The 891,024-nt window shown below is 71.2% G+C and carries 873 protein-coding genes, 16 tRNA genes, 1 other RNA gene and 2 pseudogenes (2 of these 892 running past the window's edge); 380 read left to right on the top strand and 512 right to left on the bottom strand.

The window, feature by feature from the left end; all coding sequences use genetic code 11:
* From ACT01A_RS10320 to ACT01A_RS10355, 8 genes are all read right to left on the bottom strand, one after another.
* Window positions 1–682: the 5' portion of a DUF1775 domain-containing protein gene (locus ACT01A_RS10320; protein WP_445152164.1), read on the bottom strand. Its footprint begins 11 nt before the window's first position; the window shows 682 of its 693 coding nt (coding positions 1–682); its start codon is at window positions 680–682; the stop codon falls past the left edge of the window.
* Entirely contained in the window at window positions 679–1,047 is a 369-nt protein-coding gene (locus ACT01A_RS10325) for a copper resistance CopC family protein (protein ID WP_445152165.1), read from the bottom strand. The genes ACT01A_RS10320 and ACT01A_RS10325 overlap by 4 nt, the downstream gene beginning before the upstream one ends.
* Window positions 1,044–2,546, bottom strand: coding sequence for a hypothetical protein (locus tag ACT01A_RS10330; protein ID WP_445152166.1), 1,503 nt, complete (start codon window positions 2,544–2,546; stop codon window positions 1,044–1,046). The genes ACT01A_RS10325 and ACT01A_RS10330 overlap by 4 nt, the downstream gene beginning before the upstream one ends.
* A 25-nt stretch (window positions 2,547–2,571) precedes the next feature.
* Window positions 2,572–3,783, bottom strand: a complete 1,212-nt coding sequence (locus ACT01A_RS10335; RefSeq protein WP_445152167.1) for a hypothetical protein — start codon at window positions 3,781–3,783, stop codon at window positions 2,572–2,574.
* 143 nt (window positions 3,784–3,926) lie between these two features.
* The gene (locus tag ACT01A_RS10340) at window positions 3,927–4,250 is read right to left on the bottom strand and encodes a hypothetical protein (RefSeq protein WP_445152168.1); all 324 of its coding nucleotides are present in this window, start codon (window positions 4,248–4,250) and stop codon (window positions 3,927–3,929) included.
* Window positions 4,251–4,318: 68 nt separating this feature from the next.
* Complete coding sequence (locus tag ACT01A_RS10345) at window positions 4,319–4,597, bottom strand: hypothetical protein (RefSeq protein WP_445152169.1); 279 nt, start codon at window positions 4,595–4,597, stop codon at window positions 4,319–4,321.
* The gene (locus ACT01A_RS10350; protein WP_445152170.1) at window positions 4,516–5,562 is read right to left on the bottom strand and encodes a hypothetical protein; all 1,047 of its coding nucleotides are present in this window, start codon (window positions 5,560–5,562) and stop codon (window positions 4,516–4,518) included. Before ACT01A_RS10350 ends, ACT01A_RS10345 begins: the two co-directional genes overlap by 82 nt.
* A complete protein-coding gene (locus tag ACT01A_RS10355) occupies window positions 5,559–6,074 on the bottom strand; it encodes a DsbA family protein (protein ID WP_445152171.1) in 516 nt (171 codons plus the stop codon). Before ACT01A_RS10355 ends, ACT01A_RS10350 begins: the two co-directional genes overlap by 4 nt.
* A gap of 490 nt (window positions 6,075–6,564) precedes the next feature.
* Between ACT01A_RS10355 and ACT01A_RS10360 the strand changes: the two genes are divergently transcribed.
* Genes ACT01A_RS10360 through ACT01A_RS10390 form a run of 7 tightly spaced genes read left to right on the top strand, consistent with a single transcriptional unit; the run spans window position 6,565 to window position 11,371 of the window.
* Window positions 6,565–6,885 carry a hypothetical protein gene (locus tag ACT01A_RS10360; RefSeq protein WP_445152172.1) on the top strand — a complete coding sequence of 107 codons (321 nt, stop codon included), beginning with the start codon at window positions 6,565–6,567 and terminating at the stop codon, window positions 6,883–6,885.
* Between the two features lie 48 nt (window positions 6,886–6,933).
* The gene (locus tag ACT01A_RS10365; protein ID WP_445152173.1) at window positions 6,934–7,653 is read left to right on the top strand and encodes a hypothetical protein; all 720 of its coding nucleotides are present in this window, start codon (window positions 6,934–6,936) and stop codon (window positions 7,651–7,653) included.
* On the top strand, window positions 7,650–9,434 hold the full coding sequence (locus tag ACT01A_RS10370) for a copper resistance protein CopC (RefSeq protein WP_445152174.1): 1,785 nt from the start codon (window positions 7,650–7,652) through the stop codon (window positions 9,432–9,434). The genes ACT01A_RS10365 and ACT01A_RS10370 overlap by 4 nt, the downstream gene beginning before the upstream one ends.
* Window positions 9,431–9,934 carry a hypothetical protein gene (locus ACT01A_RS10375; protein ID WP_445152175.1) on the top strand — a complete coding sequence of 168 codons (504 nt, stop codon included), beginning with the start codon at window positions 9,431–9,433 and terminating at the stop codon, window positions 9,932–9,934. The genes ACT01A_RS10370 and ACT01A_RS10375 overlap by 4 nt, the downstream gene beginning before the upstream one ends.
* A 26-nt stretch (window positions 9,935–9,960) precedes the next feature.
* Window positions 9,961–10,644: a YcnI family protein gene (locus ACT01A_RS10380; protein WP_445152176.1), complete on the top strand. Its 684-nt coding sequence runs from the start codon at window positions 9,961–9,963 to the stop codon at window positions 10,642–10,644.
* Window positions 10,641–10,988: a c-type cytochrome gene (locus tag ACT01A_RS10385; protein ID WP_445152177.1), complete on the top strand. Its 348-nt coding sequence runs from the start codon at window positions 10,641–10,643 to the stop codon at window positions 10,986–10,988. Before ACT01A_RS10380 ends, ACT01A_RS10385 begins: the two co-directional genes overlap by 4 nt.
* A gap of 23 nt (window positions 10,989–11,011) precedes the next feature.
* Complete coding sequence (locus tag ACT01A_RS10390) at window positions 11,012–11,371, top strand: copper resistance protein CopC (RefSeq protein WP_445152178.1); 360 nt, start codon at window positions 11,012–11,014, stop codon at window positions 11,369–11,371.
* A 479-nt stretch (window positions 11,372–11,850) separates the two neighbouring features.
* On the opposite strand, the gene ACT01A_RS10395 is transcribed toward ACT01A_RS10390, so the two are convergent.
* Window positions 11,851–11,979, bottom strand: coding sequence for a hypothetical protein (locus tag ACT01A_RS10395; protein ID WP_445152179.1), 129 nt, complete (start codon window positions 11,977–11,979; stop codon window positions 11,851–11,853).
* 14 nt (window positions 11,980–11,993) lie between these two features.
* Here ACT01A_RS10395 and ACT01A_RS10400 point away from each other — a divergent pair, with 14 nt between their 5' ends.
* Complete coding sequence (locus ACT01A_RS10400) at window positions 11,994–12,149, top strand: hypothetical protein (RefSeq protein WP_445152180.1); 156 nt, start codon at window positions 11,994–11,996, stop codon at window positions 12,147–12,149.
* Window positions 12,150–12,208: 59 nt separating this feature from the next.
* On the opposite strand, the gene ACT01A_RS10405 is transcribed toward ACT01A_RS10400, so the two are convergent.
* The 3 genes from ACT01A_RS10405 to ACT01A_RS10415 form a co-directional block, all read right to left on the bottom strand.
* Window positions 12,209–12,949, bottom strand: a complete 741-nt coding sequence (locus ACT01A_RS10405) for a DUF2231 domain-containing protein (protein ID WP_445152181.1) — start codon at window positions 12,947–12,949, stop codon at window positions 12,209–12,211.
* 59 nt (window positions 12,950–13,008) lie between these two features.
* The gene (locus ACT01A_RS10410; protein WP_445152182.1) at window positions 13,009–14,028 is read right to left on the bottom strand and encodes an FTR1 family iron permease; all 1,020 of its coding nucleotides are present in this window, start codon (window positions 14,026–14,028) and stop codon (window positions 13,009–13,011) included.
* 65 nt (window positions 14,029–14,093) lie between these two features.
* Complete coding sequence (locus ACT01A_RS10415; RefSeq protein WP_445152183.1) at window positions 14,094–15,908, bottom strand: methyl-accepting chemotaxis protein; 1,815 nt, start codon at window positions 15,906–15,908, stop codon at window positions 14,094–14,096.
* Between the two features lie 156 nt (window positions 15,909–16,064).
* Between ACT01A_RS10415 and ACT01A_RS10420 the strand changes: the two genes are divergently transcribed.
* Both ACT01A_RS10420 and ACT01A_RS10425 read left to right on the top strand, forming a co-directional pair.
* The gene (locus tag ACT01A_RS10420) at window positions 16,065–16,736 is read left to right on the top strand and encodes a DedA family protein (RefSeq protein ID WP_445152184.1); all 672 of its coding nucleotides are present in this window, start codon (window positions 16,065–16,067) and stop codon (window positions 16,734–16,736) included.
* 5 nt (window positions 16,737–16,741) lie between these two features.
* Window positions 16,742–17,389: a response regulator transcription factor gene (locus ACT01A_RS10425; RefSeq protein WP_445152185.1), complete on the top strand. Its 648-nt coding sequence runs from the start codon at window positions 16,742–16,744 to the stop codon at window positions 17,387–17,389.
* A 4-nt stretch (window positions 17,390–17,393) separates the two neighbouring features.
* Here the strand turns inward: ACT01A_RS10425 and ACT01A_RS10430 are convergent, their stop codons facing one another.
* Both ACT01A_RS10430 and ACT01A_RS10435 read right to left on the bottom strand, forming a co-directional pair.
* Complete coding sequence (locus ACT01A_RS10430) at window positions 17,394–18,662, bottom strand: HAMP domain-containing sensor histidine kinase (protein WP_445152186.1); 1,269 nt, start codon at window positions 18,660–18,662, stop codon at window positions 17,394–17,396.
* Complete coding sequence (locus tag ACT01A_RS10435; RefSeq protein WP_445152187.1) at window positions 18,659–19,345, bottom strand: response regulator transcription factor; 687 nt, start codon at window positions 19,343–19,345, stop codon at window positions 18,659–18,661. The genes ACT01A_RS10430 and ACT01A_RS10435 overlap by 4 nt, the downstream gene beginning before the upstream one ends.
* A 102-nt stretch (window positions 19,346–19,447) precedes the next feature.
* Between ACT01A_RS10435 and ACT01A_RS10440 the strand changes: the two genes are divergently transcribed.
* The 9 genes from ACT01A_RS10440 to ACT01A_RS10480 all read left to right on the top strand — a co-directional run bounded on the left by ACT01A_RS10440 (window position 19,448) and on the right by ACT01A_RS10480 (window position 28,647).
* Window positions 19,448–20,008 carry a hypothetical protein gene (locus tag ACT01A_RS10440; RefSeq protein ID WP_445152188.1) on the top strand — a complete coding sequence of 187 codons (561 nt, stop codon included), beginning with the start codon at window positions 19,448–19,450 and terminating at the stop codon, window positions 20,006–20,008.
* Window positions 20,005–20,676, top strand: a complete 672-nt coding sequence (locus ACT01A_RS10445; protein WP_445152189.1) for an ABC transporter ATP-binding protein — start codon at window positions 20,005–20,007, stop codon at window positions 20,674–20,676. The genes ACT01A_RS10440 and ACT01A_RS10445 overlap by 4 nt, the downstream gene beginning before the upstream one ends.
* Window positions 20,673–21,353 (top strand): ABC transporter ATP-binding protein, encoded by a 681-nt coding sequence (locus tag ACT01A_RS10450; protein WP_445152190.1) that lies wholly within the window; start codon window positions 20,673–20,675, stop codon window positions 21,351–21,353. The genes ACT01A_RS10445 and ACT01A_RS10450 overlap by 4 nt, the downstream gene beginning before the upstream one ends.
* Entirely contained in the window at window positions 21,341–23,992 is a 2,652-nt protein-coding gene (locus tag ACT01A_RS10455) for an FtsX-like permease family protein (RefSeq protein WP_445152191.1), read from the top strand. Before ACT01A_RS10450 ends, ACT01A_RS10455 begins: the two co-directional genes overlap by 13 nt.
* 137 nt (window positions 23,993–24,129) lie before the next feature.
* Entirely contained in the window at window positions 24,130–24,810 is a 681-nt protein-coding gene (locus tag ACT01A_RS10460) for a polysaccharide deacetylase family protein (RefSeq protein WP_445152192.1), read from the top strand.
* A gap of 174 nt (window positions 24,811–24,984) precedes the next feature.
* A complete protein-coding gene (locus ACT01A_RS10465; RefSeq protein ID WP_445152193.1) occupies window positions 24,985–25,920 on the top strand; it encodes an ABC transporter ATP-binding protein in 936 nt (311 codons plus the stop codon).
* Window positions 25,917–26,753, top strand: coding sequence for an ABC transporter permease (locus ACT01A_RS10470; RefSeq protein ID WP_445152194.1), 837 nt, complete (start codon window positions 25,917–25,919; stop codon window positions 26,751–26,753). Before ACT01A_RS10465 ends, ACT01A_RS10470 begins: the two co-directional genes overlap by 4 nt.
* Window positions 26,754–26,779: 26 nt before the next feature.
* Window positions 26,780–27,976, top strand: coding sequence for a sensor histidine kinase (locus ACT01A_RS10475; RefSeq protein ID WP_445152195.1), 1,197 nt, complete (start codon window positions 26,780–26,782; stop codon window positions 27,974–27,976).
* Window positions 27,973–28,647: a response regulator gene (locus ACT01A_RS10480; RefSeq protein ID WP_445152196.1), complete on the top strand. Its 675-nt coding sequence runs from the start codon at window positions 27,973–27,975 to the stop codon at window positions 28,645–28,647. The genes ACT01A_RS10475 and ACT01A_RS10480 overlap by 4 nt, the downstream gene beginning before the upstream one ends.
* Window positions 28,648–28,658: 11 nt before the next feature.
* Here ACT01A_RS10480 and ACT01A_RS10485 read toward each other — a convergent pair whose 3' ends face one another.
* Both ACT01A_RS10485 and ACT01A_RS10490 read right to left on the bottom strand, forming a co-directional pair.
* Window positions 28,659–29,498: a COG4705 family protein gene (locus ACT01A_RS10485; RefSeq protein ID WP_445152197.1), complete on the bottom strand. Its 840-nt coding sequence runs from the start codon at window positions 29,496–29,498 to the stop codon at window positions 28,659–28,661.
* A 54-nt stretch (window positions 29,499–29,552) separates the two neighbouring features.
* A complete protein-coding gene (locus tag ACT01A_RS10490) occupies window positions 29,553–30,371 on the bottom strand; it encodes an undecaprenyl-diphosphate phosphatase (protein WP_445152198.1) in 819 nt (272 codons plus the stop codon).
* A 93-nt stretch (window positions 30,372–30,464) separates the two neighbouring features.
* Here ACT01A_RS10490 and ACT01A_RS10495 point away from each other — a divergent pair, with 93 nt between their 5' ends.
* Genes ACT01A_RS10495 through ACT01A_RS10530 form a run of 8 tightly spaced genes read left to right on the top strand, consistent with a single transcriptional unit; the run spans window position 30,465 to window position 38,367 of the window.
* Window positions 30,465–31,139, top strand: a complete 675-nt coding sequence (locus tag ACT01A_RS10495) for a response regulator transcription factor (protein ID WP_445152199.1) — start codon at window positions 30,465–30,467, stop codon at window positions 31,137–31,139.
* Window positions 31,136–32,455 (top strand): sensor histidine kinase, encoded by a 1,320-nt coding sequence (locus ACT01A_RS10500; protein WP_445152200.1) that lies wholly within the window; start codon window positions 31,136–31,138, stop codon window positions 32,453–32,455. The genes ACT01A_RS10495 and ACT01A_RS10500 overlap by 4 nt, the downstream gene beginning before the upstream one ends.
* Window positions 32,456–32,498: 43 nt before the next feature.
* Entirely contained in the window at window positions 32,499–33,317 is an 819-nt protein-coding gene (locus ACT01A_RS10505) for a COG4705 family protein (protein ID WP_445152201.1), read from the top strand.
* Between the two features lie 41 nt (window positions 33,318–33,358).
* Window positions 33,359–34,099, top strand: coding sequence for a hypothetical protein (locus ACT01A_RS10510; protein ID WP_445152202.1), 741 nt, complete (start codon window positions 33,359–33,361; stop codon window positions 34,097–34,099).
* Window positions 34,100–34,150: 51 nt separating this feature from the next.
* Window positions 34,151–35,833 (top strand): glycosyltransferase family 39 protein, encoded by a 1,683-nt coding sequence (locus ACT01A_RS10515; RefSeq protein ID WP_445152203.1) that lies wholly within the window; start codon window positions 34,151–34,153, stop codon window positions 35,831–35,833.
* Between the two features lie 10 nt (window positions 35,834–35,843).
* On the top strand, window positions 35,844–36,437 hold the full coding sequence (locus ACT01A_RS10520) for a glycosyltransferase family 2 protein (protein ID WP_445152204.1): 594 nt from the start codon (window positions 35,844–35,846) through the stop codon (window positions 36,435–36,437).
* Window positions 36,437–37,909 carry an RHS repeat-associated core domain-containing protein gene (locus tag ACT01A_RS10525; protein ID WP_445152205.1) on the top strand — a complete coding sequence of 491 codons (1,473 nt, stop codon included), beginning with the start codon at window positions 36,437–36,439 and terminating at the stop codon, window positions 37,907–37,909. The genes ACT01A_RS10520 and ACT01A_RS10525 overlap by 1 nt, the downstream gene beginning before the upstream one ends.
* Before the next feature lie 2 nt (window positions 37,910–37,911).
* On the top strand, window positions 37,912–38,367 hold the full coding sequence (locus ACT01A_RS10530) for a hypothetical protein (RefSeq protein ID WP_445152206.1): 456 nt from the start codon (window positions 37,912–37,914) through the stop codon (window positions 38,365–38,367).
* Between the two features lie 480 nt (window positions 38,368–38,847).
* On the opposite strand, the gene ACT01A_RS10535 is transcribed toward ACT01A_RS10530, so the two are convergent.
* From ACT01A_RS10535 to ACT01A_RS10545, 3 genes are all read right to left on the bottom strand, one after another.
* Window positions 38,848–39,408, bottom strand: a complete 561-nt coding sequence (locus ACT01A_RS10535) for a hypothetical protein (protein WP_445152207.1) — start codon at window positions 39,406–39,408, stop codon at window positions 38,848–38,850.
* 105 nt (window positions 39,409–39,513) lie between these two features.
* Window positions 39,514–39,867, bottom strand: coding sequence for a hypothetical protein (locus ACT01A_RS10540; RefSeq protein ID WP_445152208.1), 354 nt, complete (start codon window positions 39,865–39,867; stop codon window positions 39,514–39,516).
* A 70-nt stretch (window positions 39,868–39,937) separates the two neighbouring features.
* Window positions 39,938–40,078 carry a hypothetical protein gene (locus ACT01A_RS10545; RefSeq protein WP_445152209.1) on the bottom strand — a complete coding sequence of 47 codons (141 nt, stop codon included), beginning with the start codon at window positions 40,076–40,078 and terminating at the stop codon, window positions 39,938–39,940.
* A 75-nt stretch (window positions 40,079–40,153) separates the two neighbouring features.
* On the opposite strand from ACT01A_RS10545, the gene ACT01A_RS10550 reads away from it, so the two are divergent.
* Window positions 40,154–40,672, top strand: a complete 519-nt coding sequence (locus ACT01A_RS10550) for a MarR family transcriptional regulator (protein ID WP_445152210.1) — start codon at window positions 40,154–40,156, stop codon at window positions 40,670–40,672.
* Between the two features lie 221 nt (window positions 40,673–40,893).
* On the top strand, window positions 40,894–41,691 hold the full coding sequence (locus tag ACT01A_RS10555) for a sigma-70 family RNA polymerase sigma factor (RefSeq protein WP_445152211.1): 798 nt from the start codon (window positions 40,894–40,896) through the stop codon (window positions 41,689–41,691).
* A gap of 314 nt (window positions 41,692–42,005) precedes the next feature.
* Here the strand turns inward: ACT01A_RS10555 and ACT01A_RS10560 are convergent, their stop codons facing one another.
* The 3 genes from ACT01A_RS10560 to ACT01A_RS10570 all read right to left on the bottom strand — a co-directional run bounded on the left by ACT01A_RS10560 (window position 42,006) and on the right by ACT01A_RS10570 (window position 44,764).
* Window positions 42,006–43,283 carry a Dyp-type peroxidase gene (locus ACT01A_RS10560; protein ID WP_445152212.1) on the bottom strand — a complete coding sequence of 426 codons (1,278 nt, stop codon included), beginning with the start codon at window positions 43,281–43,283 and terminating at the stop codon, window positions 42,006–42,008.
* Between the two features lie 46 nt (window positions 43,284–43,329).
* Window positions 43,330–43,560 (bottom strand): DUF2188 domain-containing protein, encoded by a 231-nt coding sequence (locus ACT01A_RS10565; RefSeq protein WP_445152213.1) that lies wholly within the window; start codon window positions 43,558–43,560, stop codon window positions 43,330–43,332.
* An 82-nt stretch (window positions 43,561–43,642) separates the two neighbouring features.
* Window positions 43,643–44,764, bottom strand: a complete 1,122-nt coding sequence (locus tag ACT01A_RS10570) for an nSTAND3 domain-containing NTPase (protein ID WP_445152214.1) — start codon at window positions 44,762–44,764, stop codon at window positions 43,643–43,645.
* Between the two features lie 770 nt (window positions 44,765–45,534).
* On the opposite strand from ACT01A_RS10570, the gene ACT01A_RS10575 reads away from it, so the two are divergent.
* The 6 genes from ACT01A_RS10575 (at window position 45,535) to ACT01A_RS10600 (ending at window position 53,854) form a co-directional block, all read left to right on the top strand.
* The gene (locus ACT01A_RS10575; RefSeq protein ID WP_445152215.1) at window positions 45,535–46,914 is read left to right on the top strand and encodes a hypothetical protein; all 1,380 of its coding nucleotides are present in this window, start codon (window positions 45,535–45,537) and stop codon (window positions 46,912–46,914) included.
* Between the two features lie 143 nt (window positions 46,915–47,057).
* Complete coding sequence (locus tag ACT01A_RS10580; RefSeq protein ID WP_445152216.1) at window positions 47,058–48,953, top strand: ATP-dependent nuclease; 1,896 nt, start codon at window positions 47,058–47,060, stop codon at window positions 48,951–48,953.
* A gap of 930 nt (window positions 48,954–49,883) precedes the next feature.
* Window positions 49,884–51,029 carry a DUF4062 domain-containing protein gene (locus ACT01A_RS10585; protein ID WP_445152217.1) on the top strand — a complete coding sequence of 382 codons (1,146 nt, stop codon included), beginning with the start codon at window positions 49,884–49,886 and terminating at the stop codon, window positions 51,027–51,029.
* Window positions 51,030–51,179: 150 nt separating this feature from the next.
* Entirely contained in the window at window positions 51,180–52,412 is a 1,233-nt protein-coding gene (locus ACT01A_RS10590) for a hypothetical protein (protein ID WP_445152218.1), read from the top strand.
* Entirely contained in the window at window positions 52,409–53,425 is a 1,017-nt protein-coding gene (locus ACT01A_RS10595; protein WP_445152219.1) for a zinc-dependent alcohol dehydrogenase, read from the top strand. Before ACT01A_RS10590 ends, ACT01A_RS10595 begins: the two co-directional genes overlap by 4 nt.
* Window positions 53,426–53,854 carry a GNAT family N-acetyltransferase gene (locus tag ACT01A_RS10600; RefSeq protein WP_445152220.1) on the top strand — a complete coding sequence of 143 codons (429 nt, stop codon included), beginning with the start codon at window positions 53,426–53,428 and terminating at the stop codon, window positions 53,852–53,854. It abuts the gene before it with no gap.
* Here ACT01A_RS10600 and ACT01A_RS10605 read toward each other — a convergent pair.
* On the bottom strand, window positions 53,841–56,300 hold the full coding sequence (locus tag ACT01A_RS10605; RefSeq protein ID WP_445152221.1) for a hypothetical protein: 2,460 nt from the start codon (window positions 56,298–56,300) through the stop codon (window positions 53,841–53,843). The two genes, ACT01A_RS10600 and ACT01A_RS10605, sit on opposite strands and share 14 nt — an antisense overlap.
* A 104-nt stretch (window positions 56,301–56,404) precedes the next feature.
* Window positions 56,405–57,529 (bottom strand): tyrosine-type recombinase/integrase, encoded by a 1,125-nt coding sequence (locus ACT01A_RS10610; RefSeq protein ID WP_445152222.1) that lies wholly within the window; start codon window positions 57,527–57,529, stop codon window positions 56,405–56,407.
* An 11-nt stretch (window positions 57,530–57,540) separates the two neighbouring features.
* On the opposite strand from ACT01A_RS10610, the gene ACT01A_RS10615 reads away from it, so the two are divergent.
* Window positions 57,541–58,125: a DUF6036 family nucleotidyltransferase gene (locus ACT01A_RS10615; protein WP_445152223.1), complete on the top strand. Its 585-nt coding sequence runs from the start codon at window positions 57,541–57,543 to the stop codon at window positions 58,123–58,125.
* Window positions 58,064–59,119: a hypothetical protein gene (locus ACT01A_RS10620; RefSeq protein WP_445152224.1), complete on the top strand. Its 1,056-nt coding sequence runs from the start codon at window positions 58,064–58,066 to the stop codon at window positions 59,117–59,119. Before ACT01A_RS10615 ends, ACT01A_RS10620 begins: the two co-directional genes overlap by 62 nt.
* A gap of 23 nt (window positions 59,120–59,142) precedes the next feature.
* Here ACT01A_RS10620 and ACT01A_RS10625 read toward each other — a convergent pair whose 3' ends face one another.
* From ACT01A_RS10625 to ACT01A_RS10650, 6 genes are all read right to left on the bottom strand, one after another.
* Window positions 59,143–59,652 carry a hypothetical protein gene (locus tag ACT01A_RS10625; RefSeq protein ID WP_445152225.1) on the bottom strand — a complete coding sequence of 170 codons (510 nt, stop codon included), beginning with the start codon at window positions 59,650–59,652 and terminating at the stop codon, window positions 59,143–59,145.
* Window positions 59,653–59,703: 51 nt separating this feature from the next.
* The gene (locus tag ACT01A_RS10630; protein WP_445152226.1) at window positions 59,704–59,997 is read right to left on the bottom strand and encodes a helix-turn-helix domain-containing protein; all 294 of its coding nucleotides are present in this window, start codon (window positions 59,995–59,997) and stop codon (window positions 59,704–59,706) included.
* Window positions 59,975–60,412 (bottom strand): hypothetical protein, encoded by a 438-nt coding sequence (locus tag ACT01A_RS10635; protein ID WP_445152227.1) that lies wholly within the window; start codon window positions 60,410–60,412, stop codon window positions 59,975–59,977. The genes ACT01A_RS10630 and ACT01A_RS10635 overlap by 23 nt, the downstream gene beginning before the upstream one ends.
* Window positions 60,409–60,789: a hypothetical protein gene (locus ACT01A_RS10640; protein WP_445152228.1), complete on the bottom strand. Its 381-nt coding sequence runs from the start codon at window positions 60,787–60,789 to the stop codon at window positions 60,409–60,411. The genes ACT01A_RS10635 and ACT01A_RS10640 overlap by 4 nt, the downstream gene beginning before the upstream one ends.
* Window positions 60,790–61,051: 262 nt before the next feature.
* Window positions 61,052–61,125, bottom strand: a tRNA-Met gene (locus ACT01A_RS10645).
* A 51-nt stretch (window positions 61,126–61,176) separates the two neighbouring features.
* Window positions 61,177–61,470 (bottom strand): hypothetical protein, encoded by a 294-nt coding sequence (locus ACT01A_RS10650; RefSeq protein WP_445152229.1) that lies wholly within the window; start codon window positions 61,468–61,470, stop codon window positions 61,177–61,179.
* Between the two features lie 182 nt (window positions 61,471–61,652).
* Between ACT01A_RS10650 and ACT01A_RS10655 the strand changes: the two genes are divergently transcribed.
* A complete protein-coding gene (locus ACT01A_RS10655; RefSeq protein ID WP_445152230.1) occupies window positions 61,653–62,582 on the top strand; it encodes a 2-hydroxyacid dehydrogenase in 930 nt (309 codons plus the stop codon).
* Complete coding sequence (locus ACT01A_RS10660; protein ID WP_445152231.1) at window positions 62,579–63,523, top strand: Ppx/GppA phosphatase family protein; 945 nt, start codon at window positions 62,579–62,581, stop codon at window positions 63,521–63,523. Before ACT01A_RS10655 ends, ACT01A_RS10660 begins: the two co-directional genes overlap by 4 nt.
* A 600-nt stretch (window positions 63,524–64,123) precedes the next feature.
* Here the strand turns inward: ACT01A_RS10660 and ACT01A_RS10665 are convergent.
* Window positions 64,124–65,770, bottom strand: a complete 1,647-nt coding sequence (locus ACT01A_RS10665) for an acetolactate synthase (protein WP_445152232.1) — start codon at window positions 65,768–65,770, stop codon at window positions 64,124–64,126.
* 151 nt (window positions 65,771–65,921) lie between these two features.
* Between ACT01A_RS10665 and ACT01A_RS10670 the strand changes: the two genes are divergently transcribed.
* The gene (locus tag ACT01A_RS10670; protein ID WP_445152233.1) at window positions 65,922–66,104 is read left to right on the top strand and encodes a hypothetical protein; all 183 of its coding nucleotides are present in this window, start codon (window positions 65,922–65,924) and stop codon (window positions 66,102–66,104) included.
* A 9-nt stretch (window positions 66,105–66,113) separates the two neighbouring features.
* On the opposite strand, the gene ACT01A_RS10675 is transcribed toward ACT01A_RS10670, so the two are convergent.
* On the bottom strand, window positions 66,114–67,670 hold the full coding sequence (locus ACT01A_RS10675) for an adenylate/guanylate cyclase domain-containing protein (RefSeq protein ID WP_445152234.1): 1,557 nt from the start codon (window positions 67,668–67,670) through the stop codon (window positions 66,114–66,116).
* A 364-nt stretch (window positions 67,671–68,034) separates the two neighbouring features.
* On the opposite strand from ACT01A_RS10675, the gene ACT01A_RS10680 reads away from it, so the two are divergent.
* On the top strand, window positions 68,035–68,616 hold the full coding sequence (locus ACT01A_RS10680; RefSeq protein WP_445152235.1) for a winged helix-turn-helix transcriptional regulator: 582 nt from the start codon (window positions 68,035–68,037) through the stop codon (window positions 68,614–68,616).
* Here ACT01A_RS10680 and ACT01A_RS10685 read toward each other — a convergent pair.
* Both ACT01A_RS10685 and ACT01A_RS10690 read right to left on the bottom strand, forming a co-directional pair.
* Window positions 68,613–68,900: a DUF167 domain-containing protein gene (locus ACT01A_RS10685; protein ID WP_445152236.1), complete on the bottom strand. Its 288-nt coding sequence runs from the start codon at window positions 68,898–68,900 to the stop codon at window positions 68,613–68,615. The two genes, ACT01A_RS10680 and ACT01A_RS10685, sit on opposite strands and share 4 nt — an antisense overlap.
* A gap of 1 nt (window position 68,901) precedes the next feature.
* Window positions 68,902–68,986: transfer RNA gene (locus ACT01A_RS10690), tRNA-Leu, on the bottom strand.
* A gap of 204 nt (window positions 68,987–69,190) precedes the next feature.
* Here ACT01A_RS10690 and ACT01A_RS10695 point away from each other — a divergent pair.
* On the top strand, window positions 69,191–70,699 hold the full coding sequence (locus ACT01A_RS10695) for a sigma-70 family RNA polymerase sigma factor (RefSeq protein WP_445152237.1): 1,509 nt from the start codon (window positions 69,191–69,193) through the stop codon (window positions 70,697–70,699).
* A 259-nt stretch (window positions 70,700–70,958) separates the two neighbouring features.
* Here ACT01A_RS10695 and ACT01A_RS10700 read toward each other — a convergent pair whose 3' ends face one another.
* The 3 genes from ACT01A_RS10700 to ACT01A_RS10710 are packed head-to-tail and all read right to left on the bottom strand — an operon-like array spanning window position 70,959 to window position 72,336.
* Window positions 70,959–71,303, bottom strand: coding sequence for a helix-turn-helix domain-containing protein (locus ACT01A_RS10700; protein WP_445152238.1), 345 nt, complete (start codon window positions 71,301–71,303; stop codon window positions 70,959–70,961).
* 33 nt (window positions 71,304–71,336) lie between these two features.
* Window positions 71,337–71,672 carry a tRNA-binding protein gene (locus ACT01A_RS10705; RefSeq protein WP_445152239.1) on the bottom strand — a complete coding sequence of 112 codons (336 nt, stop codon included), beginning with the start codon at window positions 71,670–71,672 and terminating at the stop codon, window positions 71,337–71,339.
* Window positions 71,673–71,685: 13 nt separating this feature from the next.
* A complete protein-coding gene (locus tag ACT01A_RS10710) occupies window positions 71,686–72,336 on the bottom strand; it encodes a hypothetical protein (protein ID WP_445152240.1) in 651 nt (216 codons plus the stop codon).
* A gap of 38 nt (window positions 72,337–72,374) precedes the next feature.
* Here ACT01A_RS10710 and ACT01A_RS10715 point away from each other — a divergent pair, with 38 nt between their 5' ends.
* Both ACT01A_RS10715 and ACT01A_RS10720 read left to right on the top strand, forming a co-directional pair.
* Window positions 72,375–73,268, top strand: a complete 894-nt coding sequence (locus ACT01A_RS10715; RefSeq protein ID WP_445152241.1) for an RNA polymerase sigma-70 factor — start codon at window positions 72,375–72,377, stop codon at window positions 73,266–73,268.
* Window positions 73,269–73,331: 63 nt separating this feature from the next.
* Entirely contained in the window at window positions 73,332–74,072 is a 741-nt protein-coding gene (locus ACT01A_RS10720; protein WP_445152242.1) for an SDR family oxidoreductase, read from the top strand.
* Here ACT01A_RS10720 and ACT01A_RS10725 read toward each other — a convergent pair.
* Genes ACT01A_RS10725 through hutU form a run of 4 tightly spaced genes read right to left on the bottom strand, consistent with a single transcriptional unit; the run spans window position 74,043 to window position 79,181 of the window.
* Window positions 74,043–75,167, bottom strand: coding sequence for a formimidoylglutamate deiminase (locus ACT01A_RS10725; protein WP_445152243.1), 1,125 nt, complete (start codon window positions 75,165–75,167; stop codon window positions 74,043–74,045). The two genes, ACT01A_RS10720 and ACT01A_RS10725, sit on opposite strands and share 30 nt — an antisense overlap.
* Window positions 75,164–76,324 carry a hydantoinase/carbamoylase family amidase gene (locus ACT01A_RS10730; protein WP_445152244.1) on the bottom strand — a complete coding sequence of 387 codons (1,161 nt, stop codon included), beginning with the start codon at window positions 76,322–76,324 and terminating at the stop codon, window positions 75,164–75,166. The genes ACT01A_RS10725 and ACT01A_RS10730 overlap by 4 nt, the downstream gene beginning before the upstream one ends.
* Window positions 76,321–77,544 (bottom strand): imidazolonepropionase, encoded by a 1,224-nt coding sequence (gene hutI / locus ACT01A_RS10735; protein WP_445152245.1) that lies wholly within the window; start codon window positions 77,542–77,544, stop codon window positions 76,321–76,323. The genes ACT01A_RS10730 and hutI overlap by 4 nt, the downstream gene beginning before the upstream one ends.
* The gene (hutU, locus tag ACT01A_RS10740; RefSeq protein WP_445152246.1) at window positions 77,541–79,181 is read right to left on the bottom strand and encodes a urocanate hydratase; all 1,641 of its coding nucleotides are present in this window, start codon (window positions 79,179–79,181) and stop codon (window positions 77,541–77,543) included. The genes hutI and hutU overlap by 4 nt, the downstream gene beginning before the upstream one ends.
* Before the next feature lie 67 nt (window positions 79,182–79,248).
* Between hutU and ACT01A_RS10745 the strand changes: the two genes are divergently transcribed.
* Window positions 79,249–80,028, top strand: coding sequence for an IclR family transcriptional regulator (locus ACT01A_RS10745; RefSeq protein ID WP_445152247.1), 780 nt, complete (start codon window positions 79,249–79,251; stop codon window positions 80,026–80,028).
* Here ACT01A_RS10745 and ACT01A_RS10750 read toward each other — a convergent pair.
* Genes ACT01A_RS10750 through ACT01A_RS10780 form a run of 7 tightly spaced genes read right to left on the bottom strand, consistent with a single transcriptional unit; the run spans window position 80,025 to window position 83,495 of the window.
* Entirely contained in the window at window positions 80,025–80,495 is a 471-nt protein-coding gene (locus ACT01A_RS10750; protein WP_445152248.1) for a hypothetical protein, read from the bottom strand. The two genes, ACT01A_RS10745 and ACT01A_RS10750, sit on opposite strands and share 4 nt — an antisense overlap.
* Complete coding sequence (locus ACT01A_RS10755) at window positions 80,492–80,815, bottom strand: PadR family transcriptional regulator (RefSeq protein WP_445152249.1); 324 nt, start codon at window positions 80,813–80,815, stop codon at window positions 80,492–80,494. Before ACT01A_RS10755 ends, ACT01A_RS10750 begins: the two co-directional genes overlap by 4 nt.
* Window positions 80,816–80,859: 44 nt before the next feature.
* Window positions 80,860–81,405, bottom strand: coding sequence for a hypothetical protein (locus ACT01A_RS10760; protein ID WP_445152250.1), 546 nt, complete (start codon window positions 81,403–81,405; stop codon window positions 80,860–80,862).
* Window positions 81,402–81,677 carry an Lrp/AsnC ligand binding domain-containing protein gene (locus ACT01A_RS10765; protein ID WP_445152251.1) on the bottom strand — a complete coding sequence of 92 codons (276 nt, stop codon included), beginning with the start codon at window positions 81,675–81,677 and terminating at the stop codon, window positions 81,402–81,404. Before ACT01A_RS10765 ends, ACT01A_RS10760 begins: the two co-directional genes overlap by 4 nt.
* Entirely contained in the window at window positions 81,674–82,354 is a 681-nt protein-coding gene (locus ACT01A_RS10770; protein ID WP_445152252.1) for a metal-dependent hydrolase, read from the bottom strand. Before ACT01A_RS10770 ends, ACT01A_RS10765 begins: the two co-directional genes overlap by 4 nt.
* A gap of 3 nt (window positions 82,355–82,357) precedes the next feature.
* A complete protein-coding gene (locus tag ACT01A_RS10775; protein WP_445152253.1) occupies window positions 82,358–82,699 on the bottom strand; it encodes a hypothetical protein in 342 nt (113 codons plus the stop codon).
* A 31-nt stretch (window positions 82,700–82,730) separates the two neighbouring features.
* A complete protein-coding gene (locus tag ACT01A_RS10780; RefSeq protein WP_445152254.1) occupies window positions 82,731–83,495 on the bottom strand; it encodes a rhomboid family intramembrane serine protease in 765 nt (254 codons plus the stop codon).
* Window positions 83,496–83,559: 64 nt separating this feature from the next.
* On the opposite strand from ACT01A_RS10780, the gene ACT01A_RS10785 reads away from it, so the two are divergent.
* Window positions 83,560–84,192 carry a PilZ domain-containing protein gene (locus ACT01A_RS10785; RefSeq protein WP_445152255.1) on the top strand — a complete coding sequence of 211 codons (633 nt, stop codon included), beginning with the start codon at window positions 83,560–83,562 and terminating at the stop codon, window positions 84,190–84,192.
* A gap of 37 nt (window positions 84,193–84,229) precedes the next feature.
* Here the strand turns inward: ACT01A_RS10785 and ACT01A_RS10790 are convergent, their stop codons facing one another.
* Entirely contained in the window at window positions 84,230–85,369 is a 1,140-nt protein-coding gene (locus ACT01A_RS10790; RefSeq protein ID WP_445152256.1) for a carboxylate-amine ligase, read from the bottom strand.
* 67 nt (window positions 85,370–85,436) lie between these two features.
* Here ACT01A_RS10790 and ACT01A_RS10795 point away from each other — a divergent pair, with 67 nt between their 5' ends.
* The 3 genes from ACT01A_RS10795 to ACT01A_RS10805 all read left to right on the top strand — a co-directional run bounded on the left by ACT01A_RS10795 (window position 85,437) and on the right by ACT01A_RS10805 (window position 87,424).
* Window positions 85,437–86,528 carry a class I fructose-bisphosphate aldolase gene (locus tag ACT01A_RS10795; protein ID WP_445152257.1) on the top strand — a complete coding sequence of 364 codons (1,092 nt, stop codon included), beginning with the start codon at window positions 85,437–85,439 and terminating at the stop codon, window positions 86,526–86,528.
* Between the two features lie 146 nt (window positions 86,529–86,674).
* Window positions 86,675–87,172, top strand: a complete 498-nt coding sequence (locus ACT01A_RS10800) for a thermonuclease family protein (RefSeq protein ID WP_445152258.1) — start codon at window positions 86,675–86,677, stop codon at window positions 87,170–87,172.
* A gap of 12 nt (window positions 87,173–87,184) precedes the next feature.
* Window positions 87,185–87,424 (top strand): hypothetical protein, encoded by a 240-nt coding sequence (locus ACT01A_RS10805; RefSeq protein WP_445152259.1) that lies wholly within the window; start codon window positions 87,185–87,187, stop codon window positions 87,422–87,424.
* Window positions 87,425–87,460: 36 nt separating this feature from the next.
* Here ACT01A_RS10805 and csrA read toward each other — a convergent pair whose 3' ends face one another.
* Window positions 87,461–87,712, bottom strand: a complete 252-nt coding sequence (gene csrA / locus ACT01A_RS10810) for a carbon storage regulator CsrA (protein WP_445152260.1) — start codon at window positions 87,710–87,712, stop codon at window positions 87,461–87,463.
* Window positions 87,713–88,015: 303 nt separating this feature from the next.
* Here csrA and ACT01A_RS10815 point away from each other — a divergent pair, with 303 nt between their 5' ends.
* The gene (locus tag ACT01A_RS10815) at window positions 88,016–88,501 is read left to right on the top strand and encodes a hypothetical protein (protein WP_445152261.1); all 486 of its coding nucleotides are present in this window, start codon (window positions 88,016–88,018) and stop codon (window positions 88,499–88,501) included.
* A 46-nt stretch (window positions 88,502–88,547) separates the two neighbouring features.
* The gene (locus ACT01A_RS10820) at window positions 88,548–89,327 is read left to right on the top strand and encodes a GNAT family N-acetyltransferase (protein ID WP_445152262.1); all 780 of its coding nucleotides are present in this window, start codon (window positions 88,548–88,550) and stop codon (window positions 89,325–89,327) included.
* A gap of 4 nt (window positions 89,328–89,331) precedes the next feature.
* Here ACT01A_RS10820 and ACT01A_RS10825 read toward each other — a convergent pair whose 3' ends face one another.
* The 15 genes from ACT01A_RS10825 to ACT01A_RS10895 all read right to left on the bottom strand — a co-directional run bounded on the left by ACT01A_RS10825 (window position 89,332) and on the right by ACT01A_RS10895 (window position 106,401).
* On the bottom strand, window positions 89,332–89,667 hold the full coding sequence (locus ACT01A_RS10825; protein ID WP_445152263.1) for a hypothetical protein: 336 nt from the start codon (window positions 89,665–89,667) through the stop codon (window positions 89,332–89,334).
* 28 nt (window positions 89,668–89,695) lie between these two features.
* Window positions 89,696–90,085 (bottom strand): FtsB family cell division protein, encoded by a 390-nt coding sequence (locus ACT01A_RS10830; protein ID WP_445152264.1) that lies wholly within the window; start codon window positions 90,083–90,085, stop codon window positions 89,696–89,698.
* 97 nt (window positions 90,086–90,182) lie between these two features.
* Window positions 90,183–91,457 carry a phosphopyruvate hydratase gene (eno, locus tag ACT01A_RS10835; RefSeq protein ID WP_445152265.1) on the bottom strand — a complete coding sequence of 425 codons (1,275 nt, stop codon included), beginning with the start codon at window positions 91,455–91,457 and terminating at the stop codon, window positions 90,183–90,185.
* Window positions 91,454–92,248 carry a nucleoside triphosphate pyrophosphohydrolase gene (gene mazG, locus ACT01A_RS10840; protein ID WP_445152266.1) on the bottom strand — a complete coding sequence of 265 codons (795 nt, stop codon included), beginning with the start codon at window positions 92,246–92,248 and terminating at the stop codon, window positions 91,454–91,456. The genes eno and mazG overlap by 4 nt, the downstream gene beginning before the upstream one ends.
* 78 nt (window positions 92,249–92,326) lie before the next feature.
* Window positions 92,327–93,481, bottom strand: coding sequence for a peptidyl-prolyl cis-trans isomerase (locus tag ACT01A_RS10845; RefSeq protein WP_445152267.1), 1,155 nt, complete (start codon window positions 93,479–93,481; stop codon window positions 92,327–92,329).
* A gap of 126 nt (window positions 93,482–93,607) precedes the next feature.
* Entirely contained in the window at window positions 93,608–97,006 is a 3,399-nt protein-coding gene (mfd, locus tag ACT01A_RS10850; RefSeq protein WP_445152268.1) for a transcription-repair coupling factor, read from the bottom strand.
* Between the two features lie 55 nt (window positions 97,007–97,061).
* Window positions 97,062–98,591 (bottom strand): hypothetical protein, encoded by a 1,530-nt coding sequence (locus ACT01A_RS10855; protein WP_445152269.1) that lies wholly within the window; start codon window positions 98,589–98,591, stop codon window positions 97,062–97,064.
* 54 nt (window positions 98,592–98,645) lie between these two features.
* Window positions 98,646–99,854, bottom strand: coding sequence for a multidrug effflux MFS transporter (locus ACT01A_RS10860; protein ID WP_445152270.1), 1,209 nt, complete (start codon window positions 99,852–99,854; stop codon window positions 98,646–98,648).
* A complete protein-coding gene (gene pth, locus ACT01A_RS10865; RefSeq protein WP_445152271.1) occupies window positions 99,832–100,377 on the bottom strand; it encodes an aminoacyl-tRNA hydrolase in 546 nt (181 codons plus the stop codon). Before pth ends, ACT01A_RS10860 begins: the two co-directional genes overlap by 23 nt.
* 114 nt (window positions 100,378–100,491) lie before the next feature.
* On the bottom strand, window positions 100,492–101,169 hold the full coding sequence (locus ACT01A_RS10870; protein ID WP_445152272.1) for a 50S ribosomal protein L25: 678 nt from the start codon (window positions 101,167–101,169) through the stop codon (window positions 100,492–100,494).
* Window positions 101,170–101,252: 83 nt separating this feature from the next.
* On the bottom strand, window positions 101,253–102,104 hold the full coding sequence (locus ACT01A_RS10875) for a hypothetical protein (protein WP_445152273.1): 852 nt from the start codon (window positions 102,102–102,104) through the stop codon (window positions 101,253–101,255).
* 72 nt (window positions 102,105–102,176) lie between these two features.
* Window positions 102,177–103,169: a hypothetical protein gene (locus tag ACT01A_RS10880; protein ID WP_445152274.1), complete on the bottom strand. Its 993-nt coding sequence runs from the start codon at window positions 103,167–103,169 to the stop codon at window positions 102,177–102,179.
* 60 nt (window positions 103,170–103,229) lie between these two features.
* Window positions 103,230–105,137 (bottom strand): glycoside hydrolase family 2 protein, encoded by a 1,908-nt coding sequence (locus ACT01A_RS10885; RefSeq protein ID WP_445152275.1) that lies wholly within the window; start codon window positions 105,135–105,137, stop codon window positions 103,230–103,232.
* Between the two features lie 75 nt (window positions 105,138–105,212).
* Window positions 105,213–105,671 carry a hypothetical protein gene (locus ACT01A_RS10890; protein ID WP_445152276.1) on the bottom strand — a complete coding sequence of 153 codons (459 nt, stop codon included), beginning with the start codon at window positions 105,669–105,671 and terminating at the stop codon, window positions 105,213–105,215.
* Between the two features lie 13 nt (window positions 105,672–105,684).
* Window positions 105,685–106,401, bottom strand: a complete 717-nt coding sequence (locus ACT01A_RS10895) for a hypothetical protein (protein ID WP_445152277.1) — start codon at window positions 106,399–106,401, stop codon at window positions 105,685–105,687.
* A 112-nt stretch (window positions 106,402–106,513) separates the two neighbouring features.
* Between ACT01A_RS10895 and ACT01A_RS10900 the strand changes: the two genes are divergently transcribed.
* A complete protein-coding gene (locus ACT01A_RS10900) occupies window positions 106,514–106,813 on the top strand; it encodes a DUF4235 domain-containing protein (RefSeq protein WP_445152278.1) in 300 nt (99 codons plus the stop codon).
* A 1-nt stretch (window position 106,814) separates the two neighbouring features.
* Here ACT01A_RS10900 and ACT01A_RS10905 read toward each other — a convergent pair whose 3' ends face one another.
* From ACT01A_RS10905 to glmU, 3 genes are all read right to left on the bottom strand, one after another.
* Window positions 106,815–107,132 carry a hypothetical protein gene (locus tag ACT01A_RS10905; RefSeq protein WP_445152279.1) on the bottom strand — a complete coding sequence of 106 codons (318 nt, stop codon included), beginning with the start codon at window positions 107,130–107,132 and terminating at the stop codon, window positions 106,815–106,817.
* Between the two features lie 56 nt (window positions 107,133–107,188).
* A complete protein-coding gene (locus tag ACT01A_RS10910) occupies window positions 107,189–108,166 on the bottom strand; it encodes a ribose-phosphate diphosphokinase (RefSeq protein ID WP_445152820.1) in 978 nt (325 codons plus the stop codon).
* Between the two features lie 118 nt (window positions 108,167–108,284).
* A complete protein-coding gene (gene glmU / locus ACT01A_RS10915; protein ID WP_445152280.1) occupies window positions 108,285–109,604 on the bottom strand; it encodes a bifunctional UDP-N-acetylglucosamine diphosphorylase/glucosamine-1-phosphate N-acetyltransferase GlmU in 1,320 nt (439 codons plus the stop codon).
* Between the two features lie 77 nt (window positions 109,605–109,681).
* On the opposite strand from glmU, the gene ACT01A_RS10920 reads away from it, so the two are divergent.
* Both ACT01A_RS10920 and ACT01A_RS10925 read left to right on the top strand, forming a co-directional pair.
* Window positions 109,682–109,752: transfer RNA gene (locus ACT01A_RS10920), tRNA-Gln, on the top strand.
* Between the two features lie 64 nt (window positions 109,753–109,816).
* Window positions 109,817–111,124, top strand: coding sequence for a calcium-binding protein (locus tag ACT01A_RS10925; protein WP_445152281.1), 1,308 nt, complete (start codon window positions 109,817–109,819; stop codon window positions 111,122–111,124).
* On the opposite strand, the gene ACT01A_RS10930 is transcribed toward ACT01A_RS10925, so the two are convergent.
* The 13 genes from ACT01A_RS10930 to ACT01A_RS10990 form a co-directional block, all read right to left on the bottom strand.
* Window positions 111,121–111,672, bottom strand: coding sequence for a hypothetical protein (locus ACT01A_RS10930; protein ID WP_445152282.1), 552 nt, complete (start codon window positions 111,670–111,672; stop codon window positions 111,121–111,123). The two genes, ACT01A_RS10925 and ACT01A_RS10930, sit on opposite strands and share 4 nt — an antisense overlap.
* Window positions 111,665–112,450 carry an MTAP family purine nucleoside phosphorylase gene (locus tag ACT01A_RS10935; protein WP_445152283.1) on the bottom strand — a complete coding sequence of 262 codons (786 nt, stop codon included), beginning with the start codon at window positions 112,448–112,450 and terminating at the stop codon, window positions 111,665–111,667. The genes ACT01A_RS10930 and ACT01A_RS10935 overlap by 8 nt, the downstream gene beginning before the upstream one ends.
* A 31-nt stretch (window positions 112,451–112,481) precedes the next feature.
* A complete protein-coding gene (locus ACT01A_RS10940) occupies window positions 112,482–113,552 on the bottom strand; it encodes a hypothetical protein (protein ID WP_445152284.1) in 1,071 nt (356 codons plus the stop codon).
* Between the two features lie 236 nt (window positions 113,553–113,788).
* The gene (locus tag ACT01A_RS10945; RefSeq protein ID WP_445152285.1) at window positions 113,789–115,045 is read right to left on the bottom strand and encodes a PucR family transcriptional regulator; all 1,257 of its coding nucleotides are present in this window, start codon (window positions 115,043–115,045) and stop codon (window positions 113,789–113,791) included.
* Window positions 115,046–115,124: 79 nt separating this feature from the next.
* A complete protein-coding gene (locus tag ACT01A_RS10950; RefSeq protein WP_445152286.1) occupies window positions 115,125–115,349 on the bottom strand; it encodes a hypothetical protein in 225 nt (74 codons plus the stop codon).
* Window positions 115,346–116,884 carry a bifunctional DedA family/phosphatase PAP2 family protein gene (locus tag ACT01A_RS10955; RefSeq protein ID WP_445152287.1) on the bottom strand — a complete coding sequence of 513 codons (1,539 nt, stop codon included), beginning with the start codon at window positions 116,882–116,884 and terminating at the stop codon, window positions 115,346–115,348. The genes ACT01A_RS10950 and ACT01A_RS10955 overlap by 4 nt, the downstream gene beginning before the upstream one ends.
* A 10-nt stretch (window positions 116,885–116,894) precedes the next feature.
* On the bottom strand, window positions 116,895–117,779 hold the full coding sequence (locus ACT01A_RS10960; RefSeq protein WP_445152288.1) for a 4-(cytidine 5'-diphospho)-2-C-methyl-D-erythritol kinase: 885 nt from the start codon (window positions 117,777–117,779) through the stop codon (window positions 116,895–116,897).
* Between the two features lie 10 nt (window positions 117,780–117,789).
* A complete protein-coding gene (gene rsmA / locus ACT01A_RS10965; RefSeq protein WP_445152289.1) occupies window positions 117,790–118,641 on the bottom strand; it encodes a 16S rRNA (adenine(1518)-N(6)/adenine(1519)-N(6))-dimethyltransferase RsmA in 852 nt (283 codons plus the stop codon).
* The gene (locus ACT01A_RS10970; protein ID WP_445152290.1) at window positions 118,638–119,390 is read right to left on the bottom strand and encodes a TatD family hydrolase; all 753 of its coding nucleotides are present in this window, start codon (window positions 119,388–119,390) and stop codon (window positions 118,638–118,640) included. The genes rsmA and ACT01A_RS10970 overlap by 4 nt, the downstream gene beginning before the upstream one ends.
* Window positions 119,387–120,928, bottom strand: coding sequence for a methionine--tRNA ligase (gene metG, locus ACT01A_RS10975; protein ID WP_445152291.1), 1,542 nt, complete (start codon window positions 120,926–120,928; stop codon window positions 119,387–119,389). Before metG ends, ACT01A_RS10970 begins: the two co-directional genes overlap by 4 nt.
* 12 nt (window positions 120,929–120,940) lie before the next feature.
* On the bottom strand, window positions 120,941–121,672 hold the full coding sequence (locus tag ACT01A_RS10980) for a peptidoglycan DD-metalloendopeptidase family protein (RefSeq protein WP_445152292.1): 732 nt from the start codon (window positions 121,670–121,672) through the stop codon (window positions 120,941–120,943).
* A gap of 106 nt (window positions 121,673–121,778) precedes the next feature.
* Window positions 121,779–122,588 carry a 16S rRNA (cytidine(1402)-2'-O)-methyltransferase gene (rsmI, locus tag ACT01A_RS10985; RefSeq protein ID WP_445152293.1) on the bottom strand — a complete coding sequence of 270 codons (810 nt, stop codon included), beginning with the start codon at window positions 122,586–122,588 and terminating at the stop codon, window positions 121,779–121,781.
* Window positions 122,588–123,547 carry an ROK family protein gene (locus ACT01A_RS10990; protein ID WP_445152294.1) on the bottom strand — a complete coding sequence of 320 codons (960 nt, stop codon included), beginning with the start codon at window positions 123,545–123,547 and terminating at the stop codon, window positions 122,588–122,590. Before ACT01A_RS10990 ends, rsmI begins: the two co-directional genes overlap by 1 nt.
* Window positions 123,548–123,569: 22 nt before the next feature.
* On the opposite strand from ACT01A_RS10990, the gene ACT01A_RS10995 reads away from it, so the two are divergent.
* Window positions 123,570–124,733: an LCP family protein gene (locus tag ACT01A_RS10995; RefSeq protein ID WP_445152295.1), complete on the top strand. Its 1,164-nt coding sequence runs from the start codon at window positions 123,570–123,572 to the stop codon at window positions 124,731–124,733.
* On the opposite strand, the gene ACT01A_RS11000 is transcribed toward ACT01A_RS10995, so the two are convergent.
* From ACT01A_RS11000 to ACT01A_RS11010, 3 genes are read right to left on the bottom strand one after another with little or no spacing between them, the layout of a single operon-like run.
* Window positions 124,730–125,158, bottom strand: coding sequence for a hypothetical protein (locus ACT01A_RS11000; RefSeq protein ID WP_445152296.1), 429 nt, complete (start codon window positions 125,156–125,158; stop codon window positions 124,730–124,732). The genes ACT01A_RS10995 and ACT01A_RS11000 overlap by 4 nt on opposite strands.
* 10 nt (window positions 125,159–125,168) lie before the next feature.
* Entirely contained in the window at window positions 125,169–125,651 is a 483-nt protein-coding gene (locus ACT01A_RS11005) for a hypothetical protein (protein WP_445152297.1), read from the bottom strand.
* Between the two features lie 11 nt (window positions 125,652–125,662).
* The gene (locus ACT01A_RS11010; RefSeq protein WP_445152298.1) at window positions 125,663–126,016 is read right to left on the bottom strand and encodes an FmdB family zinc ribbon protein; all 354 of its coding nucleotides are present in this window, start codon (window positions 126,014–126,016) and stop codon (window positions 125,663–125,665) included.
* Window positions 126,017–126,112: 96 nt separating this feature from the next.
* Here ACT01A_RS11010 and ACT01A_RS11015 point away from each other — a divergent pair, with 96 nt between their 5' ends.
* Both ACT01A_RS11015 and ACT01A_RS11020 read left to right on the top strand, forming a co-directional pair.
* Window positions 126,113–127,486 (top strand): glycine--tRNA ligase, encoded by a 1,374-nt coding sequence (locus ACT01A_RS11015; RefSeq protein WP_445152299.1) that lies wholly within the window; start codon window positions 126,113–126,115, stop codon window positions 127,484–127,486.
* A gap of 9 nt (window positions 127,487–127,495) precedes the next feature.
* On the top strand, window positions 127,496–127,795 hold the full coding sequence (locus tag ACT01A_RS11020; RefSeq protein ID WP_445152300.1) for a hypothetical protein: 300 nt from the start codon (window positions 127,496–127,498) through the stop codon (window positions 127,793–127,795).
* Window positions 127,796–127,811: 16 nt separating this feature from the next.
* On the opposite strand, the gene ACT01A_RS11025 is transcribed toward ACT01A_RS11020, so the two are convergent.
* Complete coding sequence (locus ACT01A_RS11025; protein WP_445152301.1) at window positions 127,812–128,144, bottom strand: hypothetical protein; 333 nt, start codon at window positions 128,142–128,144, stop codon at window positions 127,812–127,814.
* A gap of 211 nt (window positions 128,145–128,355) precedes the next feature.
* On the opposite strand from ACT01A_RS11025, the gene ACT01A_RS11030 reads away from it, so the two are divergent.
* Both ACT01A_RS11030 and ACT01A_RS11035 read left to right on the top strand, forming a co-directional pair.
* Window positions 128,356–130,566, top strand: coding sequence for a putative bifunctional diguanylate cyclase/phosphodiesterase (locus ACT01A_RS11030; protein ID WP_445152302.1), 2,211 nt, complete (start codon window positions 128,356–128,358; stop codon window positions 130,564–130,566).
* Between the two features lie 87 nt (window positions 130,567–130,653).
* Window positions 130,654–133,998, top strand: coding sequence for a hypothetical protein (locus tag ACT01A_RS11035; RefSeq protein WP_445152303.1), 3,345 nt, complete (start codon window positions 130,654–130,656; stop codon window positions 133,996–133,998).
* Here the strand turns inward: ACT01A_RS11035 and ACT01A_RS11040 are convergent.
* The 3 genes from ACT01A_RS11040 to lon form a co-directional block, all read right to left on the bottom strand.
* A complete protein-coding gene (locus ACT01A_RS11040) occupies window positions 133,995–134,594 on the bottom strand; it encodes a TetR/AcrR family transcriptional regulator (protein ID WP_445152304.1) in 600 nt (199 codons plus the stop codon). The two genes, ACT01A_RS11035 and ACT01A_RS11040, sit on opposite strands and share 4 nt — an antisense overlap.
* 105 nt (window positions 134,595–134,699) lie before the next feature.
* Entirely contained in the window at window positions 134,700–135,158 is a 459-nt protein-coding gene (locus ACT01A_RS11045; RefSeq protein WP_445152305.1) for a hypothetical protein, read from the bottom strand.
* 70 nt (window positions 135,159–135,228) lie between these two features.
* Entirely contained in the window at window positions 135,229–137,616 is a 2,388-nt protein-coding gene (gene lon, locus ACT01A_RS11050; protein WP_445152306.1) for an endopeptidase La, read from the bottom strand.
* Window positions 137,617–137,702: 86 nt separating this feature from the next.
* Between lon and ACT01A_RS11055 the strand changes: the two genes are divergently transcribed.
* Window positions 137,703–139,361 carry a hypothetical protein gene (locus tag ACT01A_RS11055; RefSeq protein ID WP_445152307.1) on the top strand — a complete coding sequence of 553 codons (1,659 nt, stop codon included), beginning with the start codon at window positions 137,703–137,705 and terminating at the stop codon, window positions 139,359–139,361.
* A 20-nt stretch (window positions 139,362–139,381) separates the two neighbouring features.
* Here the strand turns inward: ACT01A_RS11055 and ACT01A_RS11060 are convergent, their stop codons facing one another.
* Window positions 139,382–139,837 carry an Hsp20/alpha crystallin family protein gene (locus ACT01A_RS11060; RefSeq protein ID WP_445152308.1) on the bottom strand — a complete coding sequence of 152 codons (456 nt, stop codon included), beginning with the start codon at window positions 139,835–139,837 and terminating at the stop codon, window positions 139,382–139,384.
* Between the two features lie 35 nt (window positions 139,838–139,872).
* The gene (locus ACT01A_RS11065; protein WP_445152309.1) at window positions 139,873–140,670 is read right to left on the bottom strand and encodes an MBL fold metallo-hydrolase; all 798 of its coding nucleotides are present in this window, start codon (window positions 140,668–140,670) and stop codon (window positions 139,873–139,875) included.
* Window positions 140,671–140,819: 149 nt separating this feature from the next.
* Here ACT01A_RS11065 and ACT01A_RS11070 point away from each other — a divergent pair, with 149 nt between their 5' ends.
* Both ACT01A_RS11070 and ACT01A_RS11075 read left to right on the top strand, forming a co-directional pair.
* Complete coding sequence (locus ACT01A_RS11070) at window positions 140,820–141,035, top strand: type II toxin-antitoxin system HicA family toxin (protein WP_445152310.1); 216 nt, start codon at window positions 140,820–140,822, stop codon at window positions 141,033–141,035.
* A gap of 9 nt (window positions 141,036–141,044) precedes the next feature.
* Window positions 141,045–141,302, top strand: a complete 258-nt coding sequence (locus ACT01A_RS11075; protein ID WP_445152311.1) for a hypothetical protein — start codon at window positions 141,045–141,047, stop codon at window positions 141,300–141,302.
* Between the two features lie 2 nt (window positions 141,303–141,304).
* Here the strand turns inward: ACT01A_RS11075 and ACT01A_RS11080 are convergent, their stop codons facing one another.
* Window positions 141,305–142,240, bottom strand: a complete 936-nt coding sequence (locus ACT01A_RS11080; protein WP_445152312.1) for a LysR family transcriptional regulator — start codon at window positions 142,238–142,240, stop codon at window positions 141,305–141,307.
* A gap of 71 nt (window positions 142,241–142,311) precedes the next feature.
* Between ACT01A_RS11080 and ACT01A_RS11085 the strand changes: the two genes are divergently transcribed.
* Window positions 142,312–142,665 (top strand): hypothetical protein, encoded by a 354-nt coding sequence (locus ACT01A_RS11085; protein WP_445152313.1) that lies wholly within the window; start codon window positions 142,312–142,314, stop codon window positions 142,663–142,665.
* 59 nt (window positions 142,666–142,724) lie between these two features.
* Here the strand turns inward: ACT01A_RS11085 and ACT01A_RS11090 are convergent, their stop codons facing one another.
* Window positions 142,725–143,831 carry an alcohol dehydrogenase catalytic domain-containing protein gene (locus tag ACT01A_RS11090; protein WP_445152314.1) on the bottom strand — a complete coding sequence of 369 codons (1,107 nt, stop codon included), beginning with the start codon at window positions 143,829–143,831 and terminating at the stop codon, window positions 142,725–142,727.
* Window positions 143,832–143,858: 27 nt separating this feature from the next.
* On the bottom strand, window positions 143,859–144,128 hold the full coding sequence (locus ACT01A_RS11095; RefSeq protein ID WP_445152315.1) for a hypothetical protein: 270 nt from the start codon (window positions 144,126–144,128) through the stop codon (window positions 143,859–143,861).
* Between the two features lie 261 nt (window positions 144,129–144,389).
* Between ACT01A_RS11095 and ACT01A_RS11100 the strand changes: the two genes are divergently transcribed.
* Both ACT01A_RS11100 and ACT01A_RS11105 read left to right on the top strand, forming a co-directional pair.
* Window positions 144,390–145,319 (top strand): NAD(P)H-binding protein, encoded by a 930-nt coding sequence (locus tag ACT01A_RS11100; protein ID WP_445152316.1) that lies wholly within the window; start codon window positions 144,390–144,392, stop codon window positions 145,317–145,319.
* 193 nt (window positions 145,320–145,512) lie between these two features.
* On the top strand, window positions 145,513–145,947 hold the full coding sequence (locus tag ACT01A_RS11105; protein ID WP_445152317.1) for an SRPBCC family protein: 435 nt from the start codon (window positions 145,513–145,515) through the stop codon (window positions 145,945–145,947).
* A 19-nt stretch (window positions 145,948–145,966) separates the two neighbouring features.
* Here the strand turns inward: ACT01A_RS11105 and ACT01A_RS11110 are convergent, their stop codons facing one another.
* Window positions 145,967–146,455, bottom strand: a complete 489-nt coding sequence (locus ACT01A_RS11110) for a hypothetical protein (protein WP_445152318.1) — start codon at window positions 146,453–146,455, stop codon at window positions 145,967–145,969.
* A 125-nt stretch (window positions 146,456–146,580) separates the two neighbouring features.
* On the opposite strand from ACT01A_RS11110, the gene ACT01A_RS11115 reads away from it, so the two are divergent.
* Window positions 146,581–146,988: a hypothetical protein gene (locus tag ACT01A_RS11115; protein ID WP_445152319.1), complete on the top strand. Its 408-nt coding sequence runs from the start codon at window positions 146,581–146,583 to the stop codon at window positions 146,986–146,988.
* Between the two features lie 63 nt (window positions 146,989–147,051).
* On the opposite strand, the gene ACT01A_RS11120 is transcribed toward ACT01A_RS11115, so the two are convergent.
* The 3 genes from ACT01A_RS11120 to ACT01A_RS11130 form a co-directional block, all read right to left on the bottom strand.
* Window positions 147,052–148,029, bottom strand: a complete 978-nt coding sequence (locus ACT01A_RS11120; protein ID WP_445152320.1) for a malate dehydrogenase — start codon at window positions 148,027–148,029, stop codon at window positions 147,052–147,054.
* A gap of 75 nt (window positions 148,030–148,104) precedes the next feature.
* Window positions 148,105–150,294 carry an NADP-dependent isocitrate dehydrogenase gene (locus ACT01A_RS11125; RefSeq protein ID WP_445152321.1) on the bottom strand — a complete coding sequence of 730 codons (2,190 nt, stop codon included), beginning with the start codon at window positions 150,292–150,294 and terminating at the stop codon, window positions 148,105–148,107.
* Between the two features lie 56 nt (window positions 150,295–150,350).
* Window positions 150,351–150,797 carry an Rrf2 family transcriptional regulator gene (locus tag ACT01A_RS11130; protein WP_445152322.1) on the bottom strand — a complete coding sequence of 149 codons (447 nt, stop codon included), beginning with the start codon at window positions 150,795–150,797 and terminating at the stop codon, window positions 150,351–150,353.
* A 56-nt stretch (window positions 150,798–150,853) separates the two neighbouring features.
* On the opposite strand from ACT01A_RS11130, the gene ACT01A_RS11135 reads away from it, so the two are divergent.
* Entirely contained in the window at window positions 150,854–151,693 is an 840-nt protein-coding gene (locus ACT01A_RS11135) for an NAD(P)H-binding protein (protein WP_445152323.1), read from the top strand.
* Between the two features lie 94 nt (window positions 151,694–151,787).
* The gene (locus ACT01A_RS11140; protein ID WP_445152324.1) at window positions 151,788–152,216 is read left to right on the top strand and encodes a hypothetical protein; all 429 of its coding nucleotides are present in this window, start codon (window positions 151,788–151,790) and stop codon (window positions 152,214–152,216) included.
* 4 nt (window positions 152,217–152,220) lie between these two features.
* Here the strand turns inward: ACT01A_RS11140 and ACT01A_RS11145 are convergent, their stop codons facing one another.
* Window positions 152,221–152,424 (bottom strand): hypothetical protein, encoded by a 204-nt coding sequence (locus ACT01A_RS11145; protein ID WP_445152325.1) that lies wholly within the window; start codon window positions 152,422–152,424, stop codon window positions 152,221–152,223.
* 154 nt (window positions 152,425–152,578) lie between these two features.
* Between ACT01A_RS11145 and ACT01A_RS11150 the strand changes: the two genes are divergently transcribed.
* From ACT01A_RS11150 to ACT01A_RS11160, 3 genes are read left to right on the top strand one after another with little or no spacing between them, the layout of a single operon-like run.
* Window positions 152,579–153,217, top strand: a complete 639-nt coding sequence (locus tag ACT01A_RS11150) for a TetR/AcrR family transcriptional regulator (RefSeq protein WP_445152326.1) — start codon at window positions 152,579–152,581, stop codon at window positions 153,215–153,217.
* On the top strand, window positions 153,195–154,874 hold the full coding sequence (locus ACT01A_RS11155; protein WP_445152327.1) for an acyl-CoA dehydrogenase family protein: 1,680 nt from the start codon (window positions 153,195–153,197) through the stop codon (window positions 154,872–154,874). Before ACT01A_RS11150 ends, ACT01A_RS11155 begins: the two co-directional genes overlap by 23 nt.
* An 11-nt stretch (window positions 154,875–154,885) precedes the next feature.
* On the top strand, window positions 154,886–155,287 hold the full coding sequence (locus ACT01A_RS11160; RefSeq protein WP_445152328.1) for a nuclear transport factor 2 family protein: 402 nt from the start codon (window positions 154,886–154,888) through the stop codon (window positions 155,285–155,287).
* On the opposite strand, the gene ACT01A_RS11165 is transcribed toward ACT01A_RS11160, so the two are convergent.
* On the bottom strand, window positions 155,205–156,110 hold the full coding sequence (locus tag ACT01A_RS11165) for a helix-turn-helix transcriptional regulator (protein WP_445152329.1): 906 nt from the start codon (window positions 156,108–156,110) through the stop codon (window positions 155,205–155,207). The genes ACT01A_RS11160 and ACT01A_RS11165 overlap by 83 nt on opposite strands.
* Window positions 156,111–156,218: 108 nt before the next feature.
* Between ACT01A_RS11165 and ACT01A_RS11170 the strand changes: the two genes are divergently transcribed.
* Window positions 156,219–156,827 carry an SDR family NAD(P)-dependent oxidoreductase gene (locus ACT01A_RS11170; RefSeq protein ID WP_445152330.1) on the top strand — a complete coding sequence of 203 codons (609 nt, stop codon included), beginning with the start codon at window positions 156,219–156,221 and terminating at the stop codon, window positions 156,825–156,827.
* On the opposite strand, the gene ACT01A_RS11175 is transcribed toward ACT01A_RS11170, so the two are convergent.
* Window positions 156,828–157,085 (bottom strand): hypothetical protein, encoded by a 258-nt coding sequence (locus ACT01A_RS11175; protein WP_445152331.1) that lies wholly within the window; start codon window positions 157,083–157,085, stop codon window positions 156,828–156,830.
* Window positions 157,086–157,135: 50 nt separating this feature from the next.
* Window positions 157,136–157,702 (bottom strand): leucyl/phenylalanyl-tRNA--protein transferase, encoded by a 567-nt coding sequence (locus ACT01A_RS11180; protein ID WP_445152332.1) that lies wholly within the window; start codon window positions 157,700–157,702, stop codon window positions 157,136–157,138.
* A gap of 18 nt (window positions 157,703–157,720) precedes the next feature.
* On the opposite strand from ACT01A_RS11180, the gene ACT01A_RS11185 reads away from it, so the two are divergent.
* Window positions 157,721–158,878, top strand: coding sequence for a site-2 protease family protein (locus ACT01A_RS11185; RefSeq protein ID WP_445152333.1), 1,158 nt, complete (start codon window positions 157,721–157,723; stop codon window positions 158,876–158,878).
* A 464-nt stretch (window positions 158,879–159,342) separates the two neighbouring features.
* On the opposite strand, the gene ACT01A_RS11190 is transcribed toward ACT01A_RS11185, so the two are convergent.
* On the bottom strand, window positions 159,343–160,014 hold the full coding sequence (locus tag ACT01A_RS11190; RefSeq protein WP_445152334.1) for a pyridoxamine 5'-phosphate oxidase family protein: 672 nt from the start codon (window positions 160,012–160,014) through the stop codon (window positions 159,343–159,345).
* A gap of 69 nt (window positions 160,015–160,083) precedes the next feature.
* Here ACT01A_RS11190 and pdxR point away from each other — a divergent pair, with 69 nt between their 5' ends.
* The 8 genes from pdxR to ACT01A_RS11230 all read left to right on the top strand — a co-directional run bounded on the left by pdxR (window position 160,084) and on the right by ACT01A_RS11230 (window position 168,403).
* Complete coding sequence (gene pdxR / locus ACT01A_RS11195; protein WP_445152335.1) at window positions 160,084–161,526, top strand: MocR-like pyridoxine biosynthesis transcription factor PdxR; 1,443 nt, start codon at window positions 160,084–160,086, stop codon at window positions 161,524–161,526.
* 69 nt (window positions 161,527–161,595) lie between these two features.
* The gene (locus tag ACT01A_RS11200; protein ID WP_445152336.1) at window positions 161,596–163,293 is read left to right on the top strand and encodes an FAD-binding protein; all 1,698 of its coding nucleotides are present in this window, start codon (window positions 161,596–161,598) and stop codon (window positions 163,291–163,293) included.
* A gap of 2 nt (window positions 163,294–163,295) precedes the next feature.
* Window positions 163,296–164,477 carry a succinate dehydrogenase/fumarate reductase iron-sulfur subunit gene (locus tag ACT01A_RS11205; protein ID WP_445152337.1) on the top strand — a complete coding sequence of 394 codons (1,182 nt, stop codon included), beginning with the start codon at window positions 163,296–163,298 and terminating at the stop codon, window positions 164,475–164,477.
* Entirely contained in the window at window positions 164,477–165,397 is a 921-nt protein-coding gene (locus ACT01A_RS11210) for a CoB--CoM heterodisulfide reductase iron-sulfur subunit B family protein (RefSeq protein ID WP_445152338.1), read from the top strand. The genes ACT01A_RS11205 and ACT01A_RS11210 overlap by 1 nt, the downstream gene beginning before the upstream one ends.
* Entirely contained in the window at window positions 165,394–165,633 is a 240-nt protein-coding gene (locus tag ACT01A_RS11215) for a hypothetical protein (protein ID WP_445152339.1), read from the top strand. The genes ACT01A_RS11210 and ACT01A_RS11215 overlap by 4 nt, the downstream gene beginning before the upstream one ends.
* A gap of 29 nt (window positions 165,634–165,662) precedes the next feature.
* Window positions 165,663–166,493, top strand: a complete 831-nt coding sequence (locus tag ACT01A_RS11220) for an alpha/beta fold hydrolase (RefSeq protein ID WP_445152340.1) — start codon at window positions 165,663–165,665, stop codon at window positions 166,491–166,493.
* Window positions 166,490–167,581 (top strand): PP2C family protein-serine/threonine phosphatase, encoded by a 1,092-nt coding sequence (locus ACT01A_RS11225; protein ID WP_445152341.1) that lies wholly within the window; start codon window positions 166,490–166,492, stop codon window positions 167,579–167,581. Before ACT01A_RS11220 ends, ACT01A_RS11225 begins: the two co-directional genes overlap by 4 nt.
* 90 nt (window positions 167,582–167,671) lie before the next feature.
* A complete protein-coding gene (locus ACT01A_RS11230; protein WP_445152342.1) occupies window positions 167,672–168,403 on the top strand; it encodes a hypothetical protein in 732 nt (243 codons plus the stop codon).
* Between the two features lie 66 nt (window positions 168,404–168,469).
* Here ACT01A_RS11230 and ACT01A_RS11235 read toward each other — a convergent pair whose 3' ends face one another.
* Both ACT01A_RS11235 and ACT01A_RS11240 read right to left on the bottom strand, forming a co-directional pair.
* Window positions 168,470–169,537, bottom strand: a complete 1,068-nt coding sequence (locus ACT01A_RS11235) for an aspartate-semialdehyde dehydrogenase (protein WP_445152343.1) — start codon at window positions 169,535–169,537, stop codon at window positions 168,470–168,472.
* Window positions 169,534–170,811 (bottom strand): aspartate kinase, encoded by a 1,278-nt coding sequence (locus ACT01A_RS11240; protein WP_445152344.1) that lies wholly within the window; start codon window positions 170,809–170,811, stop codon window positions 169,534–169,536. The genes ACT01A_RS11235 and ACT01A_RS11240 overlap by 4 nt, the downstream gene beginning before the upstream one ends.
* A gap of 36 nt (window positions 170,812–170,847) precedes the next feature.
* On the opposite strand from ACT01A_RS11240, the gene ACT01A_RS11245 reads away from it, so the two are divergent.
* On the top strand, window positions 170,848–172,053 hold the full coding sequence (locus ACT01A_RS11245; RefSeq protein WP_445152345.1) for a glycoside hydrolase family 3 N-terminal domain-containing protein: 1,206 nt from the start codon (window positions 170,848–170,850) through the stop codon (window positions 172,051–172,053).
* Here ACT01A_RS11245 and ACT01A_RS11250 read toward each other — a convergent pair.
* The gene (locus ACT01A_RS11250) at window positions 172,050–172,355 is read right to left on the bottom strand and encodes a helix-turn-helix domain-containing protein (protein ID WP_445152346.1); all 306 of its coding nucleotides are present in this window, start codon (window positions 172,353–172,355) and stop codon (window positions 172,050–172,052) included. The genes ACT01A_RS11245 and ACT01A_RS11250 overlap by 4 nt on opposite strands.
* Before the next feature lie 94 nt (window positions 172,356–172,449).
* Here ACT01A_RS11250 and ACT01A_RS11255 point away from each other — a divergent pair, with 94 nt between their 5' ends.
* Window positions 172,450–173,004 (top strand): RNA polymerase sigma factor, encoded by a 555-nt coding sequence (locus ACT01A_RS11255; protein WP_445152347.1) that lies wholly within the window; start codon window positions 172,450–172,452, stop codon window positions 173,002–173,004.
* Window positions 173,005–173,381: 377 nt separating this feature from the next.
* On the opposite strand, the gene ACT01A_RS11260 is transcribed toward ACT01A_RS11255, so the two are convergent.
* The 4 genes from ACT01A_RS11260 to dnaX form a co-directional block, all read right to left on the bottom strand.
* On the bottom strand, window positions 173,382–173,807 hold the full coding sequence (locus ACT01A_RS11260; protein ID WP_445152348.1) for a cupin domain-containing protein: 426 nt from the start codon (window positions 173,805–173,807) through the stop codon (window positions 173,382–173,384).
* Between the two features lie 852 nt (window positions 173,808–174,659).
* Window positions 174,660–175,262, bottom strand: coding sequence for a recombination mediator RecR (recR, locus tag ACT01A_RS11265; protein ID WP_445152349.1), 603 nt, complete (start codon window positions 175,260–175,262; stop codon window positions 174,660–174,662).
* The gene (locus ACT01A_RS11270) at window positions 175,263–175,715 is read right to left on the bottom strand and encodes a YbaB/EbfC family nucleoid-associated protein (RefSeq protein ID WP_445152350.1); all 453 of its coding nucleotides are present in this window, start codon (window positions 175,713–175,715) and stop codon (window positions 175,263–175,265) included.
* A complete protein-coding gene (gene dnaX, locus ACT01A_RS11275; protein WP_445152351.1) occupies window positions 175,715–177,526 on the bottom strand; it encodes a DNA polymerase III subunit gamma/tau in 1,812 nt (603 codons plus the stop codon). Before dnaX ends, ACT01A_RS11270 begins: the two co-directional genes overlap by 1 nt.
* A gap of 52 nt (window positions 177,527–177,578) precedes the next feature.
* On the opposite strand from dnaX, the gene ACT01A_RS11280 reads away from it, so the two are divergent.
* From ACT01A_RS11280 to ACT01A_RS11295, 4 genes are all read left to right on the top strand, one after another.
* Window positions 177,579–178,913 (top strand): M20/M25/M40 family metallo-hydrolase, encoded by a 1,335-nt coding sequence (locus ACT01A_RS11280; protein WP_445152352.1) that lies wholly within the window; start codon window positions 177,579–177,581, stop codon window positions 178,911–178,913.
* Between the two features lie 62 nt (window positions 178,914–178,975).
* The gene (locus ACT01A_RS11285; protein ID WP_445152353.1) at window positions 178,976–180,379 is read left to right on the top strand and encodes a hypothetical protein; all 1,404 of its coding nucleotides are present in this window, start codon (window positions 178,976–178,978) and stop codon (window positions 180,377–180,379) included.
* Window positions 180,380–180,413: 34 nt separating this feature from the next.
* Entirely contained in the window at window positions 180,414–180,974 is a 561-nt protein-coding gene (locus tag ACT01A_RS11290) for a TetR/AcrR family transcriptional regulator (protein WP_445152354.1), read from the top strand.
* A 117-nt stretch (window positions 180,975–181,091) separates the two neighbouring features.
* Window positions 181,092–182,522, top strand: coding sequence for a DHA2 family efflux MFS transporter permease subunit (locus ACT01A_RS11295; protein WP_445152355.1), 1,431 nt, complete (start codon window positions 181,092–181,094; stop codon window positions 182,520–182,522).
* A gap of 79 nt (window positions 182,523–182,601) precedes the next feature.
* On the opposite strand, the gene ffs is transcribed toward ACT01A_RS11295, so the two are convergent.
* From ffs to ACT01A_RS11310, 3 genes are all read right to left on the bottom strand, one after another.
* Window positions 182,602–182,869: signal recognition particle sRNA large type (gene ffs, locus ACT01A_RS11300), an RNA gene on the bottom strand.
* 35 nt (window positions 182,870–182,904) lie between these two features.
* On the bottom strand, window positions 182,905–183,036 hold the full coding sequence (locus tag ACT01A_RS11305) for a hypothetical protein (protein WP_445152356.1): 132 nt from the start codon (window positions 183,034–183,036) through the stop codon (window positions 182,905–182,907).
* Window positions 183,037–183,117: 81 nt separating this feature from the next.
* Window positions 183,118–184,050 carry a glutathione S-transferase family protein gene (locus tag ACT01A_RS11310; RefSeq protein ID WP_445152357.1) on the bottom strand — a complete coding sequence of 311 codons (933 nt, stop codon included), beginning with the start codon at window positions 184,048–184,050 and terminating at the stop codon, window positions 183,118–183,120.
* A 45-nt stretch (window positions 184,051–184,095) separates the two neighbouring features.
* On the opposite strand from ACT01A_RS11310, the gene ACT01A_RS11315 reads away from it, so the two are divergent.
* Window positions 184,096–184,167: transfer RNA gene (locus ACT01A_RS11315), tRNA-Val, on the top strand.
* A 160-nt stretch (window positions 184,168–184,327) separates the two neighbouring features.
* Here ACT01A_RS11315 and ACT01A_RS11320 read toward each other — a convergent pair.
* Genes ACT01A_RS11320 through ACT01A_RS11330 form a run of 3 tightly spaced genes read right to left on the bottom strand, consistent with a single transcriptional unit; the run spans window position 184,328 to window position 185,804 of the window.
* Complete coding sequence (locus ACT01A_RS11320; protein ID WP_445152358.1) at window positions 184,328–185,017, bottom strand: nucleotidyl transferase AbiEii/AbiGii toxin family protein; 690 nt, start codon at window positions 185,015–185,017, stop codon at window positions 184,328–184,330.
* Window positions 185,014–185,187: a hypothetical protein gene (locus tag ACT01A_RS11325; RefSeq protein WP_445152359.1), complete on the bottom strand. Its 174-nt coding sequence runs from the start codon at window positions 185,185–185,187 to the stop codon at window positions 185,014–185,016. Before ACT01A_RS11325 ends, ACT01A_RS11320 begins: the two co-directional genes overlap by 4 nt.
* A 17-nt stretch (window positions 185,188–185,204) precedes the next feature.
* Window positions 185,205–185,804 (bottom strand): type IV toxin-antitoxin system AbiEi family antitoxin domain-containing protein, encoded by a 600-nt coding sequence (locus ACT01A_RS11330; protein ID WP_445152360.1) that lies wholly within the window; start codon window positions 185,802–185,804, stop codon window positions 185,205–185,207.
* A 185-nt stretch (window positions 185,805–185,989) separates the two neighbouring features.
* On the opposite strand from ACT01A_RS11330, the gene ACT01A_RS11335 reads away from it, so the two are divergent.
* The 3 genes from ACT01A_RS11335 (at window position 185,990) to ACT01A_RS11345 (ending at window position 189,093) form a co-directional block, all read left to right on the top strand.
* Window positions 185,990–187,489, top strand: coding sequence for a hypothetical protein (locus ACT01A_RS11335; RefSeq protein ID WP_445152361.1), 1,500 nt, complete (start codon window positions 185,990–185,992; stop codon window positions 187,487–187,489).
* A 204-nt stretch (window positions 187,490–187,693) separates the two neighbouring features.
* Complete coding sequence (locus ACT01A_RS11340; RefSeq protein WP_445152362.1) at window positions 187,694–188,653, top strand: cyclase family protein; 960 nt, start codon at window positions 187,694–187,696, stop codon at window positions 188,651–188,653.
* A 17-nt stretch (window positions 188,654–188,670) separates the two neighbouring features.
* Window positions 188,671–189,093 carry a ChaB family protein gene (locus ACT01A_RS11345; RefSeq protein ID WP_445152363.1) on the top strand — a complete coding sequence of 141 codons (423 nt, stop codon included), beginning with the start codon at window positions 188,671–188,673 and terminating at the stop codon, window positions 189,091–189,093.
* A gap of 4 nt (window positions 189,094–189,097) precedes the next feature.
* Here ACT01A_RS11345 and ACT01A_RS11350 read toward each other — a convergent pair whose 3' ends face one another.
* Both ACT01A_RS11350 and ACT01A_RS11355 read right to left on the bottom strand, forming a co-directional pair.
* Entirely contained in the window at window positions 189,098–190,642 is a 1,545-nt protein-coding gene (locus ACT01A_RS11350; RefSeq protein ID WP_445152364.1) for an acyl-CoA carboxylase subunit beta, read from the bottom strand.
* A 27-nt stretch (window positions 190,643–190,669) separates the two neighbouring features.
* A complete protein-coding gene (locus tag ACT01A_RS11355) occupies window positions 190,670–192,034 on the bottom strand; it encodes a sensor domain-containing diguanylate cyclase (protein ID WP_445152365.1) in 1,365 nt (454 codons plus the stop codon).
* Window positions 192,035–192,119: 85 nt separating this feature from the next.
* Here ACT01A_RS11355 and ACT01A_RS11360 point away from each other — a divergent pair, with 85 nt between their 5' ends.
* Window positions 192,120–193,646 carry an LLM class flavin-dependent oxidoreductase gene (locus ACT01A_RS11360; protein WP_445152366.1) on the top strand — a complete coding sequence of 509 codons (1,527 nt, stop codon included), beginning with the start codon at window positions 192,120–192,122 and terminating at the stop codon, window positions 193,644–193,646.
* Window positions 193,647–193,648: 2 nt separating this feature from the next.
* On the opposite strand, the gene ACT01A_RS11365 is transcribed toward ACT01A_RS11360, so the two are convergent.
* Window positions 193,649–194,467, bottom strand: a complete 819-nt coding sequence (locus tag ACT01A_RS11365; RefSeq protein WP_445152367.1) for an MBL fold metallo-hydrolase — start codon at window positions 194,465–194,467, stop codon at window positions 193,649–193,651.
* Between the two features lie 114 nt (window positions 194,468–194,581).
* Here ACT01A_RS11365 and ACT01A_RS11370 point away from each other — a divergent pair, with 114 nt between their 5' ends.
* Window positions 194,582–198,289, top strand: coding sequence for a choice-of-anchor D domain-containing protein (locus tag ACT01A_RS11370; RefSeq protein ID WP_445152368.1), 3,708 nt, complete (start codon window positions 194,582–194,584; stop codon window positions 198,287–198,289).
* 15 nt (window positions 198,290–198,304) lie between these two features.
* Here the strand turns inward: ACT01A_RS11370 and ACT01A_RS11375 are convergent, their stop codons facing one another.
* From ACT01A_RS11375 to ACT01A_RS11435, 13 genes are all read right to left on the bottom strand, one after another.
* Window positions 198,305–199,933 carry a S8 family serine peptidase gene (locus ACT01A_RS11375; protein ID WP_445152369.1) on the bottom strand — a complete coding sequence of 543 codons (1,629 nt, stop codon included), beginning with the start codon at window positions 199,931–199,933 and terminating at the stop codon, window positions 198,305–198,307.
* Between the two features lie 81 nt (window positions 199,934–200,014).
* Complete coding sequence (locus ACT01A_RS11380) at window positions 200,015–200,380, bottom strand: hypothetical protein (RefSeq protein ID WP_445152370.1); 366 nt, start codon at window positions 200,378–200,380, stop codon at window positions 200,015–200,017.
* Between the two features lie 48 nt (window positions 200,381–200,428).
* Window positions 200,429–201,076, bottom strand: coding sequence for a response regulator (locus tag ACT01A_RS11385; protein WP_445152371.1), 648 nt, complete (start codon window positions 201,074–201,076; stop codon window positions 200,429–200,431).
* Complete coding sequence (locus tag ACT01A_RS11390) at window positions 201,073–202,353, bottom strand: sensor histidine kinase (protein WP_445152372.1); 1,281 nt, start codon at window positions 202,351–202,353, stop codon at window positions 201,073–201,075. Before ACT01A_RS11390 ends, ACT01A_RS11385 begins: the two co-directional genes overlap by 4 nt.
* Before the next feature lie 55 nt (window positions 202,354–202,408).
* Window positions 202,409–203,065 carry a GDSL-type esterase/lipase family protein gene (locus tag ACT01A_RS11395; protein WP_445152373.1) on the bottom strand — a complete coding sequence of 219 codons (657 nt, stop codon included), beginning with the start codon at window positions 203,063–203,065 and terminating at the stop codon, window positions 202,409–202,411.
* 30 nt (window positions 203,066–203,095) lie between these two features.
* Complete coding sequence (locus tag ACT01A_RS11400; protein ID WP_445152374.1) at window positions 203,096–205,291, bottom strand: acyltransferase family protein; 2,196 nt, start codon at window positions 205,289–205,291, stop codon at window positions 203,096–203,098.
* Window positions 205,292–205,343: 52 nt separating this feature from the next.
* Window positions 205,344–205,589: a hypothetical protein gene (locus ACT01A_RS11405; protein WP_445152375.1), complete on the bottom strand. Its 246-nt coding sequence runs from the start codon at window positions 205,587–205,589 to the stop codon at window positions 205,344–205,346.
* A gap of 11 nt (window positions 205,590–205,600) precedes the next feature.
* Window positions 205,601–206,104 (bottom strand): adenylate/guanylate cyclase domain-containing protein, encoded by a 504-nt coding sequence (locus ACT01A_RS11410; RefSeq protein ID WP_445152376.1) that lies wholly within the window; start codon window positions 206,102–206,104, stop codon window positions 205,601–205,603.
* A gap of 10 nt (window positions 206,105–206,114) precedes the next feature.
* On the bottom strand, window positions 206,115–207,905 hold the full coding sequence (gene lpdA / locus ACT01A_RS11415) for a dihydrolipoyl dehydrogenase (protein ID WP_445152377.1): 1,791 nt from the start codon (window positions 207,903–207,905) through the stop codon (window positions 206,115–206,117).
* Window positions 207,906–207,986: 81 nt separating this feature from the next.
* Window positions 207,987–209,267, bottom strand: coding sequence for a dihydrolipoyllysine-residue acetyltransferase (aceF, locus tag ACT01A_RS11420; RefSeq protein ID WP_445152378.1), 1,281 nt, complete (start codon window positions 209,265–209,267; stop codon window positions 207,987–207,989).
* On the bottom strand, window positions 209,255–211,897 hold the full coding sequence (gene aceE / locus ACT01A_RS11425) for a pyruvate dehydrogenase (acetyl-transferring), homodimeric type (RefSeq protein ID WP_445152379.1): 2,643 nt from the start codon (window positions 211,895–211,897) through the stop codon (window positions 209,255–209,257). The genes aceF and aceE overlap by 13 nt, the downstream gene beginning before the upstream one ends.
* A 2-nt stretch (window positions 211,898–211,899) precedes the next feature.
* Entirely contained in the window at window positions 211,900–212,589 is a 690-nt protein-coding gene (locus ACT01A_RS11430) for a GntR family transcriptional regulator (protein WP_445152380.1), read from the bottom strand.
* A 519-nt stretch (window positions 212,590–213,108) separates the two neighbouring features.
* Window positions 213,109–214,536 carry an MFS transporter gene (locus tag ACT01A_RS11435; protein WP_445152381.1) on the bottom strand — a complete coding sequence of 476 codons (1,428 nt, stop codon included), beginning with the start codon at window positions 214,534–214,536 and terminating at the stop codon, window positions 213,109–213,111.
* A 72-nt stretch (window positions 214,537–214,608) separates the two neighbouring features.
* Here ACT01A_RS11435 and ACT01A_RS11440 point away from each other — a divergent pair, with 72 nt between their 5' ends.
* Together ACT01A_RS11440 and ACT01A_RS11445 are read left to right on the top strand one after the other, a co-directional pair.
* Window positions 214,609–215,073: a MarR family winged helix-turn-helix transcriptional regulator gene (locus ACT01A_RS11440; protein ID WP_445152382.1), complete on the top strand. Its 465-nt coding sequence runs from the start codon at window positions 214,609–214,611 to the stop codon at window positions 215,071–215,073.
* A 29-nt stretch (window positions 215,074–215,102) separates the two neighbouring features.
* Window positions 215,103–215,843 carry a TetR/AcrR family transcriptional regulator gene (locus ACT01A_RS11445; protein WP_445152383.1) on the top strand — a complete coding sequence of 247 codons (741 nt, stop codon included), beginning with the start codon at window positions 215,103–215,105 and terminating at the stop codon, window positions 215,841–215,843.
* Between the two features lie 2 nt (window positions 215,844–215,845).
* On the opposite strand, the gene ACT01A_RS11450 is transcribed toward ACT01A_RS11445, so the two are convergent.
* Genes ACT01A_RS11450 through ACT01A_RS11460 form a run of 3 tightly spaced genes read right to left on the bottom strand, consistent with a single transcriptional unit; the run spans window position 215,846 to window position 218,132 of the window.
* Window positions 215,846–216,637 carry an enoyl-CoA hydratase/isomerase family protein gene (locus ACT01A_RS11450; protein WP_445152384.1) on the bottom strand — a complete coding sequence of 264 codons (792 nt, stop codon included), beginning with the start codon at window positions 216,635–216,637 and terminating at the stop codon, window positions 215,846–215,848.
* Complete coding sequence (locus ACT01A_RS11455; protein WP_445152385.1) at window positions 216,634–217,101, bottom strand: MaoC family dehydratase; 468 nt, start codon at window positions 217,099–217,101, stop codon at window positions 216,634–216,636. The genes ACT01A_RS11450 and ACT01A_RS11455 overlap by 4 nt, the downstream gene beginning before the upstream one ends.
* Window positions 217,098–218,132 (bottom strand): phosphotriesterase family protein, encoded by a 1,035-nt coding sequence (locus tag ACT01A_RS11460; protein WP_445152386.1) that lies wholly within the window; start codon window positions 218,130–218,132, stop codon window positions 217,098–217,100. Before ACT01A_RS11460 ends, ACT01A_RS11455 begins: the two co-directional genes overlap by 4 nt.
* A 123-nt stretch (window positions 218,133–218,255) precedes the next feature.
* On the opposite strand from ACT01A_RS11460, the gene ACT01A_RS11465 reads away from it, so the two are divergent.
* From ACT01A_RS11465 to ACT01A_RS11515, 11 genes are all read left to right on the top strand, one after another.
* Complete coding sequence (locus tag ACT01A_RS11465) at window positions 218,256–219,791, top strand: long-chain-fatty-acid--CoA ligase (protein ID WP_445152387.1); 1,536 nt, start codon at window positions 218,256–218,258, stop codon at window positions 219,789–219,791.
* Window positions 219,791–220,546, top strand: coding sequence for an SDR family oxidoreductase (locus ACT01A_RS11470; protein ID WP_445152388.1), 756 nt, complete (start codon window positions 219,791–219,793; stop codon window positions 220,544–220,546). The genes ACT01A_RS11465 and ACT01A_RS11470 overlap by 1 nt, the downstream gene beginning before the upstream one ends.
* Complete coding sequence (locus ACT01A_RS11475) at window positions 220,543–221,157, top strand: HAD family hydrolase (RefSeq protein ID WP_445152389.1); 615 nt, start codon at window positions 220,543–220,545, stop codon at window positions 221,155–221,157. Before ACT01A_RS11470 ends, ACT01A_RS11475 begins: the two co-directional genes overlap by 4 nt.
* 225 nt (window positions 221,158–221,382) lie before the next feature.
* Window positions 221,383–222,381: a sugar ABC transporter substrate-binding protein gene (locus tag ACT01A_RS11480; protein ID WP_445152390.1), complete on the top strand. Its 999-nt coding sequence runs from the start codon at window positions 221,383–221,385 to the stop codon at window positions 222,379–222,381.
* Window positions 222,378–223,892, top strand: coding sequence for a sugar ABC transporter ATP-binding protein (locus ACT01A_RS11485; RefSeq protein ID WP_445152391.1), 1,515 nt, complete (start codon window positions 222,378–222,380; stop codon window positions 223,890–223,892). The genes ACT01A_RS11480 and ACT01A_RS11485 overlap by 4 nt, the downstream gene beginning before the upstream one ends.
* Window positions 223,889–224,920: an ABC transporter permease gene (locus ACT01A_RS11490; protein ID WP_445152392.1), complete on the top strand. Its 1,032-nt coding sequence runs from the start codon at window positions 223,889–223,891 to the stop codon at window positions 224,918–224,920. The genes ACT01A_RS11485 and ACT01A_RS11490 overlap by 4 nt, the downstream gene beginning before the upstream one ends.
* Before the next feature lie 46 nt (window positions 224,921–224,966).
* Complete coding sequence (locus ACT01A_RS11495) at window positions 224,967–225,785, top strand: enoyl-CoA hydratase-related protein (RefSeq protein ID WP_445152393.1); 819 nt, start codon at window positions 224,967–224,969, stop codon at window positions 225,783–225,785.
* 6 nt (window positions 225,786–225,791) lie between these two features.
* Entirely contained in the window at window positions 225,792–227,081 is a 1,290-nt protein-coding gene (locus ACT01A_RS11500) for an acyl-CoA dehydrogenase family protein (RefSeq protein WP_445152394.1), read from the top strand.
* The gene (locus ACT01A_RS11505; RefSeq protein WP_445152395.1) at window positions 227,078–227,863 is read left to right on the top strand and encodes an SDR family oxidoreductase; all 786 of its coding nucleotides are present in this window, start codon (window positions 227,078–227,080) and stop codon (window positions 227,861–227,863) included. Before ACT01A_RS11500 ends, ACT01A_RS11505 begins: the two co-directional genes overlap by 4 nt.
* Window positions 227,860–228,840, top strand: coding sequence for a phosphotransferase family protein (locus tag ACT01A_RS11510; protein WP_445152396.1), 981 nt, complete (start codon window positions 227,860–227,862; stop codon window positions 228,838–228,840). Before ACT01A_RS11505 ends, ACT01A_RS11510 begins: the two co-directional genes overlap by 4 nt.
* Before the next feature lie 56 nt (window positions 228,841–228,896).
* Window positions 228,897–230,210: an MFS transporter gene (locus tag ACT01A_RS11515; RefSeq protein WP_445152397.1), complete on the top strand. Its 1,314-nt coding sequence runs from the start codon at window positions 228,897–228,899 to the stop codon at window positions 230,208–230,210.
* Here ACT01A_RS11515 and ACT01A_RS11520 read toward each other — a convergent pair.
* Window positions 230,158–231,138: a metal ABC transporter substrate-binding protein gene (locus ACT01A_RS11520; protein WP_445152398.1), complete on the bottom strand. Its 981-nt coding sequence runs from the start codon at window positions 231,136–231,138 to the stop codon at window positions 230,158–230,160. The two genes, ACT01A_RS11515 and ACT01A_RS11520, sit on opposite strands and share 53 nt — an antisense overlap.
* A 19-nt stretch (window positions 231,139–231,157) precedes the next feature.
* Window positions 231,158–231,721, bottom strand: a complete 564-nt coding sequence (locus ACT01A_RS11525; protein WP_445152399.1) for a TetR/AcrR family transcriptional regulator — start codon at window positions 231,719–231,721, stop codon at window positions 231,158–231,160.
* Window positions 231,722–231,764: 43 nt separating this feature from the next.
* Here ACT01A_RS11525 and ACT01A_RS11530 point away from each other — a divergent pair, with 43 nt between their 5' ends.
* Both ACT01A_RS11530 and ACT01A_RS11535 read left to right on the top strand, forming a co-directional pair.
* Window positions 231,765–232,202, top strand: a complete 438-nt coding sequence (locus ACT01A_RS11530) for a nitroreductase family deazaflavin-dependent oxidoreductase (protein ID WP_445152400.1) — start codon at window positions 231,765–231,767, stop codon at window positions 232,200–232,202.
* 14 nt (window positions 232,203–232,216) lie between these two features.
* Window positions 232,217–233,509 (top strand): MFS transporter, encoded by a 1,293-nt coding sequence (locus ACT01A_RS11535; protein WP_445152401.1) that lies wholly within the window; start codon window positions 232,217–232,219, stop codon window positions 233,507–233,509.
* Here ACT01A_RS11535 and ACT01A_RS11540 read toward each other — a convergent pair.
* Window positions 233,463–234,443: an acyl-CoA desaturase gene (locus tag ACT01A_RS11540; RefSeq protein WP_445152402.1), complete on the bottom strand. Its 981-nt coding sequence runs from the start codon at window positions 234,441–234,443 to the stop codon at window positions 233,463–233,465. The two genes, ACT01A_RS11535 and ACT01A_RS11540, sit on opposite strands and share 47 nt — an antisense overlap.
* A gap of 87 nt (window positions 234,444–234,530) precedes the next feature.
* Window positions 234,531–235,292, bottom strand: coding sequence for an SDR family NAD(P)-dependent oxidoreductase (locus tag ACT01A_RS11545; protein ID WP_445152403.1), 762 nt, complete (start codon window positions 235,290–235,292; stop codon window positions 234,531–234,533).
* Window positions 235,293–235,342: 50 nt separating this feature from the next.
* Here ACT01A_RS11545 and ACT01A_RS11550 point away from each other — a divergent pair, with 50 nt between their 5' ends.
* Window positions 235,343–236,236, top strand: a complete 894-nt coding sequence (locus tag ACT01A_RS11550; RefSeq protein ID WP_445152404.1) for a lactate/malate family dehydrogenase — start codon at window positions 235,343–235,345, stop codon at window positions 236,234–236,236.
* Here the strand turns inward: ACT01A_RS11550 and ACT01A_RS11555 are convergent.
* Window positions 236,233–236,970, bottom strand: coding sequence for a FadR/GntR family transcriptional regulator (locus tag ACT01A_RS11555; RefSeq protein WP_445152405.1), 738 nt, complete (start codon window positions 236,968–236,970; stop codon window positions 236,233–236,235). The genes ACT01A_RS11550 and ACT01A_RS11555 overlap by 4 nt on opposite strands.
* A 149-nt stretch (window positions 236,971–237,119) precedes the next feature.
* On the opposite strand from ACT01A_RS11555, the gene ACT01A_RS11560 reads away from it, so the two are divergent.
* Window positions 237,120–238,736: a thiamine pyrophosphate-binding protein gene (locus tag ACT01A_RS11560; protein ID WP_445152406.1), complete on the top strand. Its 1,617-nt coding sequence runs from the start codon at window positions 237,120–237,122 to the stop codon at window positions 238,734–238,736.
* 15 nt (window positions 238,737–238,751) lie between these two features.
* On the opposite strand, the gene ACT01A_RS11565 is transcribed toward ACT01A_RS11560, so the two are convergent.
* From ACT01A_RS11565 to ACT01A_RS11590, 6 genes are all read right to left on the bottom strand, one after another.
* Entirely contained in the window at window positions 238,752–241,091 is a 2,340-nt protein-coding gene (locus ACT01A_RS11565; RefSeq protein WP_445152407.1) for a hypothetical protein, read from the bottom strand.
* Window positions 241,088–243,367 (bottom strand): hypothetical protein, encoded by a 2,280-nt coding sequence (locus ACT01A_RS11570; protein ID WP_445152408.1) that lies wholly within the window; start codon window positions 243,365–243,367, stop codon window positions 241,088–241,090. The genes ACT01A_RS11565 and ACT01A_RS11570 overlap by 4 nt, the downstream gene beginning before the upstream one ends.
* Entirely contained in the window at window positions 243,364–243,708 is a 345-nt protein-coding gene (locus tag ACT01A_RS11575; protein ID WP_445152409.1) for a hypothetical protein, read from the bottom strand. The genes ACT01A_RS11570 and ACT01A_RS11575 overlap by 4 nt, the downstream gene beginning before the upstream one ends.
* Before the next feature lie 139 nt (window positions 243,709–243,847).
* Complete coding sequence (locus tag ACT01A_RS11580) at window positions 243,848–245,386, bottom strand: sugar ABC transporter ATP-binding protein (RefSeq protein WP_445152410.1); 1,539 nt, start codon at window positions 245,384–245,386, stop codon at window positions 243,848–243,850.
* 3 nt (window positions 245,387–245,389) lie between these two features.
* The gene (locus tag ACT01A_RS11585) at window positions 245,390–246,496 is read right to left on the bottom strand and encodes a sugar ABC transporter substrate-binding protein (protein ID WP_445152411.1); all 1,107 of its coding nucleotides are present in this window, start codon (window positions 246,494–246,496) and stop codon (window positions 245,390–245,392) included.
* A gap of 34 nt (window positions 246,497–246,530) precedes the next feature.
* Window positions 246,531–247,580 (bottom strand): ABC transporter permease, encoded by a 1,050-nt coding sequence (locus ACT01A_RS11590; RefSeq protein ID WP_445152412.1) that lies wholly within the window; start codon window positions 247,578–247,580, stop codon window positions 246,531–246,533.
* Between the two features lie 54 nt (window positions 247,581–247,634).
* On the opposite strand from ACT01A_RS11590, the gene ACT01A_RS11595 reads away from it, so the two are divergent.
* The gene (locus tag ACT01A_RS11595; RefSeq protein WP_445152413.1) at window positions 247,635–248,168 is read left to right on the top strand and encodes a 2,4'-dihydroxyacetophenone dioxygenase family protein; all 534 of its coding nucleotides are present in this window, start codon (window positions 247,635–247,637) and stop codon (window positions 248,166–248,168) included.
* On the opposite strand, the gene ACT01A_RS11600 is transcribed toward ACT01A_RS11595, so the two are convergent.
* The 3 genes from ACT01A_RS11600 to ACT01A_RS11610 form a co-directional block, all read right to left on the bottom strand.
* The gene (locus tag ACT01A_RS11600) at window positions 248,117–250,186 is read right to left on the bottom strand and encodes an MMPL family transporter (RefSeq protein ID WP_445152414.1); all 2,070 of its coding nucleotides are present in this window, start codon (window positions 250,184–250,186) and stop codon (window positions 248,117–248,119) included. The genes ACT01A_RS11595 and ACT01A_RS11600 overlap by 52 nt on opposite strands.
* 8 nt (window positions 250,187–250,194) lie before the next feature.
* Window positions 250,195–250,911 carry a hypothetical protein gene (locus tag ACT01A_RS11605; protein WP_445152415.1) on the bottom strand — a complete coding sequence of 239 codons (717 nt, stop codon included), beginning with the start codon at window positions 250,909–250,911 and terminating at the stop codon, window positions 250,195–250,197.
* Between the two features lie 64 nt (window positions 250,912–250,975).
* Window positions 250,976–252,841, bottom strand: a complete 1,866-nt coding sequence (locus ACT01A_RS11610; RefSeq protein ID WP_445152416.1) for an FUSC family protein — start codon at window positions 252,839–252,841, stop codon at window positions 250,976–250,978.
* Between the two features lie 17 nt (window positions 252,842–252,858).
* On the opposite strand from ACT01A_RS11610, the gene ACT01A_RS11615 reads away from it, so the two are divergent.
* From ACT01A_RS11615 to ACT01A_RS11640, 6 genes are all read left to right on the top strand, one after another.
* Entirely contained in the window at window positions 252,859–253,884 is a 1,026-nt protein-coding gene (locus ACT01A_RS11615; RefSeq protein WP_445152417.1) for a diguanylate cyclase domain-containing protein, read from the top strand.
* A 30-nt stretch (window positions 253,885–253,914) separates the two neighbouring features.
* Entirely contained in the window at window positions 253,915–254,241 is a 327-nt protein-coding gene (locus tag ACT01A_RS11620; protein WP_445152418.1) for a DMT family transporter, read from the top strand.
* Window positions 254,242–254,283: 42 nt separating this feature from the next.
* Window positions 254,284–254,781, top strand: coding sequence for a TetR/AcrR family transcriptional regulator (locus tag ACT01A_RS11625; RefSeq protein WP_445152419.1), 498 nt, complete (start codon window positions 254,284–254,286; stop codon window positions 254,779–254,781).
* A gap of 120 nt (window positions 254,782–254,901) precedes the next feature.
* Complete coding sequence (locus tag ACT01A_RS11630) at window positions 254,902–257,091, top strand: MMPL family transporter (protein ID WP_445152420.1); 2,190 nt, start codon at window positions 254,902–254,904, stop codon at window positions 257,089–257,091.
* A 340-nt stretch (window positions 257,092–257,431) separates the two neighbouring features.
* Entirely contained in the window at window positions 257,432–258,499 is a 1,068-nt protein-coding gene (locus tag ACT01A_RS11635; RefSeq protein WP_445152421.1) for a sensor histidine kinase, read from the top strand.
* Complete coding sequence (locus tag ACT01A_RS11640) at window positions 258,496–259,182, top strand: response regulator transcription factor (RefSeq protein WP_445152422.1); 687 nt, start codon at window positions 258,496–258,498, stop codon at window positions 259,180–259,182. The genes ACT01A_RS11635 and ACT01A_RS11640 overlap by 4 nt, the downstream gene beginning before the upstream one ends.
* A gap of 200 nt (window positions 259,183–259,382) precedes the next feature.
* Here the strand turns inward: ACT01A_RS11640 and ACT01A_RS11645 are convergent, their stop codons facing one another.
* The 4 genes from ACT01A_RS11645 to ACT01A_RS11660 form a co-directional block, all read right to left on the bottom strand.
* Complete coding sequence (locus tag ACT01A_RS11645) at window positions 259,383–262,406, bottom strand: hypothetical protein (protein ID WP_445152423.1); 3,024 nt, start codon at window positions 262,404–262,406, stop codon at window positions 259,383–259,385.
* 219 nt (window positions 262,407–262,625) lie between these two features.
* On the bottom strand, window positions 262,626–262,913 hold the full coding sequence (locus ACT01A_RS11650) for an HU family DNA-binding protein (RefSeq protein ID WP_445152424.1): 288 nt from the start codon (window positions 262,911–262,913) through the stop codon (window positions 262,626–262,628).
* Between the two features lie 113 nt (window positions 262,914–263,026).
* Window positions 263,027–263,200, bottom strand: a complete 174-nt coding sequence (locus ACT01A_RS11655) for a CsbD family protein (RefSeq protein ID WP_445152425.1) — start codon at window positions 263,198–263,200, stop codon at window positions 263,027–263,029.
* Window positions 263,201–263,218: 18 nt separating this feature from the next.
* Window positions 263,219–263,836: a J domain-containing protein gene (locus tag ACT01A_RS11660; RefSeq protein ID WP_445152426.1), complete on the bottom strand. Its 618-nt coding sequence runs from the start codon at window positions 263,834–263,836 to the stop codon at window positions 263,219–263,221.
* Window positions 263,837–263,934: 98 nt separating this feature from the next.
* Between ACT01A_RS11660 and ACT01A_RS11665 the strand changes: the two genes are divergently transcribed.
* Window positions 263,935–264,234 carry a DUF6812 domain-containing protein gene (locus ACT01A_RS11665; protein WP_445152427.1) on the top strand — a complete coding sequence of 100 codons (300 nt, stop codon included), beginning with the start codon at window positions 263,935–263,937 and terminating at the stop codon, window positions 264,232–264,234.
* Window positions 264,235–264,250: 16 nt separating this feature from the next.
* Here ACT01A_RS11665 and ACT01A_RS11670 read toward each other — a convergent pair whose 3' ends face one another.
* From ACT01A_RS11670 to ACT01A_RS11695, 6 genes are all read right to left on the bottom strand, one after another.
* A complete protein-coding gene (locus ACT01A_RS11670; RefSeq protein WP_445152428.1) occupies window positions 264,251–264,841 on the bottom strand; it encodes a hypothetical protein in 591 nt (196 codons plus the stop codon).
* Between the two features lie 108 nt (window positions 264,842–264,949).
* Window positions 264,950–265,038 (bottom strand) — tRNA-Ser (locus ACT01A_RS11675).
* 22 nt (window positions 265,039–265,060) lie between these two features.
* Window positions 265,061–266,278 (bottom strand): aminopeptidase, encoded by a 1,218-nt coding sequence (locus ACT01A_RS11680; RefSeq protein ID WP_445152429.1) that lies wholly within the window; start codon window positions 266,276–266,278, stop codon window positions 265,061–265,063.
* A 51-nt stretch (window positions 266,279–266,329) separates the two neighbouring features.
* Window positions 266,330–266,665, bottom strand: a complete 336-nt coding sequence (locus ACT01A_RS11685; protein ID WP_445152430.1) for an STAS domain-containing protein — start codon at window positions 266,663–266,665, stop codon at window positions 266,330–266,332.
* Window positions 266,666–266,702: 37 nt separating this feature from the next.
* Window positions 266,703–267,761 (bottom strand): PGAP1-like alpha/beta domain-containing protein, encoded by a 1,059-nt coding sequence (locus ACT01A_RS11690; protein ID WP_445152431.1) that lies wholly within the window; start codon window positions 267,759–267,761, stop codon window positions 266,703–266,705.
* Window positions 267,758–268,906 (bottom strand): SDR family oxidoreductase, encoded by a 1,149-nt coding sequence (locus ACT01A_RS11695; protein ID WP_445152432.1) that lies wholly within the window; start codon window positions 268,904–268,906, stop codon window positions 267,758–267,760. Before ACT01A_RS11695 ends, ACT01A_RS11690 begins: the two co-directional genes overlap by 4 nt.
* A 109-nt stretch (window positions 268,907–269,015) precedes the next feature.
* On the opposite strand from ACT01A_RS11695, the gene ACT01A_RS11700 reads away from it, so the two are divergent.
* Together ACT01A_RS11700 and ACT01A_RS11705 are read left to right on the top strand one after the other, a co-directional pair.
* A complete protein-coding gene (locus ACT01A_RS11700; protein WP_445152433.1) occupies window positions 269,016–269,813 on the top strand; it encodes an SDR family NAD(P)-dependent oxidoreductase in 798 nt (265 codons plus the stop codon).
* A gap of 90 nt (window positions 269,814–269,903) precedes the next feature.
* The gene (locus ACT01A_RS11705) at window positions 269,904–270,452 is read left to right on the top strand and encodes a hypothetical protein (RefSeq protein ID WP_445152434.1); all 549 of its coding nucleotides are present in this window, start codon (window positions 269,904–269,906) and stop codon (window positions 270,450–270,452) included.
* Between the two features lies 1 nt (window position 270,453).
* On the opposite strand, the gene fgd is transcribed toward ACT01A_RS11705, so the two are convergent.
* From fgd to ACT01A_RS11720, 3 genes are read right to left on the bottom strand one after another with little or no spacing between them, the layout of a single operon-like run.
* A complete protein-coding gene (gene fgd / locus ACT01A_RS11710; RefSeq protein ID WP_445152435.1) occupies window positions 270,454–271,458 on the bottom strand; it encodes a glucose-6-phosphate dehydrogenase (coenzyme-F420) in 1,005 nt (334 codons plus the stop codon).
* A 27-nt stretch (window positions 271,459–271,485) separates the two neighbouring features.
* Window positions 271,486–273,504, bottom strand: a complete 2,019-nt coding sequence (locus tag ACT01A_RS11715; RefSeq protein ID WP_445152436.1) for a hypothetical protein — start codon at window positions 273,502–273,504, stop codon at window positions 271,486–271,488.
* Window positions 273,505–273,515: 11 nt separating this feature from the next.
* Window positions 273,516–274,163 (bottom strand): TetR/AcrR family transcriptional regulator, encoded by a 648-nt coding sequence (locus tag ACT01A_RS11720; protein WP_445152437.1) that lies wholly within the window; start codon window positions 274,161–274,163, stop codon window positions 273,516–273,518.
* A 47-nt stretch (window positions 274,164–274,210) separates the two neighbouring features.
* On the opposite strand from ACT01A_RS11720, the gene ACT01A_RS11725 reads away from it, so the two are divergent.
* A complete protein-coding gene (locus tag ACT01A_RS11725; protein WP_445152438.1) occupies window positions 274,211–274,651 on the top strand; it encodes a hypothetical protein in 441 nt (146 codons plus the stop codon).
* Here ACT01A_RS11725 and metX read toward each other — a convergent pair.
* From metX to ACT01A_RS11745, 4 genes are all read right to left on the bottom strand, one after another.
* Window positions 274,648–275,682: a homoserine O-acetyltransferase MetX gene (gene metX / locus ACT01A_RS11730; RefSeq protein ID WP_445152439.1), complete on the bottom strand. Its 1,035-nt coding sequence runs from the start codon at window positions 275,680–275,682 to the stop codon at window positions 274,648–274,650. The two genes, ACT01A_RS11725 and metX, sit on opposite strands and share 4 nt — an antisense overlap.
* Window positions 275,683–275,695: 13 nt before the next feature.
* Complete coding sequence (locus ACT01A_RS11735) at window positions 275,696–277,006, bottom strand: O-acetylhomoserine aminocarboxypropyltransferase/cysteine synthase family protein (protein ID WP_445152440.1); 1,311 nt, start codon at window positions 277,004–277,006, stop codon at window positions 275,696–275,698.
* Window positions 277,007–277,105: 99 nt separating this feature from the next.
* On the bottom strand, window positions 277,106–278,611 hold the full coding sequence (locus ACT01A_RS11740) for an alpha/beta hydrolase family protein (RefSeq protein ID WP_445152441.1): 1,506 nt from the start codon (window positions 278,609–278,611) through the stop codon (window positions 277,106–277,108).
* Between the two features lie 63 nt (window positions 278,612–278,674).
* Window positions 278,675–279,301 (bottom strand): TetR/AcrR family transcriptional regulator, encoded by a 627-nt coding sequence (locus ACT01A_RS11745; RefSeq protein WP_445152442.1) that lies wholly within the window; start codon window positions 279,299–279,301, stop codon window positions 278,675–278,677.
* 100 nt (window positions 279,302–279,401) lie between these two features.
* On the opposite strand from ACT01A_RS11745, the gene ACT01A_RS11750 reads away from it, so the two are divergent.
* From ACT01A_RS11750 to ACT01A_RS11770, 5 genes are all read left to right on the top strand, one after another.
* Window positions 279,402–280,619 carry an acetyl-CoA C-acetyltransferase gene (locus ACT01A_RS11750; RefSeq protein WP_445152443.1) on the top strand — a complete coding sequence of 406 codons (1,218 nt, stop codon included), beginning with the start codon at window positions 279,402–279,404 and terminating at the stop codon, window positions 280,617–280,619.
* A gap of 3 nt (window positions 280,620–280,622) precedes the next feature.
* Window positions 280,623–282,821, top strand: coding sequence for a 3-hydroxyacyl-CoA dehydrogenase NAD-binding domain-containing protein (locus ACT01A_RS11755; protein ID WP_445152444.1), 2,199 nt, complete (start codon window positions 280,623–280,625; stop codon window positions 282,819–282,821).
* A 604-nt stretch (window positions 282,822–283,425) separates the two neighbouring features.
* A complete protein-coding gene (locus ACT01A_RS11760) occupies window positions 283,426–283,926 on the top strand; it encodes a beta-class carbonic anhydrase (RefSeq protein ID WP_445152445.1) in 501 nt (166 codons plus the stop codon).
* Between the two features lie 68 nt (window positions 283,927–283,994).
* Complete coding sequence (locus ACT01A_RS11765; RefSeq protein ID WP_445152446.1) at window positions 283,995–284,936, top strand: hypothetical protein; 942 nt, start codon at window positions 283,995–283,997, stop codon at window positions 284,934–284,936.
* A 30-nt stretch (window positions 284,937–284,966) separates the two neighbouring features.
* The gene (locus ACT01A_RS11770) at window positions 284,967–285,689 is read left to right on the top strand and encodes a hypothetical protein (protein WP_445152447.1); all 723 of its coding nucleotides are present in this window, start codon (window positions 284,967–284,969) and stop codon (window positions 285,687–285,689) included.
* A gap of 41 nt (window positions 285,690–285,730) precedes the next feature.
* On the opposite strand, the gene ACT01A_RS11775 is transcribed toward ACT01A_RS11770, so the two are convergent.
* Window positions 285,731–285,985, bottom strand: coding sequence for a hypothetical protein (locus ACT01A_RS11775; protein WP_445152448.1), 255 nt, complete (start codon window positions 285,983–285,985; stop codon window positions 285,731–285,733).
* Window positions 285,986–286,081: 96 nt separating this feature from the next.
* Window positions 286,082–287,014 carry a helix-turn-helix transcriptional regulator gene (locus tag ACT01A_RS11780; RefSeq protein WP_445152449.1) on the bottom strand — a complete coding sequence of 311 codons (933 nt, stop codon included), beginning with the start codon at window positions 287,012–287,014 and terminating at the stop codon, window positions 286,082–286,084.
* Between the two features lie 101 nt (window positions 287,015–287,115).
* Here ACT01A_RS11780 and ACT01A_RS11785 point away from each other — a divergent pair, with 101 nt between their 5' ends.
* Window positions 287,116–287,631, top strand: coding sequence for a hypothetical protein (locus tag ACT01A_RS11785; protein ID WP_445152450.1), 516 nt, complete (start codon window positions 287,116–287,118; stop codon window positions 287,629–287,631).
* Window positions 287,632–287,808: 177 nt separating this feature from the next.
* On the opposite strand, the gene ACT01A_RS11790 is transcribed toward ACT01A_RS11785, so the two are convergent.
* The 5 genes from ACT01A_RS11790 to ACT01A_RS11810 all read right to left on the bottom strand — a co-directional run bounded on the left by ACT01A_RS11790 (window position 287,809) and on the right by ACT01A_RS11810 (window position 292,998).
* Window positions 287,809–287,896 (bottom strand) — tRNA-Ser (locus ACT01A_RS11790).
* Between the two features lie 53 nt (window positions 287,897–287,949).
* Complete coding sequence (locus ACT01A_RS11795) at window positions 287,950–288,294, bottom strand: ATP-binding protein (protein ID WP_445152451.1); 345 nt, start codon at window positions 288,292–288,294, stop codon at window positions 287,950–287,952.
* Between the two features lie 273 nt (window positions 288,295–288,567).
* Entirely contained in the window at window positions 288,568–288,996 is a 429-nt protein-coding gene (locus tag ACT01A_RS11800) for a Na-translocating system protein MpsC family protein (RefSeq protein ID WP_445152452.1), read from the bottom strand.
* A gap of 299 nt (window positions 288,997–289,295) precedes the next feature.
* The gene (locus ACT01A_RS11805; protein ID WP_445152453.1) at window positions 289,296–290,891 is read right to left on the bottom strand and encodes a GMC family oxidoreductase; all 1,596 of its coding nucleotides are present in this window, start codon (window positions 290,889–290,891) and stop codon (window positions 289,296–289,298) included.
* Window positions 290,892–290,931: 40 nt separating this feature from the next.
* Entirely contained in the window at window positions 290,932–292,998 is a 2,067-nt protein-coding gene (locus ACT01A_RS11810; RefSeq protein WP_445152454.1) for an ArnT family glycosyltransferase, read from the bottom strand.
* A 139-nt stretch (window positions 292,999–293,137) separates the two neighbouring features.
* Between ACT01A_RS11810 and ACT01A_RS11815 the strand changes: the two genes are divergently transcribed.
* Complete coding sequence (locus ACT01A_RS11815; protein ID WP_445152455.1) at window positions 293,138–294,379, top strand: glycosyltransferase; 1,242 nt, start codon at window positions 293,138–293,140, stop codon at window positions 294,377–294,379.
* Here ACT01A_RS11815 and ACT01A_RS11820 read toward each other — a convergent pair.
* Window positions 294,293–294,901 carry a TetR/AcrR family transcriptional regulator gene (locus ACT01A_RS11820; RefSeq protein ID WP_445152456.1) on the bottom strand — a complete coding sequence of 203 codons (609 nt, stop codon included), beginning with the start codon at window positions 294,899–294,901 and terminating at the stop codon, window positions 294,293–294,295. The two genes, ACT01A_RS11815 and ACT01A_RS11820, sit on opposite strands and share 87 nt — an antisense overlap.
* A 103-nt stretch (window positions 294,902–295,004) precedes the next feature.
* On the opposite strand from ACT01A_RS11820, the gene ACT01A_RS11825 reads away from it, so the two are divergent.
* Window positions 295,005–296,606: a cupredoxin domain-containing protein gene (locus ACT01A_RS11825; protein ID WP_445152457.1), complete on the top strand. Its 1,602-nt coding sequence runs from the start codon at window positions 295,005–295,007 to the stop codon at window positions 296,604–296,606.
* Here the strand turns inward: ACT01A_RS11825 and ACT01A_RS11830 are convergent.
* The 8 genes from ACT01A_RS11830 to tadA form a co-directional block, all read right to left on the bottom strand.
* Window positions 296,528–297,073, bottom strand: coding sequence for a DUF6518 family protein (locus ACT01A_RS11830; RefSeq protein WP_445152458.1), 546 nt, complete (start codon window positions 297,071–297,073; stop codon window positions 296,528–296,530). The genes ACT01A_RS11825 and ACT01A_RS11830 overlap by 79 nt on opposite strands.
* A 78-nt stretch (window positions 297,074–297,151) precedes the next feature.
* Complete coding sequence (locus ACT01A_RS11835) at window positions 297,152–298,198, bottom strand: LLM class flavin-dependent oxidoreductase (protein WP_445152459.1); 1,047 nt, start codon at window positions 298,196–298,198, stop codon at window positions 297,152–297,154.
* A 406-nt stretch (window positions 298,199–298,604) separates the two neighbouring features.
* Window positions 298,605–299,636 carry a hypothetical protein gene (locus ACT01A_RS11840; RefSeq protein WP_445152460.1) on the bottom strand — a complete coding sequence of 344 codons (1,032 nt, stop codon included), beginning with the start codon at window positions 299,634–299,636 and terminating at the stop codon, window positions 298,605–298,607.
* 98 nt (window positions 299,637–299,734) lie between these two features.
* Window positions 299,735–300,340, bottom strand: coding sequence for a hypothetical protein (locus ACT01A_RS11845; protein ID WP_445152461.1), 606 nt, complete (start codon window positions 300,338–300,340; stop codon window positions 299,735–299,737).
* Window positions 300,337–301,044 (bottom strand): hypothetical protein, encoded by a 708-nt coding sequence (locus ACT01A_RS11850; protein ID WP_445152462.1) that lies wholly within the window; start codon window positions 301,042–301,044, stop codon window positions 300,337–300,339. Before ACT01A_RS11850 ends, ACT01A_RS11845 begins: the two co-directional genes overlap by 4 nt.
* A gap of 306 nt (window positions 301,045–301,350) precedes the next feature.
* Window positions 301,351–301,764 carry a hypothetical protein gene (locus ACT01A_RS11855; RefSeq protein WP_445152463.1) on the bottom strand — a complete coding sequence of 138 codons (414 nt, stop codon included), beginning with the start codon at window positions 301,762–301,764 and terminating at the stop codon, window positions 301,351–301,353.
* A 331-nt stretch (window positions 301,765–302,095) separates the two neighbouring features.
* Window positions 302,096–302,183, bottom strand: a tRNA-Ser gene (locus ACT01A_RS11860).
* Window positions 302,184–302,205: 22 nt separating this feature from the next.
* Complete coding sequence (tadA, locus tag ACT01A_RS11865) at window positions 302,206–302,667, bottom strand: tRNA adenosine(34) deaminase TadA (protein ID WP_445152464.1); 462 nt, start codon at window positions 302,665–302,667, stop codon at window positions 302,206–302,208.
* 56 nt (window positions 302,668–302,723) lie between these two features.
* Here tadA and ACT01A_RS11870 point away from each other — a divergent pair, with 56 nt between their 5' ends.
* Window positions 302,724–304,019 carry a S8 family serine peptidase gene (locus ACT01A_RS11870; RefSeq protein WP_445152465.1) on the top strand — a complete coding sequence of 432 codons (1,296 nt, stop codon included), beginning with the start codon at window positions 302,724–302,726 and terminating at the stop codon, window positions 304,017–304,019.
* A gap of 55 nt (window positions 304,020–304,074) precedes the next feature.
* Entirely contained in the window at window positions 304,075–304,764 is a 690-nt protein-coding gene (locus ACT01A_RS11875; RefSeq protein WP_445152466.1) for an alpha/beta fold hydrolase, read from the top strand.
* Here the strand turns inward: ACT01A_RS11875 and ACT01A_RS11880 are convergent.
* The 5 genes from ACT01A_RS11880 to ACT01A_RS11900 all read right to left on the bottom strand — a co-directional run bounded on the left by ACT01A_RS11880 (window position 304,761) and on the right by ACT01A_RS11900 (window position 310,152).
* Complete coding sequence (locus tag ACT01A_RS11880; RefSeq protein ID WP_445152467.1) at window positions 304,761–305,204, bottom strand: universal stress protein; 444 nt, start codon at window positions 305,202–305,204, stop codon at window positions 304,761–304,763. The genes ACT01A_RS11875 and ACT01A_RS11880 overlap by 4 nt on opposite strands.
* A gap of 132 nt (window positions 305,205–305,336) precedes the next feature.
* Window positions 305,337–306,842, bottom strand: coding sequence for an exopolysaccharide biosynthesis polyprenyl glycosylphosphotransferase (locus tag ACT01A_RS11885; protein WP_445152468.1), 1,506 nt, complete (start codon window positions 306,840–306,842; stop codon window positions 305,337–305,339).
* A 31-nt stretch (window positions 306,843–306,873) separates the two neighbouring features.
* Entirely contained in the window at window positions 306,874–307,425 is a 552-nt protein-coding gene (locus ACT01A_RS11890; protein WP_445152469.1) for a hypothetical protein, read from the bottom strand.
* A gap of 243 nt (window positions 307,426–307,668) precedes the next feature.
* Window positions 307,669–309,684, bottom strand: coding sequence for an O-antigen ligase family protein (locus ACT01A_RS11895; protein WP_445152470.1), 2,016 nt, complete (start codon window positions 309,682–309,684; stop codon window positions 307,669–307,671).
* Between the two features lie 9 nt (window positions 309,685–309,693).
* Window positions 309,694–310,152: a hypothetical protein gene (locus tag ACT01A_RS11900; protein ID WP_445152471.1), complete on the bottom strand. Its 459-nt coding sequence runs from the start codon at window positions 310,150–310,152 to the stop codon at window positions 309,694–309,696.
* A 46-nt stretch (window positions 310,153–310,198) separates the two neighbouring features.
* On the opposite strand from ACT01A_RS11900, the gene ACT01A_RS11905 reads away from it, so the two are divergent.
* Both ACT01A_RS11905 and hemW read left to right on the top strand, forming a co-directional pair.
* Window positions 310,199–310,576 carry an NYN domain-containing protein gene (locus ACT01A_RS11905; protein ID WP_445152472.1) on the top strand — a complete coding sequence of 126 codons (378 nt, stop codon included), beginning with the start codon at window positions 310,199–310,201 and terminating at the stop codon, window positions 310,574–310,576.
* 1 nt (window position 310,577) lies between these two features.
* Window positions 310,578–311,792 carry a radical SAM family heme chaperone HemW gene (gene hemW / locus ACT01A_RS11910; RefSeq protein ID WP_445152473.1) on the top strand — a complete coding sequence of 405 codons (1,215 nt, stop codon included), beginning with the start codon at window positions 310,578–310,580 and terminating at the stop codon, window positions 311,790–311,792.
* Here hemW and ACT01A_RS11915 read toward each other — a convergent pair.
* Both ACT01A_RS11915 and ACT01A_RS11920 read right to left on the bottom strand, forming a co-directional pair.
* Complete coding sequence (locus tag ACT01A_RS11915; RefSeq protein WP_445152474.1) at window positions 311,789–312,412, bottom strand: arsinothricin resistance N-acetyltransferase ArsN1 family A; 624 nt, start codon at window positions 312,410–312,412, stop codon at window positions 311,789–311,791. The two genes, hemW and ACT01A_RS11915, sit on opposite strands and share 4 nt — an antisense overlap.
* Entirely contained in the window at window positions 312,330–313,850 is a 1,521-nt protein-coding gene (locus ACT01A_RS11920; protein ID WP_445152475.1) for a carotenoid oxygenase family protein, read from the bottom strand. Before ACT01A_RS11920 ends, ACT01A_RS11915 begins: the two co-directional genes overlap by 83 nt.
* 142 nt (window positions 313,851–313,992) lie before the next feature.
* Between ACT01A_RS11920 and ACT01A_RS11925 the strand changes: the two genes are divergently transcribed.
* Both ACT01A_RS11925 and ACT01A_RS11930 read left to right on the top strand, forming a co-directional pair.
* Complete coding sequence (locus ACT01A_RS11925; protein WP_445152476.1) at window positions 313,993–314,571, top strand: RNA polymerase sigma factor; 579 nt, start codon at window positions 313,993–313,995, stop codon at window positions 314,569–314,571.
* 5 nt (window positions 314,572–314,576) lie between these two features.
* A complete protein-coding gene (locus ACT01A_RS11930; protein WP_445152477.1) occupies window positions 314,577–314,831 on the top strand; it encodes a hypothetical protein in 255 nt (84 codons plus the stop codon).
* 16 nt (window positions 314,832–314,847) lie between these two features.
* Here ACT01A_RS11930 and ACT01A_RS11935 read toward each other — a convergent pair whose 3' ends face one another.
* The 6 genes from ACT01A_RS11935 to ACT01A_RS11960 all read right to left on the bottom strand — a co-directional run bounded on the left by ACT01A_RS11935 (window position 314,848) and on the right by ACT01A_RS11960 (window position 322,198).
* Entirely contained in the window at window positions 314,848–315,570 is a 723-nt protein-coding gene (locus ACT01A_RS11935) for a hypothetical protein (protein ID WP_445152478.1), read from the bottom strand.
* A 93-nt stretch (window positions 315,571–315,663) separates the two neighbouring features.
* On the bottom strand, window positions 315,664–316,110 hold the full coding sequence (locus tag ACT01A_RS11940; protein ID WP_445152479.1) for a type II toxin-antitoxin system RatA family toxin: 447 nt from the start codon (window positions 316,108–316,110) through the stop codon (window positions 315,664–315,666).
* Window positions 316,091–316,981, bottom strand: coding sequence for a fructosamine kinase family protein (locus ACT01A_RS11945; protein ID WP_445152480.1), 891 nt, complete (start codon window positions 316,979–316,981; stop codon window positions 316,091–316,093). Before ACT01A_RS11945 ends, ACT01A_RS11940 begins: the two co-directional genes overlap by 20 nt.
* On the bottom strand, window positions 316,978–317,436 hold the full coding sequence (locus ACT01A_RS11950) for a low molecular weight protein-tyrosine-phosphatase (RefSeq protein ID WP_445152821.1): 459 nt from the start codon (window positions 317,434–317,436) through the stop codon (window positions 316,978–316,980). The genes ACT01A_RS11945 and ACT01A_RS11950 overlap by 4 nt, the downstream gene beginning before the upstream one ends.
* A 351-nt stretch (window positions 317,437–317,787) precedes the next feature.
* On the bottom strand, window positions 317,788–321,258 hold the full coding sequence (locus ACT01A_RS11955; RefSeq protein WP_445152481.1) for a DEAD/DEAH box helicase: 3,471 nt from the start codon (window positions 321,256–321,258) through the stop codon (window positions 317,788–317,790).
* Window positions 321,248–322,198 (bottom strand): hypothetical protein, encoded by a 951-nt coding sequence (locus ACT01A_RS11960; RefSeq protein WP_445152482.1) that lies wholly within the window; start codon window positions 322,196–322,198, stop codon window positions 321,248–321,250. The genes ACT01A_RS11955 and ACT01A_RS11960 overlap by 11 nt, the downstream gene beginning before the upstream one ends.
* A gap of 231 nt (window positions 322,199–322,429) precedes the next feature.
* Between ACT01A_RS11960 and ACT01A_RS11965 the strand changes: the two genes are divergently transcribed.
* On the top strand, window positions 322,430–322,894 hold the full coding sequence (locus ACT01A_RS11965; protein WP_445152483.1) for an acyl-CoA thioesterase: 465 nt from the start codon (window positions 322,430–322,432) through the stop codon (window positions 322,892–322,894).
* On the opposite strand, the gene ACT01A_RS11970 is transcribed toward ACT01A_RS11965, so the two are convergent.
* Entirely contained in the window at window positions 322,834–323,232 is a 399-nt protein-coding gene (locus tag ACT01A_RS11970; protein WP_445152484.1) for a cupin domain-containing protein, read from the bottom strand. The genes ACT01A_RS11965 and ACT01A_RS11970 overlap by 61 nt on opposite strands.
* A gap of 17 nt (window positions 323,233–323,249) precedes the next feature.
* On the opposite strand from ACT01A_RS11970, the gene mgrA reads away from it, so the two are divergent.
* Together mgrA and ACT01A_RS11980 are read left to right on the top strand one after the other, a co-directional pair.
* Window positions 323,250–324,281: an L-glyceraldehyde 3-phosphate reductase gene (gene mgrA / locus ACT01A_RS11975; protein WP_445152485.1), complete on the top strand. Its 1,032-nt coding sequence runs from the start codon at window positions 323,250–323,252 to the stop codon at window positions 324,279–324,281.
* Window positions 324,282–324,362: 81 nt separating this feature from the next.
* Window positions 324,363–324,521, top strand: coding sequence for a hypothetical protein (locus tag ACT01A_RS11980; RefSeq protein ID WP_445152486.1), 159 nt, complete (start codon window positions 324,363–324,365; stop codon window positions 324,519–324,521).
* 29 nt (window positions 324,522–324,550) lie between these two features.
* Here ACT01A_RS11980 and ACT01A_RS11985 read toward each other — a convergent pair whose 3' ends face one another.
* From ACT01A_RS11985 to rpsD, 3 genes are all read right to left on the bottom strand, one after another.
* Window positions 324,551–324,889, bottom strand: a complete 339-nt coding sequence (locus ACT01A_RS11985; RefSeq protein ID WP_445152487.1) for a hypothetical protein — start codon at window positions 324,887–324,889, stop codon at window positions 324,551–324,553.
* A 306-nt stretch (window positions 324,890–325,195) separates the two neighbouring features.
* Complete coding sequence (locus ACT01A_RS11990) at window positions 325,196–325,822, bottom strand: hypothetical protein (RefSeq protein ID WP_445152488.1); 627 nt, start codon at window positions 325,820–325,822, stop codon at window positions 325,196–325,198.
* Window positions 325,823–325,835: 13 nt separating this feature from the next.
* Entirely contained in the window at window positions 325,836–326,465 is a 630-nt protein-coding gene (gene rpsD / locus ACT01A_RS11995) for a 30S ribosomal protein S4 (RefSeq protein WP_445152489.1), read from the bottom strand.
* Window positions 326,466–326,553: 88 nt separating this feature from the next.
* On the opposite strand from rpsD, the gene ACT01A_RS12000 reads away from it, so the two are divergent.
* The 3 genes from ACT01A_RS12000 to ACT01A_RS12010 are packed head-to-tail and all read left to right on the top strand — an operon-like array spanning window position 326,554 to window position 330,458.
* Window positions 326,554–327,927, top strand: coding sequence for a GntT/GntP/DsdX family permease (locus ACT01A_RS12000; protein WP_445152490.1), 1,374 nt, complete (start codon window positions 326,554–326,556; stop codon window positions 327,925–327,927).
* Complete coding sequence (locus ACT01A_RS12005) at window positions 327,924–329,402, top strand: gluconokinase (protein ID WP_445152491.1); 1,479 nt, start codon at window positions 327,924–327,926, stop codon at window positions 329,400–329,402. The genes ACT01A_RS12000 and ACT01A_RS12005 overlap by 4 nt, the downstream gene beginning before the upstream one ends.
* A 57-nt stretch (window positions 329,403–329,459) precedes the next feature.
* Entirely contained in the window at window positions 329,460–330,458 is a 999-nt protein-coding gene (locus ACT01A_RS12010) for a transglycosylase family protein (RefSeq protein ID WP_445152492.1), read from the top strand.
* A 395-nt stretch (window positions 330,459–330,853) separates the two neighbouring features.
* On the opposite strand, the gene ACT01A_RS12015 is transcribed toward ACT01A_RS12010, so the two are convergent.
* Both ACT01A_RS12015 and ACT01A_RS12020 read right to left on the bottom strand, forming a co-directional pair.
* Window positions 330,854–333,874, bottom strand: a complete 3,021-nt coding sequence (locus ACT01A_RS12015) for a hypothetical protein (RefSeq protein WP_445152493.1) — start codon at window positions 333,872–333,874, stop codon at window positions 330,854–330,856.
* Window positions 333,875–333,952: 78 nt separating this feature from the next.
* Window positions 333,953–334,783 (bottom strand): SDR family oxidoreductase, encoded by an 831-nt coding sequence (locus ACT01A_RS12020; protein WP_445152494.1) that lies wholly within the window; start codon window positions 334,781–334,783, stop codon window positions 333,953–333,955.
* A 281-nt stretch (window positions 334,784–335,064) separates the two neighbouring features.
* Here ACT01A_RS12020 and ACT01A_RS12025 point away from each other — a divergent pair, with 281 nt between their 5' ends.
* The 3 genes from ACT01A_RS12025 (at window position 335,065) to ACT01A_RS12035 (ending at window position 336,845) form a co-directional block, all read left to right on the top strand.
* Window positions 335,065–335,619, top strand: a complete 555-nt coding sequence (locus ACT01A_RS12025; protein WP_445152495.1) for a hypothetical protein — start codon at window positions 335,065–335,067, stop codon at window positions 335,617–335,619.
* Window positions 335,620–335,660: 41 nt separating this feature from the next.
* Window positions 335,661–335,867, top strand: coding sequence for a hypothetical protein (locus tag ACT01A_RS12030; RefSeq protein ID WP_445152496.1), 207 nt, complete (start codon window positions 335,661–335,663; stop codon window positions 335,865–335,867).
* Window positions 335,868–335,969: 102 nt separating this feature from the next.
* Window positions 335,970–336,845, top strand: a complete 876-nt coding sequence (locus ACT01A_RS12035; protein ID WP_445152497.1) for an alpha/beta fold hydrolase — start codon at window positions 335,970–335,972, stop codon at window positions 336,843–336,845.
* On the opposite strand, the gene ACT01A_RS12040 is transcribed toward ACT01A_RS12035, so the two are convergent.
* Window positions 336,787–338,664 carry a hypothetical protein gene (locus ACT01A_RS12040; RefSeq protein ID WP_445152498.1) on the bottom strand — a complete coding sequence of 626 codons (1,878 nt, stop codon included), beginning with the start codon at window positions 338,662–338,664 and terminating at the stop codon, window positions 336,787–336,789. The two genes, ACT01A_RS12035 and ACT01A_RS12040, sit on opposite strands and share 59 nt — an antisense overlap.
* A gap of 55 nt (window positions 338,665–338,719) precedes the next feature.
* Here ACT01A_RS12040 and ACT01A_RS12045 point away from each other — a divergent pair, with 55 nt between their 5' ends.
* The 4 genes from ACT01A_RS12045 to ACT01A_RS12060 all read left to right on the top strand — a co-directional run bounded on the left by ACT01A_RS12045 (window position 338,720) and on the right by ACT01A_RS12060 (window position 341,952).
* Window positions 338,720–339,319, top strand: a complete 600-nt coding sequence (locus ACT01A_RS12045) for a TetR/AcrR family transcriptional regulator (protein ID WP_445152499.1) — start codon at window positions 338,720–338,722, stop codon at window positions 339,317–339,319.
* A 16-nt stretch (window positions 339,320–339,335) separates the two neighbouring features.
* A complete protein-coding gene (locus ACT01A_RS12050; protein WP_445152500.1) occupies window positions 339,336–340,232 on the top strand; it encodes an SDR family oxidoreductase in 897 nt (298 codons plus the stop codon).
* A 74-nt stretch (window positions 340,233–340,306) separates the two neighbouring features.
* Window positions 340,307–341,221, top strand: coding sequence for an ABC transporter ATP-binding protein (locus ACT01A_RS12055; protein WP_445152501.1), 915 nt, complete (start codon window positions 340,307–340,309; stop codon window positions 341,219–341,221).
* Complete coding sequence (locus ACT01A_RS12060) at window positions 341,218–341,952, top strand: ABC transporter permease (RefSeq protein ID WP_445152502.1); 735 nt, start codon at window positions 341,218–341,220, stop codon at window positions 341,950–341,952. Before ACT01A_RS12055 ends, ACT01A_RS12060 begins: the two co-directional genes overlap by 4 nt.
* Here ACT01A_RS12060 and ACT01A_RS12065 read toward each other — a convergent pair.
* Window positions 341,925–342,254 (bottom strand): hypothetical protein, encoded by a 330-nt coding sequence (locus ACT01A_RS12065; protein ID WP_445152503.1) that lies wholly within the window; start codon window positions 342,252–342,254, stop codon window positions 341,925–341,927. The two genes, ACT01A_RS12060 and ACT01A_RS12065, sit on opposite strands and share 28 nt — an antisense overlap.
* Window positions 342,255–342,388: 134 nt before the next feature.
* On the opposite strand from ACT01A_RS12065, the gene ACT01A_RS12070 reads away from it, so the two are divergent.
* Window positions 342,389–342,931 (top strand): TetR/AcrR family transcriptional regulator, encoded by a 543-nt coding sequence (locus ACT01A_RS12070; protein ID WP_445152504.1) that lies wholly within the window; start codon window positions 342,389–342,391, stop codon window positions 342,929–342,931.
* Here the strand turns inward: ACT01A_RS12070 and ACT01A_RS12075 are convergent.
* The 9 genes from ACT01A_RS12075 to ACT01A_RS12115 form a co-directional block, all read right to left on the bottom strand.
* Window positions 342,928–344,025, bottom strand: a complete 1,098-nt coding sequence (locus ACT01A_RS12075) for a M20/M25/M40 family metallo-hydrolase (RefSeq protein ID WP_445152505.1) — start codon at window positions 344,023–344,025, stop codon at window positions 342,928–342,930. The genes ACT01A_RS12070 and ACT01A_RS12075 overlap by 4 nt on opposite strands.
* Before the next feature lie 9 nt (window positions 344,026–344,034).
* A complete protein-coding gene (locus ACT01A_RS12080; RefSeq protein WP_445152506.1) occupies window positions 344,035–344,805 on the bottom strand; it encodes an amino acid ABC transporter ATP-binding protein in 771 nt (256 codons plus the stop codon).
* A complete protein-coding gene (locus tag ACT01A_RS12085; RefSeq protein WP_445152822.1) occupies window positions 344,802–345,686 on the bottom strand; it encodes an amino acid ABC transporter permease in 885 nt (294 codons plus the stop codon). The genes ACT01A_RS12080 and ACT01A_RS12085 overlap by 4 nt, the downstream gene beginning before the upstream one ends.
* A 16-nt stretch (window positions 345,687–345,702) precedes the next feature.
* Complete coding sequence (locus ACT01A_RS12090) at window positions 345,703–346,614, bottom strand: ABC transporter substrate-binding protein (RefSeq protein ID WP_445152507.1); 912 nt, start codon at window positions 346,612–346,614, stop codon at window positions 345,703–345,705.
* Between the two features lie 34 nt (window positions 346,615–346,648).
* Window positions 346,649–349,768 (bottom strand): M14 family zinc carboxypeptidase, encoded by a 3,120-nt coding sequence (locus ACT01A_RS12095; RefSeq protein WP_445152508.1) that lies wholly within the window; start codon window positions 349,766–349,768, stop codon window positions 346,649–346,651.
* Window positions 349,768–352,122 (bottom strand): Ig-like domain-containing protein, encoded by a 2,355-nt coding sequence (locus ACT01A_RS12100; RefSeq protein WP_445152509.1) that lies wholly within the window; start codon window positions 352,120–352,122, stop codon window positions 349,768–349,770. The genes ACT01A_RS12095 and ACT01A_RS12100 overlap by 1 nt, the downstream gene beginning before the upstream one ends.
* 226 nt (window positions 352,123–352,348) lie before the next feature.
* Window positions 352,349–353,014: a metallophosphoesterase family protein gene (locus ACT01A_RS12105; RefSeq protein WP_445152510.1), complete on the bottom strand. Its 666-nt coding sequence runs from the start codon at window positions 353,012–353,014 to the stop codon at window positions 352,349–352,351.
* A gap of 28 nt (window positions 353,015–353,042) precedes the next feature.
* A complete protein-coding gene (locus ACT01A_RS12110) occupies window positions 353,043–353,927 on the bottom strand; it encodes an NAD(P)/FAD-dependent oxidoreductase (protein ID WP_445152511.1) in 885 nt (294 codons plus the stop codon).
* Window positions 353,928–353,996: 69 nt separating this feature from the next.
* Window positions 353,997–354,956: a ketopantoate reductase family protein gene (locus ACT01A_RS12115; RefSeq protein WP_445152512.1), complete on the bottom strand. Its 960-nt coding sequence runs from the start codon at window positions 354,954–354,956 to the stop codon at window positions 353,997–353,999.
* A 127-nt stretch (window positions 354,957–355,083) separates the two neighbouring features.
* Between ACT01A_RS12115 and ACT01A_RS12120 the strand changes: the two genes are divergently transcribed.
* From ACT01A_RS12120 to ACT01A_RS12130, 3 genes are read left to right on the top strand one after another with little or no spacing between them, the layout of a single operon-like run.
* Window positions 355,084–355,584 carry a VOC family protein gene (locus ACT01A_RS12120; RefSeq protein WP_445152513.1) on the top strand — a complete coding sequence of 167 codons (501 nt, stop codon included), beginning with the start codon at window positions 355,084–355,086 and terminating at the stop codon, window positions 355,582–355,584.
* Between the two features lies 1 nt (window position 355,585).
* Entirely contained in the window at window positions 355,586–356,926 is a 1,341-nt protein-coding gene (locus tag ACT01A_RS12125) for a dihydrolipoyl dehydrogenase family protein (protein ID WP_445152514.1), read from the top strand.
* Window positions 356,923–357,663, top strand: a complete 741-nt coding sequence (locus ACT01A_RS12130; protein ID WP_445152515.1) for an SDR family oxidoreductase — start codon at window positions 356,923–356,925, stop codon at window positions 357,661–357,663. The genes ACT01A_RS12125 and ACT01A_RS12130 overlap by 4 nt, the downstream gene beginning before the upstream one ends.
* A 7-nt stretch (window positions 357,664–357,670) precedes the next feature.
* On the opposite strand, the gene ACT01A_RS12135 is transcribed toward ACT01A_RS12130, so the two are convergent.
* The 3 genes from ACT01A_RS12135 to ACT01A_RS12145 form a co-directional block, all read right to left on the bottom strand.
* The gene (locus tag ACT01A_RS12135; RefSeq protein ID WP_445152516.1) at window positions 357,671–358,264 is read right to left on the bottom strand and encodes a nuclear transport factor 2 family protein; all 594 of its coding nucleotides are present in this window, start codon (window positions 358,262–358,264) and stop codon (window positions 357,671–357,673) included.
* 24 nt (window positions 358,265–358,288) lie between these two features.
* Window positions 358,289–359,119: an acyltransferase family protein gene (locus ACT01A_RS12140; protein WP_445152517.1), complete on the bottom strand. Its 831-nt coding sequence runs from the start codon at window positions 359,117–359,119 to the stop codon at window positions 358,289–358,291.
* Window positions 359,120–359,440: 321 nt separating this feature from the next.
* Window positions 359,441–359,911, bottom strand: a complete 471-nt coding sequence (locus ACT01A_RS12145) for a DUF6941 family protein (protein ID WP_445152518.1) — start codon at window positions 359,909–359,911, stop codon at window positions 359,441–359,443.
* 334 nt (window positions 359,912–360,245) lie between these two features.
* Between ACT01A_RS12145 and ACT01A_RS12150 the strand changes: the two genes are divergently transcribed.
* Window positions 360,246–360,971 carry a hypothetical protein gene (locus tag ACT01A_RS12150; protein ID WP_445152519.1) on the top strand — a complete coding sequence of 242 codons (726 nt, stop codon included), beginning with the start codon at window positions 360,246–360,248 and terminating at the stop codon, window positions 360,969–360,971.
* Between the two features lie 45 nt (window positions 360,972–361,016).
* Here ACT01A_RS12150 and ACT01A_RS12155 read toward each other — a convergent pair.
* Window positions 361,017–361,090: transfer RNA gene (locus ACT01A_RS12155), tRNA-Arg, on the bottom strand.
* A gap of 62 nt (window positions 361,091–361,152) precedes the next feature.
* Window positions 361,153–361,242 (bottom strand) — tRNA-Ser (locus ACT01A_RS12160).
* 80 nt (window positions 361,243–361,322) lie between these two features.
* Here ACT01A_RS12160 and msrA (ACT01A_RS12165) point away from each other — a divergent pair.
* From msrA (ACT01A_RS12165) to ACT01A_RS12200, 8 genes are all read left to right on the top strand, one after another.
* Window positions 361,323–361,988, top strand: coding sequence for a peptide-methionine (S)-S-oxide reductase MsrA (gene msrA / locus ACT01A_RS12165; protein ID WP_445152520.1), 666 nt, complete (start codon window positions 361,323–361,325; stop codon window positions 361,986–361,988).
* Between the two features lie 40 nt (window positions 361,989–362,028).
* A complete protein-coding gene (locus tag ACT01A_RS12170; protein ID WP_445152521.1) occupies window positions 362,029–362,394 on the top strand; it encodes a group I intron-associated PD-(D/E)XK endonuclease in 366 nt (121 codons plus the stop codon).
* Window positions 362,371–362,457: transfer RNA gene (locus ACT01A_RS12175), tRNA-Ser, on the top strand. Before ACT01A_RS12170 ends, ACT01A_RS12175 begins: the two co-directional genes overlap by 24 nt.
* Before the next feature lie 51 nt (window positions 362,458–362,508).
* On the top strand, window positions 362,509–362,880 hold the full coding sequence (locus ACT01A_RS12180; protein WP_445152522.1) for a VOC family protein: 372 nt from the start codon (window positions 362,509–362,511) through the stop codon (window positions 362,878–362,880).
* A 44-nt stretch (window positions 362,881–362,924) separates the two neighbouring features.
* Window positions 362,925–363,455: an RNA polymerase sigma factor gene (locus tag ACT01A_RS12185; protein WP_445152523.1), complete on the top strand. Its 531-nt coding sequence runs from the start codon at window positions 362,925–362,927 to the stop codon at window positions 363,453–363,455.
* Window positions 363,452–364,348: a hypothetical protein gene (locus tag ACT01A_RS12190; protein WP_445152524.1), complete on the top strand. Its 897-nt coding sequence runs from the start codon at window positions 363,452–363,454 to the stop codon at window positions 364,346–364,348. The genes ACT01A_RS12185 and ACT01A_RS12190 overlap by 4 nt, the downstream gene beginning before the upstream one ends.
* Before the next feature lie 110 nt (window positions 364,349–364,458).
* Entirely contained in the window at window positions 364,459–365,856 is a 1,398-nt protein-coding gene (locus ACT01A_RS12195; protein WP_445152525.1) for a discoidin domain-containing protein, read from the top strand.
* A gap of 112 nt (window positions 365,857–365,968) precedes the next feature.
* Window positions 365,969–366,343 carry an STAS domain-containing protein gene (locus ACT01A_RS12200; protein ID WP_445152526.1) on the top strand — a complete coding sequence of 125 codons (375 nt, stop codon included), beginning with the start codon at window positions 365,969–365,971 and terminating at the stop codon, window positions 366,341–366,343.
* Here ACT01A_RS12200 and serS read toward each other — a convergent pair.
* Both serS and ACT01A_RS12210 read right to left on the bottom strand, forming a co-directional pair.
* Window positions 366,340–367,596, bottom strand: coding sequence for a serine--tRNA ligase (gene serS / locus ACT01A_RS12205; RefSeq protein ID WP_445152527.1), 1,257 nt, complete (start codon window positions 367,594–367,596; stop codon window positions 366,340–366,342). The two genes, ACT01A_RS12200 and serS, sit on opposite strands and share 4 nt — an antisense overlap.
* A 33-nt stretch (window positions 367,597–367,629) precedes the next feature.
* Complete coding sequence (locus ACT01A_RS12210; protein ID WP_445152528.1) at window positions 367,630–368,043, bottom strand: c-type cytochrome; 414 nt, start codon at window positions 368,041–368,043, stop codon at window positions 367,630–367,632.
* Between the two features lie 28 nt (window positions 368,044–368,071).
* Between ACT01A_RS12210 and ACT01A_RS12215 the strand changes: the two genes are divergently transcribed.
* The 3 genes from ACT01A_RS12215 (at window position 368,072) to ACT01A_RS12225 (ending at window position 370,114) form a co-directional block, all read left to right on the top strand.
* Complete coding sequence (locus ACT01A_RS12215; protein ID WP_445152529.1) at window positions 368,072–368,461, top strand: hypothetical protein; 390 nt, start codon at window positions 368,072–368,074, stop codon at window positions 368,459–368,461.
* Between the two features lie 99 nt (window positions 368,462–368,560).
* A complete protein-coding gene (locus ACT01A_RS12220; protein WP_445152530.1) occupies window positions 368,561–369,412 on the top strand; it encodes a DUF559 domain-containing protein in 852 nt (283 codons plus the stop codon).
* Between the two features lie 195 nt (window positions 369,413–369,607).
* Window positions 369,608–370,114, top strand: a complete 507-nt coding sequence (locus tag ACT01A_RS12225) for a flavin reductase family protein (protein ID WP_445152531.1) — start codon at window positions 369,608–369,610, stop codon at window positions 370,112–370,114.
* Here ACT01A_RS12225 and ACT01A_RS12230 read toward each other — a convergent pair.
* A complete protein-coding gene (locus ACT01A_RS12230; RefSeq protein WP_445152532.1) occupies window positions 370,111–371,046 on the bottom strand; it encodes a TolB family protein in 936 nt (311 codons plus the stop codon). The two genes, ACT01A_RS12225 and ACT01A_RS12230, sit on opposite strands and share 4 nt — an antisense overlap.
* Before the next feature lie 114 nt (window positions 371,047–371,160).
* Complete coding sequence (locus ACT01A_RS12235) at window positions 371,161–371,541, bottom strand: hypothetical protein (RefSeq protein ID WP_445152533.1); 381 nt, start codon at window positions 371,539–371,541, stop codon at window positions 371,161–371,163.
* 136 nt (window positions 371,542–371,677) lie between these two features.
* Between ACT01A_RS12235 and ACT01A_RS12240 the strand changes: the two genes are divergently transcribed.
* The 15 genes from ACT01A_RS12240 (at window position 371,678) to ACT01A_RS12310 (ending at window position 387,461) form a co-directional block, all read left to right on the top strand.
* A complete protein-coding gene (locus ACT01A_RS12240) occupies window positions 371,678–372,040 on the top strand; it encodes an NADH-quinone oxidoreductase subunit A (RefSeq protein WP_445152534.1) in 363 nt (120 codons plus the stop codon).
* An 85-nt stretch (window positions 372,041–372,125) separates the two neighbouring features.
* A complete protein-coding gene (locus tag ACT01A_RS12245) occupies window positions 372,126–372,740 on the top strand; it encodes an NADH-quinone oxidoreductase subunit B (RefSeq protein WP_445152823.1) in 615 nt (204 codons plus the stop codon).
* Window positions 372,733–373,284, top strand: a complete 552-nt coding sequence (locus tag ACT01A_RS12250) for an NADH-quinone oxidoreductase subunit C (RefSeq protein ID WP_445152535.1) — start codon at window positions 372,733–372,735, stop codon at window positions 373,282–373,284. Before ACT01A_RS12245 ends, ACT01A_RS12250 begins: the two co-directional genes overlap by 8 nt.
* A complete protein-coding gene (nuoD, locus tag ACT01A_RS12255) occupies window positions 373,281–374,537 on the top strand; it encodes an NADH dehydrogenase (quinone) subunit D (protein ID WP_445152536.1) in 1,257 nt (418 codons plus the stop codon). The genes ACT01A_RS12250 and nuoD overlap by 4 nt, the downstream gene beginning before the upstream one ends.
* 6 nt (window positions 374,538–374,543) lie before the next feature.
* Complete coding sequence (locus ACT01A_RS12260; RefSeq protein ID WP_445152537.1) at window positions 374,544–375,308, top strand: NADH-quinone oxidoreductase subunit NuoE family protein; 765 nt, start codon at window positions 374,544–374,546, stop codon at window positions 375,306–375,308.
* A complete protein-coding gene (nuoF, locus tag ACT01A_RS12265) occupies window positions 375,305–376,636 on the top strand; it encodes an NADH-quinone oxidoreductase subunit NuoF (RefSeq protein WP_445152538.1) in 1,332 nt (443 codons plus the stop codon). The genes ACT01A_RS12260 and nuoF overlap by 4 nt, the downstream gene beginning before the upstream one ends.
* Before the next feature lie 9 nt (window positions 376,637–376,645).
* Window positions 376,646–379,111 carry an NADH-quinone oxidoreductase subunit NuoG gene (nuoG, locus tag ACT01A_RS12270; RefSeq protein ID WP_445152539.1) on the top strand — a complete coding sequence of 822 codons (2,466 nt, stop codon included), beginning with the start codon at window positions 376,646–376,648 and terminating at the stop codon, window positions 379,109–379,111.
* A 3-nt stretch (window positions 379,112–379,114) separates the two neighbouring features.
* On the top strand, window positions 379,115–380,137 hold the full coding sequence (gene nuoH / locus ACT01A_RS12275; RefSeq protein ID WP_445152540.1) for an NADH-quinone oxidoreductase subunit NuoH: 1,023 nt from the start codon (window positions 379,115–379,117) through the stop codon (window positions 380,135–380,137).
* A complete protein-coding gene (locus tag ACT01A_RS12280) occupies window positions 380,138–380,677 on the top strand; it encodes a NuoI/complex I 23 kDa subunit family protein (RefSeq protein WP_445152541.1) in 540 nt (179 codons plus the stop codon).
* Window positions 380,678–380,679: 2 nt separating this feature from the next.
* Window positions 380,680–381,357: an NADH-quinone oxidoreductase subunit J family protein gene (locus tag ACT01A_RS12285; protein WP_445152542.1), complete on the top strand. Its 678-nt coding sequence runs from the start codon at window positions 380,680–380,682 to the stop codon at window positions 381,355–381,357.
* Window positions 381,358–381,364: 7 nt separating this feature from the next.
* Complete coding sequence (nuoK, locus tag ACT01A_RS12290) at window positions 381,365–381,664, top strand: NADH-quinone oxidoreductase subunit NuoK (RefSeq protein WP_445152543.1); 300 nt, start codon at window positions 381,365–381,367, stop codon at window positions 381,662–381,664.
* Window positions 381,665–383,680 carry an NADH-quinone oxidoreductase subunit L gene (gene nuoL / locus ACT01A_RS12295; RefSeq protein WP_445152544.1) on the top strand — a complete coding sequence of 672 codons (2,016 nt, stop codon included), beginning with the start codon at window positions 381,665–381,667 and terminating at the stop codon, window positions 383,678–383,680. It abuts the gene before it with no gap.
* A gap of 1 nt (window position 383,681) precedes the next feature.
* Window positions 383,682–385,211 (top strand): complex I subunit 4 family protein, encoded by a 1,530-nt coding sequence (locus tag ACT01A_RS12300; protein WP_445152545.1) that lies wholly within the window; start codon window positions 383,682–383,684, stop codon window positions 385,209–385,211.
* A 3-nt stretch (window positions 385,212–385,214) separates the two neighbouring features.
* Entirely contained in the window at window positions 385,215–386,741 is a 1,527-nt protein-coding gene (locus ACT01A_RS12305) for an NADH-quinone oxidoreductase subunit N (protein WP_445152546.1), read from the top strand.
* A gap of 9 nt (window positions 386,742–386,750) precedes the next feature.
* On the top strand, window positions 386,751–387,461 hold the full coding sequence (locus ACT01A_RS12310) for a YqjF family protein (protein WP_445152547.1): 711 nt from the start codon (window positions 386,751–386,753) through the stop codon (window positions 387,459–387,461).
* 21 nt (window positions 387,462–387,482) lie between these two features.
* Here the strand turns inward: ACT01A_RS12310 and ACT01A_RS12315 are convergent, their stop codons facing one another.
* The 6 genes from ACT01A_RS12315 to ACT01A_RS12340 all read right to left on the bottom strand — a co-directional run bounded on the left by ACT01A_RS12315 (window position 387,483) and on the right by ACT01A_RS12340 (window position 393,389).
* On the bottom strand, window positions 387,483–388,244 hold the full coding sequence (locus ACT01A_RS12315) for a hypothetical protein (RefSeq protein ID WP_445152548.1): 762 nt from the start codon (window positions 388,242–388,244) through the stop codon (window positions 387,483–387,485).
* A gap of 8 nt (window positions 388,245–388,252) precedes the next feature.
* A complete protein-coding gene (locus ACT01A_RS12320) occupies window positions 388,253–388,654 on the bottom strand; it encodes a hypothetical protein (protein ID WP_445152549.1) in 402 nt (133 codons plus the stop codon).
* The gene (locus ACT01A_RS12325) at window positions 388,654–389,571 is read right to left on the bottom strand and encodes a hypothetical protein (RefSeq protein WP_445152550.1); all 918 of its coding nucleotides are present in this window, start codon (window positions 389,569–389,571) and stop codon (window positions 388,654–388,656) included. Before ACT01A_RS12325 ends, ACT01A_RS12320 begins: the two co-directional genes overlap by 1 nt.
* Window positions 389,568–390,542, bottom strand: a complete 975-nt coding sequence (locus tag ACT01A_RS12330; RefSeq protein WP_445152551.1) for a WxL protein peptidoglycan domain-containing protein — start codon at window positions 390,540–390,542, stop codon at window positions 389,568–389,570. Before ACT01A_RS12330 ends, ACT01A_RS12325 begins: the two co-directional genes overlap by 4 nt.
* A 102-nt stretch (window positions 390,543–390,644) precedes the next feature.
* Window positions 390,645–392,537, bottom strand: a complete 1,893-nt coding sequence (locus ACT01A_RS12335; protein WP_445152552.1) for a fibronectin type III domain-containing protein — start codon at window positions 392,535–392,537, stop codon at window positions 390,645–390,647.
* A gap of 159 nt (window positions 392,538–392,696) precedes the next feature.
* Window positions 392,697–393,389, bottom strand: coding sequence for a hypothetical protein (locus ACT01A_RS12340; protein WP_445152553.1), 693 nt, complete (start codon window positions 393,387–393,389; stop codon window positions 392,697–392,699).
* Window positions 393,390–393,476: 87 nt separating this feature from the next.
* On the opposite strand from ACT01A_RS12340, the gene ACT01A_RS12345 reads away from it, so the two are divergent.
* The 3 genes from ACT01A_RS12345 to ACT01A_RS12355 all read left to right on the top strand — a co-directional run bounded on the left by ACT01A_RS12345 (window position 393,477) and on the right by ACT01A_RS12355 (window position 398,619).
* The gene (locus ACT01A_RS12345) at window positions 393,477–394,727 is read left to right on the top strand and encodes a HupE/UreJ family protein (protein ID WP_445152554.1); all 1,251 of its coding nucleotides are present in this window, start codon (window positions 393,477–393,479) and stop codon (window positions 394,725–394,727) included.
* Between the two features lie 89 nt (window positions 394,728–394,816).
* Window positions 394,817–396,001 (top strand): lipase family protein, encoded by a 1,185-nt coding sequence (locus ACT01A_RS12350; RefSeq protein WP_445152555.1) that lies wholly within the window; start codon window positions 394,817–394,819, stop codon window positions 395,999–396,001.
* A gap of 47 nt (window positions 396,002–396,048) precedes the next feature.
* Entirely contained in the window at window positions 396,049–398,619 is a 2,571-nt protein-coding gene (locus tag ACT01A_RS12355; RefSeq protein WP_445152556.1) for a CocE/NonD family hydrolase, read from the top strand.
* Here ACT01A_RS12355 and ACT01A_RS12360 read toward each other — a convergent pair.
* The 7 genes from ACT01A_RS12360 to ACT01A_RS12390 are packed head-to-tail and all read right to left on the bottom strand — an operon-like array spanning window position 398,609 to window position 404,158.
* On the bottom strand, window positions 398,609–398,959 hold the full coding sequence (locus ACT01A_RS12360; protein ID WP_445152557.1) for a hypothetical protein: 351 nt from the start codon (window positions 398,957–398,959) through the stop codon (window positions 398,609–398,611). The genes ACT01A_RS12355 and ACT01A_RS12360 overlap by 11 nt on opposite strands.
* On the bottom strand, window positions 398,956–399,657 hold the full coding sequence (locus tag ACT01A_RS12365; RefSeq protein WP_445152558.1) for a hypothetical protein: 702 nt from the start codon (window positions 399,655–399,657) through the stop codon (window positions 398,956–398,958). Before ACT01A_RS12365 ends, ACT01A_RS12360 begins: the two co-directional genes overlap by 4 nt.
* Window positions 399,658–399,692: 35 nt before the next feature.
* The gene (locus ACT01A_RS12370) at window positions 399,693–400,421 is read right to left on the bottom strand and encodes a hypothetical protein (protein ID WP_445152559.1); all 729 of its coding nucleotides are present in this window, start codon (window positions 400,419–400,421) and stop codon (window positions 399,693–399,695) included.
* 23 nt (window positions 400,422–400,444) lie between these two features.
* Complete coding sequence (locus ACT01A_RS12375; RefSeq protein ID WP_445152560.1) at window positions 400,445–401,362, bottom strand: phosphate ABC transporter ATP-binding protein; 918 nt, start codon at window positions 401,360–401,362, stop codon at window positions 400,445–400,447.
* Window positions 401,359–402,345 carry a PstA family ABC transporter permease gene (locus tag ACT01A_RS12380; RefSeq protein ID WP_445152561.1) on the bottom strand — a complete coding sequence of 329 codons (987 nt, stop codon included), beginning with the start codon at window positions 402,343–402,345 and terminating at the stop codon, window positions 401,359–401,361. The genes ACT01A_RS12375 and ACT01A_RS12380 overlap by 4 nt, the downstream gene beginning before the upstream one ends.
* Entirely contained in the window at window positions 402,345–403,331 is a 987-nt protein-coding gene (pstC, locus tag ACT01A_RS12385) for a phosphate ABC transporter permease subunit PstC (RefSeq protein ID WP_445152562.1), read from the bottom strand. Before pstC ends, ACT01A_RS12380 begins: the two co-directional genes overlap by 1 nt.
* Before the next feature lie 2 nt (window positions 403,332–403,333).
* Window positions 403,334–404,158 (bottom strand): substrate-binding domain-containing protein, encoded by an 825-nt coding sequence (locus ACT01A_RS12390; RefSeq protein WP_445152563.1) that lies wholly within the window; start codon window positions 404,156–404,158, stop codon window positions 403,334–403,336.
* Between the two features lie 97 nt (window positions 404,159–404,255).
* Between ACT01A_RS12390 and ACT01A_RS12395 the strand changes: the two genes are divergently transcribed.
* From ACT01A_RS12395 to ACT01A_RS12410, 4 genes are all read left to right on the top strand, one after another.
* Window positions 404,256–405,665: a hypothetical protein gene (locus ACT01A_RS12395; RefSeq protein WP_445152564.1), complete on the top strand. Its 1,410-nt coding sequence runs from the start codon at window positions 404,256–404,258 to the stop codon at window positions 405,663–405,665.
* On the top strand, window positions 405,662–406,327 hold the full coding sequence (locus ACT01A_RS12400; protein ID WP_445152565.1) for a hypothetical protein: 666 nt from the start codon (window positions 405,662–405,664) through the stop codon (window positions 406,325–406,327). The genes ACT01A_RS12395 and ACT01A_RS12400 overlap by 4 nt, the downstream gene beginning before the upstream one ends.
* 70 nt (window positions 406,328–406,397) lie before the next feature.
* Entirely contained in the window at window positions 406,398–406,610 is a 213-nt protein-coding gene (locus ACT01A_RS12405) for a hypothetical protein (protein WP_445152566.1), read from the top strand.
* A 57-nt stretch (window positions 406,611–406,667) separates the two neighbouring features.
* A complete protein-coding gene (locus ACT01A_RS12410; RefSeq protein ID WP_445152567.1) occupies window positions 406,668–407,129 on the top strand; it encodes an RrF2 family transcriptional regulator in 462 nt (153 codons plus the stop codon).
* Here ACT01A_RS12410 and ACT01A_RS12415 read toward each other — a convergent pair whose 3' ends face one another.
* The gene (locus tag ACT01A_RS12415; protein WP_445152568.1) at window positions 407,130–407,393 is read right to left on the bottom strand and encodes a hypothetical protein; all 264 of its coding nucleotides are present in this window, start codon (window positions 407,391–407,393) and stop codon (window positions 407,130–407,132) included.
* 139 nt (window positions 407,394–407,532) lie between these two features.
* Here ACT01A_RS12415 and ACT01A_RS12420 point away from each other — a divergent pair, with 139 nt between their 5' ends.
* Window positions 407,533–407,862: a hypothetical protein gene (locus tag ACT01A_RS12420; RefSeq protein WP_445152569.1), complete on the top strand. Its 330-nt coding sequence runs from the start codon at window positions 407,533–407,535 to the stop codon at window positions 407,860–407,862.
* Here ACT01A_RS12420 and ACT01A_RS12425 read toward each other — a convergent pair whose 3' ends face one another.
* The 4 genes from ACT01A_RS12425 to ACT01A_RS12440 are packed head-to-tail and all read right to left on the bottom strand — an operon-like array spanning window position 407,863 to window position 411,549.
* Window positions 407,863–408,873 carry a sulfate/molybdate ABC transporter ATP-binding protein gene (locus ACT01A_RS12425; RefSeq protein WP_445152570.1) on the bottom strand — a complete coding sequence of 337 codons (1,011 nt, stop codon included), beginning with the start codon at window positions 408,871–408,873 and terminating at the stop codon, window positions 407,863–407,865. It abuts the gene before it with no gap.
* Window positions 408,870–409,676, bottom strand: coding sequence for a sulfate ABC transporter permease subunit CysW (gene cysW, locus ACT01A_RS12430; protein ID WP_445152571.1), 807 nt, complete (start codon window positions 409,674–409,676; stop codon window positions 408,870–408,872). The genes ACT01A_RS12425 and cysW overlap by 4 nt, the downstream gene beginning before the upstream one ends.
* A complete protein-coding gene (gene cysT / locus ACT01A_RS12435) occupies window positions 409,666–410,514 on the bottom strand; it encodes a sulfate ABC transporter permease subunit CysT (protein ID WP_445152572.1) in 849 nt (282 codons plus the stop codon). The genes cysW and cysT overlap by 11 nt, the downstream gene beginning before the upstream one ends.
* Before the next feature lie 3 nt (window positions 410,515–410,517).
* Window positions 410,518–411,549, bottom strand: a complete 1,032-nt coding sequence (locus ACT01A_RS12440) for an extracellular solute-binding protein (RefSeq protein WP_445152573.1) — start codon at window positions 411,547–411,549, stop codon at window positions 410,518–410,520.
* A gap of 236 nt (window positions 411,550–411,785) precedes the next feature.
* Here ACT01A_RS12440 and ACT01A_RS12445 point away from each other — a divergent pair, with 236 nt between their 5' ends.
* The 7 genes from ACT01A_RS12445 to ACT01A_RS12475 are packed head-to-tail and all read left to right on the top strand — an operon-like array spanning window position 411,786 to window position 417,915.
* Complete coding sequence (locus ACT01A_RS12445; protein WP_445152574.1) at window positions 411,786–412,616, top strand: ACP S-malonyltransferase; 831 nt, start codon at window positions 411,786–411,788, stop codon at window positions 412,614–412,616.
* A 14-nt stretch (window positions 412,617–412,630) separates the two neighbouring features.
* Complete coding sequence (locus ACT01A_RS12450) at window positions 412,631–413,731, top strand: beta-ketoacyl-ACP synthase 3 (protein ID WP_445152575.1); 1,101 nt, start codon at window positions 412,631–412,633, stop codon at window positions 413,729–413,731.
* Complete coding sequence (locus ACT01A_RS12455) at window positions 413,718–414,407, top strand: SDR family oxidoreductase (RefSeq protein WP_445152576.1); 690 nt, start codon at window positions 413,718–413,720, stop codon at window positions 414,405–414,407. Before ACT01A_RS12450 ends, ACT01A_RS12455 begins: the two co-directional genes overlap by 14 nt.
* 50 nt (window positions 414,408–414,457) lie before the next feature.
* Window positions 414,458–414,709, top strand: a complete 252-nt coding sequence (locus tag ACT01A_RS12460; protein WP_445152577.1) for an acyl carrier protein — start codon at window positions 414,458–414,460, stop codon at window positions 414,707–414,709.
* A 9-nt stretch (window positions 414,710–414,718) separates the two neighbouring features.
* Window positions 414,719–415,894 carry a beta-ketoacyl-[acyl-carrier-protein] synthase family protein gene (locus ACT01A_RS12465; RefSeq protein WP_445152578.1) on the top strand — a complete coding sequence of 392 codons (1,176 nt, stop codon included), beginning with the start codon at window positions 414,719–414,721 and terminating at the stop codon, window positions 415,892–415,894.
* Window positions 415,895–415,903: 9 nt separating this feature from the next.
* Window positions 415,904–417,274 (top strand): acyl-CoA carboxylase subunit beta, encoded by a 1,371-nt coding sequence (locus tag ACT01A_RS12470; RefSeq protein ID WP_445152579.1) that lies wholly within the window; start codon window positions 415,904–415,906, stop codon window positions 417,272–417,274.
* The gene (locus ACT01A_RS12475; protein ID WP_445152580.1) at window positions 417,271–417,915 is read left to right on the top strand and encodes a TetR/AcrR family transcriptional regulator; all 645 of its coding nucleotides are present in this window, start codon (window positions 417,271–417,273) and stop codon (window positions 417,913–417,915) included. Before ACT01A_RS12470 ends, ACT01A_RS12475 begins: the two co-directional genes overlap by 4 nt.
* Here ACT01A_RS12475 and ACT01A_RS12480 read toward each other — a convergent pair.
* The 4 genes from ACT01A_RS12480 to fabI form a co-directional block, all read right to left on the bottom strand.
* A complete protein-coding gene (locus tag ACT01A_RS12480) occupies window positions 417,912–418,388 on the bottom strand; it encodes a hypothetical protein (RefSeq protein WP_445152581.1) in 477 nt (158 codons plus the stop codon). The two genes, ACT01A_RS12475 and ACT01A_RS12480, sit on opposite strands and share 4 nt — an antisense overlap.
* A gap of 47 nt (window positions 418,389–418,435) precedes the next feature.
* Window positions 418,436–418,633, bottom strand: a complete 198-nt coding sequence (locus ACT01A_RS12485) for a hypothetical protein (RefSeq protein WP_445152582.1) — start codon at window positions 418,631–418,633, stop codon at window positions 418,436–418,438.
* An 80-nt stretch (window positions 418,634–418,713) separates the two neighbouring features.
* Window positions 418,714–419,316, bottom strand: coding sequence for a PilZ domain-containing protein (locus tag ACT01A_RS12490; RefSeq protein WP_445152583.1), 603 nt, complete (start codon window positions 419,314–419,316; stop codon window positions 418,714–418,716).
* A gap of 78 nt (window positions 419,317–419,394) precedes the next feature.
* The gene (gene fabI / locus ACT01A_RS12495) at window positions 419,395–420,219 is read right to left on the bottom strand and encodes an enoyl-ACP reductase FabI (RefSeq protein WP_445152584.1); all 825 of its coding nucleotides are present in this window, start codon (window positions 420,217–420,219) and stop codon (window positions 419,395–419,397) included.
* A gap of 129 nt (window positions 420,220–420,348) precedes the next feature.
* Between fabI and ACT01A_RS12500 the strand changes: the two genes are divergently transcribed.
* Entirely contained in the window at window positions 420,349–421,263 is a 915-nt protein-coding gene (locus ACT01A_RS12500; RefSeq protein ID WP_445152585.1) for a hypothetical protein, read from the top strand.
* Here the strand turns inward: ACT01A_RS12500 and sigJ are convergent.
* Window positions 421,254–422,153, bottom strand: coding sequence for an RNA polymerase sigma factor SigJ (gene sigJ / locus ACT01A_RS12505; protein ID WP_445152586.1), 900 nt, complete (start codon window positions 422,151–422,153; stop codon window positions 421,254–421,256). The two genes, ACT01A_RS12500 and sigJ, sit on opposite strands and share 10 nt — an antisense overlap.
* Before the next feature lie 72 nt (window positions 422,154–422,225).
* Between sigJ and ACT01A_RS12510 the strand changes: the two genes are divergently transcribed.
* On the top strand, window positions 422,226–423,164 hold the full coding sequence (locus tag ACT01A_RS12510) for an NAD-dependent epimerase/dehydratase family protein (RefSeq protein ID WP_445152587.1): 939 nt from the start codon (window positions 422,226–422,228) through the stop codon (window positions 423,162–423,164).
* On the opposite strand, the gene ACT01A_RS12515 is transcribed toward ACT01A_RS12510, so the two are convergent.
* From ACT01A_RS12515 to ACT01A_RS12560, 10 genes are all read right to left on the bottom strand, one after another.
* The gene (locus ACT01A_RS12515; protein WP_445152588.1) at window positions 423,152–424,732 is read right to left on the bottom strand and encodes an acyl-CoA synthetase; all 1,581 of its coding nucleotides are present in this window, start codon (window positions 424,730–424,732) and stop codon (window positions 423,152–423,154) included. The two genes, ACT01A_RS12510 and ACT01A_RS12515, sit on opposite strands and share 13 nt — an antisense overlap.
* A 19-nt stretch (window positions 424,733–424,751) precedes the next feature.
* Complete coding sequence (locus ACT01A_RS12520) at window positions 424,752–427,229, bottom strand: bifunctional acetate--CoA ligase family protein/GNAT family N-acetyltransferase (RefSeq protein WP_445152589.1); 2,478 nt, start codon at window positions 427,227–427,229, stop codon at window positions 424,752–424,754.
* A gap of 11 nt (window positions 427,230–427,240) precedes the next feature.
* Window positions 427,241–429,208 carry an acetate--CoA ligase gene (gene acs, locus ACT01A_RS12525; protein WP_445152590.1) on the bottom strand — a complete coding sequence of 656 codons (1,968 nt, stop codon included), beginning with the start codon at window positions 429,206–429,208 and terminating at the stop codon, window positions 427,241–427,243.
* Window positions 429,209–429,280: 72 nt separating this feature from the next.
* A complete protein-coding gene (locus ACT01A_RS12530; RefSeq protein WP_445152591.1) occupies window positions 429,281–430,231 on the bottom strand; it encodes a hypothetical protein in 951 nt (316 codons plus the stop codon).
* A complete protein-coding gene (locus tag ACT01A_RS12535; RefSeq protein WP_445152592.1) occupies window positions 430,218–430,418 on the bottom strand; it encodes a hypothetical protein in 201 nt (66 codons plus the stop codon). The genes ACT01A_RS12530 and ACT01A_RS12535 overlap by 14 nt, the downstream gene beginning before the upstream one ends.
* A 52-nt stretch (window positions 430,419–430,470) precedes the next feature.
* Window positions 430,471–430,737 (bottom strand): hypothetical protein, encoded by a 267-nt coding sequence (locus ACT01A_RS12540; RefSeq protein WP_445152593.1) that lies wholly within the window; start codon window positions 430,735–430,737, stop codon window positions 430,471–430,473.
* Window positions 430,738–430,742: 5 nt separating this feature from the next.
* Complete coding sequence (locus ACT01A_RS12545; protein WP_445152594.1) at window positions 430,743–431,714, bottom strand: lysylphosphatidylglycerol synthase transmembrane domain-containing protein; 972 nt, start codon at window positions 431,712–431,714, stop codon at window positions 430,743–430,745.
* The gene (locus ACT01A_RS12550) at window positions 431,711–432,379 is read right to left on the bottom strand and encodes an HAD family hydrolase (protein WP_445152595.1); all 669 of its coding nucleotides are present in this window, start codon (window positions 432,377–432,379) and stop codon (window positions 431,711–431,713) included. The genes ACT01A_RS12545 and ACT01A_RS12550 overlap by 4 nt, the downstream gene beginning before the upstream one ends.
* Before the next feature lie 24 nt (window positions 432,380–432,403).
* Window positions 432,404–433,012, bottom strand: coding sequence for a hypothetical protein (locus ACT01A_RS12555; protein WP_445152596.1), 609 nt, complete (start codon window positions 433,010–433,012; stop codon window positions 432,404–432,406).
* Window positions 433,009–434,988, bottom strand: coding sequence for an amidase (locus tag ACT01A_RS12560; RefSeq protein ID WP_445152597.1), 1,980 nt, complete (start codon window positions 434,986–434,988; stop codon window positions 433,009–433,011). The genes ACT01A_RS12555 and ACT01A_RS12560 overlap by 4 nt, the downstream gene beginning before the upstream one ends.
* Window positions 434,989–435,182: 194 nt before the next feature.
* Between ACT01A_RS12560 and ACT01A_RS12565 the strand changes: the two genes are divergently transcribed.
* Complete coding sequence (locus ACT01A_RS12565; protein WP_445152598.1) at window positions 435,183–435,464, top strand: hypothetical protein; 282 nt, start codon at window positions 435,183–435,185, stop codon at window positions 435,462–435,464.
* Here ACT01A_RS12565 and ACT01A_RS12570 read toward each other — a convergent pair.
* From ACT01A_RS12570 to bcp, 4 genes are read right to left on the bottom strand one after another with little or no spacing between them, the layout of a single operon-like run.
* Window positions 435,461–436,048, bottom strand: coding sequence for a GNAT family N-acetyltransferase (locus ACT01A_RS12570; RefSeq protein ID WP_445152599.1), 588 nt, complete (start codon window positions 436,046–436,048; stop codon window positions 435,461–435,463). The two genes, ACT01A_RS12565 and ACT01A_RS12570, sit on opposite strands and share 4 nt — an antisense overlap.
* A 31-nt stretch (window positions 436,049–436,079) precedes the next feature.
* On the bottom strand, window positions 436,080–437,021 hold the full coding sequence (locus ACT01A_RS12575; protein ID WP_445152600.1) for an exopolyphosphatase: 942 nt from the start codon (window positions 437,019–437,021) through the stop codon (window positions 436,080–436,082).
* Window positions 437,022–437,058: 37 nt separating this feature from the next.
* Window positions 437,059–438,444, bottom strand: a complete 1,386-nt coding sequence (locus ACT01A_RS12580) for an MFS transporter (RefSeq protein WP_445152601.1) — start codon at window positions 438,442–438,444, stop codon at window positions 437,059–437,061.
* A gap of 58 nt (window positions 438,445–438,502) precedes the next feature.
* Window positions 438,503–438,979, bottom strand: a complete 477-nt coding sequence (gene bcp / locus ACT01A_RS12585; RefSeq protein WP_445152602.1) for a thioredoxin-dependent thiol peroxidase — start codon at window positions 438,977–438,979, stop codon at window positions 438,503–438,505.
* Between the two features lie 18 nt (window positions 438,980–438,997).
* On the opposite strand from bcp, the gene ACT01A_RS12590 reads away from it, so the two are divergent.
* Entirely contained in the window at window positions 438,998–439,660 is a 663-nt protein-coding gene (locus tag ACT01A_RS12590; RefSeq protein ID WP_445152603.1) for a TPR end-of-group domain-containing protein, read from the top strand.
* Between the two features lie 50 nt (window positions 439,661–439,710).
* Window positions 439,711–441,429: a hypothetical protein gene (locus tag ACT01A_RS12595; protein ID WP_445152604.1), complete on the top strand. Its 1,719-nt coding sequence runs from the start codon at window positions 439,711–439,713 to the stop codon at window positions 441,427–441,429.
* Window positions 441,430–441,442: 13 nt separating this feature from the next.
* On the opposite strand, the gene ACT01A_RS12600 is transcribed toward ACT01A_RS12595, so the two are convergent.
* From ACT01A_RS12600 to ACT01A_RS12635, 8 genes are all read right to left on the bottom strand, one after another.
* Entirely contained in the window at window positions 441,443–442,297 is an 855-nt protein-coding gene (locus tag ACT01A_RS12600; protein ID WP_445152605.1) for a DNA-formamidopyrimidine glycosylase family protein, read from the bottom strand.
* Between the two features lie 27 nt (window positions 442,298–442,324).
* Window positions 442,325–443,590 carry an RNA polymerase sigma factor gene (locus ACT01A_RS12605; RefSeq protein WP_445152606.1) on the bottom strand — a complete coding sequence of 422 codons (1,266 nt, stop codon included), beginning with the start codon at window positions 443,588–443,590 and terminating at the stop codon, window positions 442,325–442,327.
* On the bottom strand, window positions 443,572–443,847 hold the full coding sequence (locus ACT01A_RS12610) for an SH3 domain-containing protein (RefSeq protein ID WP_445152607.1): 276 nt from the start codon (window positions 443,845–443,847) through the stop codon (window positions 443,572–443,574). The genes ACT01A_RS12605 and ACT01A_RS12610 overlap by 19 nt, the downstream gene beginning before the upstream one ends.
* A complete protein-coding gene (locus ACT01A_RS12615; protein WP_445152608.1) occupies window positions 443,828–444,550 on the bottom strand; it encodes a hypothetical protein in 723 nt (240 codons plus the stop codon). Before ACT01A_RS12615 ends, ACT01A_RS12610 begins: the two co-directional genes overlap by 20 nt.
* A gap of 89 nt (window positions 444,551–444,639) precedes the next feature.
* On the bottom strand, window positions 444,640–446,343 hold the full coding sequence (locus ACT01A_RS12620; RefSeq protein WP_445152609.1) for a thioredoxin-like domain-containing protein: 1,704 nt from the start codon (window positions 446,341–446,343) through the stop codon (window positions 444,640–444,642).
* An 18-nt stretch (window positions 446,344–446,361) separates the two neighbouring features.
* A complete protein-coding gene (locus ACT01A_RS12625; RefSeq protein WP_445152610.1) occupies window positions 446,362–446,973 on the bottom strand; it encodes a TetR/AcrR family transcriptional regulator in 612 nt (203 codons plus the stop codon).
* Between the two features lie 127 nt (window positions 446,974–447,100).
* Window positions 447,101–447,580 carry a SixA phosphatase family protein gene (locus ACT01A_RS12630; RefSeq protein ID WP_445152611.1) on the bottom strand — a complete coding sequence of 160 codons (480 nt, stop codon included), beginning with the start codon at window positions 447,578–447,580 and terminating at the stop codon, window positions 447,101–447,103.
* Between the two features lie 29 nt (window positions 447,581–447,609).
* Window positions 447,610–449,034 (bottom strand): hypothetical protein, encoded by a 1,425-nt coding sequence (locus tag ACT01A_RS12635; protein WP_445152612.1) that lies wholly within the window; start codon window positions 449,032–449,034, stop codon window positions 447,610–447,612.
* A 93-nt stretch (window positions 449,035–449,127) separates the two neighbouring features.
* Here ACT01A_RS12635 and ACT01A_RS12640 point away from each other — a divergent pair, with 93 nt between their 5' ends.
* The 4 genes from ACT01A_RS12640 to ACT01A_RS12655 are packed head-to-tail and all read left to right on the top strand — an operon-like array spanning window position 449,128 to window position 452,648.
* Complete coding sequence (locus tag ACT01A_RS12640; protein WP_445152613.1) at window positions 449,128–449,712, top strand: TetR/AcrR family transcriptional regulator; 585 nt, start codon at window positions 449,128–449,130, stop codon at window positions 449,710–449,712.
* Entirely contained in the window at window positions 449,709–450,938 is a 1,230-nt protein-coding gene (locus ACT01A_RS12645; protein ID WP_445152614.1) for an acyl-CoA dehydrogenase family protein, read from the top strand. The genes ACT01A_RS12640 and ACT01A_RS12645 overlap by 4 nt, the downstream gene beginning before the upstream one ends.
* A complete protein-coding gene (locus ACT01A_RS12650) occupies window positions 450,938–452,017 on the top strand; it encodes a phosphotransferase family protein (RefSeq protein ID WP_445152615.1) in 1,080 nt (359 codons plus the stop codon). The genes ACT01A_RS12645 and ACT01A_RS12650 overlap by 1 nt, the downstream gene beginning before the upstream one ends.
* Before the next feature lie 46 nt (window positions 452,018–452,063).
* Window positions 452,064–452,648, top strand: coding sequence for an HAD-IA family hydrolase (locus ACT01A_RS12655; protein WP_445152616.1), 585 nt, complete (start codon window positions 452,064–452,066; stop codon window positions 452,646–452,648).
* 14 nt (window positions 452,649–452,662) lie between these two features.
* On the opposite strand, the gene ACT01A_RS12660 is transcribed toward ACT01A_RS12655, so the two are convergent.
* Both ACT01A_RS12660 and ACT01A_RS12665 read right to left on the bottom strand, forming a co-directional pair.
* Complete coding sequence (locus tag ACT01A_RS12660; RefSeq protein WP_445152617.1) at window positions 452,663–452,809, bottom strand: hypothetical protein; 147 nt, start codon at window positions 452,807–452,809, stop codon at window positions 452,663–452,665.
* Window positions 452,810–452,816: 7 nt separating this feature from the next.
* Window positions 452,817–452,987 carry a hypothetical protein gene (locus tag ACT01A_RS12665; protein ID WP_445152618.1) on the bottom strand — a complete coding sequence of 57 codons (171 nt, stop codon included), beginning with the start codon at window positions 452,985–452,987 and terminating at the stop codon, window positions 452,817–452,819.
* 136 nt (window positions 452,988–453,123) lie between these two features.
* On the opposite strand from ACT01A_RS12665, the gene ACT01A_RS12670 reads away from it, so the two are divergent.
* Complete coding sequence (locus ACT01A_RS12670) at window positions 453,124–454,140, top strand: diguanylate cyclase (RefSeq protein ID WP_445152619.1); 1,017 nt, start codon at window positions 453,124–453,126, stop codon at window positions 454,138–454,140.
* 347 nt (window positions 454,141–454,487) lie between these two features.
* Here ACT01A_RS12670 and ACT01A_RS12675 read toward each other — a convergent pair whose 3' ends face one another.
* Genes ACT01A_RS12675 through ACT01A_RS12685 form a run of 3 tightly spaced genes read right to left on the bottom strand, consistent with a single transcriptional unit; the run spans window position 454,488 to window position 456,481 of the window.
* Complete coding sequence (locus ACT01A_RS12675; RefSeq protein ID WP_445152620.1) at window positions 454,488–455,417, bottom strand: cytochrome c oxidase assembly protein; 930 nt, start codon at window positions 455,415–455,417, stop codon at window positions 454,488–454,490.
* Window positions 455,414–456,253 (bottom strand): EamA family transporter, encoded by an 840-nt coding sequence (locus ACT01A_RS12680; protein ID WP_445152621.1) that lies wholly within the window; start codon window positions 456,251–456,253, stop codon window positions 455,414–455,416. Before ACT01A_RS12680 ends, ACT01A_RS12675 begins: the two co-directional genes overlap by 4 nt.
* Window positions 456,254–456,295: 42 nt before the next feature.
* Entirely contained in the window at window positions 456,296–456,481 is a 186-nt protein-coding gene (locus tag ACT01A_RS12685; protein WP_445152622.1) for a hypothetical protein, read from the bottom strand.
* Between the two features lie 124 nt (window positions 456,482–456,605).
* Here ACT01A_RS12685 and ACT01A_RS12690 point away from each other — a divergent pair, with 124 nt between their 5' ends.
* From ACT01A_RS12690 to ACT01A_RS12715, 6 genes are all read left to right on the top strand, one after another.
* Window positions 456,606–458,996, top strand: coding sequence for an ATP-binding protein (locus tag ACT01A_RS12690; protein WP_445152623.1), 2,391 nt, complete (start codon window positions 456,606–456,608; stop codon window positions 458,994–458,996).
* A gap of 16 nt (window positions 458,997–459,012) precedes the next feature.
* On the top strand, window positions 459,013–459,756 hold the full coding sequence (locus tag ACT01A_RS12695) for an HD-GYP domain-containing protein (protein WP_445152824.1): 744 nt from the start codon (window positions 459,013–459,015) through the stop codon (window positions 459,754–459,756).
* Between the two features lie 10 nt (window positions 459,757–459,766).
* On the top strand, window positions 459,767–460,135 hold the full coding sequence (locus tag ACT01A_RS12700) for a response regulator (RefSeq protein ID WP_445152624.1): 369 nt from the start codon (window positions 459,767–459,769) through the stop codon (window positions 460,133–460,135).
* Between the two features lie 122 nt (window positions 460,136–460,257).
* Window positions 460,258–460,665, top strand: coding sequence for a YciI family protein (locus ACT01A_RS12705; protein ID WP_445152625.1), 408 nt, complete (start codon window positions 460,258–460,260; stop codon window positions 460,663–460,665).
* A gap of 22 nt (window positions 460,666–460,687) precedes the next feature.
* Window positions 460,688–461,947, top strand: coding sequence for an RNA polymerase sigma factor (locus ACT01A_RS12710; RefSeq protein WP_445152626.1), 1,260 nt, complete (start codon window positions 460,688–460,690; stop codon window positions 461,945–461,947).
* Between the two features lie 304 nt (window positions 461,948–462,251).
* Complete coding sequence (locus ACT01A_RS12715; protein WP_445152627.1) at window positions 462,252–463,025, top strand: nucleoside 2-deoxyribosyltransferase; 774 nt, start codon at window positions 462,252–462,254, stop codon at window positions 463,023–463,025.
* Between the two features lie 72 nt (window positions 463,026–463,097).
* Here the strand turns inward: ACT01A_RS12715 and ACT01A_RS12720 are convergent, their stop codons facing one another.
* Entirely contained in the window at window positions 463,098–464,657 is a 1,560-nt protein-coding gene (locus tag ACT01A_RS12720; protein WP_445152628.1) for an aldehyde dehydrogenase family protein, read from the bottom strand.
* Window positions 464,658–464,759: 102 nt separating this feature from the next.
* Between ACT01A_RS12720 and ACT01A_RS12725 the strand changes: the two genes are divergently transcribed.
* The 7 genes from ACT01A_RS12725 to ACT01A_RS12755 all read left to right on the top strand — a co-directional run bounded on the left by ACT01A_RS12725 (window position 464,760) and on the right by ACT01A_RS12755 (window position 472,466).
* Window positions 464,760–465,305 (top strand): hypothetical protein, encoded by a 546-nt coding sequence (locus ACT01A_RS12725; protein WP_445152629.1) that lies wholly within the window; start codon window positions 464,760–464,762, stop codon window positions 465,303–465,305.
* Between the two features lie 104 nt (window positions 465,306–465,409).
* On the top strand, window positions 465,410–466,954 hold the full coding sequence (locus ACT01A_RS12730; RefSeq protein ID WP_445152630.1) for an RNA polymerase sigma factor: 1,545 nt from the start codon (window positions 465,410–465,412) through the stop codon (window positions 466,952–466,954).
* A gap of 55 nt (window positions 466,955–467,009) precedes the next feature.
* Window positions 467,010–467,771 (top strand): FkbM family methyltransferase, encoded by a 762-nt coding sequence (locus ACT01A_RS12735; protein WP_445152631.1) that lies wholly within the window; start codon window positions 467,010–467,012, stop codon window positions 467,769–467,771.
* A 74-nt stretch (window positions 467,772–467,845) separates the two neighbouring features.
* A complete protein-coding gene (locus tag ACT01A_RS12740; protein WP_445152632.1) occupies window positions 467,846–468,976 on the top strand; it encodes a substrate-binding domain-containing protein in 1,131 nt (376 codons plus the stop codon).
* Window positions 468,973–469,716: a GntR family transcriptional regulator gene (locus tag ACT01A_RS12745; RefSeq protein ID WP_445152633.1), complete on the top strand. Its 744-nt coding sequence runs from the start codon at window positions 468,973–468,975 to the stop codon at window positions 469,714–469,716. The genes ACT01A_RS12740 and ACT01A_RS12745 overlap by 4 nt, the downstream gene beginning before the upstream one ends.
* Window positions 469,713–470,759: an SIS domain-containing protein gene (locus tag ACT01A_RS12750; protein ID WP_445152634.1), complete on the top strand. Its 1,047-nt coding sequence runs from the start codon at window positions 469,713–469,715 to the stop codon at window positions 470,757–470,759. Before ACT01A_RS12745 ends, ACT01A_RS12750 begins: the two co-directional genes overlap by 4 nt.
* A gap of 39 nt (window positions 470,760–470,798) precedes the next feature.
* Window positions 470,799–472,466, top strand: a complete 1,668-nt coding sequence (locus ACT01A_RS12755) for a cation:proton antiporter (protein ID WP_445152825.1) — start codon at window positions 470,799–470,801, stop codon at window positions 472,464–472,466.
* Between the two features lie 6 nt (window positions 472,467–472,472).
* Here the strand turns inward: ACT01A_RS12755 and nagA are convergent, their stop codons facing one another.
* The 4 genes from nagA to ACT01A_RS12775 form a co-directional block, all read right to left on the bottom strand.
* A complete protein-coding gene (nagA, locus tag ACT01A_RS12760; protein ID WP_445152635.1) occupies window positions 472,473–473,624 on the bottom strand; it encodes an N-acetylglucosamine-6-phosphate deacetylase in 1,152 nt (383 codons plus the stop codon).
* A gap of 82 nt (window positions 473,625–473,706) precedes the next feature.
* On the bottom strand, window positions 473,707–474,165 hold the full coding sequence (locus ACT01A_RS12765; protein WP_445152636.1) for a peptidylprolyl isomerase: 459 nt from the start codon (window positions 474,163–474,165) through the stop codon (window positions 473,707–473,709).
* Between the two features lie 45 nt (window positions 474,166–474,210).
* The gene (locus ACT01A_RS12770; RefSeq protein WP_445152637.1) at window positions 474,211–475,275 is read right to left on the bottom strand and encodes a hypothetical protein; all 1,065 of its coding nucleotides are present in this window, start codon (window positions 475,273–475,275) and stop codon (window positions 474,211–474,213) included.
* 84 nt (window positions 475,276–475,359) lie between these two features.
* The gene (locus ACT01A_RS12775) at window positions 475,360–476,784 is read right to left on the bottom strand and encodes a DEAD/DEAH box helicase (RefSeq protein ID WP_445152638.1); all 1,425 of its coding nucleotides are present in this window, start codon (window positions 476,782–476,784) and stop codon (window positions 475,360–475,362) included.
* A gap of 25 nt (window positions 476,785–476,809) precedes the next feature.
* On the opposite strand from ACT01A_RS12775, the gene ACT01A_RS12780 reads away from it, so the two are divergent.
* On the top strand, window positions 476,810–479,611 hold the full coding sequence (locus ACT01A_RS12780; protein ID WP_445152639.1) for an AAA family ATPase: 2,802 nt from the start codon (window positions 476,810–476,812) through the stop codon (window positions 479,609–479,611).
* Here the strand turns inward: ACT01A_RS12780 and ACT01A_RS12785 are convergent.
* Window positions 479,571–480,233: a cytidylate kinase-like family protein gene (locus ACT01A_RS12785; protein ID WP_445152640.1), complete on the bottom strand. Its 663-nt coding sequence runs from the start codon at window positions 480,231–480,233 to the stop codon at window positions 479,571–479,573. The genes ACT01A_RS12780 and ACT01A_RS12785 overlap by 41 nt on opposite strands.
* Window positions 480,234–480,238: 5 nt before the next feature.
* The gene (locus tag ACT01A_RS12790; RefSeq protein WP_445152641.1) at window positions 480,239–481,207 is read right to left on the bottom strand and encodes a quinone oxidoreductase family protein; all 969 of its coding nucleotides are present in this window, start codon (window positions 481,205–481,207) and stop codon (window positions 480,239–480,241) included.
* Window positions 481,208–481,262: 55 nt separating this feature from the next.
* On the opposite strand from ACT01A_RS12790, the gene ACT01A_RS12795 reads away from it, so the two are divergent.
* From ACT01A_RS12795 to ACT01A_RS12805, 3 genes are all read left to right on the top strand, one after another.
* Window positions 481,263–482,198 (top strand): PfkB family carbohydrate kinase, encoded by a 936-nt coding sequence (locus tag ACT01A_RS12795; RefSeq protein WP_445152642.1) that lies wholly within the window; start codon window positions 481,263–481,265, stop codon window positions 482,196–482,198.
* Between the two features lie 258 nt (window positions 482,199–482,456).
* The gene (locus ACT01A_RS12800) at window positions 482,457–483,818 is read left to right on the top strand and encodes a S8 family peptidase (RefSeq protein WP_445152643.1); all 1,362 of its coding nucleotides are present in this window, start codon (window positions 482,457–482,459) and stop codon (window positions 483,816–483,818) included.
* Between the two features lie 106 nt (window positions 483,819–483,924).
* Window positions 483,925–484,197 carry a hypothetical protein gene (locus ACT01A_RS12805; protein WP_445152644.1) on the top strand — a complete coding sequence of 91 codons (273 nt, stop codon included), beginning with the start codon at window positions 483,925–483,927 and terminating at the stop codon, window positions 484,195–484,197.
* Here the strand turns inward: ACT01A_RS12805 and ACT01A_RS12810 are convergent.
* The 3 genes from ACT01A_RS12810 to ilvD all read right to left on the bottom strand — a co-directional run bounded on the left by ACT01A_RS12810 (window position 484,194) and on the right by ilvD (window position 486,788).
* On the bottom strand, window positions 484,194–484,496 hold the full coding sequence (locus ACT01A_RS12810) for a hypothetical protein (protein ID WP_445152645.1): 303 nt from the start codon (window positions 484,494–484,496) through the stop codon (window positions 484,194–484,196). The genes ACT01A_RS12805 and ACT01A_RS12810 overlap by 4 nt on opposite strands.
* Window positions 484,493–484,828 carry a hypothetical protein gene (locus ACT01A_RS12815; RefSeq protein ID WP_445152646.1) on the bottom strand — a complete coding sequence of 112 codons (336 nt, stop codon included), beginning with the start codon at window positions 484,826–484,828 and terminating at the stop codon, window positions 484,493–484,495. Before ACT01A_RS12815 ends, ACT01A_RS12810 begins: the two co-directional genes overlap by 4 nt.
* Before the next feature lie 67 nt (window positions 484,829–484,895).
* A complete protein-coding gene (gene ilvD / locus ACT01A_RS12820; RefSeq protein ID WP_445152647.1) occupies window positions 484,896–486,788 on the bottom strand; it encodes a dihydroxy-acid dehydratase in 1,893 nt (630 codons plus the stop codon).
* Between the two features lie 68 nt (window positions 486,789–486,856).
* Here ilvD and ACT01A_RS12825 point away from each other — a divergent pair, with 68 nt between their 5' ends.
* From ACT01A_RS12825 to ACT01A_RS12850, 6 genes are all read left to right on the top strand, one after another.
* Window positions 486,857–487,084, top strand: coding sequence for a hypothetical protein (locus ACT01A_RS12825; protein WP_445152648.1), 228 nt, complete (start codon window positions 486,857–486,859; stop codon window positions 487,082–487,084).
* A 21-nt stretch (window positions 487,085–487,105) separates the two neighbouring features.
* Window positions 487,106–487,486, top strand: a complete 381-nt coding sequence (locus ACT01A_RS12830) for a hypothetical protein (RefSeq protein WP_445152649.1) — start codon at window positions 487,106–487,108, stop codon at window positions 487,484–487,486.
* Between the two features lie 53 nt (window positions 487,487–487,539).
* Window positions 487,540–488,877 carry a citrate synthase gene (locus ACT01A_RS12835; protein ID WP_445152826.1) on the top strand — a complete coding sequence of 446 codons (1,338 nt, stop codon included), beginning with the start codon at window positions 487,540–487,542 and terminating at the stop codon, window positions 488,875–488,877.
* Between the two features lie 84 nt (window positions 488,878–488,961).
* Window positions 488,962–489,474 (top strand): GNAT family N-acetyltransferase, encoded by a 513-nt coding sequence (locus tag ACT01A_RS12840; protein WP_445152650.1) that lies wholly within the window; start codon window positions 488,962–488,964, stop codon window positions 489,472–489,474.
* A 13-nt stretch (window positions 489,475–489,487) separates the two neighbouring features.
* Complete coding sequence (locus ACT01A_RS12845; protein WP_445152651.1) at window positions 489,488–489,829, top strand: hypothetical protein; 342 nt, start codon at window positions 489,488–489,490, stop codon at window positions 489,827–489,829.
* A gap of 20 nt (window positions 489,830–489,849) precedes the next feature.
* Complete coding sequence (locus ACT01A_RS12850; RefSeq protein ID WP_445152652.1) at window positions 489,850–490,704, top strand: aldo/keto reductase; 855 nt, start codon at window positions 489,850–489,852, stop codon at window positions 490,702–490,704.
* Here the strand turns inward: ACT01A_RS12850 and ACT01A_RS12855 are convergent.
* The 7 genes from ACT01A_RS12855 to ACT01A_RS12885 form a co-directional block, all read right to left on the bottom strand.
* A complete protein-coding gene (locus tag ACT01A_RS12855; RefSeq protein ID WP_445152653.1) occupies window positions 490,701–491,558 on the bottom strand; it encodes a hypothetical protein in 858 nt (285 codons plus the stop codon). The genes ACT01A_RS12850 and ACT01A_RS12855 overlap by 4 nt on opposite strands.
* Window positions 491,559–491,620: 62 nt before the next feature.
* On the bottom strand, window positions 491,621–492,397 hold the full coding sequence (locus ACT01A_RS12860) for a helix-turn-helix domain-containing protein (protein WP_445152654.1): 777 nt from the start codon (window positions 492,395–492,397) through the stop codon (window positions 491,621–491,623).
* A 4-nt stretch (window positions 492,398–492,401) separates the two neighbouring features.
* Window positions 492,402–493,253: a PfkB family carbohydrate kinase gene (locus ACT01A_RS12865; protein WP_445152655.1), complete on the bottom strand. Its 852-nt coding sequence runs from the start codon at window positions 493,251–493,253 to the stop codon at window positions 492,402–492,404.
* Complete coding sequence (locus tag ACT01A_RS12870) at window positions 493,250–493,930, bottom strand: M48 family metallopeptidase (RefSeq protein ID WP_445152656.1); 681 nt, start codon at window positions 493,928–493,930, stop codon at window positions 493,250–493,252. The genes ACT01A_RS12865 and ACT01A_RS12870 overlap by 4 nt, the downstream gene beginning before the upstream one ends.
* 46 nt (window positions 493,931–493,976) lie before the next feature.
* Complete coding sequence (locus tag ACT01A_RS12875) at window positions 493,977–494,915, bottom strand: tetratricopeptide repeat protein (RefSeq protein WP_445152657.1); 939 nt, start codon at window positions 494,913–494,915, stop codon at window positions 493,977–493,979.
* Between the two features lie 9 nt (window positions 494,916–494,924).
* Window positions 494,925–495,905, bottom strand: coding sequence for a tetratricopeptide repeat protein (locus ACT01A_RS12880; RefSeq protein ID WP_445152658.1), 981 nt, complete (start codon window positions 495,903–495,905; stop codon window positions 494,925–494,927).
* Between the two features lie 71 nt (window positions 495,906–495,976).
* Window positions 495,977–497,440, bottom strand: a complete 1,464-nt coding sequence (locus ACT01A_RS12885; RefSeq protein ID WP_445152659.1) for an aminotransferase class I/II-fold pyridoxal phosphate-dependent enzyme — start codon at window positions 497,438–497,440, stop codon at window positions 495,977–495,979.
* Window positions 497,441–497,465: 25 nt separating this feature from the next.
* Between ACT01A_RS12885 and ACT01A_RS12890 the strand changes: the two genes are divergently transcribed.
* Both ACT01A_RS12890 and ACT01A_RS12895 read left to right on the top strand, forming a co-directional pair.
* Window positions 497,466–497,750, top strand: a complete 285-nt coding sequence (locus tag ACT01A_RS12890; protein WP_445152660.1) for a hypothetical protein — start codon at window positions 497,466–497,468, stop codon at window positions 497,748–497,750.
* Window positions 497,751–497,845: 95 nt separating this feature from the next.
* Window positions 497,846–498,511 carry a hypothetical protein gene (locus ACT01A_RS12895; RefSeq protein WP_445152661.1) on the top strand — a complete coding sequence of 222 codons (666 nt, stop codon included), beginning with the start codon at window positions 497,846–497,848 and terminating at the stop codon, window positions 498,509–498,511.
* Between the two features lie 122 nt (window positions 498,512–498,633).
* On the opposite strand, the gene ACT01A_RS12900 is transcribed toward ACT01A_RS12895, so the two are convergent.
* From ACT01A_RS12900 to ACT01A_RS12910, 3 genes are all read right to left on the bottom strand, one after another.
* Window positions 498,634–499,413 (bottom strand): class I SAM-dependent methyltransferase, encoded by a 780-nt coding sequence (locus tag ACT01A_RS12900; RefSeq protein ID WP_445152662.1) that lies wholly within the window; start codon window positions 499,411–499,413, stop codon window positions 498,634–498,636.
* An 18-nt stretch (window positions 499,414–499,431) separates the two neighbouring features.
* Window positions 499,432–500,361, bottom strand: coding sequence for a methylenetetrahydrofolate reductase [NAD(P)H] (gene metF / locus ACT01A_RS12905; RefSeq protein WP_445152663.1), 930 nt, complete (start codon window positions 500,359–500,361; stop codon window positions 499,432–499,434).
* 62 nt (window positions 500,362–500,423) lie between these two features.
* Window positions 500,424–501,425 (bottom strand): MBL fold metallo-hydrolase, encoded by a 1,002-nt coding sequence (locus tag ACT01A_RS12910; RefSeq protein ID WP_445152664.1) that lies wholly within the window; start codon window positions 501,423–501,425, stop codon window positions 500,424–500,426.
* A 48-nt stretch (window positions 501,426–501,473) separates the two neighbouring features.
* Here ACT01A_RS12910 and ACT01A_RS12915 point away from each other — a divergent pair, with 48 nt between their 5' ends.
* The 4 genes from ACT01A_RS12915 to ACT01A_RS12930 are packed head-to-tail and all read left to right on the top strand — an operon-like array spanning window position 501,474 to window position 504,864.
* Window positions 501,474–502,226: an MBL fold metallo-hydrolase gene (locus ACT01A_RS12915; protein ID WP_445152665.1), complete on the top strand. Its 753-nt coding sequence runs from the start codon at window positions 501,474–501,476 to the stop codon at window positions 502,224–502,226.
* Between the two features lie 9 nt (window positions 502,227–502,235).
* The gene (locus tag ACT01A_RS12920; RefSeq protein WP_445152666.1) at window positions 502,236–502,610 is read left to right on the top strand and encodes a hypothetical protein; all 375 of its coding nucleotides are present in this window, start codon (window positions 502,236–502,238) and stop codon (window positions 502,608–502,610) included.
* A gap of 11 nt (window positions 502,611–502,621) precedes the next feature.
* Window positions 502,622–503,764, top strand: a complete 1,143-nt coding sequence (locus ACT01A_RS12925; protein ID WP_445152667.1) for a pyridoxal-phosphate-dependent aminotransferase family protein — start codon at window positions 502,622–502,624, stop codon at window positions 503,762–503,764.
* Complete coding sequence (locus ACT01A_RS12930) at window positions 503,761–504,864, top strand: aminopeptidase (RefSeq protein WP_445152668.1); 1,104 nt, start codon at window positions 503,761–503,763, stop codon at window positions 504,862–504,864. The genes ACT01A_RS12925 and ACT01A_RS12930 overlap by 4 nt, the downstream gene beginning before the upstream one ends.
* Window positions 504,865–505,016: 152 nt before the next feature.
* On the opposite strand, the gene ACT01A_RS12935 is transcribed toward ACT01A_RS12930, so the two are convergent.
* Window positions 505,017–505,817, bottom strand: a complete 801-nt coding sequence (locus ACT01A_RS12935) for a hypothetical protein (protein ID WP_445152669.1) — start codon at window positions 505,815–505,817, stop codon at window positions 505,017–505,019.
* An 806-nt stretch (window positions 505,818–506,623) separates the two neighbouring features.
* Between ACT01A_RS12935 and ACT01A_RS12940 the strand changes: the two genes are divergently transcribed.
* Window positions 506,624–508,465 (top strand): CHAP domain-containing protein, encoded by a 1,842-nt coding sequence (locus ACT01A_RS12940; protein WP_445152670.1) that lies wholly within the window; start codon window positions 506,624–506,626, stop codon window positions 508,463–508,465.
* A 15-nt stretch (window positions 508,466–508,480) separates the two neighbouring features.
* Here ACT01A_RS12940 and ACT01A_RS12945 read toward each other — a convergent pair whose 3' ends face one another.
* The gene (locus tag ACT01A_RS12945; protein WP_445152671.1) at window positions 508,481–508,624 is read right to left on the bottom strand and encodes a hypothetical protein; all 144 of its coding nucleotides are present in this window, start codon (window positions 508,622–508,624) and stop codon (window positions 508,481–508,483) included.
* Window positions 508,625–509,031: 407 nt separating this feature from the next.
* Here ACT01A_RS12945 and ACT01A_RS12950 point away from each other — a divergent pair.
* A pseudogene (locus tag ACT01A_RS12950) lies at window positions 509,032–509,193 on the top strand (aminopeptidase); the annotation flags it as partial.
* A 106-nt stretch (window positions 509,194–509,299) separates the two neighbouring features.
* Here ACT01A_RS12950 and ACT01A_RS12955 read toward each other — a convergent pair.
* The 7 genes from ACT01A_RS12955 to ACT01A_RS12985 form a co-directional block, all read right to left on the bottom strand.
* Complete coding sequence (locus ACT01A_RS12955) at window positions 509,300–509,428, bottom strand: hypothetical protein (RefSeq protein ID WP_445152672.1); 129 nt, start codon at window positions 509,426–509,428, stop codon at window positions 509,300–509,302.
* Between the two features lie 182 nt (window positions 509,429–509,610).
* A complete protein-coding gene (locus ACT01A_RS12960; RefSeq protein ID WP_445152673.1) occupies window positions 509,611–509,736 on the bottom strand; it encodes a hypothetical protein in 126 nt (41 codons plus the stop codon).
* A 13-nt stretch (window positions 509,737–509,749) separates the two neighbouring features.
* Window positions 509,750–510,310, bottom strand: a complete 561-nt coding sequence (locus ACT01A_RS12965) for an SMI1/KNR4 family protein (RefSeq protein ID WP_445152674.1) — start codon at window positions 510,308–510,310, stop codon at window positions 509,750–509,752.
* 95 nt (window positions 510,311–510,405) lie between these two features.
* Entirely contained in the window at window positions 510,406–510,966 is a 561-nt protein-coding gene (locus ACT01A_RS12970) for an SMI1/KNR4 family protein (RefSeq protein WP_445152675.1), read from the bottom strand.
* Window positions 510,967–511,064: 98 nt separating this feature from the next.
* Window positions 511,065–511,397, bottom strand: coding sequence for a hypothetical protein (locus ACT01A_RS12975; protein ID WP_445152676.1), 333 nt, complete (start codon window positions 511,395–511,397; stop codon window positions 511,065–511,067).
* A gap of 230 nt (window positions 511,398–511,627) precedes the next feature.
* A complete protein-coding gene (locus ACT01A_RS12980; protein ID WP_445152677.1) occupies window positions 511,628–512,188 on the bottom strand; it encodes an SMI1/KNR4 family protein in 561 nt (186 codons plus the stop codon).
* Window positions 512,185–518,286, bottom strand: a complete 6,102-nt coding sequence (locus ACT01A_RS12985; RefSeq protein WP_445152678.1) for a hypothetical protein — start codon at window positions 518,284–518,286, stop codon at window positions 512,185–512,187. The genes ACT01A_RS12980 and ACT01A_RS12985 overlap by 4 nt, the downstream gene beginning before the upstream one ends.
* Before the next feature lie 339 nt (window positions 518,287–518,625).
* Here ACT01A_RS12985 and ACT01A_RS12990 point away from each other — a divergent pair, with 339 nt between their 5' ends.
* Complete coding sequence (locus ACT01A_RS12990; protein WP_445152679.1) at window positions 518,626–519,498, top strand: HAD-IIB family hydrolase; 873 nt, start codon at window positions 518,626–518,628, stop codon at window positions 519,496–519,498.
* A gap of 85 nt (window positions 519,499–519,583) precedes the next feature.
* On the opposite strand, the gene ACT01A_RS12995 is transcribed toward ACT01A_RS12990, so the two are convergent.
* Window positions 519,584–520,117: a hypothetical protein gene (locus tag ACT01A_RS12995; protein ID WP_445152680.1), complete on the bottom strand. Its 534-nt coding sequence runs from the start codon at window positions 520,115–520,117 to the stop codon at window positions 519,584–519,586.
* A 382-nt stretch (window positions 520,118–520,499) separates the two neighbouring features.
* On the opposite strand from ACT01A_RS12995, the gene ACT01A_RS13000 reads away from it, so the two are divergent.
* The 5 genes from ACT01A_RS13000 to ACT01A_RS13020 all read left to right on the top strand — a co-directional run bounded on the left by ACT01A_RS13000 (window position 520,500) and on the right by ACT01A_RS13020 (window position 527,192).
* Complete coding sequence (locus ACT01A_RS13000) at window positions 520,500–522,872, top strand: sulfatase-like hydrolase/transferase (protein ID WP_445152681.1); 2,373 nt, start codon at window positions 520,500–520,502, stop codon at window positions 522,870–522,872.
* A 69-nt stretch (window positions 522,873–522,941) separates the two neighbouring features.
* The gene (locus tag ACT01A_RS13005) at window positions 522,942–524,381 is read left to right on the top strand and encodes a potassium/proton antiporter (RefSeq protein ID WP_445152682.1); all 1,440 of its coding nucleotides are present in this window, start codon (window positions 522,942–522,944) and stop codon (window positions 524,379–524,381) included.
* A gap of 102 nt (window positions 524,382–524,483) precedes the next feature.
* Window positions 524,484–525,509, top strand: coding sequence for a DUF389 domain-containing protein (locus ACT01A_RS13010; RefSeq protein WP_445152683.1), 1,026 nt, complete (start codon window positions 524,484–524,486; stop codon window positions 525,507–525,509).
* Window positions 525,506–526,210, top strand: coding sequence for a L,D-transpeptidase (locus ACT01A_RS13015; RefSeq protein ID WP_445152684.1), 705 nt, complete (start codon window positions 525,506–525,508; stop codon window positions 526,208–526,210). Before ACT01A_RS13010 ends, ACT01A_RS13015 begins: the two co-directional genes overlap by 4 nt.
* Window positions 526,211–526,295: 85 nt before the next feature.
* Window positions 526,296–527,192 carry a YihY/virulence factor BrkB family protein gene (locus ACT01A_RS13020; RefSeq protein WP_445152685.1) on the top strand — a complete coding sequence of 299 codons (897 nt, stop codon included), beginning with the start codon at window positions 526,296–526,298 and terminating at the stop codon, window positions 527,190–527,192.
* On the opposite strand, the gene ACT01A_RS13025 is transcribed toward ACT01A_RS13020, so the two are convergent.
* From ACT01A_RS13025 to msrA (ACT01A_RS13035), 3 genes are all read right to left on the bottom strand, one after another.
* Complete coding sequence (locus ACT01A_RS13025) at window positions 527,159–529,375, bottom strand: DUF11 domain-containing protein (protein WP_445152686.1); 2,217 nt, start codon at window positions 529,373–529,375, stop codon at window positions 527,159–527,161. The genes ACT01A_RS13020 and ACT01A_RS13025 overlap by 34 nt on opposite strands.
* Before the next feature lie 56 nt (window positions 529,376–529,431).
* The gene (locus ACT01A_RS13030) at window positions 529,432–529,950 is read right to left on the bottom strand and encodes a hypothetical protein (protein ID WP_445152687.1); all 519 of its coding nucleotides are present in this window, start codon (window positions 529,948–529,950) and stop codon (window positions 529,432–529,434) included.
* A gap of 89 nt (window positions 529,951–530,039) precedes the next feature.
* Window positions 530,040–530,555: a peptide-methionine (S)-S-oxide reductase MsrA gene (gene msrA, locus ACT01A_RS13035; RefSeq protein WP_445152688.1), complete on the bottom strand. Its 516-nt coding sequence runs from the start codon at window positions 530,553–530,555 to the stop codon at window positions 530,040–530,042.
* A 79-nt stretch (window positions 530,556–530,634) separates the two neighbouring features.
* On the opposite strand from msrA (ACT01A_RS13035), the gene ACT01A_RS13040 reads away from it, so the two are divergent.
* Window positions 530,635–531,429 (top strand): class I SAM-dependent methyltransferase, encoded by a 795-nt coding sequence (locus ACT01A_RS13040; RefSeq protein ID WP_445152689.1) that lies wholly within the window; start codon window positions 530,635–530,637, stop codon window positions 531,427–531,429.
* Between the two features lie 20 nt (window positions 531,430–531,449).
* The gene (locus tag ACT01A_RS13045) at window positions 531,450–533,003 is read left to right on the top strand and encodes a M1 family metallopeptidase (RefSeq protein WP_445152690.1); all 1,554 of its coding nucleotides are present in this window, start codon (window positions 531,450–531,452) and stop codon (window positions 533,001–533,003) included.
* A gap of 59 nt (window positions 533,004–533,062) precedes the next feature.
* Here ACT01A_RS13045 and ACT01A_RS13050 read toward each other — a convergent pair whose 3' ends face one another.
* The 5 genes from ACT01A_RS13050 to ACT01A_RS13070 are packed head-to-tail and all read right to left on the bottom strand — an operon-like array spanning window position 533,063 to window position 537,186.
* Window positions 533,063–534,286, bottom strand: coding sequence for an ABC transporter permease (locus ACT01A_RS13050; RefSeq protein ID WP_445152691.1), 1,224 nt, complete (start codon window positions 534,284–534,286; stop codon window positions 533,063–533,065).
* Window positions 534,283–534,975, bottom strand: a complete 693-nt coding sequence (locus ACT01A_RS13055) for an ABC transporter ATP-binding protein (RefSeq protein ID WP_445152692.1) — start codon at window positions 534,973–534,975, stop codon at window positions 534,283–534,285. The genes ACT01A_RS13050 and ACT01A_RS13055 overlap by 4 nt, the downstream gene beginning before the upstream one ends.
* Window positions 534,972–536,033 (bottom strand): hypothetical protein, encoded by a 1,062-nt coding sequence (locus tag ACT01A_RS13060; protein ID WP_445152693.1) that lies wholly within the window; start codon window positions 536,031–536,033, stop codon window positions 534,972–534,974. Before ACT01A_RS13060 ends, ACT01A_RS13055 begins: the two co-directional genes overlap by 4 nt.
* Window positions 536,030–536,542, bottom strand: a complete 513-nt coding sequence (locus ACT01A_RS13065) for a hypothetical protein (protein WP_445152694.1) — start codon at window positions 536,540–536,542, stop codon at window positions 536,030–536,032. Before ACT01A_RS13065 ends, ACT01A_RS13060 begins: the two co-directional genes overlap by 4 nt.
* Window positions 536,543–536,547: 5 nt before the next feature.
* Entirely contained in the window at window positions 536,548–537,186 is a 639-nt protein-coding gene (locus ACT01A_RS13070; protein ID WP_445152695.1) for a M15 family metallopeptidase, read from the bottom strand.
* Window positions 537,187–537,273: 87 nt separating this feature from the next.
* On the opposite strand from ACT01A_RS13070, the gene ACT01A_RS13075 reads away from it, so the two are divergent.
* Window positions 537,274–537,969 (top strand): response regulator transcription factor, encoded by a 696-nt coding sequence (locus ACT01A_RS13075; RefSeq protein WP_445152696.1) that lies wholly within the window; start codon window positions 537,274–537,276, stop codon window positions 537,967–537,969.
* Entirely contained in the window at window positions 537,962–539,056 is a 1,095-nt protein-coding gene (locus ACT01A_RS13080) for a sensor histidine kinase (protein WP_445152697.1), read from the top strand. The genes ACT01A_RS13075 and ACT01A_RS13080 overlap by 8 nt, the downstream gene beginning before the upstream one ends.
* Before the next feature lie 19 nt (window positions 539,057–539,075).
* Here the strand turns inward: ACT01A_RS13080 and ACT01A_RS13085 are convergent, their stop codons facing one another.
* Window positions 539,076–540,194 (bottom strand): SecDF P1 head subdomain-containing protein, encoded by a 1,119-nt coding sequence (locus ACT01A_RS13085; protein ID WP_445152698.1) that lies wholly within the window; start codon window positions 540,192–540,194, stop codon window positions 539,076–539,078.
* 48 nt (window positions 540,195–540,242) lie between these two features.
* On the opposite strand from ACT01A_RS13085, the gene ACT01A_RS13090 reads away from it, so the two are divergent.
* On the top strand, window positions 540,243–540,662 hold the full coding sequence (locus tag ACT01A_RS13090) for a DUF1810 domain-containing protein (RefSeq protein WP_445152699.1): 420 nt from the start codon (window positions 540,243–540,245) through the stop codon (window positions 540,660–540,662).
* On the opposite strand, the gene ACT01A_RS13095 is transcribed toward ACT01A_RS13090, so the two are convergent.
* The gene (locus tag ACT01A_RS13095; protein ID WP_445152700.1) at window positions 540,659–542,632 is read right to left on the bottom strand and encodes a hypothetical protein; all 1,974 of its coding nucleotides are present in this window, start codon (window positions 542,630–542,632) and stop codon (window positions 540,659–540,661) included. The genes ACT01A_RS13090 and ACT01A_RS13095 overlap by 4 nt on opposite strands.
* 152 nt (window positions 542,633–542,784) lie before the next feature.
* On the opposite strand from ACT01A_RS13095, the gene pyk reads away from it, so the two are divergent.
* On the top strand, window positions 542,785–544,200 hold the full coding sequence (gene pyk, locus ACT01A_RS13100; RefSeq protein ID WP_445152701.1) for a pyruvate kinase: 1,416 nt from the start codon (window positions 542,785–542,787) through the stop codon (window positions 544,198–544,200).
* On the opposite strand, the gene ACT01A_RS13105 is transcribed toward pyk, so the two are convergent.
* The 3 genes from ACT01A_RS13105 to ACT01A_RS13115 are packed head-to-tail and all read right to left on the bottom strand — an operon-like array spanning window position 544,197 to window position 547,029.
* Window positions 544,197–544,856, bottom strand: coding sequence for a TVP38/TMEM64 family protein (locus tag ACT01A_RS13105; RefSeq protein WP_445152702.1), 660 nt, complete (start codon window positions 544,854–544,856; stop codon window positions 544,197–544,199). The genes pyk and ACT01A_RS13105 overlap by 4 nt on opposite strands.
* A gap of 37 nt (window positions 544,857–544,893) precedes the next feature.
* A complete protein-coding gene (locus ACT01A_RS13110; protein ID WP_445152703.1) occupies window positions 544,894–546,273 on the bottom strand; it encodes an ABC1 kinase family protein in 1,380 nt (459 codons plus the stop codon).
* Window positions 546,274–546,285: 12 nt separating this feature from the next.
* A complete protein-coding gene (locus tag ACT01A_RS13115) occupies window positions 546,286–547,029 on the bottom strand; it encodes an MBL fold metallo-hydrolase (RefSeq protein ID WP_445152704.1) in 744 nt (247 codons plus the stop codon).
* Between the two features lie 20 nt (window positions 547,030–547,049).
* Between ACT01A_RS13115 and ACT01A_RS13120 the strand changes: the two genes are divergently transcribed.
* Both ACT01A_RS13120 and ACT01A_RS13125 read left to right on the top strand, forming a co-directional pair.
* Complete coding sequence (locus tag ACT01A_RS13120) at window positions 547,050–547,430, top strand: VOC family protein (RefSeq protein ID WP_445152705.1); 381 nt, start codon at window positions 547,050–547,052, stop codon at window positions 547,428–547,430.
* An 8-nt stretch (window positions 547,431–547,438) separates the two neighbouring features.
* Complete coding sequence (locus tag ACT01A_RS13125; protein ID WP_445152706.1) at window positions 547,439–547,696, top strand: hypothetical protein; 258 nt, start codon at window positions 547,439–547,441, stop codon at window positions 547,694–547,696.
* Here the strand turns inward: ACT01A_RS13125 and ACT01A_RS13130 are convergent.
* Window positions 547,693–548,268 carry a TetR/AcrR family transcriptional regulator gene (locus ACT01A_RS13130; protein WP_445152707.1) on the bottom strand — a complete coding sequence of 192 codons (576 nt, stop codon included), beginning with the start codon at window positions 548,266–548,268 and terminating at the stop codon, window positions 547,693–547,695. The genes ACT01A_RS13125 and ACT01A_RS13130 overlap by 4 nt on opposite strands.
* A gap of 129 nt (window positions 548,269–548,397) precedes the next feature.
* On the opposite strand from ACT01A_RS13130, the gene ACT01A_RS13135 reads away from it, so the two are divergent.
* The gene (locus tag ACT01A_RS13135) at window positions 548,398–548,985 is read left to right on the top strand and encodes a hypothetical protein (protein WP_445152708.1); all 588 of its coding nucleotides are present in this window, start codon (window positions 548,398–548,400) and stop codon (window positions 548,983–548,985) included.
* Between the two features lie 47 nt (window positions 548,986–549,032).
* On the top strand, window positions 549,033–549,248 hold the full coding sequence (locus ACT01A_RS13140) for a hypothetical protein (RefSeq protein WP_445152709.1): 216 nt from the start codon (window positions 549,033–549,035) through the stop codon (window positions 549,246–549,248).
* 12 nt (window positions 549,249–549,260) lie between these two features.
* Here ACT01A_RS13140 and ACT01A_RS13145 read toward each other — a convergent pair whose 3' ends face one another.
* Both ACT01A_RS13145 and ACT01A_RS13150 read right to left on the bottom strand, forming a co-directional pair.
* A complete protein-coding gene (locus ACT01A_RS13145) occupies window positions 549,261–549,671 on the bottom strand; it encodes a proline racemase family protein (protein WP_445152710.1) in 411 nt (136 codons plus the stop codon).
* A complete protein-coding gene (locus ACT01A_RS13150) occupies window positions 549,625–550,284 on the bottom strand; it encodes an HAD family hydrolase (protein WP_445152711.1) in 660 nt (219 codons plus the stop codon). The genes ACT01A_RS13145 and ACT01A_RS13150 overlap by 47 nt, the downstream gene beginning before the upstream one ends.
* A gap of 93 nt (window positions 550,285–550,377) precedes the next feature.
* Here ACT01A_RS13150 and ACT01A_RS13155 point away from each other — a divergent pair, with 93 nt between their 5' ends.
* From ACT01A_RS13155 to ACT01A_RS13165, 3 genes are read left to right on the top strand one after another with little or no spacing between them, the layout of a single operon-like run.
* Window positions 550,378–551,367: a carboxylate-amine ligase gene (locus tag ACT01A_RS13155; RefSeq protein ID WP_445152712.1), complete on the top strand. Its 990-nt coding sequence runs from the start codon at window positions 550,378–550,380 to the stop codon at window positions 551,365–551,367.
* A 34-nt stretch (window positions 551,368–551,401) separates the two neighbouring features.
* The gene (locus tag ACT01A_RS13160) at window positions 551,402–552,799 is read left to right on the top strand and encodes a circularly permuted type 2 ATP-grasp protein (protein ID WP_445152713.1); all 1,398 of its coding nucleotides are present in this window, start codon (window positions 551,402–551,404) and stop codon (window positions 552,797–552,799) included.
* A complete protein-coding gene (locus ACT01A_RS13165; RefSeq protein ID WP_445152714.1) occupies window positions 552,796–553,611 on the top strand; it encodes a gamma-glutamyl-gamma-aminobutyrate hydrolase family protein in 816 nt (271 codons plus the stop codon). The genes ACT01A_RS13160 and ACT01A_RS13165 overlap by 4 nt, the downstream gene beginning before the upstream one ends.
* On the opposite strand, the gene ACT01A_RS13170 is transcribed toward ACT01A_RS13165, so the two are convergent.
* Window positions 553,556–553,978: a MarR family winged helix-turn-helix transcriptional regulator gene (locus ACT01A_RS13170; protein WP_445152715.1), complete on the bottom strand. Its 423-nt coding sequence runs from the start codon at window positions 553,976–553,978 to the stop codon at window positions 553,556–553,558. The genes ACT01A_RS13165 and ACT01A_RS13170 overlap by 56 nt on opposite strands.
* Window positions 553,979–554,066: 88 nt before the next feature.
* On the opposite strand from ACT01A_RS13170, the gene ACT01A_RS13175 reads away from it, so the two are divergent.
* The 3 genes from ACT01A_RS13175 to ACT01A_RS13185 all read left to right on the top strand — a co-directional run bounded on the left by ACT01A_RS13175 (window position 554,067) and on the right by ACT01A_RS13185 (window position 560,354).
* A complete protein-coding gene (locus ACT01A_RS13175; RefSeq protein ID WP_445152716.1) occupies window positions 554,067–555,521 on the top strand; it encodes an MFS transporter in 1,455 nt (484 codons plus the stop codon).
* 107 nt (window positions 555,522–555,628) lie between these two features.
* Entirely contained in the window at window positions 555,629–557,137 is a 1,509-nt protein-coding gene (locus tag ACT01A_RS13180; protein WP_445152717.1) for a Ppx/GppA phosphatase family protein, read from the top strand.
* A 502-nt stretch (window positions 557,138–557,639) separates the two neighbouring features.
* Window positions 557,640–560,354, top strand: a complete 2,715-nt coding sequence (locus ACT01A_RS13185; protein WP_445152718.1) for an AAA family ATPase — start codon at window positions 557,640–557,642, stop codon at window positions 560,352–560,354.
* Here the strand turns inward: ACT01A_RS13185 and ACT01A_RS13190 are convergent.
* From ACT01A_RS13190 to ACT01A_RS13220, 7 genes are all read right to left on the bottom strand, one after another.
* The gene (locus ACT01A_RS13190; protein WP_445152719.1) at window positions 560,331–562,019 is read right to left on the bottom strand and encodes a putative bifunctional diguanylate cyclase/phosphodiesterase; all 1,689 of its coding nucleotides are present in this window, start codon (window positions 562,017–562,019) and stop codon (window positions 560,331–560,333) included. The genes ACT01A_RS13185 and ACT01A_RS13190 overlap by 24 nt on opposite strands.
* Before the next feature lie 69 nt (window positions 562,020–562,088).
* On the bottom strand, window positions 562,089–562,412 hold the full coding sequence (locus ACT01A_RS13195) for a hypothetical protein (RefSeq protein WP_445152720.1): 324 nt from the start codon (window positions 562,410–562,412) through the stop codon (window positions 562,089–562,091).
* A gap of 8 nt (window positions 562,413–562,420) precedes the next feature.
* A complete protein-coding gene (locus ACT01A_RS13200; RefSeq protein ID WP_445152721.1) occupies window positions 562,421–563,257 on the bottom strand; it encodes a ketopantoate reductase family protein in 837 nt (278 codons plus the stop codon).
* Window positions 563,254–563,853 (bottom strand): LOG family protein, encoded by a 600-nt coding sequence (locus tag ACT01A_RS13205; protein ID WP_445152722.1) that lies wholly within the window; start codon window positions 563,851–563,853, stop codon window positions 563,254–563,256. Before ACT01A_RS13205 ends, ACT01A_RS13200 begins: the two co-directional genes overlap by 4 nt.
* Complete coding sequence (locus ACT01A_RS13210; RefSeq protein WP_445152723.1) at window positions 563,850–565,439, bottom strand: FAD-binding oxidoreductase; 1,590 nt, start codon at window positions 565,437–565,439, stop codon at window positions 563,850–563,852. Before ACT01A_RS13210 ends, ACT01A_RS13205 begins: the two co-directional genes overlap by 4 nt.
* Window positions 565,440–565,467: 28 nt before the next feature.
* Window positions 565,468–566,688, bottom strand: a complete 1,221-nt coding sequence (locus ACT01A_RS13215; RefSeq protein WP_445152724.1) for an acetyl-CoA acetyltransferase — start codon at window positions 566,686–566,688, stop codon at window positions 565,468–565,470.
* Window positions 566,685–567,035: a Zn-ribbon domain-containing OB-fold protein gene (locus ACT01A_RS13220; RefSeq protein ID WP_445152725.1), complete on the bottom strand. Its 351-nt coding sequence runs from the start codon at window positions 567,033–567,035 to the stop codon at window positions 566,685–566,687. Before ACT01A_RS13220 ends, ACT01A_RS13215 begins: the two co-directional genes overlap by 4 nt.
* A 28-nt stretch (window positions 567,036–567,063) precedes the next feature.
* Between ACT01A_RS13220 and ACT01A_RS13225 the strand changes: the two genes are divergently transcribed.
* Genes ACT01A_RS13225 through ACT01A_RS13240 form a run of 4 tightly spaced genes read left to right on the top strand, consistent with a single transcriptional unit; the run spans window position 567,064 to window position 573,540 of the window.
* Entirely contained in the window at window positions 567,064–567,720 is a 657-nt protein-coding gene (locus tag ACT01A_RS13225) for an NUDIX hydrolase (protein ID WP_445152726.1), read from the top strand.
* Window positions 567,717–568,043 (top strand): hypothetical protein, encoded by a 327-nt coding sequence (locus ACT01A_RS13230; RefSeq protein ID WP_445152727.1) that lies wholly within the window; start codon window positions 567,717–567,719, stop codon window positions 568,041–568,043. Before ACT01A_RS13225 ends, ACT01A_RS13230 begins: the two co-directional genes overlap by 4 nt.
* Before the next feature lie 16 nt (window positions 568,044–568,059).
* Window positions 568,060–572,340 carry a multifunctional oxoglutarate decarboxylase/oxoglutarate dehydrogenase thiamine pyrophosphate-binding subunit/dihydrolipoyllysine-residue succinyltransferase subunit gene (locus ACT01A_RS13235; protein ID WP_445152728.1) on the top strand — a complete coding sequence of 1,427 codons (4,281 nt, stop codon included), beginning with the start codon at window positions 568,060–568,062 and terminating at the stop codon, window positions 572,338–572,340.
* Window positions 572,341–572,352: 12 nt separating this feature from the next.
* A complete protein-coding gene (locus tag ACT01A_RS13240) occupies window positions 572,353–573,540 on the top strand; it encodes a winged helix DNA-binding domain-containing protein (RefSeq protein WP_445152729.1) in 1,188 nt (395 codons plus the stop codon).
* A gap of 135 nt (window positions 573,541–573,675) precedes the next feature.
* On the opposite strand, the gene ACT01A_RS13245 is transcribed toward ACT01A_RS13240, so the two are convergent.
* Together ACT01A_RS13245 and ACT01A_RS13250 are read right to left on the bottom strand one after the other, a co-directional pair.
* Entirely contained in the window at window positions 573,676–574,122 is a 447-nt protein-coding gene (locus ACT01A_RS13245; RefSeq protein WP_445152730.1) for a hypothetical protein, read from the bottom strand.
* A gap of 17 nt (window positions 574,123–574,139) precedes the next feature.
* On the bottom strand, window positions 574,140–575,507 hold the full coding sequence (locus ACT01A_RS13250) for a hypothetical protein (protein ID WP_445152731.1): 1,368 nt from the start codon (window positions 575,505–575,507) through the stop codon (window positions 574,140–574,142).
* A gap of 103 nt (window positions 575,508–575,610) precedes the next feature.
* On the opposite strand from ACT01A_RS13250, the gene ACT01A_RS13255 reads away from it, so the two are divergent.
* Entirely contained in the window at window positions 575,611–575,958 is a 348-nt protein-coding gene (locus ACT01A_RS13255; protein ID WP_445152732.1) for a DUF952 domain-containing protein, read from the top strand.
* 48 nt (window positions 575,959–576,006) lie between these two features.
* On the opposite strand, the gene ACT01A_RS13260 is transcribed toward ACT01A_RS13255, so the two are convergent.
* On the bottom strand, window positions 576,007–576,900 hold the full coding sequence (locus ACT01A_RS13260) for a DUF1028 domain-containing protein (protein WP_445152733.1): 894 nt from the start codon (window positions 576,898–576,900) through the stop codon (window positions 576,007–576,009).
* Between ACT01A_RS13260 and ACT01A_RS13265 the strand changes: the two genes are divergently transcribed.
* The 4 genes from ACT01A_RS13265 to ACT01A_RS13280 are packed head-to-tail and all read left to right on the top strand — an operon-like array spanning window position 576,884 to window position 578,823.
* Window positions 576,884–577,192 carry an MGMT family protein gene (locus ACT01A_RS13265; protein ID WP_445152734.1) on the top strand — a complete coding sequence of 103 codons (309 nt, stop codon included), beginning with the start codon at window positions 576,884–576,886 and terminating at the stop codon, window positions 577,190–577,192. The two genes, ACT01A_RS13260 and ACT01A_RS13265, sit on opposite strands and share 17 nt — an antisense overlap.
* Window positions 577,193–577,194: 2 nt before the next feature.
* Window positions 577,195–577,710 carry a cupin domain-containing protein gene (locus tag ACT01A_RS13270; protein WP_445152735.1) on the top strand — a complete coding sequence of 172 codons (516 nt, stop codon included), beginning with the start codon at window positions 577,195–577,197 and terminating at the stop codon, window positions 577,708–577,710.
* Window positions 577,694–578,119 (top strand): secondary thiamine-phosphate synthase enzyme YjbQ, encoded by a 426-nt coding sequence (locus tag ACT01A_RS13275; RefSeq protein WP_445152736.1) that lies wholly within the window; start codon window positions 577,694–577,696, stop codon window positions 578,117–578,119. The genes ACT01A_RS13270 and ACT01A_RS13275 overlap by 17 nt, the downstream gene beginning before the upstream one ends.
* A complete protein-coding gene (locus ACT01A_RS13280) occupies window positions 578,116–578,823 on the top strand; it encodes a class I SAM-dependent methyltransferase (protein WP_445152737.1) in 708 nt (235 codons plus the stop codon). The genes ACT01A_RS13275 and ACT01A_RS13280 overlap by 4 nt, the downstream gene beginning before the upstream one ends.
* Here the strand turns inward: ACT01A_RS13280 and ACT01A_RS13285 are convergent.
* The 4 genes from ACT01A_RS13285 to ACT01A_RS13300 form a co-directional block, all read right to left on the bottom strand.
* On the bottom strand, window positions 578,820–579,599 hold the full coding sequence (locus ACT01A_RS13285; RefSeq protein WP_445152738.1) for a Type 1 glutamine amidotransferase-like domain-containing protein: 780 nt from the start codon (window positions 579,597–579,599) through the stop codon (window positions 578,820–578,822). The two genes, ACT01A_RS13280 and ACT01A_RS13285, sit on opposite strands and share 4 nt — an antisense overlap.
* Window positions 579,596–580,327, bottom strand: a complete 732-nt coding sequence (locus tag ACT01A_RS13290) for a Type 1 glutamine amidotransferase-like domain-containing protein (protein WP_445152739.1) — start codon at window positions 580,325–580,327, stop codon at window positions 579,596–579,598. Before ACT01A_RS13290 ends, ACT01A_RS13285 begins: the two co-directional genes overlap by 4 nt.
* An 84-nt stretch (window positions 580,328–580,411) precedes the next feature.
* Window positions 580,412–581,188, bottom strand: a complete 777-nt coding sequence (locus tag ACT01A_RS13295; protein ID WP_445152740.1) for a crotonase/enoyl-CoA hydratase family protein — start codon at window positions 581,186–581,188, stop codon at window positions 580,412–580,414.
* A gap of 218 nt (window positions 581,189–581,406) precedes the next feature.
* Complete coding sequence (locus ACT01A_RS13300; protein WP_445152741.1) at window positions 581,407–583,518, bottom strand: CocE/NonD family hydrolase; 2,112 nt, start codon at window positions 583,516–583,518, stop codon at window positions 581,407–581,409.
* A 59-nt stretch (window positions 583,519–583,577) separates the two neighbouring features.
* Between ACT01A_RS13300 and ACT01A_RS13305 the strand changes: the two genes are divergently transcribed.
* The gene (locus tag ACT01A_RS13305) at window positions 583,578–584,021 is read left to right on the top strand and encodes a VOC family protein (protein ID WP_445152742.1); all 444 of its coding nucleotides are present in this window, start codon (window positions 583,578–583,580) and stop codon (window positions 584,019–584,021) included.
* An 8-nt stretch (window positions 584,022–584,029) separates the two neighbouring features.
* Here ACT01A_RS13305 and ACT01A_RS13310 read toward each other — a convergent pair whose 3' ends face one another.
* Both ACT01A_RS13310 and nucS read right to left on the bottom strand, forming a co-directional pair.
* Window positions 584,030–585,532, bottom strand: a complete 1,503-nt coding sequence (locus ACT01A_RS13310) for a flavin-containing monooxygenase (RefSeq protein WP_445152743.1) — start codon at window positions 585,530–585,532, stop codon at window positions 584,030–584,032.
* Window positions 585,533–585,559: 27 nt separating this feature from the next.
* Window positions 585,560–586,252, bottom strand: coding sequence for an endonuclease NucS (gene nucS, locus ACT01A_RS13315; protein WP_445152744.1), 693 nt, complete (start codon window positions 586,250–586,252; stop codon window positions 585,560–585,562).
* Between the two features lie 111 nt (window positions 586,253–586,363).
* Here nucS and ACT01A_RS13320 point away from each other — a divergent pair, with 111 nt between their 5' ends.
* The gene (locus ACT01A_RS13320; RefSeq protein ID WP_445152745.1) at window positions 586,364–587,542 is read left to right on the top strand and encodes a Fic family protein; all 1,179 of its coding nucleotides are present in this window, start codon (window positions 586,364–586,366) and stop codon (window positions 587,540–587,542) included.
* Window positions 587,543–587,567: 25 nt separating this feature from the next.
* Here the strand turns inward: ACT01A_RS13320 and ACT01A_RS13325 are convergent, their stop codons facing one another.
* A complete protein-coding gene (locus ACT01A_RS13325) occupies window positions 587,568–588,536 on the bottom strand; it encodes an AraC family transcriptional regulator (protein WP_445152746.1) in 969 nt (322 codons plus the stop codon).
* Window positions 588,537–588,618: 82 nt separating this feature from the next.
* Between ACT01A_RS13325 and ACT01A_RS13330 the strand changes: the two genes are divergently transcribed.
* The 4 genes from ACT01A_RS13330 (at window position 588,619) to ACT01A_RS13345 (ending at window position 595,611) form a co-directional block, all read left to right on the top strand.
* A complete protein-coding gene (locus ACT01A_RS13330) occupies window positions 588,619–589,446 on the top strand; it encodes an SDR family oxidoreductase (RefSeq protein WP_445152747.1) in 828 nt (275 codons plus the stop codon).
* Window positions 589,439–589,915 (top strand): anthrone oxygenase family protein, encoded by a 477-nt coding sequence (locus tag ACT01A_RS13335; RefSeq protein WP_445152748.1) that lies wholly within the window; start codon window positions 589,439–589,441, stop codon window positions 589,913–589,915. The genes ACT01A_RS13330 and ACT01A_RS13335 overlap by 8 nt, the downstream gene beginning before the upstream one ends.
* Before the next feature lie 225 nt (window positions 589,916–590,140).
* Window positions 590,141–590,809 (top strand): CAP domain-containing protein, encoded by a 669-nt coding sequence (locus ACT01A_RS13340; protein WP_445152749.1) that lies wholly within the window; start codon window positions 590,141–590,143, stop codon window positions 590,807–590,809.
* Entirely contained in the window at window positions 590,797–595,611 is a 4,815-nt protein-coding gene (locus tag ACT01A_RS13345; RefSeq protein ID WP_445152750.1) for a beta strand repeat-containing protein, read from the top strand. Before ACT01A_RS13340 ends, ACT01A_RS13345 begins: the two co-directional genes overlap by 13 nt.
* A gap of 19 nt (window positions 595,612–595,630) precedes the next feature.
* Here the strand turns inward: ACT01A_RS13345 and ACT01A_RS13350 are convergent, their stop codons facing one another.
* Complete coding sequence (locus ACT01A_RS13350; RefSeq protein ID WP_445152751.1) at window positions 595,631–596,260, bottom strand: response regulator; 630 nt, start codon at window positions 596,258–596,260, stop codon at window positions 595,631–595,633.
* Entirely contained in the window at window positions 596,257–598,086 is a 1,830-nt protein-coding gene (locus ACT01A_RS13355; RefSeq protein ID WP_445152752.1) for a PAS domain-containing protein, read from the bottom strand. Before ACT01A_RS13355 ends, ACT01A_RS13350 begins: the two co-directional genes overlap by 4 nt.
* A gap of 82 nt (window positions 598,087–598,168) precedes the next feature.
* On the opposite strand from ACT01A_RS13355, the gene ACT01A_RS13360 reads away from it, so the two are divergent.
* Complete coding sequence (locus ACT01A_RS13360; RefSeq protein WP_445152753.1) at window positions 598,169–598,546, top strand: nucleotide triphosphate diphosphatase NUDT15; 378 nt, start codon at window positions 598,169–598,171, stop codon at window positions 598,544–598,546.
* Between the two features lie 190 nt (window positions 598,547–598,736).
* Here ACT01A_RS13360 and ACT01A_RS13365 read toward each other — a convergent pair whose 3' ends face one another.
* Genes ACT01A_RS13365 through ACT01A_RS13380 form a run of 4 tightly spaced genes read right to left on the bottom strand, consistent with a single transcriptional unit; the run spans window position 598,737 to window position 603,433 of the window.
* A complete protein-coding gene (locus tag ACT01A_RS13365; RefSeq protein WP_445152754.1) occupies window positions 598,737–600,233 on the bottom strand; it encodes a flotillin family protein in 1,497 nt (498 codons plus the stop codon).
* On the bottom strand, window positions 600,230–600,499 hold the full coding sequence (locus ACT01A_RS13370; RefSeq protein WP_445152755.1) for a hypothetical protein: 270 nt from the start codon (window positions 600,497–600,499) through the stop codon (window positions 600,230–600,232). The genes ACT01A_RS13365 and ACT01A_RS13370 overlap by 4 nt, the downstream gene beginning before the upstream one ends.
* Window positions 600,500–600,542: 43 nt before the next feature.
* Complete coding sequence (locus ACT01A_RS13375) at window positions 600,543–601,661, bottom strand: NAD(P)/FAD-dependent oxidoreductase (protein WP_445152756.1); 1,119 nt, start codon at window positions 601,659–601,661, stop codon at window positions 600,543–600,545.
* Window positions 601,662–601,690: 29 nt separating this feature from the next.
* Window positions 601,691–603,433: an Ig-like domain-containing protein gene (locus ACT01A_RS13380; protein ID WP_445152757.1), complete on the bottom strand. Its 1,743-nt coding sequence runs from the start codon at window positions 603,431–603,433 to the stop codon at window positions 601,691–601,693.
* A 135-nt stretch (window positions 603,434–603,568) separates the two neighbouring features.
* Here ACT01A_RS13380 and ACT01A_RS13385 point away from each other — a divergent pair, with 135 nt between their 5' ends.
* Window positions 603,569–605,083, top strand: coding sequence for an aldehyde dehydrogenase family protein (locus tag ACT01A_RS13385; protein WP_445152758.1), 1,515 nt, complete (start codon window positions 603,569–603,571; stop codon window positions 605,081–605,083).
* A 10-nt stretch (window positions 605,084–605,093) separates the two neighbouring features.
* The gene (locus ACT01A_RS13390; protein WP_445152759.1) at window positions 605,094–607,292 is read left to right on the top strand and encodes a diguanylate cyclase domain-containing protein; all 2,199 of its coding nucleotides are present in this window, start codon (window positions 605,094–605,096) and stop codon (window positions 607,290–607,292) included.
* A gap of 9 nt (window positions 607,293–607,301) precedes the next feature.
* On the opposite strand, the gene ACT01A_RS13395 is transcribed toward ACT01A_RS13390, so the two are convergent.
* Genes ACT01A_RS13395 through ACT01A_RS13405 form a run of 3 tightly spaced genes read right to left on the bottom strand, consistent with a single transcriptional unit; the run spans window position 607,302 to window position 611,145 of the window.
* Complete coding sequence (locus tag ACT01A_RS13395) at window positions 607,302–608,948, bottom strand: thiamine pyrophosphate-binding protein (RefSeq protein WP_445152760.1); 1,647 nt, start codon at window positions 608,946–608,948, stop codon at window positions 607,302–607,304.
* 14 nt (window positions 608,949–608,962) lie between these two features.
* Entirely contained in the window at window positions 608,963–609,901 is a 939-nt protein-coding gene (locus ACT01A_RS13400) for an NAD(P)-dependent oxidoreductase (RefSeq protein WP_445152761.1), read from the bottom strand.
* Entirely contained in the window at window positions 609,898–611,145 is a 1,248-nt protein-coding gene (locus ACT01A_RS13405; RefSeq protein WP_445152762.1) for a tetratricopeptide repeat protein, read from the bottom strand. The genes ACT01A_RS13400 and ACT01A_RS13405 overlap by 4 nt, the downstream gene beginning before the upstream one ends.
* Window positions 611,146–611,167: 22 nt before the next feature.
* Between ACT01A_RS13405 and ACT01A_RS13410 the strand changes: the two genes are divergently transcribed.
* Together ACT01A_RS13410 and ettA are read left to right on the top strand one after the other, a co-directional pair.
* Complete coding sequence (locus ACT01A_RS13410; protein WP_445152763.1) at window positions 611,168–612,154, top strand: UDP-N-acetylmuramate dehydrogenase; 987 nt, start codon at window positions 611,168–611,170, stop codon at window positions 612,152–612,154.
* Window positions 612,155–612,202: 48 nt separating this feature from the next.
* Window positions 612,203–613,861, top strand: coding sequence for an energy-dependent translational throttle protein EttA (gene ettA / locus ACT01A_RS13415; protein ID WP_445152764.1), 1,659 nt, complete (start codon window positions 612,203–612,205; stop codon window positions 613,859–613,861).
* A 70-nt stretch (window positions 613,862–613,931) separates the two neighbouring features.
* Here ettA and ACT01A_RS13420 read toward each other — a convergent pair whose 3' ends face one another.
* Window positions 613,932–614,267: a hypothetical protein gene (locus tag ACT01A_RS13420; RefSeq protein ID WP_445152765.1), complete on the bottom strand. Its 336-nt coding sequence runs from the start codon at window positions 614,265–614,267 to the stop codon at window positions 613,932–613,934.
* A 35-nt stretch (window positions 614,268–614,302) separates the two neighbouring features.
* Between ACT01A_RS13420 and ACT01A_RS13425 the strand changes: the two genes are divergently transcribed.
* The 3 genes from ACT01A_RS13425 to ACT01A_RS13435 all read left to right on the top strand — a co-directional run bounded on the left by ACT01A_RS13425 (window position 614,303) and on the right by ACT01A_RS13435 (window position 616,275).
* Window positions 614,303–615,145: a DsbA family protein gene (locus ACT01A_RS13425; RefSeq protein WP_445152766.1), complete on the top strand. Its 843-nt coding sequence runs from the start codon at window positions 614,303–614,305 to the stop codon at window positions 615,143–615,145.
* A gap of 73 nt (window positions 615,146–615,218) precedes the next feature.
* Entirely contained in the window at window positions 615,219–615,743 is a 525-nt protein-coding gene (mntA, locus tag ACT01A_RS13430; protein WP_445152767.1) for a type VII toxin-antitoxin system MntA family adenylyltransferase antitoxin, read from the top strand.
* Window position 615,744: 1 nt separating this feature from the next.
* Window positions 615,745–616,275 (top strand): hypothetical protein, encoded by a 531-nt coding sequence (locus tag ACT01A_RS13435; protein WP_445152768.1) that lies wholly within the window; start codon window positions 615,745–615,747, stop codon window positions 616,273–616,275.
* On the opposite strand, the gene ACT01A_RS13440 is transcribed toward ACT01A_RS13435, so the two are convergent.
* A complete protein-coding gene (locus tag ACT01A_RS13440; RefSeq protein ID WP_445152769.1) occupies window positions 616,272–616,997 on the bottom strand; it encodes an HAD family hydrolase in 726 nt (241 codons plus the stop codon). The two genes, ACT01A_RS13435 and ACT01A_RS13440, sit on opposite strands and share 4 nt — an antisense overlap.
* Window positions 616,998–617,132: 135 nt before the next feature.
* On the opposite strand from ACT01A_RS13440, the gene ACT01A_RS13445 reads away from it, so the two are divergent.
* Window positions 617,133–617,684 (top strand): RNA polymerase sigma factor, encoded by a 552-nt coding sequence (locus ACT01A_RS13445; protein WP_445152770.1) that lies wholly within the window; start codon window positions 617,133–617,135, stop codon window positions 617,682–617,684.
* 30 nt (window positions 617,685–617,714) lie between these two features.
* On the opposite strand, the gene ACT01A_RS13450 is transcribed toward ACT01A_RS13445, so the two are convergent.
* A complete protein-coding gene (locus tag ACT01A_RS13450; RefSeq protein ID WP_445152771.1) occupies window positions 617,715–618,770 on the bottom strand; it encodes a M42 family metallopeptidase in 1,056 nt (351 codons plus the stop codon).
* 240 nt (window positions 618,771–619,010) lie between these two features.
* Between ACT01A_RS13450 and ACT01A_RS13455 the strand changes: the two genes are divergently transcribed.
* Window positions 619,011–619,409 (top strand): response regulator, encoded by a 399-nt coding sequence (locus tag ACT01A_RS13455; RefSeq protein WP_445152772.1) that lies wholly within the window; start codon window positions 619,011–619,013, stop codon window positions 619,407–619,409.
* Between the two features lie 12 nt (window positions 619,410–619,421).
* Here the strand turns inward: ACT01A_RS13455 and ACT01A_RS13460 are convergent, their stop codons facing one another.
* The 16 genes from ACT01A_RS13460 to ACT01A_RS13535 all read right to left on the bottom strand — a co-directional run bounded on the left by ACT01A_RS13460 (window position 619,422) and on the right by ACT01A_RS13535 (window position 634,638).
* Window positions 619,422–622,265 (bottom strand): aconitate hydratase, encoded by a 2,844-nt coding sequence (locus tag ACT01A_RS13460; protein WP_445152773.1) that lies wholly within the window; start codon window positions 622,263–622,265, stop codon window positions 619,422–619,424.
* 12 nt (window positions 622,266–622,277) lie between these two features.
* On the bottom strand, window positions 622,278–622,691 hold the full coding sequence (locus ACT01A_RS13465) for a PIN domain-containing protein (RefSeq protein ID WP_445152774.1): 414 nt from the start codon (window positions 622,689–622,691) through the stop codon (window positions 622,278–622,280).
* The gene (locus ACT01A_RS13470; RefSeq protein ID WP_445152775.1) at window positions 622,688–622,870 is read right to left on the bottom strand and encodes a ribbon-helix-helix protein, CopG family; all 183 of its coding nucleotides are present in this window, start codon (window positions 622,868–622,870) and stop codon (window positions 622,688–622,690) included. The genes ACT01A_RS13465 and ACT01A_RS13470 overlap by 4 nt, the downstream gene beginning before the upstream one ends.
* A gap of 66 nt (window positions 622,871–622,936) precedes the next feature.
* Window positions 622,937–623,641 (bottom strand): DsbA family protein, encoded by a 705-nt coding sequence (locus ACT01A_RS13475; RefSeq protein ID WP_445152776.1) that lies wholly within the window; start codon window positions 623,639–623,641, stop codon window positions 622,937–622,939.
* A 39-nt stretch (window positions 623,642–623,680) separates the two neighbouring features.
* Entirely contained in the window at window positions 623,681–624,124 is a 444-nt protein-coding gene (locus ACT01A_RS13480) for a vitamin K epoxide reductase family protein (RefSeq protein ID WP_445152777.1), read from the bottom strand.
* A complete protein-coding gene (locus tag ACT01A_RS13485) occupies window positions 624,121–624,933 on the bottom strand; it encodes a DsbA family protein (protein WP_445152778.1) in 813 nt (270 codons plus the stop codon). Before ACT01A_RS13485 ends, ACT01A_RS13480 begins: the two co-directional genes overlap by 4 nt.
* A 79-nt stretch (window positions 624,934–625,012) precedes the next feature.
* Window positions 625,013–625,732 (bottom strand): YcnI family protein, encoded by a 720-nt coding sequence (locus ACT01A_RS13490; protein WP_445152779.1) that lies wholly within the window; start codon window positions 625,730–625,732, stop codon window positions 625,013–625,015.
* A 48-nt stretch (window positions 625,733–625,780) separates the two neighbouring features.
* Window positions 625,781–627,490 carry a copper resistance CopC/CopD family protein gene (locus ACT01A_RS13495; RefSeq protein WP_445152780.1) on the bottom strand — a complete coding sequence of 570 codons (1,710 nt, stop codon included), beginning with the start codon at window positions 627,488–627,490 and terminating at the stop codon, window positions 625,781–625,783.
* On the bottom strand, window positions 627,487–628,221 hold the full coding sequence (locus tag ACT01A_RS13500) for a hypothetical protein (RefSeq protein WP_445152781.1): 735 nt from the start codon (window positions 628,219–628,221) through the stop codon (window positions 627,487–627,489). The genes ACT01A_RS13495 and ACT01A_RS13500 overlap by 4 nt, the downstream gene beginning before the upstream one ends.
* A gap of 95 nt (window positions 628,222–628,316) precedes the next feature.
* Window positions 628,317–628,649 (bottom strand): hypothetical protein, encoded by a 333-nt coding sequence (locus tag ACT01A_RS13505; RefSeq protein WP_445147607.1) that lies wholly within the window; start codon window positions 628,647–628,649, stop codon window positions 628,317–628,319.
* An 85-nt stretch (window positions 628,650–628,734) separates the two neighbouring features.
* Window positions 628,735–629,145 carry an ATP-binding protein gene (locus tag ACT01A_RS13510; RefSeq protein ID WP_445147608.1) on the bottom strand — a complete coding sequence of 137 codons (411 nt, stop codon included), beginning with the start codon at window positions 629,143–629,145 and terminating at the stop codon, window positions 628,735–628,737.
* Between the two features lie 67 nt (window positions 629,146–629,212).
* Complete coding sequence (locus ACT01A_RS13515) at window positions 629,213–630,709, bottom strand: FAD-dependent oxidoreductase (protein ID WP_445147609.1); 1,497 nt, start codon at window positions 630,707–630,709, stop codon at window positions 629,213–629,215.
* Between the two features lie 33 nt (window positions 630,710–630,742).
* On the bottom strand, window positions 630,743–631,060 hold the full coding sequence (locus ACT01A_RS13520; protein ID WP_445147610.1) for a hypothetical protein: 318 nt from the start codon (window positions 631,058–631,060) through the stop codon (window positions 630,743–630,745).
* On the bottom strand, window positions 631,060–632,406 hold the full coding sequence (locus ACT01A_RS13525) for a DUF1501 domain-containing protein (protein ID WP_445147611.1): 1,347 nt from the start codon (window positions 632,404–632,406) through the stop codon (window positions 631,060–631,062). The genes ACT01A_RS13520 and ACT01A_RS13525 overlap by 1 nt, the downstream gene beginning before the upstream one ends.
* A 1-nt stretch (window position 632,407) precedes the next feature.
* Entirely contained in the window at window positions 632,408–633,727 is a 1,320-nt protein-coding gene (locus ACT01A_RS13530) for a DUF1800 domain-containing protein (RefSeq protein ID WP_445147612.1), read from the bottom strand.
* A 38-nt stretch (window positions 633,728–633,765) separates the two neighbouring features.
* Window positions 633,766–634,638, bottom strand: coding sequence for a hypothetical protein (locus tag ACT01A_RS13535; protein ID WP_445147613.1), 873 nt, complete (start codon window positions 634,636–634,638; stop codon window positions 633,766–633,768).
* Between the two features lie 66 nt (window positions 634,639–634,704).
* On the opposite strand from ACT01A_RS13535, the gene ACT01A_RS13540 reads away from it, so the two are divergent.
* On the top strand, window positions 634,705–635,436 hold the full coding sequence (locus ACT01A_RS13540) for a hypothetical protein (RefSeq protein ID WP_445147614.1): 732 nt from the start codon (window positions 634,705–634,707) through the stop codon (window positions 635,434–635,436).
* 12 nt (window positions 635,437–635,448) lie between these two features.
* Here ACT01A_RS13540 and ACT01A_RS13545 read toward each other — a convergent pair whose 3' ends face one another.
* The 11 genes from ACT01A_RS13545 to ACT01A_RS13595 form a co-directional block, all read right to left on the bottom strand.
* The gene (locus ACT01A_RS13545; RefSeq protein WP_445147615.1) at window positions 635,449–635,847 is read right to left on the bottom strand and encodes a hypothetical protein; all 399 of its coding nucleotides are present in this window, start codon (window positions 635,845–635,847) and stop codon (window positions 635,449–635,451) included.
* 46 nt (window positions 635,848–635,893) lie between these two features.
* On the bottom strand, window positions 635,894–637,804 hold the full coding sequence (locus tag ACT01A_RS13550; RefSeq protein WP_445147616.1) for a SpoIIE family protein phosphatase: 1,911 nt from the start codon (window positions 637,802–637,804) through the stop codon (window positions 635,894–635,896).
* Window positions 637,804–643,164 (bottom strand): HAMP domain-containing protein, encoded by a 5,361-nt coding sequence (locus tag ACT01A_RS13555; protein WP_445147617.1) that lies wholly within the window; start codon window positions 643,162–643,164, stop codon window positions 637,804–637,806. Before ACT01A_RS13555 ends, ACT01A_RS13550 begins: the two co-directional genes overlap by 1 nt.
* Before the next feature lie 143 nt (window positions 643,165–643,307).
* Entirely contained in the window at window positions 643,308–643,691 is a 384-nt protein-coding gene (locus tag ACT01A_RS13560) for a hypothetical protein (RefSeq protein WP_445147618.1), read from the bottom strand.
* A 39-nt stretch (window positions 643,692–643,730) separates the two neighbouring features.
* The gene (locus ACT01A_RS13565; protein WP_445147619.1) at window positions 643,731–644,894 is read right to left on the bottom strand and encodes an ABC transporter ATP-binding protein; all 1,164 of its coding nucleotides are present in this window, start codon (window positions 644,892–644,894) and stop codon (window positions 643,731–643,733) included.
* 9 nt (window positions 644,895–644,903) lie between these two features.
* Window positions 644,904–646,301 (bottom strand): GH1 family beta-glucosidase, encoded by a 1,398-nt coding sequence (locus ACT01A_RS13570; RefSeq protein WP_445147620.1) that lies wholly within the window; start codon window positions 646,299–646,301, stop codon window positions 644,904–644,906.
* Window positions 646,298–647,140, bottom strand: coding sequence for a carbohydrate ABC transporter permease (locus ACT01A_RS13575; RefSeq protein ID WP_445147621.1), 843 nt, complete (start codon window positions 647,138–647,140; stop codon window positions 646,298–646,300). Before ACT01A_RS13575 ends, ACT01A_RS13570 begins: the two co-directional genes overlap by 4 nt.
* Window positions 647,140–648,150: a carbohydrate ABC transporter permease gene (locus tag ACT01A_RS13580; protein ID WP_445147622.1), complete on the bottom strand. Its 1,011-nt coding sequence runs from the start codon at window positions 648,148–648,150 to the stop codon at window positions 647,140–647,142. The genes ACT01A_RS13575 and ACT01A_RS13580 overlap by 1 nt, the downstream gene beginning before the upstream one ends.
* 7 nt (window positions 648,151–648,157) lie before the next feature.
* Window positions 648,158–649,549, bottom strand: a complete 1,392-nt coding sequence (locus ACT01A_RS13585; protein ID WP_445147623.1) for an extracellular solute-binding protein — start codon at window positions 649,547–649,549, stop codon at window positions 648,158–648,160.
* Between the two features lie 107 nt (window positions 649,550–649,656).
* Window positions 649,657–650,703, bottom strand: coding sequence for a LacI family DNA-binding transcriptional regulator (locus tag ACT01A_RS13590; RefSeq protein ID WP_445147624.1), 1,047 nt, complete (start codon window positions 650,701–650,703; stop codon window positions 649,657–649,659).
* Between the two features lie 81 nt (window positions 650,704–650,784).
* On the bottom strand, window positions 650,785–651,666 hold the full coding sequence (locus tag ACT01A_RS13595) for a LysR family transcriptional regulator (protein ID WP_445147625.1): 882 nt from the start codon (window positions 651,664–651,666) through the stop codon (window positions 650,785–650,787).
* A gap of 69 nt (window positions 651,667–651,735) precedes the next feature.
* On the opposite strand from ACT01A_RS13595, the gene ACT01A_RS13600 reads away from it, so the two are divergent.
* The gene (locus tag ACT01A_RS13600) at window positions 651,736–652,053 is read left to right on the top strand and encodes a hypothetical protein (protein WP_445147626.1); all 318 of its coding nucleotides are present in this window, start codon (window positions 651,736–651,738) and stop codon (window positions 652,051–652,053) included.
* Window positions 652,054–652,076: 23 nt separating this feature from the next.
* Here ACT01A_RS13600 and ACT01A_RS13605 read toward each other — a convergent pair whose 3' ends face one another.
* From ACT01A_RS13605 to ACT01A_RS13620, 4 genes are all read right to left on the bottom strand, one after another.
* Window positions 652,077–652,694 (bottom strand): hypothetical protein, encoded by a 618-nt coding sequence (locus tag ACT01A_RS13605; RefSeq protein ID WP_445147627.1) that lies wholly within the window; start codon window positions 652,692–652,694, stop codon window positions 652,077–652,079.
* Between the two features lie 48 nt (window positions 652,695–652,742).
* Complete coding sequence (locus ACT01A_RS13610; RefSeq protein ID WP_445147628.1) at window positions 652,743–652,871, bottom strand: hypothetical protein; 129 nt, start codon at window positions 652,869–652,871, stop codon at window positions 652,743–652,745.
* 136 nt (window positions 652,872–653,007) lie between these two features.
* On the bottom strand, window positions 653,008–654,027 hold the full coding sequence (locus ACT01A_RS13615; RefSeq protein ID WP_445147629.1) for a hypothetical protein: 1,020 nt from the start codon (window positions 654,025–654,027) through the stop codon (window positions 653,008–653,010).
* Window positions 654,028–654,110: 83 nt separating this feature from the next.
* The gene (locus ACT01A_RS13620; protein WP_445147630.1) at window positions 654,111–654,425 is read right to left on the bottom strand and encodes a hypothetical protein; all 315 of its coding nucleotides are present in this window, start codon (window positions 654,423–654,425) and stop codon (window positions 654,111–654,113) included.
* 60 nt (window positions 654,426–654,485) lie between these two features.
* Here ACT01A_RS13620 and ACT01A_RS13625 point away from each other — a divergent pair, with 60 nt between their 5' ends.
* Window positions 654,486–655,226: a methylated-DNA--[protein]-cysteine S-methyltransferase gene (locus ACT01A_RS13625; RefSeq protein ID WP_445147631.1), complete on the top strand. Its 741-nt coding sequence runs from the start codon at window positions 654,486–654,488 to the stop codon at window positions 655,224–655,226.
* 103 nt (window positions 655,227–655,329) lie between these two features.
* The gene (locus ACT01A_RS13630; RefSeq protein ID WP_445147632.1) at window positions 655,330–656,205 is read left to right on the top strand and encodes a hypothetical protein; all 876 of its coding nucleotides are present in this window, start codon (window positions 655,330–655,332) and stop codon (window positions 656,203–656,205) included.
* 9 nt (window positions 656,206–656,214) lie between these two features.
* Here ACT01A_RS13630 and ACT01A_RS13635 read toward each other — a convergent pair whose 3' ends face one another.
* Window positions 656,215–656,901 carry a hypothetical protein gene (locus ACT01A_RS13635; RefSeq protein ID WP_445147633.1) on the bottom strand — a complete coding sequence of 229 codons (687 nt, stop codon included), beginning with the start codon at window positions 656,899–656,901 and terminating at the stop codon, window positions 656,215–656,217.
* A 91-nt stretch (window positions 656,902–656,992) separates the two neighbouring features.
* On the opposite strand from ACT01A_RS13635, the gene ACT01A_RS13640 reads away from it, so the two are divergent.
* The gene (locus ACT01A_RS13640; protein ID WP_445147634.1) at window positions 656,993–659,272 is read left to right on the top strand and encodes an NHL repeat-containing protein; all 2,280 of its coding nucleotides are present in this window, start codon (window positions 656,993–656,995) and stop codon (window positions 659,270–659,272) included.
* Here the strand turns inward: ACT01A_RS13640 and ACT01A_RS13645 are convergent.
* From ACT01A_RS13645 to ACT01A_RS13675, 7 genes are all read right to left on the bottom strand, one after another.
* A complete protein-coding gene (locus ACT01A_RS13645) occupies window positions 659,269–660,642 on the bottom strand; it encodes a transaminase (RefSeq protein WP_445147635.1) in 1,374 nt (457 codons plus the stop codon). The two genes, ACT01A_RS13640 and ACT01A_RS13645, sit on opposite strands and share 4 nt — an antisense overlap.
* An 11-nt stretch (window positions 660,643–660,653) precedes the next feature.
* A complete protein-coding gene (locus ACT01A_RS13650) occupies window positions 660,654–661,628 on the bottom strand; it encodes an NAD-dependent epimerase/dehydratase family protein (RefSeq protein WP_445147636.1) in 975 nt (324 codons plus the stop codon).
* On the bottom strand, window positions 661,625–662,095 hold the full coding sequence (gene ybaK, locus ACT01A_RS13655; RefSeq protein ID WP_445147637.1) for a Cys-tRNA(Pro) deacylase: 471 nt from the start codon (window positions 662,093–662,095) through the stop codon (window positions 661,625–661,627). The genes ACT01A_RS13650 and ybaK overlap by 4 nt, the downstream gene beginning before the upstream one ends.
* 18 nt (window positions 662,096–662,113) lie before the next feature.
* The gene (locus tag ACT01A_RS13660) at window positions 662,114–662,668 is read right to left on the bottom strand and encodes a metallophosphoesterase family protein (RefSeq protein WP_445147638.1); all 555 of its coding nucleotides are present in this window, start codon (window positions 662,666–662,668) and stop codon (window positions 662,114–662,116) included.
* Window positions 662,656–663,375 (bottom strand): hypothetical protein, encoded by a 720-nt coding sequence (locus ACT01A_RS13665; protein ID WP_445147639.1) that lies wholly within the window; start codon window positions 663,373–663,375, stop codon window positions 662,656–662,658. The genes ACT01A_RS13660 and ACT01A_RS13665 overlap by 13 nt, the downstream gene beginning before the upstream one ends.
* Before the next feature lie 127 nt (window positions 663,376–663,502).
* Window positions 663,503–665,530 (bottom strand): HD domain-containing phosphohydrolase, encoded by a 2,028-nt coding sequence (locus tag ACT01A_RS13670; RefSeq protein WP_445147640.1) that lies wholly within the window; start codon window positions 665,528–665,530, stop codon window positions 663,503–663,505.
* A gap of 132 nt (window positions 665,531–665,662) precedes the next feature.
* Window positions 665,663–667,648, bottom strand: a complete 1,986-nt coding sequence (locus ACT01A_RS13675; RefSeq protein ID WP_445147641.1) for a metallophosphoesterase — start codon at window positions 667,646–667,648, stop codon at window positions 665,663–665,665.
* Between the two features lie 158 nt (window positions 667,649–667,806).
* Here ACT01A_RS13675 and ACT01A_RS13680 point away from each other — a divergent pair, with 158 nt between their 5' ends.
* Both ACT01A_RS13680 and ACT01A_RS13685 read left to right on the top strand, forming a co-directional pair.
* Window positions 667,807–668,484, top strand: a complete 678-nt coding sequence (locus tag ACT01A_RS13680) for a GAP family protein (RefSeq protein WP_445147642.1) — start codon at window positions 667,807–667,809, stop codon at window positions 668,482–668,484.
* Window positions 668,485–668,543: 59 nt separating this feature from the next.
* The gene (locus tag ACT01A_RS13685) at window positions 668,544–669,797 is read left to right on the top strand and encodes an MFS transporter (protein WP_445147643.1); all 1,254 of its coding nucleotides are present in this window, start codon (window positions 668,544–668,546) and stop codon (window positions 669,795–669,797) included.
* On the opposite strand, the gene ACT01A_RS13690 is transcribed toward ACT01A_RS13685, so the two are convergent.
* Window positions 669,761–670,681, bottom strand: coding sequence for an SDR family oxidoreductase (locus ACT01A_RS13690; RefSeq protein WP_445147644.1), 921 nt, complete (start codon window positions 670,679–670,681; stop codon window positions 669,761–669,763). The genes ACT01A_RS13685 and ACT01A_RS13690 overlap by 37 nt on opposite strands.
* Before the next feature lie 104 nt (window positions 670,682–670,785).
* Here ACT01A_RS13690 and ACT01A_RS13695 point away from each other — a divergent pair, with 104 nt between their 5' ends.
* Entirely contained in the window at window positions 670,786–671,352 is a 567-nt protein-coding gene (locus tag ACT01A_RS13695; RefSeq protein WP_445147645.1) for a TetR family transcriptional regulator, read from the top strand.
* 5 nt (window positions 671,353–671,357) lie between these two features.
* The gene (locus ACT01A_RS13700; RefSeq protein ID WP_445147646.1) at window positions 671,358–672,857 is read left to right on the top strand and encodes a protein adenylyltransferase SelO; all 1,500 of its coding nucleotides are present in this window, start codon (window positions 671,358–671,360) and stop codon (window positions 672,855–672,857) included.
* Here ACT01A_RS13700 and ACT01A_RS13705 read toward each other — a convergent pair.
* The 9 genes from ACT01A_RS13705 to ACT01A_RS13745 all read right to left on the bottom strand — a co-directional run bounded on the left by ACT01A_RS13705 (window position 672,842) and on the right by ACT01A_RS13745 (window position 682,997).
* Window positions 672,842–673,918 carry a TOMM precursor leader peptide-binding protein gene (locus ACT01A_RS13705; protein ID WP_445147647.1) on the bottom strand — a complete coding sequence of 359 codons (1,077 nt, stop codon included), beginning with the start codon at window positions 673,916–673,918 and terminating at the stop codon, window positions 672,842–672,844. The genes ACT01A_RS13700 and ACT01A_RS13705 overlap by 16 nt on opposite strands.
* Window positions 673,919–674,060: 142 nt before the next feature.
* A complete protein-coding gene (locus tag ACT01A_RS13710; protein WP_445147648.1) occupies window positions 674,061–674,870 on the bottom strand; it encodes a methyltransferase domain-containing protein in 810 nt (269 codons plus the stop codon).
* Between the two features lie 305 nt (window positions 674,871–675,175).
* Window positions 675,176–676,342: an alpha-hydroxy-acid oxidizing protein gene (locus tag ACT01A_RS13715; RefSeq protein ID WP_445147649.1), complete on the bottom strand. Its 1,167-nt coding sequence runs from the start codon at window positions 676,340–676,342 to the stop codon at window positions 675,176–675,178.
* A 39-nt stretch (window positions 676,343–676,381) separates the two neighbouring features.
* Entirely contained in the window at window positions 676,382–678,565 is a 2,184-nt protein-coding gene (gene katG / locus ACT01A_RS13720; protein WP_445147650.1) for a catalase/peroxidase HPI, read from the bottom strand.
* Window positions 678,566–678,634: 69 nt separating this feature from the next.
* Window positions 678,635–679,072 (bottom strand): Fur family transcriptional regulator, encoded by a 438-nt coding sequence (locus ACT01A_RS13725; RefSeq protein WP_445147651.1) that lies wholly within the window; start codon window positions 679,070–679,072, stop codon window positions 678,635–678,637.
* A gap of 130 nt (window positions 679,073–679,202) precedes the next feature.
* The gene (locus ACT01A_RS13730; RefSeq protein ID WP_445147652.1) at window positions 679,203–679,586 is read right to left on the bottom strand and encodes an STAS domain-containing protein; all 384 of its coding nucleotides are present in this window, start codon (window positions 679,584–679,586) and stop codon (window positions 679,203–679,205) included.
* 113 nt (window positions 679,587–679,699) lie between these two features.
* Window positions 679,700–682,090: an ATP-binding cassette domain-containing protein gene (locus ACT01A_RS13735; protein WP_445147653.1), complete on the bottom strand. Its 2,391-nt coding sequence runs from the start codon at window positions 682,088–682,090 to the stop codon at window positions 679,700–679,702.
* Complete coding sequence (locus tag ACT01A_RS13740) at window positions 682,091–682,513, bottom strand: VOC family protein (RefSeq protein WP_445147654.1); 423 nt, start codon at window positions 682,511–682,513, stop codon at window positions 682,091–682,093. It lies immediately after the preceding gene.
* 10 nt (window positions 682,514–682,523) lie between these two features.
* Entirely contained in the window at window positions 682,524–682,997 is a 474-nt protein-coding gene (locus tag ACT01A_RS13745; protein ID WP_445147655.1) for a helix-turn-helix transcriptional regulator, read from the bottom strand.
* 146 nt (window positions 682,998–683,143) lie between these two features.
* On the opposite strand from ACT01A_RS13745, the gene ACT01A_RS13750 reads away from it, so the two are divergent.
* Both ACT01A_RS13750 and ACT01A_RS13755 read left to right on the top strand, forming a co-directional pair.
* Window positions 683,144–684,862 (top strand): PASTA domain-containing protein, encoded by a 1,719-nt coding sequence (locus ACT01A_RS13750; protein WP_445147656.1) that lies wholly within the window; start codon window positions 683,144–683,146, stop codon window positions 684,860–684,862.
* Entirely contained in the window at window positions 684,859–685,179 is a 321-nt protein-coding gene (locus ACT01A_RS13755) for a hypothetical protein (RefSeq protein ID WP_445147657.1), read from the top strand. The genes ACT01A_RS13750 and ACT01A_RS13755 overlap by 4 nt, the downstream gene beginning before the upstream one ends.
* On the opposite strand, the gene ACT01A_RS13760 is transcribed toward ACT01A_RS13755, so the two are convergent.
* The 3 genes from ACT01A_RS13760 to ACT01A_RS13770 are packed head-to-tail and all read right to left on the bottom strand — an operon-like array spanning window position 685,166 to window position 687,538.
* Window positions 685,166–686,428 carry a nucleotide disphospho-sugar-binding domain-containing protein gene (locus ACT01A_RS13760; protein ID WP_445147658.1) on the bottom strand — a complete coding sequence of 421 codons (1,263 nt, stop codon included), beginning with the start codon at window positions 686,426–686,428 and terminating at the stop codon, window positions 685,166–685,168. The genes ACT01A_RS13755 and ACT01A_RS13760 overlap by 14 nt on opposite strands.
* The gene (locus ACT01A_RS13765) at window positions 686,428–687,024 is read right to left on the bottom strand and encodes a TetR family transcriptional regulator (protein WP_445147659.1); all 597 of its coding nucleotides are present in this window, start codon (window positions 687,022–687,024) and stop codon (window positions 686,428–686,430) included. Before ACT01A_RS13765 ends, ACT01A_RS13760 begins: the two co-directional genes overlap by 1 nt.
* A 40-nt stretch (window positions 687,025–687,064) precedes the next feature.
* Window positions 687,065–687,538: a MarR family winged helix-turn-helix transcriptional regulator gene (locus tag ACT01A_RS13770; RefSeq protein ID WP_445147660.1), complete on the bottom strand. Its 474-nt coding sequence runs from the start codon at window positions 687,536–687,538 to the stop codon at window positions 687,065–687,067.
* A 74-nt stretch (window positions 687,539–687,612) separates the two neighbouring features.
* Here ACT01A_RS13770 and ACT01A_RS13775 point away from each other — a divergent pair, with 74 nt between their 5' ends.
* Window positions 687,613–687,990 carry a glyoxalase superfamily protein gene (locus ACT01A_RS13775; protein WP_445147661.1) on the top strand — a complete coding sequence of 126 codons (378 nt, stop codon included), beginning with the start codon at window positions 687,613–687,615 and terminating at the stop codon, window positions 687,988–687,990.
* A gap of 21 nt (window positions 687,991–688,011) precedes the next feature.
* Here ACT01A_RS13775 and ACT01A_RS13780 read toward each other — a convergent pair whose 3' ends face one another.
* Entirely contained in the window at window positions 688,012–690,783 is a 2,772-nt protein-coding gene (locus tag ACT01A_RS13780) for a DUF7948 domain-containing protein (protein WP_445147662.1), read from the bottom strand.
* 175 nt (window positions 690,784–690,958) lie between these two features.
* Here ACT01A_RS13780 and ACT01A_RS13785 point away from each other — a divergent pair, with 175 nt between their 5' ends.
* The 4 genes from ACT01A_RS13785 (at window position 690,959) to ACT01A_RS13800 (ending at window position 694,618) form a co-directional block, all read left to right on the top strand.
* Window positions 690,959–692,392, top strand: a complete 1,434-nt coding sequence (locus ACT01A_RS13785; protein ID WP_445147663.1) for a hypothetical protein — start codon at window positions 690,959–690,961, stop codon at window positions 692,390–692,392.
* Between the two features lie 75 nt (window positions 692,393–692,467).
* Window positions 692,468–692,800 (top strand): helix-turn-helix domain-containing protein, encoded by a 333-nt coding sequence (locus ACT01A_RS13790; RefSeq protein WP_445147664.1) that lies wholly within the window; start codon window positions 692,468–692,470, stop codon window positions 692,798–692,800.
* Complete coding sequence (locus tag ACT01A_RS13795) at window positions 692,790–694,052, top strand: type II toxin-antitoxin system HipA family toxin (protein ID WP_445147665.1); 1,263 nt, start codon at window positions 692,790–692,792, stop codon at window positions 694,050–694,052. The genes ACT01A_RS13790 and ACT01A_RS13795 overlap by 11 nt, the downstream gene beginning before the upstream one ends.
* A gap of 173 nt (window positions 694,053–694,225) precedes the next feature.
* The gene (locus ACT01A_RS13800; protein ID WP_445147666.1) at window positions 694,226–694,618 is read left to right on the top strand and encodes a helix-turn-helix domain-containing protein; all 393 of its coding nucleotides are present in this window, start codon (window positions 694,226–694,228) and stop codon (window positions 694,616–694,618) included.
* 70 nt (window positions 694,619–694,688) lie between these two features.
* Here ACT01A_RS13800 and ACT01A_RS13805 read toward each other — a convergent pair whose 3' ends face one another.
* The 3 genes from ACT01A_RS13805 to ACT01A_RS13815 form a co-directional block, all read right to left on the bottom strand.
* Window positions 694,689–695,081, bottom strand: coding sequence for a DUF2335 domain-containing protein (locus tag ACT01A_RS13805; RefSeq protein WP_445147667.1), 393 nt, complete (start codon window positions 695,079–695,081; stop codon window positions 694,689–694,691).
* Between the two features lie 1,100 nt (window positions 695,082–696,181).
* Window positions 696,182–697,024: a hypothetical protein gene (locus ACT01A_RS13810; RefSeq protein ID WP_445147668.1), complete on the bottom strand. Its 843-nt coding sequence runs from the start codon at window positions 697,022–697,024 to the stop codon at window positions 696,182–696,184.
* 345 nt (window positions 697,025–697,369) lie between these two features.
* Window positions 697,370–697,561, bottom strand: a complete 192-nt coding sequence (locus ACT01A_RS13815) for a hypothetical protein (RefSeq protein ID WP_445147669.1) — start codon at window positions 697,559–697,561, stop codon at window positions 697,370–697,372.
* Between the two features lie 850 nt (window positions 697,562–698,411).
* Between ACT01A_RS13815 and ACT01A_RS13820 the strand changes: the two are divergent.
* Window positions 698,412–699,446: pseudogene (locus ACT01A_RS13820) on the top strand (recombinase family protein); the annotation flags it as partial.
* Window positions 699,447–699,960: 514 nt separating this feature from the next.
* Here ACT01A_RS13820 and ACT01A_RS13825 read toward each other — a convergent pair.
* Window positions 699,961–700,034: transfer RNA gene (locus tag ACT01A_RS13825), tRNA-Asp, on the bottom strand.
* Between the two features lie 176 nt (window positions 700,035–700,210).
* On the opposite strand from ACT01A_RS13825, the gene ACT01A_RS13830 reads away from it, so the two are divergent.
* Entirely contained in the window at window positions 700,211–701,545 is a 1,335-nt protein-coding gene (locus tag ACT01A_RS13830) for a cytochrome P450 (RefSeq protein WP_445147670.1), read from the top strand.
* A 29-nt stretch (window positions 701,546–701,574) separates the two neighbouring features.
* On the opposite strand, the gene ACT01A_RS13835 is transcribed toward ACT01A_RS13830, so the two are convergent.
* Window positions 701,575–703,818 carry a WD40/YVTN/BNR-like repeat-containing protein gene (locus ACT01A_RS13835; protein ID WP_445147671.1) on the bottom strand — a complete coding sequence of 748 codons (2,244 nt, stop codon included), beginning with the start codon at window positions 703,816–703,818 and terminating at the stop codon, window positions 701,575–701,577.
* 93 nt (window positions 703,819–703,911) lie between these two features.
* On the opposite strand from ACT01A_RS13835, the gene ACT01A_RS13840 reads away from it, so the two are divergent.
* Both ACT01A_RS13840 and ACT01A_RS13845 read left to right on the top strand, forming a co-directional pair.
* A complete protein-coding gene (locus ACT01A_RS13840; RefSeq protein WP_445147672.1) occupies window positions 703,912–706,764 on the top strand; it encodes an EAL domain-containing protein in 2,853 nt (950 codons plus the stop codon).
* A 39-nt stretch (window positions 706,765–706,803) separates the two neighbouring features.
* Window positions 706,804–707,841 carry a 6-phosphofructokinase gene (locus ACT01A_RS13845; protein ID WP_445147673.1) on the top strand — a complete coding sequence of 346 codons (1,038 nt, stop codon included), beginning with the start codon at window positions 706,804–706,806 and terminating at the stop codon, window positions 707,839–707,841.
* Between the two features lie 20 nt (window positions 707,842–707,861).
* Here the strand turns inward: ACT01A_RS13845 and ACT01A_RS13850 are convergent, their stop codons facing one another.
* The gene (locus ACT01A_RS13850; protein ID WP_445147674.1) at window positions 707,862–708,992 is read right to left on the bottom strand and encodes an aldo/keto reductase; all 1,131 of its coding nucleotides are present in this window, start codon (window positions 708,990–708,992) and stop codon (window positions 707,862–707,864) included.
* 49 nt (window positions 708,993–709,041) lie between these two features.
* Between ACT01A_RS13850 and ACT01A_RS13855 the strand changes: the two genes are divergently transcribed.
* Together ACT01A_RS13855 and ACT01A_RS13860 are read left to right on the top strand one after the other, a co-directional pair.
* Window positions 709,042–709,521, top strand: coding sequence for a hypothetical protein (locus ACT01A_RS13855; RefSeq protein ID WP_445147675.1), 480 nt, complete (start codon window positions 709,042–709,044; stop codon window positions 709,519–709,521).
* A gap of 161 nt (window positions 709,522–709,682) precedes the next feature.
* A complete protein-coding gene (locus tag ACT01A_RS13860) occupies window positions 709,683–710,381 on the top strand; it encodes a class I SAM-dependent methyltransferase (RefSeq protein WP_445147676.1) in 699 nt (232 codons plus the stop codon).
* Here ACT01A_RS13860 and ACT01A_RS13865 read toward each other — a convergent pair.
* The 3 genes from ACT01A_RS13865 to ACT01A_RS13875 all read right to left on the bottom strand — a co-directional run bounded on the left by ACT01A_RS13865 (window position 710,378) and on the right by ACT01A_RS13875 (window position 712,092).
* Entirely contained in the window at window positions 710,378–711,190 is an 813-nt protein-coding gene (locus ACT01A_RS13865) for a SigB/SigF/SigG family RNA polymerase sigma factor (RefSeq protein WP_445147677.1), read from the bottom strand. The two genes, ACT01A_RS13860 and ACT01A_RS13865, sit on opposite strands and share 4 nt — an antisense overlap.
* 105 nt (window positions 711,191–711,295) lie before the next feature.
* Window positions 711,296–711,931 carry a class I SAM-dependent methyltransferase gene (locus ACT01A_RS13870; protein ID WP_445147678.1) on the bottom strand — a complete coding sequence of 212 codons (636 nt, stop codon included), beginning with the start codon at window positions 711,929–711,931 and terminating at the stop codon, window positions 711,296–711,298.
* A gap of 87 nt (window positions 711,932–712,018) precedes the next feature.
* A tRNA-Val gene (locus ACT01A_RS13875) sits at window positions 712,019–712,092 on the bottom strand.
* Window positions 712,093–712,192: 100 nt separating this feature from the next.
* Between ACT01A_RS13875 and ACT01A_RS13880 the strand changes: the two genes are divergently transcribed.
* Complete coding sequence (locus tag ACT01A_RS13880; RefSeq protein WP_445147679.1) at window positions 712,193–712,537, top strand: hypothetical protein; 345 nt, start codon at window positions 712,193–712,195, stop codon at window positions 712,535–712,537.
* A gap of 15 nt (window positions 712,538–712,552) precedes the next feature.
* On the opposite strand, the gene ACT01A_RS13885 is transcribed toward ACT01A_RS13880, so the two are convergent.
* The 3 genes from ACT01A_RS13885 to ACT01A_RS13895 form a co-directional block, all read right to left on the bottom strand.
* A complete protein-coding gene (locus ACT01A_RS13885) occupies window positions 712,553–713,566 on the bottom strand; it encodes a hypothetical protein (RefSeq protein WP_445147680.1) in 1,014 nt (337 codons plus the stop codon).
* A gap of 154 nt (window positions 713,567–713,720) precedes the next feature.
* Window positions 713,721–714,512: a hypothetical protein gene (locus tag ACT01A_RS13890; RefSeq protein ID WP_445147681.1), complete on the bottom strand. Its 792-nt coding sequence runs from the start codon at window positions 714,510–714,512 to the stop codon at window positions 713,721–713,723.
* A gap of 95 nt (window positions 714,513–714,607) precedes the next feature.
* Window positions 714,608–714,679, bottom strand: a tRNA-Glu gene (locus ACT01A_RS13895).
* Window positions 714,680–714,705: 26 nt separating this feature from the next.
* On the opposite strand from ACT01A_RS13895, the gene ACT01A_RS13900 reads away from it, so the two are divergent.
* A tRNA-Lys gene (locus tag ACT01A_RS13900) sits at window positions 714,706–714,779 on the top strand.
* 446 nt (window positions 714,780–715,225) lie between these two features.
* On the opposite strand, the gene ACT01A_RS13905 is transcribed toward ACT01A_RS13900, so the two are convergent.
* The 4 genes from ACT01A_RS13905 to ACT01A_RS13920 all read right to left on the bottom strand — a co-directional run bounded on the left by ACT01A_RS13905 (window position 715,226) and on the right by ACT01A_RS13920 (window position 719,923).
* Window positions 715,226–716,029, bottom strand: coding sequence for an isocitrate lyase/PEP mutase family protein (locus ACT01A_RS13905; RefSeq protein WP_445147682.1), 804 nt, complete (start codon window positions 716,027–716,029; stop codon window positions 715,226–715,228).
* A 57-nt stretch (window positions 716,030–716,086) separates the two neighbouring features.
* Complete coding sequence (locus ACT01A_RS13910) at window positions 716,087–717,718, bottom strand: DEAD/DEAH box helicase (RefSeq protein ID WP_445147683.1); 1,632 nt, start codon at window positions 717,716–717,718, stop codon at window positions 716,087–716,089.
* Between the two features lie 75 nt (window positions 717,719–717,793).
* Window positions 717,794–719,386: a bifunctional phosphoribosylaminoimidazolecarboxamide formyltransferase/IMP cyclohydrolase gene (gene purH, locus ACT01A_RS13915; protein WP_445147684.1), complete on the bottom strand. Its 1,593-nt coding sequence runs from the start codon at window positions 719,384–719,386 to the stop codon at window positions 717,794–717,796.
* 69 nt (window positions 719,387–719,455) lie between these two features.
* Window positions 719,456–719,923, bottom strand: coding sequence for a MarR family winged helix-turn-helix transcriptional regulator (locus ACT01A_RS13920; protein WP_445147685.1), 468 nt, complete (start codon window positions 719,921–719,923; stop codon window positions 719,456–719,458).
* Window positions 719,924–720,016: 93 nt separating this feature from the next.
* Here ACT01A_RS13920 and ACT01A_RS13925 point away from each other — a divergent pair, with 93 nt between their 5' ends.
* Both ACT01A_RS13925 and ACT01A_RS13930 read left to right on the top strand, forming a co-directional pair.
* Window positions 720,017–720,463, top strand: coding sequence for a nuclear transport factor 2 family protein (locus ACT01A_RS13925; RefSeq protein WP_445147686.1), 447 nt, complete (start codon window positions 720,017–720,019; stop codon window positions 720,461–720,463).
* Window positions 720,464–720,508: 45 nt separating this feature from the next.
* On the top strand, window positions 720,509–720,916 hold the full coding sequence (locus ACT01A_RS13930; RefSeq protein WP_445147687.1) for a hypothetical protein: 408 nt from the start codon (window positions 720,509–720,511) through the stop codon (window positions 720,914–720,916).
* Between the two features lie 39 nt (window positions 720,917–720,955).
* Here ACT01A_RS13930 and purN read toward each other — a convergent pair whose 3' ends face one another.
* From purN to ACT01A_RS13985, 11 genes are all read right to left on the bottom strand, one after another.
* Window positions 720,956–721,573, bottom strand: coding sequence for a phosphoribosylglycinamide formyltransferase (gene purN, locus ACT01A_RS13935; protein ID WP_445147688.1), 618 nt, complete (start codon window positions 721,571–721,573; stop codon window positions 720,956–720,958).
* A 1-nt stretch (window position 721,574) separates the two neighbouring features.
* Window positions 721,575–723,413, bottom strand: coding sequence for a RecQ family ATP-dependent DNA helicase (locus tag ACT01A_RS13940; protein ID WP_445147689.1), 1,839 nt, complete (start codon window positions 723,411–723,413; stop codon window positions 721,575–721,577).
* A gap of 81 nt (window positions 723,414–723,494) precedes the next feature.
* Window positions 723,495–724,151 carry a DJ-1/PfpI family protein gene (locus ACT01A_RS13945; protein WP_445152827.1) on the bottom strand — a complete coding sequence of 219 codons (657 nt, stop codon included), beginning with the start codon at window positions 724,149–724,151 and terminating at the stop codon, window positions 723,495–723,497.
* Window positions 724,152–724,166: 15 nt separating this feature from the next.
* Window positions 724,167–725,156, bottom strand: a complete 990-nt coding sequence (locus ACT01A_RS13950; RefSeq protein WP_445147690.1) for a GlxA family transcriptional regulator — start codon at window positions 725,154–725,156, stop codon at window positions 724,167–724,169.
* 60 nt (window positions 725,157–725,216) lie between these two features.
* Complete coding sequence (gene purF / locus ACT01A_RS13955) at window positions 725,217–726,677, bottom strand: amidophosphoribosyltransferase (protein ID WP_445147691.1); 1,461 nt, start codon at window positions 726,675–726,677, stop codon at window positions 725,217–725,219.
* A gap of 75 nt (window positions 726,678–726,752) precedes the next feature.
* The gene (locus ACT01A_RS13960) at window positions 726,753–728,336 is read right to left on the bottom strand and encodes a Na+/H+ antiporter (protein WP_445147692.1); all 1,584 of its coding nucleotides are present in this window, start codon (window positions 728,334–728,336) and stop codon (window positions 726,753–726,755) included.
* Window positions 728,337–728,986: 650 nt separating this feature from the next.
* Complete coding sequence (gene purL / locus ACT01A_RS13965) at window positions 728,987–731,224, bottom strand: phosphoribosylformylglycinamidine synthase subunit PurL (RefSeq protein WP_445147693.1); 2,238 nt, start codon at window positions 731,222–731,224, stop codon at window positions 728,987–728,989.
* Window positions 731,208–731,855: a phosphoribosylformylglycinamidine synthase subunit PurQ gene (gene purQ, locus ACT01A_RS13970; RefSeq protein WP_445147694.1), complete on the bottom strand. Its 648-nt coding sequence runs from the start codon at window positions 731,853–731,855 to the stop codon at window positions 731,208–731,210. The genes purL and purQ overlap by 17 nt, the downstream gene beginning before the upstream one ends.
* A complete protein-coding gene (gene purS / locus ACT01A_RS13975) occupies window positions 731,852–732,088 on the bottom strand; it encodes a phosphoribosylformylglycinamidine synthase subunit PurS (RefSeq protein WP_445147695.1) in 237 nt (78 codons plus the stop codon). The genes purQ and purS overlap by 4 nt, the downstream gene beginning before the upstream one ends.
* On the bottom strand, window positions 732,085–732,969 hold the full coding sequence (locus tag ACT01A_RS13980) for a phosphoribosylaminoimidazolesuccinocarboxamide synthase (RefSeq protein WP_445147696.1): 885 nt from the start codon (window positions 732,967–732,969) through the stop codon (window positions 732,085–732,087). The genes purS and ACT01A_RS13980 overlap by 4 nt, the downstream gene beginning before the upstream one ends.
* Before the next feature lie 43 nt (window positions 732,970–733,012).
* The gene (locus ACT01A_RS13985) at window positions 733,013–733,657 is read right to left on the bottom strand and encodes a TetR/AcrR family transcriptional regulator (protein WP_445147697.1); all 645 of its coding nucleotides are present in this window, start codon (window positions 733,655–733,657) and stop codon (window positions 733,013–733,015) included.
* 172 nt (window positions 733,658–733,829) lie between these two features.
* On the opposite strand from ACT01A_RS13985, the gene ACT01A_RS13990 reads away from it, so the two are divergent.
* The gene (locus tag ACT01A_RS13990) at window positions 733,830–735,275 is read left to right on the top strand and encodes an MFS transporter (RefSeq protein ID WP_445147698.1); all 1,446 of its coding nucleotides are present in this window, start codon (window positions 733,830–733,832) and stop codon (window positions 735,273–735,275) included.
* Here the strand turns inward: ACT01A_RS13990 and purB are convergent.
* From purB to ACT01A_RS14015, 5 genes are read right to left on the bottom strand one after another with little or no spacing between them, the layout of a single operon-like run.
* Window positions 735,272–736,546 (bottom strand): adenylosuccinate lyase, encoded by a 1,275-nt coding sequence (gene purB / locus ACT01A_RS13995; protein ID WP_445147699.1) that lies wholly within the window; start codon window positions 736,544–736,546, stop codon window positions 735,272–735,274. The genes ACT01A_RS13990 and purB overlap by 4 nt on opposite strands.
* Window positions 736,547–736,556: 10 nt before the next feature.
* Complete coding sequence (locus ACT01A_RS14000) at window positions 736,557–737,228, bottom strand: hypothetical protein (RefSeq protein ID WP_445147700.1); 672 nt, start codon at window positions 737,226–737,228, stop codon at window positions 736,557–736,559.
* 9 nt (window positions 737,229–737,237) lie between these two features.
* Entirely contained in the window at window positions 737,238–737,732 is a 495-nt protein-coding gene (gene purE, locus ACT01A_RS14005; protein ID WP_445147701.1) for a 5-(carboxyamino)imidazole ribonucleotide mutase, read from the bottom strand.
* The gene (gene purD, locus ACT01A_RS14010) at window positions 737,729–739,000 is read right to left on the bottom strand and encodes a phosphoribosylamine--glycine ligase (RefSeq protein WP_445147702.1); all 1,272 of its coding nucleotides are present in this window, start codon (window positions 738,998–739,000) and stop codon (window positions 737,729–737,731) included. The genes purE and purD overlap by 4 nt, the downstream gene beginning before the upstream one ends.
* Window positions 739,001–739,015: 15 nt before the next feature.
* Complete coding sequence (locus ACT01A_RS14015; RefSeq protein WP_445147703.1) at window positions 739,016–739,297, bottom strand: GYD domain-containing protein; 282 nt, start codon at window positions 739,295–739,297, stop codon at window positions 739,016–739,018.
* A gap of 67 nt (window positions 739,298–739,364) precedes the next feature.
* Between ACT01A_RS14015 and ACT01A_RS14020 the strand changes: the two genes are divergently transcribed.
* Together ACT01A_RS14020 and ACT01A_RS14025 are read left to right on the top strand one after the other, a co-directional pair.
* Window positions 739,365–740,081, top strand: coding sequence for a hypothetical protein (locus ACT01A_RS14020; protein ID WP_445147704.1), 717 nt, complete (start codon window positions 739,365–739,367; stop codon window positions 740,079–740,081).
* Between the two features lie 32 nt (window positions 740,082–740,113).
* Window positions 740,114–740,890: an ABC transporter ATP-binding protein gene (locus ACT01A_RS14025; protein ID WP_445147705.1), complete on the top strand. Its 777-nt coding sequence runs from the start codon at window positions 740,114–740,116 to the stop codon at window positions 740,888–740,890.
* A 3-nt stretch (window positions 740,891–740,893) separates the two neighbouring features.
* On the opposite strand, the gene clpB is transcribed toward ACT01A_RS14025, so the two are convergent.
* Window positions 740,894–743,470, bottom strand: coding sequence for an ATP-dependent chaperone ClpB (gene clpB / locus ACT01A_RS14030; protein ID WP_445147706.1), 2,577 nt, complete (start codon window positions 743,468–743,470; stop codon window positions 740,894–740,896).
* Window positions 743,471–743,578: 108 nt separating this feature from the next.
* Here clpB and ACT01A_RS14035 point away from each other — a divergent pair, with 108 nt between their 5' ends.
* Window positions 743,579–743,806: a hypothetical protein gene (locus tag ACT01A_RS14035; protein ID WP_445147707.1), complete on the top strand. Its 228-nt coding sequence runs from the start codon at window positions 743,579–743,581 to the stop codon at window positions 743,804–743,806.
* Between the two features lie 8 nt (window positions 743,807–743,814).
* On the opposite strand, the gene ACT01A_RS14040 is transcribed toward ACT01A_RS14035, so the two are convergent.
* Window positions 743,815–744,657 carry an RDD family protein gene (locus tag ACT01A_RS14040; RefSeq protein ID WP_445147708.1) on the bottom strand — a complete coding sequence of 281 codons (843 nt, stop codon included), beginning with the start codon at window positions 744,655–744,657 and terminating at the stop codon, window positions 743,815–743,817.
* A gap of 35 nt (window positions 744,658–744,692) precedes the next feature.
* Here ACT01A_RS14040 and ACT01A_RS14045 point away from each other — a divergent pair, with 35 nt between their 5' ends.
* The gene (locus tag ACT01A_RS14045; protein ID WP_445147709.1) at window positions 744,693–745,676 is read left to right on the top strand and encodes a stage II sporulation protein M; all 984 of its coding nucleotides are present in this window, start codon (window positions 744,693–744,695) and stop codon (window positions 745,674–745,676) included.
* Here ACT01A_RS14045 and ACT01A_RS14050 read toward each other — a convergent pair.
* Genes ACT01A_RS14050 through ACT01A_RS14105 form a run of 12 tightly spaced genes read right to left on the bottom strand, consistent with a single transcriptional unit; the run spans window position 745,621 to window position 757,676 of the window.
* Entirely contained in the window at window positions 745,621–746,862 is a 1,242-nt protein-coding gene (locus tag ACT01A_RS14050) for a DUF58 domain-containing protein (protein ID WP_445147710.1), read from the bottom strand. The two genes, ACT01A_RS14045 and ACT01A_RS14050, sit on opposite strands and share 56 nt — an antisense overlap.
* 52 nt (window positions 746,863–746,914) lie before the next feature.
* Window positions 746,915–747,844: an AAA family ATPase gene (locus ACT01A_RS14055; protein WP_445147711.1), complete on the bottom strand. Its 930-nt coding sequence runs from the start codon at window positions 747,842–747,844 to the stop codon at window positions 746,915–746,917.
* Window positions 747,841–748,605 carry a DUF4350 domain-containing protein gene (locus tag ACT01A_RS14060; protein ID WP_445147712.1) on the bottom strand — a complete coding sequence of 255 codons (765 nt, stop codon included), beginning with the start codon at window positions 748,603–748,605 and terminating at the stop codon, window positions 747,841–747,843. Before ACT01A_RS14060 ends, ACT01A_RS14055 begins: the two co-directional genes overlap by 4 nt.
* Window positions 748,602–749,261 (bottom strand): DUF4129 domain-containing protein, encoded by a 660-nt coding sequence (locus ACT01A_RS14065; RefSeq protein ID WP_445147713.1) that lies wholly within the window; start codon window positions 749,259–749,261, stop codon window positions 748,602–748,604. The genes ACT01A_RS14060 and ACT01A_RS14065 overlap by 4 nt, the downstream gene beginning before the upstream one ends.
* Window positions 749,258–750,358 carry a hypothetical protein gene (locus tag ACT01A_RS14070; RefSeq protein WP_445147714.1) on the bottom strand — a complete coding sequence of 367 codons (1,101 nt, stop codon included), beginning with the start codon at window positions 750,356–750,358 and terminating at the stop codon, window positions 749,258–749,260. Before ACT01A_RS14070 ends, ACT01A_RS14065 begins: the two co-directional genes overlap by 4 nt.
* A 26-nt stretch (window positions 750,359–750,384) precedes the next feature.
* On the bottom strand, window positions 750,385–750,882 hold the full coding sequence (locus ACT01A_RS14075) for a heat shock protein transcriptional repressor HspR (RefSeq protein ID WP_445147715.1): 498 nt from the start codon (window positions 750,880–750,882) through the stop codon (window positions 750,385–750,387).
* Window positions 750,879–752,018, bottom strand: coding sequence for a molecular chaperone DnaJ (dnaJ, locus tag ACT01A_RS14080; RefSeq protein WP_445147716.1), 1,140 nt, complete (start codon window positions 752,016–752,018; stop codon window positions 750,879–750,881). The genes ACT01A_RS14075 and dnaJ overlap by 4 nt, the downstream gene beginning before the upstream one ends.
* Window positions 752,015–752,572 carry a nucleotide exchange factor GrpE gene (locus ACT01A_RS14085; RefSeq protein ID WP_445147717.1) on the bottom strand — a complete coding sequence of 186 codons (558 nt, stop codon included), beginning with the start codon at window positions 752,570–752,572 and terminating at the stop codon, window positions 752,015–752,017. Before ACT01A_RS14085 ends, dnaJ begins: the two co-directional genes overlap by 4 nt.
* Before the next feature lie 6 nt (window positions 752,573–752,578).
* Window positions 752,579–754,546, bottom strand: a complete 1,968-nt coding sequence (gene dnaK, locus ACT01A_RS14090) for a molecular chaperone DnaK (protein WP_445152828.1) — start codon at window positions 754,544–754,546, stop codon at window positions 752,579–752,581.
* A 39-nt stretch (window positions 754,547–754,585) separates the two neighbouring features.
* Window positions 754,586–755,278 carry a response regulator gene (locus ACT01A_RS14095; protein ID WP_445147718.1) on the bottom strand — a complete coding sequence of 231 codons (693 nt, stop codon included), beginning with the start codon at window positions 755,276–755,278 and terminating at the stop codon, window positions 754,586–754,588.
* Complete coding sequence (locus ACT01A_RS14100) at window positions 755,275–756,444, bottom strand: sensor histidine kinase (protein WP_445147719.1); 1,170 nt, start codon at window positions 756,442–756,444, stop codon at window positions 755,275–755,277. The genes ACT01A_RS14095 and ACT01A_RS14100 overlap by 4 nt, the downstream gene beginning before the upstream one ends.
* Window positions 756,441–757,676 carry a sensor histidine kinase gene (locus ACT01A_RS14105; RefSeq protein WP_445147720.1) on the bottom strand — a complete coding sequence of 412 codons (1,236 nt, stop codon included), beginning with the start codon at window positions 757,674–757,676 and terminating at the stop codon, window positions 756,441–756,443. Before ACT01A_RS14105 ends, ACT01A_RS14100 begins: the two co-directional genes overlap by 4 nt.
* Before the next feature lie 159 nt (window positions 757,677–757,835).
* On the opposite strand from ACT01A_RS14105, the gene ACT01A_RS14110 reads away from it, so the two are divergent.
* Genes ACT01A_RS14110 through ACT01A_RS14120 form a run of 3 tightly spaced genes read left to right on the top strand, consistent with a single transcriptional unit; the run spans window position 757,836 to window position 761,664 of the window.
* Entirely contained in the window at window positions 757,836–758,291 is a 456-nt protein-coding gene (locus ACT01A_RS14110) for a hypothetical protein (RefSeq protein WP_445147721.1), read from the top strand.
* A gap of 32 nt (window positions 758,292–758,323) precedes the next feature.
* Entirely contained in the window at window positions 758,324–759,103 is a 780-nt protein-coding gene (locus tag ACT01A_RS14115) for an ABC transporter ATP-binding protein (RefSeq protein ID WP_445147722.1), read from the top strand.
* Window positions 759,100–761,664, top strand: coding sequence for an ABC transporter permease (locus ACT01A_RS14120; protein ID WP_445147723.1), 2,565 nt, complete (start codon window positions 759,100–759,102; stop codon window positions 761,662–761,664). The genes ACT01A_RS14115 and ACT01A_RS14120 overlap by 4 nt, the downstream gene beginning before the upstream one ends.
* Window positions 761,665–761,667: 3 nt before the next feature.
* On the opposite strand, the gene ACT01A_RS14125 is transcribed toward ACT01A_RS14120, so the two are convergent.
* The 4 genes from ACT01A_RS14125 to ACT01A_RS14140 are packed head-to-tail and all read right to left on the bottom strand — an operon-like array spanning window position 761,668 to window position 765,133.
* Window positions 761,668–762,606, bottom strand: coding sequence for a GGDEF domain-containing protein (locus tag ACT01A_RS14125; RefSeq protein ID WP_445147724.1), 939 nt, complete (start codon window positions 762,604–762,606; stop codon window positions 761,668–761,670).
* Between the two features lie 57 nt (window positions 762,607–762,663).
* On the bottom strand, window positions 762,664–763,530 hold the full coding sequence (locus tag ACT01A_RS14130; RefSeq protein ID WP_445147725.1) for an ATP-grasp domain-containing protein: 867 nt from the start codon (window positions 763,528–763,530) through the stop codon (window positions 762,664–762,666).
* Window positions 763,509–764,228: an endonuclease III domain-containing protein gene (locus ACT01A_RS14135; RefSeq protein WP_445147726.1), complete on the bottom strand. Its 720-nt coding sequence runs from the start codon at window positions 764,226–764,228 to the stop codon at window positions 763,509–763,511. The genes ACT01A_RS14130 and ACT01A_RS14135 overlap by 22 nt, the downstream gene beginning before the upstream one ends.
* Before the next feature lie 5 nt (window positions 764,229–764,233).
* Window positions 764,234–765,133, bottom strand: coding sequence for a carbohydrate kinase family protein (locus ACT01A_RS14140; protein ID WP_445147727.1), 900 nt, complete (start codon window positions 765,131–765,133; stop codon window positions 764,234–764,236).
* Between the two features lie 196 nt (window positions 765,134–765,329).
* On the opposite strand from ACT01A_RS14140, the gene ACT01A_RS14145 reads away from it, so the two are divergent.
* The 5 genes from ACT01A_RS14145 to ACT01A_RS14165 all read left to right on the top strand — a co-directional run bounded on the left by ACT01A_RS14145 (window position 765,330) and on the right by ACT01A_RS14165 (window position 770,139).
* Window positions 765,330–765,776, top strand: coding sequence for a CAP domain-containing protein (locus ACT01A_RS14145; RefSeq protein ID WP_445147728.1), 447 nt, complete (start codon window positions 765,330–765,332; stop codon window positions 765,774–765,776).
* A 15-nt stretch (window positions 765,777–765,791) separates the two neighbouring features.
* Entirely contained in the window at window positions 765,792–767,375 is a 1,584-nt protein-coding gene (locus ACT01A_RS14150; protein WP_445147729.1) for a hypothetical protein, read from the top strand.
* An 89-nt stretch (window positions 767,376–767,464) separates the two neighbouring features.
* Entirely contained in the window at window positions 767,465–768,217 is a 753-nt protein-coding gene (locus ACT01A_RS14155) for a phosphatase PAP2 family protein (RefSeq protein ID WP_445147730.1), read from the top strand.
* A gap of 26 nt (window positions 768,218–768,243) precedes the next feature.
* Window positions 768,244–768,849, top strand: a complete 606-nt coding sequence (locus tag ACT01A_RS14160; RefSeq protein WP_445147731.1) for a CDP-alcohol phosphatidyltransferase family protein — start codon at window positions 768,244–768,246, stop codon at window positions 768,847–768,849.
* A 159-nt stretch (window positions 768,850–769,008) separates the two neighbouring features.
* Window positions 769,009–770,139 carry an inositol-3-phosphate synthase gene (locus tag ACT01A_RS14165; protein WP_445152829.1) on the top strand — a complete coding sequence of 377 codons (1,131 nt, stop codon included), beginning with the start codon at window positions 769,009–769,011 and terminating at the stop codon, window positions 770,137–770,139.
* Between the two features lie 64 nt (window positions 770,140–770,203).
* On the opposite strand, the gene ACT01A_RS14170 is transcribed toward ACT01A_RS14165, so the two are convergent.
* Window positions 770,204–771,493, bottom strand: a complete 1,290-nt coding sequence (locus ACT01A_RS14170) for an ATP-binding protein (RefSeq protein WP_445147732.1) — start codon at window positions 771,491–771,493, stop codon at window positions 770,204–770,206.
* Between the two features lie 179 nt (window positions 771,494–771,672).
* On the opposite strand from ACT01A_RS14170, the gene ACT01A_RS14175 reads away from it, so the two are divergent.
* The 3 genes from ACT01A_RS14175 to ACT01A_RS14185 are packed head-to-tail and all read left to right on the top strand — an operon-like array spanning window position 771,673 to window position 774,883.
* Window positions 771,673–773,544, top strand: coding sequence for a PHP domain-containing protein (locus ACT01A_RS14175; RefSeq protein ID WP_445147733.1), 1,872 nt, complete (start codon window positions 771,673–771,675; stop codon window positions 773,542–773,544).
* 47 nt (window positions 773,545–773,591) lie between these two features.
* Window positions 773,592–774,197 (top strand): uracil-DNA glycosylase family protein, encoded by a 606-nt coding sequence (locus ACT01A_RS14180; RefSeq protein ID WP_445147734.1) that lies wholly within the window; start codon window positions 773,592–773,594, stop codon window positions 774,195–774,197.
* Entirely contained in the window at window positions 774,170–774,883 is a 714-nt protein-coding gene (locus ACT01A_RS14185; RefSeq protein WP_445147735.1) for a hypothetical protein, read from the top strand. The genes ACT01A_RS14180 and ACT01A_RS14185 overlap by 28 nt, the downstream gene beginning before the upstream one ends.
* Before the next feature lie 161 nt (window positions 774,884–775,044).
* On the opposite strand, the gene ACT01A_RS14190 is transcribed toward ACT01A_RS14185, so the two are convergent.
* Both ACT01A_RS14190 and ACT01A_RS14195 read right to left on the bottom strand, forming a co-directional pair.
* Entirely contained in the window at window positions 775,045–775,398 is a 354-nt protein-coding gene (locus ACT01A_RS14190; protein ID WP_445147736.1) for a nuclear transport factor 2 family protein, read from the bottom strand.
* Entirely contained in the window at window positions 775,395–776,345 is a 951-nt protein-coding gene (locus tag ACT01A_RS14195) for a zinc-binding dehydrogenase (protein WP_445147737.1), read from the bottom strand. The genes ACT01A_RS14190 and ACT01A_RS14195 overlap by 4 nt, the downstream gene beginning before the upstream one ends.
* Window positions 776,346–776,429: 84 nt before the next feature.
* Between ACT01A_RS14195 and ACT01A_RS14200 the strand changes: the two genes are divergently transcribed.
* The 3 genes from ACT01A_RS14200 to ACT01A_RS14210 are packed head-to-tail and all read left to right on the top strand — an operon-like array spanning window position 776,430 to window position 779,080.
* Window positions 776,430–777,839, top strand: a complete 1,410-nt coding sequence (locus ACT01A_RS14200; protein WP_445147738.1) for an MFS transporter — start codon at window positions 776,430–776,432, stop codon at window positions 777,837–777,839.
* The gene (locus ACT01A_RS14205; RefSeq protein ID WP_445147739.1) at window positions 777,836–778,813 is read left to right on the top strand and encodes a M48 family metallopeptidase; all 978 of its coding nucleotides are present in this window, start codon (window positions 777,836–777,838) and stop codon (window positions 778,811–778,813) included. The genes ACT01A_RS14200 and ACT01A_RS14205 overlap by 4 nt, the downstream gene beginning before the upstream one ends.
* A gap of 60 nt (window positions 778,814–778,873) precedes the next feature.
* Window positions 778,874–779,080 carry a DUF2945 domain-containing protein gene (locus tag ACT01A_RS14210; protein WP_445147740.1) on the top strand — a complete coding sequence of 69 codons (207 nt, stop codon included), beginning with the start codon at window positions 778,874–778,876 and terminating at the stop codon, window positions 779,078–779,080.
* Here the strand turns inward: ACT01A_RS14210 and ACT01A_RS14215 are convergent.
* Window positions 779,068–780,087, bottom strand: coding sequence for a GNAT family N-acetyltransferase (locus ACT01A_RS14215; protein WP_445147741.1), 1,020 nt, complete (start codon window positions 780,085–780,087; stop codon window positions 779,068–779,070). The two genes, ACT01A_RS14210 and ACT01A_RS14215, sit on opposite strands and share 13 nt — an antisense overlap.
* 38 nt (window positions 780,088–780,125) lie before the next feature.
* Between ACT01A_RS14215 and ACT01A_RS14220 the strand changes: the two genes are divergently transcribed.
* On the top strand, window positions 780,126–780,617 hold the full coding sequence (locus ACT01A_RS14220) for a calcium-binding protein (RefSeq protein WP_445147742.1): 492 nt from the start codon (window positions 780,126–780,128) through the stop codon (window positions 780,615–780,617).
* Here ACT01A_RS14220 and ACT01A_RS14225 read toward each other — a convergent pair whose 3' ends face one another.
* Together ACT01A_RS14225 and rlmD are read right to left on the bottom strand one after the other, a co-directional pair.
* Complete coding sequence (locus tag ACT01A_RS14225) at window positions 780,618–780,827, bottom strand: hypothetical protein (RefSeq protein ID WP_445147743.1); 210 nt, start codon at window positions 780,825–780,827, stop codon at window positions 780,618–780,620.
* 30 nt (window positions 780,828–780,857) lie between these two features.
* Window positions 780,858–782,234: a 23S rRNA (uracil(1939)-C(5))-methyltransferase RlmD gene (gene rlmD, locus ACT01A_RS14230; RefSeq protein ID WP_445147744.1), complete on the bottom strand. Its 1,377-nt coding sequence runs from the start codon at window positions 782,232–782,234 to the stop codon at window positions 780,858–780,860.
* 20 nt (window positions 782,235–782,254) lie between these two features.
* Between rlmD and ACT01A_RS14235 the strand changes: the two genes are divergently transcribed.
* Window positions 782,255–783,514 carry a hypothetical protein gene (locus ACT01A_RS14235; protein WP_445147745.1) on the top strand — a complete coding sequence of 420 codons (1,260 nt, stop codon included), beginning with the start codon at window positions 782,255–782,257 and terminating at the stop codon, window positions 783,512–783,514.
* On the opposite strand, the gene ACT01A_RS14240 is transcribed toward ACT01A_RS14235, so the two are convergent.
* The 4 genes from ACT01A_RS14240 to argF all read right to left on the bottom strand — a co-directional run bounded on the left by ACT01A_RS14240 (window position 783,498) and on the right by argF (window position 786,126).
* Window positions 783,498–784,079 carry a hypothetical protein gene (locus ACT01A_RS14240; RefSeq protein ID WP_445147746.1) on the bottom strand — a complete coding sequence of 194 codons (582 nt, stop codon included), beginning with the start codon at window positions 784,077–784,079 and terminating at the stop codon, window positions 783,498–783,500. The genes ACT01A_RS14235 and ACT01A_RS14240 overlap by 17 nt on opposite strands.
* A 111-nt stretch (window positions 784,080–784,190) precedes the next feature.
* The gene (locus ACT01A_RS14245; RefSeq protein WP_445147747.1) at window positions 784,191–784,655 is read right to left on the bottom strand and encodes an SAM-dependent methyltransferase; all 465 of its coding nucleotides are present in this window, start codon (window positions 784,653–784,655) and stop codon (window positions 784,191–784,193) included.
* Window positions 784,652–785,086 carry a hypothetical protein gene (locus ACT01A_RS14250; protein ID WP_445147748.1) on the bottom strand — a complete coding sequence of 145 codons (435 nt, stop codon included), beginning with the start codon at window positions 785,084–785,086 and terminating at the stop codon, window positions 784,652–784,654. Before ACT01A_RS14250 ends, ACT01A_RS14245 begins: the two co-directional genes overlap by 4 nt.
* 176 nt (window positions 785,087–785,262) lie before the next feature.
* Window positions 785,263–786,126, bottom strand: coding sequence for an ornithine carbamoyltransferase (gene argF / locus ACT01A_RS14255; RefSeq protein WP_445147749.1), 864 nt, complete (start codon window positions 786,124–786,126; stop codon window positions 785,263–785,265).
* Window positions 786,127–786,151: 25 nt separating this feature from the next.
* On the opposite strand from argF, the gene ACT01A_RS14260 reads away from it, so the two are divergent.
* Genes ACT01A_RS14260 through ACT01A_RS14275 form a run of 4 tightly spaced genes read left to right on the top strand, consistent with a single transcriptional unit; the run spans window position 786,152 to window position 789,380 of the window.
* Window positions 786,152–786,829, top strand: coding sequence for an endonuclease/exonuclease/phosphatase family protein (locus tag ACT01A_RS14260; RefSeq protein WP_445147750.1), 678 nt, complete (start codon window positions 786,152–786,154; stop codon window positions 786,827–786,829).
* On the top strand, window positions 786,826–787,185 hold the full coding sequence (locus tag ACT01A_RS14265) for a cupredoxin domain-containing protein (RefSeq protein ID WP_445147751.1): 360 nt from the start codon (window positions 786,826–786,828) through the stop codon (window positions 787,183–787,185). Before ACT01A_RS14260 ends, ACT01A_RS14265 begins: the two co-directional genes overlap by 4 nt.
* Window positions 787,182–787,883 (top strand): leucine-rich repeat domain-containing protein, encoded by a 702-nt coding sequence (locus ACT01A_RS14270; protein WP_445147752.1) that lies wholly within the window; start codon window positions 787,182–787,184, stop codon window positions 787,881–787,883. The genes ACT01A_RS14265 and ACT01A_RS14270 overlap by 4 nt, the downstream gene beginning before the upstream one ends.
* Before the next feature lie 54 nt (window positions 787,884–787,937).
* Window positions 787,938–789,380: a glycine-rich protein gene (locus ACT01A_RS14275; protein WP_445147753.1), complete on the top strand. Its 1,443-nt coding sequence runs from the start codon at window positions 787,938–787,940 to the stop codon at window positions 789,378–789,380.
* Here ACT01A_RS14275 and ACT01A_RS14280 read toward each other — a convergent pair whose 3' ends face one another.
* Genes ACT01A_RS14280 through thiO form a run of 5 tightly spaced genes read right to left on the bottom strand, consistent with a single transcriptional unit; the run spans window position 789,381 to window position 792,445 of the window.
* Complete coding sequence (locus ACT01A_RS14280; protein ID WP_445147754.1) at window positions 789,381–789,851, bottom strand: hypothetical protein; 471 nt, start codon at window positions 789,849–789,851, stop codon at window positions 789,381–789,383.
* Window positions 789,848–790,336 carry an ester cyclase gene (locus ACT01A_RS14285; protein WP_445147755.1) on the bottom strand — a complete coding sequence of 163 codons (489 nt, stop codon included), beginning with the start codon at window positions 790,334–790,336 and terminating at the stop codon, window positions 789,848–789,850. The genes ACT01A_RS14280 and ACT01A_RS14285 overlap by 4 nt, the downstream gene beginning before the upstream one ends.
* A complete protein-coding gene (locus ACT01A_RS14290) occupies window positions 790,333–791,151 on the bottom strand; it encodes a thiazole synthase (RefSeq protein WP_445147756.1) in 819 nt (272 codons plus the stop codon). The genes ACT01A_RS14285 and ACT01A_RS14290 overlap by 4 nt, the downstream gene beginning before the upstream one ends.
* Window positions 791,148–791,348, bottom strand: coding sequence for a sulfur carrier protein ThiS (thiS, locus tag ACT01A_RS14295; RefSeq protein ID WP_445147757.1), 201 nt, complete (start codon window positions 791,346–791,348; stop codon window positions 791,148–791,150). The genes ACT01A_RS14290 and thiS overlap by 4 nt, the downstream gene beginning before the upstream one ends.
* On the bottom strand, window positions 791,345–792,445 hold the full coding sequence (thiO, locus tag ACT01A_RS14300) for a glycine oxidase ThiO (RefSeq protein WP_445147758.1): 1,101 nt from the start codon (window positions 792,443–792,445) through the stop codon (window positions 791,345–791,347). Before thiO ends, thiS begins: the two co-directional genes overlap by 4 nt.
* Before the next feature lie 48 nt (window positions 792,446–792,493).
* On the opposite strand from thiO, the gene thiE reads away from it, so the two are divergent.
* The 4 genes from thiE to ACT01A_RS14320 are packed head-to-tail and all read left to right on the top strand — an operon-like array spanning window position 792,494 to window position 795,803.
* Complete coding sequence (thiE, locus tag ACT01A_RS14305) at window positions 792,494–793,582, top strand: thiamine phosphate synthase (RefSeq protein WP_445147759.1); 1,089 nt, start codon at window positions 792,494–792,496, stop codon at window positions 793,580–793,582.
* Window positions 793,583–793,633: 51 nt separating this feature from the next.
* Window positions 793,634–794,974 (top strand): dihydrolipoyl dehydrogenase, encoded by a 1,341-nt coding sequence (lpdA, locus tag ACT01A_RS14310; protein WP_445147760.1) that lies wholly within the window; start codon window positions 793,634–793,636, stop codon window positions 794,972–794,974.
* A gap of 17 nt (window positions 794,975–794,991) precedes the next feature.
* Window positions 794,992–795,588: a DsbA family protein gene (locus tag ACT01A_RS14315; protein ID WP_445147761.1), complete on the top strand. Its 597-nt coding sequence runs from the start codon at window positions 794,992–794,994 to the stop codon at window positions 795,586–795,588.
* Window positions 795,585–795,803, top strand: coding sequence for a hypothetical protein (locus ACT01A_RS14320; RefSeq protein WP_445147762.1), 219 nt, complete (start codon window positions 795,585–795,587; stop codon window positions 795,801–795,803). The genes ACT01A_RS14315 and ACT01A_RS14320 overlap by 4 nt, the downstream gene beginning before the upstream one ends.
* Here ACT01A_RS14320 and ACT01A_RS14325 read toward each other — a convergent pair.
* The 10 genes from ACT01A_RS14325 to ACT01A_RS14370 all read right to left on the bottom strand — a co-directional run bounded on the left by ACT01A_RS14325 (window position 795,745) and on the right by ACT01A_RS14370 (window position 805,466).
* A complete protein-coding gene (locus ACT01A_RS14325; protein WP_445147763.1) occupies window positions 795,745–796,176 on the bottom strand; it encodes an SRPBCC family protein in 432 nt (143 codons plus the stop codon). The genes ACT01A_RS14320 and ACT01A_RS14325 overlap by 59 nt on opposite strands.
* The gene (locus tag ACT01A_RS14330) at window positions 796,177–797,427 is read right to left on the bottom strand and encodes a GAF domain-containing protein (protein WP_445147764.1); all 1,251 of its coding nucleotides are present in this window, start codon (window positions 797,425–797,427) and stop codon (window positions 796,177–796,179) included.
* Between the two features lie 76 nt (window positions 797,428–797,503).
* Complete coding sequence (locus ACT01A_RS14335; RefSeq protein WP_445147765.1) at window positions 797,504–798,688, bottom strand: ThiF family adenylyltransferase; 1,185 nt, start codon at window positions 798,686–798,688, stop codon at window positions 797,504–797,506.
* 18 nt (window positions 798,689–798,706) lie between these two features.
* A complete protein-coding gene (locus ACT01A_RS14340) occupies window positions 798,707–799,126 on the bottom strand; it encodes a hypothetical protein (RefSeq protein WP_445147766.1) in 420 nt (139 codons plus the stop codon).
* Window positions 799,123–800,001, bottom strand: a complete 879-nt coding sequence (locus ACT01A_RS14345; RefSeq protein WP_445147767.1) for a Mov34/MPN/PAD-1 family protein — start codon at window positions 799,999–800,001, stop codon at window positions 799,123–799,125. Before ACT01A_RS14345 ends, ACT01A_RS14340 begins: the two co-directional genes overlap by 4 nt.
* A 5-nt stretch (window positions 800,002–800,006) precedes the next feature.
* A complete protein-coding gene (locus tag ACT01A_RS14350) occupies window positions 800,007–800,765 on the bottom strand; it encodes a hypothetical protein (protein ID WP_445147768.1) in 759 nt (252 codons plus the stop codon).
* A 1-nt stretch (window position 800,766) separates the two neighbouring features.
* On the bottom strand, window positions 800,767–801,036 hold the full coding sequence (locus ACT01A_RS14355) for an EsaB/YukD family protein (RefSeq protein ID WP_445147769.1): 270 nt from the start codon (window positions 801,034–801,036) through the stop codon (window positions 800,767–800,769).
* Between the two features lie 35 nt (window positions 801,037–801,071).
* Window positions 801,072–801,908, bottom strand: coding sequence for a hypothetical protein (locus ACT01A_RS14360; RefSeq protein WP_445147770.1), 837 nt, complete (start codon window positions 801,906–801,908; stop codon window positions 801,072–801,074).
* Window positions 801,905–803,287, bottom strand: coding sequence for a hypothetical protein (locus tag ACT01A_RS14365; RefSeq protein WP_445147771.1), 1,383 nt, complete (start codon window positions 803,285–803,287; stop codon window positions 801,905–801,907). Before ACT01A_RS14365 ends, ACT01A_RS14360 begins: the two co-directional genes overlap by 4 nt.
* 49 nt (window positions 803,288–803,336) lie before the next feature.
* Complete coding sequence (locus tag ACT01A_RS14370) at window positions 803,337–805,466, bottom strand: hypothetical protein (protein ID WP_445147772.1); 2,130 nt, start codon at window positions 805,464–805,466, stop codon at window positions 803,337–803,339.
* A 192-nt stretch (window positions 805,467–805,658) separates the two neighbouring features.
* Between ACT01A_RS14370 and ACT01A_RS14375 the strand changes: the two genes are divergently transcribed.
* From ACT01A_RS14375 to ACT01A_RS14405, 7 genes are all read left to right on the top strand, one after another.
* Window positions 805,659–806,090, top strand: coding sequence for a hypothetical protein (locus ACT01A_RS14375; RefSeq protein ID WP_445147773.1), 432 nt, complete (start codon window positions 805,659–805,661; stop codon window positions 806,088–806,090).
* 222 nt (window positions 806,091–806,312) lie between these two features.
* On the top strand, window positions 806,313–806,879 hold the full coding sequence (locus ACT01A_RS14380) for a hypothetical protein (protein ID WP_445147774.1): 567 nt from the start codon (window positions 806,313–806,315) through the stop codon (window positions 806,877–806,879).
* A gap of 327 nt (window positions 806,880–807,206) precedes the next feature.
* The gene (locus ACT01A_RS14385) at window positions 807,207–807,956 is read left to right on the top strand and encodes a hypothetical protein (RefSeq protein ID WP_445147775.1); all 750 of its coding nucleotides are present in this window, start codon (window positions 807,207–807,209) and stop codon (window positions 807,954–807,956) included.
* 90 nt (window positions 807,957–808,046) lie between these two features.
* Complete coding sequence (locus ACT01A_RS14390; protein ID WP_445147776.1) at window positions 808,047–809,258, top strand: hypothetical protein; 1,212 nt, start codon at window positions 808,047–808,049, stop codon at window positions 809,256–809,258.
* A 70-nt stretch (window positions 809,259–809,328) separates the two neighbouring features.
* Window positions 809,329–810,825: an aldehyde dehydrogenase family protein gene (locus tag ACT01A_RS14395; RefSeq protein ID WP_445147777.1), complete on the top strand. Its 1,497-nt coding sequence runs from the start codon at window positions 809,329–809,331 to the stop codon at window positions 810,823–810,825.
* 37 nt (window positions 810,826–810,862) lie between these two features.
* Window positions 810,863–811,747, top strand: coding sequence for a thiamine pyrophosphate-dependent enzyme (locus ACT01A_RS14400; protein WP_445147778.1), 885 nt, complete (start codon window positions 810,863–810,865; stop codon window positions 811,745–811,747).
* On the top strand, window positions 811,744–813,153 hold the full coding sequence (locus tag ACT01A_RS14405) for an alpha-ketoacid dehydrogenase subunit beta (protein WP_445147779.1): 1,410 nt from the start codon (window positions 811,744–811,746) through the stop codon (window positions 813,151–813,153). Before ACT01A_RS14400 ends, ACT01A_RS14405 begins: the two co-directional genes overlap by 4 nt.
* Here the strand turns inward: ACT01A_RS14405 and ACT01A_RS14410 are convergent.
* From ACT01A_RS14410 to ACT01A_RS14430, 5 genes are all read right to left on the bottom strand, one after another.
* Window positions 813,150–813,494 carry a type II toxin-antitoxin system PemK/MazF family toxin gene (locus ACT01A_RS14410; protein ID WP_445152830.1) on the bottom strand — a complete coding sequence of 115 codons (345 nt, stop codon included), beginning with the start codon at window positions 813,492–813,494 and terminating at the stop codon, window positions 813,150–813,152. The genes ACT01A_RS14405 and ACT01A_RS14410 overlap by 4 nt on opposite strands.
* Complete coding sequence (locus ACT01A_RS14415) at window positions 813,488–813,718, bottom strand: ribbon-helix-helix protein, CopG family (protein ID WP_445147780.1); 231 nt, start codon at window positions 813,716–813,718, stop codon at window positions 813,488–813,490. The genes ACT01A_RS14410 and ACT01A_RS14415 overlap by 7 nt, the downstream gene beginning before the upstream one ends.
* A gap of 33 nt (window positions 813,719–813,751) precedes the next feature.
* A complete protein-coding gene (locus ACT01A_RS14420; protein WP_445147781.1) occupies window positions 813,752–814,528 on the bottom strand; it encodes a hypothetical protein in 777 nt (258 codons plus the stop codon).
* 84 nt (window positions 814,529–814,612) lie between these two features.
* The gene (locus tag ACT01A_RS14425) at window positions 814,613–815,239 is read right to left on the bottom strand and encodes a hypothetical protein (protein ID WP_445147782.1); all 627 of its coding nucleotides are present in this window, start codon (window positions 815,237–815,239) and stop codon (window positions 814,613–814,615) included.
* A gap of 55 nt (window positions 815,240–815,294) precedes the next feature.
* Window positions 815,295–815,510, bottom strand: coding sequence for a hypothetical protein (locus tag ACT01A_RS14430; protein WP_445147783.1), 216 nt, complete (start codon window positions 815,508–815,510; stop codon window positions 815,295–815,297).
* Between the two features lie 43 nt (window positions 815,511–815,553).
* On the opposite strand from ACT01A_RS14430, the gene lipB reads away from it, so the two are divergent.
* From lipB to ACT01A_RS14485, 11 genes are all read left to right on the top strand, one after another.
* Window positions 815,554–816,258: a lipoyl(octanoyl) transferase LipB gene (gene lipB / locus ACT01A_RS14435; RefSeq protein WP_445147784.1), complete on the top strand. Its 705-nt coding sequence runs from the start codon at window positions 815,554–815,556 to the stop codon at window positions 816,256–816,258.
* Between the two features lie 55 nt (window positions 816,259–816,313).
* Window positions 816,314–816,733, top strand: coding sequence for a hypothetical protein (locus ACT01A_RS14440; RefSeq protein WP_445147785.1), 420 nt, complete (start codon window positions 816,314–816,316; stop codon window positions 816,731–816,733).
* A gap of 13 nt (window positions 816,734–816,746) precedes the next feature.
* The gene (lipA, locus tag ACT01A_RS14445; RefSeq protein ID WP_445147786.1) at window positions 816,747–817,742 is read left to right on the top strand and encodes a lipoyl synthase; all 996 of its coding nucleotides are present in this window, start codon (window positions 816,747–816,749) and stop codon (window positions 817,740–817,742) included.
* An 18-nt stretch (window positions 817,743–817,760) separates the two neighbouring features.
* Complete coding sequence (locus ACT01A_RS14450; RefSeq protein ID WP_445147787.1) at window positions 817,761–818,528, top strand: rhomboid family intramembrane serine protease; 768 nt, start codon at window positions 817,761–817,763, stop codon at window positions 818,526–818,528.
* A gap of 46 nt (window positions 818,529–818,574) precedes the next feature.
* The gene (locus ACT01A_RS14455; RefSeq protein ID WP_445147788.1) at window positions 818,575–819,486 is read left to right on the top strand and encodes a D-alanyl-D-alanine carboxypeptidase family protein; all 912 of its coding nucleotides are present in this window, start codon (window positions 818,575–818,577) and stop codon (window positions 819,484–819,486) included.
* 59 nt (window positions 819,487–819,545) lie between these two features.
* Window positions 819,546–819,965, top strand: a complete 420-nt coding sequence (locus tag ACT01A_RS14460) for a hypothetical protein (RefSeq protein ID WP_445147789.1) — start codon at window positions 819,546–819,548, stop codon at window positions 819,963–819,965.
* On the top strand, window positions 819,962–820,168 hold the full coding sequence (locus ACT01A_RS14465) for a DUF5615 family PIN-like protein (protein WP_445147790.1): 207 nt from the start codon (window positions 819,962–819,964) through the stop codon (window positions 820,166–820,168). Before ACT01A_RS14460 ends, ACT01A_RS14465 begins: the two co-directional genes overlap by 4 nt.
* Window positions 820,169–820,263: 95 nt before the next feature.
* On the top strand, window positions 820,264–822,090 hold the full coding sequence (locus tag ACT01A_RS14470; protein WP_445147791.1) for a diguanylate cyclase domain-containing protein: 1,827 nt from the start codon (window positions 820,264–820,266) through the stop codon (window positions 822,088–822,090).
* 81 nt (window positions 822,091–822,171) lie between these two features.
* Window positions 822,172–823,398, top strand: coding sequence for an acyl-CoA dehydrogenase family protein (locus ACT01A_RS14475; RefSeq protein WP_445147792.1), 1,227 nt, complete (start codon window positions 822,172–822,174; stop codon window positions 823,396–823,398).
* Window positions 823,399–823,401: 3 nt separating this feature from the next.
* Window positions 823,402–824,511: an acyl-CoA dehydrogenase family protein gene (locus tag ACT01A_RS14480; protein ID WP_445147793.1), complete on the top strand. Its 1,110-nt coding sequence runs from the start codon at window positions 823,402–823,404 to the stop codon at window positions 824,509–824,511.
* Window positions 824,512–824,699: 188 nt separating this feature from the next.
* On the top strand, window positions 824,700–824,903 hold the full coding sequence (locus ACT01A_RS14485) for a cold-shock protein (protein ID WP_445147794.1): 204 nt from the start codon (window positions 824,700–824,702) through the stop codon (window positions 824,901–824,903).
* Between the two features lie 21 nt (window positions 824,904–824,924).
* Here the strand turns inward: ACT01A_RS14485 and ACT01A_RS14490 are convergent, their stop codons facing one another.
* Window positions 824,925–825,548, bottom strand: a complete 624-nt coding sequence (locus ACT01A_RS14490) for a TetR/AcrR family transcriptional regulator (RefSeq protein ID WP_445147795.1) — start codon at window positions 825,546–825,548, stop codon at window positions 824,925–824,927.
* Window positions 825,549–825,617: 69 nt separating this feature from the next.
* On the opposite strand from ACT01A_RS14490, the gene ACT01A_RS14495 reads away from it, so the two are divergent.
* The 3 genes from ACT01A_RS14495 (at window position 825,618) to ACT01A_RS14505 (ending at window position 828,948) form a co-directional block, all read left to right on the top strand.
* A complete protein-coding gene (locus ACT01A_RS14495) occupies window positions 825,618–826,427 on the top strand; it encodes an MBL fold metallo-hydrolase (protein WP_445147796.1) in 810 nt (269 codons plus the stop codon).
* 18 nt (window positions 826,428–826,445) lie between these two features.
* A complete protein-coding gene (locus ACT01A_RS14500) occupies window positions 826,446–828,296 on the top strand; it encodes an acyl-CoA dehydrogenase family protein (RefSeq protein ID WP_445147797.1) in 1,851 nt (616 codons plus the stop codon).
* Window positions 828,297–828,378: 82 nt separating this feature from the next.
* Window positions 828,379–828,948 (top strand): glycosyltransferase, encoded by a 570-nt coding sequence (locus ACT01A_RS14505; protein ID WP_445147798.1) that lies wholly within the window; start codon window positions 828,379–828,381, stop codon window positions 828,946–828,948.
* A 3-nt stretch (window positions 828,949–828,951) separates the two neighbouring features.
* Here ACT01A_RS14505 and ACT01A_RS14510 read toward each other — a convergent pair whose 3' ends face one another.
* Complete coding sequence (locus ACT01A_RS14510) at window positions 828,952–829,551, bottom strand: cysteine hydrolase family protein (RefSeq protein ID WP_445147799.1); 600 nt, start codon at window positions 829,549–829,551, stop codon at window positions 828,952–828,954.
* An 87-nt stretch (window positions 829,552–829,638) separates the two neighbouring features.
* On the opposite strand from ACT01A_RS14510, the gene ACT01A_RS14515 reads away from it, so the two are divergent.
* The 3 genes from ACT01A_RS14515 (at window position 829,639) to ACT01A_RS14525 (ending at window position 831,842) form a co-directional block, all read left to right on the top strand.
* The gene (locus ACT01A_RS14515; RefSeq protein WP_445147800.1) at window positions 829,639–830,001 is read left to right on the top strand and encodes a YciI family protein; all 363 of its coding nucleotides are present in this window, start codon (window positions 829,639–829,641) and stop codon (window positions 829,999–830,001) included.
* Window positions 830,002–830,042: 41 nt separating this feature from the next.
* Window positions 830,043–831,287 carry an RNA polymerase sigma factor gene (locus ACT01A_RS14520; protein WP_445152831.1) on the top strand — a complete coding sequence of 415 codons (1,245 nt, stop codon included), beginning with the start codon at window positions 830,043–830,045 and terminating at the stop codon, window positions 831,285–831,287.
* Window positions 831,288–831,467: 180 nt separating this feature from the next.
* Complete coding sequence (locus ACT01A_RS14525) at window positions 831,468–831,842, top strand: hypothetical protein (protein WP_445147801.1); 375 nt, start codon at window positions 831,468–831,470, stop codon at window positions 831,840–831,842.
* 101 nt (window positions 831,843–831,943) lie between these two features.
* Here ACT01A_RS14525 and ACT01A_RS14530 read toward each other — a convergent pair whose 3' ends face one another.
* On the bottom strand, window positions 831,944–832,249 hold the full coding sequence (locus ACT01A_RS14530; RefSeq protein ID WP_445147802.1) for a hypothetical protein: 306 nt from the start codon (window positions 832,247–832,249) through the stop codon (window positions 831,944–831,946).
* A gap of 110 nt (window positions 832,250–832,359) precedes the next feature.
* Window positions 832,360–832,935: a helix-turn-helix domain-containing protein gene (locus ACT01A_RS14535; RefSeq protein ID WP_445147803.1), complete on the bottom strand. Its 576-nt coding sequence runs from the start codon at window positions 832,933–832,935 to the stop codon at window positions 832,360–832,362.
* Window positions 832,936–832,958: 23 nt separating this feature from the next.
* Between ACT01A_RS14535 and ACT01A_RS14540 the strand changes: the two genes are divergently transcribed.
* Window positions 832,959–833,453: a GNAT family N-acetyltransferase gene (locus ACT01A_RS14540; protein WP_445147804.1), complete on the top strand. Its 495-nt coding sequence runs from the start codon at window positions 832,959–832,961 to the stop codon at window positions 833,451–833,453.
* Between the two features lie 7 nt (window positions 833,454–833,460).
* Here the strand turns inward: ACT01A_RS14540 and ACT01A_RS14545 are convergent, their stop codons facing one another.
* Window positions 833,461–834,780, bottom strand: coding sequence for a lipase family protein (locus ACT01A_RS14545; RefSeq protein ID WP_445147805.1), 1,320 nt, complete (start codon window positions 834,778–834,780; stop codon window positions 833,461–833,463).
* A gap of 286 nt (window positions 834,781–835,066) precedes the next feature.
* On the opposite strand from ACT01A_RS14545, the gene ACT01A_RS14550 reads away from it, so the two are divergent.
* Window positions 835,067–836,260 carry a Fic family protein gene (locus tag ACT01A_RS14550; protein WP_445147806.1) on the top strand — a complete coding sequence of 398 codons (1,194 nt, stop codon included), beginning with the start codon at window positions 835,067–835,069 and terminating at the stop codon, window positions 836,258–836,260.
* A gap of 59 nt (window positions 836,261–836,319) precedes the next feature.
* On the opposite strand, the gene ACT01A_RS14555 is transcribed toward ACT01A_RS14550, so the two are convergent.
* The 5 genes from ACT01A_RS14555 to ACT01A_RS14575 form a co-directional block, all read right to left on the bottom strand.
* Window positions 836,320–836,392 (bottom strand) — tRNA-Ala (locus ACT01A_RS14555).
* A gap of 46 nt (window positions 836,393–836,438) precedes the next feature.
* A complete protein-coding gene (locus ACT01A_RS14560) occupies window positions 836,439–837,788 on the bottom strand; it encodes a patatin-like phospholipase family protein (RefSeq protein ID WP_445147807.1) in 1,350 nt (449 codons plus the stop codon).
* 285 nt (window positions 837,789–838,073) lie between these two features.
* Entirely contained in the window at window positions 838,074–838,880 is an 807-nt protein-coding gene (locus ACT01A_RS14565) for a PhzF family phenazine biosynthesis protein (protein WP_445147808.1), read from the bottom strand.
* 47 nt (window positions 838,881–838,927) lie between these two features.
* Window positions 838,928–839,548, bottom strand: a complete 621-nt coding sequence (locus ACT01A_RS14570) for a hypothetical protein (protein ID WP_445147809.1) — start codon at window positions 839,546–839,548, stop codon at window positions 838,928–838,930.
* Between the two features lie 46 nt (window positions 839,549–839,594).
* Window positions 839,595–841,538: a diguanylate cyclase gene (locus tag ACT01A_RS14575; RefSeq protein WP_445147810.1), complete on the bottom strand. Its 1,944-nt coding sequence runs from the start codon at window positions 841,536–841,538 to the stop codon at window positions 839,595–839,597.
* 127 nt (window positions 841,539–841,665) lie between these two features.
* Between ACT01A_RS14575 and ACT01A_RS14580 the strand changes: the two genes are divergently transcribed.
* The 3 genes from ACT01A_RS14580 to ACT01A_RS14590 all read left to right on the top strand — a co-directional run bounded on the left by ACT01A_RS14580 (window position 841,666) and on the right by ACT01A_RS14590 (window position 844,663).
* A tRNA-Ala gene (locus ACT01A_RS14580) sits at window positions 841,666–841,738 on the top strand.
* A gap of 529 nt (window positions 841,739–842,267) precedes the next feature.
* Window positions 842,268–843,011 carry a hypothetical protein gene (locus tag ACT01A_RS14585; RefSeq protein WP_445147811.1) on the top strand — a complete coding sequence of 248 codons (744 nt, stop codon included), beginning with the start codon at window positions 842,268–842,270 and terminating at the stop codon, window positions 843,009–843,011.
* A 926-nt stretch (window positions 843,012–843,937) separates the two neighbouring features.
* Window positions 843,938–844,663, top strand: coding sequence for a hypothetical protein (locus ACT01A_RS14590; protein ID WP_445147812.1), 726 nt, complete (start codon window positions 843,938–843,940; stop codon window positions 844,661–844,663).
* On the opposite strand, the gene ACT01A_RS14595 is transcribed toward ACT01A_RS14590, so the two are convergent.
* The 4 genes from ACT01A_RS14595 to ACT01A_RS14610 form a co-directional block, all read right to left on the bottom strand.
* Window positions 844,602–845,222, bottom strand: a complete 621-nt coding sequence (locus ACT01A_RS14595; RefSeq protein WP_445147813.1) for a hypothetical protein — start codon at window positions 845,220–845,222, stop codon at window positions 844,602–844,604. The two genes, ACT01A_RS14590 and ACT01A_RS14595, sit on opposite strands and share 62 nt — an antisense overlap.
* Before the next feature lie 182 nt (window positions 845,223–845,404).
* Window positions 845,405–846,169, bottom strand: coding sequence for a DUF3800 domain-containing protein (locus ACT01A_RS14600; RefSeq protein WP_445147814.1), 765 nt, complete (start codon window positions 846,167–846,169; stop codon window positions 845,405–845,407).
* A gap of 150 nt (window positions 846,170–846,319) precedes the next feature.
* Complete coding sequence (locus tag ACT01A_RS14605) at window positions 846,320–847,825, bottom strand: AAA family ATPase (RefSeq protein WP_445147815.1); 1,506 nt, start codon at window positions 847,823–847,825, stop codon at window positions 846,320–846,322.
* Window positions 847,822–852,255 (bottom strand): nSTAND1 domain-containing NTPase, encoded by a 4,434-nt coding sequence (locus tag ACT01A_RS14610; RefSeq protein WP_445147816.1) that lies wholly within the window; start codon window positions 852,253–852,255, stop codon window positions 847,822–847,824. The genes ACT01A_RS14605 and ACT01A_RS14610 overlap by 4 nt, the downstream gene beginning before the upstream one ends.
* 453 nt (window positions 852,256–852,708) lie before the next feature.
* Here ACT01A_RS14610 and ACT01A_RS14615 point away from each other — a divergent pair, with 453 nt between their 5' ends.
* Window positions 852,709–853,467 carry an MBL fold metallo-hydrolase gene (locus tag ACT01A_RS14615; RefSeq protein ID WP_445147817.1) on the top strand — a complete coding sequence of 253 codons (759 nt, stop codon included), beginning with the start codon at window positions 852,709–852,711 and terminating at the stop codon, window positions 853,465–853,467.
* 34 nt (window positions 853,468–853,501) lie between these two features.
* Here the strand turns inward: ACT01A_RS14615 and ACT01A_RS14620 are convergent, their stop codons facing one another.
* Together ACT01A_RS14620 and ACT01A_RS14625 are read right to left on the bottom strand one after the other, a co-directional pair.
* Window positions 853,502–854,434 (bottom strand): zinc ribbon domain-containing protein, encoded by a 933-nt coding sequence (locus ACT01A_RS14620; protein ID WP_445147818.1) that lies wholly within the window; start codon window positions 854,432–854,434, stop codon window positions 853,502–853,504.
* Between the two features lie 2 nt (window positions 854,435–854,436).
* Window positions 854,437–854,709, bottom strand: coding sequence for a helix-turn-helix domain-containing protein (locus ACT01A_RS14625; RefSeq protein WP_445147819.1), 273 nt, complete (start codon window positions 854,707–854,709; stop codon window positions 854,437–854,439).
* Window positions 854,710–854,787: 78 nt separating this feature from the next.
* Here ACT01A_RS14625 and ACT01A_RS14630 point away from each other — a divergent pair, with 78 nt between their 5' ends.
* The gene (locus ACT01A_RS14630; protein ID WP_445147820.1) at window positions 854,788–855,966 is read left to right on the top strand and encodes an NAD(P)/FAD-dependent oxidoreductase; all 1,179 of its coding nucleotides are present in this window, start codon (window positions 854,788–854,790) and stop codon (window positions 855,964–855,966) included.
* A gap of 19 nt (window positions 855,967–855,985) precedes the next feature.
* Here the strand turns inward: ACT01A_RS14630 and ACT01A_RS14635 are convergent, their stop codons facing one another.
* From ACT01A_RS14635 to ACT01A_RS14680, 10 genes are all read right to left on the bottom strand, one after another.
* Window positions 855,986–856,762 (bottom strand): DeoR/GlpR family DNA-binding transcription regulator, encoded by a 777-nt coding sequence (locus ACT01A_RS14635; RefSeq protein WP_445147821.1) that lies wholly within the window; start codon window positions 856,760–856,762, stop codon window positions 855,986–855,988.
* Between the two features lie 97 nt (window positions 856,763–856,859).
* A complete protein-coding gene (locus tag ACT01A_RS14640; RefSeq protein WP_445147822.1) occupies window positions 856,860–860,642 on the bottom strand; it encodes a PIG-L family deacetylase in 3,783 nt (1,260 codons plus the stop codon).
* Between the two features lie 228 nt (window positions 860,643–860,870).
* On the bottom strand, window positions 860,871–861,923 hold the full coding sequence (locus ACT01A_RS14645; RefSeq protein ID WP_445147823.1) for an SIS domain-containing protein: 1,053 nt from the start codon (window positions 861,921–861,923) through the stop codon (window positions 860,871–860,873).
* Window positions 861,920–863,029 (bottom strand): ABC transporter ATP-binding protein, encoded by a 1,110-nt coding sequence (locus tag ACT01A_RS14650; RefSeq protein ID WP_445147824.1) that lies wholly within the window; start codon window positions 863,027–863,029, stop codon window positions 861,920–861,922. The genes ACT01A_RS14645 and ACT01A_RS14650 overlap by 4 nt, the downstream gene beginning before the upstream one ends.
* Before the next feature lie 7 nt (window positions 863,030–863,036).
* Window positions 863,037–863,855: a carbohydrate ABC transporter permease gene (locus tag ACT01A_RS14655; RefSeq protein WP_445147825.1), complete on the bottom strand. Its 819-nt coding sequence runs from the start codon at window positions 863,853–863,855 to the stop codon at window positions 863,037–863,039.
* Window positions 863,852–864,772, bottom strand: coding sequence for a carbohydrate ABC transporter permease (locus ACT01A_RS14660; protein ID WP_445152832.1), 921 nt, complete (start codon window positions 864,770–864,772; stop codon window positions 863,852–863,854). Before ACT01A_RS14660 ends, ACT01A_RS14655 begins: the two co-directional genes overlap by 4 nt.
* 22 nt (window positions 864,773–864,794) lie before the next feature.
* A complete protein-coding gene (locus tag ACT01A_RS14665) occupies window positions 864,795–866,141 on the bottom strand; it encodes an extracellular solute-binding protein (protein WP_445147826.1) in 1,347 nt (448 codons plus the stop codon).
* A gap of 23 nt (window positions 866,142–866,164) precedes the next feature.
* Window positions 866,165–867,064 (bottom strand): carbohydrate kinase family protein, encoded by a 900-nt coding sequence (locus tag ACT01A_RS14670; RefSeq protein WP_445147827.1) that lies wholly within the window; start codon window positions 867,062–867,064, stop codon window positions 866,165–866,167.
* Window positions 867,061–868,404, bottom strand: coding sequence for a 6-phospho-beta-glucosidase (locus tag ACT01A_RS14675; RefSeq protein WP_445147828.1), 1,344 nt, complete (start codon window positions 868,402–868,404; stop codon window positions 867,061–867,063). Before ACT01A_RS14675 ends, ACT01A_RS14670 begins: the two co-directional genes overlap by 4 nt.
* Entirely contained in the window at window positions 868,401–869,162 is a 762-nt protein-coding gene (locus tag ACT01A_RS14680) for a DeoR/GlpR family DNA-binding transcription regulator (protein ID WP_445147829.1), read from the bottom strand. The genes ACT01A_RS14675 and ACT01A_RS14680 overlap by 4 nt, the downstream gene beginning before the upstream one ends.
* A gap of 129 nt (window positions 869,163–869,291) precedes the next feature.
* Between ACT01A_RS14680 and ACT01A_RS14685 the strand changes: the two genes are divergently transcribed.
* The 10 genes from ACT01A_RS14685 (at window position 869,292) to ACT01A_RS14730 (ending at window position 879,538) form a co-directional block, all read left to right on the top strand.
* Window positions 869,292–870,185 carry a sugar phosphate isomerase/epimerase family protein gene (locus ACT01A_RS14685; protein ID WP_445147830.1) on the top strand — a complete coding sequence of 298 codons (894 nt, stop codon included), beginning with the start codon at window positions 869,292–869,294 and terminating at the stop codon, window positions 870,183–870,185.
* Window positions 870,182–871,216 carry an inositol 2-dehydrogenase gene (iolG, locus tag ACT01A_RS14690; protein ID WP_445147831.1) on the top strand — a complete coding sequence of 345 codons (1,035 nt, stop codon included), beginning with the start codon at window positions 870,182–870,184 and terminating at the stop codon, window positions 871,214–871,216. Before ACT01A_RS14685 ends, iolG begins: the two co-directional genes overlap by 4 nt.
* Window positions 871,213–872,160 (top strand): 5-dehydro-2-deoxygluconokinase, encoded by a 948-nt coding sequence (gene iolC / locus ACT01A_RS14695; RefSeq protein WP_445147832.1) that lies wholly within the window; start codon window positions 871,213–871,215, stop codon window positions 872,158–872,160. The genes iolG and iolC overlap by 4 nt, the downstream gene beginning before the upstream one ends.
* A complete protein-coding gene (gene iolD / locus ACT01A_RS14700; RefSeq protein WP_445147833.1) occupies window positions 872,157–874,064 on the top strand; it encodes a 3D-(3,5/4)-trihydroxycyclohexane-1,2-dione acylhydrolase (decyclizing) in 1,908 nt (635 codons plus the stop codon). The genes iolC and iolD overlap by 4 nt, the downstream gene beginning before the upstream one ends.
* Window positions 874,061–874,891: a 5-deoxy-glucuronate isomerase gene (gene iolB / locus ACT01A_RS14705; protein WP_445147834.1), complete on the top strand. Its 831-nt coding sequence runs from the start codon at window positions 874,061–874,063 to the stop codon at window positions 874,889–874,891. The genes iolD and iolB overlap by 4 nt, the downstream gene beginning before the upstream one ends.
* Entirely contained in the window at window positions 874,888–876,387 is a 1,500-nt protein-coding gene (locus tag ACT01A_RS14710) for a CoA-acylating methylmalonate-semialdehyde dehydrogenase (protein ID WP_445147835.1), read from the top strand. The genes iolB and ACT01A_RS14710 overlap by 4 nt, the downstream gene beginning before the upstream one ends.
* 3 nt (window positions 876,388–876,390) lie before the next feature.
* Window positions 876,391–877,278, top strand: coding sequence for a 2-deoxy-5-keto-D-gluconate 6-phosphate aldolase domain-containing protein (locus ACT01A_RS14715; protein WP_445147836.1), 888 nt, complete (start codon window positions 876,391–876,393; stop codon window positions 877,276–877,278).
* 66 nt (window positions 877,279–877,344) lie between these two features.
* The gene (locus tag ACT01A_RS14720; protein WP_445147837.1) at window positions 877,345–878,289 is read left to right on the top strand and encodes a hypothetical protein; all 945 of its coding nucleotides are present in this window, start codon (window positions 877,345–877,347) and stop codon (window positions 878,287–878,289) included.
* A gap of 3 nt (window positions 878,290–878,292) precedes the next feature.
* A complete protein-coding gene (locus ACT01A_RS14725) occupies window positions 878,293–878,904 on the top strand; it encodes a hypothetical protein (protein WP_445147838.1) in 612 nt (203 codons plus the stop codon).
* 10 nt (window positions 878,905–878,914) lie between these two features.
* Window positions 878,915–879,538, top strand: a complete 624-nt coding sequence (locus ACT01A_RS14730) for a glyoxalase (RefSeq protein WP_445147839.1) — start codon at window positions 878,915–878,917, stop codon at window positions 879,536–879,538.
* A gap of 1 nt (window position 879,539) precedes the next feature.
* On the opposite strand, the gene ACT01A_RS14735 is transcribed toward ACT01A_RS14730, so the two are convergent.
* The 5 genes from ACT01A_RS14735 to ACT01A_RS14755 all read right to left on the bottom strand — a co-directional run bounded on the left by ACT01A_RS14735 (window position 879,540) and on the right by ACT01A_RS14755 (window position 886,850).
* Window positions 879,540–880,928 carry an NlpC/P60 family protein gene (locus ACT01A_RS14735; RefSeq protein WP_445147840.1) on the bottom strand — a complete coding sequence of 463 codons (1,389 nt, stop codon included), beginning with the start codon at window positions 880,926–880,928 and terminating at the stop codon, window positions 879,540–879,542.
* A complete protein-coding gene (locus tag ACT01A_RS14740; protein WP_445147841.1) occupies window positions 880,925–882,208 on the bottom strand; it encodes a hypothetical protein in 1,284 nt (427 codons plus the stop codon). Before ACT01A_RS14740 ends, ACT01A_RS14735 begins: the two co-directional genes overlap by 4 nt.
* Window positions 882,209–882,295: 87 nt before the next feature.
* Window positions 882,296–883,849 carry an SLC13 family permease gene (locus ACT01A_RS14745; RefSeq protein ID WP_445147842.1) on the bottom strand — a complete coding sequence of 518 codons (1,554 nt, stop codon included), beginning with the start codon at window positions 883,847–883,849 and terminating at the stop codon, window positions 882,296–882,298.
* A gap of 11 nt (window positions 883,850–883,860) precedes the next feature.
* Window positions 883,861–885,501 (bottom strand): AbgT family transporter, encoded by a 1,641-nt coding sequence (locus ACT01A_RS14750; RefSeq protein ID WP_445147843.1) that lies wholly within the window; start codon window positions 885,499–885,501, stop codon window positions 883,861–883,863.
* Complete coding sequence (locus tag ACT01A_RS14755; protein WP_445147844.1) at window positions 885,498–886,850, bottom strand: M20/M25/M40 family metallo-hydrolase; 1,353 nt, start codon at window positions 886,848–886,850, stop codon at window positions 885,498–885,500. The genes ACT01A_RS14750 and ACT01A_RS14755 overlap by 4 nt, the downstream gene beginning before the upstream one ends.
* Before the next feature lie 6 nt (window positions 886,851–886,856).
* Between ACT01A_RS14755 and ACT01A_RS14760 the strand changes: the two genes are divergently transcribed.
* The gene (locus tag ACT01A_RS14760) at window positions 886,857–887,831 is read left to right on the top strand and encodes a neutral zinc metallopeptidase (RefSeq protein WP_445147845.1); all 975 of its coding nucleotides are present in this window, start codon (window positions 886,857–886,859) and stop codon (window positions 887,829–887,831) included.
* Between the two features lie 42 nt (window positions 887,832–887,873).
* The gene (locus ACT01A_RS14765) at window positions 887,874–889,241 is read left to right on the top strand and encodes a calcium-binding protein (protein ID WP_445147846.1); all 1,368 of its coding nucleotides are present in this window, start codon (window positions 887,874–887,876) and stop codon (window positions 889,239–889,241) included.
* Here the strand turns inward: ACT01A_RS14765 and ACT01A_RS14770 are convergent.
* Entirely contained in the window at window positions 889,225–889,977 is a 753-nt protein-coding gene (locus tag ACT01A_RS14770) for an adenylate cyclase (protein WP_445147847.1), read from the bottom strand. The genes ACT01A_RS14765 and ACT01A_RS14770 overlap by 17 nt on opposite strands.
* Before the next feature lie 77 nt (window positions 889,978–890,054).
* On the bottom strand, window positions 890,055–891,024 hold the 3' portion of the coding sequence (gene ald, locus ACT01A_RS14775; protein WP_445152833.1) for an alanine dehydrogenase. 164 nt of this gene lie beyond the right edge of the window; the window shows 970 of its 1,134 coding nt (coding positions 165–1,134); its start codon lies beyond the right edge, outside the window; it ends in the stop codon at window positions 890,055–890,057.

Below are 891,024 nucleotides of genomic sequence, written 5' to 3' on the forward strand. Positions count from 1 at the left end.
TGGTCTTGGTGGTGCGGCGGCCGAGCGCGAAGGCAGCGGCCGCGACGGCGAGGAGGGCCGCGATCGCCAGGCCGCGGGCGACCCAATCGGCATCCGAGCCCTCGTCGCCGACGGTGGCCGGCGCGGTCGGCGCGGCGTCGGCCGTGTCGGCGGTCGACTTGGCGGTGGTCGCGGTCCCGCCGCCGGCCGCCGCGCTCTCGCCGCCGGCGTTTTGGCGGGCGGCGTCCTTCTCGATCGTCGTCGTCGGGGCAGGGTGGTCGGCGTCGGGCGTGCCGATCCAGCGCACGACCTTGCCGTCGGAGTAGGTCTGCAGCGCCTTCCAGCTCAGGGTGCCCGGCTGTTCGGGCATCCCGGCCAGGAACGAGAACTCCGCGAAGCCGTCGTGCGGGAGGCGGCCGGTCCAGACGATGCGGTCGACGGAGCCGTTGGAGGCGGTGACCAGCGTGCGCTTCCAGCCCGGCGTGTTCTCATAGGAGAACGGCAGGACGCCGGACGGGACCTTGAGCTCGACCTTGGTCGTCTCGGCCTCGCTCTCGCCGGGGATCAACACGGTGAACTTGGCCGAGTCGCCTGGCGCGACGACACCCGGGCTGATCTGGATGTGCGCGAAGGCCGGCCCCGCCGTCGCCGCGAGCGCGGCGACGGCGGCGACCAGCACGCCAAGGGTGCGGCGTAGGATCACGTGCGAACCGTGAACGTCAGCGTCCACGACTCCTTGTGTCCGTCGGCGGCGACGATCTTCGCCTTGGACGTGTACTTGCCGGCCTTCAGCCCGGGCTTGAGCTTCACGGTCAGCCGGGTGATCAGCCGCGGGTCGCGGCCGCCGTTGCCGACCGAGACCTTCTTGCCGCCCGGCCCGGTGACCTTCAGCGTGCCGGACCGGATCGGGCCGCTGAAGGTCAGCGACACCGACGACGGCGCCTTGGACAGTTTGGCCTTGTCCTTGGGGCTGGAGGACTGGAGCTGGACGTGGGCCAGCGCGGGCGCGGCCGTGGCGGCGAGGACCAGGGCGGTCGCCGTCAGGGCCGAGGCGGTCCGGGCGATCACGACGCCACCGAGGCCTTCGCGGTGGCCGTCTCGCTGCCGGCGGTCGCCGTCGCGGTGACCGGCACCGTGCCCGTGGCCTTCTTCAGCGCCTTGGCGGTCGCCGAGGAGATCTTGACGATGGCCAGCGCGGCGCCCTGGTCGTCGATCTTCTTGGTGGCCTTGCCCAGCGTGCTCGACTTGAGCTTCAGCGCCTTGGCGACCGAGGCGCTGACGGTCAGCTTGACCGTGGCCGGCTGACCGGCGACGCCGGTGACCAGCGCGGAGGTCGGCGCCGACAGCGACAGCCTGCGGGAGCCGAGCGTGAGGTGCAGCTTGCGCGCCGCGGGCGTCACCGACGCCGGGGTCTGGGCCTTGGCAGCGGCCAGCGCCGCGTTGGCGACCGCCAGGTCGGCGGTGAGCTTCGCGTTGGTGGCGGCCAGCGTGTCCTTGGTGCCGGTCAGCGACGAGATCTGCGTGGTCATGTCGCCGACCTGCGTGGTGAACGCGTCGATCTTGGTGTTCAACGGCGCGGTCGCGGCGTCGACGGCGTCGGCGATCGCCGCCGTCGCCGTGGCCGACTTGGTGTCGGCGGGGAAGTAGGTCCCGCCGAGCGTGGTGCATGCCGTGGTGAAGTCCTGCACCGTGTTCAGCGTCGACAGGTCCACGCCGGTGGCGGTCTTGACCGCGCCGAGCCACGTCTCGGGCTCGTCGCCCAGGCCCGCGGAGTCCTTCTGCCACGGGATGTAGTTGTAGAACGGGTCGTGGTCGGGGCGATCCCAGACTGCGGCGATCGTGTCGGGGTTCTCCAGCGCCGCCACGCCCTGGCAGGTCGCGTGCACCTGGATGCCGGTCTGCGCGGCCGGGTACTCGAGCTTCTGCAGCAGCGTCATCGTGCCGCGGTACGTGCCGGGCAGCTGCTTGCTGAGGTTGATCATGCCGGCGCCCGTGTAGGACAGCGCGCCGCCACCGCCGGTGTAGGCCGTGCCGTCGGCCACCGGGCCGATGCCGTTGGTCTCGCGGAACCCGTAGGTGTAGCCGTCGTTGGCGACGACCGCCTGCAGCTGCTCGCCCAGCGTCGCGCCGGTCGGGTCGTCGGCGTAGGTGACGTTGGCGCCGCCGCCGGCTTGGGTCTCGACCACGTTGGCGTTGGTGGCGACCAGCAGCGGCACGTTGACCGTGGCCTGCGTGCCGACGAACGTCACCGTGTAGGGGCCGCCGGCGTTGCCGGCCACCCGGACGTTGTCGTAGCCCGGGACGGCGGGCGTGCCGCCATTGGCCGGGATCATCGCCAGGTCGGACTGCAGCGCGGCCTGGACCTGCGCGGCGGTCGCGGTGTCCGGGAGCGTCGGGGCGCCGGCGGACGGCTTCCAGCTGCCGCCCGACAGCGTGATCGTCTGGATCTCAGGCTTCTTGCCCTGCTTTGCGTTGATGAAGTACCAGCCGGGGTGCGCCGAGGCGGTGGCCGGCAGCGCGAGCGCGGCCAGGGCGACGACGGTTGCGGTGAGGGTCCTGCGGTTCATGGTGTGGTTGCTCCTGACGGGGGTCTCAGCCGAGCCGGACGGCGCGGGAGGTGGAGCGCTCGGCGCGCTCCTTGGAGGGGACAAAGACGATCTGGAAGCGGCCGCGCGGCACGTGGCCCTTCTTGAAGCGGAACGTGAAGCGGCCGTTGGACACCGCGCGGGAGGCGGTGGTGTCGGGCGAGCCGACCTCCAGCAGCAGCGCGCGGCCGGGCACCGCCGGCGACACGGTGCCGGTGAGCGTCACGGTCCCGGCGCGGCTGCGCCGGACGCGGACCGTGGTGCGCGAGCGCAGCGTGACCGTGCGCGTCGCCGAGCGGATGCCGCCGACGGTCGCGCGCAGGTCGGTGGTCTCGCTCAGCGCGACGGTCAGCGCGAACTCGCCGTCGGCGTCGGTGGTGACGTGCGCGGTCTTGGTCCCGGCGCGGGTCTTGCGCGCGATCGCGACGGCGATCCCGACGCGCGCCGGGATCACCCGCCCGGTGACGAGCACGCGCCCGCTGCCGGTGCGCTTCGTCGGCGCCGACAGGACGACCGCGGTGGTGGCCGACGTGCCGCTGCCGGCGCCCGTCCCGGTGCCGCCGGCCCCGCCTCCGCCGCCCGTTCCGGTCCCGCCGCCCGCGCCGCCGCAGGCGCTCACGGTGTAGTCCGCGCCGCGGGCGGAGTCGGACGGGTCGACGCCGCCGGGCGCGTGGTCGACCCAGTCCGGGACGCCGCCGGAGATGCCGTCGTAGGTCAGCACGTACGGGCCGTTCAGGACGGTGCCCGCGACGATGCCCAGCGCGGCGACCGGGACGTCGATCGTCGTGGTCCCGGCGCCGGCGGAGTGCACGACCGACCCGGTCGTCGCCCCGGCGCTGGTGAACGCGCCGTTGGCGTAGGTGCCGTAGTCATAGGTCAACGAGCCGTCCGGCGCGGCGCGCGTGCGGACGTAGCCGGTCGCGCCGCCGACGGTGAAGACCATGGCGAACCCGGAGCCGTTGACCTCGGCGTCGCCGTGCTCGGGCGCGAAGGCGCCCGAGCGGACCTGGACGACGGCCTGCAGGCGCCCGGCGCCCTCGGTCAGCCAGGCCGACAGGACGTCGGTGGTCGTGTGGTGCCCGTCGCCGGAGGCGTCGGTGATCTGGGGTGCGCCGGTGCAGGACGCGGTCGGCGCCGGGCCGTCGGCGGCATGGGCCGGGACGGCGGCGACGATCGCGGCGAGCAGCGACGCGAGCGCTGCGGTGAAGGGAGCGCGCAAGGGCGCCGCCTCCTTTCGCGACATATGGGAGATGGCCTCGGCGCGCGAACGCGCGGGGTACGGCGACGCGCGTTCAGGCGCCGCCGAGCGGACAGCGAGGCGCCTTCGGGCCGCAGCGCCACCAGGGCGCGTCGGACGTCAGATCAGGCGCGGGCGGCGGTCGCCGGGGGCGGCCGCATGGCGAGCGCGAACGCGGCGGCGCGCCCGACGGGGCGCACGTACTCCGCGCGCCGCATCCGGGCGACGCGCAGCGCGCGGCGGTGGCGCGCCGGGACGGCGCGCCGCTCCCGCAGGCGGTCGATCAGCTGCTCGCCGGGGAACGCCCCGAAGATCAGCGCGCCAACCAGCGCGAGCACCGGGACGATGCTCAGCGCGAAGGCGGGCGAGACGTCGGCCACCAACAACGCCACGACGACCAGCGCGCTCAACAGCGCGAAGCGGGTCTGGCGTGGCGAGGGCCGGCGCATTCGGGCGATGACCCTACAGGACCGACCGCTCGACGACCACGACCGATCGGCAGGGTGCCGAGCGTCGTTCACGTGCTGACCGTCGACAGAAGCCATAGGCCGAGGCTCGTGAAGCCGACCATCACGGCCAGCATCCAGTACTGCGAGCGGACCGCCGCGCGGCCGCGGAACAGCAGCAGCGCGCGGTCGTGCGCGAGCACCAGCCCGCCGATATGACCGACGAGCAGCGCGCCGACCTGGACGTACCAGATCGCCGAAGCCGAGATCAGGTTGTAGTTGATGGTGTCGTGCGCGGTGCCCAGCAGGTCGGAGCCGTCGCCGAGCGGATCCGACAGCAGCGCCGGCATCGCCTGGCCCTGGCCCCGCCGACGAGCAGGACGGCGGCCAGCAGGCCGACCGTCCCGGCCAGCTGCGCCGCCGCGTCCGGACCGGCGCCGAGGTGGGCGAAGCCGCGCGTGATCGACGGCCCGACCTGCTTCCACAACCCGTTGGCGGCGCCGTCGAAGCTCGTGGACCCGATCAACACGCAGACCACGGCGACCGTTCCCGGCAGCGGCTCCAGCGCGGTCAGCCCGGAGAGGACCGGCCGCACCCGCAGCCGCCGGTCGCGGACCTCCAGCGGCGCCAGCCGCGCGGCGATGCCGAAGTAGACGCCGAACGCGTCGGCGCGCTCGCACCACGTCGCGACGCCGAACAGCGCCATGCCTATGAGTTGCAGCGACATGTAGGCGATGGCCAGCCACGCCAGCAGCGACGGGTCGTCGCGCGTGACGCACACCAGCTCCAGCCACGCGAAGGCCAGCAGCCCGACGGCCGCGGGCCATCGGCCCAGCCACCGGGGATAGGTCAGCGGGGCAGGCCGGCGCACGACCAGCCGGCCGACGGCGCGCCAGGGGTTCAGCGGGCGGAAGACGTCGCCCAGCACGACGCTGAGCACCGGGATCACGACCCAGAAGACCACGAAGACGAACGTCGGCAGGATGTTGGCCAGCGGCTCCTGGGACCCGGCCAGCCCGCTGTAGACCAGGCCCGCGAAGGCGAGGACGCCGAGTGCGCCGGCCAGCGGCTCGGCGACCGGTGGGATCCGGGCGACGGCGCGCGAGCGCCGGCCTTCCAGGCGCGGCGTCTGCCAGAGGGTGCTGAGCGCGACGAACGACGCCACCAGCACGACGGCCGCGGCCCACGTAAAGATCCAGCCGGGGACGGGCAGGTCGGTGCGCCCGGCCAGCCCGTGGGCCTGCGCCGAGGCGGGCAGGACGACGGCCGCCACGACCGAACCGGCGGCGGCGCCGAGCGCGAGCCGCCGCCTCATCGCGCCAGCGCCTTGCGGACGTCGGCGGCCGACGGACGGCGGGCGTCGACGCGCCGCAGGCGCCCGCCAGTCGGTCCGGCCAGCAGCCATGGCGTGGAGCGCACGCCGTCGGCCCGGGCGGTGCGCTTGGCGGCGGCGAGCTGCGCGCTGACCGGCGGGCCGCTCGCGTCACGGGCGACCCGCGCCATGTCCAGGCCGGGCACCGCGCCCGCCAGCCGCCGCAGGTAGGCGGTCGTGACGTAGCCGCTGTTCTCGGCGCCCTGGTAGCGCGCCATCAGCGCGGCCAGCGGCCACAGCCGGTCCTGGGCGCCGGCGGCCAGCAGCGTGCGGGCCGCGCGCTCGGAGTCGCCGCCGATGAACGTCAGCAGCCGCAGCTCGATCCGCAGCGTGCCGGAGCGAACCTCGTGGCCGACGAGGTCGGGCAGGACCAGGACGGCGATCGACACCACCAACAACGCCAGGACGGTCACGCCACCGGTCTGCCAGCGACGGCGGGCGCTCACCGCGGCCACGGCGGGCGAAGGGTCGGTGTTCGGTGCGGCGCGAGCGCTGAGCGGTCGCGCGCGTCACGGACAGGGCACGGCACGGCAAGTCCTCCAAGATGGTCGTCGGGCGGATCGGGGCGCGGTCGCGCCCCGGAGGCGCCCGCCCGGCCATGCGCCGTGCCAGCAGCAGACCGCCGTGCGCCGCGGCGCGGTCGCCGTCGCGCCGGCGCGATCGCGCCACCGCCGCTCGCGGACGCCGCCGGCCCATCAGGTGGCGCCGTGCCGCGGCCAGCCGCGCGATCCCGCGCTCGCCCAGGTACCGCCCGGCCAGCAGCGGCAGGGCGATCAGCAGAACCGGCGCCAGACCGAGCGTCGTCTCCACGTCCAACGCCAACCCGGCGCCGAACATGACGCCCATGGCGACCGACGCGAACGCCAGACGCGCGACGCGGAGGACCATGCCCGGCAGCCTAGACCGTCGACCTGCCGCGCGTCGTTGTTCTACGATGGCCTCGGAATGCCCCGCCGAGCCGCACGTCCGCTGCTGCTCGCCTCGCTGCTGATCGCCGCGTGGGCGCTCACCCACGGCACCGCGCCCGAGCTCGACGTCCTGTGGCTCTCGCTGGTCCCGGTCTTCGGCCTCGTGCTCGCGCTCGTCGCCGGCCGCTACGTCGGCGAGCAGGCGATCGCGCGCCTCGCCGCGGCACGCCGCCCGGCACCGCGCCGCCTGCGGGGCGCTGCCCCGCGGGTGCGCCGCCGCCTGGCCGCCCACCACCGCAGCGGCGGCCTCCTGCTCGCCCGGCGTCTTGCCGGCCGCGCGCCGCCGCTTCCGGCGTAGCGCCCACCGCAGCAGTCCTGTCCGCCCCGATCCAGGGAGCCCCATCCCATGCGTCGCCCCTCGTGGGCCGTGCTCGGCGTCCTCGCCGCGCTCGCCCTCGTCGCCCCGGTCGCCTCCGCGCACCAGGGCAACCCCAACATGGAGTCGATCATCCGCGCGGTCACGCCGAACGTGGCCGGCGTCAAGCTGCAGGTCCTCAACCGCGACGACCGCTTCCAGCTCGACAACCGCTCCAAGCAGGACGTGCTGCTCTACGGCTACCAGGACGAGCCCTACGCACGGATCCTCGCCGACGGCACCGTCCAGCAGAACCTCAGGTCGCCCGCCTACTACCTCAACAACGACCGCTACGCCAACGTCGAAGTCCCATCCGCGGCCAACGCCAAGGCCACGCCGGAGTGGAAGACGCTGGACCGCACCGGCAGCTTCCAGTGGCACGACCACCGGATGCACTACATGGGCAAGGGCACCCCGCCGCAGGTCAAGGACAAGGACCAGCGCCAGAAGGTCGCCGACTACACCATCCCCATCAAGGTCGGCGCCGACAAGGGTTCGATCACGGGCGCCTACTGGTGGTCGCCGCAGAAGAGTTCCGGACCGCCCGCGGGGGCGATCGCCGCGCTCGTCGTCATCGTGCTCGGCGGCGTCGCCGCGGTCGTGCTGACCCGCCGCCGGCGTCGCACCGACGACGCGCGCGACCGCGGCGATGGCGATAGCGACGACCAGACGCCCACCGCGCCCAAGGCCCCGCCGGCGGAGGCCTGGTGAGGCGCGCCTTCCCCGTCCTCGCCGCGGCGCTGGCCGCGCTGCTGATCGCGGCCGCGACCGCGTCGGCCCACGCCACGCTGCAGAGCACCTCACCCGCCCGCGGCGCGACCGTCGCCCACGCGCCGGCGCAGGTCGTCTTCATCTTCGACGAGGCGGTCGAGGGCAACTTCGGCGCCGTCCGCGTCTTCGACAGCAAGGGCGACCGCGTCGACCAGGGCGACGCCTTCCATCCCAATGGCATTGGCAAGCAGCTCGGCGTTCACCTGAAGTCCGGGCTGGCCGACGGCACCTACACCGCCACCTACCGCGTCGTCTCGGCCGACAGCCACATCGTCTCCAGCGGCGTCGTCTTCAACGTCGGGCACGCCAGCGCCGGAGGCGGGCAGTCGGTCGAGGACCTGCTCAGCGCGTCGAAGACCGGCACGGTCACCAGCGTCGCGTTCTCCGCCGCGCGCGCCGTGCAGTACACGGCGATCGCGGTCGGCGCCGGCGCACTGCTGTTCCTGCTGGTCGTCTGGTCCGGCGCGCTGGCCGCGGTCGGCGGCGCGAGCGATGGCTGGCGCGCGGCGTCCGAGGCGTTCGCCGCGCGCACGCGGCTGCTGCTCGGCGGCGCGGCCGTCGCCGGCGCGGTCAGCGCGGCGTGCGCGCTGGCGCTCGAGGCCGCCGAGGGCGCGGGCGTCACGTTCTGGAGCGCGCTGAAGCCGCGGCTGATCGGCGACGTGATCGGCACCCGCTTCGGCACCGTGTGGCTGATCGGCGAGATCTGCTGGCTGCTGGTCGGCGCGCTGGCCCTGGGCCTGCGCCGTGCCGCGCCGGTCCTGCGCCCCGCCACCGTCGGCGCCACCGGACTCGCGCTCCCCCGCGCGACCCGCTCCCCCGCGACGCTCGCGCTCATCGTCCCGCTCGCGTTCCTGGTGCTCTTGCCGGCGCTCTCGGGCCATGGCTCCACGCAGGACCCGGTCGCCGTCCTCTTCCCCGCCAACGTCCTGCACGTCGCGGCGATGAGCGCCTGGGTCGGCGGCGTCGCGGTCCTGTTGGTGGCCTTGCCCGCGGCGACGCGCGCGCTGGAGGTCGAGGAGCGCACGCCGCTGCTGGCCGCGACGCTGCAGCGCTTCTCGGCGATCGCGCTGGCCGGCGTCGTCGCGCTGCTGATCACCGGGTTGTTACAGGCCTACGTCGAGATCCGCCACCTCGACCTGATCTTCAGCACCGCCTTCGGCCGCGCGACGTTCATCAAGCTGATGGTGCTGCTCGTGCTCATCGGCCTCGGCGCGGTCAACCGGCAGCGGACGATCCCGCGGCTGCGCGCCGCGGTCGCCGCCGGCCGAACGCCTGGCGCCGACGGCATCGTGCTGCGCCGGACGCTGCGCGCCGAGGCCCTGCTGATCGCCGCCGCGCTGGCGACCACCGGCGCGCTGGCCGGCTACGCGCCGGCCACCGCGAAGACCAGCGGCCCCTACAACACGACCACGCGGATCGGGCCGCAGGAGATGCAGCTGACGATCGACCCCGCGCGGGTCGGCGCCAACGAGCTGCACCTCTACCTCACCGACCCGAAGTCCGGCGCCCAGATCGACTCCGCCAAGGAGGTCGACGTCAGCGCCGCCCAGCCCGCCAAGGGCATCGGCGCCAGCGACGTGGCGGCCAGCAAGGCCGGCCCCGGCCACTACATCGTCCCGGCGCTCACGCTCGGGGTGCCGGGCACCTGGACGGTGACGGTCGCCGTCCGCGTCAGCGACTTCGACGAGTACACCAAGAAGCTGGAGGTCAAGGTGCGATGAAGCGCCGTCTCGCACCCGCGGGCCTGGCGCTCGCACTGCTCGGCGTCCTCGTGCTGGCCGGCTCGGCGATCTTCGACGACGGCTCCGCACGCGGAGCGACCGACGACACTCGCGCCCAGGCCGGCGCGCTGTGCCGCGCCGCCCACGATCGCCTCGCCGCGCTGCCTGAGCTCAACGACGTCAAGGGCATCGCGGCCGCCGGACCCGAGGTCGTCGACGTCACGCTCGACACCGCCCGCCGGCTGCTCGCCCTCGACGCGCCCGCCGACCATGCCGCTTCGATCCGCGCCTACGCGCGCCGGCTGCTGCGCCAGGCGTCGCTGGTGTCGCGCCTCCAAGAGGCCTCGCGTGCACGTGACCGGGCGCGCGCGATCGCGCTGATCGGCCAGATCACCGCCAACAGCCGCGCGGGCAAGGCCGAGGGCGCCGCGGTCTCCCCCGGCTGCGGGCACCGCGTCCGGCCGACCGATCCCGACATCGCTTCCCCCCAACCCGTCTGACCCCGATCAAGGAGACCGGCGACCCCATGAACAAGACCCTGACCACCGCCGCGGCCGCGCTCGTCCTGCTCGGCGCGCCCGTCGCCGCCCAGGCCCACGTCACCCTGCAGCCCAACCAGGCTCCTGCCGGCGCGTTCACGCTCGAGGCCGTCCGCGTGCCCAACGAGCAGGACGACGCCGTCACCACCAAGGTCGACGTCCAACTGCCGCACGGGTTCGCCGCCGCCTCCTACGAGGCCGTCCCCGGCTGGACGGCCAAGATCATCAAGTCGAAGCTGGCCAAGCCGATCGAGACCGACGACGGCCCGATCGACGAGGAGGTCAGCCGCATCACCTTCACCGCCGACTCCAAGAAGGACGCCATCCAGGCCGGGCAGTTCAAGGACTTCCCCCTGTCGGTGCAGATCCCCGGCAAGGCAGGCGACAAGCTGACGTTCAAGGCGCTGCAGACCTACAGCAACGGCGACGTCGTCCGCTGGATCGGCCCCGCCGACAGCGACCACCCTGCGCCGCAGATCACCGTCACCGACGCGGCGGCGCCCGCCGCCGGCGGGACGTCCACCACCGCGGCGGCCTCGACGCCCGCGGCGACCGCTCGCGACGACAGCGACAGCGCCTCCAAGACCCTCGGCATCGCCGGGCTCGTCGTCGGCATCGTCGGCGTCCTGCTCGGCGGCGCGGCCCTCGTCACCCGGCGGCGGCCAGCGTGACCCGCCCGCCGTTGATCGCGCTCTGCGCCGCCGCGGTCCTCGCGGGCTGCGGCGGTGGCGACGGCGACGGCGGCGGCACGTCCTCGACCGCCCGCACCGCACCCCAGGCCCGGTCAGGCCAGGCGATCTTCACCACCGTCGGCTGCTCGACCTGCCACACGCTCGCCGCCGCGGGCGCCAAGGGACAGGTCGGCCCGAACCTCGACACCGTCAAGGCCACCCAGGCCGCCGTGGCCAAGCAGGTCATCCACGGCGGCGGCGGGATGCCGGCCTTCGCCAACCAGCTCTCACCGAGCGAGATCAAGGCCGTCGCGCGCTACGTCGCGCAGGCGGTACGGCAATGACCCCAACAAGGAGCAACTCCACCATGTTCACCCCCACCCGCATCACCGCCGCGCTCGCCGCGACCGGCGCGCTCGGCCTCGCCGCCGCGCCCGCCTTCGCCCACGCGCCCGTCAAGTCCCGCACGCCCGGCCCCGGCAAGACCAAGTCCAACGTCAAGCGCGTCGCGGTCACCTTCGGCGAGGCCGTCATCACGGGCAAGATCTCGATCACCAAGAACGGCCAGGCCGTGACCGCGAAGACCTCCGGCCTCAACCGCAAGAAGACGGTGCTGAGCGCGACCTACTCCAAGGCGCTCGCGGCCGGCAAGTACAAGGTCAGCTGGCGCGTCAAGGCCGACGACGGCGACACCGAGACGGGCACCTGGTCCTTCACGGCCAAGTAGCGCCGGCTCCCCAGCCGGCCGCGGCGAAGGACCATGCCACACGGTGATCCCTGACCGCTGCGCGAGCAAGCGCTCGGCCATCACGAGCATGCGCTCGACGTCGGCGTCGCTGAGGGTCAGCGACGCGAGCTGGCTGAGCAGCGCGGCCGAGACGAGCTCGGATGACCCGGGCCGGCCCGTATCGAGCGCGCCGGGCAGGGTGCGGAACAACAACGCACCCTGAACGTCGACCGATGCGTGGCCGCGGCGCCGCGGCGGGCAGCGCGGTCGCATGTCCCGCTGCCCGTCTCCTCCTGCTCCTCGCCGCCGCGCTCACGCTGGCGCTGTCGAGCACCGCCATGGCCAACAGCGTCCCGCGCTGGGATCGCCACTTCCCCATCGAGACCGCCGAAGGCGCCCACTTCGAGATCAAGATCGCCGCAAGCAAGGGCCACACCCGCGAAGCCCGGACGGCGGGACGCGTGATGGTCCGCGATCACTTAGGCGAGCTGCACGCCGTCCAGGCCATGGCCGAGCGCCTCGGCGTCAAGGTGCCCAGCAGGCCGAGCGTGCTGCAGGAGCACGAGATCGGCAATACCAGCCAGCACACCGGTGCTGCCTTCGGGCATATGCCCGGCTCGAGGTGGGCGACCACATCATGGACATCCAGTCAGCCAACGGCGAAAGCCGTGAAGGCGGTCTCAGCGGCCCGCGGGCGCTGGCCGAGAAGTACCGCCTCATGTACCAGCGCCACCTCGCGATCTTCCGCGCGCTCGCGGCCCGCGTGCATGCCAACTAGGTCGTCCCGAGCTCGCCACGGGCGCGCGTCACCGGCTGCCGGCAGGTCCATGGCCACCATCATCTCCGGCCCGTCGGCGGCAGCGTCTTCAGCCACGCGTCGATGGCCGCGAAATCGCCATCGCTGACCGCTCGCGCGGAGAACAGCCCGTGACCGTGAACCCGCCGGAAGTCGGCGACCTCGCGACCTCCGGCGAGGCTCGGCCCACGCAGCCCCTGGGCCAGGTCGCCGTGGCAGCGAGCACACCCCAGCCCCTGCGCCGAGAACGCCATCCGGCCCGCCGTGACCGCATCGGTCCCCTTGGCCAGCGCCGAATCCAGGCGGCTGACGCCCGCCGCGGTCTGGGCCATCTGCCCGCCGTCGTAGACGCCGACGCCGTCGTCGTAGGTCATCCGGCCGCCGAGGTAGCCCTGGACGACGACGCCCGCGACGATCAGCACCGCCAGCGCGGGCACGACCGTCGGGCGGTGCCCCGGGCCGTCGCGGCGCCGGGCGCGATACCAGTCGCCTGCCGCGGCGACCGCGAGCACCGCGACCGCGATGCCCAGCCAGAAGTGCGCGTTGCCGATCCGGAAGTGCTGGCCGCGCAGCGTCGTCTGCGCCTGACCCCAGACGAGCAGCCCGGTCACGCCCGCCGCGGCGATGCCGACGAGGGCTGCGCCCAGCGCCCACGGCTCGGCGCCCACCACCGCGGGCCCGCCGCGGCCGGCGCGGCGCAGGAAGTGCAGCACCGCGAACAGCGGGATCGCGACGACGGCCAGATGGGTGGCCGCGCCGTGCAGCTCGGAGAGGTGGGGCATCGTGCGCGGACGCTAGGCCGGCGCACCTGACGCTCACCTGAACGCTGGGAGACGTCTGGCTAGACGGGCTGCGAGACCGGCTCGGGCGGTGCCTCGGCGCGCCGCGCCGGCTGCTCGCCGCGGGCCAGCGGCGCCTTGACCTTCATGCGCTCGGCCGCGTAGTAGGAGCCGATGACGAAGACGGCGGCCAGCACCTGGGCGCCGAGCGTCTCCCACGTGGAGTACATCTCGAACCAGGAGCCCATCCACTGCGGGACGGTGAACGGCGTCTCGTGGCGCGGCAGCCAGCCGAGGTCCTGGAAGCTCAGCGCGGTGCCGCCGATCATGACCACCAGCACGACGCCGATCAGGACGCCGGTGGCGATCAGCATCTTCTTGTAGGGGAGCTTGCGCTGGGCGACGAACGTCACCACACCCACCGCGGCGGTCGCCGCCAAGCCGATGAGCACACCCTCCAGCACCACGCCGCTGCCGGACTTCAGCTCGAGGTTCTGCAGGAACAGCACGACCTCGAAGCCCTCGCGGTACACGCTCGTGAACCCGAGCGCGACCAGGCCGAACGTCGCGCTCAAGCCCACCTCCATGCCCAGCAGCTTGCGCCGCTGGCGATGGTGCTTGGCGATCCACCCGGTCCAGTAGACCTTGTGGACGAACCAGTTCAACACCACCAACAACACGACGATCGCGATGAACCCCGTGATCGCCTCCAGCCGCGGCCCCAGCGGCGAGGCCGCGTCCAGCAGCGCCTGCACCACGAACCACGTCGCGATCGCGGCACCGAAGGACACCGCCGCGCCCGCGATCACCGGCCGCTTGCGATGCGCGTTGGCGCCGACGAACGACGCCGTGATCGCGGCGAAGATCAGCACCGCCTCCAGCCCCTCCCGGAAGACGATCATCGAAGCGTTGAAGACGACCGTGCCGCGGGACTCCGGCGCGCTGACCTCGGTCGGGTCGACCGGCCCTGTCTTGGCCGTCGCCATCAGGTAGACGGCGCCGGCCAGCAGCGTCAGCGCCCCGACCCAGAGGGCCAGGCGCCGGTGGTTGGGACGACTCACCCCGACGGCGGCAGACTGCATGGCCGGACCGTAGCACCGTCGTGTTCGGCTGCCCTAACTCACGACGCTTCGCAGTCAGGTTGCGGTCAGGCGACGGTGAACTGCGCCACCATCGCACGCAGTTCGGCGGCGCCCGCCGCCAGCGACTGCGCCGAGGAGGCGATCTCCTGCGTCGAGGCCGCCGTCTGCTGCGCGGTGGCCGCGACCTCCTCGGTCGCCGCGCTGGTCTGCTCGGCCACCGCTCCGACCGCCTCGATGTCGCCGCTGACCCGCGACGAGCCGTCAGCCAGCTGGGCCATCGACGCGGCGATGCCCTCGACCCGGGCGCTGACGTTCGAGACGCGGTCGGCGATCAGCGCGAACGCGGTCCGCGCCTCTTGGACCGTCCGCACGCCGCCGGCGCTGTGCTCGGCACCCGCCGCCACGACGGTGACCGCGGCGGCGGTGCTGGACTGGATCTCGGCGATGAGCGCTCCGATCGAGCGCGCCGCGTCCTGGGACTCCTCCGCCAGCTGGCGCACCTCGTCGGCGACGACGGCGAAGCCGCGGCCCTGCTCGCCGGCGCGCGCCGCCTCGATCGCCGCGTTCAAGGCCAACAGGTTGGTCTGCGCCGCGATCGTGGTGATGGTCTCGACGATCCCGCCGATCTCCTCGCTCTTGGCGCCGAGCGTCTCGATCGCCCGCGCCGCCTCCTCAGACGAGCTGCGCACCTCCTGCATGACGCCGTCGACGCGCTCGACCGACGCCGCGCCCTGCGCCGCGGCCTCGCGCGTCTCGCTCGCCGCCTGCGCCGCCTCGCGCGCACCGTCCGCCGAGGCGGTCGTCGCCTCGGCGATCTCGCGGATCCCGGAGTCGGCCTTGGCCAGCGCCTGCACCTGGCGCTCGGCGCCCTCCGCGACGCCGCTGACGGCCTGGGCGACGTCGGCGACCGCGCGCCCGGCCTCCTCGGAGACCGAAGCCACGCCGGCCGACGCGTCGGTGACGCCCTCGGCGGTGTCCTGCACGCGGCGGATGAGCGAGCCGAGCGAGGCGCGCGTGTTCTCATAGGCCTCGGCCGTCGCCTGCGCGTCGGCGCGGATCTCGTCAACCGCGCTGGTGACCTGGCCGAGCTCGTCGCGCGAGCGGTCCGTCAACGGCTCGACATCGGCCGACACGGCGCGGGTGAGATCGCCCGCCGCCATCGCGGTGACGCCGTCGCGCAGCGGACGCACGCAGGCATCTCGCACGGTCGCCAGCGTGGCGAGGATCCTGTCGATGCGGCGCTTCATCGAGCGCGCCAGCAGCAACGCGATCCCGGCGGCCAGCAGGAACGCCAAGGCGGCAGCGACGAGCGTCAAGGTCGTGGCGGTGTGCTTGGCATCGGCGAAGCGGCTGCTGGCGGCGGCCTGCTCGCCACGGGCGACGGTGACCATCTTCGACAGCGCCTCGCTGACGCCGTCTGCCGCGTCGTTGGCGGCGCCGACCTCCAGGCGCGCCGCACCGGCTCGATCGCCGGCGGTCAAGTGCGCGAGGACGAGGGCGTCCTGGGCCTCGAAGCGCACATCGGCCGCGCGGACGGCGGCGAAGGCGGAGCGCCCGGCGGCGCTGTTGACCTCCCGGCCCAGGGCCGCGAGCGCTTCACGGAAGACCTTGCGGTCGGCGAGGTAATCACCGCGCTCGACGTCGTCGACGAGGACGTAGCCCGCCTCGGCGTAATGCGCATCCGAGAACGCCGCCCGCGCGTCGCCCGCGGCCGCCACCAGAGGCACGACATGCCGGTCGGTGTCGCGCTGGACGCTGCTCATGCGGCCCATCGACGTCAGGCCGACGGCGACCGTCGCGGCGAGCACGACGAGCACGACGCCGAAGCCGCCGAGCAGTTTGGCCCGCAGGCCCGCGTCGCGTAGGGAGAGGTTGGGCATGGGAGGAAGGCGCTCCTGGAGGCTCGGGTCGACGTGCGGCGCCGATCGCCACACGTCATCCATGGCTGTCGGCACGCTCGCGCCCCGCTTGACATCAACGGCCCGCCGTGTTCAGGCAGCGGTCAGGTACGAGCGCCCATCGTTGAGGCACCACCTATGCCCGCGCACCTCGTCTTCGCCTCGATCACCACGACGCTGACCGACTTCGTCGGTCGCCACGGCGCCTACGCGATCTTCATCATCATGGCGGTCGACGCCGTGCTGCCCGTCGGCGGCGAGCTGACGATGCTCTACGCCGGCGCGCTGGCCGCGGGCGCGATCTCCTCGCACCATCCCGTCCTGCTCGGCCGCACCCTGCACACCGGGCTGGAGAGCTACATCTTGCTCGCGTTGGCGGGCACGTTCGGCTACCTGCTCGGCTCGTTGGTCGGGTGGGCCATCGGTCGCTGGGGAGGGCGGCCCCTGCTCGAGCGCCACGGCCGCTGGCTGCACCTGAACGCCGCCAACCTGGCCCGCGCCGAACGCTGGTTCGATCGCCGGGGTCGCGCCGCCGTCTTCCTCGGACGCATCACGCCGCTGATCCGCTCGTTCATCTCGATCCCGGCCGGCGTGTTCGAGACCCCACTGGTCCCGTACACGCTCCTGACCCTCGCCGGCTCGGCGCTCTGGTGCTTCGCGTTCGCCGGCGCCGGCTGGGCGCTGGGCGACAACTACGACAAGGTCCACCATGCCTTCACCGCCGTCGAGGTGCTGCTCGTGGCCGGGATCCTCATCGGGATCGGGTACCTCATCCGGCGACGGCGGGCAGCCACGCCGGCGCGCGGCTGACGGCGATGGGCGACTCGGCGGGCATCTGCGAAGACGACGAGACCCTTCGCACCATGATGCAGCGCGCGCTGGAGCAGGCCGGCTTCACCGTTCGGACGACCGCGACGGGCGCGGCCGCGCTCGCCGCCTTCACCGACGACCCGCCGGACGTCCTGATCCTCGACATCGGGCTGCCCGACGCCGACGGCCGCGACGTCTGCCGATCGCTCCGGGCGCACGGTGTCCGCACGCCCGTCCTGCTGCTCGCCACCGGTGACGTGGCCGCGGAGCAGATGGCGGCCGCCGAGGCCGGCGGCGACGACTGCCTCGCCAAGCCCTTCCCGCTGGCCGCGCTTCTCGTCCGCATTGGCCGCCTGACGCAGCTGCGCGCCCACGATGCGCCGCGCCTCGACCGGTCAGCGCGCGCGATCGTCGCCGGTGACGTCCGCGCCGCCCTGACGCCGACCGAGTTCCGCATCCTGGTCCTGCTCACCGATCGTCGTGGGCAGGTCGTGACGCGCGCCGAGCTCGTCGCCGCGGGGTGGCCTAGCGGCGCGACGGTCACCGACAACACGCTCGACGCCTACGTGGCACGTCTTCGGCGCAAGCTCCGCGCCGTCGGCGCGGTGGAGGCGATCCGCACCTGTCGGGGGTTGGGCTACGAGCTTCGGTAAGCGCTCAGGCCGCCCGCAGGGTCAGCGTCACCACCGGTCGCTGGCCCGCCCGCGCGGTGAGGCGACCACCCTCGGCGTGCGCCAGCGAGCGCGCAAGTGCCAGGCCGATGCCGTGGTGCTCGCCTTCGGTGCGCCGCACGAAGCGCGCGTCCGGATCCTCGCCCAGCCCGGGGCCGTCGTCGCCCACCTCGATCGCGACCCATCCCTCGAGCTCGCGCGCCGTCACGGTGACCGGGCCGGCTCCGTGGCGGTGCGCGTTGTCGACGAGGACGTCGAGGATCTCGTCCAGCACGGCGGCGGACGCGTTGACCGTCGGCACGTCGGCCGGCACGGCCACGCGCAGCGGGCGGCCGTCGCGCGCGAGCGGCCCGGTCCAGCGCGCGGCCACCGCGTCGAGCACGGGCGCCAGCACGGTCTGCGCGTCCGGGACGACGGCGTCGCGCGCGACCGTCAGCAGCGTGTCGATCGTGCCCTGCAGCCGATCGACCTGGCCGATCGCTCGGGGCAGCTCCGGTGCGTCGGCGCCGCCCAGCTCCATCGCCTCCAGCTCGATGCGCAGCGCCTGCAGCGGCGTGCGGAGCTGGTGCGACGCGTCGGCGGTGAACGACCGCTCTCGGGTCACGAGCGTGTCGAGACGCTCAGCGGTCGTGTCCAGCGCGCCGCCGACGGCGTCGACCTCGGCGATGCCGCTGCGCGGCGACCGCACCGAGAAGTCGCCATCGCCGAGCCGGCGCGCGGCGGCCGCCAGCCGCTCCAGCGGCGCGGCCAGGCGGCGGCCCAGGATCACGGCGGCGAGCACCGCCAGCAGGACGATCGCCAACGCCGCCGCGCCGAGCAGCAGCCACGCATGGCGCGTCTCTCGCGCTGCGCGGCCGTCGTCGCGCTGAGCCCGGACCGCGCCCGCGACGCGTTCCCCCCGGTACAACGGGGCCACCGCGACGAGCTGCCCGTCGCCGGCGTGCTGCACCGGCCGGCCGGAGCGCAGGACGGCCCGGACGTCGGCGGGCGCGCGCGCCGGACCGGCGCCGGCGGCTCGTCGCCCGGACACGCCGTAGACGGCCAGCCGCGCGCCGACGGGCGGCAGCTCGACCGGATCGTCGGCCGGGGTCGTGCTCAGGTCGATCATCCGCGTCGCGGCAACCGTGTCGCGGGCGAGCCGCAGCAGCTCCTCGTCGCGATGGCTGGTCTGGAGGACGAGGGCGAGCGGCAGCGCCAGCACGACGATCGACGCCGTCGCCACGCCGGCGATCGCCAGCACGAGGCGCCGTCTCACGGGCTGTCCTCGAAGCGGTAGCCGACGCCGCGCAGCGTCGTGATCGCCTCGGCCCCGAGCTTGTGGCGCAGCGTCAGCACGTGCGTGTCCAGCGTCTTGGTCGACCCCAGCCACTCGGTGTCCCACACCTCGCGCATGATGCGATCACGCGTCACCGCCCGTCCCGCCTCGGCGACGAGCAGGACGAGGAGGTCGAGCTCCTTGGGCCGCAGATCGAGCTCGTCGTCGCCGCGCCAGGCGCGTCGCGCGGCGAGGTCGACGGTCACGCCGTTGGCGCGCAGCGTCTCGTGGACCGCGCCGTCGGCGGGCTCGGCGGTGGCCGCCCGGCGCAGGTGCGCGCGCACGCGCGCCAGCAGCTCCGACAGCCGGAACGGCTTGACGAGGTAGTCGTCGGCGCCGGCGTCCAGGCCGGCGACGACGTCGAGCTCCTGATCGCGCGCCGAGAGGATCAGGATCGCCAGGTCCGGGTGCGCGCGGCGCAGGCGCCGGCACACGTCGATCCCGTCGACGTCGGGCAACCCCAGGTCGAGGACGACCAACTTGATGTCCTCGGTCACCGCGGCCGGCGCCGGACCGCCGCGGGCCAGGCGCCGGATCCGGTGCCCCTGGGCCTCGAAGACGCGGACGAGCCCCGAGGCGATGGCCTCGTCGTCCTCCACGAGCAGGATGCCCGGGCCGTCCATGCCCCGCAGCGTACGTGGCCGGCCGACGCCGTCGCCGAGGTTTGACCTGGCGTTGACCTGGCCGTGGCCGCGCGTTGACCGGCCCCGCCTACGGTCCCGGCCGTGCCTCGCTCAACGCCCCCAACAACGCTCGCGCTGCTGCTCGCGACCATCGTCGTGCCGATCGCCGGCTGTGGCGGCGGCTCGTCGGCGACCGCGACGTCGTCGCACGCCGGCACGGCCGCGACCACGCCGGCCAAGGCGGCGGCCCCGGAGGTGTCGCCTCCGGGCGACATCCCCGACAACCAGGCCTTCGTCCGCTACGCGCCACCCGGCGCCGGCTTCAGCGTCAAGGTCCCCGAGGGCTGGTCGCGGACGCAGCCGGACGGCGCCGTCGTCTTCACCGACAAGCTCAACAGCATCCGGCTCGAGAGCAGGCCGCCGGCGCGGCGCGCCGGCAAGGCGAGCAGCGTGCACCGCACCGCGGGCACCGCGCAGAAGCTGACCTACATGATGAGGTCGGTGCCGGACCCGGTGACCGGCAAGCGCGTCACCGACGCCGTCGAGCGCTATGTGTTCACCAAGGGCGGCAGGACGGCGGTCCTGACGCTCAGCGGGCCCAAGGGCGCCGACAACGTCGACCCGTGGCGGATCGTCACCGACTCCCTGCGGTGGTCGCCATGACCGCCGCCGCGCTGGAGGCGACCGACCTGTACCGGTTCTTCCACGCCGGCGACGACGAGACGCTCGCGTTGCGCGGCGTGTCGCTGACCGTCGTCGCGGGCGAGGTCGTCGCGGTCACCGGCCCGTCGGGCTCGGGCAAGTCCACGCTGCTGGCCTGCCTCGCCGGCCTCGACGAGCCCGACGGCGGCGTCGTGCGCATCGACGGCGAGCGCCTGTCGCGCCGGCCGGAGGAGGAGCGGGCGAGCGTACGCGCGCGGCGCGTCGGCATGCTCTTCCAGCAGGCCAACCTCGTCGGGCACCTGTCGGTCGACGACAACCTCCGGCTGGCGCGCCGCCTGGCACCACGCCCCGAGACCGACCTCCCGTCGCGGGCCGAGCTCCTGGACCGCTGCGGCATCGCCGAGCGCGCCCACGCCCGGCCGGCGCAGCTCTCCGGGGGCGAGCTGGCGCGCGCCGGCCTGGCCGTGGCGCTCGCCAACGGCCCGCGTGTGGTGCTCGCCGACGAGCCGACCGGCGAGCTGGACGAGGCCACGGCCCGCCGTGTGGTCGACCTCCTGCACCGCCAGGCGGCGGAGGGCGCCGCGGTCGTCGTCGTCACGCACAGCCCCGAGGTCGCGGCGCTGGCCCACCGCGAGGTCCGGCTCCGCGACGGGCGGGTGGCGGCTTGAGCGACGAGCTCCTAGCTCGCTGCGAGGGCGCCGCGCGGACCTATGGGTCCGGACCGACGGCGACCGTCGCGCTGCAGCCCACCGACTGCGCGGTGGCCCCGGGCGCGCGGCTGGCGCTCGTCGGTCCGTCCGGGTCGGGCAAGACGACGCTGCTGCACCTGCTCGCCGGCCTCGACGAGCCCTCGCTGGGCACCGTCAGCTGGCCCGCGATCGGCGCCCGCGACGCGCTGCGCCCTGGCCCCGTGGCCGTGATCTTCCAGGGCCCCAGCCTGCTGCCGCCGTTGACCGTCGCCGAGAACGTCGCGCTGCCGCTCGTGCTCGCCGGCGCGACCGACGCCGACGCTCACGCCACCGCGCTCGAGGCCTTGTCCTTGGTCGACCTCGACGACGTCGCCGACAAGCTGCCCGAGGAGATCTCGGGCGGCCAGGCCCAGCGCGCCGCCGCCGCACGGGCCCTGGCCGGCCGGCCGCGGCTCATCCTCGCCGACGAGCCGACCGGCCAGCTCGACCGCGTCGCGGGTGCTGGCGTCGTCGATGTGCTGCTCGCCGCCGCCGACCGCGCGGGCGCGGGGCTCGTCGTCAGCACGCACGACCCGACCGTCGCCGAGCGCCTGCCCGACGTGTGGCAGCTGCACGGCGGCCGGCTGGTCGCGGAGGAGGCGTCGTGGTCGCGCTGACCTGGCTGCGTGGGCTCATCGCCCATCGCGCCGGCCGTCTGCTGGCGACCGCGCTCGGCGTCGGTGTCGGCGTTGCGCTACTCGCCTCGATCGGGACGTTCCTGTCGGCGACCACCGCGAAGATGACCCAGCGCGCCGCACAGCAGCTCCCAGTCGACTGGCAGGTCGAGGCCCAGCCGGGCACGAGCGCCGGCGCCGTGCTCGCGAAGGTCCGCACTCAACACGGAGTCCAACGCGCGCTGCCGGTGAGCTTCGCCCCCACCTCGGGGCTCCAGGCCACGGTCGACGGGGCGACCCAGCAGACCGGGCCCGGCCGGCTGCTCGGGCTCCCCGACGGCTACGCCCAGGCGTTCCCCGGCCAGCTGCGCGTCCTCGCGGGCCGCGGGACCGGCGTCCTGCTCTACCAGCAAACCGCCGCCAACCTCCACGCCCAGCCCGGCGACGCCGTCACGGTCGGCCTCGGCCGAGGCCGCGAGAGCAGGCTGAAGGTCGACGGGATCGTCGACCTGCCGGCCATCGACTCGCTGTTCCAGAAGGTCGGAGCACCGGCGGGCGCCCAGCCGCAGGCGCCGCCCGACAACGTCGTGCTCCTGCCCCAGCGCACGATGGACCGGATCGCGCACGGCAACGTCCCGATCACGACGCAGATCCACGCGCGCCTCTCCCACACGCTACCGCGCAGCCCGAGCAAGGCCTACACCTCGGTCACGGGGTCGGCCCGCAACCTCGAGACGCGGCTGACCGGCGGCGGGCTCGTCGGGGACAACCTCGGCACGACGCTTGACTCCGCCCGCCAGGACGCGCTGTACGCGGAGCTGCTGTTCCTCTTCCTCGGCGTCCCGGGCGCGATCCTCGCCGGCCTCGTCACCGCGTCGATCGCGGCGGCGGGCGCGGACCGGCGACGGCGCGACGCCGCGCTGCTGCGCACCCGCGGCGCGTCGACCCGGCGCCTGGTCGGCCTCGCGCTGGCCGAGACGGCCCTGGCCGGCGTCGTCGGCGCGATCCTCGGCCTGGGCACCGCGCTGGCCATCGGCGCGTCGTCGTTCGGCACCGCCAGCTTCGGCGCGTCCACGCTCTCGGCCGTGCTGTGGGCCGGCGGCGCGGCGGTCGCCGGCCTGGTCATCGCCGGTGGCGCAATCGCCCTGCCGGCGTGGCGTGACGCGCGGTCGCTGACCGTCGCCGGGCAGCGTGCGCAGATCGGCCGGCGCGACCGCGCGCCGCTGTGGGCGCGGCTCGGCCTCGACATCATCGCCTTGATCGCCTCGGCGCTCGTGTTCTGGCAGGCGTCGAAGAACGGCTACAACCTGGTCCTCGTCCCCGAGGGGATCCCACAGGTCTCGGTCAACTGGTACGCCTTGCTCGCGCCGGTCCTGGCCTGGATCGGCGGCGGCCTGCTCGCCTACCGCCTGGCCGACCTGATGCTCTCGCGCGGCCGCCGCCTGGTGCGTGCCCTGCTGCATCCCGTCGCGGGCGAGCTGGCGCCGACCGTCGGCGCGACGATGGGGCGCCAGCGCAGCCTGCTGGCCAAGGCCGTGACGCTCGTGGCGCTGACCGGCGCCTTCGCGGGCTCGACCGCCGTGTTCAACACCACCTACAACGCGCAGGCCGAGGCCGACGCGCGGCTGTCCAACGGCGCCGACGTCACCGTCACGGAGTCGCCGAGCGTCGCTGTCGCCCCGGGCGGCGCCGCGCGCCTCGAGCGCGTCGCGGGGGTCAAGAGCGTCGAGCCCCTGCAGCATCGATTCGCCTACGTCGGTGCCGACCTCCAGGACCTCTACGGCGTGCGACCAGGATCGATCGGCGCCGCCGGCAAGCTGCAGAACGGATGGTTTGCCGGCGGGACGGCGACCACACTCATGGACGAGTTGGCGGCCCGGCCTGACGGTGTGCTGGTCTCGGCCGAGACCGTGCACGACTTCCAGCTCCAACCCGGCGACCGCCTCAACCTGCGCCTCCAGGACGGCCGGACCAAGGCCTACAAGACGATCGCGTTCCACTACGTCGGCGTCGCCAAGGAGTTCCCGACCGCGCCTAAGGACTCGTTCTTCGTGGCCAACGCGTCCTACGTCGCAAGGACGACGGGAAGCGACGCGGTCGGCGCGTTCCTCGTCCAGACGGGGGGCCGCTCGCCGGCGGCCGTGGGGCGCAGCCTCCAGCAGCAGCTCGGCACCACCGCCAAGGTCACCAACATCGACGACGAGCGCAAGGTCGTCGGGTCCAACCTGACGGCCGTCGAGCTCTCGGGCCTGACGAGGCTCGAGCTCGCCTTCGCGCTCGTCCTCGCCGTCGCCGCCTCCGGGCTCGTGCTCGGCGTCGGGTTCCAGGAGCGTCGCCGGACGTTCGCGATCGCGACCGCGCTGGGGGCGCGGCGGCGTCAGCTCGGCGGCTTCGTCTGGGGCGAGTCGCTGTTCGTCGCCGGTGCTGGCCTGGTGCTGGGAACGGCGATCGCCGCCGGCATCTCCGACATGCTGGTCAAGGTCCTCACCGGCGTCTTCGACCCACCGCCCGACGTCCTGTCGGTGCCGTGGGGCTACCTCGTCGCGCTGGTCGCGCTGACGCTGGCGGCGGTGGGAGCGGCAGGCGCGCTCACCCTGCGCGCGCTCCGGCGACCGGCGATCGAGCAGCTCCGTGACCTCTGACGGCGGCCGCTCGCGTTCAGGCGCGAGTCATGCTCCGAGCCGCACCATGCGGTGACGATGTCGATCCACCATCTCGATCCGGTCGGCCTGCTCCTCGCCCTCCTCGTCGTCCTGGCCTATCGCGGCCTGCGACACCGATGACCGGGTTGTCGCTCAGCGTCCTGACGCACCCGCTGCCGGCGCTGTGCGCGGTCGCGCCCAGCCTGCGCCCGCGCCTTGGCGTCCGGGATCGCATCGACGACCCCTGCGGGGTGGCGTTGACGTTCGATGACGGCCCCGACCCGCGAGGGACGCCCCAGATCCTGCGCGTGCTGGAGGAGATGGCCGTCGTCGCCACCTTCTTCGTCACGGGCGAGCAGGTGCGCGACCACCCGTCGGTCGCCTCCGACGTCGTCGCCGCCGGTCACGAGATCGGCGTCAAGGGCGACCGGCACCGCAACGTCCTGCGCGTCTCGCCGTGGACGCTGCGGGACGACCTGCGCCGTGCCGAAGACGCCATCGCCACGGCAACCGGCGTCCTGCCCCGCCTCTATCGCCCGCCCTACGGCGTGCTCAGCGCCGCGGCGCTGTCGCTCGCCGCCGAACACGGCTGGGAGCCCATCCTGTGGACGCGTTGGGGACACGACTCGCGCGCCACCGCCTCACCCGTCACGATCGCCGATGATCTCACGCGCGACCTCGCCGGCGGCGAGATCCTCATGCTCCACGACGCGGATCGCTACTCGGTCCCGCGCGCCTGGCATCGCACCCTCGTGGCCCTCCCCGCGATCATCGGCGACGTCCGGGCGGCCGGGCTCGAGTTCCGGACGATCCGCTGATGCCAACCAGCGTCCCGCCTCGACGGCCTTGAGCGGTCGTTCGGCAGCGAGGTGCGCGACCCGCGCATGCGACCTGAGGCTGACCCCGGTGGTACCTGACCCGTACACGCCGACCCGCAAGTCCATCCCCACGACCGATGGTGAACGCTCACCGTCTCCAGGAGCATGTCGTCCATGATCGACGCCCAGCACCTCAGCAAGCGCTACGGCGAACGTCTCGCCGTCGACGACCTCACGTTCACCGTCCAGCCCGGCGTCGTCACCGGCTTCCTCGGCCCCAACGGCGCGGGCAAGTCGACCACCATGCGCATGATCCTCGGGCTCGACGCGCCGACCTCCGGTCGCGTCACCGTCAACGGCAAGGCCTACAACCAGCTCGAAGCGCCGCTGCACGAGATCGGCGCGATGCTCGAGGCCCGGGCGATCCACACCGGCCGCAGCGCCTACAACCACCTGCTGGCCATGGCCCAGACGCACGGGATCGGGCGCCGCCGGGTCGACGAGGTCATCGACATGGTCGGGCTGCAGTCGGTGGCGCGCAAGCGGGCCGGCGGCTTCTCGCTGGGCATGGGCCAGCGCCTCGGCATCGCGTCCGCGCTGCTCGGCGACCCCAGCACGGTGATCCTCGACGAGCCCGCCAACGGCCTGGACCCCGAAGGCATCCTCTGGATCCGCAACCTCCTCAAGCGCCTGGCCGCCGACGGCGCCACCGTGTTCCTCAGCTCGCACCTGATGAGCGAGATCGCGCTGACGGCCGAGCACGTCATCGTCGTCGGCCGCGGCCGGCTGATCGCCGACACGAGCGTCGCCGAGATCGTCGCGCAAGCCTCCCAGCACGCGGCCGTGCGCGTCCGCACCCCCGAGGCGGCGCGCATGCGGGCCGGCCTGGTCGCCGACGGAGCGACCGTCACCAGCACCGAGCGCGACGTCCTCGAGGTGCATGGCCTCGAGAGCGAGCGCATCGGCGAGATCGCCGCGACGCAGGGCGTGGTCCTCCACGAGCTCACCCCGCAGAAGGCGTCGCTCGAGGACGCCTACATGGCCCTCACGGGCGACAGCGTCGAGTACCGCGCCACCGAAGCCCACGCCGACCTGGAGCACGCCGCATGAGCACCGCGATCGCCACCGACCACGCACCGGCCCCTCGCGCGCGCGAGCGCGGGCGCGTGACCCAAGCCAACGTCATCCGGTCGGAGTGGACCAAGCTGTGGAGCCTGCGCTCCACGCGCTGGTCGCTGCTTGCGGCCGTCGTCGCCCAGGGCGCGCTCGGGATCCTCGTCGCCGCCGTCCAGATGAACCGCTGGACGCACCTCAGCCCGCACGACCGCGAGACCTACAACTCGATCGACACCGGCGTCGGCGGCTACCACCTCGCGCAGCTGGCCATCGGCGTCCTCGGCGTCATGATCATCTCCTCGGAGTACTCCACCGGGATGATCCGGTCGAGCTTCATGGCCGTGCCCAAGCGCCTGCCCGTGCTGTGGGCCAAGATCGCCGTCTTCTCGTCGGTCACGTTCGTGCTCATGCTCGTGTCGAGCGTCGTGTCGTTCTTCGTCGTACAGGCGCTGTCGACCCAGCACCACGTCCAGCACGCCATCGGCGACCCCACCGCCCTGCGCGTCGTGGTCGGCACCGCGCTGTTCCTGACCGTCCTTGGCGTGCTGGCCACCGGCATCGGCGCGCTGATCCGCAACACCGCGGGCGGCATCGCGTTCTTCGTGTTCCTGCTCTTCGTCCTGCCGGGCATCACCGCGATCCTGCCGCACACCGTCGGCGACTCGATCAACCCCTACCTGCCGCTGAACGCCGGCTTCACCGTCGCCACGAGCGTGTTCGAGGACTCCCATCACCTCTCGCCCTGGGGCGGGTTCGCGGTGTTCTGCGGGTACGCCGCGCTGGCCGTCGGGGCCGCGATGGTCGGGCTCCTGGGCCGCGACGCCTGACCGCGGCCCGTACCGTGGACGCGGTGATGAGCAGGCTGGATGACGTGCCGGCCCGCCTGCGAGCCCTCGGCTCGCGGGCGCCCTGGCTCATCGACGTGGCGCTGATCGCGGGCATCGTCCTGCTGTCGCTGCGCGGCCCGCACGACTCCCACGTCCTGCCGGGCGCGATGTGGTCGCTCATCCTCGCCCTGCCGCTGCTGGCACGGCGCCGTTGGCCGGTCCCGACCTTCGCGGCGATCGCGACGATCGCCTTCGGCCAGTGGCTGGCCGACGTCCGGGCCTTCGGCGACTGCGCCCTGCTCGTCGCGTTCTACACCGTCGCCGTCACCCAGCCCATCCGGACGACCGTGCTCGCCGCGCTCGTGCTGGAGGTCGGCGTCGTGCTCGCTGCCCTTCGCTGGGGCGGCGAGGACACCGAGCTCAACGCGTTCGTGGCCCTCTCGGCCTTCGCCACCGCGGCGGGCGTGATGGGCGTCAACGTCCGCAACCGCCGCGCCCTGCTGGCTTCGCTCGAGGAGCGCGCGGTCCGGCTCGAGCGCGAGCGCGACCAACAGGGCCAACTCGCCGCCGGCGCCGAGCGCGCACGGATCGCGCGCGAGATGCACGACATCGTCGCCCACAACCTCTCGGTCATGATCGCTCTGGCCGACGGCGCCGCCTACGCGGTCCGCGACGCGCCCGACCGCGCGCAGGACGCGATGCAGCGCGCGTCGCGCACGGGCCGCCAGGCGCTCAACGAGATGCGCCGCCTGCTCGGCGTCCTGCGCGAGGACACCGCCGCCCAGGACCTCTCACCGCAGCCCGGCCTCGACGCGATCGACACGCTCGTCGAGCAGGTGCGCGGGACCGGCCTTCCCGTTCGCTACGAGGTCAGCGGCACGCCATCCGAGGCGATCCCCGCCGGCCTGCAGCTCGCGGTCTACCGGATCGTCCAGGAGGCTCTGACGAACACGCTCAAGCACGCCGGACCCGACGCCGGCGCACAGGTCACGCTCACCTTCGGCGCTCATGATGTAGGGGTCGAAATCGTGGACGACGGCGGACCCGCCAGCGCCGTGGCGGCCGCCGACGAGGGCGGCGGGCTGCGCGGCATGCGCGAACGCGCCGCGGTCTACGACGGCATGGTCGCCTCCGGCCCGCGTCCGGACGGCGCGGGCTGGCGCACCGCCACGACGCTCACCTTCGCCGGCCGTCCGAGCCCGACCATCGCAGCACACGCATGAGCCGCACCTCGATCGTCCTCGTCGACGACCAAGAGCTACTGCGCATGGGCTTCCGGATGGTCCTCGAGGCACAGCCCGACCTCGAGCTCGTCGGCGAGGCCGGCGACGGCGAGGAGGCCCTCGAGGTCGTCCAGCGCCTCCAGCCCGACGTCGTCCTCATGGACGTGCGCATGCCCGGCATGGACGGCGTCGAGACCACGCGCCAGCTCGTCGAGCGCGGCGGGCGCTCGCGCGTGATCATCCTCACGACCTTCGACCTCGACGAGTACGCCTACGCCGCGCTGCGCGCGGGCGCCAGCGGCTTCCTGCTCAAGGACGCCCAGCCCGCGGACCTGCTCTCGGCCATCCGCGCCGTCGCCAGCGGCGACTCGGTGGTCGCGCCGAGCACGACCCGGCGCCTGCTGGCGAGCGTCGCCCACCAGCTCCCGGACCCCGGGCGGGCCGCGCCGGCGCCGGACCCGCAGCTCGACGAGGTCACGCCGCGCGAGCGCGAGGTCCTGATCGCCGTCGCGCGCGGGCTCTCCAACGCCGAGATCGCCCAGGAGCTCGTCCTCTCCGAGGCCACCGTCAAAACGCACGTCGGCCGCCTGCTCGCCAAGCTCGAGCTCCGCGACCGCGTGCAGATCGTCGTCTTCGCCTACGAACACGGGCTCATCTCGCCCGCGTCCTGACCGCGCCGCCGCTAGCCCTCCGCCGGCTGCGGGCGCAGGACGCCCTGACGGTGCTCGCGGTGCTCGCTCCGCGGACGGGGCGGCAGCCCGCCACCGCCGTCGCCACCTTGGATGTCGTCCTTGCGGATCGCCGTGTATGTGACCAGGGCGATGAACACCACCAACTCGATCGCGCTGACGGTGCCGTCGCCCAGGCCGAGCCCCGTGTTGGCGTGCGGCTTGCTGAACCAGTCGGCGAACGACGCGCCGAGCGGGCGCGTCACGACGTAGGCCGCCCAGAACGCGACGACCGGGTTGAGGCCGAAGCGCCACCAGCCGAGCATCGGCACCGCGATGATCCCGAAGAACAGGACCGCCGACGGCAGGAAGCCCCAGTTGAGCGTGATCGCGGTCAGGTCGCCGGCGGCGGTGCCCAGCGCGAAGGTCGCCAGGACGGCGCACCAGTAGAACGTCTCGCGCCGGCGCGTGGTGATCGTGTGGATGTCCAGCGTGCCCTCGCTGCGCTGCCAGCGCCAGAACACGATCGCGACCAGGGCGGCGAAGAACGGCGTGGTGATCGCGTAGGAGAGGCCGAGGCCGTCCTTGATCCCGTCGGCGACCATCGTTCCGAAGATGGCCACCATCATGACCGTGAACCAGTAGGTCGGCGCGTGGTACTCGCGGCGCCGGTACTGCAGCCGGAACGCCAGCGCGGTCCCGAAGATGCCGACGAACCCGGCGATCGGGACGCTGTGCTGTCCCATGAAGTCCGACATCGCTTCGCCCATCCCGGTCGTCAGGATCTTCAACACCCAGAACAGGATCGTGATCTCCGGGACTTTGGCCGCCAGCGGCTCCGTGCCTTTGCGCATGCGGCTGAAGGCTAGGAAGAGCTCCTGAAATCAACCTGAACAGCGTCGTGCCGCTCAGGCGCCGGAGATCGCGATGACCACCAGCACCACCACGCCGAGCGCGACGCGGTACGGCACGAACGCCGCGATCGAGTGGTGGGCGACGAAGCGCAGCAGCCACGCGACGGACGCGTAGGCCACGATGAACGAGATGGCCGTCCCGACGAGCGTCGGGCCGAGGCCGACGCCGCCGTTGAGCGCGTCCTTGAGCTCGTAGAGCCCCGCCGCGGTTAGCGCGGGGATCGACAGGAAGAACGACAGCCGCGTCGCGGTGACGCGGTCGATCCCGCGCAGGAGGCCGGCGGAGATCGTCGCGCCCGAGCGCGAGACGCCCGGGATCAGCGCGACGCACTGCGTCAGGCCGATCATGACCGCGTCGCGGAGGGTGACGTCGCCCTCATGGCGGTCGGCGGTCGCCTGGCGCTCGGCATAGACCATGACGCCCGACCACAGGATCAGCGCGAAGCCCACCACCCAGAGGCTGCGCAGCGGGCCGGTGATGACGTCCTTGAGCGCGAAGCCGACGATCCCGATCGGGACCGAGCCGACGACGACCGCGCAGGCCAGCCGCCACTCGTGGTTGCCGCGTGCTCGCGGATCGCGCACGCCGGCGTAGCCCGCACGCAGCAGCCCGACGATGTCCTTGAAGAAGTACAGCAGGACGGCGAGGATCGCCCCCATCTGGATGACGGCGGTGAACGCGGTGATCGAGTCGTCGTCGATCGGAAGCCCGAGGAGCTTCTCGGTGATCGTCAGATGCCCGGTCGAGGACACCGGGAGGAACTCGGTGAGGCCCTCGACGATGCCCAGGACGATTGCCTGCCAGAGATCCATTGGCCCGAAACCTAGGGGCTCGGACCTGACAGATACCTGACCGGCGGTCCGCCGAGCCCCATCCGGCCCGACGCTGGCCCTATGGTCGCCAGCATGGCGCTCACCGGCACCGCGGGCATCTGCGAGGACGACGACGAGCTGCGCGGCATCCTGCGCGAGGCGCTCGAGCGGGAGGGCTACACGGTCCGCGCGACGAGGACGGGAACCGAAGCGGTCAGCGCGTTCGCCGACTACCCGCCGGACGTCTTGATCCTCGACGTCGGCCTCCCGGACGCCGACGGCCGCGACGTCTGCCAGGCGCTGCGAGCCGGCGGCGTCACCGCTCCGGTCCTGTTCCTGACCGCCCGCGACGCGCTCAGCGACCGCCTCAGCGGCTTCCACGCCGGCGGCGACGACTACCTCACCAAGCCCTTTGCGCTCGCCGAGCTGCTCGTGCGCGTCCAGGCCCTTCAGCGCCGGGTGCTCACCCCGGCCGCGCCGGGCCCGTCCGGCGGTCTCAGCTTGGACCCGGCCACCCACGCCATCACTAAGGGCGACGACCGCGTCGCGCTGACCCCGACCGAGTTCCGGCTGCTGGCGGCGCTCGCCGCGCAGCCGGGCAAGGTCGTGCGCAGGGGCGCGCTCGTCGCCGCCGGCTGGCCCGACGGCGCGATCGTGCACGACAACACGCTCGACGCCTACCTGGCCCGCATCCGCCGCAAGCTGCGCCAGGCCGGCGCGAGCGAGGCCATCCACACGCTGCGCGGCGTCGGCTACGAGCTGCGATGAGCTTCAGCGCGCGCCTCCTGCTCACGTCGCTCGTCACCCTGGCCGTCGGCCTGGGCGCGCTGGTCGTCGCCGGCAACGTCCTGCTCGACCACCGCGTCAGCGCCGAAGTCGCCAACGAGCTGCGCGTCAACGCCCAGGCCCAGCTCGCGACCCTGGCGGTCACGCCCTCGGGCGTGACCGTCCGCGAGGCCCCCAACGACGAAGCGCTCGACCATCACGGCTGGGTGCTCGAGGGCGACCGGGTGGTCGAACGCGCCACCAACGTGTCGCCCGCGCTGGACCGGAAGGCCGTCGCGCTCGGCCGCGCGCGAGCGTTCGGGGATCACGATGCGGGCGGCGAGAGCGACATCCGCCTGCGCGTCGTCCCGATCACCGCGCCCGGACGCGCCCAGCCGGTCGGCGCGGTCGTCGTCGCGCTCTCGACCGCGCCGCTGGAGAACCTCCAGAAGGAGGTCCTGCTCGGCTCGCTGGTCATCGCCGCGCTCGTGCTGCTCGCCGGCGGCGTCGCCCTGCGCACGGCGATCAACCGCGCGCTGGAGCCCGTCGCGCAGATGACGTCGCGCGCCGAGGACTGGGGCGCGCACGACCTCGACCGGCGCTTCGACCTCGGCCCTCCGCACGACGAGCTGACCGGCCTGGCCGCGACGCTCGACGGCCTCCTGGACCGCATCGCGGCGTCGCGACGCCACGAGCAGCGCTTCGCCGCCGAGATGGCCCACGAGCTGCGCACGCCGATCGCCGGGATGCGCGGCCGGGCGGAGCTGGCGCTCGGGGTCGAGGAGATCACCGAGAAGGACGACGCCCTGCGCTCGGTCGTCACGCAGTCGGGTCGCCTGACCCAGACCGTCGACACGCTGCTCGCCGTCGCACGACGCGAGCTCGATCCCGCCGAAGGCGCGGTCGACCTCACGCTGCTCGCGCACGAAGTGGAGCAGGTTGATGTCGTCGATCTGACGGGCGGCGACCTGCCACTGGCCGAAGGCGAGCCCGACGTCCTTCGCCGCGCGCTCGCGCCGCTCGTGGCCAACGCCCTCCGGCACGCGCGCGAGCAGGTCACCCTGGAGCTGTCGGCCGATGACGGCCGCGTCCGGATCACCGTTCGCGATGACGGTCCCGGACTTGCTCCGGGTTTGGGCGAACGGGCCTTCGACCCCGGCGTGCGCGGCCCCGACGAGACGTCCGCGGGGGCAGGCCTCGGCTTGCCACTGGCTCGCCGCCTGGCACGCTCGTGCGGCGGCGACGTCGTCCTCGGCGACGGGCCGGGCGGCAGCTTCGTCTTGGAGCTGCCGGCGGTGCGGTCCGTCCACCCGCGCTGAGCAGTCAGGTCATCGCAAGGTTGCCTGCCGCACAGTAGGCACCATGACCAGCACCAGCCACGCGGACGCCGTTCCATCCCTGGGGCGCAAGATGTTCAACAAGGTCCCAGAGGTCACGCTCTTCTTCTGGGTCATCAAGATCATGTGCACCACCGTCGGCGAGACCGCCGCCGACTACCTCAACGACAACCTCGGCTTCGGGCTGACCAACACCACCTACGTCACCGGCGCGATGCTCGCCGTGCTGCTGGTGGCCCAGTTTCAGCTCAAGCGCTACGTGCCGCTCGTCTACTGGTCGGTCGTGGTCGTCATCAGCGTCTTCGGCACGCTGATCACCGACAACCTCACCGACGCCAAGAACGTGCCGCTGCTGACGAGCACGATCGTCTTCTCGATCATCCTCGCCGCCGTCTTCGCCATCTGGTACGCCGTCGAGCGCACGCTGTCGATCCACTCGATCATCACCACCCGCCGCGAAGCGTTCTACTGGCTGGCGATCCTCTTCACCTTCGCGCTGGGCACCGCCGCCGGCGACCTGCTCGCCGAGAAGGCCGACCTCGGCTACGCCGTCTCGATCGCGATCTTCGCCGGCGCCATCGCCGTCGTCACCTTCGCCCACTACGTGCTCAACCTCAACGCGGTCCTCGCGTTCTGGATGGCCTACATCCTGACCCGCCCGCTCGGCGCCTCGATCGGCGACGAGATGTCCCAGAACAGCCACAAGTACGGCGGCCTGGGCCTCGGCACCACCGGCACGTCCTACATCTTCCTCGCCTGCATCCTGGCGCTGGTGGCGTTCCTGACCGTGACCAAGAAAGACCAGACCCCGCCGGAGCGGGTGGCAGCCGACGCACCAGCCTGATGCTGCCGGACCGCGCGTCCTGACCTGCTTCCCTGTCAGGAGTGCTTGCGGCCCTCTTCAGCGTCGATCCGTTCGGCGACCGCTCCCGACAGGGGTCGGCCGCGGCGTTCCTCGTGCTGCTCGCGTTCGTGATCTCGTTCCTGACGATCCGCACCAGCGCGCGCCTGAGCCGCAGCGTCTCATGGTGGCCGGGCTCGGTGCGCAGCGGCGAGGTCCACATCCACCACCTCGTGTGGGGCATCTGCCTGATGATGCTGTCGGGCTTCCTGGCGTTCGCCGCGACGCCCGGCACCGCGTTCGCGCACCTGACCGCGGTCGGCTTCGGCGTCGGCGCGGGGTTCACCATGGACGAGTTCGCGCTCTGGGTCCACCTGGAGGACGTCTACTGGGAGGACGAAGGCCGGCGCTCGATCGACGCCACCGTCATCGCGGTCGCGTTCGCCGCGCTGGTCGTCGTCGGGACGACGCCGTTCGGCCTCGACGACCCCGGCACGGTCACCGGCACCGTCGTGGTCGTCGTGGGCGTGCTCGCGCTGGCGCTGTTGTGCTTCATGAAGGGCCGGATCCTGCTCGGCGTCCTCGGGCTCTTCGTCCCGGTCTTCGCGCTGGTCGGCGCCTTCCGCCTCGCCCAGCCCAACTCGCCCTGGGCGCGCCGGCGCTACTCGCCCGACCGCCTCGCCCGTGCCCGCGTGCGCTTCTCCGAGCACCGCCGCCTCGCGCGCTGGCGCCACCGGGCGATCGACGCGCTCACCGGCGCGCCGAACCGCGACGACGCCACCTGAGCGCCCGCCGTTCAGGAGCCGTTCAGCCGCGGCATCCGATCATCGCTGGCGATGGCAACGTCCACCGCATCGGCAGATCGGCCCGCGCTCGTGCGGGGCGACCGGGCCGGTCTGCCGCGGTGGGCCTGGATGGCCGGCCTCGCGGCCGCGTGCCTCCTGGACGCGTGGCTGCGGTTGTGGGCGTTCGGCCGCGTGCCGCCCAACCCGTGGTACGACCAGGCCGTCCGTTCGATGGGCCTGTCGTGGCACAACCTCTTCTTCGGCGCGCTGGAGCCCGGAGGCACGATCTCGATCGACAAGCCGCCGATCGACCTCTGGCTCCAAGTCGCGTCGACCAAGGCATTGGGGTTCAGCTCGACCGCGCTGCGACTGCCGCAAGCCCTCGCGGGCGTGGCCGCGGTGCCGTTGCTGTACGACCTGGTTCGGCGCGGCTTCGGCCACCGCGCGGCGCTAATCTCAGCGCTGGCGCTCGCCGTCCTCCCCGTCTCGGTCCTCACCGGGCGGTCGGACACCATGGACACGTTGATGAGCACGCTGCTGCTCGTCGCGGTCTGGCTGATCGCCGCGGCGCCGGACCGTAGGAAGCCCGCGGCGGTGGCGACCGCCGGCGCGGTCGCCGGCCTGGCCTTCGAGGTCAAGCTGTTCGAGATGGTCGTCGGGCTCCCCGCGATCGCCGCCGCGGCCTGGTACGCCCTACATCCCGCCATCCACGACCGACCGCGGACCCTGCGCCGCGCGGCGATCGCCTTCGTGGCCGTCGCCGCGGCGTGGCCGGTCGCCGCTGCCATCGCGCCCGGCCCGCACCCGTGGCCGGCCGGCTCCAGCGACGGCACGATCGCGAACGTCATCCTGGTGTACAACGGCATCAGCCGTCTCGGCCCACCGACGCCGGGCTCGTTCTCCGCCACCCTCCCGCCTCCTGGCCCGCTGCGTCTCTTCTCGGCGCGCCCGCCAGACCGCTACCTGCGGATGCTCGGCATCGAGCTGCTCGGAGCCCTGATGTTGTCGTTCTTGGCTTTCGGACTGGCGATCGGACCGCGCTGGGCGGCCCGCGCGCCGATCGTCCTGGACCGGACACGCGCCGGCGTCGGCGCCGGGATCGCTGCCTGGCTGCTGTGCGGCTACGCCTTCTTCAGCATCCAAGGCCGCCCGCGCCTGCGCTACTTCGAGGCGTTCACGCCCGCGGTCGCGGCGGGGTTGGGGATCGGCGCCGTCGTCGCGATCACCACGGTCGCGCGCCGCCAACGCTGGCCCGCGCCCGTCGCGTCGCTCCTGCTCGGCGCCCTCACCACCGCGGTCCTGGCCTGGCCGCTGGCCACCAGCGCCCACCTCGCCCGCGCGGGCGTCGAGGACTCCCAGACGCTCGGCGCCTTCCCGCCGGCCGAGGTCGCCGCGCTGAGCCGCTACCTCCAAGGCCACCAACACGGCGCGCGGTACGAGGTCGCCACCGCCGACACCATCGTCGGAGCGCCGCTCGTCGCGCGCGACGGCCGCCCGATCGTCGTCCTCACAAGCTGGTTCGGCCGGCCGTTCACGCCGCCCGAGCGCCTCGCCGCGCTGGTCCGGGCCGGCGACGTGCGCTACGTCCTGCTCGACTCGCTGAAGTGCGACGGCGCGAAGGCCCCGGCGTGCGCGCCGTCCGTGCGCTGGGCGATCGCGCACGGCACGGACGTCTCGTCCGCCGCCGGGCTGGGCGCGGAGCGGATCCTCCTGCGCGTCCGCGCTACGCCGTGACCAACGGCCGTTGAGCGAGCTGCTGCCCGGCCTCACCGTCGTCCTGCCCGCCCACGACGAGGCCGGCAACATCCTGGGCGCGATCGACGACGCGACCGCGGCCGCCGAGCGCTTCGCCGTCCGCCACGAGATCGTCGTGGTCGACGACGGCAGCACCGACAGCACCGCACCGCTGGTCGAGCGCCTCGACCGCTCCGACGTCGTGCTCGTCCGCCACGGCGAGAACCGCGGCTACGGCGCTGCGCTGCGCTCAGGGCTGGCCGCGGCCCGGATGCCGTGGATCCTGATCACCGACGCCGACCACCAGTTCGACCTGCAGCAGCTCGGCCACCTGGCGTCTGCCGCCCACGACGCCGACCTCGTCCTGGGCTGGCGGATCGCGCGCCAGGACCCGCTCGCCCGCCGCGCCGCCGGCTGGACCTGGAACCGTCTCGTCACCCTGACGCTCGGCCTGCGCGTGCTCGACGTCGACTGCGCCTTCAAGCTCGTCCGCCGCCGCGTCGTGCAGGACCTCGACCTGCGCTCCGACGGCGCGGCCATCAGCGCCGAGCTGGTGCTGCGCGGCCGGGAGGCGGGCGCGCCGGCCAAGACGTCGCTCGGGTAGTGGATGCCCATCGCGACACGGGTCACCGCGAGGATCGACGCGCCGACCAGCGCGAACGCCACGACCAGCGCGCCGAGGAAGAGCGCCTCCGAGGCGTTGGGGTAGGCGACCAGCGGGTCCTCGACCAGATCGGCATGCGCGAAGAGCGTGTTGAGGTCCTTGACCAGTACGAGATCGACGGCAGCAACCGCAAGACGACGTACGCCTATGACCCATCCGACGGGTTGATCAAGACCACGCACGACGACACCTTCTCCAAGGACGAGTACTACGGTGACGGCACGCTCAAGGCGTACACCAACGAGCGTGGGAAGACGACCAATTGCTCCTATGACCCGCTCGGCCACTTGACGGCCGCGACGGATCCGCTGGGGCGCGTCACGAGCTCGATCTACGATCCGATGGGCGAGCTGGTCCAGAAGGTGCTTCCCGGCGGCTCGTGCTCGACGTCGCCGTATACCGGGTGCGAGACGCTCACCTATGACCGCGCGGGCGGGCTGCCGTCGAGCAACTGGGCCGACGGCCTCACGACCGGCACGTCGAACGTCGTCTACGACGCTGACCATCAGCGAACGTCCTACAAGGATGCGAGCGGCACGACGACGCTGACTTGGGACAGCCTCAACCGGCTCACGAGCGTCAAGGTCGCGACCACACTGGCGAACTTCGCCTACACCCGCGACGGCATGGATTACGTCGCCACGGCCACGACCACCGGGATCACCGACCCGGCGCAGACCAACACCTACAACAGTCGCGAGCAGCTCGTCACCTCGGGCGCGACGAGCGCGCCCACGGCCTACACCTACGACGCCGACGGCAACATGACCCGCCGTAGGTCGTCGTCGCTGGCCTACGACGACGTACGCCTACAACGAGGCCAACGAGCTCACCTCCTACAACGGCTCCGCGACCTACGTCTACAACGATGGCGGCCTGCGGATGTCCAAGATGATCTCCGGGACGAAGACGTCGTTCACCTGGGACGCCGTCCAGGACCCGCCCCGGCATTGCTGTCGGACGGCACCAACAACTACATCTACGGACACGACGGCCACCTGCTGGAGCAGATCACCAGCAGCGGCACCGTGACCTACGTCCATCACGACCAGATCGGCAGCACCCGCCTGCTGACGAGCACGACCGGAACCAACGTCGGTACGTACAACTACGACGCCTACGGCGGCAGCGTGACGCACACGGGCACGGTCTCCGCGCAGATCCAGTTCGCGGGCGAATACGCGGACAACGAGTCCGGGCTGATCTACCCCCGCGCGCGCTACTACGACCCCGCCGCCGCCCAGTTCGTCAGCGTCGACCCAGCGATAGAACTGGAAAAAGTTGACGGGAAGTGGGAGCGGCAAGGGTCCCGGCCACCGGATCCCGATGATCCCATGGACGAGCTGATGGCCGCGTCCGACGACATCCCCGTCGACGTGAAGGTCACCATCACCACGGTCATAGTTCCCTAGCCATGGAGCTCATCGAGATCCAATTGAACGCGCCCGGCGGGCCGAGCCTGGCGGACGTGCTGCGGGCGCTCGAGCCCGACCTGCGTGAGGTGCCGTGGCTGGTCCTGGACCTCGGCGAGGTCGTCCCCGGCGACGACCTCGGCCCCGAGCCGGACCTGCCCGAGCGCGTCCGCGACTCCGAGCACGGCGTCGCACTCACCTACCCCGAGCTCGACGCCTTCGCGCGCGGGGTCTCGCAGGTCATCGACGGGATCTTCCTCGGCGGAGCGAAGGACCCCTCGCGCGACGCGACCATCGCCGACAACGCCGGGCGGGCGACCCACCTGCTCGCGATCGTCGACAGCTCGTTCTGGCTGATCGGCGGCCCGCCCCCCATGATCGCGCGCGCCCGGGTCGTGTTCCCGACCGCGCGGGCCGTCGGGGTCGATCGTCTCGCTTCACTGCCGTACTGGGGCTAAGACCTCCGCCCCTACGCCGACCAAACGCCTAGAGCCAGGGGACTCGAACTCCCGACCGCCGGCATAGCGCTCCGAAGCGGCCCCTTCGGAGCTAGGGCGCCGATATGCTCGCGATGGGCCGCCGAGGTCGTCGACCGTCTCCTCGTGCGGTTTCAAGCGCAGAGCCAATCCAGCACACCGTTTGCGACTCCCCGGCGCTTCCTGCACGAAACTCCTGGCATCGCTCGGACTTCACCGAATGGCCAGACGAAGATCCCCAACGGGAGCTAACCGTGACCGTCGGGTTCTCGACTCTCAGGTTATGGGGCGTATTAGTGAGTTAGTTTGCGCTTACTGGCGCTAGCGAAGGCCTCAGAAATGAGCGGTTTCGGGCGTTTTGCGAGTTGCGCGAACTTCGCTGGGATTCGTGGGGCGCGTTGCCCAATTGTTGCCCCACCGACTCGAGTGTCCGGCAGTTGATCACGCTTCCGTCTGCCAAGACTAGGCGTCTGGCTCGTCGCCTTCGCTAGGCGGACAGGAGTGGCGTGGTGTCGCAGGACGCATGTACTCGAACGAATATCGGCCGCGCTTGTAAGTGCTGATCATCCCGCTCGGATTCTTCGACGTCACGGTGATGCGCCAGCCCATGACCGTCAGCGGCCGGTGGCAGGCCATAGGCACGGTGTCGTGCCCGTCCTTGAGACGGAAGAGCACCCGCTTGGCCTCCGCGCAGGACAGATACGGACGATGCCCCATGTAGATCGAGCGCTCGGGCCCGACTCGACAGGTCCGCTCGGCCCAGGCGGGAGCCGCGCCCCACGGCGCCACCATCAATCCGATCCGGCCGGCGAGGGCCGGGAGCAGCGCGACCGCAGCGACAACCAACGCGACCGCGCGGACGCGGGACATCAATGGACGAACAAGCGTGACGCCTGGACGAAGCCCCACGGTCATTGTCACGGTAGTGGACATGGACCATCGCCAACCACGCAAAGTTACCGAGCGGTGGTCCGCATGCGGTGCTCCGCGATGTACCGGATCTAGCAGGTTGATGTCGTCCACGTACGTACGTGTCGACTGCTGGCGGCTCTCGTTCGGGTCGATGTTGGCCTATACCGCGCAGGTCCTGCGGACGAACGGGTCTCCACCGCTGCACCGCAGGGCGCGTCATCGCAGCGTGCCGTTCAGGTCTGAGCACGTTCGGCGCCGCTCCGCCCGCGACACGTCGGTGAAGACCACGAGCTCGGCCGATCTATAGACGCAAGCCGGCTCCTTGGGCGGCTCGCGTCGGAGGGCGGCCGACCGGGCGTCCACGCTGCCGAACCGCACGTAGTAAACGTGCGGGCCGAGGTTCTGGCAGACGAGCAGGTCCTGCTCGCGCACGTCGCCCCAGCGCCGCGCGTAGTCCAAGCGCACGCCGTCCTGTTCGTCGATCTCCGTGCATGCCGACCAGTCCAGCGCGTGGCGGACGCGATCGGCTCCCTTGCGCGGATACAGATGGAAGACGAGCACGGCCGCCACGGCCAGGATGATCGCGCCGAGCGCTAGGCCGGCGAGCTTTCGGTGACGCGTGAGCAGCAGCGTTCCCTTCTCAGCCGATGTTGGCCGCCGTGTGGTGCGGACGGACGATGACGAACTTCCAGTCGCGGTTCCACTCGTGCGTCCCGGCGATGTTGTTGTGGATCACCGTCGCCAGCGAACGCGTGTAGCCCGGTAACTCGGCGGCGATCAATTCTGAGTGAGTCGCGCCGTATGCAGATCGTTGTCCCTAGTCCCGGGACTAGGAACAAGCTGCTATTCTGCGGTCATGTTCAAGGGCGAGGACGTCGTCCTGTTGCTGAAGCTCAGCGCAAGTGGACCGGAATGGACGGTCCGGACGCTGGCCGAAGAAACGGGCATCCCGCGCAGCGTGGTCCATCGGGCGCTGAAGCGCCTGGCCGCCGCCGGCCTCCTGGACGAAGGACGGCGTCGCGTCAACGGCAGCCAGGCCGAGGAGTTCCTGATCCACGCCGTCAAGTACATCTTCCCCGTGGTCTTGGCGGGCGAGAGCCGTGGCGTCCCAACCGCCTGGGCCGCGGAGCCGCTGGTCGACCACATCGCCTCAGCGCCCAGCGAGCTCGCTCCCGTCTGGCCCGACCCCAAGGGCCGGCAGCGTGGACTGGCTCTGCGCCCGCTGCACGAAGCCGTGCCCGAGGCCGCACGACGCGACCCCACCCTTGGCGAGAGCTTGGCGCTCGTCGACGCGCTCCGCCTCGGCGACGCCCGCATCCGCGGCGTCGCCGCCGAGCTGCTCACCAAGCGCCTCACGGAGTCCGCGCCGGCGTGAGCATCCACTTGAACCTTGCACGATCATGAGTTGACGAAGCACGGGCCGGTGCGCGCCTAGGCTCAACGCCCGGTATGAGCGCCGACACGTTCCGCGCGCGCCTATGCAGGCGCAGACTGGCTACGAACTAGGGCATAGAACTTGCCGCTGCCCGGCCACGCCGGGGGCCGACGCCCACTCTGCCCCAGCCCGCCACAGGATCCATCAGAATCACGAGCTCCATGATTCCCAATCGGTCCGGCACGCCGGAGGAAGACATCGCGGCGGCGCTCGCGGGCATTCGCGATGGCACGGGTGCACCGATGTCGTCCGAGACGAAGACCGAGATCGCGGATGCCATCGCGGTGCTCCCCGAGCGCGAGAAGCTCGTGATCGCCCTGTACTACTACGAGAACCTGGCGCTGCGGGAGATCGGAGAGGTGCTCGGGGTTACCGAGTCCCGCATCTCGCAGATCCATCGTTCCGCGCTTCGTAGCATTGCCGGCCGGTTAGGCCTATTCGATAGTGACGGTCGGCCGCGGCCTGCACTGATCGCACCCGACGGCCAGCCTCTTGCCGAGGCCTCTCGCGAGAGCCGCGAGGTTCAGCTTCGCGTTCAGAACATCAGTTCTGAGCTGATTGCGACCCTCGCCCGCCATCCGGAAGGCGTATACGAACTCAATCCTCGACGCTTCGAAGAACTCGTTGCAGAGCTGTACGCCCGACGCGGCTTCGAGGTCGTGCTCACACCAGCAAGCAACGATGGCGGAGCGGACCTTCTCGTCGCCAAGCACGACGTACTCGGCCGCTCACTTCATGTCGTCCAATGCAAACGCTACGCGCCGGGCCGCAAGATCGGTCCAGCGGTCGTCCGAGAGCTGATCGGCACAGTCGAGCATCGACGCGCCTCAACCGGCGTCCTCCTGACGACGTCGTTCTTTACGAAGGGCGCGCGACGCCTCGAACAGGATTACGAGCATCGGTTGACGCTCCACGACTTCGTCGCACTTCGCGACCTCCTCAACCTGCCACCGGTCTAGCTCCTAGGACACACGACCGTGCCAGTAGAGGTCATGCGAGGCGTACTGATGAACTATTTTGCGCTTACTAGCGCTAGCGAAGGCCCCTGAAACCGGCGGTTTCGAGCGGATGGCGAGTTGCGCGAACTTCGCTGAGATTCTTGGGGCGTGTTGCCCAAATGTTGCCCACACGACTCGTATCATTGCCAAGTCCAAATCAGTCCAGAGATTCCCACCCGGCAACCGCTACTCAGCTCGCAGCTCGACCTCTCGGTGACGCCTTCCGCAGCTTCGCCACGCACCCGAGGACTGACCCGTCACTAATCAGTTGCAGCCTATGCGTCCGGGACGACCCAGCTCCACGGCTCGGCCGCGCGCTGGAGAGGCGGCACGAAAAAGTAGCCGCCACAAAGCACGCGCTCGAACGCGCGAAGGGCGTCCTGGCCCGCGCCAGGACGGGGGAAGTCGGGGTTGACCGTCCACGCCCGCGTGATGAACTCGAACTGGGTCGTGATCGTCCGGCCGAAACAGACGAACAGCAGGCCGCGCCGCTGCCCCGACACCGTCGTCTGGATCAGCGGGTAGCCACGTCGGAAGATTCGGCGATCTCCATCCCCCGGGCCACGGGGATTGGTCTTGCGCACGTGGGAGGCGAGCGGCGTCACGACACCATCCGGGTCGCTACCGAAGTCTGGCTCAACGACGGCTGCGCTCGGGTCGTCGGATGCATGGAGCGCGGAGCCGCTGACCTTCCACCGCCCCACGATGTGCTCCTGATCCCGCAGCGTCCGGACGTCCCACGCTGCCGTGTCGATCGTGCTCGCGCGGACGACCATATAGGTCCCGTTCTTCGTCCATGCCGGCTCAAAGGTCGGCGGCACTCGGAGGTCGGATGGGAAGGCGGGCAGCTGCGGGCCTCCGTACGGGCTGGACTGCCCGGGCTCGATCAGGGGGACCTGCGGCGGGTAGTTGATGTTGTCGGGATCGACGAAGACGAGCCTCGCGTCTTCAGCCGATCGACGCGGATCGAGGTTCGACGTGCCGTCCTGAAAGCCGATCAACGCGCGGCCCTCACGACGGTTGACACGACCAGACCGGCTGTTGTGGCGCTGGACGCCCGCGCTCGTCCAGACGATCGAGAAGTGTGCGGCAAGCTCGTACTCAATGCGACGGAGCGCATGCTCGGCAAGGTAGGCCGAGTCGGTGCAGACCTGCAGCACGATGTCGCCGTTGGCTGAGTTCTCGGGCGAGTCCTGCAACTGAGCCCACGGGATGTCGATCAAGTCCTGCGGGCGCTGGTCAGCCGGCACGCCGAGCTTGCTGTAAGCACCTGCGCTGAAGCCAACCGTGATCGTGAGGAAGTAGCGGTCGTATCCATCATCGAATCCAAGCTCCCCCGTCTCGGCCGACGGCGCATCCTTGTTCGAGCCAGGCGTCGTGTCGGCCAGGTCCGAACGCAGTTCGGCCTTGACTAGGTCGCGCAGCGCGGCGACAGCCGTGCGAGCACCGACTGAATCGGCAGCGGTCAGCGAAAGAGCGATGACAAGCCCGTGCTCGGGGGGCCTATTGGTGATTCCGGCCTGAGGATGGCGGGCTACTGCAGCTGCGGTCATGGAGCCTTCTTCGTGTTGTTGGTTGAGTGAGTTCGCGCACGCCGGACTAGCCGCGCGACGCGCGCGGATCCCGACTCCGCGGGTACGTGTTCCGCTCACCGATCTGGCCGTCGGTCTTGTGGACCAGATGCTCGACGCCGCGCTCAATGGCCATTTCGCGTCCCTTGGCCTGGGCCTCGGCCTTCGTAGAGGCCGTGTTAGAGACACGTTGACTGCCCTCGACACGGTTTGCCCAGCCATCGCCGTGAGGGACGGTATGGATATTGCTGTTGCTCATACCTCGACCGTATGAGCCGGTTGAACCACAGTCGAGTCAAAGACTCAGAGAGCCGGTCTTAAAGACTCATGGCCCTTCTACATCAACTCGCGAGATCGCCCAGCCGGTGACGCAGACGTTCGACCATGCCGTCGATCTCGTCCGCCAGAGCAGACGACGAAGACGCGCCACCGAAGACGGACATGATCTTCGACAACTTGCTCGACGACGCACACCACCCGGGCTTGAACTGAGGTGCGTCGATGACCGCCCGGAATAGGTCGGGATCCAGAAACGCGCTACGAATGCTTGGGCAGAGGCCGTGGTCGTGCCAAAGATTGTTGTACAACATGCGAGCACGATCGCCGCGGTCATAGTGAGTCAGACCGATGGCGTCATAGCAATCGACAACAGCAGGGCAGCCACGCGTAGCGACAATCGCTAGCCCGTCTCGATCAACTGCTCGCTTCGCGATGTCCTGAGCAGCTGTGGGATGCATGACGTCATCTACGAAAACAGCAGGACGCGTCACCGACTCGAGGGCCACAGTGACATCGGCGCCGTCCTCTATCGCGACTCGCTGGTAACCATCGAGGGCGGCGTCTGCGAGAAGCATGCGTGCAAGCGTGCTCTTGCCCATCCCGGGGTGGCCATGGATGACGATCGAGCGCTTCTCGTGGAGCATCTCGCGAGCACAGTAATAGGCCTTGGTTTCGACAAGCCGTGGCAGCGCCAGGTCGCCACCTTCAAGGAATGGTTGCTCGCCCGGAACCTTTAGAGCGCGGTCTGCGCCCTGCGCCATCCAATACTTGATGTGACCGCGAGAGGCATCGACATGTTTGTTAGCGAGAGCCCGCAGCCCTCGAGCATCAAGGACGTGCGCCGCATCGGGTAGCAAGAGCTCGAGTGATCGCCTTAGGGTTCTCCACAGCGAAGCCTCGAGTCGAGACGCGCTTACAAAGCAATACAGCTCGCCGCGCTCTGCTCCTCCCCGATCTACCAGCCGTTGAGCCTCATCGGTGACCCCGCGTACTACGACGTCTGGGTCGTAGTTCGAGTTCATCATGATGCGTACTGTGACCCGTCCGGTCGCCGGCGTAACGACATCGGGCCAGTCGAGCCATGAGAAGTTGTCGTCCTCCGCCAGAGAGAACTCGGCACGAAGCAATGTCCCCACGAGCGGCTTCAGGTCCGCGTCGGAAAAGGTCGCAAGCGCATCGTCCATCGCTGTGCCTTGGCCCACCGGGGCCGGGACCGCTTGATCAGGCGTCACCGACGCGAACTCATCTAGCTCCCTTTGAAGAACTGTGACTGCGCGCCGGACAGATGCGACTGCCTGGCCTTCCTCCGCCCCGTCGGATACGTCGCACTCGGCAAGTCGTAGCCAGAGCTGTGCCGCTGCAACGTGCCCGCGGGTGGCGTCTACCGCCCAGCCGTGGTAGACGGCGGGCACGCAGCTTAAGACGTCAGACAGCGAAACGACACGTGTCTCGTCTCGACCATCACCGCCACTTCCGGACCGGCGTTTCGTCCGTCGCCAGCGGTCAATTCTCTCGCCTTCGCGATCGGTTAGCGCCACCCCGGGAGGCGTCCACGCTTCGCTCTCGAGTGCTCCGGTCCCCACAAGAAGGTCGCCAGATCCCCACGAAGCCGGTACCAGTGACCAGCGACGATCGATCCAGGAGTCCTGGTCCCTACTTCCGGCCCGGATGCCGACAACCAACGTCATCGGACTGGTTTGCGCAAGGCAGAAGCGCCAAGGTGGGCTGGAGCTTGCATCACGCGGGCATTCGGATGCCCTGCGCGGGCGTTGAAAGGCTCGGGCACACGTGGAGTGAATACCGGCCGTGAGCTGATACGCAAGAGCCAAGACGAAAGCCGTGAGGCTTTGACACATCCCATCGGTTGTACGCGTCGTGACGCTCCGCTACGTTCGCCCAGCGTCCACGCCAACAAGCTGAACTCCTCTGTCCCTCTTCTTCCATACACCAATCGATGAGCGCCGCTGACAGGGACCAGCGGGTCGCTGCGATCCGCGCAGACATCGCTCAGCCGGGCTTCGCCCTTCTGCAAGAGGCTGGACATATCCGCCTCAAGGATCAACGCTCGGCCGCCACGTGCTTCGATCGGTCGCTACTTGCAACCATCGAAGCCCAGCGTGACGCTGCCCTCCCGACCGCCAAGGCCCTGCATGAACGCGGAGGGCCGAAGCCTCACACACTTGAGCGCTTCCTCTGGCTGTCCGATCTGTCGCCGCTGCCCGGCGCCTTGTTTCGACGTGCGTTGGATCGTCGTGTGATCGCGCGGCCAAAGCGCTTAGTTCTCGACGCGCGCACCGAAACGACGATCGGGCCGGACAAGTTCGGGGCCTATCACGAGCAGGCCCCGCCCAACATCTACCGCGAGATCATGGGCCCCGACGCCGTGCTGCCTCCCACCAAGGCGTCAAACACCCCCGGAGGCGTTGCCACGATCACGCTGCTCGCCGACTGCGACGGCGTCTATATCCCCGTAGCAGCGGCCGCCCTCGCTCAGAACAAATGGGCACCGTCCGGATGGCCCGGACGAGAGGCAGCTGCGGAGCAGGCGCTGCGCATGCATGGCGAGTTGTTCGATGAGCCCTTCATCGTCACACGTGAGGATGTCGCCCAAGCGGTTATCAGGATGGCTGGAACGGTCGAAGATCTTGCACCGTGGGAGATCGACCTCAATGAGGTGCCCATCACCTGCGGGCGCTTGCGTTCAGGGCTTTCTGTGGCTTCGGATGACTTCGGCACGGGCACCAGGGACATTCACGTCGGGACGGATCTGCGTGCGCTCGCCGCCTTTGGTGCCGCCGGCATGCCAACGCTCTTGGAGTTGCCGCGACCTTCAGCAGGGGCAACCGTGACGGCCGCTACCTCTTGCGACTGGGAAATGGCAATCGACGGCCGCGGCGTCACGCTGACCGAGCTCGAGGCGATGCTGTACGAGACGATCGCACCCTGGACGCGCATGCCCAGCGAGATCGTCGCGGGTAACTGGGGCAGAGACCGTCACGTGTTCGCGGTTCGGACAACCGCCCACGCCGAGAATTTGCCGGAAGGGCTGGACCTGACGTTAGTCGCGGCGATTCGCGAGGACCGACAGCGGGACTTCTACGTCACCTCGCTTCGTCCCCATCGCGACGAGGACGTCACGAAGATCGTGCGACTAGTGGCCGACGAGACCGAGCGCCGACGGCGAGACTCGGGGCTCGAGGTTTGTATCGGCGAACTACTCGGCGAGTGCTTCCTCCAACGGAACCGTCGCCGGCGCTTCCCTGACAGGCGCGGGTTCGCGGGACTCGCGCAGGCGGCTTACGGTGTTCGTCGATACGCCGACCTTGTCGCCTAGCACGGCGTGAACTCGCCGTCCAAGGGATGGCACAGTCCGTCTGAGTGCTTTCAGGCCGAGTCCGACGTCAGCGAACTTCTCACAAACTTCGCATAAAGTCCGTTGAGTTGCGCTCGACAACATTGAGTTTTTAAGGGAGCTGCGTGCGCCTTCTTCGCGTTCACGTCGTAAACTTCCGTTGCCTACGAGACCTGCACATCACGTTTGATGACGTCACGGTTTTGGTGGGCGCAAACAGCACCGGCAAGTCCACCGTCCTCCACGCGCTCAATTGGTTTTTTCAGGGCGGACCCTTGAGCATGGAGGATGTCCACGGCCACCAGCCGAGCGAGCGCGTAACAATCGGTGTGACCTTCAGCGACTTCGACGACGCTGATCGCGAGGCTCTCGGTGCCTATGTCGTCGGTGACGAGGCGACCTTCTGGCGAACGTGGTCGATGGAGCACGGCGAGAAGCTAACCGGCAAGGGTCGGTCGTTCCCGGCCTTTTCGACGATTCGTGACCAACCTCGGGCGACCGAGAAGCGCAAGGCATATAACGAGCTTCGCGATACTCAGCCTGATCTCGGGCTTCCAAAGGCAAATAGCGCCGCCGCCGTCGACGAGGCTCTCCAGCAATGGGAGACCGAACACCCGGATCAGCTACAAGAGGGACGCACGGACGCAACGCACTTGTTCGGGTTCGCCGGCCAGGGACGACTCGCAAGCCGAATGGACTTTGTCCTGATCCCGGCAGTTGCCGACCCAGATGCCGAGACGCGCGACGCCCGGGGGACGCTGCTTCGGCAGCTTCTTGACCGGGCGCTTGGCGAGCAAAGCGGAATGCGGGAGCGGCTGGCGTCTTTGCAGGAGCGGGTCAGCTCAGAACTCACAGACATCATGGCCGCAGAAGGAGGCGCGGCTTTGGAGAGTCTGTCGTCGGCAGTGACCGAGCAGCTCTCCGAGCTCGTGCCAGGTGGCGAGGTTCTCTTGTCGGCTCGCGACCCCGAGGTCAAGCTGCCACCTCTTGCTGTCGATCTACGGGTCGCGGACGATGGACTTGACACATCGGTAGGACGCCAAGGACATGGCTTCCAACGCGCACTCCTGATCGCCGTCGTTCAACAATTAGCCACGGCGGTTGCTGCGCAGACCGACGAGAGCGCACAGGCTTCCGGAGCGCCGCCCGCTCTTGTGCTTGCTCTTGAAGAGCCGGAGCTGTATCAGCACCCGCTGCAGGCTCGACACTTCGCAGGTACGCTGACCGCGCTGGCCGGTCGGACCGAGGCAACGATCCAGGTCGCCTATGCGACGCATTCAGAGCACTTCGTGGACGCGTCGCAATACGAGCGCCTTCGTCGCTTCCGTCGGCGGCCCGGCGCGCCATGGCCCGAGAGTCACGTGGCCCAGGCGACAGTCGAGCGAGTCGTGGCAAGAGTGGAAGGAGTGCACAAAGCGGAGCAGATTCCCCTCCGCGTCCGCATGACTCTACGCCGGCAGGTCGCTGAAGCCGTGTTTGCCAAGGCCGTTGTGCTGGTCGAGGGCAAGTCGGACGTGGGGTTATTGCAGGGACTCGGGGATCGGATTGGTGGCTTAGACGCGCTGGGCGTGGCTGTGGTGCGCTGTCACGGCAAGCGTCAGCTACTGATCCCATGGGCGATTCTCACCGAACTCGACGTTCCGTGTTTTGTCGTCTTCGATGGGGACGCTGGGCTTGCTAGCCGGATGCAGGCCGACGGAAGGCAGGAGGCCGACATCCAGGCTGCTCAGGCGTCCGTCGGACGGGACAATGCGCTCGTTCTAAGCACTTTGGGACAACCCAGCGCGGAGCAGCCCGCGACCGGGGTAGGCGATCGATGTGCAGTTTTCGCCGACAGGCTGGAAGCCGAGCTTGCGTCGTGGCCAGGCTTCGAGGCGGCCGTTGAAGCGTTCAAGTTGGAACAGGGAGACTTTCGTCCGAAGCCCGACGATGCGTACCGCCACGCCGCTGGCACTGTTGCGGCAGACCCGCCCCAAGTGCTGCAGGACATGCTTGTGCGTATCGAGGCACTAGCTGCCTAAGCCATTCACGTGCGATGTAGCACCAACAGCACCCCGGCACCCATCACCAGCGCGGCCGCGCGATCGGCCGCGCGATCACGCGGTGAGTCCGGCCTCATGGCCGACACCCCCGAGGTACCACGTAGATGAAGATGTCGCCGCTCCGCGAAGCCCCGGAAGCCGCCCAACTGCACGGACTTTCAGGCTCTCGGCCTAGAGGCCAAGAGGAAGCGCACGCGGCAGCCCGCCAGGAAGCCCAAGCGGAACCGCACGCGGAACCCAGACGGAAGAGACACCAATCGCCGCGGCCAACGCGGCGGGCGGCGGCGTGCGAGATGTGCGTCGCAAGTTGGACCCGCGCTGTCGTTGCCAGAGGCACATGCACGACAGAGCGGCTGGCCATCCGGCGGTCGAGCGTGCCGGCGAGGACCGACAGGCCGTCGCGCTGCTGAGAAGTAGATCCGCGCCCAGCCCAAGGCTGCGGCGACGTAGTGAGATTGAGCTCATGTCTTTCTTCCCTGGCAGGAGCGTCGGATCTGTTGGACGAACTGTCCTCGCCCGGACCTGCCGGTCCGCGGACGGGGAGCCCGGATCCGTTGTGCAGAGAGATTGCGCGTGATGGCGACGTCGCCGATGACCGGTGTCGGGCGAGGTGACGCGCACGCGTCGGAGCCGGGTATGGGCGTCGGTTCCCAGCACGCCGAGCCAGCTCCTCGGGACCTTCTGAGAGATGTTCATGGCGCTTAGTCGAGCCAGAGGCACAACACCCCTATCCCGATTTGCGATGTGGGTCGTTCGCCGGACATCGCCCGCTCTGAACGCCAGCGTCGAGCGAGTCTTGATCGCCGGAACCTCTGTGACACCGCGCGGGTGACGGGTGCATGAGGCGGTCACTTTGCGACCGTGACGAGCGCTACCGTCCGCACCAAACCAGTGAGCACCCCAGCCGCCTTGATCATCGACAACGCCTCAGCCACCCGCCGGCTCGGAGCCGAGGACTTCCGGCGCTGGGCCGAGACCCGCACGGTCTTTCTGTCCAGCGAGATGCGTGATCTTGGTCCGCTTCGAGCGCGGGTCGCCGATGCCCTGCGAGATGCCGGGTTCTCGGTCGTCGTCTTCGAGGACCTCGGCGGTCGCGACGAAGACGCCGAGCGCGCGTACCTCGACGGCGTCGCCCGGTCCGACATCTACATCGGGATCCTCGCCGACCGCTACGGCACGATGCTTTCCAGCGGCCGCTCCCCGACGCACGAGGAGTACCTCGAGGCACGGCGGCGCGGCAAGCGGATCTCGTTCTGGCTCGCACAGAACGCCAGCAGTCGTCAAGGCAACGCCATGGACTTCGTACAGGAGATCCAGACCTTCCACACCACCGGCCAGTTCTCAGACGCCGACGACCTCATCCGTCGACTGCTTCAGCGCCTGTCCGAGATCGCAGCCGACGACGAGGCTCCGTGGATCAAGGTCGGCGACGCCTGCATCCGCGCTGGCGCCATCCGCGACGAAGGCAAGTTGATCGTAGTGGAGGCTGAAGTGCGCGACGCAAGCGTCGCCCGGTACCTCGAGGGCCTCCGGTCAGATGAGTGGGGCCGCTCCACCGACGTTCCCATTGCACTTGCCCACCGCGCCGGCACCGGCCGCGTGACGCGTGTCGTCAGCGAGATGCGCAGCGCATCGGTCCGCCACCTCGAGATCACCGCCGACGTCAGCTGGGGCGAAGGCCGCGGCGGCTCGATGGAGACCGGAACCGCTGGCCTCTCGCCGGACGACCTCACCGAGGCCGGACTTCGAGCCGGCCTTCTCGGTGACCCGCTGCCCTCCGGCCTCGGCTCGATGGACTTCATGGTCGACGCTACCGACCCGCTCGCCGAACTCCCGACCGGCCTGCCGCCGGCTACCGAAGAAGCCGTCGGCGGGCTCCTTATCTCGGAGCGGCTGCTTGCCTCGGGCAAGGCCTCCTACATTTCCCGATTCGCGCTCGGCCCGGCCCACCTCGGACGCCGACTCGTCGAGCTGACCTACGGCGACCCGCGGCGGTACACGAACGTCGAGCCCGGCGAGCGCCAAATCGAGGGAATGCGCACCGCGACCAGCTGAGCTGGCGCTGCGCACCAGTCGACGGAGGTGCTGCAGTCGTCCTAATGCCAAAGGCACGCAGCGCAGCACAACGCTCAACATCAGAGGTAGCAATCATCTAGGCTTCACCGCCCGATGGCCAGCTACTCGGATAACTAGGAATTATCGTCGATGGAGACGGACCTCTCCGCGTTCTTGCGCGCCTCGCTCGCACGACAAGAAGAGCTGCTGACGTCCTCGCTCATCCTCAACCCGGTGGAGAACTTCCCGTTCCCTGAGGATCTGGCGGCAGTCGCCGGTCCGCTGCACGGCCTCTACAACAGCGACAAGCCCCGCACCCGGGATCAGCGAGTGGCGACGCCCATGCAGTTCGCCGGTCGACAGGCCATGGAGGCAGACTCGCGAGTCATCTACTCGGCCTGGGCGGAGGCGCTCGGCGCAGCAGACGTCACGCTCCGTCTGCTGTCGGGACTGCATGCTCACATCGTCCTCTTCATGGCCATGGCGCGCCCCGGCCAGACCGTGATGCTGCTCCCGGTGGAGGCTGGAGGGCACATGGCAGGCAAAGCGATCCTCCAGCGGCTCGGGCTGGAGGTCGTCGACATGGTCGTCAACGAATCCGAGATGTGCGTGGACGTCTCCGCGACGCTCGATCTCTGCGCCCGGGTCGACCCGGACTTCGTTTTTGTCGATCGCAGCGAAGGGCTTACGTTCGAGGACTTCGGACCGCTCGTGGCAGAAGTAGGAGCGGACGCCATATGCGTGTTCGACGCGTCTCAGTACCTCGCCAACATCATTGCGGGCGATCACCCCAATCCGCTGCAGGCGGGGTTCGGCCTCGTTGTCGCCAGTGTTCACAAGAACTTCCCGGGTCCGCAGAAGGCGCTGATCGCGACGCGTGAGCGAAACGAGTCGTGGCTCGAGATCCTCAGCGGCATCTCCAGCTTCGTGTCGAACATGCATCCCGGGAGCGTCTACGCCGCGGGTCTTGCACTCGATCGGAAAGAATGGCTTACTGAGTATTCAAGTCGGATGCTCGACCTTGCGGTGCGACTTGAGGCTGAGCTGTCCGAGCGCGGCGTGCCGGTCGTGAGGCGACCTCACGATCGCCTGCCCACTCACCACGTCTGGATCCGCGAGACCGATCGTGAGCATGCGTTCACGACCTATGAGCGCCTCGAGCAGTGCTTGATCATGACCAACTTCCGGCTCTTGCCCTATTCGCTCGGCTACGGGCTTCGTCTCGGGCTCAGCGCAGCCGCGCGGCTCGGCATGACGGTCGAAGATGTTCCGCGGCTGGCCGAGCTGATCGCGCAGATCCGCGAGACCGGTGCGACCGCCGCCCTTAGGCAAGAAGCGCGCTCGTTCAACCGGAGCATCTGGTCGAAGGGAGCGCTCGTATGAGCGCCGGACCCACATCGTGGCAGTACCTCCTCGTCGGACCCGAGACGCTGGTGCGGCAGGACCGGACCTTGCCGGCGCTTGACGAGGGCCGGGTCCGCGTCCGCTTTCTGTACTGCGGGCTGTGCGGATCAGATCTGTCGACCTTCGAGGGGCGTCGCCCGATCCGCTACCCGCGCTCGCTGGGGCATGAGTTCGTCGCCGAAGTGCACGAGGTCGGATCGGCGGTGGACGATTTCGTGCCGGGTGACGTTGTGACCAGCGATCTGAACTTCCGCTGCGGGGCTTGCGACCAGTGTACGGCTGGCCGCTCCCATCTCTGCCGCAGCGGACAGACTGGACAGTTCAGCAACCGCGCATTCGCCGAGTTCGGGGACCTTCACCCGAATTACCTTGTTCCGATCGGTGGCAACGCCCAGCGACATCTGGCGCTTAGCGAGCCGCTGTCCTGCGTCTTGCACGCCCGGCGTTGGGCGACCCCGATGCCAGACGATCGCATCCTGGTCATCGGCGCGGGTGGTCTCGGGATGTGCATGGCGTTCGCATTGACGACCGGTGTCCCGCCCATCCCCTTCGATATCACCGACGCCATGCCGAGCCGCGTTACCGCCATCGGCCGCGCTACCCCCAGCGCGACGGTGGTCGACGAGCCGACAGGCGAGTACGACATCGTCTTCGACCTGTCCGGCAGCGAATCCGGGCTGCGGCTGGCGTGCTCGCACACGCGACCGGGAGGGCGACTCTGCACGATGAGCCACCTCGATGGGTACTCATCCGCCGACTTCTTGTTGGCAGCGCTCACCCGCCGGGACATCACGTTCACCGTCAGCTACCTCAACGGCGAACGGAACACGCTTCGTACCGCGGCCGCGGAACTAGCACAGGGCTGGAGCGACGACTGGGAGCAGGTCATCGAGGCCATGCCGATCGCACGGTTGCAGGAAGCATTCACGACGCGTCGCAGTGCCCCATGGTGTAAGACGATCTTGGATGTCGCGTCACTCGGTGATGGATGAATGGGCGATCTTGCCGAGTTGGACATCCGGGTCGGGACCACGGACCGGTGCGCCGAGGTGCTCGAGCTGTGGGGCAGGGCAGGGGCGGCAGTAACCGTCACGGACAACATTCCCGCTCTTCTCCGTCTCATCGAGACCGACGAGCAGGCTCTGCTGGTCGCGGAGACGGGCGGTCAGGTGATCGGGACGGTCATCGCGGCCTGGAACGGTTGGCGCGGGAGCCTGTACCGACTCGCCGTCGATCCCGACCACCGGCGTGCCGGGGTGGCGACACGGCTCGTTCACGACGCCGAGCGTCGTCTGAGGCAACGCGGAGCGATCCGAATCGACGCGATCGTCAGCGATGACGACGGGGCCGCCAGGCGGTTCTGGATGGCAGCCGGATATCAGCACCATCACGGCCGCTCACGGTTCGTCAGAGATCTGTAGCGGTGATGTCGCGCAGTCCCGTGGTCGGCGCTATGTAGCTCGCCATCACGGACTCCACGGGATCCTGGATCAGCCATTCCATCTCCCCGACGATCCGAGAGAAACCTGCGGCATCGCCTAGCAACAGGAAAGGGACGGCCTGCAGGTGGCGGTATGTGCCCATGCGATCGACGACTGTGGTCAGCTGCCGGCACGTGGCCTCGGCCGTGTCGTGGTCGCCCGCCAACCACTCGGTGACCACCCCGGCCTGGAGGGCGAAGGCGACTCCCGCCTGATATCCCACCTCGGTCGCCCGGCTAACGGCCTTCGCCACGGCCACGCGGGCCTCCTCTGTCTTGCCGAGCTTGGACAGAGCCACCCCCAGGGCGGCGTCGCACTTGGCAAGCTCGATCCGGTTCCCCAACGACGCGTGGATCTTCGCGGCATCGTTCGCTGCGGCAAGGGTACGACGCGGATCGAACCAGCAGTACGTCTCAGCAAGGTTGGTGTACAACCTGCCCAGGAGTGCGGGGGCCCGGTCCGTCGTCGTCGACTGAAGCGCCCGCAGATAGAGTGCCTCGGCCTGGTCCAAAGCGAACGAGAACCGGTGGGCGTGCCCTCGATACCGGACAAGTTCTGCCCAGTCGGGGCTCTCGTCAGGATCGATTGCGTCGTATGTCTCTGCCAGGAGCGACGAACTCTGCCGGAACGCCCCGTCCATGGTGAGCATGCCCCCTTGGTACATGCGGGCGCGGACCTGCGTACGGTCGCCAAGGTCGAGACGCGGGGATCGATGAACGCTCCGGCGGAAGCCGACCCGGGCATCGGCGTAGTTGCCGGCGAGCCCTTTCACGTAAGAGAATTCGAGATCTACAGCCTGCTCGTGCCGGCCGAGCAGCGGCGCTCTTGGCTGTAGTGCCGCGAAGCGTTCCAGAGCAGGTTCGATGCCGACGATACGTCGGGCCGTCAATGCAAGGAAGAACTCCAGTAGGACGTCGGCCCGGTGCTCCTCCTCAAGCGATCCCTCAGACCCCAGCGACGCCAGCTCGTTCCAGTAGCCCGCGTCGTACAGGCGGAAGCCAACGTCTACCAGGCGCTCCACCGCGGTCGTCCGCATCTCGTTGACCGAGTACCAGCCGGTGATCACCGCCCGCAGGATCGGTAGGACCTCGTCCGGGTTCAGCGCCTCGTCTTGGCTACAGCGATCCAAGAGATGCTTGGTCACCGCCTCCAGCGCCGCATGACGCACGCTCGCGGCGGTCGTCGACTCCCGCACGAATGCGGTGAGGAGATCGTGCGTCTTGAAGAGGCCGGGGGAGATCGACTCCACGAAGTACCAGTCAACGAACTTTTGGAAGCTCGGAAAGCTGACCTGCAGGTTCAGTTCGGTGACGACGCTCTTGAACAGCCGCTCGTCAAAAACCTGCGACGCAGCGAGTGCGACAGCGAGTTCTCGATGCGCTTCGGGAAAGTGCTCGAGGAAGTGCTCGACGGCCGAGTCGGGGGACGAGGGCAGATGCTCGAGAGCAATGCTGCCGTCTCGGCTAGCCAGCTCGGCGCAGCCGTTGATCACGGTCTCCAAGAGAAAAGGGATGCGACGGGCGGCATTGATCAGCCGGTCCTCGATCTGCCGATCCATTCCGCCCAAGCGCGCGCTGAGCATCGCCCTAGCGTGGTCCTCGGGCAGCGCATCGAGAGGAACCTCCACCAGCGCATCGCGCAACACCGGTTCCGTCCAGTGCAGCGGCTCCCGCGTGGACACGACATGGAGACCTCGTCCGAGTGTCCCGATGAGCTCTCGCAACCACGGCGCCCCAGCTTCGCGCGTCATGGCCGACTGCCGGTCGTAGGCGTCATAGAACGCGATGAATCCCCGCCCGTCGGAGTCGATCGAGCGCTTCATGTCAACGCCGAAGTAATGCGGGAGGCGTGCCAGCAGAGCTCCCGGACGCTTGTGGAGCCGCTCGATCTCCTGGAACTCCTCAGGACGGTAGTGCAGGCGCTTCTTGACCATGCGCTTGAGGCGTTCGAAGACCGTGAGCCCGAAGCCGATCGGCAGGACGAAGCCAGCGAATCCGCCACCGAGCTCGAGAGCCTGCACGACGTGGGAATCAGCCAGACGACCCGATCGGGACAGCTGAAGCGGCTGTCCCATGGCGTTCCAGTACGCCAACACCGCCGTATCGAACAGCAGGCACTGGCAGTCGAGCTGATCGCGCATGGATAGGAGTGGCCCGATGCTGCTCATCGACCCTTCGCCCTCGAGCGAGACCCACAGCAGGTGGTGACGGTCACCCGCCACCCGGGCCCAGACCTCTTCCAACAGGCTGGTCTTGCCCATCCCGCCGTGACCGAGCACCTCGAGGACCTTGAAGCACGTCGGGTCCTGCCGGAGCGACGCCAGATGCATCTCGATCAGCGCCAGCTCTTCCTCTCGGTCAAGAAACCGTGGTGGTTCGAGCAGCATCGGCCGGTCGGATCCTGAGCCGCTCTGTGACACGATAATTCCTAGTTATCGCGGTAGCGACGCCGCGGCGAAGACCGAGCCCCGCGAGAGCGCTACGCGCGTCGTCAGGCGGCGGCGCGACCGACAAGCCGGCCGACGACGTCGGCCTCCCCCACGACGCGGCGGAGCGCAGCGTCGGAAACGTGGGTGTAAATCTCGGTCGTGCTGAGGCTCGCGTGACCCAGAAGCCGCTGGATGTAGCGGATGTCGACTCCAGCCTCGATGAGCTGAGTCGCTGCGGTGTGGCGCAGCATGTGCGGCGTGACCTTGCCGGACACGCCGGCGTCACTAGCAACCTTCGCGAGCCTGGCCCGGAGGGCGCTCTCGCTCAGCGGCCGAAGCCGCTGGTTGAAGAGCAGGAAGTGATGGTCCAACGGAAGCCGATCGCGTGTCCGCAAGTGACGACGGACGAGAGCCGTGATCCATTCGCTCGGGAGGTAGACGCGCCGCTCCCGCCGGCCCTTGCCCAGGACTTTGATCGCTCCGTCGACCAAGTCAATGTCATCGCATTTGATCCCCACAACCTCATGCACCCTCAAGCCGGTCGCCACCATCAAGGCGACGGCTACGAAGGTGTTGGCTTCGCGTACATGAACGCCATCTGCCTCTGTCCGACTTTCGAGTTCTCGGAAGATCGCACGCAGGTCGTGGGCGGGAACGACTCGCGGCAGCCTTCGTGCTCGGCCGGCCGCCACCGTCGTGCCCACCCATGGATCTGCGTCGAGCTTCGCCGTTCTCAGGAGCCAGCGACAGAAGCCCCGCAGCGCCGCGGCTCGACGTCGGATGGAGGTCGCACTGAGGCCGCAGCGTCGCTGACTCTCGAAGAAGGACGCCAAGGTCTCAGCGTCAATGTCCGCCGTGGTCGCGCTCGGCCCCAAATGTGCATCGAACGCCGTGAGGTCCCCGGAGTAGGCACGGAGAGTGTGCGGCGACAGGTCGCGCGTGATCCCGAGCCAGCGCAAGTACTCCTCGCGGGCGAAGGAAACGCTTGTAGTGCTGGCGTGAGTTTCAGGTTTCTGCCGCGTCACTCTCGAATGAGTCGACCGCTCTTCGCAAACAACTAGCTTGGCAATTCCTTGTGCCAGCGGAGCGGACGCACCGGAGCTTGGCCCGCTCCCCGAAGGCCGAGGTACGCAACGGCGGGCGCCAGGCGTTTGATACATGACATCCGGTCTGCGGATGTATATCATCCGTATTTCGGATGCAAGACATCGATCCCAATCGTTTAGAAGAAGCACTGACAGCGCTCGGCGAGCAACTTGCCTTCGCCGGGAACTCAGCGCATCTCGTGGTGATCGGCGGGAGCGGCCTGTTGGCCATCGACGCCATCTCGCGCAGCACGCAGGACGTGGACGTCGTCGCTCTGGAACAGCACGGACAGCTGGTGTCCGCCCAGCCGCTGCCGGCGCCGATCGCTGACGCGGCTGCGCTCGTCGCCCGCGATCTCGGCCTGGAGCCCAACTGGCTGAACCCCGGGCCGACCAGCCTGCTGGACCTCGGGCTTCCTGAAGGCTTTGCCGACCGGCTCAGCACCCGCGGCTACGGCTCGGCGCTGCAGGTGTCGTTCGCCTCGCGCATCGATCAGATCTATCTCAAGCTCTATGCCGCCGCCGACCGGCGCGAGCCGCGGGACTTCGCCGATCTGCGCCAGCTCGCGCCGACCGATCAGGAGCTTCGTGCCGGCGCGCGCTGGGCGCGAACCCACAACATGCCCGGGCCGTTCGATGACGCGCTGGCTCGCGCCCTCGCTGACCTCGGAGTCCAAGATGACGGTCGCGACGCTTAGAGCCCAGACCACCGACGCTCTCCTGGAGCTGGCGTGGGAGCAGTGGTCGCAGATGGGCCTCTCCGGCGCCCCGCCTGAACGCCGCGAGGAGCGGGCCGCCGATCCCGAGGCCCTGCTGCTGTTCACCCTGCACGTCGCGCGCCACGACCCGCGGCTCTTTGACGAGGTCCTCGATTGGCTGGCGCTCAACACCCCGCTGATCAGCACCCACCGCCTGCGCCACCTCTACACCGACGACACCGACCGTGCGCTGGCCGAAGCCGCGCTGGCCTGGGCCGCTACCGCACGCCGCCGCCAACCACCCGCACAAGGCGATCCCCTCCCTCCGGACGGCGACGCGCTCGAACCGCTCTTCCCCGCGCTTCCCTCGCCGGGCGAGGCGCTCGAGCCCGCGTTCTCGCGCCACGGCTTTGCGCGACCGCCGCTGAGTGCCTCTGGCAAGTCCCAGCCGCCGCGCCCGCAGGACCCCATCAACTTCGCCTTCCGGCTGCGCCGCTTGCTCGGCCTCGGCGTCCGCGCCGAAGCGATCCGCACCCTGCTAACCATCCGAGCCCCACGCCTCTCCAGCGGCGTCATCCACGCCAACGCCGCCTTCGCACAGCGCAACGTCCGCGAAGGCCTGGCCCAACTGCACGAAGCCGGGGTCATCGATCTCGTCCGCGTCGCCGACGACCGCCACTACGCCATCCACCACGCCGACTGGGCGACGTTGCTACGCCTGCCCTCGGCCCCCGACCTTCCCTTCCACTACGACTGGATCCCCGCCTACCGCGCCCTGACCCGGATCCACCGCTGGCTCCAACAACCCCAACTCGAAGAACTCTCCCCCTACCTGCTCGCCAGCCAAGCCCGAACCCTCACCGACGACATCGCCGACGACCTCAGCTACATCGGCATCCCCGCCGGCCTGCACACAGTCCACGGCACCGACTCCTGGGACCGGCTCGTCTCCCTCACCCACACAGCGATCGCCAACGTGCGCAACAACCCCTAGCCCACGCTCGGCTCAAGCGCCTCCTACGGGACGAAGCGCCGACGGCGGCCGTACAGGCGCCTGATGACCGCCCAGCGCTTGCGCCACGGCGTCGGCCCACCCAGGGCCCGCAAGAGACTCCGTTCCTGACCGCGCCACTCCCTCGAGCCGTCGTGCCGCGCGATCGCCACGAACACGAGCGCCCAGCCCGGGACGTAGACGGTGATCTTCCGGGGCCGCCAGGTCAAGCGGTGCCGGGAGATCACTTCGACCATGAGCAGGTCGTCCAGCGCGATCGAGAACCAGATCGCGGGCTCCGTCGCCTCGTCGGGCGAGATGATCCCGACCAGGCGCCCGTCTCCAATAGCGAGTGCCACCCGGCCCGACACTTCAGCCGCCGCGCCGCTGGACAGGGGCGGCGACTGCCTCATGTAGACGCCTCCCAACCAGTTGTTATGGGTGTCTTGGAGGTTGACCGGGACCTCCCGCTCGTCGCACCACAGATCCAACTCGGGCACCCGTCGCGTCCATGCCCGGTCCTCGACCAAGACCATCGTGAACGCGTCGGCATTAGACGACGGCACGATGACCTCCCGCCGCCGCGGTCATTGTGGCTCGACCGGGCCGAGCCAGGACGGCGGCACCCACTCCACGCCGTCCATGAGCTGTGCCGGGGTGACCTGCAGCGCTCGCGCCACCCGTGCCAGGGTGCGAACGCTGGGATCGACCTCGGCGCGCTCGATCCGGCTGTACTGGGACTGATCCATGTCTGCGGCCATCGCGACCTTCTCCTGGCTCACGCCGAGCACCGCGCGCTGCACGCGCATGTTGGTCGCGAACGCCTGAAGCGGATCGGTCGGGCCAGGGCATGACGACTCAGCCCCGCTGGCGGCGGACACGGGCGGTGGACGCCGCGGCGATCTGCTGCACCTGCGAGCGCAGCCGGTCCAGGAGCGCTTCGAGCTCTGCGCGAGCGTCGCCGTCGAGCTGGCGCGGGACGGGGTAGCGGCCTTCGGGATCGGGGACCATCGTGGCGCCGCAGAGGCTGAGCAGCCGCTGGACCGAGTGGGCCGGCGTCGGGTCGTCGGCGATCAACACGTACAAGTGCTCGGGCAGGCCGCGCACGCCGGGCCGCTCTCCGGCCGGCTCGATCACCTCCGCGACCAGTAGCACCTGCACGTGGTAGGCCGTGGAGCCCAGGGTGGCGCCGGTGATGCGCGCCAGCTCGGTCGGGCTCATCGGCTCGCCGTGCCGGCGCATCGCGTCGAGGATCAGGTCGCGTGCGGGATGGGGTCGCAGCACACGCGGGCTCATCGTTCGTCCCCGGCGTCGAGAGGAAGGCCGGACGCGCGCAGGGCGCGGTCGCGCACCTTGATCAGCTCGCGCACCTCGCCGAGCGCGACGAAGTGCTCACCCAGCGCCTCGAGCGTGGTCGCGCGCTCGTCGGGCGGATCACGCCAGCGCAGCGCGTTGTCGGCCAGCTCGACGACCCGGAACGCCGACGGCGTCCCAAGGTGGAAGACGTCGACCATCCGCGCCGCGTGCAACACCCGCGCCCGCACGTCCTCGTTCCAGTCACCGCCGAAGTCGCAGGCCAGCTCGAGGCCATGATCTGCCGCCCGGCGCAGCAGCCGCAGCACCTCGTCCGGCATCTCGAACGACCCGCAGCAAGTACGGTCCATCTCGTCCATGGAGCGGTTTCTCCGTGGGCCATGCCCCCGGGCCGCGCCAACGGTCGCGGGGGCGATTTTCAGGTCACGCCACGCGCCACCGGACCCGGTCGCCACGCAGCCTGACCGACGCTAGCTCGCCGGCGCCGAAGTCCCAAGCGGCCGACGGCACCCCCTGGGGCAACGGCGTGTTGCCCCAAACGTTGCCCCACGGGCCCAAATCGTCCGGCGACGGACACCCTCCCTAACGACGAAAGGCCTGCATTTGCAGGCCTTTCGGGAGTAGCGGGGGCAGGATTCGAACCTGCGACCTTCGGGTTATGAGCCCGACGAGCTACCAGACTGCTCCACCCCGCGGCGGACATAGGACTATAGCGGACGGGTTGGTCCCGAACGATGTCGGGTGGGTTACCGGCGCAGGCAGGTCGTGGCGAGGAAGCGGCCTGGATCGGAGGTCGGGGTCAGGGGGAAGGCGAGGTCGGAGGTGATCGCCCAGAGCGGCGTAGGGCGGTCGGTTACCGCCCAGGCAGGCGGGTGGCGCGTGATGACCGCGGACTCCAACGTCTCGATGAGCGCGTCCACCACCTCGGCAAGGCCTGGGGTCCGGATCGGCATGCGCTCGCGGAAGCGCTTGACGCAGTGGTCGCTCGGGACGATCTCGGGGGCGAGCGGGTCGCCGGTGCGCGCCGTGCCGGTGAGCATCGGCGCGGAGCGTACGCGCTCGCTCTCGCTCAGTGGCGGCGGGCGAGGCTTCGGAGGGCGGGGTGCTGCCATGGCGGCGGGAGAGAGTCTGCAAGCCATGCCCGACGGCAGCGAAGACCAGGACGGCGCCGAAGATGGTCATGCTCCCGGCTACCCGGCGGCCTGAGAGGATCACCTCCGACATGGGACGGGTGTTTGTCGCGCGAGCGATCACAGGGGATTCGCTGAGCCGGCTCCGAGAGGCCGGGCACGAGGTCGACATCTGGCCGGGGAACCTGCCACCGCATCCGACCGAGCTGCGGGACGCCCTCTCCGACGCCGACGGGTTGTTGTCCATGTTGACCGAGCGCGTGGACGAGAAACTCCTCGGAGCGGCGCCAAAGCTCAAGGTGGTGGCCAACTACGCGGTCGGGTTCGACAACGTCGACCTCGCCGCCACGCAAGCCCGCGGCATTGCCGTCGGCGTCACGCCCGACGTCCTCACCGACGCCACCGCCGACCTCACCTTCGCGCTCCTGCTCGCCGCCGCGCGCCGCCTGCCGGAAGCGCAAAGCGCGGTCCGCGACGGGCGCTGGCGCACGTTCGAGCCCCAAGGCTGGCTCGGCGCCTCCGTCCACGGCGCGACGATCGCGATCGTCGGCGCACGCGGGCGGATCGGCTCCGCGGTGGCGCGACGGGCCCAAGGGTTCGACATGAAGGTGATCCCCGTGAACCGCGGCGATGACCTCCACGCCGCCCTCGCGCGGGCCGACTTCGTCTCCCTCCACACGCCGCTCACCGACGCGACGCGCCACCTCATCGACGACGCCGCGCTCCACGCCATCAAGCCCGGCGCGATCCTCGTCAACACCGGACGCGGCCCGCTCGTCGACCAAGCAGCTCTCAAGCGTGCGCTCGAGGACGGGCGCCTCGGCGCCGCCGCGCTCGACGTCACCGACCCCGAGCCGCTTCCGCCCGACGACCCGCTCCTCTCGGCGCCCAACATCATCATCTTGCCCCACATCGGCTCCGCCACCCACCATGCGCGCGAGGCGATGGCGAGCATGGCCGTCGACAACCTGCTCGCCGGCCTCGCCGGCGAGCCCCTCCCCTACCCCGCACCCACGCTATGACCCGAATCGCCGTCATCGACATCGGGACCAACTCCACGCGGTTGCTGATCGCCGACGTCGATCCCGCCACGAAGCACGTCACAGAGATCGAGCGCCGGACGACCGTGACGCGCCTGGGCCAGGGCGTCGACCACACCGGCGTCCTGGCGCCGGAGGCGATGGCACGCGTGGAGGCGGCGGTCGCGGAGTACCGGGAGCTGATCGACGCCAGCAACGTGGATGCGGTCACGGGCGTCCTCACCTCCGCCGTGCGGGACGCGCGCAACGGCGCCGAGTTCACCACCAAGATCAACGACACCTACAACATCGACGCCCGCACCATCACCGGCGACGAAGAGGCGCGCCTGACCTACCTCGGCGCCACCGACGGACGAGCGAGCGCCGAAGACGCACAGGTGCAGCGCGTCGTCATCGACGTCGGCGGCGGCTCCACCGAGCTTGTCACCGGCCACGGCGCGACCGTCGACTTCCACGTCTCCACCCAGGCCGGCGTCGTCCGCCAGACCGAGCGCTTCCTGCGCTCCGACCCGCCGCGCCCCGAGGAGCTGCAGCAGCTCCAGGCCGAGGCGAAGGAGATCTTCGAATCAGCGGTCCCGCAGGCCACTCGCCAAGCGGTCACCCAAGGCATCGCGGTTGCCGGGACGGCGACATCCTGCGCTGCCATCCTCCAGGAGCTCGACCCCTACGACCCGACCAAGGTCCACGGGTTCCGGCTGCTTCGGGCGCAGTGCGAGATGCTCCTGCCGCGCCTGGCAGCAATGACGCTGGCGGAGAGAAGAAGCGTCAAAGGCCTACACCCCGACCGCGCCCAAGCGATCGTCGCCGGCGTGATCCTCCTCGTCGAGGCCATGCGTTGCTTCGACCTCGCCGAGGTCGAAGTCTCCGAGCACGACATCCTGCGCGGGGCGGCGCTGGACCGGGCCACCGCCACCGCAGGGTGAGCGGCCGCCCTGCCAAGAACCGGCCGCTCCGTCTTCTGTCCCCAGGCACGCGCCTGAACTATCGCGGCGGGACGGGCGAGGGCTGAGGAACACGCCCGCCCCGGCCGCTTCAGCGACAGGGGCGAACGAGGCCGAAGCCCCACCTCCCGTATATCGCCACGGAGGGGGTTGTACCTCGCATCCCCACTTCTCGGAACGCACCTGGACGGGTGTCTGATTGTCCACCTTTGTCGGTGGCGGGATAGTCCGGTGCTGTCGGGTCAGCGGGTGTACGTGCCGAATAGGCATGTTCTTCCGCCGTTCCGGCGCATAGGTTCGGGCGAAGCCGCATCGAATCGGCGCCTCCCGCCGCTCGAACCAAACAATCAGGCCCCCGCATGGCACGTACCCCTGCCCGTCCTGTCGGGGCCGAGTTTGGAAGCCGCCCCTTTGGGCGGCTTCCGACTTTCCGGGCAACGCACCGGAAAGTCCACGCCTTCGACGGACCGTGATGCGGTGCGTCGGCAAGCGGTACGCCAAGCGGCGCGCGCGTGCCGGATTGGCGACGGCATCGTCGCGCCCGGTCCTCCCCGGCCGGGCGCGACATGGGCCGCCTCCCCCTCAAGCCAGGTTGGACTTCCGCGGGTAGACGACGTCCGGATCCGTCAGGACGTTAACCAGCGCGGGCTTGCCGGACCCCAACGCGCGGGCGAAGGCCGGCTTGAAGTCCTCCGGCGTCCGCACCAGCTCGCCGTGGCCGCCGAGCGCCTCGACCATCTGGTCGTAGCGCGTCTCCGGCGTCAGCTCGGCCGCGACCGAGTACCCGTACAAGAACTCCATCGGGTGCTTCTCCAGCGCCCAGATGCCGTTGTTGCCCATCACGGCCACGACGTTGACCCCGTGGCGCGCGAGCGTGTCGAACTCCATCCCGCTGAACCCGAACGCGCCGTCGCCGACCAGCAGGACGACCTGACGGTCGGGGTGCGCGAGCTTGGCCGCCAGCGCGTAGCCCGGGCCGGTGCCCAGGCAGCCGAACGGGCCCGGGTCCAGCCAGCAGCCCGGCTCGTAGGTCTCGATCATGCGCCCGGCGTAGGAGACGAAGTCGCCGCCGTCGCCGATGATGATGGCGTTGCGATCGAGGACCTCGCCCAGCTCGCGGTAGAGCCGCATCGGGTGCAGCGGCGCGCGGCCGTCGTCCAACTCGGCACGCTCCGCGGCGCGCTTCTCGTCCTCCTTGCCACGCAGGTGCGCGACCCAGTCGCGGGTGCGATCGGGCGTGGCCGAGTCCCCGATCAACGCGCGCAGGGTGGCGTCGATGCCGCCGTACAAGGAGACCTCGACCGCGCGCGGGTGCGCCCGCACCGGCTCGGCGCGGTCGATGACCACCAACTTGGTGTCCTCGCCGAACGAGCCGCCGAAGCCGAGGCGGAAGTCCATCGGGACGCCGATCACCAGCGCGAGGTCCGCGCCCTTCAGCCCGTCTCCACGCGCGCGCGAGAAGAAGAGCTCGTGGTCGGCGGGCAGGCAGCCGCGAGCTTGGCCGTTCAAGTACACCGGGATGCCCCGGGCCTCGGCCAGCGCGGCCAGCGCGTGCTCCCCGCGACCCCAGTACAGGTTGGTGCCGGCCATGATCACCGGGCGCTCGGCAGCGTCGAGCAAGGCAATCACCTTGTCGACGTCCCCACCGGCCACAGGCTCCGCGAGCACGTCGTGCAGCGCGCCCTCCACGCCCTGGTCCTCGCCCTCGGAGAACACGTGGTCCATGGGGAAGTCGAGGAACGTGGGGCCGGAGTGGGGCTGCATGGCGGTCGCCAAGGCAGAGTCCACGAGCCCCGGGATCTCGTCCGGGGACCCGGCGGTCGCGGCCGACTTCGTCAGCGGCGCCACGAACGGCACGTGGTCGATCTCCTGCAGCGACCCCATCCCCCAGCGCATCGCCGGCGCGCGGCCGCCGAGCACGAGGATCGGCGACGCCGACTGCTGGGCCGACGCGATCGCGCTCATCCCGTTCGTCACGCCCGGGCCGGCGGTCAGCGCCGCGACGCCCGGCGTGCGCGTCACCTTCGCCCAGCCCTCGGCGGCGAACGTCGCCGCCTGCTCGTGGCGGGTGTCGACGATGTCGATCCCCTCCTCGCGACAGCCGTCGTAGATGGAGAAGATGTGGCCGCCGCTCAGCGTGAACAGCTTGCTCACGCCGTGCGCCTTCAGGCGCCGGGCGATCAGCCGGCCGCCGTGGACGCGGGTCCCCTGCTCGATGTCGGTGCTCATCGCGTCCCATCATCGCGCCCCGGACGACGTCCGCGTTCATACGTTTCCTACAACACACCCCCCATGCGGGTGCGTGGATCGAACAGCGCGGTTGCGCCTGGTCCTGATCGGCGTAGAACCAAGGAGTCACCCCACGAGGAGAGGAGTCCCCATGGACACCCGCTTCGAGAGAGACCTCCTGACGGAGGACAGCAGCCCGGCCACGCGTCGCTTCGCAAAGATCGCGGCCGACCAGGACGTGACCTACCCCATGTTGGCGCCCGCGATGGCGACCCACATGGACGCCGAAGACGTGTTCGACGAGGAGATCCTCGCCGGCCTCGTCAACGTGTAGGCCAACGGCCTAGATCGCGCGCAGTTCGACCGCGGGGCGGTTAACCGCCGCCGCGGTCACCGGCGCGTGCAGCTGCACGCGCTCGACCTTGCCCTTCAACGCCGCGTCGCCACGGCCGATGAACCCGCCGTGGTCGCGGCACAGCAGCGCGCGCGTCGCCTCGGTGAGCAAGATGTCGTCGTTGGTGATCCGCGTCGCCTCCTCCACGCGCGCCGCGGTGTTGACGACGTCGCCGATGACCGTGAACTCGACGCGCCCGCCGCCGCCGATCGTCCCGGCGACGACCGGCCCGGAGTTCAGGCCGATGCCCAGGCGCAGTCGCTCGCCGTAGCGCTCACGCACGACGCTGACGATCTCCAGCGCCGCACCCAGCGCGCGATCGGCGTGGTCGGGCAGGCGCTCCGGCGCGCCGAAGACCCCCAACAGCCCGTCGCCGATGAACTTGTTGGCGTGCCCGCCGTGGCGGACCAGCACCGGCACGATCAACTCATACAGGTCGTTCAGGCGCGCGACCGCTTCACGCGGGCCCTCGCGCTCGGCAAACGCCGTGAAGCCGCGGATGTCCAGGAACAGGATCGTGACCTCCGCCTCCTGGCCTTCGAGGATCGTCCCCTCCTCCAGCACGCGCTCGGCGACGCCCGGATCGACGAACGCGCCGAACGCCTCGCGCAGGCGCTCGCGCTCCTCCAGCCCCGACACCATCGTGTTGAACGAGCCCGCCAGCCGGCCGGTCTCGTCGGTGCCCAGTACCGGCACGCGCACGGAGAGATCGCCGCCGGCGACACGTGCGGTGCCCTCCTGGAGATCCTGAATCGGTTGCAAGATCGACCGCAACAACAACAGCGACAGCTCCAAGGACACCGTGAACGCGACGCCGATCGTCACCAACACGCCGAGCCCGAGCTGGCCGAGGCCGGCGTCGTCCGGCGACGCGATCCCGACCACGATCACGCCCGAGACGATGTTGATGGCCGGCAGCGCGAACAGCAGCTTCCACTTCACCGGCACGGAAACGGACGCCATGCCCGGGCCGTCCGGCAGATCTCGTGACGCGGCCTCCAGCGCGGGCCGCAACCACAGCTCCAGCCCGAAGAAGCGGACGAAGACGCCGTAGAGCAGGACGATCGAGACGCCCGCGGCGAGGATGAAGAACGACGGGAAGAACGCGACGTCGAGCTCGAACGTCAGGAAGACCGAGATCGGCACCACGTTCAACACGAACGGCACCGCGCGGCCCCAGCGCACAAACGCCAACGGCGTGCCGGCCAGCGCGCGCCACGCCTTCAGCGCAGCGCGCGGGGAGCGGTCGCCGCGCAGCCACGGGTCCGCCGGCTTGAGCAGGCGCCAGACGACCGCGATCGCCAGGACGTTCTCCACCGCAACCGCGATCTCCGAGACGACGAAGATCCGCACGAACTGCGCTGAGCTGACGTCCACGTAGAGGTCCAGCAGCCAGACGCCGCCCGCGACGATCAGGAACGCGACCTGGAACAGCACCGCGACCGCGAGCCGCGGATAGCGGGCGCCGAAGCGGCGAAAGGCCCAGGTGAGGAGCGCGCGTTGCATCCGTCCTTGATCGTGACGGACCGAACGTCTGTGCGCCACCGGGCGGGTTCCAGCGCTCCGATTCGCGGTGAGTTATCGACACGTTCGGGCAATGTGCCGGAAGGTTGAGTGGAAGGAAACCGTTGTGGTACGGCATCTCACCATCCGCAAGTCAAACGGACGTCCACGTCCGCCAAAAAACAGCGCGTCCGTGGGCGGACGTGGGTATCCTCACTCTTGGCTGAGGGGTCCGTCCATTTCTTATGCGGTCTCAAGGGAGGCAGCCATTCCCTCCGTTCCACCCCCCAAGCGGCACCCATACAACCAGTGGGCCCCCGATGCTCGGGCGCTCGATCTGGTGGGCGACAAGTGGACATTGCTCATCGTGAGGGACCTGGTCGCAGGTCCCCGCCGCTTTGTCGAACTCCAGCGGGTTCTGCCGGGCATCAGCACCGAGCAGCTGCGTTCGCGGCTGAATCGGATGGTTGCTGACGGCCTTCTCACGCGTCAGCGCTACCGAGAGGTGCCGCCGCGCGTCGACTACGAGCTGACCGAGCGTGCTCGGGATCTCCTGCCCGTCGTGGGCGCCCTGGCTCGTTGGGGCGCGCGCTGGGCGTGGTCCCCGCCGCGCCCGGACGAGTCCGTGGACGTCGGCGCGGTCCTGCGCTCGGTCCCGGGCCTGGCGTTGCCAGAGGGCCTCGACGGCATGGTCGAGGTCACGGTCGTCCGCCGCGCGGGCGAGTTGAAGCGTTACGTGCTCACCACGCGCCGAGGCCGGGTCGACCTGGCCGAGCGCTCCGCACCCGAGGCCGATGCCCGCATCGCGGGCCCGGAGCGGGCGTGGGTCGAGGCTCTCGGGCCGGACGCGTCGCGGACGGAGCTCGAGATCACCGGTGACCAGGAGATCGCAGACGCGCTCCTGGACGCGCTCGCGCCTGGCGCGGTGCGCGAGGCGGAAGTCGCCTAGCGCGTCTTAGAAGCGAGGCGGGCGTGCGCGTCGTCCTGGGCTAAGCCCGCGACGCGCACGACCTTGTCGCGCGCCGTCTCCCCGCGGATCACGCTGATCCGTGACTTCGGCACGCCCAGGCGCTGGGCGAGCAGCTTGACCAGCGCGGCGTTCGCCTGCCCGCCAACCGGCGGCGCGGTCACGCGTGCGCGGACCAGGGGCGGCGGTCCGCTCTCGAACGTGACGGCCTCGCGGTCCGCCCGCGGCGTGAGCCGGATCCTCAGATCGCACGAAACTCCCTGCAAATGCCCGGAGGGGGACTCGAACCCCCATGCCCTTGCGGGCAGCCGATTTTAAGTCGGCCGTGTCTGACCAGTTCCACCACCCGGGCGGGACTTTGCGAGAGCGTAGTCGGGACGTTCCTACACTGCGAGATTCCGCAACTTCCCGGCCCGCGATCTGTTTTGAGTCTTCGCGGGCACGGAAAGGCCCGTCAACGCGCGTGGAAGCCTCCGCCCTCCGACACTCACCGGCCGCCGCCGGACTGCGTGGCCCGACCCCGCTGCTTCGCCTGCAGGGTGACGAGCGCCTGGTCGTGCTCACCCGCCGCGGCAACCAGGCGGCGTACGAGGCGCTGGTCGCGCGCTACCAGGCGCGGCTGCTGGCGTTCTGCCGGCACATGCTCTCCTCGCGCGAGGACGCCGAGGACGTGCTGCAGGAGGTCTTCGCGGCTGCGTTCAACGCGATGCTCGCCGACGACCGGCCGATCAACGTGCGGCCGTGGCTGTACCGGATCGCGCGCAACCGCTGCCTGAACCACCTGCGCAAGCAGACGGCGATCGGGATGGACTCGATGGACGTCCACCTCGCCGACCACGGCACGACGACCGCCGACAAGGTCCACGACCGCGAGGAGTTCCGCCAGCTCGTCGCCGACGTGCAGACGCTGGCCGAGACGCAGCGCACCGCGCTGCTGCTGCGTGAGATCGACGCGCTCTCCTACGAGCAGATCGCCGAGGCGATGGAGACGACGGTCCCGTCGGTCAAGTCGCTGCTGGTGCGAGCGCGGGTCTCGCTGGCCGAGGCCGCCGAGGCACGCAAGCTGACGTGCTCGGAGGTCCGCGAGGAGCTCGGCGAGTGGGCCGAAGGTCTGACGAAGGTCAGCGCGCCGGTCCGCCGCCACGTGCGCTCGTGCACGAAGTGCGCGGGCTTCAAGAAGCAGCTGAAGTCCACCAACAAGGCTTTGGCAGCGGTCTTCCCGGTCGGGCCGCTGCTGTTGTTGAAGAAGTTCCTGCTGGCGCAGGGCGCAGGTAGCGCGGCGGCCGCCGGTGGCGGCGCCGCTGCGGGCGGCGGCGCGGTGGCGGCTTCGAGTGCCACCGCGGGCGGCGCTTTGAGCGCCGGCGTCGGCGCGGTCGCGACCAAGGCCGCCGCGGGCTTGGCGGCGGTGGCAATCGTGACCACCGGTGCGGTCGAGGTCGACCACGTCAAGAAGCACCGCCTCGCGCAGAGCGCGGTCGCGTCGGCGGCGTCGAAGCCCCCGGTCGCGCGCGCGGCGACGGCAGCGCCCGTGGCCGACCCGACGCCCGCGCCGGCCGCCGTGAAGTCGGTGCCCCAGGCGGCCGCACCGAAGTCCTCGCACGGCTCCGAGGCCGGCGGCAAGGGCGCCGCCGCCGAGCACCGCACCGCGGCCTCCGACGCGACGCCCGCGTCCACGGTCGCCCCGGCGTCGACAACCGCTCCGGCCACCGCGTCGGTCCCAGGGACCACGACCGCACCGGCCGGCACGCAGGAGGGCTACGACAACACCCGCCTGCCCGACCAGACGCTTCCGGCCACGCCGACCGCGACGCCGGCGCCGGCAGCAACCGCGCCCGCCTCGAGCACGACGCCGGCCGAGCAGACCTCGACCACGACGCCGCCGGCCGACTCCACCGCGACCGCCCCGCCGGCCACCTCGACGCCGACGCCGGCCGACCCCGCACCGCCCGCCGACCCGTCGACCGCGACGCCTCCGTCGACCGGCACAGGCGACACGACGACCACCCCGCCGGCGACGACGACCACGCCGCCGTCCGGCGCGTCGTCCACGACGCCGGCGAACTAAGCGCCTAGCGCTAGGAGCGCGGCCGCCTACGTCGGCGGCCTGATGCTCGAACGCCGGACGCATCAGGTCGATCTCCGCCCCGGAGAGCCCCATTCGACCCGCGAGCGCACGCCATCCGGCTACCGCGTCCGCCACGTCGCCGAGCACAGTCCGCGCGGCGGCCGGCTTCAGGCGGAACTCCCCCGCGACCTCCATGAGCAGGTCCACCCGCGCGCTCGTGTCGTCGTATTCGATCGCCGTTCGCAGCGCCTGGCACCGCTCACTCCAGTCCGCGCGGGCGCACCCGTTGCGGTAGCTGCTCGTTCGCGCGCAGGCGTCCAAGATCGGTCTCGTACGGGTCAAACGCCTTCGCGACCCCGTCCAGGACGCCCAGCGCGTTCAGCACGCGGAGGACGACCTCGAGGCTGACCGCGCCGTCGCCGCGCTCGACGCGCATCACCGTCTTGCGGTCGATGCCGGCGCGATCGGCAACCTGGCTCTGCGTCAGGCCGCGCAGCTTGCGCCACGCCTGGATGTCTCCACCGATCTCGCGCAGCGACCGGCGGACAGGGAGCGGAGCGTTAGTGGTGGAGCGCGCGGGCATGATGTCCTCTTCAAAGGACATTACATCATCTAAAGTCCCTTGAAAAGGACTTTATTAGCCGAGCTTGTCGCCCGGCTGCGCGTTCGCGCCCGGCTCGACGAGCAGCACGACGTCGCCGGAGTAGGTGCCGAGGGTCAGGACCTCGGAGCGGAAGGGGCCGATCTGGCGCGGTGGGAAGTTGACGACGGCCAGGATCAGGCGGCCTTCGAGCTCCTCGCGCGAGTAGTTGGTGATCTGCGCGGAGGACTTGCGCTCTCCGAGCTCCGGGCCGAAGTCGATGCGGAGCTTCCAGGCGGGCTTGCGGGCCTCGGGGAAGTCGTCGACCGCGACGATCCGGCCGACCCGGATGTCGACCTTGGCGAAGTCGTCGAAGGTGATGGTGTCGCTCATGTCGGTGCAGGCGCTAGGGGCGCTCGGTGCCGAAGCGGAACGATCGCAGCGCGGTCTTCAGCCCGCCGTTGTGGCCGACGTCGTCGGCGCGCACGATCGCCGGAGAGCGCGGCGCGGTCGCCCAGATGTCGGCGCCGACGCGCGAGGTCACGTTGGGCAGCAGCAGGATCCGGCGGCCGTACATCAGCGCGCCGTCGGCGCGGCGGTACTGGAAGACGATCTCAAAGCCCTGCTGCTTGTTGATGTTGGCGCGGCCATCGGCGCGCCAGACGAAGCCGGGCAGGTCCTTGGCCATCTGCGCCTCGAGCGTCGCGGCGTACAGCGGCAGAAAGCCGGCGGCATCGCCGCGGTAGGCGGGCAGGTTCAGCGCGCGGACCGCGAACGCCTGCTCCTTGCTGCCCACGCGCGCCAGCTCGCCGGCCTGCGGCTCCTGCTTGGAGAACGGGGAGCGGTAGACGAAGTTGAACGCCACCGGCTCCCGGACGATCACCGCGCGCTTGGCCTTCACGCCCTCGCCCTTGAAGAAGAGCGCGTACGCCAGCGCGACCACGATCAGCGCCGCCACGACCACCAGCGCGATCCGCAGCGGACGCGGCAGCTTCGCGACCCGCGGCCCCAGCAGCTCGGGCAGCGTCGGGCCGAACTCGGGGCGGACGACGGACATCGACGCCCCAGTCTAGGCGGCGGCTAGCCTGGACGCCGATGACGGCGCCGGTCAGCGAGGAGCACGCCGCCGCGTTCGAGGCGGCGCGACCCCGGCTGTTCGGCGTCGCCTACCGGATGCTCGGCAGCGTCGCCGAGGCCGACGACGTCGTCCAGGACGCGTGGCTGCGCTGGCAGGGCGCCGACCGCGATGCAGTGCACGATCCGGTCGCGTTCCTGATCACGACGACGACGCGGCTGGCGCTCAACGTGCTGCAGTCGGCGCGCGTGCGGCGCGAGGCCTATGTCGGGCCGTGGCTGCCCGAACCGGTCGACACGACCGCCGACCCGGCGCTCGGCGCCCAGCGGGGCGAGGCGCTGGAGATCGCGGTGCTCATGTTGTTGGAGAAGCTGACCCCGACAGAACGCGCCGCCTACGTCCTGCACGAGGCCTTCGACTACCCCTACCGCGACGTCGCCGGCGTGCTGGAGATCTCCGACGACAACGCGCGCCAGCTCGCCTCCCGCGCGCGCGGCAAACTCGCGGCGGAGCGCCGGGCCGCCCGCGCCGACGACGACGCACGCCGACGCCTCTTGGACGCCTTCGTCGCCGCAGCGCGCGACGGTGACGTCGGGCGGCTGGAGGCGTTGCTGGCCGCCGACGTCGTCAACCACGCCGATGGCGGCGGGGTCGTCCACGCCTCGCGCGTGCCGCTGCACGGGCGCGAGCGCGTGGCCCGGGCGGTCGTCGGCGTCGTCGCCAAGTTCTGGGACGCAGCCGCCACGACCGAGACGCTCGACCTCAACGGCGCCCCGGCGATCCTCGCGCGCGCGGGCGACGGCGCGCCGATCTCGATCCTGGCGATCGAGGTCGACGACCGCACCGGCGCCATCGCGACGATCCTCTGGCAGGTCAACCCGGAGAAGCTCGCGCAATTCGCCGTCACGGGCTGAGGCGCTGCCCGGTCCTCGCTGTGGAAGGACCTCTCACCCACAGCGAAGGACAAGGACATCATCATGAAGATCGTGGTCATCGGCGGCACCGGGCAGGTCGGCTCGCGGCTGGTCGCCCACCTCGGCGAGGCCGGGCACGAGGCGGTCGCCGCCTCGCCCTCGACCGGCGTCGACACGCTCACCGGCGAGGGCCTGGACGCGGCGCTGGCGGGCGCGCAGGTCGTCGTCGACGTCACCGGCTCGCCGACCTGGGAGGACGACGCGATCCTGCGCTTCTTCCGCGACGGCTCGCGCAAGCTGCTCGCCGCGGAGGCCCGCGCGGGCGTCGGCCACCACGTCGCGCTGTCGATCGTCGGGATGGATCGCACCGACACGCCGGCCGGCTACTTCCGCGCGAAGCTCGCGCAGGAGGACGTGGTCCGCGGCGGCGGCATCCCCTACACCATCGCCCGTGCCACGCAGTTCTTCGAGTTCGTGGCGCAGCTGGCCGAGATCAGCGGGTACGTCCTGCCGCCAGCGCCGATGCAGCCGATCGCGGTCGACGACGTGGCGCGGCTGCTGGCCGGGATCGCCGTGGACGCGCCGGCGAACGGGATCGTCGAGCTGGCCGGCCCCGAGCGCGCGCCGCTCGACGCGCTGGCGCGCCGCGTCGTCGGCGACGCGCACGAGATCGTGACCGACCCGGACGCGACCTACGCGGGCACGCCGTGGACCGACGACCTGCTCGTCCCGGGCGATGGCGCCCGCATCGCCCCGACGACGCTTGAGCAGTGGCTACGCGGGGCCGCGCACGACCGCGCTTGAGGCGGCGGTGACGAGTGCGCGCGGCAGGTCGGCGTCGGCGACGCCGGCCAGCTGCGGGTGCTCGCGGTCGATCGCGATGCGCGCGGCCGGCGTGGACTCCAGGCCCAGCGACGCGCGGCCGTTGGCGACCAGCTCGGCCCAAAGGTCGCCGTAGTGGGCCAGGAGGGCGGCGCGGGTCTGACGCTCGCGGCGCGCGAGGGTCTCCAGCTCGCGAGCCTCTTCGAAGGGGTCGATGCGCACGTTGGAGTCCGAGCCGATCGCCAGGCGGACCCCGGCGTCGCGGTAGCGCAGCGCCGGGAGGTGGCCGTCGCCGAGGTTGCCCTCGGTCGTCGGGCAGGTGACGACGATCGTCTCCGTCTCCGCCAGGCGCGCGACGTCGTCGTCGGAGACGTGGATGCCGTGGATGATCGACGTGCGCGGCCCGAGGAAGCCGGTGTCGTGCAGGAGCGCGATCGGCGTGGCGCCGTCGTGCTCGGCGGCGCACTCGGCCAGCTCGCGGCGCTGCTCGTGGGCGTGGACGTGGCGGACGAGGTCGTGCTCGTCGGCGTAGCGCGCGATCGCGCGCAGCCAACCGGCGGGCACCGCCCGGACGGAGTGCGCGGCGACTCCTACATGAACGCCGTCGCGGTCGGCCGCCCAGGCGCGCAGCGCGTCGACGCGCTCCAGGTAGGCGTCGACGGTCGCGTCGCAGAAGCGGCGCTGGCCGGGCGCCGGCGGTCGGTCGGCGCCATCCCAGCCGTTGCGGTGGTAGGCGGCCGGCAGGAGGACGATCTCGAGCCCCGCGGCGCGCGCCGCCTCCGCGACCGTCATGGCCATCACATTGGGTTGCTCGTAGGGCGTGCCGTCCGGCTGGTGGATGACGTAGTGGAACTCCCCCACCGCGCCGTAGCCCGCGGCACGCATCTCACGGTAGGTGCGCGCGGCGACGTCGGCCATCGTCTCTGGCGTGAGCGCGCCCGCGAGACCGAACATCTCGGTGCGCCAGGTCCAGAAGTCGTCGGCGGGATCGGACGGCCGCTCGCCGATCCCGCGCAGGTCGCGCTGGAAGGCGTGGCTGTGCGCGTTGGGCATCGCGTCGACCGAGGTGTAGGTCATGACAGCGCGTGGAGGATCGCGGTGGCGCCGGCGGCGGCGTCGTCCAGCTCGACGTGCTCAGCGGGCGAGTGGCTGATGCCGGTCGCGTTGCGGACCAGGACCATCGCGGCGGGGACGCGCGGGGCGAGCAGGCCGGCGTCGTGGCCGGCCCAGCAGACGAGTTCGGGCGTGACGGCGCCCGCGGGCGCGGCGGCGGCGAGGCGCGCGCGGAGGCCGGCGTCGAAGGTCACCGCGGGCGAGCGGGACTCGATGGCGAAGGCGGCGCCCTCGGCGGCCGCGCCGGTGGTCAAGGCGGCAAGCCACGGGTCGAGCGTCGTGGCCTCGGGGGCACGGGCGTCGATCCACAGGGTCGTCGCGGTGGCGATCGCGGTGAGCGCGTTGGGCTCGACGAGCAGGCGGCCGACGGTCGCGCGCATGTCCGGCGTGCAGAGGTCATGGGCGGCGGTGATCAGGCGGGCGGCGCGCAGGAGCGCGTCCTGGCGTCCGTCCATCGGCGTGGTGCCCGCGTGGTCGGCGGTGCCGGTCGTCGTCGCGCGCAGGCGCAGGCGTGCGGCCAGCGAGGCGACGACGCCCCACGGCGCGCCGGCGGCGGCGAGGTCGGTGGACTGGTCGATGTGCAGCTCGACGAAGCCGCGCAGGTGACGGAGGACCTCGGGCGCCGTGGCCAACCCCGCCGGATCGACGCCCGCGGCGGCCATCGCGTCCGCGAGCGAGATGTTGTCGTCGTCGGTCCGGGCGAGCACGCCCTCGACGTCCAGCACGCCCGTGAGCGCGCGCGACCCGAAGGTCGGCGTGTTGAAGCGCGCGCCCTCCTCGTCGGCGAAGGAGATGACGGCGAGGGGCGCCGGTGACGCGGCCGCGATCGCGAAGGCCGCGGCCACGCCGAGCGCGCCGTCGAACGCGCCGCCGTCCCGGACGCTGTCGGTGTGCGAGCCGACCGCCCACCACGGGCCGTCGCCGGGCGGCGTCGCCCAGCGGTTTCCGGCCGCGTCACGCCACGCGCGCAGGCCGGCGCCCGCCGCCTGCTCCTCGAACCACGCGCCGGCCGCGGCGTCCTCCGCGGTCCACGCGAGGCGGTTGGTCCCGCGCGCCTCGTCGTAGCCGATCGCGTGCAGGGGATCCAGGCGCGCGGCGAGCTCCTCGGCGCTGATGGTCATCCGAGTCGCCATGCTTGATCCTCACGAACGTGGACGACCTCACCGCCGGCGATGACGATCGCCACCGGGTTGTGGCCGAAGCGGTAGGGCAGGTGCTCCAGCGGCGCGTCGAGGATGACGACGTCGGCGCGCTTGCCGACCTCGAGCGACCCAAGGTCATCGTGAAGTCGCAGCACCCACGCCGCGTTGAGCGTCATCGCGATGAGCGCCTCGCGCGGGGTCCAGCCGTAGCGGCGGACCGCCAGGCCGGCGATCAGCGGCAGCGACGTAATGGGCGACGTCCCCGGGTTGCAGTCGGTGGCGATGACGCCGATCGCGCCCGCGTCGGCCAGGGCGCGGCCGGGCGCGACCTGCTCGTCGCCGAGCAGCTCGGCGCCGGGCAGCAAGACCGCGGCGCACTCGGCCGCGGCGAGGGGGCCGAGGTCGTCGGGGTGCAGGCAGGCGAGGTGGTCGACCGACCGCGCGCCGTGCTTGAGCGCGACGGGAACGCTGCGCATGGTGGAGAACTGCTCGACGTGCGCGCGCAGGTCGCGCCCGTTGGCGCGCGCCAGGTCGCCCATGCGCGCCAAGTGCTGGAGGTCGAACGCGACCGACTCGACGTAGATGTCCAGCGCGGTGACGTCCCCTTCGGCCGCGACCGGCGCGATCGCGTCCAGCCACGCGTCGGCGGTCATCCCGGGCGGGACCGCGTGGGCGAGCAGCGCGGTGGAGCGCACCGTCTGCGGGACCTCGGCGGCGAGCGCGGCGGCCAGGCGCAGCGCCCGTCGCTCAGCCTCGACGCTCAGGCCGTAGCCCGACTTCGTCTCAAAGCTCGTCGTCCCGTGGGCGAGCATCTCGCGCGCGAGCGTGCGTGCCTGCACGAGGACGTCGTCGTCGGAGGTCTCCGCGAAGGCGCGCGCGGAGGAGGCGATGCCGCCGCCGGCGCTCGCGATCTCCTCATACGGCCGGCCCGCAACCTTCATCGCGTACTCCTCGGCGCGCCAGCCCGCGAACGGCAGGTGCGTGTGGCAGTCCACGAAGCCGGGGACGATCGCGGCGCCGGCGCAGTCGATGCGCCGCGTCGCGGACACGTCGGAGTCGAACGCCGCGATGTGGGCGCCGTCGGTGGTCAAGGCGCCGGGCTCCAGCGTGACCGCACCGGCCGCCGCGTTGAGGCGAACGTACGGCGCCGCCGCGGGGTAGCGAGCGACCTGCGCGGCGTTCTCCAACGAGAGGCTCACGCGGACATCATCGGGATGTCGATGTCCAGGCGCGTCGCCGCCGCGTCGGCTTCCGGGTAGCCGGCGTCGACATGCCGCACGACGCCCATCGCCGGGTCGATCGACAGGACCCGGCGAACGCGCTCGGCGCCGAGCTCGGTCCCGTCAGCTACTACAACTTGCCCGGCGTGGATCGACTTGCCCATCCCGACGCCGCCGCCGTGGTGGATCGAGACCCACGACGCGCCCGCGGCGACGTTGACCATGGCATTGAGAAGCGGCCAGTCGGCGACGGCGTCGCTGCCGTCCTTCATCGCCTCGGTTTCGCGCTCCGGCGAGGCGACCGAGCCCGCGTCGAGGTGGTCGCGACCGATCACGATCGGCGCGCGCAGCTCGCCCGACGCCACCATCTCGTTGAACCGCAGGCCCGCCAGGTGGCGCTCGCCCGCGCCGAGCCAGCAGATCCGCGCCGGGAGACCCTGGAACTTGACGTGCTCCTGAGCCAGCTCGATCCAGCGACGAATGTGGGGCTGGTCGCCGAAGAGGTCGAGGATCGCGGCGTCGGTCGCGGCGATGTCAGCCGGATCGCCGCTGAGCGCCGCCCACCGGAACGGCCCCTTGCCCTCGCAGAACAGCGGGCGAATGTAGGCGGGGACGAAGCCCGGGTAGGCAAAGGCATGGTCATCGCCGTGCGACGCGGCCAGGCCGCGCAGCGCGTTGCCGTAGTCGAAGGCCTCGGCGCCGGCCTCGCCCAGCGCGCGGATCGCGCCGACGTGCGTCACCGCGCTCTCCCCCACACGCCGCAGGTACTCGTCGGGGTCCGAGGCGCGCAGCGCGTCGCCCTGCTCGATCGTCATCCCCGCCGGGAGGTAGCCGACGAGCGGGTCGTGAGCGCTCGTCTGGTCGGTGACGACGTCGACGTGCACGCCGCGCGCGACCAGCTCCGGCAGGACCTCGGCGGCGTTGCCGAGCAACCCAATGGACAACGGGCGCCCATCGCGGACAGCATCGGCGGCGCGGGCGAGAGCGTCGTCCAGCGAGCCGGCGCGCTCGTCCAAGTACCCCGTCTCGATCCGGCGCTCGATCCGCGTGCGGTCGACCTCGACGCACAGCGCGACGCCGCCGTTCATCGTGACGGCCAGCGGCTGCGCGCCGCCCATGCCGCCGAGGCCCGCGGTCACGACGAGCCGCCCGGCCAGCGTGCCGCCGAAGCGCTTGCGCGCGACCGCCGCGAACGTCTCGTAGGTCCCTTGCAGGATCCCCTGGGACCCGATGTAGATCCACGACCCGGCGGTCATCTGCCCGTACATCATGAGGCCCGCGCGCTCCAGCTCGCGGAAGTGCTCCCAGTTGGCCCAGTCACCGACCAGGTTGGAGTTGGCGATCAGCACCCGCGGCGCGCGCTCGTGCGTCGTGAAGACCGCGACCGGCTTGCCGGACTGCACCAGCAGCGTCTCGTCGTCGCCGAGGCGCATCAACACGTCCTTGATCGCCGCCAGCGCGGCGTGGTCGCGCGCGGCCTTGCCGATCCCGCCGTAGACCACCAACTCGTCCGGGTTCTCGGCGACGTCCGGGTGGAGGTTGTTCTCCAACATGCGCAGGGCGGCCTCCTGCTGCCAGCCACGGCAGCGGAGCGTGTCAGAGGCGACGGGGCTCATGGACGCGAGTCTCCGGCGACCGTGCGCGCCGCGCAACCCTCGTCTCGGATCTGAGACACTCGGACGGATGGCCAACGTCCCCGCCGCGACCGCCGCGCTCGACGTCCTCGAGCTGCTCGCCCGCCACGCCGCACCGCTGCCCGCGGCGGCGATCGCCCGCGACCTCGGCCTGCCGCGCAGCACCACCTATCACTTGCTCTCCGCCCTGCGCGACCGCGGCTACGTCGCCCACCTGGAGGACGAGCGCCGCTGGGGCCTCGGCGTCGCGGCCTTCGCGCTCGGCGCCGCGTACACCAGGCAGGAGCCGCTGCGCTGGATCGCGCAGAACGTCCTCAGCGAGCTGGTGAGCGACACCACGCACAACGGCCACCTCGCGATGCTCCACGGCGCGGACGTGTTGTACGTGATCGAGGAACGCGCGCCCGACCGCCCCTCGCTGGTCACCGACGTCGGCGTCCGCCTCCCCGCCCACCTCACCGCCTCCGGCCTGGCGATGCTCGCCGCCCTCCCACCCGCACAAGTCCGCGCCCTCTTCCCGACCCGCGACGCCCTCATCGTCCGCGAAGGCGGCCGCGGCCCCCGCACCCTCATCGAGCTCCGCCGCGCCCTCGCCGAAACCCGCCGCGCCGGCCACGCCACCGAAGACGGCTACGTCACCACCGGCTTCGCCTCCGTCGCCGCACCGGTCCTCGACCACACCGGCCACCCGGTCGCCGCTATCGCTCTTACCTTCCCTGGCCGCGACGTCAAACCCGGCCGCCCGCGCGCAGCGCTGGCGTCAGCGGTGACCGACGCGGCGGGCGAAGTGGCGCGCAGGATCCGCGGCCGCGCGCCCGACGGCCGCTAGGAAGGCCAACGCAGGCGCCGCTTCCCGTTGCGGTCCATCTCCGCCGCAGCCTCCTCTGCGGCCGCGACCGCGTCCCGGAGAGCGCGGCGTTCCCAGCGCTGCTCCTCGACGAGGACCCGCACTGCGACCCACCGTCGAACGAGGGAGCGAGGCAGACCACGCCGACGGGCCTGGTCGACGCTGATCGACACGGGCTGCGAGTCGTTCGCGATCGCTCGGGCCGCCCTGAGCAGCGAGTGGGAGAAGCGTCCGGCGGAGATCAGGCGATCGGCGTCTTCGAGCGCGGTCAGCTCGGCGCGCCACTCCGCCGCGATGTCCTCGGACAGATCGGACGGGAGGAGCGAGACGGCATGTTCGACAGCGCGGTGGTTGCGGTCGGAGAGAAGGCCGCGGAGCTCGCCGGCGAGGATCGCCCTGAGGAGGCCCGCGAAGACGGCAGCGATCAGCGCGAGGACGAGCGCGGTCATGCCGGCTGCGCTCCCGGGCGTGGTGGGCGGCGCGTAGCGTGGCGCTTCGCGCGGAGGCGGTCCTCGACCACGCGAGCAGCCGCCTGCTCCCCAACGCCGGTCAGGACGTACAACCTGCGCCCTGGCCCGCCCTTGTCGGACTGCTGGCCGCCCTGTCGCGCGAGCCAGCCGTCTTGGACCAACCGATGCAGGATCGGGTAGAGCGTGCCGGACGAGAGCTTGGTCGCGTCCATGAGCTCCAGGCCGTACCACTCGCGCTGAGGATCGACCAGGAGCGCCTCGAGGACCTTTAGGAGCTGCTTGGTGATGCGCTCGGGCACGGGCTTATCCTACATAGCCCGGAGCGCTTATCCAACATACTGGCCTAGGGGCCTGGGTCGCCGCCGTTGACGACGTTCAGCGTCGTCTTGCCGCCGTCGGCGGTCGAGATGGGGTACTTGCCAGGCTTGAGGCCGGTGAGGGTCTGGGTGCCCGGGACGGCGAGAGGGGCGCCGCCGGGAAGGGTGGCGGTGGTCGAGGGGCCGGAGATCGTGATCTCCAGCGTCAGGAAGGCCGGGACGGTGACGGTCGTTGGGGAGAGTGCGCCGGCGCGGTGGGTCAGCGTGACCGGGACGCGTGTGGCCTCCTCGTCGCCCGCGCCGCCTTCGCCGGACTCGCCGCCGCCGCTGGTGGACGTGGTCTCAGCGCCGGTCGTCACGCCGCCCTTGGGCACGCCGGTCGTGGCGGTCGGCGGCGCCGTGGCGGTGGCGGTCGCCGTGGCCGCCGGCGGTGTGGTCGCGCTCAGCGTCGCCTCGGGCGTCGGGGCGGCCGCGCCCGTCGTCGCGCTCGGCTCGTCGTCGCCGCCGCACGCCGCCAGCGCGAAGGTGGCGGCGATGCAGGCGGCGGCAGCAGTGGCGGCGCGGGCCCTCACTGGCCGATCGAGAACATCGCCTCGAGGTCGTGCTCGCTGAAGACCTCGAAGGCGACCATCGTCTGCGTCCGGCTCACGCCGTTCAGCTTGACGAGCTGGCCGGTGATGACGGAGGCGAGCTTCTCGTGCTGATCGACGCGCACGATCGCCACGAAGTCCCACTCACCGGTGACGCTGTACGCCTCGGCGACGCCAGGCAGGCCGGCCAGCTCGCCGCCGAGCGTCGTCAGCGCGTCGCGCTCGGCCTCGATCAGGACGACCGCGTGGGTCATCGCAACGTGTGGCTCTCGCCCGGCTCGAGCACGATGACCTCGGCGTAGCCCGCGTTCTGCACGTCGGACTTGAAGGCCTGGACGTCGGTCTCGATCGGCGGGAACGTGCCGTAGTGGGCGGGGATGATCTGGTCGGCCTTGATCAGCTCGGCCGCAGCGACGCCGTCGAAGCGGTCCATCGTGTAGTGGCCGCCGATCGGGAGGATCGCCAGGTCGATGTGACCGCGCTTGCTCGGCAGCGCGAGGTCGCTGAACAGACCCGTGTCGCCGACGTTGTAGATGCGCTTGCCGCCGACCTCGATCAGGAAGCCGGCCGGCGTGTTGACGGTGCCCTTCGGCGTCGTGGACGTGTGCCACGCCGGCGTCATCCGCGCCGTCAGCCAGCCGAGGTCGGCCGTGCCGCCGATGTTGGGGTCGATGATGTTCTCGACGCCGTCTTCCTTCAGCTCGGCCGCCAGCTCGACGATCGCCACGACCGTCGCGCCCGTGCGCTTGGCGATCGCGACCGTGTCGCCGATGTGATCGCCGTGGCCGTGGGTCAGCAGGATCACGTCGGCGGCAACGTCGTCGGCGCTGACCGCGGCCTTCGGGTTGCCGGAGAGGAACGGATCGATCAAAGCGGTCTTGCCCTCGTGCTCGATCGCGAAGGCCGCGTGGCCCAGGAACTTGATCTCCATCGACTACTCCTCTGACTGGGACGGGGTCGGTTCGTACAGCTCGCGTGCCAGCTCCAGCCCGGCGGCGACGCCGACGAGCATGCTCAGGCGCGTCTCCTCCGCGATCAGGACGCGCACCGCGGCCTCGCGCTCGGAGGGATCCTCGGTCTGCGCGGCGCCGGTGACCTGCTTCTCGTGCGCCTCGCCAAACCAGCCGCCGGCGTGCAGCGCCTCGTTGAGCACGCGCTGCAGCCCGGGGGCGGCGTGCGCGACGATCTCCTGTGCGTGAGCGAACCGCTCAGGGTCGGCGGACAGCGCCTCGACGGCGGCGTCAACCTGCTCGGCGGTGAAGCGGCGGGCGGGCACTGCGACCCACACTAGCGCCAGGCGCCGGGTGCTACCGCGTGGTGTCCTGCGTGCGCAGCAGCAGCGCGCCCGCAGCCAGGCCGAGGAGCAGGCCCGAGAAGGTCGCGATCGCGCTCGCGCCGTAGGTGACCGCGGGCATGACCGCGACGACGACCGCGATCACCGCGGTGCCGATCAGGTCGCCGTCGTGCTCGATACCGCGGCGCGCGCGGATGACATCTGGCAGCGCCCAGGCGGCGATCATGCCCAGCGCGGCGCCCGGGGCGCCGAGGATGAGGTCGCCGACGTCGACCGCGGCGGCGATCGCGTTGCCGCCCAGGCCGCAGGCGATGAAGAGCGCGACCACCAACACCGGCCCGTGGCGCAGCTCTAGCCGCCAGCCGTAGATGCCGATCGCCAGCAGCGCCGCCAGCTGGTACCAGGTGTTCGAGTAGACGAAGCCCGAGACGACGTACTTCCACGGGTCGCTGTCGAAGTTGAGCAGGCCGACGTCGACGCGGGCCACGAACGCCAGCGCCAGGAAGCCGAAGATCGACAGGACGAGCAGCGCGATCGTCGCGTTCGGGCGCCCGGTCGGGTCGGCGCGGATCCCCGGAATCTCGTTGCTGCGCAGTGGCGTCAGCGCCGGGCGCGGGAGCTTGCGCGCCGGCTTGGGCGTCGCGTCGCCGGTGCGACGGTCGATCTTCGGCGCACGCTTTCGCAACCGTGTGCCGCAGTACGGGCACTCGGTGATGTACGGGCTGACCTCAGACCCGCACTTCTTGCAAACCACGAACAGGTCTGGCGTCCCGGCCATCTCTGAAAACGATTCTAGGCCCCCAGGACTCCAGTCGGAGCCATGGGTGTCGATCAATTGAGTCGTGCGGCGCCTAAGGGACTTCCAGATCATCGGTTTGGACGCCTGCGACCAGGACACGACCTGGCGCGTCGTCGCTGTGGACGGCGGCGAGGCGGTGCTCGAGCCGCGTGACGCCCAGACCTTGTCGTTGCTGCACACGCTGCCTTCTCCGGCGACGCTGTCGTTCGACACGCCGCGCCACCCCGTCTTCCTCAACGGCACCGTCGAACGCGGCCCGATCGAAGGCACCGTCGCCTTCCGGGTGACCGACGACGTCGGCTTCCGGCCGCTGCGGCTGCGCCCGCGCCTGAAGGCCGAGCTCGCCGTGCGCGTGACGCCGCTGGACGACGAGGGCCGCCGAACCGGCTTTGCGCAGGACTTCTCCACGACCGACGTCAGCGGCGGCGGCGTGCGGATCGTCGGCGCCGGCGCGCCCGCCATGCCGGGCGCGCTGCTCGGTCTGGAGCTCGCGGTGCCGGGGCTGCCGGATCCGGTCGTCTGCCAGGGCCGCGTCGTGCGACGTGACGCCGACGGCGGCGTCGCGGTCTCCTTCACCGACCTGGACCCGAGCATCGCGACGACGCTCGATCAGCTCATCTTCGCGGTCCGCCAGCGCGTGGCGCGCCAAGCGTTCACGCTGCGCGAAGCGGCCTGAGCCGCCTGGCGACCTCGCCCCCTGGGCGAGGGTCGCCCTAGAACTCGGTCTCGCCGTCGCCCGTCGTCGCCGCGACGATCTCGGCCATGACCTCGCGCAGGTCGTGGTTGGCCTCGTAGACGACGACCTGGCGGGCGGCGCCGTTGCCGCGGGACAAGAGGTCGTCGATGCCGTCCAGCTCGTTGGCGGAGCCGAGGTCCTGCGCGTGCTCGCGCAGCCGGTCGACCAGGCGGTGGGCGAGGTCGCGGGTGGCGACGCGTTCGTTGGACGGCAGGTCGACGAGCTGACCGTCGAGCCCGTGCCGCGCGGCAAGCCAGCGGTTCTCGTCGAGCATCTGCCACGGGTACTCGCCCAGGTGCTCGCCGGACTCGTAGTGCTCGCACAACTCGCGGACCATCGCCTGGATCAACGCCGCGAGGCCGAGCGTGTGCTCGACGCGGGTCTGGGCGTCGCAGGCGCGGATCTCGACGGTCCCGAGCTTCGGGTGCGGGCGGACGTCGTACCAGAGGTAGGTGTAGTCCTCCATGACGCCCGACGAGATCATGAACTCGATCTGGCGCTCGTAGTCGGCCCAGTCGCGGTAGGACGGCGGGACGCCGACGCGCGGGAACGCGCGGAAGATCGGCAGCCGCGTCGAGGCCATCCCGGTGCCGTCGCCGCGCCAGAACGGGGAGTTGGCGCTCAAGGCCAACAACACGGGCAGGTGCACGCGCATGCCGTTGGCGACGTGGATCGCCTTGTCGGGATCGTCGACGCCGACGTGCACGTGCAGCCCGAAGATGAGCTCCTGCCTCGCAACGAATCGGAGCGCGTTGACCAGCTCGCGGTATCTGAGGCGCGAGGCGATCCGCTGGTCCTCCCAGAGCGCGAACGGGTGGGTGCCGGCGCTGCCGATCGTTAGGCCCCGGCGTGCCGCGACGTCGTGGACCTCGCGACGCAGCGCGCGCAGCTGTGCGCCGGCCTCGGCGGTGTTCGCGGCCGGTCGCGTCGCGATCTCAAGGACCGACTCCATCAGCTCCGGCTTGATCTCCCCGGCGGAGTGGTCGGACTCGACGGCCTTCGCGTCTTCGAGGAGCGACTCGATCGCATTTACCAACTCGTAGGAGTCGGAGTCGACGATCATCAGCTCCTCTTCGATGCCGATCGTATAGCTCGGCCCGGTGAAGTGGTGCTCCATCTGCCGCCGGAGCCTACCGAGGCCTATCATCTACCGCATAAGCAATGACTCTTTTGGAGGTCTGACAGTGACCACCGACGTGCTCAGCGGATCGCGTCTGGAAGAGCTGCTCGGCGATGACGCCGAGTTGCTCCTGAACCATCGTTCCACGACCATCGACGCGGCTCAGCTGCATCTGCCCGGCCCGGACTTCGTGGACCGGATCTACGCGGCGACGGATCGTTCCAACACCGTGCTGCGCAACCTGCAGTGGCTGTTCGACCACGGGCGCCTGGGCGGCACGGGCTACGTGTCGATCCTGCCGGTCGACCAGGGCATCGAGCACTCGGGCGGTGCGTCCTTCGCGCCGAACCCCGCGTACTTCGACCCCGACAACATCGTCAAGCTCGCCGTCGAGGGCGGGACCAACGCCGTCGCGTCGACGGTCGGCGTGCTCGGGGCGGTGTCGCGCAAGTACGCGCACAAGATCCCGTTCATCGTCAAGCTCAACCACAACGAGCTGCTGACCTACCCCAACGGCGCGGACCAGATCATGTTCGCTTCCGTGAAGCGGGCCGCCGAGCTGGGCGCCGCGGGCGTGGGCGCGACGATCTACTTCGGCTCGGAGAAGAGCGACCGCCAGATCGTGGAGGTCGCCCGGGCGTTCGAGGAGGCCCATCGCCTCGGGCTCTTCACCGTCCTGTGGTGCTACCTGCGCAACGACGCGTTCAAGCAGGACGGCGTGGACTACCACCTCGCCGCCGACCTCACGGGCCAGGCCAACCATCTGGGCGTGACGATCGAGGCCGACATCATCAAGCAGAAGCTGCCGGAGAACAACGGCGGCTACATGGCGATCGCGAAGGCTGCGGGCGGCTCGTACGGCAAGACCAACAAGCTGGTCTACGAGAAGCTGACGACCGACAACCCGATCGACCTCACCCGCTACCAGCTGGCCAACTGCTACATGGGCCGGGCGCCGCTGATCAACAGCGGTGGCGCGTCCTCGGGCGAGACCGACCTGGCGGAGGCCGTGAAGACCGCGGTCATCAACAAGCGCGCGGGCGGCACGGGTCTGATCTCGGGCCGCAAGGCCTTCCAGCGCCCGATGCCCGAGGGCGTCGCGCTGCTGAACGCGATCCAGGACGTCTACCTCAACGAGGACGTCACGATCGCCTGAGCAAGGCCTCGCAGCGCAGATCGCGACGGTCGGGCGATCGTCGCGATCTGCGTAGGACACCCTGACGGCCGCGGCTTCGCGTCGCGGCCGTGACGGTTTTGCAACGGAGCACCCGTCGCGCCTGGGACTGACCTAGGTTGCGGCGGGTGCTTCGTCGTTTCGCGCCCCTGTTGGTCATCCTGCTCGCCGTCGCGGGCGGCTTCGTGGCGGGGAAGATCGACGGCCCGGACGATCCCACCAGCGCGCGCGTGATCCGGGTGGTCGACGGCGACACGATCCTGGTCTCGCTCGGCGGGCACGAGGAGCGCGTGCGCTACATCGGCGTCGACACGCCGGAGACGGTCAAGCCCGGGGCGCCGGTCGAGTGCTTCGGCAAGAAGGCCTCGGCGCGCAACAAGGAGCTGGTGGCTGGACGGCGCGTGCGGCTGGTGCGCGACGCCGAGGAGCGCGACCGCTACGGGCGCCTGCTGGCCTATGTCTACCGCGAGGACGACGGGCTGTTCGTCAACGCGTCGCTCGTCCTGGACGGCTACGCGACCGCTCTGACGATCCCGCCGAACACCGCCCACGCCGCGCAGTTCCGCTACGACGCAGGTGAGGCGCGGCGCGCCGGGCGCGGATTATGGAACGCGTGTTCGCGGTAGCCTTGCGGACCGATGCGCATGCGTCAGAGCCTCGCCCAGCTGGAAAGGGCGTTCGTCGACGAGACGGAACAGGACCGTGGGAACGCGGAGCGTCTGCGCCGCGAGGCCGAGCGCCGCACCCGCGAGCGCCAGTTGGCCAAGACGCACAAGCGCGGCTCGATGCGCTTCGGCGTGCTCTACCTGATCCTCATCGCGACCGCCGTGGCAGTGACGTTCGCGATGTTCGAGACGCTCTACTACGTCATGGGCTGAGTGGCGGCCCGAACGGGCCGCCTCCCCTTCGCGGCGCTATTCGGCCGCGGTGCCGAGCTTGCGGAGGGCCTCGTCGACCTCGCCGCGCACGGTGGCGCTGTCCGTCGCCTCAACGGCGCCGTTGCGCTCCTGCTGGATCTCCAGGTAGACCTCTTTGCGGAAGACGGGGATGTCCCGCGGGGCCTGGATCCCGATGCGCACCTTCTCGCCCATGATGGACAGAACGGAGACTTCGATGTCGTCTCCGATCATGATGCTCTGGTTGGACTTTCGTGTCAGTACGAGCATGGTTGGACGCCTCCCAACGTCCCTGCCACCGGGCGATCGATACTCGCAGGGCCGGTGCCCACATGCAAGCGCGGTGAAACCTCTGATATGCGGGAACGTCGTCGTCTGACGAACCTTGCCCCGAATACCTGTGCGAAGTCGGGACGTGGGAGGTCGGGCATCGGACTGAAGCCTGACGTACGGAGCCGACGTACCGCCCGGACTCTCGACTAGGATGGCGATCTTCGCATGGCCAGACGATCGCTTCGCCCTCACCTCAATCAGATCCGGACGTGGGTGCGTCAGGGACGCACGGACGCCTGGGTGGCCCATCAGCTGGAGGTCACCGTCCAGCAGATCGAGGCGTTCAAGAAGGAGAACGACCTCCTGCCCGACGGCGAGGCGCCCGAGGGCGCTGCCGCTGCCGCGGACTTCGACGACGAGATCGACCTGCGCGCCGAAGACGACGCGCTGATCGCCGCCGAGCTCGAGGCCGAGGCCGCGCGCAAGGCCGAGGAGGGCGAGGACGAAGAGTCCGACGAGTCCTCCGACGAGGACGGCGCGCCGAAGCGCCGTCGTGGTCGTCGCGGCGGCCGTGGTCGCGCGCGGACCAAGAAGGCGACCTCCTACGAGGGCACCTTCGACCACGGCGACGAGGGTTACGGCCTGTGGCTGGACCCGGCGATCGCCGACGACGGCGTCTACGCCGAGCACTGGGCGGGCCACCGCCAGGTCGAGGTGACGGTCGAGGCCGACCAGATCGTCATCAAGCGCGTCGGCGCGGACGCCGACGCGGACGACGAGGACTGACGCCACGCCGGGGGCGCTGCAACGCGCCTTCGGGTTTGAGCGGGCGATGCATGCGGCCGCAGCGGCGCGCTGCGTCGAGGCGGGCTGGGGCGACGCGTATCTCTCCCCCGAGATCGACCGCTGCTACGACCGCAACATGCTGTGGATCGCCGGCGACGGCGACGGGCTGAGCGCGTCCGGCGTCGACACCCATGCCGAGCGGCTGCTCGGCGGCGCGGGCATGGCCCACCGCCGGGTGATGGCCGAGCCGGCCGCCGACGCGCGACTGCGTGACGGGCTGGTCGCGCTGGGCTACGAGGCCGGCACGCACGTCTTCCAGGTCTTCGGCGGCAGACCGGCGCCGGAGGCCGTCACGGGCGTGGGCGTCGAGGAGGCTTCCGTCGACGACGTCCTCGCCGCGACCGAGGAGTACCTCAGGACCGACGCCGACACGCCCTACGGCCGCGACCCGCGCACGCGGCGCCACCTGCTGGAGCACTACCGCGACTACGGGCCGGCGGGCGCGCAGGAGCGGCGCTTCGTGGTCCGGGAGGACGGCGGTCGCGTCATCGCTTGGGCGCGCCTCTGGGTCCGCGGCGACGAGGCGCAGGTCGAGGACGTCGTGGTGCTGGCGCCGTGGCGCGGACGCGGCTACGGGCGCGCGATCGTCACCGCCGCCACCCGTGCAGCCCTCGACGCCTCCCCCACGCTGCTCTTCATCGTCGCCGACGCTGACGACTGGCCCAAGGACCTGTACGCCCGGCTGGGCTATGAGACCGCCGGCACCCTCGGCGTCTACCTGCGCTTCGCACGCCTGCCGCAGGCCAGCGGCCCGGGCGCGGCCTGACGCGTCAGTCCGCCGGCCGCGGGTCCATCTGGCGGCCGCCGGCGTAGTCGGAGGCCTCGCGGACGTAGCGGGCGAAGGCGGCGTCGGCGGTCGTGCGTGGGTCCCAGGCCCAGGGCGCGCCGGGTGCGACGGCGTAGGCGATGTCGGTGCACCAGGAGGTGCCCTGCTCGTAGAGGTCGACGAGCTCGTCGATCGTGAAGCGCCCGCCGAGGCGGCGGTGCAGCTCGGCGTAGATGCGATCGACCACGCGGTCCATCGCCATGCGCTCGTCGGGCAGGGCTTCGCGCACGCGGCGCTCGCCCTCCTGCCACTGGAAGTACGACGTCTCGAAACGGCCCATCGGCCGCCAGGCTAGAAGGTCTAGCGGGCTACTTGTCGCCCGGGAGGCCCTTGACGACGAAGGGCCGCTCGCCGGGCTTCACGAGCCCGAGGCGGCGTGCTTCGCGCTCCAGCGTCGCCGGGCTCTTGAGGGCCTGCTTGCGGGCGCGCAGGCGGGCGTTCTCGGCCTGCAGGGCCCGCACCTCGCCACGGCGCGTCTGCGCCTCCTTGTAGGTGTGCAAGAAGGAGATCGACGGCCCGACGTACAACGCGACGACCCCGAGCAGCACGACCAGCAGCGCGACCCGGCCGACGCGATCCCAGCGGATCGCCCGGCCCCCGCCCGCGACGACCCGCGGCCGCGGCGGGCGCTGCTGCGCCCGGCGCTGCGTGGAGGGACGGGCGCGCGCGTGCGCCGCGGACTGACGGGCTGGGGACATCTAAGGCGCGGTTCGCCTTATGGAGCCCCGTTCCTCCTGCCGCGGACGGATGGGCGGGGAGTTGTCGCCCGCCCGCCCGCCCACTCGGCGCTGCGCGCTAAGAGCGGAAGACCGAGCGGCCCGGGTAGGTCGCGTCGGTGCCGAGGGCTTCCTCGATGCGCAGGAGCTGGTTGTACTTCGCGACGCGATCGGAGCGGGAGGGCGCGCCGGTCTTGATCTGGCCGCAGCCGGTTGCGACGGCGAGGTCGGCGATCGTCGTGTCCTCGGTCTCGCCGGAGCGGTGGCTCATCACCGCGGTGTAGCCGGCGTCGCGGGCCATCTTGATGGCGGCGAGGGTCTCGGTCAGCGTGCCGATCTGGTTGACCTTGATGAGGATCGAGTTGCCGACGCCGGCGTCGATCCCGCGCTGCAACCGCTCGACGTTGGTGACGAAGAGGTCGTCGCCAACGAGCTGGACGGTGGAGCCGATCGCGTCGGTCAGCGTCTTCCAGCCGTCCCAGTCCTCCTCGTCCATGCCGTCCTCGATCGACAGGATGGGGTACTTGCCGGCGAGCTCGGCCCAGTAGGACGCCAGCTCGGCCGAGGAGAGCTTGCGGCCCTCGTGCTCGAGGTCGTAGACACCGCCCTCGAAGATCTCCGAGGTCGCCGGGTCCAGCGCGATCGCGATGTCGTCGCCGACCTTGTAGCCCGCCGCCTCGATGCCCGCGACCAGCAGCTGCAGCGCCGCCTCGTTGGACTCCAGGTTGGGGGCGAAGCCGCCCTCGTCGCCGACCGTCGTGCCCAGGCCGCGGTCGTGCAGCGTCTTCTTCAGCGCGTGGAAGACCTCGGCGCCGTAGCGCAGGCCCTCGCTGAAGGACGACGCGCCGACGGGCACGACCATGAACTCCTGGAAGTCGACGCTGTTGTCCGCGTGGGCGCCGCCGTTGAGCACGTTCATCATCGGCACCGGCAGGACGTGCGCGCCCTCGCCGCCGAGGTAGCGCCAGAGCGGCAGCCCCTCCTCCGCGGCCGCGGCGTGCGCGGCGGCCAAGGACACGCCGAGGATCGCATTCGCGCCCAGCCGGGACTTGTTCGGCGTCCCGTCCAGCTCGATCAGCTTGCCGTCGAGCCCGGCCTGGTCGGCGGCGTCGACGCCGGCGATCGCCTCGGCGATCTCGCCGTTGACGTTGCCGACCGCCTGCGAGACGCCCTTGCCCAGCCACTCGCTGCCGCCGTCGCGCAGCTCGGTGGCCTCGAACTCACCGGTGGACGCGCCGGAGGGCACGGCCGCGCGGCCGGTGGCGCCGCTGCGCAGGGCCAGCTCGACCTCGACGGTCGGGTTGCCTCGCGAGTCGAGGATCTGCCGGGCGTGGACACGTTCGATGGCGCTCATGGAGTCGGGTCCTCTTCTTGGAGTCGGGCCTGCGCGTAGTAATTGACCTGGCGACCGGTGTCGAGCTCGGACCAGGACGCGCCTTCGGCCTCGGCCAACTGCTCGGCCGCCGAGACGCGCGCGCGAAACCTATCGGCCGAGGACCGCAGGGCGAGCTCCGGGTCGACCTTCAGCTTGCGCGCCAAGTTGACGGCGGCGAAGAGGAGGTCGCCGGCGGCTTCGAAGCGAGCGTCGCTGTCGGCGGCGGCCTCGAGCACTTCGAGCTGCCCGGCGACCGCGTCGAACGGCACGTGCTCCATGTCGAAGCCCGTCGACGCCGAGCGCCGCTGCACCTTGCGGGCGTAGAGGAGCGACGGGAGGTTCTCGGGGACCTCGCCGAAGATGCCGGGCTCGCGGCCGTCCTCCGTGGCCTTGATCGCGTCCCAGTTCTTCAGGACCTCGCCCGCGTTCTCGACCTCCACCGCGCCGAAGACGTGCGGGTGGCGCCGGATCAGCTTCTGGCGCACGTGCTCGGCGACGTCGGCCAGCGACCCCGCCCCGCGCTCCTCCAGCAGCAGCGAGAGGAAGTGGACCTGGAAGAGCACGTCGCCCAGCTCGTCGAGCAGCTTGCCGTCGTCGCGGCGCTGCGCCGCGTCGGCCAGCTCGTAGGCCTCTTCCAGCGTGTGAGGGACGATCGTGCGCTCGTCCTGCTCGCGGTCCCACGGGCACTCGACCCGTAGGCGCCGCGTCAGCTCGTCGAGCGCGACGATCGCATCGGCGGCAGCCGCAGCGGGCGTCTCATCGGCGGGCATTCGCCCAATCTAGCGATGGCGCCCTGCCCGGCGGCCTGCGGCGGATGTCCCAGACACCCGCCGCAGGCCACACAGCCACTACTTGTTCGTCGTCGTCCCGCCGGAGGACGGAGCGGCCGTCGACGGCGAGCCCGTCGTGGCGGTCGTCTGCGTCTGCTTCGGAGCGTTCTTGCAGTCCTGCGTCGCGTAGCCCTTGCGGCAGTCCGTGCGGTCCTTCCACTTCTTCTGGAAGCTCTTCACGAACGCGTCGAGCTTCGTCTGCTGCTGCTGGCTGACCAGGAGCTGCTTGATCGAAGCCTCGGACTGCTTGAGCGTCTGCTGCTCGCCCGGCGTGATCTTGTCGACCTCGAAGACGTAGTAGCCGAACTGCGTCTTGATCGGGCCGCCGATCTCGCCCTTTGAGGCCTTGAACGTCGCGTCGTCCAGCGCCTTCTCCTGCTGGCCCTTGGGCACCGCCGCCAGGAGGCCGCCGCTGTCGCGCGTGCCCTGGTCGATCGAGTACTTGGACGCGACCGACTTCCAGGACTGACCAGCCTCGAGGGCCTTCTTGGCCTTGTTGGCCTGGTCCTCGGTCTTGGTCAAGACGATCCGGATGTCGCGCTTCTCGGGCTGCGCGAACCGGGCCTTGTTCTTGTTGTAGTAGTTGCTGATCTGCGCCGAGGAGACCTTGTCGGAGCCCTCGAGGATCTTGGTGCGCAGCTTCTGGGAGAGCGACTGCACCTTGACGCGGTACAGCAGGTCCTCCTGGACGTAGCCGGAGGACTTCAGGAACGCCGAGTAGTCGGTGTCCTTCGGGAAGCTCTGCTGGCGCTGCTTGTCGAAGTCCTTCTTGACGTCGGTGTCGGACACCTTGACGCCGCGATCGGCCGACTCGCCCTCGATCCAAGCGGAGGAGATCAGGAACTGCATGACCTGGTCACGCAGCGTGGAGTACTCCTGCGCGCACTGGGTCTTGTACGTGGCATCGGTCGGGTTCGGCTGGCCCTTGGCGGGCTTGGTCGCCGTCTTCTTCTTCTGAGCGATGCACTTCGTGTAGTTCGGCGGGTCGGGGAGTGTCACCGCACCCGTGGCGCCCGTCTGCTGCTGCTGAGCGGTCGCGGCAACCTTCAGCCAGTGGTCGAAGGACGAGGTCTTGATCGTGTCCGGGCCGATCTTCACGACCGCGTTGCCTGGCACGCCGCCATCGCCGCCACAGGCGGACAGGGCAAGGGGGAGCACGAAAAAGGCGCCCAAGAGCGCCGCATACCGTCGGGGCATTTTCATAGCGCGGCGGAAGCTACCAGGGTCTGTATGAACGGCGCCTTAAACCTGCGTCCATTTGTCAAGGACCCCTGAGCCAGTCGTCAGGCCCCGTACCGGCTATGCGGCCTCAGAAGCCACCGCGAGCAGGGCATCTGCGGCCGCCACGACCGCCGGGAAGCGCTCTTCCGGCGTGTCGGGAACCTTGACCGAAAGTTGCGAACGACCAGGCTCGTACAGCGATTCCGGCAGGGCTTCCTTCAGCCGCTTGGCCCGTTCCACGTCCAGATCGACCGGCGTCACGGCCAATCGCCCACCGCGGAACGACACTGCGCGGGCACCCGCCTGACCGAGCTTGATCCGTGCCTGCTGGAGGGCCAAAAGGTTGTCCAGCGGCTGCGGGATCTCGCCGAAGCGATCCTCCAGCTCGTCGCGCAGCACGCCGAGGTCGGCGACCTCGCGAGCGCCGGCGATGCGGCGGTGGACGTCGATCTTGGCCTGCTCGTAGGCGATGTAGTCGGCGGGGATGTAGGCGTCGACGTTGACGTCGAGGCGGACCGGCTCGGGCATGTCGCCGTCGTCGGGACCCTCCGCGGCCGCGGCCACCGCCTCGTCGAGCATCTGCATGTAGAGCTCGAAGCCGAGCGCCGCGACGTGCCCGGACTGCTCGTCGCCGAGCAGGTTGCCGGCGCCGCGGATCTCGAGGTCGCGCATCGCGATCTTGAAGCCGGCGCCGAGCTCGGTGTAGTCGCTCAGCGCGGACATCCGCTTCATCGCCTCCTCGGTCAGCGCGGCGTGCGCCGGGTAGAGGAGGTAGGCGTAGGCCTTCTCGCGAGAGCGCCCAACGCGCCCGCGGATCTGGTACAGCTGAGCGAGCCCGAACAGATCGGAGCGCTCTACGATCAACGTGTTCGCCTGGGGAATGTCGATCCCGGACTCAATGATCGACGTGGCCACCAAGACGTCGGCGTCTCCCCGCAGGAACGCCATCATGCGCTTCTCCAGCTCCTTCTCGTCGAGCTGGCCGTGGGCCACCTCGAACGAGACGCCCGGGCACAGGCCGCGCAGGCGCTCGGCGGTCTCGTCGATCGTCTCCACGCGGTTGTGCACGAAGAACGCCTGGCCGCCTCGGTTCTTCTCGCGCATGATCGCCTGCTTGACGAGCTCCTCGTCGTACTCGCCGACGTAGGTCTTGACCGGGCGGCGGCCCTCCGGCGGCGTCTCGATGACCGAGATGTCGCGGATGCCGGCCATCGACATCTGCAGCGTGCGCGGGATCGGCGTCGCGGACATCGCGATGACGTCGACCTTCAGCTTGAGCTGGCGCAGGAGCTCCTTCTGCTTGACGCCGAAGCGCTGCTCCTCGTCGACGATGATCAACCCGATGTCCTTGCCGCGCATGTCGCGGCCGAGCAGGCGATGGGTGCCGATCAGGATGTCGACCTTGCCCTCGTTGAAGGCCTTGACGACCTCCTTCTGGTCCTTCGGCGTGCGGAACCGCGAGACGTGGTCGACCGTGAAGGGGTAGTCCTTCAAGCGCTCGGCGAAGTTGCCGAAGTGCTGCTGGGCGAGGATCGTCGTGGGCGCAAGGACCAACACTTGCTTGCCGTCGTCGGCCGCCTTGAAGGCGGCGCGCAGCGCGACCTCGGTCTTGCCATAGCCGACGTCGCCGCAGATCAGGCGGTCCATCGGCGTCCCGGACTCCATGTCGCCCTTGACGTTCTCGATCGCCTCGCGCTGGTCGGCGGTCTCGGTGTAGGGGAACTTCGCCTCGAACTCCCGCAGCCACTCGGAGTCCTCGGGGTAGGAGTGGCCGGCGCGCTTGCGGCGCTCGGCGTAGAGGTTGAGCAGCTCCCCGGCGAGCTCTTGGGCGGCGCGACGGGCGCGCGCCTTCATCGTCTCCCAGGCCTTGCCGCCGAGCTTGCTCAGCGTCGGCGCGCCGGAGCCCGCGCCGAGGTAGCGCGAGATCTTCGCGAGCTGCTCGACCGGCATGTACACCTTGTCGCTGCCGGCGAACTCCAGCTGGAGGTAGTCGCGGGTGACCCCGGCGACGGTCTTGGTCTCAAAGCCCGCGAAGCGCGCGACGCCGTGGTCCTCGTGGACGACGTGCTCGCCGGTGCGCAGGTCGGAGAACGAGCGCAGCGCGCCGCGGCGGCGGGCGCGGCCGGCGCCGTCCTCCGCACGCTCGGAGCGCTTGCGGCGGAAGAGGCGATGCTCGGGGATGACCGCGATCCGCGGGCCGCCGGCGATGAAGCCGTCGCGCAGCGTGGCGACGGCGAAGCGCAGGTCGCCCGGCTGCACGGAGCCGTCTCCACCGACCCCGTCGCCTTCGAGCCAGTGCGCCTTCAGGCGGGCGAGGTTGTAGGCCGTGCGCTCCCCCGCCCCGCGCTGCGGCCAGGTGACGACCGTGCGGTAGCCGGAGCGCACGTGCTTCTCCAGCTGCGGCTCGGCCTCGCGCAGCGAGCGCGCGGCGAGGTCGGCGGCCTGGGCGCGGAACTCGAACGGCTGGTCGCCGGCGATCGCGGACAGGCGCGCGTGGGCGCGCGCCTCGAGCGCCGCCTCGACGACGTCGGGCTTGACGTACAGGTCGTGCGCGTCGCCGGTGTGGAACGCGGTGCAGACGTCCTGCCAGTTGTCGGCCAGCGCCGAGTGCAGCTCGGCCTCCTCGGCGATGATCACCGCGGCGTCGGCCGGCGCGAGGTCCAGGAAGGCGTGGAACTGGTCGACCGGCAGCAGCTCGGCGACGTCCGGGCGGTCCTCGGCGTCGGAGATCGCGGCGATCTCGGCGGCGGAGCGGTGCTCGGCGGACAGCTCGGCCGCGGGCGCGATCTCCAGCGCGTCCAGCTCGCCGAGCGAGCGCTGGGTGAAGGTGCTGAACGCGCGCAGCGACTCGATCTCGATGTCGAAGAGGTCGACGCGGACCGCGTGGTCGGCGGTGGCCGGGTAGACGTCCAGCAGCCCGCCGCGGATCGCGAACTGGCCGCGGTCGTCGACCTGGTCGACACGCTCGTAGCCGGCGGCGACGAGGTCGGCGGCGGTCTCCTCCAGGTCGATGAGGTCGCCGACGCGCAGGTGGAACGACTTCGGGCGCAGCTTGGGGTCGGGGACCTTCTCGCTCAGCGCGACGGCGGAGACCACGACGACCGGCGGCTCGACGTCGGCGTCGCTCGTCGCGTTCTCGGCCGTGAGCAGCGCGTCCAGGGCGCCCACGCGCAGGCCGACGAGGTGCGGCGGCGGCGCGAGGTGCGACTCGTAGGCCACGCCACGACTCGGGTAGTAGCGGACGGGCCGCGGGGCGAGCCAGTGGCGCAGGTCGGCCGCGAGGTCGCGGGCCTGGCGGTCGTCCGCAGCGACGACCAGCGCCGGGCGGCCGGCCATCGGGCCGTCGAGGCCATCGAGCAGGGCGCCGATGACGTACGGGCGGTAGGACGCCGAGACGAACGCGCGGCCGCCTTCGCGCGCGAAGGGCGGGCCGCTGGGATCGTCGGCGAGGTACGTGAGGAGGGGGCGAAGCGACATGTAGGGCATGCGCAGCGACCGCGCTGGACGCGCGGCCGGGTGTGCTCACCCCATTCTAGGAAGTTGTCCGCGCCGTGCCCGTCAGGCTCGCCATCAAGCCCAACAGCCCGGTGAAGACGTTGGTGCGGACCCGCCCGGCGCCCTCGTCGGCGATCACGTAGCGGAGGCCGTCCGGCCCGCCGTAGGCGATCAGCGCCTGCTGGTCGGCGTCGGTCCAGACGCCGATCTTGCCGGCCTTTACCGCGGCGCCCGGACTGCCCAGGCCGACCACGCCGGGATGGGAGGAGAGGATCGTCGCCACACCTGGGTAGCGCGTCGCGGTGCGCGCGGCGATGTCCCACGGGACGTCGCCGTCGAGCAGGATCAGCACCGGCACGACGACGTCGAACAGGTACCGCCGGGCGGCCGGGGTCAGCAGGGCGCCGGTGACCTCGTCGCCGTCCGCGGTCTGGATCTCGCAGATGTCGTCGTGGCCGGCCGGGGCCTTGCCGCGGATCGTCCCGCCGTGCGCCGCGACGCGTGCGTGCGAGATCACCGGCGCACCGAACGACACCGCCTCGCCCAGCAGCGGCCGCGCCGGCGCCTTGATGCAGATCACGTCGACGCGACGGCCCGCCAGCCGACGGTAGACCTTGGCGGCCTTGCCGGTGAAGCGGAACACGACCTTGCCGGCGGCGGTGTGCGCGAACACGCCCTCGTCAGCCGACAGGCTCTCCCGCTGCTTCTCGCTGTCGTCGTCGCTGTCGCCGGTCGTGTCGCTGAGGCCGAACACCCCGGCCGACGCCGGCGCCTCGTCGTCCGTCGGAGCCTGCGCCGGCTTCCAGGAGAGCAGCGCGTCGAGCGCGTTGGTGCGCAGCATGCCGTCGCCGATGTCCTGGATTGCGACACGCCGCGCGGTCGCGCTCGCGGACACCACCGACACCGCGCGGCCCTTGCTCCAGTAGCCGATCTTGCCGGCCGGCGGCGTGCCGTTGGGATCGTCCAGCGCGACGACCTCGCCGCCGCCGAGCGCGACGACGTCCGCTGCCGCACGGTAGGTGCCCTTGGGAGCTGACGCGTAGAGGACGTCGGTCAGCCGCAGCCCGCGCTGCAGCTCCTCCAGCGCGACCACGCCGCGCGGGGTGACCGCCGCCCAGGCGATGTCGGCGCTGAGCGCCGGGTCGGTCATCACCTGGCAGAAGTCGACCTTGGCGGCGTCTTCGACCTTGGCCTTCACCGACGCGCCGGAGGACGACAGCTGCGTCAGCCCGTACTCCGACAGGTCAGAGCTGGCCGACGACGCATCGCCGAACGCGGAGCCGTCGCCGCCCAGCGACGAGCCCGCGTCGCCCTCGCGGAACAGCAGGCCCAGCGCGGGCGAGCGCTCGCACGAGACCAGCGCCTGCTTGCCCGCGCGCTTCTTGCCCCACGCGGCGGACACGCCGGTGAAGCGGATCGTCACCGACGTGCCCGCGACCGACGCCTGGACGCCCTGGTCCGGGCCGACGACCGTGCGCTGCGGCAGCGTCGCGGCGGGCGCAGCGCTCGCGGACGCAGCAGCGATCAAGGTGATGACAACAGTGAACAGGACCAAGCGGGTGCGCATCGGCCGGAGAGCGTAGCGGGGAACGCGGCGGCCAGGCTGTTCCTGGACGATCGTCTACGGCGTGCGGACCAGCGCGGCGAACGTCGCCAGCGCGGCGAGGCCCAGCGCGGCGATCACGATCGCCATCGGCACCGCGGTGTCCTCCCCCGCCAGGCCGACCAGCGGCGCGGCCGCGGCGCCGAAGGCGAACTGCGCCAGGCCAAGCAGGCCGGAGGCCGCGCCCGCGGTCGACGGATGGCCGCTGAGCGCCAGCGCCGCCGCGTTGGGGACGATCACGCCGATCGACCCGACGGCCACGAACAGCGACGGCAGCACGCCGGGCAGCCCGAGCCCGACCAGCACCGAGACCAGCAACGCGATGCCGCCGCCCGCGACGCCTAGAAGCCCCGCCCACATCAGCGGCGCGGGCTCGTGGCCGCGCTGCGCGAGGCGGCCGGTCAGCCGGCCGGCGAGCACGATCCCCAGGCCGTTGATCGCGAACAGCGCGCTGAAGACGCCCGGCGATGCGCCGTAGACCTCTTGCAGCACGAACGGCGAGCCCGAGATGTAGGCGAACATCGCGGCGAAGGCCAGGCCGCTGGACACCACGCAGCCGACGAAGCGCCGGTCGGCCAGCAGCGCGCGGAACGTGCGCAGCGTGTCGCGTAGACCGCCGGGGCGGCGATCCTCTGGCGCGAGCGACTCGGGCAGCAGCAACGCGGTCGCGATCGCCAGCACGACACCGATCCCCGCCAGCAGCGCGAAGACGCCGCGCCACGAGGTGACGTGCAGGATCCCGGCGCCGAGCACGGGCGCGACGATCGGCGCCACGCCGTTGACGAGGATCAGCGCGGCAAACAGCGCCGCCGCCTCACGGCCCGCGGCGCGGTCGCGGACCACCGCGCGCCCGATGACGATCCCGAACGCACCCGCCGCGCCTTGCAGCAGGCGGCAGGCGATCAGCACGGCGACCGACGGCGCCAGCGCGCACGCAACCGACGCGACCACGTAGACCGCCAGCCCCGCCAGCAGCGGCGCCCGCCGCCCCCGCGCGTCGCTGATCGGCCCGCCGAGCAGCTGCCCCGCCGCCAAGCCGAGCAGGCACGCGGTCAGCGTCAGCTGCACCAATGACGGCGCCGCGTTCAGGTCGTCGCCCATCGCCGGCAGCGCCGGCAAGTACATGTCGATCGACAGCGGCCCGAACGCGCTCAGCGCGCCAAGGACGACGACCAGCGTGGTGCGGCCGGGCGCGGCGGCGGCGTTAGCCGAGCGCGTCGCGGCCATCGATGATCCGCTCGACCGCGTCGGCGGCGCGGTCGACGAGGTCGCGGACGTCGGCCTCGGGCTGGCGCCAGCGGCCGAGGACGTAGGAGGAGACGATCTCGGGGTCGGTCGTGTCCGGGCGGCCGATGCCGATGCGGACGCGAGCGAAGTCCGGTGTGGCGAAGCCGGCCTTCAGCGACTTCAGCCCGTTGTGGCCGGCCAGGCCGCCGCCCATCCGCGTGCGGATCTCGCCGAACTTGAGGTCGAGCTCGTCGTGGACGGCAATCACGTGGTCGAGCTCGACCTTCAGCGCGCCGCGGGCCGGGCCGGCGGAGCGGCCCGACTCGTTCATGTAGGTCTGCGGCAGCAGGACGCCGACGCGGGGACCGCCAGGCATCGTGCGCCCGTCGGCGTACAGGCCGGCGAACGCCTTCTTCGGCTTGCCTAGCCCCCAACGCGCGATCAGCGCCTCGGCGACCAGGAAGCCGACGTTGTGCGGCGTGCGGGCGTACTGCGTACCCGGGTTGCCGAGCCCGACGACCAACCAGTCGACGCCGCTCGCCCAATCACCGCCCGGACGACCACCACGCTCGCCTTTGGGCGAACGTGGCGCATGGGACCCGCCGCCCGATCGGCCCGGGAGCTTCAGAGCGGCCTGCTACTCGGAGTCGCCGTCGGCTGCGGGCTCGTCGCCCTCAGCCGCGGCCGCTGCGCCGCCACTCTCGCCGACGACCTCGGTCTCGGTCTCGACCGCGTCGTCGCTCTCGGTCGACACGCTCGGCGGCGTGATCGAGGCGAGGACCGTGGCGTCCAGGTCGTCGACGAAGACGATGCCCTTCGGCGGGTCGACCTCGGAGAGCTGGATCGTGGCGTTCATCTCCATCTTGGAGACGTCGACCTGGATGGTCTCCGGGATCTCGTTCGGGAGCGCCTCGACGTTCACCTCGCGGGTGACGTGCTCGAGGATGCCGCCCTCGATGACGCCCGGGGCCTCATCGCCGCCGATCAGCTCGACCGTGACGGGCGCCTGGATGGCGACCTTGAGGTCGACGCGCAGCAGGTCGACGTGCATGAGCTCGCCGCGCACCGGGTGGCGCTGGGCGTCCTTGAGGACGGCGGGCGTGGACTCGCCACCGTCGATCGTGAGCTCCAGCACGGCGCCCTTGGCGGCCAGCGCGTGGCGCAGGGTGCGCTCAGCCACGGCGAAGGAGACGGGGCCCTCGTTGCCGCCGTAGAGCACGCCGGGCACCTGGCCGGAGCGGCGCAGACGGCGGGTTTCACGGGAATGGGCCGCCTCGCGGGCGTGGACGTCGAGCTTCGTGTTCTGGGAGGCCATGGGCGGCGAAGGATGGTAGCGAAGGGCCGCGCGAAACCGCCCCTCCCTCCGGGCCCGAACGGTTTGAACCTGGCGAAAGGCTCTCAGCCGTTGGTCGTGCCGGCTCCGCCGAGCACGTCGGCGAAGTCCGCGACCTGGTCGGCCGGCGGCGCCTTGGCGTCGACGTCGATCCCGTACTTGGTGATGTCGATCGTGAAGTCGAAGGAGGACTTCTGGCCCTGCACGGTCGTGTCGTAGGCGAGCTTCTCGCGGCGGACGAGGTGCTGGTCGTCGACCCAGACGTCGACCGGGATCGTCGCGGTGCCGGTCATCTGGATCAGCTTCTCGACGCCCTTCTTGGCCTCGTCGTCACCGCTCTTGGCGGCGACCTTCCGGAGGTCGACGTCGACGTGGTACTGGGTGGTCTTGGTGCCGTTGATCGTCGCGGTCCCGACCTCGCGGGACTCGCCCGCGCCCTTGAGGTAGTCCAGCGCCGCGGCCGGGTCCTGCGTCGTGCCGGCGCCGAGCGAGCCGAGGTCGATGCCGAGCTTGGACGCCTCGGCGCTGATGTCGACCTTCACCCAGCGCTTGCCGCCCGGCAGCCCCGCGAACAGGTCGCTGCCGATGTAGACGATCTTGTTGTCGATGATCTCGTCCATCTTCACCGACTTGCCGGAGATCGAGGTCGTGAAGGAGAACGTGCCCTTCTTGCCGCTGCGGTCGACCTTGCCGCTGCCCTCCAGCGGGACGTCCTGGCCGGCGGCGTTGACCGAGCCCTTCATGGTCATCGCGATCCCGCCCTTCTGGGCCGACGTCGTCTCGGCGGCTTGCGCCACCGGGTCGAGCGCGTTCTTGGCGCCGGAAGCCGCCTTCTTGGCGGACTCCTCGGCACCGCAGCCGGAGACGGCTAGCGCGGCGGCGAGGCCGATGGACAGGACCTGCAGACGGATGCGCATCGCCTAGAACGCTACCCGTCGACCGGCGGGAAAACGCCGCCGGTCGACAGAAGGTTCACATCTGGAGCGCGCTCAGCCCGCCGTCTGACCCGACTGCTCGCGGAGCTTCTGGGCCTTGCGCAGCAGCTCAAGCCCGTCGACGGTGTCGTTGCCGGACGGTGGGTTGGCATCGACCGCTACGCCGAAGCGGGTGAAATCGGTCGTGAAGTCCATCGCGTTGGACTCGCCCTGGATGTCGGCGGTGTAGCGGACGCGCTCACGCACGACGCGGTTCTGGCCGTCGATCCACACGTCGACCGGGATCTTGGTCGTGCCGTTGAGCGTGGCCAGCAACTGGTCGATCGCGGCTTTGCCCGCCTTGGTCTTCGTGCGCGCCTTGGCCTGCTTGAGGTCAGCGGTGATGCGGTAGCGCGTGGCCTTCTTGCCGCGCACGGTCTCGGTCCCGGCCTTGGTGGCCTTGCCAGCGCCGGCGAGGTAGTCGAGCACCTGCGAGGGGTCCTGCGAGGGGCCGTTGGTGCCGAACGCCGAGAGGTCGAAGTTCGAGGTCTTGGCCGCTTCGGCGAGGTCGATCCTCATCCACGACTTCCCGCCCGGCAGGCGGCCCTTGAAGGCGTCGGAGGTGAGGTAGACCGCCTTGCCGTCCATCACCTGTCGGACGGCGAGCGACTGGCCGTTGATGCCGGTCGTGCTCGCGAACGTGCCGCGGTTGGAGCGGCGGTCGATCGAGCCCTTGCCGTTGACCGTCGTCGTCGCGCCCTTGTTCTCGATCGTGCCGCGGATCGACACCGCGATCCCGCCCTTGTGGCGCAGGGCAACCGCGGCCGCGCGGCTGATCGGGTCGCTGGCGGCCGGGACGGAGTCGGTGGGCTCGGCGGGCGTCGAGGTGTCCGGCGCCGCGTCAGCGGAGGCCGCCGGCGCGGGCGTCGTCGCCGTGGCTGCTGGCGGGCTCGCCTGTGCAGCCGGCTTCTCAGCGGCCTTGTCGTCGTCGCTTCCGCATCCCGCCGCCGCCGCGGCCAAGACCGCAGCGCCAACCGTCAGCGCTCTCCTCGTGCGCACTCGACCCATGACCGGGAAACATACCCGGCTCTGGATCAAGCGCGCTTAAGGATCAGACGCCTGGAACGGTCACGGCCCCCATTGGACCGTGCCCTTGTAGATCCGCTGCATGTCGGCGAACGCTGGCTTCTTGACGCCCGCCATCGTGATCAGGCCCTTCTGGTGGATCGGCGGCGCCGGCCACGGGTTGCCGCCCTCCCAGCCGGGCTTGACCGCGAACTCCTCGAGCGTCCACCAGATCGCGCCCGAGAGCCACGGCTTGGTGGCGTAGATCCCGTAGTGATAGTTGATGAACGCCTGCTGGAACTCGTAGGTCCCGCGCTCCTCGACCGGGCCGGAGCGGTTGGCCTCCGCGCCGCTCTCGGTGATCACGATCGCCTTGTTCGGATAGCACTGGCGGACCGAGTCGAGGTAGTCGCTCAGCGTCGTCTGATCGGCGATCTGGCCGTTGGGGCCCGAGTACCAGCCGAAGTACTCGTTGATGCCGATCACGTCCAGCGGGCCGTACTCGGGCTGGCAGCCGGCGCTCGGGTAGCCGGCGACCGCGAGACCGACCGGGCGCGTCGGATCGATCGACTTGGCGAGCTTGACCGCGCGGTCGATGTAATAGCCCTGCACCGGACCAGGACGCGCGCTGAGCTCGTTGCCGGCCGACCACACGATGATCGACGGGTGGTTGATGTTCGTGCGGACCGCGCTCTCCAGCTCCTTGGCCGCGAGCTGGCGGACGATGCGCTTCTTGAGGTACTGGGTCTTGACCGAGTAGACCGGGACCTCGGTCCAGGCGAGCATGCCCAGCTCGTCGAGGCGCTCGTAGTAGTAGGGGTGCAGCGGGTAGTGGCTGCGCAGCAGCGTCGCGCCCGCCTCTCGCGCCCACTGGATCTGCTGCTCGCGCTGCGCGTCGTCGATCGCGAAGCCCTTGTCGAGCGAGTCCTCGTGGGTGCCGAAGCCGCGGAAGTGCAGCGGCTTGCCGTTGAGCATCAGGTGACCGTCGACGACCTTGATCGAGCGGATGCCCGTGCGCACCGTGTAGGTCTGCAGCGCGTCGTCGCCCGACCGCGCGGTGATCGACGTGTTGTAGAGGTAGGGCGAGGTCGGCGACCACGTCTTCGGGTTCTTCACGCCGATCTTGCGCGAGAACTTCCGGGCCTCCCCGGGTGCGAGCGTCGTCTCGCCCAGACCGATCGTCTTCGCGCCGAGCCGCGCGCGGAGCTTGATCTTCTTGGCCTTGTCACCGTAGTTGCGCAGCGTGGCCCGGTAGGTCAGCGAGGCGTCGCAGGAGCCGCACGGCAGGTCGGGCAGGACCGCGACGTCCTTGATGTCGACCGAGTCGACCTCGCGCAGGTAGACCTCGCGCAGGAGGCCGCCGTAGTTCCACCAGCCGCCGGTCGGGACGCCGGTCGACGAGAGGCCGGACGGCGGGAAGTCGGTCGGGAAGCGGCGCGAGTCGACGCGGACCGCGAGCAGGTTCGTGCCGCCGCGCTTGAGGTAGCCGTTGGGCAGGCGGATCTCGAACGGCAGGTAGGCGCCGGTGTTCTTGCCGACCAGCTTGCCGTTGAGGTAGACCCGGGCGCGGTAGTTGACCGACTCGAAGCGGACGATCCACTGGAAGGCCTTCTTGGCCGACGGCAGGTGGAAGGCCTTGCGGTACCAGCCGACGCCACCGGTGAACGAGGCGTCCGAGTAGTCCTTGGCGTTCCAGGCGTTCGGGACGGCGACGTTGGCCCAACCCGTGGTGGAGGCGTTGGCGGCGAAGTCGGCGACCGAGCCGTTGCCGGACGGGTCGAGCTTGAACTGCCACTGACCGCCCATCAGGAAGCGGCCGGAGGCGCCGGTCTCATACAGCGTCTTCTGCTGGAGGCCGTCGGCCTGGGCCGCGTTGGCCTCAGGCGTCTGGGCGTGGGCGGTGACGGCGGCGCCGGGCAGCGCGAGCGCGAGCACGGCGAGGAGGGACAGCTTGAGCAGGCGTCGGGGCATCTCGGGGAGGGTCAACACGAGGGGGAGTCGCGCGTTGCGGTCGGCCGCCTCCGAGAGTTCCCGTGACGCTTTAGATCAGCAGGAGCCCTCGTTGTCGGCCAGCGGCGCGCTAAGGCGCAGGAGGCTAACGGAGCGACCGGTCAGCGGGCCCCCGTGGCGGCGAACCGTCACGCACTGGACGATCGGGCGCGCGTCGACGCCGTGAACCCAGACGACGCGCGTCGCGCCGGTCTTGGTGCCGAAGGAGTAGGAGGTGCCGGAGTCCAGGCGGGCGATCTTGACCTTGCCCGTGCCCGTGACGCGCGGCAGGAAGGCGCGGACCTTGGCGGTGCACGCCGCGTCGCAGTCGTGGAGCTGCTTCAGGACGCCCTGCTCGTCTCCCGCCGCCTGACGCTCCAACAGCGTGAAGATCGCGTCGCGCTCGCGGTTCTCGGTCGTCAGCCAGCGCGCGGCGAGGAAGCCGACGAGCAGGACGACGACGGTCGCAGGGACGGCGATGGCGAGCAGACGGCGGCGGTTGCGTGTGGCGGGCACTCCGCCGCGGACACTAACCCGCCTGCGGGAAGTCGTCGCCGTTGATCTCCAGGAAGCGCTGCACGGAGCGCTCCTGGGCGTCGAGGCGGTCGGCCATGCGGCGGGCGTGGTCGGCGGCGCGCTCGATGAAGTCGGTGAGCGCCGACTCGGGCTCCTCGGGCAGCGGGTAGACGTGCGCGACGTCCTGCTGGGCGCAGGCGATGCCCATCGGCGGCCGGCCTTCGGCAAGCGTCCGGGCGCCGCAGACGGGGACGACCGTGAGGTGCTTCTCGGGCGCCACGAGCGCGATCGGCATCAGGCGGTGAGCGGGCAGCGGGACGTCGAGGTCGACGGAGCGCACGAGCGTCACGTAGGACTCGGCGACCTTCTCCAGCGGCTCGGCCCAGATCGCCAGGACGGTGTCGGCGGCCTGGAGCGCGTCGCGCAGCGTCCGGGCCTGCGCGGCGTAGGCCTCCTGGGCCTCCGAGCGCGTGTGGGTCTCGGCGAGGTCGAGGTCGATCGGGACGCGCAAGAGGTCGCGGACGCCGAGCTTCTCCCCGGAGCCGTGGCCGCCGTTGGCGACGTAGGTCTGGATCGTGCCGAGGTCGCGCCGGCCGTGGAAGACGACCGTGAGCGCGTCGGCCAGCGCGAGCCCGTTGACCTTCAGCGCGACCGCAGCGGCCGCGTCGGGGTCCAACAGGGCACGGCGGAGCAGGTCGTCCGCGTCGCCGTCTTCGTGCTGGGGTTCCATCACGCCTCCTCGATTCTGCTGCGAGGTGTACCCCATTACATCGGACAGCCGGTCGGAATCTCCAGAGCCGAATGGGCAGTTGGGTGGCCAGCGCGGCGGGTAGGTTGCCGGTATGAAGCTGATCTACAAGCCGTTCGGGATCATCCTCGGGATCCTGGCGGGCTTCGTCTCCAAGAAGCTCTTCGACACGGTCTGGAGCCTCTTCGATAAGGAGGAGCCGCCGAAGCCGACGACCAAGGAGGCCGACTGGACCAAGGTGCTCGCCGCCGCCGCCGTCCAGGGCGTCACCTTCAAGGTCACCCGCGCCGCCGTCGACCGCGCCGGCGCCAAGGGTTGGGACCACCTCTTCGGGGTCTGGCCGGGCGACAAGAAGCAGGAGAAGTCGCAGGCCGCCGAGGCGGTCGGCCGCTAGCTCAGCGGCCGCTCGCCCGCACGACGAAGCCGCGCTCGCGGAGGTCCTCCAGCGCGTCTTCAAAGGCGCCGTAGTCCTGGGCCGTGAGCAGGTCGATCGGGCGGCCGTGGCGGCCGGAGGCGCGGAGCCAGCGCTTGAGGACGCCCTCCCCCGCCCGCTCGGCCGCATCCTCGGTCAGCGTGAGCAGCAGCGGCAGCTGGGGCTTGTGGTCGAGGTCACCGCCGATGAGCTCCAGCGGATCGGCCCCGAGGGCGGCGAGCAGCTCGTCATCGGTCAAGCCGAGGCGGTCCTGCAGGAGCGCCGCGGCGGTGGAGGTCACCTAGAACAGCTGGTTCTCTCCGCCCGCAGCGGAGATGCCGAGGACGTAGCAGGCCATCAGAACAGCTGGTTCTCTCCGCCGAAGACCTCACTGACGCTGTCGTCGGTGAAGATGCGGCGGATCGAGTCGGTCAGCAGGTCCGCGCAGGACAGCAGCTGGATGTTCTCCGGCGCGCCGGGGCGCAGCGGGATCGTGTCGGTGACGACGATCTTCTCGAAGCCCGCGGCCTCGAGGTTCTCATAGGCGTTGCCGCTGAAGACCGGGTGCGTGGCGGCGGCGAAGACCCGCTCGGCGCCCTCGTCGCGGACGGTGTGGGCGGCGGCCTTCAGCGTCCCTGCGGTGTCGATCATGTCGTCGACGATGATCGCGGTCTTGCCCTTGACGTCGCCGATCACATAGCCGATCTCGGCGACCTGCTGGGCCGGGCGCTCCTTGTCGAGGATCGCCAGCTCGGCGCCGATCTTCGACGCGAACTTCTTGTTCAACTTGACGCGCCCGGCGTCCGGCGCGACAACGACGAGGTCGTCGAGCTGCATGTCGTCGAAGTGCTGGGTGAGCATCATCAGCGCGGTCATGTGGTCGACCGGAATGTTGAAGAAGCCCTGGACCTGGCCGGCGTGGAGGTCCATCGTCAGGACGCGGTCAGCACCCGCGGCCTCGAGCATCCGGGCGACCAGGCGCGCGCTGATCGGCTCGCGCGGCGCGGACTTCTTGTCCTGGCGCGAGTAGCCGTACCAGGGCGTGACGGCGATCACGCGGTGGGCCGAGGCCCCGATCGCCGCGTCGATCATCACCAGCAGCTCCATCAGCGCGTCGTTGGTGCTGATGCCCGTCTCCGGGTTGCCGCAGATCGGCTGGATGAGGAAGACGTCCGCGCCGCGGATCGACTCCTCATAGCGGCAGTAGACCTCGCCGTTCTTGAAGGTCTTGAGTGTGATCGGGCCGAGGTCGACTCCCAGCTTGCTGCCGATCTTCGCGGCCAACTCGGGGTTGGCGCGCCCCGAGAACAGCATCAGCCGCTTGTCGTAGTCGATCGGAAGGCTGGTGGCCACCGGCATCGTCCGCGTCGGGGTGCTCACGTCGCGCTCCATCGTAATCGCCCGGCCCGACGCGTCGAGCGGCATCTGGATGCTGGTGCCCATGTTCTGAGTTCTACTCGCGGTCCGCGTAGCCTTCGACGTTGCGCTGCCTGGCGCGGGCGACGGCGAGCGCGCGGGCGGGGACGTCGTTGGTGACGACCGACCCGGCGGCCGTGTAGGCGCCGTCGCCGAGGATAACGGGGGCGACCAGGGTGGTGTCCACCGACGTCTTGACCCCTTCCCCGATCGTCGTGCGGGACTTGGACTTCGACTTGGAGTCGTAGTTGGCGGTGATCGTCGCCGCGCCGAGGTTGGTGCCGGGCCCGACGTCGGCGTCCCCGATGTAGCTGAGATGCGGGACCTTCGTGCCTTCGCCGATGTCGGAGTTCTTGATCTCGACGAACGTCCCGGCCTTTGCGCCGTTGCGCAGGACGGTGCCGGGCCGCAGGTAGGCGAAGGGCCCGACGGTCACCCCGTCCTCCAGCGTGACCGCGTCGAGGTAGGAGTTGCGGACCACGCAATTTGCGCCGATCTTCGTCGCGCCCTTGATCGTGGTCGCGGGCTCCAGCGTGGTGTCCTGACCGATGGTCGTCGCGGCGTCGACGTAGGTCGATGCCGGGTCGATCACCGTGACGCCGTTGCGCATGTGGTCCTCGAGGATCCGGCGCTGGGCGAGCGCGGTGACCTCGGCCAGCTGCACACGGTCGTTGACGCCGAGGACGAGCGCGGGGTCGTCGACGATGTGGGCGGCGACGATCTTGCGGTCGTCTCTGAGCAGCGTCAGAACCTCGGGCAGGTACTTCTCGTTCTGCGCGTTGTCGGTGCCGACGCGCGGCAGGGCGTCGGCGAGCGCGGCGTGGTCGAAGCAGTAGATCCCCGTGTTGATCTCGCGGATCTCCAGCTCCTGCGCCGTGGCGTCGCCGTCGGCCTTGGTCTCGACGACCTTCTCGACGTGGCCGACCGCGTCGCGCACGACGCGCCCGTAGCCGGCGGGGTCATCGAGGATCGTGGTCGCCATCGTGGCGGCGGCACCCGAGCCCAGGTGCGCGGCGACCAGCTCCTGGATCGCGGCCGCGCTGACCAGCGGGACGTCGCCGCTGAGCACCACGACAGGCGCGCCAGGCTCGGTCTCGGGCAGCGCCGCGAGCACCGCGCCGCCGGTCCCGTCGGGCACCGGCTGCGTCGCGGTGCGGGTCCCTTCGGGCAGCGCCGACGTCAGGTCCACGTTCGGCGACGCGACGACCACGACGCGGGTCGCGCCGGCCTCCTGGGCGGCCACGATCGGCCACGCGACCATCGGCCGTCCACAGATCTCGTGCAGGACCTTGGGCGTCGCGGACTTCATCCGCGTTCCCTGTCCGGCGGCCATCACCACGGCGCTGAAGGAGGTCACGGAGCGCAAGGCTAGAGAGCGAGCGTGGAGATCGGGTTCGCCGTGCGCTTGAATGGAGGTGCGGTATCCCAATGCACTGGGGAGTGGTGTAATGGCAGCACAGGTCGCTTTGGCCGATCTAGTCGGGGTTCGAATCCCTGCTCCCCAGCCTTTGGTCCGCGTGACGTCCAGGCGCTCACGCCGGACGGGGTGGCGCGTCGATCTCAATAGAGATGCGATTCGCCCCCACCGCCTCGCTGCTGCTCGCTGCCGCGTTCGCCCTGCCGTCCGCCGCTTCGGCGAGCGCCTTCCCGGCGCTGCCCGCCGACCTCAACCCGGCGCTCGCGGTCACGACCGTTGAGACCCTGCCGGTCGCGCCGCTGCTGCCGGCGCTGTCGCAGCCCGCGGCCGCGCCGCTGCTCGGGCTGCCCGGCCCGGACCGGATGAGCGTGCGGACCGCGCGCGGCGGCGTCCTGCTCGGTGAGGAGGGCGCGGACCGCCTGACGGGCGGCGCGGGTCCGGACCACCTGGATGGCGGCACGGGCGCCGACACGGCGACCGGCAACGGCGGCGCCGACCAGCTCGAGGGCGGCTCCGGCGACGACGTCCTGAACGCCGGCGACGGACCGGATCGCGCGTTCGGCGGCTTCGGCCACGACCGCATCGACGGCGGTGCCGGCAACGACGTCGTCGACGGCGGCCCCGCGCCGGACGTGGTCGACGCGGGCGACGGCGACGACCTCGTCCACGGCGGCAGCGGTGCCGACACGATCCGCGCAGGCGCCGGCAACGACATCATCTACGCCGACTCCGGCCCCGACCACATCGACGCGGGCGACGGCGACGACGTCGTCTACGTCAACAACGGCACGGCGGTCGCTGACGTCGACTGCGGGCCGGGCGACGACACGATCGTCATCAACCCCTACAACGAGCCCGGCGGCATCTCCAACGCCCAGGCGCTGCGCCACGACGAGATCGTCAACTGCGAGGACGTCGTCGAAGCCGAGGCGGTCAGCGACCCGTCCGTCGGCCGCCGCGAGCTGGCGTCGGACTCGGGCGCGACCGTCCACGGCACCGACCGCAATGACAACCTGCTCGGCGGGCACGGCTCCGACACGCTGCTGGGCGCCGAGGGCGACGACGTCCTCTGGGGCGACCGCAACCACGACGACGCCGGCCACGGCGCGCACGACGAGCTGATCGCCGGCCCCGGCGCCGACACGGTCTACGGCGGCCGCGGCTTCAACCACATCGACGGTGGCCCGGGCGCGGATCAGCTCCAGGGCGGCGCGGCGGACAACACGATCGGCGGCGGTGACGGCGACGACGTCATCCGCCTGCGCGGCACGGGCCGCAACGTCGTCCGCGGCGGCAACGGCAACGACTCGGTGATGGCGTTCACGCGCAAGAAGGCGACGGTCGACTGCGGGCCGGGCGCCGACACGGTGGTCTACGGCCGCGTCAAGCCGCGCACGGCCAACTGCGAGCGCGTGGTGTCGGCCTACTCGCGCGCGGCGCGGGCGAAGGTCGCGAGCTAGGCGCTCGCGGCCGCGTCCGGCAGCAGCGCGCGGAGGTCCGGCGGCGTGAGCGGGTCGACCGCGAGCGCGCGGGCGTCACCGAGCGTCGTCAGGCGCCGCTCCGCGCGGATCATCCCCAGCTCGCCCCCGCGCGCCGCGGCCAGGCCGAGGACGTCGTTGAACGGCGCGCCGACCGCCGCCAGCAGCTCCGGGTCCGCGGCGCTCAACACCATCAGGAACGGCGTGCCATCGCCGGTCGCCGCGCTGGACAGCAGGACGCCCGCGGCGAGGTCGTCGCGAGCGGCGGCGAGGTGATGCTCGCCGAGCGCAGGGACATCAGGCGCGACGAGGACGACCGGCCCGTCGTGATCGCCCAGCGCGGCGGGCAACTCGTCGGCGGCGCGCAGCTGGAGCGGCTCGGTCCCGTCGCCCGCCGCGCGCGCCCACGCGACCGCGCGCTCGCGCAGCCAGGCCTGTAACGCCTCGCCGCCCAGCGGCGGCTCGCACGGCGCGGCGAGCGCGTCCAAGACGACGACGCGCGGAACGCCGGGCGCGCCGGTCTCAGTCAAAGCGGAAATGCGATCCCACCGGCGTCAGGTCCGCGGCGGCGAGCTTGGGCAGCGCCGCGGTCAGCACGGCCGCGAACGACCCCGACGACTCGCCCACGAGCCGCACCAGCTCCTCGACGGGCGTCGGCTCGTCCATGACGCCGTTGGCGTAGTCGGTCGCGTAGCCGATCAGCCCGAACGGGATCTCGGCCTCGCCGCACAGCACGGTCTCGGGCCCGGCGGTCTGAGAGACCGCGGTCACGCCGACCGACGCCAGCGACCGGATCTCCGCCTTGGTGTTGAAGCGCGGGCCGTCGACGTGGCCGTAGCAGCCGCCGTCACGGACGGTGAGGCCGGCTTCCTGCGCGCCCGCGAGCAGCGCGCCGCGCACGCCCGAGCTGAACGGGCCTTCAAAGACCCAGTGCCCGCGGCCGGGCCGCCCGGGCTCGGTGTGCAGCGTGCAGATCGAGCCGTCCGGCAGCCGGTTGACCAGGAAGTGCAGGTCGTCGAAGACGATCAATGACCCGAGCGGCACGGAGGGATCGACCGCACCGCAGACCGTGACCGCCACGATCGCGTCCGCGCCCCGGTCCCGCAGCGCGGCGATGTTCGCCTGGTGGGTGACCTGGTGCGACAGCCGCGGATGGCCGGGCAGGTGCCGCGAGACGTGCAGGACATCCACGCCCGCGAACGCGCCCTCGCTGACGGTCGCCGTTCCGAACTCCGTCTCGACCTCGACTGGCTGGGCGCCGTCGAGCAGCTCGTAGGTCCCTGAGCCGGTGATGATCCCGATCCGCATAGGACCGGGATCCTACGAGCCTGCCAGAGCGCTACTGCGCCGCCGACGGGACCGCCGCGTTGGCGTCCGTCGTGGTCGACGCCGCGGGAGCGGGCGTCGTGTCGGCCGGGGCCGTCTCGGCCGGCGGGGCCGGGTCCGCGGGCGGCGCCGGGTCGGCCGGAGCCGGATCGACGGGCGGTGCGGGATCGACGGGCGGCGCGGGATCGGCAGGCGCGGGGTCTGCCGGGGCCGGGTTGCTCGGAGCCGGGTCGGCGGGCGCCGGGTCGCTGGCGGGCGGCGTCGGATCGGCCGGGGCCGGATCGCTCGGAGCCGGGTCGTTGGGCGCCGGGTCGGTCGGAGCCGGGTCCGTCGGGGCCGGATCGGTCGGAGCGGGGTCGGTCGGAGCCGGATCGGTGGGAGCCGGGTCCGTCGGCGCGGGATCGGCCGGCGGCGCCGTGACGACCGGGTCCGGCGTGAACGCGCTCGGGCCGGTGCGGCCGCCCGTCTCGCTGCTGCCCGTGCCGGTGGTGTCGTCCGGGGTGACCGGCGTGCCGTGGGTGCTCTCGAAGGTGTCCGGGATGCCGTCGCCGTCGGTGTCCGTGCCGCTCGCGGTGCGCGTGCTGCCGGTCGACGAGGTGCTGTTGCCGGTGGAGCCGGTGCCGGCGACCGGGTCGCGCGAGCCGTCGACCGAGCTGCTCGGCGCGTTGCCGAGCGAGAAGCCGGAGCCGTCGCGGCCGGCGACGACCGACGTCGAAGCGGGAGACGAGCCGTTGCCCGTGGTCTCAGAGGCGCTCGGCGTGAGGCTGCCCGCGGGCACGGCCACGCCGATGGCGGTGATCCCCGACGGGCCGCCCAGGCCCGGAAGCAGCGCGGCGGTCCCGCCGACGCGCGTGGCGCCCGCCAAGAGCGAGGCGGCGGAGCCCGGAGCGGCGGCCTGCTGCTCGGGCGCGGCGATCGGCGCGGTCGGCAGCTCGGTGGCGCGCGACGAGTCGCCGGCGACCAGCGGCCAGTGATCGAAGTGGAAGACCGAGCCCTTCAGCACCGTGGCGCCGGTGCCAATGAGGGACAGCGCCGCGGTGACGCCGGCGGCGGCGAAGAGGTGGTCGTGGGTGCGGTGCTTCATGCGGGGAGGGAATTCATCCTGGGGGTGCGGGACAGCACCCCACACTCCTAGGTTTCGGCGCCAGCGGGTCGCTTCTCAAGTGGGGTCTGCACCCCATGTCCAGTCGGAATTCCGGGGACTTCACCGGTTCCGGCGGTCCGCTGCGTCATTTCGCATGATACTTGGCGCGCAAACGCTCTTCAGTCGGCCGACGAAACCTACGTAAGGCTGTCGCGCGAGTGTCCGAGCGCGGTCGTTCAGCCGCGCCGCGGGACGCGTCCGCCGCTCGCGCCCTGCTCGGTCGCGGGGCCGCCGCGTGCGGCGATGCCCAGGACGCGCATCGCCTTCAGCCCGAGGCTGAGCTTCTCGCGGCCGTCGGTGGAGCCGACGTCCAAGCCGGACAGCTCGCGCACGCGCTCCAGCCGGTAGCGGATCGTGTGACGGTGGGTGAAGAGGCGCGAGGCGGTGCCGGCGACGTTGCCGTCAGCGTCCAGGAACGCCTCGACGGTGACGACGAGGTCGGTCTCGTACTGCTCGTCGTAGGCGACGAGCGGCTCGATCGTCTCGGCGTAGAAGCGCTGCAGCTCGGCCGGGTCCTCGCTCATCGCCGACAGCAAGAGGCGATAGGCGCCGGTGTCGTCGAAGGCCATCACGCGCTGGCCCTCTTCCGACGGCGTGTCGCCCTCGGCGACGTTGGCGGCCAGGAGCGCTTCGTTGCCGGCGCGCGGGAGGTCGGCGGGCTCGGCAGCCAGGCGGCTGCGACCCAGCGCGAAGGTGTGGCCGGGCAGCGACGCGTTCAGCTCGCGCAGCAGGGCATCGCCGACGCGCTCGGCGGCATCCGGCTCCTCGCCGGGGACGAGGATCACGACCTCGGAGCCGACCGCGTCTGGGCGACCGGACGACGCCGCGACGGCCGTCGGCACCGCGGCGCGGGCGCCGCGCTCGGCGACCGTGATAACGCGCTCCCGCCAGCCCTCCTCGGTGGGCACGTGCAGCTGGGCGCGGACGACGACGATCGCGGCGCCACCGCGCACGTCGACGCCGAGCTCGTCGGCGCGCGCCGCCACCTCAGCGCCGTCGGTCAGCCGCCGGTTGAGCAGGTCGTGCAGGAACTCGGCGACCGCCAGCTCCGACGCCCGCGCGGGGGCGCGCACGCGCTGGACCTCGGAGGCGACGAGCGTGAGGATGATCCGCAGCACCATCGGCGACGGCGCGTCGGCGTCCGCGCGCAGCCGCACCCGCAGCTGGCCGACTTGCTCGTCGGCAACCCGCAGGTCGTGAGCCTCGACGTCGTCGGCGTCGCCCAGCAGCGTCCGCTCATCGGCCGTTGACCGCGCGGCGACGGCCAGCACCGCGCCGGACCGATCGGTCAGCGCGAGGCTCGCGTCGTCAAGCGCGCGCGACGCGGCACGAACCACCTCAGGAAGGCCCGCACCGGACTCGACGGCGTCGGTGACGGCATCCAGGGCCTCGAGGTCGATTCCGGCCGGCGTCCTCGGAGCCGGGCTGGACATATGCGCCAGAGTTTACGGCCCCGAACCTATTTGCATCATCTCTGCACCTGAAGGACCACCGAAGTGGCCAGGTGCGGGCTCAGACCCCGATGCGGTCCCAGAACCAAACGATCGCCGCGCCGCCCGCGACGCCGACGCCGACGAAGGCGGCGAGGACGTAGAGCGAGAGGACGGCGGCCGCGCAGCGCTGCCAGACGCGCGAGTACGCGGTCCAGGCCGGGACGAGGATGTAGGCCACGTAGGCCGCCAGCGCGAAGACGGTGCAACAGGCGCCGACGAGATAGGTGATCTCGGTGTTGCTCACGTGCGGGAGCCATTGTGCCGCAGGAAGGCGACGACCAGCGCTCCCATGCCGCAGATCGAGAACGTCGTCGCTCCGAGACCGAAGCCTCCGAGGACGTCGGAGAGGTAGTGCGCGCGCAGGTAGACGCGCGTCAGCCCGACCGCCACGGCGACCACGATCGACGCGATGATCGCCGCGGTCGTGCGCGCCAGGCCGGGCAGCGTCCGGGTCAGCACGACGGCGATCGCGATCCAGGTCATCGCGTACGCCGCGTGGCCGCTCGGGTAGCTCATGCCGTCGGTCGACACCAGCGAGTCGCTCGGCCGCGGCCGGTCGACGGCGCCCTTAGCGACGTGCACGCCGATGAACGTCGCCAGCAGCCCGATCGCCAGCGCGACCGAGTCGATCACCTGCCGTCGGATGACCAGCACGATGATCGTCAGCACGGTCGCGATCAGCACCGCGGTCAGCGAGCCGAGGTGCGTGACCGCCCGCGCGACGTCGTCCAGCGTGTCGGAACGGATCTTGTCGGCCCACCGGTGCGCGGTGTCGTCGCCGGTCAGCAGCGTCCGGTCGCGCAGCTCGATCGCGTTGCCGATCAGCGCGAACGACCCGACCGCCGCGAACGTCAGCAGCGTCGTCAGCTCCAGCCCGAGCTCGCCGGGCGTGATCCGGTTCCAGAAGAACGTCAGCGGCCCTTTCGCCCAGCGCCCGATCGGCCGGACGAAGAACGCCACCGGCTTGAGCACGGGCCGGTCGAGCTGGCGGTCCATCCAGGCGCCCGCCTTGTCGCGGTTCTCCTCCACGCGGAAGTGCCGATAGGCGGTGAACACCGCGGCGAGTACGACGATGACCGTCCCGAGCGCGAGCGTCCCGCGCTCGGCCCACTCCAGCACCTGGTCGAACGACTGCCAGAAGATGTAGCCGAGGACGAGCAGCATCGTCGCCCAGGCGCCGGCGCCGAGGATGTCGTAGGGCAGGAAGCGCCGCAGCGGCATCCCGCTGGACCCGGCCAGGAACGGGTTGACCGCGCGCACGAGCCCGACGAACCGGCCGAGGAAGATCGCCTTGCCGCCGTGTCGGTCGAAGAAGCCTTCGACCTGGTGGATGCGCTCCTCGGTGATCTGGACCTTCGGCCCGTGCTTGACGAGGAACCCGCGTCCGAGCTTGCGGCCCGCTGCGTAGGACGCGAGGTCGCCGAGCACCGCGCAGGTCCACGTGATCGCGATCAGCACGACGAGGCTGATCGTCCCCTGCCCCGCGACGACGCCGCCGAAGATCAGGAACGTCTCGCCGGGCGCGATCAGGCCGACGAACGCGCCGGTTTCGAAGAACGCCATCACGCCGACGACGAGGTAGGTCCACTTGCCGAGCGTGTCGCCGGCGTCCTCGACGATCTTCTTGAAGTCCGGCATCTCGACAAGGCCGGAGCCGTAGACGAGCAGGCCGAGGACGACGAGCCCGCCGCCGATCAGCAGCGTCGGCTCGAGCTTGCGGCGGCGAACGACGAGGAAGGCCGCCAGCGCGACGGCCGCGAGGATCGGACCGATCTTCATGTTGTAGGCCTCATGCCGCCAAGACCTCGCCGCCGTGGGGACCGACCGGCTTGGCGACCTTGCAGCCGGGGAAGTGCGCGTCGCGCGCGGCCTTGGCGGCGGCGCGGTCGTGGAAGAGGCCGAGGACGGTCGGGCCGGAGCCGGAGACCATCGCGACGTCGGCGCCGGCTTCTTGTACGCGTCGCAGGGTGTCCTCCAGTGCGGGCAGGAGCGAGAGGGCGGCGGGCTGGAGCTCGTTGACGCAGAGGGCGTCGGGGAGATCCGGCAGGCCATCCCGCACGGCGTCCAGCGCTTGTTGTAGGCCTTGAGCGGCGCGCGGCAGGCCGAGGCGGTCGGCCTCGCGGAAGACGTCGGGTGTGGAGAGCTGCGCGCCGGACTCCGACGGGACGACGAGGACGCCGTAGCGCGTGACGCCCGGGATCCGCTCGATCACCTCGCCCGCGCCGGTCGCCAGCACGCGGCCGGGGAGCACCTGCGCGGGAACGTCGGCGCCGAGGCCGATCGCGATCTCGTGCAGCAGTTCGGGGTCCTCGATCTGCGCCGCGCGGGCGAGCAGCCTGAGCGCCGCGGCGGCGTCGGCGCTGCCACCGGCCATCCCGGCGGCCACCGGCAGGCGCTTGTCGATGGAGATCCGGACCGCGCCGCCGTCCCAGCGCGTGGCCTGGCGGAAGCGCTCGATCGCCGTGGCGACCAGGTTGGGGCCCTCGACGCCGGGGCAGTCGACGAGGTCGCTGGGCGCCGCGCCGCCATCGCCGTCGAGCTCCTCCAGGCGCAGCCGGTCGGCGAGCGTCACCGACTGCATCACCGAGACCAGCTCGTGGCGCCCGTCGGCGCGCGGCGGCCCGAGGAAGAGGCAGACGTTGATCTTGCCCGGCGCGCGGGTCTCGAGCCTCATCGCCCCCACCTCATCGCGCGATCGCCTCTCCCAGCGCGCGGAACTGCGCGGGCGTGAGCCGCTCGGCGCGCGCGTCTTCCGGCAGGCCGATCTCCGCCAACGCGGCGCGGGCACGATCGCGCAGCGCCTTGTCGCCGGTGTGGAGCTGGAGCGACTTCGGGAGGGCCTTGCGCCGGTGCGCAAACGCGCCCTGCACGAGCGCACGTAGCTCGGGCGCCGGCGCGGGGCCGTTGCGGGTGAGGAGCACGAGCACGGAGTCGACGTTGGGCACCGGGTGAAAGACGGTGCGTGCCACGGAGCGGTGCACGCGCACGTCGCACGAGAGCTGCGCCAGCACGGACGGCACCCCGTAGGCCGAGGTGCCGGCCGACGCCGCGAAGCGCTCGCCGACCTCCTTCTGCACCATCGCCACCCAGCGCGTCACCGACGGCAGCACGAAGATCGTGTCGAGGATCGCGGTCGCGGCGATCCCGTACGGGAGGTTGGCCACCACCTTGGTCGGGGCAGGGTCCAGCGCCGTGTAGTCGAGCTGGAGCGCGTCGCCGAGGTGCAGCGTGGTCGTCTCGCCGAACGGCGCGAGCGCGTCGCGCAGCGCGGGCTCCAGCGAACGGTCGAGCTCGACCACGTGCGTGTGGGCCGACCGCGCCGCCAGGTACTCGCTCAGCACGCCCAGCCCGCCGCCGATCTCCAGGACGACGTCCTCCGGGCCCAGCTCCGCCGCGCGCTCGATGACCCCCAAGATGTTGGAGTCGATCAGGAAGTTCTGACCGAGGTCGCGCTTGGGACGCACGCCGAACGCGCGCATCCGGCGCAGGCTCGGCTGCGACGGGAGCTCGGCGGGTTCCGACGGCCGGTCGCTCACCACGCGAACAGCTCCGCCGCGTTGCGCTCGACGATCGCCTCCAGCTCGGCGTAGCCCTGCCCGCGCCGCTCGGCGATGAACTGCGCGGTCTCGGTCACGTAGGCCGGCTGGTTGCGGTGCTTGCGCAGCGGCTGCGGCGTCAGGTAGGGCGCGTCGGTCTCGACGAGGATCCGGTCGTCGGGAACGCGCTCGGTGGCCGCGGCCAAGTCGATGTTCTTGGGGTAGGTGACGTTGCCCGCGAACGAGATGTACCAGCCCTCGGCCAGGCACTCGTCGAGGCGGTCGGGCATCGAGAAGCAGTGCAGGATGACCCGCACGCCCGCCGCCCGCTGACGCAGCGTGGCGATCGTGTCGTCGTCGGCCGCGCGCGTGTGGATCACCAGCGGCTTGGCGACCTCCCGCGCGAGGTCGATCTGCGCGTGGAACGCGCGCTCCTGATCAGCACGCGGCGCGTACTCGCGGAAGTCGTCCAGGCCGGTCTCGCCGATCGCGCGGCAGGCCGGGTCGGCGGCGAGCTGCGCGATCGTCTCCAGCTCGGCGTCCCCGAAGCCCGTGGCCTTGTTGGGGTGGTGGCCGATCCCCGCGAACACGACGCCCGGGAACGCGCGCGCGGCGGCCAGCGCCGCCTCGCCCGTCGGCCCGTCCTGGCCGATCGTGAGGATCCGCGTCACCCCGACGGCGCGCGCCTCGGCGATCAGCTCCGCGTCGTCAATCGCGCAGGAGTCGAGATGGGTGTGGGAGTCGATCACGCGGCCGGGGCCGGCTGCTGCTTGGGAAAGAGCGGATCGATGTCGGTCACCTGCGTCGGCACCGCGGCGCCGAAGGACGCCGTGGCGATCGCCAGCGCGGGCGCCGTGTCGGTGCCGTCCAGGCCGTCGACGCCGAGCGCGCCGAGCAGGCGGTCGGCACGTTCCGGGATCCAGGCGTGCAGGAGGACCGTCACCACGCGGATGCCCTCGGCGAGCGTGGCGAGCACCCGGTCGAGGTCGGCCGCGCGCTCAGGGTCCTTGGAGAGCTTCCACGGCTCCTGTTCGCCGACGTAGGCGTTCAGGCGCCGCACGCGCACCCAGATGTCCTCGAGCGCGGCGGTCAGCTCGGCGTCGCCGACCTGCGCGCTGACGCGGTCCACGAGGCCATCGAACTCCGCGGCGACCGCCCGGTCGAGCTCGACCTGCGGCACCGCGCCGTCGCGGTAGCGCAGGAGCATCTTGATGGTCCTGCTGGCGAGGTTGCCGTAGTCATTGGCCAACTCAGACTCGTAGCGCTTCTCGAAGTCCTCGGTGGAGACCGCGCCGTCCTGGCCGAAGGACACGTCGCGCAGCAGGTAGAAGCGCAGCGCGTCTGCCCCGAACTTGTCGATGACCTCGAACGGGTCCAGGACGTTGCCCAGCGACTTGGACATCTTGTGGCCCTCCAAGAGGAGGTAGCCGTGCACGAAGACGTTCTTGGGCAGCGGCAGGTCGGCGGCCATCAGCAGCGCCGGCCAGAAGACGCAGTGGAACTTGAGGATGTCCTTGGCGATCAGGTGGCGCTGAGCGGGCCAGAACTCGTCGCGCAGATCCTCGCCTGGCCGCGCGTAGGTGAGCGCGGTGTAGTAGTTCAACAACGCGTCGAACCACACGTAGAAGACTTGCGACTCGTCCCACGGCACCGGCACGCCCCAGGTGAGCTTGCCGCGCGTAAGCGACACGTCGTTGAGGCCGGACTTGATGAAGGACAACGCCTCGTTGCGGCGCGAGGACGGCGTGACGAAGCCGGGCTGCTCCTCGTAGAGCTGCTCGAGGCGCTCCTGGAGCTTGGAGAGCTTGAAGAAGTAGTTCTCCTCCTGCTCCCAGGTCAGCTCGATCAGGTGGATCGGGCAGCGGTTGCCGTCGACGATCTCGGACTCCGACTTGAAGTCCGCGCACCGCGGGCAGTACCAGCCCTCGTAGAGCCCGAGCTCCACGTAGCCGTTGTCCTTCACCTTGGTCAGCACCTCCTGCACGGCCTTGACGTGCTCGGGGTCCGAGGTTCGGATGAAGAAGTCGTTGGTGACGTTGAGGACCGGCGCGAGCGCCTTGAACCGCTCCGCGTTCTTGTCGGCCAGCTCGCGCGGCGTGACGCCCGCGGCCTCTGCGGCCAGCGCCACCGGCTCGCCGTGCTCGTCGGTGCCCGTGAGGAAGAAGACGTCCTCGCCACGTTGCCGGTGATGACGCGCCATCACATCCGCGGCGATGGTCGTGTACGCGTGCCCGAGGTGCGGGGCGGCGTTGACGTAGTAGATGGGCGTCGTGACGTAGAAGGACATCCAGGCCTAACGCTATCGCTGAAGCACCGCGATCTCGGCGATCCGCCACCCGCGCCGCCGCGCCCGAACGATCGACGTGGTCCCCGCGGCGCTGACCAGCAGGCCCAGGCCGGCGACGGCGAGCGCGGTCGGAAGCGGCGGCGGGGCGATGTGCGGCGCGACGGCGGAGGGCTGCGGACGGGTGACGCGCCGTGCGGGATGGCGTGCGGCAGCGGTCGTCGGGCCGGGCGCGACGCGCGGCCTGCTGAGACGCCGAGGCACGGGCGGGACGAGCAGCGGCGTGGCGTCGCCGCCGGCATCGAAGAGCGGCACGGGGTCGATCCAGCCGAAGCGATCGCCGCTGCGCCGGGCACCGACGCGCAGCACCCCGCGCGGCGAGAGGCGGCCGAGCGTCGCGCCCGGCGCGAGCTGCTCGCCGCGAGCGACGGCGACGGAGGCGAGCCCCAGCTCCGTCGCGACCACGCCGCGCGGGCAGCGCAGCGTCACGCCCTTCCCCCACCGCGGCACGCGGCCGGCCCACGTCACGACGCCGCCGCACACGGCGCCTACCCGCGCTCCGGAAGCGGCGGCGACGTCGATCCCGCGCCGCGCGCCGCCCGCGAACGGGGTCGCACGGTCGTAGACGAACGCCTTGGCAACCGCTCCTCCGTCGAGCGGCCTTCGCCACCCCTCCGCCGCGACGGCCTCCCCGGTGGCGTGGAGGACGAGCAGGACCGTCGCGATGAAGGGCGTCAGGCGGAACACGCAGGCGAAGCTAGATCCGGCTTCACTCGGCGACGGCGATCCGCACAGGATCGGCGCGAAGTCGCAACGGGTTCGCCGCAGACGCGAACGAAGCCGTCGCGAGGCCTCAGCGCTCGTGCAGCGCCTTGTACAGCGCGTTCGCGCTCGCGCCGGTCAGCTCGGCCACGACCGTCGCCGCCGGCCGCGCCTTCGCGCCCGCGTCGACCAGACGGCGCAATGCCTCCAACGCCGGGCCGAGGTCGGTCTCCTCCGCAGGCGCGCCGCCGATCACCACGACGATCTCCCCGCGCGGGTCCTCGGAGGCGTAGCGCTCCGCCAGCTCCGACGCCGAGCCGCGCACGATCTCCTCGTGCAGCTTGGTCAGCTCGCGGCAGACCGCCACCGCGCGCGCCCCGTCGACCTCCGCCAGGGCGTCGAGCGAAGAAGACAGACGGCGCGGCGACTCAAAGGCCACCAGCGTCTCCCTCGCCCCCCGGAACAAGGCCTCCAACTCGCCTCGCTTGCGCGGCAGGAAGCCCACGAAACGCCAGGTCGTCGCCGGCAAACCCGAGGCGACAAGGGCGGTCAACGCAGCGGACGGCCCCGGCAGGACCTCCACCCCGATTCCCGCCGCCACGCACGCCTGGACCAGCAGAAACCCCGGGTCGTTGACCAGCGGCATGCCCGCGTCGCTGACCAGCGCCACGGTCTCCCCGGATTGCATGCGCGACACCAACTCGCTCGCGCGCGAGGCCTCGTTGTGCTCGTGGTAGCTGACCGTCTTGGCCACCACGCCGTACTTGTCCAACAACACGCGCGTGCGGCGCGTGTCCTCGCAGGCGACCACGTCCGCCGACCGCAGCGCGCTCAGCACCCGCAGCGTGACGTCCTCCAGGTTCCCGATCGGGGTGGGACAGACGACGAGCGACCCAGACATCAGGACACGCCGGCCAAGTCCATCGCCAGCAGCCCCGCGCCGACCATCCCGGACGCGTCGCCGTAGCGCGTCGGCACGATCCGCACGCGGTCGCGCGAAGGCAGCAGCGCCCGCTCGGCCACCACGCGCCGCGCCGGCTCAAGGAGCATGTCGCCGGCCGCGATAACGCCGCCGCCGACCACGATCACCTCGGGGTTGAGCACGTTGACCACGTTGGTCAGCCCGATGCCGAGGTAGCGCCCCATCGACGCGACCACGTCACGCGCGACCGGATCTCCGTCGTGCGCCAGCTCGGTCGCCAGCGCGCCCGTGATCTCCCGCCCCGCCGACCGCGCGCGGCCGAAGCCGGAGTCCGGCAGCTCCTCGGCCGCCCGCCGCGCCGCCCGGCCCAGGGCCGAGCCGCTGACGAGCATCTCCATGCAGCCGCGGTTGCCGCACGTGCACAGCGGCCCGTCGGACTCGATGACCATGTGGCCCCACTCGCCCGCGCCGCCGTTGGCGCCGTGCACGACGGAGCCGTCCACGACGATCCCGCCGCCGATCCCGGTCCCCAGCGTCAGCAGCGCCGCCGTCTGGGTGCCCTTCGCCGCGCCGAAGCGGTGCTCGGCGGCAATCGCCGCGTTGGCGTCGTTGTCGACCGCGACCGGCACGCCCAGCCGCTCGGCCATCACGTCCCGGAACGCCACGTCGCGCAAGGGAAGATGCACCGTCGTCGCCGCAACGCCGGTCTGAACGTCAACCAATGACGGGATCCCGAACCCCACCGCCAGGAGCTCCCGGCCCGCCGCGACCTGCACCTCCTGCACGGCTTCGACCAGCTGATCCAGCAGCTCCTCGGACCCCCTACCCTCGCGTGCCAGCCGGAAGACGCGGTGGCGCACCTCGAGGTCGGGTTCGACGACGCCCGCGAGCAACTTGGTGCCCCCGAGATCCACACCGATCACGCACCCGGCGGACATGACCCGTCACCCTAACGCCTGGATGTCGACCCCCTCCGACCCACCCGAGTACACGAAGTACCGCGCCGCCCCGGCGTTCCTTCGGCGTGGGCCCAAGGACGGCGAGTCGCTGCTCGACGACCTGACCGAGGCGCCGCCGCGTCCGGGCGAGCGGCCGCGGCCCGGCGAGGAGGATCCGGACCGCCGCGAGCCCGGCCGTCGCCGCCCGCGCCTCCCTGGCCTTCCCCGCCGCCGGCGACGCGGCGTCCGCGGTCCGATCACCCCCGGCCGTGTCATCAAGTACCTCGTCCTGGCCGCCATCGCCTGGCTCGGACTGAGCCTCGTCCTGTTCCTGATCTCCGCGCAGATCCAGCAGGGCGACCTCAGCGGCGACGTCTCCCTCGGGGGCGCCGGCTTCCCGCTCACGAGCCCGAATACGGTGCTCGTGCTCGGCTCCGACACGCGCCCCAAGGGCTCCAAGGAGCCCGGCGCAGAGACCAGCGGCACCGGCCGCAGCGACTCGATCATGCTGATGCGCGTCGGCGGCGGCAAGAACGCGCGCCTGTCCATCCCGCGCGACACGATCGTCGACATCCCCGGCCATGGCCGCAACAAGATCAACGCCGCCTACGCCTTCGGCGGCGCCGCCCTTGCCACCGAGACGATCGAGAACTACCTCGGGATCCAGGTCAACCACCTGATCGAGGTCAACTTCGAGAACTTCCCGGACCTGATCGACGCCATGGGCGGCATCACCTACGACGGCGGCTGCGTCGTCTCCAAGATCAACGGCGGGTACAAGAACGGCGGCTACACGCTGCGCCTGAAGAAGGGCAAGACCCACATCGACGGCAAGCAGGCGCTTGCGCTCGCCCGCACGCGCAAGAACCTCTGCAACCCGGCCGAGAACGACCTCACCCGCGCGCGCCGCCAGCAGAAGATCCTCTCCGCGATGAAGTCCCGCCTCGTCTCGCCCGGCGCCTTCATCCGCATGCCCTGGATCGCCTGGAACACGCCCAAGGCGCTGCGCTCCGACATGTCCGGCCCGACCCTCCTCGGCCTCTTCGGCGCCCTGGCCACCTCCGGCTCGCCGACGCCCCGCGTCCTCAAGCCCGACGGCGCCGAGACCGCACCCGACGGCGGCGCGGGTCTCCACGTCTCAGACGCGGAGAAGCAGCGCGAGGTGCAACGCTTCCTGAAGGGCTAGGCGCGGGCGGCGCGGCGCGCCGTCGATCGCAGTGCCGCGTCGTTGAGTGCGCGCCCGACGATCGCAGCCGCCGCGCAGAACGCCGTGAACGCTCCCAGCAACGACAGACCCAGCCCGAGTCCGAGTCCCGTCTCGTACGCGCCCGGGACGCTGGAGAGCAGGGTGCCGGGAAGCTCCCAGGCGAGGCACGCGGTGACCAGCGCCGCGAGACCCGCGGCCATGACGGCGGCCGTGACCCGGCGCAGCAGCGCTGCCGCGGCCAACAGGGCCGCCACCACGAGGACGACCATCGCGCCGTGGTCGAAGCCGCCGACGGACTCGACCTCGTTCCACGGCGACGTCCGCACCCGGCCCCACGGCAGCACCGTGCCGGCGGCCATCAAGGACGCCGCGACCAGCAACGCGTCACGAGCTCCGCGGGTCACCCGGTGAACACTACTGCGCGATACGGCCGCCGGCCAGCACGATCAGGTGCATCAGCTCGCGCCGCAGCGACTCCGAGGCCGGCGTCCCGGTCAGCACCGTCTGGTGCCCGTCCAGGACGGTTCGCGCCCGGAGCTGGCCGCGCTGGTTGTGCCACGCGACGTTCAGGTCGCCCCATGTCGTGACCTGCGATCCCATCGGATCGTTCAGCCCATCTGTGTCGGCCATCCGCGAGAACGTCACGGTCCGGCCACCACGCGTCCACGTCGCGCTCGCCACTCGACGCCCGCCGAGCGTGTCGATCCGCCCGCCGACCGCATGCCAGCGCCGCGGCGTGAAGTCGGGCAGCCCGGGTGGCGGCGTCGGCGACTCGACGGGCCTGATCGCCGCGTCCGCGACCTGGATGGCGTCCGTTCGGATCGACCGCTGGTGCAGCCCATAGGCGACCAGGGCGGTGAGGACCACTCCGGCGATGAACGGAATCGCGCGGCTCATGCCGCGCGAGCCTACTTCTTGGCGGACTTCTTGTCGCCCGACTTCGACGAGGACTTCTTCTCGGCCTTGGGCTTGGCGGGAGCGTCAGAGGACGACGACTTCGCCGCGTCGGCCTTCTTCTCCGCCTGTTTGGCCTCGTACTTGTCGGCGCCCGACTCGGCGGATTCGCGCAGCTCGCGGTTGCGGCGCTTGGTGCCGTAGTCGGTGTTGTAGAAGCCCTTGCCCTTGAAGTGGACGGCGACCGGGTGGAAGACGCGCTCGACCGGCTCGCCCGTGTCCGGGTCGTGCGTGAGCGGGTCGTCGGTCATGCGCTGCATGACCTCGAAGGTCGTTCCGTTCGGGCGTCGGTATTCGTAGATGGGCATTGGCACTCCCAGTATACGAGTGCCAGCGAACGATTCGCCGGTGTGTCAGCGGAAGGTCGAATCGGGCGCGCGGCGCGCTCGGGTAACGTGGCGCGCGTGCCCACCCAGGACATCGTGACGTTGGACAAGATCGTGGCGCTGTGCAAGCGCCGCGGCCTGATCTTCCCTGCTTCGGAGATCTACGGCGGCATCGCCAACACCTATGACTACGGTCATTACGGCGTCCTGCTCAAGCGCAACGTCATCGACGCCTGGTGGGACGCGATGCTCCAGGACCGCGACGACATCGTCGCGCTGGACTCCGCGATCATCCAGAACCCGCGCACGTGGGAGGCCTCCGGCCACGTCGGCGGCTTCACCGACCCGCTCGTCGACTGCCGCTCCTGCAATCAGCGCTTCCGCGCCGACCACGTCAACCCCGACGAGATCTGCCCGGCGAAGGCGACGCTCCCCAAGGACCAGGACCGCCGCCACGACTTCACCGAGGCGCGCGAGTTCAACCTGATGTTCGAGACGACGGTCGGCCCCGTGAAGGACACGGGCTCCACGGTCTACCTGCGCCCCGAGACCGCGCAGGGCATCTTCCTGGACTTCAAGACCGTCCTGACCTTCGCCCGCCGCCGCCCGCCGTTCGGCATCGCGCAGGTCGGCAAGTCGTTCCGCAACGAGATCACGCCGGGCAACTTCATCTTCCGCACGCTGGAGTTCGAGCAGATGGAGATGGAGTTCTTCGTCCCGCCGGAGCAGGCGCCCGAGTGGTACGACCACTGGAAGGCCGCGCGCCTGCAGTGGTACGTCGACCTCGGCATCCGCCCCGACCACCTGCGCCTGCGCGACCACGACCCGGACGAGCTCAGCCACTACTCCAGCGGCACCGCCGACGTCGAGTACGACTACCCCGGCACGATGGGCTGGTCGGAGCTGGAGGGCATCGCCAACCGCGGCGACTTCGACCTGACCGCCCACGCCAAGGCGTCGGGCAAGGACATCGAGGTCGTCGAGCCCGACGGCCGCCGCTACGTCCCGCACGTCATCGAGCCCGCCGCGGGCGTCGGCCGCGCGCTGCTCTCCTTCCTGATCGACGCCTACGACGAGGAGCAGGTCGCCGACGGCGACGTCCGCACGGTCCTCAAGCTCCACCCGCGCCTGGCGCCGGTCAAGGTCGCGGTGCTCCCGCTGGTCAAGAAGGACGGCCAGCCGGACCTCGCGCGCGAGGTGCAGGCCAAGCTGAAGCCGCTGATGCAGACCGAGTACGACGAGGGCGGCTCGATCGGCAAGCGCTACCGCCGCCAGGACGAGATCGGCACGCCGTGGTGCGTGACGATCGACCACGAGTCGCTCGAGAACCGCACGGTCACGGTCCGCGACCGCGACTCGCTGGCGCAGGAGCGCGTGGCGATCGACGACCTGCCGGGTCTGTTCGCGACGCGCCTGGCGTCGCCGTGGACCTCGCCGAAGCTGAAGGGGTAGAACCGCACCATGCCCGCATTCGAGATCGGCCTGATCACCCAGCACGGCGGCACGCCGCGCGACGAGCAGGCGCGCGCCGCGCTCGCCTCCGCCCTGCCGGACGACGCGATCGTCTCCGAGACCGACGCCGATGGGGTCTTCACCGTCACCGTCGAGGCGGACGACCTCGACGACGCACTGACGATCGCCTGGGACGCCGTCGCCGCGTCCGGGACCGACGACCACCTGCTCTTCCTCGAGCACGCGGACCTGCCGGAGCACTGGCGCTCCAAGAGCGGCGCGCCGGGCGACCTGCCCGGCTCGCTCTAGGCTCCGCGGCGCGCGATCAGGACGCCAGGCGCGGCTCGGGCGCCCACGGGGCGTCCCCGGCCGCGCGCAGCTGGCGGGCCAGCGCGCCCGCCCGGGAAGTGCGCCGGGCGATCATCCAGCCGAGCGTCGTCGGCTGGTAACAGGGCTCGGGCCGCGGCTCGACCGCCGCGGGCACGGCGCGCACGAAGCCCGCCACACGCGCGACCGAGAGCTGGAACGCCGCGTCGTCGCCCTGCAGGCGGCCCGGCTCCTCCAGCTCGCGCAAGCTCATCGGCCGGCCTTCGGCGGCCAGCACGCACAGCAGCTCGCGGGCGACGCTGCGGTAGGGATCGGGTCGCTCGGCGGTCATCGGGGCGGACGCAAGACTCCACTCCAATGGTTCGGTTGTCCACACCATGTGCCGGATCTGCACGGGTTCCCGCACGTTGCGCGCAACTTCAGGGCCGGGATGTGGAGGTTCGGGCGCTTTGCGGGCTTTTCTGCCGGACCGTCAAGGCCGGATGTCGAGGCCGGGCACCAAACGGTCAAGGGCTCCGGGCGGCCGTCGATGGGGAGCTTGGATGGGTGTCTTGCCGGAGCACGGGATCTCGCGCAGCCTGCGCGTCGCGGTCAGGGTCGCGACGGCGGCGGCGTTCGCCGTCGTGCTCGCGCTCGCGGTGGTCGACGGACGTGCCGGAGCGGTGCTGGAGCGCTGGGCGCCCGCCACCGTGGCGCTCATCGCCGCCGCCGTCGTCACCGCCCGCGCCGTCGCGATCGAGCGCGAGCGCCGCGTCTGGGCCCCGCTGGCGCTCGGCCTCGGCGTCGCCGGCGCCGGATCGCTGTTCACCACGACGCCCAGCGACCTCGTTTGGCTGGCGACGACCTCCGCGACCGGCCTCACGGTCGTCGGCCTGATGCGCCGCTCGTTCGTCCGCGCGCCCGCGTCGACGTGGATGGACGGCGTCATCGCCACGCTGACCTTCGCCGCCGCCGGGATCGCGGTCGTGCAGACCGGCCGGCCGCTCGGCGACCTCGCGTTCGTCGTGATCGTCCTGGCGATCACCGCGATGTCCGGCTGGCATCCCGGGCTGCGCTGGCTGCTGATCGGCGCGGCGATGCTCGCGTGGTTCGCCGCCGACGCGCTCCCGGCGCAGGCTGCGCCGCTGTGGCCCGCCGGCCTCACGCTGCTCGCCGTCGCCGCCTGGACCCGCGCTCGCGACGCCGCCGGCACCGTCACCGCCGACGGCATCCGCGTCCTGCTCCTGCCCGCCGGGTTCAGCGTCGTCGCGCTCGGCCTGCTCGTGCTTGACCACGTGACGGCGCTGAACGCCGTCAGCGTCGCCCTCGCCCTCTCCGCCGTCCTCGTCGCGCTGGCGCGGACGACGATCACGCTGCGCGAGTACCAGCTCCTCGCCGAGGCGCGCCACGAGTCGCTGACCGACGCGCTCACCGGCCTGCCGAGCCGCCGCCACTTCCACCGCCGCCTGTCGGCGACCCAGCGCGAGGCCGAAGCCGAGGGTCTCCCCTACGCGCTGCTGATCTTCGACCTCGATCGCTTCAAGGAGCTCAACGACACGCTCGGCCACGCGGCAGGCGACGCGCTGCTGCAACTCGTAGGACAACGGCTCACGCGCGCGCTAGCTGAGGACGACGCGCTCGTCGCGCGGCTCGGCGGCGACGAGTTCGCGGTCCTGCTGCCGCCGGGAACCGAACGACCGCAAGCGCTCACCGCCGGCGCCACGGTCGTGGAGGCCGTCGCCCAGCCGTTCGCGATCGACGGCCTCGCGTTGGACGTCGGCGTCAGCGTCGGCGTCGCGCTGCACCCCGAGCACGCGACCGAGGGCGGCGAGCTGATGCGCCGCGCCGACGTCGCCATGTACCTGGCCAAGGGCGCGGGCGGCGGCGTGGCGATCTACGACGCGGCGCGCGACCTGCACACGCGCGACCGCCTCGCGCTCGGCCAGCAGCTGCGCGACGCGCTCGACGGCGACCAGCTCGAGCTCTTCTTCCAACCGAAGGCCGATCCGCAGCTGGGCCGCGTCACCGGGATGGAGGCGCTCGTGCGCTGGCGCCATCCGGTCAACGGCCTGCTGGCGCCCGCCGACTTCCTGCCGCTGGCCGCGCGCTCGGGGATCATGGGCCAGATCACGCGCCACGTGCTGGCGACGGCCATCGCCCAGCTCGCCGCCTGGCGCGGTGCAGGCCTGAGCGAGCTGACCGTCGCGGTCAACCTCGCCGCCGGCGACCTCGCCGACGAGACGCTGCCGGACGACGTCCTGGCGCTGCTCGACGTCCACGGCGTCCCGCCGACCGCGCTGACGCTGGAGGTCCGAGAGGACGGGCTCGTCGCCGGGGCGGGCGGGGACGAGGTCGTCGCCGCCACGCTCGATCGCCTCGCCCGCCGCGGCGTGGCGATCGCGCTGGACGACTACGGCACCGGTCGCTCGTCGCTCGTGCACCTGCGTCGCCTCCCGGTCTCCGAGCTGAAGGTCGACCGCAGCCTCATCGCGGGCCTGACCACCGACGAGGACGCCAGCGCGATCGTCCGCACGACGCTCGACCTCGCGCGCTCGCTGCGGCTGCGCGTCGTCGCCGAGGGCGTCGAGGACGAGGCGACCTGGGGCGCGCTCGCCGCCCTTGGCACCGACGCCATCCAGGGCCATGCCCTCAGCCGCCCGCTGCCTGCCGCACAGGCGACCGCGTGGCTGGCCGCGCGCCGCGACGGCGCTGTTGCCCGCGCCGCGCTGCCCGGCGAGCGGTTCACGCGCGGCCGATTGCGCACCCAACCCTGACCATTTCCGCCATTCCGGGCGCGCGGACGCTCACATCCCACCCATCCGCCCGTTGACCGGGTCAACAGCGGCTGACAGGGTGCTCGCGTGCTCCGGTCCAAGACGCTGCTCGTGCTGCTCCTCGCCCTGCTCGGCCTGTCGGCTCCGGCCGGTGCCCAGGCCGCGACCGTCGTCGCCAACGGGAACCTGCCCGACAGCGTGGTCGATCGCGACGGCGTCACGCACGTCGTCTGGAACGAGGACCGCCCGGGCCAGGCGGACGCCACCCACTACTGCCAGATCCCGCGTGGTGGCACCGGCTGCACGAACGCTAAGACGTTCATCCCGCAGCCCGACCAGACCCTCAACTCCGACTACGAGGGCCCGAAGGTCATGATCTCGCCGTTCGGCGAGGTGCTCGTGCTGACCCACCGCTGCTGCGGCCCCGTCCTGGGCCAGGCGGACGCCAACATCCTCTACCTCTCCGACGACGGCGGCGAGACGTTCGACACCGGCAACCCGATCGGCACGGTCGAGCCGGGCGAGCCGTCCGCTCCGCAGTCGGCGCTGCTGGACGGCGCCGGGCGCCAGGTCATCACGATCAACGGCCCGACCGAGGGCCCGAGCCTGCAGGCCCAGCCGATCGCGCCGTTCGGCGGCGGCGCTGCGCCGTTCACGCCCGACAACCAGAAGGCGCGGCTGGCGACCGAGTACGGCTACGACCCGTCGGTCGTGCAGCCGGACGCCACGACCTTCGTCGCCGCCTGGTCGAACCTCGGCGGGACGCGGACGACGATCCGCACGCTGAAGTGCCCGGCGAGCCCATGCCAGTCGAGCTTCATCAACAACGTGGCCAACTGGGGCGCCCCGGTCACGGTGCCCGACGCCGAGTTGCCGCGGCTGACGACGGGCCCGAGCGGCACGTTCCTGATGTACCGCTCGACCGCCCAGGGCGACACCTACAACAAGTACTACGTGCGCACGGTCAGCGGCGCGGCGGTCAGCGCGCCGCGCCTGGTCAGCGACGGAACCAGGGCGAACAACCTGCGCGACGTCGGCCAGGACGCCAACGGCCTGCTCCACGCGCTCTACACCGACGCCGATAACGCGCTGGCCTACCGCGCCTCGGCCGACGGCGGCATCACCTGGGGCGACAAGCAGACGCTCGCGCCCGCCGACTACTCGATCGCCCACCCGCGCGTCACCGTCCGCCAGCTCGCCGACGGCTTCTCCGGCATCGCGCTGTGGGAGTCTCAGAACGGCGGCGAGCAGAACCCGCGGATCTTCCTGGAGGGCCTGCCGGACCCGAGCATCTCGCTGAAGGTCACGCCGCCGCCCGGCCTGCCGCCGATCCCGGGCACCAACCCGGCCCCGCCCGTCCCGCCCGCGGCCTGCCGCCTGCTCTCCTTCGCCGCGGTCGACGTGATCGCCGACGTCTGCCTGCAGAAGTCCGGCGACACCTACACCGCCACGGGCGGCCTGAGGATCAATGGCCTGCGGGTCGAGCTGGGCAGCGGCAAGCTCAAGTTCAACATCAAGGAGCGGACGATCGACTCGTCGGGCGCGTCGGTGACCGTCAAGCTCGGCGACACCGTCCTGTTCAAGCGCGCGATCGACATCACGCTGCCGAAGGGGTCGACCGCCTCGATTGGGACGTTCGACGTCAGCGGTGGCGGCGACCTGCTCGGCTTCCCGTTGAAGGGCAGCGTGGACATCAAGTTCCGCGGCGGCGGCGTGGAGGTTCCCGTCCACCTCGCCCTGCCTGCGCTGTTCGGCGGCGTCACCGGCGACCTGACCGTGCGCGCCGACAACGTCGCGGGCGTCCACCTGCGCGAGCTGCACGTCAAGGTCGGCGACGCGCTGATCGGGCCGCTGGAGATCAAGGACCTGTTCTTCGACTACGACGCCGACAGCTCGTCGTGGCAGGGCGGCGCGAACGTGATCCTGCCGCCGCAGCCGCCGGGCCCGTCGCTGAAGGCCAACGTCGGGTTCGTCAAGGGCGAGCTCGACCACCTCGGCGCCGAGCTGACGCTGCCCGAGCCGGGCGTGATCCTCGACCCGTTCGCGGTCACCCACCTCAAGAAGATCCGCTTCCAGCTGAACACGCAGCCCTCGCTGCGGCTGTCGGGCGGCGTGACGATCAACGCCGGGCCGACGATCGCGGGCGTCGCGGCGCTCGGCATCGACGGCGACCTGACGTTCACGCTCGGCGACCCGGCGATCTTCCGCGTCGACGGCCGCGTGTCGCTGGTCAGCATCCCGCTGGCGACCGCGTTCTTCGAGCTGCGCACCAACGGCTACATCGCCTTCGGCGGCCACCTCGGACTGGAGGCGTTCGGGTTCTCGGCCTCCGCCGACCTCAGCGGCTGGCTGTTCAAGTCGGACTTCAACGTCGGCGCCAAGGCGCAGATCTGCCTGGGCGACCTCGGCTGCGAGGGCGGCGAGGTCGTGTTCAGCAGCGTCGGCTTCGCGGGCTGCGCGTACACGACGCTCGCCGACTTCGGTGCGGGCTACAAGTGGGGCGAGAGCATCGACCCCATGTTCACGGGCTGCGACGTCGGGCCCTACAAGGCGACGGCGGCCGCGGCGCAGGCGGGCGGCGCACGGTCGGTCTCCTTCGGCCAGGACCTGCCGACCGGCGTGGTGGCGGTGACCGGCCAGGGTGCGCCGCCGCACGTCGCGCTGGTCGGGCCGGGCGGCGTCCGGATCGAGGACACGCCGGGCACGAAGGCCGAGACGCCCACCTCGATCGCCTTCCACGACCCGAAGACCAGCACCACGTACTTCCTGATCAAGAAGCCGGCGGCCGGGTCGTGGTCGGTCGAGCCGCTGGCCGACAGCGCGCCGGTTACCGGCGTCCACTCGGCCGACGGCATCGACGACCCGAAGGTGACCGCCGGCGTCAAGCGCGCCGGCGCCGGCTCGCGCTCCCGGGTCTTGTCCTACAACGTGGCCCCGCGCCCCGGCCAGAAGGTCACCTTCGCCGAGCAGGGCACCGGCGCCGCCAAGCCGATCGGCGGCACCGCCAAGGAGGGCAACGGCACGATCCGCTTCACGCCCGCCGACGGCCCCGGCGGCACCCGCAAGATCATCGCCATGGTCACCAGCTACGGCAAGCCGCGCGCGCAGCTCACGGTCGCAAGCTACACCGCTCCGCCGCCGCCCAAGCCCGCGACGCCCAAGAAGCTGAAGGCCCGCCGCTCCGGGACCAAGTTGATGGTCTCGTGGTCCTCGGCCGCCAACGCCAAGCGCTACGAGGTCCGCGCGACGCTGAGCGACGGCCGTCGCCTGCTCGTCCGCGGCAAGGCCACCAAGCTGACGATCCCCGCCTTTGCGACCAAGGCCCGCGCGACGATCACGGTCGTGGGCCTCAAGGCCGACGGCACGCGCGGCAAGAAGGCCACGCTGAAGGTCGCGGCCAAGAAGGCCAAGAAGAAGACGACGAAGCGCTAGACGATCAGCGCGGCCACTGCCAGCGTGCCGGCGTGCACGGTCTGGCGGTGGTCGCGTTCGGGCTCGGCCAGGATTCGCAGCGCCAGGCCGTCACCGAGGCCGAAGAGGATCTCGGCGATCGCCTCCGGGTCGGCGCGCAGCTCCAGGACGCCCTCGTCCTGCTTGGCGGCCAGCCGCCCGGCGACGTGCTCGCGCGTCTTGCGGACGAGCTCTGAGAACTCCGCCGCGATCTCCGGGTTGCGTCGCGAGAGCGTGAACGCCTCGAACGACAGCGTCAGGAACTCGGTGTCCTCGCGCAGCATCTGGTCGAGCGTCCGACGGAGCATCGCGATGAAGTCGCTCGCCGACGACGCGGTCGCCAGCTGCTCGTCCAGCGCGGCCATCCGCAGCTCGGTGTCGCGCTTGACGACCTCGGCCAGCAGACGCTCCTTGGACCCGAAGTAGTAATGCAACAACCCGCGTGAGACGCCCGCCTCGCGCGCGACGTGGTCAAACGTCGACCCCGCGACCCCGCGCAGCGCGACCGACGCCCGCATCGCGTCGACGATGCGCTGCGCCTTCTCCCCGCTGAGGGAGCGCTGGGTCGCGGCCTCCATGACCACCGATCCTAGCTGGCCAGCCAGCCCGCTGCCGCCGCCGGGCGAGATACACGAAGGGCGCCCCCGAAGGGACGCCCTCTCGCAAACCGGGTGTGACGTGGCTTACGCCGCGGTCCCCGCGGTCGGCGCCGCGGACGGGGCCGTGGTGGAGGTGTAGTCGAACTCCTCCTCGGCGCCGAAGAGCGCGTCGAGGACCTTAGAGCGCAGGTCCGCGCTGAGCGCGAGCGCCAGGCCGGCGCCGACGCCCAGGAGCAGCAGCTTGCGGCCGAAGCCGCCCTTGCGCTTCTTGGCCTTCTTCGGGCTCTTGCTGAGCGACGCGCCAGCGTCCTTCAGGGCCTCGGCAGCAGCCTGGAGGTCCTTGTGGAACTTCTTGTCGTCGGTCAGCGTCTTGGACACCGCCTTGCCGTTGGCGAGGCGATCGTAGGCGTCACGGGCCGCCTCAAAGGCGACTCGGACGTTGTCCCGGATCTCATCGTCCTCAACAACGCGCTGGACGTAGGGGTTCGCGCGGGCCGCCTCGACGGCGCCGACGGCCGCGGCCGCCTTCTTCTTCTTGGCCATGCAGGTCCCTCTTGTGGGTCGGGGTCGGGTCTGAAGCTCTTCGGCGAGCATACCCGCCGTCAGGGGGATGTCACGCAGGCGATTCCAAGGCGGTGTCGAGCACGTCGTCGATCTGGTCGACCCACACGAACGTCAGCTTCTTGCGCAGGTGCTCGGGGATGTCCTCGGCGTCGGCCTCGTTCAGCGCGGGCGCGACGACGGTCCGGACTTCGTTGCGCTGCGCGGCCAGCGCCTTCTCCTTCAGCCCGCCGATCGGCAGCACCTGGCCGGTCAGCGTGATCTCGCCGGTCATCGCGACCCCTTCACGCACGGTCCGGTGCGAGATCAGCGACGCGAGCGCGGTCGCCATCGTGATCCCGGCGCTAGGGCCGTCCTTCGGGGTGGCGCCGGCGGGCACGTGGACGTGGACGTCATGGTCGGCGAACCAGGCGTCGTCCAGCTCGGGCGCGACCGCGTGCGCGTTGGCCTTCACCCACGTCAGCGCGGCCTGCGCGGACTCCTTCATGACGTCGCCGAGCTGACCGGTGAGCAGCAGCTTGCCGGACCCGGGCGTGGCGCTGGCCTCGATGAACAGGACGTCGCCGCCGACCGGCGTCCACGCCAGCCCGGTCGCGACGCCCGGCGTCGCGGTCCGCCGCCGCGTCTCGTTGTGGACCTTCGGCCGGCCGAGCAGCTCGCGGACCTCATCCGGCCCGACCGCGCGCTTCTTCGGCTTGGTCGATCCGTTGCCCTCGGCGATCTCCCGTGCGACCTTCCGGCAGACCGTCCCGATCTCCCGCTCCAGCCCGCGCACGCCCGCTTCGCGCGTGTAGTCGCCGACGATCCGCCGCAGCGCCTTGTCGCCGATCGAGATCCAGGACTTCTTCAGCCCGTTGCGCTCGATCTGGCGCGGCACGAGGTAGCGCTTGGCGATCTGCAGCTTCTCGTCCTCGGTGTAGCCCGCGAGCTGGATGACCTCCATGCGATCGCGCAGCGGCCCCGGGATCCGGTCCAGATCGTTGGCCGTGCAGATGAACATGACCTTGCTCAGGTCAAACGGCACGTCGAGGTAATGGTCTCGGAACGTCGCGTTCTGCTCGGGGTCCAAGACCTCCAACATCGCGCTCGACGGATCGCCGCGGAAGTCCGCGCCCATCTTGTCGATCTCGTCGATCATGAACAACGGGTTGTCGGAGCCCGCGTCGCGCAGCGCGCGGATGATCGTGCCGGGCATCGCGCCGATGTAGGTGCGGCGGTGGCCGCGGATCTCGGCCTCGTCGCGGACGCCGCCGACGGAGATCCGCTCGAAGTTGCGCCCGAGCGCGCGCGCCACTGATCGGCCGAGCGACGTCTTGCCGACGCCGGGCGGGCCCGCGAAGCAGAGGATCGAGCCGCGCGCGTCCGGCTTCAGCTTGCGCACGGCCAGGAACTCCAAGATCCTGTCCTTGACCTGCTCGATGTCGTAGTGGTCGGCGTCGAGCACCTCGCGCGCGTGCGCGAGGTCGAGGTCGTCGTCGGTCGACACGCCCCACGGCAGCGACGCGATCCACTCCAGGTAGCCGCGGACCACGCCGTGCTCGGCGGCCTGGGTCGGGAGCTGCTCCAGGCGGTGCAGCTCGCGGTCGACCTGCTTGCGGACGTCGTCGGGCAGCGCGACGTCCTCGAGCTGCTCGCGCAGGTCGCGCGCCTCCTCCAAGGACTCGTCGAACTCCCCGAGCTCCTCCTGGATCGCCTTGAGCTGCTGACGCAGCACGTACTCGCGCTGGCCCTTGTCGATCTCGGACTGGACCTGGTTCTGGATCTCGGAGCCGATCGAGATCACGTTCAACTCGCGCGCGAGGGCCTCGGCCAGGCGCCGCAGCCGCTTGGCGACGTCGACCTCCTCGAGCAGCGCCTGCTTCTCCTCGGTCGGCAGCCGCAGCGAGCCCGCGATCAGGTGGCTGAGCGTCGAGGGGTCGTCGATGTTGGCGACCGCGAGCTGCAGCTCCTCGGGCAGGTAGGGCACGTGCTCGACGATGCTCGTGAACGTCTCCTGGACGTTGCGCGTCAGCGCGGTCAGCTCCGGCGAGTCCTCGACGACGTCGGGGAGCTCCTCGATGTCTGCGACCAGGTACGGCGTCTCGCGAACCCAGTCGGAGATCGTGACGCGCTGGGCGCCCTGAACCAGGATCCGCAGCGTTCCGTCAGGGATCTTGATCATCCGCGCGACCGACCCGACGACGCCCACGTCGTACAGGTCGGCAGGCCCCGGGGTCTCCAACTCGGGGTTCTTGGCCGCGACCATCACCAGCAGGCGATCGCCGGCCAGGACGTCGTTGACGAGCTCGATCGAACGGGGCTGACCGATGGCCAGCGGGGTCAGCGTGTCCGGGAGCGGGACGGTCTCGCGCAGCGGCAGGACCGGCAGCGTCGTGGGCACGCGGCTGCGCTGTCCCACCTCGACCTGACGACCGCCGCCCTCGGCGCTGATCTCGATCACAGTCCTCGACTGTACGCGAACGACGCCTGCCAGTAGGATCGCGCGGCGCGCTGGGAGGCCGCCATGTGTCGTCAGGAGAAGCGACCATGTCCCGGGTTGTTCGTAGTGCCTTGCTGGGTTGGGTGGTGGTGGCGGCGTGCGCGTTTGGCGTGGCGCCGGGCGTCGCGCTGGCCGCGCCCGACCTCTCGCTCTCGCGTCTGAGCTGCCATCCGGAGAACGCGATCCCGCCCTTGCTGGGCTCGACGCGCCCGGGTGACTACGTCGTCTGCCAGCTCAAGGCGGCCAACATGACGTCGGACATCGCCTACGCGGTGACCGCCGAGATCTCGATCCCGTCGTCGACGACGTTCGCGCCGCTGCCCAACGCGCAGGGGGTTCCCCTGCCGGCGGGCGCGCCGACGAAGGTCTACTTCGACACCACCAAGCTGGGGTTGATCGACGCGTCCAACCCAAAGCCGGCGACGATCCGACTGCGGGTGGCCGACGGCGCGCTGCCGGGCACGCCGATCCAGCCCGTGGCGACCGTGATGGATCCGGCAGCGACGACGTACGTCACCGAGGCCAACCTGCTGTCGGTGATGCCCCAGCGCGCGGACCTGACGCCGACCGACACGGTCTGCGTCAAGGCGGCGCCGGTCGGCGACGGCAAGGTGCGGCCGGGCGACAGCATCGACTGCACGATCCGGGTGCAGAACAAGGCCTTGCGCGAGGACGCGGTCGACGTGTCGCTGAACGCCGGGATCCCGAACGGGACCGAGCGCGTGGCAGGCGGCAACGAGTCGCTGGTGTTCGGGCCGTCGATGACGTGGTACTCCAGCGTGCTGGCCGGCGGCGCGCCGTCGGGCACCGTGGCGACGCCGGACCTGCGCACGCGCCTGCGCGTGTTGCCGACGACGCTCGGCGGGACCGTGTTGTACGTGACGGGCACGTTGTCGTGGAAGAACGCGTTGAGCGGCGATCTCGACTCGACCGGCGTCGGCTCGGGCCCGATCCCGATTACGCCGGGGCCGGCGTCGCTGACGGCTTCGACGCTGGCGTGCGCCGACGACGATGGGCCGCCGCTGGTTGCCAATGACCTTGTCAACTGCACGGTGGTCGTGCGGCCGGCGGCCGGCCATGAGGACCTCGCCGACGCGGGCGGTGGCGCCGACGTGGTGGCCTTGACCGACGCGGTGACGCCGACGAACGCGACCGGCAAGATCGGGCTGGTCGGCGTGAGCGGGACGATCGCGGCGGGGACGCAGCGCAGCGCGATCTACCGGCTGCGGGTGGCGTCGAACGCCGTGGCCGGCAACGTGATCGTGCCGACGGCGGTCGTGACCGGACGCTCGGCCGACAGCGACGACGCGGTGAGCCAGCCGCTGGTTGGCAACCAGCTCGTGGTGGGTGCCAAGCCGGTGGTGGCGACACCGGGCAAGGCGGTGACGCCTGCGGGCACGGTCGCTGCGGCGGGAACGACGACGACCTCGCGCGGGCCGGTGATCTGCGGGTCCAAGCGGGTGGTGGTGGTCAACGTCAAGCCGCCGAAGGGCAAGAGGTGGAAGTCGGTCGCGTTCACCTTCGCCAAGAAGACCGTTAAGGGCAAGAAGGCGACGGGGACGCGCGGCAAGAAGGGGTACTTCACCGCCAAGCTCGTCTTCCAGGGGCTGCCCAAGGGCGAGCTGAAGGTCGCGGTCAAGGGCGTGACGACGAAGGGCAAGACCGTGAAGTCGTCCCGGACCTACCACCTCTGCACGAAGGCGTAGGCGTTGGTCTTGCGCGAGCGCTAGGTCTCGTCGACGACGTCGATCGGGACCCGGCGCGAGCGCGGCCCGGCCTGCACGAGCGGCAGCTCGACGCGCAGGATGCCGTCGCGGTAGGTCGCGCGGGCCTCGTCGGCGACGACGTCGGCGCCGAGCGGGATGACGCGGCGAAACGGGCCGAAGTCGATCTCGAGCTGCTGGTAGACGCGGCCTTCGGAGTCCGCCGGGCGGCGGTGCCCGGCGATCACCAGCTCGCGGCCCTCGATCTCCAGGCCGATCTCGTCAGGGTCGATCCCGGCCAGCTCGGCGTGGACGACCGCGCGCGGCGGCTCGCCTTCGTAGAAGACGTCGACGGCCGGTGAGAACCCGCCGCGGTGCCGCGGGCCCAGGACGCCCCCGCCGAAGACGTCGCCGAACAGCTCGTCCATCTCGCGGCGCATCCGCTCGAAGTTGGCGAAGAGGTCGCGCTCGGGAGGCACGCGACGAATGTACCGCGCGCGACGGTGAGCGTCGCTCAGACCTCGTACACGGCGCCCTCGCGGGCGACCGAGACGGGCCCTTCGAACGTGCGCTCCGCCTCGCGGCGGGCCCACAGCTCGTCCATCTCGTCGGAGAAGTGCGTGATCACGAGGCGGCCGACCTTCGCGCGGCTGCCGTGCTCGCCCGCTTCCCCAGGCGTGAGGTGGCCGCGGACGCCGTCGCGCTCCGGGCGCGGCAGCGTCGCCTCGATCATCAGCAGGTCGGTGTTGGCGGCGAAGCGGACGAGCTCGTCGGTCGGCGCGGTGTCGGCGCCGTAGGTGAAGCGGCCGCGGCCGTTGACCGTCGAGCGCACGTCAACCGCGCAGGTCGGCAGCCAGTGCGGGACCTCGTGGAAGGTCAGGTGCAGCGTGCCGACGTCGAGCTCCTCGCCGGGCGCGTACTCATAGATGTCGAACGCGTTGTCGACCAGGTCCTCGGCGCCCCACGAGCCGACGATGCGGCGGAACGTCTGGCGCGCGCCGCGCGGGGCGTACAACTTGGGCTTCTTGGGCTCTTGCGTCCCGGGCCAGCGGTCGACCGGCACCGGCTGCTGACGCGGCGCGTAGGTCAAGGCATAGGCGTACGGAACGAGGTCCAGGAAGTGGTCGGCGTGCAGGTGCGAGATCACGATCGCGTCCACCGCCAGGTAGTCGCGATAGCGCCGTAGCTTCGAGAACACGCCGTTGCCGCAGTCGAGCAGCACGAACGTCCCGGCCTCCTCGACCAGGTACCCACTGCAAGCCCCGCCGGCGTCCTGCCAGGCGGGCGATTTGCCCAGCACGGTGATGCGCACCCCAGACCCCCTCTCTCCTGTGCGCGGAAGCGTAAACCCGCGCGCACTGTTACGCGATCTCGCAGCACTCGCGCCAATCCACGCACAACGCGTTCCGCTCCGCCGAACCGGCCGCAACGTGGCTCGGCCCGATGCCGCCGTTCCCCTCCATGAAGGCCAAACGCCTCCTCGCGATCCTCACGCGCGAGCCGCTCAACTACAGGGTCGCCCGACAGCGCGGCAGCCACCGCTGGATGGTCGCGCCAGGACGCGAGCCGTTCCCGTTCGCCTGGCACGACCGACGCACGCTCGCCCCCGGCGAAGTCCGCGAGGTCCTCGTCTGCAAAGTCGGGCTTGATGAGGACGAGGCCCGAGATCTACTGTAAGTCACGCCGATGGAACCGATCGAGATCACATACCGCCACGAGGCCGGCTATGGCTGGTACTCCTCCTCCCCGGACCTGCGCCAACGCCACGGCTGCGGTCTGAGCGCCGGGGGCGACAACTTCGAGGAGGCCAAGGCCGAGGTCGAGAGCGTCCTGCGCTGGGGGCTCGAGGACGAGTCCCTCCAGTTCACGCACTGTGTCCGCGAGGACTCGATCGCGCAGTACGTCGCCGAGCACGCGTCGGCGGGGCAGAAGACCGCGGCCTAGAGCTAAGCCACGGCCGTCAGCGCGCGGCCGGTCGGCAGCGAGCGGGCGGCGGCGCGGAGGGCTTCGATGACGTGGTCGACGGCGGGGTCGGACTCGCCAAGGCGGACGACGGCCCCGATGCGGCGGGCCGGGGGCTGGCCGCGAAGAGGGATGATCGCGACGTCGGCGCGGAGGTTGGCGGTGGCCAGCGAGGGGATGAGCGCGATGCCGACGCCGGCGGCGGCCATGCCTTGCAGCGCGGGGTAATCGTCGAAGGCGAGGCGGATGTCCGGCTCGAAGCCGGCGTCGCGGCAGGCGCGCAGGATGATGTTGGAGTCGGCGCAGGTGCCGGCGACGTCGGGCATCAGCCAGCCCTCACCGGCCAGCTCCTCGAGGCCGATCGACGCACGCGAGGCCATCGGGTGGTCGTTGCCCACGACCACGTACAAGGGGTCGTCGCAGAGGTGGACGTGCTCGACGCCCGGGCGCACGCCCATCGGCAGCAGCTCGGAGTCGATGATGGTGGCAATGTCCAGGCGATCGGTCAGGAGCATGTCGATCGCGTCTTCGGGCTCCATCACCTTGACCTCGAGCCGAAGGTCGGGACGGCGCGCGCGCAGGTCGCGCGTCGCGCCCGGCAGCAGCCCGCCCGCGAGCGTCGCGAACGCCCCGATGCGCACCGTCGGCCGTCCGGCGCCCGCGGCCTCGCGGACGTCGTCCTCCGCACGGCGCGCCGCGTCCAGCAGGGCCGCCGCGCGCGTCAGCAGCAGCTCGCCCGCCGGGGTCGGATGCACCCCGCGCGCGTCGCGCTCCAGCAGCCGGACGCCGAGCGACGCCTCCAGCCGCGACACGTGCTGGGAGACCGCCGGCTGCGTGTAGCCGAGCGCCGTAGCCGCGTCGCTGAACGACCGGCGCTGGGCCACCTCGCGGAACGTCGTCAGGAGCTTCAGGTCGAGCATCACGGAACATGATCCCAGCTAGGTCAAGTCATCATTGGACATGATGTGCCCGGCACCGCACCATGGTGCCCATGACCTCCACCGCCTCCTCCCCCATCACCATCCGCCGGGCGACGGACGACGACGCCCGCAGCCTCGACCGCCTCGCCCGGCTCGACAGCCAGCGCCTCCCCGCCGGCCCGCACCTGATCGCGCTCGTCGACGACGCGCCGGTGGCCGCGATCTCGCTCGCCTCCGGCCGCACGGTCGCCAACCCGTTCGCGGCGACCGACCACGTCCTGTCGCTCCTGGCCGAGCGCGCGGCGCACTTCACGGGCGAGCGCGCGACGGCGCTTCCGGCGCGCCATCGCGGCGTGCACCCGCTGGCCGCGATGCGCGGCCTCTTCCCGGCCGTCCCGCGCGCCCGCGCGTCGCGGACCTCCTAAGCCGACGCCACGCGGCACCGCGACCGCGACCGCGAAGCGCCATCGCTTCGCGGACCTCCCTAGAACGACGTGATGACCGTCCGCACGCCTTCGTGGCGATCCATCGCCGCGAAGGCGTCGTTGACGCCGTCCAAGGCAATGCGGTCGGTCACGAAGGCCTCCAGGTCGAGGTCGCCCTTCAAGTACAACTCGACCAGCTCGGGCACGCGATCGCGGCCCTTGGCGCCACCGAACGACGCGCCCGCGACGCGGCGGCCGGTGATCAGGAAGCGCGGCACGACCTCCAGGACCTCGCCCTTGCCCGCGACGCCCGCGACCGTCGCCAGGCCCCAGCCCATGCGCGCCGCCTCGACGGCCTGGCGCATGACCTTCACGTTGCCGGTCGCCTCGAAGGTGTAGTCGGCGCCGAAGCCGTCGGTCATCTCGACGATCCGCGCGACGGAGTCGTCGCCGCCGATGAACGTGTCGGTCGCGCCGTGCGCGCGAGCCGCCTCCAGGCGTCCCTCGTCCAAGTCCACGCAGATGATCCGATCGGCGCCGGCCAGCCGCGCGCCCGCGACCGCGCCGAGCCCGACCAGGCCCGCGCCGAAGACCGCGACCGTCGAGCCCTTCTCGACCTTGGCGACGTACAGCGCCGCGCCGATCCCGGTCGTCGCGCCGCAGGCCAGCGTCGCGATCACGTCCAGCGGCGCCTCCGGGTTGACCTTGGCCAGCGCGATCGACGGCATCACGGTCGCCTCGGCGAACGTCGAGGTCCCCATGAACGAGCGGATGCGCTCCTCGCCGCGGTGCAGGCGCGTCGTCCCGTCGGGCAGGTAGCCGAGGTTCTGCTGCTCGCGGATCGCCAGGCAGAGGTTGGTCTTCTCACTGCGGCAGTGCAGGCACTCGCGACACTGCGGCGAGAAGAGCGTGACGACGTGATCACCGACCGCCAGATCCGTCACGCCTTCGCCCAGCGCCTCGACCACGCCCGCGCCCTCGTGGCCCAGCACCGTCGGCGCGTACCCGCTCGGGTCCGCGCCCGACGCCGTGTACATGTCGGTGTGGCAGACCCCGCACGCGTGCAGCCGGACCAGCACCTCGCCGGGCCCGGGGCCGTCGAGGTCGACCTCCTGGATGACGAGCGGCTTGGCGAACTCCTCGAGGACGGCGGCGCGGATCTTCATGCCGACGACCTTAACGAGCGACGTTGCTCAGGCGTGCAGAGCAGCCTGCTCACGGGCGTCAGGGAACGCCCAGGCGGTCGTGGTGCGCGCCGGCTGGCGGAAGTGGAAGCGCAGCTGGCGCGGCGGGCGCAGGCCCTCGGGCGAGTCCGGCCGGAAGGTCGCACAGGGCTCGTCCACCGACAGCGCGCAGAGCATGTTGCAGCGGAAGTAGCAGTCCTCGCAGGACGGCTTCTTGCTCTTCGCGCGCGCCTTCGGCATCCGGGGTGCGTTCTCCTTCTCGACCAGCTCGTTGACCACGGCGACGATGGAAGCACGTCCGAGGAGAGCGCCGCAACGCCGGAACCCGCAAATCGCATACATCGGCCATCGGACGGAATCGGGCCATCCCGCAAATGCCGACAAACGGCCTGAAATACCTGCACAGAGCGGGAATCGGGCACCGTTTCACGGTGTTTGCGGGGAGGTTGCAGGGAACGCCGACGTGCCCCTCCCGAACCTGGTAACCCAACTCCTACATGTCGGTCGAGTGCGCCGATCGGGCACGATCAGCCAGACCCGATGGCTCGCATCCTCGTCACCGGCGCCAGCGGATACGTCGGCGCCGCCCTCATCCCGAAGCTCACCGCCGGCGGCCACGCCGTCCGCGCCTTCGCCCGCGACCCCGCGCGCGTCACCGTTGCCACCGACGAGATCGTCACCGGCGACGCCGTCACCGGCGTGGGCTTGGACGCCGCGCTGGACGGCATCGATGTCGCCTACTTCCTGATCCACTCGATGGAGACCGCCGGCACCGGCGGCGCAGACGCCTTCGCCGACCGCGACCGCCGCGCCGCCGAACTGTTCGCGCAGGCCGCGCAGCGCGCCGGCGTGCGCCGGATCGTCTACCTCGGCGGTCTCGTCCCGCCGCAACGCGCCGCCTCGCCCCACCTCGCGTCACGTCTGGAGGTCGAGGAGGCGCTCCTGCACGCGACGCCCGAGGCGCTCGCGTTGCGCGCCTCGATCGTCATCGGCGCCCGCTCGCGCTCCTTCCGGTTCCTGGTGCGGTTGGTCGAGCGCCTCCCGGTGCTCGCGCTGCCCGCGTGGCGCGACCATCGCACGCGCCCGATCGACGGTCGCGACGTGCTCGCGTTCCTGGTCGCCGGCGCGACCAGCGAGGCCGTCGACGGGCCGCTGTCGCTCGATGTCGCCGGCCCCGACGAGGTCTCCTACGGCGCGCTGATCGACCGCATCCGCGACGGGCTGCTCGTCGGCCGCCCGCAGATCCGCCTCGGCTTCAGCCTCACGCCCGTCGCCAGCCGCGTCGCCGCCGCGATCGCCGGCGAGGACCACGCGCTCATCGGCCCGCTGATGGAGGGCCTCGACGGCGACCTCCTGCCCCGCGACGACCGCGCGGCCGATCTGCTCGGCGTCCGCCTGCACTCCCTCGACGCCGCCATCGAGCGCGCCCTGCGCGAGTGGGAGTCGACCGAGGAGCTGCGCGCCCGATGAGTCCGGAACCTCTGGATGGTTGGTGCGGAATCGAGCGTGGTCGTGATCGTGCGTCGTGTGGATGCTGGGCGCCACGCGACGGCGCAGCCGATCCTGGTTGGATCGTCAAGCCGCCGTGTGGCGATCCAGCGCCGCACGCCGTGCGAGCACGGCCGCGCGAATTCCGCACCAACCATCTAGGGTCTGCGCGACGGTGAGCGAAGTGGCTACGAGCATCGAGATCGACGCGCCGGTCGAGGCGGTCTGGAGCGTCGTCATGGACGCGACGCGCCTCCACGAGTGGGTGACGATCCACCGCAAGCTGGTGTCCCACTCCGACGACGCGATGGAGCAAGTGCTGCATCTGCGCGGCGCCAACTTCAAGGTGAAGTGGAAGCTCGCGAAGTCCAAGGCCCCCACCCACGCCAAGTGGGAGGGCAAGGGCCCCGCGCGCTCGCACGCCGAGACCGAGTACCGCCTGTCCGACAACGGCAAGGGTGGCACGCGCTTTGACTACCGCAACGAGTTCAAGGCCCCGCTCGGGCCGCTCGGCGCCTTCGCCAGCAACGCGCTCGTCGGCGGGCTGCCGGCCAAAGAGGCCGAGGCCTCGCTGCGCAAGCTGAAGGCTTTGGTCGAGAGCGGCCGCTGAGCGGCGTCGGCCCTCGGCCCTACAAGATCGCTTGGATCCCGCCCGCGCCGATCCGCGCCTCCCGGACGAGCACGTTCGCCGCGCCGTCCTCCTCATCGAGCACCTGCACCGCCGCGGTGATCGTCTGCCGCCGGTCGCGCAGGATCGCGTCGGCGATCTCGGTCGCTCGCGCCGCCGCGGTGATCGGCCCAGCGCCGTCGACCGCCGCGCCGATGATCCGCGCGCGCGGCATGTGCGTCGCGACCAGCAGCGCCTCGACGTCAGCGACCGGCGTCGCCGTGGCGACCACCACGACCGCCCCGGCGCACCGCGCCGCGATCTCCGTGCCCGTCTCAGGCCCGACCACGTCGAGCACCACCAGGTCGCTCCCTGCCGCATCGGCCCAGCCGCCGGCGCGCACGCGCGGCTCATAGCCCTGCGACAGCGCCGCGCTGGCGAGATCGTCGGAAAGCTCTTCAGACGCACTCAAGAGCACCAGAGCGGTCAGGTCTAGCTGCGCGATCAACAACGCGGCAAACTCTCCGGTACGGGTAGAAGCGGTGCAGGTCACCTTGCGGCGCATTGACTTTGACCCTTTGTCCTATGACACTTCACTGTCAGTAACAGTAATAACCGGAAGAGGAACCGACTTCGATGGCCGATTTCCTGGATGAGAAGCGCAACGAGATGAAGGCTCGGTTGACCGAGCTGCGTCCGCTGGTGGACGAGTATCACCGACTCGAAGCCGCAGTTGCCGCGCTGGACGGTGTCAAGAGCGGCGGTGCCGCCCCGACCCGCCGTCGCGGCAGTAGCAATGGCTCGAGCTCCAACGGCAACTCCAGTAGCAACGGCTCCGGCCGCCGCGGCCGCCCGCGCGGGTCGGGCACCCGCGGCAAGCAGGCCCTGGAGCTCGTCCGCTCGTCGCCGGGGATCACGATCCCCGAGATCGCCGAGCAGATGGGCATCCAGCAGAACTACCTCTACCGGGTGCTCCCCGGCCTCCAGAAGGATGGGCTCATCCGCAAGGAGGGCCGGGGCTGGCACCCGATGGACGCGGCGTAGGGCGATGAACCGGGTTCGGCCTCGTTTCCCGTTCGAGGCCGAACCCGCCACGCCCTCCGCTCCCTAGATGAGGCCGAGCTCCTTCACCGCGTCGCGCTCGCCCTTGAGCTCGTCGACGGTGATGTCGATCTTCGACTGGGCGAACTCGCCGACCTCGAGGCCCTCGACGATCTCGTAGGAGCCGTCGCCGGTCACCTTGACCGGGAAGGACGAGATGATGCCCTCGGCGACGCCGTACTGGCCGCCCGACGGGACCGCCATCGAAACCAGGCCATCGGCGCCGAGCACCCAGTCGTGGACGTGGTCGATGGCGGCGTTGGCGGCGCTGGCCGCCGAGGAGGCGCCGCGGGCCTCGATGATCGCCGCGCCGCGCTTGCCGACGTTGGGCAGGTACTCGTTCTCGTACCAGGCCATGTCGTCGACGGCCTCGACGGCCGGCTTGCCGTTGACCGTCGCGTTGAACAGGTCGGGGAACATCGTCGGCGAGTGGTTGCCCCAGATGACGAGGTTCTCGATCTCGGTGATCGGGATCCCGAGCTTGTTGGCCAGCTGCGCGTAGGCGCGGTTCTGGTCCAGGCGCGTCATCGCGGTGAAGCGCTCGGCCGGGACGTCCGGCGCGTTGGACTGCGCGATCAAGGCGTTGGTGTTGGCCGGGTTGCCGACGACCAGGACCTTGACGTCGTCCGCGGCGTGGTCGTTGATGGCCTTGCCTTGCGGCTTGAAGATCGCGCCGTTGGCCTCCAGGAGGTCCGCGCGCTCCATGCCGGCGGTGCGCGGGCGTGCGCCGATCAGCAGGCCGACGTTGGCGCCGTCGAACGCCTCGTTGGGATCGGAGGTGATGTCGATGGCCTCCAACAACGGGAAGGCGCAGTCGACCAGCTCCATCGCGGTGCCCTCAGCAGCCTTCAGGGCGGGCTCGATCTCCAGGAGGCGCAGGCGCACCTTCTCGTCCGGGCCGAGCAGCTGGCCGGAGGCGATGCGGAACAGGATGGCGTATCCGATGGCGCCGGCCGCGCCGGTCACCGTGACTGTCTTGGGCATGCCCCGAACGCTATCGGGGCCGAACGGTTGCGCGCGGTGCGGCTCGCCCGGAGCCGCACCGCGTCGCGCAAGCCGCTACGCGCCGACGGAGGCCAGCGAGGCGAGCGCGTCGTTCAGCGTCGCGCTGGGGCGCATCGCGTCCGCCGCGCGCGCCGGATCCGGGTGGAAGTAGCCGCCGACGTCGACCGCGTCGCCCTGCACGCCGTTGAGCTCGCCGACGATCGCCTCCTCGTCGGCGGCTAGGCGCTCGGCCAGCGGGCCGAACGTGGACGCCAGCTCGGCGTCGGTGGACTGTGCCGCCAGCTCCTGCGCCCAGTACAGGGCCAGGTAGAAGTGCGAGCCGCGGTTGTCGAGCTCACCGGCCTTGCGTGACGGCGACCGCCCCTCCTCCAGCACCTTGCCGGTCGCCCGGTCCAGCGTGTCGGCCAGGAGCTGGGCGCGGGCGTTGCCGGTCTTCTCGGCGAGCATCTCCAAGGACACCGCCAAGGCCAGGAACTCGCCCAGCGAGTCCCAGCGCAAGTGGTTCTCCTTCAAGAACTGCTGGACGTGCTTGGGCGCCGAGCCGCCGGCACCGGTCTCGAACAGGCCGCCGCCGTTCATGAGCGGGACGATCGACAGCATCTTGGCCGACGTGCCCAGCTCGAGGATCGGGAACAGGTCGGTCAGGTAGTCGCGCAGGACGTTGCCGGTGACCGAGATGGTGTCCTCGTTCTTGCGCGCCCGCTCCAGGGTGAACCGCGCGGCCTCGGCGACCGGCAGGATCTCGATCTGCAGGCCGTCGGTGTCCAGCGCTTCGAGCGCCGGGCGGACCTTCTTGAGGATCTCGGCGTCGTGGGCGCGGGTCTCGTCCAGCCAGAAGACGGCGGGCGTGTCGGACGCGCGGGCGCGGCGGACGGCCAGCTGCACCCAGTCCTGGACCGGCGCGTCCTTGGTCTGGCAGGCGCGCCAGATGTCGCCGGGCTCGACGTCGTGCTCGAGCAAGACGTTGTCATTGCCATCGACAACCCGGACCGTGCCGGCCGCGGCGATCTCGAAGGTCTTGTCGTGGGACCCGTACTCCTCGGCCTTCTGGGCCATCAGGCCGACGTTCGGCGTCGTGCCCATGGTGGAGGGGTCAAACGCGCCGTGCTCGCGGCAGTGCGCGACGGCCTCGGCGTAGAGCGCCGCGTAGGACGAGTCCGGGATCACGCACTTGGTGTCCTGCTGCTGGCCGGCCGCATCCCAGCCCTGGCCGGACGCACGGATCAGCGCTGGCATCGAGGCGTCGATGATTACGTCGGACGGCACGTGCAGGTTGGTGACGCCGCGGTCGGAGTCGACCATGTACAGGTCGGGACCCTCGGCCAGTGCCGCGTCGACCTTGGCCTGCGCGTCGGGGTGCGCGGACAGCAGCGAGCCGAGGCCGTCGTTGGGGCTGACGTCCTTGCGGCCCGCGTAGACGTCGTCGCCGACGAACGCGCGGACGGCGTGGCCGAAGATGATGGGGTCGCTGACCTTCATCATGGTGGCCTTGAGGTGCACGGAGAACAGGACGCCCTGCTCTTTGGCCTCGGCGATCTGCTCCTTGAAGAACTGATCGAGCGCCGCGCGGCGCATGACGGCCGCGTCGAGGACCTCGCCGGCCTGGAGCTCGAGGCCGTCCTTGAGCGTGGTCGTCGCGCCATCTGCGCCGACGTGCTCGATGCGGACGGTGGTGGCCGCATCCAAGGTGGTGGACTTCTCGGTCGAGCGGAAGTCGCCGTCGCTCATCGTCGACACGTGGGTCTTGGAGTCCGAGGACCACGCGCCCATCGAGTGCGGGTGCTTGCGCGCGAACTCCTTGACCGACTGCGGCGCGCGGCGGTCGGAGTTGCCCTCGCGCAGGACCGGGTTGACCGCGCTGCCCTTGACCGCGTCGTAGCGGGCGCGGACGTCGCGCTGCTCGTCGCTGGACGGCTCCTCGGGGTAGTCGGGGATCGAGTAGCCCTGCTCCTGCAGCTCCTTGATCGCCGCCTTGAGCTGCGGAACCGAGGCCGAGATGTTCGGCAGCTTGATGATGTTGGCCTCGGGCGTCTTGGCCAGCTCGCCCAGCTCGGAGAGCGCGTCGGCGATCCGCTGGTCGTCGGACAGGAGGTCCGGGAACTGGGCCAGGATCCGGCCCGAGAGCGAGATGTCGCGCAGTTCCAGCTCGACGCCGGCGGTCCCGGCGAAGGCCTCGACGATCGGCAGCAGCGACTTGGTCGCCAGCGCCGGCGCCTCGTCGGTGTGGGTGTAGATGATCTTCATGAGGAGGCCGCGAACGGTATCGCCCGCGGCCTCGCGGACGCCGTTCGGGGTCCGGGCTAGTAGACGAGTGACTTCAGGTCCGCGCCGTGTTCAGCGCGCGCGACGAGCGACGCGATCGTCGTGTCGCGCAGGCGGTCCTCCACCGCCTGGGCGGCGTCGCGGTCGATCTCGACCAGCAGGCCCTGGATCGACTGGCCGACGGGGCAGTTCGGGTGCGCGCTGCGCAGGCCGAGGACGTCGCCGTCGCCGTGGATGACGCGCCAGACGTCGGCGAGCGTCAGGTCCGCGGGGTCGACCGCCAGCCGCCAGCCGCCGCCCACGCCGGGCCGCGAGGCGACCAGGCCGGCCTCGCGGAAGAGGCCGAGCACGCGGCGAACGTGAACCGGGTTGGAGTTGGCCGAGCCGGCCATCTCATCGGAGGCCAGCGTCGCGGGCGCGCTGCCGGCGAGCAGCGTGAGCATGTGGACGCCGAGGGCGAACTGGGTGTTGGTGGGACCGGCCATGGTGGGGACCGAAAGTGTACTCGCTTATTCGCAACTGATTTAGCTACAATTGGGGCATGAGCCTGATCATCACCGGCGCTTCGGGTCACCTCGGACGCCGCACCGCCGAACTGCTGTTGGACACCGAGGGCGTCGACGCCAGCGACGTCGTCCTGGTCACCCGCGACCCGTCCAAGCTCGACGACCTCGCCGCGCGCGGCGCGACCGTCCGCGCCGGGGACTTCTCGCGGCCGGAGACGCTGGAGGCGGCCTTCGCGGGCGCGACGCGCGTGCTGATCGTCAGCACCGACGTCGTCGGCGCGCGCGTACCGGGCCACAAGGCCGCGATCGACGCGGCGCAGGCCGCGGGCGCACAGCTGATTGCCTACACCTCACTCCCCAACCCGGTGGCCGCCAACCCCGCCGGCGTTGCCGCCGACCACCGGCAGACCGAGGAGGCCGTCCAGGCCTCGGGCATCCCCTACACCTTCCTGCGCAACGCGCTCTACGCCGAGTACCAGATCCCAGGCGCGCAGGCCGCGGCCGCCAGCGGCAAGCACTACTACAACAGCGGCGACGGCAAGACCGCTTATGTCAGCCGCGAGGACTGCGCCGCCGCGGCCGCCGCGGTCCTGGCCGGCGGCGACGAGCACGCCAACAAGGCCTATGACATCACCGGCCCCGAGCTGCTGGGCGGCGCGGACCTCGCGCGCATCTACGGCGCCGAGCCGGTCGCGATCGACGACGACGCCTTCGCCGCGGCCCTGCCGCCGGAGATCGCGCCGCTGCTGGTCTCTTTCGGCGTCGCGATCCGCGAAGGCTTCCTCGACCAGCGCAGCGACGACGTCGAGGCGCTGACCGGGCGCGCGCCGACGTCGGTCGCCGACGTGCTCGCGGCCGCGGGCGCCACGGCGTAAGTCGCCAACGAGACGCGTGCAACCCGCGCATATCGCGGGTTGCGTGCGACTCGTGGCGAGCGGCGGGGCGGGCGTGCCCGTAGGATCCGCGCCCATGACCCGCCCCTCCGCCCCGTCCGCGCTGGTCGTCTCCGGTCTGGCGGAGGTCGCACTAGGCGCGCTGGCCGGCTGGCCGTACACGCTCATCCGCCAGGACCCCGAGGCGGCGCGGCGGCTGTTGGGGCTGAAGTCCGCGGCGCGCGTGAAGCAGTGGCACCTGGACCTCGCGATGCTCGGCGGGCTGACGGTCGCGGTCGGGACGGCGGTGCCGGACGCGCCGAAGTGGGCGTCGGTCCCGCTCGGCGTCGGCGCCTGGACCAACGCAATGGCCTTCCTCCCGCTGGCCTTCAACCCGGAGGTCGACAAGTCGCCGGTCTACAAGGCGGCCGCGGGTGCGTCGTTCATCGCGACGTCCGTCGGCTTCGTCGGGATGGCGGCCGAAGGCGCGCGGCGTCGACGCCGCGCGCGCCGCCTCCTGCGCTAGAGCTTCAGGATCGCCACGGCGAGCGCGGACGCCACCAGCGCAGCGCCGCGGTCAGCGACCCCGCCCGCTGCGTGAGCGTCGGCCCGGAGTCCCACCGGCCCGGGTCCAGATCCGCGCCACACAGCGCGCAGCCGGCCGCAAACGGCGTCACCCGCTCGGAGCACTGCGGGCAACGGCCCGGATCCGCGCGGCGCTTCAGCGCGGGCACCGCATCCGCTCCATCGTTGAGCTTCCCTGCGTCGTCATCCGGCCGGGCAGGAAATCAAAGCGAGCGCCGACGCGCCACCCGGCGGCGCGCGGACTGGACGATCGTCGGGGCCCTTGCCCCAAGCCATGAACCGTGGTTCACTTCTTCGTCCGCCATGGCCTACCGCCCCACCGAGAAGACCGAGGCTCGGCGTGCACAGACCCGCGCGGCGATCGTGCGCGCCGCGTTGGAGCTCGTTGCCCAAGGTGGGTACCGGGAGGCGCAGGTCGCAGCGGTGGCCAAGCGAGCCGGGGTCGCGACGGGCACGGTGTATCGCCACTTCCCGTCCAAGGCGGACCTGTTCGCCGAGGTCTTCCGGGTCGCCTCCCAGCACGAGGTCGACGCGGTCGCCCAGGCCGCGGCGGATGCCGGCGCGTCGGCGACCGACAAGCTCGCCGCCGCCGCCGAGACGTTCGCGCGCCGCGCCCTGCGCGGGCGGCGCCTGGCGTGGGCGCTGTTGGCCGAGCCGGTCGATCCCGCGGTCGAGGCCGAGCGCTTGCAGTTTCGCCGCGCCTACGCCGCGGTCTTCGAGCGCGCGATCGACGAGGGCGTCCTGCGCGGCGAGCTGCCGCCGCAGGACCCGGCGTTCACCGCCACCGCGCTCGTCGGCGCGGTCGCCGAGGCGCTCGTCGGCCCGCTCTCCCCCGGCGCCCACCCGGACCCCGACGCGCTCGTCGCGGCGCTGACCACCTTCTGCCTCCGATCCACCACCGACCAGGAGCTGCCCCTCCATGTCCACCGTCGCGCGGCCTGACGCCTCGCCCTTCGCCACCCACGAGGTCCGCAATCAGGTCCCGCCGCTGGAGGGCCGGAACCTGTTCTTGGACAACACGCCCCTTGTTGAAGGCCTTGCACGCGACGGCGGCAGCTGGGCGCACGAGCGGGCGGTCGAGGTCGGCGCGTTCTGGGCCGGCGACCCGATGCAGTGGGGCTTTGAGGCCAACGAGAACCCGCCGGTCCTGCACACGCACGACCGCTTCGGCAACCGCCTCGACTCGGTCACCTTCCACCCCGCGTGGCACAAGTTGATGGCCCGCGGCGTCCACGACGAGATGCACGCGCTGCCGTGGAACGACCCCCAGCCGGGCGCGCACGTCGCCCGCGCCGCGATCTACCTGTCCGGCACCCAGGCCGAGGCCGGTTTCGGCTGCCCGATCACGATGACCTTCGCCGCCGTGCCCGCGCTGCGCACCACGCCGGAGATCGCCGAGGAGTGGGTCCCGCGCCTCACCGCACGCGGCTACGACGGCGAGCTGAAGCCCGCCAGCGAGAAGCCCGGCGCGATCTGCGGCATGGCGATGACCGAGAAGCAGGGCGGCTCGGACGTCCGCGCCAACACGACGATCGCGACGCCGGTCAACGGCGGCGGTGAGGGCGCCGAGTACACGCTCGTCGGCCACAAGTGGTTCTGCAGCGCGCCGATGTCCGACCTCTTCCTCGTGCTCGCCCAGACCAACGAAGGCCTCTCGTGCTTCGCGGTCCCGCGCTTCCTGCCCGACGGCACCAAGAACCACGGCTTCCAGCTCCAGCGGTTGAAGGACAAGTTGGGCAACAAGTCCAACGCCTCGTCGGAGATTGAGTTCAAGAACGCCTGGGGCCAGATGCTCGGCGAGCCGGGCCGCGGCGTCCCGACGATCATCGAGATGGTCGGCCACACGCGCCTAGACTGCGTGATCGGCGGCGCGGGCGGCATGCGCACCGCGGTCTCGCTCGCCTCCTGGCACGTCGCCCACCGCGCCGCGTTCGGCAAGACGCTGCTCGACCAGCCGCTGATGCGCAACGTGATCGCCGACCTGGCCGTGGAGTCCGAGGCGGCGACCGCGGTCGCGCTGCGCCTCTGCCGCGCCTACGACGAGGCCGCCGCCGGCGACGAGCGCGCCGACCACTTCAAGCGCTTGGCCACCGCGGTGGCCAAGTACCACGTCTGCAAGCGCGTCCCCAACCACGCCTTTGAAGCGCTGGAGTGCTTCGGCGGCAACGGCTACGTCGAAGCGTCCGGGATGCCGCGCCTCTACCGCGAGGCCCCGCTGTGCTCGATCTGGGAGGGCTCAGGCAATGTGATGGCCTTGGACGTCCTGCGCGCGCTGGCCCGCACGCCGGAGGCGCTCGACGTCTTCTTGGAGGAGTTGGACGCCGCCGCCGGCGCCGACACCCGCTACGACGCCTACATCCAGACGGTGCGCAGCGAGTTCTCGCGGCCCGCCGAACTGGAGCACCGTGCGCGCCTGGTCGTCGAGCGGATGGCGATCGCGTTGCAGGCCTCGCAGCTGCTGCGCCACGCGCCGGCCGTCGTGGCCGACGCGTTCATCGCCACGCGGTTGAGCGGCGACGGCGGCCTGCACTACGGGACGCTGCCGGCGGGGACCGACGTGTCGTCCATCATCGAGCGGCACATGCCGCAGGCCGCGTAGGGTCCGCGAGCATGAGCGCCCCACAGCACTTCCGCGCCGCCGTCGAGGCCGGCGACATCGAGGCCGCGCTGGCCACCCTGTCGCCCGACGTGGTCTTCCACTCGCCCGCGGTCTTCCACGAGTACCGCGGGATCGAGTCGGTCGGCGGCCTGCTGCGGATCGTCTTTGAGACCTTCGAGGACTTCCGCTACACCGACCAGCTCAGCGGCGACGCCGACGCACCCGTCCACGCGCTGATCTTCCGCGCGAAGGTCGGCGAGCGCGAGCTGGAGGGAATGGACCTCGTGCGCGTCGGCGCCGACGGCCTGATCGCCGACTTCACCGTGATGGTCAGGCCGATGTCGGGCCTGGTCGCCCTGGCTCAGGCGCTCGGGCCGAAGGTGGAAGCGGCCGGGATCCATCACGCGGGCTGACCGCGGACATCGACGACAACAACGCCAGCGCCCGGGCCGATGCGGAGCCCGGCGCGGCGTGGTAGACGATCAACATCTGGCCGTCCGCGCCGTTGACGCCGAACGACTCGTAGTCCAACTCCAGGTCGCCGACGATCGGGTGGACCATCACCTTGGTCCCGTGCGTCTTGGCGTGCACGTCATGGCGCGCCCAGAGCTTCCTGAACAACTCGGACTTCAACGACAACTCGCCGACCAGCTCGTGCAGCAGCGGGTCGTCGAGATCGGGACCGACCTGCGCGCGCAGTGAGGCGACCGTGCCGGCCGCGGCCTTCTCGAAGTCCGGGTGCAGGGACCCGTGCTGTTCGTCGAGGAACATCAACCGCACCAGGTTGCTCCCGACGCGCTGGGACGGGTTGACGGCCAAGGCCATCGCGTTGGCGGCGAGCACGTCCATGCGACAGCCGATGACGACCGCGGGCGACTCGGGCCACGCGTCCATGAGGCGCTGCAGCGAGGGCCGCACGCGTTCGAGCTTGGCCGGCGCGCGACGGCGCCTGCGCGGTGCCGGATGCACGAGCTCGTGGAGGTGCGCGGTCGCGTCGTCGTCCAGCCGCAGCGCGCGGGCCAGGGCGTCGAGCACCTGCTCAGACGGGTGCTGGTCGCGGCCCTGCTCCAGGCGGACGTAGTAGTCGGCGCTGACGCCCGCGAGCATCGCGAGCTCCTCGCGACGCAGGCCGGGGACGCGGCGGCGGCCATGGTCGGGAATGCCTACATCTTCCGGCCGGACCAGCTCGCGGCGGGCCCGAAGGAAGCGGCCGATGCGGTTCTCGGCGTCGTCCATGCCTCCAGGATAGGCGGAGGCTGCCTCCGGAAGGTGGCCCTGGCACTCCCAGGGTCACCGCTCCGGGTCCTGAGACGGCTCTGGCTACGAGACGCGAGGAGGCGCAAGATGCTGTCCATGACCCTGCTCGACTCCCTCCCCATCACCCGGATCATCGAGCGCCCCCTGGCCGGTCGCGTGGCGCTGATCACCGGTGCCACCGCCGGCCTCGGGGCCGCGACCGCGGTCCGGCTCGTCAACGACGGCGCGGCGGTCGCGCTCGTCGGCCGTGACGCCGAGATGCTCGATGAGCTGTCGGTGTTCCTCGACGACGACGGCGTCGTCCCCATCGCCGCCGACGTCGCCGAGCCGGCGGATCTGGCACACGTGCTCGAGGTCGTCGCCGTCAAGCTCGGCCGGATCGACCTCGTGGTCGCCGCGCCCGAAGGCCGCCTGGCGATCTCGCGCGCGTACGCGCACGACCTGGCGGCGTCGGCCGCCGACGGCCTGCCCGCCGACCTCGTCCACGTCGGCGCGATCGCGCTGCACGCCACCCGCGCGCTGCGCGAGGAGCTGGCGCCGCGAGGCGTGCGCGTCAAGGCGGTCGAGACCGTCGGCGTGGGCGTCGACGACGTCGCGGACGCGATCGCCTACGCGGTCTCCGCGCCGCTTTCGGTCAACGTGGCCGAGCTGACGCTGTTGCCCGACCAGCGGCGCTTCGCGCGCGCCGAGCGCTAGCTAGCCGAGCTGCTCTAGATCGCCACGGAAGGCGACGATCTCGCGCTCGACCGCGAGGTCGTCGCCGCGCATCTGGCGCAGCTTGGCGATCGTCTCCGCCAGCGCGCGGGCGCGCGACTCGATCCCGCGCAGCAGCTCGGGGTCGTCGAGGTCAGACGGCTGCACCGCGGCGAGCGCGTGCAGGTGGTCGTCCAGCCACAGCTCGCGTTCCAGTTCGCGGCGCTGCGTCCAGGTGAGGCGGTTGCCAGTCTCGTCCATGACCCTTACAAGTTTAGGACACGTCCAGCGCATTGCGTAGCCGTGTTTCGTTAATCCGTCCGCGAGATCTGGACGGCGCCGAGGCGCAGCGTGTGCGGGGTCGCGGTCTGGATGTCGCACAGCTCGAAGCCGTTAGCGGCCAAGGCGTCGAGGGTCTTGGACACCAGGACGTTGCCCGCGTGCGGCACGCGGTGCCACATCGACTCGAGCATCGCGGCGCGGCCGAGGGTGATGGAGATCAGCCCCGCGGCGAGATCGTCGTCCGGCGTCCAGATCTCGAACGTGTGCGCGTGGCCGGCGGCGTGCAGCGCGCGGTAGAGCCGGTGCATGCGCGGCGTCAGCCAGACGCCGTCCTGCGGCGAGCGCGGCTGGGCGCAGCGGGCGATGACCTCGTCGAAGGCGTCCGAGACACGGAGCTGCCAGTCGTCGCGGGCGTTGAGCGAGCGCCGGACGCGGCGGCGCACCGCCGCACGTGAGGTCTCGTCGAGCTCGAAGACCGTGCGCGGGTCGGCGATCCACCACGGCAGCTCGCGCGACGGCGGCTCGCTGCCGTCGCCCGGATCGTCCATGGGGAACAGGCCCTGCGCATAGAGCCCGAGGATGGTCTCGACATCCACACGTCACAATGTGACCGAATGTTCGGCGGAGGAGGCTCCACCCAGCTCGCCCGGGTGTTCGGGATCCGGATCGGCGCCAGCCCTGGCTGGTTCCTGTTCCTGTTCCTGATGATCTGGTACCTGTCGACGCTGTTCGGGAACTCGCTTCCCGACGCGAGCGACACCACCACCTACGTGACGGCGGTCGCGGGCGCGGCGCTGTTCTTCCTGTCGATCGCCCTGCACGAGCTCGGCCACGCGATCGTCGCGCGGCGCAACGGCATCGACGTGCTCGGCATCGACCTGTGGGTCTTCGGCGGCTTGGCGAAGCTCTCGCGCGACTCGCAGTCGCCCGGCGAGGAGTTCCGGGTCGCCGCCGCCGGGCCCGCGGTGACGCTGGCGCTGGCAGTCCTCGGCGCGATCGGCGTGCGGCTGCTGTCGGACTCCAGCTGGGATGCGAGCTTCTTCGGCGACAGCGACGACAGCTCGCCGCTGCTGGCGCTGCTGGCGTGGCTGGCGCTCGTCAACACGGGGCTGTTGATCTTCAACCTGGTGCCCGCGTTCCCGCTGGATGGCGGGCGAATCGCGCGGGCGCTCGCCTGGAAGGTGACCGGCGACCGCCACCGCGCCACGCGCCTGGCCGGCCGCCTCGGCCTCGGGTTCGCCTACATCATGATCGCCGGCGGCGGACTGCTGGCCATCAACGGCGACATCACCGACGGCATCTGGCTGATGATCCTCGGCTGGTTCCTGTCGACGGGCGCGCGGTCTGCCGTCGTCGGCTCGCAGTTCGCCGAGCGCATCGAGGGCGTGACGGCGGCGGACCTCATGGACGCCGAACCGGTCTGGATCCCACGCGGAACCCCAGCGCTCGCCGCCCACGACGAGTTCTTCCTGCGCTACCAGCTGCCGTGGATCCCGGTTGTCGACGAGAACGACGGCGTGCTGAGCGGCGTCCTGCGCGGCGACCGCGTCGAGGCCATCCTCGCCGACGGCCGCCCGACGCTGCCGATCGACGAGCTCATCGACCCCGCCGACACGACCGCCTCCGTCCCGGTCGACACGCCGCTCGAGCACCTCCTCGGCTCCGAGCCGCTGCGCCAGTTCGGGGCGCTGGCGGTCGTCGACGGGGCGGGGCGGTTGTGCGGAGTGTTGTCGATCGAGCGCGTGCGCCGGGCGCTGGCGGCGAACGTCTAGCGGGGGTGACGCCGCTGTCGTGCGTGGCGCTCAGCGCGGGGCGTCGGCGGTACGACGTGGCGTTGGAGAGGGCGGCGAGAGAGTGAGGTGTAGGGGCGTGGCGACCGCCTGGGGTCGTCCGCTGGCCGTGTCTTGGGCGCCAGGGGAAGGTTCGGGCTCGAATGACAGACCAACGGCACGTTCGTGTTCCTATGCGACACGAACGTGCCGCGCGACGATGAGTGGCACCTGACCCGCGTATATCGCGGGCTCGGCGCCATCGAGCTGCTGCTCATCGGTGAGTCGCATCTAACCCGCGCATATCGCGGGTTGGACGCGATCGAGTGGTGCTTGGGCCCCGAATCGCCCTCCCGAGCCCGGCGACACGCCCGAGGACGACCAAAGGCGGTGGCCACGCCACGACGCTCTCACTCCTTCGATGCCTTCGGCCACAACCGCCCGCGGCACCGCGAGCGGTCGCGCTCCTACGCCACGGCGTCCGCGCCGCGGCCAACCCACGCCGCCACCGAGGGCGAGACCGACACCCCTTCGCGCAACCGCACGTCCGGCTCGATCGCGCCCTGCGTGACCCGCAGCGGGACGACGCCGGCCCAGACGTCCAAGTCATAGTCCTCGTCATCGTCGACCGGTCCGCCGGCGCGCAGCTTCGCCGAGGCCTCGGTCAACGGCAACGCCAACACGCGCGTGCCCTTGAGCTCCTGGCGCGAGGGGGTGCGGACCTCGTCCCAGCGGCCTGGGACCAACTTGTCCGTGAAGGCGGCCAACGCGGCTTCGCGCTCGGCTTCGCCCTCGACCAAGCGGGCCTCGCCCAACACGACGACCGAGCGGTAGTTCATGGAGTGATGGAACGCGGAGCGGGCGAGGACGAGGCCGTCGATCAGCGTGACCGTGAGGCAGGCGGGGACGCCGGCACCGAGCGTGCGGACCATGCGCGAGGCGGCGGAGCCGTGGATCAGGACCTCGTCGCCGACACGCGCGTGCAGCGTGGGGATCACGTACGGCTGGCCGTCGGCGACGAAGCCGAGGTGGGCGACGAGGGCTTCGTCGAGGATCGCGTCGATCGTCTCGCGGTCGTAGTCGGCGCGCTTGGGCGCCCGGCGGACGCGGCTGCGCTCGGAGGGGGCGGTGGCGGTCATGGTCGCGAAAAAGTACGTGGCACTTGGCCCGGTTTCCAGGACCAAGTGCATATGCGATCATGAGGCCAAGTGGACCTCCACCTCGACCTCGACACCGCGCCCGGCCGCACGCTGCGCGCCCGCGCCGAGCACGCGCTGCGCGAGGCCGTCCGCTCCGGTCGCCTCCCGCCCGGCTCCAAGCTGCCCGCCACGCGCGCGCTGGCCCAGCAGCTCGGGGTCTCGCGCGGCGTGGTCGTCGAGGCCTACGCGCAGCTCGCCGCCGAGGGCTACCTCGACACGCGCCGCGGCGGGGGCACCCGCGTGGCCGACCACCCGTCGCCGAGCGACGAAGCGACGGCGGCCGAGGACGCGACGACGGTGGGCGAAGCCGCGGCGGCCGGCGCCTCCCTAGTCCGTCCGCCCGAGGACGGCGCGCCCCGCCACGACCTGCGCCCCTCGCTGCCCGCCGTCGACGGCTTCCCCCGCCAAGCGTGGCTCGGCGCGATCTCCCGGATCCTGCGCACGATCCCCGACCAGCGCCTCGGCTACGGCGACCGCAACGGCGAGCCCGAGCTCAGAGCCGCGCTCTCGGCCTCCCTCGCGCGCACGCGCGGGGTCAGAGCCACGCCGGACCAGGTCATCGTCACCGGCGGCCTCCGCGACTCGCTCCCGCTCCTCTGGCGCCTCCTCAAGGAACGCGGCGCCAAGCGCGTCGGCGTCGAGGAGCCCGGCTGGTGGCGGATCTCGCGCTCGGTCGCCGAGGCCGGCCTCACGCCCGTCGAGATCCCGACCGACGACGAAGGCCTCGACCCGTCACGCCTCGCCGCGCTCAAGCTCGACGCCGTCGCCGTCACCCCCGCCCACCAGTTCCCCACCGGCGCCGTGCTCTCCCCGGCCCGGAGAGCCGCCCTCGTCGCCTGGGCCCGCAAGCGCGGCGCGATCATCCTCGAGGACGACTACGACGCGGAGTTCCGCTACGACCGCGCCCCGATCGGCTCGTTGCAGGGCCTCGCGCCCGACCTCGTCGTCTACGGTGGCTCATGCTCCAAGACACTCGCGCCCGCGCTGCGGCTCGGCTGGCTCGTCCTTCCGTCCAGCCTGGTCGCGGAATTGCACGCCGACGACCCGTCCTCGCCCGCGGGCACGCCGCCCACGATCGACCAGCTCGCGCTCGCCGATCTCTTCGACCGCGGCGAGGTCGACCGCCACCTGCGCCGTCAACGGATCCGGTACAGAAGACGGCGCGACGCGCTGCTTGACGAGATCGCCGCCCAGATCCCGGAGATCGAGGTCCGCGGCGCCGCCGCTGGACTTTTCGCCGTCCTGCTGCTCCCGCCGCACGCCGACGAGGACGAGGTGGTCGCCGCGGCCGCCCGCCACGGCGTCGCCCTGGAGCCGCTTCGCGCCCAAGGCCGTGCCGGCCTCGTCGCCGGCTACGCGAACCTCCCGGAGGCCGCCGCGTCGGCCGCCGTGCACGCCCTCGCCCAAGCCATCGCTCAAGCGATCCGGACCGCGGCCGACGGCCGTATGTAGGGCAGCCTAAAAGGGCTTGATCTATACAGTTCCAGGCCCCGAACTTCGACCCGAAGAGTCGCTCAAAATATGCCTGCACATGACGTCCTCATCCTCGGCGCCGGCTTGGCCGGACAGCGGGCCGCACTGGCCGCCGCGGATGCCGGAGCGTCGGTCGCGATCATGAGCAAGGTCCACCCGGTCCGGTCTCATTCCGTCGCGGCCGCGGGCGGCATCAACGCCGCCATCAACCCCGCCGACGACTGGCGCTCGCACGCCTACGACACCGTCAAGGGCTCCGACTTCATCGGTGACCAGGACGCGATCGAGGTCATGTGCCGCGAGGCCCCACACGAGGTCATGCACCTCGAGCACATCGGCGTCACGTTCCACCGCAACGAGACCGGCCAGATGGACCTCCGCGCGTTCGGCGGCGCCTCGATGAAGCGCACCGCCTACGTCGCCGACATCACGGGCCAGGCGATCCTCCACGTGCTCTACGAGCAGCTCATGAAGTACCACGAGCGCGTGGATCGCTACGAGGAGTGGTTCACCACCCACCTGCTCCAGGACGAGACCGGCGCCGTCTCGGGCTGCATCGCCCGCGATATCCGCACCGGCACGCTGGAGACCTTCACCGCCAAGAACGTGATCCTGGCGACCGGCGGCGTCGGCCAGGCGTTCAAGCCGACCACCAACGGCCTCATCTGCACCGGCGACGGCATCGCCCAGGCCTACCGCCTCGGCGCGCCGCTCATGGACATGGAGATGGTCCAGTACCACCCGACCTGCCTGGTGGAGAACGGCTTCCTGATCACGGAGGGCGCCCGCGGCGAGGGCGCGCACCTGCTCAACAGCAAGGGCGAGCGCTTCATGGAGAAGTACGCGCCCAACAAGATGGAGTTGGCGTCGCGCGACGTCGTCTCCCGCGCCGAGCAGACCGAGATCAACGAGGGCCGCGGCGTCGGCCCCGGCGGCGTCGGCATCTACCTCGACGTCACGGTCGTGCCGCGCAAGCGCACGCTCGAGGCGCTGCGCGAGATCGTCAACATCGGCAAGGACTTCGCCGGCGTCGACATCACCCGCGAGCCGATCCTGATCCGCCCGGGTCAGCACTACATCATGGGCGGCGTCAAGACCGACGTCGACGGCGCCACGCCGATCGAGGGCCTCTACGCCGCGGGCGAGGTCGCCTGCGTCTCGGTCCACGGCGGCAACCGCCTCGGGGCCAATTCGCTGCTCGACACGCTGATCTTCGGCCGCCGCGCTGGCGAACACGCCGCCGCGCGCGCCGCCAGCATGCCGATGCCGAAGGCCGCGCCGCAGTCGCGCCTCGACGACGAGCAGGCGATGCTCGACGCGATCATCGACCGGCCCAAGACCGGCCGCCGGATCTCCGAGATCAAGGACGAGCTCGGCACCGAGATGAACAAGAACGTCGCCGTCTTCCGCGAGCAGGCCGGCCTCGAGCACGCGCTCGGCATCGTCCGCCGGCTCAAGGAGGAGGCCAAGACCGCCTACGTCGACGACAAGGGCACGGTCTTCAACCAGGACGTCCTCGGCGCCCTCGAGCTGGGGTACATGCTCGACTGCGCGGAATGCACCGTCGTCGGAGCGATCGAGCGCAAGGAGTCGCGTGGAGCCCAGTTCCGCGTGGACTTCCCCGAGCGCAACGACGAGGAGTGGCAGAAGCACATCACGCTGTCGCGCAACGGCAGCGACGAGCCTCACGTGGATTACTCCCCCGTGACCATCACCCAGTGGCAGCCGGAAGAGAGGAAGTACTAGCCATGGCCGCCGAACCGCTCTCCCCCACCGAAGAGGTCGCGGCCAACCCGCAGGCCGACACCTCGGAGCCGTTCACGCTGCGCATCCGTCGCTACGACCCGGAGTCCGGCGAAGCGCCGTATTGGGTCGAGCACACCATCGAGCTGGAGCCGCACCGCTCCGTGCTCGAGGGCATCCTGCAGGCCAAGGGTCGTTTCGACGGCTCGATCGGCATCCGCTGTTCGTGCAAGGCCGCGATCTGCGGCTCGTGCGGCGTGCGGATCAACGGCCAGCCCGGCCTGGCCTGCCACACGCACCTCGATCGCGCGAAGAAGTCGTCCAAGGACGGCGTCATCGAGATCGAGCCGATGGGCAACATGCCCGTCATCAAGGACCTGATCGTGGACATGGATGCCGTCCACTGGAAGAAGGTCCAGCGCGTCACGCCGTGGCTGATCAACAAGACGCCGATCCCCGAGCGCGAGTACATCGTCGACCGCGAGTCGATGGTCGACATCACGCAGACGATGGCCTGCATCCAGTGCGGCGCCTGCGTGTCGGACTGCCTGGCGATGGAGGTCGACCCGCTGTTCATCGGCCCGGCCGCGCTGGCCAAGTCCTACCGCTTCGTCGGCGACCCGCGTGACGCCGAGCAGTTCGAGCGCCTGAAGGACCTCGCCGAGGACCCGCACGGCATCTACGACTGCACCCACTGCTTCAAGTGCATCGAGGCGTGCCCGAAGGGCGTCGCCCCGATGAACCAGATCATGCGCCTGCGCCGTCGCGCTGGCGGCGATCACCACATCAAGGACCGCAACAACGGCGAGCGCCACGAGGCGGCCTTCGTGACGTTGATCAAGGACAACGGGTTGCTCTGGGAGGCGGAGCTGCTGCCGCGCTCCTACGGCGGCAACTCGTGGTTCGGCAAGTTCGCGCCGCCCGCGGGCCAGGAGCTGCTGGCGTCGCTGCCGGCGATCACCACCGCGGTCCTGCGTCGCAAGGTGACGCCGATGGGCGCGCTCAAGCCGCACAAGATCCCCAGCGCCGACCTCAAGCAGGTGCAGGAGATCTTCAAGACGGTCGAGGAGCGCGAGGAGCGCCTCGAGTTCAACATCTACATCTCGGGCACCGACGCCAACAACAACGAGCCCGTGAGCGAGCGCGTCGAAGCCACCGGCGATGCGAACGCGGAGGACAACGCCTGATGCGCGTCGCTTATTGGCCCGGCTGCGTCAGCCGCGGCTTCACCCCGGAGCTCCACGGCTCGATGGCGAAGGTCGCCCCAATGCTGGACATCGAGCTGGTCGAGCTGGACCGCGCCTGCTGCACGGGCGCCGGCGTCATCGCCGAGCACAGCCAGGAGCTGGCCGACACGCTCAACGCGCGCACCTTCGCGCTCGCCGAGCAGGTCGAGGGCGCCGACCTGATGATGAACATCTGCTCGACCTGCCAGGGCGCGCAGGGCGAGTCGCAGGAGCGCCTGGACGCGTCCGCGGAGTACCGCGGGCACATCAACTCGACGTTGTCGAAGTACAACCTCGAGTACCGCCAGCAGCTGCCCAACAAGAACTTCCTCTGGGTGCTGGTGGAGGAGTTCGGCCTGGACAACCTGCGCGAGCGCGTCAAGCGGCCGCTGACCAACCTCAAGGTCGGCCCCTTCTACGGGTGCTACATCGTCCGCCCGACCGACCGGTTGGGCATCAACGACGAGAACCCGCGCGACACGTACCTCGGGCTGGTCATCGAGGCGCTCGGCGGCACGGTCATCGACTACGCCGGCTCGCACAAGTGCTGCGGGTTCCCGATCATCACCATGAACAAGGAGGCGTCGCTCAAGCAGGCCGCGCGCCACCTCGGCGACGCGTCCGACGCGGACGCCGACTGCCTGGTGACGCCGTGCCCGCTGTGCCACCTCAACCTGGACCTCCAGCAGCCGCTGGCCGAGCGCCAGGTCGGCCGCTCGCTGAACATGCCGGTGCTGCACCTGCCCCAGCTCGTGGGCCTCGCCCTCGGGCTGGAGCCCAAGGAGCTCGGGCTCCACAAGCACGTCGTCAAGCCCACCTCGGTCGTCGACTGGACGACCTCGGTCGTCGCGGGCGTGGGTGCCGGCGACGGCGGCTGGTGAGGCTCTTCGGTTCCAAGCGGGACGCCCCGGCGGCGGACGAGGCCCAGCCTCGCCGCCGTCGGCGCGCGCCCCGCGCCGGCGGACCGCGGACGATCGTCCCAATCCTGGACGACAACGCCCGCCCCTCGTGGCTCCCGGACGACGCGCCCGCGCGGTCCGGCTTCGCGCTGGACGTCGACGCCGCACGTGATCGTCTGCGACGCGAGATTCCGCCCGTCGCCGACGACGATCGCTAAACGTTTCCGAAGCGCACACCGGCTGCGCAATGAGCGATAGGCTCGGCTCCGTGACGACGGGAGCGACCGCGCGGCACAACGTGCAGGTCCACGGCAACGCCGATGGACGGCCGATGGTGTTCGCCCACGGATTCGGCTGCGACCAGAACATGTGGCGCCACGTCTGGCCGGCGTTCGCCGACGAGCACCGGATCGTGCTCTTCGATCACGTCGGGCACGGCGGCAGCGACCACAGCGCGTTCGATCCCGAGCGCTACGCGACGCTCGACGGCTACGCGCAGGACGTCCTGGAGATCTGCGCCGAGCTGGAGCTCGACTCCGACGTCGTCCTGGTCGGGCACTCGGTCAGCGCGATGATCGGCGCGCTGGCGGCGATCGCCGAGCCGCAGCGCTTCGGCGCGCTGGTGATGATCGGGCCGTCGCCGCGCTACCTGGACGACGACGGCTACGTCGGCGGCTTCGCCCGGCCGGACATCGACGCGCTGCTGGACTCGCTGTCGTCCAACTACCTCGGCTGGTCGGCGACGATGGCGCCGGTGATCATGGGCAACGCCGAACGACCCGAGCTCGGCGACGAGCTGACCGCGCTGTTCTGCGCCACCGACCCGGCGATCGCCTCGCACTTCGCGCGCGTGACGTTCCTGTCCGACAACCGCGCCGACCTGCCGCGGGTCGGCGTGCGCACGCTCGTGGTGCAGTGCTCCGACGACGTGATCGCGCCCGTCGCGGTCGGGCAGTACGTGCACGAGCAGCTGCCCGACAGCACCTACATGCACCTCGCAGCGACCGGGCACTGCCCGAACCTGAGCGCGCCCGAGGAGACGGTCGGCGCGATCCAGGCGTTCTTGGCCACACCGTGAGCGACGACCTCTTCGAGGACGCGCCCTGCGGCTACGTCGTCGGGGCGCGAGACGGCACGATCGCGCGCGCCAACCGCGCGTTCGCTGACCTGGTGGGGATCCAGGCGAGCCTGCTGCCCGGGCGGCGGTTGCAGGACCTGCTGACGATCGGCGGCCGGATCTACCACGAGACCCACTACGCGCCGCTGCTGACGATGGCCGGGAGCGTGCGGGAGATCGCCGTCGACTTCCGGCGTCCAGACGGCACGGCGATCCCGGTGCTCCTGAGCGCGGCCGTGCGCGGCGACGAGGTCTTGACGATCGCCTTCCAGGCCACCGATCGCCGCCGCTACGAGCGCGAGTTGGTCCTGGCGCGCGACCGCGAGCACGCGATCGCCGCCGAGCTGCAGCGCGCGTTGCTGACCGGGACGCTGCCTGAGGATCCGGCGCTCGACCTCGGCGTCGCCTACCTCCCCGCCGAGGCGGGCCTGGAGGTGGGCGGCGACTGGTGGGACGCGTTCCTGCTCAGCGAGCGGCGCATCGGCCTGGTCGTCGGCGACGTCGTCGGCCGCGGGTTGCAGGCGGCGACGACGATGGGCCAGCTGCGATCCGCCGTGCGCGCGCTGGCGTCGATGGGCCTGACGCCCGGCCCGCTGCTGGAGGCGCTTGATGCCTACGCGCGCCGCCACGAGGTCGGGCGGATGACGACCGTCGCCTACGCCGAGATCGACCTCGTGACGGGCGACGTGCGCTGGGCGTGCGCCGGTCACCCGCCGCCCGCGGTCGCCGCGGCGGACGGCGTCACTTTCGCGTGGGACGGGCGGTCCGCGCCGCTGGACGCCACGAACGCCCCCGAGCCTCGCTCCCAGGGCCGGCTCACGCTTGATCCCGATGGGTTGTTGGTGCTCTTCACCGACGGCTTGTTCGAGCGCGTCGACCGACCCCTTCAACAAGGCCTTGACGCTCTGCTCGCCGAGATCGCCACGTACCGCGCCGCACCCGCCAGCGAGTTGGCGGAGGCCGTCACACGTGCGGCGCTCGCCGGCCGGCGGGCCAACGACGACGCCTGCCTGCTGGCCCTGCGCTGGACGCCTGCACACGCGGCGTAAGCGGGACGACGACGTGTCGTTGTAGGAGGGCAAGACCGCGGCGCTCCCCACTCTCGCGCCGCGCCCCCTCCCCCACGAAAGGACCCCAACATGCGTCGACTGGCCCACCGCCCGTCGCCGGCGATGATCATCGCCGTCATCGCCCTGATCGCCGCCATGAGCGGCAGCGCGGTTGCCGATGGCGTGCACGCCGTCGCCGCCAAGCTGAAGAAGGGCGCGGTCACCAGCCGCGAGATCAAGGACGGCTCGGTCCGTCTGGCCGACATCAACAAGAAGGACCGCGCGACGCTGAAGGGCGCGACCGGCGCCGCGGGTGCCGTGGGCGCAACCGGCGCGACCGGCACCACGGGTGCCGCTGGTGCCAAGGGCGACACGGGCGACGTCGGCGCGACCGGCTCGCAGGGCCCCAAGGGCGACATCGGCCCGAGCAACGTCTTCGAGGCCACGCGCAACAGCGACGGCGGCTTCACCGACGGCTCGCAGCACACGCTGATCACGCTGCCGAACCTGCCCGCGGGCGACTACCTGCTGACCGCGCGTGCCGGGCTCAGCAACACGTCGCCGCCCACGTCCGGCTCGGTCATCGACTGCGACCTGCTGGTCGGCGGCGTCTCCGCCACCGACGGCACCGGCCTGATCTCCGACAAGGGCGGCACGGTGCAGATGCACCTCGACGCGGCCAAGACGATCACGGCGGGCACGAGCGTCGCGCTGCGCTGCAGCGTCTCCGACATCGCCGGCTCCACCAACTGGGGCGCGGGCGACATGACGATCGAGGCGCTCAAGGTCGGCTCGGCCACGAGCACCGCGGTCTCCAGCTAAAGCCTGGAGGAGGGCAACCGAGGGCGGGTCGCGCGAACGCCGCGCGGCCCGCCTTCGCGCGTTCTCCTAGGCCGTGGCGGCGCGCGAGCCGATGAGGCCGCGCGTGTGCAGCAGCTCGGCGATCTGCACCGTGTTGAGCGCCGCGCCCTTGAGCAGGTTGTCGCCGACCACGAACAGGTTGAGCGACTTCGGGTCGGCCAGGTCCTGCCGGACGCGGCCGACCGCGACGGGGTCCTTGCCGGCCCACTCCAGCGGCGTCGGGACGTCGTCCAGCTCGACGCCGTCGTGCGCGCCCATGACCTCCAGCGCTCGGGCGACGTCCGGCTCGCGCTCGAAGGTCGCCTTGACCTCGATCGAGTGGCCGACCATCACCGGGACGCGCACGCACGTCGGCGACACCGCGAGGCCCTCGATCCCGAGGATCTTGCGGGACTCGTTCTGGAGCTTCATCTCCTCGTCGGTGTAGCCGTTCCCGGTGTCCTTGCCGAGCAAGGGCACCACGTTGAAGGCCAGCGGCTTGCCAAAGACCGGCGTCTCGCCGACCTTCGCGGCCGCTTCGGCGCCGCGGTCGGCCAGCGCGTCGGGGTCGGCGAGCAGGCCGGGGACCTGCTCCAGCAGCTCATCCATGCCCTTCTGCCCGGCACCGCCGGCGGCCTGGAACGACGTCGCGACGATGCCCGTCAGGCCGAACGCCTCGTGGAGCGCGTGCAGCGGCGGCATGATCGCCATCGTCGTGCAGTTCGGGTTGGCGACGATGCCCTTGCCGATGTCGTCCAGGGCGTCCGGGTTGACCTCGGAGACGACCAGCGGGACCTCGGGGTCCATGCGGAACGCCGACGAGTTGTCCACCACGATCGCGCCACGCGCGGCGAACTTCGGCGCCCATTCCTTCGAGACGCCGCCGCCCGCCGAGAAGATCGCGACGTCGAAGCCGTCCAGGCGCTCGTCGTCGGCCAGGCCGACGACGGTCAGGCCGTCCTCCAGCACCTTGCCGGCGCTGCGCTCGCTCGCGAACGGCACCAGCTCGGCGAACGGGAACGCCCGCTCGCGCAGCAGGTTGCGCATGCGCGTGCCGACGGCGCCCGTGGCGCCGACGACGGCGACGCGGTAGTCGCCCGGACCCGGGCCGCTCACGATGCAAACTCCCCAAAGGGCTGCTCCGGGCGGATCGTGTCCGCGCCCGAGAGGTCGAAGGCCGTATGCAGCGCCTTGACCGCCGGCTCGACCTCGTCGACCGGGATCACGCAGGAGATGCGGATCGGCGACGTCGAGATCATCTCGATGTTGATGTCGTTGGCACCGAGGACGCTGAAGACCTTGGCGGCGACGCCCGGGTGCGACTTCATCCCGGCGCCGACGATCGACACCTTGCCCATCGCGTCGTCGGTCTCGACCTTGATCCCGAGCTCGTCGGCGATCGGCTTCAACGCCGCGTCGGCGGTGGCGACGTCCTCGCGCGGGATCGTGAACGACAGCTCCGCCTGGCCCCCTTCGGACCGCGGGTCGTTCTGGATGATCATGTCGATGTTGACGTTGGCGTCGGCCAGCGCCGTGGTGACGCGGCCGGCGATGCCGGGCGAGTCGGGCAGGCCGATGAGCGTCACGCGCGCCTCGCCACGCGAGTGGGTGACGGCGGTGATGAGGGGGTTCTCCATGTCCTTGTCCTTGGCCTCTTCGTCGGAGACGACGAAGGTCCCGTCAGAGTCATCGAAGCTGGAGCGGCAGTGGATCCGCACGCCGTGGTTGCGCGCGTACTCGACGCTGCGCAGCTGTAGGACGCCGGCGCCGCTGGCCGCCATCTCGAGCATCTCGTCGAAGGTGACGACGTCGAGCTTGCGGGCGTCGGGCACGATCCGGGGATCGGCCGTGAAGACGCCGGGCACGTCGGTGTAGATCTCGCACGCGTCGGCGCCGATCGCGGCGGCGAGCGCCACCGCGGTCGTGTCGGAGCCGCCGCGGCCGAGCGTCGTGACGTCGCGGTCGGTGCTGACGCCCTGGAAGCCCGCGACGAGGACGATGTTGTCCTGATCGAGCGCGTCGCGGATGCGATCGGCGCGGACTTCGAGGATGCGGGCCTTCGTGTGGCTCGTATCTGTGACGATGCCCGCCTGGGATCCCGTCAGCGAGATCGCCCGATGACCGAGATCGTTGATCGCCATGGCACACAGCGCACACGACACCCGCTCGCCCGTCGAGAGCAGCATGTCCATCTCGCGGGGATCCGGTGTCGATGAGACCTCGAAGGCGTCGGCGATGAGCCGATCGGTCTCCTTGCCGCGCGCGCTGAGCACGGCGACGACGCGCGTGCCCTGTTCGCGCTTGGCGACGATGCGCTCCGCGGCGCGCTTGAGGCGCTGCGCGTCCGCGACGGAGGTGCCTCCGAACTTCATGACCACGGTGCCCGGCATTGGACCGGTCATGCTAGAGGCTCGATGGCTTTCGGCATGACCCGACGGCGGTGGATCGGCCTGGCCGGGTGCCTGACGATCGTCATCCTGGTGGCGATCATCGCGATCGCCGGTGGCGGTTCGAACCAACCGGGCGCCGACGCGAACCAGACCGCGGCGGCGAGCGCGAGCGCGACCGCGCCGGGGTCCACGACCGCGCCGGCCTCGTCGAGCACGCCGGCGGAGACCGCGCCCGCCGCCCCGCCGTCCACCCGCGCGCCCGGGAAGCTGCGCGTGGACGCCGCGCGCGCGGCGGCGCGGCTGTTCCTGATCGGCTTCGGCGGAACCGAGGGGCGCGACAAGCTGCTGGACCGCTTCCGCAAGCGCGAGTGGGGCGGCGTCGTGCTGGCGCCCGGCAACGGCGAGTCGCCCCAACAGGTGGCCGACCTGCTGGGGAGGATCCGCCGGGCGGCGCTCGACCACGAGCACGAGGTGCCGCTGTTCGCCGCCTCGCAGCTGGGCGGCGACCTGGACGCGGTGCCGGTCGGCGCGCCGCTGCAGTCGGCGGCCAAGACCCCGGACCAGGCGCGCGCGACCGCCCGCGCGATCGCCAAGGCGCTGCACCCGCTCGGGATCCGCATGGTGCTGGCGCCGGACGCCGACATCGGCTTCGCCGGCGGCCCGTGGGAGGGCGTCGCGTTCTCCGACGACCCGGCGACGGTCGCGTCGCTGAGCACGGCGGCGGTCGCGGGCTACAAGGACGGCGAGGTGGCCGCGGCGCCCGGGCACTTCCCGGGCGAGGGCGCGGCGTCCGGCGATCCGGCGATCGAGGCGGCGACGGTCGGCGTCTCGCTGGACGACCTGCGCGCCCGCGACTTCGTCCCGTTCCGCGAGCTGGCGGGCCACTCGGCGGCGATCCAGCTCTCGTCGTCGACCTACGTCGCGTTTGACGGCGTCACGCCTGCGACGCTGCTGCCCGAAGTGGTGAAGCTCCTGCGCGGCGAGCTGAAGTTCGAGGGCGTCGTGGTGTCCGGCGACCTGGCGGCCGCGTCGCTGGCCGGCGGACAGCCGGTGGCGGCGCTGGCGGTCGAGGCGCTGAAGGCGGGCGCGGACCTGCTGTGGGTGCCGGGCGGCGCCGACGACCAGGTCGCCGCATGGCGGGCCGTGACGCGGGCGATCAAGTCGGGCGCGGTGCCCGAGGCGCGCGTGGCCGAGGCGCTGGCGCGCGTGGACGCGTTGCGCGACAAGTACGGCGTGCGCTAGTCCGGCGCGGTCTCGGCGATCGCGTCGAGCACCGGCACGAGCCGCTCCCAACCCGAATGGCGTGTTCCGTACACCTTTTGAATGGTTTGACCGGTTGGACCTGGCTCGGCGCTACGCAATTCGGCCAGTCCGCCGTCGGCCAGCGACTTCATCGCCCAGTTGACCTTGTCATAGGGGAGCGTCAGCTCGCGCGACAGCTCCGCCGCGCTACGCGGGCGTTGCTCCAGCGCGAGCAGGATCTTCAGGCGCAGCGGGTCCTTCAACACCGTAAGCAGGCGCGCGGACCGCGCGGACATGGTCATCAGGGAGCGCTCCATATCGTTGAACTCGGAGCAATAGGGCGGCAGCGCACAACACTGTTTCAGTCGAGGCGGCTGTGAGAGGATCGCGGCGGGGATGGCACGTGGGCTCTTCGTCCGGGCGCGCAGGGACCCGTCGCGATTCGCCGACGTCTACGTCGCCTACCACGAGCCGGTGCTCCGATATCTGGCGCGGCAGACGCTCGACCCGGAGGTCGCCTTCGACCTGATGGCCGAGACGTTCGCGCAGATGTTCGCGTCGCTGGACGACTTCCGCGGCTCGACCGAGGACGAAGGCCGCGCGTGGATGTGGGCGATCGCACGCCACCAGCTCTACCGCTGGCGCGACCGCCGCCGCGTCGAGCGGACTTACCTCGCGCGCTTGGGCGTCTCGGTCGCCGACCTGGGCGAGGTCGAGTACGAGCGCATCGAGCAGCTCGCCGATCTGGAGCGCTTCCTCCCACTACTGGAGGCGGCACTGGCCGACCTGCCGTGCGACACCCGCCGCATCCTGGAGATGCGGATCGTCGAGCATCGGCCTTACGTGGAGATCGGCGAGCTGTTCGGGACGACGCAGGGCGCGATCCGGATCAGGGTGTCGCGGGCGCTGCGGGATCTGGCGCGGGTGTTGGAGACGCGCGGGGAGTTGTGAGTCGTGGCGCGGGTTGCGCGTGGCGCTCGGCGCGGGCGTTGGTTGGGGTGCGTGGCGCTGGAGAGGGCGGCGAGGGAGTGAAGCCGGGTTGGCGTGGCCACTGCTGTCGGTCGTCCTCGGTCGTGTCGCCGCGCTCGGGAGGGCGATTCGGGGCCGAAGCGCCAACGGTTCGCATCTAACCCGCGATATGCGCGGGTTAGATGCGACTCATCGATGAGCGGCAGTGTGGAGGCGCCCCGGGGACCCGGCGACACGTCCGAGGACGACCAACGGCAGTGGCCACTCCAATCCGGTCTCACTCCCTTCGCCGCCCTCTCCAACGCACGCACCCACCATCAACGCCCGCACTGAGCGCCACCAACAGCGGCGCCGCGCCCTCAGACCGGCAAATCCGCCGGCAGAGGCACTTCCTGCGGCGTCCGCCCCTCGCCGGCCTCATCCCACTCCTCCCACGCACGGGCGTCACGGCCCGCGTGCTCGCCCTCACCCCCGAGCGCCAGCAGCAACAGCGTTGTCGTCGTCGAGCGGTTGACGAGCTGGCGGCGCACCGACGACGCCACTCGGACCGCCCCGCCGCGCGGCACCGTGTGCTCCTCGCCTTCGATCCCGATCGTCAGCTCGCCCTCGAGAACCACGAAGACCTCTTCCTGGCGCTCGTGCGCGTGGATGCGGCCGCGCTGGCGCGGGGCGAGCGTGATCACGTTGATGCCGAAGCTGGAGACGCCCAGCTCGCGGCGCAGCGACTGGAAGCGCTCGCTGTTCTTGGTGTCGATCGTGGTGAAGGCGACGTCGTCGGCGGCCATGGCCGCGGACCCTACGGAATGGACCGCCGCTCAGGCGATCTCACGACGGCCGGCGAACGCTGAGCTAATCGCTTGCCACAGCCTCTCGCGCGGCCGCGGTGTATCGCTGGCGGGCCACGCTCCACTCGCGCTTCCACTCATCATCTCGGTCTTCAACGCGCGTGAGGAGTCCACTCAGATCGTCTAACGACTCGAGAACAGACGGCGGAGCCACGAGCACAAGGCGATTGGACGCCGCTTGGAAGGCGTCGATCGCGCGCATCACCGGTCGACCTAGCGAGTGGCGTGATGCCTGCCCCACCGCCCAGTCCCAGGTTGGAAACCGCCGAGACGCCGCGATGATCAACCGAGAGGAGCGACCGCCTGTAGGTGCCAGCTGACCGATCTCGAGTTCGAGTCGATCGAGGGCATGTCCGAACGACGCAAGAACCGCTGCTAGATCAGCGCGCGATCGATCCCGCCGCTCAGCGCGAGCAACCCTCATGGTCAGGAACCCGGTCAGCCCTGAGGCGAACAGCGCGGACGCGGACGCGATCCCTGCGGAGGCGAGGTCTGACACACGCGGATGCTCTCCGCCAGTGCGGACGGAGCAGCCATGCTCTCCGGAACCCTGTCACACCCGGAAGTACCATTAGGGCATGTTCAGAAAGGCATCTCGGAAGCGCGTCTCACGAGTGAGACGCGCGGCAGCAAGCCCTCGCCGAACTAGCAAGAAGACGGCATCGCTGGCCGCTCGACTCATGCACGACCCGCGAAAGTCAGTCCGCAAGGTCGCAGCCTCAGCGCTTTCTCAGCGCGCGAGGTAACGGCAGGCGTTGCGGGGACCGCACGGATGGCGGTCCCTGGCGCCGCTCAGGCGATCTCACGACGGCCAGCGAACGCCCGGCCGAGGGTGACCTCGTCGGCATATTCCAGGTCGCCGCCGACCGGGAGGCCGGACGCGAGGCGCGTGACGGCGACGTCGGGCGTGCGCTCGCGCAGCGCGGCCGCGATGTGGTGGGCGGTCGCCTCGCCGGTCGTCGTCGGGTTGGTGGCGATCACGACCTCGCGGACCTCGCCGGCTTCAACGCGGCGGTACAGCTCGGGGATCTTGAGGTCCTCGGGATCGACGCCGTCGATCGGGCTCAGCGCGCCACCCAGGACGTGGTAGCGGCCGCGGAACTCGTGCGTGCGCTCGATCGGGATCACGTCCGACGGCTCCTCGACGACGCAGATGATGCCGCCGTCGCGCCGCTCGTCCTGGCAGATCCGGCACGTCTCCTCGTCGGCCAAGTTGAAGCAGATCGCGCACGGACGGATCTTCTCCTTGACCTCGCGGATCGCGTCCGCCAGCGCGTTGGCGTCCTCCAGGTCGGCGCGCAGGATGTAGAACGCCAGCCGCTGCGCCGTGCGCTGTCCGATGCCGGGCAGCTTGCCCAGCTCGGTCACCAGGCGCTGGACGGGCGGCGCGAACAACTAGCGGTTCTTCTTCGCGGCGGCGCGGCGCGCGGCGCGGTTCAGCCCGGGTGCGGCACCGCCGGCGCCGCCTGGAGCGCCACCGCCGCCCATGCCCAGGCCGCCGAGCGCGTCACCGAGGCCGAGGCCTTCGAGGGCGGACATCGGGTCAAAGCCGCCTGAGCCGGAGGCCGACTGCATCGCCTTCTCCTGGAGGTCGACCGCCTGGCGCATGGCCTCGTTGGTCGCGGCCAGGACAAGGTCCTGGAGCATCTCGACGTCCTCGGGATCGACCGCATCGGGATCGATCGTCAGCGACTCAAGCTTGAGGTCGCCGGTGACGACGACCTTCACCATGCCGCCGCCCGCGGAGGCCTCGACGCGCTGCTCCTTGAGCGCCTCCTGGGCCTCCTGCTGCGCGGCCATGACCTCCTGGGCCTGCTTGAGCATGTTCTGGATGTTGGGCTGCGGCATCAGGCCTGCTCCTGCTCGGGTTCGTGATCGACCGCGTCGAATTCTGCCCGCAAGCGGGCGATGAAGTCATCCTCGCCGAGGACCTCGGGCTCGGCGCCCAGCTCCTCGGCCTCGCGCGTCTCCATGATGAGCCGCGGCGCGACGCCCGTCAGCTCCTTGAACGCGCTAGACAGCATCTGCCGCGCCGCCGCGTCCTCGGCCTTGCGCTTCTGGAACGCGGCGTCGGGCGTGAACGCGAGCGTGACGTCGCGATCGACCACGCTGATCGGCCGCGCCTCCGCCAGACAGCCCGCGAGCAGCTGGTTGGATTCGGCGACGTTCTGTAGGACCGCGGGCCAGAGGTCGGTGACCATCGTGAGGTCGAGCGAGCCGAAGTCGGCGACGGGCGCGGCGACCGGTGCCTCCGCAACCGCCACGGGAGACGGAGCGGGTTCAGGTGCTGCCTCAGGCTCGCTCATCGAGGGAGACGGAGCGGGAGGCGGCTCGGGCGCGGGCGCCTCCACGACGGCGGGAGGCGGCGCGACGGGCGGCGCCTCGCTCACGGGCGGAGCCGCTTCGACCGGCGGCGGTGCGACGGGCGGCGCAGCGACCGGCGCGGCTTGGGCCGCAGGCGCGGGCGAGGCGGCGGGCGGAGCAGCAGCGGGCGCCACCGCGACGCCTCCGCGCAGCGCCTGCTCCATGCGCTCCATCCGCGCGAGCAGCGCGCGCGTTGAGGGATCGACCTCCGGCGCCGCCGCCTTGACGAGCGCCACTTCGAGCTGGGTCTGCGCGTCGGCGCCGTCCTTCGCCAGGCGCATGCCGGCGGCAAGCAGGTCGAGCAGGCGCACGCTGTCGGCGCCCGTCAGACGCGCCGCCTGGTCGGCCAACCGCGCGTCGCGCTCCGACGTCATGCGCAGCTGCGGCGGCAGCTCGCCCAGGGTCTGGACGACGAGCACGTCGCGCGTGTGCGACTCCAAGTCCCTCAAGAACTGCGCCGCGTCGCGGCCGGACTCGGCCAGGCGCGCGGTCACGCCCCAGGCGGCCTTCGCATCGCGGGCGCCGATCGCGTCCAACGCCCCGAACAGCAGGTCGTCGTCGGCGACGCCCAAGACCGCCAGGACGTCCTCGGTCGCAATCGAGGACCCGGAGTAGGTCACCAACTGCTCCAGCGTGCCCAAAGCATCGCGGTAGGAGCCCGTCGCGCCGCGCGCCACCAGCGCCACGGCCTCCGGTGCCACCGTGATCGACTCCTTGGCCGCCACCCGCTGCACGACCGTCGCGAGCTGCTCGACCGTCGGCCGGCGGAAGTCGAAGCGATGGCAGCGGTCGACGACCGTGTCCATCACCTTGTGCGCCTCGGTCGTCGCCAGCACGAAGATCGTGGACGGCGGCGGCTCCTCCAAGGTCTTCAAGAACGCGTTCCACGCCGCCGTCGACAGCATGTGCGCCTCGTCCAAGATGTACACCTTGTAGCGGCCGGTGACCGGGGCGTACTGGACGGAGTCGCGCAGCTCGCGGATGTCGTCGACGCTGTTGTTGGACGCCGCGTCCATCTCGATGACGTCCATCGACGTGGCGCTGGCGATCGCCACGCACGACTCGCACGTGCCGCACGGCTCGATCGTCGGCCCGTTGACGCAGTTCAGGCACGCGGCCAGCATCTTGGCCATCGACGTCTTGCCCGTTCCGCGGGAGCCGACGAACAGGTAGGCGTGATGCACCTGGCCCCGCTCGATGGCGTTGCGGAGCGTGCGCACGACGTGCTCCTGACCGATGACGTCGGCGAACGTCCGCGGGCGGTGGCGGCGATAGAGCGAAGGTCCGGCAGGCACGGGTCGACCAGTGTAGACGCGACGGTCGTCGCCGCCTCGTAGGGTGAGGTCCATGGCCGACACGCTTCGCGACGAGCTCTTCGACTGGCTGCGGATCCCCAGCATCTCCACGGGTGGAGGCGACCCCGCCGACCTCGTCCGCGCCGCGGAGTGGGCGGTCGCCAAGATCGAGCGCGCGGGCGGGACCGCGTCGCTGGAGAGCCCGATCGCCGGCGGCAACCCGCTGGTCGTCGGCGAGCTGCCCGCGTCCACCAACCCCGACGGCACGGCCACCGTCCTGATCTACGGCCACTACGACGTCCAGGGCGCCGAGCCGTTCGACCTCTGGGACTCGCCGCCGTTTGAGCCGACCGTCCGCGACGGCCGCATCTACGCCCGCGGCGCCGCCGACGATAAGGGCAACTTCCTGCCGCTGCTGGCCGCCGCGTGCGATCTGGCCACCGCCGGCGAGCTGCCCGTCAACGTCCGGATCGCGATCGAGGGCGAGGAGGAGGCCGGTGGCGCGTCGATCGCCGCCTGGCTGGCCGCCGACGCCCGCGGCGCCGACGCGGCGATCGTCTACGACAGCGCGATGGCCTCGCCGGAGCTGCCCGCGATCACGATCGGCCTGCGCGGTGTAGTGCTCCTGACCTTCGACGTCCGCGCCGCCGAGCGCGACCTGCACTCCGGCATCTTCGGCGGCAGCGCGCTGAACTCCCTGCACGCGCTGCACTCCGCGCTCGCCCAGGTCCTCCCGGACCCCGCGACCGGCGTCGTGCGCGACGAGCTGCGCGTCGGGATCGCGCCGGTCGCCGACGCCGAGCGCGCCACCTGGGGCGGCCTGCCCGACGGCGACGAGGCCCTCGCCGCCTCCGGGGCGCGCCCCGCCTACCCGGGCGCGGGCGCCGAGTACGTCGAGCGCAACGGCTCCGACGCAGCGCTGGACGTCAACCAGATCGTGGCCGGCGACGCCCGCACGGTGATCGCCGGCGTCGCGCGCGCGACGCTCTCGATCCGCCTCGCCCCGGGGCAGGACCCGGACGCGATGGGCGCCAAGCTGCTGGAGCTCCTGCGTTCGGGGCTGCCCGAGGGCGCCGAGCTGACCGTCGTCTCCTCCCACCAGGCGCAGCCCGCGCTGTTCCCGGCCGACACGGCCGCGATCGTCCTGGCCGCGCAAGCGATCGAGCGCGCCACCGGCTCCGCGCCGGCGCTCGTGCGCTCCGGCGGCTCGATCCCGATCGTCGCCGACTTCGCCGCCAAGGGCATCCCGGCGATCGTCACCGGCTTCACGCTGCCCGACGACCCGATCCACGCGCCGAACGAGTCGATCTGGGAGCGCGGGCTGGAGCTCGGCTACGCGGCCGGGCGCGAGATGCTGATCGGCCTCGCCGCCCTGGGCGACCAGTAGCAGTCCCCGGCGCGCGCAGGAGCCAGCCAGGCAGGCTCACACGCCGGTAGCGTGCGCCGCGCATGCCCCGGCCGCGCGCGCTGATCCCCGTCGCCACGTCGGCCGTCCTCGCGGCGGCCGTCTGGCTGGTCACGGCCCCGGCCGGGTTCCTCAACTACGACACCGCCTACGCGCTGCTGTGGGGCAACGACCTCGTCCACGGCCGGACGCCGGACTACGACGTGCCGTTCGCGCCGACCCCGCACCCGCTGGCGACGCTCGTCGGGATGCTCAGCTCGGAGGCGGTCTTCGAGGTGCTCGCGTTCGTGGCGCTGGGCGTGTTGGGGTGGTTGGTCTTCGCGCTGGGGCGCACGTGGTTCAACGTGCCGGCTGGGATCCTGGCCGCGGCGATCGTGCTGACGCGCGAGCCGATCTTCTCCTACGGCGTGCGCGCGTACGTCGACATCCCCTACATCTGCCTGTTGTTGGGGGCCTTGCTCGTCGAGACGCGGCGCGCGCGGGCGGGGACGCCGGTGCTGGTCCTGATCGCGCTGGCAGGGCTGCTGCGCCCCGAGGCGTGGCTGTTCGCCTTTGCCTACTGCGTGTGGCTGTGGCGCGGCGGCGCGTTGTCCAAGACCCACATCGCCCTGCTCGTCGCCGCGCCGTTGTTGTGGTCCTTGAGCGACCTCCTGATCACCGGCAACCCCCTGCACTCGCTCACAGGCACGCGGGACACCGCCGCCGACCTCGGCCGCGTCACCGGCCTTCAGCACGTCCCGACGACGCTGCCCCGCCGCCTCGGCGAGATCCTCCGCGAGCCGGTCCTGCTCGCCACGGCGATCGGCGGCGTGCTCTCGCTGTGGCGCCTGCGCGACCGCCGCGGCGTCGTCCTCGGCGCCGCGGCCGGCGTGCTCGCGGTGCTCGCCTTCTGCCTCCTGGCGACCGCCGGCCTCTCGATCCTCACCCGCTACCTGCTGCTCCCCGCCACGATCCTGGCGATCTTCGCGGGCGGCGGCGTCTTCGGCTGGCTGGAGCTGGACCCCGAGACCGACGGCGCGTGGCGCACCCGCTGGCTCGCGCTCGCCGCGCTGACCGCCGTCGCGATGCTCGCCTTCGTCCCGTCGCAGGTCAACCGCATCAAGAACACGCGCTCCGCGCTCGTCGCCCAGACCAAGATCCTCGACGAGCTGCACACGCTGGTCACCGACGACCCCATCCGCTGCCGGCCGATCACCGTGCCTAACCGCCGCGCGGTGCCGCAGCTGGCGCTGTGGACCGACACCCGGCCGTCGGAGATCGTCAGCGCCCAGGAGGCTGGTTCCTGGCCCGGCACCGCCTTCGCGCCGGCGTCGCCAGCGATCGCCGACCAGTTCGTCCTCGACGCGCGCGACAAGGACCGCTCGCTGCCCGATCCGCCACCTGAGGTCAACACGCTCGGCGGCCGCTACTGGGATCGCTTCGAGGACTGCGGTCCGCGCGTCCCTTGACACGATCTGTGAGTGAGTGCATACTCACACCTGCATGACGCCCACCGCCACCCCATCGAAGCGCACCCTCTCGACCGCCGAAGCGCGGCGCGAGGCCGTGCTCGAGGCCGGGATGTCGGTGTTCGCCGAGAAGGGCTTCCTGGGCACGCCAACGACCGAGGTCGCCAAGGCCGCCGGCATCTCGCAGGCCTACCTCTTCCGGCTGTTCCCCACCAAGACGGACCTCGTCCTAGCGGTCGTCGAGCGCTCCAACCAGCGGATCGAGGAGACCTTCCTGCGGTCCGCCGCGGAGGCGAAGGCCACCGGCCAGGAGCCCGAAGAGGTCATGGGCGAGGCCTACGGCGAACTGCTCGCAGACCGCACGATGCTGATGACCCAGATCCACCAGTTCGCCGCGGCCGCCTCGATGCCCGAGGTCGCCGAGGCCTCGCGCACGTTCTTCGCCAAGTTGTACGACCTGGTGGTCCGCGAGGCCGGCATGGACGGCGAGCGCGCCCATCGCTTCTTCGCCACCGGCATGTTGTTGAACGTCATGGCCGCCGTCGGCGCCCAGGACGAGCATGGCGAGTGGGCCTCGACCCTCCGCGTCTGCTGACCCTCTGACCCCATGTCCTCCAACTCCCCCTTTTTGGCCCGTCGAGTGAGTGAGCACTCACTCCCTAACGCTGTTTCCTCTCCCTCCCACACCCCCGGTCCTCAGGAGGCCGACGACATGACCCTCTCCCCCACCGCATCCCGCCCCCGCGCGGGCTGGACGTTCGCGATCGTGAGCGTGGCGTTGTTCATGGTCACGCTCGACAACCTCGTCGTCAGCACCGCGCTGCCGACGATCCGCGTCGACCTCGACGCGTCGCTGGAGTCGCTCGAGTGGACGGTCAACGCCTACACCTTGGCGTTCGCCGTCCTGCTGATGACCGGCGCCGCACTCGGCGACCGCTTCGGCCGGCGCCGGATGTTCGGCATCGGCGTCGCGCTGTTCACCGTGGCGAGCGCCGCGGCGGCGCTGTCGCCGTCGACCAACGCGCTGGTCGCGGCCCGCGCGGCGCAGGGCGTCGGCGCGGCGATCGTCCTGCCGCTCACGCTGACGCTGCTCTCCGAGGCGGTCCCGGTCGCCAAGCGCGGCCTGGCGCTCGGCGCGTGGTCGGGCATCAGCGGCCTGGGCGTCGCGCTCGGGCCGGTCGTCGGCGGCGCGGTCGTCGACGGGATCTCGTGGCACTGGATCTTCTGGCTGAACGTGCCGATCGGCCTGGCCCTGGTGCCGCTGAGCGCGCGGCTGCTGACCGAGTCGCACGGGCCGGCGAAAGCGCTGGACCTGCCGGGCATCGGCCTCGCGGGCTTCGGCCTCCTGGGCGTCGTGTTCGGGATCGTGCGCGGCGAGGCGCTGGGCTGGACGTCGGCGTCGATCGTCGCGTCGATCGGCCTGGGCCTGGCGTTGTTGGTGGCCTTCGTTGCCTGGGAGCGCCGCGCCCCGGCGCCGATGCTGCCGATGCGCTTCTTCAAGAGCCGCGCCTTCAGCGCCACCAACGGGACGTCGCTGGCGATGTTCTTCGGCGTCTTCGGCTCGATCTTCCTGCTGTCGCAGTTCTTCCAGACGACGCAGGGCTTGTCGCCGCTGGAGTCCGGGCTGCGCGTGCTGCCGTGGACGATCATGCCGATGTTCATCGCGCCGGTCGCCGGCCTGCTGAGCGACCGGATCGGTGCGCGGCCGCTGATGGCGAGCGGGCTGGCGCTGCAGGCGATCGCGATCGGCTGGCTGGCCGCGGTGACGACGCCGGACGTCGCGTACTCGTCGCTGATCGCGCCGTTCATCCTGGCCGGGACGGGCATGGCGTTGGTCTTCGCGCCGGCGGCCAACAGCGTCCTGGGCTCGGTGAAGCCCGAGGAGGCCGGGCAGGCGTCGGGCGCGACGAACGCGATCCGCGAGCTGGGCGGCGTGCTCGGCGTGGCGGTGCTGGCGTCGGTCTTCACGGCCAACGGCGGGTACGAGTCGCCGCAGGCCTACGTCGACGGCATGACGGCGGCGCTGCCGATCGGCGCTGCGGTCCTCGGGCTCGGCGCGCTGGTCGCGCTGTTCATCCCGGGGAAGGCGCGCGGCGAGGCCGAGCCGGCCACGAACGTGGAGGCGTCGCCGGTCGCCGCCTGAGCGCCGCACGACGCTCCATCGACGCGAAGGGCCCGCCGGCTGCCGGCGGGCCCTTCGTCGTTGCTACGCAGGTAGTGGACCGTGCACCTGAAATCGAGATGTGATCCCCGAGCGCCACGCCGGAGGACGGCTCCGGTACCGGGAACTCCCGCTGCGCCCGCCGGGTATCGCTTAAGGCTGCTTCCTTCCGGACCTGACCTGGTTCACGAGCCGACGTCGCGCGGGACCCGGACCATCAACGCCGCCACGGCGCGCAGCCCCGATGACCTCACCCCTCAAACAGGGATTCAGCCTCGCTAGAGCGGATTGCGAGCGACAAGGCACCGCTACCTCCCCGCCTAGCACGGTCCGGGAGGGAGTCTACCTCAGGGCGCCGGGAGCGCTAGTTGCGCTGCGCGGTCGCCAGGGCGGCGGCGACCTTGAAGAGCGACGACGCCAGCGAGGGGCCGACGTAGACGTTGCCGCCCGGTGCCGAGGTGGCCGGGACGGGCTGGGCAGGACGGGCTGCGGACATGGGCCACAGTATTCCTGACGCAGGCGTCATCTTGTGTCGGTCAGGTCACAGACCACCCGAAAGATGGGGCTCCCGCCCGCTTTACGCGGCGCGGCGTCGGTCCAGGCGCTCGCGCTGGTGCGGCGCCCAGAGGTCGAGCTCCGGCCCCTTCGGGACGATCCGCGTCGGGTTGAGCTGCGGATGGGTGCCGTAGTAGTGGCGCTTGATGTGGTCGAAGTCGACCGTGTCGGCGATCGACGGCTCTTGGTAGAGGTCGCGCAGGTAGCCGGAGAGGTGGTCGTAGTCGGCGATCCGACGCAAGTTGCACTTGAAGTGGCCGACGTAGACGGCGTCGAAGCGCACAAGCGTGACGAACAGGCGCCAGTCGGCCTCGGTGATCTCGTCGCCGAGCAAATAGCGGTTGGTCGCCAGGCGGTCGTCGAGCCAGTCGAGCGTGGTGAAGAGCTCGTCGAACGCCTCCTCGTAGGCCGCCTGAGAGGTCGCGAAGCCGGCGCGGTAGACGCCGTTGTTGACCGAGTTGTAGACGCGGTCGTTGACCTCGTCGATCGCCACCCGCAGATCCGGCGGGTAGAGGTCCGGGCCAGTCTGCGACCACGCGTTGAGCATGCGGATGATCTCCGCCGACTCGTTGTTGACGATCCGGTTGGCGTGGGTGTCGAAGAGCACCGGGACCGTGACGCGATCGCTGAAGTCCGGGTCCGTCAGCTCGTAAGCCTGCTGCAGAAAGGAGAAGCCGTTGACCGGATCCGGCCGCTCGGGGTCGAACCGCCACCCGCGCTCATCCCGGATCGGATCCACGACCGTCATCGGCAGCACCGCCTCCAGCCCTTTCAGCTGGCGCACGATCACCGCCCGCGACGCCCACGGGCACGCAAGCGAGACGTAGAGGTGGAATCGCCCGGCCTCTGGCCGCTCCCACACCTGCTCCCGAAACCGGCTCTCCTGCCGGACGAACCGGCCGTCCCCGTTGCTCTCCTGCTCGAACTGCGGTCTTCCGCCGCCACTGCTGGACATGGCGACCAGGCTAGGCCCTCCTGCTCTATCCTCTCCCTTCCCCTGGGGCGCGTAGCTCAGTGGGAGAGCGCTCGCTTCACACGCGAGAGGTCGCAGGTTCGAAACCCGCCGCGCCCATCCTGGAAGGCCCTGCTCTGCGGGGCCTTTCGCGTTTGGGCGTCCACGCTCGCAGAGGCGAAATCCCGTGCGTCGGCCGAAACGTGGGTCCAAGCCACAACTCCGGTGTTCTCCCGGTCCAAGATCTCCGCGCCGCCGCCTCGGAAGCCGCCCCTTCGTCCTACCGCCAGCTCGCGCGCTCACGGCTCCATCGCGTCAGCGCCTCGGCCTCGTCAGCCAAAAGCGGGTCCACGAACGCGATCACGCCTGCGAGCAGCTCCGCCCAGCGCTCCGGCGGCGGCGCGAGGTAGGACATGCGCCGCACCATCGCCTTATAGGGCTGCTGGCGATCCGGCATGTTCGCCAGAGCCTCGGCCAGCGGCATCACCGCCTGCCCTCGGTGCTCCGCCACGTCGCGGACGTGCCCCAACAACTCGGCGGCCTCGAAGTCGAAGCGACGGCTGCAGACCCACAGATCGGCGAAGTCCCGGTCGCGGGTGCTCGTCTCGCGACGCTGCATGGCGGTGACGATCTTCTCCCCCAGGTTGAGCGCCAGCGGGTACGCCCGCAACGGCACGTCTGGCTGGTCGATGACCGACGGCAGCTCGATCGTCGTCGACGTTCCGGGGTCGCCGAAGGAGATGTCCAGCGCGAACGGAATCTGCGCTCTGCCCAGGCCGGCGACGAGCTTGCAGCGCACGCCCTGGTACTCGTCACCCTCGCGCATGACCTCGGTCCTGATGCTGGTCGGATCGATCACGATCCCGTCGTCCGGGTCCGGCACCAGCGAGCAGATCCCGGCGATGACCTCGCGCACGTGCTCGGCGTCGTTGGCAACGCCGTGGGTCGAGAGGTCCGCGTCCTGGGTCATGCGACGCACGCCGCCGGCGGCCATGAGCATCCCGCCTTGAGCACCATCCGCTCGGCGTAGTCCGACGACGCCAGCCGCCGCAGGAACGACTCGACCGCGTAGACGACGAGCAACAGCTGCGTGTTGCCACCGTGCTCAGCGCGGGCTCGCGCCTGCAAGCTCCTGAACACCTCGACGCCATGGTCGCTCAACTGAGCAACGCCTCCAGCGCTGGCGTCAGCTGCGCGGCGCCTCCGACCTCTCTCGCGATCTCGGCGAGGCGCGCCGGCTGCGCGTCGGCCCGGTCCAGGTATCGGCGCAGCGCATGCAGGGCCACGTCACGTCCCACCCACCGCGACATCCGCATCGCATCGACGATCGATCGCTCGGCGGAGTAGATCCAGAACAACTCATCGGCATCGGTGCGCTGCTGCTCGCGCCCGACGTCGAAGGTCCGCACATCAAAGACATGGACTTGAACGGCTGGCTGGTCGATCGAGGGTCGATGCGTCCCGCGCGGAACGGCGACGTGGATCCGCTCAGGGACCTCGTCGGTCAGATCCCAGAACGCCAGCGCCGAGTTCAGGCAGATCGCTCCACGGGGCGCGCGCGCCGACACCACCGCCAACCCGGAAGACATCCCCATCCCAGCGTCGGGAAGCTGCACGACCCCGCGCCCGACCGCGGTCAGCTCGCCGGCCTCCCGCATCCGATGCAGCGTGCTGCGACTCACCCCCGCGGCCACGGCCTCGGAGATGCGAAACGGCTGTTCGCCGAACCGCTCCCGCAGGATGTCGACCTGTCTCACGATGGAACAAATGCTACACACGACACGCTTCATGTGTAGTTTTTGTTTCACGCTGATGCGGCCGCTTCACGCTGATGCGGCCGCGTCGAGTCGCTGCTTGAGTTCTTGTACTGGGCCCGGCGAAACTTGAGCGCGGCGACATGATCGCGCTCGCGATGGTTCCCGCGGCAGAGTAGGGTCGCCCGGTGCGTCGACGCTTCGCATCGCTGATCATCGCCCTTGCGTTCACCGCAACCGTGCTCGCCGCAGAGGCCGTCCTCGCTGGTCCGGCCTCGGCAGTCCCAGCCTTCCAGCCCGCGATCCCCGGCACCGCACAGGGTGTCGTCGTCTCGGCCGCCGGCCGGACCGTGACCGTGCGCTTCACCGGCGCCTCGGCCGCCGTGGGCCGCAAGCTCGCGGGGCACCGGGCCGAGGTCGCCTGCGGCGTGCGCGCGGCGCCCGGGCTGATGTTCGCGACGCGGCCCAACACGCCGAGTGAAGACTCCGCGGTCGTCCGGGCGGCCCGCGGCGACGGGACGCTCACCGCGACGCTCTCGGTCACCGGCGACTTCTGCCAGGTCTCGGACGTCACCGCGATCGTCGCCCGGGCCGGGCTCACGCCCGCGGGCGAGGCCTGGGCGGACGAGCTCACCGCCGCGACCGCGCTCTTCGACGCCGCCTACCTCGGCCGCCCGGGCACCCGCTACACCCCGGCCGCGACCCTCGTCGCGCGCGGGGGAGGCCGGATCGTCGCGCTGCCCGGCCCGGACGCGACACCGCCGCTCGGCCAGGTCGGCTACTGGACCGATGGCGGCCGTCACGCCGCGTTCGTCGCCCTCAGCGCGGCCGGGCGGCGGCTGGTCTACGAGGACCTCGACGGGCGCGCCCACCGCACCAACCTCGTCGAGGCCTACTACGACTACGTCCCGCCCCATCCGGATCGCGCGCGACAACTGCCGGATTCCGACGACCGCGAGCGCGGCGTGAAGGGCTACTCCGGCGACCTCCCGTTGACCTCCGGGACCGGGACCGGCCTGCGCGCGAGCGTCCGGGGCGGACGCGTGGTGCTGCGGTTCACCGGGAAGGCCGCCGCGGTCTTCAGGGCGATCGCCGGCCATCGCGTCACGGCCGACTGCCTGGCCCTGCCGGTGTCATCGCTGCTGGGCGCCGCATCGCCCGAGCCGCCGTACGCGCTGCGCATCGTCCGCGTCCCTCGCCACGGCCACGAGCTGCGCCTCCCGCCCATGGCCGCCCGCGACCTCTGCACGATCTCCGACGACGACTCCCTGGTCGCAATGGCCACGCCGAGCACGCGCGGGCTGCGCTACATCACCGACTTCACCGGCGAGCTCGACTTCTTCGGCCGGCTCTGGGCCTTCGCCGCGCTCGGGGGCCTCGATCACGTCCGGCTCGGGAGCCTCGACCTCGGCATTCCCCCCACGGCGACCACCTACCCGAGCGCCGTATCGATCGTCACCGGCCGCCCATCGCTGAAGGCACTGACCACCCCCGACGCCACCCCGCCCAAGAACGTCTTCGGGCTCTGGACCGACGGCGGCCATCAGGCCGAGATCGTCGGCACCAGCCGCGACGGCCGCCGGATCTTCTTCGCCGACGAAGGCGACGGCATCCTGCGCACCAACCTCACCTCGACCCTGGCGATGAGCTTCGCCGCGGACCTCACCAAGCCCTTCGATCTCGACTAGCACGAGGTGCGAGGAGGGTGCAGGGTGCCGACCGCGCCGCTGCACGGCACGAAGAACCGCTGACGCTGATGCCCGAGCAAGACCACCGACAACGCTCCGGTCAGGACCGCCCAGACAGCGAACGCGACGACCGGAATCCAGCCGCCCGCAACGCGCGGGGCTTCTCGGCTCGACCCCGCGCCGGCTGGGTACACGGAGAGCGCCATGCTCTCTTCTCGTTCCCTCCTCGCCCTCGCCGCCGCGGCGCTTGCCGTGCTTCCGGCGACCGCCGCCGCCCATGGCCGCGACCATGGCCACGGATCAAGCCACAGCGCGCGCTCCAGCGATCTCTGGCGCGCATACGACCAGGCGCTTGCGCCCGCCAAGTACATCGACTTGACCCACGACCTCACGCCCGGCGCGCCGGTCTGGAAGGGCTTCGGACCGGCGCAGTTCCTGCCCGCCGTCAACCCTGAGACCGGCAACGCGTACACCTACGCCAGCGACGGCTTCGAGGCCACGTCCTATGTCTTCTCGACCGACCAGTTCGGTACGCAGCTCGACCCGCCCGCGCACTGGGCGCCGGAGTACCCGGCGATTGACGAAATTCCGTCGACCTACGCGGTCCGCAAGTTGGTGGTGATCTCGATCGCCGCTCAGGTCGCCAAGGACCCCGCCTACTCGCTGTCGGTCAAGGACATCAAGTCGTTCGAGCGCCGTTACGGGAAGATCCCCGCCGGCTCGGTCGTCTTCGTCCGCTCCGACTGGTCCAAGCGCTGGACCGACGACCCCGAGGCCGCCAAGGTCCTCGCCGCCGACCCCGCCTTCCCAGGCGTCTCGCTCGACGCGCTGAAGTACCTGCACGAGAAGCGCCACATCCTCTTCCACGGCCACGAGCCGCTGGACACCGACACCACGCCGACGCTCGAAGGCGAGGCGTGGCTGATGCATCACGGCTACGCCCAGGCCGAGGGCGTCGCGAACCTCGACGGCGTCCCGCCGACCGGCTGCCTGGTGAACATCGGCTTCCCGAAGCTGCGCGGCGGCCTCGGCGGCTACGCGCGCTACGTCGCGATCTGCCCGCCCTCCACGACCGCCGGCACCGCGATCTCCGCCGCCGACGCGCCCCTGGCCGCCGGCGCGCCGCTGCACTGGGACGCGACGCTCGGCTACCGCGTGCGCTGAGCGGGAACCCCGATGGCATGCCGAGCAACCAGGAAGACCTGCCGAGCACCCTGAAGCGCTCGCCCAAGAAGGTCCGCGACACCTACGAGAAGACCCTCGACAGCGCCGAGGAGCAGTACGACGGCGACGAGGAGCGCGCCCACCGCGCCGCCTGGGCGTCGGTCAAGCACGTCGCCGAGAAGAAGGGCGACCACTGGGAGGAGAAGGACGAGTACGGCCCCTCCGACGAGCGATCGGCCCGCGGCGGGCGCTTCGCGCGCGAGGGCCGCGGCGAGACCGCCGGCGGCGTCGACGCGTCCAAGACCAAGGACGAGTTGCTCGCCGACGCCCGCGAGGCCGACGTCGAAGGGCGCTCGAAGATGACCAAGGACGAGCTGGTCGACGCCCTCCAGCGCGCCTACGACCGCGAGACCGCCAAGGCGCGCGAGCGCGAGTCGTAGTCCATCACCACGGGTCGACGAAGCGCCCCGACGGCGGCGTGTCGCCCGCGGCGCGCAGCGTCGCGGCGATCACCGTGCGCGTGTCCGCCGGATCGATCACGTCGTCGATCTCGAAGAACGTCGCCGCGTTGATCGCCGCGGCGTTGGTCTGCGCAGCCGCGGTCAGCTCGCGCACGCGCGCCTCGCGCTCGGCCTCGTCCTCGATCGCCTCCAGGTCGCGGCGCATCGACAACCGCACCGCGCCCTCCAGCCCCATCGGCCCGAGGTGGGCGGACGGCCAGGCGACGGTGAGCAGCGGCTCGTGCAGCGAGCCGCCGACCATCGCCTGCGCGCCGAGGCCGTAGCCGCGCCGCAGCACGACCGCCACGAACGGCACGCGCAGCGCCGCGCCCGCGACGAGCAGCCGCGACGTGTGGCGCACCAGCGCGGTCTGCTCGTGCTTGGGCCCGACCATGAAGCCGGGCGTGTCGACGAGCGAGACGATCGGGATCCCGTAGGCGTCGCAGAGCTGCAGGAAGCGCGCTGCCTTGTCGCTCGAGTCCGCCATGATCGCGCCCGCGTAGTACTTGGTGTTGTTGGCGATGATCCCGACCGGTCGGCCTTCGATGCGGCCGATCGCCGTCACCATCTCGGGCGCGAACTTCGGCCGCAGCACGACGACGCTCCCGGTGTCGCACAGCCCTTCGATCACCGGGACCACGTTGTAGGCCCGGCGCCCACTCTCGGGGAGCAACTCAATCAGCTTACTCTGGTCCGGCACGGTCCAGTCAGGAAGCAACGGCCGCGTGAAGCACCCCAACAACGTCTTGGCCACCGCGACCGCCTCGGCCTCGTCCTCCACGACCACGTCGACCACGCCGTTGGGCTCCTGCACGCTCATCGGCCCGACGTCGTCGGGCGCGACCTCGCCCAGCCCCCCGCCCGCGATCATCGCCGGGCCGCCCATGCCCAGCGACGCGCCGCGCGTGGCGATGATCAGGTCCGCGCAGCCGGCGATCACCGCGTTGCCCGCGAAGCAGCGCCCGTTGACGATCGCGATCCGCGGCACCTTCCCGGACAACTTGGCCCATAGCGCGAACGCGCGCGTGTGCAGCCACGAGACCGCCGGGAAGTCCGTGTCGCCCGGGCGCCCGCCGCCGCCCTCGGCGAAGAAGACCACCGGCAGCGCCATCCGCTCGATCAGCTCGAACAGGCGGTCCTTCTTGTCGTGGCCGGTCATCCCCTGCGTCCCGGCCAGGACCGTGTAGTCATAGGCCATGACTGCGACCGGGACGTCGTCGATCCGCGCCGTTCCCGCCACCAAACCGTCGGCCGGCGTCCGCGCGTACAGCTCCTCCAACGGCCGTCGCGCCCGCTGCGCCGCGATCGCGAAGCGCCCGTACTCGACCCAGGACCCGTCGTCGATCAAGTCCTCCACGTTCTCGCGCGCGGTGCGCCCGCCGAGCGCGTGGCGCTTCTCCACGGCGTCCGGCCGCGCGGCGTCCTCGGTCAGCGCGCGGCGCGCCTGGAGCGCGGCGAGGTCATCGGAAGGCGTCGGGACATCGCTCATGCCCCGGCACCCTGCCACGAACGCGGCTTACACCACTGGGTCGGGCGCCGCGCGAAACAGCCCGCGGCCAGCGCGCTTGGCCTCATAAAGCGCGGCGTCGGCGCGCTTGAGCTCTTCGGTGAGGTCACCGCCGGGCGCCCACGTCGTCGCGGTCCCGACCGAGACCGACACGGCCAAGTCGCCGCCGCCAAGCGCCTCGGCGACCTCGGCGACGATCGCCGCGGCAACCCTGCCCGCCGGATCTGGCTGCGCGGTGATCAGCGCGTACTCGTCGCCGCCCAGCCGTCCGGCGAAGCCGTGGCCGCTCAGGATCCGGCCGATCTCGATCAGCACGTAGTCGCCGGTCGGGTGGCCGTGCTGGTCGTTGACCGCCTTGAAGTGGTCGACGTCGACCAGGACGACGGTCGCGGACCGCTCGCCGAGCGCGTCACGCGCGGTGATCGTCCAGTGGCGGCGGTTGGCCAGACCGGTGAGGTCGTCGGTGCGCGCCTCGTGCTCCAGCCGTGCGATCTGGTCGTGCAGCGCGGCCGGGCCGCGGCCGCCGGACATCGCGGCGGGCATGGCGGACATCGCGACCTCCTCGAGGTCGCTCAGCACCAGGCCCAGATCGGCCAGCGCGGCGTTCAGCAGCAGGTCGTCGGCCGGGTGGCCGTTGAGCATCGCGACGGTCGCGTCGGCGGCCTGCACGGCGCGGACCGTCGGGGTGACCGCGACCGTGTCCTCGGGCGCGCCGTGGTGGAAGGCGATGGCGGCGACGACGCGCTCGTCCAGCCCGGTGACCTCGGCGAAGCGCGCGCCGGCCGCGGCGTGGTCGACGCCCAGCTGCTCGCGCTCGGCGACCGGACGCGCCGGGCCTGCGGGCGTCACGCCGGCGATCGCGTCGAGCGTCTCCTCGCCGAAGGCCGCCGGAAGGACGAGCTTGCCCAGGTCGTGCAGCAGCCCGGCGAGGTGCGCGGCCGGGACGTCTCCGCCGCTGCGGCGCGCCAGCTCGGCAGCGACCGCCGCAACCTGGATCGCGTGCACGGCGAGCTGGCCGCGGGCCGTCCCGCCGCCGCCCGGGGCGCGCTCGAAGAACGAGCAGACCTCCGCCTCCAGCGCCATCCGCCCGACGGCTCGGCGACCGATCAGCGTGACCGCCTGGCGGAGCGTGGTGGCGCGCACCGGCGAGGCGCTGTGGCCCGAGTTGGCAAACCGCAGCAGGTTGGCGGAGATGTTCGGATCGCCCGACAGCGCCGCGACGAGCTCCTCGGTGGAGGCGTCCGGATCGTCGGACAGCTCGCGCACGCGCACGAGCGTCTGGTCGAGCACCGGAAGCTGCCCGAGCTGCTCGATCCCCGCGTCCAGACGGGTCGTCAGAGCGGGGTCGCCGGCAAGGTGCGCGCTGCAGGTCATCCCGCTAGAAAATCGGCCTGCCGCGCGATCTCTTGACCGCGACGAGCCGATTGGCCACTCGCGGCGCAGTACCCTCCATCGGGGGATGGCGGACTACGGTCACGAGCTGCAATTCGGCGTGTTCATCACGCCCGACGCCGCCCAGGCGGACGCCGTCGTCGCGCTCGCACGGCTGGCGGACTCGGTCGGCCTGGACCTCGTCAGCTTCCAGGATCACCCGTACCAGGCGCGCTTCCTGGATACGTGGACGCTGCTGTCGGTCGTGGCGGCGCAGACCGTCAACGTGCGCGTCGCGCCCAACGTCATCAACCTGCCGCTCCGCCCGCCCGCGGTCCTCGCCAAGGCGGTCGCGTCGCTGGACGTCCTGAGCGGCGGGCGCGTCGAGCTCGGTCTTGGCGCGGGCGCGTTCTGGGACGCGGTCGAGGCAATGGGCGGCCCGCGCCGCACGCCGGGCGAGGCGGTCGACGCGCTGGCCGAGGCGATCCAGATCATCCGCGCGCAGTGGGACCCGTCGCAGCGCTCGGTGCGCTTCGAGGGCGAGCACTACCGCGTCGCGGGCGCGCATCCCGGTCCGGCGCCCGCGCACGCGATCGAGATCTGGCTCGGCGCCTACAAGCCGCGGATGCTGCGTCTCACCGGCGCGCAGGCCGACGGCTGGCTGCCGTCGCTGGGCTACATCGAGCCCGAGGACATCGCGCAGGCCAACGCGCGGATCGACGACGCCGCGGTCACGGCGGGCCGGGACCCGACCGCGATCCGGCGGATGCTCAACCTGCTGGGCGACGGCGTCGAGGCCGAGCGCTTGGCGGAGCTGAACCTCCGCGACGGGATCAGCACGTTCATCCTGCCCGCAGCCTCCGACGACGACGTCCGCCGCTTCGCGCAGGAGACCGCGCCCGCCGTGCGCGAGTTGGTGCTCGACGGCGTGAGCCGCCCGATCGCGGGCACCGCCCCATCACGGCCGGTCGTGGTCGAGTCGACGCCGTTTGCCGCCCACGCGACGCCGGCGCCCGAGGCGCGCCGCTCCGCCGAGGCGCCGTGGGACGAGACGACGCGCCCGACGCTCGCGGCGAGCGAGGACGACGGTGCCGCCGCCCGCCGCTACACGCCCGACCAGCAGGCCGCCGGCCGCCACCTGATCGACGTCCACGACCACCTGCGCGGCGAGCTCGATCGCCTGCGCGAGATCATCGCCCAGGTCGCGCGCGGCGAGACCGACGCGGCCGCCGCCCGCCAGCACATCACGCGGATGACGATCCGCCAGAACAACTGGACGCTCGGCACGTTCTGCGAGACCTACTGTCGCGTCGTCACCCAGCACCACACGCTCGAGGACCGCTCGGTCTTCCCGCACCTGCGCCGCAACGACCCCAAGTTGCAGCCCGTGCTGGACCGGCTGGAGGAAGAGCACGTCACGATCGCCGACCTGCTGGAGCGCGCCGACCTGCTGGAGCGCGTCGACCAGGCGCTCGTCGCGCTGGTCGCGCCCGGCGGCAACGGCATCGCGCAGGTCGACGCGACCGTCGACCTGCTCACCGACGCCTTGTTGTCGCACTTCTCCTACGAGGAGCGCGAGCTGATCGAGCCGCTCGCGCGCCACGGCTTCTACTAGGCCTACGACAAGGCCACGCGCTCGCCGATCGGCAGCCAGCGGAAGCGGTCACGCACGCCCGCAGGCGCCGTCGCCAGCTCGGCCTCGATCGCCGCCTGGCCCTCGCGGAAGTGCTTCCAGCCCTCGTAGTGGATCGGGATCGCCTCTTTGGCGTCGATCAAGGCCACCAACTCGACCGCCTCGGCCGCGGTCATCGTGTAGCGCAGCGGCCCGCTGATCGGGAAGCGCACGCCGCCGAGGTGGACCACGGCGGTGTCGACGTCCAGCCGCGAAGCGACCTCCTTGACCCCGTCGTAGAGCACGGTGTCGCCCGAGACCCATAGGACGCCGTCCTCCTGGCCCTCCCACTTCAGCGCGAAGCCGATCACGTCGCCGACGATCGGCCGCGAGCCGGGCGGTCCGTGGCGGCATGGCGTGGCGGTGATCTCCAGCGACGGCAGGCCCGGCTTCTCCAGCACCGTCGTCTGCCAGTCGGTGAGCCCGCGCACGCCGGTCAGCCCGTCCTTGCTCGTCAGCCGCTTGGCGCCCGGGACGGTCGTGACGACCGTCCCCAGCGACGGCAGCAGCGCGCGGCCCGCGGGATCGAGGTTGTCGTCGTGGTGGTCGTGGCTGAGCAGCACGCCGTCGATCTCGCCGAGCGCCTCACGCGTCAGTGCCGGCCCCGCCAGCTTGGTCGAGCCCGTCCCCCAGCCGAACTTGTAGTCCTTGCCCGCGGGATCGAACGTCGGGTCGGTGAGCAGGCGCCAGGGTGGGTGGGGACCGGTCTCGATCTCGATCAGCAGGGTCGGGCCGCCGACGTGGGTGAGCGTCACGCCCTTCACGATGAGCGGTCCTCGAAAGTGGTCATATAGCGGACACTATGGGGCGCGGACATCCGTCCGCAATGGCTGACATATCCACGTAGGTGCCGTCTATCCGGTGCGATGCTTGGAGACGTGCAGAAGTCGTTGATCGCGGCCGTGGTGGGCCTGCTCGCCGCCGTGGCCGTGGTGCCGAGCGCCCAGGCGGCGTCGAGCGCCGCCACGTCGATGGGCGCGTGGGACCATGTCGCGCCCAGCGCGCTGCGCGCGCCGACGCCCGCCCAGCCACTCGTCGCGCCGGAGCGCTTCGCCGCGTTCACGCTCGACCAGGACGCGCTCGCCTCCGTGCTGACCGCCGCGCCCGCTGAGCGCCGGCGCACCGCGGCGCCGGCCGCGGGCGAGGGCCTGACGGTCTCGATCCCGGCGCCCGACGGCGGTTTCGAGCGCTTCGCGATCGCCGACTCGCCGGTCATGGAGCCCGGCCTGGCCGCCAAGCACCCGGAGATCAAGACCTACACCGGCCGCGGGATCGACGACCCGACCGCGAGCGTCCGCCTCGACCTCAGCCCGCTCGGCTTCCACGCCTCGGTGCGCTCCGACGGCGGCCAGTGGTTCGTGGACCCGCGCTACCGCGACCGCAGCGAGTACGTCGCCTACGAGCGCGCCGCGGCCACCGAGGACCCGTACGCGGGCTTCGAGGAGATCGACCCCGACCGCGTCGGCGGGGTTGGGGCCGGGTCCGATCTCGCGCGCGACGACCGCGCCGGCGAGGCCAACGGCGGCCTGGTGACGCTGCGCGTCTTCCGCCTGGCGCTGATCTCCGACCCGACCTACGGCGCCAACACGCCGGACACCACGACCGCCGCCAAGGCGGTGCTGATGAACCGCGTCAACCAGATCTACGAGCAGGACTTCGCGTTCCACATGGACTTGGTCTCCGGCAACGACGCGCTGAACCTCGACACCGCCGCGCAGGCGACCGGCGCCAACGGACCGTGCGGCGCCGGCGCCTGCTTCACGTCCTCGCAGCTGACCGAGTGCACGACCGCGACGCTCGACCGCGCCAACGTCGTCGCCGGGCGCGTCATCGGCGCGGGCAGCTACGACGTCGCGCACCTGATCCTCGGCGTCAACGGCGGCGGCATCGCCAACCTGCGCGCCGTCGGCACGTCGTCCAAGGGCCGCGGCTGCACCGGCCTGCCCAAGCCGGTCGGCGACGTCTTCGCCGTCGACTACGTCGCCCACGAGCTCGGCCACCAGTTCGGCGGCGACCACTCGTTCAACGGCACCACGACCTCCAGCAGCAACTGCGGGCCCGCCAACCGCGCCTCGACCCAGGCGCCGCGCGTGGAGCCCGGCAGCGGCTCGTCGGTCATGGCCTACGCGGGCATCTGCGGCACCGACGACCTGCAGAAGCACAGCGACCCCTACTTCTCGCAAGCCTCGATCACGCAGATCACGAGCTTCGTGACGAGCGCCGAGACGACGCAGAAGCCTGTCCAGCAGGCGGGCCTGAACGGGTTCGGCTCCGGTGACTCGTTCGCCATTACGTACAACGGCGCCACCTCGACGACGATCAGCTCGCTCAGCGCCACCACCATCAAGAACGCGATCCAGGGCATCAGCACCTGGCCCGCAGGCGGGATCGCGACGGTCTCGGACGTCAGCAGCGCCGGCTTCACCGTCACCTTCGACGGCACGCTGGCCGCCGGGACGCCCGCCGCGTTGGACATCACCAACGCCTCCGGCTTCGAGGGCGGCGTCTTCGGCGTCACCGCCGTCGCCGGGAGCACGCACCACGGCGGCACCGCGCAGACGACCGCCAACCACGCGCCGAACGTCGGCCTGACGGGCGCCGGCTCGTACGTCATCCCGGCCCGCACGCCGTTCCTCCTGGACGCCACCGGCTCCGACGCCGAGGGCGACCCCGTCTCCTACTTGTGGGAGGAGAACGACCCGGGCGGCACCACGGCGATCCCGCTGACCACCAACGCCAAGACCGACGGCCCGCTGTTTCGGATGTTCGGGACCGCCGCCCGCTACGCCGACCCGGTCAACGACCCCTACAAGACGCCGTCGCCCGGCGAGAACGCGGCGACGTCGCAGACCTGGCGGTCGTTCCCCGACGAGCGGCAGGTCGCCGCTGGCAACACCAACGCCGCGACCGGCTCCTGCCCGACCGCGCCGTCCTCCCCGCCGGTGCCCGACAGCGTCGTCGACTGCTACTCGGAGCTCCTGCCGACCTCCGCCTGGGTCGGCGTCAACAACGACCGCACGCTGCACTTCCGCGTCACCGCGCGCGACAGCCACCCGGGCTTCGGTGGCGTCGGCAAGGCTGACGTCGCGCTGACCGTCGCCAACGGCACCGGACCGTTCCGCGTGACCTCGCAGGCCAGCGCCGCGTCGGTCAACGGCGGGACGTCGCTGCCGATCACCTGGGACGTCGCCGGGACGGGCGCGAGCCCGATCAACACCACCAACGTGAAGATCAGCCTGTCGCTGGACGGCGGCCTCACGTTCCCGCGCGTGCTCGCCGCCTCGACTGCCAACGACGGCGCAGAGACCGTGACGCTGCCGCAGGTCACCACGACCACGGCGCGCGTCAAGGTGCAGGCCATCGACAACGTCTTCTACGACGTCTCGCGCGCCGACCTGGCGATCACCGCGACCGCGGCGGTCGCGATCCAGGCGCCCACCAGCGCGAGCCTCGGCAACGCGGTCCTCGGCGGCCAGGGCGCCGACACGGTCGTCACGTTCACCAACGGCGGCACGAGCACCGCGAACCTCGGCGCGGCCACGATCATCGGCGCCGACGCGGCGGCGATCGTCAAGGCCAGCGACTCGTGCTCCTCACTGACGCTGGCCGCCAACGCCTCGTGCGCGATCACGCTGCGCCTCGTGCCGACCCACAGCGGCGCGCAGACCGCGACGCTGAGCCTGCCCAGCGACGACCCGGCCTCGCCCACGACCGTCGCGCTGACCGGCAACGGCCAGACCGCACCGCTGCTCGACGGACCGACCTCCGCCGACCTGGGCAGCGTCGTCGTCGGCAGCGCCGGCACGGGCGCCGCGCTGGCCTTCACCAACCACGGCACGACCGCGGCGACGATCGGGACCGCGACGCTCGGCGGCGCCGACGCCGCCGCGATCGGCACGGTCGCCGACGGCTGCTCGTCGCACACGCTCGCTTCCGGGGCGTCGTGCACGATCACCGTGCGCCTGCAGCCGACCCACGCGGGCGCGCAGGCCGCGACGCTGTCGCTGCCCAGCGACGCGCCGTCCTCGCCACTCACGGTCGCGCTGACCGGCACGGGCGTGGCAGTGCCGACCACGCCGCCGGACGACAGTGACACCGGCACGCGCCCGCCGGCCGCCACGCCGACGCCGACCCCGCCGGTCGTGACGACACCTGCGCCGACGCCGACCACCCCCAGCGCGCCCACCACCACCGAGGTCGTCGCTGCGCTGCTGGGCGTCAAGACGCCCTACGCCGCCGGTGCAGCAGGCACCCTGAAGGTCTTCACTCCGAGCAAGACCACCAAGTTGGGCAAGCCGGCCGCCTCCAAGGTCATCGCCGCGGCGGTCTGCACCGGCGGGACCTGCACCGGCAAGGCCACCGCCAAGCTCACGCTGACACCCAAGCACGGCAAGGCCACCAAGTCGACCACGATCGCGGTGACCAAGGCGCTGACGCTGCGCAGCGGTCAGGCGAGCACGTTGACGCTGAAGCTGACGGCCAAGCAGCGCAAGGCGATCAAGGCCGCGCGCAAGGCGACGCTCACGCTGACGGTGACCAACGCCACCAAGAAGGTCACGCGGACCTTCTCGTTGACGGTGGGCTGAGCGCCAGCGCTAGGCCTAGGCCTTCTTGACCGGCGCGGTGAGCCGGTGGGCGAGCTTGCCACTGCCTACGGTCACCGAGACCGACTGCACCAGCGCCGCGCTGGGGACCTTCAGCGTCAGCGTCTGCTTGCGATAGCGCTTGAGCTTGAGCGCCGGCCGCAGCGTTGCGCCGCCGCCCGCGACGATCGCGCGGGTCGTGCAGCCGCCGGCGCTAACGCACTGCAACGTCACGTGGACCTTGCGGGTGCCGGCGCGGTGAGCGGAGACCCGCAGCATGACCGTGCTGCCCGACGTGGTCGTCTTGGCGGTGGTCGTGGTGGACGTCGTCGCCGTGAACGAGCCGACGGCGCCGCTCGTGCCGGTGGCGCCCGCGGTGGCGGCACCGCCGGTCGCCTTCGCAGGCCGTGGTGTGACCGGGACACCGAGCAGGTGCGCAACCGTGTTGTAGGCGTTGGCGGCGCCGCCGGTGGAGACCTTGCCGGTCAGGTCCGCCACGCCGTCCACGGCCCACAAGATGTTGGTTTTGATCTCCGCGACGGTCGCCGAAGGCTTGGCCGCGAAGGCCAGCGCGGCGATGCCGGTGACCATCGGCGCGGCGAAGCTCGTGCCGTTGAACGTGCCCATGCCGCCACCGAGCGCGGTCGACGGGACCGCGGAGCCGGGCGCGGCGAGGTCGACGCCGGACGACCCGTAGTTCGAGAACGACGCGAGCCGGTCCGAGGAGTCGATCGCCGCCACGCAGATGACGTTCGGCGCCGGGTCCTCGCACGGATAGCTGGCCGCCTGGTCGACGTTGACCCCGCTGTTGCCCGCCGAGGCGACGAAGAGCGTGTTGGGGTGGTTGACGATCGCCTGGTGAACGGCCTCGGAGTACGGGGCGCCGATCGAGACGTTGACGACGCGCGCGCCCTGGTCGCCGAGGAAGTTCAGCCCGGCGGCCAGCTGGGCGGTCGTGCCGGTCCCGGCGGTGCCGAGCACCTTGGCGGGGATCAGCGTCGAGGCGGGCGCGAGGCCCGCGTACGGGATCCCGAGCGACCAGCCGGAGAAGATGACGCCGGCGGCGGCGGTGCCGTGGCCGTTCTCGTCGAACGGCTTTGTCCCGCGGGTGACGGTGTCGCAGCCGTGCCGGTCGTTGACGCAGCCGTTGCCCGCGCTGTCCCCGGAGCTGCCCGCCGTCGGGTTGGTCCAGACGTTGAGGTTCTGGAAGGCGGGATGGTCGGGTTGGACGCCGCTGTCGGCGAGGCCGACGAGCACCGACGACGCGCCGCTGCCGACCAGGTCCCAGGCACGCTCGGCGTCGAGGTCGGCGTCGGCGACGCCGGTCTGGCCGGTGTTGAACAGCGGCCACTGCGAGGCGAAGAGGAGGTTCGGCGGGATCAGGTCGCCGGCGGTCTGGTAGGCCGGCTCGGCGTACGCCACGCCCGGCTGCTCGCGCAGCTCGGCAAGCGTCGCGTCGGACGCGCCCGGCACGGTCAGCGTCTGCGTCTCGGCCTCGCCGAGACGCTGGGCGTTGATGGTGTCGACGGACGCGCGCGCCGCGGCCCGCTGCTCCTGGCTGGCCCCGTCGGAGAACCCCACGACCACCTGCCCGGGCAGGGCGACGGCGGCAGCGGCCAACGCGGCGGCGGCGAGCATGCTCGGCATGTCCGGGCGATCGGCTCCGAGCGCCGTCCGGTGGAGGTCCGCAGACGAGGTCGAGCCGGACGGCTAAGCCAGACGGCCTCGTCAGTCGCCGGGCAGGGTTGCGTAGGCCCGGCAGCTCAGCCCACGCGGGCCGGAGGCGCGGATGCCGATGCGGTCCGCGCCGGAGAGGTCGCGGACCGTGCGCCGGATCCGGAACGACCCGCGCCGCGCGGTCGCCCGTCCGCGCCAGTCGACGCGGCCCTCCTGCGTGAGCGTGATCCGCCACGCCGAGCCGCGCGGCGCGTGATCCAGGTCAAAGCGCGTCTCGATCTCGCCGTCCTCGGCGCGCAGCTCCAGCCGCGCGCGCACGCTGCCACCGCAGGTCGCGTCGACGCGAGCGCGGTCGTCGTCGCCACCGCCGCCGTGCGACAGGGCGACCACGGCGAGGACGGAGGCCAAGGTGCTCATCGCCCCACCATGGCGGCCCGACGCGATGACGGCAATGGGACTTCGGTCTTAAGGGCGCTCCCTTGCACCGCGCCGCTCCACGAATCCGGACCGCTCCGCCCACAGCGCGGCCTGCGTGCGGTCGGTGACGTTCAGCGTGCGGAAGATCGCGGTCAGGTGCGTCTTAACGGTCTTCTCGCTGATCTCCAGCCGGCGCGCGATCAGCTTGTTGGGCAGGCCCTCGACCAGCAGCCCCAGGACTTCGGCCTCGCGCGCGGAGAGGCCGGCGGCCGGATCGGGCTCGGACTGGGCGGTGAGGATCGTCCGCGCGGCGCGCGGGTCCAGCGGCGACTCGCCGCGCGCGGCGGCGCGGATGCCCTCGGCGACCTCCTCGGAGGCCGCGTCCTTGAGCAGGTAGCCGCAGGCGCCGGCCTCGATCGCGCCGAGGATCCGCGGCCGGTCGCTGAACGAGGTGAGCACGAGCACCGCGGTCGACGGCCGATCCTCGAGCACGCGGCGCGTCGCCTCGATCCCGTCGACGCCGGGCATGTCAAGGTCCATCACAACGACGTCGGGCCCCAGCTCGGCGCTGAGCTTCACGGCCTCCGCCCCATCGGCCGCCGCGCCGACCAGCTCGATGTCGTCCAGCGCCGCGATCAGCCGGCCGAGACCGTCGCGGATCACGCCGTGGTCGTCGGCCAGCAGCACGCGGATCACGTCGGGACCTCCAAGGCCACGGTGGTGCCCGCGCCGGGCGTGCTGCGCACGTCCAGCGTCCCGCCCACGCCGCGAACCAACTCCTCCAACAACGTCAGCCCCACGTGTCCCTCCTCCGCGCGCGCCGCCCGGCGCGCCGCGTCGAACCCCTGGCCGTCGTCGGCGATCTCCAGCCGCACGTGCCCGTCGATACGCGTCGCGCCGACCCGCACGGACGTCGCGCCCGCGTGCGCCGCCACGTTGCGCAGCGCCTCGCGCGCCACGCGGTAGACCAGCGCGTCGTTGGCGCCGCCACGCGCGGCGCCGTCGTCGACCTCCAGCACGGTCGCCACGCCGGAGGCGGCCAGCGGCGAGAGCAGGTCGGCCAGCGCCGCCTCCAGGCCCGCGGTCTCCAGCGACGGCGGATGGATCTCCACCAACAACGTCCGCAGCGACCGCACGCCACCGCGCAGGCGCTCGGCCGCACCCCGCAGCGCGGCCGCTTCGGCCGCGTCCCCGCGCCGCGCCGCGTCGTCGGCCAGCGGCGCCAACCCGAAGGCGACGCCCGCGAGGTCCTGGACGACGCCGTCGTGCAGGTCGGCCGCGATCCGCCGCCGCTCGGCGTCACTGGACTCGATCGCGGACTCCAGGAGCCGCTCGCGCTCGCGGTGCTCGCGGCGCAGCCGGCGCGCCAGCGACCACGACGCCGCGCCCTGCACGAGCAACAGCACCAACAACGCGACGATCAGCGTCGGGGCCATCGCGCGCAGGATCCGCGCGCCGCTGGAGGTCACGGCGTCAAAGCGCTGGTAGGTCTCGAACAGCACCGGCGTCCCGTTGGGCGTGCGGATCACCGTGTGCGCTTCGAGCAGCTTGCCCTCCTGGCGCTCGAACTCGTTCTCGGGCTCGGACAGGTCGCTCAGCTCGGCGTCCGCGCCGCCCTCGGTGAACAGCTCGCGCTCCTCCTCGCCCAGTCCGAAGCGCTTGCCGATGATCTCGGGCTCATCGGAGTAGAGGATCGTCCCGTCGCGCGACCACAGCTTCACGCGCACGACCGTCGGGCTGAGGATCCGCGCGGCGACGACGTCGTCCAGATCCGCCAGCGCGTCCGCGTCGCCCTTCAGCACGCCGTCGCTCAGCCCGGACGCCTCGACCAGCCCGCCTTGCAGCTCGACGCGTTCCCGCGTGTCCCGCTCGGCCTCGCGCACGGTGACGTGGCGCAGCGCGAGGAAGCCGCCGACGACCACGACCGCGATGGCCGCGAGCGACCCCAGGATGAAGCGCACGACGGCCGACATCGATTCACATAGTGGCGCTTCAGGCGCCCAGACGAGCGCGAATCAGACTGAAGTCCTACGCGGGCGACGCCACGCCACCCGTGGCGTCGCTCTGCGCCGTCTCGCTGCCGATCGAGCCGACGCCGCAGTCGTCCTTGACCGCGTCGGCGATCAGCTGCGAGCGGTACTCGAAGCCCTTGGTGTTGGGGTGCAGGCCGTCGGGCAGCGAGACCGCGCGGCTGTTGACCGCGCTGAGCCAGTCGACGAGGTGAAAGCGCGAGAGCTTCGACGCCTCGGCGTTGAGCACCGAGTTGAGCGCCGCGTACGGGCCCTTGCGCGCCGGGCGGTAGATGTTGGTCCACACCACGCAACGCTTGGAGCCAATTGCCGACAGCATCCTGTTGATGCGGTCCTTGAACCGCACCGGGCTGGAGCCGTCGTTGGTGCCGAGCGAGACCACGACCGTCGTGGGCTGCACGACCTTCAGCGCGGCGCGCAGCGCGAACAGGCCCTGTGGCGTCGTGCGGCCGGACTTGGCGTCCCACGCGACGTCGGTGCCGAGCTGCTGCTGCAGGTAGGGACGCAGGCCGACGGCCAGCGAGTCGCCCACCACGAGCACCGAGGACTGCGGGTTGACGGCGACGAGCTGGGCGTCGGCGGCGACCGGGGTCAACGCGACGCATGCGAGCACGGCGGCGAACGTCGTCGGGATCAGGCGGCGGAGCTGGGGCACGTTCTTGGTATTCGGCAGAGAGACGGAACGTCAGGAGAGGCGCTGTACGGCCTCGTCCAAGTACGGCCCCAAGGTGCTGGAGAACACGGTGGTCAGGTGGTCGACGTCCTTGAAGGTCAAGGCGCCGCCGACGACTGGATAGCACGAACGACGGTCGCACAGCGTCTCTGTGAGGTCGATTGCACGCACATCACGGCCGGCCTTGCCGCTGCTCGCCGCCGGGATCGCCGGGTCCGGCTCCAGCGCGATCGCCCGCGGGACGGCGCACGCGCGCGCCGGATCGTCGCCCGCGTCCATCGCCTTCTGCACGCAGTCGAGCGTCGCGGAGCGCATCTTCGGCGTGTCGCGCAGGACGACGAGCTCCTGGACGGTGTTGGGCAGCGCCGCCCACGCGCGCTCGTAGCCGCGGACCTGGGCGTTGAAGGCGTCCGGGCCTTTGTGGCCGACGACGTCGCCGCCGGTATGGCCCGCGACGAACACGCGGTGGATCTCCGGGTGGCGCTCCAGCCAGCGCTGCACGTCGCGGTTCCACTGCACGCACGCGGTGCGCTCGGGCTGGGGCAGCGCCGCGGTCGCACGCGAGAACGGGCAGCCGGTGTGCGTGACCGACAGCCCGTGCCAGCCGCGCTTCTTGGCGACCGCGTCAAACGCGGCGCGCCAGTGCGAGGCGTGGCTGTCGCCGATAAGAGCGACGGTCTCCTTGGCCCCGGCCGCCGGCGGGCCGAAGGCGCAGGCGCGCACGCGGCCGAGACGCTCGACGACCTGGCAGGTCGCGTTGGCGGCCTCGGAGGCCTCGACCGGCGTCGGGACGACCTCCTTGGCCAGCTCCGGGTTGACGCACGGCGCGCCACCGGGCGGGCGCGCAGCGGCGCCGAAGCAGCGCGGGTGCTCGGAGACGACCTCCTTGGTCGCCTGCTGGTCGGCGTTCAGCTCGCGGTGCAGCTGGATCGCGCCCGCGGCGGGGACCAGCAGCACGAGCCCCGTCGCCAGCCCGGCCAGCGCCAGCGTCCGCCGCGGGCGGCGGACCAGGCCGGGCATCTTGCGCACCGGATCCTCGACGTAGCGCTTGGACAGCCACGCCAGGCCGACCGTCAGCTCCAGCACGATCCCGGCCAGCAGACCGCGCGAGATCCCCTCGAAGGCATAGGGGATCAGCACAAGCAGCGGCCAGTGCCACAGGTAGAGCGAGTACGACAGGTCGCCCGCGGTCTGGATCGGGCGCCACGCGAAGAGCTTGGTCGGCGCGAGCCGATGGACCGGCGTGCCCGCGCGGATGACCGCCAGCGTGCCGAGGATCGGCAGCAGCGCGGCGTAGCCCGGGAACGGCGTGCCGGGGCCGTAGAGGAAGCCGGCGGCGAGGATCCCGGCCAGGCCCGCCCATCCGATCAGCACGCGCACGAGCGCGGGCGCGCGGCCGATGAACGCGCCCAGGCCGAGCGCGACCAACCCACCGAGGCCGAACTCCCACGCGCGCGTCGGCGTGACGAAGTACGCGGGGCGCGGGTCGGCGGCGGTGTGGATGATCGAGTAGGCGAGGCTGATCGCCGTCAGCGCGCCCATCGCCAGCGCGAGCGCGGCGACGCGCGTGGTCGGCTTGCGCCCGCGGGTCAGCGCGAGCGCGCCGATCAGCAGCAGCGGCCAGACGAGGTAGAACTGCTCCTCGACCGACAACGACCAGTAGTGCTGGACCGGCGAGATGCCGTCGGCCTTGGCGAAGTAGTCGACCGCGGTGTGCGCCAGGCGCCAGTTCTCGACGTAGGTCGCCGAGGTCACGATCTCGGTCAGGAACGCGCCCCAGCGGTGCGAGGGCACCAGGATCAGCGTCGCGATCGCCGTGACGCCGAGCGTGACGAGCGCCGCGGGCAGGATCCGGCGCGCGCGGCGCGCCCAGAAGCCGACCAGGCCGATCCGGCCGCTGCCGATGACCTCCTCGACCAGCAGCGACGTGATCAGGAAGCCGGAGACCGCGAAGAAGACGTCGACGCCGACATAGCCGCCGGGGACGAGGTTGGGCCACAAGTGCGCGGCGACGACGAGGCTGACGGCCAGCGCCCGCAGCGCCTGGATCTCGGGACGGAACCGCGCGCGGTGAGAGGTCCCACCGCCCGTCCCGCCCTCCCCGACGCCCTCGTCGGCGCGGTCCTTCAGGCCTGACGGCAACCAGGGCAGCGCGTCGCGCACGGGCGTGGAGGCCCGCTCGACGGTTGGCTGCGTCGTGCTGTCCAAGGTCTGCTGGGTCCCCACGGATCGGGTTGGTGGCTACCCAAGTGTGCCGCGCTCACGCGCTGAGCGCGTGACGAACCTCACGCACGCGCTCACGCCAGAGCGTGTCATCCAGCGCCGAGAGCCACGTCGCCAGCGACTCCTCGACGTCCTCGCCGAGGCCGTGGTCCATGACGACCGTGTGCGCTTCGAGCAGGCGCGTGAACGCGAGCGCGTCGTCGCCAACGCCGGCCGTGGCGCGGTCCTGCTCGCGCAGTTCGCGGAGGTAACGATCGATCTCACCCGGCTCGCGCAGGATCATGCTCCGGCACGCTAAAGCGGCGGCCGGACGGCGGCATCTAGGGCGAGGACCTCGACCGGTTTGGACAAGCCCGGGAACTCCAGGGCGCCGAGCTCGACCGGCGTCATGTGCTCCGGGACCGCCTCGGCCGTCCCCGCGGTCAGCAGGATCTGCCCCGGCGAGGCCTTCGTGCACAGCCGCGCGGCGACGTTGACGGCCGCGCCGATGTAGTCGTCGCCCTCGAACATGATGACCTTGCCCGTGCAGACGCCGCCGCGCAGCGCCAGGCGGCCGTCGGTCTGCAGGGTGTCGCGAACCGTCGCCGCGCACGCGATCACCGCGCCGCCGTCGACGCCGCTGAGCATCGCGCCGTCGCCGAGCCACTTCGTGACGCGCACGCCGGCGTTCTCGGCCTCGGCCCGCAGGACCGCGCGCAGGTGCCCGAGGACGGCGACGGCCTCTTGGTCGCCGTATTCGTCGGTGAACGGCGTGAAGCCGCAGAGGTCGAGGAAGCAGAAGGTGCGCGTGACGCGCATGCGCCTGACCCTACTTCGCGGCCTTCGCCGCGCGCATCGCGGCCTTGTTGGGCAGGTCGGTGATCGTGCCGTCGGCGATCTCGGCGGCGAGCATCACGGTCTCTGACAGCGTCGGATGGGCGTGGATCGTGAGGCCGAGGTCGGCGACGTCGGCCCCCATCTCCAGCGCGAAGCCCGGCTCGGCGATCAGGTCGCCCGCGTGCGGACCGACGATCCCGGCGCCCAGGACGCGGTTGGTCTCCGGGTCGCGCAGGAGCTTGGTGACGCCGTCGGCGCCGTCGATCGCCAGCGCGCGCCCGGAGGCGCTCCACGGGAAGACCGACTTCTCATAGGCGATGCCTTGGTCCTTGGCCTCCGTCTCGGTCAGCCCGACCCACGCGACCTCGGGGTCGGTGTAGGCGACCGACGGGATGCCGCGCGGCTCGAACGCCGCCTTGTGCCCGGCGACGACCTCCGCGGCGACGTGGCCCTCGGCCGTCGCCTTGTGCGCGAGCATCGGGCCGCCGGCGACGTCGCCGATGGCGTAGATGTGCGGGATGTTGGTCCGCTGCTGGGCGTCGACTCCCACGAAGCCGCGCTCGTCGACGTGGACGCCGGCCGCGTCGAGGCCGAGCCCAGCGCCATTGGGGACCCTTCCGACGGCCACGAGCACGCGGTCGAAGGTGGCGTCCTCGACGTCGCCGGAGAACCTCACGTGAAGGCCATCATCTTGCGCCTCGATCTTCTCCACCTTGGTCGACAGGTGGATCGCCGCGTAGCGCTGCTCGATGCGCTTGTGCAGCGGCTTGACCAGGTCGCGGTCAGCGCCGGGGATCAACCCCTCCGCCAACTCGACGACCGTGACCTCGCTGCCCAGCGCGTCGTACACGGTGGCCATCTCCAGGCCGATGATCCCGCCGCCGACGACCAGCAGCTTGCCGGGGATGTCGACGAGCTCCAGCGCGCCGGTCGAGTCCATCACCCGCGGGTCGTCGTGCGGGACGCCGGGCAGCGTGACGCTACGCGAGCCCGCGGCGACGATCGCGTGGTCGAACGAGACCGTCGTCGTCTCCCCGTCCTTCTCGACCGCGAGCAGGTTGGGGCCCGTGAACCGCGCCTCGCCGTGGACGACTTGGACCTTGCGGCCCTTGGCCATCTGCCCGACGCCGCCGTTCAGCTTCGCCACCACGCCGTCCTTCCAGGCGCGCAACTCATCCAAGTTGACTTCAGGCTTGTTGAAGGTGATGCCGTGCGTGCCGAACGTCTCGGCCTCGGTGATCACCTTCGCCGCGTGCAGGAGCGCCTTGGACGGGATGCAGCCCACGTTGAGGCAGACGCCGCCGAGCTGCTCGTGACGCTCGACCATCACGACGTCGACGCCGAGGTCCGCCGCGCGGAACGCGGCCGCGTAGCCGCCCGGGCCGGAGCCCAGGACGAGCAGCGTCGCGTGCACATCGCCGCGCTCGACCGTGACGTCCTCCTCGGTGCTCGTGTCGTCGCTCGGCACGGGCTGGGCGGGCGACTCCACCGCGACCTCGTCGGGCGTCTCGCCTTCGCCAGCATCGCTCGGAGCCGCCGCCGCGGCGCTCACCGTCAGCACCACCAGCGCGTCACCTTCGCTGACCGCGTCGCCGACCGCGACCTTGATCTCCTTGACCGTCCCACCCTCGGGCGCGGGGATCTCCATCGAGGACTTCTCGGACTCCAGGACGACGAGCGGGTCCTCAGCGGAGACCTCGTCGCCGACCGACACGAGGATCTCCGCGACCGGGACGTCGGTGAAGTCGCCAATGTCGGGGACGAGGACGTCGAGATCAGCCATGGTCTACCTCCAGCAGCGCGAGGGAGCCCCTGGGCGAGCTCGCGCCCGGAAGCCGAGCCCCCAGGGCGAGGTCTTCCGCGCTCACAGGAGAACCCTCCGCAGGTCGTTGAGGACGCCGGACAGGTGCGCGACGAAGCGCGCCGCGGCGGCACCGTCGATCACCCGGTGGTCGTAGGACAAGGACAACGGCAGCATCAGCCGCGGGACGAACGCGCTGCCGTCCCAGACCGGCTTGGTCGCGCTGCGCACGACGCCGAGGATCGCGACCTCGGGCGCGTTGACGATCGGCGTGAACGACGTGCCGCCGATGCCGCCGAGCGAGCTGATGGTGAACGTCGCGCCGGCCATGTCGGCGGGCCCGAGCTTGCCGGCGCGCGCCTTGCCCGAGAGGTCGGTGAGCTCGCCGGCGATCTCCAGCAGGCCCTTCGTGTCCGCAGCCTTGATGACCGGAACCACGAGGCCGTTGGGCGTGTCGGCCGCGAAGCCGATGTTGTAGTACTTCTTGTGGATCAGGGCGTCGCCGTCCAGCGACGCGTTGACGTCGGGGAACGCCTTCAGCGAGGAAACGACCGCCTTGACCAGCAGCGCGACCATCGTCACCTTGACGTCGGCCTGCTCCTTGTTGAGGGTCTTGCGGAAGGCCTCCAACTCGGTGATGTCGGCCTCGTCGTTGTGCGTGACGTGCGGGATCCGGACCCAGTTGCGCGTCAGGTTCGCGGCCGAGATCTTGCGGATCTTGGACAGCTCGACGCGCTCGATCTCGCCGTACTTGGAGAAGTCGACCTTGGGCCAGGGCAACAGCTCCAGGCCGCTGTCGCCGCCGCCGCTCGCGGGCGCCGCCGCGCCGCCGCCGTTGGCCGCCGCCTCGACGTCCTCGGGCAGGATGCGGCCCTTGCGGCCCGTGCCGGACACGTCGCCCAGCGGGACGCCCAGCTCGCGCGCCAGCCGGCGGACCGACGGCGACGCGTAGACCGGCTCAGCGCCGTTGGCGGCCGCCGACTCCGGCTCCTTCGGCGGGGGCGGCTGCTTCTCGGGCGCTGGCGGGCGCGCGCTGGCCTCGGCGGCTACGGCGGTCCGGACCGCGCTCGGCGCCGCGGCCTCCGCGGACGCGGCGGCTTCGGCGGAGGGCGCCAGCCGCACGACCGCCGTGCCCTCGCTCGCCACGTCGCCGACCTTCAACAGGATCTCCGCCACGACGCCCGCGAACGGCGCCGGGACGTCCATCGTCGCCTTGTCGGTCTCCAGCGTAATCAGCGGGTCGTTCTCGGCGACCTCATCACCCTGATTCACATGGACCTCAACAACGGCGACGTCGGTGAAGTCGCCGATGTCGGGAACTTCGACCTGCTTCAGATCCGCCACGGTGCCTCGCTCTCGGGGTCGATGCCGTACTGCTCGATGGCCTTCTTGGCGTCCGCGTCACGGCCAAGCGCGTGCAGCGCCGCCACGACGACGTGGTGCCGGTCGACCTCGAAGAACGCGCGCAACGCCTTGCGGTAGTCGCTGCGACCGAAGCCGTCCGTGCCGAGCACGGTGAAGTCCTTGTCCTTGACCCACGGCCGGATGCCATCGGGCAGCGCGCGGATGTAGTCGGTGGCGGCAACGACCGGGCCGTTTCGCTCGCCCAGCGCCTCCTCGACGTAGGCCGCCTTCGGCTCCTCGCCCGGGTGCAGGCGGTTGTAGCGCTCCGCCTCCATGCCGTCCTTGCGCAGCTCGGTGAACGAGGTCACCGACCACACGTCGCTCTTCACGCCGAAGTCCTCCGACAACAGGTCGGCGCCGGCCAGCACCTCGCGCAGGATCGTGCCGGAGCCGAGCAGCTGGACATCCGCCCCGCCTTCGGCCTCCCGCACTGGGTGCATCCCGCGCAGGATGCCCTCCTCCGCGCCCTCCGGCATCGCTGGCTGCGCGTAGTTCTCGTTCATGACCGTCAGGTAGTAGAAGACGTCCTCGTGCTCGCCGACCATGCGGCGCAGCCCGTCCTGGACGATGACGGCCAACTCATAGGCGTAGGCTGGGTCATAGGACACGCAGTTGGGGATCAGCGACGCCTGGATGTGCGAGTGCCCGTCCTCGTGCTGGAGGCCCTCGCCGTTGAGCGTCGTCCTGCCCGCCGTGCCGCCGATCAGGAACCCGCGCGCCCGCGAGTCGCCGGCCGCCCACGCGAGGTCGCCTACGCGCTGGAAGCCGAACATCGAGTAGTAGATGTAGAACGGCAGCATCGAGACGCCGTGGTTTGCGTAGGACGTGGCCGCGGCGATCCACGAGGAGAACGCGCCCGGCTCGTTGATGCCTTCTTGGAGGATCTGGCCCTTCTTGTCCTCGCGGTAGGACATCAACTGATCGGCGTCCTGAGGCGTGTAGAGCTGACCGACCTGGCTGAAGATGCCGAGCTGGCGGAACATCCCCTCCATGCCGAACGTGCGCGACTCGTCGGGGACGATCGGCACGACGTGCGGGCCGAGCTGCTTGTCGCGGACCAAGGTGGACAAGATCCGCACGAAGGCCATGGTGGTGGAGATCTCGCGCTCACCGGTGCCGTCGAGCTGGGCCTTGAAGGCCGACAGCTCAGGAACCGGGAGCGGCGGCGCCTCGGTGCGCCGCTGGGGCAGCGAGCCGCCGAGCTCCGTGCGCCGCTCCTTCATGTACTTCATCTCGGGAGCGTCGTCGTCCGGCTTGTGGAAGGAGACGTCGGTGACCTCGTCGTCTGAGAGGTCGAGGCCGAAGCGGTCGCGGAAGGCGAACAGCGCCTTCTCGTTCATCTTCTTGGCCTGGTGGGTGATGTTCTGGCCCTCGCCGGACTCGCCCATCCCATAGCCCTTGATCGTCTTGGCGAGGATTACGGTCGGCTGCCCGGTGTGCGCGGTCGCCTGGGCGTAGGCGTTGTAGACCTTCTGCGGGTCGTGCCCGCCGCGGTTCAGCGACCAGATGTCGTTGTCGCTCCAGTCCTCCACCATCTTGGCCAGCGCCGGGTTGGTGCCGAAGAAGTGCTCGCGCACGTAGGCGCCGTCGCGCGACTTGAACACCTGGTACTCGCCGTCGACGGCCTCCTCCATCCGCTGGCGCAGGTGGCCCTCGGTGTCGGCGGCCAGGAGCGGATCCCAGCGGCGGCCCCAGATCGTCTTGATGACGTTCCAGCCGGCACCGCGGAAGTTGGTCTCCAACTCCTGGATGATCTTGCCGTTGCCGCGGACCGGGCCGTCGAGGCGCTGCAGGTTGCAGTTGACGACGAAGATGAGGTTGTCGAGGTGCTCCCGGCCAGCGAGCGAAATCGCGCCCATCGACTCGGGCTCGTCCATCTCGCCGTCGCCCATGAAGGCCCATACCTTGCGGTTGGCGGTGTCGGCGATGCCACGGCCGGCCAAGTACTTCATGAACCGCGCCTGGTAGATCGCCATCAACGGGCCGAGGCCCATCGACACGGTGGGGAACTGCCAGAAGCCCGGCATCAGCCACGGGTGCGGGTAGGACGACAACCCGCCCTCGGCGCCGGTCTCGGTCCGGAAGCGGCGCATGTCGTCCTCGGAGAGCCGGCCTTCGAGGAAGGCGCGCGCGTAGATGCCCGGCGAGGAGTGGCCCTGGATGAAGACCAGATCACCACCATGTTGCTCAGACGGCGCGTGCCAGAAGTGGTTGAAGCCGATCTCGTAGAGCGTCGCAGCCGACTGGAAGGAGGCGATGTGCCCGCCGAGCTCCGAGGACTCCTTGTTGGCGTTGAGGACCGTCGCGATCGCGTTCCAGCGCACGAGGCTGCGTACTCGATGCTCCAGCTCGTGGTCCCCCGGAACAGGGACCTCCATTTCGGCCGGGATCGTGTTGACGTACGGGGTGCTCAGGTCCTCGGCGGCGTGGACGCCGCGCAGGCGCGCATCGGCGAACACCTCTTCGAGGAGCTGTCGCGCGCGATCGGCGCCGTCGTTGCGGATGACGGCCTCCAGGGCCTCCACCCACTCGGCGGTCTCGATCGGATCGATGTCGGGATGGATCGCCATCTCTAGTCCTCCTGGAAGTACTCGGGGTGCGCCTCGCGGATGGCGGGCAGCTGGGACAAGACCATGCGCAGGTGGTGACGCAGCTCTCGCTCCGCACCCACTGCGTCGTTCGCCGCTATCGCCTCGACTACAGCCCGATGCTCCTCCAGCATCTGGCCTCGGTACCCGGCCTCCGGCAGGGAGAGCAGCCGCACACGATCAAGCTGCCCTCGCGTGCGCTCCGACAACCGCCACGCGACCTCCCGGCCGGAGAGGTCGCACAGCAGGCGATGCAGGTCATCGTCGAGCCGGGCGAACGTCTCGGCATCGTCGGCGTCGACCGCGCGCTGCTGAGCGTCGAGGTTCTCGCGCAGCACACGCACGTTCTCCACGTCCGCCCCCCTTGCCGCGATCCTCACCGCCCCGACCTCGAGCGCCTCACGTACGAAGTGCGCATCCGCCACGGCCTCCTCGTCGATGAACGTCACGAACGTGCCGAGCTGCGGGACGATCGCCACCAGCCGCTCATCCCTCAGCCGCGCCAGCGCATCTCTGACCGGCGTCCTACTGACCCCGATCAGCTCAGCGAGTTGGTTCTCGGAAAGCCGCCTTCCGGGCTCCAACTCTGCACCGACGATCGCACGCCGCAGCACCGCATACGCCTGATCGCGCGCGGAAGTCCCGGACGTCCTCTCACGGATCGAAGCCCGCATGTCGCGTACTAGTATACAAGTACACAGCTTGGGTGGCACTGAGGGCGTGGTGGCGCGGCGTGGCGCTCAGCGCGGGCGTCGGTGGCGACGCGGGGCGTGGTCCGGGGCACCGAGGGCGTGAGGCTGTTGTGGCGTGGCCAACGCTGGCGGAGGGGACGGTCGCTGGTGGCGCTTCCGGGCGCGGCGGAAACAGCGCATCGATACGGGATTTCGTGTGCAGCCGTCTCCCGCGGAGCGTTTCGGGGCGAAGCACCATGGCTTCGGCGATCCGGGTCGCTAGGAGCTGCACATACAAGCTTTCAGCGACCCGCATCCCTCAAATCAGGATCCGGGTCGAGTTCGCCCCAACAGTTGGGGACAACTCGACCCGCATCCCGATTTCGAGGTCCGGGTCGCTGTAGCCGGAATAGCTCCGGATCGCGCGACCCGGATCACCGCTTCGGCCCCGAACCCCTTTCCGCCGCGCACGGAAGCGCCACCAGCGACCGTCCCAACCACCAACGCCCGCACCCCGACGCCCTACGCAGCAGACCCAGCCGCCGACTCCGCCTCCACCACCACCGCCGGCCCGTGGGGCACGAAGTCGCGCTGGCGGATGAGCAGGAAGGACGCCGCGCCCGCGGCGAAGGCCAGCAGCGCCGCGACGAGCAGCAGCTCGTCGAGCGCGACCGGGAAGCCGATCTTGGGTTCGCGGGAGGCGAGGATGGAGCCGAGGGCGGCGATGGAGGTGGCGATGCCGACCTGGCGGAAGGTGGTGTTGATCCCGGAGGCCATGCCGGCGTCCTTCGGCTCGACCACACCGACGGCCGTCGAGGCCAGCGGCGCGTTGACGAGGCCCGAGCCGAGGCCGGCGAGGATGAACCCCGGGATCAGGTGGGTCCACTCCGAGCTCGCGTCCAGCCCGCGCATCAGCATCAGCCCGACCCCCACGAGGACCAGGCCCGGCCCGATCAGCCACTTCACGTTGACGTGCGCCGACAGCCGGCCCGCGGGGATCGCGGTGACCATCGCCGCGGCGGTGATGATCGCCAGCCGCAGACCGCTCCCCAAAGCGTCGTAGCCCTGGACGTTCTGCAGGTAGATGATCAAGTACAGGAACATCCCGTAGAGCGACCCGTTCATCCCGAATGCCGCGATCGAGCCGCCGACGAACGTCGGCTTGCGGAACAACGACAGGTCGAACATCGGTTGCGCGACCCGTCGCTCGACCACCGGGAACGACACCAACAAGACGGCGGCCGCGACCAACGAGCCGACGACCACGCCGTCACCCCACCCGCGCGAGCTCGCCTCGATCAACCCGTACACCAACGCGACGAGCCCCGCGGTGAAGACCGCGAACCCCGCGACGTCCAGCCGGCGCGCGTGCCCCGGCCGGAACTCCTGCACCCGCGTCAGCGTGATCGCCACGGCGAAGATCCCGATCGGCAGGTTCACCAAGAAGATCCAGCGCCAATCCAGCCCGCTCGTCAGCAGCCCGCCGAGCACCGGCCCCAAAGCGGTCGACACGCCCGCGACCGCACCCCACACCGCGAACGCCGTCCCGCGCTCCTTGCCGTGGAACGTCTGCGCCAGCAGCGCCAGCGACGTCGCGAACACCGCCGCGCCGCCGATGCCTTGCACCGCCCGGAACACCACCAACATGGTCGACGACTGCGCGATGCCGCACAGCAGCGATGCCAGCGTGAACAGCACCAGCCCGGCCGCGAACACGCGGCGACGGCCCAACAGATCCGCCAGCGAGCCACTCGGCAGCAGCACCGCCGCCAGGGACAACGAGTAGGCGTCGATCGTCCACTGGACCGACGAGAAGCCGGCGGCCAGCGACGTGCGGATGTCCGGCAGCGCGACGACGACGATCGTCACGTCCAACAACAACATGAAGGTGCCCAGGCAGACGGCGAGCAGCGTCCAGCGCTTATGGGCCTCGGAGTGGGGAGAGGTCATGGTGCGGCACCGTATCACAAGGCCTTGTTATCTCAAGACCTTGTCATCACAACCTGTTGGTACGCTGACCCTGTGAGCGACCTCCCGCACGCCGACCAGCCGTGGGCCAACTGGGTCCCCCACTTGCTCTGGGAGGTCTCAACGCGCACCGCCCTGCTCAGCGACGCCGCCCTTGCCGAGGTCGGCCTCTCCTCCGCCGGCATTGGCCTACTCGACCAGGTCGCCGACGAGCCCGGCATCACGATCGCCGAGATCTCCCGCCGGCTGCCCAAGACCCAGCAGGCGGTCAGCCAGAACGCCGCCCGCCTAGAGAAGCTCGGCCTCATCGAACGTCGCCTCGCCGGCGGTCGCGCCATCGGCCTCCACCTCACGCCCGCGGGCACGCACGCGCGCGACCAGGGCGCCGCCGCCGAGGCCGCCTTCGACGCCGAGTTCCGCGACGCGCTGGGCGCCGAGCGCTACGAGCAGCTCCGCACGCTCCTCCAACATGCACGAGCCACGGTCGCCGAGCTCCAAACCGCCCGCGCCCGGCAGTAGCATCACCGAACACACCTACCCCTGGGAGGTTGAACCTGATGCCAAGTTCAGGTAGAACCTCTTCGGTGAAGGCTTCTGAGAGCAATGGTGAGGTGACCGCCGTCCGTGAGCCGCCGCGCACCGCGCGTGGTGCGCGCACCCGGGCGGCGTTGGTCACCGCGGCGCGGACGGTCTTCGAGCGCGATGGCTACCTCAACGCGCGGCTGACCGACATCACCGCCGAAGCCAACTGCTCCACCGGCTCGTTCTACACGTACTTCACGAACAAGGAGGAGATCTTCGCTGCGGTCCTCGAAGAGGCCCAGGAGGAGATGCTCCACCCGCACGTCCGCAAGGCCGCCGGCGATGAGGACCCGGTCGCGCTGATCGAGGCCTCCAACCGCGTCTACTTGGAGACCTACGAGCGCAACGCCAAGCTGATGAAGTTGCTCGAGGAGGTCGCCGCGATCGACGACGACGTCCGTGAGTTCCGCCGCCGCCGTGGCCTGCTCTTCGCTCAGCGCAACGCCCGCTCGATCCGCGACCTTCAAGCCCGCGGCCTCGCCGACCCCGACCTCGACCCCGAGCTCACCGCCCGCGCGCTCTCGGGCATGGTCGGCCGCCTCGCCTTCTCGGTCTACGTCCACGGCGACGAGATCGACCGCGAAGACCTCGTCCAGACGCTCACGCGCCTCTGGGCCAACGCCCTGCGCCTCGACGTGCCACGCACGGCGACGGCCGCGCGCAAGCGGCCGGCCAAGAAGAAGCCGGCCGCCGCCGCCAAGGCGTAGGCCTAGCGCCCCACGAACACGGGCTTCGCCCGCGGGCCTTCTTCCAGGAAGGTCTTCACGGCCACCTTCGAGTCCTCGGTCTCGATCAGATGCGAGGTCAGCTCGTCGATGCGCGCGTCCGCGGCGCGGGTGCCGTTGTCGGCCTGCTCGCGGATGACGGCCTTGGTCGCCGCCATCGCCAACGTCGGCCCGGAGGCGAGATCAAGAGCGAGCGCGCGCGTCTCCTCCAGCAACGCGTCACGCGGGAAGACGCGGTTGACCACGCCCCACCCCATCAGCTCCTCCGACCCGTACAACCCACCGGTCATGACGAACTCGCGCGCTCGCGCGGTGCCCGCGCGCTCGGCCATCCGCTGCGTCCCGCCCATGCCTGGCGAGATCCCGACGCGCCGCTCGACCAGGCCGAAGCGCGCGTCGTCGGAGGCGTACAACAAGTCACAGGCCAGGGACAGCTCCAGCCCGATCGTGAGGCACAGCCCGTGCACCGACGCGATCGTCGGGAACGGCAGGTCTTCCAGCGCCTGGGTCAACTGCAGCCCGCCGCCGTTGACCCGGCGGTACTCCTCAGCATCATGGTGTTGAAAGCCGTGGACGTCGACGCCCGCGGTGAACACGTCGCAGTCCGACCGGAAGATCAGCGCGCGCGGGCGCTCGGCGGCGGCCCGCCGGACCGCCGCGATCAACCCGTTCTCGAGCTCCTCGCCGTAGAGGTTCAGCGGCGGGCGGGCCATGACCATCTCGGCCCACCCGCCGTCGTGGACCTCGTAGCGGACGGCCTCGACGGCGTCGCTCATCGCTCGTAGAACCGCGCGACGGCCTGAGCCACCAAGACCGGCTTGTCGCCGCCCTCACGCTCGATCGTCTGCGTCATCGTCACCTGCGCGCCGCCCGGGACCTCGCTCACATCAGCCACGACCGCGCGCATCCGCAGCCGCGAGCCGACCGGCACCGGCGCCGGGAAGCGCACCTTCTCGTAGCCGTAGTTCAACGCGTGCGCGAAGCCCTCGAACGACATCAAGGCCTCCATGAACGCCGGGCCGAGCGACAGCGTCAGCAACCCGTGCGCGATCGTGGTCCCCAACGGACTTTCGGCAGCCCGCTCCGGATCGACGTGGATCCACTGGTGGTCGCCGGTCACCTCGGCGAACGCGTCGATCTTGTCCTGCCCGACTTCCAGCCACTCGGTCGGGCCCAGCTCGGTGCCGGCCAGCGCCTGCAAATCCGCAACGCTGGCCGGCCGCGCGACGTCGACGCTCACGCGCCAGCCGCCGCGGTCGCGGTCTCCGACGAGGACGACGAACCGCCGCCACTCCGCGTCTCGAAGAACCGCACAGGGTTCTTGTGCATCATCAACTCGATCTGCTCCTCGGTCACGCCGTTCTCCAACAGCCCGGGGATCAGCGATCCCTGGATGAAGCCATATTCCCACTCCGGGAGGGCGGCGAGCACGCCCTCCTCCGGGAACCAGTCCGAGGTGCAGTGGCGGTCGTGCGACAGGACGATCTGCGACGCGTAGCCACGCTTGCACAGCTCGGCCAGCGTGGCCTGCTGATCCTCCAGCGGCTCGTCGATCTTCAGCCCGCAGCGATCGAAGCCCAGGTAGGAGCCGGCATCCAAAAGCGCCACGAGGTAGTCGATGTCGGCCGTCTCGTTGGAGTGCCCGATCAGCACGCGCGTGAGATCGACGCCCTCCTCGCGCAGGATCCGCTGCTGGTCGAGGCCACGCTTCGACTTGGCGTGCGAGTGGGTCATGATCGGCACGTCGGCCTTCAGGTGCGTCTTGCCGACCGCGCGGATCAGCCGCTCGATGTCCTCGGTGACGCCCGGCATGTCGGTGCAGCACTTCACGACGCCGGCCTTGATGCCCGTGCCCTCGATGCCCTCCTCGATGTCGCGGACGAACAGGTCCACCAAGAACGAGTCGGAAGGGTCGTTGTTGAACAACTTGCCGGGGCCGTTGTACTTCATCGGGAACGGCAGGTCGGTGTAGGTGTAGTAGCCGGTGACGACGATCACCTGCAAACCGGTGCCCTCAACCGCGCGCGAGATCAGCCCGATGTTGCGGCCCAGGCCCGGCGCGGTCATGTCGACGATCGTGTCGATCCCCTGCGCCTTGAGCTTCTTCAGCTTCTCTTGCGCATCAGCGACGGCGACGTCCGCGTCAAAGCCCATGAAGCCCGGCCACGCCTCCTGGAGCTCGGGCGTGCGCACGAAGATGTGCTCGTGCATGAGCGTGCGGCCCATCTGGGACGCATCGATCTCTCCGCCCACGATCGGGATGCGGGTCATCGTCCTATCTCCTCCTGAAGTAACGCGGTTGGTGACCTGCCATCGACCGTAACTGAACTTGAATGCAGACTCAAGTCCTAGTACGAATGGTCACGGACACCCCGTCAACTTGGAGGAGACCCAATGTCGAACGCCGCCCAGGCCGCCTGGGACCACGCGATCGCCGACCCGGACCGCGTCGCCCTGCGCGGGGCCGGAGAGCCCTGGACCTACGGACGCGTGCGCGACCACGCCGCCCAGGTCGCCGCGCTGCTGCGCGACGCGGGCGTCGAGCCCGGCGACCGCGTGCTGCTGGTCGCCCCGTCCGTCCCCGAGTTTGCGGGCGCCTACTACGGCATCCACGCCGCCGGCGCCGTCGCGGTCACCGCCAACACGATGTCGACGCGGCCCGAGCTGGAGTACGTCGGCGGCGACTCCGACGTCAAGCTCGTCATGGGCTGGCACGAGGTCACGCCCGCGCCGCAGGATTCGGCCGCCGCCCTCGGCGTCCCGTACTGGTCGCTGAACCCGGACCTCGCCGACCTCACCCACGACGCGCCCGTCGAGGCCGTGACACCCCGCGACACCAACGACAACGCCGTCATCCTCTACACGAGCGGCACGACCGGCCGCCCCAAGGGCGCCCAGCTCACGCACGGCAACCTGATCGCCTGCGCCGAGGTCTTCTCCGAGGTCCTGGAGATCACGCCCGAGGACCGCATGGGCACCGCCCTGCCGTTGTTCCACGTCTTCGGCCAGTGCGTGATCATGGGCACCTGCCTGCGCGCCGGCGCGTCCCTCTCGATCCTCGCCCGCTTCGATGCGGAGGGCCTGCTGGACATGCTGCGCCGCGACAAGCTGACGATGATGTCCGGCGTCCCGACGATGTGGAACGCGCTGCTGCACGCGCCCGCGTCGGACACCGACAAGGACGACTTCGCCTCGCTGCGCCTGGCGGCCTCCGGCGGCGCCGCGATGCCGACCGAGATCATGAACGCCTTCGAGCAGCGCTTCGGCTGTGTGATCCTCGAGGGCTACGGCCTCAGCGAGACCACCGGCGCCGCGACGTTCAACGGCCTGCACCGCGAGCGCAAGGCGTCGTGCGTCGGCATCGCGCTGCCGCGCTGCGAGGTCGAGATCCGCGGGACCGACGGCGCCGAGGTGCCGACCGGCGAGGTCGGCGAGGTCCACGTCCGCGGCCCGGTCGTCATGTCGGGCTACTGGAACCGCCCGGAGGCGACCGCCGAGTCGCTCGACGCCGAGGGCTGGCTCAAGACGGGTGACTTGGGCACCGAGGACGAGGACGGCGACATCCGGATCGTCGACCGCAAGAAGGACCTCATCATCCGCGGCGGCTACAACGTCTACCCGCGCGAGGTCGAGGAGGTCGTCTACGAGCATCCTGACGTCGTCGAGGTCGCGGTCATCGGCGTGCCCGACGAGCACATGGGCGAGGAGGTCGCCGCGGTCCTCGCGCTGCGCCCCGGCGCGGAGTTCGACCCAGCGGAGTTCCGCGCGTGGGCCAAGGAGCGCCTCAGCGCCTACAAGGTGCCGCGGTTGTTCCAGGTGATGGAGGCGCTGCCCAAGGGGCCGACGGGCAAGATCCTCAAGCGGGCGATCGACGCCGACGCCGTGCGCGCGGCGTCCGCGAGCGTCACGCCGACCGGGGCGGCCAAGTAGTGGACGTCAACGGCAAGGTCGCGGTCGTCACCGGCGCGGGCGGCGGCATCGGCGCAGCGCTGACCACCGCCCTGCGCGCCGCGGGCGCGAGCGTCACGACGACGGATCTCCAAGGCGACGTCGACGTCGTCGCGGACGTCAGCAAGAGCGATGAGATCGAGCGGGTCCTGGCGGCGGCGCCGGGGCCCGTCGACCTCTACTGCGCCAACGCCGGCATCGGCGGCGAGCAAGGCCTAGGGGATGATGAGGCCGAGTGGGAGCGCATCATCGACGTCAACGTGCTCGCGCACGTCCGCGCCGCGCGGCTGCTGCTGCCCGGCTGGCTGGAGCGCGGCTCGGGCTACTTCGTCGGCACCGCCAGCGCCGCCGGCCTGCTCACGCAGATCGGCGCCGCGCCCTACTCGGTGACCAAGCACGCGGCGGTCGCGTTCGCCGAGTGGCTGTCGGTCACCTACGGCGACCGCGGCGTCGGCGTCTCCTGCCTGTGCCCGATGGGCGTCAACACGAACATGTTGAACGGTGGCCTAGACGCCGAAGACGCCGACGTCGCGCTCGGCGCCAACGTCGTCGCAGCTGCGGGCGAGATCCTGGAGCCGGAAGAGGTCGCCGCGAAGGTCCTGGAGGCGATCGCCGCCGAGACGTTCCTCGTCCTCCCTCACGCCGAGGTGCTGGACTTCTACCGGCGCAAGGGCAACGACTACGACCGCTGGATCCGCGGGATGCGGCGGCTGCAGGGCCAGGTGGCCCAGGCGTGAGCACCGCGCTGCTGATCGACTTCGGCGGCGTGCTCACCACGTCGGTCCACGAGGCGTTCCGCGCCTTCGCCCGCGAGATCTCCGACGACGAGTCGCTGGTCCTCCGGCTCCTGGCGACCGACGCGGAGTCCAACGCGCTGCTGGTCGGCAACGAGAACGGCTCGCTGACCGACGAGGAGTTCGAGGCGGGCTTTGCGGCCCGCCTCGCCGCCCACGGCGTCACGGTCGCGCCGGAGGGCCTGCTCGCACGCATGCAGGCAGGCTTCGGGCCTGATCCCGAGATGGTGGACGGCCTCGCCGCCCTGCGCGCCCACGGCGTCCCCGTGGCGCTCGTGACCAACCAGTTCGGTCGCGACTGCTATCGCGGCTTCGACCTGCCCGCGCTGGCCGACGAAGTCGTGGTCTCGACCGAGCTCGGCGTGCGCAAGCCATCGCGCAAGATCTACGCCGTCGCCTGCGAGCGGCTCGGCGTCGAGCCGTCGCAGGCCGTGATGGTCGACGACATCCAGCACAACCTCGACGGCGCCGCCAAGCTCGGCATCGCGGGCGTGCTGCACACGAGCGCGGCCGACACGCTGGCCGAGCTCGACACCCGTTTCGGGTTGCGCTGAGACGCCTAATGTTCGCTGCCCTGGCGTAAGTTTCGCTCGCGGACTTGACATTGAGTTCAAGTTCGGGGAATACTCGCCAGGCAGCGTTCGGAGGGGTCTTTTCCGGACGGGGCACAGGAGGAGATCAACGGCCGGAGACCTCGGGGGATCCGGCCCGACCGGGCCTGCACGCGGACGTCCTGAGGGCGTCGCGCGGGTCTGCGGGCTCACGAGGAGGAGAAGCTGATGCAGCTTCGCAAGTTCGGCGCCGCCGTCCTGGCGGCGGGATGTCTGCTGGCCGCGGCCGGCTGTGGTGGAGACGACTCGAACGACTCGGCCACCGCCGCTGGTGGCGGATCGTCGTCGAGCAACTCGGGCAAGAAGTACAACGTGGGGATCGTCGCGTTCGCGGCGGCCGATCAGACCTCGTCCCAGGCGATCGCCGGCTACAAGGCCCGCGCCGCCGAGTTGGGGTACAAGGTCACGGTCGTCGACCCGCAGGGGTCGGTTGACAAGGCCGTCGGCGCGATGCAGGACCTGGTGCAGAAGCGCGTCGACCTGATGATGGTGACGGTCTTCCCGTCCACCGCGCTGACCGCGGGGCTGCGTGCCGCCAAGGCAGCGGGCATTCCGGTCGTCAGCCTCTCCGGCGGCCTGGCCGACGGCGTGCAGGTCAACTACGACTCGGGCGTCGCGGCCGGCAAGAAGCTCGCCGACGAGCTGGTCAAAGAGACCGGCGGCAGCGGCGACCTGCTGGCGCTGGGCTACAAGAGCGGCCTGCCGTGCATCGGCCGCGAGAAGTCGCTGGACGCCGCGATCGGCAGCACGTCCATCAACAAGTCGCGTGAAGAGGTCCCGATCCCGGGTCAGGTGGAGGCGTCCACCAACTTCACCCAGGCGTTCCTGGCCAAGCACAAGTCCGGCGGCATCGTCTGGGGCTGCTTCGACGACCCCTCGCTCGGTGCCATCGCCGCGATCAAGCAGGCCGGTCGCAAGGACGTGAAGGTGTACGGGATCAACGGCCAGCCGGCCGCGCTGAAGGCGATCCAGGACAAGACGATGAACGCCACCGTCTGGCTGGACGTCACCGGCGCCGGCAAGGAGATCGCCGATAACACCGCCAAGTACGTCGACGCGGGCGTCGACGCCAAGCCGGTCGACACCCCGGTGCCGGACGAGCTGGTCACCCAGGAGAACGTCGACCAGTTCCTCTCCGACCACCCGGACGCGATCAAGGGCCTGTGAGCGAGCTCCTCGCCATCGACGGTCTCACCAAGCGGTTCGGTGGGATCGCGGCTCTCCAGGACGTCTCCCTGCGCCTCGGCGCGGGGAGCGTCCTGGCGCTGTGCGGGGCCAACGGCGCGGGCAAGTCCACGCTGGTCCGGATCCTCGCCGGCGTCGAGACGCCCGACGCGGGCGAGATCCGGATCGATGGCGAGCCCGTGACGATCGCCTCTCCCCAGGACGCCACGCGCCTGGGCATGAACTTCATCCACCAGGAGCTGAACCTCGTCCCGAAGTTCACAGCGCTGCAGAACATGGCGCTGGGCTACGAGGGCGCCGCGCGCCGGGGGCTCCTCGACCGGCGCGCGGCACGTCGTCGCGCGAAGGAGGTCGTCGGCCGCCTCGGCGCGGACTTCGACCTCGACGCGCCGGTGCAGGACCTGACCGTCAGCCAGCGCTGGATGGTCTCCCTCGGGCGCTCGCTGATGCGCGAGGGCGCGCGCGTGATCGCGATGGACGAGCCGACCGCGTCGTTCACCGAGGCCGAGGCCGAGCGGCTGTTCTCCATCATCTCGGACCTGACCGCCGGCGGTGTGGCCGTGTTGTACATCTCGCACCGTCTGGACGAGGTGCTGCACGTCAGCCACGACGTCACCGTGCTGCGCAACGGCAAGCTCGTCGGCACGTTCGCCGCCGGCGAGATCGACCGCGCGCGCCTGACGCGCGAGATCGTCGGCCAGGAGGTCGCCGAGCTGGAGGCGATCCCGACCTCCGAGCAGCCGCTCGAGGCGCGGCCGGTCGTGCTCAGCGCACGCGACCTGGCGAGAGAGCCGCGCGTGCGCGGCGTGTCGCTGGACGTCCACGCCGGGGAGATCCTCGGCGTCGCGGGCCTGGTCGGCGCGGGGCGCACCGAGGTTGCGCGGCTGCTCTTCGGCGCCGACGCGCCGACGAGCGGGACGATGGAGCTCGACGGCAAGGCATACGCGCCGCGCTCGCCGTATGACGCGATCCGGCGCGGCGTCGCGCTCGTGCCCGAGGAGCGGCGCTCCGAAGGGCTCTTGTTGCAGGAGTCGGTCGCGTTCAACATCAGCTTGGCGACCGCGAAGGAGAACCGCCGCGGCGGCCTCGGGCTCCTGTCTCCCGGCCGCGCCCGCGCGACCGCGCGCGAGATGGTCTCGCGCTTCGGGATCAAGGTCGCCTCGGTCGACCAGCCCGTCGGCTCGCTCTCCGGCGGCAACCAGCAGAAGGTGGTGGTGTCCAAGTACGTCCGCGCCGGACCGAAACTGCTGATCCTGGACGAGCCCACCGTCGGCGTCGACGTCGGCGCCCGCGGCGAGTTGTACGCCATCATCCGCGACCTCGCCGAGGCCGGCGCGGCCGTGATCGTCATCTCCAGCGACTTCGAGGAGCTCGCGTTCTGCGAGCGCGTCGCCGTGATGCGCGAGGGCCGCGTGACCGCGATGGTCGACGCCGCCCACGCCACGAAGGACCACCTGACCTCGCTCTGCTACTCGGAGGAAGCTGCCGCATGAGCACCGACCTGTCCGCGTCGACCACGCCCGCCGTCGAGACCGGGGTGGGTGGGCCGACATCTCGCCGCCGCTCGGGCGACGACGTCTGGCGCTGGCTCGGCCGCTACGGCGCGCTCGCCGTCCTGGTGGGGATGATCGTGATCGTCGCGCTCATGGAGCCCGACACGTTCGCCACCAAGGACAACGTCATCAACATCCTCAACCAGAGCGCGCTGGCCGCGATCGTGGCGATGGGCGTGACGTTCCCCCTGGTGGCCGGTGAGTTCGACCTGTCGGTCGGCAACACCGCGTCGCTCTCGGGCGTCGTCGCCTGCACGCTGATGGAGAAGCACGGCTTCGGGATCCCCGAGGCGCTCATCCTCACGGTGCTGATCGGCGTCGTCATCGGCCTGGTCAACGGCTTCGTCGTGACCGCGATCGGCGTCAACGCGCTGGTCGCGACGCTGGGCATCGGCACGATCGTCATCGGCCTCAACTACGCGATCGCCCAGGGCCTGCCGGTGACGATCACCGGCGACAAGGCCAACACCTACATCGACCTCACGTTGGGCAAGTTCCTCGGGATCCCCTACCCCGTGTACATCATGTTGGTGTTGGGGATCGTGCTGTGGACGCTGCTGAACCGCACGGTCGCCGGCCAGGCGATGCAGGCGGTCGGCGGCAACCCGGTCGCCGCACGACTCTCGGGCGTGCGCGTCGACCGGATCCGCGTCGCGGTCTTCGTCCTGGCTGGCGCCTGCGCGGCGCTGACCGGCGTCCTGCTCGCCTCGCGCACCGGCTCGGCGTCGGTCAACGGCGGCGACACCTACCTGCTCAGCGCCTACGCGGCCGCGTTCTTCGGCTCAGCCGTCCTGCGCGACGGCCAGTTCCACATCGTGGGGACGATCGTCGGCGTCGTGACCGTGGCGGTCGGCTTCAACGCGATCGCGCTGATCGGTCTGGGCACGCACTGGCAGTACCTGTTCCAGGGCGGCCTGCTAATCCTCGGCGTCGGCGTCGGAACCCTGGCTCGACGCCGCACGGCGTGAACCGATAAAGTTGAATCCGGATTCAACTTCGATGGGGACGGAGAGCATGACCGACATCGCACCCACCGCGACGGACACGGTCCTGGCCGAGCGCCGGGGCCAGGTCCTCGTGCTGACGCTCAACCGGCCAGACCGGCTCAACGCGTGGAACGACGAACTGGAAGCGCGCTACTACGAGCTTCTGAACGAGGCTGAGGACGACCCCGAGGTCCGGGCGATCGTCGTCACCGGCGCCGGCCGCGGGTTCTGCGCCGGCGCCGACATGGACGACCTCGAGGCGGCCGGCGACGGCAGCCGCGACATCGCGTCGGTGCTGCGCAACCGCCCGCGGCCGCGCACGTTCCCGCTGACCATCCGCAAGCCGATGATCGCCGCGATCAACGGCGCGGCGGCCGGGCTCGGGCTGGTCGAGGCCATGTACTGCGACATCCGCTTCAGCACGCCGGAGGCGAAGTTCACCACCGCCTTCGCGCGGCGCGGGCTGATCGCCGAGTACGGCCTCTCGTGGCTGCTGCCGCGGTTGATCGGGCAGAGCGCCGCGCTCGACCTGCTGCTGTCGGCGCGCGTGATCCGCGGCGAGGAGGCCCACCGCCTCGGGCTGGTCGATCGCCTCGCCCCGCGCGAGACCGTGGTCGACGAGGCCGTCGCCTACGCCGCCGAGCTGGCCGAGCACTGCTCGCCCGCCTCCATGGCCATCATCAAGGCCCAGGTCCAGGCCGACATGGACCGCCCGTTCGCCGAGGCGGTTGCCGCGGCCGACGAGCTGATGATCGAGAGCTTCGCCCGCCCCGACGTCGTCGAGGGCGTGCAGTCATACAACGAGCAGCGCCCACCGGCCTTCCCGGGCCTTCCCACCAGGAGCTAGAACATAATGAACTTCGAGCTGAGCGATCGCGCCAAGGACTACGTGGAGAAGGTCCAGGCGTTCATGGACGAGCGCATCTACCCCGCCGAGGCCGTCTACGAGCAGCAGATGCGGGAGTCCGGGAACCCGAACTTCCATCCGCCGGTCCTGGAGGAGCTCAAGGACGAGGCGCGCAACCGCGGGCTGTGGAACCTCTTCTCCCCGCACGAGGAGTGGGGCCCGGGCCTGAGCAACGCCGACTACGCGCCGCTGGCCGAGATCATGGGCCGCTGCGCGCACATCGCGCCCGAGTCCATGAACTGCTCCGCGCCCGACACGGGCAACATGGAGGTTTTGACGCTCTTCGGCACCGAGGAGCACAAGGACAAGTACCTGCGCCCGCTGCTCGACGGCGAGATCCGCTCGGCGTTCGCGATGACCGAGCCGGCGGTGGCCTCGAGCGACGCCACCAACATCGAGACGCGGATCGAGCGCGACGGCGATCAGTACGTCATCAACGGCCGCAAGTGGTGGACCTCCAACGCCCTGCACCAGAACTGCAAGGTGCTGATCGTGATGGGCAAGACCAACCCGGACGGCCCGCGCCACAAGCAGCAGTCGATGCTCGTCGTCCCGATCGACGCGCCCGGCGTGACGATCGTCCGCGGCCTGCCGGTCTTCGGCTACCAGGACCGCGAGGGCCATGCCGAGGTGCTCTTCGAGGACGTGCGCGTCCCGACGTCGGCACTGCTGGCGGGCGAGGGCGAGGGCTTCATGATCTCCCAGGCGCGTCTGGGCCCCGGCCGCATCCACCACTGCATGCGTTCGATCGGCATGGCCGAGCGCGCGCTGGACCTGCTCTGCCAGCGCGCCCAGCAGCGCACGACGTTCGGCAAGGCGGTCAGCGAGAACGCCAACGTCCAGGACTGGATCGCCGAGTCGCGGATCGAGCTGGAGATGATCCGGCTGCTGACGATGAAGACCGCGTACCTGATGGACACGGTCGGCAACCGCCACGCCCGCGTCGAGATCGCGGCGATCAAGGTCGCGGCGCCGCAGGTGGCGCTGAAGGTCATCGACCGCGCGATCCAGATCCACGGCGGCGGCGGCGTCAGCGACGACTTCCCGCTGGCCAACATGTACGCCCACCAGCGCACGCTGCGCCTGGCCGACGGCCCGGACGAGGTCCACAAGCGCACGATCGCCCAGCGCGAGCTGCGCAAGTGGGAGGGCGCGCCCTACGGCGCCACCACGCCCGCGGGCGCGGCGGCCGCGTCCAACGGCAACGGCGCGAAGCCCGCGGTGGTCGGAGCGTGAGCGAGTCCGATCTGAACGGGCGCACCGCGATCGTCACCGGCGCGTCGCGGGGCATCGGCCTCGCGATCGCCGAGGTGCTGATCGAGCGCGGCGCCAACGTGATCCTGACCAGCCGGCATCAGGAGGCCGCCGAGACGGCGGCCTCCTCGCTGGGCTCGGATCGCGCCGTCGGCTACGGCGCGCACGCCACCGACGAGGAGGCGGCGGCCGCGTGCGTCGCCTTCGCGATCGAGTCCTTCGGGTCGCTCGACATCTTGGTCAACAACGCGGGCACCAACCCGGCGTTCGGCCCGGTCGCCGACCAGGACAAGGGCCGCTTCATGAAGACCTTGGACGTCAACCTGTGGGGCCCGTCGCTGTGGACGAGCCTCGCGTGGAAGGCCTACATGTCCGAGCACGGGGGCGCGATCGTCAACACCGCGTCGGTCGGCGGGCTGATGGTCGGCCCGATGCTCGGCGTCTACCAGGTCTCCAAGGCGGCGCTGATCCACCTGACCAAGCAGTACGCCTTGGAGCTGGCGCCGAAGGTGCGCGTCAACGCGGTCGCGCCGGGCGTGGTCCGGACCAAGCTCGCCGAGGCGCTCTGGAAGGAGCACGAGGCCGCGGTCTCGGCGGTCACGCCGCTGGGCCGGATCGGCGAGCCGCGCGACGTCGCGGAGGCCGTGGCGTTCCTGGTCAGCGACGCGTCGTCGTGGATCACCGGCGAGACGCTCGTGATGGACGGCGGGCAGATGCTGGCCTCGGGGTCCTCGTCGGACGGCGTCAAGGAGCACGTGGCGTGAGCAGCGCGACGGTCGTCGGCCTCGACGCCGCCGCCGTCGCCGCCTGGCTCGCGGACGCGGCCGGCCTGCGGGAGCCGGTCGCGTTCGCGCGCATCGGGCAAGGCCAGTCGAACCTCACGTTCCTGGCCACCGACGCGGAGGGACGGCGCGTGGTGCTGCGCCGCCCGCCGCTCGGCGAGCTGCTCGCCTCCGCGCACGACGTCGCGCGCGAGCATCGAATCCTGTCGGCCCTGACCGGGACGGGCGTGCCGATTCCGCCGGTCGTCGCGTTCACCGAGGACCCGGCGGTGACTGACGTCCCGCTTCTCGCGATGGGCTTCGTCGACGGCTGGGTCGTCGAGGACCCCACGGCGGTCGACGAGCAGGTCGCGCTCGCCCTCCCCCGCGCGCTGGCGACGATCCACGCGGTCGACCTCGAGGAGATCGGGCTGCTCGACCTCGCCTCGCACAAGCCTTACGCCGCCCGGCAGCTCAAGCGCTGGCGGCGCCAGTGGGAGGACTCGGCGACGCGCTCGCTGCCCGTCGTCGGCGAGCTCGCCGACCGGCTTGAGGCGGCGATGCCCGCGCAGCGCGAGCTGACGCTCGTCCACGGCGACTTCCACGTGTTGAACGTGATCCTGGCGCCGGACGGCAGCGCGGTGCGCGCGATCCTGGACTGGGAGCTGTGCACGCTCGGCGACCCGCTCGCCGATCTGGGCGGGTTGATGGCCTATGCGTCGCCGTCGCTCACCGGCATCGCCGCGCCGCAGGTGCTGGCCGAGGCCTACATGAAGGCCTCGGGGCGCGAGGTGACCGCCGCCGCGCTGGCGTTCTGGCACGCTCTGGGCCTGTGGAAGATCGCGGTGATCGTGGAGGGCGTGCGACGGCGCGCGCTGGACGATCCGCGCAACGCGCCGGACGGCGGCGTGCCGCCGGAGCACTTGGTGGACGACCTGATCGCCCAGGCGCGGCTGGTCGCGTTCGAGGCCGGCTTCTGACGCCGGGCCGCGCGCTGCTGGCCGCCTTCGGGCTCGGCGCGATCACGGTGTCGTTCATGCAGGCCTTGGTCGTCCCGGCGGTGGGCGACATCGCCGACACGCTCGGGGTCTCCGACGCCGCGGCGGGCTGGGCGGTGACCGCGAACCTCCTAGCGTGCGCGGTGCTCACACCGCTGCTCGGGCGGCTCGGCGACCTGCGCGGCCGGCGCGTCGTGCTGCTGTGGGCAGTCGGGCTGTGCGTCGCCGGTTCGGTCCTGGCGGCGATCACCTCGTCGTTGTGGGTGTTGTTGGTCGCGCGCGTGTTGCAAGGCGCGTCGGGCGGCGTCTTCCCACTGGCGGTCGGGATCCTGCGCGCGGAGCTGTCGCCGTACCGCTCGATGCGGGCGACGGCGGTCGTGTCCGGGATGCTGTCGTTCGGCGCGGGCCTCGGCTTGGTGCTGACCGGCGTGTTGACCGGCGGCGGCGCGGACTACCACCGGATCTTCTGGCTGGCGGCGGCCGTCAGCGCGGCGGCGCTGGGCGCGCTGGCCTGGGCGGTGCCGCACCGTCCCACGCCTGCGCACGAGCGCGAAGGGCTCGACGTCGTCGGCGCCGCGCTGCTGGGCGGTGGGTTGTTGGGGTTGCTGCTCGCGCTGTCCCAAGCGCAGCGCTGGGGCGTGGTCTCGATCCTCGCGTCCGTCATCGCCGGCCTGGCGTTGCTCGTCGCCTGGGCCGCATGGGAGCGTCACACCCCCGCGCCGCTTGTCGACCCGGTGACGATGGGCCGCCGCCCGGTCGTCGTCACCAACCTCGCCGGACTGTTCGTCGGCCTGGCGAACTTCGGCTGCGTGCTGAGCGTCACGCGCCTGGCGCAGGACAACTTCGGCGCGTCGGTGCTGACGACCGCGTTGGTGTACTTGCTGCCCGGCACGCTCTGCTCGGCCGTGGCGGCGCCGATCGGCGGCGAGCTGGTGCACCGCGTGGGCGGGCGCGCGACGATGCTGGTGGCGGGCTCGCTTGGCGTCACCGGCTACCTGGCGCTGGCCGCCGGGCACAGCGTGCACGGCGTGGTGATCGGCGCCGCGATCGCCGTGATGTGCTCGATCAGCCTCGCCTACGCGGCGATGCCCGCGCTGCTGGCGGCCGAGGTCCCGGGCGCGCAGACCGCGGTCGCCAACTCCATCAACTCGGTCGCGCGCTGGGTCGGCGGCGCGCTGGGCAGTGCGCTGGTCGTCGCGCTGCTCAGCGGGAGCTCGCCGTCGGACAGCGCGTTCGTCACGGTCTTCGCGATCGGCGCGACCGGGTGCGCGTTGTCCACCGTGTTGATCGCGCGCGGGCTCAGCGCGCCGCCGCGCTCTGGGCGCCCGCGCACCGCTGCTGCCCACCCGTAAAGCCCTGGACCATCTGGTCCGCGTTGGCCAGCTCCATCTTGATGTAGGTGTCACCCGCCGAGCCGTCGGGGCCGAGCGTGTCGCCGTAGAGCTGGTGGTCGGCGGTGGCGCCGGTCTGGCGTGCAATCGCCTTGGCGAGCTTGGAGTTGATGGAGGACTCGGGGAAGATCGCCTTGACGTCCTCGCGCTTGATGGTCGCCACCAACTTGGCCAGGTCGCCCGCCGACGGCTGGGCCTGCGTGGTCTGCGAGGGGATGACGGCGCCGACGACGTCGAGGCCGTAGCGCTGCGCGAAGTAGCCGAAGGCGTCGTGGTCGGTGACGAGCTTGCGCTGCGCCTCCGGGACCGCAGCGAAGCACTTGGCGACCGTGGCGTCCATGGCCTTCACCTTGGCCAGGTACGCGGCGGCGCCGCGCTCGATTGCCGCGCGCTGGTTCGGGTCGGCCTTGACGAGCGCGTCGCGGATCGCGCCGATCGCGTGCTCGACGTTGCGCGGGTCGTGCCACCAGTGCGGGTCGACGCTGCCCTCGCCGTCCTCGCCGGGGCGTGAGACCGGCTGGCCGTCGCTGGCGTCCAGCACGGCCGGCGAGCCGCCGGCGTTGTCCACCACCTCGCCCATCCAGTGATCCAGGCCGTCGCCGCTGGTCACGACGACCTTCGCGTCCGCGGTCTCCTGGATGTCGCGCGGGCGCGGCTCGTAGTCGTGGGGGTCGGTGTTGGGACGGAGGATCTGGTGGACGTCGACGGCGTCGCCCCCGATCGAGCGGACGATGTCGCCGAGCTGGGTGGTCGTGGCCACCACCTTGATCGCGTCAGGGTTCGAGGAGGAGGACGACGAGGAGCCGCAGCCGGCGGCGATGAGGGCGGCGGTGGCGAGGACGGCGGCGGGGAGCGCGCGGGCGGGGAGGCGGCGAAGCGGGGCGGTCATAAGATGAGAATGAGTCTTATCACATTGCCGCTTCCGCCACGCGCAGGAGCTCGTCGGCGACGCGCTCCAACGGCGCCTCGGAGCGCTGCGCGCGAGCCAAGATGACCGCCCCTTCGATCGCGGCGACGGCGAGCGTGGCCAGGCTCGCGGCACGCGCCTCCTGCACCCCGCGCCGACGCAACGCGGCGGCCAGCACCTCCTGCCAGTCCGTGAACGCCTCGCCGGCCGCGTCGCACGCCGCGACGTTGTTGGTGCCCTCGACCGCGACCGCCGCGATCGGGCACCCGGCGGCGAAGTCGCTCTCGCGCAGGACCGCGCGCCAGCCGTCGGCGAACGCGCGCAGCGCGGCGAGCGGGTCGTCGGCCTCCAGGGCGGCGACCATCCCGGCGGCGAACATGCCGCCCGCCGCGCGCGTCGCCTCCTCAACCAGCTGCGCCTTGCCGCCCGGGAAGTGATGGTAGATCGAGCCGCGCGGCGCGCCCGAGTGCGCGAGCACGTCGCTCAGCGACGTGGCCTCCACCCCACGCTCGCGGATCAGCGCGGTCGTGCTGGCGATCATCCGGTCGCGTGCGTCGCTGGCCATCGTCGCTTGATTATGACGCGCGTCATAATGTACGGTGGCGTTCATGCTCAGGAAGACCCAGCGGCGCTTCGAGATCCTCTTCGGGCGCTTCGTGCTCAACCCGCTCGTCCGTGGGCTCTTCCGGCTCGGCATCTCGCCGCCGATGACCGCGCTGCTCGAGACCACCGGCCGCAAGAGCGGCAAGGTCCGCCACACGCCGGTCAACTACATGCGCAACGGCCAGACGCTGTGGGTCATCGCCCAGCACGGCCGCCACGCGGGCTGGGTGCTCAACCTGGAGGCCAACCCGGACATCCGCGCCCGCCTCGGCCGCACCTGGCACCCCGCGTCGGCTCGGCTGGTCGACGATGACGACCCGCACGAGCGCGGCCGCACGTTCTCCCGCAACCCGATCGCCCGCGCGATGATCGCCTCGACGCTGCGCGCGCTGGAGACCGCGCCGGTCTCGCTGCGGATCGACCTCGACCCCGCCTCCTCGTAGCATCGGGCGGCCCCGTGCCGCCCTCGCCTGCCTCCGCCCCCGACGCCCCGCGCCGCCGCCACTACGCGTGGACGGTCCTCGCGCTGTGCTTCTTCGCGATCCTCTGCGCGCAGGGCGTCCGGCTGAGCTTCGGCGCGTTCGTCCGGCCGTGGGAGGAGGAGTTCGGCGTCGCGCGCGGCACGATCACGCTGATCGGGTCGCTGTCGTTCCTGGTCTACGGCGGATCGCAGCCGTTCGTGGGGCGCGCGGTCGACCGCTTCGGGATCCGGCGGACGCTGGTCGTGTCGTCGCTGCTGGTCGCCGCAGGACTGGCGCTCAGCGCGGCGGCGCAGTCGCCGTGGCAGTTGGCCTTCACCTACGGCGTGGTCGCGTCGGTCGGGTTCGGCGGCGCGTCGGGTGTCGCGGCGTCGGTCGCGGTCACGTACTGGTTCACGCAGCGTCGCGGGCTGGCGTTCGCGCTGGTCGAGGCCGGCTTCGGCGCCGGGCAGCTCGCGCTCGTGCCGCTGGCGATCGTCGCGGTCTCCCAGGCCGGGTGGCGCGAGACGCTGATCGGCGGGGCGCTGCTGCTGGCGGTGGTCGTCGCGCCGACGATGGCGCGCTGGCTGCGCGACCGGCCGGAAGATGTAGGCCTCGAGCCGATCGGCGGACCGCATCCGCCGGAGGCCGAGCTGCGCTTCGGTGACGCCCCGCCTGCGACCGGGATCCGCGCGCTGGCCCGCTCGCGCGGCTTCTGGGTCCTGGCCGCGCCGTTCTTCGTCTGCGGCCTGACGACGACCGGCTTCGTCGACACGCACCTGATCCCGCTCGCGCAGGACCGCGGGATCAACGAGGCCACGACCGGGCTGGCCGTCGCGCTGCTGGCCGCCGCGAACGTCACCGGGATCCTCGCCTCCGGCCCGCTCGCCGACCGCGTCGACAACCGGCTGCTGTTGGCGGGGTTGTACGGCACGCGCGCGCTGTCGTTCGTCGCGCTCTACTTCCTGGCCGGCGGCGCGGCGCTGCTCGCGTTCGCGTTGCTGTTCGGGTTGGTCGACTTCTCGACCGTCGCCCCAACCCAGTGGCTGGCCGCCCGCTACGTCGAGCCGCGCACCATCGGCCTCGCGTTCGGCTGCCTCAACGCCATCCACCAGCTCGGCTCGGCGATCGGCGCCTGGCTGCCCGGCCTCGCCTACGACGCGACCGGTTCCTACGACGAGGTCATGGTCGCCGCGGCGATCGTGCTCGCCGCGGCGTCTGCGATCTGCCTCGCGCTCCCGCGCCCTAGCGCTCGGACGACACCAGCTTCTTCGCCTGCCGCTCCGGCGTGATCTCGACGATCTCGGTCACGGCGCCGATGCGCTTGAGGCCGCGGATAACCAGCGCGGAGATGTCGAACTCCCACCACTTCAGGCCGTGCGCGGCCGAGGTCGGGAAGGCATGGTGGTTGTGATGCCAGGACTCGCCGAACGAGAACGGCGCCAGCCACGCGAGGTTCTTGGAGTGGTCGTCGACATCGAAGCGGCGGCGACCGAAGAAATGGCAGAGCGAGTTGATGGAGTAGGTGACGTGATGCAGCACCAACATGCGCACCGCGCCGCCCCACAGCAGGCCGGTCCAGGCGTGGTGGATGTCGCCGCCGATCAGCCAGCCGAGGCCGAACGGGAGCGCCAAGCCGGCGAAAACCCACAGCACGAACGTCTTGTCGACCCAGGCGATGATCGGGTCCTTGAGCAGGTCCGGCGCGTAGCGCTCACGGTTGGCGCGCTCGGTGTGCAGGAACAGCCACCCGACGTGGGCGTGCAAGAGGCCACGCAGGACGCCGTCGTGGGCGTGCGGGCTGTGCGGGTCGCCGGGCTTGTCAGAGAAGGCATGGTGCTTGCGATGGTCGGCGACCCAGCTGATGATCGGACCCTCGATGGCCATCGAGCCGAGGATCGCGAACGTCGCGCGGACCCACGGCTTGGCCTTGAAGCTGCGGTGCGTGAAGAGCCGGTGGAAGCCGACCGTGATCCCGAGGCCGAGCGGGATATACATGATGAAGAACACCGCGATGTCCGACCAGCGCAGCCAGTCGCCCCACACCTGCCGGGCGACGATGAACAGCGCGAGGAACGGGACGACGGTGACCGTGCCGGTCAGGAAGCGGTCCAGCGCCTCGTTCTTGGTGGGCTGAACGTCCTCGGCGGTCGGGCCGTCGACGGGGGCCTGCGGCCGGGTGGTGGGGTCCTCGGGCGCAGGCGCAAGGGTGCCGGTCGGGGTCATGTCACCCACTCTCGCGCGCGCGACTGGGAATTTCCCGGGGGCATTCGGGAGCCCTTAGGGGGGATAACCCCCGGCTTTGTTGCACGGTCAAACGCTCATGCCTCCATCAAGCGGGACCGTCGCGCCGGTCAGGAACGCGCTTTCGTCGCTGGCGAGGAACAGGACGGCCGCCGCGACCTCCTCCGGCGTGGCGTGGCGGCCGAGCGGGATCAACTCCTCGAAGATCTCCGCAGCGCGCTCTTCGGTACCCGCGCCGGTGGCGGTCAGCTCGATGCGATGCTGAAAGGCGTTGGAGACCGGGCCGGGATGGATCGTGTTGACGCGGATCCCGCGCGGGGCCATCTCCTTGGCCGCGGTGCGCATGAGGCCGACGAGCGCGTGCTTGGACGTCGCGTAGGCGGCGATGCCGGGGTCGGCGGTGAGGCCGACGACGCTCGAGTTGATGATCATGCTGCCGCCGTCGCGCATCGCGGCCAGCGCGTGCTTGGCCACCAAGAACGGGCCGCGGACGTTGACCGCCAGGACGCGGTCGAAGACGTCCTCGGGGTAGTCGATGATGTTGGCGACCGCGCCGAAGATCCCGGCGTTGGCGAAGGTGATGTCCAACGCACCGAAGCGCCGTACCGCCTGCTCGACGGCGCCCCTGACCTGGGCCGAGTCGGTGACGTCGGCCGGCAGCGCGAGCGCGTAGTCCCGCCCGAGGTCGTCGGCGAGCGCGTGCAGCGCATCGGCGTCGACGTCGCTCAGCGCGACGCGCGCGCCCTCGGCGGCGAAGCGGCGCGCGGTGGCGGCGCCGATCGAGCCAGCGGCGCCGGTGATGAAGGCGATCTTGTGGTCGAGTCGTCCCATGGGTCGTCCGTGCGAAGAAATTGCCTGACGTTTATTGTGGGGCACCGTACATGAGCTCGCGGATCGCCATCGTCGGCGCGGGCGGCGGCGTCGGGTCGTCGGTCGCCTACAACCTGCTGCTCGCGCCGGAGCCCTACGCCATCACCTTGGTCGACGGCCGCTCGGGCATGGCCGTGTCGCACGAGATGGACCTCCAGCAGGTCGTGGCCGCGGGCGCGTCGGGGTCGGTGGCGATCGTGGAGCGAGGCGCGGTCGTGGAGGCCGACGTCGTCGTGGTGAGCGCGGCGACCCCGCTGACCGTCAACCGCTCGCGGGAGGTCTACCTCCACAACAACGCGGCGATCGTGCGCTCGGTGGTCGACGCGCTGCCGGACGGCTGGCCGGGCGTGGTGTTGATGGTGACCAACCCGGTCGACGCACTTGTCACCTGGCTGGCGCGCGAGCGGCCGGACCTGCGCGTGCTTGGCTACACCGCCAACGACGGGCTGCGGCTGCGGACGGCGATCGGGCAGCTGCTCGGCGTGCCGTCGGCATCGGTCGATGCGTGGGTGATCGGCGAGCACGGCGACCACTGCGTGCCGCTGCTGGATCGCGTGCGCGTGGACGGCGAGCCGGTAACGCTGAGCGCTGCCCAGCGTGCGGCGGCCGTCGACTTCGTCCGCTCCTGGTACGTGCGTCACGTCGCGCTGGACTCCGGCCGGTCGTCGACGTGGACGACCGGGCACGGGGTCACGCGGATGATCGCGGCGCTCGGCGCCGGCGACGAGCTCTGGCCCGCGAGCGTGATGCTGGCCGGCGAGTACGGCGTACGCGACGTCGCGCTGAGCGTGCCGGTCGCGCTCGCGAGCGGAGCCATTGCCGACTGGTCGCTCTCCGACGCGGAGGCCGCGGGGATGCGCGCCGCCGCCGATGCCATCCGCGCGGGCGCCGACGCGATCGACTAGCCGCGCTGCGCGTGCAGCACGGCGGTGAGGTACTCGATGTGCGCGCGCATCGCCTTCTCGGCCGCGCCGCGCTGGCGGCGACGCACGGCGCGCAGGATCGCGCGGTGCTGGTCGAGGATCGTCTCGGCGTCGACGTCGACCGAGATCGTCACGATCAACGACGGCTGGAGGACCTCGAGGATCCAGCCGGTCAGCCCACGCAGCAGGACGTTGCCGGCCGCCTCGGCGAGGATCTGATGGAACTCGGTGTCGGCCTGGTTGAAGGGGTCGGTGCCGGGCGCGTGGCCCTCGGCGGCGAGCACCGCGGCTTCGAGGCGCGTGACGACCTCGTCGGTGGCGTTGGCGGCGGCCCGGCCCGCGAGCGGGACCTCGAGCGAGAGGCGCGCGTCGAGCAGCTCGTCGAGCGAGATCGTGTCCGCGGCGAGCATCAGCGCGATCGACTCGCTCAGGTTGGCGCTCATACCGTCGCGCGGCGTGCGCGCGACGAAGATTCCGCCGGCGCGGCCGCGGCCGACGCGGATCAGCTGCGACGCGGAGAGCAGCCGCAGCGCCTCGCGCAGCGTCGGACGGGAGACGCCGAACTCGTCGGCCAGCTCCTGCTCGGTGCCGATCCGATCGCCCGGCTGAAGGTGCTGCTCCTCCAGGTACTTGCGGATCTGCCAGGCGATCTGCTCGGAGGCGCCGGGAGAGGGAGGCTTGAACTGGCCTCCGGGGCGTGGGCGAGCGGTGGCCATCTGCTGGTGATTGTAAGTGGTTCGGCGGCGAGTGGCGAGCACAGGCCTTAAATCTCCAAACGATTTGCAGTAAGGTCGCGCTCGTGGAGGTCCCGCGCCCAGAGTCCAGTGCCACCGAGGGGTCGCCCACCGCTGCACCAGGGGCGACCGTGCGCGACGCGACCTTCGACGTCCTGCGCCGACTCGGCCTGACGACGCTGTTCAGCAATCCGGGCTCGACCGAGGTCCCGTTCCTCGCCGGGCTGCCCGACGACCTCGAGTTCGTTTTGGCCTTGCACGAGGGGTCGGTTGTCGGCATGGCCGCCGGGTACGCGCTGGGCCGTGGCGCGCCCGCGTTGGCGCTGTTGCACTCAACGCCGGGGCTCGGCAACGCGGTCGCGGCGCTCGCCACCGCGCGTCAGAACCGTGCGCCGCTGGTCGTCGTCGTCGGTCAGCAGGACCGACGGCACCTGGCCCAAGACCCGTTCTTGGCCGGCAAGTTGGATGGGTTGACCGGTGGCTACGCGGTCTGGCTGGATCAGCCGGTGCGCGCGGCCGACGTCCCGGGCGCGATCATGCGCGCCTACTGGGAGGCGCAGACCGCGCGCGGGCCAGCGATCGTGATCGTGCCGATGGACGACTGGGGCGCGCCAGCGCCGGAGGCGTGGGAGGTCCTCGGGCCAGCGCGGCTGCTGCGCAGCGCGGCCGCCGACCCGGTGGTGGTCGAGGAGCTCGCGGCCCGCGTGGACGCCGCGAAGCGCGTCGCGCTGGTGGCCGGCGCGGGCGTCGACAGCGCCGCCGGGTGGTCAGGGCTGGTAGCGCTCGCCGAGCGCCTCGCCTGCCCGGTCTGGCAGGAGCCCTTCGGCGGCGCCGCGGGCTTCCCGCAGGACCACCCGCTCTTCGCCGGGCACCTGCCCGCGCGGCGCGCGCGCGTGCGTGACACGCTGGCGCCGTTTGACCTCGTCGTCGTGGTGGGCACCGGCGCGCTGCGCCAGTACCCCTATGACAACGGTCCGCTGGTCGAGCCCGGGACCGACATCATCGTCTTGACCGCCGACGCGGCCGAAGCCCACCGCTCGCCCGCCGCGCTCGCCGTCCTCGGCGATCCCGCCGCGCTCTGCACCGCCCTCGCCGAATCCGTGACGCCGCGCGACGGCGCGTCCGGGAACGGCGCAGGGCCTGAGGGCGCGCCGCTGTACACCGCCCCCGCGGCTCCACCACCACCCGCGCCGGGTGAGGCACTGCGCGCCGGGCACGTCCTCACGGCGCTCGCCGAGCGCCTGCCGCGCGACGCGATCCTCGTCGAAGAGACGCCGTCCTCGCGTCCGGAGCTGCACCGCCGGATCGCGATCGCCGAGCCCGGCGGCTTCGTCTCCGCGATGGGCCTACTCGGCTTCGCGCTCCCCGCCGCCGTCGGCCTGCGCATGGCCCGCCCCGACCGCGGCGTGATCAGCGTCACCGGCGACGGCGCCACCCTCTACCAATCCCTCGCGCTCTGGTCCGCCGGCACCTACTCCACCGGCACCATCTTCCTGGTGTTGAACAACGACGGCTACGCCATCATGGACCGCCTCGCCGAACGCGCCGGCGCCACCGGCCCCTGGCCCTCCCTCGACACCATCAACATCACCGGCCTCGCCACCTCCCTCGGAATCGAAGCCCACCGCATCACCGAGCACGACGAACTGCTGTCGACCTTCGATGACATCCTGCCGTCCCTCGCCGACCGCACGTCACCGCTGCTGATCGAGGTCATCGTCGAGCCGGACGAGCACTTCGACCCGTAAGGCCGTTACCGGCTGTCAGAGCACACCGAGGCTGGCTCCTACCTGCTGAATCACCTCGTCGGCCTCGACCGACGAGAGACCAGATGCGGTGGAGCGCGCCGACGTTTTAATCACCTGCATCAGCGCTTGTCCGTCGCCGCTTGACCCGTTGAGGGCACCCGTCTCGTACAGGCTTGCCAGCTCCTCTTCCACCAAGCCTCCAAACAGCCCTGGATCATCAGAGCTCACCGTGACACAAAGGCCGGCGTCGCGAAACTCTCCAATTGGATGTTCCGCAAATCCGCGAATACCACCGACTGCGACGTTGGACGAAGGGCAAGACTCAATGAGCCTCCGACTGCGAAAAGGCTCCGCAACGACCGCTCCGCACGCTTCGTAGCACCGCGCGAGCTTGGCGCCCACAGCCGACTCGAGCGCGTTCGGAACGGGGACCACTTCATTGAAGTAGACCCCGCCGACAGAGGCTTCAACTGCTGTCGCGGCAAGCAGCTTGTCTACCAGGCTCTGACACTCGAGGCCGCCAAGCAGCACAGACTCGTCGGTAGGGAACATCGCGTCCTGCGCGATGGGAGGCACGATGCCGAGCGCCTGCATCCGATCGTACGAGAACCGTCCCGTCAACCATTGCTTAAGGTCTGCGAATGTTGGCTGACTTGGCGCGAACACCACTGATGCCAAATCCTCGCATAAGTCCGCGACCTCACCTTCGAGCTCTGGCACGACAACAGCGCTCCAAACGAGCGCCTCTAACACCGACGCCGCAGCCGCACTCGTGAACGGTGCGATGTTCTCCGCGGCTTGAGGACTAAGTGCCAGAGCGTGACCGACTCGGCTTACAGGAACCTCGAATAGGTCAAGTTCTCCTATTCGACGGAGACCGTCGAGGGCAAACGCGAACTGCTCTCCTGCGTGCACAGAGTACCCAAGGGGCTGCATCTCCGCAGCCCGAAACAGGCGATCGGCAAAGGAGAAGGCCAACGAAAACACCCAGTTCGGGGTGTCCGATTCACGCCCGACAACGTCGAAGCCGCCGATGAACCGACCAAGCCCCGGTGTGTCGCGACATGCTCTCGCCACTCCCGCGCTCAGAGCCAAGGCATCATGGATCGGATGGCGCAACGGCAAGTACCCCATGAGCGGTTCGCGCGGCTCGAGCCGGTGCCGGAAGAAGCTGATCGGCATCTGCACAACCAAACTTCCATGATCCTCTCGGACCTTCTTGACAGCCGTCAGATGACAGCGAGCGTCCTCGAGCACCGTGGAGTAGGCGTCGAGGCGGGATTGGCCCCCGTCCTGAGCGATCGATGCACCGGCCGTTTTGCGGAGCTCCAGTCGGCAGAGCCGACCAGCGGAGAGAAGAAACCGAAGCGAGTCTTCGATGCGCCTGGTCTCCGACTGCATCGATAGACGACGAAGGCGCCGCAGCAGGTTGAACCGCTCGACGAAAATGTCGAGCGAGCCCGAGGTGGGCGATACCAGGCTGCCGTGCAGAAGCGCCAGCGCGCCCAGAGAGCCGCGTGCAAGCTCGGCGGCAGGGCCCGCCAGCTCATTCCGCAGCCACCGGGCTGCGCCCTGATTGGCCGCCGTGAGATCAGGGGTGGCTCCGACGAGCTCCGTTGCATGGGCGTAGGCTGCCCGCAAGAGATCAAGCTGCAGCTCATCCTTGGTGCGAGCCAACTCGAAGGCGCGCTCCCACAGTTCGCGGGCGTCAGATCCAAGCACGGGTAACAAGCCACTCAGGTCGTTGGCAAGTCTCGGAACCTGGAGCGCCAGCGCAGAGATCCCGAGCGCAAAAAGAAGAGGCTCACCGTCGAAACGGTGCCCGAGGACATCCTCAAGCTCGAGGGGCAAGCCGACGCTCGTGACTTCATACAGGTGATCGAGCAGACCGCGCAGCACGATCACCGGCGGACTAGCGCCCCCGGAGTGAACGTGAGCATCCCCAATCTCGACCTGCTGGCAATCCAATGGGAGGTTCGCCCATCGCATCTGCACGGACAAGCGCCGAGAGATTCCGGTCGCCAGCTCTACCACCTCATGAGGTAAGGCCCCGTATACGATCCGACGCGCGTCGCTGATCTGAGACGACTCGATCGCGTAGGCTCCCTCGTGTGCCGCGACGAGCGTCGCCGCCGCGGCGCGCAACGGGTCCGTTCCCTTGCTCGCCACCTCTGCGAGCACCGCATCGATGTCGCTGTCGCGAAGAAGCGCGAGCTCAGTGAGTCCCTTCACTGTGCGCCTGCGCAGGGACGCCGCGTCGTCAATCCAGGTCCGCTGAAGGATGATCTCGCTCGACGCGAGCATCCTTGCGGCCGCCTGTACAGGGGCAGGGCACGTCAGGTTCGTGCCGCTCAAAATCCGTCCTCGCTCTGCTGCTCCTCCTCAGCCAGCATCTCGCGCAGCACCTTGAGCGCTATCGAGCTGAGCTCATTCGACGATCCTGACTCGGCCGCTCGCAGCTGAAGCTTCTGACGCTGCTCGACCGCCGCGAGATGCGCAGGACGCAGATCTCCGATCTCCATGTCCGGCATGCCGTCGAAGATGCCGAATAGCGGGGTGATCCACTCTTCGCCCAGATTTGCTCTGATGCGACGGGACAAGATAGACGATAGCTCGAAGTTCCTCGCCTGAGCGCGTCCCATCGCGACGAGCATCGTGAGTCGCGCCTCCAAGATCTCGTCGATCAACCACTGCGGCAAGATCCACGGATGGCACGCCATAGGCAGGAACGTCGAGGTCCACTCCAGAAAGGCCGAGCGGGCTTCCGCCGAGGCGTCGCTGCATGCCGCATCGTGCAGACACGTCCGAACCTCTGCCCAAATCTGAGCGATGTGCTCTCGCGCGGCCGGGCGCATCGTGCGCTCTGCTTCGTCACGAGTGAGAGGAGTTCCCGTACGCGCCATCTGAACTTCGCCCACCGTGCGCAGGAAGGAGAGCACCAAAGCGTGCAAGAGCTCCGGAGGATCGATGTCAAGCCCCATAGAGACTGCATCGGCGTTGGTCAGCGATTGCCGCCAAATCGCGTCGAACGCGAAGTAGTCATAGAAGGACTTCCACCGAGGCAGGAGCAAGAACCAGCGATCCCCCCGGAATGCACCAACCCGGACGTTTAGGAAGAACGACGGGCCGCCGCCGGCGACAGGCTCTCCTCCGGCGAGCTCCTCGCGATAGACGTCCGCGTGGTGCGAGAATTCCCGCGCGAGCACCATTCCCAGCGCCAACGCAGGATCGACCGCCGACTGCGTCTCGTTCTGTGAGTCTCCCGTAGCAATCGCGTACGTGTTTCGGCCAAGAGAGCCGATCTCGATCGACCGATCGGTGCGCTCGGGGTCAATCCGAAGCACCCGTTGATCCTGTGTGCTGCGCGCATACCGCAGAGGTCCGAAGTCGAGGTTCAGGATCGGGCGGTCTCGATCGTCCTGCGGCTCCTCGACGGACAGCAGCGTGCGAGCCGTGTAGCCCGGAATCGGTGTGGCCTGGAGTCCGTACTCAATCGCGGACTCGAGGATGAGACGTACCGCCTTCTCCCAGTTTCGCTCTTCGGCCTGCGCCGCAAGCGCGAAGTACAAGCTTTCGAGTGTTCTGGCCGTGCCCGGCAAGCACTTTGCGTATGGGGATGGCATGTCGTCATCCGCGTCGGAGTGCAGCCAGAACAGCGAGCCCAGCGAGAACTGCGAGTTGGCGGTGGGCACCTCAATCTTGTTCAGGATGGCGGCCAGCGGCGGTCGACCTGCTTCAAGCGGCGTGAACGCCAACCGTTGACGCTGCGTGAGCTCGGTCAAACTGACACGGAACCGTTGCGGAAGCGCCTTCGCGAGCTGTGCCTCGACGACTGATGCCGTCCCCATCGAGTCAGGGCGTACACGAAGGGCCTGCGCGTACGACGCCGCCAGGGCTCGGTGTGCCTCTATGAGATCCAGGCACACGCAGACCACGACGTGAGGCGTGGTGGCCAGGAGCCGGATGTCCTGGAGTATCCGCGTCAACTGCCCTGGCGAGAGGTCAGGGTCATCCACCGGCACAAGGATCGCCGGAGCCTGTCCCTCTCCCGTTGACAGCGCTCGGCCGATCGCCGCGATCGTGGCGTCCCAGAGCTCGGTAAAGCCTTCGCCTGCCAAGGCATGGCGGGCAAAGTCGGACGAGTACTGCTCAAGCGAAGCAGGGGACACGGCTCCGGGACCTTGGCCGTCGCGAACGAAGGCGGAGTGTCGCAACAAGCGATCAAGCGCTTGCGCCACGTTGAGCGGTTCGGGCAGCGACCGTACCTTTACTGTCGCCTCGTGCATTATTGAAGGGTTGTCCTTCAAAAGCTGGGATTGAAGTCTTGCCAGCGTCGAGCCGAGGATCGTGTCGGCCGGACCGAACATCTCAGGCTCAAGCGGTGGCAGAACGAAGAGGTCCCGCCTCGGTGAAACTGCTGACGCCAGAAGATGAAGCAGCGTCGTCTTCCCCGTGCCACGTCCACCGGCGATCGTCAACACATGGTGGTTAGGTCGGCGAAACCCAGCAAATCCAAGCGATGGGCGAGGGTTCGAGCTCGCGACGACGAGCTCATCGAGCACCCGCGACGCCACCGAGAGCGACCCCTCGAGGCCCTCCGGAGGCGCGGCAGAACCATTGGAGTCGGTCACAGGGTCTCCCCCTCGCCCAGCGCCGCACGCAACCGCTCAACGAACTCGAGCTTCAGGCGTTCGAGCTCTTCTTCAACATAGAGGCCGTACTCGGGAAGCGTCTGCTCGAGCAACTCGAGACCGCGCCTCTCCCCCTCTGCGTTAAGCCCCTTATTTCGATCGAGCCCGGTGACCCTGGCGAAGTCATCCGCCCAGTTCGGGCCGAGTATCTGCGCTACTCGAGAGCCTAGTCGCAACTGCAGTATCTCCATCAACAGTCCGTAGGCGATTTGGGCTTCGCGAGGCTTAAGTGCGGCGAGCCCAATCTCCGACAAAAGCAGGCCTGCACTGATGTCCTTCAACGTTCCTCATCCATGTCGGCGAGCAACCTACAGCAGCCGCACGAGACAAGAAAGCAATCAGGTCAAATCTGGTCGTTTGGGTGAGGAACGCCGACCATCGTTACTGACGGCAGGAACACGGACGAGCAGAACGAGACCACTAGTTGACGCGAGACGACGCGACCGTCCCCGTGTTCATCGCCTCCAGAACGGCGTGGGTGGTGAGCGCGTCGCCGGTGAGGGAGGTGGTGGCCTTGCGGTTGTGGATGACGATGACGCGGTCGCAGAGGGTGGCGAGCTCGTCGATGTCGGTGGAGCAGATGAGGGTCGGGACGCCGGCGGTGGCGGTGCTCCTGATCAACGTGTGCATCTCGGCCTTGGCGCCGATGTCGACGCCGCGGGTCGGGTCGTCGAGGAGGAAGACCGAGGGTGAGGCGTCGAGCCACTTGGCGAAGACGACTTTCTGCTGGTTGCCGCCAGACAGCGCGCCGGCGTCCATGTCGACGGAGCGGCTGCGGATGTGCAGGCGCTCTACGTGTTCCCGCGCGTGCGCGCGGAGCTCGCCGGTCCGGATCAGCGGCCCGGAGGCGGCCAGACCCACCGCGCGGATCTGCGCGATGTTCTCCCAGATCGGCTTATCCAACATCAAGCCCATTCGCCTGCGGTCACCGCTCACTAACGCGACGCCCGCGCGGATCGCGCGACGCAGGCCGTGCGGCACGGCACGCCCAGAGGGCAACGTCACCGAGCCAGACGACGGACGCGTGAGGCCGGCGACCAACTCAAGGACTACATGATGCCCTGCGCCCGCGACGCCGGCCAGGCCGACGATCTCGCCGGGCGCGACCTCCAGGTCCAAGGGCTCCAGCCGATCGCGCACCGCGACGGCCTCAAGGCGCAGGGAACCACCGGTTGACTCAACGGCATCGGCGACCTCCTCGACCAGCGCGGCGGACGGCGCCGTCGCCGCGTCGCCGTCGTCAGGCCGCTCGCCGAGCATCGCCTCCACGACCGTCGCGACCGTCAGCTCCCCCATCGGCCGCGCGCTCATCACAACGTGCCCGTCACGCAGCACGGTGACCTCGTCGCACAGCGCCATCACGTCCTCGAGGATGTGCGACACGAACACCACACCAACTTGGCGATCGCGAAGCACGCGCAAGATCCTCAACAAGTTCTCGGTCGACCGCTGCCCCAGCGCACTCGTCGGCTCGTCGAGGATCAGCACGCGCGGCTCCGTCAGCAAGGCCTTAGCGATCTCGATCAGCTGGCACTCGGCCAGCGACAGCTCCTCAACCGGCTGCCGGAGGCCTACGTCAAGGCCCAGCTCGGCCAGCACGGGCCGCGCCTGCGCTTCCATCTCCTGCCGGCGCACGAACGGCCCGCGGGTCGGCTCGCGCATCGGGTAGAGGTTGGCGAGGACATCGAGATCCGGGAAGACGTTGAGCTCCTGGGAGACCACCGCCACGCCGTGGCGCACCGCCTCTGCGGTCGACCCAAAGCGCACCTCCTTCCCATCAAGCACCAGCGACCCCGCGTCCGGCGTCACCGCACCGGCTATCGCCTTCACCAGCGTCGACTTGCCCGCGCCGTTCTCCCCCAACAACGCGTGCACGGCGCCGGCGCGGACCGTGAGGTCCGCGCCGGCGAGCGCCACGACGCCGCCGTAGGCCTTGCGAACGCCGCGCGCCTCGAGCATGAGTCAGGAGCCCGGGGCGAGGTACTGGTCCGGCGCCGCCAGCTGCTTGTCGGCCACCGGCTTGAAGAACGCCTTCCGTGCCGCGGGTGACTCCTGGCGCGTGAGGATCTCGTCGATGTTCTTGCTGTTGACGGTCAGCTCGCCGGTGTTCCAGACGCCCTCGGGCAGGTCCTTGCCGTCCTGCTTTTGGGCGGCCAGCAGCGCGATCGCGATGTAGGCCTTCAGGAAGTGCTCCGGCGAGATCAGCGCCTCGACGTAGCCGTCCTTCACGCCTTCCAGCGCGACCGGATCGAGATCGCACGCGCCGACGAGCAGCTTCTTGCCGCCCCGCTTCTGGATCCGCGTGAGCGACACCGCCGCCTGCGAGCCCGGCCCCACGTAGGCCACCGCGTTGGGATGCGCCTTCACCTGCGCCGACCACGTGTTGTAGTTGTCGGTCGGCGACTGCTTGGCGTCGAAGACCACCATCTTGAGGTTCGGGCGCTCTTTGGACATCACGTCCTTGAAGCCCTGGTTGCGCTGCTCCAGCACCGGCAGGCCGGGCGTGTCGGTGCCGATCAGCACCTCGCCGGACGCGTCCTCGGGGATCTTCGGCAGCAGCGCCTTGGCGAGGTCCTCGCCGATGCCGACGTTCGAGTTGCCGATCAGCAGCTTGGCCGCCTTCTCGGCGCCCTTGGCCGGCGGCACGTCGACCGCGACCAGCGGCACGCCCTGCTGGCCGGCCGTGAGCAGCGGGCGCAGGAACAGGTCGGGCGTCAGCGTCATCATCGCCACGCCGTCCTCGGACGTGCGCGTCGCGGCCTGAAACAGCTGGACCTCCTTGGGGCCGTCCACGTTGGCCGGCGCCGACTCCTTCAACTCGACCCCCGGCCGGTCGTCGGCCGCGGCCTTGGCGCCCAGCGCCATCTCCTGGCCGAAGTTCGTCTCGGTCGTCGGGTAGACGAACGCGAGCTTGGCCGTCTTAGCGCCGCCGCCGTCGCTCGAGGTCGCGCTGCCGCCCGATCCGGACGACTTGTCGTCGCTGTCGCCACACCCGGCGGCCACCGCGACCAACCCGGCGGACAGGACGACGGACAGCGCCGCCCTCCACCCGCGTGAGACCAGAGTCATGTCGTCTCTCCTGCTTCGTGTTGATCGGTGTCGCTCATCCGTCGAGCGCCTGACGGCGGTACCGGCGCCGCCCGCGGATGAGGCTGTCGAGGGCCACCGCGGTCAAGATCACGGCGCCCGTGGCGAAGTTGGACCAGTTGACCGGCACGTCGAAGTACGCCAAGCCGCTGTTGACCGCGCTCAGCAGGATCGCCCCGAGCACGGCGCCGACGACGGTCGCGCTGCCGCCGCGCAGCGGCGTCCCGCCGATGACCGCCGCGGCGATTGCCTGCAACTCGAAGCCTGAGCCGATGTTCGGGTCGCCCGAGATGAAGAACGCAAGGCCGAGCATGCCGGCGATCCCGCTGAGCACCCCGACGAGCACGAGCGTCTGCACGCGCGTGCGCGGGATCGAGATGCCGCTGAACGTCGCGGCCTCCGGGTTGGAGCCGATTGCGCGCACGCGGTAGCCGTAGGGCGTGAGCCGCAGGACCGCGGTGAGCACGATCACCACCAAGATCAGGACCCACACGCTGACCGGCAGCCCGAGCTTGTCGCCGCCCAAGAACGTGAAGAACGCGTTGTCGGCGGGCAGGCCGGTGACCTGCTGACCATCGCTCAGCGCCTGGGCCAGGCCGCGGAAGATCGACAGCGTCGCCAGCGTGGCGACGATCGCCGGGATCGCGATGAACTGCACCGCGGTCGCGTTGACCAGGCCCATCCCACCCGCGAGCACGACGCCCGCCAGGCCGGCCAGCCACGGGTTCCAGCCGTGCTGCATCAGCAGCGCCGAGCAGACGATCGAGAGGCCGAAGATCGAGCCGACCGACAGGTCGATCTCGCGCATCGAGATCAGGAACGCCATCCCCGCCGCGATGATCCCGACGTAGACGGAGTTCTGGATGACCTCCTTCAGCTGCGACCAGGTGAGGAAGTCCGGGTGCATGATCCCGATGAACAGGATCAGCGCGATCGTCGCGACCAGCACGCTGTTGGACTCGACCGCGAGCGCGCGCTTGCCGAGGTCGCGCAAGGGCGCGCCGGGCGGCGCTGCCCCTCCCCCGCGCGAGATCGCGGGCTGCTGCCCCGCGGTGTTCTCCTCCATCGACCGAACGTAGCCGAGGCGACCCGTAACTGTCAAATGTTTAGGATGCTTTGCATGCCCGACACCCCGAAGTCCGAGTTCTGGCGCGACCTCAAGCCGATCGCACGCGTCTTCCAGCCCGACGCGCCGCCGGAGGTCTACATCGCCGACGCGCCGATCGACGACGACCGCTACTACGTCCCGTTCAGCGAGACCGTCAGCAGCCGCCCGCTCTGGATCTCACCGGCGACCAATCGCTGGTGCGACATCCTGATGGCCAAGTCCGCCGGCCTCGTCAACCGCCACTACCACCCGCACGAGGTGCTCGCCTACACCATCTCCGGCAAGTGGGGGTACTTGGAGCACGACTGGACCGCGACCTCCGGCGACTTCGTCTACGAGTCACCCGGCGAGGGCCACACGCTCGTCGCCTACGAGCACGAAGACCCGATGCGCGCGATCTTCATCGTCACCGGCCCGCTCATCTGGCTCGACGAGAACGGCGGGTCAGAGGACTTCTTCGACGTCCACCACTACATCGCGATGTGCAAGGAGCACTACGAGCGCGTCGGGCTGGGCGCGGCGAGCGTCGAGGCCCTCTTCCGCTGAGGCGCCCACCAGGCGCGGTCGCCCATCAGCACGATCAGCGCCGGGACGAGGACGAGGCGAACGAGGGTCGCGTCGACGGCGATCGCCACGCCGGCGCCGAGGCCGATCTCGCGGATGACCGGGACGCCGGTGGCGGCGAAGCAGGCAAAGACGGCGACCATCACCAACGCCGCACCCGTGATCGTCCGGCCGGACGCCGCGATGCCTTCCAGGACCGCGTCGCGTGTCGACGCGCCCACGCCGTGGCGTTCGTGGATTCGGCTGAGCAGGAAGACCTCGTAGTCCATCGACAACCCGAAGACCACCGCGATCACGATCGGGATCACCACGGTGTCAACGTAGCCCGTCCCGCCGGTGCCCCACGTCATCGCCGCGCTCAGGACGCCGAGCGACGCGCCGACGCTCAGCAGGTTGGCGAAGATCGCCGAGATCGCCAGCGGGATCGCGCGCAGCATCACCACCAACAACAGGAAGGTCGCGACCAGGATCCAGACGATGACCTTCCAGAGCGACGAGGTGATCGCGTGGTCGAAGTCGATCTGCGCCGCGGTGTCGCCGCCGACCAGCGAGCCGGCCGGGAGCGTCCGGCGCAGCCGGAGCACTGCCGCCTTGGCCTGCGGCGTGTCCGCGTCGTACTTCAGGCGCACGACGCCGAAGATCCACTTCTTGTCGTCGGTGATCGTGCGCATGCCGGTCCGCTTAACGGCCGGATCGGCGCGCAGGATCTTGACCGACTTGTCCATGTCCTTGGGCTTGACGAGGATCCGCAGCGGCGTCGCGTCGCCCGCGCCGCGCAGTCCGCGCACCGACTCAAAGCCGACGCGCGTCTCATGGCCCTCCGGGAACTGCCGCAGCGCGCCCTCGCCGGTGCGCAGCCCCAGCGCCGGCGCGGCCAGCGCCAGCAGCACCGCCAAGGCCGCGACGGCGGCCAGCGCCGGCCGCCGCACCACACGCTCGCTCCAGCGCTGGAACATCCCGGGGTCGGGCTTCCCCGGCCCGATCCAGCGGCCGACGGTCACCAGCAAGGCCGGCAGCAGCGTCGCGCAGGCGACCATCGCGACCAACACCACCAACATGGCCCCCACGGCCATCGAGCGGATCGCCGGTGTCGGGACCAGCAGCAGCCCGGCCAGCGCGACGACCACCGCCAGGCCGCTGAACAGCACCGCGGTCCCAGACGTCGCCATCGCCGTGGCGCGTGCCGTGGCTCGGTCGGCCCCCTCGCGCAGCTCCTCGCGGAACCGCACGACGACAAACAGCGAGTAGTCGACCGCCACCCCCAGGCCGATCATCGAGGCCATGTTGGGGACGTAGAAGGTCATCGTGTAGTGCTTGGCGAGGATCGCGATCAGCGCCGCGGTGACCAGCACCGACACGCCGCCGATCAGCAGCGGCAGCACGGCCGCGGCCAGCGACGCGAACACCGCGAGCAGGATCAGCGCGACGATCGGGAAGCCGACGCGTTCGGCACCCGCCAGGTCGTCCTTGGTCAGGTCGACCATGCCCGCCCACAGCGCGCTGGCGCCGACCAGGTGCAGCTGCACGCCACCGTACTTGCGCTCGTCGTTGAGCCCCAAGTCCTTGCGCAACACCTTCACGACGTCCGGCGCGTGGTACTGGTCGACGTCGATCGTCAACGGGATCACCACCGGCTCGCGCGGCCGGTCCTGGGCGGCGAAGAGCGCTGCCTCCTTGATGGTGGGGTCAAGCGAGACGTGACGCACGCGGGCGACCGCGCGGTCCAGCGCGGTCACCGCGGCGCGGACGTCGCGCTGCGACAACGTCCCCGACGGCGCGCGGACCACTGCGGCCAGCGACGGCGGCCGGAAGTTGACCGGAACGCCGCGCTGCACGGCCGTCTCCACCCGCTCGGAATCCGACCCCGGGACGGCAAAGCCGCCGCCGGTCAACCGGTCGGACTGCTGGAGGGCGAACGGGACCGCGGCCGCGACCAATGCGACCCAGATCCCGAGCACCCACCAGCGATGGCGGGCGACTCCGGCGTGCAGCGCGCGCAACACTCAGGTCAGCTCCGACAGGCGACCGAGCCGTCGGTCTTGACGACCTGGCCCGTCGCGTAGCTCGTCTCGACGTGGTACTTCCAGCGGTGGCTGCTCGGGCAACTGGTCGTCGCGATCCAGTCGCCACGCCCGCCGCTGCCCCGGAACGACTGGACGCGCAGCGGGATCCCCGCCACGATCTGCAGCGTCCGCGGGATGTCGACGTGCGCCTTGTAGGACCACGGCCCCGAGCCCAGCTTGGTGATCGGCACCCGCAGAGCTTCGCGCACGCGGGCCGGGCGGTTGAGCGTCACGTAGGCGAACACGGCGCGCGACCCACCGTTGACGATCGTGACCGTCGCCTTGGCAGCGACGCCGTCGGCGTCGGCGAGCGCGTAGCCGCGACCCATGATCGACGTCTTCGGGCAAGCGTCCGGACCGCCCCGGGCCAGCTTCGCCTGACTGCACGTGGGCCATTTGCCCCCGTTGTAGAGACCACCCTTCGGGAACCAGATGTCGACCGCCTCGACGGTCGGCGGATCCTGGTCCGGCGGGGTGTAGATCTTGCCCTTGACGTCGACCTTGACGCCTTGCGGGTGCGCCGGCGTGCCGGCCTTGTTGGGCGTGACCTTGGCGGTGACCGTGATCCGAATATCGTCGCTCTGACCCATAGCGACCGCCGAGATCGTGCCCGCAGCGGCCGCGGTAACTACCGCGGCGGCCCATCTCCTCTTGGTGGACATGGTGAGCGACGCTACGCCGTTGACAAGGTCATGACAAACGGAACTGTATCTGGACTCGGAATGCTCAAGCGCCGATCGCCAGGGCGTCGCAGAGCGCGACGACCGCGCGCCGGGTGCGCGGCCAGGCGGGCAGCGGCGGCGGCGGGCCGACCGGGCCACGAACGTCGCCGACCTCTACCTGTTCCGCGATGCTCAGCAAGAGTGCGTCAAGATATTCAGCATCCTGGTGCGACGGCGCCGGACGGTCGGGTGTTCCCGCCCGAGGGAGCGCCAACGCGACCAAAGCGAGCTGCTCGATCGCGTACGTGACCGGCCAACCGAGGTCGGTACGCGCCGAGGCGGCGAGCGCGTCGCCGGTCGCATCGCGCTGCGCGGCATCCAGCGCGACGACGGCAACATGGACGTCGCGGCGCGCCGCCCGTCGGTCGCCCTGGCCCGCGAACGTCGCACGCACCGCGGCGGCCGTCGCCCGGATCGCCTGCGCCTGCACGCCGGCCAGCCGGACACGCGAGCGCCGCGGCCAGATCGCCAGCCCCGCAGCGACGCCGATCGCGCAGCCCAGCGCGGTGTCGACCAGGCGCGCGTCGAGCAGGCCATCGACCGAGCCGACGCCCGCGATCTCCAGCAGCAGCAGCGCGAGCGTCGTAATGCACACGACCGCCGCACCGTAGACGACCAACACCAACGACTCGGTCAGCGCCTGGAAGACGGCGACGAGGATCACGAGGCCGGCGAGGCCCGGATCGAAGGACAGCACCGCGGCGGCGAGCACGACGCCGATCGCGGTCCCGAGCGCGCGGTGCACCGCACGCTGGCGCAGCAGCGCGACGTTCGTCCCCTGTAGCACGGCGGCGGCGCTCAGCGGGATCCAGGTCGGGTGCTCGGCGCGCAACAGGTAGCCCGCGGCGCCGGCGACCGCCATCGCGACGCCGAGGCGCAGCGCGGCAGCCGGCGCGGGCGAGCGCGGATCGGTGAGGTCGGCGAGCGCGGCGCGCCAGCGGGGGACGTCGAGGGTGTCGGCCGGAGGGCCATGGTCCAGCCAGCGCGCGCTGCCCGCCGCGCGCAGCGCCGCATCGAGGCGCGCCGCCGCCGGGACCGCCGGCAGCGAGCGCGGGATCACCGGCGCGCTCCACGCGCCCTCGGCCAGCGCGTCCACTGCGCGGCCCCAGGCGGGATCCAGGGGCGGCGAGCTCTCCACCAACAACGCCAGCGCCGCCTCCAGCAGCGCCTCGGCGCCGTCCGCGCGACGCAGCAGCTCGGCGCCTCCGGAGGTTCGCGTCCCGCCCGCCGCGGCTACCGCGTCCTGCGCGCGCTGGACGGCGAGCACCGCGCGATGGCGTGCGGCGGGCGCGCCGGGGCGGCCGACCGCGTCCAGCAGCCGCGCGACCGCGCGCAGCGCGCCGTCGACCGCGCTGCGCTCCGGCGCGCGCGCATCGCGCAGCGTCCCGGCCATCGAGATCAGCCACGCGGCGAGGGCCCCGAGCAGCACGAGCCCGGCACGTTCCGGCGCGGCGCCGACGTCTTGCGGCAGCGCGGCGCCGATCAGGAACGTGAAGACGATGAAGTACTCGCGCGGCGGCCCGACGCGCAGGATCAGGCACGTCGCGGCAGCCGCCGCCGCGAACACCGCGCCCACCCCGACCGCCAGCACCTCGTGCGGCGCGACGAGCGTCCCGAGCAGCATTGCGACCGCGAGCGCCAGCCCGAGCGCCGCGACGACCCGGGCGCGCCGGCGGTACGGCGCGTCGAACGCGTAGAAGCCGGCGAACGCGCCTTGAGCCGCGGTCGCGCCCGCCTGCGGCTCGCCGATCGCGCAGAGCACGCCGAGCGGGAGCAGCACGCACGCGGTCGCGCGGACCGATCGCGCCCGGAATCCCCAGGCGTCGGCGGCCACGCGCACGACCGTTTCGCGCAAGGCTCCGGGGGACATCCTTGTGGACCGTACCCGTGACGGTCTCCCTGCCCCCGAACGAGCCCGCGCGCCTCGCCGCGCTGCGCGGCCTGGAGATCCTCGACACGCCCGCCGAGGCGCTCTACGACGACGTCGTCACGCTCGCGGCCGCCATCTGCCGCACGCCGATGGCCATCATCAACTTCGTCGACGCCGACCGCCAATGGGGCAAGGCGCTGATCGGGCTGGAGTCCAGCGAGGCGCCGCGCGAGGTCTCCTTCTGCGCGCGGGCGATCCTCGAGCCCGACGAGCTGTTCGTCGTCCCCGACACGCACGCCGACCCGGAGTGGGCCGACAACCCGATGGTCACCGGCGACGCCGACGTGCGCTTCTACGCGGGCGCGCCGATCGTGACCTCCGAGGGCCACGCGCTCGGGACGGTCTGCGTCGCCGACAACGTCGTGCGCGACTTCACCGACGACCAGCGCGGGGCGCTGCGGGTGCTCGCGCGCCAGACGGCCGCCCACCTGGACCTGCGCGCGACGACCCGCGCGCTGTCAGACGCCAACGACGAGCTGCGCCGGATGGCGGTCCGCGACGGGCTGACCGGGCTGGCCAACCGCGTGCTCCTGCACGACCGGCTGACGCTCGCGCTCGGCCAGCGGCGGCGCAGCGGGCGCGACGTCGGCGTCCTGTTCGGCGATCTCAACGGGTTCAAGGCCATCAACGACACGCACGGGCACGCGGCGGGCGACGAGCTGCTGCGGATCGTCGCGCGGCGGCTGGCGCTCGCGTCGCGGGAGACCGACACGGTGGCGCGTTACGCGGGCGACGAGTTCGTGATCGTCTGCCCTGACCTCCACGCGCCGCCGAACCTGGCGCCGATCGTGGCCCGCGCGGAGGCGTCGGTCTCGCAGCCCGCGTCGATCCTCGGGCTGGAGATCACACCGCACATCAGCCTCGGCAGCGCGCTGGCGACCGACGCGGACGACGCGGACTCGCTGATCGCGCGGGCGGACGCGGCGATGTACGAGGTCAAGCGCACGTGCAAGGAGGCTCGTCCGCGGACACCGCGATCGTAACTGTACCGTCCAGACGGTATAGTTACCTCCATGCCCGCTTTCGCTCTCCTCTTCCTGGCGATCATCACCGAGGTCGTCGCCACCCTTTCACTGCGCGCCTCCGACGGGTTCACGAAACCCGGGCCGGCGGCGCTGGTCGTCGTCGGCTACGGGCTCTCGTTCTGGCTGATGGCGCTCGCGCTCAAGCACATCCCCGTCGGATTGACCTACGCGATCTGGTCCGGCCTGGGCACCGCCCTCGTCGCCATCGGCGGCGTCGTGGCGTTCGGTGAGACCATGAACGCCATGAAGCTCGCCAGCCTGATGGTCATCGTCGCCGGCGTCGCCGGCCTGTCCGCCGCGGGCGGGGCCCACTAAGTGCCCCGTGGCCGCGGGGGCGGGGATACCCGCGAACACCTCTTGGACGCCGCGGCGCGTCTGCTCCTGCGCGACCCGTCGAAGCTGACGCTCGACGCGGTCGCCGCTGAGGCGGGCGTCTCCAAGGGCGGCCTGCTCTACCACTTCAAGTCCAAGGACCAGCTCCTGGACGCGGTCGTCGACCGCTGGGAGGCGTCGTCGGAGTCCCAGATCGAGGCCGCCAACGACGGCGAGCCCGGCGGCTGGACACGCGCCTACGCCGACGTGATGGCCAAGGACGGCGAGGATCCGGCGACGCGCGAGATCGACAGCGGGATCATCGCGGTGCTCGCGCTGCACCCCGAGCGCCTGGAGCAGGTCCGCGCGCGGTACGCGGGATGGCAGGGACGGATCGCGGCTGACGGGATCGACGAGGTCGACGCGACGGTCGTCCGGCTCGCCTCCGAGGGCCTGTGGTTCTGCGAGTTGTTGGGACTCGGAGCGCCCGAAGGCGAGCTGCGCGAGCGTGTCCTCGCGCGCATGCGCGAGCTGACGCGCTGACTTTTCGACCTCGGCAGATGAGTCTCCGGGTCCCGCTCCGTCTATGGTTCCGGACGGCCACCGCTCGAAGAGACGGTGGTCACGCTCCCTCCCCGCAACCTCCAGGAGCCTCAACTCCCCATGCGCACCCTTGCACGCACGTGCTTCCGCCACCGCTGGCTGGTCCTGATCGGCTGGGTCCTCGGCGCGATCGTCATCGGCGGCCTCGCCGGCGGCGTCGGCACCGATTACCGCGACGAGTTCAAGCTGTCGGGCACCGATTCTTTCGACGCCATCAACCTGCTCCAGAAGTCCGCGCCCAAGGCGTCGGGCGACCAGGAGCAGATCGTCCTCGCCGCCAAGGACGGGCAGATCACCGACGCCACGCACAAGGCGCGCGTCGAGGAGATGCTCAAGAAGGTCTCCACGCTGCCGCACGTCGCGTCGGTGGACTCGCCGTTCAAGGCCGGCAACGAAGGCCAGATCTCCAAGGACGGGCGAATCGCGTTCGCCAACGTCACGATGGACGACGACATCGTCAGCCTGCCGCTCGACGCGGCCAAGCACCTGATCACCGGCGCGCAGGCGTACAACAGCGACCAGCTGCAAGTGGAGCTGGGTGGCCAGGCGATCCAGCAGGCGCGCCAGGAGGGCGACAGCGGGCTGCTGATCGGCTTCGCCGCGGCGTTCGTCGTGCTATTGATCGTGTTCGGGTCGTTCCTGGCGGCGATCCTGCCGCTGCTGACCGCGGCGTTCGCGCTGGGCGTCGGCATCTCGGTGACGGGGCTGCTGTCCAACGCGATCACGATGGCCTCGTTCAGCTCGCAGCTGTCGTTGCTGATCGGGTTGGGCGTCGGCGTGGACTACGCGCTGTTCATCGTGACGCGCTACCGGCAGGAGATCCTGCGCGGGGCGACGCCCGAGGAAGCCGCGGTCAACGCGATCGACACCTCCGGTCGCGCGGTGCTGTTCGCCGGCATCACGGTCTGCATCGCGTTGTTGGGGATGTTCGCCCTGGGCGTCTCGTTCTTGTACGGCGTGGCGCTGGCGTCTTCGATCGTCGTGGCCTTCACGGTCTTCGCAGCGCTCACGCTGCTGCCGGCGTTCCTGGCGCTGTTCGGCAAGCGCGTGCTGACGGGCAAGCAGCGCAAGGCGGTCGCCTCCGGCAACCTGGCGACGAGCGACGAATCGCCGCTGTGGGGCCGCTGGTCCTCGATCCTCGAGAAGCGCCCGGTCGTGCTGGCCGCGGCGGCGGCGATCGTCATGTTGTTGTTGGCCTCGCCGGCGTTGGACATGCGGTTGGGCAACTCGGACGCGGGCAACGACCCAGCCGACACGACGACCCGCAAGGCCTATGACCTGCTGGCCGAGGGCTTCGGCCCGGGCTTCAACGGGCCGCTGCAGCTCGTCGCCGAGAACAAGAGCGGCGACGAGGGCAAGGCCGCCTTCCAGCGCGTCGTCGACGCGGTCGGCAAGACCGACGGCGTCGTAGCGACGACCAAGCCGGTGACGGTCGGCGAGAACATCCTGCTGGCCCAGGTCTACCCGTCGGCCTCACCGCAGTCGGAGGAGACCAACGACCTCGTCAAGAAGCTGCGCGACGACGTCGTGCCACCGGCCGAAAACGGGCAGATCAACGCGCTGGTCGGCGGCAACACCGCGATCGGCATCGACTTCTCCAAGGTGCTGGCCGACAAGCTGCCGCTGTTCATCGGCGTCGTCGTGTTGTTGTCCTTCCTGTTGTTGATGGCCGTGTTCCGATCGCTGCTGATCCCGGCGATGGCCGCGCTCATGAACCTGCTGAGCGTTGTCGCCGCCTTCGGCGTCGTCGTGGCGGTCTTCCAGAAGGGCTGGGGCGCCGAGCTGATCGGCGTGAGCTCGACCGGCCCCATCGAGGCGTTCCTCCCCGTGATGGTCTTCGCGATCCTCTTCGGGTTGTCGATGGACTACGAGGTCTTCCTCGTCAGCCGCATCTACGAGGAGTGGCACAAGCGCGGTGACAACCGCGAGGCCATCAAGCACGGCCTCGCCGCGACCGGCCGCACGATCACCGCCGCCGCGGCGATCATGGTCCTGGTCTTCGGCGCCTTCGTCCTCGGCGGCGAGCGCGTGATCAAGCTCTTCGGCATCGGCCTCGCCTCCGCCGTCTTCCTCGACGCGCTGATCGTGAGATCCGTCCTGGTCCCCGGCCTCATGCTTGCCGTCGGCGAGCGCAACTGGTGGCTCCCGGCCTGGCTGGACCGCTTCATCCCGCGCCTCAACGTCGAAGGCGAAGCCTCGACGACGCACACCCCGCCGCCGCCTTCTCAGCCCGCGGCTGAGAACGCGTAGCGCCCTTCCGACTGGCGGTCGCGACCACGGAGTCGCGACCGCCGGAGCGGAAGTGGAACAGGAGTGTTCCTGAATGGAACCACTGAAGTTCCTCATTCGGCGATGAGGCAAACGTGGGATGTCCGGACACGATCCACCAGATTGGGTGGTCACGAGTGTGTTTGGACTGTACGTTGCCGTTTCGATGAGGCATTCTTGGGGTCGACCAGTCGTACCGCTCTCTCGGGACAGGGAGCGGACGGCCGCTGACGCAGAGCTAGAGACCGAGCGTACGCGAGCTGGTCCTTCTCCCAGCGGGCCGGGCGCTTCCCCTGGCGCCCGGCCCGTTGACCCTTCTTATATGCCTTCATCCGCGACCTCGCCGCTCGCCGCGTTGCACCTGCTGGTCTCGATGCTGGGCGAGGACGAGATCGCGTCGCCGGACGCCGCGTTCTATGACCGGCTCGCGGAGACCGTCTGCCGCCTGGGCTCGACCCGACGCGCGGTCGTCTTCCTCACCGACGACGTGCGGCGGCGGCTGACGGCGGTTGGCACCCACGGCGTCGACCTGGACTCCGTGCGGTCGACGCCCGCGCGCGTCCTCGGCCCGGCGCGGCGCGCGCTCCAGGACGACGTGGTCGTCTGCGACGACGCCGCCGACCTGACCTGCATCCCGATGTCGGCCGGCGGCCGGCACTACGGCGTGGTCGTCGGCGAGCGCGGCGACGACGGCGACGTCACGCCGCTCAGCGCCGCCGAGCGGGAAGGGCTGTGGACGCTCGGCAAGGTCTGCGCCCTGGCCGCCTCCGCCCGCGCCGCGACCCGCCAGCAGGAGCGCGCACGCCACCTCGGCGACCGCCTCGACCTCGCGCGCGACGTGCACGAGCGCGTCGTGCAGCGCCTGTTCGGCGTCACGCTCGCGCTCGGCGCTCCCGGCGAGCTGACGGCGCCCCAGCGCGAGCGCTGCGCCGACGAGCTACAAGCCGCCACCGAGGAGCTGCGCACCGCCATCCAGCGGCCGGTGTCGCGCGCGACCCGCGAGGTCGAGACGACCCTGCGCGAGGAGCTCGCCCGCCTCTGCGAGGAGCACGCCGACGTCAACCTCACGGTCTGCTGGCCGTCTGACGCCGAGGTCCCCCACGCGCTGGAGCCGCTCGCCCAGACCGTGGTCTGCGAGGCGGTTCGCAACGCGCGCAAGCACGCGCGGCCCACGACGATCGCGGTCTCCGTCGAGCGCGACGGCGACGCGGTCGCGATCGCCGTCGTCAACGACGGTGTCGGCCCCGGCGCGCCCGCCGGCGCGGGCGTCGGCCTGCGCCTCGCCGCCTTCGAGGCGCTCGAGTTCGGCGCCGCCGTCGACTTCGGCCGCACCCCGCCCGATCAGTGGCACGTCCGCCTGATGCTGCCGATCCCCGCCCCCACCCCATGAGCGCCCAGGTCGTCGTCCCCCCGCGCAAGTTGTGTGTCTTGGTCGTCGACGACCACGACATCGTCCACTGGGGCATGCGCCTGGTGCTCGTCCAGCAGGACTGGGTCGAGCGCTGCGTCCCGGCGACCACCGGCGACGAGGCCGAGGACCGCGCCCGCCGCTACTCCCCGCACGTCGCGCTCGTCGACCTCTTCGTCGGCGACGAGGCCGGCACCGACATCGCCCAGCGCGTCCGCGCCGCGCATCCGTCGACGCGGATCTTGCTGATCTCCGGCGCCGGCCGGATCTCGGCGACTGCCGCGCGCGCCGCCGGCGCCGCCGGCTTCGTCACCAAGGACCGCTCGGCCGCCGAGATCGTCGAGGCGATCCGCCGCATCGGCGCCGGCGAGGACGTCTTCGACGCGTCCACGCGCGCTGGTGCCGGGTCGGGCGGCGGCGTCGGCGGCCGCCTCGGCGCCGCTGATCGCAGTCCGGGCCGCGCGTCGCACCAGCGCCTCACCGCGCGCGAGCGCGAAGTCCTACACCTCGTCGCGGCCGGTCTCACCAACGCCGAGATCGCCGCCGAGCTGCAGCTCTCCCCCAACACGGTCAAGGAGCACGCCAGCTCCATGTTCCGCAAGCTCGGCGCCCGCAACCGCGCCGACGCGATCGTCCGCGCGCAGCGCCTCGGCGTCCTGGACTAGGCGTTGTCCTCAGCGGTGGTCACAAAAGAGCGTGCTCGCGCGACTTAAGGGTGACCACCGCTCCGGGAAAGGACCCCGCCTGTGCCCACCCCGTTCGCCTTCCGCACCGTCGCCGCCGTAGCGATCCTGGCGTTCCTCGCCGGCGTCCTAGCGGCGCTGGCCAACGCCTAAACGCGCCGGCCCAGCGCCGCGACGGCGGGCTACTTGCCCGCCGTCAGCTTCACCTTCACGCTCACGAGCTTCCCGGCGCTCGTGAGCGCGTAGACCGTGAACGTCTGCTTGGAGCCGACCTTCACGGCCTTCTTCAGCTTCAGCACGCCCTTGGGCAGCGAGAGCACGAGCTTCTTGGTGCTCTTGCCCTTGGCCGCGGTGAACGAGACCTTGCCCGACGACCACTTCACCTTGGTCGACTTGTAGCGCTTGCCGCCGAGCAGGACCTTGGAGCTCTTGCCCAAGGACTTAGACGACGCCAGCTTCAGCGTGCTCGGCAGCTTCACACGCACGCCCTTCAGCGCCTTGCTCGCGGTCAGCGTCAACGACAGCGTCGGCTTCTTCTTCTTGAGGCCAGCGAGCTTGCCCTTGATCGTCAGCCCGCTCGCGGCGCTCAGCGAGCACCCGACGACCGTCGCCTTCACGGTCTCCTTGCCGCTGGCGCCGGAGTGCGCGCCGTACTGGGACTCGACCGTCGGCGTCGACGTGCACAGGTCGGTCGACGTCACCAACGCACCCTTCGGCCCGCCGGTGAGGTTGAGCACCAACTTGCTCAGCGGCACGTCCGGGATGCCGTCGAACGTCGTCACCACGCGGGTGCCGAGCGCGACCGTGCCCCGCAGGCGCACCAGCCCGAGGTCCAGCGCGATCCCCGGCAGCGCGCCCGGCTTGGCGCTCTGCATCAGGTAGGCGCCGCCGCTCAGCGCGCCCGGCAGCAGCGGCGTGTTGGCCGTGACCGTGCCGATCTTCGACCCGGCCGGGCAGGTGCCGCCGTTCAGCTGCGCGTCGGTGCAGACCGAGGACAGGTTCTTGAGGTCGATGCCCAGGCCGGCCGGGAGCGAGACCACCGTCTTGCTCATCGCCGCCTGGCCGTCGGCCTGCGTGATCGTGACCGACAGCGGCGGGTGCGTGCCCTTCGCGGTCTGGCCCTTGGACCCGAACGTCGCGCTCAGCTTCGGCCCGAACGGCAGCTTGTCGCAGCCGGTCGCCTGGTAGGGCGCGCTGGCTGCGGCCGTCGTGCCACTGACCGCCGTGAACGACCCGTTGACCGTCTGGGCCGCGCACGACGTCGCGTTCTGCATGAACCCGGGCCGGTCGATCGTCAAGTCGATCGCGCGGTAGACGGTCGGGATGCCCTGAAGCGTCTGCGGCAGCGACGAGGTCTGGACGTCGATGCCCGTGTCAGGCCGAAGCAGCAGCTTGTTCATCACCACGACCGTCCCGAGGTCGAGCGCCGGGACCTTCGTGTTGACGACGACCGCCAGGCCGGCGATGCCGCCATCGAAGCCCTTGGTCAGGTACACCTTGCCGGGCAGGTTCAGCGGCGCCGGGCCGGTGCCGACCGCGACCTTCGCCGAGCCGACCAGCGACGCGTCAGGGCACTGGGCGGCGCGCGCGGCGTCGACCTCGCAGGCCGGGACGCTGGGCAGACGACCGGTCAGCCCGGGCGGCAGCGAGACCTTCGCGTCCTGCAGGCGCAGGTTCTTGTCCGGGCGACCGATGTGGACGGTCAGCGCGGCCGGGCCGCCGGCCTGCGCGTTCAGCACGCTGACGCCCAGCTCGGGCGCGAACACCGACGGCGCGCAGTCGACCACCTTGAAGGTGTTGCTCGGCGACTTCAGCGCTGCGCCGTTCCACGGGGTCATGTCGGCGGTCACCGAGTAGTCACCGCACGTGGTCGGCGAGGTCAGCGTCGCGCGGCCGTTGCCCGGGTCGGTGTAGACGAACTTGAAGGACTCGAACGGCACCTGCGGCTGGTCGGTGAAGTGCGCGGTGATCGCCGTCGTGTCGGGGTCGATCGTCGCGAAGCCGCCGAGCTTCAGGCGCAGGCGCGGGTCCTCCACCGAGATGAAGTTCACGAGCGGGACGCCCGGCCGCGGCGTGCCGAAGTACACCTTGCCGGTCAACGTCTGGCCCGGGAACAGCGGCGTGACGAACTCCACGCGGCCCATCTCCGAGGACGCCGGGCAGCCGGGCGGAGCGTCGATCCCGAAGCCGAACTGCTCGGGCGTGCACGGCTCCAGGCCGTTGGCCAGCGGCGGGTTGAGCGCCAGCCCGGCCGGGAGCTTGAGGTCGACGTCCTTCAGGTAGGCCTGGCGACGCGCGTTGGCACCGGTGCCCGTGTCGGCCGTCGGGATGATCAGCTTCGCCGACGCCTCGCCGGGCTGGTCGGCGGGCGTCGTCGTCGGGCCGACCTCGAGCGAGGGCGTGAACGGGACCTGGTCGCACGCGGTCGGGCGGAAGCTGCTCGTCGCGTTGGACGTGGTCTTGCTGTCGTAGGAGGTGACCGCGATCGACGTGGTGGCGTCGACGTCGCAGCGCGTCGGCAGCGCGATGAACGGCTTGTCGAGCGAGCTGTGGTCGGTCTTGGTCCCCCACAGCGTCAAGGCCATGGAGTTCATCTGGATCGCCGGGTTCAGCGAACCGAAACCGACGTCGAGGACGCGCGGCACGTCATTGACCACCGAGTCCAGCCCGGCGTCGGCGACGCGCACGCGGATCGGCGACTGTAGGCGCACCGGCAGCGGCGAGCCGAGACCGATGTCCAGCGGGTTGAGCTGGATGCCGAGCAGCGCGGGCTGGTCGGCGGCCGCCTTGAGGTTGTAGACGACGCCGTTGATGTCCATCGGGATGCCGAGCGCGGTCACGTTGGCGCGCACGGTTCCGACCTGGGAGGCCGTCCCGCAGCCCGACGCCGTGAAGGTCGTGCACTGGTCGGCGGCGGTCGGATCGCCGATGACGCCCGCGGGCAGCGAGATGTTCATCTTCTGCGCGTCATCGCCGCCCGTCGCGTTGAGGTCAAACGCGATGCAGAAGTCGCGGTGCGTGCCCGCGGCGCTGGCGGTGGCGCTCGGCGCGCCGCCCGGACTGGCATTGGCACAGTCGCTGGCACCCGCTCCCGGGTCCAGCGGTCGCGCGACCACGTTGGCCACGTTGACGTTCGCCGCGGCGGGACCCGCGAACGACAGCAGCGCGCAGCATGTCGCTGCCGCGCCGACAATCCATCGACCCATCGACTTCTCCCCCGACTCTTCCGTGTTCCCCTGAAACGAAGACCGCGGCGCGTTCTTGGGTGAACGCGTGCGGCCAGGCACAAGCTAAGGCATACCCCGGAAAAGGGGAAGGTGGAACCTGTTCGGGCACGAAAAAACCTGTTCGGGCACGAAAAAGGGCCCCGGCGCGTGGCGACGGGACCCTCTCGAAAGGCAAGCGGCGGTCTGCGCCGCGGTGCGCTACTTCTTGCGCGCGCCGTTGACGACCGTCTTGAGGCCGGCGCCGGCGGTGAACTTCGGCGCCTTGGACGCCTTGATCTTCACGGTCTCGCCCGTCTGCGGGTTACGACCGGTACGCGCGCTGCGCTTGACGACGGAGAACTTGCCGAAGCCGGTCAAAGCGACTTCATCACCCTTCTTCAGGGTCTTCTCCACCGTGGTGATGAACGCCTCGACGGCCTTGCGGGCGTCAGCGTTGGTGAGACCGCTGTCCTTGGCGATGGCCTCGACGAGCTCGGTCTTGTTCATGCGGTTGCTCCTGGATCGACGGCAAACAGAGGGCGCAGCCTAGACGAGGTGCCGTACGGCATGTTGCCCGCCGCGCCCTGGAAGCCCTTGTGCCGACACGGGATCGGCCGGGTTCAATCCTTTCGGAGCGCGTCCTTGACCTTGTCGGCGGCATCGCCGACCTTGTCCTTGATCGACCCCGAGGCGCGGTCGACCTTGCCCTCGTTCTTGAGGCTGTCGTCGTTGGTGAGGTCGCCCGCTGCTTCCTTGGCGCGGCCCTTGAGATCGTCGGTCGTTCCATCGTTCATAGCTTCGACGTACCCGGATCACCCATTGGCACGCGTCTGGATTCGGGCGGCCAGGCGAGCGAGGACGTCGGGCTTGAGGTCGAAGAAGCGCTGCCAGCGGCCGGAGGCGCGCTGCTGGACGCGCAGTTGGCCGCCGCGGCGGAAGCGGCCGCCCGGGCGCGCCTCGACGTCCGCGAGGTCGTGCCAGCGCAGGTAGCGGACGCGACCCATGATCGCGTCGTCGCGCAGCCACAGCAGGCGGCGATCGGTGACCGCGAGCTGGACGTCGTGGCTGTCGCTGGTGGCGGTCAGGACGATCTCGTCGACCTGCTCGCCGGTCTCCAGGGTCTGAAGCAGCTCGCGCGCGAGGACGCGGCGGACGGCGGGCGCGAGCCACGCGCCGGCGATCGTGGGCGGCGCCGCGGCCACGTCGGTTCCATTCGGCGGCGACGTCCCGTTGGCGCCGCCGCGCGCGCCCGCGCTCGATTCCTCCTCCAGTCGCTCGCGCAACAGGTCGTAGGCGGCGTTGATCGAGATCATCAGCTCGCCGTCGCCCGCGCGGTCGGGATGGAAGCGCTTGGCTAGCGAGCGGTAGGCGCGCTGGACCTCCTCGGGCGAGGCGCCGGGGTCGAGCCCGAGCACGGCGTGCGGATCCACCCTCACATTGTGGCGAACGCGCGGACCGAAGTTCAGGGTCAGCGTTCCGGCCAAAGGGCTTAACCAATTGCGCCCTAACGCCGATACTCCAGGCCGTGATGCAGACCCGGCAGGAGCGCGTGTACCTGGAGACCCCTCGGCATCGGATCGCGGGGACCCTGACCTTGGCCCGCGACGGCTACCGCAGCCGCGTGTCCGACGTGCTCAACGCCTCTGAGCGCGACTTCATCCCGCTGACCGACGTCACGGTCGAGCTGGTCGGCCACGACGGCCCCGGCACGCACCACGACTTCCTGGCGGTGTCGCGCCACCACGTCGTCATCGCGATCCCCGAGCTGCCGGAGGACGGCAACCTCGAGGCCGCGCCGGCCGCCGTGCCGCCCGCCGGCGCGTTCTAAGCCGCGTGGCGGCGGCCTAGCTGGACCGGCCGCAGACCTTGAAGCCGTACTGACGGCCCAGGTCGTCGGCGAACTGGATCTCCTGCTGCTGGGCCTGGGTGATCTGGGACATCGCGTTTGAGTCCTGCTGGCGCAGCGCCTTGGACTCGTCGGCGAGCGCCTGGATCTGGCCGTCCATGACCTTGATCAGGCCATCGAGGATCTTCCGGTCCGAGCCGCTGGGCCGCGGGAGCGCCTTCAGCGCGTTCTGATGGGACATGAACGCCGGCATGTAGCTCTCGATCGCCTCGGCGGCCTTCGTCGCCGAGCCGGACCCGAACGCCTTCTGCACGACCTCGTTGGCGCGCCGGCTGACACCGCGAGCCAGCAGGCAGACCTTGTCGGCCTCGCGGATGTAGGCCTTGCGCGACAGCGCCTTGGTCGCGGACTTCGGCGCCGCGGCGGCGGTGGCGGTCGTCACGGCCGCTGCCGCCTTCGCCGGCGCCTTGGCGACCGCATCACCCGCCGAGGCAGCGCCGCCATCGTCGGAGCCGCAGCCGGCAACGGCGATCGCCAGCGTCGCCAGAGCGGCAACGCCGAGATGGACACGACGACGAGGGTGCTTCATGGGGACGGGACCTTCCGGGACATTGGCGCCACGCCTCTCCACGCGCGACGCCGGGAGCGGCGACCGTACCCGCTGGCTCGGGCCTGGTGCAAGGGGCACCTGGCCGGACGGAGAGGGAGGGATTCGAACCCTCGGTGGACCGTAAAGCCCACACACGATTTCCAGTCGTGCCCGTTCAGCCGCTCCGGCACCTCTCCTGGAAGACGGGAAGGCTAGCGATCAGACCTGCCAGGCGCCTTGAACGAGGACGGGCGTCTCGTTGCCGTCGGCGTCGAGGCCCAGGACGCGGACCTCTGACGAGCCGATCATGAAGTCCACGTGGATGGTCGAGTCGTTGACCAGATCGGCCTCCGAGTCGTCCACGCACATCTGGTACGCGTGGCCCAGCGCGATGTGGCTGGCGGCGTTCTCGTCCAGCAGGGTGTCGAAGAAGACGGTGTCCAGCGCGCCGATACGGCCCTCGCCGTCGACCAGCGCGACCTCGCCGAGCCGGTTGGCGAACTCGTCGCGTGCGGCGTAGGAGCGCAGGACCTCGGCGTTCTCGTCGGCGTCGATGCGCACGGCGCGGCCGTCGCGGAACTCGACCTCCAGGCCGCGGATGATCGAGCCACCCAAGACCAAGGGCTTGGTCGCCTTCACGACGCCCTCGGCGCGCGTCGGGTCCGGCGAGCTAAAGATCTCCTCCGACGGCAGGTTCGGCAGGTGCGTGATCCCGCCGACGGTCTCAAAGCGCGCGGCCAGGAACTTGGAGGTCTTGAGCAGGCCCACCGTGAGGTCGGTGCCCGGACCGACGAACCGCAGCGCCTCGAAGCGCCGCGCGGTCAACCGATCCGCGGCGCTCACCAGCGCGTCGGCGCGCTCGCGCCAGGCGGCGATCGGGTCGTCAGTGTCCAGCCGGCAGACGTGCAGGATCTGGTCGCAGAGCGTCACCCACGCCTCCTCGGGATCGAGGTCGGGATGCACAAGCTGCGCCCATGGCCGCGTCGGGCACGGCACCGCGGTCCAGTTGGTCGTGCGCTCGTTGACGACCTTGCCGGTCTCACGCACGGCCGGCAGCTGGTCGCGGCCGACGCGGCTGGGATCGAGGTCGCTGAGCAGGCCGGGGTGTGCAGGGCCCGTCAGCCCGACGCGCGCCGCCTGCTGGCGCCCGAGCTCCAGGATCCGCTCGCCGTACCAGCTGGGCACGTAGTCGAGCGTGTCCTCGTCGGCGTGCAGCAGCCGCGCGCGCTTGACGTGAAGATCGAAGTAGTTGACGTCGACGAACTTGGCGCCGTGGCGATACCCGGCGTCAGCGATCGCGCGCGTCACGTCCTCCTTGCCGATCTCAGACCCGATCGAAAGGAGCTGACCGCGTTGCAGGTTGGCGGCCGTCAGGACCACCAGGTCCGCGAAACGCTCAAGGACGGCGGGGTCGTCGAAGGCGGCACGCTTGCTCATCCCCCCACCCTATCGGCGGGGATGAGCGGATTTGCGCAGCTCGGCGGGTCGCTAGAGCTCGGTGGCCACGTCGAGCACCGCGTCCAGGCCGGAGATCTCCAGCACGCGGGCCACTGGACCATCGGGGATCACCACGACGGTGAGCGTCGCGGCGTGCTCCTGGGCGGCCAGGTGCGCAGCCACGATGACGCGCACGCCGGTCGAGTCCATGAACTCCAGCCCGCGGAGGTCGAGCGCGATGGAGACGCCCTCCTTCAACGGCGGCAGCAGCGCGGCCTCGAGCTCGGGCGCGGTCGCCAGATCGAGCTCGCCGCGGGCAGCGACGATGGTGCGCGCGCCGGTCGTCTCGACGCCGACGGAGAAAGGTGCAAAGCCGCTTCCGCTCACGGTGACCGGCAGCCTATCCGGTTGGTCAGCGCTCTGACTACGCGGCGTCCAGCCACTCGCGCAAGATCGGGTCCAGGGCGGGCGAGTTGAGCAGGTCGAAGTGGTCGTGGCCGCCGACGTGGACGAGCTCCGTGCCGACGGCGTGGGCGCTGGCCTTCAGGACGAGCAGGTCGCCAGCGAGACGGCCGAGCGGGTGGCCGTGGTCGGCGGTCACGGTGGCGGCGACGGCGAGGTGGCGCGCGTCGGGCAACGCCTCGTCGGCGGCCAAGCCGCGCGCGAGGTCCTTGATCCCTTCGCTGATCGAGTCGATGACGGCGCCGACGGGGCGGCTCTCGGGGACCAGCGTCAGCGCCCGGCCGGCGAGGTGCGCGGCCTGCGCGAGCGGCGCGCCGAGATGCGGGGTGCCAAGGGAGACGGTGGCGTCTACTCGCTCGGTCCACTCCCCGCCGTGGACCGCCGCCGACCGGATGACCAGACCGCCCATCGAATGGCCGACGAGCACGAGCCGCTCGACCTCCACCGGCCACGTCGCGACCAGCTCGTCGAGCAGTGCCGCCAGCGCAGCGCCGTTGTCCTCGATGCCGCGGCCCGAGTTGTAGTTGACGGTCACCGGCGTCGCGCCGAGCGGCTCCAGCACGCGCGACATGTAGGTGCCCTCGTGCTGCTGGGCGCGGATCGACCACGCCGCGTCGGTCTCACATAGGCCATGGAGCAAGACCACGAGGAACGGCGTCGGCGCAGCGCCGTGGACGCGTGCCTCCATGTCGACGGCCAGCGCGCTGCCGCTCGTGTGCAGGCGGTCGCCCCAAGCGCCGTTGATCGCGCCGCGCACCAAGCGCCCGCGCGGGTGGTCGCTCAGCACGCGCCCACCGACGCCGGAGGCCCGCGCCGCGGTCGCCACACCGCCGGTCAGGGCCCGGCCGCCACCGCGGACCATGGCGTACACCCCGGCGGCGATCGCGTCGTGCGCGGCGCGCGCCGGCCCACCGACCGCGCGCTGCGCGATCGCCTGGTGCATCTCCTCCACACGCGCGACCGCACCGCCGAAGCCGTCGGCGGCGAGATCGGCGAGAGCGCCCAGCTCGGAGTCCGTCATGCAGCGACCGTGACATCACCCGATGTCACGGTCAAGGGCGAACGTCCCCATGCGGAGCGCTGGGCGTAGTCCATCAACGTTCCGAAGTAGGTCGGCAGCGGTGCGGCGACGATGCCCGAAGGCTCCAGGATCTGCCGCGCCCAGCGGTCGTCGAAGCGCACGCCGAGGCGGAAGTAGGGGAAGAAGATGCGCGCCTGCTCCAGCGCGTGGCGCTGGGGCTCGGACATCGGCCGCGCGAGCGCCTCCTCGATCACCTTGGGGTCCACGATCGCGGGCTCCGGGACGCCGAAGCGCGCGGCGGCCATGTCGATCACCTGCGCGACCGTCGACGCGTGGCGGCCGGCGACCGCGTGGTAGGTGCCCTCGGGCGCTCCTGCGAGACCCAGCACGACGTCGGCGACGTAGTCCACCGGGACGACGTCGACGGGCGCGTCGGCCACGGCGGGCACGACCGGCAACCGCCCACGCGCGAACATCTTCAGCGGCCAGTACAGGACGTTGAACGATCTGGTCCACCCTGTGGTCCGCTCGCCGACGACGATCGACGGCCGCACGATCTGCAGCGGCAGCCGCGGCGTCCACGCGCGCAGGAGCTGCTCGGCCTCGTGCTTGGTCTGCTCGTAGGTGTTGCGGAACGGGTGGTCGAGCGTGACGTCGTCCTCGCCGAAGACGCCGTCGCGGTCGCCCGCGACGTAGGCGGTCGACACGTGGACGACGCGCTGCAGGCCGTTGCCGCGTACCGCGCAGCGGGTCGCCAGCTCCGCGATCCGCGCGGCGCCTGCGGCGTTGACCGCGCGCGCCGCGTCGAGCGGCAGCTCGAAGCTCACCGACGCGGCGCAGTGCAGGACCTCGTCGCAGCGGTAGGCGATGTCCTCGCGGTCGCCGAAGCGCAGCCCGAGGCCGTCGGTGAGGAGGTCCGCCGGGACCGCGGTGATCCGCGACATGTAGGCGTCGACCGCGGCGGCGTGCGGGACGACGTCGGCGAGCGCCTCCCGGACCCGCGACGTCGCCTCGGAGCGATCCGTCGCTCGCACGAGCGCGACGACGGGACGGTCTGACCGCTCTAGGACGCGGAGCAGGATCGCCGTTCCGACGAAGCCGGTCACGCCGGTGATGAGGACGGCGTCGGTGCGCGTGGGGAGCATGACCATCATGATGCGCCGGCGGCCGCGCACCCGGAACGGACCACCGGTCGGAAACCCAACGTGGTGGTGTCGACCGCCGGGCACCCATACGGGCATAGGATCTGTGGCCATGATCGCCCTCATCACCGGCGCGTCGAGCGGACTCGGCGAGGCCACCGCCCGCCGCATCGCTCGCGAGCCCGGCGCAAAGCTCGTCGTCGTTGCCCGTCGCCTGGATCGCCTGGAGGCGCTCGCCGCCTCGCTGGGCGGCGTCGAGGTCCTGACCCTGGCCGAGGACCTGACCGACGCCGAAGCGCCCGCGCGCATCGAGGCCGCGGTGCGCGAGCGCTTTGGCCGCCTCGACCTGCTGGTCAACAACGCGGGCGCCGGGTGGCGCGGGCGCTTTGCCGACGTCGGCACGCAGAACCTGCGCCAGACGCTGGAGCTCAACCTGTTCGCCCAGGCCGCGCTGACCGAGGCGCTGCTGCCGCTGCTGCGCGAGAGCGCGCCGAGCGCGATCGTGAACATTGCCTCCACCGCCGGTCGGGTCGCCCGCCCCGGCTCGGGCGGCTACAGCGCGTCGAAGTTCGCCTTCATCGGCTGGAGCGACGCGCTGCACCTGGAGGAGAAGCCCAGCGGCGTGCACGTCGGCATCGTCAACCCGGGCTTCATCTCCACCGAGGGCTTCCCGCAGAAGGAGCTGACCGACAGCCGTTCGACCCGCTGGATGGTCTCCACGCCCGAGAAGGTCGCCGAGGCCGTCATGCAGGTCGGGCCCGGCCGCAAGGCCGAGCGCTACGCCCCGCGCCCGTACGGCCTCGCCGCCGCCGCGCGCATCCTCCTGCCCAACCTCACCCGTCGCGTTCTCGGCGGCCAGGCCGGCGACGCCATGGCCACGTCGACCATCGTCGACGAGCCCCGTCCCTGACGGCTGGCACTACGAGACCGCCCCACTTGCCGCGCTGGCAGCAGGAAGGCCTTCAACTTCACCGTCCCGGCCTGAGATGGTCGGGACACAATGCTGCGCCGGACCTTAAGAATCCTCGTTCTCGCCCTCGTCCTCGCGGGCTTCATGGCGAGCCTCGCTCAGGCTCGCGAGGCCATCCGCGGACCCAACTACCGGACGGCAGCGCCGTCCGGCTGGCACGTCGACAAGCAGACGTCAGGCGGCTGGAGCGTGGTGACGATCACACCGCCGACCCACACCTCCAACCAGCGGGACAAGGCGCTGGTGTCGATCGCCGTGACGTCGGTCAAGCGGGCCGAGAAGGTCGCCGGCGTCAGCATCCGCGACAAGAAGTCGATGGTCCAGAAGCTCATCTCCGTCCCCCAGGACGCGGGCGGGCTGGACAAGTCGTTCGACCCGCGCCCGACGACGCTGCGCCACAAGCAAGGCGTCATCTACGGCGTCCACTACAACTACAAGGGCACGGGCTCGACCCACACCGCGACGCTCGTGCGCCGCGGCAAGCGGATCTACCTGATCCAGGTCATCAAGGACGAAGATCTGTCCGAGCTCGGCACGGTGGCCGCCAACATGATCGTCAACGACTGGCGCTGGAAGTGAGCTAGCCCGCGCGCTCGCGGAGCTTCGGGAGGACGTCCTCGCTGAACTGCGAGATGAACCGGGACTGGTCCGGGCCCGGCCCGTGGAGCAGGAGGTCGTTGAAGCCGAGGTCGAGGTAGGTGCCGATCTTCTCGACGACCTCGTCGGGGTCGTCGGAGACGATGAAGCGCGTGTGGGCCTGGCCGACGTTCTCGTCGGCGACGCGCTCCATCTCGATCGGATCCTCGATGCCTTCCTTCTGCTCGGGCGTTAGCGCTAGCGGCGCCCAGAAGTTGCAGTTGTCGTAGGCCTTCTGCTTGTCGCGGTCGTAGGAGACCTTGATCTCGATCATGTGGCGGATCTGCGCGTGGTCGCGCCCGGCCTGCTCGGCGCCCTCCTTGACCTTCTCCAACAGGTCGAGGTAGAGCTGCGGGTCCTTGCCGGACGTGCAGATGAAGCCGTCGCCGACGCGGCCGGCGAGCTTGGCGGCCAGCGGCCCGGAGGCCGCGACGAAGATCGGGACCTCCTCGGCGGGCCGGTCGTAGATCGTGGCCTGCGAGGTTTTGTAGTACTCGCCCTCGAAGTCGACGCGCTCCTCGCGCCAGAGCTTGCGGATCAGCTCGATCGCCTCGGCCATCCGCAGGCGCCGCTCCTTGCGGCCCGGGAACTCGCGGCCGGTCGCGGGCGTCTCGTTCATCGCCTCGCCGGTGCCGACGCCGAGGTACACGCGCCCGGGTGCGAGGCAGCCGAGCGTCGCGAACGCCTGGGCGACGATCGCCGGCTCGTAGCGCAAGGTGGGCGTGAGGACGCTCGTCCCGAGCAGCACGTCCGACGTCGCGGCCGTCGCCGCGCCCAGCCACGGCAGCGCCGCGGGCGAGTGCCCGCCGTGGTGCCGCCAGGGCTGGAAGTGGTCCGACGTGGCCACGATCTCCAGCCCGGCGGCCTCCGCCTCGCGCGTGTACTGAAGCAGCGTGGCGGGGTCGAACTGCTCCGCCGACGCCTTGTAGCCGATCCGAACGGTGCCCATGGCCTTCACCCTAGTGCGCGGCGAAGGTCACCCCACGTCCGGCGCGGCGAGGCACGCGGCGCCGTTGCAGGTGTCGATCAGCGCGCCGCCCGGCGCCAGGAACGCGGCCTTCTGCGCGCGGGCGGCGGGCGTGCGGCGGACGTACTCGTGCGGATCCTCCAGCCCCGAGTTGGGGTGGTTGGCCAAGGGTGGCACGTTGACCTTGGCCGAGCCCGCGTCCCAGTAGACGATCGCCGACCCGCTGAAGGGATAGGACTTGATCGCCGGGATGCCCCACGACGGCTCGGCCTGCGGCGAGCGCCCGGACGGCACGATCGGCGTGTGGATCGACGCCCCGATCGTGCGCGCCTCGACGTCGGCCTGGAACTGCGTCACCTGGTGGTCGCCCAGCGCCACGTCGAGCAACACGGTGTGCTTGGGCGTGTTCGGCAGCGGGTCCGACGTCATGTGCTGGGCATAGCCATTGCCTTCACCCCGGTCCCACAGCAGCTGCGCGAGGTCGAGGATCAGCGGCCGCTCCTGTTCGACCTTGTAGGCGGGGTACATGATCTTCGAGTACACCTCGAAGTCTTTGGAGCGCGGCAGCAGCACGCTGTAGTTCATGCCCGGCACGCCGAGCACCGCGCGCGTGAAGTCGGGCGCCAGCGCGGTCAGCGCGCCGCCGTTGATCCCGCCTTGGGAGTTCGAGTCATAGCCGATCGACCCGGACTGCACGATCGGCCGCCCGCCGGACTGCAGCAGCGGCGACGTCGCCAGCCCGCCGGGGTGCGCCATGATCCGGCCGAGCACCAGGGCGTTCAGGAAACCCTGCTGCAAGCGGTCCGGGATCTGCGGCATCTTGGAGAAGTCGCCCAGGACGCCCGCCGCGGTGCCGATGTCCTCGTTGGCCATGCCGATCCACGGTGTCGCGCAGAACACCGTGTTGGACTCGGCCGCCATCTTCGGCACGTCGGGCCCGGACAGGATCTCGGTCTCCTTGCCGAGCAACCCGTGGCCGTAGAGCGCCAGCCGCGCCGGGTGGTCGGCGGTCGCCGTCGCGGGGACCACGCAGGTGAACCGCGCCGTGTAGGTGCCCTGGAGCTTGGGCAGGTTGGTGCGCGCGTCGATCGTCATCTGCGACCCCGGCGCGCAGCCGTTGGTCAGGTAGCACGGGACCGTGAACGTGCCTTCGAGCACCTGCGCGTAGCGGCCGTCGTTGAACTTGGCGAAGTCGTCGACCAGCGGCTTGGCTTGTAGCGAGAACGACGGCGCGCTGCCGGAGACCACGCCGTCGGCGAGGTTCGTGTCGCTGAAGCCCTTGAAGGTCTCATCGCGCATGGAGAGCACGCGTGCGGTCAGCGACTTCTCGGAGGCCACGGTGAAGTCCCAGGTCAGGAAGAGCGACTTGTCGCGCTTGACGCCGGCCTTCTTGAGGTCCTTGAAGATGCGCTGGTAACGCGCGTTGGCGGCGACCTTGCCGTCGCGCAGCTTGGCGAACCGCGCGCCCGCCTTGATCGCACCGCCGTCCGCGCGCTTGAGCGAGCGCAGCGCGACCACGTAGCGGTGGCCCTCCAGGAAGTTCTTGGCCGGGTGGACCTCGAGCAGCCGGTTGCCGCTCTTGGCGTTGTTGTCCAACTCGGCCCAGATCGGCCAGCGCTTGTGCGACGTCGCGTCCCACACCAGCACCGGCGCGGACTTCACGGTGTACTTGGACAGCGCGCTGAGCGACACCGCGCCGGTCCTCTTCAGCGCGCCGTCGGTCTGGAGCCCGGGCACCTTGGTGAGGATCACGCTGCCCGGCGAGAAGCCGTCCAGGCCCTTCCAGCCGGCGGCGTCGATCGCCGTGCCTTTGGTGTTCCGCGGCATCTGCGCGGTGCTCAGCGCGACCTTGCCGTTCTTCGTGAACGCGTCGTTGGGAAACGGCAGCAGGCAGGCCGCGTCGTCGAGGCGATCGCAGCCGGGCGCGGCGACCGGCGAGGAGGCCGCGTGCGCGGCGGTGGACGAGACGGTGAGGGCGGCAGCGAGCGCCAGGGCGGGGACCAGCCGCCGGGACAACTGATGGGACATGGCGCGGCACCCTACGCCGATCGCGTGACAGATGGAACGTTGATGTCTCGTTTGCCGAGGTAGCGCGTCAGCAGGACGACGGCCTCGTCCACGTGCGCGTCGACCGGGACGCCGCGCGGTCGCAGAACGAGCTCGTGCGTCACGGTCTCCACGACCCGGACGACCATCCGCGCGGCGAGCTCCGGGTCGCGGTCGGTCGCGTCAGACGCCCGCAGGTACGCCGCCACGGCCGCGGTCACCGTCTCCTCCAGTTCCTCCAAGCGCCGCCGCAGCGCCGGCGGTCGCGGCGCCTCCTCGAACAGCACTCGGTGCAGCGCCGGTCGGTCGCGGTGCAGCGCGACCATCGCCTCCACCAGCCGCCGCATCCCTACATCGGCCGGCGGCACATCAGCCACCAGCGCCGCCAGCACCGACCCGGCGGCCGCGGTGCCCTCGTCGAGGTGCTGCTCGACCAAGGCCACCAGGATGGCGTCCTTGTTGGGGTAGTACTGATAGAGCGAGCCGATCGACACGCCCGCCCGCTCGGCGATCCGGTTCGTCGTCCCCGCCGCGTAGCCGTGGCGCTCGAAGACCTGAGCCGCCGCGTCCAGCAGCGCTTCGACGGTGAGCCGGGAGCGCGCTTGGCGCGGGGCCTTGCGGGGGTGCGTGCGGGCGGGCATCGGAATGCGAGTAGCGGAAACCTGAGCAATTGCTCACGATATACGCCATGCTCACCGTCCGTGCCACCACCGCGCTGCCGATCGGCGCCCACGAGGCGTTCGCCCTGGCGCTCAAGCCCGCGACGTTTGCCTACGTCGCCCGCGGCGTGATGCGCGTCCCCGCGCTGGAGGCGATCCCGGGCGACTTCGCTGCACCGGGCGCCGAGGGCCACGGCCGAATGTGGTGGCTCGGCGTGATCCCGGCCTGGACGCACCACCTGCGCATCGTCGCCATCGAGGACCACACGATCCAGACCGCCGAGCGCGGCGGCCCGCTGCGGACCTGGAACCACCGCCTGAGCTTCGTGCCCACCGCCGGCGGATGCGAGTACACCGACGAGATCGAGATCGACGCCGGCGCGCTCACGCGCCCGACCGCGCTCTTCACGCGCGCGTTCTTCGCGCTGCGCCAGGCCCGCTGGCGGCGACTGGCCGCAGTCCTGGCTTAGGCGACGAACGCCCGGACCAGGTCCAGGTACTCAGGCACGTCGAGCAGGAACGAGTCGTGCCCGTAGTCGGAGGCAACGACGTGCTCTTGCACCTGCGTCAGCCCGTTAGCCCGCAGGCCCGCCGCCAGCGCGACCGAGTGCTCGGTGCCAAAGCGCCAGTCGGAGTCGAAGGACACCACCAACGCGCGCGTCGCCGGATCGAGCGCCACCGGACCCGCCCCGAACGGGTCGAACGCGTCCATGATCCGCGTGAGGTACAGGTAGGAGTAGGGGTCGAAGCGCTCGAGGAAGATCTTGGCCTGGTGCTCGAGGTAGGTCTCGACGTCGTAGGCCGGCGCCAGCCACTCGCGCGCGTCGTCCACCGACGCCCAGCCGCCCGGCTCGGCGCGGTCGAACTTCGCGGTCATCCCCCGCTCGCTCAGGTACGTGACGTGCGCCAGCCGCCGCGCGGTCGCCATGCCGCGCAGGAGGTCCGGGTCATCGAGGATCGCCCGGCGCGCGACGTGCGACAGCGCGATGTTCTGCGCGCTGAGCCGCGCCGAGGCGCAGACCATCACGGCGCGCTGCACCTGACCGGGCGCGTCGATCAACCACTGCAAGATCTGCATGCCGCCCATCGAGCCGCCGATCCCCACCGCCAGGCGCTCGATCCCCAAGTGCGACAACAAGCGCCGGTGCACGGTGACGAGGTCGGCGATCGCCAGCGGCGGGAAGTCCAGCGAGGTCGGCCCGGTCGTGCCCTGGCAGCCGCCGAGCAAGTTGGGGCAGATGACGAAGAACTCATCCGTGTCGATCGGGCGCCCCGGCCCGATCATCGACGCCCACCAGCCGCCCGGCCCGCTGGCGCGCGCGTCGCCGGTCAGCGCGTGGCAGACGAAGACCGCGTTGTCGCGCGCGGCGTTCAGCGTGCCGTAGGTCGCGTAGGCGACCTCGACCGGCGCGAGCGCGCGGCCGCAGGCCAGCGCGAGCGGGTCGTCCTCGTCGAAGAGGACGACCCGCTGGACGTCGGCAGGCGCCGCGGCCTGCGTCATCCGCGCTGCTTCCTTACGCCGTCGTCCCGACCCGGGCCTTCGAGAGCGCCTGGTCGAGGTCGGCGATCAGGTCGTCGACGTGCTCGATGCCGACCGACAGGCGCACCGTGTCCTCGGTGACGCCGGCCGCCGCGAGCTCCTCGGCGTTGAGCTGGGAGTGCGTCGTCGTCGCGTTGTGGATCGCCAACGACTTCGCGTCGCCGATGTTCGCCAGGTGGCTGAACAAGGACAAGGACTCGATGAACGTCCGGCCGGCCTCCAGGCCGCCCTTGACGCCGAAGGTGATCAGCGCGCCGCCGCCGCCCTTAAGCACTCGCTGGGCGACCTCGTGGTACTTGTCGTCCTTCAGACCCGGGTAGTTGACCCACTCGACGCCGTCGTGGGCGCTCAGCCACTCGGCGAGCTTCTGCGCGTTCTCGTTGTGGCGCTCGATCCGCAGCGGCAGCGTCTCGATCCCCTGGAGGAACAGGAACGCGTTGAACGGCGACAGCGCCGCGCCGGTGTTGCGCAGCAGCACGGTTCGGGTGCGGCCGATGTAGGCGGCCGGGCCCAGCGCGTCTGACCAGACGACGCCGTGGTAGCTGGGGTCGGGCTGGGTGAGGCCCGGGAAGCGCGCGCCGTTGGCGACCCAGTCGAAGCGACCGGCGTCGACCAGCGCGCCGCCGATCGACGTGCCGTGGCCGCCGATGAACTTCGTCAGCGAGTGCACGGCGATGTCGGCGCCGAGGTCCAGCACGCGCGCGCCGAGCGGCGTGGCGACCGTGTTGTCGATGATCAACGGCAGGCCGTGGGCGTGCGCGGCCTCGGCCCAGGCGGGAACGTCGAGGACGTTCAGGCGCGGGTTGCCGATCGTCTCGCCGAACACCAGGCGCGTCTTGTCGTCGACCAGCTCGGCGATCGCCGACGGGTCGTCGGCGTCGACGAAGCGCACCTCGATGCCGTACTGGGGCAGCGTGTGCGCGAACAGGTTGTAGGTGCCGCCGTAGAGCTGGGAGACCGAGATGATGTTGTCGCCCGCGCGCGCGATGTTGAGCACCGAGTAGGTGACGGCGGCCTGGCCGGAGGCGGTGACGAGCGCGCCGATGCCGCCCTCGAGCTGCGCGAGGCGCTGCTCCAGCACGTCCCACGTCGGGTTCATGATCCGCGAGTAGATGTTGCCGGGGACCTCGAGCCCGAACAGCTTGGCCGCGTGCTCGGTGTCGTCGAAGACGTAGGACGTGGTCTGGTAGATCGGCACCGCCCGCGCGTTGGTCGTCGGGTCGGGCTCCTGGCCGCCGTGGAGGGCGATCGTCTCGGGGCGGTAGGTGATGGCGTCTTCGGACATAGGTGGATGACCTCGCTGGCGTCGGGTGTGGAGCGTCGAGGATAGGGCTTGTGGAAGTTTCTCCACAAACCCTATCCAGAAATCAAGGTATCGCTGGAGCTAGCCGGCCTTGACGGTCGGCAGCGTCAGCTTCGCCTTTGCGACCTTGACCGTGCCCGTCCCGCGCTGCTGGGCCCAGACCTTCGAGCTGGAGACGATCTGCAGCGTGTAGCGCGTGCCCTTGGCCGCGATCGCGGCGATCGGCGTCAGCTCACGGGTGACGCTGTGCTTCTTGCCGTCAAGCGTCAGCGGGATCGGCGTGACCTGGTTGCCGACGACGATGCCGCGCTTGACGTCGACGAGCTGGGCGTACACCTTGGCGTTCTTGGCCGGCGTGCCCTTGCCCGAGTAGCTGAGCGTCAGCTTCGGCGCGCCGACGAGCTGCGCGGAGCGCGGCGCGACGACCTTGATCTGGAGCGCCTGGCTCGCCTTGGCCGGCGTCGCCTTGATCGCCTCGCCCGAGATGTAGCCCTTGAGGAGCTTCAGCGTGCCCTTGCCGGTCGCGGTGATCGGCGTGCCCTTGGGAGCGGGGTAGGTGGCAGCCGAACGCCACTTGGCGTCGTCGGCCAGGTACTCGAAGCCGGCACCGGTGTTCGCGGTGGCGTCCTTCTTGAGGTACTTGGCAAACCACGCGACGGTCAGGTCGCTGAGGTGCCCGGAGCCGAGCGACAGCGTCGCCTTCTGCTTGCCGGGGTCGCCGGTGCCGGTCAGGCACTCGCCGTGACCGCCGCAGAACCACACCATCTTGACGGGGGCGCCGCCCTTCTTAATGGCGTTGTACAGCTTGATGTCTTCGTCCAGCGGGAACAGCGTGTCGACCGTGCCGCCGACGACCATCGTCGGGGTCGTGATCTGCGAGACGGCGTCGCCGGGACCGCGCGCGGCGAACCACGCCTCGTCCTCGGCGCTCAGGACGCCGCTCTTCAGCCCCGCCTCGTAGGCGGAGGTGACGTGCGGGTCCAGGCCGGGCGCGGTGCTGTTGGCCGAACCCAAGCCCGAGGTGTACAACAACGTGTCCCAGCCCTGCTTGAAGGTCTTGTCCTTGTAGAGCGCGGTGGTCAGGCTGTGCCAGCCGACGACGGGGACGAGCGCGTCGAGGCGGTGGTCGGCGATCGCGGTCGAGTACTGGATGCCGCCGCCGTAGCTACCGCCGGCCATGCCGATACGCGGGTCGCCGGCGCCGTCGAGCTGCGCCCACGGCTGGGCCGCGACGTAGTCGACCAGCGCGCTGGTGTCCTTGCCCTCGATCGACGGCGTGTCGATCGAGACCAGGCCGCCGGAGGCGCCAAAGCCGCGCGGCGACCAGGTCACGACGTTGTAGCCGAGGCCGTTGAGCTGCTTGATCAGCCCGACGTTGGGGTCGTTGTCGCCGGTGCCGGCCCAGCCGGGACCGTTGAGCACCGTGGGCGCGGTCTGCCCGGCGGCAATGCCGGGGACCGGGAAGACGTGGGCGATGATCGGCGTGCCGTCAAACGACGTGACGGTCACGTCCTGCGCGTGAGCGGCAGCGGCCGGCGCGAGAGCGGCGGCAAGGGCGACGGCGAGCGTCGCGCGGACCCGGGACATGGGACTTCCTAACTGGCGTGGGACTGGAACGGCGGGATGCCGCTTCGTGCGGCGGGCCCGACCCTAACGGTCTTCGAACAGCCGCACCAGCTGCGCGCGGCAATGCTCCCACTGCTTGGCGGCGCGCGCGCCGTCGGGGTGCAGCGTGTCGAGGACGACCAGGCCGCGGATCGCGGCCAGCGCCAGCTCGACGAGGTGCTCGAAGTCCGGGCGCCGGGCCGCGTCAGGGAACATGCGCTGGGCCATCTCGGCGGTCTGGCGGTCCAGGCGGCGCTCGATCGGGACGAGGTGCTCGCGCAGCTCGTCGTCGGTGCGGCCCTGGTTCCAGAGATCGAGCGACGCGTGGTAGAGCGGGTTGGCGTAGGCGCTCCACAGCAGGTCGAGCCCGCGCGCGACGCGGTCGGGACCGTCCGGCAGCGCGTCGGCGGCCTCGCGGAGATGGGCGCCCCGCTTCGCGGTCAGGTGATCGGCCGCGGCGGCCAGCAGCGCGTCGCGCGTCTGGAAGTGGTGCAGGTGCGCGCCGCGGGAGACCCCGGCGCGCTCGGCGACGCGCGCGGTCGTCGTGTTGGCGTAGCCGTCCTCGACCAGGCACTCGAGCGTGGCGTCGAGCAGCGCCTCCCGCGTGGCGGCGGAGCGCTCGGCCTGGTTGCGCCGCTTTGGCGGGGCTGTGTCACGGGGCGGCGAGGACATCGCTGCGCCCATGTTACTTGCGTTCACGACTGAATGTTTCTGTGGTAGCTTCCGCGCCCTGACTGCAGTTCTCGATTTCGCCTAGAGGAGACACCAGGCAATGGCAGCCACCGAGGCGTTGGTCTTCGACGCCATCCGCACCCCCCGCGGCAAGGGCAAGAGCAACGGGTCCCTGCACGGGACCAAGCCGGTCGACCTCGTCGTCGGCCTGATGCACGAGATGTTGGTCCGCAACGAGAAGCTCGACCCCAACCGGGTTGACGACGTCGTGCTCGGCTGCGTCTCCCCCGTCGGCGACCAGGGCGCCGACATCGCCAAGACCGCCGCGATCAAGGCCGGCCTGCCGGACACGGTCGCCGGCGTGCAGCTCAACCGCTTCTGCGCCTCCGGCCTGGAGGCCGTGAACATCGCCGCGCAGAAGGTCGCCTCCGGCTGGGAAGACCTCGTCTTCGCGGGCGGCGTCGAGTCGATGTCGCGCGTCCCGATGGGCTCCGATGGTGGCGCCTGGGCGATGGACCCGGAGACCAACTACGACACGTCGTTCATCCCGCAGGGCGTCGGCGCCGACCTGATCGCGACCGTCGAGGAGTTCTCGCGCGACGACGTCGACGCGTACGCCGTGCGCTCGCAGGACCGCGCGTCGACCGCGCAGGCCGAAGGTCGCTTCGACAACTCGGTCATCGCGGTTAAGGACCTCAACGACAACTTGGTCCTCGACAAGGACGAGTTCATTCGCGCCGGCACGACGGTCGAGACGCTGGGCAAGTTGAAGCCCTCGTTCGCCGCGATGGGCGAGATGGGCGGCTTCGACGCCGTCGCGCTGCAGAAGTACCACTGGGTCGAGAAGATCAACCACGTCCACACGCCGGGCAACTCGTCGGGCATCGTGGACGGCGCGTCGCTGGTCGCCATCGGCAGCGAGTCGGCGGGTGCCGAGCTCGGCCTGACGCCGCGCGCCCGCATCCTCGCCACCGCGGTCAGCGGCGCCGACCCGACGATCATGCTCACCGGCCCCGCGCCGGCGTCCAAGAAGGCGCTGGCCAAGGCGGGCATCACCGCCGACCAGCTCGACCTCGTCGAGATCAACGAGGCCTTCGCCGCGGTCGTGCTCCGATTTGTCCGGGATATGGACCTCGATCTCGAGAAGGTCAACGTCAACGGCGGCGCGATCGCGATGGGCCACCCGCTCGGCGCGACCGGCGGCATGATCCTCGGCACGATCATCGACGAGCTGCACCGCACCGGCGGCAAGTACGGCCTCTGCACGCTCTGCGTCGGCGGCGGCATGGGCATCGCGACCGTCGTGGAGGCGATCTAAGCCATGGCTGAGAGCACCACGATCAAGTGGGACAAGGGCGAGGACGGCATCGTCGTCCTCACGCTCGATGATCCCAACCAGGGCGCCAACACGATGAACCGCGCCTACATCGAGTCGATGGGCGCGACGGTCGATCGCCTGGAGGCCGAGAAGGACTCCATCAAGGGCGTCGTCCTGACCTCAGGCAAGAAGACGTTCTTCGCGGGCGGCGACCTCAACGACCTCAAGGCGGTCACGCGCGAGCAGTCCGCCGAGTTCGCCGAGGGCATCCGCCTCGTCAAGTCGCAGCTGCGCCGCCTGGAGACGCTCGGCGTCCCGGTCGTCGCGGCGATCAACGGCGCGGCGCTCGGCGGCGGTCTGGAGATCGCGCTGGCCACGCACTACCGCGTCATCGTCGACTCGCCGAAGGCCAAGCTCGGCTTCCCCGAGGTCAAGTTGGGGCTGTTGCCGGGTGGCGGCGGCGTCGTGCGCACGGTGCGGATGTTCGGCATCGTCGACGCGATGATGCAGCTGCTGCTCCAGGGCCAGGAGAAGCGTCCGGCCCAGGCGCTGGAGATGGGCCTCGTCGACAAGGTCGTGCCGTCGCTCGAGGATCTCGTCCCAGCAGCCAAGGGGTGGATCGGCGAGCAGGGCGAGGACTTCGCCGGCCAGCCGTGGGACGTCAAGGGCTACAAGATCCCGGGCGGCACGCCGTCCAACCCGAAGCTCGCGATGAACCTGCCGGCGTTCCCGGCCAACCTGCGCAAGCAGCTCAAGGGCGCCAACTACCCGGCGCCGCACCACATCATGGCCGCGGCGGTCGAGGGCTCGCAGGTCGACTTCGACACCGCGATCGAGATCGAGGGCCGCTACTTCGTGGACCTGGCGACCGGCCAGGTGGCCAAGAACATGATCCAGGCGTTCTTCTTCGACCTCCAGCAGGTCAACGGGGATCGCGGGCGGCCGGAGGGCATCGCGCGCTTCGAGCCCAAGAAGGTCGTGGTCCTCGGCGCCGGCATGATGGGCGCGGCGATCGCGTTCGTCTCGGCGAAGGCCGGCCTGGAGGTCGTCCTCAAGGACGTCGACCAGGCGGCTGCCGATCGCGGCAAGGACTACTCGGTCAAGCTGGTCGAGAAGGCCGTCGGCCGCGGCCGTCAGTCCCAGGAGGACGGCGACGCGCTGCTGGCCCGCATCACCCCGACGACCGACCCGGCTGCCGCACAGGACGCCGACCTGGTGATCGAGGCCGTCTTCGAGGATCCGGGCGTCAAGGCCAAGGTCTTCGCGGAGATCGAGCCCTACCTGAAGCCGGACGCCTTGTTGGGGTCCAACACGTCGACGCTGCCGATCACGCAGCTCGCCGAGGGCGTCTCGCGCCCGACCGACTTCATCGGCCTGCACTTCTTCTCCCCCGTGGACAAGATGCCGCTGCTGGAGATCATCAAGGGCGAGCAGACCTCAGACGACGCGCTCTACCGCGCGCTCGACTTCGCCAAGATCATCAAGAAGACGCCGATCGTGGTCAATGACTCGCGCGGCTTCTACACCTCGCGCGTGATCGGCACGTTCATCAACGAGGGCATCGCGATGCTGACCGAAGGCGTCCCGGCGCCGACGATCGAGCAGGCGTCATCGCAGGCGGGCTACCCCGCGCCGGTCCTCCAGCTGAGCGACGAGCTCAACCTGGAGCTGATGGCCAAGATCCGCAAGGCCTCCAAGGAGGCCATCGAGGCCGACGGCGGCGAGTGGGTCGACCACCCGGCGTTCAGCGTCATCGACAAGATGCTCGAGGAGAACCGCGCCGGCAAGCTCCGCGGCGCCGGGTTCTACAACTACGAGGACGGCAAGCGCACCGGGTTGTTCCCGGGTCTGCGCGAGTGGTTCCCCGTGGTTGACGATCCCTCGACGCTGTCGCTGAAGGACCTTGAGGAGCGCATGCTCTTCGCCGAGGCCATCGAGACAGTCAAGTGCCTCGACGAGGGTGTACTGGAGACGATCGCCGACGCCAACATCGGCTCGGTCTTCGGCATCGGCTTCCCCGGCTGGTCCGGCGGCTCGATCCAGTACATCAACGGCTACGACGGCGGCCTCTCCGGCTTCGTCGCCCGGGCACGGGAGCTCGCCGAAAAGTACGGCGAGCGCTTCGAGCCCCCGGCATCCCTGGTCGCCAAGGCCGAGGCCGGCGAGACCTACACCGACGCACCTGCACCGGTCGCGGCCTAGCTCCTCAACCTCACGCAGCTCTTCGCGGCCCGTCCGGCGTTTTGCCGGGCGGGCCGTTTTGCGTTTGGCGGGGTCGCGTGGGCGTTGTCGGTCGGCGAGGGTGATGACACCGTCTTCACCGAGCCCGCTCGCGCTTGCGTCGGGGCGCCGCGGGCGCTGATCGTCAGTTCTCCTGCTGCCGGCGACGCGGGCGGGAGTGGCATCGGTCGCGCGCTTTGCCGCGGTCTCGGATGAAGAGGTGTCACACCCTCGCTTCGTCCACACGTTTGGCGGGACCGCCAGGACGTTCGCGCCACCAGCAAGCCACGCCGCCAGGAGCCGGCGTTCGTCTTGAGCGCCGGGGCCACCCCGCGGCAGCCCACGCCCGCGTGGCCGCTGCACCGTGATCCGTTCGCCGAGCGCAGTCCGCAGCGCGGCCATCGATGCCACGGCGCTCTAGCGCCAGCGTCCGCGGCGAGACGACAGCGACACCAACCAGCAGCGCGTGCGCCGCCAACCACGCGAGCGCGAGGCGGAGCGAGGCGAGCGCGTTCACGGTGCGGCGGCCGACCCGAAGCGCTCGAGCCCGCGCGCTGCCACAAGCCCCAATACGATTCGCCGAGCGATGCCGAAGAACGCTGATGAGATGCTGGAGCACGCGGCCGAGCACCCGGAGGCGCTGGCGGCGCCGGGGCTTTCTCCTCGCCCGCAACGCAAGGTGGCGGTGCTGTCGTGCATGGACACGCGCATCGACCTGTTCCCGATGCTCGGGATCGAGCGTGGGGATGCGCACATCATCCGCAACGCGGGTGGGCTGGCGACGGACGACGCGCTGCGGTCGCTGTCGGCGTCGCAGCGGCTGCTGGGCACGGAGGAGATCGTGGTGGTCATGCACCGCGGGTGCGGTCTGCATGGCGGGTCGGAGGATGACTTTCGCCGCGCGCTGGCCAACGACGGCATCCTTCCCACGTGGCGGCTTGGCGCGTTCGACAACCTCGAGGACACGCTGCGCCAGTCGCTCGCGCGGCTGCGGTCGGCACGCGAATTGCCGCACCGCGATCACATCCGCGGCTTCGTCTTCGACCCCGAGGACGGCTCGCTGCGAGAGGTCGACGGCACCGATTGATCGGCGTCCTCACCTTCTACCCCGCTGACCAGTAGACGGGGCTGTGTTCAGATCGGTAGTGTCGGCGCGTGCCGAGGAGAGCTTGGGTCGTCATCGTCCTCACGGTCGCGCTGGGATGCTGCGCGCCGGCTGGTGCTGTGCAGGTCAGCGGAACGCTGACCATCAAGCAGGCCACCCCCACGAGCATCTCGTTCTCGCTGACCGCCAAGCGAACGTGCGGTCCTGGCGAGCAGTGCGACTACTTCTCAGAGATCGACCAGCTCGCCGACACCTCGGCCTGCCCGGCCGGCCAGCCGGCGGATCCGTGGATCGCCTGGACCGGCAACGTCCAGACCACCGGCCCGACGACCGAGACGGGCCGGATCTCGCCGCGGGGCTGGCTCGGCCCGACGCCCGCCCCGCCGACGCGCCTGTGCGTCTACACCTACGCGGATCGCGTCTACTACCCGATCGCCGATGTCGTGATCACGCAGCCGAGCGGCGGCGCCGGCGGCGGTGGCACGGACACCCCGGGCGACGAGCCTGGCACCGGCGACGGGGGCAGCACCGGCGGAGGCGCGAAGGATCCCGGCAACGCGATCGTCCCCGGCGCCTCGGTCCCGGGCGGCACCGGGCCGGTGACGGCGCGCAGCGTCTCGTGCCAGAACTTCGTCTACCAGCAGACCGCGCAGAAGGCGCTGGAGTCCAACCGCGCGTTAGCGGCGCGGCTGGATCGCAACGGCAACGGCACCGCGTGCGAGAACCTCGAGAAGCTCAAGAGCTACGTCAACACGGTGGCGATGCGCAAGGCCGCCATCGCGACCCGGCTCGCGCTGCGTCGCGCGTACGGCGCGAAGTTCGCGCAGGCGTCCGGCTACCACGAGCGCTGCCGCCGGGTCGCCCGCACGCGCGTGCGCTGCTCGGTCGCCTGGGAGCGCGCGGGTCGCTGGACGGGCTACGTCGACGTCGCCGGGCTGATCCGCGACAACGACCGGCTCGTCACGACCCACGTGCACGTGGCGCGGCCTTAGCTGGCGCGGCGCCGGCGGGACGCTTCGCCGATGGCCCATCAACTGACCGCGACCGACGCGCTCGTGGACCTGTGGCACGACGTCGTCGATCAGGCGGGCGTTGACGAGGACCGCTTCATGCTGCTGGCGGTCTCCGGAGATCCGGAGCATGGCGGGGCAAAGGCGGCGTGGTTCTGGCCCAGGCTGCGCGTCTATGCCCACCACAACGTCCTCACGCCAGGAGCCGCCAAGGAGGCCAACCAGCCCGCGAACCTCCGTCGGCACCGCGTGGCGATCTACTCCGACTTCGACGCCGAGGACCCGGTGGCCGCAGCGAGGATCGCCGCGATGCTCCGCCACGAGGTCCGGCACGCGCAGCAGTTCGATGCCTGCGGCAAGGAGCTGTTCGAGCTCGACCACATCCTCGAGGAGGTCTCCGAGCGCGCCGCGCCGGGAGCATCGAACGCGAGGGACCTCTACTGGGCCAAGCCGATCGAGCTCGACGCCAACCGCGCCGCCGCGATGTACCTCCGGGATCGCCGGCCCGACACGATCGCCGGAATCCTCACCATGGACGACGACACGATCCTCGCCCGTGAGACGACCGCCCCAGGAGACCCATCGACGCTGCGCGAGCAGACGTTTACCCGGCTCTGGGAGCTTCGTGACATGGCCGACGATCCGATGACGTTCACACCTCCCGCCGACGTCGCCGACCTGCTCGCCGGCGTCGACGCATCGTGGGCCACCCGCTGGCGGGCGCGGCAGGGGTAGACCAGCGGCGAGCAGGGTCGCTCCGTCTTCCGCGCCCTCCGTCAGCGGTCGCGGATCCGCGGCGCGCCTGACGGCGAGACAAAGCCGTTACGGACAGACGGGGTGACCTTCGTGTCGAGCACGGCGCCGATGAGAGCCACCGCGTCGTGACGATCGATGGCATCGACATCAACTAGCACTCGGTCGCCCGCTTGCTCAGCGAGGAGCACTGCGGGCTCCTTCAAGAGCGTGTCGCGCAGGACCTCCGTCGGGGCCGACGGGCCGTTGCCGACGACTTCGAGCTGGCAGGTGGGCATCGCTCAAGAGTAGGCGGAGACCGGCGGGCGAGGAGGCCGATCGACGCCCAGACGACCGATCCGCCGGTGGGACGAACCGCGAAAGATCGGGTGCTCTCAACGCCGTGGCAGAACCGGGGCAGCGACGCCGGGGATCCACAGGTGCCAGACCGGGATCTCCAGCGCAGCGGCGGCGAGGCTCGCCTCGCGCCAACGGGGGATGCGCTCCCCGTCAAGCCAGCGACGAACGGAGAGCTCGGACATGTCGGTGAGGTCGTGCAGCCAGGTGTGGGCGTCTTCGATCAACGCGCCGTGCTCGCCGCACCACGCCAGGGCGGCCAGTTGCAGGCGCGGGGTGATCGGGCACGGCGGCACCTGCGGGCGCGCCCACTCGTCGAGGCGGCCCTTCCAACGCCAGCCCATCCACTTCGGGTAGGCGGTGCGGACGACGTCATCGATGGGGATGCCATGCTCGATCGCGGTGCGCTCGGCGAAGTCCCAGCCGTGCTGGAGGCTCGGCGGGTGTCCGGTGTCCTCGGCGCAAGCCTCGTAGGGGCCGTACATGGCCTGCTCTTCCACGCCGCCGCAGCGCAGCCACCAGACGGGCACGTCGAGCAGATCGGCGATCGCCCAGAGCATGTCCCAGTCCGGGGTCGTCTCGCCGACGAGCCAGCGGGCCACCGTCTTCGACGTGACGCCGAGACGGCGGGCGAGCGTCGAAGGATCCAGGTCGCGCCAGCCGGTGACCTGGCGCATGCGCCAGCTGAACGGGTCAGGCTCGACGACGACGAGGGCGGGCTGCTCGGCGAGCAGCTCGCGGCGGCGCGCAGAGATCAGCCGCCGGGCCATCTCCGGATCGACCGGCCACATCAGGTCGCGCTGCTGGTCGTAGAGCTTGGACAGCTCGATCATGTGATGCGGCCGGGGCCGGTGGTCGTTGCGCTCCCAGCGAGCGACCGTGTCGCGGGTGGTCTGCAGCCGGTCGGCGACCCGCTGCTGGGTCAGGCCGCGAAGCTCGCGGTGGGCCTTGAGGACGTCTCCGATCTGCATGGGGTCGAGTCTGCCTTCATGCTGTTCCTCGCGGTAGAGCCGTTTGCACGACCGACCCTGTCCCGCGCGGGCCTACCTCCAACGAGGCGTACCCTCGTCACGTGGATCTCTGCGCCGCCATCGACGACTTCGCCGCCGGCCCCTGGGGCGCGGCCACGCGAGACCGGTGGGCCGCCGCCGGCCTCTGCTGCCGAGCCAGCCTCGCGCTCTTCGCCCACCTCGAACAGCGCGGCTTGGCCGACGGTGTGCGCGTGGTCCGGTTCACCTTCGGCAAGCCGCAGGCCGACCGGAACCCGCACGCCAACCACTGGGTCCTCGAGATCGCCGGCGAGGCCATCGACGTGACCGCCGCGCAGTTCGACCATCTGCCCGGCATCCGCCGCTCCCCGATCGCCGACGAGGCCGTCCGCTGGGAGCTCGCGACCGTCATCGACCCCGACGACCCTCCCGCAGACGAGCGCCCCGACCCGGGCCTGCGCCTCCACGGGATCGTCCCGCGCTGGCGCGATGTGCTCGGCGCCGGGCCGCCCGGCGTGATCCCCGACTGGCCCTATCCATGCGAGACCCTCGACCCGCGGTCGCCGTGGCATCGTCGCGCGGTGATCCCGGGGGCCTAGGACCTCCCGGCGCCGATCCGGTCGCGCCTCGGCGACGGATCTCGATTGCTCAACCTCTCTCTGTGAACATCGGCGCAGGCCCGCAGGCAGCACCGACACGCCAACGGAAGTGGGGCCTGCTCATGGGCGGGCCCCACTTCGTTCAAGGCGATTTCCTTGAACGTCGTTCGCTCTCAGCGGAGGGGGAGGGATTCGAACCCTCGGTACGACGAAGCCGTACAACGGTTTTCGAGACCGCCCCGTTCAACCACTCCGGCACCCCTCCAAAGACGCCTAGGCGAGCGCCGAAGGGTAGCGGGAAGTCCCTTCGGAGCGGGGTCAGGCCTCGGGGAGCGTGGCGTCGGCGGCGTCGCGACTGAACCAGGCGCAGAGGCGGGTGCCAGTGCCCTCGACGGTCTGCGCCTCGAAGCGCTTGCTGACCGCGACCATCAGCGCGAGGCCGTAGCCGAGGCCCGGCGAGTCGGGCCGTGGCCGCAGGCCGGTGCCGTCGTCGGCGACCACGAGCGCGAGCTCCGAGCCGTCCAGCGACAGCTCGACGCGGACCTCGCCCGGGTCGCGCCCGATGTAGGCGTGGTTGACGACGTTGGTCACGGCCTCGGAGACGACGAGGGCGACGTCGCCGAGCGGAGGGTCCGGCGTCTCGAGCGCTCGCAGCCAGGCCACCACGGCATGCCGTGCCGTAGCGACGCTCGGCACTTCGGCTGGCCACACCCACGCGACGCGATCCGTCGCAGAGGACATTACGGCTCGATTCTGAGAGGAACTGTTCACCCGGCCCTGCTGCCGAAACCCGGCGTCCCGGCCCCTGCCACCGCTGCGGGGTGCTGAGCCGTGACGATCGAGTGCTGGCCGACGAGAGCGGACCGGACCGACACACACCTATACGTCGGAGATTACCCGCCCGAAACCGCTTGCACCCGCCAACTCCCCAAACTGCTAGGCCGAGGCGATGGCGTCCGCGCGAGACGGCCCGGTGTAGCCCTCGGGGTGGAGGACGAACGCCTCCATCGACGTGCCGTCCGCATCGGTGTCCAACCCGCTGACGAACGCCCGGACTTTGCGGCCCGTCAGGCGCTCGATCGGCTCGCAGAACTCACGGGCCCACGAGTACTGAAACAGCATCCGCGTCTCGCGCAGCCGGCTCGATTCGCCGAGCGTCAGCAGGTTGCGCTCAGCCGGTGTGAAGGTGTCCTCCAACACGACCACGAGCGTGTCCCGCCCGGCCCAGTTGGTGCGGACCTTCGTCGGGCCGCGCCCGAGCTGTTCCTTGTACAACCGGACCATCTCGGCCGAGACCGCCGCCAACACGCTCGGCCGATCGGCCGTGCGTTCGTCTCCGGGCTCGGTCTCTTGGGGACCAGGCAACGCTGCCTCATTCCGGGCTCCTCTAAGGGTGCTGCTCACGCAAGGAGGAGGAGCCTCGGAGAACCGAACGGGCAGCGGGTCGTCACATTGTAACGACGCTGCCCAGCCACCTCAAAAGGTTCACTGGCGGGCGATCGCTGCCTGTCCCCGAGTCGACGGCCTCACCCCACGGTGAGCTTCCACCACCCCGTCCCGCTCCCCTGGTCTGCCGCGGCGCGCGGTGAGCGAGAAGGGTCGTGGCGCGAACGGACCGGAGCGGACCGTCACCTCGTGCGCACACCGTAACGAGCGCGGCGGCGTCACGCTGCCGCGGGCGCGCGCACCTCGCCCTTGATGAGGTCTGCGGCGCGCTCGCCGACCATGATCGTCGGCGCGTTGGTGTTGCCGCCGGGGATGATCGGGAAGACGGACGCGTCGGCGACGCGCAGGCCCTCGATGCCGCGCACGCGCAGCTCCGGGTCGAGCACCGCGTCCTCGCCGCCCATGCGACAGGTGCCGCACGGGTGGTAGAGCAGCTGGACGGCGCGGCGGATGAAGTCCTCCACGTCGGTGTCGTCGCGCACGTTCGCGCCCGGGTAGATCTCACGGCCGCGGGCCGAGGCCAACGGCTCGGCGCCGGCCAGCTCGCGCGCCAGCTCCACGCCGGTCACGAGCGCGGCGAGGTCCTCGGGCTCGCTCAGCGAGTTGGTGAGGATCTTGGGCTTGGCGACCGGGTCAGCCGCCGCCAGCCGGACCGTGCCGCGCGACTTCGGGCTCACGAGCACCGGGCCCATCGTGAAGGCGTGGCCGTCGAACTCCTCGGCGCCGTTGTCCACGAAGTAGGCCGGGGCGAAGTGGTACTGGAGGTCGGCCGCGGGCAGGCCGGGCCGACTGCGGACGAACGCGAACGCCTCGGCGACCGTGGACGTCAGCGGCCCGGAGCGGCGCAGCAACCACTCCAACAACGGCTTGGGCTTGTCGGCGCCGTAGAGCGACTCGGCCACCGTCGCCTCCCAGACGCACACGACGTAGGGGTGGTCCTGGAGGTTGCCGCCGACCGCGGCGTTGTCGACGACGGTGGCGATGCCGTGGCCGGAGAGGTGGTCGGCGGGACCGATACCCGACAACATCAACAACTGCGGCGAGCCGATCGCGCCCGCGCTGAGGATCACCTCGCGCTCGGCGCGCACCGTCTCCTCGCGGCCGCGGCCGTCGCGCAGGACGACGCCGACCGCGCGGTCGCCCTCAATCGCCACGCGCGCCACGTGCGCGCTCGTGCGCACGGTCAGGTTGGGACGGTCCAGCGCCGGGCGCAGGTAGGCGTCGGCCGTCGACCACCGCCGCCCGTTGCGCTGCGTGACCTGCACGAGCGACGCGCCGTCCTGCTCGGGCCCGTTGTAGTCGGCGATGCGCGGGATCCCGACCGCCTCGGCGGCGCTGAGGAACCGGCGCGTCAGCGGTCGCGGGGAGCGCTCGTCCATGACGTTCAGCGGACCGCCGACCGCGTGGTGCTCGCTGGCCCCGCGCTCGTTGTTCTCCGCCTTGAGGAAGTACGGGCGCACGTCGTCCCAGCCCCAACCGAGCGCGCCCTCGGCCTCCCACAGGTCGTAGTCCAGCGGACGGCCGCGGACGTACAACATGGCGTTCATCGACGACGAGCCGCCAAGCGACTTGCCGCGGGGGATGAACAGCGAGCGCCCGTCGCAGTGCGGCTCGGGCTCGGTCGCGAAGTCCCAGTCCAACTTGGTGTGGAACTGCTTAGCAAAGCCCGCCGGGATCTTGATGTTCGGGCTGCGGTCCTTCCCACCCGCCTCGATCAGCAGGACGCTGACGCCCGGGTCCTCGCTCAGGCGGTTGGCCAGCACGCACCCGGCCGATCCGGCGCCGACGACGATGTAGTCCACGGGGCTGCTCATGCCCCGATGCTCGCCGACGGCGCCGGTGCGGCGCAAGTGGTTACGACCCGCTGGCGGCCGCCAGGATCGCGGAGGCCTTGCCCTGCAAGTCATACAGGCCGGAAACGCTGGTCTCCGTGCCGACCTTCTCGACGACCGACATGATCGCGCTGGCGCCCGCACGGCCGTCGCGCCCGCCGCCACCGCTACTGGTGCCGTCGGTCAGGACGTAGCGGATGCGGCCGTCTGCGACGGCCTGCGCCAGCCACTGCACCGTCGGCGAGGACTCGCTGCCGGAGAAGCCACCGAGGCCGGCGACGTCGGCGCCCGAGGCGATGATCGCCTCCGCGGAACCCTGCTGGGAGGAGACGCCGATGGTGCCGCCGCCGTGGGCCTTGGCGTACGTGAGCGCCTCGGTCAGGTTGCTGTTGCCGCCGAACATCCCGCCGCCACCGCCCGGGCCGCCGGTCTGGGTGCCGCCGCCCATGGAGAAGCCGGGAGGTGCGGTGGCCTGGCCAGAGGTGCCGCCGCTCGTGGTGCCGCCGTTCGGCGCGCCCTGCATCTGCGGCGGTCCGCCCTGGCCGCCGCCGAAGCCGCCGCCACCCGGGCCGCGTCCGCCACCGCCACCCGGGCCGCCACCGCCGCCAAAGCCCTGCGACGCGGGGCCACCGGCGGGGAACGTCGAGCTCGTGGCGTGGCCGAGCGTCTCGGTCGCCCACGTCGCCGGGGCGATCAGCAGCGCGCCCATCGCGACCGCCAGCGCCACGGCGCGGACGGGCATCGGCGTCTTGGCGACCAGCACGGCGGCACCGCCCGCGACCGTGACAACCGCCAGCGGGATCAGGCCTTTGACGTCCGTCGCGCCGCGATCGATCACCAGGATCTCGGTCCCCAGGCCGGCCAGCAGCGCCAGCGGGGCGATCACGCGAGCGGGGATCCCGCCCTTCAAGATCGTCCCGGCCGCCCCGCCGACGAGCACCGCCGTGAACGGCGCGAGCATCGAGACGTAGTAGGGGTGGAAGATGCCCTGGGCGTAGGAGAACACGACCGCGCAGGTCGCAAACGCGCCGCCGGCCGCGATGATCCAGCCGGTCCGCGGGTCGGTGCGCCGCAGGCGGGTCAGGACCGCGATCGCCAGGCCGCCGACGATCGCCATGCCGATCAGCCAGCCCGCCTGGCCGCCGAGCGAGGCGTCGACCAGACGCGTGATGCCCGTGTCACCGCCGAAGACGCCGCCTCCCCCACCGCCGCCCATGCCGCCGCCCGGCCCGCCGGCCTGGCCCTCGACGCGGCCGGTGCCGTTGTAGTCCATGATCAGCGACCAGATCGAGTTGTCCGACGTACCCGAGACCCACGGCCGGTCGGCCGCCGGGGTCAACCACACCAAGATCGGCCACGCCAGCGAGACCGCAGCGGTGACGACGCCCGCGATGGCGATCTGCCCTGTGGCGCGCAGACGACCGCGCGGGGCGACCCAGAAGTAGGCGAGCGCCAGCGCCGGGAGCACCAACAGCCCCGTCGCCATCTTCGCCTCGAAGCCGATGCCGACCATCACGCCGGCCCAGACCAACCACTTGGTCTTGCCGTCCATGCAGGCGCGAACCGTGAACCACAGCGCCGCGGTCGAGGCCAGGACGACCAGCGCGTCCGGGTTGTTGTGGCGCGAGATCGCCACCGAGATCGGCGTCAGCGCCAGGACCAGGCCCGCGACGAAGCCGGCCGGGCGACCGAAGACGCGCTTGGTCAGGTCATAGGCCAACGCAACCGTTCCGGCACCCATCAGCGCCTGGGGCACGAGCATCGACCACGACGAGTAGCCGAACGCGCGCACGCTCAAGGCTTGCACCCACAGCGCGGCCGGAGGCTTGTCGAGCGTCTGAAGACCGGCGACGTCGAACGAGTTGTAGAGGAAGTTGTGCCAACTCATGGACATCGACTTGACGGCCGCCGAGTAATAGGTGTTGGCGTAGCCGTTGGTGTCCAGGGCCCAGAGGTTCAGGACGCCCGCGACCGCGAGCAGGAGCATCAGCTCCGGCGCGGGCATCGGGATGGCGCGCACGCGGTCGCGCAGAGATGAGCGAGAGCGGCGCGGGGCGCGCACGTCGGCAGGGGTCGCGGTCGTCGACATGCCAGCAGCATCGACACGCGCCCTCGCAGAACCCTCGGTGCTTGCTGGGACGTTCCTGAGTCGTCTGGCGCCGGACGACTCAGGCAGCTCTCAGCCAGCTCCTACCGCGCTCGCACAGCGGCCGTCGATCTTCTCTGCCATGACCCAGCTCCCCCGCCTCGACGTGGACGTCGTCGTCCCGGTCTACAACGAGCAGGCCGCGCTCGAGGGCAGCATCCGCCGGCTCCACGCGTTCCTCGCGGAGTCCTTCCCGTTCTCATGGCGGATCGTCATCGCCGACAACGCGAGCACCGACGGCACGCCGTTCGTGGCCGCGGCGCTGGTCGACGAGCTCGACGGCGTGCAGCACCTGCGCCTGGAGCGCAAGGGCCGCGGGCTGGCGCTGAAGGAGGCGTGGTCGGGTAGCGACGCACGCGTCGTCGCCTACATGGACGTCGACCTGTCGACCGACCTGCGCGGGCTGCTGCCGCTGGTGGCGCCGCTGCTCAGCGGGCACAGCGATGTCGCGATCGGGTCGCGGCTGGCGCGCGGCGCGCACGTCGTGCGCGGCCCCAAGCGCGAGCTCATCAGCAGGACCTACAACAAGATCCTGCGCACGACGCTGCGCGTCGGGTTCACCGACGCGCAGTGCGGCTTCAAGGCCGTCACGCGCGAGGGCGCGGCGCTGCTGCTGCCCCAGATCCGCGACGACGGCTGGTTCTTCGACACCGAGCTGTTGGTGTTGGCCGGCCGCGAAGGCTTGCGCGTGCACGAGGTGCCGGTCGACTGGGTCGACGACCCGGACTCGCGCGTCGACATCGTGCGGACCGCGGTCGACGACCTCAAAGGCGTCGCGCGCCTGGCGTTCGCCACCCCGATCGCGCGCTTTGCCGCCGTCGGTGTCGCGTCGACCATCGCCTACGCCTTGCTGTTCCTCCTGCTCCGGGAGGGCGGGATGGGCGCCGGTCTCGCCAACGCGCTGGCGCTCGCCGTGACGGCGGTCGCCAACACCGCGGCGAACCGGCGCCTGACCTTCGGCGTCATGGGTCGCACGGGGCTGCTGAAGCAGCACGCGGCCGGCGCGTTGGTGTACGCGATCACGCTCGCGCTGACCGCGGGCGCCTTGGGCGTCCTGCACGGCCTCGCGCCGGGCGCGTCGCACGGCGTCGAGTTGATGGTCTTGGTCGCGGCCTCGCTGGTCGCCACCGTCACCCGCTACGTGGCGCTGAAGACCTGGGTCTTCGCGGGCGCGCGGCGCCGGGCCGCGGCGCTGGAGGCCGCCGAGGCGGCGGCGCGCGCCGAGGCGGCTTCGCGGCTAGACGGCGGGCGCGGGAGCGCGGGTCGCCGTGGCCAGCGTGGCGAGCAGGTTCTCGCGCAGCAGGCGCAGGACGTCCGCGCGTGAGGGCTCGCCGCGCTCCAGCCAGCCGCTGACGACGGAGTCGCAGAAGCCCATCCAGCCCTCGATCGCGAGGGTGAGCAAGGGCGACTCGACCTGCTCCCGCGGGCGGCCGGCGAGCAGCGCGGCGAGGTCGACCATCCCGGCGACGCGGGCGGTGCGCTGCTCTTCCAGGACGACGCGGATCGCCGGCTCGGCGGCGGCGGTGCGCGCGTTGAGGACGGCGACGAAGCCGGTCGCGCGCTCCTCGACGTAACCGAGGAAGGCGTCGAGCGTGCCGTCCAAGTCGGTGGCCTGCTCCATGCGGGCGGTGAGCTCGTCGTAGGAGTGGCGCAGCACGGCGATGACGAAGTCGGCCTTGGTCGGGAAGTAGTGGTACAACAATCCCTTGGAGATCCCGGCCGCGCGGGCGATCGCCTCGATCGAGACCTGATCGTGCGGGGTCGCGCTGAGCAGCTCGAGGCCGCGGCGGACGAGCTGGTCGCGCCGCTCGTCGGGCGCGAGGCGGGTGGTCTTGGACGACGGCACCGGTGCGCCACCGTACGCGCAGTTGACCGTGCGGTCAACAACGGGGTAGCCTCGCGCCGTTCGCTCGTCCGCCCGACCGTCTCAAGGACCTGTCCCGAGTCCCATGCCGTCGTCGTCTCGCCGTTTCGCCGTCCTGCTCGTCTGTGCTTGCGCGCTGCTGCTGTCCGCGGCCGCGGGCGCCTCCGCCGCCTCGCTGCCGGGGGCGCGGATCTCGGCCGTAGAGACCGTGCCCGAGGCCAGCTACCCGGGCATGCAGAAGATCACCTACATGTACGGGCCGGTCACGATCAGCCCGGGGCAGAACACGATCGAGGCGCAGCCCAACGACCTCAAGCCCTCGGTTCCGGGCTACATCACGCGCTTTCAGCCGGACCTCGTGTACGCGAAGACCAACGCGCAGGGCGGCCACGACGTGCCGCGGGTCGACGTCATCCACCTGCACCACGGCGTGTGGCTGGTCGCGCGCGGCGGCGGCCTCTACCCCACGTTTGCGGCGGGCGAGGAGAAGACGATCTTCCAGGTGCCGCAGGGCTTCGGCTACAAGTACGACCCGACCGACGGCTGGATCATGAACTACATGATCCACAACCTGACGCCCAACCAGGACAAGGTCTACATCAAGTACACGATCGACTTCGTCCCGGCGAGCGAGCCCGCGGCGGCCGGGATGACCGAGGTCAAGCCGCTGTGGATGGACGTCTCGGGGATCAAGCCCTACCCGGTCTTCGACGCGATCAAGGGCCAGGGGACCAACGGCAAGTTCACGTTCCCGACGCAGGCGCGCGCGTCCCAGAAGAAGGACATCGGGGTGGCGCAGTCCTACGCGGTTCCCAAGGACATCACCTTGGTCGCGACCGCGGGCCACCTCCATCCGGGCGGGCTGTACAACGACCTGGCCGCGACGCGCGGCGGCGTCACCAAGCAGCTCTTCCGGTCCGAAGCCAAGTACTACGAGCCGGCGGGCGCGGTGTCGTGGGACGTGTCGATGACCGGGACGAAGGCCGACTGGCGCGTGGGGCTCCACGCCGGGGACACCCTGGCGACGACCGTCACCTACGACACGCGTCAGGCGTCCTGGTATGAGTCGATGGGGATCATGGTGGTCTTCTACGCCGACGGCCTGGTCGGCGGCGCGAAGGACCCGTTCTCGGAGGCGATCGACACGCGCGGGCTAGTCACGCACGGGCACCTGGCCGAGAACGACAACCACGGCGGCGCGCCGGACGCGGGGCTGCCGGACGCCCGCGACCTGTTGAGCGGCACGCGCCCGACCAACGTCGACATCAAGGGCTACGTCTACGCGCGGGGCGACCTGTCGTCGCCGGGCCGCGACGGGCGGCCGCCGGTCGTGCGCGCCGGACAGTCGTTGAAGTTCACCAACTTGGACGCGCTGAAGTCGATGACGCCGTCGCAGTCGGCCTACCACACGATCACCGCGTGCCGGGCGCCCTGCAACCGCACGACGGGCATCGCCTACCCGTTGGCCAACGCCGACGTCCAGTTCGACTCGGGCGAGCTGGGCTACGGGCCGTCGCTGCCGATCGCCGGCTTCGGCGGGAAGTTCACGCCTGCGGCCAACCGCAACACCTGGAAGACGCCGAAGACGCTGAAGACCGGGACCTACACCTACTTCTGCCGGGTCCACCCGTTCATGCGCGGCGCGTTCCGCGTGGTAAAGGGCGGCAAGGCGACGAAGAAGGCGTAGGCGAGCAGGAGCGCGATCAGGACCCAGGCGGCGCCAGCCTGGTCGCGGTGCTCGACGTAGGCGTAGGTGTATAGGCCTTCGACGGCGAACGCGACGGGCAGGGCGATGGCGCCCAGGACGCCCTTGAGCCCTCCACCCTCGCGATAGAAGCGCCCGGCGAGACCGAAGGTCAGGCCGCCGGGGAAGGCGCAGGCGGTCCAGTAGGCGATCTCGTGCGGGCTGCCGGGAACGCCGCGGGCGGCGGCGGCGACGTAGTAGCCGGCGACCTCGGCGAGGCAGGCGATCAGGCCGACGGTCATCGCGTGGGTGCGCGTGCGAGCGGCGGCCCCGACCACGAACGAGGCGATCAGCCAGACCGCGATGGAGTCGAGGAAGGCGTTGGGGATCTCGCCGAAGTGGGTCTCGCTGATGAGGGTCGCGACGCCGACGAGGGCACCGCCGAGCACGGCGAGGAGCGAGGTGGGCATGGCGACGATGGTGGCCGTCGCGCGGAACGCCGACCATTCGGAATGCACCGGGTGCGGCGTGCGGGATCTGCCGGAAGCTCAGCGCGCCGCGGGCGCGGGCGCGCCGCCCGGCGTCCAGCCGATCGCGGGCGCGACGTGTTCGGCGATCGCGCCGAGCAGGTGCAAGTTGTAGGCCACGCCGAGCTGGTTGGGGATCGTGAGCAGGAGGGTGTCGGCGAGGCGGACGGCCGCGTCCTGGCTCAGCTGCTGGGCGACGACGTCGGGCTCGCCGGCGTAGGTGCGGCCAAAGCGTGAGGTCGCGCCATCGAGGACGCCGACGCTGTCGCCACCGCCGACCTGGCCGCCGAAGTACGCGGCGTCCTCGTCGCTGACGATCGGGAAGACGCTGCGGCTGACCGACACGCGCGGCTCGCGCTCGTGGCCGGCGGCGACCCACGCGTCGCGGAAGCGCAGGATCTGCTCGGCTTGCAGCTCGTCGAACGGGATCCCCTTCTCCTCCAGGAGCAGCGTCGACGACATCAGGTTCATGCCCTCGCGCGCCGCCCACTCGGCGGTCTCGAAGGTGCCGGCGCCCCACCAGATCCGGTCAGGGAGACCCGGCGACTGCGGCTGGATCGCCAGCCGGCCGAAGCCACCCATAGCGGGATCACCATCAACAACCGTCGCGCCGGCGATCGCCTCGCGGAAGGCCGCGGTGTGGCGGCGGGCGAGGTCGGCGTCGGTCTCGCCCGCTTGCGGTGTGTGACCGAACGCCTCCGAGCCCTTCAACGCCGGCTCCGGCGACCCGCGACTGACGCCCAGCTGCAACCGTCCAGCGCTGATGAGATCCGCCGCCGCCGCGTTCTCAGCCATCGCCAACGGGTTCTCGTACCGCATGTCGATGACACCGGTACCGAGCTCGATCCGACTCGTCCGCGCCCCCATCGCCGCCAGCAACGGAAACGGCGACGCCGCCTGCCGCGCGAAGTGATGCACCCGCACGAAGGCCCCATCCAGGCCGAGAGCCTCTGCGCCTTCCGCCAACTCGATCGTCTGCGTCAGCGCCTCCCCTGCCGTCCGGGTCTGGCTGCCGGGCTGGCGGGAGTAGTGGCCGAAGGAGAGGAAGCCGATGCGCTTGCGGGTCATCTCCTCCAATGTAGGCCCGGGCAGAGCTAGGACGAGCGCGCGTCGTGATCGAGCGCGAGGCGGAACGAGAGCCCGGCGGCCAAGTCCGATAGTGCCTCGGCCTCGGTGTCGCCCATGCCCACCATCCGGCGAGGAGGCATCCGGGCCAACCTCCCGCGCCATCGGGGCCGAGCGGCCGCGTACACGGTCCCATCACCTTCGTGGGTCACGATGACCACGACGTCGGCGACGCGGCCGAACATGGGCTCACGCGTCAAGAACAGGACCTTGGCTCGATGGAGCCAGGTCGCCCGTCGCCCCGCTGGTATCTGCTTGCCGTGCACGAGCCTCCGCTTGGTCGTCGACGTCCGACGCGTCCGTGGTCATCCTGTAATCGACTCATCCAGCATAGCCTTGAGATCGCGACTCACGTGACGGACAACCTGCCCGCGTTCCCGGAACACGTCACCTCCCACGGTGTGCCCGCCGGGGCATCAAGAGGACGACGGAGGCGCACCTGGCCCGTTTCCGCCTGACGCTTGCGCCGTCGACGCGCAACGACGCGTCCACGAGGAGACTCCGTGTCAATCTCGATGATCCTAGTACCGGCGGCATAGGCCTCGTCGGTACGGCCCAGAATCCGCTGCCGATCCTCATTCGTGGGCAGAGGGTCTTTCTGACTGGTAAAGGCTGTCATCGCTGCCACACAGCCATCCATACTAGTCAGTATATCCCAAGCAATTTCGTTGTCCCCGCTCTTCGCACCATGGTGCGCGAGCTTGAACATCGAGACCAAGCCAGGAGCCGTGGTCGACGCATCGACCACGGCCGACCAGCCTCGCCCGGCGTCGTTCGGAACATCGACGAGGTCGCCTCCGAGGAGGACTGCGAGATGCGGCGTCCTGACCCAGAGCGCCAACGAGCAATCGTTGGGCTTCGGCAGCGGGATCGCGTCGATCAACGGCAGCTCGCGTCTGAGCTCGGCGAAAGCCGCCTGAGAGCGCAAGACGGTGTCGTCACTGGGAGCCACCGCGGTCACGGTCACCGGCGCCCGGGGAGCATCGGTCCGCGGCCAGATCAGACGGTCCTCCAGTGCCCACACCGGTCTCTGCCCCCTGCTCTGCAGACGATCGAGGACTGCTCCCATCTCCCCGACGCCGCTCGGTCTCCCTGCATCAGCCAAGATCAACTGGTCACGCTGTGCGGCGGTTCGGAACGATCGTTGCCGCATGTACTCCACCACGCGGAGAAACTGCTTGCCCTCCCACGCCCCCGAGGCGACGAACCGAGCGTTCGGTGCCGCGGCGAGCACCCGGCTCAGTCCGCGGACATGATCGTCGTGCCAGTGAGTCGCGACGACAACGTCGACCGCCGTCGCCGGGTTGACACCGAGGCCCGCGAGGTAGCTCAATGCTACAGGCTGCTTCGACGCTGCGTCACGGTGGGAGTCAACCACCATCCATCGCCCGGCACCCAAGTGGACTACAACGCACTCGCCCACTCCGCGTCCGAAGACAGAGACCTCGAGGCAGTCGCTCGAGGGTGGATCCGTGGTTATCACGGAGCGTCGGGTACGTCTTCTGACGCCTTGGCATCGCGGTCAAGGAGCTCAGGCGCGCGCACGTCGGCCTCGGCGTCAGAGGCCTCCATGAACTTCGGGCTCTCGACCGGGAAGCGCTGCATCCGGACGACCGAGACTGCAAGCCGCTCCCCGTCCGGTTCGTCGCGATAGCCGACCGTCCAGTAGAAGCCCGCGCCCGGTCGCAAGCGCCCGCGGTCATCAGGCGCCACCTGAGCGATGTCGAACTCCGCCCATTCCTCGTCCTCGGGGTCGTCGGCGTTCCACAGAACACCGGAGAACGTGTCCTCCCCGACCTCATCGACCCGGCCCAGCCACTCTTCAAGGGTGGTGAACACGGTCGATGAGCGCCGGTCGGTGGTGTCGCCAAGCGCACCCAACTCCTCGATAGCGGAGCTCGGCCGGACGTTGGTCTGCTGCCACGTTCCTCCCAAAGAGCGGCGCCGCTCACGGAAGCCGGGAGGCATGGTCTGGTCGGACGGATCGGCGCTGCGGCGGATCCCTTCGGTCGATCTCCAGAACCCGCGGTGGCGCCCACCACCTTTACTCGCGGCCTCCGTTCCGGCCTGGGCCCGCTGGGTCATCGTCCACGCCCCATCGCAGGATGCCGCTGAAGGCCATCGACGATCTCGCTGGCTCGTCGCATCGCCTCCAGCCAGCCGCTACTCAACGCGTCCATTGCCTCGTTGGCCCCCTGCCCCGGGGCCTCTCCGACGTAGATGCGCTCTGACACGATGATGTAGGCGCCGCCGTCGAAGAGCGCCGAGGGCTCAAGCGTCACCTCCAGCGTTCGCGGGCTCCCGCCGAGATCGGGAAGGTCCCGGCACACGGACAGCCCACCAAGCCGCGGTCGATCGCCGAGCAGGCCACTCCAGGCATCGAGACTGGAGAACGAGTTGGCGAGGCTCTCCCACCCGCCCACGTCCAGCGGACACTGGGCGATCTGGCGCATGGTCACCGCCGAAATCGGTGTATGCGACAGCAGCTTGAAGATGCCCAGGGTCAGATCACGCAGCTGATGGACGGTCGTCGTCGCGGCCGTCGAGCTCAGCTCGAACTCCTTCCGCGAAGCCTCCAAGGTGAACCAGATCGCCTCGAACCGCGTGAAGTCTGCGTCGGCCTGCTCGATCCGGACACGGTCCATCTCCCCGGCGCGCAGGAGCTCGTGGGCGGTCAGCCAGCTGGGGTGATAGATGGCAGGGTTGAGCTGCCCATCGAGCACGATCGTCGCCCACCTGAGAATGGGCGCCAGCGGCGCGGCGGCCGCGCTCTCGAGCTCACTGGTCATGACGTCCGTTCAGCAGATCGCGAAGTCGACGCGGGCTGAGCGACAAGTCCTGACACAAGGTCCGGAACACCGGGGAGTGGTAGACGATGTGCCGCCAGTCGGGATTCACGTACACGACAGCCGATGTGCCCGGGAGCTCGTAACCCCTCCACTCATTGGCATACCAGGGTCGGATCTCCTCATAGCCAAGAACGTGTGTGATTACGCGAATGAGGTCTGCGGTGTGCCACGGACCCGAATGATGGCCCGGACGCCGGCTGATGGAGCGAAAACGGCCGTTGCGCCTGTTTCGCCCGAAGTCATCGCTCAATTCCGCAGAGCAGGCTGATCGCCGATCGGCAACGACACGACGCCGCGCCAGCGCAGGAGAGCGGGACCCCGCCCTCCGAGGGCGGCTACCAGCAACGCGCTGGTCCGCATCAGCAACCGGCGTCCGACCGACAGCGGCGCACCGACGCTCCGTGCAGAGCGACCGTTCAGGTAGGCGTGGACGAACCGGCCTTGGAGGAGCCCGGCAAGATCAGCCTCGGCCTCCGCCGGTGTGGCGCCATAGCCAGCGATACCGTTCGCCAACGCGACTGCATACCACTCGTCGTCTTCGTGACGCTCGATGACCACATCGAGTTGATCACGACCGATCCACTTGCGAATCTCGTCGGAAGAGCAGCCTTGCACAGGATGATCCAGGACATGGGCGTGCGCTTGGGGCTGAGCAGCCATCAGCGTGCGCTCCCTTCGCGTCGGTAGTGATCGTCCACCAGCCTCTTGACGAGACCGTTCATCAACGACGGCTGGGAAGGTACCCAGCCCGTCGGACACACAGTCGATGGCAGTTCCGGGAAAGACAAGTCACTCGAGGGATGCACGGGCCACAAAACGCCTTAATTCGATCAGATCGACAGGGTTCGAGCAAGCGCCACTTGTCAGCACCGCTCAGCGGCGCGCACCCTACCGGATTGTGACGCCCGACGGCAGAACGTCACTTCGCGCGATCCGGAACTACCGGGATGGCCATGCGCGAACCAGGTCGTTCGGCGAAAGTCGACCTAAACGGAGGGGGAGGGATTCGAACCCTCGGTACGACGAAGCCGTACAACGGTTTTCGAGACCGCCCCGTTCAACCACTCCGGCACCCCTCCAGGTGTTCGGCGAGGGGAGAGACTAGCGGCGGGCGCGGAAGAAGGAGCGCAGGAGGTCGGCGGCTTCCGTTGCCAAAATGCCGGATGTGACTTCGGGCCGGTGGTTGAGGCGTGGGTCGGAGAGGATCGAGAGGATCGAGTCGACGGCGCCGGCTTTGGGATCGGGGGTGGCGTAGACGACGCGCGGGATCCGGGACAGCACGATCGCTCCGGCGCACATGGTGCAGGGCTCCAGGGTCACGTAGAGGGTGGCGTCCAGCACGCGCCAGGTGCCCAGGGCCGCTGCGGCGGCGCGGAGCGCCAGGACCTCGGCGTGGGCGGTCGGGTCCTCGCGCAGCTCGCGTTCGTTGTGGCCGGCGCCGATGATCTCCCCGGCGTCGCTGACGACGACGGCGCCGATCGGGACGTCGTCGTGAGCCAACGCGGCGCGTGCCTCCTGCAAGGCGGCGCCCATCCACTCCTCGTCCCGTTCCGGACCGGTCATCGAAGCGTCATCATGGAGGAACTTCCCCGCTCTCGCGGGGTTCCTCCTTCACACCCTTGTCCGTCCTGTCCTCCCGTCTCGCCCTTGCGGCCTCCGCGCTCGCCCTGGTCGCCGCCAGCGGCGCCGCGGCCGCGTCTGCGTCCGCCGCCACCACGGTGCCGGGCGAGGTCGTCGTGCAGCGCAAGGGCGAAGCGGAGCCGCAGGTGCTGCGCGTCGCCAAGCAGGACGTCGGCGCCACGATCACGCAGCTGCGCGCCGACCCGACCGTCCGCTACGCCGTCCGCAACGCGGTGGCGCACACCTCCGCCGCCTACCTCCCGAACGACCCCGGCCGCGGCGTCAAGGACGGCCGCTGGGCCGCCGTGCAGTGGAACTTCACCGGCCCCGCCGGCGTCAACGCCCCGGACGCCTGGGGCCACCTGATCGCCGCCGGTCGCCCCGGCGCCAAGGGCGTCAAGGTCGCGGTCCTCGACACCGGCGTCGCCTATCGAGCGTTCGGCAAGACCCCCAAGTCGCCGGACCTAGAGGGCACGCACTTCATCAAGGGCTATGACTTCGTCGGCGACGACCCCTACGCCAACGACCGCAACGGCCACGGCACGCACGTCGCGTCGACCATCGCGGAAGCCACGGACAACGGCGTCGGCCTCACCGGTCTGGCCTACGGCGCGTCGATCATGCCGATCAAGGTCCTCGACGACGACGGCGAGGGCGACGCGGTCGTCATCGCCAAGGGCGTCCGCTACGCCGCCGACCACGGGGCCAAGGTCATCAACCTGAGCCTGGAGTTCTCCTCCGACGTCGGCTGGCAGCAGATCCCGCAGCTGATCGACGCCATCTCCTACGCGCGGCGCAAGGGCGCGGTCACGGTCGCCGCCTCCGGCAACGAGGCCGACACCGTCGTCGCCTACCCGGCCCGCAACGCCAACGTGATCTCGGTCGGCTCGACCACCGAGCACGGCTGCCTCTCAGACTTCTCCAACCAGGGCAACGGCCTTGACCTCGTCGCCCCCGGCGGCGGCCCCGACGCCCCGCTGCCGGACCCCGGCTGCACGCAGACCGGCAAGTCCGGGCGCAACATCGCGCAGATGACGCTGATCGGCGTCCACCACACGAAGTTCGGGATCCCGCGCGGCTACCAGGGCACGTCGATGGCGGTCCCGCACGTCAGCGCGACGGCCGCGCTGGTCGTCGCCTCCGGCGTTCTCGGGGCGGACCCGACGGCCGAGGCGATCGAGCGCCGCCTGGAGGCGACCGCCCGCGATCTCGGCCCCGTGGGCTACGACACGCGCTACGGCTACGGCCTGATCGACGCCGCCAAGGCGACCGATCCGGCCGTCCCGGTCTCCTAGCCGGGTAACACGAACGTTTCCCACAAACACCGTTCGGGCCGGTACGTTCGCGGACATGTCGAACATCGTCCTCATCCACGGAGCCTGGGCTAACGGCTCTTGCTGGAGCAGCGTCATCGAGGCCCTTCAGGCCGATGGCCACACCGTCACCGCGCCGCAGCTCGCGCTCGGCCCACTCGCCGACGACGTCGCCAAGGTGCGGCGCGTCCTGCGCCGGCAGGACGGCCCCACGGTCGTCGCCGGCCACTCCTACGGCGGCCAGATCATGACCGCGCTCGGGACCGACGCGCCGAACGTCACCGCGCTGGCCTACGTCGCCGCGTTCGGCCTCGACGAGGGCGAGTCGATCGGCGCGCTGCTACAGCAGGGCCCGCCGACGCCCGCGCTCGCCCACCTCGACATCGACGACGAGGGCTTCGCGTGGCTGCCCGAGGACGACTTCGTCGGGCACTTCGCCGCCGACGTCGACCCGGTCAAGGCCAAGGTCATGTTCGCCGCCCAGCAGCCGCTGCACACCAGCTCGCTCGGCGAGGTGATGGGCACGCCGGCGTGGAAGTCGCTGCCGTCCTGGTTCCTGGTCGCCACCAACGACGAGGCGATCCCGCCCGACGCCGAGCGCCAGTTCGCCGCGCGGATGGGCGCGACGACGGTCGAGGTCGCCAGCGACCACGTCGCCATGACCTCGCACCCGGAGGCCGCGATCGACTTGATCCGGGCGGCGGTCGCGGAGACCGCGGCGGGTTAGACCGTCCGCACGATCAGCACGCTGCACGGCGCGTGGTGGGAGACCTTGTTGGGGACCGACCCCAACAAGAACCGCTTCGCGCCGGTCATGCCCTTGTTGCCGACGACGATCAGGTCGGCGTGCTCCTCTTCGGCGACGTCCAGGATCGCGTCGGCCGGGTCGCCCTGACGCGCGAACGTGCGCGTCGCCACGCCCTTGGTCTCGGCGACTTCGATGGCGCCCGCGAGCGTCGCGTCGACGTCCTCGCGCGGGTTGACCATCCACTTCACGTCGTCGGGCACCTGCTGGGACTCCTCGCGCAGGCGCGAGCCCGAGATCGGCTCAAACGCCGACACGATCAACAACTCCGACGACACCGACGCGGCCAACTCCGCTGCCTGGCCCACCGCCTTGTTCGCGGTCTCGGAGCCGTCGGTGCCCACCACGATCGTCCGGAACATGGCCGGAGCGTACCGGCGTCAGGCGAGCTTGATCGTGGCGATGATCACGGAAGCGATCACGCACACCACGATGAGGGCCTGCATCCAGATCCAGAACGGGGACACGCCCCGGAGAGTACGCGAAAGGGACCGCTACTCGGCGGGCCGCAGGACCTCGAGCATCGTCATCGCCAGGATCTTCAGATCCAGCCCCAGCGTCCAGTGCTCGATGTAGTAGTTGTCCCACTCGACCCGGTCGCTGAGCGACGTCTGCCCGCGCAGGCCGTGGACCTGCGCCCAGCCGGTCACGCCGGACTTCACGCGGTGACGATCGCCGTAACGGCGGATGTCGGACTCGAAGAGCTCGACGAACTCCGGGCGCTCCGGGCGCGGGCCGACCAGCGACATGTCGCCGCGCAACACGTTGAAGAACTGCGGCAGCTCGTCCAGCGACGTGCGGCGCAGCAGCCGGCCGATCCAGGTGCGGCGATCGATGCCCTCGACGCCACCAGGCGCGCTGCCCGCGCCGGGCTGGAAGCCTTCGGCCGCGGGGTCCGGCGGGCGCATCGAGCGGAACTTGTAGAGGTCGAAGACCGTGCCGTCGCGGCCGACGCGCCGCTGGCGGAAGATGATCGGGCCGGGCGACGACAGCCGCACCAGCAGCGCGATCGTCGCCATCAAGGGGCCGAAGGCGAGGATCAGCAGCGCGGCGCCGAGCCGGTCGAAGCCGTGCTTGAACGCGAACTGCCAGCCCTTGGGGTGCACGCTGCGCAGGCCCATCAGCGGCGTGCCGCCCAGCGGCTCGTAGGTCGCGCGGTGGTTCAGCGACTCGAACAGGCGCGGGACGAGCGAGACCTCGAGGCCGAGCGCCTCGCAGCGACGCACGAGGTCAACCAGCCGCTCGTCGGGCTCCGACGAGAACGCGATGACGACGTGCTCGGCGCCCGTGAGCTGCGCGACCCAGTCCAGCTCGTCGGGCGAGCCCAGCACCGGGATGCCCGGGACCTCGCCGCCACCCTGAAGCGGATCGGCGTCCAAGAACCCGACCGGCGTGAGCCCGTACTCGGGGTTGGCCTCCAGGCGGCGCGCCAGGCGCATGCCGACCTGGCCGGCGCCGACGATCAGCGTCGGCGCGCCGTCGAGCCCGCGAACGCGCGCGATCCGCTGGACGCCGAGCAGCGCGACGCGCCCGCCGCCGAGGGTGACCATCGCGACCGCCCACAGGTGCGCGGGCACCGAGGAGACCGTGGTCGTCCCGGCCACGTAGATCTGCAGCACGACGACGAACATCGCCGAGATCGAGACCGATCCGGCGATCGGCACGACGCCGTCGAGGATCGTCGGCCGCAGACGGCGCTCGTACATGCCGCGCACGAGCAGCAGGAGCATCACCAGCGGCGGGAAGAGCAGCAGCGGCCAGCCGTCGGCCAGCGAGACCGCCTCGTGCGGCCAGCGGAACGCGACCAGCAACGCGATTGCCAGCCCGAAGGTGTCCAACAACGGCCGCAGGAAGCGCCACTGGACGATCCGGCGGACCGTCGACGGCTGGTGGCGCGGCAGCAGGACCGGAAGATCGGGAGCCGCCGCGGGCAGCCCGCCGACCGGCGCGTGCAAGGGCACGGCTTCGGCGGTCTGGCTGCTGAATTCGATACGGCTCACGGCAGTTCTCGGCTACCTCATGTGGTCGGCGTCATCGGGCCGACACTTGAGGGTCTTGCGGATCATCGGACCCGGAAAATCGGCGAAGTCCCAGCCCGAGCAGCGTCGCGGCGGCGACGCCGATGACGACGAGCAGGATCCCGGGCGCCGAGATCGGCAGCCCGGAGACTTCGCCGGCACGGGTCGGGTAAGCGACGACCTCAGGCGCGCCCGGCAGGGTCGCGGGCGTGGTGGTCGTGGTGGTGCTCGAACCGGTGGTGGTCGTTTTGGCGTCATCCCCCGCGTCCTTGGACGTAGAAGAGGACGACTTCTTGCGCTGTGGCTTACGCGTGAGCGTGGAGCTGGCGCCTCCGGACTCACCGGAGGAGGTGCTCGAAGCGGTGGACGCGCTCGACGTGTCGGCCTTCAGGCTGGCGTCGGCGGCGCCATCCTGCCCCGAGCTCGACGCAGACGAAGCCTTGTTCGTCGTCTTCAGCGTGGTGCTGCCGAGCACGACCTGCTCGCCGCCGCCGGGGCCGGCGTAGCCGCTCAGCAGCGGGTCTGCGGCATGCGCGGACGCTGCCGGCAGCGCGAGCGCAGGCATGAGGACGAGGAGGAGTGTGGCGAGACGGCGGCGCATCGTGTGCGAGGTCGGCAAGACAGTCGCGCCTGGGCGCGACCACTGCCATCTCTGGGCATTCCCTGCCGATAGCTGCACGAACTTCATCCGCCTAGCCGGTCCGTTCCCTGACAATGCCACCAGTCGCCTACCTGGCAAATGAACGTACCACCGGACCCTGGCATTTCGCCAAGCTTCCGGGCGTCCGTATGAGGACTCAACACGCCGCTAACCCCCGGTGATGCGCTGGCCGGCGGACAGGATCCGTCCGTTCAGCGCGTCGATGTCGACGGTGCCGCCCTCACGGACGACCTGGAGCGCGTCGCGCGCGGTGCCATCGCGCGGCGCGAGCGCCACGGCGCGCGCGAGCAGCCGCTGCGCCGTCGCCGCGTCCTTCTGTACTGAGGCGATGGCGCCCAGCTCGAGCGTCGCGTACTGACCGCGCGGGTTGCGGTCCAGCGCCTCGGTGAAGGCGGCCTTGGCCCGGGCCAAATCGCCGTAGCGCAGGGCGATCGAGCCCTCGATCAGCGCGGGGCGATCGGTCATCGGATCCAGGTCGAGCGCGCGGTCCAGGCGCGAGTAGGCCTCGAAGGGACGCTCGGGCCAGACCGTGCCGGCGGTCTCGACGTCGCGCTCAGCCAGCCACGGCCCGGCGAGGATCAGCGCGGCGAGGACGGCGGTGGTGGCGCCGAGGACGAGCGCGACGGCACCCGGGCGTCGCGCTGGGGCGTCGGCCTCGACCTCGGCACGCGGCGCCAGCGCGCACGCCAGGCCCAGCAGCGCGAACGCGGGCGCGCCGAGGCCCGCCCACTCCCAGAACCAGTCGGTCATCCCGTGCGCGATCCAGTAGGCGAACGACACGAGCGCGCCGCCCGCGACCGTCGCGGCCAGCGGGTCGGACAGGCGCATCGCGCGCCAGCCGGCGGTCAGCGCGGCGAGGAACGCGCCCAGCAGGAGCAGCGTCCCGACCAGGCCCGTCTGCTCCAGTGTGCGCAGCGCGAGGTTGTGCGGGTTGCGTGGCGTCTCGGACGACTCGCCGCGCTCCAGGTAGTCCTGGAAGAAGTTGTCGGCCCCCGCGCCCGTGATCGGGTGCTCGGAGAAGACGTCCAGCGCGACCCGATAGAAGTCATAGCGGTTGGACCCCAGACCCGCGGTCAGCCGACTCGACGAGCCCGTGTTGTCGTCATAGCCGCCCTTGAACGAGTCCCAGGCGTGGTCGACGCGATCGATCGGGTTACCCGCGACGACCAGCGCGCCAGCCAAACCGGCGACGGCGCCGACCACGACGAGCAAGGTCCAGCCGCGGCGGATCGTCGCGGCGGTCTTCGCAGACGGCGGCCGCAGCGCCTCCCAGGCGGCGAACGCCGTCACGACGACGCCGGCCAGGACGGCGTGGATCAAGACCACCGACATCGCGGTCGACCCCGCGTCGGTGACCGCGGCCACGCCGCCGCTGCCGTCGAGCGCGTCGCCGACGTCGAGGACCTTGGGCAGCGCCAGCGCGGCCAGGCCCGCGATCGGGATCAGAGCGGCGATCGTCCGCAGCCGCCCGGGCACGAAGAGCACGAACGCCGCGGCGCAGACCGGGATCGCCAGGAGCGACCCGCGCGACTGGCTCAGCAGCGCGACGTCCAGCAGCACCACGCCGAGCGCCGCCGCCGCTCCCCGCAAGGGCCACGGCACGCGCGCGCTGGCGGCGAACGCCACCGCGGGCCAGAACGCCATCAGCCACGTCGCGGCCTCGGCGTTGGGGTAGCCGACGGGCCACAGCAGGCGATCGCCGCCGCCGAAGAGCGCGGCCTTGGGGTCGTCGACGGTGCCGAGGCGGACCAGGACGACGACCGCCAGGACGCCGATGCCCGCCGTCCAGAGGCCGAGCACCCAGGCGCCGGTCGCCGGGCGCTGTGACCACAGCGCGAACAGCGCGAAGACCACGAGGTAGAGCAGCGTGCGGTTGGCGCCTTCCAGCGCGACGCCGTTGTCGTCGGCCCAGGAGATCGACAGGTACGACCACGCGGTGAACGCCGCCATCAGGACGACCGCAACGCGGACCGCGCCCGGGACCGCCCGCCAGCGCAGGCCGAGCCCGCCGCCCGTCGCCGCCAGCAGCGCGACGAACACGATCCCGCCGGGCGCCCAGCGGGTGACCGACTGGGCGCCGTCCAGCGGTGTCCAGGCGATCAGCACGGCCACGGCGAGCAGGGTCGGCACCGTGGCCGGCGCGGCGCGCAGCCTCGTGAGCATCAGGTGGGGTTATCCCTGCAACTTGTCGTTGATGGCCTTGATGGTGGCGTTGAGCTTGACGCCGGTCTGCTGCACCGCGGTCCGCAACCGTCCTTGCGCGGCGAGGATCTCCTGCGGATCATCTCCGTCGAGCTCCGCCCGCGCTTTCCGCAGCGCATCCCCGTAATCGGCCACCTCCCCCACGAACCTTTGGTGAAGTTCGTCGAAGCCTTCCGGCGGCTCGATCGCGCGCAGGTCCTTGACGGTCGTCCCGACTGCGCCTTCGTAGGCCTTCAGCGTCGCGCGGTCCTGGGCGGCGCTGCTGGTCGCGGTGATCTTCGCCTGCAGCTGCGTGAACCGCTGCGCGAGCCCGTTCTGGGCCTTGTTGAGCGCGCCGACGTAGTCGCTGCGCTCGGAGTCGCCGCCGCCGCAGCTCGCCAGGACGGCGGCCACGAGCAGGACCAACAGGGTTGCCGCGCGGGCGCGCATGACGGCAGCGGACCATAGCGGCCGCCGGAGCGGGAACATCCCGCTTGTGCGGTGGCTCGTGGACGGGATGAACGTGATCGGCTCGCGTCCGGACGGATGGTGGCGCGATCGCGCCGGCGCGATGGCGCGGCTGGCCGCCGACCTGGACGCGTGGGCGGCGGCGCGGCCGGACGACACGGTCGCCGTGGTCTTCGACGGGCGCGAGAGAGACGTCGGCGCGCTGGCGCACGTCGACGTCGGTTGGGCGCCGGGCGGACGCAACGCCGCCGATGACGTGATCGCAGAGCGCGTGGAGGACGACGCGGACCCGGGGTCGCTCACGGTCGTGACCTCTGATCGCGAGCTGGCCGCGCGCGTGCGCGCGCGAGGTGCGTCCGTCGAGGGAGCGCGGGCGTTCCGCGCGCGCCTCTACCCTGACGACTGACATGGCGCGGCTTCCCGACGGCGACCGTCCCCCGCACGACGGCGCGCTGCCGGCGGCAGCCCTGGACGGCCTGGGCGCGCCCGAGCGGCCGTTCGGGATCTACGTGCACGTTCCGTACTGCACGACGATCTGCGGCTACTGCGACTACAACACCTACATCCCGACCGCGACGGGCGCAGAGGGCTACGTGGGCGCGGTGGCGGCGGAGCTGGCGCTGGCGCGTGGAGTCCTCGACGCGAGCGGCGGTGCGCTACCCCAGGTCGAGACCGTCTTCGTCGGCGGCGGGACGCCCACGCTGCTCCCGCCCACCGACTTGGCGGCGATCCTCGAGACGATCCGGGAGACGTTCGGCCTGGCCGACGGCGCCGAGGTCACCACCGAGGCCAACCCGGACTCGGTCGACGCCGCGTCGCTGAGCGCGCTGCGCGCCGCCGGGTTCACGCGCGTGTCGCTCGGCATGCAGTCGGCGGCGCCGCACGTCCTGGCGACGCTCGACCGCCACCACACGCCCGGCCGCGCGGTGGCCGCCGCCCGCGAGGCGCGCGCCGCCGGCTTCGAGCACGTCTCGCTGGACCTCATCTTCGGCACGCCGGGCGAGACCGCGGAGGATTGGCGCCTGTCGATCGAGACCGCGCTGAGCGCCGAGCCCGACCACGTCTCCGCCTACTCGCTGATCGTCGAGCCCGGGACCAGGCTCGCCGCCCGCGTGCGCCGCGGCGAGCTGCCGATGCCCGACGACGACGTGCTCGCCGAGCGTTACGAGATGACCGAAGCGCTGATGGCGCAGGCCGGGCTGGGTTGGTACGAGGTCGCCAACTGGGCGCGGACCGACGCCGACCGCTGCCGCCACAACATGGGCTACTGGGCGGGCGGCGACTGGTGGGGCGTCGGGCCGGGCGCGCACTCGCACGTCGGCGGCGTGCGCTGGTGGAACACGCTGCACCCGGAGCGCTGGATGTCGCTGCTGGCGCAGGGCGCCTCGCCGGCCGCGGGCCGCGAGACGCCCGACTCCGACGCGGCGCGCCTGGAGCGCGTGATGCTCGCCGTGCGCCTGCGCGACGGCCTGGAGCTCGACGACGACGACCCGGGCCAGCGCGCCGCCGCGGCGCAGCTCGCCGACGACGGCCTGCTCGAAATGCGCGACGACGGCCGCGCGGTCCTCACCCTCCGCGGCCGCCTGCTCGCCGACCGCGTGACGCTGGCGCTCGCGGGCTAAGCGGGCGGCGCGGGCGGGTCCGGCGTCGCCGCCTCGCCCAGCAGCCGCTCGACCAACACGCAGTCCTTCCACTCGCCGTCGAGCCGGCCGTGGCGGCGCTGGACGCCGACGATCGTGAACCCCGAGGCCTCGTGCAACGCGATCGACGCCACGTTGGTGGTGAAGATCCGCGAGGTCAGCTTGTAGAGACCCGCCGCCTCCGACGCCTCAGCCAAGGCCTCCAACAACGTCTGCCCGACGCCGAGCCGCCGCGCGTCGGACGCCACGTAGACCGCGTGCTCGCCGATGCCGGCGTAGACCTCGCGCTCGGAGTAGTTGCCCACCTTGGCGAAGCCGACCACGCGTCCCTCAGCCTCGGCGACCAGGATCGGCAGCGACGCGACCGTCCACCCTGCGACCTCGGCCTTGCTGCGCGGGCGCGTCTCGAACGTCGCGGCGCGGTTGGCGATCCCCTCGTTGTAGATCGCGGCGATGCGCTCGGCGTCGCCGGGGTTGGCGGGGCGGATCGTGATCTGCGGGCCGGGCAGGCCCCGGAGTCTACGAGGCGTGCAGGCCGTGGAACCCGAACGGGATGTGATGCGGCACCGCCGCGCGGGCGACCTCGGACAGGTCGCGGGCATCCAGGACGAGCAAGTACGACGTGCGGGCGCGCGCGTCGAAGACCACCGACAAGAGGACACCGTCGTCCTCGCGCGTGGCGCCAGGGCGGCGGACGAAGACCGGCTCACCCGGGTAGGCGCCGCGCTCGTCCCAGTGGCGCAGCTCCCCGCGCGCGGTGTCGAGCTTGCTCACGCGGTCGATGAAGCCGCTGCGCGCCGGGTCCTTGACGCCGACTCCGTAGGCATAGCGGTACTCGCGCCCGTCGAGGCGGTCGTCGACGCGCGGCAGCTCGAAGTTGCCCTCGGCCAGGTCGCGGACCTCCGCCTTACCGCTCGCCGGGTCGACCGTGATCCGCCGCGGCACGGCTTGGGGCACCTTCGCCCCCGCGCGCCGCAGACGCTTGAGGTACAGCGCGTCCACGATGCCGCTGTCGCGGTGCGCGCAGAGGTCGATCACCACGCGGCCGCGCGCGTCGTCATAGGCATTGACATGGTGAAAGACGAAGAACGGGTCGACCTCGGCGGTCGCGACGACGCCACCCCGCGCCCGGTCGACGATCACCACGCGCGCGGGCTCCGATCCGTTCCACCCGTAGTTGGTGACGATCGGCCCGCGGTCCGGCTTCAGGAACTTGCCCAGGTCGAACGTGAACGGCTGGGCGATCACCGCGACGTACCGTGCGGTCAGCGCGAACGAGTGCAGGTAGCCGGGCCGGTCCTGCGGGATGAACGCCAGCTCGCGGCGGACGCCCGCGCGCGACCAGGCCAGCACCCGCAGGCCCATCGTCGGCGGGACCAGCTCGACCTCGTAGGCGAAGCGCTCGCCGGTCTTCGGGTCGTGGTGCGGGTGCGCCGTGCCGAGGCGGCCGGTCGGCAGGACGCCATCGGCGCCGAGCGTCTTGAGGGCCTTGGGGTCGAAGCGCACGGCGACCGGCATCTCGGTCAGCGCGGTGAAGCGCGCGCCGAGGCGCTCGATCGACACATTGGCATTGGGAACCTTCCCCAGCACCGGCAGGGACGTCACGCCCGAGAAGATCGCCTTGCACGGGTCGGTGCCGAACTCGCTGTAGGCCATCTTGCCCGTGCGCTTGTACTCCAGGTACTGGCTCGAGCGCAGGAAGCGGTTGGCGTAGGAGACGCGGCCGGCGCCGAAGGCGAACGCGTGCAGCATCGCCAGGCCGTCGAACCAGTGGTTGAGCTGCTGCTCGCCGATCTCGAACAGCGCCGGGCCGTTGCGCACCAGCACGCCGCGCAGCCACGACGGCAGCCGGCCGTCGATCTCCAAGTGCGGGAGCCGGACCTCGTCGGTCAGCGAGCGCAGGCCGGCGGCGTAGGGCGCGCTGGTCGCCGCCTCCGCGACGGCCGTCGCGGCCGCGCCGTGGGCCAGCGGCCCGGCCAGCGCGGCGCCCGCGCCCAGGCGCGCGCCGTCGCGCAGCAGCTCTCTCCTCGTCCGCAGCATGCTGCGCGACCCTACACCCGTCGGTCAGCGCGGCAGCGAAGGTGCGGCTGACCGCACGTGGCGGTGTGGCCAGCAGGCCAAGAGCGGCCCGTGAGACCAGGGTGATACTGGAAACCCAGGGCAGCACACCTAGGTTCAGCCCATGACCCCGGTGCAGCTCTCCCGCCCCTCCTTCAACGGCCCGATCGCCCTCAACCCGAGCGACGCGGTCCTCGCCCAGCGGCTCGCCAAGGGCGACTCCTGGGCGCTCGACGCCATCTACCGTCGCCACGCTCCCGCGCTTCGCCGCTACGCCCGCCGCTACGTCGACGCGGCCCTCGCCGAAGACGCCGTCCACGACGCGATCGCTCGCACCCAGCAGGCCCTGCTCGGCGCCAACCGCGTCGTCGACCTGCGCCCCTGGCTGTTTCGCTGCGTGCGCAACGCCTGCCTGTCGGAGCTCGACCGCGCTGCCAACCGCCGCAACGCCGACGTCGACGTCGACCCGGTCGCCGCCGGCGGCGCCGACCTCTTCGAGGTCACGACCCGCAACGAGCAGCTGCGCACCGCGCTGGAGTCGATGGCTCAGCTTCCCCCGCGCCAGCGCGAGGCGCTCGCGCTGCGCGCGCTCGACGGCCAGGGCTACGACGAGCTCGCGACGCACTTCGGCCTCAAGGAAAACGCGGCCGTGCAGCTCGTGCACCGCGCCCGCCGCAACCTGACCGCGATGGTGGCAGCGTAATGGGCATGGCCGTGATGCCCTCGTTTGACCGCACGGGGCTATTGGACGCGATCAAGGACGGGTACTACCGGACGGCCATGGCCGCCGACCCGAACAAGCTCAAGCGCGAACAGGACGGCCGCGTCCGCGCCGAGGAGCGCTTCGCCCGCGAGGCTGACCAGCCCGCCGAGGAGCGCGCGCACCGCCGCCGCGCCGACAAGGCCGCCTACCTGCGCGACAAGCTCGCCGAGGCCGAGCGCGCCGACCGCGAGAAGGCGTAGCGACCGCGGCGCCCGGCTAGGGCGTCTCGGTCGTTCCCGGCGCCGCGGTCGACTGCGGCGCGGCGCTGGACTGCGGGGTCGCGGTCGACGGCGTCGTCGTCTCCGTCTGCGGGGTCGTGACGGTCTCGGTCTGCGTGACCGTCGTCGTCTCGGTCGGCGTCGTCTCGGTGGTCGTCGTCTTCTGGGTAGAGGTCGACGTGGTCGAGGTGGTGGTCTTGGTCTTCGACGACTTCTTCTTGGTGTGATGGCCGCCGAAGATGGTGGTCTTGTGCGAGCCGCCGATCGACTGGCCGGCGATCAGCTCGGGCACGGTGAACGCGAGCACCGCGATGCCGAAGCCGAGCAGGCCGGTGACGACCGCCAGCCGCCAACGCAGGCGGCGCCCGCGCGTGGAGTGCACCTTGATCTCCGACATCCCGCCGGTCGGCAGGACGACCGGCGCGGGCGTCTCAGGCTCGACGGGCTCTTGCTCGACGACCAGCCCCGGATCGTCGGCGCCGGCGCGCGTCCACTTCGACGGCGCCACGGTCGGCACGACGTTGGTGATGACCTGGGTCGGCTTGCGCAAGCCCTCTTTGACCAGCGCGACGATGACGGGCGTGAACGCCGCGCTGACGAGCGTGCCCGGTGCCCAGATCTTGGAGGTGATGTACGCCGCGGCGGCGGACGCGATCGCGCTGATGAACAGCGTGGCGAGATCGACGCCCTCCCGCGGCGGCGGAGGTCCCTGCGTGGCCATGCTCGTTCGACGCTAGCGAACGGGCATGCGCCACCTCGGTCAGGACTCGGCGGTCTTCTTCAGGCCGTCGGCCGCAATCGCTGGGCGATGCCGTCAGGACTCGGCGGTCTTCTTCAGCCCATCGGCGGCATCGCCGAGGAGGAAGTCGCGGACCTGGCCCTCGATCGGGCCGCGAAGCAGCATCCCGAGCATGCGGCCAGGATCGACCTCCAGGCCGTAGGTCGCGCGGGTGCGGTCGCCGCCGAGGTCTTCGAGCGTCCACCAGCCGTCGAGCGACTTGACGTCGCCCTTCTCCTGGCGCCAGCGGATCTGGGTCGGCGCGTCGTAGGTGAACGACAGCTTGGTCTTGACGGTCTTGACCTTCGCGTCGCTGACGGTCTCGACGAGCTTGGCGCGGCCGTCGCCGTCCTTCTCCAGGACGTCGACGTCCTTCATCGCGCCCATCCAGTCGACCGAGCCCTCGATGTCCGCCGCGATGTCGAAGACGCGCTGGATCGGCGCGTCGATCTCGACGGTCCGCTCACCCGTGATCTTGCCCATGGCGGGACCGTACCCGTTCGGCGGCTCGTTGCGCCGAGGCGCCGTACGAGCCGCCGAAGAGGACGGCGTGCACGAGCAGCGGGAGCAGCTGGTAGAGCGCGACGCGGTCCGCGTGGCCGTCGGCGCGGGGCCAGACCTCGTCGTAGGCGTCGAAAAACCGGGAGCCGGGTTCCCCGAAGAGCTGGAGCATCGCGAGGTCGATCTCGCGGTGGCCGCCGTAGGCGGCGGGGTCGATCAGCCACGGGCGGCCGTCGACGTCGCCGTGGACGTTGCCGGACCAGAGGTCGCCGTGCAGGCGGGCGATGGGCTCGGGCGGACCGGCGAGGTTGGCGATCTCGTCAGCCACTGCCTCGATCGCGCGCAGGCCGTCGGCGCCGAGCGCGCCGCGGTCGTGGGCCTGGCGCGCGAGCGGGAGCAGGCGCGACTCGGCGTAGAACGCGGGCCAGTCGTCGCGCGGCGTGTTCGGGAGCGTGAGCGGGCCGAGGACGAAGGGCGCGGCGTCGCCGCCGCGATCACCCACGCCCGGCAACTCGCCGGCCCGCGCCGCGCCCGCCCGGTGCACCGCCGCCAGGCCGCGGCCGAACGCCGCCGGATCCGGGGCGCCGCCGCCCTCGACCCACTCCAACGCGATGAACTTCGCGCCGACCGCCAGGACCTCGGGGACCGGGAGCCCGCCAGCCGCGCGCAGCCAGTCCAGGCCCGCGGCCTCCGCGACGTAGGCGCCGGGCGCGGCGTCGCTGGCGGTCTTGACGAACACCGGCGTGCCGTCGGCCAGACCGGCCAGAAAGGCGTCGTTGAGGTCGCCGCCGGGGATCCGGTCCAGCGCGACGACCTCCTGCCCGAGCGCGGCAGCCAGCGCCTCGCGGCTCATGCCGTCGAGGACCGCACGTGCACGAGCAGGCCTTCGCAGGCGTCCTGGACGAGGTCGAGCACGTGCTCGAAGCCGTCGGGACCGCCGTAGTAGGGATCCGGGACCTCCAGGTCGCCGGCCTCGACGGCCTTTGGATCGAACTCGCGCAGGAGCCGGACCTTCGCCGCGGCCTCCTCGTCGGGCGCGCGCCCGCGCAGCGCCGCGAGGTTCTGCTCGTCGGCGGCCAGGATCAAGTCATAGGTGTCGAAGTCGGCGTCGGCGACCTGCCGCGCCGCGCCCGCCATCACGATCCCGCGCTTGGCCGCGGTCTCCGTCGAGCGCCGGTCCGGCGGATCGCCGACGTGCCACGCGCCGGTCCCGGCCGAGTCGATCTCGATCTCGTCGGTCAGCCCCTCCCGCGCAACCAGCGCGCGCATCACGGCCTCCGCGGTCGGCGAGCGGCAGATGTTCCCCATGCAGACGAAGAGCAGCTTCACGGTCCGGAGCGTACGGCGATGTCAGTCTCGACCGCCTGACGGCCGCACAAAACCGCTCGTGAGAAGGCGAGGACCGTCCCACGTCTGTCCCTCGCTGAGGAGAACGTGCGCTGGCGGCGACTCGCCGCGCGACTACCAAGGTAGCAGCGACGAGCTCGACTACTCGGTTCTTGCACGCGTCGACCGTGCAGCGTGCAGTAGCGCGCGACGCAACGAACGGCTTCATGACACCGGGCGCTCGTGCATGTCTCGCACCACGAATCCGGCCTATCGCCGTTCACTGCGCGTGGCTCAAATGACCCCCGCTCCAGATGGCGCGGGGCCGCACACCTACACGTATCGGTCAATCCGCACGATTGACCGCTTTGGATGAAGAGTAAAGTCAAGGCGGCTCGCGCGTCTGAGCCAGGCACCGCCGAGCTCCGACGTAGCAAGCTCAACCCCGGAAGGGTCCAACCACCTGACGCCTTCTCCGTCCGCGAGCGGGATCACGCGTAGCACACGCTGATCTGGGGCTTCCCGCATCCGACGCGACAGCCGGACAGCGATCGGCCTACGTCGGGTCGCTGGCAGCGAGGGACGCTGGTCGGGCAAAGATGTACGAGCCCATTCGAGGATCACTTTGATGTCATAGATGTCGGTGTTCAGATCGAGACCCTGTTCGTAGAAAGAACTGGCTCGCACTGCTGCGTCAGCACGGGTATCCGCATGCCGCCGCGCCAGCACGAAAGCCGCCACAGGGTCCAACAACCCCCACGTGAGCAGGTCACGGATCCACACAGCTGCCCACGGAATCCCGGCTGCGACCCAGTCTCCAGCAGTGAGGCCCTCGGTCGGCGTGTCCTGAATGGCGACGGCAAGCGCTGCGCCAAGTCCCCAGGTGAACTTGTAACGGACCTCCTGCTGGAGGAAGTTGTGCCATGTGCTGATCTGAGCAGCCGAGGGCTCATCTGGTGCTTCTGGATCCCCGAGCCACCACGCGAGCACGTTCCGCGCCGACGCAGCGCCTTTCCTCTTGGTCACGCGGTCCGGTATGCGAAACCGCTCGACTCTCGAGACAAGGTCCATCGCATCAGCCACGTACTCGAACCTCTGATGTTCGCTCCAGCGGCCGTAGTCGGATCCGGAGCGAAGATGCTCGAGAAGCGACGGCATGAGCGCCAAGAGAGTCGAAGCTTCGCGCGGCGGCAGACTCGTCCGATACAACGTGGTGCGCTCTTCTTGCTCGGGGAAGACATTCTGAAGCAAGCTCGCTCCGCGGTGAACGAACAGCCGTCCTAGGCGCTCCTCTTCATCTGCGGCCCGACGGGCGAAGCTGGCCTGCCAGAACTGACGGAGGTTCTCCTCGGCATCAGCGTCGATCCGAGAGTCCTCGAGCGCAGCGAGCAAGACTGCATCAAGAGCATCCAGGGCCTCCGTCGCATCGTCTGGCGAGACGACGGTCGTCGGCGCGGTCGTCTCGAGCCAGTCCCAAAGTGATCCCTCGTCTCCAGCCCACAGCTCGCGCACGAGTTGCATGAGTTCGGCAAGCGCACTCCGAGCTCCGGAGCTGTCTTCCGTCCCTTGCAGCGCGGCGATGGTTGCATCGTACGTCCGGCGTTGAGCAGAGTTGGATGCATTGCCGCCTCGGATCAAGACCAGGGTCTGGCCCTCGGTCGCAAGCCCTGGACGACCGGCACGGCCGGCGAGATTGGCGAACTCCCGCGGCGACATCGGGCGGTCGTCCGCGAAGCGCCACATGGAAGGCAACAGAACGGTCTGAACTGGAAGGTTGACTCCCTCAGAGAGTGTCGACGTCGCGAGTACGACACGCGCCAGCTCCCGCTCCGCCACCATCGTGAGGAGCCGGGGGAGCCGACCCGGCATTTTCCCGTGGTGGACAACGATGCCGTGTTTGAGAAGCCTGTACTCCCGCGAGTCTTCGCGGAAGAGATCTCGTGTCATCGCGAGCGTGCGCTCCCAGAGCAGGACGTCGTCCTCCTTCCCGGGTGGCCTCCAGAACTCGGGCAGGGTTTCGTTCTGCCAAATGTCTTCGAGCAACTCAAGCCACCAAAGGGCGTAATCGTTGATGCCCTCGGCGATCGAAACCAGGACGGTCTGCCCGGCTATCTCGTGACCGCCGCTCGCTAAGTGCATCGCAGCCCAAAGCGCATGTGTCGCGGGGTTCTGCTTGGTGCCAGTGAGTCGGCCCGGGCTAGGCCGGGGCGGGAATGGGTTCGGCACGAACGGCCGCGAGTCACCTGCTCGACCGACGGTCAGCGGCTTACCGTCTAGGAGGTCGTACTCGATCCGAGTTCGACCGCTGCCGAGCATGTGCAGTCTGCCGATCACTTGACGCGTGCTGCGATAGTCGACTGTGACGGCATGTGAATCTTCTTCGCCGCTGACCCACTGTCCGAGCGGTGTCTCCAGCTGTTTGGCCACAGCGGACATGGCAATTAGCCGAACGTCAGGACGCCGAGCTCTGAGAGTCGCCACGAGCGCTTCGAGCCGAAGCGAACGACTATCGAAGCCCCGCAGATCCTTCTGATCGCCGTCAAACTGAATCGAATGTGCTTCATCAACGATCACCAAGTTGAGCCGGCCCAGAAGTAACCACCCCAAGAACCGGACGAGGGCTTCGGCCTTCTCCTGCGTGCATATGAGTACGGTCGGCGATTCGCCACTGACCCACTCATCCGAGGCACCCCAATCCGAGCCCCCGTAGAGCGAGGTGACAGTCACGGCTCGTGGACCGCCGGCGTCGCGGAGGACGCGTGACAACTTTGCTTCGACCTCCGCCGCCAAGGCCCGGCTCGGAACGACGTACAGACACAGGGGAGCGCTAAGCGGGTCGTCGGGTTCCTGGAACAGGGCGTCGAGCAACGCGACCTCTGCTACGCGAGTTTTGCCAGACCCGGTCGGAGTACAGAGTGCAAAGGAGTCTTCCCCTGACAACCGCTCGAACCCGCGCCGCTGCGACGGCCACGCGAGGACTTGCCCGTTCTGGAATCCGAGTCTCGCGTAGCGCTCCAAGGCGTCCCGTGCACCTGGTGTGGCCCGGGCAGCCAGCCCGCTCATGGCGTTTCGGAGCGAGTCATCGACGGCCCGCGCCGCCACTTCCGCGCTCAGCGTCACCAGGAGCCATATGTAGGGATCGGCGAAGTGAACGAGTGCTGAGCCGACATGCGTGAGCTTTTCGAGGGCCGCCCCCGTGCGTGCTTCGCCCGGCCATCGAAGGCTTGCCGCGATCACTCCCAGCGCAGATGCCATCTCGCCGATGATGCGCTCAAGCAGATAGGTGCTCTGAGCCTCGCGCCGCGCAAAACCTTCGGACGCCCTACGCTCAGCCGAACGCGGCGGCGTCGCAGCGACTCCCGAGGCCAACGGCAACAGCCGACGGAAGTCGGCCGCCAACAGAGCGTCCAACATCGGCGACTCGGATTCGGCCCGCGGACGATCAGAGATCAATGTGCGTGCGCGTGCGGGGTAGCCCGCGAGCTGATAGGCAGCGGCCGAAAGCAGCGACAGCGGCAGGCCCTCGGTGTTTAGCCCACTTTGAGCGAGCCACTCGAGCACCTCTCCTGCCCGGCGCAGCCCGGGCTCCCACGTGTCTCCGTCGCCTCGGATCCGTGCGGCCTCGATCAGGCGAACGGCGTCGAATAGACGCTGCTCGATCTCTGTGTGCTCGAACGAAAGCGGCTCCTGACCGTTGCGCAGGCGAACGTGCTGTGCGTACAACCGGGCGAGCGAGACCGGCAGATCGCCGTCTACGAATCGCTCGCGCAGCGCCGCTGCCGCGCCAGCCGGGTCAGCTGGCACGCTTCGTCGTTCCAGTCTTGAGACGACTCTTCGGCCGAGCGATCACGTGCGCCGGGTGTACCGCCCTGAGTACACCATCAACATCCGAGATGTGTACCTCCACAGCTTCGAGACGCTTCCCGCCCGCATATTTATCGTGCGGCGCTGTAACCGACATCCAGGTCTTCTTGGCGGTCGGCTTCTTGCCGCACACATAGACCAACATGTCCATCCGCTCGGGGGCCGACGCTGCATCCTTAAGGAACAACTCGCTCAGGGCGTCCGCCCACTCGAGGTCGCCCTCCCCGGCTCTGTCGCGGAGAATCTTCACAAGGACTACGAGATCGACTGGCACGTAGATGCCAGCCTCAAACTGGGCATGACCATCGGCCACGAGACTCGAAAAGTGCTTTGTAGAGCACTTCGCCTCGCCGAATAGCCACGCGGAGATGTGGCCGTCGCCATCGACCCGAAACGCGAGGATGTCGTCGCCTGTGCGCCCTGGCGCAGCGCGCGGCGAGCCGCCTAGTTGCCGTCTTCGCTCAAGGGATTGCATGGCAGCCGAGTGATCCGAAAACAGAAAGGCGGGAACGGTCCAGGGACCGCCATGCGGACTGTGGTTTTCAGCGACGAGCCCGGCCAAGAACTCGCCGAGATAGCCCTGGAGCGTGATCGTGTCGAGGTCGTCGGGGTACACGACCACGTCGGGATCCGCGACCGCCGTCGGATCCAGAGGGTCGAGTGAACGTTGGAAGACCGCCTCGAGCGCCTCGCGCTGGACGCGGTGGACCTCCCTCACAAGCTGCGCAAGCTCTCGGAGCCCATCGTCGCGCGACGGAATGTGTTCGTCCAGGAGTGTATGCGTGTACTTGCCAACCTTGCTGCGAGTCGGCGGGAGCCATTCCCGAAGGCGGTCCGACGGCCAATAGCTCGGCTTCCGTGCCGAAGAGCGTTTCGTCACGCCCGCGAGCGTAGTCGACGGCCCGAGCGCTCGCCAACAGTGAGCGGTCCACAGCTGTGCGGCCCCTGGGCAAGTTCCGCGTCATCCCGCAGGCCGCTCCCGTCCAGGTCTAGATCGGCGGTCGGCGAGCGGCGAGCGGCGAGCGGCGAGCGGCAGATGTTCCCCATGCAAACGAAGAGCAGCTTCACGCCGGTCACTATGCCAACCCCCGTGGCTAGGCTTCGGCGCCTGATGCCGCCGACCCCGCTGATCACCGCGCTGCGCGTCCGCTACGTCGAATGCGACATGCAGGGCCACGTCTTCAACGGCCATTACCTGACGTGGTTCGACATCGCGCACACCGAGGCGCTGCGGGCCGCGCTGGGCGTGTCGTACGGCGAGTTCGTGGCCGAGCACGGCGTCGACTTCGTGGTCGCGGAGTCCGGCGTGCGCTACCTCGCGCCGGCCCATTTCGACGACGTCCTAGAGATCGCGGTCACATTTCTGCCGCTGACGAGTTCTTCCCTTACAAGCCGGTTCGCGATCGGCCGTGACGGGACGGCGGTCGCGGCCGGCTTCTTACGTCACGTCTGCGTCGACGCCACGACGCACGCCAAGACGCCGTGGCCTGACGCGTTCCGGACCGCGCTGGCGCCCTACGTGGACGAAGAGGCGTCGGCCTCGAACGACGCCGCCACGCCGTCGCGCCCGACGTAGCCGTCCGCGCCGCCGACGCAGACGTAGACCGACTCGCCGTCGCCGACGTTCTTCAGCGAGCGGATCGTGGAGGCGTCGACGCGCGCCAGGCCGCCCTCCTCCAGCGTGTGCCGCGAGCCGTCGCCGAAGCGCATCTCGATCGCGCCGCGGTGCACGAAGTACAGCTCCTCCTGGCGCTCGTGCGCGTGCGGGTTGGTCTCGTACCCGGGCGGTAGGACGATCGCGTTGACGCCGAACGCCGTCACGTCCAGCGGAGCGCGGACCTTGCGGATCCCGGGCCCTTCACCGAGGTCGGACAGCTGCGCGACGGCGTATCCGTCGCCAGAGGTGATGGCCATCGGGTAACTCTATGGGCATGCCTTACGTCCCTGCTGAAGATCGCTACGCGGATTCGACCCTCTATCGCCGTACCGGCCGCTCGGGGTTGAAGCTGCCCGCGATCTCGCTCGGCCTGTGGCACAACTTCGGCGACGACCGGTCGCTGGAGTCCCAGCAGGCGATCGTCCGGCGCGCGTTTGACCGCGGGATCACGCACTTCGACCTGGCCAACAACTACGGCCCGCCGGCAGGGAGCGCCGAAGCGAACTTCGGCCGCTTGCTGGCCACCGACCTGAAGCCCTACCGCGACGAGCTCGTGATCTCGACCAAGGCGGGCTATGACATGTGGCCGGGGCCCTACGGCGAGTGGGGGTCGCGCAAGTACCTGATGGCGTCGCTGGACCAGTCGCTGACGCGGATGGGGCTCGACTACGTCGACATCTTCTACAGCCACCGTTTCGATCCTGAGACGCCGCTGCACGAGACGATGGGCGCGCTGGCCGACATCGTCGCGCAGGGCAAGGCGCTGTACGTGGGCATCTCGTCGTACTCCGGCCAGCGCACCGAGGAGGCGACGCAGATCCTGCGCGACATGGGCGTCCCGCTGCTGATCCACCAGCCGTCGTACTCGTTGCTGAACCGCTGGATCGAGGAGGACCTGCTCGACGTGCTGGAGCGCGAGGGCGTCGGCTGCATCGCGTTCTCGCCGCTGGCGCAGGGGATGCTGACCGACAAGTACCTCGGCGGGAAGATCCCGGAGGACTCGCGGGCGGCCGAGGGCCGCTTCCTGACCCAGGACATGCTCACGCCGGACGCGCTGACCCACATCGAGGCGCTGAACGGCATGGCCCGGGAGCGCGGGCAGTCGCTGGCGCAGATGGCGATCGCGTGGACGCTGCGCGACGCGCGGGTGACGAGCGCGCTGATCGGCGCGTCGTCGGTCAAGCAGCTCGACGAGAACCTGGCGGCGCTGGAGAACGTCGACTTCTCCGAGGACGAGCTGGCGACCATCGACCGCCACGCCGTCGACGCGGGCATCAACATCTGGGCATCTTCGAGCGCGCATTAGGGCCCGAGGTGTGGTGGACCGTACCTGCGGTCGGGTGCCTCCTCGGCTGCCCGAGGCCTAGGCGCGGGAGAGGATCCGCCCATGCAGTCGCACGCGCACCACATCCAGGCCATCCTGGCCCGGGAACTGGACATGCACGCCCGCCAGGTCGCGCTCGTCCAGGCCAGCCTGCTGACCGTGCCGCCACGTAGCTCGGGGATTGCTGCGTCGTCGCGCCGGGCGCAGAACGGCAACCGCTAGGACGACCCGGGCGGGGCCGGCACCTCTCCTCAGGCGTTGGCGACGCGCCTGGCCGGTCCCGCATCTGCGACCGCATACGTGCCGGCAGCGACGACGGCGCTCACGAGGGCCACGGACGGCCAAGCTCCGATCGCGTGCCCCAGCACGTGCGATCCGGCGAAGGCCGCGAGGTAGAGCCCGACGAGGCCTGCCGCGCGGCCTCCGCCCACCCGCTCACGCCAACGCAGGGCGCACCAGCCGCAGCCCGCGGCGAGGACGACGCCGCCGAGCGGCCGCACCCCTGTCGCCTGCGCGACGGCGAAGCCGAGCGCGAGCGAGCCCGCGGCGACCGGCCACGTGGGAGCGTCCTTGGCGAAGCGACTCGGCATGGGCGGGACGGTAGCGGCGCGGGCGTCGGTGGCGTCGAGCGCGACCGTTGGTGGCGGCGCGGGACGCCGTGGCTTGACATCGAAGGAGTGAAGGCTGGTGGCGACGCCACCGGGGTCGGTCGTCCGCGGGCCTCGCGCCGGGCGCCAGGGGGGCGGTTCGGGGCCGAAAGAGCGAGCTGCGGAGGTCAACGGCAGCCCGGGGGCTCATCGCGCACCCAAGACGCCGCTCACTGGTGAGTCGCACTTAACCCGCGATATGCGCGGGTTAAGTGCGATCGAGTGATCCTTCGGCCCCGAATCGCCCTCTCAGTTCAGCCGCGACAACAACCGCTGGTGCACCTGGCTCTGCGCCGCGCGCGAGCCCTCGTCGACCGGCAGCGACAACAACAACGCCGAGGCACCGAGCGACCGCGTCAAATCTCCGCTCCGCTCCGAGGCGGCGGTCAGGTGGCGCAGGATCACGCCGGTGGCCTCGTGGGCGCAGCGCCAGGAGAGGTCGACGCCCAACTCGCGCGGATCCGTCAGCGACTCCGGCCGCGCCGGGTCGAGGATGACGACCGGCGGCATCTCGCGGTGGGCGATGTAGAGCTTCATGTTGTGGCCCACCAGGTCGACCGACCAGCCGGCGCGCTGGGCGACGGAGACGATCGCGACGGCGACGCCGACCGGGTGGCCGCGGCCTTCGCGCATGATGTCCGGCAGCAGGTAGCCGCCTTCACGCGCAGGACGCATCGCCCGTGCGACCAGGGCGCGCAAGGCCTCGAGCTGCACCTCGGGCTCCTGCGCCTCGTCCAGCCCGCGGGCCAGGACGCCGATCGTGCGGCGCGCGGCGGAGAGCGCGACGCCGTCGGCGCCCAGCTCGGCCGCCAGCTCCAGGGCCAACGACTCGTGCGGCGGGCACTGCTGACCGGCCAACCGCGTGAACTCGCTCATGCTCGCCGCGCCCCTAGCGCCGCGAGTAGAACTCGACGATGAGCTGCTCCTCGATCGGCGACGGGATCTCCCGCCGCTCGGGGAGGCGCAGCACCTTGCCGGTCAGGCCGTCGAAGTCGGCCTGCAGCCACGGGCCGACGCCGCTGGTCAGCTCGGTCGCCTCGCGGATCAGCGGCTCGACCGGCGTGCTGGCCTTGAAGGTGATCACGTCGTCGGGGCGCACCAGGTAGGACGCGATGTCGACGCGGCGGCCGTTGACCAGCACGTGGCCGTGGCCGACGAACTGGCGCGCCTGCGCGCGGGTCGACGCGAAGCCCAGCCGGTAGACGACGTTGTCCAGCCGCCGCTCCAGCGTGATCAGCAGCTCGTCGCCGGTGCGGCCGGTGTGGCGCTCGGCGCGCTCGACGTAGCGGCGGAACTGCTTCTCGCGAATGCCGTAGTAGCGCTTGGCCAACTGCTTGGCGCGCAGCTGCGTGCTGAAGACGGACGGCTTGTTCGGGCGGCGGTTGCCGTGCTGCCCGGGCGGCGTCGGGCCACGACGGACCAGCGCGCTCTTGCCGTTGATGGCCCGCAGGCCCTTGAGGTACAGCTCGACACCCTCGCGCCGCGAGAGCTTCTCGACCGGCCCTGTGTAGCGTCCCACTCTTCCTAACTCCCACTGTGACGGTTGGTCTTCCTTAGGGAACCCTAACAGCTTCACCTTCGTGTTGGCCGGGTAGGCGTCCGTCGCCATGTGGAACAGCCACGACACGCTCCTGGTCATCAAGCTCGTGATCGCGATCGCCGCGATCGTGGTCCTGGTCGCCCGCTACAAGCTGCACCCGTTCCTCGCGCTGACGCTCGGCGCGCTCGGCCTCGGGCTCGCCGCGCCAGAGGGTCCCGCCGACTTGTTGGAGTCCTTCAAGGGCGGCGCGGGCGACACGCTGGGCAACGTCGGCATCGTGCTCGCGCTCGGCACGATGCTCGGCAAGCTGCTCGCGGAGTCCGGCGGCGCCGACCAGATCGCCACGACCGTCATCCGCCACTCCGGCACCGACCGCCTGCCGTGGGCGATGGCCTTGATCGCGATGATCGTCGGCATCCCCTTGTTCTTCGAGATCGGGGTCGTGCTGCTGGTCCCGATCATCTTCACCGTGGTGCGCGAGCTGCGCGCCGAGGGCAAGGAGGTGAGCGGCCAGACCTACCTGCTGCTCGGCATCCCCGCGTTGTGCGGGTTGTCGGTCCTGCACGGGCTCGTCCCGCCGCACCCTGGCCCGCTGATCGCGATCGGCGCGCTGAACGCCGACCTCGGCACGACGCTGGCCTACGGCATCCTGATCGCGATCCCGACCGTGGCGATCTGCGGCCCGCTGTTTGCCCGCTACGCGTCGCGCTGGGCGACCGCCGACCCGCCGCAGAACCTGATCGACCAGGTCGCCAAGGAGTCCAAGCACGACAACCCGCCGTCGTTCGGGCTGACGTTGTTCACCATCTTGCTGCCCGTCGGCCTGATGCTCCTGCGCACCGCCGCGGACCTCGCCTTCGACGAGGGCGACAAGATCCGCGACTGGGCGGACTTCATCGGCGATCCGATCGTCGCGCTGCTGATCGCCGTGTTGGTGTCCTTGTACACGCTCGGCGTCGCTCGCGGCTTCAAGGGCGACCAGCTGCGCGACTTCCTCACCGATGGCCTCGCGCCCGCCGCCACGATCCTGCTGATCATCGGCGCGGGCGGCGCGTTCAAGCAGGTGCTGATCGACTCCGGGATCGGCGATTCGATCGCCAAGGGCGTCGAGTCGGCCGGGATCAGCGCGCTGTTGTTGGGGTGGCTGGTCGCCGTCCTGATCCGCCTGGCGACGGGCAGCGCAACCGTCGCGATCACGACCGCCGCCGGGATCATGGCGCCGATCGTGGCCCACGACGCCTCCGTCAACGGGCCATTGCTAGCGCTGGCGATCGGCTGCGGCTCGCTGTTCCTCAGCCACGTCAACGACGCCGGCTTCTGGCTCATCAACCAGTACTTCGGGATGTCGGTCAAGGACACGTTCAAGACGTGGTCGGCGATGGAGACGCTGATCTCCTGCGTCGGCATGGCCGGCGTCATGATCCTGTCTGTGATCGTGTGATCGTCGGCGTCGACATCGGGACCACCAGCGCCAAGGCGGGTGCCTTCGACGCCGACGGCCACGAGGTCGGCGCCAACGAGGTCGCCTACCCGCTGCTGGAGCCGTCTCCAGGCTGGGCGGTGCAGGAGCCGGACGTGGTGGTCGACGCGGTCGTCGCCGTCACCCGTGAGGCGATCGCGGCGGGCGACAACGACGTCGCCGGGATCGCGTTCTCCACCGCCATGCACTCGCTCGTCGGCCTCGACGCGCACGACCGGCCGGTGACCGACATCGTCACCTGGGCCGACCAGCGCGCCGCGCCGCAGGCCGAGCGCCTGCGCGCGGAGCGCCCGCACCTGCACGGCGCGACCGGCACGCCGCTGCACCCGATGGCGCCCCTGAGCAAGTTGGTGTGGTTCGCCGAGGAGGAGCCCGAGACCTTCGCGCGCGTGGCGCGATGGGTCGGGGTGAAGGAGCTCGTGATCCACCACCTGACCGGCGAGTGGCTGACCGACCACTCGACCGCGTCGGGGACCGGGCTGCTGGCGCTCGGCACGTTGGAGTACGAGACGGAGGCCTTGGAGGTCGCGGGCGTGCGTCGGGAGCAGCTCCCGGACGTCGCGCCGACCAAGCACACCATGTCGCTCAGCGCGGAAGGCACGGACGCGCTCAAGTGCGACAAGAACCTGCCGCTCGTCCTCGGCGCCGGCGACGGCCCGCTCGCCAACCTCGGCGTCGGCGCGACGAAGCCCGGCGTTGCGGCGTGCTCGATCGGGACGAGCGGCGCCTTGCGGTTGATGGTGGAGAAGCCGGTCATCGATCCCAAAGGCCGGGTGTTCTGCTACGCCTTGACCGAGGACCGCTGGGTCGTCGGCGGGGCCATCAACAACGGCGGCGTCGTCTTGCAGTGGGCGCACGACGCGCTCGCGCCCGAGCTCGGCGACGACGACGATCCCGAGACCACGTTGATGGACATCGCCGCGCAGGCGCCGCCCGGCAGCGACCGCCTCGTGATGCTCCCCTACCTGCTCAGCGAGCGCGCGCCGCACTGGTCCACCCTCCCCCGCGGCGCCTACGTCGGCCTCACCCGCGCGCACCGGCGCGAGCACCTCATCCGCGCGGCGATCGAGGGCGTCTGCCAGCAGCTCGCGCTCGTGCTCGCCTCGCTGCGCGACGCCGGCAACGACGTCACCGAGATCCGCGCCACCGGCGGCTTCGCCCGCAGCGTGCTGTGGCGCCAGATGCTCTGCGACGCGCTCAGCCAGCCCGTCGGCTTCCCCGAGGGCCATCAGGGCAGCGGCTTCGGCGCGGCGCTGCTCGGGATGGAGGCGCTCGGCGCGATCCCGTCCTTCGACCACGCCGCCGAGCTGATCGCGCTCGACGAGATCCGCCAGCCAGACCCCGACGCGGCGGCCGTCTACACGCGGATGCTGCCGGTCTTCGACGGCCTCTACGACGCGCTCGGGCCGGCCTTCAGGCAGCTGCGCGACCTCTAGGCGATCCTGCAAGATCCCCTGCAAGGAGCAGGGGTTCTCGTCGGTAGCGTGACGCCGTTGCCGCTCCGCCGTGCCCTTTTCCTCGCGCTCGCATTGCCCCTGCTGCTTGCCGTCTCCGCCGACGGCGCGAGCGAGAACGGCCTGCGCTCGAAGATCGACTCCAGCAAGAAGACCGAGCAGAAGCTGGGCGACGCCGCGGCGCGCCTGCTGAAGCTGGAGCAGGCCTCACAGCGCGAGGTGAACATCATCGAAGGTCGCCTGGCCGAGGCGCAGGCCGAGCTGAACGCCGCGCAGTCGCGGCTCGCCCGGACCCAGGCCGACCTGACCGCCGAGCGCAAGCGGCTCGCGCGCCTGAAGAAGCGCCTCGCGCAGTCCCGCGCGCAGCTCACCGAGCTGCTGCAAGCGCGCTACATGGCCGACAAGCCCGACCTCGTCACGGTCGTCCTCAACTCGCACGGCTTCGGCGACCTGCTGGAGCGCATGGAGTTCTACAAGCGCGTCGAGGACGCCGACACCGAGATCCTCGACGTGGTCAAGGACGCACGCGCCGACGCCGGCCGCGAGACGGTCAAGCTGACCAAGTTGGAGGCCAAGCGCCAGGAGGAGACGATCACGGTCCAGCGCGAGCGCAACGCGCTAGCCGGGATGGAAGCCGCCGCGCAGGCCCGCCGCAACGCGCTCGCCCAGGCCCGCGCCGCGCGCCTCGCCGCGCTCCACGCCACCCGCGCCTCGCGCCGGTCGGCCGAGAAGACCTTGAAGAAGCTGCTCGCCGACCGCGAGAAGGCCGCCACCAGCAACGTCGGCCCCGGCGGCCCCTGGGCGATCCCGTGGGCGATCGTCCAGTGCGAGTCCGGCGGCCAGAACCTGCCGCCCAACTCCGCCGGCGCCTCGGGCTACTACCAAATGATGCCCGCGACCTGGGCAGGCCTCGGCGGCTCCACGTCCGCCGCCTACAAGGCCTCGAAGGCCGAGCAGGACCGCCTGGCGGCCAAGTTGTGGAACAACGGCGCTGGCGCGTCGAACTGGGTCTGCGCGGCGCTGGTGGGGATCATCTAGCGCGGGCAGCGCGGTTGTTGGTGGCTTGGAGCGCGACCGTGGGTGGTGGCGCGGGCGCCGTGGCTGATCACCGAAGGAGTGAAGCGTCTGCGGCGACGCCACCGCCGTGGGTCGTCCGCCGGGGCCGCGCCGGGCTCGGAGGGCGCGATTCGGGGCCGAAGGATCACGGTTCGCATCTAACCCGCGATATGCGCGGGTTAGATGCGAACCGTCGCGGCTCACCAGTGAGCGGCGCCCCGGAGGCCAGCGTGAGGCCCGCGGAAGACCGAGCACGGTGGCGTCGCCGCCAGCGTTCACTCCTTCGATGCCATGCCACGGCGTCCCGCGCCACCACCAGCGGTCGCGCTCGACGCCACCGACACCCGCGCCGCCCGCGCCAGCGCCACCAAGAGCCCCTACGGCCGCCCCTGCACCACCAGCGTCGTCTTCCCCCGCTTGCCCGTCTTCACCGCCGTCGTATAAACCGACAGCTTCAACTTCACCGGCGAGGCGCCCGACAGGTCCGACATCTTCTGCTTGGCCACCCGGCGCGTCGCGTCGGTCGGGACGACGGCACCCTGTGTGAACGCCACGCGCACGCGTCTGGCGCCGATGCCGGCCGCGCGGATCACGAGCTTGCCGGACTTCGAGAACGTCCAGCGCTTGCGCGACAGCAGCTTGCCGTCGACGCGCACGTGCACGCCCTTGCGCGCCCGGTCGGGTCGCGCCTTCATGCCCTTGGGCACCTGGATCGTCACGCGGCGCAGCGGGTGCTGGTCGGACGGGTCGGGCGTCACGTCGATGCCCATCTTGGGCTTGGAGGTCGCCAGGCCGGACGCGTCGGCGCGCACCAGCGCGCCGGTGCGGCAGGCGGCCGCGTCGATCAGCGGCTGCTGCGTCACGCGCCTGCCGTTCTGGCCGAAGACCGTCGAGTCTGACGGCGCGAAGCTCGACGCGCAGAGGTCGGAGATGCTCGTGAACGGCCCCTCCGCGCCGCTGCGCTTGCCGAGGAAGTCGAGCTGGAAGCTCGTCAGCGGGACATCAGGCAGGCCGCGGAAATGCGCCTCGAGCCGGCCGGCGTTGGGGCTCAACCGCAGCTCGCCGTTGAGCTGCAACAAGATGCCCTCGCCCTTCAGGAAGACCGTCACGTAGGGCAGCTCGACGCCCTCGTCGTCGGGCGCGGGCGTGCCGATGTCTGAGATGTACACCGGGCCGCTGAGCTTGTCCTTCAACAACGGGCTGACCGCGACCGCCGAGCCGATCCGCGCCGCCGGCGGGCAGGCGAAGCGCGCGAGCTGGTCGGGCCCGCAGGACGTGCCCGACAGCGCGTTCGGGTTGGCCTGCAGCGCGGCGGAGACCAAGAGCGTCACGTCGCTCAGCGCCGCGTCGCTCGCCGGCTTCTCGATCAGCGTGCGGAACGGCGGCTGCGTGCCGGCGACCTTGTAGCTCGGGTCCTCGACCGACGTCTTGATCGACGGCCGGAAGTCCAACGACGAGCACGCGCTGGCCTGGAACGGGCCCTTGCCCGTGCCCTGCGTGCCGTCGACGCCGGTCACCGTGAAGTCGAACGTGCGCGCGTCGCAGCCCGACGGGTTCTGCAGGAAGCCCTTGCGGTCGATCGTCAGCAGCAGTCGCCGCAGGCCCAGAGGGAAGCCCTTGAAGGCGTCGGGCAGCGTCGAGGTGACGTGCACGCGGCCGTCGTAGCGACCCAAGGTGAGGTAGTTGGGCAGCACGAGCGTGCCGAGGTCGATCGGGCCGACCTTGACCGGCAGCACGACCCACAGCCGCGCGACCGACGTCGACGTCCCGGTGCCGAGGTAGAGCTTGCCCTTCAGCGTGACCGGCAGCGGGCCCGAGCCGGCCGAGGCGGTGACGTCGCCGATCTCGGTGTTCGCCGGGCAGGCGGCGGCCTGTGCCTTGGCCGTCGCGCACATCGGCACGTCGTACACCTTGCCGACCAGGCCGGCGGGCATCGTCACGTCGAGCTTCTTCGGGCGCCGTGAGCCGTCCGGGCGCTGGGCGTCGAGCGTCAGCGTGCCCGACCCCATGGCCTTGGTCGAGGACATCTTGCCCGCGACCGTCGGCTGCTCCTTGGGCGCGCAGTTGCCCTGACCGTCGTCGGAGAACGAGCGGGTCAGCGAGGTCGTCACCGACCTGCCGGTGCTGAACGGCGTCGCGACCGTCGAGGCGGTGTAGTCGCCGCAGGCCGGCGGCGTGGTCAGCGCGCCGCGCGGGCCGCCGAAGAACGTCAGCAGGAAGCGCGTGTAGGGCACCTGCGGCAGGTCGTCGAGGACCGTCGTGATCTGCCCGGTGTCGTCGTCGAGCGTGATGTTGCCGACGAGCTTGACGGTCACGCCCTGCTTCTGGGCGAAGAAGTAGATCTGGTACGGGTGGCCGGGCGAGCGGCCGAAGAAGACCTTGCCGGAGACCACGCCCAGCAGCGGGTTGTCGAAGGTGACCGTGCCGACCTGGGACTTGGCGGGGCACTTGATCGGATCGTCGCCCTGCTTGCCGAACTGCGCGGGCGAGCAGAGCTCCAGGCCGCCGTCGGCAAGGGCCGGGTTGAAGCCGATGCCCGTGGGCAGGCGGACCACCGCCTTGGAGCTGTGCGACGGCGCCCGGTCGTTGACGTTCTCGGGCAGCGTCAGGCCGATCGTTGCGCCGCTCGGCTGGTCGATCCCGTAGCTGTCCATGTCGAAGACCTGCTGGGGCGGATACGGGTCCGACTCGCAGTTGGTCGCGCGGTAGGGCGCCTTGCCGGTGACCGGCTTGCTCGAGGCGTAGGAGTCGATCGTGACGCTGACCGAGTTGGCCGCGCACGAGGTCGGGTTGACGATGAAGAACGCGCCGGAGGGCGTGCGACCGTCGAGCGTCAGCGACATCGACGTGATCGTCAGCGGGATCCCGTTCAGCGTGTTCGGGATGTTCTTGATGATGTTGACGAGGCCGTAGTCGCTGTCGTCGCGCACGTCGATGTCGACCGGCAGGACGATCTTCCCGAGCAGGCCCCCGATCGGACGGACGACGATGCCCAGGCGCGCTGGGCGGTTCGAGGGCGGGACGACGTTGTAGACCGTGCCGGCTGAGGGGACGTCGAGCGGCAGGCCGAGCGCCTGCGCCATCACCGACGTCGTGCCGACCTCGCTGGCCGCTGGACAGGCGTCGGCGTTGAGCTGCGCCTCGGTGCACTGCGGCACCGCGCGCGGGTTGCCGAGCAAGCCGGTCGGCAGGTTGACCGTGACGTCCTTGAGGTCCTTAGACGCGTTTGAGAACGCGACGCTCAGCGTGAAGTTGGAGTGGACGCCCGCGGAGTAGTCGTCCGACGTCAGGCTGACGTTGCTCAGCCCGATGGCGTGCGCGGGCCGGGCCGGGAGCGCCACGCACATCAGCGCTCCCAACACCAGCGTCGCGATCAGCGCACGCGTCGTCCTCGCCAAACCCCAGTCCCCTGCCAACACACCAAAACGTGTACCCGGCCGGACCGGCGTGAAACGCGCGCGTTTTCAAGCCGGGACCTAGTCCACGAAGAGGTCCGCCTGAAGCTCGGCGTCGTCGCCGCCGTAGGAGTAGTCGGCCAGGTCGGTGATGCCCTCCTCGGCCAGGACGTCCTCGGCCAGCGCGAGGTTGGCGGTGTACTCACGGCTGTCGCGCGTGAAGATGAAGTATGCCGCGTCGGCCATCACCGCCGGCTTGCGCGACTTGGCCATCGCCGCGTCGCCGCCGAGCAGGTTCTGGACCGCGGCGGTCGCGACCAGCGTCTTCGGCCACAGCGAGTTGAACGCGATCCCATCGCCCTTGAACTCCTCGGCCATGCCGAGCGTGCAGAGGCTCATGCCGTACTTGGCGATCGTGTAGGCGATGTGCGGGCCGAGCCAGCGCGGCTGGAGGCTGATCGGCGGCGAGAGCGTCAGCACGTGGGCGTTGGCGCTCTGCTTCAGATGCGGGACGCACGCCTTGGACACCACGTAGGTCCCCCGCGTGTTGATGTTCTGCATCAGGTCATAGCGCTTCATGTCCATGGCCTCGGTGCCGGACAGGTTGATGGCGCTGGCGTTGTTGACGCAGATGTCGATGCCGCCGAACTTCTCGACGGTTTGCGCGACGGCGTCGGCAACCGACCCCTCGTCGCGGATGTCGCCGACGATGGGCAGCGCCTGGCCGCCGGCCTTCTCGATCTCTTCGGCCGCCGTGTAAACGGTGCCTTCGAGCTTGGGGTGCGGTTCAGCGGTCTTTGCGATCAGCGCGACGTTCGCGCCGTCGCGGGCCGCCCGCACAGCGATTGCGAGTCCAATGCCTCGTGAGGCACCGGAGATGAACAGGGTCTGGCCTTCGAGCGTTCGGGACACGGCCGGGAATCCTAATGCCGGTCACCCTCCGGACGAAACGGTGCAAATCTGCACGTACTTGTACCACTTGATGTGGGCGGAACCTGAGAATGTTGCGTAAGGACGCGCCAACTTCACAGTTGCAATCCACGAATTGTCGCGCGGTTCACGTTTCTGAGCGATGATGCACGCAGCAACATTCCCTGAACCCAAGGAACGCCATGCCTTCAATCACCAGCGTTGACGACCAGCGGTACGTCAAGGCGCTCTCTCACCCGCTCCGCGTCCGGATCCTAGGGATCTTGGAAGAGCAGCCCGCCAGCCCGGTCGAGTTGAGCCAGGTACTCGACGCGACCCTCGGGACCATCTCCTACCACGTGCGTCAGCTCAATGAGCTCGGTCTTCTAGAGCTCGTCCGCGAGACGCCGCGACGTGGTGCGATCGAGCATCACTACCGAGCCAAGCCGCGCCCCAAGAGCGGCGGCGAGCAATGGGACAGCGTCTCGGTCATCGCCAAGCAGGCGGTCATCGGCGCCGAGCTGGCCCAGACCACCGAGGTCGCCACCCGCGCGGCGGGGGTCGGCGGCTTCGACTCCGATCACGCTCGCCTGGAACGGCTGCGCCTAACGCTGGACGCCAAGGGCGTCGAGCAGCTCTCCAAGGCCGTCGGCAAGCTCGTCGACGACGCCAAGAAGATCCAGGAAGCAGCCACCAAGCGCCTAGGTAATTCGAACGGTGGAGGCAGCGATACCGCGCTTGTCGCCCTGCTGTTTGACGCCGTCGGAGCGCCCGACCCGAGCGCCGGCCGGCCGGAGCCGACGCAGAAGCCACGCAAGCCCCGGAAACGCGCCTCCTGAGAGTCCGGTCACAGCTTTGCCGCACGTGCGTCCTAAGGGACATGGCCCCACGACGCAAGGACCGCTGCGGCGCTCGCTTCCGGCGCCAGATCCCTGACGACGAGCCCCACGTCCCTGAGACGCAGGAGCTCGGTCTGACCGGGCTCGGCGAGGCCTTCATCGAGGCGCTCAAGCACGACGAGCGCTTCAGCGAAGTCATCGCCGACCCCTTTGGGGACACGCAGGAGGACCCGGCAACCACGGCCTGAAGCTCGACGACCCCACCCCGCGGCTCGCTCCTTCCGCTTGGCGCGCCGCGGGGTCGAGTGGACGCGCGTGGGCTCCATTGAACGCGCGTGTACGATCACTCGATGCCCGAGATCTCTCCCGCGCTCTACCGTGCCGGCGAGGGCGAGCCGCTCGTCCTCATCCACGGCTTCACGGCGACCTGGCGGTGCTGGCTGCCGGTGCTCGGTGAACTGGTGCCGCGCTTTGAGGTGATCGCCCCGACGCTGCACGGTCACGACGGCGGCTCGCCGCTGCCCAAGAGCGAGCACCCGCATTCGATCTCGGTCGCGGCGGATTACCTCGAGGAGCATCTCGACAACCTCGGCGTCGACACCGCGCATCTGGCCGGCAACTCGCTGGGCGGCGCGCTGGCGTTGGAGCTGGCCAAGCGCGGCCGCGCGCGCAGCGTCGTGGGGATCTCGCCGGCCGGCGGCATCCGCCCCGACGACGCCGCCGCAGCGGCCAAGGTCATCAAGGTCTTCTCGCGCATGCAGACCACGACCACCAAGTCCTCGAAGATCCTGCCAAAGGTCATGGCCCGGCCGGGCCTGCGCCGCCTCGCCCTGCGTGACGTGATGACGCGCGGCCACCAGGTTCCCGCCGCCGAGGCGATCGGCCTGGCGCGCTCGTCGGTGCGCTGCGAGATCGTCGAGGACGTCTACGAGGTCATCCGCAGCGGCAACTCGCACCTGACCGACCTGGACAAGATCGACGTCCCGACGCTGATCACCTGGGGCTCGAAGGACCGCATCCTGCCGATCGACAGCTTCTCGCCGCGCCTTCGCGCGGAGATCCCCGGCGTCGAGTTCCGCATCCATCCCGGCGTCGGCCACACGCCGATGTGGGACGACCCGGGCCTCATCGCCACCACCATCGGCGACTGGGCCTCAGCCCACGCCTCTACGCCGCAGGCGCCGGCGTCCGCGGCCGGCGACCCGGCCGCCGCTGCGGCGGTGTAGCGGAGTCGGCCTGCTGACCGCTCCGGGCCCCTGAGCGGGGTCCGGACGACGGGTCCGCGACGCGGGCCAGCCCGGTGGAGATGCCCAGGACGAAAAGGGCGCAGAAGGCGAGCATGAGGAGCGCGGAGGGCGTCCAGAGCCAGCCGGGGACGTAGTCGCGGCGCTCGGTCTGCATGACCTTGCCGTCGGCGATGAGCGGCGCGGAGAAGTGGTCGGGTCGGGTGACGCCGGGCGTCGGGATCGAGGGCTCGCGCGGCAAGTGGAGCGGGAGCGAGATGAGCGCGCGGCCGGACTGGATGCGCAGGTTGGTCTTGAAGTCGCCGTAGAGCGGGATCGCGCCGTCGGTGCGGTAGACGCCCGGCGCGATCTCGTCGAGATGGCGAACGACGCGCTTGCCGCCCTGCCAGGCCAGCACGGTGCGCATCTCAGCGTCGCGGACGAGCTTGCCGCCGTCGGAGAACTTCGCGGTGACGACCGCGGAGCGTTCCGCGCCGCTGCTCGACGCCGGCGTCAGCGTGACGTCGGCGACCAAGTTCGATGGGTTGCTCACCCACAGCGCGTTGGCGCCGAGGACGACGAGCGTCGCCCCCGCGGCCAGACCGACGCGGCGGCGAACCGGCTTGGCCGGGAGCTCCTGCCTGAGCCCAGCGCCGAGCAGCACGCCGAGGCCACCGCCGGCGACTCCGGCGAGGATCGCGGTCGGCAGGCCCTCGGCCAGCAGCGACGGCGTCCACGGCACGGGCGCCCAGACGTGGGTCCAGGCGTACTGCGCGGCGAAGCCGACGGTGCCGCAGAGCAGGCCGGCGACGGCGCCGAACCGCAACGCGCCGCGCTCCGGCCTGACCGCGAGCGCCGCCAGCTCGACCACGATCGCCTCGACGACGAACAGCGGCATCGCCGGCACCGAGCGGCCGAACGACCACACGGCCAGCTCCATCGCGCCGCGCAGCACCAGGTACACCGCCACGACGCGCAGCGCGCCGCCGCGGCCGAGCACGATCCGCCCGCAGGTCAACGCGATGCCGCCCGCCAGCGCCAGCAGCAGCGGATGCCAGACGACGCGGAACTGCGGGACGCCCCAGTCGAACTCCGTCGCCCAGAACGCGATCGCGAACAGCAGCGCCGCGGGCAGCAGCGTGCGCACGACGGTCTCGGCGGTCGGCACCACGGACGACCCGCGCGCCCGTCGCGACTCCAGCGCCAGCACCGCGAGCACGGGCACCGAGAGGATCGCGCCGTTGATCATCACCAAGTGGGTCGGGCCCCAGAGCGTCACGTCCTGGCCGAACATGCGGTGCCAAAAGTCGTCCAGCGGGAAGCCGGTCAGCGCGAACGCGCCGCAGGTGATCAGCAGCGCGCCGCCGACCGGCAGCGACAGGCCCCCGGCCCACGACGGCAATGTGATCGCCACCGGCGAGCGCCGCTCCGCGGGCGCCGACTCGTGCAGCGCGCACGACATCAGCCCCGCCGCGAACAGCCCGTACAACGCCACCAGGATGAAGTAGTGCGAGGGGTTGGCCAACGGGCCGGGGTCGCGGCCGGTGTCGATGTGCAGCGAGATGTCCCAGAAGACCCCGAAGCCGCCGCACACCAGCGCCAGCGTCCCCACCAGGAACGGCAGCCCCGCCCACGGCTCCATCGCCAGCAGCCGGCCCGCGGCGTCGCCCGCCCGTCCGAGCGCCGAGGAACTCCCTGAGCGGTGGCGCATGATTAGCACCAGCAGGACGGCGGTGGTGAGACCGGCGAACACCGAGGCGATCGCGATCTGCTCCAGCGGAGCGCCCGCGGCGGGCGAGTCGGAAGCGGCTGCGAGGATCATCGTCGGCGCAATGTACACGACTGTACGTACAACCGTGTACATACACTGTCCGCACATGGCCGAACGGATGAACGCGCAGGAGCGCCGCGACCAGCTGCTGGACGTGCTCTCAGAGATCGTGCTGGCCGAGGGCTACGGCGCGGTATCGATCGACCGCGTCTCCCGCGACGCCCAGATCGCCCGCACGGTGATCTACTCGCACTTCGGCAACCTCGACGGCCTGCTGCACGCGCTGATCGAGCGCACCGAGCAGCGCGCGGTCGCCCAGCTGCGGGCGATCATCCCCGACATCGACTTCGAGGAGGACCCCGACACGGTCCTGGTCGAGGCGCTGCGCACGTTCCTGACGATGGTGCGCGACGAGCCGGCGACCTGGCGGCTGGCGCTCTTCCCCGTCGAGGGCTCGCCGCCCGAGCTGCGCGAGACGATCACCCGCGTGCGCGGCGCGCTGCTCGGCCTCCTGCAGCCGGTCGCCGTTCAGGGGCTCGAGCGCCGCGGCGGCCCGCAGGACCTGGACGCCGAGCTGTTCGCGCGGATGCTGATCGCCGTCGGCGAGGAGGCCGCCAAGCTCGTGTTGAGCGACCCGGACAACTACTCCCCCGATCGCCTGGCGACGTTCACCGAGACCATCATGGCGTCGGTCGCGCGCGGTTGACGGTACGGTGGCGTTCATGAGCAAGCTCAAGGGCAAGGTCGTGCTGATCACGGGCGGCGCACGCGGCGTCGGCGCCGAGACCGCTCGACGGCTGGTCGCCAAGGGCGCCAAGGTCGTGCTCGTCGACCTCGATCGCGAGCCGCTGGCCGCGCTGGAGGCCGAGCTCGGCGCCGGCAACGCCACCTCGATCGTCGGCAACGTCACCTCCTTGGAGGACATGGAGGCCGCGGTCGCCCACGGCGTGCAGACGTTCGGCAAGCTCGACGTCGCGATGGCCAACGCCGGCATCGCCTCCTACGGCTCCGTGCTGGCCGTCGACCCGGCGACGTTCCGCCAGGTCGTCGACGTCAACCTCAACGGCGTCTTCCACACCGCCCGCGCCGCGCTGCCCGCGCTGATCGAGACCAAGGGCTACATGTTGGTCGTCTCGTCGCTGGCCGCCTACGCCGCGTCGCCCGGCCTGGTCGCTTACCACGCCTCCAAGGCCGGCGCCGAGCACTTCGCCAACGCGCTGCGCCCCGAGGTCGGCTACCTCGGCGTCAAGGTCGGCTCCGCGCACATGTCGTGGATCGACACGCCGCTGGTCCAGGACGCCAAGAGCGACCTCAGCGCGTTCCGCACCATGTTGGACCGACTGCCCGGCCCGCTCGGCAACACGACCTCGGTCGAGGCCTGCGCCGACGCGTTCGTCAAGGGCATCGAGAAGCGCAAGACGCGCATCAGCGTCCCCGGCTGGGTCAACGGCATCCGCTGGCTGAAGCCGTTGCTGACCACGCCGGTCGGCGAGCGCGAGACCGCGCGCCACGCGCACGAGATCGTGCCGCTGATGGACCAGGAGGTCCTGGCGCTCGGCCGCTCGATGAGCGCCCGCACCGCGGCGCTCGAGGACGACAAGCAGCCCGTCACCCAGTAGGCGTGACGTCTGTCATCCGGCACTAGCCGGGTGACCGCATGGCCGCGCCGAACGCCGTGCGGCAAGGTGGTGGCATGGAGTCCAGCACCACCACGACGAGCGGGATCCACCTCGCCGGCCTGGTCAAGACGTTTCGCACGCCGCACGGCCCGGTCGAGGCCGTGCGGGGCGTGGACATCGCGATCGAGCCGGGCGAGACCGTGGCCCTCCTCGGCCCCAACGGGGCGGGCAAGTCCACCACGATCGACATGCTGCTCGGGCTCGCGGAGCCCGACACGGGCACGGTCTCGCTGTTCGGCGGCGCGCCGCAGGACGCGATCGCCGCGGGCCGTGTCGGCGCGATGTTGCAGACCGGCGCGCTGTTGCGCGACCTCACGGTCCGCGAGCTGATCGCGATGATGGCCTCGCTCTACCCCGCACCGCTCGGCGTCGAGGAGGTCCTTGACCTGACGGGCCTGGCGAAGACCGCCGAGCAGCGCACCGAGAAGCTCAGCGGCGGGCAGGCCCAGCGCGTGCGCTTCGCCTGCGCGCTGGTCGCCAACCCGGACCTGCTGGTGCTGGACGAGCCGACGGTCGCGATGGACGTCGAGGGCCGCCACGCGTTCTGGGCGACGATGCGCGAGTTCGCCCAGCGCGGGACCACGATCGTCTTCGCAACGCACTACCTCGAAGAGGCCGACGACTTCGCCGACCGCGCCGTGCTGATGGCCCACGGGCAGGTCGTCGCCGACGGGCCGACGACCGAGATCAAGGCGCGCGTCGGCTCGCGCACGATCCGCGCGACGCTGCCCGAGGCCGGGAGCGATGACGCCCTGCGCTCGTTGCCCGGCGTCACCGCCATCGACCGCCGCGGCGCCGCGGTCACCCTGCGCTGCAACGACTCCGACGCGGCGATCCGCGCCCTCCTGTCCCATTTCCCGACCGCGCGCGACATCGAGATCAGCGGCGCGGGCCTCGAAGAGGCGTTCCTGGAGCTGACCGCCGCATGAGCGACCTGGCCTACACCCGTTACGAGCTGCTGCGGGCCTTCCGCAACAAGCGGTTCTTCTTCTTCTCGCTGGGCTTCCCGCTGATCCTGTACTTCCTGACCGCGGGCCCCAACCAGGGCGAGGACAACCTGCAGGGCACGGGGTTGAGCGCGCCGCTGTACTTCATGGTCTCGATGGCCTCGTGGGGCACGATGACCGCGATGCTGTCGACCGGCGCCCGCATCGCTGGCGAGCGCCAGGTCGGCTGGAACCGCCAGCTGCGGATCAGCCCGCTGAGCGCGTTCGCCTACCTGCGCGCGAAGGTCGCGATCGCCTACCTGATGGCCTTGCTGACGCTGACCGTCATGTACGTGTCGGGCACGATCCTCGGCGTGTCGCTGCCGGCCGAGGACTGGATCGAGATGACCGGCCTGATCCTGATCGCGCTGATCCCATTTGCCGCGGCCGGGATCTTCGTCGGCCACAAGGTCACGACCGAGTCGGTCGGCCCAGCGATCGGCGGCGGCACCGCGGTGCTCGCGCTCGTGAGCGGCACGTGGTTCCCGGTGACGTCCGGCTTCCTGCACGACTTCGGCCAGGCGCTGCCGTCCTACTGGCTGGTGCAGGCCGGCCGCGTCCCGCTCGGCGGCGAGGCGTGGAGCGCCACCGGCTGGCTGGTCGTCGCCGGGTGGAGCGTGGTGATGATCGCCCTGGCGGCGCGGGCCTACCGGGGCGACACCGGCCGCGCGTAGGCGCGGTCCGGCGCGCCCAGCCGCGGGAGCGCGAGCGCACGGGCCTCCGTGGGCGGGTCGACCGGCCGCAGGTACGGCTCGCCGTCAGCGCGGGCTTCAACGACGAGGTCCACGCGCTCGCCGTCGACCACCACATAGAACGCGTAGCGCCCGTCCCGGGCGTTGGTGATCGCGTCGGCGAGCTCGAGCGTCCAGCAGCCGCGATCGAACGGCCGGTACCCTTCCATGCCGGTCAGGTCTTCGCAATACACAGTGCAATCCATCGTTTCGATGAACTCCATCGATACGTCCACTGCCGTCATCGAACTCCCCTCCTGGGCCGTTCTGGCGCGATCCTGCCAGCGATGAACACCCGTTGTCAAGGGACGCGAACGTTTCTGGTCCTCGGGCCAGGCGACTTCGTAAGGGTTGGCAGAAGGTGAGATGATCGTCCGCAGTGACACCCACCATTCCGTCCACCCGGCGCCGTCAGATCATCGAAGCTGCCCGCCGTCTGCTCGAGGAGCAGGGCCCCGAGGCGCTGTCGATGCGCAACGTGGCGGCTGAGATCGGCATCCGTGCACCGTCGCTCTACGAGCACGTGACCGACAAGCGTGCGCTCGAGAGCGCGATCATCGCCGACGCCCTGACGGAGCAGGGCGAGGCGCAGCTGGCGTTCCTGGAGAACTACCACGGCGACGACCCGCTGACCGGCATCGCGAAGAACTACCGGGAGTGGGCGCTCGACCATCCGCACCTGTACCGGCTCGTGTTCTCGCGGGACCTGGACCGCGACGAGCCCGCGGTGGTGACGGCCGAGCAGCTGGCGGCCCAGCCGATGCGGCGGATCACCAGAGGCGACATCTCCGCCAGCCGGGCGATCTGGGCGTTCGCGCACGGCATGGTCTCGCTAGAGCTCGCCGACCGCTTCCCGCCGGACACCGACATCGACGAGCTCTGGCTGCGCGGGATCGCGGCGCTGAAGGCGATGCTGAACTAGAAGGCGGCAGCCGAGACCTCGTCGGCGAGCGCGATCAGCGCCCGTAGGCCGTCCGCGATCGGCGGCAGGTCGAGGTACTCGTCGAGGCGGTGCACGTTCCCGCCGGTGGAGATGCCGACGGTGAGTGCCGGAATGCCGGCGCCGTGCGCGGCGTTGGCGTCGGTCGACGAGGCGACCTCGTCGGCCGCTGGCAAGTTGGCGCGCTCGCGTGCGCGGCGGGCGCAGTGCAGGAGCGGGTGACCGGCGGGCAAGGCGCCGCCGGGGCGGTGGCCGACCTGCTCGACGTCGACCGACAGGCCGTCGTCGGCGGCGGCGAAGGCGGCGCGGACGTCGCGCGCGATCGCCTGTAGCGCGGCCTCGTCGCCGCAGCGCAGGTCGAGCACGGCGCTCGCCTGCGCGGCGATCGCGTTAACGGTCGTCCCGCCCGCGATCGTCCCGACGTTGAACGCGACATCGTCGCGATCGGCCGGGACGACGGCCAGCGCCGCGTCGAGCATCCGGACCAGCGCATGGACCGCGCTCGGCGTGCCGCGGTCGCCCCACGAGTGGCCGCCTGGCCCGCGCACGGTGACGCGATAGCGCAGCGAGCCGACCGCGCCGACGACCAGCGACTCCGCCATCGTGCCTTCGACCGCGACGAACGCGGCGAGCTCGTGGTCGGCGATCAGCGCCTTGGCGCCGCGCAGGTCGCCAAGCCCCTCCTCCCCCACCGTCGCCACCAGCCAGATCGGCCGCGCCGGAGGGTGCCCGGCAAGGTGGCGGGCGAGGTGGAGCAACGCCGCGACGCCGAGCGAGTTGTCGCCGATCCCGGGCGCGGCGAGCCGATCGCCATCGCGCACGAACGCGATCGGCGTCCCTGCCGCGAAGACCGTGTCGAGGTGGGCGGCGAAGACGACCGGTGGGCGGGCGCCGGGCGAAGCGGCATCGTCCTCGCCGAAGCGCGCGATCACGTTGCCAACCGCGTCGGTCTCCACTGCCGGCGCGCCCGCTTCGGCGAGGAGCCGCGCGACCAGCTCGCCGCGCGGCCCTTCAGCGCCCGTTGGCGCCTCCATCGCGCAGATCCGCTGCGCGTCCTCGATCGTCTCCCGGGCCAAGTCCTCGATTCAGAGGACCTTATCCAGGAAGGCCTTCGTCCTCGCGTGCTGCGGTGACCCGAGCACGTCGACCGGCTTGCCCGCCTCGACGATCACGCCGCCGTCCATGAACACCACGGTGTCGCCGACCTCGCGGGCGAAGCCCATCTCGTGCGTGACGACGACCATCGTCATGCCGGACTGCGCCAGCTCGCGCATGACCGCCAGGACGTCGCCGACCAGCTCGGGGTCCAGCGCGGACGTCGGCTCGTCGAACAACATCAACTTGGGCTCCATCGCCAGCGCGCGGGCGATCGCCACGCGCTGCTGCTGGCCGCCCGAGAGCTGCGACGGGTAGTTGTCCATCTTGTCGCCGAGCCCGACGCGCTCCAGCAGCTCGCGCGCCCGCTCGACCGCCGCGGACTTCGCGACGCCCTTCACCCGGATCGGGGCCTCGATCACGTTCTGGATCGCGGTCATGTGCCCGAACAGGTTGAAGTGCTGGAACACCATCCCGATCTCGGCCCGCTTGCGCGCGACCTCGGACTCCCGCAGCTCGTGGATCTTGCCGCCATGCTCGCGGTAGCCGACCAGCTCGCCGTCGACCCACAGCCGCCCGGCCTGGATCTTCTCCAGGTGGTTGACGCAGCGCAGGAACGTCGACTTGCCCGAGCCCGACGGCCCGATCAGGCACGTCACCTCGCCGGGCGCCACGGTCAGGTCGACGCCCTTGAGGACTTCGAGCTTCCCATAGGACTTGTGAACCTGCTCGGCCCGCACCATCGGCTGCTGTGCGCTCATGCCATCGTCCCTTCAGGCGACCGCCGGAAGCCGCGCCCGAAGCGCCGCTCGAGGAAGTACTGGCCGATCGACAGGATCGTCGTCCCGACCAGGTACCAGATCGAGATCACGATCAGCAGCGGGATCGTCTTGTAGTTCTGCGCGTAGATGAGCTGCGCCGCGTAGGTCAGCTCGGTCACCGCGATCACTGACGCCAGCGACGTCGTCTTCAACATCGAGATGGTCTCGTTGCCGGTCGGCGGCACGATCACGCGCATCGCCTGCGGCAGCACGATCCGCCGCATCGTCTGCGTGCGCGTCATGCCCAGCGCTTGGGCGGCCTCCGACTGGCCCTCGTCGACCGAGACGATGCCCGCGCGGACGATCTCGGCCATGTAGGCGGCCTCGTTGAGGCCCAGCGCGAGGATCGCCGCCGTGAACGGCTTGATCAGCTCATTGGCGTCGAGGTGCACGCCCGGCAGCCCGAAGCTGATCTCCGGGTAGACCGCGGCGATGAAGTTCCAAACCAACAACTGCACCAGCACCGGCGTGCCGCGGAAGAGCCAGATGTAGGTGCTGCTGAACCCGCTGACCAACGGGTTCGGCGAGAGGCGCATCACGGCCATCAGGATGCCGCCGAGGACGCCGATCGCCATCGCGATGACGGTCAGCTCCAGCGTGGTGACGATCCCGCGCCAGATGCGCGCGTCGAAGAGGTAGTCGCCGACGACGTCCCACTCAAAGCGCGGGTTGGTCGCCACCGACCGGGCCATCAGGACGGCGATGACCAGGACCACCGCGGCCGCCACCCAGCGACCCGGGTGGCGCACCGGCACGGCCTCGATGGCGCCGTGGACGCCACCGGCCGGGCCCTCTTCGGGCCCGGCCGGCTGTTGCGTCATTGACATCAGGCGAGAACTAGCTCTCGGCCCCGTTGATCACGGGGTCGGTGATCGCGCCGTCCTCGATGCCCCACTTGCCGAGGATCTCCTTGTACGAGCCGTCGGAGATCATCTGCTTGACGGCCGCCAGGACCGGCTCGGCGAGCCCGCTGTCCTTCGGGATCGCGATGCCGTACGGCGCGGTGCCGTAGGGCGTGCCGACCAGCTTGAACTGGCCGTTGGCCTGCTTGACCTGGTAGGCCGCGACCGGCGAGTCGGCCATGCCGATCTGCGCGCGGCCCGACGAGATCGCCAGGTTGGCGCCGTTCTGGTCGGGGAACGTGGAGACCTTCACGGCTTCCTTGCCGGCCTCGGTGCACTTCTTGGACTGCGCCGTCGAGTCGTCGGCCTGGGTGGTGCCCTTCTCGACCGCGACGGTCTTACCGCAGAGGTCGTCGAGGCCGGTGACGTCGGCCCCGCCGGACGCCTTGGTGTAGAACGACGTGCCCGCGCTGAAGTAGGTCACGAAGTCCACGGTGGCCTCGCGCTCCTTGGTGTCCGTGAACGAGGACATGCCCAAGTCGTACTTCTTGGCGGCCAGGCCGGGGATGATCGAGTCAAAGCCCGCGTTCTTGACCTCGACGGTCAGCCCGAGGGTCTTGCCGATGGCGTTGGCGAGATCGACGTCGGCGCCCTCCACCGTCTTGCCGTCGTCGCCGATGAACTCGTTCGGCGCGTAGCTCGCGTCAGCCGCGACGACGAGCTTGCCCTTGGACTTGATGTCGGCCGGGACGTCGATGGTGGGCGCCGCGGCGGCCGTGGTGGCCGCCGCGGTCGTGGTGGACGAGGAGGACGAGTCGTCGTCATCCGAACCGCAGGCGGACAGGCCGCCGACGGCGAGCGCGGAGGTCGCCAAGAGGGCGACGAGCCGCTGGTGCTTGATCTGCATTGGGACTTGTTCTTCCGTGTTGTGGGGGTCTGCTTTAGAGCTGCGCCGAGATCGGGTCCACGTGCCGCTTGGACAGCTGGTGCATCACGCGGCCGATCCAGAGCGGGTGGTGCTCGCTCGTGAGCGGGCGGACGCCCTTGACCACGAACGTGACCGTGCTCTTGGTCACGAGGTACTTGACCTTGCCCTTGGCGGACTTGGGCAGCTTAGCTGCCTTTACCGCCTTGCTGAGCGCCTTGCGGTCCTTCGCCTTGATGGCGATGCGAACGTCCTTGTCGACGTTCTCGCTCTTGGGCAGCGGGCGCGAGGCGACCTTCGGCACCTCGGACTTGGCCAGCGGCTGCGCCACCGGCTCGGTCGCCTTGGCCACCGCGGCCTCCGACAGCGCCGGCGCCGCCCGCGTCGCGGACAGCACGGCCCCGGTCGGGTAGAGCACCGCGTTCAGCACGAGCCGCTCGTCCTGCTCCTTCCACGCCCGGTAGAACGGGTCGAAGGCGAACAGGACCGCGTGGCCCGCACCGAACGGCTGGTCCACGATCGCCGGGCGGCCTGCGAGCAGGCTCGTCGCGTTGACCGAGTAGCCGTAGGCGCGGACCGGATGCGTGCCGTCCCCGCCGAAGCGGGCGACGGGCGCGGCCGAGCCGAGCGTCGCCGGGTCGATGATCGGGTTGCCCGTGGCGTCCCGGTACAGCCAGCCACCGGTGTCGAAGCCCCACGCGACCGGGTTGGTCGTGTCGTAGGTGCCGTCGAACGTGGTGCCCGGCGTCAGGACGCCCAGCCCCGTGGTGCTGATCGTGTTGACGGTCGTCAGGCCGGCATTGCGCGCGGTGGTGATGCCGCCCGCCAGGTCGCCGACGTACGTGCCGCCGGCGTTGACGAACGCGCTGATCTCGGTCAGCGACGCGGTGTCGGTCGTGGCGATCGTGGTGGTCGGGTTGATGAACGCCGTGAACCCGCCGGTGGTCAGGGCGTGAGCCGCGAGGTCGGCGGTCGTCACGGGGACGATCATCGACGCCGGGATCTTGTCCTTCTGCGTGAGCGTGAAGTACGCCGCGCAGAACACCGTCGAGGTGCACTGGCCGACGCCGGCGTTGACGCCGGAGTTGGCCACGCCCGCGGTCACCGTCGGGGTCGTGACGTTGGCCCCGGTCCGGTTGATCGGGTTGGACGGGATCGTCGCCGAGCCCGTGAACAGGCCGATCTTCGGCGGCGCCAGGGCCTGGTGGGCCACCGGGATGTTCGGCAGGCCGTAGACCACCGTGTTGCGATCGTGCGCCAGCGTCGACAGGTTGACGTTGCTGGCTGCCAGCGACGCCCCGTCCACCAGGATCGCGCCCGACACGAAGTCGTGGCCCGCCGAGCTGAACGGCGCCGTGCCGCGGTACACGGTCACGCCCGCGTTGAGCAGCTCGGTGGCCATCGCCAGCGACTGCATCGAGTCACCGTCGAACGCGTACACCGGGCTGGTGGTCGTCGGGGCCGAGCCGAGGTCGACCGTGGTCACGGGGACCATGGACGCCGTCGTCGTGGCCGGCGGCTGCACCGTCAGCCAACCGTCGCCCGCGAGACCGCGCTGGGTCGAGTACGACCAGTCGACCACGTCGTAGTAGTAGTCGTACGGGATGTACGGGTCCTCTTCGAGGACCGCCTGGATCCAGTGCTTCATCGGCTGCGCGAGCGGGATGTAGAGCGTGCCCGCGGGCAGCGTCTGCGTCGTCGCCTGCTTGCCGAACTCCCGGACGCCGCCCGGGATGGTCGTGTCCTGGGTGAACTTGTAGACCTTGACGCCGACCGCCATCAGGTTGGTCAGCAGGCTCGCCACGTCACCGGAGTGCGCCCCGGGCTTGTAGAAGTAGCCGCAGACCGCGCCGCCCTGTGCGGGCGTCGGGACCTGCTGCTTGAGCGTGTCGTGCAGCGGGCTGACCAGCTTGTTGCCCTGCATCTCGCAGGCCGAGCCCTGGTCCACCGCCTCCTGCCACTGCTTGACCCATCCCTGGAGGATGCTCACCTTGTTCTGGGCGGTGAGGTTGATCGTGGTGTCGATCGCCAGGTAGTGGTCGTAGACCTGCTTGGAGTAGGCCTCCGACGTGCCCTTCTCATACGTCATGCCGGCCGCGCCCATCAACAACGACGGCACCGTGTCGCCGTACTCCGGCGTGAACAGGTCGTAGTTGTTGTAGTTCTGGTACTGACTGCTCTGGTCGTTGAACGTCTTCTGGAGCGTCGGGCCGATCTGGTTCTGGATGAAGTCCAGCGAGAACTGCGAGATCTCGTGGTGGACCGGATCCTCGTTCGGCGGGAAGAAGTACCCGTTGGACTGCTGGTGGGCGTCGATGAAGAAGACGCCCGGGTACTTGTTCATCTCCGGGATGAAGATGTCGTTCTCCTGCTGGTTGTGCGTCCCGAAGTCACGGTTCGGGTCAAACGCCCAGGAGGTCGTGCGGACGTTGTTGTCGCGCCCGTCCGGGTTGCGGACCGGCATGAGGAACACGTCCATGTTCTGCAGCCGCGAGAGGTTCTCGCAGTCCAGGCGCGCCGCCAGCTCGTAGAGCTCGCGGGCGATCGCCTCGCCCGCCGCCGGCTCGTTGCCGTGCGGGGTCGCGGTCGCCCAGCCGAAGGCGGGACGGTCGCGAACGCCGGCGAGGCCCTCGGTCTCCGAGACGGAGCCGGAGCGGACGCCGGCCCAGAACGCCGCGTCGCTGTCGAGGTTGTCGATGTGCTGCTTGGTGCCGATGACCCAGAACGCCAGGTCGCGGCCCGGGACCGTCGAGTTGGGTCCGCCGAGGGTGACCGAGCCCAGCTCGGACGTGCCGAGCGTGATCTTGCGGATCGCGACGCGATCCTTCGTGGCCGCCGAAGCGTTCACGGCGGCGGTGACGCCGTCGAAGTAGTCGTCGAGCGTCTTGGTCAGGTTGCGGCCGACCTGGAGCGTCCCCTTCGACGCGAACGGCACGATCGCGTCCGGGTCATGCCCGTCCGAGAACCACTGGTCCCAGGTCGGGACGTTCTTGTCGTAGTTGAGCGTCGACGTGCAGGTGGTGGCGTCGACGCCGGCGGGATCGACGATCGCCGCCGACGCGCCTGCGGGGAGGACCGCCGCGGCCGCAAGGGCCGCAGCGGTGGTGATCAGGGCTCGTGCCCTGCGGGGGAACATCAGGAGGACCTCCGGGTCGTGCTGACGGCGGTGAGCACCGAGGTGCCCGTGAACCGGATCGAGTAGGTGAAGGCGTTGGAGCCGGCCTTCACCCGCTTGGCGGTGACGCTCTTGGTGAACGTGCAGTCGGACTTCAGGTCCACCTCGCTGTTGGACACCGAGTGCCCGGCGCGCTTGACCACGATCGTGGCCGAGCCGCCGGTGCAGCCCTGCTTGGCGGTGACGCCGGAGGGCAGCAGGACGCGCGCCGAGATCGTCTTGCGGACGTTGGTGCCCGCGACGTTCTTGCCCGCGATCTTCACCGACAGGCCGCGCGGCGCGAACCGGGAGACGGCGATCGCCTGCGACGCCTCGGCCGAGCGGCCCAGGGCGTCGGTCACGACCGCGCGAAGCGCCTGCGTGCCGACGTCAGCGCCGGTCGGGACCAGCGAGCACGTCCAAGGCGCTGCGTTCAGGGAGCAGACCTTGCGCGTGCCGAGGTAGACGTCGACCTTGGCGATGCCGGCCTCGGCGGCCGGGGACAGCTCGAGCACCGCGCCCGAGGCCGTCAGCTTGGTCAGCGACTTCGCCCCGATCACCGGCGCCGCCGGGGTCGGCGTCGTCGGGGGCGTGGGCGTGTCGCCGCCGCCACCGGGGTTGGTGGGCACGACGTCGCAGCCGGTCACCGTGACCGTGCCGTTGGCGATCACCGTCTGGCCGAGGGAGTCCTCGGCGACCGCGCTGACCGCGCGGGTGCCGCAGGCGGCGTCGGCCGCGATGGCCTCGGTCGCCGTGTAGGACGGCCCGGCGCTGGTGCCGAGCTTCGTGGCACCGTCGTAGAACGTCACCGACTTGACGCCGAAGTCGTCCGACGCGCCGGCCGCGAGGGTCAACGCGGAGCCGCGGGCGACGGTGGTGTCACCGCCGAGCGTGACCGTCGGGGCCGCGTCATCGATCGGCAGCGGTGCCGACAGCACCGGCCACTCGCCGTTGGCCATGTCGGCCTGCTGGCCGGACCGGTAGGGCGAGAAGTCGACCGAGGCGGTCGTCGGCAGGCCCGTGACCGGATCGGTCACCGACGTGCCGGTGACCGCGGTCTCCGGGACCGGCGGGTTGTCGGTCGGCGAGATCGCCGGGCCGGGGTTGGTCGTGCGGTAGTAGTTCAGGCCCCAGAAGACGTTCTCGGCCTTGAACACGTCGCCGATGCCGTTGGTCGCCGCCAGATTGCCTGAACGGACCGTGCTGCCGTCCGCCGCGACGTTGATGACGCCGTAGGCGTTGTCGGTGATGTTGCTGTTGGCCGCGTAGCTCAGCAGGACCTGCCCGCCGAAGCTGCTGTACGAGGTCAGCCCCGCGCCCACCAGGCGGATGCCCGACGCGAGGTTCAGGCTCGCGTTGTTGGTGGTGTTGGCGGTGACCGTGCCGTTGGCGGCGACCGTCGAGCGCACCGGCGCGCCGGTGCCGTTGACGAGGTTCTGCGAGATCAGCGTGTCGTTGACCTTGATGCGGGCGTTGTTGGTCGCCCGGATGCCGTCCTGGCCGAACAGCGGACCGGTCGTCAACAGGCCGACCGACGAGCAGTTGCCCGTGCCCTGGTAGTTGATGCACTCGGTGCGGCCGATGACCTGGGACGCGGTGATGACCGCGCTGTCGATCGTGCCCGACGCGACGTACGGCGCGCTGTCGTTGGTCGCGCCGTCGATGAGGATGCCGGCCTGGTTGTACTTGTCGACGCGCGTGCGGTCGATGGTCAGCAGGCGCGCGCCGTCGACGGGGGCGGCGAGCGCGTTGGAGGTCTGAGCGATGCCGATGCCGGGCTGCGCGCCACGCCAGCCACCGGTCTTGTTGTAGGCGGTGTCGCCCTCGGAGGTGACGACGTTGGTCACGTGGGAGCGGACGACCGAGCCCTTGGCGTCGAGGAAGACGATGCCCGCCTCGACCGCGATCGCGCGACCCTCGGCGTCGTAGCCGTCGACCGTGACGCCGGAGACGTCGACCGTGATCGGCCGGCTCGGCGAGCCGTTGATGGCGATGATGTCGCCGATGCCGTTGCGGATGCTCGGCGCGGCCTCGAGGATCTGACCTCCGGTCGGGGTGGTCGCCTTCGGCGAGATCGTGACGAGCCCGGCGCCGGCGCCCTTCAACGTAATGGACTTGGAGATCGTCAGCGCGTTGGTGCCGATCGCGCCGGAGCCTTCTTCGTAGTTGCCGGGGCACACGGCGACGGTGTCACCGGTCGTGGCGGCGTCGACGGCGGCCTGGATCGACGTGTACTGCGCCGTGGGGCAGTCGGTCCGGTCGTCGTCAACGGACAGCGTCGCGGCATTCGCCGACGACGCGAGCAGGAGTGAGCCGACCGCAGTGGCTAGCGCCACGGTCGCCCTTCGCGTTCGCAAGTTGTCGTCCTCCGTTCAGGGTGGCGCGAGCGATTCGCGCCGGAGCGGAGCGGAACTCTCACAGCGACCGGTTGCGGCTGCAACCGCCCTGATGGCGAAGGTGGGACGGTCGCGTTCCGCCCGAATGGCGGGGGGTTCGGGACGCTTCGTCCGGTAGGGCTAGACAGACAGCACAAACGATCCCCGCAAATTGCGGGAATGGAGATCAGCCCGTCTCGCGCGTAGACCGCTGCGCGGCCCGTGCCTCGAACAGCTCGGTGACCTCGATCGCGGGCACCGGGGCGATCAGCGACGCGTGCAGGGAATCGTCCAGATCGCCACCGTCGAGCAGGCGCTGGCCGGCGCCGATGGCGTCGTAAGCGGTGCGCCGCAGGTGCGGGACGCCGTCCTCGATCCACAGCCAGCGCGCGTCGCCGGGGTCACCCTCGTAGGGCAGGCCGACGCTGCCGGCGTTGACGAAGCGGACGGCGCCGACCGTGCGGTCGTCCTGCTGGTGGGTGTGGCCGGCGACGACCAGCGGCTGGGTCACGCCGGCCAGCGCGGCAGCCCAGCGCTCGGGCGCGGAGATGCGCGTGAGGAGCTCCTCGTCGTCGCGCGGGGTCGCGTGGCAGAAGAGGATGCCGTCCAGCTCGACGGTGGTCGGCCAGGCCAGCAGCGTGGGGTCGCCGGACTCGCGCTCGCCATTGCCGCGGACGTAATGCGTCGGCACGTCGAGCCCGGCGAGGCGTTCGAGGGCCTCCTGCGCGAAGCGACCAGGGACGACGTCGCCGCCGACCACGATCGCGTCGGGTGCCGCCGCGCGCGGGTCGGCGAGGACCGCGTCGAGCGCCTCGGCGTTTCCGTGGATGTCGTACAGCGCCAGGATCCGCATCCCGCGAAGCGTAACGCTATCGCAACCTTTAGGTTGCGGTTTGCATGCCGATGACGATCCCAGCGGCCGCACGTGACCCGGCCGCGATCGCGACGGGGACCGACGGCGCGGACTCGGCGACGTCGCCCGCGGCCCAGACGCGCGGGACGCTGGTGACGCCCCAGCCGGTGGTCGCGACCACGCCCTGCTCCGTGCGCTCCAGCCCGAGGTCGTCGAGCAGCGACGAGCGCGGGACCAGCGGCGTGTGGATCAGCAGGCCGCTGCGCGCCAGCTCCGGCGAGCCGTCAGCGAACGCGATCGCCGCGAGCTTGCCGTCCTGCGCGCGCACGCCCGCGACCGGGCGGGGATCGATCGCGATGCCGGCGGCGGCGAGCGCATCACGATCAGCGGGGTCCAGCGCCTCGGGGTCGGCGAGCAGGACGACGTCGTCGCTCCAGGCGGCCAGCACGCGCGCGAGCATCGGCGCGTGCGGATGGCCGTGGCCGAGCAGCGCCAGCGGCTGGCCCGCCACCTCCCAGCCGTGGCAGAACGGGCAGTGGAAGACCGTGTCGCCCCACAGCTCGGCGATGCCGGGCAGATCGGGCTTGTTGTAGTTCATGCCGGTGGCCAGCAGCAGCGCGCCGGCCGTGACGCCGTCGACCTCGACGCGATCCTCGTAGGCGCGCACGTCGGTCGCGACCGCGCCGCTTCGGATCTCCACGCTCGGCAGCTCGGCGAGCTGCGCCCGCCCGACCTCCAGCAGCTCCAGCGGCGACGTGTCATGCTGGCCGAGCAGGCCGCCGATCGCGTGCGCGGGGGCGTTGCTCGGCTCGCCCGCGTCGAGCAACAGCACCGTCTTGCGCGCGCGCCCGAGGACGAGCGCCGCGCTGAGCCCGGCGGCCCCGCCGCCGATGATGATCACCTCGTAGTCCATGCCACCGAGGGTGGCGCGGACCGCACCGATCGGCAACTGCGCTTGCTGTTCTGGCAAACGTGCCGGTGCTCAGCGCAGGCCGAGCTGCCGCGCCTGGAGATCGGCGAGCGCATAGACCGCCCGCAGCGTCGGCGCCTGCACCCCGGCGCGGTCGGCCAGCTCGACGACCGCGGCGCCGAGCGCGTCGAGCTCCAGCCGCTTGCCGGCCTCGAGGTCCTGGAGCGTCGACGGCTTGTGGTCGCCCAAGCGCGCGCTGATCGCCAGGCGCTCGGCGATCGAGATCTGCGGGCGGTCGGGGCCGGCGATCTCCAGCACGTCGGCCATCGTGCGCTCGACGAGCGGCGCGACGCCCGGGTCGGTCGCCATCGTCCCGATCCCCGCGCGCGTCAGGACCGACATGAGGTTGAACGCCGCGTTGCCCATCATCTTGGTCCAGACCTCGCGGCGGATCGCCTCGGTGCGGCGGACGGGGAAGCCGGCGCGCTCCAGGCCCTGGGCGACGCGCTCGAGGCGCTCGCTGAGCGCGCCGTCCGGCTCGCCCAGCACGAGGCCGGCCTCGGGCGAGATCGCCACGACGCCCGGCTCGGGAACCGCGCCGCCGAGGTAGACGACCGCGCCGAGCGCGCGCTCGGGCGGCAGCGCGGCGCTGAGCGCGCCGCCGGGGTCGACGGCCTCGATCGGCTCGGCAGGACTCCACCACCACGGGATCCCGTTCTGGGCGGCGACGAGGACGGTCTCGGGACCGAGCAGCGGGGCGACGTCCGGCGCCGCGCCAAGCAACCCATGGGCCTTGACGGTCAAGACCACCACGTCGACTTCACCAACTTGCTTCGTCTCGCCTGGTGCCACCGCTTGCACCGCCACGCGCTCCTCGGTGCCGTCCGGGTAGCGCAGGCGCGCGCCGCCCTGGGCCTGGAGCGCCGCCAGGTGCGCGCCGCGCGCGACGAGCGTCGCGTCCTGCCCGGATTGCGCGAGCGCCGCGCCGACCCACGTCCCGATCGCGCCCGCCCCGAAGATCGCCCACCGCATGCGACGGGAGCCTACGCCCGCGCCGCGCCCACGCCCTTCCCCACCGCCCGCCTTGACTTCGCGCCGTTCGGCGGCGAACGTTGGGCCGACCCACCCTCACCCCACTTCCACGACGGAGGCCAGACCCATGAGCAGCGTCGATGCGAGCAGCGACAGCGCGACCCCGAGCCCGCCCGTACAGCCAGGCGAGCTGCGGCTCGAGGTGGTGGTCCTGCCGGTCTCAGACGTCGACCGCGCGCGCGACTTCTACGTGTCGCTCGGCTGGCGGCTGGATGCGGACTTCCCAGTCGAGGACGGCTATCGCGTCGTGCAGCTCACGCCGCCCGGCTCGGGCTGCTCGATCATCTTCGGCGACGGCGTCTCGGCCGCGGAGCCCGGCTCGACGCAAGGCCTACAGCTGTCGGTCTACGACATCGAAGAGGCCCGCGCCGACCTGATCGCGGCCGGCGTCGAGGTCAGCGAGCCGTTCCACGACCGGACGGGGATCTTCCGCCACGCGGGCACCGAGGCGCGCGTGACCGGCACCGCGCCCGATCGCGCCGACTACGGCTCGTTCGCCTCGTTCAGCGACCCGGACGGCAACGGCTGGGTGCTCCAGGAGATCAAGCAGCGCCTGCCCGGCCGCTGACGTGGCCGACTACGACGTGATCGTGCTCGGCGCCGGGTCGCCGGGCGAGCACTGCGCGGGCGCGCTGGCCGAGGGCGGCCTGCGTGTCGCGGTCGTGGAGCGCGAGCTGGTCGGCGGCGAGTGCTCCTACTGGGCCTGCATCCCGTCCAAGACGTTGCTGCGTCCGGGCGAGGCGGCACACGGGGCCAACGAGGCGTCAGGGCGGGCCGAGGTCGACGTCGACGCGGCGCTCGCCTACCGCGACTTCATGGTGTCGGACCACACGGACAAGGGCGCGGCGCAGTGGCTGGTTGACAATGACATCGACTTGCTGCGCGGGACCGGGCGGTTGGCCGGACCGGGCGCGGTCGAGGTCGACGGCGAGCGCCACACGGCGCGGCACGTCGTTTTGGCTAACGGCGCCGACCCGATCGTCCCGCCGATCTCAGGCCTGCGTGAGCTGGACGGCGTGTGGACCAACCGCGAGGCGACCGCGATGGAGGCGGTGCCGCGGCGGCTGCTGATCCTCGGCGGCGGGCCGGTCGGGGTCGAGCTGGCTCAAGCGGTGCGGCGCCTGGGCGGCGAGGCGGTGGTCGTGGAGCGCGCGGCGCACCTGCTCGCCCGCGAGCCCGCGGGGTTGGGCGAGGCGCTCCGGGTCGTGCTCGAAGGTGATGGTGTCGAGGTGGTGGTCAACGCGGGCGCGGCGTCGGCGCGGCGCGCGGCCGAGTCCGGGGACTACGTGTTGGTGCTGGACGATGGACGCGAGCTGCGCGGGGACAAGTTGTTGGTGGCGACCGGCCGGCGTCCGCGGGTCGAGGGGATCGGGCTGGAGACGGTCGGGGTCTCGCCTGGACCTCACGGTGTCCCCGTCGACGACCAGCTGCGGGTGGTCGGCGCCGAGGGCCTCTGGGCCATCGGCGACGTCACGGGCCTGATCCCGCTGACGCACGTCGGCAAGTACCAGGGCGAGGTCGTCGCGGACAACATCCTCGGCGCCTCACGGGCCGCCAATTACGAGGCCGTCCCGCGCGTGACCTACACCGACCCGCAGGCCGCGGCGGTCGGCGCGACCGAGGCGCCGTTCTCGGCGACCGCGCGGATCGCCGAGGTCGCCAAGACCGCGACCTACACCACCAAGTACGCCGAGAACCCCGGCTTCCTGACGCTGTTGAGCGACGGCGAGCGGCTGACCGGCGCCTACGCCGTCGGGCCCGAGGCTGGCGAGTGGCTCCAGCAGGCGACGCTCGCGATCCGCGCCCGCGTGAGTCTCGACGTGCTCGTTGACACCATCCAGCCGTTCCCGACGTTCTCGGAGATCTACGTCGCGGCGCTGAAGGCGCTGCGGGCGGAGATCGCCTCATGAGCGCCGCCGCCGCTGGGTCCCTCGCCGGCCAGCGCGTCCTGGTCATCGGCGGGAGCGCCGGCATCGGTTTGGAGACCGCTCGCTTCGCGCGGGACGCGGGCGCGGAGGTGATCGTAACCGGCCGCCGCCCAGGACCGATCGCCGAGGCGGCCGAGTCCGTCGGCGCGGTCGGGACCGCGACCTTCGACGCTGGCGACGACGATGCGTTGGCCGCGTTCTTCATCGAGTTGGACGCGCCGGTCGACCACGTGCTGGTCACCGCCGGAGGCCCGTACTACGAGTCGCTCAAGGACATGGACTTCGTGCGGGCGCGCCGCGCGTTGGCCGAGCACCCGATGGTGATGGCCGGGGTCGCGCGCCACGGGGCGCTGGCCGGGAAGGTCACCGGCAGCATGACGTTTATGGGCGGGACCGGCGCGCGGCACCCGAGCATCGGGATCGGGATGAGCTCGGCGATGACCGCGGCGCTGCCGGCCCTGACCGCGAGCATGGCCGTCGAGGTCGCGCCGGTGCGTGTGAACCTGATCGCCGCCGGGTTCGTCGACACGCCGCTGTCGGCCTCCTTGCTTGGCGATCAGCTCGACGCACGCCGCGAGCAGCTCGCCTCCCGCCTGCCGATCGGGCGCGTGGTGGGGCCGCAAGACGTCGCGGCGTTGGCCGTGCACTTGATGGTCAACTCGGCGCTCACGGGCGCGACCTACGACATCGACGGCGGGCAGTCGCTGCTGTCGTGGTGAACAAGGCCTACAGGTCGCCGCCGCCGTAGCGGCGGACGGCGCCGTCGCTCGCGCGCACGGTCAACACCGCGTGCGGCGGCGTCCCGGCGTTGTACTCCACCGCGCAGACGCGGCCGTCGTTGACCACCGCGCACGGATGCTCCGCGATCCCCGCGACAGCGGCCAGCGCCGGGTCGGGCTGCAGGAGCGGCGGCCGCGGGGCCGCGGGGTAGTAGAGCCGCAGCTCGGTCAGCAGGCCGCGGCCGGGATGGTCGGCGACCATCGCGTACGGATGGACGGCGCCATCGCCCTCGCGGAGCAGGACCTCCTCGCAGCCGCGGTCGTCGCGGATCGTGCGGGAGACGTCCTCGATCGTGACCCGGCGATCGTGCATCCACACGACCATGTCCTCCATGTAGTCGGTGAGCGCCCGCGCGCCCCGGATCCGGCCGCGGATCGGGTCGTGCAGCTCGGGCTCGCCCGCGAACGAGCCGACAAGCGCCTCCACCTCCCCTGCGAGCAGCCCGTCGAAGTACGGCATCACGGAGATCGCCTCCAGACGGCGCCGGTCCTGCACGGCCTGTAGCGCGGGGGCGCTGAACAGCTCGGGGATCCACGGCATGCGCGCAAGCGTCCCAGCCCGGGGTCACGCGGGCAAGGGGACGCGCCCGGGCGCACGACCGCGCGCGGCGCTGTCGCCGTCGCGTCGCAGATCGATCCACCGCCGAGCCGCGTCCAGCGCCGGCCGCTCGATCACGTGCCATGTGAAGGCCGCCGCCGCGATTGCCGGAAGGCCGACGAGCGCCGAGGTGGCCACCACATCGTGTTGAGGCAGCAAGTGATGGGCCTGGAGTCCGAGCAGGATCGGGTAGTGCCATAAGTAGATCCCGTACGACAGCGTGCCGAGATAGGCGAGCGGCCGGCAGCCGAGCAGCCGCGGCGCGCTCGCCGGGGCCGCGCACGCGACGCAGATCGCCGCGAAGCCGACGCCAGCCGGCAGGTCCCGCAGCGCACCGTGCAGCGGCGCGCCGAGGCGCCCGGTCGCGTGCGCCCACACCAGCGCGACGCCCCCGGCGAGGAGCGCGCGGCCGAGCGTTTGTCCGACCTGTCGTCCTTCCACCAGCACCCGCGCGATCATCCCCACGCAGAACAGCCCGACGACATCCGGGAGCGTCTGCCGCACGACCGGCGGCGGTGGAGTGAGCGCCGCCCACACGATCCCGCCCACGACCAACACCATCAACACGAGTACCTGCCGTCCGGCACGCAGCGCGCACCACCCGATCACCGGCACGACCACGTAGAACGACAGCTCGACCGCCAGCGACCACGTCGGCGGGTTCAACATCCCGGCCATCGACGGGTCGTAGTTCTGGAGCAGCAGCGCGAACCCGAGCAACCGCCAGTCGTCGACCAGCCGCCAGTGGCCGGTGCCGTAGAGCACCGCGATCGCCGCGACGAGCGTCAGGTAGTGCACCGTTCGCGGCCGACAACGTCGTCCTCCTCCGGCGTGAGATGGAGCCCATCGTCGCGGCGCTCTAGCCTGGAGTCGCCTGAGCGTCAGCGTGCGACGTCGCAATCGTCTGCGGGAAGGGGTAGCTTTCGCGACGTCGAATGGCAGCCGCAATGACACCCAACATGATTGTGTCGAAGGTGTCGGGCATTCCATATGCCTATGCGGCGAACGGCGAGAACCTCGGGGCGTCTCCAAACGCCTTGACCAAGGCTCCCGCCGTTGCCACTTCAACCAGCGAGCGCGCTAAGCGCTCTCACCTGCGTCTAGTTCGCTAGTACCGAACTAGGCGGCGTTGGACTGGGCTTCCGGCCGCGTGCTAAACGCGAGCCGCCAGTCCTCGTGCGTGTTCCCGTCGATGCTCAGCCGCCACTCGAAGTGACTACCAGGCGGCAGCGGCATCGGGCCGCTGTTCAACGCGAACGGGATCGGCTGGTATGAGCCCGACCGCACGCCCGGCGGCCGCCCGACCTCGAACCCGCCTTCGATCTGGATGGGCTGCTCACCCTCCGGACCGAGCACGACCACCGGGTTCCCGTCCAGGTCGATCAACTCGAACTTGAACGCATGGTTCCGGTTGGTCTCGGTCCAGGGGACCTCGATCAGCCCTGCGATCGCGAACGGGGACGGCTGCGGCCCGATGAAGGACCAGCCGGCACCCAGCACGTTGAGCTTCCCTTCCGCGACCTGCGCGGAGTCGGCGAGCATCAACGTGACCTTCCAACCCCTCTCGGGGCTCCAATCGGGGGAGTCCATCGGGACTCCTCCTCTCTCTAGCCGCTCACCTTGGCGGAGCGGATTCGGGCACGACCGTACGCCCCGGGGTGGACGGCAAACCGGGTGTCGGGCGGATGGAGAGGTTGGAGGCAGGCCTCAGGAGGGCGGCAATGGCGAATAAAAGCAGCGACGTCGGACGGATCCTTGCTCCGAATTGTCGGAAAGAGCGGGGAACACTGCCCAGGAAACCATGTAGTTAGCGGCCTGAAAGCACCAGCCGAGCGCTAACGCGCCAACTGCTCGAAGGGTTCACAATTTTGCTTCCAGGAGGACATTGACCGTAGCTGTCTGGAAGGCGTTAGATCATCGCGCAGTGCTCGCCGTCAGCCTCACCTCAAGCGACTGGATCCAGGTCACAATCGCGGGCATCACGGGTATGGCGACGCTCGCGGCGCTCGCCAACCTCCTGCTTGCGCGAGCCAACGAGCGTCGGCGCAACCAGCCGGTCGTCATTGCGCACGAGGCAGGCTCCGGCCGCCGGTTCGCCCACTCCAATGATGCGGGCGTCGCCTGGGTGGTGGACGCCTACTTGACCAGTGAGGGCGGGGGCCCTGCTTTCAACGTTCGCTTTGGGGTCGAGTTCGCCGGTGTCCGGTACCCGTACCGTCTCGACGTCAACGACCCGGACAGCGGCAACCTCCAGCGCGTCCTACGCCCCGGAGACCAGCGACCCGAGAGGGGTGCGTGGTCGATTCCAATCCCGTTCCTGAGCATGCCCGGCCGCATCGGCGACGCGCGCAGCGCCGACAAGCCGGACACCGTCGATAAGCAACGGGTGTACTGGGCGAGATACGAAAACGCCGAAGGCCAGACGTGGGAGACGCGCAACCCTGGCGACCGCTCAACGCCCCTCGACATTCGACGCGTCCGCCGACCCAAACGGCATGAACGCCGTGAACGCAAGGCGTTGAACGAGGCAGCAAAGCGGGACCGGGAATGGGAGCGCGCGGTCCTTGCCGAATTAGAGGCCGAGCGCCAGAAGGCGGTCGCCGCCGAGCGGGCCCAAGGGCGAAGCAAGGGCGCTCCCGAGGACGGCTGAGATCCTGAAACGACGAAAGCCCCGCAAATGCGAGGCTTTCGAAAGCGCGCCCGATAGGATTCGAACCTATGACCTTCGGTTCCGTAGACCGACGCTCTATCCAGCTGAGCTACGGGCGCAGTGGTCATCCAGTCTAGCCCGGCCTCGCGCTGGGTGCGCTGAGGTCGGGATGGAGCTGGAACGGAGAGGGAGGGATTCGAACCCTCGATGGGGCTCTAAACCCCATACTCCCTTAGCAGGGGAGCGCCTTCAGCCACTCGGCCACCTCTCCAAGGGGGTCGCGGGATTGTACGGGTTCCGGCCCCGACCGCCGCGTAACGTTCTGACGCCTGGCAGATACGAGGACATCAGATGCTCTTCTCTTCCCGCAGAAAGCTGACCCTGCCGAGCGCGGAGGACGCGCTTGTGGGTCGCGCCAACGCCATTCCCGTGACCAGCGACCACACGGTCCTGGGCACGCCCCTGACCGGCCCGTTCCCTGAGGGCATCGAGGTCGCCTACTTCGGCCTCGGCTGCTTCTGGGGCGCCGAGCGCGCCTTCTGGTCGCTGCCCGGCGTCTACACGACCGCCGTCGGCTACCAGGGCGGCCACACCAAGAACCCCACCTACGAGGAGGTCTGTAGCGGGCGCACCGGCCACACCGAGGCCGTCCTCGTCGCCTATGACCCGAAGGTCGTGAGCTACGACGAGCTCCTGAAGCGCTTCTGGGAGGTCCACGACCCGACCCAGTACATGGCCCAGGGCAACGACGTCGGCACCCAGTACCGCTCCGCGATCTATACCGTCGACGACGCTCAGGCCACCGCCGCCGACCTCTCCAGCCGCCGCTACGGCGACGCCCTCGCCCGCGCCGGCAAGGGCGAGATCACCACCGAGATCGCACCCGCCGGCCCCTTCTACTACGCCGAGGACTACCACCAGCAGTACCTCTCCCCGGCCAAGAACCCCAACGGCTACTGCTCCATGTCCGGCACGGGCGTCTCCTGCCCGATCGGCACCGGCGTCACCTCCGCGTAGCCCCTCCATCCGACCACGCCGGCGACTACGGTCGCCGGCGATGCGGATCACGCAGCGCAAAGGCGACATCGCCACGACTCAGGCGATCGCCACCTTCACCGCGATGGGCTACGACGTCTCGATCCCCATCACCGAGTCCGCCGCATACGACCTGATCGTCGACGACGGCACCGCCCTGCACCGCGTCCAGTGCAAGTTCTCGGCCTCTCGCGAGGTCGACCTCCGCCGCATTCATTCCAACGCCCAGGGCTACGTGGTGAAGCCGATCGCCGCACAGTCGTACGATTGGCTCTACGTGATGCGGCCCGATGGGTCGGAGTTCCTCCTACGTGAATGCCACGCAGGCCGGAGATCCGTTACCCCTCAGGACCAGCATCGCCTTGGAGCGGTGGCAGAGTCCGGTTGATTGCAGCTGCCTTGAAAGCAGCCGGCCCGTCAGGGTCCGGGGGTTCGAATCCCTCCCGCTCCGTGCAGGGCGCGACTCGCGATGAGTCTCGCCACGCCGTACGGTCTCCCCACCATGGAGATCTCCGCCGTCGACTTCGTCACCATCCCCACCGCCGACTACGAGCGCGCCGCGGCGTTCTATGGCGAGACGTTGGGGTTGCCTTTTGTGAAGCGATGGGGTGATCGGCCGGCCGGGGAGTTTCAGGCTGGGCAGCTAACGCTGGCGATCATGCAGAGCGATGGGTTCGGGATGGAGTTCCGGCGGAGCTCTGGGGCGATCGCGTTCCAGGTCGCGGATGTCCCGAAGGCGAAGGCGGAGCTGGAGGGCAAGGGCATTGCCTTCCAGACCGACATCATTGACTCGGGGGTCTGCCACCAGGCGTACTTCGCCGATCCGGATGGCAACCCGTTGGCGCTGCATCACCGGTACGCGCCCGCCGAGTAGACGTCGGCGTCACGTTCCAGAGGCTCCGCGCAACTGTGGAACCGATGGACGTCGCCGCCCTCTACGAGCGCCACCGCAAGGAGCTGCTGCTGTTCTTCGTGCGCCGCACCGCAGACACGGAGCTGGCGCTGGACCTGTGGGCGGAGACGTTCGCGCAGGCGGTCGTCAGCGCGAAGCGGTTTCGCGGCGACAGCGAGGCCGAACGCGCAGGCTGGTTGTACGCCATCGCCCGCCGGCAGCTCGCGCTGTACTACCGCCGCGGCACGGCGGAGCGCAAGGCGATGGACAAGCTCGGCATCGAGCGGCCGCCCGCCGACGACCTGGTCGAGGCGGAACTTGTACATCAAGCCGGGCTGAGCGACCTCAGGCGCGAGCTCGCCGGCGCGCTGGACACGCTGTCGGAAGACACGCGCCAAGCCCTGGAGCTACGCGTTGTCCATGAACTTCCGTTCGCAGACGTCGCCAGCCGTCTCGCGATCACCGAGCCGACCGCCCGCGCCCGCGTCTCCCGCGGCCTGCGCGCGCTCGGCGACCTGCTGGATCACGACGCCATCACGGAGGCGACGCGCTCATGAAGCACCACGACGACGACACGCACCTCGACCGCTACCTCGACGCCTTCGGCGCCCGCCTCGAAGCCGCCGCGGCCCCCGTCACCACGGCCACCAAGCGACGGTTCCCCCGCATCGCGCTGCTGGCCACCACCGCCACCGCCACCGCGCTCGCGATCACCCTCGTCGCGCTCCTCCTCCCCGGCGGCAGCACCACCCACCGCCTCGACGTCGTCGCCGAGGCCCGCGCCGCCCTCGCCCCGCACCCCGACGAGCTGACCCATCTCGTCGTCCGCCAGCGCATCACCGGCGACGCCAGCCTCGCGGGGATCCAGACGGAGTTCGCCAGCGAGCAGTGGTCGGCCACCAAGCCCGTCCGCTGGCGCACCACCTACAACATGCCATCCAACAGCACCATCCACCCGGGCCGACGGATCGAGGTCGCCTACGCGCGCGGTGTCGAGCAGGAGTATTACCCCGGGATCAACCACGTCCGGCGCTCGCGAGGCATCAAGGATCACCCCGCCCCTGCCGCCTACCCGCTTGGCACCGACCCGATCGCCACGATGCGAGCGATGCTCGCGGCAGGCACGCTGCACGACTCCGGCACCGCCAAGGTCGGCGACCGCGAGGTCCGCCGCCTCGTCGGCACCCGCACCCGCAGCTTCTCCGGCGCCAAGGAGCGCAAGCCGACGAAGGTCGTCAACGACGTCCAGTACTACGTCGACCCCGACACCTTCGCGCCAATCCGCGCCCGGATCGGGATGCCCTATCCCAAGGGTGCCGCCCCCTTGTACGTCGTCCTGGACTTCGACGCCTTCGAGCGCATCCCGCTGAACGCCGAGAGCGAGAAGCTCCTGGAAGTCCAGCCCAAGCCCGGCGTCTCGATCACCGAGCTCGGCGCCAAGCGCCGCTGACCTACCCGAGGGAACAGGGCCGTCTCCTCACCCTGGCGTCGGCCCCGAACGATCGGGTACGCTGCCGCGCCTGGCGCCAGGAGGGCGCCGGGGTCCCAGGGGAGAAGCCGATGTCGTCAAGCCGCAGAACCGTCCCGGCGCTGCTCGCGGCCACCGCGCTGCTGGCGTGCGCAGGCGCGGGCGCGACCGCAAGCGCCGCCTCGCTCATCGGCGGCGGCCTCACCGGCTACGTCACCGACGCTGACACCGGCCTCGGCCTCGGCGGCGCCGCGCTCACCTGGAACGGAACGACCGCCCCCGCCCCCAGCCTGACCTCCGACGCCGCCGGCCGTTTCCTCTTCACCGGCCTGGACGCGGGCTCGACCGGCGCCCTCGCCGTCGCCGGGCCCGCGGGCTATGAGCGCACGACGATCGACGGCATCACGCTGCCCGCCAACGACCTCGGCACCCAGAACGTCGCGATCCACCGCGACTGGTCGGCCGGCGCGCCGACGACCGCGGCCCCGGACGCGACGGCCGCCCCCGGCTGCGCGCCCGCCCAAGCCACCGACGACGACCGCGCCACCGGCTGGTCGACCACCCAGCCCGCCGCGCTCACCGTCGCGCTCCCGGTCCCCGTCGACACGACCACGGTCGTCCTCACCCCGGGCGGCGCGTGCGGCCACGGCGACGGCGCCGCGCTGAAGGACTACAAGATCGAGACGTCGCCGGACGGGGTGACGTGGAGCGACGCCGCGAGCGGCTCGCTGAGCGGGGCGAACGACGCGCCGGTCTCGGTGACGGCGAACGGCGTTCGATACGTACGCGTAGCGGCGTTGAGCGCGCAGGACGGCGGAAGCACGATCGACCTCCGCGAGCTCCAGGTCTTCGGCGGCGGCCCCAACGTCGCCCCCACCGGAACCATCTCCACCGACTCGCCCAAGAACTACATCAAGACGGTCGTCCGCTTCCGCGCCGCGTTCAAGGACCCCGACTCCACCATCTTGCGCTACCTGTGGGACTTCGACGGCGACGGCCGCTTCGACCAGGCCACCACGACCCCGCAGGTCGCCCACGTCTGGGCCGCCGCCGGCACCTACCACCTGACCGTCGGCGCCCGCGACTTCCGCGGCGCGCTGGGTACGACCACGTTCGACCTGCGCGTCATCGACCCGTCGATCCCGGTCGAGCCGATCATCCAGCGCAAGCCGCTGATCACCTTCGACCCGGTCGACGGCATCGACCTCCCGGTCCGCATCGCGTGCTCCTCGGTCTGCACGTTCACCGCCAAGTTGGTGCTGTCCAAGCAGACCGCCAAGGCCATCAAGTCCAAGCGCCGCACGATCCTCACCATGAAGAAGAAGACCGAAGGCCCCGGTCTCGGCTCGTGGACGATCGAGCTGCCGAGCAAGACCATCAAGCTGCTCAAGAAGGCCCACAAGAAGTCGGTCAAGGTCCGCCTCACCGCGACCGCGACCGACCGGCAGAAGCGCAAGACGACCGCTGCCCGCTGGATCACCTTCCGCTAAGCGTCGCTGATCGCGCCCTGACGATCCGGCAAGGTCGGGTTGACGCCTACGCCCGAAAGGGAGATGGTAGTGCGGTCCGACCGGTTCTTCCTGACCGCCGGAGGTCCCCACGATGTCGTTCGCCGAACCCAGGTTCCGCACCGCCGAGCGAGATGTCGACGACCGCACGACGATCGTCGCGGTCCACGGCGAGATCCACGTGTCCACCGCGCCGGAGTTCAGCGGGGTGCTCGCCACGACGATCGAGAGCGGGCGCGTGCAGCTCGTCCTCGACCTGACGGGCGTCACGTTCATCGACTCGACCGGCCTGAGCGTCCTGCTCAACGCACTGCGCCAGGTCACCCACGCGGGTGGGCGCATGGCGGTGGTCTGCTCCAACCCGACCGTGCTGCGCCTGTTCGAGATCACGCATCTCGACACCACCTTCGACCTCCACGCCGACGCCGACGCGGCGCTGGCGGCGGTCCAGGCGGACGCCGAGGGCTAGGACGCCGCCGGCGGCAGCACGTCCGGCGCGCCGTAGCTTCGCAGCACCTCGGGCATCACGACCGAACCGTCCTCCTGCTGGCCGTTCTCCAGCAGCGCGATCAGCGTGCGCCCGACGGCGACCGCGGTGCCGTTGAGCGTGTGCAGCGTCTCGGGCTTCTTGGCGCCCTCCGGCCGGTAGCGAATCTCCAGCCGCCGCGCTTGGAAGTCCGTGGTGTTGGAGGTCGACGTCAGCTCGCGGTACTTCTGCTGGCTCGGCAGCCAGCCCTCGCAGTCGTACTTCTTGGCGGCGCTCGCGCCAAGGTCGTCGACCGCGATGTTCACCACGCGGTAGGGGATGTTCAGCGCCTGGAGGATCGACTCCTCGACCGAGAGCAGCCGCTCGTGCTCGTCGACCGAGCGATCCGGCTCCACGAACGAGAACATCTCGACCTTGTCGAATTGGTGCACGCGGAAGATCCCGCGCGTGTCCTTGCCCGCAGCGCCCGCCTCGCGCCGGAAGCAGGGCGAGAACCCGGCGTAGCGCAGCGGCAGGTCGCCGACGATCTCCCCGGCGTGCAGCGACGCCAACGCGACCTCGCTCGTCCCGACCAGGTAGAGGTCGTCGGCGGGCAGGTGGTAGATCTGCTGCTCGGTGTCGGGCAGGAAGCCGGTGCCGTAGAGCGCGTCCTCACGGACCAGGACCGGCGGGATGACCGGCTCGAACCCGTGGTTGCTGAGGTGGTCCATGACCCACGAGACCAGCGACAGCTCCAGCCGCGCGAGCGCGCCGCGCAGGTAGGCGAAGCGCGAGCCCGACAGCCGCGCGCCGCGCTCCATGTCGATCCGCTCGCCGGCCAGCTCGAGGTGGTCGCGCACCGGCCAGGTCGGCACCCAGGGGTCACCGACGACCTTGATCTCGGTGTCCTGCGGCGCCGCCGACGGGTCCGGCAGGTTCGGCAGCCGCCTCAGCACCTCGTCGAACTCGGCGCTGACCGTCGCCAGCTCCTCTTCCAGCGCCTTCGCGCGGCCGGCGACGTCGCGCATCCGGGCGACGGCCTCCTCGAAGCCCTCGCCGGACTGCTTCGCGGCGGCGATCGCCTGGTTGGCCGCGTTCTGCTCGGCGCGCAGGGACTCGAGCTCGGGCAGGATCTCGCGCCGGCGTCCGTCTGTGGACAGCACGGCGTCGACCGCAGCCGGGTCGACGTCGCCGCGGCGCGCCAGGGCGGCGCGCACGGCGTCGGGATCGCGACGGATGAGCCTGATGTCGAGCACGGCGCCGGAGCCTACCCGGCGACGCGCGTCAGCTCAGTTGCGCGCGTTCTTGGACTTGCCGTGGCCCGCATACTTGGCGAGGAAGTCGGCCACCTGCTCGGCCTCCTCACCAACGACGATGTCCTGCGGCATGATCGCGCCGGAGAAGCCGCCGTTGCGGATCGCGTAGAGGATGGACTCCTTGTCCTCCTTGCGCACGTTGAAGTTCGGACCATCCACGCGCTCGCGGTTGGTGACCTTCAAGGCGCCGCCCTCGGCGCCGACGATGCCCATGCTGTGGCACCCCGAGCACCGCTCAACGAAGAGCTTGGCGCCCGCCTGGTACTCGGGCGCGACCGTGGTGATCGTCGCGCCGGGCTGCTTCTGGTCGCCCTTCTCCTGACCGCAGCCGATGGCGCCGGCGGCGATCGAGAGGGCAGCGATGGCGATGACAGGACGGCGAGGCATGCGGCCGGGCATCATACGGGACCCTTTCATGCGCAGGCTTGCCGCCCTCTCCCTCCTGGGCGCGTTGACCCTCGCGGGGTGCGGCGGCGGACCGTCGTACACCCACGTGACGGACGGCGTGCTGAAGGTCGACCTCGACGAGTACACGCTCCACCCGGAGAACATCGAGGTGCCCGCGGGCACCCTCCACCTGGTCGCCCACAACAGCGGCCGCCTCACCCACAACCTGGCCATCGAGTCCCTCGACCGTGAGACCGGCGAGGAGGCGACCATCTACGGCCGCACCGACACCCTCCAGCCGGGCCAGACCGGCCGCGAGCGCGAGCCGATCACGCTCAAGCCCGGCAAATACCGCCTGGTCTGCACGATCGGCAACCACGACGACCTCGGCCAGTACGGCGAGCTGAAGGTGAAGTAGGGGCGAATTCGCGACGCTTCGCACCTAACCCGCGATATGCGCGGGTTAGATGCGAAGCAACGAGAGATTCACGAGTTAGCGGCGCGCCAGCACGGCGTGGTGGCACGGCGGCAGCTGCTCGGCCTAGGGCTCGGCGAGGATGCGATCGACCACCGGCTGGTGTCCGGACGACTGCGACGGCTGGAACGCGGCGTCTACGCGCTCGGGCACGCCGAGTTGCGGCGCGAGGGCCGGGCGCTGGCCGTCGTCCTGGCGGCCAGCGACGGCGCCGTGCTCAGTCACCGAAGCGCGGCCGGCCTCTGGGGCTTCCGGCCGTGGAGCGGCGCCTTCTCCGAGATGACGGCTCCCGGTCGCGGTGGCGTCAGCAAGCGCCGCGGCCGGATCGTCCACCGCTCGCGCGACCTGCTCACCGAGGAGCGGACAATCGAGCGTGGCGTGCCGGTCACCTCCGTGGCACGGACGCTGCTCGACCTCGCGGCCGTCGTCCCGCCCCATCACCTCCGGCGCGCCGTCGAGCGCAGCGTCCAGGCCGAGCTGTTCGACCTGCGCCAGGTCAGGGCCGTCCTCGACGCCCACCCGGGACGCCCAGGCTGCCGCCCGCTCTCCACGCTCCTCGCCGACTTCCGCGAGCACGGGGAGACGGTCACGCGCAGCGCCCTCGAGGCCGGCCTCCTCCAGCTCTGCCTCGACGCTGGCCTGCCGCGCCCACAGGTCAACCGCTTCGACGGCGTGCGCGAGAGCGACTTCCGCTGGCCGGACCAGCGCCTGATCGTCGAAGTCGACAGCTGGACCTTCCACGGCCGCACCCGCCGATCTTTCGACGCCGACCGCGCCCGCGACCGGCAACTGCTCCGCGAAGGCTGGCGGGTCGCCCGCTTCACCGACCGCCAGATCCTCGCCGACGCCGCCGGCGTCGTCGACGAGCTTCAGGCGCTCCTGGCTCATCGGTGAGTCGCGTGGAACCCGCGCATATCGCGGGTTCCACGCGATCGACCGAGGGCCGGGAGGGATCGTGACGTCCGTCGCGAACTTAGGACGCGACGCGGGCGCCGGCCTCGAATGTCGATCGCTTTCTTTATGACGTTCACGCGATCGCTCTCGATACGGCGGCAACCTGGTCGGCGCTCGCGTCTACTCTGCTGAGGCATGGAGGCTTCGTCGCCCGCAATCGACCCGGCGCGCTACCGCGAGGTGATCGGGAGCTTCGCGACCGGTGTGGCGATCGTCACGGCCCAGGGCAGCGATGGCCCGGCCGGGCTGACCACGAACGCCATCACCAGCCTCAGCCTCGATCCGCTGCTGCTGCTGGTCTGCTTCGACAATGGCTCGCGCACGCTGCCGATCGTCCGCGACGCCGGCCGCTTCGCGGTCAACGTCCTGCGCGCCGGCCAGGAGGACCTCGCGAAGGTCTTCGCGTCAAAGCAAGCGCAACCTCAAAAGTTCGAGGCCGCCACCCACACGGTCGCCCACGGCGTCCCGGTGCTGGACGACGCGCTGGCGTGGATCGCCTGCGACCTGGACGCCATGCACCCCGCGGGCGACCACACGATCGGCGTCGGCCGCGTCACGCACCTCAGCGCCGACGACGGGCCGGCGCACGACCCGCTGCTGTTCTTCCGCGGCGGCTTCGCGCGGATGGCCCCCGGCGCTTAGCCCGCGCGCCACTGCGCAGCGAGGACCGACCCTTCCACCGCCAGCGCATACGGCATCGCGCCCGGCTCCAGGCGCTGCACCTGCAGCCGCCCGTCGTAGACCACCAACGCGCGGCCGCCGTCGGGCGAGAGGTCCTGAATCTCCATGCCCGGCAGCGCGGAGCCGACCGTGCAGCCATCACGCCGCAGGTCGTAGACGCACGACCCGTTGAGCGCGAAGCGCCGGCCATCGGGCGAGACCGAGCGCGGCGCGCCCTCGTCGACGCCGAGAATCCGCGGCTGCCCCGGCCCAGAGACGAGCGCCAGGGTCATGTCGTCGGAGGTGTCCTGCGAGCTCCAGCTCTCTGCGCCCACCATCAGCGCGACCCCGTCGCGCGTCCACGCCGGGAAACGCGCCAGCGGATGGTCGCGCCCGGCCGTGCGCATCACGCGCGGTCCGCCGCCCGCCGTGCGCGGCAGCAGGACGATCTGCGACGGGCGCGTCTGCGTCACGCCGGTCCGCACGAACGCCAGCCGCTTGCCGTCAGGCCTCCACGCCACGCCCTCCGGCTGGCGGGACTTCCCCATCGCCCACGCCTTCCGCGTGCGCCCGGCCCGGTCCACGATCAGCAGCTGCGCGCCCACACCCGGCGTCACGCGGGCGATCGCCAGCTCGCGCCCGTCAGGCGACCACGCGACGCCGCCGTCGCCGCCAACGTCCATGTGCGTCCCCTCCGGCAGCCGCACCGGCGCCCGGCCGAAGACCAGCAGCCACGACGTCCGCGCCGCGCCAGAGTCGGTGTAGACGACCGCGTCTCCTCGCCCCGCAAGCTCGAACCCGGTGACCTGCGACGCGACCACGACCCGCCCGCTCACCCCGTCGTCGGCCACGACCGACAGCGATCCGCCCGGCTTGTCGAGCCACGCGATCCGGGCGTCGGCTTGCACAGCCAAGCTGAAGAGCGTCAGAAAGGTGACGGTGAGCGACCCTGCCAAGGCGCGCAGACGGTGAGACATGGCACCGCTAACGGACGAGAAGGCGCGACGTTGCGCGCACGCCCGCACCCGTCAGACGGTCCCCAGCGCGCGCAGCGCCAGAAAGCAGACCACCAGCGCCGCCGCCGACATCACGCCCAGCTCGCGCCGCACGATCTGCAACACGATCGACCGCTGTTGATCCTCGGGCAACCGGCCCACCGCCTGGGCGTTCTCCAGCTCCCGCGCGTCGAGCACCAATTGCGCCGAGGCCAGGCGCAATTGCTCGGCCACGAAGCTCACCGCGACCGGCAACAAGGCGTACAACCAGTACAGCCCGTCGTCGGGATCCAGGCCCCCGATCGCCAGCACGCCGGCGCCGATCGCCTGCACGATCGCCGCGCCCTGACCGACCCGGATCAGCACCCATGCATAGGTATTGGGGTCGACCCGCCACCACAGGATGCCGGACACGATTCCGGCCAGTCCGTTTGAAACCGCCACTAGGACGGCGAGGATGTGCGCAACGTCAGTCATAGGGGTTGCCCGCAAGTGCGGAGCGCCACTTTGTGGCAGCAAGTTACAAGTTGGTGATACAACGGGAGACCGAGTGCTTCGGACGTACCTTCCAGCCATCGTCTTCATCTGCCTCGGGGGCATCGTCGGCGGCCTGTTCATCACCGCCGGTTCGCTCCTCGGGCCCAAGCCGAAGACGCCCACCAAGTACCAGGCAGAGCCCTATGAGTCGGGCATGCCCTCGGAAGTCCAGCAGGGGTTCCGCTTCGGGATCAGCTTCTACCTGATCGCGATGTTGTTCATCTTGTTCGACATCGAGGTCGTGTTCCTCTACCCGATCGCCGTGCAGCTGCGGGCCTTTGGGACGTTCGCCCTGATCGAGACCGCAGTCTTCATCGGCCTCCTGGTCGTCGCGTTCGTATATGTGTGGCGACGCGGCGCGCTCGAGTGGCGCTAGAACGGAGAAGGCCATGGAGATCGTAAAGCGGGAGAAGGCAGGCACACCGGAGGACTTCCGAGTCCGCCAGCTGCGCGCGCAGCAGATGCTGCGCGGCGACATCGAGGGCGACGACCTCGAGCAGTACGTCCAGGAGCGCGTCATCACCACGACGCTGGACCGCGCCGCCAACTGGGCGCGCGGCAACTCGCTCTTCCCTGCGACGTTCGGCCTGGCCTGTTGCGCGATCGAGATGATGTCCGTGGTCGGCGCTCGCCTCGACATCGCCCGCTTCGGCTTTGAGGCCTTCCGCGCCTCGCCGCGCCAGGCTGACCTCCTGATCCTGTCGGGCCGCATCTCCATCAAGATGGCCCCGGTCGTCCGCCGCATCTACGACCAGATGCTGGATCCCAAGTACGCCATCGCCATGGGCGCGTGCTCCAGCTCGATGGGCGTCTTCAACAACTACGCCATCGTCCCGGCCGACAAGTTCCTCCCGGTCGACGTCCACGTCCCGGGCTGCCCGCCGCGCCCCGAGGCCCTGATGCACGGGATCCTCAAGCTGCGCTCGATGGTCCACAGCGACCCGACGATGGGCTGGCGCGAGCGCTACGGCGCCGAGAACACGGTCGAGGTCCTCCCCGATGAGGGCGAGCGCCTGCGCGCCGAACACGCCGCCGCGGTCAACGCGACCGACGCCGAGGGCTTCCCCGGTGCCTGACGCCCCCGGCACCGAGCTGCTGGCCCAGGACCTCCGCGAGGCGCACGGCGACGACGCCATCGCCGGCACCGAGTTCTTCCGCGACAAGGGCTCGATCCTGATCGCGCCGACCGCGATCGGCGACGTCCTGGAGACGCTGCGCGCCAAGGGCTTCAAGCACCTCATGTCAGTCCACGGGGTCGACTACTACCCCGAGGAGCCGCGCCTCGGCGTGCACTACGAGCTGCTCGACCGCGACGCGCTGGACCGCCTGTCGATCAAGCTGCGCGTCCCGCTCGACGCACCGAACGTGCCGTCGGTGACGCCCGCCTGGCCGACCGCCAACCACCAGGAGCGCGAGGTCTACGACATGTTCGGCGTCGTCTTCGACGGCCACCCGGACCTGCGCCGCATCCTCATGCCCGAGGACTACGAGGGCCACCCGCAACGCCGCGACTTCCCGCTCGGCGGCGAGCCCGTCCTGTTCACGGCGGCGGAGACCGCCGGCAAGGACTACACCATCGGCGCCGACCAGCCCAGCGGGTCGGAGAAGGCCAAGCGATGACCGACGTCACGACCGCCGACTACCGCTCCGGCGAAGAGCGCATCGACGTCACCCAGCGCGTCCAGGCGCTGCCGGCGCCCGCGCCCGACCAGGAGCTGTTGACCCTCAACATGGGTCCGCACCACCCCGCCACGCACGGGGTGCTGCGCCTGCTCGTCACGCTCGAAGCCGAGGTCGTCCGCGATCTCAAGCCGATCATCGGCTACGTCCACACGGGCATCGAGAAGACGGTCGAGGACAAGTCCTACTGGAAGGGCATCCCCGTCATCGAGCGGATGGACTACCTGGCGTACTACTTCAACGCCATGGCCTTCTGCGGTGCGACCGAGACGCTGCTGGAGATCGAGGTCCCCAAGCGCGCCCAGTACCTCCGTGTCATCCACATGGAGCTCAACCGGATCATGTCGCACTTGGTCTGGCTCGGCACGTCGATGCTGGACCTCGGCGCGGTCACCGTCTGGTGGTACTGCTTCCGCGAGCGCGAGACGATCCTCGACCTCTTCGAGTACAGCTCCGGCCAGCGCATGCACACGCGCTACTTCCAGGTCGGCGGCGTGATGGAAGACATCCCCGCCGGCTGGGAGAAGAAGCTCCGCGAGTTCATCAAGATCATGCCGGAGGCGATCGACCAGTACCTCGATCTCCTCAACCGCAACGAGATCGCGCTGCGCCGCATGTACGGCACGTGCCCGCTGGACGCCGCGACGCTCGAGAGCCTCGGCGTCACCGGCCCGCTGCTGCGCGCCGCCGGCAACCCGTGGGACTTGCGCAAGGCAATGCCCTACTCCTCTTACGAGGACTTCGACTTCAAGATCCCGGTCGGCTCCCGCGGCGACAACTACGACCGCTTCGGCGTGCGCATGCAGGAGATGAAGGAGTCGGTGAAGATCATCGAGCAGGCGCTCGACGGCCTTCCCGAGGGCCCGGTCATCACCGACGACCGCAAGGTCGCGCTCCCGCCGCGCCACGAGCTGGCGACGTCGATGGAGGCATTGATCCATCACTTCAAGCTGGTGACCGAGGGCTTCCGCGTCCCGCCGGGCGAGGTCTACTTCCCGATCGAGGGCCCGCGCGGCGAGTACGGCGTGTTCATGCGCTCCGACGGATCCTCCAAGCCGGCGCGCGTGCACATGCGCGACCCCTCCTTCGTCAACCTCCAGGCCACGCTCCCGATGGTCAAGGACGCCTACATCGCCGACCTCATCACGACGCTGGCGATGATGGATCCCGTCCTCGGCGGGGTGGATCGGTAGGCATACATGTCGCTTCCTGACGTCAAGCGCTTCAGCCACGGCTCCCGCGTCCCCGGCTGGGACGATTCGGTCGACCTCACCAAGGACCCGCAGGAGGTCCCGGACCCGGCGACCACGCCGGTGCCCGCGGAGCTGCGCGCCGAGATCGAGCGCCACATCGCCAAGTACCCGGACCGCCGCTCGGCCGCCATCCCGGCGCTGGCGGCCGCCCAGGAGCTGCACGGCTGGTGCTCGCCGGAAGCCTTCCGCCAGGTCGCGTGCGTGATGCGCCTGACGCCGGCCTACCTCGTCGCCGTCGCGTCGTTCTACGACATGCTCGACACGCAGCCCGTCGGCCGCAAGCGCGTCTACGTCTGCACCAACATCTCGTGCTCGCTGCGCGGCGGCCGCAAGCTGCTGGCGGAGCTGAACGACGCGATCGGCGACGATCCGGACGTCCAGGTGCGCGGCTTCGAGTGCCTCGGCGCGTGCGACATCGCGCCGATGGTCTCGGTCGACGGCGTCTTCGTCGGCCCGGTCGACGCGGACGAGATCCAGGAGCTGGCGCGCCAGGTGCGCGACGGCGAGGACCCGCTCCCGGCCAAGCAGCTGATCAAGCGCCCCTCGGCCGATCCGAACGCCAACACCCAGACCTGGGACCGGCCGGGCACGGACTTCGACACGGTCGAGTCCGAGATCGACCGCCCCGCTCCCGGCAACTCGCCGCTGCCGGCCGAGCCTTCCTCCTTCGGCCCGCCCATGGGCCAGCCCGATCCCGAGGAGAACGCATGAGCGCCACCGCTCCGCAGCAGCCGCTCATCTTCGACAACATCGACGAGCCCGGCCTCCACACGATCGACGTCTACCGTCGGCGCGGCGGCTACGGCGATCGCCTGCGCAACGCCCTCAACTTGCCGCCCGAGGCGCTGGTCGAGGAGCTGAAGGCGTCCGGCCTGCGCGGCCGCGGCGGCGCCGGCTTCTCGATGGGCATGAAGGCGTCCTTCATGCCCAAGGGCACGATGGACAAGTACCTGGTCTGCAACGCGGACGAGTCCGAGCCCGGGACCTTCAAGGACCGCGAGCTCATGCAGAAGATCCCGCACCTGCTGATCGAGGGCATGATCATCGCCGCCCACGCGGCAGGCGCGAACCGGGCCTTCATCTTCATCCGCGGCGAGTACGTCCAGCAGGCAGACATCCTCGACGCCGCGCTGGTCGAGGCCTACGAGGCCGGCTTCCTGGGCGAGAACATCCTCGGCACGGGCCACAGCCTCAGCCTCGCGGTCCACCGCGGTGCGGGCGCCTACATCTGCGGTGAGGAGACCGGCCTCCTCGACAGCCTCGAGGGCAAGCGCGGCAACCCGCGCCTCAAGCCGCCGTTCCCGGCCAACCAGGGCCTCTACCAGGGCCCGACGCTGATCAACAACGTCGAGACGCTGGCGACCGTGCCGCTGATCGTCGAGATGGGCGGCGCCAAGTACGCCGAGATCGGCGCCGAAGGCTCGACCGGCACGAAGCTGATCTCGATCTCGGGCAACGTCCAGCGCCCGGGCAACTACGAGATCGAGCTGGGGATGTCGTCCCGCGACATCATCTACGGCCTGGCCGGCGGTCCCGACGAGGGCCGCGAGATCAAGCTGTGGTTCCCGGGCGGCTCGTCGTCGCCGGTGCTGACGGCCGACGACCTCGACCTCCCCTACGACTTCAACTCGCTGGCCAAGGCCGGCTCGATGCTCGGCTCCGGCGCGATCATCATCGTCGACGACTCCAACTCGGTCGTGGACGTCTGCCTCTGGCTGGCGGAGTTCTACCGCCACGAGTCCTGCGGCAAGTGCACGCCCTGTCGCGAGGGCACCAACTGGACCGTGAAGATGCTCGAGCGCATCCAGTCCGGGCTCGCCACGCCGATGGACCTCGACATCATGGCCTCGGTCCAGGAGCAGATCATCGGCAACTGCCTGTGCGTGCTCGGCGACGCGATGGCGATGCCGGTCGGCTCGATGGTCAAGAAGTTCCGCGACGAGTTCGAGGCCCACATCGAGGCCGCGCGCGCCGCCAACCAGTTCACCGGCGACGAGGACGCCCCGGAGCTCGCGCTCCTACAAGGCGCAGTCGCCTAGAAGGCCCTTATGCCCCGCCCTGAGATCAAGCAGGTCACGTTCTCCATCGACGGCCGCGAAGTCACCGCGCCGGAGAACATCATGTTGGTCGACGGCGCCAAGTACGGCGACGTCGAGATCCCCGTCTTCTGTTACGAGCCCAAGCTCGGCCAGCCCGTCGGCGCGTGCCGCATGTGCCTGGTGGAGATCGAGGGCATCCCGAAGCTTCAGACCGCGTGCTCGACGCCGGTCAAGGACGGCATGGTCGTCCACACCCAGACCGAGCGCGTGAAGGTCGCCCAGCAGGCGGTCGTCGAGTTCCTGCTGATCAACCACCCGCTCGACTGCCCGGTCTGCGACAAGGGCGGCGAGTGCCCGCTGCAGGACATCTCCTTCGGCTGGGGCGGCGGCCGCTCGCGCTTCATCGAGCCCAAGCGCCACTTCGAGAAGCCGATCGCGCTGTCGCCGCTGATCGCCATCGACCGCGAGCGCTGCATCCTCTGCTACCGCTGCGTGCGCTTCTCCCAGGAGCTCAGCGAGGACTACCAGCTGGTCTTCCAGGAGCGCGGCGCGCACACGTTCGTCGGCACCTTCGACGGCCACCCCTACGTGGCGCCGTTCAGCGGCAACATCACCGAGCTCTGCCCCGTGGGCGCGCTGACCTCGCAGCCCTACCGCTTCCGCGCCCGCCCGTGGGACATCGAGGGCGCCGGCGGCGTCTGCACCCTCTGCCCCGGCCAGTGCAACGTCACCTTCACGGTCCGCGACGAGCGCGTCCTGCGCGTCCTCTCGCGTGACCACGAGGAGGTCGACGACGGCTGGCTTTGTGACCGCGGCCGGTTCTCCTACCAGGCGATCCACGTCGACGAGCGCATCACCACGCCGCTGATCCGCGACGGCGGCGAGCTGCGTCCCGCCACCTGGGAGCGCGCGCTGGACGAGGCTGCTGCGGCCCTGAAGCGCGCGGGCGGCAACGTCGGCGTCCTGGCCGGTGGCGGCACCTCCAACGAGGAGGGCTTCCTCGCCCAGAAGCTGGCGCGTGAGACGCTCGGCACCAACGACATCGACTCGCGCGTGTACGACGCGAGCGGCCGCGAGGCGACGCTGGCGCTGAACGACCCGGCGCTTCAGGCGACGGTCTCCGACCTGGAGTTCGCCCACACCGTCCTGGTCCTCGGCGTCGAGCCGGTCGACGACATGCCGATCGTCGACCTGCGCCTGCGCAAGGGCGTCCGCCGTCGCCGCGTGAACCTGGCGATCGCCACGTCGCGCCCGTCGTCGCTGGACGCCAACGCCAAGCAGGTCGTCCGCTTCGCCCCCGGCGACGAGTCGCGCGCCGCCGCGCTGCTGGCCGACGCGCTGAAGCCCGGCGCCGACGTGCCCGAGCAGCTCGCCGAGGTCGTCGCGCAGCTGCGCGACGGCGGCGAGGATGTCGTCATCGTCTACGGCGAGAAGGTCCTGGCCGATCCTGCCGGCGCCGCCGCACTGGTCTCGCTCGCCGACACGCTGAACCTGCGCGGCCGCGCGGGCGTCGGCCTCTTCGGCGTCCCCTCCTCCTCCAACGCGCGCGGCCTGCGCGAGGCGGGCGTCGTCCCGTTCGCGGGCCCCGGCCTGAGCGCCGGCCCCGCCGGCCGCTCCACGAACGAGATCGCCCAGGCCGCCGCCGACGGCGAGATCTCGGCGCTGTGGCTGCTGGGCGTCGACCCGCTGGAGACCCACCCGCAGCGCGCGCTGTGGGACGCGGGCCTGGAGCGCGCCTCGACGGTCATCGCCCACGCCGGCTACCTGACCGCGGGCATCATCGAGCACGCCACGATCGTCTTCCCGGCCGAGTCCCACGCCGAGCACGAGGGCACGATCACCCACACCGACGGCCGCGTGCAGCGCCTGCGCCAGGCGATCAGCCGCGTCGGTGACGTGCGCGCCGGCTGGTGGGTCCTCGCCGAGCTGTCTGCCCGTCTGGGCGGCGACATCCGCGCGCTCACCGGCCCGCAGGTCAGCCAGCAGCTCTTCGCGGCGGTCCCGTTCTACAACGGGCTGACGCTGGACCTGATCGGCGGCAAGGGCATCCGCTGGGTGCTCGACGAGAGCGCCGCTGCCGCGTGGCCGACCGCTGACGCCCCCGCCTACTCCACGCCCGAGGCCGGTCCGGGGGTGGGTGGGACCGATTCCCGCCTGCGCCTGGGCACCTACCGCTCCGTGTGGTCGGGCCCCGAGGTCGCCAACTCCCCGGCGCTCCAGTTCTTGAAGGCCAACCGCGCACGGGTGGAGCTGTCGCCCACCGACGCGCAGCGCCTCGGTCTCTTCGACGGTGACAAGGTCGCCGTCGGCGGCGACAGCGGCTCGGTGCAGGCCACCGTCTCCCTGCGCGCGGCGATCCCCGCCGGCAGCGCGTTCCTCGAGAGCAACGCCGTCGACGGCCCGCTCGTCGAGATCCGCAAGTCCTCCGGCTCGCTGGAGCCGCCCGCGGCTGAAGCCGCCGCCCTCAACTCCTGAGCCATGATCCTCGCGAACACCCTCTACTACGAGCCGTGGTGGATGCAGATCGCCAAGGCGGTCGTCATCTTCCTCGTCGGCCTGCAGATCGTCCCCGTCGCCCTCATGGCGGACCGCAAGGTCATGGGCCGGATGCAGAACCGCTACGGCCCCAACCGCGTCGGCCCGTTCGGCGCGATGACCCCGATCGCCGACATCGGCAAGCTGCTGTTCAAGCAGCAGTTCCGCCCGAAGACGTCGATCGGCTGGATGTTCGCGCTGGCGCCGCTGATCTCGATCGTGACCGCGGTCGCCGCGCTGGCGATCGTCCCGTTCGGTGACGTCCAGGACATCTTCGGGACCAAGACCGGCCTGTACGGCGTCGACGCCTCGATCGGGCCGCTGTTCCTGTTCGCCTTCGGCTCGATCGCGTTCTACGGGATCATGCTCGGCGGCTGGTCCTCGGGCTCGAAGTACTCGTTCTTGGGCGCGATGCGCGCCGCGGCGCAGCTGATCTCTTACGAGGTCTCCCAGGGCCTGGCGCTGGTGGGCGTGGTCATGACCGCCCAGTCGCTGTCGCTGGTCGACATCGTCAAGGCCCAGGAGGGGATGTGGTACATCGTCCCCCAGTTCGTCGGGTTCATCATCTTCTTGATCGCGTCGTTCGCGGAGACCAACCGTCCCCCGTTCGACCTGGTGGAGGCTGACGGCGAGCTCGTCGGCGGCTACAACACCGAGTACGGCGGCGGCAAGTTCGCCACGTACTACTTCGCCGAGTACCTCAACATGGTCGTGGCCAGCTTCATCATGGTCACGGTCTTCTTCGGCGGCTGGTGGCTGCCGTTCGGGATCAACCCGCCCGGCTGGGTCGACCCGATCATCGTCATCGGCAAGTCGTTCTTCTTCATCTTCTTCTTCGTCTGGGCCCGCGCGACGTTCCCGCGCCTGCGCTACGACCAGCTCATGTCGCTGGGCTGGAAGATCCTCCTGCCCCTGGCGACCATCAACGCCCTTGTGACCGCGATCATCGTGGTGGTGACCGACTAGATGTCCCCTTGGCCTCCCGCCGATGACGAGCTGATCGTCGTCGAAGGACCGAAGTCCTTCGGCGGCCCCGGCTCGTTCTACCGCGCGTTCGGCGAGACCCTGCGCGGTCTGAAGACCACGCTGCGCCAGTCCGTGGCGCCGGTCTCGGTGATCTCCTACCCCGAAGAGAAGATCCCGGTCTACCCGCGCTTCCGCGGCCGGCATCGCCTGCACAAGTTCGAGGACACCGGCCTGGAGAAGTGCGTCGGCTGCTCGCTGTGCGCCGCCGCCTGCCCGTCGGACTGCATCCGCGTCGTCGCCGCCGAGAACACGCCGGACAACCGCGTGTCGGCCGGCGAGCGCTACGCGGCGGTCTACGAGATCAACCTCAGCCGCTGCATCTTCTGCGGCTACTGCGAGGTCGCGTGCCCGTTTGACGCGATCACGATGGGCAACGACTTCGAGATGAGCGACTACTCGCGCTCCGACCTCATCTTCACCAAGGAGATGCTGCTGGCGGAGCCGTTCGAGCGCTCGCCGCTGCGAGGCGAGGGCGAGTAGCCATGGCTGCCGTCTTCTTCTTCATCGCGGGCATCGGCGCGATCGCGGGCGCGATCGGCGTCGCCTCGGTGAAGAACCCCTTCTACGCGGTGCTGGCGCTGGTCTTCCACCTGCTGTCGCTGGCGGCGCTCTTCCTGCTGCTGCGCGCGGAGTTCATCGCCGCCGCCCAGGTCGTCGTCTACGCGGGCGCTGTCATGGTGCTCTACGTGTTCGTGGTGGCCTACGTCGGCACCGACGCCGAGCCCGTCCGCCCCGCCGGCGGCCCGGGCCTGCGCGTCGCGTCGATCGTCTTCGCCGCGCTGCTGGCCGTCGAGCTGCTGATCGCCGTCCTGGGCTCCGGCCTGAAGGCGATCGACGGGCGCGGCGCCGAGTACAGCCCCGGCTTCGGCTCGCCGGCCGCGATCGGCGAGCTGCTGCTGACCCGCTTCCTGTTCCCCTTCGAGGCGGCCTCCTTCCTGCTGCTGATGGCCGCCGTCGGCGCCGTCGTGCTGGCCCGCCGCCGCGGCGGCCTGGAAGGCGCCGACGAGGAGTTCGTCGCGCCGATCGTCGACCACCTGCCCCCCGGGCAGTTCGGCACGATCGCCGAGGGCGTGGGCGACACGAACCCGACGGCCACCTTCCAGCACGCCGCGATCACCGCGGCTGCCGAGGCCGACCCCGACGACGAGAAGGGCTGGTAGCCACCTCATGGACATCGGCTGGTACCTCACCGTCTCCGCCTTGGTCTTCAGCATCGGCGCGGCCGGCGTGCTCACGCGCCGCAGCCCGCTGGTCATCCTCCTTTGCCTGGAGCTGATGCTCAACGCCTCCAACCTGGCCCTGATCGCCTTCTCCCGCATGTGGGGCAACGGCGACGGCCAGGTGTTCGCGATCATCGTCATGGTGGTCGCCGCGTGCGAGGTCTGCATCGGCCTGGGCCTGGTGGTGGCGCTGTTCCGCCGTCGCCTGCCGATTGACGTCGACGAGTTGCGGGAGCTGCACGGGTAGATGAGTCCGACCACCGCCGCCTGGCTGGCGCTGGCGTTCCCCCTTGGGGGCGCCATCGTCAACGGCCTGGGCTACAAGGTCTTCAAGAACAAGACCTCGGGAGTCATCGGCACCGCCGCGCTCGCGGGCGCGTTCGTCTTCGCGGTCATCGCGTTCCTGTCGTTGCAGGGCCGCGAGGCTGAGCATCGCCAGCTCGTCTCCTCGCTGTACGACTACGCCAAGGTCGGGTCGATCGACGCGCAGCTGTCGATCCTCGTGGATCCGCTGAGCATCCTGATGATGCTGGTCGTCTCCGGCGTCTCGATGCTGATCCACGTCTACTCGTTCGCCTACATGAGCGGGGACCGGGGCTACACGCGCTTCTTCGCCTACCTCAACTTCTTCGTCTTCTCGATGCTGTTGCTGGTCCTGGCGGCGAACTTCCTGCTGCTGATCGTCGGCTGGGCGTTCGTGGGCGCGGCGTCCTACCTGCTGATCTCGTTCTGGTACCGCCGCCAAACAGCGACCAGCGCGGGCATCAAGGCGTTCGTCATCAACCACGTCGGCGACATCGGCCTGACGCTGGGCGCCTTCTTCATCCTCAAGCACTCGGGCACGCTGGACTTCCTCGGCACCTTCGAGCAGGCCAAGGAGCTCGGCGAGCAGCACCACGGCGATCTGACCGCGGGCCTGATCCTGCTGCTGATCGGCGCGTTTGCGAAGTCCGCGCAGATCCCGTTCCACACGTGGTTGCCGGACGCGATGGAGGGCCCGACCCCGGTCTCCGCGCTGATCCACGCCGCGACGATGGTCACCGCGGGTGTCTACCTGATCGCCCGCATGCACCCGCTGATCGAGCAGTCGGCCGCCGCGGCCGACGTCGGGATGATCATCGGCGTCATCACGCTGTTCGTCGCCGCGACGATCGGCATGGTCGTCACCGACCTCAAGCGCGTCATCGCGTACTCCACCATGTCGCAGATCGGCTACATGGTCATGGCGGTCAGCTCCGGCGCCTACGTCGCCGGCCTGTTTCACCTGATGACGCACGCGTTCTTCAAGGCGCTGCTGTTCATGAGCGCCGGCTCGGTCATCTCCGCGATGGGTGGCGAGCAGAACCTCAACAAGATGCGTGGCTTCAAGAAGGCCATGCCCTTCACCTACGGCTGCTTCATCATCGGCGGCCTCGCGCTCGCCGGCGTGCCGCCGTTCTCAGGGTTCTTCTCCAAGGACGAGATCCTGCTGATCCAGGCCGAGGACGGCGGCTGGCACTGGGTGCTCTACGTCGTCGGCTACCTCACCGCGCTGATGACCGCCTTCTACACCTGGCGGATGATCTTCCGGGCGTTCTGGGGCGAGCCCAACGAGCAGGCCCAGACGCTGATCGACACCGGCCACGTCTGGCATGCGCACGAGCCGACCAACCCCGCCAACGGCGAGGTCGAGGACACCGACGTCGGCTTCCCGGGCCCCGAGCACCACATCGCCGAGCAGGCGCTCCCGATGCGGATCGCGATGGGCACGCTGGCGGTGCTGGCGACGGTCGGCGGGGTCGTGCTGATCCCGCACGTGACGACCTGGCTGGACACGTTCCTGGAGCCGACGTTCGAGGACTCCACGATCGTCCACCACGCCTCCGACGGCAAGCTCGTGCTCGGCCTCGTGCTCGGCGCGGCGCTCGGCCTGCTGGGCATCTTCATCGCCTACGCCATCTACGGCAAGGCGGAGGGCGAGGTCGCGCAGAAGTGGCAGGCGCGCCTGCCGTTCCTGCAGAAGCTGTTCGTCAACAAGTGGTACTTCGACGAGTTGATCGACATCGTGATCGTCCGCCCGTTCGGCTGGTTTGGCCGCTTCGGCCAGCAGACCTTCGAGCGCATCTTCGTCAACGGCGCGCTGATCGGGGGCACCTCCGGCATCGTCCGCGCGGGCTCGGCGGCGGTGCGTGCGCTGCAATCCGGCTTCCTGCGCGCCTACGCGGCGCTGCTGATCGTCGGCGCCGGCCTCGTGATCCTGTACTTCCTGATCCAGTCCTCGTGACGTGAGCCTTCCTCTCTCCATCCCCCTCTGGCTGCCCGCCGCCGCGGCGTTCCTCGGGCTGTTCCTGCCCGGTGCGCTGTCGCGCGTGCTGACGATCCTCGGCGCCACGGGCACCTTCGCCTGGGCGATCTGGGCGATCGCGGACTTCGACCGCGGCTCCGGCAAGCTGCAGGACCTGACCGACGAGGTCTGGATCAAGCAGCTCGGCATCCACTACAAGCTGGGCATCGACGGGCTCAACCTGTTCCTGATCGGGTTGGCCGCGTTCATCTTCCTGATCTGCCTCGTCTGGGCGGCGTTCAAGGAGTGGGAGCACGCCAACCAGTTCTTCTTCTTCTTCGGCCTGGCCGAGTCGGCCGTGCTCGGCGCGCTGATGGCGCAGGACCTCGCGCTGTTCGTGTTGTTCTTTGACCTGATGCTGCTGCCGTTCCTGTTCCTCACCGGAATCTGGGGCCCAGCCGCCACGCGCGTTCCGGCGATCACCAAGCTGTTCATCTACACCTTGGTCGGCTCGCTGCTGATGCTGGCCGCGGCGATCGCCACCGGCGTGCTGGCCTCCAACCAGGCCGGGACCGACCTGAGCTTCGCCTTCAGCGACCTGGCCAAGACCGCCCCGGCACTGGGCAAGGGCACGCAGGAGTGGATCTTCCTCTGCTTCGCGGCCGCCTTCTGGGTCAAGATGCCGGCCTTCCCGGTCCACGGCTGGATGCCCGACGGCTACAAGAACATGCCGCTGCCGGTGCTGGCGGTGTTCTCCGCGGTGCTGTCGAAGGTCGCCGCCTACGGCTTCCTGCGCGCAGTGCTGCCGCTCTTCCCGGACGCCGCCGCACACTTCCAGGACCTGATGCTGGTGCTGGCGCTCGGATCGATCCTGTACGGGTCGGCGATGGCGTTTACGACGACCGACTCGCGCCTGGTGCTCGGGTACTCGTCGATCGCGCAGCTCGGCTTCATCACGCTCGGCGTCTTCTCGCTCTCCGACGACGGCGCCAACGGCGCGATCCTGCAGTCGGTCAACCACGGCCTGGTCGTCGCTCCGGCGTTCATCATCGTCAGCTACCTCGGCCAGCGCGCCGGCGGTTCTGAGGACCTGCGCGACATGGGCGGCATCGCGTTCCGCGCGCCCGTGCTCGCCACGCTCTTCCTGATCGTCGCGTTCGCGAACCTGGCGATGCCAGGCTCGTCGAACTTCGTCGGCGAGTTCCTGATCCTGCTCGGCGTGTTCCACTCCAAGTTGGTCATCGCCTCGATCGCCTTCGTCGGCGTCGGCATGGCCGCCGTGTACTCGCTGCGGCTGTTCATCCGCGCGATGCACAACCGCGTCGGGCCGGAGGTCGAGTCGCGCGACATCAGCTTCCGCGAGGGCATCGTGCTGGTCCCGTGCGTGCTCGTGATCCTGTTCTTCGCCCTCTATCCGCAGCTGGCGCTGCACAAGGGCGAAAAGGCGATCACCCAGTCGGTGGCTCCCGCGGCCGTCGCGACCGGCGACCCCGCCCTCGCCAACCTCCCCGACATCAAGGTCATCAAGTAGCTCATGCTCGGCGCCGTTGTGAAGCCTTCCATCGACTGGGCCGGGGTCTCCCCGCTCATCGCCCTGCTGGGCGGCTCGATCGTCGTCCTGCTCGCCGGCCTGCTGCGCGGGCGCTTCATCCGCGAGCAGCTGGTCCCGTTCTTGACGGTGGCGGCCTTCGGCGCCGCGATCGGCCTCGGCGTCTGGCAGTGGGACGACGCCAAGGACCTGTTCGTGGCCAAGGGGTCGCAGGGCGCGCTGCGCTCCGACGACCTCACGCTGATGATCTTGTTCATCGTCAGCGTGACGGGCATCGGCGCGACGCTGCTGGCCTGGCGAGCGCTGGCCCCGCGCGAGGCCGCGCACGGCGAGTTCTTCGCGTTGATGCTGGTCAGCGCGGCGGGCATGGTCGTCCTGGCCGCCGCCCAGAACCTGGTGTCGGTCTTCCTCGGACTCGAGCTGCTGTCGATCCCGCTCTACGTGCTGTGCGCGACCGAGATGCGCCGCGAGCGTTCGCTGGAGTCCGGCCTGAAGTACCTCATCATCGGCTCGGTCGGCAGCGCCACCATGTTGTACGGCTTGGCGTTCCTCTACGGCGCGACGGGCGACACGGACTTCCGCGGCATCGCCTCCGCGATCAACGGCGGCGTCCAGCACGACTCGCTGCTGCTGACCGGCATCGCGCTGACGCTGGTCGGCCTGGCCTTCAAGGCGAGCGTCGCGCCGTTCCACCAGTGGACGCCGGACGTCTACGAGGGCGCGCCGACGCCAGTCACCGCGTGGATGGCCGTCGCGACGAAGGCCGCCGCCTTCGGCGCCGCGCTGCGGATCTTCGACGTCGCGCTGATCGACGCCGCCAGCGACTGGCAGCCGGCGATCGCCGCGCTGGCCGCGATCACGATCGTCGTCGGCAACATCGGCGCGCTGTCGCAGTCCTCGCTGAAGCGGATCCTCGCCTGGTCCTCGGTCGCGCAGGCCGGCTACCTGCTGGCCGGCGTCGTCGTCGCCTCGCGCCTGGGCATCAAGGCCACCGTCTTCTACCTGGCGATCTACCTGTTCATGAACCTGGCGGCCTTCGCCGTCATCGTCGCCCGCGAGCGCGAGACGCCCTACGGCGACGACATCCGCGCGATCGCCGGCATCGGCGTGTCGCGGCCGCTGCTGGCCTGGCCGCTGACGCTGGCGATGCTGTCGCTGGCCGGCATGCCCGCGACCGCCGGCTTCATCGGCAAGTTCACGCTGATCGACGCCGCGGCCGATGGCGGCTACACGTGGCTGGGCATCATCATCGTGATCGGCTCGATGATCTCGCTGGCGTACTACCTCAAGATCGTCGCCGCGATCTGGATGCGCCCCGCGACCGGCACCGAGCTCGTCAACCCCGACGGCTCGCCCCGCCTCGCGGGCGCCGATCCCGTCACCGACCGCGCCGACTGGGAAGTCACGCTCGTCGCGGTGCTGGCCGGCGCCGCGATCGTCGTCTTCGGCGTCATCCCCTCCCCTCTGCTGAACCTCGCGGACTCCGCGGGCAAGGCGCTGGGCCTGCTCTAGCGCCTGCCCGTGGCCGAGGACGACGTTCCACGGCCGTTCTTGACCGCCGAGTGGCGCGACCTCGTCGGCGTCACGTTCGCTTGCGACGAGGCGCGGCTCGCGCCGTACCTGCCTCCGGGCGCGGAGATCGACACGCTCGAGGGCTCGCCGCGCGTCAGCCTCGTCGCGTTCCGGTTCGCGCGGACGCGCGTGCTCGGCGTCCCGGTGCCGGGCCACATCGCCTTCCCCGAGATCAACCTGAGGTTCTACGTCCGCTTCCGCGGCGAGCGCGCGGTCGTCTTCATCCGCGAGCTCGTCCCGCGCCGGGCGATCGCGACCATCGCCAAGCTCCGCTACAACGAGCCATACGTGCGCGTCCCGATGGCCTGCGGCCGCGAGCTCGACGCCGCCGACACGCTGCAAGTCTGGCACCGGTTCGCACAGGGCTCGTCGCTGCGGGTAACCGCGTCGGCGACCGGCACCGTCCCCGCGCCCGGCAGCCCGGCCCACTGGCTGACCGACCACGCCCTCGGCATCGGCCGGCGCCGCAACGGCGACGCGGTGATCTACCACGTCGGCCATCCCACCTGGGCGCTGCACGAGATCACCGACCTCGACCTCGACGTCGACTTCGCGGCGGTCTACGGAGCCGAGTGGGCGTGGCTGGCCGACACCGAGCCCAGCCACGTCTCGCTGGCGACCGGCTCGGCGGTCTCGGTCTCGCTGCCGGTCGCCGCCTGAGGCCGCCGCCGCGGCCCGCGCTCACTTCACGCGCAGCCGCTTGGTCGTCCGCAGGACCGTCTTGCCGTTCTGCTTGAGCGAGACGGTCACCGCGTAGCTCCCGGCCGGGAGGCCCTTGGTCGAGCCAAGGCCGAGGTTGACGGTGGAGCTGGGCAGGATCGAGGCGGCGCGGATCGTGTCGGTGCGCGTGCCGGCGGCGCCCTTGATGCGCACGTCGCCGGAGATCGGGCTGACCGTGTTGCCCGTGTTCTTGACCGGGAGGACGATCGCGCGACCGTTCAGGCGCGGCGACGAGGCGCGCACCGCCAGGTGCCGCCTGGCCGGCGTCGGGTTCAGGCGCAGGGTGCTGATCAGGCGGTAGGCGGCGGTGATGCCGTTCTGCTTGGCTTTTGCCGGCAGGCCGATCGTCTCGACCGAGCCGTAGAGCGAGCCTGAGGACGGGATGCTCTTGACGTTCATCGTCACCGTGCGCCGTCCGCCCGCCGCCAGCGTGAACGAGCGGGCGCTCACGCCCACGCGCGAGAGCAGCGTCTTGTGGCGGTTCGGCGCCACGGCGCCGCTGCGCGACTGCGTCCACGGACGCGGGGTGACGGTGATCTTCAGCGGCTGGCTGGTGCTGTTGAGCACCATGATGGACGCGGTGTCGCCGCGGACGGCGGTGCGCTCGATGACCGCCGGGGTGACCGACAGGCCGCCACCGGCGGCGTCGGCGCCGACCAGACATGCGTTCAGCGCCACCGCGGTGCAGGCGGCGGCAAGGGCGAGGCGGGACAGCTGGTTCATGGAGATCTTCATGGCGTGGTGGTGGACAAGGTGATGAGCACGGTCGACGGCGAGGCCATCGGGGAGGCCGGCTTGAGGTACAAGGTGGTGGCCTTGCCGGCGAGCACGCCGGTCCAGGAGACGAGCGTCAGGCCGAACACGGGATCCAGCAGCGCGTAGGGCCCCGACACCGCCGCGCTCAGCCCGGCGCGGCCGTCGGCCGGCGCCGCGCTCAGCCGCGAGTCGGGCTCGGTCGTGGTGACGACCGCGCGCACGGTCGCGCCGGTCTGCGCGAGGTCGAGCGACAGCGTGCTCGACACCGAGCCGCCGATCAACGTGCCGTTGCCGTCCTGCGCCAGGGCGGCAGAAGGCACCGCGGCGGTCGCGGTCGCGGCGGTGAGCGCGGCGAGGGCCAGGAGCGCGCGGCGCATCAGCGGCCCTTCCGCTTCGCCGAGACCGTGATCCGGATCCGCACCCGCGTCGAGCTGCCGTCGATCGACGTGTAGCGGAAGTCGAGCACCCGCGAGCTCGGGTAGGCCACGATGGTCGACAGCGCGCCACCGGCCCGGGTCGTGACGCCGCTCTTCTTGTAGGTCTTCTTGCCGAGCTGGTTGTACAGCCCGACCACGATCCCGGAGGGCGCGCGGACGCGGCCCTTGCCGGAGGCGCAGGTCAGGGTCCCGCTGAAGCGGTAGCGCCCGTTGCGGCGCAGCACCGGAACGCCTCTGGAGACCCGCAGCGGCTTGTCCTTCAAGAACATGGAGAGGCGCGGCGTGCGGCAGGCCGGCCCGCCGCCGGAGCCCGTGCCGCCCGCCCCGCCGACGCTGCCGGAGCCACCGCTGGCCCCGGTCGCGCCGCCGCCCGCGCCGCCCGGCGGCGTCGTCACGTCGCCGCTGCCGAGCGTGAGCATCACCGTGCTCGACCGATCCAACGGCGTGTTGTTGAACACCAACGGCTGGTCGACGAGGACCGCCGTGTTGCCGGCGACGTCGGTCACGCTCACCTGGAGCTGGTGCGCGCCGTCGCCGAACAGCGGGGTGGCGATCGTCAGCGGGAGGTCCTCGACGGCGTGCGCGCCGCCGAGGTCGGCCGCGGCGACGACGGCGCCGTCGACGCGCGCCTGGGCGCTAGCGAGCCCGGAGCCCGCGTCCGTGGAGCGAACGCTCAGCGCCAGGGTGCCGGAGGCCGGGCTGGAGAGCCCGCCAACGGCGCCGCGCGGCGCCTCGGCGTCGCTCACGGGCGCCGGATCCGCGTGCGCGGCCGGAGCGGCCGCTCCGAGCGCGAGCGCCAGAGCCGCGAGGAGCCCGGCGACGTCGCGCGTTGGCGCCGCCTTCGCGTGGGGCGTCATGCCACCACGCCCTTCACGGCCTGCGGCGCGCGCGCCCGGCGCGTCACCGCGCCCGCGAGCCCGATCGCGGCGACCAGCACCAACAACAACGCCCACGGGATCGTCCAGGCGTGCCCGGTCGCCTTTGTCGCGGGCAGCGGGGAGACCGAGCCGGCCGCGTCGACCAGCAACGGCGTGAGCGTGACGGTCGCCTTCAGCCGCAGCGCGGGCCGCACGTCGTGCAGCGGCGCCGACACCTTCCAGGTGCTCCCGGGCAGCAGCGCGGGCGAGTCGGCGATCCGCCCCGCGTGCCGCGCCCAGATCCCGAACGGGCCGGACGCCGACACCGCCTGGCGGGCGGTGAGGATCGTATTGCCGGTGTTGCGGATCGTGTAGAACACGGTCCCGTCGCCCGTGCCCAGCGGGTTGGCCGTGTTGTTGTAGTCCATGTGTACGCCGCCGACCGCGAGCGCGGGCTTCAGCGGGCCCGAGAGGCGCAGTCGGATCTGGAGGCCGCGGTCCACGTCGGCCCCTTCCGGCGCGGTGACGATCCCGCCCACGTGGTCGCCGGCGCCGGCGTCCTTGGGCGGCGTGATCGTGAACGGCACCGTGACCTGCGCCCCGGGATCGACGGTCACGACCTCCTGCTCCAGGTGCACCCACGACGCGACGCCCTCCGAGCGCGCGCCGCGGTCGACCAGGCCGAACCGACCCGTCGAGGTGGTGACGGCATCGGCCGGACGCAGCGCGAGGCGCAGCATCGTGGCGCCCTGGTTGGTGACGACGATGGCATCCTCGAGCCGGCCGCCGGGAGCCACGGTGAAGCCATAGTCCTTGCGGTCGGCGCCGTAGCTGTTGGCGGCAGGCGCGACCGTCCAGCGGGCGCCGTCGTCGGCCGCAGCGGCGGACTGGGCGACGGCCGCGCCGAGCCCCAGCGCGCTCAGCAGCAGCGCGGCCGCGGTGCGCAGCGTCGTCCTCGTAGGCAATGTCATCGTCATCGGAACGTCTTTCGGAGCTTGGGTGAAACAGGTGGGTGGCGGACGCCTCGCGGCGCCCACCACCCAGGTCCAGCGGGGTTCAGTGACCCTTGACGACTAGGGGGTCGTCGTCGACAGGGTGAACACCAGCGTCTTGCTGTACTTGCCGGTCCGCAGCGGGTCGGTCGCGCCGATGTGCTGCTGGAACTGCACCGTGACCGGGTCGTTGCTGACCGGCCCCGAGTAGCTCAGGAGCTGCGTCGGGGTGGCCGAGCCGTTGACGGGCGCGAACGCGCCGCCGGTGCCGGCACCGCTGCTGGCCTTGGCCTGTAGGGCCGACGCCAGGCTGTAGCTGCCGTTCACCAGCTTGCCCGTGGCCGTGGCGCTCGGGTCGGAGACGGTCAGGAGGCCGTCACCCGCCGACGAGACGACGTTCGCCGTCATCGACGCGGCGTAGTCGGCGGTGACGCCCGGCTGGAACGCGCTGAACGTCGGCGGCGTGTCGAGCTTCAGCGACAGCGTCGCCGGCACGTTGCCCGTGACCGGAGCGGCGTTGCGGTAGATGACCGTCTTGTCGACGATCGAGCCGACCGGCTGCGCCGGGGTGGCGCCGCTGTCCGGACCGCACCACGAGACGTTGCCACGCTCGACCGCGGCGTTCGGCGCGGCGCACGTGCCGGACCGGACGTTCTGGACGGTCAGCGAGTCGTCCTTGACCGACACCTTGATGTAGGTGCGGACGTGCTCCTGGTTCTCGACCGAGTTCGCGAAGTGCCGCTTCCCGGACGGGTCCAGCGGGTCGGGACCGAAGTCCGAGCCGGGCACCGCGTTGGTCAGGTCGTAGTACTTGGAACCCGACGCGGAGTTGGCCGTCACGTAGATGACGCCGCCCGGACCCTCGGACACCTCGTTGGCGCCGGGCTGCTCGCTCGTGTTGGCCTTCTGGCCGTTCTTGAGCGCGTAGGAGCGCGAGTAGGAGTGGTCGTGGCCCTGCAGCACCAGGTCCACGCCCAGGGCCGAGAACGCGGCCGGGAAGTCGAGACGACGCTGCTTGTTGTCGCCGTCGTTGGCGTGCGCCGCCGGCGAGTAGATCGAGTGGTGGTAGACCAGCACGATGTGCTTGGCCTCGGTGCGGTGCGCGTTGACCACGCCGGTGACGTAGTTGATGTGCGCCGCGTCGGAGCCGTTGGCGTACGCGTTGCTGTTGAGGTGGATGAAGAGAACGCCCTTGAAGATGTACCAGTAGTCACCGCCGGACTGGGTGGCGGTGCTGCCCGCGTACAGCGACGAGGAGCGGTCCGTGTTCGGGGTCCAGAAGTGCTGGTCGTAGGCCTTGCCGCCGACGTCGTGGTTGCCGATCGTCGGAGCGGTCGGGAACTGACGCAGCTTCGGAGAGGCCAGGTAGGCGTCCCACTGCGACTCGGTGTTCGCGGTCTCGACCTGGTCGCCGCCCGAGACGAGCAGCTCGGCGTCGGGGTTCGCGGCGAGCGACACGTCGAGCGTGTCCTGCCAGCCGGCCCCGTCCTTCGTCGTGTCCCCGGACGAGCCGATCTGCGGGTCGCCGTAGAACAGGAAGTCGAAGCTGCCGTTGAACGACTTGGTCTTGAACGAGTACGTGGGCGACCAGGCGCCCTCGCTGCCGACGCGGTAGGAGTACTGCGTGTTCTCCTGGAGGCCGTCGAGCGTGGAGTGCCCGTTGTAGCCGCCGTTGACCACGTTGGCTGTGAGGGTGGCCGCGTAGCTGGTGGCGTTCGCCGGGAACTGCCCGTCGACGAGCGACGCCGTCGGGGCGACCTGCACCGACTGCGCGCTGTTGCCCGAGGCGTACCAGGAGATGACGCGCTGCGACGCGTTGGAGCCGACCGTGAGGACGATCCCGGACGTCGTCACCGGGCTGTCCGCGCTGGCGCCGGTGATCGCGCCGAGGCCGAGCACCCCCGAGACCGCGAGCGTGGCGGCGACGGCGCCGGCAGCCGCGCGGCGCGCGAGGCGCCCCGAAGGCTGCGGCATCCCTGCCGGCCGGTTGTTGTGGCTTGAAGACACCACTGAGGTTTCCTTGCCTTTCATAGGACCGAATGGACGGGCGCCAGTCTTCTGCGGGCGAACGTCCTGGTTGTGGCTCAGGTGTGAAGCGAGGGTGTCTATCCCGAGACCGCGCGCTCGCGGGGTTCAGTCGACCCGCAACACGATGCCGGTGATGCCGTGCAGCACCGCCGCGACGCCGGCCCGCACCGCGCGCCCGGCGCGCTCGGCCGTGAACGTCTTGGGGTCGTAGGCCGACGCCAGATCAAGGCCTTCACCTCGATAGGACGCGCCGACCCAGTCCGCCGCGGTCACGTTGTGGGTCGGCTCAGCCACCTCGGCGCCGATGACCAGGAACTGCTGCGAGAGGTGGTTGGCGGTCACCAGCGCGAGCGGGTCGACCAGCGCGTTGCCGACCGCGATGATCAGGTCGGGCTTCAAGTTCATGGCGTCGGTGATGCTCGGGACGTACTCGTGCGAGCCCTTGGCCGTGACGGTCTTCAGGCTCGCGTCGACCTGGCCGGCCCACTTCTGCACCGCCTTGGCGAGCGTGCGGGTCGGGGCGTCCTCGCCGGCCCGCAGCAACACCACGCGGTAGCCCTTCGACGGGCGCACGTCGTTCCAGGACCCGGGCCGCGGCTTGATCGTCGCCTCCGGCGTGGGCGGCGCGTCGGGGTCGGTGAACCCGGCGGCGAGCGTGCCGACGGCGCTCGGCTTGGCGTGCGGTGAAGACCAGTCGTCGGAGCCGCAACCGGCTGCGGCCAGGGCAACGGCGGCCGCAAGCAGGGCGCAGCGGCGACGGGAAGGCAGGAGACGGGTGAGGCGGCGGATGACGGACATGTCGTCACCCGATCTTTTCCAGCCGCGCTGCCGGAGTCGAGCCGGTTTTACACCACGTTCACCATTCCGCCGTTCGGGGCCTACAAGATGCCCGCCGCTCCGCCGGAGCGCCCATACGCCATGCGCCTGCTCACCCGCCCCACCGCCCTCATCCTGCTCATCGCCTTCGCGGCGACGACGGTCTTCACCCCCGCTTCCGCCGTTGCCCACGGGTTCAGCTCGGTGGTCTACATCGACATGACGGCCCCCGAGAAAGGGCATGTCCGCGCCGAGCTCGGGCTGGAGTACGACCTGCTCGTCGTCTCCGCCGCCGACGCCGAGCACGACGACCCGCTCTTCAAGGCGGGCACCACCGCGTTCGACGACGGGGACGCCAAGGCGCAGGCCGCGGCGCTCGACGCGCACGCCAAGACGGTCATGGCCTACATCAACCAGCGCCAGCGGCTGACCGTCAAGGACGGGACGGCGTGCACGCCCATCCAGGACGGCGGCGTCCGCATGACGCAGCGCGACGGCGCCCCCTACGCGCTGATCGACCTGGACTACACGTGCCCGGACAGCGGCGGCGCGCACGAGCTGCACAGCGAGTTGTTCCAGGACTCCGAGGGCTACGTACGCGGCACGAAGACGATCGTCACCTACGAGGAGATCGACCTCAAGTCGGGCACCGCCAGCCTCGACGCCAAGCACCCGACGTTCTCCACGCAGGAGTCGCTGCTGGAGCAGTACTGGAGCTTCTTCCGGCTCGGCGCCGAGCACCTCTACACCGGCATCGACCACATCCTGTTCCTGTTGGCCTTGATCGCCGGCTCGCGTCGCCTACGCGAGATCGTGCTTGCCGCGTCGAGCTTCACGCTCGCCCATTCGGTGACGTTCATCCTCGCCGCGCTCGGCGTCGTCGACGTCCCCGCGAGCATCGTCGAGCCGATCATCGCCCTCTCGATCGCGGCCGTCGCCGGCCTGCACCTGTACCGGATCTGGGAGCTGCGCGGCCACGCCGACGAGGTCGAGGAGGTCGGCCGCGGACCGCTCGGCCTCGACGCCGCCGGGTGGACGCGGCTCGGCGTGGTCTTCTGCTTCGGGTTGGTCCACGGGCTCGGGTTCGCCTCCGCGCTTGGGATCGACCAGGGCGCGTCGTGGAGCCTGCTGTCGTCGCTGATCGTCTTCAACCTGGGCATCGAGTCCGTCCAGCTCGGGATCATCCTGGTGACCTTCCCGGTGCTCGCGGCGATCCGCCACCGCTCGCCGCTGGCCGCGGTCGGGACGACCGGGACCGTGGCCGCCGCCGTGTCCGCGGTCGGCATGCTGTGGTTCGTGGAGCGCGCCTTCGGGGTCTGACGATGCTGGTGAGATCCGCTTAGCGAACCCCTGCCAGCTGGCAGGGAGAGGGGTTGTAAACCAGGCGGTTCCTCACCTACGGTCGGCCGATGTCCAATGTCCGCCGTGCTGTCCTCGGCGTGGCTGCCGCGCTGCTGCTCGCGTGCCCCACGTCTGCCGGTGCCGCCCTGAACGGGCCGGCCGGAAACGCGTTCTACACGCCGCCGAACCCGCTGCCCGCGGGCTCTCCGGGTGACGTGATCTGGGCGCGCACCGCGCCCTCGATCTCGACCTCGGCCAACGCCTACAAGATCCTCTACCGCTCGACCGGGGTCACCGGGAACGCGATCGCCGTCTCCGGCACCGTCCTCGTCCCAACCGCGCCGTGGACCGGCGGCGGCACCCGCCCGCTGACCGCCTACGCCTCCGGGACGCAGGGTTGGGCCGACTCGTGCGCGCCGTCGCGCGCGATGGACACCAACCAGTTCGACGAGGGCTTCGCCGTCACCAACATGTTGGCCAAGGGCTGGGCGGTCGTCGTCACGGACTACCCGGGCCTCGGCACGCCCGGCGACCACCAGTACAACGTCGGCATCTCCGAGGGCCACGCGGTCCTGGACTCGCTGCGCGCTGCCACGCGCCTGCCGGAGACGGGGCTCTCCAGCACGACAAAGATGGCGATCGAGGGCTACTCGCAGGGTGGTGGCGCCGCCGGCTGGGCCGCCCAGCAGAAGACGTCCTACGCGCCGTCGCTGAACCTCCTCGGCGCCGCGCTGGGCGGAACGCCCGCCAACCTCCAGGCGGTCAAGAACAACATCGACGGCTCGGCGTTCTTCGCGTTCCTGGCAGGCACGGCGATCGGCTTCCGCGCCGCCTACCCGTCGCTGAACGTCAACCAGTACCTGACGCTCTACGGCCAGCTCGCGATCTCGACGCTCAACAACCTGTGCCAGCTGCCGGCGCTCGCGCTCTACGCGTTCCACCACCTCACCGAGTACACGATCAACAACGTCGATCCGACGACGCAGCCCGCCTTCGCGGCGGCGCTCAACGCCAACAACCTGGGCACGACCAAGCCCGCGGTGCCGGTGCTCCAGTACCACGGCGCCATCGACGAGGTCATCCCCTACGCGGTCGAGCAGACGCTCCACAACCAGTGGTGCGCGCTGGGCGCCAAGTCACAACTCGTGCCCTGGGTCGGTGAGCACGTCACGACGCAGCTGATCGCGCAGACCGACGTCGTCAACTGGATCGCGAATCGCTTCGCGGGCCAGACGGCGCCGTCGAACTGCTGAACCCATCCGTCCATTCGAGCCGGGCCATGTGCGACATTCCCGTCGCCATGGTCCGCGCTCGAACCTTCTTCGCCGCCGTCGTCCTGATGCTTCTCGCGCTGCCAACGGCGGCGCAGGCGCTGTACGTCCTGGGCCCCGACGGCACGACCTCCGCCGTCCACTCCTACGCCGGCGCGATCCGCGAGCGCGTGTACATCCCGCAGCCCGGGATCGACCAGGACGCCAACGGCGTCGCCGACGACATCGCGATCGAGATCATCCGCCCCGACACCGGCGATTCGGTCCCGGTGGTCATCGACCCGTCGCCGTACTACACGACGGTCTGCCGCGGCAACGAGGGCCAGTGCATCGCCGACGCCAACAGCGACGGCAAGAACGACAAGTGGCCGTTGTTCTTGGACAACTACTTCGTCCCACGTGGCTACGCGGTGATCCTCGCGGAGTCCAACGGCACCGCCAACTCGACCGGCTGCCCGCTGCACGGCGGGCCCGGCGACATCGCGGGGATGAAGTCCGTGATCGACTGGCTCCAGGGCCGGGTGACCGGTCGGACGGCGCCCGCGGGCGGCGGGACCACGGTCGCGGCGACCTGGGACAACGGCAAGGCCGCGATGATCGGCAAGTCCTATGACGGCACGCTGACCGAGGGCGTCGCCGCCACCGGCGTCAGCGGCCTCACGACGATCGTCCCCGAGTCGGCGATCGACGACTGGTACGCCTACTCGCGGATGGGCGGGATCCGGTTCAACACGCACTACCCAAGCTCGCTGTCCAACACGATCACCGACACCGCCGAGCGCGCCGGGTGCGCCGCGACGCGCACGCAGATGAACCTCGACGACGGCGACGCCACCGGCGACCGCAACGCGTTCTGGGACGCGCGCGACTACCGGCCGGGGCTGAGCAACGTCACCGCCTCGGTCCTTGCCGTCCATGGGCTGCAGGACGACAACGTGCGTATGGACCACCTCGCCTCGTGGTGGGCAGGCCTGGCCGCGCAGGGCGTGCCGCGCAAGCTCTGGCTGATGCGCGCCGGCCACGTCGACCCGTTCGACCTGCGCCGCGCCGAGTGGGTCGACACGCTGCACCGCTGGTTCGACCACTGGCTCTACGGCGTCGACAACCACATCATGGACGCGCCGCGCGTGGACCTGCAGGACGCCGACGGATCGTGGCACACCGAGAGCGACTGGCCCGCGCCGGGCACGCAGCCCGTGGCGCTGCACCTCCGGGCGACCGACGCGGCCGCCGCGGGCGACATCGGCCTGGTCGCCGGCTCGGGCCTTGGGACCGTCTCGTGGCTGGACGCCTCCGGCCAGAGCGAGACCACCATGATGAACAACCCAGGCGGCTCGCAGGTCAACCGCCGGGTGTTCCTCTCCGCCCCACTCAAGCAGCCGCTGCGGATCTCCGGCACGCCGCAGATCAACCTGAAGGCCTCGCTGGACAAGACCCAGTCCAACCTCGGCGCGCTGATCGTCGACTACACGCCCACCGGCGGGACGATGTCGCAGATCACGCGCACCGGCGACGGGATCACCAACAAGGTGCCGGCTGAGCGCACCTGCTGGGGTGAGGACGACGACGAGGTCACCGGCGACTTCTCGGCCTGTTACCTCGAGGTCACCCAGCCGTCCACGACGGTCTCGCAGTGGCGCGTGACCAAGGGCGTCCTGGACTCCTCCAACCGCCTCTCGCTGACGACGCCCACCGCCGTCACGATCGGCACGCCCGACGACTTCCCCATCAGCTTGCTCCCGCAGGACCACGTCTTCGCAGCCGGTCACCGGATCGCGGTGGTGTTGGTGGCCAACTACAGCGGCTTCAGCGCGATCAACAACACCACCGGGACGACGGTCACCATGGACGCGCTGACCAGCACCGTGACGCTGCCGGTCGTTGGCGGCGCGTCGTCAGCGGCGGCCTCTGGCGCCTTCGACGCGACGACGCCGGTTCTGATCGTGCCCGCCGACGTCGCCGTCGACCACGCGCCGTCCTCCGCGGGCGCCACGGTCAGCTGGCCCGCGGCGACCGCGACCGACGACAGCGACCCGAGCCCCGCCGTGTCCTGCTCGCCCGCCTCCGGGACCGTCTTCGCGATCGGCTCGACCACGGTGACCTGCACCGCCACCGACGCCTCCGGCAACGCGACGACCGGGACGTTCACGGTGACGGTCGGGACGGTGGCCGAGCTCCCGAACGGCGACGGCGGGAACGGTGGCGGTGGCGGCGGTGGGACGACCGGCGGCGAGACGATCACGACGCCCGCGCCGGTCACGCCACCGTCCGGCTCGGGCGCGACCGTACCGACCACCCCGCCCTCCCCGACGCTCGACGTCATCCCGGTCAAGCTCTCCAAGCTGACCCTCACCGGCCGCCCCGGCTCCGTCCTGGCTGCCTTCACTCTCTCCGCCGACGCGACCGTGACGATCACGATCACGCGCCAGGGCGCCAAGCGCGCGACCAAGACCGGCAAGGCGAAGCTGAAGGCTGGCAAGCGCACGCTGCGCGTGAACGCCAAGGCCCTGAAGGCCGGGCGCTACACCGTCGTCCTCACCGCACGCGGTGCGAACGGCAAGACGACGACGGTGCGAAAGACGCTGACGATCAGGCGCTGACGGGTGGTGCGGTCGGTGCGACCGCGCCGGTGAGCAGCGGTTGGCCGCAGTGCCAGCAGAAGGTGGCGCCGCGGGAGTGAACGGCGCCGCAGGAGCGGCAGGCGCCGACGACGCCGTCTTCGGTGGCGGCGAGGAGGCGTTCGACCTCGCCGAGCTCGGCGTCGGCGGATTGGAGCTCGGCGGCGCGACGGGAGAGGACGTCGAGGCGGTAGTGGTCGCGGGTGGCCATCTCGTAGGTCAGGCCGCCGAGGTCGAAGGTGAGCGCGGCGACGCGGCGGGCCAGCTCGTGGCGCCGGCGACGCAGCTCGTCCAGCGACGTGGGTCCGGGCAGCGCGCTCATCCGATCTCCTCGAAGTCGGCGCCGCCGGCGGGCGCCTTGTCGTCCTTGGGTGGGAGCTTGCCGTCGCCGCCGGTCGAGATCGGCTTGCCCTTCTTGACCGCGTCCTCGACGGCCTTTTTCGAATCCAGCTTGTCGACCGCGACCGAGTCCTTCGGGGCCTTGGCGGTGTCATCCGAGCTCGACGCCTTCGACTTGGAGGACTTGGACGACGACGAGGAGGACGACCCGGAGCCGCCGGAGTCCGAGGAGCCCGATCCGGAGTCGCCCGACGCCGCGGCGGGCGCCGCCGTCCCCTCCACCTTGATCACCTGCGGCGCGGGCGTCGCGGCCGCCGCCCCGTTGTTCGTGGCGTTGCGATCCGTGACCCAGTGCCCGAGCAGCAGCCCGATCAACAACATCAACACGAGCAACGCGGCGACCGCGAGCAGCCCGGCGTTGGCGTTGAGGCGTCCGGCGACGCCGGACGGAGCGGCAGCGTGCGGCGCGGCGGCCGGGGCAAAACCGCCGGCAGGCGGCGGGCCGGCGAACGCGGCACCCTGGCGCGCCCGGACGTCTGCGTCCAGCACGTCCAGAAACTCCAAGCGCGCCTCCGGGCGGCGCGCGCCGCAGTGCAGGCAGTAACGCTGGTCGCCCGCCAGCGGCGCGCCGCAGGCCGGGCACGGCTCGCCGTCGTGGCCGAACGCCGGCGTCGCAGGCACGCTATGGGAAGACTCGGTGATCATGTCTGGCTCCTTCACGACGGCGACGACGGCGGGGCGGCGTTGGGGGCGATCGTCAGCTGGACCCGCGCCCCGCGCGGATTGCCGACGAAGAACAGGCGGAAGACGACCTTCTTCTTGTTGCCCTTCGCGGGCAGCGTGGGGACCAGCGCGCGGCCGGCCGCGACGACCTTCGAGCCCTTCAGCGCGACCGCGAAGATCGGGATGTCCTTCAACACGCGGGCGACCGGGTTGACGACCGTCCCGGTCATGTAGCGACCGGTGGCGTCGTGCTCCCAGTGCAGCCCGGAGACGCTCACGTTCGGCACGCTGCCGGGCTTGGCCGCGGGCGCGGCGCCAACGCGCGCGGACACCCGGCGCGGCGGCTCCGTGGTCGTCACCTGGTCGTTGACCCACCACGCGGTCTTGCGCGCGCCGACCGACGCCAGCCGTTGCAGCGCGGGCTGCAGACCGATCTGATCGTTCTTGTACAACGACCCGCCCTTGGCGTCGCGGACGTCGATCAGCACCGGCACGTCGCGCTGGGCCGCGCCGCCGCGGTTGCGGACCTCGACCGCCGCCGCGACCGTGCCGCCTTCGCCGCGCACCACGACCGCCCGCGCGACGCGCAGGTCCGCGCTCGGCTTGATCTTCAGCGTCGCGGACGCCTGCACGGCCTTCTTGCCCTCGGCCGCGATCCGCGCGCTCTTGTCCGCCGTCGACTCGCACGCCGAGACCGCCGTCGCGCCAGCGACGAGCACCACGGCACACGCGGCGGACCCGCGGTTCACCCGAACGCCCCCGCCACGTAGTCGCGCGTGCGCTCGGCGCGCGGGTCCTCGAAGACCTGCTCGGCCTCGCCGTACTCCACCAGATCACCCAAGTACATGAACGCGACCTTGTCGCCGATCCGGTGCGCCTGGGCGAGGTTGTGGGTGACGATGACCACCGCCAGGTCGCGGCGCAGCTCGCCGATCAGCTCCTCGATAACCGCCGTCGAGCGCGGATCCAGCGCGCTGCACGGCTCGTCCATCAACAACACCTCGGGCCGCGTCGCGATCGCGCGCGCGATGCACAGCCGCTGCTGCTGGCCGCCGCTCAGGCGCAGAGCGGGGCGGCCGAGGTCGTCGGCGACCTCGTCGTAGAGCCCGGCGCGACGCAGCGCGTCGATCACCTGGGGCTCGAGGTCCTTGCGCCGCGGCGTCTTGCGGTTCTGCACGCGGATCGCGTAGGCCACGTTGTCGAAGATCGACATCGGGAACGGGTTGGGCTGCTGGAAGACCATCGCGATGCGGCGCCGCAGCGCGGTCACCTCGAACTGCTCGACGTCGGTGCCGTCGAGCAGGACGCGACCCTCGCGCGTGGCGCCCGCGGTCGTCTCGGTCAGGCGGTTGAGCGTGCGCAGGAGCGTCGTCTTGCCGCAGCCCGACGGGCCGATCAAGGCCAGGGCCTCGCCCGCGTGGATCGGCAAGGACACGTCCTTGACCGCACGATGCGACCCGTACAACACGCTCAGCCGGTCCACGCGCATGCGCTCGGGGGCGGGCGGGCCGGTTCTCCGCTCGCGCGAACGGCGCTGGGGCGCGCCGTTGGACTCGGCCACCGGCACCGGCGTGCGATCCAAGCGCACGCGCCGCCGCGGCGGCGGCAGCGACGGAACGGCGTCGTCGAGAAACGGATCGGCGACGTGGTCGTGGGCGCTCATGCCCGGCCGGCCTCCTTGCGGCGGCCGGCGAAGTCGACCGCGAAGTTGAGGAACAAGACGATCAACAGCAACACGAACGCGGCGGCGTAGGCCTTCTGCGGCGCGTTGCCCTCGCCCGCAGGCGAGGCGTTGAACACGTAGCTGGTCAGCGTCGAGCCGGTGCCGCGCAGGTCGCCGAGGATCGGGACGTCGCCCTGGCGCTCAATCTGAAGCGTCGCGCCCAGCAGCACGACGACCACCGCCGTGTCGCCGACGATGCGGCCCATCCCGAGCACCGCGCCGGTGCCGATCGGGCGGCGAATCTGCGGCAGCAGGATCTCGCGGATCGTGCAGATCTTGGTCTTGCCCAGCGCCCACGACGCCTCGCGCGTAGCCGCTGGGATCGACAGCAGCGCCTCGCGCGTCGCGCCGAAGACCAGCGGCAGGGCGATCAAGGACATCATGCTGCCCGCGGCCAGGAACGAGCGCCCGAAGACGCCGCCGCCCGATGCCGTGAACGACAGCGGCGCGAACAGCGGGAGCTGGAAGATCGCCAGGCCGAAGATCGCGATGACGATGTCGGGCGTGCCGGCGACGACCTCGATCCCGGACTCGATCGCGCGCGCCAGCGGCGCGGGCTTGCCGTACTCCACGACCCAGATCGCCGCCGCGACCGCCAGCGGCACGGCGAGCGCGATCCCGATCAGCGTCAGCACGACGGTGCCGACGATCGGGTCCAGGATGCCGCCCGTGGTGTGCTGCGCCAGGCCGGGCTGCGGGCGCGAGAAGAGCAGCTCCAAGTTGAGGTACTGCAGACCGCGCACGCCCATGTAGATGACGATCGCCGCGGTGACGGCGCACAGCGCCAGCCCGCACGCCCAGCAGGTGACGAACGCCAGGCGGTGCGACCACTTCCACGAGCGCAGCGAGTCGCCGCGCGGCGACGGCCGCAAAGGCTCGGGCGGGTGGACGGGCGGCGGCGGAGCGCCGACGGTCGCCGCCATCAGACCCTCAACCCCTGACGGCGCATCGGGAGCTTGGCGATGTAGCCGCCGATCGAGAGCGCCAGGCTCGACAGCAGCAACAACAGCGCGAACGCGTAGATGGAGGACTTGACCGCCGGCGCGTTCATCGCGTCGATGTTCTCGACCATCGACGCGGCCAGCGGCCGGAGCGGTTCGAAGATGTAGGTGATGCCGTCGACCGGGTTGGGCGAGAAGCCGCGCGACCCCGACACCATTGACAACGCGACCGCCTCGCCGAGCGCGCGGGCGCAGGCCAGCACGGCGGCGGCGACGATCGCCGGGCGGGCAGCGCGGACGGAGACCGTCCAGATCGCCTCCCAGCGGTTGGCGCCCAGCGCGGCGGCGCCCTCGGTCCACGCGTTCGGGATCGCCCGCAGCGCGTCGACGATGATCGCGATCATGATCGGGACGATCATCACCGTCAGGACGACGACGGCGACCAGGACGCCGGTGCCGTCGAGCTGGACGACGTTCTGCACCGACGCTTTGCGCTCCGGCGAGATGAGGTGGTTGCCAACGAACGGGGCGAGCACCAGGATCCCGATCAGCCCGTAGATCACCGACGGCACCGCGGCCAGCAGCCGCACCGCCGGCACGACGACCGCCCGCACGCGCGCCGGCGCGAACTCCACGATGAAGATCGCGCTGAACACGCTGAAGACCAGGCCGACGACGACCGCGACGCCGGTGGTCACCAGCGTCCCGTAGATCAGCGGCCACGCCCGTAGGTGGTACGCCGCGTCGGGCGGGTCCTGGCCGGTCTTGATCATCTCGCCGAGCTGGTCGTCCACCGACCCGCCCGGCCCAAGCCACGACACCCAGCCGTTCGCGCGCAGCGTCGGCCACGCGCGAATGGTGACGAAGACCACCATCAAGGTGATCAGGAGCAGAACCAGGCAGGCCACCGCGCCGAGGCGCCAGGTGGCCTGCCGGTCCGTCCACGGCTGTCGCAGCCGAGCGAACATGGTTAGTTCAGCGGGATCGCGATCGACGCGATGATCTTGCGCGCCACGGGGCTCTTCTGGATCCAGTGGATGAACGCCGACGCGGCGCCCTGGGCCGGGCCGCGCGTCACCTCGTAGTAGTTGCGCACGCCTGGGTACTGGCCGGACTTCGCGTTCTGGAGGTTGCACGCGACGCCGTTGACCGGCACGGCGTGGACGTCCTTCTGCGAGGCGTAGTACCCCGAGTTGAACCCGATCGCGTTCTTGTCGGCGGCGACCGACGACTCGACGAGGCCGTCAGACGGCTTCAGCGCGGCCAGCGCCGAGATCGTCTTGTTGCCCAGCAGCAGCTGCTGGACGAGCGGCGGCAGCGACGAGGCCGCGGTGCGGCCGATCAGGTCGATCGTGCCCGTGACCGTCGCGCCCGGGACGTCCTCCCAGTTGCGGATCTGACCGGTCCAGATCGCCTGCGCCTGCGCGGTCGTCAGGTTCGGCAGCTTGTTGGCCGGGTTGGTGTCGAAGCAGAAGAAGTCCTTGGCGATCGGGTAGAAGACCAGGCCCTTCGGGTCGCTCGGGCGCGGGTCGCGCGCGGCGTTGCCGATCGTGACGCGGCCGGCGGCCGCATCCTGGATGCCGACCTCGCCACCACCTTGGGCGAGCTTGAACTTCACCTTGCCCGGCTTGAGCTTGACGTACTTCTTGGCCAGCAGGGCGACGAGCGGCGCGGAGCCGGTCGCACCGCTGATGGTGATCGTGCTGACGGCCGAGGCGCTGGCCGGCAAGGCCACGCCCAGGACGCCGACCGCCGCGACAGCGGCGGTGAGACGGCGGGTGCGATTGCGGGTCATTTCCGCGGAACTCTCTTTCCCAGTTTGCAAGGTCAGTTGGTGGACAATAGTCTAACCACACAATTCAGATCGGGTTTGGACATAAAAGGTCTAGGGCATGAGCCTTCGGACCTCCAGCTGCGGCGAATGCAGCGCTCTGCTGCACGCCGACCAGCGCTACTGCCTGGAATGCGGCGCGCGTCACGGCGCGCCGCGGATCGACGCGCTCTCCGAACTGGGCTTCGAGCCGACCGGCGACGGCGTCGCGCCTGCCGTCCCGGCAGCGGTTGCCGTGCAAGAACCCGTGCCGGTTGGCCGTGCGACGCCCTCCCGGCGCCTCACGGCGGCGCTCGCGATCGCGACGCTGGCGCTCGGCGGCGTGGCCGGCGCAGCGGTCGGGCCCGTGCCGGAGGGGTCGATCGCCGCCGCGCCCGCGCGCGTGGTGGCGCTGGTCGTCCCGCAGGCCGCACCCGCGACCAGCGACGACGCGACGGCCACCGAAGACGACGCCGCGCCGCCGGAGGACGAGGGCACCTCGGACACGCCGAGCGCCGCTGACGACGACGCCTCGAGCGACGACGCCTCGGCGGCCTCCGACGACAGCGCGAGCGACGACGCGACGGCCGAGGACGACACCGCCGCGGACGACGACGCCAGCGACGACGAGTCCCCCGCCGCCGCCGACCCCGACTCGGCCTCGAGCACCACGCCGTCCTCGACCGACACCGCCGGCACCGCGCCCGCGCACGTCTGGCTCGTCTCGCTGCCGGCCGCCGACGCGGCGACCGCGTTCGGCGCCGCCTCGCCGCTGGCGCCGCTCGTCGCCGCAGGCGCGTTGCTGCCCAACTATGCCGCCGCCGGCCCGTCATCCGCGGCCAACCAGCTCGCGCTGCTCGGCGGCCAGGTACCGACTGCGGACTGCGTCGCGGCCCTCACCGCGTGCGTGCTGCCCGCGGGCGAGACATCGCTCCTGGACCAGCTCTCATCAATCCAATTGACTTGGCGCGCCTACGTCGAGGACCCCGCGGCGCGCTGCGCGGCCACGCCGAACGCGCGCGTCGGGACGTCGTTGTTCACCACGTTGAGCCAGCGCGGCGACTGCGCGACCACGACCGTCGCGCCCGATCAGCTGGCCACCGACCTGGCGACGGCGAGCAAGACGCCCGCGCTCAGCCTCGTCGTCCCCAGCACGAACGAGAGCGCGAAGGCGATCGCCGACCAGGTCCTGGCCAGCGAGGCCTACAAGAAGGACGGCGTCCTGGTCCTCGCCCCGGACGCGCCCGCGCCGGTCGACCCGGCCGCCGCGCCGGGCACCGTGGCCGCGCCCACCGGCGCGCTCGTCCTGTCGCCCAAGGCGACCGCCGGCAGCACGCTCGACGCGGCCACCGGGCCTGTCGCGCTGCTGCGCTCCGTCGACGTCCTCTTCGGCCTGGACCCGCTCGGCGCCGCCGCGCAGGCCACCGCCGGAGCGCTCGACCCGATCTTTCCCCCATCCAACACCACCAACTCGACACGGAGGTCTCCTTGACCCTCGCCCGTCCCGCGCTCGCCCTGTTGGCAGCCGTCTTCGCGCTCGCGATCACGGCCCCGATGGCCGGCGCCAGCGCTAACGCCAACACCTACGACTGCGGGGGCCACATCGAAGCCGGCCCGCCCGCTCCCGGCGACGACGACACGCAGGTGCAGTACGTCTTCGCCTGCGGTGGCCCGATCACCGGCTACCAGATCCAGCCGCAGATCGGCCACACCGGGTTCTCGACCGACGTGTCGGTCTTCGACCAGCAGAACAACGCGATCACCACCGATTCGTTCACCTGCAACGGCGACTTCCCCGGCTGGGGCATCAACTGCGTCGGCAAGTACACCGGCGATAAGTACGGCAAGATCGTCGGCTCGTTCGCGATTGCGACCAAGCTCTGCGACGAGCCGCGCGTCGACCCGCTCCTGACGGTCGTCTACGCGACCGCCGACAGCAAGGGCGTCGTCACCCAGTACATCTCGGGCCCGTACGACCTCGGCCGCCCGCGCGGCTGCCCGGCGTCCGCCAACGGCGGCAAGACGCGACTGTCCGGCGACCCGTCGACGGTGACGCCCACGACCAAGCCGGCCACGACCAAGAAGAAGGCCAAGGCGAAGACCAAGGCCAAGAAGAAGGCGACGGCCAAGAAGAAGGCCGCCGCCAAGAAGTAGCCCGCCCGGAGCGCCGGGGTCGGTCGCACGCGCGACTGGCCCCGGCCTCCGCGGGGGTAGCACCTCGGGCATGGCCGACGACGAGCAGCCCGACCACACCGAGGACCCGCGCAAGCAGGAGACCGGGACCGGCGGCTACCCCGAAAGCACCCCTGGCGGCAGCGAAGGGGGCAAGGCCGGCGACCAGTCCGGCGGCACCGCCGACGAGGACGCGCCGAGCCCGTCCACCGACAAGGAAGCCGACCGCGACGCCTCGACCGGCAACCCGGACGCGGCCGGCTGAGCACCCTCGAAAGCGACTGACGCCGCGACCTTCCGGCGCGTCTGGGACGATGCGCACGTGCGCATCTCCGCAAAGGCCGACTACGCGGTGCGGGCAGCCATCGAGCTGGCCGCCGCCGGAACCGAGCGTCCCACGAAGGGCGACTCCGTCGCGCAGGCTCAGGGCATCCCGCTGAAGTTCCTCGAGAACATCCTCGCGGACATGCGCCACGCCGGTCTGGTGACCTCGCGGCGCGGTGCGGAAGGCGGCTACTGGCTGGCGCGCCCGGCCGAGGAGATCACGGTCGCCGACATCATCCGCGCGGTCGAGGGACCGCTGGCCTCCGTGCGCGGCGGCCGCCCCGAGGACGTCGACTACGCCGGCTCCGCCGAGCCGCTGCAGACCGTCTGGATCAGCGTGCGCGCATCGTTGCGCCGCGTCGTCGAGCACGTCACGCTCGCCGACCTGGCCGCCAACAAGCTGCCCAAGGACGTCGTCGCGCTCTCGAAGGACCCAGAAGCCTGGGTGACCCGCCGCTAGCTAAAGCGGCGGGCGAACCGGCGGCGCGTCGCGCCGGCGGGTGTACTCGGCGGTGAGGCGCTCGACCACCGGGTCGAGCTCAGAGGCGTGGCGGAGGTCGCCGACGGCGATCAGCGCGTTGCGCATGCTGCGCGCGTCGTTGAGCTCGGCGAGCACGACCGCGAGCGGACGGCGCCGGACGAGCGGGCGATGCGCCGGACGCGGCGCGTCGGTCTGCGCGTAGGCGCGGACGATGATCTCGGGCTCAGAGCCTTCGTACCTCATGACGGATCCTCCTTCGAGCGGGCGGGCCAAGGACCTGCAATCAACGTTGCCGCAAACTACGTTGACGCGGAGTAGTTTAGATCGGGCCCGAACCAGAAGTCAAACGACGTTCAAACCACGTTTCTTCGGCGGACCCTCCATGACCGGCTCCAAGACGACGCTGCACCTCGACGACAAGATCGGCGACTCCCCCGTGCGGTCGACGTCGATGAACCTGCCGATCGCCGTCCAGCGACGGCTCGACGAGATGGCCGACCTCGCCGACGCGGCGCGGCCGACCCGCAACGAGCTACTCGCCGCGCTGGTCGCGACGACCGAGATGGATGAGGAGGCGCTGGAGCTGCTGGTCCTGCGCTACCGGCGGATGCGCGTCCGCGACGTGCTGCCCGAGCGCGACCGCGGCGACGGCGGCCGCGACGTGGTCGTCCCGCTGCGACGGCCGGGCCGGCCGTCGCGCGGGGGCAGTTAGCTAAGCGGCGGGCTCGACGGCCGGCGCGGGCGCGGGCGCGGGCGCCTCGGCGATCGCAGGGCGCTCGAAGCGCCGACCGCCCGGACGCACGAAGACGATGTCGCCTTCGGAGATCTCCAGCTGCTCGACCTCGTGGCGTGTGAGCTGCGCGGCGATCGTGCCGTCGTCGCCCGCCAGCTCCAGCTCGACGCGGACCTCGAAGCCGAGGTGCACGATCCGCGTGACCTGCGCCTCCTGCGCGGTGCCGTCGGGGTCGGGCTTGAGCACCAGGTCGTGCGGGCGCACCAGGCCGTCGCCGAGGCGCGCCACCGGCCCGAGGAAGCCCATGACGAACTCGTTGGCGGGCGCGTCGTAGAGCTCCCGCGGCGCGCCGACCTGCTCGATCTGGCCCTTGTTGAGCACGACGATGCGGTCGGCCAGCTCCATCGCCTCTTCCTGGTCGTGCGTGACCAGGACGGTGGTGACGTGGACCTCCTCGTGCAGCCGGCGCAGCCACGCGCGCAGCTCGGCGCGGACGTTGGCGTCCAGCGCGCCGAACGGCTCGTCCAGCAACAAGACCTTGGGCTCGACGGCCAGCGCGCGCGCCAGCGCCATCCGCTGGCGCTGGCCGCCCGACAGCTGCGACGGATAGCGCTCCTGGTAGCCGGCCAGGCCGACGATCCCGAGCAGCTCGTCGACCTTGGCGTTGATCTCCGCCTTGGGCCGCTTGCGGACCTTCAACCCGAAGCCGACGTTGTCGCGCACCGTCATGTGCTTGAAGGCGGCGTAGTGCTGGAACACGAAGCCGATGTCGCGCCGCTGCGGCGGGACGTTGGTGACGTCGCGGTCCTCGATGACCACCGTGCCCGTGTCGGGTGTCTCCAGCCCCGCGATCACGCGCAGCAGCGTCGACTTGCCCGAGCCCGACGGACCCAGCAGCGCGGTCAGCGCGCCCGGCTGGATGTCGATCGAGACGTCGTCGAGCGCGGCGAAGTCGCCGTAGTGCTTGGAGACGCCGGAGACGGCGATCATCGCGAGTCACCCTTCCTCTGGAGGACGGTCATCGCCAGCAGCGTCGCGAGCGCGATCACGGCCAGCAGCGCCGACGCCGCGTAGGCGCCGGAGAGGTCGAAGTTCGAGTAGCGGTTCTCGACGAGCAGCGGCAGCGTGATGGTCTCGCCGGAGATCTTCCCCGACACGACGCTGACCGCCCCGAACTCGCCGATCGCGCGGGCGGTGCTGAGCACCACGCCGTAGGCGACGCCCCAGCGGATCGCCGGCAGCGTGATGGCCCGGAACGTCTGCCAGCGCGACGCGCCGAGCGTCGCCGCGGCCTGCTCCTGCTCGTCGCCGATCTCGCGCAGCACCGGCGCGACCTCGCGCACCACGAACGGCAGGCAGACGAAGATCGTCGCCAGGACCATGCCCGGCACGGAGAAGATCACCTGGATGCCCGCGTCGGTCAACGTCGGGCCCAGCCAGCCGGTGCGGCCGAAGAGCAGGAACAGCGCGAGGCCGATCACGACCGGCGAGATCGCGAACGGCAGGTCGATGACCGCCTGCAGCAGCCACTTGCCGCGGATCCGCGTCCGGACGAGCACGAGCGCGGCGATGATCCCGAAGATGGTGTTCAACGGCACCGCGATCGCGGCGATCTCGATCGTCAGCCAGAACGCGCTGACCGCCGCGGGCGTGGTGACCGAGTCGATGACCGCGCCGACGCCCGGCTCGAACGTCCGGTACAGCACGACCCCGATCGGGATCGCCAGCAGCAGCGCCAGGTAGCCGAGCGCGAAGACGCGGATCGACAGGCGGCCGACGGGGCTAGCGGTCATGGCGGCTGCCCCAGGACTCGATGACGCGCAAGGCGATCAACATGAGCAAGGACACCAGCAACAGCACGACCGACACGGCGGCCGCGCCCGTCGCGTTATCGGACTCGATCTGCTTGAAGATGAACACCGACGACACCTGCGTGTCGAACGGCTTGTTGCCGGAGATCAGCACGACCGAGCCGAACTCGCCGACCGCGCGGGCGAAGGCCAGCGCGGCGCCCGACAGGATCGCGGGCATGAGGTTGGGCAGCACGATCCGGCGGAAGATCGTCGGCCCGGAGGCGCCCAGCGACGCGGCGGCCTCCTCCATCTCGCGGTCGAGTTCGATCAGCACCGGCTGGACCGCGCGCACGCCGAACGGCAGCGTGACGAACAGCAGCGCCAGCGCCACCGAGACCTGGGTGAACGCGAGGTTGACGCCGACCGGCGACTTCGGGCCCCAGAGCGCCAGCAGCGTGATGCCGGCGACGATCGTCGGCATCGCGAACGGCAGGTCGATCACCGCGTTGACGAGGCGGCGGCCGGGGAACTCGTCGCGGACCAGCGTCCACGCGATCGCGACGCCCGCGACCGCGTTGATCACCGCGACGATCACCGACACCGCCAGCGTGAACTTCAGCGCGGCGATCGCCTGGCGCGAGGTGACCGAGTGCCAGAACGCGTCCAGGCCGCCGTCCAGCGACTTGGCCGTCAGCGCCGCCAGCGGCAGCAGCACGATCACGCTCAGCCACAGCGTGACCACGCCGACGCCGAGGCCCGTGAGGCCCCGGCTGCCGGCGCGGCGTGAAGCGCTGGTGCGACCAGGCTTCGGAGATGCGGTGACGGCCGTCGCTGCCATGGGCTACTTGGCCGTCGAGACGCCCGCTTCGTCCTCGATCTTGGCGACCGAGCCCTTCTCGGGGTCAAACAGCTCGTCGTTGATCTTCGACCAGCCGCCGAAGTCGTCGACCGTCTTGACCGAGCCCGGGTCGGGGAACTTGGACTTGTTCTTGGCCAGGATCGTCTCGTTGACCGGGCGGTAGCCCCAGTCGGCGAAGTGCTGCTGGGCGGCGTCGGAGAGCACGAACTTCACGAAGTCCTTGGCCTGCTGCGGCGAGGACGACGTGGCGGCGATCGGGTTCTGGATCAGGAACGTGTCGTCGGGCGTGACCAGCTCGATGTCCTTCTCGCCCTTCTTGACGGCGGTCGTGTACTCGTACTCGTAGGAGATGAGCACGTCGCCCTCGCCGCCGGTGAAGGTCTGCAGCGCCTCGCGACCGGACTTCGGCTGGACCGGCACGTGGTCGGTGATCAGCTTCTTGACGTAGTCGATGCCGCCGTGCTGGAAGGCGCCCATGATGTTCCACTTGGCCGCACCCGAGGTGAACGGGTTCGGCGTGACGACCTTGACGCCCGGCTTGAGCAGGTCGTCCCAGCCCTTGATGCCCTTCGGGTTGCCCTTGCGGACGACGAACGAGACCAGCGACGTGGTGACGAAGCCGCCCTTGCCGCCGGCGGCTTCGGTCTGCGCGACCCAGTCCTTGGGCACGAGGCCCGGCTCGACGAGCTTGTCGACGTCAGGCGCCAGCGAGAACGCGACGTAGTCGGCCTTCTGGCCAGCGGCGACCGCGCGGCTCTGCTCGCCGGAGGCGCCGTAGGAGGTCTTGAACGACACGCCCTTGCCCTCGGCGGTCTTCTGGAAGTCGGGGATGATCTCGTCGTAGACGACCTCGGGGGTCGAGTACGCGACGAGCGACAGCGACGTCTTGGTGCCGCCGGAGCTGTTGCTCCCGGACGAGGCCGACGAGTCGCTGCTGTCGTCCGACGCGCCGCCGCAGCCGGCCACCGCCAGCGCGCCGGCGACCAGTGCCGAAAGCAGGATCTTGGTCTTCACGAAAGGGGCTCCTCTGAAAAGGGTGATTCGCAGTCGGGATTCAGAGGTTCGGCAGTGTACACAAGTCCTGTGGGCATAACAGGGTTGGTGGCGATCACTTCGGTGGGAAAGGTGGCCAACTGGCATCCCCCTGGCCGGTAGCACCCCACCCCCCAACCCGGTGCGTGATTCGACGTTCTTCGCATCCCGTGTCGAGATCGAGAAACCTGGGCCCGTTGGCACGCTAAGTGTGAGCAGTGCCTTCGATCGCCGCGATCTTCCCCGGGCAAGGAAGCCACGCCGCAGACATGGACGAGCCCTACCGCGGCTCGCCCGCCTTCGAGCGCGGCCTCGAGCTGCTCGGCTTCGACCCCTTCGAGCGTCTCGACGAGGGGACCCGCTTCCAGCAGCCGGCGATCTTCCTGTGCTCGGTCGCGGCCTGGGACGTGTGGCGCGAGGAGTCGGCCGGCGAGCTGTCGCAGGTCCGCGCCGCCGCGGGTCACTCGCTCGGCGAGTACGCCGCGCTGGTCGCCGCGGGCGTCCTGAAGTTCGACGACGCGGTGCTACTCGTGCGCGAGCGCGCCGCGGCGATGGCCGACGCCGGCGACGCCAACCCCGGCGGCATGGTCGCGATGCTCGGCGGCGACGACCACGCGGTGCGCGCCCTGGCAACGCGCCTGGGCCTGACGGTCGCCAACGACAACGCGCCCGGCCAGCTCGTGCTGAGCGGCGCGACCGAGGACATCGCGCGCGCTGAAGAAGCCGCGCGCGAGGAGACCGGCGCACGTGCACGGATCCTGCCGGTGTCCGCCGCGTTTCACTCGCCGCTGATGGAGCCGGCCGCCGCGCGCCTGGCCGCCGCGCTGGCCGGGGTCGAGATCGGCCCTGCTGCGTTCCCGGTCTACGCGAACGGGTCCGCCGCCCCCTTCAAGGACGTCCGCGCCGAGCTGAGCCAGAACCTGCTCGGCCCCGTGCGCTGGCGGGAGACGATGCTGGCGCTGCGCGCCGCGGGCATCGACCGCTACGTCGAGCACGGCCCGGGCGCCGTGCTCACCGGTCTGGTCAAGCGAACCCTGGCGGCGGCGTGATGCAAGCGGCGACGGTGACGGATGCGACGACGACGGCTCGGGGCGCCGAGGCGCGCAACGGCCGGATCACGAACGGCAACGGCGCCGTGCGCGCGGGGCGGGCGGGGACCGGGTCAGTCGCCAAGCCCCGCACGCGTCGGCCGCTGCCGCGCGGCTTGTCCGCCGGCCTCTTCGGCGTCGGCGCCGCGCTGCCCGAGCGCGAGATCGACAACGCCTACTGGGAGTCGCGCCTGGACACCGACGACGCGTGGATCGTGCGCCGCACCGGGATCCGCACACGCCGCTGGCTGGAGGCCGACGAGCCGCTCGCGCCGCTGGCCGCGCGCGCCTGCGCCGAGGCGCTGGCCGACGCGGGCCGCACGCCCGACGAGGTCGACCAGGTGATCATCACCACGATCACGCCCGACCAGGTGACGCCGGGCCTGGCGCCCGAGGTCGCGCGCCTGATCGGCGCCCACGGCGCCGCCGCGGTCGACCTCAACGCCGCCTGCGCCGGCTTCTTGTACGCCTTGGACCAGGCCGCCGCGCTGGTCGAGACCGGCCGCGCGCGCGTGGTGCTGGTGTGCGGCGCCGAAGCGTTGAGCCGCCTCACCGACACCGAGGACCGCGGCAGCGCGGTGCTCTTCGGCGACGGCGCCGGCGCCGTGGTCGTCGCGGCCGGCGAGCTGGACCGCGGCGTGTCGCGCTTCGTGCTCGGCTGCGATCCCGAGCAGGGCGCGTTGTTGTACGCCAACCAGGACGAGCGCAAGCTGCGCATGCAGGGCCGCGAGGTCTACCGCCACGCGGTCGCGCGCATGGTCGAGGCGACCGGCGAGGCGCTCGAGGCGGCTGCGCTGACCGCCGACGACCTCGACCTCTTCGTCGCCCACCAGGCCAACGCCCGCATCATCGAGGCCGCCGCCAACGAGCTGGGCGTGCCGCGCGAGAAGCTCGCGATCAACGTCGACCGCGTCGCCAACACGTCGTCGGCGTCGATCCCGCTGGCGCTGGCGCAGGCGGAGGCCGACGGCCTCTTGAAGCACGGCATGACCGTTGGCCTGGCTGCCTTCGGCGCCGGCTTCGTGTGGGGCGCGGGCGTCGTCTCCTGGAAGGAGCGCCAGTATGTCTGCGCCTGAGGCTGACGCCAAGGTCGCGCTGGTCACCGGCGGCACGCGCGGCATCGGCGCGTCGATCGCGGAGCGGTTGAAGGCCGACGGCTACAAGGTCGTCACGCTGGGCCGCACCGGCGGCGACGTCCAGGCCGACGTCAGCGACGCCGCGGCCGTGGACGCCGCGTTCGCTCAGGTCCGCGAGCAGCACGGCCCGGTGCTGATCTTGGTCAACAACGCCGGGATCACGCGCGACGGCCTCTCGATCCGCATGCCCGACGCCGACTGGGCCGACGTCATCGACACCAACTTGACCGGCGCCTTCAACTGCACCAAGCGCGGCTTGGAGGACATGTTGAAGGCCCGCTGGGGCCGGATCGTCAACGTGTCGTCGATCACCGCGACGCGCGTCAACTCCGGGCAGGCGAACTACGCGGCGTCCAAGGCCGGGTTGTTGGCCTACACGCGCGTCGTCGCCAAGGAGATGGGCAAGCGCAACATCACCGCCAACGCGGTGACGCCCGGCTTCATCGAGACCGACATGACGGCCGAGCTGCCCAAGGACGAGATCGCGCGCCACATCCCCGCGGCTCGGGTGGGCAAGCCCGAAGAGGTCGCGGCCGCGGTGGCGTTCCTCGTCAGCGACGACGCGTCCTACGTCAACGGCGCCACGCTGGCCGTCGACGGCGGCCTCGCGGTCTGACCCCGCAGCCCGCAAGAACTTCAACAAGAGCAAGAACAAGGAGAACGAACATGGCCGACCAGCAGGAGATCCTCGAGGCGATCCGCGCCGAGCTCGCCGCGATCAAGGTCCCGGACGCCGAGACCGCCCAGCCCGACACGACGTGGGAGCAGCTCGACGTCGACTCGCTCGACCTCGTCGAGCTCGTCAAGGCGCTGGAGGACCGCTTCGGCGTCCAGATCGCCGACCCCGACCTGAAGGGCATCGCCTCCGTCGGCGACGCCATCGCCCTCGTCGAGCGCCTCCAGGGCGCGACGGCCTAGGTCTCTTAGATGGAAGGGATCGTCATCACCGGACGGGGCGTCGTGTCCCCGGTCGCCTCAGGCGTCGACCCGTTCTTCAACGGGTTGCTCGGCATGGAGGGCGGAATCTCCGACGAGGGCATCGCTCCGTGCGACTTCGACCCGGAGACGGTGATGACGCCCAAGGAGGCGCGACGGACCGACCGCTTCGCCCAGCTCGCGATCGCAGCGGCTGATCAGGCGGCCGACGAGGCCGGGCTGGTCGGCGAGGTTGACCCGCGGCGCGTCGGCGTGATCGTCGGCACCGGCGTCGGCGGCCTCACGACGCTCCAGCGCGAGTGCACCACGTGGCTGGCCGAGGGCGACCGCGCGGTCTCGCCGCTGTTCGTCCCGATGATGATGCCCAACGCCGCCGCGGGCCAGATCGCCATGCGGCGCGGGCTACACGGCCCGGGCTTCTCGATCGCGTCGGCCTGCTCGACCGGCGCGCACTCGATCGGCGAGGCTGCACGGCTGATCGCGCGCGGCGAGGCCGACGCGATGATCGCGGGCGGCACCGAGGCGGCGCTGGTCGGGCTCTGCATCGCGGCGTTCCGGCGCATGGGCGCGCTGTCGCGCGTCGGCGAGTCGCGCCCGTTCGACACGCGCCGCGACGGCTTCGTCATGGGCGAGGGCTCCGCGGTCCTGGTCCTGGAGCGCGAGGAGCACGCGCGCGCCCGCGGCGCCCAAATCTTCGCCCGCGTGACGGGCTACGGCGCGTCCAACGACGCGTACCACATCACCCAGCCCGAGGAGCACGGGCGTGGTGCCGTCGAGGCGATGACCGCGGCGCTCGCCGACGCGGACCTGTCCCCCGCCGACGTCGGCTACGTCAACGCGCACGGCACCTCGACGCCGATCAACGATCGCGTCGAGACCATTGCCTTGCGTCAGGTGTTCAGCGACGACGGCCCGCCGGTCTCGTCGTGCAAGGGCGCGGTCGGGCACACGCTCGGCGCCGCCGGCGCGATCGAGGCACTGGCGTGCGTCGAGGCGTTGCGCCGCGGCGCGCTGCCGCCGACGCTCGGGTTGGAGGACATCGACCCCGAGTGCCAGGCGGACCACATCGCGGGCGCGCCCCGCGAGGCACCGGACCTGCGGGTCGCGTTGTCTAATTCCTTCGCGTTCGGCGGCCAGAACGCGACGCTCGTCCTGCAGGCCGCATAGGGGAACTGAATGTCTGCCGTCTTCGACGTCGGGGTGGGTGGGCCCGGCTTCCTCGCCGCCCGCGCGCGGCTGGAGCTGCTGTTCGACCCGGGCACGTTCCGGCCGATCCGCACCGGCGTCGGCGACGGCGTGCTGTCGGGATCCGGCCGCGTGCAGGGCCGGGCGGTCGTGGCGTGGGCGCAGGACGGCGCGTTCAAGGGCGGGTCGCTGGGTTCCGCCGGCGGCGAGACGATCGCGCGCACGATCGCGCGGGCGGATGCCTTGGGCGTCCCGGTGGTCGGGTTTCCGCATTCCGGTGGCGCACGGTTGCAGGAGGGCGTGGCGGCGCTGACGGCGTACGCGGCGATCTTCCGGGCGCAGGCGCTGGCGACCGTCCCCATGATCTCCGTGGTGAGCGGGCCGTGCGCCGGCGGCGCCGCCTACTCGCCGGCCTTGGGCGACTTCGTGGTGATGACCGCCGAGGCCTACATGTTCCTCACGGGGCCGAAGATCATCGAGCGCGTGACGCGCGAGGTCATCTCGTCGGCCGACCTGGGCGGCGTCAAGGTGCACGGCGCCAACGGCGTGGCGCACATGGTCGCCCGAGATGATGTGGAAGCCGCGGAGATGACGCGACGGTTGTTGTCGTTCTTGCCGGATCGCGTGGGCGGCCAGGGCGCGCCGCTGATGCCGCCGGCCGACGCGCCGGGCGAGGATCCGGGCGATGTGCTCCCGGAGTCCCGACGCAAGGTGTATGACGTGCGCGAGGTCGCTGCGCGTCTGCTCGACCGCGGCGCGTTCATGGAGTTGTCGCCTCGGTGGGCGCGGAACCTCGTGGTCGGCTTCGGCCACATCGAGGGACGCGCGGTCGGCGTGATCGCCAACCAGCCCAAGCACCTCGGTGGGTGCCTGGACGCCGACGCGGCCGAGAAGGGCGCGTGGTTCGTGGACATGTGCGAGCGCTTCAACGTGCCTTTGGTCGTCTTGAGCGATACGCCCGGGTTCCTGCCGGGCGCCAAGCAGGAAGCCGCGGGCGTGCTGCGCCACGGGGCCTCGCTGCTGCGCGCGTTCGGGCGCGCGACGGTGCCGCGGGTGACGGTCACGCTGCGTCAGGCGTATGGTGGTGCGCACATCGTCATGAACTCCCGTGACCTCGGTGCCACCCTCACGCTCGCATGGCCGGACGCCCGGATCGGCGTCATGGGCGCGCGCCAGGCCGTCGAGCTGGTGCGCCGCCGTGAGATCGAGGCGGGCGCCGATGCGGCCGCCCTGGCCGACGCGTACGAGGCGGAGCACCTGCCCGTGCGGGTCGCGGCCGCCGCGGGGTTCGTGGACGAAGTCGTCGTGCCGTCGGAGACGCGCGACCGCATCGCCCACGTCCTCGAGCTGGCCAAGACGTGACCCCAGGCGGCGAGCCGCTCGACCTCAACGAGTCGCGCAACGCGACCGAGGAAGCGATCCTCGACGCCGCGCGCGACGCCCTGGCCGATACGGAGTACCGCCGCCTGACGATGGACGTCATCGCCAAGCGCGCGTTCGTGTCGCGCACGGCGCTGTACTTCTACTTCCCCAACAAGCGCGCGCTGGTCGATCGCCTGATCCTGCGCGCGTTCTTGGACATGTACGAGGCGGCCGCGCCGTACCTGGACGGCAACGGCGACCCGCGCGCGGAGCTGCGCCGCGGCCTGGCGCGCACCGTCCGGATCATCGACCGCGACGGCCACGTGCTGACCCTCGCCGCGATGCTCTCCGGCGAAGAAGACCGCCTCCCGCCGCAGTGGCTGCCTTACGTCTTCCGCTTCGTCGAGGGCGCGACCGCCCGCATCGCGCGCGACCAGGCCCGCGGGATCGCCCCATCCGACATCCCGCCCCGCCTGGCGGCCCAGGCGCTGCTGGCCATGGTCGAGCGCCACGTGACGCTGGAGCTGATCCAGGGCGGCGGCGACGCCCACCAGTCGATCCGCGTGCTCGCCGAGCTCTGGTGGCGCGCGGTCTACTCCAAGCCCGAGATCCCGCCGGACCTCAGCGCAGCCGCGGACTAGCGGACGACCTTCGCGCTGAACGTGACCTTCGACGTGCAGTGCAGCCCGCTCTCCTTGCCGGTCGTGTCGCCGGTGACGGTGCCGCTCACGCGGGAGCCGTCGGCGGTGAAGCGGCCGGTGACGCCCTGGACGTCGGTGCGGACCTCGTCGAAGCCCGGAATCCCGGGCTCGTCGGCGTAGGTCTTGTGGTAGTCGAACGTCCCGTCGGCGCGGATCTTCGGCGCCTGGCGCAGGAACTTCACGGTGGTGATCTTCTTGTGGCCGTTGTTGCACGTGAAGATCTGGTCGAACCGCAGCTGCAGCGTCTTCCCGTCGCTTGTCACCCGTGCGGTGACCTTGCGGTGCTGTGACGTCTTGCCGCTGTAGCGGTGGCCCTTACGCGGGCCGGACGCGGCGAGCGCGACAGCCGCGCCGGCCAGGACGACCAGCGCGACGAGCGTGAGGACGAGCAAGCGGTGCCGGCGTTGAATCACGCCGCCCGTTGTCTCCAGTCAGGCGCTTTCCCTATCCCGCGAGCGGGTCAGAGCCCCACGTGGTTCGGGTTGATCGGCGGCCGCGGATCGTCCCGCGGCGGCTCTTCTGCACCGCGCTGCTCGGTCTTCGACGGCTTCAGCGGCGCCGGGAAGCCGGCCGGGAGCTTGAGCTTCACCTTGCGGCCATCGGCCGTCGTCAGGTCAGGCTGTTGGGGGTCGAGCGGCTCTCCGGGGATCGGGCTCATGGAGTGAGGCTACTCCTCGGCCTTGATCTCGACTAAAGGCCCCAGGAGGGCGCGTTGTCGAGACGGAACGCCCGGAAGCGTCAGCCGCGGCGGCCCGCGCGGGCAGCGTCCTCGCGGATCGCCTTCTCGGCGAAGCGGCGGGCGAGCGCGGCGCGGATGGAGAGGACCATGGAGTCCAAGTGAGCCCGCGCCGCGGGGTCGATGTCGGTGAAGCGGATGCCGGTGCCTTGGGGGAGCGTGCGGACGACGATTCCCCGCGCGCGGACCTCGGAGCCCTGAGGCATCCTGATCGAGACCTCGACGGCGCCGTTGGGCGGGCCGAAGGAGGTGCCTTCCAGCAGCGCGCCGCCGGCGGAGACGTTGACGGTCTTGGTCTCGATCGTGCGGCCGACGGCGCTCACCTGCACCGGTAACTGAACATCGAGGCGCGGCGAGGAGCGGAGGTTGTCGACGCGGCCCTCGCGGTTGGCCTGGAAGGCGACGGTGCCCTCAGGCGCGCGCTCGGCGTTGCCGTGCAGCAGGACCATGGTGCCCTGATGCATGAACGAGATCTGTGCCGCGCGCGGCAGCAAACCGGGCGTCGTGTCGGCCGGATCGCGCGGAAGCAGCCATGCGATGTCCTTCGACGTCGCCGCGACGATGGCCGGCATGGGCTTGACGCCGACGCGGAGCGTGGCGGGCATGAAGTCGCGTATGCGGCGCACTCTTGGGTGGCATCGTGCCAAACGATGCGGTCGCCTGCCTAATCGGCAGAACGTCGTTCACGTTGAGGACTGCGAGGCATCCTGCGCCGCGACGACCGCAGCGCCGTGCACGCCGAGCGCGTGGAAGCCGCCATCGACGTGCAGGATCTCGCCGCTGATCGCCCGCGACATCCGCGACAACAGGAACACGCAGGCGTCCGCGACGGGATCCGGATCGGTGAGATCCCACGTCAATGGCGCGCCCTGCTCCCAGGCGCTGGCGAGCACGTCGAAGCCCTCAATCGCGCCCGCGGCCATCGTGCGCAGCGGGCCCGCCGCGACCAAGTTGGAGCGGATCCCCCGCGGCCCGAGGTATTGCGCCAGATACCGGTTCACTGACTCCAGCGCAGCCTTCGACACGCCTGCCCAGTCGTAGATCGGCCACGCCTTGGACGCGTCGAAGTCCAGCCCCACGAGTGAGCCACCGTCTTCGGCCTTCTCCAACAACGGCGCGAACGTCGCGCCGAGCGTCTTCAGCGAGAACGCGGAGATCTCAAACGCCGCCTTCGCGCTCTCGGCCGGCGCCTCCAGGAACTTGCCGCCGAGCGCGTCGCCCGGCACGAACGCGACCGCATGCAGCACGCCGTCCAGCACGCCCCAACGCGACTCCAGCTCGGCCGCCACCGCCGCCGCCTGCGCGTCGTCGGTCACGTCCAGCTCCAGCACATCGGGCTCCTGCGGCAACCGCGCCGCCATCCGCTGCGTCAGCCGCATCGCACGCCCGAACCCCGTAAGGACGATCTCCGCTCCCTCCTCCTGCGCACGCCGCGCGACCGAGAACGCGATCGAGCGATCGGTCAACACACCGGTGATCAGGAGCTTCTTGCCGTCCAGGAGAGCCATCGCCCCATCCTTCCGCATAACCCCTCGACAACGAGGTCCCGCCGTGTCGAATTCGCCTGGGTGGGGCATGATGCGCCCGTGGTAGACGAGGCCGTCGTTCGCAGGCGGAGGCTGACCGCGCTTGGCGTGGTGGCTGGGCTTGCCGTGCTCGGGGGCGTGGTGATCGGCGCGGGGCATGGCGGAGATGACGGCGCGAGTGGCGGCCGCGAGGCCTCGACCAGCGCGGGCGGCGACGGGAAGAGCGCCGGTCCCAAGCCCGCGCAGCTGCCCGGCGGTGGCCGTCGGCTGTTCCCGGATCGACGGGTCGTCGCGTTCTACGGCAACCCGCGCGACGACGAGCTCGGCGCGCTGGGGATCGGCACGCCGGCGCAAGCGGGCCGCAAGCTCATCAAGCAGGCCGAGCCCTACAACCTGAAGGCGCGGCCGGTGCTGCCGGCGATGGAGCTGATCTCGACCGTCGCCACCGCGGCCCCCGGGCCGTCGGGCGACTACCGCGACCGCGTGTCGTTCTCCATGATCCGCCGCTACCTCGCCGCGGCGCGCAAGGCCAAGGCGTTGCTCGTGCTCGACATCCAGCCCGGCCGCGGCCAGTTCGGCCCGGAGATCGAGCGCCTGGCGGAGTTCCTGAAGGAGCCGGACGTCGGGCTCGCCCTGGACCCCGAGTGGCACGTCGGCCCCGACGCGCTGCCGGGCAAGGTGATCGGGACGACCGACGCCGACGTCGTCAACGCCGCCGCGAGCTACCTGTCGAAGATCGTCAAGGCCAACAACCTGCCCGAGAAGCTGCTGATCGTCCATCGCTTCACGGACAACATGATCACGCGCTCCGAGCGCCTGAAGCACGCACCCGGCGTGCAGACGGTCATCAACGTCGACGGCTTCGGCAACAACTCCGTGAAGATCGCCAAGTACCACTCGTTCGTGCGCTCGACGCCGACGATGCGCCGCGGCTTCAAGCTGTTCTACAAGGAGGACGTGAAGACCATGTCCCCCAAGTCGGTCATGGCGCTGTCGCCGCGGCCGGACGTCGTCGTCTACGAGTGACCCGGCTGCAGGTGGGTCAACTTGTCCGGGTTGACCACCGAGCTGATGCCCGCCACGTGCCCGTCGGCGACTTGTAGCGTCATCGCCGCCAGGATCGTGCCGTCGGCCGCGCGCGCCAGCCAGCCCGGCTGCCCGCCGAGCTCGACACGCTCGGCGATCGCGCCCATCTTCTCGCCCTGGCGGAAGAACGCCCGCAGCGCGTGCGCGATCCGCTCCGCGCCGACCAGCGGCTTGGGTAGCGCCGCCGCCTTGCCGCCGCCGTCGCCGGTCAGGACCGCGTCGTCGGCGAGCATCGCGACCAAGGCCTCCATGTCGCCCGCGCGCGCCGCGTCGAGGAACTTGTCGGCCAGCTCCGCGCGCGCCTCGCGCGAGGACTCAAAGCGCGGCCGCGCCACGACGACGTGCCGCCGCGCCCGCGCCGCGATCTGGCGGCAGTGGTCAGCGTTGCGCCCGACGATCTCCCCGATCTCGGCGAACTTGTAGTCAAACGCCTCGCGCAGCAGGAAGACCGCGCGCTCGACCGGCGTCAGCCGTTCCAAGACCACCAGGAACGCCTGGGAGATCTCGTCGGCCATCTCGGCCTCCGCGGCGACGTCGACGACCGGGTCCGCGGGCCCGTCGGTCAGCAGCGGCTCGGGCAGCCACGCGCCGACGTACTCCTCGCGCCGCGCCCGCGCCGAGCGCAGGTGGTCGATCGACAGCCGCGTCGCGATCGCCGTCATGTAGGCCTTCGGATATTCGATCTCGGTACCCGCGTCGCGCTCGCGCACCGTGCGCAGCAGGGTCTCCTGCGCGATGTCCTCGGCCTCCGCGACCGAGCCGGTCATCCGGTAGGCGATCGAGAAGACCAGCGGGCGCAGCGCGGCGATCGTGTCGGTGTCGAGGGTCATGGGCTCCTAGACGATCCTGCCCACCGAAACGTGACCTGTCACGCCCGCAAGGGCTGTCCCGTCTACGAGGCCATGCGAATCATGGTCATGGGCGCCACGGGCGCCGTAGGGCAGCACCTGCTGCCGATGCTGATCGACGGCGGCCACGAGGTGGTCGCCGTCACGCGCACGCCGGCCAAGGCCGACGCGCTCCGCGCCCTTGGCGCGCTGCCGGTGGTGGCCGACGCACTGGACCGCGAGGCGGTCATGGGCGCCGTGATGGGCGCCGAGCCGGAGGTGATCGTCCACCAGATGACCGCGCTGACGGGCGTCCCGGACATGCGGCACTTCGACCGCACGTTCGCGCTGACGAACCGCCTGCGAACGGAGGGAACGCGGCACCTGCTCGACGCCGCGCGCGCCGCGGGCACGCGCCGGGTCATCGCCCAGTCCTACACCGGCTGGCCGTTCACGCGCGAGGGGGCGCTCGTCAAGGACGAGGACGCGGCGCTCGACCCGGCGCCGCCGAAGGCCCAGCGCGAGACGCTGGCGGCGATCGCCGAGTGCGAGCGGCTCGTGCGCGCGCACCCGAGCGGCGTGGTCCTGCGCTACGGCGGCTTCTACGGGCCCGGGACGTCGCTGAACGCCGACGGCGGCGACATCACCGAGGCGGTGCGCAAGCGGAAGTTCCCGGTCGTTGGCGACGGCGGCGGCGTGTGGTCGTTCACGCACATCTCCGACGCCGCGGGCGCGGTGGTGGCGGCGCTGGATCCCGGCGTCCCGACCGGCACCTACGCGATCGTCGACGACGATCCCGCGCCCGTGCGCGAGTGGCTGCCCGCGCTGGCGGAGGCCGTTGGCGCCAAGCCGCCGCGCCGCGTCCCGCGTTGGCTCGGCCGCCTGGCTGCGGGCGAGGTCCCGGCGGTGATGATGACCGAGTCGCGCGGCGCCTCGAACGCACGTGCCAAGGCCGTGCTCGGGTGGGAGCCGCGCGTCCCGTCTTGGCGTGAGGGGTTCCGTCAGGCGCTCTGAGCGTTCTCGGCCTCGCGCTCGCGCAGCTCGATGCGCCGGATCTTGCCCGTCAGCGTCTTGGGCAAGTCCTCCACGAACTCGATCCGACGCGGGTAGGCGTAGGCCGACAGGCGGTCGCGGACGAAGGCCTTGATCTCGCCGGCGAGATCGTCGGTGGGCTCGTGGCCCTCGGCGAGCACGATGAAGGCCTTGACCACGAAGCCGCGGCGCTCGTCCGGCGAGGCGACCGCCGCGGCCTCGCGGACCGCGGGGTGCTCGATGCACGCGGACTCGACCTCGAACGGGCCGATCCGGTAGCCGGCGGCGATGATGACGTCGTCGGCGCGGCCCGCGTACCAGATGTAGCCGTCCTCGTCCTGGGTCGCGGCGTCCTTCGTATGGAACCAGTCGCCGCCGAAGGTCTCGGCCGCGGCCTCGTCGTTGTTCCAGTAGCCCAACGGGTAGTGCGGGTTCGACCGCGCCCGCAGGCAGATCTCGCCACGCTCGCCGCGGGTGACCTCGTTCTCGTCCTCGTCGAGGATGCGGACGTCCCAGCCGGGCATCGGCAGGCCCATCGACCCCTCGCGCACCTCCTGCCACGGGAAGTTGGCGGCCAAGGGATAGGACTCGGTCAACCCGTAGTAGTCGAGCACCGTGAGGCCGTACTGCTCGCGGAACCAGCGGATCGCCTCGGGGTTCAGCGGCTCGCCCGCGGAGCAGACGCGGCGGAACGAGCACGGGTACTTGGTGCCCGCGTTCTCGATCGCCATCATCGAGCGCATCGCGGTCGGCGTCGTGAACACGTTGGTGACCTCGTGGCGGCTCAAGAACGACAACTGCCCCTCGGGGTCGAAGCCGCCCTCGCGTTGGAGGACAACTTGAACGGCGCCCAGGCGCCACGGGCCGAGCAGTGGCGCGATGCCCGCGGCCCACGCCCACTCGCCCATGCCGTGGAAGCGCTCGCCGTCCTGGACCTCGTGGCAGAGCTCGAACTCGTTGTGCGCGAGCAGGTAGCGGTGCGCGTGGACGATGCCCTTCGCCAGCCCGGTCGTGCCGCTCGTGTAGTAGAGCTGCGCGGGGTCGTCGGCGGCGGAGTCGTAGGACATGAGGTCGGTCGAGGCGCCGGTGAGAAGACCATCGCCTTCGTCGATCACCAACAGCTCGCCGACCGTCTCCCCCACGTGCTGGCGGAACCGCTCGGCGTTGGCCTTGTTGGTGACCAGCACGCGCGGCCGGGAGTCCTTCAGCCGGTGCGCGATGCCGTCGTCGCCGTAAAGCACCGACATGGACAACAAGATCGCGCCGCGCTTCCAGGCGCCGAAGAAGATCGCCGCGGTCTCCGGCGTCGGCGGCAGCACGACCGCCACCCGCTCGCCCGGATCGACGCCGTGGTCGGCGAGCACGTGCGCCGCCTGGTTGGCGAGATCCTGCAGCTCGCCCCACGTCAGGTCCCGCCGCTGCCCATCGAACCGCTCCCACACCATCGCGAGCTTCTCCCGCGGGTGCTTGTCGCAGACGTCCTGAGCGATGTTGTAGCGCTCGGGGACGTGCCACTCGTGCTGCGCTCTCAGCTCCTCATAGCGACCCATGGGGAGACGTTACCCAGCCTCACCATGTCTTCGCGCGATCTCGTGCCGGCGGTGGTGCCAGGCGGACGCGGGCGCCGCCGACGACGACGCCGGCCTCGCTGACGAGCACGGGGTCGAGCTCGGCCTCGGCCAGCTCGGGGACGGCGTCGGCGAGCGCGGCGAGGCGCAGGACGACGTCGCGCAGCGCGGCCGCGTCGTGGGGCCCGTGGTGCAGGGCGGAGCGCAGCGCGGGTGGGCCGTCGACGAGCTCCTCGGCGTCGACGTCGGTCAGCGGCGCGAGGCGGAAGACGGCGTCCCCGGGGATCGGTCCCGCCCAGCCGAGGCCGCCGCCTGGCGCGACGCCGACGACCGGCCCGAACTCCGGGTCGTTGACGGCGCCGACGAGCACGGCGACCGTGTCGGCCTCGTTGAGCGACGGCTCGGCGGAGGCCAGCTCCAGGCCGGCGGCGCCCAGCAGCGCGACGGTCTCGTCGCCGCCGAGCCAGCCTTCGCCCGCGGCGCTCACCACGGCCTGAGCCGCGCCGGCGTCGAAGCGCTCCAGCTCGGGCTCCTGGCCCAGCCGCCGCCCGAGCCACGCGCGGCGGTCGGCGGCGATCGCCAGCGCCCGCACCGCGGCCTCCGGGAAGCGGTAGTTGGGGATCTTGCGCGTCTCGCGCTCCGGGAGCGAGCCGTCGCCGCCGACGACGCACGCGACGACGGGCTTGGTCGTCGTCGTCTCGCGCTCGGTGATCGCCGCCTCCAGCGCGCCGAGCCGCGTCTCGGGGTCGTCGCCGCCGAGGCCGACGTGGACGACGAGGACCGCGTCGACGCCGTCGTCGTCCAGCAGCGCCTCGACGGCGAGGCGCTCGTCGGCGGAGCCCGCGCGGACGCCCAAGTCGATGGGGTTGCCGAGGCGGTCGGCGTCGGGCAGGGCGGCGGCCAGACGGGCGCGCGTCGCGTCGCTCACCCGCGCCAACGACAGCCCGCGCGCGGCGGCGGCATCAGCCGCCACCGTCCCCAGGCCGCCCGAGTTGGTGACGATGCCCAGCGCGCGCCCAGCGGGCAGCGGCTGGCGCTCCAGCAGCTCGGCGGCGTCGAACAGTGTCTGCGTGGACTCGACGCGCAGCACGCCCGCCTGCGAGAACAGCGCCTCGGTCAGCGCGGCGTCGGTCAGCGCGGTTGCGATCCGCAGGCGACCGGGCGCGGCGCTCCCGTCACGCGGCTGCGTCCCCTTGACCGCCAGGATCGGCTTGCGCCGCGACACGCGCCGCGCCACCTGCGAGAAGCGCCGCGGGTTGCCGAAGGACTCCACGTAGAACGCGACGACGGTCGTGCGGTCGTCGTCGGCGAAGTGCTCCAGGACGTCGTTGGTTGAGACGTCGGCGCGGTTGCCCAGCGCCAGGAACGAGGAGACGCCCATCCGTCGCGCGGCGGCGTGGCCGAGCAGCGCCAGGCCGAGAGCACCCGACTGCGAGGACAACCCCAGCCCGCCGCTGCGCAGCGGCACGCGCCCGATCAAGGCCTGCAACCTGATGTCCGGGTCGGTGGTGACCACGCCCAGCGCGTTGGGTCCGACCAGCCGCAGCCCGTGCGCGCGGACCTCGGCCAGCAGCTCCTCTTCACGCGCGCGACCCTCGGGCTCGTCGGTGTCGCCGAAGCCGGTCGACACCACCAACAACGCCCGGACGCCGGCTGCCGCCGCCTCGCGCGCGACGCCGAGCACCTCGCCCGCGGCGACCGCGACGACCGCCAGCTCGGCGGGTTCGTCCAGCTCGCTCAGCGACGCCACCGCGCGCGTGGAGCCCACGACGCCGCGGTCCGGGTGGATCGGCGTCGCGACGCCGCGGTAGCCGCCCTCGACGATCCCGCGGAAGATCGCGCCGCCGACCGAGCCTTCGCGCGCGGACGCGCCCACGACCGCGACCGATCGCGGCGCCAGGAGCGCGCGCAGCGACAGCACGGTCGCCGCGTGCGTGCGGTCGTCGATTCGCGTCGCCAGCGTGTCCGTGGGCGTCAGGTCGAGCGCGAGGTGGACGATCCCGCCCGTGGACGCGCGCCGCACGCCGAAGCCGGCGTTGCCGAAGACGTGCAGCATCGGCCGGTTCTCGCCCATGACCTCCGCGTCAAAGCGCGTGATCCCGCGCGCCGCGGCGACGTCGGCCAACTGCTGCAACATGCTCGTCGCCAGCCCGCGGCCCTGCTGGTCCTCGGCCACGGCAAACGCGACCTCGGCCGCATCGGGCTCGTTGAGGCGGTCATAGCCGGCGACCGCCACGACCCGATTGCCGAGATGCGCGACCAGCGGCACGCGCGCGTCGAGGTCCGCGTTGGCGTAGTCGCGCGAGATCAGGTCGCTGCGCCCCGCGCCGTGGAAGCGCAGGTAGCGCGACTCGAACGACAGCCCGTCGAAGAACGCCCGGATCGCCGCCTCGTCCTCCGGCCGCGGGGAGCGCAGCCGGAGGGCGGAGCCATCGCGCAGGATGACGTCGCGGACGATGGGAGCGTCGTGGGGCGGCACTGCGCCGGAGGTTAGTCCTCGTCGGCGCCACGCTCCGAGATCTTGCCCTGCAGCTGCGCCATCACGTCCGGGTCGCGCAGGGTCGTGACGTCGCCCAGCTCACGGCCCTCGGCGATGTCCTTCAACAACCGCCGCATGATCTTGCCCGAGCGCGTCTTGGGCAGGTCGTCGGCCCAGATGATGCGCTTGGGTCGGGCGAGCTTGCCGATGCGCTGGGCGACGTGCTCGCGGATCTCGTTGACGAGCTCGTCGGAGCCTTCGAGGTCACCTTCGAGCGTGACGAACGCGGCCACCGACTGGCCGGTGTCCTCGTCGCTCTGGCCGATGACCGCGGCCTCGGCGACCTTGCCGTGGGAGACGATCGCCGACTCGATCTCGGCGGTCGACATGCGATGGCCGGACACGTTGAGCACGTCGTCGACGCGCCCGATGACCGAGATGTAGCCCTCGTCGTCCTGCTTGGACGCGTCGCCGACGAGATAGGTCTCCGGCCCCCACTTGTCCCAGTAGGTCGCGACGTAGCGGTCGTCGTCGCCGTACAAGGTCCTCAACATCCCGGCCCACGGCTTCGACAACGACAACAAGCCCTGCGTCCCGCGCTCGACCTCGTTGCCCTCCTCGTCCAGGATCGCCGCCGTCACGCCCGGCAGCGGCGTTCCGGCCACGCCCGGCTTCATCGATTGGGCGCCCGGCAAGGTGGTGATCATGATCCCGCCGGTCTCGGTCTGCCACCACGTGTCGACGATCGGGCAGCGCTGGCCGCCGACCACCTTGTAGTACCAGAGCCAGGCCTTCGGGTTGATCGGCTCGCCAACGCTCCCCAACAACCTCAACTTGCTCAGGTCCGCCTTCTCGACGTGCTCGGTGCCCCACTTGATGCAGGCGCGGATCGCCGTCGGCGCGGTGTATAAGATGGTGGTCTCGGTCTTCTCGGCCAGCTCCCACCAGATGCCCTTGTGCGGGTAGTCGGGCGCGCCCTCGTACATCACGCTCGTCGCCGCGTTGAGCAACGGCCCGTAGACGATGTAGGAGTGGCCGGTGATCCAGCCGACGTCGGCACTGCACCAGTACACGTCGCTCTCGGGCTTGAGGTCGAAGACGTGCTTGTGCGTCCAGGCGACGTGCGTCAGGTAGCCGCCCGTCGTGTGCAGGATGCCCTTCGGCTTGGCGGTCGAGCCCGACGAGTACAAGATGAACAACGGGTGCTCGGCATCGAGGGGCTCCGCGGGGCACTCGGCGTCGGCCGCCTCCAGCGCCTCGTCCCACCAGACGTCGCCCTCGCCCATCGGCGCGTCGATGCCCGTGTGCCGGACGACGAACGTGGTGTCGACCGGCATCCCGACCTCGTCCACCGAGGCCTTCACCGGTGCGGTCTTGCCCTTGCGCCGCGCGCCGTCGACCGTGATCAGCGCCTTGGCCTCGGAGAACTCCATCCGCTCCTTGACCGACTCCGCGCTGAAGCCGCCGAAGACCACGTTGTGCGGCGCGCCGATCCGCGCGCAGGCGAGCATCGCGACGACGACCTCGGGGATCATCGGCAGGAAGATCCCGACCACGTCGCCGGCCTCGACGCCGTGCGCCTTCAGCGCGTTGGCCGCCCGCTGGGTCTGGTCCAGCAGCCACGAGTAGGTGATGTCCTTGGACTCGCCCTCCTCCCCGCGCCACTTGAACGCGACGCGATCGCCGAGCCCCGCTTCGACGTGGCGGTCCAGGCAGTTGTAGGAGGCGTTGACCTTGCCGCCCTCGAACCACTTGTAGAACGGCGGGTTCTCGTCGTTCAGCGCCGCGCCCGGCGCCTCGAACCACTCCAGCGCATCGGCCTGCTCGCGCCACCACGCCGCCGGATCCTTCGCCGCCGCCTCGTGCACGGAGAGATCCGTGATCAGCGCGTTGGCCTTGAACTCCTCGGAGGGCTCGAAGCGCTCCTGCTCCAGCAGCTGCGCCAGCTCCTGCTCGAGGTCCGATGCGGTATCGGCCATGTCGGCGGTTCCCCTCCCGGTCGTGGACAGTGCCCTCAGGCATACCACGCCGCCGGAAACCGCGCTACCGCGCTAGCCGCGTCGCTTGCGCTTCTTGCGTGCCGACGTCGACGGGCTGGGCAGGCCCGTCAGATCGTCGTCGTCGGCCGGCGCGGACGCGGTGGCCGGCACCGGATCGCCGCGCCGGGTCGCCCGCGAGCGCTCGCGCCCCTCGCGGATCTCCTGCTGCGTCGGCCACGGGCGCGCCTCGCCCTCGTCCCACGCGGGCGGCATCCCCGACGGCCAGCGGCCGAGCATCAGCGCGCCGACCATCGCCAGCCAGAAGGCGTTGATGATGAACGACCCGGCCGAGAGCGTCCCGAGGATCTGCAAGACGCCGACGATCGCGCCCAGGACGCCGACGAAGCGGGTCAGCAGGCCGACGCGCATCGCGGCGACCGCGACCATCACGAACCCGGCGGCGAGCGGGAACAGGCCAACCAGGCCCGTCACCGTGCCGGCGACGACCAGCCCGCCGGAGCGCGCCGCGTCGTGCGCGGCCTGCGTGCCCTGATCCGACGCCGAGGCGAAGTCGTTGGCGTTGAGGACCAGGCCGAGCATCAGCAGCACGGTCCCGAGCGCGGTCGCGGCCGCGCCGATGGCGACCAGCTGGCGCGAGAAGCGCGGTGCACGGCCGCCGCGGTCCAGCGTGAAGCGCAGCAGCGTCAGCAGGACGATGCCGACGCCGACCGACACGAGCGCCTGCAAGACCGACGCGAGCAGCAGCGTCGTGCCGTGGTCGTGGAAGTAGAGGACCTGGTCGCTGCCCAGGCCGGGCCGGCCGATCGACTCGCCGGCGGCGTCGCGCAGCGCGTCGATCTCGGTGACCGGCGGGCGGTCCGACAGCGCCGCGTTCTGCACGACGTTGGCGACGATCACCAGGACGGCCGTCGCCAGCGAGACGAGGCCGATCTTGTTGCGGACGGGGCGCTCGCGCTCGACGAGCTGCTGCGGCGTCACCGCGAGGTCGTCAGTCTCGGCCATCGGTCAGCCTGCGCTGGTCGTCGGAGCCCAAGCGGCCGGGCATGATCAGCTCCGGCTCGTCGCGGTCGACCGCGCGCGAGAGGCGGTCGCCGGCGGCGAGCACGAGGTCGAGCACGGGCGCGGCGAACCGCAGGCCCGTCTCGATCCGGCCACGCCAGATCAGCTGTGAGTGCGAGAGCTGCGCCACGCGGCGGATCCTACCGGCGCGGTGCGCCGTCGCGCGGCGTGCTCAAGCGGCGTTATGCCAGCCCCTGGCGCGCTTCGCGCACCAGCGTGACCGCCTCGGGGAAGACGATCGCCATGACGCTGCGGATCTGCTCGGCCTGCTCGGCCGTCGTCCCCTGGATGTTGACGCGGTTGACCGCCGCGACCGTCATCTGCACGGCCAGCGCGATCGCGTTGTCCGCCCAGGCCAGCCGCTGCTGGCCTTGCATCTGGTCGGCGAACTCCGCCATGCGGCGCTGCAGCTCGTCAGGATCGCCGAAGAGACCTCCAAAGCCTTCCATGGGACCTACTGTAGTGCGCTCGCCTTCTCGGCTTCGCGGTGCTCGCGGCCCGCCGCGATGACCTCCTTGAAGGACCGGAACTTGAAGATCATGACCAGCGCGGCGAAGCCCACAGCGAGGCTGAACACGGCGATCGCGATCTGCTGGCCGACGCTGTAGGCGGCGACCGTAGCGCCCGACGCGACGCCCGCGAAGACCTTCACCAGGAACGCCTGCTGGACGCCCGCGCCGCCGGGCGTGAACGGCACGACCGCGGCCACGGCGTTCACGCCGAGGACCAAGAGCACGTTCTTGACCGAGCCGCCGATGTGGAAGGCGTCGAGCAGGAACCAGAAGGCGGCGAAGCGGAACAGCCACCCGCCGAACTGCACGAGCCAGACCTCGCGGAAGTAGCGGCGGCGATCGAAGGCGATCGTCAGGCCCTGGCGCACGCGCGCCCAGAAGGCCTTCGCCTTGGTCGACAGCAGCGCGAAGGCGACGAGGCTGCCGACGGCGATGGCGGTCAGCAAGAACAACAGGAAGCGCGGGTGCGACGCGAAGAACGACAGGTCGAACGCGTTCAGCTTGGAGAAGTCCGGCGGCTTGGGGAAGACGCCTTGGGTGAACGCGAAGAACAGGATGAAGACGCCCATCGTGGCGTCGAAGCCCAGCTCGACGAAGAACGCCGCGCCGATCGCGCTGTAGGTGGAGTTCGGGATCGACGTCTTGACCAGGAACAGCTTGATGACGTCGCCGCCGCGGGCCGGCACGACGTTGTTGAAGCCGTAGGCCGCGATGTAGGCGCCCCAGATCCGCTTGAACTCGATCTGCTCGGTCGGGTAGGCGGCGCGCAGGACGTTGAAGAACGCGCGCGAGCGGATCGTCAGGTAGGTGCCGAAGCAGAGCAGGCCGAGCGCCAATGCTCCCCAGCGGATGTCGGCGAGTTGGCTGAAGAACTGGCCCGCCGCATCGAAGAAGTCGCCGACGCCCGCGATCACCTGCTGGAGGGTACGAGGCCGACGGCTTGGAGCACCACCGCGTCGGCAAGAGAAGCGGCGGTGAGGTCCGCGGGCGGGATCTCCATGTCAGGGATGTAGGGGACGCCGATGACGTGCAACCCGGCGGCCTGCGCCGCCTGGGCGCCGGTCGGCGAGTCCTCCAGCGCGACGGACTTCTCGGGGTCGGCGTGCAGGCGGCGGCAGGCCTCGAGGTAGATGTCCGGGTGCGGCTTGGGGTGCTCGACCTCGTCGCCGGCGACCGTGTGCGCGAAGCGGTCGTACACGCCCGCGGTGTTGAGGACCGAGTCCAGGAAGGCCCGCGGCGAGTTGGAGGCGACGGCGATCGGGACGTTGGCGTCCAGCAGCGCGTCGACCAGCGCGACCGCGCCGGGCCGCGGCTCGACGTCGTGCGTGGCCTCGACCATCACCAAGTCGTGCAGCTCGTTGATGAGGTCCTCGCCCTGGCCGGGGAGGTCGAGCATGACCTCCAGCTTGGCGGCGGCGACGGAGTGCGACGAGCCGATCAGATCGCGCTTGTGGTCCATCGTGAACGTCGAGCCATGGCGCTCGAAGAGCGTGGTCTCGGCGCGCGTCCACGCGGTCTCGGTGTCCAGCAGCAGGCCGTCGCAGTCGAAGACGACGGCCTCGGGGCGGGTGGGGGTCACCGCCCCCACCCTACGAGGTCCCCTCTACTTCTTCGGCGGGGCCGCCAAGCTGATGGACTTGGTGACGGTGCCGGTCGACTTGTCGGTGTACTTGATCGTGACCACCAGCTTGGCCGCGACCTTCTTGCTGCGGCGCGTCGCGAGCTTGCCGTACTCCGACGGGCGCAGCGTGAGGTGGTCGGTGCCCGCGGCGACCTTGCGGGTCTGGCTGTAGGTCAGCTTCTTGCCGGAGCTGGTGACCAGCACGGCGGTGACCGTGGCGGGTGCCTCCAGCGAGAGCGCGAACGTCAGGCCCTTCTTGCGGAACAGGCCCGGGTCCTTGCGCGCTGCGACGTTGGCCTTGGCGATCCGCGCGCGGATCTGCGGCGAGGGTGCGGGCGTCGTATCGCCGGCGCCGGTCACCGTGCCGCCGTCACCGCCGCCCGCGGGCGTCGGGGTCTCGCCGCCGCCGTCCGGCGCGTCCGGGCCCGCGCCCGACGCGACCGTCAGCGCGGTCGCGTCGTACGGGTACCAGGTCGCCTGCTGCTTGACGATCCAGCCGATCGAGAAGAACGACTGCTGGCCGTCGTCAGGGTGCTGGGGCAGGAGCCCGATGTTGGCGGGCGCCTGCCACTCGATCGTGAAGTTGCTCACTTCGCGTTCAGCGCCGCGTCGAGCACGGCCGGGTCGTTGGACTCGAACGGGTCGACCTTGCCCTCGGGCACCGGCGTCGCGCGCGCCGCCGCGCCCGTCTTGGGCGTGGGGTCCGGCGGGATCGCCTTGTGGTGCTCGGGGTAGTGGGCCTGGTAGTCGATCATCGCCTGGACCAGCTGCGGCTCGCAGAAGCGCGGGCCCCAGAGCTGGGCGGTGATCGGCAGGCCGAGCGTGTCGTAGCCGATCGGGAACGAGACCAGCGGCCACGACGCCGCGTTGGGCACCTGGTAGTAGGCGCGCTGGGCCGGGAACGAGCCGCCGGAGGCGCTGCGCTTGCCGACGCCCTGGGGCAGCTGCATCGTCAACATGAGGTCGACGCCCGCGTCGTCCAGGGCCTGCGCCATGTTGGCCATCAACTTGCGACGGCGGCGCTCGCCCTCGCGGCGCGTCTCGGCCGTGACCTGCGCGGTCTGGGTGATCGCCGAGTCATACGAGCGCGCACCGCCGGCCGACGGCACGCGGCCGTACTGCGACAACAACGCCGACTGCTGCGCGCTCGGCTTGTCGGCCGCGAAGTCGCGGATCGCCTCGATGTACTTGATGTCGTTGCGGCTCGCGCCCGACAGCGCGGTCACCGGGGTGATCGCGGTGCCGTCGATCGTCTGCAGCGTCGGCTGCGCCTTGCCCGTCGTGTACGGCGCGAAGTACGGGTTGGACTCCTCGGAGATGTCCTCCATGTCGACGCCGTCGAAGTCCTTGACGGTCGCGCCCAGCGCCTCCAGCTCCGACTTCAGGCGGTTGAACGCCGCCAGCTGCTCGGCGCCGTAGAGCGACTGCGGGTCGACGCCGCCCTGGAAGGTCGTCGTACGCAGCCAGTCCTTCTTGTTGATGCCGATGGTCGTGCCGCGCAGCGGCTTGGAGCCGGGACGCGCGCTGATCGGCAGCTCGGGGAACGGGATCGGTGCCGAGACGGTCTGCGGGTCGTCGGCGTAGTCCGGGCCCAACATGGTGTTCAAGATCAGCGCCGCGTCGGCGCCGGAGCGCGCGATCGGGCCGATGACGTCGTAGCCGGGCGTGAGCGGCATGACGCCCGCGATCGGCACGAGGCCGAGCGACGGCTTGATGCCCGACGCGCCTTGGGCCGCCGACGGGTAGGTGATCGAGCCGCCGGTCTCCTCCCCGAACGTCGCACAGGCCAGGCGGCCGACGGTCGCCGTGCCCGAGCCCTGCGACGAGCCGCCGGGCGTGTAGTCGGTGTTCCAGGCGTTGGCGCTGAAGTTGCCGGACGTGGTGCCGGAGAACGCCGAGCAGACCGTGAGGCCGATGATGACCACGCCCGCCGCGCGGACGCGCGCCACCGCCGGGTTGTCCTGAAGGCAGACGTTGCCGGCGAAGGCCGTGGTGCCGTTCTGGTTCTTGAAGCCCTCGACGCCGATCGAGTCCTTGAAGCCCATCGGGACGCCGCACAGGTACGGGGCGGGCGTGCCGCCGTTGCGCTCGACCGCGATGCGGCGGTCAGCGTCGGCGGCCATCTTGAGCGCGGCGTCGGCGTCGATCCGGATGAACGCCTGGTAGAGGCCGTTGTCGACGAAGCCGTAGGTCTCAAACGGGCCGTTGAACTCCGCGATCCGGTCGAGGTAGGCCTGCGTGACCGCGACGGCGGTCGTCGCGCCGGCGCGGTACAGCGCGGCCAGCTCGAGCGCCTCGTAGTCGACGAGCCGCTTGTCCTCCCGGGCCAGCGCGGCGGCGTCGGGCAGCGTGGCGGCGGCCTTGGTCTTCGGGGTTGCGACGTCGGTGCTCGCCAGGCGCGCGCCGGACGGCGTCGTCGTCCCGGCAGCCGCGGCGCTTGCGGCGGTGGGCGCGCCGAGGGCCGCGGCGCCGAGCGCGGCGACCGTGCCGCGAACGGCGAACGAGCGCCGGGTCAGGCCCTTGGCGGGCGCTTCAGCAGGGGCATCGGAGGCAGGGGCGAGCGGCATGGGCTCGTCGACGAGATCCACGTGGAACGGCTTTCTGCGGAGGGATGTTCAGGGAGCCGGATTGCGCGACGGGGCGGCGCGAATCGACGGCTCGGCCATTCAATACCTACGCATCCCGAACCACCACCGACCGGATGTCGAAGCGCCGTCCGACCTCCCGGCCGAGTCGTCCGCACGCATACGCTTTGGCCGCCATGGACACCGACCTCGCCCACTACACGACCCACCACTTCTCCCTGAGCAACCCGCACGGGCCCGGCTTCTGGCACGTCCCGAGCCTCCTGCGGCGACTCGCCGACATCATCGAGGCCAACCTCGACGTCCGCGTCGACGACCTCACGTTCCGCAACGAGTACCACGACGACTACGACGACCTGTCCGTCACGGTCTACTACCACCTCGCCGACGACGAGGAGAGGGCGCTCGAGGTGAGCCTCGAGCACGATCCGACGATCGCGCCGCCGTCAGCCGCCTAGGCCGGCTCGCGCCAGAGGAACCAGACCGGCGGACCCTTGGGGAGCTCGACCCGGTCGACGACCTGGAAGCCGTGGCGGCCGTAGAACGACAGGTTGGCCTCCTTGCCGGTCTCCAGGTAGGCGGGCAGGCGCTCGCGGTCGCAGAGGTCCAGGCCAGGTCGGATCAGCTGAGAGCCGACGCCTTGGCCCTGGCGGTCGGGGTCGACGCCGAGGACCGCGAGGTAGAGGTGCTGGTCGTGCGGATGGCGCAGCTCGACCTGGCCGAGGCCGCGCAGGACGCGCGGCAGGCGCGGCAGGACGCCGGGCAACGTGAGGCGCAGGAGGCGCAGCGTGTCGCCCGCGTCCTCGCGCCAGCGACCGGGCAAGGCCCAGAGCGCGGCGCCGCCCGCACCGTCGTCGGTCGTCCACGAGACGTCCTGGGGCATCAGGCGCCCGAGCTGCCAGGCGAAGAACCGCTGCGACCAGTGCGGCCGCCGCCGGTCCGACGCGTAGACCCAGCGCGTTACCGGATCGTCGTGGAACGCGCGAGCTAGCGCGAGCGCCAGCCGATCGACGTCACCGTGGCGGGGCGGGCGGACGGACATCCGCCCGGGAACCTACCCGGTGCCGCGGGCCTCAGCCGTCGGCGTTGATCTTGCGCAGCAGCTCGGCTTGGACGCGCTCGGCGTCCTCGTTGGCCACCTGGCAGGTGCCGGCCGCCGAGTGGCCGCCGCCGCCGTACTGGAGCATCAGGTCGCCGACGTCGGTCTGCGCGGAGCGGTCGAGGATCGACTTGCCGACCGCGAAGACCGTGTTCTGCTGGCGCAGGCCCCAGAGCACGTGGATCGAGACGTTGCACTCGGGGAACAGCGCGTAGATCGTGAAGCGGTTGGTGGCGTAGATCGGGTCCTCATCGCGAAGGTCGAGGACGACCACGTTGCCGTGCTGGGTGGCACAGCGGCCGAGCTGGTCGATCGCGGCGTCGGCGTGCTCGCGGTAGAGCTCGACGCGCTCGGCGACGTCCGGGGTCTCGAGGATCTCCTCGATCGACTTCGTCGTGATGTCGTCGATCAACTGCATCATCAACTGGTAGTTGCTGATGCGGAACTCGCGGAAGCGGCCGAGGCCGGTGCGCGGGTCCATCAGGAACGAGATGTAGTCCCAGCCCTGCGGCTCGAGGATGTCCTCGCGGGTGAAGTCCGCGGCGTCGGCCTTGTCGACCGCGCTCATGATGTCCTCGCCGACGAGCTTGAAGGTCTCGGCGCCGCCGAAGTAGTTGTAGACGACGCGCGCGGCGGACTTGGCGCCGGCGACGATCACGTGGTTCTCGGGCGAGTCCTCGACGCGCACGACCTCGGAGTCGTGGTGGTCGAAGCTCAGGTGCACGCCCGGGACGTAGGGCAGGTTGGTGGTGATGTCGCGGTCGTTGAGCTCGACCTTGCCGTCCTGCATGTCCTTGGGATGGACGAACAGGATGTCGTCGAGGATGCCCAACTCCTTGAGGAGCGCAGCGCACACCAGCCCGTCAAAGTCGGAGCGCGTAACGAGTCGATACCGCTCGGCCACCTGCGTCGTCATGCCCCCGTGTTCGGCAGACGCGCCGGTTTTCTTAAGGTCAGCCGTCTTCGTGCTTGACCAGGTAGTCCAGGTAGACCGGGCGCAGCGCGTCAGACAGCTTGCCGTCGTCCTCGCGGAACGTGTCGGCGACCTGGCCGGACCAGTGGGCGATGTCGTAATCGGCCTGCTCGGGCTCGCCGGCCGCGGCCTCGGCGGCGGGCACCATCTGCATCAGGTTCCAGAGGAACTTAACGTCGAGGTGCTTCTTGGCGCGGGAGACCGCGCGGTCGTGCAGCTCCTGGGAGCTGAGGGCTTCGAGCTCGTCGCGCCGGGACATGGGCGACATCGTGCCAGGTCGCCACGCGACGAGGGCCGCGAGGATCGCGGCGACGGCCACCGCGGTCAGTGGGCCGGAGGGACCTCCGTCGGCGAGGCCGCCGGCGGTTGCGGCGCCCGCGGCCATCCCGGCACCGGCGCTGGTCGTCAGCCACGTGAAGGCCTCGACCGCGCGCGTGGACGGGACGACCTCCTCCAGCAGCTCGAAGACGGCGACGTTGAGCAGGCCGTAGCCGGCGCCCGCGAGGGCGAGCAGCGCGGTGAGCACGGCGAGCTGGGGCGCGAACGGGGTCGGGACGACCGCGCAGGCGACGACCGCGCAACCGAGGCGGTAGCGGCGCATCGGCGCCAGCGCGGCGGCGCGCGCGCCCGACCACAGCGAGGCCGCGACCGACCCGAGCGCGAAGACCGCCAGCGGCAACGCGCCCAGCGCGGCCGTGCCCGCATCATGGGCGACGACCGGCGCCGCGACGTCGAGCGCGCCGAAGGTGACGCCGAGCAGCAGCTCGGCGCCAAGCAGCGCGCGCAGCCCGGGGCTCTGGGCGGGGAGCAGCCCGCGGCGCGATGGCGGGGCGAGCGCGGCGGCGTTCGCCACGGCGGGATCCGGCACGCGCGTGAGCAGCGCGGCGCCGCCGGCAGCGCCGACGAGCACCAGCGCGAGCGCCGCGGTCGGCGAGGCCAACGCGGCCACGCCGCCGACGAGCGCCGGGCCGGCGACCATCCCGGCGTCGCCGAGCGCCGCGTTGAGCGCGTGGGCGATCCGGGTCAGCTGCGGCCCGGCGACGCGCGGCCAGACCGCCCGCGCCGAGGCGATCAGCGGCGGGACGAACGCCCCGGCGACGGCGGCGATGACGATCAGCGCGCCGCCCGCCCAGCCCAGCGCGCAGCCGAGCACCAGCGCGGCCATCGCGGCGCCGTGGAGCACCGCGAACGCGCCGACGGCCCGCGTCCCGTGCCGGTCGACCGTCCGCCCGCGCAGCGGCGCCGGCAGCGATGAGCCCGCCGAGAACGCCGCGACCGCTCCGCCGGCTAGCGCGAACGAGCCCGTCGCCGCGCGCACGGCGAGCACGATCGCCAGCCCGTAGCCGGCAAACGACAGCCACCCCAACCCACAGGCGAGCGCCAGCGGGCGCGCACCCGGCCGCGCGAGGACCGCGCGGTAGCCGTTAGGCCGCGGTGTTGAGCTCGGAGAGGATGTTGAGGACGTCGGCGTCGTGGGTCTCGGGGTTGGCCTTGAAGGCTGCCCGGACGACGCCGTCCTCGTCGATCACGAAGGTCGCGCGCTTGGCGCCCCAGTACGTCTTGCCGTACATCGACTTCTCGACCCAGACGCCGTAGGCCTCGCAAACGCCGTGGTCCTCGTCGGCGAGCAGCTCGAAGTTGAGGTGCTGCTTCTCCGAGAACTTCTTGACGGCCTTGACGGGATCCGGGGAGACGCCGAGGACGACGGCGCCGGCGGTCGTGAAGTCCGTCTGGTGGTCGCGGATGCCGCAGGCCTGCGTCGTGCAGCCGGGCGTGTTGGCCTTCGGGTAGAAGTACAACACGACCTTCTGGCCGCGGAAGCTGGAGAGCCGCACGGGCTCGCCGTTCTGGTCCGGCAGCTCGAAGTCAGGTGCCTCCGTGCCGGGATGGATCTTGCCCATGACGTTCATGATAGGCCCGTGAGCCCCCGATTTCGCACCACGTCCGTCGACGCGATCGAGGAGATCCCGGTCGCCGGCGAGGACTTTCGCTGGAAGCCCGTCCGCCGCACGCTCGGCATCCAGGCGTTCGGCACCAACGCCTACGTCGCCGACGCCGGGCAGACCGTCGTCGAGGAGCACGACGAGGTCTCCTCGTCGGGCACCGGCGGCCACGAGGAGCTGTACGTCGTGCTGCGCGGCCACGCGCGGTTCACGATCGACGGCGAGGACGTCGACGCGCCGCAGGGGACGCTGATCTTCCTGCCTGAGCCCGAAGCCAAGCGGGTCGCGACCGCGTTGGAGGACGGCACGACCGTCCTGGCGGTCGGCGGCGAGGCGGGCGCGGCGTACGCGGTCTCGCCGTGGGAGTTCTACTTCGCGGCCCAGGGCCCGGCGGCGCGCGGGGACTTCGCGGGTGCCGTGGAGACCGTGCGCGAGGCGCTGCCCGAGCACGAGGGCAACCCGTCGATCCACTACAGCCTGGCGTGCTTCCTGGCCCGCGACGGCCGCCTGGACGACGCGCTGGCCGAGCTGCGCCGCGCCTACGACGCCGACCCCGAGCGGGTGGCGAAGTGGGCGGCCGACGACGAGGACCTCACGCCCCTGCGCGGCATGGAGGGCTACCCGCCCTTCGCCAGCTGACCAGGGGAACCCCTGATGCCCGCAAGCGCGTCCGCGCGCAGACTCGGGCAATGCCCTCTCCCCTCTCTTCCCGAATCGCCTGCGCGGGCCTGGCCTGCGCGGGTGCGCTGGCGCTCTCCCCGGCCGCCGGCGCCGCGACGCTGAAGCTGCCGTCGCCTGCCGCGGGCGAGGTCGCGATCACCGCGGCCCCCGTCACCGGCACGCTGAAGGTCGGCAAGGCCGGCGTCCCCAAGGGCGTCGCGATCACCGGCGGCGTCGTGTCGGCCGGCGGCAAGAAGCTCGCGCTGGTCGCCGTCGTGCGTCCGAAGAAGGCCGCCAAACCGTCCGCGAAGGCGACGGCCGCCAAGCTCGGCACCGCGACGACGGGCGGCGCCGTCCTGGCCACCGCGCCCACCAGCGCGCTGACGACCGCCGTCGCCCCCGCGTGTTCCAGCGTCGCCGCGACCCTCGGACGCACGCTGCGCCGCGGCACCGGCGCACCCACCGCTTCCGACCTGAAGACGCTCGGCAAGGTCCTCGCCGCGCGCCTGTGCGGCAGCGACGTCGACGCCAAGGGCCGCGCGCTGCTCGGGCTGCTCGGGCTCAACCCGGCCGCCGCCAAGCAGGCGCCGTCGGTCCCGCTGCCCAGCGGCGTCGTGGGCGCCACGTCCAAGGCGCCGGCGCCGCCCGCGCCCGCGCCGCCCGTGCCGCCCGGCGGCATCACGCCGCCGCCCAGCCCCGGCGACGGCGCGCCCGCGTGCGCCAACGGCAAGGACGACGACGGCGACGGCCAGGTCGACGCGCTCGGCAAGGGCGCGCCCCTCTTCGACCCCGGCTGCTCGAGCCCGACCGACACCACCGAGGACTCCGAGAAGCCCCTGCCCGCCGCGTGCACCGACGGCGCCGTGACGCAGGGCAGCCGCGTCGGCTTCGCCGTCCGCGTCGACTCGCGCACCGGCGCGGGCTGCCCCAAGGCCATGACCCGAGGCCTGGTCGACGTGCCGTCCAAGGTCACCGGCTGCAACAACCCCGGCTGGGACGACGGCCACGGCAACGGCGCGTCCTCGACGAAGGACGACGTCTGCGCCAACGACGTCGCGGGCGGCATCCGCAACGGCGACGAGTGGCACCTCAACGGCGTTGCCGCCGCCGACCTCTGCGGCGCCCGCGCGGTCGTCGTCGCCTACGCCGGCGACGGCACCGCCTGGGAGCGCGACGCGGTGATCACCGACAAGGTCGCCGCCTGCACCACGCCCGCGCCGCCGCTCGGCGCGCCGGAGTGCGCGGACGGGATCGACAACGACTACGACGGCCAGATCGACGTCGCCGGCGTCGCCGACAGCGGCCCCGACCCGGGCTGCACCGGCGCCCAGGACGCCTCCGAGGACGAGGCCGTCTACCCGTCGACCGGCTGCTGGAACTACGTCGCGCCGGACCCCGAGGACCCGACGATCGCCTGGGTGTACGTGATGCCCAACAGCACGTGGGGCAGCACGTGCCCGACGATGGACGCCGCGGCGATCTCGTTCGACTACCTGCACGTCAAGAGCTGCCTGACCAAGCCCTACTGGGCGGGCACGGAGGCCGGGACGTGCACGGTCAAGAACGGCGACGCGTGGCTGGCCGGCGGATCGGGCGCGCGGATCGCGGTCGCCCTGCAGCTCGACGAGCCGATCGGCTGCGACACCTACACCCTGGGTCAGGTCGACATGCGCGCGACCGGGACATGGCGCGAGGCGATCACGACGTCGGCCACGATCGTCGGCGACCACCTGGAGGAGTGCAACTAGGACGACAACTCGACTACTTCAACAACCGCGACAGCCGGCGGTCCTTCAGCACGCGACCGCCGGTCTGCTCCTCGGGGCAGTAGCAGAGCACGTAGTCCTCGTAGTGCACCGCCTCGATCGTCGTGCCGCAGCGCGGGCACGGCTCGCCGTGATGGCGGTGCACTTCGAGCGGCAGCGGGAGCTTGTCCGGGATCGGGAGCGTGACGACGTTCTCATAGTGGTCGATCGCCCCGCCGAGGCGCTCGACGATGGCGGAGCGCAGCGCGCCCGCCTCGTCGGCGTCCAGCTCGTTGGCCCGCTTGAACGGCGACAGCTTCGCCGTCCACAGGATCTCGTCGACCCACGAGCGCCCGATGCCGGTGATCACGTGCTGGTCGCGCAGCGCGGCCTGCAGCGGCCGGGCGCCCACGGGCTTGAGCAGCGCCGCGAGGTCCTCCGGCGGATCCGGCCACGCCTCGGGCCCCAGCGACGCGACCGCGTCGTCGTTCGCCAAGCCCTCCGGAGTCAGCACCTTCACCCACGCGCGCTGCTTGGTCCCGAACTCGCGCAGGCGCAGCTCGCGCCCGTCGTCGATCCGGATCAGCAGCCGCGACGTGCGGTCCCGCAGCGACGCGCGCTTGTCGTACAACTGCAGGCGGCCCGCGCTCATCAGGTGGACCAAGACCTTCAACTCGCCGCTGATGTCGATCACCAGGTGCTTGCCGATCCGCCGCAGCCCCTCGATCTGGCGGGCGTCGAGCGCGTGCAGCGGCGGGTCGAACGTCTTCAGCGCGTTGATCCCCGGTGCCATCGTCGACTCGATCGTCGCGCCCTCAAGCGCGGCGCTCAGGCGACGGGCGGTGATCTCGACCTCTGGCAGCTCGGGCATCGCTGTCCCTCAGGGTAGACCGTCCGATCAAGGGCCCTGCGCAGCAGCCGACCAGCGTAACGACCCGGTCGCGTCGGGCCGCTTGCACAGGATCGACACGATGGCCTTGCGATCGTGCACGGGTGCCGGACCGCTGAGCGCCAGCCGCACCGCCGCGGTGTCGGCCACGCCCATGACCGTGCCCGGCGCGTAGCTGACGTTCAGCCGCGCGCCCGATGGCGGCAGCAGGTCGGCGACCGCCAGCCCGGCCGGGCACGTCAGCCGGACCGTCCGCGGCACGCGCTGTGCGCCCGCCCGGATCGTCACCGCGCGCCGGACGACCGACGTGCCGCGCGGCAGCGCGACGCCCTTGTCGATCCCGTGCGCCGGGAGCGCAGGGCTCGACAGCGCGACCGGCGCCGGGTCGCCGGGCCCGAAGACCTCCTGGGCGCCGACCATGCTCGCCACGCCGGCCACCGCCACGACCGACGCCGTCGTCAGCGCGCCGCCCTTCGAGACGCCCGCGCCGCCGCCGAGCTTCAGCGACAGCCCGCCGCCCGCGCCGAGCACCGTCAGCAGCAGCGGCGCGGGCGCGAGCATCCGCAGCGCCCGGCGCTCGGCGCGCAGCGCGGTCCGGAAGTCGCGGCAGGCCGGGCAGGCCGCGAGGTGGCGCAGCGCCCGCGCCTGCGGGCGACGCCGTGCGTCGTGGGCGGCCAGCAGCTCGTCGCGGACCTCGTCGCAGCCAGCGCGTCGCCCGCCCTCGATCTTGGCCAGCGTGCCGCGCGCGCGGTGCACCAGCGACCGCGCCGCGGGCTCGCTCATCCCCAGCTCGCGGGCGAGCTGCGCGTGCGTGATCCCGTCCAGCTCGCGCCGCACCAAGGCGTGGCGCTGGGACTCGGGCAGGACCGCGAGGTCGTCGATCACCTGCCGCAGCCGTGCGCGACCCTCGACGGCCACGGCGGGCTCCAGGTGCGCGGGCGCCGCCAGCGCACCGGCGCCGCCCTCGATCAGCGCCAGGTCGACGGTGTCGGTACGTACGCGGCTCAGCTCGTCCAGGCAGCAGTTGCGCGTCAGCCGGTACAGCCACGGTCGCAGCGCCATCGGCCGGTCGTCGCGCAGCAGCGCGCGGTAGGCGCGCAGCAAGGCCTCCTGGACGACGTCCTCGGCGACCTGCGCGCGCGACGCCCCGAGCACGCGCCGCGCGAACCGCACCAGCGGCGCGCGGTAGCGATCGTCGATCGCGTCATACGCGCCCGGCTCCCCGGCGCGCAGCGCGGCGACGAGCCGCTCGTCGGTCAGCGCGCGCGTCGACACAGCGCCCTCTCGGGAACCCAGCCCATCAGCCCGTCGCGCGCGCGGATCAACACCCAGCGGTCGACCGGCCGGCCGTACACCGAGAGCTTCTGCGGGCGGTAGAGGTAGCCGACCGCGAAGCCGTGAGGCGCGTCGCGGACGGTGACGCGGTCGACGCAGAGCTTGCGCTTCGGCGGCGGCGCCTGCTTGGCCGCTGCGGCCGTGGGCGCGACGAGCGCCACGACCGCCAGCAGCGCGCTAACGCGTGACAAGGACACGCCCGTGCAGCGTGATCGTGGTGGCTCCGGCGAGCGGACCGGTGACGACGCGGACGACGATCTGCAGCCCGCCGCGCCGGTGCCGGGCGTAGCGCGTCCCGGCCAGCGGCACCTGGACCGAGCCGTCGTTGTAGGTGTTGGCCGGCCGCGCCCGCACCGACCGGCGCGGGTGGCGGATCGGCACGACGCGCTTGGTCCGCCGGGCGCGACGGACCTCCGCGGCGCTGGCGATCCCCGCGCCGGGCCCGACGAACAGCGACCAGCCGAGCTGGCGGCAGTTGGCGCCCGCGCCGAGCATGGGCAGGTCGACCACCGCGCGGGACTCGGGCAGGTACCACCCGCCGTCGCGCAGCTCGGCGCTCGGGTTGGGATGCAGGAGGCGCTCGTCGGCGTCCGGGGCGGCGATCCACCCGTAGCCGCGCAGGTCGGCGGCCGCGAGGTCGACGCCCGGACCGACGACCTCAAAGCCCCAGCAGGGCACCAGGAGCGTGTGCGGCCGATCCAACTCCGGCAGGTCGAGCCGGAACGTCTGCGTCGTGTTGGGCTGGAGGTCGTAGGTGGCGTCGTGGGCGTAGACCGGCCACGGCGTGACGTACTGCGTGGCCTCGGGCGCGACGTTGGCGGCCGTGGCCGCGGGCGCGCCGAGGGCAGCCGCCCCGATCAGGGCGGCCGTGGCGAGGGCCGTGGCGGCGCGACTGCGCATCGTGTGGATGACTCCTCCGGAGGGACCAACGTTTCGGTCTGCACCCTCCGAAACTCCACGCGGCGCTGCGCGTGACGCAGTTAGCTCACCTAGGTGAGCAGCACGTCGTAGGCGCGCTGCGTGCGGCGCAGGCGGCAGGCGTCCGGACCGCAGGTCGCGGCCAGCAGCTCGAGCGTCACGCGGCCGGAGCCTTCGCCGAGCGCAAGCTCGACGGTCACCGGCAGCGTGCTCGCCGTCCACGTCGTCGGCTCGCGCAGCAGGCCGTCGCCCTCGGCGACCGCGCGCACCCGGATCGGCGGGCCGCCCGCGGGGTCGAGGTCGTCCTCGCCGGGGTCGAGGTCGAGCTGCACGGCAAGCGTGGACCCGGACGGCTGCACGATCGTCCCGGCGACCGCGGCGGGCGCGTCGTCGGTGGAGTCGCTGCCGGCCGGGCGCCCGACCTCCAGGTCCTTGGTCCGCGCGCGCAGCGGGTCGACGCGCACGACGCGGTGGTTGCCGGTGTCGGCGACCAGCAGACGCCCGTCAGGCAGCGCGGCCAGGCCGCCGGGCTCGGAGAAGCCGTTGACGGGCACCGTCCACAGGTGCGCGCCGCGCCAGACGCGGACCGTGTCGTTGAAGGTGTCGGCGATGTACAGCTCGCCGTTGGGGCCGAGCGTCAGCCCGAGCGGGTGCTGAAGACGCGCGCGGACGCCGTCCCCGTCGCCGTCGCCCCAGGCGAAGAGCCCGGCGCCGGCGAGCGTCTGGACCTCGAACGTCCCGGCGCGCACGACGCGCAGCGCGCTGGCCTCGGCGTCGAGGAACGCGAGGTCGCCGTCGGAGGTGATCGCCAGCGCGGACGGCTGCGCGAGCACCGCCTCCAGGCCGGGACCATCATGGAGGCCTTCAGCGCCGGTGCCGGCCAGCACTTGCAGCTCGCCCGCGCGGTCGACCGCCCACAGCCGGTGGCGCCCGGCCTCGGCGATCACGACGTGGCCGTGCCAGACGACGACGTCCCACGGCGACTTCAGCGCGTCGGTGATCAGCTCGCGCGGGCGGCCGTCGAGCGGGACGCGCCAGACGCGATCGGCGCCGGTCTCGCAGACCAGCAGCGTCGCGGTCTCGCCGACGCCGTCGAAGCGCACGCCCTGAGGCTGGTAGAAGCCGTCGAGCTCGTGCTCGACCACGCCGTCCAGCGTGCAGACCAGGACGCGGTCGTGGCCGGTGTCGGCGATCGCGACGCGCGGCGCGCGGGTGGAGCCGTCCTCGAGCGCGACCTTGCCGGGGAACGCCAGCTCGCCGGTACCCGGCGCCTCGGTGATGTCGTCGTGCGCGAGCAGCCCGCGCCGCAGCGTCCCCTTCGCCTCGCCCTCGGCAATCAGCGCCTCGATCGCCGCGGCCAGCTCAACCGCGTGGCCCTCGCCGGAGACCGTCTTGGCGACACGGCCCTCGGCGTCGATCAGGACGAGCGTCGGCCAGGCCTTGACCGCGTAGGCATCCCAGGTCGTCATCGCCGGGTCGTCGATGACCGGGTGCTCGATGCGATGCCGGGCGACCGCGTCGCGCACCGCGGCGTGCTCGTGCTCGTGCGGGAACTTCGGCGAGTGGACGCCGACGACGACGAGCGTGTCGGCGAACCGGCGCTCCAGCCCGCGCAGCTCCTCGACCACGCGCTGACAGTTGACGCACGCCAGCGTCCAGAAGTCGAGCAGCACGACCTTCCCGCGCAGCTGCGCGAGCGACAGGCCATCCGGAGCCCCGATCCAGCCGCCGTCACCGGCGAGCTCTGGCGCCCGAACACGGGCACGATCCAACATGCCCCTCAGTGTGCCGCGTCAGGACGCGCGGTCGGACAGCAGCGCCATCAGCGTGAGCGCCAACGCGGCCGAGGCGGCCTCGACATCGAGGCGTTGGTGGGTGCGCAGCGCGTCCCAGGCCGACCAGGAGCCGGCGGCGCCCAATGCGGCGGACAACGTGGCGCGTTCGCGCTCCGGGCGGGCGGCGAGCTCGGCCGCGAAGACCCGCGCGAGCTCCTCGCGCTTGGTCGCCCGGAACTGCTCCAGCGACGTGTGGACCGCGTCTGAGAACGGCTCCATCAGCAGCGCGCCGCGGCGCACGGCGGCGATCCACTCGTACACGCGGGCCCGCTGCGCGACGACCTCGGCAACGCGCTCGGCCAGCGGCGCGTCGGTGTCGATCGCGCCCATCAGCGCTTCGAGATGGGCCTCGCGATGCGCCGAAACCGCGGCGAACAGGGCCTCGCGGTCGGCGTAGTGCTGGAAGACGGTGCGGGGCGCGACGCCGGCCCGTGCCGCGATCTCCTCGATCGTGGGCTGGGGGTTGCCCTCTTCGAGCAGGTCGACCAGCGCCTCGACGATCGCCGCACGGGTGCGGCGGGATCGCGCGACGCGTCCGTCTAGTGGGGTGACGTCCGCAGAATCAAGCATGAACCGGCGTCAGGAATGTATGGCGGCGCCCCGAAATGCGCAACGCCCCGTTGAGGTAGGTCTGAGGCAAGAAACGGTGCATTTGCGGCCCGTTTTGGATCGGAGCCGCTCGTGTTTCCTCGGAGACTCAGGCGACGCCGGCGATGCGGTCCAGCTCGCGCGGGCGCAGCAGCGCGATCAGCTCGCCGCGCGTGCCCTCCAAACGGACGCCCGCGACGCCGCCCTTCTTGAAGTCCACGCGCGCGCCGGTGAGGTCGAAGACGACCTGCGCGAAGTCCGGGTTGTGGCCGACGACGAGGATCCGACCGTCAGGCTCGACGCCGAGCAGCAGGTCGCGCGCGTCGGCGACCGCGAAGTCCTGCGCGAGCACCGGGGTGACGATCGGCTCGTGCTCGCCGAGCGACTCGCACGCCAGCAGCGCCGTGTCGCGCGCCCGCACCTTCGGGCTCGTGTAGACGGCCTGAAAGGTCAGCTCGAGCGCCGCCAGCGCGCGCCCGGCCGCGCGCGACTGGGCCTCGCCGCGCGCGGTGAGCTCACGCTCGGGGTCGGGCTTCGCGTCGTGGGGTTCGGCCTCACCGTGCCGCAGCAGCCACAGCTGGTTCGCCATGGCTGGGACCCTAACTACTCGCGCGCCGGTCAGCCCAGCGAGCGGGTGGCGGGACCGGTCCAGGTCTTGCCGTTGCCGTCGGTCCACTTCACGCGCCACTCGCGTGAGGAGGTGCCGCGCGTGGCGGTCGAGGTCCAGGCGCCGGTGGCGTTGGTCGTGACCGTCTTGAGGGTCTTGAACGACCCCGACGACGAGCTGCGCTGCTGGACCGTGACCTTCGTGACGGCGGTCGCCGGGCGCACGAGGCCCCAGAGCGAGACCTTGGTAGAGGAGCCAGACTTCTTGGCGACGAGCGGGAGGCGGAAGCCGTCCAGCGCGGGCTTGGCCTTGCCGGAGGAGGTCCGCAAGCCGGACTCGAAGCCGCCGTACTTCGCGCTGCCCGTCGCGCCCTTGACCGGCTCGTCGTCGGTCAGCAGGTACTGCGAGAACGCCTTCACGCGCGAGTTGTAATAGGCGATGCGCTCCGAGAACGAGCGGTACTCGGCCTGGCGCTGGAGGCTGACGCCGAAGACCGGGTCCGGCGTGGACTGGATGCCGAACTCGGTCAGGTAGATCGGCAGCGACTTGTTCACCACGCCGGCCTTGCCCGCCTTGTCGAGCGCGCTGACCAGGCGCGACAGCGTCCCGATCATCACGTTGTTGGGGCCGGGCGACTTGAACAGCGGGCCGCTCTTGTTGGTGTAGGCGTGATGGGCGTAGCCGTCGACGCGCAGCTTGGAGCAGCCGCCGACCTTCTTGTAGTTGCTGTTCAGGCACAACGCGCCGCGCAGGAACGTCAGCGGTGCGACGTCCTTGCCGGTGCCGGTCGGCGCGGTCTCGCCCATGAGCACGGGCTTGGTGTCGCCGGCCGCGGCCAGACCGCGCAGCGCGGCGGCGTAGAGGCCGCGGTAAATCCCCGGCGAGACCGGGCGCTGCTTGGAGTCGTACTGCGGCTGCAAGAACTGCGGGTGGTTGGGCTCGTTCCAGATCGACCACCGCGAGACCTCGTTGCCGAAGTGCTTGGACAACGCGGTCATGAACATGCGGAACTCGTTGGGGCTCGGACGCGTGACGTTGTCGCGCGCGCCGTTGGTCGCCCACTGCGGCACCGGGCCGGACGCGGTGACCTGCACGGTCCAGCCGCGGGCCTTGGCCTCGTCGAGCACCGGCTGGTACTTGGACCAGTTGTAGACCGACGGGTCGGCCATGTCGAGCTTGGGCTTGACGCGCGAGGTCGCCTCGGGGGCGACGTCCTGCCAGTACAGGACGATCCGCAGCGCGTGTGCGCCGAGCGAGCCGATCTCGTCGAAGGCGGCGGCGCGCTTGTCGGTGTCGAAGAGGTCGCGCGGCGCCTCGAAGGTGACCTCCTGGGTCTTGCTGGCGTGCGCGGCGGGCGCATGCGCGAAGGCGGCCAGGAGCAGGGCGGTCAGCGCGAGCAGCGCTGTGGGGAGGGGGCGGCGGAGCGGGGAGGTCATCACGTGAGGAGGACACGCTAGCGACGAGAGAAGTTGCGTGGCGCTGTCGTGAGGCTTGCATGAGATTCCTGTTTCGCATACCTTCGGGTAGGTATGGCAACCCGAGCCGCCGCTGCCGAGGCCACGCGCGCCGCGCTGATCGACGCCGCCATCGAGCGCTTCGCGGCCGACGGCCTGGGCGTCTCGTTCGAGACGGTCGCCGCGGACGTCGGCGTCACCAAGGGCGCGCTCTACCACCACTTCGGGTCAAAGGACGGGCTCGTCGAGGCGGTCTACAAGGAGGCGATCCGTCGCCACGCGGACCGCATCGTCACCGCGTCGTCTGACGGCGACGGGCACGCGCGGCTGTTGTCGCTGGTCGACGCCTCCACCCGCCTGTACACCTCGCGCACGCCGTTCTACCGACTGCTCACCACGTTGCACCTGTCCGCGGTCTCCGACCGCCCGCAGCTCGCCGACATCGCGCGGCGGATGCAGCGCAGCCAACGCGACTTCATGATCGACCTCGTGCGCCAGGGTCAGCACGACGGCTCGATCCGACCCACGCTCGACGCCGAGGCGCTCGGGCTGACGGTCAACGCCGCCCTCGAGGGCTTCCTGACCCAGCAGCTGGAGCCCCCGTCGCAGCAGCGGCGGTGGGTGTCCAGGTTCCGTTCGTTGTTGGAGGACATGTTGTGATCGACTTCACCGTGCCGGACGAGCTGCAAGAGCTGCTCGCCCGCGTCAAGGCCTACATCTCAGAGGACGTGCTGCCGGCCGAGGCCGACGTCGCCGACCCCGACGACGTGCTCGCGTCGTGGGACGTGGTCGAGCGCCTGCGCGACCGGGCGCGTGAGCGCGGGATCTTCACCCCGCACCTGCCCGAGGAGTACGGCGGCCTGGGCATCGGGCCGTTGGGCATGGCCTTGATCAGCCAGGAGCTGGGGACGGCGCCGCTGGGCGCGCTGGGCATGAACTGCATGGCGCCCGACGAGGGCAACATGCACACCTTGCTGCTGGCCGGGACCGAGGCGCAGAAGGAGCGCTGGCTGCGCCCGCTGGCCGAGGGCTCGATCCGGTCGTGCTTTGCGATGACCGAGCCGGAGGTCGCGTCGAGCGACCCCACCAACTTGGAAACGTCCGCGGTGCTTTCGGATGACGGCAGCGAGTGGGTGATCAACGGGCGCAAGTGGTGCATCACCGGCGCGATCGGCGCGGCGTTCTCGATCGTCGTGGCCAAGACGGGTGACGACTCCGCGGCCGGCCATCGCAACTACTCGTTGATCCTCGTCCCGACCGACACGCCAGGCTGGGCCGTCGAGCGCGACCCGGAGTGGATGGGCTCGCACTCGCCCGGCGGCCATCCGATCATCACGCTGACCGACGTGCGCGTCCCGGTCGACAACCTGCTCGGCGGCCGCGGCGAGGGCTTCGTCATCGCCCAGAAGCGCCTGGCCGGCGGCCGGCTGGCGCACTCGATGCGCTGGATCGGGATGTCGCAGCGCGCGCTGGACCTGGCGACCAAGCGGCTGTTGGAGCGCAAGGCGTTCGGCAAGGAGCTGGCGCGCCACCAGATGTTGCAGGCGATGATCGCCGACTCGGCGATCGACCTGTACGCCTCACGCCTGATGGTCTTGCATACGGCCTACAAGTTGGAGAACGGCCTCCCTCACCGCCAGGAGGTCGCGATGACCAAGACCTTCGTGTCGGAGGCCTTCGGCCGCATCGCCGACCGCGCCGTGCAGATCCACGGCGCGGCGGGGATCGCGCTCGACCTGCCGGTGGGCAGGATCTACCAGGACGCGCGCGCGGCGCGCATCTACGACGGCGCCTCGGAGGTGCACCGCATGACGATCGCGCGCGAGCTGTTGAAGCTGGCGATGACCGGCGAGTCCACGAAGGCGGCGACGGGGGACCTAGGCTGATGCCGTTCGAGATCGCCGCGGACGACATCGTCCGCACGTTCGACGAGGTGCCCGCGGACGGACGACCGCCGTTGTTGGTGCTCGACCCGTTGTTGTCGTTCTTGGATGAGGCCGGCCTCGGTGAAGGCGAGCCGTCGATCAGCGCGATCGGCGACGGCCATTCCAACGCCACGTACCTGTTCGAGCGCGGCGACATCCGGTTTGTGCTGCGGCGCCCGCCGCGGCCGCCGATCCCGCCGTCGGCCAACGACATGCTCCGCGAGGCGCGCGTCCTGCGCGGGCTGGAGGGTCGTGCACGGGTGCCTCGCGTGTTGGCGGTCTGCGAGGACGAGAGCGTGATCGGCGCGCCGTTCTACGTGATGGAGATGGTCGAGGGCCACGTCGTCACGATGGCGATGCCGGAGGAGCTGGACACGCCGGAGGAGCGACAGCGCACGGCCTATGAGTTGATCGATGCCTTGGTCGAAGTGCATGGGGTCGACTGGCGCGCGGCCGGGCTGGAGGGCTTCGGCAAGCCCGACGGCTACCTGGAGCGCCAGCTGCGGCGCTTCCTCGGGCTGTGGGACCACAACAAGACGCGCGAGATCCCGGCGGTCGAGAGCGTCGGCGAGTGGCTGAAGACCAACCTGCCGGCCTCGCCGCCCGCGACGATCGTCCACGGCGACTACCGCCTGGGCAACGTGCTGCTGGCGCCCGAGCCGCCGTCGCGGATCGCGGCGATCCTCGACTGGGAGATGTCGACGATCGGCGACCCGCTCGCCGACCTGGGGTACTTCTGCACGCTCTACGTCCAGCAGGACGATCCGCCGGTGGGCAAGTTCGAGCTGTCGCCGGTCACGCGCCAGGACGGCTGGCCGACGCGCGCCGAGCTGGTCGCGCGGTATGAGGAGAAGTCTGGGCGCTCGATGACCGACATCCGCTGGTACCAGACGCTCGCGCTGTGGAAGTCGATCGTCTTCATGGAGGGCAACTACAAGCGCGCGTCGTCGGGCATGAGCGACGACCCGTACTTGAAGGCCTTCGGCGACGGCGTGATCGAGCTGGCGCAGCGCGCGGAGGGGCTGACCCGTGGGGAGTGAGGCGCTCGCCCCGCACCGCGGCCTCCTCATTGACTGGGGCGGCGTCATGACCACCAACCTGTTCACGGCGTTCGGCGCGTTCTGCGCAGCCGAAGGGTTGGAGGCCGAGGTGCTGGGCAACGCGTTCCGGTCGGACCCCGCCGCGCGCGAGGCGCTGATCGCCTTCGAGGAGGGCCGGCTGGAGGACGACGCCTTCGCGCTGGCGCTGGCCGCCACGCTGGGCCTGCCGCCCGAGCGCGCCGAGGGCCTGATCGACGGGCTGATGGCCGGCGCGTCGCTGGAGACCGACATGGTGGACATGGTCCGCCGCGCCCGGGCCGCGGGGATCAAGACCGCGATGGTGTCGAACTCCTGGGGCGCGGACCGCTACCCGCGCGAGGTGGTCGAGGAGCTCTTCGACGCGACCGTGATCTCAGGGATCGAGGGCTTCCGCAAGCCCGACCCCAGGATGTACCTCTTGGGCGCCGAGCGCGTCGGCCTGCCGCCGGAGGCCTGCGTCTTCGTCGACGACCTCCCCTTCAACCTCAAGCCCGCCGCCGAGCTGGGCATGGCGACCGTCCTACACGGCGAGCCGGGCGCGACGATCGGCCGCCTCGAGGTCCTCCTGGGCCTGCCGCTGCGCGCGGCCTAGGCGCTACGGGCGGGCTAGTCGCCGCCACCGAAGAACGGGAATCCAGCGCCGCCGTCGCTGCCGCTGCGCGTGCGGGTCGCTCCGCGGCGGTCGCCGGGTCGTGCGCGCACGACCAGGAAGATGAGCAGAACGGCGATCGCCAGCGAGAGGATCAGCGCCATGCGCCGATCATGCCGTACGGCTGGGCTTTCCGCGCGGGTGCGAGAGGCGCTTGCGGGCCTCGTCGATGCGGGCGCGGGTGCGGGGATCCTTGGCGAGGCGCTTGGCCTCCTGGGTCAGGCGCTGACCCTCCGGACCCTGTGCGAACTGGCGAACTTGCTTGAGGAATCGGGTGGTCATGTCTCAGTTGACGTCCCCGACCTGACAGGCAGTCAAACGGCGGCGCTCAAGCCAGGTGGCCATCGGCCGATCGCACGAGGGGATGGAGAGGTCGACTGGGTCTTGGCTGTGTCCGACGGAGGCGGACCGCGCGCGCATGCTCGAAGCGGGTTCGCTCGTGCGGCTCACGCGCGTCTGGGTGTCGCTGCTGGTCGCCGTGGCCACGGCGACCGCGGGCCCGTTCGTCGGCTGGTGGCCGTCGATCTTCGGCGCGCTCTCCGCGTTGCAGGTCGCCACGCTGGACCGGCGCGTCGCGCGCAGCGCGCGACCCGAGCGCTACGTCGCGGCCTCGTTCCTCTCCACCGCGATCTTCGCCACGGCCGGCGCGGCCACGTCCGGCGGGCCGCAGTCGCCGATGCTCGTGCTCGTCGCGCTGCCCGCGATCCTGATGGCCAACCGCTTCCGGCGGCCGGTCGTGGTCGCCGGCCTCACCGCGACGCTGGCGATCCTGCTGCTCGGCTCGGTCGCGGTCGACCCGGGCTCGTTCGCCGAGGACCCGTCGCTCGTGCTCGTCACCTGCGCGCTGGTGATCGGCGTCGTCGTCTTCACGCTCTCGCTGAGCGACACCGAGATGGCGCTGCGCGAGGACGCCCGCGTCGATCACCTCACCGGCCTGCACAACCGTGCCTCGCTGGCGTCGCGCTTCGACGAGCTGCGCTCCCAAGCCCGCGTGACCGGCAGCTCGATCGCGCTCGTCGTCTACGACCTCGACCGCTTCAAGTCGGTCAACGACGACCTCGGCCACGACCGCGGCGACGCCGTCCTGCGCGACACCGCCGCGCTGCTGCGCCGCCACCTGCGCGCCGAGGACCTCGTCTACCGCCTCGGCGGCGAGGAGTTCTGCGTGCTCCTGCCCGGCGTCGGGGTCACCGAGGCCCTGGAGATCGCCCAGCGCCAGCGCGAGTCGATCGAGGAGGCGCGCCCCGGCGGCGTCGCCATCACGGTCTCCGGCGGCGTCGCGGCCGCGCGTGGTTATGCGATCGCCTGGGAGTCCCTCTTCCAGCACGCCGACGCGGCGCTGCTGCGCGCCAAGCGCGAGGGGCGCAACCGGATCGTGGTCGACGGCGACGACGATGCGGCCGACGCCGACGTTGACCTCCCCGCGGCGGCCTAGGCGCTGATTGCGCCTCAGTGCGGAGCGTCTAGGGCGGCGCTCCTTATGTTGGGCGAGGCATCGAGGGAGTGAAGCCGGGTTGGCGTGGCCACCGCCCCGGGTCGTCCGCGCGCGCCGCGCCGGGCTCCAGGGGGCGATTCGGGACCGAACCGCCACGAGACCGATGAGGACACGCTCCTGGTGTCGCCATTCGGGCCCGAACCCTCCCGAGCCCGGCACCGCGCCCGCGGACGACGACCAGCGGTGGCCACGCCAACCCGGCTTCACTCCCTCGGTGCCCTCCCATGACAGGGAGCGCCACCCAGTCGGGCCGCGCTGACGCCATCGACGCCCCGAGCCGCCGCCGCCTAACCGCCTTCGTCTGGACTTGTGGCCCCAGGAGGGCCTGAAGTCGAGACGGAGCGCTCGATCCGCGCCCGCAGCTCGGCACCGCGTCCCGCCGCCACGGCGCGCGCCGCGCGGTCGGTCGTCAGCGGCACCCCGCGTGCGGTCGCGAGGTCGAGCAGCTCCTGGCGCTCGTCGTTCTCCCGCGCGGCGCGCAGGAACAGCCAGCAGAAGAGCCCGATCGTCAGCAGCGACTCTTCGACCATCATGATCGAGCCCGCGACGACCTGGTCGTCGCCCGGCGAGATCCCGTGCAGCGCCTCGCCCGGCGCATACGCGGAGTAAAAAGCGCCGCCGCCGAATAGGAACGCGTTGGCCAGCGCGGCGCCGACCAGGCGCACGGCGATGATGTACCCGGCCTTCCAGCCCGTGCCGAACCACGTCGGCTTGGGCAGCGGTCCGAACAGGCACATCCACACGTTCGCGCCGAAGAAGATGAAGCACAAATGCTGGAGCGCGTGGACGCCGTCGTGGTGCAGCGCGGCCTCGTGCAGCGCGGGGATGTGCCAGGCCACCAGGTCGATCGCCCACAGCGGCAGCGCCACCAGCGGGTGCGCGAGCACGCGCAGCTTGTCGAACAGGTTGATCCGCATGACCGGCGCGAGCACCGGTCCGGTCAGGCCGACCACGACCAGCAGCGCGCCTAGGTCGGCGATCACGAGGTGCTCGACCATGTGCGCCCAGAAGACCTCCTCAGCCAGCGACGCCAGCGGCGAGACCAAGACCATCACGATCAGCGCGAGGCCGGAGTAGAACGCGACCTGCTTGGCGACCGGGACGGCCCGCGGGGTCCCGCTCAGCGTCCGGGCGCGTCGCCAGTACAGCGCCGCCGTCACGACCGCGGGCGCGATCTGTAGCGGGGCGAACGTGAACGTGGCGGCGGCCGTCGTCATCCGGCCGCGACCGCCGCGACGCCGCCCAAGGCCAGCGCGATCCCGAGCATCTGCGGCGGCGCGACGCGCTCCTTCAGCACCACGGCGGCCAGCAGCACGGTCATCACGGGGTACATGCCGCCGAGCACCGAGACGACGCTGAGGTCGCCCTTGGTGTTGGCGATCGCCACCAGCGCCGTCGCCATCAGGTCGATCGTCCCGACCGCGCACAGCCCCAGCGCCATGCGCCCGCTGGGCAGCGTCGGCCGCCGCACCGCGATCACGGCCGCGATGAACGGCATCGCCGCGCCGCGGGCGAGCACCAGCGTCCACGGCACCGACGCATCGGCCGGCGCGTCGGTCAGCGCGAAGAAGCCGCCGAAGCCGACCGCGCTGATCAACGCCAGGATGATCGCGCGCCGCGACGCCGCCGCTTGGGCCGCGTCGTCGTGCTGCTCGCGCGAGGCGAGAACCACGCCCGCGACGATCGCCACCAGCCCCAGCGCGCTCACCGCCGACGGCCGGTCTCCGGTGATCACCCCGACGATGACCGGCAGCGCGACGCCCGCCGAGGAGATCGGGGCGACGACGCTCATCGTCCCGATCGACAGCGCGGCGTAGAAGCAGCCGAGCGCCAAGACGCCCGACAGCCCGCCGGCCGTCGCCGACCAGAAGTCGCGCGCGTCGGAGAAGAACGGCTCGTGGCTGAGCAGCGCGATCGCCACGATCACGACCAGCCCGCCGCCCTCGACCAGGAACAGCACCACCGGCACGTTCACACGCCGGCTGGCGAGCCCGGCGAGGAAGTCGGCGAGCCCCCACGAAGCCGCGGCGGCGAGAGCGAGGGCGATGGCCATGCGCGGCGGATCGTCCCATGCGCGCCGCGCCGGGCGCGCTCCTCAGCGCCGTTCGGTGCTGCTCGAAGGGATCGCCGGGACCACGAGCCCGGCGTCGTGGCGCCGGTGCGCCGCCGGCTGCGACGACTGCGCCCCGCCCGGCCCGGCCGGCCCGAACACCAGCTGACGCAGGTAGTGCGCGCGCGAGACGCCCCCGTCGCCGACCACGGCGACCGCTGTTAGGGCCATCCCGACCAGCGCCACCGGGAGGATCCGTCTGAAGAAACGCTCACGCGCGTCCCCAGTGCGCGGTACCGTCCCGCCCGTGCGGCGGCTATCCATCGCGCGCTCGGTCCAACTGGCGCTTCTCGGATTGACGATCGCTCTCACGGCGATCGCGGGATTCGGCGTGGGCGCGCTGTACTCCTCCCGACAGCACTACGAGGATCAGCTGGCCGAGGCCTTCGAGGTCAAGGCGGCCGCCGGGAACCTGCTCGCCGCGTCGGTCGTCGAGGAGGCGACGCTGCGTCTGCCCTCCGATCAGCGCACCGCCACGGCCGACCGTCGCGCGCGCCGCGCCTACGAGCAGCAACTGGCCAACACGCGCCGCCGCGCGCTGGGCGACTCGGCCTCCGTGCGGCTCGTGGACCAGGCCGGCCGCGCCCAGGAGCGCCTGCGGGAGAAGGACGCGCCCGCGGGCGCGGCGCTGGCCGCCCGGGCGCCGATCAACCAGCTGTCGCGCCGCCAGGACGTGCGCCTCGATAAGGCCGACGACAGCGCCCGCGACGACTCGCGCCAGGCGCTGGCCTCGATCACCGCGGCGGGTGGGCTGGCGCTGGCGGGCGCGATCGCGCTCGTCGCGCTGTTGCTGGCCGGCGTGCGGCGCCCGCTGGAGGCGCTGGTGGACGCCAGCGCCCGTCTCTCCGAGGGCGACCTCACCGCGCGCGTCAACGAGGACACCGGCCCCGACGAGCTGCGCGAGCTCGGGCGGTCGTTCAACGCGATGGCCACCGACCTGGAGCTCGCCAACGAGAAGCTCGACGCGGAGCGAAGGCGCTTGGCGGTCACGGTCCGGTCGCTCGGCGACGGCCTGCTGATCATCGACGACGAGGGCCTCGTGTCCTCGGCCAACCCGCGCGCGCTGCGGCTGGTGCCGGAGATCAAGGTCGGCCACCCACCCGATGTGGGGGGACTCGCGCTGCCGACGGTCGACGAGGCGCTCGGCGGCGTCGAGGTCTTGCTGGAGCACGACGGCCGCACGCTGGCGGTCACCGCCGCGCGGCTGGAGGAGCACGCCGACGGCGGCGTCGTGTGGACGCTGCGCGACGCCACGGAGCGCGCGCGCCTGGAGCGCCTGAAGAGCGAGTTCGTGGCGACCGCCTCGCACGAGCTGCGCTCGCCGCTGACGTCGATCAAGGGCTTCGTGGAGCTCCTGCGCGCGGGCGAGGGGCTCGACGACCGCCAGCGCGAGTTCTTGGACATCGTCTTGGTGTCGACCAACCGCTTGGTCGACTTGGTCAACGACTTGCTCGACATCGCGCGGCTGGAGGCCGGCCGCGTCGAGGTCCACCGCCGGCCGGTCGACGTCGCCGAGGTGCTGGACGACGTCACGACGCTGCTGCGCGGGCGGATCGACGCCAAGCACCAGCACTTGGTCGTCGAGGTCTCGCCGGACACGCCGCGCGTGCTGGCCGACGCCACGCGCCTGCGGCAGATGTTGACCAACTTGGTGACCAACGCCCACTTGTACACCGACGAGGGCGGGTCGCTGATCCTGCGCGCCGGGCGCCATCCGGCGGGCGTGCGAATCGAGGTCGCCGACACCGGCCGCGGGATGACGCCGGCCGAGCTTGAGCACGTCTTCGAGCGGTTCTCGCGCGGGTCGGGATCGACGGGCACGCCGGGCACGGGTCTGGGGTTGTCGATCGTGAAGTCCTTGGTCGACCTGCACGGCGGGACGATCGACGTCTCCTCGACGCACGGCGAGGGCACGACGTTCGCGGTCACGCTGCCGGCCGCGCCGGGCCCGGGCGTCGTGACGCGGCCGTCGGACGCGCTGCGCGGCAAGCGCGTCCTGGTCCTCGACGACGAGCCCGAGACCGCGCGGCTGATCGCCGAGCGGCTTGAGCCGTTCGGGGTCGACTGCGAGATCGTCCACGACGGCGAGGCGGCGCTCGTCGCGCTGCGGTCCGAGCACTTCGACGCGATGACGCTCGACGTCCTGATGCCGGGCGTGAGCGGCTTCGAGGTCCTGCGCGAGCTGCGCGCCGACGAGCGGCTGGCGGACCTGCCGGTGGTCGTGGTCTCCGTGTTCAGCGGCCGCGAGGCGCTCAGCGGCGAGTGGGTCGTCTCCAAGCCGATCGACGCCGAGGAGCTCGCCGACGCGCTGGGCAGCGCCGTCATGGCGGGCCGCGTGCGCGTGATCGCCGTCGGGCGCTCCGACGTGCGCACGAACCTGCGCCAGGTGCTCGACGACCTGGCGATCGAGCACGAGTGGGCGTCTTCTCCCTTGGAGGCCGCGCGGCTATGCGCGATGCGGCGCTTCGAGGTCGCGCTGATCGACGCCGGGCTGCCGGACGTCGAGGCGGCGATCGCCGGGCTGGACCTGCGCGGGCGTCGCCTGCGGCGGTCCGTGGTGGTCGTCAGCGCCGACGGCGACGGCGTTCCGGGGCTCGCTCGCCTGGATGCCGAGCCGATCGCGATCGCCGACGCCGGGACGGCGGTCCTGGCGCTCTTGGAACCGACCGCGGCGGCGGACTTGTAGGCTCGCGGTGGAGGACATGCCTGGCAAGGGGACCATCACCGATGTCTCGGTGTTGCAGGAGCGTTTGGCCTCGGTCGAGCGGTCCGCAGCCGAGAAGGAGCAGCAGCTCGAGCGCTACGCCGCCGACTTGCGCGAGACGTTCAAGCGCGAGCGCGAGCGGCGACACGAGCTGCGGCGGTCCTACATGGCCACGGTGCGCGCGCTGTGCAACGCGGTCGAAGCGCGCGATGCCTATACAGGCAAGCACGCAGAGCGGGTCGCTGCCTATGGAATGGAGATTGCGCGCGTGCTCGACGCGCCGTTCTCCGACGACCCTGAAGTCGAGTTCGGGTTCCTGCTGCACGACGTCGGAAAGGTCGCCGTGCCGGACTCGATCCTGTGGAAGCCGGAGCCGCTCACGCCCGAGGAGCGGTTGCTGATGGAGCGCCATCCGATCGTCGGCTGGGAGATCCTGCGCGAGATCGACTTCCTCGGCGAGGCCAAGCTGGTCGTCCGCCACCACCACGAGCGCTGGGACGGCGACGGCTACCCGGACCGTTTGGCCGGGGACCTGATCCCGCTGGCCGCGCGCGTGTTCGCCGTTGCCGACGTGTTGGACGCGTTGACCACGGTTCGGCCGTATCGGCAGCCGTCATCGATTGACGAGGCACGGGCGATGATCGAGGAGTCGAGCGGCACGCAGTTCGACCCCGAGGTCGTGACCGCGTTTATGGAGATCTCGCCGACACGGCTGGACGCGATCCAGCTCGAGGTCGGCTAGAGGCCCTGGCATGCGCTCCGTCCTGATCGTCGACGACGACCCGTTCATCCGCAAGCTGGTCTCGACCACGCTCGAGGACGTCTCCTCCTTCAAGCTCCATGAGGCAGCCAACGGGATCGAGGCGGTCGAGCTGGCTGCCGAAGTCCATCCCGAGGTCGTCTTCCTCGACATCGACATGCCGCGCATGGACGGAATCGAGGCCTGCCGACGCATCCGCGAGCTGGACAACGGCACGGCATCGAAGGCGACGATCGTGATGCTGACGGCGGCGGGCGCGCAGGAGAACGAGACGCGCGCGCGGACCGCGGGCGCCGACCTCTTCTTGACCAAGCCGTTCTCGCCGCTCGACCTGCTGCGGCTGGTCGACGAGCTCTCTTAGAGCGTCAACGCGCCACGTTCGGGTGGCGTGTCGAGATCGGTGCGACGTCGTTCGTCGCCCCAGGTGAGAGTGTTCAACGAGCCCCTTCCCTGGAGGATCACACCATGCGCTACATGATGTTCATGCGAGTCGACCCGGCCGTCTATGACCGCGAGCCGGCGTCGGAGACCGAGGCCTACGCGGCGATGGGCCGCTACAACGAGGAGCTGACCAAGGCGGGGATCTTGCTCGCCCTGGACGGCCTTCAGCCTCCGAGCGAGGGCGAGCGGATCGAGTTCGGCCCCGGCGGCGCGACGGTCGTGGACGGCCCGTTCGCCGAGGCCAAGGAGGTCGTCGGCGGCTACTGGATCATCGACGTCAAGTCGCATGACGAGGCGGTCGAGTGGGCCAAGCGCGTCCCGGCGCGCGGCGGCGAGGCGATCGAGCTGCGCCGCGTCTTCGAGGTCGCCGACTACGACCCCGCCGGGCTGGAAGCCCACGGCGAGCTGTCGTCGCAGCCGTCGCAGCAGACCGCCGCGCGCGACGCCTAGCGCGCGCCGCCTTCCCGCCGCCGTGCCCCACGCTCGCGACACCGCGGCCGCCGCCGGCGCGATCGACGCCATCTGGCGGATCGAGTCACCGCGGTTGATCGCGGGCCTGGCACGGATCCTGCGCGACGTCGGCGCCGCCGAGGACGCCGCGCAGGACGCGCTCGTCCGGGCGCTGGAGACCTGGCCGCGCGACGGCGTGCCCGACAACCCGGGGGCGTGGCTGATGACGAGCGCGCGGCGGATCGCCTTCGACCGCCTCCGCCGCGCGCAGACGTTCACGCGCAAGCAGGACGAGCTGGAGTGGCTGGCGGGGTCGCATGCGTCCACCTCCACGCCCGAGACCGCCGTCGACGACGACTTGTTGTCGTTGATGTTCACCTGCTGCCACCCGGTGCTCTCGCGTTCGGCGCGCATCACGCTGACGCTGCGGTTGCTCGGCGGCCTGCGGACCGACGAGATCGCCCGCGCGTTCCTGACCAGCGAGGCGACGATCGCTCAGCGGATCTCACGCGCCAAGCGGACGCTGGCCGACGCCGACGTGGGCTTCGCGCCGCCCGCGCCCGAGGACATCCCCGCGCGCCTGGACGCCGTGCTGGAAGTGCTGTATCTCGTGTTCAACGAGGGCCACACCGCGACGTCCGGAGACGACTGGCTGCGCGCCGACCTCTGCTTCGACGCACTTCGCCTCGCCCGTACATTGGCCGCGCTGGCGCCGCACGAGCCCGAAGTGCATGGCCTTGTCGCGCTCATGGACTTCCAGGCGTCGAGGCTTCGCGCGCGCACCGCGCCCGACGGCACGCCGATCTTGTTGATGGACCAGAACCGGTCGCGCTGGGACCGCACGCTCATCACCCACGGGCTTGCCGCCATGCGCGCCGCCGAGCGCTGCCCCAAGCCCGGCGGCCCTTACCTCGCCCAGGCGGCCATCGCCGCCTGCCACGCGTCCGCGCCGACCGCCGCCGCAACCGACTGGATCCGCATCGCCGCCCTCTACGAGGCGTTGCTTCGTCTCCAGCCCAGCCCCATCGTCGAGCTCAACCGCGCCGTCGCCGTCTCCCACGCCTTCGGCCCCGCCGCCGCCCTCCCGCTCATCGACACCCTCATCGCCACAGACCTCCTCTCGACCTCCCACCTCCTCCCCGCCGTCCGCGCCGACCTCCTCATCCGCCTCAACCGCCCCACCGAGGCCCACACCGACCTCCTCCACGCCGCAACCCTCACCCACAACCTCCGCGAACGCGAGCTGCTCCTCGCCCGCGCCGCCGCGCTAGGCGACGACTGAGCACGCTGCTGCGCCCTTCGCGAGAATTCGCGAAGCGATGCAGAAGCCGACCCGACCGACGCCGGCGGAGCGCCATGCGCTCCAGCTCATCTGGGATGCGTTCGCCCAAGCAGGGAGATGGTCGACGTTCGGGACGATCGATCGAGCGATCTACCAAGCGACCGACGAAAGCCTCCCGACCCTGCTCGAGCCGTGGCGACCTCAGCTCGCGATCTACGATCCGTACGGGCAGAAGGACAGCGAGGTCGCCCTGACGATCCTCGGCATCAAGTCCTGCGAGAACTCCGAGTACGACCTCCGCAACGTGCTCAACGCCGTGCGTTGGTGCGTGAGCGCGGAGCGCGATGCGACAACCGACGAGCTCCATGTCACGCCTCAGGTGCTTGCCCAAGGGCTCCGAGAGATCGATCCCCAGCAGTCACTCAACACGGCGGCGCTCGATCGCGTCTTCAGCATCCTCGTCAGCGAAGGCGTGACCAGCAGCTCAAGTCGACCGAGCACGGCCAGTTCGCCGCGCTGGACGTTCAACGTCGACAGCCAGGTCCGTCGCTTCAGGCAGGTCCGAACCGTCGATGAGCTGGCGCGCGCAACCGCAAGACCAGCCGCGCCGAACCTCTTCTTGGGGGTTCCGCCGACCCAGCTCCGCATCGGCTCCGCAATAAGCGGCAGCTTGAGCAAAACCCGTGTCTTCGTCCTGATGCCCTTCGGGCCGGCGTGGTCCGGGAAGGTCTACGAGGCGATCACCCAGGGATGCTTCGAAGCGGCGGGCTCCGCTGCGGTCGTCGAGCGTGCGGACGAGATCACCGAGACCGGCAGCATCACCCAGCAGATCCAAGATCGCATCCGACAGGCGGACATCCTGATCGCCGATCTCACGGCGACGAACGGCAACGTCATGTATGAGTTGGGATACGCGGATGCGCTGGGCAAGACGGTCATCCCGGTCAACCAGGACGTCGCCGCATCCCCCTTCGACGTCAGCGTCCATCGCCAGATCCCGTATGTGCTCCACGACCTTCCGGCGCTGAGCCAGGACGTCAAGGCGTTCGTCGCGACCGCCCTGGAACGGCGCGCCTAGAGTCGACTGGAGAACGCCGCGCGCCCGCCGGAAGGGCGGGCGCGCAGGTGACGCAATGCTGTGGAGCAGGAGCTAGTCCCGCTTGCCCCGCCCGTAAAGGAACTTGAAGAACTTCGACAGGCGCGTGGTCATCTTGGCGCTGTACGGGTACATGTGCGGGTCCTTCTTGGTGGCGAACCGCGTCACCAGCATGGCCTGCTGCTGGGTGTACTTGCGGATGCCGCCCGCGCCGTGGCGGGAGCCGAGGCCGGAGGCCTTGGCGCCGCCCATGGGCAGCTCGAGCGCGCTGTAGTTGATGAGCGCGTCGTTGACGCAGACGGCGCCGGCCTCGACGCGGCGGGCGACCGCCTCGGCGTGCGCGATGTCCTTGCCGAAGACGCTGGCACCCAGGCCGTACGGCGAGTCGTTGGCCATCTTGATGGCCTCTTCCTCGTCGCGGACCTTCATGATCGGCAACGTCGGCCCGAAGGTCTCTTCGGTCATCGCCAACATGGTGTGGTCGACGTCGACCAGGACCGTCGGCTCGTACCAGTAGCCGCCGTTGTGCTGGCCGCGCTCGCCGCCGACGAGCACGCGCGCGCCCTTGGCCTTCGCGTCCTCGACGTGCTTCTCGACGATGTCGACCTGCGGCGGGAACGTCATCGACCCGACGTCGACGCTGCCAGAAGGCCCGTCGCCCTGGCGCAGCGCGCGCGCCTTCTCGGTGACCTTGGCCACGAACTCGTCGTAGACCGGCTCCTCGACGTACACGCGCTCTACGGAGATGCACGTCTGGCCGCCGTTGAACATCCCGTAGTACAACGCCGTGTTCGCGGCGCGGTCGACGTCGGCGTCCTTCAACACGATCAGCGGGTCCTTGCCGCCGAGCTCCAGCGAGACCGGCGTGAGCGTGTCAGCCGCCGTCTTCATGACCTTCTTGCCGGTCGCCGTCGACCCGGTGAACATGATCATGTCGACCTCGTCGACCAGCGCGGCGCCCGTCGCGCCCAGGCCGGTCGCGACTTGGAAGACCCCGTCCGGGATCCCGCACTCCTTCAAGCCCTCGGCGAGCTTCAGCGAGGTCAGCGGCGTGATCTCCGACGGCTTCAGGATCACGCTGTTGCCCGCGGCCAGCGCCGGGATGCAGTCGCCGAAGGAGTTCGTCAGCGGGTAGTTCCACGGGCCGATGACGCCGATGAGGCCGAGCGGGCGGTAGCGCAGCAGCAGCTTCTTGCCCTTGACGAGCACCGCCGACGACTTGACTTTCTCGTCGGCCAGGTACTTCTCGGCGTTGGTGGCCCAGAACCCGAACGCGGCGGCGCCGTAGGAGATCTCGGCGATGAGCGCGTCCTCGTAGGTCTTGCCGGTCTCCGAGCGGATGACCGCGATGACCTCCTCCTGGTGGTCCATGACCCACTTCTGCATCCGCTTCAGGATGCGGGCGCGACCCTCGAAGCCGAGCGCCTCCCAGGCGGGCTGGACCTCGCGGCCGCGGGCGGCCATCTTCTTGATGTCCTCCGGGCCGAGGTTGGGACAGTGGGCGATCACCTCGCCCGTGGCCGGGTTCTCGACCGCAAACTCGCTCGCGCTGCTCGGCGGCGCCGTGTCGGGGACGACGACCTCCGGCTTGACCTGCTCCTCGGTACCTGCCATGTGCGTGCCTCTTCGCTCGTCGTTGGGCTGACGGTGTGTCAAGCGTACCGATCGGAGGCGTCCGTGACGACCGCGTCACCTTTGCCTGGGCAGAATCGTTGCGTGCCCGTGGGCCTTCGCCGCAACCTCCTTTGCTTCGCCACCGGCGCGCTGATCGCACTGGCCGCCGTCCTGGCCATCCGCCACGGCGCGGATCGCACGCCGGATCCGGCCGCAACAGGCACGCCCGCGCGGGTTGTCACCGAGACGACGGAGACGGTGGCGCGGTCGGTGAAGCTGCACACGCGCCGCCGAGTGACAGGCCACAGGAAGCAGCGCGCGACGGTGCGCAGCGGCGGTGGCGCGGCGTCAACGGCCGCTGCCAGTCGGCCCAGCACCGCGGGCGCGAGCGCGGGCTCAGCCGGATCGACGCCCCACGCCAAGCCCGCCCGGACCACGCCCGACGAGCCCGAGACCGACCCGCCCGCCGCCGACCCCGGGACAGGAGACGACACCGGGACCGGCGGCGACGGCGGTCAGGCCACCGATCCCACGGCGCCGACAGGGAGCGACGGGACCGACAGCTCGGACGACGCATCAGGCGCGGCAGGCGATTCGAGCGTCACGATCCCGAACCCCGCCACGCCCGACGCGTCGGTCGGCGGATAGCGGCTAGCTGTCCAGATAGCCGCTTCCGGACATCTCTGGACAAGGCCTAACGCGAGGCGACTCTCAGCGTCCTCTTACCGAGCGATGCGACCGTGCCGCCTGCCATGACCCCCTCGCTGCTCCGGATGGCCGGCGACGAGCGCCTCGCCCGCATGGTCACGTCCGGGAACGACGGCGCGTTCAGCGCCCTGTACGACCGCTACCACGACGTGCTCGTGCGCTACTGCCGTTCGCTCGTGCGCGACGACCAGGACGCGCTCGACGCCTTCCAGTCGACCATGTTGAACGCCTTGCGCGCGCTACGCGAGGACCGCCGCCGCGCGCCCGTCCGGCCGTGGCTGTTCCGGATCGCGCACAACGAGTCGATCAGCGTGCTGCGGCGCCGGCCGGCCTCCGAGCCACTCGACGACCGCCAGATCGGGACCGTCGACGTGCACCGCACGGCCGAGGATCGCGAGGCGCTCGCGGGGTTGTTGGAGGACTTGGGCTCGCTGACCGAGCACCAGCGCGGCGCGCTGCTGCTGCGTGAACTTGGTGGCCTTGCCTACGAGGACGTCGCGAACGCGCTGGAGACCACGCCGCTGGCCGCGCGCCAGGCCGTCTTCGCGGCGCGCGCGTCGCTGCACGACCAGCGCGAAGGGCGCGAGCTGCCGTGCGCGATGGTCCAGCGACGGCTGAGCGACGTCGACCGGCGCGCGTCACGAACCCGCGCGGTCCGCGCGCACCTGCGCGGCTGCGACGACTGCCGCGGCTTCGCGAGCGCGATCGGCCGGCGCCGCCGCGCGGCCGTGCTCGTCCCGATCCCGCCGGCGTTCGCGTCGGGCGGGCTGCTGACCTCGATCCTCGACGCCAGCGGCGGCGCCGGCGTGGTCGGCGGCGGCGCCGTGGCGAGTGGTCTGGTCGCCAAGGCGGCGGTCGCGCTGTCAGCCGCGGTCGTGGCGACCGGCGCGGCCGAGCGCGGCGGGAGCGTCGTGCACCGCGCGACCGGCGCGGCGGCAACGGCCGAAGCGAAAGCGGAGACGAGCAAGCCGAAGGCGACCGCGGCCGCCGCGTCGCCCGGCGCCTCGGTGCAGATCGCCCGCGCGCCGACGACCACGACCGCGCCCGCTTCGACCCGCTCGGTCGCGCAGAAGACCGGCGGCAAGAACGAGGACGACAGCGAGGCGCCCAACCTCTCCGACGACCGCGAGCCCATCAGCCTCGCCGCCCACGACGGCGAGGAAGAGCGCGACGGCGGCGGCGACGCCCGCGCCTGGGGCGACGGCCACCGCGGCGGCTCCTACGGCGACGGCACGCGCTTCCCCAGAAGCGGCGGCGCGGGCGCCGGCGCCGGGCCGAGCGCGAGCGATCAGTCCTCCCGCCCCATCGCCGCCCGCCCCCGACGCCCGAGCGGCACCGGCGCCGTGACGCCGATGGCGGCGACCACGACCACCACCTCCACGCCCGCCACGGAAGCGGAGACCGATACGACCCCGGCGACGACCACCACGTCCGAGACCACCACTCCGACGACGACCATCACCACCCCTTCGACCACCCCGCCCGCCGCAGCGGACCCGGCCGAGACCACCACCACGCCGACGGCGGCCACGACCGCTCCGGCCGCTCCGGAGACCGCCACCACCGAGGCCGATCCCACGCCGGAGTGACGCGCGGTCGCGGAGGACACGGCCACCAAGCGACCCCGCGGGTTACGGTGTCGCCGTGCCCGCCAAGCAGCAGTTGCGCCGTGCGCTCGCGTCCGTCGGGATGGAGGAGCGGGCGGTCGCGGTCCGCCGCGCCTTCGAGCCCGCCTCTCGCACGCAGGACCGCCGCGACCACGAGGCGCTGGCGACGATCTTCGCCGCGGCGCTCTCGGAGACGAGCAACGCCATCGACATCGGCGCCCACGGTGGCGACGTCCTCGCCGACCTCCTGCGCGTCGCGCCCCAAGGCAACCACATCGCCTTCGAACCGCTCCCGCAGCTCGCGCAGCAGCTCCAGGAGCGCCTCCCCCAGGTCGACGTCCGCGCCGTCGCGCTCTCCGACGCCAACGGCACCGCCGACTTCGCCCACGTCGTCGACCGCCCTGGCTGGTCGGGCCTCAAGGAGCGCCCCACGCCCGACGGCGCCGCCGCCCGCGTCGACACCATCACCGTCCCGACGCAGCGCCTCGACGACGCGCTCGCACCTGACTACGTCCCCACGCTGATCAAGATCGACGTCGAGGGCGCGGAGCTGCAGGTGCTCCAAGGCGCACGAAGCACCCTCGCCACCCACCGCCCCACGCTCGTCTTCGAGCACGGCCTCGGCTCCGCCGACCACTACGGCACGCGCCCTGAAGACCTCCACGACCTCCTCGTGGCCGATCTCGGCTACCGGATCTTCGACCTCCAGGGCCAGGGCCCGTACGATCGCGCGGCGTTCATGTCCACCTTCCACACCTCGGCGCGCGTGAACTTTCTCGCGCGCCCAAAAGTGGTGTAGTCCACTTCCCCTTGCTGGTCTAGACCACTAGTGGTACCTTGCCCCGGCACGAACCACCGAGGAGGAGGAATCGCATGTTCCCCAAGCTGACCCCGCGTCTCACCGCGGGCGTCCTGCTGGCGACGTCCGTCGCCGCGCTCGCCGCCGGATGCGGCTCGGACGACGACAAGGCGTCGACCGGCACCGGCGCGTCCGCAGCGTCGGACTCCAAGGGCGGCAAGATCGCCCTGCTGCTGCCCGAGAACAAGACCGCGCGCTACGAGAACCAGGACAAGCCGTTCTTCGAGGCCAAGGTCAAGGAGCTGTGCCCCAACTGCGAGGTGATCTACTCCAACGCCACGCAGGACGCCGCCAAGCAGCAGCAGCAGGCTGAAGCGGCGATCACGCAGGGCGCCAAGGTGCTCGTGCTCGACGCGGTCGACGTCGCGTCCGCCGGGGCAATCGTCAACCGGGCCAAGCAGCAGAAGATCCCCGTCTTGAGCTACGGTCGCCTCGTGGCCAACGCGCCGCTGGACTACTACGTGTCGATCGACCCCTACAAAGTGGGTCAGCAGCAGGCCCAGGAGCAGTTGAAGGCCTTGGAGGCCGCGGGCAAGAAGAACCCGCGCATCGTCATGATCAACGGCTCCCCTACCGACTCCAACTCGGCGCCGTACAAGAAGGGGGCCGAGGAGATCTACAAGAACGCCGGCGCGAAGATCGTCAAGTCCTATGACACGCCTGACTGGTCGCCCGACAAGGCCCAGCAGGAGATGGAGCAGACGATCACGGCGCTGGGCAAGACCGGCTTCGACGCGGTCTACGTCGCCAACGACGGCATGGCGGGCGGCGCGATCGCCGCGATGAAGTCCGCGGGCCTGAAGCCCGCTTCGTTCTTCGTCACCGGCCAGGACGCCGAAGTCACGGGCGTGCAGCGCATCCTCGCGGGCGAGCAGCTGGAGACCGTCTACCAGCCGCTGAAGATCATCGCGAGCAAGTCGGCGGAGATCGCCGTGCCACTGGCGCAGGGCAAGCCGGTCCCGTCGGGCATCGCCACCGAGAAGACCGACAACGGCGCCGGCGAGGTCCCGTCGGTCCTGGTCCCGACGTTGTCGGTGGACAAGTCCAACGTCAACGACACGGTCGTCAAGGACGGGTTCCTGAAGGCCTCGGACATCTGCACGTCGGCCTACAAGGCCGCTTGCACGGAGGCCGGCATCCAGTGAGCCCGCGCGCGGAGCTGCCCCGCAAGCTGTCCCGGCGCTCGCCGAAGGGGGAGCAGCTCCGCGCCATCCTGGAGGACCTGATCGACGCGCTCGCGCCCGGGGACCCGCTCCCGAGCGAGCGCGAGCTGGCCGAGCGCTACGACGTCGCGCGGATGACCGTGCGCGCCGAGATCACGGCGCTGGCGGCCGAGGGCCGGGTCGAGCGCGTCCAGGGCCGCGGCACGTTCGTGGCCGAGGCGCGCGTCGCCCAGGCCGCGGCGCTGTCCTCGTTCACGGAGGACATGCGGGCGCGCGGCCTGAAGCCCGGTTCGGAGGTCCTCGGGCAGGGCGTCGAGCCGGCCGACGACCTCGTCGCCCGCCGGCTCCGCCTCGACCCGGGAACGCCGGTCGTGCGCGTACGTCGCGTGCGCAGCGCCGACGGCGAGCCGATGGCCTTGGAGGAGGCGTTCCTGCCCGCCGACCGCTTCGGCGCGCTGGCGGAGGAAGACTTGAAAGGCGCATCGTTGTTCTCCGTGTTGGAGGAGCGCTTCGAGGCGCGCTTCCCGGTCGCCGACCAGCAAGTTGTCGCGGTCGAGATCGTCGGCGAGGACGCCAACCTGCTGCGTGTCGCGCCCGGACGGGCGGGCTTGAAGTTCCACACCATCTTGCTCGACGAGGACGAACGGCCGCTGGCCTACGCGTGGTCGCTGTTCCGCGGCGACCGCTATGAGATCCGGCTGCGACAGGAGCGACGGGCATGAGCGGCGACACCGGCCAGGCGGGCATGTTGATGGCCTCGGAGATGGCCGAGCAGCCGCGGGTGCTCGCCGCGTTGGCCGCGCGCCGCGCCGAGCTGTCGGCCGAGGTCCGCGGCGCCCTGGGCGAGGGCGACGCGCCCGCCCCCGTCGGGATCGTCCTGGTCGCCCGCGGATCCTCCGACAACGCCGCGGTCTTCGGGCGCTACGTCCTGGAGCTCGCCACGCGCCGCCCGGTCGCGCTCGCCGCGCCCTCGCTGGTCACGCGCTACGGCGTCGACGACCGCCTCGACGGCTGGCTGGCGGTCGGCGTCTCGCAGTCCGGCAAGACGCCCGAGATCGTCACCGTGCTGGAGCGCTACGGCGCGGCCGGCGCGACGACCGTCGCGATCACCAACGACCGCGACAGCCCGCTGGCGGCCACGGCCAAAGCCACCATCGACACCGCCGCCGGCGCCGAGCGCGCCGTCCCGGCGACCAAGACCGTGACCTCGCAGTTCGCGGCCTTCGCGATCCTCGCCGAGGCGCTCGGGGGCGACACCACGCTCTTCCCGTGGGACGCGCTGCCTGACGCGACCGCGGAGATCCTCGCCGACGACGAGCCCGCCGTCGCGGCGGCCGCCTCGATCGGCTCAGACACCACCGGCCTGGTCGCGATCGCCCGCGGCCTGCTGCTCGGCGCCGCGCTCGAAGCCGCGCTGAAGGTCAAGGAGACGACCGGCATCCTCGCCGAGGGCGCGTCCGCCGCCGACTTCCTGCACGGCCCGATCGCCGTCGTGCGCCGCGGCCTGCCGGTCTTGACGCTCTCGGCCGGCGGCCCGACCGCCGCCGACGTCACCGAGTTCGCCGACGCCGCCCGCGCCCGCGGCGGCCACGTCCTCGCGATCGGCCCGTCCGGCGAGCTCCCGATCCCCGCCGCCCTCGGCGACGGCCTCTCCTCGATCACCGCGATCATCCGCGCCCAGCAGCTGGCCCGCGCGATCTCGCTCCAGCGCGGGATCGATCCCGACGCGCCGTTCGGACTCTCGAAGGTCACCGAGACCCACTGAGGCGCAGGGCGCCGCTAGCGTGGCGGACCCGTGAGCGGCCTGCAGCTCCTATTGGTCATCGTCGGCGCGATCGCGGTGACCGCGTTCGCGCGGCAGAAGGCCGCCCAGCCGGCGCTGGTGATCACGGTCGTCGGGCTGGCCGCGTCGTTCATCCCGGGGATCCCGCGGCTGGAGCTGGACACCGACGTCGTGCTGGGCGTCGTGCTGCCGCCGCTGCTGTACTCGGCGGCGCTGAACTTCAGCGTGATCGCGTTCTTGCGCAAGCTCGGGCCGATCCTGGTGCTCGGCGTCGGACTGGTCGTCGCGACGACGTTCGCGATCGGCGCGGTCGGCGCGTGGGTCGTCCCGGGGCTGACCGGCGGCGCGGCGATCGTGCTCGGCGCGGTGGTCGCGCCGCCCGACGCGGTCAGCGCGGTCGCGATCGGGCGCGAGCTCGGCCTGCGGCGGCGCGTGCTGTCGGTGCTCACCGGCGAGTCGCTGGTCAACGACGCGGCGGCGCTGACGCTGTTCAGCGTGGCCGTCGCCTCGGTCGCCGGCGACCACACGTTCATCGACAGCCCCATCTTGCTGTTCTTGTACAGCTCGTTCGCCGGGATCGCCGCCGGGCTGGCGATCGGGGCCGTCGCGCTCATGATCCGCCGTGTGCTCAACGACGCGGCGCTGGAGACCGTGCTCGGCCTCGTGATCCCGTTCGCGGCCTACATGTTGGCCGAGGAGCTGGAGGCCTCCGGCGTCCTGGCGGTCGTCACCGCCGGCTTCCTGGTCGGTCAACTCTCGGTCCGCTTCGGCTACGAGACGCGCTTGCAAGAACGCCAGGTGTGGGGCGCGGTCGACGTGTTGTTGGAGGCCTTCGTCTTCGCCTACATGGGCTTGCAGCTGCGGTTCGTGATCGATGACCTCGGCGACGCGGGCGCGTCGGCCTCGACGGTCTTCGGCGCGGGCGTGCTGGTGCTGTTGGCGGTGATCGTGATCCGGCCGGTCGTGCTCTTCCTGACGCTCGGCGCCGGCCTGGTCGTCGAGGACCGGCCTGACGACCCGGGCATCGTGCGCGCCCAGCGACGCTTTGCCGAGATGAACGCGCGAGCGGTCGCGCGCGGCCACCGCCCGCGGCCCGCCCACCACGCGCCCGAGCCGCTGACGCTGCGCGAGGCCGTCGTCGTGTCGTGGACCGGGATGCGCGGCGTGGTGACCGTCGCCGCCGCGGCCGGCGTTCCCGCGACGGTCCCCGGCCGCCCGGAGATCCAGGCGATCGCCTACCTCGTCGCGGTCGGGACGCTGCTGATCCAGGGCGCGACGCTGCCGTGGCTGATCCGCAAGCTGGGCGTGCAGGACCCGACCGAGGCGCAGCGGGCGCGCGAACAGCGCCGGACCGCCGAGCTGGTCGTCCGCCGCGCCGCGGGCGACGTCTTCCGCAAGTTCGTCGCCGACCCGCCGCCGGGCATCGACCCCAAGTTCATCGAGGCCGCCTCCCAGCGCTTCGAGCGCCGCCGCGAGGACGCCGCCGACGCGGCCAACGACCCACGCACCCAAGGCGCCGCCGGCCGCGCGATGACCGACCTCACGCGCGAGGTGATGGCCGCCCAGCGCGCCGCGCTCGTCGCCGCGATCCGCACCGGCGAGGTCGACGACGAGGCCGCGCGCGAGCTGCTCGACGAGGTCGACCTCCAGGAGGCGGCGATCGCCTCGCGGTTCCGGCCGCGGCTCTAGGTCGACTTAGGCGACCGGCGCCGCGGCGAAGCGCTCGCTGCCGCCGACCAGCGTCCGCAGCACGTTGAGGTCTTCGTCCAGGACCGTGACGTCCGCGGGCGCGCCGACGGTGAGGCGGCCGAGCGATGGGTCGCCGAGCAGGCGGGCCGGCGCGGCGGTGGCGGCGCCGACGGCCTGGGCGAAGCTGGCGCCGCAGGCGTGGAGGTTGCGGACCGCGGCGTCCATGGTCAGCACGCTGCCGGCGAGCAGGCCGTCGGTCAGCTCGGCGCGCGCGCCGTGGACGGAGACCTCGCGGCGGCCGAGGCGGTAGACGCCGTCGCCCTGGCCGGCGGCCTCCATCGCGTCGGTGACCAGCGAGAAACGCTCACGGGCCGTGAGGAACGCGGCGTAGGCGGCCTCGGGTGCGAGGTGGACGTGGTCGACGATCGCCTGGACCGTCACGCCCGGCCGGATGAGCGCGGCGCCGCCGACGCCCGGGTCGCGCGCCGTCCAGCGCCGGTGGGCGTTGTAGAGGTGGGTGATCGCGCGTGCGCCGCGGTCGAACGCGGCGTCCGCGACGCGAGCGTCCGCGTCGGTGTGGCCGATCGAGACCACGACGCCCCGGGTCGCCAGCGCCTCGACCAACTCAAGGCCATTGACCAGCTCCGGCGCCAAGGTCATCATCTTGACCGGCCCGTTGCCGCAGAGCGCCAGCGCCTCCTCGACGTCGGGCTCGCGCAGCTGCATCGGGTCGTGCGCACCCGGCCAGACCGGCGAGAGGTAGGGCCCTTCGAGATGAACCCCAAGAACCCGTGCGCCCGGCGCGCCGCCGGAGGCCATCGCCTCCTCCGCCGCGCGGAGCGCCTCCGGGTAGTCGCCCATCGGCGACGTGATGAACGTCGGCAGGTAGCCCGTGACGCCCGTCGCCGCCAGCGCCTCGCCGGCGCGCGCGTAGCCCTCGACGCCCGCCGCCAGGAAGTCGACGCCGACGATCCCGTTGATGTGCAGGTCCAGGAACCCCGGGACCGCGACGCCGCGGCCGCCGCCACCGCCGAGGCCGACCTCGACCACGCGGCCATCCTCGATCGCGACGTCGCCCTCGACGAGCTCGCCGTCGACCAGCGCGGCGTTCACGCCCAGCCGCATCGGGCCAGAGGGAACGGAGAGGGAGCCGGACATGTGGTCTAGACCACTTTACACGCCCGGCGGCGCGGTCGCGAGCGGCGCACCCAAAGCGCACCGCTCGCGGACCGCGAAACGGCTAAGCCGTAATTTCGACCTTTTCGATCTTGATGTCCTCGGTCGGCTTGTCGCGCGCGTCGGTGGGCTTGCCCTCGATCTTGTCGAGGACGTCGAGGCCCTCGGTCACCTGGCCGAAGACGGTGTGCTTGCCGTCGAGCCACGGCGCCTCGCCGGTCGTGACGAGGAAGAACTGCGAGCCGTTGGTGTTCGGGCCGGCGTTGGCCATCGCCAGCGCGCCGCGAACGACCTTGTGCTGGTTGAACTCGTCCTCGAAGGTGTAGCCGGGGCCGCCCGTGCCGGTGCCCTGCGGGCAGCCGCCCTGGATCATGAAGTCGCGGATCACGCGGTGGAAGATCAGGCCGTCGTAGAAGCCGTCGCTGACGAGCTTCTTGAAGTTGTCGACGGTCTTCGGCGCGTCCTCGTCGAAGAGCTCGATCGTGATCGGGCCTTCGCTGGTGGTCATCGTCGCGGTGGACATGACCGGCAGGCTAGCCAACGGCACGCGGCACAGGCCGCGCGCCGCTCAGCCGAGCAGCTTGAGCTCGGAGATCCGCACGGTGCTGCCCTCGGTCGGCGGCGCCGTGAACCACAGCAGCACGTGGCGGTACTTGGTCGAGCCGGAGCCGAGGTTCACGGTCTCCGCGCCGTCGGTGTCCGAGCCCACGCCCTTGACGTCTTTGAGGTGCGCCCAGCGCGTGTCGAGGACGTCCGGCGGGAGGTCTTCCTCGTCGGTGGCGTAGATCTCGATCTTGAAGCCCGGCGTCTTGGTCTTCAGCTCGATCTCGCGGACGCCCTGCAGCTTGGGCAGCGCGACGGCCAGGCCGGCGCCGATCTGCGTGGAGCCCGGAGCGACCGTGACCGGGAACGACGTGTTGGGGTCGCCGTCGAAGGCCTTGGCGGCGTCACCGGCGGCGGTGTCGCGCGTGAACGGGTCATAGAGCGAGCCCGCGCCGTCGGCGAGGTCGATCTTGACCGGCTCGGTCTCGGTCTCGGTCTTCGTGGTCGACGTCGACGTGCGCGTGTCGGCGGTCGAGTCGGTCTTCGTCGTGCCGGTCGACGTGCCGGTCGTCGTGTCCGACGTCGTCGTGTCGGCGGGCGACGAAGTGCCGCCCGAGGAGTCCGGGATGTCGGGCGTGTCGCCCGCGTCAGGCGGCAGCAGGCTGTCGGTGTCGCTCGGCGCGGCGGACGTGTCGCTGGGGACGGTGTCGCTCGGGACCGCGGTGCTCGCGTCCGGCACCGCCGTCGTCGGCGCGGGCGCCGCCTGGGAGGCCGTGGGCACCTGTGCGAGCTGCGCCGGCGGGGTCGCCGTCTCAGAGCCATCCTGCAGCGCCGCGTAGGACGCTGCGACCGCGCCGCCGACCAGAACGGTCGTCAACGCGAGCACCGTCGCCGTCGCGCGCTTGCCGGGCAGCGAGACCCGGCGGCCGCCGGGCTGCGCCTCGCCGCAGTTCAGGCACCAGTCCTGACCGTCCTCAAGCGGCGCCGAGCACTTCGGGCACGTCCGCGTCTCCGGCGGAGCGGGCGCGGGTGCCTCGGTGGCGGCGTCGGGCTTGTCGGTCTCGGTATCTCGCAAAAGCTGCAGCGTCATCGGCTGATCCTCACCTTACCCCGAACTCTCTTCGGGACACGGAGGTTGCGGTCCTGCTCCCGGAAAGTCGGGTGGATGCCGTACCTAGGTACGAGCCAACTCCACCCGCAACGACCCGCCGCTCTCCAGCGACGCGCCGTCCACGGCCTCGACGATCCGGTCGGCCTCGGAGTCCGGGACCGAGAAGAGCGTGAAGCGCTCCAGCACGCGCACGTCGCGCACGGCCTCGCCGTCCAGGCCCGCCGCCTGCGTGATCGCATGGATCACGTCGGCGACCTCGAGCCCGTCCGCGCGGCCCGCGCCGGCCAGCACGCGCCGGTAGGCCTCGTCGCCGTTGCGCGAGAGCTGCGGCTTGGTGTGGCGCTTGGGCTTCTCGACGACCGGCGCGGCCGACGTCTTGGCGCCCGGCTCCCAGGGCTTGAGCTCCATGCCGATGTGCTTCTCGATCGCCAGCAGCTCCTTCTGCTGCTTGGGCTCGACGAACGTGATGGCCCGGCCGGAGCGGCCGACGCGGCCTGTTCGCCCGATGCGGTGCACGTAGGTGTCGGGCGAGGCCGGCACGTCGAAGTTGACGACGTGCGTGACCGTCGAGATGTCCAGGCCGCGGGCGGCGACGTCGGTGGCCACCAGGATCGGCACGCGGCCGCCCTTGAAGGACAGCATCACGCCGTCGCGCTGGCCCTGCGACATGTCGCCGTGCAGCGCCTTGACGTTCATCCCGCCGTCGCGCAGCTTGCGGTAGAGCTGGTCCGCGCGGATCTTGGTGCGCGTGAAGACGATCGCCTGGTCGGGGCGCTCCTCGCGCAGGACGTCGACCAAGGCCTGCGGCTTGTCGGCCGTCTTGACCTCCAGCCGGAACTGCTCGACGGTGTCGACGGTCAGGTTGGCCGACTTCACCTTCACCGTCTGCGGGTGGTAGAGGTACTGATCGGCCAGCTCGCGGATCGGCGGCGGCATCGTCGCGCTGAACAGCGCGGTCTGACGGCCGTTGGGGCAGAGCTTGAGGATCTTCTCGACGTCCTCGAGGAAACCGAGGTCGAGCATCTCGTCGGCTTCGTCCAGGACGACGAAGCGGCAGTCGCTGAGGTGCAGGGACGCGCGCGACAGGAGGTCGAGCACGCGCCCGACGGTGCCGACGACGACGTGGCCCCCGGCGCGCAGCTGCGCCTGCTGGGAGCGGATCGGCGCGCCGCCGAAGACGGCGACGACGTCGACGCCCTTGCGCTTGCCGTAGGAGCGCAGCGCCTGCGTCACCTGGATGCAAAGTTCACGCGTCGGGGTCAGGACGAGGGCCTGGACCTCACCCTCGGAGGGGTCGACGTGCTCGATGATCGGCAGGCCGAACGCGGCCGTCTTGCCGGAGCCCGTCTGGGCCTGGCCGATGATGTCCTCGCCCTGCAGCAGGATCGGGATCGCCTGCTCCTGGATGGGGCTCGGCTGCTCGTAGCCGACGTCTTGAAGGGCTTGTAGGGTCGGCTCGCTGAGGCCGAGGTCCGCGAAGGCGGTCATATATACCCATGAAGGGTAGTGCGCCGTGGCATCATTCCGCCCGGTGCTATTGGGCCGCACGCGCGAGACCGCGCATATAGAAGATCTGTTGAACGACGCCAAGGACGGCAAGAGCGCTGCGCTCCTGCTCCACGGCGAGGCCGGAATCGGCAAGTCCGCCCTGCTGCGCACGGCCCTCGACGCCGCTGCCGAGCGGGACTTCGGGATCCTGCGCACGCGCGGCTTTGAGTCCGAGTCCGACATCCCGTTCGCCGGATTGCTGGAGCTGCTGACGCCGTTGCTGGCGCTGCGCGACCGCATCCCCGAGGTGCAGGCGCGCGCCTTGGGTAGCGCGCTGGCGCTGGAGCCGCCGACGCCGTTCGATCGCTTCGCCGTGCCCGCGGCGATGTTGTCGTTGTTGGGTGCCGCGGCCGAGGAGAAGCCCTACCTCGTCGCCGCCGACGACGTCCACTGGCTCGACGACGCCTCCCGCGAGGCGCTGATCTTCGTCGCGCGCCGCCTTGGCGCCGAGGGCGTCGTCCTGCTCTGCGCGTCCCGGCCGGTCAAGCCGGTCCTGGAGGCCTTCGAGGGCGTCGACGCGCAGGCGATCGAGGGCCTGGACGACGCGACCGCGAGCGAGCTGCTCAAGCGTGAGTCGCGCCACCGCGTCGCCGAGGCGGTCGCAAAGGACCTCGTCGCCACCGCCGGCGGCAACCCGCTGGCGCTGACCGAGATGCCCCGCGGGCTGAGCCTCGACCAGCTCGCCGGACGTGAGCCGCTGGCCGGGCCGATCCCCGCGGGCCAGCAGATCGAGACCGCCTTCGCCCGCCAGGTCGCCGACCTGCCGGAGGCCACCCGCGAGGCGCTGCTGGTCGCCGCCGCGATGCAGACCGGTCGCCACGACATCTTCACCCAGGCGCTGTCGGCGCGCGGGCTGCCGACCGACGCGCTGGACCCCGCGATCAGCGCCGGGATGATCGCGCTCGACGGCCGCCTGGACTTCTTCCACCCGCTGCTGCGCTCGGCGATCTACCACGCGGCCGATCCGGTCACGCGGCGCTCGGTGCACGCGACGCTCGCGGACGTCGCGCCGTCGCCCGCGCGCCGCGCCTGGCACCTGGCGGCCGCGGCCGACGCGCCCGACGAGGAGGTCGCCACGGCGCTGGAAAGCGCGGCCGCCGAGGCGCGCGCTCGCGGCGGCGTCGTCGCCAGCGCCCGCGCCTACGAGCGCGCTGCGAACCTCTCGACCAACGAGGAGAGCCGCGCCCGGCGGCTGCTGGAGGCGGCGTCGGACTTCGCGCAGTCCGGCCACGCGGACCATGCCTTGGCGCTCGTCGGCACCGCCCAGGAGCAGATGCCGGGCGGCGCGCTGGCGACCGAGGTCGTCCGCGTCCGCGGCCGCGTCGAGATGCGCCGCGGTGCGCCGGTCACCGCGCACGACCTGCTCGTCGACGAGGCCGAGCGGATCGGCGACGAGAACCCTGGCGCGGCGGCGTCGCTGTTGGTCGAGGCGGCCGTCGCCCACATGATGACCGGCGACATGGAGGCCTTGGTCGCCACCGGCGACCGCGCGCGGTCGCTGCTGCCTCCGGGCACCGACCCGGTGATCGAGGTGCTGGCCGGCGTGTTGGTCGGCGAGGCGCACGCGGCGCTCGGCCACGAGGACGAGGCCGACGCGCTGCTGGATCCGGCGATGCCGTTCCTGACGTCGGAGTACGTGTTGGCGATGCCGAGCGAGCTGGTGGGCATGGCCGGCCAGTGCGCCATCTGGTACGAGCGCTGGGACCGCGCGACCGCCGTGCTCGACCACCTCGTGACGGTCGCTCGCGACGCGTCGGCGATCAACCACATCATCTACCCGCTGGCCGCGCACAGCGTGCTGGACTTCCGCCGCGGCTACTGGAGCGCGGCGCTGGCCAACGCGGCCGAGGCGACGCGCCTGGCGCGCGAGACCCGCACGACGCCGCTGCTGACGTTCGCTTTGAGCGTGCTCGCACACGTCGAGGCCGCAATGGGCCGCCGCGACGACGCCCGCGCGCACGGCCGCGAGGCGGTCCAGCTGTCCGAGCTGCTCGGCGGGCCGGCGATCACGGTGTACGGGTTGAACGCGTTGGCGTTGGACGCATTGGGCGCGGGCGAGATCGAGGCGGCGGTCGAGCATTACGACCGCGTCCACCGCTTCACCCAGCGGCTCCACACGCAGCGCGGGATCGTCCAGTTCGGCGCCGACCGCGTCGAGGCGCTGGCGCGGATGGGCCGGACCGAGGACGCCTTCCAAGCGCTAGAGGCGTTCGCGGATCGCCTGGGCGGCGGACGCTGGGCGCTAGCGGCGCTGGCGCGCTGTCGCGGGATCCTGGCCAACGAGACCGCCGAGCACCACTTCCAGACCGCGTTGTCGCATCACGAGCACGACGGCCAGCCGTTTGAGAAGGCGCGCACGCAGCTCGCCTACGGCGAGCGCCTGCGCCGCGACCGGCGCCGCGCCGATGCCCGCGAGCAGCTCGTGGAGGCGCTGGACGCCTTCGAGCGCCTGGGCGCCGCACCGTGGGCCGAGCGCGCGCGGGTCGAGCTGCGCGCCACGGGCGGCGCGGCGGCCGAGGCCGGCGCCGCGCAGAAGGAAGCCGTCGCCGCCGCCGGCCTGGAGGAGCTGACCGCGCACGAGCTGCAGATCGCCCGCCTGGTCGCCTACGGCATGACCAACCGCGAGGTCGCGGCCAAGCTCTTCCTCTCACCGAAGACCATCGAGTACCACCTGTCGCAGATCTACCGCAAGCTCGACCTGCGGTCCCGCACCCAGCTCGCGTCGCTCATGGCGTCGGAGATGCCGGAGACGCCGAAGGCGGCGTAGGGCCGGCGCCGCATGCCGCCGCCAAGACGTCGACGCAGGCCTCAATCCCCAGGCGCGTCGAGTCGAGCACGACGTCGTACAGCGCCGGGTCGCGGGCGTCGCAGTTGTAATAGCGCTTGACGTAGGCCTCGCGGGCGCGGTCGGTCTTCTTGCAGCGGCGCTCGGCGTCGTTGCGGTCGACGCCTTCAAGCCGCGTCGCCTGCTCGACGCGCGCCTGCGGCGGACCGGTGAGGCGGACGTGCAGCGCCCGGGCCTCGTCCTTCAGGACCACGGCGCCGGCGCGGCCGAGGATCACGGCGCGGCCGCTGGCGGCGATCTCGCGGATGACGGCCTCGGCGGCCTCGTGATGGCCCGAGCGTTGGAGCAGTGCGGGATCGACGTCGCCGTAGAAGTCGCCGACCGGCGCGAGGCTGCTGAGGATCCGGTCCAGCCCGCGCTCGACGTCGTCGTCGAGCTTCTCGGCCTCGGCCTCGGTGATGCCGAGGCGGTCGGCCATCCCCGCGGCGATGGCGCGGTCCACGAACGGAACGTCAAGACGCTCGGCCAGCGCGGGCCCGATCTGGCTGCCGCCGGCGCCGTAGGAGGCCGAGAGGGTGACGAGGGTGATGGCGGGCTCGGGCATCTCGTTCAGCGCGACGGGTCGAGGAGGAGCTTGCCGCGGGTGCGGCGCGCGACGAGATCCTCCTGTGCACGGCGGGCGTCGCTCAAGGCGTAGGTCTCCCCCACGACCGCGTTCACGACACCCTCGGCCGCCAGCGCGAACAGCTCGGCCAGCGGCACTTCGAGGTGCTCGCGTCGCTCCAGGTAGTGAAACAACCAGAAGCCGATCACCGACTGCGAGCGCTTGAGCAGGCGCCCGGTCCGGACCTCGTTCTGCTCGCGCGAGGAGATGCCGTAGACGACCATCCGCCCCATGTCGGCCATCGCGCGCAGGGCGACGTCAAAGAGCGGGCCGCCGGCCATCTCCAGGACGACGTCGACCTCGCGGCCGTGGTTGGCGCCGAGGATCCGGTCGCGCAGCGCGTCGGCGTCGGACGCGTCGCCGTCGATCGCCACGTCGGCGCCGAGCTCGAGGCACAGCTCGCGCTTCTCCTCCGAAGAGGCTGTGGCAATCACGCGCCCCGCGCCCATCGCCTGGCCGAGCTGCACCGCCAGCGACCCGACGCCGCCCGCGCCGGAGACCACCAGCACCGACTCCTCGCCGCCGGGCGCGATCCGCGCGCAGGTCCGGTAGAGGTGCCACGCGGTCAGGCCCTGGATCAGCAGCGCGAGCGCAGCGCCGTCGTCCAGCCCGTCGGGGATCGGGAACGTCTTGTCTGCGGGCGCGACGGCGAACTGCGCGTAGCCGCCGTGGCCGGTGAGCGCCACGACACGCTCGCCGGTGTCGGCCCGCACGCCCGCGACCTCGCCGCCCGGGATCAGCGGCAGGTGCTGCTTCTGGACGTAGCCGTCCTCGCGCTGGTGGGTGTCGGCGAAGTTGATCCCTGCGCGAGAGACCTCGATGAGGACCTGGCCCTCGGCCGGCTCCGGGACCGGGATGTCGACCAGCTCGAGGACCTCCGGCCCGCCGAACTCGACCTGCTGGATCGCACGCATCGCGCGGCACCCTAGGGGATCGGGTGGGACCGTTTCCTCTAGCCTTGCGCGCCGTATGAGCCTCACAGTCGTCGGATCCCTGGCCTATGACGCCGTCAAGACCCCGTTCGGGGAGCGCGAGCGGATGCTCGGCGGCGCCGCCACCCACTTCGCCCTGGCCGCGTCGTTCTTCGACGTCGTGCGCCCGGTCGGGCCGGTCGGCGAAGACTTCGACGAGGCCTCGTGGGCGACGCTGCGCACGCGCGGCACCGTGACCGACGACGTCGAGGTCGTCGAGGGCGGCAAGACGTTCTTCTGGAGCGGCGTGTACTCGTCGAACCTCAACGAGCGCGAGACGCTGGTCACCGACCTCAACGTCTTCGAGTCCTTCGAGCCGAAGCTCTCGCAGGAGTCCAAGGACGCCGACGTCCTGTTCTTGGCCAACATCCAGCCGGACCTCCAGCTGGCCGTGCGCGAGCAGTGCACGAAGGCGCGCTTCGTGGCGATGGACTCGATGAACCTCTGGATCGACATCGCCAACGAGTCGCTGAAGAAGGTCATCGGGACCGTCGACTGCCTGATCCTCAACGACGAGGAGCTGGAGCAGCTGACCGAGAAGCCGACGCTCCAGCAGGCCGCGCACGAGGTGCTGTCGTGGGGCCCGAAGGCCGTCGTCGCCAAGCTCGGCAAGTACGGCGCCGCGTTGTTCACCGAGAACGACTTCTTCGCGCTGCCCGCCTACCCGCTGAGCGAGGTCATCGACCCGACGGGCGCGGGCGACACGTTCGCGGGCGGCTTCGTCGGCTACGTCGCAGCACACCCTGAGGGCGAAATCGGCCACCAGCTCCTCTCGCGTGCAATGGCCTACGGCACGGCGCTGGCGTCCTACAACGTCGAGGAGTTCGGCACCGAGCGCGTCGAGCGCTTGACCGCCGACGAGGTCCAGGCGCGCGTCGCCGACTTGCAGCGCATGACGGCCTTCACGGTCGACCCGGTCGCGCTGCGCGTGTAGTCGCAGGCCACACCAAGCGTTCCGAAGGGCGGCCCTGCGGCCGCCCTTCGTCGTTCTTGGGCGCGGTGTCCGCGTGCGGTCAACGCTCGGGAGGCGGATGGACATCTGTCCAAATGCAGGCGCGATGCGCTAGGTGAGCGGCGGAGGTGGCCGATCCCTGGAGTGCCCGCACCTGTGTCAGCGGGTCACATCCGGCATGGACGCCGGATCAGCAGCCCCTCATTTCGGCATGGAGGCCGAATGCCGCTCGCTCCTCGCTTGTTCCCCACCGTTGTCACCACCTCGCTTCTTGCCGCGCTCGCCATTGCACCTGTTGCTGGTGCGTCGCAGCGCGCGTCGGTCGTCGCCCCGGACGGCCTGAAGGCAAAGCCCGACGCGGCCCGCGTCATCTCCCCATCCGCCAAGCGCGGCGTAAAGGCGCGCGCCGCCCAGGCCGCCGCGACCGACCCGCGCGCCGCCGAGCAGTGGCCGCTGGACGGCGACGCCCCGATGGGCCTCGCCTCCGCATGGCGCCAGACCACCGGCAGCGACCTCACCGTCGCGATCGTGGACTCCGGCATCGACCTCGGCCACCCCGACCTGGCCCCGAACCTGTGGACGAACCCGGGCGAGGTGCCCGGCAACGGCGTCGACGACGACGGCAACGGCTACGTCGATGACGTCCACGGCGTCGACTTCGTCGAGCACGACGGCACGCCGCAGGACGCCAATGGCCACGGGACGCACGTCGCCGGCATCGTCGGCGCGCGCGGCGGCAACGGGATCGGCGTCGCGGGCGTGTCCTGGCGCGTCAAGCTGATGGCCGTGCGCGTGCTGGACGGCGCGGCGCGCGGGACGACCACCGACGTCGCGCTCGGCATCCGCTACGCGGTCGACAACGGCGCGCGGATCGTCAACCTGTCGCTGGCCGGGCCGTCCTCGACGCCCGATCTCGAGGACGCGGTCCGCTACGCCCAGGCGCGCGGCGTGCTGATCGTCGTCGCGGCCGGCAACGAGGGCGCCGACCTGGCGGCCGCCCCGACCTACCCGGCGGCCTACGGCGAGGACAACGTGCTCGGCGTCGCCGCGACCCGCCGCGACGGCGCCCTGTCGAGCGTCTCGGACTACGGCCCCGGCGCGGATCTGGCCGCGCCCGGCGAGGAGATCCTCTCCACGGCGCTGGGCGGCGGCTACGAGTGGCGGACCGGCACGTCGATGGCCGCGCCCGAGGTCACCGGCGCGCTGGCGCTGATCGCCGCGGCCCGTCCGGACCTCGACGCCGCCGGCCTGGCCAACGCGCTGTTGGGCGGCACCCGCAAGATCGGCCTGCCCGTCGGCACGGGCGCGCTGGACATCGGCGTCGCCTTGAGGAACGTCATCCCGTCCGGCGCCTGGATCGACGGCGAAACGTCCGCGCCGCTGTCGAGCTACACGACGAAGACCACCAAGAAGGCCTCGTCGAAGAAGTCCACGACGGCGAGCAAGAAGAAGGCCACCAAGAAGCTCACGGCCGCCCAGAAGAAGGCGCGGGCCAAGAAGGCGGCTTCCAAGAAGCGCGCCGCCGCCAAGAAGGCCGCGGCGAAGAAGCGGGCCGCAAAGAAGGCCGCGGCACGTAAGGCAACGGCCAAGAAGCAGCGCTGAACAGGGGCGCGCGCCACCCCGAGCGCGCCTCTCCACCCGGCCGCCGGACACCGCCGGCGAAATTCGTCACACGCGACCTCGCTCAGCGGGGTAGCTTTGGCAGACCATGACCTGGGGCCTCATCTGGCTGATGCTGGTGCTCAAGATCCCGGTCGCCGCCCTCCTGTACATCGTGTGGTGGGCGGTCCACCAGGAAGAAGAGCCCGAGTCCGGTTCCGACGAAGACGGCGGAACCAAGGTCAACCCACGCCCGGACCACCGCGGCCGACGGCCCCGCAAACCACGCCCCCGCGGCCCCCACGGCGAACCCATGCCCTCCGCCCCCTCCCGCAGCCGCACGACCATCGTGCGCTCACGGGACCCGGAGCACGAGCGCTAGCCGGCGCGACCGGAGCGCTCCGACCGCGCGACCACGGCCGCGACCTTCTGCGCCGCGCGCTGCACATGGACGTCCTTGCGGCGCGGCCGGCGAATGTCGCGGAGATCGGGCCCGAGCATCCCGACGATGAGCGCGGGCCAACTGGCGACGACGACACCCGCCCCGAAGCCCACCGTCGAGTCGGCGAGACCTACGCCGGCCCACACCGAGAAGATCATCGCGGCGAGGACGCAAGAGGTGATCGCGTCATGGAAGAACGAGCGCCGAGCGGGCGAGTGGCTATCAGCAGCGTTGATCATCGGTAAAGGACCTCGCTGATAATGACACAGGTCGACCCTACAAGCGACCCAACCGTCGTCCACTTCACCAGATCGAGCCAGCCGCCACCCCACCGCCCGACGTGCGTCCACCGCGAGAGCGCGAACAGCACCGCGTCCCGTCTGCGCCGCTTCTCACCCATCGTCCGCTTCAAGCTCTGCTCGACGTGCCAGACCGGATCGCGCACCTTGCGGCAGAGCGCGTTCAGCCCGTGCGCGCAGAGCCAGAGGCAGCAGCCGCAGGCTGAGCCGACGGCCGTCCACATCGCCAGCGAGGACTCGACGGTGCGAGCGACGAGGAGGATCCGCGACACGCGTCCGACCGTAGGGCCGGACGCGTCACGGAACGACGCGCGGGAGTGACGACTTTCGCGCGGGGCGCTACGCCGGCTCGGTCGTGCGTGAGGCCGCGTCCTGCAGGGCCTCGATGCGGGTGACGTCGCGGACGGCGCCCTTGTCGGCCGAGGTCGCCATGGCGGCGTAGGCGCGCAAGGCGGGGGTGACAGCGCGGGGGCGATCTTCGGCGGGCTTGTAGCCGGTGGTGGCCTCCAACCGCGATCGGCGCTCGTCGAGCTCGGCGTCGGTCAACGCCACATCGATGGTGCGGTTGGGGATGTCGATGTTGATGGTGTCGCCGTCTTCGATCAGCGCGATCGCGCCGCCGGACGCCGCCTCGGGCGACACGTGCCCGATCGACAAACCAGACGTCCCGCCGGAGAAGCGCCCGTCGGTCAGCAGCGCGCACTGCGCGCCCAGCCCCAAGCCCTTCAGGTAGGACGTCGGGTAGAGCATCTCCTGCATGCCCGGACCGCCGCGCGGGCCCTCGTAGCGGATGACGACCACGTCGCCCGCCTGCACGCGCTTGGAGAGGATCGCGTCGACCGCCGCCTCCTGGGACTCGACCACGACGGCCGGGCCGCTGAAGGTCCAGATCGACTCGTCGACGCCCGCGGTCTTCACCACGCAGCCGTCCAGCGCGATGTTGCCGTGCAGGATCGCCAGGCCGCCGTCCTTGGTGTAGGCGTGCGCCACGTCGCGGATGCAGCCCTCGGCGGCGTCGACGTCGAGCGACTCCCAGCGCTCGGACTGCGAGAACGCCTCGGCGCTCCGCTTGCAGCCCGGTGCCGCGTGGAAGAGCTCCAGCGCCACGGCGGACGCGCCGCCGCTGCGGACGTCCCACTCCTCCAGCCACTCGTCCAGCGACGGCGAGTGGACGCTGTGCACACCCTCGTGCAGCAGCCCGCCCCGCCAAAGCTCCCCGAGGATCGCCGGGATCCCGCCCGCGCGATGCACGTCCTCCATCAAGTAGGTCCCGTTCGGCGCCACCTTGCAGACGCACGGCACGCGCCGCGAGATCGCGTCGATGTCGGCCATCGTGAAGTCCAGCTCGGCCTCGATCGCCGCGGCCAGGAGGTGCAGGACCGTGTTGGTCGAGCCGCCCATCGCGACGTCGAGCGTCATCGCGTTCTCGAACGCCTCGCGCGTGGCGACCGCGCGCGGGAGCACCGACGCGTCGTCGCCCTCGTAGTAGCGCGTGCACAACTCCACTGCCTGTGCGCCCGCAGCCTCGTACAGCTCACGGCGCGCCGTGTGCGTCGCCAGCGTCGAGCCGTTGCCCGGCAGCGCTAGCCCCAGCGCCTCGGTCAGGCAGTTCATCGAGTTGGCGGTGAACATGCCCGAGCACGACCCGCACGTCGGGCACGCGGCCTCCTCGATCAGCGCGAGGTCGTCGTCGCTGACGGAGTCCGCCACCGCGTCGGCGATCGCCGTGATCAGGTTCAGGCGCTTGCGCACGGTCCCGTCGACCAGCGTCGCCGTCCCGCCCTCCATCGGCCCGCCGGACACGAACACCGTCGGGATGTTCAGCCGCAGCGCCGCGTTGAGCATCCCCGGCGTGATCTTGTCGCAGTTGGAGATGCACACCATCGCGTCCGCGCAGTGCGCGTTGACCATGTACTCGACGCTGTCGGCGATCAGGTCGCGCGAGGGCAGCGAGTAGAGCATCCCGTCGTGGCCCATCGCGATGCCGTCGTCCACGGCGATCGTGTTGAACTCGCGCGCGATGCCGCCCGCGGCCTGCACGGCGTCCGACACGACCCGGCCGACCGGCGACAGGTGCGTGTGCCCGGGGACGAACTGCGTGTAGGAGTTGGCGATCGCGATGATCGGCTTGCGCCCGATGTCCTCCTTCTCTACGCCGGCCGCGCGGAGCAGCGAGCGCGCGCCCGCCATGTTGCGACCGTGCGTGACCGTGCGAGAACGCAGATGAGGCATGAACCGAACTTTAGCCCTCTGACAAGGACCCGCCCACAGCCAACCTCGCAGCGGTTAGGCTCGCGCGCATGCACGCGCTGATCGCCCTGATCCTGGCGGTTGAGGAAGAGGCCGAGCCCTCGAAGACGCCCTTCTACATCCTGGGCGGCCTGCTGACCCTGTGGGCCGTGGTCCTCTCGGGCATCGGCATGTCGTCCGCCAGCTTCCCCGCCACCGTCGCCGCCAAGCGCGGCGTGATCGCCCTCACCGCGCTGCTGATGGTCGGCGCGATGGCGACCGCCGTCATCACCGGCTAGGACCATCTAACTTCTCGCTGCGTGACGGACGACGCACGGGACGCCCACCTCGACGAGGACGACGGCCACGCCGTCAGCTTCCAGGTCCTCAAGCGCGGCACGCCGATCCGCTCCAGCGACGGCGTCCAGCTCGGGACCGTGCGCCGCGTCCACGAGGCCAAGCGGGAGCACATCTTCGACGGCATCGACGTCGACACGCCGGAGGGCCTGCGCTTCCTCGACGCGCCCGAGGTCCGGCGGATCGCCGAGCGCTGGGTGACGACCACGTTCCCGGCCGCCGAGAAGGACATCCACCTGGTCGATCGCGGCTCGCGGATCGCCCGCGTGCTGGGCAACACCACCACGGCTCGCAGGGCCAAGCGCACGGGCGAGAGCCTGCGCGACCGGTGGGACCGGCGGTAGCCCGGGCACACTAGTATGCAGAGGCGATCCCCTTACCCGAGAGAGGGCGCAAGATCGTGAGCGATACCCAGACGCAGCCGGACGGCGGCGGCGTAGCAGCATCCGGCCAGGAGACCCTGACCGTCACCGACAACCGGACCGGCGAGACCTACGAGGTGCCGATCACCGACGGCACGGTCCGGGCCATGGACTTCCGTCAGATCAAGACCTCTGACGACGACTTCGGGTTGATGACCTATGACCCGGCCTTCACGAACACCGCGTCGTGTCGATCGGCCATCACCTACCTGGACGGCGAGAACGGCGTCCTGGAGTACCGCGGCTACCCCATCGAGCAGCTGGCCGAGAAGTCGACGTACCTCGAGGTCGCCTACCTGCTCGTCCACGGTGATCTCCCCAACCAGCAGCAGCTGGACAACTGGAAGCACGAGATCACCACCCACACGTTCGTCCACGAGAACGTCAAGGAGTTCGTCGGCGGCTTCCGCCACGACGCGCACCCGATGGGCATGTTGGTGGGGTCGGTCGGCGCGCTGTCGACGTTCTACAAGGACGCCAACGAGATCCAGGACGCCCAGAACCGGCAGCTCCAGACGATCCGCCTGATCGCCAAGATGCCGACGCTGGCGGCCTTCGCCTACCGCCACATCATGGGGCAGCCCTACTACTACCCGGACAACGATCTGGAGTACCCGGGCAACTTCCTCAGCATGATGTACAAGATGACCGAGCTGAAGTACGAGCCGGACCCCCGGCTCGAGCGCGCGCTCGACGTCCTGTTCATCCTGCACGCCGACCACGAGCAGAACTGCTCCACCAACGCCGTGCGCGCGGTGGGCTCCTCGCAGGTCGACCCGTACTCCGCGGTCGCCGCCGGCGTCGCCGCCCTGTACGGCCCGCTGCACGGTGGTGCCAACGAGGCCGTCCTGCGGATGCTCAAGCGCATCGGCACGAAGGACAACATCAAGGACTTCATGCAGGGCGTGAAGGACGGCAACGAGCGCTTGATGGGCTTCGGCCACCGCGTCTACAAGAACTACGACCCGCGGGCCACGATCATCAAGAAGGCGTGCAACGACGTCTTCGAGGTGACGGGCGTCAACCCGCTGCTGGACATCGCGCTCGAGGTCGAGAAGATCGCGCTGGAAGACGACTACTTCGTCTCCCGCAAGCTCTACCCGAACGTCGACTTCTACTCGGGCCTGATCTACGAGGCGCTCGGCCTCCCGATGGACATGTTCCCGGTGATGTTCGCCATCCCGCGCACCTCCGGCTGGATCGCCCAGTGGCTGGAGATGGTGCAGGACAAGGAGCAGAAGATCGCGCGCCCGCGCCAGATCTACACGGGCGAGCGCACGCGCGACTACGTCGCGCTGAACGACCGCTCGTAGCTTCGTCCGCTGTCGCGGCCGGTCGCGCGCTTGCGTGACCGGCCGCACAGTGTTCCTACGCGGACGGGTTAGCCTGTCCGTTGCATGACGCTACGTACCTCTGACTCGGCTGTACCGGAGCTGGTCCTCCGCCGCATCGAGCCGGAGGACAAGGACGCGCTCGTCGCCGGTCTCGGGCGGCTCTCGGACCGCTCGGTCTACCAGCGCTTCCTCTCCCCCAAGCCGCGCCTGACGTCCTCGGAGCTGAAGTACCTGACCGAGGTCGACTTCGACGACCACTACGCGCTGGTCGCCGTGCTGGCGCGCGCGCCGTCGGTGATCGTCGGCGTCGGGCGCTGGGTGCGCGACGCGAGCGCGCCGAGCAACGCCGAGATCGCGATCGTCATCGCCGACGACCTCCAGGGCCTCGGCGTCGGGACCGCGCTGGGCACCGCGCTGACGGATGCGGCGACCGCGCGCGGGATCGAGAACTTCACCGCGTCGATGCTGCCCGAGAACCTGGCGGCGCACCGGCTGTTCAGGAAGATCTCGTCGCAGATGCGCGTCACGCACGCCCATGGCGTCGACGAGATGGTCGCGCCGCTGCTCGCCGCGTAGGGTTGGCGCCGCGATGGCGGCCTCCTTCACGGTGACGATCCGGCGGCGCGGCAAGGTCGAGAAGACGTCCTACGACGCGCTCGGCGCCGCGCTGGACGCGCTGGAGGACGCGACGCGGGTGGCGGCCAACACGCAGGTGCCGCGCGTCGAGCGGGCGCTGGGGCGGGAGTACGAGCCCGCGGCGCAGGTCGCGGTGCGCGGCGAGGTCCGCGGGCCGGGCGGCGTGGCGGGCGGGATCGACGTCCGCGGCGACGGCTCCGCCCAGGCCTTCACGGGGCGCGTCCGGCGACGGTTGGTCGACGCGGGCGAGCGCGAAGACGCCTGGCGCGCGCTGCGGCGGACGCTCAGCGCCTGAGACGTCCTACCGTCGAGGGCATGACTTCCGCAGCAGCGTCCGGCACGTTCAAGATCGGCGGCGACATCGAGGTGACGCGCCTCGGGTACGGCGCGATGCGCATCGTCGGCGACGGCGTCTGGGGTCCGCATCCGGATCCGGATCGCGTGGCGCGGGTGCTCAAGCGCCTGCCCGAGCTCGGCGTCGACTTCATCGACACCGCCGACTCCTACGGCCCGTACTTCAGCGAGGACTACATCGCCAGCGCCCTGGCGCCCTACGAGGGCCTGACGGTCGCGACCAAGGGCGGCCTGACGCGCTCGGGCCCCGGCGAGTGGCCGCCGCTGGGCCGCCGCGAGTACCTGCGTCAGTGCGCGCTGATGAGCGCGCGACGTCTGGGCGTCGAGCAGATCGACCTGTACCAGTTGCACCGCATCGACGAGCGCACCGACCGCGACGAGCAGTTCGCCGAGTTGAAGGCCTTGCAGGACGAGGGCGTCGTCAAGCACCTCGGGCTGAGCGAGGTCAGCGTCGACGAGATCAAGGCGGCCCAGGAGGTGTTCACCGTCACGACGGTCCAGAACCTCTACAACTTGAGCAACCGCCAGTCCGAGGACGTCCTGACCTACTGTGAGGAGCAGGGCATCGGGTTTATCCCGTGGTTCCCGCTGGCGGCCGGCGAGCTGGCCAAGCCGGGCGGCGCGGTCGACGAGATCGCCAACGCCCACGACGCGACCGCCGGCCAGGTCGCGCTGGCGTGGTTGCTGGCCAAGTCCCCCGTCATGCTCCCGATCCCGGGGACCTCGTCGGTCGAGCACCTCGAGGAGAACGTCGCGGCGGCGGAGCTGAAGCTCAGCGACGAGGAGCTGGCGACGCTGGAGGCGGCGTCCTCCTAGAGCCGGTCGTATGCGCGCAGGGTGGCCAGCGCCTGGAGCGTGACCACCCCGCGCCACTCGAAGGCGGCGGCGGGGTTCCACTTCGGCCAGCTGAAGTCCCAGCCGCCGTCGTCGTGCTGATCGGCGGCGAGCTCGTCGAGCTGGCGGTCGATCAGCTCGCGCGGGAAGAGGCGCGTGCCGACGTGGTCGGGGCGCGTCGCGACCTCGATCGCCGACAGCGTCTCGCCCTCGCCGCCCGCCTCGACCTTCAGGATCCCGTCCTCGGGCATCCGCTCGGCGAGCGCGGCGATCTCCTTCTCGGCGCGCTCGCGGTCTCCGACGACGTCGAGGAAGTGCACCGTGTACCGGAAGCTGTAGGGGTCGCTCAGCTTGAGGTCGGCCATCGCCGTCCAGACGTAGTCGGTGGCCTTGGTCAGCCACGGGTGCTCGAGCCCCAGGCGCAGCGCGGCTTGGACGAGGCCCGCGGTCATCAGCAGCGACGACGGCGGGTCCTTGCTGGGCGTCCACCACGGCGCGTAGGAGTAGCCGGACGCGCTTCCCAGCACGAACGGTACGCCGCCGTCGTCGGCGGCGATCGTCGCGATCCAGTCCAGCGCCGCCGTCGTGACGGCGGGATCGCCCCCGTCCACGTCCTCCAGCGCCTCGAAGGCGTACAACACGGCCGACGGCTGACTCGCGGGCGTCCGCAGGTCCGGCTCCATCGCGCCGAACCCGCCGTCCGGGTTGATGTAGGCCTCGATCGCCCGCCGCACCCCGTCGGGATCCGGCGTGACGAAGCGGTGCTCGAACTGGCGGCGCTCCAGGAGGCGGCCGTTGTCGTGGATGAACTGGCCGGCGGCATCGACGTCAGGCATGGGGAAGAAGCCTCGCGCATCGGGTCGCGGGACGCTTGAACGAAACGGACGTCCTGAGAGCGCTAGGAGCCGGGCGGCTTCTCGCCCGCGGGACCAGCGCCGGCGGCGAGCAGCTCGGACGGCGGCTGGCCGGCCAGGCGGCGGACCTCGCGGGCGAGGTGGGCCTGGTCGGCGTAGCCGGCGTCGGCGGCGAGGCGAGCCAGCGGCGCGTCGGCGTCGTCGCCCTCGGCGTCGGCCGCGCGCAGGAAGCGCTGGAAGCGCAGGACACGGGCGAGCGTCGCCGGGCCGTAGCCGACCGCGGCCTCGAAGCGACGACGCAGCTGGCGCTCGCTGAGGCCGACGCGGGCGGCGAGCGCGGCGACGTCGGGCGCCGTGGCCGACGGCTGCGCCAGCGCGACGACGGCGCGACGGACCTCGTGGTCGGCGTCCTCGGGCCGGGGCAGCCGGGGCGCGATCCCGCCGACGAGCGCCAGCAGCGCCTCGCCGCGGCCGCGCTCCATCGCCTGGGCGACGCGGTCCTCGATCGCCGCCGCAGCCGACCGACCCCACAGATCGGAGAGCGCGACGCCGCGATCGCGCAGCTCACTGACCCCGAGCCCGAGCGCGCTGCCCGCCGCGCCGACGCGGAAGCGCACGCCGACCCGCGACCGCCCGGGCGTCGCCCGCGCGACCGACTCGGTGGTCGCCGGTCCCGCGACCACCAGCCGCCCGTCGCTGAAGACGACGTCGACGCACGCGTCCGGCAGCACCCGCACCTCACCGTCGTGCGACGCCCACACGCACGCCACCAAGGCCTCTAGCCCCGGTGGCGGCGACAGCTCTCGATACGCGACAGCCACACCCCTATGGTGCCGCACGGCGCGCGGCCCAAAACCCCGCCAGCTCCCCCACGGCCGGCGCCCGCTCGCACAGGACCGCCGCGCCTACCCGCGCGCCGACCCCGCAGGCCTGCTCGATCGAGCACCCGTCGGCGAGCGCCGCCATGACCGCGGCGGCGAACGCGTCGCCGCAGCCGAAGGCGTCCAACGGATCGCCCGGCGGTCGTCCCGCGATCCAGCGGCCGGCAGGTCGAGAAGATCCGCCTTCACGCCAGCTTCCCCCGCGCGCGCCTTCGGTGGCAAGGATCCAGCGCGGGCGGCAGGCGGCGAGGAGCTCGTCGTCGATCGGCTCGCTGGGGTCGTCGGCGGAGCCGATCAGCGCGTCGACCTGGACGCCCGAGGCGATCAGCGCAGCGCGGGTGCGGGCGGTGGCGACGAGGACCTTCGCGGCCCGCGCGGCCTGGGCGGCGCGCGCATCACCGCCGAAGAGCGCGATCCCGTCGAACTCGCTCAGGTCCGGCAGGTCGGCGCCGTGGGGTTCGAGCGGCGGCGAGAGCGTGGTGATCGTGCGCTCGTGGTCGGCGGTCAGCCAGGTCAGGGTCCGCCGCTGCGGGACGCCCGCGTGGGTCGTCGCGTGGACGTCGAGGCCGGCGGCGCGGAGATCGCTGGCGGTTGCGGCACCGCGCGCGTCGTCCCCGACCGCGCAAAAGAACGCCGCGGCGCCGGTCAGGGACTTCAACGCATAGGCCGCCATCGCGCCGCCGCCCGCGGCGGCCTCCCAGGCGGCGCCGGCGTCGGCGATCTCCCCGGCGCGCGGCAGGCGCTGCGCGAGCACGAAGTCGACCCACTCGACGTGCCCGACGACGCCGAGCCTCACAGCACCAGGGTCCCGCCGTGGTCGCGCAGCCAGCGGCGCGGCGTCTCGTACCCCGGCATCAGCGCCGCCATCAGCGCCCAGAAGCGCGGCGAGTGGTCCATCACCGCGAGGTGCGCCGCCTCGTGGCGGACCACGTACTCCAACACGACGTCGGGCGCCAGCAGCAGGCGCCAGTTGAAGGACATCGCGCCGGTGCTCGAACACGAGCCCCAACGGGTCTTCTGGTCGCGGATCGACAACTTGGTGTACTTGCGGCCGACCGCCGACGCCGCCGCGTCCAGCCGCGGCGTGATCTCGATCCGCGCCTGCTTGCGGTACCACTTCTCCAGTGCCTCGCGCATGACCGCGCTGCCGATCTCGGCGTTGGGCACCAACAGCTCGTCGCCCCAGCGCACCGCGCGCGTGCGCCCTTCCTCGCCGACCAGCGTCAAGTCCGTGCCCAGGTACGGCACCGTCCCGCCGCGTGCCGCCACCCGCGCCTGGGACCGCGCCACCTCCGCCCGTCGCCGCGCGATCCAGCCGCCGAGCTGCTCGACCGCCCGCTCGGCCTCGCGCAACGGCGCGCGCCGCGGCAGCACGACCTCGACCGCACCATCGCGCGGATCGACCCGCACGCGCACGCGCCGCGCGCGGTCGCTGCGCCGCACGCTCCACTCGAAGGGCGAGGTCTCCGGCATCCGGCCGAGGAGGGTACGACGCCGAGCCGACGGCCCGGTCCCGGCCTCAGCCCTGACGCTCCTCCAGCAGCCCCGCCAGGTTGGCCACCGCGAGGTCGTCGCCCAGCTCGGCGCCCGCCCGGAAGGCCAGCTCCGCATCGTCCACGCGGCCCTGGTCCCACAGCAGGACGCCCAAGTTGTTGTAGGCCTCGTCGTCGCCGTGCTCGGCCGCGCGCCGGTACAGCGCCTCGGCCTCGACCGACTGCGGGTCGAGGTCGCTCAAGTGATTGGCCAACTGGGTCTCGGCCGTCGCGACGCCCCGCTCCGCGCCCTCGCGCAGGATCGCTTCCGCCTCCTCCACGCGGTCCTCCAGCCTCAGCACCGACGCCAGGAAGGCATAGCCCTCGATCCCGCCCGGCAGCGCGATCGCCTCGCGCAAGACCGCCTCGGCCTCGATCATCCGGCCCTCGTCCTGCAACAGCGCGCCGAGATCGACCAGCGCCTCGGCGTCGCCCGCGTCCGCGCCGGAGCGGAACAGCCCCTCAGCCTCCTCGACATCACCGACGTCGGCCAAGGCGTTGGCCAACAGCCGGTGCTCGGTCTCGCCGATCGCGACCGTCGTCCGCCACAGCGCGATCGCCTCCTCCAACCGGCCCAGGTCATACAGCAACAGCCCGAGGTTGTGCCCGGCCGCCAGCTCGCCTCGATCGGCCGCCGCGCGGTAGTTGGCCTCCGCCCCCGCGACGTCGCCCTGGTCCCACAGCGCGTTGCCAAGCGGGATCAGCGCGTCCATGTCCCCGGTCTCGACCGCCTCGCGCAAGACCGGGACCGCCTCGGCGGCGCGATCGAGCTCGATCAGCAGCTCGCCCAGGTAGTACCCCGCGTCAGGCTCACCGTCCTGGACGGCCGCCCGGATCAACCGCTCCGCCTCGTCGTACCGCTGCGCGGCCTGCGCGCGCAGGCCCTCGCCCAGAGCACCGGATCGCTGCTGCTGCTCGTCACCCATATCTCTGCACTACAGCACGTCGCCCTCCCCGATCTGCTCTCGCGCCATCGCGACCATCCGCCGGATGTCGGGCAGATCGTCGTCGCCGTAGCGCTCGATCACCCCGCGCAGCAGCGCCTCGGCCTCCTCGTAGCGGCCGAGCGTGACGTGCACCTGGGCCTCTTTGAGCTGGATCCCGACGCGCATGCTCCGCGCCCGCGGATCGTCGCGACCGTCCAGCTCCGCGGTCATCGCGGCAAAGACCTCGGGCGTGTCGCCGGCGATCTCGGCGGCCAGACGCTCGTTGGTCTCGACCGCCTCGTCCATCCGCCCGGTCATCCCATAGGCCTCCGTGCTGTTCCACAGCGCGGCCGCCCGCCGGACGCGCAGCCCGAAGCTCTCGGTGCCGTCGAGAAGGTCCAGCAGCCGCTCGTAGGCCTCCAGCGCCTCGTCAACCCGCCCAGCCTCCATTAGCAGCAGCCCCTGCTGCGCCAGCGCCCAGCTCGCGTCCCCGACATCCTCGGGCTCGGCGGCGAGGTAGGCGTCGAGCACGAGCAGCGCCTGGTCGTAAAGCCCGGCCTCGATCAGGTCGCGCGCGAGCGCCGCCTTGAGGCGGACGACCTCCTCGACGACGGGCTCGGCCTCGACGTCGCCGAAGCGCACGAGTGCCTCGCGCAGCGCGGCGATGCCCTCCTCGCGACGGTCCAGGCGCGCCAGCGCGTGGGCGCGGCGCCGGTATCCGTTGACCGAAGAGCGCCATTCGCCGCCACGGGCGATCAGCGCGTCGGCTACCGCCAGGCCCTCCTCATGGCGGCCCGCCTCAAGCGACACGTAGGCCTTCCAATCCAGCGTGCGCGCGGCAAGCTCCTGGAGCTCCTCCTCGTCCGCGCACCGCGCGAGGACGGCGTCGAACGCCGCTACCGCGTCCTCGACCCGGTCCTCCTCGGCAAGCGCGACCGCGTCGGCGAAGCTTCGCTCGGGGTCTTCGAGGTGATCCACGATGCTGAGCATCGCACGCCAAAACCTGGCTCGTCCAGCGACGCGGTCGCGCTACAGGACGGGCAGCGTGGGCTCCAGCTAGCTTAAAGCACTCGCAGCGTCGTGAGCGTCGTGTCGCGCGCGACGATCGAACCGCCGCTGGCGCGAGCGTCCTCCAGGTAGCGGACGGCGTCCGCGCCCACCCTGAAGCCCTCCAGGATCAGCGGGATCCCGGGCGGGTAGACCTCGACCTCCTCGGCCGCGACCTGCCCGATCGCCTCGTGCAGCGGGACCTCGCGGCCGATCGACTTCGCCAGGCGCTTGGTGTCGTAGGGCCGGATGACCGGACGGTCCTCGATCCCCGCGAACGGGTTGCCGGGCATCGGCTGGCGCTCGCGCCCCGGGAGCTGCGTGCCGTCCAAGATGTCGCTCAACGCCGCGACCGTCGGCTCGACCGCGCCCTCGTCGAGCTGGAAGGTCGTGATCAAGGTGATGGTCTGCACGCCGGCCTTCTCGATCACCATCCCGCGCTGGACCAGCGCCTCGGCGACCTCGTAGCCGCTGAGGCCGAAGCGCGACAGCCCGAGCGTGGTCTTGACGAGGTCCGCACCGGAGACGTTGCGCCCGACCGCGCCCAGCCAGCGCGAGTCGTCGAGGTGGTCGAGGTCCGGCAGCGCGCGGCGCAGCGCCGCCTTCAGCCGCTCGGTCCGCTCGATCGACACCCCCAACAACTCGCGACCTTGCGCGGCCAACGCTCGCACCGCGGCGTCGGCGGACGCCAGCAGCCCGTAGGAGGGCGACGTCGTCACGTACTCGCGGTAGGCCTCCTCCAACAGCTCGGAGTCCACGCGCGCCTCGCGCCAGTGGATCAAGCCCGTCTGCTGGAGCCCGCCCGCGAGCTTGTGCGTGGACTGCACGCAGATGTCGGCGCCGGCCTGCATGGCGCTGCACGGCAGGTCGTCGTGGAAGTGCAGGTGGCCGCCCCAGGCCTCGTCGACGAAGACCAGGCAGTCGGGCGACTTCCCGTGCACCGCCGCGACGATGTCCTCCGTGTTGCCGACCAGGCCCTCGTAGGTCGGCGAGGTGTAGATGACGGCCAGCGCCTCGGGGTAGCGGTCCAGCGCGCTCATCACGTCGTCGACCGACGGCGGCAGCAGCGCCTCGAAGCGCGCGTCGTAGGGCGCGGGCAGGAAGCGGAAGTTCAGGTTGAACGCTTTGATCGCGTTCATCATCGAGTGGTGGATGTTGCGCGCGACCAAGACCATCGCGTCGGGGCGCTCCATCGCGAGCATCCGCAAGACCACCCAGTTGGACCCGCTCGACCCGTGGACGCTGAACATGGTGCGGTCCGCGCCCTGCGCGGAGGCCGCGAAGCGCTCGGCCTCGCCAAAGACGCCGGTGTGGTCGACCAGGGTCCCGAAGAACCCGGCGCTGATCGAGACGTCGGACGCGTAGAAGTCCTCGACGCGCTCCTGCCCGGGCAGGATCGACGGCGTGCACCAGCGGTAGTAGCGGCGGACGTCCTCGTTGAGGATGCGGACGATCGGGGACGAGGTGATCTGGTCCATGTGATGCGCCATGATGGCGCTTCTCGTGCCCCGATCGATCGCGCACCTCCCACCCCGTGTCCAGCCGCCGTTTGAGGTGTACGTCTCGGGCGTGCCCCAGGTCGAGGGCAAGGACTACGAGATCGACGGCCGCACGCTGGTCTTCGCCGGCCGCGAGCTGCGCAAGGACGAGGTCAGCGGCTGGCGCTGGCTGCTGGGGTCGATGGGCATCGGGACCTATCGGCAGGACGACAGCGTCGACGTCCGCTACACGCTCGACGGCCGGCCGATGGTGGCGCACGGACTCGATGTCGAGGTCTTGGCCGACTGATGCCTAGGCACGGTGGTCTAGTCCACCTGCCTGCCACCGGTTGAGGTACGGATATCCGGCTTTGCGGGACGTTCGCGAGCCACGAGAGTCAGGGCATGCCCTCCGCCGCCCCTGCCCTGTCCCTGGTCCCCGACGCCGATTCTTCCCTGGCGCGGGTCGACCTCGGGGCGCCGGTGTGGCATGGCCCGACGCGCACCCTCCTCGACGACCTCGGCCCCATCCCCGACGCCCGGGTCCTGGTCGTCGAGGACGTGCTCGGCGGCGGCGTGGACTTCGAACCCAAGGCCTATGACCTGGTCCACGCGCGTTTCCAGCTCGCCCGCCACGGACGCGCGGCGGCGCAGCTCGCGGCGCTCCGGGCGCTCGTCGCGCCGGGCGGGATCCTGCTGGTCGAGGAGCCGGACCTGTGCTCCTGGACCTACGAGCCCTACGCGCCGGCCACGACGCACCTGATCGGCCGCCTCGCCCAGGCCTTCTCCGCCGCCGGCGGCAACCTCGACGCCGGGCGCCGCCTCCCGGCGCTGATGCGCGACGCGGGCCTCTCGCCCCGCGTCCGGACCACCGCCCTCGGCCTCGAGGCCGGCCACCCCTACCTCCGCGCGCCCCTCCACCTCGCCGAAGCCGCCGAGACCCGCCTCACCGACGTTCTCGGCCACGACGGCCTCAACCGCCTCCGCCTCGAAGCCACCACCGAGCTGCTCAAGCCCGAGCGTCGCGGAACGACGTTCACGCTCGTTCAGGCGTGGGCCGTAGTCGACTAGACCGAGACCGGGTCGCGGGCCATCCCGCCTACAACTACGGACCGCGCAGCTCAGCGTCGAACGCCGCGATGGTCTTCGCCAGGTTCGGGTCGGGGCCGAGCGCGAAGAGATCGTCGAGCGTGCTACCGAGCGCGGCGGCGCGCGGTCGTGAGCAGGTAATCGCAGCGCAGGGAGACCGCGTCGCCCTCGCCGCGGTCGTGCTCAGCGACGAGGCCGGCGAGCGCGCCGAGGAGTTGGGGCCAGCGGCCTTCGGCCTGGAGGCGGTCGCGCTCGGCGACGACGTGGCCGGCGGTGGCGACGAGGAAGGCGACGGCGGCGGCGCGGGCGTCGAACTCCAAGGTGATGGAGTTGTGCGTGGTGGTGATGTCGTTGAAGCCGGCATCGCTCAGCAAGGCGCGAACGGCCGCCGGGTCGCCCCAGCTCGGTGGCGGGGACCCGCCCGGCGGAGGCGGCGGCAGGAACGGCGCCAGCGCCGCGCCCATCGCCGGGAGGAACGAGCCCGGCGCCCAGTTGGCCAGCGCGACGCGGCCGCCGTCGGGCCGCACGACGCGTGCCAGCTCACGCGCGGCCGCGGGCTGGTCGAAGGCGTACATGACGCCGAAGACGCTCAAGGCCACGTCGAACGCGCCGTCGTCGCACGGCAGCGCGATCGCGTCGCCCACGCGCCACTCCACGCCCGCGTCGCCCGGCGCCCGCGCCAGCAGCGCCGGTTCGAGATCGACACCTACAACTGGGTCGGCGCCGCGCACGGCGGCGGCCAGCGCGGCGTTGCCGGTTCCGCACGCGACGTCGAGGACCGCCTCGCCACGCTGAAGGTCGGCGGCGTCGGCGACCGCCTCGGCCGCCGGCACCAGCCGCTCGGCCATGCGCGCGTAGTTGCCGAGGGCCCAGGTGGTGGGCACGAGCGCGGCGGTCCGCGCCTACGCCACGACGGGCGGCTTGCGCGGCGCGCCGAGGCCCGTCTGCTGCGCGTCCCACGGACGCCAGAGCCGCAGCGTCGACAGGATCGAGCGCGTCGCGGGCGAGCGGTTCAGCGTGCAGAAGTGGATGCCCGGCGCGCCCTTGGCGAGCAGGTCGGCGCACTGCATCGTCGCGTAGGAGACGCCGAAGTCGGCGACCGCCTGCGGGTCGTCCTGGCGCGCGTCAAGCTCGGAGAGCACGTGCTCGGGCATCGTCGCGCCGCACATCGACGTGATCTTCGAGATCTGGCCGTAGCCGGTGATCGGCATGATGCCCGGGATGATCGGGATGTCGATGCCGATCGCACGGGCGCGGGCGACGAAGTCGAAGTACAACTCGTTGTCGAAGAACAACTGCGTGATGAGGTAGTCGACGCCGGCGTCGACCTTCTCCTTCAAGTACTTCAGGTCGTCCTCGGGCGAAGTCGCGTGGATGTGCGTCTCGGGGAAGCAGGCCGCCGAGATCGAGAAGTCATAGTCCTCGCGCAGCAAGGCCACCAACTGGTGGCTGTACTCCAGCCCGCCGTCGGAGGCGACCCACTCGTTCTGGCCGCGCGGCGGGTCGCCGCGCAGCGCCAGGACGTTCTCGATCCCGGCCTCGCGGATCTCCTCCAGCGTCACGCGCAGTTCCTCGGTGGTGGCACCGACGCACGTGAAGTGCGCCATCGCCTCCAGGCCGAGCTCGTGCTTGATGTGGCGGACGGTCTCGACGGTCTTCTCGCGCGTCGTGCCGCCCGCGCCGTAGGTGACCGAGACGAACGACGGGTCCAGCGGCGCCAGCTCCTGCAGCGCCTTCTCGAAGTTCGCTTCGCCCTCGGGGGTCTTCGGGGGGAAGAACTCAAACGAGAACGTCGGCTCCGGGTTGCCGAGCAGGTCCACGATGCGCGTCATGACCCGACAAACCCTAACACAGTTGTGTCAAGGTTTGAAGAACACACCCGTTTGCAGCGCTTTTATGCTGCGATCTCCCAACGCTCCGGCGTCCCGTCGATCTTCTGCACCCGCCCGGTGACCTCCAGGTGGGTCAGGTAGGCCAGCGTCTCCGACAGCCACCAGTTGGCGTTCAGCGGCGTGATCGCCTGGCCGTAGACCTTCGGGATCGCCTCGAACGCCGTCAGCCCGGGCCCCGCGGCGATGACCTCCTCGACCTTGCCGAGCCGGTCGCGTACGAGCGTCCGGTTGGCGTCGATGTGCGCTTGGACGTCGGTGAACGTGCGGCCGTGGCCGGCGAGGCAGAGGCGCGCGTCGAGCTCCTGGACGAGGTCGAGCGAGTGCAGGAACTCGCCGGCCGGATCGGGCGAGTAGCCGTAGTCGTAGTACAACGAGACGCGGCCGAGGAGGTGGTCGCCGGAGATCAGGATCCGGCGCTCCTCCTGGTAGAGGCAGACGTGCGACGGCGCGTGGCCGGGCGTCTCGTAGACCGACCACGTGCCCAGGTCGGTGCGGACCTCGACGCCGGGGACGAGGTTGCGGTGCGGCTCGACGATCCCGGAGATCCCGTAGTTCTGGCCGCGGCGCTGCTCGGCGTAGCGCTTCAGCGGCTCCTCGGGGACGCCGGACTGCCGCGCGACCTCGATCCGGCGGTCGAACGCCGCCTCCGGGTCGCGCGCCGCGGAGAGCATGTGCTCGTGGTTGGGGTGCATCCACAGCTCGCAGCCGGTGCGCTCGACGATCGTCGCGGCCTGCCCGTAGTGGTCGGAGTGCGCGTGGGTGCAGATCAGCAGCCGGACGAGATCCAGGTTGAGGTTGACCTGCGCGAGCGCCCGCTCCAGGTGGGCGAGCGAGCCGGGCTCGTGCATCCCCGTGTCGACCAGGACGATCCCGTCACCCGCGGCCAGCGCCCAGGCGTTGCAGTGCGGCACGCCCGGCCACGGCAACGGCAGCCGCAGCCTCCAGACGCCCGGCAGGACGCGTTCGCCCCGCCCCACTTCCCGCTTGCGATTGGCCTCCGGCATGTCGGCGTCAACCCTAGATGGTCTGCGCAGGGCCCTTAGACTCGCGCCATGTCCCGGCCCACCGCCCACGTCCGCCCGCGCCTGGCCAGGCTGATCGCCTCCGGCCCGGAGGAGATCGCCGACGGCGTCTGGATCGTCCGCGGCGGGCTGCCGAAGACCATGAACGTCTACCTCGTGCGCGACGGCGACGGCGTGCTGCTGTTCGACGGCGGGATCGTGCAGATGACCGGCGCGGTCGCGATCGCCGCGGCGAAGCTCGGCGGCCTGACGCGGATCGTGCTCGGCCACGGCCACGCCGACCATCGCGGCGTTGCGCCCGGGCTGGCGCCGGTGCCCGTGTACTGCCATCCGGACGAGGTCGCCGACGCCGAGGGCGACGGCGGCGCACACTACTTCGACCTCTCGACGCTCGACCCGCACGGCCGCTTCCTGCTCGGCAACCTGCTGCCGATCTGGGACGGCGGGCCGGTGAAGATCGCCGGGACGGTGAGCGAGGGCGACGACGTCGCGGGCTTCAAGGTGGTGCACCTGCCCGGCCACGCGCCGGGGCTGATCGGGCTGTTCCGCGAGTCCGACGGCGTCGCGCTGGTCTCCGACTGCTTCTACACGACCGACCCGCAGACCGGCCATCACGGCCACGCCCGCGTCCCGCACCGGGCCTTCAACAAGGACACCAAGCAGGCGCGCGCCTCGATCCGCAAGCTGGCGGCGCTGAAGCCGTCCGTCGCGTGGGCGGGCCACGCCGACCCGGTCACCGGCGACGTGGCGGGCAAGCTCGAGCAAGCCGCAGCCACGACGTAGGCTGAGACGATGGGCCGCCGCAGCCGCCAACGCGGGCGCACCGACAAGCTCGAAGCGCCGACCACCGACTACCCGTCACCCGACGGCACCCAGGTCCTGACCCTGCGCGGCGCGCTGTCGCCGAAGTCCCGCACGGAGTTCGCACGCGCCTCCGACCCGGCTTCCGCCCGCGCCGCCGCCAACGTCGAGGACGTCCGCGCGCGGGCGCTGGAGTTCCTCTTCGAGCGGCTGGTGGCCCGCTGGGTCATCTCCGACGTCCCGACCGAAGGCGCCAAGCCGCTGCTCACGCGCTACCGCGTCGCCACCCGCGAGGAGCGGGGTTGGGTGACCGACGTGCTGCGCGAGCACTGCGCCGAGTGGTTCCCGGACGTGAAGGTGCCGTAGCCTCCGGCCTCGTGCCGACCGTCTCCGAGGTTCCCGAAAGACTGCTGCTCGGCTCCGGCCCGTCGCCGGTGCCGGAGAGGATCCTGAAGGCTTTGAGCCATCCGACCGTCGGGCATCTGGATCCGGCGTTCGGTGAGATCCAGGATGACGTCGCCGCGATGTTGCGGGCGACGATGAAGACCGACAACAAGGTCACGTTCCCGCTGAGTGCCACGGGCAGCGGTGGGATGCAGGCGATGGTGGACACGTTGGTCGCGCCCGGGGATCGGGTCGTGGTCGGCGTGCACGGCGCGTTCGGTGGGCGGATGGCGGATGCGCTCGGCCGAGCGGGCGCGGACGTGGTCAAGGTCGAGCAGGAGTGGGGCCGGGCGATCGAGACCGAGCGGCTGGTGGACGCGGTCGCTGACCCCGCGACGCGCGCGTTGTTCGTGGTCCACGGCGAGACGTCGACCGGCGTCGCGCAGCCGCTGGACGGCCTGGCCGAGGCGATCCACGCGCGCGACGGGCTGTTCTTGGTGGACTGCGTCACGTCGCTGGCCGGGCACGCGCTCGCGCTCGACGAGGCCGGCGTCGACGCCGCGTTCTCCGGCACCCAGAAGTGCATCAACGTGCCGCCGGGCCTGGCGCCGTTCACGGTCGGCGACCGCGGGCTGGAGCGGCTCCAGCGCCGGTCGTGGTACTTCGACCTCCAGGCGATGGTCGACTACTGGTTCGCCGACGGCCCGCGCGCCTACCACCACACCGCGCCGATCAACATGATCTACGCCTTGCACGAGGGGCTGCGGATCGTGCAGGAGGAGGGCCTGGAGGCGCGCTGGGCGCGTCACGCGCGGGCCCACGAGGCGCTGCGGAGCGCCTTCGGCGTCCTTGGCTTCGAGCGACTCGCGCCCGACGGCGAGCAGTTGTCGTCCTTGCTCGCGGTCCGCGTTCCTGATGGCCTTGACGAGGCGCCGGTGCGCGGCGCGTTGTTGAAGGAGGACGGCATCGAGGTCAGCGGCGGACTTGGGCCGCTGGCGGGCGCCGCGTGGCGGATCGGCGTGATGGGCGAGGGCGCGCGGCCCGAGCCGCAGGAGCGCCTGGTGCGCGCGACCGCGCGGCGGACCGGCGGCGACGAGGCCGCCGCGGTCCGCGCGCTGGAGGAGGGCTGGGCGTGAGCGACTTCGCGGAGATCACCGAGCACCTCGACCCAGCGGGGTTCGCCGACCTGCTCGCCGGCTATTGCCTGGAGCTCCGGCCTGACCAGCAGGTGCTCGTCCGCTCGACGACGCTGGCCGAGCCGTTGTTGTTGGAGTTGCAGCGTGCGATCCTCGAGCGCGACGCCTGGTGCTTCCTGCGCGTCGAGCTGCCCGGCGAGGCCAAGGGCTTCTACGACCACGCCCATGACGTACACCTCGACAACTACCCGCCGCTGGCCTACGAGGAGGCCAAGAAGATCCAGGCGACGATCGGGATCCAGGCGCCGCACGACGTCCGCGCGCTCGCATCTGTCGACCCCGAGCGGATCGCCCGCTCCGCCCGCGGCCGCCGCGAGGTCCGCGAGCAGATGCTCAAGAAGCGCTGGTGCTCGACGCTCTGGCCGACGCCCGCCAACGCCGCGCTGGCCGGCATGACGCTGGGCGAGTTCTCCAAGTTCGTGGCGAGCGCCATGTTCCTCGACCGCCCCGATCCCGTCGGCGGCTGGCGCGAGCTGCACGCCTTCCAGGACGCGCTGATCGCGCGGGTGAGCAAGGCCAAGGAGATCCGCATCGAGGCCGACGGCACCGACATCACGCTGAACGTCGCCAAGCGCACCTGGGTCAACAGCGACGGCAAGCGCAACATGCCCTCCGGCGAAGTCTTCACCGGCCCACACGAGAGCTCCGCCAACGGCACCATCAAGTTCACCGTGCCGTCCTCGCCCGCCGGCGTCGACGTCCGCGGCGTGTCATTGACCTTCCGCGACGGCGAGGTCATCCAGGCCACCGCCGAGCACGGCCAGGAGTACCTCGACCGCGCGCTCGCCACCGACGACGGCGCCCGCTTCCTCGGCGAGCTGGGCATCGGCACCAACTACGGCATCGACCGCGCCATCGGGGCGATCCTGTTCGACGAGAAGATCGGCGGCACCGTCCACCTCGCCCTCGGCCGCAGCTATCCCGAGACCGGCGGCAAGAACGTGAGCGCGCTGCATTGGGACCTGATCTGCGACCTGCGCGCCGGCGGGCGGATCACCGCCGACGGCGTGACGATTCAGCAGGACGGTCACTTCTCCTGACCGTTCGAACCTGGTACGTGACACCGTTGCAGAAGTGGCTTGGCATCTGCCTCGATGTCAGACGCATCACCGCCGACAGGGTCACGGCCCAGCAGGACGGGCGCTTCAGCCTGTAAGGGAGACCGCCCCCAGCGGGCCGCCGACCGCGCCGGTCAACAGTTGGGCACAGCCCAGTCGGTGTTGTGCGTGTAGGGGCGCTGACCGGGGATGTCGCCGTTCCAGAATGTGTTGGCAACCGCGTAGTACGCGTTCGACCACGGCGGGGACGAGACGCGGTACCAGTAGCCGTCCGGGTTGGCGCTGGCGATCTGCGGGGCGTAGACCTTGCAGCTGACGGCTACCCAGGCCATTGCCGGGATCTTCGCCCCCATGCCCGAGGCGTTGTAGGGGTTGGTGAATGTGTTGGCGCCCAGCGAACCCTGCTGCTCGTTCCAGACCGGGGCCGGCGTCGGCTCGGGCGCGGGTGCCGGGGCAGGAGCGGGCGATGGCGCGGGCGTCGGCGTGCTCGGCAGGGGCGCCGCCGGCTGGGGGTTGACGGTCGGCGTTTGGATGGGGCCGCCGGGGTTCGTCGTGACGGGCAGGGTCGACGGCGTCTCGGGCGGCCCGGGGTAGTGGAACTCGCCCTCGCCAGCGCTGCCGCCGCACGCGTCCTCCCAGATCGTCGCAACAGGCGCCAGGACGCCGTTGGAGATGAGCGCCGCGGCGCAGCTGCTGCCGAGCTTCTCCGCCAGCCAGCTTGCGATGTCCTTCGTGATCTTGCCAGGCAGCTTCTTGACGAGGCACGCGGCGATCTTGGCCTTGCTGAGCTGCAGGAAGCAGACCGCAGCCTTGGCCTTCGCCTTGATCGTGTCGAAGACGGACAGGTGCGACACCCACACGGTCCGCTGGCCCGGCACGCCTTCGGGCAGCCACATCGTGTCGATCCGGTGCGAGACCACCTCGCTGGACGTCACACGCGGCATGGTAACGGCCACTGTGCCTTTCCAAGGCGCTGCGATGTGGAAGTCGATCCTGCCTCCGCCCAGTCGCTTGATCGATACGCGTCCCGTGCGCGACATGACTCCGGGCGGCACGTATAGCGCCGCGCCGCCGCGGCCTTGGAGCAGCCCTCCTGCAGGCCCGATCCGCTTGGAGACGTTGGCCTTCCCCGACGGGCGCGGGGCCTTCGAGGCGGCTTCGACGCTCGGGACGCCCATGCATAGGAGAACGAGCGAGGCGAGCAGCGCGCTGCGGCACGCCGCGTCGACGAAGACGGGAAGGCGAGTCATTTGACCGCACACTAACGACAATCGATCAGAGTCACACAGGAACATGGTCCTTCGGCCAGGTCCTGCCGCGCCGAGGAGTCCTCTGCCGAACGCAGACGCCATCATTATCGTCACGACGAACTCCCCCGACCTCGACCGCTTCGTCGCCGCGTAGGACGTGGGTGGCACCTACGACCGTGCGCTCGTCGAGCTGCGGGCGGGGCGCAAGACGAGCCACCGGATGTGGTTCATCTGGATCAGGTTCACCGTGCCGTCGTCGCTCTCCGGGTTCGACGTCAACGGCGTCGAGCTGGAGCTGCGCGACGGCGAGGTCGTGCGCGCCACCGCCGAGCACGGCCAGGATTATCTCGACCGCGCCCCTTGCGGAAGAGCCCACGGGATGCTCTTGTGTCCTGCCGGCGAGGTCGCTGCAGCCGCACAGGCCACTTCAGTTGACTCACCAGTTCTCGACGCTGTAGCGTCGCGCCCTTCGCGTCCACGGAAGGTCACCGGTGCCCCACCTCATTCGAATTCTGATTGCCCTTGCCCTTGCCCCTGGACTTGGAGCGGGCGCAGCCGACGCGAAGCCGCGCGTCGCGTCCAAGGTGTCTGTGAGCTACCCGAGGTCCGTCGTCGCTGGAACGACGATCATCCTCACCGGGAGCACCAATGCGGCACGGGCTACCGGCGTCACCATCCAGCGCGCGCAGGGCCGAACCTGGCAACGACTCGCAGGCGGCAAGGCACGCGCGAAGCGGTTCACCGTTCGCTTGAAGCTCGGCCCATCAGTCCAGGTCGGAGCTATGCGGTTCAGAGTCATCGCACACCGTGGACCAAGGACGCTCGCCAAGTCCAAGACACTCACGATCACGGTCCAGGCGCCGACGGTTCCCGGTGCATCGACATCGGCGCCTATCGATGACCCGGGTGGCCGTGGCAGCCTCGGCGGCGATTACCCAGACGCCGACGCCGTCGATTGCAGCCGCACGTTCGGCATCTACTCGTGGTGCAAGAACGGCACGTGGCTCTCATCGCGCGGCTACGGCTATCGCAATTGCGTCGACTACGCGGCATGGGTTCTCGGGCTTCCGCGTGGAATGGGCAACGCTAAGGATTGGAAGGCCAACGCCGCGAAGGGCGGTCTCACCGTTACGAACTCGCCCAGCGCCGGCGACGTCGCCTGGTGGGGAGGCGGCACCTTCGGACACGTCGCCATCGTCACCGCCGTCTATCCCAGCGGAGCGGTCGACACCGTCGACTACAACGGCGACGGACGCGGCAACAAGACAACCCGCTCACAGACCCGAGCCGACGCTTACCTGCACCCAGGCCGACCACCGACCACCATTGTTACACCCGGTGGCAGCAGCACAGGCGGCGGGAACACCGGTGGCGGGAACACCGGTGGCGGCACCGCCGGCGGAGGCTCGACCGGCAACCCAGGCAGCCCCAACACGCCGAACGGCAACGGCTGGGAAGCGGCTTTTACCGCGAACGACAACAGCCTGTGGGCGGTCGGTGCGGATAACCACGGCGCTCTGAGCCTTGGCGTAGCCACCGGGACGAGCCCGAGCATCACCGGTCTCTCGAACGGCGGGTGGGAGACGGCTTTTCAGGCCAACGACAACAGCCTGTGGGTCGTCGGCAAGGACAACCACGGCGCGATGGGACTCGGGATGAAGCCGGGCACGAGCCCGAGCATCACCGCTATGCCGAACGGCGGCTGGGAAGTTGCGTTCCAAGCCAACGACGGCCGGCTCTGGGCCGTCGGCCAGGACAACCACGGTGCGCTCGATCTCGGGATGGCGCCTGGGACGAGTCCGAGCATCACGGCGCTCTCGACGGGCGGCTGGGAGGTTGCTTTCCAGGCGAACGACAACAGCCTGTGGGTCGTCGGCGCAGATAATCACGGCGCCATGCAGCTCGGGATGAAGCCCGGTACGAGCCCGAGCATCACCGCCATGCCCGGGGGCGGGTGGGAGGTCGCCTTCCAAGCCAACGACGGCAGCCTGTGGGTGGTGGGCAAAGACAACCACGGAGCGATGCAACTTGGCATGGCGCCCGGGACGAGTCCGAGCATCACGGCGCTCTCGACGGGCGGCTGGGAGGTTGCTTTCCAGGCGAACGACAACAGCCTGTGGGTCGTCGGCAAGGACAACCACGGCGCCATGCAGCTCGGGATGAAGCCGGGCACGAGCCCGAGCATCACCGCTATGCCGAACGGCGGCTGGGAAGTTGCGTTCCAAGCCAACGACGGCCGGCTCTGGGCCGTCGGCCAGGACAACCACGGTGCGCTCGATCTCGGCATGGCAAGCGGGACGAGTCCGGCGATCACGCGGTTTGCCGGCTCGTGACGAGATAAGCAACCACTACGTCAACACGTTGACGATGGCCTTGATCGCCGCACCGCCGAGCGTGAAGACGGTCACGATCAACGTGAGGCGAGCGGTCTGCTTTTGGGCGAGGGCGGTCCGGTAGGCCAAACGTGCCGTCGTCGTGCTGTCGTCGTCCACTTGGGTGCTCCGGTTCGGGTGATCGCGGCAGCACCACAACGTAAGAGGATCGGAGCCTGTGTCAACAAGGGCCGGTTTCGAACCAGCGGCGTTCGCTGGTTCAAAAGGGGGGCGCGGGGGTCACTTGCAACCCAGATGCTGCCCACGGAAATTGGCGCATGGCCGCTTGTGTGCTGCGGCCGAAATCGCGTGTCGGCGATCTCTTCGCGATGAACTGATGGGACGTCCCCGCTTCGTCACCGCCATGGACCCCAGTCCCGTGGGCCAGTAGCGCGCCGCGGGGTCTCTTGTGGGCGTCGGCGGCCAGTCGTCGTGGTTGGTGAGCCGGACGTTCAGCGACCGGGCACGTGAGGGCGCAGTCTCGCGTCGGAAGGCGTTTACGCACGGTCGCCATATAGTCTCGATTCCTCTTCGACGAGAAGATCGGCGGCACCGTCCACCTCGCCCTCGGCCGCAGCTACCCCGAGAACGTCAGCGCGCTGCATTGGGACCTGATCTGTGACCTGCGCGCCGGCGGGCGAATCACCGCCGACGGCGTGACGATCCAGCAGGACGGTCACTTATCCTGACCGTTCGAACCTGGTACGTGACACCGTAAGCCGCCGCGTCGCCTTTGAAAGGCGGCATCTTCTGCAGCAGGACACCGCTCACAAAGGAGCACGTCGCGCGGATCGGTTAGTCGGTCGGGACGTCTCTGATGCGTACACGGACGTCCGGCGAGACCGAGTCGATCGCGTTCCATTCGCTGGACGGGTCGTACACGACCTCGCCCGTGTCGATCAGCTTGATCCAGAAGGACACCATGTCGCCGATGCTGTCGAAGACCGGACGCGTCGGGCGGTTCCAGTCAAACGAGTAGCCGTAGCCATACGGGGACCGGGTTGGTCATGTCGAAGACCAGGTACGGATTCTCGTCCATGACCTTCAGCCAGCCGCGAGGCCAGTTCTCGTCGTCCCCTTGCAGGTAGAGGGTCGGCTTGACGTCGTCACTGAGCGTCGCAAAGTCGCGTCTTGTCGATGCCGGTCCGCAGTCGCTCAAGCAGCCCGGGGCTGCGTTCGCGCCAACGCTGCTCGATTTCTCCGATCAGCTCGTCGTCCAGCAGTCGCGGCATCCTCTGCAGGGTCTCAGTCCTGGGGGACTCCGCTGAGGCGTTGCATTGCCTCCTCGGAGATGCGGTCGTCGCGGATCTGCCAGAGCCGGCCGTCCCAGTACATGAGGTCGTCGTCGATCAGCTCGATCCAGAAGGACACCATGTCGCCGACGCTGGCAAACACCGGGCGCGTCGGCGGATCGATCTCGACGTGGTAGTTCCAGATTGGCACGGGTCCGCTCTGGTCGTTGGCCAAGCAGTCGGCGAGGACATACGGTCGCTCGCTGAGGAGCTGGATCCAGCCCGGGCGCCAGTACTCGTCATCGCGTTGGTACTCGAGGCACGCGGAGACCGTCAGCTCCAAGGCCCACAGGCTGCGTAGCCACGCCATCTCATGACGCCCGGACCCGTTGTGCCAGCGGTAAAGCGTGCGCAGCTCATCCGGCAACGGAAAGCCGAGCGGGGCAGCGACCTCGTCGATCTGCTCGTCGGTCAATCCCGGCTCCATGATCTCGGGCGTCTGAGCCCCGCACGCGCGCCAGCGCTGCTCGAGCGCTGCTAGGAGTTGATCGTCGAGAAGCCGAGCTTCGTTCATAGGACGAGCTGAAGCTAATCGTCGAGCAGCTTTGTTCTGATCATCTGACGATGGTTCCACGCCGGAGATACCAAAGACGGACCGGCGCGACGGTCCTAGCCGTCGGTAGGCACGCCTCCGAGGCGAGCGACGACGTCGGGGGCAGCAGATGGAGCGAGACGCCATCCGGTCTCTGCTGACCACGTCAGGGTTCTCTCTGTCACAAGTCCAGTCCAATACGCGACCATGTCGCCGATGCTGGCGAACACCGGCCTGGTCGGCACCTCGAAGCCAAGGTGGTAGTGCCAGACAGGCACTGGGTCGTCCTTCGCACCCCGACAGTCGAACGCAACGAAGGGCTGATCACTCATTGTGCGTAGCCATCCTCTGGGCCAGGCCTGGTCTTCGTCTTCGTCTTCGTCTTCGAGCATCAAGGTCTGGTCAACGTCGTCGGCCAGCGGGGTCATCATCCGTAAGCTGGTGATGTAGTACTCGTTCGAGCCGTCGTGCCAGCGATACCACCGTCGGACCTCCTCGGGGAGGGCGAAGCCGAGCCGAGCGTCAAGCGCATCGATCTCGACGTCGGAGAGCCCTGTGCGCATGGCACCGAGATACTGTGCGCCTGCGTCAGACCAGCTCTGCTCTAGGGCCTGCAGCAAGTTGTCGTCCAAGAACAAGGGTCCGGTCATGGCACGTTTGGCAGAGGGTCAACTTGACGTCGTCACTGAGCGTCGCGAAGCATCTGGTGAAGATGATCGGAACGCCAATGGAGACGTCAGTCCTGGGGCACTCCGCTGAGCCGCTCGCCCAGCTCTTCAGGGAGGTCGGCACGCCGGCGCCACATGGGGTCTTCCCAGTTCATGCTGCCGTCTTCGATCAGCTCGATCCAGAAGGACACCATGTCGCCGATGCTCGCGAACACCGGACGGGTCGGCGTTCCCCAATCGGATCCGTAGTGCCACACCGGCACCGGGTCGTCGAGGCCGACGCCACAATCGACCGCGACGTAGGGCCGCTCGTCCAGGATCGACAGCCACGTCGCAGACCACTCCTCGTCGTCCTGGCGGAAGTTCTCCGTGACGACGACCGCCTGCTCGAGCGAGTACATCCCTCGCCCCCAGATGAACGTGGAAAGCCCGGAGCCGTCGTGCCAGCGGTAGAGCGCCCGAACTCCTCTGGAAGCGCGATCTCCAGCGGACGGACGATCGCATCGATCTCCGCGTCGGTAAGACCCGGCTGCATCTTCGAGCTCGTTGGGGCGCCGACCGTGTGCCAGCACTGCTCGAAACGCGCGAGCAGAGCCGCATCGAGAAGGCGCGGCGTACCCGACACCATCTCTCAGTCCTGCGGAACGCCGCTGAGCCGCTGCATCGCCTCGTCGGAGATGCGGTCGTCGCGGATCTGCCAGAGCCGGCCGTCCCAGTACATGAGGTCGTCGTCGATCAGCTCGATCCAGAAGGACACCATGTCGCCGACGCTGGCGAACACCGGGCGTGTCGGCGCCTCGATCTCGACGTGATGGTTCCACACCGGCGCCGGCCCGTGCTGGCCGTTGGCCAAGCAGTCGACCAGCACCGCCGGCCGCTCGCTGAGGATCTGCATCCAGCCCGGCCGCCAATCGTCTGAACTCACTGCATCCTTCAGGCTCGTGGGAACTGCCGTGTCCAAGGCCCACAGGGCGCGCAGCCAGGCCATCTCATAACGCCCGGAGCCGTTGTGCCACCGGTAGAGCGTCCGCAGCTCGTCAGGCAGCGGGAAGCCCAGCGGAGCAGTGATCTCGTCGATCTGCTCGTCGGTCAGCCCCGGCTCCATGTGGTCGGGCGTCTGAGCACCCTGTTCACGCCAGCGCTGCTCGAGCGCTGCTAGCAGTTGATCGTCGAGAAGCCGAGCTTCGTTCATGGGACGATGTGTCCGTCGTTGCAGATGCCGAAGGTGGGCATGAGCCTGATCTTGACGGGTATGGCCAAGAACGTGGGCGGGAACGCGACCCGCTCGATGTCGTTCAGTTGCGTAGCTGGATCTGGCGTCTGCGGGATCTCGCACCCGGTGAAGCGGAACGTGTCGGTATCCGAGGCGCCGTAGAACCGCTGCAGAACTTTGCCTTGACGCTGGTTCTCGTCGCGTTCGGTCCAACTGATGTAGGGCCTGCCGAGAGCTAACGGACCGCGGTTCGTGGCCTGTTTGGCCCAGTGCTGCTGGGTGGACCAGAAGGGGAACTCGTGACACTCACCCTTGTCGTACGGATTGGGCGGCACGCATCCAGCCGCCGGCCCCGACTGATCGCGATACCAGGCATCGTTCGAGGGATACGGCGACGGCCGCCGGTTGAGCCCGATCCAACGCGCGTTGTCCTTGACGGCCTCGGTGTCGTTCACGGCCGGGCCGTGGGCATCCAGGCCCCCGGTGATGAGGATCGGCATGGTCCAGCAGTCGCTGAGCGTGCGGCCGGAGTTGAGCTTCATGACGCGGATCCGACATTGCCGGACGGCGTTCTTGCGCAGCGTCTCGTTGTCGAGGTCCTCATTGCGCTTGGGCGACGCGTCGTGGTTCTCCTGGATGTGCTGGTCGATCTCGGTGTCCTCGACGGTCCAGGCGGGCATGGGGTCGGGGTTGGTGCGGATGATCACCGCACCGTCCTCGTCGGGCTCATCGTCGGCGTAGGGCGTGGTGTCGACGACGGCGCCGCCGGGCAGGCCGATCCAGGCCTCTTCGGGTTCGAGAACAACATGGCTGAAGGGCCCGGCGAAGCCTGCGCGCTGGAACTTGGTCACGCATGCGGCGTAGGTGGCGCCGGTGCAGGACGGGGTGCCGTCGGGGGTTCCACCGCCGGTGCCGGTCTCGTTGCCGAGCTGACGCTCGAGCCAGGCGATGAACGCGGTGTATTGATCGGAGCTGTTCTGCAGAGCGTCGAGCAGGGCTTGGAGCGCCTCGTTCTCTGAGAGGCCGGGGTTGTCGGTGTCGATGCGGGTGCCGGACTCGGAGCGGTCGTCGGTCGGGTCGGCGACGACGGTGCCCAGGCGAGCGCGCTGGAAGGGGATCGAGTGCTTGTCGGTGGCGTTCCAGAAGAAGGGGCAGGGTCCGGTGTTCGACAGCCAGAGCCACCCGCCTGACAGCGGTTCCTGGAGCTGGGGGCTGGGCTGGCTGGTGCTGCAGTCGTCCTTCCAGGTCTCGTAGAGGAGCTGGCCGCCACCCGCGTTGCGCCCGACGGCGACCAGGCCGCCGCTGGCGGGGGCGCGCATCTGGCCGATGATGGAGGTCCAGCCGTTGCCGATGCAGGCGCTGCCGTAGTAGTCGGGCGTGCAGACCCAGGTGCCGATGACGTCACCGCTGTGGAAGAGCTCGCGTCCGTGGATCTCGGCGCCCGGCTCCCCGGGCGGGAGCTCCTCGGTGAAGTAGGCCTTGCGCAGACGGGTGCCGATCTCCCAGCCGAGCTCGAAGTCCTGTTCGAGCAGTGTGGCTTCGGCGCCGCCGATCTTGGCCAGCTTCGGCCAGGAGCCGACCTTGACGCGAAGCTTGGTGAGCTGGTCGACGATCTTGTCGGCGCTGCGGCCGGTCTTCTCCAGCGCCCGTTCGCCGACGCGCAAGGCCTTGCACTTGGTCGTGCATGGGACGCGCTGGCGGGCCGGAGCGCCGCCGTCCTCGAGCAGGGCCTGGATGTCGCGGGCGTGGTCGAGCACTTCCTGCGACGGCGGGACCTTGGTGGGCTGCAGGTCGGTGGAGCGCAGCGGGCTGATGTCGCCGAGCTGGCCGGTGTCGCTGACCGACCGGACCGTGTAGGTGTAGCGGCCGGCGGTCTCGGGCGTGTCCTGGATGTCGGTCACGACGGCCGGGACGTCGGCGATCAGCTCGGCGGCGCCGCGGATCTTGGCGGTCCCGCCGTTCTGGCTGAGCATCTCGGGATCGGCGTCCAACGTCCGGTAGACGGCGTAGCGGTCTGCGCCCGGGGCGGGATCCCATGTGATCTGCGCAGGGCTGTCGGGGGCGCTCTGCGCCACTGACAGGTCGGTGGGCGCTGGGGCCGGGGTCTCCGTCGCGGTGGCTTCGACGGTCGGCGACACGCCGCTGGCGCCGCCGGCCTGGTCGACCGCGCGGACCTGGTATTCGACGTGCTCGCCGCCGGTGGGCGCGTCGTCGGTCAGGGCGATTCGCGCGGCGCTCATGCGCGCCAGCGGCGCGGTCCGCGCACCGGTGCCCGACGGCTGGTCGACGTAGGACTCGCCCTGGGTGGTGCCGATGACCGCGAAGGCGTCCTCCGGGGAGCTGCGTCGCAGGATCTCGTAGTGGTCGACGTCGGGGCTGTTGCTGGGCTGCCAGCTCAACGCGGCGGTGCCGTCGGGGGCGAGGTCGACCAGCGGGCGGGACGGGCTCAACGGCGCTTGGCGATCGATCCGGACCGTGCGCTGCTCGGTGGTCTGGGTGCGATCGGCGTCGGTGGCGACCACGAACAGGCTCGACTTGCCGTCGGCCACGTCTGAGGTGTCGACCTCCAGGCTGTGGGTCACCGAGCACCCAGCGCCCGAACATCCCTCGTAGCTGGCCAGGACCTGACCGTCGTACATGACGGCCATCGAGCGCAGGCCGCTGGTGTCGGACGCCGCGACCGCACTCACGTCCAAGGTGTAGAAGTCGCCATCGCGCCACTGCTCGGGGTCGGCGACCAGGTCGCCGCCGATCGTGACAGCCGGCGGGGTCGAGGCGTCGGTGATCACAGGGCTCAGCGCGCCCATCTGCGACGCGGCCACGATGCCGCCGAAGCCGTTGCCGGCGGGGCGGGCGTAGGAGGCGGCCTCCTCGACGCGCAGGCGATGCCCGACGTCGGCGTCGGTCAGCTCGTGCTCGTCGCTGGTGTGCTCGGAGATCGAGGTGCAGTCCTCGCCGTTGGCGTCGCAGCGCAGCCACCAGTACTCCCTGGTGTTGACCGGCAGCGGCCCCGACCAGGTGCCGGGGTTCACGCCGACGGTCAGGTGGTTGCGCGGTGTGCCGGCGATCGTCGCCGGCGTGACGTTGACCGGGGTCGGATCGACGATGACCGGCGTCGGGTCCGACATGTAGGAGTTGGTGCCCTGGGCGTTGGTGGCCGTCATGCGGAACCGCATGGTCTGCCCGACCCGGTCCAGGCCCGGCCGGAACGTGTTGCGGGTCGCGCCGGGCACGTCGGTGCAGTTCTCGCCCTGGCCGTCGCAGTCCATCCAGATCATGGTCTGGGTGATGCCGGGCGAGCCTTCCCACGTGTCACCGCTGCGACCCAGGAGCATCCCCGACAGCAGCGTGCCGGGCACGGTCAGCTCCGGCGGGACCGTGGAGGGATCGATGACCGGGTGGGCCTGCGTGGTTGCCACCGGCGGGCTGGCGACCACGACCGACGTCGCCGCCGTGGTCGCCGACACGGAGCCCGCGGCGTTGGTGGCGGTCACCTTCAGACGGATCGTGGAGCCGAGGTCGTCGCTCCAGGGCCGGTACCAGGAGTCGGTGGCCGCCGGCCACTGCGGGGCGCAGTTGGCGCCGGCCGCGTCACAGCGCTGCCACTGGTAGGTGTAGGTCAACGGCGCCGACCCCGTCCAGGTCCCCACCTCGGGGATGATGCGCACACCCTCCTTGGCGGCCGTGCCGATCGTCGGGACGGTCGTGTTGGCCGGCGCGAGCGCGGTGACCGTGGCGGTCGCGGCGCTGACGGCGGTCGCTGCGCCGACCCCGTTGGTCGCGGTGACCGCGAGGCGCAGCTTCTTGCCGACGTCGGTGGCGGTGACGGCGTAGGTGGTCCCGGTGGCGTCGACGATCGCGACGCAGTTGTTGCCCGCCGTGTCGCAGCGTCGCCACTCGCGGCTGTAGGTGATGGTCGCGCTGCCTGTCCAGGTGCCGTTGGCGGCGGTCAGCGTCTGGCTGTCCTTGGCTGTGCCCGTGATCGTCGGCACCGCGCTGTTGACGGGCGCCGAGCCGGTCACCAGCGCGGTGAGCGAGGAGTCCGCCGAGGCCGATCCCGCGCCGTTGGTGGCGGTGACCGAGACCTTGATCGTCTTGTTGATGTCGTCGCCGGTCAGGACGTAGGTCGCCGCGGTCGCACCACTAATGTCGGTGCAGTTGGCCCCGGCGGCGTCGCAGCGCTTCCACTGGCGGGTATAGGTGGGGCTGCCGGTCCACGTGCCGGTGGTGGACGTCAGGGTCTGGCCGTCCTTGGCGGTCCCGGTGATCGCCGGGAGAACGGTGTTGGTCGGTGGTGCGGCGGTGACCAGCGCGGTCTGGGTGGTGTCGGCGGTGGCCGAGCCGACGCCGTTGGTGGCCGTCCAGCTGACGCGGATCGTGGCGCCGGAGTCGGCGGCGACCAAGGTGTAGGTCGTGCCCGTGGCGCCGCTGATGGCGGTGCAGGACGCGCCGGAGCTGTTGCAGCGCTTCCACTGCCGCGTGTAGTTGATGGTCGCGGTGCCCGCCCAGGTGCCGTTGGCGGTGCTCAGCGTCTGGCCGACGGTGGCGGTCCCGGTCGTGGCCGGCAACGTGATGTTGACCGGCGCGCCGGTGGTGATCACGGCGGTGGCAGCCGAGGTCGCCGCGGCGTTGCCCGCGCCGTTGGTGGCGGTGACGACGACCTTGACGGTCTTGGTCACGTCGCTGGCGGCCAGGCGGTAGGTCGACAGGGTCGCGCCGCTGATCGCCGTGCACGACGCGCCGGAGGAGTTGCAGGTCTGCCACTGATAGGTGTAGGTGATGGTCGCGCTGCCCGTCCATGTGCCGATGCTGGCCGTCAGCAGTTGGCCTTCCTTGGCGGTGCCGGTGATGGCCGGCAGCGCGGTGTTGGCGGGCACGGCAGCGGTGACGGTCGCCGTCGCGGCGCTCGTCGCCGGTGCGTTGCCCGCGGTGTTGGAGGCGGTGACGACCACCTTGATGGTCTTGCCGACGTCAGCGGCGACCAAGGTGTAGGTCGTCGCGGTCGCGCCGGAGATGTCGGTGCAGTTGGCCCCGGCGGTGTCACAGCGCCGCCACTGCCGCGCATAGCTCAGCGGCGTGGTCCCGGTCCAGGTGCCGGTCGTCGAGGTCAACGTCTGGCCGTCCTTGGCGGTGCCGGTGATCGCCGGCAGCGCGGTGTTGACCGGCGCCGCTGCGGTCACGACGGCGGTCTGAGCGCTGGTCGCGTTGCCCGAGCCGCTGGAGTTGGTCGCGGTGACCTTGACGCGGATCGTCTTGCCCACATCAGCCGACGTGACCAGGTAGGTCGTGGCCGTCGCGCCGGAGATCGCCGCGCAATTGGCCCCGGCACTATCGCAGCGCTGCCAGGCCCGCGTGTAGGAGGTCGGCGAACCCGACCACGTCCCGTTCGTGGAGGTCAGCGTCTGGCCGTCCTTGGCCGTGCCGGTGATCGCCGGCAGCGCCGTGTTGCCGGGCACCGCCGCGCGTCGAACGAACGACGTCTCCGCCGCTGCCTTCGGAAGCTGGCGTCCGAAGAGGCCCGCGCCGAGGCGGTAGTGCCGGCGGATCGAGCGGATCTCCAGCCCGCGCCGATACAGCGCGACCGCACGCAGATCGACCGGCCGCACCGGCCCGGTCACCGCCACGCGATGTGCCTCCCCCACCCTGCTCGGCGCCCCGACCGACACCGCGTCGACCAAGTTACCGTCATAGAACAACCGGATCGCCGCATCGCCCCACTCCACGACGACATGCGTGAACCGCCGCGCCGCCAGCCGAGCCCGGAACCGCACCTCGGTCGCGTCCCACTCCAGACTCAGCCGGTTGCGTGCCCGCGAGCTGCGCGGCCGTGCCCAGAACTCCAGCGACCGCGTCGCCCCCTCCTGCTCCCCGGCCAAGACCGACCGCGACCCCACGGCCAGCAGATCCTCGTCGGTCGACGAACCGCGGACCGCGGCCCGCGCCACCGGCCGGTCGCTGCGCACCCCATCGTCATAGACCTCCTGCGCCGAACGCGCCGACCGCGACGCCGCGATCGGCACCACCGCCACCACGACCAACAACGCCGCCAACAACGCCAACGCAGAACGAGAACCCAACCGCGCGACAGCGGCCAGCAGCAAGCGACGAATGAAGAACACCCCAGGAACGCGAGAAGACACGGACGGACGCCACCGACCTCGCACCCCGCGACAGCGGCGTGGCAAGTTGGACCAAAGCCAGCGGCGGCCGACACCATGGCGATGGTGAGCAGAACTCACAACAGAACATCCGTTTAGTCGATCGCCGACTTCTGGGGATTCCGCTACCTCAATATGATCAACAATTTAGATCGACCGTGGATACCCCTGCACAACTACAGTTTGCATTGCTGCGCAGAAGCAGCACACCATGAGGTCGTTCACCTGGATAGGGGAGCGAGGGAAGCCCGTGCGCTGGTGGATTACGTGATCGAAGCCCCGCTCGTGTGCGTGTGCGATCTAGATGGGACCCTGCTGCGTTCCGACGCGACGCTCAGCGGCTTTGCTCGCGACGGTCTGAACCGGCTCATCAACGCGGGTGTGCATGTGACCGTCGCCAGCGGGCGCAGCCTGCAGGCGATGCGGGCGCTGCTGAATGGCGTGGAGTTGGGGCTGCCGGTGATTGGGCTGAACGGCGCGTTGATCTCCGAGCTGGACACCGGCCGCCACCTGCTCATCCGAGCCCTTGAGTCGACACCGGCTCGCGCCGCTGTGGCGATCCTCGCCGCCCATGGCGCCAGCCCGCTGATCACCAGCTGGGACGGCACCCAGGACCGAGTCCACCACGTGAAGACGATGAACGCCGCGAGCGACTGGTGGGTGGCGGAGAAGCGCGAGTACGGCGATCCGAGGCTGCGGCTCAGCGAGGACCTCGAGGGCGTCGCCGGTCAAGAGGATGTCGTGCTGATCACCGGGTTCGTGCCCGATCAAGCCGCCGAGCGCCTGCTCGAACAGCTGCGGGCCGAGCTCGCCGGAGCGGCGATCATCCACGCGGGCCAGCACATCTATTGCACGGGCTGGACCGAGTTCCAGATCCAGCATCCGCAGGCCGACAAGGGTCACGCGGTCCCACACCTCCTCGAGCTGACCGGTCTCCGCGGCTCGACGGTGCTTGCGTGTGGCGATCACCTCAACGACCTCGGGATGTTCGCCGCTGCCGATGAATCCATCGCACCGGCCAACGCCCACGCCTCGGTCCTGGCCGCCGCCACCGCCACCGCGGCCTCCAACGACGAGGACGGCGTGATTCACTGGCTGCTCAGGCGGGCGCGGCTCATCGGAGCCTCGTGAAGATTGGGTCAACACCTTCGCCTGACCCCGGCGAAGGCCCGTCGATACGGGCCTTCGCCGTCTGCAGCAGAGGTGGAGGACTGGGTCAGAGGTAGATGGTCAGGTTGCCGACGCCGGTCGCGCCGGTGAGGCCGCCGGGCTGGAGGCACTTGGTGAGGTCGGCGGCGAAGGTGGCGACCTGGACGGCGCTGGAGCCGGCGAACTCCCCAGCCGTGATCGTCCCGCGCAGCGTCGTGACGAGCTGACCGGCGACGTAGGTGGAGGTGCTCGAGAACGTGAACGAGCTCGTCTGGCCGTTGGACCAGTGGAAGACGCGCGTGCCGGGGCCGGTGTTCAGGAGACCGATGCACGAGGTGGTGCGACTGAACGTGCTGCCGTGGGTGCCCGACGTCACGGTCGGGTCCGAGAGCGAGACGCAGGGACCGAGCTGCCCGGCGGTCGTGATGCTCGTAGGCGTCGTGGCGAACGTCAGGCCCGGCGAGAACGACAGATCGGCCGAGGTGACGCAGGTCACGTCGACCGGGTCGGCCGACGCGGTCGACGCAAGCGCGAGCGAACAAGCCGCTGCGCCGACCGATCCGAGGACCGCGCGACGCAGGAAGGTGCTGGACAGATGCATGGGTGACCTCACAGAGCGGATGTTGATGATGTAGGCATTTCAGACGCCGCCCAGTCAAGCACACGAACGCTGATCGTTCACGTTAATTGCGTGCGCGTACACCATCGATGAACATCGAGAACTTCACCATCGACACCACACCCGTCGAGAGCGCATCGACGCGGCTGGCGCCGTGGGGCAAGCGCCGCCGCCACGACCGGTCAGAGGGGGTGGCGAGCTCACGTGGCAAGACTTGGCGCGCTGCCATCGCCGAGCGCAGCCGGCCGGGTGAGAGAGGAGGAGCATGGTCCTTCCGGCGAGCGGTCTTGAGGGCTGCCGCGGGACGATCTTCATCCTGACGGGGTGATGTTCGGTCATCCCGCGCGCGGCGAGGCTTTGCGCCATGCCCGACGTCACCAGCGCCGATCGTGAGCGGCTGCCGATCGCTGCCCGCCCGTACGACGGCCCGGTCTTCGAGGACGCCAAGGATCCGGCTGCCAGGTTCCCACCGATCGAGCCCCTGCGTCCCCCGGCGGGCGCGCCGAACGTGTTGGTGGTGTTGATCGACGACGCCGGGTTCGGGTCCTCGAGCGCGTTCGGCGGGCCGTGCCAGACGCCCAACGCCGAGCGCCTGGCGGGCGCGGGGTTGAAGTTCACGCGCTTTCACACGACGGCGCTGTGCTCGCCGACCCGTGCCGCATTGCTGAGCGGTCGCAACCATCACACGGTCTCGATGGGCGGGATCACGGAGATCGCAACCTCGGCGCCGGGCTACACATCGGTGCGTCCGAACACGTGCGCTCCGCTGGCCGAGACCTTGAAGCTCAACGGCTACGCGACCGCGCAGTTCGGCAAGTGCCATGAGGTCCCGGTCTGGCAGACCAGCCCACTGGGCCCATTCGACTCCTGGCCGGCTGGCGGCGGGGGCTTCGAGCACTTCTACGGGTTCATCGCCGGCGAGACCAACCAGTACTACCCCGCGCTGTATGAGGGCAACACGCCGGTCGAGCCGCCGTCGACGCCTGAGCAGGGCTATCACTTCACCCAAGACATGACCGACCGGGCGATCGCGTGGATCCGCCAGCAGAAGGCGCTGATGGCCGACAAGCCGTTCTTCGCCTACTACGCACCCGGCGCTACACACGCCCCGCACCACGTCCCGCCGGAGTGGTCGGCGAAGTACAAAGGGCGCTTCGACGCCGGGTGGGACGCGCTGCGCGAGGAGACCTTCGCTCGCCAGCAGCAGCTCGGGGTGATCCCGCCGGAGGCCGAGCTGACCGCCCGGCCCACGGAGATCCCGGCGTGGGAGGAGATCGATGACGACCTCAAGCCGGTGCTGGCGCGCCAGATGGAGGTCTACGCCGGGTTCATGGAGCACACCGACCACCACGTCGGCCGCCTCATCGACGCCCTGGAGGACCTCGGCGTGCTGGACGACACGCTCGTCTACTACATCGTCGGCGACAACGGGGCCAGCGCCGAGGGCGGTGTGCACGGCTGCTTCAACGAGCTGATCCCGCTCAACGGCGCCGGCGAGCTGGAGACCACGGAGTTCTTGTCTGAGCGGATCGAGCAGTTCGGGACGCCGGAGGCCTACAACCACTACGCGGTCGGCTGGGCGCACGCGATGGACACCCCGTATCAGTGGACCAAGCAGGTCGCCTCGCACTTCGGCGGCACCCGCAACGGGACGATCGTCCATTGGCCCGCAGGCATCCAGGCGCGGGGCGAGCTGCGCCACCAGTTCAGCCACGTCATCGACGTCGCCCCGACGGTCCTAGAGGCCGCGGGGCTGCCGGAGCCGACGGTCGTCCACGGCGTCGAGCAAAAGCCCTACGAGGGCGTGAGCATGCGCTATGCCTTCGACGACGCCTCAGCGGCCGAACGCCACGTCACCCAGTATTTCGAGATGTTCTGCAACCGCGGCGTCTACCACGAGGGCTGGACCGCGGTCACCCGCCACTCCACGCCGTGGATCCAGGGCAAGCCGCTGCCGCCGTTCGCCGACGACACCTGGGAGCTGTACGACACCAACAAGGACTGGTCTCAGGCGCACGACCTCGCGGCCGAGCTGCCCGACAAGCTCGCCGAGCTCCAGGCGCTGTTCATGGAGGAGGCGCGCAAGTACGGGGTGCTGCCGCTCGACGACCGCCGCATCGAGCGCTTCAACTCCGATCTTGCCGGCCGCCCGACGCTCGTCCACGGCAACTCCCAGCTGCTCTTTGGCGGCATGGGGCGCCTCAGCGAGAACGTCGTCATCAACATCAAGAACAAGTCCCACGCGGTGACCGCGCAAGTGATGATCCCCGACGGAGGCGCCGAGGGCGTGATCGTCGCCCAGGGCGGCGCCTTCGCCGGCTGGAGCCTGCACCTCAAGGACGGTCGCCCGACCTATTCCTACAACCTGCTCGGCCTCCAGCACTTCGCCATCACCAGCGACACGCCCGTTCCCTCGGGCGCCCACCAGGTGCGTGCGGAGTTCACCTACGACGGCGGTGGCCTCGGCAAGGGCGCCGACGTCGCCCTCTACCTCGACGGCACCAAGATCGGCGAGGGCCGACTCCCGGCCACCGTCCCGCTGGCCTTCTCCGGCGACGAGACCTGCGACCTCGGCTCCGACACCGCCTCCCCCGTCAGCGACCAGTACACGGCCGAGACCAGCCGCTTCGCCGGCACCGTCGAATGGGTCCAACTCGACATCGACGACGCCGCCGAGAACCTCGACCACCTCATCACCGCCGAACAGCGCCTCCGGCTGGCAATGGCTAAGCAGTGATCTGACAGCACGCGGCTGCTAGGTTCGACCTCGGTGCGCCGGGAAGCCTGGTCGGCAACACGCTGACCCATGCCCGAGATCTCTGACTACGCCACCCTGATCCTGATCGTCGCCGGCGGCTTCTCGCTGGCGGCGCTGTCGACGCGGATCACCGAGCGGATCCCGATCCCCGCCCCGGCGATCTTCCTGATCGCCGCCGCCGCGGTCTCCGACATCTGGCCGTCGCTCTACGACGAGATCGAGATCCGGACCGTCGAGCGCATCGCGGTCGTCGCGCTGATCGTGATCCTGTTCAACGGCGGCATGGACATCGGGTGGCGCCGGCTGCGCGGCGCGGCGGGCCCGGTGTTGTCGGTGGGGTTGATCGGGACCTTCCTGACCGCCGGCCTCATCGCCGTGTTCATCCACTACGCCTTGGGCATCGACTGGACGATCGCGGGCCTGGTCGGCGCGGCGATCGCCCCGACCGATCCTGCGGTGACCTTCGCGGTGCTCGGCCGCCGTGAGCTGAGCGGGCGGACGGGCACGATCCTGGAGGGCGAGGCCGGGATCAACGACCCGGCCGGGATCGCGCTGATGCTCGGGGTGATCGAGCTGGCCACCCACGACGACGCCACCGCCTGGGTCATCGCCCGCGAGTTCGGGGTGGAGATGGTCGTCGGCGCCGTCTTCGGGCTGCTCGGCGCGCGGGTGCTGATCCCCGCGATCCGGCGCATGCGCCTTCCGAGCGAGAGCCTCTATCCCGTGCTCACGCTCGTCGCGGCCGCGTCGCTGTACGGCGTCACCACGCTGGCCCACGGCTCCGGGTTCTTGGCCGTCTTCTTGTTGGGGATGAAGGTCGGTGACGCCCGGATGCCGTTCAAGGGCGAGATCGAGCGCTTCCAGACCTCGCTGGCCTCGCTGGCCGAGTTGGTGGTCTTCGTCGCGCTCGGGCTGACCATCGACCTCGGCGCCCTCAGCACCCGCGACTGGCTCGAAGGCCTGGCGATCGCCGCCGTCCTGGGCCTGGTCGTGCGTCCGATCGTCGTCGCGGTCACGCTCGCGCGCGCCGACCTCGGCACCAACGAGAAGGCGTTCATCGCCTGGAGCGGCCTCAAGGGCGCGGTCCCGGTCCTGCTGGCCGCCTTCGCGCTGATCGGCCACGTCGACGATGGCCAACGCATCTACGGGATCGTCTTCGTCGTCGTGCTCGCCTCCGTCCTCGGCCAGGGCACGTTGGTCCCCTACGTGGCCAAGCGGCTGAAGATCCCGATGCGCGAGCGCCCGCGCCTGCCCTGGGAGCTGACCGTCCGCGTCGGCCACGAGCCACCCGATGTCCACGAGCACCTCGTCGAGCCCGGCTCGGCCTGGGACCGCAGGCGGGTCGATGACGTGCCGCTGGCCGACGACGCCTGGATCACGCTCGTCCTCCGCGAGGGCGCGGTCCTCCAGCCGACCGACGACCTGCAGCTGCGCGCCGGTGACCGCGTCCTCGTCATCGCCGACGAGGCCCCGGCGGCCGCGTCCTGAGCGTCCAGGAGCAGCCGGCCGCACGGCTCGGACGCGACGGTTCACGCCCTGGGGGTGAGGTGAGCTCACCTTGCCGGCGTACAGGCTTTGGCCGGTACCGGAATGAGCGCGAGCGCGTCGACAGAGGAGGTTCCACCGGCCGGACGCTGGCCGCGTCTGGCGGGTGAGCTGCGCTCGGAGGAGGAGATCCGGGAAGCGGTGTTCCTGTTCTCGGGAGACGTCGGGGCCAAGCAGAGCCGGTTCTGGTTGTTGTTGGTCTTGTCGGCGGTGATCGCGACCGCGGGGATCGTCGGGGACTCGACGGCGACGGTGATCGGGGCGATGATCGTCGCGCCGCTCGGGACGCCGATCCAGGGCATCGGCGCGGCGCTGGCCGGTGGCGAGGGGCGCCACCTGGCGCTGTCGGCCGCGCTGGTCGCGGGGGCGGCGGCCGTTGTGATCCTGCTTGCGGCGCTGATCGCGGTGATCCTGCCCGAGCTGCACGCGCCGGCCGACAACTCGCAGATCACCGCGCGGGTAGCGCCGACGATCGTCGACCTCGTGGCGGCCGCGGCGACCGGCCTGGCCGGCGCCTTCGCAGTTTCGCGCCGGGACATCGGCGACATCCTGCCGGGCGTGGCGATCGCGATCTCGCTCGTGCCGCCGCTGGCGGTGGTCGGCGTGACGGCGGTCGACGGCGACTGGTCGGGATCCGTCGGTGCATTGTTGTTGTTCTTGACCAACGTCCTGGCCATCGTCGTCGTCGGCACGCTCGTGTTCGGCGCCGTCGCCGGCCTGCGGGCGAGCGCCCCACCGGCCTTCCGGCGGCGCCGCGCGTACGCGATCGTGGGGGTCGCCGGCGTGCTGGTCGTCGGCGCGCTGGCGGTGACCACCGCGCACACCGTCCAGCTCTCCAACACGCGCTCTGACGGCAACCGGATCGCGTCGGCATGGGCACGTGAGCACGGCGAGCGGCTCGTGCTGACGCGCTACGAGGGCGACGAGATCGTCTTCGTCGTGGAGGGCGACGGCGACCGCGCCAAGGACGCCGAGCTCCTGTCGCTGCTGCGCGGCGCCGTACCGCGGGACACCCACGTGATCGTCAACCGCGTCGGCGGTGACCGGCATGTCCTGGGAGCCGTCCGGTGAGATCGGCGCTCGCGCTCGCGGCGACGGCGCTTACAGCCGTGATGCCCGCGGCTGCTGCCGCGCGTCCTTGCTCACCGGCCACCGCGCCGACGCGCGCGCTGGCGTGGCGCGCCTATGTGCCCGCGGCGACGCCGGTGCGACCATCTGTCGCTTCCGCCTCGCGCCCGCTGACCGGCGCGGACGCCTGGCGGCTCGTCCTGCGCACGCGCGCCGCGCACGGCGGCACCTGCCTGGTCCAGGTGCGGCTCGGACGCCGGCCCAACGGCACACGCGGATGGGTGGCCGCTTCGCGGGTGCGGCTGCGCGCGACGCGCTGGCGCATCGAGGTCGACCGTGGTGCGCGCCGCGCCGCGCTGTTGCGCTCAGGTCGCCTGGTGGCGCGGTGGAAGGTGGTCGTGGGCAAGCCGTCGACGCCGACGCCCACCGGGTTATTCGCGATCCAGGCCAGCTACCGCACGCCGGCCGCGAGCTTCGAGGGCCGCTGGATCCTCAGCCTCACCGCCCACAGCGATGTGCTGTCCTCGTTCGACGGCGGCGACGGCCAGGTCGCGCTGCACGGCCGCGGCGGCGCGTCGCTGGTCGATCCGCTCGGCACGGCCGCCAGCCACGGCTGCGTGCGCTTCGACAACCGCGCGATCGGCACGATCGTGCGGCGCATCGGGCGCGCCCGGCTGCCCGGCGTGCCGGTAGCGATCCGGTGACGACGCCGCCGCGGCCGGCGCGGCCGCGCATCTCACCTTCCACAGGCGGCGCCGACTCATCCGCCTTCCGGTCAACGTCGCCGTCGTGACCGAGGATCCCGACGACCTGGGCGCCGCTCTCTCGCGCTCTGACCGCGCGCGCCAACGCGCGTCGAGCGAGCTGGAGCGCGCGATCGAGCGGTTCCCGGTGGTCGGCGCGTTGCTGACGGCGACCGATCGCGAGCGTGCCGCGGGCGGGGTGCTGCTGTCGGGCGGCGTCGCCTACCGCCTCTTCTTCTGGCTGGTCCCGCTCGGGCTGCTCGTCGCCTCCGCCGCGAGCATCTTCACCGCCGGGGACACCAGCGGGCTGGACAGCGCGGCCCGCAACCACGGCCTCAGCGGCGTGGCGGCGCGCGCCGCGCGCGAGGCCATCACCTCCAGCGAGCACGCGCGCTGGTACCTGTTCAGCCTCGGAACCGTGCTGACCGTGTGGACCGGCTACGGGGTCGTGCGCGCGTTGAACATCGTGTTCGCGATCGCGTGGGGAGAGCGGCCGGCGAAGGTCCGCCGCCCCGCCGTCGCGGGCGCCGGGTTCACGATCGCGGCGTTCGTCCTGTCGGCCACCGCGTGGGCGGTGGGCGTCGCGGTGTCGTGGATCGGCCTGGGCACGCTGGTCGAGACGGCCACCGTGTTGGTGGCCTACGCGGGCGCCGCGCTCGGGATCACGCTGCTGTTCCCCCACCGCGACGCGCCGTGGCGGGCGCTCATGCCCGGAGCGGTGCTCGTCAGCGTCGGCCTGGTCGCGCTGCACGTGGGCGTCAACGTCTACCTGGCGCCCAAGCTCGATCGCTCGATCGACACCTACGGCATGCTCGGCGCGTCGACGGTGGTCCTGCTGTGGCTGTACGTGATCGCGCGGCTGATCACCGTGTCGGCGTTCCTGAGCGCGACGCTGTGGGACCGGGACCGTCAGCCCGTCACGGCCGGCGGTCGCTCCGCCTGACCCGGGGAGACAGGCGAGCGCACGGCGAGGGTCGCGCTCGCGGCGTTGTTGTCCAGGTTGGGGTCGTTGGTGGAGGAGGTCGCGCCGACGCGGTTGACCGTCGTCCCCGGCGCGCCGGCCCTGACGGTCGCGGTGATCGTCGCGTGCTCGCCAGGGTCGAGCGTGCCGATCGTGCAGCGTGCGGGGCGGTCGCCGACGCAGGTGCCCTGCGTGCTCTTGAGCTTGAGCGGCGTGGTGCCGGGCGCGCGCAGCTCGGCGGCGACCACGTCATAGGCGATGTCAGGGCCGTCGTTGGTCACCGTGATGGTGTAGGTGACGGCCTGGCCGGGACGTGCCGTCGCCGGCGAGACGCGCTTGCGGACGACCAGGTCGGCGTCGGGGCCGGAGGCGGCCTCGAAGGCGGCCGGAGGCGGGTCGGTTCCGGGCGGGTTGGGCGCGGGCGGCGGCGTCGGGTCGTCGGGGTCGGGCTCGGGCGGGTTGGGGTTGGGCGGCTCAGGGCCTTTGACGAACTGGTCGTAGAACGTGCAGGCCTTGGTGGGGTCCTCGGCGGTCAGCCGGACCCGGATGCGGCCCTGCGCGGCGCCGACCGGACGGCCGTCGCAGACCACCGCGGCCAATCGCCAGTAGCCGTCGGACCGCGAGCTGCTCTGGTCGGTCTCGACGATGTCGTAGGTGCCCAGCGCAAGCTGGTCGGTGTCGTCGCCGACGGCCGTGACCGGCACGACCTGGCGGCGGACCGTCGCGCGCTGGACGTACACCGACGGTCGCGCGCGCGAGGCGATCTGGAAGCGCGCGGTGCCGGTCGCGCCGATGGCGACCTTGCGCAGCGTGAGCCGGCCGGACGGGATGAAGCGGTTGGTGAACACGCAGCCGATGCCCTGGCCGGCGGAGATCGTGCCGCGCACGGTGTCGCGCGGGCCGAACGTCTTGGCGCCGCAGGTCACGCCCTGCAGGATCCAGCGGCCCGCGGCGGTCGGGGCCGGGATGGTCTCGCGGACCGTGTACCTGCCGGCCGTGCCCTCGAGCGGGGCGCCGGCCTGCGCGACGCCCGGCGTCGTGGTCGTGATCTGCTGCGTGGTGCTCGCAGGCCCGGACACGCGGAAGGCGAACGTGCCGACGCCGCCCAGCGTGCGCTTGGCGATCGCCAGCCCGGCTGGCGGCGGGATGGCGCGGTCGGTGTAGGTACAGGTCACCGTGTCGCCGGCGCCCAGCCGGACGCTGGTCTGCGCGGTGGCCTGGTCGGTCGTGATCACGCTCGTGCCGGTGTCCGACGTGCACGCCAGCCCGGTCAGCGTCCACCCCGGCGGCACCTGCTCGGCAAACGTCCACGGCTCGTCGCTGAGCCCGGTCGCGCCGCGGTAGAAGGTCTGCGACGCCGGCTTGCCGTTGGCGGCCGACTCGGTGAACGTGTGGTCGACCGTGTAGGAGATGTTGCCCTGGAAGGTGAAGGGCTGCGCGGTCGTGACGCTCGGGTCGTCGACCACCTTGCGCACGACGATGGTCCCCGACGTCGGCGGCGGCTCGACGTAGTAGGCATAGCAGTACACGTGCCGGGCACCGGACGGGTAGTTGATGGACTCGACGTTGTCGCCGTTGAGGTTGTCGATCGCGCAGCGCAACGCCGCGAACCCGTAGCGCTGCGGGTAGGGCTTGTCCATCACCGGATCGTCGACGTCGCCGCCCTGCACCCACAGCGCCGCCGACTGCGTTGCGCGCTGGTACTGGTCCTCGGTGAGCGGGACGGTCACCGCGCCCGGCAGCGAGTACCCCGTCTCGTCGCCGTTGACGTTCAACATCGGCGTCGAGGCCTGCGTCACGACCGACGTGTCATATGGCGACGACACCACCGATAGCGCGCCCCACGTCCCCTTCACCTGCGCGGCGATGCCCTGGCCGAGGTGGAAGTGCCAGCCGACCAACGGCGAGCAGGCGGTCTGGAAGGGCTCTTCCTTCTGAGGCGAGATCGGCTCGCCGTTGACGTAGTGCGTGTCCGGGCCCAGGTCGCGCAGCGACTCCTGGATGTTGTTGCGCGCCAGATTTGCCGAAACGTCCTCATAGCTCGGGCACGACCGCGCCACGTAGGTGATCAGACGCTGTTGGGCCGCCGCAACCGCTGGCGAGATCCCACCCGCCATCACGACCAAGACCAACGACGACACAACCAACCGGACCGTCCTGCGCATGCGTCAGATGGTCACGCGCGCGGGGGTGAGGGCGAGTCACACGCCCAGGGTGATCGTCAGCGGCGCAGCCAGGTGTCCGGACGATTGGGCGGCAGCAGGCTGACGAGGATCAGGATCACGACCGTCGCGCCGAAGTACTGGTACAACGACGCGGTGCCCTCGAACTGGCCGGTCGCGGTCTGCCCGAAGGCGAGGGACGCGAACGTGATCAGCGCGATCGCCAGCGCGACCTGGAGCAGCGACTTGTGCCGATGGGGCAGGAACTCGCCGCGCAGCAGGCTGGCGACCATCACCACGAAGACGCCGAACTCCAGCACGCCGAGGATCACCCACGCGGCGTCGGTGCCGGGGATCGTGTGCAGGAACGACTCCGAGAACTGCTTCTTGATCCCCGCGGGCGCGTGGCCGTTCTCGTCGAAGAGCTTCTCCTTGCCGGAGTAGAACATCAACCCGCCGACCATCAGGTAGACGCCGGCGATCGTCGCCCAATACGCCACGCCATCCCACACCGAGCCCTGCCCGACCACGGCGCCGGCTCGACGGCCCTCGGGACCTTGCTGCTGGAGATCGCTCATGGACGTAGAACACCGCCGCGCAGGCGCAACGCGCCTCACCCGACGCGGGTGAGACCTCGGTCGGCCCGGTCATCGACCCGATCGCCGGATCAGGTCGCGGTCTGTCGGTGAGGCAGCTTCCAGCCCGGCCGCGGGAAGTGGCAGGTGTAGCCGTTGGGGTAGTGCTGGAGGTAGTCCTGGTGCTCGGCCTCGGCCTCCCAGAAGGGGACGGCCTCGCTGATCTCGGTCACGACCTTGTCGGGCCACAGGCCTGAGGCGTCGACGTCGGCGATCGTGTCCTGGGCGACTTGGCGTTGCTCGTCGTTGGTGTAGAAGATCTCCGAGCGGTAGCTGGAGCCGATGTCGTTGCCCTGGCGGTCCTTGGTCGTCGGGTCGTGGATCTGGAAGAAGAACTCCAGGATGTCGCGGTAGGAGATGCGCTCGGGATCGAAGACGATCTCGACGGCCTCGGCGTGGCCCGGATGGTTGCGGTAGGTCGGGTTCTCGTTGCTCCCACCGGTGTAGCCAACCCTCGTGGAGATCACCCCGTCACGCGCGCGCAGGAGCTCCTGGACTCCCCAGAAGCAGCCGCCCGCCAGGATCGCGGTCTCGGCGTTGTCGCTCATCGCTCTCTCTCTCCTCATTCCGAAGCTCGGTGTCCGCGCAGTCTGGCGCATTCCCCGCGTCGCCACCTAGGATCGGGACATGCGCGACACGCCGGCCGGCGACTTCGACTACGAGGCCAACGGCAGCGGGTACGCCGTGCGCCGGCAGCCCGACCCGCGCATCGCCGCGTTCCTGCACGCCGCGCTCGGAGACGCGCGCACGGTCATCAACGTCGGCGCGGGCGCCGGGTCCTACGAGCCGGAAGACCGTCATGTCGTCGCGGTCGAGCCCTCGGCGACGATGCGCGCGCAGCGACCCCATCATCTTGCTCCCGCGCTGGACGCGACGGCCGAGCGGCTGCCGTTCGACGAGGACAGCTTTGACGCCGCGATGGCGACGATCACCATCCACCAGTGGAACGACCTCGACGCCGGGCTGCGCGAGCTGCGCCGCGTCACCCGCGGGCCGATCGCGATCCTCACCTTCGACGGCGACGCGCTGCAACGCTTCTGGCTGAACGAGTACGTCCCCGAGGTCATCGCCACCGAGCGCGTGCGGTTCCCGGCCATCGACCACGTTGTAGGGGTTCTCGGCGGCGCCGTCGAGGTCCTCGACGTCCCGATCCCGATCGACTGCACCGACGGCTTCGGCGAGGCCTACTACGCCCGCCCTGAGGCGTTCCTGGCCGAGGACGTCCGCGCCGCACAGTCCGGCTGGGTCCTGACCGACCCCGCCGCCGTCGCCCGCGGCGTCGCCCACCTCGCCGACGACCTCGCCTCCGGCGCCTGGGACGAGCGCCACGGCCACCTGCGCACCCAGCCCGAGCACATCGGCGCCGTGCGGCTCGTCGTCGCGCGCCAATATGTCGGACCCGAACCTTGCGGCGGTCAGTGAAGGCCGCTTAGTGTCGGTCCATGAGAAGACTTCTCGCGTGTGCCCTCGCCGCCTGCGGGCTGGCGGCAGCGCTTCCCGTCGCCGCCCTCGCGGCGGCCGACACGCCGACGCCCGGCGCCGCCGGGATCGGCGACCGCCTGTTCCCGACGCTCGGCAACGGCGGCTACGACGTCCAGCACTACGACCTGGACCTGCGCTACGCCACGTCCGCCCCGTCCCAGGCGATCGACGGCACCGTGACGATCGCGGCGGTCGCGACGCAGTCGCTGTCGCGCTTCGATCTCGACTTCGCCGGGGACTCCGTCGGCGGCGTCTCGGTCAACGGCGCGCCCGCGACGTTCACCCGCGACGGCGATGAGCTGGTCATCACGCCGCGCCGGCCGCTGCGCAAGGGCCTGCCGTTCCTCGTCCAGGTCTCGCACTACACCGCCCATCCGGCCGTGCCCAACCCGGACGAGCTTCTGTCGACCGCGTTCTTCATCACGCCCGACGGCTCGGCGACCGCCGGCCAGCCCGACGGCACGCACGTGTTCCTGCCCTCCAACGACCATCCGCGCGACAAGGCGTCGTACACGATCCGCTTCGACGTCCCGGCCGGGACCAACGCCTACGCCAACGGCGTGCTGCTGACCAAGTACACGTTCCGCGGGCGCACGCACTACATCTACCTCCAGCGCCAGCCGATGGCGACCGAGCTCGTCCAGCTGGCCGTCGGCCGCTACCAGGCGATCCCGCGCGGCGTGCACGACGGGATCATCGTCCGCGACGCGATCGCGCCGAGCCTCTCGGGCCTCCTGGCCGACAAGCTGCCGACCGAGTTGGGGCACTTGGACTGGATGCAGCAGCAGGTCGGCGACTACCCGTTCGACGCCTACGGGTCGCTCGTGGTCGACGCGACGCTCGGCTTCGCGCTGGAGACCCAGACGCTGTCGTTGTACGACAAGCCGTGGTTCGACGGCACCTACGGCGGCCAGGGCGTGTGGGAGCCGACGATGGTCCACGAGCTGTCGCACATGTGGTTCGGCGACAGCGTCGCGCCCTACTCGTGGGACGACCTGTGGCTCAACGAGGGCCACGCCACCTGGTACGAGTGGACCTTCGCCGCCGCCAACGGCGAGTTGGAGGAGGACATCGGGATCGCCGACTTCGAGGAGCTCATGGAGGTCCTCTACTCCCTCGGCGACCAGTACCGCGCCGACCACGGCCCCGTCGGCCGCCCAATCAGCGGCAACCCCGATGACCTGTTCAGCGTCCAGCCCTACTTTGGCGGCGCGCTCGTGTTGTACGCCTTGCGCCAACAGATCGGCACCGACGCGTTCGTGCGCCTGGAGCGTGCCTGGGTCTCGCGCAACCGCAACGGCGTGGCCTCGACGCAGGACTTCATCAAGCTGGCCTCGCAGATCAGCGGCCAGAACCTGACGACGTTCCTCAACGACTGGGTCTACGGCACGACGACCCCGCCGATGCCCGGCCACCCGGACTGGGAGGTCAGCCCGGTCGACTCCGCCGCGGCCAAGCAGCAGACGCTCGCCGCGCCGCAGCTGACCGCGCCGCTCATGCGGGGCAAGCGCTAGGACTACGAGGAAACCACCGCGAGGGAGGGCTTGCAGCTGCGGCCCTCCCTCGCCTGTCCTCACGCCGTGCGCAACGCCACGGTCGGCGGCATCCGAGAGGCCCGAACGGCCGGCAGCAGACCGGCGAACGCGCCGATCAGGATCGCTGAGGCGATGCCGCCCGACCACGCCTCGACGGGGATGACGAGCGCCCAGCCCTTCGTGCTGGCGTAGATCGCCGTCGCGGCGATCCCGGCCAGCACGCCGACGACGCCACCGATGAGCGCGAGCAGGATCGATTCGGTGAGGAACTGGGTCCGGATCTGGGCCTTCGTCGCGCCGAGCGCACGGCGCAGGCCGATCTCCGAGCGGCGTTCGAGCACCGAGATGATCATGATGTTGGCGACGCCGACGGCGCCGACGATCAGCGCCACCACCCCGAGCCCGAGGAACAGGCTGTCGAACGCCCCCGCCGCGGCGGCGCGGGCGGTGAGCACGTCGGACGGCTGGCTGACGTTGACCTCGTCGGGCGCCTCGGGGTTGGCGGTCGGCGCCAGCAGCGCCTGCACCGCCGCGACGTGGTCGGTGCTCGCGCGCGTGTAGATCGAGCTTGGCGGGCCCGCCTGCTGCTCGCCGCCGACCATGCTGATGTACCCCAAGTACCGCTGAGCGGCCGGATAGCCGACCAAGGCGCTGTTGTCAATGTCGGGCTCCAGCGGCGAGGGCTCCAGGACGCCAGTGACGTTGAACCACTGGCCTCCCAGCCAGATGCGCTGGTCGGGGAAGACCCGGTCGATGGCCAGCCGTCGCGCGGCGGCCGCGCCGAGCACGGCGACCGGTTCGCGGCCGGTCGCGGGGTTCAGCCAGGCGCCGCGCGCCAGGCCGGTGTTGAGCACGGCGAGCAGGTTCAGGCTGGTGGCCCGCACTTGCAATCCGCCGGTGTTGGTCGCCGGGATCATCCGGCTGCGGTAGACGCCCTTGCCCTTCACCAGGCCGGTGTGCGCGAGCGCCTGGACGTCGCCGAGGTGCGTGATCCGCGCCGGGGCTTCGAGGGGCAGCTGCGACGGCTGCCCGGTGATGCTCTGGCCGGCTTCGAGGGTCAGCATGTTCGTGCCGAGCCGGTCGATCTGGGCGAGCAGCCCGGCCTGCGAGGAGGACGAGAGCCCGAGGACCGCCACGATCGCGGCGGTTCCGATCGCGATCCCGAGCGCGGACAGCGCGGCGCGCAGCGGTCGGGCGCGCAAGCCGACGCTCGCCACCCGCAGCCCGTCCTTGAAAGGCAATCGCCCGCCCGCGGCGCTCACGGCGTCGCTCCCTCGTCGGCGACGACCTCGCCGTCCAGCACCCGGATCCGGCGTGGCAGCTGATCGGCGAGGCCGGCGTCGTGGGTGATCATGATGATCGTGGCGCCCTCGGCGTTGAGCTCGCGGATGAGCGCCATGATCGACGCGCCGGTGGCGCTGTCGAGGTTGCCGGTCGGCTCGTCGGCCAGGACGATCGCCGGCCGGCCGACGAGCGCCCGGGCGATCGCCACGCGCTGGCGCTCGCCGCCGGAGATCTTGGTGGGCTTGAACGTCGCACGGTGCGAGAGGCCGACGCGCTCGAGCGCCTCGTCGGCGCGCGCGTAGCGCTCGGCGGCAGAGACACCCGCGTAGAGCAGGCCGTCGGCGACGTTCTCCCGCACCGTGGCGTGCTCGGCCAGGAAGAACTGCTGGAAGACGAACCCGATCTCCCGCGCCCGCAGCAGCGACAGCTCGCGGTCGCTGCGCGCCGCGGCGTCGATCCCGCTGATCCGGACCACGCCGCTGCTGGGTCGCTCCAGCGTCCCGATGACGTGCAAGAGCGTGGACTTGCCCGACCCTGAGGGCCCGACGATGGCCACCAGCTCGCCCCGCCGCACGGAGAAGGACACCCCGCGCAGGGCGAGCACCGGAGGCTCCTCGCCGTAGACCTTGGTCACCCCATCGAGTTCCAGCACTTGCTCGCCGCTCACGACGCCGGCACCACGACCGCGTCGCCTGCGCGCAGGTCGCCCGCGACCTGGACCCGCCCGCCGCCGGTGTCGAACAGCCCCAGCCGCACCGCGACCAGCTCGCGTCGATCACCAGCGCGCACGACCTCGACGGCGAACCCGCCGCCGGACTTGCCGACCAGCGCGGTGACCGGGACGCTCAGGGCGTCGTCAACGCCCTTGGTCGTGATGTCCACCGCGACCGGGGCGCGGTCGAGCCCGCGCGCCTTGGCGGGGTCGTCGAGGGTGATGAACGTCGGGATGGTCGCGTCGGCCGCCTGGCCGCCCTGCGCATCCGGGGTCTGGGCGACGCGTCCGAACCGCGCGACCCGGCCCGTCACCGGCGTGTTGCCCGGCAGCGTGATCTGGGCGCGATCGCCCTTCTTGACGTCACCCTGCTGGGAAGGGTCGAGCTGGATCTGCACCTGCGGCGTGTCGGATGTGGCGGTCAGCACGGAAGCGCCCGGCGCGGCGGATCCACCGACCTGGCCGGTGACCTTGGCGATCCGGGCCGCCTCGGGCAGGAAGACCGCGTCGCCGAGGCCCAGCGCGCCGGCCTTGTCAATGCCTTTGCGTTGCTGGAGCCTTTCAAGGGCCCGCTTGGTCTTGGTGGTGAACGCGGCGCCGGCGCGCACGCGCAGGTTGCGGTTGAGCTGGCGGACGTCGCGGCCCTTCATGCCCACGCGCAGCGCGCGGTAGGCGGGCAGCGTGCCGCACAGCAGCACCACCGGCCTGTCGTCCACCCGGTAGAGCACGCCGCCGCAGCCGATCCGGTCGCCGTTCTCGGGCAACATGGTGTACATGCCGCGGGCCTGGTTGACCACCGCGTAGGGCGAGCCGTCCGCGCGCGCCCGGTAGGTCAGGATCCCGTCCTGGGAGACCATCGCCGAGAGCTCCCCGCGCTCGACCTTCACGGTGTCTGCCGCCGCCGACGCGTCGGCCGCCGCGGCCTGGTGCCCGGGTCCCGTGAGAGCGACCGTCCCGCCAACCGCCGCGACCAGTACGGCGGCCGCCGACAGCGCCCAGCGCGTGCGCCTCACCCCTGGCCTCCCGCGGCCGTCTCCAGGGAAGCGCGGCACTTCGCGATCGCGGCGTTGAGGATCGTCATCCCGCCCGGCCGGTTGGACGACGGGATCTTGTAGGTGTTGATGACCGGCTCGCCGTTGACGGGGTCTGGGAAGTCCTTGACGCCGTTGTCGCGGATGCACTGGGCGAACTGGAGGCTCGCCGATTGCTGCTTGGAGCTCCGCTTCGAGCTCAGCGTGCCCGGCGGTTGCAGGTCCTTGCAGGCCGTGGTCGCCCGTTGCCAGACCGTCGCGCTCACGCTGACCCCGTACTCGAAGTCGTTCTTGGCGTTCGGGTCGGGGAAGTCGCGGACGCCGTGCGCGCGGATGCACTCGGCGAACTTCACCGCCTTGTCGCGCGCGGTGAGCTTCGTGCTCGCGGTGCTCGTGGTGGTCGCGGTCTCCGTCGGCGCATCCGATCCGCAGCCCGCGCCGATCAGGGCGACGAGCGCGAGGGCGGCCAATGGCTGGAGCTTGTTCATCATGTCGGTCACTTCTGCATCCGTGGGTCGTGGGTGGGGTCGGCGTAGGTGGGTGGGCAGCCGTTGCCGGCGGCCTGCGGGCGCAGCTCGAAGTGCCAGGGCTCGTTGCCGTAGATCCGGCAGAGCCCGTATTGGGCACCGCGCTCGGACAGCCACGCGGCGGCCGCGGAGGGTCCGAGGTCGACCGCGTTGCCCGACACGTGCTCGGAGGTGTCGGGCGTGGCGACCCAGCGGGCCGCCTCCGCGGCCGATCCGTACTTCGAGACCGCCTCGTCGAGCAGGTGCTGCTGGTAGTCGGCAGAGCGCCATCCGCTGTCGACGACGAACGAGACGCCGTCGGCGGCGGCGTCCGCGGCCGCCTGGCGCAGGGCGCTGAGCAGCGCGGGATCGAGCTTGGCCACGCCCGGGACGTCGTCGTCGAAAACCGACGTTCCGTCGGGGATGGCGCCGTCCGTCAGGCCGAGCGCGGCGCGCCGGGGCTCCCCCAACAGCGCGGGGAGCGGCGACGTGGCCGAAGACGAGGACCCCGGGTCCCGATGGCCGAGGGCCACGACGATCGCGGCGAGGACGACGAGCAGGCCGACGACCCGCCGCTTGCGGATCCGGATCGGCCGGGCCGCCGTTCGAACTGGCTGGCTGTAGGTCACGGCGGCCATTTCAGGCCGCGGGCTGTTGCCGGCGCGTATGCGGTTTTCGATACGCCCGCGATATGCGCCGGCTCGTAGCATCGGTGCGTGCGCGTGTTGATCGTCGAGGACGAGCCCTACATGGCGGATGCGATCCGCGACGGTCTGCGCCTGGAGGCGATCGCGGCCGACATCGCCGGCGATGGCGACACCGCGCTCGAGCTGCTGAGCATCAACACCTACGACATCGCCGTCCTCGACCGCGACATCCCCGGGCCCTCCGGCGACGAGGTCGCCCGGCGCATCGTCGCCACCGGGAGCGGCATGCCGATCCTCATGCTCACCGCCGCCGACCGCCTCGACGACAAGACCTCCGGCTTCGAGCTCGGCGCCGACGACTACCTCACCAAGCCGTTCGACCTCCGTGAGCTCGTGCTGCGCCTGCGGGCGCTTGACCGCCGGCGGGCGCACAGCCGGCCGCCGGTGCGGGAGATCGCCGGCCTGCGGCTGGACCCGTTTCGCCGGGAGGTCTTCCGCGACGGCCGCTACGTCGCGCTGACCCGCAAGCAGTTCGCCGTGCTCGAAGTGCTCGTCGCCGCCGAAGGCGGGGTCGTCAGCGCCGAGGAACTGCTCAACCGCGCGTGGGACGAGAACGCGGACCCGTTCACCAACGCCGTGCGGATCACGGTCTCGGCCTTGCGCAAGCGCCTCGGCGAGCCGTCGATCATCGCCACCGTGCCCGGCGCCGGGTACCGCATCGACACGCACCCCGGCGACGGCCAGGAAGGAGGCGACCGTGGATAGGGCGCCCGGGCTGAGCGTCCGCCTCAAGCTCACGCTCAGCTACGCCGGCTTCCTCATGCTCGCCGGCGCCCTGTTGCTCGCCGTCGTGTGGGTGTTCCTCCTGCGCTACGTCCCCGATCGCGCGTTCTTGCGCAGCGCCGACACCATGGTCCCCGGCGTCTTCCCCGTCCGCTCCAACCTCCTGCACGTCTTTGCTCCGAGAGCCGCCGCGGCGCTGGTCTTCCTGCTGGTGCTCGGCCTCGCGGGAGGCTGGATCCTCGCCGGCCGCATGCTCGCGCCGCTGACGCGCATCACGGACGCCACGCGCACCGCGGCGACCGGATCGCTCGGCCACCGGATCGATCTCCCGGGCCGCAACGACGAGTTCCGCGAGCTCGCCGACGCCTTCGACGCGATGCTCGCCCGGCTCGAGGCGCACGTCGCCGAGCAGCAGCGGTTCGCCGCCAATGCCTCCCACGAGCTGCGCACGCCGCTGGCGATCACGCAGACCCTGCTCGACGTCGCCCGCAACGACGAGGACCACGCCAACGGCGAGCTCGTCGACCGCCTCCACGCCGTCAACGCCCGCGCGATCGACCTCACCGAAGCGCTGCTCCTGCTCAGCCGCTCAGATCAACGGTCCTTCACCCCAGAACACGTCGACCTGTCGCTCATGGCCGAGGAAGCCACCGAGACGCTCCTGCCCCTCGCCGAAGAGCGCGGCGTCACCGTCGAGACCGCGGGCGACACGGCCCCCACGATCGGCTCACCGGCGCTCCTGCTCCAGATGGCGACCAACCTCGTGCACAACGCGATCGTCCACAACATGCCCGAACAGGGCGCCGTGTGGGTCACGACCAGCGTCGGCCCTGGAACCGTGGTGCTCGCCGTCGAGAACACCGGCGCCAAGCTCACCCCGCAGTTGGCCACCACGTTGGTCGAGCCCTTCCGCCGCGGCACCGACCGCATCCGCACCAATCACACAGGCGTCGGCCTCGGCCTGGCGATCGTCAAGAGCATCGCCCTGGCCCACGACGGAGCGCTCACCCTCACGCCCCGCGCCGGCGGCGGGCTCTGCGTCACGGTGACCCTCCCCGCGACGGCGTGACGCGCTTCGCCGTCCGGGGTCACGGCTCCTCGCGCACGAGCCGCAGCGCGAGGGGAAGCGGACCGGTGCGCAGCGTCGCCGCCAGCTGCTTGGCGCTGGCCATCGTGAACGAGCCCGCGATCTGCGACCCGTTCTCGCCGTCGATCCCGTCCGGGTTCTGCTGCGGGTCGATGTAGGGGACCGAGATCAGCTCGTCGTCGAGGACCATCGCGAAGTGGTTGGCGAAGTTCGAGGCGGGCTGGCCCGGCAGGGCCGCCGCCTGGCCGCGCCGCGAGATCTCGCGCGTGACCTTCTGCCACTTCTTCTTGCCCTCGTCGGTGAAGTTGAAGGTGATCGTCGGCTGGCCGGTCAGCTCATCCGTGTTCTGCTCGGGGTCCTTGATGTCGCGGCCGAGCAGGTCCGGATCGTCCTCGAGGATGAAGTAGGCGTTGCTCGCCAGCGCCCGCGAGGCCTTGTCCGCGTGATCGAACTCGGCCTGGACGACGACGTAGCCCCGCGGGACCTCGACCGACCGCGCCGGTCGTTTGCCCGCGCTCCGGCAGGAGACACGAAGCGCCGCCGCGGTCGGCCGCGGGCCGCAGACGACCGCGCGGGCGCGCGCGTCGACGCCGTACCAGAGGCCCGACGTGGTGTCGTCGGGCTCCGCGGTCGCCTTGCAGTTGGCGGCCGCCTTCGTGACCGCCTTGTAATAGCTCAACGACCCGGAGCCCGGCTGGCCGGCCATGACGCCGCCCGTGACCGACGGGTCCGTGGGCGCCGCCTTGCACTCGGGGCTGCGCACGTCCTTCTCCCAGGCATAGAGCACCAGCCGGCCCGTCGCCGTCGGCGGGGAGCAGCCGTCGCAGGAGACGACGACGCGCCCGCGCTCGACCTTGGAGTCGATCGTCTGCCCCAACGCGTCACCGCGACTCTGGACGACCTGGGCGGTCCGGGCGAGCGACGCGGACGTGACCCGAGGGCCGCCGCTGTAGGGCTCGGCGGCGAAGGTCCAGGTCGTCGCACCGCCACGTGTCGCCTCGGGCGCGGCGTCGCGCGCGGGCGGCGACGCGCCGTCGTCTCCGCACCCGGAGAGGCCGCCAAGCAGGACCATCGCGGCCATCGCCGCCGCCGGGAACGTCCGCTGAGCGTTGAGCAGCATGCCGCACCCTATCCGGTCGCCGGGCGGCCGATCGGCGATCATCGGGGAATGAGCGACCCCTACGACTTGGACCGCTTCGTCACCGCGCAGGACGCGCACGACACCTACGCCAACGCGCTGGCCGAGCTGCGCGCCGGTCGCAAGACGTCGCACTGGATGTGGTTCGTCTTCCCTCAGGCCGCGGGGCTCGGGCACAGCGCGATGGCGCAGAAGTACGCGATCGCCGATCTCGAAGAAGCGCGGGCGTACCTGGCGCACGAGACGCTCGGCCCGCGGCTGCGCGAGGCGACGGAGGCGATGCTGGAGAACGCGGGCACCAAGAGCGCGGAGGAGGTCCTCGGCGGCATCGACGCGATGAAGCTGCGCTCGTCGATGGACCTCTTCGCCCGGGCCGCGAGCGACGCAGACGACGACGCAGCGCTCTTCCGCGACGTCCTCGCCGCCTTCCCCGCGCCCGCCGCCGGCTAGTACCCCGGCGTCAGGCTCCAGCGCGCCGTCGTGTGCTCCATCCCCGCCAGGCCGGTGTTGACCGACAGGTCGTCGGTCGCCGTCGGCATCGACAGCGCGAGGTCGGCCGCGGTCGGGCGCAGGTCGTTGGTCGAGTTGCGCGAGTTGAACACCACCTTGGCCAGGCCCGGCCCGGCCGAGCCCGGACAGCCCTGGGGCTTGGCGCCGATGCCGGCCCAGACCACGTTGCCGAAGCTGACGTCGACCGCGTAGGCGGCGGTGACCGCGCCGGTCGGCGAGACCTGGAGTTCGAGGTCACCGCCGACGACGTCGGTGCCGGTGCCCTCGTAGCGGTACTCGCCGCAGACGCCCTGCGTCTGCGTGTCGCGCAGCGAGATCGACGCCGACGTCAGCTTGTACCAGGCGTTGCGCGACCCGTCCGGGAAGTCGTCCTGCGAGGTCCGCGTGAACCTCAGCGTCCCGTCGTACAACTGGTCGCCGATGCCGCCGAAGTACACGGAGTGCGCGTCCATCGTGCCCGAGTAGCTCACCGGCAAGTCCTCCTTCTTGACCGGGATCGACCCGTTGACGGTCTTCTTGCCGCCGCGCGAAACCACGACGACCTGCCAGGACGCGGTGCCCGGCTGACCCGGCGCCGTCAGCGTGAACGCGGCCGACCCGCCCGGGGCGAGCGACGCGCTGCCCGGCGCGATCGACGCCACGCCGGTCGCGGTCAGCGACCCCGGCACCGCGCCGCCGTCGCGCGCCTTGACGTTGTTGACCGTCACGGTCGCGGTCGCCCCCGGCTTCAGCTTGTCTGACGGCGACGCGCTCCCGTCGGCGGTCAGGCAGCCCTCCTCGTCGTACCAGTGCTTCTGGCCGCGCGGCAGCGCGATCGCCCGCAGGTACTCGATCGCCGCCACGTTGATGAGCTGCGTCGCGATGTAGGTCGCCATCATCGCCTTGTAGTCCAACAACGACAGGACGTCGACCTTCTCCTTGCCGGCCTTGGTCGACCACGTCCCGCTCGGCCCGGACACGCTCGCCGCGCCCTGCGTGGTGCCGAGCGCGAGGTCGCGCTCGATCGCGGCCTTCGTCCCGCCCGCGCCCTGCGCGCCGAGGATCGACTCCGTCCCGTACCCGTCCGCGCTGACGTTGCCGTAATAGGACTTGGTCTTCTGCCCGGTGCCGCCCGCGCTGAACTTGGCCTTCAGCGTGGTGTCGTCGATCTTGTACCACTTGCCGTCGTCGCCGACCTTGACGATGTAGGTCATCGCCGCCGACGCGGCCAGGTCGATCGACGTCGTCCCGTCCTTGGTCTTGATGTCGATTGACAGCGAGCCCGACGCCTCCAGCCGGCCTGCGACCGTGCCCGCCGCGCTCGGACACGCGGCCAAGATGTCGTCGAACGTCAGCTTGACCTTCGCCTTGCCCCCGTCGATCCCGGACGGCAGGTCGTCGCCGGCGCCGAGCGCGTCCAGCCCGCTGCGCGTCAGCTCGACCTCCGCCTCGGCCGCGACGTGCCACCCGCTGCGCCCGTCGTCGTAGGCGCCGATGTCCAGCGTCGCCTTCCCGCCCGCGCCCGCCGACCCGAACGACTGCGTCGTGACCTGCCCTGAAGGCGCCGCCGCGATCCCGGCCTTCTTCTGCCAGCCCTCCAGCGCCAGCGCCACGACCTTGCCGGTGCGCTTCTTGCCGACCCGCTTGTCCAGCTTCGCGCGCGCCTTGGGGACCAGCTCCAGCGCGGTCTGCAGCTGGTCGGTCAGCTGCGCCAGCTCGCCTTGGGCGCTGCGCGGCGCCGCGGCTGGCTTGGCGCCCGCCGGAAGCTTGAACGTGGTGCAGACGACCTTCTTGGCCGACTTCTTGGGCACCTGGCCGGCCTTGCACCCAGACGCCTGCTTCGCGGCCGCGCTCGCCGCCGTGTTGGGGACGAGGACGACGAGCGAAAGCGCGACGGCGAGCAACGCCGCCCGCCGGACCGGGGTGAGCATGTGCGACAGCTTGTCCGACCACGGGCGCGACCGCATCGGTGGTTCCACGGATCGACAGATCCGGCTCGTGCGTCGAACCGGCGCCTGATCGGGTCAGACGTTCACTAGGCCGCGACCGAATACGCGGTCGCGCGCAGTACCGTGATCTCCCGATGACCCGCCGCACGAAGATCGTCGCCACCATCGGGCCCGCCTCGGGCAACCCTGAGACGCTGGTACGGATGATCGAGGCGGGCATGGACGTCGCCCGGCTCAACTTCTCCCACGGCTCCCATGAGCAGCACGCGGAGACCGCGCAGCTCGTGCGCGACGCCGCCGGCCGCGCCGGCCGCCCGGTCGCGTTGTTGCAGGACCTGCCCGGTCCGAAGCTGCGCATCGGCCCGCTGGTCGAGGGCACCGTCGACCTCAAGGTCGGCGACAAGGTGGTCTTCGAGTGCGGCGTCGACGACGGCTCCGCCGGCGACGCCCGTCGCATGTCGATCTCCTGGGAAGGCCTGCCGCGCGCGATCTCGCCCGGCGAGGTCCTCTACCTGGCCGACGGCTCCGTGCGCCTGCGCGCGACCGCGGTGCGCGTGCAGGAGCTGGAGGTCGAGGCCGAGGTCGAGGTCGGCGGCTCGGTCTCCTCGCGCCAGGGGCTGAACATCCCCGGCCCCGCCGACGAGCTGCCGTCCGTGCCCGAGGAGGACTTCGCCCACCTGGAGGCCGGCCGCCGCATCGGCGTCGACATGGTGGCCTTGAGCTTCGTCCGCCGTCCCGAGGACGTGCTGACCGTCCGCGAGCACACGCGCGTGCCGCTGATCGCCAAGATCGAGAAGCCCCAGGCGGTCGACAACGCCGAGGCGATCGTGCGCGTCGCCGACTGCGTGATGGTCGCGCGCGGCGACTTGGGCATCGAGCTGCCGATCGAGGAGGTCCCGATCGTGCAGAAGAACCTGATCGCGCTGGCCGGTGCGCATGCCCGACCGGTGATCACCGCCACGCAGATGCTCGACTCGATGGTGACGTCGTCGCGGCCGACGCGCGCCGAGGTCGCCGACGTCGCCAACGCGATCCTCGACGGGACCGACGCCATCATGTTGTCCCAGGAGTCCGCGGTCGGCGCCCACCCGGTGGGCGCGATCGCGATGATGAACGCGATCGCGGTCCACACCGAGCGCCACGCGCCCTACCAGCGCTGGCTGGAGACGCGCGTCAAGCGCGACCACCGCGACCCGTCCTACACCGTCGCGCACGCCGCCTGTCGCGCGGCGATCGAGCTGGGGCTGGACGCGATCGTCGTCCCGACGCTGTCGGGCCGCAGCGCGCGGCTCGTGTCCGCCCACCGTCCCAACGTCCCCGTCTACGCGCTCTCCCCCGGCCGCGAGACCGTCCGCCGCTGCATGTTGATGTGGGGCGTTCAGGCCGCGTCGATGAAGCGCCACGAGGTGACCGAGGCGCTGATCACCGACGCCTGCCAGCGGGTCGTCGAGCTGGGCTGGTGCCGCAAGGGCATGCGCGTCGGCGTCACCGCGGGCCTGCCGTCCGGCCGCCCGGGGACGACGTCGCTGTTCCAGGTCCAGGAGCTCTAGGCAGCCCGCGCGGCGCGCAGGTCGCGGCGCGCGAGCAGCAGGCCGACGATGGCCATGACGATGAGAACGGCGAACGCCGCGATCGCCTCGGGCGAGCCGATGTCGTCGAGCGAGCCGCCGAGTGCGGTGTAGGCGAAGGCGCGGGGCGCGCACCCGATCGCGGTCGCGGCGGCGAAGGTGGTCAGCGCGATCGGCGAGAGCCCAGCCGCGTAGTTGACCATGCTGTACGGGACGCCCGGCACGATCCGCGCGTACAACACGGACAAGAACCCGCGGCGCCCGATGAAGGCGCGCAGCGCGCGCAGGCGCGCGCCTTGGAGCTGCTCGACGGCGTCGTGGGCGAGCCAGCGCGAGAGACTGAACGCCAGCGACGCGCCGAGCACCGCCGAGATGATCGAGATCGGCGTGCCGAGCCAGGTCCCGAAGAGCAGGCCGGACGCGCCCGCCAGCAGCGGGCCCGGGAAGAGCGCGGGCGTCAGCAGCGACGACACCGCGATGAACACGAGCGGTCCCGCGATCCCGTAGCCATCGACCCAGTCGCGCACGCGCTGGGCGGAGAGGTGGCCCGACGAGGCGACCACCACGAACGCGGCGACGACGATCGCCACGAGGATCCCGAGGCGCAGCAGCGCGCGGCCGCGCGAAGGAGGAGGCAACGGAGGGACCGGCGGCGCGTCGTCCGCGGAGGTCTGCTCAGCGGCGCGCGGCGAGGAACTCGGCCTCCTGGCGGCCGAGCTCGGTGACGGGCTCGTCGCCGTAGATCCACTCGCGCGCGATGCGGTGCCAGTTGGCGGTCGCGCGCAGCTGGGAGATCACCGCGAGCGTCAGCATCTCCAGGCGGCGGCCGAAGAGGTGGTCGGGCGGCAGCGTCTCGTGGCGCATCTTGCCCCACCAGCGCGAGCGCGGGTCGCTCATCTGGATCATCACCTCGGTGGCGATCTCCGGCGTGAGCGTCATCGTTGCGTCGAGCGTGTACCAGCCGGTGAGATCGTGGAACTGCTCCAGGATCGACTCCGGGTCGTAGTACTCCGGCTGTCCGAGCCAGCCGCCCTTGTGCAGGAACTCGATCAGCTCCTCGCCCTTGCCGTCGATGCCCAGGCGCTGGGTCTGGAGCTCGTACTCGGCGACCTCCGGCGAGATCCGCTTGAACAACCCGAAGTCCAGGAACGCCATGCGGCCGTCGTCTTGCAGCAGGCAGTTGCCCGGGTGCGGGTCGCCGCTGAACTGGTGGTGGCGGTACATCGACCCGAAGTAGAAGCGGAAGATGATCTCGCCGAGGCGGTCACGCTCGGCCTCCGGGCAGGTCTTGAACTCGTCGAACTTCCGGCCGGTGACGAACTCGCTGACGATCACGCGCTCGTGCGAGAGCGCCGTGTACACGTCGGGGATGAAGATGAAGGGGTGGCCCTTGTAGATGCGCGCGAGCGTGCGCTGGTTCTGGGCCTCGAGCTCGTAGTCGAGCTCCTCCTCGATCCGGCCGCGGATCTCGGCGCCCAGCTCTTGAGGGTCCAGGCCGGGGGCGACGGCCTTCATCAGCCGCAGGATCATCCCGAGGTTCTGCATGTCGCTGCGCACGGCGTTGTTGACGCCCGGGTACTGGACCTTGACCGCGACGTCCTTGCCGTCGTAGCGCGCGCGGTAGACCTGGCCGATCGAGGCGGCCGCGATCGGCGCCGGGTCGAAGGACTCAAAGACGTCGTCGAGCTTCTCGCCGTACTCCTGCTCCAGGACCTTCTTCATGTCCTTGAAGGAGACCTTCGGCGCAGCGTCGCGCAGTTTGGCCAGCTCGGCCTGGAACTCCTCGCGGAACTCCTCGGGGACGAGGCCGACGTCCAGGAAGGACATCACCTGCCCGAGCTTCATCGCCGCGCCCTTCATCGTGCCGAGCGCGGCGACGATCTGCTTGGCGGTCTCGATCTGCCGACGCGCCATCGCGTCCTGCGACGCCTTCTCGTCCCGCGTGAGGTTCATCGCCCGGGTTCCGGCCTGCTTTGCGCCCTGCGTCGCGGCGAGCCGGCCGACCTTCGCGGCACGGGCCCACCGCGAGGTCGGGATGCGATCGTCGCGAGCCATTGGGAAGGGAAGCTACCCGGTCTTCTCGATCTTGCTGCCGGGCACGATGTCGTCGCGGCCGTCCGGCCAGCGGACCCAGGCCTTGTGGCCGCCGTCGTAGTCGTCGCCCAGGAGGATGAGGGTGGCGTCCTCGCCGAGCGCCTTGACCGGCTCGTCGCCCTCCTCGTCCAGCCCGCGCCAAAGGCGGATGAACTTGTTGTTCTCGAACTCCTCGGCGACGGTCGACGGGTCCGTGTGGCCGGGCTGGATGACCGTGTCCGGCGGCAGCGCCATCAGCGTGTCCATGACGGAGGACTTGAGGTCGGCGTAGGAGGTCGAGCCGGGCGCGCGCACGCCGCCGACCGAGTTCTTGAACAGCGTGTCGCCGGTGAAGACGTTGCCGTTGACCAGGAGGCCGAGCATCCCTGCGGTGTGCCCCGGGATGTGGAGGGTCTGCACCTCGAGGCCGCCTGCGCGGACCGTCTCGCCGGCGTCCATCGTGCCGGTCGCGGTCTCGACGAGGTCCTTCTCGGCCGGGTGGATCAGCACCTGCACATCAGGCCAGCGCTCCAGGATCTGCGGGACCTCGGAGACGTGGTCGTAGTGGTGGTGGGTGAGCAGCACGTGCGTCGGGGTCAGGTCGTGCTCGGCGACCTTCTCGAACAACGGCTCCAGCGGTCCACCCGCGTCCACGAAGAAGGCTTCCCCGCCGGGCTCGGCCGCCACGAGGAACGTGTTGGACAGGAACTTCGGGTGCATCGAGCGCTCGAGGATCATGCGGGTACATTGACAGCCTCATGCCCGAGCTCATCCACACCTGTTACCGGATCGGGAACATCGACCGCTCCGTCGCCTTCTATGAGGCCCTCGGCTTCGAGGAGCGCCGCCGGATGGACCTGCCTGATGGCGCCATCAACGTCTTCATGGGCATCCCCGGCGACGGCGACCGCCTCGAGCTGACCTGGAACCCCGGCGTCGAGTCTTACGACCTCGGCACCGGCTACAACCACATCGCGCTGACCGTCCCCTCGCTGGAGGACACGCTCGGCGAGCTGTCCAAGAAGGACATCGGCCCCGAGAAGCCGCCATACCACGTCGGCGAGAACGGCCCGCTGATCTGCTTCGTGCGGGATCCGGACGGCTACCGGATCGAGATCATCGAGCGCAAGACGCTCTAGCCGACCCGATGAGCGACATCGGGCTTCCGGGCGATCCGCGCCCGCCATCCCGCTGGCGCCGGGCGCTCGTCTACTTCGGGCTCGCCGAGGACGATCCGGTCAACCCGCTGTACCCGCGCCCGGCGAGGACCGCGACAGCCGCGGCACCGAGCGTGAGCGACCCGGACCCGCTGGCCCGCATTGAGCGCCGGCTCGACGAGCAGGCGGCCGCGATCGCCGAGCTGCGCGCGGAGGTCGAGCGCCTGCGCGAGCGCGACGGGGTCTAGCTGAAGCGCAGGAGCCCGTCGACGCCGCGCGTGAACGTCGCGCCGGCGGCGGCCGGGTCGCTGAGGTAACCGCCGACCATCGCGCCATCGCGCAGCATCACGAAGTGCTGTGCGGCGTCTTCGGGGGTTCGGCGGCCGGCGGCGGCGAACGCGTCGCGAACGACGCCGTGGAACCACGCGCGGTGGGCGGCCACCGCACGCGGGATCGGGCCATCCTCGAACTCCAGCGCGGCGTTGATGAACGCGCAGCCGCGGAAGCCCGGGCGCGCGACCTGCCCGGCGATGTCATCGCCCAGCGCGCTCAAAAACGCCTCGGGCTCGCGGTCGGCCGCGAGCTGCGTGGTGTGCGCCGCGATCGCGTCGTGGGCGCTCTGGAGGTAGGCGAGCACGAGGTCGGTCTTGCTCGGGAAGTGGCGGTAGAACGTCGCCCGCGTGACGCCGGCCTCGGAGACGATCCGGTCGACGCCGACCGTGTTTACGCCTTCGGCGTAGAACAGCGCCGAGGCGCGTGCGAGCAAGCGTTCCCGTGGCTCGGAGGGCTTGGCCGGCGGGAGGTCGACGATCGTGGCCATGGGCCTTCAGGCTACCGGAGAAAGAACGATCGTTCTTGACAACTCGGAGAGCTCTTGGTTCAGTGTGGCCGCACAGAAGAACGAACGTTCTCTCTTGCACTCTGAACCGTCTCGCTTCGAAAGGCCCCGATGTCCGCTCTCCCCTCTGCCCTGCGCCGCTCCGGCGCCTCGCCGTCGACGCCCGAACGAGCCACCCGCCGGATCGCGGTCGTTCGCGCGGCCGCGGCCCTGGTCTGGGCCGGCGTCCTGGTCGCCGCCCTCGGCGACGACGTCCCAACCACGGCGACGGAACTGCCCACGCTCGTCGCCGTGTTGCTCACCGCCTACCCGCTGATCGACGTGGTCGCCTCGATGGTCGAGGCCACGACCGCCGCACCGCGGAACGTCGCGGTCCTGCGCGCCAACGCGGCACTCAGCGCGCTGGCGACCGTGGCGCTGGGGATCGCCACGTTCGGCGGAGATGCCGGGTCGACGCTCGTGGCCTTCGGCGCCTGGGCCGTCGTCTCGGGCGCCGTGCAGCTCGGCGTCGCCCTGCACCGGCGCGGCTCCGGCGAGCGCCAGCTGCCGATGGTTCTCAGCGGCGCGCTCTCGGCGATCGCGGGCGTGACGTTCGCAGCCTCCGCCGGCCAGGACGCCGCGCACCTCGCCAACCTCGCCGGCTACGCGGCGGTGGGCGCGGTCCTCTACTTCGTCTGGGCCGCCCGCACGCGCCACTAAGCTCTCCGGCGATGTTGGACGCATCGCATCGTGCAGCGCTGAGGGCCGTGGCGACCGGGAACGTGGCCGGAGAGCATGCGCCGGCGATCCGCAACCTGTCGATCGCCGGGCTGCTCGCGCCGGTCGAAGGTGCGTGGACGCTGACGCAGGCGGGCTATGCGGTGCTGGAGCTCGAAGGCAGCGGTGGCGGTGCGAGTGATGGCGGCGGCGGTGACGCGGCCGGCGACCTGAAGGCCAAGATCCGCGACTGGTTCATGACCTAGTCGCCGCGCCGCTCAGCGCAGGACGAAACCGGTGCCGAGCGGGTCGCGGGGGTCGAGCGTGAAGGTGTGCTCGCCGGTGCGGTAAGCCATGCCGGAGACCTCGGTGAGGAGGTCGGCGGGCGTGGCGTCCAGCGCGCGGGCGGTGAAGGCGCCGCCCGAGATGGAGTGGTTGGTCCAGGGCGCGGTGTGGCCGTCGGCGTGCAGAAGGACGGTTCGCGCGGAGGTGGCTGAGCCGCAGGGCGAGCGGTCGACCTCGCCTGCGCGAACGCGCGCCGCTCGCCAACCGAAGCGCCGGGGATCTCCGGCACGCCGTCCAACACGATGCGGAACGGCTCGCCGGCCGTGCGGTAGTCGATCGTCCGCGCCGCGAGCCGCGTCACGTGCCGGTTCCTTCCACCAGCGCCAATACCGCGTCCAGCCCATGGACGCCACCAGGCGGCGAGTAGGGCAACAACAACGAGCGGATGCCGAGCGTGACCGCGCCGCCGTCCGCCGCGTGGTCGCCGACCATCAGCGCCTCGTCGGCGAGCACGTCGACGGCAGACAAGGCCGCCGCGAAGATCTCCGGCTCGGGCTTGATCGCGCCGACCTCGTAGGACAACACCACCGCGTCCAACAACGACAACAACCCCAGCCCCTCCAGGATCGGGCGCGAGTCGAAGCCGACGTTGCTGACCACCGCGATCCGGATCCCGCGCGCCCGCAGCGCCTCTAGGACCGGCACCGCGTCCGCGTAGGCGACCCAGCCCTCGACCACGAGCGTCCGCTCGTACAACACGGTCGCCAGCTCCGGATCGACCACCGTCGCGAACAGCCCGGTGTAGGCCGCGCGGTGCGCATCCGAGTCGTGATCGCGCGCTTCGTAGACCTCCACCAGCTCCGCCGGCACGAACGCCGCCGTCGGGCCCGGCCGGCCGGCGCGATCGAGCGCGTCGCCGTGGGCCTCGTCCGCGCCGCAGGCGGCGAGCCATGCCGAGCGTTCCTCCGGCATGGCCAGGGTTCCGGCGAAGTCGAAGAGCACGGCGCGGACGGGCACGGCCCGAAGGATGGCCCATCGGGCGAACGGCGCGCACCGCGATTCGGCCAATCGGCCGTGGTGCGCATGGCGCACAGCCGCCAGCATCTGCGCATGCTGGCGTTCCGCCCACGCACGCGGTTGGCGCCCCCGCTCCAGGAGCGCGGGTGGGCCCCGCCGGACGCGCCCTGGGCGGTGTCGATCTCCGAGGGGACGATGGTCCTCGACCCGCAGCGCTGGGAGCTGGTCGACGACGTCGCGCCGTTGCTGGCCACGCTCCCACCGAGCCTGACGCGCTCGGTGACCGCCACGCCTGACGGCACGGCGCTGGAGCTGCGCACCGGCGCGCAGGCGACGGTCGCCGACGCGATCGCCGAGCTCGGCGCGCTGCGCGGCCGCCTGACTGCGGCCCTCGGCCGGGCCGGCGGCCTACGCGCCGCGACCGCCGGCTCACACCCATCCGCGTCCCAGGCCAACACCTATGCCTTGCACGTGGCGGTCGCGATCCCCGACTTCGGCCGCGCCACGCTCGCCCACGACCGCCTGCGCAACCACCTTGCGGTCCTGCTCGCGCTCAGCGCGAACTCGCCGTTCCTGGCCGGCCGCGAGACCGGCCTGTGCTCCGCTCGCGGCGAGGCGCTCGACGATCCGTCCGCCGACGTCGGCCTCGTCCCCGAGCGCGGCGCCGTGGAGGTCCGGGTCCTCGACGCGCAGACGCGCCTGTGCGACGCCGCCGCGCTGACCGCGCTCGTGCAGTGCCTCACCCACATGGAGGCCAACCGCTCCGCCAAGCGCACCGACCGCCGCGCGCAGCTGACCGACGTCGTCGCCGGGCGCACCCACGCGGCCCGCGACGGCATGCGCGCCCAGCTGCCGGACGGCGCCGCGCGCGACCTGGCCACCAAGCTTGTCGACGCCGCGGTCCCGCACGCGGTCAAGCTCGGCTGCCTGGCCGAGCTGGAGCGCGTCCGCCTGCTCGCTGCGCGCCCCGGCGACGTGCAACAGCGCGCCCGCGCCCGCCTACGCCCCGGCGAGACGTCGGGCGGTCGGCGCCTGCGCGCGCTCACCCAAGACCTCAGCGCCGCCTACCTCGAGCACGCGTAGACCACCGCGCAAGCGGGCAGGGCACAGCATGGTGATGAGAGCGACCGACGCCCCGCCCTGGGACGCGCCCTACAAGCCAGACGCCGCGGCGGACGCCCCGCGCGACGAGGCGCTGGAGGCCAGCGGTGCCTGGCGCGCGCACGTCGCCGACGCGCTGCGCGGCGTCCAGGCCCGGGACCTCCCCGCGCTGACCGCCGCGATGGAGGACGTCGCCCGTCGTGCCGGCCTGACGTTCCCGATCGAAGGCGGGACCGAGACCTTCCACGTCGACCCCGTGCCGCGTGTGCTGAGCGCCGAGCAGTTCGCGACGATCGAGCGCGGCGTCACCCAGCGGATCCGCGCCCTGGACGCGTTCGTCGCCGACGTCCACGGCGAGCGCCGCGCCGTCCGCGAGGGTGTGGTCCCCGAGCGCGTGATCGACACCGCCGAGCACCACGAACCCGGCGCGCCGCGGCCCCCGCAAGGCGTATGGGTCGCGCTCGCCGGGCTGGACCTCGTGCAGGACGCGCAGGGCGAGTTCCTCGTGTTGGAGGACAACGCCCGCACGCCGTCGGGCATCGCCTACACCTTGGCCGCCCGCGCGCTGGTCGAGGACGTGCTCGGCATCGAGGACGTCCCCGCCCGGCCGCTGACCGACACCATCGCCTTGCTGCGGGAGACGCTCGAAGCAGCCGGTGGTTCCAACATCATCGTCTTGACCGACGGCCCCGGCTCCTCGGCCTACTGGGAGCACCGCACGCTGGCCATCCACCTCGACGCCCCGCTCGTCACCCACGAGGACCTCGCGCTCGACGCCCACCGCCGGCTGATCCTGCGCGACGCGCCGCAGCGCCCGGTCGACGTCGTCTACCGCCGCACCGACGGCTCGTCGCTGGCCGCGCCCGGCCACGAGAAGCTGCTCGCCGCCGACGGGCTGGGCATCGTCAACGCGTTCGGCACCGGCGTCGCCGACGACAAGCTCGCCCACGCCTACGTGGAGGACTTGATCCGCCTCTACCTCGGCGAGGAGCCGGCGCTGCGCTCGGTCCCGACGTTCGACCTCGCGGACCCGCGCCGGCGCGAGGAGGCGCTGGACCGCCTGAACGAGTTGGTGGTCAAGCCCCGTGGCGGCGCCGGCGGCCAGGGCGTCGTGATCGGCCCGCACGCCGAGCAGGCCACGCTGGACGCGCTGCGCACGGCGATCGAGCAAGCGCCCGATCAATATGTCGCACAAGAGCTGGTCGCGATCTCCACCCACCCGACCGTCGTCGGCGACCGCCTCGAGCCGCGCCACGTCGACTTGCGCCCGTTCGCGTTCCTGCGACGGGTGGACGGGGTCGATGACGCCCGCGTCCTGCCCGGCGGCCTCACGCGCGTCGCGCTGCCGGCCGGCTCGATGGTGGTGAACTCCAGCCAGGACGGCGGCGCGAAGGACACGTGGGTGCTGCGATGACCGGCAACGGCCTCAAGCCCCTCATCGGCGTCACGACCTCCGAGATGCGCGAGGCGGTGCGCACCGTCCCGCAGCCCGAGGGTGATCCGCCGACACGCGAGATGGCGCTCGGCATGGTGTACCTGAAGGCCGTCGAGCAGGCCGGCGGGCTGCCGGTCGTCCTGCCGCCGATGGACCACGGAGCGATCGGCCCGCTGCTGGACCGCCTCGACGGCCTCTGCCTCTCCGGCGGCCCGGACCTCGATCCCGACGCCTACGGGCAACCACCCCATCATCTCCTCGGCGTGGTCGAGCCGGACCTCGACGCCTTCGAGCTGGCGCTGGCCCAGGAAGCCGACGCGCGCGGCCTGCCGGTGCTCGGCATCTGCCGCGGCGCCCAGGCGCTGAACGTCGCGCGCGGCGGGACGCTGCATCAGCACGTCGCCGACGTCGTCGACGGCCGGGTCGCACACCGGCAGACCGAGGTCGCCCGCGTCCCCACGCACCTGGTCGTGGTCGAGGACGGAAGCAGGTTGTCGTCCATCTCCGGTCCCGGCGAGATGGCCGTCAACTCGTTCCACCACCAGGCCGTCGACCGGCTCGGGCGCGACCTGGTCGTCACCGCGCAGGCGACCGACGGACTGGTCGAGGGGATCGAGGACCCGCGCGACGACCGCTTCTTCCTCGGCGTGCAATGGCACGCCGAGGGGCTGATCGAGGACCCGCGCAACCGCGCGCTGTTCGCGGCGCTGGTCGAGGAGGCGACAGGCGGGGCCGCTAGGCGACCGCAGCCGAGTCCAGCGACGCCGGGGCGTTCGCCGGAAGCTCGTTAGCGAGCACCGCGGTGTAGGTCGGGCGCGCCGCTTCAACGCGGGCGCGGCCGTCGTTGGTGATGTGCGCGTAGATCCCGCGCCGGTCTGCCGCGCACATCGAACGGTGCACGAGGCCGGTGGTCTCCAGGCGGCCGATCAGCCGCGACAGCGCGCTCTGGGACAGGTTCACGGACCCGGCGAGGTCCTGCATGCGCTTGCCGTCAGAGCAGTCGCACGTCGCCAGGCGCTCGAGCACCTCGTACTCGCTGAGCCCGATGCCGTGGTCGCGCTCCAGCGCCTTCTCCAGCGCACAGGAGACCTTGGCGTGGCACTGGGCCATCCCGCGCCACTGGTCCACAAGAGCGGAATCAGGGGTTCCAGATGACATCGCGGCCGATTATACCGGACCCCGGACAACCTTTGCGATCACATCTTGTGCATACGCATTCATTGCATGTGCATGTATAGTCCTGGCCATGGCATCTCCTCTCCCCTCCGCCACCCCCAGGCACATCGTCGGCAACGATCGGTGGACGGCCCGCACCTGGGCCGCGCTGATGCTGCTGTGCGGCGTGCTGTTCCTCGACGGGCTCGACGTCTCGATGGTCGGCGTCGCGCTCCCCTCCATCCGCGAAGACCTCAACCTCTCGACCTCCCAGCTGCAGTGGATCGTCTCGGGCTACGTGCTCGGCTACGGCGGCCTGCTGCTGCTCGGCGGCCGGGCGGCCGACCTGCTCGGACGCCGCCGCGTGCTGATCGCCGGCATGTCGGTGTTCGCGTTCGCCTCGCTGCTCGGCGGTCTCGTGAACGACCCCACGCTGTTGATCGCCACGCGCTTCATCAAGGGCGCCAGCGCCGCGTTCACCGCGCCCGCCGGCTTGTCCTACATCACGACGACGTTCGCTGAAGGCCCCGCGCGCAACAAGGCGCTCAGCGTCTACACCGCGTTCGGCGCCTCCGGCTTCTCCTCCGGCCTGATCCTCGGCGGTCTACTGACCGAGGCGGGCTGGCGCTTCACGTTCCTGCTGCCGGTGCCGTTCGCGCTGTTGATCCTGGCGCTCGCGCCGCGGCTACTGGCCAAGGACGCGCCGTCTGAGGGCCCGCGCCCCGGCTTCGACCTGCCTGGCGCGGTGGCGATCACGGGCGCGATGCTGCTGCTCGTTCGCACCGTCGTCCGTGCGCCGGAAGCCGGCTGGGCGAGCGTCGAGACGATCGTCTCGTTCGCCGTCGTGGCCGCGCTGCTGGCCGCGTTCTTCACGATCGAGAACCGCACGCGCCACCCGCTCGTGCGGCTCGGGATCCTGCGCACCGGCCACATCGTCCGCGCCAACCTCGGCGCGGCCGCGATCGCCGGCTCGTACTTCGGCTTCCAGTTCATCGCCACGCTGTACCTCCAGACGGTGCTGGGCTGGTCGGCGCTGGAGACCGCGCTGGCGTTCCTGCCCGCCGGGTTGTTGGTGGCCTTTGGCTCCACGCGCGTCGGGCCGCTGGTCAACAGGATCGGGACCGCACCGCTGATCGCGGCCGCGTTCATCGCGTTCGCCCTCGGCTACGCGCTGTTCCTGCGGGCCGACCTCGACCCGACCTACCTGACGATGATCCTGCCGACGATGCTGCTGATCGGCGTCGGGTTCGCGCTCGGCTTCCCCTCGGTCAACATGCAGGGGACGACCGGCGTCGCCGACCACGAGCAGGGGCTTGCGTCCGGCCTGATCAACACGTCGTTCCAGGTTGGCGGCGCGATCTCGCTGGCGATCGTCTCCGCCGTGCTCGGCAACGGGCAGGCCGGCGGCCAGGCGTTCATGGACGACGCGCACACCGCTATCGGAGTGGTGACCGGCGTCGCCGCCCTCGGCCTGATCAGCGCCCTCAGCGGCCTGGTCGTTCGCCGGCGCCACAGCGCGCGGGCGGCCGAGGCGCTTGGCGCCTGAGGCACCGACCCACTCCTCCCCAAACCACCGGCCACGGTCCGGTCGTGCCCTCTCCTCCTGTGGGGCGCGGCCGGACCGCCCGGTGTTCTCGTACCCTCTGGACCCGCATGGCCGACGAACGCCGCATTGCCGTCTGCGACTTGGGCTCCAACTCGTTCCGGCTGGTGGTCTACACCTCCTCGGAGTCCGAGGGCTGGTGGCGACGGACCGACGAGATCCACGAGCCCGTGCGCATCGGCGCGGGGCTGGCGGAGACCGGTCGATTGTCGGACGACGGGATCGCGCGCGGCCTGGCCACCGCGGAGGTGTTCGCGCACTTCTGCGAGGCGCTGGGGATCACCGAGATCGACGCGGTCGCCACCTCCGCGATCCGCGACGCGACCAACGCGTCTGACTTCCTGGACCGCGCGGCGCTGCCGGTGCGCGTGCTGTCGACCGAGGACGAGGCCCGCATGGGGTACTTGGCCGCGGTCAACTCCACCACCTTGGCCGACGGGGCGGTGCTGGACCTCGGCGGCGGGTCGATGCAGCTCGTGCGGGTCGCCTCGCGCCACGCCGTCGAGTTGCAGTCCTGGACGCTGGGCGCCGTGCGAATGACCGAGCGCTTCGGGCTGGGCGAAGGCGCCGCATCCAAGAAGCAGTTGAAGGCTTTGCGCGAGCACGTCGGCGCCGAGCTGGAGAACGCGCCGTGGCTGCCGAAGTCCGGCGATCGCCTGGTCGGCATCGGCGGCACGGTGCGCAACCTCGCCGCCGCGGTGCAGCGCGCGGCCGGCGTGCCGGAGTTCGGCGTGCAGGGCTTCATCGTGGAGCGCGAGGCGCTGAGCGAGCTCGTGGCGCGACTGGCATCCGTGGAGCCTGCCGACCGCGCCAAGGTGCCGGGCATCAAGTACTCGCGCGCCGACCTGATCCTCGCGGGCGCCGCGGTGGTCGAGGCCGTGCTGGACATCGGCGGCTTCCCGGCGATCGAGGCGACCGAGGCCGGTCTGCGCGAGGGCGTCTTCTTCGCGCGCCACCTCAAGGGCGACCCGCCGCTGTTCGACGACGTCCGCCGCTCGTCGGTGCTGAACCTCGCCGCGCAGTACCACGCCGACCACGCGCACACCGAGCACGTGGCGCGCCTGGCGCTGACCCTGTTCGACGACCTCAAGGCCGCCGGGCTGCACGACGGCGACGCCCGCGAGCGCGAGCTGCTCTGGTCCGCGTGCGTGCTGCACGACATCGGGATGAGCGTCGACTACGACGACCATCACAAGCACAGCAAGTACCTCGTGTTGAACTCCGGGCTGCCGGGCTTCACCCAGCGCGAGGTCGCGATCATCGGCCAGGCCGTCCGTTACCACCGCAAGGGCATGCCGTCGACGGGCGGCTTCGAGAAGCTCCTGCGCGACGGTGATGGCGAGATCCTGGACCGCTGCGCGTTGTTGTTGCGGTTGGCCGAGGACCTGGAGCGCTCGCGCGACCAGCTCGTCCGCGGCGTCGACGTGGACTGCGCCGACGGCCGCGTCTGCCTGACCCTCCAGGCCGACGGCGACACCCGCGTCGCGCGCTGGGCCGCGGGGCGCGAGGGCGACCTCTTCAAGCGCGCGTTTGCGCGCGATCTGGCGATTACGGCGTAGCGCGGCGCGTCGTTGGCGTTCAGTTCGAGCGTCGGGGTGGTGCGGAGCGTTGGAGAGGGCGGCGAAGGAGTGAAGGTGAGTGGCGTGGCGGCCGCTCGGTGTCGTCCGCGGGCCGTCTCGTGGGCGCGGGGCGGGCGGTTCGGGGCCGAAGCGTCGGTCCGGGTCGTCTAATGGTCGATATACGACGCTTACGCGACCCGGATCTCTGACGGTGCTCCATAAGGGCCGTTTCGGGATGCGGGTCGCGTTAGCCGGAATAGTTCCGGTCTACGCGACCCGGATCGACGCTTCGGCCCCGAACGCTCCCCCCCTGAGCCCGAGAGACAGCCCGAGGACGACACCAAGCGGTGGCCACACCGATCCGGCCTCACTCCCTCGCCGCCCTCTCCAACGCTCCGCACCACCCAACCGCCCGAGCTGAACGCCACCGACACCGGCGCCAACGCACCGCCGGCCCGCGCCGCCTAGACATCGCGCCCTCGACCCGTAGGCTTCGAGCCCGATGGAGCTGATCGGCCGCAGTGCGGAGCTGGCCCGGTTGACGCTGCTGGCCGAGGGCGTGCGAGCCGGGCGCGGCGGTGCGCTGATGGTCGAGGGCGGGCCGGGTGTCGGCAAGAGCGCGTTGGTCGAGGCGCTCGACTGGTCGGGCGTGTTGGTGTTGGGGGCGACCGGCGTCGAGACCGAGATCGACCTGCCGTTCGCGGGGATCGCCGACCTGCTGGATCCGGTGCTCGATCGGGTCGACGCGCTGCCCGACGTCCAGGCCAGCGCGCTGCGCGGCGCCCTGGCGATGGCCGCGCCGCCGCCCGCGGGCGAGGATCGCGGGCTGGTCCTGCACGCGGTCGCCGGTCTACTGCGCGCGGTCGCCGCCGATCAGCCGCTGGCGGTGTGCGTCGACGACGTGCAGTGGCTGGATCCGTCCTCGCAGGAAGCCGTGGCGTTCGCGGCGCGGCGGGCGCAGCGCCTGGGCGCCGGCTTCGTGGTCGTCCGCTCGCTGCGCGGGCTGCCGACCGACAACGACCCGTGGCCGGGCGTCGAGCGGCTCGCGCTGGCCGAGCTGGAGCGCGGCGACGCGCTGGCGCTCGCACGCGGGCTCGGCGTGGGTGACGGCGTCGCCGAGCGGCTGGTCGACGCGCTCGGAGGCAACCCATTGGCCTTGACCGAGGCGCCCGGGCACTTGAGCGCCGCGCAGCGCACCGGCGGCGCCGCGTTGCCCGAGCCGCTGCCGGTCGCCCAACGCCTACAACGTGCGTTCGCCGAGCGGCTCGACGCCTTGGAGGCCCCCGCGCGCAACGCGCTCCTGCTGCTCGCGGCGTCGAGCGACGGGCGCACCGGACCGCTTGCCGCCGCGTTGCGCGCCGACGGCGGACCCGCCGGGCTCGCGGCCGCCGAGCGGGCGGGCCTCGTCGTCCGCGACGCGCGCCACGTCCGCTTCCACCATCCGCTCGTGCGGACCGCGATCGTGGCCGAAGCCGGCCCGGCCGGGTTCCGGGCGGCGCACCGGGCGATGGCCGACGTCACCGACGGGGCCGAGCACGCCTGGCACCAGGCCGCTGCCGCCGAGGAGCCTGACGAGGAGCTCGCCGCCGCGCTGGAGTCGCTCGGCCACGAGGCGCGCGAGCGCGGCGCGATCGCCACCGCGGCCTTGGTCTTCGAGCGCGCGGCGGGCCTGTCGCCGGCGCCCGAGCGCGCGGTCGCCCGCACGGTGACCGCCGCGGCGATGGCCAACGTCGCGGGCCGCCCCGCGCACGCGCAGGCGATGCTCGACGCGCTGCTGCCCGCGATCGACGACCCGCTCGCGCGCGCCGACGTCCAGCTCCTGCGCGGGATGGCGATGCAGCAGACCGGGCAGCCGATGGCCGCGCTGGCGCTGCTGGAGCGCGAGGCGGAGTCCGTGCGCGAGCTGGACCCGGCACGTGCGGCGGGGCTGCTGACGCAGGCGTCGATCACGTTGATGGCCTACGGGACCGTCGAGCGGATCGAGGACCTCGCGTCGCGCGCGATGGGGCTGGCGGGAGCGGGCGCGGACCTCGTGCCGGCGGTCCTGTACGCGGAGGCGTTGGTGTCGCGCGGCGAGCACGCGCGGGCGCGCGTCCTGCTGCGAGAGCGCGAGGCCGAGCTGAACACGCTCGATCCCACCGGCCCCGGCCACGAGATCCTCAGCATCGCCGCGCTCGCCCACCTGTGGATGGAGGACTTCGAGGACTCCGAGCGCTTGTTGGTGTGGTTGGTCGACACCGCTCGCGCGCGCGGCGCGGCGGCGCCGCTGGCGTTCCCGCTGGCGGTCTTGGCGACCGTGCTCCTGCGGCGTGGGTCGTTCGCGGCGGCAATGACCCTGGCCTTGGAGTCCCAGGCGTTGGGCGAGGAGGCCGTCGGCGGGTTCGTGCACTCGTTGACCCTCACCGCGGTCGCGTTCGTCGCCGCCCACCAAGGTGATGAAGAACGCTGCTTGGACGCGTGTGAGCAGGCACGCGAGATCGCCGAGCGGCTGGAGCTGACCAGCACGCTGGCGTGCGTCGAGCAGGCACGCGGGTTCCTAGCGCTCGGCAAGGGCGACGCGCCGCGGGCGATCCACCACCTGGAGCGCGCTCGCGAGCTGGCGCGGCGCTTCGGCAACCTCGACCCGTCGTTCATGTACACCGACGCCGACTTGGTGGAGGCCTACTCGCGCGCGGGCCGGATCGACGAGGCGCGGGCGCTCACAGAATCCTTGGCGGCCGACGCCGCGCGCACGGGCGGTGCATGGGCGGAGGCGGCGACGGCGCGGTGCCGCGCGCTGACCGGGCCAGACGAGGAGCTGGACGCGCAGTTGTCGGTGGCCTTGGCCGCGCACGAGCGGGTGCCGCTGCGCTTCGAGCTCGCGCGAACACGGCTCTGCTTCGGGGAGCGCTTGCGGCGCGCGCGTCGCCGCGCCGAGGCCCGAGCACATCTGGCGGCCGCGCACGAGACGTTTGTGGCGTTGGGCTCCCCGCTGTGGGCGCAGCGCGCGGAGGCCGAGCTGGCGGCGGCGGGCGCGCGGCGGACCGTGACGTCAGACGCGGCACTGACGCCGCGCGAGCTTGAGGTCTGCCGGCTCGTGGCGGGCGGTGCGACCAACGCGGAGGTCGCCGCGGCGCTGTTCCTCAGCGCGCGCACGGTCGAGCACCACCTGCGGATGTCCTACAGGAAGCTCGGCGTCCGGTCGCGCAGCGAGCTAGCCAACCGCTTCAGCGGCTAGGTCGTCGTCGCGGTCGGCGTCGGCGTCCAGGTCCGGCAGCACGACCTCGGCGGCGGGCACGGGCCGGCCGTAGAGGTAGCCCTGCACGACCGGGCAGCCCATCTCGCGCAGCAGCTCGTCCTGGCCGACGGTCTCGACGCCCTCGGCGATCACCGTCAACCCCATGCGGCTGGCGAGCGTCAGCACGGCCTCGACGACCGCGCGGTCCTGGGTCGAGTCGACCAGGTCGGCGACGAACGAGCGGTCGACCTTGACGACGTCGACCGGCAAGGCCTTCAGGTGGGTGAGCGAGGAGTAGCCGAGGCCGAAGTCGTCCAGCGCGACGCGGATGCCGAGGCGGCGCAGGGCGAGGAGCACCTCGCGGGCGACGTCGGGGCGGCGCAGGACGGCGGTCTCGGTGACCTCTAGGCAGATCGAGGAGGCGGGGACGCCGGTCTCGCGCAGCGCGCGCTCGACGACCGCGACGAAGTCGACTTGGCCGAGCTGGCGCGCGGAGACGTTGACCGAGACCCAGAGGTCGCGGCCCTGGGCGCGCCAGGCGGCGAGCTGACGGCAGGACTCCTCGAGGACCCACGCGCCGATCGGGACGATCAGGCCGTCGTCCTCGGCGATCCGCAGGAACGCGCCGGGCGCGAGCAGGCCGCGGTCGGGGTGGTTCCAGCGCAGGAGCGCCTCGCAGCCCATGGTGGTGCCGTCGGCCATGGAGACCAGCGGCTGGAAGACGACGCGCAGCTCGCCGCGTTGGAGGGCGCCGCGGAGCTGTGCAGCGAGCTCGAGGCGGTGCTTGACCTCTTCGGCCAGCGCGGCGTCGAAGACCTCGGCGTGGCCGCGGCCCAGCGACTTCGCACGGCGCAGCGCGACGTCGGCGTCGCGGATCAGGTCCTCGGCATCAACATCAGGTTGCCGAGCAACCGCTACACCTACAGAGCCGGTCACGGTGACCAGGCCGTGGCGCGTGGGGATCGGTCGCGCGAACGCGCCGTGAACGCGCTCGATGACGGCTTCGACGCCGTGGGCGCCGCCGTCCGCAAGTCCTTCAGCAACGACCAGGAAGCGATCCCCGCCGAAGCGACCGACCGTGTCGGCGGCGCGCAGCCGCTCGGTGAGCCGGTCGGCGATCGCGCGCAGGACGATGTCGCCGCCCACGTGGCCGTGGGTGTCGTTGATGGTGGTGAGGTCGTCGACGTCGACGAGCAGGGCGACCGCGGCGCCGGCGGAGCGGCCGAGCCGCGCGATCGCGGCGTCGAGGCGGTCGGTGGCCAGCGCGCGGTTGGCGACGCCGGTCAGCGCGTCGTGCAGCGTGTGGCGTTCAAGTTCCTTGCGGGTCGTGATGTCCTTGGCGACCGCGCTCCACTCGGTTCCGTCCCAGCGCGCCGACCACAGCAGCCAGCGCCAGACGCCGTCACGGGTGCGGAAGCGGTTCTCGTAGCGCGTCGTGCACGGGTTGGGTCCGGTCGCCCGCGCGATCTCCTGGCACGTGCGCTCCACGTCCTCGGGATGCACGAAGTTCAGGAACGGCTCCGCGCTCAACTCCTCCAACGACCACCCCAGCACCGCCTCCCATTCCGGGTTCAGGCAGGTGAAGTAGCCGCGTCTATCCGCGATGGCGAGCAGGTCTGGGGAGCGATCGAAGAACCGCTCCACGTCCCCCTTGGACGACCCCATGCCCCGGTGGTCGACCCGTTTTGCTGAGAACTTGAGCGTTCCCGTGCCAGTTCGGCCGTTTTGCGGCGGCTAGAACTCGCGCTGGCCCGGCGAGATCGTGATGCCGCGCTCGGCGGCGACTGCCTCGACGACGTCGGCCTCTTCGGCCTCGCGCTCGAGGTCCTCGTCGTGCTGACCGTCGCAGAGCACGCGGAAGTTGCCGGTCACGCCGTCGTCGGCGTGGATGGTGATGCCCGGCAGGATCTCCTCGCCCTCGTCGAAACCGAGGCGGTCGAGGTCGAAGTGCGCCAGCCCGATCCCGTAGGCGTTGTGCGTCGGGTTCTCGCGATCGTGGGAGTTGATCGCGATCTGGAAGGCCTGGAGGTTCTTGGCGATCTTCGACGTGTCGGACATGGCGCTGGTCAGAGGGTACCGATGCGCGACACGAGGGTCGCGGTGCGCGGCGTCGCGATGCCGTGCCGCCCGGCCGCGCGCAGGACCGCGCCGCCGATGGCGTCGAGCTCGTGATCGGGGGCGCCGGCGGTGACGTCGGCGCGCAGCGAGGAGGACGCCGCGTCGGGCAGGCCGCGCAGCTCGTCGATGACCGTGTCGGCGTCGACCGCGGCACCTTCGGCCTGTGCCACCGCGGCGACCTCCCGCGCGACCGCCTCGGCGTCCTCGCGGACCTCGCCGAGCGGCGCGTCGGCCGCGGTCGTCGCCAGCGCCAGTGCAGCCAACCGCGACAACTTGGCCCACAGCAGCGTCGGCTCGTCCGCGTTGACCACGACCTCGAAGGGCGCTTGGTCCAGCGCGGCGATCGGCGCAGCGATCGTGATCGTCAGGAACGGCGCCCGGTGGATCACCGTCGTGCGCCCCTCACGGTGCGCCTGCACGCGCACGCTGCCCGCGACGACGTTCGGGAACCGCTCGCGAAGCAAGGCCATGTGGTCGACCCCGTTGAGCAGCGGGACGACCACCTCGGGCTCCCCCGCGATCCGCTCCAGTGCGGCGGCCAAGTGCGGTGCCTTGACCGCCACGAGCAGCACGCCAGGCGGCGCCTCCAGCGCCGGGACCGCACGCACCTGCTCGGTGTGCTCGCCGAACGCGGGCGACCGCACCGTGATCCCCTCGCGCCCGATCGCGTCGACCGACGCCTCCGTCGTCACGAGCGCCGTCGCCGTGCCGGCGCGCGTCAGCTCCGCGCCGAGCAGCGCGCCGACCGCGCCCGAGCCGAGGATCGCGACGGCGGGGACGCTCACGTCTGCTCGTCCTCCGTCAGCCAGCGGCGCGACAGCTTCGGCGCCTCCCAGGCCTCCATGGCGTCGAGCAAGGTGATGGGGTCGGGGTCGGAGAGGACGTGTTGGCGGTGATCGACGCCGACGAAGCGCTCGGCGGTCATGTGGTCCAGGAGCGCGATGAGCGGCTGCCAGAAGCCGTCGACGTCGAGCAACCCAATGGGCTTGCGATGCAGGCCGAGCTGCGACCACGACAACATCTCGACGACCTCTTCGAGCGTGCCGATGCCGCCGGGCAGGACAAGGAAGGCGTCGGAGAGGTCGGCCATCAGCATCTTGCGCTCGTGCATGGTCTCGACGACGCGCAGGTCGGTCACGCCGTGGTGGGCGATCTCCTTGTCGTCCAAGAACTTCGGGATGACCCCGGTGACGTTGCCCCCGGCCTCCAGCGCCGCGTCGGCCAGCACGCCCATCAGCCCGAGCGATCCGCCGCCGTAGACGACGTCGGACCCGCGCGCGGCGAGCTCGGTGATCGCCGCGTGGGAGACCGAGGTGTAGGCGTCGCTCGCGCCGGGCGCCGAGCCGGCGTAGACGCAGACGCGGGTGAAACGCCCGCTCATGCGTCGACCAGAACGCCGGGGTTCAGCACGCCCGCGGGATCGACCGCGGCCTTGGCAGCGCGCAATGCCGCGGCGAAGAGGTCCGGGCGCTGGAGGTCGTACCACTCGCGGTGGTCGCGCCCGACCGCGTGGTGGTGGGTGATCGTCCCGCCCGCGGCGAGGATGGCGTCGGAGGCTGCGCGCTTCATGGCCTCCCACTGTGCCAGCTCATCGCCGCGGCGCGCCGGCGCGAGGACCGTGAAGTACGGCGCCGGTCCATCGGGATACACGTGCGTGAGCCGACAGGTCACACGGCAGGGCTCGCCGAGCGCTTCGCGCGTCGCCGCGCTGACCGCCGCGTGGAACGCGGGCCAGCGGTCCCAGGTGATCGCGGTCTCGAAGGTGTCGCTGAGGATGCCGAGCTGCAACAGCGCGTCACGGAGGTAGGGCATCGCGAGGAAGGCCTCGCGCCAGGCGCCAACGGCGCCGCCGCCGGAGCCAGACCCGGAAGCCTCGTCGTGCTCGCCGCCGTGGCCTCGCGCGATCGCCAGCGCCCGCTGGAGCGAGTGGTCGACGTCGTGGTCGGTCGACTCGAAGCCGAGGACGAGCACGGAGTGCGATCCATCGCCCGCGCCGGTCTGCTGGGCCTCCAGCGCGTCGACCAAGCGGCAGTTCGCCGGGTTCAACCCGGACTGCGCGATCTCGCGCACCGCCTCGCAGCCGTTCATGAAGTCCTTGAACCGCACGGCCCGCGCGGCGCGGTGCGTCGGCTTGGGCTGCACCCGCACCCACGCCTCGGTGATCACGCCGAGGATCCCCTCCGACCCCAACAACATGCGATCCGGCGACGGCCCGGCGCCGGAACCCGGCAGCCGGCGCGACTCCCACGCACCCGACGGCGTGATCGCCCGCACCGACTCGACCAGGTCGTCGATGTGGGTCCAGACCGTCGCGAAGTGCCCGCCCGCGCGCGTCGCGATCCAGCCACCGAGCGTCGAGAGCTCGAACGACTGCGGGAAGAACCGCATCGTCATCCCGTGCTCGGCGAGCTGCGCCTCCAGCGCCGGCCCGGCGACGCCAGCCTGGATCCGCGCCGCGCGCGACACCGGATCGACTTCTACAACTCGGTCCAACCGCGACAGGTCGAGCGAGACCACGCCGAGGCGATCGGCGGGGACCTTCGGCTCGACCCCGCCGCAGACGCTCGTCCCGCCGCCGAACGGGATCACCGCGACGTCCTCGCGCGCCGCCCACTCCAGCGTCGCTTCCACATCATCTTCCGACGCGGCGAACACGACCGCGTCCGGTGGATGGTCGACCTGCCCGCGGAACGCCCGCAGCGTGTCCGGGAACGACCGGCCGTAGGCGTGCTCAATCCGATCGCGCGGATCGGTCGACCAGCCCTCGATCCCGTCAGGGCGCGGGAACCGCGTCTCCGGGAGCGAGATCGACGACAACTCGACCGGCGCCTCGACCGCGCCGCTCAGCGGGAACCCGAGCACATCGGAGACCAACGGCGCGAGCGACGCGGCGTCGACCTTCGCGTCCTCGAAACCCCAGCCCCACCATGATCGGCGGCGGTGCAGGTGCGGGGTGACGGAGCTCATCGCGGCATCATCGCCGGTGTGGCGGCCGTCAGCGCGCGCTGCGCGACGGAGTGCCCGCGCGACGGCGGCGGCCCATCACGGCGCCGGCGGGCTCGCGCAGGCGGGAGACCTTCACGCGGGGCCGGTCGCTGGCGGCATCTTCTGAGCCGAGGAGGAGCGTGGCCTGCGTAGAGAGGACGCCGCCGTTGCCATGGGCCAAGACCACGTCCTTGCCGGCGTCGCGGATCTCGCGGATGGCTTCGACGATCAGCGGCAGGCCGTTCATGCCGGGATGGCCGTAGCTCAGCCCGCCGCCGCTGGTGTTCACGCGCAGCCGGCCGCCGGGCCCGATCCCGCCGTCCTCGACGAACGGCCCGCCGTCGCCCTTCGCGCAGAACCCCAAGTCCTCCAAGAACAGGATCGGCGTGATCGTGAAGGCGTCATACAGCTGCGCGCTCTCCACATCGGCCGGCCGCAGCCCCGCCTCGGCGAAGGCGCGCGCGCCGCTCTCGACGGCCGCCGTCCGCGTCAGGTCGGGCATCGAGGAGATGTGGCGGTGCGTCTGCGCCTCGGCGGCGCCGAGCACGAAGACCGGCGGCCGGCGCAGCGCACGGGCGCGGTCGGCGCTCGTGACGACGATCGCCGCGCCGCCGTCGGTCACCAGGCAGCAGTCGCGCACGCCGAACGGCTCGCAGACGCGCGGCGAGGCCAACACGTCGTCGATCGACAGCGGCTTGGTGTGCCAGGCCGGCGCGCCCCGCCGCGCCGCCCACTCCCGCGCGCTCACCGCCACCGCCGCGAGCTGCTCCGGCGTCGTCCCGAACGCGTGCATGTGCCGCGCCGCCGCCAGCGCGTAGGCCGCTACCGGCAACGGCGGCGCGTAGGGCTCCTCGAACGGCGAGCGCTCCTGCACCGACGCCGTCGCCCGGCCGACCGTCCGCTGCGTCGACCCGTAGGCGATCAGCGCGATCTCGCACTGCCCGGCCGCGATCGCCGCACGTGCGTGGTTGACGTGGGCCATCGGCGACGCGCCGCCGATCATCGTGGAGTCCTGCCAGCGCGGCGTGATCCCGAGCTGCTCGCTCAACGTCACCGACGCCCACGGGATCTGGGTCGCGCTGGCGAACACGCCGTCGACGTCCTCGACGGTCAACCCCGCGTCGGCCAGCGCGGCCAGCGACGCCTGCACCATCACGTCGGCCGCCGAGAGCCCGGGCAGCGCCTCGCCCCACTGCGCCTCCGCCGCGCCCACCACCGCGACGCCGGTCACGCAGCCGCCTCCGCCGCGACGAACACCGGCACCGGCGGATCACCCTCGCGCCAGGCCACTTCTACTCGCGCGCCTATGACGATCGGCACAGCCTCGTCGCCGTCGACCGCGCTCATCATCCGGAAGCCCTCGTCGAGGTCCACGAGCACGATGTTGTACGGGTCGCTTTCACCCCGCGGATGCGCCACGGTCACCGCGTACACGGTTCCGCGCCCAGCGCTCACGCGCCATTGCAAGCCATCGCCCACGCGCGGCGGGAACACCGGTCGTCCCTGCGTATCGACCTGGTAGGCGAGCTCCTGCCGGCGGCAGTGATCCCAATAGACGTCCGTGGGCGCGCGCTCCAAACCGCCGCCAGCGTACCCTTCAAGACGAATGACGCAAGCGCAGGCACCCGCGCTGCTCGCTCGGGGTCCCTGGGACGCCGAGCAGGTGCGCGCGGTCTGGCTCGACGAGACCTTCGTCGCCGAAGACGCGAAGGTCGACGCGGCCGACGCCGCGATCGCCGCCCTGCGCGACCGCGGCTCGCCGTCGCACGACGGCACCGCGGCGCGCCTCGCGCACTTCACCACCACCGAGGACGGCGCGCTGTGCATGGAGCTCCAACGCACGCGCTGGGCGCTGCGACTGGTCGACGGCGACGCCTCGGCGTCAATGTCCGCGCTCTGCGTCATCCGCGACTCCGAGGGACGCTGGCTCGCCGGCCGGCGAGCCCTCTGGCTCGCCACGTGGGCCGGTCGTTGGGCGCTCGGCGCCGGCGGCGCGGTCGACGAGGACGAGTCGCCGTTCACCACGCTCACGCGCGAGCTCGACGAGGAGTGGTCGGTAACCGCCGAGCGCGTCCGCGGCGAGGCCCTCGTGCGTCTGCCGCACAACGCCATCATGTTCATCGGGCAGGCGTGGCTGCCCGCGGGCGCCGAGGTCACCCCCGACCACGAGCACGACGCCTACGCGTGGTGGCCTGCCAACGTCGACGACTGGCCCGACGAGGCCGACGAGCCGCTGCGCCTCATGGCGCGGCTCCTGCAGTGACCACCGCCACGCGCTTCACCCCGTCGTTCACGACGCTCAAGTACCTGTCGTTCGCCCACTCGACCGTCTACGCGATCCTGCTGACGGTCTGGCTGGTCCCCGGGCTGCACGGGCTGGAGTTCGTGTTTGGGCTTGCCCACGGAGTGGGTTGGATCCTGATGTGCGTGTTGTGCATCGAAGCTTTGCGTGCACGCGTCATTTCGCTGCAACTTGCCGTTGCGGTGGCCGTAATAGGTGCTGTGGGTCCGTTCGTCGGGAGCTTCGAGTTCGTGCGCGAATCGCGGCGCCGCAACCTAACCGTCGCTAACAAGAACCAGCGCTAGAGTCAAGAGAACAGAAATGGCCGTCGAAGCCGCAGTGATCGAGGTCACCCTGCCCGCCATGGGCGAGTCGGTGACGGAAGGCACCATCCTGGAGTGGCACAAGCAGGAGGGTGACACCATCGAGGCCGACGAGATCATCGTCGAGGTCTCGACCGACAAGGTCGACGCGGAGGTGCCCGCTCCAGCGAGCGGAACCATCGTGAAGATCCACTTCGCGGAGGGCGACACCGTTTCGGTCGGCGCCGTGCTCGCGGAGATCGCCCCGGGCGGCGGCGGATCGAGCAACGGCTCTCCGTCCAACGGGAGTGGTGCGCCCGCAGCCGACGCTGCGGCCGCCGAGGCTGACGACGACGCCGGCGCCACCGTCGAGATCATCGACATCGAGACCCCGGCCGGCGGCGAGTCCGTCACCGAGGGCACCATCTTGGAGTGGGCGGTCAAGGTCGGCGACACGGTCGAGGACGGCGACACCGTCGTCGAGATCTCCACCGACAAGGTCGACATGGAGCTGCCGGCGCCGTCGGCGGGCACGGTCACCGAGATCCTCGCCGAGGAGGGCGCGACGGTCACCGTCGGCCAGGTCATCGCGCGCATGCAGGTCGGCGCGGGCGCCGCGAAGAAGCCGGCGGGCGACGCTCCGGCCGCCGGCAACGGCGCCGCTGCGGCCGCCGCTCCGAGCGCAGCCGCCACGCAGACCGACGCCAACGCCACCCCCGTCGCCGCGCGCGTCGCCGCCGCCGAGGGCGTCGACCTCGCCAACGTCAGCGGCACCGGCCCGCGCGGGAAGATCACCAAGGACGACGTCCTGTCCTTCGACCCGGCCACCCTGGTCGGCAAGCGCACGGTCCTCAAGGGCGCCGCCGCGATGCTCGCCCGCTACATGGACGAGTCGCGCGAGATCCCGACCGCGACCTCGTTCCGCACCATCACGGTCACGACGATGGACGCGCGGCGCAAGCAGCTCAAGGAGGCCGGGCAGAAGGTCTCCTTCACGCATCTCATCGCCTACGCCATCTCGCTGGCCGCCCAGCAGGACATGCCGGTCATGTCCCATCACTTCGACACGGTCGACGGCAAGCCCACGCGGATCGACGACGAGGCCGTCAACCTCGGCATCGCCGTGGACGTCGAGAAGAAGGACGGCTCGCGCACCCTGATGGTGCCGGTCATCCGCGACGCTGGCCGCCTGTCGTTCAAGGACTTCAAGAGCGCCTTCGACGCGCTCATCGCCAAGGCGCGCGAGAACAAGCTCGGTGCCGACGACCTCGTCGGGGCCAACATCCAGCTGACGAACCCCGGCGGCATCGGCACGATCGCCAGCGTCCCGCGCCTGATGAAGGGCAACGGCACGATCGTCGCCACGGGTTCGATCGCCTACCCGGTCGGCCTCGGGAACATCGGCGACATGATCGGCGCCGAGAAGGTCATGACCATGACCTCCACCTACGACCACCGCATCATCCAGGGTGCGGAGTCGGGCCGGTTCCTGCAGGTCGTCGAGACCTACCTCCAGGGCGAGAACGGGTTCTACGACGGCGTCTTCGCCTCGCTCGGCGCCGCCCTCGGCCCGGCACCCACGCCGCCGGCGCCCGCCGCCGCCGCGGCCGCCGCGCGCGAGTCGCGGACGATCGAGCGCCGCGCCAACCACATCGACGAAGAGCTGCTGCAGGCCGTCCAGGCCGCGACGTCGCTGCTGAAGGCGCACCGCACGCACGGCCACCTCGCCGCCAAGCTCGACCCGCTAGGCACCGAGCCCGAGGGCGACCCGGCGCTCGACCCGGACACGGTCGGCCTCACCGGCGAGTTGATGGCCAAGATCCCGGCGCGAATCCTGCGCATGCACGTGCCGGGCGCGACGCTGGCCGACGCGCTGCCGCACCTGCGCGAGACCTACTGCGGGACGATCGCCTACGAGATCGAGCACATCGCCTCGCACCGCCAGCGCACCTGGCTGCGCGAGCGGATCGAGGGCGGCGAGTTCCGCAAGCCGTTGACCAACGAGGAGCAGAAGGCGCTGCTGACGCGCCTGATCGAGGTCGACGCGTTCGAGCGCTTCATGCACAAGGCCTACCTCGGCCAGAAGCAGTTCTCGATCGAGGGCCTCGACATGACGGTCCCGATCATCGACGAGGCGATTCAGCTCGCGGCCGCGCACGGCGCGCGCGAGGTCGTCGTCGGCATGGCGCACCGTGGGCGACTCAATGTCCTTGCCCACAACCTGGGCCGGCCGTACGAAACGATCTTCGCGGAGTTCGAGGGTGCCTCCACGCTGGAGGCCGTCACGACGATCCCGCAGGGCGGCACCGGCGACGTCAAGTACCACCACGGCGCGCAGGGCAGCTACCAGCTCCCCAACGGCGAGTCCGTGTTGGTGAACTTGGAGTCCAACCCCTCGCACTTGGAGTTCGTCCACCCGGTCGTGCTCGGCGCCGCCCGCGCCGCGCAGACCACGCGCCAGGGCCCGCACGCCCACCGCGACACCGACGCGGCGATGCCGATCGTCCTGCACGGCGACGCGGCCTTCCCGGGCCAGGGCGTCGTGGCGGAGGGCCTCAACCTCCAGGCGATCGACGGCTACAAGGTCGGCGGCGCGCTGCACCTGATCCAGAACAACCAGGTCGGCTTCACCACCGACCCGGAGGACGCGCGCTCCACGCGCTGGGCGTCTGACCTGGCCAAGGGCTACGACGTCCCGATCATCCACGTCAACGCCGACGACGTGCAGGCGTGCATCAGCGCCGTGCGCCTGGCCTTCGCCTACCGCGAGGAGTTCGGCCACGACGTCGTCATCGACCTGATCGGCTACCGCCGCTTCGGCCACAACGAGGCCGACGAGCCCGCGTACACGCAGCCCGAGATGTACGCCAAGATCAAGAGCCACAAGCGCGCGGCCGAGATCTGGTCCGAGCGCCTGGTCGCCGACGGCGTCGTCACCCAGGACGAGGTCGAGGCCCAGCGCCAGCAGATCTGGGACAAGCTCACCGCGCTGCACGCCGAGCTGAAGAACAAGATCAAGGCGGCCGAGGCGGCCGGCGGCGTGACGCAGCAGACCGGCGAGTACCAGCTCGACCGCTCGCCGTCGCCCGACGTGCCGACCGCGGTGAGCGCCGATCGCCTGCGCTCCTTGAACGAGGAGCTGCTGACGACGCCGGAGGGCTTCACGGTCCACCCGAAGCTCGTCAAGCAGCTGGAGCGCCGCCGCGCGGCCTTGGGCACCGAGGGCGGCATCGACTGGGCGCACGCCGAGCAGTTGGCCTACGCCTCGCTGCTGACCGAGGGCACGCCGATCCGCCTGACCGGCCAGGACGTCGAGCGCGGCACGTTCTCCCAGCGCCACCAGGTCCTGCACGACGCCAAGACCGGCCAGACCGTCTGCCCGATCCAGTCGCTGCCGGGCGCGCTGGCGCCGTTCGAGTTGCACAACTCGCCTTTGAGCGAGATCGCCTGCCTGGGCTTCGAGTACGGGTACTCGGCCGAGGCGCCCGAGACGCTGGTCCTCTGGGAGGCGCAGTTCGGCGACTTCGCCAACAGCGCCCAGGTGATCATCGACCAGTTCATCATCAGCGGCCTGGCCAAGTGGGGCCAGACGTCGCGGCTGACGATGCTGCTGCCGCACGGCTACGAGGGCTCGGGCCCGGAACACTCCTCCGCCCGCATCGAGCGCTTCCTGCAGCTGGCCGCCGAGGGCAACATCCGCGTCGCGAACCTGACGACGCCGGCGCAGTACTTCCACCTGCTGCGGCGCCAGGCGCGGATCACCAAGCAGCGTCCGTTGGTGATCTTCACGCCGAAGTCGCTGCTGCGCCTGCCGCAGGCGACCAACCGGATCGAGCACCTCGCCGAGTCGAAGTTCTTCCCGGTGCTGGGCGAGCCGCGCGTGCCGATCGAGAAGGTCAAGCGGCTGGTGCTCTGCACGGGCAAGATCTACTACGACCTGGTCTCGCACCCGAGCCGCGCCGACAACGAGTCGGTCGCGATCGGCCGGATCGAGTTGTTGTATCCCTTCCCGGAGGGCCAGGTCCTGGAGCTCATCAACACCTACCCGAACCTTGAAGAGGTCGTGTGGGTGCAGGAGGAGCCGCGCAACATGGGCGCCCGCGCGCACATGTCGCCGCGCCTGCTGCAGGTGCTGCCCGACGACATCGCGTTCGGGTACATCGGCCGCCCGGAGCGCGCCAGCCCGGGCGAGGGCTACCCGGCCGCCCACACCGCCGAGCAGAACCGCATCCTGCGGACCGCGCTCGACGTGTCGGTGCCGGTGAGCATGTACCCCATCAAGACGCCCGGCGAGCGCTAGGCCGCTTTCGAGGTGTTGCGCTTCACCGCCGCCGAGCGGCGCGCCCGGATCGGGGTGCGCCATCGGCTGGCGGTGGACGCGCGGGCGGGGAGCGTCGAGGAGGTCGCGGCGTCGGTCGTCGGGATGCATTCGACCGACGCGGCGTCGGTGTTCGTCGCGGCGTGGATGCGCCTGGCGGACCGGACGTCCGAGGCGGCCGAGTTGGAGCGCGCGCTGTACGAGGAGCGATCGCTGGTGCGGCTGCTGGCGATGCGGCGGACGATGTTCGTCGTGCAGCGGGCGACGGCGCCAACCGTCTTCGCCGCGGCCTCGCGGGCGGTGGGCGCGCGCGAGCGGGCCAAGTTGATGAAGGCGCTGGAGGGACGGCGCGGGGCGGCTGCGTGGCTGGCGAAGGTGGAGGACGCCGCCGTCGAGGCGCTGCGCTCCGAGGGCGAGCTGACCGCGACCGAGCTCGCAGCGACCGATCCGCGCCTGGCGACCGAGGTCGTCGTCGGGTCCGGCAACTGGACGCAGAGCGTGAAGCTGGCCTCGCGCGTGTTGTTGGTGTTGTCGGCCGAAGGGCGCGTGGTGCGGGCGCGGCCGCGGGGCGGCTGGGCGTCGACGCAGTTCCGCTGGGCCGCGATGGACGCGTGGCTGGGCGAGCCGCTGGAGGCCCTGGACGAGGCCGAGGCGCAGCGGGCGCTCGCGCGGCTGTGGTTGCACGCGTACGGCCCAGCGCGACCGGAGGACCTGAAGTGGTGGGCCGGCTGGACGGTCGCGCAGACGCGCCGGGCGCTGGCCGGCGACGACGTCTTGGAGTGCGCGTTGGACGACGACGCACCCGGCGTAGTCCTGGCCGACGACGTCGAGCCGGTGCCCAAGCCCGCCGAGTGGATCGCCTTCCTCCCCGGCCTGGACTCCACGCCGATGGGCTGGAAGCACCGCGACTTCTACCTCGGCCCCCACGCCGAGCGGCTCTTCGACGTCAACGGCAACGTCGCGCCGACCGTCTGGCACCACGGCCGCATCGTCGGCGCCTGGACCAAACGGCCGTCAGGCGAGATCACCTACAGCTTGCTCGAAGACATCGGCGCCGACGCCCGGACGCTCCTCGACGCCGAGGCGCAGGCACTAGCGCCGCGCCTGGCCGACACCACGCTCGCGCCGCGCGGCCGCGGCTACGCGCCGCTGGAACGCGAGCTGGTCGACGCCTACGGCTAGCAGCCGATCTTCGCCAGCGCGCGGCGGGCGGCGGTGGACTTCAGCGCGACGTCGGCCTGCTGGAGATGCGGCCGGCGGACCAGCTGCTTGCCGTAGGCGTTGGTGCCGTCGGGTCGACGGTCGAGCGGGCGAGCGTCACTCGCACACGCGCGCCGAGCGGCTTGCGGTCCTCCTTGCGCAGCCAGGCGGGTCCGTGTCGGCGGCGCCGGCGACGTAGCCGAGGAAGCAGTTGGCCTTGCCGGCGGGCGAGTGCTTGGGTGGGTAGAGGTGACCGACCTCGGTGTCCCAGCCGTCGAGCGCGAAGATCCCGCGCGAGACCCCGCGGTTCTGCTCCTCAGCGGTGTCGGGCAGGCGGCCCTGCGGGTCGCGGTTGAGCTTGAAGGCGATTGCGTAGCGGTAGTCCCCGAGGCTCGTCGTCGGATCGGCGTGCTGCCATCCGGTCAGGCGGAAGGCGATCGGGCCGCGCAGCAGCTTCGTGGTGCTCGGGGTCTTCTGCGACGCGGGCGCCGCGGCCGGAACGGCGAGCAGCGCGACAACCATGAGGGCCGCCGCGCCGTGCCTTGCGTCGAGGTGCGTGCGCATTGGCGCGGGCGTACCCGCTAACGCGAAACCTTCAGCGTCGTCGTCGTAGCCTTGCCGCCGGACTTCGGCGTGAGCGTGACCTTGACGGTCAGCTTCGCGCCGCGCGGCAGGGTCTTCTTGGCCTTCAACTTGAGCGTGACCGTCGTGTTGGCCTTGACGGGCTTGGACGCCGCGGAGGCGACGGTCTTGCCCTTGCGCGTGGCGGTCGCGGAGAGGCGGCCGGCAGACGGAACGGTGACCTTCACCGTGATGGACCTGGTGGAGACCTTGCCGGCGCGAGCGAGGAAGGCGCCCGCCTTCTCGGCGTCGCCGCCCTTGGCGGAGGAGCCGCCGCTCGGCGTGGAGGTGCCCGGCGTGGTCGGCGTCGTCGGCACCGCGGGCTTGACCGGGCGCGTCGAGGGATCGGGCAGGTCGGCCGGGCCCCAGTCGGGGAACTTGCCGCCGGGTGCGATCGTCGTCACCTTCACCGCGGCCGAGTCCGGGCAGGCCTGCTGGAGGTCCGGCAGCTCGACGATGTACAACCCCGAGTCGTCCGACATCGCCAGGCGGTTGCCGTCCGGCGAGAACGACGGCGAGGCCCACGCGCCGGCGCGCTTGGGCGCGTTCAGGCACGGCTGCGGCGGGTTGGCCTCGCTCGGCGCGCCGGTCTGGTGGTAGACGCGCAGCGCATCGCCCGCGGAGTTGGCGACGGCGGCAACGCCCGTGCCCTGGCGGTTGAGCTCGGCGTCGAAGAGGTTCTGGGTGCCGTCGTTGAAGTCCGAGAACCACGCGACCGCCTCGTGCTTCTCGTCGCCGAGCACGTCGATGCCGGTGTGCTCCAGGTAGGCCGACGACGGGCCGCTAAGCAGCGTGCGCGCGTTGTCGATCCAGGCCGGATCGGTCCAGCCGTAGTTGGGGTTGAAGTTCGGGTCGTGCCAGTCGCCCGGGCCCGTGGCGGTGCTGTAGCCCGTCGCGGCGTACAGGTGGCCCTCCCAGCAACCGCCCGGCAGGCCGCAGTTGGGATCGCCGTGCGTGTACTGCACGTACATGCCGTAGGCGACCTTCGTGCCATCCGGCGAGATCACCGGGTCGTACGGGCCGTTGATCGTGACCGTGCCCGCCGTGCCGTCGGCGATCGGCGAGAAGTCGGCCTGCACCTGGCCCCAGCGATCCATCAGCCGGAAGCGCTTGCCGTGCAGCGCGAGGATCCGGCCGTCGTCGGCCTGCGAGGCGTAGGAGTAGCCGCCGTCGGTGGTGACCTGGTGGTCGCGGCCGCCATCGGGCGTCGTCAGGTGGACGTCGCCGTCCTTGATGTAGGAGATCGAGTCGGCGTGGGCCGCGGCGGGCGCGACGGCGAGGGTGGCAAGCGCGGCGGTGGCCAGGGCGAGAGGCAGAGGGGAGCGCATGGCCGTCCATGCTGCGGGCGCGCCGCCGTTCGGGCAATCGGGGGAACCCCTGGCGCGCCCGTCTTGGCCGGTTTCCCGCACCCCTGCGCTACGGTCTCGCGCCATGGCCCCCGACGACAGCACGATCCTGCACATCACCACCGACGCCGCGTGGGCGAAGGCGCGCGAGGATGGCGAGCTGACGACGCCGTCGCTGGCCGAGGAGGGGTTCATCCACTGCTCGACGTTCGCGCAGGTCGAGTCGACGGCTGACCGGATCTTCCGCGGCAGCGGCGACCTGCTGGCGCTGGAGCTGGAGATCGAGCGGATCCAGGCCGAGCTGAAGTGGGAGCGCGCGACCGACGTCGGCGACGAGTTCCCGCACATCTACGGGCCGCTGAACATCGACGCCGTGGTGGGCACGCGCGCGCTGCGCGAGACCGACGACGGATATCGGGTCGATCGCGTCTAACCCGCGATATGCGCGGGTCAGGCGCGACTCACCGATGAGCGGCGGACGCTACTCCCCCAGCGCCGCGAGCAGCGCCGCCGCCGACGGCGCGACGTCGGGCTCCAATCGCGCCAGGACCGTCCTCCACCCCGGCTGCTGCGCCATGGCCCGCCGCACCTGCTCCAGCCCCAGCTCTCGGTCGCCGTGCTCGAACTCGGCCAACCCCGCCCAGAACAGCAGCTCGTGGTTTCCCGGCGCCAGGGCGGCGGCGGCGCAGTAGGCCTCCGCGGCCTCGGCGAGCCGTCCTTCGCCGGTGAGATCGTCGCCGCGGGTGGCCAAGGTGTAGGCATCGTGCAGCGTCAGGATGCGTTCCAGCTCGTCCAGCGGCTCGTCGTGGTCCTCGACGCGCAGCTCGACCACTCGGTCCCACGGCTCGCCGCTCGCCGGGACGACCACGAGCGCCGCCGACTGCCGTCCGCGCGCGTCGCCGCCCGCGGCCTCGGCCGCATGGAGCGCGGCGAGCAGCCGCCGCGCCAGAGGCCCGGTCGAGCGCGTGAAGGCGTCGGCCATGGCCGGCCACACGCCCTCGTTGTCCATCAGGTTGGCCTGGACGCTGAACGCGTCGCCGGTCGCGTGGCCCGCAGAGGCCATGCAGCGTGGTCCCGTCCAGACCGCGGGCGGGCCGTCGGCGCCGATCACGGCGACCTGGCGGAAGGGCGCGGTGGCGTCGGCGTCCAGAAGCGAGCGAAGGGCGGCGGAGGGCGCGCTCCCAGAGGCCAGCGCATCCAACAGCCGCGGCCCGTATGCGCGCTCCGCGGTCGCCTGCGTGCACACCGCGCCGACGCCCGGCCGGGCCCAGGTGACGATCGAGCCCACGGAGAACCAGTGCGACTGCACCGCCGCTCCCAGCTCGCCGGTCTGCTCGTCGCGTGCGACGATCGAGTACGTGCCACGGCGGACCATCGACCAAGCATCGCACCCCGCGCACCACCGGGAGATCCTCGACCGCGTCGCCGAGATCCCGGAGGGCTTCGTCCGCACCTACGGCGACCTCTCCCCTGGCGCCCCGCGGCTGACCGGCACCGTCCTGCGGATCCACGACACCGCCGCCGTGCCGTGGTGGCGCGTCGTGCGGGCCGACGGCTCGCTGGCCCAGGGCGAGCGCCAGCGTCAGCTGCTGTGGGACGAAGGCGTGCCGTTCACGCGCGCTGGGAAGGTCGACCTGCGCGTCGCACGGATTCCGCGGGACGTGTGAACATGTCCGGAATCGTGGCCCCGAACCTCAACAGCCCCAACTACGACGAGCCCCGCGAGACGCTCGAGGGCTTTACCGCCTACCGCGCGCGGCTCGGCCACCAGCTGCGCACCGAGCGCATCGGCCTCAGCCAGTGGCTCATCCCAGCCGGACAGGTCGCCTACCCCTATCACTTCCACCTCGCCGAAGAAGAGGTCCTGGTGTTGTTGAAGGGGTCGCTCGCCCTCCGCACGCCGGACGGCTGGCAGCGCCTCTCCGAGGGCGACGTCGTCCGCTTCCCGGTCGGCGAGGACGGCGCTCACCAGCTCGTCAACGACAGCGACGCCGACGTCACGTTCCTGGCGATCTCGACCCACGGCCAGCCCGACGTCGTGATCTACCCCGACGAGGGCAAGCTCTGCGCCGCCGAGCGTACCCCGGACGGCTCCGGGATCAAGACCTACTTCATGATGGACGAGCACGTGCCCTACGACACCAACATCACGCCGCCGGAGGTCCCCGATGTGGGCGCAGCGTGAGCTGACGTTGGACCCCAAGCCGCGCGGCTTTCATCTCGTCACGCGGGAGGTTGTCCAACAACTGCCCGAGCTGAGCGAGCTACGCGTAGGCCTGCTGCACCTCCACATCCTCCACACGTCCGCCTCGCTGACGCTCAACGAGAACGCCTCGCCCGACGTGCGCCGCGACTTCGAGACGTGGGCCAACGCCTACATCCCTGAGAACTTCGCCTGGACGCACACCGACGAGGGCGCCGACGACATGCCCGCGCACGTCAAGGCCTCCATCATGGGTCCGTCGCTGACGCTGCCGGTCGCGCGCGGGCGCCTCGCGCTCGGCACCTGGCAGGGCATCTACCTCTGCGAGCACCGCGACCGCGGCGGCGCTCGCTCGCTGATCGCCACCATCAACGGCGAGACCCAGGCGTGAGCGCCGCCACCGCCGAAGGCCCCTACGCCGCGCTCGTCGCCCAGCACGGGCTAAGCGAGTCCCACCGGCTCGTGCTCGACGAGGTCCCGCCGGGCTCACGCGTCCTGGACGTCGGCTGCGCGACCGGCTACCTGGCGGCGGAGCTGACCAAGCGCGGATGCACCGTCGACGGCGTCGAGTTCGACCCGGTTGCCGCCGAGCAGGCGCGCAAGCCCGGGCGCTGCCGCGAGGTCGTCGTCGGCGACCTCGAGGCGCCGCTCACGCGCGAGGCGGTCGAGGCGATGGTCGGCACGCGGCCGGACGTCGTCGTCTGCGCCGACGTCCTGGAGCACCTGCGCGACCCGTGGTCGACGCTCGCGTGGCTCCACACGCTGCTTCCGGCGGGCGGTCGCGCGGTGATCTCCGTCCCGAACATCGCGCACTGGACCGCCCGCCGGGCGCTGCTGCGTGGCCGCTTCGACTACGCGGACTTCGGCCTCTTCGACCGCACGCACCTTCGCTTCTTCACGCGCGCGAGCGCCGCGGAACTGGCGCGCCGTGCAGGTTTCGCCGTCCTGCGGGAACGTCCGGCTGGCGCCCCACTCCCGCTGGAGTCACGGGTCCCAGCGCTCCGAGCGGTGCGCGACCGGTGCGTACGCCGGTATCCCGAAGCGTTCGCGTTGCAGTTCGTGTTGGTGCTGTCACCGGAACAACCAGTGGGCTAGCCGGGGCCATAGCGGGTCCTCCTCCACTCCTTGATGTCGTCGGGCAGCGGCCGCGTTCCCAGCGGCCCCGCCCCCAAAAGCTCAGGCGCCAGGCGCTTGCGCACCAGCTCGCCGCCGACCGCGTCGACGCGCAGCGCGGTCGTGCCCTCGCGCGCGGTCACCACGCGCTTTAGCTCGGTGCCCTCGAAGACCAGGCCGACGCCGTCGTCGGCCGCCCACCCGCCGGGCACCGAGCCGGACCGCACCGCCTCCAGCCAGACCGGCAGGCGCTCGGGCTCGCCGTCAGCGTGGACGCTCATCGAGCCGGGCAGGAAGCCCAGGCCGCGGATGGCCTCCGGCGGCCCGAACGACTTGGTGCAGCCGCCCTCGAACCAGCACATCGCGCCGGCGCTCAGCCCCGCCAGGACGATCCCGCGTTCCCACGCCTCGCGCAGGACGACGTCGAGGCCGTGCGCCATCCAGATCGCCATCAGGTTGCGCATCGACCCGCCGCCGACGTAGACGACGTCGTGGGCGAGCACGATCTCCCGCAGCGAGCGCGGATCGCCATGGCGGCGGAACAGCGACAGCACGGTCGCCAGCGCGGCGCGGCGCCCGTAGGTCATGTGGAACGCGGCGATCTGCTCGTTGGGATCGCCGGACGCGGTCGGCAGGAACAGGATCCGCGGCTCGCGCCGGCCGCTCAGCTCCAGCACCAGCTCGTCCAACGCGGGGTCTCCGGGCTGCGACGTGAAGCCACCGCCGCCCATCGCGAGGATCGTGGGCGTGGCGGTCACGCGGCCGCGGCGAGCTTCGCCGCGCCCAGGTACTCGACCGCCAGCTCGTGCTCACCGTCCTTGGAGATCCGGAACGCGCGCGCGTTGGGCTTCGAGGAGACCGCGCGCAGCAGCTCGCGACCCTCGAAGTGCAGCGCGGCGCTGTCCTGCGCCGCGTAGCCCTCGCGCATCCGGCCGTCGGCGATCATGTCGCGGAAGACCTCGCCGCGCACCGCCTCGCCGTCGTAGTGCACGCAGTTGGAATGCGGCAGCAGGCCGAGGCCGCGAACCGACTCCGGCGGACCGTGGAAGGCGGTGATCGCCTCGCTGAACCAGCACAGCGAGCCGGCGCTCAGCCCGCACAGCAGGACGCCGCGGCGCCAAGCGCGCTTGAGGATCTGGTCCAGGCCGTGCGCGCGCCACGTGCCGAGCAGGCTGAGGACCGAGCCCCCGCCGACGTAGATCAGGTCCTGGCTGAGCAGGTGTTGCTCGAGGTCGCCCTCGACCGCGCCCGCGCCCTTGTCGCGGCGAAACAGCGAGACGTGGCTACAGTCCGCGCGCGCCGCGAACTCGCGATAGAAGCGCACGACGTAGTGGTCGGCGTCGCCGGACGCGGTGGGGATGAAGCAGACCTTGGGCCGGTCGACGCCGGTCTGCTCCAACACGTAGTCATCGAGGAGCGGGTTGCCCGCCTCCATCGAGAACCCCCCGCCGCCGAACGCGACGATCTGCGGTGGCCGCATGGACATGGCGAGATGGTGCCCGCGCGCGCTGCCCGGCCGCTCATACGGACGGTCGGAAGCGCGCTCGACCGGTGGTCCTGAGAGTTGTGGTTAAGCGTTGCGCCACACGGGATCGCGCTTCTCCTTGAAGGCCGAGGCGCCCTCCTTGGCATCGTCCGACGCGAACACGTGCCCGCTGATCGCGACCTGCTCCTGCCAGGCGTTCTCGGAGGTCCAGTCGAACTGCTTCTGGACGATCTCCTTCGAGGCGGCGACGGCGAGCGGGCCGTTCTTGACGATGGCGCTCGCGAGCTCCTGCGCCGCGGCCACCGCGCCACCCGGCTCGGCGATCCGGTTGACGACGCCGAGCTCATGGAAGCGCTCGGCGGGCCACGGGTCGCCGGTCAGCGCCAGCTCCATCACCGCGTGGTAGGGCATGCGCTTCGGGAGGTGCAAGAGCGCGCCGCCGGCGGCGACCAGCGAGCGCTTGACCTCCGGGATGCCCATCTTGGCGCCGCTCGCCGCCACGATCAGGTCGCACCCGAGCGCGACCTCGAAGCCGCCCGCGACCGCGAAGCCCTCGATCGCGGCGATCAGCGGCTTCTTGGCGCCGCGCTGGGCGATGCCCGCGAAGCCGCGGTCGCCGAACCACGGCGACTCGCCCTTGACGAACGCGCCGAGGTCCATCCCCGCGCAGAAGAACCCGCCCGCGCCCGTGAGGATCCCGACCTGCAGCGCGTCGTCGCCGTCGAGCTCGTCGAGCGCATGGGCGATGCCCTCCGCGACCGCCGCGTTGACCGCGTTGCGGACCTCGGGGCGGTTGATGGTGATGACCAGGACGCCGTCAAGGCGCTCGGTCAGGACGGCGGGCTGGGACACGTCGGACATGGCGCGGGAGCCTATTGCCCTGCGCCACGTCCGACGTGCCCAGCCGATCGGCACGTCCTGCCCGGTCGTCTCTGGTCGCGGGCGCCCCGGCCCGCTCTACTGCTCCTCGACACACAGCGGCGGTCCTGCACCCACGTCACGCCCTCGCATCCTCAACTTCCGCGGAGGAGACGGACATGAGCAGGACCGCCGCTGCTTTGTTCAGCGCCTCAGCGGCCTCAGCGGCACGGCTCACCGCGCAGCGCCGCGCAGGCCTGCGGCAGCGGCGTCGGGACCGTGACGTCGCCGGTGACCGGCAGCGTGAGCAGGAGGCCGGAGACGCCAACCGTCGGCGTACCGGTCTTGGGCACCGCGTCGGCGAAGGACCAGACGGGCTGGTCGCCGCTCGGCGGGCCGAGCGTCACGCGCAGGCGCGAGCCGGCGCGGTAGGCGTGGCCCTGGTAGTAGAGCGGGATCGTGATCCGGGTCGGCTCGCCGGACTTCAGCGGCTGGCGGTCCTTGGCGCGGAGGGAGAGGACCGGTGCCAACTCGGTGGACTTGGCCGCGTCGAGCTTGCGCATCGAGGCGCGCAGCCAGCCGGACTGGACGAAGACCTCGCCACCGTCAGGGCGGATCTCGCTGACGGTCGCCTGGAGGTCGACGTCAGGAACCGTCGTGGTGATCGTCGCCTGGACGCGGCCGGCGCCGACGACCGTGGTGTCCTGCTTCAGCGGCTCCGAGGTGTAGGAGTAGACGCTGCCGGGCGCTGGCTGGGTCCAGGTGTAGGACGGCGTCGCGGTCCAGAGGCCGTTGGTGCCGGTGGCGGTGTTGCCCTTGAAGCTCGTGGCGGGGCGGGAGCTCTTGGACCACGTGAACGACCCGTCGGCGCCCGGGCCGTAGGTCGTGCCGGTGGCGCGGACGGGCCAGCTCGGGAAGTCCTGGGTGAGGCCCGGGCCGGGCGCGAAGGGCGCGGGGCCGCCGGCGCCGTTGTCGAAGGCGACGCGCACCTGCGGCTGGGCGCGCCAGGCGGCGAGCGCGCTGTTGTAGTCGGGGGCGTTCTGGATCGGGTCGGCCGGGAGCGTGAGACCGTCGACGCCCATCGCGGTCTTGAACACGACGGGCGCCAGGCCCTTGGTTGCGTCGCTGAGGTGCGGGGCGCGCTTGGCCACGTAGAGCTCGAGGAAGTCGAACCAGCGCGTGAACGTGGCGGGGTCGAGCGAGTCGATGTGCGTGCCGTTGGTGAAGGTGAACCACTTGTCCTTGGTGCCCGTGAACCGGTCGGCGAGCGCCGGGCAGTGGCCGCCGGTCTGCTCGTCGGTGAACTGGCAGGCCAGGAAGGTCGGGGCCTTGATCTTGTTCACGAACGTGATCGGCGCCAGCGGGTCAGCGACGGACGGCACGTAGGTGTCGTTGTCCTCGCTCTTCTTGAGCAGGTCGACCGCTTGAGGGTGCAGCGCCTGGTTGGCCTTGCAGGTCTTGTCGCCGTTGTTGATGCGGTTGAGCGCCCACGTCTGGCCGCCGGTCTTCGAGGCGGCCTTGGCGTCGTGCACGCGGTCCTTGGCCCAGGAGAGGGCGAAGCCCGTGTTGAGGATGCCACCCGGGTACAGCGTCGTCTGGGTGTTGTCGATGACGCTCAGCGGCGTGATCGCGGCGAGTGATGGTGGTTGGGTCGCCCCGACGAAGAGCTGGCTGATGCCGCCGTAGGAGATGCCCATCATCCCGACCTTGTGGTGGGCGACCCAGGACTGGCGCGCGACGGTCTCGACGACGTCGTAGCCGTCGAGGCCCTGGAGCGGCTCGAAGTAGTCGAACGCGCCGCCCGAGCAGCCGGTGCCGCGCATGTTGACGTCGACGACCGCGTAGCCGAGCAGCTGCGCGACCTGGGCGATCGAGGACTCACCGCCGGACGGGTTGGCGTAGCCGTAGCCGGAGTACTCGATCAGCGTCGGGTAGGGCGGCTTACCGGCGGGCAGGCGGACGGCGATCGCCAGCTTGGTGCCGTCACGGGTGGTCAGGTAGCCGTAGCCCTTAGCCGGGATCTTCTGGGTGTAGGACTCCGTCGTAACGGGCGCGCCGCGGGTGGAGAAGACCTTGATCTTGGTCGTGCCGACCTTGTAGGTGCCGGGCTTGACGTCGCGGAAGACGGCGCCGCCGAGCTTTCCGGCGCGTTGCGTCTTGACCGCGCGGCCCTTGGCGGTGCGCAGCACAAGCGTCGCTCGGGGCTTGGCGCCCGTCACCTGCACCTGTTCGGCGCTGCCGCGCGCGACGACCTTCCCCTCGGCCGCCGCCGTCATCGCACCGCTCGTCATCACGGCGCTCGCGAGCACCGCCACTGCTAGAGACCGACCCATGTTCGGCACCCTCTCACACCGCGGCGATGAGTTCTCCCGGTCCAGCCCGTCCTTGGCGCATGACCACCTCACCGCGCCTCATCTTCGTCAACCTGCCCGTCGCCGACGTGGCCGCCTCTACCGCGTTCTTCCGCGCGCTGGGCTTTGAGTTCGACCCCAAGTTCTGCGACGACGGCGCCGCCTGCATGGTCGTGTCGGAGTTCGGCTACGTGATGCTCCTGGAGCAGTCGCGCTTCGCGGACTTCACGGTCAAGCCGCTGGCCGACGTCGCGGCGACCACGGGCGCCCTGGTCTGCGTCTCGGCCGAGAGCCGCGAGGACGTCGACCAGTTCGCCGACGCCGCGCTGGCCGCCGGCGGGGCACCCGCCAAGGAGCCGTCGGATTACGGCTTCATGTACGGCCGCTCGTTCCTCGACCTCGACGGCCACCACTGGGAGGTCATGTGGATGGACCCGATCGCGGTCGAGAAGGGCCCGGCGGCGATGGCCGAGGTGGGCGCCTAGGCCTAGGCCTAGGCCGCGACCGCTTCGCCGGCCGCGGCGGCGGGCGAGGGCGTCGAGCGCGAGAACTCGATGCCCTCGTCCTCCAGCGAGCCGCGACGCAACATGATGATGTCGCGCGCGTAGTTCTGGTACAAGCGCCAGGGCGCGCGGGTGCCCTGCTTGGGGAACGCCGCCAGCGCGCGCTGGACGTAGCCGGACTTCAGGTCGATGAACGGCAGCGTGCTCTCGCCGGCCGGCAGCGCGCGCGGCATGACGCGGCGGTAACCGTTGGCGTCCATGTGGTTGAGCATCCGGCAGATGTACTCACACGTGAGGTCGCACTTCAGCGTCCACGAGGCGTTGGTGTAGCCGAGCGCGATCGCCAGGTTCGGGATCCCGGTGAACATCATGCCCTTGTAGCCGACGGTTTGGGAGAGGTCGATCTCCTCGCCGTCGACGGCGAAGTCGATGCCGCCAAGCGGGAGCAGTTGCAGCCCGGTGGCCGAGATGATGATGTCGGCTTGTAGGTGTTGCCCGGACTCCAGGCGGATGCCGTCGGGCGTGAAGCTCGCGATGCGGTCGGTGACGATCGAGGCCTTGCGGGAGCGCAGCGCCTTGAAGAGGTCGCCGTCGGGGACGAGGCAGACGCGCTGGTCCCAGGGGTTGTAGCTCGGCGTGAAGTGCGGGTCCAACGGGACGTCGTCCGGGAGCTGGCGCTTGACGGTCGCGGCGACGATGCGCTTGATCAGGCCGGGCGCGCGGCGCGAGAGCTGGAAGAAGAGGCCCTGGGCGGCGACGTTCTTCCAGCGCAGGGCGGTGTAGGCCGCCTTCTCGGGCAGGACGCGGCGCGCAACCTTGGCGATCGGGTCCTCAGCGGGCAAGGTCATGATGTAGGTCGGCGACCGCTGCAACATGGTCACGTGCTGCGCGCCGCCGTCGGTCATCGCGGGGACGAGCGTGACGGCGGTGGCGCCAGAGCCGATGACGACGACGCGCTTGTTGGTGTAGTCGAGGCCGGACGGCCAGAACTGCGGGTGGATGAGCGTGCCGGTGAAGGCATCCGCGTTGGGGAAGTCGGGCGTGTAGGCGGCGTCGTAGCGGTAGTAGCCGGTGCAGCCGAAGACGAAGTTGGCGGTGAGGGTGACCTGCGCGCCCGTGTCCGTCCGCTCTGCGGTGACGGTCCACCGCGAGTCGGCCGACGACCACGTCGCGCGCGTGACGCGGTGGCCGAAGCGGATGTGGCGCTCGATGTCGCCGTCGCGCGCGGCGCCGCGCACGTACTCCAGGATCGACGGGCCGTCGGCGATCGCCTTGGCCTCGGTCCACGGCCGGAACGAGTAGCCGAGCGTGAACATGTCCGAGTCCGAGCGGATGCCCGGGTAGCGGAACAGGTCCCACGTGCCGCCGATCGCCTCGCGCGCCTCGAGGATCGCGTAGGTCTTTCCCGGACACGAGGTCTGGAGGTGATGGGCCGCGCCGATGCCCGAGAGCCCGGCGCCGACGATGAGGACGTCGACGTGGTCGCTACTCATCGGCCCATCATGACCGAACGAGCGCGTTCAGACCAGGAACAGCGTGAGATCCGGCTCGCGCTCGCCCCGGAGCACCGCCAGGTCCACCTCGACGCAGCGCATCCCCCGCGACTCCGCAAGCACCCGCGCCTGCGGCTTGATCTGCTGCGCAGCCAGCACGCCGGTGATGTCCGCCATCGCCGGGTCCTCCTTGATCCGGTCGAGGTAGCGCGTCAACTGCTCGACCGCATCGATCGTCGCAACCCGCTTGATCTCGACCGCGACCCAGCCATCGTCCGCGTCCCGGCACATCAGGTCCACCGGCCCGATGTCCGTCGGCCACTCCCGCCGCACCAACCGGAACCCCTCGCCACACCAGTGCGGCTGCTCGGCCAACAGCTCCTGCAGATGCGCCTCGACCCCATCCTTCTCGAGTGCCGCCGCCTCGCCCATGTCATGCGTGACATCGCTGATGACCTCCTCGATCGCGATGTCGAGCCGATCCTCCGTGGCGCCGGCACGCTTACGGACGACCATCCGCTCCAGGACGCCATCCTCGGCCTCCTCCAGCTCGATCACCGTCGGCGGCGTCATCCAATTCTGCGGCTTAAACCCTCCGGTATCGGCATGCACCATCACGCTCCCATCCGACTTGATCATCAACAACCGCAACGCCATCGGCAGGAGGGCGTCGAGGCGGCCGGAGTAGCGGACTTCACAGCGGGCAACGATGAGACGCACAAGACGTACCGTAGACGTCTCGCCTCTCGGAACGACGCGAGGCGTCTCCGGATCCATGACGTATTGATAGATAGCTGCACGCACGTGACGGATTGATAGATTGAATCTGTCATGGATGTGTATTCGCCCCCCACCTTGGATGCCGTGGATCTTGAGGTTCTTCGACTGATCGAAGGTCTTCGCAAGGAGATGAGCTGGCAGGTGGCCGAACCACGGCGGTGGTACGGAAGTCTGCGGCGCATGACGCTTGCCAAAGCTGTCCAAGGCTCGAATTCAGTCGAGGGATACAACGCTTCGCTCGACGACGTCGCCGCCCTGATCGATGGTGAGCCGAACCTTGAAGCGAACGAAGAAACAGTCCTGGCGTTAGCCGGCTACCGCGATGCCATGACCTATGTCCTCCAGGTCGCCCAAGACAGCGAGGTCATGATCGACGAGGGGCTCATGAAGGCCTTGCACTTCATGATGATCAAGCATGACCTGCCCAAGTGGCCCGGTCGATGGCGACCCGGTGAGATCTTCGTCGAGGAAGAGGAGACCGGTCGCAAGGTCTACGAAGGACCCGACTCGGACAGCGTTCCCGCGCTCATAGCCGCGATGACGTCCCAGCTCAACCGGGACGACGGACCTGTGCTCGTGCGCGCTGCGATGGCGCACCTCAACCTGGTGATGATCCATCCGTTTCGCGACGGCAACGGACGAATGGCACGGGCCCTACAAACCCTCGTACTAGCGAAGGAGCGCATCGTTGCGCCAGTGTTCTCGAGCATCGAGGAGTACATCGGACGCAACACGAAGGAGTACTACCAAGTCCTAGGAGAAGTCGGCCAAGGCTCATGGCACCCGCACAACGACGCCTTACCCTGGGTCAGGTATTGCCTGACCGCTCACTACCGGCAGGCGAAGACGCACCTGCGGCGCATAGAAGAAGTGCAAGCGCTCTACACGCGGTGCGCGGAACTCGCGTCTCTCCGCAAAGTTCCAGAGCGAACGGTTGGCCCTCTCGTGGAGACAAGCTTCGGGCTGCGCTTGCGAAACTCGAGCTATCGGCGAATCGTCGAACAGACCGAGGGCGAGGAGATCTCCGACCTCACAGCAAGCCGTGATCTGCGCCAACTCGTCGACTCGCAGCTCGTCGAGCCGCATGGACAGAACCGCGGTCGGTACTACACCGCCGGTGAAGCCATCAAGTCGATGTGGGGCGAGGTCCGCGTGAGCCGTCCGCCGCGAGGGGAATACGACCCGTTCGTCGTTGCCCGACAGAACCTGCAACTCGAATTCGACGTGTGATCGACAGACGTCGCAGCGGGCGATCTCAAGCGCTGCGGAGGAGATCGTCGGAGATCGAGCGGAGGCTGCGGTGCTCCGCGGGTGAGACGCCGCGGACGCGTTTGAAGGCGGTCGAGAGGGCGAAGGCGGAGGAGTAGCCGACTTGGGGGGCGACGGAGGCGATGGTGGTGCCGGGTTCGCGGAGGAGGTCGGCGGCGAGGGTGAGGCGCCAGGTGGTGAGGAAGGCGATAGGTGGCTCGCCGACGAGGTCGGTGAAGCGGCGGGCGAGGGCGGCGCGGGAGACGCCGACGGCGTCGGCGAGGGTCGCGACGGTCCAGGGCTGGGATGGGTTGTTGTGGATCAACGTCAACGTGGGGCCGACGATGGGGTCGGCCTGGGCGCGGTACCAGCCGGGTGCGTGGGTCTCGTCGCGGGCGAACCAGGCGCGTAGGGCGGCGATCAGCAGGAGGTCGAGGAGACGATCCAAGACGGCCTCCTGGCCGGGCTCGTCGCGGGCGATCTCCTCGGCGAGATAGCCAACGAGCGGGTTCTGCCAGGAGGCCGCATCCACGTGCAGCGTCGGCGGCAGCGCGTCGAGCAGGCGGCGACTGGTCTCGGATCGCAGCTGGTAGGTGCCCGTCAACAACATGGTCTCGCCGTCGGGGCTGTTGCCCCACGTTCGCACGCCGAGGTCGCCCATCTCCGGGAGCTCGCGACCATCGGGCAGCACGCAGCGCTGGCCCGGGAGGATCACCACCTGCGGCGCGGTGTCGGGCGCGTCAGCGACCGTGTAGGGATCCGGGCCGCGCAGGACGGCAACGTCGCCCGCGCGCAGGACGAAGGCCTCGGCGCCGTCGGCGTCGGGCAGCACGTGCGCCGTGCCGCGGACGAGCGCGACGAGCGTCAGCGGCGCCTCGTCCTCGATGCGCATCGACCACGGCGGATCGAGGACCGAGCGCAGCAGGAACGCGCCGCGGGCGCGCGGACCGTCGAGCAGGCCAGCGATCGAGTCCATGGCGACGACTGTAGACGCTCGCGCATGGATCGGCGAGTTCTGACCATGGACCGTCTCACGAAGGCGGTGTTCCATGCTCGTCATGACCGCTCAACCCACCCTCGTCCTCGGCGCCACCGGCAAGACCGGCCGCCGCGTCGCCGCGCTCCTGGAGCAGCGCGGCGTCCCCGTCCGCGCCGCTTCGCGCAGCGTCGGAACGCCCTTCGACTGGACCGACCCGTCCACCTGGGCGCCTGCCCTGCGCGGCGCGCGCGCCGCGTACGTCAGCTTCTTCCCCGACCTCGCCGTCCCGGGCGCGCCCGAGGCCGTGGGCGCGCTCGCGGCGCTCGCCGTCCGCGAGGGCCTCGAGCGCCTCGTGCTGCTCAGCGGCCGCGGCGAGGAAGAGGCACAGCGGGCCGAGGAGCGCGTCCGCACGGCGGGCGTCCCGACGACCGTGGTGCGGTCCGCGTGGTTCGCGCAGAACTTCAGCGAAGCGTTCCTCTCCGACCCCGTGAACGCGGGCGCCGTCGCGCTGCCCGTGGGCGACGTCCGCGAGCCGTTCGTGGATGCGGACGATCTCGCCGCCGTCGCGGTCGCCGCCCTCACGGAGGACGGCCACGCGGGCGAGGTCTACGACTGCACCGGGCCGGAGGCGATCACGTTCGCGGAGGCCGTCGCGGCGATCGCGACGGCGCGCGACCAGAGCATCACCTACACCTTGGTCGGCCTCGACACCTGGACCGCGGAGCTGCGCGCCGCCGGCCTGGACGACGACACCGTCGGCCTGCTCTCGTACCTGTTCGGCGAGGTCCTCGACGGCCGCAACACCGCCACCGGCGACGGCGTCCAGCGCGCGCTCGGCCGCCCACCGCGGACGTTCGCCGAGTACGCCCGCGACGCGGCGGCGGCCGGAGCGTGGACCCATGCGTAGCGCGGCGACCCTCGCCGGCGCGCTCGGTGCCGGCCTCGTCGGCGGCACGTTCTTCGCGTTCTCGTCGTTCGTGATGCCCGCCCTGGAGCGACTGCCAGCGACCGACGCGATCAAGGCCATGCAGTCGATCAACGTCACCGCCGAGCGGCCGGCGTTCATGGTGGCCTTCATGGGCACGACGCTCGTCGCCGCCTACCTCGCCGTCCGCGGCGTCATGGACTGGGGCGACCGCCGCGCGACGCTGCTGGTCGCCGGCAGCGCCGTCTTCCTGGTCGGCTCGTTCCTGCTGACGGTCGCCCACAACGTCCCGCTCAACAACGAGTTGGCCGACGTCTCGCCGCACGCCGCGAACGCCGCCGCGCGCTGGCAGGAGTACCTCGACGGCTGGAACTGGGCCAACCACGTGCGCGGCGCGGCCTCGATCGGCGCGGCGGCGGCATGGGTCGGCGCGCTGTTGTCGACGCCGTAAGCCCTCGCTGACCACGCACTCAGCCGATCGGCCTCGGCCGATCGGCACGGGCGCGATCAGCGGGTTGGTGGGGGGATCGTCGCGGGGGCGACGGGAGGGCGATGGCGATGCACAGGTTCATGGGCCTTAGCGCTGCAAAGTGCTGTGGGCGAGCGGCAGTGCGACACGGCTCCGGAGACACCGGATTCAGGACTGAAGTTCTCTCCAGCCGGGAGGCGCACAGAGATGAAGGACTTGCACTTCAAAGCGGCGGTGCTCGCCACCGCCGCCGCGAGCGTGATGCTCGCCGCTGCCCCAACGCCTGCGTCTGCGCAGAGCGCGGGGCTCACGTTGGCCACGCAGAACTGCGAGGGCGCCGAGGCGCCGATCGCCGCGAGCAGCGTCGCGGCCAACCGGGCCGCGCTCGCGTGCCTGATCGACGAGACCCGCCGCCAGCGCGGGCTCTCCCCGCTGAAGTACGACGACCGCCTGGGCCGCGCCGCGCGCGACCACGCCGCCGACATGGTCCGCCGCGACTACTTCGCGCACACCTCGCCTGGTGGGACGACCGTCAAGGACCGCCTCCGCGACTCCGGCTGGCCGACCCGCGGCGATTGGTGGGCCGGCGAGATCCTGGTGCTCGGCACCGGCGGCGCCAGCACCCCCCGCCGCCTGCTCACCGCGTGGCTGACCAGCCCGCCGCACCGCGCCATTCTGCTCAGCGCCAAGGCCGCCCGCATCGGGATCGGCGTCGCCCGCGACACGCCGGACAGCGACGGCAAGCACGCCCAAGACGGCGTCACCGCGGCCGCCGAGCTCGGCCGCCTGTGCCCCGTCGACGACCGCGCGGCCCAGGAAGACCCCCTTTCGACCTACGACAACTCACGCCGGGAGAACGCGACATGCGACGACTGACCCACTGCCTGCTCGCGCTCGCCGCGGCCTGCGCCCTCGCGACCGCCGCGGCCCCCGCCGCGTCGGCCGCCCCCACCTGGAACTGCGAGGCGTCTCCCCTGCACGCGCGCCTCCTCGGCCTCGACCTGACCCTCGGGCTCCTGACCTCCAACGCCAACGGACCCCGGTGCCGAGACGACTCGCGCGGCATCGGGGCCCTGACCGGCGGCCTTCCTGTAGGTCTTGCCGCCGGAGCCCTCAACTCCTCCACCTCGCTCACCGGTCCGTCCGGAACGACCTCCGCTCAGCGCGCGACCGCGTCGGCCAACGTCGCCAACGTGCGCCTCAGCGTCACCGGCCTGATCAGCCTCCTGCGCGTCGACGCCGCCACGTCGAGCGCCACCGCCTCCTGCGTGAGCGGCGCCCCCTCGCTCACCGCCACCTCCACGATCGGCAACGTCTACCTCGGCGGCGTGCGCGTCGTCGGCCTCGACCGGCCGGTCACGATCACCGGCAACGTCGTCAACGGCCTGCCGGTCGGCGTCGTCGCCCAGCTCATCCCCAACGAGCAGACCATCGTCAACGGCGTGCTGACCCGCAACGCGCTGCACGTGACGATCGGCAACGTCCTCGGCGGCTCGCTGATCGACGCCACCGTCGCGCAGTCGATCGTCTCCGCGACCGGCGCCGTCTGCGACACGACGACCGAGCGGCGCCCCTCCGTGGCCGTTGTCGACAGCGGCCGCAACCGCGTCGTCGCCGCGACCGTCACGCCGCCCGAGGGCCGCACGATCACCGGCTGCGTCGTCACCGCGCCCGTGCGCGTGACCGGCAGCTACGACGCCGCCACCGGCCGCTGCACCGCGACGCTCCCGCGCGCCGACGTGCCGGCCGGGACCTACCCCGTGACCGTCGAGGCCACCGACAGCGCCGGGCAGACCGGCAGCGGCTCCGGATCGATCACCATCACCAACCCGTCGGTCGGCTCGCCCGCCGTGGCCGATCGCGCGATCACCGCCGCGGTCACGCCGCCTGCGGGAGCCACGATCGCCGCGTGTGAGTTCTCCATCACCTCAACAACGATCCCCGGCATCTATGACGCGAGCGCTCGCGTCTGCCGCGCCACGCTCCCGGACTCCGTGCCCGAAGGCACCGCCACCGCGACGGCGCGCGCGACGGACTCCAATGGCGACGTCGGCACCGCGACCGCCACGGTCACCGTCGGCGCGGTCCCGCCCGGACCGGCCGTGACGCTCGTCGACAGCGGCGAGAACCGTACGGTCGTCGCGCGGCTGGCGCCCGGCACCGGCCGGACCGTCACCGCCTGCACGCTCGCCGTCCGCGACGCGGACTCGACCGGCGGCTACACGACGCTCCCGTCCCGGCTAGGTGACGGCGGCACCACGTGCACCGCCACGCTCCCGCGCGGGGACTACGACCCCGGGGCCTACGAGGTCCGCGCGACCGCGACCGACGACGCCGGCCGCACCGGCAGCGCGACCGGCCCGGTCACCGTCGGCGCACCCGCCGTCGGCGCCCCGACCGCCGACGACCGCGACCTGCGCGCGACGCTCGCGCCCGCCGCGGGCACGCCGGTCGAGGCCTGCGCCTTCGTCCTCTCCCCCGTCGGGGGCGGCGCCGACGTCACCGTCGACGGCACGGTCTCGGCCTCCGGCGCCGTGTGCACCGCGACGGCGCCCGCCAGCGTCGCCACCGGCACCTACGTGGTGACCGCGACCGCCCGGGACGCCAACGGCGACACCGGCCGCGCGGACGCCGAGCTGCTCGTAGGCACGCCCGCGCCACCGGCGACGCCGCCCACGGTCACGCTGACCGACAGCGCCATCAACCGCGTCGTCACCGCGAACGTCACGCCGTCTGACGGCGACGCGATCACCGCGTGCGCGATCGGCGTGCGCGCGGCGGGCGCGGACGACGGCACGCCGCTGACGCCTCTCGACGCCACCTACGACGCGGCGCGCGGCACCTGCTCCGCGACACTCGGCACCGCCGCGTTCCCGGCGGGCTCCTACGAGGTCGTCGTCTCGGCGACCGACAGCTCCGGCGACGGCGCCACCGATCGCGGCACGGTCCGCGTGGTCGCGCCGGACGTCGGGGCGCCCGCCGCCGACGGCCGAACGATCACCGCGACCGTCGACCCCGCGCCCGGCACGCCGCTAGTGAGCTGCCGGATCGAGGTCGACCCCGCCGGGCCAACGGCGCCAGTGACGATTGCGGGCGCGCTGAGCGACGGCACCTGCACGGCCACGCTGCCCGACGGTGTCATCGACCCCGGTGAGGCCACCGCGACCGTGACAATCACCGACGCCAACGGCGACACGGGCAGCAGGACCGCCGGCGTGACGATCGGCGCCGTGCCGCGACCTGCCGTGCAGATCGTCCCGGCCGACAACCGCGCGGTCGTCGCGGAGGTGACGCCGCCGCCCGGCCGCACGATCGACTCCTGCACGATCGAGGCGCGCCCGGCCGGAAGCAACGACTACACCTTGCTCGACGCGCAGTACGACGCGAGCACCGGACACTGCACCGCCGCGCTCCCGCGTGACACCTATGGTCCTGGCGCCTACGAGGTCCGCGTCCACGCGACCGATGACGCCGGCCGGACCGGTGAGGCTACCGGCGCGGTCGAGGTGCGTGTGCCGGACGTCAGCACGCCCGCGATCTCCGGGCGCACCGTCACCACGACGGCGACCGCGCCCGAGGGGACGACGCTCGCGTCGTGCCGCTTCGTCCTGACGCCCACGGGCGGCGGCGGGGCGACGACCCTCGACGGCACGCTCGACGCCGCGACCGGCACCTGCCGCGCCACGCTCCCAGACGCCGTGGGCTCCGGCGCGTACAGCGTCGAGGCCACCGTCACCGACGACGCCGGTGACGCCGGCACCGCGACGGGCACCGGCACGGTCGGCGCGGTCCCAGCCGGCCCGGCGGTCGCGCTGAGCGACAGCGCCACCAACCGCACGGTCGTCGCGACGATCGCTCCGGGCGCCGATCCCGACGTGCGGTCCTGCACGCTGGAGGCCCGACCCGCCGGCAGCGGCGGCACGTTCACCGCGCTGGCCGACGCCGCGCTGAGCGACGACGGCACGACCTGCACCGCGACGCTCCCGCGTGACACCTACGGTCCCGGCGCCTACGAGGTCCGCGCGACCGCGACGGACGCCTCGGACCGCACCGGCAGCGCGAGCGGCACGATCATGACCAGCGCGCCGAGCGTCGGCACGCCGACCGCGAACGAGCGCGAGATCGCCGCCCCGGTCACGCCCGCGCCCGGCGTCGCGATCGACACGTGCAAGATCACGCTGACGCCGGCCAACACGGACAACAACCCCGAGACGACGATGCTCGACGGCCGCTACGACGCCGCCACCGCCAGCTGCGTCGTCACCGCCCCGGCGGCCGTGGCCGACGGCGCGTACATCGCGACCGTTACCGCGACCGACGCCAACGGCGACGGCGGCAGCGCGTCCGGCGAGATCCGCGTCGGCGCTCCGCCCGTCGCGGCCACGCCGCCGACGGTGACGCTGGCTGACAGCGGTCGCAACCGCGTCGTCCAGGCCAACGCATCGGCGCCGTCCGGCGAGACCATCACCGCCTGCGTGTTGCGCGCGCGCAACGACCAAGGCAACTTGGTGGTCTTGGACGCCACGTACGACGCCGCGGCCGGCACGTGCACCGCGACGCTCCCGGCCACCGCGTTCGGCGCCGGCAGCCACGACGTCGACGCCACCGTGACCGACAGCACCGGCGACGCGGCGAGCGCCAGCGGGATCATCACGATCGCCGGGCCCGAGGTCGGCACGCCGGTCATCGACGGCCACGACGTCGCCACGCCGGTCACGCCGGCGCCCGGCACGCCGGTCGTCTCCTGCACGGTGACCGTGACGCCGCAGTCCGGCGGCACGGCGACCACGATCAGCGGCACGGTCGCCCCCGATGGCACCTGCACGGCAACGATTCCCGACACGGTCACGCCCGGCACCGCCGACGTCACGGTCGACGTGACCGACGGCAACGGCGACACGGACACGGGCACCGGCACGGTCGTCGTGCCCGCGCCGGTCTCCAGCACCGACACGGGCGGTGGCGGCGGCACGGGTGGCAGCGGCACAGGCTCCGGCACCGGCGGCGGCGCCCCATCCTCCTCGCCGTCGCCGGTCACCGGTGGGTCGGTGCCGAGCTCCGGCGGCGTCTTCGCCACCGGGAACACGCGCGACATCCTGCTGTCGTGCGGCAACGGCCGCCTGCTGCTGACCGATGTGGTGATCGCCTCCGGCCGCGTGCGGCTGACCGGCGTCGCCGCCCAGCAGTACGTGGGCAAGGTCGTGACGCTCAAGTTCAGCGCGACCGGCAAGAAGGTCGCGACGGCGAAGGTCGCCGCCAACGGGCGCTTCACGGCGCGCGCCAAGCTGCCGGCCAAGAAGCTGCGCACGAGCGACCGCGCCCGCTACCAGGCCGTGATCGGCACGCTGGCCAGCCCGAAGCTGAAGCTGACCCGCCGCACCTACGTGTCGAAGATCGCGCAGGCCGCGGGCAACCGCGTGGAGCTGCGCGGCACGGTGACCAAGCCTCGCGCGCGCACACGCGCGACGATCACGGTGCAGCGGCTGGTCTCGTGCAAGAAGTACGAGACGGTCGGCTCGGTCAAGTTGTCGTCCAGCGGGAAGTTCGTGGCGCGCGTCGCCCGGCCGGGCGGCGCGAACGCCGCGCTCTACCGCGTCATGACGAAGGTCCCGTCCAAGCCCGGCGGGAAGGCGACCAACAAGACCTACAGCCTGCTCGGCGGGATCGACCTGAAATAGCTGGTCGATCCCCCGCAGGTCAGGTCAGGAGTCCCCGGCGCATCGCGGCCGCTACGGCGGCCGCGCGCTCGGAGACCTCCAACTTGGTGTACAAGCTGCGCAAGTGCGTCTTGACCGTCGCGTGACCGAGGTGCAGCTCGGCGGCGATCTCGGCCACCGAGCGCCCCTCGGCGATGCGCTCGAGCATCTGCTGCTCGCGCTCGGTCAGCGGCGGCGTCTCGGGCAGCCGCTGGCGGCGCAGCTCGGCGGTCAGGCGGCGGCCGGCGACCGGCGCGAGGACGACCTCGCCGCGCATGACGCCGACGATCGCACGGCGGATCTCCTTGCTGCCGGCGTCCTTGGACAGGAAGCCGTTGCCGCCCGCGCTGAGCGCGCGGTGCACGGTCGGGCCGTCGTCGTGGGCCGAGATGAACAGCACGCGCGTGCCGACGCCGCTCTGCTCCAGGGCGTGCGCGACATCGGGGCCATCGCAGCCGCGCATGCGCACGTCGAGGATCGCGACGTCCGGATCCAGGCGGCGGATCAGGTCCAGGCCCGTCGGGCCGTCGCCGGCGGCACCGACGAGCTCCAGCTCGGGCGCGCCGCTGACCGTGTCGGCCAGCGCCTGGCGGTAGAGCGGGTGGTCGTCGACCACCACGACGCGGATCATCGCGGCGTCTCCTCTTCGAGGTGATGGGGCAGCTCGACGGTCACGACCGTGCCAGACCCGGTCCCGCCCGCCCCGACCGTGCAGTGCCCGCCGGCCAGCTCGGCGCGGTAGCGCATGGTGTCGATCCCATAGTGGCCGGGCTGCGGCGTGCGCAGCAGCTCGGCGTCGACGCCGATGCCGTCGTCGGCGACGGTCAGCCGGACGCGACCAGGGCCGTCGGCGTTGTCGTGGTGTTCGAGCGTGATCTGGACCGTGGTGGCGCGCGCGTGCTTGGCGACGTTGCGCAGCGCCTCCTGGACGACCCGGTACAGGACGACGCGCGCGGCGTGGCTGGGCTGCTCGCGCAGGTCGTCGTTCAAGATGTAGTTGAAGTCGAAGTCCGCGGTCGAGATGTAGGCCTCGATCGCCGCGCCGATCGCGGTCTCCAGCTCCGGCGGCTGAAGTTGTATGAGCAGCTGACGCAGGCGCGCGGTGGCGTCGCGGACGTCGTCGCTGAGGCGCGTGAGCCGCTGCGCCCCGGTGCCGTCGAGCGAGCCGGCGAGCTGCTCGGCGCGCAGCGCGACCGCGCTCATCGCCTGAACGGCGTCGTCGTGGATCTCCCCGGCGATGCGACGGCGCTCGAGCTCCTGGGCGGCGACCAGGCTGGCCAGCAACTCGCCGCGATGGGCGTCGGCCTCGGCCAGCGCGGACATCGTCAACGCGATCTGGCGCTCATAGCCCTCGCGTAGGGAGCGGTCGCGCAGCACGACGACCGCGCCCTCGATGCGGCGCCGGCCGCGCAGCGGGGTGACCGTGAAGTCGACCCCGAGCAGCTCGCCGCCGCGGCCGCGAACCAGCGCCCGCTCCAAATGGCGTTCGCGACCGTCCTCGAGCGTCGCGCGGATCGGGTGGTCGGGCGTCGTGCGCGGCGGGCGCAGCACGTCCTCGAGCGAGAGGTCTTCGAGGTCGGTGAGCGTCGCGCCGATCATCCGCAGCGCGGCGTTGTTGGCGAACGTGACGCGCGCCGAGCGGTCGAGGCCGACGATGCCTTCAGAGATCGACTCGAGGATCAGCTGGCTGCGGCGGTGCAGGCGGGCGAGCTGCTCGCGGACGACGCGGCGCTCGGTGATGTCCTGGTCGGTGCCGCGCACGCGCACCGGCCGGCCCTGGGCGTCGACCTCGGTCGTGCCCTGGCAGTGCATCCAGCGCAGGCGCTCGTCGACGGTGATCACCCGGTGCTCGAACGCGAACGGGTCGGCGGTGACCGCGGCGGCGCGCAGCAGCTCGCCGACCATCTCGCGGTCGCCCGGGTGCTGGTGGCCGAGGACCTCCTCCAACGGCACGGGCTCGCCGTCCTGCTCGCGGCCGTGGATGCGGAACAGCTCGTCGGACCACGAGACGAGGTCGGAGCGCAGGTCCCAGACCCAGCTGCCGATCCGGCCGCGGCGCTCGGCGTCGTGCAGGCGCTTGCGGATCTCGTCGGTCGGCCGCAGGTCGTCGTGCTCGACCGCGCGCAGGACGATGCCGAAGCGCGGGCGGGCGTCCCCCTCGGCTGTGAGGTCGAGCAGGTCGCCGCACACGACGCCGCCGCGGACGCTGTGCTCGAAGCGCGCCCGCCCGGCCTCGAGCGCGACGCGCGACGCCTCAGCCCGAGCGGCGACCGCATCGTCGTCGAGCAGCTCGGCGTCGGTCGTGCCGACCATCGTCCCGGGCGCGAGCCCGTGCGCCTCCTCGTAGTCGCGCGTGGCGAAGACGTAGCGGCCGTCGGCGTCAAGCAGCGCCGCGCCGGCGGTGCCGTAGTCCAGCAGCGCCAGCAGGCCCGGGTCGGTAGTCGTGGAGATCGCCATCGACACGCCCGCTCTCCCCCAAACCCGCCCCGATTATTGCGGTGGAGTGCGGCCTGGTCCGTTCGGCGTAGGCTCGCGCGCCATGGCGACGGGCATCGGCGTGGGCGTGGTGGTGCGGCGGCCGGACGGGCGCGTGCTCGTCGGGCGGCGGCTCGCGGAGGAGGGCGCGCCGCTCGCGCTGCCGGGCGGCAAGCTCGATCCGGGTGAGACGGTGGAGCGGGCCGCGGTGCGCGAGCTTTCGGAGGAGACCGGGATCACGGTCGCCGAGGACGCCGTGCGCGTCTTCGCGGCGGTGCTCGTCGACGGCTGGGTCGTGCCGGGCGTGCTCGCCGAGGTCGACGGCGTCGAGCCCGAGCTGCGCGAGCCCGCGAAGTTCGGGGACTTCGCGTGGATCGCTCCGGCGCAGCTGCCCGACGACGCCTTCCTGGCGACGCGGCTGCTGCTGGAGGCTGTCTCCTAGCGCCGAGGCGTCCGTGCTGCACATGCGGCTCGCGGCCCCTGCTCCCGGGAGGGGGAGCAGAGGCCGGCAAGCGCACGGCGTTCTTGCCCAGAAGGCGGCGGCGTCCGTTCCGGGGCGATCCGTGCCCTGCCTCTTATGAACCCATCGGCAGGTGCGCGGAGGACCTTAACGCCGTGTCCGAATAATGACGTCAGGCTTCTGGAGCGTCGTCGCTCGGCGGAACGGAGCGCTGTGGCACGCGGCCGTTTGAGCCATCGCTGCTGCTCCCGCCGGTCGCTGACTGCCCGAGCGTCTCGCGAGCCAGCTTGAGCGCCGGGCCGGCCTGCCCGATGACCTGGTTCATGATCTCGCCGACCCCGGCCGCGCCGTTGAGGATCGTGAGGTTGTCGACGCCCTTGAAGGACTCGGCCGCCGCTCGCACGATCTCCGGCAGCTTCTCGGCGAGCTGCTGGCCGATGACCGCGTCGGACTGCTTCTCCAGCGCCTCGGCGCGGCTGGCGATCGCCTCGGCCTCGGCCAGGCCCTTCGCGCGGACCGCGGTGCCTTCCGCCGTGCCCTGGGCCTCGGTCGCCGCCGCCTCCGCCAGGCCGACCTCACGCGTCTCCTTCGCCCGCGCGGCCGCGGCCAGTTCGACGCGCTTGGCGTCCGCCGCCGCGCCGAGCTCGACCTTGCGCGCGTTGGCCTCGGCGGCCAGCTCGGTCTCGCGCTTGCCCGCCTCGGCGAGCGCGATCCGCGCCTCGCGCTGACCTTCGGCCTCGACGCGCTGCCGGTAGGCCTCGGCGTCAGCCGGCTTGCGGATCGACGTCTCCAGCCGCTTCTCCTCGCGCTGGGCTTCCAGGTCGGCAACCTCGGTCTCCTGCACGACGACCTGCTTGCGCGCCTCGGCGTCGGCCAGCGGCCCGGATTGGGCGGACGTCGCCGTCGCGCGGTCCTGCTCGGCCTGGAACTCCGCGAGCTTGATCTGCGTCTCGCGCAGCGCGGCGGCCTTCAGCGTCTCGGCCTCCTGCTCGCGCTCGGTCGCCTCGCGGTCGGCCGCGGCCTGCGCGATGCGCGCGAGCTTCTTGACCTCGGCCGCGCGCGGCTCGCCCAGCGCCAGGATGTAGCCGGTCGGGTCGATGATCTCCTGGATCTGCAGCGAGTCCACGACGAGCCCGAGCTTCTGCATCTCGTCCGAGGACGCGTCGCGCGTCTGCTGGGCCAGCTCGTTGCGATTGGCGATCAGGTCCTCGACCGTCAGCCCGCCGATGATCGAACGCAGGTGGCCGTGGAAGACCTCCTTGACCATGTCGTGCATCTGCGACGACACGCGCCCGCCCTCGATGTCCTGGTCGTGCAGGAAGCGCGTGGTCGCGTTGGTGATCGACTGCGGGTCGTCGCCGACCTTGAACAGCGCCACGCCGCGCACGCCGACCGGGATCTTCTGCGAGTCGACCCCTTCAACTTCCAACAGCGCCTTGTCGGCCTGCAGCGACAGGTACTGCGCGCGCTGCAACGCCGGGATGACCATCGCCCCACCGCCCGTGATGATCTTGAACGTCCGGCCTGCCGCCGACGTCCCCGACGCGCCGAGGCCCGTGACGATCAGCGCCTGGTCGGCCGCCGGGACCTTCCACAGCAGCTTGAACAGCGCGGCGATCAGGACGATCGCGACGACGACGGCGATGCCGGCGATGGCGATGGGACTCATGAAGCGGTGTCTCCTTGGTAGAGGCGGGTGACCAGCACCGTGCGCGATGCGACGCGATCGACGACCACGATCTCCTCGTAGGGGTCGATGCTGCCGCCGTCGACGTCGCGCGCCATGAAGGCCTGGACGCCGCCGTTCATCGCGATCATCACCTCACCGGTTCGGTCCGGCGCGATGGCGCCGCTGGCCGTCACGCGGCCGTGGCACCCGATGGGATCGCTGAGCATGGTCAGCGCAATCATGCCCGCCGAAGTGGTCGCCTGCACTCAAACATCTCGCCAACCCCGGACCCGGAGTTGGGGATGGTCTTTAGAGCGGCGTGCCGCCGGTCCGCAGCTGCACGTCGTGGCGGCGGTCCGGGCCGAGGCTGAACATCGGCTCGGCCGGCTCGCTGGCGAGGATCCAGCGCTCCAGCCGCTCGGCCAGCGCGGGCCCGTGCTTGAAGGCGTGGCCGGAGCCGCCGCCGAGAAGCCAGACGCGGCCGTCGGTGCATGCCGGGTGCGGCGCGACGACGAAGCGCTCGTCGGAGGTCATCTCGTACTGGCAGACGCGGGTGCCGACCAGCGGCGCGTCGGCGATGTCCGGGAAGCGGTAGCCGAGGTACTCGCGCGCGACGCGCTCCAGCGTGGGGTCGGCGCGGCGCTCGGCGTCCAGCGAGTCGATCGCCGGACCCTCCTGGTCGGGCCCGATCTTCACGCCACGCCCGTCGAGGTCGCCCATCCCGTAGAACGCGCCGTCGAAGTCGACCCAGCCCGGCACGCCCGGCGCCGCCCACCGGCCGGGCACGCCGAAGTAGTAGACGTCTTGGTGGGTGATCCGCAGGTCGAGCACGTCGCCGAACAGCGCCGCCATCCAGCCGCCGCAGGCCCAGATCACGTGGTCGGCCTCCAGCACGCGCCCGTCGTCGAGCGCGACCCGCGCGCCGTCGTCCTGCGGCGTGGCCGCCGCCGTCACGCGCTCTGCGCCAGCCGCCACCGCGCGGTCGGCCAGCGCCCGCACACCGTCCCGCGCGCGCAGCAGCCCCGCCTCGGGCTCCAGCAGCGTGAACGCGAGGTCGTCGGTGCGCACGGACGGGAACAGCTCGGCGGGATCGACCCGCTCGTTGGGGATCCCGAGCGAGGTGAGCACCCGCTCGGCGTCGGCCTCCCACCCGTCCGGCCGGCGCGCGAACCACGCCACGCCGCTCTCGCAGACCAGACGCCGATCGAGCTCCTTCCACAGCTCCAGCGCGCGCCGCGACATCTGCGCGTGCGTCGCGTCCGCGCCATGGGCGCTGCGGATCAACCGCGACTCGTCGCCGGACCCCGACCGCACGTGGCCGGGCGCGTACTGCTCGACGTGCGTGACGGACCAGTCGGAGCGGGCGAGACGATCGGCGAGCGCGGAGCCGAGGACCCCCGCGCCCACCACCACGGCGGAGGGCGGCATACGCCGCCCACCGTACTACCGAAGAGCTACTACTTCACCTTGAACGTCAGGAACTTGGACGTGGCCTTCTTCCAGGGCGCCTGGCCCTGGTAGACGACGCGCACGCGCCAGGTGCCCTTGTTCTTCAGCTTGGTCTTGAACGTGAAGGGCTTGTTGGCCGGCTTCAGCCCGCCGGCCAGCTTGCGGAACTTGCCCTTCTTGTTCTTGAACTGCCACTCGACGGCGACCTTGCCGCCCAGCGAGGGCACCGCGGCACCCTTCAGCGCCTTGACGGCCGCCGCGCGCGAGATCGACCCGGAGACCGTGCACACGCGCTTCTTGGTGCACTTGACCTTCTTGGTCTTCAGCTTGACCGTCGGCGTCAGCGTCGACTTCAGCGAGGACGCGTTGACCTTGACGACCGGCACCTGGACGGTCTGCGTGTTGCCGTTCTTGTCCAGGGCCGTGACGATGACCGTGTGCGCGCCGAGCGCGAGCTTGCCCGAGCCCTGCCACGGCGCCAGCCCGACCGGCACGTTGTTGGCCAGGCCGTCGGTGAAGTTGCGGATCTCGAGGTTGGTGTCGTAGGCGAACGTGATGCGCGCGACCCCGACGCCGCCGTCGGTCGCCGCGGCCTGCAGGTCGAGCTTGTCGACGAACTGCTGGCCCGGCGTCGGCTTGATGACCCGGATCGAGGGCGCGTCGAAGTCGCCGCACGTCGCGGCGCTGCCGCCGTTGGCGGCGGTCACCGCCTTGAAGGCGTTCAGCGACGGCTTGGCCGCGCCGTTCGTGTGGGTCAACCCGTAGTGGTTGAGCTCATCGACGGAGTTGCCGCTCAGGTCGCGCAGCGTGAACCAGTCGGCCTTCTGCACGTAGGGGTCGTTGGCCAGGCACTCATAGGCCTTGGTCAGGAACGTGGCCTGATCGGCCTCGCTGACGCCGGACGGCTTCTTGCCGGCCCACTCGCCGCGGGTGCAGGAGGTCGGTCCGCCACCCGTCGAGGACCAGCCGAGCTCGCTCATCCAGATCGGCTTGTTGGCGTCGCCGTTGGCCGCCATGACGTCGTGGACGGTCCGGTAGCCGAGGAACGTGTAGCGGGCGAGCTTGCCGTCCTCGCGGTAGAACGCGTCCGGGCCGCGGTCCAGGCACGCGGTGTCGGTGTGCACCGCGACGACGTCGAAGCTGCTCCCGGCGCCGAGGCTGTAGAGGCCCTGGATCCACTGGTAGTTGTTGCCCGTGGTCGGGCCGGAGACGACTGCGGCGCGCGGGTCGGCGGCCTTGAGCGCGGTGTAGGAGGCCTTCAGCAGCGCGGCGTAGCGGCCGGCGTCCGGGCCCGGATGCCAGAACTGGTTCTCGTCGGGCTCGTTCCAGACCTCGTAGCCGGCGACGTCGCCGATGGTCTTGTTGTGGGCGGCGAAGGCCCCGATGAAGTTCGCGTAGTCCTGCGGGTCGTTCGGCGGCACGAGCTGGTCGGCGACGCCGTTAGCCCACGAGGGCGTGTTGAGCACGACGAACAAGGGCTTGGCCCCGGCCGCGTTGAGCTGCTGGATCGCGGCGTCGTAGAGCGGCCCGGTGCCGCCTGCGGGCGTGTAGGTGCCACGCCCGCCGGACTCCAGCTCGGCCCACGAGACGAACAGACGGACCGACTTCGCGCCGGTCGCCAGCGCCTCGGCGAGCGTCGCGTGGTCGGGCGAGGAGGCGTTGACGCCGGGCTCCGCCGCGTGGGCTGTGGTCGTCGGGATCGCGAAGGCCGCGAGGGCGACGACGGAGGTCAGGATCTTTGGGATGCGCATAGGAGAGAAAGGGGTCCGTCCGGACGCAGGCGCGGCGAATCGTGCCCCTTTGGCCAGGAGATCGGAAATCGAGGACCGTACTTGAACCCTGGTGGTCAAGCACCGGACATTTCGGGCCCCTGTAGCTTGCCGCCCATGTCCGCCGCCGTGCGTCTGACCTCCACCAACCCCGCGCAACTCGATGACGTCGTCTTCGACGGTCCAGTCGCGGACGCCGACGCGTTCGTGGCCGCGGCACGCGCCGCCCGCGCGGCTCAGCCGGCGTGGGCGCAGGTCCCGGCGCCGCGGCGCGGACGGGCGATCCAGCAGATCGGCCGGATCGTCGAGGCCAACAAGGAGGCGCTCGCCCGCCTGGTCACGCGCGAGATCGGCAAGCCCTACGCGGAGGCGTTGGGTGAGGTCCAGGAGATCGTCGACACGTGCGACTTCTTCCTCGGCGAGGGGCGCCGGCTCTACGGCCAGACCGTGCCGAGCGAGATGCCCGACAAGCAGCTGTTCACCTTCCGCGTCCCGGTCGGCGTGGCGGCGATCGTCACCGCCGGCAACTTCCCGGTCGCGGTCCCGGCCTGGTACCTGGTGCCGGCGCTGCTGTGCGGCAACACCGTGGTGTGGAAGCCGGCCGACTACACGCCTGCGCTCGGCGAGGCGCTGACGCAGCTGTTCGTCGCGGGCGGCCTGCCCGAGGGCGTGCTGAACCTGGTGCTGGCCGACGGCCCGGCGACGTTCGCCGGCCTGGAGCGCGCGCTGGACGAGGGCCTGGTCGACAAGGTCGGCTTCACGGGGTCAAGCGCGGTCGGGCGCGAGATCGGCGCGCTGTGCGGCCGCCACCTGCAGTCGCCGTGCCTGGAGCTGGGCGGCAAGAACCCGATGGTGGTGACCGCCGACGCGGATCTCGACCTCGCGGTGGAGGGCGCGCTGTTCGGCGGCTTCGGGACGGCGGGCCAGCGCTGCACGTCGCTGGGGACGGCGATCGTGGCGGCGCCGGTCTACGAGCAGTTCGTGGCCAAGCTGACGCGGGCCGTGGAGAGCGCGCCAATCGGCGATCCCACGCAGGACGTGCTCTACGGGCCGATGATCGACGAGAAGTTCTTGTCGCGGTTCGTGGACGACCACCTGGGGCTGATCCGCGAGCACCACTCGGTCAGCGGCTCGACGGCCGTCGGGCGTGTGACCGCAGACGCGCCGCGCGCGGGCTTCGTGGGTGACTTCGAGGCCGGGTTGTACGTCCACCCCACGATCGTCGCCGGCGTGCGGATCGACGACGAGCTCGCCAACACCGAGACGTTCGGGCCGCTCGTCGGGGTCGCCAAGTACGAGGACTTCGACGAGGCGATCGCGTTCGCCAACGGCCACGGCTACGGGCTGTCGTCGGCGATCTACACGCGCGACCCCACGCTGGCGTTCCGCTTCCGGGAGCGCGTGAGCGCCGGGATGGTGTCCGTCAACAACTCCACGAGCGGCGCCGAGGCGCACCTGCCCTTCGGCGGCAACGGCAAGTCCGGCAACGGCTCGCGGCAGTCCGGCGTCTGGGTGCTGGACCAGTTCACGCGCTGGCAGTCGCTGAACTGGGACTACGCGGGCAAGCTCCAGAAGGCGCAGATGGACGTGCAGGACGTCGCCGCCGATCTTGACTTCCGGCTCGGCGGGTAAGAGAGACGCGATGTCCGTCCCCGATCTCGAGGGCCTGACGGCGATCGTCGTCGTCGAGCCGGAGCCCGGCCTGCCGATCTGCTGGGTCAGTCCCGGCTTCGAGCTGCTGACCGGCTACGGCGCGTCCGAAGTCCTGGGCCGCAACGCCAAGCTTCTCCAAGGTCCGCACACCGACCCGCGTGCGGTGAGCATCCTGACCGAGGCGATCGCCGCCGGCCGCGACGCCTACGTGACGCTGCTGAACTACCGCGCCGACGGCACGCCGTTCTGGAACGAGGTCGCGATCGCGCCGCAGCGCGACCCGAGCTCCGGCGCGATCCTGCGCTGGCTGGGCACGCAGCGCGACGTCACCGACCGGATGCGCGCGAGCGCCCGGCTGCACGAGCTCGCCTACTACGACGCGCTGACCGGGCTGGCGAACCGCAGCGCGCTGCACGACGACCTGCGCTCTTCGATGCACCGCGCGCGCGTGCAGGAGACCGAGCTGGCGCTGTTGCAGATCGACCTCGACGACTTCCACACCGTCAACGAGAAGTGGGGCCACCCGGCCGGCGACGCGCTGCTGCGCGCGGCGACCGAGCGGCTGAAGTCGGTGATCCGCCCGCAGGACCTGCTGGCGCGCCTAGGCGACGACGAGTTCGCGCTGTTGTTGAAGGACTTGCCGGCGGGAGAAGGCGAGCGCGTGGCGCGCGAGCTCGGCGCCCGGATCCTGTCGGCGGTGCGCGAGGAGCCGCATGTCGTCGGTGATCTGCGGCTGGAGACGCGCGTCTCGATCGGCGTCGGCGTCTTCCGCCAGGGCACGACGACGTCCGCCGCCGACCTGCTGCACGACGCCGACGCGGCGACGCAGGGCGCGAAGGCCGCGGGCAAGGACACGCTGCGCGTGCACCGCACGCCGACCGGCGAGGCCGTGCTCGTCCCCGACGACGCGTTTGACCCCAAGAACGCCGGCCGCGAGCTGGAGCGCGTGCTCGGCGAGGGCGGCTTGACCGCGGTCTTCCAGCCGATCGTCGAGCTGGAGTCCGAGGAGATCGTCGGCTACGAGGCGCTGGCGCGCGGGCCGGAGGGCTCGTCGCTGCACCGCCCCGACCGGCTGTTCGCGGCCGCCGCGGCGGCGGGCCGGACGGTCGAGGTCGACTGGGCCTGCCGGATCACCGCGGTGCGCGCGGCGCTGGCGGCCGGGCTGGGCCGCGGCGGGTCGTTGTTCCTGAACTCGGAGCCGGCGGCGATCGACGCGCCGTGCCCGCCGGAGCACGCGGAGCTGTGGGCGCGCGCGACGGCGGAGCTGTCGCTGGTGATCGAGGTCACCGAGCGCGCGATCACCGCGCGGCCAGCGGAGCTGTCGCGCGTGCTGAGCGACCAGCGCGCGGCAGGCCATGTCATTGCCTTGGACGACCTCGGCGCCGACGTGCGGTCGCTGGCGCTGTTGCCGTTGATCGCGCCCGACGTCATCAAGTTGGACCTGTCCTTGGTGCAGGACCGGCCGTCGACCGACCAGGCCGCGATCGTCTCCGCGGTCGCCGCCGAGCACGAGCGCACCGGCGCGCAGATCCTCGCCGAGGGGATCGAGAACGACGAGCACGCGGCGATCGCCCGGACGCTGGGCGCGTCGCTGGGCCAGGGCTGGCGCTACGGGCGACCCGGACCGCTGACGCCGCCGCTGCCGGTGTCGCGCGTGCGGCGCACGACGGTCTTCGTGGAGCCGCCGCCGGGCGACACGCCGTTCGCGGTGGTGAGCGAGGCGCGCGGCGGCGCGGTCGCCGAGGCAACCAAGCGCTTGTTGTTGCCGATGAGCCATCACTTGGAACACCGCGCGCAGCGGATCGGCGAGGGCGCGGTCGTCTTGTCCGCCTTCCAGGAGGCGCGTCACTTCACGCCGGCGACCGCCCGCCGCTACGAGACTCTGGCGCGCCGCGCGTCTTTGGTCGCCGCCTTCGGCGTGGGGTTGCCGGAGGAGCCCGTCCACGGCGTGCGCGGCACTCAGCTGGAGGCCGACGACGTGCTGGCCGGCGAGTGGTCGGTGATCGTGCTGGGCCCGCACTTCGCCGGCGCGCTGGTCGCCCGCGACCTCGGCGACACCGACGCCGACGACCGCGACCGCCGCTTCTCGTTCTCCACCGTCTACGACCGACCGCTGGTCATCGCGGCCGCCCGGACGTTGTTGTCGCGGATCGCGCCGCGCGAGCGCGCTGAGCTGCCGGACGCCTAGCGGCGGCGTCTAGCCCAGGCCCGCGAGCGGGTCGGGCGGGTGGGCCCAGATCGGCGGGCCGGTGCGGTGCCAGCGGGGCGAGGTCGTCGGCGGCGGCGCGAGTTGCGCGCGGGCGACCAGGAGCGAGGGCGCGGGGTCGGCGAGGTGCTCGGCCAGCGTGGCAGCGAAGTCGTCGCTCAGGCCGTCGACGCGCGAGGCGCGGATCCCGAAGGACTCGGCGAGCACGACGAAGTCCGGCGTGGCGAGGTCGACGCCGTAGGGCTCGACGCCGGAGTGGCGCTGGTCGAAGCGCAGCATGCCGTAGCCGCCGTCGTCGACCACGAGCGCGGTGAGCGGCAGCTGCTCCTGCTTGGCGGTCGCCAGCTCGCCGACGGCGAAGAGGAAGCCGCCGTCGCCGGAGACGCTGAGCGTGGGGCCGGCCGCGGCGGCGCCGAGCGCGGCCGGGAAGGCGTAGCCGAGCGTGCCCCAGCCCATCGGGTACTGGAACTTTCGCGGACCCGCGGGCGCGTGCATCGCCGACAGCCAGTAGCCGGGGATGCACATGTCGACCACCACCGTGACGTCATCGGGGACGACGCGGGCGAAGGCCTCCAGGAACCGGATCTCCTCCGGATGGTCGCCGCGGACCGCGCCGCGCGCCCGGCGGCGGACCGTGGTCAGGTCCGCCCAGACCGGCGCGTCGGCCGGTGGCAGGCCGAGCGCCAGCGCGTGCGCGGCGGCGGCCGCGTCGCCCTGGACCACCGCGTCGGCCACGTAGTTCTTGGTGGCGTCGGCCGGGTCGACGTTCAAGGCAATCACCTTGGGTGGCCGCGGCAGCCGCCAGTTCATGGTGTTCATGCCGTCGAGATCTGAGCCGATCGCGATCAGCACGTCGCACGTGTCCCACAGCTCGCCGACCGCGGGCAGGTGCGGCGGCAGCAGCACCGCGCGTGGGTCCTCGCGGCCGACCAGGCCTTTGGCCGTGTAGGTGGTGATGATCGGCGCCCCGAGCCGCCGCGCCAGCTCGGCGACCTCCGGACCCGCGTCGATCGCGCCGCCGCCCGCCCAGACCAGCGGCTTCCAGCACGAGGCCAGGATCTCCGCCGCTTCGGCGACGCCTTCGGGCTCCTCGTCGACGACGTCGACCGCGAACTCCCCGACGTCCCAGCGCGGGCCGGTCGCCGACAGCCGGTCGGTCGGGATCTCCACGAACACCGGCCGCCGCGGCGCCTCGCGGGCCACCGCGACCGCGCGCTCGACGTCGGCCGGGTCGTCGAGGCGGAACGTCTCCTTGACGACGGTGTCGAACAGCGCGCGCTGATCGGCGGCCTCGTGCAGCGCGCCGCCGACGATCCCCGGCCGCTTCAACGACGTCGGGATGTCGGTGGCGATCACGACGATCGGCGACCGCGACGCCCACGCCTCCCCCACCGCGCCGAGCGTGTTCGCCGCGCCCGGGCCGGTCGTGACGAGCGCGACGCCGACCTCGCCGGTCGCCCGCGCGTAGCCGTCGGCCGCGTAGGCGGCGGCCTGCTCGTGCCGGACGCCGATCAGCCGGATCGACGAGTTGCGCAGGGCCTCCCACGCGGGCAGGTTGTGGACGCCGGGCAGGCCGAAGACGACCTTGACGCCCGCGCGCTCCAGCCCTGCCACCAGCGCGTCGGCACCCGTCGCCATCGTCCGCGTGGTCCTCAGTACCCGCCGGTGATGACGTTGACCAGCGGCTCGCCGCGGGCGAAGCGGCCGAGCTGATCGGCGACCAGGCGCCAGGCGGCGCGGTCGGAGCCGGGAGTGTCGCCGGCGACGTGCGGGCTGAGCATCAGGCCGGGAGCGTCCCACAACGGGTGGTCGGGCGGGAGCGGCTCGGGGTCGACGACGTCGAGGATCGCGCGCAGGCGGCCGCGGCGCAGCTCCTCGATCAAGGCGTAGGTGTCGGTCGTCGCCCCGCGGCCGAGGTTGATGTACAACGCGCCGTCGGCCATGTGCGACAACATGGTTGCGTCGACCACGCGCTTGGTGTCCGGCGTCAGCGGCAGCAGGTTGACGACGGCCGTCGCCCAGCCCAGCACGTCCGGCGCGTCCTCCATCGCCACCACGCCCTCGGCCGGCCGCGCGCGCCGCGCGATGCCGCGGACCTCGGTGCCAAAGGGCTTCAACAACGTCTCCAGATCGCGGCCGGAGGCGCCGTGGCCGAGGACCGCGACGCGCACGTCGCTCAAGTCGTAGATGTCCAAGCGCTTCCAGCGCCGCGCGGCCTGCGCCTCGGCGAACGGCCGCACCTGCTTGAGGTCGGCCAGCAGCGCGGCGATGACCCACTCCGCCATCGCGCGGTCGCGGGCGCCGCGCGCGTTGCAGAGCGTCACGCCCTCCGGCACGCGGTCCAGGAACCACTCGACGCCGGCGCTCAGCAGCTGGACGACCTCCAGCGCGGGCAAGGCCTCCATGTCGATCTCGACGCCGTAGGCCGGGACCGCGAAGCGGACGTCGTCGCGCGGCGCGTCGACCAGCTCGACGTTCTCGGGCAGCGACGCAGCGAGGCGATCGCGCCCGTCGCTGCCGGACGCGACGCCGAGGTTGTCCCGTCCCGCGCCGGTCGGGATGTAGGCGACGACGCGCTCGGCGGCGCTCATGCGGCCGGAAGCACCCGGGGCTGCGCGGCGCGGAGGCGCTCCAGCAGGTCGGCGACCTCGTCGTTCTCCGGCGCGAGACGCAGGGCGCGCTCGGCGGCGGCGATGGCGTCGGACACGCGGTCGGTGCGGGCCAGCGCGTGCGCGTGGCGCGACCACGCCTCGGCGTGCTCGCCGTCGATCAGCGTCGCCTGCTCGGTCGCGGTGACCTCGCCGCCGAGGTCGCCGAGCAAGTGGTAGGCCAACGCGAGGTCGAGCAGGCCTTCGACGGTCGGGCCGATCTCACGGGCGCGCGCCAGCGCCTCGCGGGCGCCGTCGGCGTCCATCAGGCGCAGGCGCAAGCGGCCGACGCGCTCCCAGGCGCCCGCGTCGCTCGGGCCGAGCTGGGCGGCGCGCAGGGCGGCGTCGGCGGCGAGGTCGTAGGCGCGCATGTCCTCGTAGATGCGCGCGGCGTAGCGCTGTGCCGTAGGCCGCGTCGGGTCGGCGCGGATCCAGTCGCGGACGCTGCGGCCCGCCGCCGCCAGCTGGCCCGCCTGCCAGAACGCGAGCGTCAGCAGGCGCAGCACGGAGATGTTGGTGGACTCGGCGTCGCGCGCGTAGATCAGGCGCTGGGCGGCGAGCGCGTAGTCGCCCTCGGCCATCGCGTGCTGGGCGGCGGTGACGAAGCGCTGCACGCGCTCGTGGCCGGGGTCCGGCTTGGAGAAGTCGACGAACTGGAGCGAGCCCGCCGGGACCGTGCGGACGCCGGGCTGGAAGCGCACGCGCGCCCACTGCTGGATGTCGTCGCCATCGCCGGTGAAGTAGATGCCCGCGACCTCGCCGACGCCCCACTCCGGGTAGGACAGGCAGCGCGCGTAGCGGTGGACGACCGAGTGGTCGGGGACGCGCGCGCCGAACGGGTCGTTCTGGCGGACGTCGGTCTCGTGGGCGCGGCGCGCCTGCTCCTCTTCGTAGGCCCGACGGCCAGCCTCGGCGCGGGCGGCACGCGCGGCGGCGGCGCTGACCTTGACGGCGTTCCTGCTGACCCGGCCACCGCGGGAGCCTTCCGCGAGGTTCTCCAGCTGGTCGGCGGCCTCGTTGATGGCCTTCAGATGGCGCTCGTGCTCGATCTGCTTGCCGGGCGGCGCGAGGTCCGGATGCCAGATCTTGGCCTGCTTGCGCCGCGCGAGCTGGACGTCGCGCTTCTCGAACGGCGGATCGAGCTCCAGGAGGAGCAGCGCCTGTTCGATGTCGAGGACCTGCGGCACGACCCACGAGGGTATCGGCCCATTGCGTAGGGTCCTAGCCGTCTTGTTGTTGTCCGACCTCACCACCCTGCGCCTCGGCGGCCCGGCGGGGCGCCTCGTCGAGGCGAGCGATGACGATGCGCTGATCGCCGCCGTGCGCGACGATCCCGGCGCGTTGCTGCTCGCCGGCGGCTCCAACGTCGTCGTGGGCGACGAGGGCGTGCCGACGGTGGTGCTGGTCCGCACGCGCGGGATCGAGCGCGAGGGCTCGGTGCTGCACGTCGCGGCGGGCGAGCCGTGGGATGAGCTCGTCGCGCGCGCGATCGCTGAGGGCCTGTCCGGGATCGAGTGCCTCAGCGGGATCCCCGGCTCGGTCGGCGCGACGCCGATCCAGAACGTCGGCGCTTACGGGCAGGAGGTGAGCGACACCATCATCTCGGTGCGCGTGTGGGACCGCGCGCGCGACGAGGTGATCGATTTGACCCCCGAGCAGTGCGGCTTCGGCTACCGCGACTCGATGTTCAAGCGGTCGCCGGGCGCCTACGTGGTGCTGCGCGTGTCGTTCGCGCTGCGCGACGACGCCACGCCGCGCCCGATCCGCTACGGCGAGCTGGCCGATGCCGTTGGCCCATCCCCTTCGCTGACCGACGTCCGCGCCGCGGTCCTGGGACTCCGCCGCGGCAAGGGCATGGTGTTAGACGCGGCCGACCACGACACGTGGAGCGCCGGCTCGTTCTTCACCAACCCCTTCGTGGCGCCGGACGCGCTGCCCGAGGGCGCGCCGCGCTGGGAGCAGCCCGATGGCCGCGTCAAGACCAGCGCCGCGTGGCTGATCCAACACGCCGGCTTTGCGCGCGGCCACGGCAACCCCGACGGCATCGCGATCTCGTCCAAGCACGTCCTCGCGCTCACCAACCGCGGCGGCGGCACCACGCGCGAGCTGCTCGCGCTCGCGCGCGAGATCCAGGACGGCGTGCAGCGCGCGTACGGCATCCGCCTGGAGCCCGAGCCCGTCTTCGTGCGGACCTGAAGGCGCGTGCGGTCAACCGCGGGATAGAGCGCCTATCCTGGAGCCTTCATGGCTCCTCAGTACGTCTTTCAGATGCAGCGGCTCACGAAGGCCTACGGGCCCGAGAAGCCGATCCTCAACGAGGTCACGCTGGCCTTCTACTCGGGCGCGAAGATCGGCGTGCTGGGCTACAACGGCGCCGGCAAGTCGACCCTCCTGAAGATCATGGCCGGGATCGACACCGACTTCCGCTCCGGCGAGGCGATGCTCGCCCCGGGCGCGACGGTCGGCATGCTCCAGCAGGAGCCCGAGCTCGACGAGACCAAGAACGCGCGCGACAACGTCCTGGACGGCGTCGCCGGCACCAAGGCGCTGATCGACCGCTTCAACGAGCTGGCCGCGAACTACTCAGACGAGGTCGCCGACGAGTTCGCCGAGCTGCAGGCCAAGATCGACGCGGCCGACGGCTGGAACCTCGACACGACGATCGACTACGCGATGGACGCGCTGCGCTGCCCGCCGCCCGACGCCGACGTCACCACGCTGTCCGGCGGCGAGCGCCGCCGCATCGCGCTCTGCCGCCTGCTGCTCAGCGCCCCCGACCTGCTGCTGCTCGACGAGCCGACGAACCACCTCGACGCCGAGTCGGTCTCGTGGCTGGAGCGCTACCTCGCCGACTACAAGGGCGCCGTCGTCGCGGTGACGCACGATCGCTACTTCCTGGACAACGTCGCCGGCTGGATCCTGGAGCTCGACCGCGGCCGCGGCATCCCCTACGAGGGCAACTACACCTCGTGGCTGGAGCAGAAGGAGAAGCGCCTGGAGATGCAGGAGCGGCGCGACCTCGCCAAGGAGCGGGTCATCAAGGCCGAGCTGGAGTGGGTCCGCAAGAACCCCAAGGGCCGCCAGACCAAGCAGAAGGCGCGCATCTCCAACTACGAGGCCTTGGTCGCCGAGGAGAAGAACATCAAGCTGGACGACGTCCAGATCCACATCCCGGTCGCGACGCACCTGGGCAACGTGGTGGTGCAGGCCGAGGGCCTGCGCAAGGGCTTCGGCGACAAGCTGCTGATCGAGGACCTCAACTTCGACCTGCCGCCCGGCGGCATCGTCGGCGTGATCGGCCCCAACGGCGCGGGCAAGACCACGTTGTTCAAGATGATCGCCGGCCGCGAGCAGCCCGACGAGGGCACGCTGCGCCTCGGCGACACGGTCCAGATCTCCTACGTCGACCAGTCACGCGACGCGCTGGACGACGAGAAGTCGGTCTGGGAGGAGATCTCCGGCGGGCTGGAGCAGATCACGGTCGGCACGCGCGTCATGAACTCGCGCGCCTACACGTCGGGCTTCAACTTCAAGAAGGCCGAGCAGCAGAAGCGCATCAAGATGCTCTCCGGCGGTGAGCGCAACCGCGTCCACCTCGCCAAGCTGCTGCGCACCGGCGGCAACCTGCTGCTGCTGGACGAGCCGACCAACGACCTCGACACGGACACGCTGCGCGCTTTGGAAGAGGCGCTGCTCAACTACGCCGGCTGCGCCGTGGTCATCTCCCACGATCGCTGGTTCTTGGATCGCATCGCGACCCACGTTCTGGCGTTCGAGGGCGACTCGAAGGTCACCTGGTTCGAGGGCAACTTCGAGGCCTACGAGGCGTGGCGGCACGAGACCCTCGGCGACGAGGCCGACCGCCCGCACCGCATCTCCTACAAGAAGCTCACGCGCACCTGAGCGCGTGAAGGCGCGGCGACGGGGCGGCGCCTTTCGGCAGGCCGCCCCTCGCACGCGAGTAGGAGTAGGACTACTTCGCGGACTTCGCCTTGGCCTTCGTCTTGCCGCCACGGCTCTTCGCGCGCGTCGCGGCGCCCTTCTTGGCCGCGGTGCTGCGCTTGGCCGCGTTCTTCTTGCGCGTCGCGGCCGCCTTCTTGGCCGCCTCGCTGCGCTTGCGGCGCCCGCCGAGGATGTCATCGCGGATCGCCGCGGTGGCGTCCTCGAGCTGCTCCAGCAGCTGACGGGCCTGCTTCTCGCCCTTCTTCGGACCGCCGCGCGCGCCCGCGATCGTCGTCGCGACCCGCTTGCGGATGCCATCAGCGTGAAGCCGGTCGATCAGGTCTTCCTGCTTTTGGTTCCTGGCCATGCTTCAAGGGCTACCCGGGTGGCTACCTTCGATGCATGCCCGCCGACGTCCTGATCACCGAGTACACCGATCCCGCCTGCCCGTGGGCGTTCAGCGCCGAGCCGTTTCGGCGGCGGTTGAACTGGCTCTACGGCGAGCAGGTCGAGTGGGAGGTCAAGCTGGTCGGGCTCTCCGACGGCACCGGCTCGTCGCCGTTCACGCCGGAGATGCTGAGCAACGCCTACAAGAAGATCTCGCACGAGCACAAGATGCCGATCGACACGCGCGTGCGCGAGCGGATGGCGGCCTCGGTGCCGGCCTGCCGCGCGGCCGTCGCGGCCCGGCTGAACGCAAGCTCCGATCAGACCCGCCGGCTGTTGCGCCGGCTGCGCGTGCGGACGATGTCCGGCGAGCTGCTCGACGCGCCCGAGACGATCGACGGCGCCGCGCGCGACGCCGGCATCGACCCCGAGCAACTGCACCGCTGGGTCGAGGACCCCGCGACGCAGGCCGCGCTCGACGAGGACATGGCCGCCGCCCGCCAGCCCATGCCCGCCGCCCGGGTTTTGGACGCCAAGCTCGCCAACTGGTCCGGCGGCCGCCGCTACACCTGTCCCTCCTACGAGATCGAACGCCGCGCCGACGGCGTCCGCATCGCCATCCCCGGCTTCCAGCCCTTCGCCGTCTACGACGTCATCACCGCCAACCTCGTCCCCGGCCTCACCCGCCGCCCCGCGCCCGAGACCGTCGAAGAGGTCCTCGAATGGACCGGCACACCCCTCGCCTCCATCGAGGTCGCCGTCGTCATGGACATCACCTTCGAAGACGCCCGCGAACGCCTCGGCCGCGTCGCCGTCGAGCAGCCGGTGGGCTTCGACGGCTTCTGGACGCTGCCGTAGTCCGCCTCGGCGATCGGCCATACAAGCGCCGATTATCGGCCACACGAGCCGCTACTATCGGCCATACAAGCTGATGGAGTCGCTGCGTCAACTCGCCCTCACCCTCGACGTGCCGGAACGCACGCTACGCCGCGCGGCCGTCGAGGGTCTGATCCGCGGCGAGCGCGTGAGCGAGCGCCGCTATCGAACGACCCTTCGCGAAGAGGACTACCTCCGCCGCCACTGGCCCGTGCTCCGGGAGCTGCGCGCGACGCTCCGCACCGAGCCGAGCGTACGTCTCGCCGTGCTTTTCGGCTCGGTCGCCCGTGGCGACGACCATCCCGGCTCCGACATTGACGTCGCCGTCGAGATGGGCAACGCCACACCAGGGCAGGTGGCCGAGGTCTCCGCGCGCCTCTCGGAGCGCCTCGACCGCGACGTTCAACTCGTCCGTTTTGCCGATGCTCGAGGTGCGCCAGCGCTGATGACCGACGTGCTCACTCATGGCCGCGTCCTGGTCGACCGCGATCGCCGCTGGGCGACGCTGCTCGCCGAGACGGCCGAGTGGCGCAACGCTCCGGCCGCCGACCCACTCGCCGATCTCCCCGAGCTGACCTGACGTGACGCCGGCCACGCCGCTAGAGGCGACCGACCCTGAGCGCGCGCGAATCCTCAAGCAGAAGATTCACGACCGCCTGACGGACGTGCGCCGACGCCTCACCGCGCTGCGTACCGCCATGGCGCGCTTCGGCGAGGACTTCGACCAGGACGCCTTCGTCAACGCCTACAACTCCGATGACCCCGACGCCCTGAACCTGGTGATGGCCGTCGAGCGCGGCGTTGATCAGCTCTATAACTACATGGCCGACCTGGCCTCCTTCGGCCTTGAGCTGGCCACCCTACGCGCGCGCGACGCCGCCCTCAATGCCCGCCGCGACTTCGACCATCTCCGTCGCGTAAAGGTTCTCTCCGGCGAGCGGACAGCCGACATCCAGCGGCTCCGCGAGCTCCGGCGCCTGCTCGTCCACGAGTACGCGCAGGCGACCGCTGTCCAGGTTCACGAAGCAGCAGGGATCACATCGCGCGTCGTCCCGATCTTCTTCAACGCCTACCGCGACTGGATCAAGACCGGGTTCGTCGTCCCGGGCTAGGACAGCCCCGGGATGCGTGTCAGCGCGACCGGGATCTCCCGCGCCATGTCGATGACGACGTCCGCGCCGTGAAGGTCGGTGGCGCGGAAGGGGCCGGTGGAGATGGCGATGACGTGGACGCCGTCGGCGCGGGCGCAGGCGATGTCGCGAGGTGTGTCGCCGATGACGACGGTGTTGGCTGCGTCGTAGTCGCCGTGGCGGGCGCGGGCGATCGCGGGGAGGTCGGAGCGGTCCTCCGAATCGGACCCGTAGCCGCCGGTGCCGCGGGCGAAGAACGTGCCGATGCCGGCAGCGTCGAGCTTGCGGCGGGCGACGCACTCGTAGTTGCCGGTCACCAGTGCCAGCTCGACGTCGTCGCGCGCGGCGAGCTTCTCCAGCACCTCGGGGACGCCGGGCGCGACGCGCTCGCTCAGATCGTCCGGGCAGCGCCGGGCGTACTCCTCGCAGGTGAGCATCTGGACGTCGCGGGCGCGGGCGTCGATGCGCTCGGCCGAGACGCCGGCCAGCGTCAGGATCGAGCGCGCGATCGCGTCGTCGGTGCGGCCCGCGGCCTCGACCTTCCCGACCGGGATCTCGGCCAGCCCGTGGATCTTGCGCAACGCGACGTACAAGGACTCCGCGTGCTCGCGCGAGGCCTTGATCATCAGCGTGCCGTCGATGTCGAAAAGCAGCAGCATCGGCAAGCGGAAGTAGACCACGTCCCGTCGCCGCGGCGCGTCCATCCAGTTATGCTCAGCATTGCCTTTTCAAAAAGGTCCCGCCGAGCGTTGTCGGCGGCCGCGATTTCTGCGAGGGTGGGTTCAAGGATGAAAACGGGGACGAGTTCGGTCAGGGAGCGGCCGCCCTGGCGTCCTGCCTTGGGCAGTGCGCTCGGCCGCAGCGCGGACGACACCGAGGCTTTCCGCGACTTCTACGTGGCCAACGTGCAGCGCGTAGTTGTCTTCTTCACGCGCCGGACCCTGAACGCCGAGGTCGCGCTCGACCTCACCGGGGAGACGTTCGCGGTGGCGCTGCAGCGCCGTCGCCAGTTCCGCGGCCGCACCGACGCCGAGGCCGAGGCCTGGCTGTTCGCGATCGCCCGCAGCCAGCTCTCGCACTTCTGGCGCCGCGGCGTCGCCGAGCGGCGCGCGCTGGAGCAGGTCGGGCTCGACCCGCCGTCGGTCCCCCACGCGGACCTGGAGCGGATCGAGGAGCTCGCCGGCCTGCCCGAGCTGCGCCGCCGCATGCAGCGCGCGATGGCCGGGCTGCAGCCGCAGCAGGCCTACGCGGTCGTGCAGCGGATTGTCGCCGAGCGCGAGTACGACGACCTCGCCGCCGAGCTCGGCGTCAGCCAGGATGTCGTCCGCGCCCGCGTCTCCCGCGGGCTGCGCGCGTTGGCTGCCTCGCGCGGGCTCAGCGCGGCGGCATAAGCCACCGCGCCCGCGCGGCGCGCCGCCGCCCTACCGCGCGAACGACGTGTCCGCTGCCAGCCCCTGCGCGAACGCCGCGATCAGCTTCGCCGCGTTGAGCACGTCGTCGAGCTGGATCAGCTCGACCGGCGAGTGCATGTAGCGCAGCGGCAGCGACACCAGCCCGCTCGGGATGCCGTTGCGCGAGATGTGGATCGCGTCCGCGTCGGTGCCCGTGAAGCGCGCGCTCGCGCTCAAGGTGTAGGCGATGCCCTCGGCGTCGGCGGTCTCGATCAGCTTCTCGCTGACGACCGGGTGGATCGTCGACCCGCGCTCGATCACCGGGCCGGAGCCCATCGGGTGCGAGCCGTTCTCCTTCTCATCGATCCCGGGCGCGTCGGTCGCGTGCGTCACGTCGACGACGATCGCCACGTCCGGCCGCACCGCGTGCGCGAACGTGCGCGCGCCCGCGAAGGTGATCTCCTCCTGGACGACCGCGGTCGCGATCACGTCGCCCGGCGCGCCGCCAGCCTCGGCGACCAGCCGCGCGGCCTCGTAAGCCACGAAGCAGCCGAGGCGGTTGTCCAGCGCGCGCGCCGCGATCCGGTCGTTGGGCAGCTCGACCGGATCGCCGGAGATCACCGCGACGTCGCCGATCCGCACCAGCGCCTTGGCCTCGTCGCCGTCCTTGGCGCCGATGTCGATGTGCAGGTCCTTGATCTCGGCCGCGCGCTTGCGCTCGTCGTCCTTGAGCAGGTGGATCGGCTTCTTGCCGACCACGCCCGGGATGACGCCGGCGCGCGTGGAGACCTCGACGCGCTGGCCGACCAGGATCACGGGATCCCAGCCGCCGACGCCGATGAAGTTGAGGTAGCCCTTGTCGTCGATGTGCGTGACGATCAGGCCGATCTCGTCGATGTGCCCGACGATCGCGACGCTCTTGCCCCCGCCGGTGCCGGCGACGCGCGCGGTCACCGACCCCATCGTGTCGGTCTCGACCGCGGCGAACGGCGCGCACGCGTCGGCAAACGCCTTGGCGGGCGCGGTCTCGTAGCCGGACGGGCCGGTCGCGGTCAGCAGGGAGCGCAGGACATCGGGGAGAGGCACGGCGCGGAGGCTACCGCGCGCGCGACCAGCGTTCAGCAGCGGCGCACGCGAGCAGCTCCGCCTCGACGCTCAGGGCCATGGCGGCCGACCAGTTGCGGTCCTGGCTGGGCACGCACGCGCCGATCCGGCGCGAAGCCGCCTGATCCGGCGTAACGTCTCGGTGGGCAGCCCCGTCTTTATAGGGGGAAGCCCGTATCGACAGGCCGACCCGCGCCGGTCAGAGTCCGACCCGGCAGCACCATGATCCGCGTTCTTGTCGTCGACGACCACCCCGTCTTGCGAGCTGGACTCGAGGCCGTCCTGCGGGCCGAGCCGGGCTTCCGCTGCGTGGGCGGCGCCGAGGACGGCGAGGCGATGTGGCGGCTGTGGAACCGCCACCGCCCGGACGTCGTCGTGCTCGACCACCGCCTCGGCGACGAGGACGGCGTCGAGCTGTGCCGCCAGCTGCGCGCCGAGCGTGAGCCGCCGTCGGTCCTGCTCTACACGGCCGACCCGTCGCGGCAACTGGAGACCGCGGCGCAGGCGGCCGGTGCCGCGGGGATCGTCGACAAGTCGGTCGACGTCGACGCGCTGTTCGACGCGATCCGTTTGGCGGGCCGCCGCCCCGGGGCTGGTACCTCGGAAGCGGCGGTCGCCTAGATCTTTGTAGGTCTACGCCGCGTCGGCGGCGAGCTGGCGCAGCACGTAGCGCAGGATCCCGCCGTGGCGGAAGTAGTCCGCCTCCTTGGGCGTGTCGATCCGGACGCGCGCGGCGAACTCGACGTCGCCGGCCTTGACCTGGACCTCGCGCGGCAGCTCGCCGTTGTTGAGCGGCTCGGCCAGGCCGGTGATCGTGAACTCCTCCTCGCCGGTGAGGCCGAGCGACTCGGCGGTCTCGCCGTCGGGGAACTGCAGCGGCAGCACGCCCATGCCCACCAGGTTGGAGCGGTGGATGCGCTCGAAGGACACCGCGATCACAGCGCGGACGCCGAGCAAGTTGGTGCCCTTGGCCGCCCAGTCGCGCGACGAGCCGGAGCCGTACTCGGCGCCGCCGAGGACCACCAGCGGGATGCCGTCGGCGATGTACTGCTCGCTCGCCTCGAAGATCGAGGTCTGCTCACCGTCCGGCAGATGCCGCGTGACGCCGCCCTCGGTGCCCGGCGCGAGCTGGTTGCGCAGGCGGATGTTGGCGAACGTGCCGCGGATCATCACCTCGTGGTTGCCGCGACGCGACCCGTAGGAGTTGAAGTCCTTGACCTCGACGCCGCGACCCTGGAGGTAGGCGCCGGCGGGGCCGTCCTTCTTGATCGCACCCGCGGGCGAGATGTGGTCGGTCGTGACCGAGTCCCCCAACTTGGCCAGGACGCGTGCGTTCTCGATGTCGGTGACCGGCGAGGGCTCGGGCTCCATGCCCTCGAAGTACGGGGCCTTGGCGATGTAGGTGGAGTCATCGCTCCAGGCGTAGCGGTCGCCGGTCGGGACCTCGAGGCCGCGCCAGTTCTCGTCGCCGTCGTAGACCTGGCCGTAGGAGGCGCGGAACATGTCGGACTGCACGGCCTCCTCGACGGTCTGGGCGACCTCCTTGGTGGAGGGCCAGATGTCCTTCAGGAAGACGTCGTTGCCGTCGGCGTCCCGGCCGAGCGGGTCCTCGGTCAGGTTGATGTCCATGGTCCCGGCGATCGCGTAGGCCACCACCAACGGGGGCGACGCCAAGTAGTTCATCTTGACGTCGGGGTTGATGCGGCCCTCGAAGTTGCGGTTGCCCGACAGGACGCTCGTCACCGCCAGGTCACCCTCCTGCACCGCCGCGGAGATCTCCTCCGGCAGCGGGCCGGAGTTGCCGATGCACGTGGTGCAGCCGTAGCCCACCAAGTTGAAGCCGAGCGCCTCGAGGTCCTCGGTGAGGCCGGCGCGCTCGTAGTACTCCGTGACGACCTTCGAGCCCGGGGCCAGCGACGTCTTGACCCACGGCGCGCGCTTGAGGCCCTTGGCCACCGCGTTGCGCGCCAGCAGGCCGGCGGCGAGCATGACCGACGGGTTGGAGGTGTTGGTGCAGGACGTGATCGCGGCGATCACAACGTGGCCGTGGTCGACGGCGAACGTCTCGCCGTCAAGCGTCGTCTCAACCGCCGACTTGGAGCGCTGCGCGACCGCGGCACCGCCGGCCTTGGCGCCCGCGGGCGCCGCGTCCTCGTGCGGATCGGGCGCGCTGCCCGGCGCGCTGTCGGCCGGCGGGTCAGACGCGGGGAACGACTCGGCGACCGCCTCGTCGTGGCCGTGCCCGTGGCCGTGGTCAGCGTCATCGTCGCCGATCAGCTCGGCCAGCGACGCGCGGAAGCCCTCCTTGGCGCCGGACAGCGCGATGCGGTCCTGCGGGCGCTTGGGGCCGGCCAGCGACGGCTCGACGGTGCTCAGGTCCAACTCCACCACATCGGTGAACGTCGGCTCCTCGGCGTTCTCGTCGTGCCAGAGGCCCTGCGCCTTGGCGTAGGCCTCGACCAGGTCGACCTGCTCCTTCGGGCGACCGGAGAACAACATGTAGCGCAACGTCTCGGCGTCGATCGGGAAGATCGCGCAGGTCGAGCCGAACTCCGGCGACATGTTGCCGAGCGTCGCGCGGTCGGCCAGCGGCAGCGCGGTGACGCCAGGGCCGAAGAACTCCACGAACTTGCCGACGACGCCCTTCTTGCGCAGGATCTCGGTGACCGTCAGCACGAGGTCGGTCGCGGTCGCGCCCTCGGGCAGCTCGCCGTTGAGCTTGAAGCCGATGACCTGCGGGATCAGCATCGACATCGGCTGGCCGAGCATCGCGGCCTCGGCCTCGATGCCGCCGACGCCCCAGCCCAGCACGCCGAGGCCGTTGATCATCGTCGTGTGCGAGTCGGTCCCGACCAAGGTGTCCGGGTAGGCCTGGCCGGTCTTGTCGTTGACGAAGACCGTGCGGGCCAAGTACTCCAAGTTGACCTGGTGGACGATGCCGGTGTCTGGCGGGACCACCTTGAAGGTCTCAAACGCGTCCTGGCCCCACTTCAGGAACTCGTAGCGCTCACGGTTGCGCTCGAACTCGCGCTCGGCGTTGAACGCGAACGCGGTGCGCGTGCCGAACTCGTCGACCTGCACCGAGTGGTCGATGACCAGCTCGGCCGGCACCAGCGGCTCGATCTTCGCGGGGTCGCCGCCGAGGTCGGCCATCGCGTCGCGCATCGCGGCGAGGTCGACGACGGCCGGCACGCCGGTGAAGTCCTGCATCACGACGCGCGCGGGCGTGAAGGCAATCTCCTTGCTCGGCTCCGCCTTGGCATCCCACGTCGCGAGCGCCTCGATGTCCGCCGCGTCGACCGCGCCGTTGCCCTCGGTGCGCAGCAGGTTCTCGAGCAGGATCTTGAGGCTGAACGGCAGCCGGGCGACGTCGAACTTCGACTGCAGCGCGTCGAGGCGGAAGATCTCCAGCTCGCGGTCACCGACCTTCAGGGTCGCGCGGGCGTCGAAAGAGTTGGGGTGTTCGGAGGAGGCCATCAGGCGGTCCTTTCAGCGGGGATCGTCGGGAAGCACGACAAAAGGCTCCCCGTCGGGGGTCGTCAATATCCGGTGGAACTGCTCGTCGAAGGTCGCGACGCGGCTCGTGTTCACGCGTCCGGCCACCGCGACCAGGGAAGCGATGGAGAGGCTGACGCCGTGGTGGCGGGCGATGACCAGCGTCTCCTTCAGCGCGTCGGCCCACCATCGGACCGAGTACGCGCCACGGTCGAAGTCGCTCCAGACCGCCTGTTGCGCGCTGGTGCCGACCTGCTCGGCGACCGCGTCGTCGATCTCGGCCAGGACCAGCGGCGAGGTGACCAGGTCCTCGTCAAGCGTCTCGACCAGGGCGACCGCGTCGTGATGACGCGGGTGCCCGGCGCGCACGACGGCGAGGACGAAGTCCGCCGAGACGACGACCGTCATCGCTCCGCCCTCCGGCGGTCCTCGAAGCCGACCGCCTTGGGCCGGGGCCGCGTGGGTCGCTGGACCGCCGCGGCGAGCGTCCGGCGGATGAACTCCGCCTTGGTGATGCCCTCCTCGGCGGCCCGACGGGCGAGCGCCGCGTCGAGCTCCTCATCGAGGTAGATGGAGGTCTTCTTCAACAAGCGTCACGTAGGGTAGCACCCTACGTACCACCCGCGCCAGGGCGGGCGGGCCGTCTCAGACCTTCAGACCGTCCGCAGCAGGAACTTGTTGATCGCCTGCGCCAGCTGCTCCTCCGACGGCACGCCCGCGGAGACCAGCTCGAGGTCGTTGAAGTCCGAGCCGATCATGACCGTCGGGGTGGAGTTGACGGCGTAACGGGACTGCAGCGAGTGGACGGCGGCAAGCGCCTCGCGGACCTCGGCGGAGTTGCGGTCCTTCATCGCGCGGGCGAGATCCAGGCCGCGGACCCCGCCCAGGACGCCGCGCAGGAACTGGTCGGTCACGTAGCCGGTTTGCTCCTGACCCTGGACGTCGTAGAAGCGCATCGACGCGTCCCACATGTGGTCCTGCAGCGCGGCGGCCATGACCGCCTTGTTGGCCTTGACCGAGTCGTCGCCGAGGACGTTGATCAGCCGCAGCTCCATCCGGACCTTGCCGGTCTTCACGTAGCGCTCGACGATGTCCGACCACGACGTCGCCGCGAACTCCTTGCAGAACGGGCACTGCAGGTCGGCGAACTCCACGAGCAGGACCGGCGCCTTGGGGTTGCCGAGCATCAGGCCGTCCTGCGGGATGCCGCGCAGGATCTTGGTGACGTCGCGCGCCACGGCGGGCGCCGGCGGCTTGGCGGCCTCGTTGGCGTCGTGCGTGGAGACCGCGACCGCGATGACGACAATCAGCAGCGCGGTGCCGAACAGGCCGGCGAGCAGGGACAGGCGACGGAGCATGCGCCCCGGAGGTTGGCATGTCCCGCGCCGCGGCGCCGCTCAGTCTGCCGGGACGTCAGCGACCGGTTCGAGCGGCACGCGCACCACGCGCCAGGTCGTGACGATCGCCAACCCGGTCATCAGGATCGCGCTCAGCACGCACCACTGGCAGATCGCGTCGATCGTGAACAGCTCGCGGTAGGTCAGGTACATCGAGAACCCGAAGCCGACCAGCGCGAACAGCGCCGCGCCCATCCGCGCCGCCTCGCCCTGCCCCGGCACCAGCAGCGCGCCGAGGATCGAGATGTAGCCGATCAGCCCGAGCAGCGCGACCGGGATCCCGGCCAGCTCGGCGTACTCCGAGGTCTGCACCTTGTGGCACCCGTGCGCGATGTTGCACACCGGGTCGATGTCGGCGTAGTGGATGTAGACGAGGTAGCCGGCGACGGCGACCCCCAGCACCGCCAGCACGAGGCCGGCGGTGCGTAGGGCGCGGTCGCTCACGTGCCGGCCTTCGCGGCGGCCTTGTCGACCAGCTCGCCGATCGCCGCGGCGGTCGGTGTGCCATCGACCGCGGTCAGGTCCCCACCGGTCGGCCCGACGAGCACGGTCGGCGTGCTCTCGACCGCGTACTTCGACGCCAGCGTCTTGGTCTCGGCGATCGCCTGGGAGACCGCGCTGTCGCCCGCACCGGCGATCGCCTTGTCGGCGTCGGCGCCCGCGGCGTCCAGGATCCCGGTCAGGAACTCGTCGGTGACGTAGCCGGAGTTCTCCTCGCCCTGGTTGCGGTAAAAGAGGTCGGACGCCTCCCAGAGCTTGTTCTGCTGCCCGGCCGCCTCCAACACCGACGCCGCCTTCAGCGAGTCCGCGCCGATGAACGTCAACAAGCGCAGCTCCATCTTCGCCTTGCCGGTGCGGACGTAGTCCTGGACGACCTTCGGCATCTCGTTGACCGTGTACTGCGCGCAGTACGGGCACTGCGGGTCGGCGAACTCCACGATCGTGACCGGCGCGTCGGCCTTGCCGAGCGTGATCCCATCCTGCGGGATGCCGCCGATCAAAGCCTTCGTGTCGGCCGCGCCCTGGATCGAGGAGGCGTCGCCGCCTCCGCCGGAGGACTTGTCCGAACCGCCTCCCGAGGAGATCAGGATCGCCGCGACGACGATCACGACGGCCGCGCCGAGCAGGCCGCCGAGGATGGTCAGGCGCTTCTTGCGCGCGGCAGCCGTGGCCTCGGTGCGCTCACGCTCGAGGCGCTCGGTCCGGGCCGCGTCCTTGCGGTCGCGCTTGGTGGGGCTGGGGTTCTGAGACATGGGAGGTTCTGGGTTCGAAGGGTAAGGGCGTCAATCGCGCGCCGCGACAGTGGGGTGCCGCGGCGCGCGTCCGTGGGATCTACGGACGTCGGCGAGCGGACGCCAGCGCGGCGCCGCCGGTCAGCAGGCCGAGCGCGCCGACGATCAGCGCGACGATGGCCAGGGTGTTTGAGTCGGAGTCATCGGCGATGAACGTGTCCTTCGTCAGAGGCGAGCCCAGCCCGGTCTGCTCGGTCGTCGCGGTCCCACCGGAGGAGCCCGACGCGGCATGGTGGTCCTCCATCGCCTCGGTCACGGAGATCGTCGGCGCCGGCTTGTCGGAGCTGGAGTCGCCGATCCAGCGCACGACCTCGCCGTCGCTGTAGGTCTGAAGCGCCTTGAACGTCAGCGTGTCGCCCGCCTTGCCAGGGACCTGGATCGAGATCGGGAAGTCGCGGAACTGGCCAGGGGCGATGCCGTCGGACTTCTTGTCCGCCGTCCACGTGACGGTCTTGACGCCCTCGGTGACCTGACCGTCGTCGGTCTCGATCGGCTTGGCCAGCTTGCCCTTGACGACCTTCACCGACCAGCCGTCGACCGCCTGGTAGGAGACGTCGCCGAAGCCGTCGGGGAACTGCACGGCGACCTTGGTCGTGGTGGCGTCGTCGGTCTCGTTGGGCACGCGGACGGCCTCGACCACGTACGCGCCCGCGGCCGCGGTCTTCGGCTGCAGGGTGACGTGCGCCTGCGCCGCCGTGGCCGCGGAGCCCACGGCGCCGAGGGCGAGCGACGACGCCAGGATGATGCGCTTCTTGTTCATGGTGTCCTCGTTGTCGTTGACGATGTCATTGGGTGCGTCACTTCGGCGTCACCGCACCGGCACGTCGAAGCGCGCCGTGTGCTCGTCGAAGTCCGAGACGCGGTCGGTGACCGTGATCTGCCATTTGCCGCCGGGCGCGAGCGTGAGCGCGTTGGCGACGTAGTGGCCGGGCCCGGCCCGGTTGACGGTCGCATGCAGCGGACCGATGTCCTTGCTGGGCAGTGCCGCGTCGATCGTCAGCTCCTTCGTGCCGGTGAACGGCGCGCCGGACTTGGCGTCGAAGACGTACAGGTGGACCGCGTTGGCCCCGGGCTTGGCCGGGTCGACGGTCAGCTGGACCTCCAGCGGCCCCGCGGTGGTGGTCTTGGAGTACGGCCCCGAGGAGAGCTGCGTCGGGGGCGCGTAGGAAACCAGCGCGGCGGTCGCGCCGAGCACCGCGAGCATCAGCAGCGCCTCGACACGCAACGTGTCGCGCAGGATGCGGCCAGCCTGTCCGGCGCTCTCACCGCTCGCCGCCGCTGCGCGGATCCGCGGAACCGACCGCCGGCGGTTCAGCGCGCCGAGCGCGACGAGCGCGAGCAGGATGATGACCTTGACCAGCACCGCGCGGCCGAACGCGGTGTGTAGGAGGTCGCCGAACGAGCGCAGGTGGACGATCGACTGCGCGGTGCCGGTGGCGATCAGCACGCCGACGCTGGTCAGCGCCAGCGCGGAGAAGCGCGACAGCGGCGCGGCGAGCACCGGCGTGCGCGCGGCGGGATCGGCGATCGCGCGCGTGCCCGCGGGCACGGCGAACAGCAGCGTCGCCAGGCCGCCGACCCAGGCGCTCATCGCCACGACGTGCAGGACGTCCAGCGGCGCGAGCAGCGCCACCGGGTGCTGCGTGGTCGCGTGACCGCCGAGCGCGGGCGTGATCGCCAGGAACGCGACCGGCAGCGCGAGCAGCGCGGCGAGGCGACGCGAGCCGCCGCCGCGACCGGCGACCACCACGAGCCCTGCGATCAGCAGCAGGTCCAGGACGCGCAGGCCCCAGACCGTCCCGAAGCGCGTGCCGAGCACCTCGCGCACGACGTCCGGATCCAGCGCCGACCAGAACGACGTGCCGCCCGCGGTCGCGCCCTGTAGGACGATCCCGGCCGCGCCCGCCACGACGCCCAGCGCGGCGCCGCCGAGCAGCAGCACGCGGCGGCGACACTCATAGGCGGCTTCGGCCTCGGGCGGAGCGATCCCGGAGCGCCAGCAGATCAACCCGAACAGGAACGCGCCGACGATCAAGGCAATTGCCAAGTAGTCGGCCCCACGCGCGACGCCGAACGCGCCCTCGGTGACCTTGCCCGCCGAAGAGCCTGCGAGTAGGTCGCCAACGGTCGCGGCCGGCGGGGTGCCCGCGCGGCCGATCGAGAAGACGAAGCCGCCGGAGACCGGGTGGCTGTCGGCGGAGATCACGCGGTAGGTCGCGGTGAACGTCCCGTCGCGCAGGCCCGCCTTCAGCCCGACGGCCAGAACCGCGCCCTTGCCGCCCGGATGCGTGACGTGGTTGTCGTCGACCCGGTCGCCGCGCGCGTCGTAGACCCGGACCGCGCCGAAGTTGCCCTCGACCGACTCGTCGAAGCGCAGGACGACCTGCCGCGGCTCGGTCTTGGCGACCGCGCCGCGGTCCGGCGTCGTCTCCTGCAACGTCGCGTGCGCAGACGCGAGCGCGGGCAGCACCGCGAGGACCGCCAGGACGGCGGCCGCGATGACGAAGGCGCGTCTCACCAAGCCTCGTTGCTCGGCTGGCCCGCCGCGATCGGCGCGGCGCCGCCGTCCGTGCTCGCACCGTTGCCGCTGCCGCCGCCGTCATCGCCCGCGTCCCGCCGGCGCCGCCGCACGACGACGACCGCCGCCGCGCCACCGAGCACGAGCACCACCAGCGCGACGATCGCGCCGACCGGCGGTCCGCCGTCCGGCGCCGGGTCCCACCAGATCGTCCCCAGGATGTGGGCCTGCGTGGAGCCGAAGGTGATGGGGATGTCGTAGTCGGAGATCTTCGTCTTGACCGACTGGTCCTTGACGACGCCCGGGATCGTCTTGGCCATCCAGTGCATCCGGTGGTCGTGCCACTCGAAGGCGCCGGTCTTGTCGAGCACCTGCCAGTCCGGCGTCGCCTTCGCGCTCGCGGTCTTCGGGACCTCGACCGCGCCGTAGCGCTCCGTGTTGAGGTAGAACGCCGGCGAGTTGTGGTTGACCTCGACGGTCCCGTTCGGCGCGATCCGCGCGTAGGGCTCGTCGTCGTAGCCCTCCACCACCACGGTCTGGCCGCTGCGGTTGGTCAGCTGGAAGCGGTCGTCGCCGCCGAGCACCTGCAGCGTGATCCCCTGCGGGTGCGGCCGGACGGCGTTGATGACCGACTTCATGTTCGGGTTGCCCTGGTGGGCCAGGGCGGCGGTGGGCGCCAGGCCGGCCGCGGCGATCAGCGCAGCGGCGGCGATGGCGAGGGGGCGGCGCACGATGCGCACCTCCAAGGGTCTGAGTTCCGGTGGACACGGCGAAACGCCGCGGGCCGCGCACGCACACAGGCGCGCGCCGCACCAGGCGACGGTCTCTAGGCGACGGCCGTGAAGACCGGCGGGCCGCGCTCGGCCAGCGAGGCCGAAAGCAGCCGGCCCCCGCGCCGGGTTAGGGCGCGGGGACGGCGGCGCGGCGGAAGCGAAGGCGCCGGCCGCACACGGCGGCCTGACGGGGCGCGACGGGCGACGAGCCGTTCAAGCGTCTCTTCACCGGGGTAGCGCCCCGCCAGGAGCGGAAGCAGGAGCACCAACGCCGGCGACAGGAGCAGCAGGCCGGTGCCCAGACCCGTGACCGTCTCCGCAAGCGCAATCGCGACGCCGAGGACGGCGACGAGGAGGAGCGGGCGAAGTTCCCGGCGTACGGGCATTCCGCGACGGACTGTACGCCACCGAGCGCCAGAAGTCGCCGGTCGACAGCCGGATGGCCCAACGGCCCGGCGGCCCAGTTGATGTTTAAACGTCGCGCTCGAAACGGCCGCGGCGACGGTCCACTTCGAACCAGACGCGGCAACCGCGAGCGGTGCGCTCGACGCCCCACTTGGTCGCGAGCTTGTCAACCAGCCGCAGGCCGAAGCCCGCGGTCTCGTGGCGGACCTCGGGGTCGAAGCCCGGCCCGTGGTCGGCGACCTCGACGCGCACGTAGTCGTCGTTGAATCGCGCGTGGAACACGATCCGCTCGGTCGGGTTCAGCGGCCCGGCGTGCCGCACCGCGTTGCCGACGAGCTCAGAGGTCAGCAGCGACACGGTGTGATCGAGGTCGGGGTTCAGCCCGCGTTCGCGCAGCGAGTGGCGCGCAGCACGCACCGCATCGGGAATCGGCGCGAAGGCAAGGAGGATGTCTGTGCTGGATCGGGTGGCCGGCATGGCAAGGGGGTGGTTCGGTCCGTCCGGTGAAGGGTCACCGCGCGGGCCGTCCCTCAATCGTCGGATCTCACGCTTGCGGTTCGTAGGACAACGGCTTGGCCTTCAGCGGCGCGACCGCGGGCCCCTCCAGAACCGTCCCGTCGACCGCGAAACGCGAGCCGTGGCACGGGCAGTCCCAGGTGCGCTCGGCGCCGTTGAAGGCGACGCGGCAGCCGAGATGCGTGCAGACCGGCGAGACCGCGTGGACGGTGCCGTCGGCGTCCTTGGAGGCGGCCACCAGCTCGCCGTCGACCTTCAGGATCTTGCCTTCGCCGCCGGGCGTCAGCGCGTCGAGGGAGTCGCCCTCCGGACGCTTGAAGCGGTCGCCGACGAAGTGCATCGCGTCGCGCGCGCCCTCCTTCAGGACGCTCGGCGCGCTGCGCAGCGGCGTGAAGCGCAGCGTGTCGAACAGCTCGCCGTGCGGGTGCGTGGCACCGAGCAGGCGCGCGGCGACGATCTGCGCGGCGGCCGTCCCGTTGGTCAGACCCCACTTGCGAAAGCCGGTGCCGACCCACACGTGGCGCGAGAACGGCGTCAGCCGCCCGGCGAACGGCAGGCCGTCGGCGCTGGTCATGTCGTGCGACAACCAGCGATGGGTGACCTCGACCTTCGAGCCGCCGAAGTGCGCCCGCGCGAAGTCGGCCAGCGCGTCGTAGCCGCCCTCGCCGCCGAGCACCAGCAGCCCGCGCGCGACGCGCAGCGACCGCATCGGGGAGCCGATCGAGATCGCCATCAGGCCTTCCGGCAGCGGATCCGCCCCCGCGACCGCGATGCAGTAGGACCGCTTCGGCGTCAGGCGCGGGAAGAACAGGCCGCGGTCGAGGATCGGGTAGTGCGTGGCGACGACGACGTCACCCGCGGTCACGCGCGGGCCGGCCTCGGTGCGCACGACCGGCCGCGAGCCCTCGCCCACGTGCGTGGCGACCGTGCGCTCGAAGATCCGCCCGCCGATCGCGGTGAACGCGTCAGCCAGGCCGCGCATGTAGGCGCCGATCTCCAGCTCGGCCTGGTCCTCGCGCACCAGCGCGCCGGTCGTCGCGAACGGCAGCCCGAGGTCGTCGTCGGTCAGGCGCACGTCGAGGCCGGCCGCGCGTGCAGCGTCCGCCTCGCGCTCCAGGTCCTCGCGCTGCTTGGCGTCCCAGGAGAAGAGCGCGTGCGGGGCGCGGCGGATCTCGACCTCGTCAGCCAGGCCCAGCGTCCCGACGCGGTCGACCACGTAGCCGATCGCGCCCTCGTTGAGCGCCGCGTAGCCGCGCGCGCCGTCGACGCCGAAGCGGCGTGACAGCTCGGTGTAGGTCGTGCCCTGCAACGCGCTGAGCTTCGCGGTGCTGTGGCCGGTGACGCCCGCGCCGACGCGGTCGCGCTCCAGCAGGACGACCGACCGCCCGCCGCGCGCGACCTCCAGCGCGGTCGTCAGGCCGAAGATCCCGCCGCCGATCACGCAGACGTCAGCGTCGAGGTCCTGTCCGAGGGGCGGGTGCTGCGGGGCGTCGAGGCCGTCGAGCCAGAGGGAGCCGGAGGTCATGCCCCGGGCGTTACCCGCCCGCTGCCGCGAGGGCTACTTGACCACGCGCAAGGTGGCGCGCATGCCGCGCGCCTCGTGGTCGGCGACCGTGCAGATCAGCCGATAGGCACCGGTCTTCTTCAGCGTGAGCCGCAGCGTGGCGCTGGCGCCGGGCTTGACGATCGTCGCCAGCGCGCCGACCCGCTTGCCCTTGCGGGTCACGACGAGGTCGTGCACGTCCTCGCCCAGGTTGCGGACGTTGAACTTCACCTTGCCGCGGTGCACCTTCGGGCGGTAGATGGCGATCGCGAACTCGCGCTCGCCGACGCCGACCGCTTGGGTCGCGGTGGCCGCGGGAGCGTCCGCCAGCACTAGCGCACCACCTGCACTTGGCCGAACGTGCCCGCATTGGGGATCACCTCGGCCGGGTCGGTGCCCAGCCACTGCGCGATGAGCGACCCGTACACCTTGCGGAAGTCGACGGTCACCTTGAGGTTCTTCTCCGGGTCGAGGTCGACCAAGGAGGGGTACTCGGTCAGGATGCCGCCGTAGGCGCGCGGGCCCTGGACCCACGCGACGCCGCCGGCGCCGTGGTCGGTGCCCAGCGACTTGTTGGCCTGCGGACGGCGGCCGAACTCCGACCACACGAAGGTCAGCACTCGGTTGGCCAGCCCGCGCGCCTCCAGGTCGGCCTGGAACGTCGCCAGCGCCTCGCCGACCGCGCCGAGGTCGCGGTCCAGCGTCTGGGCCTGGCCCTCGTGGGTGTCGAACTCCCCGTCGGCGTCGACGGTCGCGACGCGAATGCCCAGCGGCTGCGAGAGCAGGCCCGCGAGCACCTTGAGGCGGTCGGCGGTGTCGTTGTTCTCGGGGTAGACGACCGGCCCGCCGAGCGGGTCCGGGTTCTCCTTGGACTTGGCGTACGGCGCGAGCCGGTCGGAGACCGTGTGCGCCAGCCGCGCGGCGCGCATCGCCGACGCCGGGCCGGCGGCCTTCGGCGTCTGCTGCGCCAGCGCGGCGTAGGTGTTGACCGCGGCCGTCCCCCAGTCGCCCCAGACCGACCACATGCCCAACCGCGCGTCGCCCGGATCGGAGACCGAGGCGACCGGCGCGCTGACCGTGCGCAGCGTCGGCGAGAGCCCGTAGCCGGCGCTCAGACCCTGGAGCGGGTTGTCGCTGCTGCCGTGGCGGTCTAGCCAGCGGCCGAGCCAGCCGGAGACCGACTGCTGGGAGACCATCCCGGTCTCCCAGAACGCGCGCGAGGCGAAGTGCGACAGGTTGGGGTTGGCATAGTCGATGCCGGGCAGGAAGCCGATCTGCCCGCGTTCATATAGGCCTTGCAGGCCGCCGTTGGGGCCCTTGGCGAGCGCCGGGTGAAGACCCAAGGACGTGCCCTTGAGCACCAGCGGCGTCGCCGGGGAGACGCCGCCGCGCAGGTCGCGCAGCACGCCCTCCTGGCCGAGCGGCATCAAGGTGTCCAACAAGTCCAGGCCGCCTGGGAGGAAGACCGAGACGAGCACCGGCGCGTTGGGGTCCGCGGCGGCCTCGGCGGCCGCAGCGTCGAGCAGGTGGCCGGTCGGAAGCTTCTGGGCGGCGTAGACGGTGACGCCCGCGCCGATGCCCCACTTGAGCATCTGGCGGCGGGTGAGCACGTCGGCGCGCGCGGCCTCGGAAGCGCGGTGAAAGTCCTGGCAGGCGGCGTGGGCGCGGAAGCGGGGCAACCTAATGAACCTGGTAGTCGGGGCCGGAGAGCAGGAGGTGGCGCATCGCGCGCTGGGTCATGTCGGCGGCGACCTGGCGCTGCCACTTCTGGCCGGCCATGCGGTCATAGCCGGAGGCGAGCGACAACAAGGCCTTGCGCGTGCGGGCGGAGATCCACGGGTCGCCGACCGCGGCCAGCGCGCGGTCGAGGTGCTGCTTGGGCGACAGGTCCAGCGGCGTGTCCTTGTCCTCGACCTTCAGGCCAGGCTGGCCGAGCGCGACGTTGGCGGCGGTGAAGCGCACGCGCATGCCGTTGGACGACATCCACGCCGGCCCCCACTCCCAGCCCGCGACCGACGGCGGCGAGAACAGACGCTGCCCCATCGAGGCGGTGATCCAGACCCAGTCGTCGGTCTTGACGCCCATCCGCGTCGCGCGCAGCATGCCCGCGACGGCGACGACCGGGGCCTTGACCATCGCCGGGCCGTCGAGGTTGGCGTACAGCTTGGGATGGTCGAGGATCTCGCCGACCAAGGGCTTCAGCTTGTGTCCCGAGTTGACGTAGGTCTTCTGCAGGCGCACGCGCGTGCGCGCGTCGAGCGGCTCAGCGATGAAGTAGGACCACAGCTTGCGCACCAGGAACTCCGGGTGGCGGTGGTGGTTGACCACGAGGCGCAAGACGTCGTGCGGGCCGAAGCGCCCCTTATGCCCGAAGATCTTCTTGGTGCCCTTGTCGTGGCGCTCGGGGTCGAACTTGACCGAGACCAGGACACCGCCGACCTTCTTGTCCTCGACGTAGCCGGTCAGCGCGCGGGCGGCCTCGCGAACGTCGGTCTCGGTGTAGCCGTTGCCCTCGCCGAGCGTGAAGAGCTCCATCAGCTCGCGGGCGAAGTTCTCGTTGGGCTCGTCCTTGTAGGACCCGATCAAGTTCAGGAACGAGCCCATCGCCGGGTCCTGCATGACGTAGCTCAGCAGCGCGGGGAACGACCCGAGCGCGCGACGGCGGAAGAGCGCGTTCTGGCGCAGCATCATCGGCGTGTCCACGTCGCGCGTGGCGAAGTGGTCGTGCCAGAAGAGCACCATCTTCTCTTCGAGCGGCCGCGTGGTGCGGACCATGCGATCCATCCACCACAACATGTCGTGGCCGTACTCGTTGACCGGATCGAGCGCCATCGGCTTCGGGCCGGACACCAGCGGCGCCTTGCGTCCGTTGGGCGACAGCAGCCAGCGGATCGTGTCGCCACGACCGCGGTGGGCCCATTTACGGGCCTCGTGCTCGGTGGCGCCGAACCCGGCGCGCCACAGCGCACGATGCACGTGTGCCTCGTTCCACCCCGCCACTGCGGGTCACGGTAGCCGGATCGCGAGCGGGTTGTAGGTCAACCCCGGGTCAACGGGCCACTTTGCACAGCTTCGAACGCAGATCCGGGAACTTGGCCAAGCGTGTGCAGGTTGTCGTCGTTCCAGCGAGCGTCGGGCGCGCCGGTGATGTACCACGGCGAACCGTTGTCGGCGACGATCATCCCGTAGCGTTTCAAGGCCTTCAGGATGACCAGCGCCTGGCCGTGGAAGGGCTTCAGATCGAACGATGACTTCAGCCGCAGCCGCAGCCCCATCGGCGGAAGGTCGGCGCTGGAGTCCGAGGACGCGTAGTGCGTCGCGGGCGACACGTAGGCCTTCTGCGTGCGCGGCACGGTGACGCGCAGCGCGTGCGTGATCGCGCCCGGCCGCGCGAGTCCCGGGAGGATCGGCAGGCCGGCGGCGTCGGCCGACGTCCAGCCCTTGGGACGCGACTTGCCCGTCTTGAGGTTGAACTTCGCGCCGTTGGACGCACTCCAGCCGTTGCCCGAGCGTTGGGCGCCGAACAACTCATACAACATGCACGTGCCGCGTTGCAGCACGATCACGTGCCGGTCCGAGCCGCCCTCGATCGGCGCTGACAGCGGCAGCGGGTAGGGGCCGGGATCGGACTCGTCGCCGTAGTCGGTGAAGCGGACCGGCACCTTCTTCTGGGCCTTGGGAACGACCTTGAACGGGATCCCGTAGGTCTTGGAGGCGAAGTCCGGGTGCAGCTTGGCGGTCAGCCCGATCGAGCGCACGTAGGCGTCCGAGCGCGGGTCGACCGGCGCCTGCGAGATGTCGCGGTTGAAGGCGTGGTCGCGCGGCAGCACCGGGCATCCGCCCAGCGTGGTCCCCGGGCCGGGCACGCCGATCGCGGCGGCCGCGGCCACCGCGGCGAGCAAGGGCAGCATGCGGCAGACGCTACTGACCGGTTCGGGGTGGAGGACGGACGTCCGAATGCCGATACTTCAGAGCGGATGTCCCGTTCCCTGGTCCTCGCCTGCGTGCTGGCCGCCGCCTTCTTGGTTGGCGGCTGCGGCAGCGTGTCCTCGGGCGGGACCGTGCAGGCGTGGAAGGTCGACGACCCCTACCTGCCGCCGCCGGACCCGTCGTCCTACGCGAAGGCGAAGGCAAAGACGCCCGCCGCCGACGACGACGCTGACGCCACGCCCGTCGAGGCCGCGCCCGCCGACGACGACGCACCCGCTTCCGGCGCACCAACCGACGCCGAGATCGCCGCCGACCTCAAGGAGGCCTACGGCGGCAAGGGCGGCACGAACCTCGACCAGGCCGCGATCGCCTCCAACGGCACGGCGATCATCCCGGACACCGCGCCGCGCAAGCTCGTGGCGCTGATGCACGCCGCCAACGACGTCGCCCACAAGCCCTACGTCTACGGCGGCGGCCACGGCCGCGTCGCGGGCGAGATCTGGACCGACTCCGCCTACGACTGCTCCGGCTCGGTCTCCTACGCGCTCGCCGCCGCCGGCTACCTCAACGGCCCCGAGACCTCCGGCACGCTGATGAAGTTCGGCAAGCCCGGCCCCGGCAAGTGGGTGACGATCTACGCCAACGCCGGCCACACCTTCATGGTCGTCGCCGGCCTGCGCTTCGACACCTCCGGCCGCCAGAACACCGGCACCCGCTGGCAGCCCGCCAACGCCCGCTCCTACGCGGGCTTCACCGTCCGCCACCCGGTCGGGCTCTAAGCCCGCCCTCGGCTACTCGGCCTGGCGGCCGAGGATCGCGACGAAGCGGTCGATGCGGCGGCGCTCGTCTTCGGGCAGCGGGCCGTCGTGCTCGACGAGCAGCGTCATCGGCGCGCGGTCGCGGGCCCAGGCGCGGGCGTCGTCGCCGAAGGACGGGGCGATCCAGACCAGCGCGAGCCCGGCGGCGAACTCGCGCACCGACGCCTCGGCGGCCTCCGAGGTCGACTCGCGCCGGAGCACCGCGACGGCGGGCTGCTCGAGGGCGCGCGCGACGGCGTCGATCGCGTCGAGCTCGCCGGCGTCGAGGGCGAGCGCGATCTCGCCTTGCTTCAGGAGCTCCTGAGCCCAGCCCGCCGGGGCGGCTTCGAGAGCGGAGGCGGGCGCGACGAGGCGGAAGACGGGGTCGATCACGGCGCGAACCGTAGCGCCGCCGGGCCGACGGACGCGCGCCGCTCGCTCAGCCCGAGGTCGCCGCGCGGTCTGGCGCGTCGTCGCGCTCGGAGGCCGTCGTCTCCTCGCGCGGCGCGGGCGCGCGCAGCTGGCGGCGCAGGCGCACGGTCGAGCCGTGCGGCGCGAGCTCCAGCGTGACCTCGTCGGCCAGCGCGCGCATGAGCTCGATGCCGCGGCCGCGATCCGGATCCGACGGCGCGCGATCACGCGAGCCGGCGTCGCGGACCGTGATCGAGACCTCGCCGTGGGGATCGACCTCGAGGTCGACGCCGACGGTCGTGCGCGCGAAGTTCGTGCCGTGCTCCAGCGCGTTCTGCCAGGCCTCGTTGGCGGCCATGACCAGGTCGTGGACCTCGTCGGGTTGGGCGCCCGCCTCGCGCAGCCAGCGTGCGCTCAAGCGCCGCAGCGAGGCCAACGCGTCGGGGTCCGGCGAGAGCTTCAGCCGCGCCACCGGCCCGAGGCGCGCCTCGCCGCGCACGGCGACGAGCGTGACGTCATCGTCGGCCAGCTCGGCCTCGCAGGCCGCCAGCGCCGCCGCGACCATCTCCTGCGGCGATCCGCCGCCGGACGCCGCGTCGCGCAGGCGTCCCAGGCCCGTGTCGAGCCGCTCGCCGCGCCGCTCCACCAACCCGTCGGTGTACAACAACGCCGTCGTCCCCGGCGTGAGCTCCGCGACGCGCTCCTCGTAGCGCCACGTGTCCATGACGCCCAGCGGCGGCCCCGCGCCGTGCAGGATCTCGGTCCGGCCGCCGTCATGGGCGATCAGCGGCGGCGGGTGGCCGGCGTTGACGAACCGCAGCCGCCCGGAGTCGATCTCCAGGATCGCGAACAACATGGTGGTCATGAGGTCGGCGCCCAGCGCGGAGTGGTAGCCGTTCATGCGCTCGATCAGCGCCACCGGCGCGTGTCCCTCCAGCGCGTAGGCCCGCGCGACCGAGCGCAGCTCGCCCATCCGCGCCGCCGCGTCCACCCCGTGCCCGGCGACATCCCCTACAACGATTCCGAGGCGCCCGCCCGGGAGAGCGATCGCGTCGTACCAGTCGCCGCCCACGCGCGTGCCGCCCCCGCCCGGCGCGATGTGCGCCGCCAGCGTGACGCCGACGATCGATGGCAGCCGGTCCGGCAGCAGCGCACGTTGCAGCGTCGCCGCGATCCGCCGGTCGCGATCGTCGGTCAACTGCACCAACAACTGCTGCGGCGCACCGTGGACGTCGCGGACCGACACCACCGACACGGTCACCGGCACCGGCGTGCTGTCTTGACCCACCACGTGCGCCGTCCACGGCTCGCCGCCGTCGCCGTGCGTCGCGGCCGCCTCCAGCCGCTCGACCAGCTGCGGCCGGTCGCGCTCATGCAGGATGTCGTGGACCTGCGTCCGCGCCAGCGCCGACTCCTGTCGCCCGGTCAGCCGCTCCAGCGCCGGGTTGACCTGCAGCGCCAGCCCGGTCAGGTCGCACAGCGCCATCCCGGACGTCGCCGCCGCAAACGCGTTGCGCACCAACTCATCACTGCGCCGTAGCTGGCGGCGATGGCGGTCCAGGTCGGCGAAGACCTTCACCTTGGACCGCAGCACGAGCGGGTCGAAGGGCTTGAGCAGGTAATCCACCGCGCCGGCCTCGTACCCGGCGAACACCTCGGCCAGGTCGCTCTCGGCCGCGGTCAGGAAGATGATCGGCACGTCGCGCGAGCGATCGCGGGCCTTGATCATCTCGGCCGTCTCGATGCCGTCCATGCCCGGCATCTGCACGTCGAGCAGGATCACCGCGAAGTCCTGCGTGAGGACCTCGCGCAGCGCCTGCTCGCCGCTGTCGGCCTCGACGACGTCTACGCGCAGCGGCTCGAGGACGGCCTGAAGCGCGATCCGGTTCTCGCGCCGGTCGTCGACGAGCAGCACCCGCGGTGGGTCGACCTCGACCATCAGCGGTGCAGCCAGACCCTCATCAACGACAACAACTGCTCCACGTCGACCGGCTTGGTGACGTAGTCCGACGCGCCCGCGCTGATCGACTTATCGCGGTCGCCCTTCATCGCCTTCGCCGTCAGCTGGATGATCGGCAGCGCGTCGAAGCGCGGCATCGCGCGGATCGCCCGGGCCGTCTCGTACCCGTCCATCTCGGGCATCATGACGTCCAAGAGCACCAGGTCGGTGTCGGGCTGCTCGCGCAGCCGCTCGATTCCCTCGCGCCCGTTCTCCGCGAACGCCACCTTCATGCCGCGCGTCTCCAAGGCGGAGGCCAAGGCGAACACGTTGCGGATGTCGTCGTCGACGATCAACACGCGCTTGCCGTGGAAGACCTGATCGGCGGTCCGCAGCTTGGCCAACAACTTGCGCGTCGGCTGCGGGAGCTGGGTCTCCAGGCGGTGCAGGTGCAGCGCGGTCTCGTCGAGCAGGCGGTCCGGCGCCACCGCCGTCCCGACCACCAGCCGCGAGGACGCGGCCTCCAGCGCGACGCGCTCCTCGGGCGCCAGCGCCTCGGGCACGTAGAGGACGACCGGCAGCTCGCGCATCGCCGCCTCGCCCTCCAGCGCCAGCAGGACGTCCAACGGCCACTTCGAGCCGGGCCGCACGACGAGCACCGCGCAGTCGGCGCCGTCGGAGCGCATCCGCTCGGTCGCGTCGTCGGGCCCGACGACCAGCACGTCGACGTCGTCGCCCGAGCCGAGCAGCTCCAGCGTCTCGCCGTCCAGCCCGTCGCCGTCCTGGACGATCGCCAGCCGCTTGACCGACCGCGCGCTCAGGCGTTCCAGCGCGTCGAGCGTCGACAGCGCCGCCGCGCCCGGGTGCGTGCCGTCCTTCCCGGCGCTCGCCTCGTCGACGTAGGCGGCCGCGCCCGCGCGCAACGCGCTCAGCCGCCCGCCGGCCGGGCCCGCGACGACCACCGGCCGGTGGCGCGTCTCCGGGTGCGACTTCAGCTGCGCGAGCAGCCGCTCGCCGCGCCCATCTCCGGCGAAGACCAGCACGGCATCGGGCCGGTACTCGCGGGCCAGCGCGAGCCCGAGCGGCGTGCGCCGGGCGACCAGGCCCTTGAACCCGTGCTCGCGCGCGACCGCCAGCGCGCCCGCCGCGTGGTCGGCATCGTGTGCGATGACCAGCAGGACGCGGTCGCCGGCGACGACCGAGCCGCGGTCGTCCTCCAGCCCGTCGTAGGGCAGCAGCGCCGCGGACTCCGCCGACGCCTCGGCCGGCGCGGCCAGCGGCGGCTCGGTCGCTACTGGCGCGTCGATCTGCGCGCCATCCCCCGTGCGGTGCGCCAGCGGCAGCACCAGCGTGAAGCAGGAGCCGTCGCCGACCGCCGACGTCACGCGGATCTCGCCGCCGAGCAGGCGCGAGATCTCGCGACTGATCGACAGGCCCAGCCCGGTGCCGCCGTACTTGCGCGACGTCGTGCCGTCCGCCTGCTGGAAGGACTCGAAGATCGACGCGAGCTTGTCGGCCGCGATGCCCACGCCGGTGTCGGTCACCGCGAACGAGATCCGCTCGTTGGCGTCGCGCTGAACCTTCAGCGTCACCGCCCCCGAGTGCGTGAACTTGAAGGCGTTGGACAACAGGTTGCGCAGCACCTGCTGCAACCGCTGCTCATCGGTGACGATCGATGCCGGCAGCGCGTCGTCGACCTCGATCGTGAACGTCAGCCCCTTCTCCTTGGCCACCGGGCGGAACGAGCGCTCGACGTCCTCGGAGACATCGGCCAGCGCGACCGGCCCAAGGTCGAGGTCCATCTTGCCGGCCTCGACCTTGGAGAGGTCCAGGATGTCGTTGATCAGCGCCAGCAGGTCGTTGCCCGCCGAGTGGATCGTCGTCGCGAACTCCACCTGCTGGTCGGAGAGGTTGCCGTCGCCGTTGTCGGCCAGCAGCCGCGACAGGATCAACAGCGAGTTCAACGGCGTGCGCAGCTCGTGGCTCATGTTGGCCAGGAACTCGGACTTGTACTTGGAGGACAACGCCAACTGCGTGGCCTTCTCCTCCAGGCCGGCGCGCGCCGACTCGATCTCGGAGTTCTTGGCCTGAAGCTCGCGGGCCAGCGACTGCGACTGCGCGAGCAGCTGCTCGGTGCGCATGTTTGCGCGGATCGTCGAGAGCACGACGCCGATCGTCTCGGTGATCTGCTCCAGGAACGCGCGGTTGATCTCGGTGACCGACTGCAACGACGCCAGCTCGATGACGCCGAGGACCTGCTCCTCGAAGACGACCGGCAACACGATGATGTTGCGCGGGGGCGCGTCGCCGAGCCCCGAGGAGACCTTGATGTAGTCCTTGGGAACGTCGTCGACGACGATCGGCTTGGCCTCGACGGCCGCCTGCCCGATCAGGCCCTGACCGAGCGCGAACTGATCGCGGATCGAGCCGCCGTCACCGCCGTAGGACGCGACGAGCCGCAGCTCCTGGGTCTCGTCGGCCTCGCCTTCGACGAGGTAGAACGCGCCGTGCTGCGAGGTCACCAGCGGCGTCAGCTCGCTCATGATCAGTCGCGTGACCTGGCCCAGGTCCGCCTGCCCCTGGAGCATGCCGCCCATCCGCGCGAGGTTCGTCTTCAGCCAGTCCTGCTCGACGTTGATCTGCGTCGTCTCGCGCAGGTTGGCGATCATCTGGTTGATGTTGTCCTTGAGCTCGGCGACCTCGCCCTGAGCCTGGACCGTGATCGACCGCGTCAGGTCGCCCTGCGTCACCGCCGTGGAGACCTCGGCGATCGCGCGCAGCTGCGTCGTCAGCGTCGACGCGAGCTGGTTGACGTTCTCGGTCAGGTCGCGCCAGCGGCCGCGGACGCCCTCGACCTCGGCCTGACCGCCCAGCGAGCCCTCCGTGCCGACCTCGCGCGCGACGCGCGTCACCTCGTCGGCGAACGAGGAGAGCTGCGACACCATCGTGTTGATCGTGTCCTTGAGCTCCAAGATCTCGCCGCGCGCGTCGACCGTGATCTTCTGCGACAGGTCGCCGTTGGCCACCGCCGTCGTGACCTGGGCGATGTTGCGGACCTGGCCGGTCAAGTTGTCGGCCATCGAGTTCACCGACTCCGTGAGCGAGCGCCACGTGCCGGAGACGCCCTCGACCTGCGCCTGGCCGCCGAGCTTGCCGTCCGTGCCGACCTCGCGCGCGACGCGCGTCACCTCGGCCGCGAAGGACCGCAGCTGGTCGACCATCGCGTTGACCGTGTCGGCCAGCGCGGCGACCTCGCCCTTGGCCTCGACCGTGATCTTCTTGGACAGGTCGCCGTTGGCCACCGCCGTCGTCACCGTCGCGATGCCGCGCACCTGCTCGGTCAGGTTGGCCGCCATCGAGTTCACCGACTCGGTCAGCGACCGCCACGTGCCGGAGACGTCCTCGACCTCCGCCTGGCCGCCGAGGCGGCCGTCGGTGCCGACCTCCTTGGCCACGCGCGTCACCTCGGCCGCGAACGACCGCAGCTGGTCGACCATCGTGTTGATGGTGTCCTTGAGCTCGAGGATCTCGCCGCGCGCGTCGACCGTGATCTTCTTGGACAGGTCGCCCTGGGCCACCGCCGTCGTCACCTGGGCGATGTTGCGCACCTGGTGGGTCAGGTTGTCGGCCATGAAGTTGACGTTCTCGGTCAGGTCGCGCCACGTGCCCGAGACGCCCTTGACCTCGGCCTGGCCGCCGAGCTTGCCCTCCGTGCCGACCTCGCGCGCGACGCGCGTGACCTCGTCGGCGAAGGACGACAACTGGTCGACCATCGTGTTCACGGTCCGCTTGAGCTCGAGGACCTCGCCCTTGACGTCGACCGTCACCTCTTGGGTCAGGTCGCCCTTGGCCACCGCCGTCGTCACGCGCGCGATGTCGCGGACCTGGTCGGTCAGGTTGCGCGCCATGACGTTCACGGAGTCCGTGAGGTCCTTCCACGTGCCCGCGACGCCCGGCACGACCGCCTGGCCGCCGAGGCGTCCTTCCGTGCCGACCTCGCGCGCCACGCGCGTGACCTCGTCGGCGAACGACCGCAGCTGGTCGACCATCGTGTTGATGGTGTCCTTGAGCAGCAGGATCTCGCCGCGCGCGTCGACCTCGATCTTCTGCGACAGGTCGCCCTGGGCCACCGCCGTCGTCACGAGCGCGATGTTGCGGACCTGACCCGTCAGGTTCTCCGCCATCGAGTTCACCGACTCGGTCAGGTCCTTCCACGTGCCCGACACGCCCGGCACCTCGGCCTGGCCACCGAGCTTGCCCTCGGTCCCCACCTCTCGCGCGACCCTCGTCACCTGCTCGGCGAAGACCGACAAGGTGTCGGTCATCGCGTTGATCGTGTCGGCGAGCGCCGCGACCTCGCCCTTGGCGTCGACCGTGATCTTCTGCGTCAGGTCGCCCTTGGCGACCGCGCCGGCGACCTGCGCGATGCCGCGCACCTGGTCGGTCAGGTTGCGCGCCATGAAGTTGACGTTCTCGGTCAGGTCGCGCCACGTGCCGGAGACGCCGCGCACCTCGGCCTGGCCGCCGAGCTTGCCGTCCGTGCCGACCTCGCGCGCGACGCGCGTGACCTCGTCGGCGAAGCCGCCGAGCTGGTCGACCATCGTGTTGATGGTGTCCTTCAGCTCGAGGATCTCGCCGCGGGCGTCGACCGTGATCTTCTGGGTCAGGTCGCCCTGGGCGACCGCCGTCGTGACCTGCGCGATGTTGCGGACCTGACCCGTCAGGTTCGCGGCCATCGAGTTCACCGACTCGGTGAGGTCGGCCCACGTGCCGGACACGCCAGGCACCGCGGCCTGGCCGCCGAGCTTGCCGTCGGTGCCGACCTCGCGCGCGACGCGCGTCACCTCGGAGGCGAAGGACGACAACTGGTCGACCATCGCGTTGACCGTGGTGCCGATGCGGGCGAACTCGCCCTTGACCGGCTGGCCGTCGATCTCCATCGCCATCTTCTGCGACAGGTCGCCCTCGGCGACCGCCACGATCACACGTGCGACCTCCGTCGTGGGACGGACGAGGTCGTCGATCAGGCCGTTGACGATCGTGATGCGCTCGAGGTAGGCGCCCTTGGCGCCCTCGGTGCGGGCGCGCTCGGTCATCCGACCCTCACGGCCGATCTGCCGCGCGACGCGCCCGAACTCCGCGGTCTGGGCCTCGGAGTGCTCGGCGAGGCGGTTGAAGGCCACCTCCAGCTCGCCGAGCAGGCCCTTGCGCCGTGCCGGGAGACGTCGTGAGAAGTCGCCGTCCGCAGCCGCGTTGAGGGCTTCCAGCAAGCGCCTCAGCGCTGCCGGATCGAGCTCGCCCTGCTCGTCGTCTCGTCGCTTGCGCGAACGTCCCTCGTCGGCAGCCAGGGTCCCGGCCATCGATCCTCCTTGGGGTGGTGATAGCCGTACACACCCACGAGCGCACGGCCTTCGGCCGCTACCCAGTCTTGCGGAGGATCAAACGGCGTGCAGCACTTCTGTCCGCACGCGCAAGCCTGCTTGCGTATCGAGCGCGAGCGCTCCTAGCGGCGGTCGCCCAGCTCGTCCAGCCGGCGCTGGGCGTCCTCGGCGCGCTCGCCGTGGCGCTCGGCGGCGTCGCGGGCACGGGTGAAGCGTGATTCGGCCGTCTCGGCGGCCTCGGCGTGCTGGGCAGCCTCCTGCTCGTGGCGGCGTGCCTGCTCGGCGTGCTCCTCGGCGGCGGCGCGGTGCTCGCGCGCCTCGTTGGCGGCGGACCCGGCGCGGGAGACGATCGCGTCGTGCTCCTGCTGATGCCCGGACAGCTCGCCGGCGATGACCTGGCGCTCCTGCTCGATCCGCGTCCGCTCCTCCGCCTTGCGGCGGCTGTAGATCCCGGCGCCGATGGCGACGACGACCAAGAGAGCGATGATGATGAGGATCGCGACCATGACGGGGGTGTACCCGGAGCGGGCGCGATCCTCACCGGCTCAGCGGATGGCGCGCTCCGTTTCCGGGTCGAACAGGTGCAGGCGCTCGGTCTCGACCGCGACCGTCAAGGGCTCGCCCGGCCGCACGCGCGCACTCGGCGGCAGGCGGAGCGTCAGGCGAGCGGTGGCCGAGAGCGGGACCTCGGCGGCCAGCTCCTCCTGGTCAGCGGTCAGGACGGTGGCGGCGTCGACGTCGGCGTGAACGAGCAGGTCGGAGCCGAGCGCCTCGACGAGCGCGACCGCGACGTTGAGCGCGCGGCCGTCGGTGGCGCCGCCACCGAGCGCGACCGCCTCCGGCCGGATCCCGACGACCACCGGGCGGTCGGCGAAGACGCGCAGGCCGGGCCGCGCGGCGACGACGCTCGCCGGCAGCGAGAGGCGCTGCCGGCCGATGACGACGTCGAAGCCGTCACCGGCCGGCACCAGCCGCGCCTCGAGGAGGTTCATCGCGGGCGAGCCCATGAAGCCGGCCACGAACAGGTCGGCGGGCTCGTCGTACAAGGTCTGCGGCGCACCGCACTGCGCCAGGCGACCGTCGCGCATGACCGCCACGCGGTCGCCCATCGTCATGGCCTCGGTCTGGTCGTGGGTGACGTAGACGGTCGTCGTGCCGAGCTCCTGGTGCAGCCCGGCCAGGTAGGCGCGCATCTCGACGCGCAGCTTGGCGTCGAGGTTCGAGAGCGGCTCGTCCATCAGGAACGCCGCCGGGTCGCGGACGATCGCGCGCCCCAGCGCAACCCGCTGGCGCTGGCCGCCGCTGAGCTGCTTGGGGCGGCGCTCCAGGAGCGCCTCGATCCCGAGCTTCTCGGCCGCCGCCGCGACGCGCCGCGCGATCTCGTCGCGCTTGGCGCGCTGCATCTTCAGCGCGAAGCCCATGTTCTCGGCGACCGTCATGTGCGGGTACAACGCGTAGGACTGAAAGACCATCGCCAGGTCGCGGTCCTTGGGCTCCAGGTCGTCGACGACGCGGTCGCCGATCCGGATGTGGCCCTCGGTGTTGACCTCCAGTCCCGCGAGCATGCGCAAGGCGGTGGACTTACCCGAGCCCGACGGCCCGACCAAGACCATGAACTCGCCGTCGCGGATCTCCAGGTCGAGGTCGTCCACCGCGACGGTGCCGTCCTCGAACGCCTTGCTCACCCCTGCGAAGCCGATGCTGGCCATCTCGTCTCCCTACGCGCCCTTACGCGCGCGGTCGATGTAGTCCTTGTAGAACAGCGCGCTGGCCTTGGGCGTGCGCGCCTGGGTCTCGAAGTCGACGTGGACGATCCCGAAGCGCTGGCCGTAGCCGTCTTCCCACTCGTAGTTGTCCAACAACGACCAGACGAAGTAGCGGCGGACGTCGGAGCCGTCGGCGAGCGCCTCGCCCACGGCGGCCAGGTGCCCGGCCAGATAGGCGCGGCGCTCGGGGTCCTCCAGGACGCCGTCGGCCGGCTCGGGGTCCTCGAACGCCGACCCGTTCTCGGTGATCATCACCGGCAGCGACGTGTACTCCGCGCGCACGCGCGCGAGGATCTGGCGCAGGCCGGCGGGATCGATCTCCCAGCCCATGCCGGTGACCGGCCCGACCGACTCGGCGTCGCGCACGTGCAACGGGCCCTCGTCGCTCGGCTCGACGCGCATCGGGTTGTAGTAGTTGACGCCGAGGAAGTCGGTGGGTGTGGAGATCGTCGCGAGGTCGCCGTCTTGGACGCAGTCAAACGGTCCGGTCTCGCGCTCGTAGAGCTCCACCATGTCTTGCGGGTAGGCACCGCGGAAGACCGGATCCAAGAACCAGCGGTTGACGTAGCCGTCCCGCACCACGGCGGCTTCCCGATGCGCCTCGTCGTCGACGGCGGGCAGGATCGGGAACAGGTTGAGCGCGATGCCGATCTCCGACCCGGCCGGCAGCACCGTCCGCAGCGCCTCGGTCGCCCGCCCGTGGCTGAGCAGCAGGTGATGCGAGACGGCCAGCGCCGTCGGCCAGTCGTGCAGGCCCGGCGCCTTCTTGCCAATGGCATTGCCCAGGAACGCCGTGCACCACGGCTCGTTCTGGGTGATCCACGACCCGACGACGTCGCCGAGCTCGGCGCCGACGATCCGCGCGTACTCGGCGAAGCGCTCGACCGTGTCGCGCGCCGCCCAGCCGCCGCCGTTCTGCAGCGCCTGGGGCAGATCCCAGTGGTAGAGCGTGGCGACCGGCTCGATGCCGCGCTCGCGCAGGCCCTCGGCCAAGCGCTTGTAGAAGTCCAGCCCGCGCTGGTTGACCGTTCCCGCGCCGGTCGGAAGGATCCGCGGCCACGCGATCGAGAAGCGGTAGGACTCGACGTGCAGCGTGTCCATCAACTCGACGTCGGCGCGCCAGCGCTTGTAGTGGTCGCAGGCGACGTCGCCGGTGTCGCCGTTGACGGTCTTGCCCGGCGTGTGCGCGAAGCGATCCCAGATCGACTCGCCGCGGCCGTCGGCCAGCGTGGAGCCCTCGATCTGGTAGGCCGCGGTCGCGACGCCGAAGCGGAAGCCGGGCGGCGGGACGAACGGCTCGGCCGTCGCCTCCTGACCACCCTCCGTCGGCCGCGGCGCGGTCGCGCTCATCCCTTCACCGCCCCGGCCGTCAGGCCCTGAACGAGCCACCGCTGGGTGGCGAAGAAGGCGAGCATGACGGGGATCGTCGAGACGACGCCTGCAGCCATGAGCTGTGCGTACTCCTCTGAGTAGTTGCCGATGAAGTTGTGGATGCCGACCGGGATCGTCTCGGCGCGGTTGGCCGTGAGCGCGGTGACGAACAGCAGCTCGTCCCAGGCCAGCAGGAAGGCGTATACGAACGTCGCGACCAGGCCGGGCGCGGCACTGGGCAGGACGACGCGCCAGAACGCGCCGAAGCGCGTACAGCCGTCGACCATCGCGGCTTCTTCGAGCTCCGGCGGGATGTTCATGAAGAAGTACCGCATGAACCAGATCGCGACCGGCGTGAAGAACGCGGTGTAGACCAGGATCATCCCGATGTGCGTGTCGAACAGGTGGATCGGCGTGTTCTGCTTGAGCCAGATGAACCCCAGGAACACCGGCAGCAGGAACATCGAGCCCGGCACGAGCTGCGTGCCGACGACCGCCGTGCCGAACGCCTTCTCGCCGCGGAACCGCAGCCGCGCCAGCGCGTAGCCGGCCGACGACGCGAACGCCGTCGACAGCACCGCCGACGCCGTGCAGATGATCAACGAGTTGACGAAGTACTTGCCGAAGTCCACGGACTCCCACATCTGCTTGAACGCCGACACCGTCGGGTGCAGCAGGTCGTACTCGCCGGACGCGAGCTGGCCGCGCGTCTGCAAGCTGGAGATGACCAGCCACGCGATCGGCGCGAGCATGATCGCCAGCACCGCGTAGGTCAGCGCGTTCAGCGACCAGTTGGTCAACGTGCGTCGCGAGGCCATCAGGCGTTGTCTCCTTCGAGGTCGCGGCGGAAGGCCCTGAACCAGACCGCCACCCAGATCAACATCACCAACATGAGCAGCGTCGACGCCGCGGCGCCGAAGCCGAACAGGTTGTTGGAGAACGACTGCCGGACGATCAAGGTCATGATCAGGTCGGCGTCGCTGCCCGGGTTGGAGCCGAGCATCACGTAGGGGATCGCGAACTGGTAGGTGCTGTAGATGACGCCGAACAGCAGCTGGATCGCAATCAACGGGCGCAGCAGCGGCAGCGTGATGTAGCGGAACCGCCGCCACGGGCCGGCGCCGTCGATCGCCGCCGCCTCGTGCAGCTCCTTGGGCATCGACTCCAGGCCCGCGAGGAAGATCAGCATCGCCAGCGGGATCCCGCGCCAGATCGACGGGATGATGATCGCCAGCAGCGAGTTGTGGCCGAGCAGCCACGTCGGGCGGTCGCTCAGGACGCCCGTGTAGTCGACCAGGACCTTGTTGATGATCCCGGAGTCCGACTGCCACATGAAGCCCCACAGCACCGCGACGACGAAGCTCGGCACGACGTAGGGCGCGAGCATCAGCGTCCGGACGATCCGCCGCCCGGGGAACTGGCGGGCCATCAGCAGCGCGATCCCGAGACCGCCGACCAGCGTTCCGGCGACCGTCGCGGCGGTGTAGATGATGGTGTTGCGGACGGCGTCGACGAACCCCGAGTGCAGCGGGTTGGCCGAGTCGAACAGGATCGCGTTGTAGTTGTGCAGCCCGCTCCACGGCGCCCCGAAGAGCTCGCGGAAGGTGAAGGTGTTGAGGTTCTTGAACGACAACGCGATGCCCGCCAGCGACGGGATCACGTGCACCAAGATCATGAACGTGAGCGCCGGCGCGATCAGCCAGTAGGCCAGGCGGCGCCCGGAGGCGCTTGACCCACCGCGGCCGCGGCGCCGCCCGCCGGGCCGCGCGGACGATGCCCGCGCGGCCTCGGCAGAGGCCTTCTCGGTCGGATCGACGACGGCGCTCACGCTGGACCTACGAGGTCGCCTGGGACAGGAGGCCGTCGGCCTCCTTGGCGGCCTTGTCGAGCTGGGCCTTGATGTCGGCGTCCGACAGCTGCCCCTTGCCCGCCGCCTTGTCCAGGATCTGCCCGAACTGGTTCTTGTAGGCGTTCTCGACCTGCGCCCACTGGGCGATCGGCGCGTAGGACCGGCCCTGGTCCTTGATCGCCGCGTAGAACGCCTCGTGGTCGGCGTCGACCGTGCCCTCGGCCTCCTGCGGCTTCAGGCGCGCCGGGAACATACCCATCAACCCGGCGTAGTCGGTCTGCACGTCGTCCTGGGACAGGTACTTGACCAGCTCCCAGGCCGCGTCCTTGTGCTGTGAGGACTTGAACACCATCAGGTTGGACCCGCCGATGAACGTGTAGCCCTTGTTGGAGTCGCCGCCCGGCATCGACGCGACGCCGATGTTCTTGCGGGCCGCGTCCGACCACGTGTCGTCCTCGGCGCGCTTGGAGGACTGAAGCACCCACGGGCCACCGATGAAGACCGCGAGGCGGCCGCCCTTGAACTGGTCCTCGACCTGCTGGCCGTCACGCTCGAGCATCGACTTGTCCCACAGCCCGGCACCGACCAGGTCGGTGGCGAACTTGACGCCCTGGACCGCCTGCGGCGAGTTGATCGTCGAGGTCTTGTTGTCCTCGCTCAGCTCCGCGCCGCCCGCGTCCCAGACCCACGGCATCAGGTTGTGGACCAGGTCATAGGCCTTCTTGCCCGGGCCGCCGAACGGGGCGATCGGCTTGCCGCCGATCTCCTTGACGGCCTTGAGCTTCTCCAACGTTGCCTTCAGCGCGGCCTGGGACTCGAAGGCCGTCGCCGGGTCGACGCCCGCGGCCTTCAGCGCGTCCTTGCGGTAGTAGATCGTGCGCGCCTCGGTGAACCACGGCACGCCCCACGTCCCGTCCTGGCCCTCGACCTGCGAGGTCTTCCAGATGCCGGGCGCGTAGGCGCCTGCACCACCGATGTCGCCGACGCGGCCCTTGAGGTCCTCGAACCCGCCGAGCGCGGCGAAGAACGGGACCTGCGTCGTGCCGGCCTGCGTGACGTCCGGGCCTTCACCCGAGACGGCGGCGTTGCGGATGCGGTCGAGCTGGACGTCCCAGCCCACGAGCTCGACCTTAACCTTGATGCCGGTCTTCTGCTCGAACGGCGCGACGATGCGCTCCGTGTCGGCGACCGGCTTGGGGCCGTTGTTCATGATCCACAGGCGGACGGTCTGACCCTTGAGGCTCTTGGCCTCGGCCGGCTTGTCGTTGGCCTGCGCCTTGTCGTTGGTGCCACCGTCGTCTCCGCCGCACGCGGCGAGGACCATCGACAACACCGTGAGGGCGACCGCGACGAGGGCGGTCACTCGGCTCCTGCTCATCTCTCTCCTCCTGCTCCCCAGCAGTTTCTCTGAAGTTCGTTCCAAAAACGTTTACGACCCAACGGATGACGAAACGGCGGCTATGGCGGGCGTGGCGTCACCTCCGTCTAGCTCCGGCTCGCGGGTGCCGCGGTGGTGCCGCGCGCGACCAGCTCGATCGGCAACGTGACGGCCTCCGGCGCGTTGGCCGCGTCGCCGTCGATGTGCGCCATCAGCCAGCGCGCCGCGGCGTCGCCGAGGCCCTGCTTGTCCTGCCGGAGCGTGGTGAGCCCCGGCTGGAGGTGGGCGGCGAGCATGATGTCGTCAAAGCCGACGATCGACAGCTCGTCCGGGACGCGCAGCCCAGCCTCGGTGGCGGCGCGCAGCGCGCCGACGGCCATGAAGTCAGACGCCGCGACGATCGCGGTCGGCGGCTCGGGCAGCGCGAGCAGCTTGGCGGCCGCCGTGTGACCGGAGTCCACGTAGAAGTCCCCGCCGGTGACGTACTCGTCGCGGAACGCCAGCCCGGCGGCGGCGAGGCCGTCGCGGTAGCCCTTCAGACGGCGCTCGCCGGCGACGGTCTCGACCGGACCCGCGATCGTGGCGATCCGCGTGTGCCCAAATGCTGCAAGGTGTTGCACCGCGAGTTGTCCGCCTTGGACGTTGTCGGAGGTGACGAACGCGGTGTCCCGGCCGGTCAGCTCGACGTCGACGCCGATCACCGGGATCGACGACGCGCAGAGGCGGCGCACGTCCTCGTCGCGGTGCTCGAAGCCCATCAGCACGACGCCGTCGACGTTGTGGTGGCGGCAGCGCTTGACGTAGGAGTGCGACCCATAGCCATTGCCTGGGTTCTCGGTGGAGAACAGCAGCAAGTCGTAACCCTGCGCACCCGCGGTCTCCTGCACGCCGGCCAGGACCTCGTGGAAGAACGGGTGCTGCAGGTCCGGGTGGCCCTCGCCCGTGTTGAGGAACACGCCGACGACGTGCGAGCGCTGGGTGACCAGCGAGCGGGCCGAGGCCGACGGCGTGTAGTCGAGCTCCTCGGCGAGGCGGATGATCCGCTCGCGGGTCTCGGGCCGCACGTCGGTGTAGCCGTTGAGCGCGCGCGACACCGTGCCGATCGAGACACCGCTCAATCGGGCCAGCTCACGGATGGTGGTGCGCTCGGGCAAGGATTCTCTCTCCGGGTCTGTTGTTCCAAAAACGTTTTTGGAACAACGCCAGGGATCCTAACCACAGCCGTGGTGCCGATGTCAAGAGCTCTTGGTCACTTCCGCCAGGACGTGCTCGCGGAACGCCCGTGCGGCGGGCGTCGGCGTCTCGTTGGCGCGCCACAACATCGAGACCGGGACGCGGACGCGCGGGTGCAGCGGGCGGACGGTCAGCTCTTCGTCGCGTGCGCTGGCCACTACTGCCGCGGGCATGAGCGTGACGCCGAGGCCGAGGGCGACGAGCTCCCGGAGCGTCGCCAGCTCGTTGGCCTCGGCGACGACGCGGCCATCGGGGAACAGGCGGTCGAGCTCGTGGCGCAGCGCCGAGCCGTGGCCGTAGGCGACCAGCGGCTCGTCGGCAAGCGCCGCGTGGGGCACGCGCTTGCGGGAGGCCAGGGCGTGGCCGGGCGCGGCGACGACGGCCAGCTCCTCGTCGAGCAGCCGGACGCCCGTGAGCGCCGGCGACGTGTCGTCCGGCGCGACGAGCGCCAGCACGAGGTCCAAGCGCGCGGCCTCCAGCTCGTCGAGCAGCAGCGCGGCGACGTCCTCGCGGATCGTGATCTCCACGCCCGGGTGCGCGCGGCCGAACTCCGCGATCAGCGACGCGGGGTGCAGGCCCGAGACCGGCGGCACGCCGCCGATCCGCAGCCGGCCGCGGACCAGGCCGTGCAGCGCGTCAAGGTCGGCGCGGATCGCCTCGGCCTCGGCGAGCGCGCGGCGGCCGCGTGCGAGCACCAGCTCGCCAGCCTCCGTGACCTCGACGCGACGGGTCGTGCGGCGCAGCAGTTCAACACCAAGTTCCCGTTCGAGCTTGGCGACCTGCTGGGAGAGCGCCGACTGAGCGACATGGAGGTCAAGGGCGGCGGCGGTGAAGGAGCGCGCGCGGGCTACGGCGTCGAGGTATCGGAGCTGTCGGAGATCCATCGCGTTTCAAGATAGGTTTCTATCGATCTTCGCATTGCGCGATGGGAGATGCCAGCGCAGACTGGATCCATGACCTCCTTCTCCCCTCCGCACCTGGCCGGCGTGACCCTGCGCGCCGCCCGCCCGAACGACGCCCCCGACGTCGCCCGCCTCGCCGCCCTGGACTCCCGCCGCGTCCCCTCCGGCCCGCTCCTGCTGGCCGAGGAGAACGGCATCCTGCGCGCCGCCCTCTCGACGACCTCCGGCGCGACCGTCGCCGACCCGTTCGCGCCGACCGAGCACCTCATCGCGCTCCTGCGCCGTCATGCGTCACGCCGCGACGCCCCGCCACGCTGGCCCACCCCGGGCCGCTCCCGCCTCCCCCGCCTCGCGCTGCGCGCGGGGTGAGCGGGAGCCGCGCCCGGCGGCCGTCACGCAGTGCGCGTGATGATCGGGCCGAGGTTGCCCCCGCCGCCGCTGCCGTTGGTGATCGTTGCCTTCATGACGGTGAGGTCGGCGGCAACGCCGTTGCCTAGCGGGCAGCTGCCGGGGGTGGCGTCAGTCACGAACAGGCCGGGGCCAGTCTGGGAAGTGACCGTGCCCGCCGTCGCGCCAGTCGGATTGGTGGCGATGCTGTTGATCGTGCCGACGATCTGACACACCTTGGTGCCACCGGTGTAGGCCCCGCACGTCGTGTCGACGATGGCGTGGGTGACGGCGGGCACGATGTTAGTCCAGGCGTAGGCAGTGACCTTGAAGGAGCAGTCGATGTTGACGCTGCCGCACGGCCCCCCGGTGAACGTCGCAGTGCCGGTCTCGCCCGCCCAGATGGCGCCAACGAACGGGGTGCTAGTCACGGTGGCCGTCATCGTGCCGCTGGAGCAGACGTAGCTGGTGCCACTGGCCGACAGCGTGCCCGGTCCGATCGACGCGGTGTACGCCGTGTTGCCGGTGTTGTGCCACGTCACCGCGGAGGCGGTCGAGGACAGCGCCGCCAGCAGCGACAGCGCCGCCGCGACGAGCACGGCGCGACGAGCGATCTTGCTCATGAGGATCTCCTACTGCTCGATGGTCGACGACGCCGCGGCGCCGCATGCTCAGTTGGGCGTGTCGTTGCCCAGGACCATCGCGACGAAGCCGCGCCGAGAGCCTCCACCGGATCCTGCGACGGGCTGCCCGCACGCCCGTCCGGAGGTCTGATCCGGCGGCTTGCGAGCCAGGAGCATGAGACCAGCTCGCTCCGGCGGTGACCAGAGCCGGTGCGTCAGGATCTGCCAGATAGCTCAGAGCCGCGGCGCGCCGCCTCCTGCGGGCGGCGCGCCCGGTGTGCCCCGCGTCGTTGCCGTGCGCGGAGCTGGCCGTTCAGGCCACCTGCCGGACCGAGGATGCCGCGGTCCGGAAGACCGTCTCCCAGCGATCGGCGTGAACGGCGATGTGGTGGGCCTTGGCCCACTCCTCGGCGCGGCGGCGCAGCTGGCGGCGGCGGAAGCGCGCGCCGGCCATGGCCAGCAGGGCGTGCTCCCAGCCGTCATCAGAAACCAACACGCCGCCTTCCTCCTCGCCGAGCCCCAGGTACGGGCCACGTGCCGACGCCACCCACGGGACGCCGGAGGCCGCGTACTCCTTGAGCGTGATGCGGGTGCGCGCGGTGGTCGTCGGCAGGTCGGCCATCGGCGCGATCGCCACGTCGAACTGACGGACGTGCCAGGCCAGCTCCTCGACCGGCAGGTACCGGTGGTGCGTGTACCGCTCGCCCGCATCGTGGAGGTCCAGCTCCACGCCGATCGTCTCGACCTTGATCCGCGGGTCGCGCGCCATCACGCGGCGCAGCACGTCCGCGATCCCGAGCTCGTCGGCGTCGACGGCGTCCTCCGGCTCGCCGACCCAACCGACGATCACGCCGGTGTGAGTCTTGGGCTGCCAGACGTACTCCTCGTCACCGAGGTAGTCCTCGATCACGACGACCGCGCCGTCGGTCACCGCCGCGCAGCGCTCCGCGATGACCTCCGAGCCCGTGGTGACGACGTCGGCCCGCGCCGCCATCGCCTTCTGGCCGCGCAGCTCGCGCGCCCGCTTGTAGCCGCCGAAGGGCGCTAGGCCATCGATGTCGGCCGGCAACAGCGCCGCCGGATCGTCGGTGTCCCAAATGATCCCGACGCCGCGCTCGCGCAGCTCGTCGACGCAGGCGATCAGGTCCCGCTCGGACCGGCGGTGGATGTGCACGACATCGCAGCCGGACAGCCGCTCAGGCGCGACGTGGCCACAGTGGTCGGGCTGAACCCAGACGACCTGGTGCCCGCGCCGTGCCAGCTCTCTCAACGGAACGACCACCCTGTGGTGGACGTTGGTGAGATCGCTGTTGAACACCGCTCCGATCTTCACAGTGGTTGCCTCCGCTTCTCCGCTCGCTGAGCGCCGAGGGTAGACCGGCCGTGAATCCCGGGGCAAGGCGATTCGCCGCCTTGTCAAGGACCCGTCGTCGCCTCCGGCTCGGACTCCTCCTCCGGGTCGACCTCGGCGGTCCCCTCGGAGAGCGTGCGGCGCGCCGGAACCTGGGCCGCGGCGGCGTCCAGCCGCTGCCGGACGGCCTGCGCCGACGGCCCCACGATCGCGCGCTCGGCCGCGTTCATCTCGGGCCAGCGGGCGCGCAGGTCGGCGAGGTGATCGGCCGCGCGATCGAGCGCATCACGCGCAACGTCGTGCGCCTCCTCGGTCAGCGCCTCCTCGGCGGTCGAGATCTCATGGCCGGCGTCGGCGGCGAGCTTGAGCAGGTCGTCCATGTCGTCGGCGATGCTACGCGGCGATCTCACGTTCATGACCCCCGCTCCGTTTCAATCCTCATGAAGCAGTACACGCTCATCGGCCCTGACGCCCAGCCCTACCGGTCCTCGACGCCCGGCACGCTCGGCGGCCACCGCGGCCAGCAGCTCTACGGTCGGCTGGACTGCCCGAGCGCGCTGCGAGCGATCGCGCGCGGCGAGTACGTCGCCCAGCGCGTGTTCTTCGCCGACGAGCCGACCGCCATCGCCGCGGGCTACCGCCCGTGCGGGAAGTGCCTGCCGACCGAGTACGCCACCTGGAAGGAGCGCCGTTCCGTGCCGCTGATCCACACCACCGTCGAGACCCCCATCGGCGAGATCGCCCTGCTGGGCGATGGCGAGGGCCTCTGCGAGATCCGCTTCGACGTCGCCGACATCCCGCCCGACTCGCCGCGCGCCGACGCCGACCCGATCCTGCGCGAGAGCGCCCGGCAGTTCCGCGGCTACGCCGAGGGCCTGCGCGAGACCTTCGACCTGCCGTTGCGTCCGCGCTTCGGCACGTCCTTCCAACGCGCGGTCTGGGACCACGTCGCGCGCGTGCCGTTCGGCACGACGACGACCTACGGCGAGATCGCCGACGTGCTCGGCGTCGGCGGCGCGGGCGCCCGAGCGGTCGGCGCAGCCAATGGCGCCAACCCGCTGCCGATCGTCGTGCCGTGCCACCGCGTGATCGGCGCGCGCGGAGCGCTGACGGGCTACGCCGGCGGCTTGGACCGCAAGCGCACGCTGCTGGCGCACGAGGGCGCGCTGCTGGCGGTGTGAAGCGCGCGTTTAGGCGAGCGATCTATCCTCTCGCCTGCCCGTGTCCCACGAGCCGTCCCTGCCCACCCCGCCCCGCGAGCGCTGGCCCCTGGCCGTAGCGCTCGTGGCTCTCGTCGCCGGCGCCGCGCTGCTCGGCGTCGCGCTGGGTGGCGCCTTCACCAAGAGCGGTGGCGGCCGGGCGGCATTGCCCGCGCCCCCGGCGGCACCCGCGGTGGTCGTGGTGACACCGACGCCGACGCCCGAAGCGACGGCCGAGGCGGTCACCGGCGCGACCGAGACGACCGGCGCGACCAAGAAGGCCGCGGCCAAGGCGCCGACTGCCACCGAGCAGAAGGCCGACGCCCAGCGCTTCTCGTCCAACGAGCTGGCCCACGTGCCCGCCAACTGGGTCGCCGGGTTCTACCCCATCTACGCCGAGGCCCAGAAGGTCTACGGCGTCAACTGGCTGCTGATCGCGTCGGTCCACAAGCAGGAGACCGCGTTCTCCACGCACCCGACGACCTACCACGGGCGCAACTTCGCCAACTGCTGCGCCGGCCCGATGCAGTTCAACGTGACGAACGGCCCGGTCTCGACGTGGAAGCGCTACATGAACTCGTTCGCGCGCGGTTCACGGCCAGCCAACTACCCGCACAAGACCGCCAAGCACCCGTCGATCTACGACGACTACGACGCGATCATGGCCGGCGCCGCGCTGCTGCGCGACAACGGCGCGGGCAAGAACCTCGACGCCGCCGCCTGGCGCGCCGCCTATGACTACTACGGCCACGACGCGACCGGCGTCTCCTACGCCAGCGAGGTCCTGGCCCGCGCGATCGGCTGGGGCCAGAAGGCGTTCTGCATCAACTGCCTGACCGACGGCTCGCTGATGACCGCGGTCGACGCCGCCTGGGGCGCGCCGGTGCGCTCCGCGCTGGACGCCGCCGCAGCGCAGGACGACGACGAGCCCAAGGCGCTCGCGGCGTCGAAGAAGAAGTAGCGGCGCCGCCTACGCCGCGATGACGTGCAGCGGCGCGCGGCCGCGCTTGCCGGCGTCGGTGAGGACCTCCATGCCGCGCAGGCAGTAGGCGATCCGCTGGGCGAGGATCATCCGACAGCCGACGGCGGTGGCCAGCTCGCGCGTCGTGAACGGCTCCGCGCGTAGGGCGTCCGGGAGCAGCGCCGCGCAGTCGGCCGGCGACGCGAGGACCTCGCTGCCGACCACCTCGGTCAGCCGCCGCTCGCCCGGATCGCGGCGCCGGCGGCCCGAGCGCGAGCGTCCCGCCTCCGGCGCGCGGATGTGGTCCTCCGCGCAGAGCAGCACCTCGACGGTCAGGTTCGGGTGCGCGAGCAGCGACGGGAACGAGACCAGCCGGTCGAACACGTCCCAGACCTCGCCCTTCAGCGGCGAGCGCCGTGAGGACAGCACCTCGCCGTTGGCGTCGACCCGGATGATCCGCCGCTGCGCCGGGACCGGGTGCACGATCCGCATTCGGTGCTCGTCCAGCAGCGCGTCGAGCTTGGGGCCCAGCGGCGAGAAGCCGCCCGTCTGGACCTCCACCAGCTCGCCGTCGGCGCGCACGAGGTCGATGACGTAGCGCCCGTACTTGACCTCGGTGACGTCGCCCGGCCGCGCGAGCAGGTCCTTCACCGCCGCGTGCAGCGGCCCCTCGCGCAGGACGCCGATCCCGGACACCGGAGCGTCACTTTACCGGCGCGCCCAGCGTCTGATCCTCATGGGCGCGGTCGTGCAGACCGCGACTCTCTCTTTCTTAGGTTGTTTCGAGATGACGATGCCCCGCTTCCTCCCCGTGCTGAGCCTCGCCCTGACCACCGCTGCCCTCGCCGTCCTGCCGAGCGCGGCGTCGGCCGACTGCCCGGGCGCCTCCTCCGCGAGCGCGTGCCCCTATAGCGCCGTCGGCCAGAGCGGCCAGCGCGGCGGCGGCGTGCTGCGGTTCCCGCAGGCTGTTGCCGTCGGCCCCGACGGCAACGTGTACGTGACCGATCAGGGCTCTCACCTGGTTCAGCAGTTCTCGCCCGACGGCACGTGGGTGCGCGACATCGGCACCGCGGGCACGCGGCCCGGCGAGCTGAGCGCGATCGGCGCCATCACGGTCACCGGCGACAACCAGGTCGTCGTCGCCGACGGCGGCTCCAACCGCATCGTGCGCTTCAACAACACCGGCGGCCTGATCGACTCCTGGGGCGGCAACGGCACGGAGCTGGGCAAGTTCCGCTTCGGCGCCGGCGGCGGCAACGACGCGGCCGCGGGCGGCGGCCTGGCCTCCTCCGGCTCGACGCTCTACATCGTCGACACCGGCAACGACCGCGTCGTGCGCTTCAACGCCGGCGGCGGCAACGGCGCCGAGATCGTGCCGCCCGGCACGCTGCAGAACCCGCGCGGCGTCGCGGTCCGCGGCACGCGCATGCTCGTCGCCGACGACCAGCACCACCGTGTCGCCGCGTTTGACACCGGTGGCCACCTGCTCGCCTCGATCGGCAACGGCCAGGGCTCAGGCCCGGGGCAGATGAGCTTCCCGTATGGCGTCGCGATCGACCCGCAGGGCCGCGTCTTCGTCGCCGACGACCTCAACCACCGCATCCAGCGGTTCTCGACGCCGCAGACCAAGTACGCCTACAAGGCGCGCTGGGGCTCCTACGGCACCGGTCCGAACAACCTCGCCTACCCGCGCGGCCTCGCCGCCAACAGCAGCGGCGAGTTGTTCGTGGCCAACACCGGCAACGACCGCGTCGACGTCTTCGACAACTCCGGCACGCTGAAGCGCTCGTTCGGGACCTCCGGCCGTGCCAGCGGCCAGTTCGACGGGCCGCTCGGCGCTGCCGCCGACGCCGCCGGCGTCCGCGCGATCACCGATTCGGTCAACGGCCGCGTCCAGCTGCTCAACCCGGACGGGTCGGTCGCCACGATCTGGGGCTCGCCCAACCCGGGCCCGACGATCCTGCCCGACCCGGTCGCGGTCGCCTTCGACGCCGCAGGCAACGGCTTCGTGCTCGACGGGCGTCGCAGCCGGATCGTGGTCTTCGACCGCGCGACCGCGACGACGAACCGCACGATCGGCTCCCAGGGCTCCGGCCCCGGCCAGCTGCTCTCGCCGCAGGCGCTGGCGATCGACAACGCCGGGAACATCACGGTCGCCGACACCGGCAACACGCGGATCGCGCGCTTCACCGCGGCCGGCGCGTACTTGGGGTCCTTCCCCGTCGACGCCGCGCCGCGCGGGATCGCGGTGACGCCCGACGGCGGCCGGATCTACGTCGCGGACTCCGCCAACCGCATCACCGTTTACGACGCCAGCGGGATGGAGCTCGCCCAGTTCGGCGGCACCGGCAACAAGCTCGGCAAGCTCAACGCGCCAGCGCAGATCAGCCTCGATCCCGTCGGCAACCTCTGGGTCGCCGACCGCGGCAACAACCGCATCCAGCAGTTCGGCCCGGATGGCGAGCGGCTGCTGGCGCTCGGCGAGCGCGGGATCGGCGACGGTCAGTTCATCCACCCGACGGCCGTCGCGGCGGACTGCACCGGCAAGGTCACCGTGACCGACAGCGAGAACAACCGCGTGACGACGCTGACGCTCGCGGCGCCGCCGGCCGGTCTGGCCTGCCGGGCGCTCGGGCCCGTCGGCGCACCGCCCGCGCTCCAGTTCCCGACCCTGCCCGAGCCGCTGGGCCCGCAGCTGAGCGTGAAGATCCTGCGCAAGGCCGGGCTGCTGACCGCGCGCAACCTGCCGGTCCGCGTCGGCTGCGACACGACCTGCACGCTGACCGCGTCGGCGACGATCGTCCAGCGCGGCAAGGCCAAGGTGGTCGGCAAGGGCAAGAAGAAGCGCACGGTCAAGCCGGTCTCGATTGACCTCGCCGCCCAGAAGCTGACGATCCCGGCGGGCACGTCGAAGATCGTCCGGCTGACGATCTCCAAGGCCAATGCCGCGAAGCTGAAGAAGGCGCTGGCGGGCAGGAAGGGCGTCGACGTCTCGCTCCAGCTCGAGGCAACCGCCGCGGCAGGGCAGCCGACGTCTCAGACCACCCGGTTGCAGGCGACCGCCTAGACCGCCGAGAAGATCTCGCCGACTACCGCGTCGAGGGCGCCGACCACGCGGTCGACGTCCTCGATCGTCGTGGTCGGGCCCATCAACGCCATGTTGTGAAACGGCGTCAGCATCACGCCGCGGTTGAGCAGCGCGGCGTGGATGAGGTCGTCCAGCAGCGGGTCGATGGACTCCAGCGCGTCGGCGCCGGAGCGATGCGGCTCGGGCGTGTAGCCGAACTCCGCGCGCGCGCCGAGCGCGACGATGTGCCACGGCGCGCCGTGTTTGGCGAAGACCTCGCGCACGCCCGCGACGTAGCGGTGGCAGGTCATCGACATGGAGGTGTAGGCCTCCTCGTTGAGCACCTGCTCCAGCGTGGCGCGCGCGGCCGCGAGCGAGAGCGCGTTGCCGGCCAGCGTGCCGCCGACGCCGCCCCAGTCCAGGTAGTCGCCGACCAAGTCATTGTGGATGCGATCGCGCAGCTCGGCGGTGAAGCCGTAGGCGCCGATCGGGACGCCGGCCGCCAGCGCCTTGCCGAGCGTGACCGCGTCCGGGTGCAGGCCCCACGCGCGCACGCAGCCGCCGAGGCCCGTCGACATCGTGTGCGTCTCGTCGTAGATCAGCAGCGTGCCGGTCTCGGCGCACGCCTCCTCCAACCCCTTCAAGAACCCGTCCTCGGGCAGGACCATGCCGACGTTGGTCATCGCGGGCTCGGCGATGACGACCGCGACGTCGCGCGGCGCCAGCGCGGCACGCACCGCGTCGAGGTCGTTGAAGGGCACCACCTTGGTCGTCAGCGCCGGATCGACGGCCGGGCCGACGTTGCCCGGGCGCGAGACGACGTTGCCGTCGGCGTCCAGCGACGCGACGGTCTCGTCCACGGTGCCGTGGTAGCAGTGCAGGAAGATGAGGATCTTGCTGCGCTGCTGCACCTGGCGGCACATGCGCAGGGCGAAGCGGTTGGCGTCGGTGGCGCTCAGCGCGAACTGCCAGGCGGGGACGCCGAAGCGGCGGCCGAGCTCCTCGCCGACGGCGATCGCGTCCTCGGTGGGCATCATGGTGGTGATGCCGCCGCGGTCCTGCGCGCGCGAGATGATGGCCTCGACCGTCGGCGCGGGCGAATGGCCGGGCATCGAGCCGGTGTCGCCGAGCGCGACGTCGACGTACTCGACACCGTCGACGTCGGTCACCCGCGCGCCGCGGGCCTCGGCCAGGAAGACCGGCGTCCCGCTCGCCCACTTCGCCATCCACGGCATCGGCACGCCGTGCAGCAGCGCATGCGACGCGCGCTCGGCGAGCTGCACCGACCGCGGGTGCTCGGCGGCGAACTGCGCCTGCTCGCGGTCAAGGAGGGACTGAAGGCGTGTGCGGTCGAGGTCGGCGTGGGGCATCCCCGCCGACACTAGCGCTCGTTCAGATGCCCATTCGTGCGAAGCCACGCCTCCGTCCGCTCCATTCCGTCGGCGAGCGAAACCGCGGGCGCGTAGCCCAGGACCGAGCGCGCGCGCTCGATCGAGTAGGTCCCCGTGCGCGCGAGGTACTGGGCGGCGGAGGCGTTGACCTCCGTCTCCTGGCGCGCGACGCGGGCGCCGGCCGCGGCGATGGAGGCCAGCGCGCGCGAGGGCGCGGTCGGCAGCGTCGACAGGCGACGGCCGAGCATCCGCGCGTAGTGCCCGAAGAACTCGCTCGTGGTGACCCCGACGCCGTCGCTCAAGGTGAACACGTTGCCGGGCGCGTCGGCGTGCGTGGCGGCGAGGACGATGCCGTCGACCAAGTTGTCGATGAACACAGGCGAGAAGATCCCGCGCCCGCGCGCGGGCAGGATGAAGCGGCGGCGCTTGATCTCCTCGACGGGCAGCAGCGTCCACGGGCGTGAGCGCGGGCCGTAGACGTCGCCCGGCCGGACGATCGCGCACGGCACCTCGCCCGCCCCGTGCGCCCGCAGCACGAGAGCTTCGGAGGCGATCTTCGTGTCGACGTAGGGCACGCCGTTGGGCTCGGTCGGATAGGTCTCGTCGACGCCGTCGGGAAACGCGAACCCGAAGACGGTCACCGACGAGAGGTGCACGACCCGCGACGCCCCGCCGCGGATCGCGGCGTCCAGCACGTGCTTGGTGCCCAGCGCGTTGACCTGCCAGACCGCGCGCGGGTCGGTCCCGCGCATCGAGACGATCGCGGCGGTGTGGACGACGAGGTCGGCGCCCGCGGCGTGGTCCTGCCACGCACCCGGCGCGCTGATGTTCCCGGCGACGACGTCGCGCTCAGGGTCGGCCACGACGTCCACGCCGCTGACCGCCCAGCCGTCGCCCGCGAAGCGCTCGGCCAGCGCGCGGCCGATGAAGCCCCTGGCGCCGGTGATGAAGACGCGCCCGCTCACGACGCCACCCGCGCCAGCGGTCGCACGTCGGCGTCGGTCAGCGTGGCGAGGTCGTCGGGCGCCAGCTCGATCTCCAGCCCGCGTCGCCCGGCCGAGACGAAGATGGTGTCGAACCGCGAAGCGCTGTCGTCCAGGAACGTCGGCAGCCGCTTGCGCTGCCCGAGCGGGCTGATCCCGCCGGCCACGTACCCCGTCACCTTCTCGGCCCGTCCGGTGTCGGCCATCGCCGCGCGCTTGCCGACCGCCTTGAGGTCCAGCTGGTCGACGGCCGGGACGATCGCCACCGCCAGGTCGTCGCCGAGCGCCACGACCAGCGTCTTGAACACCCGCCGCGGGTCGAGCCCGAGCGCCTCCGCGGCCTCGCCCGCGTAGGACTCCGCGCGCGGGTCGTGGTCGTACTCGTGCAAGGTGTAGGTGATGCCCGCGGCCTTGGCGGCGCGCGTGGCGGGGGTCTCGCGTCCGGCCATCGCCGCGCAGCCTACGACCTACAGGTCGAGCACCGCATGTCCAACAACATGAACGACGCTCGTCTCCCCCAGCCGCGCCGCCCGCCGTGCCGGCGCAGGCGTGTGACCGTGCAGGTGCAGCGCCGGCGCGACGCGCAGGTCGTAGTCGCGCAGCGCGTCGAAGCCTTCGTGCGCGCGGTCATCAGGCTCCTCGTGCACGCCGCGCGGCGGCGCGTGGGAGATCAGCACGTCGGCCTCCGGCAGCCGCCGCGCCAGCCGCGCCGCCTCCCGCTGCGTGTACTGCAACGGCGCGCCAGGCGCGTAGCGCACGCAGCCCTCGAAGCCGGCGAACGCGATGCCGCCGACCTCCGCGCGGCGCAGGTGCAGGTTGGTGGTGTTGGCCGCGTCGAGGTAGCGCCCGTCGTCGTGGTTGCCGTACACGCCGAGAACCGGCAGGCCGTCGTAGCGTCCGAGCGGGTCGAGCACGTCGGGCTCCAGGTCACCCAAGGCGATCACGACCTCCGGCGCGTGCGTCTCGACCAGCGCGCCCAGCGAGACGAACGGCGCGTCGTCGGCCAGGATCAGGAGGCGCACGCGGCGTCCACCGCCTCGGGCGCCACCAGCAGCCCCGCCGGGTGCTCGCCGGCGACCATCAGCGCCAGCGACGCGAACACCTGGTGCAGCGCGCCGAACGCCGCGCCCAGCGACGGCCCGCCGTCCGGGAACTGCGACAGCCGGCACGACGGCCCCTTCAGCGCCCGCAGCGCCCGCGCCAGCGCGACCAGCCGCCCCCACGCGCCCTCCACTGCGACCGCCCGCGTGCGCGACTTCTTGTAGGCCTCGAGCAGCGCGCGGTACCCGCCGGCCTGATCGACGAGCTCGCCGCGCAGCGCCTCGGCGACCACCGCCGCCCGCGCCGGGTCCGCCGGCTCGGGCCGCAGCGCGTCCTGCGCGCCATCGGCCCACGCCAGCACGTCGGCCGGCACCGCGCGCGAGGTCCGCTGTAGCCACAGCAGCACCTGCGGGTCGGCGGTCCAGCGCGCGACGTCCTGCGCGTCCGGGATCAGCGGATCGGTGCCATCGTGGGCCAGCAGCGCCAACCCCTCGTCCAGCCCCTGTAGGTACTCGAGCCCGACGTCGGCTTGGACCTCGAACGGCAGCGCCGCCCGCAGCGTGTCGCGCTCCTCGAACGCCAGCCGCTGCGCCGCCGCGTGCGCGCCGAGCAGCGGGACGATCCGCTCGCGCAGCGCCTCCTGCGTCGTGCCGGAGCGCTCCTCCAACAGCTCAGGCAACGCGCTCATCCCCGAGCAGCACGCAGTAACGACGCGCGCGAGCGCGTCGAGGGCGACCTCACGACTGGTGGGTGACCAGGCCTCCATTCCCAGGGACCTGTTCCCCGGCCTGCGGGGGTCAAACGACGCGCGGACCTCAGATCCAGCCGCGCGCCGTCGCCTGGAGCACCGCCTGTGAGCGGTCGGACACGCCGAGGCGCTGGTAGACCGCATGGCAGTGGGAGCGGACGGTCGACGTCGAGAGCCCCAGGTCGCGGGCGATCTCCTTGTAGACCTTGCCCTCGGCCAGGCCGCGCAGGACCTGCTCCTGCGAGCGGGTCAACGGCGACGGCTCGGTCGCGCGCGGAGCGGCGTCGCCGCCGGCCTTGGAGAGGTCGAACATGACCGCGCGCAGCTGCTGGGGCGTGAGGCCGGCGGCCTGAGCGGCGTGCAGCAGCAGCGGCGGGTCGACCGGTCGCGCGTGCGCGTAGTGGGCGAGCATGTCGGCCAAGCGCAGGACCGCGGCGGCGTCCTCGGCGTGTTCGGCGTGATGGTCCTCGACCATCGCCGCGAGCGCCTCGGGCAGCACCCAGCGGCGCAGCAACAGGCCGCCGACGAGCGCGTGGTCGAAGCCGAGCGCGCGACGCTCGGCGCGGGCGCGCGCGTCGGGCGTGTCGGCCTCGCCGTGGATTCCGGCCGGATAGGCCGGGCTCATCTGCTCGAGCACGAGCTTGCCGACGTCGTGCAGCAGCGCGCCGACCATCAAGGTGTCGTGGTCGCTGCGGTCGGCGGTGCGCGCGATCAGCGACGTCGCGCGCTGGGTGGTCAGCGCGTGCAGGCGGACGTGCTCGGGCGGCTTGCTCCAGCCAACGACCTGCTGGAAGTAGTCAATTGACTTGATGTCGGCGACGACCGCCGCGAGGCGATCGCGCCCTAGCGACCGGACAGCGTCGGGCACGGTCGTGATCGGCCCGCCGTCGCTGAGCGCGTTGGCGGCGCGGATCACCGCGACGGCGAGCGCGAGGTCCGCCTCGATGACATCCAGCAGCTCGCTTTCGGCGGTGGTCGGGGTCGCGAGCAGCGTGTCGAGGCGCTCTCGGGACTCGCGCAGCGCGGGCAAGCGCGTGACGCGCTGCAGCGCGGTCGCCAGCGCGCGGGCGCGGCCGCGTGAGTCGGAGGCCGGTGACGCCGAGGGCGCGGCGGCGGGCGCGGCCGTCCCCACGCGCGTGAAGCGATCGTCTCGGTCCTCGCGGTCGGCGAGCACCGCGACCAGCGCGTCGGCGACCCGCGGATCGAACTGCGTCCCCGACCCGTCGGCCAGCTCCGCGCGCGCGTGCTCGTCGTCCAGCGCGCGCCGGTAGGAGCGGTTGGAGGTCATCGCGTGCCAGGCGTCGGCGACCGCGATGATCCGCGCGGCCATCGGGATGTCCTCGCCCGTCAGACCGTCCGGGTAGCCCTGGCCGTCCCAGCGCTCGTGATGCGCGCGCACCGCCGCGGCGACGCGGCCCGCGCCCGGCACCGCGGCCAGCGCCTCGGCGCCCCAGCCCGGGTGCTTGCGCATGACGTCCCACTCCTCCGCGGTCAGCCGACCGGGCTTGTGGAGGATTACGTCAGGCACGCCGATCTTGCCCAGGTCGTGCAGCCGCGCGGCCATCTCCAGCTCCTCGACCGCCTCGGCGTCCAACCCGAGCCGGACCGCGAGCGCGTCGCAGAGGTCGACGACCTCCTCGGCGTGCCCGCCCGTGTAGCCGTCGCGCAGCGCCAGCAGCTTGGCCAGTGCGCCAACGCCCGCGTCGACCATGTTCATGATCTCGGGCGTGCCGGCCCACCCGAGCGCCGCCAGCGTCGCGAGGTCGCCGATCGCGCGGTCGAGGTCCTCGCCCTCGTCCTGCGCAGCGGCCGTCACCGCCAGCGTCGCGCCGCGCGCGGCGCCGATCGGCGCATGGGCCGAGACGCCGAGGTGCTCGACGAAGCCGTCGGCGCGCACGAAGCGACCGCGCTGCGACGCGTGGTCGCCCGCGGCGGCCACGACCTCAAGCGCGCCCGCGTCGCCCTCGGCGACGACGAGGACCGCCGCGCCACGCACCGCTGGCAGGCGGCATGCCTGTTCGACGATCAGCTCGACGGCCCGCTTGCGGCCCCCCGAGCGCGTTCCCGGCAACGAGTTGCCCGGCACCCTAGACATCCCCCTTGAATCGCTTCCCGCCTCGACCCACCCAATGGAGAGCGTGACCGGTCGGTGAGCTTGACCTTCTTCCCGGTGCGACGGCGGACGAAACGGGGCGCCGCAATGCCGCGGCGCCCCATCCCGCGGGGATCAGCGCGTGACGCGGAGCTTGATGCTCGTCGTCCTCGCCTTGCCGCCGACCGCGAGTCGCACCGTGACGGTGTGCTTGCCGAGCGTCGCAGCGCGGCCGACCTTCAGCGCGATCCTGACCGTTCGGGACTTCCCGGCGGCCAGCGCGGCGACCTTCGCCGACTTCGCGCCCGTGACGTGCAGCGCCTTGGCCACCGTGGCGACGAGCGTGCCCGACGGCGATGTCGCGGTCGTGCCGTTCTTGACCGTGAACGCCAGCGTCGCCGTGTGGCCACGACGGACCGACGAAGACGTGGCCTTGGCGACCGACAGCGTGAACGTGCCGTCCTTGCCGTCGCGGCCGGCGGCGCCCTGCGGGCCGGTCGCGCCCGTCGCCCCGGTCGCGCCCGTGCCGCCGTTCACGCCCGCGTCGCCCTTGTCGCCGGCGTCGCCCTTGTCGCCGGCGTCGCCCTTCGGGCCCGGGACGCTCGTGTCCGTGCCCGCCGGATCGACCTGCGGGATCGTGAACGAGTCGACCGGACGGCCGGTTGCCATTAGCCCGTGAGGAGCCACCGGGTCCAGCGCGTCGGTACGCACGAACTTGCCGCTGATCGCCCCCTCGCCGAAGGTGAGGAAGATGACCGCGGGCATCGTCGCCGCGTCCTGCGACCAAGCGACCCACGGCTCGCCGTCGAGCAGGCCGTCGTAGTTCTTGCCGGTCGTCGACTGCTCCAGGTAGGTGGTGCCCTTGCCGGCGCCCACGATCTTCGGCGAGACCTTCGGCATGCCGGCGGCCCAGTCCTCGGTCGGCACGCCGACGACCGGATGGCTGCGGACGTTGTGCGCGTCGTGGCCGGAGACCACGACCTCGACGCCGTACTTGTCCATCAACGGCATGACGTCGTCGCGGAACTCGCGGTCGGCGTACTCGGGGTACACGCGGCTGGTCTTGGAGTGAAACGGCGGCTGGTGCATGACCACGACCTGGAAGCGCGTGCGGGTGACCGCGGACTTCAGGTCGGCGTCCAGCCACTCCAGCTCGTGCTGCCAGTAGACGGGGTACGTGGACGGCTTGGAGCCCGGGCTCGCCTCCAGGACCACCCAGTGGACGCCCTCGTAGTCATAGGAGTAGGAGCGGTTCGCCTGGCCGGACGGGCCGTTGTCGGTGTTGGGGAAGTGCGCGTAGTACAGCGGCGACGCCGTGCCGGGAACCGCGGTGTTCTTGTACTCATGGTCGCCCAAGGCGGACATGAACGGCACCGAGCCCAGCAGCGTGCGGGTCGGGGTGCCGTCAAGGGTCGAGCTGTCGGGGAACGTGTAGACGCCCGCGAGCAGACGGTCGTACATGGTCTCCATCGTGCCGTCGTTCATGTTGTCGCCGGAGGTGACGACGAACGCCGGGCGCACGTTCTGGTTGAGCGTGACCTTGTTGGCGTAGTTGAGGCCGACGACGCCCTGAACCGAGTACTGGCCGGGGGCTGAGGCGCCGAACGGGACGACGTCATCGCCATCGTCGACGTGGACCTCGCCGTAGGTCGCCGCGGTGTAGGTCGAGTTGCCGGCCTTGGCGGTGGTGAACGTCCCGGGCGCCAGGCCGGCGGGCGTGGCGGTCGTCGTGACGAACCAGTCGTACTTCGCGTTCGCCGCCAGGCCGGTGAACGTACCCGTGAAGAACGTGTAGAACGGCCCGCTGCCGGTGGCGACGCCTTGGGCGTCGGTGCGGCCGAGCGGCAAGCTGATGCAGTCGCTCGGCGCTGGGGTGACCGCGGCGCAGGCGGCCGCGCCGCCGTTGCCGATCGCGGCCGGGCGCGCGTAGCCGATCGCCGTGGTGCCGACGACGGCGGCGTCCTCCTTGAAGGTGATCGCCATCGTCGTGGCGGTGTCGCCGGTGAACGCGAGGTGCGCGTCGGTGATCGCGGCGCAGGCGCTGCTCGCGCCGGCGAGCGACGCCGCGACCGTGAGCGCGGCCAGCGCAAAGCGGCCACGACGCGGAAGGGGTGATGCCATGGGGACGTCCGTTCAGGGTTGAGGGGGATCCGACAACCCGGTACTGAAGCGGGCCCCGATCACCGTTAGGTGTACAACTCGTGAAGCTCACGCAAGTAGCCGTGTCACCCGTCGCGGGCGAGGGGCCGTCACCCGCGCCGCCCGTACGGTCGGTCGTCATGGGCGAGGCCATCGGGCAGTCGTTGCCGTTCGCAGTCGGCGTGGCGATCAGCCCGATGCCGATCATCGCGGTCGTGCTGATCCTGGTGACGCCGCGCGCGCGGATCAACGGGCCAGCGTTCCTGATCGGCGCGATGCTCGGCGTCGCGCTCGTCGGCGGGATCGTGATCGCGGTCGCCGATCCGGCGGGCGCCAGCGACGGCGGCGCGCCGGCGACGTGGGTGAGCTGGATGAAGCTCGCGCTCGGCTTGCTGCTGCTCGCGGTGGCGGTCAAGCAGTGGCGCGGGCGCCCGCGGCCGGGCGAGGACGTCGCGATGCCGTCGTGGATGTCGGCGCTGGACACGTTCACGCCCGTGCGCGCGCTGGCGATCGGCGCCGCGCTGTCGGGGATCAACCCCAAGAACCTGCTGCTGATCGTCGGCGCGGCGGCGGCGGTCGCGCAGACCGGTGTGTCGGGCGCCGACGAGGCGATCGCGTGGGTCGTGTTCACGGTGCTCGCGTCGGTCGGGGTCGGCGCGCCGGTCGTCGTGTACTTCGCGCTCGGCGACCGCGCCGCGGCGCTCCTGGATGAGCTGAAGACGTGGATGGCCACCAACAACGCGGCGATCATGGCCGTGATCTGCCTGGTGATCGCCGCCAAGCTCGTCGGCGACGCGATCACCGGCCTGTCGGCCTGACCGCTTGACCGCCGCAGCGGCGCTCTGGCGGCCGACCCGTCTGGCACCCTTCCGCGGCCATGGCCGTCCGCCCCGCCCCTCCGCCGCCCGCTCCCACGCGGCTCGGGCGGGCCTTCGGGTGGCTGTGGGCGGCCTACGCGGTCAGCGCGGCGGGGACGTGGATCGCGTTCGACGCGTTCCCGATCGTGGCGATCATAACGCTGGACGCGGGCCCCGCGGAGGTCTCGGCGCTGGCCGCCGCCGGGCTGGCGATCGCGGCGGTGTTGGCGGTGCCGCTGGGCCCGTGGGTCGAGCGGCGGCGCAAGCGGCCGGTGATGGTCGCGATGGACCTCGTGCGGTTCGGCGCGCTGCTGACCGTCCCGTTGACGTACATGTTGGGCTGGCTGACGGTCTGGCAGCTGTTGGTGGTGTCGGTTGTCGTCAGCGCGGCGGACGTCGCGTTCCGCGCCGCGAGCGGCGCGTTCCTGAAGGGGTTGGTCGGGCCGGGCGAGGGCCTGCTGGTCGCCAACGGGCGCTTCGAGGCGACGACGTGGACGGCGACGGCGATCGGGCCGCCGGCGGGCGGCGCGGCGATCGGAGTGCTCGGCGCGGCGACGACCGTCGTGGTCAACGCGGTGAGCTTCCTGGGCTCGGCGCTGATGCTGCGCGCGATCGGGCCGGATCGTGAAGCCGAGCCGCCCGCCGCCGCCCGGGCGCTGCACCGCTCCGACCTCCTCGACGGCTGGCGCTTCATCCTCGGCCATCCGACGTTGCGGCCGTTGTTCTTCAACCAGCTCCTGGTCGGCGGCCTGATCATGGCGACGACGCCGCCGATGGCCGTGCTGATGCTCGGCGAGCTGGGCTTCTCGCCGTTGGAGTACGGGTTGGCGTTCGGCGCGCCGTGCCTCGGCGGCCTGCTCGGCGCGCGGCTGTCGCGGCGGGCGGTCGCGCGACTCGGCGCGGGACGGGTCCTGCGCGTCTTCGGGACGCTGCGTGCGTGCTGGTCGATCGGCCTGCCGTTCGTCTTCGCCGGCGCGGGCGGCCTGGTGCTGGTGCTCGTGCTCCAGACCGGGTTGGTCTTCTGCATGGGGATCTTCAACCCGGTCTACGCGACGCTGCGGCTGCGCGCGACGCCCGACGACCGGATCGCGCGGATGCTCGCGGCGTGGACGACGTCGTCGACCGCGACGATCGCCGCGCTCACCGCGCTGTGGGGCCTGCTGGCGGCGGCGACGTCCGCCCGCGCCGCGATCGCGACGGCGGGCGGACTGCTGCTGTTGACGCCGCTGCTGCTGCGTCAGCTCGCGGTCGTCGAGGTCGACGCCGCGAAGTAGTGGCCCGCGGCGAGGTCGTCGAGCAGGCCAGGGTGCTCCGGCTCCCAGCCCAGCAGCTCACGGGTCCTGGCGTTTGAGGCCGGGCTGTCGAGCGCGGCGAAGAAGCCGAGGAAGCCGAGCTCCTCAGGCGCGACCGACGCGGCCGGGACGCCGACCCCGCGGCCGATCGCCTCGGCGATCGCCTTGAACGGCACACCCTCGTCGCCGACGGGATGCAGGCGCGCGCGGGCGGGCGCGGACTCCAGCGCGAGGCGGTAGACGCGCGCCGCGTCGAGCGTGTGGCCAGCGGGCCAGCGGTTGGCGCCGTCGCCGATGTAGCCGGAGACGCCCTTCTCGCGGGCGATCGCGATCAGCATCGGGACGAAGCCGTGCTGGTCGAGGTCACTGTGGACGGTCGGCGGGAGCCGGACGACCGAGGCGCGGATGCCGCGGTCGGCGAGGTTGGCGGCCGCGTTCTCGTTGTCGACGCGGTGGCCGACGTCACCGAAGATGTCGTCCTCGGTGCCGGGGCGGCCGGTGACGCCGCCAACCGCGAGCATCAGCGTGCCGGAGGTGCCGACGAACGGCTTGCCGCTGTCGGCGAGCGCGTCGCCGAAGGCGGCGACCACGGCGCGGTCGAGCGCGAGCGCCTCGTCCATCGCGCCGCGCGCCATCGCGGCGTGGTCGTAGGCGAGGTGGATGACGCCGTCGGCGTCGGCGGCCGCCGCGCGCAGGCCGCCGAGGTCGGCGAGCTCGCCGCGGTGGACGTCGGCGCCGGCCGCTTCGAGCGCGGCGGCGGAGGCGTCGGAGCGGGCGAGGCCGACCACGGTGTGGCCGTTGTTGAGGAGCTCGGGGACGACGGCCGAGCCGATGTGACCGGACGCGCCGGTGACGAAGACCTTCATGGGGAGAACCTCGGTTCTGGGGAGTGATGACACTTGGTGCCATCGCACGGTAGCACGGTTGATGTCACTTGGTGTCATCGCGGTCGATATCCTGTGACGAAGACATGGCCCGATGGCAACCCGATGCCCGCAGCCGCCTCGCGGCCTCCGCGCTCGACCTCTACGCCGAGCGCGGGTTCGAGGGCACAACCGTGGCCGAGATCGCCGAGCGCGCCGGGCTGACCAAGCGCACGTTCTTCCGCCACTACGCCGACAAGCGCGAGGTCCTGTTCTCCGGGACCGAGGAGCTGGAGGCGGCGATCGTCGGCGGGGTGCGCGGCGCGCCGGCGGATGCGACGCCGCTGGACGCGGTGCTGGCGGGACTCGACGCGACGGCGCCGTTCTTCGTCGACCGCTGGGAGCACGCGCGGCGCCGGCAGGCGATCATCGAGGCCAATTCGGAGCTGCAAGAGCGCGAGCTGATCAAGATGTCGCGGTTGGCCGGCGCGGTGGCGGGCGCGCTGCGTGAGCGCGGCGTGGAGGATCCGGCCGCCGAGCTGACCGCCGTGGCCGGGATGGCAGTGTTCTCCAGCGCGTTCGCGCGGTGGGTGGGCGCGGAGGACGACGGCGCGGGCCTCGGTCCGCTGATCCACGACGGCGCGCAGGCTTTGCGGACGGTGGCCCTAGCCTGAAGGCTATGAGCGTCGCTGCACCGCCCCAGCTGTTCGCGTTCGACAACAGCTTCGTCCGCGAGATGGAGGGGTTGTACGTGCCGTGGCAGGGAGCGGTGGCGCCGGCGCCGGAGCTGTTGGTGCTGAACGAGGCGCTCGCGGTTGAGCTAGGCGCGGAGGTCGCGGCACTGCGGGCCCCCGAGGGCGTCGCCGCGCTGGTCGGCAGCGCTCCGCCCGCCGGCGCGGAGCCGGTCGCCATGGCCTACTCCGGCCACCAGTTCGGCTCGCTGTCGCCGCGACTGGGCGACGGCCGCGCGCTGCTTTTGGGCGAGGTGGTCGACGCTGGCGGCCGCCGCCGCGACCTTCACCTCAAGGGCTCCGGCCGCACGCCGTTCGCGCGCGGCGGCGACGGCAAGGCGGCCGTCGGGCCGATGCTGCGCGAGCACCTCGTCAGCGAGGCGATGCACGCGCTGGTGATCCCGACGACGCGCGCGCTGGCCGTCGTGGCGACCGGCGAGCGCGTGATGCGCGAGACCGCGCTGCCGGGCGCGGTGCTGGCGCGCGTCGCGTCCAGCCATCTGCGCGTCGGGACGTTCCAGTACGCCTCGCTCTCGGGCGACATCGCGTTGTTGCAGCGCTTGACCGACTACGCGATCGCGCGCCACCACCCGGCCGCGACCGACGCCGACGTCCCCGCGTTGGCGCTTTTTGAGGCCGTCCTGGACGCGCAGGCGAAGTTGGTGGCCCAGTGGATGTCGGTGGCTTTCGTCCACGGCGTCATGAACACCGACAACATGACGATCTCGGGCGAGACCATCGACTACGGCCCGTGCGCGTTCATGGAGGCCTTCGACCCGGCCGCGACGTTCAGCTCGATCGACCACGGCGGCCGCTACGCCTACGGCATGCAGCCCGCGCTGGCGCAGTGGGACCTCGCGCGGTTGGCGGAGTCCCTGCTGCCGCTGATCGCCGACGACACCGAGTCCGCCGCCGCGCTCGCCACCCCGATCCTCGAATCCTGGTGGCCGCGCTACGACGCCGCCTTCCTCGCGCGCATGCGCGCGAAGCTCGGGATCCCGGTGAGCGGTGACCCGGGCGACGACGAGCTCGACACCACGCTGATCGCCGACCTATTGGGGCTGCTGCGCGCCGACCACGTCGACTTCACCAGCTTCTTCCGCGCCGCCGCCTCCACCCTGCGCGGCGACGACCGCACCACCGACGCCCGCGGCCTCTTCCTCAACCTCGCCGCCTGGGACGCCTGGCTCGCGCGCTGGCGGGAGCGGCTCGGCGACGCCGCCGACGATCCGGCGACGCCTTCCACCATGGACACCATCAACCCGGTGTACATCCCGCGCAACCACGCCGTCGAGGACGCCCTGACCGCCGCGACCGTCGGCGACCTCGCGCCCTACCACCGCCTCCTGTCCGCGGTCACGCGCCCGTTCGAGGCGCGCGCCGGCTTCGAGGACCTCGCCGCGCCCGGGCCGGACGGCGACGTGTACGTCACCTACTGCGGGACCTGACCGCAGACCGCGCACGCCGGGTCGCGCGTGACCGGCGCCCACCAGGTCCGGAAGGTCTGGATGTCCAACAACATGGCCTTGCCCTCGGTCGCGGCGGGCCGTCCCAGCAGCGCGTGCATGACCTCGATCGAAAGCACGGTGCCGACGAGGCCGGACGCGGGACCGAGCGTCATGGCGAACCGCCCGTCACGCCGGCGCATCGCGACGAGCTCGTCGTAGAACGGCGAGTCCGCGCGCATCTGCGTCTCCTCGCAGGCGAAGCACGCCGTGCGGCCGGGGACGAACATCGGGCCGATCTTCATGATCGGCGTCGCCTGCCCGCACGCGATGTAGGGCGTCCCGGCCTCGACGCAGGCCGCGTTGACCCAGCGCTCCAGCTCGTACGGCGGCCAGTCGGCGAGCAGCACCACGATGTCCGCGGCGCGCGCCAACGGCGCGACGTCCTCGACGCCCGCCACGCGCCGGTCGACCGTCTCGACCGCGGTCCGCGGCGCGAACCGCCGCACCCACTCCGCCGCGCACTCGACCTTCGGCCGGCCGATGTCCGCGTCGACATACAGCACTTGCCGGTTGAGGTTGCTCGGCTCGACCGTGTCGTCGTCGACCAAGATGAAGGACCCGACGCCCGCACACGCGAGGCCGCCGAGCGCCCAGGTGCCGAGGCCGCCGCAGCCGATGATGGCCACCGTCGCATCGGCCAACGCGCGCTGCCGCTCCTGCGGCGGACCGAACTCCGCGAGATAGGGCAGCTGCCGATCGAACCGCGCCGCCGCGTCATCGTCCAACGCTGGGCTGTCCTCGGGCCAGGACGCCAGCACCTCCGCCGCCCCGAGCGCATCGAGCTTCTCCCGCAGCACCTCCACCGCCGCTCCGGTCCTCCCGACGAGCACCTCGATCCCGGACGGAACCTCCAAGGCCGTCAACAACGCCCGATCGACCTCATCCGGCTCCGGCACCACAAGATCCGAGGCGCCGGGCCGCAGCAGATACACCCGCCCGTCCGACGCCTCCAGGACCTCCACCGACGCCCTCAGCGCATACACCTCCCCCACGCCGCTCACGTCGACTTCGTGATGCTCGCGAGCGGAACCAGCTTCTCGTCCAGCACGTCGATCTTCATGACCTCCACCTCCTCTCAACCACCCTTCGTGGTGCTCATCTCCGAGATCACTTTGTTGTCCATCACCTCGATCCGCATGCTCGTCACCTCCTCCCGTCGGTGGGTGCCCGCGCGACGTAGACGACCTTCTCGTCGGTGTCCTCGTCGACCGTGGGCGTGATCGTCTTGTAGGTCTGGCCGTGCGCTCCGACGAACTCCAGGCCGGCCTCCAGCATGGCCGCGCGGATGTCCGCGTCCGGGTGATGGCGCTGGAAGTGCGGGCTGCGCTCGATCGTCCAGAAGAAGCCTTCACGCTGCTCGAGGACGACGAAGTCCGTGCGGAAGACCCCACCCGGCTCGACCTCGCCATCGGCGATTCCTTCGACGATGAGCACGCGGCTCGGCTCCTGGCGGACGAGCGCGCCGTACACGCGATACATCCCGATGGTGTTGACGTCGAACAGCACCACCCCGCCCGGCGCGAGGTTGCGGCGGAAGCCCTTGAAAGCGGCGACCAGCTGCTCTTGCTCCAGGAGGTAGTTGACCGAGTCGTTGAGCGAGCAGATCAGGTCGAACACCCCGAGCACCGGCAGGTCGCACATGTCCCGTTGGAGCAGCGGGACGTCCGGCCCCAGCTTGCGACGCGCTAGGTCGAGCATCGGCGCGGAGATGTCGACCCCGACCGCCGACCAGCCCGCTTCGAGAAGCGGCGCGAGGCTCTTGCCGGTTCCGCACGCCACGTCGAGGGCCCGCCGCCCTGAGAGCCCGGCAGCCTCGGCCAGCGGCATAAGCGCCGACCACCACCACTCGTAGTCCGCATCCCGGGTGAGGCTGTCGTAGAACGGCGCGAAGACGTCGTAGGCCGCCCCGGACAGCGTGTTCCCGCCTGGCTCGACCGGCGCCACGTGGGACATGCACCACCTCCCTCTCCACAGCGATCAGCGCCACACAGCGACTTGCCGTCGCACGCTAGGACCGCTCGACGGCCCCTGTCAAAGCCCGTCCGGCAGCGCCACCTCACCGCATCGTCGAATGCTCATCCCTCTCCAGCGAACCGCTGCGGCCGCCGTCCGGAGCGCGTACCGCGAAGGCTGAACGAGCGGAGGGCGTGGCCGGGCAATGCGACGACTTCCGGCAGGTCGTCCTACCCCTTCACTGAACCGCGCGCCCTGATCTATCGGCGATCCGCTCGCGGAACGCTGACGATCGGCATGGGTCGTCACCGCACCAGCAGCGCGTCCGGCGTCAAGTCGGCCAGCGACGCGTAGCCGTCGACGGCCATCAGCAGGTCGGCCTCGGCGAGCAGAGATCGGATGACGTGGACGATGCCCGCCTCTCCACCGACGGCCAACCCGTAGGCGTACGGTCGCCCGATCCCGACAGCGCTCGCGCCCAAGGCAATGGCCTTGACGATGTGCTCGCCGCCGCGCACTCCGGAATCGAAGATCACCGGGACCGCGTCGCCCGCCGCCTCGACCACCGGGCCGAGCATGTCGATCGCCGCCGCGCCGCCGTTGGCCTGGCGGCCGCCGTGGTTGGAGCAGTAGATGCCGTCGATGCCGCCGTCGATCGCGCGACGCACGTCCTCGGGATGGCAGATCCCCTTCAACAACAGCGGCAGGTCGGTCAACGAGCGCAGCCAGGCGAGGTCGTCCCAGCTCAGCCCCGGGTCGCTGAACCCGAGCGCCCACGCCAGCGCCGCCGCGCGCGGGTCCTCCTCCGGCGGCTTCTCCAGCTTGGCGCGGAAGACCTCGTCGCTGAAGTAGTTGGCCAAGCACTTGCCTTGCAGCTGCGGGAACGACGCCATCGACAGGTCGCGCGGCCGCCAACCGAGGATCTGGGTGTCCAACGTGACGACGATCCCCTTGAACCCAGCGGCCTCCGCGCGGCGCACGAACGACGCGGCCAGCTCGCGGTCGGCCGGCGTGTAGAGCTGAAAGAACCCGGGCGCGTCGCCCAGCGCCGCGGCGACGTCCTCCAGCGGGTCGGCCGACAGCGTCGAGGCGATCATCGGCGTGCCGGTCGCCGCGGCCGCCCGCGCCGTCGCCAGGTCCCCGTGCCCATCCTGCGCGCACAGCCCGATCACACCAACCGGCGCGAGCATCAGCGGCGAGGACCACGACACGCCCAGGAGCTCCGTCGACAGGTCGCGCTCGGCCGCGCCCGCGAGCATCCGCGGGACCAACCCATAGCGGTCGAACGCCGCCACGTTCACATCCTGCGTCGCCTCGTTGCCGGCCCCACCCGCCACGTAGGAGAGGATCTCGGGGCTGAGGCACTTCGCCGCCCGCGCCTCCAGCTCCGCGAACGTCATCGGCAGCGCCGGGCGCACGCCCGCCAGGCCACCGAGGTAGATCTCCAGCTGGAAGTCCCCGAAGTTCGGCATGGCGGGGATCCTCGCGGATCCCCGCCATCCACGCGACAGCTACGCCAGGTCGAAGCGGTCCAGGTCCATGACCTTGGACCAGGCCGCGACGAAGTCCGCGATGAACTTGTCGGCCGCGTCGGCGGAGGCGTACACCTCGGCCAGCGCGCGCAGCTCGGAGTTCGAGCCGAAGACGAGGTCGTTGCGGGTGCCCGTCCACTTCACGGCGCCGGACGCGCGATCGACCGCCTCGAAGCGGAGCTTGCTCGCGCCGCCGTCCGCGCCGCGCCACTCGATGTCGTTGTCCAACAGGTTGACGAAGAAGTCATTCGTCAACGTGCCCGGGCGGTCGGTGAGGACGCCGTCGGCCGAGCCGCCCGTGTTGGCGCCCAGGGCGCGCAGGCCGCCGACCAGGACGGTCAGCTCCGGCGCGCTCAGCGTCAGCAGGTTGGCGCGGTCGATCAGCAGGTACTCGGCCGGCAGCCGCTGCGGGCCGCTGGCGTAGTTGCGGAACCCGTCGACCTTCGGCTCCAGCCACTCGAACGACTCGGCGTCGGTCTGCTCGTCGGTCGCGTCGACGCGACCGGGCGAGAACGGGACGACGACCTCGCGGCCGGCGTCGCGCGCGGCCTGCTCGATCGCGGCGCCGCCACCCAGGACGATCAGGTCCGCCAGCGACACGGGCTTGTCATAGCCCTTCTGGATCTCCTCCAACTTGCCGAGGACCTCCGCCAACTCGGCCGGGTCGTTGACCTCCCAGTCCTTCTGCGGGGCCAGCCGGACGCGCGCGCCGTTGGCGCCGCCGCGCTTGTCGCCGCCGCGGAACGTCGACGCCGACGCCCACGCCGCCTTGACCAGCTGCGAGACCGTCAGGCCCGAGGCGAGGATCTGCGACTTCAGCGCGACCACGTCGGCGTCGCCGATCGTCTCGGCCGGCGCGGCGGGCAGCGGGTCCTGCCAGATCAGCACCTCGTCCGGGACCTCGGGGCCGAGGTAGCGCTGGATCGGCCCCATGTCGCGGTGCGTCAGCTTGAACCAGGCGCGCGCGAACGCATCGGCGAACTCGTCCGGGTTCTCCAGGAAGCGGCGCGAGATCTTCTCGTAGGCCGGGTCGATGCGCAGCGCCAGGTCGGTCGTCAGCATCGTCGGGCGACGCGTCGGCGAGTCGGACGCCGGGCCCGGGATCACGGCCTCGCTGTCCTTGGCGACCCACTGGTGGGCGCCGGCCGGGGACTTCTCCAGCTCCCACTCGAAGGCGAACAGGTTCTCGAAGAAGTGGTTGGACCACTGCGTCGGCGTCTGGGTCCAGGTGACCTCCAGGCCGGACGTGATCGCGTCCGCGCCGCCGCCAGAGCCGTAGCTGCTCTTCCAGCCCAGGCCCTGCTCGACGAGGTCCGCGCCCTCCGGCTCGGGGCCGACGTGCGGGTCCGGATCGGCTGCGCCGTGCGTCTTGCCGAACGTGTGACCGCCGGCGATCAGCGCGACCGTCTCCTCGTCGTTCATCGCCATGCGGCCGAACGTCTCGCGGATGTCGTGCGCGGAGGCCAGCGGGTCCGGGTTGGCGTTGGGGCCCTCGGGGTTGACGTAAATCAAGCCCATCTGGACGGCGCCCAGCGGGGACTCGAGCTCGCGGTCGCCCGTGTAGCGCTCGTCGCCCAGCCACGTGGTCTCGGGGCCCCAGTAGACGTCCTCGTCCGGCTCCCAGACGTCCTCGCGGCCGCCCGCGAAGCCGAAGGTCTCAAAGCCCATCGACTCCAGCGCGACGTTGCCCGACAGGATCAGCAGGTCGGCCCACGACAGCGACTGCCCGTACTTCTGCTTGACCGGCCACAGCAGGCGGCGCGCCTTGTCGAGGTTGGCGTTGTCGGGCCAGGAGTTCAACGGCGCGAAGCGCTGCTGACCGGCACCGGCGCCACCGCGGCCGTCGGTCGTCCGGTAGGTGCCGGCGCTGTGCCAGGCCATGCGGATGATCAGCGGACCGTAGTTGCCGAAGTCGGCGGGCCACCAGTCCTGCGAGGTCGTCAGGACCTCGGCGATGTCGGCCTTGACGGCGGCCAGGTCGAGCGCGTTGAAGGCCTCGGCGTAGTTGAAGTCCTCGCCCAGCGGGTTGGCGACCGCCGGGTTCTTGGCCAAGATCTTCAGGTTGAGGCGCTGCGGCCACCACTCGTGGTTGCCGCCGCTCTCGGTCGGGTGCGGGAAGCGGTCGTGCGCGACAGGACAACCGTCCTGTTCGGGCTCGTTCATCTCGCGAACGACGGCGTCGGGATGCTGGTGCTCAGACACGGGGGAACCTTTGTGCGTGTTGTTGTTCTTCTAGATCGCGGGCGCGGTCGCGACCGCGCACGCCGGGCAGAGGCCGCGGTAGACGACCTCGGCCTCCTCGATGACGAAGCCGTGGTCGTCGGCGGCTTCGAGGCAGGGCGCGGCGCCGATGGCGCAGTCCACGTCCTCGATCGCGCCGCACGACCGGCAGACCAGGTGATGGTGGTTGTCGCCCACCCGCGACTCGTAGCGCGCGACCGAGCCCGGCGGCTGGATCCGCCGGACCAAGCCCGCCTCGTCGAGGGCCCGCAGAACGTCGTAGACGGCCTGCTGGGAGACGTCGCCGAGGTCGACGCGCACCTGGTCGATGATCGTGCTCGTGTCGGCGTGCGGGTGGTCGTAGACCACGCCGAGAACCGCCAACCGCGGGCGGGTCACGCGCAGGGAAGCCCCGCGCAGGACGCGCTCGAGTTCAGGGGTCGCCGGCACGTGGTGGAGTCTCTCACAGATTCTGGAACGAGTCCAGATTAGGTCCGCGCGTCACGAGCTGAACGCCGCGCCGCGGGCGCCACACAGCCGCCGGGCCCTGGTCCGGACGATCTCCTGGTTCAGGAGAGGACTAGCCGGTGGCGCTTGCTGCGGACGCTGCCGCGGGCGCGGGCTCCGCCACCACGGCGGCGTCGTCCACGAACGGCAGGACCTGATCGAGCGCGCTCAGCTCGAAGGTGCGCCACGCCGGCTCAGGCGGGCGCGTCAGGGCGAGCTCGATCCGGCGCATCTCCGCCTGGCGCACGGAGCGCAGCAGCACGGTCAGCCCCGAGGAATCGCAGAACTCCAGCTCGTTCAGATCGACGAGGATCGCGGGCGCCGGGGTGCGGCGCAGCGCGTCGTCCACGGCGGACGCCAGCTCACCGCAGGTCGCGAGATCCAGCTCGCCGACGACGGCGAAGACCGCGCGGCCCGGGCTGGGGCTCGTCTCGGTCACAGCAAAGATCTTGGGCATGGTGTTCCTCCCGGCGTGAAGCAGGTGCACGGGGAACGGTCGCTAAGCGGCCCTCGACGCAGATGCGGTGGTCGTACTGCATTGATGACCTTGACAGGTCTGCCCCGCCCTGGCTAGGCCGCGGGCACGCCGACGTACCCCGCTAGGTGCTCGCCGGTCAGCGTGGAGCGCTGCGCGACGAGGTCCGCGGGCGTCCCTTCGAAGACGACCGTGCCGCCGTCGTGGCCGGCGCCCGGGCCGAGGTCGATGATCCAGTCGGCGTGCGCCATCACGGCCTGATGGTGCTCGATCACGATCACCGACTTGCCATCGTCGACGAGCCGGTCCAGCAGGCGCAGGAGCTGTTCGACGTCGGCCAGGTGCAGGCCGGTCGTCGGCTCGTCCAGGATGTAGGTCTCGCCTTTCTCACCCATCTGCGTGGCGAGCTTCAACCGCTGCGACTCGCCGCCGGAGAGCGTGGTGAGCGGCTGGCCGATGCGCAGGTAGCCGAGGCCGACGTCGGCCAGGCGGCGGACGATCTTGTACGCGGCCGGGGTGGGCGCGTCGCCGTCCGAGGCGAAGAAGGCCGTCGCCTCGTCCACGGACAGCGCGAGCACCTCGGCGATGTCCTTGCCGCCGTACTTGTACTCCAACACCGCGGCCTGGAAGCGCTTGCCCTCGCACTCCTCGCAGACGCTCGCCACGCCGGCCATCATCGCCAGGTCGGTGTAGATGACGCCGTTGCCGTTGCAGACCGGGCAGGCGCCCTCCGAGTTGGCGGAGAACAACGCGGGCTTGACGCCGTTGGCCTTGGCGAAGGCCTTGCGGATCGGGTCCAGCAGGCCGGAGTAGGTCGCGGGGTTGGAGCGGCGCGAGCCGCGGATCGCGGACTGGTCGATGGCGACGACGCCGTCGCGCGGTGCGACCGAGCCGTGGATCAACGAGGACTTGCCGGAGCCCGCGACGCCGGTGACGACGGTCAGGACGCCGAGCGGGATGTCGACATCTACATCTTGGAGGTTGTGCGTGGAGGCGCCGCGGACCTCGAGCGTCCCGATGGGCTCGCGGACGGCGTCCTTGAGCTGGGCCCGGTCGTCGAGATGGCGGCCGGTGACCGTGCCGGAGGCGCGCAAGCCGTCGAGGTCGCCCTCGTAGACGATCGTGCCGCCGTTGCCGCCGGAGCCCGGGCCGATATCTACAACATGGTCGGCGATCGCGATCGCCTCCGGCTTGTGCTCGACGACGAGGACCGTGTTGCCCTTGTCGCGCAAGCGGATGAGGAGGTCGTTCATCCGCTGGATGTCGTGCGGGTGCAGCCCGATCGTCGGCTCGTCGAAGACGTAGGTGACGTCGGTCAGCGCGGAGCCGAGGTGGCGCACCATCTTCACGCGCTGCGCCTCGCCGCCGGAGAGCGTCCCCGAGGCGCGGTCCAGCGAGAGGTAGCCCAGGCCGATCTCGGAGAAGGAGTTCAGGGTGTCGCGGAGCGTCTGGAGCAGCGGCGCGACGGAAGGCTCGTCCAGCTCGGCGACCCAGGCGGCGAGGTCGCGGATCTCCATCGCGCAGGCCTCGGCGATGTTGATGCCCTTGATCTTGGACGAGCGCGCCGGTTCGGCCAGGCGCGTGCCGTCGCACTCGGGACAGGTCGTGAACGTGACCGCGCGCTCGACGAAGGCGCGCACGTGGGACTGCAGCGAGTCCACGTCCTTGGAGAGCATCGACTTCTGGATCTTCGGGACCAGGCCCTCGTAGGTGAGGTTGATCCCGTCGACCTTGATCTTGGTCGGCTCCTTGTACAGGAGGTCGTGGCGCTCGTTCTTGTTGAACTTCTTGATCGGCTTGTCGCAGTCGAAGAAGCCGCAGCCGTTGAAGATGCGACCGAACCAGCCGTCCATGCTGTAGCCGGGGATCGTCAGCGCGCCGTCGTTGATCGACTTGGTGTCGTCGAAGAGCTGGGTCAGGTCGATGTCGTCGATCTTGCCGCGGCCCTCGCAGCGCGGGCACATGCCGCCGGTGCGGGAGAACGTCGCCTTGACGGTCTTGGTCTTGTCGCCGCGCTCGACCGTGAGGCCGCCGGAGCCTTTGACGGAAGGGACGTTGAAGGCAAACGCGCTCGGCGGCCCGACGTGCGGCTTTCCCAGGCGCGAGAAGAGGATCCGCAGCATCGCGTTGGCGTCGGTCGCGGTGCCGACGGTCGAGCGCGCGTCGGCGCCCATCCGCTGCTGGTCGACGATGATCGCGGTCGTCAGGCCTTCGAGGACGTCGACGTCCGGGCGCGCGAGCGTCGGCATGAAGCCCTGGACGAACGCGCTGTAGGTCTCGTTGATGAGCCGTTGTGACTCGGCCGCGATCGTGCCGAAGACCAGCGAGCTCTTGCCCGAGCCCGAGACGCCGGTGAAGACCGTGAGGCGTCGCTTGGGCAGGTCGACCGAGACGTCCTGGAGGTTGTTGACGCGCGCACCGTGGACGCGGATGAGGTCGTGCGCGTCGGCGACGTGGGCCGCGGGCGCGGCCTTCTTGGTAGCCATCTAGGCCTGCTGGATGCGCAGCAGGTTGCCCGCCGCGTCGCGGAAGGCGCAGTCGCGGAGACCGTAGGGCTGGTCGGTCGGCTCCTGCACGACCTCGGCGCCGGTGGCCTGCAGGCGGTCGAAGAGCGCGTCGAGGTCGGGCGACGCGAGGTTGACGGAGGCGAACGTGCCCTTGGCCATCATCTCGGCGATCGTGCGCTGCTCGTCCTCGGTGATGCCGGGCGTTGCCGTCGGCGGGTAGAGGACGATCGCCGTGTCCGGCTGGCCGACGGGGCCGACCGTGATCCAGCGCATGCCCTCGTAGCCGACGTCCTGGCGGACTTCGAAGCCGAGCGCATCCCGGTAGAACGCCAGCGACGCCTCGGGGTCGTGGTGGGGCAGCATGCTCGAGTGGATGGTGATGGTGGCGTTGTCGTTGCTCATGGTCGTGACGCTACGCGCGGGTCGGCGCAGGCGCTTCTCGATTCCTGATCGGCCGCGTGACCTGCTTGGCGACGCACGCGGGGATGCCATCCGTGTCGCGCTGCTCGTTGTCCTTGCGGTACTGAGACGGCGGCACGCCGACCAGCTCGGTGAAGCGCGTGCTGAAGGTGCCCAGCGACTGGCAACCGACGGCGAAGCACACCTCGGTGACGGTGAGGTCGCCCCGTCTCAACAGCGCCATCGCCCGCTCGATCCGGCGGGTCATCAAGTAGGAGTACGGCGACTCGCCATACGCGGCCTTGAACTGGCGCGAGAGGTGGCCGGCCGACATGTGCGCACCCCGCGCGAGCGCCTCAACGTCCAGCGGCTGGTCGTACTCGCGATCGATCCGATCGCGGACCCGGCGCAGCCAGGCGAGGTCCTGGAGGTGCTGCTGGTCAGGCGGCGGCACGGAGGGGATCGTGGCACATACGTGATGACGCATGGGCGTTCGGCGAGCGGGCGCACACAGCTGGTAGCACGTGAAACCGGGCTGCAGAGAAGGGGACGTTTGAGGAAGGTTGCAGATCCCGCGATCGCTCAGACATCCTGTTTGTCTTCAGCAAGCCTGCATGCTTAGCTGGTGACACCATGAGGGGCACCGTACTCAGGTCCGTCGTCGTCGATGCACGCCGCTTGGTGCTCGCCATGTCCTTGGCAGCGCTGGCCGCCGCGTTCGCGCTGACCGTGCTCCCGCGCGCCGCCCAGGCGGAGCCGCTGCTGCTGGACCCGGCCGCCGCGGCCGAGTGCCCGGACTGCGCGACGCCCGAAGGCGGCGCTCAGGTCATCAACTACTTCCAGCAGCTCGCGCCGCAGAGCGACATCACGCTGACCCCGCCCGACGGTGTGACAGCACCGCCAGGCGGCTGGCAGGCCAGCGCCGAGTCGATGGTCGCCGAGGAGGCCGCGATGGACGCCGCGACCGGCGCCGCCGGCGAGGCCGCAGACGCCGTCGCGTCGACGACCGTCCTCGTGGAGGAGGGCGCGGCCGCGATCCCGGAGCTATGCAGCACCGCGATCCTCTGTCCGGCCGCCCTGGCGGTCGGGGCCTTCGGAACCGGCTACGTGATCGGCACCGGTGCCAAGGCGCTGTACCTGAGGTTCTTCGGCGGTGAGGACCCCAACACCGAGTCCTACATCTCCAGCGTCACGTGGAACCGCTTGACCTGGAGCGAGGACTACCACATCGCCAGCGACGCCGGACCGGTCGTGCACCCTGGCGAGTACTACCTCAGCTGGGCCGAGGAGAACCCGTTCGGCTACAACTTCTTCAGCTACGCTTGGCACGGAGCGGTCTCCGGGAACATGTGCCGATTCGGGATCGTGCAGCCGCGCTCGGTGATCGTCCGCTACGGCACGACGCCTTACCGCTGCAGCAGCAGCCCACCGCAGCCGATCGAGGCTTACATCCGGACGCCCGAGATGTTCATCGGGCACCACCGGCCCCCGGCGCCCGCCAGCACGACCGACACGACGGGCTCCACCACAGTCCCGGCGCCGCCGACCCCGTCGCGCTCGGACTTCGGGGACGCCGCCACCGACGTCCTCAACGATCCGTCTTCGACCAAGCTGCGCCTCTGGCTGGAGCATCAGCTGGCCCCACGCTGCCACGCCGACCCGACGAAGGACCTCGTGAACGTCCCGAACGTGCTGGACGGCGAGTCCGAGGCGCACTTCGAGGCCTGCCTCACCAGCCTCGGGCTCTCGCCGACCCCGGTCGAGCTGCCCGACGCCGTCCTGGACGCGGGCATGGAGGACCCGGTCTGGTCCAACCCGGGCGACGACGCGACGGTCGAGCCGGACACGACGATCAAGGTCTACGTCAACCCGCCGAATTCACGTGCGAAGACCCGGCCCGATGAGCGTTGCCGCCCCGACGACTCGCCGACGCCCGGCGACCCCGGCGTCGCGCCGCCTGGCTACAGCGGCCCGGACCCGCGGTTCGAGCCGCGTCCGGCGCCCGCCCCCGCGGGGTACCCTGGCTACGACGTGCTCTACGACACGCCACGCACGATCCGCCTCTGGTGGGGGACGCGGTACTGGGGCTATCGTCACATCGAGACCAAGCGCGGATATGGACCCACCGACGAGGCCAACACCCTCGAGGCGCTCCAGGATCCGGTGCCTTTGCCGGCGGATGAGGACGACGACTCGTCCTGGATCTTCCAGTCCTTCTACGACGTCATCGACGCGCTGACCGGTCAGCCCGTGCACTGCGCGCGGAGCGTGTTGGTGAACTTCTTCCAGCGCGGGATCGACCCCGACCCGCGCGACATCATCACCTCGTTCTACGGGTCGTACCAGTCGTGAGCGCTGACGCGGACGCCGACTTCGCCGCCCGCCGCGCGGCCTTCGAGGACGAGTGCCTGCGCGGAGTACGCAAGGTCCTCGCCGACGAAGCGCCGCTGCGCGGCGAAATGGAGAGACACGGCCGGACGCTGCGCTCGCTGACCTTGGAGCGCAGCGACGGCGACGCGGAGGTCGTCGCCGAGATGGTCTTGGCCGATGGCACGCCGCTGACCGAGCGCTACTCGGTCTGGCACTTCGACGTGCCGCCGAACCTCGACGAGCCGTTCGCGGCGCGCGAGGCCGCCAAGATGATCGCCATCGCGATCACCGACCTCTGATCGCCGTGAGCGCCTCCAGCTCGGCCACCGCGCGATCCTCGACACGCTCGTGCGCGAGCGCGGCCGCCAGCCGCTGGGCGCCGCGGCGGTAGGCGGGGTCGTCCAGGATCTTCGAGAGCGCGCGCGCCACGGTCGCGGGCCGAGCCCACGGGCGCAGCCGGACGCCGGCGCCCGCCGCGACGACGCGGGCCGCGACGTCGGGTTGGTCGCGGCTGATCGGGATGCAGACCTGCGGCACGCCCGCGGCGAGGGCTTTGGATGCGCTGCCGTGGCCGCAGTGCGTGATCGCCGCGGCGGCGTGGGCGAGCACCGCGACGTGCGGGGCGCTGCGGACGACGGTGACGTTGGCCGGCGGGTCGAGCAGCGTCGGATCGAGCTCCGGGCCCGTGGTGACGAGCCCGCGGACCGGGAGGCGGCCCAGTCCCTCGATGACGCGGCCGAGCGTCTTGGCGTGGTCCTGGTTGGTGGAGCTCATCGCGACGAGCACCAGGGGCGCATCGCCCGGCGGGGCGCTCCACGGCTCGGCCCAGACGGGATCGTTGATCCGCGGCCCGCAGTGCACGACGGCCTCCGACGTGTGGCCCGCCGCGAAGTCGAAGGCCGCGCTGGAGAGCACGAGGGTCCGGTCGGCGCGACGCAGCTGGTCGAACACGTCGTCCAACGGGCCCAGCCCGTTGGCGGCGCGCGCCGCGTTGAGCGCCGGGAGCCCGCGGTTCCAGAGCGCGGCGCCGAGAGCGCCGAAGAGCCGATCCCGGCCGCGCCCGAGCGGGCCGCGCGCGGGCAGGAAGCCAGGTCCGAAGGGCGGCACGCCCGGGGTCGGGACGACGTGGACCGTCGTGCTCAGCACGGCGACCGGGACGCCGGCAGCCTCCGCACCCACGGCGGCGCCCAGCAGCAGGAGCTCGGGGACCACGACGTCGGCCGGGCTCCGGGCCAACTCGTCGCGCACGTCGGTCGCGAAGTCCGCCGCCGGGCCGGTCACCAACCGGTCGCGAATCCGCGCCAGGCCGCCCATCGGCGTCCTCGGCTCCCAGTCGCGGATGAACTCCGAGGCCGGCGTTCGGTCGTCGCGGTGCGGCGCCCGCGTCCAAGCGACGAACTGCGCTCCGGACGCCTCCACGTCGGGTCGCAGGACCGGGTCGGCCAGCACGCGCACGGCGTGCCCGCGAGCCACCATCGCCGCGGCGACGTCGAGCAGCGGTGGCACGCATCCGCCGCCGTCCCACAGGCAGAACAGGTACCGCGCCATCAGCTCCTCCTCGGGTAGAGCGCCTGGACGAGCTCGGCCATCGCACGCTCGGTCTGCTTGCGCGAGAGCCCGTGGTCGCGCCGCAGGAGCTTCCACATCAACACGTCGGTGGCCGCCTGCAACTGCGCGAGGCGCCGCCGCCGATCCGCCCCGCGCAGGGCGTCGAGCGCGCCCGCGAAGGTCCGCTCGCACCACTCCCGGTGGCTGGCCCGCCCGCCGTCGAGCGCCGCCGCCAAGGTCTCGACGCGGTGCTCGAGCGCCAGCGCGCGGACGTTCGCGTCGCCCATCCGGTCGTAGTCGGCGACGACGAGCGCGATCGCCGTGGGGACGTCGTCGACCGGGGCCTCCCGCTGCGCACGTCGCTGCGCCGAGAACCGCTCCAGCGCGGCGGTGAACAACGCCTCTTTGGTCCCGAAGTGGTTGATCACCGTCTGCTGGGACAGGCCCGCCGACCGGGCGATCGCGCGCAGCGTGACCTCGTCGTACCACCCCGCCATGAACAGCTCGGCGGCGGCATCGAGGATGCGAACGCGCGTCGCCGCCTGGGCCTCGGCACGCGCCTGCATCCGGTAGGGGCGCGAGGCTGGCACTTTCACTGGAACGACGGTAAAGCGAATTGCCGCCCCGCGTCAACCGTCAGTCCGACGCCAGCCGTTCGAGCTGGCGACGTGCCACGTCGTTGGTGACCTCGAGCAGACGCAGGGCGAGGTCGAGCTCGGCGGCCGTGAAGCGCGCGGCGAGCGTCGCGTCCCAGTCCTGCTTGGCGGGAGCCCAGACCTGGTCGGCGGCGGCGTAGAACGCCGGGGTGACCGCGATCGCCACGCGGCGGCGGTCGCCGGGATCCCGCTCGCGGGCGGCGTAGCCGGCGCGCTCCAGGCGATCGATCACCCCCGTGATCGCACCGGTGGTGAGCCCCGCCTCGGCCGCCAGCTCGCCCGCGGTGACCCCGCCGCGACTCTGGATGATGCTCAGGCAGTGCAGGTCGGTGAGGTTCACACCCAGACGCCGGGCGGCGTGGTTGTCGAAGGCGCGGTCGAGGTTGCCGTTGAGGCGGAAAGCGTCGACGAGGGCGTCGATCTTGTTCTGCTTGGTATTGGAGCGACTGGACATCAGATCTCTTAGTAGCTAAGATATATGGCAGCTGAGAAGTCTACTCCCCACCCCCGGAAGGAAGTCAGCACACCATGAGCGACATCACCATGCGCCTCGAGCTCGTCCAGGTTCCGGTCTCCGACGTGGACCGCGCCAAGGCCTTCTACGTCGAGCAGCTCGGTTTCAACGCCGACCACGACCACCAGGTCTCCGACGAGCTCCGCTTCGTCCAGCTGACGCCGCCCGGCTCGGCCTGCTCGATCGCCATCGGCACCGGCATGTCGGAGATGGCCCCCGGCTCGGTACAGGGCCTGCAACTGGTGGTCGAGGACGCCGACGCGGCCCACGCCGCGCTTTCGGCCCGCGGCGTGGAGGTCGGCGACGTCCAGGACTTCCCGTGGGGCCGCTTCGTGTTCCTCAGCGATCCGGACGGCAACGGTTGGGCGGTGCAGCAGATCGTGCGCCCGTAGGTCGCTGGGCGTCCGCAGGCGCTACTTCTTGATCTTCTTGCCGGGCTTGAGCGTCACCGAGCCGTGGTGCCTGACCGTCTTGTGGCCCTTGGCGGCGACCTTCACGGAGACCGTGACCTTCAGCTTCTTCTGGGCACGGTTGGCCGCCAGCAGGAGCTTCTTGCCGGCGGGGGTGAGCTTGACCTTGGCGGTGTAGGTCCCGAGCTTGGTGTAGGTCTTGCGGAAGAGGAAGATCACGACGGGCTTGGCCTTCTTGGCCGTCGTGGCGAAGCCGTAGCCGGGGGGCGCCCCGCCGCCGACGCCCTGGCCGTTGTAGCCGGGGATGCCGGACGACGACGCGGTGCCGTAGCCGCTGTAGGTCCCCGGGTAGGCCGGGTAGGTCAGCGGGATCTGAACCGAGAAGCCGCCGTTGCGCAGCAGGCGCGCCATGTCGTCGGCGCTGATGCCGCCGAGCAGGTGCCGCTCGAGCGCGGCGTAGCCCTCCTGGCCGGGGAGCGTCGAGATCGTGATGACGTCGCCCTTGGAGGTGGTCAGCGTCTCGACCAGGCCGGGCGGCGCCGGCGTGGTCGTTGTAATGGTCGATGTCGTGCCGTCGCCGTTGGTCACCGTCGTCGTGGTGGTCTGACCGCCGCCCAGGCCACCGCCGCCACCGGGGACCGGCGTGCCGACCTCGGTGACGAAGCCGCCCGCCGCCTGCGTGGTGTTGGCCGCGCCGTTGGTGTAGGGGAACGGGCCGCCCGCCGAGCCGGCGAAGAGCACGTTGCCGTTAGGCGCCATCGCCGCGGCGTAGCCGATGTCCTGGCCGCTGCCGCCGAGGTAGGTCGAGTAGATGGTGGACTTGCCGTCGGCGGCCAGCTCGGTCAGGAACGCGTCGCTGAAGTTGCCCCCGAAGCCGGGCTGCGCGGCGTCGGACGTCGTCGGGAAGCCGGCCGTGGCCGCGCCCGTCACGTACGCGTGGCCGGCGCCATCGACGGCGATCCCCTGCCCGCGGTCGCTCCCGGTCCCTCCGAGCAGCGTCGCGTAGGTCACGCTGGTGCCGGCCGCGTTGAGCTTCAGCGCGAACGCGTCGTCGCCGCCGGGCGAGCTGGTCTGGAGCGCGCCGCTGGTCGTGGGGAAGCCCGCGGTGGTGCTGACGCCCGTCACGTAGGCGTTGCCGCTGCCGTCCACCGCGATCGCCGTGCCGGAGTCGCTGGCGGTCGGGCTGCCACCGAGGAACGTGCTGTAGATCACGGCGCCCGCGGTGGAGTACTTCTGGGCGAACGCGTTGTTGGCGTACATGTCCTTGCCCGAGAACGCGCTCTGCGCGGCGCCCGGGGTCGTGGCGATCGAGCCGAACGACAAGGACTGTGACAACCCCGTCACGTAGGTGTTGCCCGTGCCGTCGACCGCGACGCCCGCGGGCGCCGAACCCGGGATGCAGGTGTAGAACGACAGCGCGCTGCCGGCGGCGTTGAGGCGGCCGACCGCGCCGCCCTGGCTGGTGCAGCCGCCGTAGTTGGGGAGGTTGCCCGCGAACGAGACCGAGCCGTCGGACGCGAGCGCGAGACCGCGGACGCTGTCCTGACCGCTGCCGCCGATGAGCGTCGAGTAGACGAGGTGCGCCCCGGTCGGGTCCAGCTTGGCGATGTAGCCGTCGGAGTAGCTGCCGCCGTAGCTCGTCTGCAACGCGCCGCTGGTCACCGGGAAGCCGGTGGGGGCATTGGTCGTCCCCGAGATGTAGGCGTTGCCCGCGGTGTCGACGGCCAGGCCGTTGGCGTAGTCGAACCCGGATGTGCCCAGGTAGGTCGCGTAGAGGACGGCGGTGCCGCTCGGGTTGAGCTTCTCGATGACGGCGTCGGTGCTGCCGTCGCTCGCGCTGCCGGCATGGGCGGGCTGGTAGGCGCCTGGCGTCGTGGCGAGGTCGTTGCCGCTGCCGGCCGAGCCGGCGACGTAGACGTTGGACTGCCCGTCGGCGCCGACGGCGGTGATCACGGAGGCCTTGCCGCCGACGAAGCTCGACAGCGCGACCGACGGGTCGATGACCAGCGGGCGCGCGTGGTCGTAGCGCCCGAGGACGAACCCAACATGGTGGTGTCGAACGACCATCCGGCTCGCGACGGGCACGCGCCGGTGGGTGGTCGGGTCGAGCTGGAACGCGACCGGCGGCGCCATCCGCAGCGACTGCCCGCCGGCGGTCGCCACCACCCCGCCATCGGGCGTCGCGCGGACCCGCTCCGCGCCCGGCAGCGCCAACGCGATCTTCGTCGGATCGGCGTTGGCCGCGACGTGCGCGTCGTACTCCAGCGCGCCTTGCGTCCCGCGGAAGACGAGATCGATCCCCGGCCACACCGCCCGGTAGCGGATCTGCCCATAGGTCGGGATGTCGCGCAGGTGGCGTGAGGCGTCAGGCCCGATCAGGTAGTTGGCGCGCGCGGCCTGCGGCTCGGTGGCCAACGGCTCGCCGAGCCGCCCGCCGTTGGCGGCGACCATGCGGATTTGGGCGTTGCGCAGGGCGACGCGCACGTCGCCGCGGGTGAAGCCGAGCGTCGACCCGGACGCGTGCGCGACGAAGCGGATCGCCTCCGGCGCCTGGCCGCGGTTGGCCTCGAACGTCAACGGCAACGCGGCAGGCGTGACCTGCCGCGCAGGCGCGACCACACCATCTTGACCCAAGCCCGCGACGACCACCGCAGCCGCGCCGCCGCCACCGGCCAGCGCGATCACCGCGCCCAGCCGCAGCAGCCGGCCGCGCCCGCGTCCGCCCCGCCGCAGCGGCGCTCCCAGCGTTGGCTCCGTCCACGAGGCTGCGCCCACGTCCACTCCGATCCGGCACGACACATGACCGCGATCCCACGGCCGAAGACCGGCCGAGCATAAGAGCGCGATCCTTGGTGTCACCCCCTCGGGCGTCCAGGTCGAGCCGGCGGTACGCACAACCGCGTATGCGATTGCGTTGTACGCCTCAGCGCATACGACTACAGTCGCGGCGATGACCGTCCGGTGCGCGACCTGCGCTCTCACCGCCGCGCTGGTCCTGGCGCTCGCGCCCGCCATCGCCCACGCGGACGACTGGGTCACCGTCGAGTACAAGGGCACGGTCGACGAGACCTTCATCTACCAGCCGAGCGACCCCGCAGCCTGGCAGTCGACGCTGCACTTCGCCTGGGATGCGCGTGAGGTGTTTCACCTGACCGGCACCGACCAGGTGAAGTCGGAGGGCCTGCAGCTCACCATCACGGGCCAGCAGTCCTCGACCTACGCACCGCCGAACACCAATCAGAACTGCAGCTTCTCGATCGTGCCGCGCACGCCCCTCCCCCAGGGCCCGCTCTCGCCGCTGCACGCGGTGTGGCGCGGGACGGAGTCGGTCGGCGGCTCGGCGATCATGCCGATCACCGGCTCCTACGCGATGTCGACGAACCCGACGTCAACGGCGCCCAGCTGCGAGCTCCCGAAGAACGGAGGCGCGGGCGTCGTCAACCAGCTCCCCGACGCCGTGGCCGCGACCTTCGCCGAGGCGGAGGTCGCCGGCGTCGAAGCCAAGCTCGGCGGGCCGACGGTCACGCGCCGCTTCGACGCGGACGGCAAGACGCCTGACGGGCGCAACATCGCGAGCCTCCACGCGACGCTGACGCTGTCCAACAGCGCGCGCAAGCCGTCGAACAGCGGTGCAACGCCACCCAAGAGCTTCACGCCGGCGCGCAAGCAGGCCAAGCTCAACGCGCTCGACGCGCTGAAGGACACCATGCAGCGCGCGCTCTACCCCTGCGGCGTCGGAGCGGGCATCGGCACCGCGTTGACCGCCGCCGGACCGGTCGGCCTCGCGGTCGGCGGCACGATGAGCGCGCTCGGTACGCCGTTGTGCTTGTCCTACTTGAAGGCAATCAAGGCCGAGGCCGACACCGTCGCCGATCCACCCAAGCCCGGCTACCGCACCGCGGCGAAGATCAAGCCCGTCCGCGCACCCGCCGCCAAGCTCCCCGCGTGTCCGGCTTCCGCTGGGGCCGGCTCGCCCGGCGCGGTCTGTGCCGCGCTCCAGCCAGCCGGTCAGAAGCTGTTGCGCGCGACCCGCGCCACCGAGGTCGCCGCGATCGCGATCGACACGACGATCAGCCGCGAAACCGCCGCGCTCAAGGCCGGCAACCGCAAGGCGACCGCGCTCCAAGACCGGACCTTGACCACGCTCGGGCGCAGCTTCGCCGCCCGCCGCCGCGCGGAGGAGGCAGCCGCCAAGCGCGTGGCCTTGATCCTCCGCGGGGCCGGCCTCAACGTCACGCTCGACCCGACCACGGCGGCCGGCGCGCTGACCGCGCTGCAAAATCGCCTAGTCGCCGCCCGGCTGCCGGCCGCCAAGCTGACCACCGCCCTCGGCGCGGCCCCGCAGGTCACGGCGTTCGACCTGCTGACGGCGCTCGAGGGCTGAGGCGCCGCTGCACCGCTTAGCTGATAGCCGAAAATTATCCTTATAAGGGTACTTCAAGCCGGATATAATCGGCTGATGACGCGAGAGCGTACCCGTTCTCCTTACGCCACAGAAGCTGCACAGCTCCTTGGCGCGCAGATCAGCGTCGCACGCCGCGAGCGCCGTTGGTCACAGCGCGACCTCGCAGAGCGAGCGGGCATCACCACCGACACGCTCAGCAAGATCGAGCGTGGGAATCTCGGCGTAGCGGTCGGCACGGTCTTCGAAGTTGCCGCATTGGTCGGTGTACCGCTCTTCTACGAGGACCGCTCCCGTCTCACGCTAGATCTCGATCGCACCCGAGCCCGCAGCGCGCTGCTGCCGCAGGCAGTCCGCAAGCCGCGCCGCGAGGTAGACGATGACTTCTGACGCTCCCGATGGCGCCTTTGTCTGGACCTGGCTGCCCGGAGCTTCCGAGCCAGTCGTCGCAGGCCGCCTTACCACCGTCGGCGACATCGTTGAGTTCAACTACGGCCGCAGCTACCTGAATCGTGAGCAGGCGATCCCGCTTTACCTGCCCGAGCTTCCTCTGCGCCCGGGAGTCATCGCACCAGCGGACGGGCTGCGCATCGCTGGCTGCATCGATGACGCCGGACCGGACGCGTGGGGACAGCGCGTCATCATGCAGCACCTCCTAGGCGCCGGAGCGGGCGGCGCTGACCCTGGCGCACTGCACGCGCTCACGTACTTGCTCGAGTCTGGCTCAGATCGCATCGGCGCCCTGGATTTCCAAGCCAGCGCCGACACGTACATCGCTCGCGGCGAGGACAGCGCGCCGTTAGACGAGTTGGTCGCAGCGGCCGACCTCGTCGACACAGGCATGCCGCTGTCACCCGCCCTCGATCAGGCACTGCTGCACGGAAGCTCGGTCGGCGGCGCGCGTCCCAAAGCGCTCATCGACGATGACGGACGCAAGCTGATCGCGAAGTTCTCTTCGTCGACCGATACCTACTCGATCGTCCAAGGCGAGTTCGTCGCCATGGAGCTCGCAGGCCGGGCGGGTCTCGAGGTCGCGGGTGTGCGGCTCACACAGGCGATGGGCAAGGATGTCCTGCTCGTCGAGCGCTTTGACCGCATACCGCACACCACGCAACGTCGCGCGATGGTCTCCGCGCTAACGATCCTCCAACTCGACGAGATGTTGGCCCGCTACGCGAGCTATGCCGATCTCGCCCAGCAAATCCGTGAGCGCTTTGCGAATGCGAAGGCCGCGCTGCACGAGCTGTTCGCACGGATCACCTTCAACATCCTCGTCGGCAACACCGACGATCACGCACGCAACCACGCCGCGTTCTGGGACGGAGAGGTGCTCAGCCTCACCCCCGCCTACGACATATGCCCGCAAGCCAGGGCCGGAGGCGAAGCGTCGCAGGCGATGATGATCAGACCCGACGGCTACCGGCTGAGCCAGCTCTCCGGTTGCGTCGCCGGCGCCAGCACCTACCTCCTCAGCGACGCCGAAGCCCGGGCGATCATCGACCACCAGATCGACATCATCCGCGCCGAATGGAACGACGTGTGCGACCTCGCACGGTTGTCGAGTGTCGCGCGCCAATACTTCTGGCGCCGTCAATTTCTCAACCCATACGCCTTGCAGGGGTACCCCAACGCGATCGCATGATCGCTGCCGGCCACCGACGCAACGCCAGCCTTCGCGCCGCTCTTCGCCTAGAAATGACAACGCCGCCCAAGCGGGCGGCGTGTGTGATCCGACGAAACTACGGGAGCGACGGGACATGGTTCCGGAGTTCCTACACCGGGCGACATCGAGATCAGGTTCTAGGGGGCGGCGAGATGTACCAGATGCCGCCGGAGGACTTGTACGCCTACGCGCAGGTGGAGATGGGCCGGCGGATTCGTCGGGCGCGCAAGGCGCTGGGGTGGACGCAAGAGGAGCTTGGCGACGCGAGCGGGATCGACCAGACGCGGATCAGCGTGTTCGAGCGCGGCCGCAAGAGCATGCACTTGCGGACCTTCCTCAAACTCGCGAACGCGCTCGACGTCGATCCGAGCGAGTTAGTCCGCGGCCTCAGGCTGCCGAGGGGCGGCGACCCGAGAGAGGTCGCGATGGTGCGCGAGCAGCAGCGCTACGAGGCCGAAGTCGAGGCAACGATGACCGAGGCCAACGAGCGACTAGACGCAGCACGAGCCGGCCACCACCGTCGTATCGCCGAGATTGCCGGCTAGCCAGGTTAGGCACGGCTCTGGCTACTACCTGGAGCCTACGAGGAGGAGCGATCCCGCCTGGCCTCCCTGCCTAGCTCTCTTCTGCCCCCTGCCCGTCACCCTGACTTGCACCGGGCTCCGGGGAGTCCGTGTCGCGCCGAATAGCCCAGATCATCGCTGCCAAGCCGGTAGCGGCTCCAGCAATCCCTGCTACCGGGTAGCCAGCGATGATGGCGCCACCCATCAATGCCTCGTAACCAAGTCCTAGGGCGAGAGAAATCAAATGGCCACGACGTTGCCCTTCGTAGAACTTGGGCATGGCCGCTTCGTCGATTGCAGCGAGGCGATCCTCGATCTCATGTCGATGCGCCTGCTCGCGCTCCCCGCCCGCAAGCAGCCGCTCCGGGGCATCGGGAATCAACTCGCGGTACCGCTCAAGATCTTCCGGCGACGGGAGCTGACTGACGTAACGCGTCTGCAACACGTCGAGCCGACGGTGATCGTTGGGCGCCGCCCTACCTCGTTCAGGGAGTACGCTGCCTTCGACGTACTCGGGCTCGACGTCAGGAGCCCGCTCGGGCTGCCTCTCAGGTGTGTTATCGGGAGGTGACAACCCGTTCGACGCGCCGGACGTCGTTGCGAGCTCGCTGCACGTCTGACCGTCTGGCCGCGTTGTCGCTCAGCGTCGAGCCAACCACCTTGCGCAATCGGACAGGCGCCGTCTGATAATAACCGCCCCGCAGCACGCCTCGCAGCCCGTCGCGGAATCCCGCGTCGTAAGCGTTCTGGTAGCTGCTTGACCGATTCTTCATCGTGCTGTCCAGAGTAGTCGACCGGGACCGCCACCGCTGCACGCCCGTGCTCATGCGCGACATTACACAACGCAGGAACTCAGCGGGCCGGGAAGGTCGGGTACGCGACCAGCGCATCAGACGCGCCAACTGTTCCCGATCGCAGCAGAGTCTGCGTCGCTCGCTCGAAACGTTCATGCCCCATTCACGTCTAGGGCATAACGTCTGATTACGACGGTCGGTGTTTTCCAGACCAGAGCCAGGTGGCACAACCTGAACCTCTGGCCGTGGTGCCCCTCGCAAGAGCGTGTGATCGTGTAGAGAGCGCTTGAGCGCTCAACCTTGAAAACCGGCGGCGACTCGACGAATGACCGAAAACCGTGGAAATCCGTGCCATGTTGGGTGAGATACGTCACCCAAATCTTGCATGCGCGCATGCGGTGCTTCAAGATGCCAATCGGCAGGCCGATGTAACCGGGGGTATCCGGCCGCTGGTGCTCGGTTGCCATCTCAACAACGATGGGTGGTCTCATGCAGAACCTCGCTGAGCAGAGCAAGCAGGAACCGCTCCCGCGTGCTCCCCAGCAGGAGCCTGCGTCGCCGTCCTACACCCCCGCTGATGCTGCGCGGGACACGTTTTCCCAGCGTTCTGGCGCCGCGAACTTGGTGCCGGCTGGTAGCTCGCAACGGGCGGCGACACATCAATCCCGCTAAATAGCGCGAAGCGGCAAGCTCGCTGGTCCAGCTTCCCCCGAGGGCGCCCTTCAGGCGCCCTCGGTCGTTCACTGATCCTCTAGAGGGCGCCTTCGGCCGCTCCGCCGCGCGGTCTCACCTCGAGCTGCGTTCGCGAGACCCAATCGACACCGGTCTGCTGGACCGAGATCACGTTGATTGGACCGCCGCAGTAAGACCAGCCGCCCGGAACCGCGCTCGTCCCGTCGCTAAAGCGCTGCATGTCGATCGTGGTGCGAACGAGAAAGGTCGCCAAATCGACCGCATCCTGCACCGTGATCGGATAATTCACGTGATACGTGATCTTGGCGAGTTCCTCGACGACCTCTTCGGCGAGTGCGATCTCAGCGCGTGCTACAGCTTCCCAGTCGACTCCGCGTAGCAGTCGATAGACCACGTCGGTAACGCCACGAAAGGCCAGCCCGGTGTTGTCGGAGGTGTTCAGGTCCGTCTCTGTGCGCGTGCCATCAGGAATGAGGACCTCGCAGATATGTCCCACACCGACGTCGTCGTAGCCGGCGATGAGGAAGCCGAGCTTGCCGATCTCGTCTGACTGGATAGGGTCGCCGGCGTCTTCCCGCGCAGTGGAGTACCGATCATCGAAGTAGTTCCCCAGGCGGTCTGCGAAGGTATGTACCGGCAGCGGGCCGTCTTCGCCATTCGCCTCTCCGTCGACGGTCGCCTCAAACTCGGCCATCACGCCAGCGATCGTCTGATCTCCGATAAAGGCGACCCCGAACGTAGCGACCGCGTAGCCGCCGCACACGTCGAAGACCTTCTCGGCGTTATCGGTGGCGATGCGGGGATGCTCGATGCCTTGGTGGTCGGGACGCATCACCGTGGTTCGGCTGTCCGCAGCCAGGATGATTCCATCAGGCGCAGAAACGCCAACTACGATCGTCATGGTCTTGCTTGTCGCCTTCCGTGCGCCATCCAGAGGTCATCCGTCAAGAACCCGGCCCCGACCGGTCAATCAGAACTTTAAGAAGAGTACCGGCAGCGCCAGCTATCGACATACCGTTCCGTATAGCTTGGGGGTGAACGGAGCGGAGCGAAATTCTTCGTTCACCGTCGTCGTGTCGGATACGTACCGACGCGACCACGCCACGCCACGCCACGCCAGCGGACTATTTGCCATCGGGTTCCCGGATCTCCAGGGCTCGAAGAAGACACCGTGGAGGGTCCCGAGAGAGGCCCCGAACGCGGACCGACCTGCGGAACAGGACGAAACGAAGGACTACGCGACGCGTCAGGCGTCGTCTGCGTCGCGCAACCCAGCGGCCAAGCCGCGCAGTTCATCGGTGACCTCACCCGCCGCGACCGCGCAGCGGAGAAGGATCGCCTCGCGAATGAACTGCCCCTGCGTCTGACCGACCGAGGCAGCGGCGCGCCGCATGAGGTCGTCGATGTCGTTGGGCAGGTTGACGGAGGTCTTGCGCACGGAGCGCGGAGCCTACGGCGTCGTGCCGACCGCTTGGGTACGTAGGGTATCTACGGTAGGATGAGTGACGTAAAGCGCCCCGGCGCGGCTGGAACCGCCCGGGGCATGGCCCAAAGGAGAGCTAGCTCCAATGGACGGAATGGACCCTACTCGGCAAGGTGCCGCGGTCCCCGAGCACCTTCGACTGGTAATCGGCGCGGCGGCTGAGCTTGAACTGGAATTGGCCTCGGAAGGCCTCTGGCCGGATGACGTCAACGAGCGGGCGGCGCGTCGCGACGCGATCGCCGCCGCGGTGCGGACGATCGATGCGTGGAACGCGAGCGCCTGCACGGCGACCGAGATCGCTCGACTCGCCCGTCGCGCGGCAGAGGAGCAGCAGGCCGACGACTGGCCGAGAACGCTTGCCGAAGCCGACGACCTCATCGCCCGCGCGGGCCTCGCCCGCGACTTGCTGCTCGTCAGCGACACGCTCGACGCGCGTCCGGAGGAAGACCAAGCGCGCCCGCCGCGCTGAGCGGCCCGAGAAGTAGGCATATATGAAGATGTCGGCGAAATTGCCGGGGCCAGATGGGCGGGATTTGCGGCCGATTCGTTGTGATTGGCCAATTCGCGATGCGACCCGCATCCCGACCCCCAAGCCGACCCGCATCCCGACCCGCACGGCGACCTTCTTGCGGCGTCCGCCATCGAACCGGCTTGTCTCACAGATCGGCGGTTCGTGGCGGAATAGGAGGTATGGAGCACTCCACCTCACGTTTCCGGTCGCGCCCACGGCAGCGTCGTGCGCCGACCTACAACAACGCGACGCGGCCGAGATCCGGTCCGTGTCCCCCACCGATGGCGCCCGAGCATGAGGCGTTCGTCGAGTGGTTCGTTGGCTATTGGCGTCAACGCGGCAAACGTGATTCCGCTGCACCGCGACGACGCTGACGCGAAGGCGCGGCGGCGAGCCGTCGCGTACGTGCGCGAGTCGACCGAGGAGCAGGGCAAGGGGTTCTCGCCAGACGGGCAGCGGCAGGCGATCGCCCGTTACGCCGAAGACCACGGGCTCGATCTCGTAGATGAATACCTCGACTTCGAGACCGGTCGTGCCGCTGACAAGCGCCCGGGCTTTCAGCGGCTTATCGAGGACGCGATGGCCGGCCAGTTCGAGGCGGTCCTGGTCTTCCACACGTCCCGCTTTGCGCGCAACACGATCGAGGCCAAGCGCTACAAGAAGCTGCTGCGATCCGAGCTGGGTGTCGAGGTCATCTCGGTCACGCAGCCGCTGGGCGCCGACGTCGACGACCCGGCCGCGTTCCTGGCCGAGTCGGTCCACGAGATCTTCGACGAGTACTACTCCGTCTCACTGTCGTTCTGGACGAAGATGGGCCTGCGCGAGAAGGCGCGCCAGGGACTCGTCACCGGCAGCTTGCCCTGGGGCTACGTCAAGGGCGAGGACGGCATCGCCACGCCCGACGTCGAGCGCGCGCCAATCGTCCATGCGCTGTTCACCATCTACGCCACCGGGCGGTACTCCTTCCGCGACCTGGCGGAATGGCTGAACGAGCGGGGACACCGGACGACGCGCGGGAACCTGTTCGGCGCCGACACCGTCCGTGAGATGCTCGGCAACCTCGCCTATTGCGGCTACGTCACGGCGCGCCGGAGCACCAGCCGGGACATCCGAGGCCAGCACGAAGCGATCGTCCCCGAGGATCTGTTCGAGCAGTGCGCCGACCTCCGCCGTCAACGCCTGACGACGAAGAACCCGGGACGACCATCGCCGCACTACCTCCTGCGCAAGATCGTCCGCTGTGAGCGCTGCGGCGGCCGGATGCACGGACAGCTCAGCGGCAAGGCGAAGATGCCTCGGTACTACTGCTCCAACCGCGCCAAGCGCCACACGTGCGATCAGCCGCTCGCCCACGCCGACAAGGTCGAGGAGCAGGTCGCCGAGTTCGTCGCGACCTTCAGGCCGACCGCGGCGATGCGCGACCTGATCCTCGACCGGCTCGCCGCTCCCGACCAGCACGACGACGGAGAGACCCAGCGCCGGAGAGGGCAGCTCACCGAGCGCCGGAAGCGACTCCGCGACCTCTTCGAGATGGGCGACCTGGACCGCCCGACCTACGTCAGCAAGCGCGACGCGATCGACGCCGAGCTGGACAGCCTCTCCCCCGGACCAACCCCCGACATCGACGGCGCCCGCGCCGTCCTGGAGGACTTCACGATGTTCTGGAAGACCGTGACCGACCCCGAGCCGCGCCGCGAACTGCTGGTCCAGCTCTTCGAGCGCGTCTGGATCGACGGACAGCGCGTGGTGGCGATCAAGCCCACCGCGGCGTTCGCGCCGCTCTTCGCGACACCGACCCCAGAAAGCACAACGCCGCCCAAGAAGGGCGGCGGTGTAGGAACTACGGGAGCGACGGGACTCGAACCCGCGACCTCCGGCGTGACAGGCCGGCGCTCTAACCAACTGAGCTACGCCCCCGAGTAGGTCGGGAGGAGAATTATGGCAGGCCGCGCGAGGGTGTGGTGGGACGGTGTTCGGGGCGGACTGGCTGGTTGGCCAATCAACCGGTATTTTCTCGTTCCATGGGTCGTGTCGTGGGGCCGCCGCCGCTAGGAACGGACAATCCGATCAGGAGGATTGCTGCGGATGTGCGGATGGAGCGTGCCGCTTCGGTGCCGTTTCCGGCGGGGGACACGAACTTCTCGATGGCGCGGACGTTCGCGTTCATGCGGGATCCGCTGACGCTCCTGCTCGACGCCTACGAGCGGTATGGCCCGGTCTTCACGCAGCGCGTGTTCCACGCGAACATCGTCTTCGTCCTCGGGCCGGAGGCTAACCACCACCTGTTGGTCTCCAACGCCAAGAACTACTCGTGGCGGAATGGCGCCTACGGGGACCTCAGCCCGCTGCTCGGGGACGGGATGCTCGCCATCGACGGCGCCTTCCACCGCCTCCAGCGCAAGGCGATGCTGCCGATGTTCCACCGCGAGCGGATCGCCAAGTCAATGCTCTTGATGGAGCAGGAGGTCGACGCCGCGCTCGACACCTGGGAGGACGGCACGACCGTCGACCTCTACGACTGGACGCGCGAGCTCGCACTGCGGATCGCGATGCGCGCGCTGTTCGGGATCGACCCCGACGCCGCCCGCGGGCGCGCAGACGCCGCGCAGGAGTTCGAGAACGCGCTGAGCTTCTGGTCCAAGGACTACATCTTCCAGCTCATGCGCGGCCCGGGCACGCCGTGGTCGAAGATGCGCACGGCGGCCAAGCGGCTCGACACCATCATCTACGCGGAGCTCACCCGGCGGCGCGCGACCGGGGACTACGGCGACGACCTGCTCGGCCTGCTGCTCGCCACCCAAGACGGCGACAGCCTCGAGCTCAAGGACCGTCACATCCGCGACGAGGTGATGACGCTCCTCTTCGCCGGCCACGACACGACGACCTCGACGGTCACCTTCCTCTTCTACGAGCTGTCGCGCCACCCGGCCTACACCAACTCGCCGGACTTCAGCCTCAGCGCCGCGCTCGACGAGACGCTGCGCATGTACCCGCCCGCGTGGATCGGCCCGCGCCGCTCGATCGAGGACGACACGATCGCGGGGGTCCCGGTCCCGGGCGGCATCCCGGTCAACTACACGTCCTGGGTCTCGCACCACCTGCCGGACGTGTGGGACGACCCGTTCTCGTTCAAGCCGGAGCGCTTCGTCGGCGAGGCGAGAGAGCGCATTCCGAAGGGCGCCTACGTCCCCTTCGGCGGCGGCTCGCGCACCTGCATCGGCATGCGCTTTGGCCAGGCCGAGATCGCCGTCATCGCCACCAAGATCCTCAGCCGCTTCCGCCTCGACGTCAAGCCCGGCTACAACCTCAGCGTCCGCCAGATGCCGACGATCGGTCCCCGCGACGGGCTGCCGGTCACGGTCCGCGCCGCGCCGCCCGCCGCCAACCTCGGCGACGGGCCCCTGGCGCAGGAGCCGCTGGCGGCCTGAGCCGCCAGCGCCCGGCCGCCCGCCTCTCGCTACTTCCTCTTCTTGGTGGCCTTCTTCACGGTCACCGTCAGCACCTTGGAGCCGTCCCCGCGCGAGCGGAAGTTCCCCTGCCACTGGGCGACGAACTGGTTGACGCCGCGGACGACATCCCACGAGGACGTGAACGACCCGTTCGCGCTCGCGGTCACCGTCTGCGACGTCCAGCGGGTCGCGCCCGGGCGCCGATAGCTGACCGTGATCCGCTCGTTGCCGGACGCCGGCGACAGCTTGCCCGTCACCACGATGTGCGCCGGCTTCGGGTAGCTCGTCTTCGGCGCCTTGATCGTCAGCCCGCTCTCGCCGCCCGCGTCGCCGCCGGTCGTCGAGAACAGCAGCGCCTGCTGCCCGCCGAGCAGGTAGTCGGTCCCGCCGCCCGCGGCGACGCCGTCGTTCGGGATCACCTGGGACTCCACGAACTGCGGGTGCCACGTCGCGCCGCCGTCGTTGGTGCGCAGCAGGAACCCGGTCGGCGTGCTGACGTCGCCGAACGTCGAGATCACCAGGTAGCCGCTCTTGGCGCTGGAGAACGACAGCCCGCGGGCGGCGTTCGTGCCCACGCCGACAAGCTCCGTCCAGGTCCGAGCGCCGTTCGTCGTCCGCCACACACGCCCGTAGACGTCCAGCAGGTAGCCCGTGCGCGCGTCCACGAAGTCGGCCTTGCGGATCCCCAAGCGGTTCACCTTCGCCTTCTTCCCGCGGACCTTCACGTACTTGCCCGGCTTGAGCAGCTTCTTCCACGTCTTGCCACCGTCGACCGAGGCGACCAGGTCCTGCGCGCCCCAGGCGACGATCGAGGACCCTGCACGGTCGACGCCGCTCAGCGGCGTGCGTGCCACGTCACCGCGCACCGCCGAGAACGACCCGCCGCTGTCGGTCGACCGCCGCACGCCCGTCGGCCCGATGACCATCACAACGCTGGCCGACGGCGCGTACACCGCGGCCGGGCGCGCGGTCGTGCCCGTATCGAGCGTCTTCCACGACTGCCCGCTGTCGTTGGTGTTGAACAACCCGCCGGAGACGTCAAGCGCGTAGCCGTCCTGAACCGACGGGAACGACACGTCAAGCACGTCCTGCGACGTCGCCACGTTGCCGCGCGTCCACGACTTGCCACCGTCGATCGTGCGGCCGAGCGTGCCGTCCGGCCCCGGCGCGAACGCCGAGCCCGCGACGCGCCCCGCGCGCACCTTCGTGAACTGCCCGAGCAGCCGCCCGCCGACCGGGACGAAGTTCCCGCCCGCGTCGTCGGAGGCCGCCGTCGACCCCTGCTGGCCGGCCGCGACCAGCCGCGACGGCGTCGCGAACGCCGCCGCGAACAGCGGATCGGTCGAGGGCGTCGGGAAGGCGAAGCTGGCGCCGCCGTCCTTGGTCACGATCACGCGCGTGCCGGCCTTGGTCGTGATCACGCACGTCTTGTCGTCGGCGCACTGCACGCCGGTCAGGTCCTGCGGACCGGGGCCGCCGACGTCCTGCGGCTTCCAGGTCGCGCCGCCGTCCGTCGTCTTAAGGAACAACGACTGATCGCCGACGGCGTAGCCGACCGTCGCGCTGACGAACGTGATCGCGCGCACCGCGCGGTTGGTCTCGCTGATCGGCTTCCAGGAGTTCGCGCCGTCGGTCGTCCCGTAGATCTTGCCGTCGGTCGTCGCGACGAAGCCCGTGTTCTCGCCCGTGAAGGCGGCGTCGGTCGGCACCGCCGCACCGCCCGCCGTCTTGGTCCCCGGCACCGCGATCTTCGCTGCGAAGCGCGTCCCGCCGTCGGTGGTCTGGAAGACCTGGCCCGAGGACTGGAAGATGTAGCCCAAGTTCTGGTTGAGGAACGCGAGCGCCGCCAGCGTCGAATCGGTCGGGCAGTCGGACTCGACGTTCGTGAACGCGATCCGCGTGAACGTCTTGCCGCCGTCGACCGACCGCCGCGCCACGCAGCCGCCGCCGGCGAACAGCGTGTTGGCGTCGAGCACCTGCAGCTCGGTCAGGTTGGAGAACGTGCCGGCGGGCAGGCCGGACCAGGTCGCGCCGCCGTCGTTGGTCTGAAGCAGCGTGCCGAAGTCGCCGACCGCGTAGCCGGTCGCCCCTCCGAACGCCATCGCCCGCAACGTGTTGCCCTGCGGGAGCGGGTTGCCCCACGACCAGCCGGAAGATCCGACCTGGACGTTGCCCGACGCGCCAACTGGCAGCGCGGCGGCAACCAGCCCGCACGCCACCAGGGCCTTGATGGTTCTCGTCTTCGCGCTCATGTGCCGCCGGAACGAGCGCTGCGCAGAGAAGTTACGCGCACGTCAGCTCTCAAGTCGGACCATCGAGGCGCCGACCTCTTGCCAGAGTCCCCGATGCCCCCGCACCGCGCCCCCACGACCGACGCCGACTGGTCCGGCCTGCTCGGCGCCGCCGCCGACGCGACGACCGAAGGCCTGGTGGTCATCGACGCGACCGCGACGATCCGCGCTTCCAACCGCGCCGCGCGCGTGATCGCCGGCCCGCACGTCCCGGGCTTCGACGACCTCGGCGGCCGCGCGATCGCCACCGGCCAGCCGGTCCGCGACGAGCAGCTGCTGTTGCGCCGAGACGCCGGCGACCAGTGGCTGCGGGCCAACGCCGTCCCGCTCTTCGCCCAGGACGCGACCGAGCCCTATGGCGCGGTCATCTCGTTCACCGACGTCACCGCCTTCGTCGAGGCCAACGCCCAGCTCGAGGCGCGCGAGCGCGAGCTGGCGCTGCTGGCCACCCACGCCGGCGACCTGATCGCCCGCCACGACCCGACCGGCCGGATCGTCTACGCGGCCGGCGGCGCTGAGGCGCTGCTCGGCTTCCCGGCCCGCCACCTGATCGGCTTCTGGGCGGCGGACGTCTGCCACCCGGACGACGCGCCCGCACTGCGCGCCGCCCACGAGCAGGCCGCCCAAGGCGTCGCCTGCACCGTCCAGTACCGCATCACCAACCTCCGCGACGGCCGCGAGATGTGGTTGGAGTCGACCGTCTCGCCGGTCATGGACACCGAGGGTCGTTTCGTCGAGGCCGTCACCACGACGCGCGACATCACCGCCCGCAAGACCGACGAGCAGCGATTGGTCGAAGCGCAAGAGCGCGCTCGCGCCCAGCAGGATCAGCTCGAAGAAGCGCAGGCGATGGCCCAGCTCGGCAGCTGGTCGCTGAACACGCACACCGCCGAGCACACATGGACGCCCGCGATGTACCGGTTGCTCGGGGTGCTGGAGGACGACGGCATCCCGGTCGGCGCCTACGCGGAGCTGATCCACCCCGAGGACCGCGACGCCGTGCGCGCCGCGTTTGCCCGCGCGGCGACCGAGGGCGAGCCGTTCGACATCATCTACCGCCTGATCCGCCCCGACGGCGCCGAGCGGGTCATGCACGGCCGTAGCGCACAGCCCGAGCGCGACGCCGACGGCGCGGTCGTCCGCGTCTGGGGCACGACGCAGGACATCACCGAACGCCACGCGCTGGAGTCGCTGCGCGACGAGGCCGAGGCCCGCTTCCGCGCCGCGTTCGAGCACGCGCCGATCGGCGTCTGCGTGCTGAACCTGCGCCTGCCCGACCCGGGCCAATGGGTCACGGTCAACCCGGCGCTGGCCAAGATGCTCGGGTACACGCAGGAGGAGCTGCTCGGCAAGCGCGTCGGCCAGACCCTGCACCCCGACGAGGCCCCGATGACGCGCGCACGGCTGACATCGCTGATGCGCGGCGCCGAGGAGCGGGTCACGGCCGAGTGCCGGATGGTCGGCGCCGACGGGCAGATCGTGTGGACGCTCGTGACGGTCGCCGCCGTCCCGGACCCGGAGGGACGCCCCGCCTACGCGATCGGCCAGATCCTCGACATCACCGAGCGCAAGCGCTTCGAGGGCCAGTTGCAGTACCTCGCCGACCACGACGCGCTGACCGGCCTGTTCAACCGGCGACGCTTCGAGGAAGAGCTGGACCGCACGCTGGCCGAGGCCGAGCGCTACGACCGCCGCGGCGCGATCCTCGTGCTCGACCTCGACGGCTTCAAGTTCGTCAACGACACGCTCGGGCATCCGGTCGGCGACGAGCTGATCGCGCGCCTGGCCGGGACGCTGCGCGCCGAGCTGCGCGAGTCCGACGTGATCGCGCGGCTGGGCGGCGACGAGTTCGGCGTGATCCTGCCCCAGGCCACCGATGAGGAGTCCGGCGCGGTCGCGACCAAGCTGCTGCGGGCGGTCGCGCGCGACGGCGTGGTCGCCGACTCGTCGCGGTCGGCGCGGGTGACCGCATCGATCGGCATGGCCGCGTTTGACGGCGCCGATGGGCTCTCGCCCGAGGAGCTGATGGTCGAGGCCGACATCGCGATGTACGACGCCAAGGAGGCGGGCCGCAACCAGGCCGCGCGCTCCGAGCGCGACACCGCTGGGCCGGGCCGCCACGTCTCGCGGCTGTCGTGGCTGGAGCGGATCCGCCAGGCGCTGGCCGAGGACCGCTTCGAGCTGCACGCGCAGCCGATCGTGGCGCTGGGCGCCCACGACGACGCCGACGACGCGCTGCCCGCCTTCGAGCTGCTGCTGCGGATGCGGTCGGACTCCGGCGAGCTGGTCCCGCCCGCGACGTTCCTGCCGATCGCCGAGCGCTTTGACCTGATCGGCGCGATCGACCGCTGGGTCGTGGCGCGCGCGGTCGCGCTGGTGCGCGCGCACGACGTCACGTTGTCGGTGAACTTGAGTGGCCGGACGATGGGCGACGCGGACTTCGCCGGCTGGCTGAAGGAGCTGCTGACCACCACGCCGGTCCCGCCGCAGCGGTTGATCGTGGAGATCACCGAGACGGCGGCGATCGTCAACCTGGACCGCGCCCGCGCCCTGGGCGACACGCTGCGCCGCCTGGGCTGCCGCCTGGCGCTCGACGACTTCGGCGCCGGCTTCGCCTCGTTCGCCTACCTGAAGCACTTGCACTTCGACGTCCTTAAGATCGACGGTGAGTTCGTCCGCGGACTGCGCGACAACCCGACCGACCGCCTCGTCGTCGAGGCCGTCGTGCAGATCGCCCGCGGCCTCGGGACGCCCTCGCTGGCCGAGTTCGTCGGCGACTCCGACACGCTGGACACCGTGCGCGCGCTGGGCGTCGACTACGCGCAGGGGTTTCACCTCGGCAAGCCGATCCCGGTGCAAGACGCGCTGCGCGAGGCCGCCAAGCCGGTCCCTGCGGGAAACTCCTAGCCCGATCGGGCACTTGCGGGCGCTCGTAGTCTCTGGCTCATGGCCAGGATCGGAGTGCTGACGGGCGGCGGCGACTGCCCCGGGTTGAACGCGGTGATTCGCGCGGTCGTGCGCAAGGGACTACAGGACGGGCACAGCCTGTTCGGGTACCGCTACGGCTGGGCAGGTGTGCTGGAGGGCGACGGCGACGAGCTGACCGTCGAGCGGACGGCCGGCATCCTGCCGCGCGGCGGGACCATCTTGGGGTCCTCGCGGACCAACCCCTTCAAGTCGGGCGGGCCGGGCGTGGAGGGAGTGCGCGCGGGCATGGAGAAGTACGGCGTCGACGTGCTCGTGCCGATCGGCGGCGAGGACACGCTGGGCGTGGCGGCACGGCTGGACGCCGAGGGCGTCCCGGTCGTCGGCGTGCCCAAGACCATCGACAACGACCTCAAGGGCACCGACTACACCTTCGGCTTCCAGACCGCGGTGCAGATCGCGACCGAAGCGGTCGACCGGCTGCACACGACCGCGGAGTCGCACAACCGCGTGATGGTCCTGGAGGTCATGGGCCGCCACGCCGGCTTCATCGCCGCGCACTCCGGGCTGGCGGGCGGCGGCGACGTCATCCTCGTGCCCGAGCGGCCGTTCGACATCGAGGAGGTCTGCGACCACATCCGCCGGCGCCACGACACCGGCCGGACGTTCTCGATCGTCGTGGTATCCGAGGGCGCGACGCCGAAGGAGGGCACGCTCTCGACGACCGGCGCCGAAGGCAAGTTGGATGCCTTCGGCCACGAGCGCCTCGGCGGCATCGCGGTGACGCTGGAATCCGAGATCGAGGCGCGGACCGGCTACGAGACGCGGATGACGATCCTCGGCCACGTCCAGCGCGGCGGGACGCCGACGGCGTTTGACCGCGTGCTGGCGACGCGCTTCGGCGTGGCGGCCGCCGAGGCCGTGACCGCGGGCGTCTCAGGCAAGATGGTGGCCTTGCGCGGGGCCGACATCGTGACGGTCCCGATCAGCGAGGCGCTGGGAGACCCGAAGACCTTGGACGACAAGTTCTTCCAGGACGCCGCGGTGTTCTTCGGCTAGGCGGCGCGCCGCCTGCGCGCCTACGCCGGCTGCAGGTCGGTCGGCGCGATGTCCCAGCGGGCGGCGATCTGCTCGAGGTCGCCGTCCAGCGTCCAGCGGTCGGGCAGCGAGTCGCCCTCGTGGTCGGGCACGCCGCCCTTGAGCGCCATGCAGCGCGTGTTGTCGCCGATGGCGCGGATCTGCGCGACCTCGTCGTCGCTCAGCACGACCTCGGACGGCAGCGACGCAAGCTCCTCGCGCTGGGCCTCGACGGTCTTCGCACCGTCCCAGGCCTCCTGGATCAGCGTCGGCACGACCGACTCCACCGCCGGGTGCGCGAGGTTCCACTGCGCGGCGAGCTGCAGCAGCGTGAGGCCGTGGCGCTCGGCGATCGGGCGCAGCTGCTCGAGGTGCGCGACGCCACGGTCGATCCAGCCCGCGGGCCGGAACGCGCGGTGGTCGCGCTCGCCCAGCGGCAGGCCGGGACGCAGGTCGTCGTGGAAGATCCCGCCGTAGTCCAAGACGCGCGTCAGGACCTTGACGTCATGCGCGGCGGCGGCCGGGAGCACCAGCTCGCCGGGCCACGGCTCGAGCGGGTTGAGGATCAACATCGCCCAGTCGATCTGGTCGCCGTAGCGCTCGAAGCAGTCGATGACGTCCAGCGTGAAGCCGTTGGCCGGGCCCGGCGCGACGCCGAGCAGGCGCGTGAGGCCGGACTCCTTCAGCGCGGCCATGCCCTCCCAGACCGCGGGATGCGTGTAGCCGGTGCGGTCAGGGTTGTGCAACATCAACAGGTCGAAGTGATCGGTGCCGATCCGCTTGAGGCTCAACTCGGCGGCGTCGCGCAAGTAGTCGCCGTAGCCGGACGGGCCGCGCAGCGCGGGGTCGGTGAAGCGCGGGAAGCCCTTGGCGCCCTGGCGGATGCCCTTGTAGAAGTCGTGGCCGATCGCGCCGACGAGGCAGTAGCTGTCGCGATCGAGGCCTTGGAGTGCACGGCTGACGACCACGTCGGCGCCGCCCTCGCCGTAGACGTCGGCGGTGACGACGGTGCGGATGCGGTCGTCCGGGCGCATTAGCGCGAGCAGCCGATCCTCCTCCAGCTCGGTGCCGAAGTGCATGAAGCGGCCGCCCGACCAGGTGCCGAGCGCGGTGTGCGTGGGATCCAGGGCCATCACGCTGAAGGGTACGCCGGTCCGGCGAACGTGGGAGGATCGAGGGCGGATGCGCCGCCTGGTCTCGCTGCTTCTCGTCGCCGTCGCGTTGGTCGTCGCTGCCTGCGGTGGCGACGACAAGCCCGCGGCGGGCACCAAGAGCGGGTACGTCGCGCAGGTGCAGGAGGTCGGCGGCCAGATCCAGACGGCGCTGGCCAACATCTCCGACCGCGCCGGCACCGCCAAGGTGACGGTCGCCTCCTACGGGACCGAGCTCGACAAGAGCGTCGCGGCGCTGGACGCGGCCGTGAAGGAGCTGGACGCGATCACGCCGCCGGCCAACGCAGAGGCCGCGCACGACAAGCTCGTCGACGGCTGCCGCCAGCTCGCGGACGCGTTCCGGCAGACCGCGGTGGCGGCGCGCCAGGACGACCCGGCCGCGCTGGCCAAGGCGCTACAGGGCGTCTCGGCCGGCGAGGGCGCGCAGAAGATCGCGCAGGCCCAGGCCGAGTTGAAGGCCTTGGGCATCCAGGTCGCTGACGAGCAGTAGCGCGCGGGTCAGCAGACCCGCGTTCGCCCGCTCAGCCCGGACAGCAGCCGCTTGACCATCCCGCGCAGCGTCGCCTTGCCGTAGGCGTGGGTGCCCTGCGCGGTGGTCATGCTGATCCTCGCACTTGCGACGCTGTCCGTTATCACGTACATTTGTACGTCATGAGCAACGCACCCGCCACGTTCGACGCGCATGCCGCCGGCTACGAAGGCCCGCGCCGTCGCCTGATCCCGCCGTTTGACGCCTTCTACGGGACGGCCGTCGACGCGCTCACGATGCTCGGCCGCGCGCCGCGACGGGTGCTCGACCTCGGCGCCGGGACGGGCATGCTGGCCGCGCGGGTCGCGGCGCGTTACCCCGAGGCGGAGCTGGTCCTGACCGACGGCGCGCCCGCGATGCTCGAGCAGGCGCGCGCGGTCCTCGGCGACCGGGCCGAGATCGTCGTCGCCGACCTCGCCGACCCGCTGCCCGAGGGCGACTTCGACGCGGTCGTCAGCGCGCTGGCGATCCACCACCTCAGCGACGCGGACAAGCGCGCGCTGTTCGCGCGGGTCGCCGCCGCCCTGCCGCCCGGCGGCGTGTTCGTCAACGCCGAGCAGGTCGCGGGACCGACGCCGTGCTTTGACCGCTACTACCGCCAGTGGCACGAGGCCGCCGCGCGGGCGGCGGGCAGCGACGACGCCGAGTGGGCCGCCTCGATGGAGCGCATGGCGCACGACCAGTGCGCCGACGTCGAAGCCCAGCTGGCGTGGCTGCGCGAGGCGGGCTTCGACGCCGCCGACTGCCTCTTCAAGGACCACCGCTTCGCGGTCCTCGTGGCGCGGCGCGCGTTCGAGGACGGCGCGCGCGCCGCGTCTTAGACCGAGACCGCGTCCGCGCGCGCCGCCGCGCGCAGCTTGTCGACCGCCTGGCGCAGCACGCGCGAGACGTGCATCTGGCTCAGTCCGACGATCTGGCCGATCTCGGACTGGGTCATGTCCTCCTCGAAGCGCAGGCGCACGATCTCGCGCTCGCGCGCGGTCAAGGACTTGGTCAACGCCCCGATCGTGGCGCGGTCCTCGGCGGTCTGGAAGCCGTCGTCGTCGGTGCCCAGCCGCGAGCCGAGGTCGAGCTCGTCGCCGTCGGTGCCGTGGACGGGGGCCGACAGCGACGTCGACAGCCTGGCGCTGAGCGCCTCGCGCGCCTCTAGGACCAGCTCGTCGCCGAGGCCGGTCCGGCGCGCGAGATCATCGACGGTCGGCGCGTGGCCGAGCTCACGCGACAGCGCCTCGGTCGCCTTCTCGACGGCGAGCGCGGCCTCCTGTAGATCGCGTGGCGGGCGCACCGCCCAGCTCTTGTCGCGGAAGTGCCGGCGCAGCTCGCCCGACATCGTCGGCAGCGCGTAGGAGGAGAACGCCGCCCCGCGTACGGGGTCATAGCGATCGATCGCCTTCAGCAAGCCGAGGCTCGCGACCTGGACGAGGTCGTCGAACGGCTCTGGGCCGTGCTTGTACTGGGCAGCCGCGTAGCGGGCCAGCGGCATGTAGCGGTGAACAAGCTGCTCTCGCAGCTGAGGATCTCGGGAACGGGCGTACCGGCGGAGCAGCGTCGCGTCCCGTTGGCCGCCCGATGTGTTCGGCCGCGAGTCCTGTCTGGTCGCCGGCAGCACCGTGGAGGCGCTGACGGTCATGTGAAAATTAGCCTCTCCGAGACCCCGCGACCGCAAACGCAACTTCCAGAGCCGGCGCGAACGGGGTCGATGGTGCGAGGTGCGGACGTGTCCTGGGGTCCCTGATCAAGGAGCCGCAGACCGCTGGGCCAGCAGGGTGGAGTCCTCGATCTCGAACGTCTCGTCCCCGCGGGTAACGGTGCGCGGCCGTTGTTCAACTACCAGCGGATGGACGTCGGCCGGCAGGGCGGGCAGGAGGTCGGCGGCGCGGAACAGCGCCCGCCGCCGCTCGTCGCTCTGCCGGTCGTGGGTCGCGCTCGGGCCGTGGCCGACGACGAGCAGGTGACCACCCGGCGCGACCGCGGCGGCGAGACGAGCGGCCACGGCGATCATGCCGCCGTCGGGCGGGTGCAGGAAGTGCGTGGTGACGAGATCCCAGACGCGCCCCTGCGCATCGAACTCGCGGGCATCGACCTGCCACCACTCGATCTGCTCGGAGACCCCGGCCGCCTCGGCGTTGGCCGCGGCACGCGCCAGACCCGCCGCCGAGAAGTCGGCGCCGGTAACGGTCCAGCCCCGTCGCGCCAGCCAGATCACGTCTCCGCCCTCGCCGCAGCCGACGTCGAGTGCCGTCCGCGGCTCGAAGCCCGAGACCTCCGCGACCAGCTGCGGGTTCGGATCGCCGCTCCAGACGCTGCCCGCTCCGGCGTACCGCTGCTCCCAGCCCGCCGGCTCGAAGTAGTCCTCTGCGTGCTCGCTCATCGCGGCGATGCTGTCGCGTGATGTCGCGAGCGACAAGCTTGCTTGCCGATCCGGCAAGAGACCGGCGCGCCGAGGTGTACGGGTCGATGCGCGGTCTCGGACTTGAACCGAGGACCCCTCGCTTGTAAGGCGAGTGCTCTGACCAACTGAGCTAACCGCGCGGGCCCGGCACAGGCTACGGGTTCGCGCGCAATCTGCGGGGTTCGAGGCGATCGTTCGGGAGTGTGAGAGCTACGGGGGCGGGGTAGTCCGATTGGCACGATGCTCGACCAGCGCCAGGCCAAGCGGGATGTGTTCGTGCTCGACGGGACCTTCGGGCTCGTCGGTCGCCTCGACGGGATCCACATCGATCCTGACGGTGAGGCGTGGGGGACGGTTCACTGCGGCACGTTCGGAGCCCGCACGCGGCTGGTGCCGCTGCGCGGCGCGCAGTGGTGGTCGGGCTACTTGCGCATCGCCTGCTCGCGCCATCAGGTCCGCACCGCGCCCGAGGCGGGCGACGACGTCCTGCTGCCCGGCGACGACGCCGACACGCTGCGCGAGCACTACGCGACGACCGCCTTGGAGGACGAGGCGGAGCCGCGGTTCTTCCGCCCGGACTTCTAGGAGCTTCTGCGGCGCTTACTGCGCCGAAGCCGGGATCGCCGTCTGCGCGCCGCTGTCGGGCGCGACCGTCGGCGTCTCAGGATCCGGCGTGGGCGCTGGATCGGCAGCGGGCGGGACCGGGTCGGCAGGCGGCGCCGGATCGGCTGGCGCCGGGTCGCTCGGCGGCGGATCGGCCTGCGGCGCGGGATCGCTCGGCGCGGGCGTCGTCTCGGTGGGCGTCGTCGGCACCTCCTCGACCGGCGGCGTGGGATCGCTCGGCGGCGTCTGCTCTGCGGGCGCCGGCGGGGCTTCCTCCGCGGGCGCGGGGACCGGGGTCTCGGGCGCGGGCGACGGCGCGGGATCAGCCGGCGTCGACGCGGATGCGTCCGGATCGACGGGCTTGGGCGCGTTGTCAACGGCCGAGTTGACCGGCGCCGCGTCGGCATCCGGCGCCACGACGGCGGCCTGCGAGCTCGCGCCGGTCGTCGGCGTCGCGGTGAAGATCGAGGTGCCGCCGCCGGGCTGGCGCGGCTTGGCGCCGGAGCCAGCGACGGGGGCGGCGTCGCCGGGCACAGGGCCCTCGCCGTAACCCGCCAGCGGCGGATCGGCAGGCGACAGCGGCGCGGTCCCGGAGCCCGATGGGCCGGTGGTCGTCACGGACGGACCGCCAGAGGAAGAGGACGGGCCGCGCGTGGTGCCGCCACCGTTGCCGCCGGTTGCGGCCGGCGGCGCGAGGGTGCCAGCGGTGGGCGTGACCGTCAGGCGGCCGCCCGCGCTGGTGAGGCCCAGCGCGTTGAGCAGCGCGCGATCGGCCGGCGCGCGCTCCACGGTGCGCGACGCCGGATCGACGATCGGCCCGCGCGTGCCGCCATTGGCCGCCAGCGGGATCCCATGCGGGATCGCGATCTCAGGGCCACGGCTGCCGTCCTGGGCATCAGGCCAGGAGCTGAAGGTGAGGATCTGCTCGCGGAGCAGCACGGAGCCCGAGGCGACGACCGCGCAGGCGGCGAGTGCCCCGATGGCCAGCGGCGCCTGCCGGTGCATCAGCATCGGCAGCCCAACCCCGTCATCCGTGCGAGGGCGGCATCCACACCAGAGACATCGGCACGCGGCGCGCCTCCCTCAAGTGGGGGACCTGCCAGCGGTCCGGGAAAAGACCGCAAATAGCGGGAACGTCCGTGCGCCCGGAAATCGGTCCTACGCATCAGGTGTCAAACGCGACGTACTGGAAGACCGTCTCGGGCACGACGAGCTCCGCGCCGGGGTTTTCTGGGTCGTCGCCGATGCGGCACGCCACAATCCGGAGCGTGTTGCCGGCGCCCGGATTGGCGACAACGACGACCGGATCCGGCCAGCCGCTGGTCGTCGGCGAGACCGACACAACGTCGTCGGCGATCTGCGGGTTGGAGCCCGGAACCGACGGCGTCAGCTGCGCCGCCGTGAGGATCGTCACCTGGCAGGTGTTGGGCAGGAACGGGTTGAACTTCGTCCGGACCGTGCCCGTGAAGTCGCCGAGGTCGCGCGTCAGCAGCGCCCCGTCAGCGATCGCGTCCGTGCCGATCGCACCGGCGGTGACCTTCGAGGACGTCACGGCGTCGGAGGCCAACTGCGCGGTGCCGACCGAGCCGTCGGCCAACTTGGCCGCGTCGACCGACTTCCCAGCCAGCTGCGTGTTGCCCACCGCACCGTCCGCGAGCTTGGAGGCGTCGACCGCCTTGCCCGCCAGCGCCTTGCCGCCGACCGCGCCGTCACGGAGCTGGTTGGCCCCCACCGACTTCGCCGGCGTCGTGCGCAGGTAGGTCAGCGCGCTCTTGGAGAGGTCCTGCTTGCCGAGCGTGCCGTTCTTGACCTGCCTGTTGGTGATCGAGTTGGACTTGATCGACGAGCCGTTGACGAGCCGGGCCGCGGTGGCGGGTCCGTCGAGCGCGACGAAGAGGGCGAGAAGGGCGACGATCAGCGACGCCGACGGGCGCCGCCCCTTGAGGCGTTGGGACATACGAGCCGGAACTCTGCCACGTACGGCGGCGCTTTAACACGGCTCAACGGACGTTCTAGTCCGGCCATCGCCAGACCGACGACTTGACCAATAAGTACCCCCAAGGGGAATCGAACCCCTGCTTCGAGCGTGAAAGGCTCGTGTGCTAACCGCTACACCATGGGGGCGTGCCCTTCCAGTCTAGGCTGGAGGGGCCCTCGTAGCTCAATTGGCAGAGCGCGCGCCTTTTAAGCGTTGAGGTTGTGGGTTCGAGCCCCACCGGGGGCATCGGTGTCGCTCAGCGGGTTCGGAGCGCCTGCTCTAGCTCCGCGAACAGCCGGATCAGATCAGGCGCTTCGAAGCCGCGGTTGCGATCGTGGTCCCCGGAGAACGCGAACGAGCGCCGGCGAGCGCGTCGGGCACCTAATCAAGGTTCGCCAATAACCTTGAACAAGACCAGGCGCCATTCAAGCTTGCCGGTCAACATGGGCCCAACAGGGTCCTTAGCGAATCGTTAGACGCTCCTCAGGGCGTCTTTGGGTTCGGGGCGCATCATCTTCGTCAGCGGACATCGAAGACGTCGGTTCCTTGGACCGGCCGGCGCCTTCTCACCTCTCCGCAGACAAGAGAGCAAGTGCAGTTCCTCCCCACCTCACCGGCGGGACGTCGCGAGGACGTCCCGCCGGGTAGGCGGGAGACCTACTCCTCCTGATTGAGATGGACCTTGGACAGCGTCATGCGGCCGGCGGGCGGTAGCTCAGCTCGTCGGCCGGGACGCCGCCCGCCAGGAGATCGGATGCGGTCCTCGCCAGCGCGGCCAGCGCGACGCCCATCGGGCCCGGCCCGAACGACACGCGCGCCACGCCAAGCTCGTGCAGCTCAGAGACCGACGGCGCACCCGGGCGCGCGAGCACGCTGATCGGCGCGTCAATGCCGGCGGCCAACGCCTTGATCGTGTCCGCGTCGGTGACGCCCGGGACGAAGATGCAGTCCGCGCCGGCGCGCGCGTAGGCCTGGCCCCGCAGCAGCGCGGCCTCGGGGTCGTCGGCGCCGCGCAGGTAGACGTCGGTGCGCGCGTTGATGACGATCGGGACGCCGGCCTCGTCAGCGGCGGCGCGCGCCGCGGCGATGCGAGCGACCGCGTCGTGCGGGTCGCGCAGCAGCTCGCCATCGCTGACGCCGTCCTCCAGGTTGCAGCCAACCGCACCCGCGGCGATGGCGCGCGCGACGGTCTCGCCGACCTCCTCAGGCGTCTCGCCGTAGCCGCCCTCCAGGTCCGCGCTGACCGGCAGATCCACCGCGTCGGCCACACAGCCGACGACCTCCAGCATCCGCTCGCGCCCGATCGCCTCGCCGTCGGCGAACCCGTGCGCGGCCGCGATCGCCCACGACGCGGTCGCGATCGCGCGGCAGCCGGGAACCGACGCCACGGTCCGCGCGCTGGCCGCGTCCCAGACGTTGACGAGCACGAGGATCGCCGGGTCGAGATGCAGGCGGCGCAGCTCCTCGGCGCGGGCAACAGCAGCAGCGTGAGGCACGCCCGAAACCGTATCGGGGCCGTCTACCCGCGCCCCGCGCCCCGCGGCGCGCGTCGACTAGCGCCCGGCCGTGACCTTGCCCGCCAGCGCGTCGAGCAGCAGCGAGCACGACCGCTCCAGCTGCTCCAGCGTCGCGTCCTCGACGCGCGTGACGCCGATCGCCTGGTTCAACCAGGCGTTGATCTGGTTGTGCGGGCGGCGCTCGCGGCGGCCGAGGTCGGCGACGAGCCGGTGGCGCTTGTCGCGCAGGATGTCGCGGCGCTCGAAGGCCGAGAGATTCGGTCCCGCGGGCTCAGGCGGCGCGTCCGGCACCGCGGAGCCGAAGTCCGCCACGATCGCCGGCACCGGCGCGACGGGCGCGACCGTCGGCGGTCCGCCGAAGAGCGACATCTGCGACGTCGGCGAGACGTCGGCGCTCAGCGCGACGAACTCGATCGCCTCGGACTTCTCGGTCTCGGTGCGCGGCTCGCGCTCCTCGAAGAGCTCCTCATCGGACTCGCGCCGACGCAGCAGCGGCGCCAGCTCGTTGTCGACGTCAGACGCGTGGCGGCGCAGCACCGGGTCGGCGGGCAGGTAGAGCCACGACATGTCGGCCGGGCGGCCCTGGATCGTCCGGACGAAGCGCCCGACGACCTGGCGGAAGATCAGCGGCGTCTTGGCGGCCGACGCGTACACGCCGACGCGCAGGCGCGGGATGTCGACGCCCTCGGACACCATGTTGACCGCGACGATCCACTCGTCCTTGCTGTCGGTGAACGCCTGGAGCTTCTTGTGCGCGCCGGCCTCGGTGTGCAGGACGACCAGCGGCGACTTCCCGGAGACGTCCTTCAGGAGCTTGGCGATCTTGCGCGCGTGGTCGGAGTCGGCGGCGACGACCAGGCCGCCGGCGTCGCGGTGGCCCGCCGCGCGCGCCTCCAGGAGCTTGGCGTGGGCGGCGGCGAGGATGCGCGGGAGGCCGTCGGTCAGCTCGGCGGAGATCGCGGTGCGGTAGCGGCGCGAAGCCTCGCGCGAGGACAGCACCGTGTCGAAGCCGGCCTCGATGACGTCGTCGCCCGAGCGCCACTGCAACGTGCCGTCGTACGGGATGAACGTCACCGGGCGGCAGATGCCGTCGCGCACCGAGTCCGCGTAGGTGTAGGAGATGTCGGAGATCGCGATGCCGTCGGCGTCGTAGCGCACGCCCGGGATCGGCGAGGCGTCGGAGCGAAACGGCGTCCCGGAGAGCAGCAGCCAGCGCGCCGCGTTGCGGAACGCCAGCGCGAAGCCCTCGCCCCACGCCAGCTCCTCGCCGAGGTGGTGCGCCTCGTCGGCGATCACGAGCGTCCGGCCCGTGCACTGCGCGCCCCACTTCGCGGCGACCATCGAGATCTTCGCGTAGGTGACCGCGACGCCGTGGAAGTCGCGCGGCGGCACGAGCTCGCTGGAGTCCGGCTGGAGGTTGAGGCCGAGCTTGCCCGCGGCGATCGCCCACTGCCGCGTCAGCGGCGTGGTCGGGCAGACGATCGCGACACGGTCTACGAGCTTGGCTCGCAGCATCCGGTTGGCGATCTCGATGGACGGGCGGGTCTTCCCTGCGCCAGGCGCCGCCGAGATCAGGAAAGGACCCGACTCCCATGTGCTCATCGCCTCGAGCGCAGAGACCTGCCACGCCCGCAATCCGTGTCGGGCGATGGACTTCGTGGCGCTCACGCGACGGCCAAGGTTGGGCGATGCGCCGGACGGAACACGAAGGCCCTGCTCGGAGCGGAAATCACTCCGAGACGACTAGTGCCGGAAGTGCCGGCGCTTGGTGAAGACCATCGCGACGCCCGCCGCGTCCGCAGCGGCGACCACCTCGTCGTCGCGCACCGAGCCGCCCGGCTGGATGATCGCGGTGACGCCCGCCGCGACCGCCAGCTCGGGGCCGTCGGCGAACGGGAAGAACGCGTCGGAGGCCAGCGCGCCGCCCTTCAGCGAGTCCTCGAACTGGCACTTCTCGACGGTTAGGCGCACGGAGTCCACACGCGACATCTGCCCGGCGCCGATGCCGATCGTCGCCAGGTCGCGCGTGACGACGATCGCGTTGGACTTCACCTTGCCCGCGACGCGCCAGGAGAACAGCAGGTCGCCCCACTCCTTGTCGGTCGGCTGACGCTGGGTGACGACCTCCATCGAAGAGCGCTCCTCGCGCGCGCTGTCGCGATCCTGCACGAGCAGGCCGCCGGTGACTTGGCGGATGTCGGGCTCGCCGAGCGCCGGGGTGCGGCGCTCCTCGTCCTCGAGGATCCGGATGTTGACCTTCTGGGTGAGGATCGCCAGCGCGTCGTCGTCGTAGCCGGGGGCGATCAAGACCTCGATGAACTGCTGATGCAGGCGCTCGGCCGTGGCCTTGTCGACCTTGCGGTTGAAGGCGATGATGCCGCCGTAGGCGCTGACCGGGTCGCAGGCGAAGGCCTTGCCATAGGCCTCCAGCGCCGAGGTGCCGAGCGCGACGCCGCACGGGTTGTTGTGCTTGACGATGACGCAGGCCGGGACCTCGAACTCGTTGACCAGCGTACGCGCCGCGTCGAGGTCCAAGATGTTGTTGTAGGAGATCTGCTTGCCGTGGTGCTGGCGGACCTGGGACAGCACGGTCATGCGCGCGCCGACCTGCCCGTAGAACGCGGCGCGCTGGTGCGGGTTCTCGCCGTAGGGGAGATCGACGACCTTCTCGTAGGCGCGGATGAACAGCGGCGGGAAGTCCTCCGACTTCTCGGCGAACCAGCGGGCGATCGCGGTGTCGTAGCGCGCGGTGTAGGCGAAGGCCTCGGCGGCGAGCGACTCGCGGGTGGGCATCGAGAGCGTGCCGCCGGCGTCGCGTAGTTCTTCAAGAACGGCGTCGTAGGACTCGGGCTTGACGACGACCGCCGCGTAGGCGTGGTTCTTGGCCGCCGCGCGGAGCATCGTCGGGCCGCCGATGTCGATGTTCTCGATCACCTCGGCCTCGGAGACGCCGCGCTTGGCCGCGGTGCGCTCGAAGGGGTACAGGTTGACGCAGACCAGGTCCACGAACTCGATGTCGTTGTCCTCGGCCGCCTGCATGTGGTCGGCGTTGTCGCGGACTGCGAGCAGGCCGGCGTAGAGCTTGGGGTGCAGCGTCTTGACGCGGCCGTCCATGATCTCCGGGAAGCCGGTGAAGTCGTCGATCGCCCGCACCTCCAGGCCCGCCTCCGCCAGCGCCGAGGCGGTGCCGCCGGTCGACACGATCTCCACGCCCAGCTCGGCGAGCCCGCGGGCGAAGTCGACGATCCCGCGCTTGTCGGAGACGGACAGGAGCGCACGCTGGATGCGGACGGCTCCGGGCGCGGTCTGCGCCTCGGGCGAGGTCTCGGAGGCCATGCGGTTGATGGTATTAGGAAGGTCTCAGGGCCGCGCGCCGGAACGGGCGAGGACGGGCGGGACCTCGCATTACGCGTGTTTCGGCTCCGCCGCGTGGTGCTCAACCACCCGCGTGAGCAGCGCGACCAGCTGCTCGCGCTCTTTCGAGGAGAGCGGGGCGAGCAGCTCGTCCTGCGCCTGACGCACGCGCGCGTCGAGCCGCTTGAGCGCAGCCTTCCCCTTCGGCGTGAGCGCGACCGTGTTCCGGCGCCGGTCGCTCGCATCGCGCGCACGCGCGATGAGCCCGTCGCGTTCGAGGTCGCCGACGATCGCGTGCAGATCCGAGCGATCCAGCGCCAGCCGCCGCCCGATCGCCGCCTGGCTCATCGGGCCGAACTCCTCCAGCGTCGCCAGGACGCTGAAGTGCTTGCGCCGGACGCCCGCGTCGCCGAGCCGCTCGGCGACCAGGCGCCCCGCCTGTAGCGCGACCCGGTTGACCAGCCAGGACGGCAGCGTCCACAGGCGCCGCGGTGCGTCGTGCTCGTACTCGTGCTCCATCGTGCGGGGAGCGTACTTCGTTGTACGGACCAACGTTCTCCGTGCTACGTTGGCATGACCAACGTTGTAACGGCCAACGAAAGGATCGATTCGATGACGACCCCGCTCTCCCCCACGCCCGCCGCGCTCCACGCCGAAGTGCGCGCGCTCGCCGACCGGGCGGCACTGACGGATCTCGTCCACCGGCTCGGCCGCTGGCTGGACGGCCGCGCGGACGGCGACCCGGCGCGGGTGTTCACCGACGACGTCCGCGCCTCCACGCCCGGCGGCGAGGTGCGCGGGCGCGACGCGGTCGTCGCGCAGGCACGGCGCAACCACGACCTGCCGACCCACCACCTGATCGGCAACGTCCTCGTCGACGTGGAGGGCGACGTCGCGGAGGTGACCGCGAACGTCACCGCGCACTTCGTCCGCACGGAAGGCTCCGCGCCGGGTCCGACCGAGTTGGGCGGACGGTACGTGCTGGGCGCCGAGCGGCTCGATGGCCGCTGGCTGCTGAGCTCGGTCGAGGTCGAGCCCGTCTGGCGCGTCGTGGAGTGAGCGTGTGCGTGTGCGAACCCATACGCGCGGGGTAGCCCGAGTCTTATGAGTGAGTCTCCGACCGGCGATCCCGCGACCGACCTCGAGCGCGAAGCCGACCGCCTCGAACACCACCTCGAGCAGCTCGACGACCACATCCAGGACGCCCACAAGGCCGCCGCTGCCCGCCGCGAGGAAGCCACCCCCGACGCCGCCGGCGACTGGGACGACACCCGCGGCACGCCCGGCCAGGGCGAAGACCCCAAGGGCGCCGTCGACGAAACGACCGAGGCCAAGGCACACGACGCGTCGAGCGAAGGCGACGACGCGACCGACTCCGACGACGCGGAGACGGAAGGCTCCGCGTCGAGCGAGTCGAGCGGCTCCGCCGACGACGCCACATCCGGCAGCGGCGAGCGAACCGATCCCGTCGGCAGCCGGATGCCCGGCCACGCCTCAGGCGGCGACGACTGACGCAGGCCTCCCGGGCCGCGCCGTGCGGCCCGCGGAAGGTCAGTCCGTGACCAGCACCCGGCGCGGGTTGGCCGGGTCGCGCTGGAGGCGGCCGGTGGCGATGAGCCGGACGGCGTCGGGGAGCAGCGCGTGCTCGATCGGGCGCAGCGCGGTGAGGGCGGCCTCGGCGTCAGCGTCCGGCGGCAGGTCGATCGCGCGCTGCAGGATGATCGCGCCCGTATCGACGCCCTCGTCGACGAAGTGGACGGTCACGCCGATCACCTTCGCGCCGTGGTCAAGCGCCTGCTGGACGGCGGCCAGGCCCGGAAACGACGGCAGCAGCGATGGGTGCACGTTGACGATGCGGTCGCGGAACCGGCCGATGAAGCCTTCGGTCAGGATCGCCATGTAGCCGGCCAAGACCACCAACTCGACGCCCTGGGCGTCCAGCCACTCGGCGATCGCGGCGTCGCGGGCCTCGCGGTCGGGGAACGCGGTGCGCGGGAAGACGGACGTCGGGACGTCAGCGCGGCGGGCGCGCTCCAGCGCGCCCGCGTCGGCCTTGTCGGACGCGACCGCCACGATCCGCGCCTCGAACCCGTGGACGTGGTCGAGCAAGGCCTGGAGGTTGGTCCCGCCGCCCGAGGCCAGGACGCCGACGCGCAGCTGTCCGCTCATCTCAGGCCGCCTCGAACGACAGCGACGACTGGTCGCCGTCCCCATCGGCCGGCGGCGCAGGCGCCGCGGCCGTCACCTTCAGCACCGGGCGCGGCCCGCCGGTCGATGCCAGCAGGCCTTCTTCGATCATCGCGTCGATCCGGTCCACCACGCGCTTGGCGCTCAGGTGCGCGTAGGTCCCGTACTCGGGCAGCTCGTCCCACGCGTTGCGGACGATCGCCTTCGCCTGACCGCCGCGCAGCACCTCCGCCACACGCGTGCGCCCGATCGACGGCTTCGCCGCGCGCACCACCGCGAGGACCGCGTCGTCGATCGTCTCGTGCTCCGCGGTGCCCGAGCGACTCGCGCCGCCGCCCCCCGCGCGCGCCAACGCGCGCGACGGTGACGCCGGGACCAGCGACGGGTCGCACACGTCGCAGCACGGGACCTCGGGCGCCGGCGGCGCCGGGTCGCCGAAGTGGCGCACGATCGTCTCGCGCCGGCACGCGTCGCCCTCGACGAACGCCCACACCGCGCGGTACTGGCGCCAGCGCGCGCGACCGCCCTCGGCCGCCGACGTCCGTGCCAGCGCCTGCGCGCGCCCGTCCCACACGCCGACGACGCGCCCGCGGACGCGGTCCATCGGCGACGGCGCCGGCTGCACGACACCCGCGCGGGCCAAGTGCCCGACGATCGCGCGCACGCGCTCGGGCTCGTCGTCCAAGTAGTTGACCGCGACGTCGAAGCGACCATCGACCGCCGCGCCGAGCAGACGCCCGGCGACCTGGTCCAGCACGCCGTCGCTGACCTCCGCGCGCTGGATGAAGAACACGTGCAGCGACTTGTCGCGCTTCTCGGCGAATAGCAGCGCCCGCCCCGGCGCGCCGTCGCGCCCCGCGCGCCCGGCCTCCTGGTAGTAAGCCTCGATCGACGGCGGCACGGTCTCGTGCGCGACCGTGCGCACGTCGGATTTGTCGACGCCCATGCCGAACGCGTTGGTCGCGACCACGACGTCGACCGCGCCGGACATGAACCGCCGCTGCACGTCGGCGCGCTCGCCCCGGCCGAGGCCCGCGTGGTAGGCCAGGACCTCGGTCTCCAGTTCGACGCCCAACCGCTCCGCGAGCGCGTCGCACGCCTTGCGCGTGCCCGCGTAGACGATCGCTGGGCGGGCGCCGTCCTCGCGCAGCGCCGCCGCGACCCGCGCGTGCTTGTCTGCGGTCGTCGCGCACGGGACGACCGCGAAGGACAGGTTGGGCCGGTCGAACCCCGTGGTCACCAGCGTCGGCTGCTGTAGCCCGAGCCGCGCCACGATGTCGCGCGCGACCTGCGGCGTCGCCGTCGCCGTCGAGGCGACCAGCGCCTTGGCGCCCAGCCACCGCGCCGCGTCGGCCAGCCGGAAGTAGTCCGGGCGGAAGTCGTGGCCCCACTGCGACACGCAGTGCGCCTCGTCGACCACGAACAGCCCGATCGGCACCGTCTTGATCGCCTCCAGGAACCCCGGCGAGGAGAACCGCTCCGGCGCGACGTACAAGAGCTTCAACGTTCCCTCGCGCGCACGCGCGAGGACGTCGGCGTTGGCCGACGCGTCCTGCTGGGAGTTGATGACCCCAGCGGCGCCGGGCACGCGCCGCTCCAACGACTCGACCTGGTCCTGCATCAGCGAGACCAGCGGCGATACCACGATCGTCAGGTCGTCGCGCACCAGCCCCGGCAGCTGGTAGCAGAGCGACTTGCCCGCGCCCGTCGGCATGACCACCAGCACGTCGCGCCCGTCGACCGCAGCGCTGACCGCCTCCTCCTGGCCAGGGCGGAAGTCGGCGAATCCGAAGTGCTGATGGAGGGCGGCGCGCAGATCCATGACGGGCGTCGGACCATAGCGCCGCCCCCGGAGGCGACCCGGCGTCCCGCGCCCTTCCGGCGCGGAACCTGCGGGGTTTGATCACACGCCGGCGCGCTCGCGCGACGCGGCCTCGCGCGCGGACACCGCGCGGCGAATCGCCTCGACCAGCTTCGGATCCGCCTTCTCGACCGAGCCGCAGTCAAACGGCGGCTGCGGGTCGTACTCGATCCCGAGCTGGATCGCCTTCGCGCCGTCCTCGCCGATCAGGCGCGCCGCGAGCGTCAGCGCCATGTCGATGCCCGCCGACACACCCGCCGCGGTGATCACCTTGCCCTGCTCGACGACCCGCTCACCCGTCGGCTCAGCGCCATAGCCGCGCAACGTCTCCAGCTCCAGCCAGTGCGACGTCGCACGCAACCCCTCCAACAACCCCGCCGCGCCGAGCAGCAGCGAGCCGGTGCAGACCGAGGTCGTCCAGGTCGACGTCGCGTGCACGTCGCGCAGCCAGTCCAGCCACACGGGATCGGAGGTCAGCGCGCGCACCGCGACCCCGCCCGGCACCACGACCACGTCTGGCGAACGGGCGTCGTCCAGCGACGCCTCCGCGATGACCGACAGCATGCCGTTGTCGGTCCGGATCGGACCGGGCTCGCGCGCCACGAACCGGACGCGACCACCGACGCGCGACAGGACCTCGTAGGGCCCGATCGCATCAAGCGCCGTGAAGTCGTCGAAGATGGGAATGACGATGTCCAACATGATGTCCTTTCTTCACGCCACCTTGGCGAACCGCTCTCGATAGGCCGACGGCGCGACGCCAAGCCGCCGGTGGAACACGCGCCGCAGGACCTCGGCGGACCCGAAGCCGCACTCGCGCGCCACGACCTCGACGGCGACGCCGTCCTCCAGCAGCGCCCGCGCGCGCTCGACGCGCAAGGCCTCCACGAACGCCGCCGGCGTCACACCGGTCTCTGCACGCCACGCGCGCGCGAACTGACGCTCGCTCAGGCAGGCGCGCGCCGCCAGCGCGCCCACCGAGAGGTCGGCGCCCAAGTTGTCGTTCATCCACGTGTGCAGCGCGCGCAGGGGCTCGCGGGCCGTGGCGGCGACCGCGGTCTGCGCCGCCAGCCCCGCGCTGAACTGCGCCTGCCCGCCCGGGCGCTTCAAGAACACCACCAACCAGCGCGCGACCTCCAGCGCGACGTCCGCGCCGTGGTCCTCTTCGACGAGCGCCAGCGCGAGGTCCATCCCGGCGGTCACGCCCGCCGACGTCCAGACCGCGCCGTCGCGCACGTAGATGGGGTCCTCGGGATCGACGGTCGCGCCCGGGCACTCGCGCGCCAGCGCCGCACGCCACGCCCAGTGCGTCGTGACCCGGCAGCCGTCCAGCAGCCCGGCGCGCCCCAGCGCGAACGCGCCCGTGCAGACCGACGTGACCCGCCGGGCCCGCGGCGCGGTGCGGCGCAGCCACGCGATCGCCGGATCGTCGTCGGCCACACGCCGCGCCCCCTCGCCGCCCGCGACGACGATCGTGTCGACCGCGCCGCGCGGGAGCGGATCGGCGAGGAGACGCAGCCCGGAGGAGGTCCGGACGACGGCGTCGGCGCCCACGCCGGGCGCGACGACCGTCACCTGGTAGGGCAGCGGCGCGTCCCCGCCGCGCCGCGCCGCGACGATCCGCGCGGCCGCGTCGAAGACCTCGACCGGCCCGACGATGTCGAGCGACTGCGGCTTGGGGAGAGCGAGGACGACGACGCGCATCGCCGTCCATAGTCACGCGCGGGCCGCGTGTCCGCAAGGACACGCACCCCACGATTTCCGTCAGACGCGCGTCGAGACCAGCGGGAGCTCGAAGGCGTCCTTGGACTGGCCGTCTTCGGTGTTCGGCAGCGGGTACTCGCCGCTGAAGCAGGCGTCGCAGTGGTTCGCGCGGTCGCCGTTGACCGCCTCGTAGACGCCCTCGAGCGAGAGGTAGGCCAGCGAGTCGACGCCGAGCTCCTCGGCGATCTCCTCCGGCGTCCGCTCGTGCGCGATCATCTCCTCGCGCTTGCTCATGTCGATGCCGTAGTAGCAGGGGTGCTTGATCGGCGGCGCCGAGATCCGCATGTGGACCTCCAGCGCGCCGGCGTCCCGGAGCATCTGCACGATCTGGCGCGTGGTGTTGCCGCGGACGATCGAGTCATCCACGACAACAAGTCGCTTGCCGCCGACGACCTCCGGCAGCGGGTTGAACTTCATCCGCAGGCCGTGCTTGCGCAGCTCCTGGCCGGGCTGGATGAAGGTGCGCGCGACGTAGCGGTTCTTGATCAGGCCGTCGTCCTGCGGCAGGCCGGCGGCGCGGGCGAAGCCACGCGCGGCGGGGCCGCCAGAGTCCGGCACGGCGATCACGAGGTCGGCGTTGGGCGCCGGGCTCTCGCGCGCCAGGATCTCCCCCATCCGGCCGCGCGCGACCTGCAAGCGCGTGCCGTTCATCTGCGAGTCGGGGCGCGCGAAGTAGATGTACTCGAACACGCAGAACGCCTCGCGCTCGCCGGTGACGACCTGCTGGGTCTTGATGCCTTTCTCCGAGAGCGTCACGACCTCGCCCGGCAACACGTCGCGCATCAGCGTGGCGCCGATGATGTCGAACGCGCACGACTCGCTGGCCACGACGAAGCGATCCTCGAGCTGGCCCAGGGCGAGTGGCCGCAACCCGGCCGGGTCGCGGAAGGCGACGACCTTGTCCTTGGTCATGACGACCGTCGAGAACGCGCCCTTGAGCCGCGGCAGCACCTCGGCGACCGCGTCCTCGAGCTTCTCGGCGGTGCTCGTTGAGATCATCGCGGCGATGATCTCCGAGTCCGACGTGGAGGAGAACTGGACGCCCTGGGAGCGCAGCTCGGCGTGCAGCTCGACCGCGTTGATGAGGTTGCCGTTGTGGGCCAGCGCCAGCTCGCGGTTGCCACCGCTGCCCGCGCTGCGGTGCACCGGCTGGGAGTTCTCCCACTCGTTGGAGCCGGTCGTCGAGTAGCGGACGTGGCCGATGGCCAGGTCGCCGCTTAGGGCACGGAGGTCGTGCTCCTTGAAGACCTGGTTGACCAGGCCCAGCGCGCGCTGCGTGATGATGTAGCCGCCGCGGTCAGCCGCGGCGATCCCCGCGGACTCCTGCCCGCGGTGCTGGAGCGCGTAGAGCGCGAAGTAGGCGAGACGGGAGACGTCGTGCTCGGGCGCGTAGATCCCGAATACGCCGCACTCGTCGCGCGGGCCGTCGCGCTCGTCGAGAGTGGTGTTCAGCTCGGTCATGAGGACCGCCTCGATCCCATGAAGGGGCGCGGGCGAGGAACGACGGCGGCACGCGGAGGGTAGCAACGGGGGCGGCTAGTCCAGCCTCGCCTCCTGGAGGTCCAGGTCGCGCTCGACCGTTCTCAGCGCATCCTCCGAGATTTCGCCGCGCGCGTGGAGCTCGTGGAGGGCCGCGCGCTCGGAGCGCAGCAGCTCCTCGCGCAGGCGCTGGAACGCCTCGACGTGCTCGCGTTCGCCGTCGCCGCGCTCGTCCGGCGAAGCGGTGGCGTGCTCCAGTCGCGCCTTGTAGAGCTCGCGGAGATGCTCGGTGGCGCGCTCGGTGTCGTCGTCGCCCTCGGCCGCCATCTCGTCCAGCCGCTCCAGCGCCGCGGTGGCCGCCGCCGCACGGGCGCGCGCCTCGTCGGCGACGTCGTCGGCCTCGTCGCGTCCAATGCCCGTGCGCGTGATCAGCGCCGGCAGCGTCAGGCCCTGCACGAGCAGCCCGACGACGATCACGCAGAAGACCGTGAAGATGATCAGCTCGCGCTGCGGGAAGGCGTCGCCGCCGTCGACCGTCGCCGGGATCGCCAGCGCCGCGGCCAACGAGACCCCGCCGCGGATGCCCGACCAGCCCGCCACCAACCGCTCGCCGGCGGTCAGCTCCGGCGGCTCCTCGCGCGGGTCGCCCGGGATCGCCCGGCGCAGCAGCGGCCCGACCGAGAACATCCAGACGACCCGCAGCCCGAGCACCACGACCAGCGTGACCAGGACGGTGAGCGCGACGCGTGCGGGGTTGAGGTCCTCGATCCCCTGCGCGACGTCGCGGAACTGCAACCCCATCAACAAGAACAGCGTCGACTCCAACATGAACATCAACGCGCTCCAGAAGCCCTGGGCCTCGATGCGGGCGGTCGCGGAGAAGAGGCCGTCGCGCTGGGAACCGAGGTAGAGCCCGGCTGCGACCGCCGCGAGGATCCCGGACGCGCCGATCGACTCGGCCGCGATGTAGGCCGCGTACGGCGTGAAGAGCGACAGCGTGATCTCGATCGGCGCGTCGTCTACGCGGCCGCGCACGTGGTTGACCACGAACCCGACGAGCAGGCCGAGCCCGACGCCGCCCACACCGGTCCCGACGAGCTCCCACGCGCCGTTCAGCAACGAGAACGTGCCGGTTGCCGTCGCCGCCACGGCCAGCCGGTAGAGCACGAGACCGGTGCCGTCGTTGACCAGCGACTCGCCCTCAACGATCGCCGAGAGCCGCGGATCGACCCGCAGGCGATTCATGATCGACACCGCCGCGACCGGATCGGTCGGCGCCAGGATTGCGCCCAGCACGAACGCCTCCGGCCACCCGAAGCCAGGCACGACGACCTTCATTGCCACGGCCACCGCGACCGTCGTCGCCGCGACCAGCCCGATCGCCAGCACCCCGATCCGCCGCGCCTGCGCCCGCAGGTCGCGCGCGCTGGAGTTGAAGCCCGCGCCGTAGACCAACGGCGGGAGGAAGATGAAGAAGATCAGGTCGGGATCCAGTTCGACCGCCGGCAGCCCCGGCACCAGCCCAACCAGCACGCCGCAGACGACCAGCACAATCGGTGACGGGATACCGACACGCCGCGACGCGCCGGCCAGAATGGTCACGGCACCGAGCAGGCCAACGAGGATCTCCGCGGAGTGCACGGTGCGGGGGCTACCCCGCTGGTCCTCGCGGCAACGGCAGGCTGCGCGGCCCACTGCTGACGAGGCGCGAGGCAATCTTCCTATGCCCGGCGACTGTGCCGACGCTGCGCGGAGCGAGGCGCGACGTTGCGCGGGCGTGGGTGGTGCGAGCGTCGTGGCGCTCGGTGCGGGGTGTTGGTGGTGGTGCGGTGCGTTGGAGAGGATCCGGCGAGGGAGTGAGAGCGTTGGGGCGTGGCGGCCGCTGTGGGTCGTCCTCGGGGCGTCTGGTTGGGCTCGGGAGGGCGGTTCGGGGCCGAAAGGATCGATCCGGGTCGCGTAATGGTCGATATACGACGCTCAAGCGACCCGGATCCCGAGTGGTGCTCCATAAGGGCCCGATTCTGCGATGCCGGTCGCGTTGACGGGCATATTCCCGGTCAACTCGACCATCACTGCGGAGATCCCGCCCGTTCGGCCCCGAACCGCCCTCCCGAGCCCAACCAGACGCCCCGAGGACGACACCAAGCGGCGGCCACGCCAACCCGGCTTCACTCCCTCGCCGGATCCTCTCCAACGCACCGCACCACCACCAACACCCCGCACTGAACGCCACAGGGCCAGGAGCCCCCAACGCCCGCCCATCGCGGATCGCGTGAGGGGGCAGCCGGCAACTACGGGAACAGCGGAGCCAGCGCGGCGGTGGCGTCGCGCAGCTCGGCGAGGGTCCAGCGCTCGCCGAGGTCGGAGACGGCGATCTCGAGGTGGCCGCCGCCGACGGTGCCGAGGACTTGGACGGACGTGTGGTCGCCTAGGGACTCCAAGGCGGCGCGGGGGCCGGAGACGATGAAGCCGCCGGGGTGCTCGCCGAAGAGCGTCGTCCAGACGTCGGTGGCGTCGCCGAGGTCGAGCGAGGCGCCGAGGCCGCCGGCCAGGCAGGACTCCGCCAGCGCGACCAACAGACCGCCCTCAGCGATGTCGTGGGCGCTGGACAGCTCGCCGGCGCGGACGGCGTCGCGGACCGCGGCGAGCGTCGCCACCACGTGCTGGACGTCGACCTCCGGCAGGCCGTCGGGCAGCGCCTCGCCGCGCAGCTTGGCCAGCTCGGACGCGTCGAGTGACGGGTCGTCCTTCCAGCCGACGAGCGCGATCGCGTCGCCCTCGTTGGCGAAGCCGAGCCGTCCAGCGCGCGCCGGATCCGGCAGCAGGCCGACCATGCCGACGACGGGCGTCGGGTAGATCGGCCCGTCGGTGCCCTCGTTGTAGAGCGACACGTTGCCGCCGACGATCGGCGCGTCCAGCGCGCGGCAGGCGTCGCCGAGGCCGCGGACGGCCTCGGTCAGCTGCCAGGCGATGTGCGGCTTCTCGGGGTTGCCGAAGTTGAGGTTGTTGGTCGTACCCAGCGGCAGCGCGCCGACGGCGGCGAGGTTGGCCGCGCACTCCAGCGCGTTGCCGATCGTGCCCCAGTAGGGGTCGGCGGCGACGCGGCGGCCGTTGCCGTCGATGGACGTCGCGATCGCAGGCGCGTTGTCGCCCATGTCGCGCAGCCAGAGGACGGCCGCGTCGGCCTCCTCGGGGCGGCGGACCGTGCGCGACTGCACGACCGGGTCGTACTGCTGGAACAACGGGCGGCGCGAGGCGAGGTTCGGCGAGGACAGCAGCGTCAGCAGCGCCTCGCGGACGTCGGCCTCGAAGCCGAGCTTGGCCTCCGGCGTCGCGTAGAGCGGCGCGGAAGGCTTCTCGGGCGCGAGGTCGTACAGCGGCGCGTCGTCGACCAGGCCGGTGACCGGCATGTCGCCGACGACCTCGTCACCACGCAGCACGCGGAAGCGGCTGCCCTCGGTCACGGTCCCGATCGCGGTCCCGTTGACCTCCCACTTCTCGCACAGCTCCAACACGGCGGCGACGTTCTCCGGCGTGCAGACGCAGAGCATGCGCTCCTGCGACTCCGACACCATGATCTCGAACGGCTCCATGTCGGCCTCGCGCAACGGGACCTTCGCCACGTCGAGGTCGAGCCCAACCTCGCCTTTCGCGGCCATCTCGGAGGCGGCGCTTGTCAGGCCCGCCGCGCCGAGGTCCTGCAAGGACACCAACAAGCCGGACGCCAGCAGCTCCAGCGAGCACTCCAGGAGCTTGGACTCCTCGAACGGGTCGCCGACCTGCACCGACGGGCGCTTGGTGTCGTCCGCGACGTCGAGCTCGGTCGACGCCAGCACCGATGCGCCGCCGATGCCGTCGCGCCCCGTGGACGCGCCGAACAACACCAACACGTTGCCAACGCCGGCCGCGGCGGAGCGCACCATGTCGTCGGTGCGCGCGATCCCGATGGCCATCGCGTTGACCAAGCAGTTGGTCTCGTACGGGGCCTCGAAGACGACCTCGCCGCCGACCGTCGGCACGCCGATCGAGTTGCCGTAGTGGGCGATGCCGGCGACCGCGCGGTCCAGCAGGTAGCGAGACCGCTCCGACGTCGGCTCGCCGAAGCGCAGCGAGTCGAGCACCGCGATCGGCCGCGCGCCCAGCGCGAAGATGTCGCGCAGGATCCCGCCGACGCCGGTGGCCGCGCCCTGGAAGGGCTCAACCGCGGACGGGTGGTTGTGCGACTCGACCTTGAACGCGACCGCCCAGCCGTCGCCGACGTCTACGGCGCCGGCGTTCTCGCCCGGCCCCATGACGACCGCGGGGCCCTCGGTGGGCAGCGTGCGCAGCAGCTTCTTGGAGTGCTTGTAGGCGCAGTGCTCGCTCCACAGCAGCGAGAACATCGCCAGCTCGACCTCGTTGGGCTCGCGCCCGCCGAGCTCGTCGATGACCATCTTGTACTCGTCGCGCGTCAGGCCGAGCGCGACGGCCTGCTCGACTCCAGGCGCGACGACGGTGCCGGCGATCTCAGCCTCAGGCGACGGCGACACGGGCCATCCCCTCGAAGAGCTTGAGCCCGTCGGCGGACCCGCCGACCAGCGTCTCGACCGCGTGCTCCGGATGCGGCATCAACCCCATGACATTGCCTTGGGCGTTCATGACGCCGGCGATGTCGTCCTGTGAGCCGTTGAAGTTCTCGCCCTCGGCGTAGCGCAGCACGACCTGCTCCTCGGGCACCTCGCCGAAGAAGCAGCCGGTCATGTGCTTGGCCGGGATCGACAGGCGGTCGCCGACCGCGCACGTCGAGGTGAACGGCGTCGCCGTCGTCACCACCTCGAGCTCCACCTGCCGGAAGACGAACCGCAGCTCCTTGTTGGGCAGCAGCGCGCCCGGGAGCAGCCCCGCCTCGCAGAGGATCTGAAAGCCGTTGCAGATGCCGAGCACCGGGCCGCCCTCGTTGGCGAAGCGGATGACCGACTCCATCACCGGCGAGAAGCGCGCGATCGCGCCCGCGCGCAGGTAGTCGCCGTAGGAGAAGCCACCGGGGACCACGACGCCGTCGACGCCCTTGAGGTCGCTGTCGCCGTGCCACAGCGGGACGGCCTCGGCGACCTTGGACACCGCGATGCGCGCGTCGGCGTCGTCGCACGTGCCCGGGAAGGTGATGACGCCGAGCTTCACGCGGAGGCCGCCTCGACCGCCTGGATCTCGTAGTCCTCGATCAGCGGGTTGGCCAGCAGCTTGCGGCACATGTCGTCCAGCTGGGCCTCGTCCTCGACGTCCAGCTCGACCAGCCGGCCGACGTGCACGTTGGCGACGCCGCCGAAGCCGAGCGCCGGCAGCGCGCGCTCGACGGCGACGCCCTGCGGATCGAGGATGCCCGCCTTCGGGCGGATCAGGACGCGCGCCCTCATGCCGACGTCCGCGCGATCCAGTCGGCGAACTTCTCGCCGGTGATCAGCTCGTAGGCCTCGACGTACTTCGCGCGCGTGCCCGCGACGACGTCCTCGGGGACCTCGGGCGCCGGCGGGTTCTTGTCCCACCCGGTCGACGACGCCCAGTCGCGCACGAACTGCTTGTCGAACGACGGCTGGCCGTGGCCCGGCTCGTAGCCCTCGGCGGGCCAGTAGCGCGAGGAGTCCGGCGTCAGCGCCTCGTCGCCGAGGATCAGCTCGCCGGCGTCGTTGATGCCGAACTCGAACTTCGTGTCGGCGAGGATGACGCCGCGCTCGGCGGCGAGGTCGGCCGCGAAGGAGTACAGCGCGATCGAGACGTCGCGCAGGCGCGCGGCCAGCTCGGGGTCGCCGAGGATCTCGCCGGCCTGGGCGATGTCGATGGCCTCGTCGTGGCCCTCTTCGGCCTTCGTCGACGGGGTGAAAATCGGCGTCGGCAGCTTCTCGGACTCCTTCAGCCCGACCGGCAGCTCGATGCCCGAGACCTTGCCGGTGGCCTGGTAGTCCTTCCAGCCCGACCCGGTGATGTAGCCGCGCACGACGCACTCGACGGGCAGCATCTTCAGCTTCTGCACGGCCATCGCGCGACCACGGACCTCCGCGGGCACGCCCTCGGTGGCCGAGATGTAGTGGTTGGGGATGATGTGCCCCGTCTTGTTGAACCAGAACGCGGAGATGCCGGTCAGGACGTTGCCCTTGTCCGGGATCCCGTTCGGGTGCACCACGTCGTACGTGGAGATGCGGTCGGAGGCGACGAGCAGGAGCCGGTCACCCAGGTCGTAGATCTCACGGACCTTGCCGCTGGCGACGAGCGGCAGGTCCAAATCGGCGGCGGAGGTCACGCCCCTGAAGGTATCGAAGGGGGCGGCGCCGACGGGCGGAGATCTACTCGGTCTTTGCGGAGAACTCGCGCACCATCGTGCACGGATCCGCGGCGACGCCCGGCAGCGGCGACTCGCCGGTGAGGCCGGAGAGCACGACGTCGAGGTAGCGCGGCCAGGCCTCCTCGCACAGCAGCAGGCCCTCCATCGGCCGGATCGCCGCGCCGAGCATCTTGGTCGCCGTCGACACGTCGCCGGGCTCGACGCCGGGGCGCAGCAGCCCCGCGGCGCGCGCGGGCTCCATCACGCGCTCGACCCCGGCCATGATGCGGTCGGTCATCTCGACCGGCGGGACGTAGCGCGCCGCGACCGCCTCGAAGAACGCCTTGTTGTGCGCCTGGGTGCGCATAGAGTGCTCCAGGAACGCGCGCAGCGGCCCGAGCGGGTCGCCGGGGTGGAGGTCGGCGAGCGCCGCCTCGATCGCGCCCTCGACCTCGTCGACGAAGTCCATGTACAGCGCGGTGACCAGCGCCTCCTTGGTCGGGAAGCGGCGGAAGAACGTCGCCTTGCCGACGCCGGCGCGACGGGCGATCTCCTCGACGCCCACGTCCATCCCGTTCTCGGCGAACGCCTCGCGGGCGGCCTGCATGATCCGCTCCAGGTTGCGCCTGGCGTCGGCGCGCATCGGGAGGGCGTTGGGGACGGTCATCGCGTCCTAGACGGTACCAACATCCGGTCCGGAAATGGACCATCGGGTCCGGAAATACGGACCGACCGGTCCGAAAAGACGGACCGAACGGTCCGGTTGTGTTATGGTCATCCGGACCGAGCGGTCCGGTTGGGCCGCAGACACGCACAACCTCTCCCCCATCTCCTCCTTCATGAGCGATTCCAACACCACGCAGCGCCACTGGGCCGTGACGGTCGTCGTCGTCTGCCTCGCGCAGTTCATGGTGATCCTCGACGCGACGATCACCAACGTCGCGCTCCCGTCGATCCAGTCCGACCTGCACTTCTCCGCCTCCGACCTCCAGTGGGTCGTCAACGTCTACATGTTGGTCTTCGGCGGCTTCCTGCTGCTCGGTGGCCGCGCCGGAGACATCTTCGGACGCCGCCGCCTCTTCCTGATCGGCATCTCGCTGTTCACCTTCGCCTCGCTGCTCGACGGCCTGGCGACCTCTCCGGCCTTCCTGGTCGCCGCCCGCGCGTTGCAGGGCCTCGGCGCCGCTTTGGTGTCCCCCGCCGCGTTGAGCATCATCACCACGACGGTCCCCGAGGGACCGGACCGGGCCAAGGCGCTCGGCGCGTTCGCCGCGATCTCCGGCGGCGGCGGCGCGGTCGGCCTGCTGCTCGGCGGCCTGCTGACCGACGCGCTCTCCTGGGAGTGGGTCTTCTTCGTCAACGTCCCGGTCGGCCTGATCGCGCTGGCGCTGGCGCTGCGGTTCGTGCCGGAGTCCAAGGCCGAAGAGGCACGCGGCGGCTTTGACCTCGTCGGAGCGTTCCTGGTCACCTCGGGCCTCGTGCTGTTGACCTACACCATCGTCAAGGCGGAGTCCTTCGGCTGGGGCAGCGGCCGGACGCTGGGGCTGGGCGCGGCGTCTGTCGCGCTGTTGGTGGCCTTCGGCGCCGTGCAGCAGCGCCGTGCCGCGCCGCTGGTGAACCTGGCGATCTTCCGGACCCGGACGCTGGCGACCGCCAACGCGGCGACGCTGCTGCTGATGGGCGGGATGAACGCCTTCTTCTACTTCAGCTCGCTGTACTTCCAGCAGATCCAGGGCTACAACGCGCTGGAGTCGGGCGCGGCGTTCATCCCGATGACCGTCGGCATCATCGCCGGGTCGGTCATCTCGCAGAAGCTGATCGCGCAGTTCGGCGTCAAGGCGGTGTTGTTGGGCGGCTTCGCGCTCGGCGCCGCAGGCCTGGCGTGGATGACGATGCTGACCCCGGACAGCAGCTACATCACGGGCTTCGTCCCGGGGATCGCCCTGCTGGCGCTCGGCATCGGCAACGCGTTCGTGCCGCTGACGCTGATTGCCACGGGTGGCGTCGACGCCGAGCACCAGGGCCTGGCCTCCGGCCTGTTCAACACGTCGCAGCAGATCGGCGGCGCGCTCGGGCTGGCGGTGCTGTCGACGGTCGCCACCTCGGCGACCAACGGCGGCAGCGACAACGCGCTCGTCCACGGCTACACGACCGCCTTCGCGGTCGGAGCCGCGCTGCTGGTCGCGGCGGTCGCCGTCATCGCCGTGTCGCTGCGGTCCAAGGAGGCCAACGCCTCCGCCGCGGCGGCCGAGGGCGTCGAAGTTGAGGCGCTGGTCGCGGCCTAGACGACCGCGTCGAGGCGGCTCACGATTTCGTGAGCGTGCTTCGTGTAGTGCCCCAAGTCGAAGATCGTTTCGAGGTCGAGTCCGAGTTCGGGCTCGGCCTCGAGCAGTTCACGGAGCGGTGTGCGCGTGTCCCAGGCCTGTTGGGCGGTGCGCTGGGCGATGCGGTAGGCGTCGTCGCGCTGGAGGCCGGACTGGACCAAGGCCAACAACACGCGCTGGGAGAAGAGGGCGCCGTAGGTGAGGTCGAGGTTCTCGCGCATGCGGTCGGCGTGGACGACCATGCCGCGGGCCAGGCGGGTGGCCAAGGCCTGCATGTAGTCCAACGCGATCGTCGCGTCGGGTAGGACGACGCGCTCGGCGCCGGAGTGCGAGATGTCGCGCTCGTGCCAGAGGGCGACGTCTTCCACACCAACTTGGGCGTAGCCGCGCAGGACGCGGGCGAGGCCCGTCACGCGCTCGGAGACGATCGGGTTGCGCTTGTGCGGCATCGCGCTGGAGCCCTTCTGGGCACCGGCGCGGAACGGCTCCTCGACCTCGCGGACCTCGGTGCGCTGAAGGTGGCGGATCTCGGTCGCAAAGCGCTCCAGGCCCGCGCCGGCGAGCGCGATCGCCTGCAACAACTCGGCGTGGCGGTCACGCGCGACGACCTGCGTCGAGACCGGCTCGGACTGGAGGCCCAACCGATCCAACACGCGGCGCTCGAAGTCCGGCGAGGTCGCGGAGTACGTCCCGACCGCGCCGCTCACCGCGCCGACGGCGGCCTGGTCGAACGCGCGCTCCAGGCGCTTGAGGTTGCGGTCGGCCTCGAAGGCGAAGCCCGCGAGCTTGACGCCGAAGGTCGTCGGCTCGGCGTGGACGCCGTGCGTGCGACCGACGCAGACCGTGTCGACGTGCGCGCGCGCCTGCTCGGCAAGTGCGTCGCGGAAGTCGCGCGCGCCCGCGATCAGGATCTCGCCCGCCTTCTGGAGCTGCACGCCCAGCGCGGTGTCGAGCACGTCGGAGGACGTCAGCCCGTAGTGGATCCAGCGGCCGGCCTCGCCGGCGCTCGCGCTCAACACGTCCACGAACGCGGCGACGTCGTGGTCGGTGACCTTCTCGCGCTCCAGGACGGCCTCGACGGTGAACGTCGCCAGCGAGATCGCCTCCAGCTCGGCGGGCGTCGGGCCCTCCGTCTCCAGGGCGCAGGCGACCTCCACCTGCCGCCAGCTCTCGAGCTTGGCCTCGTCGGTCCAGACGGCCCCGATCTCGGGACGGGTGTAGCGCGCGATCACGCCAGCGAGTCTATGAAGCGAGCGCCGGGCAGCGCTTGGCGGTGCCGACGCGGCGCGCGCGCAAAGGCGAGACGGTGCGCGAGCCGACCGCGCGCCTGGCGGTCAGCGTGATGCAGCGGTCGCGGCGCGCGCCGGTCGTGCAGCGCGGCCCGTCGGCGCCGCGGACGGCGAGCGTGACCATGCCCACCGTCTCGGTCACGCGGACGCGCAGCGTCGTGCACGCGCGCGCCTTCACGTGGATCTGGACCCGCGCGCGCTGCGGGCGCGTCGCGAGCGCGCGGATCGCCAGCGGCGCGAAGGCGACGTCGGCCGGGAGCGCGTCGAACGCCGCAGCGTCGGCAAGGTCATACACGTTGAGATCCCACGGCGCCGGCGTCGTCGGCTTCATCGCGAAGGCGCGGCGCTCGCCGGCCTTCAGCGGCGCCGAGCACGACGTCATCCCGGAGACGAGCTGGACCTCGCTGGGAACCTGCCCCTTCAGCACGCGGTCGACCTTCACGGTCATCGCGAACCCGCCCGCGAACTGCGGATCCGAGGTCGAGACCGTGCCGGTGAACACGACGTCGGAGCGCTGCACCTGTTGATCGGGCGTCGGAAGCGGTCCGGCCAGCACGCACGCGCCCGCGGACGGCGCGGTCACGAGGACCACGACCGCCGCGAGAAGCGTTCGCGCGAGGCGCACGGGAGCGCGCTAGGCGCTCAGGATGCGCAGGGCCAGGTGCCCCGCGTTCTTCGCGTTGTCCAGGCCAACGCAGGCGACCGGGACGCCGGGCGGCATCTGCGCGACCGACAGCAGCGCGTCGAGCCCGCCGGCGGCGGACAGGCGCGAGGACAGCGGCACGCCGATGACCGGCAGGTCGGTGTGCGCAGCGGCGACGCCGGGCAGCGCGGCGGACAGGCCGGCGCCAGCGATGATCACCTTCAAGCCGCGCAGGCGCGCGTTCTTGCAGTAGTCGGCGACGGTCTCGGGGTCGCGATGGGCCGACATCACGCGGGTCTCGGAGCGGATGCCGCGGTCTTCGAGGACCTTGGCCGCACCCGACATGGTGTCCATGTCGGACTGCGACCCCATGATGATCCCGACGAGCGGCGCGTCGGTGTCGGCCGCAGCTTCTTCGAGCTGCGTCATCGTCTCCGGCGAGGCGGGGGCCGGGGCGGCGGTGGTGGGCTGGGGCTGATCGGTCATGAGGTCACGCGCTCCACGGCTCGCTGGGCGATGTCGCGACGCAGCTGCCGTCCGTCGAACTGGATGAGGTCCGCGGCAGCATAGGCACGTTCGCGCGCGTCCGCAGGGCCGGCCCCCAGCGCGGTGACGTTCAGGACGCGGCCGCCCGCGGTCACGACGGCGCCCGACTCGCTTAGCGCGGTGCCCGCGTGGGTCACCTCGACGTCGCTGGACAGCGCGTCCAGGCCGCTGATGACGTCCCCGTTCGACGACGACTCCGGGTAGCCCGCGGAGGCCAGGACGACCGTCACCGCCCAGTCGTCGGAGAAGGACATGGGGTCGGCGGCGGCCAGACCGCCCGGCCGCGTCGCGGCCACGAGCGTGTCCAGCAGGTCGGAGGTCAACCGCAACAACACGCCTTGGGTCTCGGGATCGCCGAAGCGCACGTTGAACTCGATCACCTGCGGGCCGTCGTCGGTCAGCATCAGCCCCGCGTAGAGCACCCCGTGAAACGGCGTGCCGCGCTCGCGCAGCAGGTCGACGACCGGCTGGTGGATCGCCGCCACGACCGCATCGACGTCGGGCGCGCCGACGACCGGCGAGTAGGCGCCCATGCCGCCGGTGTTCGGCCCCTCGTCGCCGTCGAAGATCCGCTTGTAGTCCTGCGCGGGGACCATCGGGACCGCGCGCTCGCCGTCGCAGATCGCAAACAGCGACAGCTCCTCGCCGTCCAGGAAGTCCTCGACCACCACGGGGCCGTCGCCGAAGCGGCGCGCTTCGAGCATCTCGGTCAGCGCCTCGCGCGCCGTGGCCTCGTCCGGCGCGACCACGACGCCCTTGCCCGCGGCCAACCCGTCGAACTTGATCACCGCCGGGTAACGGCCGTCGATCGCCTCCATGCCCGCCTCGACGGTCTCGACCTCGGCCCAGTCGGCGGTCGGGACGCCAGCGGAGGACATGATCTCCTTGGCAAACGCCTTGGAGCCCTCCAGCTGCGCCGCGGCGGCGGTCGGCCCGAAGTGCGCGATGCCGGCCTGCTCCAGGCGATCGGCCAGCCCCGCGACCAGCGGCGCCTCCGGGCCGATCACGACCAGGCCGACACCCTCGGCGACCGCCAACTCAACGAGCGCGTCGAGGTCGCCGACGCCGATCTCCGGGAAGCACCGCGCGACCGCCGCGATGCCGGGGTTTCCGGGCGCGGCGAGCAGCTCCGGCGACTGCGGCGAGCGCGCGAGCGCGTTGGCGAGCGCGTGCTCGCGCCCGCCGCCGCCGACGATGAGGACCTTCATCTAGAGCCGAGGGCCCTACAGCGACGCGATGAAGTCGTCGATCGGGATCGCGCTGAGCGTCTCGAAGCGGCCCGTGCCACGCGACCCGAGCTCCAGCGACACGCGCGCCATCGTCGTCTCGTCCGGCGCCTCGACGATCGAGACGAAGTCGAATCGTCCGAGCACCGACCACTGCGCCTTGACGGTCGCCCCGAGCTGCTCGACCTCGGTGTTGACCTCGCGGATGCGCTGCGGGTTGTTCTTGACCGTCTGGACGCCTTCAGGCGTAAGCGTGGAGAGCATGATGAACGTCGGCATAGCGCTCCTTCTACCCGATCCGCGTGTTCGGCGGGGCACGACCCCTAATCTCTTTGGTCCACTTCTCATGCGCCGAACCGTCGCCATCCTGCCCCTCGCGTTGCTCCTCGCGCCCGCCGCCGCCCACGGTGCGCAGGTGCAGACCGACCGCACCTGTTACCTGCAAACCGCCAAGACCAACGTGACGGTCAGCGGCAACGGGTTCACGCCGGGCGCGCCCTACAGCGTCGCGCTGGACGGCACGCCGCTGACCGGCGGCACGAACGCGATCGACACCGGCGGCGCCTTCCAGGGCGCGTTCGCGCCGCCGTCGCTGGAGGACGACGAGCTCGAGCGCCAGTTCACGGTCAGCGCCGAGTCCGAGACGACGATGGTCAGCTCGAAGTTCACGATCACGCGCCTGAAGGCCGACTTCTCGCCGGCCACGGGCGACCCGCAGAAGCTGAAGGTCCGCTTCTCGGTCGCGGGCTTCGCGCTCAACATGCCCAACCCGGACGTCTACGTCCACTACGTGGATCCGAAGGGCAAGCAGAAGCTGACGGTCCGGCTCGGCAAGGCGACCGGCCAGTGCGGGCGGATCGTCAAGACCGCCAAGCGCCGCCTGTTCCCGTTCACCGAGCCGCGCCTCGGGAAGTGGCAGCTGCAGTTCGACACGAGCAAGGCCTTCCACAAGGGCGTCAAGGGCAGCCAGTTCCTGTTCTACTCGGTCGGCGTCTGCCTGCAGCCGCCCGGCGCGCCGAAGCCGAGCAAGTCGTCGCCCTGCCCGCAGACGGTGAAGAACTGAGCGCTGGCAGCGCCGCGGTCCTGCTGCACGGGGTGACCGTGCGGCGCTGGTCGGCGTCGCTGGGGCGCGAGCTGCGCCTGCTGGACGACGCGTCGTGGGAGGTCCGAGACGGCGAGCACTGGGTCGTGCTCGGGCCCAACGGCGCGGGCAAGACCACGTTGATGCACTTGGCCGGCGCGATGTCGCAGCCGTCGTCGGGGACCGTGGAGGTGCTCGGCGCGCGCCTGGGCACGGTGGACGTGCGCGCGCTGCGCGAGCGGATCGGCTTCGTCGACGCGCGGCTGGCGCGCTCGTTGCGCGGCCATCTGACCGGGCTGCAAACGGTGATGACGGGCGCTTTCAACACCATCATCTTGCAGGTCCGCCGGCTGACGGACGAGCACGAGCAGCGCGCCCGGGCGCTGATGGCGCTGGTCAGCGCCGGCGAGCTGGAGGATCGGCGCTTCGAGGACTGCTCGCAGGGCGAGCGCCAGCGCCTGCTGCTGGCCCGCGCGCTGATGGCCGACCCGTCGCTGTTGCTGCTGGACGAGCCTGCGGCCGGCCTGGACCTGCCCGGCCGCGAGGGCTTGCTCGGCGCGCTGGCGACGCTCGCCCGCGACCGCCCCGCGCTGCCGACCGTGACGGTCACCCACCACCTGGAGGAGATCGCGCCGTCCACGACGCACGCGCTGCTGCTGCGCGGCGGACGGGTGCTCGCAGCGGGGCCGATCGACGACGTCCTGACGACGGCGCGCGTGAGCGAGACGTTCGGCCTGGCGGTCGACGTGCGCGGCGCGCACGGCCGCTGGTCGGCGGCCGTGCGGCACTGAGCGCTACGCGGCGGCGGGCTCCGGCGGGGCCGCAGGAGCGTCGGCCGGCGCGGCGGCGTCGGCCTTGGCGAACGCCAGCTCGCCGTCGTCGGCGTCGACCTTGACCGTGTCGCCCTCACGGAAGCGGCCCTCGAGGATCCCGAGCGCCAGCGCGTCGACCAGGCGCTTCTGGATCACGCGCTTGAGCGGGCGCGCGCCGTAGGTCGGGTCGTAGCCCAGATCGCCGAGCAGCGTGCGGGCCTCGGCGGTCAGCTCGACGTCGATGCCGCGCTCGCGGACGCGGGCCAGGACGCGCTCGACCTGGAGGTCGACCACCGCGCCGAGGTGCTCGCGATCCAAGGCGTGGAACTCGACGATGTCGTCCAGCCGGTTGATGAACTCGGGCTTGAAGTGCGCCTCCGCGCCCACGCGACCGCCCGGAATGTTGGAGGTCATGATCAACACGGTGTTCTTGAAGTCGACCGTGCGGCCCTGGCCGTCGGTCAGGCGCCCGTCGTCCATCACCTGCAACAACACGTTGAACACGTCCGGGTGCGCCTTCTCGATCTCGTCGAGCAACACCACCGTGTAGGGACGGCGGCGAACCGCCTCGGTCAGCTGGCCGCCCTCCTCGTAGCCGACGTAGCCGGGAGGCGCGCCGACCAGGCGCGAGACCGCGTGCTTCTCCATGTACTCCGACATGTCGATCCGGACCATGGCGTCGCCGCTGTCGAACATGAACTCCGCCAGCGCGCGCGCCAGCTCGGTCTTGCCGACGCCGGTCGGGCCGAGGAACAGGAACGATCCGATCGGGCGATCCGGGTCCTGCAGGCCCGCGCGCGAGCGGCGCAGCGCGTTGGACACCGCGGCGACCGCGTCCTCCTGGCCGATCACCCGCTGGTGCAGGCGATCCTCCATGTGGATCAACTTCTCGACCTCGCCCTCCAACAGCCGGCTGACGGGGATCTTCGTCCAACGGGCGACGACCTCGGCGATGTCCTCAGCGTCGACGATCTCGCGCAAGAAGCCCGCGTCGCCGTCGGTGCGCTCCTCGCGCTCGGCGAGCAGGCGCTGCAACTCGGGGATCTCGCCGTGGCGCAGGCGCGCGGCGCCCTCGAGGTTGGCCTCGCGCTCGGCGCGCTCCAGCGCGCGCTGGGCCTGCTCCAGCTTCTCGCGGATCTCCTGGACGCCGGTGATCGCGTCCTTCTCGGCCTGCCACTCGGCGGTCATCGCGGCCGACTTCTCCTTCAGGTCGGCCAGCTCGCGATCCAGCGCGTCGAGGCGCGTCAGCGAGGCGTCGTCGGTCTCCTTGGCCAGCGACGTGCGCTCGATCTCCAGCTGCAAGATCCGGCGGTCGACCTCGTCGATCTCGACCGGCTTGGAGTCGATCTCGATGCGCAGGCCGGACGCGGCCTCGTCGATCAGGTCAATGGCCTTGTCGGGCAGGAAGCGATCGGCGATGTAGCGGTCGCTCAGCGTCGCGGCGGCGATCAGCGCGGCGTCCTGGATGCGGACGTTGTGGTGCAGCTCGTAGCGCTCCTTGAGGCCACGCAGGATCGCGATCGCGTCCTCGACCGACGGCTCGCCGACCAGCACCGGCTGGAAGCGCCGCTCCAAAGCGGCGTCCTTCTCGATGTGCTTGCGGTACTCGTCGAGCGTCGTCGCGCCGACCGCGCGCAGCTCGCCGCGGGCGAGCATGGGCTTGAGCAAGTTCGCGGCGTCGACCGCGCCCTCGGCGGCGCCCGCGCCGACGATCGTGTGCAGCTCGTCCATGAACAGCACGACGTTGCCGCCGGCGTCCTTGATCTCCTGCAGGACGGCCTTCAGGCGCTCCTCGAACTCGCCGCGATACTTCGAGCCGGCCAGCAGCGCGCCGATGTCGAGGCTGATGACGCGGCGGTCGCGCAGCGACTCGGGGACGTCGCCGTCGACGATGCGCTGGGCGAGGCCTTCGACGATCGCGGTCTTGCCGACGCCGGGCTCGCCGATCAACACGGGGTTGTTCTTCGTGCGGCGGCTGAGGACCTGGATGACGCGGCGGATCTCCTCGTCGCGGCCGATGACCGGGTCGAGCTCGCTCTTCTCCGCCCGCGCGGTGAGGTCGACGCCGAACTTCTCCAAGGCCTTGAACTGGTCCTCGGCGTTCTGGCTGTTGACCTTGTGGCCGCCGGTGACGTCGGGCAGCGCCAGCAGCAGGCGCTCCTTGCTGACGCCGTTGGCGCGCAGGATCTCGCCGGCCTTGCCACCGAAGCCGGCGAGCGCGAGCAGCAGGTGGTGGATCGCGATGTACTCGGCGCCCTCCTCCTCGCGCATCTCGACCTCGGCCGCGCGGATCACGCCGAGCAGCTCGGGCGCGGAGGCCGGCTCGTCGGCGGTGGCCAGCGTGGGCAGGGAGTCGAGGTAGGAGTCGGCGTCGGCGCGCAGGGCGGCGGCCGGGACGTCGAGCTTGCGCAGAACGCCGGAGACCACCGAGTCGTCCTGCGCCAACAGCGCCGCGAGCAGGTGCTCGGGCGTCGCCTGCGCGTGCTTGCGCGCGGCGGCGAGGTCGATGGCGGCCTTGATGGCCTCCTGGGACTTGATCGTGAAGCGGTCGGCGTTCAAGGTGCTCGGAACTCCTGGGGAGAGATACAGATTTGAGTCGGGTCGACTGAGATTTTAGCAACCCCTGCGCATGCGTCAACGGCGCTTGGGCCGGGTAGCGCGAAAGACATGGAGCACACCGAAACCGACACCGGCGGCGAGAACACCGACAAGCCCGAAGAGACGGGCGATCAGCCGCTCGGACCGGCGACGCCCGACTCGCGACGCCCGCTGGGCGACACGCCCGAAGCCCACGACGACATCATCCCCGAGGACCTGCCCAAGGACCACCCAGGACGTCAGGAGGCCGAGCGCCAGGCCGCCGAGGGCGACGGGACGGTCAAGGGCAACACGTAGAAGCGAGATCAGCCCCCGCGGGCCTTGGCGAGCGAGACCTGCTCGATCAGCTCCTCGTCGTGCAGATGGGCCGCTGCGCCACCGACGCGCGGCGCCAGCGCGCTCGCGATCCGGCGGGCGAGATCCTGGCGGACGCCCTGCGGAAGGTCGGCGCGGCGGTCGAGGAAGCTGCGGACGGCGGCGAGGTCGGCGGGGGTGATGGCAGAAACGTCCAGCGCGGCAGGTGTGCGAACGGCGCTGCGTTGCCCCGGCACGTCGACGGGCATCGAGAAGCCGCCAAAAGTGGGCGCGGCGGTCGGCTGCCGTGGCTGCGGAGGCGGGGTCGGGCCGCCGGAGAAGGCGTCCCACTGGCTGGGCTTGTCGCGCTCGCGCCGCGAGGCCTTGCGGACGCGCTCCTCGCGGACGACGATCGTGGACGCGGCGAGGTCGCCCAAGCGCTGGTTGCGCTTGGTGACCAGCACGGAGACCATCGCCGGGAAGTACAGGAGCGGCAGGCCGTCGACCAGCCGGACGATGTTGCGGATCGCGCTGGAGAGCAGGTCGACCGGGCGGCCGTCGTCGCGCAGCACACGCAGGCCGGTCCAGCGCTTGCCGGGCGTGCGACCGCTGGCGAGAACCTCGAAGCCGACGTCGTAGCCGAAGTAGAAGACGAAGCTGAGGATCGAGGCGATCGCGAGGCCGAGGTCGCCGCCGACGATCAGGCCGATGAGGAAACCACCGAGGATCAGCAGCGACTTGAGGACCAGGTCGATGCTCGCGGCGGTGAAGCGCGAGCCCAGGCCGGCGAGCACGAGGTCCACGCTGATGCCTTCGGGCGTGGCGATGCGCAGCCGGTCCTGGTAGTCCTCCATCTCGTGGCGCACGGTACCCGCCGAGACGAACGCTCATGACCCTCGACCGCTTCGAGCGCGAGCGGGGCGGCGGCTGGCGCGCGCTGGAGGAGGCGTTGGGGAAGGCGCACGGGCGGCCGGAGCGACTCGGCGCGCGCGGGGTGCTGGAGCTGGGCGGGCTGTACCGCGCGGCGGCGGCGGACCTCGCGCTGGCACGGCGCCTGTTCCCGGGCGACCCGCTCACGGTGCGCCTGGAAGCGCTGGTCGTTCGCGCGCGGCAGGTCGTCTACGCCGACGTCGGACGGCGGCGGCAGTCGATCGCCGCGTTCGCGACGCGCGGCTATTGGCGGCTGGTCGCGGACCGGCGACTGGCGCTGGCCGTCGCGGCCGCGCTGCTGTTCGGCGGCGCGCTGTTCGCGTTCGTGTGGGGCTGGGCGGACCCGGACGCCGCCGCAGGCTTGGTCCCCGGGGCGTTCATCGACGGCGCCGATCCGCCGCGCGGCGACCGCGGGCTGAGCGCCTCGGAGTCCGCGGCCTTCTCCAGCCAGCTGTTCACCAACAACATCCAGGTGACGTTCTTCGCGTTCGCGGCCGGGCTGCTGTTCGCCGTGGGCGGGGCGGTGTTGTTGCTGTACAACGGCTTGATCCTCGGCGCGGTGCTCGGCGTCGCGGCGGCCAACGGCAACTTGGGGCAGTTGCTGCGGTTGATCACCGCGCACGGGGTGCTGGAGCTGTCGTGCATCGTGGTCGCGGGCGCGGCGGGCCTGCGGATGGGCTGGGCGCTGGTGGCGCCGGGCTCCTTGACCCGCCGCGCGGCGCTGGCGCGCGAGGCGCGGCCCGCGATGGCCGTCGTCCTCGGGACCGCGCCGTTCCTGGTCGTCGCGGGCTTCACCGAAGGCTACGTGTCGCCCGCCGGCTGGGGCGGGGCGTGGCCGTTCGTGTTCGGCCTGACGCTCGGCGCGGTGTACTGGGGGTTGGTCCTCGTCAGAGGCGGCGGCGGGACTTCGCGCGCAGGTAAGCCTGCACGCACGCGGCGTTGAGGCGGCCGGGCGGCGCCTCGACGACGGTGGCTCCGGCGCCGCGTAGGGCGGCGGCCGCCCGCTCGCGAGCGGCGAGCAGGTCGCGGGCCGCGGCGTTCATGTAGGGGTCGGCGTTGTTGTCGTCGTCGCTGGCGAGCGCCTCGATGTCCGGGTCGCGCGCGGAGGCGATGACGACCGCGTGACGACGGGCGAGGAACGGGACGGCATCGACCAACGCGCGAGCGGCCGCGTCGTCGAGCAGGTCGGTGAGGACGACGACCAGCGCACGTTTGCCGCGGCCGACCGTGCGGAAGGCGAGCTCGTAGTCGCTGTCGCGCTCGGAGGGCTCGAGGTCGAAGGTCTGGCGGACCACGTCGCGGCCGGACGCGCGGCCGGGGCGGACGCGGCGGCGGATCGCGTCGTCGAAGGCGATCGCGCCGGCGCGGTCGCCCAGCTCGTCGGCGACGAGCGCCAGTGCGGCAGCGGCGTCGAGCGCCTCGTCCAGACGGGTGCGATCGCCGAGCGGCGCGGCCATCAGCCGGCCGACGTCCAAGATGATGATGATCTCCTGGTCCTGCTCGACGCGATGCTGGTTGGACATCGGCCGCCCCGCCCGCGCGGTCGCGCGCCAGTTGACCTGGCGGACGTCGTCGTCGGGCAGATAGTCGCGGACGCGCTCGAACTCCGTGCCGAGACCGATCGGGCCGCGCGTGCGGACGCCGGGATCGCGGACGCGGCCCTCGCGGACGGCGAGCACGAGGCGGCGGGCCGACGGCAGGTCGGGGTAGACGGTCAGCTCGGCGTCGCCCGCGGCGCGGTGCTGCCAGGCGCCGAGGCCGAGCGGCCCGCGAGCGCGCAGCGCGACGGCCGGCAGCGCGTGACGGCCACGGCGCCGGGGCGTGAGCGTGGCGTCGAGCGCGCCGTCACCTTCCTGCACGTCGAGCTGGAGATCGGGGACGAGCGGCTGGCGGACGCGGGTCGACGGGCCGGTCTCCTCGACCGCGATCCGCAGCGGCACGCCGACGCCGCGCGAGAGGACCGGCGGCACGCTGCGGGTCACGCGTGGCGCCGCGCGGGCCAGGAGCGCGTCGCCGAGGGTCGCCCCGGCGAGGACGACGAGCGCCGCGAACGCGACGCCGGCCGGGACGAGGAGCGCGAGCGCGGCGATCGCGACCAACGCGACCACGGTGCGCGGCGTGATCGTCACTGGGCGACCGCCCCTGAGCGGCGGCGGCGGACACGACAGAGGCGGTGGGCGGTCACCGCGGCACGGGCACGGCGGCGAGCGCGGCGGTGATGGCGTCGGTGGCGCCGAAGCGGTCGAGCTCAGCCTCGGGCGTGAGCAGGAGGCGGTGGGCGAGGACGGGGGACGCCATGCGGGTGACGTCGTCGGGCGTGATGTAGTCGCGGCCGCTCAGCGCCGCGGCGGCGCGGGCGGCGGCGAGCAGGTGGACGGCGGCGCGCGGGCTCGCGCCCAGCGTGACGCCGGGCAGCTCGCGGGTCGCGCGGACGACGGCGACGACGAAGGCCTCAACCGCGTCGGTGGCGCGTACGGCGTCGACGCTCGTCCGTGCGGCGCGGAGGTCGGCGGCGGTCGCGACGGCCGCGACGTCGTCCAGCGCCGCGGGCTCCAGGCCGCGGCGGGCGAGGCGCAGCAGCGCGCGCTCGTCGTCGACGGACGGGTAGTCGATGACGATGCGGAACAGGAAGCGGTCGAGCTGGGCCTCGGGCAGCGGGTAGGTGCCCTCGTACTCGATCGGGTTCTGGGTCGCGACCACGATGAAGGGGTCGGGCAGCGCGTGCGACTCGCCGTCGACGGTGACCTGCCGCTCCTCCATGGCCTCCAACAACGCGGCCTGGGTCTTCGGCGGCGTGCGGTTGATCTCGTCGGCGAGGACGACCGAGGCGAAGACCGGGCCTGGGCGGAACGTGAGGTCGCTGCCGCGCAACGCGACTGTGCCGGTCACGTCGGAGGGCAGCATGTCGGGGGTGAACTGGATGCGGCGGAAGCTCGTGTCCAGCGCGGCCGCGAAGGCGCGGGCGAGCAGCGTCTTGGCCGTGCCGGGCGGGCCTTCGAGCAGGACGTGGCCACCGAGCGCGGCGGCGGAGAGCAGCAGCGCGAGCGCGTCGTCCTGGCCGACGATCGCGCGGCGGACCTCGGTCGCGACCCGGTCGTGCAAGTCCTTCATGTCGGTTCGTGCTCCGTGGTCGGGGTCGGGGGCGGTTTCAAGATGGTGTCCTTGTCCTTGGTCCGCGCGAGCGCCGCGGCAAGGGCTTCGACGTGGACGCGCCGCGGCGGCGGCAGGTCGCGCCCGGGCGGCTCGGGCGGCCCCAGGCGACAACCGCGCAGGATCAGGAACGCGAGCGCCGCGACGCCGAGCAGGATCAGGCACGTGCGGACCGAGCGCGGCAGCGCGGCCAGCCCGGTGCGCTCGCGGTAGCCGTGGACGGACTCGACGAACGCGACGCGCCGCTGCGGCGGCCCGGCGAGCATCAGCGCCTCGGCGGCGTGGTCACCGACGCCCAGCGTCGCGTTGCGCAAGGCAACCGCGCCGGGGAGCACGACCAGCGTGCCGCGCCCGAGCCGGCGCTCGCCCGAAGCGGCGGCGCCGCCCAACGCGCGTGCAGCCGAGCCGCCGAGGATCGCGCGACCTCCGGCGCGGACGTGCTCGCGCAGCGCGCGGCGCTCGTCCTGCGGCAACGGTCGGCCGTCGACGACGACCACCGTCTCCCCCACCCGCGGGCGTCGCTCGTCCAGCGGCGCGCGTACCCGCCGCACGTCGTGTCCCGCGCGCTGGAGCAGGTCCGCGTACGCCGCCAGCCCGCCCGCTGAGGTCGCGTACGACGAGCCCGCCGGCCCCTTCGGCCGCTCCGGCGCCCGCCCGAGCACCGTCGCGACGACGAGCAGGACGACGCCCGCCGCGATCGCCAGCACCGTGCCGCGCGTCATCGCCGCGCCTCGCGCACGACTTCCGGCCACGTCTCGCGGGCGGTGCTCGTGTCGGTGTCGGTGGCGTGGTGGCCGCCGTAGGCGACGGCGTCGTGGGTGGCCGCGAGGTCGTCGTAGTGCGATGATTCGATCGCGCGGCCGACGTCGCCGGAGGTCAGCGACGGGCGCAGGTCGATGGCGTGGATGGCGTCCAAGCGCAGCAGGCCGGCGGTGAAGCGCAGGCGGATGGCGGCGTCGAGGTCGCCGTCACGCTCGGCGGCCAGGGCACGACGCTCCAGCTCGGTGGGCGAGGCGGTGGCGGTGGCGGCGTCCAGGCCCAGCGGCGTGCGCCCGCCGGCGGCCGCAGCGGCGCGACGGCGACGGCGCCCGCCGAGCCAGGTCGCGACGGCAGCGGCGGCCGCGAGGGCGATGGCGGCCAGGATCAGCCAGCCGAAGGTGCTGTCGCCGGGCGCGCCGCCGACGAGGTCGTCGAGGCGGTCACCCAGCCAGGAGAAGAGGCCGTGGAGCGGGCCCTCGTGGGACTTGCCCGCGTGGAAGCGGTCCTCGGCGAGGATGTCGCGGGCCTGCGCGCGCGCCGCGCCGGTCAGCTGCTCGCGAGCGGCGCCGTCGCCGGTCGCCGCACGAGCGGCGAGGTCGCGCAGGGCCGCGTCGGTCACTCGTCCTGAGACGGCGGCCGCTGGGGCTCGGGCGGAACGGGCGGTGCCCAGCCCGGCGACGCGGGCGGCGGCGGCGCGTCATCCGGCGGCGAGCCGGCGGGCGGCGCCCACAGGGACGGCGGCGGCTCGGCCGCGCCCGGCGGCGACCACCCCGCGGGCGGCGCGACCGGCGGGAAGCCGCCCGTCGGCGGTGGCGGAGACGACGGCGGCGACACGATCGGGTTGCCGAACGCGTCGCGACCCTGCGTGGGCGCGCCGAACGCCGAGGGCTCGTCGGTGGCGGCCGTCCCGCCCATGCGCTCGGCCAGCAGCGCGAGGTCGAAGCCCTCCTTGCGCACCCGCAGGTCGAAGTAGGTCAGCGTGACGACCGCGGCGATGAACGGCGTCGTCAGCACCGAGGACGCCAGGTTGGCGGCGGCCTCGAGGATCTGGGCGCCGACCGAGGTGTCGTCGACGAGCAGCTCGGCGGGGATCAGGAAGACGAACGACGCGACCAGCGCGAAGATCGAGGTCAAGATGTAGGCGACGATCAGGCGGCCCGCGGTCGCCCACCAGAACTTCTCCACCAACTTGAACGAGCGCCCGAGCGCCTTCGCTCCCCCGAGGCCCTCGACGAGCATCACGGGATAGGCGACCGCCCAAGCGACCGTCAGCCAGATGCCCGGGATGATCAGCGCGATGTAGGCGAAGAAGAGGCCGACGCCCAGGATGATCGTCAGCCACAGCGTCGCGCCGAGGCGGCTGCCCGCGAAGCGCAGCGTGTCCCCGGGGCTGGTCGGCCGGCCCAGGTACTGGTCGGCGATCGCCCGGTAGCAGGCGACCGTGCCGAGCAGGTACCCCAAGATCTGCAACGCGATGATCGCCACCTGCCCAGCGGCGTAGGCATCCTCGTCGCTGTACTTGGTCCCGCTGCTCGTCCCGCCCGTCCAGGTGCTGCTGCCGACCTGGTAGACGTCGGTCGTCGCGCTGGTGATGATCACCGTCAGGATCTGGATCGGCAGCGCGATGACGAGCATCACGATCGCCAGCGTCCGCCAGCGCGCGGCGACGATCTTGATGCTCGCGTCGAGCGTCTCCCCCAGGTTCAGCGGTCGCACCGCCTGCAACCTACCCGTGTGCGCGGCTAATCGCGCTCGACGGGGATCCGCCGCGGGCCGGCAGGCGGATCGGGCGCGGCCGGCGGCTCAGGCGCGGCCTGCGGGCGCGGCACGATGTCGCGCGTGTGCTTGAGCGGCACCAGCTCGCCGCCGCGTAGCTCGCGCCGGACGGCCTCGAGCTGCTCGGCGAACTCGGCCTGCAGCTCCACCGTGCGCCGCTCCAGCGCCTCGACGCGCCGGCGCGAGCGCTCAAGCTCCTGCTCCAAGCGCAGGACGTGCTCGACCCCGGCCAGGTTGAGCCCGAGGTCGTTGGTCATCGCCTGGATGCGCCGCAGCCGCTCGACGTCCTCGTGTGAGTACAGCCGCGTGCCCTTCGGCGAGCGCTTGGGCTCGATCAGCCCGCGCTGCTCGTACATGCGCAGCGTCTGCGGGTGCATCTCGGCCAGCTCGGCGGCGACCGAGATCATGAACACGCCACGGTCCGAGCTGACCGTGACGGTCGTGCGGGTGCGTCGCATGCTCATGAGAACAACCTCGCTCTCGGATCGTCGCCCATCACCTCAGACAGCTTCTCCACCGCCTCGGACTGCTCGGCGCTGAGCGTCGCTGGGACGTCGATGACGAACTTGTAGTGCAGGTCGCCCTTGCCCTTCCCGCCGAGCTTCGGCGGGCCCTCGCCGCGCAGGCGCTGGATCGTCCCGTGCTTGGTGCCGGGAGAGACGCGCAGCTTCTTGCGGCCGTTGAGCGTCGGCACCTCGACGTCGGCGCCGCGGATCGCCTCCGGGATCGTGAGCGGAACCTCGACCTCGAGGTTGTCGCCCTTGCGCTCGAAGATCGGCGACGGCGCGACGTGGGTGATCACGTACAGGTCGCCGGGTCCGCCGCCGTTGCGGCCCGCCTCGCCCTTGCCGGCCAGCCGGACGCGGGAGCCCTCGCGGACGCCCGCCGGGATGTTGACCTTGTAGTTCTTGACCGTCTTCTGCTGGCCCGCACCCGAGCACGTCGGGCACGGGTCCTCGATGATCGCGCCCGACCCGTGGCAGCGCGAGCACGGCTGCGAGATCGAGAACAGGCCCTGGCCCTGGGACTCGATGCCGCGGCCCTGGCACTTCGGGCACACGCGCGGCGACGTCCCGGGCTTGGCGCCCGTGCCGCGACATGTAGGACATGGCTGGGTCGTCGCGACGCTCAGCGGAACCTGCGCGCCGCTGATCGCCTGCTCGAAGGAGATCGCGACCGACGACTCGAGGTCCTTGCCGCGCTCCGGCCGCGGCCCGGTCGGCTGCGTGCGCTGCTGACGACCGGCGCCGCCCGCACCGCCGGCGCTGCCGCCCTCGCCGCGGAAGATGGTGTTGAAGATGTCCTGGAAGCCGCCGAAGTCGCCGGCGGAGAACCCGCCGCCGCCGGCCGCGCCGCCACCGCCAGCACCTCCGCCGCCCATGCCGAAGATCCCGCCGCGGTCGTACTGCTTGCGCTTCTCGGGATCCCCGATCAGGTCATAGGCGGCCTGGATCTCCTTGAACTTCTCCTCCGCGGAGGCGTCACCCGGGTTGCGGTCCGGGTGGTACTGGCGCACCAGCTTGCGGTGCGCCTTCTTGATCTCCTCCTGGGAGGCCTTGCGATCGACCCCGAGGCTCTTATAGGGGTCGCCCGCGGTCATGCGGCTACCACAACCTTGGCGGCGCGGAGGATCTCCTCCTTGTAGCGGTACCCGGGCTGGTAGACCTGCGTGATCGTGCCGGTCTCCACGCCCTCGGCGGGCATCTGCGCGACGGCCTCGTGCTGGTGGGGATCGAACGTCTCGCCCTCGGGCGCGTACTGCTCGATGCCGACGCGCGTCAGCGCGCCCAGCAGCTCCTGCTGGACCAACCTGATGCCCTTGGTGAGATGGTGCTCGGCGTCGGCCTCCTCGGCCTCCGCGGCGGCCAGCGCCCGGTCGAGGTTGTCCAGCGACGGCAGCAGCTCGCGGGCCAGCCGCGCGACGCCGCGCGCCGAAGCGACCTCGACATCGCGCCGCGCGCGCTTGCGCACGTTGTCGGTCTCGGCCGCGGCTCGCAAGTACAGGTCCTTGAAGTCGGGCTCCTCAGGTGCCTCGACCGCGCCGTCCTGCGCGCGGTCGGCGACGTCGTCTTCGCCCGGTGCCTCGGCCTCGGCGGCGTGGGCCTGGGCGGCGGTCTCGTCGACCGCCGCCGCCTCGTGCTCGTGCTCGCTCACGGAGGCCTACTTGCCCTCGTCCACGACCTCGGCGTCCACGACGTCCTCATCGGACGACGCGGAGCCCTCGGCGGAGGCGCCATTGCCGTTGCCCGCGTCCGAGGCCTCGGCCGACGCGGCCGCCTGCTGCTGCTGGGCCTTCTCGTACATGGCCTCGGAGACCTTGTGGAAGGCGTTCTGCAGCGCCTCGGCCTTGGCGTTGATCTCGTTGGGGTCCTCGGACGTCAGCGACTCGCGGACCGCGGTGATCGCGGCCTCGATCTCGGTCTTGGACTCGGGGTCGACCTGGTCGCCGAGGTCCTTCAGCTGGCGCTCGGCCTGGTAGGCCGCGTTCTCGGCGTTGTTGCGGGCCTCAGCCAGCTCGCGCGCCTTCTTGTCCTCCTCGGCGTGCGTCTCGGCGTCGCCGACCATCGACTTGATCTCGTCGTCAGACAGGCCCGAGCCCGCCTTGATCTCGATCTTCTGCTCCTTGCCGGTGCCCAGGTCCTTCGCGGACACGGCGAGGATGCCGTTGGCGTCGATGTCGAAGGTGACCTCGACCTGCGGGATGCCGCGCGGTGCCGGCGGGATGCCCGTCAGCTGGAACTTGCCCAGCGACTTGTTGTAGGTCGCCATCTCGCGCTCGCCCTGCAAGACGTGGATCTCGACCGACGGCTGGTTGTCCTCGGCCGTCGAGAAGACCTCGCCCTTGCGGGTCGGGATCGTGGTGTTGCGCTCGATCAGCTTGGTCATGACGCCGCCCTTGGTCTCGATGCCCAGCGTCAGCGGGGTCACGTCGAGCAACAGCACGTCCTTGACGTCGCCGCCCAGGACGCCGGCCTGGATCGCCGCGCCGACGGCCACGACCTCGTCCGGGTTGACGCCGCGGTGCGGCTCCTGGCCCGTGAGCTCCTTGACCTTCTCCTGCACGGCCGGGTTGCGCGTCATGCCGCCGACGAGGACGACGTGGTCGATCTTGTCGGCGCCCTTGGCCTTCGCGTCGTCCAGCGACTGGCGGACCGGCGCGACGACGCGGTCGAGCAGCTCGGAGGTCAGCTCGTTGAACTTCGCGCGGGTGATGCGGACGTCGAGGTGCTTGGGGCCGGACTGGTCGGCCGTGATGAACGGCAGGTTGATCTGCGACTCCTGCGCGGTCGACAGCTCGATCTTGGCCTTCTCGGCGGCCTCGTAGAGGCGCTGGAGGGCCATCGGGTCCTGCGTCAGGTCGATCGCCTGGTCGCGCTTGAACTCGCCGGCGAGCCAGTCGACGATCGCCTTGTCCCAGTTGTCGCCGCCGAGGTGGTTGTCGCCGGCGGTGGACTTGACCTCGAAGACGCCGTCGCCGATCTCCAGCACCGACACGTCGAACGTGCCGCCGCCGAGGTCGAAGACGAGGATCGTCTGGTCGGTGTCCTTGTCCAGGCCGTAGGCCAGCGAGGCCGCGGTCGGCTCGTTGATGATGCGCTTGACGTCGAGGCCGGCGATCTTGCCGGCGTCCTTGGTCGCCTGGCGCTGGTCGTCGTTGAAGTACGCGGGGACGGTGATGACCGCACCGTCGACGGTCTCGCCGAGATAGGCCTCAGCGTCGGCCTTCAGCTTGGCGAGGATCATCGCGCTGATCTCCGGCGGGCTGTACTGCTTGCCGCCGGCGTCAATGCGCGCGTCGCCGTTGGGGCCGGAGACGACCTTGTAGGGGACGATCGACTCCTCCTCGCGCACCTCGGCCTCCTTGCGGCCCATGAAGCGCTTGACGGAGAAGACGGTGTTCTGCGGGTTGGTGACCGCCTGGCGCTTGGCGACGGTGCCTACGAGGCGCTCGCCGCTCTGCGCGAAGGCGACAACAGACGGGGTGGTGCGGCCGCCCTCGGCGTTCTCGATGACGGTCGGCTCGCCGCCCTCGAGGACGGCCATGCACGAGTTCGTCGTGCCGAGGTCGATGCCGATGGTCTTGCCCATGTCGGGGTGGTGCTCCTTCGTCGGGTCTCGCGGAAAGATCTGAGTGAGAGTGTAGTAGATCTTTTCCGCGACGCGATGTCACGCGGACGAAAGGCCGCCGCGGGCTACGAAGCCGGTCTCGTAGGCCAGCACGACGGCCTGGACGCGGTCGCGCAGACCGAGCTTCATCAGCACGCGGGCGACGTGGGTCTTGACGGTGGTCTCCGAGACGATCAGCTCGGCGGCGATCTCCGCGTTGGAGCGCCCGCGCGCGAGCAGGCGGAAGACCTCGACCTCGCGGGAGGTCAGCTCGTCGAACGCGGGCGGCAGGGCCGGGGCGGACGCGGCTTCGGCCGGCCCGCGGGCGAACTCGTCCAGCAGGCGGCGGGTGACCGTGGGCGCCAGGAGCGCCTCGCCGCGCGCGACGACGCGGACGCCCTCGGCCAACTGCTCGGCGGGCGTGTCCTTGAGCAGGAACCCGGAGGCGCCCGCGCGCAGCGCCTCGTAGACGTACTCGTTGAGATCGAAGGTCGTGAGCATCAGGACCCTCGTGCGCGAGCCGCTGGCCAGGATCCGGCGGGTGGCCTCGATGCCGTCGAGCTCGGGCATGCGGATGTCCATAAGCACGACGTCGGGGTGCTCGCGGCCGACGACGTCGACCGCCTCCAGGCCGTCGCCGGCCTCGGCGATCACCTGCAGGTCGGCCTCCGCGCTGAGGATCAGCTTGAAGCCGGTGCGGACGAGCTGCTGGTCGTCGGCGATGACGACGCGGATCGGGTCGGCGGCGCTCACGCGGCGACCTCGACCGCGACGGCCAGCGGCAGCGACGCGGCGACGCGGAAGCCGCCGCGCTGAGCTGGTCCGGTCTCCAAGTCACCGTGGTAGAGCGCCACGCGCTCGCGCATCCCGATCAACCCGTGTCCTCCTGAGGGCAGGCGGGCGTCCTGGCCCGCGCCGTCGTCGCAGATCTCCAACATGAAGGCGTCGCTCGTCCAGCGCGCGGTGAGCGTCGCGCGTGCGCCCGGTCCCGCGTGCTTGAGCGCGTTGGTGAGCGCCTCCTGCGCGATCCGGAACGCGGCGACCTCGGCGCCCGCAGGCAGCGGGCGCTCGGCGTCCGGCGCGCCGTGCAGCGCGTAGGTCGTCGGGAGGCCGGCCGCAGAGGCGCGGCGCGCGAGCGCCGCGAGGTCGCCGATCGTAGGCGCCGGCTCCAGCGGCGCGGCGTTGTCCGTGCCACTGGCCTCGGTGACGAAGCCGAGCATCCGGCGCAACTCGACCAGCGCGGAGCGGCCGGTCGCCTCGACGGTGTCGAGCGCCTCGATCGCCAGCCCCGTGTCGCGGTCGACGACGCGCCGCGCGCCGCCCGCCTGGACGACCATCACCGACAGCGTGTGGGCGATCACGTCGTGCAGCTCGCGCGCGATCCGGCGGCGCTCCTCGATCGCGGCCTCGGCGGCCAGCAGCTCCTGCTCGGCGGCCAGGCGCTCGGTGCGCTCGGCCAGCTGCGCGGCGACGAGCGCGCGGGTGCGCAGCGCGCGGCCGGTGAGCAGCGCGGCGCCGAAGGCCAGCAGCGGGAAGACCCAGTCGTCGGCGACGTGCTCGTCGGAGGCGAGGTTGATCGCGGCGACCGCGAGCGCCAGCGTCAGCGCCGCGAGGCGGACGTCGGCGGCGTAGCGACCGACCGCGTAGGAGGTCAGCAGCGCGGGGACGAGCGTCGTCGAGAGCTGGTTGATGTCGGTCAGCCAAAGCGCGGAGGCCGGGTAGCCGATCGCCAGCGCCACGACCGGGACGAGCGGATGGCGGCGCCGCCAGGCCAACGCGACGGCGACCGAGATCAAGACCACCAAGTTGGCCGCGACCGGACCGTCGATCGCGTCTGAGGTGAGGATCTCGACGCTGACCAGCGCCGCGGCGAACGTCGCCAGCGCGAGGTCGAAGCGCCGCTGGGAGACCCGGATCACGCCAGCGCCCCGGCCGGGATCGCGTCGATCGGCAGGCGCGCGGTCAGCGTCCAAGCGCCATCGCGGGCCGGGCCGGCGTGGACCTCGCCGCCGAACAGCGCGGCGCGCTCGCGGACGCCGAAGCGGGCCACGGGCGCCGGGCCGTCGTCGTCGGCGCCGCGTGCCGTGTCCGCGACCTCCAGCTCCAGATCGCGCCCGGCGTAGCGGACGGTCACGCGCGCGGGCCCGCCGGCCTGCGCCAGCGTCTCCTCCACGATCCGGTAGGCGGTGAGGTCCAGGCCGGGCGGCAGCGCGACCGCGTCGCCCTCGATGCGCAGCGCGACGTCGCGCCCGTCCTCGCGCAGCCGCGCGATCAGCCGATCGACGCGGGCCAACGACGGCTGCGGAGCCAGCGCGAGCGCCTCGTCGCCGCGTCGCAGCACGCCGAGCAGGCGGCGCAGCTCGTCCAGCGCGGCGCGGCCAGAGGTCTCGACCGCGGCGATCGCCTCCTGGCCGGCGGGCGTGTCGCCGGCGACCGCGATCAGCCGTCGCGCGGCGGCCGCCTGGACGACCATGGCGCTCACGCCGTGGGCGACGACGTCGTGCAGCTCGCCCGCGATCCGCTCGCGCTCCTCGGCCACCGCCAGCCGCGCGCGCTCGTCGCGCTGGGCCTCCAGCTGCGCGGCGCGCTCGTCCAGCAGCGCGGTCAGGCGCTCGTGGCTGCGGAACGCGCGTGCGGCGGCCACCGGCAGGCCGATCAGCATGACCGCCGCCCACAGCGCAGCGGCGGGACCGGCGCCGCCGTCGTCGTCAGGGAACGTGGCGGTGACCCCGGCCACGCCCACGAACGCGATCGCGCAGAAGATCGCGACGTCGCGACGGGTGGGCGCGGCGCGGGCCGCGCAGAACGTCAGGAACGCAATCTGGCCGACCGGCATGAACCCCTTCAACAACGGGCCGCCCGCGACCTCGGAGGCGATCAGCACCAGGTAGCCGGCGATCAGCGCGCCGAGCGGCTGGCGGTGGCGGACCAGCAGCGTCGCGACGAGCGCGAGCAGGAAGGGCCAGGTCTGGACGGGCGTCGGCGCCGGGTGCGTGAACGACAGGCCGCGCTCGTCCTCCAGCGCGATGTCGGCCGCGCTGAAGACCAGCCACGCGAGCGCGACCAGCGCGTCGCGCCGGCGCGGCGGCCACGCGGAGCGGTCGGCGAAGCGCCGCGGGTATTCGCGGAGCGCGGCGGTGACGGAGGCCATCTGATTTGCGACGGTAACGGCGATCCGGGCGGTGCGCATCCCCCGTACGGACGACCGCGGCGTCCTCCTTGAGGATGACGCTGGTGCGGCTGGCCGCACCGTCAGGATCGTCACGCGGGCCGACGACACGGGAGCGCCGCGCCAGCAGGCTTCTCGACCATGAGCACGTGGACCGAGCAGCTCACCGCACAGGCCGCCCCAGCGGCCGTCCTGGACGTGTTGACCGACCCCGGCGCCTGCGAGCGCTGGGCGCCGGTGCCGTTCGAGACGGACGATCGCGGCATGCGCCTGCGCACCGGTTCGCGGACCCGCGTCGAGGGCCGGCTGGCCGGTCGTCGCGTGGGGTTCGACGTCGAGGTGATCAGCGCAGACGAGGAGGGCCTGGCCCTCCGTGCGTCCGGGCCGATCGACCTCGACGTCGTCTACCGGCTGCGGCCTCTGTCCTGCGGCAGGGCCTCGGAGGTCTCCGCCTCCGTCGCCGTCCGCGGCGACGGGCTGACCGGCCGCGTGCTCGCTCAGGCCACCGGCGCGCTGCTCGGCGCCGGCGCCCTGCGCACCGCTGTGGCGCGCATCGCGCGTGAAGCCGAGGACCTCGCCTTCGCGGCGGCGGCCTGATCTCAACACCTACAGGAAGAACCGCACTCCCCATGAGCCCCACCCTCGCCCTCTCCCCCGTCCACCCGCTGGTCGACGCCGTCGACCTCGACGCGCCCGTCCAGGCGCACGGCCTCGTCCGGCGCTACGGCGACGGCGACGCCGCCGTCGAGGCGCTGCGCGGCGTCGACCTCGCCGTCCCGCACGGCCAGTTCTGCGCGGTCATGGGCCCGTCCGGGTCCGGCAAGTCCACGCTGTTGCACCACCTCGCCGGGCTCGACACGCCCACGGCGGGCACGGTCCTGCTCGACGGGCACGACCTGTCGTCGATGAAGGACGATGCCTTGACCAAGCTGCGGCGCGACCGCGTCGGGTTCGTCTTCCAGGCCTTCAACCTGCTCTCGACGCTCAGCGCGCAGGAGAACATCACGCTGCCGCTCGCGCTGGCGGGCAAGAAGGCGGATCCGGCCAAGGTGGAGGACGTGCTGGCGCGCGTCGGCCTCCTGGAGCGCCGGCACCACCGCCCGTACGCGCTGAGCGGCGGCCAGCAGCAGCGCGTGGCGGTCGCCCGCGCGATCCTCGCCGAGCCCGCGGTGCTGTTCGCCGACGAGCCCACCGGCAACCTCGACTCCGCGGCGGGCGCCGCGGTGCTGGCGCTGCTGCGCGACGCGGTCGACGCGCTGGGCCAGACGATCGTGATGGTCACCCACGACGCGAGCGCGGCAGCGGTCGCCGACCGCGTGGTGATCCTGGCCGACGGCGCGATCGTCGCCGATCTGGACGCCCCCGACGAGCCGGCGGTCGTCGCCGCGCTGCGGGAGGCCTCGCGATGAGACGGGTCGTCCTGCGCGGGATCGCCACGCGGCGGTTGCGCACCATCTTGTCGGCGTTCGCCGTGATCCTCGGCGTCGCGCTCGTCACCGGGGCGATGACCCTCGGCGGCGCTCTGGACGACGGCGCGAACAAGCTCGCCGCGTCCGCCTACGACGGCACCGACGCCGTCGTCTCCGCCCCCTCGGCGTTCCGCGGCCAGGACCTGACGCGGCGCGCGACGATCCCGGCCGCGACGCTGGACCGTGTGGCGCGCGTGCCAGGCGTGGCGGTGGCCGCCGCCGACGTGCTGGACGAGGCCAAGGTCATCGGGACCGACGGCAAGCCGGTCGGCCAAGGGCCGTACTTCGGAACGGGCTTTGACCCGCGCGAGCGCGCCGCGGCGCAGACCAACCCCATGAAGTTGGTCGACGGCCGCTGGGCCGTCGGACCGGACCAGGTCGTGATCGACCGCGGCCTGGCCTCCGATCAAGGACTTCATGTTGGTTCGCGCGTGCGCGTGGCCGCCGACGGACCGGTGCGGTCCTACGTGGTCTCGGGCGTGGCGCGCTTCGGCACGGTGGACTCGCTGGGCATGGCGACGGTCGTCGTCTTCGACCTGCCGGTCGCGCAGAAGCTGTTCGGCAAGGCCGGCCGGTTGGACGACGTGCTGGTCGCCGCGGCGCCGGGCGTCAGCGGTGCCGAACTGCGGGCGCGCCTGGCGCGTGCGCTGGGGCCGGAGTCCGGCCTGGCCGTGCGCACGGCGCGTGCCCAGGATCGCTTTACGATCGTCAGCGGCCTCCAGGGCTTCGTGGGCTTCTTGAAGACCGCGCTGGTCGTGTTCGGGCTGATCGCGGTGTTGGTTGGCGCGATGACGATCGCCAACGCGCTGTCGCTGACGGTCGCCCAGCGCGCCCGTGAGCTGGCGCTGCTGCGCGCGGTCGGCGCCTCGCGTCGCCAGGTGCTGCGGTCGGTCGTGTTGGAGGCCTTGGTCATCGGGCTGCTCGGGTCCGCACTCGGGATCGCCTTGGGCGTCGGACTGGCCCACGGACTGCACGCGCTGGTCAAGTCCTTCGGGTTGGACCTGCCGTCGTCCTCGCTGGCGTTGACCGCCGGGACCGTGATCGCCGCGACGCTCACGGGCGTGGGTGCGACGTTGTTGTCGTCCTTGATCCCGGCGTTCAAGGCCACGCACGTGCCGCCGGTGGCGGCGCTGCGCGAGGGCGCGGCGGCGGCGACCGCCAGCGCTCGCGGCCGTCGGCGCGCGACGATCATCGGTGGCGGCTTCGGCGCCGTCGGCGTCGCGATCATCGTGTACGCCATGGTCGCCGGCAGCCTGGCGGTCGGCGATCGGTTGCTGCTGTTCGTGCCCGGCGGCCTGGCGCTGCTGGTCGGCGTGGCGATGCTGGCGCGCTATGCGGTGGTCCCGATCGCGTCGGTGCTCGGCGCGCCGAGCGCCCGGGTGGCCGGCGTGGCTGGTGGGCTGGCGCGGCGCAACGCGATGCGCGCGCCGCAGCGCACGGCCGCCACGGCGGCGGCGTTGATGGTGGGCGTCGCGCTGGTGACGTGCGTGGCGGTCCTGGCGGCCGGGCTGAAGTCCTCAGCGCGCGATGACGTGCGCGACCAGGTCCGGGCGTCCGTGGTGATCGCCGGTCAGGACAACTGGACGCCGGTGCCGCAGGCGGTCGTGCGGGCCGCGGCCTCCGCGCCGGGCGCGAAGATCGCCACCGGCGTGGTCGTCGACGAGGGCCGCGCGTACGGCAAGGCCGTGCACGTGACCGGCGTCGACCCGGCGGCGGCCGCGAAGCTGTGGCACGTCGACTGGCACCGCGGCTCGGACGCGACGCTGCGTGGGTTGAACGGCGACGGCGCGATCGTGCGCCGGGACTTCGCCGACAAGCACGGGCTGCGCGTGGGCTCGGCGTTCGTCGTGACGTCGGCCAACGGGCGGCAGCTGCGCGCCCGGGTGGCCGGGATCGCGACCGGCTCGCCGCTGGACGTGCTCGGCACCGGCGAGGTCATGGTGGCGCGCGCGGCGTTCGCGTCGACGTTCGCGGTCCGCAAGCCCAAGTTGGTGTTGGTGGACGGCGCGTCGGCGGACGCGGTGCGCCGAGCGGTGGCCGCGTTCCCCGACGCCAAGGTCTCGACGCGCGGCGCGTTCGCCGACGCCAAGGCCAAGGAGTTGGACGGCGTCGTCGGCATCGTCACCGTGTTGTTGGCCTTGGCGCTGATCATCAGCGTGCTCGGCATCGTCAACACGTTGGCCTTGGGCGTCGCCGAGCGCACCCGCGAGCTGGGCGTGCTGCGCGCGGTTGGCATGCGCCGGCGCCAGATGCGCCGGATGGTCCGTCACGAGGGCGCGCTGACCGCGCTCATCGGGGCGACGCTCGGCATCGGGGTCGGCCTCGCGCTGGCCGGTGCGATCAGCGCGGCGCTCGCCTCCCAAGGCGTCCGCTTCGTGATCCCGTTCGGCTCGATCGCGGCCTACGCGATCGTGGCGGCGGTGGCCGGCATCCTGGCGGCGGCGCTCCCGGCACGACGCGCCGCACGCCTCCCGATCCTCGGGGCCTTGGCCCACGAGTAGAGGTCAGGCGGCTTGGACGTCGGGCTCGAGCACCACGCGATCGCGCCCGGCGGCCTTGGCCGCGTAAAGGGCGCGATCGGCGCGGGAGGTGAGGTCGTCGAGCTGCTGGCCGGTCCAGGCAGCGACGCCGATGGAGATGGTGATGTCGAGGGAAGTGCCGTCGGCGTCGATCGGCGCGCCGGCCACGCCGGCGCGGAGCGACTCGGCGACGGCGGCGGCGCCGTCGGGGGTCGTCTCAGGGAGCGCGACGACGAACTCCTCGCCGCCCCAGCGGCCGACGACGTCCTCCCGCCTCACGCGCTCGCGCAGCCGTGCCGCGAGCTCGCGCAGGACGACGTCGCCGACCGCGTGGCCGTGCTGGTCGTTGACCGCCTTGAAGCGATCCGCGTCGATGAGGAGCAAGGCAAGTTGATGGCCATGGCGTCGGGCGCGGCTGATCAGGACGTCGATCTGCCGTGCCGTCCCGCGCCGGTTGGGCAGCTCGGTCAGCTCGTCGCGGTAGGCCAAGTCCTCGAGGTCGCTGTAGCGGCGCAGCGCGAGGTCCAGTAGCTGGCGCGAGCGGTAGGCGACCCGCACGCGCGCGATCAGCTCGGGCGCGGCACCGGGCGTCGTCCAGACGTCGACCGCGCCGCCGGCCAGCGCACCGCAGACCGCGTCGACGTCCGCGCCCGGGTGCAGGAGCACGACCGCGACGCCGAGCAGCTCGGGGTCGCCGGCCACGTCGCGGACGAGGCTGCGGCGGTGGTCGCCGTCGATCGCGTGGTCCAAGAGCACGACCTGCGGGCGTTCGGCGCGGACCCGCTCGGCGGCGTCGTGGCGGTCGCCGGACTCCAGCACCTCGGCCCCGGCGGGCTCCAGCAGCGCGCGGACGGCCGCACGCAGCGACCCGTCACGATGCGCGACGAGCACCCGCACGTTCTGCAGAGGCTGGACCGGAGCCATGGTTCAGGCGCCATTCCCCAGCGACGTGCCCTCGAATCGCGACTCGGCGCCTAGGCGTCAGCGCTCGGGCAGCCGGCGGCGCACCGCCGACGCAAACTGCGACAGACGTCCAGCGTCCCCCGCGAAGAACAGTGACGGCTCGGTGAGCTCCAGCTCCAACACCATCGGGTTGCCGTCGGCGTCCTCCACGAGGTCGATCCGCGCATAGGCCAGAGGGCCGAAGCGCTCGGTCGCGAACGCCAGGACCCGCTCGCCGACGGCCCGCTCGGCCGCGGTCGCCTCGCGCGGCTCGATCGTCTCAGCGGCGAAGACCTCGGAGGTCGGCGCGGCGCCCGGCTTCAGCAACGCGCTCTTGTGGATCGCGTGCGAGAACGCGCCGTCGAAGCACAGCGTCGCGGTCTCGCCGCGGGCGTCGACCGACGCGATGTAGGGCTGGACCATCGCGGTGCGACCGGAGGCGTGGATCGCGGCGACGAGCTCGGCGGCGCGCGCCTCCTCGCCGGGCGCGAAGCGCGCCGTGTCGCGCGAGCCCGCGCTGACCGTCGGCTTGACGACGTACTCGACGTCGGACGGCGCCACGAACGCCTCGCCCGGCTCGACCAGCTCCGTGGCGACCACCGGCAGGCCCGCGTCGGCGAGCTCGCGCAGGTAGCGCTTGTCGGTGTTCCAGGCGATCACGTCATAGGGGTTGATCAGCCGGTCGCCGAGCCGCTGCGCCCAGGCGAGGTAGTCGTCGCGGCGCCCCTGGTAGTCCCACGTCGAGCGGATGACGACCAGGTCGTAGGTCGACCAGTCGACCGCGGGGTCGTCCCAGATCGCGAACGCGACGTCGCCGCCGATCGCGGCCGGGATCCCGACGTCGTCCTCGTCCCCGTCGGGGAAGTAGGAGCAGGTGGCGAGGGCTACACGCGTCTTTCCGGACATGACCTTCTCAATGCACATGCCTCGCACGCCGGCCGCTGCGAGTGGCAGGTCCGGCGCCCGTGGCGGAGGATGTTGACGTGGAACTCGAGCTCGGCGCCGGGCGGGGTCAGCGCGAGCAGCTCGTCGTGCAGCTCGTCGAACGGCGCGCCCGGCCGCAGCAGGTGCAGGCGCATCCCGACGCGCGAGACGTGGGTGTCGACCGGCACGTCGCGCAACCCGTAGGAGAACAGCAGGACGCACGCGGCGGTCTTGCGGCCGACGCCGGGCAAGGCACATAGGAAGTCCCGCGACTGCTGCACCGGCACGTCGCGCATCCACCCCAAGTCGAGTCCTTCAACACGGTTGGCGGCCTCGATCGCGACCAAGATGTCGTGGATGCGCTGGGACTTGACCTTGGAGATCCCGCCCGGGCGGATCGCCTCCTCGATGTCGGGGACCGGCGCGTCGCGCACCGCCTCCCACGACGGGAACCACTCGCGCAGCCGCAGGTAGGCGACGTCGCGGTTGCGGTCGTTGGTCGACTGCGACAAGACGGTGAGCACCAGCTCGGCGAGCGGGTCCTCGTGCGGCGGCTGGACCGGCACGCCGTAGACGTCCTGGAGCCGGTCGCGGATCCGCTCCACCCGCGCGCGGGCCGGGGCGCGCCAGGCGTCGCGCGGGACGGTGGCCAGCTTCGCGGCGGGAGCGGCACCAGCCATCGGCGCTAGTCCAGCGCTCCGTAGCGCTCGGTCGCGCGCGCGGCCTGCGCCATCGCGTCGGGCAGCATCGCGGCCAGCGCCGCCGGGTAGAAGCCGGTCCGCGCCAGCGCGCTGATCAGCACGCCGGTGACCGCGTCGCCCGCGCCCGTGGCGTCGACCGGCCGAGCGGGCACGCCTGGGGCGTCGCGGTCCAGCCCGCCGCCGCGCAGCAGCGCGCCGTCGGCGCCGAGCGTCACCACGACGTGCTTGGCGCCCGCGGCCACCAGCGACGCCGCGGCCGCCTCGACCTCCAGCTCGCCGGTCAGCGCCAGCGCCTCGTCGGCGTTGCACTTGACCAGGAACGCGCCCTGGACGCACGGCCCGACGACCTCGACCGCGGCCGACCGCGAGCGCCAGCGCTCCAGCCGCAGGTTCGGATCGAGAATCACCGGCTTGCCATCGCGCAGCGCGCGGTCGCGCGCGGCCAACGTGATCGCCCGCTCGTCCTCGTCGACGAGCGTGTTGGAGGAGAAGAACAGCGCGTCGCAGGCGTCGACCGCCTCGACCAGGCGCTCGCCGAGGCCGAGGATCGCGGCACGCACGCCGGCGCCGTAGATCGCGAACGACGGCTGCGCGTCGGCGTCGAGCGTGACGAACGCGACCGGCGTGACGACGTCCTCGCGGCGGTCAAACCAGGTCAGGTCGACACCCTCGTCTTGCAATCTTTCGTGCAGCCACGCACCCCACGCATCGGTCCCCACACCGCCCGCCAAAGCGACGTCGGCACCGCGACGCGCCGCGGTCACCGCCACGTTGGCGATCGCGCCGCCAAATCGCGGCACGAAGGCGTCAGCCTCGGAAATCGAGGCCACCGGCCGCTCGCAGACCAGGTCGACGAGCGCCTCACCGACGCAGAGGGTGCGCATCGCGTCGACACGCTACCCGCGTCGGCGGCCTAACGCCGATAGCCCATTCGGGCGAAGCGTTGCAGTACTTCACCGTCTGGACACGGCGTCGATCTGAGCGTGTGGATAGGGTCCGGCATTCGTTTGCCGGACCACCGGGCAGGGATCGCCCGTGTCCTGATCCGACCGTTCCCCGGACCTGGAGACCTGAACCCCCATGCCCGTCGCCGCACCCCCGCCGGCTTCTGCTGCCGCCGTCAACGCCTCGCGCGCTGAGATCGCGATCGTCCGCGAGATCAATCGCGTACGTCGTTCCCACCATCTGCGGGCCGTCAAACTCGTGTCGCCGCTAACGAAGGTCGCGCGCCGCCACTCGTCGCTGATGCTCAAGCACGACGCGCTCACGCACTCGTCGTTCGACGGCTCCTCGTTCTCGACGCGATTGGCCAAGGCCGGCAAGCGCCGGACCTACGGCGAGACGCTCGCCTGGGCGCCGGACGGCGCGCACGTCAACGCGAAGGCGCTGCTCAAGCTGTGGATGAACTCCGCGCCGCACCGCAAGGTGCTGCTCAACGGCAAGCTGCACCGCGTCGGCGTCGGCCGCGTGCACGGATCGCTGGGCGCGCAGGCCGGCAACGCGATCACCGCGGACTTCAGCTCGTAGGCTCAGCGGCTCTTCGTGAGCCGCCGCCTCTCCGACATCCCAGCCTGGGCCGTCGCCGCCATCCTGGCGGCGGTCTACCTGGTCGTCGACCCGCCGTCGGCCGACCTCGCCGCCCAGACCTACCGCACCGACCTGTTCGAGCGGGCCGGCTTCGTCGTCTTCGACGTCGGCTGGTACGGCGGCCATCACAATCCGGCGTACTCGATCCTGTTCCCGCCGCTGGCGGCGGTCTTCGGCCCGCGCCTGGTCGGCGCGGCCGCCGCGGTGCTGACCGCGTGGGCGTTCGAGCGGATCGTCAAGGGGCGCGGACCGCAGGTGACCACCGCCGCCCGCGTCGCCTCGCTGTGGTTTGCGACCGCGTGCATGGTCTCGCTCGTCACGGGGCGCCTGACGTTCGCGCTGGGCCTCGCGCTCGGGATGCTCAGCGTGCTCGCGCTGACCCGTGGTCGCCTGGTCTGGTGTGGAGTCGCGGGCGCGGCGGCGGCGCTGGCCTCGCCGGTGGCGGTCGCGTTCCTGGCGCTGCCGATCGCCGCATGGGGGATCACGACGCGCCGGTTCGCCCCTGCCGCCGCGCTGCTGGCGGTCTCCATCGCGCCCGCGGCGGCGCTGTCGCTCGCGTTCCCCGAGGGCGGTTCGTTCCCGTTCACGGCCTCCGCGTTCTGGCCGACGCTCGCCGGCGCGCTGCTGATCGCGGCCGTGTTGTGGCGCGACGCGCCGACGGTCCTGCGCCTCGGCCTCGTCTTCTACGCGTTGCTGCTGGTGTTCAGCGGCGCGATCTCCTCGCCGATGGGCGGCAACGCGGTGCGTCTGGGCGCGCTGTTCGCCGGTCCGCTGGCCGCGCTGCTGCTGTGGCCGAACCGCCGCAGGCTGCTGGTGCTCGTCGCGCTGCCGTTCCTCTACTGGCAGGTCAGCGCGCCGATCGACGACGTCTACCGCGCGTCCTCCGACCCGTCGATCAAGGCGTCCTACTACGACGGACTGCTCGCCTTCCTGCACACCCGCGAGCGCGCTGACGGCGGGCCGATCCGGATCGAGATCCCGTTCACCGACAACCACTGGGAGTCCGCGCGGGTCGCGCCGACCGTGCCGCTCGCCCGCGGCTGGGAGCGCCAGCTGGACCGCAAGGTCAACGCGCTCTTCTACGACGACGGCGCGCTGACCGCCCAGACCTACGAGGCGTGGCTGCACGCCAACGCGGTCAGTTACGTCGCGCTGGCCGACGCGCCGATCGACTACTCGGCCGCCGAGGAGGCGGCGCTGATCCGCGCCGCGCCGCCGTACCTGCGCGAGGTCTGGCATGACGCGGACTGGCGCGTGTACGCGGTGGCCGGGGCGAAGCCGCTGGCCGACGGCGGCGCGCGCGTGACGCGGATGGACCCCGACGCGGTCGACGTGCGCGTGCCGCGTGGTGGCGCGTACCTCGTGCGCGTGCGCTTCACCCCGTACTGGCGCGTCGCGCACGGGTGCGTGCGGCCGTCCGACACCGCCGACGACGCGGCCTGGACGATCGTTGTCGCTCAAGGCCCCGGAACGGTCCGCCTGCGCGCCTCCTTCTCCCTCAAGCGCATCCACGCCCGCACCGCCCGCTGCTCCGGTTAGCGCCTGTTAGGTGTGGGCACCCCCACTATGTGCCACCAGTGGGGGACGATAGAGTCGCTCGTTCCATGCCGGTCGGTATCTCACGACTCATGGGACGGGTCTTTCCGAACGGTCCCCTCGACGTCCTCCGTCAGGTCGCCCTCTTCGCCGCCGTGTACTACATCTACCGGCTGACGCGGGGCGCTATCGACGATCCACAGGGCGCCGCGACGGCCTTCCAACACGCCCGTCACCTGATCTCCATCGAGCAGGCCACCGGCCTGTTCTTCGAGCCGACGGTGCAGACGTGGACCAGCGGCTGGGGCTTGGCGACCGACGTCGCCTCGTGGATCTACATCAACGCCCAGACCACGATCTGCCTGGCCGCGCTGATCTACATCTACCTGTTCCACAACGAGCGCTTCTACTTCGTGCGGAACATGTTCATGGTCGCGATGGGCATCGCGCTGATCGGCTACGTGCTCTACCCCACCGCCCCGCCGCGCTTCTTCCCGGAGCTCGGCTTCCAGGACACGGTCAGCGACTACGTCGGCGTCGATCACAACGACGTCAAGGTCAACGCGCTGTTCAACCCGTACGCCGCGGTGCCGTCGATGCACTGCTGCAACGCGCTGCTGATCGGGTGGTCGCTCTCGCAGATGGTCAAGAGCCGCCCGTTCAAGATCCTGTGGGCGATTTACCCGGCGATCCTGGTCTGGGTCGTCGTCGCGACGGGCAACCACTGGACGCTCGACGCGGTCCTCGGGGCAGCGACGGCCGGGCTGAGCTTCTACGCTGCCAAGTGGCTCGCGCAGAAGCGACCTGAAGCGTGGGCGTTCTCGCCCGTCAAGGCCACGGCCTAACACCTCCCTCTTTCTCACGAATGTCGATGTCATCCTCTTCGCGCGGCGAGCGCCGCGAGATCGTGCGCAACGCGCTGATCGAATCGCGGCTCACGCCGAACGCGATCTCGCTGACCGGGTTCGTCCTGTGCGTCGTCGCCGCCGTCTTGGTCGCCGAGCGCCTGTTCTTCCTGAGCGGCGTCGTCTTCATCATCGGATCGGTCTGCGACACGCTCGACGGGCGCTACTCGCGCATGTCGGGCAAGGGCTCCCCGTTCGGGGCGTTCCTGGACTCCACGCTGGACCGGATCGAGGAAGGCGTGGTCCTGACGACCGTCGCCGCCTACTTCGCGGCGCGCCACAACGAGTTCGCGGTCTCGGCCTGCGTCGTGGCCGTCCTGGCGTCGCTGATGGTCTCCTACACCCGCGCCCGCGCCGAGGCGCTGGGCGTCGAGTGCAAGGTCGGGATCGCGACCCGCGCCGTACGCGTGGTGATCCTCTCCGTGGGCCTGCTCTTCGCGAAGGGTGCCGGTTTGGCAGACTTCGAGCTGCTGGCGCCCGCCGTCTACGTGTTGGCAGGGCTCAGCACGATCACCGTCTTGCAGCGCATCTTCCACGTTCGGAAGGCGCTGACCGCGCCCGCCGCGCTGTAACCACAGCGCGCGGTCGGAATAGTTGATCGCAAGAACTTCTTTGCAAGAAAGGCAACACCCCTCTTGAGTACCAACGGCATCACCGCCCCCAAGAAGACCGCTGAGGCGCCCGCGACCAACGGCGCGGCCCGCTACCAGCGCGACAAGGTCCGCGTCGCCATCATCGGCGTCGGCAACTGCGCGAACTCGCTCGTCCAGGGCGTCTACCACTACGCCGACGACGATCGCAACGAGACCATCCCCGGTCTCATGCACAACGACCTGGGCGGCTACCACCCGCGCGACATCGAGTTCACCTGCGCCTTCGACATCAACAAGTTGAAGGTCGGCAAGGACCTCGCGCAGGCGATCTGGGCCAAGCCGAACGACACGATCAAGTTCACCAACAAGGTCCCGAAGAAGCTCGGCGTCCCCGTCTACCGCGGCATGACGCACGACGGCCTCGGCAAGTACCTGTCGGAGAAGATCGACAAGGCGCCGGGCGAGACGGCCGACATCGTCAAGATCCTCAAGGACACGCACACCGACGTGGTCGTGTCCTACCTGCCGGTCGGTTCCGAGCAGGCGACCAAGTGGTACGTCGAGCAGGTCATCGAGGCCGGCTGCGGCTTCGTCAACTGCATCCCGGTGTTCATCGCTCGCGAGGACTACTGGGACAAGCGCTTCAAGAAGGCCGGCCTGCCGATCATCGGCGACGACATCAAGTCCCAGGTCGGCGCGACGATCACGCACCGCGTCCTGGCCCGCCTCTTCCACGAGCGCGGCGTCAAGCTCAAGCGCACGTCGCAGCTGAACGTCGGCGGCAACATGGACTTCTACAACATGCTCGAGCGCGAGCGCCTGGAGTCCAAGAAGATCTCCAAGACCAACGCCGTGACCTCGGTCGCCGGCCTGGATCTGCCCGCCGAGGACGTCCACGTCGGCCCGTCGGACTACGTGCCGTGGCTCACCGACCGCAAGTGGGCGCACATCCGCCTCGAGGGCGAAGCCTTCGGCGGCGTGCCGCTGACCGCCGAGCTCAAGCTCGAGGTCTGGGACTCGCCGAACTCCGCCGGCATCGTCATCGACGCCGTCCGCCTCGCCAAGCTCGCCCTGAACAACGGCATCGGCGGCCAACTCGACGGTCCATCGTCCTACCTGATGAAGTCGCCGCACAACCAGGTCCCGGACGACCAGGCCCGCGACGCCGTCGAGAAGTTCATCGAGAAGAACCACCGCTCCAAGTCGCTGACCTCGCCCCGCGGCGCCGCCAAGCCGGCCCGCAAGCGCGCAGCCGCCGCGAAGGCCTAGTCCTTCTCGACATCACGCAGTTTGGCTTTCGACGGCCCGCTCCTTGGAGCGGGCCGTCGGCGTTTCAGGGGCCGAGCAGGGCGGCGGGAACGACCGCGACGCCGTCCGGCCGGCGGTACGCGGCGCGCCCGGTCGTAACGATCACGCGGTCGATCGCGCGATCGCCGAGACGCTCGGCGAGCCAGTTCAGATGCGCGACATCTTGGTCACCGGGCACGGCCTTCAACTTGACCTCGATCAGCAAGACGTCGCCGTCCTCGCGCTCGACGATCAGGTCGACCTCGTGGTCTCCGCGGTGGGTGCGCAGGTGGCGGACCTCGCGCTCCGCAGCCTCTGCAGCCGCGGCGTAGACCCGCACCGACAGCGTGACGAGCGACTCGAAGAGCGCACCGAGCTGCGTGCCGTCACGCGGGATCGACGGGCCAGAGGAGGCACCGTCCAGCAGACGGCCCTTGGTCGCGCGCACCAGACGTGCCGCCAGCGCCGGGTCGACGAGCTGGTGCTTCTCAGCGTCGCCGAGCTCCGTGAGAGAACCGGCCGCCGGGCGCCACGCGGGCACGGGGTCCAGCACGTACAGCCGCCGGAGCGCGTCGCGGTAGGGGATCACCGTGCTGCGCGCCGACTCGTCGCCCTCGTTGCTCGAGGTCGCCCGGCGGATCTTCTCGAAGCTCGCCGTCGTCGACGTGGCCGCCGCGTAGGCGGCCATCCACCGACGCAGTGCCTCGGGATTGCGTACCTGCTGGCCAAGCTGCGGGAAGTCCTTCTCGACGATCAGGTCGAGGTAGCTCGTGATCTGCGCCCGGTGCGCGGGCCCTTCGTAACGCCGCAGGCCGGGAAAGCCGCCGCGCAGGATCTCTTCGGTGTAGCGCTCCAGGTCGACGTCGGTCTCGCCGTCCAGCGGCGGGAGATCACCGTCCAAGAGCGCCGCGAGGCTGACGGTCGGCGACGCGTCGAGCCGCTCGGCGAGCGAGAGCGGCCGCATCCGCAACCGGACGATCCTCCCAGCGCCGGTGTGCGCCGGAGCATCGCGAGGATCCGCCGAGCCCGTGAGCAAGTAGCTCCCGGGCGCCGCACCTCGATCGTCGGCGTTGCGGATCGCGTCCCAGATCGGCGGGTGTCGCTGCCACTCATCGACGAGCACCGGCGGTTGTGCCTCAAGCACACGAGCACGGTCGGCCTCTACGATCGCGAGCGCCTCGGGCTCGTCGAGCTTGAACTCGGTCGCGGCCCGCTGTCTTGCCGTCGCGGTTTTCCCCACCCCCTTCGCGCCCTCGATCGCGATCGCCGAGAAGCTCCGCAGGAAGCTGTCCAGCGTCCGATCCATCGCGCGTGCGCGATAGGCAGCGTCCTCCATGGTCCGCACGCTACAGGATCGGGATACCTAACGCTACAGTTTCGGGCTTCCTTGCACTACGATTTCGGGCTGTTCTGCACGACAGCTTCGGGCTTTGAGCCCGGCGCAACGAGAGCGGTGACGTCGATACGCCTCCCAACGAAAAGGGGCGCGCGGCGGTGCGGACTAGACTTCCGCCCGTGGAGCCGCTGGCGATCGTCCAGGTCACGCCGTATCCGTGGGAGGATCGGCATGAGGTCAACACGTATGTCGGGAGGGTGGCCGAGGAGTTGGCGGCCAGGGGGCATGCGGTGGTCGTGGCGGCGCCGTCTCGGGATGAGGAAGCCGTGCGGCAGTCGCGGCGGGCGATTCGGCAGGGTGATGTGCTCGGTCAACCCGGTGAGGTGCGCCATCTCGCGGTCGGAGAGGTGCTGCCGGTCGGGACGGATGGACGGCGCAGGCCGGCGGTGCCGATCGACGTGGCACGGACGGTCGAGGAGCTGCTTACGGGCACCGCGTTCGACGTCTGCCACGTCCACGAGCCGTTTGCGCCTTCCGTCTCCTCCGTGGCCCTCCGGCATTCGCGCGCGCTCAACGTCGGCACCTTCCACGCGCCCGCAGAGCGCGTGGTGGCCACGCAGGTCGCCCGCAAGCTCGTCACGCTGATCTTCGGTCGTCTCGACGCCCGCCACGCCGCGTTCGGCGCGACCGCGGAGCTGCTGAACCGCTTCTTCCCGGCCACCTACGAGGTCGTGCGGCCGGGCACGGGCGCCGAGACGCCTCACGTCGCGCGTGGCGCGGACGAGCCGCTGCGGCTGTTGTTCGTGGACGTCGAGGAGCGCCAGGCACTGCGCGTCTTCCTGCGCGCGCTGCGGCGGCTCGGCACGGACGTCCCGTGGGAGGCGACCGTCATCTCCAAGCAGGGCCCGTCGTCATCGACGCCGCTGCGCGAAGAGCTGCGCCAGCGGGTCCGGTTCGTCGAGGACGGCGAGGAGGAGGCGATCGCCCGCGCTGACGTGATCGTCGGCGCGTCGGCAGGCGCCCGGCCCGCGCCGGCGCTCGTGCTGCGCGCCGTCGCCGCGGGCGCGATCCCCGTGCTCTCGCGGCTGCCGGTCTACGAGGATCTCGCCGACGAAGACGGGCTGCTCTTCGAGCCCGCCGACACCGAGACGCTCGCCGGCCAGCTCAAGCGGCTGATCACCGACGAGGCCCTGCGCACCCGGCTGCGGGCCGACGCGCCCCAGCCGCGCGCCTGGAGCACGGTCGCCGACGAGGTCGAGGCGTCCTACGAGGCCGTCGTCGCCCGCCGCCACGACCCCACCGGCGACCCCAAGCTGTGGGCGAAGATCAAGAACCGCCCGCTGATCGACGTCGACCTCCACATGCACACCGACCACTCCGGTGACTGCGCGACGCCCGTGGAGCACCTCCTCGCCACCGCCCGCGAACAGGGCCTCGGCGCGATCGCCGTCACCGACCACAACGAGGTCTCAGGCGCCTACGAGGCGCAGGAAAAGGCCGCGGAGTTCGGCGTCAAGATCATCATCGGCGAGGAGGTCAAGACCGCGTCGCAGGGCGAGGTCATCGGCCTCTTCCTCACCGAGAAGATCCCGCGCGGCCTGACGCTCGAAGAGACCGTCGCCGAGATCAAGCGCCAGGGCGGCCTGGTCTACGTCCCGCACCCCTTCGACCGCATGCACGCGGTCCCCGACTACGAGCACCTGCTCAAGATCCTCGACGACGTCGACGCGATCGAGGTCTACAACCCGCGCGTCGCGATCGGCTCCTTCAACGAAGAAGCCGAACGCTTCGCCGCCAAGTACCAGATCGTCCGCGGCGCGGGCAGCGACTCCCACGTCGCCGCCGGGCTGGGCTCGGTGCGCATAAAAATGCGCGACTTCGAGGGTCCCGAGGAATTCCTCGAGTCGCTCAGGCACGCGGAGATCAGCACCAAATCGGGCACCCTGCTCTACGTGCAGGCCTTGAAGTTCCTGGAGACCCGTGCCACCCCGAAGGCGGCCCGCCGCGCGCGCAGGGACCGTCGCATCCGAAGAGCTGCGCGCAAGGGCTGATGCAGCCGCAGGGGCCTCGTTCGGGACCGTCGAATCTGGGATCGTCCATGCCAGCGACAGACGACGAGATCCGCGAGAAGTACCTCGAGCGCGCCATCAGGGAGTTGAACTCCCTGACCCGCGAGCTGCAGGCGTGCGATGCCTGCCCGCGCGGCGGCATCATGCCCGTGCTCGGGTCCGGCCATCCCCAGGCCGATGTCTTCTTGCTCAAGCACGCGCCGATGCCGTCGGAGGTCGAGGAGGGCGTCGCCTTCTACGGGCGCTCCGGCACCGCGCTGATGAAGGCCTTGAAGCGCCTGCAGGTGGATCCGCTCGCGGTCTACGGCACGCTCTGCGTCAAGTGCCCGGTCGGCGATCCGTCGCTGGCCGACGAGGGCTGCGTCGCGCGCGTCGTCGAGGAGCTGTCGATCGTCCAGCCGAAGGTCGTCGTGGTGATGGGCGAGGACGCCCTCCAGGTCCTCAACGAGCTGGACGTCCCGCTCGCCAAGCCGCTGGAGTACGTCCCGGGCGCGCGCCAGCAGCTGACGCCGTCGATCGACGCGATCGTCACGCCGAACATCGACGAGTGCCTCGACGAGGAGGACGCCAAGCGCGCCTTCTGGTCGGCGTTCCGGGTCCTGGGCGAGTGGTACGCGGACCTGCCGCCCTACTAGGCCTCCTCGCGGCGCAGGTCTACGTCCTCGTCGCGCCGTCGCTCCCGGTCATCGGGGACGTCGACACGTCGATCCTGGTCGCCTCGTCGGTCGGGAGCGCGTTCGTCTTCCTGTGCATCGCGTGCGTGACGCCGCTGTCGGACGTGCCGCCGCTGCTGGGTCTGTGCGCGGTCGGCGCCTTCGGGCTGGTCGCGGGGCTGAACGTCGCGGACGTCGGCGCGGGCGCGACGCCGATCGAGGCGATCGCCTACAGCGCCTTCGGCGGCCTGTTCGCGATCGGGTTGCTGGCGCCGTCGCTGGCGCTCGCGCTGCCGGTCTTCGTCGCCGCGGTCGACGTGATCTCCACGTACGCGGGCGGGCCGAGCGAGCTATTGGCCAACGCCGGCCAGACCCAGCCCGGGGATCCGCTCAGCCTGGAGCTGCCCGACTGGGGCAACGGGCTGCCCGCGGGGCGCCTCGGGATCTCCGACGCGGTCTTCGCCGGCGTCTTCCTGGTCTTCGCGCGGCGCTTCGGGATGCGCGTCGGGACGACCGCCGTGGCGATGTGGGTCGCGACCGTCGGCGCGATCGCGCTGAAGGTCGGCTTCGACCGCGCGGTCCCGGTCCTGCCGCTGCTGGCGGCCGCCTACTTCCTGGCCAACCTGGACCACCTGCCGCGGCTGCTGCGCGCGTCGAACGCCGGCTAGATGGTTGATGCGAAATCGACCGTGGTCGTGATCGTGCGCACGGTGGATGCTGGGCGCCGCGCGATTGCGCAGCCGATCCTGGTTGGATCGGTAAGTGATCGCGTGGCGATCCAGCGCCGCCGGGCGTGCGAGCACGGCCGCGGGAATTTCGCATCGACCATCTAACCCACGATCGACGGGTAGTCGCCCTCGCGGGCCAGGATCTCCACGCCTTGGGCGATGTGACCGTCGCGCAGCTCGTAGAACCCGCCGAGGTGCCACGTGCCGTCGCTGTCCTCGATGACGACCCACGCGGTGACCTGGCGGCCGTCGGTCGCGATGCCGCGGATGTCGATGCGCGTGCGGCCGCCCTGGAGGCGGTGCGCGGTGGTGTAGTCGATCGCGCGGTCGAAGCGGTCGTTGGAGTGCGGCCAGCGGATGACCGCGTGCTCGTGCAGCTGGGCCAGCGCGGTCTCCCAGTCGTCGCGGCGGATGGCGCGCCACAGGCGCTCGACGGCGTTCATCGCACCGCTCACGTCGCGCCCTCGCCCATCGTCAGCACGATCTTGCCGAGCTTGCCACCGGCGGCGAAGCGCTCGTAGGCGGCGGGCGCGTCATCCAGGCTGTAGGTCTCGGCGATCGGGACCGTGATCTCGCCGCGCTCGACCAGCGGGAGCACGTGGCGTTCGACGTGGCGCGCGGCGATCGCCTTCTCCTCGAAGGGGCGCGCGCGCAGCGTGGACGCGCTGATGCGGCCGCGGCAGCCCATCAGCGCACCGAGGTTGACCTCGGCCTTGGCGCCCGCGCCGATGCCGATCACGACGATCCGCCCGAGCGTGTTCAACGCCTTCACGTTGCCCGGGAGGTTGGGCGCGCCGACCAGCTCGAGGATGACGTCGTACTTGCCTTGCTCGTCGTCCGGCGTGACGACCTCGTGCGCGCCGAGCTCGGAGACCGCGTCGTGGTGGTCGGTGTTGCGGACGCTGGCCACGACCGTCGCGCCGGACGTCGCACCCAGCTGGACCGCCGCGGTGCCGACGCCGCCCGCGGCGCCGTGGATCAGCAGGCGCTCGCCGGCCTTGAGCTCGCCTTGGGTGAACAGCGCGTCGTAGGCGGTGGTGAAGACCTCCGCGAAGCCGCCGGCCTGGGCCCAGTCCAGCGCCTCCGGGACCGGCATCAGCAGGCGCTCGTGGACGGCCAGCAGCTCGCCCTGGCCGCCACCGCCGACGAAGCCCATGACGCGATCGCCGGGGCGGAACCTCGACGTGTTCGACCCGCACTCGGAGACGACCCCGGCCACGTCCAGGCCCGGGATGTCCTGCGGCCAGCCGGGCGGGGCAGGGTAGAGGCCCCGCTTCTGCATCATGTCGGCCCCGTTGAGCGCCGCGGCGCGGACCTCGATCAGGACCTCGCCGTGGGCGGGCGTGGGGTCGGGGTGCTCTTCGACGACGATCTCGCCGTCACGGACGGTCGCGGCGCGCATGGCCTTGGAACCTACCCAACGCGGGCGCGGGCATTACCTGACAGGGAATCGCGGGCGCGCCGGCGCGGCGGGACGCTGCCCGACATGACCTCCTCCTCCCCCCGACCTGCCCAAGCGCTGGCCGTCCTGCTGTGCGGGACGTTCATGGCCAGCCTCGACACGGCGATCGTCAACGTCGCCGGCCCCGCGATCCAGGACGACGTCGGCGTGTCCGGCGCCGCGCTGCAGCTGGTGATCTCCGGCTACGCGATGGCCTACGCGGCGCTGTTGATCACCGGCGCGCGTCTAGGCGACGACTACGGGCACCGGCGCCTGTTCTTGTTCGGATTGGCCGGGTTCACCGTGATGTCCTTGGTCGCGGGGTTGGCGTGGTCGCCGGCGGTGCTCGTGGTCGCGCGGATCGGCCAGGGCGTCGCGGCCGCGGCGATGGGGCCGCAGGTGATGACCGTGATCCAGCTCCAGTACGACGGTGCGGCGCGGATGAAGGCCATGGCCTTGCTGGCGACGGTCGTCAGCGCGGGCGTGGTCTGCGGGCAGGTGCTCGGTGGGTTGTTGGTGGACCTGGATCTCTTTGGCGCCTCGTGGCGGCCCGTGTTCCTCATCAACGTGCCGGTCGGCGTCGCGCTGCTGGTCGCCGGCCCGCGGCTGCTGCCGGTCACGCGGCGGCCGTCCGGACGACGCATGGACTGGGTAGGTGTCGCACTGGCGACCGACCTGATTGCCTTGGTCATGGTGCCGCTGGTCTTCGGCCACGAGGTCGACTGGGCGTGGTGGACGTGGGCGTGCCTGGGCGCCGCCGTGCCGGTGGCGCTGTCGTTGGCCTTGCACCTACGGCGCGTCTTCGCCCGCGGCGGCACGCCGGTCGCCGACGTGCGCCTGCTCGCCCGTCCGCGCTTCGGCCTCGGCATGGCCTCGACCACGGCCGTCATGGTGACCTACGGCGGGTTCTTGTTCGTGTTGACCTTGCACCTCCAGGAGGGCCTGGGCTTCTCGCCGCTGCGCAGCGGCCTGACGTTCGTGCCCTACGCGCTGGGCTTCGCGGCGACGTCGCTCACCGTTCCCGCACTGACCGCCGAGGCCCAACGCCGGATCGCGCCGCTCGGCCTGGGGCTCAGCGCGGTCGGCTACGCGGGCCTCGGGCTGGCGGCGAGCGGCGGCGCGTGGAGCGACGCGGAGGCGCTGCCGCTGCTCGCGCTGGCCGGCGCCGGCTTCGGCGCCGGGTACTCGCAGGTGATCACGCGGTCGATCGCGGGCGTCCCGCTGGCCCAGGCCCATGACGCGTCCGGCCTCTTCAACACCATTAACATGCTCGGCTTCGCGCTCGGCGTGGCGACGCTCGGCTCCGCGTATCTGTCCGGCGCGTCGCTTCAGACGGTTTGCGAGCTGTGCGGAGCGCTCAGCGTCGCCGCGGTCGGCTTCGTCGTCCTGCTCGCGCGCGAGGAGCGTCCAGCGGTCAGCGACGCCCTCGCGGTCTCTGAGACCATGGCCGCATGACGCTCCCGGTCGACGGCTACCAGCTCAAGGGGATCTCGGCGCGCGCGTTCGAGCATCCGGCGGACCGCGCCGCGACGGCCGCGCTCGCGTCGATCCCGGGGCTAGACGCCGTCGTCCGCAAGCTGATCGAACTGGGCTACGAGCGCGCGCTGCGGATCGCGTACCTCGGCTCGTCGGTGCGGCTCGGGCCGGCCCAGCTCCCGGACACGTGGAACCTGCACAACCAGGTCTTCCGCACGCTGGACCTCGACGACGTCCCCGAGCTGTACATCACCCAGGTCCCGGTCGCCAACGCGCAGACGATCGGGGCGGGGCGGCCGATCGTCGTCGTTAACAGCGAGCTCGTGCGGCTGCTGCGCCCCGAGGAGCGGCGGGCCGTGCTCGCCCACGAGGCCGCGCACGTGCTCGCCGACCACGTCCTCTACTTCACCGCCTTGCAGATCCTGCTGCGGATGGGCGCGTCGGTGCGGCTGCCGATCCTGGCGGGACTGCCGCTGATGGCGGTCCGCCAGGCGCTGCTTGAGTGGTCGCGCGCGGCGGAGATGTCCTGCGACCGCGCCGCGGCGCTGGTCACGCGCGATCCCGAGGCGGTCTGCCGGACGCTGATGATCCTCGCCGCCGGCGCCGAGGCCGACTCGCTCGACCTCGCGCAGTTCATGGCCCAGGCGGCCGAGTACGACGCGCCCGCCAGCGGCCTGGAGCGCCTGTCGCGGATGATGACCGACCTCAACGTCACCCACCCGATGCCCGTCCGCCGCGCCCAGGAGCTGATGGCCTGGGTCCGCTCCGGCGAGTACGACCGGATCGTCGGCGGCGAGTACCTCCGCCGCGGCGAAGAGCCCGACGCCCGCACCGAGGCCAACGACGCGGCCAACCACTACGCCGACCGCTTCCGCAGCGCCTTCAAGGAGGCCGGCGACGCCGTCGGCAGCGCAACCGATCAGCTCGCCGACTGGCTGAAGAAGGACCGCTAGAGCGCGCTCACGCGCCCGGTCGCGCATCGCGCGCGGTGCCGAGCGGGAAGCGCCGTTGTCATGACGACGTTCCGCAAAGGCGACAAGGTGAAGTGGAAGTCCCACGGCGGCGAGGCCGTCGGCGTGGTCGAGCGCAAGATCACGTCCGACACCGAGGCCGGCGGCCGGACGGTGCGCGCGTCGGAGGACGAGCCGCAGTACCTGGTGCGGTCGGAGAAGTCCGGCGGGACGGCGGTCCACAAGCCGGACGCGCTTCACAAGCTATAGGAGTACTCCGCGGTCGGCATGCCGAAGCGCTCGTCGGAGAAGTCGTCGCGGACGTGGGTCCAGCCTTCGCGCTCGTAGAAACGGCGCGCGCGGCCCTGGGCGTGGGGTGTGAAGAGCACCATGTTGGTGAAGCCGCGGGCGCGGGCGTCGTCGACCGCGCGCCGGTGGAGGCGTTTGGCGAGGCCGCTGCCGTGCCAGGCGGGATCGACGAAGAGGCGGACGAAGTGGACGAGGCCGGGGTCGTCGGACTCCAGGCGCGAGGTCGACGCGGGGCGATAGAGGACCGTGCCGGCCAGGACGCCGCCGGGCTGCGCCACGAGCGCGGTGACGTCGGGGTGGTCGAGCAGCTCGTGCTCCTCTTCCGGCGGGTGCGGGCGTGGTGCCCAGCCGGGCGGCGAGATCGAGATGTAGTCGTCGAAGGCGGCGGTGACGAGGCGGGAGAGGTCGTCCGCGTCGACATGGGTCGCCGGGCGGATGTTGTAGGCCTCGTCATCGGACGGGCGCTGGAGCACCCAGCGTTGCGCGCTGATCCCGATCGGCATCTCGAACAGCCCGGTGTTCGTGTGGCCCAAGCGCTCCGCCAGCCGCTGCGACGGGACGTTGTCAGGGTGGATGACCGAGATGAGGTGGTCGAAGGGCTGCGTCGTCCAGACCCAGCCGAGCGCGGCGCGCGCGGCCTCGGTCGCGTAGCCGTTGCCCCACGCAGCGCGATGCATCCGCCAGCCGATCTCAACGTCCGGCCACAGCTCGGGATACCAGAGGCCGACGCGACCGAGGTACATGCCGTCCGCCTGGCGCTCGACCGCCCACGCGCCGTAGCCGCGCAGCGCCCAGTGCCCGGCGTGGGTCGCGAGCGTCCCGAACGCGTCGTACGGATCCTTGACGCCGCCAAGGTACCGCTGGACCTCGGGGTCGGCCGACGACGCCACGTGCGGCGCGACGTCGCGCGGCTCGAAGGCCCGCAGCACGAGCCGCTCGGTGACCAGTCGGGGTGCCTGCGTCGGCATCGCCTTGACCATACGGAACCGCTACGGTGCCCCGCTCCATGCGCCGTCCGCTCGCCGTCATCCTGTCCGCCCTCGCGGCGCTGCTCGCCACCACCGCGCTCGCACCCGCGAAGACCTCGCACGAGGGCTGGCCGAAGATCAACGGCGTCCTGAAGATGCATAAGAAGGACCAGTCCTCGGCGATCCGCGGCACCGCCAAGAGCGACGAGCTGCTCGGCGGCCACGGCAACGACACGCTCTACGGCCGTGGCGCCGCCGACGTCCTCTGGGGCGACTACAAGCCCGGCGGTCAGCCGACCTCGCAGTTCGACCACATCTACGGCGCCGACGGCGACGACTTCATCTACGCCTCCCACGGCCGCAACTCGATCGACGCAGGCGCGGGCAAGGACACCATCCACGCCCACTTCGGCCACGGCGCGATCGACTGCGGCCCCGGTCAGGACACGCTCTTCATCTCGCACAAGGCGAAGAAGGGCTACAAGATCAAGCGCTGCGAGACGATCTCCTACAAGACCAACGGCTCCTAGCTAGGCCGCGTCGTCGGCCAGGCCGTCGCCGCGCACGCCGTCCTCGCCCCACTCGTCGCCGTGCGGCGCCGTCGTGTCGCCGGCGTCCTCCGCCAGCCCCTCGCCGCCGCGCACCCCGCCGTCGGGCGCCTCCGGCGCCTCGCTGCCGGCGCCACCCGCGGCGTCAGCCAGCTCATCGCCGCGGATGCCTTCACGTTCCTCGTCGCTCATGGCGACGGGAGTCCCCGCTGAGGCGCTGCGCTACTCACCACGTTCCAGCAGCGCCACGCACTCGATGTGCGGCGTCTGCGGGAACATGTCGACGGGCTGGACCGTCTTGAGGATGTAGCCCTCCTCGGCCATCTGGGCGGCGTTGGGGGCGAGCGTCGTCGGGTTGCAGGAGACGTAGACGATGCGCTTGGCCGAGGCTTCGAGGACGCGGCGGACGACCTTCTGCGACAACCCCGCACGAGGCGGGTCGACGACAATGACGTCGGGGCGGCCGGCCTTCTCGACCAGGTCGCGCATCGCCAGGCGGACGTCGCCGGCGAAGTAGTGGGCGTTGGAGATGTCATTGGCCTTGGCGTTGTCCAAGGCGTTGGCGATCGCCTCCTCGACGATCTCCAGGCCCCAGACCTCGCCGGAGCGACTCGCCAAGGACAGGCCGATCGTGCCGATGCCGCAGAACAGGTCGTAGACGCGCTCCCAGCCCTGGAGCTTGGCGACGTCGGCGGTGACCGCGTAGAGCTTCTCGGCCATCTCGGTGTTGGTCTGGAAGAACGACTGGCCGCCGAGGCGGAACGTCAGGCCGCCGAGCTCCTCGGTGATCGTCTCGTTGCCCGCGACGCGCGAGGTCGAGCCGCCCGTGGTGGTCTCGCCGACGGTGGTGATCTCGGTCACCAGCAGCGAGTCGGCCTGGACCGCGGCGTTCAAGGACCCCGCCTCGACCTCGACGCCCTCGCTGACGACCAGGCGCACCTGGATCTCGCCGGTGCGCCGGCCCTCACGGATGACCAAGTTCCTCAACTCGCCGATCTGCGTGCGGCGGTCGTAGGCGGTGTGGCCCTGCGCGCGCGCCCAGACGAGCACCTGGCGCCGGGCCTCGTTGCCGCGCTCGGACTGCAGCATGCAGTCCTCGACGTGGACGATGTCCTCCCAGGACCCCGGCGCGTGGAAGCCGCAGATCAGCTCGCCGGTGGCGGCGTCGGTCCCGAACGAGAACTCCAGCTTGTTGCGGTAGCGCCACTGCTCGACGGCCGGGACGATCGGCAGCATCTGGAAGCCGTCGAGGTGTCCGAGCCGGCGCAGCGCGTCCTCGACCTGCTCGGCCTTGATCTCCAGCTGCTTCTCATAGGGCATGACCTGCCACGGCGCGCCCGGGTGGTGCGCGACCGGCTCGACGCGATCCGGCGACGGCGTGATGACCTCCAGCAGCCGCGCCTCGCCGTAGTGGCGCTTGCGCTTGGTGACGACCGCGCGGACCGTGTCGCCGGGCAGCGCCTCGCGTACGAACACGACCCAGCCGCCTTCATGTCGCGCAACCCCCGCGCCGCCGAAGGCGAGCGAGTCGATGTGCAGCGTCAGCTCCTCCCCGCGCTGCGGGCGGGTCGGACGGGGTTCGGTCGAGGGCGTGCTCACGCACTTAGGATGCCACCGCCATGGACCTCGACGCCTATCGGGCCCGCGCGCAGGCGTTCGCGACCGACCTCAACCGCGCGCACCACCGGCGCTTCGCGGGTCATGACGGGCTCTGGGACCCCGAATCGCTGTACGCCTTTCACGCCGCCGCGTTCGACGACGCGGCGATCGACGCCCTGCGCGAAGCGGCTGCCGCCGACCCCTCCGCGCGCCGCCTGCTGCGCTTCGCGATCGAGGCGCGGCTATCAAGCGTCACCGCCCGGACCGACGCCGAGCGGGCCAAGGCCGAGTCCGCGGGCAATCTCGCCGAGCTGACCGCCGACCTGGCCGACGGCCCCGACCTCGCGCGCCGGATCGCGCTGGAGGAGGCGCGGCTGGACGTCGTCGCCCGCCAGCTGACGCCGCTGGCCGCCGAAGGGCTGGAGCGCGTCCGCGCCGAGGTCCGCGTGCTCGGCTGGCCGTCGCCGCGCGCGCTGTTGGCAACGCTGCACGGCCGCGATCCGGGCGCGCTGGCCGCCGAGGCCGAGGCGCTGCTGCGCGCGACCGAGGCGCCCGCGCTGGACGGCGACGGCGAGCCCGTGACCGCCCGCGCCGACCTGCCGCGCGTGCACCGCGCGGCGTGGGCCGACCCGCTGCTGCCGGAGGATCCGGTGGGCGCGCTGCGCGAGGCGCTCGGAACGCTCGGCGTCGACGACCGCGGCTTCGCGCTCGACGCCGCGCCGCGCCCCGGCAAGTCGCCGCGCGCGTTCTGCGCCGCCATCGAGGTCCCGTCCGACATTCACCTGGTGGTCGCGCCGCGCGGCGGCCTGAGCGATCTCGAAGCGCTCTTCCACGAGGCCGGCCACGCCGTCTTCCTCGCGCACCGGGATCCGCGTGCGCCGTTCGAGGACCGCCACCTGACCGACCCCGCCGACGCCGAGGCGCTCGCGTTCGCGCTGGAGGACCGCGCGACCGCCGGGATCGGGGACGAGCGCCTCTCGCGCCACCGCGTCGCGATGACCCGCCTGCGCGCCCGCCATCTCGCCGCGACGCTCCTGCACGGCCTCGACCTGCTCGACGGCGGCCCGCACCCATCGCTCCGCGAGCGCTACGCGCGCCGCATGGCCAACGCGACCGGCCTGCTGTGGCCGAGCGCGCCGTGGCTGGTCAGCGCCGACCCGCTGCTGTCGAGCGCCGACTACCTGCGCGCGCTGGCGCGGGCGCGGCGCCTGGCCGGCGACGCGGCGCTGCGCGACGCGCTCACGCGGGGAGGCGAAGGCTCGGTCACGGAGTCCGGGTGATGATGGGTGGATTGGCCGACGTCGTCCTGAACGACAGCGCGGACAGGTGACCGGTGAACCCGTTGCCCAACGGGCAGCTACCGGACGGCCCATTTCTGGAGATGAGGTTGCCGGCAGTGGCGATGTTCAGGACGCCCGCCGTGCCCGGGTTCGTGTAGGCGCCGGAAACGGTTCCGCCGATGTGGCATACCTTGCTGCCGAACTGGTAGACGCCGCAAGTCATGTCAACCGTGCCTGACGTCACGCCGCCGCTGTGGGTCGTCCCAGTAAGCGTGTAACCGCAGTCCACACCCGTCGTCACGCCGAACAGCACGCAGTTGGATGCGGTGATAGTGCCCGAGACCCACACCGCCACGAGGCTCAGGCTCGGTACGGTCCCCGTCATCGTGGCGTTCGGACAGTGGAGTGGGTTTGGAGCCCCCGAGAAGGTCCACGGTCCCGCCGTCGCGGTGAACGAGGTGCTGGCGCTGTTGTGCCACGTGACCGCTTGTGCCGACGCGGCCAACGCACCGACCACCGACATCACCCCCACCACGAGGACGACGAACCGCGTGACCTTGCTCATTGCGCTTCCTCCTTCTTGAGCGACGAGCGGCGTTGGCGCCGGTGAGGGGATGGGACCAGTCGCGCCTCACCCACGCCAGAGCCGTCCGGCAGGTCGTGCCGCACGGCACGGTCAGGCCCAATAGCCGGCCATCAACTCGCGCGACCACGCCGGCTGGCGCACGTCACCGCGCGGGCCGAACTCCGACATGTAGGGCTTGATGTCGAGGACGGGCGTGCCGTCGACGGCGTCGAGGCCCCAGACGTGCAGCGTGAGCCCCTCGACGCGCTCCAGGACGCAGCGCGAGACGCCGAGGCGGTTCGGTCGGTCCTTCGCGCGCTGGGCGAAGATCCCGACCCGCGGCCAGTCGGCGTTCCCGCGCGGGTGGCGCGAGCCGGTCTCGACGGCGTCCGGATCGACGCGGTCGAAGAGGTAGACGACCTCCAGGTGCGAGAACGCGTCCAGGCCGGCGACCGCGTCCTCTTCAAACCGCGCGGCGTCGAGGACGATCGTCGCGCGCTCGGCATCCCAATCGTCGTCGCGCACCTCGGCGCGTCCGCCGCGCACCGCGCCGACCGGGACCAACGCGTAGGTCATCCCAGCTTGCGCTCGACGGCGGCCAGGACCGACTTTCGGTTCTTGCCCTTGCGCTCGGCGGCGCGCACCTTGCGCAGCTCGGCGGCGCTCAGGTCGCCGAGCTTGGCGTTGACCTGCGCGGCCGTGAGCGAGTTGTAGTCCTCGATCGGGAAGGCACTCGCGCCGCCCCCGCTCCCGGGCCGGCGCCGCACGAGCCCTTCGACCTCCGCCAGCAGCGCCTCGGTCTGCGCGCGGCCCGCGGTCAGCAGCGTGCTGAGCAGCTCCTCGGCGTCCTTGCGCGTCATCCGCCCGCGCCGGACCGCGTCGTCCACGGCCTCCTGGAGCCGGTCGCTGGTCAGCGTGATCGAGGAGACCAGCCGCTCGCGCAGCACGCCGAGCGAGGCGACGAGCTCGTCGGGTGCCGGAGGCGCGGGCTTCTTTGGCTGCGGCATGAGCGCGACCCTACCCATTGTGCGAGCAGTTGCCGCAAGTTCTCACGACGTGCCGCGTTACGGGCTTTTGCGACACCCCATACCGGGTCCAGCCGCGGGTCTGCGGGTCGTCGCCGGAACCCACACACCGACCCACCCGGCGACGACCCGCACCCGTAGGGGCTCGCGGCCTGGACCTACTCCGCGAGCAGCCACTCCAGCATCGCCTTCTGAGCGTGGCGGCGGTTCTCCGCTTGGTCCCAGATCCGCTGCCGGTCGCCGTAGAGCACGGACTCGGTGATCTCCTCGCCCGGGTGCGCCGGCAGGCAGTGCAACGCGATCGCGCCCGGCGCGGCAGCATCCATCAGCGCGTCGTCGATCCGGTACGGACCCAGCGCCGCGCGGCGCGCGTCGGCGGTGTCCTCGTCGCCCATCGAGACCCACACGTCGGTGTAGATCGCGTGCGCGCCGGCGACCGCCTCGCGCGGATCGGTCACGGACTCGACGCCGGGCAGCGAGAACTCCGGCGGCGTCGACAGCACCACCTCGACCCCGGCGATGCGACCCATGTCGTACAGCGACCGCGCCATGTTGTTGCCGTCACCGACGTAGGTCAGCTTGAGGCCGTCGAGCGATCCGAACGCCTCGCGCAGCGTGAGCAGGTCGGCAAGCACCTGGCACGGGTGGGCGTTCTGGGTGAGCATGTTGAAGACCGGGAGCTGGTCCTCGGCGGCCAGGCCCTCCAGCTCGCTGTCGGCATGCGTCCGGACCCCGACGGCGGCGACGTGGCGGCCGAGCACACGCGCGGTGTCGCGCAGCGACTCGCCGCGGCCGAGCTGCGTGTCGCCGGGGCGCAGGACCATCGGGTGACCACCCAGTTCGAAGATCCCCGCCTCGAAGCTGACGCGCGTGCGCGTCGAGGGCTTCTGGAAGACGAGCGCGACCGTGCGGCCGTCGAGCAGGCTGCTCGATCGCGGCGCGAGCTTGAGCGCCGCGGCGCGGTCGAGGACCTGGTGCAGGTCGTCGGGGGTGAGCTCGGTGCCGGTGAGGAGGTGTCGCATGGGAAGCGGGGCATGATAAGCCGCGATGCGCATCCTCACCTGGAACCTGTTCCACGGCCGGTCGGTCCCCGACACGCCGCGGGAGCTCCTGCCGGAGTTCGCGGACATGTTGAGCGGATGGGCGTGGGACGTCGCGCTGCTGCAGGAGGTCCCGCCGTGGTGGCCGGAGCCGCTGGCGCGGGCGTGCGAGGCGCAGGAGCGGCACGCGCTGACGTCGCGCAACGCGCTGCTGGCGCTGCGCCGCCTCGTCGCCCAGCGACGGCCAGATCTGATCAAGAGCAACGGCGGCGGCGCGAACGCGATCCTCGTGCGGGGCAGCGTCGGCCCGATCGCTGCGCACGCGTCGCGGCGCGTGCGCTGCTGGCCCGAGCGGCGCGTCGCGCACGCCGTGCAACTGGCCGACGGCACGTGGGTCGCCAACCTCCACGCCACGACGCGCCCCGACGCGCGCACGCTCGACGACCTCGCCCGCGCAGGCACCGCGCTGGACCGCTGGAGCGGTGGCGCCCCCGCGCTCCTGGGCGGCGACATGAACATCGACCGCCCGCGCGTGCCGGGCTACACGGACCTCGGCGGCCACGGCATCGACCGCCTCCTGGGACGCGGCTTCGCAGCGGCGGCGCCCGCCGTGACGTTGGACACGCAGGGCCTCTCCGACCACGCCGCGGTGCTCGTCGAGGTCGTACGCTCCGGGGCCTCATGATGCGCCCCCTCCTCCCCCTCACCGCGGTCGCGCTGGCGACCGCCGCGCTCGCTGCGGGCTGCGGCGGCGACGACGGCGGCACCGCGACCGTCCTCAAGGACGGCGACGTCGTCGGCATGCAGAACCTGCGCTTCAAGCCCGAGCACGTTCAAGTCGCGGTCGGCCAGAAGATCACCTGGCGCAACGACGAGAACATCGGCCACGACGTCAAGGCAGACTCCGGCGCGAAGTTCGCCTCCGACACCTTCAACAAGGACGGCACCTACAGCTTCACGCCGACCGCGGCGGGCACGATCAAGTACGAGTGCACGCTGCACCCGGGGATGGACGGGACGATCGACGTCGTCGCGAAGTGATCGCCGACCTCCGCGGCCGGGACGCGATCCCGGAGGAGATCTGGGAGCAGACCGAGTTGGTGCGGTTGGTCGCCGCGGAGATGGGGCTGACGAGCCTCGACCCGCGGATCGGCGAGTTGTCGTCCTTGCACACGCTCGACCTCGCGCACAACGCGCTGGCCGACGTGCCGGAGGAGATCGGCGCGCTGCCCGCGCTGGAGCTCCTCTACCTCGGCGAGAACGTGCTCGACGCGGTGCCGCACGGCGTGCGCGGGCTGGCGGCGACGCTGCGCTACCTCGGCCTCGACGCCAACCGGCTGATCGAGCTGCCGGACTGGATCGGCGAGTTGTCGTCCTTGGTCGAGCTGCGCATCCAAGGCAATGACCTCGTCTCGCTACCCGAGACGATCGGCGGCCTCCGCGCGCTGCGCGAGCTCCACACCCGCGGCAACGGCCTGACGTCACTCCCGCCGACCATCGGCACGCTCAGCGAGCTCCGCGTCCTCGACCTCCGCGACAACGCGCTCACCACGCTGCCGGACACGCTCGCCGCGCTCCCGAACCTGCGCCAACTCGACCTCCGCGCCAACCCGCTCGAGGACCTGCCGCCGCTGCCAGCGTCGCTCGAACGCCTCGACCTGCGCTGGACGCCGTTCTTCCCCGACCTGCCCGCCGCGGCCCGCGCGGTGCGCGAGCGTGGCGGCGTCGTCTGGCACTGAGCCGCTCCCACCGCGCCTCAAGTCCACCTCCGGACAACCGATCGCCGGGGGACCATGTCGCGCAAGCCGATCGTCCTCGTCGTGCTCGGCGCCTCGCTGCTCGCGGCGCCTTGCGCCCTCGCAGGCCAGAGCACCTACTTCAGCCCCACCGGCACCGAGCAGACCTACACGGTCCCCGCGGGCGTGACCCAGGTCCACATCAAGGCCGAGGGCCCGTCGGGCGGCCGCGCAGCCTGGATCGGCGGTCGCGGCGCGGCCGTCGAGGCCGACCTGCCCGTGACTCCGGGCGAGATCCTGTACGTCAACGTCGGCGGCCATCCCGGGAACGGGGACCCGACCGGCGGCTTCAACGGCGGCGGCAGCTCGCCCAGTGGCATCGGCGGCGGAGGCGCGACCGACATCCGGCTCGTGCCGGGGTCGCTTGCCTCGCGAGTCGTCGTGGCCGGGGGCGGAGGCGGAGGCACCGGCTCTCAATTCGGCGGCGACGCCACCGCGCCCGTCGCGGCCGGCGGCATGGGCGCGACGCCCGGCCACGGCGCGATCGCGACCGCGGGCGGCCTCGGCGGCGGGGGCGGCGCGGACGGCGTCCTCGGGCTGGGCGGCGCCGCCGCGACCAACGGCGGAGCAGGTGGCGGCGGCGTCTTCGGCGGAGGAGGAGGCGCGGGTGGCGCGGGCGGTGGCGGCGGCTCCAGCGCCGTGCTCGCCCCGGCGGCCAACGGCACCTTCGACCTGGCCTGGTACGACCAGGACGGGTCCGCGACCATCACCACCGGCCCGCCCACCGTCCACGCCGACGACGTCGACTTCGGCACGCAGCGAGTCGGTGGCCTCGCCGTCCGCCAGGTCGTGCTCACCGACTCCGGATACGGCCCCTTCGCGCTCGACTTCACGCCGCCGGCGATCACCGGCCCGGGCTCCGCGGACTTCCTGCTTGGCACCACGAACTGCATCGGCGCGGTCTGGGCCTGCCGCATCCCCGTCCTGTTCTTCCCAGGCGCGACCGGCCAGACCACCGCGACGCTGACGATCACGACCGACGACCCGGCCGGCCCGCTGGCGGTGGCGCTGAGCGGCACCGGCACGCCCGCCGCGTCCGCGAGCGACGAGGGAGACGCGAAGACCACGACCGCCGCCCCGGCGATCACCTACGTCACGCAGACGCTCGCGGCGCCCACGCCCGCGACCACCACGCCGCCGCCGGCCGCGGCGACCGGCAAGCGCATGGCGCTGTTGACCTGCCACACCGGCCCCGCGAAGGTCCTGCGCTGCCGCTCGGTCTCGGTCCCCGCCGGCGCGACGCTTCCGGGCAAGTCCTTGTACAACGCCTCCTTGACCAACAAGAACGCCCAGTACGGGACCGGCACCGCGCGCGTCACGAAGTCCGACACGCAGATCCTGCTGACGACGACGCGCAAGGTCGCCGCGGGCCGCTACACGAAGCTCACGCTCACCCGCCCCGGCGCCCGCACGGTGACGCGGCCGGTGGTCGTCGGCTAGTTAATGCACGAGCACTTTCAAGAGCACCATCAACCCACCTAGCGCCACGTTGGCCGCGCCGAACAGCAGCGAGCGGACGCCGTCGTAGCCCAGCGCGCGGCCGACGAGCAGGCCCCAGCCGAAGAGCGAGACCAGGCCGCAGCCGATCGCGCCCCACGAGGCGGCCTCGCGGTCCAGGACGCCGAGCGTCCCAAGCAGCAGCGGGAGACAGGGCAGGATCGCGGCCTCGACGATCGCGATCTCCTCGTGGCCGATCTCGCGGGCGAGGGAGGTCCAGGAGCGGTCGGGCGACGTCACGCGGGCGGCGAGCACGTCGGCGTAGACGTGCACGACGTAGAACACCAACGTGGTGATCAGCACGCCGCCGAGGACGATCTCGGCCTCGGCGTGGCCGGACTTGGTGAGCGCGATGACCACGGCGAGCACGAGGACCGTCCCGTACAGCCCGCCGGACCGTGGCGCCTCGGTCACGACCGCGCCCGGAGCCCGAAGCCGCGCAGCATCATCAGCGCGCGCTCGCCGACGCCGCCGTGGCCGGGCAGCACGCCGAGCTGCACCGAGGCGTCGTAGAGGTCGAAGAAGCCGCGGACCCGCCAGAGGCGCTCGCGCGGCGGGTCGAGCTCGCAGTAGAGGACGGCGTGCACGGAGAAGCGCTTGCGCGTCGGCGGCATGTCCGGCAGCTCGCCGGTGTGCGTGCCCGAGATCCGGATCGGCGCCGCGACGTAGCGGCCGTCGCTCAGGCGCTCGCCGGCCTTCTCGACCGTCGCGTCCGGGACCGCGACCCAGAGGCGCGCGACGTGGTCGCCGAGCGCGTCGACGCCGCGCAGCGCGGGGCCGGTGAGCGGGTCCTCGTAGTGGACGTCCAGCGCGCAGACCGACGCGAACGCCGCGCGGTCGCGCCCGACGAGCGCCGTCTGGAAGCCGTCGAGGAGCGCGCCGACGCCGCTGCTGCTCAAGCTTCGCCGCCTGGAATCGCCCGCGCGGGGTCGCTCGGGTGAACGAACTCGGCGGTGCCGTCTTCCTGCGTGGACGCCTGGGCGTGCGTGCGGTGCGGGATCCGCCCGGCGTTGCGCGCCAGCCAGCCCGCCTCGACCGCCAGCCGGATCGCGCGCGCCATCGCGACCGGGTCCTCCGCGCGGGAGATCGCCGACGCGCACAGCACGCCGTCGCAGCCCAGCTCCAGCGCCAGCGCCGCGTCGCTCGCCGTCCCGACGCCCGCGTCGAGGATCACCGGCAGCGCGGTCTGCTCGCGAATCAACCTGATGTTGTACGCGTTGTTGATGCCCATGCCCGAGCCGATCGGCGAGCCCAACGGCATGATCGCCGCGCAGCCGACGTCCTCCAGGCGCTTGGCCAGCACTGGGTCGTCGGTCGTGTACGGCAGCACGATGAAGCCCTCGTCGACGAGCTCCTCGGCCGCGGCGACCAGCTCGACCGCGTCGGGTAGCAGCGTGCGCTCGTCGCCGATGACCTCCAACTTGACCCACTCGGTCTCGAACGCCTCGCGGGCGAGCTTGGCGGTCAGCACCGCGTCGCGCGCCGTGTAGCACCCGGCGGTGTTCGGCAGGACGCGCACACCCGCCGCGTCAAGGACATCGACAAGCGACCCGCGCGCAGCCGGATCGATCCGCCGCAGCGCGACCGTGACCATCTCGGTCTGCGACTCCCGGATCGCCTCGGCGAGCGTCTCCAGGCGCGGAAAGCCGCCCGTGCCCAGGATCAACCGCGATGAGAACTCGTGACCGGCGATGCGCATGGTGTCCACGATCATCCTCCCTGAACCGCGATGAGCACTTCAACGCGGGAGTCGTCGGGGATCGCGAACGACTCCCACTCCCCGCGCGGGACGACCTCGGTGTCAACCGCGACCGCGACGCCGCGGGTGGGCGCGTCGAGCGCGTCGAGCAGCCCGCTCACCGTGGTGCCGGGTGCGATCTCCGACTCGGAGCCGTTGACGTAGATGCTCACGGTGTGGCGGCCTCCTGCGGCGCGGTGGCGAAGCGGTCCGGGCGCAGGCCCGCGTGCTCGGACGCCTCGCCGGTCAGCGCGGCGGCGACCAGGTCGGCGGTCACCGGGCACAGCAGGATCCCGTTGCGGTAGTGGCCGGTCGCCCACACGATCCGCTCGTCGCGCGGGTCGACGCCGATCACCGGCGCGTTGTCGGGCGTGCCGGGGCGGAAGCCGGTCAGCGCCTCCTCGATCTCCAGCTCCAGGATCCCGGGCAGGATCTCCGACGCCTCGCGCAGCAGCTCGTAGACGCCGAGCGCGGTGATCGCGGTGTCAAAGCCGCGCTCCTCGACGGTCGCGCCGAGGTAGTAGCGACCGTCACCGCGCGGTACGAGGTAGCCGCCTTCGAAGCGCAGGACGTGGTCGCAGAGGCCGGGCCCGGACGGGTCGCGCAGGCGCAGCGACTGGCCCTTGACCGGGCGGACCGGCACGTCGCCCAGCGCGCCCGACCAGGCACCGGCGGCGATCACGACGCGCTCGGCGGGGATCGTGGAGAGGTCGGGGTTCACCTCGACGCCGGTACGTACATGAACGCCCGCGCGAACGCACGCCTCGGCCAGCGCCGCGACAACGCGCAGCGGCTCGACCGCGTGGTCGTCGGGCAGCTCGACGGCCAGGCGCAGCGACGGCGCCAGCGCGGGCTCGATCCGCCGCGCCGCGCTCCCGAGCATCCGCTCGACGCGCAGGCCGAGGCGCTCGCGGGCATCACGCTCGCGCTCGACGTGCTCGGCCTCGTCGCGGTCACGGGCGACGAGCAGCGTGCCGCAGGCGCGGTAGCCAACGTCGATGCCGGTGACGTCGGCCAGCTCGGCCGCGAACGCCGGCCAGCGGCGCGCGCTCTCCAGGTTGGCGAGCAGCAGGTCGCGCTCGTTGAGGTCGGCCTCGGCGACGGGCGCGAGCATCCCGGCGGCGGCGCGCGAGGCGCCGGTGCCCAGGCCGGCCTCGCGTTCGAGCACGGCGACCTCCAACCCGCGCTGGCGCGCGCGCCACGCGGCCGCGAGGCCGATGACGCCGCCGCCGACGACCGCGACGTCCACCCGTGGAAGCTCCGTGCTCACCCGCGTCCGAGCGTATCGCCATTGCGGAGTGGCAGACTCCCGTCGCGAATGGCCTCGACGGTGTTGGAGCGTCGGCGCGCGCGGCTGGCCGGCGCGCGCCTCTACCTGATCTGCGACGCGCGCCCCGGCGGGCGGCCGCTCGGCGACGTGCTGGGTCCCGCGCTGCGCGGCGGCGTCGACGTCTTCCAGCTGCGCTGCAAGGACGCCACCGACGAGGAGATCCTCGCGGCCGCGGCCGAGGCGGCGGAGTGGTGCGAGATCGCGGGCGCGCTGTTCATCCTCAACGACCGCCCGGACCTGGTGGCGGCCGCGGGCGCCGACGGCGTGCACGTCGGCCAGGACGACACGCCGGTCGCCGAGGCGCGGCGGATCGTCGGGCCCGACGCGCTGGTCGGGTTGTCCACGCACTCGCCCGAACAGGTCGACGCGGCGCACGCGGCCGGGGTCGACTACATCGGCGTCGGGCCGGTGCACGTCACGCCGACCAAGCCCGGCCGCCCCGCGGTCGGGACCGACCTGGTGACCTACGCGGCGCGCAACGCGACGCTGCCGTGGTTCGCGATCGGCGGCGTCGACGAGACCACCATCAACGCCGTGATGACCGCGGGCGCCAACCGCGTCGCGATCGTGCGGGCGATCGCCGAGGCCGTCGACCCGGAGGCCGTGGCGCGCCGGCTGGACGACAAGCTGGAGGTCGGGCCGCCGAACGTGCGGCGCCCGCGCAAGTCGTCCGCCGAGCGCACGGCAGAGATCCAGGCGACGCTGGAGCCGATCCCGGAGGGCGAGCGCCCGACGCCGCTGTTGGTGGCCGTCGGGGTCGCGGTCCTGCTCGGCCTCACCAACCTCGTGTTGGCGGTCACCGGCCACAGCGGCACGGGCGGGGCGGGCACGCTGCTGGTCTACTGCGCGCTGATGTTCGCGGCCGCGTGGGGCATGTGGGCCAAGCGCTACCTCGCGGTCCTGCTGTTCCAGATCCTGCTCGCCGTCCTGGTCGTCTTCTTCTTCCTGTTTCTGCTGCGCGCGTCGTCGATCGGGGACGTGGCGCTGTCGCTGGGCGTGATCGTCTCGGCCGGCTGGCTGTTCTGGAAGCTCGTGCGCGTGCTCGCGCGGCTCCAGGTGCCTGTTACGCCCGTTTAAGCCGTCCGACCGCAGGTAGGGTCGGACCACCCGTTCGCTACATTCCGAGCTATGTCCGACACGACGTTCGATGTCATCGTCATTGGCTCGGGCCCCGGCGGCTACGTGGCTGCCGTGCGCTCCGCCCAGCTTGGGATGAAGACGGCGGTGGTCGAGCGCGACGACGTCGTTGGCGGCCGTTGCCTGAACTACGCCTGCATCCCCGCCAAGGCCGTGCTGCGCTCGGCCGACATCCTGTCCGAGGTCCGCGAGGCCGACGAGTTCGGGATCACGGTCGGCGGCGAGGTGACGGTCGACTTCGGCGCGATCGGCGAGCGGCGCAAGAAGGTCATCACGACGCTCACCGGCGGCGTGTCGGGGTTGTTCAAGAAGAACGGCGTCGAGGTCATCAGCGGCGAGGCGTCGCTGACGGCCGACGGCGACGTCAAGGTCGGCGACACGGTCTACACGGCGTCCAAGGGCGTCGTGCTGGCGACCGGCTCCGTGCGCAAGCCGCTGCCGGGTCTGGACTACGGCGGCAACGTGATCGGGACCGAGGAGGCGTGGGCGCTGGACGCGCTGCCGTCGACGCTGGCCGTGATCGGCGCGGGCGCGTCGGGCACCGAGATCGCCTCGGCCTACCAGCGGCTCGGCACGCAGGTGACCTTGTACGAGGGCCTGGACCGCGTGCTGCCGACCGAGGACGCCGACATCTCTAAGGCCGCCGCTCGCGGCTTCAAGAAGCAGGGCATCGAGGTCAAGACCAACACCTTCTTCGACGCGGCCGACACGGGGAGCTACGACTACGTGGTGATCGCCGCAGGCCGCGGTCCCGACGTCGAGGCGCTGGGCTTGGACGCGGCGGGCATCGAGCTGACCGAGAACGGCCTGATCAAGGTCGACGGCGCGCTGCGGACGAGCAAGGCCAAGGTGTACGCCATCGGCGACCTCGTCCCCGGCCCGGCTTTGGCGCACAAGGCGAGCGACGAGGGCATCATCGCCGTCGAGGACGCCGCGGGCCAGAAGACGCACCCGATCCCCTACCTCGACATCCCGCGCGCGACGTTCTGCACGCCCAACGTCGCCTCCTTCGGGCTGACCGAGGAGCAGGCGCGCGAGCAGGGCTACGACGTCGTCGTCGGCAAGGTCCAGTACGGCGCGGTCGGCGCGGGCACGGTCTACGGCGACCGCACCGGCGTCATCAAGATCGTCGGCGACAAGAAGTACGGCGAGATGCTCGGCGGCCACGTCGTCGGCACCAAGGCGACCGAGCTCATCCAGGAGCTGGTCAACGCCAAGGTGCTCGAGGGCGGCTTCCCGGAGGTCGCGCGGATCGTCCACGGCCACCCGACGCTGAGCGAGGGTGTCATGGAGGCCGCGCGTGCGGCCGACGGCTGGCTGATCCACGGCTAGCCGCGCCGCCGCTCGTCGTGTCGCTCGACGTTACGCACCACCAAGGAGCAGAGGCGCGCCCCGTCGACCGGGGCGCGTTCTACTACGACTTCGCCTCGCCGGAGGCGTACCTGGCGGCTGAGCGCGTGCTGAACGTGCTGCCGTTCGCGGCGGAGTGGATCCCGATCCGCGCGCCCCGCGCGTGGGACGACGGCTTCCGCTGCGCTGAGGAGCGCGCGGTGGCCCAGGGCGAGATCGAGCGTGTGGCGGCCGCGCGGATGTTGCAGGGCGTGCGCTGGCCGCCGGAGGGCTTTGACTCCGAGCTGGCGCTGCGTGCGGCGACCTACGCCAAGCAGATCGGGCGCGCGGTGGCGTTCTCGCTCGCCGCCTTCCGCCAGGCGTTCGCGGGCGGTGCGGACCTGGGCGACACCGACGTCGTGTTGATCGCGGCGAGCGCCTGCGAGATGCATCCGCGCGCCGTGTTGCAAGCCTTGGAGCGCGACGCCGTGGCGCGCGCCCTGGACGAGGCGACCGAGGCCGCCGTAGCTCGCGGCGTGGTCAGCGTCCCCACCGTCTGGACCCCGAACGGGGAATTGCTTGCCGGGGACGCCGCGCTGGATACGGTGAAGCCATGAGCGGTGCGCGCGCTCGTGCGCGCTACGAGGTCCTGGTCAGCGGCGACTCCATCGAGGTCGTCGACCTCGCCGAGGGCGAAGGCATCCTCTTCTGGGACTGCACCACCCGCCAACGCCGCCGCATGCACGAGGCGCTGATCCGCGACCTCGACCGCCTCAGCCCGCAGGAGTTCCTGTACCAGTGGGCCGTGGCTGAGCCGCAGCACTTCGACTGAGCCGCTTCAGCAGCAGCTCGACCAGCGGACCGTAGGTCACACCGAGCGCGGCCTCGAGCGCCCGCGGCGCCCGGATCTCGATCACCACGCGCCCGGGCTCGACGCGGTGGTCCATGTCGACCACGCCGGCCACGCGCCAGGACCAGGATCGCCTGGTCGCATCCTTCGCGGTGATCACCACGGGGACCGGCACCGCGCCGAGGAGCCTCACCGCCCCGCGCGCGCCGGGCCGCACCTCGCCGGTCGCGTCCTCACTCAGCCCCCACGCGCCCCGCAGGTGCGGCGCCCACTCGTGCCAGCGCTCCGGCCGGGCGAGCAGGTCCCACGCGATCGCCTCGCTCCCGGCGGTCAATGCGTTGTCGTAACGCAGCACTCAGGCGGTACGGACCAGCCGCCGCAGATGGCTCAGCGCCGCCGGGCGGCGCGGGTCGTCGCCCGGCAGTAGGCCGACGAGGCGGCGGATGGCCTCGAGGTCGTCGCGACCGGCCGCGGAGGTGACCCAGCGATCGAGGAGGGCGGGGTCGGCAGAGCGCAGGACGGTGCCGCGGATGCGATGGTCGAGGGCTTCGCGGGCCTCGACGACGAGCGGGACCTCGGAGCGCGGGAGGAGGGGTCCGGGGTAGGCGGCGAGGTCGCGGTCGCCTGCCGTCAGGAAGTCGGCGTGCGGCGGGGTCGCGAGGCGATAGGGCTCGGCGAGCAGGGTCGTGGCGCCGAGGATCCTCCGCAACCGCGACAGCTCGGCGCGGGCGGTGACCGGCTTGCCGAAGTCGCCGTGCAGCGCGATCGCGACCTCCTCGGCGGTCATGCCGTCGGGGCGCAGCGCAAGCAAGACCATCAACTCGCTGTGGCGGCGTGACAGAGTCACCGCGCGGCCGTCGGGCAGCGTCACCTCGGCACGGTCGCGCGCGAGGACGCGGACGGTCAGCGCACCCGCGTCCGCGCCCGCCGCCTTCCGCGGCAGCATCACCGCGCGCTGTGCGAGCACCGCCTCGACCATCCGCGCCGCCGCGTTGACCAGCGCCAGCGAGTGCGGGTGCGCGGTCTGCAACGGGCCGCTGAGATCCAGGACGCCGAGCAGCTCCCCCGTGCGCGGATCGTGCAGCGGCGCGGCGCTACAGGTCCAACCGTGGACGGGCGTGGCGAAGTGCTCGGCGCTGAAGACCTGCAGCGCGTGGTCGAGCGCGAGCGCGGTGCCCATCGCGTTGGTCCCGGCGTCGGCCTCGCTCCAGCGCGCGCCGCGCATCAGGTGGACCTCGGTCGCCTGGTCCATCAGCCGCGCGTCGCCGTCGATCCACAACAGCGTGCCATCGGCGTCGCAGACCAGGAGGACCTGCTCGCCCTCGGCGCGGACGTCCTGGAGCAGGTCGCGCAGCACGGGCTCGGCGGCGGCCAGCGGGCTGCGCGACCAGCGGTCAGACGCCTCGTCGCCCGCCAGCGCGAGCGGCGCGAGCCCGCGCATCGGGTCGATCCCGGCGGCGGTGCAGCGACGCCACGAATCGGCGATGACCCCTCGCACGTCCGGCGGCGGTTCGGCTCCGGACAGGACGGCGTCGTGCGCGCGTGCCAAGCGCAGCGCGCGGTGGCGCCGATCGCCCGTCGCTGGAAGCGCGGTCCAATGGCTCATACGACCCGTGAATGGTTCTACGCCCCTCGCAACCCAGTTGCAACCCAGCGCGGGGAACCTGACGCGAACCTCATCTTCAAATCAGCTCGAAGAGGTCCTGGGCACCACCGTCGAGGCGCAGCGCCAGCTCGTCGTCACCTCTGGAGACCGCTACGAGATCCCCGGGGGCGAAGCCCACGGCGCCGGCGGACCGTCCCAGGAGCGGGTCACCGGCCCGTACCCGGCTGACGGGGTTGGCCATCTCGCCCGGCGACAGGTTCACGACGTCCCAGGGACCGCCGCACGCGTGGCAGTACGGCGCGCGCGTGTACGCGAAGCCCGGGGCTTCGAGCCGCATCACGGAACCACAGCCGACGCACACCCCGTGCTCGACCCACGGCGAAGGCAGCTCGAGCGTGGCGTCCTCGCCGAGCTGGTCGTGGGCGATCTCAACGAGCTCGCCCAGCGACGTCGCGACGGTCGCGCTGACCGACCGGACCTGCGGGAGCCGCCGGTGGGTGCCTGAGCACGACTCGGACACCGGCAGGTCCGCCGTGAGCGACGCTCCGGTCCGGATGTCCAGCCACATGCGCCGCGCCCGCGTGACCCGTCCGTGCAGCACCTCGATCACGGCCTCGGCCTGCAACCCTCCAAGGACGGCCGCCGCCGTCTGGATGGCCGGGACCACGCCGGCGGCCTCTGCCGCGGCGGCACGCACTCGACAGGACATCGTCTCGCCTTGGACCGCGGAGCCGCAGCGCCAGCACGCGACCTCGCCAGGCTCGCCCTCGGGCGCAGGCGGGAAGACCGCCACGTTGACCTCGGGCCCTTCGAAGCCGGCCTCCACGAGCGGCAGGCCGAGCTCGGAGCAGCGGTCGGCGAGGTACGCCCGCGCCGTCCCGGAGTCGACGCAGGACACGACGACCGACACGTCATCGAACGCCGCCGCGCCGAGGTCCTCGATCCAAGCGTCGGCGAAGCGCACGACCGCCGCGGGGTGGGTGACGCTCCGGAGCAGGCCGGCAGCCGTCGCCGTGGCCTTCGGCGCGCCCGCCCCGCCCTCCGCCGGGTACAACGGGCTGCGGGTCCGGTTGTGCGCCTCGAAACGGTCGGCGTCGACGACACGGACCTCGCGGACCCCGCTCAGCGCGAGGTTGAGCGCCGTGTTCTGCCCGAGCGCCCCCATGCCGACGATCAGCACCGTCGCGTCGAGCCGCGCCGGCTCGTACCCCGCGAGCCTCGAGCGGCTGTGCAGGTCGAGCTCGGGTGGGCTGATGGACATCGTGGTTCACGCTCCTCTCTAGGAATGGCCGCCGCAGTCGGAGAGCCGCGCGCCGCAGACCGTGCAGAGCGCATCCGGGTTGACCATCACCCGGCCGGACAGCCGGCCATCGAGGCCGTGCACGCGAGCAGGCTCCGGCTCGGCCACGAAGACCCGGGTGCTGGGGACCTGCCGGATCCGTCCCGCCCCGCCGATCGTCGGTCCGTCGCCGAGAGGCCGGGCGTCGCCGAAGACGCGAGGCGCGGGAGCGACACCGTTCCACGGAACGGTCCCCCGCGGCACCATGCGACGCGCCGCCACCGCGACCGTCGGGACCGGCGCGCGCTCGTCGGCGCGATGCCCGCCAGCGCGCACGACGAGGACCGCGGCCACCAGCGCCGCCAGCGCCAGGACCAGCGCCGCGCTCGCCATAAGGAAGACCATGGTGCCCTGCGTCATGGCGAAAACCAGCCTTGACGCGCCGTGAAGCCCGGTCCCTGCGGCGCGGTCAACGCCCCTTGAAAGGGCCCAGCTCCGCCAGAGGGACGTTCGCGGGCCACCGGCTCAGACGTCCCAGAGGGCAGCGCCATCACGACGATCACCGCCAGCTCCACCAGGACGAGGGTCATCAGCGTCAACGCGAAGGCGAGCCTGCGGCGCCGCGCGACCCGTGGCAGAAGGCCAGGCGGAGGGTCCGGCTCCGGCGCGCCGACGCGGTCCGGGAGGTCGAGGAACTCGTCCAGGTCCATGACCTCGAGCTCCGCCGCTGGCGCCGGGCCGGCCGGCGGACGAACCGTCGCTGCCGACTCAGGGCCCACGAACACGCTGTAGCGAGGCTCGGCGTCATCGCGGCCTGACATCACGAGGCCGATGGCCAGCGGCGACGGCCATCGCCGCTGCTCCGCGCGATCGACGTCGCTGAAGTACGCCGCGTAGGAGGGATGGGTGTGGTACCAGCCAACTACGTCGGCCACAGGCTGGGCCTGCTGCGCGCGCCGGCCCATCGCCGCCGCACCCTCGGCCGTGATCGCGACGGTCGACACGGTGCCCAGCACCTCGCCCCGGTGAGGGCGCTCGGCGTGCGTCACGAGGACGTACTCCCCCGCCCAGTCACGGAACCCGCGGCCGAACAGGATCCCGCCCGTCTCTTGCGGCGACTCGTCCCGCTCCACCGCTCGGATGACCGCCACGACGCCCTCGGCCACGATCGCGGAGCGCCCGTCCGCGGTCCGCCAGACATGCCATCCGCTGCCGATCGGCCGCGGGCGCACGGGCAGGCCGGCGTTCACCGTCCTGCCATGGAAGCGCCCGGCCGCGACGAGCTGCGTCCCCACAGGCGTCACCGTCCCACAGGGCGGAAGCGACTCCCGCCGATCGACGCGTGGGCAGCCGGGATCAAGACCGCGTCGCGCACCGGAGCCTCCGGCGCGCCAGCCGGTGCGAAGCGCCGGAGCGCCGGCGTCGAAGAGCCGCGTGGATCCTCCACCGGGCGAAACCGCGATGTCCGCAGCGGCCGGATCCGGCCGGGCGCGCGACCGCTTGCCGCGTTCGGATCAATGATGGGCAATCGGAGGTCTGGGTCGAGCGGGCGATGGCCGTTGCCCGTCCACCACTGCAGCGCGGCGGCGTTGAAGCCGTGGTACCCCTCGACGGGTTGGGGCTCATCGAAGTTGAGGAGCCGCGCGATGTGGACGATGAGGTCAACGAGCAGCTTGTCGCCGTGCGCAGACCAGCCGTGACCGAGGCAGATCGGCCAGTTCGCGTCGAAATGGGGGGTCCACGGAACCTTGCTGCCCACCACGCGGCAGATCGGCTCGGTGAACGGGTAGTTGCCGTTGGCCAGGAGGTCGATGTGGACGATGGTGGGCCGGCTCCGGCGGTCGGGCGCCACGAGCGTCTCGAAGTCGTACACCACCCGATAATGCTCCGGGGGGCGCGTCGTGGACTCGGCGGGGATCACCGCCGAACCGCGCATGGCGTCGTGGGCCGTTGCATGCGCGGTGATCATGATCGGTGCTGGATCCTCGTTGATGAGCGCCGAGGTGCGCTCGTCAACGCGCAGACGGCTGTCCAGCTGCCCTGATGAGAGCCGGGCCATCCTAGGCGCCGTGGTGCGTCTTGGTCACGGTCAGCACATCGCCGTCACGCACCCCGGCGGCCAGGAGCGTGCCGTCGGCCGGCAACGCCTCACCTGTCCGACCGTTGACGAGCGTGTAGCGGTCGGTGGGCGTGGGGCCGGTCAGGTACTCGGCCTCAATGAGCCCTGCGACGATCTCGTCGACCGTGCAGTCGTCAGCGACGTCGGCCTCGAAGCTGTCCGGCCTTCCCTTCTCATGGCAAGTGATGCGGAGCATCTGCGCGGTCATCATGTGCTGTTCCTTTCGTTGGGGTATGGTCGGTGCTGCTATTTCCACTGCACTACGGCACCGGTGCGCCGCGCCCAGTCCCGCTCCCACAGCAGGCGGATCTGCTCTCCTCGACTTTCCGAGTACGGAGCCCCACAGACCGGTGAGCCAGGGGCAGGGAGCTCCACCCTGATGCCCCTGAGCGCGTCGTGGGGCGCTGCGCCCTGGCGGACGAGACGGCCGAAGACCGCGAGACGCCCCGCCGGTTGCTCGCGCGTCAGGGCCAGCAACGGGGTGACGGTCAGGTTGACGTCGCCGCGGCGCTCGATCCCATCGGTCAGCCCGACGATTCGATCACCAGGGCGAAGGCCGCCCGATCGGGCCGCGAGCAAGAAGGTCTCGAAGACGCCGCTCGCGTGGCTCGGACCAGCGAGCGGCCGGTGCCCGCGCGCGCCCGAGGCTGCGCCTTGGCCGGCCGCTCCGGGGTGCGCCAGGCACTTCGGAGGACGACGGTAGGGCGCGATGAGCAGGCGCTGCAGCTCGGCCAGGCGGACGTTGGTCTCGCGCCGCCGCATGGCCAAACTGCTCGCGTGCGACACGAGCGGAAAGCGGTAGACGCTGCTCGAGACCGACGGGTTGCCGGTCACGTCGACCACGCAGACGCTTTCGGGGCCCTCATCCGCGATGATCTGGGGCAGCTCGGCGCGGATGACGGCCATGTACGCACGACCATTCACCGCCCCGGAGAACGTCGCGTCGCGCACGAAGCACATGCGTCCCGCGCGTGAGGTCGCCGAGCCGGTGCCCAGGCCCTTCTGCACCGCTTCGACGGCGCCGCATCCGGTCGCGCTGAGCGCAAGGGCGACCGCGGCCGCCAGACGGAGCTTGCAGGTCATGACGCCTCCTGCCCGGTGCTCGCCGGGCCCTCGATGGCGAACAGCGGGCGCTCGGCCGGCCGCCCAACGGGCCGGTCGAGGTCGTTCCACTTCACCTTGGGTGGACGGGCGGCGCCGCGGCCCGTCGCTCCGCTCAACGGGATCGCCGGCACCGTGCGCAAGCCGACGACGGTCTCGGGCGGCGTGGTGAGGCGATGGAGGAGGAGGTCGCCATATGGGTCGGCGACCAGCTCGTCGGGCCAGGCGAGGCGGCCCTCGGGCGGAGTCTTGCGGGCGCGGCAGTAGCTCGCGTCAAGCCGGTCGAGGCGTTCCGCCAGCGCGCGCCGCTCCTGTCCCACCAGCAGATCGAGCTGACGGTAAGCCATGTCCGTGACCAGCAGGCGCAAGCGCCAACGGCGCCGGTGACGGTGCGCTTGGCGCGACAACCGGCGACGACGGCGCTCGGCGTCCCGGGCGGCGGATGCGGCTCCGCTGAGCGACTCCGCCAACGCGAGGGTCGCGAGGACGGGCAGCTCGAGCACCGCCATCCACCACGCCCAAGGAGCCTCGGACTGCCCGTCCTCTCCGCCGGCGCAGGCTTCGGACGACGTCGCCGCAGAGCTGGTGCGCGCCGCCTTCGGGCCGCTGGACAGCGTGGCAGGGGCGCCGGCCGTGGTGCCGACCTCGCACAGGCTCGCCAGCGGGGCGGTTTCCTGCGCCGCCTTGATCCGCGTGTTGTGCTCACGGCAGATCGCGGTCGCGGCCAGAGCCGGGATTGCCAGCGCCAGGATCCCGAAAACCCAGCGCCGCCGACGACGAATCAGCACGCGGTCGGCGTCGCTCAGGTCGGCGCGCCCGAGATCGGCGCGGATCGCGCCGTTGATCCGGAAGGCGACGGCGAACAGCGCCGCGAACACGCCGGCGACGAGCACGGCGACGACCGGCAAGGCCTGGTCGCTGAAGCCGAGCGTCGAGAGCGCCGGCTCGGCGAGCACCGCGCCCAGCGCGGTCGCGAGCAGCACCAGCAGGACACGCCCCGTCCGCGCCGCGGCATTGCTCCGCCAGTTCCGAACGCCGCCTGCCTCGGACTTGGCCTCGGCCTCGGCGAGCATCAGCGGAGCACGCTCGCTCCGCTCATCTTCGAGCTGCATCCTGCCGCCGAACCAGGCGCAGACCGTCAACCACGGTCGCGCCCGCCGGATGATGCGCGACTCGCTGGCCGACAGCATCGCCCGAACTTCGGGATGGGGCAGAAGGGGATCCGCGTGCCCCGAGTCGACGTCACCCGCGATCGCCTGCCCGAGCGCGTCGGTCTCCACCGCGACGGTGCGCGCGTGGCGGCGGCGAGCGACCACGACGCCGAGCATCAGGACCACGCACGCAAGCAGGAAGACGGTCACGCTTTGCCAAACCGCTGCGACTCGGCGCGATGTGACAGGACTTTTCGGATCAGACGCCCGGGAGCAGCACCCTCCGCGTCTCGGTGAGGAGCCTCTTCAACCCCGTGACGTCCTCTGGGGCCCCGGCAGCCGCCGCCTCGCCGATCGCGTGCGCGGCCTGCCGCGCCTCCACGCCGAGGACGTGCTCGACCTCGCCGCCGGCCGCCTTGATCTGCTCCGAGTACTTGTCGAGGCTCTCGAGGTCTTCGTCCGTGCGGCTCATGCCGATCTTGATCGTTCCGCACAGGGCGACGCGCGCTCCGCGCAGGACCTCCGCCGCGTGGTGTCGCCCCTGGCCGACCGCGCCGACCTCGAGATCCACCAGCGTCCAGGTGAGGTCATCTAGGACCCCGAGCCCGAGCTGCACATCGGCGACGTCGAGCAGCTCGGCGATCGCGGGGACCTCCTGCCCATCGACGAGCTCGAGGCGGGCGAGCCGCTGACGGAAGCGTGACTCCTGCCAGCGGTCGGGCGGCCCAAGCGCCGGGTCGACCGCCAGCGCGTGCCCGCGTTCGAACGACGCGCGCGCCTGGGCCGTGTCCCCTGACAGCGAGGCAATGTTCCCAAGGTCGAAATACCGCCACATCTGATCCTGCCGGAGGTTCAGGCGCTCCGCCACGGCAAGCGACTGCCTGGCCAGCTCGCGTGGCCGTTCGAGACCCGGTTCGGTCGTGGCGAATCCCCGCAGCACCTGCCCTCGGCTGCCCTCGATCCGCCCTCGGATCCGCTCGAGACCGCCTTTCAGAAGCAGCTGGTCGGCGGTGGCAAGCTCCTCCTCGGCCTGCGCGGTCCGGCCGCGAGCGACGAAGAACTCGACGCGGGCGTTGATCGCGTCCAGGATCAGCGTCACGTCCTGCAACTGCTCACCGATCCGCCGCGCGGTGTCCGACCAGTCCTCGGCCGTCTCGATGTAGCACTGCCGACGGGCGGTCCAGGCCAGACCGAGCATGGCCTCGCCATCCGACCGGGGCTCGACGTCGCGCGCGATGGCGCGCGCTTCCTTGAACGCGCTTCGCGCCTCCACGAACCGCGACGCCCGGTAATGCGCCCAGCCCTGCTGCACGCGCAGGTCCGCCGCCACCCAGGCCGGAAGCGCGTCGCCGAGGTTCACGCAGGGCTCCAGGTGCTGCTCGTCCTGGTGCAGGACAGTCAACGCGAGATGGGCGAGGCCGAAGGCCATGGGATCGCCCGACCCGATCTCCAGCGCGCTGGTGAGCAGCTCGTTTGCCGACGGCCCCTCGAAGGCGCCGCGCGTCATGAAGCAGCGGACGTAGCCGCGCATCGCGAGGATCCGCGCGTTCAGGCGCCGCTCGCTCTCCGAGCGCGCGCCGGTCCGCCTCCGGCGGTCCGCGAGCTGTCCGAGGATCTCGTCCGCGTCGACGAAGAGGCCCCTCGCCTGCCAGAAGGGAAGCAGGCGCTCGGCCATCATCAGGGCGGCGGGACGATCAACCAGCGAGAACGCGTGCATGATCGTCTCGTAGTGGCGATCGATGCCCCAGAACGTCCGTGCCTGCATTCCCGGCGCCGGCTCCAGCCGTCGGTCCACAAAGGCGACGACTTCCTTGATCGCGTCGCCCTGCACCGCCCGCGACGCGTTGAACTTCTCTCGGGCCACCGTCTGCACGAACGGCTCCATCTCGAATCGCGGCTCACGATCGAGGACCGACGACACCCGTTGGATCGCCGCCCCCACGAAGGGGGCGAGCAGCTCGTCGAGCACGTCCACCGCGACGCCGACCACCCGGGCGGTCTCGTCGTCGAGCGACCACGGGCTGTGCAGGAGGCTGAGCCGTGCGAGCGCCGTCTGCTGATCCGGGCTGAACCCGTCGAACTCGATGCGCACCGGCCGCAGGAAGTCGCGCTCCAGGTCGATCTCCGAGAGATCCCCCAGACCGCGGAAGCCCTTGAGCCCGTGGGCGGCGAGCGAGATCAACAGCGGGTTGCCGCGGCGGCTGCGGCAGTAGTCGGCGATCGACTCGATCTGCTCGGGGCTGGGAGGCGGCGCCTTCGGAACGTGGTCGAGGAACAGCTGGACGGCATCCGGCACGCTCTCGTGCGCTTCGCCGGGCACCCCGCAATCGAGCCCGGCGACGGGGACGCGGACCTCGTTCTCCAACCCCAGGAGCGCCGCTGAGGTCACCAGGACGGCGACCTGCCGGCCTTCGGCGGTGAGCCGCGCCGCCAGGTCCCGGCAGACGGCCAGCGAGAGCTCCGCCTGATCGATGACGACGAGCCGGCCGCGCTGCGATAGCACCTTCTCGATCTCGCTGACCGCGTCGGCCTGCGGGATGCCGAGGTCCTGGGCGAGCTTCGGGATGCAACGCTCTCCGCGATGTCCCGTGGTGAGCCCGAGGTACTCGACCTCGGTCAGCCACGCGGCCGGCTCGTCGATCAAGCGCCGCAGGACGGACTTCGCGATCGCGCTCTTCCCGTACCCGTGAACGCCGTGAAGGGTCACGACCGCTCCAGGACAGAGGCGCTCGATCACCGCGCGGACCTCGGCCTTCCGCCCGTAGAACGGGGTGGGAGGCTCGGGGAGGTCCCGCCGAGCCGCGGGGTAGCCGGTCAGCTTGTAGGCCGGGATCCTGCGCCCGGAGGGCCCTTCGACCTCGCCATGCGTGATGTCATAGCCGTCCCGGCGGACGAGGTCGTGCTTGATCTTCTTGAGGCGTTCGTCTTCGATCGGGTGGCCCGCCTCCCGGCAACGGCGGAGGAGCTCTTCGCGCGAGACCAACTGCCCGAAGGCCTCCTTGAGCGCATCTAGGATGACGTCCTTCCGGTTGCGCTCCGCGGGGCCGTCTTCCACGCAGCTAAGCTAACCGGAAACAGGAGTTCAGGGAACTCCGGGGCGGATCGCCGGCCAAGCCGGATCGCGGCCCGGATCGATCCCCCGGATCCGCCCCGGATCCCCTCGGCTCGGCTCTCCCAGGACGCATGCCCGCCACCAGAGTCATGGCGTGGGCGTCGAACTGGGAGGCATGCCGAGATGAAGCACATGATCGTCGCCGCCGGCGACGACGATCCGCGCTGGCGGCAGATCCACGAGATCTGCCGGCGCATCGCCACGACCTCTCCGCGTGACCCGCTCTGGCTGGAGGCGGTGGAGAAGGCCGAGATCAGGTTGTACGACAAGCTTCGCCGCGACGTGCTCCCTGGCAGCGGGACCCGGTACGCGGCGGCCGTCGAGCTCCCTCGGTTCGCGCGTGAGGTCGTGCGGGGCGAGTACTCGTACCTGCGCAAGAAGCGCTTCGAAGCCGAGGTGCTCCCCGACGGGAGCCGTCGCCCGCGCCTGAACCACCCGCTCAACGCCAAGTCCCTCGACGAGGCCGTCTGCGCAGAGCTGGACGTCGAGCTCCAGGCCCTGGAGGGCGTGGCGCTGACCGAGGCGCTCGCCCACCTGGTCCACGCACTCGCGCGGACCACCGACGAGGTCCAGGACATCGTCCTGCTCCGGCTCTTCGCCGAGCTCGACTTCCGCGACGTCGGCGCGCTGGTCGGCAAGAGCGATACGGCGACGCGCCAGGCTTACGGCCGGTTCTGCAAGCGCCTGTGAACCCCATGCTCCACCAAGACGACCGCATCTGGCTTGCGTGCCTCCATGGCCGCTGCGCGCGGCATCGGGTCGCGATCCACGCCGGCATCTACCTCGCTGACGGCCGCCATCGAGTGCCCGGAATGACCCTTGCGGAGGTCGATGAAGTGATCCTCGACTTCTTTGACGACCTCCGTTCCGCAGGCTGGCAAGGACCGTATCCGCCGGGAAGGAGGCGACAGCCGGTCAGCGAATCCGATTAGGCTAGGACTTCGCTCCCCATTCCGGCCAGATCGGAGTAGGCTGGCTCATGCCTAGCCAGGGGCAGTCGACCTACCTGATCTGACGATGGGCTGGAACGAGACCCCCTACCAACCTGGCGATGGCGAGCATCGCGCCTCGGCGAAGACCGCCGATCCGATACGCGACCTTGAGTCGCTCTCGCCGCTGTTGCTCAACCCCGACTTACGCTCGGTCGTCGCCGACAGTTTCTCTAGCGAGAAGTGGGACATCGTCGAGGAGATCATCGCGGCCGCGGAGCGCCTCCGGGACACCACGCGCTGGGATGACGAGGAGCTGCTTCGACGCCTGGGATGCCGGGTTCGGTCGTTCGACGACTTCAGGGCCGTGGAGCTCGATCGCCTGCAGAACTGCAGTGCCTTCCTCAGCCTGGTCAACGAGTTGACCGACGTCGTCGGCCCTGTGGACCAGCAGCGCGAGGTCGTGCGCGTCTGCGTCGACCTGCTGGAGGATCGCACCGCCGCGTCGGCGGTCGACCTCCGTCTGCTGCTAGTGCTCGAGGCCGACCAGTGGAGCGCCGCCGAGTCGATGCGCCTCGGAGAGATCTCTCGCGCCGCACGCCTCGTCCGGTCCCTGGCCGGCGCGACTCGGTCGACCGAACGCCGGACTGGCGCCCACCCCTTCGCCGGGGCTGCGGCGGTCCACCTCAGCACGCCCCGCATCGACCTCTACGTCGCCCGCGAGGTCGCGGTCCTCGGCGTCGACGTCGACGATCGCATCACGGCGCATCTCGGCTCCTGCAGCGCCTGCCGTGATGCGGTCCAGACGCGTGCCGTGCAGCTCCGCTCGATGACTTGATCGACTGCCTCCTCGGCAGATCTCGGCCTAAGAGGCGTGTGACATTGATCGATGTCACATCACGTCAACTCGCCGCGGTTTGTGAGAGTCGTGGCAACCCCGTTCACACAGCTCCACCTGGGCTCCGATCCCTCCGGTTGGTTCCTGCTGTTGAACGATACGCCGCTCCCAGAGCTCCGGGCGTGGATCTCCGCGCGCTGCGGGCGGCCGCTGCTGGCCGACGCACTGCTGGCCCGGCATCCCGATGACCCGGCAGCCTCTCCTCACACGTCCAAGGTCGCTCGCGGGCTCCCGAAGACCGCGACCATCGGGGACCTTCCCCAGAAGCTGACCAGGCTCATCGCCCACGCCCAGGACCTGCTGATCACCGCTCAGGCGCCCCACGAGGCCCTTCCCCTGATCACGGATCTCGCGAAGCTGCGGAAGAGCAGCCCGCTCGCGCTGACGACCGCTATCGCCCTCCCGGAGGATGACGAGCACGGCCTGACCGGCCACCTGATGTGGTCGCGGCTGCAACTGATGGGCGTGACCGCCGTCCGGACGATGGCCTACCACCTGGCCTCCGGGGAAGACGCCGACGAGCAGCCCGGCGCGGTCGCCAACACCAGGGTGCAGTGGCTCGTCGAGGGCAAGCCGGCCGCGGGCGTCCTCGACAGCCTGTGCCGGTGCTCCCTGGTGACGTTCGTCGACGACCTCGGCCCTTACGAGACCCAGCGGCTGTGGCTCGTAGAAGGGCCGGCCATCGCGCTCGCGCTGATCGCCCGTGACGACCACAATCTCCCGACGATCCAGGACGCCGCCCAGACCGCCGACGGCAAGCGGTGGCTGCACGCGTCGCTTGGCTATCTGACCGCCGGGCTTCGGCACACCGGGAAGTCGCTGCCGGATTCGGCGACCTACGGCTTCGAGCAGGGCCCCGCCTGGCTGCGCCACCAGGACGAGGTCAGCCGCATCCTGCGCCGGCTGCGGCGCGCAGACCTCCAGTGGCTCTTGATCGAGGTCCACGCCAAGCTCGGGCGCCCGGCCCGCGCAGCGAAGGAGGCCAACGGCGGCGTGCTCCCCGACGAGCTCGGGATGGCCTTCGACGCGTTGCACAACCTGCTGCGGTCCCCGCAGCAGTACGAGGATCAGAAAGACCTGCGGACGGGCGCCGCCACGATGACCGAGAGCAGGGACGAGGCGGCCATCCACCGCTACCGCATGCTCCTGCAGGGCGTTGTGCCCGACGAGGAGCTGGAGGCGCGCGTCGCCGACGTCGCGCAGATCTGGAAGCGCCAGCGAGACGACGCGCCAAGCTGCTGAGCCTCGCAACCCAGTTGCAACCCCCACCGACGTAGCGTCGCGCCAAGTCCCACTACGGAGGAGGCAGTCCATGGCGCTCGACGCACAGATCGACCAGCACGCACGCGACTTCGTCGCACGGCACCACCAGATGCTGATCGGCAAGGACTGGGTGGACGCGGCGTCCGGCCAGACCTTCGAGACCTACGACCCGGCCACGGGCGAGGTGCTGGCGACGGTCCCGCGCGGCTCGTCGGAGGACATCGACCGCGCCGTGAAGACCGCACGCGCGGCGTTCGACCCGAGCTCGCCGTGGCGCACGATGTCGCCTTCGGAGCGCGGCCGCGTGATCCACCGGCTGGGCGACCTGATCCTCGAGCACGGCGACGAGCTCGCCACGTTGGAGACCCTGGACAACGGCAAGCCGCTGGCGATCGCCAAGGCCGCCGACGTGCCGCTGGCCGCTGACCTCTTCCACTACATGTCGGGCTGGACGACCAAGAGCGGTGGGTCGACGCTGCAGATCTCGGTCCCCTACATGCCGGGCGCCGAGTGGCACGCCTACACCTTGCATGAGCCGGTCGGCGTCGTCGGCCAGATCATCCCCTGGAACTTCCCGTTGTTGATGGCCGCGTGGAAGCTCGGGCCGGCGCTGGCGACGGGCTGCTGCGTGATTCTCAAGCCCGCCGAGCAGACGCCGCTGAGCGCGCTGCGGCTCGGCGAGCTGTGCCTGGAGGCGGGGATCCCGCCGGGCGTCGTCAACGTCGTGACGGGCTTCGGCGAAGAGACCGGCGCGCCGCTGGCCGCGCATCCGGACGTCGACAAGGTCGCGTTCACGGGCTCCACGGAGGTCGGCCGGCTGATCCTGAACGCAGCCGCCGGCAACCTCAAGAAGGTGTCCTTGGAGCTGGGCGGCAAGTCCCCCAACGTGGTCTACGCGGACGCCGACCTGGAGACCGCGATCCCGGGCGCCGCCAACGCGATCTTCTTCAACCACGGGCAGTGCTGCGCGGCGGGCTCGCGGCTGTTCGTGGAGGAGTCGATCTACGACGACGTCGTGGCCGGCGTCGCCGACCACGCCCGTGGGATCACCGTGGGACCGGGCATCGACCCCAACTCGCAGATGGGGCCGCTGGTGAGTCAGGAGCAGCTCGACCGCGTCTGCGGGTTCTTGTCGAGCGGTGAGACCGAGGGCGCCGAGACGGTCGCCGGCGGCAAGCGCCACGGCGACCGCGGGTACTTCGTGGAGCCGACGGTGCTCGCGGGGACCAACCCGCAGATGAAGGTCGAGGCCGAGGAGATCTTCGGCCCGGTCGTCACCGTGCGGCCGTTCGAGAAGGGCGGCCTGCCGCCGGACGCCAACAACACCAACTACGGTCTGGCAGCCGGCGTGTGGACCCAGGACCTGTCCAAGGCCCACCGCACCGCGAAGGCGCTGCGCGCCGGAACGGTGTGGGTCAACTGCTACAACGTGTTCGACGCGGCGCTCCCCTTCGGCGGCTACAAGGAGTCCGGCTGGGGCCGCGAGATGGGCGCCGAGGCGCTGAAGCTGTACACGGAGGTCAAGTCGGTCGTGACGCTCCTCTGACCCGGTAGCCGGCCATCGCGCGGTACGCTGCCGCGCGATGGCCGCCCTCCCCATTCCCGACGCCGCGACGGCCAAGGAGTGGTGGACCTCGATGCTCCTGATACGCCACTTCGAGGAGCGTTCAAGCGAGTTGTACGCCTCGGGTGCCGTGGCGGGGTTCCTGCACGGTGCGCGCGGCGAGGAGGCGGTGGTCGTCGGCGCGGCGCGCGCGCTGCGCCCGGGCGACGCGGTCCTGACGACGTTTCGCGCGCACGCGTGGGCGCTGGCGCGGGGGACGGATCCGGCCCGCGTCTTCGCCGAGCTGCTCGGAAAGCCGTCCGGGGTTTCGGGTGGTGCCGGCGGCTCGACGCACGTGGTCGACCCCGACCGCGGGCTGTACGGCGGCTTCGGCATCCCGGCGGGGCACGCGCCGCTGAGCGCGGGCGTGGCGCTGAGCTTCGCTGCGCAGAGCTACGAGGGCGTCGCGCTGTGCCAGCTGACGCTCGGCGCGACCGCCGAGGGCGTATTCGCCGAGACGCTCGCGCTGGCGGCGACGTGGTCGCTGCCGGTCGTGTTCCTCGTGACCCACGACCTGGCGTGGGACGGACCGGAGCCGTCGGTGACCGACCTGTTCCAGCGCAGCTCGGCGTCAGGCGTGGCGGGGCTGAAGTGCTCCGGCGTCGATCCCGTAGAGGTGCGCGCGAGCGTGGCCGAAGCCGCGCGGCGGGCGCGCGACGAGCGGCGGCCGACGCTGGTGGAGGCGGTCGTGCGCCGCGCGGGCGACGGCGCCGTGGATCCGGTGGCCGCGTTCGGGGAGCGGCTGGTGGCGGAGGGCGTGCTGAGCGAGGACGAGCGCGAGGCGATCGGCGCGGGGATCCGCGATCGGCTGGTGGTGGCGGTCGCCGCCGCGGAGGCCGAGGCGGCCGTCGAGGTCGCGACGTGAGCGGCGAGGTCACCTACCGCGAGGCGCTGCGGTCCGCGTTGCGCGCGGCGCTGCGCGACGACGAGCGCGTGATCGTCCTCGGCCAGGACGTCGGGGTGCGCGGCGGGGCCTACGGCGTGACCGCCGGGTTGTTGGAGGACTTCGGCGCCGGCCGGATCCTGGATGCGCCGTCGTCGGAGGCCGCGATCGTCGGCGTCGCGATCGGCGCGGCGATGACCGGCATGCGACCGGTGGTCGAGCTGACGACCGCGACCTTCGCGGGGTTGGCCTACGACCAGCTCGCCCATCACGCGGCACCGTTGCGGGCGATGAGCGGCGGACGCGTCCACGCGCCCTTCGTCCTGCGGATGCCGCAGAGCGCGGGCGCGCGCCTGGGGCCGGTGCACTCCAGCAACGTCGAGGCGTTGTTGCATCACATCCCAGGACTGACCGTCTGGGCCCCCGCGACCCCGGCTGATGCTGGAGCGATGCTCCGCGCCGCGATCGCCACCGACGACCCGGTCGTACTGCTGGAGCACACCTTGTTGTATGACACGGTCGGGCCGCCGCCGCCTCCTCCGGGCGACGCGGCCGCATCGACCTTCGGCGCCACCGTGCGCCGCACCGGCGCCGACGTCACCCTCGTCGCCACCTCGCGCATGGTCGACCTGGCGCTGGGCGCCGCCGATCGCCTGGCCGAGGAGGAGATCCACGCCACCGTCATCGACCTCCGCTCGCTGCGCCCGCTCGACGACGAGACCGTGCGCGCCTCCGCGACCTCCACGGGCGCGGCGATCCTGATCGAGGAAGGCCCACCGGCCGGCGGCATCACCGCCACCCTCTCCGCGCTCCTGCCCCGCTCCATCGCGATCGAGCGCGTCACCGGCGCCGATGCGCCGACCCCCTACGCCGCCGCCCTTGAAGCCGCCGCGCTTCCGAGCCTCGACCGCATCGTCACCGCCGCGCGCGCCCTCGTGGGGCGGGGCGCGGCGGAGGAGGACGACACCGCCGTGGTCGTCGAGCCGAGCGACGCCATCGCAGACCCCGGCGACACCTCGTTCGCCGACGCGCCCACCTTCGCCGCCACCGCTCCCGCTTTCACCACCACCGCGCCGGTCGACGTCGAAGGGCTGCTCGCGGCGCGCCGGAGATCCTCCGGGTCACTCGCCGCGCTGCTCGCCGACGCCGTCGAGCCGCTCCTGGAGACCGCGATCATCATCGCTGAGGGCGACACCATCATCTTGGGTCAACCCGCACCCGGCCCCGCACCCGCAACCCTCACCCTCGGCCCCATCGCCACCCGCCCCACCGTCGCCGACGGCGCAGTGACAATCCGCCACGTCGCACCACTCACGCTCCACCTCGCCGCAGCCACCGACGGCCCCGCCCTCTTCGCATCGCTCCGCGAGCGCGTGGCGGCGAACTAAAGCGCGAGCGCGCCGCGCAGGCCGTCATCGACCTGCGTCATGACCCACTGTGGCAAAGCACCGATGCGCTCCTCGAGGGCGGCGCGGTCGATCGTCGCGAGCTGTGTGACGTTCGCGACCGAGTCGCGGTCCAGCGTGGAGACGTCAGCGGGGATCGCGACGTTGCCCGGCAGAGCGGCAAGCCGGGTCGTGGAGGTCAATGCGACCACGGTGACCGTGCGCAGCGTAGAGCGGTTGTAGCGGTCATCGCTGACCACCAGCACGGGACGCCGGAGCGCGGGAGCGGATCCACGCGGCAAGCCAAGGTCCGCCCACCAGATCTCGCCGCGGACGATCACCAGTCGACGTCAGCGGCGAGGTCGTGCGCGGCGCGCTCGACAAACGCCGTGTCCTGCTCGCCAGAGAGCGCGGCGTCGATCGCTGCGGTCGTCTCGGCGCCCTCGAGGTCGTTGAGCCAGCGCTCTGCGGCACGCGTGAAGAACTCGCTGCGCGACACACCGAGGCGCGCCGCCGTCGCGTCGACCCGCGCGAAGGTGACGTCCGGGATCGAGATCGCCGTCTTCATGCCGCCGAGTATAACCGAGTTATACCGTCGCCGCTACTTGCCCTTCGCGCCGCCGAGGCCCGAGAGGATGCCGCCGACGGCCTGGCCGGCCTGGGTGACGGTGTTGTCGACGGCTTGGCCGACGGCGGTGACGGTGTCGGCGACGGCGGGTGCGGCGGGCTTGACGGTGTCGGCGGCCGTGGAGGTCGCGGAGGAGACGGCGGCGCCGGCGGCGGAGGTCGTGTTCTCGACGGCCTGGGCGGCGGCGTCGGTGACGCTTGAGGGCGCGGGCGCTGAAGGGGTCGACGGCGTTGAAGGCGTGGTCGGCGTCGAGGGCTTCGACGGCGACTGGCTCGACGACGTGTCGGCAGCAGACGAGGGCGAGGAGGACGACGAGGGATCGCTCGCGCCGGCCGGCGCGGATGCCGACGGCGTCGACCCCGACGAGGACGGCGGCGTCGAGGCGCCCGGGGCCGTGCCAGGCGAGGAGGTCGCGTCGGTCGAGGAGCCGCGATCGCGCGCGGGCGCGTGCTTGGCCCTGGCGTGCCGGGTCGTGCGACGCGTAGCCACCGCGGCGTCGGGACCGTCTGAGACGGGCACCGTCGGCAGCGTGCTCACCCCGACCTCGTCGCCGGCCCGCAGCGCGGCGCCGGTCCGGGGCTGGGCGGCGAGCTCAGTCGCGCCCTGGGTCGCGCGGGCCGACGGGTCGCGCATGTCGGGCCAGCCGTGGAAGGCCAGGCCGGTGGAGAAGATCGCGAGCACGATGCCACCGGCCGCGATCAGCGATCCCGACGCCCCCACCACGCCCGCAAATGCCCGCAAGTAGCGCATCCCGGTCCCACATCGGTAAGGCCCGAACGTTCCTTGATGTCAATTGCCTGACAACCTCGAAAACCGGTCCAATGTGGTTTGGACTCAGCCGCCGATGCGCCCGGGGTTCCCCGGCCCGGCGACCGTCGCGTTCGGCCGCTGGTCGCGGTCGAGCCGGACGACGGGGTTGGGCTCGTCCAGGCGCACGAAGACGCAGTAGTCGCGGCGCGGGTCCGGGCCTTCGAAGCAGGTCCGGAAGAGCCTCTGGCCCGACCGCCACGTGTCCTCGCCGTGCAGCGGCCGGTACTCGCCCGGAGCGTTGTGGGACGCGTAGGCCCGGGCGCTGGAGGTCGCGGTCGCCAGCGCCGCGTCGTCCTCGTGCAGCGCCGGGCGGTGCAAGACCCCGCCCACGACCAACATCAGGCACAACGCCACCAGCCCCGCCGTGCCCGCGAAGTCGGCGGCGATCTCGCGCGGGAGGTCGGGACGGCGGCGGCGCAGCAGCCAGCCGCCCGGCCGCGGGACGACGGCCAGCACGATCACGTTCAACAACCCCGCCGCCAGGATCGACCCGATCAGCGTCGACCGGCCGCCCGCGAACGGCAGCCGCGAGAGCACGACCGCGTCGACGGCGGTCAACGCGAAGAACGCCGGCCACTGCCACGCGCCGGCCAACCGCCAGCGCAGGCGGGTGCGCCACTGGGCGAGCGGGGCGCGGCGGTCGGCGGCCATCGTCCCGAGTGTGCCACGCGCCAGGCGCGGCGCCGCGCCGTGAGCGAGCGGAACGCTACGCCGGCATCTCCAGCGCGATGTGCTCCGTCCACTCCGGGTCGATGTCGGTCAGCGTCTGCACGATCTCGACCTGGTGGTCGTCGCCTTCGAGCTCGTAGACGCGGGCGTCGCCGTCGTCGTCAGCGGGCGACAGCTCGGTCTGCTGCTCGAACTCGTCCAGGATGCGTGCGCCGTCGTCGTCCTTGGGCAGCAACGTGATGGTGTCGGCCATACACCGCGCGCTACCCGCCGGACGGCCTCTACCATCGTCGGTCATGGATCTGTGGAGCGTGCACCTGGGACGCGTCCCGTATCGCGAGGCGCTCGACCTCCAGCAGCGCCTCCGCGCCGCGCGCCGGCACGACCTGATCCCGGACACGATCCTCACGCTGGAGCACGATCCCGTCTACACGCGCGGGCGCCGCTCCGACCCGGCCGAGCTGCCGTTCGGCGACGCCTGGTACGCCGAGCATGGAATCGACGTGGTCGACGTCGACCGCGGCGGCAAGGTCACCTACCACGGCCCCGGCCAGCTGATCGCCTACCCGATCGTGAAGATCGACGACGTCATGCGCTTCGTCGGCCAGCTCGAGGACGCGATGGTCGCCGCGCTGCGCGAGGAGGGCATCACGAAAGCCCGCGGCCGCGCCGCCGACGGCCGCGACTTCACCGGCGTCTGGGTCGGCGACGACAAGATCGGCTCGATCGGCCTGCACATCTCCCACGGCGTCACGATGCACGGCTTGTCCATCAACATCGACGACACGACGCTGGAGCCGTTCACCTGGATCGTCCCGTGCGGCCTGGGCGGCGTCGCGATGACCTCGGTCGAGCGCCTCACCGCGAGACGCGGCCGCATCGACTGCGTGCGCAAGCGCGTGACCCACGGCCTCGCCGACGCGCTCGGCGAACGCCAGCGCCTGGTCACGCGCGACCGGCTGGAGAAGGCGCTGGCAGCCGCGCCCTCGACGGTCGTCTGATCAAGTCGCCGCCCGCGTCAAGACCACGGCGCCATGGTCCGATGCCAGACGGGCCATGGACGGCCCGCTCCCGCTTCTCCTCGTCATCGTCGCCGCCACGATCCCGGCGGCGCTCCTGCACGAACTGGGCCGCGCCGCCGCCGCGCTCGCGCTGACCAAGGGCCGCGTCTGCGTCCTGCTCGGCTCCGGCCGCACGGTCCGCACCGTCCGCGTCGGGCGCCTGATGATCGGCGCGACCAAGGGCTGGCTCTGGGGCGGCGAGTGCCTCCACGCGCCGTCGGCCTCGAAGCGCCGCGCGACCGCGATCCTGCTCACCGGCCCGCTGGCCTCCAACCTCGCCTTCGCCGCCGCGCTGACCGCCGCGATCACCTGGGACGGCGGCGCGCGCGACCACGCGGCCCTGCAGCTCGGCCTCTTCGTCTTCGCCCTCGTCGCGCTCACGCGCGCGAGCGTGGACCTCGTCCGCGCCCGCTAACGTTGCAGCGGCGATGGCCGCTGAACCGACCACGAAGCGCGAGCACAAGACCCGCTCCCGCGCGAACCCCGGCGGCATGGACGTCCTGAAGGTCCTCGGGCCCGACGTCCTCGACATCCGCGAGCGCAAGCCGAAGTGGTTCAAGGTCCCCATGCCCGGCGGGCCGAAGTACCGCGAGTTGAAGGCCAAGATCGCCGACGACAACCTCCACACGGTCTGCCAGGAAGCGGCCTGCCCCAACATCGGGGACTGCTGGGAGCGCGGCACCGCGACCTTCATGATCCTCGGCGACACGTGCACCCGCCGTTGCGGGTTCTGCCACGTCAAGACCGGCAAGCCGACCTGGAACGACCCGCTGGAGCCCGCGCGCGTCGCCCGCCAGGTGGCCCGGATGGGCCTGCGCCACGCGGTCATCACGAGCGTCGACCGCGACGACATGCCCGACAAGGGCGCCCACGCGTTCGTCGGCGTCATCCGCCAGATCCGCCGGCAGTCGCCGAACACCAAGATCGAGATCCTGACGCCGGACTTCCAGGGCCTCGACATGCCGCTGGCGAAGGTCATCGCCGAGCGGCCTGACGTCTTCAACCACAACGTCGAGGTCGTCCCGCGCCTCTACCCCATCGCCCGCCGCGGCTCGACGTGGGAGCGCTCGCTGCGCGTCCTGCAGACCGCCAAGGAGCTGGGCGGCGACGCCGTCACGACCAAGTCAGGGTTGATGGTCGGCCTCGGCGAGACCTTCGACGAGATGGTCGACGCGCTCCAGCAGCTGCGCGCCAAGGACGTCCAGGTCATCACGATCGGCCAGTACCTGCGCCCGACCGAGCGCCACCTGCCGCTGGTCCGCTACTGGCACCCCGACGAGTTCGACGCGATCGCCAAGGCCGGCATGGAGATGGGCTTCGACCACGTCGCCGCCGGGCCGTTGGTGCGCTCGTCCTACCACGCCGACGAGCACGTCCCGCAGGCCGAGCCGGGGACCGGCCCGCTCGCCGCCACCGCCGGGTAGTCTCGCGCCCCGCGCGCAGTGTTCCCGCTCAAGGACAACATCCCGACGACGACGTTCCCGATCGTCACGGTCGCGTTGCTGATCATCAACGTCCTGGCCTACTTCTTGTGGCAGAAGGGCGGGATCCTCAACGGACCCTCCGACGCCAACGTCGTCGACTACGGCTGGATCCCCTACGAGATCAAGCACCCCGGCCAGCAGTGCATCGTGCAGGGCAACTCGATCGCCTGCGGCGAGGGCGTCCCGGACCAGCCCTCGGTGATCGTCACCGCGTTCACGTCGATGTTCATGCACGGCTCGGTCATCCACCTCGCCGGCAACATGTTGTTCCTGTGGATCTTCGGCAACAACGTCGAGGACTCGATGGGCCGCATCAAGTTCATCGTCTTCTACCTCGTTGGCGGCATCGCCGCACTCGCCGGCCAGACGCTGATCGCCAGCGGCTCCGAGAACGCCGTCCCGCTGGTCGGCGCGTCCGGCGCGATCGCCGCGGTCCTGGGCGGCTACATCCTGCTCTACCCGCGCGCGCGAGTGCTGACGGTCATCTTCATCATCTTCTTCTTCACGCTCGTCGAGCTGCCCGCGATGGTCGTGCTCGGCATCTGGTTCGTGGAGCAGATCGCCTTCGGCGCCGCCGGCCTCACGGACCCGGCGGGCGACGGCGGCGGCGTCGCCTACTTCGCCCACATCGGCGGCTTCGCGTTCGGCCTGCTGGCGATCCGGGTCTTCGCGCACCGCCAGAACCCGGCCTACAACAACGGCCGGCCACAGAGCGCGGTGGTCTGACGGCGTGCGGGCCGTCGCGCGGAACACCGCCCTCCTGATTTCGCTCTTGCTGGTCGCCGGGTGCGGGTCGTCGGGGTCCTCGACCAAGACCTCCAAGCCGGACTCCGGCGCGCCGGACGCGCCGCTGCAGTCGGCCAACGGCCCGGTCGCGCCGTCGGCGGCGACGTCACCGTTGACGCTCGCGCTGACCGGGACGCAGGACCTCGTCTCGATCAAGTTCGGCAAGCCGCCGCGCGCCGGGCTGCTGTTCGACCTCGACACCGGCAAGGTCCTCTGGCGCAAGGATCCGACGCGGATCCTGCCGATCGCCAGCGTGACCAAGATGATGACCGGCCTGGTGGTGACCGACCGCGTGCCGGACGGCTCGAAGGTCCGCATCACCAAGGAGGCGCTGGCCTACCAGGGCTCCGGCGTCGGCGTCCTGCCCAAGAACAAGTGGGTCGGGGTCAGCGCGATGTTGTACGGGTTGCTGCTGCCATCGGGCAACGACGCGGCGATCGCGCTCGCCCAGCGCGCCTCCCCCGACCACACCGTGCCCGGCTTCGTGGGCTTGATGAACCAGCGCGCCGCCGCCATGGGCCTGACCTGCACGCGCTACTCGACGCCGTCGGGCTTCACCGACCGCGGCAACCACTCGTGCGCCGCCGACCTCGCGGTCGAGGCCCGCGCGGTCCTCGACGAGCCGCGCTTGGCAAAGATCGTCAGCCGCCGCCAGGCCGTCCTGCCGTTCCCGATCAAGGGCGGCAAGCTCTACCTCTACAACCACAACCCGCTGTTGAAGACCAACTACGCCGGCACGCTGGGCATCAAGACCGGCTTCACCGACGCCGCCGGCATGTGCCTCGTCGCGGCCGTCAAGCGCAACGGCCACCGGCTCGGCGTCGTGCTCCTGCACTCGCCCAACCCGGGCGACCAGGCCAAGAAGCTCTTCGAGCGCGGCTTCACCGCGCTCGGCTAGTAGCGGCTCCCGCGCAATTCCTCGTAGCGCGCCGTGCTACAGCGTGTTACGGTGCTCTCATGAGCAAGACGAACCCCATGAGCTTGCGCCTCGGAGAGGCGACCATCGAGCGACTGGGGTCGCGAGCAAAGCGCGTGAACCTGCCGCCACGCACGCTTGCTCAGCGCTACGTCGAGGAGGGGCTGCGGATGGACGAGCACCCGCTCGTTCGTTTTGTCGATGGTCCCGCAGGCCGGCGGGCCCGCCTGGTCGGCACGGGCAAGGACGTCTGGGAGGTCATCGCGACCATCCGCGACAACGACAACGACCTTCACGAGGCGGCCGAGTACCTACAGATGCCGCTCGGGCTCCTTCAGGCGGCAGTCGCCTATTACGGCGCGTACACGAGCGAGGTCGACGAGCTCATCGCCGACAACGAGCTCATGGCCGAAGAGGCCCGCGCAGCCTGGGCCGCGGGACAGGCCGCGCTTGCGCGGTGAAGCTCCTCCTCGACGAGATGCTCTCGCCCGTCATCGCGGAGCTCCTCCACAGCCGCGGCTACGACGTGCAGGCCATCGCCGCCTCTGCGCACGCCGAGCTCTCCGACCCCGAGGTCCTCGACCTCGCACGGTCACAGCAGCGAGCGGTGGTCACCAACAACGTGCGTGACTTCCGCCCACTGCACATCGAGGACTGGCTCTAAGCGGGCGCGCTCAAGGAACAAACGCTGCTAGGCCAGTCGTCCAGGCGCCCTCGACGCGCGCCGTGCGCAACCGACTACGCAGGACGATGGGACTGTTGCCGCCGATTCCCGCGAACGAGACCGAGCGCCTCGGCGCTCTGCGCCGTCTGCGCCTGCTGGACTCCGAAGCCGATCCGGCCTACCAGGCGCTGGCCGAGCTGGCCGCGCGCCTGCTCGGCACGCCGATCGCCGCGGTGTCGCTGATCGACTCAGACCGCCAGTGGACCAAGGCCGGCGTCGGCCTCAAGCACGGCGACGAGGACCCGCGCGACATTGCCTTCTGCGCCCACGCGATCGGCCACGACGCCGACCCGTGGGTGATCAACGACGCCGCGGCCGACCCCGACTTCGCTGACAACCCGCTGGTCACCGGCGGCCGCGTCGGCTTCTACGCCGGCGCGCCGGTCACCACCGCCGACGGCCACAAGATCGGCACGCTCTGCGTCATCGACCCCCAGCCGCGGGCGTTCGGCGAGGGCGAGCGCGAGACGCTGCGCGCGCTGGCTGCCGCCGTCTCCGCGCACGTCGAGGTCCGCCGCCAGCAGATCGTCGCCGCCGAGCGCCAGGCCGAGTTGCAGGCGATCATCGAGCACACGCCCGACGCGTTCCTGCGGATCGATCCCGACGGCCGCGTCCTGGAGATGAACACCGCCGCCGAGACGCTCTTCGGCTGGGAGCGCGACGTCCTGATCGGCCTGCGCGTGACCGACACGATCGTGCCCGACGGCCTGCGCCAGGCGATCAACGCGATGCTGGCCCGCGCCGGCGAGGAGGGCGTCTCCGGCCGCGTGCTGGAGGCCCCGGCGCGCCATCGCGACGGCCACCACGTCCCGGTCGAGCTGACGATCGGCGCGACCGAGCACGACGGCGACGTCCGCCTCCACGTCTTCTTGCGCGACATCAGCGAGCGGCTCGAGCGCGACCGCGAGCGCCGCGAGGAGACCTCCGCGCTGGCCGTGCTGGCCGAGGTCACGAGCCGTCTGGCGCGTGGCCTGGACGACGCGCTCGTCCGCGACCAGCTCTGCGACGCCGCCTGCCGCATGGCCGAGGCCGACCACGCGGTCCTGCTCGTCCCGCACGAGGACGGCGGCCTGATCACCTCCGGCGCCAGCGCCGCGGAGCTGCGCGACGTGCGCGTCGAGCCAGGCGCGAAGTCGCTGGCGCTCGAGACCTACACGTCGGGCACGCCGGTCTTCGTCGCCGACGCAGAGACCTCCGGCTGGCTCCTGGCCTCCCGGCACGGCGCGCGCTCGGTCGCCACGCAGCCGATCCTGCTCGACGGGCGCTGCGTGGGCGTGTTGATGGTCTACTGGCGCACGCTGCGCGACGAGCTGGGCGACCGCACCAGCCGCTTGTTGGTGTTGTTGGCCCACGAGGCGTCGACCGCGCTCTCGCGCACCGCGCTGGTCGCCCGTCTGGCCCAGCAGTCGCGCACCGACGCGCTGACCGGCGTCCTGAACCGCCGCGCGCTGGACGACGAGCTGCACCTGGCGCTGCTCAACGCGCGCCAGCGCGGGCTGCCGGTGTCGGTGGCGATCCTCGACCTCGACCACTTCAAGGCCTACAACGACGGCCACGGACACGCCGCCGGCGACCAGCTCCTCAAGGGCGCGTGCGCCGCGTGGAGCAGCGCGCTGCGCACCGGCGACGCGCTGGCCCGCTTCGGCGGCGAGGAGTTCGTCGTGGTCCTCCCGGGCTGCGCGGCCTCCGACGCTGCCACGCTGATCGACCGCCTACGCCAACTGACGCCCTCGCAGCAGACCTGCTCGGCGGGCATCGCCGCCTGGGATGGCGCGGAGGACGCGTCGGCCCTGATCGAGCGCGCCGATCGCGCGCTCTACCGCGCCAAGGACGAAGGGCGCGACCAGGTCCGCGTGGCCTGACCGGCATTACGACTCGACGCGTGCTCTAGAGTCCGCCTCCTACCGACTGGCTGGTCAGCCAATTAGGAGGACTCAGAGAGCGTGGATCTCAACGACACGCCCGAGCAGGCCGCATACCGGGAGCAGGTACGCAGCTGGCTCGAGGCCAACAAGGCGGATGCGCCGCCGGTGCGCTCGACGCGCGCGGGCGCAGAAGACACGAGCTACCTCGCCGCGCGGCGCGCGTGGCAGGGCAAGCTCGCCGAGGGCGGGCTGGCCGGCACGACGTGGCCGGTCGAGTTCGGCGGCCAGGGCAAGGGCCCGATCGAGATGGTGATCGTCAACCAGGAGCTCGCCCGAGCGCAGGTGCCGGGCGTCCTGGACGTCATCGGCCTCGGCATGCTCGGGCCGTGCCTGATCGCGCACGGCACGCCGGAGCAGAAGCAGCGCCACCTCGGGCCGATGCTGCACGGCGACGAGGTCTGGTGCCAGATGTTCAGCGAGCCCGCGGCCGGCTCGGACCTGGCAGCGGTGCAGTCGCGCGCGGTCGCTCAGGACGACGGCTCGTTCGTGCTCAACGGCCAGAAGGTGTGGACGACCAACGCGCAGTTCTCGTCTTTCGGCCTGCTGCTCGCACGGACCAACGCCGACCTGCCCAAGCACAAGGGCATGACGATGTTCATCATCGACATGAGCGCTCCGGGCGTGACCGTCCGCGGCCTGCGGCAGATCTCGGGCGAGGCGGAGTTCAACGAGGTCTTCTTCGACGACGTGCGGATCCCGGCCGAGCACGTGGTCGGCGGCGTCGACAACGGCTGGGCGACGGCGCTGACCGTCCTGATGTTCGAGCGGCTGACGATCGGCCTGGGCTCCCAGGGCTTCGGCTATGACGCGGCGCGCTTCGCGGCGGCGATCGGATCCGACCCGGTCGCGCGCAAGGACAAGACGGTGCGCAAGACGCTGGGCGAGATCGGCACCGAGCTGCTCGCGCTGCGCTTTGCGTCCTACCGCGGGCTGTCCGCGCTGTCCCAGGGGCAGATCCCGGGGCCGGAGTCCGGCCTGGCGAAGGTGACGACGGTCAACGCGGCGATCGCCGCGGGCGACCTGATCGCCGACGTGCTCGGGCCCGACGCGCTGGACGAGGACGACTCCGAGTGGGCCTACATGATCTCGTTCCTGCCCGGGTTGAAGTCCGCGGGCGGCACGGAGCAGATCCTGCGTAACACGATCGGCGAGCGCGTGCTCGGCCTGCCGCCGGAGCCGCGACTGGACAAGGGCATCCCGTTCTCCGAACTCCGCGCCAAGGAGAAGGAAGGGGCAGTGGCGTAGGCCATGGACTTGTCATTGACCGACGAGCAGGAGTTCCTGCGCGAGGCCGCGCGCGGCACGGTGTCGCGCTTCAAGATCATCGAGGCGGCGCGCGAGGCACAGGACAAGGGGTTGGAGGAACTGCCCGACCTGTGGCCCTCCGCGCGTGAGGCCGGCTGGTCCGGGTTGCTGGTGTCCGAGGCGGGCGGCGGCGCCGGGCTGGGCGTCTTTGACGCGATGCTGGTGGCCGAGGAGCTGGGCCGCGTGCTGGCGCCGGTCCCGTTCTTGGGGTTGTTGCCGGCGACGGCGCTGTTGGACGCGGCGTCCTACGACGGCCTGGAGGCGATCGCCTCCGGCGAGGTCCGCCCGGTGTGGATTCCGACGCGCCCGCCGGGTGACCTGGAGCCCAACTGGACGGTGGACGGTCCGGGCGCCGCACGGCCCGCCGCGCCGGTGATCGAGGGCGACGGCGACAACGTCCGCGTGACCGGTCGCGCCGCCTACGTGCCCGACGCGCCGGGCGCCGACCTGCTGGTCGTCGTGGGCGTCGACGGGACGGTCGCGGTCGTGGAGGCCAGCGCGCCTGGCGTGACCGTCGAGCAGGTCGTGCGCTACGACGTGACGCGCGCCGTGGCGCACGTCACGCTGGCCGACGCGCCGGGCAAGTTGTTGTCCGTGTCGCCCGACGCGGCGGCCGACGCCTGGTACGTCGCGCAGGCGCTGATCGCCGCCGAGGCGGTCGGCACCGTGCAGACGACGCTGGAGATGAGCGTCCAGTACGCGAAGGAGCGCTTCACGTTCGGGCGCCCCATCGGGTCCTACCAGGCGATCAAGCACGAGCTGACCGAGGTGCTGCGGCGGCTGGAGAACGCGCGGTCGCTGCTGTTCTACGCGGGGTGGGCGCGAGCCGACGAGCCGGGCGAGTGGCCGCTGGCCGCGAGCGCCGCGCGATCGGCCGCGGGCGGTGCGCTCGACTTCGCAACCAGGTCCAACATCAACGTCCACGGCGGCATCGGCGCCACCTGGGAACATGACGCCCCGCTGTACTTCCGGCGCGCGCAGCTGACCCGCCGGCTGGTCGGCGGCCACGGCGACGCGACCGATCGCGTGGCCGAAAGGCTTCTCGCAGCCTGAGTGAACAAACCGATCGGGCCGGTGGGAAACCCTTCCCACCGGCCCTTTTGGTTGCTACGGTGCCGCGCGATAGGGCCGGTGAGCTTGCTCGACCGGCCTCAGAGCAGCGTGTTGGCGTCGCAGTTGGTTGTCTCGAAGCACCTCCCGCGTCTGGCAGCACACCACCCAAACGTAGGAGAGAGACACAGATGGCACAGGGCGTCGTGAAGTGGTTCAGCGACGAGAAGGGGTTTGGCTTCATCACCCCCGACGAGTCGGGCAAGGACCTCTTCGTGCATCACAGCGACATCCAGGCCGACGGCTTCCGCACCCTCGCGGAAGGCGCGCGCGTGGAGTACAGCACCGAGGCCGGGGCCAAGGGCCCGAAGGCCGTCGAGGTGCGCCCGGTCTAAGCGCGCTTCGAACCTCGGCGCTTAGTTGAGGTACTTCCGACGCGCCCGCGGCGCGGCCAGGATCGTGCGCATTGCACGCCAGCCGCGCGCGGGCGCGTCGTCGTTGTGCATCAAGTGCCGCGCCTGGTTGACGCCCATGGCGATGGCGTTGAGGCCGAAAGCGATGTCATAGGGGTCGGTCCCGCGGGGCAGGTCACCGTCCTTGATCGCCTGCTTGGCCTCGCGCGCCAAGACGTCCGTCCAGAGCTGGTGCATCGCGACGACCGCGTCGCGCACGCGGCCGGGCCGGTCGTCGAACTCGCACGACGCCGCCGTGACGAAACAGCCGCCGGGAAAGACGTCGCGACCGAGGTAGTCCAGCCACGCGTCGGCGATCGCCAACAGGCGCTTCTGGCCGGCCGGGACCGCGTGCGCCCGCTCCCAGATCTCGCGCCGGTAGATCGCGGCGGCACCGTTGAGCGCTGCCAGCTGCAGCTCCTCCTTTGTGCCGAAGTGGCCCAGGACGCCGGCCTTGCTCATCTCCAGGTCGGTCGCCAGCCGGCCGATCGTGAGGCCTTCGAGGCCTTCGACCGAGGCGAGGTCGACGGCACGCGCCACGATCGACTGCTTCGTCTTCGCGGCATCGGCTTGCGAGCGGCGGGGCATGGCCACGAATCTTAGCGATCGACCGGTCGCTATTGACTTGGCGACCGATCGGTCGTTAAATGGCCGGCCATGAACATCAGGAGACTGGGTTGGGCGGGCGTCGAGCTGGAGGCCGAGGACGGCGCACGGGCGGTGATCGACGTGTGGACGCGCCCCGACGCGATGCGCCAGTTCATCGGCGACGCGCTGACCGAGCTGCCCGCGCCGACGGCCGGCGGCGCGCGCCTGGCGCTCGTCACCCACCTCCACGACGATCACTGCGACCCCGAGGCGATCGCCGCGACGCTGGCCGACGACGGCGTTCTGCTGCGCCCCGCGCCCGACACCGGCGAGTTCCTGGAGATCGCCGCGACCCTCCCCGCCGAGCGGCGGCTGGTCGAGCTCGGCGTGCGCCAGCGCTTCGTGCGCGAGTGGGAGACCGTGCGTGTTGGCGCGTTCGCGGTGACCGCGATCCCGGCCGTCGACGGCTTCGGGGACCCGCAGGTCGGCTGGGTCGTGGAGGCCGACGGGACCCGCGTCTCGCACCACGGCGACACGCTCTTCCACGGCTCCTGGTGGAAGATCCGGATGCGTCTCGGCGAGCCCGACGTCTCGTTCTTGCCGATCAACGGCGCGATCGTCTCGCTGCCCCACCGCCAGCCGGCGTCGCCGTTTAACGCGGTCCTCACGCCCGTCGAGGCGGTCGCCGCCGCGCAGCTGCTCGGCGCCAAGCTGGCGATCCCGATCCACTACGACGCGATCCATGCGCCGCCGACCTACGCCCAGGTCGATGACCCCGCGGGCGCCTTCGCGCGCGAGGCCGAGGCCGCCGGCGTGCCGTTCCGCGTCCTGGAGCCAGGTGAGAACCTCGTCACAGAGGGCGCACGTCCGCTGCGTTGACCGGGTAGTCAATGGAGCATGGCCACCGATGTCACCGAACGCGAAGCACGCCAGGTCGCTGAGGATGCCCGTGAGAGCGAATGGAACTTGCCGAGCTTCGGCAAGGAGCTCTTCCTCGGCAACCTCAAGCTTGACCTGATCCACCCTCAGCCCCAGCTCGACCCCGCCGCCGTGGAGAAGGGCGAGGCGTTCCTGAAGGACTTGCGCTCGTTCCTCAGCGAGCACGTCGACCCGCTAGAGATCGAGCGCGAGTCCAAGATCCCGGAGACCGTCATCGACGGGCTCAAGAAGCTCGGCGCGCTCGGCATGAAGGTGCCGACCAAGTACGGCGGGCTCGGGCTGTCGCAGGTGTACTACAACCGCGCGCTGACGCTCGTGGGGTCGGTGCACTCGTCGCTCGGCGCGCTGCTGAGCGCGCACCAGTCGATCGGCGTCGCCGAGCCGCTGCTGCACTTCGGCTCCGAGGAGCAGAAGCAGGAGTGGCTGCCGAAGGTCGCCACCGACCACATCAGCGCGTTCCTGCTGACCGAGCCGGACGTCGGGTCCGACCCCGCGCGCGTGGGGACGACCGCGACGCCGACCGAGGATGGCAAGGGCTACGTCCTGAACGGCACCAAGCTGTGGGCGACCAACGGCGCGATCGCCGACATCGTGGTCGTCATGGCCAAGGTGCCGAAGTCCGACGGGCACCGCGGCGGGATCAGCGCGTTCGTGTTGGACTACAACACCGAGGGCATCTCGGTCGCGCACCGCAACGCGTTCATGGGACTCAAGGGCATTGAGAACTCCGTGACCGTGCTGAAGGACGTCCACGTCCCGGCCGAGAACCTGATCGGCAAGGAGGGCCAGGGGCTGAAGATCGCCCTGACGACCCTCAACACCGGGCGCCTGGCACTGCCGGCGATCTGCCTCGGCTCGACCAAGCTGGCGACCAAGATCGCGCGCGAGTGGTCGGCCGAGCGCGTCCAGTGGGGCCAGCCGGTCGGCAAGCACGACGCGGTCGCGCAGAAGATCGCCTACATCGCGGCGTCGTCGTTCGGCCTCGAGGCGATGCTCGACGTCTGCTCGCGCATGGCGGACGACAAGCAGCGCGACATCCGCATCGAGGCGGCGATCGGCAAGTTGTACGGGTCGGAGATCGGCTGGAAGGTCGTCGACGAGCTCGTGCAGGTCCGCGGCGGGCGCGGCTATGAGACCGCGGAGTCGCTGAAGGCGCGCGGGGAGAAGCCGATCCCCACCGAGATGCTGCTGCGCGACATGCGCATCAACCGCATCTTCGAGGGCTCAACCGAGATCATGCACCTGCTGATCGCGCGCGAGGCCGTCGACCAGCACCTGGCGGTCGCGGGCGACATCCTGGAGCCGGAGACCGCGCTGGGCGACAAGGCCAAGGCCGGCGTCGCGGCGGCGAAGTTCTACTCCAAGTGGCTGCCGCAGCTCGTGGTCGGCGAAGGGCTGAAGCCCTCCTCGTTCTCGGAGTTCGGCGAGCTGGCGACGCACCTGCGCTACGTCGAGCGTGGCTCGCGCAAGCTGGCGCGGACCACGTTCTACGCGATGGGCCGCTACCAGGCCAAGCTGGAGCGCAAGCAGTCGGTGCTCGGGCGGATCGTCGACATCGGCGCCGAGCTGTTCGCGATCGCCAGCGCCGTCGTCTACGCCCAGACGCTCCAGCGCGAGCAGCCCGAGCGCGCCGCCGAGGCGCTCGCGCTCGCGGACCTGTTCTGCCGCCAGGCACGGCGGCGCGCGGACGTGCTATTCGCCGAGGTCTTCGACAACGACGACGACGCGGCGTACGCGGTCGCCCAGGACGTGCTGGACGGGAAGTTCACCTGGGACGAGGAGGGGATCCTCGACCTCTCGTCCTCGTAGTGCCGCGGGGCAACGCTGAGGGATCTCGACCGTGCCGCCTGGCTCTGGCGGCACGGTCGGGGCGCGGTGTAGATGTTGGCTCATGGCCGTCACCACGCCGCACCCCCGCTTCATCCGCGCCGACGAGGCCGCGGCTCCTTCGCTGCCCGGGGTGGCGGTCATCGTCCCGGCACGCGACGCGGTAAACGCGATCGCCCCGACGCTGCGCGCGCTGCTCGACGACACCGCGGGGATCGTCGGAGAGGTCCTGGTCGTCGACGACGCGTCGACCGACGGGACCGCCGACGTGGTCCGGACGCTGCGCCAGTCCTACGGTCGGCGCCTGCGGCTGCTGGTCAACGAGGAGCGCGTCGGGCACGGCGGCAGCGTCAAGCGCGGGTTCCGCGAGCACGCGTGGCTGGCGCCGTTCGTCGCGGTCGTCCACGCCGACGTCGGCCCGAGCATCGCGGGCGCGCTGCTGGAGATGGCGGCGGCGCTGCGGATGCACCCGCTGCCGGACGTCGTGATCGACGAGCACACGCCGATCGTCGTGCTGCACCGCGAGGTGCTGACGCGCGAGGACGTCGACCGGATGGCCGACGGCGACCTGTTCCACCCGCAGCTGCGGCGGCTGCTCGGCGGCAAGCCGCGGCTGGTCACTCGCGCGGTCTGAGCGTTACGCGAGGGCGATGTCCGCGCCGCGAGCGGTGACGCGGCCGTTGAAGAGCGCGGTCGTCTGACGCAGCGAGGCCGCCAGGTCGAAGGGGTCCAGGGCTGAGACGGCGTCGCGGGGGATAACGACGTCGTACCAGCGCAGCGCGGCGGACGCGGCCGTGTAGTGGACGCAGATGTTGGCGACCGTGCCGCAGATGACCAGCGTCTTGATGCCCCATTGGCGCAGCAGGTGGTCCAGCGGCGTGCCGTAGAACGCGTCATAGCGCGGCTTCTGGAGGACGACGTCGTCCGGAAGTGGGTGGAGGTCGTCGACGATCGCGTGGCCGTTCGTGCCTTCGACCGCGTGGCGCGGCCAGATCGCGAACTCCGGATCCGGGTCGCGGTGGGTGTCCTGGGTGAAGACGACGCGGGCGCCGGCGACGCGGAAGCGGCGCAGCAGGTCGGCGATCGCCGGGACGGTCGCCTGCGCGTCGGGCACCTGGAGCGCGCCGCCGTCGCTGACGAAGTCGTTCTGCATGTCCACGACGACCAGCGCGGTGGTCTCCGGCTCGAGGTCGACGCGCGGCGTGATCGGGATGTCCGGGACGGTCAGCTCGGCCATGATGGTTCGACGGTACCGATGTCGAGACGCCGCGCCCGGCTCCGACCTAGGTCTGAACATCCCCACCGAACCGGAGGCCTAGCCGACATGAAGTACCTGATCTTGATCTACGACAACGCCCAGTCGCGCGAGCGCTTCTCGGGGCCCGACGGCACCGAGCTGATGGCCGAGATGGACGTGCTGCTCAAGGAGATCACCGACTCCGGCGAGCTCGTGATGACCGAGGCGCTGGCCGATCCGTCGCAGACGCGGACGATCCGCGTCGTCGACGGCGCGCCCGCGGTGACCGACGGCCCGTTCGCCGAAGCCAAGGAGCACCTCGGCGGCTTCATCCTCGTCGACTGCGAGACGCCCGAGCGCGCCTGGGAGATCGCCCGGCGCTTTCCGTCCTCGCGGTTCACGCCGCTGGAGGTGCGGCCGCTCATGTCGCCGGGCGGGGAGGAGATGTGAGCGACGCGGGCGGCGGCGAGGGCGCGCCGCCGTCGCCCGCCGTGCGCCGCGCGGGCGCGTCCGTGGAGCCGCTGCTGCGCGATCTCGCGCCGCGGGTCCTCGGCGTGCTCGCGCGGCGCTACCCGCGCGACTTCGACGCGTGCGAGGACGCGGTCCAAGAGGCGCTGATCGCAGCGGCGCGCCAGTGGCCGGACGAGGGCGTGCCGGACGACCCGCGGGCGTGGCTGGTCACGGTCGCCAGCCGGCGGCTGACGGACGCATGGCGCAGCGAGTCGGCGCGGCGGGCGCGGGAGGAGGGCGCGGCGGCGCTGGAGCCGCCGCTTGCCGCCGGCACTGCGGCGCGCGCGCCCGAGGACGACTCGCTCGCGTTGTTGATGCTCTGTTGTCATCCGTCGCTGTCGGGGCCGTCGCAGGTCGCGCTGACGCTGCGGGCGGTCGGCGGACTGAGCACCGCGGAGATCGCGTCCGCGTTCCTGGTGCCCGAGGCGACGATGGCGCAGCGGATCTCGCGCGCGAAGGCGACGATCCGCGGTACGGGCGCGCGGTTTGCGATGCCGCCGGAAGGCGCGGTGCGCGACGCCGCGTTGCGCGCGGTGCTGCAAGTGCTGTACCTGATGTTCAACGAGGGCTACGCGGCGTCGTCGGGCGAGCGCCTGGCGCGCGTGGAGTTGACGTCCGAGGCGGTGCGGCTGGCGCGGCTCCTGCGCGCGCAGTTGCCCGACGACGGCGAGGTCGCGGGCTTGCTGGCGCTGATGCTGCTGACCGACGCCCGCCGTCCGGCGCGCACGACGGCCGACGGCGCGCTGATCCCGCTGGCCGAGCAGGACCGGTCGCTCTGGACGAGCGCCGAGATCGACGAGGGCATCGCGCTGGTGACCGACGCGCTGGCGCACGCCCCGGTCGGGCCCTACCAAGTGCAGGCCGCGATCGCCGCCGTCCACGCCGAGGCGCCGTCGGGCGAGGAGACCGATTGGCGTCAGATCGTCGCGCTGTACCGGTTGTTGATGCAGCTGCTGCCGGGCAACCCCATGGTGTCGCTCAACCACGCGGTCGCCGTCGCGATGGCCGACGGCCCGACCGCCGGCCTCGCGCTTCTGGACGACGTCGCCGCCGCCCTCCCCACCTCCCACCGCCCCGTCGCCGTCCGCGCGCACCTGCTCGAGCTGGCGGGCGACGCCCTCGGCGCCTTGGCCGCCTACGAGGAGGCTGCCCGCCGCACCACGTCGCTGCCGGAGCGGCACTACCTCGATGGCCGCGCGGCGGCGCTGCGCGCCGCGGCATGCTGACGGCCGCGCGCACCGCCCCACCCTCCCTCGCGACGTTCCGCTTCATGTCGCATGGCCCCAGATTCCGGGCCCTTGGCGTTCATCGACTTTGGGCAAGGTTGAGCGCTACTGGCGCGTGAGCGTTCACCGGTCGTGCCGTGGAAGGGACCATCGTTCGCCCGGGAATCACGCCAGAGAGGCATGAGCACCTTCTTCCCGGAGCGGTTCGCGGCATATGAGCGGTTCACGATCGATGGGCGGGCGGCGTCGCTGGCGCTCCTGCGGACGCGAATCGGCCGGCTGCCGGGGCTGTCGGTGGTCGACGACCCACGACCCGGAACGCGCCGTGGCGAGGAGCGCGTGCTGATCGACGTGCGCGGCACGGGCCTCTCCGGCTACGAGATCGGGCGCCGGATGCGCCGCTTCTCGGGCGTACCGCTGGAGTTCTGCCGCGAGCACCGCCTGCTCGTCGTCTTCGACGCCGACGAAGAGATCGCCACCCGCGCCGAGCGTCTGCTCTTCGCTCTCGGCCACGCCTGCCAGGACGCCATCGCCCCTTCCTCAGCCGGGGCATAGATGGCGTGACGCAGCCCGCGGCGCGCCGCCGGCCGGGGATCCGGCGGCGTGCCGAAGCGGGCGAGCTCCTCGCGAGCGCCACACGTCGCGTCGCATGGGGGCTAGACCGCCGCGCGCGGGCGCAGCGAGAGGCGCGGAGCGCGGAAGCGGGGGTTGCCGTGGCGGCGAGCGGAGATCTCCGTGAGGCGGAGGCGGAGCATGCGGACGGCCTGGGTGGTGTCCGCGAAGGGGTCGGCGATGATGCGCTCGTCGGAGACAGAGGCCGCGGCGATGAGGCGGCCGTCGACGATGGCAAGCACGGCCGGACGGGCGAGCGGCCGGGCGGAGTCGAGCTGGGCGAGGTCGCGCAGCGCGGCGTCGTCGGCGGACGTCGCCTGCTGGAGGAGGATCGTGCTGGTGGAGGTCATGGGTCCATGGTGGAGCTGAGGCCGGGCGGGCGCATCGGGGGAACGGTGCGGGTTGGCGGCGGGGAGGCCTTAGGTGGTGCGAGAGAGGCCTTAGTTGGTCCGGAGGGGCGCTAAGAGCGCCGTGAGATGACCACCGCGTAGCGCGCCGTCGCGCGGCCGCGGTTGGCGAACGTGCACGGCTGCGGCTGGTCGGCCAGGCGCAGGCAGTCGCCCTCTTGCAGGGCATGCTCGATAGCGCCCTCGGTGAACGTGAGCGTGCCGCCGAGCACCCAGATCTGCTGCTCGATGAAGGTGTAGGAGTCGGCCGGGTAGGACACGGACTCCCCGCGCGGCAGCTCGACCTCGACGACCTGCACCGCGGAGCCGGACGGCGAGACGGCGCGGCGCCGGTAGCGGGAGTCGGGGTCCTGCCAGGTCGGCTGGTCGGCGCGGCGCAGGAGGCGCGGCGCGGACGTGGCGGCGTCACCGGACTCCGCGCTGGCCAGCAGCTCCGACAGCGTCCGCCCCAGCGCGCCTGAGAGGCGCCCGAGCAGCGCCGCCGTCGGGCTCGCCTCCCCGCGCTCGACCTTCGAGATCATCGCCTTGCTCACGCCCGACCGCTCGGCGAGCTGCGCGATCGACCAGCCGCGCCCTTCGCGCTCGGCACGCAACGTCTCTGCCAAGCGCTCGTCCACTTGCGTAGCCATAAGCGTCCACTATAGTGATCGCCATGTTCGACGACGCGACCGTCGACGACCTCCCCGCGATCGTCGACATCTACAACGACGTGATCGCCACGACGACCGCGATCTACCGCGACGACCCGGTCACGCTGGAGGACCGCGCGGCGTGGCTGGAGGAGCGCCGCGCTGACGGCTTCCCGGTCTTGGTCGCGCGGGACGCCGCCACCGCCCGTGTCGTCGCCCTCGGCTCCTTCGGCTGGTTCAAGGCCTCACCGTCCGGCTACGCGACGACCGTCGAGCACACCATCATGGTCGCGCCGCACGCTCGGGGCGCCGGCCTCGGCACGCGCCTGCTCCAGACCCTCATCGAACGCGCAGGCGCCGCCGGCTTCCACATGATGGTGGGGTTGATCGACGGCGCCAACACCGGGTCGATCGCGCTGCACGAGCGCCTCGGGTTCGGCCAGGTCGGCCGCCTGCCCGAGGTCGCTCGCAAGGACGGCGCATGGGTCGACCTCGTGCTCGTCCAGCGCAAGTTGTAGGGGAGCGCTACCCCTCCGGGATCGGGTCCAGCGCGTTGCCGGCCGCGATCGACGAGCAGTTCTGCGGAGCCGGGAGGCCCACGAAGCGCGCGGTCAGCCACGGCACCGCCTCGCCAAGCCACGGGATCGCGCTCGTCACGTGGCTGGTCAAGTCGTACTGGTTGTATTGGACCTTGGCCCCGGCCGCGCAGTACTGGCGCGCGAGCGTGCGGACGTCGCCGGCGATCATGACGCCGTCGCCGCGGCCGATCCCCGGCTTGTTGCCGGGCGTGCCTTCCAGCTCGCCGGCCGCGCCCTGGCCGATGAACAGCGGGTGCGTGGGGGAGCCGGCCGCCGTCCCCATGATCAGCTGGTTGGCGGCGTGCACGTACTCCGGCACGCTCTCCGGCTGGGCGTACTCCGGCTTGGCCATCTGCGCCCAGGTCAGGCCCGGGTACTGGCCGAGCACGTTGGTGATCGACGCCTTCTTCACCGCGTTGTAGACCTCGACGCCGCGGGCGCTGAGGTAGGGCTGCAGGTTGATGTCGAACGCGCGCGCGACGCCGACGATCGCCATCGGCAGGACGCCCGACCAGATCGGCGTGCCGTCGACGTAGTGCAGGTTGTGGGCCGGGTCGACCAGCACTCCGCCCATCGCCGATCCGATGATCCGCGCGTTGATGTCCGGCGCGTAGGACGGCGCCAGCTCCGCCGCCCACTCCGTGGCGATCGCGCCGCCGGAGTAGCCGATCAGGCCGACCTTCGTGGAGGCGCCGACGCCCGTGGACGACGACGCGTTGACCGCCGCGCGCAGGCCGTCGATCGTGTTGTAGCCGTACTCGGGACCGGCGGCGAAGTCCGCGGCCTGGCCCTCGGTGTCGGGGACGGCGATCGTGTAGCCCGCCAGCAGCAGCGGCTTGACCAGGCCCGACTCCAGCTGCGGAATCGCGCCGCCGATCGACAGCCCGCCGCCGGAGATCGCATACGACGGCTCGTCGTCGGGGTTCAGCGAGTCGTAGAACGACTGGTAGGAGACCAGCCGCGCCGCGCCCAAGGGGACCAGCGGCTTGAGGATCGACGTCACGTTCGCCGTCGCCTGTCCACGCTGACCGGTCGAGCGATACAGGAGCTGCACCGCCGTGATCGGCAGCGGAATCCCGACGATGTGCAGCGACGTCGTCCGCTTCTTCAGCACCGTCCCGGGCGCGATCTGCGCCAGCGGCGTCGAGCCGTCGTAGCGGTAGAACGGATCCTGGCCCGGCGGCAATGGCGCAGCGCCAGCCGTCGCGGCCGTCGCCATCAAGACCAGCACCGACACCGACAGACCCAGCAGCGCACGCAGACGCATCGGTCTCCTCCCAGAGCGATAGATGAACTGCCACGTACACCGATCGGGCGCGTTTGAAACCTCATGACCGCTGCCAGAACGGCGAAAGGCCGAAGGGGCTCGGCTGTTATCGCAAGCGACAACGCTGCGGCTTGTTTGCCGGCGGTATTCAAAAACAGCCGTCTCGATATGAATAAGTTGCGGAACCGAGCTTGAGTCTTAGCGAAGACGCAAACAACCAGTGGCGTTTGGCAACGTTATTTACATGCAGCTGCTGCGATGATAATAACTGTCTCGAAAGGACCCATTGCCGCCGAACAAGAACCGAGCCGGCCGATTCGTCACCCAACCGAGTGGCTACCGCGCCTTCATTCCCGCCCCGCTTCCGCCCGAGCCGCCGGTAGAAGTCCAAAACGACATCCTGAGCCTGCTCTCCAAGGCGGACATCGCAACGGGCCGTCTGGACGGGATCGTGAAAGTGGTCCCCGATCCGGACATCTTCGTCGGGATGTACGTCCGCCGGGAAGCGGTGCTCAGCTCCCAGATCGAAGGCACCCAAAGCACGCTGGAAGATCTCCTCGAAGTCGAGCTCGAACCCGACCGCCAGGGGCGCTATGCCGACGTAGGGGACATCGTCAACTACATCGGAGCCATGAGCTACGGCCTCGAGCGGATCAACGAACTGCCGTTGTCCCTTCGGCTGATCCGCGAGATTCACGGAGAGCTTCTTCGCGACGGCCGAGGAGCGCATGCCACACCGGGCGAGTTCCGTACGACCCAGAACTGGATCGGTCCCAGCGGAGCGTCGCTTCAGCAGGCCACGTTCGTTCCCCCGCCGGTCCCGGAGATGCGGGAGGCCCTCGGCGATTTCGAGCAGTTCCTCCACAACGACGAGGATCGACCGGTCCTGCTCGACGTAGGGCTCGCCCACGCACAGTTCGAGACGATCCATCCGTTTCTGGACGGCAATGGTCGCGTTGGCCGGCTGCTGATTACGTTTCTTCTCGTACATCGCAGCGTCCTGCGCCGGCCCCTGCTCTACCTGAGCTACTACTTCAAGCTGCACCGGGCGGAGTACTACGATCGCTTGACCGCCGTCCGCCAGCACGGCGATTGGGAAGGATGGCTCCGGTTCTTCCTGCGCGGCGTGGCAGCAACCGCCGATGAAGCCACAGACACCGCAGAGCACATCTTCGAACTGCGCGAGCGACATCGCACCTATGTCATGGAAGCGGGGGCCGGGCCCAACGGTCTCAAGCTCTTGAGCGAGCTCTACAGGCGGCCGCTCGTGAACGTGAGCTATCTCGCAGCACGTCTAGACGTGTCGTTCCCAACGGCAAATCGGTTGGTCAGCCGATTCGAGGAGCTAGGTCTCTTGCGAGAGATCACGGGCCAGAGGCGCTCGCGCATCTACCGCTACGAGCCGTACCTTGCCCTCTTCGACGAGCCGACCCCAGCCGCCGGACAGGCCGTGCCCGTCGAGGTCACAGAGGCCAGCTGAGACCAACGTCGCTGCCAGAACGGCGAAAGGCCCGCGTGGTGGCGGGCCTTTCGGCGAGGTGGAGGCAGACGGGATCGAACCGACGACCTCCTGCTTGCAAAGCAGGCGCTCTCCCAGCTGAGCTATGCCCCCTCGACTGCCCGCCGAGTGTAGCTCGGAGGCGGCGTGGACGGGAGTGTCAGGGCCGGCGGCGGAGGTTGCGCCACTCGTCGAGGGCGTCGCGTTCGCGCAGGTGGGCGATGGCGTTGGCGTCGATGTCGAAGTCGTGGGCGGCGTCCGAGCACCAGAAGGACGGGTGGCGGTCGAGCCAGCGTTGGGCGTCGCGGCGGCCGAGCTCGATGAGGCGGTCGACGTGATCCTCGTCGAAGAGCAAGAACGACAACAGCTCGCCGCGGGCAGGCGAGCGGCCGCCGCCGAGCAACCGCGACATGAACGGGTAGTCGGGGCGTAGCCAGCCCTTCAGGCCGGAGTACTTGGCATCGAAGATCTCGTCGGCGATCTCGGCCAGCTCGCCGCGGCGCTCGGGGGCGACCAAGGCATAGGGGATCTTGCGGTAGGGCTTGCGGCCGCGGGCGGCGCGGTAAGCGTCGGCGGCGCCGCGCGGGCCGGGCGCGACCGAGTCCACCAAGAACGAGTTGACGGTCGCCAGGCGGTGGAGATCATCGACAACTTGGTCGACCAGCAACCCGTCGATGATGTTGGCGGCGACGTCGGCCAGGCGCGGCGCGCCCGCGCCGGTCGTGCTCGCGCCCTCCATGCGCGCGCGGAAGGGCTGGAACCCAATCACCACAACTCGGTCGGCACCGAGCGCGAGCGCCGGCGCGACCGGCGAGTTCAGGCGCGTGCCGCCGTCGACGTAGTAGCCGGCGACCGGCGCCGGGTGCTCGATCTCCACCGGCGGGAAGAGCACGGGGATGGCGGCGCTGGCGCGGACGTGCTCGCCGTCGAGAACCGCGGGGACGTACTGCAACGGATCAGCGGGACGCGAGGGCGGGACGCGGCCGGCGCTGTCGACGAACGCGACCGGGCCGGAGCGCGCCAGCGACGTCGCCACCACGCAGACCGCGTCGATGACGCCGCGGCGGACGTTGCGGTGCAGGTCGTCCCAGTCGACCCAGTCGTCCAGCGAGCGCTTCAGCGGCGCCGGGTCGAGCAGGCCGGCAAGCCGGACACCGGGCAGCTCCAGCGCCTCGCCGAGCATCCGCAGCGCGGTCAGCGGCAGGCCCGGACCGACGACCGGGCGGATCACGTCGCCCTTCTTCATCCCGCGCCAGCGCTCGGCGAGCGTCGCGACGGCCTCGGTCGCCGGCTGATCGGCGGTCGCGCCGAGCGCGGTCGCGTTGATCGCGCCGACCGACGTCCCGCAGAGGATCACCGGCTTCTCGCCGCGCTCTTCCAGGATCGGCAGCAGGACCGAGAGCGCGCCGACCTCGTAGGCCCCGCGCGCGCCGCCGCCGGGCAGGACGATCGCGACGCGCGGCGCGGTTCCGTTCGCGCTCGCCCCGTTGCCATTGCTGCTGAAGGACATCCCTCAGAGCTTCCACGGGCGAAGACCGCTCCGGTACGGACCGAGTGTCTAAAGAGGGGCCGCGGCGAGAGGACGCTGCCGCGGAAGGAAGGACGCGAGCGCGCCAGTGGCTGAGGGCCTGAACCGGCGCGCTCGCGGCGTCCTTCGCCCTCCGTCGCCGGAGGACGTGGCGCGCCGGGATTGTTCCCCGATACCGACGCGCCGCCTGTGTCGAGGAACGTTTCGGTCTCTGCGTGAGCGATCTGAACCGGTGAGGGTCCGGTCTGGACGTCTGTCTGATCTGCGTTAAACCCGCAGCTGGCCGTCGAGGACCACGACGCAGTCGCCGGATACGCGAACGTGGTCGCCGACGATCGCGGTCACCAGGCGCGAGGGGCGGCCCAGCTCGAGGCCCTGGGCGACGATCGTCTCGGTCGCGCCCGTGTGCTCGTGCAGGTAGGCGCACAGCGGGCCGGCGGCGCTGCCGGTCGCGGGATCCTCGAGGACCTGGCCGCGCTCGGCGACGAAGCCGCGGGCGCGAACCGTGTCGTCCTCCCCCGGCACGAAGAGGTAGAGGACCATCGTGTCGGTCTGGGCCTCGATCGCCTCGACGCGCGCGACGTGCGGCCGCGCCCGCTCCAGCGCGACGTGGTCGCGGACGGGGACCATCAGGTGGCGCATCCCGGTCGAGACCGGCTGGACCGGCAGCTCGGGGTGCGCGTCGGCGGGGCCGAGGCCGAGCGCGCCGAGGACCGAGGCGGCCTCGACGGGCTCGCCGAACTGCGCGGGCTCCTGGAGCATCGACGCGTGGGCGACGTCGCCGCGCAGCTCGACCTCGACCGGCTGCAAGCCTGCGCCGGTCTGCTGGAGGAAGCGCGCCTGCTCGACGCCTTGGGCGCGGGCGACCGCGACCGCGGTGCCAAGCGAGGGATGACCGGCGAACCGGATCTCCTCGTCCATCGTGAAGATGCGGTTGCGGTAGTCGGCACCGTCGGCGGTCGGCGACTGGACGAAGGTGGTCTCCGACTGCGCGGTCTCGCGGGCGACGCCGAGCATCGTGGCGTCGTCCAGGCCGTCGGCGTCGTGGATGACGGCAAGGCCGTTCCCGGCCAACGGCGTCGACGTGAAGACGTCGACCCACGTCAGCCTGCGGGTGATGCTCAGAAGTCGAAGTCCTTGGGCGGCTTCTGCTCGAACCAGAGGCGGTCGTGCTCGGGCGTCTCCTGGAGGAAGTCCGGGGTCTCCTCGAGCTCGTCTTCGGGGTCGACCTCGTCGGCGTCGGCGTCGGCGATGGGCTCCGGATCCCGCTCGCGCGCCGGCGGCTCCGCGGCAGGCGCGGGCGGGGCGACAGGCGGCGCCACCGCTTCCGGCTCCGCGCGTCCCAGTGCCTCCCCCAGCTCGGTCGCCGAGAACTCACGCGTCTGCTGGTAGGCGAGCGGGTCGCCGTGCGGCGGGGTCGCGCTCTCCTCCTCCGGCTCGGCCCAGATGTGGTCGTGGGTCGTCGGCGGATCGGCCGGATGCGGGCGCTCGTGGTCCAGCGGGGGCTCGGGCTCGTCCTCGAACGCGGGCTCATCCTCGTCGTCATAGGCGACGGCGGGCTCGTCCAGGGCGGGCGCCGGCGGCGCGGCAGCCTCGGGCGCGTCGTCCGGCTCGTCCCCGGGCGCGTCGCGCCGCACCGGGCCGAGGGCCTCGGCCTCCTCGCGTTCGATCTCCGAGGGGTCCGCCCCCCGACGGCGCTTGAGATCGAGGTGCTCCCGGATGGCGTCATCCAACAGGCCCATGATCGCTCTAGCGTAACGAGCCGGGAAGCCGGAGGGCGACGGAGCCCTACGTGGCGCTGACCGTGCGGTTCTTGCCCGCGCGTTTGGCCTGGTAAAGCGCCTCATCCGCGGCGGCGACCAGGCCGCGGACGCTGTCCGCGGACACCGGCAGCGCGGCGGCGCCGAACGAGGCGGTCACGCGCAAGGGCTCCGCCTCCTCGTCGCCGAGGATCGGCAGACGCAGCGCCTCGATGCCCTCGCGGACGCGCTCGGCGAGCTGGTGGGCGCCGTCGAGGTCCGTTCCCGGCAGGACGACGGCGAGCTCCTCGCCGCCGTAGCGGGCGGGCTCGTCGATCTCGCGGGAGGACTCGCGCAGGATCCGGGCGACCTCCTTGAGGACGAGATCGCCCTGCTGGTGGCCGTAGGTGTCGTTGACGGCCTTGAAGTCGTCGATGTCGAGCAGGACGAGGCCGAGGTTGGACTCAAAGCGCTTGGAGCGCTCGACCTCCGCCGCCATGGTGTCGGTGAAGCGACGGCGGTTGGAGAGGCCGGTCAGCTCGTCGGTGATCGCCTGGCGCTCAACGGTCTCGTGGAGGCCGACGTTCTCCACGGAGACCGCGGCCTGGCCCGCGAGGTAGTGGAAGAGCTCGCGCTCGCGATGCGTGAAGGGGCGGTCGGTGCGCCAGACGCAGATGAGGCCGGCGATGGCGTCGGCGTGCGCACCGGCGGCGGGGCCGGCACGCAGCGGATGGGCGAGCGCGTGGCCGCCCTCGATGTCGGCGAAGGAGGGCTCGCCGACGGCCAGGACGCGGCGCTCGGCCTCGCCTGCGGCAGACATCGGCCGGCTGTCGAGGCCGACGGAGGCGACGGGGCGGCGCTCGCTGAGCGGGTTGTCCTGCTCCTGCATCAGCGCGCGACCGCCGGAGGCGTCGACGGCGTCGACCGCGGTCCGGACGACGATCTCCAGCAGGCCGTCGCGGTCGAGGCTGGAGGCGAAGGTCTCGCCGATGCGGCGGAGGCTGAGCTCCATCCGCAGTCGCTCCTGGCTCAGCTCCTCCAGGCGCGCGGCGAGCTGGTCGGACATCTTGTTGAACTCGTCGCCGAGCTGGGCGAACTGGTCGCGGCCGCGGATGGTGACGCGACTTGAGAAATCACCCGCAGCCAGACGGCGCGCCGCGCTGAGGAAATCGGCGATCTGGCGGTCGAGGCTGCGCGAGACGACGATCGCGGAGACGAGGGCGAGCAGGAAGAAGCCGAGCAGGATGAGGCCCGCGACGAGGCGACCCTGGCGGATCTCGTCGGCGGTCGCGGAACGCGGTTCGAGGACGGCGACCTGGAGGCGCTCGCCGAGGAAACCCGGGGCGTTGAAGGCGGCGGTGCGGTAGTCCTCGTTGTTGATCGCGACCGTGCCGGTGTGCGTCGGGAGGTCGGGGTTCCCGGCGTTCGGGATCGTCGAGGCGATGGTCGCGCCGCCGCGCTCGACGAGGGTCTGTAGGCCGGTGGCGTCGCGGACGTTGGACGCGTAGGTCGTCGCCGTCTGGGTCGAGACCTGAAGCTCGGCGACCGGCGCGCCGTCGGCGACGAGCGTACGCGTGGCGGGGAAGGTCGCGGCGGTGTCGCCGGCGTCGGCCAGGACGGTGGCGGCGTCGCCGTCGCGGGAGACCGCGATGCGCTTGGCGCGGGTCTGGTTGAGGAGGCGCTTGGTGGCCTGCTGGATGGCGGGCTTGTCGTCGTCGCGGAGAGCGCGCGCCAGTTGCTGGTCCCGGCCAATGCGGGCCGCGAGCCGGTCCGCCTCCTCGCGCGCGTCGTAATAGAGCGAGATCGCGGTCTCCTGCCGCGCGGCGACCCGCGCATCCGCCTGCCCGTTCTCAGACTCGGCGATCAGCCGGAAGACGATGAACGTGACCGCGATCATCGGCACGATCACGATCAGCACGAAGAACAACCGCAACCGCGTGCGGAAGCCCGACAGCCGATCCCTTAGATCGCCGATCATTCCCTTGCCCGACATCTCCCTCGCGGCAGCGTACCCGCGCCGACGCCAGATCCCGCAAGGCCTCGACCATGTGCCTAGGCGGCCAGAACGCACGCGCGCCCGGCGCGAGGCGCCCAAGGCGGCTACAATCGCTGGTCCACCCGGGGCTATAGCTCAGTTGGGAGAGCGCCTGGATCGCACCCAGGAGGTCGGGGGTTCGAGTCCCCCTAGCTCCACTCGGTAGAAACCCCCGCAATCGCGGGGGTTTCGCGTTTCCGGGATGACCCGGTAGTCGCCCAAAATTCCGCTCCACTTCTGGCACCAGCGCCTGAAGACGCCCGATACCCCGTTGATCGGTGCCGATTGGTGCAGTTCCGGATCGGCTCGTGTCTACCGCGCAACGCGCGGTACAGCCCGATCCGCCCTCCTCGCAAGACCGCCGCGACACCGGCCGGATTGAAATCCCGCATGGTGGAATCCTGGGGCGTCCTAGGCAGGCCGCACAGGCGCCGAAGGCCCCGGAGTGACGTACAGCGGTGGCGAGACGCCAAGCCAAATCCGTCCCGGCCGTTTCGACGCGATACCCCGTGCCCGCGCAATCTTGCGGAATGTGCGAAATGATGGATTGGGTCCTCTGTGATCGGGATAACCTCGACAGGGTCTCAGCGCCCAGACCGCCGGCGAGACGATCATGCCAACCCGCATGCCCACCGGGTGGGCGTGCAGACCCGCGCAACGCTCGAGGTGCGGTGCCAGAATGGCGGCATGACCGACGTCCCTGTGCGTCCGCGCGTACAGAACCCGCTTCCCGACATTGACTTCTTCGCGACGCTCGACACTTTCGACGGCGGACCGACACCCAAGCGCCTGCGTGGCACCCTGACCGCTCTTGCCGAGGTTCGCGAAGACCTCGAGGCTCTGCGGGACCGTGTGGACGGGGCCGCTGCACTCCGCAAGGTGCGTGGTTGGACACAGGTGGCGGCGAGGGGGAACCTCGCCGGGACGGCGAAGGCGAACGCCCACGTCAGCGGGGACCTCTCCGACGTGTTCAAGCGGAAGGAGCCGACCGTCCCGAAGGGACCCGCGCGGCTGAGGATCCTGACGCAGGATCTGGAGTCGGGCCTCCGCGTCGTTGCGGTGGGCGAGCGAGCCGAAGGCGAGCAGCACGATCCGTATCAGGTGGCCTACGCGCGGCTCGGGCGCGGTCAGGACATGAAGTTGGATGACTACTCGATGGGCGAGATCCTCGTGCGCCTGACCCCAGACCAGGCCGACTGGCTGGCCGGCAAGATCGGCGTCGAGTGGACCGAGCCGGGCAACGGCCGTGCGCTCGGCATCGCCGGCGCCGGAGTCACCATGCACGTGCTGGATGTCGGCCAGCACGACGACTTCAGCCACTCGCTGATCGTCGGCAGCGACGAGCGCGCCGGCCGCGACGCGGATGTGGCGCACGCGCAGCTCCTGGGGCTGTTGGCCATGGTCGAGGCACCGTGCGACTACGACTGGTGACGCCAGCTTCGCCCGCCGGGACCGCTCTCCGGGTTCCGGCACGCGGCAACAACCCCTAGCATCACCCTCACTCATTGGCATCTAGCATCCTTGAGCCTTCTCGCGTCGGGTTGCGAGCAACTTCAGCTTAGATGCTGAGCGTCGTAAAGCAGCCGATGGTGCGCCGGATCGAGCAGGCCTCCAGAGGTCCTAGAGCATCGCCCATAGTGCTTCCCCACGACCCCCTCTCAGCCGTTCCTGGGTGACGGAACTCGGGCGTGCCCAGGCAGTATTGGAACGCCGACAGTGCCTAGATCCCCGGAATCGCCCCGTGTCGACCGGCATCCGCAGTCAACGCCGACGAAAGAGGCGTCAAGAGACCTGCATCGGCCATTTCTACGGCTCAGCTCTTCTGCATCGCCCCCAAGAGGTCGGGGTTCGAGTCCCTGTAGCTCTATGTGAACGAAATCCCTGCATACGTAGGGTGCATCGTTTAGGAGGGAGGTCTTTAAACTGAGCCAAGTTCCGCTCCGTTCAGACACCAGTGCCTGAACGCCCCCAAAGTACCGCGGATGGATGGTGTCGACCGGTGGCGATTCGGGCTGCGGCGCGTTTCCGCGTTGCCGCCTGCGGAGCCGCGCACGATTCGCGTTTGACAGTCGCACGGCCACCTGTTGGAATCCTGGGAGTCGTCTTGACGTCCGGCGTGGCTTGTCTCACGCCCGCAGCGCTCGCGCTCACGATGTTCAAGATGTCGCGCCCCCGGCTCCCCGCCGGAGTCAAGCGCCCGCACCCTCCATAAGCAGTCGTGGATGCATGGGTCCCGGACTCTGTCGCACGTCCGCGTCAAGAGCCCTCTCCACTCGGGAGAGAGGTTCGTTCGACAGAGGGGATCGGTTGTGGGCCGGGTCAGCCGAAGGAGGACGAGGTGCCGCGACGCGAGCGAGGTGTACGCGTGCGGCATCGAGGTGGTGCGCGACCAGGCGTGCCGCGTCGCAGACCAGTTCGGCCTCGAGGAGCATGAGCACGACCAGCTGCGCGAGCACTTCGAGGAGATCTTTGTGTTCCGGCTGATGCCCCGGATCGAGCCGAACGCGCACGTCGACGGGCTCCGAGCCTGGCTTTGGACGTACTTCGACGCCCGCCGCCAGAACGGCCGGCCGCACGGCGCGGGCTGGGAGGCGACGCGCATCATCGGTCGCCGCAATCGCACGCGGTCGCTGGTCGAGCGCACTCCCGAGGGCAAGTGGGAGGAGCGCGACGTGCCGTCCTGGGAGGACGACCCGTTCCGCGTGCTCGGTGCCGTCGAGACGCTGCGCGAGCGCGTCCAGGACGAGGTCGAGGCGCGGGCAGCCCTGTCCGACTACCTCCGCACCGTCTCGGCGACCGATCGCCTCGTCCTCGAAGGCCGCGCTGCCGGCCTCACGTACCTCGAGATCGCCGCTCGCGAGGTGCAGGGCCCTCCGACTGCCGCCGATGGCGCACGCCAGCGGACGCGCTACCGCCGCGCGTGGCAGCGGGTCCCCGTCGACGTCGCAGACCGTCTGCGCGTCCTCGGGATGGAGCCCGACTTCAACCCCAACAAGGGTCGCCACCGCGGTACGGGAGGCGTCACCGTGGACACGACGGGCGATGACGACCGCCGCTCCGGATACGCAGCGCCTGAGGACTGACCGGCACCGCGGCGAGGCGCGCCGCGGCGAGGATGCTCGTCGTTGGCGCTGCTGCAGGGCGCGAGGCACCGGGCTCCCTGGCCATCCCCCTGATCCACGTCTCGGGGCGCACGCCCGCGAGCGCCGACACGTGGGCCAACGCCGCCGCTGGCACCGCGCCCCGGGACACGATCCGCACCTGGCAGCTGACGGCATCGGATGCCGTGCCCGGACCGAGACGCCTTGGAACGGAAGCGACCCGGACCGAGACGACCACCCGGCCACAGGTGTCGGCCAAAATCGCCAGCGCCGCGGCCAGGGACTGCGGCGCGGCGAGCCACGCGCTCTGCACCGCGTCGGGCAGCGCGCACAGCTCGAGGATCTCGCTCTCGGGGCACGCCGCCCCGCACGGCCGTTCGCTGGCCGGCTCGCTCGCGTCCCCAGCCAGCAACGCCCGCAGCAGCTGTTCGGCCTGGCGACCGAGGTCGTCCTCTGCGTCATTGCCTCCGGAGTCGACACGCAAGTGGATCGTCTCCGCGACGAGCGCATCGCTGGCCCGCGTCACCAGCAGGCGCTCCACCTCCACATGACCCACCGGCCAGCTCGCTATCGCCGCACAGAGCGCCAGCCACCGCTCTGGCCGACGGCCGTCGTCGTCAGCCCCGGAGAGCCGCCGGCTCCTCGCAACGACGCGTGACTCCGATGCGGCGACATCCATGCCGCCTCACCGCATCAAGCCGCCGCGGTGTGACAGGCGCGCCGTCAGGAGGCCGGCGGCCAGGACCCGGCGTGCCGCGACGCGAGGTCCAACACGGTGACGGTCCCGTCGGGGGCGAGTGTCGCGACCGCGGCGTCCAGGCGTCGCCGGTGGCGATGCGCCACCGTCCAGTACAGCGGGCGATGCCACGTCAGCGCCGGGGTGGCCGCGAGCAGGAGCAGTCCCGCTAGCAGCTGGTCGGCGATCTGGATGCCCGGCGTCCGCGCACTGCTGGAGAACCGGACCTCCACGGGCTGCTGCCGCGCGGCGGCCCACCGCGCGACGATGTCCTCCAGCTCCTGTGCCTCCTCGGGCCGCCGGAAGTGGTCGTGGTGGACCTCCAATGGCTCTCCATCACGCATTGCCCGTTGCTGCGCGTCGAGCATCGCTGAGTAGACGCTCTCCTTGATGGCCAGATTCCGCGGCGCCTGGCCGCTGCGTGGCTTGACGCCGATCGCGGCGACCAGCCGCGCGTCGCGCGTCGCCAGCCGCGCGGCCAGCACGCTGAGGTACCTCACGCGGTGCGCCTGCTCCGCGGACGCCCCCTGCGCGACGGCCTTCCGGATCTTGGTGCCCTTGAGCTCCCAGACGCCGGGCCGCGCCGCGTTGACGCGCTCGCGCGGGAAAAACTCGCGCTCGACGGCCGCGAGCGTCGCGCGCAGGTCGTCCACCCGCCCGGCCGGGATCATCACGCCGCCAGCCATGAACCACGACGTGGAGCGTCGCGACACGATCCCCGTGTCGCCGCTTTCATCTACAAAGAAGATCACGACGCGGTGATGGACATTCGGCCGATGTGCTCTGTCATCTCGGAGGGCGGATGGGGTAGGGTCCGCAGTGCGGCACCTCCTCGGTTCCCCCAGCAATGGGATCCGGGGCGCGGGCCGTCACCTGCGACCGCCTCGTGCGGTCGCAGCCTTCTAACCACCCGCCACGGCCGCCGAAGCACGGCGGTAGCGGCCGATAGCCTCCAGGATGCCCTTGCAGGCCCCGCGAGCTTCGTCTCTGTCCTGACTGCTCAGGACTCCCTCGCGCGAGTGCGCCACAGGTACGCGCACCTTCGCGAGCACGCGGAACCGGTGGCGCCAGTACGGAACGTCGGAGCCAAAGATGGGCGCAAAGCTGCTCACCCAGTGCTCCGCGATGACGTCCAGCAGCTCGAGCGGATAGGCGAACTGCAGGAGGTCGGGATGGCAGCGGCCGAAGGTCCGCCGCTCACGCTCCTGGCGATCGGCGAGGCGATCGATCAGGCCGGCCAGCGCCGGGCGGCTCGCCGCGACGTCGCTCCAGTCCAGCGGCGCGCCATGCTCACGTTCAAGGCACTCGACGATCAGGGCTCGCAGCGCCTGCTCCGTGTCGCGCCACAGCGGCCAGTAGTCGCCGCCGCGCGCGATGTTCTCGAGCAAGGGCACCAACAACGGCGTGAATGCCTCGAAGCGGCCGGACGCCGACCTCCGCACCACCCCGTAGCGCTCGAGCTCGCCCGGATCGGGCGGATCGTCGCGCTCCACGCTGCCGACCAGCGCCTCGATCGCCGCGGGCAGCTGGCCGTCGTCCTCGAACCGCCGTAGGACGTCGCGGAGGTAGTCGATCGAGGTACCCGCCACCCGCTCCACGACGGCGTCGCCGGGCGCGCCGAGCTCATCGACCGCCTCGGCGAGCATGAGCGACGCTAGGTACGGATGCCGCCCGGACTCGCGGGCGATCGTGCGGACGACCGCGTCCTCCACCGGGAGGCCGGCGCGATCGGCGCGCGCCACGAGTTCCTCGAACTCGTCCTCCGAGAACGGGCGCAGGCGCGCTTCCTGGAAGATGTTGGGAAACGTGGACTCGTCAATGGTGGATCGCGTCGCAATCTCGACCAGTGGCCGCCGCGAGATCGTGACCAGCGCCAGCCGCGAGTCGGGCTCGTGGCCCAGCTCACGGAGCGTCGCGAACCCGTAGTCCGGGGAGTCCCCGAAGAGCTTCCGGATCCCGTCGAACTCGTCGAGTGCCAGGATCACCCATGTCCCCGACCGGCGCAGCGTCCCGAGCAGGTGCTGGAGCCGTGCGAACCGGTCGGCGTCCGATGGCTCCTGACCCACTGCTCGGACCTTTTCCCGCAGCGCGTCGTCGGCGACGCCCGCCTCCTCCAACCGCTCGACGATCTGGCGCGCGATCGCCGCGAAGAACCCCCCGAGGTCCTTGGCCGCGGTGCGCGTGTTGAGCCAGACCACCAGCGTCCGGCGGTCGAGCTCGATCCCACCGCGCAGGGCGTGATGGGCGAGGCTGGTCTTGCCGATGCGGGGCAGGCCGACGATCGAGGTCGACGCCGGGTCGCCCTCGCCCAACCGCGTCTGGAGCCGGGCCAGCTCACGCGCCCGGCCCACGAACTCCTCGTCCTGGACCACCGCTCCGACGTTGGAGTACGGGTTGCCGGGCGTCACGCGCCCACCCCGTTGGCCAGCAGCCACTGCTTAAACAGCCCGACGTGGATGCGCAACCGCGGCCCCGACTGCTCGAGCACCTCCCGGCTGATGAGGTCATCGACGAGGTCCTCGCCGGACGGCGTGGCGTTCCGGAGGCTCGAACGCTCCAGCCACTGCCTGTTGCGCGTCTGCCGCGCGCAGATGCCGAGCACGGTCATGGTGTCGTCCTCCGGGAACGAGTCGATGTCGCGCTCGCCTGGGTACACGAGATTGTCGAACGTGTCCTTCCGCAGCGAGTCAGGCCCCTGCACGAGGTCGCGCGCGACGTCCTCGACGTGGCCGTCGGCCACGTACACGGCGCTCTTGATGTTCATGTACTCGACGAGGCGGTCGCAGAAGATCTGGATGTAATACGGGCTGCCCGCCGTCAGCTCGTAGATTCGACGGACGGCAGTGCCGCGGAACCGGGACTCGCCCGTGTCCGGGATCCGGATCGGCTCGGTGATGAGCGCCTCGGCCGACTCCAGGTCGAGGTAGGACACCCGGCGCGGCTTCGACACCTGGAACTCGTTCGGGAACTCCTCGATGAACTGCTGCATGACGTCCTGGCCCACCAGCACGGAGGTGAAGAACTCGCGCTCGAGCAAGGCCTTCCACATGGACATGAAGCCATCGTCGAGGTGGCCTCGCTTGATCGAGGCGTACACCTTGGTGAACTCGTCGATGAGGAGCACCAGGCGCGCTCCTTCTGGGAACGCGTCACCGTCCAGCATCCTCCGGACCGAGCTCAGGTAGTCGTACAGGACGAAGGGGTTCTCCGTGACCTCCGACAGGGCGGGCAGCGGCGGGCACAGGACGGGCGAGACATCCGCGAGCCGTAGCGCGATGGCCTGGCAGACCATGTAGAGGACGCCGCCGGGAGTCTGGGTTCCCAAGACTCCGATCTGCGCCGCCGAGAGCGAGACCGGGATGAGCGGCGGCTCCAGGCGCGCCTTGAGGTGATGCAGGACCGAGGACTTGCCGGCGCGCTTCTGCCCATGGATGACCAAGCTCCGCGCCGAGCCGTGCTGGACCGCCTCGACCAGGGACGCGATCAGCCGCTCGCGCCCGTAGAACATGCTCTTGTCGGTGACCGCTGTGCCGTGAGCCCACTTGTTGTAGGGGTTTGTGACTGGCTTGAACGACGCTCGGTCGTACAGCGAGATCGGCAGCGAGAGGTCTCCGCTGGTGCGCTCGTGGCCTTGGCGGTCGAAATAGGTGACGGTGAAGCGCAGCGTGAAGACGTCGGCGGCCAGCGCGCCTTCGGAGACCCTGAGCGGGATCCGGACCGGCGCGGTGTCGCCGCCGGTCAGCGACTCGGTGACCAACAGCTCGGCCTGCGGGGCCACGTAGTCCTGGCTGTCGGAGGGGACGATCGACACCCGCACACGGCTGGCCGGGCTGCGGTCGTGGCTGACGCCGTTCTGGACGGTCGCCTCGACCTCGATCCCTCCTTGGGCGTCAGGTACGTAGGAGTCGATGGTGAGCTCGACCCGGAGCCCGGTGGGCAGCGACGCCTCCTGGACCTCGCGGAAGTGTGCGGCCACCGTCGTCCGCAGCGTGTTGACGTACGGCCGCAGCGACTCGAAGCTGAACCGCGTCGGCTGGTCCTCGATCTCGCTGGCGAAGTCGTCGAGCTCCGTGGCGATGCGGGCGGCTAGCCGCTCACGCTCGAGGTACTGGCCTTGCTGGACGTAGCGCGCGATCAGCACGAGCGCCTCCTGGAGCCGGCCCAGGCGGTTCACCTCGAGCTGGTTGAGGATCAGCCGCCGCGCGTCCCCCACCGGCAGTCGCACGCGGCGGCGCACGTCCTCCAAGCCGTCGGCCTGCTGCTGGAGGGAGCCGAAGTCGTGCGCGACGTCGCGCAGGTACTTGAACTCACGGTCCAGCTCGCCGAGGCACTTGAGCATCGTGCGACTCGCGCGACCCCAGACCGACGGCAGCCGCTGCCGCTCGTTGGGCAGCTCCTCGTCGTCGCCGAGGAACCGCTGACAGGCGTGCATCACCGCACCGCAGGCGACGGACTCCTGAGACAGCTGCTTGACCAGCCGCTCGCCGATGCCCACGTTGAGGAGGGCGACGATGAGCATCGCCTCGACGACGTTCTGCAGGCGCGTTGGGTCGTCCTTGACCGAGGCGATGCAGGACTCGATCGACGGCAGGCGCCCCTCCAGCAGCTTCGTCCGCTCGCTGTAGAACGACAGTGCGATCTGCGCGAGCTTCGCCCCCACCAGGTTGTCCCACGCCCCCGACAGCGAGATCGTCTCGACGTAGTAGGCGCGGGCCGCGTCGAGCGACTTGTGCTCGGCGATCGCGGCGTCGCCCATTCCGGCGGTGAACCCTCGGAGCGAGTCCCGGAAGCGCGGGAACATCTCCCGGCCGAGGTCACGGTCGATCCGGGCCGCGGAGAGGTTGTAGCCAGCGCGCTCGCGCGGGCGGGTGATCGCGCCTTTGGCCCGTCGCTCGAGCTGCGCGACGTCACGCTCACTGAAGGTGCCCGCGGCCGTGGTGGCAGCCTCGACGCCGGCGTAGCTGCAGTTCTGCAGGTGGAACTCCAGCAGCGGGCTCAGGCCGGTCGTCGAGCCTTGTCCCACCAGCCCGCTCGAGGCGATCAGGGCATCGAGCTCGTCGTAGGTCTCGGTCTCCCGCGCGCGCTGAAGCGTGCCCAGGAGCATGCGGGCCTTCTCGTTAGGCTCACGATCGATGACCGTTCGGAGCGTCTGCGCGGCATCGTCATAGCGCCCCGCGACGATGTGCAGCTCGGCGATGCGGATGTCGACCGATGGCCGGCGCGCGGGCGTCTCCAGCTCGCGAACCTTGTGCAGCTCGTCGATCGCCTCCGCGTGACGCCCGTTGGAGGCCAGCAGCTGCGACCGGATGTTCGCGAAGGCGAGCGGGTTGGTGACGCGGTCCTGATGGCGCTCGAGCAGCGCGATGCCCTCCGCGGTGCGGCCGGTGCGGTCCAGCAGCATCGCGAAGTCCTTGACCGCCGACTCGACGCTGTCGCCCGCGGCGATGGCCTCGCGGAGGTACCGCTCCTGGGCCGCGACGTCTCGGTCGGTGTGCTCGGCGCGCTTGGCGCGCGCGTAGGGGTTCTGACCGTTGGGATGGCTGGACGGGCTGGGACGGCGGTCCTCGGCATCCTCTCCGCCGGACCGGGCGCGGATGCGCGCGCGCAGGCTCAGGCCACGGATGCTGGCGGGGTCCCGGGCGAGTGCGATCGACAGTTGCCGGAGCGCCTCGCGCGGGGAGCCCTCCTCGGCCAGCCGTTCGGCGTGGTCCAGGACGCGATCGGTCTCGCGGTCGTGCGCCGCGTCCTCCAGACGCCGCTCGAGCTCGCGCGTCTCGCTCTCGATGGCCTGCTGATGGTGCGGGAGCGGCGCGTAGCCCGACGTGCCCTCGCGGAGCGCCTCCAGCAGCATGGCGCTCGTCACCGACGGCGCGGCGAGCACGTCGGCGAGCAGCCCGCCGCTTCGGTCGGCGTCGCGCTCGCCGGCACGATGGACGACATAGGCGACCGTGTCCGCGAGCAGGCGATCTGCCGGGGTCTCGAGGATCAACTGCTCCAGGGGAGCGACGGAGCGCAGCGCGAGGGTGAGCTGGAGGAACGGATGCCAGGCGCCCTTTCGCTGGGCCTCTGTGGGCTTCGCGCGCAGCAGACGCCCGAGCGCCCAGTGCGCCGCGATGTGACGCCTGGCCGCCAGGTCCGCAGCGGCCATCCGCACGAACGCGTCGCCGTGCCCGAGGTGCGCGGCCAGCAGCAGGTGCCCGAACGCTTCCGGGTGGCCGACCTCCAGCGCGAACCACCCGAGGTTGTACTCCAGTGGGCCGAGCAGCGGGATCCGCCGGTGCGTGGTCTGCAGCTCGCGCAGGATCCCAGCGAACCGCGCAGGTTCGCCGACCTTCACCGCGTACCGATACTTGTCCCCCATGATCTGCCACGCCCGGCGCAAGATCTGGGTGGACTCATCGGACCACTCGGAGGGGACCGGAGGCAGCTCGAGCACCAGGCCCGGGACGGCCAGCGGAGTCCGCGAGAGCGCCGTGTCGAAGCGCTCGACCACTCGGTCGAGTGCTTCGCGCACCGGCGCGGGGAGGTCAGGCGGCGGCACCCGACCCGCGACGGGCGCAGGCGCCGCGGAGGACGCCGAGGCCAGGGCGAGCGGCGGGGTAGCTCCGTTGCCGTTGACGTTGGCTGCCGTCGCCGGCGCGGGCGACGCGTCGAGCGTCTCGAAGCCGCCAAGCAGGCCGTCCGTGACGCTGGCTGTTCGCCCGTCATCCCCGACGAGGAGCACGTGGCCTTCGCCCGCGGCCGCGAGGCGTCCTTCGAGCGTGCCGCCCGAGACGAGCATGACCCGCACCCGTTGACCGAGCGGCACGTAGATCGCGATGAGGTGCGATTGACTCATCCGTGAGCGTTAAGGAGTTCACCGGACTGACTTCCGGTTCTACGGACGAGCCTGTCGTCCTGGCCCGTCCGTGTCAAGGCGCGGGATGCTTCGAGATCGATTGTCACGATGTGCGTGCCACATCATTGAGCGCTGGCGATGCGCGAACCTACCACAGGTCCTCGGCGCTGAGCTGGCCATGAGGACAGCTCAGCGGTCCGGCACGCATCTCGCTCTCACCCGCACCGCCACCTGGCGCGCCCCTGCGGTTCCCCCTGCGTCGCGCCCAGGAGGCCGGGGTGCGGGTCCCGTTGGCTCTACTCGCCGCCCACGGAGCCCACGCCGCCAAGCTCGAGGCCCATGACCGATGATTCCGACCGGCGGCCGCCGTCTCAGTACCGCGCGGCGGGGGCCGCCGTGCCTAGAGACCGACGACCCACCGGAGCCCGATTTGCCCTACCTGATGAACGTCCCATGCTGACCGAGGTCGCCGACGGCGTCTGGGTCCGCCAGAGCGAATGGGTCTGGACCAACTCCATCGTGGTGCGTGTGGATCACGGGCTGGTCCTGGTCGATCCCGGCATCACCGGCGCCGAGTTGGACGCCCTCGCCGATGAGGTCGACGGACTCGGCATCCCGGTGGTCGCCGGGTTCTCGACCCACCCGCATTGGGACCATCTGCTGTGGCATCCCCGGTTCGGCGACGTGCCGCGCTACGCGACCGCCGACGGTGCACAGCTGGCCGCCGAGACCCTAGAGCAGCAGAAGGAGGGGGCGCAGGAGGAAGGCGGGTCCGACATCTCGCTCGACCTGGTCGCCCTCGTCACCCCGCTGCCCGAAGACCACCGACTCGTTCCAGGCGGCGAGATCATCGAGCACAAGGCGCACTGCGTCGGCCACGCCGCCCTCTTCCTCCCCGACCGTGGAGTTCTCCTCGCCGGCGACATGCTCTCCGACGTCCTGCTCCCGATCTTCGACCCGCGCCAGGACGATCAGCTGGACGCCTACGAGAGGGCCCTCGACCTCCTCGGCGAAGCCGTCCGGCAGGTCGACGTCGCGATCCCCGGCCACGGCGCCGTCGCCCACGGTCCCGATGTGGCCGCCCGCCTCGCCGCCGAGCGCGCCTACATCGACGCGCTGCGCAACGACCAGGAACCCGACGACGCCCGCATGGGCCCGCACGCGGAGTGGCTCGACGGCATCCACAAGTCCAATCAGCGCGCAGTCGCGTAGGCCCGATGTGCCCCGCCGCGTCGGTGGTGGAACGTCAGATCTGTCCGCACCCCGCGCAGTGTGCGGTGCCGACTCGACGGGGCGCATGGCACTGGGCGCACGGAGCGACGACAGAGCGTCCGCAGCCCTCGCAGTGCTCGCCACGGCGCGCGGGATGACCGCAGAACGGGCACTTGTCCTGACGGATGCGTCGCCCGGGCAGGCGTCGGGCGAGATGACGCTGCAGAGCGGCGAGGGCCACCAGGGTGACGATGGCGCCGCCGGCGGAGATCACGAGCGGGCCGAGCTCGACGAAGTCGAACCAATCGGCGGTGTAGTCAATGCCCATGATCAGCGCGAGCACGCCGGCGGCTCCAACCCCGGCGTATCCGGTTGGCGCCCAGCGGGAGCGTCGACGGCGCTGCCAGGTCATGAGCCCTAGCGCCCCGATCAGCAATCCGAGCACCAGCACAAGGCGAAGTCCGAACGTGGTCAGCCGATTGCGCTGCCTTTGATCCTTGACCTGCTGTTGCTGGGCCTGTGAGATGTGGCGCAGCTCGGCGTCGACCGGTCGTGCGACCGCCCGCGCCGCTCGCGCTTGCACGTCGCTCTGGCGCGCGGTGGCCTGAGCGTCCGCATAGCGCCGCTGGGACTGGCGATAGCGGCGTGCGAGCCCGGAATCTCGGCGGCCTTCGTCAAGGGCCGTACGGTAGGCCTCCCGGTGATCCGCCAGCGCCCGGCGCCGTACGCGAACGACATCGGCCGCTTCAGCCGCCAGCTCGTTCGCGGTGTCACGGCGAGCCAGGATCGACTGCTGCGCAACCGTGAGCTGTGAGTGTGGCGAACGCAACGACGGGTCGTGCGCAGCGCGGTGGAGCTGGGAATAACCCCATAGTCCGCCCACCAGCAGGAAGCCCGCCAGGAGAACGGCGAGGAGGCGCTCGCCCTTGGTGAACTCGATCTCCTCGACATCGACACGCGTGCTCATGTTCAGCTCCTGTCAACGATCGTCCGTGGTCGCAGCTCGACGATCAGCTCACAATCCAGCGCGTGAGCCAACCGCAGCAAGGTGTCCAACCTCGGCGGCCGCAGCCCGCGTTCGAGACGTGCGATCGCCGACTGCGTCGTGGCGCAGAGGTCCGCCAGCTCGCTCTGCGACAGGCCACGAGCACGGCGCTGCTCGGCGACGCGCGCCGCTAGGTCTGCCCATAAGCGATCCTGGTCGTCGACCGGGTCCGCACGACGTCGCCATGGGTCGCTCATAGCAATCTTGCTATATAGCAGAGGTGCGATGCGTTTGCTACTTGTCTATCCCGGATCCACCGTGTTCGAGGATGTGATGTGCGCTCTACCGACGTTGTGATCATCGGCGCAGGTGCCGCCGGCCTGATGTGCGCCATGACCGCCGCTGCCCGCGGCCGGAAGGTGCTGCTCATCGACTCCTCCAACAAGGCCGGCAAGAAGATCCTCATGTCGGGTGGTGGCCGCTGCAACTTCACCAACATGTACGCGGAGCCGGCCAACTTCTTCTCGCAGAACCCGCACTTCTGCAAGTCGGCCCTGGCGCGTTACACGCCGTGGGACTTCATCGCCATGGTCAGCGAGCACGGCGTGCCCTACCACGAGAAGAAGCTCGGACAGCTGTTCTGCGACAACAAGTCCAAGGACATCCTCAACATGCTCTTGGAGGAGTGCGCGCAGGTCGGCGTCGCGCCGCATCTGGACACCTCGGTGCACCAGATCGAGAAGACCGAGGCCGGATACCAGTTGGACACCGACTTGGGCCCCGTCGCCGCGGAGTCGCTGGTGATCGCCACCGGCGGCCTGTCGATTCCGACGCTGGGCGCCACCGGCTTCGGCTATGACGTCGCGCGCCAGTTCGGCCACACCGTCCTGCCCACCCGCGCCGGCCTAGTGCCGTTCACCATGTCCGGCATGCTCAAGGAGCTGTGCACCGAGCTGTCGGGCACCTCGGTGGCCTGCGTGGTCAGCGCCAACGGGCAGAGCTTCCGCGAGAACATCCTCTTCACCCACCGCGGCCTCAGCGGTCCCGCGATCTTGCAGATCTCCTCGTTCTGGCATCCCGGCGACGCCGTGCAGATCAACCTGCTGCCCGACCACGACGCGTTGGAATGGCTGCAAGGCCAGCAGTCCGCGCGCCCCGACAGCGAGCTGAAGACGGTGCTGGGCGAGCTCTTCACCAAGAAGATGGCGACGCTCATAACCGACACCTGGTTCGCGTCGAAGCCGATGAAGCAGCAAACCCCGGCACAGCTGCGCGAGATCGCCGACCGCCTCAGCGCCTGGCAGGTCGTGCCGGCCGGAACCGAGGGCTACCGCACCGCCGAAGTCACCCTCGGCGGCGTCGACACCAGCGACATCTCATCCAAGACCATGGAGTCGCTCAAGAGCCCGGGCCTCTACTTCATCGGCGAGGTCCTGGACGTCACCGGCCACTTGGGCGGCTTCAACTTCCAGTGGGCGTGGGCGTCGGGTTATGCGGCGGCGCAGTACGTGTGAGGCCTGAGCCTCACCCGCTTCAGCCCGCGATCGTGATCGTGATCCCCGCCCGCTCGGCCGCGGCGGCGGCCTCCGGCGGCGGCGGCGCGTTGGTCACGAGGCGGTCGATCACGCCCGCTTCGCAGACGCGGACCAGGCCGGCCATGGAGAACTTCTCGGAGTCGGCGAGCAGGACGACCTCGGAGGCGGCTTCGATCATCGCGCGCTTGATCGGGACCTCGACCATGGTGGTGTCCCAGATGTCGAAGCGGGCGTCGACGGCACTGGTGCCGAGGAAGAGGATATCGGCCTTGAGCTGGCGCAGTGCGGTCTCGGCGAGGATGCCGACCAAGGAGTGGTAGTTGCGCCTGACGGTGCCGCCGGGAAGGATCAGCTCGATCGATTCGTCGGGCACGAGCTCCTCGTAGACCGCCAGCGAGGAGGTCACGACCGTGAGCGTCCGGCCGTGGAGGTGGCGGGCGGCCTGGAGCGTCGTGGTCCCGATGTCGATCATGACGGTCTGGCCGTCTTGGACCAACGCGGCGGCCGCGGCGCCGATCGCGTTCTTGTCGTCGAACCGCTCGATCAGCGTCTCGTCGAAGGGCGGCTCGGCGTTGACCGTGACGGCGCCGCCGCGGACGCGCTCGATGTGGCCGTCGCGGGCGAGCTCGTCGAGATCACGGCGGACCGTCATCTCCGAGACGCCGAAGCTCTGCGCGAGCTGGGCGACGTGCGTCGCGCCACCGCGGATCGCCCGGAGGATCTCCTGACGACGCTGGGCCGGGATGGTGTGTCGGGTCCCGGGCGTGGTGCTCAATGGCGACGAACAGCTTCGAACATTCAGGGTGACTTCTAGCAGACCCGGCGGCGCGGGCGGGAGGGGCGCGAGGAGACGCCCCTCCCGACTTCCCGCGCTAGCCGACCGAGACGGTGGGGGCGCGCTTGCCCGCCGTGACGGTCGCCTTGACCGTCTTGCCGTCCTTGGTGATCGTCACGACGAGCTTGGTGCTCTTCCCGAGCCGCTTGCCGGACTTCACGTTCACCTTGACCGTGCCGCGCGCGGTGCGCGTCACGGACTTCTTGGTGTTCTGCAGGCGGACGGACGCGCGGACCTTGCTGCTCTTGGACGTCGCGCCGACCTCCTTGATGGTGCACTTGGCGGTCTTGCCGCTCGCCGAGCAGCTGACCGTGATGAGCACCTTGCTGCCCTTGTCGCCCTTGGCGCCCTTGTCGCCCTTCGGGCCGGCGGGACCCACCGGGCCGATCGGGCCAGCGGGGCCGGACGGACCAGCCGGACCGGCGGGACCCGCGGGACCCTCCGGGCCGGCGCTGTCGGCCGGCGCCGTGTAGGCCGCCGTCCGCGCCGCGTAGTCACCGTCGCCGCTGTAGACGGCGGTGACCGTGTGGCCCTTGACGTCGGCCACCGCGGAGGTGGCGAGCGACGCCCGCCCCTGCGCGTCGACCTTGACCGGAGCGCCGACGTCCGTGCCGTCGACCTTGAACTGGACCGTGCCGGTCACCGCACCCGGGAAGGGATCGGTACCGGTCAGCCGCGCCCGCAGCTCGACCTGCGAGGGCTCGTCGGCGTCCCCGACGTCACCCGCGCCGACCGTCAGCTTGGCCTGAGCCAGCGGCAGGTCGAACGCCTGGACCTCGTTGGCCGGCGTCAGGTACGACACCAGCGCCGAGCCGTCCTTGGCCAGCTTCGCGCGGCCGGCCGCGTCGAGCGGGATCCGGACGTGCTGGGTCCCGGCGGTCATCGCGACCGTCGTGGACGCGACCACGCGGCCGCTCTGGTCCTCACCCCAGGCGGGGTAGCCGCCGTCGGTGATGTTGCAGGCGTCCAACCCGTAGGAGAACAGCTCCTCGAGCGTGCTCGACGACGTCGGCGCCGGGCAGCTGCTCGTGTACACCGGGATCGAGCCGGTCAGGCCCGTCCACAGGTACACGCGCGCGGTACCGGTGCCGGTCGACGTCACGTCCATCTCGGCGGCGTCACCGACGAGCTTGACGTTGTCGATCGACAACCGGTTGCTGGCCGGAGCCGGCGTGCGGCCCGCGATCGGCACGCCATCAGCGGCCGACTGCGCGATCGTCTGCGGAGCCCGCGTGCCGTCGAGGTTGGAGCTCGACACGATCGGGTCGGGCGCCGTCGTCGGCTGGCCGCCCGGGGCGGTGTAGTTCTGCACCGTCGCGCGACCCCAGCGGTACGGAGCCGCCTGGACGCCGTTGATCGACGACCACGCCAACCGGCTCTGGCCCGTGTCGATGTGCCGCAGCTGCGTGGTGCCCGCCGCGGAGTTGTCGTCGTTGTCGTACGGGGTGATGTTGAAGGTGAAGTTGTTGGGGTCGACGGCCGCCGGGAGGTCGGCCATCGGGATCTTCACCTCCAGGTTGTAGGCGCCACCGGCGTATGCGTGGCTGGTCGTGGTGGAGTTCGTCCCGACCCACGTGGCCGACGACGCGACCTGCACGCCCGGGGCGTTCGGGGCCTGCGCGACCGAGGACGCGAGCGGTCCGGTCGAGTAGCCCTGGTGGTTGTCGGCGTCACGCGACCAGCACGGGCCGTTGACGCCATTGCCGTTGGACCCGGTCGGGTCGTTGGTGTAGGGGAACACGCCCAACTTGAACGTGTTGGCCGTCTCACGCGCGTTGACGTTGGCGTTGCCGCGCGGGTCGATCAGGATCTCGACCGAGTCGGCGAGCCAGTGCGCCACGCACTCCTTCGGGGTCACGGCGTAGCTCTGGAACTCGTCTACGACGTGGACGAAGAAGTACAGCGCGTCGCCCTTGTGGGTGACCTTGGCGTAGCTGCCGGTGCCACAGTCCGTGCCGCTCGGGGCACACGCGGTGCCCTCCCAGACGCGGCTGAGGTCCAGCGACGGGCCCGTGTAGTCGGAGCCCTCGACGCCGTCGACCGTCGGAGCGCCGGCGGCCTCCGGGATCGTCGTCGTTGGGACGACCGCCATCGTCATCGACTCGGTCGACGTGGCCGTGGTCGGCTGGTCGTGAGACGTGTTGATGGTGAACGTCGAGGTCTGCGTGGCCGGCAGCGACGACGCCGTGCTCGTGACGTCGAAGTTGACGACGGTCTCCGCACCGGCGGCCAGGGCCGTGTAGGTGCGGTTGGCCGGCGTGACCGAGTAGCCCGACGGAGCCGTCAGCGAGACGTCACCGCTCTGAGCAGACGACGACCAGTTGTGCACGCGCACCTGGATCGTCTTGGTCTCGCCGAGACCGATCGACTGCAGCGCCTGCGAGCGACCGAGGCGACGCGCGTTGGGCGCGGTGTTCTCGGCCCAGTCCTCGTACTCGGCCCAGGTGCCCCAGCGCTCCAAACGACCCTCGACCGGCGAGACGACGCGCACGGCGTTGTCCGTGTAGCCCGTCGCGGAGCCGGAGGTGACCAGCGCCGAGATGTTGTAGTTGGCATCCAGCGTCGCGACCGAAGACGGCGGCGTGACCGTGAAGTCCACCGTCGTCTCGGCCCCCGACGTCGTGGCAGGCAGGTTCTTGGGCCCGTCCACCGTCCAGCCCGTCGGCACCGTCAGCGCGACGCCGTTGGTCTGGGCGGCGATCGTGCCGGCGCCCGACTTCAGGTGCAGGGTCGCCGTGAACGACTGGCCCGGCACGTTGTAGAAGCGGGAGAACGTGAGGTACTCCTGCGTGCCCAGCGGGAACCCGCCGGGATCCTGGACCGTCGCGCCGTAGAGGATCGCGTCGTCCTTGCCGGCGGCCGCGTTGGCGGTGGTGCCGCCCGGGGTCGTCGTGTTGGGCTGGAACGGGACCCGCGCGTAGGTCTGGCCGAAGCGCGAGCAGCCCGCGTCGGCGAGCGTCTGGATCATCGTCCGGCTCTGCGTCGGGTAGGCACGCTGACCCTCGAGCGCGACCTGCGCCCAGGTCTTGGCGGAGCCTGCCGGCTTGCCCTGGACGTTGCCTGCGGCCCACTTGTACGGCGAGTCGTAGCCGGTCCACACACCGGCGACCGTGTCGACGTTCGTGGCGGCCGGGACGAAGCCCGTGGTGCAGTTGGAGGCGTTGACGTTGCCGCCGGTCCCCGTGGTCGAGCCGCCGGAGAAGGCCTTCTTGACCTGCCACGTGCTCAGGGCGTTGGGGCCCGTGAGCTGCTCGGGGAACATGGTCGGGTCGGCCGCGGCCTTGATGCCCTCCCAGATGAAGCGCCCGGCCTGCTGGTGGTTGCCGTGGCCGGCGCCCTGGATGGTCGGGTTGAAGCCGATGTAGATGTCGGGCTGCGTCTCGCGGATGACGCGGGTGACGCGCCGCAGCGTCTCGGTCTCGTCCCAGAAGAACGCCGTCAGCGGCGCGCTCAGGTTGTAGAAGAAGTCGACGCGGTCGAGGTTGAAGATGTCGACGGTGCCCGACCGGTAGTGGGCGACGCGATCCTCGTTCTCGCGACGCAGGCCCAGGTCAGGACCGATCTCGGTGCCGGCGCCGTTGCCGCCGCCCTCACCGCGCGTGACCATGATGATCCCGCACTTGACGCCGTAGCGCGCATGCCACACGCCGCACGGCCCGATGATGCTCGTGTCGTCGTCTGGATGAGCCCACTCACCCATGACGTTGATCTTCACGGCCTTCGATGCCGTGTACGTCGAGGCGGGGGCGGCGCTTGCCGTCCCGACCGCTCCCAGCATGATCGCGACCAACGCGACCAGACCCACGAAATAGCGCTTCACGCCACTCCCTCCGGTTGACAAGGTCCCGCCGCTTGACACATCTTCGAACGAGTTCGAACAGCGAGATGCGCGAAGAAGCTAGATCTATGTGACTTTCGTGTCAACCAGGTGAGCCAAATTTCGCGGTCAATCGCTGCCATTCCAAGCGATTAGACCACGAATGAGGCCGTGCACCGACCTGTGCAGCGTTCTCACAACTCCGCACAAATTCGGCAATGACGTACGCGCCTAGGCCGCTGACGTCACCTTGCGCAGGTGCCGCGGCGCGCCCGGGTCGATCCCCTTGGCGCGCGCCAGCGCCCACGCGAACGCCTGGCCCGGCAGCACGGAGAGCAACGGCGACAACAGCGGCTCATCAAGCGCGGGCACGGTGAGCACGTGCGCGGCACCGCCCAGCTCAGACGCCGCTGGCCCGGAGGCGATCACCGGCGCGCCCGCCTCTTGGGCGCGCTGGGCAGCCTCGGTCACCGCGGGCAGCGTGCCGTCGGGCGCGGCGATCGCCCACAGCGGCACGTCGGCGTCCAGCGCCGCGACCGGGCCGTGGGCCATCGCGGTCGCCGACATCGCCTTGGCGCCCAAGTAACAGACCTCGGTCAGCTTCAGCGCGATCTCGTTGGCCGTCGCCAGCTCGATCCCGCGCGCGACCAAGTACATGCGGTCGATGCCCGCCAGCGCGCTCGCCACCGGTGCCACCACGGCGTCGAGGCCACCCAACAGCACGTCGGCGGCGTCGGCCGCCGACGCCAGGCCCGCGGCCAGCGCCGGCCCGCGCCCCGCGAGGTGCCCGGCCAGCAGCGCCAGGACGGCCAGCGTCCCGGTGTAGGTCTTGGTCGCGGCGATCGACCGCTCGGCGCCCACGCCGACATATAGGACATGGTCGGCGACCTGTGCCAGCGCCGAGCCCTCGCCGTTGGTGATCGCGACGGTCGTCGCGCCCGCCTCCCCCGCGCGCGTCAACCACGCCACGACGTCCGGCGTCTCGCCGGACTGCGAGATCCCGATTGCCACTTCGCCCGGCCGCGCCGCAGGGACGCCGTAGTACAAGGGCATCGACATCGAGTCGCGCACGACCGTCCAGCCGCGCAGCGCGCGCAGCAGGTAGGACGCGTAGATCGCGGCGTGATCGGAGGTGCCGTGCGCGGCGATCCGGACCAGCGGCGGATCGAGCGCGCCGAGCGCCCCGGCGACGGCGGCGATCTCCGCGTCGCGCGCCAGCAGCCCGCGCCACGCGCGCGGCTGCTCGGCGATCTCGTCGTGCAGGACCTCGGCGGCCGCGCTCACGCGGCGACCCGGGACGCCGGCGCCAGCGCCTGGCCGCTCTCGGCGTCGAAGAAGCGCAGCGCACCCGGCAGGACGCCGAACTCGACGCGGTCGCCGGGCAGCAGCGTCGAGCGACCGTCGTGGTGGACGACGACGCGGCGGTCATCGCCGACGTGAACGCCGACGAACGTCTCGCGGCCCAGCGCCTCGACGAAGCTGACCTCGCCGGCCACGGGGCCGGCCATCGTCGGGTGCGACGGATCCCAGATCCGCGCGCACTCCGGCCGCACGCCGACCGCGACCTCGGACGGCAGGCCTTCGACGCCCGGCAGCACGAGGTCGACCTCGCCCGCGCGCAGGCGCGTCCCGCCGCCGTCCGGCGCCGCCTCGGCCGACGCGGTGATGAAGCTCATCGCGGGCGAGCCGATGAAGCCCCCGACGAAGATGTTGGCCGGCCGCTCGTAGAGCTCCTCCGGCGTGCCGACCTGCTCCAGCCGGCCGTCGTTCATCACGGCGATCCGGTCGCCCATCGTCATCGCCTCGACCTGGTCGTGGGTGACGTAGACGGTGGTCGTGCGCACGTCCTGCTGTAAGCGCTTGATCTCGCCGCGCGTCTGCGTGCGCAGCTTCGCGTCGAGGTTGGACAGCGGCTCGTCCATCAGGAAGACCTGCGGGTCGCGCACCAGCGCGCGGCCGAGCGCGACGCGCTGGGCCTGGCCGCCGGAGAGCTGGCCGGGCTTGCGCGCCAGATACGGGTCCAGGCCCAGCGACGCGGCGGCCTCCCGGACGCGCCGCTCGATGTCGGCCTTCGGCGTCTTGCGCCGCCGCAGCCCGAAGGCCAGGTTGTCGAACACGGTCATCTGCGGGTACAAGGCGTAGTCCTGGAAGACCATCGCGATGTCCCGCTCGCGCGGCGCGACCTGGTTGACGACGCGGTCGCCGATCCGGATCTCACCTCCGGTGATCGACTCCAGGCCCGCGAGCATCCGCAGCGCCGTCGTCTTGCCGGAACCCGAGGGCCCGACCAAGACCATGAACTCGCCGTCGGCGATCTCCAGGTCCAGACCGTGGACGACCTCGTGGTCGCCGTAGGACTTGCGGACCTCGCTGAAGCGGACTGCACCCATTTGCGAACTACCCCTTCACGGCACCCGAGACCATGCCCCGGATGAAATGGCGCTGGAGGAACACGTACAACACGACCACGGGGAAGGCGACGATCACGGCGCCCGCCGCCAGCAGCGTGAGATCGGCCTGGTTGCGGCCGACGAAGAAGCTGAGGCCCAGCGGCGCGGTGCGCAGGCCCTCGTCGGTGACCATGACGAGCGCCAGCAGGAACTCGTTCCAGGTCCACATGAACAACAACACGACCATCGTCAGCACCGCCGGCTTGGCCAGCGGCAACAGCACGCGCCAGAGCGTGAACCAGCTCGACGCGCCGTCGATCCGCGCCGCCTCGACCAGCGACGGCGGCACCGACCGGAAGAACGCCCGCATCCAGAACGTGCCGAACGCGATCGACGTCCCCGCCTGGGGCAGGATCAGCGCCCAGTAGGTGTCGGTCAGCTCCAGGTCGCGCAGGTCGTAGTACAGCGGGACGATCATCGCCTCCATCGGCACCATCAGGCCGAGCAGGAAGATGTAGAACAACGGCTGGGCGAAGCGGAAGCGCATCATCCCGAACGCGTAGCCGGCGAGGATCGAGACGACCGTCGAGATCCCGACGACCGACACGGCGACGATCGCCGAGGACTTCAGGTAGGTCCCGAAGTTGCCGTCCTGCCAGGCGCGCTTGAAGTTGTCGAAGTGAAAACCATCGAAGGACCCGAACGACGCGCCGCCGCCCTTCTGCTGCAGCGCGGTGAAGACGATCCCGACGATCGGCAGCAGCGCGATCAGCGAGAAAACGCCGAGCAAGGCGTAGGTGAACGACTGCTCACGGCGGCTGGTCATCGCTGCGACCCCCGTTCGGCGATCTGGTTGATCGCGGTCGACAGCAGGAAGATGACGACGGCCAGCGTCAGGCCCATCGCCGCGGCCGAGCCGACCTGCCCGGTCTCGAACGCGCGCTGGTAGACCTGGTAGGCGGGGACCGACGTCGCGTCGCCCGGCCCGCCCTTGGTCGTGTTGTAAATGATGTCGAAGTTGCGCAGCGCCTGGATCGTGCAGAGCGTCAGCGCCACCGCGATCTCGCCGCGCAGCGCCGGCAGCGTCACCGCAACGAACTCGCGGACCGGCCCGGCGCCGTCGACGCGCGCGGCGTCATACAGCGACCGCGGGATCTTCTGGACCCCCGCGGTCAGCAAGACCATGCACAACCCGTACATCACCCACGTGCCGATCAGACCGACCGCGGGCAGCGCGACGCCGAAGTCGCCGAGCCAGGACTTCGCCAGCCCGCCGAGCCCGACGGCGCGCAGCGCCTCGTTGATCGGCCCGTCGTTGGGGTCATAGATCATCCGCCACATCACGGCCACGACGACCAGCGCCACGACCTGCGGCAGGAACAGCACGACGCGGAAGAACGTGAACCCGCGCACGTGCGTGCGCGCGACGACGCCGGCCAGCAGCAGGCCGATCGCCGTCGGCAGCAAGGCGTAGAAGACGATCAGCAGCAGCGCGTGGCCAAATGCCTTGCGCTGCACGGGGTCTGAGAAGACGTCGCCGTAGTTGCCCAGGCCGACCCACTTGCCGGCCGTGATGCCGTCCCACTCAAAGAACGAGAGCCAGACCGCGTGCAGCAGCGGGACGAGCGTGAACGCCCCGAAGATCAGCAGCGCGGGGATCAGGTACACGTAGCCGATGCGCCGGGGCTCGCCCGGCGGGGCGGCCCCGCCGCGCACACGCGCGGCGGGGACCTCCTCGGCGATGATGGGACGGGTCGCCACGGACCTAGCTGCTCTTGGAGGCGTCGACCTTCTTCTGCACGCCGGCCGTGAACTCGGTCGGCGAGTCCTTCAGCGCCAGCATGTTCTGGATCGCGCCGCCGAGGTCGTCGCCGAACGTCGGCGTCGTGTAATCGGCGTACGGGATCAGGCCGTCGGCCTCGCCGAGCGCCTTCCAGGCGGCCGCGACGTCCTGCGTCAGTGCGCCCTCGGGCGCCGGCGTGTCGTACTTCATGGCCGCCAGGTTCTTGGTCTCCGTCAGCACGTTGGCCGCGTTCTGGTCGGTCAGGAAGTCGATGTAGGCCGCGGCCACGTCGGGGTTCTTGGACTTCGACGTGATCGTGAACGGCAGCGACTCGCCGCCGAGCGCGACCGGGTCGCCCGCGGTCTCGCCGGGGATCGTGAAGAACCCGACGTCATCGCCCATCTGGTCGGCCAGGTCGGCCACCAGCCAGGTGCCGGCGATCAAGAACGTGCCCTTGCCCTTGGCGAAGCGCTGCCACGCCGGGTCGTAGCCCGTGCCGTTGAAGTCCTTCGTGAAGTACCCCTTCTTGACCCAGTCCTGGAGCTTGGCCGCCCCGGCCTGGAACTCGGGGGTGTCGAACGAGGCGCCGTCCTTCTGGAAGACGAAGTCGCGCACCGCGGTCTTGTCGGCCGCCGTGGCCAGCGCGGTCTCGTACTCGTGGATGCCGGGCCACTTGTCGAGGTTGCCGAACTGGATCGGCACGTCGCCGTCGGACTTGGCCTTCTCCAACGCGGCCTCGAACTCGGCCAGCGTCTTGGGGACCTCGGTGATCTTCTTCTTGTTGTAGAAGACGCCCACGATCTCGCCCATCTGCGAGAGGCCGTACAGCTCGCCCGTGCCGAACGTCGTCCCGTCGGCCTCGAACTTGTTGAGGTCGAGCAGGAGGCTCGGGTAGCGATCGGCCCAGCCGTAGATCTTGGCGTAGTCGTCGACCGGGCGCAGGAGCTTGCCCTTGACGAGCTGGCCCATGACGCCCAGGCCCTGGTTGGCCTCGACGACGTCCGGCGCCTTGGGGCCGGAGACCGCCAGCTTCAGCGTCGTGTTGAGGTCGTCGAACGACTTCGCCACGCGCTTGATCTTGACGTTGGGGTACTTCGCCATGAACTGCTTGTTGAGTTCCTTGATCTGCGCGGCCTGGCCGCCGCGGACCTCCTGGTCCCAGACCGTCAGCGTGACGTCGCCAGCCTTGGCGATGTCCGGCTTGGTCTGCGACGCGGTCGCCGTCGTCGTCTTCGGAGCGTCATCGCTCGAATCGCCCGGCGTGCCACATCCTGCTGCGAGCGCCGTCGCCGCGATTGCGGCCAGCGAGCCCATCACCCTCATGCGCATCAACAACATCCTCCTCCGTGTGTTCAGGTCGTGGTCCGGCCCGGGACGGCCAGCCCGCGTTCGATGCCCGCCGCGGCGAGCTGGTCGATGGTCTGCGCGCCCGCCACCGCGGTGGGGACGCGCACCGACAGCGCCGCGGCCAGGCAGGCCCAGCGCAGGCAGTCCTCCGGCGTGGCGCCGGCCAAGTCGCTCCAGATGTAGGCGGCGGCGAACAGGTCGCCCGCGCCCGTCGTGTCGACGGCCTCGATGCCGTCGACGCCCGGAACCTCGGTCACGTCGTCGCCGGCGGCGATCAGCGCGCCGTTCGGCCCGAGCGTCACGACGACGCGCGGCACGCGGGCGGCGAGCGAGAACGCTGCGTCGACGACGTGCTCGGTGCCGGTCAGCAGCCGCGCCTCGCGCGCGTTGACCAGCAGCGCGCGGGCGGTCCGCAGGCGCTCCGGAAGCGGCTCGCCCTCGGCGTGGGCGCGCGCCTCGGCGTCGCCCGACGTCGCATACAACATGGTCTCGCCCGGCACGCAATCGAGGCGCGTGAGCGACGTGAGGACCGCGCGCGGCGCGAACGACTCCACGTCGGCGCGCGTGGCGCGCTCGTCGGGGTCGAAGGTGACCATCGCGCGCTCGCCCGCGTGCGGCAGGACCGCGGTGACCGGCGTGCGCGCGACCGTGCGCGGCGGCAGCTTGACGCCCTCGGCGACGAGCACCGAGCGCACGAACGCGCCCTCGGCGTCGTCGCCCAGCGGCGACGCGAGCGCCGTCTTCAGCCCCAGCCGCGCGGCGCCGATCGCCACCGTGCCCGCGCCCCCGGGGGAGCGGAGCAGGTCGTCGGCATGGCGCTCCTCGCCCGGCGCGGGCAGCGCGTCGAGCCCCACGAACGTGAGGTCGACGAACGCCGGATCGGCGCAGACGAGGTCGATGGTCACTTGGCGAACGCCTCCGCCAAGCCCGGCAGCCGCTCGCAGTACTCCTCGAAGATCTCGCGCGCGGTGGCGACCGACGGGACGAGCGGGTGCAAGGCCAAGGCCTTGATCGCCTGGCGGCGCGAGCCCGATAGCGCGGCGTCGATCGTCGTGCGCTCGACGTCCTTCATCGTCTCCACGAGCGCGCGCGCGTGCGGGGCGACCTCGCCCATCGCGACCGGCACGGGGCCGGAGCGCCCGACGATGCAGGGCACCTCGACGACCGCGCGGTCGTCCAGGAACGGCAGGCTGGAGCGGTTGGCGGTGTTCAACACCAACACGGCGCGCGTGTTGTTGGCAATCGCCTCCAGGACGGCCATCGCCTCGCCCTCGTAGCCGCCGTTCTCGTCGATCTCGTGCTCGTGGCCATCGCCGGCCGCGCTGCGCGCCTCGGCCATGTAGGTGCGCTCGCGGTCGTGCCGCGTCCCGCGCCAGGACTCAAGCGCAACAGCCGGCGGCTGCTCGCCCTCGGCGTAGAACGCGCTCTGCTGACGCAGCAGGAAGGCGCCGCGCGACTCCGGGCTCTGGCGGATCGCGTTGACGGTGTCGGCCGAGTAGTAGAAGTAGTACAGGTACTCGTTTGGGATCATCTCCAACGAGCGCAGCCACTCGCCGCCGAACAGGCGGCCCTCCTCGAAGGTGTCCAACAACGCGTCCTGCTCCAGCAGGCCGGGCAGCAGCTGCTGGTCGCCGTCTCGCACGCCGCGCAGCCAGCCGAGGTGGTTGAGGCCGAAGTAGTCAAACCACAACTCATCAGCCTCGCGGCCGAGCGCGCGGGCGACGCGGCGCATCAGGCCGGCAGGCGAGTCGCAGATCCCGATCGCGCGGTCGCCGAGCACGCGCTGGACGGCCTCGGTGACCATCCCGGCCGGGTTGGTGAAGTTGATCAGCCACGCCTCAGGCGCGTGCTCGGCCATCGTGTTGGCCAGCTCCATCATCACCGGGATCGTCCGGAGCGCGAAGCAGAGGCCGCCGGGGCCGGTGGTCTCCTGACCCAGGACGCCGTGACCGAGCGGGACGCTCTCGTCGACGACGCGGCCCTCGAGCTGCCCGACGCGGATCGCGCAGAGCACGAAGGCGGCGCCCTGGACCGCGTCGACGAGGTCGGTCGTACCGCGGAACGGAAGCTGCACGCCGCGCTCGATCGCCAGCCCGCTGAGGACGGGGGCGATGCGGTCAAGACGATGCTGCTCGACGTCGTGGAGCACGACCTCCTCGATACCCAGGCGATCCCGCATGTCCATCAACGCGGTGTAGACCAAGGGCACGCGGAACCCGCCGCCGCCGACGATCGTGAGCTTCATGCGATGGTTACCTCGATCCCGGCGTCTTCGATGGCCGCGCGGTCGCCTGCCGGAAGGCCCGCGTCGGTGATGATCAGATCCAGCTCCTCGGGACCGCACACGCGCACGACGCCGCTCATCGAGAACTTCTCGCTGTCGGCGACGAGCACCACGCGCCCGGCAGCCCGGATCATGGCTCGCTTGATGGGGACCTCGATCATGGTCGTGTCCCACACTGAGAGGTCCGGGTCGATGGCGGAGGTCCCCAGGAAGACGACGTCGGCGTTGAGCTGGCGCAGCGCCTCCTCGGCGAGCACGCCGACCATCGAGCGGTAGTTGCGGCGCACGAGGCCGCCGGGGAGGACGATCTCGACGTCCTCGTCGTCGCGGAGCTCGTCGAGCGCCGCCAAGTTGGTGGTGATGAGCGTGACGTTGCGCCCGCGCAGGTGGCGCGCGATCTGCAGCGTCGTCGTGCCGATGTCGAGCATGACCGTCTGGCCGTCCTGCACGAGCGCGGCGGCAGCAGCGCCGATGCGGTCCTTGACCTCCTGGCCCTCCAGCGCGATCTCGCCGAACGGCCGCTCGGGGACGGTGTCGACCGCGCCGCCGTGCACGCGCTCGAGCTTGCCGTCGCGCTCCAGGGCGTGCAGATCGCGCCGGACCGTCATCTCGCTCACCTCGAAGGCGCGGGCGAGCTCCGAGACATGGGCGGTCCCGGACCGCACGGCCTGGAGGATCCGCTGACGGCGCTGTGCCGGGACCGTCACGCGTTCAGGCACGTGACGACCCCGTCCAGCTGTTCGTTTCTGTGACTGCCCAGAGACTCAACGGGCGGCACCTTACAGATTCGAACAAGAATTTGTGCGAATTTGTTGACGCCTGATCGATGCGTCGTTAGCTTGGCCGCCATGTCGACCGATCGTCACCTGGCAGGAGCCCCCATCAGTTGGGGAGTCTGCGAGGTCCCCGGCTGGGGCGCGATGCTGCCTCCCGATCGCGTGTTCGGCGAGATGGCCGGCCTCGGCCTGACCGCCACCGAGCTTGGCCCCGTCGACGACTACTTGCCATTGGACGCCGCGGCGATCCGCAGCGCGCTCGCGCCCCATGGCCTACAACTGCTCGGCGGCTTCGTCCCGCTCGTGCTGCACGACGCCGCGCTGCGCGAGGACGCGCTGGCGCAGGCGCGCCGGGTGGCGTCGGTGATGGCCGACGCGGGCGCCTCGGTCTTCGTGTTGGCGATCGTGCAGGACGCCGACTGGTCGGCGCCGCAGCCGCTGGACGACGACGGCTGGGCGACGCTCGCCGCAGGCGTCGACGCGGTCGCCACCGCGACCGCCGAGCTGGGGCTGACGACCGTCGTGCACCCACACCAGGGCACGCTGATCGAGCGCCGCGCCGAGGTCGACCGCCTCGCGTCGTCGAGCGAGGTCGCGTGGTGCCTGGATCCCGGCCACCTCGCGCTCGGCGGCTACGACCCGCTGGAGTTCGTGGCCGCTCACGGCGACCGCGTCGCCCACGTCCATCTCAAGGACGTTGACTTGAAGGTCGCCGCGCGCCTGAACGCCGGCGAGTTGACGCTGATGGCCGCCGTCCAGGCCGGGCTGTTCGTGCCGCTGGGCTCCGGCGACGCGGACATCGCCGCGCTGGTCGCCGCGCTCGACGCCCGTGGCTACGACGGCTGGATGGTGCTGGAGCAGGATTGCGCGATCACCGGCGCGGCGCCGGAGCCTGGCGAGGGTCCCGTGCGCGACGCGGCGGCGAGCCTCGAGTTCCTGCGCACGATCGGCGCCGGAGTCCGATGACCGGCTCCGAGCTGCGGGTCGGCGTCATCGGGACCGGCCGCATCGGCCGCCTCCACGCCGAGCTGCTGCACCGCCGCGTGGCGGGCGCGCGTGTCGCGATGGTCTTCGACGCCCACGCGCCGAGCGCCGCCGCGGTCTCGGCGGAGCTGGGCGTCCCGGTCGCCTCCAGCGCGCAGGAGCTGATCGAGTCCGACGCCGTCGACGCGGTCGCGATCTGCACGAGCACCGACACGCACGTCGCGCTGATCCTCGCCGCGGCCGCCGCGGGCAAGGCGATCTTCTGCGAGAAGCCGGTGTCGCTGGACCTCGCGGCGGTCGACGCCGCGCTGGACGCGGTCGCCACCGCGTCGCTGACCTTCCAGATCGGCTTCAACCGCCGCTTCGACCCGTCGCACGCCGCCGTCCGCGCGGCGGTCGCCGACGGCAGCGTCGGTGCGCCGCACCTCGTGCGGATCACCAGCCGCGATCCGGAGCCGCCACCGCTCTCATACGTGCGCACGTCGGGCGGGATCTTCTTGGACATGACGATCCACGACTTCGACATGGCGCGCTTCATCACCGGCAGCGAGGTCGTCGCGGTCAGCGCGCACGGCGCGCTGCGGATCCGCCCGGAGTTCAGCGAGGCCGGCGACGTCGATACCGCGATCGTCACGCTCGAGCACGCCGACGGGACGCTGACCTCGATCGACAACTCGCGCCAGGCGTCCTACGGCTACGACCAGCGCGTCGAGGTCCACGGCGCGCGCGGGATGGCGGCGTCGGAGAACCCGTTGGCCAACACCGCGCTGGTGCGCGACGCCGCGGGCACCGCGACCGCGCCGCTGCCGTTCTTCTTCATCGACCGCTACGTGCCCGCCTACCTCGCGCAGTGGGACGCGTTCGTGGCGGCGGTTCGCACCGGCGCGCCCGGGTCGCCCGGCGTCGCCGACGCCCGTGCGCCGCTGGTCATCGGGTTGGCGGCGCTGCGCTCGCGGGCCGAGGGCCGCCGCGTTGAGATCGCCGAGATCGAGGCGGAGGTCCTCGCGCGATGACCTATGACCTGCTCGCCATGGGCCGGATCAGCGTCGACCTCTACCCCGAGCAGTCCGGCGTCGTGCTGGAGGACGTGTCGACGTTCGCCAAGTCCCTGGGCGGCTCACCGACCAACGTCGCGGTCGCCGCGGCGCGGCTGGGCAACCGCTCGGCGATCCTGACGAAGGTCGGCGACGACCCCTTCGGGCGCTACGCGCGCCGCGCGCTGACCGAGTTCGGCGTCGACGCGGCGCTGGTCGGGACCGACCCGGAGCTGCGCACGCCGCTGGCGTTCTGCGAGCTGCATCCGCCCGACCACTTCCCCTTGCTCTTCTACCGCCAGCCGAGCGCGCCGGACCTCCAGCTGCGCGAGGACGAGCTGCCGCTGGACGCCGTGGTCTCCGCGCGGATCCTGTGGACGACCGGCACCGGGCTATCGGCCGAGCCGTCGCGCAGCGCGACGCTCGCCGCGCTGTGCGCGCGCCGTGAGGCCGACCCGGACGCTTTGATCGTCCACGACCTCGACCACCGGCCGATGTTCTGGAAGGACCCCCGCGAGGCAGGCGAACAGGCGCGGGCCGCGTTGTCCTACGCCTCGGTCGCCGTCGGCAACCGCGAGGAGGTCGAGGTGGCGGTCGGGACGTCGGATCCGGACGCCGCGGCGAGCGAGTTGTTGGCATTGGGCGTGCGCGTCGCGATCGTCAAGCGCGGCCCGGCCGGCGTGCTCGTCGCCACGCGCGACGGCCGCTGGGACATTCCGCCGGTGCCGGTCGACGTCGTCTGCGGCCTCGGCGCCGGCGACGCGTTCGGCGGCGCGCTCTGCCACGGCCTGCTGGCCGGGTGGGAGCCGGAGCGCTGCGTGCGCCTGGCCAACGCGGCGGGCTCGTTCGTCGCCGGGCAGCTCGCGTGCGCCGATGCGATGCCGACGCTGGCCGACTTGGGCGGCGAGGCGGTGGCGGCATGACCCGCATGACCGTCGCCCAGGCGCTGGTGCGGTTCCTCAGCGTCCAGTACGTCGAGCGCGACGGCGTCCGCGAGCGGTTCTTCGCCGGGTGCCTCGGGATCTTCGGCCACGGCAACGTCGCCGGGCTGGGCGAGGCGCTGTACGCGTCGCGTGATGAGTTCCCCTACATCCCGGGCCGCAACGAGCAGGCGCTCGTGCACATCGCCGCGGGCTACGCGCGCCAGCGCGACCGCCTCGGCGCCTACGCGGTGACGACGTCGATCGGCCCCGGCGCGACGAACCTCGTCACCGGCGCGGCGTTGGCCACCATCAACCGCCTTCCCGTGCTGCTGCTGCCGGGCGACACGTTCGCCACGCGCGCGCCGCACCCCGTTCTCCAACAACTCGAGGTCGAGCACGACGGCACCGTGTCGGTCAACGACGCGCTGCGCCCGGTCTCCCGCTACTTCGACCGCGTCGTCCGCCCCGAGCAGCTCGTGCCCGCGGCGTTGGAGGCGATGCGCGTGCTGACCGATCCGGCGCAGACCGGCGCGGTCACGCTCGCGCTGCCGCAGGACGTGCAGGCCGAGGTCGTCGAGGTCCCGGAGGCGTTCCTGGAGCCGCGCACCTGGCTGATCCAGCGCCAGCCGCCAGCTCCCGAGGGCCTCGCGCGCGCGATCGAGCTGATCCGCTGCGCCCAACGCCCGCTGATCGTCGCGGGCGGCGGCGTCGTCTACTCGCGCGCGTGCGAGGCGCTGCGCGCACTGGTCGCCGCCACGGGCATCCCGGTCGGCGAGACGCACGCGGGCCGCGGCGCGCTGCCGAGCGACCATGTTGGTGCCCTTGGCGCGATCGGCGCGACCGGCACGGCGGCCGCCAACCGGCTCGCGCGCGAGGCCGATCTGGTGATCGGGATCGGCACGCGCTGGAGCGACTTCACCACCGCCTCGAAGACCGCCTTCCAGGACGACGGCGTCCGGTTCGTCAACGTCAACGTCTGCTCGTTCGACGCGGCCAAGCACGCCGGGCTGCAACTGGTCGGCGACGCGCGCGTCACGCTCGACGCCCTCCGCTCCGCCCTCTCCGGCCACACCGCCGACCCCGCGTGGACCGCCCGCGCCGAGAGCGAGCGCGCGACGTGGGCGGACGAAGTGGCGCGCGTGGTCTCGCTCCCCGCTCCCGACGCGCCGCTCACGCAGGCGTCCGTCATCGGCGCGGTCAACGACGCGGCCGGCGAGACCGGCGTCGTCGTCCAGGCCGCGGGCTCGCTGCCCGGCGACCTGCACAAGCTGTGGGTCGCGCGCGACCCGGCGGGCAAGGGCTACCACGTCGAGTATGGGTTCTCGTGCATGGGCTATGAGATCCCGGGCGGGATCGGCGTCAAGCTCGCCGCACCCGAGCGCGAGGTGTACGTGTTGGTCGGCGACGGCTCCTACCTGATGTCGCCGGGCGAGCTGGCGACCGCGGTCGCGCTGCGCGCGCGCATCGTGTTGGTGCTGGTGCAGAACCATGGCTATGCCTCGATCGGCGCGCTGTCGCGCTCGGTCGGCGGCGCCGGGTTCGGGACCCACCACCGCGTCGACGACGCCGGCGCGCCAGTGCTCGACGACGCCGAGGGCGACGCCCTTGCCGCGCCGGCGGACGCGCTGCCGATCGACCTCGCCGCCAACGTCGAGAGCCTCGGCATCCCGGTCACGCGCGCGCACACGCGCGAGGAACTGACCGCCGCGCTGGCCGCCGCCCGCACCGCCGACGGCCCCGTCGCCGTCCACGTCGAGGTCGACCGCTTCCACACCGTCGGCGGCTACGAGAGCTGGTGGGACGTCCCGGTCGCCGCCGTCTCCGAGCGCCCGGAGGTCGTCGCGGCCCGCGCGCGCTACGAAGACGAGCGCGCCGCGCAGCGCGCGTACCTCCGCCCAGCATGAGCACCATCCTGCAACGCCCCGCTCCCGACGGCTCCGTGGTCGTCACCCCGGAGTCCGCGGGCTGGACCTACGTCGGCTTCGAGGCCATCACCTTGGCACCGGCCGCGATCGTCGAGCGCGACACCGGCGACCGCGAGGCCTGCGTCGTCGTGATCTGCGGCACGATCCACGTGCGCTCGGCGCACGGCGAGTGGCGCGACCTCGGCGGCCGGCCCGACCCGTTCTCCGGCCCGCCCGAGGCGGCCTACCTGCCCCCGGGCACCGTCTACTGCGTCCAGGCGGGCGACGACGGCGCGGAGGTCGGCATCTGCACGGCGCCCGCCGAGCGCGGCACCGAGGCCCGGCCCCTGCGCGCGGCCGACGTCGAGGTCGTCCGGCGTGGCTACGACACACACGAGCGCGTGGTCGGGAACATCATGATGGACAACCAGGCGGCCGAGCGGCTCCTGGTCACCGAGGTCATCACGCCTTCCGGCCACTGGTCCAGCTACCCGCCGCACAAGCACGACCGCGACACGCTGCCGGACGAGTCGCTGCTCGAAGAGACCTACTACCACCGCGTCGCGCCCGCCGACGGCTTCGGGATCCAGCGCGTCTACACCGACGACCGCTCGCTCGATGAGACCGTCGCCGTCCACGACCGCGACGTCGTGCTGGTGCCCCGCGGCTACCACACGGTCGCCGCGCCACCCGGCGTCGCCGTCTACTACCTCAACGTGATGGCTGGGCCTTCCCGGCAGTGGGCGTTCACCGACGACCCGGCCTTGGCCTGGACGCGCGCCGACGGCGCGACGCTCGATCCCTCCCTCCTCCCCTTTTCCCTATGACGATCTCCACCGACCTGTTGAACAACTACATCGGCGGCACGTGGGTCCCCGCGCGCGACGCCGCAGGCACGCTCGACGTGATCGCCCCCGCGACCGGCGCGACGCTCGCGCAGGTCCCGCTCAGCGGCGCGGCCGACGTCGACGCCGCGGTCGCCGCCGCCCGCGCGGCGCTCCCGGCGTGGCGCGACGTCAACGTCATCGAGCGCGCGCGGCGGCTGTTCGCGCTGCGCGAGGGCTTGATCGCGCGGTCCGAGGACCTCGCGCAGAGCGTCACCGCCGAGATGGGCAAGACGATCGGCGACGCGCGCGCCGAGGTCGCCCGCGCGGTCGAGATGGTCGAGGCGGCCTGCGCGATCCCGACGACGATGCAGGGCCGGATCCTCGAGGACGTCTCGCGCGGGATCGACGCCGAGACGATCCGCCAGCCGGTCGGCGTCTGCGCGGCGATCGCCCCGTTCAACTTCCCCATGATGGTGCCGTTCTGGTTTCTGCCGTTTGCGATCGGCTGCGGCAACACCTTCGTGTTGAAGCCGTCCGAGCAGGTGCCGATGACCCAGCAGATCGCCTTCGAGGTTCTCGATGGCATTGGGTTGCCGCCCGGCGTCGTCAACCTCGTCAACGGCGGCCGCGAGGTCGTCGAAGGGCTGCTCGACCACCCCGGCGTCAACGCGATCTCGTTCGTCGGCAGCGCCCCGGTGGCCAAGCTGGTCTACGAGCGCGCGGCCAAGACCGGCAAGCGCGTGCAGGCGCTCGGCGGGGCCAAGAACCACATGGTGGTCATGCCCGACGCGGTGATCGGCAAGACCGTTGACGGCCTGCTTGCGAGCGCGTTCGGCGCGGCCGGCCAGCGCTGCATGGCGGGCTCGGTCGTCGTCACGGTCGGAGACGCGCACGAGGCGTTGATCGGGCCGCTGGCCGAGGCGACGCGCGCGCTGAGCGTCGGCGACGGCGCCGACGCGTCCACCGACGTCGGCCCGGTGATCTCGTGCCAAGCGCGCGACCGGATCGCGGCGCACGTCGACGCGGCGGTCGCCGCGGGCGCGGTCGCGGTGGTCGACGGCCGCGGGGTCGAAGGCGTCGCCGAGGGCGGCGCGTTCGTCGGCCCGACGATCCTCGACGACGTCGCACCCGATGCGGAGATCGTCGCCGAGGAGGTCTTTGGGCCGGTCCTGACGATCGTGCGCGCCGAGACGCTCGACGACGCAATTGCGATCGTCAACGCGTCGCGCTTTGGCAACGGCACGTCGATCTTCACCGAGAGCGGCGCCGCGGTGCGTCGCTACCGCCATGAGGTCGAGGCCGGCATGGTCGGCGTCAACATCGGCGTCGCGGCACCCGTCGCCTTCTTCCCGTTCAGCGGCTGGAAGGACTCGTTCTTGGGTGACCTGCACGCGCACGGCCCGGACGCCGTGGAGTTCTTCACCAGGAAGAAGACCGTGACCAGCCGCTGGTTCTCCGACGGCCAGGGCTCCGGCTCCTACTTCGTGGAGCGCTAGCCGATGTTCCTGTTGGCCTTCGACCACCGCGGCGTGTTCGCGCGGACGGTCTTCGACACCGACGGCGACCCGACGCCCGAGCAGGAGGTGCTGATGGCCGACGCCAAGCACCTCATCTTCGAGGGTGGCCGCCGCGCCCTGGAGCTGCGCGACCTGCCCGCCGGCCAGGTCGGCGTGCTGGTCGACGAGCTCTACGGCGCGCAGGTCGCGCGCGACGCCAAGGCCGACGGGTTGTTGGTGGTGATGCCCGTCGAGGCCCCCGACCGCGAGCTCTTCGACTTCGCCTACGGCGACGAATGGCGCGCGCACGTCGAGGCCTTCGACCCCACCTTTGCCAAGGTGCTCGTGCGCTACAACGCCGACGGCGACGCCGCCGGCAACGCGGAGCAGTCCGCGCGCTTGGCCGAGTTGTCGGGGTGGTTGCGCGAGACCGGCCGCAAGTTGCTGTTCGAGTTGATCGTCGTTCCGACTGAAGCGCAGCTCGCCACCGTCGAGGGCGACCGCCTGCGCTTTGAGCTGGAGCTGCGGCCCGCGCTGATCGTGCGGGCGATCGAGGAGCTCCAGGTGACCGGCGTCGAGCCCGACGTCTGGAAGCTCGAAGGCCTCGACGCGCCGCAGGACGCCGCAGCAGCAGCCCGCGTTGCCCGCACCGGTCCCGGCCGTGCGGACGTCGCGCTGACGATCCTCGGCGCGGGCGCGCCCGACGACCGCGTCGACCACTGGCTGCGCATCGCCGCGTCCACCGAAGGCTTCGCCGGCTTTGCGATCGGCCGCTCGATCTGGCGCGGTCCGGTCCGCGCGCACCTCGCCGGAACGCTCTCCCGCGAGGACGCGGCGCAGCAGATCGCGACGAGCTACCTGCGGTTCGTGGACGTGTTCCGCGCGGGCTGAGCCCGCGCCACGGTCGAGACCGAGGTGACACTGACAGCGGTCGCGCGCGGCGGAAGACTCGCCCGCATGAGCCCGCTGTTCGGTCCAGACCCGCAGAAGGTCCTCGCGCGTGGCGCGCAGATGCAGGGCCGCATCGTCGGCATCCGGGTCGGCTTCACGCACGACGACGAACCGATCCGGATGGATCACTACGCCGTCGAGGCGGGTGGGCAGCTGTACGGCATCCGCCAGCGGCTGGACCCAGAGGAGGAGGTGCGCCTCGGGCAGACGGTCGGCCTGCGCGTCGACAAGGACGCGGCGGTCATCGAGTGGGGCACCGTCGGCACGACCCGGTGGAAGCGGCTAAAGGAGCCGCCCGCGCCCGGGATCGAGGACGACAGCGACGGCCTCGGCAAGGCGCGGCAGAAGTGGGTCGAAGGGACCGCGACGATCGTCCGCACCGGGCGGCGCTCGATCATGATGGGGTTGACCAAGGTCTCCGACGCGGTCGTCGTGGTCCACGTCGACGGGCACGAGGACTACGAGTTGACGATCAAGAACGTGGTCCCGTCGTTCTATGCCACGCACCTGTTCGCCGCAGGCCGCACGCTGCCGGCGTGGGTCGACCCCAAGCGCCCCGACAAGGTCAAGCTCGACTGGGCGCGCGCGGCGATGGCCGACCCCGGCGTCGGGCAGCCGCCGGCGATCGCGCGCAAGGACGAGGTCGCGGAGATCGAGCCGCCGCCGATCGCGGCCGACGGCTTCGCGGCCAAGCTGATGGCCCGTGCCGGCGTGGCGGTCGACGGCGACCCGCACGCGGTGCAGGACCTGGTCTCCTGGGACGCGTTCGTCGCCGTGCAGCGCGCGATCGCCGCCGACGGCTGGACCGAGGACCCCGCGCGCCAGGAGCAGTTGGCGGTCGGGGCCGGCGTCCCGCCCCGCGAGTGGGCGGGCGCGCGCGAGCGCTGGATGGGTCGGATCAGCTCGGACCTCGGGATCGCCCAGGCCTACCGGGTCGCGATGGGCGGCTGAGCGATGGCCGCCTCGCCGCCGCCGCGGCTGGTCGTCGGCACCGAACGCCGCCACGGCTGGGTCAAGGCCGGCGCCATCATGATCGCCGTCGGCGCGCTGATCCTGGCCATCGGCGCGGCGACCGCCTGGCTGGCGCAGACCACGCACGTCGCCTTCGCCGCCGACCGCGCCGAGATCCCGCACCCGCTGCGCTTCGACAGCGGCGGCCGCCACGAACTGCTCCTGCTCGCCGACCCGGCGGTGCTCCGGCGCCCCTACCAAGCCAATGCCATTGCCCAGATGAGCTGCGTCGTGGACAAGCCAGACGGCACCCGTCAGACGATCGACCTCAGCTACGCGGCCACCCGCACCGAGTCCAGCGTCGGCGAGCAGATGGCCGCCTTCGAGACGCCGCCGGGTGGCACCACCGTGGTCTGCGACTTCGACGACCATCGCACGTCCTCCAACTACTTCTACGTCGTCGCACGCGCCCGCAAGTCGGTCGCGGTGGCGGCGATCGCGCTGTTCGTCGGCGGCCTCCTGCTGCTCTTCGCAGGCGTGTGGGTGCTCGGCGTCGGCTGGCGCGGACGCGCGGTGATCAGGAATCGAGAAGCGGGATCGGCCGACCCGGCGTAGCTTCGCCGGCATGCCCAGCACGATCACGACGACGACCATCGACCACATCACCTTGGAGGTCCCGGACCCCGCCGCGGCGGAGCGGTTCTACGAGCAGGCGTTCGGCCTCGGCGACCGGATCCGGGTCCGCGCCGCGGATGGCGCATCGACCTCGACCGGCTTCCGCGGCTTCACGCTCTCGCTCGTGGTGGCGGGCCCGAGCACGGTGGACGGGTTCGTCGCCAGCGCCGTGAGCGCGGGCGCGACGGTGGTCAAGCCCGCCAAGAAGAGCCTCTGGGGCTACGGCGGCGTGGTGCAGGCGCCGGACGGGACGCTCTGGAAGGTCGCGACCTCCTCCAAGAAGGACGACGGGACGGCAACGCGCGATGTTGATGACCTCGTGTTGCTGCTCGGCGTCGCGGACGTGAAGGCGAGCAAGAAGTTCTACGTCGATCAGGGCCTGGCCGTCGGCAAGAGCTTCGGGAGCAAGTACGTGGAGTTCGAGGCCGATGAGGCTCCGGTCAAGTTGGCGCTCTACGGGCGCAAGGCGTTGGCCAAGGACGCGGGCGTCGACCCGGAGGGCAGCGGCGCGCACCGGATCGCGATCGCCAGCGGCGAGGCGTTCACCGATCCGGACGGCTTCGCCTGGGAGTAGCTCAGCGGCAGTAGCGCGGGCGGGCGCAGCCGACGATGACGCTCGGGTCGCGCTTGCGCTTGAAGACGCCGCCGCCGTTTGACTGGTCGCCGGCGCTGCCGCTGCTCGTGTTGCCCTCGATCGTGTAGCCGTCGCCGAGGTAGATGCCGACGTGGTGGACCGGGTCGCGGCTGCCGCCCGGGAAGCGGAACAGGACGAGGTCGCCGGGCTTGCGGTCCTTCCACGCGTAGAAGCCCTCATAGCCGCCGGTGCGCGCGTGGGCGGCGGCGAGGATCGACGGCGTGTAGACCACGCTGTTGGAGATCGGGACGCCGCCGACGCGCCGGACCGCGTAGCCGACGAACGCGCCGCACCAGTAGGTGCCGCCGATGCCGAACTCGGACTGCCACTTGTCGATCTCGGCGCCGCGGTTGGAGTTGGCGGGGCGCTCGACGGTCCCGACCTTGGACTCACACCAGCGCAGCACCTTGTCGACCGACCCGCCCTCCTTCGCGCGCTTCTTGGCGAGCTTGAGCTGCTCGGGCGTGCGCGTCTCGGGGTCCTCGACGATCCGCTGCGCGCCGATCGTCGGGCCCTTGGCGATCGTCTCGTCGTTGAGGCCGAGCGCGTAGGCGACCTCGCGGTAGGCGGCGTTGGTCTCGGGGCCGTACTCGCCGTCGGCCTCGACGCGCAGCCCGAGCTTGCGCGCGCGCAGCCGGGCGTTGAGCGCCTCCTGGAAGCGCTTGATGTCCTTGCCTTTCATGTAGGGGCTGGTCAGGACGAAGGCGCGGCGCTGGCCGGCCGGGGCGGGCGCCGGCGCGGGCTTGGCCTTGGGGCGCGCCGGCTTGGGGCGCGGCGGCGCGGCGGGGCCGCCCCCGCCGCCGACGTCCTCCAACAGGTCGTGCCAGTGGCGCTGCTTGGCCAGCCAGTCGCGACCGTAGGCCTCGGCGGCGTCGCCGGTGCCGTTGTAGCGCGCGGCGCCGCGCTGCTTGCCGTGCTTCTGGATCAAGGCCTTGGCGATCCCGAACCCGACGCGCATGTTGTAGGCCGGCTTCCAACAGCCGCCGAGCTGGTCGGCGTGATCCTGGAACTGCCACCACGTCAGCTGGCACGGGCCGACGCCCTGCATGCCGTGCCCGGCGCGCCGGGCGCTGACGTACTGCTGGTAGCGGGTGCGGTTGACGGTCCCGCCCTTGATGGGGTTCGGGACCGCGTCGTGGCCGAAGAGGTTGAGGCCGAACGCGGCGCGCCCGTGCTCGTCGCGCCCGGAAGACTCTTTTTGCAGGAACGCCAAGGCATAGGACAACGGCAGGCCGACGCGCACCGCCTCCTGCACGGTCGTGCGCGGGTACTTGCAGCCCTGCTCGGCCAGCCATCTGGCGCGCGCCTCCTGCAACGGCGTGAGCGTCATCGCGGGTCGCCTCCTTCGTCGTCGTCCTCTTCTTCCAGCGCGGGCGCCGCCATCGCCGCCTCGACCTCCCCGAGGCTGACGTCCGGCGCGCCCTCGTCCACCGCTTCGCCCTCGCCCTCGTCCGCGACGGCCTCGTCGTCGTCCTCCTCGTCGATCGGCGGGGTGTCTTCCACGCCTTCGACGTCGCCGAGGCTCAGGCCGGTCACCGGGCTCTCCTCGCCGTAGTGCTCGACCTCGTCGACCTCCTCGTCCTCAACCACTTCTGCTGCCGCGGGCGACGCGGCGGGCAGCTCGACCGGCGGCGCGACGAGGACGCCCGTGGCCGGGCTCGGCGGGACGACGGACTTGTTGGCGGCCACGCTCTCCTGCAGCTCGTCGCCGACCCGGTTGAGCAGCCGCTCGGCGAAGCCGAACAGGATCGCCAGGCCGAGCAGCGGCGCCTTCGGGTTGCGGATGTCGTCGGCGGTGACCGTGCCGAGCTGCTCCTTCAGGTTGAGGATCTCGAGGTCCTGGAGCAAGGACACGAAGAACAGCCCGACCCACGCCGACAGCGCGCCCGCGACCGGCGTCAGCGCCAGGCTCGACCAGCTCAGGCCGTAGTCGCTGGCGACGTCACGCTGTTGAAGCGCCGACCGCATCCGGGCGACGACCGCGCCGGTGGCGCCGGCCGCGAACACCGCGTCGTACTCGTGCTGGGTCAGCAACAGGATCAAGACCAGGCCGACGCTCGCGATCCAGACCACGCGCGTCTGCGCGGTGGCGAGGTTGGCGAACTTCACGTCGCGCGCGTCGAACAACTCCACCAAGAACTCGTTGAGCGTCGCGCGCGCGGTCGCGTCTTGGGCGGGCGTCCACGCCGTGCGCAGCGCGACGCTCCAGTAGTCCTGCGAGGACGCCGGCAGCTCGCTGACCTCCGCGCGCCCTCGCGCCAGCCGCGCGCTGACCTGCTCGAACGACATCCCCGCGATTGCCAGCCGCTGCGCGTCGTGGCCCAACCGCCAGATCGCGATGTCCCGCGCGCCGCTCCAGCTCAGCATCCGCAGCAGCGCGTTGGGCTGATCGTTGCGCAGCTGTCGTGCGCGCCCGATCGCGTCCAGCGCGCCCTTGGCCTCTCCGGGCAGAGCGAGGATCTCGGCCTCCAACCCGTCGAGCATCGCCTCCGACGCCCGTTGCTGCGGCCGCGCGACGAACAGCCATCGCGTGAGCAGCAACACGAAGAAATAGGCCACTATGAGCCCGATCGACCAGCCTTCGGTGTTGGTCGTCTGCGCCGCCAGCATGCTCGCTCTGGCGGCGACCCTACTCCCGGGTCCCAGCGATCCCCAATGCTCTAGCCCGCTTACTGGCCATAGGTCCAGTGCCGTCGGTCAGAACGGCCACACCACCGGAACCCAGAGGATCGCGACCAGCGCGTAGGCGGCCAAGAACGGCAACGCGAAGCGCCAGTAGTCGCCGAAGCGATAGCCCGCCGGGCCCATGATCATCAGGTTGCCCGGCGTGGAGATCGGGGTCAGGAACGAGGCGCTGCAGGCGACCGCGATCGACATCAGGATCGGGCGCGGTGAAACGTGCAGCGCGTCGGCGGCAGAAAGGCCGACGGGGATCAGGATCAGCGCGGTCGCCGTGTTGCTGACGGCGATGCTGAAGGCGACCGCGACCAGGAACAAGGCCACCAACATGACGTGCGGGCCGGCGTTGCCGACGACGTCGAGCAGCACGTCGGCGAGGTCGTCCGCGGCGCCCGTGGTCTGTAGCGCGTGCGACAGCGGGATCAGGCCGGCGATCAGGATCACGGTCGTCCAGTGGATCGCGCGATAGGCCGCGTCGACGTCCATGACCCGCAACACCACCAGCGCGCTGGCCGCCAACACCCCGGCGACCGCGGGCGGCATCAGCCCGGCGCCCAAGGCAACCACCATCGCGGCGAGCACCACCAGCGCGCGCTTGGCCCCCGCGCTCAGCGGCACGACCTGGCGGCGGATGTCGGCAGGGTCGTCGACCACCAGCACGTTGCGATCGAGGTGGCGGTCCAGCGCCTCCCACGGCCCTTCCAACAGCAGCACGTCGCCGGCGGCCAGCGCGACCTCGCCGGCCTCCGCGTCGCGCCCCGCGCGGTGGATGGCCAACACCACCAGGTCGCCGCTCGGCGTCGTCATCCCGGGGAAGAACGCCTGGCCGATCAGCGGCGAGCGCGGCGGGACCACGACCTCCGCCACGCCAGACGCACGCGTGAACAGCTCCTCGTCGACCGCGTACTGCTTCATCAACGTGCGCGCGTGGCCGGAGAGGTCGACCGACAGCTCACGCGGTCGGCGGTCAGGCAGCAGCCGCCCGGCGAAGACGACACCGATGACGATCGCGGCGACCACCAGCGGCACGCCCACCAGCGCGAACTCGAAGAACCCGAACGGCTGCCCGGTCGCCGCCTCGGCCTCCTCGGCGACCAGCACGTTGACCGGCGACCCCATCAACACCAACAACGCACCGGCGTGCGCCGCGAAGGCCATCGGCATCAGGAGCTTCGACGGCGCGCGTTGCAACCGCAGCGCGACGAGCACGGTCATCGGCAGCAGCGCGGCGATCGCGCCGTTGGGCGTCAGCACCGCCGACAGCAGCGCGCTCAAGGCCAACACCATCGCCACCAACCGCGAGGACCGGTCCCCCGCCGCAGCCATCAGCCGCCGCCCCGCCCACGTCGTCACCCCGGTCGCGTCGAGCGCCTCGCTGACCACGAACAGCGACGCGATGAAGATCACCGTCGGATCGCCGAAGCCCGCGAACGTCGCCTCAACGCCGATCACCCCCGCCGCGTAGAGCGCCAGCGGCACCGCCAGCGCGACGATCGCCACCGGCAGCCGGTTGACCACGAACAGCGCGATCGCGACGCCGAGGACGACGAACGTGACCGCCGCGTCGTCCACGCGCTAGACCACTAGACCGGCCAGCCCGGGCCCAGCGGGATGCCCAGCAGGTACCAGACCACGAAGAAGACCACCCAGAACGCCGCGACGACAAACGCATAGGGCACCATCAACGCGATCACGGTCCCGATCCCCGCGCCCTTCTGGTAGCGCGCGGCGAAGACCACCATCAACGGGAAGTAGGGCATCAGCGGTGTGATCACGTTGATCGGCGAGTCGCCGACGCGGTAGGCGGCCAGCACGGTCTGCGGCGCGACGCCCAGGCGCAGCATCAGCGGCACGAAGATCGGGGCGAGGATCGCCCACTTGGCGATCTTCGCGGGCATGATGATGTCCACCACCATCGTCACCAGGATGATCCCGAGCAGCAGCAGGACCTTGCCGGCGTTGAGCTCCTCCAGCCAGTCGCCGAGCGAGATCGCCACGACCTGCGCGATGTTGCTGAAGTCGAAGTAGGCGATGAACTGCGCGATCAGCAGGAACAAGAACAACAGCGTCGCCAGGCTCGCCCAGGACTTGGTGATCATGCCCAGCGCGTCCTCGGTGCTCTTGATCGTCCCCGCTGCGCGGCCGAACGCCAGCCCCGCAGCCAGGAACGTCGCCGAGATGATCACGATCAGGCTGCTCATCAGCGGCGAGTCGCCGATGATGTCGCCGTTCTCGGGATTGCGCAGCGGCGCGCCGGAAGGCAACGTCAACAACAACACGACGGCTAGGACGCCGAGCACCGCGTATAGCGCCCACCGCAACCCCTTGGCCTCGGCCTCGGCGTCGATCGGCGGGCCCTCCTCGCGCGCCAGCTCCTCCGCGTCGCCGTCGGCGCGGTTCCAGACGCCCAGCCGCGGCTCGACCAACCTGGTGGTGATCAGCGAGATCACGACGGTCAGCACGAGCGTCGAGACGATCCCGAACCAGAGGTTGGCGACCAGGTCGAGGTTGACGGTCGGGTCGACCAGCGCCGCCGCCTCGTTGGTGATGTCGGTCACCACGCCATCGGCCGGCGTCAGCAGGATGTTGACCGCGAACGCGGCGCTCACCGCCCCGAACGCGGCCGCGATCCCCGCCAGCGGATGCCGTCCCACGCTGATGAACGCCGCCGCCGCCAGCGGCACGAGCACCAAGTACCCCGCGTCGCTGGCCACCGAGGACACGATCCCGACGAAGACGATGATGTAGGTCAGCGAGCCCGGTGTCGATATCGCCACCAGCTTGCGTATGAGCGCGCCGACCAGCCCCGAGTACTCGGCGACCCCCACGCCGATCATCGCCACCAAGATCACCCCGACCGCGGCGAAGCCGAGGAAGTTCGAGACGAACGTCGTGAAGATGAAGCGGATGCCGTCGCCGGTCAGCAGCCCCTTGGCCTCGATCCGCTCGACCCGCACCCGGTAGTCCGCGTGCGCGTCCGGCGCGTCGTAGGCCTGGTCGGTGGTCTCGACCTGCGCCGCGGGCGCGTCGGCCACGCGGTGCGTCACGCCGACGTTCGCCCAGTCGAGGATCTGCGACAGGGCGATCACCATGACGATCAGCCCCACGAACAGGATCGCCGGGTTGGGCACGCGGTTGCCCGCGCGCTCGACCCAGCCCAGCGCGCGCTCGGCGAAGCCTCCGCCGGACCCCGCCCCGCCCGCCGGAGCCGCCTCGGCGCTCACTTCCCGAAGGCCTCCGCGTAGAGCCCGAGCCACTCCGCCTCGGCGCGCGTCGCGCGCTCCAGCTCGTCGAGCAGCACGCGCTCGTTGGGCCCGTGGATGTTCGCGTAGCCGTCGGTGGTCCCGACCAGCAGCGCTTCGGCCTCGGGCAGCGCGTTCGCCAGCGCGCTGACGATCGGGATCGACCCGCCGCTGCCCGCCATCAGCACGTCCTTCTCATAGGCCTTGCCCCAGGCAGAGCGCGCCGCCGTGTAGGCGGGCCCGTCGGTCTTGGCCGCGAAGCCGTTGCCGGTCGGCCCGGGCGACACGGACAACTCGATCCCGTAGGGCCGCGCTGAGCGCAGGTGCCCGATGACCGCCCCCTGCGCCTCGCCCGCGTCCTGCTCGGGATGCACGCGCACGTTGAGGACCGCGCGCGCATGGGGCGAGACCGCGTTGACCGCGCCGTCGACTGACGGCACGTCGATGCCGACGACCGTGATCGCCGGGCCCGACCAGACCCGCGACCCAAGTCCACCGCTGCCGATCAGCGGGACGCCGTCGAGCACCGTGCCCAGCTCGCGGAACTGCTCCTCGGCCTGCGCGGGGCCGTCCCACTCGGTGCGCTTCAGCCCCGCGACCGCGACGTCCCCGTGGTCGTCGTGCAGCGAGGCCAGCGCCGCGATCACCGCCAGCAGCGCGTCCGGCGCCGCGCCGCCGTACTGGCCGCTGTGCTTTCCGGACTCCAGGGTGCGCGCCTCGACGGTCACGTTCGCCATCCCGCGCAGCGCGGTCGTCAGCGTCGGCGTCCCGGGCGCGATCGACCCCATGTCGCCGATCACCAGCGCGTCGGCGCGGAAGAGCTCGGGGTCGTCGGCAGGGAAGCCGAGCAGCGCGCCGCTGCCGATCTCCTCGTAGCCCTCGATGCAGAGCCGGATCCCGACCGGTGGCCGCCCGCCCCAGGCCCGCAGCGCGCCGACGTGCATCATGATGTTGGACTTGGTGTCGGCCGCGCCGCGCCCGTAGAGCGCGCCGTCGCGCTCGGTCGGCTCAAACGGCGGCGAGTCCCAGAGCGCTTCATCCCCTGCCGGGACGACGTCGTAGTGGCTGTACAAGAGCACGGTCGGCGCGCCGGGCGGCGCCGGGATCTCGCCGACGATCACCGGCGCCGTGTCCGGGAGGTCGAGGCGGCCGACGGCTACGCCCGCGTCGGCGAACAGCGCGCTCGTCTTCTCGAACGCCTCCAACAACGCGGGGCCGACCTCGCCGGGCACCGAGACCGACGGGATCCGGACCAAGTCCTCCAGGTCGCGCCGCAGCGCCGGCAGCAGGCCGTCCACCGCGGCACGGGCATCGGTCGTCGCGTCGGTCATCTCCGCGTGACCCTGTCGCGCGCGCGGGTGACGTTCCCTCACCCGTGGCGGGTGATCCGGCCTCACTCGCACGACCGCGAAGGTGGCTCGTTCATGCGGCGGGCGGCGCTCTTGGTGGTGATGATCGCGGCGATCGCCGGGTGCGGCGACTCCGGCGACACGACGACGACCACCGGCACGACGGCCGCAGCCGCGACCACGACGGCTACCGCCACCGCCACGACGCCGCCGGCCGCGACGACCAGCGCGCCGGCGATCGAGAGCCCAGACGCGCGCAAGATGAACGCGCCGGTGGCGATCTCCGGCGCCCCCGACCCCTCGACCAGCGCCGCCGCCCACGCCGACGCCGCGTTCCTGCGCGCGTCCTTTGACTCCGCGCAGGACCTCTGGCAGCGCCAGTTCGCCGCGGCAGGCAGCACGTTCCGCCCCGGGCACCTCGTCCTCTTCCACACCCAGGTCGCCACGCCGTGCGGGACCCAGACGATCGACACCGGGCCGTTCTACTGCCCGGCCGCCGACACGGTGTACTTGAACACCGACTTCTTCGACGCGCTCGCGCGGGCCTTCGATCTACGCAGCGGGTTCGCGGCGGCGTACGTGACCGCCCACGAGGTCGCCCACCACGTCCAGTCGCTGCTCGGGGTCCTGCAACGCAAGGCGCAAGCCGACGCCGCCGACCCGGATGGCGCCAACCGCCGCTCGATCCTGACCGAGCTACAAGCCGACTGTTACGCCGGCGTCTGGCTCCACGAGCTGGCCGGTGCCGGGCAGCTGAGCGACGCCGACCTGGAGGCGATCGTCCGCGCCGCAGCGGTCGTCGGCGACGACTTCCAGCGCAACGCGGCCGGCCGCCCGCTCGCGCCCGAGACCTGGACCCACGGCTCCTCCGAGCAGCGCGTGCGTTGGCTGAAGACCGGGCTGCGCTCCGGGTCGCCCGCCGAGTGCGACACCTTCGGCGCGGCCGATGCCGGGACGGCCTGACGGCGTTTCGCCGCGCCGCGCGCGGGTACGTGTGTGCGCGCGATGCGACACCCCCTCCTCCCCCTCGCCCTGGTCCTGTCGATGCTGCTCGCGCTTGCCGCCGCCGGAGGCGCGCGGGCGGGGACGATCTCCGTCAGCGGGACCGTGATCACCTTCCAGGCCGCGCCCGGCGAGAAGAACTTCCTGACGGTCAACTGGGGCAACGTCGGCGCCGGGCCCGACTACATCCCGTCGCTGGACGACCACTACGACGTCACGCCCGGGCCGGGCTGCAGCTTCAGCGTGTCGCTCGGCGCCCAGTGCCCGAGCGCGGGGACCAACCCGACCTTCATCGTCCACCTCGGCGACCAGAACGACATCGCCTCGTCGATGAACGACCACGCGGCCGGTCACCACGTCGAGCTCTACGGCGAGGACGGCGACGACGACCTCGAGAGCGACGCCAGCTCCGACCTCCTGGACGGCGGCCCCGGCAACGACGAGCTGACGGCCGACGAGGACGAGGCGGGGCCGGGCGACGTGATCGTCGGCGGGCCGGGCGAGGACACGTTGCAGACCGGCAACCCGACCGGCACCAACGGGCCGATCGCGGTCTCCTTCGACGGCGTCGCCAACGACGGCTACCCGGGCGAGAACGACAACTACGGGGTCGACATGGAGAACCTGTCGGCGCCGTCGACCGCGCCCTCCATCAACTTCGTCGGCAACGACGGACGCAACGTCGTGCAGCTGCGGTCGGAGTCGGCCGACACGGTCAAGGGCCTGGGCGGCGACGACCTCATCGACGGCGCCAACGGCAACGACGTGCTCGACGGCGGCGAGGGCAACGACACCATCTACGGCGGCGGCAACGACGACACGATCACCGGCGGTCCCGGCCTGGACTCGCTCAGCGGCGAGGGCTCGGCGAGCGGGCTGTTCATCTCGATCGCGGGCAACGACCGGATCGACGCGCGCGACGGGATCGCCGAAAACCTCAACTGCGGCCCGGGGGCCGACACGGCGATCGTGGATGCGATCGACGTCGTCCCGCTGGATCCGGGCTCGCTGTGCGAGGTCGTCGACCGCGGCGTGCTGCCCCCGCCGCCGACCGCCGCGCCGGCCGCCAAGGCCGCAACCGTGCGCTCGACGAAGTTGAAGGCGTCGAAGTCGCGCAAGACGATCCCGCTGGCGCTGGCCTGCCCGACGGGCGCGGCGACGTGCAAGGGCAAGTTGTCGCTCAAGTCCGGCAAGACGACGGTGGCGTCCGCGAGCTACACGATCGCGGCGGGCAAGAAGAAGACGGTGTCCTTGAAGACGACGAGCAAGGGCCGGTCGTTGCTCAAGCGCAAGCGCAGCGTACGGGTGAAGCTGACGGTGGCGCCGAGCGGCGCGAAGGCCATCACCAAGACGCTTACGCTGCGGCGGTAGCGCGCGCCGCGAAGACCGCCAGCGCCGAGCGCGTCTTGGTCTGCTGGTCGCCGCCGCCCGGCTCGATGCCGCGGCGGACGAGCATCGCGCGGACCTCGCCCGCGACCTGGAGCGCCTCGTCCGGCGCGCACTTGGTCGACAGCTCGAGGATCCGCGAGCCGTCGGGGTAGAGCCACAGCTCGATCACCATGCGCCGGTCGGTGCCGGGCGGCGTGCCCTTCAACTTGAGGATGAACACCGGGCCGAGCAGCGTGAGGTCGTCGAGCGCGAGACCTGCGGGCGCGTGCTCGGCGTAGTAGCGGCGCTGCTCGCGGCTGAAGAGACGGCGCAGTGGGCGGTCGCCGCTGACGACCTCCGGGATCGTGGCCTTGCGCGGAATCCCCTTCAGCGACCCGCTGCACACGAACGAGCCGGGCATGACGTCGACCTCGGTGACGAAGGCAGGCGACTCGCGCAGGTCGTCGGGCAGGTCGCGCGGGACGACCGGGCGCAGCTTGACGACCGTGTCCTCGCCCTTGCCCTGGATGCGGCGAGCGCGGACGACCACGCCCGCATCCTGGAGCTGGAGGTCGGGCGTGTCGAAGAAGTGCACGAGCCGGACCTGGGCAGCGAGCGGATCGAGGCCGAGCGCGGCGACCGTGTCGCGCTGGCCTTCGAGGGGGATCGTCAGCTTCAGCTCGACGCTGTCGGCGGCGGCGGTGAGGTCCAGCAGCTCGACCAGCGGGTGCTCTGCCATGCCCGCGAGGGTCGCGCGCGGGCGGGTGACGTGACGTCACCCGCCGCGTGTGAGTCGCGCGCGTGGGGCTTGGTGGCTCAGGCCGCGACCGGGACGCGGTCGAGCGCGTCGAGCGGGGCCAGCGCGGTGAGGCCTTGGTCGGCGGCGACGGGGGCGTAGGTGACTTCGCCGGCGGCGACGTTGAGGCCGTCAAGGAAGCCGGGGTCGGACTTCAGGGCGGCGTGGACGCCGTGCTCGGCGAGCTTGATCACGTAGGGCATGGTGGCGTTCGTGAGGGCGAAGGTCGACGTGATCGGGACGGCGCCGGGCATGTTGGCCACGCAGTAGTGGGTGACGCCGTCGACCTCGTAGGTCGGGTCGGTGTGGGTCGTGGGGCGGGACGTTTCGAAGCAGCCGCCCTGGTCGATGGAGACGTCGACCAGCACGGCGTTGGACTTCATCAACTTCAGCTGCTCGCGGGTGATGACGTGCGGGGCCTTGGCGCCATGGACCAACACCGCGCCGATCACGAGATCGACTTCCGGCAGCAGCTTCTCGATCGACAGCGTGCTGGAGAAGACGGTCGAGCAGCGGTTGTTGAGCAGGAAGTCGAGCTCGCGGAGGCGATCGATGGAGCGGTCAAAGACGTAGGTCTCAGCACCCATGCCGATCGCGATCTCCGCCGCGGTCAACCCGACCACACCGCCGCCGATGACCATCACCTTGCCCGCCGCCACGCCGGGCACACCGCCGAGCAGCAGGCCGCGACCACCGAGCGGCTTCTCCAACATGAACGCCCCGGCCTGCGTGGCGATCTTGCCCGCCACCTCGCTCATCGGAGCCAACAACGGCAGCCGGCCGTTCTTGTCGGTCACGGTCTCGTAGGCGATGCAGGTCGCGCCGGAGTCGCGCAGGCCCTGGGTCAGCTGCGCGTCGGGCGCGAGGTGCAGGTAGGTGAAGAGCGTGTGGCGCGGCTCGAGCATCGCGACCTCGACCGGCTGGGGCTCCTTGACCTTGACGATCATGTCGCTCCCGGCGAAGACGGCGGCCGCGTCGGGGACGATCTGC

The organism is Baekduia sp. Peel2402, assembly GCF_052567285.1.

Excerpts from the sequence above, each read along its gene's own strand:
- ACT01A_RS10330 (WP_445152166.1), bottom strand. The coding sequence starts at position 2,546 with ATGAACCGCAGGACCCTCACCGCAACCGTCGTCGCCCTGGCCGCGCTC.
- ACT01A_RS10340 (WP_445152168.1), bottom strand. The coding sequence starts at position 4,250 with ATGCGCCGGCCCTCGCCACGCCAGACCCGCTTCGCGCTGTTGAGCGCG.
- ACT01A_RS10345 (WP_445152169.1), bottom strand. The coding sequence starts at position 4,597 with ATGCCGGCGCTGCTGTCGGATCCGCTCGGCGACGGCTCCGACCTGCTG.
- ACT01A_RS10350 (WP_445152170.1), bottom strand. The coding sequence starts at position 5,562 with ATGAGGCGGCGGCTCGCGCTCGGCGCCGCCGCCGGTTCGGTCGTGGCG.
- ACT01A_RS10360 (WP_445152172.1), top strand. The coding sequence starts at position 6,565 with ATGCCCCGCCGAGCCGCACGTCCGCTGCTGCTCGCCTCGCTGCTGATC.
- ACT01A_RS10365 (WP_445152173.1), top strand. The coding sequence starts at position 6,934 with ATGCGTCGCCCCTCGTGGGCCGTGCTCGGCGTCCTCGCCGCGCTCGCC.
- ACT01A_RS10375 (WP_445152175.1), top strand. The coding sequence starts at position 9,431 with ATGAAGCGCCGTCTCGCACCCGCGGGCCTGGCGCTCGCACTGCTCGGC.
- ACT01A_RS10380 (WP_445152176.1), top strand. The coding sequence starts at position 9,961 with ATGAACAAGACCCTGACCACCGCCGCGGCCGCGCTCGTCCTGCTCGGC.
- ACT01A_RS10390 (WP_445152178.1), top strand. The coding sequence starts at position 11,012 with ATGTTCACCCCCACCCGCATCACCGCCGCGCTCGCCGCGACCGGCGCG.
- ACT01A_RS10395 (WP_445152179.1), bottom strand. The coding sequence starts at position 11,979 with ATGCCCGAAGGCAGCACCGGTGTGCTGGCTGGTATTGCCGATCTCGTG.
- ACT01A_RS10405 (WP_445152181.1), bottom strand. The coding sequence starts at position 12,949 with ATGCCCCACCTCTCCGAGCTGCACGGCGCGGCCACCCATCTGGCCGTC.
- ACT01A_RS10410 (WP_445152182.1), bottom strand. The coding sequence starts at position 14,028 with ATGCAGTCTGCCGCCGTCGGGGTGAGTCGTCCCAACCACCGGCGCCTG.
- ACT01A_RS10415 (WP_445152183.1), bottom strand. The coding sequence starts at position 15,908 with ATGCCCAACCTCTCCCTACGCGACGCGGGCCTGCGGGCCAAACTGCTC.
- ACT01A_RS10420 (WP_445152184.1), top strand. The coding sequence starts at position 16,065 with ATGCCCGCGCACCTCGTCTTCGCCTCGATCACCACGACGCTGACCGAC.
- ACT01A_RS10425 (WP_445152185.1), top strand. The coding sequence starts at position 16,742 with ATGGGCGACTCGGCGGGCATCTGCGAAGACGACGAGACCCTTCGCACC.
- ACT01A_RS10435 (WP_445152187.1), bottom strand. The coding sequence starts at position 19,345 with ATGGACGGCCCGGGCATCCTGCTCGTGGAGGACGACGAGGCCATCGCC.
- ACT01A_RS10445 (WP_445152189.1), top strand. The coding sequence starts at position 20,005 with ATGACCGCCGCCGCGCTGGAGGCGACCGACCTGTACCGGTTCTTCCAC.
- ACT01A_RS10460 (WP_445152192.1), top strand. The coding sequence starts at position 24,130 with ATGACCGGGTTGTCGCTCAGCGTCCTGACGCACCCGCTGCCGGCGCTG.
- ACT01A_RS10465 (WP_445152193.1), top strand. The coding sequence starts at position 24,985 with ATGATCGACGCCCAGCACCTCAGCAAGCGCTACGGCGAACGTCTCGCC.
- ACT01A_RS10470 (WP_445152194.1), top strand. The coding sequence starts at position 25,917 with ATGAGCACCGCGATCGCCACCGACCACGCACCGGCCCCTCGCGCGCGC.
- ACT01A_RS10475 (WP_445152195.1), top strand. The coding sequence starts at position 26,780 with ATGAGCAGGCTGGATGACGTGCCGGCCCGCCTGCGAGCCCTCGGCTCG.
- ACT01A_RS10480 (WP_445152196.1), top strand. The coding sequence starts at position 27,973 with ATGAGCCGCACCTCGATCGTCCTCGTCGACGACCAAGAGCTACTGCGC.
- ACT01A_RS10485 (WP_445152197.1), bottom strand. The coding sequence starts at position 29,498 with ATGCGCAAAGGCACGGAGCCGCTGGCGGCCAAAGTCCCGGAGATCACG.
- ACT01A_RS10490 (WP_445152198.1), bottom strand. The coding sequence starts at position 30,371 with ATGGATCTCTGGCAGGCAATCGTCCTGGGCATCGTCGAGGGCCTCACC.
- ACT01A_RS10495 (WP_445152199.1), top strand. The coding sequence starts at position 30,465 with ATGGCGCTCACCGGCACCGCGGGCATCTGCGAGGACGACGACGAGCTG.
- ACT01A_RS10500 (WP_445152200.1), top strand. The coding sequence starts at position 31,136 with ATGAGCTTCAGCGCGCGCCTCCTGCTCACGTCGCTCGTCACCCTGGCC.
- ACT01A_RS10505 (WP_445152201.1), top strand. The coding sequence starts at position 32,499 with ATGACCAGCACCAGCCACGCGGACGCCGTTCCATCCCTGGGGCGCAAG.
- ACT01A_RS10515 (WP_445152203.1), top strand. The coding sequence starts at position 34,151 with ATGGCAACGTCCACCGCATCGGCAGATCGGCCCGCGCTCGTGCGGGGC.
- ACT01A_RS10530 (WP_445152206.1), top strand. The coding sequence starts at position 37,912 with ATGGAGCTCATCGAGATCCAATTGAACGCGCCCGGCGGGCCGAGCCTG.
- ACT01A_RS10550 (WP_445152210.1), top strand. The coding sequence starts at position 40,154 with ATGTTCAAGGGCGAGGACGTCGTCCTGTTGCTGAAGCTCAGCGCAAGT.
- ACT01A_RS10555 (WP_445152211.1), top strand. The coding sequence starts at position 40,894 with ATGATTCCCAATCGGTCCGGCACGCCGGAGGAAGACATCGCGGCGGCG.
- ACT01A_RS10560 (WP_445152212.1), bottom strand. The coding sequence starts at position 43,283 with ATGACCGCAGCTGCAGTAGCCCGCCATCCTCAGGCCGGAATCACCAAT.
- ACT01A_RS10565 (WP_445152213.1), bottom strand. The coding sequence starts at position 43,560 with ATGAGCAACAGCAATATCCATACCGTCCCTCACGGCGATGGCTGGGCA.
- ACT01A_RS10570 (WP_445152214.1), bottom strand. The coding sequence starts at position 44,764 with ATGGACGATGCGCTTGCGACCTTTTCCGACGCGGACCTGAAGCCGCTC.
- ACT01A_RS10575 (WP_445152215.1), top strand. The coding sequence starts at position 45,535 with ATGAGCGCCGCTGACAGGGACCAGCGGGTCGCTGCGATCCGCGCAGAC.
- ACT01A_RS10590 (WP_445152218.1), top strand. The coding sequence starts at position 51,180 with ATGGAGACGGACCTCTCCGCGTTCTTGCGCGCCTCGCTCGCACGACAA.
- ACT01A_RS10595 (WP_445152219.1), top strand. The coding sequence starts at position 52,409 with ATGAGCGCCGGACCCACATCGTGGCAGTACCTCCTCGTCGGACCCGAG.
- ACT01A_RS10600 (WP_445152220.1), top strand. The coding sequence starts at position 53,426 with ATGGGCGATCTTGCCGAGTTGGACATCCGGGTCGGGACCACGGACCGG.
- ACT01A_RS10605 (WP_445152221.1), bottom strand. The coding sequence starts at position 56,300 with ATGCTGCTCGAACCACCACGGTTTCTTGACCGAGAGGAAGAGCTGGCG.
- ACT01A_RS10610 (WP_445152222.1), bottom strand. The coding sequence starts at position 57,529 with ATGATATACATCCGCAGACCGGATGTCATGTATCAAACGCCTGGCGCC.
- ACT01A_RS10615 (WP_445152223.1), top strand. The coding sequence starts at position 57,541 with ATGCAAGACATCGATCCCAATCGTTTAGAAGAAGCACTGACAGCGCTC.
- ACT01A_RS10620 (WP_445152224.1), top strand. The coding sequence starts at position 58,064 with ATGACGCGCTGGCTCGCGCCCTCGCTGACCTCGGAGTCCAAGATGACG.
- ACT01A_RS10625 (WP_445152225.1), bottom strand. The coding sequence starts at position 59,652 with ATGGTCTTGGTCGAGGACCGGGCATGGACGCGACGGGTGCCCGAGTTG.
- ACT01A_RS10635 (WP_445152227.1), bottom strand. The coding sequence starts at position 60,412 with ATGAGCCCGCGTGTGCTGCGACCCCATCCCGCACGCGACCTGATCCTC.
- ACT01A_RS10640 (WP_445152228.1), bottom strand. The coding sequence starts at position 60,789 with ATGGACGAGATGGACCGTACTTGCTGCGGGTCGTTCGAGATGCCGGAC.
- ACT01A_RS10650 (WP_445152229.1), bottom strand. The coding sequence starts at position 61,470 with ATGCTCACCGGCACGGCGCGCACCGGCGACCCGCTCGCCCCCGAGATC.
- ACT01A_RS10655 (WP_445152230.1), top strand. The coding sequence starts at position 61,653 with ATGGGACGGGTGTTTGTCGCGCGAGCGATCACAGGGGATTCGCTGAGC.
- ACT01A_RS10660 (WP_445152231.1), top strand. The coding sequence starts at position 62,579 with ATGACCCGAATCGCCGTCATCGACATCGGGACCAACTCCACGCGGTTG.
- ACT01A_RS10665 (WP_445152232.1), bottom strand. The coding sequence starts at position 65,770 with ATGAGCACCGACATCGAGCAGGGGACCCGCGTCCACGGCGGCCGGCTG.
- ACT01A_RS10670 (WP_445152233.1), top strand. The coding sequence starts at position 65,922 with ATGGACACCCGCTTCGAGAGAGACCTCCTGACGGAGGACAGCAGCCCG.
- ACT01A_RS10675 (WP_445152234.1), bottom strand. The coding sequence starts at position 67,670 with ATGCAACGCGCGCTCCTCACCTGGGCCTTTCGCCGCTTCGGCGCCCGC.
- ACT01A_RS10700 (WP_445152238.1), bottom strand. The coding sequence starts at position 71,303 with ATGTCCTTTGAAGAGGACATCATGCCCGCGCGCTCCACCACTAACGCT.
- ACT01A_RS10705 (WP_445152239.1), bottom strand. The coding sequence starts at position 71,672 with ATGAGCGACACCATCACCTTCGACGACTTCGCCAAGGTCGACATCCGG.
- ACT01A_RS10710 (WP_445152240.1), bottom strand. The coding sequence starts at position 72,336 with ATGTCCGTCGTCCGCCCCGAGTTCGGCCCGACGCTGCCCGAGCTGCTG.
- ACT01A_RS10715 (WP_445152241.1), top strand. The coding sequence starts at position 72,375 with ATGACGGCGCCGGTCAGCGAGGAGCACGCCGCCGCGTTCGAGGCGGCG.
- ACT01A_RS10720 (WP_445152242.1), top strand. The coding sequence starts at position 73,332 with ATGAAGATCGTGGTCATCGGCGGCACCGGGCAGGTCGGCTCGCGGCTG.
- ACT01A_RS10725 (WP_445152243.1), bottom strand. The coding sequence starts at position 75,167 with ATGACCTACACCTCGGTCGACGCGATGCCCAACGCGCACAGCCACGCC.
- ACT01A_RS10730 (WP_445152244.1), bottom strand. The coding sequence starts at position 76,324 with ATGACCATCAGCGCCGAGGAGCTCGCCGCGCGCCTGGATCCCCTGCAC.
- hutU (WP_445152246.1), bottom strand. The coding sequence starts at position 79,181 with ATGAGCCCCGTCGCCTCTGACACGCTCCGCTGCCGTGGCTGGCAGCAG.
- ACT01A_RS10745 (WP_445152247.1), top strand. The coding sequence starts at position 79,249 with ATGGCCAACGTCCCCGCCGCGACCGCCGCGCTCGACGTCCTCGAGCTG.
- ACT01A_RS10750 (WP_445152248.1), bottom strand. The coding sequence starts at position 80,495 with ATGACCGCGCTCGTCCTCGCGCTGATCGCTGCCGTCTTCGCGGGCCTC.
- ACT01A_RS10765 (WP_445152251.1), bottom strand. The coding sequence starts at position 81,677 with ATGACCCACGCGGTCGTCCTGATCGAGGCCGAGCGCGACGCGCTGACG.
- ACT01A_RS10770 (WP_445152252.1), bottom strand. The coding sequence starts at position 82,354 with ATGGAGATCAAGTTCCTGGGCCACGCGGCCTTCGCGATCGAGCACGAG.
- ACT01A_RS10780 (WP_445152254.1), bottom strand. The coding sequence starts at position 83,495 with ATGGCCGGGACGCCAGACCTGTTCGTGGTTTGCAAGAAGTGCGGGTCT.
- ACT01A_RS10790 (WP_445152256.1), bottom strand. The coding sequence starts at position 85,369 with ATGGAGCACCACTTCACCGGGCCGAGCTATACGATCGGCATCGAAGAG.
- ACT01A_RS10805 (WP_445152259.1), top strand. The coding sequence starts at position 87,185 with ATGCGCATGCGTCAGAGCCTCGCCCAGCTGGAAAGGGCGTTCGTCGAC.
- csrA (WP_445152260.1), bottom strand. The coding sequence starts at position 87,712 with ATGCTCGTACTGACACGAAAGTCCAACCAGAGCATCATGATCGGAGAC.
- ACT01A_RS10820 (WP_445152262.1), top strand. The coding sequence starts at position 88,548 with ATGCATGCGGCCGCAGCGGCGCGCTGCGTCGAGGCGGGCTGGGGCGAC.
- ACT01A_RS10825 (WP_445152263.1), bottom strand. The coding sequence starts at position 89,667 with ATGGGCCGTTTCGAGACGTCGTACTTCCAGTGGCAGGAGGGCGAGCGC.
- ACT01A_RS10830 (WP_445152264.1), bottom strand. The coding sequence starts at position 90,085 with ATGTCCCCAGCCCGTCAGTCCGCGGCGCACGCGCGCGCCCGTCCCTCC.
- eno (WP_445152265.1), bottom strand. The coding sequence starts at position 91,457 with ATGAGCGCCATCGAACGTGTCCACGCCCGGCAGATCCTCGACTCGCGA.
- mazG (WP_445152266.1), bottom strand. The coding sequence starts at position 92,248 with ATGCCCGCCGATGAGACGCCCGCTGCGGCTGCCGCCGATGCGATCGTC.
- mfd (WP_445152268.1), bottom strand. The coding sequence starts at position 97,006 with ATGTCGCTTCGCCCCCTCCTCACGTACCTCGCCGACGATCCCAGCGGC.
- ACT01A_RS10855 (WP_445152269.1), bottom strand. The coding sequence starts at position 98,591 with ATGCGCACCCGCTTGGTCCTGTTCACTGTTGTCATCACCTTGATCGCT.
- ACT01A_RS10860 (WP_445152270.1), bottom strand. The coding sequence starts at position 99,854 with ATGGCCGCGACGCGCTCGGCTAACGCCGCCGCCGCGCCCGGCCGCACC.
- ACT01A_RS10870 (WP_445152272.1), bottom strand. The coding sequence starts at position 101,169 with ATGGCCTCCCAGAACACGAAGCTCGACGTCCACGCCCGCGAGGCGGCC.
- ACT01A_RS10875 (WP_445152273.1), bottom strand. The coding sequence starts at position 102,104 with ATGCGCATCCGTCTGCAGGTCCTGTCCATCGGCCTCGCCGCCGCGCTA.
- ACT01A_RS10880 (WP_445152274.1), bottom strand. The coding sequence starts at position 103,169 with ATGGGTCGAGTGCGCACGAGGAGAGCGCTGACGGTTGGCGCTGCGGTC.
- ACT01A_RS10885 (WP_445152275.1), bottom strand. The coding sequence starts at position 105,137 with ATGCCCCGACGCCTGCTCAAGCTGTCCCTCCTCGCCGTGCTCGCGCTC.
- ACT01A_RS10895 (WP_445152277.1), bottom strand. The coding sequence starts at position 106,401 with ATGGAACCCCAGCACGAAGACGGCGACGCGGACGACCTGCTCCGCCGT.
- ACT01A_RS10900 (WP_445152278.1), top strand. The coding sequence starts at position 106,514 with ATGAAGCTGATCTACAAGCCGTTCGGGATCATCCTCGGGATCCTGGCG.
- ACT01A_RS10925 (WP_445152281.1), top strand. The coding sequence starts at position 109,817 with ATGCGATTCGCCCCCACCGCCTCGCTGCTGCTCGCTGCCGCGTTCGCC.
- ACT01A_RS10935 (WP_445152283.1), bottom strand. The coding sequence starts at position 112,450 with ATGCGGATCGGGATCATCACCGGCTCAGGGACCTACGAGCTGCTCGAC.
- ACT01A_RS10940 (WP_445152284.1), bottom strand. The coding sequence starts at position 113,552 with ATGAAGCACCGCACCCACGACCACCTCTTCGCCGCCGCCGGCGTCACC.
- ACT01A_RS10945 (WP_445152285.1), bottom strand. The coding sequence starts at position 115,045 with ATGTCCAGCCCGGCTCCGAGGACGCCGGCCGGAATCGACCTCGAGGCC.
- ACT01A_RS10955 (WP_445152287.1), bottom strand. The coding sequence starts at position 116,884 with ATGAAGATCGGTCCGATCCTCGCGGCCGTCGCGCTGGCGGCCTTCCTC.
- ACT01A_RS10960 (WP_445152288.1), bottom strand. The coding sequence starts at position 117,779 with ATGAGGCTCGAGACCCGCGCGCCGGGCAAGATCAACGTCTGCCTCTTC.
- metG (WP_445152291.1), bottom strand. The coding sequence starts at position 120,928 with ATGTCCTTCTACGTCACGACGCCCATCTACTACGTCAACGCCGCCCCG.
- rsmI (WP_445152293.1), bottom strand. The coding sequence starts at position 122,588 with ATGTCTGGGTCGCTCGTCGTCTGTCCCACCCCGATCGGGAACCTGGAG.
- ACT01A_RS10990 (WP_445152294.1), bottom strand. The coding sequence starts at position 123,547 with ATGTCCGCCGGGTGCGTGATCGGTGTGGATCTCGGGGGCACCAAGTTG.
- ACT01A_RS10995 (WP_445152295.1), top strand. The coding sequence starts at position 123,570 with ATGTCGACCCCCTCCGACCCACCCGAGTACACGAAGTACCGCGCCGCC.
- ACT01A_RS11005 (WP_445152297.1), bottom strand. The coding sequence starts at position 125,651 with ATGAGCCGCGCGATTCCGTTCATCGCCGGAGTGGTCCTCACCGCCCTG.
- ACT01A_RS11010 (WP_445152298.1), bottom strand. The coding sequence starts at position 126,016 with ATGCCCATCTACGAATACCGACGCCCGAACGGAACGACCTTCGAGGTC.
- ACT01A_RS11020 (WP_445152300.1), top strand. The coding sequence starts at position 127,496 with ATGCCCGCATTCGAGATCGGCCTGATCACCCAGCACGGCGGCACGCCG.
- ACT01A_RS11025 (WP_445152301.1), bottom strand. The coding sequence starts at position 128,144 with ATGACCGCCGAGCGACCCGATCCCTACCGCAGCGTCGCCCGCGAGCTG.
- ACT01A_RS11030 (WP_445152302.1), top strand. The coding sequence starts at position 128,356 with ATGGGTGTCTTGCCGGAGCACGGGATCTCGCGCAGCCTGCGCGTCGCG.
- ACT01A_RS11040 (WP_445152304.1), bottom strand. The coding sequence starts at position 134,594 with ATGGAGGCCGCGACCCAGCGCTCCCTCAGCGGGGAGAAGGCGCAGCGC.
- ACT01A_RS11045 (WP_445152305.1), bottom strand. The coding sequence starts at position 135,158 with ATGGCCAAGAAGAAGAAGGCGGCCGCGGCCGTCGGCGCCGTCGAGGCG.
- ACT01A_RS11055 (WP_445152307.1), top strand. The coding sequence starts at position 137,703 with ATGTCCCGGGTTGTTCGTAGTGCCTTGCTGGGTTGGGTGGTGGTGGCG.
- ACT01A_RS11070 (WP_445152310.1), top strand. The coding sequence starts at position 140,820 with ATGAAGGCCAAACGCCTCCTCGCGATCCTCACGCGCGAGCCGCTCAAC.
- ACT01A_RS11075 (WP_445152311.1), top strand. The coding sequence starts at position 141,045 with ATGGAACCGATCGAGATCACATACCGCCACGAGGCCGGCTATGGCTGG.
- ACT01A_RS11080 (WP_445152312.1), bottom strand. The coding sequence starts at position 142,240 with ATGCTCGACCTGAAGCTCCTGACGACGTTCCGCGAGGTGGCCCAGCGC.
- ACT01A_RS11085 (WP_445152313.1), top strand. The coding sequence starts at position 142,312 with ATGACCTCCACCGCCTCCTCCCCCATCACCATCCGCCGGGCGACGGAC.
- ACT01A_RS11090 (WP_445152314.1), bottom strand. The coding sequence starts at position 143,831 with ATGAAGATCCGCGCCGCCGTCCTCGAGGAGTTCGCCAAGCCGCTCGTC.
- ACT01A_RS11100 (WP_445152316.1), top strand. The coding sequence starts at position 144,390 with ATGGCTCGCATCCTCGTCACCGGCGCCAGCGGATACGTCGGCGCCGCC.
- ACT01A_RS11115 (WP_445152319.1), top strand. The coding sequence starts at position 146,581 with ATGGCCGATTTCCTGGATGAGAAGCGCAACGAGATGAAGGCTCGGTTG.
- ACT01A_RS11120 (WP_445152320.1), bottom strand. The coding sequence starts at position 148,029 with ATGCCCAAGACAGTCACGGTGACCGGCGCGGCCGGCGCCATCGGATAC.
- ACT01A_RS11125 (WP_445152321.1), bottom strand. The coding sequence starts at position 150,294 with ATGAAGATCATCTACACCCACACCGACGAGGCGCCGGCGCTGGCGACC.
- ACT01A_RS11130 (WP_445152322.1), bottom strand. The coding sequence starts at position 150,797 with ATGGCCGGTCCCACCAACACCCAGTTCGCCCTCGGCGTCCACATGCTC.
- ACT01A_RS11135 (WP_445152323.1), top strand. The coding sequence starts at position 150,854 with ATGAGCCTGATCATCACCGGCGCTTCGGGTCACCTCGGACGCCGCACC.
- ACT01A_RS11140 (WP_445152324.1), top strand. The coding sequence starts at position 151,788 with ATGACCCGCCCCTCCGCCCCGTCCGCGCTGGTCGTCTCCGGTCTGGCG.
- ACT01A_RS11150 (WP_445152326.1), top strand. The coding sequence starts at position 152,579 with ATGGCCTACCGCCCCACCGAGAAGACCGAGGCTCGGCGTGCACAGACC.
- ACT01A_RS11155 (WP_445152327.1), top strand. The coding sequence starts at position 153,195 with ATGTCCACCGTCGCGCGGCCTGACGCCTCGCCCTTCGCCACCCACGAG.
- ACT01A_RS11160 (WP_445152328.1), top strand. The coding sequence starts at position 154,886 with ATGAGCGCCCCACAGCACTTCCGCGCCGCCGTCGAGGCCGGCGACATC.
- ACT01A_RS11165 (WP_445152329.1), bottom strand. The coding sequence starts at position 156,110 with ATGGACGACGCCGAGAACCGCATCGGCCGCTTCCTTCGGGCCCGCCGC.
- ACT01A_RS11170 (WP_445152330.1), top strand. The coding sequence starts at position 156,219 with ATGCTGTCCATGACCCTGCTCGACTCCCTCCCCATCACCCGGATCATC.
- ACT01A_RS11175 (WP_445152331.1), bottom strand. The coding sequence starts at position 157,085 with ATGGACGAGACTGGCAACCGCCTCACCTGGACGCAGCGCCGCGAACTG.
- ACT01A_RS11185 (WP_445152333.1), top strand. The coding sequence starts at position 157,721 with ATGTTCGGCGGAGGAGGCTCCACCCAGCTCGCCCGGGTGTTCGGGATC.
- ACT01A_RS11190 (WP_445152334.1), bottom strand. The coding sequence starts at position 160,014 with ATGACCGCCACCGCCCCCTCCGAGCGCAGCCGCGTCCGCCGGGCGCCC.
- ACT01A_RS11200 (WP_445152336.1), top strand. The coding sequence starts at position 161,596 with ATGCCTGCACATGACGTCCTCATCCTCGGCGCCGGCTTGGCCGGACAG.
- ACT01A_RS11205 (WP_445152337.1), top strand. The coding sequence starts at position 163,296 with ATGGCCGCCGAACCGCTCTCCCCCACCGAAGAGGTCGCGGCCAACCCG.
- ACT01A_RS11210 (WP_445152338.1), top strand. The coding sequence starts at position 164,477 with ATGCGCGTCGCTTATTGGCCCGGCTGCGTCAGCCGCGGCTTCACCCCG.
- ACT01A_RS11220 (WP_445152340.1), top strand. The coding sequence starts at position 165,663 with ATGAGCGATAGGCTCGGCTCCGTGACGACGGGAGCGACCGCGCGGCAC.
- ACT01A_RS11230 (WP_445152342.1), top strand. The coding sequence starts at position 167,672 with ATGCGTCGACTGGCCCACCGCCCGTCGCCGGCGATGATCATCGCCGTC.
- ACT01A_RS11240 (WP_445152344.1), bottom strand. The coding sequence starts at position 170,811 with ATGCCGGGCACCGTGGTCATGAAGTTCGGAGGCACCTCCGTCGCGGAC.
- ACT01A_RS11245 (WP_445152345.1), top strand. The coding sequence starts at position 170,848 with ATGACCCGACGGCGGTGGATCGGCCTGGCCGGGTGCCTGACGATCGTC.
- ACT01A_RS11250 (WP_445152346.1), bottom strand. The coding sequence starts at position 172,355 with ATGACCATGTCCGCGCGGTCCGCGCGCCTGCTTACGGTGTTGAAGGAC.
- ACT01A_RS11255 (WP_445152347.1), top strand. The coding sequence starts at position 172,450 with ATGGCACGTGGGCTCTTCGTCCGGGCGCGCAGGGACCCGTCGCGATTC.
- ACT01A_RS11260 (WP_445152348.1), bottom strand. The coding sequence starts at position 173,807 with ATGGCCGCCGACGACGTCGCCTTCACCACGATCGACACCAAGAACAGC.
- ACT01A_RS11270 (WP_445152350.1), bottom strand. The coding sequence starts at position 175,715 with ATGCCGCAGCCCAACATCCAGAACATGCTCAAGCAGGCCCAGGAGGTC.
- ACT01A_RS11280 (WP_445152352.1), top strand. The coding sequence starts at position 177,579 with ATGGCCGACACGCTTCGCGACGAGCTCTTCGACTGGCTGCGGATCCCC.
- ACT01A_RS11285 (WP_445152353.1), top strand. The coding sequence starts at position 178,976 with ATGCCCCGGCCGCGCGCGCTGATCCCCGTCGCCACGTCGGCCGTCCTC.
- ACT01A_RS11290 (WP_445152354.1), top strand. The coding sequence starts at position 180,414 with ATGACGCCCACCGCCACCCCATCGAAGCGCACCCTCTCGACCGCCGAA.
- ACT01A_RS11295 (WP_445152355.1), top strand. The coding sequence starts at position 181,092 with ATGACCCTCTCCCCCACCGCATCCCGCCCCCGCGCGGGCTGGACGTTC.
- ACT01A_RS11305 (WP_445152356.1), bottom strand. The coding sequence starts at position 183,036 with ATGTCCGCAGCCCGTCCTGCCCAGCCCGTCCCGGCCACCTCGGCACCG.
- ACT01A_RS11310 (WP_445152357.1), bottom strand. The coding sequence starts at position 184,050 with ATGTCCAGCAGTGGCGGCGGAAGACCGCAGTTCGAGCAGGAGAGCAAC.
- ACT01A_RS11320 (WP_445152358.1), bottom strand. The coding sequence starts at position 185,017 with ATGACCCAGGACGCGGACCTCTCGACCCACGGCGTTGCCAACGACGCC.
- ACT01A_RS11340 (WP_445152362.1), top strand. The coding sequence starts at position 187,694 with ATGCTCTCTTCTCGTTCCCTCCTCGCCCTCGCCGCCGCGGCGCTTGCC.
- ACT01A_RS11345 (WP_445152363.1), top strand. The coding sequence starts at position 188,671 with ATGCCGAGCAACCAGGAAGACCTGCCGAGCACCCTGAAGCGCTCGCCC.
- ACT01A_RS11350 (WP_445152364.1), bottom strand. The coding sequence starts at position 190,642 with ATGAGCGATGTCCCGACGCCTTCCGATGACCTCGCCGCGCTCCAGGCG.
- ACT01A_RS11355 (WP_445152365.1), bottom strand. The coding sequence starts at position 192,034 with ATGACCTGCAGCGCGCACCTTGCCGGCGACCCCGCTCTGACGACCCGT.
- ACT01A_RS11360 (WP_445152366.1), top strand. The coding sequence starts at position 192,120 with ATGGCGGACTACGGTCACGAGCTGCAATTCGGCGTGTTCATCACGCCC.
- ACT01A_RS11375 (WP_445152369.1), bottom strand. The coding sequence starts at position 199,933 with ATGCCGAGCATGCTCGCCGCCGCCGCGTTGGCCGCTGCCGCCGTCGCC.
- ACT01A_RS11380 (WP_445152370.1), bottom strand. The coding sequence starts at position 200,380 with ATGAGCACCTTGGCCTCCGTCCTCGCCGTGGTCGCCCTGTCGCACGGC.
- ACT01A_RS11390 (WP_445152372.1), bottom strand. The coding sequence starts at position 202,353 with ATGTCGGCCGTCGTGCGCTTCATCCTGGGGTCGCTCGCGGCCATCGCG.
- ACT01A_RS11405 (WP_445152375.1), bottom strand. The coding sequence starts at position 205,589 with ATGATCCTGCGCGAGCCGGGTGAGATCGATCGTTACCTCCGCGAACTG.
- ACT01A_RS11410 (WP_445152376.1), bottom strand. The coding sequence starts at position 206,104 with ATGCGCGTCACGCGCACCTTCTGCTTCCTCGACCTCTGCGGCTTCACG.
- lpdA (WP_445152377.1), bottom strand. The coding sequence starts at position 207,905 with ATGGCTGATCTCGACGTCCTCGTCCCCGACATTGGCGACTTCACCGAC.
- aceE (WP_445152379.1), bottom strand. The coding sequence starts at position 211,897 with ATGGCGATCCATCCCGACATCGATCCGATCGAGACCGCCGAGTGGGTG.
- ACT01A_RS11430 (WP_445152380.1), bottom strand. The coding sequence starts at position 212,589 with ATGCGGGCTTCGATCCGTGAGAGGACGTCCGGGACTTCCGCGCGCGAT.
- ACT01A_RS11435 (WP_445152381.1), bottom strand. The coding sequence starts at position 214,536 with ATGACCTCTCCCCACTCCGAGGCCCATAAGCGCTGGACGCTGCTCGCC.
- ACT01A_RS11450 (WP_445152384.1), bottom strand. The coding sequence starts at position 216,637 with ATGAGCGACGCCGTCGAGGCCGTCCGCTACGAGGTCCACGACGGCGGG.
- ACT01A_RS11460 (WP_445152386.1), bottom strand. The coding sequence starts at position 218,132 with ATGACCCGCATCCCGATCGTGGGCGGAGAGATCGATGCGTCCCAGATG.
- ACT01A_RS11465 (WP_445152387.1), top strand. The coding sequence starts at position 218,256 with ATGTCGAACGCCGCCCAGGCCGCCTGGGACCACGCGATCGCCGACCCG.
- ACT01A_RS11480 (WP_445152390.1), top strand. The coding sequence starts at position 221,383 with ATGCAGCTTCGCAAGTTCGGCGCCGCCGTCCTGGCGGCGGGATGTCTG.
- ACT01A_RS11490 (WP_445152392.1), top strand. The coding sequence starts at position 223,889 with ATGAGCACCGACCTGTCCGCGTCGACCACGCCCGCCGTCGAGACCGGG.
- ACT01A_RS11495 (WP_445152393.1), top strand. The coding sequence starts at position 224,967 with ATGACCGACATCGCACCCACCGCGACGGACACGGTCCTGGCCGAGCGC.
- ACT01A_RS11500 (WP_445152394.1), top strand. The coding sequence starts at position 225,792 with ATGAACTTCGAGCTGAGCGATCGCGCCAAGGACTACGTGGAGAAGGTC.
- ACT01A_RS11515 (WP_445152397.1), top strand. The coding sequence starts at position 228,897 with ATGCAGGCCTTGGTCGTCCCGGCGGTGGGCGACATCGCCGACACGCTC.
- ACT01A_RS11520 (WP_445152398.1), bottom strand. The coding sequence starts at position 231,138 with ATGACCGCCCCGCTTCGCCGCCTCCCCGCCCGCGCGCTCCCCGCCGCC.
- ACT01A_RS11525 (WP_445152399.1), bottom strand. The coding sequence starts at position 231,721 with ATGGCCAGCGACGCACGCGACCGGATGATCGCCAGCACGACCGCGCTG.
- ACT01A_RS11530 (WP_445152400.1), top strand. The coding sequence starts at position 231,765 with ATGCTCAGGAAGACCCAGCGGCGCTTCGAGATCCTCTTCGGGCGCTTC.
- ACT01A_RS11540 (WP_445152402.1), bottom strand. The coding sequence starts at position 234,443 with ATGACCCCGACCGGCACCCTTGCGCCTGCGCCCGAGGACCCCACCACC.
- ACT01A_RS11545 (WP_445152403.1), bottom strand. The coding sequence starts at position 235,292 with ATGGGACGACTCGACCACAAGATCGCCTTCATCACCGGCGCCGCTGGC.
- ACT01A_RS11550 (WP_445152404.1), top strand. The coding sequence starts at position 235,343 with ATGAGCTCGCGGATCGCCATCGTCGGCGCGGGCGGCGGCGTCGGGTCG.
- ACT01A_RS11555 (WP_445152405.1), bottom strand. The coding sequence starts at position 236,970 with ATGGCCACCGCTCGCCCACGCCCCGGAGGCCAGTTCAAGCCTCCCTCT.
- ACT01A_RS11580 (WP_445152410.1), bottom strand. The coding sequence starts at position 245,386 with ATGCTCGAGGCGCGCGGCGTTCGCAAGGCCTACGGCGGCGTCGTGGCG.
- ACT01A_RS11585 (WP_445152411.1), bottom strand. The coding sequence starts at position 246,496 with ATGACTCTGGTCTCACGCGGGTGGAGGGCGGCGCTGTCCGTCGTCCTG.
- ACT01A_RS11590 (WP_445152412.1), bottom strand. The coding sequence starts at position 247,580 with ATGGAGGAGAACACCGCGGGGCAGCAGCCCGCGATCTCGCGCGGGGGA.
- ACT01A_RS11595 (WP_445152413.1), top strand. The coding sequence starts at position 247,635 with ATGCCCGACACCCCGAAGTCCGAGTTCTGGCGCGACCTCAAGCCGATC.
- ACT01A_RS11605 (WP_445152415.1), bottom strand. The coding sequence starts at position 250,911 with ATGTCCACCAAGAGGAGATGGGCCGCCGCGGTAGTTACCGCGGCCGCT.
- ACT01A_RS11610 (WP_445152416.1), bottom strand. The coding sequence starts at position 252,841 with ATGTCCCCCGGAGCCTTGCGCGAAACGGTCGTGCGCGTGGCCGCCGAC.
- ACT01A_RS11620 (WP_445152418.1), top strand. The coding sequence starts at position 253,915 with ATGCCCGCTTTCGCTCTCCTCTTCCTGGCGATCATCACCGAGGTCGTC.
- ACT01A_RS11630 (WP_445152420.1), top strand. The coding sequence starts at position 254,902 with ATGCGCACCCTTGCACGCACGTGCTTCCGCCACCGCTGGCTGGTCCTG.
- ACT01A_RS11635 (WP_445152421.1), top strand. The coding sequence starts at position 257,432 with ATGCCTTCATCCGCGACCTCGCCGCTCGCCGCGTTGCACCTGCTGGTC.
- ACT01A_RS11640 (WP_445152422.1), top strand. The coding sequence starts at position 258,496 with ATGAGCGCCCAGGTCGTCGTCCCCCCGCGCAAGTTGTGTGTCTTGGTC.
- ACT01A_RS11645 (WP_445152423.1), bottom strand. The coding sequence starts at position 262,406 with ATGGGTCGATGGATTGTCGGCGCGGCAGCGACATGCTGCGCGCTGCTG.
- ACT01A_RS11650 (WP_445152424.1), bottom strand. The coding sequence starts at position 262,913 with ATGAACAAGACCGAGCTCGTCGAGGCCATCGCCAAGGACAGCGGTCTC.
- ACT01A_RS11655 (WP_445152425.1), bottom strand. The coding sequence starts at position 263,200 with ATGAACGATGGAACGACCGACGATCTCAAGGGCCGCGCCAAGGAAGCA.
- ACT01A_RS11665 (WP_445152427.1), top strand. The coding sequence starts at position 263,935 with ATGCAGACCCGGCAGGAGCGCGTGTACCTGGAGACCCCTCGGCATCGG.
- ACT01A_RS11670 (WP_445152428.1), bottom strand. The coding sequence starts at position 264,841 with ATGAAGCACCCTCGTCGTCGTGTCCATCTCGGCGTTGCCGCTCTGGCG.
- ACT01A_RS11680 (WP_445152429.1), bottom strand. The coding sequence starts at position 266,278 with ATGAGCAAGCGTGCCGCCTTCGACGACCCCGCCGTCCTTGAGCGTTTC.
- ACT01A_RS11690 (WP_445152431.1), bottom strand. The coding sequence starts at position 267,761 with ATGACGGACTCCGAGCTGGGCGCTCTCGCCGATCTCGCCGCCGACGGC.
- ACT01A_RS11695 (WP_445152432.1), bottom strand. The coding sequence starts at position 268,906 with ATGCTCCCCACGCGCACCGACGCCGTCCTCATCACCGGCGTGACCGGC.
- ACT01A_RS11700 (WP_445152433.1), top strand. The coding sequence starts at position 269,016 with ATGATCGCCCTCATCACCGGCGCGTCGAGCGGACTCGGCGAGGCCACC.
- ACT01A_RS11705 (WP_445152434.1), top strand. The coding sequence starts at position 269,904 with ATGCTGCGCCGGACCTTAAGAATCCTCGTTCTCGCCCTCGTCCTCGCG.
- fgd (WP_445152435.1), bottom strand. The coding sequence starts at position 271,458 with ATGGGCACCGTTCGGATCGGCTACAAGGCGTCGGCGGAGCAGTTCGAC.
- ACT01A_RS11715 (WP_445152436.1), bottom strand. The coding sequence starts at position 273,504 with ATGTCCCATCAGTTGTCCCGGCGGCTGGTCCCCGCCCTGGCGCTCGCT.
- ACT01A_RS11720 (WP_445152437.1), bottom strand. The coding sequence starts at position 274,163 with ATGCCCGCCCGCACGCACCCCCGCAAGGCCCCGCGCCAAGCGCGCTCC.
- ACT01A_RS11725 (WP_445152438.1), top strand. The coding sequence starts at position 274,211 with ATGCTCACCGTCCGTGCCACCACCGCGCTGCCGATCGGCGCCCACGAG.
- metX (WP_445152439.1), bottom strand. The coding sequence starts at position 275,682 with ATGACGCAGGCCGCGGCGCCTGCCGACGTCCAGCGGGTCGTCCTCTTC.
- ACT01A_RS11735 (WP_445152440.1), bottom strand. The coding sequence starts at position 277,006 with ATGTCCGAAGACGCCATCACCTACCGCCCCGAGACGATCGCCCTCCAC.
- ACT01A_RS11740 (WP_445152441.1), bottom strand. The coding sequence starts at position 278,611 with ATGTCCCGGGTCCGCGCGACGCTCGCCGTCGCCCTTGCCGCCGCTCTC.
- ACT01A_RS11745 (WP_445152442.1), bottom strand. The coding sequence starts at position 279,301 with ATGTCCTCGCCGCCCCGTGACACAGCCCCGCCAAAGCGGCGCAACCAG.
- ACT01A_RS11750 (WP_445152443.1), top strand. The coding sequence starts at position 279,402 with ATGGCAGCCACCGAGGCGTTGGTCTTCGACGCCATCCGCACCCCCCGC.
- ACT01A_RS11755 (WP_445152444.1), top strand. The coding sequence starts at position 280,623 with ATGGCTGAGAGCACCACGATCAAGTGGGACAAGGGCGAGGACGGCATC.
- ACT01A_RS11760 (WP_445152445.1), top strand. The coding sequence starts at position 283,426 with ATGCCGAAGAACGCTGATGAGATGCTGGAGCACGCGGCCGAGCACCCG.
- ACT01A_RS11770 (WP_445152447.1), top strand. The coding sequence starts at position 284,967 with ATGGCCCATCAACTGACCGCGACCGACGCGCTCGTGGACCTGTGGCAC.
- ACT01A_RS11775 (WP_445152448.1), bottom strand. The coding sequence starts at position 285,985 with ATGCCCACCTGCCAGCTCGAAGTCGTCGGCAACGGCCCGTCGGCCCCG.
- ACT01A_RS11780 (WP_445152449.1), bottom strand. The coding sequence starts at position 287,014 with ATGCAGATCGGAGACGTCCTCAAGGCCCACCGCGAGCTTCGCGGCCTG.
- ACT01A_RS11805 (WP_445152453.1), bottom strand. The coding sequence starts at position 290,891 with ATGAGCAGCCCCGTGGACTACATCGTCGTCGGCGCCGGATCGGCCGGG.
- ACT01A_RS11810 (WP_445152454.1), bottom strand. The coding sequence starts at position 292,998 with ATGTCGACGACCGCGACCCCTGCCGACGTGCGCGCCCCGCGCCGCTCT.
- ACT01A_RS11815 (WP_445152455.1), top strand. The coding sequence starts at position 293,138 with ATGACCCAGCTCCCCCGCCTCGACGTGGACGTCGTCGTCCCGGTCTAC.
- ACT01A_RS11825 (WP_445152457.1), top strand. The coding sequence starts at position 295,005 with ATGCCGTCGTCGTCTCGCCGTTTCGCCGTCCTGCTCGTCTGTGCTTGC.
- ACT01A_RS11830 (WP_445152458.1), bottom strand. The coding sequence starts at position 297,073 with ATGCCCACCTCGCTCCTCGCCGTGCTCGGCGGTGCCCTCGTCGGCGTC.
- ACT01A_RS11835 (WP_445152459.1), bottom strand. The coding sequence starts at position 298,198 with ATGACCCGCAAGCGCATCGGCTTCCTCTCCTTCGGCCACTACTCCCGC.
- ACT01A_RS11840 (WP_445152460.1), bottom strand. The coding sequence starts at position 299,636 with ATGGTGGTTGACTCCCACCGTGACGCAGCGTCGAAGCAGCCTGTAGCA.
- ACT01A_RS11845 (WP_445152461.1), bottom strand. The coding sequence starts at position 300,340 with ATGACCCAGCGGGCCCAGGCCGGAACGGAGGCCGCGAGTAAAGGTGGT.
- ACT01A_RS11850 (WP_445152462.1), bottom strand. The coding sequence starts at position 301,044 with ATGACCAGTGAGCTCGAGAGCGCGGCCGCCGCGCCGCTGGCGCCCATT.
- ACT01A_RS11855 (WP_445152463.1), bottom strand. The coding sequence starts at position 301,764 with ATGGCTGCTCAGCCCCAAGCGCACGCCCATGTCCTGGATCATCCTGTG.
- tadA (WP_445152464.1), bottom strand. The coding sequence starts at position 302,667 with ATGACCGGTCCGGAACGGGACGAGGAGTGGATGGGCGCCGCCTTGCAG.
- ACT01A_RS11875 (WP_445152466.1), top strand. The coding sequence starts at position 304,075 with ATGTCGAACATCGTCCTCATCCACGGAGCCTGGGCTAACGGCTCTTGC.
- ACT01A_RS11880 (WP_445152467.1), bottom strand. The coding sequence starts at position 305,204 with ATGTTCCGGACGATCGTGGTGGGCACCGACGGCTCCGAGACCGCGAAC.
- ACT01A_RS11890 (WP_445152469.1), bottom strand. The coding sequence starts at position 307,425 with ATGCCTGCGCTCGCGCTGCCGGCAGCGTCCGCGCATGCCGCAGACCCG.
- ACT01A_RS11895 (WP_445152470.1), bottom strand. The coding sequence starts at position 309,684 with ATGCTCACGAGGCTGCGCGCCGCGCCGGCCACGGTGCCGACCCTGCTC.
- ACT01A_RS11900 (WP_445152471.1), bottom strand. The coding sequence starts at position 310,152 with ATGCGCGCCCGCGCGGCAACCCTGTTGGTCCTGCTCGTGGCCGCCGTC.
- hemW (WP_445152473.1), top strand. The coding sequence starts at position 310,578 with ATGGCGCGGCTTCCCGACGGCGACCGTCCCCCGCACGACGGCGCGCTG.
- ACT01A_RS11915 (WP_445152474.1), bottom strand. The coding sequence starts at position 312,412 with ATGCCCGCGACCTGTCCGAGGTCGCCCGCGCGGCGGTGCCGCATCACA.
- ACT01A_RS11920 (WP_445152475.1), bottom strand. The coding sequence starts at position 313,850 with ATGCTGCGGACGAGGAGAGAGCTGCTGCGCGACGGCGCGCGCCTGGGC.
- ACT01A_RS11925 (WP_445152476.1), top strand. The coding sequence starts at position 313,993 with ATGACCCCGGTGCAGCTCTCCCGCCCCTCCTTCAACGGCCCGATCGCC.
- ACT01A_RS11930 (WP_445152477.1), top strand. The coding sequence starts at position 314,577 with ATGGCCGTGATGCCCTCGTTTGACCGCACGGGGCTATTGGACGCGATC.
- ACT01A_RS11935 (WP_445152478.1), bottom strand. The coding sequence starts at position 315,570 with ATGGCCACGCAGGGACCTCCGCCGCCGCGGGAGGGCGTCGATCTCGCC.
- ACT01A_RS11940 (WP_445152479.1), bottom strand. The coding sequence starts at position 316,110 with ATGGGCAAGATCACGGGTGAGCGGACCGTCGAGATCGACGCGCCGATC.
- ACT01A_RS11945 (WP_445152480.1), bottom strand. The coding sequence starts at position 316,981 with ATGAGCCGCGAGGCGCTGGCTGCCGCGCTCGGGCAGGAGGTCGTCGCG.
- ACT01A_RS11950 (WP_445152821.1), bottom strand. The coding sequence starts at position 317,436 with ATGGGGAACATCTGCCGCTCGCCGACCGCGGAGGCCGTGATGCGCGCG.
- ACT01A_RS11965 (WP_445152483.1), top strand. The coding sequence starts at position 322,430 with ATGCCGCCGACCCCGCTGATCACCGCGCTGCGCGTCCGCTACGTCGAA.
- ACT01A_RS11970 (WP_445152484.1), bottom strand. The coding sequence starts at position 323,232 with ATGGCCATCACCTCTGGCGACGGATACGCCGTCGCGCAGCTGTCCGAC.
- mgrA (WP_445152485.1), top strand. The coding sequence starts at position 323,250 with ATGCCTTACGTCCCTGCTGAAGATCGCTACGCGGATTCGACCCTCTAT.
- ACT01A_RS11980 (WP_445152486.1), top strand. The coding sequence starts at position 324,363 with ATGCAGTCGCACGCGCACCACATCCAGGCCATCCTGGCCCGGGAACTG.
- ACT01A_RS11985 (WP_445152487.1), bottom strand. The coding sequence starts at position 324,889 with ATGCCGAGTCGCTTCGCCAAGGACGCTCCCACGTGGCCGGTCGCCGCG.
- ACT01A_RS11990 (WP_445152488.1), bottom strand. The coding sequence starts at position 325,822 with ATGAGCGAGTTCACGCGGTTGGCCGGTCAGCAGTGCCCGCCGCACGAG.
- ACT01A_RS12000 (WP_445152490.1), top strand. The coding sequence starts at position 326,554 with ATGTGGAACAGCCACGACACGCTCCTGGTCATCAAGCTCGTGATCGCG.
- ACT01A_RS12030 (WP_445152496.1), top strand. The coding sequence starts at position 335,661 with ATGGCCCCACGACGCAAGGACCGCTGCGGCGCTCGCTTCCGGCGCCAG.
- ACT01A_RS12035 (WP_445152497.1), top strand. The coding sequence starts at position 335,970 with ATGCCCGAGATCTCTCCCGCGCTCTACCGTGCCGGCGAGGGCGAGCCG.
- ACT01A_RS12040 (WP_445152498.1), bottom strand. The coding sequence starts at position 338,664 with ATGATCCTCGCAGCCGCTTCCGACTCGCCCGCCGCGGGCGCTCCGCTG.
- ACT01A_RS12045 (WP_445152499.1), top strand. The coding sequence starts at position 338,720 with ATGGCCGAACGGATGAACGCGCAGGAGCGCCGCGACCAGCTGCTGGAC.
- ACT01A_RS12050 (WP_445152500.1), top strand. The coding sequence starts at position 339,336 with ATGAGCAAGCTCAAGGGCAAGGTCGTGCTGATCACGGGCGGCGCACGC.
- ACT01A_RS12055 (WP_445152501.1), top strand. The coding sequence starts at position 340,307 with ATGGAGTCCAGCACCACCACGACGAGCGGGATCCACCTCGCCGGCCTG.
- ACT01A_RS12060 (WP_445152502.1), top strand. The coding sequence starts at position 341,218 with ATGAGCGACCTGGCCTACACCCGTTACGAGCTGCTGCGGGCCTTCCGC.
- ACT01A_RS12065 (WP_445152503.1), bottom strand. The coding sequence starts at position 342,254 with ATGACGGCAGTGGACGTATCGATGGAGTTCATCGAAACGATGGATTGC.
- ACT01A_RS12080 (WP_445152506.1), bottom strand. The coding sequence starts at position 344,805 with ATGAGCGCACAGCAGCCGATGGTGCGGGCCGAGCAGGTTCACAAGTCC.
- ACT01A_RS12085 (WP_445152822.1), bottom strand. The coding sequence starts at position 345,686 with ATGACGCAACAGCCGGCCGGGCCCGAAGAGGGCCCGGCCGGTGGCGTC.
- ACT01A_RS12090 (WP_445152507.1), bottom strand. The coding sequence starts at position 346,614 with ATGCAGATCAAGCACCAGCGGCTCGTCGCCCTCTTGGCGACCTCCGCG.
- ACT01A_RS12095 (WP_445152508.1), bottom strand. The coding sequence starts at position 349,768 with ATGTTCCCCCGCAGGGCACGAGCCCTGATCACCACCGCTGCGGCCCTT.
- ACT01A_RS12105 (WP_445152510.1), bottom strand. The coding sequence starts at position 353,014 with ATGCGGATCCTGGCGCTGTACGACATCCACGGAAACGCCGAGGCGCTC.
- ACT01A_RS12110 (WP_445152511.1), bottom strand. The coding sequence starts at position 353,927 with ATGGACTACGAGGTGATCATCATCGGCGGCGGGGCCGCCGGGCTCAGC.
- ACT01A_RS12115 (WP_445152512.1), bottom strand. The coding sequence starts at position 354,956 with ATGCGGTGGGCGATCTTCGGGGCGGGCGCGATCGGGACGTGGGTCGGC.
- ACT01A_RS12120 (WP_445152513.1), top strand. The coding sequence starts at position 355,084 with ATGAGCAGCGTCGATGCGAGCAGCGACAGCGCGACCCCGAGCCCGCCC.
- ACT01A_RS12130 (WP_445152515.1), top strand. The coding sequence starts at position 356,923 with ATGAGCGCCGCCGCCGCTGGGTCCCTCGCCGGCCAGCGCGTCCTGGTC.
- ACT01A_RS12135 (WP_445152516.1), bottom strand. The coding sequence starts at position 358,264 with ATGCCGTGGATCCCCGAGCTGTTCAGCGCCCCCGCGCTACAGGCCGTG.
- ACT01A_RS12145 (WP_445152518.1), bottom strand. The coding sequence starts at position 359,911 with ATGGACTCCCCCGATTGGAGCCCCGAGAGGGGTTGGAAGGTCACGTTG.
- msrA (WP_445152520.1), top strand. The coding sequence starts at position 361,323 with ATGCTCTTCTCTTCCCGCAGAAAGCTGACCCTGCCGAGCGCGGAGGAC.
- ACT01A_RS12170 (WP_445152521.1), top strand. The coding sequence starts at position 362,029 with ATGCGGATCACGCAGCGCAAAGGCGACATCGCCACGACTCAGGCGATC.
- ACT01A_RS12180 (WP_445152522.1), top strand. The coding sequence starts at position 362,509 with ATGGAGATCTCCGCCGTCGACTTCGTCACCATCCCCACCGCCGACTAC.
- ACT01A_RS12185 (WP_445152523.1), top strand. The coding sequence starts at position 362,925 with ATGGACGTCGCCGCCCTCTACGAGCGCCACCGCAAGGAGCTGCTGCTG.
- ACT01A_RS12190 (WP_445152524.1), top strand. The coding sequence starts at position 363,452 with ATGAAGCACCACGACGACGACACGCACCTCGACCGCTACCTCGACGCC.
- ACT01A_RS12195 (WP_445152525.1), top strand. The coding sequence starts at position 364,459 with ATGTCGTCAAGCCGCAGAACCGTCCCGGCGCTGCTCGCGGCCACCGCG.
- ACT01A_RS12200 (WP_445152526.1), top strand. The coding sequence starts at position 365,969 with ATGTCGTTCGCCGAACCCAGGTTCCGCACCGCCGAGCGAGATGTCGAC.
- ACT01A_RS12210 (WP_445152528.1), bottom strand. The coding sequence starts at position 368,043 with ATGCCTCGCCGTCCTGTCATCGCCATCGCTGCCCTCTCGATCGCCGCC.
- ACT01A_RS12215 (WP_445152529.1), top strand. The coding sequence starts at position 368,072 with ATGCGCAGGCTTGCCGCCCTCTCCCTCCTGGGCGCGTTGACCCTCGCG.
- ACT01A_RS12225 (WP_445152531.1), top strand. The coding sequence starts at position 369,608 with ATGGAGGCTTCGTCGCCCGCAATCGACCCGGCGCGCTACCGCGAGGTG.
- ACT01A_RS12245 (WP_445152823.1), top strand. The coding sequence starts at position 372,126 with ATGCTGCGCGGCGACATCGAGGGCGACGACCTCGAGCAGTACGTCCAG.
- nuoD (WP_445152536.1), top strand. The coding sequence starts at position 373,281 with ATGACCGACGTCACGACCGCCGACTACCGCTCCGGCGAAGAGCGCATC.
- ACT01A_RS12260 (WP_445152537.1), top strand. The coding sequence starts at position 374,544 with ATGTCGCTTCCTGACGTCAAGCGCTTCAGCCACGGCTCCCGCGTCCCC.
- nuoF (WP_445152538.1), top strand. The coding sequence starts at position 375,305 with ATGAGCGCCACCGCTCCGCAGCAGCCGCTCATCTTCGACAACATCGAC.
- nuoG (WP_445152539.1), top strand. The coding sequence starts at position 376,646 with ATGCCCCGCCCTGAGATCAAGCAGGTCACGTTCTCCATCGACGGCCGC.
- nuoH (WP_445152540.1), top strand. The coding sequence starts at position 379,115 with ATGATCCTCGCGAACACCCTCTACTACGAGCCGTGGTGGATGCAGATC.
- ACT01A_RS12280 (WP_445152541.1), top strand. The coding sequence starts at position 380,138 with ATGTCCCCTTGGCCTCCCGCCGATGACGAGCTGATCGTCGTCGAAGGA.
- ACT01A_RS12285 (WP_445152542.1), top strand. The coding sequence starts at position 380,680 with ATGGCTGCCGTCTTCTTCTTCATCGCGGGCATCGGCGCGATCGCGGGC.
- nuoK (WP_445152543.1), top strand. The coding sequence starts at position 381,365 with ATGGACATCGGCTGGTACCTCACCGTCTCCGCCTTGGTCTTCAGCATC.
- nuoL (WP_445152544.1), top strand. The coding sequence starts at position 381,665 with ATGAGTCCGACCACCGCCGCCTGGCTGGCGCTGGCGTTCCCCCTTGGG.
- ACT01A_RS12305 (WP_445152546.1), top strand. The coding sequence starts at position 385,215 with ATGCTCGGCGCCGTTGTGAAGCCTTCCATCGACTGGGCCGGGGTCTCC.
- ACT01A_RS12315 (WP_445152548.1), bottom strand. The coding sequence starts at position 388,244 with ATGAACCAGCTGTCCCGCCTCGCCCTTGCCGCCGCCTGCACCGCGGTG.
- ACT01A_RS12320 (WP_445152549.1), bottom strand. The coding sequence starts at position 388,654 with ATGCGCCGCGCGCTCCTGGCCCTCGCCGCGCTCACCGCCGCGACCGCG.
- ACT01A_RS12325 (WP_445152550.1), bottom strand. The coding sequence starts at position 389,571 with ATGACGCCCCACGCGAAGGCGGCGCCAACGCGCGACGTCGCCGGGCTC.
- ACT01A_RS12330 (WP_445152551.1), bottom strand. The coding sequence starts at position 390,542 with ATGACATTGCCTACGAGGACGACGCTGCGCACCGCGGCCGCGCTGCTG.
- ACT01A_RS12335 (WP_445152552.1), bottom strand. The coding sequence starts at position 392,537 with ATGCCGCAGCCTTCGGGGCGCCTCGCGCGCCGCGCGGCTGCCGGCGCC.
- ACT01A_RS12340 (WP_445152553.1), bottom strand. The coding sequence starts at position 393,389 with ATGTCCGTCATCCGCCGCCTCACCCGTCTCCTGCCTTCCCGTCGCCGC.
- ACT01A_RS12345 (WP_445152554.1), top strand. The coding sequence starts at position 393,477 with ATGCCCGCCGCTCCGCCGGAGCGCCCATACGCCATGCGCCTGCTCACC.
- ACT01A_RS12350 (WP_445152555.1), top strand. The coding sequence starts at position 394,817 with ATGTCCAATGTCCGCCGTGCTGTCCTCGGCGTGGCTGCCGCGCTGCTG.
- ACT01A_RS12355 (WP_445152556.1), top strand. The coding sequence starts at position 396,049 with ATGGTCCGCGCTCGAACCTTCTTCGCCGCCGTCGTCCTGATGCTTCTC.
- ACT01A_RS12360 (WP_445152557.1), bottom strand. The coding sequence starts at position 398,959 with ATGAGCGCGCTGCCCGGACCCACGTCGCTGGACGAGCTGCGTCGCCGG.
- ACT01A_RS12375 (WP_445152560.1), bottom strand. The coding sequence starts at position 401,362 with ATGAGCGCCCACGACCACGTCGCCGATCCGTTTCTCGACGACGCCGTT.
- ACT01A_RS12380 (WP_445152561.1), bottom strand. The coding sequence starts at position 402,345 with ATGGCGGCGACCGTCGGCGCTCCGCCGCCGCCCGTCCACCCGCCCGAG.
- pstC (WP_445152562.1), bottom strand. The coding sequence starts at position 403,331 with ATGTTCGCTCGGCTGCGACAGCCGTGGACGGACCGGCAGGCCACCTGG.
- ACT01A_RS12390 (WP_445152563.1), bottom strand. The coding sequence starts at position 404,158 with ATGACCCGCAATCGCACCCGCCGTCTCACCGCCGCTGTCGCGGCGGTC.
- ACT01A_RS12395 (WP_445152564.1), top strand. The coding sequence starts at position 404,256 with ATGAGCCTTCGGACCTCCAGCTGCGGCGAATGCAGCGCTCTGCTGCAC.
- ACT01A_RS12405 (WP_445152566.1), top strand. The coding sequence starts at position 406,398 with ATGGCCGACGACGAGCAGCCCGACCACACCGAGGACCCGCGCAAGCAG.
- ACT01A_RS12415 (WP_445152568.1), bottom strand. The coding sequence starts at position 407,393 with ATGAGGTACGAAGGCTCTGAGCCCGAGATCATCGTCCGCGCCTACGCG.
- ACT01A_RS12420 (WP_445152569.1), top strand. The coding sequence starts at position 407,533 with ATGACCGGCTCCAAGACGACGCTGCACCTCGACGACAAGATCGGCGAC.
- ACT01A_RS12425 (WP_445152570.1), bottom strand. The coding sequence starts at position 408,873 with ATGATCGCCGTCTCCGGCGTCTCCAAGCACTACGGCGACTTCGCCGCG.
- cysW (WP_445152571.1), bottom strand. The coding sequence starts at position 409,676 with ATGACCGCTAGCCCCGTCGGCCGCCTGTCGATCCGCGTCTTCGCGCTC.
- cysT (WP_445152572.1), bottom strand. The coding sequence starts at position 410,514 with ATGGCAGCGACGGCCGTCACCGCATCTCCGAAGCCTGGTCGCACCAGC.
- ACT01A_RS12455 (WP_445152576.1), top strand. The coding sequence starts at position 413,718 with ATGTCTGCGCCTGAGGCTGACGCCAAGGTCGCGCTGGTCACCGGCGGC.
- ACT01A_RS12460 (WP_445152577.1), top strand. The coding sequence starts at position 414,458 with ATGGCCGACCAGCAGGAGATCCTCGAGGCGATCCGCGCCGAGCTCGCC.
- ACT01A_RS12465 (WP_445152578.1), top strand. The coding sequence starts at position 414,719 with ATGGAAGGGATCGTCATCACCGGACGGGGCGTCGTGTCCCCGGTCGCC.
- ACT01A_RS12470 (WP_445152579.1), top strand. The coding sequence starts at position 415,904 with ATGTCTGCCGTCTTCGACGTCGGGGTGGGTGGGCCCGGCTTCCTCGCC.
- ACT01A_RS12485 (WP_445152582.1), bottom strand. The coding sequence starts at position 418,633 with ATGAGCCCGATCCCCGGAGAGCCGCTCGACCCCCAACAGCCTGACCTG.
- ACT01A_RS12490 (WP_445152583.1), bottom strand. The coding sequence starts at position 419,316 with ATGCCCGCCACGCTCCGCGTCGGCGTCAAGCCCATGCCGGCCATCGTC.
- fabI (WP_445152584.1), bottom strand. The coding sequence starts at position 420,219 with ATGGCTCTCCTGGACGGCAAGAAGCTCCTGATCACCGGTGTGTTGACC.
- sigJ (WP_445152586.1), bottom strand. The coding sequence starts at position 422,153 with ATGACCCTCGACACCGACACGATCGCCGCGCTGCGCCCGCTGGTCTTC.
- ACT01A_RS12510 (WP_445152587.1), top strand. The coding sequence starts at position 422,226 with ATGCGAATCATGGTCATGGGCGCCACGGGCGCCGTAGGGCAGCACCTG.
- ACT01A_RS12515 (WP_445152588.1), bottom strand. The coding sequence starts at position 424,732 with ATGGGTCGCTATGAGGAGCTGAGAGCGCAGCACGAGTGGCACGTCCCC.
- acs (WP_445152590.1), bottom strand. The coding sequence starts at position 429,208 with ATGGCCGATACCGCATCGGACCTCGAGCAGGAGCTGGCGCAGCTGCTG.
- ACT01A_RS12530 (WP_445152591.1), bottom strand. The coding sequence starts at position 430,231 with ATGGCCGAGACTGACGACCTCGCGGTGACGCCGCAGCAGCTCGTCGAG.
- ACT01A_RS12540 (WP_445152593.1), bottom strand. The coding sequence starts at position 430,737 with ATGGAAGGCTTTGGAGGTCTCTTCGGCGATCCTGACGAGCTGCAGCGC.
- ACT01A_RS12560 (WP_445152597.1), bottom strand. The coding sequence starts at position 434,988 with ATGCCGCTCGCCCCTGCCTCCGATGCCCCTGCTGAAGCGCCCGCCAAG.
- ACT01A_RS12565 (WP_445152598.1), top strand. The coding sequence starts at position 435,183 with ATGGACACCGACCTCGCCCACTACACGACCCACCACTTCTCCCTGAGC.
- ACT01A_RS12570 (WP_445152599.1), bottom strand. The coding sequence starts at position 436,048 with ATGTCCGTCCGCCCGCCCCGCCACGGTGACGTCGATCGGCTGGCGCTC.
- ACT01A_RS12575 (WP_445152600.1), bottom strand. The coding sequence starts at position 437,021 with ATGACGACGCAGGTGGCCGAGCGGTATCGACTCGTTACGCGCTCCGAC.
- bcp (WP_445152602.1), bottom strand. The coding sequence starts at position 438,979 with ATGGGCAAGATCCATCCCGGCACGGAGGCACCTGACTTCGAGCTGCCG.
- ACT01A_RS12595 (WP_445152604.1), top strand. The coding sequence starts at position 439,711 with ATGCCCTCTCCCCTCTCTTCCCGAATCGCCTGCGCGGGCCTGGCCTGC.
- ACT01A_RS12600 (WP_445152605.1), bottom strand. The coding sequence starts at position 442,297 with ATGCCCGAGCTGCCAGAGGTCGAGATCACCGCCCGTCGCCTGAGCGCC.
- ACT01A_RS12615 (WP_445152608.1), bottom strand. The coding sequence starts at position 444,550 with ATGCGCAGTCGCGCCGCCACGGCCCTCGCCACGGCCGCCCTGATCGGG.
- ACT01A_RS12620 (WP_445152609.1), bottom strand. The coding sequence starts at position 446,343 with ATGTTGGATCGTGCCCGTGTTCGGGCGCCAGAGCTCGCCGGTGACGGC.
- ACT01A_RS12625 (WP_445152610.1), bottom strand. The coding sequence starts at position 446,973 with ATGCTTGATTCTGCGGACGTCACCCCACTAGACGGACGCGTCGCGCGA.
- ACT01A_RS12630 (WP_445152611.1), bottom strand. The coding sequence starts at position 447,580 with ATGGCGAACCAGCTGTGGCTGCTGCGGCACGGTGAGGCCGAACCCCAC.
- ACT01A_RS12635 (WP_445152612.1), bottom strand. The coding sequence starts at position 449,034 with ATGACCTCCCCGCTCCGCCGCCCCCTCCCCACAGCGCTGCTCGCGCTG.
- ACT01A_RS12640 (WP_445152613.1), top strand. The coding sequence starts at position 449,128 with ATGGCAACCCGAGCCGCCGCTGCCGAGGCCACGCGCGCCGCGCTGATC.
- ACT01A_RS12650 (WP_445152615.1), top strand. The coding sequence starts at position 450,938 with ATGCCGTTCGAGATCGCCGCGGACGACATCGTCCGCACGTTCGACGAG.
- ACT01A_RS12655 (WP_445152616.1), top strand. The coding sequence starts at position 452,064 with ATGACCACCAACCTGTTCACGGCGTTCGGCGCGTTCTGCGCAGCCGAA.
- ACT01A_RS12660 (WP_445152617.1), bottom strand. The coding sequence starts at position 452,809 with ATGGCGCTGATCCTCTCGCTGGCGATCGCCGTTCTGCTCATCTTCCTG.
- ACT01A_RS12665 (WP_445152618.1), bottom strand. The coding sequence starts at position 452,987 with ATGACCACCCGATTCCTCAAGCAAGTTCGCCAGTTCGCACAGGGTCCG.
- ACT01A_RS12670 (WP_445152619.1), top strand. The coding sequence starts at position 453,124 with ATGCTCGAAGCGGGTTCGCTCGTGCGGCTCACGCGCGTCTGGGTGTCG.
- ACT01A_RS12675 (WP_445152620.1), bottom strand. The coding sequence starts at position 455,417 with ATGACGACGGCCGCCGCCACGTTCACGTTCGCCCCGCTACAGATCGCG.
- ACT01A_RS12680 (WP_445152621.1), bottom strand. The coding sequence starts at position 456,253 with ATGGCCATCGCCCTCGCTCTCGCCGCCGCGGCTTCGTGGGGGCTCGCC.
- ACT01A_RS12685 (WP_445152622.1), bottom strand. The coding sequence starts at position 456,481 with ATGGCCCTAACAGCGGTCGCCGTGGTCGGCGACGGGGGCGTCTCGCGC.
- ACT01A_RS12695 (WP_445152824.1), top strand. The coding sequence starts at position 459,013 with ATGCCTGGCAAGGGGACCATCACCGATGTCTCGGTGTTGCAGGAGCGT.
- ACT01A_RS12700 (WP_445152624.1), top strand. The coding sequence starts at position 459,767 with ATGCGCTCCGTCCTGATCGTCGACGACGACCCGTTCATCCGCAAGCTG.
- ACT01A_RS12705 (WP_445152625.1), top strand. The coding sequence starts at position 460,258 with ATGCGAGTCGACCCGGCCGTCTATGACCGCGAGCCGGCGTCGGAGACC.
- ACT01A_RS12720 (WP_445152628.1), bottom strand. The coding sequence starts at position 464,657 with ATGGCAGGTACCGAGGAGCAGGTCAAGCCGGAGGTCGTCGTCCCCGAC.
- ACT01A_RS12730 (WP_445152630.1), top strand. The coding sequence starts at position 465,410 with ATGACCCCCTCGCTGCTCCGGATGGCCGGCGACGAGCGCCTCGCCCGC.
- ACT01A_RS12740 (WP_445152632.1), top strand. The coding sequence starts at position 467,846 with ATGTTCCCCAAGCTGACCCCGCGTCTCACCGCGGGCGTCCTGCTGGCG.
- ACT01A_RS12750 (WP_445152634.1), top strand. The coding sequence starts at position 469,713 with ATGAGCGGCGACACCGGCCAGGCGGGCATGTTGATGGCCTCGGAGATG.
- nagA (WP_445152635.1), bottom strand. The coding sequence starts at position 473,624 with ATGTCCGGCTCCCTCTCCGTTCCCTCTGGCCCGATGCGGCTGGGCGTG.
- ACT01A_RS12765 (WP_445152636.1), bottom strand. The coding sequence starts at position 474,165 with ATGTCCACCGCGACGATGACCACCAGCGAAGGCCCGATCACGATCGAG.
- ACT01A_RS12770 (WP_445152637.1), bottom strand. The coding sequence starts at position 475,275 with ATGACGCTGCAGCTTTTGCGAGATACCGAGACCGACAAGCCCGACGCC.
- ACT01A_RS12775 (WP_445152638.1), bottom strand. The coding sequence starts at position 476,784 with ATGACCGCCTTCGCGGACCTCGGCCTCAGCGAGCCGACCCTACAAGCC.
- ACT01A_RS12785 (WP_445152640.1), bottom strand. The coding sequence starts at position 480,233 with ATGCCCGAGCCCGCCATCACCCTCGTCACCCTCTCGGCCTCCTACGGC.
- ACT01A_RS12790 (WP_445152641.1), bottom strand. The coding sequence starts at position 481,207 with ATGCGTGCGATCCAGCAGGTCGAGTTCGGCGGGCCGGAGGTCCTCGAG.
- ACT01A_RS12795 (WP_445152642.1), top strand. The coding sequence starts at position 481,263 with ATGAGCCTCACAGTCGTCGGATCCCTGGCCTATGACGCCGTCAAGACC.
- ACT01A_RS12805 (WP_445152644.1), top strand. The coding sequence starts at position 483,925 with ATGACCTGGGGCCTCATCTGGCTGATGCTGGTGCTCAAGATCCCGGTC.
- ACT01A_RS12810 (WP_445152645.1), bottom strand. The coding sequence starts at position 484,496 with ATGATCAACGCTGCTGATAGCCACTCGCCCGCTCGGCGCTCGTTCTTC.
- ilvD (WP_445152647.1), bottom strand. The coding sequence starts at position 486,788 with ATGCCTCATCTGCGTTCTCGCACGGTCACGCACGGTCGCAACATGGCG.
- ACT01A_RS12825 (WP_445152648.1), top strand. The coding sequence starts at position 486,857 with ATGCACGCGCTGATCGCCCTGATCCTGGCGGTTGAGGAAGAGGCCGAG.
- ACT01A_RS12840 (WP_445152650.1), top strand. The coding sequence starts at position 488,962 with ATGACGCTACGTACCTCTGACTCGGCTGTACCGGAGCTGGTCCTCCGC.
- ACT01A_RS12845 (WP_445152651.1), top strand. The coding sequence starts at position 489,488 with ATGGCGGCCTCCTTCACGGTGACGATCCGGCGGCGCGGCAAGGTCGAG.
- ACT01A_RS12850 (WP_445152652.1), top strand. The coding sequence starts at position 489,850 with ATGACTTCCGCAGCAGCGTCCGGCACGTTCAAGATCGGCGGCGACATC.
- ACT01A_RS12855 (WP_445152653.1), bottom strand. The coding sequence starts at position 491,558 with ATGCCTGACGTCGATGCCGCCGGCCAGTTCATCCACGACAACGGCCGC.
- ACT01A_RS12870 (WP_445152656.1), bottom strand. The coding sequence starts at position 493,930 with ATGCCGGAGACCTCGCCCTTCGAGTGGAGCGTGCGGCGCAGCGACCGC.
- ACT01A_RS12875 (WP_445152657.1), bottom strand. The coding sequence starts at position 494,915 with ATGGGTGACGAGCAGCAGCAGCGATCCGGTGCTCTGGGCGAGGGCCTG.
- ACT01A_RS12880 (WP_445152658.1), bottom strand. The coding sequence starts at position 495,905 with ATGCTCAGCATCGTGGATCACCTCGAAGACCCCGAGCGAAGCTTCGCC.
- ACT01A_RS12885 (WP_445152659.1), bottom strand. The coding sequence starts at position 497,440 with ATGGACCAGATCACCTCGTCCCCGATCGTCCGCATCCTCAACGAGGAC.
- ACT01A_RS12895 (WP_445152661.1), top strand. The coding sequence starts at position 497,846 with ATGCCCTCCGCCGCCCCTGCCCTGTCCCTGGTCCCCGACGCCGATTCT.
- metF (WP_445152663.1), bottom strand. The coding sequence starts at position 500,361 with ATGACGCGCATCGTGGACCTGCTCGGCAACCCGGAGCCGACGTTCTCG.
- ACT01A_RS12910 (WP_445152664.1), bottom strand. The coding sequence starts at position 501,425 with ATGCCGGAGGCCAATCGCAAGCGGGAAGTGGGGCGGGGCGAACGCGTC.
- ACT01A_RS12915 (WP_445152665.1), top strand. The coding sequence starts at position 501,474 with ATGTCCCGGCCCACCGCCCACGTCCGCCCGCGCCTGGCCAGGCTGATC.
- ACT01A_RS12920 (WP_445152666.1), top strand. The coding sequence starts at position 502,236 with ATGGGCCGCCGCAGCCGCCAACGCGGGCGCACCGACAAGCTCGAAGCG.
- ACT01A_RS12955 (WP_445152672.1), bottom strand. The coding sequence starts at position 509,428 with ATGGTGTCCTTCTGGATCAAGCTGATCGACACGGGCGAGGTCGTGTAC.
- ACT01A_RS12960 (WP_445152673.1), bottom strand. The coding sequence starts at position 509,736 with ATGCCGCGACTGCTGGACGACGAGCTGATCGGAGAAATCGAGCAGCGT.
- ACT01A_RS12965 (WP_445152674.1), bottom strand. The coding sequence starts at position 510,310 with ATGAACGAAGCTCGGCTTCTCGACGATCAACTCCTAGCAGCGCTCGAG.
- ACT01A_RS12975 (WP_445152676.1), bottom strand. The coding sequence starts at position 511,397 with ATGTACTCGCTCGAGCAGGCGGTCGTCGTCACGGAGAACTTCCGCCAG.
- ACT01A_RS12980 (WP_445152677.1), bottom strand. The coding sequence starts at position 512,188 with ATGAACGAAGCTCGGCTTCTCGACGATCAACTGCTAGCAGCGCTCGAG.
- ACT01A_RS12995 (WP_445152680.1), bottom strand. The coding sequence starts at position 520,117 with ATGCATCTGTCCAGCACCTTCCTGCGTCGCGCGGTCCTCGGATCGGTC.
- ACT01A_RS13000 (WP_445152681.1), top strand. The coding sequence starts at position 520,500 with ATGCCCGACGTCACCAGCGCCGATCGTGAGCGGCTGCCGATCGCTGCC.
- ACT01A_RS13005 (WP_445152682.1), top strand. The coding sequence starts at position 522,942 with ATGCCCGAGATCTCTGACTACGCCACCCTGATCCTGATCGTCGCCGGC.
- ACT01A_RS13010 (WP_445152683.1), top strand. The coding sequence starts at position 524,484 with ATGAGCGCGAGCGCGTCGACAGAGGAGGTTCCACCGGCCGGACGCTGG.
- ACT01A_RS13025 (WP_445152686.1), bottom strand. The coding sequence starts at position 529,375 with ATGCGCAGGACGGTCCGGTTGGTTGTGTCGTCGTTGGTCTTGGTCGTG.
- ACT01A_RS13030 (WP_445152687.1), bottom strand. The coding sequence starts at position 529,950 with ATGAGCGATCTCCAGCAGCAAGGTCCCGAGGGCCGTCGAGCCGGCGCC.
- msrA (WP_445152688.1), bottom strand. The coding sequence starts at position 530,555 with ATGAGCGACAACGCCGAGACCGCGATCCTGGCGGGCGGCTGCTTCTGG.
- ACT01A_RS13040 (WP_445152689.1), top strand. The coding sequence starts at position 530,635 with ATGCGCGACACGCCGGCCGGCGACTTCGACTACGAGGCCAACGGCAGC.
- ACT01A_RS13045 (WP_445152690.1), top strand. The coding sequence starts at position 531,450 with ATGAGAAGACTTCTCGCGTGTGCCCTCGCCGCCTGCGGGCTGGCGGCA.
- ACT01A_RS13065 (WP_445152694.1), bottom strand. The coding sequence starts at position 536,542 with ATGATGAACAAGCTCCAGCCATTGGCCGCCCTCGCGCTCGTCGCCCTG.
- ACT01A_RS13085 (WP_445152698.1), bottom strand. The coding sequence starts at position 540,194 with ATGCTGCTCAACGCTCAGCGGACGTTCCCGGCGGCGGCGATGGCCGCG.
- ACT01A_RS13090 (WP_445152699.1), top strand. The coding sequence starts at position 540,243 with ATGAGCGACCCCTACGACTTGGACCGCTTCGTCACCGCGCAGGACGCG.
- ACT01A_RS13095 (WP_445152700.1), bottom strand. The coding sequence starts at position 542,632 with ATGCTCACCCCGGTCCGGCGGGCGGCGTTGCTCGCCGTCGCGCTTTCG.
- pyk (WP_445152701.1), top strand. The coding sequence starts at position 542,785 with ATGACCCGCCGCACGAAGATCGTCGCCACCATCGGGCCCGCCTCGGGC.
- ACT01A_RS13110 (WP_445152703.1), bottom strand. The coding sequence starts at position 546,273 with ATGGCTCGCGACGATCGCATCCCGACCTCGCGGTGGGCCCGTGCCGCG.
- ACT01A_RS13115 (WP_445152704.1), bottom strand. The coding sequence starts at position 547,029 with ATGATCCTCGAGCGCTCGATGCACCCGAAGTTCCTGTCCAACACGTTC.
- ACT01A_RS13120 (WP_445152705.1), top strand. The coding sequence starts at position 547,050 with ATGCCCGAGCTCATCCACACCTGTTACCGGATCGGGAACATCGACCGC.
- ACT01A_RS13125 (WP_445152706.1), top strand. The coding sequence starts at position 547,439 with ATGAGCGACATCGGGCTTCCGGGCGATCCGCGCCCGCCATCCCGCTGG.
- ACT01A_RS13130 (WP_445152707.1), bottom strand. The coding sequence starts at position 548,268 with ATGGCCACGATCGTCGACCTCCCGCCGGCCAAGCCCTCCGAGCCACGG.
- ACT01A_RS13135 (WP_445152708.1), top strand. The coding sequence starts at position 548,398 with ATGTCCGCTCTCCCCTCTGCCCTGCGCCGCTCCGGCGCCTCGCCGTCG.
- ACT01A_RS13145 (WP_445152710.1), bottom strand. The coding sequence starts at position 549,671 with ATGGGCTGGACGCGGTATTGGCGCTGGTGGAAGGAACCGGCACGTGAC.
- ACT01A_RS13155 (WP_445152712.1), top strand. The coding sequence starts at position 550,378 with ATGCTGGCGTTCCGCCCACGCACGCGGTTGGCGCCCCCGCTCCAGGAG.
- ACT01A_RS13160 (WP_445152713.1), top strand. The coding sequence starts at position 551,402 with ATGAGAGCGACCGACGCCCCGCCCTGGGACGCGCCCTACAAGCCAGAC.
- ACT01A_RS13165 (WP_445152714.1), top strand. The coding sequence starts at position 552,796 with ATGACCGGCAACGGCCTCAAGCCCCTCATCGGCGTCACGACCTCCGAG.
- ACT01A_RS13170 (WP_445152715.1), bottom strand. The coding sequence starts at position 553,978 with ATGTCATCTGGAACCCCTGATTCCGCTCTTGTGGACCAGTGGCGCGGG.
- ACT01A_RS13175 (WP_445152716.1), top strand. The coding sequence starts at position 554,067 with ATGGCATCTCCTCTCCCCTCCGCCACCCCCAGGCACATCGTCGGCAAC.
- ACT01A_RS13180 (WP_445152717.1), top strand. The coding sequence starts at position 555,629 with ATGGCCGACGAACGCCGCATTGCCGTCTGCGACTTGGGCTCCAACTCG.
- ACT01A_RS13185 (WP_445152718.1), top strand. The coding sequence starts at position 557,640 with ATGGAGCTGATCGGCCGCAGTGCGGAGCTGGCCCGGTTGACGCTGCTG.
- ACT01A_RS13190 (WP_445152719.1), bottom strand. The coding sequence starts at position 562,019 with ATGGGGTCGTCCAAGGGGGACGTGGAGCGGTTCTTCGATCGCTCCCCA.
- ACT01A_RS13195 (WP_445152720.1), bottom strand. The coding sequence starts at position 562,412 with ATGTCCGACACGTCGAAGATCGCCAAGAACCTCCAGGCCTTCCAGATC.
- ACT01A_RS13205 (WP_445152722.1), bottom strand. The coding sequence starts at position 563,853 with ATGAGCGGGCGTTTCACCCGCGTCTGCGTCTACGCCGGCTCGGCGCCC.
- ACT01A_RS13210 (WP_445152723.1), bottom strand. The coding sequence starts at position 565,439 with ATGAGCTCCGTCACCCCGCACCTGCACCGCCGCCGATCATGGTGGGGC.
- ACT01A_RS13225 (WP_445152726.1), top strand. The coding sequence starts at position 567,064 with ATGACGCAAGCGCAGGCACCCGCGCTGCTCGCTCGGGGTCCCTGGGAC.
- ACT01A_RS13235 (WP_445152728.1), top strand. The coding sequence starts at position 568,060 with ATGGCCGTCGAAGCCGCAGTGATCGAGGTCACCCTGCCCGCCATGGGC.
- ACT01A_RS13245 (WP_445152730.1), bottom strand. The coding sequence starts at position 574,122 with ATGCGCACGCACCTCGACGCAAGGCACGGCGCGGCGGCCCTCATGGTT.
- ACT01A_RS13250 (WP_445152731.1), bottom strand. The coding sequence starts at position 575,507 with ATGCGCTCCCCTCTGCCTCTCGCCCTGGCCACCGCCGCGCTTGCCACC.
- ACT01A_RS13255 (WP_445152732.1), top strand. The coding sequence starts at position 575,611 with ATGGCCCCCGACGACAGCACGATCCTGCACATCACCACCGACGCCGCG.
- ACT01A_RS13260 (WP_445152733.1), bottom strand. The coding sequence starts at position 576,900 with ATGGTCCGCCGTGGCACGTACTCGATCGTCGCACGCGACGAGCAGACC.
- ACT01A_RS13270 (WP_445152735.1), top strand. The coding sequence starts at position 577,195 with ATGTCCGGAATCGTGGCCCCGAACCTCAACAGCCCCAACTACGACGAG.
- ACT01A_RS13275 (WP_445152736.1), top strand. The coding sequence starts at position 577,694 with ATGTGGGCGCAGCGTGAGCTGACGTTGGACCCCAAGCCGCGCGGCTTT.
- ACT01A_RS13290 (WP_445152739.1), bottom strand. The coding sequence starts at position 580,327 with ATGTCCATGCGGCCACCGCAGATCGTCGCGTTCGGCGGCGGGGGGTTC.
- ACT01A_RS13295 (WP_445152740.1), bottom strand. The coding sequence starts at position 581,188 with ATGTCCGACGTGTCCCAGCCCGCCGTCCTGACCGAGCGCCTTGACGGC.
- ACT01A_RS13300 (WP_445152741.1), bottom strand. The coding sequence starts at position 583,518 with ATGGGTCGGTCTCTAGCAGTGGCGGTGCTCGCGAGCGCCGTGATGACG.
- ACT01A_RS13305 (WP_445152742.1), top strand. The coding sequence starts at position 583,578 with ATGACCACCTCACCGCGCCTCATCTTCGTCAACCTGCCCGTCGCCGAC.
- ACT01A_RS13310 (WP_445152743.1), bottom strand. The coding sequence starts at position 585,532 with ATGAGTAGCGACCACGTCGACGTCCTCATCGTCGGCGCCGGGCTCTCG.
- ACT01A_RS13320 (WP_445152745.1), top strand. The coding sequence starts at position 586,364 with ATGGATGTGTATTCGCCCCCCACCTTGGATGCCGTGGATCTTGAGGTT.
- ACT01A_RS13325 (WP_445152746.1), bottom strand. The coding sequence starts at position 588,536 with ATGGACTCGATCGCTGGCCTGCTCGACGGTCCGCGCGCCCGCGGCGCG.
- ACT01A_RS13330 (WP_445152747.1), top strand. The coding sequence starts at position 588,619 with ATGACCGCTCAACCCACCCTCGTCCTCGGCGCCACCGGCAAGACCGGC.
- ACT01A_RS13335 (WP_445152748.1), top strand. The coding sequence starts at position 589,439 with ATGCGTAGCGCGGCGACCCTCGCCGGCGCGCTCGGTGCCGGCCTCGTC.
- ACT01A_RS13340 (WP_445152749.1), top strand. The coding sequence starts at position 590,141 with ATGAAGGACTTGCACTTCAAAGCGGCGGTGCTCGCCACCGCCGCCGCG.
- ACT01A_RS13345 (WP_445152750.1), top strand. The coding sequence starts at position 590,797 with ATGCGACGACTGACCCACTGCCTGCTCGCGCTCGCCGCGGCCTGCGCC.
- ACT01A_RS13350 (WP_445152751.1), bottom strand. The coding sequence starts at position 596,260 with ATGATCCGCGTCGTGGTGGTCGACGACCACCCGCTCTACCGCCAGGCG.
- ACT01A_RS13355 (WP_445152752.1), bottom strand. The coding sequence starts at position 598,086 with ATGGCGATCTCCACGACTACCGACCCGGGCCTGCTGGCGCTGCTGGAC.
- ACT01A_RS13360 (WP_445152753.1), top strand. The coding sequence starts at position 598,169 with ATGGCGACGGGCATCGGCGTGGGCGTGGTGGTGCGGCGGCCGGACGGG.
- ACT01A_RS13365 (WP_445152754.1), bottom strand. The coding sequence starts at position 600,233 with ATGAGTCCCATCGCCATCGCCGGCATCGCCGTCGTCGTCGCGATCGTC.
- ACT01A_RS13375 (WP_445152756.1), bottom strand. The coding sequence starts at position 601,661 with ATGCCGCCCTCCGCCGTGGTGGTGGGCGCGGGGGTCCTCGGCTCCGCG.
- ACT01A_RS13380 (WP_445152757.1), bottom strand. The coding sequence starts at position 603,433 with ATGCGCATCCCAAAGATCCTGACCTCCGTCGTCGCCCTCGCGGCCTTC.
- ACT01A_RS13385 (WP_445152758.1), top strand. The coding sequence starts at position 603,569 with ATGTCCGCCGCCGTGCGTCTGACCTCCACCAACCCCGCGCAACTCGAT.
- ACT01A_RS13390 (WP_445152759.1), top strand. The coding sequence starts at position 605,094 with ATGTCCGTCCCCGATCTCGAGGGCCTGACGGCGATCGTCGTCGTCGAG.
- ACT01A_RS13395 (WP_445152760.1), bottom strand. The coding sequence starts at position 608,948 with ATGGCGACGGGTGCCGACGCGCTGGTGGCAGGGCTGGAGCGCGCGGGC.
- ACT01A_RS13400 (WP_445152761.1), bottom strand. The coding sequence starts at position 609,901 with ATGAGCGCCGCCGAGCGCGTCGTCGCCTACATCCCGACCGGCGCGGGA.
- ettA (WP_445152764.1), top strand. The coding sequence starts at position 612,203 with ATGGCTCCTCAGTACGTCTTTCAGATGCAGCGGCTCACGAAGGCCTAC.
- ACT01A_RS13420 (WP_445152765.1), bottom strand. The coding sequence starts at position 614,267 with ATGGCCAGGAACCAAAAGCAGGAAGACCTGATCGACCGGCTTCACGCT.
- ACT01A_RS13425 (WP_445152766.1), top strand. The coding sequence starts at position 614,303 with ATGCCCGCCGACGTCCTGATCACCGAGTACACCGATCCCGCCTGCCCG.
- mntA (WP_445152767.1), top strand. The coding sequence starts at position 615,219 with ATGGAGTCGCTGCGTCAACTCGCCCTCACCCTCGACGTGCCGGAACGC.
- ACT01A_RS13440 (WP_445152769.1), bottom strand. The coding sequence starts at position 616,997 with ATGGACGCGCCGCGGCGACGGGACGTGGTCTACTTCCGCTTGCCGATG.
- ACT01A_RS13455 (WP_445152772.1), top strand. The coding sequence starts at position 619,011 with ATGATCCGCGTTCTTGTCGTCGACGACCACCCCGTCTTGCGAGCTGGA.
- ACT01A_RS13460 (WP_445152773.1), bottom strand. The coding sequence starts at position 622,265 with ATGGCCTCCTCCGAACACCCCAACTCTTTCGACGCCCGCGCGACCCTG.
- ACT01A_RS13465 (WP_445152774.1), bottom strand. The coding sequence starts at position 622,691 with ATGACGGTCGTCGTCTCGGCGGACTTCGTCCTCGCCGTCGTGCGCGCC.
- ACT01A_RS13475 (WP_445152776.1), bottom strand. The coding sequence starts at position 623,641 with ATGCTCCGTCGCCTGTCCCTGCTCGCCGGCCTGTTCGGCACCGCGCTG.
- ACT01A_RS13485 (WP_445152778.1), bottom strand. The coding sequence starts at position 624,933 with ATGTCTCAGAACCCCAGCCCCACCAAGCGCGACCGCAAGGACGCGGCC.
- ACT01A_RS13490 (WP_445152779.1), bottom strand. The coding sequence starts at position 625,732 with ATGAACAAGAAGCGCATCATCCTGGCGTCGTCGCTCGCCCTCGGCGCC.
- ACT01A_RS13505 (WP_445147607.1), bottom strand. The coding sequence starts at position 628,649 with ATGCCCGTACGCCGGGAACTTCGCCCGCTCCTCCTCGTCGCCGTCCTC.
- ACT01A_RS13510 (WP_445147608.1), bottom strand. The coding sequence starts at position 629,145 with ATGCCGGCCACCCGATCCAGCACAGACATCCTCCTTGCCTTCGCGCCG.
- ACT01A_RS13515 (WP_445147609.1), bottom strand. The coding sequence starts at position 630,709 with ATGACCTCCGGCTCCCTCTGGCTCGACGGCCTCGACGCCCCGCAGCAC.
- ACT01A_RS13535 (WP_445147613.1), bottom strand. The coding sequence starts at position 634,638 with ATGCTGCCCTTGCTCGCCGCGGTGGCCGCGGCCGCCGCGATCGGCGTG.
- ACT01A_RS13540 (WP_445147614.1), top strand. The coding sequence starts at position 634,705 with ATGTCCCGTTCCCTGGTCCTCGCCTGCGTGCTGGCCGCCGCCTTCTTG.
- ACT01A_RS13550 (WP_445147616.1), bottom strand. The coding sequence starts at position 637,804 with ATGGTCGAGGTCGACCCACCGCGGGTGCTGCTCGTCGACGACCGGCGC.
- ACT01A_RS13555 (WP_445147617.1), bottom strand. The coding sequence starts at position 643,164 with ATGGCCGGGACCCTGGCTGCCGACGAGGGACGTTCGCGCAAGCGACGA.
- ACT01A_RS13560 (WP_445147618.1), bottom strand. The coding sequence starts at position 643,691 with ATGGTCGCGATCCTCATCATCATCGCTCTCTTGGTCGTCGTCGCCATC.
- ACT01A_RS13565 (WP_445147619.1), bottom strand. The coding sequence starts at position 644,894 with ATGGCCAGCATCGGCTTCGCAGGGGTGAGCAAGGCGTTCGAGGACGGC.
- ACT01A_RS13570 (WP_445147620.1), bottom strand. The coding sequence starts at position 646,301 with ATGAGCGCGACCGCGCCGCGGCCGACGGAGGGTGGTCAGGAGGCGACG.
- ACT01A_RS13575 (WP_445147621.1), bottom strand. The coding sequence starts at position 647,140 with ATGGCCTCGCGACGCACGTTGACCAACTGGTCGCTGAACGCGCTGACC.
- ACT01A_RS13585 (WP_445147623.1), bottom strand. The coding sequence starts at position 649,549 with ATGAGCAGGAGCCGAGTGACCGCCCTCGTCGCGGTCGCCCTCACGGTG.
- ACT01A_RS13595 (WP_445147625.1), bottom strand. The coding sequence starts at position 651,666 with ATGGATCTCCGACAGCTCCGATACCTCGACGCCGTAGCCCGCGCGCGC.
- ACT01A_RS13600 (WP_445147626.1), top strand. The coding sequence starts at position 651,736 with ATGACCTCCTTCTCCCCTCCGCACCTGGCCGGCGTGACCCTGCGCGCC.
- ACT01A_RS13605 (WP_445147627.1), bottom strand. The coding sequence starts at position 652,694 with ATGAGCAAGATCGCTCGTCGCGCCGTGCTCGTCGCGGCGGCGCTGTCG.
- ACT01A_RS13610 (WP_445147628.1), bottom strand. The coding sequence starts at position 652,871 with ATGCTCCTGGCTCGCAAGCCGCCGGATCAGACCTCCGGACGGGCGTGC.
- ACT01A_RS13620 (WP_445147630.1), bottom strand. The coding sequence starts at position 654,425 with ATGGACGACCTGCTCAAGCTCGCCGCCGACGCCGGCCATGAGATCTCG.
- ACT01A_RS13625 (WP_445147631.1), top strand. The coding sequence starts at position 654,486 with ATGAAGCAGTACACGCTCATCGGCCCTGACGCCCAGCCCTACCGGTCC.
- ACT01A_RS13640 (WP_445147634.1), top strand. The coding sequence starts at position 656,993 with ATGACGATGCCCCGCTTCCTCCCCGTGCTGAGCCTCGCCCTGACCACC.
- ACT01A_RS13645 (WP_445147635.1), bottom strand. The coding sequence starts at position 660,642 with ATGCCCCACGCCGACCTCGACCGCACACGCCTTCAGTCCCTCCTTGAC.
- ybaK (WP_445147637.1), bottom strand. The coding sequence starts at position 662,095 with ATGGCCGGACGCGAGACCCCCGCCACGCGCGCCGCCAAGGCCGCGGGC.
- ACT01A_RS13665 (WP_445147639.1), bottom strand. The coding sequence starts at position 663,375 with ATGAGCGCGTTGCCTGAGCTGTTGGAGGAGCGCTCCGGCACGACGCAG.
- ACT01A_RS13670 (WP_445147640.1), bottom strand. The coding sequence starts at position 665,530 with ATGTCTAGGGTGCCGGGCAACTCGTTGCCGGGAACGCGCTCGGGGGGC.
- ACT01A_RS13675 (WP_445147641.1), bottom strand. The coding sequence starts at position 667,648 with ATGGCATCACCCCTTCCGCGTCGTGGCCGCTTTGCGCTGGCCGCGCTC.
- ACT01A_RS13680 (WP_445147642.1), top strand. The coding sequence starts at position 667,807 with ATGGGCGAGGCCATCGGGCAGTCGTTGCCGTTCGCAGTCGGCGTGGCG.
- ACT01A_RS13685 (WP_445147643.1), top strand. The coding sequence starts at position 668,544 with ATGGCCGTCCGCCCCGCCCCTCCGCCGCCCGCTCCCACGCGGCTCGGG.
- ACT01A_RS13690 (WP_445147644.1), bottom strand. The coding sequence starts at position 670,681 with ATGAAGGTCTTCGTCACCGGCGCGTCCGGTCACATCGGCTCGGCCGTC.
- ACT01A_RS13695 (WP_445147645.1), top strand. The coding sequence starts at position 670,786 with ATGGCCCGATGGCAACCCGATGCCCGCAGCCGCCTCGCGGCCTCCGCG.
- ACT01A_RS13700 (WP_445147646.1), top strand. The coding sequence starts at position 671,358 with ATGAGCGTCGCTGCACCGCCCCAGCTGTTCGCGTTCGACAACAGCTTC.
- ACT01A_RS13710 (WP_445147648.1), bottom strand. The coding sequence starts at position 674,870 with ATGTCCCACGTGGCGCCGGTCGAGCCAGGCGGGAACACGCTGTCCGGG.
- ACT01A_RS13715 (WP_445147649.1), bottom strand. The coding sequence starts at position 676,342 with ATGCCGAACTTCGGGGACTTCCAGCTGGAGATCTACCTCGGTGGCCTG.
- katG (WP_445147650.1), bottom strand. The coding sequence starts at position 678,565 with ATGAACGAGCCCGAACAGGACGGTTGTCCTGTCGCGCACGACCGCTTC.
- ACT01A_RS13730 (WP_445147652.1), bottom strand. The coding sequence starts at position 679,586 with ATGCCCAAGATCTTTGCTGTGACCGAGACGAGCCCCAGCCCGGGCCGC.
- ACT01A_RS13735 (WP_445147653.1), bottom strand. The coding sequence starts at position 682,090 with ATGGCTACCAAGAAGGCCGCGCCCGCGGCCCACGTCGCCGACGCGCAC.
- ACT01A_RS13740 (WP_445147654.1), bottom strand. The coding sequence starts at position 682,513 with ATGAGCAACGACAACGCCACCATCACCATCCACTCGAGCATGCTGCCC.
- ACT01A_RS13745 (WP_445147655.1), bottom strand. The coding sequence starts at position 682,997 with ATGCGTCATCACGTATGTGCCACGATCCCCTCCGTGCCGCCGCCTGAC.
- ACT01A_RS13750 (WP_445147656.1), top strand. The coding sequence starts at position 683,144 with ATGAGGGGCACCGTACTCAGGTCCGTCGTCGTCGATGCACGCCGCTTG.
- ACT01A_RS13760 (WP_445147658.1), bottom strand. The coding sequence starts at position 686,428 with ATGGCGCGGTACCTGTTCTGCCTGTGGGACGGCGGCGGATGCGTGCCA.
- ACT01A_RS13770 (WP_445147660.1), bottom strand. The coding sequence starts at position 687,538 with ATGTCCAGTCGCTCCAATACCAAGCAGAACAAGATCGACGCCCTCGTC.
- ACT01A_RS13775 (WP_445147661.1), top strand. The coding sequence starts at position 687,613 with ATGAGCGACATCACCATGCGCCTCGAGCTCGTCCAGGTTCCGGTCTCC.
- ACT01A_RS13785 (WP_445147663.1), top strand. The coding sequence starts at position 690,959 with ATGACCGTCCGGTGCGCGACCTGCGCTCTCACCGCCGCGCTGGTCCTG.
- ACT01A_RS13790 (WP_445147664.1), top strand. The coding sequence starts at position 692,468 with ATGACGCGAGAGCGTACCCGTTCTCCTTACGCCACAGAAGCTGCACAG.
- ACT01A_RS13795 (WP_445147665.1), top strand. The coding sequence starts at position 692,790 with ATGACTTCTGACGCTCCCGATGGCGCCTTTGTCTGGACCTGGCTGCCC.
- ACT01A_RS13800 (WP_445147666.1), top strand. The coding sequence starts at position 694,226 with ATGTACCAGATGCCGCCGGAGGACTTGTACGCCTACGCGCAGGTGGAG.
- ACT01A_RS13810 (WP_445147668.1), bottom strand. The coding sequence starts at position 697,024 with ATGACGATCGTAGTTGGCGTTTCTGCGCCTGATGGAATCATCCTGGCT.
- ACT01A_RS13830 (WP_445147670.1), top strand. The coding sequence starts at position 700,211 with ATGGAGCGTGCCGCTTCGGTGCCGTTTCCGGCGGGGGACACGAACTTC.
- ACT01A_RS13835 (WP_445147671.1), bottom strand. The coding sequence starts at position 703,818 with ATGAGCGCGAAGACGAGAACCATCAAGGCCCTGGTGGCGTGCGGGCTG.
- ACT01A_RS13840 (WP_445147672.1), top strand. The coding sequence starts at position 703,912 with ATGCCCCCGCACCGCGCCCCCACGACCGACGCCGACTGGTCCGGCCTG.
- ACT01A_RS13845 (WP_445147673.1), top strand. The coding sequence starts at position 706,804 with ATGGCCAGGATCGGAGTGCTGACGGGCGGCGGCGACTGCCCCGGGTTG.
- ACT01A_RS13850 (WP_445147674.1), bottom strand. The coding sequence starts at position 708,992 with ATGGCCCTGGATCCCACGCACACCGCGCTCGGCACCTGGTCGGGCGGC.
- ACT01A_RS13855 (WP_445147675.1), top strand. The coding sequence starts at position 709,042 with ATGCGCCGCCTGGTCTCGCTGCTTCTCGTCGCCGTCGCGTTGGTCGTC.
- ACT01A_RS13860 (WP_445147676.1), top strand. The coding sequence starts at position 709,683 with ATGAGCAACGCACCCGCCACGTTCGACGCGCATGCCGCCGGCTACGAA.
- ACT01A_RS13865 (WP_445147677.1), bottom strand. The coding sequence starts at position 711,190 with ATGACCGTCAGCGCCTCCACGGTGCTGCCGGCGACCAGACAGGACTCG.
- ACT01A_RS13870 (WP_445147678.1), bottom strand. The coding sequence starts at position 711,931 with ATGAGCGAGCACGCAGAGGACTACTTCGAGCCGGCGGGCTGGGAGCAG.
- ACT01A_RS13880 (WP_445147679.1), top strand. The coding sequence starts at position 712,193 with ATGCTCGACCAGCGCCAGGCCAAGCGGGATGTGTTCGTGCTCGACGGG.
- ACT01A_RS13885 (WP_445147680.1), bottom strand. The coding sequence starts at position 713,566 with ATGCTGATGCACCGGCAGGCGCCGCTGGCCATCGGGGCACTCGCCGCC.
- ACT01A_RS13890 (WP_445147681.1), bottom strand. The coding sequence starts at position 714,512 with ATGTCCCAACGCCTCAAGGGGCGGCGCCCGTCGGCGTCGCTGATCGTC.
- purH (WP_445147684.1), bottom strand. The coding sequence starts at position 719,386 with ATGGCCTCCGAGACCTCGCCCGAGGCGCAGACCGCGCCCGGAGCCGTC.
- ACT01A_RS13920 (WP_445147685.1), bottom strand. The coding sequence starts at position 719,923 with ATGGAGCACGAGTACGAGCACGACGCACCGCGGCGCCTGTGGACGCTG.
- ACT01A_RS13925 (WP_445147686.1), top strand. The coding sequence starts at position 720,017 with ATGACGACCCCGCTCTCCCCCACGCCCGCCGCGCTCCACGCCGAAGTG.
- ACT01A_RS13930 (WP_445147687.1), top strand. The coding sequence starts at position 720,509 with ATGAGTGAGTCTCCGACCGGCGATCCCGCGACCGACCTCGAGCGCGAA.
- purN (WP_445147688.1), bottom strand. The coding sequence starts at position 721,573 with ATGAGCGGACAGCTGCGCGTCGGCGTCCTGGCCTCGGGCGGCGGGACC.
- ACT01A_RS13940 (WP_445147689.1), bottom strand. The coding sequence starts at position 723,413 with ATGGATCTGCGCGCCGCCCTCCATCAGCACTTCGGATTCGCCGACTTC.
- ACT01A_RS13950 (WP_445147690.1), bottom strand. The coding sequence starts at position 725,156 with ATGCGCGTCGTCGTCCTCGCTCTCCCCAAGCCGCAGTCGCTCGACATC.
- purF (WP_445147691.1), bottom strand. The coding sequence starts at position 726,677 with ATGACCGAGCTGAACACCACTCTCGACGAGCGCGACGGCCCGCGCGAC.
- purS (WP_445147695.1), bottom strand. The coding sequence starts at position 732,088 with ATGAGGGCGCGCGTCCTGATCCGCCCGAAGGCGGGCATCCTCGATCCG.
- ACT01A_RS13985 (WP_445147697.1), bottom strand. The coding sequence starts at position 733,657 with ATGACCGTCCCCAACGCCCTCCCGATGCGCGCCGACGCCAGGCGCAAC.
- ACT01A_RS13990 (WP_445147698.1), top strand. The coding sequence starts at position 733,830 with ATGAGCGATTCCAACACCACGCAGCGCCACTGGGCCGTGACGGTCGTC.
- purE (WP_445147701.1), bottom strand. The coding sequence starts at position 737,732 with ATGACCGATCAGCCCCAGCCCACCACCGCCGCCCCGGCCCCCGCCTCG.
- purD (WP_445147702.1), bottom strand. The coding sequence starts at position 739,000 with ATGAAGGTCCTCATCGTCGGCGGCGGCGGGCGCGAGCACGCGCTCGCC.
- ACT01A_RS14015 (WP_445147703.1), bottom strand. The coding sequence starts at position 739,297 with ATGCCGACGTTCATCATGCTCTCCACGCTTACGCCTGAAGGCGTCCAG.
- ACT01A_RS14020 (WP_445147704.1), top strand. The coding sequence starts at position 739,365 with ATGCGCCGAACCGTCGCCATCCTGCCCCTCGCGTTGCTCCTCGCGCCC.
- ACT01A_RS14035 (WP_445147707.1), top strand. The coding sequence starts at position 743,579 with ATGGAGCACACCGAAACCGACACCGGCGGCGAGAACACCGACAAGCCC.
- ACT01A_RS14040 (WP_445147708.1), bottom strand. The coding sequence starts at position 744,657 with ATGGAGGACTACCAGGACCGGCTGCGCATCGCCACGCCCGAAGGCATC.
- ACT01A_RS14045 (WP_445147709.1), top strand. The coding sequence starts at position 744,693 with ATGACCCTCGACCGCTTCGAGCGCGAGCGGGGCGGCGGCTGGCGCGCG.
- ACT01A_RS14055 (WP_445147711.1), bottom strand. The coding sequence starts at position 747,844 with ATGAAGGACTTGCACGACCGGGTCGCGACCGAGGTCCGCCGCGCGATC.
- ACT01A_RS14060 (WP_445147712.1), bottom strand. The coding sequence starts at position 748,605 with ATGACGCGCGGCACGGTGCTGGCGATCGCGGCGGGCGTCGTCCTGCTC.
- ACT01A_RS14075 (WP_445147715.1), bottom strand. The coding sequence starts at position 750,882 with ATGAGCATGCGACGCACCCGCACGACCGTCACGGTCAGCTCGGACCGT.
- dnaJ (WP_445147716.1), bottom strand. The coding sequence starts at position 752,018 with ATGACCGCGGGCGACCCCTATAAGAGCCTCGGGGTCGATCGCAAGGCC.
- ACT01A_RS14105 (WP_445147720.1), bottom strand. The coding sequence starts at position 757,676 with ATGGCCTCCGTCACCGCCGCGCTCCGCGAATACCCGCGGCGCTTCGCC.
- ACT01A_RS14110 (WP_445147721.1), top strand. The coding sequence starts at position 757,836 with ATGAGCACGTGGACCGAGCAGCTCACCGCACAGGCCGCCCCAGCGGCC.
- ACT01A_RS14115 (WP_445147722.1), top strand. The coding sequence starts at position 758,324 with ATGAGCCCCACCCTCGCCCTCTCCCCCGTCCACCCGCTGGTCGACGCC.
- ACT01A_RS14120 (WP_445147723.1), top strand. The coding sequence starts at position 759,100 with ATGAGACGGGTCGTCCTGCGCGGGATCGCCACGCGGCGGTTGCGCACC.
- ACT01A_RS14125 (WP_445147724.1), bottom strand. The coding sequence starts at position 762,606 with ATGGCTCCGGTCCAGCCTCTGCAGAACGTGCGGGTGCTCGTCGCGCAT.
- ACT01A_RS14130 (WP_445147725.1), bottom strand. The coding sequence starts at position 763,530 with ATGTCCGGAAAGACGCGTGTAGCCCTCGCCACCTGCTCCTACTTCCCC.
- ACT01A_RS14135 (WP_445147726.1), bottom strand. The coding sequence starts at position 764,228 with ATGGCTGGTGCCGCTCCCGCCGCGAAGCTGGCCACCGTCCCGCGCGAC.
- ACT01A_RS14140 (WP_445147727.1), bottom strand. The coding sequence starts at position 765,133 with ATGCGCACCCTCTGCGTCGGTGAGGCGCTCGTCGACCTGGTCTGCGAG.
- ACT01A_RS14145 (WP_445147728.1), top strand. The coding sequence starts at position 765,330 with ATGCCCGTCGCCGCACCCCCGCCGGCTTCTGCTGCCGCCGTCAACGCC.
- ACT01A_RS14155 (WP_445147730.1), top strand. The coding sequence starts at position 767,465 with ATGGGACGGGTCTTTCCGAACGGTCCCCTCGACGTCCTCCGTCAGGTC.
- ACT01A_RS14160 (WP_445147731.1), top strand. The coding sequence starts at position 768,244 with ATGTCATCCTCTTCGCGCGGCGAGCGCCGCGAGATCGTGCGCAACGCG.
- ACT01A_RS14170 (WP_445147732.1), bottom strand. The coding sequence starts at position 771,493 with ATGGAGGACGCTGCCTATCGCGCACGCGCGATGGATCGGACGCTGGAC.
- ACT01A_RS14180 (WP_445147734.1), top strand. The coding sequence starts at position 773,592 with ATGCCAGCGACAGACGACGAGATCCGCGAGAAGTACCTCGAGCGCGCC.
- ACT01A_RS14195 (WP_445147737.1), bottom strand. The coding sequence starts at position 776,345 with ATGCGCGCCGCGACCGTCCGTGACGGCGAGATCGTCGTCGAAGAGCAC.
- ACT01A_RS14200 (WP_445147738.1), top strand. The coding sequence starts at position 776,430 with ATGACCTCCTCCTCCCCCCGACCTGCCCAAGCGCTGGCCGTCCTGCTG.
- ACT01A_RS14205 (WP_445147739.1), top strand. The coding sequence starts at position 777,836 with ATGACGCTCCCGGTCGACGGCTACCAGCTCAAGGGGATCTCGGCGCGC.
- ACT01A_RS14210 (WP_445147740.1), top strand. The coding sequence starts at position 778,874 with ATGACGACGTTCCGCAAAGGCGACAAGGTGAAGTGGAAGTCCCACGGC.
- ACT01A_RS14215 (WP_445147741.1), bottom strand. The coding sequence starts at position 780,087 with ATGCCGACGCAGGCACCCCGACTGGTCACCGAGCGGCTCGTGCTGCGG.
- ACT01A_RS14220 (WP_445147742.1), top strand. The coding sequence starts at position 780,126 with ATGCGCCGTCCGCTCGCCGTCATCCTGTCCGCCCTCGCGGCGCTGCTC.
- ACT01A_RS14225 (WP_445147743.1), bottom strand. The coding sequence starts at position 780,827 with ATGAGCGACGAGGAACGTGAAGGCATCCGCGGCGATGAGCTGGCTGAC.
- ACT01A_RS14235 (WP_445147745.1), top strand. The coding sequence starts at position 782,255 with ATGGACCTCGACGCCTATCGGGCCCGCGCGCAGGCGTTCGCGACCGAC.
- ACT01A_RS14240 (WP_445147746.1), bottom strand. The coding sequence starts at position 784,079 with ATGAGCAAGGTCACGCGGTTCGTCGTCCTCGTGGTGGGGGTGATGTCG.
- ACT01A_RS14245 (WP_445147747.1), bottom strand. The coding sequence starts at position 784,655 with ATGACCTACGCGTTGGTCCCGGTCGGCGCGGTGCGCGGCGGACGCGCC.
- ACT01A_RS14250 (WP_445147748.1), bottom strand. The coding sequence starts at position 785,086 with ATGCCGCAGCCAAAGAAGCCCGCGCCTCCGGCACCCGACGAGCTCGTC.
- argF (WP_445147749.1), bottom strand. The coding sequence starts at position 786,126 with ATGCGACACCTCCTCACCGGCACCGAGCTCACCCCCGACGACCTGCAC.
- ACT01A_RS14260 (WP_445147750.1), top strand. The coding sequence starts at position 786,152 with ATGCGCATCCTCACCTGGAACCTGTTCCACGGCCGGTCGGTCCCCGAC.
- ACT01A_RS14265 (WP_445147751.1), top strand. The coding sequence starts at position 786,826 with ATGATGCGCCCCCTCCTCCCCCTCACCGCGGTCGCGCTGGCGACCGCC.
- ACT01A_RS14275 (WP_445147753.1), top strand. The coding sequence starts at position 787,938 with ATGTCGCGCAAGCCGATCGTCCTCGTCGTGCTCGGCGCCTCGCTGCTC.
- ACT01A_RS14290 (WP_445147756.1), bottom strand. The coding sequence starts at position 791,151 with ATGATCGTGGACACCATGCGCATCGCCGGTCACGAGTTCTCATCGCGG.
- thiE (WP_445147759.1), top strand. The coding sequence starts at position 792,494 with ATGGCCTCGACGGTGTTGGAGCGTCGGCGCGCGCGGCTGGCCGGCGCG.
- lpdA (WP_445147760.1), top strand. The coding sequence starts at position 793,634 with ATGTCCGACACGACGTTCGATGTCATCGTCATTGGCTCGGGCCCCGGC.
- ACT01A_RS14320 (WP_445147762.1), top strand. The coding sequence starts at position 795,585 with ATGAGCGGTGCGCGCGCTCGTGCGCGCTACGAGGTCCTGGTCAGCGGC.
- ACT01A_RS14330 (WP_445147764.1), bottom strand. The coding sequence starts at position 797,427 with ATGAGCCATTGGACCGCGCTTCCAGCGACGGGCGATCGGCGCCACCGC.
- ACT01A_RS14335 (WP_445147765.1), bottom strand. The coding sequence starts at position 798,688 with ATGTCCATCAGCCCACCCGAGCTCGACCTGCACAGCCGCTCGAGGCTC.
- ACT01A_RS14340 (WP_445147766.1), bottom strand. The coding sequence starts at position 799,126 with ATGACGCAGGGCACCATGGTCTTCCTTATGGCGAGCGCGGCGCTGGTC.
- ACT01A_RS14350 (WP_445147768.1), bottom strand. The coding sequence starts at position 800,765 with ATGGCCCGGCTCTCATCAGGGCAGCTGGACAGCCGTCTGCGCGTTGAC.
- ACT01A_RS14355 (WP_445147769.1), bottom strand. The coding sequence starts at position 801,036 with ATGATGACCGCGCAGATGCTCCGCATCACTTGCCATGAGAAGGGAAGG.
- ACT01A_RS14360 (WP_445147770.1), bottom strand. The coding sequence starts at position 801,908 with ATGACCTGCAAGCTCCGTCTGGCGGCCGCGGTCGCCCTTGCGCTCAGC.
- ACT01A_RS14375 (WP_445147773.1), top strand. The coding sequence starts at position 805,659 with ATGTCCCGTGGTGAGCCCGAGGTACTCGACCTCGGTCAGCCACGCGGC.
- ACT01A_RS14380 (WP_445147774.1), top strand. The coding sequence starts at position 806,313 with ATGAAGCACATGATCGTCGCCGCCGGCGACGACGATCCGCGCTGGCGG.
- ACT01A_RS14385 (WP_445147775.1), top strand. The coding sequence starts at position 807,207 with ATGGGCTGGAACGAGACCCCCTACCAACCTGGCGATGGCGAGCATCGC.
- ACT01A_RS14395 (WP_445147777.1), top strand. The coding sequence starts at position 809,329 with ATGGCGCTCGACGCACAGATCGACCAGCACGCACGCGACTTCGTCGCA.
- ACT01A_RS14400 (WP_445147778.1), top strand. The coding sequence starts at position 810,863 with ATGGCCGCCCTCCCCATTCCCGACGCCGCGACGGCCAAGGAGTGGTGG.
- ACT01A_RS14415 (WP_445147780.1), bottom strand. The coding sequence starts at position 813,718 with ATGAAGACGGCGATCTCGATCCCGGACGTCACCTTCGCGCGGGTCGAC.
- ACT01A_RS14420 (WP_445147781.1), bottom strand. The coding sequence starts at position 814,528 with ATGCGCTACTTGCGGGCATTTGCGGGCGTGGTGGGGGCGTCGGGATCG.
- ACT01A_RS14425 (WP_445147782.1), bottom strand. The coding sequence starts at position 815,239 with ATGGCCGCCGACCGCCGCGCCCCGCTCGCCCAGTGGCGCACCCGCCTG.
- ACT01A_RS14430 (WP_445147783.1), bottom strand. The coding sequence starts at position 815,510 with ATGGCCGACACCATCACGTTGCTGCCCAAGGACGACGACGGCGCACGC.
- lipB (WP_445147784.1), top strand. The coding sequence starts at position 815,554 with ATGGATCTGTGGAGCGTGCACCTGGGACGCGTCCCGTATCGCGAGGCG.
- ACT01A_RS14440 (WP_445147785.1), top strand. The coding sequence starts at position 816,314 with ATGGACGGCCCGCTCCCGCTTCTCCTCGTCATCGTCGCCGCCACGATC.
- lipA (WP_445147786.1), top strand. The coding sequence starts at position 816,747 with ATGGCCGCTGAACCGACCACGAAGCGCGAGCACAAGACCCGCTCCCGC.
- ACT01A_RS14460 (WP_445147789.1), top strand. The coding sequence starts at position 819,546 with ATGAGCAAGACGAACCCCATGAGCTTGCGCCTCGGAGAGGCGACCATC.
- ACT01A_RS14480 (WP_445147793.1), top strand. The coding sequence starts at position 823,402 with ATGGACTTGTCATTGACCGACGAGCAGGAGTTCCTGCGCGAGGCCGCG.
- ACT01A_RS14485 (WP_445147794.1), top strand. The coding sequence starts at position 824,700 with ATGGCACAGGGCGTCGTGAAGTGGTTCAGCGACGAGAAGGGGTTTGGC.
- ACT01A_RS14490 (WP_445147795.1), bottom strand. The coding sequence starts at position 825,548 with ATGCCCCGCCGCTCGCAAGCCGATGCCGCGAAGACGAAGCAGTCGATC.
- ACT01A_RS14495 (WP_445147796.1), top strand. The coding sequence starts at position 825,618 with ATGAACATCAGGAGACTGGGTTGGGCGGGCGTCGAGCTGGAGGCCGAG.
- ACT01A_RS14500 (WP_445147797.1), top strand. The coding sequence starts at position 826,446 with ATGGCCACCGATGTCACCGAACGCGAAGCACGCCAGGTCGCTGAGGAT.
- ACT01A_RS14505 (WP_445147798.1), top strand. The coding sequence starts at position 828,379 with ATGGCCGTCACCACGCCGCACCCCCGCTTCATCCGCGCCGACGAGGCC.
- ACT01A_RS14510 (WP_445147799.1), bottom strand. The coding sequence starts at position 829,551 with ATGGCCGAGCTGACCGTCCCGGACATCCCGATCACGCCGCGCGTCGAC.
- ACT01A_RS14515 (WP_445147800.1), top strand. The coding sequence starts at position 829,639 with ATGAAGTACCTGATCTTGATCTACGACAACGCCCAGTCGCGCGAGCGC.
- ACT01A_RS14525 (WP_445147801.1), top strand. The coding sequence starts at position 831,468 with ATGAGCACCTTCTTCCCGGAGCGGTTCGCGGCATATGAGCGGTTCACG.
- ACT01A_RS14530 (WP_445147802.1), bottom strand. The coding sequence starts at position 832,249 with ATGACCTCCACCAGCACGATCCTCCTCCAGCAGGCGACGTCCGCCGAC.
- ACT01A_RS14535 (WP_445147803.1), bottom strand. The coding sequence starts at position 832,935 with ATGGCTACGCAAGTGGACGAGCGCTTGGCAGAGACGTTGCGTGCCGAG.
- ACT01A_RS14540 (WP_445147804.1), top strand. The coding sequence starts at position 832,959 with ATGTTCGACGACGCGACCGTCGACGACCTCCCCGCGATCGTCGACATC.
- ACT01A_RS14545 (WP_445147805.1), bottom strand. The coding sequence starts at position 834,780 with ATGCGTCTGCGTGCGCTGCTGGGTCTGTCGGTGTCGGTGCTGGTCTTG.
- ACT01A_RS14560 (WP_445147807.1), bottom strand. The coding sequence starts at position 837,788 with ATGTCCTTCAGCAGCAATGGCAACGGGGCGAGCGCGAACGGAACCGCG.
- ACT01A_RS14570 (WP_445147809.1), bottom strand. The coding sequence starts at position 839,548 with ATGGGCCTGTTGGATGACGCCATCCGGGAGCACCTCGATCTCAAGCGC.
- ACT01A_RS14575 (WP_445147810.1), bottom strand. The coding sequence starts at position 841,538 with ATGTCGGGCAAGGGAATGATCGGCGATCTAAGGGATCGGCTGTCGGGC.
- ACT01A_RS14585 (WP_445147811.1), top strand. The coding sequence starts at position 842,268 with ATGACCGACGTCCCTGTGCGTCCGCGCGTACAGAACCCGCTTCCCGAC.
- ACT01A_RS14610 (WP_445147816.1), bottom strand. The coding sequence starts at position 852,255 with ATGAGTCAATCGCACCTCATCGCGATCTACGTGCCGCTCGGTCAACGG.
- ACT01A_RS14615 (WP_445147817.1), top strand. The coding sequence starts at position 852,709 with ATGCTGACCGAGGTCGCCGACGGCGTCTGGGTCCGCCAGAGCGAATGG.
- ACT01A_RS14620 (WP_445147818.1), bottom strand. The coding sequence starts at position 854,434 with ATGAGCACGCGTGTCGATGTCGAGGAGATCGAGTTCACCAAGGGCGAG.
- ACT01A_RS14625 (WP_445147819.1), bottom strand. The coding sequence starts at position 854,709 with ATGAGCGACCCATGGCGACGTCGTGCGGACCCGGTCGACGACCAGGAT.
- ACT01A_RS14650 (WP_445147824.1), bottom strand. The coding sequence starts at position 863,029 with ATGGGTGCAGTCCGCTTCAGCGAGGTCCGCAAGTCCTACGGCGACCAC.
- ACT01A_RS14655 (WP_445147825.1), bottom strand. The coding sequence starts at position 863,855 with ATGACCAGCCGCCGTGAGCAGTCGTTCACCTACGCCTTGCTCGGCGTT.
- ACT01A_RS14665 (WP_445147826.1), bottom strand. The coding sequence starts at position 866,141 with ATGCGCATGAGGGTGATGGGCTCGCTGGCCGCAATCGCGGCGACGGCG.
- ACT01A_RS14675 (WP_445147828.1), bottom strand. The coding sequence starts at position 868,404 with ATGAAGCTCACGATCGTCGGCGGCGGCGGGTTCCGCGTGCCCTTGGTC.
- ACT01A_RS14685 (WP_445147830.1), top strand. The coding sequence starts at position 869,292 with ATGTCGACCGATCGTCACCTGGCAGGAGCCCCCATCAGTTGGGGAGTC.
- iolG (WP_445147831.1), top strand. The coding sequence starts at position 870,182 with ATGACCGGCTCCGAGCTGCGGGTCGGCGTCATCGGGACCGGCCGCATC.
- iolC (WP_445147832.1), top strand. The coding sequence starts at position 871,213 with ATGACCTATGACCTGCTCGCCATGGGCCGGATCAGCGTCGACCTCTAC.
- iolD (WP_445147833.1), top strand. The coding sequence starts at position 872,157 with ATGACCCGCATGACCGTCGCCCAGGCGCTGGTGCGGTTCCTCAGCGTC.
- iolB (WP_445147834.1), top strand. The coding sequence starts at position 874,061 with ATGAGCACCATCCTGCAACGCCCCGCTCCCGACGGCTCCGTGGTCGTC.
- ACT01A_RS14710 (WP_445147835.1), top strand. The coding sequence starts at position 874,888 with ATGACGATCTCCACCGACCTGTTGAACAACTACATCGGCGGCACGTGG.
- ACT01A_RS14715 (WP_445147836.1), top strand. The coding sequence starts at position 876,391 with ATGTTCCTGTTGGCCTTCGACCACCGCGGCGTGTTCGCGCGGACGGTC.
- ACT01A_RS14720 (WP_445147837.1), top strand. The coding sequence starts at position 877,345 with ATGAGCCCGCTGTTCGGTCCAGACCCGCAGAAGGTCCTCGCGCGTGGC.
- ACT01A_RS14725 (WP_445147838.1), top strand. The coding sequence starts at position 878,293 with ATGGCCGCCTCGCCGCCGCCGCGGCTGGTCGTCGGCACCGAACGCCGC.
- ACT01A_RS14730 (WP_445147839.1), top strand. The coding sequence starts at position 878,915 with ATGCCCAGCACGATCACGACGACGACCATCGACCACATCACCTTGGAG.
- ACT01A_RS14735 (WP_445147840.1), bottom strand. The coding sequence starts at position 880,928 with ATGACGCTCACGCCGTTGCAGGAGGCGCGCGCCAGATGGCTGGCCGAG.
- ACT01A_RS14740 (WP_445147841.1), bottom strand. The coding sequence starts at position 882,208 with ATGCTGGCGGCGCAGACGACCAACACCGAAGGCTGGTCGATCGGGCTC.
- ACT01A_RS14755 (WP_445147844.1), bottom strand. The coding sequence starts at position 886,850 with ATGACCGACGCGACGACCGATGCCCGTGCCGCGGTGGACGGCCTGCTG.
- ACT01A_RS14765 (WP_445147846.1), top strand. The coding sequence starts at position 887,874 with ATGCGACACCCCCTCCTCCCCCTCGCCCTGGTCCTGTCGATGCTGCTC.
- ACT01A_RS14770 (WP_445147847.1), bottom strand. The coding sequence starts at position 889,977 with ATGGCAGAGCACCCGCTGGTCGAGCTGCTGGACCTCACCGCCGCCGCC.